Source organism: Spiroplasma endosymbiont of Colias croceus (assembly GCF_964020095.1).
GTDB lineage: Bacteria > Bacillota_I > Bacilli_A > Mycoplasmatales > VBWQ01 > Spiroplasma_E.
Genome location: NZ_OZ026536.1, coordinates 57,672 through 980,417, shown reverse-complemented (window position 1 = coordinate 980,417; position 922,746 = coordinate 57,672). Strand labels below are relative to the sequence as shown.

Here is a 922,746-nt window from a genome sequence, read left to right as displayed (position 1 = left end):
AAAGTATTTTCTATTCACTTGATATTCCTATAGCAACTACTTTCACTAATTCCATAACTTTTAGCAATATGAAAATAAGTTCGATATTCTCTTCAATATTCTAAAGTCATTAATAAACGATTTTCTAATGATAATTTATTAGGTGTACCACCATGGGAGATTGTCAAAAATCCGGAATAAATTAAATCTATATATTTTTATTATAATTTTAGACAAGAAATAATTTGGATTTTTATGAAATTGTACATTCATCTTACTATTTTTTAAAATATATTTCAACTAAAATACTTAATTTTAAAAATTACTAAAATAAATTTAATATTTATACACAATAAAAATTCTTAACTTATTAAGTATATGTAAAGTATTTATTTTTTATTAAAATATTTTTAATTAGAAATTTTTATATAAAATTATGTTTCAAAATTTATCTTATTACATTTAAAAATAACCATTTTAATATAAATTGAAATATTATATGTTCTATTACCAAGCATTTCTTTTAAAACATGCCAAATATTAGTTTCTGTAAAACAACCAATATTTCACTTTGCACCTTGATTTTCAATACCTTCTTTATTATTTTTAAAGTATTGTTTTTTTAATTTTTTATGATTATCTAATTGATTATATAAATAGTTAATTAATTGTTCATATTGACCATTATTAATTAAATATTTACAATGATTATATTCTTCTAAATATTTTTCTTTATTTCCAGCCATTATACCAAGATATAATGTTCTAAAGACATATTCCGTAATTAAATTTTTTAAAAGTCAATTAATAATTTTAAAATTTATTTTATAATTTTGTTATTAACAATAAATTTAGAAAAGTGTTGATAAAAATGATTTTTGAAAATTTAATAAAATTAAAAAAAGAAGAATTTTATAGATATTTTGGTATAAAACGTTTTCATTTTAATGAAATGTTAGAAAAATTAATTGAAATAGAAAAATTAGAAAAAAATAAAGGTCGAAAAAATAAACTTTCAGTAGAAGAAAGATTAATGATGACTTTATTATACTGAAAAGAATATTATACTTTTTTTCAAATGAGTATTAAATCTAAAATGAGCCCATCAAGTTGTTTTCGAAATATTACTTGAGTAGAAAATAAACTTAGTAACCACAAAGATTACCAATTTTTAAAAGAAAGATATAAATTAAAAATTGATAAAAAACAAGAAAATTCAAATGAATTTCAATTTTATTTAATTGATTCAACTGAGATTGAAATTGAAAGACCAACTAAAAAAAACTACAGTTAGAATATTTTTCTGGTAAAAGTTGAATGTATTCTATAAAATTTCAAATTGTATATGATTTTTTTAATAAAAAAATTGTTGATATTTTTGCTGATAATGGTAAAGTGCATGATTTTCAAATATTAAAAAATTCAAATCTTGAATTTTCAGAAAAAACAATAATTATTGGTGATTTAGGATATCAAGGTATACAAAATATTTATAAAAATACAATAATACCAATTAAAAGAACTAAAAATAAAAAATTAACTAAACAAGAAAGAAAATACAATAAGATTGTATCTAAAATTAGAATTAAAGTTGAACATGTCTTTGCTTGATTGAAAAGATTCAAAATTTTAGTAAATAAATGTAGAAAATCTAAATTTAGACTTATGTACTTAAGATTTAACTTACTTTGTGAAATTTTTAATAAAATAAAACCATTAAAATAAAAAAAATATTAAAAATATTTTTTTAAAATTTAAATTTTTATCGAGTTAATATAAAAATATTATTAACAATTTTTTGTTTAAAATGTAAACTCATTTTTTAAACTATTTTTTCAAAAAATATTTATTTCTATATTCAATAACACTAAATAGTTTTAAAACAATTTTATTGACAATTAATTAAATTTAATTACGGAATATGTCCTAACTAAATGAAATTTATCTAAAACAAACTGTGCACCTAAATAATCAGCAACTTCTTTAATTCATCCTGCACTATCACCACAAATAATAATTTTTGCTTGTTCAATATTTTCATAAAATTTTTGACAATGGTCTTTAACAAATTCAGCAGTTTTTTTAACTCCAATTGGAGTTCTTGTTTTTCTTATAATTGCTTTTACTCTTTTATTTTGTACTTTATGATTAATATTATCTGTATATGTTACTATTAATCTCATAGAGTATTTTGTACCTTTACGTTTAAAATCTCAAAATTTTCGATGTCCATCATCAATTGCTACAAAAATAGGTTGATTTTTTTCCAATTTTACTTTTACTGGATTTGCTTCATTTATTTTTAAATTTTTAAAAACTCTATGAACGCTACTAAGACTAATACCTGCCTGTTTACAAATCGCACAAATATCACGATATCTTTTTCCATCAGCAAAATTTTCAATAATAGTATCTTCGATATCTTCACCAATTCTTTTATATTTTGGAAGTTCCATTTTTTCATCAACTAAACAAACACGAACTAATTTTTGTAATTTTTCATCAAAATATTCATAAATTCTTCTTTTATAAGTTACTAATCCATACATTGTTTTTCTTGTTCGATATTGAAAATCAACAATTTTATATTTCTTTTTATCTCTTGTATTTTTTATTCTTCAATCTCACTTTTCTCATTTCTTTGTTATATGTTCTAAAATTAATTTATCAATTTTAGGATATTGTTCTTTATAAGTTCATTTATAATTAAAATTCAATTTTACTTCTCCTAGCTATTTTAAAAAAATCTAAATTTATTGTAAATATATTTAAAAAATTAATTTACTTAATTATTATATAAATATATAAGTGTAATTTTAAATAAAATAAAAATTATTTTAAAAAATGCTTTCATATTTAAAATATAATAAACAATTTCAATATAATTAATAGTATAGGTATCACAAAATAAACGCCTTTAATTTAGGCGTTATTTTACATTTAAAAGCATACTTGTAAAAATAATCAAAAATAGTACAATTTATAAGTAAAATCAAGGAAAAAAGGAGAATTTATGAGTAAAAAAAGGAGTAAAGTTCGAAAAAAGGTAAAAAGTAAACAAAAACAATTTAAAATAATGAATGATAATTTTGATGAAGAAATTGTAATTTGTCAAAGAAAAGGATGTAATAATATTTCAGATAATATTGTTCATGTAGTAATTGATGACGAAGAATTAGCAAATATTTTTGCATGTGAAGAACATGCAGATGAATGTGAAGATAGATTTGTACCTGAATTATTAGAAAATATTAAAAAAATAGAAAATGATGACGAAATTAATAATGCAGAACATTTAATAAATTAAAAAGGAGAAGTTTATTATGAAAACATGAATAAAAATAAATTTAAGTAAAATAACATTAGCATTAGCACTAACTGGTGCTACAACTGGAACAATAGGTTTAATCATGGGGGGATGCTTACCCATAATGTTAGTGGAGTTAAATATTTTTTAACTCCACATAAACAAGTTGAATGAGGTGTTCAAAAAATATGAATGTCTGATATTCATGGTATTTCAGTCGATATAAAAAATGAATTTAAAATTTATTTTTCTGATACTCCTGAAAAAACAGAATTTTATAATAGTGGAAATACTCTTGAAAGAATAGATATATCATGAGATGGTAATTATCCTGATGGATATTTTTGATAATTAAAGTTCAATATTTATATAAGAAATATTTTCGTTATATTTATCAAATAGATTAATATTTTTTAAATTTATTTCTTGCTTATCAGTTATTAAAATTAAATCATAATTACCAGCACCAAATATTCCACTAATTTCAATACGATTTAAATTATTAATTGCTTTTTTAATTTGTAAATCAAATTCATTATTGTTATCAATTTGTAATATTTCTTCATAAAATTCTAATTTAGAAAATAATTGAGATTTATTTGAACCATATAAGTTTAAAGTATTCTCAAGTTTATTTTTATTAATAATTAATCGTGTAAAATATTTACCATATTCTCCATTTGCTAGTGTTCAATCAGCAGGAACTAATGATGGAATATTATTACTTTCTAATTCATTTGTAATAGATAATCAATTAAATTGATTATCATCAAGTTTAAATAATTCATTTTGACTAATATCATTATTTTTTAATTTAATATTATTCTTATCTGAAAAATCAAAATATTCAGATTTTAATATAACTTTTATATCTTTAAATTGTCAAATATCATTTTTACTGGGTTTTATTGGACTTGATTTTAGTTCAAAATAATAAGGTAATAATATTTTATTATCATCATTCAAACCTTTATTTATTGATAAAGTTGAATAAATATATTTTGATAACATAATAAATACTTGTTTAAATATTTTAACTTGTTGCAAATTTATATAATTTGGATAATCTAACTCTCATTGTTTAAATAAATTAGTAATTATTTCGTCAGGTTTTTGCCCCGAAAATGTATCACGTAATTCTGCTATTTTATTTGTTGGTTTACCCGTTTTTTCATCATATGTAGCACCTTCAAAATTTCTATTGTAATTATATGTATAACTTAACATGTTTAATAATAATTGTTGTAAACTATCATTTTTTGGTGCATCTTGTATTTCAATTGCAATATCTTTAAATCTATTATTAGTTGCAAGATAAACATATCATCCTTCATTACTAAAAGATAAAACTTTTTTATCTTCTAAATGTATTTCATGTTTTAATGGTCAATTACCATTTCAAATACCACCCATTTCTCAACCTAATCAAGTATCAGTTACTCTTGCATTATTAATTACTTCTTTTCTTGTTTCTTTAGACATATTCCGTAATTAAATTTTTTAAAAGTCAATTAATAATTTTAAAATTTATTTTATAATTTTGTTATTAACAATAAATTTAGAAAAGTGTTGATAAAAATGATTTTTGAAAATTTAAAAAAATTAAAAAATGAAGAATTTTATAGATATTTTGGTATAAAACGTTTTCATTTTAATGAAATGTTAGAAAAATTAATTGAAATAGAAAAATTAGAAAAAAATAAAGGTCGAAAAAATAAACTTTCAGTAGAAGAAAGATTAATGATGACTTTATTATACTGAAAAGAATATTATACTTTTTTTCAAATGAGTATTAAATCTAAAATGAGCCCATCAAGTTGTTTTCGAAATATTACTTGAGTAGAAAATAAACTTAGTAACCACAAAGATTACCAATTTTTAAAAGAAAGATATAAATTAAAAATTGATAAAAAACAAGAAAATTCAAATGAATTTCAATTTTATTTAATTGATTCAACTGAGATTGAAATTGAAAGACCAACTAAAAAAAACTACAGTTAGAATATTTTTCTGGTAAAAGTTGAATGTATTCTATAAAATTTCAAATTGTATATGATTTTTTTAATAAAAAAATTGTTGATATTTTTGCTGATAATGGTAAAGTGCATGATTTTCAAATATTAAAAAATTCAAATCTTGAATTTTCAGAAAAAACAATAATTATTGGTGATTTAGGATATCAAGGTATACAAAATATTTATAAAAATACAATAATACCAATTAAAAGAACTAAAAATAAAAAATTAACTAAACAAGAAAGAAAATACAATAAGATTGTATCTAAAATTAGAATTAAAGTTGAACATGTCTTTGCTTGATTGAAAAGATTCAAAATTTTAGTAAATAAATGTAGAAAATCTAAATTTAGACTTATGTACTTAAGATTTAACTTACTTTGTGAAATTTTTAATAAAATAAAACCATTAAAATAAAAAAAAGATTAAAAATATTTTTTTAAAATTTAAATTTTTATCGAGTTAATATAAAAATATTATTAACAATTTTTTGTTTAAAATGTAAACTCATTTTTTAAACTATTTTTTCAAAAAATATTTATTTCTATATTCAATAACACTAAATAGTTTTAAAACAATTTTATTGACAATTAATTAAATTTAATTACGGAATATGTCCAAAGTATTAGACCCTATTAAAGCACAATCTTGATATTATGGTGTACCTAGTGTTTTACAAGGTGCTATATTTGCAAGATATTTAGATAAAGTAAATACTGAATTAGATTTTCAAGTTTCTAAAATAACTGGAGGATTAGATATAGGTATGGCAACAAGTAGTAGTGGTCATCCAACTGCTGCTTCATTATGATTTATTGGTGAAAATCATAATGGAAGAAGAGCACATAAAGTAAGTGAATTTTATCATAGTAATGCTAATATTAATGGTCAACCAGCAATGTATTTTAAAAATACTTATGAATTAGCAAATAGTATTATTGATTATTATTTAATTGAAGCACAAAAATATTTTGCTATGTTTAAAGGTTTTACTTGTTATGTTGATTATGGTAATGGTGGTCAAGCATTTATTGATGTTTTAAATGTAGAAAAAAATAAAAGAAATATGAATTGATTAAATTTTGAACCAGTAGATAAATCAGTAATGTATTTAAAAGATAGAATTGATTTTACTACTACTGGATTAATTAAAAATATATTAAGTTATGATTGAAATAATTGTCCAGAAACTAAAAGACAATATAGTTTAATTCAATGATTATCTAAATCTAAAATAGAAAATTCAAATAATGAACCTAAAATGTTAGATTTATATGATGATACTTGAGATAGTGATTGTTATGCATTAATGAATGATATGAAATGATTAATTGAACAAATAAATAATGAATTATTAATTAATAAAACTAAATTTGAATTTGGTAAACAATATAGTTTTATTAATAATAAGGAGTGATAATATGAATTATAGTCCAACAGAATATTTTAGTATACATGAAGATAATTGAGAATTAGATATACCTAGAATTATTGCAAATAAAAGTACAATGTTATGATTAGGTAAAGGTTTATTATTTAAAAGTGAAAATAAAGACTTATTAAATTTTTTAAATAAATTAAAAGATAAAGATAAATGAAATGAAAAATTATATCAATTTGGTATTCAAAATTCATTATTAGGTAAATGTTTTTTAATATGAATGTTAACTAAAAATGGTGAATTAAGTTTAACTTTACCAAGTCCAAGTTTTATGTCACGTGTTGCTAAATTTAATGAACAAGAACAATCAGCAGAATTATTTTTTATGAATGAACAAAGTGATAATGGTAGTTTAACATGAGTAACAATAGAAAATTCAAAAGTAAAAGTTGAAATATTTAATGGTAATAGAGAAATTTTATTAGGTAGTACAAAATCAAAAATTAAACCAGAAAGTCAATTAAAACAACAATATGAATTAAAAAATCCATTTGGTTATTTACCAATTGTTGAAATTACAAATTTACCACAAATTCATTTTTATGGTAATAGTACACAAATGAATGCATATCCAGATTGTGCACCAGTATGAAATTTAATATGAGATTTACAACATATTATTAAACAAAAAAGAAAAGAAAGAATATTAAATTTAACTAGATTTTATGGAATTATTGATAATGAAAAATTTAAAGCTTTAAATTTAAGTGATGATTTTCAATCAATTATTAAAGACGCATTTTTAAATATTACTACTGCAAATTATGTAAAAGGTGGTAATGGTGGAGTTGATATTGTACAAGGTAATCCAAAATTTGGTGAATATTGACTTGATTATAATGGTACAGCAAAACAAATATTTAATGGTGCTGGTTATGATTATGATGAATTTAATGGAATTAATTATGAAAATAAAACTAAAACATTAATGAATAATAAATTTGATATGCAAACAACAGAAGTAAAAATAACACATTATACAACTTATTTATATAGAATGTTTGATATGTTAGTAACTTCTTCTAAAGATGAAAATGGAAAAGTATATTGAAATGGTAAAGGTGAAAGACCTTATAGTTTTGAATTTATACCAATTGCTATGGTTGACCAATTAGTACAAGATGAATTAATTAATAGTAGATTAAATAATGGTACATTATCAGTAATTGAAGCAATTAGTTTATATGAAAATATTGATACATTAATGGCAAAACAAAAATTAGAACATATTATTGAAGAAAGTAAATTTTTAAATAAACATTTAGGAGATAATACAAATGATAATAAGCAACGCAATGAAAATTCAATTAATGAAACAAGCACATCTAGCATTAAAACAAACTCAACAATTAATAAAGAGATGTAGTTATTGAAAAATATTTCCATTTGTTATAAATAATGGAGCAATTCCTTTAACTGAAACTGGTTATAAACCAATTAATAGTAAAATTAGTGATTTTGGACAATATGAATTAATATTAACTGGTACTACTCCAGTTGTATGTATTTGAAAAAATAGTACAAAAATATATCAAAAAAATAAAGGTAAAATTAATGAAAAAACTCATAAAGTGTCTTCACAAGACCAATATTATACAAAACAATATAAAATTGGTGATTATTGAAATGCTTATTTAATTGATGATACAAGTGGTGTTGATTTTAGTAATTTACCAAATAATCAAATATTTAAAACAGTACAAACAAAAAGACAATATACTTTAGTAATGTTTGAAGAACATATTACAATTGATGATTATTTACAATTTTTTGTAGTATTTAATGATGAAAATGAAAATATTGGTGGTAATAGTGGTAAAAATCAAGATAGACAATTATTATATATTTCAAATGTAACAAATTATTATAGTCCTTATAATGGTGCATTTAGTATGCAAGTATTAACTTTTAGTAGTTTAAATGATAGAGTAGTTTCTACTGGTCAAAATACACTTGATTTTGTACAATATGCAAGCCCAGGTAGTGGTTATGCTTTCCCTACTATTCAACAAGGAAAAGTAACTTTAAATCGTACTTTAATGCGTGATATAGGAGTAAGATATAGTCATAGACAAAGTTATGGATTAGAATTATTATCAAGTTGTTATTATTATGGAAGACCTATTATTCAAGGACAAGAACCTATTCAACAAAATAATGAAGAAATATTTGAAAGTAAAGTATTTGCTTCAAGAAGATTATTTATTGCTGGTAATAATGAAAAATCTACAACTGATATTAAAAATAATGGTGGTTTACTTGCTGGTATAAATGATAAAATAACAACAAGTAGTCATCCTGAAACTACATTTTATAATATTATGGACGCTAAACCAACTGGATTTACTAATTTTAAAAATTTTACAGAATGATTAAAAAACTTCATTAAATTTTCAAGAAAATTTATTTGTAACAAAAGATTTTAAAGGTATGTTAGCATTTGATAAAGATAAAGCAAGATTAAGTAATGGTACATCAGTAGGAGAAGCAAAATTCTTTTGAGATAGTGAATGAAATATAAATAATTTAACAGGTAATTATAATGTAGATATGTCAAATAATTTTAAATATAAAGACCCAGATACTCATTTAATTATAGGAAGTCCAACTGTTGATTATTCAAAAATAAGTCAAAAATATATGTCAGCAATATTAAATTTTAATAGTGTTGTATTTTCGCCATTAATACAAATGCCTTATGATAGTACTCAATGATTACCTTTTGCTTTAAGTAATATTCCTTTAATTGGTAAATTATTAAATGCTTTAACATTAGGTATTTGAAGTAGTTGAGTTATTACTCAAAATGTTCAACAATATAAAAAAATGTTATATTTTAATGGTTTTATGAGTGCATTTTTTACAAGTAATTTAGAAAATATTATTGGTAATGGTGGTTTAATTCCTTTAAATGCTTTTACAAATGATAATGATTTTGCTATTGGTAAATTATTAGGAGCAAATGTTTCTACAACTGCTATGACAATGAAATTAAGTGATAGAGTAAGTGTTTATCCATGAAATCCTGAAAATGGACAAAAATTAAAAGAAAAAGAACAAATAAGTACAGTTGATTTATCACAAAAGAAAAATAATAAAGTTTATATTTTAGCTGAAGATAGTGAGTTTTTAGATATAGCAAGTCCTTTTACAAATGAAGATACTAATTGTGAATGAAATCCTACAAGTAATGGAGTTATTGATGGTTCAAAAGACATATTCCGTAATTAAATTTTTTAAAAGTCAATTAATAATTTTAAAATTTATTTTATAATTTTGTTATTAACAATAAATTTAGAAAAGTGTTGATAAAAATGATTTTTGAAAATTTAAAAAAATTAAAAAATGAAGAATTTTATAGATATTTTGGTATAAAACGTTTTCATTTTAATGAAATGTTAGAAAAATTAATTGAAATAGAAAAATTAGAAAAAAATAAAGGTCGAAAAAATAAACTTTCAGTAGAAGAAAGATTAATGATGACTTTATTATACTGAAAAGAATATTATACTTTTTTTCAAATGAGTATTAAATCTAAAATGAGCCCATCAAGTTGTTTTCGAAATATTACTTGAGTAGAAAATAAACTTAGTAACCACAAAGATTACCAATTTTTAAAAGAAAGATATAAATTAAAAATTGATAAAAAACAAGAAAATTCAAATGAATTTCAATTTTATTTAATTGATTCAACTGAGATTGAAATTGAAAGACCAACTAAAAAAAACTACAGTTAGAATATTTTTCTGGTAAAAGTTGAATGTATTCTATAAAATTTCAAATTGTATATGATTTTTTTAATAAAAAAATTGTTGATATTTTTGCTGATAATGGTAAAGTGCATGATTTTCAAATATTAAAAAATTCAAATCTTGAATTTTCAGAAAAAACAATAATTATTGGTGATTTAGGATATCAAGGTATACAAAATATTTATAAAAATACAATAATACCAATTAAAAGAACTAAAAATAAAAAATTAACTAAACAAGAAAGAAAATACAATAAGATTGTATCTAAAATTAGAATTAAAGTTGAACATGTCTTTGCTTGATTGAAAAGATTCAAAATTTTAGTAAATAAATGTAGAAAATCTAAATTTAGACTTATGTACTTAAGATTTAACTTACTTTGTGAAATTTTTAATAAAATAAAACCATTAAAATAAAAAAAAATATTAAAAATATTTTTTTAAAATTTAAATTTTTATCGAGTTAATAGACTTCTTGCAAAACTATGATATTAATCACATTTTTTAAGTTTAAAAATTTATTTTAATAACACTTTTAATATTTTTTAAAAATTATTGTTCAAAATATGTTTTATTTTTTGTCATTAAAATATAACAAAAATTATTATTTCAAATAAAAAAATAAAATATTAAATTATCAAATATATTTAAATTAATAATTGTAAATTATAAATTGAAGCTATTAAATTAAATCTTAATGCAAATTTTTTTCTTCTATTTCGATATTTTTCACTAATAATTTTAAATTTTTTAAGAATCGCAAAAACATGTTCAATAACAACTCTCATTTTTGAAATAGCCTTATTATTTTTCTTTTCTTCTTTAGTTAAAGGGTTTTTCTTTGATTTTCGTTTAGGTAATAAGACATTTTTATGTATGTTTTGTATACCTTGATATCCTAAATCTACTAAAATAGTTGTTTCTGATAAAAATTTCGTTTTTGAATTTTTTAAAATTTTAAAATCATGATTTTTACCATAAGAAAAATAAGAACTTATAATTTTTTTACTATCTTTTTCAATTATGACTTGAGTTTTTATTGTATGTTTTTTCTTTTTTCCTGAATAATATTGTTTTTGACTTTTTTTGGGCGTTGAATAGTACTTTCAGTCACATCAATGATAACTGTTTTATCTTTAAAATTATTATTTAACAGTGATTTTTGCCCATCAAGTTGTTGAAAATCAGGATGTTTTATTAAAGTATTTTCTATTCACTTGATATTCCTATAGCAACTACTTTCACTAATTCCATAACTTTTAGAAATATGAAAATAAGTTCGATACTCTCTTCAATATTCTAAAGTCATTAATAAACGATTTTCTAATGATAATTTATTAGGTGTACCACCATTTTTAAACTTTTTTACTTCTTCTTTCTTTAAAATTTCTAGAATTTTATTAAAAATAATATCATTTATACCAGTTAATCTTAATAATTCTGGATTGTTAATAGTTTTTAATTTATCAAACATCATAGATTACCTATCTTTTTTATTTTTAATTTTATTTTAAAAATTAAATTTTTAATAGATAGGTTTTGCAAGAAGTCTAATATAAAAAATTAAAAGTTGGTTATTTTATTAATGGAAAAGATGGTGTATTAAACCAAGCATTAGTTGAAAATATTGGTTGCTTTACTGAAACTAATATTAAACAAATTTTAAAGCATATGATTGGTGATAGAACATATAACATTGATATGTATACAAAAATGGTTAATTTTAAATGCTATCAAATAAATACTGCCATCCAGTTATTATAAATTAAAATTAAAGATTTTAAAAAACCAAAAATAAAATAAAACTTATTAAAGTTTACTTTAATAAGAATTTTTGAGTTATAAAAATAAGTATTATTGTTGACTAATATTTTTCAAGTGTTAAGATTAACATACAATTGCATATTGAAGTCAAAATTATTCTCGTCTAACTTTATAATTTTAAGACAAATTTGAATATTATTGACAACATCGGTACGCTCACAAAATTTTTAGAATTTTATTAAAAATAATATCATTTATACCAGTTAATCTTAATAATTCTGGATTGTTAATAGTTTTTAATTTATCAAACATCATAAATTACCTATCTTTTTTATTTTTAATTTTATTTTAAAAATTAAATTTTTAATAGATAGGTTTTGCAAGAAGTCTAATATAAAAATATTATTAACAATTTTTTGTTTAAAATGTAAACTCATTTTTTAAACTATTTTTTCAAAAAATATTTATTTCTATATTCAATAACACTAAATAGTTTTAAAACAATTTTATTGACAATTAATTAAATTTAATTACGGAATATGTCCAAATTATGCTTATATTATTGATACAATTGTAACTCAATCATTACATCAAGGTGAAGAAAGACATACATTTTATAGTAATAATCCTTTTACTTATCAAGGTGATTATAATGAAATATCAGTTGCTCAGTTTAGATATAATAATATGGGTGCATTAACTGGAAATGCTTTTAATTGAACTACTTTATATAAATTAAATCATGATGAATATGAAGAAACTGAAGAAACTACATTTAGTTATCCTGCAAAAATATTACCACCAAGTCCACAAAATATAGCAAAATCAATAATTATTATTCCAAATTTAAAAGTAGAAATGACAACAAATGATGTATCATTAATTGATACAAGTTCGGTATCATATAAACCTAATTTTAATGTTTGACTTACTAATAATTCAAATAAATTAGGTAATTATGAAGTTGATTTAAAATCTTTATTAGACCCTACATTATTAATTAAGTCTTTTAATGATTTAAAAAGATATTATAAATCAATAACTATTTATTACGATTATGTTATTGAAACAAAAGAAGAAATAAAAAATTCTCATGATAATAAATTAGTAGTATATTCTACAAACGAAACTTTTAGACCGGCAAAAAGTCAAAATATAAGTAAAACTATTGATTTAAAAGATTTAATATTAAGTAATAATAATCCAACAATTAATGAATATAAACAAGAATTTTTACATCCAAATGATAATAATGATGAAAATGGATTAGCATATATTTATACTTATAGTAATAATAATTCAATGCCATATAATTTAACTGGTTATGAATTTAATCTATCAGTACATTTTGGAAGTTTAGGAAGAACAGTAAATAAAAATTATGAAACAAATTCATGTATTGCGATGAGTATTGTTGATAATAAAAATCTAAAATGAAATTTTTATTTACAAGCAAATTTAGGTAAAATTGAATGTATAAATGATTGAAAAAACAATTTAATATATACACATGGAAAAAGATATATCAGTAATATTAAAACTAATTTTTATAAAATAATTTTAAATTCAAGATAAAAAGAGGCGAGGCTTTTATGTAATCTGTGTATCTTTGTTTTACAAAGTACTAGTTTAGATTAATTCTATCTTCAAATTTTATCATAAAATGAGCAATTGCTGTATTTCAATTTTGAATGGGCATTGTTCATTTTTTTGTTATATTTTCAATTGCTAAATAAAATATTTTAAAAACTGCCATATCATTAGGAAAAACTTTTTTATTTCTGATAACTTTTCGTAATTGACTATTTACAGATTCAATAGCATTTGTTGTATAAATAACTCTTTTGATTTCTGTAGGATAACTAATAAAAACCATTAAATTATCTCAATTTTTATATCAAGATTTAGCAATTTGAGGATATTGTTTATTTCACTTATTTTCAAAGGATTCTAAAGCCTGCATTGCTTGTTCTTCACTACATGCAGTATAAATTGGTTTTAAATCTGCAACTAGAGATTTTCTATGCTTATATGAGACATATTTCAAACTATTTCTAATTTGATGAACTATGCATAATTGATGTTCTGTTTTAAGATAAACTGATTGTATTGCTTCTGACATGCCTGTTAAATTATCACTGCAGGCAATAAGAATATCATTTAAGCCACGATTTTTCATTTCTGTTAAATTTGCTAATCAAAATTTAGCACCTTCATTTTCACTAATTCATAAACCTAAAACATCTTTTTTACCTTCTAAATCAACTCCTAAAGCTATATAAACTGATTTATTAATAATCCTTTTATCTTGTCGTACTTTCACTACTATGCAATCAAAATAAACAATCGGATAGACACTTTCTAATGGTCGATTTTGCCATGCTTTTACATCATCAATAACATCATCAGTAATTTGACTAATAACACTTTCACTAATATCAGCACCATGATATAACTCTTGTAATTGCATTCTAATATCTGATAATGTCATACCTTTTGCATATAAAGAAAGAACTTGTTGATCAAAACCATCAAATCTTCTTTGTCTTTTTGCAACTATTATAGGATTAAAATTACTATTGCGATCTCGTGGTACATCAATCTCAATTTTACCTTGTTGAGTTATTATTTTTTTTGAACTTATACCATTACGAGCATTGTCACTATTACTATGTTGATTCTTTTCATATCCCAAATAATTTTGCATCTCAGAATTCAACATTTTTTCTACTAATCTTTTTGTTAATTCTTTATACAATCCTCCCTCTTTAAAAACTGTTGTTAAATCTTCAGTATTTTCTAATAATAAATCTACTGCTTTTGATATTGGATCATTATTATTAATATTTTGCTTTTTAGCCATCTGTAACTCACTATTTCTAGAAAATTAATTATATTTACTAGAATTAATTAAACATAGTTATTTTTGTAAGTTACACAGATTACTAAACATTACCTAAAAATCTAATAACTTTGTAAACTACATTATATAAATTAATAGAAAAATTTAAAATTTAAAAATTTCATCGATTATAATGTCCTTTACCTTTTATTTTTGCTGCATTTTCTGCTTCTGCACGTTCTCTTTTTTGTCTTTCATCTTCTTCAGCTGCTCTGGCGCGTTCTCTTAATTCTTTAGCTCGATCTTCTTTTAATTTTTCTTGAAAAATTTTTTCTCGTTTTGCTTCTCTTTCTATTCTTTGTTTTTCCATATATTCATTTGCTTCTTTTACACGTGGGCGTATAAAGTTAATGGTTAGATTTAAAAAGAAGTTAAATGAGAGATAATACTCTCATTTTTTAATTGTTAAACAATTATAATTAATTATTTTATTAAACCAGCACTTTATTAAAGTAATTAATTATTACATAACTAAATAAAAAATTATGTAGGCTATTGTGCTGGAATTAACCAATAGTAATTTTTCTGTTGCTCTTTGAAAATTTCAGAAATTTTGGTTCCCTTCCCCTAGAACCCCTACCCTCCAAGGCTTTGCTACCTACAGTAGCATAAGCCTTACGTATAGTAGATAAGTAGTTAGTAGTATATAAGCCTTTTATCACTGTAGGTGATAAGGCTTATACATAGAAAGGATACGTAATGATTAATGTTAATTTAGATATTAAAAATAAAATTAAAGAAACAACTAAAGGTATGTTATTAGAAATTGGTGAATATGAAACATGATTTCCTATTAAAGATACTATTATTGATGAAAAAAATAAAAAAATAGCATTAAAAATAATTGAAGATTTTTATTATAAATTAGGTAAAAAATCAATAACAAAAGATATTGAAAGTGTTAAAGGTAGTGATATTTTAAAATATATTAAAAATATTCCAAATATTAATACAAATGAAAATGAATTAATATCTTGTGAATTTTATGAACAATATAATAGTTATTATATTTTTAAAAATGATAAAAATCAAGAATGTTTTAAATATAACATTACATGAGAACAAGATATGAAAAGTTTTAAAATCAATAATCCATATAAACATAATGATTTAGCAATAAATTATATTGTTACACCAATGAAAGATATATCAACTCATAATAATAAAATATTTTATTTGAAGTATTAAAGGAAATTAAATATGGTATTAAATGTTGAAAAAATAAAATTAATTAAAAATTTATGTAATGAAAAATTACTTAAAAATCAAAAATATATTGAAATACAAGAAATATTAAAAATTATAGAAAGGAATTAATTATGTTGAATTTAAAAGAAGATAAAAGAATATATATAAAATATGAAGAAGAAAAAATATTTGGTTCATGTGATATTTGTCATAAAAATTCATCATTTGCAAATAGAACTTGTAATAAATGTTTTTATAAATTAATAGGTGAAAAAAATGAAATGTAATATTCATAATGAAAAATATATATGATTTTCTGAATTACATGAAATTGAAAATACATATTATTGTAATAAATGTATAGATGAAATGATTGAAGAAGATATGTATTTAACAAGTAATAATTGAGATTACTTATATGAATATTATATTAATGAATTACAATTAGAAAATTTTAAAGGAGTGTAATAAATCATGAAAGATAAAAGTTTTAAAGAAATAAAAAATGATATGCAATTATTTTTTCAAGATATTAAAAATGGTAAATATGGCGAAAGAATTAAACAATTATTTATACAAAAAGAAAGTAGTGAATAAATATGGCAGCAGCCCCAAAAAAGAAAGCAGAAGATTTAATGATTAAACAAATTATTGTTCATTTAAGATTTACTGAAAAAGATTATGAAAAATTAAAAGAAATTTGTGAAGAAAAAAATATGAAAATTAATGGTTTTATAAGAAGTTTAATTAAAAAAGCAATAAATAAATAGAAAGAGTGATTATAATGAATAATTTATATAAAAAAATACTTAAATTACAATTAGAAATTGGTAGTACACCTAAAAATGGTTTTAATAAATTTGGAAATTATAAATATTGATTATTAAGTGATATTTTTAATAAATTTAAATTATTATGTAAAGAATTAAATATTGTTATTACACATGAAGATATATTAACAACTGATAGAAAAATAAATTATTTAGATACTAAAGAAATAGAAATAACTTATTTTAAAAGATATACAATTATAGATTTAGATAATGATAAAGAAATAAAATATTTTGATATACTTGCTTGTGCTAAAAATACAGATATAGCAAAAGCAAAAGGTAGTGCAGAAACTTATGCTTATAGATATTTTTTAATGAATTTATTATTATTAAGTGAAGATGAACTTGACCCAGATAATGATAATGTTAATTTAATACAAAATAATAAGCAACAAAATAATTATATTAATAATAATGTAAAAATACAAAATGAAAAATGAGAACCAAGTGAAAAACAATTAGATTATTTTGAAAAATATATGATTACAAATACAGTTTTATTTGATGAATGTATAAGAGAAGATATGGAAAGATTAAATCCAAGTAATAATAAAGATTTTTTAATATTAATGGGTGAAAATTATTTAAAAACTTTATTTGATAAATTTAAAGAAATTCGTGAAAGATTTAAAAATTTAAAAACTAATAATAAAAATGAGTATAGAAATTATGAATAAATGTAAATATTGTAATAAAAGAATTTGATTTTCTCAATATTGATGTATGAATTGTTTAAAAATATTAGTTATAAATTTAAATAAAAATAAGGAAAAAAAATAATGTATTGTCAAGATTGTGGAAACCTTGATTGTAATTTAATGAATTATGAAACATTAAAACATTTTAAAGGAGAATAAATAATGAATAAAGAAAAATTAGTTAGATACATTAATGATGAAATAATGAAAAACGATATAAATAGTGAAATGTTGCTATCTAATTTAAAATTAACAAAATTAAGTTTCAAAATTATGAATGGTGAATTTGATAATGACTAATTATTTACTTTCAATTGACCCAAGTATTAAAAATACTGGATTTACTTTATGAGAAAAAACAAAAAGAATTAGTGAATGTGAAGTTGATTATAGAGAAATAGAATATATATACAAATGAAAACCAATATGAGTAAAAAGTTTTGATTTTAAAAATATTAAAAAAGATGATGATTTTTATAAACAAATAAAATATTTTATTTCTAAAAAAATTCATTTTGAAGAAAAAATAAATGGTATTTTAGATTTAATTATTGAACGTGGTACTTTTCATTCAAAAAATGGTATTGGTTATGAAACTCAAGAACATTTACGTGGTTTTATTGCAGGACAATTTAATAAATTAATAACAAAAAATATGTTAATTAGTCCAAGTGAATGAAAGAAATGATATTTAAAAGAATTAAGATATGATGAAGATGATTTATTTAAAGATAAAAAATGAAATAAAGAAAAATCATTATATATAGTTAGAGGTTTAATTAGACAACAAAATTGAAATATAACAATATCAAATCATGATGAAGCTGATTCATTATTAATGGGTTGATATTATTTAAATAAGGAGAATAAATAATGCTTGAAATATCTAATGCTTTAAAAAATTATTTATCCAATAAACAACCTTATAAAGGTTCAAAAATGTGAGGTATTTATATTTTATATAATAAAAAAGAAAATAAATTAAGTTGTTATAATATTGAAACAAAAGAAGAATATTGAAATTTAATTTTAAATAAAGAAAATATTGAAAATATATGAGAAAGATATAAATTTTATTCATTTGAAAGAGATAATTGTGTTACTGCATATAAAATAGGAAATTTTAAATCAACACCAACCTTAATTGATTTTCAAATATCAACAGATACATTATATTTACATTATATTTTAGGGTTAATTTTAATGGATTTATTAAAATAGAAAAGGATAATAAAAATGACTAAACAAGATATTTTAGAAATAATAGATAAATTAAAAAAAGTTAAATGAAATATTGAAATATTTGAAGGTATGAAAAAAAATATTATTTTTGAAGTAAATAAATATGAAATTTTTAATAAAATAATTAAAAATAATAAGGAAGTAAAATAATGCAAAAACAAAAAGAAGAAAAAGTATTACTTAAATGTATTGTTAAAGATTGTAATAGTAAAGTATTAGTTACTTTAAAAACTTTAAATGTAGAAGATAGTGTAGTTCAATTTTTTAATATGTGTTATTTTCATAAAAAACAATTTAAAAATAAAGTAAAAGAAATTAAAAATGAATTTAAAAATAAGGAGTAAATAATGGTTTGATGAGAAATATTAACTATAGTATCAGTATCAGTAATATTGTTTTTAATGACAATTTCAGTACTAACAGATGTTATAACTAAAATTATTAATTATTGATAATATAACTAAATTGTCTATATTTAATATAGAAAATATTATATAATTAATAAAGAGAAGTTAACTCGTTTCTAATTATTTATAACTTCTCTTTTTTATATTTTAATTTATAATATTAAATATAAAAAAATTAAAGGCGGTTAAAAATGAAAAGATATTTTATCTTTGGAATAGCTAATAAAACAAAAGATAAAATCATACATGAAATTGCTTTTAATCGTTCAAGAAATTTAATGTCAAAAAAAGGTAAAAATACAGTTATTATTCATACTAATAATTATTCAGATATAAAAGTAAATATTGGCGAAATAAAAATTAATTTTGATAAAGAATTTCATGAAAATTTATTAAAAATAGTAACTGAAGCAATATATTTAGTTAAAGAAACTCATACTTCTTATGGAATGGAAAAATGTGATTACAGAGAAAGAGATAAAGGTGGAATAAGTTCTACATTATATAGTTTAACTACAATATGGTATCATAATAGAAAAAATATTGATATATTAGACTTAGCAATTAATTTATTAATAAGAATATGTACAGGACATTTAATTTTTAATGGAAATAAAAGATTATCTGTAATTACATGTAGTATATTTTTAAATTCAATGGGATTATATTTAAAATGAAGTAATGAAACAAATGCTTATTTAAAATATTGAGAAGATTTAATGACCAATATTGCAGATAATAAATATGGAAAAGATATAAAGGAAATAAAAGAAAATAAAGAACTTAATATTAAAAATTTATTTTTAAATTCTATAATGATAAGTAATAAATGAATTTGACAATAAATTATTTAAAAAATGATATAATATATACACATATAAAAGTAAATAGGTGGTTTTAATGACAAAAAAAAGAAAACAATTTAAATATAATGAAAAAATAATACAAAATGCAGTTAAAAATGCTTATGAAGATGAAAAATTAATTAAAATAGTAAAAAGATTAGAAAAAAAATAAAAGTTACCTAAATGGTAACTTTTTAATTAGGTGCCAACCTAATCATATACCGATATACTTACCTAAATGGTAAGTATTTTCACATTATACATTATTTTAAGATTGTGGGGGAATATTATTTTCAAAAGAAAGCAAAAAATAGAGAAGCAACTATTATCATCAAAATTATTGTTGCTGTCATCATAATAGTTATTAAAAAAAACTTATTATTATAGATTTTATCAACAAATTTTTCCTTTTCTATTTCATGAGTTATAACATTTTTTTTTGTATCCATAATTTACTCCTTGATTATTTAATAATATTATATTATCATAATTATCTTGAATTTAGTATTATTTTATATATATTTGCTTTAATACTATTAATATATATTCTAGAATATGCTTTATCATCTTCGCCAATTTTTCCTGTAATATATCACATATCTTCAATTTTACCTAATGTTGATTGTAAATAAAAATTTCATCTAAAATTTTTATTATCAATTATACAAAAACCTAGAAATTTATTATTTTCATATTTTATATTTCAACCACCAATATTACCATTATCATTTATAGTAAAATTATAACTATTTAACTGATAATCAGTATCAGTTCTTCCATACATATATGCTATTCCACTTTCTTTTTCAAGTTGTATTGTAGTACCTTGTTTATTGTGATTTCAATGATAAATATGATTTCCATTACGTGGTTGTGTATCTCTGAAAATTAAATCTTTAAGCATAATCTCTTGAAATCCATTATGTTTCTTTGGATTTAAAAAATTTTCTTCTATGGAAAAATCAGTATATAAAGTTGATGTTATAGTAGGAATTGAATTATTATGAATTTCTTTTTTTGTTTCAATATCATAACCATAATAAATAGTTATTGATTTATAATATCTTTTTAAATCATTAAAAGTTTTAATTAATAATGTAGGGTCTAATAAAGATTTTAAATCAACTTCATAATTAACTTCTTTACTTTTATTAGCAAGTCATCAATTTTCAGTATTATCTTTTACTGGAATTGAACTTGTATCTGTTAAAGGTAAATTATTTGCTATCATTTCTATTTTTAAATTTGGAATTATTATAATTGATTTTGCTATATTTTGTGGACTTGGTGGCAATATTTTTGCTGGATATGAAAATGTAGTTTCATCACTTTCTTCATATTCATCATGATTTAATTTATACAAAGTAGTTCAATTAAAAGCATTACCAGTTAAATAACCCATATTATTATAACGAAATTGCGCAACTGATATTTCATTATAATCACCTTGATAAGTAAAAGGATTATCACTATAAAATGTATGTCTTTCTTCACCTTGATGTAAACTTTGTGTAACAATTGTATCAATAATATAAGCATAATTTGAACCATCAATAACTCCATTACTTGTAGGATTTCATTGACAATCTTTATCTTCATTTGTAAATGGTGAAGCTATATCTAAAAACTCTGTATCTTCTGCTAAAATATAAACTTTATTATTTTTCTTTTGTGATAAATCAACAGTTGATATTTGTTCTTTAGTTTCTAATTTTTTACCAGTAGTAGGGTCTCATGGATATACACTTACTCTATCACTTAATTTCATTGTCATAGCAGTTGTTGAAACATGTGAACCTAATAATTTACCAATAGTAAAATCATTATCATTTGTAAAAGCATTTAAAGGAATTAAACCACCATTACCAATAATATTTTCTAAATTACTTGTAAAAAATGCACTCATAAAACCATTAAAATATAACATTTTTTTATATTGTTGAACATTTTGAGTAATAACTCAACTACTTCAAATACCTAATGTTAAAGCATTTAATAATTTACCAATTAAAGGTATATCACTTAATGCAAATGGTAACCATTGATTTGAATCATAAGGCATTTGTATTAATGGTGAAAATACAACACTATTAAAATTTAATATTGCTGACATATATTTTTGTGATATTTTACTATAATCAACAGTTGGACTACCAATAATTAAATGAGTATCTGGGTCTTTATATTTAAAATTACTACTCATATCAACATTATAATTTCCAGTTAAATTATTTATATTTCATTCACTATCTCAAAAGAATTTAGCATTACCAATTGCTGTACCATTACTTTTTATTGCTTTATCTTTATCAAAAGAAAGCATACCTTTAAAATCTTTTGTTACAAATAAATTATCTTGAAAATTTAATGAAGTTTTTAATCATTCTGTAAAATTTTTAAAATTAGTAAATCCCGTAGGTTTTGCATCCATAATATTATAAAATGTAGTTTCTGGATGACTACTTGTTGTTATTTTATCATTTATACCAGCAAGTAAACCACCATTATTTTTAATATCAGTTGTAGATTTTTCATTATTACCAGCAATAAATAATCTTCTTGAAGCAAATACTTTACTTTCAAATATTTCTTCATTATTTTGTTGTATTGGTTTTTGTCCTTGAATAATAGGTCTTCCATAATAATAACAACTTGATAATAATTCTAATCCATAACTTTGTCTATGACTATATCTTACTCCTATATCACACATTAAAGTACGATTTAATGTTACTTTTCCTTGTTGAATAGTAGGAAAAGCATAACCACTACCAGGACTTGCATATTGTACAAAATCAAGTGTATTTTGACCACTACTAATTACTCTATCATTTAAACTACTAAAAGTTAATACTTGTATACTAAATGCACCATTATAAGGACTATAATAATTTGTTACATTTGAAATATATAATAATTGTCTATCTTGATTTTTACCAGAATGAGGCTTTTATGTAATCTGTGTATCTTTGTTTTACAAAGTACTAGTTTAGATTAATTCTATCTTCAAATTTTATCATAAAATGAGCAATTGCTGTATTTCAATTTTGAATGGGCATTGTTCATTTTTTTGTTATATTTTCAATTGCTAAATAAAATATTTTAAAAACTGCCATATCATTAGGAAAAACTTTTTTATTTCTGATAACTTTTCGTAATTGACTATTTACAGATTCAATAGCATTTGTTGTATAAATAACTCTTTTGATTTCTGTAGGATAACTAATAAAAACCATTAAATTATCTCAATTTTTATATCAAGATTTAGCAATTTGAGGATATTGTTTATTTCACTTATTTTCAAAGGATTCTAAAGCCTGCATTGCTTGTTCTTCACTACATGCAGTATAAATTGGTTTTAAATCTGCAACTAGAGATTTTCTATGCTTATATGAGACATATTTCAAACTATTTCTAATTTGATGAACTATGCATAATTGATGTTCTGTTTTAAGATAAACTGATTGTATTGCTTCTGACATGCCTGTTAAATTATCACTGCAGGCAATAAGAATATCATTTAAGCCACGATTTTTCATTTCTGTTAAATTTGCTAATCAAAATTTAGCACCTTCATTTTCACTAATTCATAAACCTAAAACATCTTTTTTACCTTCTAAATCAACTCCTAAAGCTATATAAACTGATTTATTAATAATCCTTTTATCTTGTCGTACTTTCACTACTATGCAATCAAAATAAACAATCGGATAGACACTTTCTAATGGTCGATTTTGCCATGCTTTTACATCATCAATAACATCATCAGTAATTTGACTAATAACACTTTCACTAATATCAGCACCATGATATAACTCTTGTAATTGCATTCTAATATCTGATAATGTCATACCTTTTGCATATAAAGAAAGAACTTGTTGATCAAAACCATCAAATCTTCTTTGTCTTTTTGCAACTATTATAGGATTAAAATTACTATTGCGATCTCGTGGTACATCAATCTCAATTTTACCTTGTTGAGTTATTATTTTTTTTGAACTTATACCATTACGAGCATTGTCACTATTACTATGTTGATTCTTTTCATATCCCAAATAATTTTGCATCTCAGAATTCAACATTTTTTCTACTAATCTTTTTGTTAATTCTTTATACAATCCTCCCTCTTTAAAAACTGTTGTTAAATCTTCAGTATTTTCTAATAATAAATCTACTGCTTTTGATATTGGATCATTATTATTAATATTTTGCTTTTTAGCCATCTGTAACTCACTCTTTCTAGTCATTTAATTATATTTACTAGAATTAATTAAACATAGTTATTTTTGTAAGTTACACAGATTACTAAACATTACCACCAGAATTACCACCAATATTTTCATTTTCATCATTAAATACAACAAAAAATTGTAAATAATCATCAATTGTAATATGTTCTTCAAACATTACTAAAGTATACTGTCTTTTAGTTTGTACTGTTTTAAATATTTGATTATTTGGTAAATTACTAAAATCAACACCACTTGTATCATCAATTAAATAAGCATTTCAATAATCACCAATTTTATATTCTTTTGTATAAAATTCATCTTGACCTGTAGTTTTATGAGTATTTGGGTCGGTAATGTTTAGTAATCTGTGTAACTTACAAAAATAACTATGTTTAATTAATTCTAGTAAATATAATTAAATGACTAGAAAGAGTGAGTTACAGATGGCTAAAAAGCAAAATATTAATAATAATGATCCAATATCAAAAGCAGTAGATTTATTATTAGAAAATACTGAAGATTTAACAACAGTTTTTAAAGAGGGAGGATTGTATAAAGAATTAACAAAAAGATTAGTAGAAAAAATGTTGAATTCTGAGATGCAAAATTATTTGGGATATGAAAAGAATCAACATAGTAATAGTGACAATGCTCGTAATGGTATAAGTTCAAAAAAAATAATAACTCAACAAGGTAAAATTGAGATTGATGTACCACGAGATCGCAATAGTAATTTTAATCCTATAATAGTTGCAAAAAGACAAAGAAGATTTGATGGTTTTGATCAACAAGTTCTTTCTTTATATGCAAAAGGTATGACATTATCAGATATTAGAATGCAATTACAAGAGTTATATCATGGTGCTGATATTAGTGAAAGTGTTATTAGTCAAATTACTGATGATGTTATTGATGATGTAAAAGCATGGCAAAATCGACCATTAGAAAGTGTCTATCCGATTGTTTATTTTGATTGCATAGTAGTGAAAGTACGACAAGATAAAAGGATTATTAATAAATCAGTTTATATAGCTTTAGGAGTTGATTTAGAAGGTAAAAAAGATGTTTTAGGTTTATGAATTAGTGAAAATGAAGGTGCTAAATTTTGATTAGCAAATTTAACAGAAATGAAAAATCGTGGCTTAAATGATATTCTTATTGCCTGCAGTGATAATTTAACAGGCATGTCAGAAGCAATACAATCAGTTTATCTTAAAACAGAACATCAATTATGCATAGTTCATCAAATTAGAAATATTTTGGACATATTCCGTAATTAAATTTAATTAATTGTCAATAAAATTGTTTTAAAACTATTTAGTGTTATTGAATATAGAAATAAATATTTTTTGAAAAAATAGTTTAAAAAATGAGTTTACATTTTAAACAAAAAATTGTTAATAATATTTTTATATTAACTCGATAAAAATTTAAATTTTAAAAAAATATTTTTAATATTTTTTTTATTTTAATGGTTTTATTTTATTAAAAATTTCACAAAGTAAGTTAAATCTTAAGTACATAAGTCTAAATTTAGATTTTCTACATTTATTTACTAAAATTTTGAATCTTTTCAATCAAGCAAAGACATGTTCAACTTTAATTCTAATTTTAGATACAATCTTATTGTATTTTCTTTCTTGTTTAGTTAATTTTTTATTTTTAGTTCTTTTAATTGCTATTATTGTATTTTTATAAATATTTTGTATACCTTGATATCCTAAATCACCAATAATTATTGTTTTTTCTGAAAATTCAAGATTTGAATTTTTTAATATTTGAAAATCATGCACTTTACCATTATCAGCAAAAATATCAACAATTTTTTTATTAAAAAAATCATATACAATTTGAAATTTTATAGAATACATTCAACTTTTACCAGAAAAATATTCTAACTGTAGTTTTTTTTAGTTGGTCTTTCAATTTCAATCTCAGTTGAATCAATTAAATAAAATTGAAATTCATTTGAATTTTCTTGTTTTTTATCAATTTTTAATTTATATCTTTCTTTTAAAAATTGGTAATCTTTGTGGTTACTAAGTTTATTTTCTACTCAAGTAATATTTCGAAAACAACTTGATGGGCTCATTTTAGATTTAATACTCATTTGAAAAAAAGTATAATATTCTTTTCAGTATAATAAAGTCATCATTAATCTTTCTTCTACTGAAAGTTTATTTTTTTGACCTTTATTTTTTTCTAATTTTTCTATTTCAATTAATTTTTCTAACATTTCATTAAAATGAAAACGTTTTATACCAAAATATCTATAAAATTCTTCATTTTTTAATTTTTTTAAATTTTCAAAAATCATTTTTATCAACACTTTTCTAAATTTATTGTTAATAACAAAATTATAAAATAAATTTTAAAATTATTAATTGACTTTTAAAAAATTTAATTACGGAATATGTCTTTTGAAATATGTCTCATATAAGCATAGAAAATCTCTAGTTGCAGATTTAAAACCAATTTATACTGCATGTAGTGAAGAACAAGCAATGCAGGCTTTAGAATCCTTTGAAAATAAGTGAAATAAAGAGGCTTTTATGTAATCTGTGTATCTTTGTTTTACAAAGTACTAGTTTAGATTAATTCTATCTTCAAATTTTATCATAAAATGAGCAATTGCTGTATTTCAATTTTGAATGGGCATTGTTCATTTTTTTGTTATATTTTCAATTGCTAAATAAAATATTTTAAAAACTGCCATATCATTAGGAAAAACTTTTTTATTTCTGATAACTTTTCGTAATTGACTATTTACAGATTCAATAGCATTTGTTGTATAAATAACTCTTTTGATTTCTGTAGGATAACTAATAAAAACCATTAAATTATCTCAATTTTTATATCAAGATTTAGCAATTTGAGGATATTGTTTATTTCACTTATTTTCAAAAGACATATTCCGTAATTAAATTTTTTAAAAGTCAATTAATAATTTTAAAATTTATTTTATAATTTTGTTATTAACAATAAATTTAGAAAAGTGTTGATAAAAATGATTTTTGAAAATTTAAAAAAATTAAAAAATGAAGAATTTTATAGATATTTTGGTATAAAACGTTTTCATTTTAATGAAATGTTAGAAAAATTAATTGAAATAGAAAAATTAGAAAAAAATAAAGGTCGAAAAAATAAACTTTCAGTAGAAGAAAGATTAATGATGACTTTATTATACTGAAAAGAATATTATACTTTTTTTCAAATGAGTATTAAATCTAAAATGAGCCCATCAAGTTGTTTTCGAAATATTACTTGAGTAGAAAATAAACTTAGTAACCACAAAGATTACCAATTTTTAAAAGAAAGATATAAATTAAAAATTGATAAAAAACAAGAAAATTCAAATGAATTTCAATTTTATTTAATTGATTCAACTGAGATTGAAATTGAAAGACCAACTAAAAAAAACTACAGTTAGAATATTTTTCTGGTAAAAGTTGAATGTATTCTATAAAATTTCAAATTGTATATGATTTTTTTAATAAAAAAATTGTTGATATTTTTGCTGATAATGGTAAAGTGCATGATTTTCAAATATTAAAAAATTCAAATCTTGAATTTTCAGAAAAAACAATAATTATTGGTGATTTAGGATATCAAGGTATACAAAATATTTATAAAAATACAATAATACCAATTAAAAGAACTAAAAATAAAAAATTAACTAAACAAGAAAGAAAATACAATAAGATTGTATCTAAAATTAGAATTAAAGTTGAACATGTCTTTGCTTGATTGAAAAGATTCAAAATTTTAGTAAATAAATGTAGAAAATCTAAATTTAGACTTATGTACTTAAGATTTAACTTACTTTGTGAAATTTTTAATAAAATAAAACCATTAAAATAAAAAAAATATTAAAAATATTTTTTTAAAATTTAAATTTTTATCGAGTTAATATAAAAATATTATTAACAATTTTTTGTTTAAAATGTAAACTCATTTTTTAAACTATTTTTTCAAAAAATATTTATTTCTATATTCAATAACACTAAATAGTTTTAAAACAATTTTATTGACAATTAATTAAATTTAATTACGGAATATGTCCAAAGGATTCTAAAGCCTGCATTGCTTGTTCTTCACTACATGCAGTATAAATTGGTTTTAAATCTGCAACTAGAGATTTTCTATGCTTATATGAGACATATTTCAAACTATTTCTAATTTGATGAACTATGCATAATTGATGTTCTGTTTTAAGATAAACTGATTGTATTGCTTCTGACATGCCTGTTAAATTATCACTGCAGGCAATAAGAATATCATTTAAGCCACGATTTTTCATTTCTGTTAAATTTGCTAATCAAAATTTAGCACCTTCATTTTCACTAATTCATAAACCTAAAACATCTTTTTTACCTTCTAAATCAACTCCTAAAGCTATATAAACTGATTTATTAATAATCCTTTTATCTTGTCGTACTTTCACTACTATGCAATCAAAATAAACAATCGGATAGACACTTTCTAATGGTCGATTTTGCCATGCTTTTACATCATCAATAACATCATCAGTAATTTGACTAATAACACTTTCACTAATATCAGCACCATGATATAACTCTTGTAATTGCATTCTAATATCTGATAATGTCATACCTTTTGCATATAAAGAAAGAACTTGTTGATCAAAACCATCAAATCTTCTTTGTCTTTTTGCAACTATTATAGGATTAAAATTACTATTGCGATCTCGTGGTACATCAATCTCAATTTTACCTTGTTGAGTTATTATTTTTTTTGAACTTATACCATTACGAGCATTGTCACTATTACTATGTTGATTCTTTTCATATCCCAAATAATTTTGCATCTCAGAATTCAACATTTTTTCTACTAATCTTTTTGTTAATTCTTTATACAATCCTCCCTCTTTAAAAACTGTTGTTAAATCTTCAGTATTTTCTAATAATAAATCTACTGCTTTTGATATTGGATCATTATTATTAATATTTTGCTTTTTAGCCATCTGTAACTCACTCTTTCTAGTCATTTAATTATATTTACTAGAATTAATTAAACATAGTTATTTTTGTAAGTTACACAGATTACTAAACATTACCGATTTGAATTTTTTAATATTTGAAAATCATGCACTTTACCATTATCAGCAAAAATATCAACAATTTTTTTATTAAAAAAATCATATACAATTTGAAATTTTATAGAATACATTCAACTTTTACCAGAAAAATATTCTAACTGTAGTTTTTTTTAGTTGGTCTTTCAATTTCAATCTCAAGACATATTCCGTAATTAAATTTTTTAAAAGTCAATTAATAATTTTAAAATTTATTTTATAATTTTGTTATTAACAATAAATTTAGAAAAGTGTTGATAAAAATGATTTTTGAAAATTTAAAAAAATTAAAAAATGAAGAATTTTATAGATATTTTGGTATAAAACGTTTTCATTTTAATGAAATGTTAGAAAAATTAATTGAAATAGAAAAATTAGAAAAAAATAAAGGTCGAAAAAATAAACTTTCAGTAGAAGAAAGATTAATGATGACTTTATTATACTGAAAAGAATATTATACTTTTTTTCAAATGAGTATTAAATCTAAAATGAGCCCATCAAGTTGTTTTCGAAATATTACTTGAGTAGAAAATAAACTTAAGACATATTCCGTAATTAAATTTTTTAAAAGTCAATTAATAATTTTAAAATTTATTTTATAATTTTGTTATTAACAATAAATTTAGAAAAGTGTTGATAAAAATGATTTTTGAAAATTTAAAAAAATTAAAAAATGAAGAATTTTATAGATATTTTGGTATAAAACGTTTTCATTTTAATGAAATGTTAGAAAAATTAATTGAAATAGAAAAATTAGAAAAAAATAAAGGTCGAAAAAATAAACTTTCAGTAGAAGAAAGATTAATGATGACTTTATTATACTGAAAAGAATATTATACTTTTTTTCAAATGAGTATTAAATCTAAAATGAGCCCATCAAGTTGTTTTCGAAATATTACTTGAGTAGAAAATAAACTTAAGACATATTCCGTAATTAAATTTTTTAAAAGTCAATTAATAATTTTAAAATTTATTTTATAATTTTGTTATTAACAATAAATTTAGAAAAGTGTTGATAAAAATGATTTTTGAAAATTTAAAAAAATTAAAAAATGAAGAATTTTATAGATATTTTGGTATAAAACGTTTTCATTTTAATGAAATGTTAGAAAAATTAATTGAAATAGAAAAATTAGAAAAAAATAAAGGTCGAAAAAATAAACTTTCAGTAGAAGAAAGATTAATGATGACTTTATTATACTGAAAAGAATATTATACTTTTTTTCAAATGAGTATTAAATCTAAAATGAGCCCATCAAGTTGTTTTCGAAATATTACTTGAGTAGAAAATAAACTTAGTAACCACAAAGATTACCAATTTTTAAAAGAAAGATATAAATTAAAAATTGATAAAAAACAAGAAAATTCAAATGAATTTCAATTTTATTTAATTGATTCAACTGAGATTGAAATTGAAAGACCAACTAAAAAAAACTACAGTTAGAATATTTTTCTGGTAAAAGTTGAATGTATTCTATAAAATTTCAAATTGTATATGATTTTTTTAATAAAAAAATTGTTGATATTTTTGCTGATAATGGTAAAGTGCATGATTTTCAAATATTAAAAAATTCAAATCTTGAATTTTCAGAAAAAACAATAATTATTGGTGATTTAGGATATCAAGGTATACAAAATATTTATAAAAATACAATAATAGCAATTAAAAGAACTAAAAATAAAAAATTAACTAAACAAGAAAGAAAATACAATAAGATTGTATCTAAAATTAGAATTAAAGTTGAACATGTCTTTGCTTGATTGAAAAGATTCAAAATTTTAGTAAATAAATGTAGAAAATCTAAATTTAGACTTATGTACTTAAGATTTAACTTACTTTGTGAAATTTTTAATAAAATAAAACCATTAAAATAAAAAAAATATTAAAAATATTTTTTTAAAATTTAAATTTTTATCGAGTTAATATAAAAATATTATTAACAATTTTTTGTTTAAAATGTAAACTCATTTTTTAAACTATTTTTTCAAAAAATATTTATTTCTATATTCAATAACACTAAATAGTTTTAAAACAATTTTATTGACAATTAATTAAATTTAATTACGGAATATGTCCTCAGTTGAATCAATTAAATAAAATTGAAATTCATTTGAATTTTCTTGTTTTTTATCAATTTTTAATTTATATCTTTCTTTTAAAAATTGGTAATCTTTGTGGTTACTAAGTTTATTTTCTACTCAAGTAATATTTCGAAAACAACTTGATGGGCTCATTTTAGATTTAATACTCATTTGAAAAAAAGTATAATATTCTTTTCAGTATAATAAAGTCATCATTAATCTTTCTTCTACTGAAAGTTTATTTTTTCGACCTTTATTTTTTTCTAATTTTTCTATTTCAATTAATTTTTCTAACATTTCATTAAAATGAAAACGTTTTATACCAAAATATCTATAAAATTCTTCATTTTTTAATTTTTTTAAATTTTCAAAAATCATTTTTATCAACACTTTTCTAAATTTATTGTTAATAACAAAATTATAAAATAAATTTTAAAATTATTAATTGACTTTTAAAAAATTTAATTACGGAATATGTCTAAAGTATAAACTTATTAAAGTTTATAAAAAATATTTTTAAAATTTTAAAAAAGAGGTTAATTAATAATGTTAAAAATTTTTATTTCATATCATCATTTAAGAGAACAAAAAGCAAAGGATAAATTATCAGAATTAATTTCGCAATGTTATGGAGAATATTTTGAAGTGAAAGAGGTATCTGTAAAACTAGGTGATATTGATCCGCAATTGCCTCCTAAAAAGATATTTAAAACTATTAGAGAAGAGTATTTAAAAGATTCAGATATTACTGTAGTTATTTTAGGAAAACATACAAAATGTAGAAAACATATTGATTGAGAAATTGCATCTTCATTATCAATAGACTTCTTGCAAAACTATGATATTAATCACATTTTTTAAGTTTAAAAATTTATTTTAATAAGACTTTTAATATTTTTTAAAAATTATTGTTCAAAATATGTTTTATTTTTTGTCATTAAAATACAACAAAAATTATTATTTCAAATAAAAAAATAAAATATTAAATTATCAAATATATTTAAATTAATAATTGTAAATTATAAATTGAAGCTATTAAATTAAATCTTAATGCAAATTTTTTTCTTCTATTTCGATATTTTTCACTAATAATTTTAAATTTTTTAAGAATCGCAAAAACATGTTCAATAACAACTCTCATTTTTGAAATAGCCTTATTATTTTTCTTTTCTTCTTTAGTTAAAGGGTTTTTCTTTGATTTTCGTTTAGGTAATAAGACATTTTTATGTATGTTTTGTATACCTTGATATCCTAAATCTACTAAAATAGTTGTTTCTGATAAAAATTTCGTTTTTGAATTTTTTAAAATTTTAAAATCATGATTTTTACCATAAGAAAAATAAGAACTTATAATTTTTTTACTATCTTTTTCAATTATGACTTGAGTTTTTATTGTATAGACATATTCCGTAATTAAATTTTTTAAAAGTCAATTAATAATTTTAAAATTTATTTTATAATTTTGTTATTAACAATAAATTTAGAAAAGTGTTGATAAAAATGATTTTTGAAAATTTAAAAAAATTAAAAAATGAAGAATTTTATAGATATTTTGGTATAAAACGTTTTCATTTTAATGAAATGTTAGAAAAATTAATTGAAATAGAAAAATTAGAAAAAAATAAAGGTCAAAAAAATAAACTTTCAGTAGAAGAAAGATTAATGATGACTTTATTATACTGAAAAGAATATTATACTTTTTTTCAAATGAGTATTAAATCTAAAATGAGCCCATCAAGTTGTTTTCGAAATATTACTTGAGTAGAAAATAAACTTAGTAACCACAAAGATTACCAATTTTTAAAAGAAAGATATAAATTAAAAATTGATAAAAAACAAGAAAATTCAAATGAATTTCAATTTTATTTAATTGATTCAACTGAGGACATATTCCGTAATTAAATTTAATTAATTGTCAATAAAATTGTTTTAAAACTATTTAGTGTTATTGAATATAGAAATAAATATTTTTTGAAAAAATAGTTTAAAAAATGAGTTTACATTTTAAACAAAAAATTGTTAATAATATTTTTATATTAACTCGATAAAAATTTAAATTTTAAAAAAATATTTTTAATATTTTTTTTATTTTAATGGTTTTATTTTATTAAAAATTTCACAAAGTAAGTTAAATCTTAAGTACATAAGTCTAAATTTAGATTTTCTACATTTATTTACTAAAATTTTGAATCTTTTCAATCAAGCAAAGACATGTTCAACTTTAATTCTAATTTTAGATACAATCTTATTGTATTTTCTTTCTTGTTTAGTTAATTTTTTATTTTTAGTTCTTTTAATTGGTATTATTGTATTTTTATAAATATTTTGTATACCTTGATATCCTAAATCACCAATAATTATTGTTTTTTCTGAAAATTCAAGATTTGAATTTTTTAATATTTGAAAATCATGCACTTTACCATTATCAGCAAAAATATCAACAATTTTTTTATTAAAAAAATCATATACAATTTGAAATTTTATAGAATACATTCAACTTTTACCAGAAAAATATTCTAACTGTAGTTTTTTTTAGTTGGTCTTTCAATTTCAATCTCAGTTGAATCAATTAAATAAAATTGAAATTCATTTGAATTTTCTTGTTTTTTATCAATTTTTAATTTATATCTTTCTTTTAAAAATTGGTAATCTTTGTGGTTACTAAGTTTATTTTCTACTCAAGTAATATTTCGAAAACAACTTGATGGGCTCATTTTAGATTTAATACTCATTTGAAAAAAAGTATAATATTCTTTTCAGTATAATAAAGTCATCATTAATCTTTCTTCTACTGAAAGTTTATTTTTTCGACCTTTATTTTTTTCTAATTTTTCTATTTCAATTAATTTTTCTAACATTTCATTAAAATGAAAACGTTTTATACCAAAATATCTATAAAATTCTTCATTTTTTAATTTTTTTAAATTTTCAAAAATCATTTTTATCAACACTTTTCTAAATTTATTGTTAATAACAAAATTATAAAATAAATTTTAAAATTATTAATTGACTTTTAAAAAATTTAATTACGGAATATGTCTACAGAAGAAATATCAAAATTACAATCAATAATTGAAGAACAATCAAACGAAATTCAAAAACTTAAAAAACAAATTGAAGAATTAAATAGTTCAAAACAAAGCAATGTTAATTTGACAAAATTTTCATATAACGCAATAACAATTTATGATGAAAAAAATATAAAAAAAACAGGAATTGAAAAAATTCACGAAGAAATTTTACCAATCGAAGATAAAATATTTTTTATAACAACTATTCAAAATCTGGATAACTCAATTAATGAAGAAGTAATGCATTTCAAACAATTTCAAAATGGTGATATTGAAATCATGAAGCAGTTGAAAAAATATGAAAATTTAAATCAGTATAAAAAACATATTTTGTTAATTGATAAAATTTCAACCAATGATACTAATAATTATCAATTTGTACCAATTAATAATTTTTTAAAACAACAACAAGATTTTAAACTAAAACCAACTAAAGGTGAAATAAGTATATGAACTATTACTATATTAATACCCATAGTTCTTATTACTATTGGTCTTATTCATCCCCCTCTATTTATAATGAGATTGGGATTTGGTATTGTTAGTCTTGGTCTTAAGGGAATTGCATCAATATTTTCACCTACAACAAAAAAAGTTGAAACTTGAATTAAACAAAAAATAAATAAAAATAAAGAACAAAAAGAGAAAAATAAAAAAGAACGTCAATCAATAATTAAAAATCTTACCAGTAATAAAACAGAAATTAAATTAGAAACTAGATTACAAACACAATATGATATTTTAAAACAAGAACTAGATAACAGAAAAGATAAAAATCATATTGAACTAATAAGTAACAATACAATAAATCATAATCCAAACAATCTTCTAGAAAATTTGACTATTGAATCAGAAAGTAATCAAAATTTTGATTGATTTATACGAAATAGAGTAAATAATCAAGACTCACAACCTTTAACAACTTCAAATCATAACTGAAATAAAGTTAAATGTTTATTTACATAATCAATAAGTAATAAATTTTGGCTTTTCTCCCTTTATGTACTATTTTTTAAAAATAATGATTTTTTATTATTTTTTACACATTTTTCGTTTTAAATATATATACTTTTTTTGTGAGTATTTTAAGGATAGAAAAAAATATTCTAAAAAATAATAAAGGAGAATATAAATATGTGAAGATCATGTAATGAATGAAGTCAAGAAAAAAAAGATGAATATAACAAAGATGCCGAAAGAATAAATAAAGCTTGAGGTGAAAAAAACGAAAGTGAAAGACGAGAAAAAGTTGCTAAGTCTTTTGAATCTGAAAAAGATAAAAAAGCATCAAATTCAAAAGGACCAAAAATGTAAATCTTAAATATTACAAAACTACTCAATGAGTAGTTTTATTGGTAATGTTTAGTAATCTGTGTAACTTACAAAAATAACTATGTTTAATTAATTCTAGTAAATATAATTAAATGACTAGAAAGAGTGAGTTACAGATGGCTAAAAAGCAAAATATTAATAATAATGATCCAATATCAAAAGCAGTAGATTTATTATTAGAAAATACTGAAGATTTAACAACAGTTTTTAAAGAGGGAGGATTGTATAAAGAATTAACAAAAAGATTAGTAGAAAAAATGTTGAATTCTGAGATGCAAAATTATTTGGGATATGAAAAGAATCAACATAGTAATAGTGACAATGCTCGTAATGGTATAAGTTCAAAAAAAATAATAACTCAACAAGGTAAAATTGAGATTGATGTACCACGAGATCGCAATAGTAATTTTAATCCTATAATAGTTGCAAAAAGACAAAGAAGATTTGATGGTTTTGATCAACAAGTTCTTTCTTTATATGCAAAAGGTATGACATTATCAGATATTAGAATGCAATTACAAGAGTTATATCATGGTGCTGATATTAGTGAAAGTGTTATTAGTCAAATTACTGATGATGTTATTGATGATGTAAAAGCATGGCAAAATCGACCATTAGAAAGTGTCTATCCGATTGTTTATTTTGATTGCATAGTAGTGAAAGTACGACAAGATAAAAGGATTATTAATAAATCAGTTTATATAGCTTTAGGAGTTGATTTAGAAGGTAAAAAAGATGTTTTAGGTTTATGAATTAGTGAAAATGAAGGTGCTAAATTTTGATTAGCAAATTTAACAGAAATGAAAAATCGTGGCTTAAATGATATTCTTATTGCCTGCAGTGATAATTTAACAGGCATGTCAGAAGCAATACAATCAGTTTATCTTAAAACAGAACATCAATTATGCATAGTTCATCAAATTAGAAATAGTTTGAAATATGTCTCATATAAGCATAGAAAATCTCTAGTTGCAGATTTAAAACCAATTTATACTGCATGTAGTGAAGAACAAGCAATGCAGGCTTTAGAATCCTTTGAAAATAAGTGAAATAAACAATATCCTCAAATTGCTAAATCTTGATATAAAAATTGAGATAATTTAATGGTTTTTATTAGTTATCCTACAGAAATCAAAAGAGTTATTTATACAACAAATGCTATTGAATCTGTAAATAGTCAATTACGAAAAGTTATCAGAAATAAAAAAGTTTTTCCTAATGATATGGCAGTTTTTAAAATATTTTATTTAGCAATTGAAAATATAACAAAAAAATGAACAATGCCCATTCAAAATTGAAATACAGCAATTGCTCATTTTATGATAAAATTTGAAGATAGAATTAATCTAAACTAGTACTTTGTAAAACAAAGATACACAGATTACATAAAAGCCTCTTTATTTCACTTATTTTCAAAGGATTCTAAAGCCTGCATTGCTTGTTCTTCACTACATGCAGTATAAATTGGTTTTAAATCTGCAACTAGAGATTTTCTATGCTTATATGAGACATATTTCAAAAGACATATTCCGTAATTAAATTTTTTAAAAGTCAATTAATAATTTTAAAATTTATTTTATAATTTTGTTATTAACAATAAATTTAGAAAAGTGTTGATAAAAATGATTTTTGAAAATTTAAAAAAATTAAAAAATGAAGAATTTTATAGATATTTTGGTATAAAACGTTTTCATTTTAATGAAATGTTAGAAAAATTAATTGAAATAGAAAAATTAGAAAAAAATAAAGGTCAAAAAAATAAACTTTCAGTAGAAGAAAGATTAATGATGACTTTATTATACTGAAAAGAATATTATACTTTTTTTCAAATGAGTATTAAATCTAAAATGAGCCCATCAAGTTGTTTTCGAAATATTACTTGAGTAGAAAATAAACTTAGTAACCACAAAGATTACCAATTTTTAAAAGAAAGATATAAATTAAAAATTGATAAAAAACAAGAAAATTCAAATGAATTTCAATTTTATTTAATTGATTCAACTGAGATTGAAATTGAAAGACCAACTAAAAAAAACTACAGTTAGAATATTTTTCTGGTAAAAGTTGAATGTATTCTATAAAATTTCAAATTGTATATGATTTTTTTAATAAAAAAATTGTTGATATTTTTGCTGATAATGGTAAAGTGCATGATTTTCAAATATTAAAAAATTCAAATCTTGAATTTTCAGAAAAAACAATAATTATTGGTGATTTAGGATATCAAGGTATACAAAATATTTATAAAAATACAATAATACCAATTAAAAGAACTAAAAATAAAAAATTAACTAAACAAGAAAGAAAATACAATAAGATTGTATCTAAAATTAGAATTAAAGTTGAACATGTCTTTGCTTGATTGAAAAGATTCAAAATTTTAGTAAATAAATGTAGAAAATCTAAATTTAGACTTATGTACTTAAGATTTAACTTACTTTGTGAAATTTTTAATAAAATAAAACCATTAAAATTAAAAAAATATTAAAAATATTTTTTTAAAATTTAAATTTTTATCGAGTTAATATAAAAATATTATTAACAATTTTTTGTTTAAAATGTAAACTCATTTTTTAAACTATTTTTTCAAAAAATATTTATTTCTATATTCAATAACACTAAATAGTTTTAAAACAATTTTATTGACAATTAATTAAATTTAATTACGGAATATGTCCTATGTTTTTTCTTTTTTCCTGAATAATATTGTTTTTGACTTTTTTTGGGCGTTGAATAGTACTTTCAGTCACATCAATGATAACTGTTTTATCTTTAAAATTATTATTTAACAGTGAATTTTGCCCATCAAGTTGTTGAAAATCAGGATGTTTTATTAAAGTATTTTCTATTCACTTGATATTCCTATAGCAACTACTTTAACTAATTCCATAACTTTTAGCAATATGAAAATAAGTTCGATACTCTCTTCAATATTCTAAAGTCATTAATAAACGATTTTCTAATGATAATTTATTAGGTGTACCACCATTTTTAAACTTTTTTACTTCTTCTGTCTTTAAAATTTTTAGAATTTTATTAAAAATAATATCATTTATACCAGTTAATCTTAATAATTCTGGATTGTTAATAGTTTTTAATTTATCAAACATCATAGGACATATTCCGTAATTAAATTTAATTAATTGTCAATAAAATTGTTTTAAAACTATTTAGTGTTATTGAATATAGAAATAAATATTTTTTGAAAAAATAGTTTAAAAAATGAGTTTACATTTTAAACAAAAAATTGTTAATAATATTTTTATATTAACTCGATAAAAATTTAAATTTTAAAAAAATATTTTTAATATTTTTTTTTATTTTAATGGTTTTATTTTATTAAAAATTTCACAAAGTAAGTTAAATCTTAAGTACATAAGTCTAAATTTAGATTTTCTACATTTATTTACTAAAATTTTGAATCTTTTCAATCAAGCAAAGACATGTTCAACTTTAATTCTAATTTTAGATACAATCTTATTGTATTTTCTTTCTTGTTTAGTTAATTTTTTATTTTTAGTTCTTTTAATTGGTATTATTGTATTTTTATAAATATTTTGTATACCTTGATATCCTAAATCACCAATAATTATTGTTTTTTCTGAAAATTCAAGATTTGAATTTTTTAATATTTGAAAATCATGCACTTTACCATTATCAGCAAAAATATCAACAATTTTTTTATTAAAAAAATCATATACAATTTGAAATTTTATAGAATACATTCAACTTTTACCAGAAAAATATTCTAACTGTAGTTTTTTTTAGTTGGTCTTTCAATTTCAATCTCAGTTGAATCAATTAAATAAAATTGAAATTCATTTGAATTTTCTTGTTTTTTATCAATTTTTAATTTATATCTTTCTTTTAAAAATTGGTAATCTTTGTGGTTACTAAGTTTATTTTCTACTCAAGTAATATTTCGAAAACAACTTGATGGGCTCATTTTAGATTTAATACTCATTTGAAAAAAAGTATAATATTCTTTTCAGTATAATAAAGTCATCATTAATCTTTCTTCTACTGAAAGTTTATTTTTTTGACCTTTATTTTTTTCTAATTTTTCTATTTCAATTAATTTTTCTAACATTTCATTAAAATGAAAACGTTTTATACCAAAATATCTATAAAATTCTTCATTTTTTAATTTTTTTAAATTTTCAAAAATCATTTTTATCAACACTTTTCTAAATTTATTGTTAATAACAAAATTATAAAATAAATTTTAAAATTATTAATTGACTTTTAAAAAATTTAATTACGGAATATGTCTTTTGAAAAATATATGATTACAAATACAGTTTTATTTGATGAATGTATAAGAGAAGATATGGAAAGATTAAATCCAAGTAATAATAAAGATTTTTTAATATTAATGGGTGAAAATTATTTAAAAACTTTATTTGATAAATTTAAAGAAATTCGTGAAAGATTTAAAAATGTAAAAAATAATAATAAAAATGAGTATAGAAATTATGAATAAATGTAAATATTGTAATAAAAGAATTTGATTTTCTCAATATTGATGTATGAATTGTTTAAAAATATTAGTTATAAATTTAAATAAAAATAAGGAAAAAAAATAATGAATAAAAGAAAACAATTTAAATATAATGAAAAATTATTTGAACATGGAATTAAAGTAGCAAAAAAAGATAAACAATTAATGAAAATATTAAAAAAACTAAGTTTAAATTAAGGAGAAATAATTATGAATAATTATTTACTTTCAATTGACCCAAGTATTAAAAATACTGGATTTACTTTATGAGAAAAAACAAAAAGAATTAGTGAATGTGAAGTTAATTATAATGAAATTGAATATGTATACAAATGAAAGCCAATATGAATGGGAAGTTTTAGTTTTAACAATAAAAAATTAGATTTTATTGATTTTCAAGGTGAAATATTTTTTCAGAGAAAAAGAGATGAAGATATAGATTTAATTATTGAACGTGGTACTTTTCATTCAAAAAATGGTATTGGTTATGAAACTCAAGAACATTTAAGAGGTTTTATTGCTGGACAATTTAATAAATTATTAACAAAAAATATGTTAATAAGTCCAAGTGAATGAAAAAAATGATATGTAAAAAATGATAAATATTGTTCTGCTATTACATTTGTAAATGGTATAAATTATAAATGAGATAAAAATGTTTCTTTATTTACGTGTGAAAATTTAATAGAAGAAAATAATTGAAATATAACAATATCAAATCATGATGAAGCAGATAGTTTATTAATTGGTTGATATTATTTAAATAAGGAGAATAAATAATGAGCAAAGAAAAAATAAAAGTTATTGAAGAATTGATTTATTTAGAAAAGAAAAAATTTATTCAAAATCCTACTATTTTAAATTATAAAAAAATGGAAAAAAATGTTGATGAATTAAAAAAAGTTAAATGAAATATTGAAATATTTGAAGGTATGAAAAAAAATATTATTTTTGAAGTAAATAAATATGAAATTTTTAATAAAATAATTAAAAATAATAAGGAAGTTAAATAATGCAAAAACAAAAAGAAGAAAAAGTATTATTAAAATGTATTGTTAAAGATTGTAATAGTAAAGTATTAGTTACTTTAAAAACTTTAAATGTAGAAGATAGTGTAGTTCAATTTTTTAATATGTGTTATTTTCATAAAAAACAATTTAAAAATAAAGTAAAAGAAATAAAAGAATATTATAAAAATAAGGAGTAAATAATGACTAAACGTGAATTTTTAATTAAATGAAAAGTAGATAAAGAAGTAGATATTAAATTACATTATGTTGGTAAAGCTAATTTAGTTTTAAAACATGAATATGAAAATGAATATGATGAAGAAAAATTTGATTTTGTAAAAAATGATATTGATAATTATATTGAATTATTAAATGATTATAAAAATATTGAATGAGATAATAATTAAATTATCTATATTTAATATAGAAAATATGATATAATTAATAAAGAGAAATTACTCATTCCTAAATAATTTCTCTTTTTTTATTTTTTTTAATTTATAATATTATTAACAAATAAAAAAATGGGAATGAGTTTTTATTTATGAGTAATAATATAAAAGAATATTGAATATTTATTGATGATAGTGGTAAATTATATGATAATAAAGAAAAATATTTAAATTTTAAAAAATGTTTTCGCGAATTACTAAAAGAAATTAATGGTGGAAAAGAAATAAAAGGTTCTAAATTTTGAAGTAGAACATCACATAAAAATAAAATCTTAAAATTATTAAGTGAACATAATATTAAAAGTTTTTCACTAATGATTAATATAAATAAACTTAAAAACAAATATAAAAATGATATTCAAACTGAAAGAATACTAAATATTTGTATTGCAATTTTATCTCAATATATTATTAATCAACTTAATTTATTAAATTGTAAAATATCATTATATATTGATGAACAAATTAGAAATCAATTTAATAAATTAAATGGAAAAAGTATTGAAAATTTTTTAAATTATAAATCTAATAATGATAAATATACTATTTTTTCACAATGAATTTTTAGAGAAAAAAATATAATATTTTATGTAAAAGATGATTGTAAATCACATTTATATAGTGGTATTATGGTAGCAGATAAAATAGCAAATGGAATTAATAGAATATATAATGATAAAAACAAAGAAGTTGAAAATTATTTAAAAATTCATAATATTAAAGTAAAAAAGAAATTTTGACCTAAATTTTTTGAAGAAATATTTTAATTTAAATGTGGTATAATTATATTATGTTAGTAGAGGCTTTTATGTAATCTGTGTATCTTTGTTTTACAAAGTACTAGTTTAGATTAATTCTATCTTCAAATTTTATCATAAAATGAGCAATTGCTGTATTTCAATTTTGAATGGGCATTGTTCATTTTTTTGTTATATTGTCAATTGCTAAATAAAATATTTTAAAAACTGACATATCGTTAGGAAAAACTTTTTTATTTCTGATAACTTTTCGTAATTGACTATTTACAGATTCAATAGCATTTGTTGTATAAATCACTCTTTTGATTTCTGTAGGATAACTAATAAAAACCATTAAATTATCTCAATTTTTATATCAAGATTTAGCAATTTGAGGATATTGTTTATTTCACTTATTTTCAAAGGATTCTAAAGCCTGCATTGCTTGTTCTTCACTACATGCAGTATAAATTGGTTTTAAATCTGCAACTAGAGATTTTCTATGCTTATATGAGACATATTTCAAACTATTTCTAATTTGATGAACTATGCATAATTGATGTTCTGTTTTAAGATAAACTGATTGTATTGCTTCTGACATGCCTGTTAAATTATCACTGCAGGCAATAAGAATATCATTTAAGCCACGATTTTTCATTTCTGTTAAATTTGCTAATCAAAATTTAGCACCTTCATTTTCACTAATTCATAAACCTAAAACATCTTTTTTACCTTCTAAATCAACTCCTAAAGCTATATAAACTGATTTATTAATAATCCTTTTATCTTGTCGTACTTTCACTACTATGCAATCAAAATAAACAATCGGATAGACACTTTCTAATGGTCGATTTTGCCATGCTTTTACATCATCAATAACATCATCAGTAATTTGACTAATAACACTTTCACTAATATCAGCACCATGATATAACTCTTGTAATTGCATTCTAATATCTGATAATGTCATACCTTTTGCATATAAAGAAAGAACTTGTTGATCAAAACCATCAAATCTTCTTTGTCTTTTTGCAACTATTATAGGATTAAAATTACTATTGCGATCTCGTGGTACATCAATCTCAATTTTACCTTGTTGAGTTATTATTTTTTTTGAACTTATACCATTACGAGCATTGTCACTATTACTATGTTGATTCTTATCATATCCTAAATAATTTTGCATCTCAGAATTCAACATTTTTTCTACTAATCTTTTTGTTAATTCTTTATACAATCCTCCCTCTTTAAAAACTGTTGTTAAATCTTCAGTATTTTCTAATAATAAATCTACTGCTTTTGATATTGGATCATTATTATTAATATTTTGCTTTTTAGCCATCTGTAACTCACTCTTTCTAGTCATTTAATTATATTTACTAGAATTAATTAAACATAGTTATTTTTGTAAGTTACACAGATTACTAAACATTACCTGTTAGTATGGTATTCATTTGAAATAATAATGAACTAAGTACATTAGTGTTGCCTTACTAATATTTTTTTATATAAAAAAAGTTACCTAAATGGTAACTTTTATATTAGGTGCCAACCTAATAATATAACAGTGAAAATTATATACTTATCTTTCTCTATAACCCTTGATAAGTATTACAATAAATTATACATTAATATTTAAGATTGTGGGGAAATATTATTTTGGTTAGATTTTATCTTATTTTTTGTAACTTTTAAAATTACTCAACCTATAAAAAAACCAATAGAAACCACAAATCATAAAGATAACATTTTAATTAAAAAATTCTTCCACTACTAAAATATTTAGTCATATCATCAGTAATAATACTTACATTATCATAAAATTTATCTCAATAAATTAATGTCCCTAAATAATAAATTGATATAATTAAATAAATAAAACTAATAACTATTAATCATGTTTTTTTTCTTTAAATTTTATTTTTTTTAAAATATTTTTCATATAATAGTACTCCATAAAAACATTTATCATAAACATAAATATTTTAACATATAAAATAATTTTTATCTTGAATTTAAAATTATTTTATAAATATTAGTTTTAATATTACTGATATATCTTTTTCCATGTGTATATATTAAATTGTTTTTTCAATCATTTATACATTCAATTTTACCTAAATTTGCCTGTAAATAAAAATTTCATTTTAGATTTTTATTATCAACAATACTCATCGCAATACATGAATTTGTTTCATAATTTTTATTTACTGTTCTTCCTAAACTTCCAAAATGTACTGATAGATTAAATTCATAACCAGTTAAATTATATGGCATTGAATTATTATTACTATAAGTATAAATATATGCTAATCCATTTTCATCATTATTATCATTTGGATGTAAAAATTCTTGTTTATATTCATTAATTGTTGGATTATTATTACTTAATATTAAATCTTTTAAATCAATAGTTTTACTTATATTTTGACTTTTTGCCGGTCTAAAAGTTTCCTTTGTAGAATATACTACTAATTTATTATCATGAGAATTTTTTATTTCTTCTTTTGTTTCAATAACATAATCGTAATAAATAGTTATTGATTTATAATATCTTTTTAAATCATTAAAAGACTTAATTAATAATGTAGGGTCTAATAAAGATTTTAAATCAACTTCATAATTACCTAATTTATTTGAATTATTAGTAAGTCAAACATTAAAATTAGGTTTATATGATACCGAACTTGTATCAATTAATGATACATCATTTGTTGTCATTTCTACTTTTAAATTTGGAATAATAATTATTGATTTTGCTATATTTTGTGGACTTGGTGGTAATATTTTTGCAGGATAACTAAATGTAGTTTCTTCAGTTTCTTCATATTCATCATGATTTAATTTATATAAAGTAGTTCAATTAAAAGCATTTCCAGTTAATGCACCCATATTATTATATCTAAACTGAGCAACTGATATTTCATTATAATCACCTTGATAAGTAAAAGGATTATCACTATAAAATGTATGTCTTTCTTCACCTTGATGTAATGATTGAGTTACAATTGTATCAATAATATAAGCATAATTTGAACCATCAATAACTCCATTACTTGTAGCATTTCATTCACAATTAGTATCTTCATTTGTAAAAGGACTTGCTATATCTAAAAACTCACTATCTTCAGCTAAAATATAAACTTTATTATTTTTCTTTTGTGATAAATCAACTGTACTTATTTGTTCTTTTTCTTTTAATTTTTGTCCATTTTCAGGATTTCATGGATAAACACTTACTCTATCACTTAATTTCATTGTCATAGCAGTTGTAGAAACATTTGCTCCTAATAATTTACCAATAGCAAAATCATTATCATTTGTAAAAGCATTTAAAGGAATTAAACCACCATTACCAATAATATTTTCTAAATTACTTGTAAAAAATGCACTCATAAAACCATTAAAATATAACATTTTTTTATATTGTTGAACATTTTGAGTAATAACTCAACTACTTCAAATACCTAATGTTAAAGCATTTAATAATTTACCAATTAAAGGAATATCACTTAAAGCAAAAGGTAATCATTGAGTACTATCATAAGGCATTTGTATTAATGGCGAAAATACAACACTATTAAAATTTAATATTCCTGACATATATTTTTGACTTATTTTTGAATAATCAACAGTTGGACTTCCTATAATTAAATGAGTATCTGGGTCTTTATATTTAAAATTATTTGACATATCTACATTATAATTACCTGTTAAATTATTTATATTTCATTCACTATCTCAAAAGAATTTTGCTTCTCCTACTGATGTACCATTACTTAATCTTGCTTTATCTTTATCAAATGCTAACATACCTTTAAAATCTTTTGTTACAAATAAATTTTCTTGAAAATTTAATGAAGTTTTTAATCATTCTGTAAAATTTTTAAAATTAGTAAATCCAGTTGGTTTAGCGTCCATAATATTATAAAATGTAGTTTCAGGATGACTACTTGTTGTTATTTTATCATTTATACCAGCAAGTAAACCACCATTATTTTTAATATCAGTTGTAGATTTTTCATTATTACCAGCAATAAATAATCTTCTTGAAGCAAATACTTTACTTTCAAATATTTCTTCATTATTTTGTTGAATAGGTTCTTGTCCTTGAATAATAGGTCTTCCATAATAATAACAACTTGATAATAATTCTAATCCATAACTTTGTCTATGACTATATCTTACTCCTATATCACGCATTAAAGTACGATTTAAAGTTACTTTTCCTTGTTGAATAGTAGGGAAAGCATAACCACTACCTGGGCTTGCATATTGTACAAAATCAAGTGTATTTTGACCAGTAGAAACTACTCTATCATTTAAACTACTAAAAGTTAATACTTGCATACTAAATGCACCATTATAAGGACTATAATAATTTGTTACATTTGAAATATATAATAATTGTCTATCTTGATTTTTACCACTATTACCACCAATATTTTCATTTTCATCATTAAATACTACAAAAAATTGTAAATAATCATCAATTGTAATATGTTCTTCAAACATTACTAAAGTATATTGTCTTTTTGTTTGTACTGTTTTAAATATTTGATTATTTGGTAAATTACTAAAATCAACACCACTTGTATCATCAATTAAATAAGCATTTCAATAATCACCAATTTTATATTGTTTTGTATAATATTGGTCTTGTGAAGACACTTTATGAGTTTTTTCATTAATTTTACCTTTATTTTTTTGATATATTTTTGTACTATTTTTTCAAATACATACAACTGGAGTAGTACCAGTTAATATTAATTCATATTGTCCAAAATCACTAATTTTACTATTAATTGGTTTATAACCAGTTTCAGTTAAAGGAATTGCTCCATTATTTATAACAAATGGAAATATTTTTCAATAACTACATCTCTTTATTAATTGTTGAGTTTGTTTTAATGCTAGATGTGCTTGTTTCATTAATTGAATTTTCATTGCGTTGCTTATTATCATTTGTATTATCTCCTAAATGTTTATTTAAAAATTTACTTTCTTCAATAATATGTTCTAATTTTTGTTTTACCATTAATGTATCAATATTTTCATATAAACTAATTGCTTCAATTACTGATAATGTACCATTATTTAATCTACTATTAATTAATTCATCTTGTACTAATTGGTCAACCATAGCAATTGGTATAAATTCAAAACTATAAGGTCTTTCACCTTTACCATTTCAATATACTTTTCCATTTTCATCTTTAGAAGAAGTTACTAACATATCAAACATTCTATATAAATAAGTTGTATAATGTGTTATTTTTACTTCTGTTGTTTGCATATCAAATTTATTATTCATTAATGTTTTAGTTTTATTTTCATAATTAATTCCATTAAATTCATCATAATCATAACCAGCACCATTAAATATTTGTTTTGCTGTACCATTATAATCAAGTCAATATTCACCAAATTTTGGATTACCTTGTACAATATCAACTCCACCATTACCACCTTTTACATAATTTGCAGTAGTAATATTTAAAAATGCGTCTTTAATAATTGATTGAAAATCATCACTTAAATTTAAAGCTTTAAATTTTTCATTATCAATAATTCCATAAAATCTAGTTAAATTTAATATTCTTTCTTTTCTTTTTTGTTTAATAATATGTTGTAAATCTCATATTAAATTTCATACTGGTGCACAATCTGGATATGCATTCATTTGTGTACTATTACCATAAAAATGAATTTGTGGTAAATTTGTAATTTCAACAATTGGTAAATAACCAAATGGATTTTTTAATTCATATTGTTGTTTTAATTGACTTTCTGATTTAATTTTTGATTTTGTACTACCTAATAAAATTTCTCTATTACCATTAAATATTTCAACTTTTACTTTTGAATTTTCTATTGTTACTCATGTTAAACTACCATTATCACTTTGTTCATTCATAAAAAATAATTCTGCTGATTGTTCTTGTTCATTAAATTTAGCAACACGTGACATAAAACTTGGACTTGGTAAAGTTAAACTTAATTCACCATTTTTAGTTAACATTCATATTAAAAAACATTTACCTAATAATGAATTTTGAATACCAAATTGATATAATTTTTCATTTCATTTATCTTTATCTTTTAATTTATTTAAAAAATTTAATAAGTCTTTATTTTCACTTTTAAATAATAAACCTTTACCTAATCATAACATTGTACTTTTATTTGCAATAATTCTAGGTATATCTAATTCTCAATTATCTTCATGTATACTAAAATATTCTGTTGGACTATAATTCATATTATCACTCCTTATTATTAATAAAACTATATTGTTTACCAAATTCAAATTTAGTTTTATTAATTAATAATTCATTATTTAATTGTTCAATTAATCATTTCATATCATTCATTAATGCATAACAATCACTATCTCAAGTATCATCATATAAATCTAACATTTTAGGTTCATTATTTGAATTTTCTATTTTAGATTTAGATAATCATTGAATTAAACTATATTGTCTTTTAGTTTCTGGACAATTATTTCAATCATAACTTAATATATTTTTAATTAATCCAGTAGTAGTAAAATCAATTCTATCTTTTAAATACATTACTGATTTATCTACTGGTTCAAAATTTAATCAATTCATATTTCTTTTATTTTTTTCTACATTTAAAACATCAATAAATGCTTGACCACCATTACCATAATCAACATAACAAGTAAAACCTTTAAACATAGCAAAATATTTTTGTGCTTCAATTAAATAATAATCAATAATACTATTTGCTAATTCATAAGTATTTTTAAAATACATTGCTGGTTGACCATTAATATTAGCATTACTATGATAAAATTCACTTACTTTATGTGCTCTTCTTCCATTATGATTTTCACCAATAAATCATAATGAAGCAGCAGTTGGATGACCACTACTACTTGTTGCCATACCTATATCTAATCCTCCAGTTATTTTAGAAACTTGAAAATCTAATTCAGTATTTACTTTATCTAAATATCTTGCAAATATAGCACCTTGTAAAACACTAGGTACACCATAATATCAAGATTGTGCTTTAATAGGGTCTAATACTTTTAATTCTTCTAAGTTATTAATTATATCTTGTGATAAGTTATGTTTATTTAATTTTCAATTTGAATAATGAAATAATTTAAATTTATTATTATCAAATACTGATTTTATTTGTTCATTTTTTACTTTCATTATTTCTAAATTAAAAGGTACACGTTCATTCATATAATTAATATGATATTGATATATATTATCTGGATTACAAGTTGTTATTTTAATTCTTTTTTTAGCATTACCAATAGCAAATGTTATTGCTTGAAATTCTGCTTGACTAAATTCATTTGCTTCTTCTTCTCATTCTATTGCTAAATCAAAACCTTTTATTTCTGCTCTAGAAAGACCTTTTAAAGGTATTCTATCATTACTATTACTATATACACCCATCACTCGTATAAATGATTTATTACCTTTAAATCTAAAATCTGCTTGTTTATTTGGATATTTTAAATTAAAGTCTACATAATCATTAAATCCAGCAGAAATAAATGCTTCATATATTTCTTTAACCATATCATTAATATCTTTATTTAATTTTCTAAATGCATAAATAGCAACTTTTTTATTTAATTTAATTGCTACTGCAAATAATACTGGTAATATCATTGCAACATTAAATGTTTTACTACTATATCGTGATCCACTAAAATTATATTCATCATGTGTAAAATCAGATTCACCTAATAATCAATAAACTATTTCATATATAAATGTAAATTCTTTATTCATAATATTATTCCTGTAATTCTTCTAATTTTAAAAGTTGGCCATATCTTGTAGGGTCACTAACAATAGCGATTGTATCATTTTGCATTTGTAAAGAAATTATTATTCTCTCATTAACTTTATCTCAATATAATGTTTGAACATCAGTATTCAACTCACCATATAAAAATTCTTTACACATAAAAGCAAATTTCTTATTACTTGATTGATTTTCAAAATTATAATAAATTTTATATTTAGTATTTGATTTAAAAGTATATTTAATATGATTTATATTTATTTTTGTTCCTACTTCTTTTCATTGTGGAATACTTGGAGTTGGTGTATTTTTTAATTCAATATCTCAAATATTTTCTTCTATTTCATTTGTAGTTAAACTACCAGACCTTATTTGTAATTTTGATTTAATATCAACTTTAATAGTATCTTGTAATTCTTCTAATGAAAATATATTCCCATATTGTTTATTTCCTCCAATAATAATTAATTGACTTTTTCTATTAACAGTTCCTAATTTAATAATTAATGAAGCATCTTCATTATCAATTTTACCTTTAACAAGCATATAATCTCCACCTATATGAGTAGAACTAGATTTAAATTCTATTTTTAGTTTTACACTTGTTTGATTAAAAGGTGGTTTATCTCATGTTATAAATGCTCTATAATATTTATTAAAACTAAGAGCAAAATCTTCTCATGTACGATTATCAAGACTTTTACCTATTATTTTTCAATTTTCTTTATCTTGTTTTTTATCAATATTAATTTTATTTTCATTAATAGCACCAACAATAGTTTTATTACTAGTTTCTAAAGTAGGAATTTCTTGACCAATAGCATTCATAGAAAAAGCAATTGGAAATTGTGATTTTGTATCTTCTAATTTTTTATCTACTTCTTCTTTTTTATAATAATCTGATAAATCTGCACTTCCACCAGTAGCACTAATAGTATTAGTTTTTTCATCAATCTTAATATTTTCACCAGCAGTTAATTTATTTTGTTTTTTATCTAATAAAGTATCAACATATACTTTATTTGTAGAATCAGTTTCAAAAGTAGGTGTACCAACATCAATAATTCTTTTATCATTAGCAGAAATACCTTTATCATCTTTTGAATTAATAAAATTAGGATTATCTTTATTAACTTCTCATAATGAATTACCACCAATAGCACTAATAACTTTCTTTTCTTGAGTTTCTTTACCATCAACTAATTTCATAGTATCATTACTAAAATATTTAGTAAATAATTCAAGTGTTGTTAAATTATCTATTGATTTAATACCCCTAGTATCAATATAAAGTACTGAACCCATAATATTTTTTGGATGACTAATAGTAATTTCAGTTCTAGGGTCTGATGATTTTAAATTAAGAGTTTGTAAATAAATTTCTCATGGATTTTGTTCACCACCATTACCCATAAATTTTTTAAATCAATTTTGTTTAGGTGAAACATTAAGATTAAAACCTTGCATAGTTGGATATTCATTTATTTCTTTTAAATAATTAAATACTTGTGGAACAATATAATAAGGTTCTTCTGGATTATTTTGTGAATAAGTAATACCACCTTGACCAATACTTGCTTGACCACGTGCATATTCAACACCTTTACCTAATAAAAAATTAACATAATTAGTAGTTGCTGTTTGTATATTATCAGTAAATTTTGTTGGATTTATTTCTGGTCATTTTTTTGAAATAGTAAAACCACTTAAAAAATCAATATTACTACTTGCAATTTCTATTGCATATCTAATTTCACTATCTGGTGTTGTAACTTCATCAAATAATGATTTATTAAATCTTTTTCAATTTTTAAATTCTTCAATTGTAATAAACATTAATGGGTCTTTAATAGCCATAATAATTTACTCCTTAATGTAAAATAAAGGGTATTTAAACCCTTTAAATTTTAAATTTAGTTACTTTTTTCTTATCTTTTTCAGATAATTCTTTCTTTTTAGATTTTTGTGCTATTACAAAATTATCTATTTGTTCTTGTTCTACATTAAAACTATCAAGTAATTTAGCAGTTGATGTAGTTTCTAATTGTAATTGAGAATTTATTTGTTTAATATTTGCTTTAATAAATTCTAATTCTTTATTATTTTTTAATTCTTTTGCTAAATTAGATTGTTTTGATTTTTTAATAAATTTTGATAAAAATAATAAAACAATAGTAACAATTACTCCACTAGCAACTGCTCCACTTAATACTGCTGATATTACTGTTGTAGATAAATTCATTTTTTATTCCTCCAATTGTATTTTATTTGAATGTTGTTTACATAAAAGACATTCTTTTTTATGTTTTTTAATTTCTTTATATTGATATATTAAATAAGGACTTGTAATTATTATTGGAATAGCTATTAATAAATATTTAATTAATTTTCCATAATTACCTAATTTAGTTATAAGATTTAATCCAATATGACCAAACATAGGAAATAAAGTTAATATTAAATGGTCAGGTCAAGTAAAATTATATTGATTAGTTTGATTATCAATAATTAAATTAGTTATTGGATGAGTATAATTACCTATTCCCATTGATATTGGTATTTTAGGTATTAATCAAGGTGTTATTGTAAAAAATAATGTTATAAACATACCAAGACTATGACTAGTTATTTTTAAAATATTTGATATTAAAATTTTAATTTTATCTATATGAGTACTATTTTTATTAAATCAAATCTTATTTAATCTTTTATATTCTTTATTATCTTTACTTAATGGATTAATAGTATTTCATATACCAATTGGTTTAATTGGTTTATCTAATTCAATAATAATTACCACCTACTTTCATGTTTTATAAAAATTAGAATTTTGTTTAATTTTTATATATTTTCTTGTATGTAAAGAATTTTTTAATAATTGTTTTCTTTCATATCTTCATTGTGTACTTCCAATTTCATTTTTAGATAAAGTTTTATATTCTTTTAATTTAAAAAAACCTTTTTCTAATCTATTAATAAAATGCATAGTTTTTTGAACATTAATATTATTTGGATAAATTACACTAGTATCTTGTGAACCATAATATTTACCTTTTTTAGCTAATTCACTTTTAACATATTTTCTTAATTGACTTGGTAATCATTTTCTATTTCAAAATTTTCAAAATATTGTTCCAGCACCAGAACCATTTTTACCTTTTGCTTGTGTCATTAATATTCATATTTCTTGTGGAAATATTGGATAAGTATATGGACCATATCATATTTGTCTTTTATCATTATCACTTTGAAATAATGTTGTTAAAGTTCCAATTTTTAAATTTTTATTATCAACAATAAATCTACCTTTTTTAAATCATGAACTTGATAATACTTCTCATGCATTATTTGGTATTTCTTCTTCATTTTCTTTAAATAAATTATCAAATTTATTTACATAATTTTTAACAGTTCTAATTTCTGTTGGTATAATAGAATTTTTAAAACTATTTATTGGATTTTTAAATTTATTAATTTCATTTTGTAATATAGATAATTCACTTGGTTTTAATATACTTGTTAATTTTTTAAGTATAGACATATTCCGTAATTAAATTTTTTAAAAGTCAATTAATAATTTTAAAATTTATTTTATAATTTTGTTATTAACAATAAATTTAGAAAAGTGTTGATAAAAATGATTTTTGAAAATTTAAAAAAATTAAAAAATGAAGAATTTTATAGATATTTTGGTATAAAACGTTTTCATTTTAATGAAATGTTAGAAAAATTAATTGAAATAGAAAAATTAGAAAAAAATAAAGGTCGAAAAAATAAACTTTCAGTAGAAGAAAGATTAATGATGACTTTATTATACTGAAAAGAATATTATACTTTTTTTCAAATGAGTATTAAATCTAAAATGAGCCCATCAAGTTGTTTTCGAAATATTACTTGAGTAGAAAATAAACTTAGTAACCACAAAGATTACCAATTTTTAAAAGAAAGATATAAATTAAAAATTGATAAAAAACAAGAAAATTCAAATGAATTTCAATTTTATTTAATTGATTCAACTGAGATTGAAATTGAAAGACCAACTAAAAAAAACTACAGTTAGAATATTTTTCTGGTAAAAGTTGAATGTATTCTATAAAATTTCAAATTGTATATGATTTTTTTAATAAAAAAATTGTTGATATTTTTGCTGATAATGGTAAAGTGCATGATTTTCAAATATTAAAAAATTCAAATCTTGAATTTTCAGAAAAAACAATAATTATTGGTGATTTAGGATATCAAGGTATACAAAATATTTATAAAAATACAATAATACCAATTAAAAGAACTAAAAATAAAAAATTAACTAAACAAGAAAGAAAATACAATAAGATTGTATCTAAAATTAGAATTAAAGTTGAACATGTCTTTGCTTGATTGAAAAGATTCAAAATTTTAGTAAATAAATGTAGAAAATCTAAATTTAGACTTATGTACTTAAGATTTAACTTACTTTGGGTAATGTTTAGTAATCTGTGTAACTTACAAAAATAACTATGTTTAATTAATTCTAGTAAATATAATTAATTTTCTAGAAAGAGTGAGTTACAGATGGCTAAAAAGCAAAATATTAATAATAATGATCCAATATCAAAAGCAGTAGATTTATTATTAGAAAATACTGAAGATTTAACAACAGTTTTTAAAGAGGGAGGATTGTATAAAGAATTAACAAAAAGATTAGTAGAAAAAATGTTGAATTCTGAGATGCAAAATTATTTGGGATATGAAAAGAATCAACATAGTAATAGTGACAATGCTCGTAATGGTATAAGTTCAAAAAAAATAATAACTCAACAAGGTAAAATTGAGATTGATGTACCACGAGATCGCAATAGTAATTTTAATCCTATAATAGTTGCAAAAAGACAAAGAAGATTTGATGGTTTTGATCAACAAGTTCTTTCTTTATATGCAAAAGGTATGACATTATCAGATATTAGAATGCAATTACAAGAGTTATATCATGGTGCTGATATTAGTGAAAGTGTTATTAGTCAAATTACTGATGATGTTATTGATGATGTAAAAGCATGGCAAAATCGACCATTAGAAAGTGTCTATCCGATTGTTTATTTTGATTGCATAGTAGTGAAAGTACGACAAGATAAAAGGATTATTAATAAATCAGTTTATATAGCTTTAGGAGTTGATTTAGAAGGTAAAAAAGATGTTTTAGGTTTATGAATTAGTGAAAATGAAGGTGCTAAATTTTGATTAGCAAATTTAACAGAAATGAAAAATCGTGGCTTAAATGATATTCTGATTGCTTGTAGTGATAATTTAACAGGCATGTCAGAAGCAATACAATCAGTTTATCTTAAAACAGAACATCAATTATGCATAGTTCATCAAATTAGAAATAGTTTGAAATATGTCTCATATAAGCATAGAAAATCTCTAGTTGCAGATTTAAAACCAATTTATACTGCATGTAGTGAAGAACAAGCAATGCAGGCTTTAGAATCCTTTGAAAATAAGTGAAATAAACAATATCCTCAAATTGCTAAATCTTGATATAAAAATTGAGATAATTTAATGGTTTTTATTAGTTATCCTACAGAAATCAAAAGAGTTATTTATACAACAAATGCTATTGAATCTGTAAATAGTCAATTACGAAAAGTTATCAGAAATAAAAAAGTTTTTCCTAATGATATGGCAGTTTTTAAAATATTTTATTTAGCAATTGAAAATATAACAAAAAAATGAACAATGCCCATTCAAAATTGAAATACAGCAATTGCTCATTTTATGATAAAATTTGAAGATAGAATTAATCTAAACTAGTACTTTGTAAAACAAAGATACACAGATTACATAAAAGCCTCTTACTTTGTGAAATTTTTAATAAAATAAAACCATTAAAATAAAAAAAATATTAAAAATATTTTTTTAAAATTTAAATTTTTATCGAGTTAATATAAAAATATTATTAACAATTTTTTGTTTAAAATGTAAACTCATTTTTTAAACTATTTTTTCAAAAAATATTTATTTCTATATTCAATAACACTAAATAGTTTTAAAACAATTTTATTGACAATTAATTAAATTTAATTACGGAATATGTCCTATATTTGGATTAAAAACACTATATGGTTGATGTATTTCTTTTTCACTAATATTTTCACTATCAAATACTGCTTTTAATGATTGATTTTTATAATAAGTTTTTAAAGCATTTATTAATGCTAATTTAATATCATTACTTACTAAAGCATTATATATTCATTCAATAATTAAAGGATTCATTATAAACTCATGTGATTATAATCTCAATTTAATGAAGCATTATCCTGATTTAATTGTACTTCGCTCATATTATCACTACCATATTGACTAGTTGTCTCACTATTAATTGAAAATCTATTATCATTAATTAATCTTGCAGTTTCATTATTAAATGGTGTTTCTTGCATTTCTTCAATATGATTTGTAGTTTCCATAGGTAGTAAATTATGAATAATTTCAGAAGCACCAGCAATTATGGTAGGTACTGCATAAGCATTATTAAAATCGTTATTAATACCCATTGCTACACCACTACTAATCAAACATCCACCAGTTGCCATATTACAAATTTTTCTTATTGCTTCAAATCTTATTAGGTATTAACTCAGTTAATCCACTAATAAGATTTGATATACCATAAGCATTTAAACTAATATATGTATCTCAATCCATTAAATGATTATCAGTGCTATTATTACTAAATAATAAATCATCTGGAAAAGGATTAACTGGTGTTGTACTTGGAAATGGATTAGGAGTTGGATTAGGATTAATATTTATATTAGTAAATTTAGCATAATTAACTAAACCAATTGTTCCTAATCCTAATGCTATTTTTTTAGAACTATTAATTAATTTAGTTTTTGTACTTGGCATTTGATTTAAACTTCATATATCTAAACCTAATTTTTTACCAAATAATAAACTATTAATTGAACCTAATACTGGATTTCCTATAAGTTGACCATAATAAGCGCTTGTACCAATCATTGCTGATAATGGACTAATTGAAGAACGAATTATTTTTAATAAAGTATAATTATTTGATTGTACAATGGTGTCATTTGGCATTTTCATTAACTCCTTTTACATTAGTTTGTTTTTCTATTTTAATTATTACTTTACCTTCACAATGTATATTATCTCCTACACATATAGCATAACTATCATGTACATCACTAACAATAAAATAATCATTTCTTAATTTAGGATATTCATCTAATAAAATTGCTCTAATATCATTACTAGTAGTTAAATCTTCTGGTTTTGGTGAATAAATAGTAATATGTGCTTTTTCATTAAAATATTTATAAATATATTCCATAATTATTTTTTAGAAAATTTTAATTCTTTTTCTTCAATATAATCTTTATCATTACCAGTCATAGTAGCACTTATTGATGTAATATTACTAAATGTTGCTTTACCTTTTTCATAACCATTATTACCAGCATTTATTATTGCAGTTTCTAATTCATCATTAGTTGGTGTATCACCAGCCCTTTTAATTTTTCCTAAATTTTTAAAATAAATTAAATCATTTAAACTAATTCTAAAATCATCAAAATCAGCAATTTTAAATGTTACTGGTGCTTTTTCTCTTTCTTCTGGAGTTAATTTAATTCAATTAGTTCAACAACGTTTTTGTGCTTCTTTAATTTCATCAACAGTTGGCATTTTTTCCATAATAATAAATGATAATCAACCACGAATTGCTGTTGTTATACCATAAAGTGCTTTACCTAATGTTTTTTGATTTAATGTATTATTATCAATTAAATTTACTATTTTTTGAAAACTATTAGGTTGTGCAAATGCATTTTTATGTACAAAAACTCCTAATACTTTTTTTAAATCAAATGTTTTTTCTAAATGTAAACCAGTTTTAGTATCTTTAACCATATCTTTATTTAAAAACATATGTTTATATAAATACATACCAAATACTGATTGTTTATATAATTGACCACTTGCTACAGTATCAGCAGCAATTTGACCATAATTTAATCTTAAATATGCTTTTGTTAATTGTAACATTGGAGTAAATCCTAATGCACCAATAAAATCACTTACATTTGTACCAATTTCAGTTTCAGTTATATTTCCTAATAATTCATTCATTTTATCACCAATTTGATAAAATGCTGATTTTGCTGTATCTTCTGTCATTTCTAACATATTAATAGGAATTACTTGTGATTTAGCAATACAATAATCTTTAATACCTTGTAAAAAAATACATTCTTGAATAAATAAATAATTTCTTAATGCACTTTCTGCTCATATTGATAACATATTTGCTTTTAATGGAATTGGACTTGACATAAATCTATTCATATCAAAATCTTCAGTTCTTCAATCAATAACTAATATTTGGTCTAAAATAACACTAGTTGTTCTTAATGTTGTTCATTGTTTATTTGTTCCAACTTCAACATCATATTTTGAACCTCAACGTAAACGTTCAGCAATACGATAATATGCTTCTACTGCTCCAGGTATTTCACTTATTTGTTCTGCAACTGCACTTGCTTTTAAAAACATCATACTTTCATCATTATAAAGTATACCTTTTACTTGTGCTTCCATAGCAGTTAACATTGCTTTATTTCCATTATTAGCACCAGTAATTAAACCAGTTGGAACTTGTGGAATAGCCATAATATCTCTCCTTTTGAGAAATATTTAATTATTTACTAAATAAAAATTCTAAAAATTTAATCATTTCTTGTTTAGTTTTTGCACCAACAACTTCTGTATTTTTTAATAATTCTTCATTTTTAGATGTAATATTATTATCTAATTCAAAAAGTGTTTTTGGATTAAAAAACTCTTGTTTAGATTCTTCATTTTTAATAATTTCTTGTTTTTTAATTTCTTTATTATGTAAATTATTATTAAATATTTCTGCATAATCTTCTTTTATTTTATTTAAAGCAGAATGTTTATCAAGTTCTTTATATTCAGTATTAATTAATGATTTAACTATTTTTAATTGTTTATCATTAAAACCATTAAATAATTCTTTTTCTTGATATTCATTAACTTTATTTTCATATTCTTTTAATTTTGTTTCATATTCATTTATTTTTGGTTCTAATTCAGTTTTAGTATTTTTATAAACAAAATTTCGGTGTTGTTCTAATAAATTTTCTAATTCTTCATTAGTATAATTTTTATTTTTATCTCAGTTAAAGTTTTCCATATTTAACTCCTAAACTCAAAGAATGGCTACTGTTTCCTTAATATTAATTATATCATTTTTATCCTTTAAAATAAAGAAAAAAACCTATATTTATTATAGGTTTCTAATCATTATTTTCTATTTTTCTTGGTTCACAAATATTAATAATTATATTACTTTGTATGTTATTATCTTCTTCATTAATATCAAATTCATTAGGATGAGATTTTAATCAATGAGTATAAATTAACTCTGGTTTTATTAATGCTTTTTCTAACATATGAGTCGAAATAATACTACGTGCTTTATCATAACTTTTTAAAAAATTACGTTGTCATGGATTACTTCTGCGTCGGCAATCAAATATAAATTTTCTATCAATTCCAAGTGCATTATTTAATCCTTGTGGTGTTAATTTTTTATTTTTAGTTCTTAAATAATTACTAATTGTAACATCATAATTTCCTAATTCTTTTCTTTGTTTTGGCATATTATCACCTTTAAATCATTATTATCATTAAATATATTATAACATTTACTACTATTCTTATATATAATCATTTGTAATTAAAAGAAAGGATTAATGCCTATGATTTTACTATCTGAAAAACTTGATAACTATCAACATAAAATAAATCATGAAAAACAAATGTTATTAGATTATGATAATAAAATATTAAAATATGATAATGATTGATTTTTAAATCAATATGATAGAAGTAAATATAAAGTAATAAAACGTAGAAAACATTTAATAAAAAGTGAATTTGGAATATCTTATTTACCATTAAGAACATTTAAAAATAAATTAACAAATGAAATTATAACTCCAACAAGAACATATATTGATATTGATAAATATAAAAATTATACAAATTGAGTTAATAAATTAATAATATTAAATGCAGATTTAAATAATATTACATATCCTATAATTAAACATAATTTAAAAATAGATATATCTTTATCAACTATTTGTAGAAGAGTAAAGAAAACTATTATATTTGTTCAAGAATTACCACAAGAAAAAATAAAAATATTACCAACTGATTATATTTATATTCAATCAGATGAATCTTATAATAATTTAATTGATAATAAGAAAAAAATAAAATTTAGGCATAGAACAGTAAGTATTAGTACTGGTTTTGATTTAAATAAATCTACTGATAATAGACATGTTTTAGAAAATAAATATATTTTTGTTATTTCAACTAGAAAAGGTCAAAGAATTACTAAAAAAGAATTTGCTAAATCTATAATAACTAATTTAGATAATATTTTTATTGGTTATACTAATGAAAATTTAAAATTAACTGGTGATGGTGCAACTTATCTTAAATCTACTGCTAATTATTTAAAAATTGATTATGCTGTAGATAAATGACATCCATTACAAAAATTAAAACAAGTATTTATTGTAGGAAAAGGTAAAAGAACAAAAGAAAATAATAAAAAATTAAATTATGCTTATTATAAATTATTTTTAAATGGTAATTATTATAAATTATTAGATTATTTAAAAGAAAATAATGCTGATGAAAAAATATATGAATATTTTAAAAATAATAAAAAAGGTATTGAAAATCAAAATGCTATTTGAAATATTGGTTGTAGTGCTGAAAGTGATGTTTATCATTTAATAAAATCAATATCTAATAATAATGCAAAAATTTATTCAAAAGAAGCATTTTTTAATTTATTAAAATTAAAACAAGCAAGAATTAATAAATTAAAAGTGTTTGTTTAAATTTATAAAATTTAATAAATCTAAACCTAAATAGTTAGGAATTTTTATTTTATAAAATTTAATAAAATCTATATTAAGACTTGACATTAACCCTATTTAGGGTTATAATTTTTATAAAAATTAATAATTTATTTTATCTTTTATTTAAAGAAAATTAAATTATATCCACATTTGAAATACGTTCATAACAAATTGCTTTACTATTTTTATCTCTTAAAAAATATTTTCTTGTTTTTATATCATCAGTATTAAAGAATAAATAATCAAATTTATGTTGTTTACATGTTCAACAAAAATACTTTTTCATTATGAGTTGAAAGTTCCTTATAAGAAGTAACTATATAATTAATTGGTAAATCATCATGTTTATATGGATTATTTATTTTAAAACCTTTTCTGTTTTCTTCTCACGTAATGTTATATTTAAAACAAGGATTAGTAATTTTAGTTTTGTTATCAGTTATTTCACCCATAAATCAACTATTATGCTGTTCATAAAATGTTAATGGTTCAAGTTTTATATCATTAAGATAATATTCTTTTGGAGTCGTTGGTTTATTAACAGTTATTTTTTGCTCAGAAATATATGGTTCTAATAATTTTACTAATTCATTACCATTTAATTCTCTTTTAACATTAGACATATTCCGTAATTAAATTTTTTAAAAGTCAATTAATAATTTTAAAATTTATTTTATAATTTTGTTATTAACAATAAATTTAGAAAAGTGTTGATAAAAATGATTTTTGAAAATTTAAAAAAATTAAAAAATGAAGAATTTTATAGATATTTTGGTATAAAACGTTTTCATTTTAATGAAATGTTAGAAAAATTAATTGAAATAGAAAAATTAGAAAAAAATAAAGGTCGAAAAAATAAACTTTCAGTAGAAGAAAGATTAATGATGACTTTATTATACTGAAAAGAATATTATACTTTTTTTCAAATGAGTATTAAATCTAAAATGAGCCCATCAAGTTGTTTTCGAAATATTACTTGAGTAGAAAATAAACTTAGTAACCACAAAGATTACCAATTTTTAAAAGAAAGATATAAATTAAAAATTGATAAAAAACAAGAAAATTCAAATGAATTTCAATTTTATTTAATTGATTCAACTGAGATTGAAATTGAAAGACCAACTAAAAAAAACTACAGTTAGAATATTTTTCTGGTAAAAGTTGAATGTATTCTATAAAATTTCAAATTGTATATGATTTTTTTAATAAAAAAATTGTTGATATTTTTGCTGATAATGGTAAAGTGCATGATTTTCAAATATTAAAAAATTCAAATCTTGAATTTTCAGAAAAAACAATAATTATTGGTGATTTAGGATATCAAGGTATAAAAAATATTTATAAAAATACAATAATACCAATTAAAAGAACTAAAAATAAAAAATTAACTAAACAAGAAAGAAAATACAATAAGATTGTATCTAAAATTAGAATTAAAGTTGAACATGTCTTTGCTTGATTGAAAAGATTCAAAATTTTAGTAAATAAATGTAGAAAATCTAAATTTAGACTTATGTACTTAAGATTTAACTTACTTTGTGAAATTTTTAATAAAATAAAACCATTAAAATAAAAAAAATATTAAAAATATTTTTTTAAAATTTAAATTTTTATCGAGTTAATATAAAAATATTATTAACAATTTTTTGTTTAAAATGTAAACTCATTTTTTAAACTATTTTTTCAAAAAATATTTATTTCTATATTCAATAACACTAAATAGTTTTAAAACAATTTTATTGACAATTAATTAAATTTAATTACGGAATATGTCCATTGTCTAAATTAAAAACTCAATATGTGTAACTGTTATCAACAATAAAAGAATTATTTTTAATCATCCATTTTGGAAGTGATAATTTATATTCAACATAATCAATAAGAATAGATTGTGGTTTATCTTTAACAATTTGTTCTTTTTTTAAATTCTATTTGCATATTAATCTGCACATCAATCACAAACATATCCATATGGATTTTTATAATCCAAATGTTCTTCTATATCATAATCATCTTCATATTTTTTAATATCATGTTGTTCTGCTTCTAATTCTGTTTTAAAGCGATAAAGCATATTCATTTTGTCATCTTCATATAATTCATTACATTCAACACATCTTTTTCTTCTTTTTTTAATTTTATTATCAATCTTTCTTAGTGCTTCATAATCAAGAATTTCTATTGCCATAATAATCCTTTCATAATATGTCCTGTTGCTTTCTAGCATAAAGGACATATATTTTAATTTTTATATTATTAATACTATTCGTTTTATTCATTCCAGAAATTCTGGGCTCAAAAATAAATTATGAAATTTTAAAAAACATTGAGGCATTCGATTCAATATTTATTTAATTTGTGTTAAACAAATTAATATTTTAATTGAACCGGCACCGCTCAATTTTTTTTACAAGTTTGAAATTTATTTTCTCGCCCAAAAAATTTTTCAAAAAAAATAAAAAATAAAACCAACACTTGCTCACTGGGGAGTGGCAAGGTTGGTTAAATAAAGAATAGAATTAATACAATAGGTCCCTACAACAGGTCTATATATACTAGTTTCCAATTCGCTCCCACCCCAAGAATTACCATTACTGGTTAGTATAATTTATTAGGTATCACTCCACTTTTTATTTATCCATGCAAGTCCACATGCTCGCTACTATTTTTAACAACTGTGTTGTAGTTCACTGTTTTAGTTCCCTAACACGTGTTGATAATAGCGTTAAAGAGGGTTATTAATTATTAACTTTCTCCTACTTGGTCACTGCGTGTAGTAGATATTTAAAGGATGTTAATAATAAAAATTTTAAAATTTTACAATTACAAAAAAAGACAAGATTTTTATTCTCGTCTTTTGTCATTTATTTTTAATTCAAGGGTAAAAAAAGAAAGGAGCTATTTTTAAAACTTTTTAGTTACCGACATCTTCGACACGCTCCCTATTTTTTATTTAAATTTATACTAAAATAATTACCTTTGCCAATAATAATATGATCAACTAAGGTAATATTAAAAACCTGAAAATTTTTTTTAATTTCTTCGGTGATATATAAATCAGATAGTGAGGGTTCACTATTACCACTAGGATGATTATGAATACAAATTACTTTACTTGATTTATGAATAAGTGCCAGATGCAACATATCTTTAACATCAATTTTCATAGTATCATTAGTACCCTTATATAATAAATTTTGATGAATTAATTTATTTTGATTATTTAATAATAATAAATAAAAATGTTCTTGCGTTAAATTTTGATAATATGCATTAACTAAATTAAAAACATCTTCGGGAATAATAATTTTAAAATATTTTTTTTGACTTTCAATAGTTCTTATTCTTTTTACTATTTCTAAACAACTTAAAATTTCTAAAGCCTTACTAACACCAATACCTTTAATACTCATCAAAGATTTAATAGTTACTTTATTTAAATTTTCAAGACCATTAAAATTAGTAATTATTTCTTGCGCTAAAAATAATACATTTTTTTCTTTAGTTCCTGTTCGCAAAATAATTGCTAATAATTCATTATCACTAAGAGCGTCAAAGCCATATTTAATGGCTTTTTCTCTTGGTTTTTTTGTATTATTAACTTCTTTAAAATTCATAAAAAGGTGGTATTAAATGTGTTAATTTTTCTTGAAATTTATTAAATTCATCTTTAATTTTTGTTAACTCTTTACTATCATCTTTAGAACTATCTCATTTACTTTCAATACCACCTGGTAACTTAATACTTCCTGAAACACTATTTCATAAATTTTTAATAACAGGAATTGCTATCCCTGCTAACATGGCACCCATTAAAAATTGAGCAAAACCACCACTAACTGCCTGACACTCTTGATCAGTCATTGGTTCTAAATCTTCTAAAATCATATTTATCAACCCCCTAAAACTTATTTTTATTTAAAAAATACTTTTTTCCTTTTTAAATTTTATAAGTTTAAAAAAAAGTAATAGGATTTTCTAAATTATATTTAAAAAATATAACTTTTGTTGATAATTTTTCAATAAGTAATTGAAAAAGAAAATCAACAAATTTTTGCTCCATATAATGACCAACCAAAATAACATTAATTTTTCTATCTTTAGCTTCCATAATATAGTTTCATTTCATTTCTCCAGTAATTAATAAATCAATATTGTTAGATAAATTACTAATAATATCACCACCAGCACCAGCAGATAAAGCAACAGTCACTATATTGTTATCACTCAATTTATTATTAACCAATTGTACATTTGCAACATTAAAATATTTTTTTAAGTTATTAATTAATTCTTTTAATGGCATTTGTCTATCAAATTTACCAACTATTGCTAACTTTTCTTCATTAATAAAATGAATATTTTTAATTTTTAATTCTTTAGCCATCAACATATTCATACCTACTAATGATATATCAAAATTAGTATGTAATGAATATACATTAATATCTGCTATTAGTATTTTACTATATAATTCTTTTTTTCAATTTGAAATATTAGATTGATTAATATCTTTGGCAAAAACTAATGGATGATGAGAAATTATTAAATCAATATTATTATTAATGGCCTCAGTTAAAACTTCATTAGTAACATCCAAACAAACTAAAATTTTATTAATATTGGTCTTTGTTTTTGATTTAATTTGTATTCCTGAAAAATCTCATTCACAAACATCTTTTAAAGGAAAATATGTTTCTAAAACATTAATTATATTATTGATAGTTAACATTTTAACTATTATCCTTTATAAAATTCTTTAATATGTTTAGATTTAGACGGATGTTTTAATTTTCTAATTGCCTTTGCTTCTATTTGTCTAATTCTTTCTCTTGTAACAATAAATTCTTTACCAACTTCTTCTAGAGTTTTTGGAGAATCATACTTAGTAATATGACGATGAACAACCTTATCACTTAACAATTCTGTTTTATCTAAACTAGTATCATAGTGTAACTGTAAATTATTAACTACTGTTTTTAATTCAGTAATTTCTTTTTCATCTTCACAAAGTTCTAATAATCTTCTTAATTTTGTTGGTAAAATTCCAAAACGCATTCTAATAACTTTTTCTTCTCGTTTTGTTAATACTTCAGCAAAAACACGATCCAATTGTTCTCTTAATCAATGTCTTTCAGCATATTCATCGGGAGATAGCATATTTTTATCTTTAATAAAATCACCAAAATGTGTATCATCTTCTTCACCAATTGGTTTTTCTAAAGATACTGGTTCAATAGCAAGTTTTTTAATTTCACGAACACGATCGGCTGTCATGTTTTGTCCCATTTTATTGGCAATTTCCTCATGAGTAGGATCACGACCTAATTCTTGTGTTAAGTTTCTTTCAATTCTTGTTAACTTATTAATTCTTTCAACCATATGAACAGGTACACGAACCATTTTACCTTGATCAGCTAAACTTCGTGTAATTGATTGTCTAATTCATCAAGTAGCATAAGTTGAAAATTTAAAACCACGGCGATAATCAAATTTATCAACTGCTTTAATAAGACCAATATTACCTTCTTCAATTAAATCAGCAAAATCTAAACCACGATTTAAATGTTTTCTAGCAACAGAAACTACTAATTTTAAATTTGATTTAATTAATTGCTCACGACCATATGTTCTTTCCTCAACATCTTTTGATTCTAACATTTTAGCATATTTAATTTCCTCACCTTGACTCAATATTTGACTTGTTTCCAAAATATTAAAATAAGACTTAATTCCATCTTTTCTTCTTGTATCATTAGAGATCCCCATTGTATTTTTAAAACTCAAATCACTAACTAAAATATCAATATCTAAATCATCAGGTAATTGTTCATCATCAATATTGGTAAAATTAGCATCATCTTCAACTTCATCCATCAAAATATCAGTAAAGACTACTCCTTCTTTTTCTAACCGATCAAAAATTTCCTCAATCGTATCATCATCTAATTTTAAATGTGCAAACTCTTTAATGACATCTTCTTGTTTTAATTCTTTTGTTTGACTCTTTTCTAATTTTTTAATTAAATTACTTTCTACTTCCTCTAAAGTTAAAAGTTTTTTCAATTTCGTTTTTTGTTGTATAACAGCCATATTTTCACCTTATCCTTAATTTATCATCATACTTATTTTTTCTTTATTTTATTTTTTAATACTGATATTTCTTTTAATAACAATATTTGTTTTTCAATATTTTTTTCAGATTTCAATTTATCATTGATCATTTTTATTTCATAATCAATTAGTTGATTATTAATAATTTTTAAGTAATCATTAATAATTTGAGGTTTTAAATCAAACTTTTTATTTTTATATTTATCAAGAAGTTTTTCTAAAATATTTAAAAGTGAATTACCTTTAAGTTCTTCTAAAATTAAATCAAAATTAATTGCTTCTATTTGATTATTTTGATATTTTTGACTAATTAAAAAGTATAAATTCATAAAATCTTGATTTAGAAAAATAAATTTTTCTTTTTCTAAAATTAAATAAACATTTTTTGATAACATTACTAAAAAAATAAGTTGTTCTTGTGCTTCAAAAAAAATATTTTTTACTTCTATTTTAGATTTATTTTTGATACTAAAAGTTGTAGTTACTAAATTATTATCAATATTTAAAATTTGTATTAAGTCTTCAGTGGATAAATTAGTTATTTTTGCTAACATATTTAAGTAAAACTTTTTAGTAATAACATCATTGATTTTTGTTCAAATTGGAACTAATGATTTTAAAAATTCATTAAGTTCATAACTATCTTTTTTAATGTTATATTTAGTTAATGATAAATTAATTGCAAATTCAAAAGGATGAATGGTTTTTTTTATTATTTCATAAAATTTTTGAGGAAATTTATTTATTAATTCATCAGGATCAAATTTAGTATCATTATTGATAATTTGTACTTTAAAATTATTTGATAATAAAACACTAGCTATTTTTAAACATGCTATTTTTCCTGGTAAATCACCATCTAAAAAAATAATAATATTAATAGTAATTTTTTTTAAAAGTAAAATATGTTCTTTTGTTAAATTTGTTCCCATTAAAGCAACAACATTTTTAATATTTTGATTATTTAGAGCAATAACATCCATAAAACCTTCAGTCAAATAAATAACTTCATTTTTTTTAATATAATTTTTAACATTATTAAAGTTATATAAAATTTTACTTTTCTTAAAAAAATCTGTTTCTGGACTATTAATATATTTATAACTTTTATCTTCTCTATTATAATTTCTTGCAGAAAAACCAACACAATCTCCATCTTCATCTTTAATAGCAAACATAATTCGATTTGAAAAGGTAGGAAGAAGTTGATCCTTATTATTAATTTTCATAAGTCCTAATTTTACAAATTCAATATTATCTTTATAACCTTGTGCATTAAGATAATCTATTAATTCATTATTAATAGGTGCATAACCAATATTAAAATATTTAATATTTTCAGTAGTAATATTACGATTTTGTAAATATTTCATTGCTTCTTGACCAATATCAGTTAGTAACTGATAACTAAAAAAATTCATTGCAATATTATTTAAAATTTTTAGTGGATTTTTTTTAGTTTCAACATTAAATTCAGATAAATTAATATCAAACTCTTTTAAATTTAAATTAACATTATCTGCTGCTTCTTTAAGAGCATTAATAAAATTAATATTTTTATATTTTTGTAAAAAAATAAAAACGTTTCCTTGTTCACCACAAGAAAAACATTTATAAATTTGTTTTTCTTGTGAAATTGATAATGAAGGAGTACAGTCTTCGTGAAAAGGACAGATAGCTCAAAAATTATTGCCTTTACGGATCAAATTTAAATATTTACCCATAACTTCAACAATATTAATTTTTGCTTTAACTTCATTAATTTTTTTATTAAACTCGATATCCATATTTTTTCACACAATTCTAACAAATAATGTCTAATTTGTCATATAAATATTCTTTAAGTTGATCAACTTTAACTATAACTTGATTTGTAGTATCACGATCTCTAATTGTAACAGTACCTTTAGTTTTTGTGTCATAATCAATTGTTACACAATACATAGTACCAATACCATCTTGATAACGATAAGATTTACCAACACTTGATGATGCTTCATAAATTACTCTTAATTGTGTTTTATTTAACATTTCAAAAATTTCATATGCCTCTTTACCCAATTTTGTTTTATTTAAAGACATAACAGCTACTTGATAAGGGCAAATACTCTTATTTAATTTTAACACTAACCGTTCTTTATCGTCTTTTAAAACTTCTTTTGTAAATGCTTCACAAACTAAAGCTAATAAAAGCCTTTCAACACCAATTGAAGGTTCAATAACTGAAGGAATAACCATTCTTTTTACTGTAACATTAGGATCTTGAATTTCAAAATTTACACCAGAATTCTCACTATGTTTTGTTAAATCATAATTCCCGCGATTAGCTATACCACATAATTCACTCATACCAAAAGGAAAATTATATTCAATATCAGTAGTTGCTAATGCATAATGTGCTAGTTGATTTTGTTCATGATTTTTAAATTTTATATTTTTTGAATTCAATAAACCTACTAGAGAGAGAAATTCTTTACATTGATCAACTCAATAATTAAATCAAGTGTTATCATTTTTATCCTTTGGAATAAAGAAAAATTCTAATTCCATTTGTTCAAATTCTCTAGTACGAAAAATAAAATTACCAGGAGTTATCTCATTTCTAAAACTTTTACCAATTTGACCAATACCAAATGGTACTTTTTTATTATAACTATTTCTTACATTATTAAAATTTATAAATATTCCTTGTGCAGTTTCAGGTCTTAAATAAATTTTATTTTTATCTTCTTTTAAAACACCTTGATATGTTTCAAACATTAATTGAAATTGTCTAACTTTAGTTCAATCTTCATTATTGCATTTAATACATTTAATATGATTTTGATTAATATATGTTTCTAATTTTTCATTACTTCAATTATCACAATTAATACTAGGAAAATAATGATTAATTAAATTATCAACTCGAAATCGAGACTTACATTTTTTACAATCAATTAATGGATCACTAAAATTACTCAAATGCCCTGAAGCTTCTCAAACTTTAGATTTCATAATAATTGAACTATCTAACCCAACATTGTATGGATTTTTTTCGACAAAAAAAACTCATCAACTTTTCTTAATATTATTTTTAAGTGCTACACCAAGCGGACCATAATCTCAACTATTAGCAAGACCTGAATAAATTTCTGATCCTTGAAAAATAAAACCATTTTCTTTTAAATGAGTAATTATTTCCTTCATTGACTTATCATTAATAATTTTATTAATCATTGCCCCTCCATTAATCATAAAAATTTTCTTAAATATCTTAAATAATACATAAAATCTCTAAAAAGAATAATCTTGTTAATAATATGTTCATAGATAGGTTTTGTCAACCTATTATAAGTGTTATATATTATTAAAAACAATATAAAAACTAATTATTAAAATATTTATGTAATTATTAATTTATTATTATATTTTTGACAGTGGTTTTCTAAAATATTAAGAATTTTATTAAGTTCTTCTTTTTCAACTTTATTTATTAATATCTTGATAATTTAATAAATAAAGTTGATATATTTTTTTAAACAAAACAATGTCAAAATTAATTATAGCTAATTCTAAAGAACAATTTTTACAAAAAATACTACCCAAATCATAATTAATTAAATGCAAATTAGTTATTTGATTACAATTAATACAATTAGTAAAGTTAAACTGAATTCCTTGAAATATTAAACTATGAAATAAGAAAAAAACATAAACTTTCTTAAAGTTACTATTTATCATTAACTGTTCATATAAATTAAATAAAAAAGAAAAAGGCTTTTATGTAATCTGTGTATCTTTGTTTTACAAAGTACTAGTTTAGATTAATTCTATCTTCAAATTTTATCATAAAATGAGCAATTGCTGTATTTCAATTTTGAATGGGCATTGTTCATTTTTTTGTTATATTTTCAATTGCTAAATAAAATATTTTAAAAACTGCCATATCATTAGGAAAAACTTTTTTATTTCTGATAACTTTTCGTAATTGACTATTTACAGATTCAATAGCATTTGTTGTATAAATAACTCTTTTGATTTCTGTAGGATAACTAATAAAAACCATTAAATTATCTCAATTTTTATATCAAGATTTAGCAATTTGAGGATATTGTTTATTTCACTTATTTTCAAAGGATTCTAAAGCCTGCATTGCTTGTTCTTCACTACATGCAGTATAAATTGGTTTTAAATCTGCAACTAGAGATTTTCTATGCTTATATGAGACATATTTCAAACTATTTCTAATTTGATGAACTATGCATAATTGATGTTCTGTTTTAAGATAAACTGATTGTATTGCTTCTGACATGCCTGTTAAATTATCACTACAAGCAATAAGAATATCATTTAAGCCACGATTTTTCATTTCTGTTAAATTTGCTAATCAAAATTTAGGACCTTCATTTTCACTAATTCATAAACCTAAAACATCTTTTTTACCTTCTAAATCAACTCCTAAAGCTATATAAACTGATTTATTAATAATCCTTTTATCTTGTCGTACTTTCACTACTATGCAATCAAAATAAACAATCGGATAGACACTTTCTAATGGTCGATTTTGCCATGCTTTTACATCATCAATAACATCATCAGTAATTTGACTAATAACACTTTTGGAATGGCAACACTTTTTAGGACTATTTTTTGGTAAACATTTGTTGTTGATATTTAACTGGAGTTAAGTAGTTTAAAGTGTTGTGAATTCTTATATTAGACATATTCCGTAATTAAATTTTTTAAAAGTCAATTAATAATTTTAAAATTTATTTTATAATTTTGTTATTAACAATAAATTTAGAAAAGTGTTGATAAAAATGATTTTTGAAAATTTAAAAAAATTAAAAAATGAAGAATTTTATAGATATTTTGGTATAAAACGTTTTCATTTTAATGAAATGTTAGAAAAATTAATTGAAATAGAAAAATTAGAAAAAAATAAAGGTCGAAAAAATAAACTTTCAGTAGAAGAAAGATTAATGATGACTTTATTATACTGAAAAGAATATTATACTTTTTTTCAAATGAGTATTAAATCTAAAATGAGCCCATCAAGTTGTTTTCGAAATATTACTTGAGTAGAAAATAAACTTAGGACATATTCCGTAATTAAATTTAATTAATTGTCAATAAAATTGTTTTAAAACTATTTAGTGTTATTGAATATAGAAATAAATATTTTTTGAAAAAATAGTTTAAAAAATGAGTTTACATTTTAAACAAAAAATTGTTAATAATATTTTTATATTAACTCGATAAAAATTTAAATTTTAAAAAAATATTTTTAATATTTTTTTTATTTTAATGGTTTTATTTTATTAAAAATTTCACAAAGTAAGTTAAATCTTAAGTACATAAGTCTAAATTTAGATTTTCTACATTTATTTACTAAAATTTTGAATCTTTTCAATCAAGCAAAGACATGTTCAACTTTAATTCTAATTTTAGATACAATCTTATTGTATTTTCTTTCTTGTTTAGTTAATTTTTTATTTTTAGTTCTTTTAATTGGTATTATTGTATTTTTATAAATATTTTGTATACCTTGATATCCTAAATCACCAATAATTATTGTTTTTTCTGAAAATTCAAGATTTGAATTTTTTAATATTTGAAAATCATGCACTTTACCATTATCAGCAAAAATATCAACAATTTTTTTATTAAAAAAATCATATACAATTTGAAATTTTATAGAATACATTCAACTTTTACCAGAAAAATATTCTAACTGTAGTTTTTTTTAGTTGGTCTTTCAATTTCAATCTCAGTTGAATCAATTAAATAAAATTGAAATTCATTTGAATTTTCTTGTTTTTTATCAATTTTTAATTTATATCTTTCTTTTAAAAATTGGTAATCTTTGTGGTTACTAAGTTTATTTTCTACTCAAGTAATATTTCGAAAACAACTTGATGGGCTCATTTTAGATTTAATACTCATTTGAAAAAAAGTATAATATTCTTTTCAGTATAATAAAGTCATCATTAATCTTTCTTCTACTGAAAGTTTATTTTTTCGACCTTTATTTTTTTCTAATTTTTCTATTTCAATTAATTTTTCTAACATTTCATTAAAATGAAAACGTTTTATACCAAAATATCTATAAAATTCTTCATTTTTTAATTTTTTTAAATTTTCAAAAATCATTTTTATCAACACTTTTCTAAATTTATTGTTAATAACAAAATTATAAAATAAATTTTAAAATTATTAATTGACTTTTAAAAAATTTAATTACGGAATATGTCTAGAAGTTACTGTTAAACTTCTGGTTCTCATAACTGGTTCTTTTGATGAATTTGCTAGTTCATTAGATACTTTAATGTAATCAGGAGTAATATTTGCTTTTGATACTCTTTTTGTAGAAACAAAACCACTTAATCTTAAAAATTCGTTAAATCGTGATTCTTTAATGTCATTAGGATTAACATTTTCTTTTGATACTCTTACTGTGGGGATAGTAGGATTTGTTCTTAAAAATTTGTTAATTCTTGATTCTTTTCTTCCAAAATTTGTAGTAGTAGCCATTCCACTAGCTATTAAAGTTGTACCAACAGCAATTCCACCAATAGCAGCTGGTAATAATAAAGCACCACCAGTCATAGGTGCTGCAGCAATACAAGCTGCTGTTATTCCTGCAGTTGTTGTTAATGTTCCTGTAGTTATTGTGACACCAGCAATTACTTTTCTTTTTGTACTTATTTCACTAGACATAATATTTTTTTCCTTTTCTTTTTCAATATTTAATTTAATAAAAATCCTAATATAGAAATAATTTCTATATTAGGAATGAACAATTATTGAACAATTATTAAATTACAAAAATTATTATAATAGACTTCTTGCAAAACCTATCTATTAAAAATTTAATTTTTAAAATAAAATTAAAAATAAAAAAGATAGGTAATCTATGATGTTTGATAAATTAAAAACTATTAACAATCCAGAATTATTAAGATTAACTGGTATAAATGATATTATTTTTAATAAAATTCTAGAAATTTTAAAGACAGAAGAAGTAAAAAAGTTTAAAAATGGTGCTACACCTAATAAATTATCATTAGAAAATCGTTTATTAATGACTTTAGAATATTGAAGAGAGTATCGAACTTATTTTCATATTGCTAAAAGTTATGGAATTAGTGAAAGTAGTTGCTATAGGAATATCAAGTGAATAGAAAATACTTTAATAAAACATCCTGATTTTCAACAACTTGATGGGCAAAAATCACTGTTAAATAATAATTTTAAAGATAAAACAGTTATCATTGATGTGACTGAAAGTACTATTCAACGCCCAAAAAAAGTCAAAAACAATATTATTCAGGAAAAAAGAAAAAACATACAATAAAAACTCAAGTCATAATTGAAAAAGATAGTAAAAAAATTATAAGTTCTTATTTTTCTTATGGTAAAAATCATGATTTTAAAATTTTAAAAAATTCAAAAACGAAATTTTTATCAGAAACAACTATTTTAGTAGATTTAGGATATCAAGGTATACAAAACATACATAAAAATGTCTTATTACCTAAACGAAAATCAAAGAAAAACCCTTTAACTAAAGAAGAAAAGAAAAATAATAAGGCTATTTCAAAAATGAGAGTTGTTATTGAACATGTTTTTGCGATTCTTAAAAAATTTAAAATTATTAGTGAAAAATATCGAAATAGAAGAAAAAAATTTGCATTAAGATTTAATTTAATAGCTTCAATTTATAATTTACAATTATTAATTTAAATATATTTGATAATTTAATATTTTATTTTTTTATTTGAAATAATAATTTTTGTTGTATTTTAATGACAAAAAATAAAACATATTTTGAACAATAATTTTTAAAAAATATTAAAAGTGTTATTAAAATAAATTTTTAAACTTAAAAAATGTGATTAATATCATAGTTTTGCAAGAAGTCTAATATAAAAAAATGAAAATATTTTATTTTTTTAAAAAAAATTATTGCTTAAAAGTACATAATGAAATATCAAAATAATATTAAAGACATATTCCGTAATTAAATTTTTTAAAAGTCAATTAATAATTTTAAAATTTATTTTATAATTTTGTTATTAACAATAAATTTAGAAAAGTGTTGATAAAAATGATTTTTGAAAATTTAAAAAAATTAAAAAAATTAAAAAATGAAGAATTTTATAGATATTTTGGTATAAAACGTTTTCATTTTAATGAAATGTTAGAAAAATTAATTGAAATAGAAAAATTAGAAAAAAATAAAGGTCGAAAAAATAAACTTTCAGTAGAAGAAAGATTAATGATGACTTTATTATACTGAAAAGAATATTATACTTTTTTTCAAATGAGTATTAAATCTAAAATGAGCCCATCAAGTTGTTTTCGAAATATTACTTGAGTAGAAAATAAACTTAGTAACCACAAAGATTACCAATTTTTAAAAGAAAGATATAAATTAAAAATTGATAAAAAACAAGAAAATTCAAATGAATTTCAATTTTATTTAATTGATTCAACTGAGATTGAAATTGAAAGACCAACTAAAAAAACTACAGTTAGAATATTTTTCTGGTAAAAGTTGAATGTATTCTATAAAATTTCAAATTGTATATGATTTTTTTAATAAAAAAATTGTTGATATTTTTGCTGATAATGGTAAAGTGCATGATTTTCAAATATTAAAAAATTCAAATCTTGAATTTTCAGAAAAAACAATAATTATTGGTGATTTAGGATATCAAGGTATACAAAATATTTATAAAAATACAATAATACCAATTAAAAGAACTAAAAATAAAAAATTAACTAAACAAGAAAGAAAATACAATAAGATTGTATCTAAAATTAGAATTAAAGTTGAACATGTCTTTGCTTGATTGAAAAGATTCAAAATTTTAGTAAATAAATGTAGAAAATCTAAATTTAGACTTATGTACTTAAGATTTAACTTACTTTGTGAAATTTTTAATAAAATAAAACCATTAAAATAAAAAAAATATTAAAAATATTTTTTTAAAATTTAAATTTTTATCGAGTTAATATAAAAATATTATTAACAATTTTTTGTTTAAAATGTAAACTCATTTTTTAAACTATTTTTTCAAAAAATATTTATTTCTATATTCAATAAAACTAAATAGTTTTAAAACAATTTTATTGACAATTAATTAAATTTAATTACGGAATATGTCCTAAATATAATAATATTATTTTTTTATTGAAAAGTAACCAATTAATAATTGCATTTTTTAATCAAACAAGTTAAGATTACTTATGGTAAATGTTATGCCCACGTAGCTCAGTGGATAGAGCACCGCCCTTCTAAGGCGGGGGTCAGAAGTTCGAATCTTCTCGTGGGCGCCATTAAATTTTAAAATACTAAGAAGGTTTAACTAAATAATGATAAATCATGACAATTATTATCAAGACATTATTGGTAAAATTAACCACCTCATTAGTGAAAATAAATGAGATCAAGCAATGAAGTTGGTCAAACATGAATTAGAGATGCCTTATATTCCTATTCATCATGAAATTACATTACAAGAGTTACATCATAATATTACTACTCATATTAGATTAAATAGTAAAAATGAAAGTCATGAGTGAAATTTAGAGAGAATAAGTCGTGTATTAATGAATCCATTTGATGAAGATCTTCATCCGGTTGCATTTTATTATTTACAAAGTCATAATGCTAGGTTAATTTTGCCAACAATTAAGATTTATCTTACAAATAAAAATATAAATAATATAAATAAAACACAACTATTATTTATATTAAATAATCAAGGTATTGATGAAGAAATAGAAGTAATAAAAGGTCATGATACATTTAAAATTAATCCAAAAAAAATAACACAATGACAGGAATCACTCGTTTATTTAAAAATTACAAAAATATTTGAAGATAAAGTTCATATTGATAATCCAGGTATTTATGGTATTTGCTTGTTTTTATTGGATAGTTATTTTGAGAATTTGTTTCCAACATTACCTAATAAAAATCAAGCAGCAGCATTAGCAGCTGCTTTGTATATTCGTGCTTGTAGTTTCCAGTTTATTAGTGTAAAATTGGTAGAAAGTGCTAAAAAATTTAAAACTACTACTACTTTAATAAAAAAATACTTAAGTATTATGATTCAACAACAAATTACATAAGGAGAGATTTGAAAAATGACATTAAATATTATAAAAGATGAAAAAAATGGTCTTGGAAAATGACATGTTACCATTGATACTAAAACTTGAAAAGATCAATTGGCAAAAGCTGAAAATAAATTGATTGCACAAGTAGAAATTCCTGGATTTCGTAAAGGAAAAGTTCCTACTAAAATGGCTAAAAAACATGTAACTGAAGAACAAACTTTACAAACAGCAACTAAAGCAGTTATTACTATTGCTTATGATTTTGCCTTAAAACAAAAACCTAACTTAATGCCTACTAATCAACCCGAAGTTAATGTGGAAAAATCTACTATTAAAGAGTGTGAAATAATGTTTGTATTTGATTTACCAGCAGAAATTACTATTGGTAAATATCATGGTATTGATATAGTAAAACCTGTAGCAACTGTTAATCAAGAAGAAATTGATACTCAAATTAAACTATTACAAGATCGTTTTGCTATTTTTAATCCAAAAGAAAAAGGAAAATTAGAAAAAGATGATACTGCAGTTTTTAATTTCACTGGTTTTTTAGACGGTAAAAAATTCCCTGGCGGTGAAGCTAAAAACATGGAATTAGAAATTGGTTCTGGTAAATTTATTCCTGGTTTTGAAGAAGGAATGATCGGTATGGAACCTAAATCTAAAAAAACTATTGAAGTAACTTTCCCAGAAGATTATCATGTTCCAAATTTAAAAGGTCAATTAGTACAATTTGAAATTGAATTAAACGAAATAAAAACAAAAGTTATTAATGAAGATTTAGAAGAATTAGTAAAAGATGTTAACATTCCAGATGTTACTACTACTGAACAATTATTAGAAAATATTAAAAAACAAATTGAAGTACAAAAAACAATGACAATTAAGGAACAATTTATGGAAGAACTTATTGCTAAAATTGTTAAAGATTCAAAAATAATAATTCCAAGTTTTGCTGTTAAAAATGAAACTGAACGTTTAGAAAATGAATTTAAAAAACAATTAGCTAATCAAAACTTTACAATTGAAAACTATATGGCAGCAACTGGTTTATCTCATGAAGAAATTATTAATGAAATAAAAAAGGATGCAATTATGCAACTTCAGAATTTTTTAGTTATTGAAGAAATTATTAAACAAGAAAAAATAGAAATTACCGAAGAAGAAGTTCAAAAACAATTAACAACATTTGCCGACCAATTTAAAATAAGCATTGAAGAAGTTAAAGCAAATATTAAAGATTTAAGTTTAGTTACTACTACCCTAAAACGTAATAAAGCCTTTGATTTATTATGAGAAAGTAACGGTAAAAACCAAAAGCAAACAACAAGTGCTTAATTTAATTTGATAATTATTATATAACCTAATTACCAATTTAATAATTAGGTTATTTTATCGTTTATTTTTTTCAAAAAGTAAAAATTATCAAAAAAAAAATAAATGTAATAAAATACTACTAGTATAAATTAAATATGAATTAATAAGTGCTGCTGTAATAGTATAGTATAAATCAAAAATTAGATATTTTAGCAATTAACTATTGCAAGTGCTAATGTTTTATATTATAATCCAGTTAATACATTATTTGAGGTGAGACAATGAAGATAAAAAATATTACTAATATTCCAGTACTAGTAACAAGAGGAAGTTTTGTTTTCCCAACAGTTGAAATAGAACTAGAAGTTGGCAGACATAAATCAGTAGCGGCAATTAATGAATCGGTAGCTAAGTTTAATTCAGAAATTATTTTAGTTTCGCAAAAGGATCCGAAAGTAGATAATCCGCAATTAAGTGAAGTCTACAATCATGGTACTTTGTGTAAAGTGCAAATTCAAAAAAGTCATAATGATGGTACACTTACCGTATCTTTTTATGGACAACAAAGAGTTAAAGTTTCTAAGTTTTATGATGATAAATTTTATACAGGAGATGCTGAAACTTTAGTTAGTCCTAATGTTTCAAAATCATTAGAAGAAGAGTTGATTCAAAGAATTGTAAATAATTTACAACAGATTTTAGATGTTCATGGTTCAATTCCACAAGGTGTAATTAGTCAAATCACCGATGGAATGAAAGCTAGTGAAATTATTGATAAAATGGCTCAATTTTTACCATTTTTAACTATTAATAAACGCCAAGAAATTTTACAAGAAACTGATATTAATAAACGTTTAGATTTATTATTGAAAGATGTTGGTGGTCAAAAACAAGTTGGTGCCATTGAAAAGGATTTAACAGCTAAAATTAAAGATCGTATTGATGAACAACAACGTGAATATTATTTACGAGAAAGATTGCGTGCTATTAAAGAAGAATTAGGCGAAATTGATGGTAAGTCTAATGAAATGAAACGTTATTTAGAACGCTTAGAAACAGAAGAGTTTCCTGAAGCAATCAAAACGCGTGTTAAAGAAGAAATTAGTCGTTATGAAGATATGCCGCAAGCTTCAAGTGAATCAAATATAATTCGTACATACATTGATTGAATGATGACTTTACCTTGATTTCAAAAAAGTGAAGAAAAATTTGATTTAATTAATGCAAAAAAAATTCTTGATAAATATCACTATGGTTTAGAAAAAGTTAAAGAAAGAATTATTGAATATCTTGCTGTTAAAAAAATGGCTAAGGCAATGCCAGGACAAATTATTTGTTTAGTTGGCCCTCCTGGTGTTGGTAAGACTTCTTTAGCTAAATCAATTGCTGAAGCGATGGGGCGTACTTTCGTTAAAATTTCACTTGGTGGAGTTAAAGATGAATCTGAAATTCGTGGTCATCGTAAAACTTATATTGGTGCGATGCCAGGAAGAATTATCCAAGGTATGAAACGTGCTAAAGTTATTAATCCATTATTTTTATTAGATGAAATTGATAAAATGTCATCTGATTATCGTGGTGATCCAGCTAGTGCTATGTTAGAAGTATTAGATCCTGAACAAAATGCTAATTTTTCAGATCATTATATTGAAGAAAATTATGATTTATCACAAGTTATGTTTCTAGCAACAGCTAATTATATGGAAGGTATTCCTGAACCATTAAAAGATCGAATGGAAATTATTGAACTTTCTTCATATACAGAATTAGAAAAACTTGAAATTGCAAAAAAATATTTAATTCCTCGTGTTATTGAAATTACTGGTTTAAATAATAAAATGTTAAAATTTAAACCAAATTCAATTGAAGAAATAATTAAATATTATACAAGAGAATCAGGTGTTCGACAGTTAGAAAGATTATTAAATAAAATTGCTCGTAAATTTATTGTTAAACTTTTAAATAAAAAAATTAGTACTGAAGAAATTGTTGCTGATAATGTTAAAGATTATTTAGGAAAACAAATTTTCGATTATACTAAAAAAGAAAATGAATCACAAATTGGAGTGGTAACTGGTCTTGCTTATACTCAATATGGTGGTGATATCTTACCAATTGAAGTAAACTACTTTAAAGGAAAAGGTAATTTGGTATTAACTGGTAAATTAGGTGAGGTCATGAAAGAATCTGCTACTATTGCTTTAGATTATATTAAAGCAAATGCTATTACTTTCAATATTCCTGATACTTTCTTTGCAGAACATGATATTCATATCCATGTTCCTGAAGGAGCAGTGCCAAAGGATGGTCCAAGTGCTGGTATTACTTTAACAACTGCAATTATTTCTGCTCTGACAAGTAGACCTGTATCAAAAGATATTGGTATGACAGGTGAAATTACACTTCGTGGTCATGTATTACCAATTGGTGGATTAAAAGAAAAATCAATTTCTGCTCATCGTAGTGGACTAAAAACAATTTTAATTCCAAAAGCTAATATAAAAGACTTAGAAGATATTCCAGAAGAAGTAAAGAAAAAATTAAATATTGTTTCAGTTGAATTTTATTCTGAAGTATATGATTTTATTTTTAATAAACATAAAGCAAAAATTCACTCACCTATTAATAATATTAAACCAACTTCAAGTATTATTGATGAAGGTTAAAATCTAATTAAATTATTAATAACTATAACTTTAAAAAAAGTAAATACTAAAAACAAGTATTTACTTTTTTTATATTTTTATATTTGTGATAAATTTGATTTACTTTTATTTGTTACAGAAAAATTAATGGTAATGTTTAGTAATCTGTGTAACTTACAAAAATAACTATGTTTAATTAGTTCTAGTAAATATAATTAATTTTCTAGAAAGAGTGAGTTACAGATGGCTAAAAAGCAAAATATTAATAATAATGATCGAATATCACAAGCAGTAGATTTATTATTAGAAAATACTGAAGATTTAACAACAGTTTTTAAAAAGGGAGGATTATATAAAGAATTAACAAAAAGATTAGTAGAAAAAATGTTGAATTCTGAGATGCAAAATTATTTAGGATATGATAAGAATCAACATAGTAATAGTGACAATGCTCGTAATGGTATAAGTTCAAAAAAATTAATAACCCAACAAGGTAAAATTCAAATTGATGTACCAAGAGATCGTAATAGTAATTTTAATCCTGTAATAGTTGCAAAAAGACAAAGAAGATTTGATGGTTTTGATCAACAAGTTCTTTCTTTATATGCAAAAGGTATGACATTATCAGATATTAGAATGCAATTACAAGAGTTATATCATGGTGCTGATATTAGTGAAAGTGTTATTAGTCAAATTACTGATGATGTTATTGATGACGTCAAAGCATGGCAAAATCGACCATTAGATAGTGTTTATCCGATTGTTTATTTTGATTGTATAGTAGTTAAAGTACGACAAGATAAACGGATTATTAATAAATCAGTTTATATAGCTTTAGGAGTTGATTTAGAAGGTAAAAAAGATGTTTTAGGTTTATGAATTAGTGAAAATGAAGGTTCTAAATTTTGATTAGCCAATTTCACAGAAATGAAAAATCGTGGCTTAAATGATATTCTGATTGCTTCTAGTGATAATTTAACAGGCATGTCAGAAGCAATACAATCAGTTTATCCTAAAACCGAACATCAATTATGCATCGTTCATCAAATTAGAAATAGTTTGAAATATGTCTCATATAAGCATAGAAAATCTCTAGTTGCAGATTTAAAACCAATTTATACTGCATGTAGTGAAGAACAAGCAATGCAAGCTTTAGAATCATTTGAAAATAAATGAACTAAACAATATCCACAAATTGCTAAATCTTGATATAAAAATTGAGATAATTTAATGGTTTTTATTAGTTATCCTGCAGAAATAATGGATGGGTTACAATTTATTGGACACTAATTACGTAGACAAGTAAACAAATTTGTTAAAAGAAAGGAACTATAATTATGGCCAATATTAACTCATATACCGATGAATTTAAAAAACAAATAGTAGCTTTATATCAAAGTGGCAAATCAGTATCTTGCCTTGCTAAAGAATATAATGTTACAAGAGCAGCTACTTACAATTGAATTAAGCAATTTAGTAATTCAGGAAGTTTTAAAACTAAAGATAATCGTTCTTTTGAAGAAAATGAATTAATTAAATTAAGAAAAGAATTAAAGCAATTACGAATGGAAAATGATATTTTAAAGCAAGCAGCACTAATAATAGGCAGAAAATAGAAATTATTGTCAAAAATAAAGCTAAATATAAAATTCGCACAATGTGTCGTTTTTTAAAAATATCTAAATCAACATATTATTTTAATTTAAAGAAAAAAGAAAATAAAATCAAAAATAATATTTATGATGAAGCTGTTATTAGTGCTTTTAAAGAAAATAAAGAAGTTTATGGTACTAGAAGATTAAAAAAAATTCTAGAAAACCAAGAAATTTATTTATCGCGCAGAAAAATTAAAAAAATTATGAATGAATATAATTTAATATCAAAATATACTAAATTATCATTCAAAAATCATAATAACAAAGTTAACGATAGTCAAATAACTAATCTTGTTAATAGAAAATTTAAGAATAGGATTAAAAATGAAGTTATTGTTAGTGATTTAACTTATGTACAAGTTAATGGTAGGTGAAACTATATTTGCCTATTAATAGACCTATTTAACCGCGAAATTATCAGACATAGTGTTGGAGTTAAAAAAGATGCATCATTAGTACATCAAGCATTTATGCAATCAAATCGCTGTTTAAAAGATATTCAAATATTTTATAGTGATCGCGGTAATGAATTTAACAATAAAATTATTGATAAACTTTTACTAGCATTCAACATTAACCGTTCTTTAAGTAACAAAGGTTGTCCTTATGATAATGCTGTTGCTGAAGCAACTTTTAAAACTTTTAAAACCGAATTTATTAATGATAAAAATTTTACATCATTAATCCAATTAAAATTAGAATTATTTGATTACATCAATTGATATAACAATATAAGAATTCACAGCACTTTAAACTACTTAACTCCAGTTAAATATCAACAACAAATGTTTACCAAAAAATAGTCCTAAAAAGTGTTGCCATTCCATAAAAAGGGTAATTTATACCACAAATGCTATTGAATCTGTTAATAGTCAATTACGAAAAGTCATCAGAAATAAAAAAGTTTTTCCTAACGATATGTCAGTTTTTAAAATATTTTATTTAGCAATTGACAATATAACAAAAAAATGAACAATCCCCATTCAAAATTGAAATACAGCAATTGCTCATTTTATGATAAAATTTGAATATAGAATTAATCTAAACTAGTACTTTGTAAAACAAAGAAACACAGATTATTAAAAAGCCTCAAATTAATTTCTGAATTTACATTATTAATTATATTTTTTTTGTTAATTCGTAATATTAGTTCATTTATTTTTACTAAATTTTGTTGTTTAATTTCTTTGATTTTTGTTAAAATAGTTATTTTTGTTTCTATTTTTTTATTTCAATTAAATAATCCAATAGTAAGTACTTTTATTATTTTATTTATTTTTTTATTATTTAATTTTTTTGATAGGTTATTTATTGAATTTATAAAATTATTTTCTAATTTTTTTAAAGATTCTAAAGTTTTTATTTTTTTATTTAAAAATTGATGATGATTTTGAGTATTTTTTTTATTATTTTGTCAAAAGTCAAAAATATCATTGTAATCTTTACTATAAGTTTCAATTGGAAAATGTAAATAAAGATTAATAATATGATAATTATCTGCTATAAAGTTAACTTCTCTTTCTAAATCATTAATATCCATTTTTTAATGTCTCCTCTTTTAAAAAATAAAAAACCCTTTACTTTTAAAATAAAGTAATGGGTTAAAACTTTGATCAAGTTTGTTTTTATATTAGACTTCTTGCAAAACTATGATATTAATCACATTTTTTAAGTTTAAAAATTTATTTTAATAACACTTTTAATATTTTTTAAAAATTATTGTTCAAAATATGTTTTATTTTTTGTCATTAAAATACAACAAAAATTATTATTTCAAATAAAAAAATAAAATATTAAATTATCAAATATATTTAAATTAATAATTGTAAATTATAAATTGAAGCTATTAAATTAAATCTTAATGCAAATTTTTTTCTTCTATTTCGATATTTTTCACTAATAATTTTAAATTTTTTAAGAATCGCAAAAACATGTTCAATAACAACTCTCATTTTTGAAATAGCCTTATTATTTTTCTTTTCTTCTTTAGTTAAAGGGTTTTTCTTTGATTTTCGTTTAGGTAATAAGACATTTTTATGTATGTTTTGTATACCTTGATATCCTAAATCTACTAAAATAGTTGTTTCTGATAAAAATTTCGTTTTTGAATTTTTTAAAATTTTAAAATCATGATTTTTACCATAAGAAAAATAAGAACTTATAATTTTTTTACTATCTTTTTCAATTATGACTTGAGTTTTTATTGTATGTTTTTTCTTTTTTCCTGAATAATATTGTTTTTGACTTTTTTTGGGCGTTGAATAGTACTTTCAGTCACATCAATGATAACTGTTTTATCTTTAAAATTATTATTTAACAGTGATTTTTGCCCATAAAGTTGTTGAAAATCAGGATGTTTTATTAAAGTATTTTCTATTCACTTGATATTCCTATAGCAACTACTTTCACTAATTCCATAACTTTTAGCAATATGAAAATAAGTTCGATACTCTCTTCAATATTCTAAAGTCATTAATAAACGATTTTCTAATGATAATTTATTAGGTGTACCACCATTTTTAAACTTTTTTACTTCTTCTGTCTTTAAAATTTCTAGAATTTTATTAAAAATAATATCATTTATACCAGTTAATCTTAATAATTCTGGATTATTAATAGTTTTTAATTTATCAAACATCATAGATTACCTATCTTTTTTATTTTTAATTTTATTTTAAAAATTAAATTTTTAATAGATAGGTTTTGCAAGAAGTCTATTATATATTATTTTAATTTTATAATTCAAAAATTAAATTATGAATAATAAAAGTGTTGTTATTAATAATTATTTAAATTTTTATATAAAAATATTTAAAATTAGAAAATTGTGCATGGTGGACAACATTTTTTACCATATTGCATATTAATTAATTCTTCTGAATTTATACTATTTATATCATCATTAGTTATTAGAAAAGTACTATCTTTTAAATATTGATCTTCATTATTTAACTGTTGGATGTTGAAATTAAATTCTAGATTTCCATTTTCAATTTCATCTAAATCTTCTTCATAATCTACTAATAATTTTTGTTTTAAGTTAATAATTTTTTCATTGATTAAAGCAATTTCTTTTAATACCTTTTCTTTATTATTAAGACTAAAATTTTTGTTAAATGGATTCAAACTTTTTTCTAATTCTTTTTTCTCTTTTTTTAATTTTTTTATTTCTTTTTTTTGTGCATTTTTTTTCATAATTTTCTCCTTTTTTAAAAATAAAAACTCATTTACTTTTTATGAAAATAATGAGTAAAAACCTAATGAAGTTTACATTATATTATATAATAGACTTCTTGCAAAACCTATCTATTAAAAATTTAATTTTTAAAATAAAATTAAAAATAAAAAAGATAGATAATCTATGATGTTTGATAAATTAAAAACTATTAATAATCCAGAATTATTAAGATTAACTGGTATAAATGATATTATTTTTAATAAAATTCTAGAAATTTTAAAGACAGAAGAAGTAAAAAAGTTTAAAAATGGTGGTACACCTAATAAATTATCATTAGAAAATCGTTTATTAATGACTTTAGAATATTGAAGAGAGTATCGAACTTATTTTCATATTGCTAAAAGTTATGGAATTAGTGAAAGTAGTTGCTATAGGAATATCAAGTGAATAGAAAATACTTTAATAAAACATCCTGATTTTCAACAACTTGATGGGCAAAAATCAATGTTAAATAATAATTTTAAAGATAAAACAGTTATCATTGATGTGACTGAAAGTACTATTCAACGCCCAAAAAAAGTCAAAAACAATATTATTCAGGAAAAAAGAAAAAACATACAATAAAAACTCAAGTCATAATTGAAAAAGATAGTAAAAAAATTATAAGTTCTTATTTTTCTTATGGTAAAAATCATGATTTTAAAATTTTAAAAAATTCAAAAACGAAATTTTTATCAGAAACAACTATTTTAGTAGATTTAGGATATCAAGGTATACAAAACATACATAAAAATGTCTTATTACCTAAACGAAAATCAAAGAAAAACCCTTTAACTAAAGAAGAAAAGAAAAATAATAAGGCTATTTCAAAAATGAGAGTTGTTATTGAACATGTTTTTGCGATTCTTAAAAAATTTAAAATTATTAGTGAAAAATATCGAAATAGAAGAAAAAAATTTGCATTAAGATTTAATTTAATAGCTTCAATTTATAATTTACAATTATTAATTTAAATATATTTGATAATTTAATATTTTATTTTTTTATTTGAAATAATAATTTTTGTTATATTTTAATGACAAAAAATAAAACATATTTTAACAATAATTTTTAAAAAATATTAAAAGTGTTATTAAAATAAATTTTTAAACTTAAAAAATGTGATTAATATCATAGTTTTGCAAGAAGTCTAATATTTTAATTTTTATATCTTAAAAAACAAGTAATATTTATGTAGTAATTATGATAAAATTATAAAGTTATAGGAAGAAAGTAATTATGATTAAAGATAAAAAAAATAATTTTGAAATCATTAATGTCAGTAAAAACTATGATAGTAATGAAGTCATTAAAAATGTTAGTCTGAATATTGCTATTGGTGCCAAAATTGGTATTGTTGGCCCCAATGGTACTGGAAAAACAACATTATGTGAAATGATTTCCCAACTTCGTAAACCAACAACGGGTACTATTAATATTAAATCTGATTTAAAAATAGGCATGCAATTACAAGAAACTAAATTTCCTCGTGGTTTAACTGGTTGAGATATGGCCCAATATTATATGAGAGCTTATCGTTTAAATAAGTCTGTTGAAGACATTCAAAAGTTATTGTACTATTTGGACGCCGAAGCATTTATTAATAAACCTATTATTACTTTATCGGGTGGTCAACAACAAAAAATAAATATTTTATTAGCATTAATTGTTGAACCGGATTTATTAATTTTAGATGAATTAGCTACGGGATTAGATTTAGAGGTACGTGAGCGAATTTATGAATTACTAGAAAAAGAAGTTTTTATTAAACCTAATCTTTCAGTATTAATTGTTTCACATAATATGCAAGAAATTGAACGTTTTTGTCAACAAATTATCTTCATGTTTGAAGGTTCAATTATTAGTATAAATGATGTTAAAACTGTTGTTAAAGAATATGGAAGTATTGAAGAATATGTTAAAACTAAATTTAAAGAATATAAAATAGGTATGTATGATAGCGAAGCGTTATTAAAAAGATTAGGAGGGGAAAATAATGAAAAATGAGCTAAGTCTGGTAATGTTTAGTAATCTGTGTAACTTACAAAAATAACTATGTTTAATTAATTCTAGTAAATATAATTAAATGACTAGAAAGAGTGAGTTACAGATGGCTAAAAAGCAAAATATTAATAATAATGATCCAATATCAAAAGCAGTAGATTTATTATTAGAAAATACTGAAGATTTAACAACAGTTTTTAAAAAGGGAGGATTATATAAAGAATTAACAAAAAGATTAGTAGAAAAAATGTTGAATTCTGAGATGCAAAATTATTTGGGATATGAAAAGAATCAACATAGTAATAGTGACAATGCTCGTAATGGTATAAGTTCAAAAAAAATAATAACTCAACAAGGTAAAATTGAGATTGATGTACCACGAGATCGCAATAGTAATTTTAATCCTATAATAGTTGCAAAAAGACAAAGAAGATTTGATGGTTTTGATCAACAAGTTCTTTCTTTATATGCAAAAGGTATGACATTATCAGATATTAGAATGCAATTACAAGAGTTATATCATGGTGCTGATATTAGTGAAAGTGTTATTAGTCAAATTACTGATGATGTTATTGATGATGTAAAAGCATGGCAAAATCGACCATTAGAAAGTGTCTATCCGATTGTTTATTTTGATTGCATAGTAGTGAAAGTACGACAAGATAAAAGGATTATTAATAAATCAGTTTATATAGCTTTAGGAGTTGATTTAGAAGGTAAAAAAGATGTTTTAGGTTTATGAATTAGTGAAAATGAAGGTGCTAAATTTTGATTAGCAAATTTAACAGAAATGAAAAATCGTGGCTTAAATGATATTCTTATTGCCTGCAGTGATAATTTAACAGGCATGTCAGAAGCAATACAATCAGTTTATCTTAAAACAGAACATCAATTATGCATAGTTCATCAAATTAGAAATAGTTTGAAATATGTCTCATATAAGCATAGAAAATCTCTAGTTGCAGATTTAAAACCAATTTATACTGCATGTAGTGAAGAACAAGCAATGCAGGCTTTAGAATCCTTTGAAAATAAGTGAAATAAACAATATCCTCAAATTGCTAAATCTTGATATAAAAATTGAGATAATTTAATGGTTTTTATTAGTTATCCTACAGAAATCAAAAGAGTTATTTATACAACAAATGCTATTGAATCTGTAAATAGTCAATTACGAAAAGTTATCAGAAATAAAAAAGTTTTTCCTAATGATATGGCAGTTTTTAAAATATTTTATTTAGCAATTGAAAATATAACAAAAAAAATGAACAATGCCCATTCAAAATTGAAATACAGCAATTGCTCATTTTATGATAAAATTTGAAGATAGAATTAATCTAAACTAGTACTTTGTAAAACAAAGATACACAGATTACATAAAAGTCTCATTTTTTTATTTGAAATAATAATTTTTGTTGTATTTTAATGACAAAAAATAAAACATATTTTGAACAATAATTTTTAAAAAATATTAAAAGTGTTATTAAAATAAATTTTTAAACTTAAAAAATGTGATTAATATCATAGTTTTGCAAGAAGTCTAGTGTTTATCCGATTGTTTATTTTGATTGTATAGTAGTTAAAGTACGACAAGATAAACGGATTATTAATAAATCAGTTTATATAGCTTTAGGAGTTGATTTAGAAGGTAAAAAAGATGTTTTAGGTTTATGAATTAATGAAAATGAAGGTTCTAAATTTTGATTAGCCAATTTCACAGAAATGAAAAATCATGGCTTAAATGATATTCTGATTGCTTGTAGTGATAATTTAACAGGCATGTCAGAAGCAATACAATCAGTTTATCCTAAAACCGAACATCAATTATGCATCGTTCATGAAATTAGAAATAGTTTGAAATATGTCTCATATAAGCATAGAAAATCTCTAGTTGCAGATTTAAAACCAATTTATACTGCATGTAGTGAAGAACAAGCAATGCAAGCTTTAGAATCATTTGAAAATAAATGAACTAAACAATATCCACAAATTGCTAAATCTTGATATAAAAATTGAGATAATTTAATGGTTTTTATTAGTTATCCTGCAGAAATAAAAAGGGTAATTTATACCACAAATGCTATTGAATCTGTTAATAGTCAATTACGAAAAGTTATCAGAAATAAAAAAGTTTTTCCTAACGATATGTCAGTTTTTAAAATATTTTATTTAGCAATTGACAATATAACAAAAAAATGAACAATGCCCATTCAAAATTGAAATACAGCAATTGCTCATTTTATGATAAAATTTGAAGACAGAATTAATCTGAATTAGTAACTTTGTAAAACAAAGAAACACAGATTATTAAAAAGCCTCTCAATTTTATATACTAATATTTTATTTAAAATCTATATTTTCAATTAAATTTCCTTTAATTACTAAATCATCATTTGTCTTATTAACAATTAATGAATATTTTAATAAAATATTTATTTTTATTCTTTTAAGTAACTTTCTTAATTTTAATTAAAATTACTTGTTGGTCTTAAAAATTGTAATGACATTGTTAAATTATTAACTAATGTTTTATTTGTCAATTCTGGTTTTTTTAATTGGATAGTTATTGTTTGATTATTAATATTTCTTTGATTCAAATTTGATTCATTATTTTTTTGTTGTAATTGTTGTATCTTTTCATGTAATTCATTATTTTTTTGTTGTAATGTTTGCATTTGAACATGTAATTCATATTGCTTAATTTCTAAATTAGTAATTTGTTTTTCTAAAGATGCTATTTTAAAATTTGCTTTTTTTGGTATTTCTAAAAGAACTTTAAAATTAGTAAGTTTATTATTTTGATAATCAGCTTTTAATTCTTTTTCTAATTTATCTTTAATATCTTTAATATTTTCTTTTAATTTTGTCTTTTGATTTTCTATCAAGATATTTTTTTGTTTTAACTTCTGCTGTTGTTTTTGTAAAAATTTTATGTCTCTATCAAAAATTTCTTTTCATAAAAGTTTTATTTTACTATTTAAAGTTAGTAAATCGCTTTCTGTTTCTATCAATTTACTATTAAAATAAGATCTAAATCTTAATACTTTCAATAAAATTTTCTTTAAATGTTTTTTTAGAAAAATTATCTTTTTCAATTTGTTTATTAATAAACAAATTTAATACTTTTATTTTTTTTAAAATTAATAAAATCTTCAAGTATTTTTGGTAAAAAAACCTCTTTTAAAGTAGTTAATTGAAAATTATATGAATAATTATTTATTTCATCATTTAATTCTAAGATTAAGGAATTTGTTCAATCTTCAATAATTTTAAGTGAATCAAATTTCTCTTTTAGAATTGGTATTTTTTTATCCAAACATTTTATTTTATATTGTGTTCATTTATTACTAAAAAAATAAATATAATTGTCCATTGTTCTTCATCCTTTGCATAAAATTATTATTTTAAATACTAAATAAATAAATTTTCCTTAATTTAGTAAATTATTAAATATTAATAGAATTTACTTATACTTTTGATATTTTTTCCTTTTAAATACTATTACTAATTACTTTACCATTGACATTAGAAAATATCTTATTTTCTGACATGTCTAAAATGATATCAATAATCTCGGGCGTTTTAGGTACCTCTGGTCTTTCAAAAATATTAGTTTCAATGTTATTAATACCATTAGATAAACCTTTAACGTTAAATATATCTGCCTTGTGTACTATTTCTTGTTCTTCATTACTTTGAGTTACTGGCATTGGTACGATGTTAGAAAGCATTATCTTATCATCAACTTTTTGCTTTACTATTACTGTCGCATATTTTGTTTTAATGTCTTTTGAATTTTTGCAAATTTGAGTATTATCTCACTCTATAGGAATTTGAATATGTTCTCTCATTTTTTCTTTATTTTTTTGACATGATCTGTAATAATATTCTCGTTTTCTTGCTTTCACTTCAGGTTTTTGATTATATTCTCGCTTTCTTGCTTTCACTTCGGGTCTTTGATAATATTTTCGTATTTTTTCTTTATTTTTTTGACATCATCTGTGATTATATTTTTGTATTTTTTCTTTATTTTTTTGAGACCATCTTTGATAAGATTCTCGCTTTCTTGCTTTCACTTCAGGCCTTTGAGCATATTTTAATTTTTTAGTTCCAACCTCAGGTTTTTGGTTATGTTTCCGTATTCTTTCTTTGCTTAAATTTTTTTGATTAATTTGAATTATTTCAAAAATTTGTTCTATTTTTTTAATTAGTACTTTCTTATTTTTTTCCATTGTATACATAATATTTTCCTTCAAAAAATAAAAAACCTATTTACTTTAAAAAATAAAGCAATCGGTTAAAAACTTATATTTAAATTAAAATTTAGAAATTTTATTACAATGATAATACATTAATATTTCTAAAAATAAAAAACAATTTTCTTATAATTAATTTTGTTTTTTTATTAGTGTTTTTTTTCTTTCTTAACTTCCTTTTTCTTTAATTTTTTATGTTTTTTCTTTTTCTTATTTCTTCTGAATCAATTTCAAAATGAACGCTTTTTCTTTACCGTTTTATTAATAGTAGGTTCAAATATTTTATTAGTATCACCAATTGAAAAATCATTACAAACAGAATTAATATTTTCATTAGAACTAATAAATAATAGTTCATCATTTAACATTAATATTTCATTTCTACTAGGAATAATAACTTTACCATGACGTTTAATTGCAACTAAGTTAATTTTATAATTGCTAGGAATTTTTAAAGTTTCTAGTTTTTTATTTGTAAACTTAGTATTTTTAACAATTACATTAGCTATTGAGTACTTTTCATCAACTGTAGTTAAATCTACTCCTAATTTTCAAATAGCACGATATGCAGCTTTCTTACCAGCTTCTGTTTCAGATAAAATAATATTAGTAATACCAATTGCTTCTAAGATTAGTTGGTGAGTACTATCAACAGCTTTAGCAATAAGATTAAGTGATGATAATGTATTGTGTTCACGATGAATTGCTAAAACATGAACAGCAGTAACAATTGAAGCTGCTAAATCAGAACCAATAGCAATAATAATATTTTGCACTTTGTGAATTCCGGCATCATCTAATGCATCACGATTAGTTGAATCTAAAATTAAAGTTTCAGAAGCTATTGATGAAACTAATTGACAACGGTCTTCTCTTTTATCAATAGCTAATGTAACTTTACCTAATTCTTCTAAAGTTTTAACAACTGAAATTCCGAATTTACCTAAACCAATGACACAAAAATCATTTTCTGATGAAGACATCTATATCCTTCTTCCTTAAATAATATTTACTTAAATATGTTATATTATACTAAATTATAAACTAATTCTTAAAATATTGGTATTTTAAATTTAAAACTAATATTTAATAGAAATGACTATAGTATAGTATAATAATAAAAGAAAATGTTATTTTAGGAGTTTTTTGATGCTATCTAAGGTTAATTATCGTAGTGTAAAAAATATTTTTAAAATTATTTTTGTTGGTAAAACTCGTCCCCGACAAATGTTTAATTTATATTTTTTCACTTTATTAGTTGGAACAATAATTTTAATGACACCAATTGCCACAACAAAAGGACAATGAAACTTTTTGCCTGCCCTTTTTACTGCTAGTAGTGCGTTTTCTGATACTGGTTTAACAGTAAAAAGCACTGCTAATGACTTTACTTTCTTTGGGCAATTTATTATTTTAATTTTAATTAAATTTGGTGGTATTGGTTTAATTACAGTTAAACTAGCAATATTATCCTTATTTGTATTTAATCGACATACTAGTTTAAGAGAAAGATTACTAATGCAAGGTGAACGTGGCTCTAATAAATTAGGAACGACTATTGATGTATTAAAAATTGGGATTATTGTTATGACAATTACTGAATTTTTGGGAGCAATTGTTTTATTTTTATATTTTTATTTTGTGCCTATCTCAGGAATAGAATATGGTATAAACAATAATACAGGTTACTATAATCACATACTATTAGCATTATGATCGGGAATTTTCCACTCGATTTCTGCTGTTAATAATGCTGGTTTTGATATAGTTGGTATAACTTCATTAGAACCTTTTCAGAGTGATTATTTTGTGCAGTGAATTTTTATTATTGAATTTGTAATTGGTGGTATTGGTTTTCCTGTTTATTATGATTTATATCATTGAATTAAAAATAAAACTCATGGTAAAAAATTTAGATTTAGTTTATTTACTAAACTAACATTAATAACATATTTTTTAGTTGCGATATTGGGTGTTATTAGTGTTATGTTTATTGAATATTTTTCACGTAATGTCATAACTCCATCAAGGCAAGAGCCCATTTTTAAAAATTTATCGACATCTGATGCAATTATGGCTGTTTTTTTTAATACAATGTCAACAAGAAATGCTGGATACTATACAGTTGACTTAAATAAATTTCACCTTGCCTCACAAATGATCCAATCATTAATGATGTGAATTGGTTCTTCACCAGCAAGTACTGCCGGAGGAATTAGAACGACAACTTTAGCAATCATTCTTTTAACAATTTTTAATATTGCCCGTGGCCGTAATGATGTTTTTGTATTCAAGCGTAAAATTCCTAATCAAACTGTTCGTATGTCATTTATAGTCGGCACACTTGGTTTTATTTTAGTTTTTGTATCAGTAATGATTATCACAATTGAAAATGTTTTTATAACAGATAATTCTGATATGACCTTTGCACAAGTAATTTTTGATGTTTCAAGTGCTTTTGGAACAACAGGACTTTCATTATTTGATAATTCGAAATTAGGTATTTTTAGTCAACTTAGTTTAATTTTTGTCATGTTTGTGGGACAATTAGGAGTATCAACTACTGTTCTTGCTTGAAGTGATCGTAAATCAAAACCAACGATAAGTAGAGTTGAAGAAAACGTATTAATTGGATAAATTAAGAAACGGTGAACACATATGATAAAAATTTTAGATGGTAAAATAATTGCCCAGCAAATTAAAGCAAAAATTAAAGCACAAGTAACAACTATTACTAATCGTAAACCTAAACTAGCAGTAATAATTATTGGTGAAGATTTAGCATCACAAATTTACGTACGAACTAAAATTAAAGCATGTCAAGAATGTGGTATTGATGGACAAGTATTTTCACTAACAACAGTAGTAACACAAAAAGAAATAATTAATAAAATTGAACAATTAAATAGTGATAATAATATTGATGGAATTTTAGTACAATTACCACTACCAAAACATTTAGATACATTAGCAATTATTAATAGCATTACTATTAATAAAGATGTTGATGGTTTAACAAATATTAATGCCGGAAGATTATTACAAGGTGATAAAAAAGCAATGTTGCCTTGTACAGTAAAAGGTATTTTAAAATTACTAAATCACTATCAAATTCCCATTTCTAAACAAAATATTACTATCATTAACGATAGTAATATTGTTGGTAAACCATTGGCTTTATCATTAACTAATATGGGAGCAACTGTTAGCATTGTTCATAAATTAACTAAAGACTTAACTCTTTATACTAAAGAAGCTGATATCATTTGTAGTGCTACTGGTGTCTATAATATTATTAATAGTAGTCAAGTTAAACATGATGTTGTTATTATTGATGTAGCAATTAATTATCAAGGTAAAGAAAAAAAAGTTGTTGGTGATATTAATTTTGAAACAATGAAAAATACCGCTTCAGCAATTACTCCTGTGCCTGGTGGTGTTGGACCAATGACTATTGCCATGTTATTAGAAAATTTAATGATTTGCTATCAATTAAATAATAAATATAATTAAATTGGAGAATCAATTGTTAAAGAAAAATTGGATTAAAAAAAGATTAAATAATATTGAAAAAAATAATTTAGAATTATTAAAATTTAAGTTTTTAAAAGAAACTATTTCAACAAATAGTGTTTATTTTGATAGTCCTTTACATTTTTTAAAACCAGAAAATTATTCAGATTATCAAATACATAATGAAAATAATACTATTATTTTTAAAATAGAAGTTAATACACAAAAATTATATGATGATTGAATAAAAGGAATGAATAATTTTGCTTGAGATTATATTTTAAGTAAAAAATATATAAATATTAACACTGAATATAATTTAAAAACTAATGAGTTTATTAATAAAATTAATCAAAACTTATTTCTTTTAAAAAATAATTTAATATCAAAAAATAATATTTACGTTGTAAAAGTTTGAACCTCAAAAATAGAAAAAAATAATTTCAATATTTCTTCCTTTGAAAAAGATTGAGAAGAATTTAACGATGTTGGATATTGATGAACAGATAAAGATACTTTAAATAAAGAAGTTTCTTTAAATGAAAAATTACGTTTTACTTTTAGAAATTCATCAGATTTTTTAATAAAAGAACTATTATTTAAAAGAAATCATGAAATTACAATAAAATATGTTGAAACTGAAACTGAAATTACTACTAAAGGTTATAAATATAAAAATTCTAATTGATGAAAAAGAAATTGATCATCATTTATTTCAATATTTATTTCAATTTTAGCCTTTTTATTTACAATCATATTTAACTTTTTAAATTTGGATGGGTTACAATTTATTGGACACTAATTACGTAGACAAGTAAACAAATTTGTTAAAAGAAAGAAACTATAATTATGGCCAATATTAACTCATATACCGATGAATTTAAAAAACAAATAGTAGCTTTATATCAAAGTGGCAAATCAGTATCTTGCCTTGCTAAAGAATATAATGTTACAAGAGCAGCTACTTACAATTGAATTAAGCAATTTAGTAATTCAGGAAGTTTTAAAACTAAAGATAATCGTTCTTTTGAAGAAAATGAATTAATTAAATTAAGAAAAGAATTAAAGCAATTACGAATGGAAAATGATATTTTAAAGCAAGCAGCACTAATAATAGGCAGAAAATAGAAATTATTGTCAAAAATAAAGCTAAATATAAAATTCGCACAATGTGTCGTTTTTTAAAAATATCTAAATCAACATATTATTTTAATTTAAAGAAAAAAGAAAATAAAATCAAAAATAATATTTATGATGAAGCTGTTATTAGTGCTTTTAAAGAAAATAAAAAAGTTTATGGTACTAGAAGATTAAAAAAAATTCTAGAAAACCAAGAAATTTATTTATCGCGCAGAAAAATTAAAAAAATTATGAATGAACATAATTTAATATCAAAATATACTAAATTATCATTCAAAAATCATAATAACAAAGTTAACGATAGTCAAATAACTAATCTTGTTAATAGAAAATTTAATAATAGGATTAAAAATGAAGTTATTGTTAGTGATTTAACTTATGTACAAGTTAATGGTAGGTGAAACTATATTTGCCTATTAATAGACCTATTTAACCGCGAAATTATCGGACATAGTGTTGGAGTTAAAAAAGATGCATCATTAGTACATCAAGCATTTATGCAATCAAATCGCTGTTTAAAAGATATTCAAATATTTCATAGTGATCGCGGTAATGAATTTAACAATAAAATTATTGATAAACTTTTACTAGCATTCAACATTAACCGTTCTTTAAGTAAAAAAGGTTGTCCTTATGATAATGCTGTTGCTGAAGCAACTTTTAAAACTTTTAAAACCGAATTTATTAATGATAAAAATTTTACATCATTAATCCAATTAAAATTAGAATTATTTGATTACATCAATTGATATAACAATATAAGAATTCACAGCACTTTAAACTACTTAACTCCAGTTAAATATCAACAACAAATGTTTACCAAAAAATAGTCCTAAAAAGTGTTGCCATTCCAATCTGACATATAACGAATAATAGCCTTTGTCATTCCATCTAACATATCAATATCAATATTATCAGTATTCATTTTTTCTTTTCTTAATTCATTTTTCAAACTAAATGAATTAGGAATTATAGTATAAGTTTCTTTAATACTATTATTTATTTTGCTTAGATTCGTACTTAATACATTTCCAAAAGTTCCTACAGTTGTTCCAAATGTTAAAAAACTTAATGTTGCTAATAATAACTTCATAAATTAAAACCCCTTTATATTAATAATGTAATTCTACATGATTTCTATGTTTACTTCTTTCTAATTACTTTTACGATTAATAGTATTCATTATTACAAATAATACTTAAGTTATTATTATATTTAATTTAAAAAAATGATTAATAAATCATATACATTGCCGTAATCAAGAAAAAAATAAAAAAAACTTTATTAGTTATTGCAAATTATACTTTTCTTCAATATAATAATTAAGGTTTAGTAAATGCCCGGTTAGCTCAGCGGCAGAGCATTCGACTGTTAATCGAAGTGTCATAGGTTCAAATCCTATACTGGGCGCCATTATTCTAAACTCTTGTTTTCTACGGCTCGTTGGTGAATTGGTAAACACATAGGATTTTCATTCCTACATTACGGGTTCGATCCCCGTACGAGTCACCATTAATTAATATTTAGACTGCAAGTATTATAATTACTTGTTTTTTATTCCCCTAGATGTCTCGTTAGCTCAATTGGCAGAGCATCAGACTCTTAATCTGAGGGTTGTAGGTTCGAGGCCTATACGGGACACCAAAAATGCGGAATTGGCGAAACTGGCAGACGCACCAGATTTAGGCTCTGGCGCCGAAAGGCATGAGGGTTCAAGTCCCTTGTTCCGCACCATACATTATTTTATTAACCTTTATGTTTTTCATTAAAGGTTTTTTCTTTTTTGAAATTTTTATTATATAAAAATTAAAATAAAATATTATATTTAAAATATAATATTTTATTTTAATTTAAGAAATTTTATTCTATGGAAATATATAGTATTTTATTATTTTATCTTTATAATATTAATAAAATAATAGAAAAAAGAAAGCAGGAAATGATTGATGGTAAAAATAATTTTTACTGATGTAGATGGTACTTTATTTGATAGTGGCAGTGCGTTAAGTGAAATTAATCTTAATGCTTGTTTAAAAGCTCAAAAAAATAATATTAAAGTTGTAATTAATACAGGTAGATATGGTGAAAATGCTATTCGTGTTGGTAAAATGATTAATGCTGAAAAATATGATGGTTATATTATTGGTAATGATGGCGCTGAAATTTGATCATATACTAAACAAAAATGAATTTATTTACAACAATTAAATTCAGAAACAACAATTAAACTTTATGAATGATTAACCAAATATAATAAACAAATGATTTTACATTTTAATAGTATTGATACTTTGTATGTTAACCATGCGGCTAATAGTTGAAGTACATGAGTTGAAAATCTGCAAATTAAAATTATTAAGTTAACTAATAGTACTGATATTAAAATGCCAATTTCAAAAGTAATGGTTATTTTAGAAAAATATTGAAAGGCTAATGAAATTACAAAATTCATTAATAATTTTGAAACTAACTTTCCGGATTTAACAATTGTTCAATATCATACAAATGTTTTTTCAATTGGTAATAAAAACATTAATAAAGGTTCAGCACTACAATGATTATGTAATCATTTAAATATTGACACTAAAGATGCATTAACGATTGGTGATGGATTTAATGATTTACCAATGTTTGAAGTATCTGGTCATCCAATAGTAATGGAAAATGCTAATATTGCTTTAAAACCATATGGTAAAACTATTGCTCCAAATAATGATGAACATGGAGTTGGATATATTATTAATAATTATGTTTTTAAAAAATAAAAACTTAATATTTTTAAAAATATACTCTTATAGTTTATTAACAAACTAATAATTAAAATATATTATAATAATAATATAAGAAAAGTGAAAGGAGAAGGAAAATATGGCAGCAAAAAAAACCTACTGTTTTTAATATCTTTATGAAAACTACATTGCCAAAAGTTAAAGCAGAACACCCAGAATTAAAACACACTGAGGCTTTTGGAAAAGCAGCAGCATTATGAGCTAATGCTAAAGAAAATCCTAAAAACAAATAGATAGATAGATAATTCCTTAAAAGAGTCAGATTTAAAATCTGACTCTTTTAAATATAAAAAATATTAAAATTTTAAAAAAACACTAAAATTGCTATACAAATCAACAATGATAAAGTATAATCAAAATACTTACCTAGTAGGGTTATAGAGAAAGGTACGTTTTAATTGAGGCTTTTTAATAATCTGTGTTTTTTTGTTTTACAAAGTTACTAATTCAGATTAATTCTGTCTTCAAATTTTATCATAAAATGAGCAATTGCTGTATTTCAATTTTGAATGGGCATTGTTCATTTTTTTGTTATATTGTCAATTGCTAAATAAAATATTTTAAAAACTGACATATCGTTAGGAAAAACTTTTTTATTTCTGATGACTTTTCGTAATTGACTATTAACAGATTCAATAGCATTTGTGGTATAAATTACCCTTTTTATTTCTGCAGGATAACTAATAAAAACCATTAAATTATCTCAATTTTTATATCAAGATTTAGCAATTTGTGGATATTGTTTAGTTCTTTTATTTTCAAATGATTCTAAAGCTTGCATTGCTTGTTCTTCACTACATGCACTATAAATTGGTTTTAAATCTGCAACTAGAGATTTTCTATGCTTATATGAGACATATTTCAAACTATTTCTAATTTGATGAACGATGCATAATTGATGTTCGGTTTTAGGATAAAATGATTGTATTGCTTCTGACATGCCTGTTAAATTATCACTACAAGCAATCAGAATATCATTTAAGCCACGATTTTTCATTTCTGTGAAATTGGCTAATCAAAATTTAGCACCTTCATTTTCACTAATTCATAAACCTAAAACATCTTTTTTACCTTCTAAATCAACTCCTAAAGCTATATAAACTGATTTATTAATAATCCGTTTATCTTGTCGTACTTTAACTACTATACAATCAAAATAAACAATCGGATAAACACTATCTAATGGTTGATTTTGCCATGCTTTGACGTCATCAATAACATCATCAGTAATTTGACTAATAACACTTTCACTAATATCAGCACCATGATATAACTCTTGTAATTGCATTCTAAGAACCTGTTTGGAATCTTTTGAAAAATTATTAATACAGTTTTTGAGTTTTAATTTATGTTAAAAATAACATGATTAAATGTATTTTATTTTTTTTATTTTTATTATTAAAAAAAATATAAGTGCTTTTTAAATAATTTGCCTGTATTTTGTTAAAATTTTTTGAACATGAAAAAAGATCCTAAACAGGTTCTAATATCTGATAATGTCATACCTTTTGCATATAAAGAAAGAACTTGTTGATCAAAACCATCAAATCTTCTTTGTCTTTTTGCAACTATTACAGGATTAAAATTACTATTACGATCTCTTGGTACATCAATTTCAATTTTACCTTGTTGGGTTATTAATTTTTTTGAACTTATACCATTACGAGTATTGTCACTATTACTATGTTGATTCTTATCATATCCTAAATAATTTTGCATCTCAGAATTCAACATTTTTTCTACTAATCTTTTTGTTAATTCTTTATACAATCCTCCCTCTTTAAAAACTGTTGTTAAATCTTCAGTATTTTCTAATAATAAATCTACTGCTTGTGATATTGGATCATTGGACATATTCCGTAATTAAATTTAATTAATTGTCAATAAAATTGTTTTAAAACTATTTAGTGTTATTGAATATAGAAATAAATATTTTTTGAAAAAATAGTTTAAAAAATGAGTTTACATTTTAAACAAAAAATTGTTAATAATATTTTTATATTAACTCGATAAAAATTTCACAAAGTAAGTTAAATCTTAAGTACATAAGTCTAAATTTAGATTTTCTACATTTATTTACTAAAATTTTGAATCTTTTCAATCAAGCAAAGACATGTTCAACTTTAATTCTAATTTTAGATACAATCTTATTGTATTTTCTTTCTTGTTTAGTTAATTTTTTATTTTTAGTTCTTTTAATTGGTATTATTGTATTTTTATAAATATTTTGTATACCTTGATATCCTAAATCACCAATAATTATTGTTTTTTCTGAAAATTCAAGATTTGAATTTTTTAATATTTGAAAATCATGCACTTTACCATTATCAGCAAAAATATGAACAATTTTTTTATTAAAAAAATCATATACAATTTGAAATTTTATAGAATACATTCAACTTTTACCAGAAAAATATTCTAACTGTAGTTTTTTTTAGTTGGTCTTTCAATTTCAATCTCAGTTGAATCAATTAAATAAAATTGAAATTCATTTGAATTTTCTTGTTTTTTATCAATTTTTAATTTATATCTTTCTTTTAAAAATTGGTAATCTTTGTGGTTACTAAGTTTATTTTCTACTCAAGTAATATTTCGAAAACAACTTGATGGGCTCATTTTAGATTTAATACTCATTTGAAAAAAAGTATAATATTCTTTTCAGTATAATAAAGTCATCATTAATCTTTCTTCTACTGAAAGTTTATTTTTTCGACCTTTATTTTTTTCTAATTTTTCTATTTCAATTAATTTTTCTAACATTTCATTAAAATGAAAACGTTTTATACCAAAATATCTATAAAATTCTTCATTTTTTAATTTTTTTAAATTTTCAAAAATCATTTTTATCAACACTTTTCTAAATTTATTGTTAATAACAAAATTATAAAATAAATTTTAAAATTATTAATTGACTTTTAAAAAATTTAATTACGGAATATGTCTATTGTTATTAATATTTTGCTTTTTAGCCATCTGTAACTCACTCTTTCTAGAAAATTAATTATATTTACTAGAACTAATTAAACATAGTTATTTTTGTAAGTTACACAGATTACTAAACATTACCTTTTAATTTTTAAAAATATAAAAAAAGTTACCTTAATTGGTAACTTTTTTTATATTTTTGATAAATTTCATTTATTTTGACTTGTTGAAGGTTTATCAATATCTTCTAAATTAATTGTTTCTCAATCATTATTTTCTCTTTCTTTTACTAATAGAGAAAGTTTGTTCTTATAATCATCAATTATCAGTTGATTAATTCTAATCAACTTTTCATCAGGGTTTGGTTCAACATTATTTTTTTCTTCTATAATACGTATCATTTCCTGTAAAATAGATATCTTTTGATCAAGCTCTGCTCTTTTTTCTTTGTTTTGTCTAGCCATTTAAATTTCCCCTTTCAAAAAAATAAAGTACTTTTTTATTTATTATTAATTTATATATTAGACTTCTTGCAAAACTATGATATTAATCACATTTTTTAAGTTTAAAAATTTATTTTAATAACACTTTTAATATTTTTTAAAAATTATTGTTCAAAATATGTTTTATTTTTTGTCATTAAAATACAACAAAAATTATTATTTCAAATAAAAAAATAAAATATTAAATTATCAAATATATTTAAATTAATAATTGTAAATTATAAATTGAAGCTATTAAATTAAATCTTAATGCAAATTTTTTTCTTCTATTTCGATATTTTTCACTAATAATTTTAAATTTTTTAAGAATCGCAAAAACATGTTCAATAACAACTCTCATTTTTGAAATAGCCTTATTATTTTTCTTTTCTTCTTTAGTTAAAGGGTTTTTCTTTGATTTTCGTTTAGGTAATAAGACATTTTTATGTATGTTTTGTATACCTTGATATCCTAAATCTACTAAAATAGTTGTTTCTGATAAAAATTTCGTTTTTGAATTTTTTAAAATTTTAAAATCATGATTTTTACCATAAGAAAAATAAGAACTTATAATTTTTTACTATCTTTTTCAATTATGACTTGAGTTTTTATTGTATGTTTTTTCTTTTTTCCTGAATAATATTGTTTTTGACTTTTTTTGGGCGTTGAATAGTACTTTCAGTCACATCAATGATAACTGTTTTATCTTTAAAATTATTATTTAACAGTGATTTTTGCCCATCAAGTTGTTGAAAATCAGGATGTTTTATTAAAGTATTTTCTATTCACTTGATATTCCTATAGCAACTACTTTCACTAATTCCATAACTTTTAGCAATATGAAAATAAGTTCGATACTCTCTTCAATATTCTAAAGTCATTAATAAACGATTTTCTAATGATAATTTATTAGGTGTACCACCATTTTTAAACTTTTTTACTTCTTCTGTCTTTAAAATTTCTAGAATTTTATTAAAAATAATATCATTTATACCAGTTAATCTTAATAATTCTGGATTGTTAATAGTTTTTAATTTATCAAAGATCATAGATTACCTATCTTTTTTATTTTTAATTTTATTTTAAAAATTTAATTTTTAATAGATAGGTTTTGCAAGAAGTCTATTATCTAATATTTATATTTTCTTCATTTAAAAATTAATGAATTTCCAACAACAGTTATATCAGAAAGAGCCATCGCAATTGCAGCCAACGGTGGAATAATAAATCCGGCAGCAGCTAATGGAATAATGATAATATTATAACTAAATGCTCAAATAAAATTCATTCAAATATTATTTTTAGTTTTTTTAGTTAAAACAATAGCCTTATAAACAATACTAATATCATTATCAAGAATAGTAATATCACCAATTTTTTTAGCAATATCACTACCAGATCCCATTGCAATTGCTAAATCAGATTGTTCTAAGGCAATAACATCATTAATACCATCACCAACAAACGCTACTTTTTTCCCTTTTGCTTGTAAATCAGCAACAATTTGTGATTTACCTTGTGGTGTAACATTAGCAAAGTATGTTTCTATCCCAATGCGATTAGCAATAGCAAGTGTTTGTGATTCATTATCACCACTAATTAAAATAACCTCAATTCCCTGTTTTTTAACTTTTTCAATTGTTAATAATGCATTTGTTTGTAATTCATCTTCTAAAATAAAAATATTAGTAACAACTTTATTAATTGCCAATGCCAATACTTTCTGGCTAGGAGTAACTGTTTCAAAATCAAATGTTTTTAGAAATGGACTAAATGGCATTTTTGCTTTTTGTAAATTTTCAAGTGATGAAATTTGTAATTCTTCAGTTTGATATTTTGCTTTAATACCAAAACCAATTTGTTCTTTAACTTCGGTAATTGTCAATGATTGTCCAACATTATTAGTATTAGCATATAAAGAAAAAGCTAAAGCCAAAGGATGTGTTGAATGTTTTTCCATAGCAATTGCCTTATTAACATGTTTTTCTTGACCATAAATTTTAGTAATAACCAAATTACCAGTAGTTAATGTTCCTGTTTTATCAAAACAAATGGTATCAATCTTAGTAATTTTTTCAAAAGCACTAGCCTTATTATAAATGATTCCTATTTTTGCTGCTTTATTAATTCCAACAGCAACTGCTAATGGTGTTGCAATCCCTAATGCACAAGGACAAGCAATTATTAAAGTTGCAATTGCAATTTCTAATGATTCTTGCACACCATTACCTACTGCAAAATAACGAATAAGAAAAACTAAAATGGCAATTAAAATAACAGTTGGTGTAAATCACCCAGAAATTTTATCAGCCAATTTTTGTAATTTTGGTTTCTGAGATTGTGCATCTTCAACTGCCTTAATAATACTTGCTAATACTGTGTCTTTACCAATTTTAGTTGCTTTCATCCTAAAAGTATCACCAACATTATTAGTTCCACCAATTAAATTTTGGTTAACTTGTTTCGTAATAACTTGCGATTCACCAGTTAAAATTGATTCATTAATAAATGCTTCTTCACTAATTAATTGACCATCAGTAGGAATATTTTCACCTTTTCGAATAATTAAAATATCATTTAATTGTACATCTTCAATATTAATAAAAGTTTCTGTTTTGGTATTATAATCATATTTTAAGATTGATTTTGGTTTTAATGACATTAAACTTTCTAAGCCACTAGTAGCCCTTTTCTGTGCAACAGCACTAATTAAATCACCAAGTAAAACAATCATAATAATTGAAGCACTAACTTCAAAATATAAGTGTTCGATTTTATTAATTATCATTAAATAAATAGAAAAAATAAATGCCGTTGTTGTTCCTAGTGCTACTAAAGTATGCATACCAGGTCATTTTTGTTTAATTAATTCTCGATAAATACCAATATAAAATTTACGACCAAAATAAAATTGAATTGGAAGTGCTAGTGCAAGTTGGACATAAGGATTACGTAAACTATCAAAAAATGAAGTATTAGGTATCATAATTAATAATAATGGTAGTAACAATATTCAACCAATAAGAAGTTCAATTAAATCACGTAATTTAACATTATGTTGATGATTATGATGTTGTTCTGACATATGAGATTGATGTTGTTCACTACTATGACTATGACTACTATGATGACTATGACTACTATGATCATCTGTAATATCTTTCATATCAACTTGGTGACTCGTTTTTATATCTTTAATCTCAGTTTCAAACTTACAAATTTCATATCCTAAATGATGCATTGCTTTTTTAATTTTTTTTCATTTCAAAACTTAGGATCATAACTAAATTGTGCTTTTTTAGTAGCAAAATTGATACTAACAGTAATACCATCTTCTTTGGTAAAATGTCTTTCGATGACACTAGCACAAGAGGTACATGAAACATCTGACAGTACTGCTCTACTAATAACAAAATTATCATTTATATCACTTGTATTATTCATATTAACTTCATCTCCTCAAATTTTAATATTTTAATCTTTTTTATTATTTTTTAACACACAATATATACAAAAATAAATTATACACATTTTAATGTTAAAAAATATTAAAAAAACTAAATACCCAATAACATGATTGGCGATTTATTACCTTAAAAAGTAATTAAAAAGTAATATATTTATATTATAACATAGACTATCTTAAATCTAAAAATTAATTATAAACTGGCCATTTTCTTTGATTCTATTTTTACTTCAATTTGTGAATCTATATTATTTATAGCAGTTTTTTTATCTGCAAACTTATCATTGTCAACTTCAATTTGTCTTCTTTGTTTTTCATCAAATTTTTTTGCTGCATCTATGCCAAAAGTAATAGCACCACCAACAGCACCAATACCAGCACCAACAGGAATACAAACAGGTAATATTACAGCATTGACAATCCCACCAACAGCACCAGCACTAGCAGCAGTTATCATATCAGTTTCTAATTGTTCTTCAGAACGGTCACTAACAACACTAACACCACCCGCAACAGTAGCATTAACTAAAGCGCTCATTTGAGCAATAGGATTAATATATAAGCCACCACCAGCAGCACCAGTAGCAACACCTTTAGTCACTTTTATAATTTTTGCGGTTGTTCGATGTTTTGTTTTAAACTCTTTTCATTTTGTAGGTTTTTGTTCTACATTTTCTTCTGATTTTGCTTCAAAATTTTGTAAAATTTCATTTTTTATAGGCATTTCTTTTAATCTTCCTTTCAAATAAAAACTCATTTATTTTTATCAAAATAATGAGTTAAAAACTTATATTAAATTTAATTATTATTATATTCTATACTGAATATTGATATTTTTAATAATTACAAACTATCATATACAATTTATAAATATACTGGTTTATAATCAATATAAATAAATAGATAAGAATATATACATATTAAACAACTTTTATCTTTTTTTATAGCAACAAATATTATACTATTAAGTTTCTACTTCAACTTCATCAGTATTAACATCATCTGCTAATTTACTAATTACTAAATCAATTCCTTGTTTACTAATACTAGAAAATAAAATAATAGGAGTATTAGTGCTAAGTTTTAAAGTTGATAATATTAATTTTTTATTTTTTACTAATTGACTATTTTTAACTTTATCAACTTTAGTAGCAATTAAATGAATTTTTAAATGATAATGTTGTAAATATTCCAACATATCAATATCATCTTTACTGGGTGCATGTCTTAAATCTAATAATAAAAAAACTGCTTTTAAATTTTTTCGTGACTGAAAATATTCATCCATCATTGTCGCAAATTGGATTTTTTTTTCATTTGATACTTTAGCAAAACCATAGCCAGGAACATCAACAAAGCGACAAATATTATTATTAATTGTAAAAAAATTTAGCATTTGTGTTTTACCAGGTGTTTGTGAAACTCTAGCTAACTTACCATTATTACAAATTGTATTTAAAAATGTTGATTTACCAACATTACTGCGACCAACAAAACAAAATTCAGGAATTTCATCCTGCGGCCATTGTTCTTCTTTAATAGCACTAGTTAAAAATTGTGCTTGCTTAATTCGTTCCATTTTTTACCTCTTATTCAAAAATATATTATAGTCAATAGTTAAAATTTAAACTAATTATTATTTATTATTTTAATTTTTATTAATATTAATAAAATTAGTAAAATGAATATTATCTAATGGTCATATACCAAAACCAAAAAATAATGCAGCAAAAATGATACCACCAACAATAATACAAATAGCAAGTCATTTTATAATTTTAAATAATAACATAAAACTAATAATAGCAATAGCTATTATAATAATACCAACTATTACAAATGTATTCATGTTTACCTCCTATTATTTTAATTATTAAAGTAACACGTAACATTAATTAATAATAACATAAAATAAATTTGAATATTTTATAGTAATCATCTTTTTTCTAAAATTATATAAATTAAAAAAAGTTATCTTTTTAAAGAGAAACATGTTAAAATGTCAAAGGATAAAGGAGAGTGATATCATGACTGACAGCGATTCCATTTATAATAATAAAAATAATACTAATTTAAAAATTAGTAATTTTAAAAGTGTACTTTTAAATAAAGATTCAGTCAAATATTCTCCTAGTATTTTTACTAAAAAAATATTTTTTTAGCGTGTTAATAAATTTCTAAATCCTTATTTAAAAGTCTTAAAATAAGAAAAATAACGAGGTAAAGAAATTATGAAGATTTTTTTAAACAAAATTTATTTTAAATTACAATTTAGTTTTAAAAAACCATTAGTTTACACAAATGGTGATTATATTAAACAAATTGCACAATTTAACCAAAAACAATTACTAAAAAATTTAGATTTACATAATTTTGGTCTTAAAACAGACCAAATTGAAATAAGAAGAAAAAAATATGGTATTAATACTTTAAAAAATACAAAATTTAATTAAATTTTAGAATTTTTAAAAGCATATTTTGGACCATTCAATATAATTTTAGCAATTATTACTATCTATAATTTATTCTCATATTTTACAACAAATGATACTTCAATTTATTCATTGGTTGCCGCTATTATTGTTGGAACTATGATTTTATTAAGCGGAACCCTAATTTACATTCAATCAATACGAGCTTTTTTTATTACTAAACATTTAACAATTTTGGTCAAAAATACAACTACTGTTATTCGTAATATAAACATTAATCAAATTACTAAAGAAAACTCAATTAAAATAATTAAACAAGCACAAGAAATAAATGTTAATGAATTGTTACCTGGTGATTTAATTTATTTATCAGCAGGTGATTTAATTCCTGCTGATTTAAAAATTTTATTAAGCAACGATTTATTTATTAATCAATCATCATTAACAGGAGAATCACTACCTACTGAAAAACACGCTATTAACGAGCCTGCATATCAAAACTTATTTGATTTACAAAATATTTGTTTTATGGGAACAAGTGTTGTTTCTGGAAGTGCAATTGCTATTGTTATAGCAACAGCTACTAACACTTACTTCGCTACTATTGCTGATACAATAAATAAACAACGTCCATTAAGCAGTTTTTCCAAAGGAATTAAACGCGTTACTTTAATGTTAATTTGCTTTATGCTAGTAATGGTACCCATTGTGTTAATTATCAATGGCCTTTTAAAAAACGATTGACCTGCAGCATTTATTTTTTCAATTTCGGTTGCTGTTGGTTTGACTCCTGAAATGCTACCAATGATTGTTACCTCTAATCTAGCACGAGGTGCTAGTAAAATGAGTAAACAAAAAGTAGTTGTTAAACAACTAGCTGCTATTCAAAATTTAGGTGCAATTGATATTTTATGTACTAGACATATTCCGTAATTAAATTTTTTAAAAGTCAATTAATAATTTTAAAATTTATTTTATAATTTTGTTATTAACAATAAATTTAGAAAAGTGTTGATAAAAATGATTTTTGAAAATTTAAAAAAATTAAAAAATGAAGAATTTTATAGATATTTTGGTATAAAACGTTTTCATTTTAATGAAATGTTAGAAAAATTAATTGAAATAGAAAAATTAGAAAAAAATAAAGGTCGAAAAAATAAACTTTCAGTAGAAGAAAGATTAATGATGACTTTATTATACTGAAAAGAATATTATACTTTTTTTCAAATGAGTATTAAATCTAAAATGAGCCCATCAAGTTGTTTTCGAAATATTACTTGAGTAGAAAATAAACTTAGTAACCACAAAGATTACCAATTTTTAAAAGAAAGATATAAATTAAAAATTGATAAAAAACAAGAAAATTCAAATGAATTTCAATTTTATTTAATTGATTCAACTGAGATTGAAATTGAAAGACCAACTAAAAAAAACTACAGTTAGAATATTTTTCTGGTAAAAGTTGAATGTATTCTATAAAATTTCAAATTGTATATGATTTTTTTAATAAAAAAATTGTTGATATTTTTGCTGATAATGGTAAAGTGCATGATTTTCAAATATTAAAAAATTCAAATCTTGAATTTTCAGAAAAAACAATAATTATTGGTGATTTAGGATATCAAGGTATACAAAATATTTATAAAAATACAATAATACCAATTAAAAGAACTAAAAATAAAAAATTAACTAAACAAGAAAGAAAATACAATAAGATTGTATCTAAAATTAGAATTAAAGTTGAACATGTCTTTGCTTGATTGAAAAGATTCAAAATTTTAGTAAATAAATGTAGAAAATCTAAATTTAGACTTATGTACTTAAGATTTAACTTACTTTGTGAAATTTTTAATAAAATAAAACCATTAAAATAAAAAAAATATTAAAAATATTTTTTTAAAATTTAAATTTTTATCGAGTTAATATAAAAATATTATTAACAATTTTTTGTTTAAAATGTAAACTCATTTTTTAAACTATTTTTTCAAAAAATATTTATTTCTATATTCAATAACACTAAATAGTTTTAAAACAATTTTATTGACAATTAATTAAATTTAATTACGGAATATGTCCACTGATAAAACAGGAACTTTAACTAATGATAATATTGAAGTAGTCAACCATATAACATTGGACAATAAAACAAATAACTATTTAATTAAGTTTATTTATTTAAATAGTTATTTTCAAACAGGAATAAAAAATCCAATGGATAATTCAATACTTGAATTTGGAGAAAAAAATAAATTAAAAAATATAAGTAATTATTATCAAAAAATTGATGAAATTCCTTTTGATTTTAATCGTCGTAAATTAACAGTTGTTTTAGAAGATAAATTAAATAATAAAAAATTAATTTGTAAAGGTGCAATTGAAGAAGTTATTAATACATGTAATCGTATAGTTTATCAAGATAAAGTAATACCATTAAATTCTGATTTAATGAAAATGATTAATAAAAAAATAACAAAATTAAATGAACAAGGATTACGTGTCTTAGGTGTCTCATATGAAGATACAAATCTTACTAATAATAAATATAATGAAACAAACGAAAAAAATTTAATTTTTCTTGGTTTTGTAACTTTTCTTGATACACCAAAACCTACAGCAACAAAAATGATCAAATTGCTAAAAACACATGGTGTTGATCTTAAAATATTAACTGGTGATAATGAATTAGTAACAAGAGCAATTTGTAATCGTGTTAATCTAGAAATTAAAGGATTAATTTCTGGTGAACAATTAACTGGCCTAACTGAATATGAATTAAAAAGAATTGTTGAAAATAATAATATTTTTGTTAAACTAAACCCATTACAAAAGGCAAAGATTATTCAAACTTTAAAAAGTAATGATCACGTCGTTGGTTTCATGGGTGATGGTATTAATGATGCTTTAGTATTAAGAAATGCTGATGTTGGAATTTCTGTTGATAATGCTACTAATATTGCAAAAGAAGCATCAGATATCATTTTATTAGAAAAATCATTATTAGTTTTAGAAAAAGGGATTATTGAAGGTCGTCGCATTTTTGGTAATATTTTAAAATATATTAAAATTACGATTGCTTCTAACTTTGGTAATGTCTTTAGTGTGCTAGTAGCATCAGCATGATTTGCTTTTGCACCAATGTCACCAGTACAATTATTATTTCAAAATTTATTATATGATATTTCACAATTTACTATTGCCTTTGATCGTGTTGATCCATCATTTTTATTAAAACCACAACGCTGAAATCCAAAAGGAATGTTACCATTTGCTTTTATTAATGGACCTATAAGTAGCATTTTTGATATCTCTACTTTTGCAATTTTAGGATTTGGATTTGGTGTCTTTGCTAATACTTCTGCAGAAAATATTAATATGTTCAACTCAGGATGATTTATTGAAGGTTTATTAACGCAAACATTAATAGTACAAATGTTTAGAACTGAAAAAATTCCTTTTATTCAAAGTCGTGGTACTTGACCAGTAAATATAATGGCAATTGTTATTTGTACCATTGGATTAAGTTTACCTTATACTTACATTGGTCATCAAATGAATATGGTAGGACCACCGCCAGTCTATATTCCAATTGTTTTAGGAATAATCATGACTTATTGTGTGCTAAGTCAATTAATAAAAATGGGATATATTAAAGTATTTAAAAAAATATTATAACAGCTAATTAATCTTAAAGTTTGCAATTTTAAATAGCAATTATCTATATTTACTATAGAAATAAATCTTATGCTATAATTTTTTCAAACTTAATATAAGTTTTTACCTATTTATTTTAGTTTTAAAATAAATAGGTTTTTTAATTTGATAGGAGAAAAAAATGTCTAATTTAAAAGAAATATCTAAATTAAATACAACTATAAATATTAATAAAAATGAAAAATTAATTAAAGCCGCTAAACATGATGATTTAGAATTAACCCAAACTTTATTAAAAAATAACGCTGATGTTAATTATGTAGATGAACATCGTAATAGTCCATTAACAATAGCTGCTGAACATGGTAATTTAAAAATTGTTCAAACTTTATTAAAAAATAACGATAATATTAACCATATAAATGATTTTGGTGATGATGCTTTAAGAATGGCTGCTAAAAATGGACACACAGAAGTAGTTAACACTTTATTAGCAACAAATAGTAAGATTATTAATCACAAAAATTGAATTAGTAATACTGCTCTAATATCAGCAGCACAAAATGGGCATGTAAATACAATTAAAACTTTATTAAAAAATGGTGCTTATATTAATGATACAAATATATTTGGTGATACTGCTCTAATATGAGCTACTGAAAACGGACACACAGAAACAGTTAAAGTTTTAATAACAAAAGATAATGACGTTAATAATCATGTAAACAACCTTGGTGACTCTGCTTTAATAATAGCCGCCAGAAAAGGTTATTTGGAAATAGTTAAAATTTTACTAGCATATGGTGCTAACATTAATAATGTAGATAAAAACAAAAATAGTGCTTTAATATGAGCAGCCAAAGAAGTACACCTAGATGTAGTTAACACTTTAATAAAAAATAAAATTGACCTTAATCATACAAATGACTTTAATGATAGTGCTCTAATATGAGCAGCTGAAAATGGTTATACAAAAATTGTTAACACTTTACTAGAACATGGTGCTAATATTAATCATAAAGATACAAATGATGATACTGCTCTAATATGTGCCGCCAGAAACGGACACACAGAAATAGTTAACATACTATTAACTAATAATGCTAATGTTTATGATAAAGATATAAATGGCGATACTGCTCTAATATGTGCCGCCAGAAACGGACACACAAAAATAGTTGATACTTTATTAACAAAAAATAGTGATATTATTAATTATATAAATGACTTTGGTGATACTGCTTTAACAATATCCACCGAAAATCGACACATAGCAATAATTAATAATTTATTAAAAAATAATGTTGATGTTAATTATATAGACAAAAATAAAAACACGTTTTTAATATTATCTATTGAAAACGGACACACAAAAATAGTTATCAATTTCCTAAAAACAAAAAATGTTGATATTAATCACATAGATGGTAATGGTGATAGTGCTTTAATAATAGCAACCAGAAACGGATACACAGAAATAGTTGATACTTAAATTAAAATAAACTCTGATGTAATTCTACATAGAACTAAATTTAATAATACTGCTTTAATAATAGCTGCTAAAAATGGACACTTAGATATAGTTAAAATTTTAATAAAAAATGATATTAACATTAATCATGAAAATAATATTGGTGAAAATGCCTTAATATGAGCTTCCAGAAACGGACACACAAAAATAGTTGATACTTTATTAACAAAAAATAGTGATATTATTAATCATATAACTAAATTTGGTAATAATGCTCTAATATGAGCTGCCAAAGAAGGACACCTAGATGTAGTTAACACTTTAATAAAAAATGGAATTGACCTTAATCATATTAATTACTTTGGTGATAATGCTCTAATATGAGCTGCCAAAGAAGGACACCTAGATGTAGTTAACACTTTAATAAAAAATGGTGTAGATATTAGTCATTTAGATGCTAATGGTGATAGTGCTTTAACATGAGCTACTAGAAATGGACATTTAGAAATACAAAAAATAATTAATGAATCAAATTCTTGAAAAGAACAAATAAATTCTACAGATTTACAAAATCATCTTTTACCAAATAAATGTGATAAATCAAATTCTTTAAAAATATAATTTTTAAAAATAGAAATATAAAAATTAAAAAATAATAATATTTTTTTGTATTTTTTCATGATAAAATTCTAAATAACACAAAAATAAATTTAAAAGAAAAAGGAACAAAACTATGAATAAAAAAGAGGCTTTTATGTAATCTGTCTATCTTTGTTTTACAAAGTACTAGTTTAGATTAATTCTATCTTCAAATTTTATCATAAAATGAGCAATTGCTGTATTTCAATTTTGAATGGGCATTGTTCATTTTTTTGTTATATTTTCAATTGCTAAATAAAATATTTTAAAAACTGCCATATCATTAGGAAAAACTTTTTTATTTCTGATAACTTTTCGTAATTGACTATTTACAGATTCAATAGCATTTGTTGTATAAATCACTCTTTTGATTTCTGTAGGATAACTAATAAAAACCATTAAATTATCTCAATTTTTATATCAAGATTTAGCAATTTGAGGATATTGTTTATTTCACTTATTTTCAAAGGATTCTAAAGCCTGCATTGCTTGTTCTTCACTACATGCAGTATAAATTGGTTTTAAATCTGCAACTAGAAATTTTCTATGCTTATATGAGACATATTTCAAACTATTTCTAATTTGATGAACTATGCATAATTGATGTTCTGTTTTAAGATAAACTGATTGTATTGCTTCTGACATGCCTGTTAAATTATCACTGCAGGCAATAAAGAATGGGCGCATCACATTAACCCTTAGATTCATAATTGGATAACAAAGAACGATATAACTATCGTTCTTTTTTTGTTAAAAGATTAAAACTTAATACCCTGTCGGAAGAAAAATAAATTACTGTTGGTTATAGACCTATTCTTCTATCAGTATAAAAGGATTCTAATGTTAAGCAAATTAGAAAGTAACAGTATATCGCTTAATGTAATTATAGATTAATTTGAATAGCCTTATAATGGCTCAGTAAAGAACCCATTAATCTAATTAATAATTACATTTGTATTATTTAAAAAAATAGGGGGTTTTATATATAAATACATACCTCATTAACAATATCATAACACAATAAATAAAATAAAGGAGAAAAATAAATATGGCATACGTTTATTTAATAAAATATCAAGTTAATTATACAGATGAAACAAAATATAAAGTTTTTTCTACATTTAAAGATGCTAATAATTTTCATAGAAATTATAAACATCATTTATTAGAAAATGCTTTTATTACACATTATGAAATATTAGTAATGGAATTAGATATGGAATATACAAATCAAAAACTTAATTAATGAAAGGAAAAATATTTATGGAATATAGAGAATATAGAATGGTTGGTTCTTGTGATAAATGTAGAAAACAATCTTCTTTTGGTAATAGATTATGTAATAAATGTTTTTGAATATTAATAGGTAGAAAGGAAAGTTATAAATATGAAAATTAATGGTAAAGAATATGATGGTTTTAAATTTGTTAATAGTTTTTATAGAGATAGATAGGACATATTCCGTAATTAAATTTAATTAATTGTCAATAAAATTGTTTTAAAACTATTTAGTGTTATTGAATATAGAAATAAATATTTTTTGAAAAAATAGTTTAAAAAATGAGTTTACATTTTAAACAAAAAATTGTTAATAATATTTTTATATTAACTCGATAAAAATTTAAATTTTAAAAAAATATTTTTAATATTTTTTTTATTTTAATGGTTTTATTTTATTAAAAATTTCACAAAGTAAGTTAAATCTTAAGTACATAAGTCTAAATTTAGATTTTCTACATTTATTTACTAAAATTTTGAATTTTTTCAATCAAGCAAAGACATGTTCAACTTTAATTCTAATTTTAGATACAATCTTATTGTATTTTCTTTCTTGTTTAGTTAATTTTTTATTTTTAGTTCTTTTAATTGGTATTATTGTATTTTTATAAATATTTTGTATACCTTGATATCCTAAATCACCAATAATTATTGTTTTTTCTGAAAATTCAAGATTTGAATTTTTTAATATTTGAAAATCATGCACTTTACCATTATCAGCAAAAATATCAACAATTTTTTTATTAAAAAAATCATATACAATTTGAAATTTTATAGAATACATTCAACTTTTACCAGAAAAATATTCTAACTGTAGTTTTTTTAGTTGGTCTTTCAATTTCAATCTCAGTTGAATCAATTAAATAAAATTGAAATTCATTTGAATTTTCTTGTTTTTTATCAATTTTTAATTTATCTCTTTCTTTTAAAAATTGGTAATCTTTGTGGTTACTAAGTTTATTTTCTACTCAAGTAATATTTCGAAAACAACTTGATGGGCTCATTTTAGATTTAATACTCATTTGAAAAAAAGTATAATATTCTTTTCAGTATAATAAAGTCATCATTAATCTTTCTTCTACTGAAAGTTTATTTTTTCGACCTTTATTTTTTTCTAATTTTTCTATTTCAATTAATTTTTCTAACATTTCATTAAAATGAAAACGTTTTATACCAAAATATCTATAAAATTCTTCATTTTTTAATTTTTTTAAATTTTCAAAAATCATTTTTATCAACACTTTTCTAAATTTATTGTTAATAACAAAATTATAAAATAAATTTTAAAATTATTAATTGACTTTTAAAAAATTTAATTACGGAATATGTCTATATAAAGAATGTAAAGAAAAAAATATCTCAGATGATTTAATAAATTATGGAATGTTAAAATTATTAGAACATATTATTAAAGAAAAAAAAGATATTGATTATGCATTAAAAATTATTGAAGGATGATATGCTTTTTTAGAAGCAAAATGTGATGAATATGCCTAAATTAATATTTAAAAAAGAAACACATCAATATTTTTTAGAAGATAAAGAATTAATTTCAGTTTCTAGAATTATTGATAATTATTTAGGTTTTGGATATAGTCATATCTCAGCAGAAGTATTAAAAAATGCTTCAGTTCGTGGTAAATGAGTTCATAAACTTAATGAATTATATTTACAATGGAATGGCAACACTTTTTAGGACTATTTTTTGGTAAACATTTGTTGTTGATATTTAACTGGAGTTAAGTAGTTTAAAGTCCTGTGAATTCTTATATTGTTATATCAATTGATGTAATCAAATAATTCTAATTTTAATTGGATTAATGATGTAAAATTTTTATCATTAATAAATTCGGTTTTAAAAGTTTTAAAAGTTGCTTCAGCAACAGCATTATCATAAGGACAACCTTTTTTACTTAAAGAACGGTTAATGTTGAATGCTAGTAAAAGTTTATCAATAATTTTATTGTTAAATTCATTACCGCGATCACTATGAAATATTTGAATATCTTTTAAACAGCGATTTGATTGCATAAATGCTTGATGTACTAATGATGCATCTTTTTTAACTCCAACACTATGTCCGATAATTTCGCGGTTAAATAGGTCTATTAATAGGCAAATATAGTTTCACCTACCATTAACTTGTACATAAGTTAAATCACTAACAATAACTTCATTTTTAATCCTATTCTTAAATTTTCTATTAACAAGATTAGTTATTTGACTATCGTTAACTTTGTTATTATGATTTTTGAATGATAATTTAGTATATTTTGATATTAAATTATATTCATTCATAATTTTTTTAATTTTTCTGCGCGATAAATAAATTTCTTGGTTTTCTAGAATTTTTTTTAATCTTCTAGTCCATAAACTTCTTTATTTTCTTTAAAAGCACTAATAACAGCTTCATCATAAATATTATTTTTGATTTTATTTTCTTTTTTCTTTAAATTAAAATAATATGTTGATTTAGATATTTTTAAAAAACGACACATTGTGCGAATTTTATATTTAGCTTTATTTTTGACAATAATTTCTATTTTCTGCCTATTATTAGTGCTGCTTGCTTTAAAATATCATTTTCCATTCGTAATTGCTTTAATTCTTTTCTTAATTTAATTAATTCATTTTCTTCAAAAGAACGATTATCTTTAGTTTTAAAACTTCCTGAATTACTAAATTGCTTAATTCAATTGTAAGTAGCTGCTCTTGTAACATTATATTCTTTAGCAAGGCAAGATACTGATTTGCCACTTTGATATAAAGCTACTATTTGTTTTTTAAATTCATCGGTATATGAGTTAATATTGGCCATAATTATAGTTCCTTTCTTTTAACAAATTTGTTTACTTGTCTACGTAATTAGTGTCCAATAAATTGTAACCCATCCAAAAATTTTAGGAATTATGAATGTTGGTCATAGTATTCCTACTTGCTTAGAAGCAATTATTTTTATTGCTTTAATTCAAGTAGCATGACCAACACTAGTTTCATTAATTTCTGCTGCAACATTAGGTGCCTATTTAGGCGCCATTATCGCAAATAAAATTAAACTTAGTTGATCACAATTATTTATTGGTGTTCTATTATTTATTGTTTCAATTATCATGCTTTTAGGTCAAAAACAAATTGGAATTATGCCAACAGCGGGTAATAATAATAGTCTTGATATTTGATGAAAATATTTGGTTGGTATTAGTATATTCTTTATCCTTGGTGCTTTCATGGCATTAGGCATTGGTATTTATGCTCCAGCAATGGCAACTACTTATTTATTAGGTCTTAACGCTGAATGTGCTTTTCCAATTATGATGGGATCTGCAGCTTTTTTAATGCCAGTTGCTGGTACACGTTTTATTAAAGATAAAAACTATGAAATTAAACCAGCAATTGCTTTCACACTAGGTGGATCAATTGGTGTTATTTGTGCTTACTTAAGTGTATTTTTATTATTACAAAATGGTCTTGGCTTAAATAAAGAACAATTTATTAATATCATACTATGATTAATTATCGTAATAATTTGATATACATCTTCTTCACTAATAATTACATCAGTAAAAAATTTACGTAATTATAAAAAACAAAAATCACATCAGAAATTAATTATTGACTCTTAAACATAATAAAAGGTTGTTAACTAACAACCTTTTATTATTACTACTTAAATTTTATTATTGCTAAAATCATCAATTCCTTTTTTAATAATATTAAATACTTGCTTTGATAATACATCAGTAGATAATTTAATAAATTCACTTGGTTCAATTGCCTTATGAAAAATAAGATGAATATCTTTTTTGCCCTTATATTTTCGATCAAAAATTTGATAAGAATTAATAATAGTAACAGGAATAATTGGTACATAAGATTGATATGCCATATTAAAAGCACCTGCTTTAAATTCTTGCATTTCTTGTTGATGACTTCTTGTTCCTTCTGGAAAAATCATCATTGTACGCGGAATTCTAATTAATTCCTTTGCTTCTTGAAAAGTCGTAATGGCTGTGCGTGGATTATTACGATCAATAAATAAAACATCAATTAAAAAAATAAATCTTCGTGCCAAATGTCTTTTTTTTAATTCTTCTTTTGCAATAAAACCTAAAGGTGCATATAAACTATAATCATTTACCAATAATACTAATAATGGATCAAAATTTGATTGATGATTGGCAACCATTACACAACCTTTTCTTTTTGGTCAATTTTCAATGTTATGAACGGTTAATTTAATATTATATAATCATTTAATATAACGCACACGTTTTTTCAATCAAATATATCGTTTTGCTTCAGAAACTAAACTTGGGTCTTTTAATACCTTTCTTGTCATTGAACCTGATTTACTATAAGTTTGTAATAAATAAGGTCAAGTTAAAATTGCTTTTCAAATGTTCATTATTATTTTTTTTCCTTTCTTTGATACACATTCGCTACAAATTCTGCAAATTCTGTTGTTTTGATTAATTTAAAATCAGAAAAATTACTAACAGGAAATAAAAGATCACCATTATATAAATTTTTAATGACTGAAACATATAAATAATCAGCATAATCTCATGCCTGCTTATAAATTTCAGCACCACCAATAATACAAATATCTCTTTTTTTATTACCTTGATATTGTTTTAAATATGAAATAATATCATTTGTGAAAGTAATATTATTATCATTTAGAAATTGTTGATAACGTTCTTGATGATTAGTAACAACTATATTGTAACGATTTTTTAGTGGTTTGCCAATACTTTCAAAAGTTTTTGAACCCATTAATACATTTTTATTTAAAGTAATGCTCTGAAAATATTGCATTTCTTCTTTAATTTTTCAGGGCAATTTATTATTAAAACCAATTACCTTTTCTTTGGTCATTGCTCAAACTAAAATTACCATTATACTGCAACCTGACCTCTAATCAACGGATATGGATCATATTGTTCTAATTTAAAATCTTCAAATTTAAAATTAAATAAATTAGTAATATTTTTATTAATAACTAAAATTGGCAATGATTTTGGTTTTCTACTTAATTGTTCATTAATTTGTGAAAAATGATTACTATAAATATGAGCATCACCTAAAGTATGAATAAATTCTCCTAGCTGATAGCCACATATTTGTGCTAACATTATTGTTAATAATGCATAAGAAGCAATATTAAAAGGAACTCCTAAAAAAATATCTGCACTACGTTGATATAATTGACAAGATAATTTTTTATCATCAGAAACGTAAAATTGAATTAAAGTATGACATGGTGGTAGTGCCATATTTTTAATTTCTGCAGGATTTCATGCTGATAAAATGTGTCTTCGTGAAAAAGGATTGTTTTTTAAATTTTCTATTAACTCCTGCAATTGATCAACACCATTAAAATTACGTCATTGTCTACCATAAACAGGTCCTAAATCACCAAATTCAAGAGCAAATTGATGATCAGTTTTAATTTTTTCAACAAATTCTTCTAAAGTTTCATTTTGATATTTTTTACTTTCCATAAATTTCTTATAAGGTCACTCATTTCAAATTCTAACATTATTTTTAACTAAATATTCAATATTAGTATCACCAGCAATAAATCATAATAACTCATGAACAATAGAAGCAAAATGAACTTTTTTTGTAGTTAATATGGGAAAACCTTTTTGTAAATCAAAACGCATTTGATAACCAAAAGTAGAAACAGTACCAGTGCCTGTTCTATCAGCTTTTTTATATCCTTTTTCTAAAACATATTGACATAAATCTAAATATTGTTTCATAATCATTACCTCTTTCATAAATCAAATTAAATCAATTATATTTTAACAAAAAATATTTTTTTATCTAAGTTTTAATTTTAGTTCCTTACTATATCTTGTCATAAAAAGAGTCTCCTTACTAAGTTAAAACATTGTTTTTTGCAACTTAGGGGCAACCCTTTCCTATTTAACCGTGAAATTATTGGAGATATAGTGTAGGTACTAAAAAGATGCATCATTGGTACATAAAGCATTTATGCAATCAAATCGCTGTTTAAAAGATATTCAAATATTTCATACTGATCGCGGTAATGAGTTTAATAATAAAACTATTAATAAACTTTTACTAGCATTCAACATTACCCGCTCTTTAAGCAAAAAAGGCTGTCCTTATGACAATGCTGTTGCTAAGGCAAATTTTAAAACTTTCAAAACCGAATTTATTAATAACAAATTTTTACATCATTTATCCAATTAAAACTACAATTATTTGATTGGACGTATGAGATTAACCCTTAGAATTATGATTAACATTAACAATATAACTGCAAATTCTATGATTTGTTAATTTAATTATAACATATATTTTAAAAATATTAAAATATATAATTTCAAAATTACATTTAAATAACACAAAAATTCTAATCTTAAAATTAGAAATAAAAAATATTAAGTTTTAACTTATTAAGTACTATTAAGATAACTTCTACTATTTAAATAATTGGCTTTTGCTATTAACATATTATTTAATGTTTGATAATTATATATTTTTGCTCCATTAGTTAAAGATTTTAAAAAATGATATACATCACTTTCAGCACTACAACCTATATTTCAAGAAGCATTTTGATTTACAATACCATGAGCATTATTTTTAAAATAATTATATACTTTTTCATTAACATTAGGTTTTAAAAAACTAAGTAATTGATTACAATCTCCAGTTGCAAAAGTAGTAGTACCATCAATATATTTAGTTCAATCATGAGATTCTTTTTTCTTACCTTTAACTCCAACAAAAGATTTTCATAAATAACTATAAGCATGATATTTATCTAAAATATAATAACATCCCAATCAAGTAGCCATTGCTTTAATTCATAATGCACCATCACCAGCAAGTACTAAATTATAATTATGATATTCTCATTGAACACCTAATATATTTAATTTAATATCATAATGATTAAGAATAGTTTGTGTTGTAAAATTATATAATTGTTCTTGATTTAACCCATTACCACTTTTAAATAATAAAAATGCAGTTATTTTATTTTGTAATTTATTTCTATATGAATAAATTTCTTTTTTACCTTGATTAAAAGTTAAAATTCTACAACAATATTGCTGTTTTAAACCATTTTCATCTCAACAAGTAATAAAAGCATCATCTGCACATATATTTAATTTTTCATTATCTAATACTTTAAATTTTTGTTCTGGTATAAATTTTTCAATTTTTACATTTTTAAAAATTCTTGAAATAAGATTTTTAGAAAAAGAAGTATATTTAAATTCTGATTGAATATTAAAATAACCTTTTTTACTTATTAGACTTCTTGCAAAACCTATCTATTAAAAATTTAATTTTTAAAATAAAATTAAAAATAAAAAAGATAGGTAATCTATGATGTTTGATAAATTAAAAACTATTAACAATCCAGAATTATTAAGATTAACTGGTATAAATGATATTATTTTTAATAAAATTCTAGAAATTTTAAAGACAGAAGAAGTAAAAAAGTTTAAAAATGGTGGTACACCTAATAAATTATCATTAGAAAATCGTTTATTAATGACTTTAGAATATTGAAGAGAGTATCGAACTTATTTTCATATTGCTAAAAGTTATGGAATTAGTGAAAGTAGTTGCTATAGGAATATCAAGTGAATAGAAAATACTTTAATAAAACATCCTGATTTTCAACAACTTGATGGGCAAAAATCACTGTTAAATAATAATTTTAAAGATAAAACAGTTATCATTGATGTGACTGAAAGTACTATTCAACGCCCAAAAAAAGTCAAAAACAATATTATTCAGGAAAAAAGAAAAAACATACAATAAAAACTCAAGTCATAATTGAAAAAGATAGTAAAAAAATTATAAGTTCTTATTTTTCTTATGGTAAAAATCATGATTTTAAAATTTTAAAAAATTCAAAAACGAAATTTTTATCAGAAACAACTATTTTAGTAGATTTAGGATATCAAGGTATACAAAACATACATAAAAATGTCTTATTACCTAAACGAAAATCAAAGAAAAACCCTTTAACTAAAGAAGAAAAGAAAAATAATAAGGCTATTTCAAAAATGAGAGTTGTTATTGAACATGTTTTTGCGATTCTTAAAAAATTTATAATTATTAGTGAAAAATATCGAAATAAAAGAAAAAAATTTGCATTAAGATTTAATTTAATAGCTTCAATTTATAATTTACAATTATTAATTTAAATATATTTGATAATTTAATATTTTATTTTTTTATTTGAAATAATAATTTTTGTTGTATTTTAATGACAAAAAATAAAACATATTTTGAACAATAATTTTTAAAAAATATTAAAAGTGTTATTAAAATAAATTTTTAAACTTAAAAAATGTGATTAATATCATAGTTTTGCAAGAAGTCTATTATATCATTTGATATAACAACATAAGAATTCATAGCACTCTAAACTACTTAACTCCAATTAATTATCAAAAACAAATGTCTACTAAAAAATAGTCCTAAAAAAGGTTGGCATTCCACCAAGTTATTGGATTTTCGATTATTTTAGAACAAAAATTAGAAGCTTTATTTTTAGATATAAATTATTTAAATCAAAGATTTGGTTCAAAAATATTAAAAAAATTAATTAAAGAATTTAATATAAATCAAGTTGATGTCAATGAACAAAATACTAGAGCTTACAGTTTTTATTTAAAAAATGGATTTATATTTAATGATAGAAAAGAATTGGATAATTTTAATTTACCTTATCCAACAATAAATTTAATTTTCAAAGGTGATTAGTTCCTAATTTACTGGACCACTTTTGATATTTTGAGGGAAAGGATCACCCCTAAGTTGCAATAATTACACTCTAGTGAAAAAGTAATTGAAACACTTTTTCTGGGATATTTTTTATTTTTGTATGGAATCTTGTATTGTTATATTTTCAAATATCATGATTCATATGTAATAAAAATACATTTATATTTTTGAATTTTTATCTTTTAAAATAAACAACTTTTAAAGTTTTAAATACAGTTTCAACAATTGCATTTTGATATGAAGCATAGCCATCTGTCATGCTTAGACATGTTTTTTAAAGATTTTATAAGATGTGATTTTTCTTGATTTTTAGATCAGTGGTGATATACTATTTTTCGTGAATAAAAATCAACAAATGCTCATAAATATAATTTTTGATTATTAATTTTAAATTCACTAATATCTAAAGCAATTTTTTCTAATGGTTTATTAAAAATAAAACTAATGCTATCATCAGATTGTTTTAGTAAATTAGGTTCTATAAATCAAATATAAATTATCTTTCTACTAAATTTATTTTCTTGCCTTAATGTTGTGGCAGATTTACCAGCAAAATATTGTTCTATTATTTTTAATTTTAGTTCCTTACTATATCTTGTCATAAAAAGAGTCTCCTTACTAACTTAAAGCATTGTTTTTTGCAACTTAGGGGTGACCCTTTCACATATTCAAAAATTTGTAAAATACACTTAATAAATATTTATTTTTTATTATGTCTATAGACATATTCCGTAATTAAATTTTTTAAAAGTCAATTAATAATTTTAAAATTTATTTTATAATTTTGTTATTAACAATAAATTTAGAAAAGTGTTGATAAAAATGATTTTTGAAAATTTAAAAAAATTAAAAAATGAAGAATTTTATAGATATTTTGGTATAAAACGTTTTCATTTTAATGAAATGTTAGAAAAATTAATTGAAATAGAAAAATTAGAAAAAAATAAAGGTCGAAAAAATAAACTTTCAGTAGAAGAAAGATTAATGATGACTTTATTATACTGAAAAGAATATTATACTTTTTTTCAAATGAGTATTAAATCTAAAATGAGCCCATCAAGTTGTTTTCGAAATATTACTTGAGTAGAAAATAAACTTAGTAACCACAAAGATTACCAATTTTTAAAAGAAAGATATAAATTAAAAATTGATAAAAAACAAGAAAATTCAAATGAATTTCAATTTTATTTAATTGATTCAACTGAGATTGAAATTGAAAGACCAACTAAAAAAAACTACAGTTAGAATATTTTTCTGGTAAAAGTTGAATGTATTCTATAAAATTTCAAATTGTATATGATTTTTTTAATAAAAAAATTGTTGATATTTTTGCTGATAATGGTAAAGTGCATGATTTTCAAATATTAAAAAATTCAAATCTTGAATTTTCAGAAAAAACAATAATTATTGGTGATTTAGGATATCAAGGTATACAAAATATTTATAAAAATACAATAATACCAATTAAAAGAACTAAAAATAAAAAATTAACTAAACAAGAAAGAAAATACAATAAGATTGTATCTAAAATTAGAATTAAAGTTGAACATGTCTTTGCTTGATTGAAAAGATTCAAAATTTTAGTAAATAAATGTAGAAAATCTAAATTTAGACTTATGTACTTAAGATTTAACTTACTTTGTGAAATTTTTAATAAAATAAAACCATTAAAATAAAAAAAATATTAAAAATATTTTTTTAAAATTTAAATTTTTATCGAGTTAATATAAAAATATTATTAACAATTTTTTGTTTAAAATGTAAACTCATTTTTTAAACTATTTTTTCAAAAAATATTTATTTCTATATTCAATAACACTAAATAGTTTTAAAACAATTTTATTGACAATTAATTAAATTTAATTACGGAATATGTCCTATGTATAATTAAGATTAAATATCAATATCATATTTCATGTTATTTGAAAGGAAAATTAAATTGAGTCAAAATGAAGTATTTAGTTGAATAGGTGTTATTTCTGGTTCTAGCTTACTTATTTCTTTTATATTACTTTTAATGTTTTTATTAAATTATAAACAAAAAAACAAAGTTAAAAGAATACTTTCTTCAAATGATTTTAGTCAAATCATAGGAACGAAAAAAGAATTAAAAATAAAACTAAGAAAATATTTTAAAGAAATATTTATTAGAGATGTTGATATAAATTTATTTAAAAAATTTCTAAAATCAGAAAGTGGAGTTAATAAAAAACCAACAAAAATTGCCTGAAATTTTTTTATAATTTTGACAAGTTCAATATTAGTAAATAAATCCGAAGGAAGAGTTTCTGAAGCAATTAAAAGTATTAAAAATACTTTTGATGAAAGTAAACAAATATTATTAACTTCCGATAACAATAACTTAGTAACAGATGTAATTTTAAAAATTATGAATTTAAAAATCAGACCAATCTTAATTGCTAGTAGATCACTAACAAAAATAGACACTAATGGTAATTTCATCATTAATGATGAAAATTTAAGCAAAAAAGAAATCGAAGATTTTTGAAAACAAATTGATAAAGTTAGAAAAGATTTAATAGAAAACAAATATTTATATTTTATTTCAATACTTTCACTTTCAACTGCAACTAATGAACAACTCAAAAAATTATTAAACTACACAAATTAGTATAAAATACATAAAAAAGAAGCATTATAACAATAATTTTTTTAAAAAATTCTTATATTATGTTGCTTTTTAATAGATTTTTTAAATTATATATGTATATAATTAAAATGGAATATTATTATTATATCATAATAATTTTCAACAAATATTAATAAGAATCTAAAATAAAATTAATAACTAACAGAAAACAAGTAACTATTTAATTAAAAAATTATAATACTAAATCTTTTTATTTTTTTAAACTAATACCCCAAATTATAAATATAAAAGTTATGTATTTTTTATACTATTATGTTTAACATTTTATGGATAAAACTAAGGAAAAGCAAATTGACTACAACTAAAATATTTAATTGAATAGCTTATATTTCAAGTATCGCTTTACTTATTTTTTTCATATTACTTTTAATGTTTTTACTAATAAAATTTTTATTAAATTATAAACAAAAAAACAAAGTTAAAAGAATACTTTCTTCAAATGATTTTAGTCAAATCATAGGAACGAAAAAAGAATTAAAAATAAAACTAAGAAAATATTTTAAAGAAATATTTATTAGAGATGTTGATATAAATTTATTTAAAAAATTTCTAAAATCAGAAAGTGGAGTTAATAAAAAACCAACAAAAATTGCCTGAAATTTTTTTATAATTTTGACAAGTTCAATATTAGTAAATAAATCCGAAGGAAGAGTTTCTGAAGCAATTAAAAGTATTAAAAATACTTTTGATGAAAGTAAACAAATATTATTAACTTCCGATAACAATAACTTAGTAACAGATGTAATTTTTAAAATTATTAATTTAAAAATCAGACCAATCTTAATTGCTAGTAGATCACTAACAAAAATAGACACTAATGGTAATTTCATCATTAATGATGAAAATTTAAGCAAAAAAGAAATCGAAGATTTTTGAAAACAAATTGATAAAGTTAGAAAAGATTTAATAGAAAACAAATACTTATATTTTATTTCAATACTTTCACTTTCAACTGCAACTAATGAACAAATCAAAAAATTATTAAACTACACAGATTAAAATATTAAATGTTTAAATAAAATATAAGTAAAAAACAAATTTAAATTTTTAAAACAATATCTTTAAAATTACCTATTAAGACTTATGTTTTATAATCAAAAAAATTATAAAACATAATTTTTAATAATGTTAAAAAAAAGGAGTTAAACAGTGAGAAAAATTTTTATTTCATATCATCATCTAAGAGAACAAGAAGAAAAAAACCAATTAGCAGAGTTAATTAAAAAGTATGCTAATTATTTAAATATAAAAGACATGTCTGTAGAAATAGGGGATATTGATACCACATGATCAAATAATAAAATCGCTAAAACTATTAGAGAAAATCATTTAAAAGATACAACTATTACTATTCTTATTCTAGGAATACATACAAAATGTAGACAACATATTGACTGAGAAATTGAAGCTTCATTAAATAAATATGGAAGTTTAAATAGAAGAAAGAAGATAAATAGTTTTATAATACTTTTAACTGCTGATTTTATTAAAAAAGCAAAAACAAATTGTAATTTTAATAACACTTGTGATTATTCTTCTTTAATCACCCAAGAAAATGCTGGTCAAAGAATATATGAAACCGTAATAAATAAACATGCAATTATTGCTACTTATGATGAAATCTTTTCAGATATAATAATTCTTAAAAATTTACTTGATAAAGTTCAATCTAATCATAAAAAAGAAGAAATGTTTTATCAAAATGTTATCAGCCCTAGTTTTTTAAAACCAACTGTTTTAAAAGATAATACTAAAGATACTGTTTTTAATGAAAAAAAAGAAATAGATAATGCAATATTATCTTCAAATAAAGATAATGGTTTTAAAGAAGAAGATAGTGATATTGAAATACTTTCTGAATCAGACGAAGAAATAGATAATGCAAAATTAACTTCACTATCTTGATTTGAAGTTAGCAATCAATTACAACAACAAGAAACTACAACGGACTTTACTAAAGATACTGTTTTTAATGAAAAAAAAGAAATAGATAATGCAAAATTAACTTCAAGTCAAGATAGTGGTTTTAACGAAGATGATGATAGTGATAGTGTAGTAGCTTCTAAATCAGAGGAAAAAATAGATAATGCAAAATTAACTTCAAGTCAAGATAGTGGTTTTAACGAAGATGATGATAGTGATAGTGTAGTAGCTTCTAAATCAGAGGAAAAAATAGATAATGCAAAATTAACTTCAAGTCAAGATAGTGGTTTTAACGAAGATGATGATAGTGATAGTGTAGTAGCTTCTAAATCAGAGGAAAAAATAGATAATGCAAAATTAACTTCAAATAAAGATAATGATTTTAACAAAGATGATGATAGTGATAGTGTAGTAGCTTCTAAATCAGAAGAAAAAATAAATAATGTAATATTAACTTCAAGTCAAGATAGTGAAATTAATAATCAATTACTACAAGAAATTACAATGGACTTTACTAAAGATGATAATAAAAGTAATCTTTTAAGAAAATTATCTTTAAAACATAATAGTAAAGATAGTGGAATTGGTAGTGAACGACAAGAAATAAGTATACTGAAAGACGAAAATTTTAAAAGAATACATCTCCATAAAAAAGATAATTCAGAAGAATGTGAAGCAAAAGAAAAATCTGAAAAAACAATGCAAGAGTTTAATAAAAAAACAAAAAAATTTATAAATTCTGGTAAAATTAATTATACACAAGAATGTCCAGAAATATATTTATCGTATCTTTAAAACATACAACTAGTAAAATTAAATTAAATATTTAAAAAGTGAGAATTTTATTCTCACTTTTTAAATATTTAATTTAGTATTCTTCTTCAAGTGAAGAATTACCCATACCTATTAACTTCTCAGTTGGCATTAAACCAGTACCGGCCGGTATCAAGTTTCCTAAAATAACATTTTCCTTTAAACCACGTAAATTATCTTGTTTTGACTTAATAACAGCATTAGTTAATACTCTTGTTGTATCTTGGAAAGAAGCAGCAGCCAAGAATGATTCTGATTCTAATGGTGCTTTTTTAATCCCTAAAATAATTGGATGACCAAAAGCAGGTTTTTTACCAGCAACAATAATTTTGGCATTAACATTCTTAAATTCTTTGATATCAACAATCGCTCCAGGCAATAATGGTGAATCATTACCTTCAACTACAAAAATACGATTCAACATTTGTTTTACAATAATTTCAATATACTTATCAGAAATTTCAATTCCTTGTAAACGATAAACACGTTGTACTTCTTTTAAAATATATTGTTGAACTTCAATGATTCCTGCTACTTCTAGTAATTGTGTAATATTAATTGCACCTTCAGTTAGTTTTTGGCCAATCTTAACATTATCACCAATTTTAATTCTTACCTGCGCATTATATTGAGTTTTGTATTCTTTATAGTCAAGTTTTGACTTTACAGTAATTGTATAAATTCCTTGCTCTTCACGAATATCTGTTACTTTACCATCAAATTCACTAATAATAGCAACAGCACCTTTGGGATTAGTAATATCTAATAATTCTTTAATTCTTGGTAATCCTTGGGTAATATCACTACCACCAGCAACTCCTCCAGTATGGAAAGTTCTCATCGTTAGTTGAGTTCCTGGTTCACCAATTGATTGCGCCGCAATAATTCCAACTGCTTCGCCAATAGCAACAATAGAACCTGTTGTTAAATTAATACCATAACATTTTTGACAAACACCATAACTTGCTTCACAAGTTAAAACTGAACGAATATTTATTTTTGTAATTTTTGCCTCTAATATTGTTTCTACTAATTTTTCAGTAATTAATTCATTATTTGCAACAATTACATTATTTTTACTATCCACAACATCACCTTGAACAAAACGTCCAAATAAACGGTCACGTAACGGCACAATAATATTATTACGTTTTTGGTCAACAACGTCACTAATTATAAAGCCATTACCGGTATTACAATCTTCTTCAGTAACAATAATATCTTGTGAAACGTCAACTAGTCTTCTTGTTAAATAACCTGAGTCAGAAGTTTTAAGCGCCATATCTGCCATTCCTTTACGAGCACCATGGGTAGAAATAAAGAACTCTGAAACATTTAATCCTTCACGGAATGAAGATTTAATTGGTAATTCAATAACTTCTCCTTTTGGATTATTCATTAAACCACGCATCCCTACTAATTGAGTAAAGTTACTAATATTAGTTCTAGCACCTGAATCTCACATCATAAAGATTGGATTTTCAATATCTTTTCTTAAAACTGTTTCTAGTTCAACTTGAATATTGTTTTTAATACCACTTCATTTATTAATAATATGGTAATGACGCTCACGATTAGTTAACATACCTTGTTTATAAAACTTGTTAATTGTTTTAACATATTCATCTGCTTCTTTAAATAATCTTGTTTTACCTGAATAAGATACAACATCGCCTGCAGAAATTGTTGTTCCTGAAATTGTTGAAAATTTAAAACCAAGATTTTTCATTTTATCTAACATTTGTGCAGTTAATTGAGTTCCAAAAGTTTTAAAATATTTATGAATAATATCTGCTAAAGCTTTTTTCTTAAATGGTTCAACAATAACTCTTTTTTTAATAAATTCACGAAAATCAACATCAGTTGCAACTAAATCTTCATTATGAGTTTCAGTTAAATTAATAATATTTGGGCGATTAATAAATGGCATTCTTTCTGAAAACATTTGATTAAAAATAATCTTACCAATAGTAGTAATTAAAAATTTATTTTGATCGGTAGCAGCAAATTTACTTGCACCTAAACTAGCAACACGAATTCCAATAATAGCATGTAATGAAACCTGTTTTGTATCATAAGCTTTAATTGCTTCATTAACATCTTTAAAAATTGAACCTTGACCTAATTCATCTAATTTTTCAATAGTTAAATAATAATTACCAAGAACCATATCTTGAGTTGGCGTAACAATTGGTTTACCATCTTTAGGACTTAAAATATTTTTTGAACCTAACATTAAACTTCTTGCTTCAGCTACTGCTTCTTGAGTAATTGGCACGTGAACAGCCATTTGGTCACCATCAAAGTCAGCATTAAAAGCAGGAGTTACTAGTGGGTGTAAACGAATAGCTTTCCCTTTAACTAGAATTGGTTCAAATGCTTGAATTCCTAAACGGTGTAAAGTTGGAGCACGGTTTAATAAGACAGGACGATCTTTAATTACTTCTTCTAAAACATCTCAAATTCGTTCATCTTGAATTTCAATTAATTTTTCAGCAATTTTAATATTTAAAGCTAATTCTTGATGAACTAATCTTTGCACAACAAAAGGTTTGAACAAAATAATTGCCATATCACGAGGAATACCACATTGATACATTTTTAATTCCGGACCAACAGCAATAACACTTCGACCTGAATAATCAACACGCTTACCTAATAAGTTTTGACGGAAACGTCCTTGTTTTCCTTTTAATGTTGAAGTTAAAGATTTTAATGGACGTTTATCTCTTCCTGTTACTGGACGTGCTTTACGTTCATTATCAAATAAAGCATCAACTGATTCTTGCAACATTCTTTTTTCATTATTAATAATTAAGATTGGTGCTCCCATTTGCTTTACTTTTTTTAAGCGTTCATTACGAATAATAATTCTTCGATATAAATCATTAATTTCTGATGTTGTAAAACGACCACCATCTAACTGAATAATTGGACGAATATCAGGTGGAATCACCGGAATAGCGTGTAATACCATTCATTCTGGTTTATTTCCTGATTTAGCAAATGAATCAATAACATCTAAACGACGTTCTAGTTTTCTACGATCAGTTTGTGATTTCTTGTTTGTCAATTGTTTTTTAATGGCAAGAAATTCTTTTTCTAAATTAATATTTTTTAATAAATACTCAATAGCTGAAGCACCAATTCCAAATTTTGTTCCAGTATGTTTAGTAATAAATTGAGCACATTCATCCATTGAAAATGGACGTGAAGTATCTGCTAAAGTATCAGTTAACATTTGAGCACGAGTATAAGCAAAAGAAGAAGGTTCTAATTGTTCTAAAATTTGTGCAAATACTTTACGTAAACGATTACGAGTATCAGTTGAAGATTTAGCATTACCTAAATCCATAATCATTTTTTGTTTTAAACCTTTAGCAGTCCCTGGATCTAAAACAATATAAGAAACAAAATATGCTACTTCTTCTAAATCTTTAGCTTTCATATCTAATGCTAACGCAATTCTTGAAGGAGAAGCCTTTAACATTCAAATATGAGTTACTGGCTCTTCTAACTCAATGTGTCCTAAACGTTCACGTCGAACAATTGCTTCAGTAATTTCTACTAAACAACGTTCACAAACTTTACCTTTATTTTTTATTTTCTTATATTTACCACAAGTACATTCATAATTTTTAGTTGGTCCAAATATTCGTGCATCAAATAATCCATCTTTTTCAGGTTTTAATGACTTATAATTAATTGTTTCTGGCTTTGTAATTTCTCCATGTGATCATGAGCGAATTTGATCGGGAGAAGCAAGAGAAATTTTAAGGGCAGTATAATGTTTTGAATTTTTTTGCATTTGCATATATTTATTACTCCTTTTCTAATCCTCAAGATAACTTTCGACTTCTTCATCGTAAGTTACAACTTTTTGTTCTTGACCTTTTTCGTCAATTAACACAATATTTATTCCTAAACCTTGTAGTTCTTTTGTTAAAACATTAAATGATTCAGGGATACCTGGCGTTGGAATTTGTTTATTACGTAGAATCGCTTCATAAGTTTTAATTCTACCTTTAATATCATCAGATTTAATAGTTAGGATTTCTTGTAAAGTATGAGCAGCACCATAAGCTTCTAATGCTCAAACTTCCATTTCTCCAAATCTTTGTCCACCATTTTGTGCCTTACCACCTAATGGTTGTTGAGTAATTAATGAATATGGGCCCACATTACGAGCATGTAATTTATCATCTACCATGTGTGATAGTTTTAACATATACATAACACCAACTGAAATTTTCTTGGCAAACTTTTCACCAGTTAAACCATCATATAATGTTAATTTATCAAAGTAATTATATTTTGCTTCTTTCATAATATCTAACAAGTCTTGATTTTTTGCACCATCAAAAACAGGGGTTGCTACTTTAATTCCTAAAGTTTTAGCAGCCATTCCTAAGTGTAATTCAAGAATTTGTCCAATATTCATCCGCGATGGTACTCCTAATGGATTTAACATAATATCAACTGGTGTTCCATCTTCTAGGAAAGGCATATCTTCAATTGGTAAGACTTTAGAAATAACACCTTTATTTCCGTGTCTTCCAGCCATTTTATCTCCTTCTCGGATTTTACGTTTTTGTACAATAAATACTTTAACTACTTCTTCTACTTCTGAAGGTAAGTCAAAACCATCTTCACGTTTATAACGTTTAATACCTTGAACAATTCCAGCACCACCATTAGGTACTCGTAATGAATTATCTTTAACATTACGTGATTTTTCACCAAAAATAGCTGCTAATAATTTTTCTTCAGCAGTTGATTGTGTTTGACCTTTTGGTGTAACTTTACCAACAAGAATATCTCCTTCTTTAACTTCAGTTCCAATTAAAACAATTCCTTCATCATCAAGATAACGTCTTGATTGTTCAGAAGTATTAGGGATTTCACGTGTAATTTCTTCTTTACCTTGTTTTGTTTTTCGACATTCTAAATTATATTCTTCAATATGCATTGAAGTATAAACATCATCTTTTACTAAACGTTCACTAATAATAATAGCATCTTCATAGTTATAACCATGTCAAGTCATGAAAGCAATAATTACATTTTGTCCTAATGCAAGTTCACCATCTTTCATTGAAGGTCCGTCTGCTAAAATTTGATTAACTTCAACTTTATCACCAACTTTTACTAATGGCACATGAGTTACTGCTGTTCCTTGATTACTACGTTCAAAACGACTTAACTCATAAGTTGTTATTTCATCTTCTGATTTAATAATAATTTCATGAGAATCAACATATTGTACAACTCCCGGTAAATTAGCAACAATAGCTAATCCTGAGTCACGAGCAACAGCATACTCAACACCCGTACCAACAATTGGTGTTTGTGGTTTTAATAATGGAATTGCTTGACGTTGCATATTAGCACCCATTAAAGCACGGTTAGCATCATCATTTTCTAAAAAGGGAATACAACTTGTAGCTATTGACACAATTTGTTTTGGTGAAACATCAATATATTCAACTTCGTTTGGTCCAACAATAATATTTTGACCATTACTACGAGCAATAACATTATTATTTTTAATAACATTATTAGTATCTAATTCAATATTAGCTTGTGCAATGATATAATTCTTTTCTTCACCGGCAGTTAAATATTTAATTTCATTAGTAATTTTACCTGCAATTACTTGACGGTAAGGTGTTTCAATAAAACCGTATTCATTAATACGAGCATAAGTGGCTAAATTATTGATTAAACCAATATTAGGTCCTTCAGGAGTTTCAATTGGACAAATTCTTCCATAGTGAGAATAGTGAACATCACGAACTTCTAAACTAGCACGATCACGTGATAATCCACCAGGTCCTAAAGCAGTTAAACGTCTTTTATTAGCCAATTCTGCTAATGGATTAGTTTGATCCATAAATTGTGATAATTGTGATAAGTTAAAAAACTCACCAATAACAGCTGTTAATGGTTTATTATTTATAATATTTGCTGGTTTCATTTTATCACTATCAGTAGTTGACATTTTTTCTTTAACATTTTTTTCAATACGTCCCATCCCAATACGAAATTGGTTTTGTAGTAATTCACCAATTGTACGAATACGACGATTTGCTAAGTGATCAATATCATCAGCATTACCAATACCATGAACAAAATTTAAAATATAAGAAAGAATTGCTAAAATATCAGCAATAGTAATAATTACTTCTTTACATTTAGGATTAATTCCAACAACATTAATAACTTCATTTAATCTTTCTTTATCATTATAAACTTTAATTAACTGCACATAATGTTTTGGTTCACTATCACTAATTGATGTTTTTAAAGGTACTAAACATGCTCCTTCTTCTAATACTGTTTTTAGAATTTCTAATTGTGATTTACCAATTACTGTTTTTTTGGATAAAACAACTTTACCTCTAATATCTTTAATATCTTCAGCTAGAGTGTAATTTAAAACACGATCTGTAATAGCTAATTTTTGAATTAACTTATATCTTCCTGCTTTTGTTAAATCATATTTTTTTGAATCAAATAATAATCCAGTTAAAAATTTTCCAGCACCATCAACACTGGCAGTTTCTCCGGCTTTAATTTTTTTATAAATTTCTTGTACTGCTGCTGGTCAATTTTGATGTTCATCATATTCATAAGTATTTAATAAAACATCATCTTTACCAATTATATTAATAACATCATCTTTAGTTAATCCTAAGGCAGTAAGTAAAGTGGTTACTGCAATTTTACGTGATTTTTCAATTTTAACTTGAATAATATCTTTAATTGCATTTTTATTACGAACTAATTTATTACGTTTAGAATCAGTTTCAAATTCTAGTCAAGTTCCACGTGATGGAATTAAATCACCTAAAAATTTATATAATCCGGTTTTTGGATCAATTTCAATTTTAAAATATGCACCTGGTGAACGAACTAATTGTGAAACAACAACCTTTTCACTTCCATTAATAATAAAGGTTCCTTTTTGTGTCATTAATGGAAAATCACCTAAAAATACATCTCCTTCACGAGTTAATGTATAATCAACAATTAAAACATCTTCTTCTCTACTTTTAATAGTAACTTCAATAGTTGAAAATTCACTATTAGCATGAACATTTTTTTCTTCAAAATAATATATATTATCGCTAACTTTTGGTTCATTAATGTTTTTAATACCAAATTGGTCTTTAATTCAACGCATTAAATAATCTAAAATATTATCTTTAGCAGCAATAGTTAAATGACGATTATTTTCATGAATTGATAAAGATAATTTTGTATAGATTGGTGCTTCATAAGTTTTTGACTCATCTTTTGCTTCTTTTAATGTTCTTCTTGGTTTACGAAATTCTCAATCAATCAATGATAAAATAATACGATTATCATTATCAGTTACCGGAAATATTTCATTAAATACTTCTTGTATTCCTGTATCAATAAATCATTTATAAGTATCACGTTGAATTGAAATTAAATCAGGAAGATCTAAATTTCCTGATACTTTAGTATAGTCACGTCTTTTAGCATAATGACCAAATTGTTTTGTAGTATATGACATTGGTTCATCTCCAATTTTAAAAATTTATTAAAATCAAATAATTTGATTTCAGTTAATTAGTATTAAATTACTAATTAGTTTGATAAAATATTAAGTTTTAAGTTGATAATTTTTAGTTAAATAACAAACAGAAAACCAGTTTTAATTAATACTGGTTTTCATATAAATTTTTAATATTTGAACTACTTAACTTCAACAATAGCACCAACGGCTTTTAACGTTGCTTCGTGTTCTGTTGCTTTTGCTGTATCAATATTTTCTAAAATCTTTTGTGGTCCTGTTGCTACTGCATCAACCATTTTTTTAGCATCCATTAAAGACATTGTACCACCAACAATTGCCTTAACTGCTTTAATAACATCAACTTTTTTGTCTCCTACTTCTTTTAAGATTACAGAAACTGTTGATGGTTTTGTTGCTTCTTCTTTAGCTGCTGCTGGTGCAGAAGCAACTGCTGCAGTTACTCCAAAAGTTGTTTCAATTAATTCAACTAATTCTTTTAATTGAACTGCTGTCATTGTTTTAACATGTTCAATAATTTGTTTATTTGTAATATTTTCCATTATTTTTTCCTCCATATTTTTTTTATTTAATAAGTGTTAATTATGCGTTTTCTTTTTGTTGGGCTACTGCTTTAATTGCTAAAGCCAAATTGCGAACTGGTGCTTGTAAACAAGAAGCTAACATTGAAATTAATTCTAATTTTGATGGTAATGAAGCTATTTTTTGTAACTCACTTTGGTCAATAACTTTCCCTTCAAAAATGCCACCTCTTAATACTAATAATTTATTAATTTTAGCATAATTAGAAACTATTTTAGCTGTTTCTAAGTCGTTTTCAAATCCAAAGATAAAACCATTTGGGCCAACTAAACTACTTTCAAGCGATGAATATTCTTTTTTTAAAGCACGAGCAACTAAATTATTCTTATAAATAGTGAATGTTGCACCTTTAGCTCTTAATTTCTTACGTAAAGAACTAATTTCTTCAACATTCATACCTTGATATTGTACAACAATTGTTGTTTTTGAATCATTAATTTGCTTAGCAATTAAATCAATAGTTTTTTGTTTTTCAACCATTGCTGGGCGCATAAGTACACCTCCTTATTATTCTAAAATAACTAGCAATAAGTAGTAAATAAAACTCGGAGCAAAACCGAGTAAATCACATGCATATATAATGATGGAAATTACCTGAGCAACATAATTAAGACAAAAGTGCGTTGCTGTCTTTGGCTTATTCTAGCTTGTATATTATATGATATATATATATTAAAATCAAGAAAAATTTACAAAAGATTAAATAAATAATTTTTTATTATATATCTTTTAAGTTATAAACACTATTTTTAATAACATAAATGCTAATTTCATCAATATCTTAATTAAGATTAAAAAAATAAATTAAAAAAATTGTTTTTTTTATAACTGGTTACTGTTTTTACTACTAGAGTTTTTACTTTCACTTGAAGAAGATTCACTATTTATTTTTGATTTATCTAACTCAAGATTTTTACAAACTCTTTCTCTTCTTTCAGATTCATTTTTTTCTCCTCAAGCTTTATTTATTTTATCAGCATTTTTAGCATGTGCTTCTTGTTTTAATTTATTATTCTCAATAGATTTTCATGGCATAATTTATTATTCCTTTCACTTTTTGAATATTTTTTCTACCTTTAAATACTCAATAAAATTATATATTTTTTATTAAAAATATATATAAAAATATATAAAAAATTATTCTTACTTAATTAAGTAAGAATAATTAAACTAATTATCGTTATATTTTAAAATGAATAACGTCGTTGTCTTACATTTTTAGGAGGTTGCATATTGTCCATAGAATTATCTTTATCTACATCAAACTGATTTTCAACTGGAATTATATTATTTTCAACATTTATTATTGTTTTATCATTCATTAGTTCATTTATAGTTTTAAGTTTTCTACCATCCAGTTCTTGTTTTAATATATTAAATTGTGTTTCTAACTTAGTTTCTAATTTATCACTTGTTAAATCCTTAGATACTGATTTAACTTCTTTTTTTCTTTTTCTTTTTTATCTTTATTATTTTTAAATATTAGACTTCTTGCAAAACTATGATATTAATCACATTTTTTAAGTTTAAAAATTTATTTTAATAACACTTTTAATATTTTTTAAAAATTATTGTTCAAAATATGTTTTATTTTTTGTCATTAAAATACAACAAAAATTATTATTTCAAATAAAAAAATAAAATATTAAATTATCAAATATATTTAAATTAATAATTGTAAATTATAAATTGAAGCTATTAAATTAAATCTTAATGCAAATTTTTTTCTTCTATTTCGATATTTTTCACTAATAATTTTAAATTTTTTAAGAATCGCAAAAACATGTTCAATAACAACTCTCATTTTTGAAATAGCCTTATTATTTTTCTTTTCTTCTTTAGTTAAAGGGTTTTTCTTTGATTTTCGTTTAGGTAATAAGACATTTTTATGTATGTTTTGTATACCTTGATATCCTAAATCTACTAAAATAGTTGTTTCTGATAAAAATTTCGTTTTTGAATTTTTTAAAATTTTAAAATCATGATTTTTACCATAAGAAAAATAAGAACTTATAATTTTTTTACTATCTTTTTCAATTATGACTTGAGTTTTTATTGTATGTTTTTTCTTTTTTCCTGAATAATATTGTTTTTGACTTTTTTTGGGCGTTGAATAATACTTTCAGTCACATCAATGATAACTGTTTTATCTTTAAAATTATTATTTAACAGTGATTTTTGCCCATCAAGTTGTTGAAAATCAGGATGTTTTATTAAAGTATTTTCTATTCACTTGATATTCCTATAGCAACTACTTTCACTAATTCCATAACTTTTAGCAATATGAAAATAAGTTCGATACTCTCTTCAATATTCTAAAGTCATTAATAAACGATTTTCTAATGATAATTTATTAGGTGTACCACCATTTTTAAACTTTTTTACTTCTTCTGTCTTTAAAATTTCTAGAATTTTATTAAAAATAATATCATTTATACCAGTTAATCTTAATAATTCTGGATTGTTAATAGTTTTTAATTTATCAAACATCATAGATTACCTATCTTTTTTATTTTTAATTTTATTTTAAAAATTTAATTTTTAATAGATAGGTTTTGCAAGAAGTCTATTTTATTATAAATTCATGATTCAACTTTTTTTGATGCAGTTGAAAAAACTGATGTAATTGCTTTAAAACCTCCACTAATAAAAACTGAAGCAATAGCAATATCAATCTTAATTGTTGCCACTACTGCAGCAGCCAAATAAGGAGCTAAAATCACAGAAAGCAAATTTGGAAGAACAGCAATAACAATAGTAATGACTAAAATAATAACCCAAACTTTTCACTCCGTTTTAGATGGCTTTGATTTTAATTCCATTTGTTCTTTTAATAATTCTTTAACTGGCATTGTACTAATATTATTTGCATTTTCTTTATCAATTAAACAAGTGCTTTTTTTATATTCTTCAATACTCTGGTACTTTTTAGTTTGTTTTCAAACTTCAACCTCATTTTTTTCATTATTATCAAAATATATTAGACTTCTTGCAAAACTATGATATTAATCACATTTTTTAAGTTTAAAAATTTATTTTAATAAGACTTTTAATATTTTTTAAAAATTATTGTTCAAAATATGTTTTATTTTTTGTCATTAAAATACAACAAAAATTATTATTTCAAATAAAAAAATAAAATATTAAATTATCAAATATATTTAAATTAATAATTGTAAATTATAAATTGAAGCTATTAAATTAAATCTTAATGCAAATTTTTTTCTTCTATTTCGATATTTTTCACTAATAATTTTAAATTTTTTAAGAATCGCAAAAACATGTTCAATAACAACTCTCATTTTTGAAATAGCCTTATTATTTTTCTTTTCTTCTTTAGTTAAAAGGTTTTTCTTTGATTTTCGTTTAGGTAATAAGACATTTTTATGTATGTTTTGTATACCTTGATATCCTAAATCTACTAAAATAGTTGTTTCTGATAAAAATTTCGTTTTTGAATTTTTTAAAATTTTAAAATCATGATTTTTACCATAAGAAAAATAAGAACTTATAATTTTTTTACTATCTTTTTCAATTATGACTTGAGTTTTTATTGTATGTTTTTTCTTTTTTCCTGAATAATATTGTTTTTGACTTTTTTTGGGCGTTGAATAGTACTTTCAGTCACATCAATGATAACTGTTTTATCTTTAAAATTATTATTTAACAGTGATTTTTGCCCATCAAGTTGTTGAAAATCAGGATGTTTTATTAAAGTATTTTCTATTCACTTGATATTCCTATAGCAACTACTTTCACTAATTCCATAACTTTTAGCAATATGAAAATAAGTTCGATACTCTCTTCAATATTCTAAAGTCATTAATAAACGATTTTCTAATGATAATTTATTAGGTGTACCACCATTTTTAAACTTTTTTACTTCTTCTGTCTTTAAAATTTCTAGAATTTTATTAAAAATAATATCATTTATACCAGTTAATCTTAATAATTCTGGATTGTTAATAGTTTTTAATTTATCAAACATCATAGATTACCTATCTTTTTTATTTTTAATTTTATTTTAAAAATTTAATTTTTAATAGATAGGTTTTGCAAGAAGTCTATTATATAAATAATTTAAATATTATTAAATTTTGAGGTATATAATAATTATTTAAAATAAAAGAGTTACCAATAATGGTAACTCCTATTCACTGTTAGGTGCCAACCGCAATGAATATTTACTTACCCTTAACTAAGTAAGTATTTTTATTATACTACTAAAATAAAGTTTTTTTAGTTTTATTTACTAAAAAAATTAAAACCTTTTTAATTTTATATATTTTTGATATTTATAATTAACTACTAATATACATCTGTATTCTTATTGGTATTCAATTATTTATTTTTTTCTAATTAAAAATATTATTTAAAACAACATTCTGATTACATAAAATTTTCTTAAATAATTGATAAAAAAGTATATTTTTTAATTTTTAACCTTAATAATAATATTGAAAATCTTTTAAAAGATTTTCACAACTAAAAAGTTTTTCAAAATAATGTTCGTTATTATTAACTTCAGTTTTAACTTTTTCAAAAAATAATTTTTTTGATTTATGTTTTTGTGAAAAATAACAATTTAGTTTATTTTTAGATTTTTTTGGACAATCTTCTATATTTTCTTCAAATAAATTTATTTCTTTGAAAAGATCAAAGTTTTCTTTCAATTTTTCAGTTTTAACTTTATCTTGACATTTATCAAGTAATTTTTTTAACTTTAAAGGATTTGAAACTACATTTGAAAAACTTTCAACGATTGCATAGTTATTTATTACATTTTCATAAATTCTTGGAGTAGAATTTTGTTCATTAATTAAAGTTTTGTAATCATTATCATTAAAATCACAATTTTTTTTGCTTTCTTAGGACATATTCCGTAATTAAATTTAATTAATTGTCAATAAAATTGTTTTAAAACTATTTAGTGTTATTGAATATAGAAATAAATATTTTTTGAAAAAATAGTTTAAAAAATGAGTTTACATTTTAAACAAAAAATTGTTAATAATATTTTTATATTAACTCGATAAAAATTTAAATTTTAAAAAAATATTTTTAATATTTTTTTTATTTTAATGGTTTTATTTTATTAAAAATTTCACAAAGTAAGTTAAATCGAGGCTTTTATGTAATCTGTGTATCTTTGTTTTACAAAGTACTAGTTTAGATTAATTCTATCTTCAAATTTTATCATAAAATGAGCAATTGCTGTATTTCAATTTTGAATGGGCATTGTTCATTTTTTTGTTATATTTTCAATTGCTAAATAAAATATTTTAAAAACTGCCATATCATTAGGAAAAACTTTTTTATTTCTGATAACTTTTCGTAATTGACTATTTACAGATTCAATAGCATTTGTTGTATAAATAACTCTTTTGATTTCTGTAGGATAACTAATAAAAACCATTAAATTATCTCAATTTTTATATCAAGATTTAGCAATTTGAGGATATTGTTTATTTCACTTATTTTCAAAGGATTCTAAAGCCTGCATTGCTTGTTCTTCACTACATGCAGTATAAATTGGTTTTAAATCTGCAACTAGAGATTTTCTATGCTTATATGAGACATATTTCAAACTATTTCTAATTTGATGAACTATGCATAATTGATGTTCTGTTTTAAGATAAACTGATTGTATTGCTTCTGACATGCCTGTTAAATTATCACTACAAGCAATCAGAATATCATTTAAGCCACGATTTTTCATTTCTGTTAAATTTGCTAATCAAAATTTAGCACCTTCATTTTCACTAATTCATAAACCTAAAACATCTTTTTTACCTTCTAAATCAACTCCTAAAGCTATATAAACTGATTTATTAATAATCCTTTTATCTTGTCGTACTTTCACTACTATGCAATCAAAATAAACAATCGGATAGACACTTTCTAATGGTCGATTTTGCCATGCTTTTACATCATCAATAACATCATCAGTAATTTGACTAATAACACTTTCACTAATATCAGCACCATGATATAACTCTTGTAATTGCATTCTAATATCTGATAATGTCATACCTTTTGCATATAAAGAAAGAACTTGTTGATCAAAACCATCAAATCTTCTTTGTCTTTTTGCAACTATTATAGGATTAAAATTACTATTGCGATCTCGTGGTACATCAATCTCAATTTTACCTTGTTGAGTTATTATTTTTTTTGAACTTATACCATTACGAGCATTGTCACTATTACTATGTTGATTCTTTTCATATCCCAAATAATTTTGCATCTCAGAATTCAACATTTTTTCTACTAATCTTTTTGTTAATTCTTTATACAATCCTCCCTCTTTAAAAACTGTTGTTAAATCTTCAGTATTTTCTAATAATAAATCTACTGCTTTTGATATTGGATCATTATTATTAATATTTTGCTTTTTAGCCATCTGTAACTCACTCTTTCTAGTCATTTAATTATATTTACTAGAATTAATTAAACATAGTTATTTTTGTAAGTTACACAGATTACTAAACATTACCGTTAAATCTTAAGTACATAAGTCTAAATTTAGATTTTCTACATTTATTTACTAAAATTTTGAATCTTTTCAATCAAGCAAAGACATGTTCAACTTTAATTCTAATTTTAGATACAATCTTATTGTATTTTCTTTCTTGTTTAGTTAATTTTTTATTTTTAGTTCTTTTAATTGGTATTATTGTATTTTTATAAATATTTTGTATACCTTGATATCCTAAATCACCAATAATTATTGTTTTTTCTGAAAATTCAAGATTTGAATTTTTTAATATTTGAAAATCATGCACTTTACCATTATCAGCAAAAATATCAACAATTTTTTTATTAAAAAAATCATATACAATTTGAAATTTTATAGAATACATTCAACTTTTACCAGAAAAATATTCTAACTGTAGTTTTTTTTAGTTGGTCTTTCAATTTCAATCTCAGTTGAATCAATTAAATAAAATTGAAATTCATTTGAATTTTCTTGTTTTTTATCAATTTTTAATTTATATCTTTCTTTTAAAAATTGGTAATCTTTGTGGTTACTAAGTTTATTTTCTACTCAAGTAATATTTCGAAAACAACTTGATGGGCTCATTTTAGATTTAATACTCATTTGAAAAAAAGTATAATATTCTTTTCAGTATAATAAAGTCATCATTAATCTTTCTTCTACTGAAAGTTTATTTTTTCGACCTTTATTTTTTTCTAATTTTTCTATTTCAATTAATTTTTCTAACATTTCATTAAAATGAAAACGTTTTATACCAAAATATCTATAAAATTCTTCATTTTTTAATTTTTTTAAATTTTCAAAAATCATTTTTATCAACACTTTTCTAAATTTATTGTTAATAACAAAATTATAAAATAAATTTTAAAATTATTAATTGACTTTTAAAAAATTTAATTACGGAATATGTCTATACAATAAAAACTCAAGTCATAATTGAAAAAGATAGTAAAAAAATTATAAGTTCTTATTTTTCTTATGGTAAAAATCATGATTTTAAAATTTTAAAAAATTCAAAAACGAAATTTTTATCAGAAACAACTATTTTAGTAGATTTAGGATATCAAGGTATACAAAACATACATAAAAATGTCTTATTACCTAAACGAAAATCAAAGAAAAACCCTTTAACTAAAGAAGAAAAGAAAAATAATAAGGCTATTTCAAAAATGAGAGTTGTTATTGAACATGTTTTTGCGATTCTTAAAAAATTTAAAATTATTAGTGAAAAATATCGAAATAGAAGAAAAAAATTTGCATTAAGATTTAATTTAATAGCTTCAATTTATAATTTACAATTATTAATTTAAATATATTTGATAATTTAATATTTTATTTTTTTATTTGAAATAATAATTTTTGTTGTATTTTAATGACAAAAAATAAAACATATTTTGAACAATAATTTTTAAAAAATATTAAAAGTCTTATTAAAATAAATTTTTAAACTTAAAAAATGTGATTAATATCATAGTTTTGCAAGAAGTCTATTGATAATGAAGATGCAATTTCTCAATCAATATGTTTTCTACATTTTGTATGTTTTCCTAAAATAACTACAGTAATATCTGAATCTTTTAAATACTCTTCTCTAATAGTTTTAAATATCTTTTTAGGAGGCAATTGCGGATCAATATCACCTAGTTTTACAGATACCTCTTTCACTTCAAAATATTCTCCATAACATTGCGAAATTAATTCTGATAATTCATCCTTTGCTTTTTGTTCTCTTAAATGATGATATGAAATAAAAATTTTTAACATTATTAATTAACCTCTTTTTTAAAATTTTAAAAATATTTTTTATAAACTTTAATAAGTTTATACTTTAGACATATTCCGTAATTAAATTTTTTAAAAGTCAATTAATAATTTTAAAATTTATTTTATAATTTTGTTATTAACAATAAATTTAGAAAAGTGTTGATAAAAATGATTTTTGAAAATTTAAAAAAATTAAAAAATGAAGAATTTTATAGATATTTTGGTATAAAACGTTTTCATTTTAATGAAATGTTAGAAAAATTAATTGAAATAGAAAAATTAGAAAAAAATAAAGGTCGAAAAAATAAACTTTCAGTAGAAGAAAGATTAATGATGACTTTATTATACTGAAAAGAATATTATACTTTTTTTCAAATGAGTATTAAATCTAAAATGAGCCCATCAAGTTGTTTTCGAAATATTACTTGAGTAGAAAATAAACTTAGTAACCACAAAGATTACCAATTTTTAAAAGAAAGATATAAATTAAAAATTGATAAAAAACAAGAAAATTCAAATGAATTTCAATTTTATTTAATTGATTCAACTGAGATTGAAATTGAAAGACCAACTAAAAAAAACTACAGTTAGAATATTTTTCTGGTAAAAGTTGAATGTATTCTATAAAATTTCAAATTGTATATGATTTTTTTAATAAAAAAATTGTTGATATTTTTGCTGATAATGGTAAAGTGCATGATTTTCAAATATTAAAAAATTCAAATCTTGAATTTTCAGAAAAAACAATAATTATTGGTGATTTAGGATATCAAGGTATACAAAATATTTATAAAAATACAATAATACCAATTAAAAGAACTAAAAATAAAAAATTAACTAAACAAGAAAGAAAATACAATAAGATTGTATCTAAAATTAGAATTAAAGTTGAACATGTCTTTGCTTGATTGAAAAGATTCAAAATTTTAGTAAATAAATGTAGAAAATCTAAATTTAGACTTATGTACTTAAGATTTAACTTACTTTGTGAAATTTTTAATAAAATAAAACCATTAAAATAAAAAAAATATTAAAAATATTTTTTTAAAATTTAAATTTTTATCGAGTTAATATAAAAATATTATTAACAATTTTTTGTTTAAAATGTAAACTCATTTTTTAAACTATTTTTTCAAAAAATATTTATTTCTATATTCAATAACACTAAATAGTTTTAAAACAATTTTATTGACAATTAATTAAATTTAATTACGGAATATGTCCTTTATTATAAAATAATACTCACTAAAAGTAATATTTTTAACTTTTAAGTTTTATAAAATCTTATTATTAAAATAAAGTAAATATTATACAAATTTCAAGTAATTACTAGTATAATGATTTAAGAATAAAAAAGAATAATTAGTACAAATAAAACTTGTTATTTTAAAGGAGAATAATATACATGAATAAAAACTATAAAGATACATTATTAATGCCTCAAACTAACTTTGAAATGCGTGCTAATTTAACTATAAAAGAACCACAACTACAAAAATATTGACAAGACCAAAAAATATATCAACAACTAATTAACAAAAATAAAAAATCTACGAAAACTTTTATTCTTCATGATGGACCTCCATATGCTAATGGTGATCTACATTTAGGACATGCATTAAATAAAATTTTAAAAGATATTATTGTTCGCTATTATAATAGTAGCAATTATTATGCACCCTATATTGCAGGTTGAGATACGCATGGTTTACCTATTGAAACAGCAGTTACTAACTCGGGAATTAATCATAAAACAATAGCAGTATCAGATTTTAGAAAACAATGTCAAAAATATGCAGAACTGCAAGTTGCTAATCAAATTAATCAATTTAAAACATTAGGATTATTAACAGATTTTGAAGATCATTATGTTACTTATGATAAAAAATATGAATCTGAACAAATTAAAGTTTTTGCTAAAATGGTAGAAAAAAAACTAGTATATCGTAATTTATATCCTGTATATTGATCACCATCAAGCGAAAGTGCCTTAGCTGAAGCTGAAGTTGAATATTTAACAAAAACTAGTGCTGCTATTTATGTTGCCTTTTTACTAAATGATGAAAAAAAAATATTTAACTTACCTACCTCACTAATAATTTGAACAACAACAACATGAACCATTCCTAGCAATCAAATGTTAGCAGTAAATGAAGAATTTACATATAGTATTATTAAAACTAATGAACAACAATATATTATTGCACAACCATTGATTGATTCTTTTACTAAAGCAAACAACATCACCGATTTTATAGTTGTTAAAACAATTTCTGGTAAAGATTTAATTGGATTAACAGCATTACATCCATTATATCAAAGAAAAACTCCAATCGTTCATGGTTCTCATGTTACTATAAATGATGGAACTGGAATTGTTCATACTGCTCCAGCGTTTGGTGAAGAAGATTTTGATTTAGGATTAAAACATAATATCAAAATTCTTTGTCCAATTAATGATCAAGGTCAATTTACAGCAGAAATCAATGATGAACAATTAGTCAATAAATTTTATGATGATACTAATAAAATTATTGTTGAGCGCTTAAAAAATAATGGTACATTAATTGGTATGAAATGATTTAAACATCAATATCCACATGATTGACGAACTAAAAAACCCGTTATTTATCGTGCTACTTTACAATGATTTATCGCTATTGAAAAAATCAAACCATTACTTACTAAAAATATTAATAAAGTAAATTTTGTTCCTGAATGAGCAAAAAAAAGAATGTTATTAATGACAAATAATCGCTATGATTGATGCATTTCTCGTCAACGTGCTTGAGGATTACCAATTCCAATTTTTTACACCGAAAAAAAAGAACCAATCATGGATATAAACCTTATTAATCATGTTGCTGATTTATTTGCTAAACATGGTTCAAATATTTGATTCGAAAAAGAAGCAAAATATTTATTACCACCTAAATATCAACATAAAGATAGTCCAAATGGTATTTTTTATAAAGAACAAGACATCATGGATGTTTGATATGATAGTGGCGTTTCCCACTTGGCAGTTATTAAAAATAATAATTTACCTTGACCAGCAGATTTATATTTGGAGGGTAATGATCAATTTCGTGGTTGATTTAATTCAAGTTTAACAACAGGAACTATTACTAATAATAGTAGTCCCTATAAAAACTTGCTGGCACATGGTTTTGTAACTGACGCTAAAGGCAATAAAATGTCAAAATCAATTGGTAATGTTATTAGTGTTAAATCAATTTGTGATACTAATGGTGCTGATATTTTACGATTATGAGTAGCCAGTGTTGATTTTACTGATGATACAAGAATTGGTACTGAAATTTTAAAACAAGTTAGTGAAAACTATCGTAAAATCAGAAATATTTTTCGTTTCTTACTAGGTAATTTATTTGATTTAGATATCAAAACTATTGAAAATAAAACAGAAGAAGAAATTATTAATAGTTTATCAGAAGTTGATCAATATATTTTAAATAAATTAAACGGATTAGTGACTAAAATTAATGAAAATTATCAAACTTACCAATTTAATACTATCTATCATTTAATTTTAAATTTTGTTACTAATGATTTGTCTGCTTTTTATTGTGATTTTACTAAAGATATTTTATATGTTAATAGCAAAAATGACATTAGAAGAAAACAAGTACAAATGACAATGTTTTTAATAGTAAAAACTTTAATTGGTTTATTAGCCCCTATTTTACCACACACTACTGAAGAAGCATTCCAAAGTTTAACTAAAAAAGATTTAAACACAAGCAGTGATTCTATTCATTTAAAAAAATTTCCACAACCATGAAATTTAAACAAACCAACAAAACTAATGGAAAAATGAGAATATTTTATTAACTTTAAAAATGAAGTTAATAAAGTTATTGAACAAGCTAAAAAAGACAAAATTGTTAAAACAGCCTTAGAAACAATAGTGACTATTATTTTTAAAGATAATCATAATATCTTATCAACAATTGATGAAAAAGAATTAGCACAATTATTAATTGTTAGTGAAGTTAATATTAATTATAATAATAGCAACGTTAATGACTGAACTATTAATGTTAAAACAAAAGAGGGTACTAAATGTCCTCGCTGTTGATTAATTGTTAATGAAACAAAAGAAGATGTTTGTAATCGTTGTTTTGAAGTGTTATCCTTAATAATGTAAATAACTAATATTAGTTTAGAAAGAAGTAATTATGGAATTTTCTTGATTAGCAATTAAAAATCATTTAAAAACACGTGATTGAAAATGATTAACTAAAATAATTTGTTTTTGTGCAATTATTATTCTAATTGTCACTGATCAAATGATAAAATTAGCAGTACAAAATGGAATAAAAGTTGGTGAAGAATATAAATTCATACCCGGATTTATTAATTTAAAATTTATTATTAATTATGGTTCTGCTTTTAGTTTTTTTCAAAATCAAAAAATCTTTCTAATAACTTTTGCTTTTCTAGTAGCAATTGCTAGTAGCACCTGACTATTATTTACTAAATCTATTAACAGAGCACTAGGTCTCAGTTTTGTTATTGCAGGAACAATCGGTAATTTAACCGATAGATTTTTACATAATGGTGGTGTTATTGACTTTTTATTATGACAACTATTCCCACCATATACTATTTTTAATACTGCGGATATATTTATTACCATTGGTATCACAATTATTATTCTACAAATAATTATTGGAACCATAATTAATGCCTATAAAGAAAAGTTTGGAGAACACAATAATGAAGTCAACAACGGAACATTCACAACAATCATCAATGATAGAAAATCAAAAGATGATAAAACTAACATATCATGAAAACAAAAATATCCGCATCGACAAATATTTAGCAATGATATTAACAGAACATCATTATTCACGAAATTTTATCCAAAATTTAATCACTAATGGGCAAGTAATAGTTAATAATAAAACTATTTCATCAGCTAACTTATTATTAAAAAATAATGATGAAATAAATATTATTATTAAAAATGAAAAAGAGAACACTTTAAAAGCAACTGCAATTGATTTTGAAATAATTTATGAGGATAATGAAATTCTTGTTATTAACAAACCTAATAATTTAGTTGTCCACCCAGGAGCAGGTAATTGAGATAATACTTTAGTTAACGGATTATTATTCCAATCTAAAATTGAAAATATTGATGAAAATAATTTACGTCCAGGCATTGTTCATCGTATTGACAAACAAACGACAGGGTTATTATTAGTAGCTAAAAATAAAATTAGTCATCATATTTTAGCAGAACAATTACAAAAACATGAAATTAAACGAATTTATATTGCATTAGTTCATGGTACAATTAAAAGTAGATCAGGAACCATTAAAGCGCCTATTGCTAGAAGCAATAATAATCGTCTAAAAATGATGGTCAATGAACAAAATAGTAAGAAAGCAACTACTCATTTTACAGTTATTGAGCGATTTAAATACTATACTTTAGTTCAATGTCAATTAGAAACTGGTCGAACACACCAAATTCGTGTTCATTTTGAGTGAATTGAACATCCAATTGTAAATGACCCTTTATACAGCAAGTTTAAATTGGAAAATGCTAATATTGGACAATACTTACATGCTAAAGTCATTACTTTTACTCATCCCACAACTAAAAAAGTTATGACTTTTGAATGTAATTTACCTGATTTTTTTGAAAATAAATTACAATTATTACGAAAGGAAAGTGTTAAATAATGGATGATAATATTCTAGATATTTTAGGTTTACAATTAGTTGATTATTTTATTAGTCATCAAGATTATCGACCATTTAATGTTCCTAAAGAATTAAAACTACATGTTAAAGGTGAAGTATATCTAACTAATAAAGATAGTAATACTTATCATATCATTAAAATTATTAAAGAAAATAATTTTAATCCTCACCATTTAAAAAATAAAGATGAAGTTTATGAAATTTTACATAAACAATTAGCAGATGAAGGTGTTAAAGATATTCGTTATTTAATGGTTATTTTAAATGATGATAACCAAAACGAAAATCGAATGTCACCAGCGGTTGATGTTATTATTGCTACTAGTGACAAAATTGTTCAAGAATTATCTAAATTTTATACTAGTATTACTAAATTTATTAAGGTAGACTTACCCCAACTTGAAACTGAAACCGAAAATAATGAAGAGACTAATGAAGATAATGGTACTGGAACTTTAAGTGATAATTGAAAAAAAGTTAATTTTCAAAACCGTCGTTACTTAAGCGAAACATTAAAAAAATGTACTAATGCTAATTTGGCAGTTACCTGATTTCTTTTTATAATTCCTATTATTACACTTGTTGTTTTTCTAGTAATTATAAATCTTAGTCAAGATGATTGATTAGCATTAGATTATAAACAACAACATTTGCTTTTTGGTGCCAATTATCATAACTTAATATTTGGTGCTTATCAATATTGAAGGTGATTAATTTATCCATTTGCTGGTAATGATATAAATCCTTCAGCTCCTATTAATTTAATATTTTCACTTTGAATGTTTTATCGTGTTGGTAGATTTGTTGAAGGATTTTATGGATGATGAAAAGCAATTTTCATTTGAATTGGTGCAATGATTCTAACCGGTATTTTACAAAGTGTTGTTGATAATATTAATATCATGTCAGGATTTTGAGTTTTTCCTGTAATTTCATTAGGAGCAATGTTACCTTTCATTTGAAATTATAAATTATTTAAAACTCCAATTATGAGTCGTTTCTTTACAACTATTTTATTAATGTTAATATTTTGATTTATAACTGATCAACAAGTAGTGACATTATTATATTGAATGATTGCTTTTGTCACAGGATGATTATTTGCTTCTTTAATCGGATATCATAATCGTAAAATAACTGTGTATTATGCTTTTAGTCCAATTGCTATTGGTTCATTAGTATTATTTGCTGGTTTACTTTGGGGTTTAAATAATTATTATCCTGTTGATGATAATAATTATACTTTAGAAGTATTAAAACAATATCAAAAACTTGGTCTAATTAGTCAAAGTACTATTAATAGTATTATGCTTAATTACTTTCACATACAAGTATAAAAAAAAGTAGGAAAAATCCTACTTTTTTTTATAAATAAAATTCTATATTTTTTTTAATGCATCAAATAAATACTTTTCTTCCTCTTTTGTAAGAAGATTAGTATTAATAAATATCTGTCTACTATTAATATCAATAATTTTAAAATCTATAGCAATATATGAATAATTATTAAAATTAATTTTTAATCTTTCTGATCATTCAATTATCATAAAATTATTCATCATTATTTCATAATATTCTTCTAAATGAGGATTAATTAAACGATAAGCATCCATATGAATTAAATTTCATTCATATTTAGTTTGATACTTATTTCAAATAATAAAAGTTGGGGAATTAATAATATTTTTAACTCCAAGTAAATTACCAATTAATTTAGTAATTTGCGTTTTACCACTACCAAGCGGACCATTTAATAATAAAATTAAATTTGGTTTAGCAATTTTAGCAATTATTTTGGCAAGAGTATTAGTGTCATCTAAATTTTTTAATATATATACTTTTTTTTTCATAATAACCTTCTTTGATAATTATTTTATACTTTACAAACTATTATACAAAATAATAACTTATTTTCTAAATTATTATTTTTCTTATTTAAAAGTTATTACTGCTCATATGTTTCTTTTTTAACTACTACTTTTTCTTTACTTCTTACAAAAAATCATTGATAAAAACCAAAACCAGAATTACCAAGAGCAACAATTCACATTAATAAAAGATTTACATCCAAACGATTATGAGCAACTCCCGAATACATAGCTATTTGAAAAATATTAACAATTATTCAAAAAATTCATTGTTCACGAAAACGTAATAACATTAGTATTTGCGCAACAATACTTAAAGAATTAGTTAATGAATCTACAATATGTGGTAAAACTTGTTGAAAAGTATTACCATCAAAATCATATTTCCCTAAAATTACACGTGAAAATTCAGGAATTTCAAAATAAAAAAATACTGATAAAACAATTGCAAAGTAAATAGTAACAATACTTGTTTTTAAATTTAAACGTTTAGAAATTATTTCTTGTTGTGAATCTAAATGAAATTTCCATAAACTATAGCCAATAAATTGAAAAGGCAAAAAGAAAAATAAATTCAACTGCATATCACCAACATAATCTCAAACTAAAGCAATACAACCATAAATACTAACAGCAAAAAAGCCTCAAAAAAAATTAGAAATTTTACCAAATGAAATTAAAATTATACAAATAACATTAGTAAAAGCAGCAATACCATTTAAGAATAATAATACTTGCTGTCAAGGATGATAAGCTTGACGATTTACAATAGTTCAAACCGAAGAATATAAATTAGAATTAATAAAATGATTCAAATCAAAAAATGTATTTCATAACATAAAAATCCCTAAACAAATAATAGCTACTTTAGCAGAAAATGGAATTTTAAGTAATGTTTAGTAATCTGTGTAACTTACAAAAATAACTATGTTTAATTAATTCTAGTAAATATAATTAAATGACTAGAAAGAGTGAGTTACAGATGGCTAAAAAGCAAAATATTAATAATAATGATCCAATATCAAAAGCAGTAGATTTATTATTAGAAAATACTGAAGATTTAACAACAGTTTTTAAAGAGGGAGGATTGTATAAAGAATTAACAAAAAGATTAGTAGAAAAAATGTTGAATTCTGAGATGCAAAATTATTTAGGATATGATAAGAATCAACATAGTAATAGTGACAATGCTCGTAATGGTATAAGTTCAAAAAAAATAATAACTCAACAAGGTAAAATTGAGATTGATGTACCACGAGATCGCAATAGTAATTTTAATCCTATAATAGTTGCAAAAAGACAAAGAAGATTTGATGGTTTTGATCAACAAGTTCTTTCTTTATATGCAAAAGGTATGACATTATCAGATATTAGAATGCAATTACAAGAGTTATATCATGGTGCTGATATTAGTGAAAGTGTTATTAGTCAAATTACTGATGATGTTATTGATGATGTAAAAGCATGGCAAAATCGACCATTAGAAAGTGTCTATCCGATTGTTTATTTTGATTGCATAGTAGTGAAAGTACGACAAGATAAAAGGATTATTAATAAATCAGTTTATATAGCTTTAGGAGTTGATTTAGAAGGTAAAAAAGATGTTTTAGGTTTATGAATTAGTGAAAATGAAGGTGCTAAATTTTGATTAGCAAATTTAACAGAAATGAAAAATCGTGGCTTAAATGATATTCTTATTGCCTGCAGTGATAATTTAACAGGCATGTCAGAAGCAATACAATCAGTTTATCTTAAAACAGAACATCAATTATGCATAGTTCATCAAATTAGAAATAGTTTGAAATATGTCTCATATAAGCATAGAAAATCTCTAGTTGCAGATTTAAAACCAATTTATACTGCATGTAGTGAAGAACAAGCAATGCAGGCTTTAGAATCCTTTGAAAATAAGTGAAATAAACAATATCCTCAAATTGCTAAATCTTGATATAAAAATTGAGATAATTTAATGGTTTTTATTAGTTATCCTACAGAAATCAAAAGAGTAATTTATACAACAAATGCTATTGAATCTGTAAATAGTCAATTACGAAAAGTTATCAGAAATAAAAAAGTTTTTCCTAACGATATGTCAGTTTTTAAAATATTTTATTTAGCAATTGACAATATAACAAAAAAATGAACAATGCCCATTCAAAATTGAAATACAGCAATTGCTCATTTTATGATAAAATTTGAAGATAGAATTAATCTAAACTAGTACTTTGTAAAACAAAGATACACAGATTACATAAAAGCCTCGAATTTTATTAAGATCTTTGGGTATTGATAATAAAAATTCTTTTATATTTTTCTTTCTTTTTATAAATCTAAATTTTATATCTTTAAACATATTTTCTTCCTTTTAAATTTATTTATTTATTTATGTTCACTAATGTATTATTCAATCGTAATTTTCCATAAATTGCCAATGTAAGTGCATCATTAACTTTATCTAGTTCACTCTCATTAATGAAAATACCATTAATACCATTTTCACCAATACTACCATCACCTTTACCAAAATAACTTAACTTTAAATCTAAATTCAAACTAGATAAATCAACAGCATAAAAATCTCATATTTTTATTGAAGTTTTATTAGCATAGTAACTACCAAGTCTATAAATACAATCAAGTTTTAAGCTTCTAATATTAATTCCTGTCTCTTCTAAAATTTCATTCTTAACAGTTTCTAGTGATGATTTACCTAATTTACAACCACCTGTTAGAGTACTAAAAAATGATATCTTTTTATTTTCAAATAAAGGATTCTTTTCTTTCATTAATAAAAATCAATATTGATTGTATTTATATACAAAAGGTAAAACTCCAACTCCTTCATTATTACATCATGGTTCACTAACACCTGTCATAAAGCCATTAGTAATTAACTTTAAAAATTTGCCCATAATAAACCCCCTTTACTATAAGTAATATTATAACATTAACTTAAAATTCAATTTGAAATTTTATACTAACTAAAAATAAAATTTATCCCAAATATTAATGAAAAAAATCATAAATAATTCCCTACTAAGATAATAGTTAATATATAATTTATTTATTATATAAAAATAAATAGGAGGAACAATAATGATTTACACAATTAATAATTTATTTATTAATAGTAACGATAAAACTAAAAAAATACCAACACAAGTAACTGTTAACGGTTGGGTTCGTTCTAATCGAAATAGTAAAAAAGTTGGGTTTTTAGATTTAAACGATGGTTCTTCAATTAATAACTTACAAGTAGTATATGATCCAAATTTAGAAAATACTAACAATTTAACTAATGTTACTACTGGTAGTGCTGTTACTATTACTGGTAATTTAATTTTAACACCAAATGCGAAACAACCATTTGAACTAAAAGTAATTACTGCTACTGTCTACAACATATGCGCTAATGATTATCCAATCCAAAAAAAAGAACATACAAATGAATTTCTTCGTGAACATGCACACTTACGTGTTCGTACTAATACTTTCTTGTCATTATTTAGAATTCGTGATCAAGTATCATGATCTATTCATAATTTTTTTCATAATAATCAATTTATTTACCTACATAGTCCTCTTATTACAGCTAATGATGCTGAAGGTGCTGGTGAAAATTTTATTGTTACTACTATAACTAATGATAAATATGAAAAGGATTTTTTTGGGAAAAAAGCCTCATTAACTGTTAGTGGTCAGTTAAATGCTGAAGCCTACGCTCAATCTTTACAAAAAGTTTATACATTTGGACCAACATTTCGTGCTGAAAAATCTAATACTACACGTCATGCAGCAGAATTTTGAATGGTAGAACCAGAATTTACCTTTAGTAATCTACAAGATAATATTATACTAGCCCAAAAACTAATAAAAACTGTTATTAGAGATGTTCTAAATAATTGTAATTCTGAATTAAAATTTTTAGAACAAAAACAAGAAACTAAAAATAAACAATCACTAATTGAAAAATTAGAAAAAATTGCCGATTTTAAATCTGATTTTAAAGTTATTACTTATACAGAAGTAATTGAATTACTTTTAAATGCACAAAAAAAAGGAAAAAAATTTGAATTTAATGAAATTAAATGAGGAATTGATTTACAATCAGAACATGAAAGATATTTATGTGAAGAAATAACTAAGCAGCCAACTTTTGTTATTAACTATCCACAAACCATCAAAGCTTTTTACATGAAACTTAATCCAATTGATAGTAATTATCCACAACAAAAAACAGTGGCAGCTATGGATTTATTAGTGCCAGGGATTGGTGAATTAATTGGTGGTTCTGTTCGTGAAGATAATTATGAACAATTACTAAAAAATAAAACCCAATTCAAAATTGAGGGTAATGATCTACAATGATATTTTGATTTAAGAAAATATGGATATGCACCAAGTGCTGGTTTTGGTTTAGGTCTAGAAAGATTTTTAATGTTTATTACTGGTATTAATAATATTAGAGATGTTATTCCTTTTCCTCGTACACCAAATAACTTATTATTCTAAAATAATAATATTTTAATAATATCTTTTTAAATTAAACTTATAATGTTATTTAAAACTCCTATTACTACATTAAAATCCAACATAATATATAATTAATTTAGTATTAAATAATTATTAGGGAGCGTACCGATGTTGTCAATAATATTCAAATTTGTCTTAAAATTATAAAGTTAGACGAGAATAATTTTGACTTCAATATGCAATTGTATGTTAATCTTAACACTTGAAAAATATTAGTCAACAATAATACTTATTTTTATAACTCAAAAATTCTTATTAAAGTTTACTTTAATAAGTTTTATTTTATTTTTGGTTTTTTAAAATCTTTAATTTTAATTTATAATAACTGGATGGCAGTATTTATTTAATAGCATTTAAAATTAACCATTTTTGTATACATATCAATGTTATATGTTCTATCACCAATCATATGCTTTAAAATTTGTTTAATATTAGTTTCAGTAAAGCAACCAATATTTTCAACTAATGCTTGGTTTAATACACCATCTTTTGCATTAATAAAATAACCAACTTTTAATTTTTTATATTGTAAAGTTAGTGATTGTAAAAAATCAATTAATTCATAATATTGACCTTTGGCAAATAAATTTATGGCATTTTCATAGTGTAATTTAGCTATTTTATTTTTTCTTCTTCCAGCCATTATTCCAAGAAATAAAACATGAAAAGCATGAAATTTATCTAAAATAAATTTAGCATTTAAAATTGTAGCAGTTTTTCTAATTCATTTTGCACTATCGCCACAAACTATTAAATTTGCTTGATCAAAATTTTCAAAAAATAAATTACCATATGTTTGAATTAATTTTGCTGTTTTTTCTGCACCAATTTCTGTTTTTGATATTCTTATTTTACATACAGCTCTTTTATTAATTAATTTTCCATTTTTCTTTTTACCAGTACAAAATACTAATAATCTCATAGAACATTTTTTACAATTTTTAGTATTGTGTCTTTCATTAAACTTAAATTTTCTATGTCCATCATCAATATTTAAGTATAAATTTTGATTTGGTTGTAATGATATTTTTGGAATATTAGCTTTTGGTAATTCAAATTTTTTATATGTTCTACAAACTGTACTAGTACTTATTAAATCTTCAATAAAAGTATCAACAAACATCACGATACTTTTTACCATCAGCAAAATATTTTAAAATTTGTTTAATAACATTTGGTGCAAGTTTACTATATTTTTTAACACCAAGATAATTATCTAACAATGAAACAAATTCCTTTTTTTGTGTTTTTGGGTTATAATGTGTACAAATACGTCGTTTATAATTTAATAAACCTTTTTTTGCTTTTAATCTTCTTTTTCTAAATCTATATGATTTATATTCAGATTTATCACATATACTTCATAAATAATCATCAATTTTTGCAAATAATTCTTCTGTTTGTTTTAAACTTAATTCATCTTGATTAAAATCGTGTTTGTCTCAATCAAAAAGATTAGGAAATGGTAATATAAACATTTTTAATGTTCCTTTCTAAATTTTGTTTGTTAATAATTTAATTGTATTGTTTATAAAAATTAGGGAGTAAAATATGGCTTTTATTAGTAGTTATGCACAACTGAATAAAAAATATAATCTTAATTTTAGTGATAATAATTATGGTTTTAATTGAGATATTTTTAAAGCATTTGTTGGTGATGAATGAGCAGAATATTTTACTACTAATTGTTTTTATCGTTTTATACCAACAGCACGTGGAACAAGAAAAACTTGAAACTGCTTAGCATTTGATTTATTTATATGTTGTAATTTTAGTGATAGTAGTGTCCAAGAAGTAAGAAGATATGAAAATACTCATAGTGAAACTACAATTGGTGCTTTAATGAATGTTTGTCAAGTTTTATTAGATACATATCATATTAATTTATTACCTAATAATCCACATGGTATTAAATGAAAAATAACTAAGGATGGTGGTTGTATTATTTTTCCTAATAATCAACAAATTGACTTTATTGGTTATGCTAATGGTAATAAGATTTTTGGAAAAGAAGCAGGTGGTTCAAGTTTTTTAGGTTCAAGAACAGATGAAATAATCATGGCAGAAGAAAAAGAAACACTTACTGATAAAGAATTAACATATCGCTATGAGCGATTAGAAATATCTATGTTTAGAAGTAACAGAATTAAAGTGTCAAATGAACCAATTAAAGAATGAAATTGAACTTTTATTGATAAAAATATATATAGCCCTACTTTTGGAAAAAAGATTACTCGTTATTTTTATAAAAACTTTTTTATGACTTTTACATGCAATCCTTATGATAAATATCATCCATTTTATTTAAAATACTGTACGCCATTTTTACCATTAAATAATGAAGTAATGAAAAATCTTAAAAAAATTGGCAAAGTTTATTATGAAAATAAAGACATGTTTAGTGGTTTAGGTTTATTTGTTTTAAGATTTACTATTAAACCATTTTGAGATAAGTTACCGAATATCCAACAAAGAAAATTATTAGAAATGAAAAAAAGTAATGAAGATGAATATAATACTGTTTATTATGGTTTTGAATTTTTAGATAGTGATGCAACAATTTTCCCATTTCAAAAAACAGTAAAATATTGACAATCATATGATTTAAAACAATTTTATAATCAAGAAAAAGATATGTATAAATTTGATTTTTATAGTGTTGGTATTGATTGAGCTACGGGACCAAAAGACCATACTGTATTTATGGTAGTTGGGTTTAAAGAATATAATAATAGTGGATATTATGACCCTTATGTTATTTGTGAATTAATAGTTACTCCAAATGATTTTATTAATGAAAATGAAAAAATTAATGCTTATGTTAATGAAATTTAGGATTAATGGATAATTTTGAAAATTTTGACCAAGCAATTTATTTTTATGATGATAAAGCTAGAACAGCAATTGATTGATTAAATCAAAAATTAATTGATGAACATAATACTATTTTAATAACACAAACTGCTATTAAACATGCTTCAAATTTAAATCAAGAAGCAGGATTAACTAATAGAGTAGTTTGAATGAGAAATATTATGAGTTATGGAAACTTTTATGCAAATAAAGATGATTTACCAAAAACTACTCAATGTTTAGAAGAATTACGTTATGATGAAACAAAACCTAACATTCCTGATAAGAATATGTACCAAGACCCTTATGATGCTCTGTTTTATGCACTGTATCCATATAAAAATGTAATTAGGGGTAAAAATAATGCTAGTGTGAAAAAAAGCATCTTCACATTTGCTATATAATAAACAAGTTGAATATCATTAATATTATTGGTCTCACAAAATAAACGCCTTGCATTTAGGCGTTATTTTTTATTTAAAAGCATACTTGTAAAAATAATCAAAAATAGTACAATTTTAAAGTAAAATAAAGGAAAAAAGGAGTAATTTAATATGAAAACATGAATAAAAACAAATTTAAGTAAAATAACATTAGGATTAGCACTAACTGGTGCTACAACTGGAACAATAGGATTAATCATGGGGGGTGCTTACCCATAATGTTAGTGGAGTTAAATATTAGACTTCTTGCAAAACTATGATATTAATCACATTTTTTAAGTTTAAAAATTTATTTTAATAACACTTTTAATATTTTTTAAAAATTATTGTTCAAAATATGTTTTATTTTTTGTCATTAAAATACAACAAAAATTATTATTTCAAATAAAAAAATAAAATATTAAATTATCAAATATATTTAAATTAATAATTGTAAATTATAAATTGAAGCTATTAAATTAAATCTTAATGCAATTTTTTTTCTTCTATTTCGATATTTTTCACTAATAATTTTAAATTTTTTAAGAATCGCAAAAACATGTTCAATAACAACTCTCATTTTTGAAATAGCCTTATTATTTTTCTTTTCTTCTTTAGTTAAAGAGTTTTTCTTTGATTTTCGTTTAGGTAATAAGACATTTTTATGTATGTTTTGTATACCTTGATATCCTAAATCTACTAAAATAGTTGTTTCTGATAAAAATTTCGTTTTTGAATTTTTTAAAATTTTAAAATCATGATTTTTACCATAAGAAAAATAAGAACTTATAATTTTTTTACTATCTTTTTCAATTATGACTTGAGTTTTTATTGTATGTTTTTTCTTTTTTCCTGAATAATATTGTTTTTGACTTTTTTTGGGCGTTGAATAGTACTTTCAGTCACATCAATGATAACTGTTTTATCTTTAAAATTATTATTTAACAGTGATTTTTGCCCATCAAGTTGTTGAAAATCAGGATGTTTTATTAAAGTATTTTCTATTCACTTGATATTCCTATAGCAACTACTTTCACTCATTCCATAACTTTTAGCAATATGAAAATAAGTTCGATACTCTCTTCAATATTCTAAAGTCATTAATAAACGATTTTCTAATGATAATTTATTAGGTGTACCACCATTTTTAAACTTTTTTACTTCTTCTGTCTTTAAAATTTCTAGAATTTTATTAAAAATAATATCATTTATACCAGTTAATCTTAATAATTCTGGATTGTTAATAGTTTTTACTTTATCAAACATCATAGATTACCTATCTTTTTTATTTTTAATTTTATTTTAAAAATTTAATTTTTAATAGATAGGTTTTGCAAGAAGTCTAATGACTTAAAAAATAAAATTATTAAAGAAGATATAACTATTAAAAATGATGAAACATACTTTGAAACTAAACTTTCTTTAAAAGAAATATGTGAAAACTTTAATATTGAAAATTCTAACATAAAAGAATTACTAAATGATTGTTTAAAAATCCCAGATAATAATTTTGAAAAAATCAAACAACAAAGTAATTTAGATACTAAAGAAAACAAAACTTATAATTATCATTCTGTTCAATTATAAATTAATAAATAATTAAAAATAACCACTATTTATTAGTGGTCATTTTTAATTAAATTATTTATAATTGATTTTTTACTTCTATAATTTTTACCCTATATGTTTCTTTAATACCTTTAATATCAACAATATCACCAACAACACAATTCATAATTGATACTGCTAATGGGCACTCATTAGAAATTAATCCTTCAAATGGATTACTTTCAATACTTCCAACAATTTTAAATTTTTCTTCTGAATCAGAAACAATTTTACCATCTTTAATTTTTACAATTGTTACTCAACTACCAACACGAACTGCTTTGATATTACTATTTTTACGTTGTTTTTGTTCTTCAAGAATAACAGCACTAGTAATAATCGTTTCAAGTTCTTGAATGCGTGCTTCATTTTTACCTTGCTCTTCACGCGCACTAGTATAATCAGCATTTTCTGATAAATCACCATCAGCCCTAGCTGCTTTTAATCGTTCTTTTATCGATTCACGTTCAACATTAATTCGTTTATATAATTCAGTTTTTAACTTTTCTAAACCTTGTTCTGAAATTATTATTTCTTTATTTTTGTTAATTTCGCTCATTAAATGCCTCCATTTATATAATTTAATATTTTAAGAACGTAAATAATTATATCATAAAGTAAATGGTTTTAAAAAAAGTATTCAAAAGAATACTTTTTTTAAAACCATTTACTTTATTAATTTTTCTTCTTTTAATAAAGAAATAATTTCTGTTTTAACTTCTTCAAGTTTTTTATCTTCTTCTTTCTCATCCATTTTTGTAATAATAAAAGCAATTTTACTAAAATTTTTTGCTTGTAAACCTAGAAAATTAAGAACTGACTTAGCTTTAACTTTAGTTTCATTACCAGTAAGTTTTACTGGCTTCGTAATATCTGCATTATCAGGTAATTTAATGACTTCTACCTCAATATTTTTATACTTACTAATAGCAGCAGCAATTTTGGCTATTGGTCGTGCATGTAAACCAATCTTTTTTTCATCATTAATTTGCACAGCATAAATAATACAATTCATTTTTTTCCTCCAAGATTTCTTAAAAATTTGTATAATATAGTTTATTTATAACATATTTTTTATTTTAATAAAAAAAATATATAATTTAAATTTTTCTTATTAAAATAATGTCCTAGTAAATATTCAATTTTTTACAAATAAATTTTAATTTTTTTTAAAATAAATAAATAAATATGGTATTATTTATTAGTTAAAACATTAATAAGGAGAAAATAACTATGGCAAGAAAATGTGCTTTAAGTGGTATTGGTCCACTAGCTGGTAACAACCGTTCGCATGCGATGAACTCTTCTAGAAGAAAATGAAATCCAAACTTACAACCAGTAAAAATTGGTGGAAAAACTTTAATGATTAGTGCTCATACTTTAAAAACTTTAAAGAAAAATAATGCTTTAGATAATAAAAAATAAAGTTATTTTATCTTTTGAATTATATAAATAAAGAATACTAATAAAAGAAAGAAATACTTTTCTTTTATTTTTTTATATTAAATTAAAAATATTAATAATATAGTCTAGAACCTACATTTTTTATAAAAATGAAATAATTTTTCTAGTTTTTATCAATTATATTGTTATAATACGTGTATGATAAAGAAAACTCTCAGTTGGGTGGATTTATATGCTAAAAAAAAGAATTTTGTCATTATTTTGATTAATCACAATGATTACTATTTTTATTGTAACTTTAGTTAGTCATAAACCCTATTTTATTATGGGTGGTTCAACTTCAGTAGCACCTTTAATGCATACATTAATGGAAGACTATCCTGATAATCATAAAGAAGCAGATTTTACTTATAACAGTTTAGGTTCAGATGCAGCAGTAATTCCCGTTAATAAAAATATGTTTGGTATTGGCTGACTTTCAAAGGAATATACAACTCCTAATAATAATTTAATTTCTTTTGTTTTATCAAAAGATGGCATGATTTTAGTTTATAATTTACCAAAAGATTGCTTAGGTAATGATAAACCTCTAAATTTTACACAAGATAAAGTAAAAAAAATGTATTTAAAATCGTCTATTTTCTGAAGAGATTTATTTCCACAAAATACTTCAGAACCAAATCAAGGTTGAATCAAACCAACTTGTGACCTCAAAATTTTACCTTATACTAGAGAAAATGGTTCAGGAACACGAGATGTTTTTAATGAAAAAGTTCTGGGTGATTCAAAAGCATATTATCCACAAGCAATAACCGTTAATTCAAGTACACAAATGTTTAATATGTCTAGTGGTGGTGTTGGTTATAGTTCATATTCAGATAAAAAACAATTAGATTCAAATAAACAATTCACTAATATTCATATTGCTAATTGAGAAAAAATTGCTCCAAGTTTAGATACCATTAAAAATTGTACTTATCAGTTATCACGACCATTTACAGGTTTAATAAATAAAAATTTTAAACAAATTAATACTTTAGTTAAATTTCTAAAATTCTTGTTTATTCCTGGCTATCCAGGTCATAACGAATACGTAGTTCCTGCTTTTTCAGAAGCTCAATACGCACAATCAGCAGTACCATTAACTGACAAATTAAATCATGATTTAAATCAGTGATTAAACAATTTTCCATAAAGGAGTATTAATAAATGAAATCCAAATCTTTTAAAAAGTTTTGACATAAAATAACTTTTAATCATTTTAATAAAAATCATGATCCAAAAAATGTTTTTATTAGTGAACAAAAAAAACATACTTATGATTTGATTGCTAAAATTTGTGTATTGTCTATATCTTCATTAGCACTAATTGCCGCTTCATTATTAATTGGTTTTATTATCGGCCAAACATTTAGTAATATGAGTTTTCTTAATTGATTTAAAATGTTAGGAAATAGTAAATGATTACCTAGTGCTAATAGTTTTGGTATTATTGCCTTTGTTGTTGCCACTTTTTGAGTTGCGCTATTTTCAATGATACTTGCTGTTCCTTTAAGTTTACTAACATCATTATTTATATGTGAATTTTTACCACCAAAATTAAAAAAAACAACATTAACTTTAGTAGAATTATTATCTGGTATTCCTTCAGTTGTTTTTGGTGCTTTTGGTTTAATGACCATTGGTCCTATTTTTGTAAAAATGGGAGCACCAACCAAAGAAAATATGATGACAGCAAGTTTTATTTTATCAATGATGGCATTACCAACAATTATTTCATTATCTGTTAATGCTATTACTAGAGTACCAAAATCTTATCTATATGCATCATTAGCACTAGGTATTAGCAGGACTGACACTAGTTTTAAAGTCATTTTTAAAGCGGCAAAAACCAAAATCATTGGTGCAATAATTTTTGGATTTGGAAGAGTCATTGGTGAAACAATGGCCGTTGTCATGATTGCTGGTAATAGTACTCTAACCCCCAATTTTGCACATGGTCCACTTGCATTTTTATTTAGTTCAATTTCTACTTTAGCGGGAGTAATTGGACTAGAAATTGGAGAAGCAGTTAGTTCTCAACAAATATCAGCATTATATGGAATTGGTTTATTTTTATTTATTATAGTTTCAATCATTAACTTTATTGTTTTAATAATTTATAAACGTAGTGATAAAAAAGCAAAAGGTCATAAAAAACCACGAAATTATAATTTAAAAAAAATAAATCTATCTGATAATCAACTAATGTTAACTATTAGTGAAAAAACTATTAAAAATCAAGGCTGAAAACACTTTAAAGACTATTTTCGATTATTCTTTATGGGGCTAGCTTGTTTTATTACTATGGGATTAATTATTTGAATTATTGGTGATATTATTATTAATGGTATCTTCAACATTAGTGGTAATGCTGGTAGTAGCGTTTTCAATTTTAATTTTGCGGCTTTAATTTGAACAACCAGTGATGAAGGTTACTTATCAATTATCACAATGACATGTTTATTGGTATTAACAACAATTACTATTGCTATGCCATTAGGTATTATTGGCGCAATTTATCTTCAAGAATATGCCAAAAATGGTTGATTTGCTTCAATATTACGTTTTGTGCTAAATACCTTAACTTCTACGCCATCAATTATCTTTGGTATGTTTGGATTTACTTTTTTTATTACTTTCTTACAAATAAGTTTCTCAGCAATTGCTGCTAGTTTAACATTAACAATTGTTATTTTACCACTTATTATTAGAGCAGTAGAAGATACATTAAAATCAGTACCTATTGAATATCGTCAAGCATCATTAGCACTAGGTGCTAGTAAATTTGAAACAATAAGAAAAGTAGTTATTCCAGCTGCCATTGGTGGCATTATTACTAGTATGATTTTATCAATGGGTAGAATTATTGGTGAATCAGCACCAGTTTATCTAACATTAGGAAGCACTGTTGCTTTTCCCAATAAAGGTTTCTTAAGTTCAGGACAAACTTTAACAACCCATATTTTATTAGTTAATAAAGAATCAAATGACCCTAATAAATTAGGAATGATGTACCAAACAGCACTAATAACAGTTATACTAATATTTATTTTAAATTTTATAGCAAAACATTTTGAAAAAAGTTTAACAACAGGAATCGGGGTGAAAACAAAATGCTCAATTGAATTATTAAAAGAAAAAATGAAAGCAAGAAAGAATCAGCGAATAGCAATAAAAAAAGAAAAGTAAATGTGATTAAACCTTACTTTTTAAAAGTGAAAGATAAATTTAAGAAAAAACCAAATAACAAATCAAATAATTTATCAAATATAGAAAATATTCCAAAAAGTAATTATGTTTTTACTATTAAAAATTTAAATTTCTTCTATAATCATGGTAAAAAACAAGCTTTATTTAATATAAATTTAGAAATAAGTCGTAATCAAGTAACCGCTTTTATTGGACCAAGTGGTTGTGGCAAATCAACATTACTACGAACTTTAAATAGAATGAATGATTTAATTGATGGTGTTAAAATTAATGGACAAATATTATTCAATAATGAAGATATTTATGAAAATAAAAAAAATATTATTTCATTACGAACTAAAGTTGGAATGGTATTTCAAAAACCTAATCCCTTTCCAATGTCAATTTATGATAATGTTGCATATGGTCCAAAAAATCAAGGCATTAAAAACAAAAACATTCTAAATCAAATTGTCGAAGATGCTTTAAAAAAAGCGGCTTTATGAGATGAAGTTGCTCAACACTTATTTGATTCAGCATTATCATTATCAGGTGGCCAACAACAACGTTTATGTATTGCTCGTGCTATTGCCCTAAAACCAGAAGTACTATTAATGGATGAACCAACTTCAGCTCTAGATCCGATTGCCGCATCTAAAATTGAAGACTTAATGAATGATTTAAAATCAGACTTTACAATTATTGTTGTTACTCATTCAATGCAACAAGCAGCACGAATTTCTGATAAAACTGCTTTTTTCTTAAATGGAGAAGTCATTGAATATAATAATACTAAAAAAATATTTTCACGACCAAAAGATAAAAGAACAGAAGATTATATTACCGGCAGATTTGGTTAAAAATATATATAATTAATTATAGAGAAAGGAGGAAAAAATGAAAATAATTAACCGTAGATTTGATTTAGATATCATAAATTTAAAACAAAACTTATTAACTTTATTAAAAGAAGTAAAAAAAGAACATAAAGACGCTTTAATAGCAATGGAAACACAAGATTTTGATATGTCAAAAAGAATTGTTGAAACCGATAAAGAAATTAGAACAGTCGCTGAAAGTTTAACAATTACTGCAATTTGAAGTATTGCTCAACAAAATCCTTTTGCTACTGACTTACGTACTATTATTGGCTATATGAATATTATTCGTGATTTAGAACGTATTTCAAATTATGCTAAAAATTTATCCAAATTTAATGTCAAATATAAACCAGAAATTAAATTAACATCTCAATTATCAGGATTAATGAAAAAAGTATTTAAAATGATGGATTTAATTGGTGAATCTATAAATGAAAATGATATTAACAAAGCTTATCAAGCAGCAGAATATGATATCGATATTGATAATCGTTTTCGTGAATCAATGAAAAACATTGTCAATATGTTAAAAGTAAACAAAAATAATGATCAACTCTCTCAATATACATCAACAATGCAACAGTTGAAATATATTGAAAGACTAGGTGATCACTTAGTTAACATTTGTGAAACAATAGTATATATTATTAAAGGTAAATTTTATGATTTATCTTCAACAAAAATATCTGAATAATTTATCAATCATTGTTAAAATAATTACTTTTTTTGCAAGTTTCATTTAAATATTTGGGAGCGTACCGATGTTGTCAATAATATTCAAATTTGTCTTAAAATTATAAAGTTAGACGAGAATAATTTTGACTTCAATATGCAATTGTGAGTTAATCTTAACACTTGTAAAATATTAGTCAACAATAATACTTACTTTTATAATTCAAAAATTCTTATTAAAGTTTGCTTTAATAGGTAATGTTTAGTAATCTGTGTAACTTACAAAAATAACTATGTTTAATTAATTCTAGTAAATATAATTAAATGACTAGAAAGAGTGAGTTACAGATGGCTAAAAAGCAAAATATTAATAATAATGATCCAATATCACAAGCAGTAGATTTATTATTAGAAAATACTGAAGATTTAACAATAGTTTTTAAAGAGGGAGGATTATATAAAGAATTAACAAAAAGATTAGTAGAAAAAATGTTGAATTCTGAGATGCAAAATTATTTAGGATATGATAAGAATCAACATAGTAATAGTGACAATGCTCGTAATGGTATAAGTTCAAAAAAATTAATAACCCAACAAGGTAAAATTGAAATTGATGTACCAAGAGATCGTAATAGTAATTTTATTCCTGTAATAGTTGCAAAAAGACAAAGAAGATTTGATGGTTTTGATCAACAAGTTCTTTCTTTATATGCAAAAGGTATGACATTATCAGATATTAGAATGCAATTACAAGAGTTATATCATGGTGCTGATATTAGTGAAAGTGTTATTAGTCAAATTACTGATGATGTTATTGATGACGTCAAAGCATGGCAAAATCGACCATTAGATAGTGTTTATCCGATTGTTTATTTTGATTGTATAGTAGTTAAAGTACGACAAGATAAACGGATTATTAATAAATCAGTTTATATAGCTTTAGGAGTTGATTTAGAAGGTAAAAAAGATGTTTTAGGTTTATGAATTAGTGAAAATGAAGGTTCTAAATTTTGATTAGCCAATTTCACAGAAATGAAAAATCGTGGCTTAAATGATATTCTGATTGCTTGTAGTGATAATTTAACAGGCATGTCAGAAGCAATACAATCAGTTTATCCTAAAACCGAACATCAATTATGCATCGTTCATCAAATTAGAAATAGTTTGAAATATGTCTCATATAAGCATAGAAAATCTCTAGTTGCAGATTTAAAACCAATTTATACTGCATGTAGTGAAGAACAAGCAATGCAAGCTTTAGAATCATTTGAAAATAAATGAACTAAACAATATCCACAAATTGCTAAATCTTGATATAAAAATTGAGATAATTTAATGGTTTTTATTAGTTATCCTGCAGAAATAAAAAGGGTAATTTATACCACAAATGCTATTGAATCTGTTAATAGTCAATTACGAAAAGTTATCAGAAATAAAAAAAGTTTTTCCTAATGATATGGCAGTTTTTAAAATATTTTATTTAGCAATTGAAAATATAACAAAAAAATGAACAATGCCCATTCAAAATTGAAATACAGCAATTGCTCATTTTATGATAAAATTTGAAGATAGAATTAATCTAAACTAGTACTTTGTAAAACAAAGATACACAGATTACATAAAAGCCTCAATAAAAAACCTATTTGTTCAAGATTAACTTAATTCATTTTTAAATTCATAAATATGAATATCAGTTTTATCAACAACAAAACCAATAACATACGAAATACCACAAAGAAAATCAATAATTCTTCTTCGATCATTTTCAACAGTTGTTGTTAAATTAACTTTAATTGGTTTTTGTAAAATCATAGCATTAGCAACTGATTCAATTTCTTGATAATTTTTAGGAGCAAATTCTTGTATTTGTTCTTGAAAACTGGTTTTATAATTACTATTTTCATCATTGTCTTTATATTTTTTACTTCTTCATCCCATAATTAATTAAACTCCCTTTCGTCTTCGTAAAAATGATGGTAAATCATCATCTGCTTCCATTGCTGCTTCTTGGACTAAATTTTGTTGTTCTTCTTCTTTTTTCTTTGTTTGTTCTTTAATTTCTTCACTTAAATATTGAGTCTTATTGGTAATAAATTCATGATTATCAACTTTTGAACTATAAACAAAATTATTAGCATTAGCACCTTCTTCATCAAAACCAGTGGCAATAACTGTTACAATCATTTCATCATTTAAATTTTCATTAACAGCAACACCAAAAATGATATTAACATCATTACCCGCAGCATCACGAACTAAATCAACAGCAATATTAGCATCAGTTAATGTCATTGTTGTTCCACCAGTAACATTAACAATAGCATTTTTAGCACCCTTAATTGTCACATCATCAAGTAAAGGAGAAGAAATAGCTTTTGTTGCGGCTTGTTTAGCTTTATGTTCACCCTTTGACATTCCAATACCAAATAAAGCATTACCTTTATTTTCAATAATAGTACGAACATCAGCAAAATCTAAATTTATTAAAGCAGGAACAGCAATTAAGTCAGTAATAGTCTGTACACCTTGACGTAAAATATTATCTGCTTCTTTAAACGAATCTTTAAGAGGGATATTACCAATTACTTGTAATAATTTATCATTAGAAATAATAATAATTGCATCAACTTGTTTCTTTAAATTTTCAATTCCAACTATAGCATGAGCATTACGATTACGTCCTTCAAATTTAAATGGTTTAGTAACAATAGCAATTGTTAAAGCACCACATTCTTTAGCAATTCTTGCAACAATTGATGCAGCACCAGTACCAGTACCACCACCCATACCAGAAGCAATAAAAACCATATCTGCACCATCTAAAGCACGTTTAATTTCTGCTTCACTTTCAATTGCGGCTTGTTTACCAATTTCGGGATTAGCTCCTGCTCCAAGTCCCTTTGATAATTCTTTGCCCAAAATAATTTTATTTTCAGCTGGTGATGCATTAACTACTTGTGCATCAGTATTAGCAACATAAAAATCAACACCTTGTACCTCTGCTTCAATCATTCTATTAACAGCATTATTACCAGCACCACCAATACCAATTACCCGAATTGATGCTATTGGTTTAAATTGTGAATTATTATGTTCCATTTTATTTTCCTCCTGAGTAATCAAATTGTCTTCTTCTATTTACTACCATCATTATACTGATAATTTGGTTGAAAGGGGGAATTATAATGCTTATTATCATGATTATTAGAATGCGTATAATGATTTAATTTTGATACAATTTCTGGTTTATGTATTGATGAAATATAATTATTACTAAAAACATTTACTAAATGTTGGTAGTGAGTATTACCGATTAAAGTAGTTCACTGATAACTATATGCACCAGGAGTTTGACTAAGCATATATTTTACTTCTTTTAGTTTACTATTATTTTTAAAATAGTTGGCAAAACCACATAAACCAATAGTAATTCCCGTAAAAATAATTTCCATATCTGAACTATTATTATCACTAACTTCATCAAGAAAATATTCAATACAAGAAATAATTTCATTAATTTGTCTTTTAACTGTTGCTTGTAAATCAGTTTTTGTTAAACGAACAATAGATTTTGTTTGATCATCAACATACTTATCAACAACAACATCGCATAAATAATTACTACTTATATTAATAATTTTTTGTAAATATCTTTCAGCTTTATCATAACCACAATGCATTTGCTTCATTAATGATTGAATTATTTGATTTCAACCAATTTTAATATTAGTTGTTGCAAATAATACTGAATTACTAAAAACACTAATCTTAGTACTATTAATATTTCAATCAACTAAAACTGTATTACGATTAAAATCAATATTTTTAATATTACATACTAATGCAAATTGATCTAAAGTAACAGTTAACAATTCTGTTTCGGCATTAGTTAATACTTCGAGGTGAGAATTATATAAACTTTTAGGTAATGAATAAACTAAAGCATCAACATGCATAACTTGTCCTTTTTTTGCAATTGGTAATGAACAATTACCAATTGCATGATCAACTTTAAAATTGTATGGTTTAGTTAAACAAATAATTTCACTATTATCAATAGTAATGTTTTTAGCCATTTCAATCACTTTACTACAATCTTCATCAGTGATAATGTGATTAGCATCTTTAAAATCAAGTGATGCTTGTGATTGATAAATTTTTAAATTATTTGAAGGTAAAGTTAAGGCAATACGTTGTACTTTTATATTTAAAGTATTATTAATTTTATTAATAATTTGCCTTAATAACTTACCTGTAGCAATTGAATTAATAATTACACCATTTTCAGAAAACTGTTCAGTATCAACAGTTTCTTTATATAAAACCTGAATTTGATTATTAACATAATTATTAACCATAACTTTTAAACTAAAATCTTCAATTTGACATACAACATATAGTTCTTGAAAATTCATATTGCTCACCTCCAAACATTTTTATGAATCAATATAAGTAATAACTCTTAGTTTTGCACTTCGTGCTCTTGGATTTTTATTTATTTCATCAGGCTTTGGTGTAATTGGTTTTTTAATTATTAACTGATATTTTGTTTTTCAATTATTGTGAACTGGTAATTTAGCATATAATTGTGCTTGTGGATCAATTAAAACTTCATTAAAAGTTTGTTTAACAATACGATCTTCTAAAGAATGAAAACTAATAACAACAATTCTACCATTAGATTTTAATAATTTCAAAGATTGTTTTAAAGAAGATTTTAATGTTTCTAACTCATTGTTAACAGCAATTCTTAATGCTTGAAAAGTCTTTTTGGCAGGATGATGATGCTTATTTAATACTCTTACTGGTAATGATTTTTTAATAATCGTAACCAATTGTAAAGTGGTATCAATTGGTTGAAAAGTTCTTGTTTTAATAATATTTTTAGCAATACTACTAGCAAATACTTCTTCACCATAATTTTTAATAATTGTTTTTAATTGCTCATAATTATAATTATTAACAATATCTCACGCATTTAATTTTTGACTTTGATCCATACGCATATCTAACTTAGCATCTTTCATATAACTAAATCCTCTAATATCTTCATCAACTTGTGGTGATGATATACCTAAATCATATAATATACCATCAACTTTAGTAATATTTCTTTTTAAAAGCTCAGATTGAATATTTGCAAAATTACTTTTAATTATTTCATATTTATCTTTAAAATCTTTTAAAATAATTTTACTATTATCAATGGCCATTTGATCTTGATCAAAAGCATATAGTTTGCCAGAGGTAAGTTTTGATAGTATAACTTTACTATGACCTGCTCGTCCTAATGTACAATCGACATAAATACCATCAGGTTTAATATTTAAGAAATCAATTACTTCTGTTAACATTACAGAAATGTGTCTTGCATTGATATTATTCATAATTTTTATATCTCATCTAGAGCTGCTGCCGCCGACTCAATTTTATCCTTGGTATCTTGATTAAAACTATTTCAATTAGTTTCTGATCAAATCTCAATTTTATTCGATAGTCCAATCATAATTACTTTTTGTTTAATATCAGCTAGTGTCAATAATGAATGTGGAATATTAATGCGACCTTTACTATCAATAGTTAATTCTTCTGAATTAGCAAATACTTGTCTTGCTAAAATTCTGGCTTCTTTCTGACCTTCGGATTGTGATAAGATTTTATCTTGTCATTTAATAAATTCAATTTCGTTACGAATAACTAAACAGCCTTCAAAACCTTTAGAAACAATAACAATCTCATTGTTATGAAAATAATTTCTAAACTTAGAAGGAATTATCATTCGTTTCTTTTCATCTAATGTTGACAATGATTGTCCTATTAGCATAATATCACCCACACTTTCCCACTATTACCCATATTATATAACCTTTGGCATATAATTGCAATTGATTACTTTAAATGTATGACTAGTCAGTAAAATAAAAGAACATATAATAATAAAAATAAAAACTCATTTACTTTAAAAAAATAAAGAAATGAGTTAAAACTTTTTAAATTTACCGTTTGTCAATATTATATGCTTTTATAAAAAAACAAATATAATATTTTATTATATTATTCTAAGTTTTATTATAATTACTTACTTAGAAATTAAATACTTTTGATCAAATTAAATAGTGTTATTAATAAAAAAGTTTTTAAATTTAGGTAATTTATTAGAATTAGAAATTGCTGAACCAACAGCAAAATGAGTGTGATTTAGTACATTGGATACATCTCAATTTGAAAGATCTTGATCAAATAATACTGCGCCAGCAAACATACCAGTCATAATTCTTACATTGGATACATTTCATTTTGATAAATCTTTATTAAATGCTAAAGTATTGGCAAATGTACCAACCATATCTTCTACACTAGATACATTTCAAGTTGATAAATCTTGATTAAATAAAAAACAACCAGTAAACATAGCGCTCATACTTCTTACTGGAATGGCAACACTTTTTAGGACTATTTTTTGGTAAACATTTGTTGTTGATATTTAACTGGAGTTAAGTAGTTTAAAGTGCTGTGAATTCTTATATTGTTATATCAATTGATGTAATCAAATAATTCTAATTTTAATTGGATTAATGATGTAAAATTTTTATCATTAATAAATTCGGTTTTAAAAGTTTTAAAAGTTGCTTCAGCAACAGCATTATCATAAGGACAACCTTTTTTACTTAAAGAACGGTTAATGTTGAATGCTAGTAAAAGTTTATCAATAATTTTATTGTTAAATTCATTACCGCGATCACTATGAAATATTTGAATATCTTTTAAACAGCGATTTGATTGCATAAATGCTTGATGTACTAATGATGCATCTTTTTTAACTCCAACACTATGTCCGATAATTTCGCTGTTAAATAGGTCTATTAATAGGCAAATATAGTTTCACCTACCATTAACTTGTACATAAGTTAAATCACTAACAATAACTTCATTTTTAATCCTATTCTTAAATTTTCTATTAACAAGATTAGTTATTTGACTATCGTTAACTTTGTTATTATGATTTTTGAATGATAATTTAGTATATTTTGATATTAAATTATGTTCATTCATAATTTTTTTAATTTTTCTGCGCGATAAATAAATTTCTTGGTTTTCTAGAATTTTTTTTTAATCTTCTAGTACCATAAACTTCTTTATTTTCTTTAAAAGCACTAATAACAGCTTCATCATAAATATTATTTTTGATTTTATTTTCTTTTTTCTTTAAATTAAAATAATATGTTGATTTAGATATTTTTAAAAAACGACACATTGTGCGAATTTTATATTTAGCTTTATTTTTGACAATAATTTCTATTTTCTGCCTATTATTAGTGCTGCTTGCTTTAAAATATCATTTTCCATTCGTAATTGCTTTAATTCTTTTCTTAATTTAATTAATTCATTTTCTTCAAAAGAACGATTATCTTTAGTTTTAAAACTTCCTGAATTACTAAATTGCTTAATTCAATTGTAAGTAGCTGCTCTTGTAACATTATATTCTTTAGCAAGGCAAGATACTGATTTGCCACTTTGATATAAAGCTACTATTTGTTTTTTAAATTCATCGGTATATGAGTTAATATTGGCCATAATTATAGTTCCTTTCTTTTAACAAATTTGTTTACTTGTCTACGTAATTAGTGTCCAATAAATTGTAACCCATCCATACATTAGATACATCTCAAGTTGAAATATTATCATTAAATGATAAAGCACCAGCAAACATACCACCCATACTTCTTACATTAGATACATTTCACTTTGAAAGATCTTGATCAAATTTTAAACTACCATTAAACATAACAAGCATATCTGTTACATTAGATACATCTCAATTTGAAATATCACCATTAAATGAAGTAGCACCAGCAAATACACTCAACATACTTGTTACTCTAGATACATCTCAAGTTGATAAATCTTGATTAAATTGTGAAGCACCCAAAAACATAACATTTAAAGAAGTTATTTCTGGTGGTAATTTGTCAGGTACTTCTTTAATTGTTTCTGGCATTCTAACAACTTGAATTTCACCTTGTTTGTTTTTATAAAAACCAATTTGAATAATTTTGGTAGTTTTTATATTTGATAAATCTCTTTTATTAGTTGTTTGTTCTTTTCCATCTTTATCAATGTAAATTGTATCTTGTTGTGTTTTATTATCTAAAAGTTCAATTTTTTGTGGAGTTTTATTTAAAACAGTATTTAAAGTTCCAATAGATGTCCCAAATGTTAAAACACTTAGTGCAGTAATCAATGTTTTCATATTGAAAACCTCCCTTTTTATTTTATTCAATAACTTTTTATTAAATCTATAAGTTATTTATATCTTAGAATGCTTTTTAAGATAATGCAATAACAAATATTTATACTCCCACAAAACACTACTTTTAGCACAACATTAACAAATCAAACAATAAAAAACCACTAGCAACAACAAAGATGCTAGTAGTTTTTTATTATTAAATTTTAAAAATCTATTTAAATAAATTTAACAAAAAACTATTACTAATTAGCAACAAAAACTGAATTAACAGAGTTTAATGAAGATGAATCATTATCAATATTTGTTTCATTACATCTTGTCTTAAATTCTTCATCATTAATTAATAAAGTACCATTTTCTTCATTATCCAATATGCTCTGATTTTCATTATTAGTCTCAAAATCAATACGATTTCAAAATTTATTTATTAATCAATTAGTAGTTCCAGAAACTCCATCAAGTGTAGCAAAAATTGGAGCAATAATTTTTGAATCAAGACCAGGTGTTCAAAATAATGATCCTCCTCCAATAATTGCAGCAAAAGGACATAATAAATTAAAACCATCTTTAATTGACTTTAATATTTTATTAGTTGCTAAATCTTTATTAGTAAAATAAATACGTGTAAGTGTTGTTGTTCCAGCCAAAACACCAGAAATAGCAGATATTTCAAAAATAATAAATCGTAGTAAATTAGGAATTGTTAAATCTCAATTACTTGCTTTAGTAAATATTGTTTTAATAAAATTAACATCTAATGTTGTAACTATATATGAGGTATTTGTTAATATTTTTCAAACTTCTATTAATGTTGCTACTTTTTTACTATCTGGTAAAAATGTAAATGCTGTCCCAAAAACACCCCTATTTAAAGCATTTGCTAAATTTAATCATTGTGAAACTTGACGAGCATTATGTAATAATTTAGTAGTTGCACCAGCACTACCAGCACCAATAGCATTTAAAGCAATAGTAATAATTTTTTTATACTTTTCTTGATTATTTATCATTTAATTACTCTTCTTTCTAAGTTAAAATTTCTCTAATTAAACAGCAAAAAAACCTGTTTAGGTAATAATACTAAACAGGCTTAATGATTTAAGCATATATTTCTTGGCTGTTCATATACATTATAAAATCAAAACATTTAAAAAACAATATTCAAAATAAAGAAAATAAAAATTATCTTAAGTAATGTAAATAATAATCTTTACTTAGATTATCAATAAAAAATTAAAAAAATGATTTTAAATAATATTTGTTTAAAATCATTTTTTATATTATTTTTTATTGTTTCTTCTTGAAACATTTATTTTATTTATTAAATTTTGGTCATTTACTAAGATCTGATGCAATTCCTGACTCAATAGCAAAATTATCATGGTTTTTTACTTTTTCAACTTTTCATTTTGAAATATTTTGATTGAAGGAAGTTGCATATGCAAACATATCACTCATATTTGTAACATTAGATACATCTCAAGTTGAAATATTACCATTAAATTTTCAAGTTCTACTAAACATACCACTCATATCTGTGACATTAGATACATTTCATTCTGACAAATCCTGATTAAATGATGATGAACCTTCAAATGATCCAGAAGCACTAAACATATTATTCATAGTTGTCAGCTTCGACACATTTCAATTAGTAATATTACCATTAAATTCTCAAGTTTTACTAAACATAGCAGACATATCTGTTACATTAGATACATCTCATTTTGACAAATCCTGATTAAATGTGGCTGCATAATAAAACATTTGTTTCATAGTTGTCACCTTCGACACATTTCAATTAGCAATATTACCATTAAATACTAATGTGTCACTAAACAGACTGCTCATATTTGTTACATTAAGCTGACAAATCCTGATTAAATGATTTCGCACGAGTAAACATATAACTCAAAGATGTTATTTCTGATGGTAACTGATCTGGTACTTTTTGAATTGTTTTTGGCACTCTAGCAACTTGAATTTCACCTTGTCGATTCTTATAAAAACCAATTTGAACAACCTCTTTACTTTCTATCTCTGACAAATCTTCTATATTAGTTTTTATTTTTTCTCCATTTTTATTTTTGTAAATTGTATCTTGTTGTGTTTTACTTTGAATGTAATTAGTTGTAATATTAGTTTTTTCTTCAATTGTATTTAAAATATTGATTAAATTTCCTGTAGTTGTTGCAAGTGTTAAAACACTTAATATTGTTAATAATGATTTCATAATTAGTCCCCTTTATTTTCCCCAATAACTTTTTCTTAAATCTATAAGTTATCTATATTTTAAATTGTTTAAAGAGAAATGCAATAACTGACTTGTATATTAATATACTTTTTAAATTAAAATATCTAATTATTGAAGGAAATTATTAAAAATTATTGACTAATATGAAATAATTTTATTTTAAAGATTTTACTTGTAAGAAAATTAGCATTTTTAAATGTAATATCATAACTTTTATTATCTAAATTATTTTTAATTTTATAACTTAAAACTGCACTAACACTACCATCATCATGTTTAAATGTATTCATTGCAATATCACTTAAAGTAAAATAACTATTATTGTTAATATCAAAATATTTACTATACATATCTTTATATAAATTTTCTTGGTCCTTTAACATATTATCAAGAATACCATTATGATGTGTTTTATCAACTATTATATTTAGTAAGGAATTTAAACTGATAGTAGGAGTATTTAATCAATTAGAAAAGTTTGCAAGAACACTATCTTGTTTAAAATTAGTTTCATCAGCAAATTGAACACCTAATAATTGTAATATTTCTTTAGTTTTACTAATATTATCTGTTGTTGGGTGATTAATAATATATTTAAGATTATTTAAAGCATTAATAAAATCTTTACTACCGAAAGTTAAATCTAAATATTTTACTAAATCTTTTAAATCAATTAATGGATTTGTTGTTAAATATTTGTTAGTAAACTCAAATATTTTATTAATTGTGTCATTAATTGGAACATTTTTAATTGCTGATTCTAAACTATTAACAACTTGTTGAGGAATATCACTAATAGCTGAAATAAAAGAAAATTTCTTTTGAATCTCAGGTAATGTTCAATATGAATCAGTTCATGCAAAGGTAGCTTTCGCAATAATATCTTCACCAAAAGGTCCGGTCATTAAATTGGTAACTAATTTAAGCATATTATCTTTTGAAGATATTAATTCTTGAAAAATAGTTAATACTTTTTTTAGTTGAACTGTATTATTTTTAAGTGGTGTTTTATCATCTCAAGTAATACTATCAATACCAAGAGTTGGATTAGTTAATTTTAATACTTCACTTTTAACCATTGGTATTATTGTTTTTATTAAATAAGGTCATGCCACTGGATTTGTTAAAATCTTATTAAGAGTTTCACTAAATGTAGCATTAAAATTATCAGAATTAAAACCGATAGGTCCAGCACCTCATAAAGCATATTTAATATTATCGCTAATCATTTCCCCAATATATTTTCCTGATATTGACTTAAACATATAATTAAAATTAACACCAGCTATATATTCATAAAATTGATTTCAATTTCAATTTTTTGCTTCATCTTTAACATAGTATCACTTTTCATGACTTGGAATATTTCAAGCTTGAGCAAATGTCGCTTTCTTTGACATATAATCTTGCATTTTTTCAAAAGTAGTATTACCACTAAAATTATCTTCTTGATCTCAATCTGCTAATAATTCATCAATAGTATTAGTTATAATTGGAATATAATTAGTATAAGATAAGTAATCATTAATATTTGGTATTAAATTTTTAATATTTTTTAACATTCCATCAATCATATTAACAGTATCATCATTAGATAAAATAGAATTATTTAAATAATTTTTAAGCATTGGCAATATGTCATGATAACTACTATAGTTATTAATATTATTAGTGATAGCATCAACTTTAGATTGATTAATACCATTACGTTGAAATAAAAACTGAATAGTATTAATACTATTACCATCTAAGTTACTAGTTCAATCATTAATAAAATCATTTCCAGTATTCTTACCTGTAAGATTATCAATTTGAATAGAAGGGGTTTGATTATACATATCATTTAATAAATTATTAGTATTAAAACCTTTATTTTTAGCAATTAATAACGATTTACCAACAATAGAGGTTTCATTAGCATACTTAGTTGCTGTTTTAGTATCAACATTGTTGTTGGCAAAATTATTAATACTAATATTGCTTGTATCAATTGTGAATGCTAAAAGCGACATGCTAGAACTTAATAAAAGGCTGGTAGTAAAAAATAAATTTAATTTTTGTCTCATATTTTACACTCCATTTATAATGATTTTCTTATTATTATAAACTATTACAAAATAATGTACAGTAAATTTTATTTTTAAAAAAAATATCTACTAATAAGTTAAATTAGTAGATATTTAATACATTTTAATTATGAATTTAATTAGATATTCCGTTTTTGTTAAGTTAGGACTAATAACTAGTAAAGGAATATTTATAAATTTATGAGAAAGTATGTTTATTATATTTTTTTGTTGTAGAAACATTAGTTTTTGGTGTATAAGCATTAGTTTGTGTTTTATTAAAAACATGTGTTGGTTTAACTGAATGATTATTCTCTTGAGTAAAATGAAATTTTTTTTGTGTTGATGTAATTTATTATTACATTTATTAAACAAATGTTTAATCAAATGTAAGGGATTTACCATAGAGTGATGATGGTGACATAAAATATCAACAATATTAGTTAATAAATAATTAACATTTTTATTAGCTTCCAAATTATGTTGGATAGGTTTTTCCAAAATGCTATAAAAAGTAGGAATAATATTATTATAATTAGCGATATCTCTTTCCTGTAAATATGTTAACATTTCCAATACTTTTTTATTATTTACTAAATCATTATTACTTTTAAATTTAAACTTTCTATTCTTGATAATGCTACTATGATAAGAATTTGGATCACATAAACGATATTTTATTTTCCTTGATGATGTTATTTTTTTTTCTTAATTTCAGAAAAAATATTATTATAAAACCAATTAAAAAAATAATACTCATGATAATAATTAAAATAACTATTAACTTCATATGTTACTCCCACATTTTATTTTTAATTAATAACTATTAATTTAACATTTTATTTTATAAAATAAAATACTTTTTATTAAAAATAATAACGTTTAGCAGAACCTATCTTTCTTTCAACTAAGCTAAATAAGATAAAGATAAAAATAAATCTTAAAATTTCAATACCAAGTAAAATAAATAATATAATTACTGAATGATTATTAAAATTAAGAATATTATTATCATATTCATCAGGTCTTGGTAGGTTAGGACTAAAATAAAGTACTACTAAAGTTAAAGCAAAAGATAAAGTAGCAATAATCGCATTTAAGGGTACTATTACTAGACCAGCACTTACTTTTTTGATAGTATCTACTTTCAAATTTTTACTTTTATTACACAATTTAAAAAGATAGTAGTAAATAAAATAAAAAGAAACAATAAATAAAATATTAGCAATATTATCAAAGAAAATTTGAATTGGCGGATGATCACTATCTGCTAATAAATGTAATCAAGGTTCAATAATACCAATTGCTAATGTATAATATAAACCAATAATTGGTAAAGCAAAAGCAATAATTAATGAATCAAAAATTCTTAATGGTAAAATTACTCCCATAAACTGAATAGGTATTTCAATTAATGAAGAAGCAACAGCTAATCCCAATAAAATTCCTGTCAAAGTAATATTAAAAATTTGTTGTTTTGAATTAATCTTTATTTTTTTCTTTGTTTTTATATCTACTTTTTCTTTTTCTTGGTCAACACTTTTAACTATCATTATAACTTCTCCTTTTTAAAATAGGTATTTAATTAATTAAATACTTATTTATAAAAATTATAAATTAATTTTAATCAAAAAACAAGACATTTATTAAATTTTTATAAAAACTATTAATACTACTCTAATTTAGAAAATTAATTAACAATAAAAATAACAAAAACTAAAAAAATAAATTATAATATTAATCATTAATTTAAATAATGTTAAATCCTTATATAGATATTTTTCTGTATTAGGATTTTTATTAAATAAAATTGCTAAAAGAAAAGGAAGATTAAAAGATGGCAAAAAAATATACACCGGAAATAAAAGAAAAAGTATTACAATATTTACAAGATGGTAAAAGTTATGGTGAAATCAAAAAAGAAACTGGCATTTCAAAAACAACAATTTGAATTTGAAAGCAAAAAGCAAGAAAGAATGAACTTAAAGCAAAACATTCAGTCAACTCAGCTCCAAGAGATATATTAGAAGCAACCATCAATATTGCAGAAATAAATTGTGATAATAATGAAAATCAAAATTATAAAGAAGAATTTTTAAATCAACAGCAAGCAATAAATTTATTATCACTAAATATTAACAAACAAATAGAAAACAACTATTTTGATAATTCAGAAGAAGATAGTGATTCAGAACGATTAGTAATTGATGAAGATTATAAAGAAGAAGTAAATATTTGAAGACCTTGAGAAGAGTCAGAAATAAAACAAAATAGTGAAGAATCTTTAGTAATAGAATTAAAAAAAGATCAATTAAAATATATTAGACTTCTTGCAAAACTATGATATTAATCACATTTTTTGAGGCTTTTATGTAATCTGTGTATCTTTGTTTTACAAAGTACTAGTTTAGATTAATTCTATCTTCAAATTTTATCATAAAATGAGCAATTGCTGTATTTCAATTTTGAATGGGCATTGTTCATTTTTTTGTTATATTTTCAATTGCTAAATAAAATATTTTAAAAACTGCCATATCATTAGGAAAAACTTTTTTATTTCTGATAACTTTTCGTAATTGACTATTTACAGATTCAATAGCATTTGTTGTATAAATAACTCTTTTGATTTCTGTAGGATAACTAATAAAAACCATTAAATTATCTCAATTTTTATATCAAGATTTAGCAATTTGAGGATATTGTTTATTTCACTTATTTTCAAAGGATTCTAAAGCCTGCATTGCTTGTTCTTCACTACATGCAGTATAAATTGGTTTTAAATCTGCAACTAGAGATTTTCTATGCTTATATGAGACATATTTCAAACTATTTCTAATTTGATGAACTATGCATAATTGATGTTCTGTTTTAAGATAAACTGATTGTATTGCTTCTGACATGCCTGTTAAATTATAACTGCAGGCAATAAGAATATCATTTAAGCCACGATTTTTCATTTCTGTTAAATTTGCTAATCAAAATTTAGCACCTTCATTTTCACTAATTCATAAACCTAAAACATCTTTTTTACCTTCTAAATCAACTCCTAAAGCTATATAAACTGATTTATTAATAATCCTTTTATCTTGTCGTACTTTCACTACTATGCAATCAAAATAAACAATCGGATAGACACTTTCTAATGGTCGATTTTGCCATGCTTTTACATCATCAATAACATCATCAGTAATTTGACTAATAACACTTTCACTAATATCAGCACCATGATATAACTCTTGTAATTGCATTCTAATATCTGATAATGTCATACCTTTTGCATATAAAGGACATATTCCGTAATTAAATTTAATTAATTGTCAATAAAATTGTTTTAAAACTATTTAGTTTTATTGAATATAGAAATAAATATTTTTTGAAAAAATAGTTTAAAAAATGAGTTTACATTTTAAACAAAAAATTGTTAATAATATTTTTATATTAACTCGATAAAAATTTAAATTTTAAAAAAATATTTTTAATATTTTTTTTATTTTAATGGTTTTATTTTATTAAAAATTTCACAAAGTAAGTTAAATCTTAAGTACATAAGTCTAAATTTAGATTTTCTACATTTATTTACTAAAATTTTGAATCTTTTCAATCAAGCAAAGACATGTTCAACTTTAATTCTAATTTTAGATACAATCTTATTGTATTTTCTTTCTTGTTTAGTTAATTTTTTATTTTTAGTTCTTTTAATTGGTATTATTGTATTTTTATAAATATTTTGTATACCTTGATATCCTAAATCACCAATAATTATTGTTTTTTCTGAAAATTCAAGATTTGAATTTTTTAATATTTGAAAATCATGCACTTTACCATTATCAGCAAAAATATCAACAATTTTTTTATTAAAAAAATCATATACAATTTGAAATTTTATAGAATACATTCAACTTTTACCAGAAAAATATTCTAACTGTAGTTTTTTTTAGTTGGTCTTTCAATTTCAATCTCAGTTGAATCAATTAAATAAAATTGAAATTCATTTGAATTTTCTTGTTTTTTATCAATTTTTAATTTATATCTTTCTTTTAAAAATTGGTAATCTTTGTGGTTACTAAGTTTATTTTCTACTCAAGTAATATTTCGAAAACAACTTGATGGGCTCATTTTAGATTTAATACTCATTTGAAAAAAAGTATAATATTCTTTTCAGTATAATAAAGTCATCATTAATCTTTCTTCTACTGAAAGTTTATTTTTTCGACCTTTATTTTTTTCTAATTTTTCTATTTCAATTAATTTTTCTAACATTTCATTAAAATGAAAACGTTTTATACCAAAATATCTATAAAATTCTTCATTTTTTAATTTTTTTAAATTTTCAAAAATCATTTTTATCAACACTTTTCTAAATTTATTGTTAATAACAAAATTATAAAATAAATTTTAAAATTATTAATTGACTTTTAAAAAATTTAATTACGGAATATGTCTAAAGAAAGAACTTGTTGATCAAAACCATCAAATCTTCTTTGTCTTTTTGCAACTATTATAGGATTAAAATTACTATTGCGATCTCGTGGTACATCAATCTCAATTTTACCTTGTTGAGTTATTATTTTTTTTGAACTTATACCATTACGAGCATTGTCACTATTACTATGTTGATTCTTTTCATATACCAAATAATTTTGCATCTCAGAATTCAACATTTTTTCTACTAATCTTCTTGTTAATTCTTTATACAATCCTCCCTCTTTAAAAACTGTTGTTAAATCTTCAGTATTTTCTAATAATAAATCTACTGCTTTTGATATTGGATCATTATTATTAATATTTTGCTTTTTAGCCATCTGTAACTCACTCTTTCTAGAAAATTAATTATATTTACTAGAATTAATTAAACATAGTTATTTTTGTAAGTTACACAGATTACTAAACATTACTCATTTTTTAAGTTTAAAAATTTATTTTAATAACACTTTTAATATTTTTTAAAAATTATTGTTCAAAATATGTTTTATTTTTTGTCATTAAAATACAACAAAAATTATTATTTCAAATAAAAAAATAAAATATTAAATTATCAAATATATTTAAATTAATAATTGTAAATTATAAATTGAAGCTATTAAATTAAATCTTAATGCAAATTTTTTTCTTCTATTTCGATATTTTTCACTAATAATTTTAAATTTTTTAAGAATCGCAAAAACATGTTCAATAACAACTCTCATTTTTGAAATAGCCTTATTATTTTTCTTTTCTTCTTTAGTTAAAGGGTTTTTCTTTGATTTTCGTTTAGGTAATAAGACATTTTTATGTATGTTTTGTATACCTTGATATCCTAAATCTACTAAAATAGTTGTTTCTGATAAAAATTTCGTTTTTGAATTTTTTAAAATTTTAAAATCATGATTTTTACCATAAGAAAAATAAGAACTTATAATTTTTTTACTATCTTTTTCAATTATGACTTGAGTTTTTATTGTATGTTTTTTCTTTTTTCCTGAATAATATTGTTTTTGACTTTTTTTGGGCGTTGAATAGTACTTTCAGTCACATCAATGATAACTGTTTTATCTTTAAAATTATTATTTAACAGTGATTTTTGCCCATCAAGTTGTTGAAAATCAGGATGTTTTATTAAAGTATTTTCTATTCACTTGATATTCCTATAGCAACTACTTTCACTAATTCCATAACTTTTAGCAATATGAAAATAAGTTCGATACTCTCTTCAATATTCTAAAGTCATTAATAAACGATTTTCTAATGATAATTTATTAGGTGTACCACCATTTTTAAACTTTTTTACTTCTTCTGTCTTTAAAATTTTTAGAATTTTATTAAAAATAATATCATTTATACCAGTTAATCTTAATAATTCTGGATTGTTAATAGTTTTTAATTTATCAAACATCATATATTACCTATCTTTTTTATTTTTAATTTTATTTTAAAAATTAAATTTTTAATAGATAGGTTTTGCAAGAAGTCTATTATTTAAATATTAAAATGTTGTACTAAAATTTGTACTGGCCTAACTAATAATAAATATAAAAGCAAAACTGAAGTAAATTTAATTAAATTAAATGGTACAAATACAATTCAAATCTTATCTTTAAGACCACCAGCACCATACATGTCTAAAATAAAAGCTCAATTATAAAAAGCACTAATTAATGATACTAAAATACAAGTAATAACAACTGTTGGTATTTCAATAATCATTAATCGTTTTCAAGAATTATTAGATTGCGTTTTTCAAAATGGTAATTGCTTAAATAATAATTTAAAACTACTATATAATAACAATAAAGTAATGGTACTTAACATATAAGCAAATTCACCAATTGGTTCAGCATTACCAGAAGGAAAATGAGGTAAGATTAAACTTAGTCAAGGAACAATAATGGCATTTAACAAACTATAAGGAAGTTTAATAATTAACAATGCAATTAAATTAATAGTATTACCAAAATCAATTTTTAAAAAAGGTAAAAAAATAGGTGGTGTTTCTAATAAGGTCATTAATGTCGTAACTGCCAATAAACTACTAATTAATGCTATCCTATGAGTAGTTAATTTTAAAGAATTGTTAATATTACTTTTAAATTGTTGTCACTTTTTCTCATATTTTAAACTCATCTTTTACTCCTTAAAATACATTTATTATTTTAATTATATATAAAAAAACGTTTATTTATTATATAATAAAATTAATTTTTAAAAGGAGATGAAGTATTAATGAATAAAAGTGAAAATAACATTGTGCAAATGGTAGTTGAAATTCCCAAAGGATCAAGTAATAAATATGAATATGATTGAAAATCTAAAACTATGATATTAGATCGTGTTCTTTATGGTGCTAATTTTTATCCCGGTGAATATGGATATATTCCTGAAACTTTAGATTATGATGGTGATCCTTTAGATATTATTAGTTTAATTACTTATCCAACTTTCCCTGGTTGCTTAGTAGAAGTTAGAGTTTTAGGAATGATTAAAATGATTGACGGTGGTGAAGTTGATACTAAATTATTTGGTGTTGTTAATTCTGATCCACGCTTTAATGAGTATCAAGATCTAAAAGATGTACCACAACATTTACGTAATGAAATTGTTAATTTCTTTTTACAATATAAAGAATTACAAAAAAAGAAAGTCATAATTGAAGGTTGAGGTAACTTAAAAGAAGCATTAACTGAACTTACAACATGTAAAAATATGTTTAAAGAATATCAAAATGAAATGAATAATTTACCAAAAGCACAATTAGTGTCATTATTAAACAAAAAATAAACAAAAAGTGTAATATATTTTTAATATATTAAATCATTTATCCTTAAATACAACTGAATAAAATTAAATAGATGAACAACTGTTCATAAAAGGGAATTAAGTAATCTTAAGCTGCCCCAGCAACTGTGATACTGATAAAAGTTACATAATCCATTGAAATCAAAGATTTTGAGAAGGGTAACAAGTAAAATGAAGTTAAGCCAGTAGGGTAATGTTTAGTAATCTGTGTAACTTACAAAAATAACTATGTTTAATTAATTCTAGTAAATATAATTAATTTTCTAGAAAGAGTGAGTTACAGATGGCTAAAAAGCAAAATATTAATAATAATGATCCAATATCAAAAGCAGTAGATTTATTATTAGAAAATACTGAAGATTTAACAACAGTTTTTAAAGAGGGAGGATTGTATAAAGAATTAACAAAAAGATTAGTAAAAAAATGTTGAATTCTGAGATGCAAAATTATTTGGGATATGAAAAGAATCAACATAGTAATAGTGACAATGCTCGTAATGGTATAAGTTCAAAAAAAATAATAACTCAACAAGGTAAAATTGAGATTGATGTACCACGAGATCGCAATAGTAATTTTAATCCTATAATAGTTGCAAAAAGACAAAGAAGATTTGATGGTTTTGATCAACAAGTTCTTTCTTTATATGCAAAAGGTATGACATTATCAGATATTAGAATGCAATTACAAGAGTTATATCATGGTGCTGATATTAGTGAAAGTGTTATTAGTCAAATTACTGATGATGTTATTGATGATGTAAAAGCATGGCAAAATCGACCATTAGAAAGTGTCTATCCGATTGTTTATTTTGATTGCATAGTAGTGAAAGTACGACAAGATAAAAGGATTATTAATAAATCAGTTTATATAGCTTTAGGAGTTGATTTAGAAGGTAAAAAAGATGTTTTAGGTTTATGAATTAGTGAAAATGAAGGTGCTAAATTTTGATTAGCAAATTTAACAGAAATGAAAAATCGTGGCTTAAATGATATTCTTATTGCCTGCAGTGATAATTTAACAGGCATGTCAGAAGCAATACAATCAGTTTATCTTAAAAAAGAACATCAATTATGCATAGTTCATCAAATTAGAAATAGTTTGAAATATGTCTCATATAAGCATAGAAAATCTCTAGTTGCAGATTTAAAACCAATTTATACTGCATGTAGTGAAGAACAAGCAATGCAGGCTTTAGAATCCTTTGAAAATAAGTGAAATAAACAATAGACTTCTTGCAAAACCTATCTATTAAAAATTTAATTTTTAAAATAAAATTAAAAATAAAAAAGATAGGTAATCTATGATGTTTGATAAATTAAAAACTATTAACAATCCAGAATTATTAAGATTAACTGGTATAAATGATATTATTTTTAATAAAATTCTAGAAATTTTAAAGACAGAAGAAGTAAAAAAGTTTAAAAATGGTGCTACACCTAATAAATTATCATTAGAAAATCGTTTATTAATGACTTTAGAATATTGAAAAGAGTATCGAACTTATTTTCATATTGCTAAAAGTTATGGAATTAGTGAAAGTAGTTGCTATAGGAATATCAAGTGAATAGAAAATACTTTAATAAAACATCCTGATTTTCAAGAACTTGATGGGCAAAAATCACTGTTAAATAATAATTTTAAAGATAAAACAGTTATCATTGATGTGACTGAAAGTACTATTCAACGCCCAAAAAAAGTCAAAAACAATATTATTCAGGAAAAAAGAAAAAACATACAATAAAAACTCAAGTCATAATTGAAAAAGATAGTAAAAAAATTATAAGTTCTTATTTTTCTTATGGTAAAAATCATGATTTTAAAATTTTAAAAAATTCAAAAACGAAATTTTTATCAGAAACAACTATTTTAGTAGATTTAGGATATCAAGGTATACAAAACATACATAAAAATGTCTTATTACCTAAACAAAAATCAAAGAAAAACCCTTTAACTAAAGAAGAAAAGAAAAATAATAAGGCTATTTCAAAAATGAGAGTTGTTATTGAACATGTTTTTGCGATTCTTAAAAAATTTAAAATTATTAGTGAAAAATATCGAAATAGAAGAAAAAAATTTGCATTAAGATTTAATTTAATAGCTTCAATTTATAATTTACAATTATTAATTTAAATATATTTGATAATTTAATATTTTATTTTTTTATTTGAAATAATAATTTTTGTTGTATTTTAATGACAAAAAATAAAACATATTTTGAACAATAATTTTTAAAAAATATTAAAAGTGTTATTAAAATAAATTTTTAAACTTAAAAAATGTGATTAATATCATAGTTTTGCAAGAAGTCTAATATATTAATTTGTTATTAATAACAGTAGTTATATATTTTAAAAAGGATCATATTACAAGATCCTCAAAAGCAGTAGTATTAATTTTTTTGAATTAGTTTTACTATAACAATTTATAAGTATTTTAAAATCATATCCAAAAAATTACTGTTTATAAGTAAAGTTTTTAGTTGTGTTATTAATTTTTTCCCAATACCTTCTTAGATATATAATAAGAAGTAACTAAATTCTAAAGTTTTTAAAATAAAATACAATAAAAATTATTTTTAATTAACTTTATTTTTATTTTTATGAATAATAATCAATTTAATAGTGTTTAATTTATAAATAAAAATAAACACTATTAAATGTTTTAATATTTTTTTAATTCTTTGATTATTTTTGATTTTAGTAAAATTATGATAAGATATTTTTATATTTATATTAGTTTTTTGCTTTTAAAGTTTTTTTATTAATAAAATAAATAAAAGGGTTTTGGTCTTTAAAAAAAACTGGTGTAAATAAAAACAATTATTTAGAAAACCAATATCAAAATAATTAGAGATAAATTGTTTTTTAACTTTTTACTAGCAAATAATGAAATATTCATATTTAAAAATAAATAAATAAATGCAGTATTAGTTGGATTGTTAATCTTAAGGAATTAAAAAAATTAACGTATAATTAAACTATCAATAATTATAATATAATATTATTTAAGGTTTCTTAAATTATTTTTTGTTTTTAGGAGGAACTATGAAAATTGCTTTTGATGTAATGGGTTCAGACCATGGTAGTTTGCCCGCTATTGCTGCAGCGTTAGAAGTTATTAAAGAATTCAAAAACGTTGAAATTTGTTTAGTTGGTGATGAAAAACAAATTAATGGAAACTTGCAGATTTTATTAAAAAATAAGCCATTATCATCAAGAATAACAATACTAGCAACAACCCAAGTAATAACTATGAATGATGGTCCACTCGCTGGTATTAGAATGACTGATTCTTCTATGAATCAAGCCATTCAGTTAGTTAAAAATAAAAAAGCAGATGGGATTCTAACTTCTGGTTCAACTGCTGCCTATCTTGGTGCTTGTCATTTTTTATTAGGCGAAATCAAAGGCATTAAACGTCCGGCATTCATGCCAATTATGCCTACTTTAATAAAAGATCGACAAGTAGTATTATTGGATGTTGGAGCAAATATTGAAAACACTGTTGATGAATTAATTAATTTTGCATTAATGGGTCATATTTATTGTCAAACTATTCAAAATATTTCACGTCCTAAAATTGGTTTACTAAATATTGGTATTGAAGAAAGCAAAGGTCCAGAAGTAACTAAAGCAACATATGCTAAACTAAAACAATTAACACAAAAAAGTGAAAAGTTAAGTTTTTTAAATTTTCACGGTAATATTGAAGCAGGAAATGTTTTAAGTGGTGATGTTGATATTATTATTTGTGATGGTTATTCAGGTAATATTGTTTTAAAATCAGTTGAAGGCATGGCATCATTATTATTTACATTAATTAAAAATGGTTATAAAAAAAATTTATGAACTAAATTTTTAGGTTTAATGTCAATTGGTATTTTTAAAAATATTAAAAAGACTTTTGATTATAAGAATACAGGTGGTGCTCAATTAATAGGTATTAATGGCATTGCTTTTAAAGCACATGGATCTAGTGATAAAAAATCTTATTATAGTACTTTAAAACTTTTAATTCGTGCTATTGAGCAAGATGTTACTAATAAAATAGCTAAACAAATTCAAGAATTATAATTTATAAATAAGTATTAAGGAGAAAAATATGATTAATATTGAACATATTTTAAAATCGAGTATTTTAGAAAAAATTAAATCTAATCGTAATTATCGTGAAGCATTTACTCATCGTTCTTTTTCAAATGAACATAATTTAGATTATTCATATGAGCGATTAGAATTTTTGGGTGATTCGATTTTAGGGGAAAATATTTCAACTTACATTTGACACTTATTTCCAAATAAAGATGAGGGACAATTAACAAGTTTACGTAGTAAAGCAGTTAGACAAGAAACATTGGCAGCAGTGGCAATTGCTCTAGGATTACAAGATTATTTATTTTTGGGAAATGGTGAAAAAAATACAGGTGGACAACAACGCGAAAGCATTTTATCAGATGTTTTTGAATCATTTCTTGCTGCAGTATATCTTGATTTAGGAAATAGTGCAGTGAAAAAAATCTTAGACTTAACCTTATTTGAATTAATTAAAACTAATCAGTTAGAAACAATTATTGATTATAAAACTAAATTACAAGAATTAGTACAGGCAGAAAAAAGAGATCCTATTAATTATAAAACTATGGAACAAATTAAAAAAGATAATATTACTTATTTTATTGTTCATGTGTATTTAGATAATAAAATACTAATGGGGAAAGGAGTAGGAACAAATAAAAAGAAAGCTGAGCAAGAAGCAGCAAAGTCAGCTTTAGCAAAACTGTCAAAATCTAATTTATTAATAAGTGATCATAAGAAGGGATAAACATGTTTAAATTATTACGTAATTATATTCGTGAACAAAAAAACAATTTATTACAAATGTTTGGTTTAGGTTTTTTAGTAATGATTATGATTATTGCCTTTTTATCATTAAATTTTTCTAATAATTATTTATTTGAACAATATGTTAACGATATTGCTCATAATGAATTTAATCAATATACATTTTTTTCACCAATCGAATATGTTAATTTTGATGGAAAATATAATGAAAAAGATAAAGCTGGTTCTTATTTAAATAATATTAATTATTATCAAAAAGATAATACTATTGATAAAGAAAAGATGGCAAAAGCTACTTTTCAGTTAACAATACCAGATGCTACTAGACCTGATATATATCGTTTTACTTTTTATGGTGGGGACGCTAATAGTAAAGAATATTTTGCTATTGGTGATAGTCTTTTTAATGATACTAGCCATAATTATATTGATTTTAAAATTAATATTCCTATTAATTATCCATCTTATGATACTGATAAAGCAACGATAGAACAATATGCTAATATTCTAAATCAATATCTATATGATCCATTACATCCAGAAAATGCAACAAATTTTATGATTACTAGTGAAGCTGCTTTACAGTTTTATAACGATAATTTTAAGGGACAATTGTCATATGCTAATCGAAACTATAGTGAAATAGATATTAAAAATGAAGCTAAGTTATATGAAATAATGTCAATGGGAATGTTATATAAAGATATTGAATGACAACATGCTGTTATGGTCCGTGATTTATTAATTACTAGTAAAAATTTTGCTTTTATTGAAACAGGACCCGAATATATTGTTAATAAAGCAATTATTGTCAAAGATGGTGGCCCAAGTTTAACAGAAAAACCATTACAAGATAATGAAATTTTAATTTACAAACATTTTGCTGAACTAAATAATTTACATATTGGTCAAAATTATGTAATTGCTGGACAAACGTTTATTATTCGTGGTTATGCTACAAGCTCATTAGCAGCATTTGTTGGTCGTTATTTTGGTAATTCACTTGATTTAAAAAATAATACTGTCGCTTTTACTAATGGTAATACGATGTGCAAAGTTGAATCTGATTTAAAGGCATTTAGCAGTAATATTGATGATTTTTTTTTAGGTATTAATCCTGATTTGTCTAAAAATATTGATTCACAAATAAACAATGAATGAATTTATAATTATCTTCATGCAACTTATAAAACACCTACTGATATAGCAAGTACAAAATATTATAATAATGGTATTGATTATAATAAAATAGTTTCTCCTTTAAGTATCAATAATCTTAGATTTTATACTAGTATGCAAGAATGATCTTTTAGTTCCATTAATAATAGAATTAATGTTATTGAAGAGATTTCTAGTTTATTTTTAATTTTGATTTTTATTGTGACTACTATTATTATTTTTATTATTACTTTTAAAATGATTGATCGTAATAAAAAATTAATTGGAATTTTAAAAGCAACAGGATATAAAAGTTGACAGTTAAGTATATCATTAGTAATTTCAATTATTGCTCCTTTAATTATTTTTTCTATTATTGGTGTTTTAATTTCTATTCCAGTTGCGCATTATTTAATTTATATTACTAATATTAGTACTCTTGCCTTAATTAGTTATGGTTGGTACTTTAATATTGTTACCGCTATTTTATTACTTGTTATTCCAATCATTAGTTTAACTTTCATTAGTTTTTTAATGGTATTATTCTTATTAAGAAGTAAACCCTTAGATTTAATTACTAATAATATTTCAAAAAAAAAATATAAAATAAATATTAGTTCAACTTTTACTTTTATTGCAAGATATGTGATTGGTAGATTTAGTTATCGTAATAAGTTGGCCGTTACTACTTCACTACGTAGTTTTGGTAAAACATTAATTATGTGTTTTACTAGTATTTTTGCTGCAACATTAGTATTCTTTGCGCTTGCTGCTAGTGGTTTAGTTAATAATATGTTAGGTTCACAATTTGCGGGAACTAATTTTAATTATCAAAATGGTTATCAATTTGATGATAATATTAAAACTAATTTTATTAATAACGAAAATAAATTAATGTATCAATTTAATAGTGTTGATAATATTAAAAGCAAAATTTCATTATATCCAGAATTATTAGCTACAATTAAACGATTTGATCCTCTTAATCCTAATAAATCAATTATGATTAATGTTCAAAATCGTTATATTATGGGTAGTGAATTATTAAAAATAAAACAGTGAATTGCTGCTAATCCATCAAAGATTTCACCCATAGTTAAGGATTTCTTAGAAAAAAATAAAATATTATTTAATTATTTAACCAATAATAATGGTAAAAGCAATACTGATTTATTGATAAGTTTTGGTTTAATTCCTTATGATGAACAGTATGAAGTACCATACACACAATTAGAACTTGATAAGGCTAGTTTGTTACTTCCTAATCAGCGTGGTGCTGTTTTTGATAATGATACACAAACCTTATCAAAAGAATCTTTTAAAAATTGAAGTGCACCAAGAACTGCTTATGGTATTGATGATAGTTTAAGTGATTTTTTATCTCTAAATTTTAGTATAAGTGATTTCTCTACTTTTAGTAAATTAAATTTAGCTGATATGGAAGTTTCTAATAATTGGCAAGATAAACAATTTATTAATATTCGTAATCATTTAATTCAAAAATTAGGAATTAAAAATCCAGATAGTAGTGCTGTTCAATTTATTCCAATGGCTACTTCTGTTTTACCTTCGGTTTTCAATGTTTATAATGGTGGAGAACAACTTAATAATAGTGTTATTTATAGGTATAAAGGATTAGATAATCAAATAAAATATATAATTGGTATTGCTTATGATTATATTAATAAATTAGATCCAAAAATAATAGTAATGCCTAAACTTTGGCTTAATGATATTTTGTTTGGTAGTAAAAGTGATTTATTAGAAAATAATTTTGCTAATAGTAAATTAAGCAAATTTACTGATAATGAGTTTAAACATTACTTACCAATTATTAGTAATAAAAATTATTATAATATTGATTTAGCACAAATTTCACACTCAGGATATTTGGAAAGTAAAGGTATTAGTACTTCATTATCATCAGTGTATGATATTAGTAATTTACGTAGTATTATGAAGAATAATCAATATAGTTTACAAATAATCATTTCATTTTTTGGTATTTTTAGTGTTATATTATCATTAATGATTATTGTTATTGTTACTAATATTAGTGTTCGTGATAATTTAATATTAATTAATATTTTATGAAGTTTAGGTTATACTGCATTAGAAGTTTCTTATAATTTCTTTCTGGTAATAATACCGGCATTGGTAATGAGTAGTTTGGTTGCTGTTTTTATTGTTCCTTCTTTAGTAATGGTACTTTCTAATTTATTAGCAACTTTTGCAAAAATCGCATTTCCTATTGTTTTTCGTTGATGATATTTTGCATTGATGATTAGTATAAATATTTTAATTTATTTAGTCTCATACATTATTACTTGAAAGTTACACGTTAATAATAAACAATTAATGACATTAACTAAATAATATATAATCTGGTTTGCTGCTATTAAATAAAAAATTACACATTAAAATGTTTTAATTTTAAAAAATATTTTTAAATTGATAAAATTAATTTGAAGTATCAACTGAGGTTAGTGAAATATGGTAAAAATATTTTTTAATTATTTGCGTGAACAAAGAAAAAATATTATTCAAGTTTTAGGGTTAGGCTTTTTAGTTATGATTATGATTCTAACTTTTTTAAGCATTCAATTTTCTGATCAATATGTAGAAAATCAATATTTAAATGATATTAGTCAAAATACTAATTTTCAAGAATTAAATGAATTACCAATTGAAAAAAATAGTTTTGAAAAAGAATATAATTATTATAAAACACATTTAGGATTATGATTGGAAAATATGTCATATTATAAACAAGATGATAGTATTGATACTTTTAAATTAAATCATGCAACTTTTCAAATTGCTTTAGTTAATGCTAATACCGATACTTATCGTTTTATTTTTAATGGTAGTAGTGATTTAAGTGATTCTCATGCTAATAATTATTTACAAATTGGAAATAATATATCTACTAAATATCATCATGATTATGTTGATTTTAAACTATTAGTTCCTAATGATTATCATCAAGGTTATAACTCTTCTGAACAATATAAAAATGCAATGCGTAATTTAATTAATAGTTATGTTTATGATGGAAAGACAAATATTAATCAAGTAAACTATTTTATTTTAAATGATAAAGCATTAAAAATTTATCAAGATGAAATTTATCATAAAATATCATACGCTAATCATGAATATAATACAATTGATATTTCTTTGCAATCACAACTATATTTTTTAATTATTAATGGCATGTTATTTCAAAATATTAGACTTCTTGCAAAACCTATCTATTAAAAATTTAATTTTTAAAATAAAATTAAAAATAAAAAAGATAGGTAATCTATGATGTTTGATAAATTAAAAACTATTAACAATCCAGAATTATTAAGATTAACTGGTATAAATGATATTATTTTTAATAAAATTCTAAAAATTTTAAAGACAGAAGAAGTAAAAAAGTTTAAAAATGGTGGTACACCTAATAAATTATCATTAGAAAATCGTTTATTAATGACTTTAGAATATTGAAGAGAGTATCGAACTTATTTTCATATTGCTAAAAGTTATGGAATTAGTGAAAGTAGTTGCTATAGGAATATCAAGTGAATAGAAAATACTTTAATAAAACATCCTGATTTTCAACAACTTGATGGGCAAAAATCACTGTTAAATAATAATTTTAAAGATAAAACAGTTATCATTGATGTGACTGAAAGTACTATTCAACGCCCAAAAAAAGTCAAAAACAATATTATTCAGGAAAAAAGAAAAAACATACAATAAAAACTCAAGTCATAATTGAAAAAGATAGTAAAAAAATTATAAGTTCTTATTTTTCTTATGGTAAAAATCATGATTTTAAAATTTTAAAAAATTCAAAAACGAAATTTTTATCAGAAACAACTATTTTAGTAGATTTAGGATATCAAGGTATACAAAACATACATAAAAATGTCTTATTACCTAAACGAAAATCAAAGAAAAACCCTTTAACTAAAGAAGAAAAGAAAAATAATAAGGCTATTTCAAAAATGAGAGTTGTTATTGAACATGTTTTTGCGATTCTTAAAAAATTTAAAATTATTAGTGAAAAATATCGAAATAGAAGAAAAAAATTTGCATTAAGATTTAATTTAATAGCTTCAATTTATAATTTACAATTATTAATTTAAATATATTTGATAATTTAATATTTTATTTTTTTATTTGAAATAATAATTTTTGTTGTATTTTAATGACAAAAAATAAAACATATTTTGAACAATAATTTTTAAAAAATATTAAAAGTGTTATTAAAATAAATTTTTAAACTTAAAAAATGTGATTAATATCATAGTTTTGCAAGAAGTCTAATATTTTTATTGGTTATACTAATGAAAATTTAAAATTAACTGGTGATGGTGCAACTTATCTTAAATCTACTGCTAATTATTTAAAAATTGATTATGCTGTAGATAAATGACATCCATTAAAAAAATTAAAACAAGTATTTATTGTAGGAAAAGGTAAAAGAACAAAAGAAAATAATAAAAAATTAAGTTATGCATATTATGAATTATTTTTAAATGGTTGTTATTATAAATTATTAGATTATTTAAAAGAAAATAATGCTGATGAAAAAATATATGAATATTTTAAAAATAATAAAGAAGGTATTAGAAATCAAAATGCTATTTGAAATATAGGTTGTAGTGCTGAAAGTGATGTTTATCATTTAACAAAATCTATATCTAATAATAATGCAAAAATTTATTCAAAAGAAGCATTTTTTAATTTATTAAAATTAAAACAAGCAAGGATTAATAAATTAAAAGTGTTTGTTTAAATTTATAAAATTTAATAAATCTAAACCTAAATAGTTAGGAATTTTTAAATTATATTAATAAAAATAAAATACTAAAATACTTGAATAAATCTATAAAAAGGTATATAAATATACCAACAATTAATAATTTATTTTATCTTTTATTTAAAGAAAATTAAATTATATCCACATTTGAAATACGTCCGTTCATATTTTGTAGAGTTTTGTTTTTGAATTAAAAATAAGTTTAAAAATAAAAGTAAGGTGGTTAAATAATGCCTTGATATGGTTATTTACTTTTAGGAGTTTTATTATTAATAATACTTTATCCGTTTTTAATAACTAGAAAAAACATAAAAATATTACAACGTGTAGGTAGTTATATTATTTCAGCACCACCACGTACCGGTAAATCTGCTCTTGCATGTTGTTTAGCACAAAAACATAAAGGTAGGGTAGTTAGTCCTATTCCTATTAAAGTTCGTAATGAATTTAGTTATCGTTGTTCTTATGACGATGTTTTTAAATTTAATCAATTAAATAGTAATTATGCTTTTAAAGAGAATGATATGCTTGTTTTTGATGAATTAGGATTAAAGATTAATAGTAATGACTTATCACCTGAATTTAAAGAAACACAAGAAAGTTTAGGAATGTTTTGTAAGTTAATAGGTCATAATTTTAATGGAATTATGTATATGATTGAACAACACCCCGATAGAATACCAAAACAAGCACGTGAAAAAGTTGAATATATTGTTCAAGTTAAAAGAATGCGTATTTTGTTATTTTTAGTTAAGTTTAAACTAAATATTTATACTAATGTTGATGATGATTATAATAAAGTTGTATTATCTAAAAGACAAAGAAAGCGAATAATTAAACGTGGTGGATTACCACCTAGTTATAGTGGTGAAACTATGACTTTTAGTTTATGATTTCCTAGGTCTTATTTACGAAGATATAATAGTCGTGCTTTAAATTATATTCATTCGTTAAAGAGTGAATTAAGTAGTGTTAAAGATTATGAACAATCACAAGCATTAGATTTTACTGTTGATGATATTAGAGCAGTAGGATTAGATAAATTAGATAATATTTTACAAGATAACAAAAAGGATGTTGTTAAGGTTCGTGGTAAACGTAGTTATGATAAGAATAAAAAGTTTGTTAAGAAGTAAAATGTATATGTATTACCGGAACCAACCAAGAACCTTTGGTTTGGTTGGTTGGGGCGTTTACGCCCTTTGTCTCACTTTTTTAAAGTGAGTGGGGTGTGGGTGCGTAGCACCCAAGGGGCAACGCCCCTATATACTTGATGATTATGACTTTGGTTACTAATATTTTAGTTCGTGATAATTGAATATTGATTAATATTTTAAAAGTATTGGGATATAATACTATGGAAGTATCGTACAAGTTTATTATAATTATTGTCTCTTTAATTTTAATTTTTTCAGTTTTTAGTGTTTTTATTAGTCCAATATTAATTAATATATTATCACAACAGTTAATTACTTTTAGTCATGTTATTTATCCAATTATTTTTCGTTGATGATATTTTTTATTAGCTTTTGCTATTAATATTATTGTTTATATTAGTGCTTATATTATTACTTGATTATTAAATTTTAGAAAATATAAGTTATGAGCATTTATGGAGTAAAGATATTAGTTGATAACAATTTTATTCCAGTAAAAATTTAAAAAAGGAAGTTTATTATGTTTTTAATTGATTTTCACTTAGAAAGGCATATAATGAATTTATAATGTTTTTAAACCCATTGTTTTAATTTTAAAGCAAATGGGTTTTTTATGTTAAAAAGGAGATGAACTTATGGAACAGCAAGAAAGTAAAACACAAACATCTAGCAATGAGTTAAAATCAAAAATAGAAATTGGACAAGAAAAATTACAAAAAGAAAAAGATAAATTAATAAAATTACAAAGTGAATCAGAAACAGTTTCTGTTTCTAAGGAAACTAAAAAAGGAATTGCAGAACAAATAGAAGCAATTAATCAATTAGAAAAAATGATTAATGAAGTTAAAAAACAACTTAACAAAAATGCTTATTAAATAAGGAGTAAAATATGCCATTAGATAAGGATAAGGATAAACAAGATTTACAAATTAAAATATTTACAGATGAGCAAATTCAATTACTTACCGAAGATGATATTAAATCATTATCAATTGAACAAATTCAAGTATTTAATGAAAAAATTGAAGTATTAGATAAAGAAGTTGAAAAAAGAACCATAATATTATCAGATTATATTGATGTAATTACTGATGCTACTTCTAAAATAACTAGTTTATTAGAAGAAAATGTTTTTTTGGAAAAACAAAAAATCGGCAATTTTAAAAATTTTATTATTACAATGTTTAGTTTTGGTTGTATTAATAAAAATAAAAGAATAGAAAAAAAACTAAATAAAAATAAAAAGGAAATACAAGAAAAAACTAATGAACGAACAGATTTAAAAATAATATTTGAAAATATTAGTTTAGAAAGAAAAAAAATTAATGATGAGTTAAATAATTTAATTAAATTAACTGAATTATGAAAAAATATTAATGATAAAAAAAATAGTATAAAAAATACTTCACCAGCTAAAGAATTTTCTTGTTCTAAATTTGTTGAAGAAATTAATGATTTAGAATTAACTAGTCAAACACCAGTAAATGATCGTGTACAAAACTTACCATAAATATAACCATTATTTATGAATATAGTAGTGCTTATTAAAAAGGAAAAAAAACTAAAAATGGAACAATATTATGAATTATTAGGTTTATCTATTGGTGCAACAATTCCTGAAATTAATGCATCTTTTAGACGTTTATCTTTAAAATTACATCCAGATAAAAATACTAATAATCCAGAAGCAACTATTAATTTTCAAAAATTAAGTGAAGCGCGTAATGTTTTAGTTAAACAAAAAGAATATGAAGAAAAAACTAATAAAATATGGAAAGAAAACTTAAAAAAACAACAAGCAGAACAAGAAACATTTCAAAATAAACAAAAAGAAGAAATTTTAGCTAAGCAAAAATTTAAGATATTTAAAAAAGAAATTGATCAAAAAATGAAAAAAAATTATATTGAGTTATTACCTAAAATACTTGATTTTAAAATAGAATTAAAGAAATTAGAAAAAGAACTTTTTAACTTTACAGTCAAAAAGTTCTAAATTAAGAAAATCTATTATTAATTTAAATACAAAAAAAATAAATCCAAGAATTAATTTTTATATTAAATGTATTACTTTAGGTTTTTATGATTGAAATAAAAGAACAGAAAAAGAACTATGTGAAAATAAAAATGAATTTATAAAAACTAATAGGGAAAAAGAAAATTTAAAAGAAAAATATGATATAGTAAAAACTAATATGCAAATATTAATTAATGAGCAAAACTTATTACAAGAAGATCTTAAAGAATTATTTGCAAAAGAAAATGATTTGAAAAAATATATAAATTCATTTAATTTAGAAGAAAAAGATTCAATAAGAGATTGAAATAAATACTTTTCATCATCAGTTTAATGATATAAATAATATTATATGAATAGTTAATTATTTAAATATAAATTTATATTTATGGTTCAACTAATAATTCATTATTTGATGTTTGTTCATCATTGCTTTCTTCAATAATATTATTATCAAAAATAATATAATATTGTAAATATTTATTTCAAATACTGATAATTGGTTTATACAGAAAACTACTAAACATGAAGTTACCAATGCCATGAATAGCATCAAAACTTAATCCAGATAATCAGTAAAGATAAAAACTGGATTTACCGAATAATATTAAATGAATTAGAGCATCAAATGTACCAAAAGTAAAACCTCATAAACTTGTAATTATTACAAAAATTCATCAATGCTTTTTAATTAAATGACGAAATATTCAAATTATTATGACCAATATTGGTCATATACTAAAATACAAAAATATTCAACTATTACCACCGTAAAGTACAATTTCTAATGAAGCAAAAATTAAAGGAATAGTAATTGACATATATAGTGGAAAAACTAATGCTGAAAATGCTAATAGAAAAGTTACAACTTCAATATTTGGTAATATTGCTAGTACTTCTTTTAAAGCAAAAACTAGTGCTGCATATGAAGGAATAATCAAGATACGAATTAATTTTTGGACATGGTTACTCATATTTGTTCTCGGCTTTCTTTATTTTTTAAATTTAAAACCACCTCATAAAGGTGGTTTAGTTATACTAATCGGAGATAAAACATCAATTAAAATTATATAACTGTTATCTGCACCCAGAGATTAGTTTAATAGTGTTAAATAGATAGGTCTACTGGCGAGGCTTTTATGTAATCTGTGTATCTTTGTTTTACAAAGTACTAGTTTAGATTAATTCTATCTTCAAATTTTATCATAAAATGAGCAATTGCTGTATTTCAATTTTGAATGGGCATTGTTCATTTTTTTGTTATATTTTCAATTGCTAAATAAAATATTTTAAAAACTGCCATATCATTAGGAAAAACTTTTTTATTTCTGATAACTTTTCGTAATTGACTATTTACAGATTCAATAGCATTTGTTGTATAAATAACTCTTTTGATTTCTGCAGGATAACTAATAAAAACCATTAAATTATCTCAATTTTTATATCAAGATTTAGCAATTTGAGGATATTGTTTATTTCACTTATTTTCAAAGGATTCTAAAGCCTGCATTGCTTGTTCTTCACTACATGCAGTATAAATTGGTTTTAAATCTGCAACTAGAGATTTTCTATGCTTATATGAGACATATTTCAAACTATTTCTAATTTGATGAACTATGCATAATTGATGTTCTGTTTTAAGATAAACTGATTGTATTGCTTCTGACATGCCTGTTAAATTATCACTGCAGGCAATAAGAATATCATTTAAGCCACGATTTTTCATTTCTGTTAAATTTGCTAATCAAAATTTAGCACCTTCATTTTCACTAATTCATAAACCTAAAACATCTTTTTTACCTTCTAAATCAACTCCTAAAGCTATATAAACTGATTTATTAATAATCCTTTTATCTTGTCGTACTTTCACTACTATGCAATCAAAATAAACAATCGGATAGACACTTTCTAATGATCGATTTTGCCATGCTTTTACATCATCAATAACATCATCAGTAATTTGACTAATAACACTTTCACTAATATCAGCACCATGATATAACTCTTGTAATTGCATTCTAATATCTGATAATGTCATACCTTTTGCATATAAAGAAAGAACTTGTTGATCAAAACCATCAAATCTTCTTTGTCTTTTTGCAACTATTATAGGATTAAAATTACTATTGCGATCTCGTGGTACATCAATCTCAATTTTACCTTGTTGAGTTATTATTTTTTTTGAACTTATACCATTACGAGCATTGTCACTATTACTATGTTGATTCTTTTCATATCCCAAATAATTTTGCATCTCAGAATTCAACATTTTTTCTACTAATCTTTTTGTTAATTCTTTATACAATCCTCCCTCTTTAAAAACTGTTGTTAAATCTTCAGTATTTTCTAATAATAAATCTACTGCTTTTGATATTGGATCATTATTATTAATATTTTGCTTTTTAGCCATCTGTAACTCACTCTTTCTAGTCATTTAATTATATTTACTAGAATTAATTAAACATAGTTATTTTTGTAAGTTACACAGATTACTAAACATTACCAAAATTTAGGTCAAAATTTCTTTTTTACTTTAATATTATGAATTTTTAAATAATTTTCAACTTCTTTGTTTTTATCATTATATATTCTATTAATTCCATTTGCTATTTTATCTGCTACCATAATACCACTATATAAATGTGATTTACAATCATCTTTTACATAAAATATTATATTTTTTTCTCTAAAAATTCATTGTGAAAAAATAGTATATTTATCATTATTAGATTTATAATTTAAAAAATTTTCAATACTTTTTCCATTTAATTTATTAAATTGATTTCTAATTTGTTCATCAATATATAATGATATTTTACAATTTAATAAATTAAGTTGATTAATAATATATTGAGATAAAATTGCAATACAAATATTTAGTATTCTTTCAGTTTGAATATCATTTTTATATTTGTTTTTAAGTTTATTTATATTAATCATTAGTGAAAAACTTTTAATATTATGTTCACTTAATAATTTTAAGATTTTATTTTTATGTGATGTTCTACTTCAAAATTTAGAACCTTTTATTTCTTTTCCACCATTAATTTCTTTTAGTAATTCGCGAAAACATTTTTTAAAATTTAAATATTTTTCTTTATTATCAAATACTACTGCAGTATAGTTTGCAAATTTTTTATTATCATATAATTTACCACTATCATCAATAAATATTCAATATTCTTTTATATTATTACTCATAAATAAAAACTCATTCCCATTTTTTTATTTGTTAATAATATTATAAATTAAAAAAAATAAAAAAAGAGAAATTATTTAGGAATGAGTAATTTCTCTTTATTAATTATATCATATTTTCTATATTAAATATAGATAATTTAATTATTATCTCATTCAATATTTTTATAATCATTTAATAATTCAATATAATTATCAATATCATTTTTTACAAAATCAAATTTTTCTTCATCATATTCATTTTCATATTCATGTTTTAAAACTAAATTAGCTTTACCAACATAATGTAATTTAATATCTACTTCTTTATCTACTTTTCATTTAATTAAAAATTCACGTTTAGTCATTATTTACTCCTTATTTTTATAATATTCTTTTATTTCTTTTACTTTATTTTTAAATTGTTTTTTATGAAAATAACACATATTAAAAAATTGAACTACACTATCTTCTACATTTAAAGTTTTTAAAGTAACTAATACTTTACTATTACAATCTTTAACAATACATTTTAATAATACTTTTTCTTCTTTTTGTTTTTGCATTATTTAACTTCCTTATTATTTTTAATTATTTTATTAAAAATTTCATATTTATTTACTTCAAAAATAATATTTTTTTTCATACCTTCAAATATTTCAATATTTCATTTAACTTTTTTTAATTCATCAACATTTTTTTCCATTTTTTTATAATTTAAAATAGTAGGATTTTGAATAAATTTTTTCTTTTCTAAATAAATCAATTCTTCAATAACTTTTATTTTTTCTTTGCTCATTATTTATTCTCCTTATTTAAATAATATCAACCAATTAATAAACTATCTGCTTCATCATGATTTGATATTGTTATATTTCAATTATTTTCTTCTATTAAATTTTCACACGTAAATAAAGAAACATTTTTATCTCATTTATAATTTATACCATTTACAAATGTAATAGCAGAACAATATTTATCATTTTTTACATATCATTTTTTTCATTCACTTGGACTTATTAACATATTTTTTGTTAATAATTTATTAAATTGTCCAGCAATAAAACCTCTTAAATGTTCTTGAGTTTCATAACCAATACCATTTTTTGAATGAAAAGTACCAGGTTCAATAATTAAATCTATATCTTCATCTCTTTTTTTCTGAAAAAATATTTCACCTTGAAAATCAATAAAATCTAATTTTTTATTGTTAAAACTAAAACTTCCCATTCATATTGGCTTTCATTTGTATACATATTCAATTTCATTATAATTAACTTCACATTCACTAATTCTTTTTGTTTTTTCTCATAAAGTAAATCCAGTATTTTTAATACTTGGGTCAATTGAAAGTAAATAATTATTCATAATTATTTCTCCTTAATTTAAACTTAGTTTTTTTAATATTTTCATTAATTGTTTATCTTTTTTTGCTACTTTAATTCCATGTTCAACTAATTTTTCATTATATTTAAATTGTTTTCTTTTATTCATTATTTTTTTTCCTTATTTTTATTTAAATTTATAACTAATATTTTTAAACAATTCATACATCAATATTGAGAAAATCAAATTCTTTTATTACAATATTTACATTTATTCATAATTTCTATACTCATTTTTATTATTATTTTTTACATTTTTAAATCTTTCACGAATTTCTTTAAATTTATCAAATAAAGTTTTTAAATAATTTTCACCCATTAATATTAAAAAATCTTTATTATTACTTGGATTTAATCTTTCCATATCTTCTCTTATACATTCATCAAATAAAACTGTATTTGTAATCATATATTTTTCAAAATAATCTAATTGTTTTTCACTTGGTTCTCATTTTTCATTTTGTATTTTTACATTATTATTAATATAATTATTTTGTTGCTTATTATTTTGAATTACATTAACATTATCATTATCTGGGTCAAGTTCATCTTCACTTAATAATAATAAATTCATTAAAAATATCTATAAGCATAAGTTTCTGCACTACCTTTTGCTTTTGCTATATCTGTATTTTTAGCACAAGCAAGTATATCAAAATATTTTATTTCTTTATCATTATCTAAATCAATAATTGTATATCTTTTAAAATAAGTTATTTCTACTTCTTTAGTATCTAAATAATTTATTTTTCTATCAGTTGTTAATATATCTTCATGTGTAATAACAATATTTAATTCTTTACATAATAATTTAAATTTATTAAAAATATCACTTAATAATCAATATTTATAATTTCCAAATTTATTAAAACCATTTTTAGGTGTACTACCAATTTCTAATTGTAATTTAAGTATTTTTTTATATAAATTATTCATTATAATCACTCTTTCTATTTTTTTTAATTGCATTTTTAATTAAATCCCTTACAAAATCATTCATAGTTATATTTCTTTCATAACAATATGTTTTTAATTCATAATGGTCATTTTTAGTAAGACGAATTTTTAAATTTTTAATTAATAATTTATCTTCATGTTTTTTAAGTGCTGCTGCTACCATTTATATTCATCTCCTTTAACCTTTAATAATTCTTTTATAATCAATAATTACTTGTTCTAATTTATTTACATCTTCATATATAAAATAATCATTACTAATTTTTAAATCCCCATCATTATCAATTTCAACTTCAAAATCTTCATATTTACTATTAAATTCTTCTTGTAATTCTTCAAATTTTTCTATTAATTTCATTGCATTTTGTAATTCTAATCTATTCATATTTACACTCCTTTAAAATTTTCTAATTGTAATTCATTAATATAATATTCATATAAGTAATCTCAATTATTTGATGTTAAATACATATCGTTTTCAATCATTTCATCAATACATTTATTACAATAATATGTATTTTCTAATTCAGAAAATCAAATATATTTTTCATTATGGATATTACATTTCATTTTTTTCACCTATTAATTTATAAAAAAATTTATTACAAGTTCTATTTGCAAATGATGAATTTTTATGACATATATCACATGAGCCTTTAATTCTATATTCTCTACATTCCATAATTATTCATTCCTTTCATTAATGTTTAGAAGCAATAATTATTAATGTTAAAATCATAATAATTATTCAAATTGTTAAAAATATAATTCTACTTTTTCATGATTTTTTATAAAATTCTTTTTGTTCTTCAATTAATTCAATTTGTTCTTTTAATAACTTATTTTGTAATTCTTTATTATCTTCTTGTATTTCTAAATTATCTTTTTCTTCCATTTTTAATCCCTTTCTATAATTTTTAATATTTCTTCAATTTCTATATATTTTTTATTTTTAAGTAATTTTTCATTACATAAATTTTTAATTAATTCTATTTTTTCAACATTTAATAACATATTAATTTCCTTTAATACTTTAAATAAAATATTTTTTCATTATGAGTATTTATATCTTTCATTGGTGTAACAATATAATTTATTGCTAAATCATTATCATTATATGGATTATTTATTTTAAAACTTTTCATATCTTGTTCTCATGTAATGTTATATTTAAAACATTCTTGATTTTTATCATTTGTAAAAATATAATAACCATTATATTGTTCATAAAATGTACAAGATATTAATTCATTTTCATTAGTAGTAATATCTGGAATATTTTTTATATATTTTAAAATATCACTACCTTTAATACTTTCAATATTTCTTTCAATATTTTCTTGTACTCATTTTTCACCTAATTTATAATCAAAATTTTCAAATATTTTTAATGCTATTTTTTTATTTTTTTCATCAATAGTAGTATATTGTTTAAGAAATCATGTTTCATATTCACTAATTTCTAATAATATACCACCTTTATTTTTTTCATTTTTATATGATTCTCCAACTTTACTTTTAATGTCAAAATTAACAGTTGTCATATAAATTCCTTTCTACGTATAAGCCTTATCACCTACAGTGATAAAAGGCTTATATACTACTAACTAAATACTTCTATCTACTATACGTAAGGCTTATGCTACTGTAAGTAGCATAAGCCTTGGAGGGTAGGGGTTCTAGGGGAAGGGAACCAAAATTTCTGAAATTTTCAAAGAGCAACACAAAAATTACTATTGGTTAATTCCAGCACAATAGCCTACATAATTTTTTATTTAGTTATGTAATAATTAATTACTTTAATAAAGTGCTGGTTTAATAAAATAATTAATTATAATTGTTCAACAATTATAAATGAGAGTTTTATCTCTCATTTATATTTTTATTAAATCATATCCAAGTTTGCAATGCGCCCGTTTTTATTGTATGTTTTTTCTTTTTTCCTGAATAATATTGTTTTTGACTTTTTTTGGGCGTTGAATAGTACTTTCAGTCACATCAATGATAACTGTTTTATCTTTAAAATTATTATTTAACAGTGATTTTTGCCCATCAAGTTGTTGAAAATCAGGATGTTTTATTAAAGTATTTTCTATTCACTTGATATTCCTATAGCAACTACTTTCACTAATTCCATAACTTTTAGCAATATGAAAATAAGTTCGATACTCTCTTCAATATTCTAAAGTCATTAATAAACGATTTTCTAATGATAATTTATTAGGTGTACCACCATTTTTAAACTTTTTTACTTCTTCTGTCTTTAAAATTTCTAGAATTTTATTAAAAATAATATCATTTATACCAGTTAATCTTAATAATTCTGGATTGTTAATAGTTTTTAATTTATCAAACATCATAGATTACCTATCTTTTTTATTTTTAATTTTATTTTAAAAATTAAATTTTTAATAGATAGGTTTTGCAAGAAGTCTATTCTTTATTCATAAAAAATATCTTCCTTTCAAATAAAATTTTCAAAAATAAGTAAGTTGTAACCAGCATAGGTTACAACTTACTTATTTGCAAAATTCCTTATAAAAAGAAAGAAAAATGTAAATAAAAAATTAGATAGGCTTAATAATTTCGTAGGTGTACTTAATGCTAAATATTCAATTTTTATATTTTAACTTTATCACATTTAATTAAAAATTCAACTGCAATCTTTAATTTATCATTATTTAGTGATAATTTCATATTAGTTATCGAGTAAAAATTTCCCAAAAGTGAAGTTAAATATACTTGGTGATAAATATGGAAAGAAGCATGACTATGAAAGAAAAATATAAATATAAAATTATAAACGACATTACTATTAAAAAATTATCTAAGCATCAAGCTAAAAGTAAACTTAACTTAACTATTAGAAGAATTAATCAATTAATTCAAATTTTTAATAGAGAAGGTAAAATTGGTTTTATTCATAAATCACGTAATAAAATTTCTAATAAAGCAACAATATTAAGATTAAAAATGAAATTATAAACTTGTATAAAACCAAATATTATAATTTTAATTTTCAACATTTCCATGAAAAATTAATTAATGAAGAAAAAATTAAAATTTCATATAGCACACTTTATACTATATTAATTAAAGAAAAAATCACTTCACCAAAAAAACATAAAAATAAGAAAAATAACTTACATCCAACAAGAAATCGTAGAACAAATTTTGGTGAATTAATTCAAATGGATGCCAGTAATCATCATTGATTTGGTAACGATAAACCAAAAGCATTTTTACATGCTGCAATTGATGATGCTACAGGCAATATTGTCGGGCTATGATTTGACCATCAAGAAACATTAGATGGTTATTATAATAGACTTCTTGCAAAACTATGATATTAATCACATTTTTTAAGTTTAAAAATTTATTTTAATAACACTTTTAATATTTTTTAAAAATTATTGTTCAAAATATGTTTTATTTTTTGTCATTAAAATACAACAAAAATTATTATTTCAAATAAAAAAATAAAATATTAAATTATCAAATATATTTAAATTAATAATTGTAAATTATAAATTGAAGCTATTAAATTAAATCTTAATGCAAATTTTTTTCTTCTATTTCGATATTTTTCACTAATAATTTTAAATTTTTTAAGAATCGCAAAAACATGTTCAATAACAACTCTCATTTTTGAAATAGCCTTATTATTTTTCTTTTCTTCTTTAGTTAAAGGGTTTTTCTTTGATTTTCGTTTAGGTAATAAGACATTTTTATGTATGTTTTGTATACCTTGATATCCTAAATCTACTAAAATAGTTGTTTCTGATAAAAATTTCGTTTTTGAATTTTTTAAAATTTTAAAATCATGATTTTTACCATAAGAAAAATAAGAACTTATAATTTTTTTACTATCTTTTTCAATTATGACTTGAGTTTTTATTGTATGTTTTTTCTTTTTTCCTGAATAATATTGTTTTTGACTTTTTTTGGGCGTTGAATAGTACTTTCAGTCACATCAATGATAACTGTTTTATCTTTAAAATTATTATTTAACAGTGATTTTTGCCCATCAAGTTGTTGAAAATCAGGATGTTTTATTAAAGTATTTTCTATTCACTTGATATTCCTATAGCAACTACTTTCACTAATTCCATAACTTTTAGCAATATGAAAATAAGTTCGATACTCTCTTCAATATTCTAAAGTCATTAATAAACGATTTTCTAATGATAATTTATTAGGTGTACCACCATTTTTAAACTTTTTTACTTCTTCTGTCTTTAAAATTTCTAGAATTTTATTAAAAATAATATCATTTATACCAGTTAATCTTAATAATTCTGGATTGTTAATAGTTTTTAATTTATCAAACATCATAGATTACCTATCTTTTTTATTTTTAATTTTATTTTAAAAATTAAATTTTTAATAGATAGGTTTTGCAAGAAGTCTATTTTATAAAGTTAAAAAGAGAACCTAAGGGTTCTCTAAAAATTAATTAATTAATTAATTCTGTTGCTCTTACTTCACGAATAACAGTAATATGAATATCGCCTGGTATTGTAATCATTTGTTCTAATTTTTGTTTTAAGTTTCTTGCTAATATATGAGCATCAAAATCATTAATAACTTTAGGATCAACAATAACTCTAATTTGTCTTCCTGCCTGAACAGCATATGCTTTTTCTACGCCTTTAACAGATTTACACAAATCTTCAATTTCTTTAATTCTAGTTATAAATTCTTCTAATGAATTATTTCTTGAACCAGGTCTAGCTGCTGATAATGTATCAGCAGCTGAAACTAAAGAAGAATAAACATTATCTTTTGCAACATCACCATGATGAGAATGAATAGCATTAATAATAATATCACTTTCACCATATTTTTTTGCTAAAATCACACCATTATAAACATGTGAACCTTCTAATTCATAATCAGCAGCTTTACCAATATCATGTAATAAACCAGCACGTTTTGCAATATTAACATCTAAACCTAATTCAGCTGCAATTGCTCCTGCAAGTTTGGCAACTTCAAAGGAATGCAATAAAACATTTTGCCCATAACTTGTACGATATTTTAATCTTCCAATATAAGATACTAACTCTGGTTCAAAACCAGTTAATTTTAACTCATCAATAATTTTTTTACCATCAACTTTAAAACCTTCATTTAATTCCTGCTCATGAAATCTCAAGATTTCTTCAATTCTAATTGGATGAATTCTTCCATCTTTAACTAATTCTTCTAAAGCTCTAGTTGCAATTTCTCTTCTGATCGGATTAAATGAAGAAATTTGAATTGTTTCTGGCGTATCATCAATGATAATATCTACACCCGCTGTTAACTCAAAAGATTTAATATTTCTACCCTCTTTACCAATAATTCTGCCTTTCATTTCTTCATTAGGTAACTTAACATATGATACTGACTTATCAACAATAAAATTACTTGCATAACGTTCTATTGCTTCACTAACAATATTATTGGCTAACTCTTTAGATTGAAGTTTAATATTATATTCATGATTTTTAATAATTTTATTAAATTCTAATGATAATTTTTCTTTTAATTTACTAAACAATTCATCTTTTGCTTCATTTCGAGTCATACCAGAAATTTTTTCTAATTCCATAATAATTTGATCAATTTTTTGATGATATTCTAATTTAACATTTTTTACAATTTCACGTTGATGATAAAGATTTTGTGTTTGTGTTTCAATTATTTCTTCACGTTCACTTAATTTGCGTTCTCTTTTATTTAAAAGTTTCTCATATTCTAAATTTTGTTCTTTACGATATTCAATCTCTAAATACAAATCTTTTTTCATTTTACTTATTTCAATTTTTGCATCGGCTCTTGAGGATTGAATTAATTTTTGAGATTCTTTTTCTCTCTTTAAAATATTAGTAAAACTTTGTTGTTCTTTAATTTTTAAATACATTTTTCTAATTAGAAATCCAGCAATTATCCCTACTATCATTGCTAGAAAAATTGATATACCTACTCACATTCCAAACTGTTGACTACTTATATTTGATAATATAGCTAACATATTTTTTTCCATTTATATTTCTCTCCTTGCTGTAAAACACCTACAAGAAAAAGAATCCTTACACTCAAAAACTTAAATAAAATTAAAATTTTATATTTTTCTTCTTTAATATCTACACAGAAATAAGTAGGATAATAATCCTACATTAATTTTAGCATGTTTTAAATATTAATTTTTAAAACTTGATTGGTTCCTTAATTTGTTCTAAAAGAAAAGTATTTGCTTCTAAACTTTCTTTTGCTTTTATTTTTCCTTGTCCTAATTTTACATCTTCATAAGTGTATCAACCACCAGATTTATTAATAACTTCTTTCTCAACAGCAATTGTAATGATTTCACTAATTTTTGAAAATCCTTCTTCAAAACAAAAATCAAGACTTGCTGTTTTAAATGGTGGTGCTACTTTATTTTTTACAACTTTTATTTTTATTTTATGACCAATTATTTGATTACTTTTGATTAATTGTTCACCTTTACGTACTTCTAGTCTAATTGTACTATAAAAACGTAATGCTTTTCCTCCGGGTGTTATTTCAGGATTACCATATATAATACCAACTTTTTCTCGAATTTGATTAATAAATAAAACAATACAATTAGTTTTTGAGATACTTCCACTAATTTTTCGTAATGCTTTAGACATTAATCGCGCTTGAGCACCAATTGTTTGATCATTCATATCACCATCAAGTTCAATTTGTGGAACTAATGCTGCTACTGAATGAACAACAATCATATCTAAAGCTTCTGATTTAACAAGAATATCTAGTATTTCTAATGCTTGTTCTCCTGAATCTGGTTGTGTAATTAATAAACGACTAATATCAACACCTAATTTTTGACTATATTGACGATCTAATGCATGTTCAGCATCTATAAATGCTATTCTACCATTTTGTTTTTGAACTTCTGCTAAAGCCATTAATGCTAATGTAGTTTTACCTGCCGATTCTGGTCCATAAACTTCAATAATACGACCTTTTGGAAAACCTTTAACACCTAAAATATCATCTAATAATATACTTCCTGAACTAATAACTTCAATATCGCCAATACTACTATCACTTAATAACATAATAGCACCTTTGCCAAATTCTTTTTCAATTTGCTTAATGGCTTTTTCTAATAATTGCTCTTTTTCTTTAATATTTATTTCCATAAAATCACCCTACAAAATATTAATAACTCTGTAAGATAATTCCTTTTTAAAATTTAAAAACTTAATAAAATTTTTTTTAAAATAACTACTGCTTTTGCTACTATAGTTGATCTAATTTCGTTTCTATTACCTGAAATATTTAACACTTCACATCAAACATTATCATTGATAACAATACCTACATATACTAAACCAACCGGTTTATTTTCTAGAGCATTAGGTCCTGCATTTCCAGTAAAACTAATAGCAATATTTGTTTTTAAAATTTTTTGTGTATTTAAAGCCATTTCTATAGCACATTGTTTACTTATTACACCATATTTTTCAATGGTTGTTTTTTTAATTTTAACAATATTGATTTTTGATTCATTAGTATACGTTATAAAACCACCACTAAAATATTTAGAAGCACCAGCAATACTAGTAATCTCTTGAGCAAAAAGTCCACCAGTAATACTTTCACAACAACTAATTCTAAAATTAAATTTATCTAATAAAACTAAAAGTTCATTCATTTTTAAACCTTCAATCAAATAATTTACAATACAAAAAAAGAATAAAAAAATCATAAGCCACGTTCTGTTCTTGCTTCTTGCAAGTGCTAACCATTTATCTACTATTGTAAACAATAGTTCCGTTTATTATTCATTTCTAATAAACCAATGCCCCTACCTAAATTTGGGTTTCTCGCTTGTGGGGTTTATCTCGTTCCAGCTTTTAAGTTTCCTTAAAACTCGTCTCTATGACACTTTTATAGACTAGAACCTTATTTAATAAAAAACTTAGGTTTTTGTCAGCCGTCAGAATTACTGCTTAGAGTTATTGTTTTCTCTAACACAAACATTACTTTCATCGCAGAAAGTGCGAGCGTGGACTTTCCTCTACATACTAATGCAGCGATTAGCTCATTTTTTATTCTTTTAGAAAAAAATTATAACATATTTATTCTTCATGTACAATACTTTCTAATTTGCTTAACCTCGTAATAATATCAACATTTTCTACACCTTTTTCTTCTAATTTTTGTTTTTCTTGTTTTAAAACTAAAATTTGTGTTTTTAAAACATCAATTTCTTTAAGTAACTTGTAATTATTATTTTCTAAAATTGCATTTTGCTTTTTTAGTTTATTTACAAATTCTTCTAGTATTTCATAATTAGTAGCTACTAAATCAAGAAATAAATCTACTTCTTTAGAATCATAGCCTTTATAATCAACAGTAAATTCTTTATCTATAATATCCTTTTTACAAATATTCATACTTATACCTCCTTTAATTAAAAGGAAAACTATTCCAAAGTTAGTAATATTCTATATGTAAGGGGGAATTAAAATAATGTTTTATGCTAACCGTGGAATGTTTCTTGAAACTATAATTAATTATACTATTGAAATTATAAATAATGAAAAACAAGCACTAATTTTTAAACAAAATCCATCAATTTTATATCAAAACAATAAAATTTTTAAAGAAAAAAGTAATGTTGATTATCATGGAGTTTATCATGGTAAATATTTTTGTTTTGAAGCAAAAAGTACTAAGTCTTTAACATTACCATGAAATAATTTTAAAAAACATCAACTTGAATACTTAGAAAATGCTTTTTATCTTAATGCTATTAGTTTTGTTATTATTTATTTTTCAGAACATAATGCCTTTTTTTTAGTTTTTTGAGAAAAATTAAAATTTTTAAAAGTTCAAAAAAAAGCACTGACATATAAAAAAGTAGAACAAAATGGATATAAATTAGAAATTATATATCCATTTTATCTTGATTTTTTAAAATTTTTAATTTAAGAAGCTAAAGTTTCTGTTTGTTGATTAGTATGTTTTTTAAATTCAGAACTCGCTTTAAATTTAGGTGCTTTAGAAGCACTAATTACAATAGATTCACCAGTTTGGGGATTACGACCTGTTCTTGCTTCACGAATAATAGTTTCAAATATTCCAAATTTTGGTATATTAATTTTACCACCATTTGCAACTTCAACTTTTATCTCTTCAAAAAATAAATCAATAATATTAGTCGCTAAGGCAATTGTGACGTCAGACTTTTGCGCCACTATCTTAATAATTTCTGTCTTTGTTTTAGAATTACTTTTTGCCATAAAAATTTCCTCCTAATGTTTTAAGAATTATAATTATAATGTCTATTATAGATATTATTATAACTACGTTATCTTCAAACCAATTTAAAAATGTTACTGGTCTGTAATCAAATTATATAGTAACATTTTATAAAGTGAACCATAAAATGTATTTTTTTTCTAAAAAAATGATAAAATTATTTGAATAATATTTTTTTTACACTTATAAAGATTAAAAAATAAAAATAAAATTTAATTTTCAATACTGATAATAAAATATTAAATAAATATTTAATTAAAATTAAAATGAAAAAATATTAAAATGAAAAATAATTATTAAAAAAACGAAAAGAAAAACATGTAAAATATATTTATAGTTGTTCAAGTTTTAATAATTAATGATGCTAATTTTATATTACTAATTAATTATTTAATACCACGTAAATAACTTAAAAATAACGCTACATTTTACTAATATATTCAATGATGCAAAAACATAATAATTTTAGAAAGAGTGATAACCTATGAAAAATATTATCCATACGCCTAATGCTCCTGCTGCTATTGGGTCATATAGTCAAGCAATAATTGCAGGTGACTTTTTATATATTTCTGGACAATTACCAATTAATAGTAAAACAGGTGAATTTATTGGCACTGACATTTCTTCACAAACTAAGCAAAGTTTATTAAATATTAAAGCAATTTGTGAAGCTGCTAATATTACTTTAAATAATATTGTAAAAGTTAATATTTTCTTAAAAGACTTAAATCACTTTGTTGAAATGAATAAAGTTTATGAAGAAATATTTGGTACACACGCTCCAGCAAGAGCAGCAGTTCAAGTTGCTAGAATTCCCAAAGATGCATTAATTGAAATTGAAGCAATTGCTTATTTAAAATAATTTTTCTAATTTTATTTTTTTATTAGACTTCTTGCAAAACTATGATATTAATCACATTTTTTAAGTTTAAAAATTTATTTTAATAACACTTTTAATATTTTTTAAAAATTATTGTTCAAAATATGTTTTATTTTTTGTCATTAAAATACAACAAAAATTATTATTTCAAATAAAAAAATAAAATATTAAATTATCAAATATATTTAAATTAATAATTGTAAATTATAAATTGAAGCTATTAAATTAAATCTTAATGCAAATTTTTTTCTTCTATTTCGATATTTTTCACTAATAATTTTAAATTTTTTAAGAATCGCAAAAACATGTTCAATAACAACTCTCATTTTTGAAATAGCCTTATTATTTTTCTTTTCTTCTTTAGTTAAAGGGTTTTTCTTTGATTTTCGTTTAGGTAATAAGACATTTTTATGTATGTTTTGTATACCTTGATATCCTAAATCTACTAAAATAGTTGTTTCTGATAAAAATTTCGTTTTTGAATTTTTTAAAATTTTAAAATCATGATTTTTACCATAAGAAAAATAAGAACTTATAATTTTTTTACTATCTTTTTCAATTATGACTTGAGTTTTTATTGTATGTTTTTTCTTTTTTCCTGAATAATATTGTTTTTGACTTTTTTTGGGCGTTGAATAGTACTTTCAGTCACATCAATGATAACTGTTTTATCTTTAAAATTATTATTTAACAGTGATTTTTGCCCATCAAGTTGTTGAAAATCAGGATGTTTTATTAAAGTATTTTCTATTCACTTGATATTCCTATAGCAACTACTTTCACTAATTCCATAACTTTTAGCAATATGAAAATAAGTTCGATACTCTCTTCAATATTCTAAAGTCATTAATAAACGATTTTCTAATGATAATTTATTAGGTGTACCACCATTTTTAAACTTTTTTACTTCTTCTGTCTTTAAAATTTCTAGAATTTTATTAAAAATAATATCATTTATACCAGTTAATCTTAATAATTCTGGATTGTTAATAATTTTTAATTTATCAAACATCATAGATTACCTATCTTTTTTATTTTTAATTTTATTTTAAAAATTTAATTTTTAATAGATAGGTTTTGCAAGAAGTCTATTTCTTTTCAATGAAATAGTGAACAATCTATACCAGTTTATGGATTACAAGCAATATCAAAAATTAATGATAAAATATTTGGTGTTATTATTAAAGACAATAATATTGATTTTTATACAATTGATAAAGAGAATAATCTAATTTTATTAGCAGACTATGAACAAGACAGAGCATATCCAATTGAAAATGGTTCAGGAATTGCTTTTACTAATGAAGAAGATAATAAAAAATGGGACAAAAAAATTTTGGAATGGCAACACTTTTTAGGACTATTTTTTGGTAAACATTTGTTGTTGATATTTAACTGGAGTTAAGTAGTTTAAAGTGCTGTGAATTCTTATATTGTTATATCAATTGATGTAATCAAATAATTCTAATTTTAATTGGATTAATGATGTAAAATTTTTATCATTAATAAATTCGGTTTTAAAAGTTTTAAAAGTTGCTTCAGCAACAGCATTATCATAAGGACAACCTTTTTTACTTAAAGAACGGTTAATGTTGAATGCTAATAAAAGTTTATCAATAATTTTATTGTTAAATTCATTACCGCGATCACTATGAAATATTTGAATATCTTTTAAACAGCGATTTGATTGCATAAATGCTTGATGTACTAATGATGCATCTTTTTTAACTCCAACACTATGTCCGATAATTTCGCGGTTAAATAGGTCTATTAATAGGCAAATATACTTTCACCTACCATTAACTTGTACATAAGTTAAATCACTAACAATAACTTCATTTTTAATCCTATTCTTAAATTTTCTATTAACAAGATTAGTTATTTGACTATCGTTAACTTTGTTATTATGATTTTTGAATGATAATTTAGTATATTTTGATATTAAATTATATTCATTCATAATTTTTTTAATTTTTCTGCGCGATAAATAAATTTCTTGGTTTTCTAGAATTTTTTTTAATCTTCTAGTACCATAAACTTCTTTATTTTCTTTAAAAGCACTAATAACAGCTTCATCATAAATATTATTTTTGATTTTATTTTCTTTTTTCTTTAAATTAAAATAATATGTTGATTTAGATATTTTTAAAAAACGACACATTGTGCGAATTTTATATTTAGCTTTATTTTTGACAATAATTTCTATTTTCTGCCTATTATTAGTGCTGCTTGCTTTAAAATATCATTTTCCATTCGTAATTGCTTTAATTCTTTTCTTAATTTAATTAATTCATTTTCTTCAAAAGAACGATTATCTTTAGTTTTAAAACTTCCTGAATTACTAAATTGCTTAATTCAATTGTAAGTAGCTGCTCTTGTAACATTATATTCTTTAGCAAGGCAAGATACTGATTTGCCACTTTGATATAAAGCTACTATTTGTTTTTTAAATTCATCGGTATATGAGTTAATATTGGCCATAATTATAGTTCCTTTCTTTTAACAAATTTGTTTACTTGTCTACGTAATTAGTGTCCAATAAATTGTAACCCATCCACTAAAATTATGTTAATTAATAAAAACTATAATAAGTATTGAATTTAAAATATGAATTTAAAGATTACTAGTAAAAAGATAACCTTTTTTATTAAAAAAAATTTACTATAAAATAACAAAAAGATATTGTAGTATTTTCATATAAAAATTGAATATTAGATTATAACTACTTTTTTAAAACAGGATTGTTAACATTAATCTAAGATATTTATATACTTTAATATAAACTTGCTACCTTTATTTATATAAAAGGTAGTTTTAAAATACAAATTAAATGGAAATAACATAAAAATAAAATAAATTTATATCTATAAGGAGATAATTATGACAAAAATTAAAAAAAATAAAAATAATTACCACATTGCAACTAAATTAGTTCATTGTGGTAATTATAATGATAAATTTGGAGCCGCTCTACCCCTATTTATCTATCAACAACTTTTGCTTTTGATAGTGCCGAACAAGGTGGTAGGATATTTAATTTACAAGAAGAAGGATATGTTTATACAAAAATTGGTAATCCAACAACAACTGTTTTAGAAAAACGAATGGCACATTTAGAAGGATCAGAAAAAGCAATTGCTTTCTCATCAGGTATGGGGGCCATTGCATCTACTTTTTGAACATTATTGAATGCTATTGACCATTTATTATCATCAAAAACAATTTATGCTGGTACTCATTCACTTATTGAAAAAGGAATATCACGCTTTCAAATTGAAGTTGATTTTGCTGATTTTACTAAACTTGATGAAATTAAAAAAAATTTAAAACCAAATACTAAAGTTGTTTTTTTCGAAACACCAGCTAATCCTACTTTAGAAATTTTAGATATTAAAGCAATTAGTGATATTGTCCAGCAATATAATCCACAAATTCAAGTAATTGTTGATAATACTTTTTCTACACCAATCATTACTAAACCTTTAATTTTTGGTGCTGATATTGTTATCCATTCAGCAACAAAATATATTAACAGTCATTCTGATGTTATGGCCGGAATTGTTTGTGGTAAAAGTACTTTAATAAATAAAATTCGTTTTGAAGGATTAAAAGATTTAACAGGAGCTGTATTATCACCTCATGATGCCTTTCTTGTTTTAAGAGGACTATCAACTTTAGAATTACGATTATGAAGAGCTTGCAAAAATGCAAGAATAATTGCAGCAAGATTAAAAAAACATCCTAAGATTAAAAAAGTATTTTATCCTGGACTAACTAATTCAGCAACAGAACAAGTACTTTATGAACAACAAATGAAATTACCAGGAGCAATGATTAGTTTCGAATTAAAATGTGGATATGATGGAGGAATCAAACTATTAAATAATTTAAAATTAATAATTTTGGCAGTTTCTTTAGGTGGAGTTGAGTCATTGATTGAACATCCTGCTTCAATGACACATTCTACTTATAATGCACAAGAATTAGCAGATGCAAATATTTCAGAAGGTCTTGTTCGTCTTTCAATTGGTATTGAATATGTTGAAGATTTGTGAAATGATTTGGAACAAGCATTAAAAAAACTATAATAATTATTTATAAATGAAACAATTTATTAGCAATATGCAACCATCAACAACATATTACCACTTAAACAAAAATCAGTATAACCATTTGGTAAAATAAATGAGTCACCTTTTTTAATACTAGTATCATCAATTATACCATTACCATCCAATACTGAGATTTGCAATCATCTAGTATTAGGATAACTATAATGCTTAATTCCCTCATTAATTAATTTAATTAACTTAAAAAACTTGTTATCAACTAAATAATTATCATGACCATTAGCTTCACTACTATTTAAATCAGGAGCTAAAACAATAGTTGATGCTTCTTTCAAATGCAAATTTCGTAAATTACCAAGTTCATCTTTACGATCATAATCATATAAACGATATGTAATATCTGATGATTGTTGTAATTCAAAAACCATAGTATGTGCCAATAAACCATGAATTTTTAGAGAAGGAACATAAATAAATTGATCTTTTTTAATTGGTATATATTTTAATAGTTTATGTCATTGTTCTTTTGCCAATCATTGATTAAACTGATCTTTGGTTTTAGCATTATGACCCAAAATAACTCTACCTTTGGGTAAACATTCTAATATATACCAACATTCAGTTTTTCCTAAACATTGATGATTTTTTTCTGCGAATTTATCATCGGGGTGAATTTGAACGCTTAAACTATCATTTGCGTCTAAAATTTTTGTTAACAACGGATATTCTTTATTAATCACACTACCTGAACTATCAAGATTAGCAAATAAACTAGGTTGCTGTTTAAACAATTCTGCTAAACTTAATCCTTTATACTCGCCATTTAAAACATAACTCATTCCATTGGGATGAGCACTAACTAATCATGCTTCACCAATTGGTGTATTTTTAGGTAAATCAAAATTAAATTTGTGTGCTAATTTTTGACTACCTCATAATTTGCGAATAAAAGCAGGTTTTAAAAAAATTATTTGTGATGTGCTATTATTCATATTCACTCTCCTAAACTTTGATTATTTCTTCAATTAAACTTTATTTTTACTATTTTTAGATTTAGTTTTTTTACTATTAAATATTTTCATGATTCTTTCATTCATTAATTTAAAAACCTTAATATTACGTGATTGAATAATTAATAATCCACCATATACTAAACAAGTAACAATACTTCCAACAATAATGGCTAAAAAGAATAAAAGAATACTTACCCAAAGCACATAATTAACTGAACTAACTGCACCTAAGATAGCAACAATAGGACCACCATGACCAGCAGCATCAGTTAATAAGAAAGCACCAGCAATACTACCAGCAACAGCACTACCAATAATATTACTAATAATAGCACGTTTTGGATCTCTTACTGCAAAAAGAATCGCACCTTCAGAAATACCAATACACCCCATTAACATTGCTGTTAAACCTAATGTACGTTCACTTTCATTAAAGAATTTACGAAAAATCAAAGTTGTTAAACCCATTCCAAGTGGTGCAACAGGAATAGCTGCAGCTACTGCTCCCATAAATAATTGTGAGCTAGGATCAGCAGTTATCGTTGTTGAAGCTGCTAAAAAAGCAACTTTGTTAATTGGACCACCCATATCAAATCCAACCATGGCTCCTAGCAACATTCCAATTGCTGCCATTGCTTCACGTGGCATGTGGGTTAACCCATTTTGAAATTGTTCCATTATTCAACCAATTGGAGCTCCAATTGCATAAATAAAAGTGAAACTAATTAAAAATGTTACTACAATAGGAATAAAGAAAATTGGCATAATTGGAGCAATAGTCTTTGGTACTTTTCAAGTAATAATTCATCTTACTAAATATCCAACACTTGGACCAATTAATAATGCTCCTAAAAATCCAGCAGAAACCTTTGGCTCTAAACCAGCAATTGGATAAACTAATCCTGCTGTATTAGCAACATATGCACTTACCATTGCCGGAACCAAGGCAGCACGTCCTGCAATTGAATTAGCGATAAAACCAGCTAAAATTGGAATCATTAATGTAAAAGCAATACTTCCAGCTTGATTCATAAAATAAAGAAAATGATTATGTGGTAACTTGGAAATATCAAAGTCAGCACCATAAACTGCTTTAGCAATACCAATTGATAATGCTAACATAATTCCACCAAAAACAACAAATGGCACCATATAGCCAACACCAGCCATAATATGTTTCATAATTCCCTGTTTATCAGTAGTAAATAAATCATTTGATTTATTTACTTTTTCCGCTTTTTGTCCCGATTCTGACTTGTTTATTTCATAAGGTTTTGCGTTAGCAAAAGCATCATTAACAATACTTTCAGGATTTTTAATAACTTTGCTAATTTCTACTTTATATAATGGTTTATTATTAAAACGTTCTAATTTTAAATCTGCAACACCGGCCGATACTGCAATAATAACTAAATCAGCATTGGCAATATCAGTTGCTGTAAAAGCACCTTTAATACCAATACTACCATGAGTTTCAACTTTAATATTATAGCCTAAATTTTTTGCAGCAATTTCTAATTTATCTTGTGCAATATAAGTATGTGCTACCCCAACTGGACAAGCAGTAATTGCTATAATATTTTTAGTTTTTTTTGAAGAACCTTTCATATCTTCACTAATAGTTTTACTACTAGTTTCAACATTAGATTTATTATTAATATTTAGTGATTGAATAATTACTTTTTTATCTTTTGAATTAAATAATATTGATTGAAATTCCGGTTTTGTTAATCTTTGTGCCACTTTTGATAAAATTTCCAAGTGCTCATTACCAGCACTTTTTAGTGGCACAATTAAAGCAATAATTGCTTTAACGGGTTGTTCATCTAGTGCTTTCCAAGGAATTGGCTGTTTAAAACGCATAATAAAAATTCCTGATTTAACAATATCTTCATTACGAGCATGTGGCACAGCAACACCACCACCAAAACCAGTAGTTCCTTCTCCTTCTCTTTGTAGAAAACTATTAACTAGTGATTTTTCACTAATATTTTTTTTCAAAAAACCTAATTTTTTAGCAGAAGTTGCTATTTCTTGAAAAGCTTCTGCTTGTGTTTTACAATCAGATTCAAGAAAAACGTGTTCTACTGTCAAAATATCATCTTGTTTAGACAACATACTTCATCTCCTTACTTAATAAATATTCATGACATAATATTAAATTATTATTTTAAAAAAAACAGTTTTTTTATTTAAAAAATTAATTAAATTTTTTAATTACTTTATTAGTTTTAATTCTATTTTCTAAATATCAATCTTTATGCTTTGATTTTAATAAATATGTTGTTACTAAATCATTAAAATAAGTAATAGCAAATAATGGAGAAATAAATATTTCTTGTGCTTCATAAAGTCCTGAAGAAACAATATTAAATGTTCAATCAGCATAAGTCACTAATTCAGTTTTATCTTGTGATGTAACAACTGCAATTTTAGCATTATTCTTTTTAGCAAGTTTAGCTGCTTCAACAATAGTAGCGGTTTTACCTGATAATGAAAAAAGAATTATTACATCTTCTGGAATAATTAAAGAAGCATGCATTAAAATACTATCATCATCTTTATTTAAACAGATTGATCGTAAACCAAACCGATATAATTTATTTGATAAATCCTCCGCACCTAAACCAGAATGACCAATACCTGCTAAATAAATACAAGCTTTACGATTAGCATCTATTCAATTAATAAATCTTTGTAATTCCTCATAATTAATCGTTGAATCATTTAAATCCATTAGTTTTTTATAATGTTCTTTTAAAACACTACGATCACCAAAAAACTCACGATTTAAAGCTTTGAAAGTAGTTTCTTGCGCAGCTAAACTAATGATAAATTCACGATAACCTTTAAATCCCAATTTCTTAATTAAATTATAAACAACACTATAACCAACAGTATTTTCTTTAGCCAAAGAACTAATAGTAACTTGATCCATTTTTTGACTATTCTTATTAATATAGTTAATAAGAACTTTTTCTTTTTTTGTGAAATTATTTTCTTCCTTTGATACTCTAGATCAAAAATTATCATTGATAAGCATGTAAAAACTCCTTTTTAAACTAATGTAAAATATTTAAATATTATTATTTTTTAATTATGTGATGAAAATGGATCATTAATATAATATGGTTGCAAATCTTCCATGTTTTTTACTTCGATAAAATATGGTGACAACTTTTGAAAATTTTCCACAATATTACACTTTTCTAAATTTTCAATTATTTTATAATCTAGTAAATCACTAATAATACCAATTTTAGCATTTTCATCTACTAATTGCGGCTGAATAATTATTTTTCCATTATCACATACTGCCAAATAACTTTTATTATTGTATGCTGACAAAACACTTATTGATTTTATTAATCCTGCCTGTAATAATAAACTATTAATAGTAAAAACCGTTAAAAAACTATTCAAAACTTTAAGTGTTTTGACAAAAGTAATTGCTACTCTAATTCCAGTATAACTGCCAGGACCATTTGCAATAACTACTTTTGAAATATCTTTTAATTTTATTTTACATTTTACAAGTAAATTAGTAATAGTTGGAATTGCCAATTCTGTTTGTTTTTGTCAAGCAATAAATGATGAACTTGCTAAAATTTTATTAGCTTGCAAAATCACCACTGTTAATTTGTTATTTGTTGTATCTAAATATAATTGATACATAACATCACCTTATTATTTCATTTAGTTGCTATTAATAATTTTCTAATATCTTACATACTTATTATAATATCATGTATAATGTAATTAAAATAGAAAAAATATAGAATTGTGAGTTGATCCATATGGGAATAGGAAAAAATATAGGATTTAAAAGTAAATTTTCTGATTTTTTACTTTGATCTGGACTAATTATTGCTGTTATAGGTCTAATAATGCAATTTGCAATAGTTTTAATTGAGTATAAACCAATAACAGTTGGAACACCTAATCCTCATAATTTATGAACTCCAGATGGCCCATGAGTTGGTATTTGAACAATGATTTCTACCTTTACTATTCAGTCAAATTTTTTAGTTTTTCTTTTCTTTTCTTTTGTATTAACAAATCGTTTTCATGACAATCGCGCACAATTTGTTTTTGGGCGCTTTTCATTAGCAATTACTGTTTATATTACCGTAACTCTTATCGTATTTTTTGCTGTATTATTTAAACCAATGATAAATAATTTAGATAGTAGTAATAGTATTAGCATATTAAATTTTATAAATACATTTTTATTACATTTAATAGTACCAGTGATAGTGATTTTATATTTTATGTTTTCTGCTGGTAAATACTACTGAAAACTTGGAAAACAAACATATCTTTGAATACCAATTATTTCTATTTACATGTTTGTATATTTAGGTTATGCACTTGCTAAAGGAAATTTTGTTGGTTTTTTAAGAAAAGGAACAACAGAAATTGATTATTCATTTCCATATCCATTTTTAGATTTTCATAAAAGTTTAACTACTTTCTTTATTTATATCTTTGCAATTTTAATGCTATACTTAATTTTGATGTTACTTTTTACTCTTTATAATAATATCCTTTATAAAAAAAATAATAAACCAATAGCGGCTTTAAGAGATACAAATTTTTAATGTAAAATAATTTATAAATAAAGTGTACTAGTTTATAAACTAGTACACTTTATTACTATTATTTATTATTTAAAAAATATTGAAAAATAATTGTAGGGAGGAATATATATTTGTGAAAAGTAAAAATTTGAAATTGTATTATTTTTTTTAAATATTATTTTGTTATTTTTTGCCTCTTTTTTCTTAATATATTTTATTTTAAAATTATATAAAAATTCCTTGTATCGCATATATAGTATACAAGGACTTAAAGTCAAATATAAAAATAAAACCGGCATTACATAAATATTTTCTAAACATTTATAACTGCCATTTTTATTGTAACTCACTAAAAAGAAAAAACAAGTAATAACATTTTTTACACTTATCATTTTATATTTTTATATAAAATATTGTTTTTTAACAAGTACTACTTAAAAATAACAAACTTTATTTTAAATATTTCTTTTTACGAATAATAACAACAACTATTGGAATTATAGTTAAAAAACTAATAATGAATCCACAAATGATAATAATATTTCAATTATTAACTAACATTTTAGTTGTTAATGATATATTAACATCTCAGGGACGATCTGAATTATTACTTTGTAAATAATTAACATAATTTTGTTTAGTAATATCACCTTGATATTGAATAAATCATGATAAAAACTCACCAGCAGCATTATTTTTTAAATCTTCAATTTTAATACTATTGTTAGTAGCACTAGTTAAATATTGTTGAAAACCCGCTAATAAATTATTAGTTTTTTCAAAAAAATCAGTACAATTTGGAAAATTAGGTATTTTTGTATTGCTTCTATAAACAGTAATATATTGTTCAGAAGCAGCTTGACGTTGTAAGTCAGATGTATCTAAACCTATACAATAAACTTGAAAATTACTTCCTTGATTAAGAGTTAAATTATCACCATCTTTAATAGGTGTTCCCAAATCATTTTTTGCTTTTTGTAAAGTTTGTGAATCAACTTTTCATTTTAGTCAATGTTGTTGTGAATCACTAATATTTACTTTAGCTTTCTCAATAGCTTTATTCATAACTATTAATGTATTTTTATTATCTTGTGAATTATTTTGAACTAAATATTGAGGTACAATTACAGGATTTTCTTTAACTTTTTCATCACTAATAGTACTAAATTGAATATTTGAACTATTATTTGTTAACTTAATAGTTTTACTATAACCACTATCTTTAACACTAACATTAAAAATAGTTGATTTTAAATGATCATCTGGTTTATGATTTAATATTGCATAACTAATTGAACCATTATCAAAAACTTCATCATTTTTATCATTTATTAATAATTGTTCATTCTTATCATTTTTATTTTTTGCTAAAATAGCTAACATTGGTTGATTAGTATCATTGGGATTACCATTATTAAGTGGTAAAATTGCTAACCGATCTTGAACACTTTTATGAGTATTTAAAAAATCATCGCTTGGTTTAATCATATAAGGAATACTAAAATAATTATTAAAATCTGCCCTAGGATTTACCGTTGCAAAAATACCATTGTTAATCTGCGCTGGTAAACTATTATCATGGTAACCAACATAAACATAGCCAAAACTAGCAATATCATTAAAACTTTGTTTAGCAACACTACGACCAATAACTTTATCAGTAAAATATTTAATACCATTATCTGGCAAGATATTATTAGCTTTGTTTTTAATTTGTTTCTTAAATTTCTCATTAACATCTTTACTAAGATTATCATTTGGATTATTATTAACCTTATTAATATCATTAAATTGTTCTGTTATTACTTCTTTATGCAATCTAATAAAATCTTCATAATTATTATTAATTGAATTTCAAGTATTAGCTTCACTAATTAAATTTTTATTATTTTCCTTAACAGTAATATGAAACCCAGAAAGTTTGTTACTCTCATTAACAGTACTAATATTAGATTGATGATTAGTAACTATCATTAAACTACTAGTAAGAGATAATGCCAAAGCCAAACTTATTGTTTTAAAACTTTTAGTTTTAAAACAACTAAAAGATAAGAAATTTGTCATTATGATTACTCCTTTTTTACCTATTATTTGTGTTTATAATTATAATATTAAATTAAGCATATTTAATTAAATACTTAAAATCTTAGTTTTAATAAAATAAAACTAAGGATATATAATCAATTATTAAACTTTTTGTTAAATCAACATATATAATTTTAATACTTATATAATTACTTATATATTCATTAAAATTATAAGGATAAAAATTATATCCTTAACATTAATAATAAACTTTATTAGCAAAAAATCAAGATTAAATAATTAATAAGTTAATTTTTTTTAACTTATTAAGTGTTTTAAATAATCAGTTAGTAAATATTAATAGTGATAAGGAAAAACTTGATATACTAAATAAGTAGCATATTCAATCATAATAAAAAATTAAATTTCCTATCAAAAATTTAATTAAATTTAATTCTAATATAAATAGGAGAAAAAATATGAATTGAAAAAATAGTAGTGAATACCTATTAAAAAAAAGAAATCTTATTAAATTTATTTGACGTTTATTTGGCCTACTTATTATTTCTTTATTTTTAATTTTTGATTTAATAATTACTATTAATTATCCCAATGCTTTCATTGTTCCTAATGTTGATAAACCAACTGAAAGATTAGCAATTTATTATTTTTATTTTACAACTCAAACTAATTATTTAGTACTCATTTATTTATTTGCTTTTTTATTTGAAAGTAAATTTAAAGAAAACTCAAAACCAAGTTTTTATATTTTATTAAGCATTACTATTTATATTACAATTACAATGTTAGTATTTTGAATAGGTATCATTAGTAATAGCCAAGAAAGAAGTAAATATGGAACTGATATTTATTTATGATTTAAAACAATAATTCTAAATCTAATTATGCCAATTGTTATGATTTTAAATTTTGCTTTATCATGTGGACGTGATTTTTATTCACTAAAAAATCATCATAAATTTTATATGTGATTTATTTTATTTTATCCTTGTTTTTATGTAGTAATGGTAATGGTTCGTGGTGTATTACGTGTTAAACAAGGAGAAAATATTAATACTTGTTATCCTTACTTTTTTTTCAACTACCAAAAATATGGTGTAGGAGTATTAATTACTGCTATTATTTTTCTGTTAATTATTAGTATTAGTTTACAATACCTTTATTTATGAATTAATAATATACAATATAAAAAAAAGCATGATGATGATAAACCAAATTTTCCAATCATTACTTATCCTTATGGTTTTAAATTATAAAAAAATAAAATAAGGCTTTAGAAATTAAAAGCCTTATTTATATAATTTATTAAATATTTTTAATTATTCATTTACCATAGAAACTACTTCTTCTGGTTTATTAGTAACTGGAAGATATTTACCAATAATTAATAATACACCTGAAGCAATATTAAGTCCTAAAAAAATAATATTAATACCACTAATAAAATTAAAATGTGATGAAAACATAGCTATTAAAGAAAAACCTGCTAAAACTAAAGTTACAATTCCAACAGCTAAACCACTATTAGCATTTCCTTTTAAAACGTTATTGCACATGATAATTATTGCAATTGAAAATCCAATTGCAATTAAAAGTCCAAAAATCAATCCAACAACAAATATTGTACTAACTCCTGATGTTAATGAAGTGTGATCATATTTTGTAAAACTGTTAAAAATAACACTAATTGCTGTCTAAAATAATTGTAATAATTACACTTCAAATAATACTTATAATATTTGTTATGAATCCAATTTTAGCTCCAATGTATAATTTTTTATCTAATTTCTTTTCACCCTTATCCATTTTTTCTCCTTTTTTCTTAAAATCTTTTTTACATTTTAATATTCTCAATCTTAACATAAAAAAAATTTAAATTTTAAATTAAATATTAACACAATAAAAAAAATTTGGCATCGTGCTATTTTCCCATTGCTGGTATTTTCGCCGCTGGAGTGCTTAACTGCTGTGTTCGAGATGGGAACAGGTGTGACCACTCCGCCATGGACACCAAATAGTTTAGCAATTGCTCCCTAAAAACTAGAAACAGACATCTTTAAATTTGATTACTTTTCATTTGCAATAGAGAATATATTCTTCAATAAATCCTCGATCTATTAGTATCAGTAAGCTGAACATATCACTATGCTTACACACCTGACCTATCAACCTTGTAGTATTCAAGGGATCTTACTTCTTTCGAATGAGAAATCTCATCTTGGAACTGACTTCGCGCTTAGATGCTTTCAGCGCTTATTCATTCCCTACATAGCTACCCAGCTGTGCCACTGGCGTGACAACTGGTGCACCAGAGGTAGGTCCATTCCGGTCCTCTCGTACTAGGAACAGCTTTCCTCAAATTTCTTGCGCCCACGACAGATAGGGACCAAACTGTCTCACGACGTTCTGAACCCAGCTCGCGTACCGCTTTAATGGGCGAACAGCCCAACCCTTGGAAGCGACTACACCTCCAGGATGCGATGAGCCGACATCGAGGTGCCAAACCTCCCCGTCTATATGAACTATTGGGAGAGATTAGCCTGTTATCCCCGGGGTAACTTTTATCCGTTGAGCGACGGCCTTTCCACACAGCACCGCCGGATCACTAAGCCCAACTTTCGTTCCTGCTCGACTTGTATGTCTCGCAGTCAAGCACCCTTTTACCTTTGCGCTCTACATATGATTTCCATTCATATTGAGGGTACCTTTGGGCGCCTCCGTTACTTTTTAGGAGGCGACCGCCCCAGTCAAACTACCCACCAGACACTGTCCTTAGACCAGATTATGGTCTCAAGTTAGAATTTCAATATAGCAAGGGTGGTATCCCAATGGTGACTCCATGCCTACTAGCGTCTGCATATCAACGTCTCCCACCTATGATGTACAAACTACACCAAAATTCAATATCAAGTTGTAGTAAAGCTCCACGGGGTCTTTCCGTCTAATCGCGGGTAACCTGCATCTTCACAGGTACTAAGATTTCACCGAGTCTATAGCCGAGACAGCGTCCGGATCGTTACGCCTTTCGTGCGGGTCAGAACTTACCTGACAAGGAATTTCGCTACCTTAGGACCGTTATAGTTACGGCCGCCGTTCACTGGGGCTTCAGTTCAAAGCTTCGCTTACGCTAACAAATCTCTTTAACCTTCCAGCACTGGGCAGGCGTCACCCCCTATACATCGTCTTACGACTTAGCAGAGAGCTGTGTTTTTGCTAAACAGTCGCCCGGACCTCTTCACTGCGACTCATATTGCTATGAGCTCCCCTTCTCGCTAACTTACGGGGTTATTTTGCAGAGTTCCTTAGCTATAGTTATCTCGCTTGCCTTAGGATATTCTCCTTGACCACGTGTGTCCGTTCTCGGTACAGGCACCATGGTGATGTCTTTAGAAACTTTTCTTGGAAGTATGGCATCAAATGCTTCGTTACTAAGCGAACCGTTCACTCCCCATCGTACTTCAAGGTTAACGCTGTGCGGATTTGCCTACACAACCCTCTTTGTACTTAGCCCAGCACTACCAATCACTGGGACATTTTAGCCTTCTCCGTCATTCCATCAGTCACCATGGTGGTACAGGAATATCAACCTGTTATCCATCGACTACGCCTTTCGGCCTCGCCTTAGGTCCTGACTAACCCTGGGTGGACGAACCTAGCCCAGGAAACCTTGGTCAATCGGCATGAAGGATTCTCACCTTCAATCATTACTCACGCCGGCATTCTCACTTCTAAACGCTCCACTAGTCCTTCCGGTCTAACTTCGTCGCAGATTAGAACGCTCCCCTACCGCCCACAATATATCTAAACATATATATATAGACCCATAGCTTCGGTACAATGCTTAGCCCCGGTACATTTTCCGCGCAGAATCATTCGACTAGTGAGCTGTTACGCACTCTTTAAAGGATGGCTGCTTCTAAGCCAACCTCCTAGCTGTCTGAACAATTCCACATCGTTTTCCACTTAGCATTGATTTGGGGACCTTAGCTGATGATCTGGGATGTTTCCCTCACGTCCATGGACCTTATCACCCATAGACTGACTGCCAGATATGTAACAATGGCATTCGCAGTTTAATTGCATTCAGTACCCCGAGGTGGGGCCATCATACATTCAGAGCTTTACCTCCATTGCACTAATTCTGACGCTAGTCCTAAAACTATATCGGGGAGAACCAGCTATCTCCAGGTTCGATTGGAATTTCACCGCTAGCCACAAGTCATCCACGGTCTTTTCAACGAACGTTGGTTCGGTCCTCCATTAACTGTTACATTAACTTCAACCTGCTCATGGCTAGATCACCTGGTTTCGGGTCTACGACTACATACTAAACGCCCTATTCAGGCTCGCTTTCACTTCGGCTCCGTCTTTTCAACTTAACCTTGCATGTAATCGTAACTCGCCGGCTCATTCTACAAAAGGCACGCCGTCACCCATTAACGGGCTCCGACTTGTTGTAAGCATATGGTTTCAGAAACTATTTCACTCCCCTCTCGGGGTACTTTTCACCTTTCCCTCACGGTACTGGTTCACTATCGGTAATTGGTTAGTATTTAGCCTTACGCAGTGGTCTGCGCAAATTCCGACAAGGTTCCACGTGCCTCGCCGTACTCAGGATACTGTCAAGAAATTTATACATTTCGCATACTGGGCTTTCACCATCTATGGCGTTGCTTCCCAACAACTTCTGCTATATATAAATTTTGTAACTCTTCATAGGTCGAACCTAATAGACAGTCCTATAACCCCAGTCTGACGACTGGTTTAGGCTGCTCCCTTTTCGCTCGCCGCTACTAAGGGAATCGCATTCGCTTTCTTTTCCTCTAGGTACTAAGATGTTTCAATTCTCTAGGTATCACTCTGCACAACTATGAATTCATTGTACAGTACTATCTGATTAAAGATAGTGGGTTTCCCCATTCGGACATCTCCGGATCAAAGCTTATTTCCAGCTCCCCGAAGCTTATCGCAGGTAATCGCGTCCTTCATCGTCTTCCAATTCCAAGGCATCCACCATACGCTCTTAATAATTTATTTTTAGAATATCCTATTGCAAGATAAAAATTATCTTATTTTTTTTAAAAGATGTCTATTATCCAGTTTTTAAAGAACAATTGCTCAGAGAAAACAATCCCTGAAAACTAAACAGAACAAAAGAAGTAATCCAATAAATCATCCATCTATTTTTTCTTGTTGTCTTGGTTTCTTATTAGAAACTAAACTCCATAGAAAGGAGGTGATCCATCCCCACCTTCCGGTAGGGATACCTTGTTACGACTTAACCCCAATCATCAACCCTGCCTTTGGCAGCTCCCTCCTTACGGTTAGGACACCGACTTCTGGCATTGCCAACTCTCGTGGTTTGACGGGCGGTGTGTACAAGACCCGAGAACGTATTCACCGCGACATTGCTGATTCGCGATTACTAGCGATTCCGACTTCATGAAGTCGAGTTGCAGACTTCAATCCGGACTGAGACTGACTTTTTGAGATTTGCTTGACCTCGCGGTTTAGCGACTCTTTGTATCAGCCATTGTAGCACGTGTGTAGCCCAGGTCATAAGGGGCATGATGATTTGACGTCGTCCCCACCTTCCTCTAGCTTACACTAGCAGTCTCCTTAGAGTCCCCAACTTAATGCTGGCAACTAAGGACAAGGGTTGCGTTCGTTGCTGAACTTAACCAAACATCTCACGACACGAACTGACGACAACCATGCACCACCTGTATCCTTGTTAACCTCTACTATATCTCTATAGCTTCGCAAGGTATGTCAAGACCTGGTAAGGTTCTTCGCGTTGCTTCGAATTAAACCACATGCTCCACCGCTTGTGCGGGTCCCCGTCAATTCCTTTGAGTTTCACTCTTGCAAGCATACTACTCAGGCGGAGTACTTAATGCGTTAGCTACAGCACTGCCTCATGGCAACACTTAGTACTCATCGTTTACGGCGTGGACTACTAGGGTATCTAATCCTATTTGCTCCCCACGCTTTCGTGCCACAACGTCAGTAATAGGCCAGTTAGCCGCCTTCGCCACTGGTGTTCCTTCATATATCTACGCATTCCACCGCTACACATGAAATTCCACTAACCTCTCCTATACTCTAGTAATGTAGTTTCCAAGGCGGTTAGGGGTTGAGCCCCTAAATTTAACCTCAGACTTGCAAAACCGTCTACGCACGCTTTACGCCCAATAAATCCGGATAACGCTTGCCACCTATGTATTACCGCGGCTGCTGGCACATAGTTAGCCGTGGCTTTCTGGTAAGGTATGGTCGATACTAAAATCATTTCCTATTCTAGCACTTCTTCCCTTACAACAGACCTTTACAATCCGAAGACCTTCATCAGTCACGCGGCATTGCTTCATCAGGCTTTCGCCCATTGTGAAAAATTCCCTACTGCTGCCTTCCGTAGAAGTTTGGGCCGTGTCTCAGTCCCAATGTGGCCGTTCATCCTCTCAGATCGGCTACGCATCGTTACCTTGGTAAGCCATTACCTTACCAACTAGTTAATGCGCCGCATCCCCATCAATTAGCGAAGCAAATGCTCCTTTCATTATTTATCATTGCAAATAAATAACATATGCGGTATTAGCTGTCGTTTCCAACAGTTATTCCCCACTAAATGGTAGGTTAGATACGTGTTACTCACCCGTTCGCCACTAAAGTATTGCTACTTTCGTTCGACTTGCATGTATTAGGCATGCCTCCAGCGTTAATCCTGAGCCAGGATCAAACTCTCAATAAAATTGTTTTTGTTAAAAGATGATGTCTGACTTATTTAATTTTTAATAAAAAATTGACGGATTAATTCTTGTTCTATTTAGTTTTCAAAGATCGTTTTTTCTAGTTTGTAACCCATTTATTTTTGGGACAATAACAATAGTACAACATGCCATAATTATTGTCAACCTAATTATCATAAAAAAGCATTATTTTTTTAAAATTAAAATTTTTAAAATTTTTTATAAAATTAAAAAAATAAAATATTATTTATTCTATTAAAAATTTAATAGTAATATAATCACTTTTAATTGTTAATTGATATTGACCAATACCAATAAAGTCATACAACTTTAAAGCAAGATTTTTAAATTTTTTATTACAATCATTATTTAAAAATAATATTTTTTCAATATTATTATTTTGTAAATCTTTCACTAATTTTGAATTAATCGTTTTATTTTCTGGTATTGATCAGTAATATTCTTTTGTTAATTTATTATAACTAGTTAATTTACCATAATTTGTTCCATCAATATCTGCAAAAATTACTGATTTATTTTCATTAAATGTCAAATGACCTGCTTGAAAGGCAATAATTTTTAAAGCTCCAAGTTTTTTATTAAAATTAACACGATTAATTGCACATAGTGCCTGATGCACAGTAAATGTTGATTGATAAGATAATAAAGGGTAATCTTGATTAAAATGTTCATTGAGTAATAATGTTTCATAATCTAGTTTATATTTAAGAATAATTTTTAGTTCATTAACAACTAATTTGTTATTTTCAATGAAATTTGTAACTAAACATGGTATTTCATTAAAATTTGGAAAAATACGATTAAATACTTTATTACTTGTAACCTCATATAATAATGATGCTATTAATAAATTGTCATAATGATAATTAATTAATTTAGTATCTAATTCTTGACTTAATCTTAAATAAAAATAATTAACTATTTGATAATCATTTAAAAATAAGAATTGTTTTAAGATATTTTGATTACGATTAGTATCATTATCATGGGTTTGATAATTTTTTATTTTTTTTGCTATTCGTAAATAAAAATCATTTAAAAAATTATAAAATTCTTGAATTGTCAAATCATAATCAATTAATATTTTAAAAATAGCATTATCATTATAAAGTTGATAGTATGATTGAATTACCAAATAAATTTTTTTTCGCGATTGATATCATTGCTTTAAATTAGTTAAAATGACGTTTTGACTTCTTGGTTCTAAAGTAATAGTACATCCATAAGGTAAATTAAAACTATTAGGTAATTGTTTATTAACATTGATAATATGTGAATTTGAAAGATTTTTAATACCAATCGTTATGTCATATTTTTTATCAATATTAGCAATTAAATCATAAACCTCTAAACAATGTTTAGTTTCTGTTTTTCTCAATCCTCTTCCTAACTGTTGCAAATATACTGTTTTTGAATTAGTTGGTCGTAATAAAATAATAGTATCAATTTCAGGAATATCAATTCCTTCATTAAAAATATTTACTACACATAAATAATTAATAATTCTATTTTTAAAATCATTAATTATTTTACTACGATTAGTTTTATTTTTACTTGTTAAAAAGTCTGCTTTTAAGCCCTGATTTTGCAAAAATCTAGCAACAATTTGTGCATGAGTAATATTAATACAAAAAATTAAACAAATCCGATTACTATAAAATCCAATATAGTCATTAATTACATCTAATAATAACTTATTTCTTGCTTCAGTATTTAATTTTTTAAATAATTGTTGATCATTATTTAAATCAATACCAGTTAAATCAGCAGTAATGTCATCAATACAATAATAATCAAATGGTGATAAAAGTTTTTCATTAATTGCATCTCACAATCGTAATTCATGTGCAAACTCATTATCAAAATAATTAATAATGTTTTTATTATCTTCTCGTTCTGGTGTTGCTGTTAAACCAATAATTTGTTTAGGATGAAAATAATTTAACATTGTCTGAAAAGTTTTGGCAGCCAAATGATGAGCTTCATCAAAAATAATAATATCAAATTGTTGACGTTTAAACTTATTTAGATGTCTATGTACAGTTTGTACTGTTGCAAATAAATATTGTTCTTGAAAATTATTTTGTTTACTATTTAAAATAGTTGCAAATTTTTTATCATTTATTACTTTTCGAAAAGTAATAAATGCTTGTTCAATAATTTCTCTTTGATGTGCTAAAAATAAAATTGAAGGTTTTTGATTATTATTTTCTTTGATTTGATTTAAATAGTCAAAAGCAGATACTACTGTTTTACCAACACCTGTTGCCATGACAATTAAATGTTTTGTTTTTTTAAGTTTTCTTCTTAACTTTAATTTATTAATTAAGGCAATTTGAAAATCATAAAGAAAATAATTAGTTGCTAATCATTGTTCATCTTTTTTATTTACAAGCAATCGATTATATTCAATTCGCGATAGTAATTGTAATCGTTGTTGTTCATTATTTAAATCAACTAAATTATCATTTCATAATTTATAATACTGATTTAAAATATTTTGATATAGTTGCTTATTATCAAATTCATTAATTTTAATATTTCATTCACGACCACTAGCTAAACCTTTTTGCGTTAAATTTGATGAACCAATTATTGCTGAAGAAAAACCTGAATTTCGTTTAAAGATGGCAGCTTTAATATGAATTCTTTCACTACGTTTTTCTAAATTATTTTCAACTTTAACTTTAATATTAGGATACTTTTTTATTATTTTAACTAATGCATATAAATTAACAAATAAAGCCATATCATCAAAAGTAGTAGTAATAAAATTAATAGTAATATTATGATTTAAAGCATAAGTAAATGATGAACGTAACTTATTTATAATTGAATTTGATATAAAAGGATAAATAAAGTATACTTCATCACAAGTTCTGATTTCCTGATTTAAATGATTAATTAATACTTGTTGGTTTTCATTAGTAAATAGAAAATTGTCACTTAATCTAATATTAGAATTTAAAGGATTATCAATTATACTATCATTTACTTGTAATAAAATGTTATTACTAAATTTATTAGTAGTAAAATTACTTATGATTTGATTTAAAAAATCAATTTTTGCTTCTGGTGATTTAATCCTTTTTAATTGTTCAATTAAAGTATTATTTAATTGTTTAACTAAATAATGATCAATGTCTTTAATTAATTCTTTTTCATCATTAATATGTGATGTTTGGAAATTATTGGTAATATCATCACTAATCTTTAATAATAAATCATAATAGCCCTTATTTTTCATACTCTACACTTCCTAATAATAAATAGTGTCTATTTTAATAAATTATAATCTATATTTTAATAAATTATTAACTATTATAAAATAATTTTGTAAAGTAAAAAACCTCTAATATTTAAAATATTATTTTAAATAAATAAGAGGAAGGTAATCTAAGATAAGATATATTCATATTTTATTTTTTTTCTGTTGATGATGTTTTTTCTGCTTGTAATGGATTAGTAATACTTACACCTTTGTATGTCTTGCATTTCATACAGGCATGATGTGGTTTAGTAATTGCTCCACAATTTAAACAGTTAGTTGTAGTTGTTGCAGATAAACTATCATGGGCACGACGTGTATTTTTACGCATTTTTGACGTTCTTCTTGCTGGTACTGCCATAGTCTGTTGCCTCCTTACTTTCGTATCTCATAAATTATATATTGATTTATCAGAAAAATCTATTTTTTTTGATAAGTTTTTCAAATTTTTGGAAATAAAATACTAATAAATCAAATATTTTATTTATTGTTATAAAATAAAAAATATTTTATTTATTTTATAATCCTAAAATAAGTTATTTATAATCGTGTTACATATTTATATTGAAAAGAATTATCTATATTTCAGTCTTTTATATCAATTTCTTTTTGAACTTCAGTTAGTTCATTATGTAAGTAATTAATTTCAGCTTTTACTTGTTCAAACATTCTTTCATAAATTTCCAAAATAACATCTTTATTTATATTTTCTATTTTTAATATTTTATTTTCATATTTGGCTAATTCTCTTTTTCTTTTTTAACATTTTTTAATTTGACTAACAGTTGTATTATCAACTTTGATAATTTTTCCTTTAACATAAAATGGAGAAATAAAATCATTCTTATTTATATTTTAAATATTATCACCTTTAATTATACTATTTTCGATTAAAAAAATTTTAATACTATATTTATTAATGTTACTTAAATAAATTTAGATAAAAAAATTGTAACTTTCATTAGTAACTTTTATTGTATATGATTTTTTTAAATTATAAAATTAACAAGGAGTAAAAACAATTATGTCACAACAAAATAAAAACGAACAAACTACTTTCAATCAAAATGAAAAGCAATATTCATCAAAATGAAAAGATGAGATTCCCAATTGTTTAGCATTTGAATTAGAGTATAGGATGACGAAAGCAAATTATATAAAAATTTGAATTGATTATTTTACATTTAAAAATTTGATAGATATTTATGTTTCAAATGTTTCTACAGAAGCTCGTCTTTTTGAAGAACTAAGAAGGTTTCCACGAATTGATAATACTAAATCAAATATTTGACTTACAGATATAGAAACAGGTTTTAACATTCTTTATAAAAACTTTCCAGAAATAAGAAATTTTTGAACAAAATTACCAACAGATGGATCACAAGGTTTAGTAGTCAAAACAAATAGAGATGGCGATTGAAATAAATGAGATTTTACAGTACACTATCAAAGCAAAGATCTCTAAATAAAAGAATGAAAGAGGTTTTTTAGAAACCTGTACATATTTGTTTTGCAAAGTACTAGTTCAGATTAATTCTATCTTTAAATCTATTATAAATTGAACAATTCCTATTCAAAATTGAAATGAATTGTTCAATTTTTGTTATATTTTAATTACTAAGTAAAATATTTTGAAAAACTGCCATATCATTAAGAAAGACTTTTTTATTTCTGATGACTTTTTGTAATTGATGATTAATTATCTTTGCTTAGTAAATTCAATGTTAAATATTTTTAAACAGTATTATTTTCAATAATTTTCCTATCAAAATCAATCTTTTTTAAAAAATAATATAAGCATTTTTCAAAAATAATTTTGTCTATTAAAGAAAAAACTTCTTTAAAAACAATCCTTAAATATCAATTTTTATCAAAATTATTAGTTTTCATAAATTGATTTTAATTATTTAAAGATAATAAATAAATGAAGTTAATGATTATTGTTTTCTCATTTTCTGTTTTAGATATTTTGTTCTTTCTTTTATATTTAGTATATAATTGTTGATTTACATTAATTAATAACCACCCTTAGTTTCTTGTCCTGAAATAATAGCAACACCATTACTAGTACCAATTCTAGTAGCACCAGCATTAATCATCGCCATTGCATCATCTTGATTTTTAATACCACCAGAAGCTTTAATTGCAACATGAGGACCAATATTTGCTTTCATTAATTTAATATCAGCAACCGTGGCACCACCATTAGCAAAACCAGTTGAAGTTTTAATAAAATCTGCTTTTACTTTAGTTACTAACTGACAAGCAATAATTTTTTGTTCTGTTGTTAATAAACTACACTCAATTATTACTTTTAAAATAATATTTTGTGGACATGCATTACCAACTGCTTGTAGATCTTGCAATACAAGTTTTTGATCATTATCCTTTAATGCACCAATATTAATAACAACATCAATTTCTTGAGCACCATCTTTAATCGCATTAATTGTTTCTGCTACTTTAGTTTGTGTAGTATTGGCACCCAATGGAAAACCAACCACTGTACATACTTTAACATTACTATTTTTTAATAAAGTAACAGCACGATTAACATAAAATGGATTAATACAAACTGCTTTAAAATAATAAGTTTTAGCTTCTTTACATAATGTATCAATCATTGATAATGTTGCTTCTGGTTTTAATAATGTATGATCAATATATTCATTTAAATTAATATTACTTTTCATAAACTTCAACTCCTAATTCATTTTCACTTTTAATAATTGCTTCAATAACTTCAAGATTCATTAAACTATGATTTAATCAATAATCTCGACTTAAATAATCTTTATTTTTAATCATTTTTACAAAATCATTTAATTCATATGTCATTAAACTTTCTTCATTAGTATTATCTGCGATTTCTTTTATTCCGTTTTTAGTATAAACCTTAATTCCACTTAATGGATGAACTTGTGATAAAACAAGACTACTATTATGACCTATAAATTCACTTTGTGCATAAGAGGTTACTCCTTTACTACAAGTAATAGTAGTAATAGTTCCATTTTCATGCTTCAAAATAACATGATTACTTAAATTAACACCATTAGGTAATTTAATTGCCATCGCTTTAACTGTTTTTACTTTACCTAATAAATACAATACTAATTGTAATGGATATACTAAACTATCATAAGTTGCACCTTTACCAAAATCTTTATCAAAAACAGAATCATATATTCCTTTTTCAACTGATGGCATTCTTGAAGAAATACGATTAAAATTAAGGTTAACTACTTCTGGATTTATTTCATGAACTAATTTTTTTAATTTAGAAAAAATAGGTAAATGAACAGTAACATAAGCTTCTAATAAAATTAATTTTTTACTTCTTGCTAAAGAAATTAGGTCTTTAACTTCTTCAACTGTAAAAGTAATAGTTTTTTCTACTAAAACATGAATATTATTATTTAAAAATAATTTACTTTGTTTGTAATGCAAACGATTTGGTGAAGCAATATAAATAGCATCAATATGTTCTATCATTTTATTTAAATCATCAGTACTATGGGCAATATTATATTTTTTTGCTCATGTTTCTGCTTTATCTAAACTTCTTGAATATATACAAGTTATTTTAACTTTTTTATTAGTTAACGATTGCTTTATAAATCTTTGAACAATTTTTCCAGTTCCAATAATACCAATTCTAATCATCTTGTACTCCTTTAACTTTTTAAACTTGTTTCATAATTAATGATTGACATTAAAAATAAAGGTGCAGTTTCGGCACGTAAAATTAATTTTCCTAAACTAATATTACTAAAATTAAGTTGTGTTAAAGTTGCAATTTCTTCTTTAGTGATTCCTCCTTCGGGTCCAACTATAATTGTTATTGATGATAATTTATTATTTATTTGACTAATCCAACTAGTTTCTGATGAATTTTCATATGCAACCAAATTAAGATGAGACCGATATCGTTCTAATTGTTTTAAATCAAAAACAACGGGTGTAACAATCGGAATTAAATTGCGATTTGATTGTTTGGCAGCAGCTTTTGCAATATTTTGTCAACGTAAAACTTTCTGTTCTGCTTTTGTTCTTGTTAAAATACTAACACATCGTTTTAACTGCAATGGCACAATTTGATAAACTCCCAATTCTACTGCTTTTTGAATGACTAAATCAAATTTTTGTTCTTTTAATAACGATATTACTAATGTGATTTTACATCTTAATTCTGAATTACTATTTGGCACTGTTTTTATAATTTGGCATTTAATAACTGATGTAATTTCAATAATTTTTGTTAAATATTTTTGTTCTTGATGAATAATAACTATTTCATCATTAATTTTATGACGTAATACTTTAATTAGATGTTTACTATCTTCTTCATCTAATATTAAAATATTATTAGTTTTATGGTTAGTAAAGTAGCATTCCATAGTCCACCTCTAATTTGATTATAACATAAGGTAAAACTCAAATTAACAAGTTTTAACTATCATCTTTAATTTATAAAATATAAAATTTCTTTTTTCTTTTATCATGAAACTAAAGACATATTCCGTAATTAAATTTTTTAAAAGTCAATTAATAATTTTAAAATTTATTTTATAATTTTGTTATTAACAATAAATTTAGAAAAGTGTTGATAAAAATGATTTTTGAAAATTTAAAAAAATTAAAAAATGAAGAATTTTATAGATATTTTGGTATAAAACGTTTTCATTTTAATGAAATGTTAGAAAAATTAATTGAAATAGAAAAATTAGAAAAAAATAAAGGTCGAAAAAATAAACTTTCAGTAGAAGAAAGATTAATGATGACTTTATTATACTGAAAAGAATATTATACTTTTTTTCAAATGAGTATTAAATCTAAAATGAGCCCATCAAGTTGTTTTCGAAATATTACTTGAGTAGAAAATAAACTTAGTAACCACAAAGATTACCAATTTTTAAAAGAAAGATATAAATTAAAAATTGATAAAAAACAAGAAAATTCAAATGAATTTCAATTTTATTTAATTGATTCAACTGAGATTGAAATTGAAAGACCAACTAAAAAAAACTACAGTTAGAATATTTTTCTGGTAAAAGTTGAATGTATTCTATAAAATTTCAAATTGTATATGATTTTTTTAATAAAAAAATTGTTGATATTTTTGCTGATAATGGTAAAGTGCATGATTTTCAAATATTAAAAAATTCAAATCTTGAATTTTCAGAAAAAACAATAATTATTGGTGATTTAGGATATCAAGGTATACAAAATATTTATAAAAATACAATAATACCAATTAAAAGAACTAAAAATAAAAAATTAACTAAACAAGAAAGAAAATACAATAAGATTGTATCTAAAATTAGAATTAAAGTTGAACATGTCTTTGCTTGATTGAAAAGATTCAAAATTTTAGTAAATAAATGTAGAAAATCTAAATTTAGACTTATGTACTTAAGATTTAACTTACTTTGTGAAATTTTTAATAAAATAAAACCATTAAAATAAAAAAAATATTAAAAATATTTTTTTAAAATTTAAATTTTTATCGAGTTAATATAAAAATATTATTAACAATTTTTTGTTTAAAATGTAAACTCATTTTTTAAACTATTTTTTCAAAAAATATTTATTTCTATATTCAATAACACTAAATAGTTTTAAAACAATTTTATTGACAATTAATTAAATTTAATTACGGAATATGTCCTAAATTAAAAACTACTTAATTAATTAAGTAGTTTTTAATTATTTATAAAATAATACATTTTGCAACTTTAGTAGTAGCATTATTATCTATGTTTACTAAAGGTTTATCATTTATTATGTTCTTATTTTTATTACTTTCTTCGAATGTAGCAGCAACTTTTCCTCGTCTTTCTCTTTCTTTTTCTTTTCCAAAACTATTATTTACTTCATCTAATTTTTTTGCAAGTGAATCTTTATCTTTTGTACTTCATTTTTCATATGGTTCTCATGGCATATTTTTTACTTCCTTTATTATTTTTTGAATATTTTTTCTACCCTTTAAATACTCAGTAAAATTATTTTTAAAACAATATTTTATATTAGACTTCTTGCAAAACCTATCTATTAAAAATTTAATTTTTAAAATAAAATTAAAAATAAAAAAGATAGGTAATCTATGATGTTTGATAAATTAAAAACTATTAACAATCCAGAATTATTAAGATTAACTGGTATAAATGATATTATTTTTAATAAAATTCTAGAAATTTTAAAGACAGAAGAAGTAAAAAAGTTTAAAAATGGTGGTACACCTAATAAATTATCATTAGAAAATCGTTTATTAATGACTTTAGAATATTGAAGAGAGTATCGAACTTATTTTCATATTGCTAAAAGTTATGGAATTAGTGAAAGTAGTTGCTATAGGAATATCAAGTGAATAGAAAATACTTTAATAAAACATCCTGATTTTCAACAACTTGATGGGCAAAAATCACTGTTAAATAATAATTTTAAAGATAAAACAGTTATCATTGATGTGACTGAAAGTACTATTCAACGCCCAAAAAAAGTCAAAAACAATATTATTGAGGAAAAAAGAAAAAACATACAATAAAAACTCAAGTCATAATTGAAAAAGATAGTAAAAAAATTATAAGTTCTTATTTTTCTTATGGTAAAAATCATGATTTTAAAATTTTAAAAAATTCAAAAACGAAATTTTTATCAGAAACAACTATTTTAGTAGATTTAGGATATCAAGGTATACAAAACATACATAAAAATGTCTTATTACCTAAACGAAAATCAAAGAAAAACCCTTTAACTAAAGAAGAAAAGAAAAATAATAAGGCTATTTCAAAAATGAGAGTTGTTATTGAACATGTTTTTGCGATTCTTAAAAAATTTAAAATTATTAGTGAAAAATATCGAAATAGAAGAAAAAAATTTGCATTAAGATTTAATTTAATAGCTTCAATTTATAATTTACAATTATTAATTTAAATATATTTGATAATTTAATATTTTATTTTTTTATTTGAAATAATAATTTTTGTTGTATTTTAATGACAAAAAATAAAACATATTTTGAACAATAATTTTTAAAAAATATTAAAAGTGTTATTAAAATAAATTTTTAAACTTAAAAAATGTGATTAATATCATAGTTTTGCAAGAAGTCTATTGAATAACTGGTAATGTTTAGTAATCTGTGTAACTTACAAAAATAACTATGTTTAATTAATTCTAGTAAATATAATTAAATGACTAGAAAGAGTGAGTTACAGATGGCTAAAAAGCAAAATATTAATAATAATGATCCAATATCAAAAGCAGTAGATTTATTATTAGAAAATACTGAAGATTTAACAACAGTTTTTAAAGAGGGAGGATTGTATAAAGAATTAACAAAAAGATTAGTAGAAAAAATGTTGAATTCTGAGATGCAAAATTATTTGGGATATGAAAAGAATCAACATAGTAATAGTGACAATGCTCGTAATGGTATAAGTTCAAAAAAAATAATAACTCAACAAGGTAAAATTGAGATTGATGTACCACGAGATCGCAATAGTAATTTTAATCCTATAATAGTTGCAAAAAGACAAAGAAGATTTGATGGTTTTGATCAACAAGTTCTTTCTTTATATGCAAAAGGTATGACATTATCAGATATTAGAATGCAATTACAAGAGTTATATCATGGTGCTGATATTAGTGAAAGTGTTATTAGTCAAATTACTGATGATGTTATTGATGATGTAAAAGCATGGCAAAATCGACCATTAGAAAGTGTCTATCCGATTGTTTATTTTGATTGCATAGTAGTGAAAGTACGACAAGATAAAAGGATTATTAATAAATCAGTTTATATAGCTTTAGGAGTTGATTTAGAAGGTAAAAAAGATGTTTTAGGTTTATGAATTAGTGAAAATGAAGGTGCTAAATTTTGATTAGCAAATTTAACAGAAATGAAAAATCGTGGCTTAAATGATATTCTTATTGCCTGCAGTGATAATTTAACAGGCATGTCAGAAGCAATACAATCAGTTTATCTTAAAACAGAACATCAATTATGCATAGTTCATCAAATTAGAAATAGTTTGAAATATGTCTCATATAAGCATAGAAAATCTCTAGTTGCAGATTTAAAACCAATTTATACTGCATGTAGTGAAGAACAAGCAATGCAGGCTTTAGAATCCTTTGAAAATAAGTGAAATAAACAATATCCTCAAATTGCTAAATCTTGATATAAAAATTGAGATAATTTAATGGTTTTTATTAGTTATCCTACAGAAATCAAAAGAGTTATTTATACAACAAATGCTATTGAATCTGTAAATAGTCAATTACGAAAAGTTATCAGAAATAAAAAAGTTTTTCCTAATGATATGGCAGTTTTTAAAATATTTTATTTAGCAATTGAAAATATAACAAAAAAATGAACAATGCCCATTCAAAATTGAAATACAGCAATTGCTCATTTTATGATAAAATTTGAAGATAGAATTAATCTAAACTAGTACTTTGTAAAACAAAGATACACAGATTACATAAAAGCCTCGAATAACTTCGTTGTTTTGTTACTGGACTAATTGGGGGTTGTATATCAGAAGAATTAACTATAACACTTAAATCAAAATTTTTAGCAACAGGATTAGTAACTGTTGGTTTTGCTTTATCTGGGTTTTCTCACGTTGTTTTATTACTTAATAGTTTATTTATTTTTTGCTTTTTCCTATTATCTAATTCTTGTTTTAAAATATTAAATTGTCTTTCTAATTGAGTTTCTACTTTATCACTTGTCAAGTCTCTAATTATTGTTTTAAATTCTTTTTTATCTTTTTCAATTTTTTCTTGATTTTTAAACATTTTATTATAAATTCATGAATCAACTTTTTTTATTGCAGTTGAAACTGTTGTTCCAGCAGTTTTAATAAATAAGCCAAGCGTAATTGAAATTAAACCAACTATAAGTTTGTCTTTTAATTCTGTTGCAATTTCCCTCCTTACAAAGGGTAAACAAGAAATCAATATTGGAACACCAACAAAAAGTACTGAAATAACACCCCACATTGTGAATTCCGCTATAGATGGTTTTTCTTTACATTCTGTTTGTTCTTTTATAAACTCTTTGATTGGTATTCTATCAAAATTATTATTATTATTTATTAATAAAAGATCATTTTTGTATTGACTTAAATTTTTATATTAGATTTCTTGCAAAACCTATCTATTAAAAATTTAATTTTTAAAATAAAATTAAAAATAAAAAAGATAGGTAATCTATGATGTTTGATAAATTAAAAACTATTAACAATCCAGAATTATTAAGATTAACTGGTATAAATGATATTATTTTTAATAAAATTCTAAAAATTTTAAAGACAGAAGAAGTAAAAAAGTTTAAAAATGGTGGTACACCTAATAAATTATCATTAGAAAATCGTTTATTAATGACTTTAGAATATTGAAGAGAGTATCGAACTTATTTTCATATTGCTAAAAGTTATGGAATTAGTGAAAGTAGTTGCTATAGGAATATCAAGTGAATAGAAAATACTTTAATAAAACATCCTGATTTTCAACAACTTGATGGGCAAAAATCACTGTTAAATAATAATTTTAAAGATAAAACAGTTATCATTGATGTGACTGAAAGTACTATTCAACGCCCAAAAAAAGTCAAAAACAATATTATTCAGGAAAAAAGAAAAAACATACAATAAAAACTCAAGTCATAATTGAAAAAGATAGTAAAAAAATTATAAGTTCTTATTTTTCTTATGGTAAAAATCATGATTTTAAAATTTTAAAAAATTCAAAAACGAAATTTTTATCAGAAACAACTATTTTAGTAGATTTAGGATATCAAGGTATACAAAACATACATAAAAATGTCTTATTACCTAAACGAAAATCAAAGAAAAACCCTTTAACTAAAGAAGAAAAGAAAAATAATAAGGCTATTTCAAAAATGAGAGTTGTTATTGAACATGTTTTTGCGATTCTTAAAAAATTTAAAATTATTAGTGAAAAATATCGAAATAGAAGAAAAAAATTTGCATTAAGATTTAATTTAATAGCTTCAATTTATAATTTACAATTATTAATTTAAATATATTTGATAATTTAATATTTTATTTTTTTATTTGAAATAATAATTTTTGTTGTATTTTAATGACAAAAAATAAAACATATTTTGAACAATAATTTTTAAAAAATATTAAAAGTGTTATTAAAATAAATTTTTAAACTTAAAAAATGTGATTAATATCATAGTTTTGCAAGAAGTCTATTGTAAAAAAGAAGATGGACAACCTTATTGAGATGGAAAAGGAGAAAGACCTTATTCATTTAAATTTATACCAATTGCTATGACTGACCAAATAGTACAAGACCAAATTATTAATTCAAGATTAAATAATGGCACAATGTCAGTAAGTGAAGCAATTGGAGAATATGATAATATTGACCAACTTATGGCAGAAGCAAAATTAAATAATATTATTAAAGAAACACAAATATTAAATGAAAAGTTAGGAGATAATGAAAATGGCAATAATGAACAACAATATTCGAATAAAATTAATGCAAATGAGTCACAAAACAATAAAATTGAATCAACAAATAATTAAAAGTTATAGTCATTGAAAAATATTTCCTTTTGTACTTAATAATGGAGCAATTCCTTTAACTGAAACGAGTTATAAACATATTAATAGTAAAATAACTGATTTTGGACAAATGGAATTAGTACTTAGTGGTAATACGCCAATTGTTGCTCTTTGAAAAAATAGTACAAAAATATCTCAAAAAAATAAAGGTAAAATTGATAAAGAAACACATAAAGTTACTGGTCAAGATGAATTTTATACTAAAAAATATAAAATAGGTGATTATTGAAATGCTTATTTAGTAGAAGATATTAGTGGTGTAGATTTTGGTAGTTTAAGTAGTAATACTATTTTTAAAACTATATCAACTACAAGACAATATACTTTAATTGTATTTGAAGAAAAAATAACTGTTGATGATTATTTACAATATTTTTGTGTTTTTAATGATGAAAATGAAAATATTGGTGGTAATACTGGTAAAAATCAAGATAGACAATTATTATATTTAAGTAATGCAACTAATTATTATAGTCCTTTTGATGGTTTATTTGCTCATCAGGTATTAACTTTTAGTTCAGTTAATGATAGAGCAGTTGCTAGTGGTCAAACTACATTAAATTATGTTCAATATGCTAGTGCTGGTAGTGGTTATGCTTTTCCAACAATTAAAAATGGTATAGTAACACTTAATAGAACTTTAATGAAAGATATAGGTGTAAGATATGCTCATAGACAATCATATGGATTAGAATTATTATCAAGTTGTTATTATTATGGAAGACCTATTTTTCAAGGACAAGAACCTATTCAACAAGGTAATGAAGAAATATTTGAAAGTAAAGTATTTGCTTCACGAAGATTATTTATTGCTGGTAATAATGATTATAGTACTACTGAAGTTAAAAATAATGGTGGTTTATTAGCAGGAATTAATGACCAAATAACTACAAGTAGTCACCCAGAAACTACATTTTATAATATAATGGATGCAAGACCAACTGGATATACTAATTATGATAATTGACAAAAATTTTTAGAAGCAAAAAGATTTGATATGTTAGCAGAAAAAGATTTTAAAGGTTTATTAGCATGTAATAAAGAATTAGCAATTAAAAGTAATGGAACAGCAATTGGAGAAGCAAAAATGTTTTGAGATAGTGAATGAAATATTAATAATTTAACTGGCAATTATAATGTTGATATGTCAAGTAATTTTAAATATAAAGACCCAGATACTAATTTAATTATAGGAAGTCCAACTGTTGATTATAGTAAAATATCACAAAAATATATGTCAGCAATATTAAATTTTAATAGTGTAGTATTTTCTTCATTAGTTCAAATGCCTTATGATTCAAATCAATGATTACCAGTAGCATATAGTTCTTATCTTTTAATTGGTAAAATGTTAAATGCTTTAACTTTAGGTATTCCAATTGGTTGAATTAAAACTCAAAATTATCAGCAATATAAAAAAATGGCATTTTTTAACGGATTTATGTCTGCTTTTTTTGCAAGTAATTTAAGTTCCATTATTGGAGAAAATGATGATAATTGATTTATTTCTTTAAATGTTTTTTCAAATACAAGTGATTTTGAATTAGGTAAAATGTTAGGTGCTAATGTTAGTACAACTGCTATGACTATGAAATTAAGTGATAGAATAAGTGTTTATCCATGAGATGCTAAAACTGGACAAAAATTAACAGTAAAAGAACAAATATCAACTGTTGATTTATCACAAAAGAAAAATAATAAAGTTTATATTTTAGCAGAAGATACAGAATTTTTAGATATAGCAAGTCCTTTTACAAGTGAAGATACTGAATGTCAATGAAATCCTACAAGTAATGGTATTGCTGATGGTTCTAATTATGCTTATATTATTACTGATATAATAAGTCAAAGTTTACATCAAGGTGAAGAAAGACATACATTTTATAGTGATAATCCTTATACTTATCAAGGTGATTATAATGAAATATCAGTTGCACAATATAGATATAATAATAATGGTGCTTTAACTGGAAATACTTTTAATTGAACAACACAATATAAATTAAATCATGATGAATATGAAGAAAGTGAAGAAACAACATTCAGTTATCGAGCAAATATATTACCACCCGACCCACTAAATATTGCTAAAACAATAATTATTAATACTAAAAATTTATCTATTAATTATAATAGTAATAATACTACTTTAGTTAATACTAATGATATGTCTGATAATACTAATTCATGAATTGTAGATAATAATATTCCAATATTGAATGAAACATTTGATATAAAGTCTTTAGTAGATCCAACTTTATTAATTAAAACATTTAATGATTTAAAAAGATTTTATAAAAGTGTAGATATTTATTATAAATATAATTTTGATACTATAGAAGAAATTAATAATATAGGTAATTTATTAGGGTTAAAATATTCAACTACTGAAAGTTTTAGTAATAAAAATATAGATACATTTTTATCTATTAAGGTAATGTTTAGTAATCTGTGTAACTTACAAAAATAACTATGTTTAATTAATTCTAGTAAATATAATTAAATCACTAGAAAGAGTGAGTTACAGATGGCTAAAAAGCAAAATATTAATAATAATGTTCCAATATCAAAAGCAGTAGATTTATTATTAGAAAATACTGAAGATTTAACAACAGTTTTTAAAGAGGGAGGATTGTATAAAGAATTAACAAAAAGATTAGTAGAAAAAATGTTGAATTCTGAGATGCAAAATTATTTGGGATATGAAAAGAATCAACATAGTAATAGTGACAATGCTCGTAAATGGTATAAGTTCAAAAAAAATAATAACTCAACAAGGTAAAATTGAGATTGATGTACCACGAGATCGCAATAGTAATTTTAATCCTATAATATTTGCAAAAAGACAAAGAAGATTTGATGGTTTTGATCAACAAGTTCTTTCTTTATATGCAAAAGGTATGACATTATCAGATATTAGAATGCAATTACAAGAGTTATATCATGGTGCTGATATTAGTGAAAGTGTTATTAGTCAAATTACTGATGATGTTATTGATGATGTAAAAGCATGACAAAATCGACCATTAGAAAGTGTCTATCCGATTGTTTATTTTGATTGCATAGTAGTGAAAGTACGACAAGATAAAAGGATTATTAATAAATCAGTTTATATAGCTTTAGGAGTTGATTTAAAAGGTAAAAAAGATGTTTTAGGTTTATGAATTAATGAAAATGAAGGTGCTAAATTTTGATTAGCAAATTTTGGAATGGCAACACTTTTTAGGACTATTTTTTGGTAAACATTTGTTGTTGATATTTAACTGGAGTTAAGTAGTTTAAAGTGCTGTGAATTCTTATATTGTTATATCAATTGATGTAATCAAATAATTCTAATTTTAATTGGATTAATGATGTAAAATTTTTATCATTAATAAATTCGGTTTTAAAAGTTTTAAAAGTTGCTTCAGCAACAGCATTATCATAAGGACAACCTTTTTTACTTAAAGAACGGTTAATATTGAATGCTAGTAAAAGTTTATCAATAATTTTATTGTTAAATTCATTACCGCGATCACTATGAAATATTTGAATATCTTTTAAACAGCGATTTGATTGCATAAATGCTTGATGTACTAATGATGCATCTTTTTTAACTCCAACACTATGTCCGATAATTTCGCGGTTAAATAGGTCTATTAATAGGCAAATATAGTTTCACCTACCATTAACTTGTACATAAGTTAAATCACTAACAATAACTTCATTTTTAATCCTATTCTTAAATTTTCTATTAACAAGATTAGTTATTTGACTATCGGGTAATGTTTAGTAATCTGTGTAACTTACAAAAATAACTATGTTTAATTAATTCTAGTAAATATAATTAAATGACTAGAAAGAGTGAGTTACAGATGGCTAAAAAGCAAAATATTAATAATAATGATCCAATATCAAAAGCAGTAGATTTATTATTAGAAAATACTGAAGATTTAACAACAGTTTTTAAAGAGGGAGGATTGTATAAAGAATTAACAAAAAGATTAGTAGAAAAAATGTTGAATTCTGAGATGCAAAATTATTTGGGATATGAAAAGAATCAACATAGTAATAGTGACAATGCTCGTAATGGTATAAGTTCAAAAAAAATAATAACTCAACAAGGTAAAATTGAGATTGATGTACCACGAGATCGCAATAGTAATTTTAATCCTATAATAGTTGCAAAAAGACAAAGAAGATTTGATGGTTTTGATCAACAAGTTCTTTCTTTATATGCAAAAGGTATGACATTATCAGATATTAGAATGCAATTACAAGAGTTATATCATGGTGCTGATATTAGTGAAAGTGTTATTAGTCAAATTACTGATGATGTTATTGATGATGTAAAAGCATGGCAAAATCGACCATTAGAAAGTGTCTATCCGATTGTTTATTTTGATTGCATAGTAGTGAAAGTACGACAAGATAAAAGGATTATTAATAAATCAGTTTATATAGCTTTAGGAGTTGATTTAGAAGGTAAAAAAGATGTTTTAGGTTTATGAATTAGTGAAAATGAAGGTGCTAAATTTTGATTAGCAAATTTAACAGAAATGAAAAATCGTGGCTTAAATGATATTCTGATTGCTTGTAGTGATAATTTAACAGGCATGTCAGAAGCAATACAATCAGTTTATCTTAAAACAGAACATCAATTATGCATAGTTCATCAAATTAGAAATAGTTTGAAATATGTCTCATATAAGCATAGAAAATCTCTAGTTGCAGATTTAAAACCAATTTATACTGCATGTAGTGAAGAACAAGCAATGCAGGCTTTAGAATCCTTTGAAAATAAGTGAAATAAACAATATCCTCAAATTGCTAAATCTTGATATAAAAATTGAGATAATTTAATGGTTTTTATTAATTATCCTACAGAAATCAAAAGAGTTATTTATACAACAAATGCTATTGAATCTGTAAATAGTCAATTACGAAAAGTTATCAGAAATAAAAAAGTTTTTCCTAATGATATGGCAGTTTTTAAAATATTTTATTTAGCAATTGAAAATATAACAAAAAAATGAACAATGCCCATTCAAAATTGAAATACAGCAATTGCTCATTTTATGATAAAATTTGAAGATAGAATTAATCTAAACTAGTACTTTGTAAAACAAAGATACACAGATTACATAAAAGCCTCGACTATCGTTAACTTTGTTATTATGATTTTTGAATGATAATTTAGTATATTTTGATATTAAATTATTTTCATTCATAATTTTTTTAATTTTTCTGCGCGATAAATAAATTTCTTGGTTTTCTAGAATTTTTTTTAATCTTCTAGTACCATAAACTTCTTTATTTTCTTTAAAACCACTAATAACAGCTTCATCATAAATATTATTTTTGATTTTATTTTCTTTTTTCTTTAAATTAAAATAATATGTTGATTTAGATATTTTTAAAAAACGACACATTGTGCGAATTTTATATTTAGCTTTATTTTTGACAATAATTTCTATTTTCTGCCTATTATTAGTGCTGCTTGCTTTAAAATATCATTTTCCATTCGTAATTGCTTTAATTCTTTTCTTAATTTAATTAATTCAATTTCTTCAAAAGAACGATTATCTTTAGTTTTAAAACTTCCTGAATTACTAAATTGCTTAATTCAATTGTAAGTAGCTGCTCTTGTAACATTATATTCTTTAGCAAGGCAAGATACTGATTTGCCACTTTGATATAAAGCTACTATTTGTTTTTTAAATTCATCGGTATATGAGTTAATATTGGCCATAATTATAGTTCCTTTCTTTTAACAAATTTGTTTACTTGTCTACGTAATTAGTGTCCAATAAATTGTAACCCATCCATTTGACTTTTTTATTGGTTTAGATTTAGGAATTAATATTTTACTTTTTGTTTTAGTAATTGTTTATGAATTATTTAGTTTAATTGATTTTTTTAAAAAAAAAGAAAAAAAGGAAGTGTTAAATAATGGATTTTAAAGAAATTATAAAATATGCGTTATATATTGGTGGTTTTTGTTTAATTCTTTGGTTTTGTAGAAATTGAATACGTGAGGGTATAGAAAAATATAAACATAGAAAACATATAAAGGAGAATGATAGTGAACCGGATTGTACTTTTTGTCGTAAAGATTTTGAAAAGAAGAAACGTAAATTAGAAATGGAAAAACAACAAAGAGAATTAGAAAAAGGGGGTGATTAATATGCCCGCTGGACTATCAGCATTATTAACCATGATAGGTGGTGTTGGACAACAATTATTAAGGTAATGTTTAGTAATCTGTGTAACTTACAAAAATAACTATAGACATATTCCGTAATTAAATTTTTTAAAAGTCAATTAATAATTTTAAAATTTATTTTATAATTTTGTTATTAACAATAAATTTAGAAAAGTGTTGATAAAAATGATTTTTGAAAATTTAAAAAAATTAAAAAATGAAGAATTTTATAGATATTTTGGTATAAAACGTTTTCATTTTAATGAAATGTTAGAAAAATTAATTGAAATAGAAAAATTAGAAAAAAATAAAGGTCGAAAAAATAAACTTTCAGTAGAAGAAAGATTAATGATGACTTTATTATACTGAAAAGAATATTATACTTTTTTTCAAATGAGTATTAAATCTAAAATGAGCCCATCAAGTTGTTTTCGAAATATTACTTGAGTAGAAAATAAACTTAGTAACCACAAAGATTACCAATTTTTAAAAGAAAGATATAAATTAAAAATTGATAAAAAACAAGAAAATTCAAATGAATTTCAATTTTATTTAATTGATTCAACTGAGATTGAAATTGAAAGACCAACTAAAAAAAACTACAGTTAGAATATTTTTCTGGTAAAAGTTGAATGTATTCTATAAAATTTCAAATTGTATATGATTTTTTTAATAAAAAAATTGTTGATATTTTTGCTGATAATGGTAAAGTGCATGATTTTCAAATATTAAAAAATTCAAATCTTGAATTTTCAGAAAAAACAATAATTATTGGTGATTTAGGATATCAAGGTATACAAAATATTTATAAAAATACAATAATACCAATTAAAAGAACTAAAAATAAAAAATTAACTAAACAAGAAAGAAAATACAATAAGATTGTATCTAAAATTAGAATTAAAGTTGAACATGTCTTTGCTTGATTGAAAAGATTCAAAATTTTAGTAAATAAATGTAGAAAATCTAAATTTAGACTTATGTACTTAAGATTTAACTTACTTTGTGAAATTTTTAATAAAATAAAACCATTAAAATAAAAAAAATATTAAAAATATTTTTTTAAAATTTAAATTTTTATCGAGTTAATATAAAAATATTATTAACAATTTTTTGTTTAAAATGTAAACTCATTTTTTAAACTATTTTTTCAAAAAATATTTATTTCTATATTCAATAACACTAAATAGTTTTAAAACAATTTTATTGACAATTAATTAAATTTAATTACGGAATATGTCCTATGTTTAATTAATTCTAGTAAATATAATTAAATGACTAGAAAGAGTGAGTTACAGATGGCTAAAAAGCAAAATATTAATAATAATGATCCAATATCAAAAGCAGTAGATTTATTATTAGAAAATACTGAAGATTTAACAACAGTTTTTAAAGAGGGAGGATTGTATAAAGAATTAACAAAAAGATTAGTAGAAAAAATGTTGAATTCTGAGATGCAAAATTATTTAGGATATGATAAGAATCAACATAAGACTTATTCCATAATTGAAATTTTAAAAAGTCAAGTAGAAAATAAATGTGTGTAATGTTTTATATTATCAATATTTTAAGTAAATAGGTTTTTATTTTCTTATTTTGTAATATTAAGATATAATTAAAAAAGTAATATAAAAAAATAAAATTATTTTATAATTTAAAAAATAATTTTAACTATAATAATATAACATAATTATGAAATTATTAATTTACATTTCTAAATGGTTTTATTTTTTATAAATAAAATTTATATTTTAGATGTCTTTGTCATTCTTAATTGCTTTAATATCTTTTTTTAACTGTTCTTTTAAAAATTTAATATCATTCTCACTATTTTTTACTTTTTTTAATGCTTCAATTTTAACTTTAGTATCTTTTTTTAATGCTTGAATCTTATCATTTTTTTCAGATCTAATTAACAATTTGGCTCCAACTTTCTTTGTTAAAATGTGTAAACCCCTAAAAGGGTATTTTTTTAATAAAAGTTTTTCATCTTCAATTAATTCTTGATTGCGAGAAACAATAACAGTAGCTTGTAAACCACCAGAAATATTAACTGCAGTTCTGCCCATATCAAATAAACCATCTAAGGCACCAATAATACCATAAACAGCAGCATAATAGCTACCAAAAAAGACCACCTAAAACACCAGCTGTTACAACAGCAGCAGTTCCTGGTACTCCCGCAATTCCTAATGAAGCAACTAGTGTTACAATTAAGCCATTAATAAATAAAATAGCGATTGTTCAGTTGGGAAAATTACCAGGAAGGATAACAGTAAATCATAAGAAAGATAAAATAATTCCAGCTTGCACTCCAGCACAGCCACTTAAACCTATTGTTGTTGAAAGCGGCATTACTGTATCACTACCTTCTTCTTTCACTTTTAAATCTTCTTTTAAAGTATTCATAGCGATTGCTAAAGCGGCATTAGAAGACTGCGTTGTAAAACCAGCAATAATTGGTTTCTGTGCTTTTACTAATCAACGATAAGGATTAATACCAAATAAATATAATGATAATAAATGTCATAAGAAAATAATAAGTAGTGCTAAATAAGCAACTCCAATAATAATGCCAATATTAGCAAGTGCACCAATTGGTTGATTAATAATTGCTGTTGCTAGCATACTCATAACAGCAAATGGCATAATTTTAATAAACATCATTAATATTGAAATAATAATTTTTCACATTGTTTCTAAAGTGTTTCTTGCTTTGTCCATTCGTTCTTCATTATGCTTAGTTAGTTTTTTAATTGCAAATCCAATTAAAGCACCAAGGACAATAATTGGAATAATTAATGTTTGAGTAAAAACACCAATTAAGCTGCTAGGAACGTAACTAATGATAATTTCGGGAATTGTTTTGGCAGTAGTTTTATCGTAACTACCACCATCAGTTAAATTAAAACCTTGGCCAATTTTAAAAGCAATTCCTAGGCCAAAGGCAATAGTAAAAGCAATAGCCACATTTATTAATAAAATAGTAATACCAACTCCTGAAACTTTAGTTATTGTTTTTGAGTTACTATTTTTTTTACTAGTAATTCTAGCGATAGCTAAAAATACTAATGGAATAGTTAACATAGTAATACCAATAATAAAAATAGTTTTTAATAATTCAATTCAGTGTACAATTTCTGCAACTCAGGGTATATAGTCAGGATTAGGTTTTATTGGTGTTCCAGGTAAGTTAGGATAAGTAATGTTATGACTATTAAAACCAGTAATAGCTTGGATAGTAATACCAAAAATTAGTCCTAATCCCATTCCAGTAAAAATACGAATTGGAAATTTAGGTTTAGTTTTTTTAATAAAAATAGAAAGTGCTAGGATAATACTAAAAAAGACAATTATCCCGAGGCTTTTATGTAATCTGTGTATCTTTGTTTTACAAAGTACTAGTTTAGATTAATTCTATCTTCAAATTTTATCATAAAATGAGCAATTGCTGTATTTCAATTTTGAATGGGCATTGTTCATTTTTTTGTTATATTTTCAATTGCTAAATAAAATATTTTAAAAACTGCCATATCATTAGGAAAAACTTTTTTATTTCTGATAACTTTTCGTAATTGACTATTTACAGATTCAATAGCATTTGTTGTATAAATAACTCTTTTGATTTCTGTAGGATAACTAATAAAAACCATTAAATTATCTCAATTTTTATATCAAGATTTAGCAATTTGAGGATATTGTTTATTTCACTTATTTTCAAAGGATTCTAAAGCCTGCATTGCTTGTTCTTCACTACATGCAGTATAAATTGGTTTTAAATCTGCAACTAGAGATTTTCTATGCTTATATGAGACATATTTCAAACTATTTCTAATTTGATGAACTATGCATAATTGATGTTCTGTTTTAAGATAAACTGATTGTATTGCTTCTGACATGCCTGTTAAATTATCACTGCAGGCAATAAGAATATCATTTAAGCCACGATTTTTCATTTCTGTTAAATTTGCTAATCAAAATTTAGCACCTTCATTTTCACTAATTCATAAACCTAAAACATCTTTTTTACCTTCTAAATCAACTCCTAAAGCTATATAAACTGATTTATTAATAATCCTTTTATCTTGTCGTACTTTCACTACTATGCAATCAAAATAAACAATCGGATAGACACTTTCTAATGGTCGATTTTGCCATGCTTTTACATCATCAATAACATCATCAGTAATTTGACTAATAACACTTTCACTAATATCAGCACCATGATATAACTCTTGTAATTGCATTCTAATATCTGATAATGTCATACCTTTTGCATATAAAGAAAGAACTTGTTGATCAAAACCATCAAATCTTCTTTGTCTTTTTGCAACTATTATAGGATTAAAATTACTATTGCGATCTCGTGGTACATCAATCTCAATTTTACCTTGTTGAGTTATTATTTTTTTTGAACTTATACCATTACGAGCATTGTCACTATTACTATGTTGATTCTTTTCATATCCCAAATAATTTTGCATCTCAGAATTCAACATTTTTTCTACTAATCTTTTTGTTAATTCTTTATACAATCCTCCCTCTTTAAAAACTGTTGTTAAATCTTCAGTATTTTCTAATAATAAATCTACTGCTTTTGATATTGGATCATTATTATTAATATTTTGCTTTTTAGCCATCTGTAACTCACTCTTTCTAGTCATTTAATTATATTTACTAGAATTAATTAAACATAGTTATTTTTGTAAGTTACACAGATTACTAAACATTACCATTATCCCGATTAGACTTTGTCAGTGTGAAATACCAACAAAGTCTCTTAATAAGTTAATATTGTCACTACTAAGAGTTGTCATAGTTGCTACCTCATTCTTTTTATTTTTTATAGGTTATGACGATGTTACTTTTCTGCTTGCTATATGAATAATATCACTAGTACGAGCAAAAGAAGGTGAATAAACTAAATCTAAATTTTGTAAATCACGGATGTCCATTTTATTTCAAATGGCAGTAGCAAGAGCATTAATTCTTAATGTGGCATGATTATAACCTGCCATTTGTGCTGCCAGTAATTGGAAATTTGTTTTATCATAAAATAGTTTTAAGTATAAAGGACGAGATTGTTTTAAGTATCTTGGTAGATCATAATCTTTAATATAAACACTACCAATTTTATTTTTATCAATCGTATCAAAACTACCAGTTTTTGTTATTTCTAAATTACCAACACGTAAAATACTTGACCCTAAAGTTCCTGGATATTTATGTTCTGGGTTTTTAATATTATCAGCAATAATACGTGCCATTTTATTAGCATTAGTTGCCAAGGGAACATATATTGATGATTTATCAAATTGACTATATATTTGTGCACAATCACCACCACTATACATATTTGAAAACTTTTTTGTAACATTTTCTTTAGAAGGAATTTGACAGAATTCGTTAATAATAATTGCTTTATTTTTGTTTAATTCAATATTGCTATTTTGTAAAAATTCGTATTTGGTTCAAAACCAACTGCTAGTATTACTAAATCACAAGGTATTGTTTTTCCATTTTTTTTATCATTTACACTTCTTAAACGCAAATCATTAACATTATTATGAGTCATCATTAGTTCTTCAACTTGATAGTTTAGTAAAATAGTGACATTGTTTTTTGATTTAGTTTTATGATTAATATTTTTTTTGGTTAGTTCATCATAAATTAATTGACTAAATTCTTTATCAACAACGTCTGCCATTAATCGATCTTTCATTTCAACGATTGTGACATCTTTTTTTTGTTTTAAGCACGCTTCTGCCATTTCCATGCCAATAAATCCACCACCAATAATAACTATTTTTTTAGCATTTTTCATTGCTTTTTTTAGATTTATGGCATCTTCTTTAGTAAAAACATTATAAACATTATGTGGTAAAATACCATGACTAAAAGGTGGCGGAATTTTTGGTTTGGCTCCTGTTGCAATAACTAAGGCATGATAAGATACAACTTTTGCTTTAGTTTTATCGTCTATTGTTTTTTTGACATGAATTTCTTGTTTTGCTGTATCGACTTTAATAACATTTTGATTTAAATGAATTTTAATTTTATTTTTATTATTAGTTTTTTCTGAAAAATCTTTTTTTGTACGGTCATTTAAAAGTTTTTTATCTTTAAATTCATTAGCAATATAATAAGGAATACCACAAGCACCAAGTGAAATATAGTTTTTTTCTTGATAAACATGGATATCAAAGTTTTTATCACTATTTTTTTCACTACGTAATAATTTACTCGCAACTCCCATCCCAGTCGCACCAGCACCAATAATAATAACTTTAATTTTCATTTTTATCATCGCTCCACTCTCATTAATTATAATAGACTTCTTGCAAAACTATGATATTAATCACATTTTTTAAGTTTAAAAATTTATTTTAATAACACTTTTAATATTTTTTAAAAATTATTGTTCAAAATATGTTTTATTTTTTGTCATTAAAATACAACAAAAATTATTATTTCAAATAAAAAAATAAAATATTAAATTATCAAATATATTTAAATTAATAATTGTAAATTATAAATTGAAGCTATTAAATTAAATCTTAATGCAAATTTTTTTCTTCTATTTCGATATTTTTCACTAATAATTTTAAATTTTTTAAGAATCGCAAAAACATGTTCAATAACAACTCTCATTTTTGAAATAGCCTTATTATTTTTCTTTTCTTCTTTAGTTAAAGGGTTTTTCTTTGATTTTCGTTTAGGTAATAAGACATTTTTATGTATGTTTTGTATACCTTGATATCCTAAATCTACTAAAATAGTTGTTTCTGATAAAAATTTCGTTTTTGAATTTTTTAAAATTTTAAAATCATGATTTTTACCATAAGAAAAATAAGAACTTATAATTTTTTTACTATCTTTTTCAATTATGACTTGAGTTTTTATTGTATGTTTTTTCTTTTTTCCTGAATAATATTGTTTTTGACTTTTTTTGGGCGTTGAATAGTACTTTCAGTCACATCAATGATAACTGTTTTATCTTTAAAATTATTATTTAACAGTAATTTTTGCCCATCAAGTTGTTGAAAATCAGGATGTTTTATTAAAGTATTTTCTATTCACTTGATATTCCTATAGCAACTACTTTCACTAATTCCATAACTTTTAGCAATATGAAAATAAGTTCGATACTCTCTTCAATATTCTAAAGTCATTAATAAACGATTTTCTAATGATAATTTATTAGGTGTACCACCATTTTTAAACTTTTTTACTTCTTCTGTCTTTAAAATTTCTAGAATTTTATTAAAAATAATATCATTTATACCAGTTAATCTTAAGACATATTGCGTAATTAAATTTTTTAAAAGTCAATTAATAATTTTAAAATTTATTTTATAATTTTGTTATTAACAATAAATTTAGAAAAGTGTTGATAAAAATGATTTTTGAAAATTTAAAAAAATTAAAAAATGAAGAATTTTATAGATATTTTGGTATAAAACGTTTTCATTTTAATGAAATGTTAGAAAAATTAATTGAAATAGAAAAATTAGAAAAAAATAAAGGTCGAAAAAATAAACTTTCAGTAGAAGAAAGATTAATGATGACTTTATTATACTGAAAAGAATATTATACTTTTTTTCAAATGAGTATTAAATCTAAAATGAGCCCATCAAGTTGTTTTCGAAATATTACTTGAGTAGAAAATAAACTTAGTAACCACAAAGATTACCAATTTTTAAAAGAAAGATATAAATTAAAAATTGATAAAAAACAAGAAAATTCAAATGAATTTCAATTTTATTTAATTGATTCAACTGAGATTGAAATTGAAAGACCAACTAAAAAAACTACAGTTAGAATATTTTTCTGGTAAAAGTTGAATGTATTCTATAAAATTTCAAATTGTATATGATTTTTTTAATAAAAAAATTGTTGATATTTTTGCTGATAATGGTAAAGTGCATGATTTTCAAATATTAAAAAATTCAAATCTTGAATTTTCAGAAAAAACAATAATTATTGGTGATTTAGGATATCAAGGTATACAAAATATTTATAAAAATACAATAATACCAATTAAAAGAACTAAAAATAAAAAATTAACTAAACAAGAAAGAAAATACAATAAGATTGTATCTAAAATTAGAATTAAAGTTGAACATGTCTTTGCTTGATTGAAAAGATTCAAAATTTTAGTAAATAAATGTAGAAAATCTAAATTTAGACTTATGTACTTAAGATTTAACTTACTTTGTGAAATTTTTAATAAAATAAAACCATTAAAATAAAAAAAATATTAAAAATATTTTTTTAAAATTTAAATTTTTATCGAGTTAATATAAAAATATTATTAACAATTTTTTGTTTAAAATGTAAACTCATTTTTTAAACTATTTTTTCAAAAAATATTTATTTCTATATTCAATAACACTAAATAGTTTTAAAACAATTTTATTGACAATTAATTAAATTTAATTACGGAATATGTCCTATATTCAATAACACTAAATAGTTTTAAAACAATTTTATTGACAATTAATTAAATTTAATTACGGAATATGTCCATAGTAATAGTGACAATGCTCGTAATGGTATAAGTTCAAAAAAAATAATAACTCAACAAGGTAAAATTGAGATTGATGTACCACGATCGCAATAGTAATTTTAATCCTATAATAGTTGCAAAAAGACAAAGAAGATTTGATGGTTTTGATCAACAAGTTCTTTCTTTATATGCAAAAGGTATGACATTATCAGATATTAGAATGCAATTACAAGAGTTATATCATGGTGCTGATATTAGTGAAAGTGTTATTAGTCAAATTACTGATGATGTTATTGATGATGTAAAAGCATGGCAAAATCGACCATTAGAAAGTGTCTATCCGATTGTTTATTTTGATTGCATAGTAGTGAAAGTACGACAAGATAAAAGGATTATTAATAAATCAGTTTATATAGCTTTAGGAGTTGATTTAGAAGGTAAAAAAGATGTTTTAGGTTTATGAATTAGTGAAAATGAAGGTGCTAAATTTTGATTAGCAAATTTAACAGAAATGAAAAATCGTGGCTTAAATGATATTCTTATTGCCTGCAGTGATAATTTAACAGGCATGTCAGAAGCAATACAATCAGTTTATCTTAAAACAGAACATCAATTATGCATAGTTCATCAAATTAGAAATAGTTTGAAATATGTCTCATATAAGCATAGAAAATCTCTAGTTGCAGATTTAAAACCAATTTATACTGCATGTAGTGAAGAACAAGCAATGCAGGCTTTAGAATCCTTTGAAAATAAGTGAAATAAACAATATCCTCAAATTGCTAAATCTTGATATAAAAATTGAGATAATTTAATGGTTTTTATTAGTTATCCTACAGAAATCAAAAGAGTGATTTATACAACAAATGCTATTGAATCTGTAAATAGTCAATTACAAAAAGTTATCAGAAATAAAAAAGTTTTTCCTAATGATATGGCAGTTTTTAAAATATTTTATTTAGCAATTGAAAATATAACAAAAAAATGAACAATGCCCATTCAAAATTGAAATACAGCAATTGCTCATTTTATGATAAAATTTGAAGATAGAATTAATCTAAACTAGTACTTTGGACATATTCCGTAATTAAATTTAATTAATTGTCAATAAAATTGTTTTAAAACTATTTAGTGTTATTGAATATAGAAATAAATATTTTTTGAAAAAATAGTTTAAAAAATGAGTTTACATTTTAAACAAAAAATTGTTAATAATATTTTTATATTAACTCGATAAAAATTTAAATTTTAAAAAAATATTTTTAATATTTTTTTTATTTTAATGGTTTTATTTTATTAAAAATTTCACAAAGTAAGTTAAATCTTAAGTACATAAGTCTAAATTTAGATTTTCTACATTTATTTACTAAAATTTTGAATCTTTTCAATCAAGCAAAGACATGTTCAACTTTAATTCTAATTTTAGATACAATCTTATTGTATTTTCTTTCTTGTTTAGTTAATTTTTTATTTTTAGTTCTTTTAATTGGTATTATTGTATTTTTATAAATATTTTGTATACCTTGATATCCTAAATCACCAATAATTATTGTTTTTTCTGAAAATTCAAGATTTGAATTTTTTAATATTTGAAAATCATGCACTTTACCATTATCAGCAAAAATATCAACAATTTTTTTATTAAAAAAATCATATACAATTTGAAATTTTATAGAATACATTCAACTTTTACCAGAAAAATATTCTAACTGTAGTTTTTTTTAGTTGGTCTTTCAATTTCAATCTCAGTTGAATCAATTAAATAAAATTGAAATTCATTTGAATTTTCTTGTTTTTTATCAATTTTTAATTTATATCTTTCTTTTAAAAATTGGTAATCTTTGTGGTTACTAAGTTTATTTTCTACTCAAGTAATATTTCGAAAACAACTTGATGGGCTCATTTTAGATTTAATACTCATTTGAAAAAAAAGTATAATATTCTTTTCAGTATAATAAAGTCATCATTAATCTTTCTTCTACTGAAAGTTTATTTTTTCGACCTTTATTTTTTTCTAATTTTTCTATTTCAATTAATTTTTCTAACATTTCATTAAAATGAAAACGTTTTATACCAAAATATCTATAAAATTCTTCATTTTTTAATTTTTTTAAATTTTCAAAAATCATTTTTATCAACACTTTTCTAAATTTATTGTTAATAACAAAATTATAAAATAAATTTTAAAATTATTAATTGACTTTTAAAAAATTTAATTACGGAATATGTCTTTTGTAAAACAAAGATACACAGATTACATAAAAGCCTCATTATTAAATGCTTTTACTTATATTTTTGGTTGAGTATTTACAACTGGCGATGGTGGAACACTTACACATTGACCGGTGTTAATTTCAATTGTATTTATGGTTCTTGTATTTATTAAGCAGTTTGTTGGTCATATTATCCATGGAACTCATTAGTAATTAGAAAGGAGTAAGCAAATGGTAAAGTTATTTTTTAGTTTGGTTTTTGTTTTACCTTTATTAGGTAGACTTTTGCCGGTTGTTAATACTTTGGTACAAACTATTTATATGCAGTATTTAAGTTCTTTTGCTGGATTACATACTGTGACACTTTTTATTAAGTCGTTTTTTTATGATAGTTTATACACTTTACCTTTGCCTATTCTTGCTTTAATAAATGTTAGTTTTGTATTTTATTTAATTTTAGGATTATTTAGATTTACAAGACATTAGGATGTGAAATTATGTTTATACCTTTTATTACAACTGTTATGCAATTATTTGCTTCAATTGTTATGAAGTTTTTTAGTTTTCCACTTGGTGATTTAGGTTTTAATTTAGGTACTTTAATCATATTTTTGATTTTGCTTAGATTTGCATTTAGGGTTATTTTACCCGAATTAATGTTACCAACATTAGGTTTAGGTTATGGTGTTAAAAAAATTGCTAAGTCTTCTGTTTTAGTTGGTAAAACAATTGCCAAGGGTCATAAACAAACACAAGATGTTAGTGGAATAAATGTAGGTAAATAATTATGTCTGATTTTGTTTTTAGTATATTGCATTTTATTTTTATATTTTCTAGTAAAGATATTCAAATATTTTTAAATCAACCAAATATTACTGATGAAGTTTATATTTTGTTTAATTTGACTTTTTGGTTGGTATTAGGTGTATTTTTTAATTTTATTTATCGTAGTATTAAATTTGTTTTTAGGTCATTGTTTGGGTAGGTGTTAATTATGAGTGTTTTAGAAATTTACAATAAAATACATCAATGTATAGTTGATTATTGAACTATGTTTATAGGTAATCCAGTTGATGATTTTACTACTATTTTATGAAATTTAGTAGTTTATGGTACACAGTTTTTTATTGGATTTGTTTTGTTTTATGGTTCATGGTGAATTTTAAAATGTTTATTTGGTAAATAATTATGTGATTTAAATTTGCTAAATTATTTTTTGTTGTAAATAGTTCTGTTCAAGCACCAACTAGTTTAATTGCTTCAAATGACCCTAATGTTGTTAATTATGATATTACAAAAGAAATGGTTAAACATGTTAAATATCATGATTTTGATGATTGAGCAACAATACCATGAAATTCTGCTTATTTTGATGTTGACCAACCGGATTTAAAATTAGTGAGTGGTGAATTTATAGGTAATAATGAAGGTTTATATACGTGTTATTATTATAGTGATACAGTTGGTGTTCCATCACAAATGATAGATATGGGAACTGGTGTTTATACTTTTAATAGAAAACAATTAGATGAATTTTCACGTATTATGTTTAATCATAATTATGTTGCAAAGAATAATACTAATAATTTAAATTTTGTTAATACTGGTAAAAAAATTATAAATTTTCAAACACAGTTAAATTTTGAAATTGATAAACCTTTAAGTTTTTATATTCAAGGTTTTATGTTTTATTTTGAATATGAATATTTTAAAACTTTTACTGCTAATTTTGTTTTTAGTTTTTTAGATAATGTTGGTGATACAAAATATGTTTTTAAAGGTAAAGTTGATAATGATATTTATCAAGAAGATTTATATAATTTTGTTACTATGCCTATTCGTGTTCCAAATTTAAGACATTTAACAGTATTTTTTGATGTTCATGGTGAATCAACTAGACCAACTTTTTCACCACAGTTAAATTTTGGTCAAATTAATATTTTTTCAAGTGAGAAAGTAACACCAGTTCCACCAAATAGTCCTTTTAACCGTGAGTATGAGCGTGTTAGTTGATATGATGTTTTTGGACATTTACGTAATGCTTTTAGATGAGTACTTTATGGTGTTGTTGGTAAAGTTTTACCAGTTGAACCTTTAAGAGAATTTTTTACTAAACTTGACGGATTATTAAGACGTATTTTTGATGATACTATTAGTTCTGTTTTAAATGTTGATTTTACTAGTGATTTAGAGCAAGTTTTAACTTTATGAGTGTTTTTAAAAGCAGTAGGATTTTTAGTTGGTTAGGAGTTGAAATAATGCCTTGATATGGTTATTTACTTTTAGGAGTTATATTATTAATAATACTTTATCCATTTTTAATAACTAGAAAAAATATAAAGATATTACAACGTGTAGGTAGTTATATTATTTCAGCACCACCACGTACTGGTAAATCCGCTCTTGCTTGTTGTTTAGCACAAAAACATAAAGGTAGAGTAGTAAGTCCTATTCCTATTAAAGTTCGTAATGAATATAGTTATCGTTGTTCTTATGATGATGTTTTTAAATTTAATCAATTAAATAGTAATTATGCTTTTAAAGAGTGTGATATGGTTGTTTTAGATGAGTTAGGTTTGAAAATTAATAGTAATGATTTATCACCCGAATTTAAAGAAACACAAGAAAGTTTAGGAATGTTTTGTAAGTTAATAGGTCATAATTTTAATGGAATTATGTATATGATTGAGCAACACCCCGATAGAATACCAAAGCAAGGACGTGAAAAAGTGGAATATATTGTTCAAGTTAAAAGAATGCGTATTTTGTTATTTTTAGTTAAATTTAAACTTAATATTTATACTAATGTTGATGATTATAATAAAATTGTTTTATCTAAAAGACAAACTAAGAAAATTATTAAAAGAGGTGGTTTTCTACCGAGTTATAGTGGTGAAACTATGACTTTTAGTTTATGATTTCCTAGGTCTTATTTACAAAGATATAATAGTCGTGCTTTAAATTATATTCATTCGTTAAAGAATGAATTAAGTAGTGTTAAAGACTATAAACAGTCACAAGCATTAGATTTTACTGTTAATGATATTAAAGCAGTAGGATTAGATAAGTTGGATAATATATTACAGACTGAAAAGAAAGAAACTGAAAATACTGTATGTCGTGCTTGTTATTATAGAAATAAATATTCTAAGAAAAATAAGAAAGATGTTAAAATAGAGTAAATCTATATTATTGGTCGGTGCCAACCAGAACCTTGGTTGGTTGGCCGTGGCGTTTACGCCACTGGGGTGAGTTGCGAAGCAACGAGGGGCAAAGCCCCTATAACTTGATAAATGTATATACCTAATATAGCTATTTTTCTATATTAGGATTTTTATTAAATTAAATATCCAAATAAAAAAGGAAAAATAAAATGTTAAAAAAAATATATAAAGAAATATTTTCAACTATGTTAGTAATTGATAATAAAGATAATAAATTTTGTTTTAAAATAAATATAATTAAAACTTCTAATAAAATTAGACAAAAATACAATATTAAAAAAGAAATAATCAATGACTTATTATTACCATATAAAAATGTTACTAGTTATTCTACTGAATTATTTCCACTACACTATTTATTAGAAAATATTAGCAAAGGCATTATTGTTCAAAATATGTTTTATTTTTTGTCATTAAAATACAACAAAAATTATTATTTCAAATAAAAAAATAAAATATTAAATTATCAAATATATTTAAATTAATAATTGTAAATTATAAATTGAAGCTATTAAATTAAATCTTAATGCAAATTTTTTTCTTCTATTTCGATATTTTTCACTAATAATTTTAAATTTTTTAAGAATCGCAAAAACATGTTCAATAACAACTCTCATTTTTGAAATAGCCTTATTATTTTTCTTTTCTTCTTTAGTTAAAGGGTTTTTCTTTGATTTTCCTTTAGGTAATAAGACATTTTTATGTATGTTTTGTATACCTTGATATCCTAAATCTACTAAAATAGTTGTTTCTGATAAAAATTTCGTTTTTGAATTTTTTAAAATTTTAAAATCATGATTTTTACCATAAGAAAAATAAGAACTTATAATTTTTTTACTATCTTTTTCAATTATGACTTGAGTTTTTATTGTATGTTTTTTCTTTTTTCCTGAATAATATTGTTTTTGACTTTTTTTGGGCGTTGAATAGTACTTTCAGTCACATCAATGATAACTGTTTTATCTTTAAAATTATTATTTAACAGTGATTTTTGCCCATCAAGTTGTTGAAAATCAGGATGTTTTATTAAAGTATTTTCTATTCACTTGATATTCCTATAGCAACTACTTTCACTAATTCCATAACTTTTAGCAATATGAAAATAAGTTCGATACTCTCTTCAATATTTTAAAGTCATTAATAAACGATTTTCTAATGATAATTTATTAGGTGTACCACCATTTTTAAACTTTTTTACTTCTTCTGTCTTTAAAATTTCTAGAATTTTATTAAAAATAATATCATTTATACCAGTTAATCTTAATAATTCTGGATTGTTAATAGTTTTTAATTTATCAAACATCATAGATTACCTATCTTTTTTATTTTTAATTTTTATTTTAAAAATTAAATTTTTAATAGATAGGTTTTGCAAGAAGTCTAAGAACCTGTTTAAAATCTTTTAGAAAATAAAGTAAAATCATTATATACTTTAAAAGTAAGAGGTGTATATGATTAAAAATTATCCAAGTAATGTTAGTAAAGAGCAATTTGAAAACATAAGATTAATTTTAGAAAATAGCAAAAAGAAAACAAAACCAAGAAGTTTAGATTTATATGAAGTGTTTTGTGCGGTTTTATATGTATTAAAAAGTGGTTGTCAATGAAGAATGTTACCAAAAGATTTTCCAAAATGACAAATTGTATATTATTATTTTCAAGTTTGAAGTAAAAATAATGGCAAAGAACCTAGTGTATTGCAACTAATTTTAAAAAAAATCAGTTATAAAAATTCGAGTCAATAATGGTAGAAAAGAACAAACTAGTTTTTGCATAATTGATTCACAAAGTGTTAAAAATACAGATACTACTAAAAATAAAGGTTATGATGCTGGTAAAAAAATTTCAGGAATAAAACGTCATATTGCTGTTGATTCTCAAGGTTTACCACATGCAATTTACATAACTACAGCTGAAAAAACAGATCGTAATAGCGCTATAATAATGATTCAAAATGAAAAAGAAAATCTTTCTGCAGTTCAAAAAATAATAGTAGATGCTGGTTATAGTGGTGAAAAATTTGCTTCTAAAATAAAAGAAATTATAAACGCAAATGTTGAATTTGTAAAACGTAATGAACTACATACTTTTGTAGTATTACCAAAAAGATGAGTTGTAGAACGAAGTTTTGCATGATTAGAAAAATGTAGAAGATTATGAAAAAATTGTGAAAGAAAATTAAATACTAGTTTACAAATGGTTATTCTTTCATTTATTTCAATTTTATTAAAAAGATTTTAAACAGGTTCTAATAAATAAAATAGAAAAAATCTATAAAAAATATCAAGATTTTGACCATGATTTTCAAAAAAGATTCTTTTATTTAGAAGTTGCCTATAATATTACAACACCTACAAGCCAATTAGAAAAGAATTTACAAAAACATGGACTTCAATCATTTAAAAATATTTTGATAAATCAAGGAACTAAACCAATTAAAGAAATTTTTAATATTCAAAATAATAAAATATTAACAACAGATATAAATAAATTAGATAATAGCTTATTACCAGTAAATAATTGTAATAATAAAAGTTTCTCTATTATATAATTCCGCTATATTTTTTAACGGGCGCACAACTAATATGATGAATATCACAAATACCATAATTTTGTAATGCTATCTGATGATTTTTTGTATAATACCCTTTATGATTTTTAAACCCATAATTAGGATATTGAGTATCATAATCAATCATAATTTTATCTCTTACTACTTTAGCAATAATCGAAGCGCTAGCAATATTAAGTGATTTTTGATCACCTTTAACTATTGCTTCAACTTTTCCTAGAAAATTAGGAAATTGCGGTTTTTCAAAATCAACTAAACACACATCAGGTACTATTTTTAATTTATTAAATGCTTCTATCATTGCTAAAATACTAGTCTGCTTAGGATTATGAATATTAACAAATTGATGACTTTTAATACTAACAGCAACTGTTAGTGTATTATCAATTATAATTTGATACATTGCTATTCGTTGTTTTGCTGATAATTGTTTTGAATCTTTAATTAAAGGATGATTAAAGTTTGGTTTAAGAATAACGCTTGCAACAACAATTGGTCCTGCAATAGCTCCCCTTCCCACTTCATCAAAACCAGCAATTAATGTTCCTGATGAATAATTATCAATTTCGTATCGTAAACTACTTTTCATGTTTTAAAATCTTAGGTGGTATTTCAAATGAAATTAATCCTAGTTTCCCTACTTGTAAATGATTAATAAATAAATTCATGGCACGATGAGTATTATCTTCATCATTAGCCAATTTTAAATGATATTTTTGTGCTAATTTCTTAAAATAAAGAAATAATGTTTCATCATTAATATTTTTAATTTCAAAATTAATATTATAATATTTTACTAATCTTTCATAATAATTTTCAAGTAAAAATGTTAAAGCAAAATTAGCCATTTCTTCTAAAAATAAATGTTTAACAGGAATTGCTTTAATTAAAGCTAAAATCATTACTACTTTTTGATCATTCATTTTTGGTGGTAAAATACCAGGACTATCTAACAAATCAATCGTTGGATTTAATTTAATTCATTGTTGACCTCTAGTAACACCAGGTATATTAGCAGTTTGTGTTACTTTACGTTGTAATAAATTATTGATAAATGTTGATTTACCCGTATTTGGTAATCCCATAATTAATACCTTAATTTTTGGATTAACAATACCTTTTGGCAATTCTTTTTCCATTTGTGGTTCCATTAATTTAGTAATTAAATTTAACAACTGCGGTTTCATTTTTGTAGTTAATGATTTTGCCAATAAAACAGAAAAACCTTGACTTTCAAAAAAAGTAACTCATTCTTTAGTAAAATTATCATCTGCTAAATCAACTTTGTTAAGAACAATAATTCTTATTTTTTTCTCTAATAAACGATCTAATAAAGTACTTTTTGTTGCTAATGGTGCTCGTGCATCTAAAACTTCAATTGCAACATCAATAATTGGTAACTTAGTTTCAATTGCTTTAATGGCTTTCATCATATGACCAGGGAATCAATGAATTTGATTATGGGTACTTTCATTAGGCATTTTTTTAACTCCTTTAATACATTTTATTATTATTTTATATCAATTTAGAAAACCACCATTGATTTTAATAACGGTGGTTTAATTATTATTTAACGGGTTTTACTGTTTTAATTTCTTTAATTCTAGCAGCTTTACCGCTTAATTTACGTAAGTAGAAAATACGTGCTCTTCTTACTTTACCCTTACGAATAACGTTAATTTTATCAATTAATGGTGAATGTAAAGCAAATGTTTTTTCGACACCTTTACCACCAAAAGTTTTACGAACAATAACATTTTGCGTAATTCCTGAACCTTTGCGAGCAATAACTACTCCTTCAAACATTTGAATACGTTCTTTTTTATCTTCTTTAATTTTAGAAAAAACTTGGATTGTATCTCCAGATTTAAAATTAGGAAGATTATGATTTAGTTGACTTTCGCTAACTAATTTAATAATTGCATTTTGCATGTTTTATTTCTCCTTTCGTTTATTTTTTTTAACTGAAGATTTATATTCTTTAATTATTATTTTATCTTTTGCAGATAATTGATATTTTTTAAATAAATCAATTCTTTTTTTATAAGTATTAATTAATGCTTGTTGATGACGATATTCTGCTATCTTTTCATGGTGACCACCAATTAAAACTTCTGGAACTTTCATACCTAGTACTTCTTCTGGTCTTGTATATGTTGGATAATCCAATAATGAGTTATTAAAAGAATCATTAAGATAAGATTGATGTTGAATAACATTAGGAATTAACCTAGTAATACAATCAATAATAACCATTGCTGGTAATTCACCACCAGTTAATACATAATCACCAATTGAAATCTCTTCATCAATATAAGACATAATGCGTTCATCAATACCTTCGTAATGACCACAAACTAAAATATAATTAATATTTTTTTGACTATATTTATAAGCTAATTGTTGATTTCATTGTTGACCTTGTGGACTAAGTAAAATTGTTTTAGCCTCAGGATATTTAATTTTTACGCTATTAATAGCATTAATTACTGGCATTGCTTGTAAAACCATACCATTGCCACCACCATAAGGAGCATCATCAACTTGTTGGTGTTTATTATTAGCAAAACTTCTAATATCAATAATATCAATGCTAATTTGTTTTTTAGTAATAGCTCGTTTGATGATTGATGTTTGCATAAAATCATTAAAAGCATTGGGAAATAAAGTTATAATTGTGAATTGGTTTTTAGTCATTATTAATTAATCCTTCAATAATATTAAAATAAACTTTTTGTTCTTCTTTATTAATTTTATTAATAAATACTTTATTATTAGGAATAAAAAAGGTTTTTTTATTAGTCATTTTTATTTCTCATAAACCTTGATGATTATTATCTAAGAAAGCAATAACTTTTCCTAAAAAAGCATTATTATTAGCATCAAATGCTTCATAATTTAGAATATCTTCATAAAATCAAGGTAAGTTGTCATTAATTATTTCTTCAGTATTAATAACTAAATTTTTATTTTTCATACCTTCTACTAACTCAATAGTATTATAATTTTCAAATGTTAATAATAAAAACTGCTTATGATTTCTTACTCTTGAAATAATTAAAGGTGTTAGTTGTTTAGTTTCTTCTAAATAAACTGTTGTTTTTTCTTTTCATGAAAATTTATTACCATAATAATTACATAAAACCTTAACTTCACCAATAAGACCATGAGTATTAACAATAGTACCTAACTCTAAATATTTCATCTTAAAACTCATTAATTACTAATTTAATAGTATTGTTTTCTAAATATGCTTTGCTTTCAATAATTGTTGATAATGCACGAATAGTATTTCCTTTTTTACCAATCAATACTGATATTAATGATTTTGGTACCATTAATATTAAATCATAGTGATTTTTTTCTACTAATTCGCGAATCTCAACTTCACAAATTTTATCAAGTAAAATTGGTTCAATTAAACGTTCTAACAATGTTACATACATATTAATTAATCACTTGTAGCATATTTTAATATTAAGTAGCGGGTGCTTCTTCTTTTTTAATAGAATCAGTAGTAGCAGTTTTTTTATTTTTTACAGTAACTTTTTTTGTTATTTTTTTAGGTTTGCTACTTTTTCTCTCTTGTCTTAAATTATGAAATTTAGTCATAATTCCTTCTGCTGATAATAAACTACGAACAGTTTCTGTTGGTTGAGCACCATTTGATAAAAATTTTAATGCTTTTACTTCATCAATAGTTACTTGTTTTTCTTTGCTTGTTGGATTATAAGTACCTAATTTATCAATATATCTACCATTAAGTTTTGTTCTTGCATCAATCGCAACAATTCTGTAACTAGGTTGCACTGATTTACTTTTTCCTGTTGGTATTAAGCGTAATTTAACCATAAATTACCTCCTTCTATTAATTTGTGGCAAATAAACCTTTTTAATAATATCTTATTCACATAATGATGTCAAGTTAAAATACTTAACAGATAAAAAGATTTTAAAATAATAATTTCTTTATTTTTACTAAGTTACATATTTTTTCTAAATAAATAAGTTTTTCTATTAAAAACACTTACTGATGTAAGTATTTAAATAATTTATTTATTAATATTTAATTATTAAAATTAACAATTATTTTAATAACTATATTTATCTATTTACATTTTTGGCAAAATTGGTTTACTAAAAATACTGGTTGATTGAGAACTTACATCATCATCATTAATAAATGGATTTAATTTTTCTGGATAAGAAGATTCTTCACTATCGCTACTTGCATTTGAATCAAAACCACTATCTTGTGAACAAAATGAACTTCTTTTTTTACTTAGTACTTCAATTGCTTCCTCTGCAATTTCACATTCAGGTTCATTATTAGCTTTTTCACTGAGCATTTTTTTAAATTCTTCTTCTAAAATGTCAACTTCTGCAAGAACACTAGTTATTTCAAACATATTTTTCTTTAGTTTTTCAATCAAAATAGTAGTTTTTTCTTGTTTTAGTTTTTCATTTTCTAATTCTTTCCCTTTTATCAATTCTTCATTATTAATTTTATAATTTTCTAATTCTTCTTGTTGAACTGTTATTTTTTTATTTCAATCTCAAAAACCAAAAGTAATAATTTTTAAAAAATTATTTTTTCATTTAGTAATTTTTTTATTAGACTTCTTGCAAAACCTATCTATTAAAAATTTAATTTTTAAAATAAAATTAAAAATAAAAAAGATAGGTAATCTATGATGTTTGATAAATTAAAAACTATTAACAATCCAGAATTATTAAGATTAACTGGTATAAATGATATTATTTTTAATAAAATTCTAAAAATTTTAAAGACAGAAGAAGTAAAAAAGTTTAAAAATGGTGGTACACCTAATAAATTATCATTAGAAAATCGTTTATTAATGACTTTAGAATATTGAAGAGAGTATCGAACTTATTTTCATATTGCTAAAAGTTATGGAATTAGTGAAAGTAGTTGCTATAGGAATATCAAGTGAATAGAAAATACTTTAATAAAACATCCTGATTTTCAACAACTTGATGGGCAAAAATCACTGTTAAATAATAATTTTAAAGATAAAACAGTTATCATTGATGTGACTGAAAGTACTATTCAACGCCCAAAAAAAGTCAAAAACAATATTATTCAGGAAAAAAGAAAAAACATACAATAAAAACTCAAGTCATAATTGAAAAAGATAGTAAAAAAATTATAAGTTCTTATTTTTCTTATGGTAAAAATCATGATTTTAAAATTTTAAAAAATTCAAAAACGAAATTTTTATCAGAAACAACTATTTTAGTAGATTTAGGATATCAAGGTATACAAAACATACATAAAAATGTCTTATTACCTAAACGAAAATCAAAGAAAAACCCTTTAACTAAAGAAGAAAAGAAAAATAATAAGGCTATTTCAAAAATGAGAGTTGTTATTGAACATGTTTTTGCGATTCTTAAAAAATTTAAAATTATTAGTGAAAAATATCGAAATAGAAGAAAAAAATTTGCATTAAGATTTAATTTAATAGCTTCAATTTATAATTTACAATTATTAATTTAAATATATTTGATAATTTAATATTTTATTTTTTTATTTGAAATAATAATTTTTGTTGTATTTTAATGACAAAAAATAAAACATATTTTGAACAATAATTTTTAAAAAATATTAAAAGTGTTATTAAAATAAATTTTTAAACTTAAAAAATGTGATTAATATCATAGTTTTGCAAGAAGTCTATTGGATCATTATTATTAATATTTTGCTTTTTAGCCATCTGTAACTCACTCTTTCTAGTCATTTAATTATATTTACTAGAATTAATTAAACATAGTTATTTTTGTAAGTTACACAGATTACTAAACATTACCTTGGACTCATTCCTTTTAATTTTGTTTGAGGTCTATCGTTATTATAAAAGTAAATATATTTGGGTAAATTTTCTTTTATTCATTCAATAGTTCTGTTTTTTCTTAGAATTTGATATAGAAATTCTGTTTTCATTGTTCCAAATCAAGATTCAGTAGCACCATTATCACAAGAATTACCTCTTCTAGACATCAAAATTTTTATTTTTAATTCGTCACATAAGGTTTTATAAGAAGGATTTGTATAATGAAATCCTTGGTCTGATTGTAAAATTCATGAAGTAGGTTTTTGAGCATTAACTCAAGCTTGAATAATGTTTTGGACAACAAATGTCATATCTAAACTTGCGCTTATTTTATAATCTAATATTTCATTATTATGAAAATCTTTAACAATTGATAAATAATATGTTTTACCATTAGTCAATAAATAAGTTCTATCAGTACCTAATTTTTGATTTAAATCAGTAGTTGAAAAATCACGATTTAATAAATTATCATATCTTAAACTTCCTGATTTAGTTTTATAATCAAATTTCTTTATGCGAACCTTAGCTTTTAAACCCATATTTCTCATATATCTATATACAACATGAAATTTTAATTTTAAATTATAAATTTTGTTAATTAATAAAGTTATCATTTTATAACCATAAATTTCTTTAAATTCATAAAAAATATTTTTAATTATATTAGCTAAAAATTTATCTCATTTATTAAATTCATTCATTCCGTTTTTAATTCATTTGTAATATCCTGATTTTGAAACCTTTAAAAATCAACATAAATAACTAATCTGATATTTTTTCTTCAAGGAGAAAATCAGAAAATATGTCTTCTTTTTTGTCGATTTTTCTAAATACTTTTTTATATCGTTCATTACCTCAATATATTGAATTAATTCTTGTTTTGTCATTTCATTAAAATTTAAAGATTTGGTTCGACCTGTTCTTTTGGTTTTTTTAGCACGAATTCCATTGCCATATTCTAAACCTTCTTCACCTAATAATTTGTATGCTTTAATTCATTCTTTTATTGATGATCGGCCAATACCATATTCTAATGCAGTTTTATCAATCGTTTTAATTTTACTTATTTTTATTATTTTTAACTTTTCTTCTTTTGATAGTCATTTAGCCATAAAAAAAATTAACACCTTCCTTAAAGTATTTTTAACACAAAGGTTACAATTCTGTGTCTACTTTATTCTAGATGTTCAATTTAAAAAATTATTAAAATTGGTAATTTTTACTAAAATTTAAAAAAGTCATTTATAATGATAGGAGATTAAAAGAGATCACTGACTTTTAAAATATATTTTAATTAAAAGTTATCAAATTATAAAAGAAAGTTAGGTGCCAAATAATGTTAATTAATATAACAACTAATAATTGCATCATTAAAATAGAGGTTTTTTATTTCAATGTTTCATTGATGCAAACTTAACTATTGAACAAAAAAATACATCTGATTATCTAATGATTTAAAAAATTTTTAAATATTTTTTCAAGTGATTTAAAAATCTAAAGTTAATAGTCATTTTTTAACTTGTTTAAAAAAAATTATTAAAATTGGTAATTTTTACTAAAATTTAAAAAAGTCATTTATAATGATAGAATATTAAAGAAGATAGTTGACCTTAAAACACTTTTTAATTAAATTATTAAAACTACAAAAAAGAAAGTTAGGTGCCAAATAATGTTAATTAACAAAACAGCTGATGAGTGTATAATTGAAACTGGTGGTGCTTTATTCCAATGTTTCGTTGATACAAATTTAACTGTTGATCAAAAAAAAATGTGTATAAATTGAATTGTTTTATTTTTAAACTATCAAGATGCAGTTATTCTTTGTGATGAAGAAAAAATTAATAGTTTACAAAAAGAACTTTCAGAAACATTCACAACAGATTATTATAAAAATGCTTTAAAAGAATTTAATAATGCAAATCTTATATATAAAAAAACTATACTTACCAATTTTAAAAACATATGTTTGGAAAATACTTCACAAGATATTATTAATATTATCACTCAATTCCATCAGTCATTTATTAAAACAATAGATGAACATAAAAAATCACTTACCTTTTTGAATTTAAATAAAATATATGAAAATCTTTTATTATTATTTTTTATAATTCACTACCATTTAGGCTATCAATTTAAACAAGAATTAATTCCAATCATTAGAAGTTTCACTAATATGATTAAAATTCCTATTTATATTGAACAAAATGATAGTCATGTTAAAATGTTATTAATGAAAAAAATTTTGCAAGATAATGAACAATTATTTGAAGATCTCGAATTAATTCAATTGAGAAATTTTATTCATAGTTTAGATGATATATTTGCTAATGGTCTTAATATTAGTAGTGCTATTGAAAAATTAATATTAACTAGACCACATAAAATAAAACATTCAATGAATATGTTATTTAAAAAACACGGTATTAAACTACAAGAAATACTTTGAAAAAATAATAAAGAAAGTAATCCTACCATTGGTAATATGATTATGCACTTATTTGCTTATGAAACATATTATGTGCAAAGAAATCACAACTATGAAACATATGAACAACTAGTATTAAATAATGTTTTAACAGATCCTCTTTTTCAAAAAATATTTATTGAATATAAAACAAAAAATCAAATTAATAAGGTTATTTAAAAATAATGATTACTTTAATTTTTTACTTAGAAAATTAAAGTAATTTTTTTACACTTTTTTTATTTATAGATCATATATAAATATTTTTAAATATCATTATAAAATTAACTTGTCACTACTATTGGTTTTTGGACGGTTGTCAAAGGACGTATGAGATTAACCCTTAGAATTATGAGTAACATTAACAATATAACTGCAAATTCTATGATTTTTTAATTTAATTATAACATATATTTTAAAAATATTAAAATATATAATTTCAAAATTACATTTAAATAACACAAAAATTCTAATCTTAAAATTAGAAATAAAAAATATTAAGTTTTAACTTATTAAGTACTATTAAGATAACTTCTACTATTTAAATAATTGGCTTTTGCTATTAACATATTATTTAATGTTTGATAATTATATATTTTTGCTCCATTAGTTAAAGATTTTAAAAAATGATATACATCACTTTCTGCACTACAACCAATATTTCAATCAGAATTTTGATTAATAATTCCTTGTTCATTATTTTTAAAATAATTATAAGTTTTTTTAGTAACTTTATTATGATTATTTTCTAAAATAGTAATTAATTGATTATAACTACCATTTGAAAAAGTAGTTGTTACATCTAAATATTTTGTTCAATCAAGTGCTTTCTTTTGATGTTTACCACGAACATTAACAAAAGATTTTCATAAATAACTATAAGCATGATATTTATCTAAAATATAATAACAACCCAATCAACTAGCCATTGCTCTAATTCATAATGCACCATCACCAGCAACTACTAAATTATGATTATTATATTCTCAATTAATAGCAAATATATTTAATTTAATATCATAATGAGTATTAATAGTTTGCATTGTAAAATTATGTAATTCTTCTTGTTTTGGAGCATTATTAGTTTTAAATAACATAAATGAAGTTATTTTCTTTTGTAATTGATTTCTATATGAATAAATTTCTTTTCTTCCTAAATTATAAGTTAAAAGTCTACAACAATATTGTTGTTTTAAACCATTTTCATCTCAACAAGTTATATAAGCATCATCTGCACATATATTTAATTTTTCATTAGACTTCTTGCAAAACTATGATATTAATCACATTTTTTAAGTTTAAAAATTTATTTTAATAACACTTTTAATATTTTTTAAAAATTATTGTTCAAAATATGTTTTATTTTTTGTCATTAAAATACAACAAAAATTATTATTTCAAATAAAAAAATAAAATATTAAATTATCAAATATATTTAAATTAATAATTGTAAATTATAAATTGAAGCTATTAAATTAAATCTTAATGCAAATTTTTTTCTTCTATTTCGATATTTTTCACTAATAATTTTAAATTTTTTAAGAATCGCAAAAACATGTTCAATAACAACTCTCATTTTTGAAATAGCCTTATTATTTTTCTTTTCTTCTTTAGTTAAAGGGTTTTTCTTTGATTTTCGTTTAGGTAATAAGACATTTTTATGTATGTTTTGTATACCTTGATATCCTAAATCTACTAAAATAGTTGTTTCTGATAAAAATTTCGTTTTTGAATTTTTTAAAATTTTAAAATCATGATTTTTACCATAAGAAAAATAAGAACTTATAATTTTTTTACTATCTTTTTCAATTATGACTTGAGTTTTTATTGTATGTTTTTTTCTTTTTTCCTGAATAATATTGTTTTTGACTTTTTTTGGGCGTTGAATAGTACTTTCAGTCACATCAATGATAATTGATTGATAATTAACAAAATATTTAAAATATAATTTAATCAATAAGTAAACATTGCAACTTGTTAAATGATTATGATATTATGGTTTTATGATTACTTTACCTGAACATATTAAAGGAGAAAAACATGAGTTATAATCACCAACAAATAGAAAAAAAATGACAGCAGTATTGATTAAAAAATGAAACTTTTAAAACAAATATTGATGATAATAAAAAACCAAAATCATATATTCTTGATATGTTCCCTTATCCTTCAGGATCAGGTTTACATGTTGGCCATCCTAAAGGTTATTGTGCTACTGATGTTATTTCACGAGTTAAAATAATGAATGGTTTTAATGTTTTGCATCCAATTGGTTGAGATGCTTTTGGTTTACCAGCTGAACAATATGCCTTAAATACAGGTAATAATCCAGAGACATTTACTAAACAAAACATTAATAATTTTCGTAAACAATTACAAAGTATTGGTCTAAGTTTTGATTATAATAAAGAAGTTAATACTACAGATCCTCAATATTATAAGTGAACACAATGAATTTTCATTAAACTTTATGAACAAGGGTTAGCTGAAATTAAAGATGTTGAAGTTAATTTTTGTGAACAGTTAGGAACTGTTTTAGCTAATGAAGAAATAATTAACATTAATGGTCATATGGTTTCTGAACGTAGTAATTTCCCAGTTATTAAAAAACCAATGCGTCAGTGGGTTTTAAAAATTACTAAGTATGCTGAAAAATTATTAAAAGGATTAGATGATTTAGACTGACCAAATAGTGTTAAGGAATTACAACGTAATTGAATTGGTAAAAGTCTTGGAACACTAGTTGATTTTATAGTTGAAAATAATAAATGTAAGGTTTCTATTTTTACTTCAAGGGTTGATACTATTTTTGGTGTTTCATTTTTAGTACTTGCCCCTGAAAATCCATTAATTCATGATTTAACAACTAGTGAATATTCGCAAGCAGTTACTCAATACTGTTTAGCTGCTAAAACTAAAACAGATTTAATGCGTCAAGAAGATGATACTTTAAAATCTGGTGTTTTTACTGGAAGTTATGCTATTCATCCTTTTAATAAAAGTAAATTACCAATTTGAGTTGGTGATTATGTTTTAAATTATTATGGGACAGGAGCAATTATGGGTGTTCCTGCACATGATAGTCGTGATTTTATTTTTGCTAAAAATAAAAAGTTACCAATCAATTTTATTATGAAAACTAATAATAAAAATGAACCATTTTTGGGTACTAGTGAATATATTAACTCTGATTTTATTAATGGTAAGGATTTAGAAACAGCTACTAATTTAATTGTTAAAAAATTACTAACTTTAAAACAAGGAAAAGTACATACTGCATATAAGTTACGAGATTGACTTTTTTCTCGTCAACGTTATTGAGGTGAACCTTTTCCGATAATTTATTGAGAAGATGGTACAATATCAACAGTAGATGAACAACAATTACCAGTATTATTACCAAAAATGACTAATATTAAGCCATCTAATTCGGGGAATGCACCTTTAACTAATGCACCAAATTCCTGATTACATGTAACTAGAAAAGATGGTGTAAAAGGAAAAAGAGAAATTAATACAATGCCACAATGAGCAGGTAGTTGTTGATATTATTTAGCATATATTTTAAAAAATGATGATGGTACTTATTGTGATTTTAATAGTGCTATTGCGCAAAAACGTTTTAACTATTGATTACCGGTTGATTTATATATTGGTGGTCAAGAACATGCTGTTTTACATTTATTGTATGCTCGTTTCTGACATTTAGTGCTATATGATTTAAAGTTAGTTAATGTTAAAGAGCCATTTTTAAAATTGGTAAATCAGGGTATGATTCTTGGTGAAAATAATGAAAAAATGTCTAAATCACGCGGTAATGTTGTTAATCCAGATTATATTATTAATGAATATGGTGCTGATACTTTGCGAATATATGAAATGTTTATGGGGCCATTAACAGCATCTTTACCGTGATTAAATAGTGGTTTGGTTGGTTGTTATAAGTTTTTAATGCGTATTTATCGTCTTGTTAATAAAGATGAGTATAAAATAAAAATTACTACTAAGAATGATAAATCATTAGATACAATTTATCATCAAACTGTAAAAAAAGTAACTAATGATATTAATGATTTAAATTTTAATACTGCTATTGCACAACTTATGATTTTTATCAATGCTTGTTATAAAGCACCAACTATTTATCAACAATATTTAGTTAATTTTTTAAAATTATTAAATCCATTTGCTCCACATATTGCTGAAGAATTATGATTTCAATTTGGTAATAAAGAAAGTATTAATAAAAGTCAGTTTCCAAGTTATGATGAAAAATTTTTGATTACTAGTGAAGTTACTATTGCTATCCAGATTAATGGTAAAACGAAAATAACTTTAGTAGTAAAAGAAAATTTAAATAATCAAGAACTTTTAAAAGTAGTTAATAATGAAGAAAAAGTAAAACATTGATTGCAAGATAAAACAATTATTAAGACAATTTGTATACCAAATAAGATTGTTAATTTTGTTGTTAAGTAAAGGAAGAATAATGAAAGTTGCTATTATTTTTGCAGCAGGAATTGGCAGTAGATTACAACCTATCTCAAATAATGTTCATAAATCGTTAATTAAATTTAAAGGTTTAACTTTAATTGAAAATATAATTAATCATTTAATTGAAATACATGATTTAAAAAAAATTATTGTCATTACTGGTCATTTAAAAGATGAATTTAATTTTCTTACTCATAAATATTCAAAATTAATCTTAATAAATAATCAACATTTCCTTGATTATAATAGTGGTTATGCTTTGACATTAGTATCATCATATTTTAATGGTCAAGATGATATTTTTATTATTTCTGGTGATATGATTAGTACAAAAAATATTTTTTTAAATAATTTTTCAACTAATATGATGGCCGCTATTAAGCGTGATCATGATAATATCAAAGAAGATTGAAGTTATAAATTAAACAAGAATGGTAATATTATTGATATTATTAAAAGTAAAAAAAAGGATAGTTTCTTGGCGGGAGAATGAAGTTATATTACTAAAAAATGAGCAAAAGTTCTTGGTGAAGATTTAATAAATCAACAACAAGAACTTGTATTGCAAACAACAATGGTTGGTAAATATTTAATTAGTAATAGTATTAAACATAATTTTGAATTAAAACCTTATGTTTTATCATTTGATTGTCATTGGGATGTTGATAATATTATTGATTTAGAACGAACTAATAAATATTTTAAATAATTTAAGTAGTTAATTTTTTTCCAGAAGTTGTTGTTGAAACTACTGGAATTTCTTCACGATTACAACTATGTGCAACATTTTGGAATGGATTAGTAGTATTACCATTTAATTTTAGTGCTTCTGCTGTTGTTTCTGCTACTGATTCATTTTCTGGATCTAGTGCATCTACTTCTTTAAAACTAACTTGTCCATTACTATTTGTAGAAACATTATTTTTTTGATTAACATTATCTTTATTTTTAATAATATTAACTGATTGATTTAGTTTAGGCTTTTTAGTTCGATTATTAAATAGTGAAACTAAAAGTTTTTTTAATCATATGTATGGAAAAAAAGAAATATAAGCGACATCTTTTGCAAATTTTACAATTCAATTTCTACTACCACCACCAGAAGAAGTTGCTTTTTCTTTTTTATTTTTTTCACCTTGTAATTTATCAAAAATTTCTTTACTTGGTTGTTGCTGTTGTTGCGCTGACATAATTTTCACATCCTTTTTTATTTAAAAATAATTAGGTTTCACTTATCTAATAAAAAAGAATAAGTCGAACCTAATGGTCTTTAATAATTTAGTTTATTATGATGTTAGTATAACATATTTTCAATTTTTAAGCACAATAATTAAAAAAATAACATCCTTACTTTTGAGTTAATAAATCATAATTTTATTTAAAAATATTTATTTTATCTTTTAATTTTTATGAAAAATTTTATACTGTATTTTGGATATTTATTAAGTAACACAATTCACCGCAAGATAATTTATTAATTATTTTGTTTTTTGTGTTATGATTATTTTGTTATTAAAATATATAAAATTATAATTAATTCCTAGGATTTTTATATATGCAAGAAAATTTTTATATTAAAAAAGTTTATTATGGTGCTTATGTTAAAAATATAATTTTACCTATGAGTGCTATATTAAATAATAAGCGTAATGAAGTCGGTATTAAAAATTTAGGTATTAATGATAAAAAGTTGCGTAATAGTAGTATTCGTACTAAAACAAAATTAATACATAAAGCGTATCATAATTTTTATAATTCAAAAGTTTTAAGTTTTGTTACTTTAACTTATGCTGAAAATATGCAAGATATTAATAAAGCAAAACATGATATTGCTATATTCTTTAAACGTTTAAAGCGTTGATGAAATGACCCTAAACGTGTTAAATATTTAGGTGAGTTAAAATATATGTATGTTTATGAATATCAAAAGCGTGGTGCTATTCATTTTCATATATTATTTAATAGAAAAATACATAAAAGTATGTTGCCACAATGATGACCATTTGGTTTTAATGATGTAAGAGTTGTTCAAAAAGGTACTAATGAAAATATAGTTAAGTATTTAAGTAAATATGTTGTAAAAGTACAAAATGATATTAAATCACAAAATCAGTATGATTTAGGAATTCGTGCTTATGCTTTTTCTCGTAATTGTTCTAATCCAAAAGTAGTTAAAGGTCAAAAGATAATGTTATATCAACGTTTAATTGACGCTTCTGTTAATGCTTTACATACACAATTTTTTAAAAAGAAAATTGATAATTTGGGTCGTACTATACTTTTTGATGGTAGTTTTGATACTACTGTTTTTGGTGATAATTTTAAAGATTATGATGAATTTATTTCAATTCATAGTATTAGGTTTAGGAATGCAATTAAGCGTGTACCTAGAATTTTACATTAAATTATATTTTAATTGTTTTTTAAAACTTTATTTTTGGTATATTTATTTAAGAAAGGAGTTGAACTTAAATGAATATTTTAAAAAGAGTTATTATGTGTATTTCAATATTTTTATGTTTGACTATTATTTGAATTCCATTTCATTTTATGCTTAAAACTTTAATTTACGGTGATAAACGTGAAAAAAAAGTTCAAACTGTTAAATCTTAATATGATTTTTAAAGAAAATACTTGTATATATATATATATATATATATAATGGTTAATAGCAAAAATGTAAGGTTTTACCTAGGAATTTAACTTTATGTTTTTGCGTTTTTTTGTTGTAAATTTTAATTTTTATGTTATATTATAATTAATAATGTTAATTACCCACATTATTAATCTGGTTATTAATATAACCTAATTCCTAGGAGGTTAATAAAATGTATTTTCTTTGTCAATTGACAAAAATTAGAAGTAATGAAGTAATTAAAGATGAGAAAAGTGGTAAGTCCAAAAATTATGATGTACTTACTTTTTCGCCGTTTTATGTTACTGATAAAGGTATTAAAATATCAACTGGTGAAAAGTCTAAAGATAAATGAGTTTTACATGATAGTGAATTATTTACTAAACTTTCTAAAATGAATTTAAGTCTTGGTTCTTATTATGATGTTGAAATAACATGAGAAGCAAAAATTATTGACATACATAATTTAAAAACTAAATAGTTATTTATTATAGGGTAATTGTTAAATAATTATTTAAAGGATTTAAGTTATGTCAAAAATTAATAATTGTGCTTGTGAACAACATTTTCATTTAGCAATGTATGTATGTAAACTTTGTGACCAAGTTATTTGTCCTAAAAGAGTTTTACAAAATTTATATACTGGGAAATATTACTGTCCAAATTGTATATTAAATATTGCTTTGGTTAAACAAAAAGAACAATTACAACAAAAAGAAAATTAAAAATTAAATAAGGGGCATATATATACTTTTTAGTGTATTTTTGCCCCTTACTCTAATTAGTATAAATATGCTCCTTATTAATAAAGCAAGGAGTTTTATTTATGCCTAATGAGTTAGAACAAACTAGTAATTATACTTTAACTAAAATATTAAGAACTGGATTAAGTCCTTTAAGTGCTATGGTAGGAGTTAGTGCTTATTATGGTCAATATTTAAAAGACCCAGTATTATGTTCTATTAATTCTTTGTTATTTAGTAAAGAGTTAGGAATTGATATATGGAATATTAATCAAAGACCAACTACTAAAAATAAAGTGATTAATAGTTATAAAAAAATATTATTAGGATTAGGAACAATTGGTTTAGTTAATTATGCTAAGTTTGTTCAGTATGTAGATAAGTCAGTTTCTTTATTAAGAGATGAACCTTGTTTTTGACCACCATGTCCTACTGAACCACCAATTCCTACACCAATACCAACTCCTAACCCAGTAATTAATAAGCATTTTGTAGATTGAGATACTTATATATCTTTAAATAGTTTTGGTATAGCGAATGTTATTAGTGGCTTAACTGAGTTAATACCTAATAAATTTCAAAATATAAGAAAGATAGCAAATATGGGTACTGGTGGATGTTTAATTTCAACTGGTGTTGCTATGGATATAAATAATGATTTTAATAATGCTTATGCAATTCCAACAATAATTGCTGGTGCAAGTGAGATTATAAATACTTTATTGTTACCATTTGGAAATACACATAATAATACAGAGTTACAAGAAGTATTTACTGATGAAAGAGCAAGATTAATTAATGCTAGTGTTAGTGATTATCAAAGTACAAATGACAGTACGGTTGATGTTGATTTAAATGATGATAGTATGTCTGAGATTAATTTAGATAGAGCAAGTTTAAATTGGGATTATTCTTATGCTTATACATTAGGTGGTGTTTAAAATGAGAATGGCCGAATAAAAAATGCGTATAAAGTATATTTTTTTGAGAGAAAAATATCTTTAATTCTTGATATAATTATATCATATAATTATTAATAAATAAAGTATTTTAGTGTTTTATTTTACTATTACAAAATAAAAATTCCTAACTATTTAGGTTTAGATTTATTTAATTTTATAACATTAACAAATAATAATATTTTGATTATTCATATAAGCAACTCTTGTATTTAACATATTTACAAATGTTTTATAATTATATGATTTTGCACCATAACCTTTTAAAGATTTAACTAAATGTGAAACAGTACTTTCAGCAGAAACACCAATATTTCAATCTTTACCTTGATTAATAATTCCTTGTTCATTATTTTTAAAATAATTATAAGTTTTTTCATTAACATTAGGTTTTAAAATATTAATTAATTCATTAGACTTCTTGCAAAACCTATCTATTAAAAATTTAATTTTTAAAATAAAATTAAAAATAAAAAAGATAGGTAATCTATGATGTTTGATAAATTAAAAACTATTAACAATCCAGAATTATTAAGATTAACTGGTATAAATGATATTATTTTTAATAAAATTCTAGAAATTTTAAAGACAGAAGAAGTAAAAAAGTTTAAAAATGGTGGTACACCTAATAAATTATCATTAGAAAATCGTTTATTAATGACTTTAGAATATTGAAGAGAGTATCGAACTTATTTTCATATTGCTAAAAGTTATGGAATTAGTGAAAGTAGTTGCTATAGGAATATCAATTGAATAGAAAATACTTTAATAAAACATCCTGATTTTCAACAACTTGATGGGCAAAAATCACTGTTAAATAATAATTTTAAAGATAAAACAGTTATCATTGATGTGACTGAAAGTACTATTCAACGCCCAAAAAAAGTCAAAAACAATATTATTCAGGAAAAAAGAAAAAACATACAATAAAAACTCAAGTCATAATTGAAAAAGATAGTAAAAAAATTATAAGTTCTTATTTTTCTTATGGTAAAAATCATGATTTTAAAATTTTAAAAAATTCAAAAACGAAATTTTTATCAGAAACAACTATTTTAGTAGATTTAGGATATCAAGGTATACAAAACATACATAAAAATGTCTTATTACCTAAACGAAAATCAAAGAAAAACCCTTTAACTAAAGAAGAAAAGAAAAATAATAAGGCTATTTCAAAAATGAGAGTTGTTATTGAACATGTTTTTGCGATTCTTAAAAAATTTAAAATTATTAGTGAAAAATATCGAAATAGAAGAAAAAAATTTGCATTAAGATTTAATTTAATAGCTTCAATTTATAATTTACAATTATTAATTTAAATATATTTGATAATTTAATATTTTATTTTTTTATTTGAAATAATAATTTTTGTTGTATTTTAATGACAAAAAATAAAACATATTTTGAACAATAATTTTTAAAAAATATTAAAAGTGTTATTAAAATAAATTTTTAAACTTAAAAAATGTGATTAATATCATAGTTTTGCAAGAAGTCTATTATAATTACCATTTTTAAAATTAAATGATGTATCAAAATAATTAGGTCAATTTGTATCTGCTTTTTTCTTACCTTTTACATTAATAAATGCTTTTCATAAATAACTAATACCATGAAAACAATCTAATACATATTTTCCGCCAAATCATTTAGCCATTGCTCTAATTCATAATGCACCATCTCCACCAATAATTAAATTATTATTTTGTCAAAATATATCAGTAAAATGATTAATTTTAATAAATTAATAAAATTTTTAATGCTAGATTTAATTGTAAAATTTCAATTAATTATCATTTTTATTTTTTATATTCAAGATTTACTTAAAATATTTTTTTGTTCAAAATTATAGATTTAAAAATATAAAAAATGCATTAATATATTAAATTAGTTACTATATTAAATAGTAAATAATATTGAATTAAATGAATTAATTTTATATAATTTAATAATAAATTTTATTTTTTAAAAATTACTCTAAGCAAATCTTAACTAAAGTTTATATCTGAAAAAATGAATATACAATAAAAAAAATACCAGTTAAATTATATTTTTGATTAAATAGAAAAAATCTTTCTTGTAATTTTTATTCTATAAAGTTAATAATTAATATTTTTTTCTTTTTAATTTATAAAAATATTTCATAATTTTATCTTTTTGCTTGTAATAACTAATATTTATGGTTAATATTAAAATTGAAATTAATATTTATATTAATCTAAATTAGATAAGTATAATTAATAATAATTAGTTTTCAGCGAGAGTGAATAGTGTAAGCACTTAACCATTATTAATTAGAAGCTCCTAATTTAACAATTTTAATCATTAATTAAGTGCATTTACTTTGTAAGTGAATTAGGATGGTACCGCGTTAAAAAACGTTCCTATTTTCATAGGAATTTTTATTATTTTGAGGAGAAATTATTATGTCAATAAAATGAACAACAGATAAAGTTAGAACAACTTGATTAAATTTTTTTAAAAGTTATGATCATCACATTTTAGAAAGTGCATCACTTGTTCCAAATGATGATCCTTCACTATTGTGGATTAATTCTGGAGTTGCTACATTAAAACCATATTTTGATGGACGACAAACCCCAATTGCTAAAAGATTAGCAAATTCACAAAAAGCAATTAGAACTAATGATATTGAAAATATTGGTATTACAGCAAGACATCAAACTTTTTTTGAAATGTTAGGTAATTTTTCAATTGGTGATTATTTTAAAAAAGAAGCTATTGTTTGAGGATGAGAATTTTTAACTAGTAAAAAGTGATTAAATTTAGATGCTAATTTATTATATGTAACAGTTTTTAATGAAGATGAAGAAACATATAATTTATGATTAAATATTATTAAATTACCAAAAGAACGTATTATTAAAGGTACAAGATCTACTAACTTTTGAGATATGGGTCAAGGTCCTTGTGGTCCTAATACTGAAATTTATTATGATCGTGGTATTAAATATGATCCTAAAAATATTGGTATTAAATTATTAAAAGATGATATTGAAAATGATCGTTATATTGAAATTTGAAATATTGTTTTTTCACAATTTAATAATGATGGCAAAAATAATTATACTGATTTACCAAGAAAAAATATTGATACTGGTGCAGGATTAGAAAGACTAGTAGCAATTTTACAAGATGTGCCAACTAACTTTGATACTGATTTATTTCAAAATATTATTCATGAATGTGAAAAATTGACAAATTTTCGTTATGATATTAATAATTATTTTACACAAGAGATTAAGCAAAAAACTATTAATACTGCATTTAAAATTATTGCTGATCATATTCGTTGCTTAGTTTTTGCAATTAGTAATGGTGTTTTTCCTAGTAATAAAGATCGTGGTTATGTATTACGAAGATTGATTAGAAGAGCTGTTGTATATGGACAAAAACTTAATATTAATGAACCATTTTTGTTTAAGTTAGTTTCAATTATTATCAAAGTTATGGGTCAACATTATCAAGAATTACATAAAAAAGTCGATTTAGTAACTAATATTATTAAAAGCGAAGAATTAAAATTTTGAACAACATTGATAACAGGAAAACAATTATTATTACAAGTTATTAAAGATAATAAAAAAGTAGATGCAACTGCGGCTTTTAAATTATTTGATACCTATGGTTATCCTATTGAATTAACATTAGAGATTGCAAATGAAGAAAATGCGACTGTTGATTTAAAAGGTTTTCAAAAGTTATTGGATAACAGTAAAGATAATACAAGAAAAGTAAGAATTAATCATCAAGCATTAACAATTCAATCTTCATTACTAACTAATTTAAAAGTTCCTTCAACCTTTGTTGGTTATGATAAAGAACAAATAAATACAAATATTGTTTTTATGTTTAAATCAGAGCATGAGGTAAAATTTTTAAAAAATGAAAAAGGTTATTTAATTTTAAATGAAACACCTTTTTATGCAGAAAAGGGGGGGCAAGCATCTGATGATGGTATTATCAAAGGAGAAAATGGAACGGCCTCTGTTATTGATGTACAACAAGGACCACAAAAACAGCATATTCATCAAGTGGAAGTAAAAGGTGAATTAACACAAACAGAAATTGTTGAAGCACAAATTAATAGTTCACATCGTTTTTATACAAGAAAAAATCATTCAGGAACTCATTTATTACATGCTGCTTTAAGAAAATTATTAGGTTTACATGTTATGCAATCTGGAAGTTTTAATAATTATCAATATTTACGATTAGATTTTAGTCATTATGAAATGTTAACTTTAGAACAAATTATAAGTATAGAACAACAAGTAAGTAAATGAATTAAAGGTAAATATCCTTGTGAAATTATTTATTGTACATATGAAGAAGCAATCAAAATTGGAGCTTTAGCTTTTTTTGGTGAAAAATATGAAGAAAAAGTTCGAGTAATTAAGTTTGGTGATTTTTCAATTGAACTTTGTGGGGGTACTCATTGTTATAATTCACAAGAAGTAGAACAGTTATTAATAACTAATGTTGAATCAAAAGGATCTGGTTCTTATCGAATTCATGCTTTAACATCATTAAAAACTATTAATGAATACTTAACACAACAAATAATGATGATTAAAGAACAAAGCAATAGTTTATTTATTCAATATCAAAAAAATAAAGATAACCGTATGCAAGAAGAAATTGAAAAAATATATGATGCTATTAATAATTTAAAAGTGGTAGCTGCTGATTGAAGAAAAGGAAAAATGTTATTACTAGAATTACATAGTTTATTTAAAAAATGACAAATTAATTTTGAAGAATTAAATCGTCAGAAGATAGTGAAAAAATATTTAACTTTAGTTCCAAAAAATGAAAATAATTATAAACTATTAATTGCAAATTTTGAAAATTTAGATATTAAAACATTAAGAGAAATAATTGAACATTATCGTAATCAATATCAAAATATTATTATTATTTTTATTAATAAAAATAATAATCAAGAATATTTAGTATTAGTTGCTTCAAGTAAAGAATTCCATAATAATAAACAGTATCAAAGTAATAATATTTTACAAAAAATATTAAAAACATATAATGGTAAGGGTGGCGGTAGCCCAATCTTAGCGCAAGGGAAGATTGATAAGTTTATTACAGAAAAAGAAATTAATAAAATTATATATTAAACTTAATGCTTATATGTATTAATTTATATAAATATTATATGATATACAATAATATATGTTCAACATCAATAATGTTTTACAATCATATATAACATTATTACAGTAATTGCATAATCTTTTATAATTTCTTATTGATGAAATATAGAAAAATAGTAGTGATAATAATTTTAGAAAAAATACATTTTTTTAATTAATAACTTGTATTTTTTCTAAAATTTAATAAAATAACTAAGTGTAAACTAAATATTGGTTTTTTAACTCATTATTTTAATTTAAAAATAAATGAGTTTTTATTGTATTTAATAAATAAAAAACATAAAAAATACAATAGGTGTATTAGAAATACTATATTGCTTAAACCAATAAAATAGATTTCAAATGTCCATCTTAAGTATAGAGGAGATAAATATTATGGCATATAACAAACAATCTGATTTATCACATATTAATGGTGGTTTGCCTTCAACTTCATCAAATAATTCAAAAGATGAAGAAAGATTAAAAAAAGAGATTTATGGTCAATTGTTTAGAAGTAAAATTTTACATCAAATTTATGAACTATGCAAATCCTCTCAACAAGAAGATTATGAATCTGCTTTAAAAATATTATCTAAAAAATGCAAGATGAGTCAAGAAAATGCAAAAGATTTATTAGAAAAGATTACTAAAATATTACAATCATCAAGGTTAACAATTAATTTTGATTTTTCAAAAATATACGATATTAATAATAAATGACCAGAGGTTTTAAACTGTTTTGCTTATAAGGAAAAACCAAATGAAATTTCTAACTATAATGTAGGTCGAGCAAGTATAGAGGAAGTTGCATTTTATCTAAATCAATTATTTGATAATAGTAAGTATGAAAAATTTGGACGTTTTTCAACCCCTACTGGCGATCAAACAAAAAGAAGTGCTAATTTTCAGTGAACAAGTAGACCTTGCTATGCAGCATTAGATTTTTTGGAAAATCCTATGGGTGGAGCTCCTATGTATGGAAAATCTTTTATTATACTAAAAGATTATGTAAAACATAATTGTACATATAGTCCTTATGATACGTATTCACCACCTACGTTCAGTGGTAGGAAATTAAAAGATAAAATATCTACTTTTTTACACTTCCCAAGATTGATAAGATATTGTCAAAATGATTTATTTGGATATAATTGTTTAGAAAGTTTAATTAATAAAGCTAATGGAAAAAATTTTGTTCCTCATCGTAATTTTGGTAAAAGTCAAGGAAATTATATAGAGGCTCATGTTTATTCTAGAATCTTATTTGCACGTGATATAAAACAAATTTGCTTATCAAAAGCGGAATTTGATAGTCATCCACCTAATAAACAAAAACAAATATTAGAAAAAATAAATGAAATAAACTCATGTTTAGGAACTTCATTTATTATATTCATAACTGAAGAAGAATACAAAATAAAACAAGAAGAAAGACATTTAGAAGATAAATTATTATTAAAACAAGAAAAAATAACAAAATTAAAAAGTGATATTGTCAAGTTAGAGAAAAAAAAGATAAATCCAATTTTAAATTTTGTTATTAAAGTTTTTAGTTTTGGATGTATTAATAAAAATAAAGAAATAAAAGAAATAATAAATGCTAAAAATATTGAAATTAAAAATTTGTTGTTAGAGATAAAAAATAATGAAACACCACATTCATCATTAATTTCAACGGAAACTATGCCATTATTACAAGATCAAAAAGTAACTGATGAAAAAAATTTGATAAACAATCAGCAAATGGTGAAGAATTAAATAATCCCTTTTTAAACAGTTGTTCAAATTCACAACAAAATCTTCTTTAATAAAATATATATTGAACCATTTTAATAACTATACTGATATTATTATTTTTCTATTTTTTTTAATTAAATATGGTAAAGTTAAATCATAAAAATTATATATCATAGTTAGTATTAGTTACTATTAAAATTTTTTAAAATTTCTAATTTTTATTTAGACTCTTTTATTGTAAAAAAATAAAAATAATTTAGTAACAATCTAGTTTATTAATTATAATTTTTATTTATAAGTATTAAAAGAGAATGTCATTCAATTGAAATGTATGTTTAAGTAGTCCTATTTTACTTATTAAAAGTAAAGCAGGACTTTTATAATTAAAAGGGGGAAAAATGAAAACAAAAAAGAATTCAGAACAAACACCTTTATTAAATAAAAATAACAATAATTACAATGCAATCAAAAATCAAGATCAACCTTCAACAAGTCAAGAACATGTTAATGGATATCATCAAGAAAATTTAGAAGTTATAAATAAAGCCAATATTAATTACACAAGAACAGAAAGTCAAGATCAATTTTCAACAAGCGATGAAGAAGAGTGAATAGATGATACTAATAGTCGTTATGGTGGAATAACACAAAAAAGATTGGATATTAATGAACGTTGAAAATATCGTACGAGATTTGAACCTGGTGTAGTATACATTATCAGATATTAGAATGGAGGCTTTTATGTAATCTGTGTATCTTTGTTTTACAAAGTACTAGTTTAGATTAATTCTATCTTCAAATTTTATCATAAAATGAGCAATTGCTGTATTTCAATTTTGAATGGGCATTGTTCATTTTTTTGTTATATTTTCAATTGCTAAATAAAATATTTTAAAAACTGCCATATCATTAGGAAAAACTTTTTTATTTCTGATAACTTTTCGTAATTGACTATTTACAGATTCAATAGCATTTGTTGTATAAATCACTCTTTTGATTTCTGTAGGATAACTAATAAAAACCATTAAATTATCTCAATTTTTATATCAAGATTTAGCAATTTGAGGATATTGTTTATTTCACTTATTTTCAAAGGATTCTAAAGCCTGCATTGCTTGTTCTTCACTACATGCAGTATAAATTGGTTTTAAATCTGCAACTAGAGATTTTCTATGCTTATATGAGACATATTTCAAACTATTTCTAATTTGATGAACTATGCATAATTGATGTTCTGTTTTAAGATAAACTGATTGTATTGCTTCTGACATGCCTGTTAAATTATCACTACAGGCAATAAGAATATCATTTAAGCCACGATTTTTCATTTCTGTTAAATTTGCTAATCAAAATTTAGCACCTTCATTTTCACTAATTCATAAACCTAAAACATCTTTTTTACCTTCTAAATCAACTCCTAAAGCTATATAAACTGATTTATTAATAATCCTTTTATCTTATCGTACTTTCACTACTATGCAATCAAAATAAACAATCGGATAGACACTTTCTAATGGTCGATTTTGCCATGCTTTTACATCATCAATAACATCATCAGTAATTTGACTAATAACACTTTCACTAATATCAGCACCATGATATAACTCTTGTAATTGCATTCTAATATCTGATAATGTCATACCTTTTGCATATAAAGAAAGAACTTGTTGATCAAAACCATCAAATCTTCTTTGTCTTTTTGCAACTATTATAGGATTAAAATTACTATTGCGATCTCGTGGTACATCAATCTCAATTTTACCTTGTTGAGTTATTATTTTTTTTGAACTTATACCATTACGAGCATTGTCACTATTACTATTTTGATTCTTTTCATATCGCAAATAATTTTGCATCTCAGAATTCAACATTTTTTCTACTAATCTTTTTGTTAATTCTTTATACAATCCTCCCTCTTTAAAAACTGTTGTTAAATCTTCAGTATTTTCTAATAATAAATCTACTGCTTTTGATATTGGAACATTATTATTAATATTTTGCTTTTTAGCCATCTGTAACTCACTCTTTCTAGAAATTTAATTATATTTACTAGAATTAATTAAACATAGTTATTTTTGTAAGTTACACAGATTACTAAACATTACCCTTCTTAAAACTTATAACATTAAATTTTGCTTTTCAACCAACTAATTGTTCAAAGTTATTAAATTTAATAGCTTTTTCAGTTCTGCTTTTGCTTATTAATGGTACTTCTGTTTTATCTTTTAATCATTTATTAACAGTTTCTTCTAATTTATAACCCGCTTGGAAATACTCAATAGAACTTCCTTCATAAACAAATTCATTATAACTTAACTTAGCAGCACTATAACTTGCAAAAATATTAAATAAAGCATCAGTTCCAGTCATTACTTTTACTGTATATTTATCCCCTAAATTTGTTTTACCATCTTCTTTAAAGAATTGTAAATTATATGTCCCATCACCAACTACAAGTTTTTCATCATCATTTGGTTCTACAAATTTACTAGTAGAAACTTTTATATTAGATATTTTATTTTTAATTTTAGCAACTTCCGCTGCATCAAAAGTACCATCTTCAGGTGTTGTTCCTGATGTTAATTTCTGTTGTAAAACAGATTTTAAAAAATAGAAACTGTCTTTATCTTTAGCTTTGGGTTGACCAGTAGTTGCCTCTTTTTCTAATAATTTAGTAACCAAAATATCGGAATTATCAATTAAGAAAAAGGATGTATCTTTTTCTCAATCAAGTCTAATAGTTTTTAAACTGTTTCCTTCATCATTTGTTAAACCTAAATTTATTGATACTTGATCTAGTAATATTTTTACCTGATCTTCTTTGTTGTTACCACAAGCTATAACAGTAGTTACTGGTACTGTTGTTATGACACTAGCACCTAATAACTTTAATAATGTTCTCATATTCCTCATTTTTCTCTTAACCTCCTCAGTTAAATCTAGAATAGATGTGAGAAATTATCTTCAATAATCTTATGTAAAACATATTATTTTAAATAACTCACTAACACTATTATAATACATAAAAAAAATTTTATGGTTTTTTTACATCTTTAAGAGTGTATTTATAAATTATTAATAGTAAAATTAAATAAAAAACACTTATAATTTTAATTTTTAATATAATCAAAATATATTAAAAATATTTAAGATTTTAATTAAAAATTAAAATTATATTAGTATTTATTGTTATAAAGTAATATCTGAAAAAAATAAAAATAATAAAGTATAATATTTCTATAAATAAAAAAATATAAGTTTTTGACCTATTGTTTAAGTTTTAAGCAAGTAGGTTTTTTATTTTGAAAGGGGAAAAATATGAATTTAAAATTTTTACTATCTGAAATAAAACTTGATTATAAAGAAATTATAGAAATTTTTAGAAAAATAGAAGCAAAAAAGGAAAATATTAAATCATTATGAGATGAATTAAGTAAGTATAAACAGCAATTACAGAAAGAAAAAAGTGATGATAATATTAACGAAAAATTATTAATTATTTATAAAGTTTCTGCTTTTGTTGAAGAAATGTTGTTAAATTCTTATCAATCAACAGAATATGATCCTGCTACTAGAAAAATAATTAGAGACAGTAAAATGGGTGAAAATTTTGTAAATGATTGAAATAATATTAATAAAATATTAGAACAAATTTTTTTACCAGAAGATGAAGTTGTAGAAATTTCAGAATTAGCAGATGATCAATTAAGTCTACTAAATAATGAACAAACGCAAACAAATCGTGAAAGTGAATGTTTTCCCAAACGATGTTTAATTTTATAAAAATGAAATAAAAATTAAAAAACTTTTTTCTAATTAGAGAAAAGTTTTAATTAACATAGTGCTTTAAATTTTACTAAAATATTGATTGAGGTAATAAAGTTCCAATACTTAACATTATTAAGGCAAAGACAGTAATACCAATAGTATATGGTCAGATTGCTCGATAAAAACTTGTTAGGGGAACTTTAGCAATGGCAAGTCCTGCCATCATTACACCTGCACTTGGTGCAAATAAATTAATTCAACCACTAGCCATAACAAAAGTAGTAATCATTCCTGAACCTAATCCTAAAGGAATTACTATTTTTGAAACAATAGGGAAAACAGCTTTTGCAAATCCTGATGTTGAAGGAATAACAAAGGCAATCAAAAGAAAAGCAAAAAAACCAATAATAACAATAGCAAATCTTGGCAATTTATCAATACTTTGCAATTGACCAACAACAACATGTTGCATTCCTGAATGTTGTAATGATCAGCTAATTCCACCAGCAACAGCAATTATTAAAGCAACACCTAATAATTCTGAAGAACCACTAATAAAATTACGAACATATTGTTCTTCGCCTTTTCAATCAATTGCTGCAATGATAATTGAAACAAAGAAAAATAAGAAAGCTAACATTTCAATATTTCAGTCACCAAATGCATTAATTTGACTTGTGAAATATGGAAAATATTTAATTAATGTATTGTGAAAATCATCAAAAATAGTTATTCCTGTAATTTTACCTCATGGAATAATACAAAGCACCATAATTAAAAATGTTAATCCAAATAGTGCTAAAATAATTTTACGACGTTTAGTAAATTCAGGGATTTCTTCTTTATTAATAAATTCTTCATGATGCTCACTATGTAAGTGAAAAACAACTGATTTTTCAGGATTACGTTTAACACGGATTGCATATCACATAACAAAAGCAATAGTACCGATAGTTGCTAAAAATCAACAAATTAAACGTCAGCTGATTCCATCACCCGGATTTAAACCACTAGCTTGTGAAGCTGTGGCAATAGCAAAGGGATTAAGTGTTGAAAACATAACACCAACACCAGCACCCAATAAAATCATTAATACAGCTGTAACAACATCAAAACCAGCAGCTAACATTGCTGGAATAATAATTAAATAGTAAGGAATAGTTTCTTCACACATTCCTTCAACTGTTCCACCAATCGATAGGATAGTCATAATTGAAGGAATAATTCAAATTTCTTTTCCGTTTAGACGTTTAACTAAACGACCAATTCCTGCATCTAGTGCACCTGATTTCATGACTATGCCAATATATCCACCAATTACTAAAACAAAAACAATAATATCACTGCTACCAATGAAACCTTTAATTGGAGCCAAAAATAAGTCCATGATACCTAATGGCGCACCGTCTTGTCAGGGGTTATCAGTGCTTACAGTCTTTGATTCATCTTCTAATCATTTACCTGTTGTTCCTGGAATCCAAGAAATAATAATAATTAGAGCAATAATAAAGAATAAGACTGTAATTGCTGTTGGCATTTTAAATGGAAATAAACGAAATTTTTTCTTTTTGGTAATTCCCATATATGATTAATACCTCCTTCTTTATTTTTTTAAAAGTATTATTAATTATATAATACACTATTTATCATGTAGAATAAAAGATGTTTAAGCTTATTTTTTAAAATAACTTATTAAAAAAGTAGTATTTTTATTTAAGTAACATTATTATAATAATAGTTTTTAAAAAAATGTTATTTTTTTATTAGTATTATTTGAAAATTTAATTAAATATTAGTAGTATTTTAAAATAAAATTAGTTATTATCAATTACATATATTTTTTTTTTGATTTTATTGACTATTTCATTAATTAATGAAATCACTTTAAAGGTATATAATTATTATAATTGAAAGGAGAATATTATGTTAAAACTTTTTAAGAAAAAAGAAAGGACAAATCATAAATTAACTTTATCAGAATTAATCTGGTTTGGTTTTAATTATACTGTTGGAATTACTTTTACTGCTAACTTTGCAATTTTAATTAATAAAGATAGTTTAAATTTAGGTTCTCATATGATTTGAATTTTTTTAGTAGAAGGATTAATTGCAGGAACTTGTGCTTGAGCTTTCTCAAGACTTTCAAGAGTACATCCGGGTAATAATGGTGCTGCTTATATTTATGTTAGAAGTACTTATGGTCGCTTCTGAGGTTGATTAATTTCTTTTTTACAGTATGCTACTTTACCTGTTATAGTTAGTTCACAAATTGTATCAATGATTAGAATTAACTTTACTGATCCATCTTCTTTTTTGGGAGCGTGTCGAAGATGTCGATAACTAATAATTTTTAAAAATAGCTCCTTTCTTTTTTAAACCCTTAAATTAAAAATAAATGACAAAAGACGAGAATAAAATTCTCGTCTTTTTTTGTAATTGTAAAATTTTAAAATTTTTAATAACCGTCTTTAACGCTATTATCAACACGTGTTAGGGAATTAAAAAAGTGAACTACAACACAGTTGTTAAAAATAGTAGCTAGCATGTGGACTTGCATGGATAAATAAAAAGTGGAGTGATACCTAATAAAATATACTAACCATTAATGGTAATTCTTGGGGTGGGAGCGAATTGGAAACTAGTATATATAGACCTGTTGTAGGGACCTATTATATTAATTCTATTCTTTATTTAACCAACCTTGCCACCCCCCAGTGAGCAAGTGTTGGTTTTATTTTTTATTTTTTTTGAAAATTTTTTTGGGCGAGAAAATAAATTTCAAACTTGTAAAAAAAATTGAGCGGTGCCGGTTCAATTAAAGTATTAATTTGTTTAACACAAATTAAATAAATATTGAATCGAATGCCTCAATGTTTTTTAAAATTTCACAATTTATTTTTGAGCCCAGAATTGCTGGAATGAATAAAACTAATAGTATTAATAATATAAAAATAAAAATATATATTCTTTATGCTACAAGCAACAGAATATATTAGAAAGAACTATTATGAAAAAGTATTTTTGTTGAACATGTAAACAACATAAATTAGATTATTTATTCTTTAATACTAATGATATAAAAACAAGACAAAACTTTTTAAGAGACAAAAATAATAAAGCAATTTGTTATGACTGTATTTTAAATGTTAGATTAAGTAGGAGATATAAATATGAATAAACAAAAACCATTTTCTTATAAAGACCAAGAAATTATTAATGAATATAATAAAAAACGTAATCAAGAAATAATAAAAGAACATTTAAATAATAGACATATTCCGTAATTAAATTTTTTAAAAGTCAATTAATAATTTTAAAATTTATTTTATAATTTTGTTATTAACAATAAATTTAGAAAAGTGTTGATAAAAATGATTTTTGAAAATTTAAAAAAATTAAAAAATGAAGAATTTTATAGATATTTTGGTATAAAACGTTTTCATTTTAATGAAATGTTAGAAAAATTAATTGAAATAGAAAAATTAGAAAAAAATAAAGGTCAAAAAAATAAACTTTCAGTAGAAGAAAGATTAATGATGACTTTATTATACTGAAAAGAATATTATACTTTTTTTCAAATGAGTATTAAATCTAAAATGAGCCCATCAAGTTGTTTTCGAAATATTACTTGAGTAGAAAATAAACTTAGTAACCACAAAGATTACCAATTTTTAAAAGAAAGATATAAATTAAAAATTGATAAAAAACAAGAAAATTCAAATGAATTTCAATTTTATTTAATTGATTCAACTGAGATTGAAATTGAAAGACCAACTAAAAAAAACTACAGTTAGAATATTTTTCTGGTAAAAGTTGAATGTATTCTATAAAATTTCAAATTGTATATGATTTTTTTAATAAAAAAATTGTTGATATTTTTGCTGATAATGGTAAAGTGCATGATTTTCAAATATTAAAAAATTCAAATCTTGAATTTTCAGAAAAAACAATAATTATTGGTGATTTAGGATATCAAGGTATACAAAATATTTATAAAAATACAATAATACCAATTAAAAGAACTAAAAATAAAAAATTAACTAAACAAGAAAGAAAATACAATAAGATTGTATCTAAAATTAGAATTAAAGTTGAACATGTCTTTGCTTGATTGAAAAGATTCAAAATTTTAGTAAATAAATGTAGAAAATCTAAATTTAGACTTATGTACTTAAGATTTAACTTACTTTGTGAAATTTTTAATAAAATAAAACCATTAAAATAAAAAAAATATTAAAAATATTTTTTTAAAATTTAAATTTTTATCGAGTTAATATAAAAATATTATTAACAATTTTTTGTTTAAAATGTAAACTCATTTTTTAAACTATTTTTTCAAAAAATATTTATTTCTATATTCAATAACACTAAATAGTTTTAAAACAATTTTATTGACAATTAATTAAATTTAATTACGGAATATGTCCAATATAGAAAAATTAAGAGCAGATTTTAAAAAAGAAGTAATTAATGAATATAAAGAAAAATTAATTAAATATTTAATTAATAATAGAGCAAATGCTTATAATGGAAAACAATTTTTATTATCTTCAAATAGAGATCCAAATATAAAAGGTATTGATGAATTAATTAAAATAATTAAAAATGGAGACTTTGATTAATAATGCAATATGACTTAATTATTGGCATTGACCCCGCTGGAATTGGTAATAATAGAATGGTTATATATTCAAATGAAGCTAATAATATTGTTTTTAATGAAACATTCAATACATTAACTGTTTTATGAACTAAAAATATTTATAAAGAAAAATTTCAATTAATTAAAGAAAAATTTATTGATAAAAAAATATTAGTTATTGTAGAAAATTTCTTTTTAAGTTCAAAACAATTATTAACTAATCCATTAGCAACTCCTAAAATTATTGGTGCTTTAATGATATTAGTACAAGATGTTTTTAACTGAGATTATCTAGAAAACCACCCAAAAAATAAAAATAAAATAACAAATTATAAAGGAAATATAAAATTAACAAAACATGAACAAGATGCTTATAAGCATATTCAATATTATTTAAAAAATCATAAGAAAATATTGATTTTTGATAATTATTTAAGGAAATTATAAAAATGAAAGATAAAGAAAATTATGTCAAATTAACAGTAAAACTAAGTAACACTATTGAAGCAAAATATTACGAAAAAGATAATAAGGAATTATATTATAGTGTTCGTGGACAATGAAATGGTTTAAACTATGTTACTTTAATTTTTAATAAACCAAAACTTTATAGACGCTGTATTTTATTAAACAAAAACGATGAAATTATAGTAACTGGTCAAATCTTTAACACTTTAAATATTCCTAAAAATCGTGCATTTTGTTCAATTAATGTTAAATGATTTAAAAAATGAAAAGAGTAAAAAATGATATTATGAAAAATTTTATTAATAGTACCAATATTAATAACATCTATAACACTAATAATATTTTTAATATTTATTATTAAAGAATTAAAAAATGAATATAAAGTATTAAAAATATTAAATGAAATTGCTAATCAAATTGAAAATAAGGAAATAAAATAATGAAATGTTTTCTTTGTATGGATGGAGAAATATATTCTCCAAAAACCTTATATAAAATAAAAAAAACTGAAAAATATAATTTATAAAGATAGAGATATTGATAGTGAAGATTTTAAAAAAAGATATGAATATCTTTTAAAAAAATTAGGTGACATTGATAAACAAATAATTTTAATAAATTTATTAATACATCAAGAAAAAAATATAGAAAGGAAAATAAATAATGACTAAGGAAGAATTAGCACAATGAAGGCATAATGAATTAGGTAAAATTGAAAGTATTATAACAGATAAAAAAACACATAAAAATTGTATTAATAAAGAAAAATTAAAATCTTTTTTACTTGAATTTTATAATAGTTTTAATCAAGTTCAAGACAAATGATTTCAATCAAAAACAGATACTTATGCAAATATATTAGAAAAAATAGAAAATTGAGAATTTGACTAATGATTATATTACCTACTTTGTTTGAAAATAAAGATGAAATTGAAATATTATCACCATTTCCAAAAGCAATTCATACAAGTAATGATATTAGAGCAATTATTTTAAGACAATACCCAAATGTTAAATCAAAACGTATAATTGTTTCTGACCCAGAAAGTAATGTTGCATTAATAGTTGGTGATAATGATGTTTATCAAGGTTGAATTAAAGTAACAATTAAAAAATTAGAAATAGAAAGAGAATAACCATTACTAAACGCGAATTTTTAATTAAATGAAATGTAGATGAAAAATTATTTTTTATTGATAATATTGAATTTTGTACAAGTGACACATGTGTAATGTTTAATTGAAATGATAATTATTTAATGATTGATTATTATTCAGAATACATGAATAAATTTATAGAACTATTAAATGATTTAAAACAAATTAAAGGAGAAAAAAATGGAAACAAATAATTATACATTAATAAAATTAATAAGAATTGGAGTAAGTCCAATTTGTGCAATGATTGGTACAAGTGCTTATTATGGTCAAGTAATTGCAAATCCAATATTAGGTTCAATTAATAGTTTATTATTTGGTAAAAAATTAGGTTTAGATATATGAAATTTAAATCAAAGATCAAATACTAAAACTAAATTAATTAATAGTTCTAAAAAAATATTACTAGGATTAGGGACTATTGGTTTAACAAATTATAGTAAATGAACAGAAAATAATATTACTCCAATTATTCCAACAACACCAACTCCAATTACTACTACAACTACAACAGAAGGTCCACCATGATTACTATTAAATAAACAAGAACATCAGTCATTAATGGATTGAGATACATATATTAGTTTAAATGCTTATGGTATTTCAAATTTATTAGTGGATTAACTGAGTTAATACCTAATAAATTTGAAGCAATAAGAAAGATTTGTAATATGGCTACTGGTGGATGTTTAATATCAAGTGGTGTAGCAATGGGTATTAATAATGATTTTATGAATGCTTATGCAGTACCTACCATAATTGCTGGTGCAAGTGAAATAATCCATAATTTACTACCTATGGAAACTACACATCATAATGAAGAAATGCAAGAAACATCATTTAATGATGAAACTGCAAGATTAGTAAATGATAATAGATTCACAATTAATAGTGAAACAACCAGTCAATATGGTAGTGATAATATGAGCGAAGTACCATTAAATCATGATAATGCTTCATTAAATTGAGATTATAATCACATGAGTTTATAAAGGAGGTGAATAATTTATGAATAAAGAAAAAATACTTGAATATTATAATAATGAAATAAAAACATATAAAGAACAAATAGAAGAATTAGAAAAAAAACTATCTGTATTAGTAGAAGTTATAAGTAATTCACAATCAATGATTGAAAGAATTAATAAAGGTGAATTTGATGAATAATCAAAAATAAACAATAAATAGTTGAAAGGAAAATATTGAAATGAAAGAATTTTTACATGAATTAATAATTATTGGAACAAGTGTTGGAACATTGATTTGCAGAGAAATTATTGTTTTATTAAAAAGATTTATCACAACTCCAAAACATGTTAGAGCAAATAACAAAATTATAAAACATCAAAAAAAATTAGCAAAATTAAATGAAAAGATTAATAAAGGAGAAAAATAATATGACAAAAATTGAATTTAATGAAAAATATAGAAAACAAGATATCAGTATTGAGAGAGATTTTGATTTACATATTGATAATTGTTTTAAATTTTCTGATATTGATACATTAGAAAATGCAGTTAATGATTATAAAAAATTAATAAGTGAAATGCCACAATTAGTTAAAGATTGATTATTGGGATAAGATTAGGAGAATGTTAAATGTTAGAAAATGAAAATAATGTTCAACAAACAACTGAACCTTTAACTGAAAATAATGTTCAACAAGAAATAGAAAATAAAGTTAATGAAGCAGAAAATAAGTTAAATAAACTTAATCAAGAAATTAAAGAAAAAGAAATGATTAATATAATTAAAAAATATCAAGTTAAAACTGAATTTTATGATTATTTAAAATTTAAAACAAGTAATCTAGAAAATTCAAAAATTGAAGAAACTATTAAAAAAATGATTAAAGAACAACCAGTATTTAAACAAACAATTAATACAGGTGGTAATAAACAAATAATTATTAATAATAAAACAAATGATAAAGAAAATTTTTTAATTAATTATAAAAAGAAAAATTATTTATAAACGAAAGGAAGAAATAAAATGTCAGTACCATTTAATCAAAATTTAGACAATACAGAGAGATTAGTAGAAGCACCAGAATTTATAGAATTTTTTAAAATTTCAAATAGTCCATGGGCAAACTTTTTTCCTACTGAAATTGTTGACTCAGTAAATATTGAATTTATTGTTAAAAAACCAAAAAAACCAGAAGTTAAAATTATTGCTTGAGATGATAAAAGCAAAAGATATGAATTACCATATGTTGATACAGATAAAATTAGTAAAAAAATAACTAAAAAATATCTTGCAGGAGAAATTATTACAGATGTAGATTTAAAAGCAAATAATGGACAAAATTTATTAGATAGTATGCAATATGAAGTTGCAAATGATTTAGCAGATAAATTGGCAATTGATGATACACAAGCAATTGCAAAATTTGCTACTAAAATCGATATTGAAGATACAACACCAGTAGGCTATTTAAAATCAATGTTATCTGCTTGAAATACTTTGTTTCAATTTAGAAACATTGCAAATAGTAAATTTTTTATTACTAATGGTCTTTATGATAGTTTAGTTTATTTAGCAGATAATAAAGGTTTAATTACTGATAATCAGTTGGCACAACAATTACGTTTAAATGGAAATAATTTATATGTAAAAGGTGTATTATGTGAAATCGTTCTTGATGATTATATGATTTTTACTAATGATAAAAATGAACAACAATTAATGACCTTTATTTTAGCAACACCAAGAGCGATGAAAAGATATATGATAGAAAATACAGTTATTTATGTAGATTTTATTAAAGATGCTAAAGCAGGAAGAGCATATAAAGTTGCTGGTGAAGTTGTTGGAGAAGCAATCCCATATATTTCTAATAATGAAACAACATCACGTTGAATGTTATGTGGAGTTATTAAAACAGAAAAAACTGATTTAAAAACTAAAATTACAAGTTTAACAACAAATATTACTGCAAATGTTAATAACAATAATAGTGAATTAAATACACAAATAAAAAGTACTAATGAACTTAAATCATTAAATCCAAATTTAACAAATCCAACTATTAAATATTTTAGTGATGCACAAGGAAAAACTAATGTAAGTAATCAAAAACAAAAAGCAGGTGACTTATATATAACTATTACTGCTAATGTTAATGATTTAAATTATAAAGGAACAACAAATCCAATTAAAATAACTCTTAAATAAAGGAAATTAATATCATGCCAATCGGTACAACTAGTACAGCAATACTTTTAAACATAAATAAACCAAAACATACTAGAACAAGTAACCAACAAGAAAATAAAAGTTTTTGATGAGAAATTTTAGAAATGATTGGTGTACAAGTTATAGCAGTAGCACTTGCTCCTTTTACTGGTGGATTAAGTGAAAGTGTAGCCCTTGGATTAGGTGCAAGTGATTTAGTTGCTAGTATTAGTGCTGTTGGTGTAGAGTTTTTAACTGATTTTACTATTAATCAAGTTTATGATTATTTAAAAGGAAATGTAACAAAATTAAATACTTTCTTTAATATACTTCCTGCATTTGCTGGACTTAATAAAATTAGTCGTGGTTATCGTACAACTAAATTTATTAAATTAGCACAAAAAACTAAAACATTAGAACAAGTTGGAATTAAAGAAGTAAAAAACTTACAAGAAATTATTAGTCAAGTAAGTGGAAAAGAAATTTTAACAGATAAAATTATTGGTAATAAACGTTATTTAATGAATTATAGTTTTACTCCTAATCGTGAAACAGTATTACGAGATTTAGGTTATGTTGCTGAAAGAGAATATAAAAATAATTTTCAAAAATTAGAAACACAAAAGTTAAAAGAACACTTATTATTACAAAATACATTAATAAAATTAAGTCCCCAATTAACTCCTAAATTTAAAATTAAAGATATTGAAAAAGCAAATAACTTTTTAAAAAAATTTAATACTGATTTAAAAAAAGTACTATCTATGAATCAACATGATTGATTAAATTTAGTTCATACAATACATTCAGAAAATAGATATGGAAAAACTTTAATTTTAGATTTACAAAAAATTCGTGCCAATGCTATTAAATTTAATTTTAAAAATAATGTTATTCATCAACTTGTTTTAAAAGCAAATCAAACTTTTAAATATTTTGATATTAGATTTTATTTAAAAAAAGGTTTAAATAAAATTTGAAAAGATACATCATATTTTGAAAAAATACGAGAAAGTATAGACATATTCCGTAATTAAATTTTTTAAAAGTCAATTAATAATTTTAAAATTTATTTTATAATTTTGTTATTAACAATAAATTTAGAAAAGTGTTGATAAAAATGATTTTTGAAAATTTAAAAAAATTAAAAAATGAAGAATTTTATAGATATTTTGGTATAAAACGTTTTCATTTTAATGAAATGTTAGAAAAATTAATTGAAATAGAAAAATTAGAAAAAAATAAAGGTCGAAAAAATAAACTTTCAGTAGAAGAAAGATTAATGATGACTTTATTATACTGAAAAGAATATTATACTTTTTTTCAAATGAGTATTAAATCTAAAATGAGCCCATCAAGTTGTTTTCGAAATATTACTTGAGTAGAAAATAAACTTAGTAACCACAAAGATTACCAATTTTTAAAAGAAAGATATAAATTAAAAATTGATAAAAAACAAGAAAATTCAAATGAATTTCAATTTTATTTAATTGATTCAACTGAGATTGAAATTGAAAGACCAACTAAAAAAAACTACAGTTAGAATATTTTTCTGGTAAAAGTTGAATGTATTCTATAAAATTTCAAATTGTATATGATTTTTTTAATAAAAAAATTGTTGATATTTTTGCTGATAATGGTAAAGTGCATGATTTTCAAATATTAAAAAATTCAAATCTTCAATTTTCAGAAAAAACAATAATTATTGGTGATTTAGGATATCAAGGTATACAAAATATTTATAAAAATACAATAATACCAATTAAAAGAACTAAAAATAAAAAATTAACTAAACAAGAAAGAAAATACAATAAGATTGTATCTAAAATTAGAATTAAAGTTGAACATGTCTTTGCTTGATTGAAAAGATTCAAAATTTTAGTAAATAAATGTAGAAAATCTAAATTTAGACTTATGTACTTAAGATTTAACTTACTTTGTGAAATTTTTAATAAAATAAAACCATTAAAATAGAGGCTTTTATGTAATCTGTGTATCTTTGTTTTACAAAGTACTAGTTTAGATTAATTCTATCTTCAAATTTTATCATAAAATGAGCAATTGCTGTATTTCAATTTTGAATGGGCATTGTTCATTTTTTTGTTATATTTTCAATTGCTAAATAAAATATTTTAAAAACTGCCATATCATTAGGAAAAACTTTTTTATTTCTGATAACTTTTCGTAATTGACTATTTACAGATTCAATAGCATTTGTTGTATAAATAACTCTTTTGATTTCTGTAGGATAACTAATAAAAACCATTAAATTATCTCAATTTTTATATCAAGATTTAGCAATTTGAGGATATTGTTTATTTCACTTATTTTCAAAGGATTCTAAAGCCTGCATTGCTTGTTCTTCACTACATGCAGTATAAATTGGTTTTAAATCTGCAACTAGAGATTTTCTATGCTTATATGAGACATATTTCAAACTATTTCTAATTTGATGAACTATGCATAATTGATGTTCTGTTTTAAGATAAACTGATTGTATTGCTTCTGACATGCCTGTTAAATTATCACTGCAGGCAATAAGAATATCATTTAAGCCACGATTTTTCATTTCTGTTAAATTTGCTAATCAAAATTTAGCACCTTCATTTTCACTAATTCATAAACCTAAAACATCTTTTTTACCTTCTAAATCAACTCCTAAAGCTATATAAACTGATTTATTAATAATCCTTTTATCTTGTCGTACTTTCACTACTATGCAATCAAAATAAACAATCGGATAGACACTTTCTAATGGTCGATTTTGCCATGCTTTTACATCATCAATAACATCATCAGTAATTTGACTAATAACACTTTCACTAATATCAGCACCATGATATAACTCTTGTAATTGCATTCTAATATCTGATAATGTCATACCTTTTGCATATAAAGAAAGAACTTGTTGATCAAAACCATCAAATCTTCTTTGTCTTTTTGCAACTATTATAGGATTAAAATTACTATTGCGATCTCGTGGTACATCAATCTCAATTTTACCTTGTTGAGTTATTATTTTTTTTGAACTTATACCATTACGAGCATTGTCACTATTACTATGTTGATTCTTTTCATATCCCAAATAATTTTGCATCTCAGAATTCAACATTTTTTCTACTAATCTTTTTGTTAATTCTTTATACAATCCTCCCTCTTTAAAAACTGTTGTTAAATCTTCAGTATTTTCTAATAATAAATCTACTGCTTTTGATATTGGATCATTATTATTAATATTTTGCTTTTTAGCCATCTGTAACTCACTCTTTCTAGTCATTTAATTATATTTACTAGAATTAATTAAACATAGTTATTTTTGTAAGTTACACAGATTACTAAACATTACCTTAAAATAAAAAAAATATTAAAAATATTTTTTTAAAATTTAAATTTTTATCGAGTTAATATAAAAATATTATTAACAATTTTTTGTTTAAAATGTAAACTCATTTTTTAAACTATTTTTTCAAAAAATATTTATTTCTATATTCAATAACACTAAATAGTTTTAAAACAATTTTATTGACAATTAATTAAATTTAATTACGGAATATGTCCTATATATAAATTACAAGAAAAATTTGAAAAGTTAGAAAAACAAGCATTTGAAAAAATTCAGAAATTAAAAGAAAAAGCAACTGATTTATTTACTAGTGCAGAAAAAAGAGCAATTAAACACGCACAATTAATTCCATTAAATTCACCAGTATTTATGGGTTGTAAAATTCAACCTTTGTCATTAGATAAATGTGCAATTACTATTTATCATCGTAATCCTAAGTATAAACCAATTACAGTTGTTGATAGTATTCTTAAAGCAAAAACTTTTGTTACTAAAATACATCCATTTCATTGATATCGTTGATATAGTGGTTGATACATTGGTTATGGTGTTAATCGTAATAAATGATTAAAAGCAATAGCATTTGCTCCGCCAGTTATTCAACAAATAATTAGAGATAGTTTTAAAGTATATAGAGAAATATTTAGAATAGTAAGGACTTATCATAAAGTAGTTAATGTTATTAATAATCCTATTGAAAATATTAATAAATCATTTAAAAATGTTGGTTTGAAGTTTTCAGTTAATACTTTATTTGGTACAGGATTATTACATCATTTAGAAAAGTTTGCATATAGTCAAGTTATAGCAAAAAGTAAGAAAAAATTAAAAAAAGGCAAAAATAAACTACAAAAAGAAATTGAACATATAACACATAGAAAAACAAAAAAACATACTCATCATTATAAACAATCATTTTTTAAGGAATGATAAATTATGATTAATAAACTTTGAACTGATGTCAGTCTTGAAAATTATAATAACTGATATCCATTAACTGGAAAAATTACAGAAACCCCACAGCAATACATACAAACATGACCTAATGTTAATGATTGATTTAAAACTTTTGCTATTCGCGCTCAAAATGATATTAACGCTTATCTTGATTTTATTTTATCTAAATTTCCTTTTGATAGTTTTAAAGATGAATTAATTAAAAAATTCATCTAATAAAAATAATGTCGGTCTTTTTAGTGTTTTAATCTCTGAATTATCAGCTTTGCCAACTAAAAACTTATATAATTGTGCAATGGACATATTCCGTAATTAAATTTAATTAATTGTCAATAAAATTGTTTTAAAACTATTTAGTGTTATTGAATATAGAAATAAATATTTTTTGAAAAAATAGTTTAAAAAATGAGTTTACATTTTAAACAAAAAATTGTTAATAATATTTTTATATTAACTCGATAAAAATTTAAATTTTAAAAAAATATTTTTAATATTTTTTTTATTTTAATGGTTTTATTTTATTAAAAATTTCACAAAGTAAGTTAAATCTTAAGTACATAAGTCTAAATTTAGATTTTCTACATTTATTTACTAAAATTTTGAATCTTTTCAATCAAGCAAAGACATGTTCAACTTTAATTCTAATTTTAGATACAATCTTATTGTATTTTCTTTCTTGTTTAGTTAATTTTTTATTTTTAGTTCTTTTAATTGGTATTATTGTATTTTTATAAATATTTTGTATACCTTGATATCCTAAATCACCAATAATTATTGTTTTTTCTGAAAATTCAAGATTTGAATTTTTTAATATTTGAAAATCATGCACTTTACCATTATCAGCAAAAATATCAACAATTTTTTTATTAAAAAAATCATATACAATTTGAAATTTTATAGAATACATTCAACTTTTACCAGAAAAATATTCTAACTGTAGTTTTTTTTTAGTTGGTCTTTCAATTTCAATCTCAGTTGAATCAATTAAATAAAATTGAAATTCATTTGAATTTTCTTGTTTTTTTATCAATTTTTAATTTATATCTTTCTTTTAAAAATTGGTAATCTTTGTGGTTACTAAGTTTATTTTCTACTCAAGTAATATTTCGAAAACAACTTGATGGGCTCATTTTAGATTTAATACTCATTTGAAAAAAAGTATAATATTCTTTTCAGTATAATAAAGTCATCATTAATCTTTCTTCTACTGAAAGTTTATTTTTTCGACCTTTATTTTTTTCTAATTTTTCTATTTCAATTAATTTTTCTAACATTTCATTAAAATGAAAACGTTTTATACCAAAATATCTATAAAATTCTTCATTTTTTAATTTTTTTAAATTTTCAAAAATCATTTTTATCAACACTTTTCTAAATTTATTGTTAATAACAAAATTATAAAATAAATTTTAAAATTATTAATTGACTTTTAAAAAATTTAATTACGGAATATGTCTTTAGTATTTTGTACTGGTAAAAAGAAAAATGGAAAATTAATTAATAAAAGAGCTGTATGTAAAATAAGAGTTTCCAAGACAGAAATTGGTGCAGAAAAAACAGCTAAATTAATTCAAAAACATGGCAATTTATTTTTTGAAAATTTTGACCAAGCAAATTTAATAGTTTGTGGTGATAGTGCAAAATGAATTAGAAAAACTGCTACAATTTTAAATGCTAAATTTATTTTAGATAAATTCCATGCTTTTCATGTTTTATTTCTTGGTATAATGGCTGGAAGAAGAAAAAATAAAATTGCTAAATTACACTATCAAAATGCAATAACTTTATTTGAAAAAGGTCAATATTATGAATTAATTGATTTTTTACAATCATTAACTTTGCAATATAAAAAATTAAAAGTTGGTTATTTTATTAATGCAAAAGATGGTGTATTAAACCAAGCACTAGTTGAAAATATTGGTTGCTTTACTGAAACTAATATTAAACAAATTTTAAAGCATATGATTGGTGATAGAACCTATAACATTGATATGTATACAAAAATGGTTAATTTTAAATGCTATCAAATAAATACTGCCATCCAATTATTATAAATTAAAATTAAAGATTTAAAAAAAACCAAAAATAAAATAAAACTTATTAAAGTAAACTTTAATAAGAATTTTTGAATTATAAAAGTAAGTATTATTGTTGACTAATATTTTTCAAGTGTTAAGATTAACATACAATTGCATATTGAAGTCAAAATTATTCTCGTCTAACTTTATAATTTTAAGACAAATTTGAATATTATTGACAACATCGGTACGCTCCCTCTTTTTTATATGCTAATTGAGGAGTATGACAACATTTAGGATTAGATTTGATTGGAATTCTAATTTATGGTTTAGCTTCTTGTGTATTATTTTTAGGAATGGCTGCATTTAAAAAATTTGTGAATATTTCTAGTTATTTAAAATGAGGAACAACTTTTTTATTAATCATAGCAACTATTATATTATTTGTGATGGCAGGAACTTCAAATTGAGATATGACTACTTCTCATCAACAATTAACTGCTAATAACTTTTCACAAGCTTTTGCCATGTGTTTCTTTTTCTTTTTAGGATTTGAAACCTATTCAGCAATTGGTAAAAATGTTAGAAATCCTGAAAAAAATATTAGTCGTTCATTAGTTATTGTTATGATTTTATCTACTATTTTTTATATGGCAGTAACAATCCTTATGATTGGTGCTGTTGCTGGTAATTTTTCAGATAATCCCAACTTAAGTATTTTTAAAATTTTAGGTGATAAAGCTCATACACAATGATTAGGAATAATTGGTATCCTTGTAATGTTAATTTGTACTATTTCATTAAAGTCTAATGCTGGAATGCAAAATGCTTTATATAGTGGTGCTATTTTAGAACCATTATCTGTTGAGGGGTATATTTCACCTAAATATAAAGAATTATCAAAAGATAACATTCCATTTAAAGCTTCTAGATTAAATTTAGTTATTACTTTTTCTTCAGCTTTTGTATGATTAATTTTACCTGATATTATTGGAGTAATAGTTGATACGTTGCATCCTGTTTATAAGGATGGACAATTAGTTTTAAGTTCGATTGTTAATTATGGAACATTAACCGCTGAAGCCGGTATTATTATGGTTATTATTTATGTTTTTGTACTTTCCATTGCAATTAAACTGTCTATAAAAAAGAAATTGAAAAAAAATATTTTTGAAATTATTATTTGACTTGCAGCAACACTTTTCTTAGTTTGACAATTTGAAGAATGATTAAGATCTTTAATCAATGGTTTAATTTCGGGTGCAAGTCTTATTGGTAAAGGTGGAACTGATACTACAAAAGGAATATCTGATATAACTTCTAATGTTTTACAATTAATTTATTTAATTGCTAGCATTGCGTTTGCTCTAATTTGATACTTTGCTTATTATAAGCCAATGCAAAGAAAAAGAATGCTTACAAATCCTAAATTACAAGAAGAATTGGATAGCGAATTTAGAGTGAAAGATGATTGACCTTTTGTTGCAAAAAATCTACAAAATGAAATTGAAAATTATTTAGTACGTAATGTTTTAATTAATGGTGATGATAAAAACCCTAATTATACAATTGCTAAAAATGTACGTAAAGAATTATTGATGTCAGAAGGCGAATGGCGTGAAGACGAAGAATAAAAAAAGTTTAAAAATGTATTGGTTATAATAACCAATACATTTTTAGTATTTATTATTTTTGATAAATTTTTATACTAATATTAAAGGTGTTAATAATGAATATTTTTTTATATTATTATAAAGTATATTGATGGTAGAAAGTAAAATATGATGTATAATGTTAATTGGATTCATTTCAATATTATGTTTAGAATTAATTCTAAATTGTGGTTATTGTATTTGTAGTTCAAAAGTCATATTATTGGAGGTACTATATATGAATATGAAAAATATATTAAGATTAATGGGTACATTAACATTAACAACAGCAGCTACTACTTCAATTGTTGCTTGTGGTGATAAAGCTGGTGTAGCCATGAACGTAGAAGTATCAAAACAATTAGGGTTAACAGATGAAAAAGGAGAAGGTGTACAAACAGCTTCACTTGATACAACTGTCAAGGATAATGTTAGTTGAGCTGTTGCTGAAGCATCAGCAATTAAAGCTAGTAAATTATTAGGAGAGGGAGATAAAGCGGCAAATCAATCATGTTTTGATTTTATTACTAATGTATTAAAAGTTAAACCAAAAGAGGGAACTAGTTTTGCTGATGGAGTTTTTGATAAAGCTGTATTAGACGCAATAACTGCTGAAGTTACTAATATTAAACCAGAATTAGCTAAAATGGATGATAGTAAAGATTATGCTATTACTGGTGGTACTTTTAACTTCCAATTTAAAAAAGGTGAAGAGGCACTTGGTGATGTTTATGGCATTAAGTTAAAAGCTGATAAAACAAAAGGTGTTATTGCTGCTGGTCTTGCTGCAATAGCTGGTAAAATTGAAATAGTAGATACTGATGTTGTTACAAATTCAAATATTTTATTTGTAAAAGATGGAAATATTCCACCAGGTGCTAAACAAGGAGCAGCAATAAGTATTGTTGATAAAACAGATAATGGAAAACAATTTATGGCTTTAAATACGTTAACTGGCTTAAAAATTTCTGCGCAAATGGAATCGACTGATGCTGAAGGAACATGAGCAGAAGGTAAAAAATTAGAAATAAGTTATAAAACAGGTGATGTTAATTTTGATCCTACTACTGTAAAAACTACATTAACAGTTGCATAATTTTATAAAATAAAAATAAATTACTCCTTTTAATTTAAAAGAAGTAATTTATTTTTAAAAAATGTTTATTTTTCATATTTTTAAAAATTATAAACATATAGTATATAATAAATATTGGAGAACTTATTATACGATGTTATATTAAAAAAAGTAACTAAGTTATTGATTTATAGTTATTATAATAAGTTTAAAGAATATTATTGGAGGTATATGTGAATATGAAAAATATATTAAGATTAATAGGTGCCCTTGCATTAACAGTAGGAGCAACTCCTTCAGTTGTTGCGTGCGGTAATAATGGTTCAAATATTCCTAATAATCCGCAATTAAATGGGAAATATGCAGAATTATTAGGATGATATAGTGATGAAAATACAAGTATAATTGATGAAGTAATAAATTTTGATAATCTTGGAACTTGTATTATCACTACTGACTCTACTAATCTTATTAAAGATAATTTGTTTAAAGAAAAGTTATTAGTTGAAGGTTCTACTGATGGTAAATGGAAAGCAAAAGATGCTGATGCTGCAACCTTTTTAAGGGAATTAGGATTTACATCTGGTAATCAAGATAATGATTATTCAGAATCCGATGTTGATGCTATTACCAATTTAATTGTAACAATTAAAACTGCTGCTCCAGGTGAAATATCAGTTGCTGACACAACTGACTTTAAAGTAGCGGATGGTATTTGTCAAATTGATATTATGAGTAGCAAAACTGCTGCTAAGCTTGTTAAATCTTATAATATTAATATAAAGGCAGCAAATTTAAATGTTTCAAAGGTAATAACAAGTAATATTATAAAAGAACCTTTAACTGATTTAAAACTAACTGCTGATCAAGGATTCAAGGCCGATCAGCCAACTTCTGGTTTTAAATTAGAGTTTACTGATGAATTAAACAAAACAAAGTTTGAGTCTTTACTTAAAGTATTAAATACATCTTTTACAACTCATTTTTTTAGTTCACCTACCGGCACAGAAGAAATAAAAACTTTTAATGATGGTGAACCCGCATTTTTACAGTTACATTTTGATAGTGTTATTCTTGAAAAAAAATGGCTGTTGGAACTCCAGGCAAATAATAAATTTTCTAATTAATATAAATTAAATTTAAATCTATAATAAAATAATATATTTTATTATAGATTTACTTTATTTCTAAATAATTTAGTTGTAAAATTAAATAAGAACTAATACTTGATTTTTTAAATCTCTTTTCATTTATTTAAATTGAAAAAGGATTTATTTTATTTAAAGGTGGTAATCAAATGGCAAACAAATCATATTATGTTAATGATAACAATCAATTAAAAAATTATAAATTAGAAAAATATAAAATTGATAATGATTTAAAAATTTTATATAAAGTAACAACAACTTATAATGATACTGAACCTAAAATTTTAAAAGCATTACCAATTGAAGAGTTGGATAATAATACTATTGATTCTTTTTTTATGTTGATCAAACAAAATCAATGTGATAATTTTGCTGTATATTATGAAAATAATTATGATATTAAAAAAATTAATGATTTGATTACTAATCAAGAACTAAATTTTACATTTGAACAATTAGATTTTTTAAAGCAATTTTTTATTAGTATTAAAAATGTTGCTATTACTATATTTGATATGCGTATTAAGCCAATTATAAATAATACTGTTGATAGTAATAGTAGTAATAATGGTATTAGTAATACTTTTCAATCTAAACCACGAATTTTAAATTAATATTTTTTTCAAAATAATTTTAAAAAAAAATATCAAAATAAAAACTAAATATTACTTAATTATAATTAGGTTTTACTGATTAAATATTCCCATATTATCATTTTTATCTCATGATCCAATTCTATTTGTAATAATTTTTATACCTTGGCCTTGTGATAAAGTTTTAAAAAATTGATTAATTTCTTCAAAATGTTCAATTATTATTGAAATTGCTGTAGTATAATCTGATTCTAAAATACCACCAGCAAACCCAGTCTCATCTTTTTTAGTAAAATCGATAATAATGTTATAAAATAATTTTTGAAAATTACTTTGATTTTCATCATTATATATTTGTTCCATATTCAAAAAAATATCATAACTAATTTGGGAGCGTACCGATGTTGTCAATAATATTCAAATTTGTCTTAAAATTATAAAGTTAGACGAGAATAATTTTGGGTAATGTTTAGTAATCTGTGTAACTTACAAAAATAACTATAGACATATTCCGTAATTAAATTTTTTAAAAGTCAATTAATAATTTTAAAATTTATTTTATAATTTTGTTATTAACAATAAATTTAGAAAAGTGTTGATAAAAATGATTTTTGAAAATTTAAAAAAATTAAAAAATGAAGAATTTTATAGATATTTTGGTATAAAACGTTTTCATTTTAATGAAATGTTAGAAAAATTAATTGAAATAGAAAAATTAGAAAAAAATAAAGGTCGAAAAAATAAACTTTCAGTAGAAGAAAGATTAATGATGACTTTATTATACTGAAAAGAATATTATACTTTTTTTCAAATGAGTATTAAATCTAAAATGAGCCCATCAAGTTGTTTTCGAAATATTACTTGAGTAGAAAATAAACTTAGTAACCACAAAGATTACCAATTTTTAAAAGAAAGATATAAATTAAAAATTGATAAAAAACAAGAAAATTCAAATGAATTTCAATTTTATTTAATTGATTCAACTGAGATTGAAATTGAAAGACCAACTAAAAAAAACTACAGTTAGAATATTTTTCTGGTAAAAGTTGAATGTATTCTATAAAATTTCAAATTGTATATGATTTTTTTAATAAAAAAATTGTTGATATTTTTGCTGATAATGGTAAAGTGCATGATTTTCAAATATTAAAAAATTCAAATCTTGAATTTTCAGAAAAAACAATAATTATTGGTGATTTAGGATATCAAGGTATACAAAATATTTATAAAAATACAATAATACCAATTAAAAGAACTAAAAATAAAAAATTAACTAAACAAGAAAGAAAATACAATAAGATTGTATCTAAAATTAGAATTAAAGTTGAACATGTCTTTGCTTGATTGAAAAGATTCAAAATTTTAGTAAATAAATGTAGAAAATCTAAATTTAGACTTATGTACTTAAGATTTAACTTACTTTGTGAAATTTTTAATAAAATAAAACCATTAAAATAAAAAAAATATTAAAAATATTTTTTTAAAATTTAAATTTTTATCGAGTTAATATAAAAATATTATTAACAATTTTTTGTTTAAAATGTAAACTCATTTTTTAAACTATTTTTTCAAAAAATATTTATTTCTATATTCAATAACACTAAATAGTTTTAAAACAATTTTATTGACAATTAATTAAATTTAATTACGGAATATGTCCTATGTTTAATTAATTCTAGTAAATATAATTAAATGACTAGAAAGAGTGAGTTACAGATGGCTAAAAAGCAAAATATTAATAATAATGATCCAATATCAAAAGCAGTAGATTTATTATTAGAAAATACTGAAGATTTAACAACAGTTTTTAAAGAGGGAGGATTGTATAAAGAATTAACAAAAAGATTAGTAGAAAAAATGTTGAATTCTGAGATGCAAAATTATTTGGGATATGAAAAGAATCAACATAGTAATAGTGACAATGCTCGTAATGGTATAAGTTCAAAAAAAATAATAACTCAACAAGGTAAAATTGAGATTGATGTACCACGAGATCGCAATAGTAATTTTAATCCTATAATAGTTGCAAAAAGACAAAGAAGATTTGATGGTTTTGATCAACAAGTTCTTTCTTTATATGCAAAAGGTATGACATTATCAGATATTAGAATGCAATTACAAGAGTTATATCATGGTGCTGATATTAGTGAAAGTGTTATTAGTCAAATTACTGATGATGTTATTGATGATGTAAAAGCATGGCAAAATCGACCATTAGAAAGTGTCTATCCGATTGTTTATTTTGATTGCATAGTAGTGAAAGTACGACAAGATAAAAGGATTATTAATAAATCAATTTATATAGCTTTAGGAGTTGATTTAGAAGGTAAAAAAGATGTTTTAGGTTTATGAATTAGTGAAAATGAAGGTGCTAAATTTTGATTAGCAAATTTAACAGAAATGAAAAATCGTGGCTTAAATGATATTCTTATTGCCTGCAGTGATAATTTAACAGGCATGTCAGAAGCAATACAATCAGTTTATCTTAAAACAGAACATCAATTATGCATAGTTCATCAAATTAGAAATAGTTTGAAATATGTCTCATATAAGCATAGAAAATCTCTAGTTGCAGATTTAAAACCAATTTATACTGCATGTAGTGAAGAACAAGCAATGCAGGCTTTAGAATCCTTTGAAAATAAGTGAAATAAACAATATCCTCAAATTGCTAAATCTTGATATAAAAATTGAGATAATTTAATGGTTTTTATTAGTTATCCTACAGAAATCAAAAGAGTTATTTATACAACAAATGCTATTGAATCTGTAAATAGTCAATTACGAAAAGTTATCAGAAATAAAAAAGTTTTTCCTAATGATATAGCAGTTTTTAAAATATTTTATTTAGCAATTGAAAATATAACAAAAAAATGAACAATGCCCATTCAAAATTGAAATACAGCAATTGCTCATTTTATGATAAAATTTGAAGATAGAATTAATCTAAACTAGTACTTTGTAAAACAAAGATACACAGATTACATAAAAGCCTCAATTTTCAAGATTGGAATGGCAACACTTTTTAGGACTATTTTTTGGTAAACATTTGCTTTTGATAATTAACTGGAGTTAAGTAGTTTAAAGTGCTGTGAATTCTTATGTTGTTGTATCAGTTGATGTAATCGAATAACTCTAATTTTAATTGGATTAATGATGTAAAATTTTTATCATTAATAAATTCAGTCTTAAAAGTTTTAAAAGTTGCTTCAGCAACAGCATTATCATAAGGACAGCCTTTTTTGCTTAAAGAGCGGTTAATGTTGAATGCTAGTAAAAGTTTATCAATAATTTTATTATTAAATTCATTACCGCGATCGCTATGAAATATTTGCATATTTTTTAAACAGCGATTTGATTGCATAAATGCTTGATATACTAATGATGCATCTTTTTTAGTACCTACACTATGTCCGATAATTTCGCGGTTAAATAGGTCGATTAATAAGCAAATATAGTTTCATTTGCCATTAACTTGCACATAAGTTAAATCACTAACAATAGCTTCATTTTTAGCTTTATTATTAAAGTTTCTATTAACAAGATTAGTTATTTGACTATCATTGACTTTATTATGATGATTTTTGTATCTTAATTTAGTGTATTTTGATATTAAATTATGTTTATTCATAATTTCTTTAATTTTTCTGCGTGATAAATAAATTTCTTGGTTTGATATTATAACTTTTAATCTTCTAGTACCATAAACTTCTTTATTTTCTTTAAAAGCACTAATAACAGCTTTATCATAAATATTATTTTTGATTTTATTTTCTTTTTTCTTTAAATTAAAATAATATGTTGATTTAGAAAGTTTTAAAAAACGACACATTGTACTAATTTTATATTTAGATTTATTATTTACAATAATCTCTACTTTCTGCGTATTATTAGTGCTGCTTGCTTTAAAATATCATTTTCCATTCGTAACTCTTTTAATTCTTTTCTTAATTTAATTAATTCATTTTCTTCAAAAGAACGGTTATCTTTAGTTTTAAAACTACCTGAATTAGTAAATTGCTTAATTCATTTATAAGTAGCTGCTCTTGTAACATTATATTCTTTAGCAAGGCAAGATACTGATTTACCACTTTGATATAAAGCTACTATTTGTTTTTTAAATTCATCGGTATATGAGTTAATATTTGTCATAATTATAGTTCCTTTCTTTTAACAAATTTGTTTATTTGTCTACGTAATTAACGTCCAATAAAGTGTAACCCATCCACCCCACATGTACTTGTGGAGGAAACAATGAAATTGAATGAGTTTAATAATACTTTTCAAACTGAAAAACAATGTCTTGCATATATAGCAAGTTTGAAACAAAGCAAATGTATTAGGTGTTCTAGTTTTAATTTGAATACTTCAAATTTAAGAAAAATGAGATGTTTGAAATGTCATCAAACATTCAGTATTCTCACGGGCACTATATTTTCAAAGTCACAAACACCTTTAATATCTTGGTTTTATCTCATCTTTAGATGAATAAACACCAAACATGGAATTCCATCAACTGATGTTGCAAAAGAATTGGTAGTGACCTTGAAAACAGCTTGAAGAATGGGTCATAAAATCCGAAGTGCCATTGCTAAACAAGAACCTCAATTCATTGTTGAGGGCATAGTGCAAATGGATGAAATGTATCTTTCACATATGGGTTTTAAAAAACAAGGAAGATCCCTGTTGAACAAAACCTTGATTGTTGGTATCTATGAAAAAACAACCAACAATCTGATTGTGAAAGTATTGAAAAACGCAAACAGTAAAAATCTTTTGCAGTTTGCAATAAACCACATTTCTTCAAAGTGTGATGTACATACTGATTCTTGAAAAGGATATCGCGATTTGAAATTGGTTTTCACTAAGCATGAAACAGTTAACCATCAAGATGGCTATGTTTCAAAAACTGGTGTAAATACCAACCAAATTGAGTCAGTATGAAAACATATACGAAGAACATTTAAAACACATATCAAAGTTGCAAAACATCATATTCATTTATATTCAAAAGAAGCTGCATATAAATTCAATAACATACCTAGTTTTGAAACTGTAATGCTATGTTTGATTTAAAAATGTGGGGAGAAGTCCGTAGATAGGCTTTTCTCAGCATTTATGTGATAAAATTTAAAATAGTACATAAAGGGAGAAAAGCCTTAATTAATATACGTCAATGACTTGTTGATGGTGGTAAAATTCACTGAATTACAAATTCACAAACAATTGCCAATTGAATTGAAAATAAAATCAACTCCATTGAAGCATATCCTAAACAACACAGTTATGAAATTTTAAAATAAAACAAAAGAGGTAATTTATAAATAAAGAAATAATCGGTTGATTAGCAGTTGCTGTAAATAGTTTTATATTTTTACCCCAAATTATCAAAATAATTAAAACAAAAAGAGTACGCGATTTATCATTTTTCATGTTATTAATTCAACTATTATATTGTTTTTTATGAATAACTTATGGAATATTTATAAAAAATTGAGAAGTTGTAAGTTTAGATTTAATAATTTTGATTTCAACAATTATTATTTTGGGTTTTAAATTAAATATTCATTATAAAGAACCATAAAAATAGACCACCATAATTATGGTGGTCTATTTACATTAAAAACTTTTCTTTTTAACAAACCGTTCTTTTTTAAATAATTTCCAAAATAAACTTCATCTAGAACTTAAATTTTTTACAAATGTTTTAATAAAAAATCAACTCCTTGAAATAAATTTAAATTTAAAATTCCTCAAATAGGAATATTTATATTTTAATAAATTCAAATATTTTTTCAACTTATTTAAATGGTAGAAAATATTAAAAGTTATCACTTCACATAAATGCTGAGAAAAGCCTATTTTAATTCATTTAAATACTAATTTATTATACAATTATCTAGTTACTGGTGTGGTCTGGCGATGGCACTTGTAACGATTATATTTAATTAAAGTTTAAGATTCTATTGTCAATATCGAGTGAAAATTCCCCAAAAATATTTATTAAAAAATTAAATTATTTTGGAAAATTACAGTTTTAAATAAATACAAATTTCAAATAACGCTTAAAAATTTTAGTTCCTTGTTTTCATATAGGAACTTTTTTTGTATAATTTAATTAAACTTAATATAAGTTTTTAACTGATTATTTTATTTTAAAATAAATGAGTTTTTTATTTGAGAGAAAGATTTTATGAATAAAATTATATTTTGACAAATGTATAAAAATACTTATAAAGTAATATTTAAAGAACTAATAGAAACTAAAAAAATGATTGATTTTATAGAAAAGTCTAAATTTAAGTGTAACGATAAGGGAGAACCAGAATTTGATGGTCTTGATAAAGAAGCTCTTAAAGAGTTATTTGGGCTTATGTGAAAAGATAGATTAAGTGATGAAAAACAAAAATTTGTTAATTTAGGTGCAAATTATATTAATCAATCACCTATTTTTCAAAATAAAAAACAAGAAATAAAATTTTTAATTAATAAAAGTGAAATACTAAAACAGATGAATTTATTTTCAAATAAACCTTGTTTAATAACAGGAAACATTTTTAATCCTAAATTTTTAAAATCAAACAAAACTTTTTCATTGAATTGTAAAAATGAAATAAATTCTATAGATTTGCAAAATCAACTTTCAACAATTAGTACTAAATTAAACTCAGTAAAAATTTAAATTATTAAGGACTGAAGTTATTATGAAAAAGAAAATGAATCCAGAATGAGAAATAATGTTTTTAGAAAATAAAGAACAAAAACAAGATAGTATTGAATTAAAAAGAATAAATACTAATAAAAATGAAATTGGTATTGAAGCCTTTGATTATTTTAAAGATGAAATTAATAAATCGAAAAAAAGAAATGACAATTTATTTATAGAAAATATAAATCAAAAAGTAAATTATTTAAATAAAAAAAATAACAATCTTATACTTGAAAATAAGCAAATTAATTAAAGATTAAAACATTTAGACAAAAAACTTTTAAATCTTTAAAAAATGGCGTTGGAAATTAACCAAATAGAAAATAAAATATCAAAAAATATTAAATATTTAACAAGTAGCACTAAACCAAGCTCACCAAAAATGTAAAAAATAAGATATTGGACATATTCCGTAATTAAATTTAATTAATTGTCAATAAAATTGTTTTAAAACTATTTAGTGTTATTGAATATAGAAATAAATATTTTTTGAAAAAATAGTTTAAAAAATGAGTTTACATTTTAAACAAAAAATTGTTAATAATATTTTTATATTAACTCGATAAAAATTTAAATTTTAAAAAAATATTTTTAATATTTTTTTTATTTTAATGGTTTTATTTTATTAAAAATTTCACAAAGTAAGTTAAATCTTAAGTACATAAGTCTAAATTTAGATTTTCTACATTTATTTACTAAAATTTTGAATCTTTTCAATCAAGCAAAGACATGTTCAACTTTAATTCTAATTTTAGATACAATCTTATTGTATTTTCTTTCTTGTTTAGTTAATTTTTTATTTTTAGTTCTTTTAATTGGTATTATTGTATTTTTATAAATATTTTGTATACCTTGATATCCTAAATCACCAATAATTATTGTTTTTTCTGAAAATTCAAGATTTGAATTTTTTAATATTTGAAAATCATGCACTTTACCATTATCAGCAAAAATATCAACAATTTTTTTATTAAAAAAATCATATACAATTTGAAATTTTATAGAATACATTCAACTTTTACCAGAAAAATATTCTAACTGTAGTTTTTTTTAGTTGGTCTTTCAATTTCAATCTCAGTTGAATCAATTAAATAAAATTGAAATTCATTTGAATTTTCTTGTTTTTTATCAATTTTTAATTTATATCTTTCTTTTAAAAATTGGTAATCTTTGTGGTTACTAAGTTTATTTTCTACTCAAGTAATATTTCGAAAACAACTTGATGGGCTCATTTTAGATTTAATACTCATTTGAAAAAAAGTATAATATTCTTTTCAGTATAATAAAGTCATCATTAATCTTTCTTCTACTGAAAGTTTATTTTTTCGACCTTTATTTTTTTCTAATTTTTCTATTTCAATTAATTTTTCTAACATTTCATTAAAATGAAAACGTTTTATACCAAAATATCTATAAAATTCTTCATTTTTTAATTTTTTTAAATTTTCAAAAATCATTTTTATCAACACTTTTCTAAATTTATTGTTAATAACAAAATTATAAAATAAATTTTAAAATTATTAATTGACTTTTAAAAAATTTAATTACGGAATATGTCTATTGAAATTACAATATCTTTATATATTTAAAATTAATTTTAAATCATTAAATTTGCTTATATACAAACGATTTAAAAATTTATATGGTTTAATATTCAAAAAATAAAAATCTCTAATTAGAGATTTTTTAAATTAAATATTTGGTAGTATAAAATAACTTTATTTTTAGGAAATTATTATTCGATAATCAATGGGAAATTTTTACTAAATAATGACAAGTTTAAGATTCTATTTGCAATTTTAATTAAATGTGATAAATTAAAGGTATAAAAATTAAATACTAAGTATTAGGTACATCGCCAAAATTAAGACCTATCTAGTTTTTTTTATTTACATCTTTCTTTTATTTAGTAAATTTGAAAAATAAACGTGTTGCTACCTATTACTGAATTTGTCAAGAAAAGTGGACAATTAAAGTAACCTTTTATTAAATTTTATAAAATAGTGTTTGTAAGTGTTAAATTTATAGATATGAAGTAATTATTTGTTGATTTGGAATGAGCTAATTGATATTCGATTGGACTCATTCCTTTTAATTTTGTTTGAGGTCTATAGTTATTATAAAAGTAAATATATTTGGGTAAATTTTCTTTTATTCATTCAATAGTTCTGTTTTTTCTTAGAATTTGATATAGAAATTCTGTTTTCATTGTTCCAAATCAAGATTCAGTAGCACCATTATCACAAGAATTACCTCTTTTAGACATCGAAATTTTTATTTTTAATTCGTCACATAAGGTTTTATAAGAAGGATTTGTATAATGAAATCCTTGGTCTGATTGTAAAATTCATGAAGTAGGTTTTTGAGCATTAACTCAAGCTTGAATAATGTTTTGGACAACAAATGTCATATCTAAACTTGCGCTTATTTTATAATCTAATATTTCATTATTATGAAAATCTTTAACAATTGATAAATAATATGTTTTACCATTAGTCAATAAATAATTTATATCAGTACCTAATTTTTGATTTAAATCAGTAGTTGAAAAATCACGATTTAATAAATTATCATATCTTAAACTTCCTGATTTAGTTTTATAATCAAATTTCTTTATGCGAACCTTAGCTTTTAAACCCATATTTCTCATATATCTATATACAACATGAAATTTTAATTTTAAATTATAAATTTTGTTAATTCATAAAGTTATCATTTTATAACCATAAATTTCTTTAAATTCATAAAAAATATTTTTAATTATATTAGCTAAAAATTTATCTCATTTATTAAATTCATTCATTCCGTTTTTAATTCATTTGTAATATCCTGATTTTGAAACCTTTAAAATCAACATAAATAACTAATCTGATATTTTTTCTTCAAGGAGAAAATCAGAAAATATTTCTTCTTTTTTGTCGATTTTTCTAAATACTTTTTTATATCGTTCATTACCTCAATATATTGAATTAATTCTTGTTTTGTCATTTCATTAAAATTTAAAGATTTGGGTCGACCTGTTCTTTTGGTTTTTTTAGCACGAATTCCATTGCCATATTCTAAACCTTCTTCACCTAATAATTTGTATGCTTTAATTCATTCTTTTATTGATGATCGGCCAATACCATATTCTAATGCAGTTTTATCAATCGTTTTAATTTTACTTATTTTTATTATTTTTAACTTTTCTTCTTTTGATAGTCATTTAGCCATAAAAAAATGAACACCCTCCTTAAAGTATTTTTAACACAAAGGTTACAATTCTGTGTCTACTTTATTCTAGATGTTCAGTACATACTGATTCTTGAAAAAGATATCCGATTTGAAATCGGTTTTCACTAAGCATGAAACAGTTAATCATCAAGATGGCTATTTTTCAAAAACTGGTGTAAATACCAACCAAATTGAGTCAGTATGAAAACATATACGAAGAACATTTAAAACACATATCAAAGTTGCAAAACATCATATTCATTTATATTCAAAAGAAGCTGCATATAAATTCAATAACATACCTAGTTTTGAAACTGTAATGTTATGTTTGATTTAAAAATGTGGGGAGAAGTCCGTTAATTATTTATTCAAACTCTGATTTAGGAAATACATATTTATCAATAGCTTTTGCAACACCACCACAAGTATTTTTACTAGTAACGTCATATGCTATTTCTTTTAAGTTAGAGTGAGAATTTTGCATTGCAATACCATATTTAGCTCATTTTATTAATTTATAATCATTCATACCATCACCACAAGCTAATACTTGGTCAGCAGTAATATTTCATTTTTTACATAAAAATTGAACAGCAGCCGCCTTATTAACACCGATTGGATTAATTTCAATAACACTATGTGAAGAAGTAGCAAGTTCTAAGTCTTTAATAGTATTTAATTGTTCTAAAATTGGATTAACTTGTTTTTTCTTTTTACAAAATAATAAGATTTTATACATACCTTCATTAGTATTTTCGTCAATTTGTTTAGTTGGTAAGTTATTAAAATTCTCCATAATTTTAACTTTTAGTGATCTGCGATTAATTAAGCCTGTTTTATTATCAGTACTATATCCTCATATTGCTAAATTATTTTTATTAGCAAATTTAATTATTGTTTGTATTTGTTCTTTAGTTAATGATTTTTCATATAATATATCTAGTCTATTATCATTAGTAATATCAATAATATTACCACCATTATAGCAAATAATATGACCTGTTTTCTCATGCATTAAACATGCTTTGGCAATATCAATTGTTGAACTTGGTGCTCTTCCTGTTGCAATAATAACTTTAATATTTTTTTGATATGCTTTTTGGATTGCAATTAGGTTTTTAGGGTGGATTTTTCATCTACTTTTTAATAAAGTTCCATCTAGATCAAGAACAATTAATTTAATAGCCATTATAAATACCTTATTTTTCTTTTTCTATTTCTTCAATAATATTATTGATGTCTTTTTCGGCAACTAAACCAAAAGTTTTTTTAACTTCTTTTCCTTTTTTATTAAAATAAATTAATGTTGGGATTGATTGAATTTCATACTTATTTGCTAATTCTTTAGCACTGTCAACATCGATTTTAATAAAATTAATATTATTGTGTTTTGTGTCATTAGCAACTTTTTCAAATCTTGGACCTAACATTTTACAAGGACCACATCATTCTGCTGAAAAATCAATTACTGTGATTTTTCCTGAGTTTAAAAGTTGATCAACTTCTGTTATAGAATTAATATGTTTTATTTTGCTTTCATTATGCATATGTTTACTACCTTTTCTTTTAATTTGTTTTATGGTTTAATTCTATCATTAGTTTTAATTTTTAAAACATTAAACGATAAAATAATTTTTGGACTTCTCCCCACATGTACTTTTGTAGGAAACAATGAAATTGCATGAGTTTAATAATACTTTTCAAACTGAAAAACAATGTCTTGCATATATAGCAAGTTTGAAACAAAGCAAATGTATTAGGTGTTCTAGTTTTAATTTGAATACTTCAAATTTAAGAAAAATGAGATGTTTGAAATGTCATCAAACATTCAGTATTCTCACGGGCACTATATTTTCAAAGTGACAAACACCTTTAATATCTTGGTTTTATCTCATCTTTAGATGAATAAACACCAAACATGGAATTCAATCAACTGATGTTACAAAAGAATTGGGAGTGACCTTGAAAACAGCTTGAAGAATGGGTCATAAAATCCGAAGTGCCATTGCTAAACAAGAACCTCAATTCATTGTTGAGGGCATAGTGCAAATGGATGAAATGTATCTTTCACATATGGGTTTTAAAAAACAAGGAAGATCCTTGTTGAACAAAACCTTGATTGTTGGTATCTATGAAAAAACAACCAACAATCTGATTGTGAAAGTATTGAAAAACGCAAACAGTAAAAATCTTTTGCAGTTTGCAATAAAGCACATTTCTTCAAAGTGTGATGTACATACTGATTCTTGAAAAGGATATCGCGATTTGAAATTGGTTTTCACTAAGCATGAAACAGTTAACCATCAAGATGGCTATGTTTCAAAAACTGGTGTAAATACCAACCAAATTGAGTCAGTATGAAAACATATACGAAGAACATTTAAAACACATATCAAAGTTGCAAAACATCATATTCATTTATATTCAAAAGAAGCTGCATATAAATTCAATAACATACCTAGTTTTGAAACTGTAATGCTATGTTTGATTTAAAAATGTGGGGAAAAGCCAAATTAATTTTAATTTTTTAGAGATAAATTCAACAGATTTACATAATCAACCTTCAACAAGCGGATATAAACCAAGCTCACCACAAATGTAAAATAAGATATTGCAATTGCAATATCTTTATATCTTTAAAATCAATTTTAATCGATCTAATTTACTCATAGACAAACGATTTAAAAATTTATATAGTTTAGTATTCAAAAAATAAACAAGCCTAATTAGGCTTGTTTTAAATGAATTAAAAATACTTATTTTAGTTATTTAATCGTAATTTTTTTAGTTTTTGTTTGCTCTTTTTTAGGTATCTTAACAATTAATATACCATTTTTAAAATTAGCATCTATAGACTCTTCGCTTATATTAGATGGTAAATTAATAGATCGAGAGAATGAGCCATAATATCTTTCTTTAATATGATAATTTTTATTTTTATTTTCATTAACATCTTCTTTTTTAGCTTCTATTGTAAGAACGTTATTATTTATTTTTAAATCAATGTTTTCTTGTAAAACACCAGGTAATTCAATTTCTAAACAGTATTCAGAATCATTTTCAAAAACATCTGTTTTTGGTAAAAATGTTCTTTCTCCGTCGTTTTTGGAAGTTAAAGGATAAGAAAAATCTATAACATCATTAAAAAAATTATCAAATATATCAGTTAAAAAATTACGTCTAGAAAAATTGTTTTGTACATCTAATTTCTTTTTTGTTTGTGAAATTTCATTTTTCATAATTAACACCTCCGTTTTTATTAAATTAGCAATTAAGGTATTGGATTGCTAATTACAAATTTATTTTAAACCAAATTAATATTAAAAATCAAGTAATTTTTATGTTTAATTTGACTTTTAAGTAAAAAAATTGAAAAAAATATTTGAATTTATTAAAATATAAGTATTCCTAATTAATGAATTTTAAATTTAAAAGAGGTGTTAATATGAAAAACATTTATGAATATGATATTCATAAAAATGAAATAATAAATGATAGTAAATTATTACCAACTGATAAAGAAAGTCAAAATTATGATTGATTATGAGCAAATAATAATAAATATGAAAATATAGAAATAAATTCAAAAAAAGTTGGAAAATGAATGTTGTTTCCTAATGACAAAGAAGTAAATAATATTTGAAATAAGATTAAAAAAAATATTCAAAATGGTAAACTTTGACATTCAAAAGTTTCTACAAATAACGGTAATAAGTCAAATAGTTATGCCATTATGGTTTATACAAAAGATTATACAGATATTAATGATGTAGTTAATGTATTAAAAATTTTAAAAGATGAAGAAATTATAAAACAAAGTCAAATTATTCGTTATAAAACAGATGAACAAACAAGAATGGGAATTTATTCTGGTGGAAGACAAAAACCTTGAATTTATTCTTCTGATACAATCAAAAACATGCTTTTAGAAAAAAATTGAAGAGTTGATAAACAAAAAATAAATTCAACAGATTTACATAATCAACCTTCAACAAGCGGATATAAACCAAGCTCACCACAAATGTAAAATAAGATATTGCAATTGCAATATCTTTATATCTTTAAAATCAATTTTAATCGATCTAATTTGCTCATAGACAAACGAAATAAATATTTATATGTTTAGTATTAAAAAAATAAACAACCCTAATTTAGGGCTGTTTTGAATGAATTTAAGATAATTATTTTTTAATCTTTTAAAATTTTAAAATCATGATTTTACCAAATGAAAATGCATTGTTAAAATTTGTTTACTATTTCAAATAATAATTTCTTAAATTAGATATTTGAAATTGCAGCCATTCGTTTTTGTGCTACAGTATTATGTCTATATTCTTTAATTACTACAACTCCATCGTTTGCTCATAATCCTAACATTGTTCGCTTTGTCACATAGACAACCATCATGACATATGAGAAAGTAATCATTAAATTAAATAAACCAATAACAAACATAAATATTCCACTGTTGCGTTCTAAACTTTTGAATAGTTCCAAAAAAGCACCCATTAAACGAATTATAGCCATTAAAATGACAACTAATAATTCAATTGTTAAAATTACCATTCAAATTGTTGAAATTACTTTCAATGATGGGGAAATATTATGATTTTCAAATTCATTAAGAGTTTCCTTTTTATGAAATAAACTGGTAGTTACTAATCCAAATAGGAAAAATAAAACGGAAGCAACTAAGACGACTACTGAAATAAAGCCAGAAGTTTGACTTATATCAAATAACATACTAATTCTATTAATACTAAAAAGGTTAGATAACAAGTAAGTAATTGCAAAAATTGGAGATCCAATTAAAATGCAAGTTCCCATTATTTTTGACAAAAAATAACGTGGTTTCATTGTTGATGTGGTTGTCATATTTGGAAATTGTGTCATTAAGAATGGTGTAAATAAACCACCAACGCCTAAGCTAAGAGCAGAAATAATATAACGATTAGCACACAATTCTTCATCAGTTGAATTTTTAGCAAAGCGAACAATAACTCAAGATGTATAAATACTTCTTCAAACAAAGTAAACTAAAATAGATAATATTAAAGCAAATAAAGATTTACCAGTAGTATCATTACTTGATAAACTGTTTGATATATTTTTCATATAATAAATAAATGTCATTAAACCAATAACTGATAAAATTGTTCCAGTAAATTGTGCAAAGATTAATCATCCTCTTAAGGAAGGATTAACAGTATTATTAACATATCTATTATTAAAATTATTAGTTGTCATTAATTCCAACTCCTTTAATTTGTCTTTAAATTGTAATGATTTTTAATAAAAAAATCAAATAAGTAGTGAAATTGGATAGAATTTCAAAGTATTTTCATAAAATTATTTATTTTTAAAAACGGACTTCTCCCCACATGTACTTGTGGAGGAAACAATGAAATTGCATGAGTTTAATAATACTTTTCAAACTGAAAAACAATTTCTTGCATATATAGCAAGTTTGAAACAAAGCAAATGTATTAGGTGTTCTAGTTTTAATTTGAATACTTCAAATTTAAGAAAAATGAGATGTTTGAAATGTCATCAAACATTCAGTATTCTCACGGGCACTATATTTTCAAAGTCACAAACACCTTTAATATCTTGGTTTTATCTCATCTTTAGATGAATAAACACCAAACATGGAATTCCATCAACCGATGTTGCAAAAGAATTGGGAGTGACCTTGAAAACAGCTTGAAGAATGGGTCATAAAATCCGAAGTGCCATTGCTAAACAAGAACCTCAATTCATTGTTGAGGGCATAGTGCAAATGGATGAAATGTATCTTTCACATATGGGTTTTAAAAAACAAGGAAGATCCTTGTTGAACAAAACCTTGATTGTTGGTATCTATAGACATATTCCGTAATTAAATTTTTTAAAAGTCAATTAATAATTTTAAAATTTATTTTATAATTTTGTTATTAACAATAAATTTAGAAAAGTGTTGATAAAAATGATTTTTGAAAATTTAAAAAAATTAAAAAATGAAGAATTTTATAGATATTTTGGTATAAAACGTTTTCATTTTAATGAAATGTTAGAAAAATTAATTGAAATAGAAAAATTAGAAAAAAATAAAGGTCGAAAAAATAAACTTTCAGTAGAAGAAAGATTAATGATGACTTTATTATACTGAAAAGAATATTATACTTTTTTTCAAATGAGTATTAAATCTAAAATGAGCCCATCAAGTTGTTTTCGAAATATTACTTGAGTAGAAAATAAACTTAGTAACCACAAAGATTACCAATTTTTAAAAGAAAGATATAAATTAAAAATTGATAAAAAACAAGAAAATTCAAATGAATTTCAATTTTATTTAATTGATTCAACTGAGATTGAAATTGAAAGACCAACTAAAAAAAACTACAGTTAGAATATTTTTCTGGTAAAAGTTGAATGTATTCTATAAAATTTCAAATTGTATATGATTTTTTTAATAAAAAAATTGTTGATATTTTTGCTGATAATGGTAAAGTGCATGATTTTCAAATATTAAAAAATTCAAATCTTGAATTTTCAGAAAAAACAATAATTATTGGTGATTTAGGATATCAAGGTATACAAAATATTTATAAAAATACAATAATACCAATTAAAAGAACTAAAAATAAAAAATTAACTAAACAAGAAAGAAAATACAATAAGATTGTATCTAAAATTAGAATTAAAGTTGAACATGTCTTTGCTTGATTGAAAAGATTCAAAATTTTAGTAAATAAATGTAGAAAATCTAAATTTAGACTTATGTACTTAAGATTTAACTTACTTTGTGAAATTTTTAATAAAATAAAACCATTAAAATAAAAAAAATATTAAAAATATTTTTTTAAAATTTAAATTTTTATCGAGTTAATATAAAAATATTATTAACAATTTTTTGTTTAAAATGTAAACTCATTTTTTAAACTATTTTTTCAAAAAATATTTATTTCTATATTCAATAACACTAAATAGTTTTAAAACAATTTTATTGACAATTAATTAAATTTAATTACGGAATATGTCCAATGAACGATATAAAAAAGTATTTAGAAAAATCGACAAAAAAGAAGAAATATTTTCTGATTTTCTCCTTGAAGAAAAAATATCAGATTAGTTATTTATTTTGATTTTTAAAGGTTTCAAAATCAGGATATTACAAATGAATTAAAAACGGAATCAATGAATTTAATAAATGAGATAAATTTTTAGCTAATATAATTAAAAATATTTTTTATGAATTTAAAGAAATTTATGGTTATAAAATGATAACTTTATGAATTAACAAAATTTATAATTTAAAATTAAAATTTCATTTTGTATATAGATATATGAGAAATATGGGTTTAAAAGCTAAGGTTCGCATAAAGAAATTTGATTATAAAACTAAATCAGGAAGTTTAAGATATGATAATTTATTAAATTGTGATTTTTCAACTACTGATTTAAATCAAAAATTAGGTACTGATATAACTTATTTATTGACTAATGGTAAAACATATTATTTATTAATTGTTAAAGATTTTCATAATAATGAAATATTAGATTATAAAATAAGCGCAAGTTTAGATATGACATTTGTTGTCCAAAACATTATTCAAGCTTGATTTAATGCTCAAAAACCTACTTCATGAATTTTACAATCAGACCAAGGATTTCATTATACAAATCCTTCTTATAAAACCTTATGTGACGAATTAAAAATAAAAATTTCGATGTCTAGAAGAGGTAATTCTTGTGATAATAGTGCTACTGAATCTTGATTTGGAACAATGAAAACAGAATTTCTATATCAAATTCTAAGAAAAAACAGAACTATTGAATGAATAAAGGAAAATTTACCCAAATATATTTACTTTTATAATAACGATAGACCTCAAACAAAATTAAAAGGAATGAGTCCAATCGAATATCGATTAGCTCATTCCAAATCAACAAATAATTACTTCATATCTACAAATTTAACACTTACAAACACTATTTTATAAAATTTAATAAAAGGTCACTTTAATTGTCCACTTTTCTTGACAAATTCAAAGGTTTACATTTTTTAACTGTTGAAAACCAAAGATTTAAAAACATGCAACAATCAAATCCATTTTTAATGCAATTTAAAAATGCACAAGAAAGCATGGAATGACATAGAAAACAAATTGCAAAAGAAAAACAACGATTCAAAGACTATTTATTATCTTTACAAAAAAATAAAGATACCAAAGTATCTGAAAACAATTTAACAAATATTAATAACAACATATCAAATTCATATCAATCTACTAATTATCAACAACGACAGCTCGACATAAAAAAAACTGAAGAATTGGATTAACCAATCTTCAGTCAAAAATACTAACTACAACTTTAAAGACACAAAGCATAGGAAAGCAAAAGTGTCTCCAATAAAATAATAACACAGTTTTAAATAAAAACATTTTTCATGATGTTTTTATTTTTATTTTTGCTTTTCTCCCTTTATGTACTATTTTAAATTTTATCACATAAATGCTGAGAAAAGCCTATCTACGGACTTCTCCCCACATTTTTAATTCAAACATAGCATTACAGTTTCAAAACTAGGTATGTTATTGAATTTATATGCAGCTTCTTTTGAATATAAATGAATATGATGTTTTGCAACTTTTATATGTGTTTTAAATGTTCTTCGTATATGTTCTCATACTGACTCAATTTGGTTGGTATTTACACCAGTTTTTGAAACATAGCCATCTTGATGGTTAACTGTTTCATGCTTAGTGAAAACCAATTTCAAATCGCGATATCCTTTTCAAGAATCAGTATGTACATCACACTTTGAAGAAATGTGGTTTATTGCAAACTGCAAAAGATTTTTAATGTTTGCGTTTTTCAATACTTTCACAATCAGATTGTTGGTTGTTTTTTCATAGATACCAACAATCAAGGTTTTGTTCAACAAGGATCTTCCTTGTTTTTTAAAACCCATATGTGAAAGATACATTTCATCCATTTGCACTATGCCCTCAACAATGAATTGAGGTTCTTGTTTAGCAATGGCACTTCGGATTTTATGACCCATTCTTCAAGCTGTTTTCAAGGTCACTGCCAATTCTTTTGCAACATCAGTTGATGGAATTCCATGTTTGGTGTTTATTCATCTAAAGATGAGATAAAACCAAGATATTAAAGGTGTTTGTCACTTTGAAAATATAGTGCCCGTGAGAATACTGAATGTTTGATGACATTTCAAACATCTCATTTTTCTTAAATTTGAAGTATTAAAATTAAAACTAGAACACCTAATACATTTGCTTTGTTTCAAAGTTGCTATATATGCAAGACATTGTTTTTCAGTTTGAAAAGTATTATTAAAATCATGCAATTTCATTGTTTCCTCCAAAAGTACATGTGGGGAGAAGTCCGTAAATTTTTTAATAAAGAAGGTAAAAAAGAAATTAAGGAAGAAAATCAAATAAAAATAATTTTAGAAAAAATGAGAAAAAATGGTACTTGAGGCGGATCAATTGAAATCGAAGCAATGACCAATCTTTTAAATTGTAAAATTAATAGAAATGGTGAAATCTTTGAACCAGATAATAAAATATCAAATCTGATTGAAATAAAATTAAATTTTGAAAATCAACATTATCAATATATTTCGAATTTATCTTCATTTGAAAAAAATAAAAATTTAATAGATAATCAAACATCTTTAAATATAATTAATAATTTACCAAGTTATCAAAATGAATTTAATTATCAGAATTTTTCGTATTTACCAAATTATAAAAATTACGATGACCAAAAGAAAAAAATCAATGAATTAAAAAGAAAAATCAATCAATTAAAAAAAGAAAATGCAAATTCTGAAAAAGAAATAACTCGTATAAGAAAAATTTGTGATGATTTAGAACTTGAAAATCATGATCTTTGGCATGAAAATAAAAAACTTAAAAAAAATGATAATAAAAAATATTTTTTAGAAGACAATTTAATAAAAATTAAAGTTAATAATATTTTGTCTACACTAGATTCAAATTCTGAAAAAGAAATAACTCAATATAACAAAATTTGTGATGATTTAGAACTTGAAAATGATGATCTTTGACATGAAAATAAAAAACTTAAAAAAATGATAATAACACTAATTCATTTTTTTCCTTTTCAATAGAAAAAATATTACAAAAAGAACCTAATAACAAGGAAAATAGATTATCTGAACAAAGTACTAGTCCAATATCAAATTTTAGTTAGAACCTGTTTAAAATCTTTTTGAAAATAAGTTAAAATGATTATATATTTTAAAAATAATAGGTATATATGATTAAAAATTATTGGATGGGTTACACTTTATTGGACACTATTTAACGAAAATTGAAATATTTAATGACATAAATAAGTTTTAAAATATGAAATAAAATGTTATAATTAAATTGTTCTTATTTTGTATAGAACAAATAATTTTAAAAAATGAATATAATTTAAACATAAACACAAATTACAAATAACGCCTAAAAACTTTAGTTCCTTAATTTTATATAGGAACTTTTTTTATTTTTTTAAAAAAAGAGTAATATTTAAACAGATTAAAGAATTTAATAAAAAATTAATAGCAAGTGTAATTAGAAGTAATGTAGTTGATGAATTCGACGATATTAAAAATCGAACTTCTCCCCACATGTACTTGTGGAGGAAACAATGAAATTGAATGATTTTAATAATACTTTTCAAAGTGAAAAACAATGTCTTGCATATATAGCAAGTTTGAAACAAAGCAAATGTATTAGGTGTTCTAGTTTTAATTTTAATACTTCAAATTTAAGAAAAATGAGATGTTTGAAATGTCATCAAACATTCAGTATTCTCACGGGCACTATATTTTCAAAGTGACAAACACCTTTAATATCTTGGTTTTATCTCATCTTTAGATGAATAAACACCAAACATGGAATTCCATCAACTGATGTTGCAAAAGAATTGGCAGTGACCTTGAAAACAGCTTGAAGAATGGGTCATAAAATCCGAAGTGCCATTGCTAAACAAGAACCTCAATTCATTGTTGAGGGCATAGTGCAAATGGATGAAATGTATCTTTCACATATGGGTTTTAAAAAACAAGGAAGATCCTTGTTGATCAAAACCTTGATTGTTGGTATCTATGAAAAAACAACCAACAATCTGATTGTGAAAGTATTGAAAAACGCAAACATTAAAAATCTTTTGCAGTTTGCAATAAACCACATTTCTTCAAAGTGTGATGTACATACTGATTCTTGAAAAGGATATCACGATTTGAAATTGGTTTTCACTAAGCATGAAACAGTTAACCATCAAGATGTCTATGTTTCAAAAACTGGTGTAAATACCAACCAAATTGAGTCAGTATGAAAACATATACGAAGAACATTTAAAACACATATCAAAGTTGCAAAACATCATATTCATTTATATGCAAAAGAAGCTGCATATAAATTCAATAACATACCTAGTTTTGAAACTTGTAATGCTATGTTTGAATTAAAAATGTGGGGAGAAGTCCGTAGATAGGCTTTTCTCAGCATTTATGTGATAAAATTTAAAATACTACATAAAGGGAGAAAAGCCATAATTTTTTTTAAATTATTAGTATCTAAATTCTTATAATTTTTTAGGATAAATTTATAAAAAAAAATTACATTTTTTTATAAATTAAAGAAATATTTTTTCATTTTTAGAATATATCTGTTATAATCTGAAATATATAGGTTAGGACTAAACAATTTGAGAAGGGGATAAATAGATTATTACTACATTTTGTAAAACTATTTAATAAGTAAATGTAAATGAATTTTAAAAGGTGTAGAGTTAATATTTTTTTATAGTATTTCAAAAATAGTTTAGTAAAGAGTTATTTTTAATTTTAATATTATTTATTTTTCCGCAAAAACAAAAATTGTAAAAACCTATGTGTTAAAAAGTATGTTTATATTAAGTTTTTAAGAGCAGGTTATTTGGGTTACTATAATTTATTCATCCTTTTAGAAGGAGATTAAAAAAATGTCTGTTTTTAAACCACCTGCAAAAAAAGAAGTTTTTAGTGAAGATTTAAAACAAATTAATAAAAAATTTATTATTTTACGTAATCAAGTTTTTGGTTTTAGTATTTTATCATATATCCTTTATTATTTTACTCGTCAAGCATTTACAATAGCAGCTACTAAATTAGAACAACAACATGTCATAACCACATTAGAAATGGGCTTAATGGGTACAGTTTTTGCTGTTGTTTATGGTAGTGCTAAATTTATTGTTGGAAATGTTGCTGACCGTAGTTCAGGACGAATAATTATGATTGTTGGATTACTTGTTTCTGCTATTTTAAATATTATTATGGGTGGTATTGTTACCTTGGCTGGTACTACAATTAGTATTGGTCCCTTTGTAATGTTATTAGCTATCATTTCAATGTTAGCTGTTTTCCAAGGTATGGGTTGACCAGCTACTGCTAGATTATTTTCTAATTGATTTACTGATAAAGAACGTTCAGGACGTATTGGTATTTGAAACTCAGGACAAAATATTGGTGCTGCTTTATTACCAATTATTGTTATTTCTTTAATAAGTGCCCTTGATCCAGATGGAAGAATATATGGGTTGTATTTTTGAATTCCTAGTATTTTTGCTTTAGTTATGATTCCGTTATGTTTTTGAGGATTACGTGATCGTCCTGAAGCAGAAGGATTACCTACTGTTGAAAAATGAAAGGGAATTCCAGAACATAAAGAAGAAAAGACAGAACTTAATTGAAAGGAAATTTTTGTAAAATATATTTTAAAAAATAAATTTTTATGAATTTTAGCATTTGCTAATATTTGAGTATATTTTGTACGACAAGGCGTAGGATATTGAATGTTTAAATTAGCAAACAATGTTCACGGTTTAGATTTAAAAAATAGTAAATGATTTAGTTCTTGTTTTGAATTATCTGGTTTAATTGGTGGTATTTCTGCTGCATATTTTGCTAAGTGATTTTTTAATAATCGTAAAGCCCCTTTAATGATATTTGGATTGTTAATTTCTCTTGGTGGATTAGTTTTATTGCAATTTGCTCCTCATGGCAACATGGCTATAATTATTACTGCTTTAATACTTGCTGGTTTTGGTATTTATATGCCACAAGCGATGATTGGTGCTACTGCTATTGAACTAACGAATAAAAAAGCAGCTGCTACTGCTTCAGGATTTACAGGATTAACTGGTTATTTCCTTGGTGATGCTCTTTTTTCAAAAGTAGTAGTTGCTACTATTGTTGGTGATAATAATAAAAATTGAGATTATGTATTTTATTTCTTTTATAGTTCTATTGTTGTTGCTATTATTTCATTAGCATTATTATGAACAAAAAATCAAGATAATAAAGTACTTTAAAATAAAATATTATTAAATTAGTACCATTATATGTGGTACTAATTTTTTATTTAAAATAATATTTTGATAATAAAATTAAGAAAATTTTATTGATTTTCAAATTCACAGTGTTATAATAAATTTAAGACACACAAAATTATTGCTTATTAGCCTACTAGTATTATTTTTAGACTTTTCTCCCTTTATGTACTATTTTAAATTTTATCACATAAATGCTGAGAAAAGCCTTTGAAAATATAGTGCCCGTGAGAATACTGAATGTTTGATGACATTTCAAACATCTCATTTTTCTTAAATTTGAATTATTCAAATTAAAACTAGAACACCTAATAAATTTGCTTTGTTTCAAACTTGCTATATATGCAAGACATTGTTTTTCAGTTTGAAAAGTATTATTGAACTCATTCAAGTTTATTGTTTCCTCCACAAGTACATGTGGGGAGAAGTCCGTAAAAAAATTTTAAAGAAGAAATAAAAAAATGAGATTTTAAAAATTTATATGTTGATTCTCCATATTATGTTTCACAAGTTCCACATAGCGAAATGCCAATATTTGATTCACCAGTTAATATTTTAGAAAGGGTAGTATATAAAGCAAAACATAATAATAAAATAATATCAGATATGATGATTAATAATGGAGCTGATGAAAATTTAATTGGTAATTTTGCACAAGAACCTGTAACTATTACAACTCAAAAAAATACATGATATAAAAAGAGTGTATTAGAAGCAGCAATTTTAAAAAAGAACCAAATTTGGTTAAAGTTTTATTAGAATATGGCGCTAATTTAAACTACAAAAATCCCAGAAATAAAGATAAAACACCAATAACACTTGCATTTTCTAAAAAGAAAAATAATACCAATTTAAATATTAAAGATAATGATGGTGAAACTCCTTTATTTAACGCTCAGTATGTTAATAATGCTGAAATTTTTAATTTATTAGTTGAAAATGGTGCAAAGTTAAATATTCGAAATAAATAAGGACAAACAATTAAACAATTATTAGAGAATGAAATGTATCGTTTAAAACTAGAATGTAAATTTTTTGTTTCCTCTAAAGGTATTGTAGAATTAACTATAAAATTTTTAAAATTTCAATTAGAAAAAACATTTAATGAAGAAAAGAAAGAAAAAATAGAACAAATGATAGAGAAAAGAAAAATGCTTAATATAATTAAAGATTACAAAAATGATTTTGATTCAGATGAAATAAATTCAATAGATTATCGAAATCAAACCTCAATAAGTGGATATACAACAGCAAGAATATAAAAAATAAAAGATTCTAATTGCAATCTTTTCATATATTTAAGATTAATTTTAAGATACCAAATTTGCTCATATACAAACGATTTAAAATTTTATATGGTCTAGTATTTACAAAATGTAAATCTTATATAAGTTTAATTAGGAATTATTAATATCCATATCTTCAAGGATGATTTTTATTTGGTATATAAACTTTTTTAGTTTTTATCAAATTGTCTTTAATAATTGGTTTTAGGGCTATTTCTTTTAGTTCATATATTTGAAGATTGTAACTAAGATATAGCACATTAATAAAGGATTTAAGTACAATTACATCAATTCTAGGTTGTATGTATTGAACTTTGTTATTTTTATAAGGAAAATATTTTTTACCATAATATGTTATAGTTGAGCCACTATCTGTTTTTCTTTTAGAAAATCTTGAAAGATAAATATTTATTTCTTCTTGGTTTGGAGCTTTAATCATAGCAGATTTATTATCATCAATAGGAAAAGCAAACTGATTATTAAAAGTGTCTATGTATGCTTTAAGAAATTGATTAACTTCTTCTAGAGTTTTAATTTTATTAAGTCTTAGTTCGCTAATTAATCGACTTTGAAGTGTTCCAAATAAGCGTTCAATTCGACCTTTAGCTTGTGGAATCGAAGTTCTAATTATTTCAACACCCAAATCATTACAGCACTTTTGGAATTGAGTATAAGTGTCATTTTCTGTGTTTATTTTACCAGCATCGATTTTTTTCTTATATCCAAAAACTGTTCTATTATCAGTATAAAATGTTTTTGGTATCCCATATTTAGTTAAAATTTGATAAAAGACATTATAATAAGCATCTAATGTTTCTTGATGATCAAATCATAAGCCTACAATATTTCCTGTAGCATCGTCAATTGCAGCATGTAAAAATGCTTTTGGTTTATCACTACCAAGTCAATGATGATTACTGGCATCCATTTGAATTAATTCACCAAAATTTGTTCTACGATTTCTTATAGGATGTAAGTTATTTTTCTTATTCTTATGTCTTTTTGGTGAAGTGATTTTTCTTGGATCAGTATATTATAAAGTGTACTATATGAAATTTTAATTTTTTCTTCATTAATTAATTTCTCATGAAAATGTTGAAAATTAAAATTATAATATTTGGTTTTATATAAATTTATAATCTTAATTTTGATTTCAAAATTTGTTCCGTTATTAGAAATTTTATTGCGAGATTTATGAATAAAACCAGCTTTACCTTCTCTATTAAAAATTTGAATTAATTGATTAATTTTTGTAATAGTTAGGTTAAGTTTATTTTTGGCTTGATATTTAGATAATTTGTTAATAACAATGTCATTTATAATTTTGTATTTATATTTTTATTTCATAGTCATGCTTCTTTCCATATTTATCACCAAGTATATTTAACTTCACTTTTGGGAAATTTTTACTCGATAACTAATAGGAAATTATCACTAAATAATGACAGTTTAAGCAAAAAAGTTGAAAAAATATATTAATTTATTAAAATATAAATATTCCTATTTAAAAAATTTTATTAAGGAATTTTAAATTTAAATTTATTTCAAGGAGTTGATTTTTTATGAAAACATTTGTAAAGAATTTAAGTTCTAGATGAAGTTTATTTTGGAAATTATTTAAAAAATAACGGTTTGTTAAAAAGAAAAGTTTTTAATGTAAATAGACCACCATAATTATGGTGGTCTATTTTTATGGTTCTTTATGATGAATATTTAATTTAAAACCTAAAATAATAATTGTAGATATTAAAATTATTGAATCTAAACTTACAACTTCTCAATTTTTTATGAATATTCCATAAGTTATTCATAAAAAACCAGATAAAAATTGAATTAATAACATGAAAAACGATAAATCACGTACTCTTTTTGTTTTTATAATTTTTATAATTTGAGGTAAAAAAATAAAACTATTTACAACAACTGCTAATCAACCGATTATTTCTTTATTCATAAATTGCATCCTTTCTTTTTATTTTTTTTAAAATAAAACAACGATATATGAATTCTCTCATATACCATTGTGTTTAAAATAAATTTCTAAATCAATTAAATATTTATTTTTGAACTTCACTTTCATATATTTTTTTGTTTTCTTCTGCCATTTTTACATATTTAGATTTTTCTTCATTTGTCATTTCTTTTCAATGATTACCAACCAATTTTGCAATTTCTGCAACTTTTGATTTAAGTTCTGGTTTTTGTTGAATAATCTCTACTCTTTTTTCTTTACTAAAAAGCATGTAAGCATTCATTGGTCTTTTCACTTTATTTGACATTTTTTCACCTCCCAAATTTTATTTTTGTGTAAATTTTGTTACTGTATTATCAAATGATTTTTGATAGCATTTACCACTACAATAAATAAATTTATCTCTATATAAAAAATCAAATTTATACTCTTTTTCACATGATGCTAAATAACATTTCGTTGTAATGTACATTTAATTTTACCCCCCTTAAATTTAAATGTACATTACAATTTTACAATATTTCCGCAATGAGTTCTTTTGTATACTTTAAAAAGTATACAAAAGACAATAAAAAAAATAATTTAAGGCTTTTCTCCCTTTATGTACTATTTTAAATTTTATCACATAAATGCTGAGAAAAGCCTATCTACGGACTTCTCCCCACATTTTTAAATCAAACATAGCATTACAGTTTCAAAACTAGGTATGTTATTGAATTTATATGCAGCTTCTTTTGAATATAAATGAATATGATGTTTTGCAACTTTGATATGTGTTTTAAATGTTCTTCGTATATGTTTTCATACTGACTCAATTTGGTTGGTATTTACACCAGTTTTTGAAACATAGCCATCTTGATGATTAACTGTTTCATGCTTAGTGAAAACCGATTTCAAATAGCGATATCCTTTTCAAGAATCAGTATGTACATCACACTTTGAAGAAATGTGGTTTATTGCAAACTGCAAAAGATTTTTACTGTTTGCGTTTTTCAATACTTTCACAATCAGATTGTTGGTTGTTTTTTCATAGATACCAACAATCAAGGTTTTGCTCAACAAGGATCTTCCTTGTTTTTTAAAACCCATATGTGAAAGATACATTTCATCCATTTGCACTATGCCCTTAACAATGAATTGAGGTTCTTGTTTAGCAATGTACTTCGGATTTTATGACCCATTCTTCAAGCTGTTTTCAAGGTCACTCCCAATTCTTTTGCAACATCAGTTGATGGAATTCCATGTTTGGTGTTTATTCATCTAAAGATGAGATAAAACCAAGATATTAAAGGTGTTTGTGACTTTGAAAATATAGTGCCCGTGAGAATACTGAATGTTTGATGACATTTCAAACATATCATTTTTCTTAAATTTGAAGTATTCAAATTAAAACTAGAACACCTAATACATTTGCTTTGTTTCAAACTTGCTATATATGCAAGACATTGTTTTTCATTTTGAAAAGTATTATTGAACTCATTCAATTTCATTGTTTCCTCCAGAAGTACATGTGGGGAGAAGTCCGATAATAATTTTAATTAGATTTTTTTCAATTTTCTTTTTCTTAATAAAATAAAAATTAAAAATAATAAAATAGTAATAACTGAAAGAAAAACAATCAAACAAATCTTATTAGTTTTTTTCTTTAAATTTTCAATTTCTTCACTTGAAATTACTTCATATCCAAAATTTTTAATAATATCATTTTTGTTTTTCTTGGTAATAATTAAAGAAAAAATATTTATTGCATATACAATAATTAAAATAATTAATGTAATATTAATTTCACTATCTAAATTTTTAAGTGAAAATAATTTTCAAAAACCAATATAAAAGTCTTTATTTCCATTATCATATTGATTATTTAAGAAAAACAAAATACCCAAAGAGAGTAAACCAAATAAAAAAACAAATGCTGTAATTCAATTAAGAATTATTTTTCTAACTATCATTTTTCTATAAAAAATAATAATAAAACTGGGTTGGATGGGTTCCAATTTATTGGACACTAATTACGTAGACAAGTAAACAAATTTGTTAAAAGAAAGGAACTATAATTATGGCCAATATTAACTCATATACCGATGAATTTAAAAAACAAATAGTAGCTTTATATCAAAGTGGCAAATCAGTATCTTGCCTTGCTAAAGAATATAATGTTACAAGAGCAGCTACTTACAATTGAATTAAGCAATTTAGTAATTCAGGAAGTTTTAAAACTAAAGATAATCGTTCTTTTGAAGAAAATGAATTAATTAAATTAAGAAAAGAATTAAAGCAATTACGAATGGAAAATGATATTTTAAAGCAAGCAGCACTAATAATAGGCAGAAAATAGAAATTATTGTCAAAAATAAAGCTAAATATAAAATTCGCACAATGTGTCGTTTTTTAAAAATATCTAAATCAACATATTATTTTAATTTAAAGAAAAAAGAAAATAAAATCAAAAATAATATTTATGATGAAGCTGTTATTAGTGCTTTTAAAGAAAATAAAGAAGTTTATGGTACTAGAAGATTAAAAAAAATTCTAGAAAACCAAGAAATTTATTTATCGCGCAGAAAAATTAAAAAAATTATGAATGAACATAATTTAATATCAAAATATACTAAATTATCATTCAAAAATCATAATAACAAAGTTAACGATAGTCAAATAACTAATCTTGTTAATAGAAAATTTAAGAATAGGATTAAAAATGAAGTTATTGTTAGTCATTTAACTTATGTACAAGTTAATGGTAGGTGAAACTATATTTGCCTATTAATAGACCTATTTAACCGCGAAATTATCGGACATAGTGTTGGAGTTAAAAAAGATGCATCATTAGTACATCAAGCATTTATGCAATCAAATCGCTGTTTAAAAGATATTCAAATATTTCATAGTGATCGCGGTAATGAATTTAACAATAAAATTATTGATAAACTTTTACTAGCATTCAACATTAACCGTTCTTTAAGTAAAAAAGGTTGTCCTTATGATAATGCTGTTGCTGAAGCAACTTTTAAAACTTTTAAAACCGAATTTATTAATGATAAAAATTTTACATCATTAATCCAATTAAAATTAGAATTATTTGATTACATCAATTGATATAACAATATAAGAATTCACAGCACTTTAAACTACTTAACTCCAGTTAAATATCAACAACAAATGTTTACCAAAAAATAGTCCTAAAAAGTGTTGCCATTCCAGTAACCTTTTATTAAATTTTATAAAATAGTGTTTGTAAGTGTTAAATTTGTAGATATGAAGTAATTATTTGTTGATTTGGAATGAGCTAATTGATATTCGATTGAACTCATTCCTTTTAATTTTGTTTGAGGTCTATCGTTATTATAAAAGTAAATATATTTGGGTAAATTTTCTTTTATTCATTCAATAGTTCTGTTTTTTTCTTATAATTTGATATAGAAATTCTGTTTTCATTGTTCCAAATCAAGATTCAGTAGCACCATTATCACAAGAATTACCTCTTCTAGACATAGAAATTTTTATTTTTAATTCGTCACATAAGGTTTTATAAGAAGGATTTGTATAATGAAATCCTTGGTCTGATTGTAAAATTCATGAAGTAGGTTTTTGAGCATTAACTCAAGCTTGAATAATGTTTTGGACAACAAATGTCATATCTAAACTTGCCCTTATTTTATAATCTAATATTTCATTATTATGAAAATCTTTAACAATTGATAAATAATATGTTTTACCATTAGTCAATAAATAAGTTATATCAGTACCTAATTTTTGATTTAAATCAGTAGTTGAAAAATCACGATTTAATAAATTATCATATCTTAAACTTCCTGATTTAGTTTTATAATCAAATTTCTTTATGCGAACCTTAGCTTTTAAACCCATATTTCTCATATATCTATATACAACATGAAATTTTAATTTTAAATTATAAATTTTGTTAATTCATAAAGTTATCATTTTATAACCATAAATTTCTTTAAATTAATAAAAAATATTTTTAATTATATTAGCTAAAAATTTATCTCATTTATTAAATTCATTCATTCCGTTTTTAATTCATTTGTAATATCCTGATTTTGAAACCTTTAAAAATCAACATAAATAACTAATCTGATATTTTTTGTTCAAGGAAAAAATCAGAAAATATTTCTTCTTTTTTGTCGATTTTTCTAAATACTTTTTTATATCGTTCATTACCTTAATATATTGAATTAATTCTTGTTTTGTCATTTCATTAAAATTTAAAGATTTGGGTCGACCTGTTCTTTTGGTTTTTTTAGCACGAATTGCATTGCCATATTCTAAACCTTCTTCACCTAATAATTTGTATGCTTTAATTCATTCTTTTATTGATGATCGGCCAATACCATATTCTAATGCAGTTTTATCAATCGTTTTAATTTTACTTATTTTTATTATTTTTAACTTTTCTTCTTTTGATAGTCATTTAGCAATAAAAAAAATGAACACCTTCCTTAAAGTATTTTTAACACAAAGGTTACAATTCTGTGTCTACTTTATTCTAGATGTTCAGATTTTAAACAGGTTCTAACTAAAATTTGATATTGGACTAGTACTTTGTTCAGATAATCTATTTTCCTTGTTATTATTTCAACAACTAATAGTACCTATAGAAGAAACATTTGTATTTTTAGTAGTTTTACTAAAACTACTAAAATTTGATATTGGACTAGTACTTTGTTCAGATAATCTATTTTCCTTGTTATTATTTCAACAACTAATAGTACCTATAGAAGAAACATTTGTATTTATAGTAGTTTTACTAAAACTACTAAAATTTGATATTGGACTAGTACTTTGTTCAGATAATCTATTTTCCTTGTTATTAGGTTCTTTTTGTAATATTTTTTCTATTGAAAAGGAAAAAAATGAATTAGTGTTATTATCATTTTTTTTAATTTTTTTATTTTCATGTCAAAGATCATGATTTTCAAGTTCTAAATCATCACAAATTTTGTTATATTGAGTTATTTCTTTTTCAGAATTTGAATCTAGTGTAGACAAAATATTATTAACTTTAATTTTTATCAAATTGTCTTCTAAAAAATATTTTTTATTATCATTTTTTTTAAGTTTTTTATTTTCATGTCAAAGATCATCATTTTCAAGTTCTAAATCATCACAAATTTTTCTTATACGAGTTATTTCTTTTTCAGAATTTGAATTTTCTTTTTTTAATTGATTGATTTTTCTTTTTAATTCATTGATTTTTTTCTTTTGGTCATCGTAATTTTTATAATTTGGTAAATACGAAAAATTCTGATAATTAAATTCATTTTGATAACTTGGTAAATACGAAAAATTCTGATAATTAAATTCATTTTGATAACTTGGTAAATACGAAAAATTCTGATAATTAAATTCATTTTGATAACTTGGTAAATTATTAATTATATTTAAAGATGTTTGATTATTTATTAAATTTTTATTTTTTTCAAATGAAGATAAATTCGAAATATATTGATAATGTTGATTTTCAAAATTTAATTTTATTTCAATCAGATTTGATATTTTATTATCTGGTTCAAAGATTTCACCATTTCTATTAATTTTACAATTTAAAAGATTGGTCATTGCTTCGATTTCAATTGATCCGCCTCAAGTACCATTTTTTCTCATTTTTTCTAAAATTATTTTTATTTGATTTTCTTCCTTAATTTCTTTTTTACCTTCTTTATTAAAAAATTTATTAGCAATTTCACTATCTAACAAAGCGGATCTAAAATTAGCTTTATTATTCGGACGTTTTGTATTTAAATTTGTTTCAATATAATCACAAATACGATCACGAAAAATTTTAACTAATTTTTCATTTTCTTTATCAGAAAAATTAAAATCATCAAAATTAAAAATTCGTTCTCAACCTATTTCACTACCAAAAAGTGATGTATATCTATTTTTAAATTCTTCTTGATTAATTTTAACTTGTTCTAAATATGAAACCATTACTGCTCAAAATAAACAGTTTCCATCTTTTGGTACATTTATTAAAATATTAATATTTGCCATTTTAGTTAACAACTCTTTCTTTTTTAAATTAATTAATATTATTTTTAAGTTTACATTAAACTGAATGGTTTTACTTTTGATTTTACTTTTTCTTTAAATTCTTTATTAATTTCAGTTAGATTTAAAAGTGAATCAGTTGCTGATAAACAATTAGTAGTGCTTTTTATACCTGCTGTTATTTGTCCTATAATTGGAATACAAGAAGTTGTTGTTGCAATTACAGTAGTAATGTCAGAAATAATTTTTTTCTTTTTGGGTTTTTCTTGGATTTTTTTAACTTGATTTTTCAAATTTTCTAGATTGATTTCAATCATTAATTTTTCTAAAAATTCCTCTTGGATTTTTTTATGAGTTTCAGATTTTTCAGATTTTTTTATAATAGACTTCTCTTTTTCTATAAAAAAATCTAATTTATTTAATTTATTATTGAGATAATTTACATTTTTTATTGATAAAAAATTAAATTCATTTTTTAAATTAAAACTGAATTTAATAAATTGGGCATATTTTTTTTAGTACTTTTTGATTTTGTTTTTTTATATGTTTTTTTTGATATTCATTTAGTAAAATACTATATGAACTATCATTCAATTTTAATAACTTATCAAATCTTTTTGAAAAGACGATGATTTCTTCTTTTGATAATTTAAATAAATTAAAATTTTCTTTAATTTTTATTTTTTTCATATTTTATTCTCCTTAAATTGAAATGTATATTATTATTTAAAGTTAATTTTACATGTTTTTTTTATGATTTCATCACATTCTTGTTTTTTGATATCATGATTATTTAATTTTATATGATTTCTGCAATAAGTTCTTCATATGCTTGTTTTTTACGTCAATAATAAGGATTTTCTCAAATTGAACATAATTTATTTTCAACCGCTTTGAATATTTCTGATTCTTTAAGTTTTGTATTTAGCATTTTTGTTTCTAATTTAAAATCAAAAATAAGTTTTTTAATTTCTTCTAAATAAAAATAGGCGTTTCTCCCTTTATGTACTATTTTAAATGTTATCACATAAATGCTGAGAAAAGCCTATCTACGGACTTCTCCCCACATTTTTAATTCAAACATAGCATTACAGTTTCAAAACTAGGTATGTTATTGAATTTATATGCAGCTTCTTTTGAATATAAATGAATATGATGTTTTACAACTTTGATATGTGTTTTAAATGTTCTTCGTATATGTTTTCATACTGACTCAATTTGGTTGGTATTTACACCAGTTTTTGAAACATAGCCATCTTGATGATTAACTGTTTCATGCTTAGTGAAAACCAATTTCAAATCGCGATATCCTTTTCAAGAATCAGTATGTACATCACACTTTGAAGAAATGTGGTTTATTGCAAACTGCAAAAGATTTTTAATGTTTGCGTTTTTCAATACTTTCACAATCAGATTGTTGGTTGTTTTTTCATAGATACCAACAATCAAGGTTTTGTTCAACAAGGATCTTCCTTGTTTTTTAAAACCCATATGTGAAAGATACATTTCATCCATTTGCACTATGCCCTCAAAAATAAATTGAGGTTCTTGTTTAGCAATGGCACTTCGGATTTTATGACCCATTCTTCAAGCTGTTTTCAAGGTCACTGCCAATTCTTTTGCAACATCAGTTGATGGAATTCCATGTTTGGTGTTTATTCATCTAAAGATGAGATAAAACCAATATATTAAAGGTGTTTGTGACTTTGAAAATATAGTGCCCGTGAGAATACTGAATGTTTGATGACATTTCAAACATCTCATTTTTCTTAAATTTGAAGTATTCAAATTAAAACTAGAACACCTAATACATTTGCTTTGTTTCAAACTTGCTATATATGCAAGACATTGTTTTTCAGTTTGAAAAGTATTATTAAACTCATTCAATTTCATTGTTTCCTCCACAAGTACATGTGGGGAGAAGTCCGATTTTGATTTAAATCAGTAGTTGAAAAATCACGATTTAATAAATTATCATATCTTAAACTTCCTGATTTAGTTTTATAATCAAATTTCTTTATGCGAACCTTAGCTTTTAAACCCATATTTCTCATATATCTATATACAACATGAAATTTTAATTTTAAATTATAAATTTTGTTAATTCATAAAGTTATCATTTTATAACCATAAATTTCTTTAAATTCATAAAAAATATTTTTAATTATATTAGCTAAAAATTTATCTCATTTATTAAATTCATTCATTCCGTTTTTAATTCATTTGTAATATCCTGATTTTGAAACCTTTAAAAATCAACATAAATAACTAATCTGATATTTTTTCTTCAAGGAGAAAATCAGAAAATATTTCTTCTTTTTTGTCGATTTTTCTAAATACTTTTTTATATCGTTCATTACCTCAATATATTGAATTAATTCTTGTTTTGTCATTTCATTAAAATTTAAAGATTTGGGTCGACCTGTTCTTTTGGTTTTTTTAGCACGAATTCCATTGGCATATTCTAAACCTTCTTCACCTAATAATTTGTATGCTTTAATTCATTCTTTTATTGATGATCGGCCAATACCATATTCTAATGCAGTTTTATCAATCGTTTTAATTTTACTTATTTTTATTATTTTTAACTTTTCTTCTTTTGATAGTCATTTAGCCATAAAAAAAATTAACACCTTCCTTAAAGTATTTTTAACACAAAGGTTACAATTCTGTGTCTACTTTATTCTAGATGTTCAATTTCAATTTTCGTTAAATAGTGTCCAATAAAGTGGAACCCATCCAATAATTTTTAATCATATATACCTATTATTTTTAAAATATATAATCATTTTAACTTATTTTCAAAAAGATTTTAAACAGGTTCTAACTAAAATTTGATATTGGACTAGTACTTTGTTCAGATAATCTATTTTCCTTGTTATTATTTCAACAACTAATAGTACCTATAGAAGAAACATTTGTATTTATAGTAGTTTTACTAAAACTACTAAAATTTGATATTGGACTAGTACTTTGTTCAGATAATCTATTTTCCTTGTTATTAGGTTCTTTTTGTAATATTTTTTCTATTGAAAAGGAAAAAAATGAATTAGTGTTATTATCATTTTTTTTAATTTTTTTATTTTCATGTCAAAGATCATGATTTTCAAGTTCTAAATCATCACAAATTTTGTTATATTGAGTTATTTCTTTTTCAGAATTTGAATCTAGTGTAGAAAAAATATTATTAACTTTAATTTTTATCAAATTGTCTTCTAAAAAATATTTTTTATTATCATTTTTTTTAAGTTTTTTATTTTCATGTCAAAGATCATGATTTTCAAGTTCTAAATCATCACAAATTTTTCTTATACGAGTTATTTCTTTTTCAGAATTTGAATTTTCTTTTTTTAATTGATTGATTTTTCTTTTTAATTCATTGATTTTTTTCTTTTGGTCATCGTAATTTTTATAATTTGGTAAATACGAAAAATTCTGATAATTAAATTCATTTTGATAACTTGGTAAATACGAAAAATTCTGATAATTAAATTCATTTTGATAACTTGGTAAATACGAAAAATTATGATAATTAAATTCATTTTGATAACTTGCTAAATTATTAATTATATTTAAAGATGTTTGATTATCTATTAAATTTTTATTTTTTTCAAATGAAGATAAATTCGAAATATATTGATAATGTTGATTTTCAAAATTTAATTTTATTTCAATCAGATTTGATATTTTATTATCTGGTTCAAAGATTTCACCATTTCTATTAATTTTACAATTTAAAAGATTGGTCATTGCTTCGATTTCAATTGATCCGCCTCAAGTACCATTTTTTCTCATTTTTTCTAAAATTATTTTTATTTGATTTTCTTCCTTAATTTCTTTTTTACCTTCTTTATTAAAAAATTTATTAGCAATTTCACTATCTAACAAAGCGGATCTAAAATTAGCTTTATTATTCGGACGTTTTGTATTTAAATTTGTTTCAATATAATCACAAATACGATCACGAAAAATTTTAACTAATTTTTCATTTTCTTTATCAGAAAAATTAAAATCATCAAAATTAAAAATTCGTTCTCAACCTATTTCACTACCAAAAAGTGATGTATATCTATTTTTAAATTCTTCTTGATTAATTTTAACTTGTTCTAAATATGAAACCATTACTGCTCAAAATAAACAGTTTCCATCTTTTGGTACATTTATTAAAATATTAATATTTGCCATTTTAGTTAACAACTCTTTCTTTTTTAAATTAATTAATATTATTTTTAAGTTTACATTAAACTGAATGATTTTAATTTTGATTTTACTTTTTCTTTAAATTCTTTATTAATTTCAGTTAGATTTAAAAGTGAATCGGTTGCTGATAAACAATTAGTAGTGCTTTTTATACCTGCTGTTATTTGTCCTATAATTGGAATACAAGAAGTTGTTGTTGCAATTACAGTAGTAATGTCAGAAATAATTTTTTTCTTTTTGGGTTTTTCTTGGATTTTTTTAACTTGATTTTTCAAATTTTCTACATTGATTTCAATCATTAATTTTTCTAAAAATTCCTCTTGGATTTTTTTATGAGTTTCAGATTTTTCAGATTTTTTTATAATAGACTTCTCTTTTTCTATAAAAAAATCTAATTTATTTAATTTATTATTGAGATAATTTACATTTTTTATTGATAAAAAATTAAATTCATTTTTTAAATTAAAACTGAATTTAATAAATTGGGCATATTTTTTTTAGTACTTTTTGATTTTGTTTTTTTATATGTTTTTTTTGATATTCATTTAGTAAAATACTATATGAACTATCATTCAATTTTAATAACTTATCAAATCTTTTTGAAAAGACGATGATTTCTTCTTTTGATAATTTAAATAAATTAAAATTTTCTTTAATTTTTATTTTTTTCATATTTTATTCTCCTTAAATTGAAATGTATATTATTATTTAAAGTTAATTTTACATGTTTTTTTTATGATTTCATCACATTCTTGTTTTTTGATATCATGATTATTTAATTTTATATGATTTCTGCAATAAGTTCTTCATATGCTTGTTTTTGACGTCAATAATAAGGATTTTCTCAAATTGAACATAATTTATTTTCAACCGCTTTGAATATTTCTGATTCTTTAAGTTTTGTATTTAGCATTTTTGTTTCTAATTTAAAATCAAAAATAAGTTTTTTAATTTCTTCTAAATAAAAATAGGCTTTTCTCTTTTTATGTACTATTTTAAATTTTATCACATAAATGCTGAGAAAAGCCTATCTACGGACTTCTCCCCACATTTTTAAATCAAACATAGCATTACAGTTTCAAAACTAGTTATGTTATTGAATTTATATGCAGCTTCTTTTGAATATAAATGAATATGATGTTTTGCAACTTTGATATGTGTTTTAAATGTTCTTCCTATATGTTTTCATACTGACTCAATTTGGTTGGTATTTACACCAGTTTTTGAAACATAGACATCTTGATGGTTAACTGTTTCATGCTTAGTGAAAACCAATTTCAAATCGCGATATCCTTTTCAAGAATCAGTATGTACATCACACTTTGAAGAAATGTGGTTTATTGCAAACTGCAAAAGATTTTTAATGTTTGCGTTTTTCAATACTTTCACAATCAGATTGTTGGTTGTTTTTTCATAGATACCAACAATCAAGGTTTTGTTCAACAAGGATCTTCCTTGTTTTTTAAAACCCATATGTGAAAGATACATTTCATCCATTTGCACTATGCCCTCAACAATGAATTGAGGTTCTTGTTTAACAATGACACTTCGGATTTTATGACCCATTCTTCAAGCTGTTTTCAAGGTCACTCCCAATTCTTTTGCAACATCAGTTGATGGAATTCCATGTTTGGTGTTTATTCATCTAAAGATGAGATAAAACCAAGATATTAAAGGTGTTTGTCACTTTGAAAATATAGTGCCCGTGAGAATACTGAATGTTTGATGACATTTCAAACATCTCATTTTTCTTAAATTTGAAATATTCAAATTAAAACTAGAACACCTAATACATTTGCTTTGTTTCAAACTTGCTATATATGCAAGACATTGTTTTTCAGTTTGAAAAGTATTATTAAACTCATTCAATTTCATTGTTTCCTCCACAAGTACATGTGGGGAGAAGTCCGTTAATTAAATTAAGAAAAGAATTAAAACAGTTACTAATGGAAAATGATATTTTAAAGCAAGCAGCACTAATAATAGGCAGAAAGTAGAGATTATTGTAAATAATAAATCTAAATATAAAATTAGTACAATGTGTCGTTTTTTAAAACTTTCTAAATCAACATATTATTTTAATTTAAAGAAAAAAGAAAATAAAATTCAAAATAATATTTATGATAAAGCTGTTATTAGTGCTTTTAAAGAAAATAAAGAAGTTTATGGTACTAGAAGATTAAAAGTTATAATATCAAACCAAGAAATTTATTTATCACGCAGAAAAATTAAAGAAATTATGAATAAACATAATTTAATATCAAAATACACTAAATTAAGATACAAAAATCATCATAATAAAGTCAATGATAGTCAAATAACTAATCTTGTTAATAGAAACTTTAGTAATAAAGCTAAAAATGAAGCTATTGTTAGTGATTTAACTTATGTGCAAGTTAATGGCAAATGAAACTATATTTGCTTATTAATCGACCTATTTAACCGCGAAATTATCGGACATAGTGTAGGTACTAAAAAGATGCATCATTAGTATATTAAGCATTTATGCAATCAAATCGCTGTTTAAAAAATATGCAAATATTTCATAGCGATCGCGGTAATGAATTTAATAATAAAATTATTGATAAACTTTTACTAGCATTCAACATTAACCGCTCTTTAATCAAAAAAGCCTGTCGTTATGATAAAGCTGTTGATGAAGCAACTTTTAAAACTTTTAAGACTGAATTTATTAATGATAAAAATTTTACATCATTAATCCAATTAAAATTAGAGTTATTCGATTACATCAACTGATACAACAACATAAGAATTCACAGCACTTTAAACTACTTAACTCCAGTTAATTATCAAAAGCAAATGTCTACCAAAAAATATTCCTAAAAAGTGTTGCCATTCCACACGCTATATCTTTACCATCAACTTTTTGCATAAAACCACCATCCAAATTAAGATGCCTTTATTTGCTTATATTTGTTGTTTTTAGTGAGGTTTAAGAATATGAATACAAAACCATTCATATTCTTAAATTCAACGCTTTTTAATTATTCAAACACTATATTATTATACATTGTTACATGTTGTTTACAAATTCTGTTTTTCTTTAAAAATTTTTACTACAAAATCTTTTTCAATTTCTATAATTTCACTTAATGAAAAAGATTTATTAAATTTTTCACCTAAATTTTTAATATAAAATTTTCATTCTTTATTGTCAATTTTTAATCAAATTGTTTCACTAATCATTTCTTTTCATTTTCAAGTTTGAAAGACTAGCGTAGAATTTTGTTCAAGAAAATAAACATTACATTTATCACTTAAATTATTCTTCTTTAATCAATTTTGATACTTTGATAGAAGTTCTTGTTCTTTATTTGTTAATTGCATAATTTTATTCTCCTAATCTTTTCATGAACTTTGATTAGAATTATTATTACTATTTTTTTGTTCATTTAAAATTTGTAAAATCATATCTAATTTTTGATTTATGTTATTATCAAAGCTAATCAATTTTTTTAAAGGGCTTTTCTCCCTTTATGTACTATTTTAAATTTTATCACATAAATGCTGAGAAAAGCCATAATTAAACCATTATTATTAAATGATGAACAGGTAAAAAAGATTTTAAATAATATTGATAGTGATTAATGAATGTAGTAATTATTAATTATTTCACAATTTTGAATGGCATCTCAAAAATTATTATTTTTATTTTTTATTTTAAAAATAAAAATAATAATTATGAATAAAATTGTCATATATAGTAACATTGGGCTTATTATTAAACATAAAATAACTCCAGTTTGTAATTGTACTCAAGCTTGATAATTTTCTGCGTGATGTGTTGCATTGCAAATGTAAGTTGTAGAATGAAATAATATAAAACTTAAACCAAAGTGTTTTAATACAGAAAATCCACTAGAGTACTTTGAGTGTTTATGATGTTTATAATAAATAAAATGATGAAAATCACTAAATCAAATTAAATATAAACCTATAATTGCAATTAAAATTATAAATGCAAACAATATTGCAGTTATCAATTTTAATATTTTAATTTTTTTCATTTTTTGTTACCTCGTAAGTTTAAAAAATTTTACTTATTTTTTAACAAATTTTGTATATTTTACAATATTTTTATTAAAAAAATCAAAAATTTTTAGTATTTATGTATAATGAAAATACTTACCTATAGAGGGGTTATGGAGAAAAAATAAGTTGTATACACTTCTTAAAAAAAGTTATCTAAGTGAGTTTTAACAAATTTTCTTAGATAACTTTTTTATTTTTTAATTTCATTTTCATATCTTTTTTTTATCTTCTAAAGTTAAATTTTGATATTTAACTTTTCTTTTTACTTCTAATAAATAATCACAGTTTTTAGTAATAATTATCATATTTTTTATTATTTATGTAAAATTCAACAGAAATATATTTTAGACATATTCCGTAATTAAATTTTTTAAAAGTCAATTAATAATTTTAAAAAATTTAATTACGGAATATGTCTTTTAACTAATTCAAAAGGTGGAGTTGGAAAAACTACATTAACTTTAAATTTAATTAATGTTTTATCTCAATTAGATAAAAAAATTATTGTTTTTGATATTGATCCGCAAGCCAATTTAAGTAGAGCATTATTATCAAATTATACTAGTAAAAAAAATATAGAATTATGATTTAAAAACTCTGATGAAAAAGAATTATTAAATTCAATTGAAAAAACAAATTTGACAAATGTTTATATAATTCCAGCATATAGTAATATTGTTTTAGAAACTAATAATAGTGTAACTGCAAAAAGTATGAGCGAGTTAATTTTAAAAAACAATTTAATAAAAATGAAAAAACAATGAAAAGATAAAATAGATTACATTTTTTTTGATTCATTTCCATCAATGAATAAAATTTTATTAAGCGTTTTACTTGCTAGTGATGAAATAATAATTCCGATTGAACCACACAAATTTAGTTACGAAGGTTTTAAAACTATTTCTGAACCATATGAAAGTGCTATTAAAACGTTAAATGAAGTTGGATTAAATATAAAAAATAATATGAATTATTTTTTAATTAATAAAGTTCAAAGGAATAAAACTCATGAAGCTGTAATTGATATTTTAAGAGATACGGATATCGGAAATAAAATGCTTAATACAATGATACCTTTATCAAAGGTAAAACAAAGAGAAACTATGTTAATGAAATTTTCATCAATTACCCAAAAAAATCCTATTGGAATTTTAATTAAAAGACATATTCCGTAATTAAATTTTTTAAAAGTCAATTAATAATTTTAAAATTTATTTTATAATTTTGTTATTAACAATAAATTTAGAAAAGTGTTGATAAAAATGATTTTTGAAAATTTAAAAAAATTAAAAAATGAAGAATTTTATAGATATTTTGGTATAAAACGTTTTCATTTTAATGAAATGTTAGAAAAATTAATTGAAATAGAAAAATTAGAAAAAAATAAAGGTCGAAAAAATAAACTTTCAGTAGAAGAAAGATTAATGATGACTTTATTATACTGAAAAGAATATTATACTTTTTTTCAAATGAGTATTAAATCTAAAATGAGCCCATCAAGTTGTTTTCGAAATATTACTTGAGTAGAAAATAAACTTAGTAACCACAAAGATTACCAATTTTTAAAAGAAAGATATAAATTAAAAATTGATAAAAAACAAGAAAATTCAAATGAATTTCAATTTTATTTAATTGATTCAACTGAGATTGAAATTGAAAGACCAACTAAAAAAAACTACAGTTAGAATATTTTTCTGGTAAAAGTTGAATGTATTCTATAAAATTTCAAATTGTATATGATTTTTTTAATAAAAAAATTGTTGATATTTTTGCTGATAATGGTAAAGTGCATGATTTTCAAATATTAAAAAATTCAAATCTTGAATTTTCAGAAAAAACAATAATTATTGGTGATTTAGGATATCAAGGTATACAAAATATTTATAAAAATACAATAATACCAATTAAAAGAACTAAAAATAAAAAATTAACTAAACAAGAAAGAAAATACAATAAGATTGTATCTAAAATTAGAATTAAAGTTGAACATGTCTTTGCTTGATTGAAAAGATTCAAAATTTTAGTAAATAAATGTAGAAAATCTAAATTTAGACTTATGTACTTAAGATTTAACTTACTTTGTGAAATTTTTAATAAAATAAAACCATTAAAATAAAAAAAATATTAAAAATATTTTTTTAAAATTTAAATTTTTATCGAGTTAATATAAAAATATTATTAACAATTTTTTGTTTAAAATGTAAACTCATTTTTTAAACTATTTTTTCAAAAAATATTTATTTCTATATTCAATAACACTAAATAGTTTTAAAACAATTTTATTGACAATTAATTAAATTTAATTACGGAATATGTCCAAAGAATTAATAGAAAAAGAAGTTTTATAATTATGAAAAAAAGTAGTAGTAACGATTTTAAAAATATGTTAAAGCAATCAATTATTAGTATTGATCAAAAAGATAAAAATAATGAAGATAATTATTATCAACTTAATGAAATGATATTAAATGAAGATATGTTTCCACTCAAAGAAAAAATACCAAAAAAAACTGAATTATCTAAATCATTAACTTCTATCAAACAATTTAATATAAATAATAATGAAAATATTAAATCTTTAAAAGCAAAAATTGCTAAACCTAAAAAAGAAAGAAAAGTTTATACAACCATTTATATTAAATCTTCAATAAATGATAAGATGCAAGCTTTAGCGGAACAATTTAATATTTCTAAAGGAGAATTATTGGAAAATATTTTTATTGAATTTACAAAATAGTATTTCTTTTCGTTATAGAAGTTTTTATAACGATTTCTTAACTATTGACGTTAAAAAACAAGTATATGAAGAACTTATTGCAGAAATTATATAACAAAATTAGTTAATAAAAAAGAACCTAATGGTTCTAAATTTGCACTAGGTTTGGTTACCCAGCAGGATATTTCTACCCCTCAAGTATATAGGGGCTTTGCCCCTAGTTGCTTCGCAACTCACCCCAGTGGCGTAAACGCCACGGCCAACCAACCAAGGTTCTGGTTGGCTTCGACCAATAATATAGGTTTACTCTATTTTAACATCTTTCTTATTTTTCTTAGAATATTTATTTCTATAATAACAAGTACGGCATACAGTATTTTCAGTTTCTTTCTTTTCAGTCTGTAATATATTATCCAACTTATCTAATCCTACTGCTCTAATATCATCAACAGTAAAATCTAATGCTTGTGATTGTTCATAGTCTTTAACAGTACTTAATTCACTCTTTAAAGAATGAATATAATTTAAAGCACGACTATTATATCTTTGTAAATAAGACCTAGGAAATCATAAACTAAAAGTCATAGTTTCACCACTATAACTAAGTGGTAATCCACCACGTTTAATTATTCGCTTTGTTTGTCTTTTAGACAATACAACTTTATTATAATCATCAACATTAGTATAAATATTTAGGACATATTCCGTAATTAAATTTAATTAATTGTCAATAAAATTGTTTTAAAACTATTTAGTGTTATTGAATATAGAAATAAATATTTTTTGAAAAAATAGTTTAAAAAATGAGTTTACATTTTAAACAAAAAATTGTTAATAATATTTTTATATTAACTCGATAAAAATTTAAATTTTAAAAAAATATTTTTAATATTTTTTTTATTTTAATGGTTTTATTTTATTAAAAATTTCACAAAGTAAGTTAAATCTTAAGTACATAAGTCTAAATTTAGATTTTCTACATTTATTTACTAAAATTTTGAATCTTTTCAATCAAGCAAAGACATGTTCAACTTTAATTCTAATTTTAGATACAATCTTATTGTATTTTCTTTCTTGTTTAGTTAATTTTTTATTTTTAGTTCTTTTAATTGGTATTATTGTATTTTTATAAATATTTTGTATACCTTGATATCCTAAATCACCAATAATTATTGTTTTTTCTGAAAATTCAAGATTTGAATTTTTTAATATTTGAAAATCATGCACTTTACCATTATCAGCAAAAATATCAACAATTTTTTTATTAAAAAAATCATATACAATTTGAAATTTTATAGAATACATTCAACTTTTACCAGAAAAATATTCTAACTGTAGTTTTTTTTAGTTGGTCTTTCAATTTCAATCTCAGTTGAATCAATTAAATAAAATTGAAATTCATTTGAATTTTCTTGTTTTTTATCAATTTTTAATTTATATCTTTCTTTTAAAAATTGGTAATCTTTGTGGTTACTAAGTTTATTTTCTACTCAAGTAATATTTCGAAAACAACTTGATGGGCTCATTTTAGATTTAATACTCATTTGAAAAAAAGTATAATATTCTTTTCAGTATAATAAAGTCATCATTAATCTTTCTTCTACTGAAAGTTTATTTTTTCGACCTTTATTTTTTTCTAATTTTTCTATTTCAATTAATTTTTCTAACATTTCATTAAAATGAAAACGTTTTATACCAAAATATCTATAAAATTCTTCATTTTTTAATTTTTTTAAATTTTAAAAAATCATTTTTATCAACACTTTTCTAAATTTATTGTTAATAACAAAATTATAAAATAAATTTTAAAATTATTAATTGACTTTTAAAAAATTTAATTACGGAATATGTCTTTAGTTTAAACTTAACTAAAAATAACAAAATACGCATTCTTTTAACTTGCACAATATATTCCACTTTTTCACGTGCTTGTTTTGGTATTCTATCGGGGTGTTGTTCAATCATATACATAATTCCATTAAAATTATGACCTATTAATTTACAAAACATTCCTAAACTTTCTTGTGTTTCTTTAAATTCGGACGACAAATCATTACTATTAATTTTCAAACCTAACTCATCTAAAATAACCATATCACACTCTTTAAAAGCATAATTACTATTTAATTGATTAAATTTAAAAACATCATCATAAGAACAACGATAACTATAATCATTACGAACTTTAATAGGAATAGGACTTACTACCCTACCCTTATGTTTTTGTGCTAAACAACAAGCAAGAGCAGATTTACCAGTACGTGGTGGTGCTGAAATAATATAACTACCTACACGTTGTAATATCTTTATATTTTTTCTAGTTATTAAAAATGGATAAAATATTATTAATAATATAACTCCTAAAAGTAAATAACCATATCAAGGCATTATTTCAACTCCTAACCAACTAAAAATCCTACTGCTTTTAAAAATACTCATAAAGTTAAAACTTGTTCTAAACCACTAGTAAAATCAACATTTAAAACAGAACTAATAGTATCATCAAAAATACGTCTCAATAATCCATCAAGTTTAGTAAAAAATTCTCTTAATGGTTCCACCGGTAAAACTTTACCAACAACTCCATAAAGTACTCATCTAAAAGCATTACGTAAATGACCAAAAACATCATATCAACTAACTCGCTCATACTCAGGGTTAAAAGGACTATTTGGTGGTACTGGCGTAACTTTCTCGCTTGAAAAAATATTAATTTGACCAAAATTTAATTGTGGTGAAAAAGTTGGTCTAGTTGATTCACCATGAACATCAAAAAATACTGTTAAATGTCTTAAATTTGGAACACGAATAGGCATAGTAACAAAATTATATAAATCTTGCTGATAAATATCATTATCAACTTTACCTTTAAAAAACATATTTTGTATCACCAACATTATCTAAAAAACTAAAAACAAAATTAGCAGTAAAAGTTTTAAAATATTCATATTCAAAATAAAACATAAAACCTTGAATATAAAAACTTAAAGGTTTATCAATTTCAAAATTTAACTGTGTTTGAAAATTTATAATTCTTTTACCAGTATTAACAAAATTTAAATTATTAGTATTATTCTTTGCAACATAATTATGATTAAACATAATACGTGAAAATTCATCTAATTGTTTTCTATTAAAAGTATAAACACCAGTTCCCATATCTATCATTTGTGATGGAACACCAACTGTATCACTATAATAATAACATGTATATAAACCTTCATTATTTCCTATAAATTCACCACTTACTAATTTTAAATCCGGTTGGTCAACATCAAAATAAGCAGAATTTCATGGAATTGTTGCTCAATCATCAAAATCATGATATTTAACATGTTTAACCATTTCTTTTGTAATATCATAATTAACAACATTAGGGTCATTTGAAGCAATTAAACTAGTCGGTGCTTGAACAGAAGTATTTACAACAAAAAATAATTTAGCAAACTTAAATCACATAATTATTTACCAAATAAACATTTTAAAATTCACCATGAACCATAAAACAAAACAAATCCAATAAAAAACTGAGTTCCATAAACTACTAAATTTCATAAAATAGTAGTAAAATCATCAACTGGATTACCTATAAACATAGTTCAATAATCAACGATACATTGATGTATTTTATTGTAAATTTCTAAAACACTCATACTTAACACCTACCCAAACAATGACCTAAAAACAAATTTAATACTACGATAAATAAAATTAAAAAATACACCTAATACCAATCAAAAAGTCAAATTAAACAAAATATAAACTTCATCAGTAATATTAGTTTGATTTAAAAATATACCAATATCATTACTAGAAAATATAAAAATAAAATGCAATATACTAACAACAAAACTAGACATAACTATTCACCATATTTAAGTCTTACGTAATTAGCACGTCGTTCCATTCTTTCTTTAACTTCTTTTTGTTCCAATTTTCTTAAATGATGTTTGGCAATACTTGTACCAACAACATTATTTACATTACTAGCAAAACGACCAATAGTTTTAACATTACGTCCTAATGCTAATGTTGGTAACATCAACTCAGGTAAAATAACCCTAAATGCAAATCTAAGCAAAATCAAAAATATCATCAACGTACCCAAATTAAAACCTAAATCACCAAGTGGAAAACTAAAAAACTTCATAAAAATTGAAGCAAATAATTGCATAACAGTTGTAATAAAAGGTATAAACATAATTTCACATCCTAATGTCTTGTAAATCTAAATAATCCTAAAATTAAATAAAATACAAAACTAACATTTATTAAAGCAAGAATAGGCAAAGGTAAAGTGTATAAACTATCATAAAAGAACGACTTAATAAAAAGTGTCACAGTATGTAACCCAGCAAAAGAACTTAAATACTGCATATAAATAGTTTGTACCAAAGTATTAACAACTGGTAAAAGTCTACCCAATAAAGGTAAAACAAAAACCAAACTAAAAAATAACTTTACCATTTGCTTACTCCTTTCTAATTACTAATGAGTTCCATGGATAATATGACCAACAAACTGCTTAATAAATACAAGAACCATAAATACAATTGAAATTAACACCGGTCAATTTGTAAGTGTTCCACCGTCGCCAGTTGTAAATACTCAACCAAAAATATAAGTAAAAGCATTTAATAATTGTTGTCCTACACCACCAATCATATTTAATAATGCTGATAATCCAGCGGGCATATTAATCACCCCCTTTCTCTAATTCTTTTTGTTGTTTTTCCATTTCTAATTTACGTTTCTTCTTTTCAAAATCTTTACGACAAAAAGTACAATCAGGGTCATTTTCTGGATGGGTTACAATTTATTGGACACTAATTACGTAGACAAGTAAACAAATTTGTTAAAAGAAAGGAACTATAATTATGGCCAATATTAACTCATATACCGATGAATTTAAAAAACAAATAGTAGCTTTATATCAAAGTGGCAAATCAGTATCTTGCCTTGCTAAAGAATATAATGTTACAAGAGCAGCTACTTACAATTGAATTAAGCAATTTAGTAATTCAGGAAGTTTTAAAACTAAAGATAATCGTTCTTTTGAAGAAAATGAATTAATTAAATTAAGAAAAGAATTAAAGCAATTACGAATGGAAAATGATATTTTAAAGCAAGCAGCACTAATAATAGGCAGAAAATAGAAATTATTGTCAAAAATAAAGCTAAATATAAAATTCGCACAATGTGTCGTTTTTTAAAAATATCTAAATCAACATATTATTTTAATTTAAAGAAAAAAGAAAATAAAATCAAAAATAATATTTATGATGAAGCTGTTATTAGTGCTTTTAAAGAAAATAAAGAAGTTTATGGTACTAGAAGATTAAAAAAAATTCTAGAAAACCAAGAAATTTATTTATCGCGCAGAAAAATTAAAAAAATTATGAATGAACATAATTTAATATCAAAATATACTAAATTATCATTCAAAAATCATAATAACAAAGTTAACGATAGTCAAATAACTAATCTTGTTAATAGAAAATTTAAGAATAGGATTAAAAATGAAGTTATTGTTAGTGATTTAACTTATGTACAAGTTAATGGTAGGTGAAACTATATTTGCCTATTAATAGACCTATTTAACCGCGAAATTATCGGACATAGTGTTGGAGTTAAAAAAGATGCATCATTAGTACATCAAGCATTTATGCAATCAAATCGCTGTTTAAAAGATATTCAAATATTTCATAGTGATCGCGGTAATGAATTTAACAATAAAATTATTGATAAACTTTTACTAGCATTCAACATTAACCGTTCTTTAAGTAAAAAAGGTTGTCCTTATGATAATGCTGTTGCTGAAGCAACTTTTAAAACTTTTAAAACCGAATTTATTAATGATAAAAATTTTACATCATTAATCCAATTAAAATTAGAATTATTTGATTACATCAATTGATATAACAATATAAGAATTCACAGCACTTTAAACTACTTAACTCCAGTTAAATATTAACAACAAATGTTTACCAAAAAATAGTCCTAAAAAGTGTTGCCATTCCAATTATGAGGCTTTTATGTAATCTGTGTATCTTTGTTTTACAAAGTACTAGTTTAGATTAATTCTATCTTCAAATTTTATCATAAAATGAGCAATTGCTGTATTTCAATTTTGAATGGGCATTGTTCATTTTTTTGTTATATTTTCAATTGCTAAATAAAATATTTTAAAAACTGCCATATCATTAGGAAAAACTTTTTTATTTCTGATAACTTTTCGTAATTGACTATTTACAGATTCAATAGCATTTGTTGTATAAATAACTCTTTTGATTTCTGTAGGATAACTAATAAAAACCATTAAATTATCTCAATTTTTATATCAAGATTTAGCAATTTGAGGATATTGTTTATTTCACTTATTTTCAAAGGATTCTAAAGCCTGCATTGCTTGTTCTTCACTACATGCAGTATAAATTGGTTTTAAATCTGCAACTAGAGATTTTCTATGCTTATATGAGACATATTTCAAACTATTTCTAATTTGATGAACTATGCATAATTGATGTTCTGTTTTAAGATAAACTGATTGTATTGCTTCTGACATGCCTGTTAAATTATCACTGCAGGCAATAAGAATATCATTTAAGCCACGATTTTTCATTTCTGTGAAATTTGCTAATCAAAATTTAGCACCTTCATTTTCACTAATTCATAAACCTAAAACATCTTTTTTACCTTCTAAATCAACTCCTAAAGCTATATAAACTGATTTATTAATAATCCTTTTATCTTGTCGTACTTTCACTACTATGCAATCAAAATAAACAATCGGATAGACACTTTCTAATGGTCGATTTTGCCATGCTTTTACATCATCAATAACATCATCAGTAATTTGACTAATAACACTTTCACTAATATCAGCACCATGATATAACTCTTGTAATTGCATTCTAATATCTGATAATGTCATACCTTTTGCATATAAAGAAAGAACTTGTTGATCAAAACCATCAAATCTTCTTTGTCTTTTTGCAACTATTATAGGATTAAAATTACTATTGCGATCTCGTGGTACATCAATCTCAATTTTACCTTGTTGAGTTATTATTTTTTTTGAACTTATACCATTACGAGCATTGTCACTATTACTATGTTGATTCTTTTCATATCCCAAATAATTTTGCATCTCAGAATTCAACATTTTTTCTACTAATCTTTTTGTTAATTCTTTATACAATCCTCCCTCTTTAAAAACTGTTGTTAAATCTTCAGTATTTTCTAATAATAAATCTACTGCTTTTGATATTGGATCATTATTATTAATATTTTGCTTTTTAGCCATCTGTAACTCACTCTTTCTAGTCATTTAATTATATTTACTAGAATTAATTAAACATAGTTATTTTTGTAAGTTACACAGATTACTAAACATTACTCCAATTATTAGTATTAGTTGTTACTTTCATTTTTTTAAATTCATTTTTATTGACTAGACATTTATAAATGCCATTAGTTTTTAAAGCATAAATATTATCTTTTGCGTCAAATTTTAAACTTATTATTAATCCATTTATGCCTTTCATTTTTATGAATGTATTTTTATCATTACTATATTTATAAATACCATCATTAGTTATTGAATATATTTCACCTTTATTATTTTTATATAAATCAGAAAAAATAAAATCATTATTGCTTTGATGAACATTATTTTTTTTAAAACAATCATTTTGTAATGTGATTGTGCTTAAGTTAAAATTATTAATACAATTTTCAATAGTTATTGTAAATGCTAAGATAGTTAATATTGTTAATATTTTTTTCATTAAAAATCTCCTTTTTGTTTTTTTCTATAACTTTTATAATAATATGTTATTTTATATTTTAAAAACGTAAAAAAGAAAATGCAATAAAAGTATCTAAAAACTAAAAAAAATAGTTTAATAGTAATTTTTGAATCTTGAAAATTATAAAAAAATATGTAATTAAAAATTTTATTATTTATATTAGTTTTTTAATAATTGATTAGCGAAATATTTGGTCAATAACTCCACCACCAAGACAAATATCACCATCATAAAAAACAGCGGTTTGACCGGGCGTAATAGCGCGTATCTTTTCTGAAAATTCAACCTTAATTTCATCATTATTAATAAAATTAATAATAACAGCAATATCAGATTGACGATAGCGAAATTTTGCATTACATTTTAAAGAGTTTTTTAATGTACTATTATTAATTCAATTCAATGATTTAACAGTACAACTGCTATTCATTAGTCATTTATTTTCATTATCATTAGCAACATAAAGGATATTATTAGTAACATCTTTTTCAACAACAAAATATGGAACTTTCATTCCTGAAAGATTAATACCTTTTCTTTGACCAAGTGTATAGTAGTAAACACCATTGTGATTACCAATAGTAGTTTTGGTATTAATATCAACAATTTTGCCAGGATTAGCTGGTAAATAATTTGTTAAAAATGTTTGAAAATTACGATTACCAATAAAACATATGCCAGTAGAATCTTTTTTTGTTGCTGTTGGTAAATTATATTTTTTTGCTAATTCCCTAACTTCAGTTTTAGTTTTATTACCTAAAGGAAATAAACTATATTTTAATTGTTTTTGTGTTAATTGACATAAAAAATAACTTTGATCTTTATTATCATCAATTCCTTTTAATAACTGATATTGTTTAGTAATTGGATTGTAGTTAATTCGTGCATAGTGCCCCATTGCAATATAATCTGCTTTTAAATTTTTTTGTGCATATTTTAAAAAAGCATCGAATTTAATATATTTGTTACATAGAATATCGGGATTAGGAGTACGACTTTTTTTAAATTCTTCAAGAAAATAAGTAAAAACATTATCTCAATATTCCTTAACAAAATCAATTCTTTCTAATTTAATATTTAATTTTTGGCAAACAGCTAAAGCATCAAGATAATCTTGTTCTTGTGGACAAATATCTTGATTATTGTTACCTTGTAAATCATTATTTAAAAGTGAATCTCAATTACGCATAAAAAGACCAATAACTTCATGGCCTTCTGCTTGTAAAAGTGCTGCTGTTACTGATGAATCAACACCACCACTCATACCAACAACAATGCGTTTTTTTTCTGTCATTTTTTACTCCTTAATACTTTTCATAAATGCTTAATAATTGTAACAAATATATAATAAATACCCAAATAAATATTTTTAAATTATTGAATTTATATATTAGACTTCTTGCAAAACCTATCTATTAAAAATTTAATTTTTAAAATAAAATTAAAAATAAAAAAGATAGGTAATCTATGATGTTTGATAAATTAAAAACTATTAAGGACATATTCCGTAATTAAATTTAATTAATTGTCAATAAAATTGTTTTAAAACTATTTAGTGTTATTGAATATAGAAATAAATATTTTTTGAAAAAATAGTTTAAAAAATGAGTTTACATTTTAAACAAAAAATTGTTAATAATATTTTTATATTAACTCGATAAAAATTTAAATTTTAAAAAAATATTTTTAATATTTTTTTTATTTTAATGGTTTTATTTTATTAAAAATTTCACAAAGTAAGTTAAATCTTAAGTACATAAGTCTAAATTTAGATTTTCTACATTTATTTACTAAAATTTTGAATCTTTTCAATCAAGCAAAGACATGTTCAACTTTAATTCTAATTTTAGATACAATCTTATTGTATTTTCTTTCTTGTTTAGTTAATTTTTTATTTTTAGTTCTTTTAATTGGTATTATTGTATTTTTATAAATATTTTGTATACCTTGATATCCTAAATCACCAATAATTATTGTTTTTTCTGAAAATTCAAGATTTGAATTTTTTAATATTTGAAAATCATGCACTTTACCATTATCAGCAAAAATATCAACAATTTTTTTATTAAAAAAATCATATACAATTTGAAATTTTATAGAATACATTCAACTTTTACCAGAAAAATATTCTAACTGTAGTTTTTTTTAGTTGGTCTTTCAATTTCAATCTCAGTTGAATCAATTAAATAAAATTGAAATTCATTTGAATTTTCTTGTTTTTTATCAATTTTTAATTTATATCTTTCTTTTAAAAATTGGTAATCTTTGTGGTTACTAAGTTTATTTTCTACTCAAGTAATATTTCGAAAACAACTTGATGGGCTCATTTTAGATTTAATACTCATTTGAAAAAAAGTATAATATTCTTTTCAGTATAATAAAGTCATCATTAATCTTTCTTCTACTGAAAGTTTATTTTTTCGACCTTTATTTTTTTCTAATTTTTCTATTTCAATTAATTTTTCTAACATTTCATTAAAATGAAAACGTTTTATACCAAAATATCTATAAAATTCTTCATTTTTTAATTTTTTTAAATTTTCAAAAATCATTTTTATCAACACTTTTCTAAATTTATTGTTAATAACAAAATTATAAAATAAATTTTAAAATTATTAATTGACTTTTAAAAAATTTAATTAATTGTCAATAAAATTGTTTTAAAACTATTTAGTGTTATTGAATATAGAAATAAATATTTTTTGAAAAAATAGTTTAAAAAATGAGTTTACATTTTAAACAAAAAATTGTTAATAATATTTTTATATTAACTCGATAAAAATTTAAATTTTAAAAAAATATTTTTAATATTTTTTTTATTTTAATGGTTTTATTTTATTAAAAATTTCACAAAGTAAGTTAAATCTTAAGTACATAAGTCTAAATTTAGATTTTCTACATTTATTTACTAAAATTTTGAATCTTTTCAATCAAGCAAAGACATGTTCAACTTTAATTCTAATTTTAGATACAATCTTATTGTATTTTCTTTCTTGTTTAGTTAATTTTTTATTTTTAGTTCTTTTAATTGGTATTATTGTATTTTTATAAATATTTTGTATACCTTGATATCCTAAATCACCAATAATTATTGTTTTTTCTGAAAATTCAAGATTTGAATTTTTTAATATTTGAAAATCATGCACTTTACCATTATCAGCAAAAATATCAACAATTTTTTTATTAAAAAAATCATATACAATTTGAAATTTTATAGAATACATTCAACTTTTACCAGAAAAATATTCTAACTGTAGTTTTTTTTAGTTGGTCTTTCAATTTCAATCTCAGTTGAATCAATTAAATAAAATTGAAATTCATTTGAATTTTCTTGTTTTTTATCAATTTTTAATTTATATCTTTCTTTTAAAAATTGGTAATCTTTGTGGTTACTAAGTTTATTTTCTACTCAAGTAATATTTCGAAAACAACTTGATGGGCTCATTTTAGATTTAATAATCATTTGAAAAAAAGTATAATATTCTTTTCAGTATAATAAAGTCATCATTAATCTTTCTTCTACTGAAAGTTTATTTTTTCGACCTTTATTTTTTTCTAATTTTTCTATTTCAATTAATTTTTCTAACATTTCATTAAAATGAAAACGTTTTATACCAAAATATCTATAAAATTCTTCATTTTTTAATTTTTTTAAATTTTCAAAAATCATTTTTATCAACACTTTTCTAAATTTATTGTTAATAACAAAATTATAAAATAAATTTTAAAATTATTAATTGACTTTTAAAAAATTTAATTACGGAATATGTCTATTATTTTCTTTTAAAAAATCTAATAATTTATAATATTCACCATTAACAAATAATTCATATGCATTAGTTAATTTTTTATTATCTACTTTTCTATTAATAATAAATCCTTTTTTAAGTGCTTTAAATGCATGATGTCTATCAATTACATAAGGAATATTTTCTTTTTTAGCAGTAGTTTTAATTCAAGGTGCACCATCACCAATAAATATTAAACTACTTTTACTATAAATATATTGTAAATCAAGAAATTCATAAATTTTATCAATTAATTCTTGTCTTTTAATTCTTTGACCATTTTTAGTTTTCATATAAGTAATTTTTTTATCTTTTAAAACATTTCTACTTTTAGTTGATTTATCTAAATCTTTACCTTTATTTGCACTAATAGTACGAATACCATTTTTTTGTTTTTTGTTATTAAATAATGAAGAAATAAAACAATCATCCATATTTATAAATAATTTTTCATTTGGTAATACTACTTTTTTCTCTTTTATTTTTTCAACTTCAATTATTGCATTTTTCATTACATTAGTCATATATGTTTTAGAAAAATTACTATTTTTTAGGCCTAATAAAAAATTGGTATATTTTATAAAAATGACATGAGAGATAAAACTCTCATTTAATTTCTTATTAAATCTAACTATTAATGAAATACGCCCCTAACAATGTTATTAATCGTGCAAAAGTACCAATTTTTTTACAACTAGACCACTGTCTTGATCCACACTTTATTAAAACTAAAATTACATCTGATTTTAGTTCAGTTATGTTAAATTACAGCAACTATCCAATTAAAGAAAATATTGAAAAAACTAAAGATATTGTTCATTTTGCTGCTCCTTTGGGTATTGTTGTTGAATCAGAGATTTTTTACAATAATACAAAAGGAGATATTACTAATGATATTAATTTAATTGAACAAGCAATATTATTTAGAAATAAAACTAATATTAATGGTCTTGTATTTACTGCTATCAATAGTCATCATCAAGATAATAGACAAGATTTAAAAATTTCTCTAATTAAAGAAATTGCTATTAAAATGCCTGAAATTTTTTTAGTATTACATGATAATGTTACTATTAATAATGAACAATTAGCTCTAGTAATTAAAGCTGGTATTACTAAAGTTAATATTAGCAGTGATTTAAGAAAGATTTATGTTGAAAGTCTAAAAAAAAGTTTGCAAACTAATTCTAATTTATCTAATATTAATACCTTAATAGAAAATGCAATGATAGCTATTCAGAAATTTGTTGAAGAAAAAATAATTCTCTTAGGAGCAAATAATCGATATAAATTTTAGTTTTTATACTTATAGATTTTATTTCAAAATAAAAAGTGAACAATATTGTTCACTTAAAATAGTTACTATTTTATTTTTTTAAAATATAAATAATTAAGAAAATTGGTCAAAACTTTTTCATTCAAATTTATTATCCTATTTATAATAGGAGTTTATTATAAAGTAAAGATTAAAAAAATATATCTTTAATAGTAATAGCAATAAAGATAACTAAAAATAATATAGCTCCAGCAATACTGACAATAATTTTATATTTTTCATTTAATTTTTTTCTTGTTACGGCTTCAACTGCATTTTCAACAAATTTATAACCATCCAATGGCGGAATTGATAACATATTTAATAAAAATAAATTAGATGATAATAATGCTGCTCAACGAAAATATGTACTTGCTGCTTGTGTTGATGATAAATCAGGATTTAAAAAACTATTAGTTGATTTAACAATACCAACAGGTCCTGATAAATTTTGTCAATGAAAAGTAACTAATTGTCCTAATGCTTGTAAAAGACTGTAACTATCTTTAAAAGTATCAATGATACCATTACTAATAACTTGCCCTGCATTTAAATAATAACTACCTTGACTAACACCAATGAATAGCACCCCTTTTTGTTCTACAGGTTTAAAAGTAACAGTTTTATCGTCTTTATTATCAAAAGTAATTTTGTAATCAGCAATAACTGTACCATTAGTAGTCTTTTTATTATATTTACTTAATCATGTTTGTAAATCATAATATGATTTAATTGATTGTTTAGATTCAATATCACCAGTATTATAAATACTAGTAATAGCATCAGTATCTAAAATTGGTAAACTTGGATTATCTTTATTATATTTTTGAACAGCTTCATATAATGGTCCTGTTGTTGCATAGGTTGGTGGCAAGTTAGGATCATATTTATGTGGATAAATTCCATATCCAATCATTAATAAAATAAAAGCTAATAATAAATTCATTAGTGCACCTGCACTAATGAAAGCTGCTTTTTTACCACGTTGCAAGTTTTCCATCATTCGTTTACTATCAATTACTTCATCTTCTCGTCCTTTAGGAGCATCAGCAATTTCTGAAGCAATAGAAACATAACCACCCAATGGTAATAGTCTTAAAGTATAACGTGTTTCTTTTTTACCTCACTGCAAAAGTTTTGGTCCCATACCAATAGCAAATTCATATACATATGCTCCTGATAATTTAGCAATTACAAAATGAGCAAATTCATGCAAGGTAATTAAAAATAATATTGTAAATAAACCAATTAAAATGGCTAAAAATATATACATAACTTCATCCTTAAATTTTATATATTAAGCAATAGCTGCTAGAGTAATTAGAAAACCAAAAATAACTACTGTTGAAAATGAATCTAAACGATCTAATAATCCTCCATGTCCAGGTAGAATATTTGAAAAATCCTTAACATGATAATTACGTTTCAAATAAGAAAATAATAAATCACCCATTTGACTAGCAATTGAAAGAATAAAACTAGTAGCAAAATAAGCAATATAGATTGGTGCTTTACTATTAACTTCTAAAAAAGGTAAGGGATTATAATTACTTGTTTCTAAAAAAACAGTTACTGTTATCATACTTAAAATAATTGCTGTTATTAAACCAGTAATAGCACCTTCTCAAGTTTTATTTGGTGATACACTTGCTGCCATTTTTGTTTTACCATAAATTATACCACCAATAAAAGCACCAACATCATTAGACATAACAATAATGAATAAAAACAATAATGTTGGTCATCCTAGTTTTGAAAGTTTAATTTCTGATAACATTAAAAAATTAACAGCTTTAACAACAAACACTAAATAAATAATTCAAGTAAAATTAAAAATAACATCACTTAATTGAAAATTTTTACTTCGTCAAGCAATTAAAATAAAAATACAAATGAAAAATAATAAAATTAATAAAGTCATTCAAGTTTCAAATCAATAATGATTATAAATATATGGACCAAAAGTTTCTTTACCAAGCGGAACTCATAAAAGTATGACTCCTGTTAAAATTATAGAAATTTTAAGTACAATTGATCAATTTGATTCTTTTTTTAAATTAATAATTTCTCATAAACAACCAATAAAAATTAAAGTATTAATTATCATAAATGTATAGGCTGATCACTGTGGTTTATTACCAAAAATTGGTTCTAAATAAACTGCCCCAATAAACATTCATAATACACCACAAGCAATTAACATAAAGCTTGTAAGAATACGATTTCGATAGGTTCTAAAAAAATTACTAAGTTTTGCAAAAAAAGAAACTTTAGATTTTATATTTTCTTTATTTATTATCTTTTTTTTCACAATATTTAACCCCTAACTATTTATTGCTTTATTGCTAAATTTTCATTAAATCGGCTTTTTTATTGTTTTCTATTAATACAAGTTCTTTAATTTTACTATCAGTTAAATCTTGAATTGTAGTTTCTGCATGCTTTTCTTGATCTTCTGGTAATTTTATTTTTTTCAGATTTTGAACAGCATCACGTCGACAATTACGGATTTTAACTTTATATTCTTCAGTTTTTTTACTCAAATCTTTAACTAAAGTTTTACGAACGTCTTCTGTTAATTGTGGGAAAATTAAACGTATATTCTCTGCTTCGCTTTTAATTTGTAATTTCAAATCAGCTTTTGTAACAGCTTCTGTAATGTCTTTAATTAAACTACGATCATATGGTTTAATTAATAATTGATGTGCTTCTGCTACTTTAACTTGGGCAATATTACTTAAACTATCAACACCACCATAACATCTAACATTAATTCCTTCTAAGATATTAGGATTAGCTCTTCCGGTGCGAATTTTGTTAATTTCATTTTTATAACGTAAAATTATTTCATTCATCAGATTTGTGGCTTCTAAAATAATAACTTCCATATTTGTTTTCCTCCTAGTTAATAATTTTAAGTTGTTTTTAAATCAAACTATAAAAATTATATAATAATTTTTATTAAAACCAATGGAAAACTATTTAAAAAAATAAAAAACATCATTAATTAATGATGTTTTTTATTAATATCTTTGGATTTTATTTTCATCATTGTTTAAATCAACTAATATAAAAATACCACCAATAATACCTAATGCAGCACCAAAGATAATTCCTAATATTGCTAAAGCAATTTTTTGATCAGTAGTCGCTTCACCTTTACTTACTTTTTTGTATAAAATAAAACCGGGTATTGTTCATAATAAAGGAATTATAAATATTGATTCTAAAATAAAAACAATAAATATTAATATACTTCCTGCTTTTAACATTTTTTTCTCCTTCTTTAATTTTTATAATTAATAATATCACTTAATAAAATTGAAATATACAATTGTGTCCTCACTTAAAGTTTAGTTTTTTAACTTATAAATGTTATCACTTTAATTACTATTAATTTCAAATGTCTAATTATTAATAATTTTGATTTATATTAATAGTAACAAAAAAATATGATAATTAACAACAACTGTCATTATATTTTTTAAAATATTTAATGATTTAAACAGTTGATGGTATACCACAGTCTATTCTAGGTAAAAGATGAACATCACCAAAATATATTGCTAAATAAACTTTTAAATTTCTAAAATTTCCTGTTACTAATGGACCATCAGCAACGCTAGCATGAAACTGGGTACTAACATTTGTATTTAATAGTTGAACTAGAGAATCAAATTGTTTTTGTTTACTTTCTGATTTTATTACTAATTTAAAATCATCAACAGACTCACCTTGTTTAAATCCTTGAGCAGCAGTTAATTTTAAACCATTTTTATCACTAATAAGTTCAGTAATAACTATATTTGAAATGTTTAATCCATCATTTTTAGCAGTATTAATAGTATAAGATTTTACTACACTATCATCATCTTTGCTTATAATATCAATTTGACAAGTACCAGCAAGAACTTTAAAATCAGTTCCTGTATTATTTTCTTCAGTTTTACCTGCTTCAGTACTTGTAACTTTTGCAGATAAGGTAGTAATTTTTAAATTTGTCAAGAAAAGTGGACAATTAAAGTAACCTTTTATTAAATTTTATAAAATAGTGTTTGTAAGTGTTAAATTTGTAGATATGAAGTAATTATTTGTTGATTTGGAATGAGCTAATCGATATTCGATTGGACTCATTCCTTTTAATTTTGTTTGAGGTCTATCGTTATTATAAAAGTAAATATATTTGGGTAAATTTTCTTTTATTCATTCAATAGTTCTGTTTTTTCTTAGAATTTGATATAGAAATTCTGTTTTCATTGTTCCAAATCAAGATTCAGTAGCACCATTATCACAAGAATTACCTCTTCTAGACATCGAAATTTTTATTTTTAATTCGTCACATAAGGTTTTATAAGAAGGATTTGTATAATGAAATCCTTGGTCTGATTGTAAAATTCATGAAGTAGGTTTTTGAGCATTAACTCAAGCTTGAATAATGTTTTGGACAACAAATGTCATATCTAAACTTGCGCTTATTTTATAATCTAATATTTCATTATTATGAAAATCTTTAACAATTGATAAATAATATGTTTTACCATTAGTCAATAAATAAGTTATATCAGTACCTAATTTTTGATTTAAATCAGTAGTTGAAAAATCACGATTTAATAAATTATCATATCTTAAACTTCCTGATTTAGTTTTATAATCAAATGTCTTTATGCGAACCTTAGCTTTTAAACCCATATTTCTCATATATCTATATACAACATGAAATTTTAATTTTAAATTATAAATTTTGTTAATTAATAAAGTTATCATTTTATAACCATAAATTTCTTTAAATTTATAAAAAATATTTTTAATTATATTAGCTAAAAATTTATCTCATTTATTAAATTCATTCATTCCGTTTTTAATTCATTTGTAATATCCTGATTTTGAAACCTTTAAAAATCAACATAAATAACTAATCTGATATTTTTTCTTCAAGGAGAAAATCAGAAAATATTTCTTCTTTTTTGTCGATTTTTCTAAATACTTTTTTATATCGTTCATTACCTCAATATATTAGACTTCTTGCAAAACTATGATATTAATCACATTTTTTAAGTTTAAAAATTTATTTTAATAACACTTTTAATATTTTTTAAAAATTATTGTTCAAAATATGTTTTATTTTTTGTCATTAAAATACAACAAAAATTATTATTTCAAATAAAAAAATAAAATATTAAATTATCAAATATATTTAAATTAATAATTGTAAATTATAAATTGAAGCTATTAAATTAAATCTTAATGCAAATTTTTTGCTTCTATTTCGATATTTTTCACTAATAATTTTAAATTTTTTAAGAATCGCAAAAACATGTTCAATAACAACTCTCATTTTTGAAATAGCCTTATTATTTTTCTTTTCTTCTTTAGTTAAAGGGTTTTTCTTTGATTTTCGTTTAGGTAATAAGACATTTTTATGTATGTTTTGTATACCTTGATATCCTAAATCTACTAAAATAGTTGTTTCTGATAAAAATTTCGTTTTTGAATTTTTTAAAATTTTAAAATCATGATTTTTACCATAAGAAAAATAAGAACTTATAATTTTTTTACTATCTTTTTCAATTATGACTTGAGTTTTTATTGTATGTTTTTTCTTTTTTCCTGAATAATATTGTTTTTGACTTTTTTTGGGCGTTGAATAGTACTTTCAGTCACATCAATGATAACTGTTTTATCTTTAAAATTATTATTTAACAGTGATTTTTGCCCATCAAGTTGTTGAAAATCAGGATGTTTTATTAAAGTATTTTCTATTCACTTGATATTCCTATAGCAACTACTTTCACTAATTCCATAACTTTTAGCAATATGAAAATAAGTTCGATACTCTCTTCAATATTCTAAAGTCATTAATAAACGATTTTCTAATGATAATTTATTAGGTGTACCACCATTTTTAAACTTTTTTACTTCTTCTGTCTTTAAAATTTCTAGAATTTTATTAAAAATAATATCATTTATACCAGTTAATCTTAATAATTCTGGATTGTTAATAGTTTTTAATTTATCAAACATCATAGATTACCTATCTTTTTTATTTTTAATTTTATTTTAAAAATTAAATTTTTAATAGATAGGTTTTGCAAGAAGTCTATTGAATTAATTCTTGTTTTGTCATTTCATTAAAATTTAAAGATTTGGTTCGACCTGTTCTTTTGGTTTTTTTAGCACGAATTCCATTGCCATATTCTAAACCTTCTTCACCTAATAATTTGTATGCTTTAATTCATTCTTTTATTGATGATCGGCCAATACCATATTCTAATGCAGTTTTATCAATCGTTTTAATTTTACTTATTTTTATTATTTTTAACTTTTCTTCTTTTGATAGTCATTTAGCCATAAAAAAAATTAACACCTTCCTTAAAGTATTTTTAACACAAAGGTTACAATTCTGTGTCTACTTTATTCTAGATGTTCAAAAAAAGAATATAAATTAAAAAAGATTGCAATTGCAATCTTTTAAAATATATTTAAGCTTGTGGAGTTCCAAAATCTAGAGTATTTGTAACTTTTACTTCTCCAAATTTTACGGTTAAGTATACTTTTTGATCTGTATACTTAGGTACCACTGTTTGACCTTGATCATCAGAAGTTCAAACTAATGATACTTTATCTTTGCTAAATAAATTAACTAAAGAATTATATAGATTTTTTTCTTTAGAATTAGCAGCTTTTCAAGGTAAAGACTTAAGTACATCTTTGCCTTGTTCAAATCCGTTAGCTTTAGTTAAATCCAATTTTGCTAATTCTACAAGCGTATATACTGCAGCAGGAACACCTAATGCATCTTTCTTAAGACTATTAATAGTATATTTTTTTATAGATTTGGCATCATCTCCAGTTGCCTTATCCATAATATTAATTTGATAAGTACCAGCTTCAACTTTAAAATCAGTTGTACCAGCAGCTTCAATTTTACCTGCTTCAGTACTTTCAACTTTTGCAGATAAAGCAGTAATCTTTTTAACATCATCAGCTGAATAAAACTTCTTGCTATCAGGTGTAAATCCTAAATCCTTTAAAAAGGCTGCAGCATCATCACTTACTGCTTGAAATTTATCAGAATCAGCACCAGTACCTGCTTTTAATAATTTTTCGTTAAATTTAGTTGCTGTAATTTTTGTATTATCAGCAGCAGGAACAGAAATTGAATAACTTTCTTTACCAGCAGTATCATCCTTTTTTAATTCTTGATTAATTAAGCTTGTATTTTCATTACTATATCATCCTAGTAATGTTGCATATTTGCCATTCAATGCTGGCGCTTTTGTTTGAGTTCCACATGCAACAACCGAACTTGCTGCAACTGTTGTTAAAGCAGCAGCACCCATTAGTCGTAGTAATGTTTTCATGTTTCTCATATTGTTTTTCCCCCTTAGATAATTTTTCTGAAAAATATAAACTATTTTCTGCTGTTAATTATACATTCTTTTTTATTTGGTGCTCTTTTTATAATATTTTTCATTATTAAGTGTTATTTTGCTTTTTTTAAGAAAATAATTTCAAAAATGTTATGATTAAATTGTTCATTAACTGAACATTCTTATTATTTTTTATATATACTCTACAGTACTTCCAAGATTATTGAGTAATATAATGTAAAAAGACCTGAAAAATTTTCAGGTCTTTTTACATTACACTTCTTGCAAAACCTATCTATTAAAAATTAAATTTTTAATAGATAGGTTTTGCAAGAAGTGTAATCTACGATAATAAAACTCTATCATTTAATAAATTTCTATTGTTTTCAAATTAATAATATTGTATAATAAACAATGAATTAGAATTATAGCAAGACAGCTACCAGCTGTCTTTATTATTTCTAGTGTAATATATTTTATTTTTTTATTTAAGTATATTTTCATTTTGAAATAAATCTATTTCAAATACTATTAAATAATAAACAACAATGTTTATAAAAAACAAGGAGGAGAAAAAGTGGACAAAGAAATTAGTCAAATCATTTTAAATGCCATAAATGAAATTGCTGAAGAAAAACAAATAGCAAAAGAAGATATCATTGAAGCTTTAAAAGAAGGACTAAAAAAAGCATATGAATATCAAAGTCATCGTGATGATAGTACAAATATCAGAATTGAAATTGATCAAAATAAAGGTACTATTAAAATTTTAAAGGATTTAATTGTTGTTCCAAAAGTTGAAGATCCTGAATTAGAAATTGCACTTTCAACTATTAAAACAAAGAATCCCGGCTTAACAATTGGTTATACATATACGCAAATAATTCCTAGTGATCAATTCTCTCGTTTATCAATTTTTAAAGCTATTCAAGTAGTGAAACAATCAATTCGTGAAGCAGAAAAAACATCAATTTATGATGAATTTATTGATAAAAAAGATCACATATTAATTGGTACTATTGAAAGCGTTGAAGAAACTTATATGTTAATTAAAATTGGTAGAGCCTATGCTTTCTTACCAAAACAAAATCAAATCCCTAGTGAGATCTTACCAAAAAATAAACCAATCGCTAATAATACTTACATCAAATTTTATGTTGAAGATATTATTAAAAATAAAAACTATGGTCAAATTTTAGCATCAAGAACTCACGTTAATTTTTTACGTTGTTTACTAGAATTAGAAGTTCCTGAAATAGCACAAGGTGTAATCGAAGTTAAAGATATTGCTCGTATTCCTGGAATTAGAGCTAAGGTTGCAATTGTTAGTCATGATCCAAGCATTGATGGTATTGGTGCATGTATTGGTCCAAAAGGCGAAAGAACAAAATTAATTACGCAAGAATTAAGTGGCGAAAAAATTGACATTATTGCCTGAAATCCTAATATAAAAGAATATATAATTAACGCTTTAACACCAGCTAAAGTTATTTCAATTGATATTAATGAAGAAGAAAAACAAGCAAATATTATTGTTCCTACTGAACAATTATCATTAGCTATTGGTAAAAATGGTATGGCTGCTAAATTAGTTGCCGGTGTAACTCACTGAAATATTAATATTACTTCATTAGAACAAGCAAATGAAAATAATATTAAATTTACTTGAAATGGTAATATTAAAGAAAGTGAATATGAAAAGTTTATATCTGAATTATTAAAAAAAACACAATGAAAAAATAAAAATCAATAAACAATAAAGTAGGTCGTTATGAATAAAATACCTTTAATTCAACGTAAAAAAATACCAATGCGTAAATGTATAGTTACAAATACTATTTTACCTAAACGTGAATTAATTAGAATTGTTATTAATAAACAAGGACAATTATTCATTGATAAAACTGGCAAACAAAATGGTCGAGGTGCCTACATCCAACCTAAACTTGAATTAATACCTTTGCTTATTAAAAATAAGGCATTAGAAAGAGCATTAAAAACAAAAATTCCAAATGAATTTTATGAACAACTAATTAATGAAATTAAAAAAAATTGAGATTAATTTTCCCAAGCGAAAGGCGGGATGCAAATGGCAAAAAAACGAATATCTCAACAAACACAAAATATTAATCAACAACTAAAACAAAAAACATCTCAAATTAATGAAAAAGGAGTATTTTTATATAACGAACCTTTAACTATTTCAGAATTTGCTAAAGCATTGCATCATCCAGTAACTGACATTATTAAATACTTCATGAAACAAGGCAAACTATTTAATCAAAATCAAATATTAACTCAAGAATTAATGCTTGAACTTTGTTTGGAATGAAATATTGATTTTGAAAAAGCTAAAGTGGTAACATATGAAAACTTATTAGAAAATATTAATCTCGAAGATGATAAAAAAAATTTAGTAACTCGACCACCTGTTGTTACAATTATGGGTCATGTTGATCATGGAAAAACAACACTATTAGATACTATCCGTAATTCTAAAGTTACTAATCAAGAACACGGTGGTATTACTCAACATATTGGTGCTTATCAAATTAAAACTAATAATAAATTAATTACTTTTATTGATACCCCAGGTCATGAAGCATTTACTGAAATGCGTTCACGTGGTTCTAAAATTACTGATATTGTTGTTCTAGTAGTTGCTGGTGATGATGGTGTGATGCCACAAACTCGTGAAGCAATTGACCATGCAAAAGTAGCTGGTGTTTCAATTATTGTTTTTGTTAATAAAATGGATAAACCAAATGTTAATACTGATCGCATTATGAATGAACTAGCTAATTGTGATTTAACTAGTGAAGAATGAGGTGGCGATACTATTTTTGTTTATGGTAGTGCTTTAAAAAATCAAGGAATTGATGAATTATTAGAAGCCATATTAGTAATTGCTGAATTAAAAGAACTAAATGCTAATCCAAATCGTTTTGCTAATGGAACTGTTATCGAATCTCATCATGATAAAAATGTTGGTTCAATTTGTACTTTATTAATACAAGGTGGAACACTAAAAGTTACTGATATTGTAGTTGCGGGTAGAGTTAAAGGAAAAATTAAACGCCTTATTAATGATACTGGTAAAATAATTACTAAAGCTGGACCTTCAATGCCTGTTCAAGTTTTAGGATTTGAAACAGCCCCTACTCCTGGTGAATCTTTTATTGTTTTTAATGATGATAAATTAGCAAGAAAAGTAGCACTAGTACGACAAACAGAAGAAACAAATAAAATTAGAAATAATCGACAAATTAGTTTAGGTAATTTAATACAAGATGTTGCTACAGGTGAATTAAAACAAATTAATGTTATTTTACGAGCAGATACTCAAGGTTCAGTGCAAGCAATCGTTCAAGCAGTAAATAAAATTAATGTTAATGATATTACTGTTAAGTTTATTAGAGCAACTCTTGGTGGTATTAGTGAATCAGATATTAAACTTGCTCAAACTTCAGGAAGTATTATTTATGGTTTCAATGTTCGTCCCAATCATGTTATTCGTGAAGCTGCTAACAATGCCGGTGTTGAAATTAGATTACATAATATCATTTATAAAATAACTGAAGAATTAGAATTGGCTGCTAAAGGTTTATTAGAACCAACTTATGAAGATAAAATTCTTGGTCAAGCACGAGTTATTAAAACTTTTCATTTTTCAAAAGTAGGAAGAATTGCTGGTTGTGTTGTCATTAATGGTTTCATTCAACGTAATAGCAAAGTTCATATCATTCGTGATGATGTTGTTATTTATAACGGTGAAATCAGTGGTTTAAAACATGAAAAAAATGATTTAAAAATTGCTAAAAAAGAAACTCAATGCGGTATTACTATTAAAAATTTTAATGACTTAAAAGAAAATGATATTATTGAATCATATTTAGTAGAAGAAGTGGAGACAAAATAGGATGTCTATCATTAAATTTGAACAACAAGAAAGTTTCTTAAAAAAAGAAATTACTAATATATTAAAAAAAGAATCAAAAAATATTCTTTTCAAAGATATCACTATTACTAATGTAAAAATAACAAAAGATAACAGTTATGCTACCATTTATTGAACAGTTTACTTAGATAATTTAGATATTAAAACCATTAGTAATGCTTTAGAAAAAGCGAAAGGTTTTTGTCGAAGCGCACTTGCCAAAACAAGTAATAAATATAAAGTTCCAGAATTAAGCTTTAAATATGATAATACCAACACTAGAGTTAAAAACATTCAAGAAATATTAAAAAATATCAAAAATAATAATTCTTCAAATGAATAAAAAGAATTAAAATGAGATTTATAATCTCATTTTAATTTTTTAAATTTAAAATTTTTTTATAGTAATTATTTAATAATTACTATAAAACACTATTTAAAAAAATAAAATTATTAGTATAATAAAAAAGGAATCATCAATAAAATAAGGGAATTATTCAGTAGCTACTAAGTAAGAAAGGAAAGCTACTATTAATGGCACAAAAAATTTATTCAACACCAAATAGTGATGATTTTTATGTTATTCCTGAATTTTTAGAACATCAACAATGTTGAATGGTATGAGCAGAAAGAACTGATAATTGAAGATTAGGCGCTAAACCAGCACAAGAAAAAATAAGTAAGAGGCTTTTTAATAATCTGTGTTTCTTTGTTTTACAAAGTTACTAATTCAGATTAATTCTGTCTTTAAATTTTATCATAAAATGAGCAATTGCTGTATTTTAATTTTGAATGGGCATTGTTCATTTTTTTGTTATATTGTCAATTGCTAAATAAAATATTTTAAAAACTGACATATCGTTAGGAAAAAAATTTTTATTTCTGATGACTTTTCGTAATTGACTATTAACAGATTCAATAGCATTTGTGGTATAAATTACCTTTTTTATTTCTGCAGGATAACTAATAAAAACCATTAAATTATCTCAATTTTTATATCAAGATTTAGCAATTTGTGGATATTGTTTAGTTCATTTATTTTCAAATGATTCTAAAGCTTGCATTGCTTGTTCTTCACTACATGCAGTATAAATTGGTTTTAAATCTGCAACTAGAGATTTTCTATGCTTATATGAGACATATTTCAAACTATTTCTAATTTGATGAACGATGCATAATTGATGTTCTGTTTTAAGATAAACTGATTGTATTGCTTCTGACATGCCTGTTAAATTATCACTACAGGCAATAAGAATATCATTTAAGCCACGATTTTTCATTTCTGTGAAATTGGCTAATCAAAATTTAGCACCTTCATTTTCACTAATTCATAAACCTAAAACATCTTTTTTACCTTCTAAATCAACTCCTAAAGCTATATAAACTGATTTATTAATAATCCGTTTATCTTGTCGTACTTTAACTACTATACAATCAAAATAAACAATCGGATAGACACTTTCTAATGGTCGATTTTGCCATGCTTTGACGTCATCAATAACATCATCAGTAATTTGGACATATTCCGTAATTAAATTTAATTAATTGTCAATAAAATTGTTTTAAAACTATTTAGTGTTATTGAATATAGAAATAAATATTTTTTGAAAAAATAGTTTAAAAAATGAGTTTACATTTTAAACAAAAAATTGTTAATAATATTTTTATATTAACTCGATAAAAATTTAAATTTTAAAAAAATATTTTTAATATTTTTTTTATTTTAATGGTTTTATTTTATTAAAAATTTCACAAAGTAAGTTAAATCTTAAGTACATAAGTCTAAATTTAGATTTTCTACATTTATTTACTAAAATTTTGAATCTTTTCAATCAAGCAAAGACATGTTCAACTTTAATTCTAATTTTAGATACAATCTTATTGTATTTTCTTTCTTGTTTAGTTAATTTTTTATTTTTAGTTCTTTTAATTGGTATTATTGTATTTTTATAAATATTTTGTATACCTTGATATCCTAAATCACCAATAATTATTGTTTTTTCTGAAAATTCAAGATTTGAATTTTTTAATATTTGAAAATCATGCACTTTACCATTATCAGCAAAAATATCAACAATTTTTTTATTAAAAAAATCATATACAATTTGAAATTTTATAGAATACATTCAACTTTTACCAGAAAAATATTCTAACTGTAGTTTTTTTTAGTTGGTCTTTCAATTTCAATCTCAGTTGAATCAATTAAATAAAATTGAAATTCATTTGAATTTTCTTGTTTTTTATCAATTTTTAATTTATATCTTTCTTTTAAAAATTGGTAATCTTTGTGGTTACTAAGTTTATTTTCTACTCAAGTAATATTTCGAAAACAACTTGATGGGCTCATTTTAGATTTAATACTCATTTGAAAAAAAGTATAATATTCTTTTCAGTATAATAAAGTCATCATTAATCTTTCTTCTACTGAAAGTTTATTTTTTCGACCTTTATTTTTTTCTAATTTTTCTATTTCAATTAATTTTTCTAACATTTCATTAAAATGAAAACGTTTTATACCAAAATATCTATAAAATTCTTCATTTTTTAATTTTTTTAAATTTTCAAAAATCATTTTTATCAACACTTTTCTAAATTTATTGTTAATAACAAAATTATAAAATAAATTTTAAAATTATTAATTGACTTTTAAAAAATTTAATTACGGAATATGTCTTTTGACTAATAACACTTTCACTAATATCAGCACCATGATATAACTCTTGTAATTGCATTCTAATATCTGATAATGTCATACCTTTTGCATATAAAGAAAGAACTTGTTGATCAAAACCATCAAATCTTCTTTGTCTTTTTGCAACTATTATAGGATTAAAATTACTATTGCGATCTCGTGGTACATCAATCTCAATTTTACCTTGTTGAGTTATTATTTTTTTTGAACTTATACCATTACGAGCATTGTCACTATTACTATGTTGATTCTTTTCATATCCTAAATAATTTTGCATCTCAGAATTCAACATTTTTTCTACTAATCTTTTTGTTAATTCTTTATACAATCCTCCCTCTTTAAAAACTGTTGTTAAATCTTCAGTATTTTCTAATAATAAATCTACTGCTTTTGATATTGGATCATTATTATTAATATTTTGCTTTTTAGCCATCTGTAACTCACTCTTTCTAGTCATTTAATTATATTTACTAGAATTAATTAAACATAGTTATTTTTGTAAGTTACACAGATTACTAAACATTACCGTTGGAGTTTTGATTTTGCTTGTGGTTTTTTCAATTTTGACTGCGGTAGAGATAAGACTTTTCCAAGATTTCAATTTTAGTCTGTAACAATAATAATTCTCTTTCAACGCGTTTTTCATAATTTTTTAATGATTCCTTTGGTTTTTTCTTAAAATCTCTACTCACAGCATTTACCTCTTGTTTTTTAATTTTAATTCTTATTGAAACTAAACTTTTTTCACCTTGCAAGTATCATTTTTGGATTCAAATATAAATTATCTTTCTACTAATTTTATTTTTTTTGCTTAATGTTGTAGCAGATTTACCAGCAAAATATTGTTCTATTATTTTTAATTTTAGTTCCTTATTATATCTGGTCATAAAAAGGGTCTCCTTAATAAGTTAAAACATTGTTTTTTGCAACTTAGAAGTGACCCTTTCCCAAAAGCAAAGATATTCGACAAATATATTACTTTTTGGTGCAAATTATGGCAGTGGTAAAACTTTTGTTATTTGCAAGATTGTAAAGGTAAGTGCAACTAAATTATTTTTCTATCCAAATATTCGATTGGTGAAATATAGTTTAGTATTTTTCTTCGTTTTTGATTTCAAGACAATATAAAATTATGAACTTCATTTTTACAATTCAGGCATCAAAAAATTGCAGAACAAAAATAAACATTACCAATTTTTATTCCTTATTTAATAATGATAATAAAATTTGTTCTGCCTCGCTACTACATAAAGTATCTTCACTAGATAATAAAGTTTCTAAATCTTCATCAGTAAATTGATTTAAGTTTTTTAGTAAATCTTGAATGTTAATAGAACCAACTTTTAAATGTTCAATTATTATATAAGGAATAAAGAATTTTGATACAACAGTAGTATTTATTAATATTTCTCCAAAACATAAAAATGGGTTAAACAAAAGAGAAAAAAGATCAATTGCACTAATTTTTTCTTCTATTAATTGATTTTCATCAGGGTTAGGGTTTCTTATTATATAATTAGTTTCTAATGGTTTTTCTTCCAACGTTTTGAATTCTTGAGATTGTTGAGGATTTTCCTCGTTAACTTTTGTATCATTATCTAAGATTATAGTTTCAAATATTTTTAATAAATATTCATCTGGTATTTTTTTGTTAATATTTTTTAATGCTTCTTTTTTTCTTTTTTCTCATTCCTTTTGAAATAGTTTTTCTTTTTCTATATAATTTAAAGGCATATCTTTTAATCTTTTTCCTTTCTTTAATTTTAATTTAATAAAAAACCTAATATAGATAAATTTCTATATTAGGAATCAACTTTTATTAAATTATAAATAAATATTAGCATAAAAAATAATTATATTTATAAAGTTAATATTTAACACGAATAAATATAAGTAGTAGATTTATTAATGTATAAGTTGTATTAAAATTAAGATTAGCGTAGTCAATTTTCTTATTTTATGTAGAAGTAGTTATTTTATCAAACTAAGAATCCTTTACATTATTTATTAGACTTCTTGCAAAACCTATCTATTAAAAATTTAATTTTTAAAATAAAATTAAAAATAAAAAAGATAGGTAATCTATGATGTTTGATAAATTAAAAACTATTAACAATCCAGAATTATTAAGATTAACTGGTATAAATGATATTATTTTTAATAAAATTCTAGAAATTTTAAAGACAGAAGAAGTAAAAAAGTTTAAAAATGGTGGTACACCTAATAAATTATCATTAGAAAATCGTTTATTAATGACTTTAGAATATTGAAGAGAGTATCGAACTTATTTTCATATTGCTAAAAGTTATGGAATTAGTGAAAGTAGTTGCTATAGGAATATCAAGTGAATAGAAAATACTTTAATAAAACATCCTGATTTTCAACAACTTGATGGGCAAAAATCACTGTTAAATAATAATTTTAAAGATAAAACAGTTATCATTGATGTGACTGAAAGTACTATTCAACGCCCAAAAAAAGTCAAAAACAATATTATTCAGGAAAAAAGAAAAAACATACAATAAAAACTCAAGTCATAATTGAAAAAGATAGTAAAAAAATTATAAGTTCTTATTTTTCTTATGGTAAAAATCATGATTTTAAAATTTTAAAAAATTCAAAAACGAAATTTTTATCAGAAACAACTATTTTAGTAGATTTAGGATATCAAGGTATACAAAACATACATAAAAATGTCTTATTACCTAAACGAAAATCAAAGAAAAACCCTTTAACTAAAGAAGAAAAGAAAAATAATAAGGCTATTTCAAAAATGAGAGTTGTTATTGAACATGTTTTTGCGATTCTTAAAAAATTTAAAATTATTAGTGAAAAATATCGAAATAGAAGAAAAAAATTTGCATTAAGATTTAATTTAATAGCTTCAATTTATAATTTACAATTATTAATTTAAATATATTTGATAATTTAATATTTTATTTTTTTATTTGAAATAATAATTTTTGTTGTATTTTAATGACAAAAAATAAAACATATTTTGAACAATAATTTTTAAAAAATATTAAAAGTGTTATTAAAATAAATTTTTAAACTTAAAAAATGTGATTAATATCATAGTTTTGCAAGAAGTCTATTGTAAAAATTAAAAATTATTAAGTTACAAAATGATAAAATTAATATATAAAAAGTAAAGGAGGAAGTAAATGGAAAAAATTGGTGCTGCAGTTTATTTACATTTAGCAAATTTAGAAGAAATTAAAAATTATACCGAATTATTAGCCAAGAATAATATTAAAACTATTTTTACAACTTTAATTAGTTTTAAAAAAACAGATTATGAAAATTTAAAAAAATTAGTAGTATTAACACAAATTGCTAAAAAGTATAATATGCATGTTTTTGCAGATATTAATATTGAATTTATTAATGAATTTAATCTGAATCTTAATAAACGACTTGATTTCATAAAGTTTTTTAAAATGTATGGTTTATCGGGTATTCGTTGCAACGAAGGAATTGATATTAAGCATCAAGCAAAATTAAGTCAAAATCGTTTAAATTTTAAAATATTTATTAATGATTCATATGTTGTTAATGATATCAACTACTTAATATTATTTTATAAAGCTAATGTTAATAACCTTATTAGTTGTTATAATTTTTATCCACAAAGATATACCGCTGCTGATATTGACTTTTTTTGTTTAAATCAATCTGAAAGCGTTGTTAATAAAATTCCATTTGCCAGCTTTGTTACATTATTAGGAAAAGATAAAATTGGACCTTGAAAATATAATGATAATTTACCAACATTAGAACTGCATCGTGATTGACCATTGGTAACACAAATTCGTCATTATATTGCTTTATGCATTGATATGATAATTATTGCTAACCAGTTTTAACAGAATATGATTTGAAAATGATAAATGAAATTGATTATAAAAATTTATCGTTAAAAATTGAGTTAAATTCTAATATTACTGATAGTGAACAACAGATTCTTTTTGACAAAAATATTCATAAAGTTAGATCTGATTTAGCACGTGATATAATTCGTAGTGTTATTTCTCGAGTTATATATCAAGAATTAGATATCCCTGCTAACAATACTAATCAATGATTAGAAAAAGGTGATGTTGTTATTCTTAATAATAAAGCACAAAATTATCGTGGTGAATTACATATTATTACAAATAAAATTAAAAATGATGGTATTCGTAACGTTGTTGGCAAACTTTCTAAAGAAGATTTAAATTTTATTCCATTTTTAGTATCAAATCGTTCATTTAGATTTATTTTATAAATAATTTTTTTGTTTTATTTATTAAAAAAATAAACATTTAAAATATGATAAAATCATTAAGTATTATTAAATAATAGTTAGTAAGTGTGAAATTTTAAAAGATAATCTTACTTTTAATTTTTTTTTAAAATAAAAAGTTTAATATTGTATAAAAATATTGATAATTTTTTAATTTACTAATATAATTGTTAAAGTAAAATAAAAAATAGGAGCTGACATGAATGCATTCAGTGAAAAAATCACCATCATCAGACAACAAAGAAAACGAAGAACGAACAAGTAGTGAACAAGAGTTTCAACGTCTTTTAAAAGGATTTAGTAAAAAGGCCCAAGAAACTAAAAGAGCAGAAAAAAGACATAAACATTTTCTTTCTGCGCGTGATGAAAAACGCGAAAAACAAAGCGCTGCTGCTAAAAAGAAAAAACATCGTAAGTAATAAAAAGGAAAAAATGGTAATCACTGTTAATTATTATTGGCGGTGATTTTTTATATGAAATATCCTTTTGTTCAACAAAAAACAGAAAATGATTGTGGTTTGGCATGTCTTGCTATGATATATAGGTTTTATTTTAAGGACATATTCCGTAATTAAATTTAATTAATTGTCAATAAAATTGTTTTAAAACTATTTAGTGTTATTGAATATAGAAATAAATATTTTTTGAAAAAATAGTTTAAAAAATGAGTTTACATTTTAAACAAAAAATTGTTAATAATATTTTTATATTAACTCGATAAAAATTTAAATTTTAAAAAAATATTTTTAATATTTTTTTTATTTTAATGGTTTTATTTTATTAAAAATTTCACAAAGTAAGTTAAATCTTAAGTACATAAGTCTAAATTTAGATTTTCTACATTTATTTACTAAAATTTTGAATCTTTTCAATCAAGCAAAGACATGTTCAACTTTAATTCTAATTTTAGATACAATCTTATTGTATTTTCTTTCTTGTTTAGTTAATTTTTTATTTTTAGTTCTTTTAATTGGTATTATTGTATTTTTATAAATATTTTGTATACCTTGATATCCTAAATCACCAATAATTATTGTTTTTTCTGAAAATTCAAGATTTGAATTTTTTAATATTTGAAAATCATGCACTTTACTATTATCAGCAAAAATATCAACAATTTTTTTATTAAAAAAATCATATACAATTTGAAATTTTATAGAATACATTCAACTTTTACCAGAAAAATATTCTAACTGTAGTTTTTTTTAGTTGGTCTTTCAATTTCAATCTCAGTTGAATCAATTAAATAAAATTGAAATTCATTTGAATTTTCTTGTTTTTTATCAATTTTTAATTTATATCTTTCTTTTAAAAATTGGTAATCTTTGTGGTTACTAAGTTTATTTTCTACTCAAGTAATATTTCGAAAACAACTTGATGGGCTCATTTTAGATTTAATACTCATTTGAAAAAAAGTATAATATTCTTTTCAGTATAATAAAGTCATCATTAATCTTTCTTCTACTGAAAGTTTATTTTTTCGACCTTTATTTTTTTCTAATTTTTCTATTTCAATTAATTTTTCTAACATTTCATTAAAATGAAAACGTTTTATACCAAAATATCTATAAAATTCTTCATTTTTTAATTTTTTTAAATTTTCAAAAATCATTTTTATCAACACTTTTCTAAATTTATTGTTAATAACAAAATTATAAAATAAATTTTAAAATTATTAATTGACTTTTAAAAAATTTAATTACGGAATATGTCTTAAGAAGAAGTTATTAATTAATGACATAAAAAAAGATATATTTTTAACAAAATTGGGAATTAATCTTTTATAATTAAAACAATTGGCTAGTAATTATAATTTATTATTAAAAGCTTATAATATTAATTTTGATAAATTAAAATCACTAATAATTGTTAAACCATTAATTATTCAAATATATAATGCTAATGTCGGATTTCATTTTATAGTTATTTACAAAAAGAAAAAAAATAAATGACTGGTGGCAAATCCAGAAGATATTGAACTTAGTTGAAAAAATATTGAAGATTTTACAAAAATTTTTACGAATGTTGTTATTTCAACTAATATAATAGACTTCTTGCAAAACTATGATATTAATCACATTTTTTAAGTTTAAAAATTTATTTTAATAACACTTTTAATATTTTTTAAAAATTATTGTTCAAAATATGTTTTATTTTTTGTCATTAAAATACAACAAAAATTATTATTTCAAATAAAAAAATAAAATATTAAATTATCAAATATATTTAAATTAATAATTGTAAATTATAAATTGAAGCTATTAAATTAAATCTTAATGCAAATTTTTTTCTTCTATTTCGATATTTTTCACTAATAATTTTAAATTTTTTAAGAATCGCAAAAACATGTTCAATAACAACTCTCATTTTTGAAATAGCCTTATTATTTTTCTTTTCTTCTTTAGTTAAAGGGTTTTTCTTTGATTTTCGTTTAGGTAATAAGACATTTTTATGTATGTTTTGTATACCTTGATATCCTAAATCTACTAAAATAGTTGTTTCTGATAAAAATTTCGTTTTTGAATTTTTTAAAATTTTAAAATCATGATTTTTACCATAAGAAAAATAAGAACTTATAATTTTTTTACTATCTTTTTCAATTATGACTTGAGTTTTTATTGTATGTTTTTTCTTTTTTCCTGAATAATATTGTTTTTGACTTTTTTTCGGCGTTGAATAGTACTTTCAGTCACATCAATGATAACTGTTTTATCTTTAAAATTATTATTTAACAGTGATTTTTGCCCATCAAGTTGTTGAAAATCAGGATGTTTTATTAAAATATTTTCTATTCACTTGATATTCCTATAGCAACTACTTTCACTAATTCCATAACTTTTAGCAATATGAAAATAAGTTCGATACTCTCTTCAATATTCTAAAGTCATTAATAAACGATTTTCTAATGATAATTTATTAGGTGTACCACCATTTTTAAACTTTTTTACTTCTTCTGTCTTTAAAATTTTTAGAATTTTATTAAAAATAATATCATTTATACCAGTTAATCTTAATAATTCTGGATTGTTAATAGTTTTTAATTTATCAAACATCATAGATTACCTATCTTTTTTATTTTTAATTTTATTTTAAAAATTAAATTTTTAATAGATAGGTTTTGCAAGAAGTCTAATAAATAAATTTTTTATTAGTAATAAAAAAAGATGAATAAAATTAAAAATTTTTCACCATTTTTGATTCCAAATTATTTATATTATTCATTAATTATTATAATTAATAATTTATTTTTAGTTACTACCTTTTTTATAGCACAAGTATTTTATAAGCATTTTATTAATCAAATTATTTTAAATAATAGTTTACAGTTAGCAATGATTTTATTATTAAGTTTCTTTTTTATTAATTTAATGAAAATTTTAATTGAATATATTTTAAATAAAATATGTCAAAAATTTTATTTTTATTTCAATAACTTTTTAGGACATATTCCGTAATTAAATTTAATTAATTGTCAATAAAATTGTTTTAAAACTATTTAGTGTTATTGAATATAGAAATAAATATTTTTTGAAAAAATAGTTTAAAAAATGAGTTTACATTTTAAACAAAAAATTGTTAATAATATTTTTATATTAACTCGATAAAAATTTAAATTTTAAAAAAATATTTTTAATATTTTTTTTATTTTAATGGTTTTATTTTATTAAAAATTTCACAAAGTAAGTTAAATCTTAAGTACATAAGTCTAAATTTAGATTTTCTACATTTATTTACTAAAATTTTGAATCTTTTCAATCAAGCAAAGACATGTTCAACTTTAATTCTAATTTTAGATACAATCTTATTGTATTTTCTTTCTTGTTTAGTTAATTTTTTATTTTTAGTTCTTTTAATTGGTATTATTGTATTTTTATAAATATTTTGTATACCTTGATATCCTAAATCACCAATAATTATTGTTTTTTCTGAAAATTCAAGATTTGAATTTTTTAATATTTGAAAATCATGCACTTTACCATTATCAGCAAAAATATCAACAATTTTTTTATTAAAAAAATCATATACAATTTGAAATTTTATAGAATACATTCAACTTTTACCAGAAAAATATTCTAACTGTAGTTTTTTTTAGTTGGTCTTTCAATTTCAATCTCAGTTGAATCAATTAAATAAAATTGAAATTCATTTGAATTTTCTTGTTTTTTATCAATTTTTAATTTATATCTTTCTTTTAAAAATTGGTAATCTTTGTGGTTACTAAGTTTATTTTCTACTCAAGTAATATTTCGAAAACAACTTGATGGGCTCATTTTAGATTTAATACTCATTTGAAAAAAAGTATAATATTCTTTTCAGTATAATAAAGTCATCATTAATCTTTCTTCTACTGAAAGTTTATTTTTTCGACCTTTATTTTTTTCTAATTTTTCTATTTCAATTAATTTTTCTAACATTTCATTAAAATGAAAACGTTTTATACCAAAATATCTATAAAATTCTTCATTTTTTAATTTTTTTAAATTTTCAAAAATCATTTTTATCAACACTTTTCTAAATTTATTGTTAATAACAAAATTTTAAAATAAATTTTAAAATTATTAATTGACTTTTAAAAAATTTAATTACGGAATATATCTTTAGTAGATTTATTTCATAATAAATGATTTAAAAGTAAACCAATAGAAATACAAAAATATAATGGTAGTGATTTTTTACAAATATATCAAGATATTAATAACATATCAACTATGTTTTGTCATAATAGTTTAGAGATAATTATTAATTTTATTACTAGTGTTATTGTTAGCATAGTTTTGATTAAGATTCATTTTATGATTTGATTAGTAAATTTATTAAATGGTTTTATAACAGTATTAATTAATTTTATAATAATGTTATGAAAAAAACCATTAGTAAAAAAAGAACTAGTTACCAAATTAGATTTGCAGCAACAAATAATTTTAACTCAAAAAAGTTTTGAAGATGCCTATTTTCGTAATTTGCAACTGCATATTAAAAGTATATTAGTTAAAAAGTATAATACACATATTAATAATTATTGACAATTAAATAATTTAGTTATTAATAATAGTTCGTTAACAAGTTTTATTAAAAATATTATTAGTTTTATTACTATATATTTATCATTAATATTAATTTTTGATGGTAAAATTAATCTATCTCAATTAATATTTATTACTAGTATTAGTATTTATATTAATTCTTTTTTTCAAAATATTGGTAATAGTCTTATTTTCTTTCCGGTTTTTATTAAATCATTTCAAAGATTTAATAATTTTATTAATTAGACATATTCCGTAATTAAATTTTTTAAAAGTCAATTAATAATTTTAAAATTTATTTTATAATTTTGTTATTAACAATAAATTTAGAAAAGTGTTGATAAAAATGATTTTTGAAAATTTAAAAAAATTAAAAAATGAAGAATTTTATAGATATTTTGGTATAAAACGTTTTCATTTTAATGAAATGTTAGAAAAATTAATTGAAATAGAAAAATTAGAAAAAAATAAAGGTCGAAAAAATAAACTTTCAGTAGAAGAAAGATTAATGATGACTTTATTATACTGAAAAGAATATTATACTTTTTTTCAAATGAGTATTAAATCTAAAATGAGCCCATCAAGTTGTTTTCGAAATATTACTTGAGTAGAAAATAAACTTAGTAACCACAAAGATTACCAATTTTTAAAAGAAAGATATAAATTAAAAATTGATAAAAAACAAGAAAATTCAAATGAATTTCAATTTTATTTAATTGATTCAACTGAGATTGAAATTGAAAGACCAACTAAAAAAAACTACAGTTAGAATATTTTTCTGGTAAAAGTTGAATGTATTCTATAAAATTTCAAATTGTATATGATTTTTTTAATAAAAAAATTGTTGATATTTTTGCTGATAATGGTAAAGTGCATGATTTTCAAATATTAAAAAATTCAAATCTTGAATTTTCAGAAAAAACAATAATTATTGGTGATTTAGGATATCAAGGTATACAAAATATTTATAAAAATACAATAATACCAATTAAAAGAACTAAAAATAAAAAATTAACTAAACAAGAAAGAAAATACAATAAGATTGTATCTAAAATTAGAATTAAAGTTGAACATGTCTTTGCTTGATTGAAAAGATTCAAAATTTTAGTAAATAAATGTAGAAAATCTAAATTTAGACTTATGTACTTAAGATTTAACTTACTTTGTGAAATTTTTAATAAAATAAAACCATTAAAATAAAAAAAATATTAAAAATATTTTTTTAAAATTTAAATTTTTATCGAGTTAATATAAAAATATTATTAACAATTTTTTGTTTAAAATGTAAACTCATTTTTTAAACTATTTTTTCAAAAAATATTTATTTCTATATTCAATAACACTAAATAGTTTTAAAACAATTTTATTGACAATTAATTAAATTTAATTACGGAATATGTCCATTGTAGATTACAATATAAGAATAACAAAAAATTTTTTTCAATATCAATTAATAAAATAGTATTAAAAGATTGCTATTTTAATCTAAAAATAAAGGTCGAAAAAATAAACTTTCAGTAGAAGAAAGATTAATGATGACTTTATTATACTGAAAAGAATATTATACTTTTTTTCAAATGAGTATTAAATCTAAAATGAGCCCATCAAGTTGTTTTCGAAATATTACTTGAGTAGAAAATAAACTTAGTAACCACAAAGATTACCAATTTTTAAAAGAAAGATATAAATTAAAAATTGATAAAAAACAAGAAAATTCAAATGAATTTCAATTTTATTTAATTGATTCAACTGAGATTGAAATTGAAAGACCAACTAAAAAAAACTACAGTTAGAATATTTTTCTGGTAAAAGTTGAATGTATTCTATAAAATTTCAAATTGTATATGATTTTTTTAATAAAAAAATTGTTGATATTTTTGCTGATAATGGTAAAGTGCATGATTTTCAAATATTAAAAAATTCAAATCTTGAATTTTCAGAAAAAACAATAATTATTGGTGATTTAGGATATCAAGGTATACAAAATATTTATAAAAATACAATAATACCAATTAAAAGAACTAAAAATAAAAAATTAACTAAACAAGAAAGAAAATACAATAAGATTGTATCTAAAATTAGAATTAAAGTTGAACATGTCTTTGCTTGATTGAAAAGATTCAAAATTTTAGTAAATAAATGTAGAAAATCTAAATTTAGACTTATGTACTTAAGATTTAACTTACTTTGTGAAATTTTTAATAAAATAAAACCATTAAAATAAAAAAAATATTAAAAATATTTTTTTAAAATTTAAATTTTTATCGAGTTAATATAAAAATATTATTAACAATTTTTTGTTTAAAATGTAAACTCATTTTTTAAACTATTTTTTCAAAAAATATTTATTTCTATATTCAATAACACTAAATAGTTTTAAAACAATTTTATTGACAATTAATTAAATTTAATTACGGAATATGTCCTAAGAAATAAAGTAGTTTTTAGCAATTTAAATTTAATATTAAAACAAAGTAATATTATTATTGGTCCTTCTGGCATTAGTAAAACAACCTTATTATCATTATTAATTCAGAAATATGTGCCTTTTAAAGGTAAGATTTTAATTAATAATGAAATTGGATTAGATAATATTTCATATGAATTTTGACAAAAAAATGTATTTATTTGCATTCAAATTCTATTATTCATAACGGTACAGTTTTAGAAAATATTTTATCATTTAATATTACAAAAGAAAAATTAATAAATTTTCAAAAATTAGGATTTAATGATCTCTTGGGCAGTTTAGGTTTAACAACATTTTATTATTGTCAAGAATATGGGGCTAATCTTAGTCAAGGTCAAAAACAAATAATTATTTTCTTAAGTTTATTTTTTTATGATTGAAAAGTAATTTTATTAGATGAAATTTTGAGTAACATCAATAATGATTTAAAAATAAAGTTAATAACTTTATTATTGAATCATTATAAAAAAATAATTATTATTTATGCAGGTCATGATTTAACACTAGTAAAATTATTTAAAAATGTAATTGATTTAAATAATTATAAAAGTATAGATGGTAATGAGTAATGATTTTTTTTAGAAAAAGTACTTATTTATTAGGAAGTAGTTCAATTTTTCTTTTTTTAGGACTCTTATTAGGTTTAAAAATTATTAATATTCCTCATGTTTATGCTGTTAATGGTCAAACTATTTTTATAAGTGAGACAAGATATGAAAATAAGGGACACTTTGCTTATTTATTAGATTTTAAAAGAGAAGAATGTTTAAAGTTTAATAGTTTTAATCAAATTACTATTTTTTTCTCTATTAATAAATGTTACTTAACAATTTTTTTTCCAAAATGAAATGATAATAATCAACTTTTAATTGAAGAAAACATTAATTCTAATACATATTTAAATCAAATGGTATTAATAATTATTGGTAAAGAAAGTTTGTTAACATTTATTTGAAATAATATTACAACATAAATGTAAAAATTGATATAATTTAATCAAAAAGAAGTTAGGTAGATAAATGCCAGCAAAAATTAATATTGTAAATATTTACAATGATCATAACTATGACATTAAAAATTTTAATATTTTATCAGAAAATATTTTAAATGCAGTAGCTATTAAGTTAAAACAGAAAATTACATGGTGTATTGCTGTTATTTTTAATGACGAACAGACTAGTATTGAATTAAATAAAATGTATCGTCATAAAGATTATGTTCCTGATGTTTTATCATTTGGAAATAATGATGATGATTTTCCAAATATTAATATTGATATTAGAGATTTAGGCGATGTTTATATTTGTTATTCAAAGGCAGTAGCGCAAGCACAAGAATATGGTCATAGTTTAATTAGAGAATTATCATTTCTTTTTATTCATGGATTACTTCATACATTAGGATATGATCATCAAAATAGTGTAGAAGAAAAGGTTATGTTTGATTTACAAGATGAAATTTTAAATATTCTTGGTATTACTAGAAAATAAGGAGTGGTATAATGGAACAAGATATAGATTTATTAGTATTATTGAAAAAAGCAAAAGTAATACAAAAAAATGCTTATGCGCCTTATTCTTTATTTAGAGTTGCTGCAATAGTAATTTTGAAAAATAGTAAAGAAGTGTTAGGAGTAAATGTTGAAAATGCTGCATACTCAGTAGGTATTTGTGCTGAAAGAGCAGCTTTGTCACAAGTTATTGCTCAAGGTTATAAAAAAGAAGATATTATTAGTCTATTTTTAATTACTGATAGTGAAACGGTTGGTTCTCCTTGTGGTATGTGTCGTCAATTTATGATTGAAATTATGCCAGAAACATGCCCTGTTTATATTAGTAATAAAAATGAAAATAATGATACTAAAATAATTTGTAAAATATTAGTAAAAGACTTATTACCTTTAGCGTTTAAACCAAGTTCATTGAAAGGGAATTAATTTATGACTAATAATTTTAAATCAGGTTTTGTTAGTTTTATTGGTAGAAGTAATGTTGGAAAATCAACTTTATTAAATACCATTCTTCAAGAAAAAAAGGCAATTGTATCTAATAAACCACAAACAACTAGAAATCAAATTCAAGGTATTTATAATAGTGATGATATGCAAATCATATTTTTTGATACTCCCGGCATTCATAAACATAATAACCAACTTGGACGAATGATGAATCGCGATGCTAACCGTGCCACTAAAGAAACTAACATTATTTGTTTATTAGCGCCATGTAATGAATACATTGGAAATAGCGATAAACATATTATTAAATTATTATCAGAAAGGGTAAATACAACTATTCTACTTTTATTAACTAAGGTTGATTTAGTAACAAAAGAAAAATTAATGGATAAAATTAATGAGTGAAAAGATTTATTACCATTTAAAGAAATAATTCCAATTTCTGCTATAAAAGAAATGAACTTAGATATATTAGTGAAAAAACTATATGAGTATTTACCAATTGGTGAAAAGAATTATTTAATTGAAAATAACGATGATGTTTCAGATAATACTTTAATTAAGGAAATTATTCGTGAAAAAATTTTAAATTTAACAGAAGAAGAAATTCCTTATAGTGTAGCAGTATTAATTGAAAGTATTAATTATAATCCAAATACTAATATTACTGATATTAATGCTGTTATTGTTGTTGAACGCGACTCACAAAAAGGAATTATTATTGGTAAAGGAGGTAGTATGATTAAAGAAATTGGAATAAGAGCTAGAACAGATTTAGAAAGTATTTTTGATTCTCATATTATATTAAAAACTTTTGTAAAAGTAATACCTGATTGAAGAAATAATCCTAGAAAATTAAAAGAGTTAGGTTATAGTTAAAATATGTTTAATATTGATACTGGTTTGATTTTAAACATTAACTACATTAAATCAATAGACTTCTTGCAAAACTATGATATTAATCACATTTTTTAACTTTAAAAATTTATTTTAATAACACTTTTAATATTTTTTAAAAATTATTGTTCAAAATATGTTTTATTTTTTGTCATTAAAATACAACAAAAATTATTATTTCAAATAAAAAAATAAAATATTAAATTATCAAATATATTTAAATTAATAATTGTAAATTATAAATTGAAGCTATTAAATTAAATCTTAATGCAAATTTTTTTCTTCTATTTCGATATTTTTCACTAATAATTTTAAATTTTTTAAGAATCGCAAAAACATGTTCAATAACAACTCTCATTTTTGAAATAGCCTTATTATTTTTCTTTTCTTCTTTAGTTAAAGGGTTTTTCTTTGATTTTCGTTTAGGTAATAAGACATTTTTATGTATGTTTTGTATACCTTGATATCCTAAATCTACTAAAATAGTTGTTTCTGATAAAAATTTCGTTTTTGAATTTTTTAAAATTTTAAAATCATGATTTTTACCATAAGAAAAATAAGAACTTATAATTTTTTTACTATCTTTTTCAATTATGACTTGAGTTTTTATTGTATGTTTTTTCTTTTTTCCTGAATAATATTGTTTTTGACTTTTTTTGGGCGTTGAATAGTACTTTCAGTCATATCAATGATAACTGTTTTATCTTTAAAATTATTATTTAACAGTGATTTTTGCCCATCAAGTTGTTGAAAATCAGGATGTTTTATTAAAGTATTTTCTATTCACTTGATATTCCTATAGCAACTACTTTCACTAATTCCATAACTTTTAGCAATATGAAAATAAGTTCGATACTCTCTTCAATATTCTAAAGTCATTAATAAACGATTTTCTAATCATAATTTATTAGGTGTACCACCATTTTTAAACTTTTTTACTTCTTCTGTCTTTAAAATTTCTAGAATTTTATTAAAAATAATATCATTTATACCAGTTAATCTTAATAATTCTGGATTGTTAATAGTTTTTAATTTATCAAACATCATAGATTACCTATCTTTTTTATTTTTAATTTTATTTTAAAAATTAAATTTTTAATAGATAGGTTTTGCAAGAAGTCTAATAAATAATGTTACCATTTTAACATCAAATTATGGTGTTAAAATAGTTTCTTTACCAGAAATAAAAATCAATTTAAATAAATATAGTCTTTTAGATTGTTGAATTTTTATCTTTAATCAAAATTATGATTGTTCAAACTTATGTATAACATATAAAAAAATAAAAAGTTTTAATAGTTTTATAAATGAAAAAAGTTATCAATTGATTAAAAGTTTTAACAAGATAATTATTAATTATTTAGGACATATTCCGTAATTAAATTTAATTAATTGTCAATAAAATTGTTTTAAAACTATTTAGTGTTATTGAATATAGAAATAAATATTTTTTGAAAAAATAGTTTAAAAAATGAGTTTACATTTTAAACAACAAATTGTTAATAATATTTTTATATTAACTCGATAAAAATTTAAATTTTAAAAAAATATTTTTAATATTTTTTTTATTTTAATGGTTTTATTTTATTAAAAATTTCACAAAGTAAGTTAAATCTTAAGTACATAAGTCTAAATTTAGATTTTCTACATTTATTTACTAAAATTTTGAATCTTTTCAATCAAGCAAAGACATGTTCAACTTTAATTCTAATTTTAGATACAATCTTATTGTATTTTCTTTCTTGTTTAGTTAATTTTTTATTTTTAGTTCTTTTAATTGGTATTATTGTATTTTTATAAATATTTTGTATACCTTGATATCCTAAATCACCAATAATTATTGTTTTTTCTGAAAATTCAAGATTTGAATTTTTTAATATTTGAAAATCATGCACTTTACCATTATCAGCAAAAATATCAACAATTTTTTTATTAAAAAAATCATATACAATTTGAAATTTTATAGAATACATTCAACTTTTACCAGAAAAATATTCTAACTGTAGTTTTTTTTAGTTGGTCTTTCAATTTCAATCTCAGTTGAATCAATTAAATAAAATTGAAATTCATTTGAATTTTCTTGTTTTTTATCAATTTTTAATTTATATCTTTCTTTTAAAAATTGGTAATCTTTGTGGTTACTAAGTTTATTTTCTACTCAAGTAATATTTCGAAAACAACTTGATGGGCTCATTTTAGATTTAATACTCATTTGAAAAAAAGTATAATATTCTTTTCAGTATAATAAAGTCATCATTAATCTTTCTTCTACTGAAAGTTTATTTTTTCGACCTTTATTTTTTTCTAATTTTTCTATTTCAATTAATTTTTCTAACATTTCATTAAAATGAAAACGTTTTATACCAAAATATCTATAAAATTCTTCATTTTTTAATTTTTTTAAATTTTCAAAAATCATTTTTATCAACACTTTTCTAAATTTATTGTTAATAACAAAATTATAAAATAAATTTTAAAATTATTAATTGACTTTTAAAAAATTTAATTACGGAATATGTCTTTTGATTCTTTTCATATCCCAAATAATTTTGCATCTCAGAATTCAACATTTTTTCTACTAATCTTTTTGTTAATTCTTTATACAATCCTCCCTCTTTAAAAACTGTTGTTAAATCTTCAGTATTTTCTAATAATAAATCTACTGCTTGTGATATTGGATCATTGTTATTAATATTTTGCTTTTTAGCCATCTGTAACTCACTCTTTCTAGTCATTTAATTATATTTACTAGAATTAATTAAACATAGTTATTTTTGTAAGTTACACAGATTACTAAACATTACGAAAAGAAAAGATATTTTTATTATTAATACTAATTTTTTCTAAAGACATATTCCGTAATTAAATTTTTTAAAAGTCAATTAATAATTTTAAAATTTATTTTATAATTTTGTTATTAACAATAAATTTAGAAAAGTGTTGATAAAAATGATTTTTGAAAATTTAAAAAAATTAAAAAATGAAGAATTTTATAGATATTTTGGTATAAAACGTTTTCATTTTAATGAAATGTTAGAAAAATTAATTGAAATAGAAAAATTAGAAAAAAATAAAGGTCGAAAAAATAAACTTTCAGTAGAAGAAAGATTAATGATGACTTTATTATACTGAAAAGAATATTATACTTTTTTTCAAATGAGTATTAAATCTAAAATGAGCCCATCAAGTTGTTTTCGAAATATTACTTGAGTAGAAAATAAACTTAGTAACCACAAAGATTACCAATTTTTAAAAGAAAGATATAAATTAAAAATTGATAAAAAACAAGAAAATTCAAATGAATTTCAATTTTATTTAATTGATTCAACTGAGATTGAAATTGAAAGACCAACTAAAAAAAACTACAGTTAGAATATTTTTCTGGTAAAAGTTGAATGTATTCTATAAAATTTCAAATTGTATATGATTTTTTTAATAAAAAAATTGTTGATATTTTTGCTGATAATGGTAAAGTGCATGATTTTCAAATATTAAAAAATTCAAATCTTGAATTTTCAGAAAAAACAATAATTATTGGTGATTTAGGATATCAAGGTATACAAAATATTTATAAAAATACAATAATACCAATTAAAAGAACTAAAAATAAAAAATTAACTAAACAAGAAAGAAAATACAATAAGATTGTATCTAAAATTAGAATTAAAGTTGAACATGTCTTTGCTTGATTGAAAAGATTCAAAATTTTAGTAAATAAATGTAGAAAATCTAAATTTAGACTTATGTACTTAAGATTTAACTTACTTTGTGAAATTTTTAATAAAATAAAACCATTAAAATAAAAAAAATTTAAAAATATTTTTTTAAAATTTAAATTTTTATCGAGTTAATATAAAAATATTATTAACAATTTTTTGTTTAAAATGTAAACTCATTTTTTAAACTATTTTTTCAAAAAATATTTATTTCTATATTCAATAACACTAAATAGTTTTAAAACAATTTTATTGACAATTAATTAAATTTAATTACGGAATATGTCCAAAATAGTAATAGTGACAATGCTCGTAATGGTATAAGTTGAAAAAAATTAATAACCCAACAAGGTAAAATTGAAATTGATGTACCAAGAGATCGTAATAGTAATTTTAATCCTGTAATAGTTGCAAAAAGACAAAGAAGATTTGATGGTTTTGATGAACAAGTTCTTTCTTTATATGCAAAAGGTATGACATTATCAGATATTAGAATGCAATTACAAGAGTTATATCATGGTACTGATATTAGTGAAAGTGTTATTAGTCAAATTACTGATGATGTTATTGATGACGTCAAAGCATGGCAAAATCGACCATTAGAAAGTGTTTATCCGATTGTTTATTTTGATTGTATAGTAGTTAAAGTACGACAAGATAAACGGATTATTAATAAATCAGTTTATATAGCTTTAGGAGTTGATTTAGAAGGTAAAAAAGATGTTTTAGGTTTATGAATTAGTGAAAATGAAGGTTCTAAATTTTGATTAGCCAATTTCACAGAAATGAAAAATCGTGGCTTAAATGATATTCTGATTGCTTGTAGTGATAATTTAACAGGCATGTCAGAAGCAATACAATCAGTTTATCCTAAAACCGAACATCAATTATGCATCGTTCATCAAATTAGAAATAGTTTGAAATATGTCTCATATAAGCATAGAAAATCTCTAATTGCAGATTTAAAACCAATTTATACTGCATGTAGTGAAGAACAAGCAATGCAAGCTTTAGAATCATTTGAAAATAAATGAACTAAACAATATCCACAAATTGCTAAATCTTGATATAAAAATTAAGATAATTTAATGGTTTTTATTAGTTATCCTGCAGAAATAAAAAGGGTAATTTATACCACAAATGCTATTGAATCTGTTAATAGTCAATTACGAAAAGTCATCAGAAATAAAAAAGTTTTTCCTAACGATATGTCAGTTTTTAAAATATTTTATTTAGCAATTGACAATATAACAAAAAAATGAACAATGCCCATTCAAAATTGAAATACAGCAATTGCTCATTTTATGATAAAATTTGAAGACAGAATTAATCTGAATTAGTAACTTTGTAAAACAAAGAAACACAGATTATTAAAAAGCCTCAAAAAAAATGAAAGAAGAACATTTAAAAGAGATAAATGAAAAAATATTAAATATAAAAAAATTATATAAACGTAATAATGAAATTTTAAATGAAATCATATTTAATAGAAATAACTATTGTGACGAAGATATAGATATGATAAAAGATTGAATTTTAGAACAAAATTATAATTTTCAAGAAATAAAAATTCAACTTTTAGAACATCAAAATTTTTTATTAAGTAAAAATATAAATAATGAATTCTTAGTTAATAATCTTGAGTTAGAATTATCAATCAATAAATTCTGATATAAATTTTCTATTAAACTTTATAAAAAAGAAAAAGAAATAGTTAAATATTGAAAAGAACAGTATTTTGAATGTTATAAAAAACAATTTTTTGTAAAGAAAAAATTAGAAAATGATAATAAAATATCAAATTTTGTTATTAAAAAAATTAATAAAGATGTACAAAATATTTCGGTTTCAACTCCTTCATTAAAAGTACATACATTAAAAATGTAAAATATATAACACGTTATTTTTTAATAGGACATATTCCGTAATTAAATTTAATTAATTGTCAATAAAATTGTTTTAAAACTATTTAGTGTTATTGAATATAGAAATAAATATTTTTTGAAAAAATAGTTTAAAAAATGAGTTTACATTTTAAACAAAAAATTGTTAATAATATTTTTATATTAACTCGATAAAAATTTAAATTTTAAAAAAATATTTTTAATATTTTTTTTATTTTAATGGTTTTATTTTATTAAAAATTTCACAAAGTAAGTTAAATCTTAAGTACATAAGTATAAATTTAGATTTTCTACATTTATTTACTAAAATTTTGAATCTTTTCAATCAAGCAAAGACATGTTCAACTTTAATTCTAATTTTAGATACAATCTTATTGTATTTTCTTTCTTGTTTAGTTAATTTTTTATTTTTAGTTCTTTTAATTGGTATTATTGTATTTTTATAAATATTTTGTATACCTTGATATCCTAAATCACCAATAATTATTGTTTTTTCTGAAAATTCAAGATTTGAATTTTTTAATATTTGAAAATCATGCACTTTACCATTATCAGCAAAAATATCAACAATTTTTTTATTAAAAAAATCATATACAATTTGAAATTTTATAGAATACATTCAACTTTTACCAGAAAAATATTCTAACTGTAGTTTTTTTTAGTTGGTCTTTCAATTTCAATCTCAGTTGAATCAATTAAATAAAATTAAAATTCATTTGAATTTTCTTGTTTTTTATCAATTTTTAATTTATATCTTTCTTTTAAAAATTGGTAATCTTTGTGGTTACTAAGTTTATTTTCTACTCAAGTAATATTTCGAAAACAACTTGATGGGCTCATTTTAGATTTAATACTCATTTGAAAAAAAGTATAATATTCTTTTCAGTATAATAAAGTCATCATTAATCTTTCTTCTACTGAAAGTTTATTTTTTCGACCTTTATTTTTTTCTAATTTTTCTATTTCAATTAATTTTTCTAACATTTCATTAAAATGAAAACGTTTTATACCAAAATATCTATAAAATTCTTCATTTTTTAATTTTTTTAAATTTTCAAAAATCATTTTTATCAACACTTTTCTAAATTTATTGTTAATAACAAAATTATAAAATAAATTTTAAAATTATTAATTGACTTTTAAAAAATTTAATTACGGAATATGTCTATAAAATCATTTAAAATTCTAGAATTTAATTTTTTTTAAATTATGATATAATTACTTTAAATTAAGTATCATTTTTGTTTTGTGTTTGCTTTTATAATTTTTTATGTTAAGATTTGTTTGTTATTAAATATATAAAATAAATGAACGGCTAGATTTTTTATATATGGATATTCAGCAAGATTTTTATATTAAAAAAGTTTTTTATGCTTCTTATGTTAAAAATGTAATTTTACCTGTTTCTTTTTTAAGTAATGTTGGAAATATTAGGGGTAAATCTTATGTTGGTAATAAACAAAAGTTAAGAAATAATACTTCTCGTACTAAAACTAATTTGATACAAAAAGCATTACATAATTTTTGTGATAGTCAAATGTTAAGTTTTCTTACTTTAACTTATAAAGATAATATGCAAGATATTAGAAAAGCAAAAAAAGATATTCGTTTATTTTTTCTTAAATTAAAGAAATGATGAAATGACCCTAAACGTTCTAAATATCTAGGTGAATTAAAACATTTTTATGTTTATGAATATCAAACTCATGAAGCAGTACATTTTCATATATTGTTTAATCGTAAAATACCTTACAGTATGATAATTGATTGATGACCACATGCTGAAAAACAAGGAATTAAGTTAATTGTTGTTAAAAAAGGTACAAATGAGTTTGTTATTAAATATTTAGGTAAATATGTTACAAAAGCATTAGATGATGTTAAATCTTTAAATCAAGCAGATATAGGTATAAAGGCTTATGCTTTTAGTCGTAATTGTAAAAATCCGATTGTAGTTCGTGGAATTAAAAAAATGAAAATTCAAGATATAATTAAAGCAAGTTTTAATGCAACAAATGTATTTTATTTTAAATCTCAAAAAGATGGTAATGGTGATACTGTTATGATTGGTGGTATTATTGAAAGTACTGTTGTAAATGATTATTTTAAAGATTATGATGATTATGAAAAATATGTATATTTAAGTGCTTTGTCGCATAATTATTATTTACGGACTAGTGAAATTGGTTATTTAATTCAAAGAGATAAAGATGTTTTGAATTGGGCGGAAAAAGTTTTTGGTAATAAAGTTGAAAAAATAGATTTTAAGAAAAGAGTTTTACATTAGGAAAAAAAATATTTTTTTTCTATAATTTTACTTGTATATATATAATGCTTAATAGGTTAATGTATTACCTAGCCGTGTACATTAGCCAATTTTTTTATTTTTATTGTATTTTTATAATTTTGTGTTATATTATTAATGGATGGGTTACAATTTATTGGACACTAATTACGTAGACAAGTAAACAAATTTGTTAAAAGAAAGGAACTATAATTATGGCCAATATTAACTCATATAGCGATGAATTTAAAAAACAAATAGTAGCTTTATATCAAAGTGGCAAATCAGTATCTTGCCTTGCTAAAGAATATAATGTTACAAGAGCAGCTACTTACAATTGAATTAAGCAATTTAGTAATTCAGGAAGTTTTAAAACTAAAGATAATCGTTCTTTTGAAGAAAATGAATTAATTAAATTAAGAAAAGAATTAAAGCAATTACGAATGGAAAATGATATTTTAAAGCAAGCAGCACTAATAATAGGCAGAAAATAGAAATTATTGTCAAAAATAAAGCTAAATATAAAATTCGCACAATGTGTCGTTTTTTAAAAATATCTAAATCAACATATTATTTTAATTTAAACAAAAAAGAAAATAAAATCAAAAATAATATTTATGATGAAGCTGTTATTAGTGCTTTTAAAGAAAATAAAAAAGTTTATGGTACTAGAAGATTAAAAAAAATTCTAGAAAACCAAGAAATTTATTTATCGCGCAGAAAAATTAAAAAAATTATGAATGAACATAATTTAATATCAAAATATACTAAATTATCATTCAAAAATCATAATAACAAAGTTAACGATAGTCAAATAACTAATCTTGTTAATAGAAAATTTAAGAATAGGATTAAAAATGAAGTTATTGTTAGTGATTTAACTTATGTACAAGTTAATGGTAGGTGAAACTATATTTGCCTATTAATAGACCTATTTAACCGCGAAATTATCGGACATAGTGTTAAGATGCATCATTAGTACATCAAGCATTTATGCAATCAAATCGCTGTTTAAAAGATATTCAAATATTTCATAGTGATCGCGGTAATGAATTTAACAATAAAATTATTGATAAACTTTTACTAGCATTCAACATTAACCGTTCTTTAAGTAAAAAAGATTGTCCTTATGATAATGCTGTTGCTGAAGCAACTTTTAAAACTTTTAAAACCGAATTTATTAATGATAAAAATTTTACATCATTAATCCAATTAAAATTAGAATTATTTGATTACATCAATTGATATAACAATATAAGAATTCACAGCACTTTAAACTACTTAACTCCAGTTAAATATCAACAACAAATGTTTACCAAAAAATAGTCCTAAAAAGTGTTGCCATTCCAGTATTTGATAATTTAATATTTTATTTTTTTATTTGAAATAATAATTTTTGTTGTATTTTAATGACAAAAAATAAAACATATTTTGAACAATAATTTTTAAAAAATATTAAAAGTGTTATTAAAATAAATTTTTAAGCTTAAAAAATGTGATTAATATCATAGTTTTGCAAGAAGTCTAATATTTAAATGAGGTATATATATGAAAAAACCATTATCATTTATGGGTGCATTATTATTATCAAGTGCAGTCACTGCTACTACAACGGCATGTAATAATCTAACTATATTCAAAAAAGATTTAAAAAAAGATTTAACACAAACAGATTTAAAAATTGTACCAGAGGAACATCGAGGAACAATACCTACAGATTATGAATTAAAATCACAACTATTTATTTTAAATCATGAACTTCATACTGATAATATTAAAATTATTAATAAAACCACTAATTATGCTTTTGTTATTGGTGATGGTATTTTTTATAATCAAGATAAAATTAAAATTACTTATCAAATCCAAACTATTGATATTAGAACAATAATTGTTGATGGAGCATCCATTGGTAATTTTAGTACTAGTGGTCAAAAACCTACTGTGGAAGCTGTTTACAGTCGTATTCAAGAAAAATATTCTAATTTACAAATGGATCGTCTTAAAATTGACGTTATTTCTAATAAAGAAGCAACTATTACAGGTATTACGGGTGATGATGTTATTCCTCTTTATACTGGTAAGGTAACAGTTACATTTAGTACTAATGATAGTGTTGATTTAAGCACTATTATTAATAAAAAAGATTTAACGGTTAAGACCAACGGTCATGATATACCATCAAATAATGATGTAATGAGAGCATTACGTGATACTTACCAAGAAAAGTTAGATACTTCTTTTATTGCAATAGAAATTACTGCTACTAATAGTGCCACTATTACTAGTACAAATCAAAAAAAATATACTGGTAAAGTAATACTAAATTTAAATCTTGATATTAGAATTGCTCTTAAAGACGTTATTAATAAGGGATTAGGTAAAATTGCTATTATAGGAAAAGTAATAACTTTAGAAGATGTTAATAGTGCATTGAAAAAACAATATTCAAACTTAAATATGAATGCTATTCAAGTAACGTTGCAAAATAATAGTGTTACTATTAAATCTATTAATCAATATGTATACACTGGTCCTAATGTAGTAATTGATAATTTACTTATTGATTTCAATAGTGTTTTAAATAATAAATTACCAACTTTTAATATTCCTGGACAAAACAAACCAAGTAAAGGACAATTAATTTCAGCACTTAAAACCGCTAACTATAATCTTGATGTAAGCAAAATTATAGTTGATAAAATTACTGATAATAGTGCAGTTATTAATGGTGATGGTAAATTTTATAGCAATGATAGTATTGTTGTTACTTATGATTGTGATAAAACAGAACTTTTAAGTGATGTTTTTAAAAATTTAAATTTAGGAACAATCAAAACTAATGGATTATCAAAACCAAATATTGAAGAAATTAAAACTGCGATTAGTAAAAGTAATCCAAATGTAAAGTTAGATGCAATTAAATTTAGTGAAGATGATATTACTAATCAACAAATAACTATTAGTGGTGATGAAACTATTTATAAAGGGAAAATAGTTGCTGATTTTACTATTGATAGTAGTATTATTAATAATGATCAACTAAATTATAATTATAGTGAAACTAATAGTGTTGGTTCATTAAAAAGTACTTGAACCAGCCCCGATATTACTCTATTATCTAATTGAAAAAATTATGCACCAGATTGAGATAGTTTTTCTAATAAGTTTAGTAAATTAAGTTTTGGTGATAATTCGTATTTTAGTCTTTATTGTAATACTTATACTGATCAAAAATTAAAAGGTTCACAATTAAGTATTAGTACTAATGATATTAATAATGATAGAAACAAAAATATATTTGAACTTAGTTATTATTATGATGGTGGATTTTGAGGAGCCTTTCTTGAATTACATGGTTATATTCATATTTGACATGATGAAGAAAATATTTATGTAAGCATTAATTGAAGCATTGATACAGTTAAATGTTTCCGTGATCGAGTATGGAATATTAACTTGCAAGGTGTAATTTTTAGTTAGAATTTAACAGATTATATTTATTTAGTTTTACTGTTAATCATATAATTTTGAAATATTAATTTTTATTAAAAAGATAAATGAGAGATAATAATCTCATTTTTAATATCTTTTTATATAAATTAAGTAAATAACTAAAAAAGGATATACAAAGTAAGTTTAAAAATTAAAATTAAAAATTATTAATTTATAATTATTATAAACTTAATATAGTTTTTATTTTAAAATAAATGAGTTTAGATTGAAAAGAAAAAAATGATGAATAGAGAGCAAGAAATAAATATATTAAATGTAGAAATAAGTTTAATTGAACAAAAAATGGCTATTATTAAAAGTAATTTAGCAACTTTTATCAAAATATAAGTGATAATCAAAGACAAGTATCTAATTATTTAGAAGAACTTAAAAGAAAAGATTCAGAACATAAAAAATTATTATCTTCACCATGTTTAGAAAAAAGTGGAAATTGTCAAGAAAATAGAGCAATGAGAGAAAGAATTACATTTCATTGAAGACATATTAAATATATTGAAGGAAAAATTATTAACTTAGAATTTTTAATTAAAAATCAAGAACAAGAAAAAAACAATTTAAAATCTGAAATGAATTTATTAAGGATAGAAAAAGATAAAAAAAATAGAATTTTAGAACAACAAAAAAATAATTTCAATAACATTAAGAGTATTGTTAATCATGAAAAAAAGTATAATGATAGTAATAAACCCAATACAAGTTATAGTAAATTAATATAATTGAAGTAATTATATAAATTTTGGTAATGTTTAGTAATCTGTGTAACTTACAAAAATAACTATGTTTAATTAATTCTAGTAAATATAATTAAATGACTAGAAAGAGTGAGTTACAGATGGCTAAAAAGCAAAATATTAATAATAATGATCCAATATCAAAAGCAGTAGATTTATTATTAGAAAATACTGAAGATTTAACAACAGTTTTTAAAGAGGGAGGATTGTATAAAGAATTAACAAAAAGATTAGTAGAAAAAATGTTGAATTCTGAGATGCAAAATTATTTGGGATATGAAAAGAATCAACATAAGACATATTCCGTAATTAAATTTTTTAAAAGTCAATTAATAATTTTAAAATTTATTTTATAATTTTGTTATTAACAATAAATTTAGAAAAGTGTTGATAAAAATGATTTTTGAAAATTTAAAAAAATTAAAAAATGAAGAATTTTATAGATATTTTGGTATAAAACGTTTTCATTTTAATGAAATGTTAGAAAAATTAATTGAAATAGAAAAATTAGAAAAAAATAAAGGTCGAAAAAATAAACTTTCAGTAGAAGAAAGATTAATGATGACTTTATTATACTGAAAAGAATATTATACTTTTTTTCAAATGAGTATTAAATCTAAAATGAGCCCATCAAGTTGTTTTCGAAATATTACTTGAGTAGAAAATAAACTTAGGACATATTCCGTAATTAAATTTAATTAATTGTCAATAAAATTGTTTTAAAACTATTTAGTGTTATTGAATATAGAAATAAATATTTTTTGAAAAAATAGTTTAAAAAATGAGTTTACATTTTAAACAAAAAATTGTTAATAATATTTTTATATTAACTCGATAAAAATTTAAATTTTAAAAAAATATTTTTAATATTTTTTTTATTTTAATGGTTTTATTTTATTAAAAATTTCACAAAGTAAGTTAAATCTTAAGTACATAAGTCTAAATTTAGATTTTCTACATTTATTTACTAAAATTTTGAATCTTTTCAATCAAGCAAAGACATGTTCAACTTTAATTCTAATTTTAGATACAATCTTATTGTATTTTCTTTCTTGTTTAGTTAATTTTTTATTTTTAGTTCTTTTAATTGGTATTATTGTATTTTTATAAATATTTTGTATACCTTGATATCCTAAATCACCAATAATTATTGTTTTTTCTGAAAATTCAAGATTTGAATTTTTTAATATTTGAAAATCATGCACTTTACCATTATCAGCAAAAATATCAACAATTTTTTTATTAAAAAAATCATATACAATTTGAAATTTTATAGAATACATTCAACTTTTACCAGAAAAATATTCTAACTGTAGTTTTTTTTAGTTGGTCTTTCAATTTCAATCTCAGTTGAATCAATTAAATAAAATTGAAATTCATTTGAATTTTCTTGTTTTTTATCAATTTTTAATTTATATCTTTCTTTTAAAAATTGGTAATCTTTGTGGTTACTAAGTTTATTTTTTACTCAAGTAATATTTCGAAAACAACTTGATGGGCTCATTTTAGATTTAATACTCATTTGAAAAAAAGTATAATATTCTTTTCAGTATAATAAAGTCATCATTAATCTTTCTTCTACTGAAAGTTTATTTTTTCGACCTTTATTTTTTTCTAATTTTTCTATTTCAATTAATTTTTCTAACATTTCATTAAAATGAAAACGTTTTATACCAAAATATCTATAAAATTCTTCATTTTTTAATTTTTTTAAATTTTCAAAAATCATTTTTATCAACACTTTTCTAAATTTATTGTTAATAACAAAATTATAAAATAAATTTTAAAATTATTAATTGACTTTTAAAAAATTTAATTACGGAATATGTCTTTAGTAACCACAAAGATTACCAATTTTTAAAAGAAAGATATAAATTAAAAATTGATAAAAAACAAGAAAATTCAAATGAATTTCAATTTTATTTAATTGATTCAACTGAGATTGAAATTGAAAGACCAACTAAAAAAAACTACAGTTAGAATATTTTTCTGGTAAAAGTTGAATGTATTCTATAAAATTTCAAATTGTATATGATTTTTTTAATAAAAAAATTGTTGATATTTTTGCTGATAATGGTAAAGTGCATGATTTTCAAATATTAAAAAATTCAAATCTTGAATTTTCAGAAAAAACAATAATTATTGGTGATTTAGGATATCAAGGTATACAAAATATTTATAAAAATACAATAATACCAATTAAAAGAACTAAAAATAAAAAATTAACTAAACAAGAAAGAAAATACAATAAGATTGTATCTAAAATTAGAATTAAAGTTGAACATGTCTTTGCTTGATTGAAAAGATTCAAAATTTTAGTAAATAAATGTAGAAAATCTAAATTTAGACTTATGTACTTAAGATTTAACTTACTTTGTGAAATTTTTAATAAAATAAAACCATTAAAATAAAAAAAATATTAAAAATATTTTTTTAAAATTTAAATTTTTATCGAGTTAATATAAAAATATTATTAACAATTTTTTGTTTAAAATGTAAACTCATTTTTTAAACTATTTTTTCAAAAAATATTTATTTCTATATTCAATAACACTAAATAGTTTTAAAACAATTTTATTGACAATTAATTAAATTTAATTACGGAATATGTCCATAGTAATAGTGACAATGCTCGTAATGGTATAAGTTCAAAAAAAATAATAACTCAACAAGGTAAAATTGAGATTGATGTACCACGAGATCGCAATAGTAATTTTAATCCTATAATAATTGCAAAAAGACAAAGAAGATTTGATGGTTTTGATCAACAAGTTCTTTCTTTATATGCAAAAGGTATGACATTATCAGATATTAGAATGCAATTACAAGAGTTATATCATGGTGCTGATATTAGTGAAAGTGTTATTAGTCAAATTACTGATGATGTTATTGATGATGTAAAAGCATGGCAAAATCGAGCATTAGAAAGTGTCTATCCGATTGTTTATTTTGATTGCATAGTAGTGAAAGTACGACAAGATAAAAGGATTATTAATAAATCAGTTTATATAGCTTTAGGAGTTGATTTAGAAGGTAAAAAAGATGTTTTAGGTTTATGAATTAGTGAAAATGAAGGTGCTAAATTTTGATTAGCAAATTTAACAGAAATGAAAAATCGTGGCTTAAATGATATTCTTATTGCCTGCAGTGATAATTTAACAGGCATGTCAGAAGCAATACAATCAGTTTATCTTAAAACAGAACATCAATTATGCATAGTTCATCAAATTAGAAATAGTTTGAAATATGTCTCATATAAGCATAGAAAATCTCTAGTTGCAGATTTAAAACCAATTTATACTGCATGTAGTGAAGAACAAGCAATGCAAGCTTTAGAATCATTTGAAAATAAATGAAATAAACAATATCCTCAAATTGCTAAATCTTGATATAAAAATTGAGATAATTTAATGGTTTTTATTAGTTATCCTGCAGAAATAAAAAGGGTAATTTATACCACAAATGCTATTGAATCTGTTAATAGTCAATTACGAAAAGTCATCAGAAATAAAAAAGTTTTTCCTAACGATATGTCAGTTTTTAAAATATTTTATTTAGCAATTGACAATATAACAAAAAAATGAACAATGCCCATTCAAAATTGAAATACAGCAATTGCTCATTTTATGATAAAATTTGAAGACAGAATTAATCTGAATTAGTAACTTTGTAAAACAAAGAAACACAGATTATTAAAAAGCCTCTTCAAATTATTTCTTGTCTAAGTATAATAAGACTATATAGATTTAATTTATTCCGGATTTTTGACAATCTCCCTTTTTATTATTACTTCTAATTGCTCTATGTAATATAGTGTTATTAAACTTATCAATAGGTGTATTAATATCAAAATATTTGCAATTTTCTATTATTTCTAACATATCAAAATTGTTGTTTAGGATTGCTATTTCATAAGGTATATTACCATTATCATCTATTTGATAAAAATTAGTTTTTTTAGTGATAGCAAAATTAATTCTAAAATCAGTTTTATTACCTTCTTTAGCAATAATATGTAAAAGATTTTGTTTTTTATTATTAACACTATTAATATTAAAATGATAATTATTTTGAAAATCATTAACTAATTCACGAATTTCTTCATTTGTCGGGTATGTATCAGCTTTATTAATTTCTTGTATTAATAATTTGCAAAATGGAGTTTCATTTTGCAAATTTACTAAATTGGGATTAACTTGTGAATTATTAATTAGTTGCTTTCCTATATTTTTAAACTCTCCTCCAAGTTTTCAGTCTACAATATATTGTTTCATAATTGCTAAATGTAAGGGTGAATTTCCTTCAATATCTTGTTAATTTAAAAAATTTTTATCATTTTTTTAAAATTTATTAATCAATTAATAAGTTTTATTTTATTAGTTATAAATTCTATTAATTCACTTGAAGTTTCTCAACCTTCCTCATGTGGATCATAGTTATATTCATCTTCTATTTCTGCTCCTTCATCTAAATCTAATAAAAAACTATTATGAAGGGCATTTCTATTGTTATTATCTAAACTAATAACTTCCTCATCACTAATGTTTGGATTATTCATAAAATCTTCAATAATAGAAAATTGAATTCTTTTCTTTTGAAATTGATCAATAAGGTAATTTAATGTTAGCATACTTTTATTTGTTCCTATCTATAATATAAAATTCCTGTTACTTTATTAAAAGTAACAGGAATACAAAAACTTTCTTTAGTTTTACATTTATTTGTATCATAACTTTAAAAAAACCAATACATTTTTCTTAAAATTAAAATTTAGTTTACAATCAGCGTTTATTAACCTTTATATATATCATTTTTAATAATTGACTAGCAATGAAATAAACAATAACAACACCCGCTAAATAAGCATAAAAAATTAAAGGAATTGGTGTTAAACCAATAGTAGCTCCTAATTGTGTATATGGAATACTAATGCCAATAATAGTAATTATAATTGTTGTTAAAAATAGCTGATGAGATGGCATACTTTGAATAAAAGGTACCTTAGAAGTTCGTAATAATTGTACAATTAATGTTTGTGAAGTAACTCCTAAAATAAATCATCCAGTATGAAATAATGATTGTTGATATATGCCAGCAGCACTATTAGGATCTACATTAGCAAAATTGGCAAAGATATGTAAACCATATCCTAAAAATAAAAAGGTGGTTATATCAAATATTGAACTTAGCGGTCCATTCCAGAATGCAAAAGGTAAAATGCTTTTTGCATTTCATTTTTGTGGTTTTTTAATAAAGTCTTCATCAACCCTATCTCAAGGAATTGCTAATTGAGAAATATCATATAATAAATTTTGTAGTAAAATTTGAATTGCCATCATTGGTAAAAAAGGTAACCAAATTGAAGCAATTAAAATACTTAATGAATTACCAAAATTAGAAGAAATAGTAATTTTAATATATTTTAAAATATTACCAAAAGTATTTCTACCGCTGATCACTCCTTGCTCTAAAACATCTAAATCTTTTTCTAATAAAATAATATCAGATGCTTCTTTGGCAATATCAGTAGCACTATTAACAGATATTCCAACATCAGCGTGATGCAAAGCAACAGCATCATTAATACCATCACCTAAAAAGCCAACAGTGTGACCATTTAACTTTAAAATGTCAATAATTCTTGATTTTTGTAATGGATCCATTTTCGCAAAAATAGTAGTTTTATTTACTAATGCTTGTAAATGTTGATCATCCATATCTTCAATGTCACTACCTAATAAAGGAATTCCTGGCTCTAATCCCACCTTTTTACAAATTGCTTTAGTAACAATTTCATTATCACCAGTCAAAATTTTAACATCAATTCCGTGTTGATTAAGAGTTGTTATTGCTTTAATAGCACTAGGTTTAGGTACATCTAAAAAACCTATATATCCTAATAAAACTAAATTAGATTCATCTTCTATTTTAAAAACTGTTTTGTCACTAGCAAAATCTTGATAGCCAATTGCAATTACTCGTAAACCATCATTATTTAATTCCGTACTTAATTTTAAAACATTTTCTTTAATTTTATGAGTTAAGGTAATTACTTTCCCCCCAATTTCAACTTTAGTACAAATTTTTAATATTTCTTCTACTGCTCCTTTGCAAATTAAAGTATTATTAATTTTATCTTTTGAAACTACTATTGACATTCGTCTTCTTATAAAATCAAAAGGTATTTCATCAATTTTACGATAGGGCATTTCAACTATTTTATTATGATGAGCTTTAATGTGTTGGACAATTGTTTTATCAATATTATTTTTTAATCCAGTTTGTAAAGAACTATTTAAATATGCCATTTCTAAAACTTTGTTTGATTCAACACCTTCTGGATCTAAGTGTTTAACTAACTCAATTCTATCCTCAGTTAAAGTACCGGTTTTATCAGTGCATAAAACATCCATTGCACCAAAACTTTGAATACTAGTTAAATTTTTAACAATTACTTTTTTATGTGATAATCTAATTGCACCTTTTGCTAAGTTAGCGCTAACAATCATTGGCAGCATTTCGGGCGTAATACCAACAGCAACTGATATTGAAAATATTAACGCTGTTAAAATATTATTTTTAGTAATTACATTAACAATAAATATTAATGGTACCATTACACACATAAAACCAATAAGAATGTAGGTAACTTTTTTAATACCTTTACTAAAACTAGTAACAGGACGTTTACTAGTTACTGCACTAGCAATTGATCCAAAATAAGTATTAACACCTGATGCAATAACAATAGCAATAGCACCGCCCGAAACAATACTAGTACCCATAAAACATATGTTTTCTAATTCTAGGATACTACTTTTTTTATTATCATCTTTAGTATTAATAGTATGTTTTTCAACAGGAAATGTTTCACCAGTTAGTGCTGATTGATTAATAAATAGATCGGTTGAAACTAAAATTCGAACATCAGCAGGAATCATATCACCAGAAGATAAGAAAATAATATCACCTGGTACTAAATTTTCAATTAATACTTCTTTTGTAAAATTGGCAACACTATTTAAAGCATTAAAATCAATTTTTTTATTTTTATTACTAAATCGAAAAACACTGGCTGTTGTTTCAATTAATTGTCGTAATTTTTCTGAAAATTTATAGGAACGATAATCTTGAAAGTAAGATATAAAAACACTCAAAATAATCATTACTAAAACAATAATAGCACTGTACAAATCAACATTTTTATCAGTATTAGTATCAATAATACTGTAACTAATAAAATTATAGATAACTATTATCATTAAAACAATAATAAAAGGATTAAAAATATTGTGCATTAATTTTTTGTATCAAACAAATCGTTTATGAGAAAAAACATTTTTACCATATTTTTTAAGTCTGTCTTCTACTTCTTCCTTTTTTAATCCGTACATACTACCATCTAATTGTTGGATAACTTCTTCTTTCGATAGTTGCGAAAATTGTTTAAACATGGTTGTTGTTTTTTGTTCTATATGCTTCTTTTTAAAAAATTGCATTATCAACCAACCTTTCTTCAAACGTATAATTTAATTGTATAGTAAAATCAAAAGAACTTTATTTTAGTGAATAAAGTTCTTAAAACTACCAAATATTTAAGAATAATATTCTTCTATTTTCAATAAATAATTTGTATTATTTTTAAATACAAATTATTTATATCAAAAATAAGAGTAAACATCAATGATTTAAAAGGAGTTGAAATATAATTATAAATCTTCTAATCAATTTTCTATATTTATTAATCAAATATGATAGTATTTAGTTAAACTTGATATGAGTTTTTAACCTATTATTTTTAAATAAAAATAATAGGTTTTTATTTAGAAAAATGAAAGGAAATATAAATTAATTATTTTTTAAATAATTAATTTATAAAAGGTAGTTAAAATGACTGAAAAACAGAAAATAGAAATTAATCAACTAAATTTAGAAATTAAAAAATATCATGAATCAATATGAATTCTTATCGACAAATTTAATGAATTAAATAATCTTTATAAACAGCAAAAAATAAAAATATCAAATACTAAAAAAGAACAAGAAAAATTATATTCTAAGGACATATTCCGTAATTAAATTTAATTAATTGTCAATAAAATTGTTTTAAAACTATTTAGTGTTATTGAATATAGAAATAAATATTTTTTGAAAAAATAGTTTAAAAAATGAGTTTACATTTTAAACAAAAAATTGTTAATAATATTTTTATATTAACTCGATAAAAATTTAAATTTTAAAAAAATATTTTTAATATTTTTTTTATTTTAATGGTTTTATTTTATTAAAAATTTCACAAAGTAAGTTAAATCTTAAGTACATAAGTCTAAATTTAGATTTTCTACATTTATTTACTAAAATTTTGAATCTTTTCAATCAAGCAAAGACATGTTCAACTTTAATTCTAATTTTAGATACAATCTTATTGTATTTTCTTTCTTGTTTAGTTAATTTTTTATTTTTAGTTCTTTTAATTGGTATTATTGTATTTTTATAAATATTTTGTATACCTTGATATCCTAAATCACCAATAATTATTGTTTTTTCTGAAAATTCAAGATTTGAATTTTTTAATATTTGAAAATCATGCACTTTACCATTATCAGCAAAAATATCAACAATTTTTTTATTAAAAAAATCATATACAATTTGAAATTTTATAGAATACATTCAACTTTTACCAGAAAAATATTCTAACTGTAGTTTTTTTTAGTTGGTCTTTCAATTTCAATCTCAGTTGAATCAATTAAATAAAATTGAAATTCATTTGAATTTTCTTGTTTTTTATCAATTTTTAATTTATATCTTTCTTTTAAAAATTGGTAATCTTTGTGGTTACTAAGTTTATTTTCTACTCAAGTAATATTTCGAAAACAACTTGATGGGCTCATTTTAGATTTAATACTCATTTGAAAAAAAGTATAATATTCTTTTCAGTATAATAAAGTCATCATTAATCTTTCTTCTACTGAAAGTTTATTTTTTCGACCTTTATTTTTTTCTAATTTTTCTATTTCAATTAATTTTTCTAACATTTCATTAAAATGAAAACGTTTTATACCAAAATATCTATAAAATTCTTCATTTTTTAATTTTTTTAAATTTTCAAAAATCATTTTTATCAACACTTTTCTAAATTTATTGTTAATAACAAAATTATAAAATAAATTTTAAAATTATTAATTGACTTTTAAAAAATTTAATTACGGAATATGTCTTAAATATAAAATAATACGTAATAAATATTTAATTGAAGATAATCCAGAATTAAATAAAAAATGAGGACAAGAAATGAAAATTAGTGGACAAAGACATACAATGAAATAGACTTCTTGCAAAACCTATCTATTAAAAATTAAATTTTTAAAATAAAATTAAAAATAAAAAAGATAGGTAATCTATGATGTTTGATAAATTAAAAACTATTAACAATCCAGAATTATTAAGATTAACTGGTATAAATGATATTATTTTTAATAAAATTCTAGAAATTTTAAAGACAGAAGAAGTAAAAAAGTTTAAAAATGGTGGTACACCTAATAAATTATCATTAGAAAATCGTTTATTAATGACTTTAGAATATTGAAGAGAGTATCGAACTTATTTTCATATTGCTAAAAGTTATGGAATTAGTGAAAGTAGTTGCTATAGGAATATCAAGTGAATAGAAAATACTTTAATAAAACATCCTGATTTTCAACAACTTGATGGGCAAAAATCACTGTTAAATAATAATTTTAAAGATAAAACAGTTATCATTGATGTGACTGAAAGTACTATTCAACGCCCAAAAAAAGTCAAAAACAATATTATTGAGGAAAAAAGAAAAAACATACAATAAAAACTCAAGTCATAATTGAAAAAGATAGTAAAAAAATTATAAGTTCTTATTTTTCTTATGGTAAAAATCATGATTTTAAAATTTTAAAAAATTCAAAAACGAAATTTTTATCAGAAACAACTATTTTAGTAGATTTAGGATATCAAGGTATACAAAACATACATAAAAATGTCTTATTACCTAAACGAAAATCAAAGAAAAACCCTTTAACTAAAGAAGAAAAGAAAAATAATAAGGCTATTTCAAAAATGAGAGTTGTTATTGAACATGTTTTTGCAATTCTTAAAAAATTTAAAATTATTAGTGAAAAATATCGAAATAGAAGAAAAAAATTTGCATTAAGATTTAATTTAATAGCTTCAATAGACATATTCCGTAATTAAATTTTTTAAAAGTCAATTAATAATTTTAAAATTTATTTTATAATTTTGTTATTAACAATAAATTTAGAAAAGTGTTGATAAAAATGATTTTTGAAAATTTAAAAAAATTAAAAAATGAAGAATTTTATAGATATTTTGGTATAAAACGTTTTCATTTTAATGAAATGTTAGAAAAATTAATTGAAATAGAAAAATTAGAAAAAAATAAAGGTCGAAAAAATAAACTTTCAGTAGAAGAAAGATTAATGATGACTTTATTATACTGAAAAGAATATTATACTTTTTTTCAAATGAGTATTAAATCTAAAATGAGCCCATCAAGTTGTTTTCGAAATATTACTTGAGTAGAAAATAAACTTAGTAACCACAAAGATTACCAATTTTTAAAAGAAAGATATAAATTAAAAATTGATAAAAAACAAGAAAATTCAAATGAATTTCAATTTTATTTAATTGATTCAACTGAGATTGAAATTGAAAGACCAACTAAAAAAAACTACAGTTAGAATATTTTTCTGGTAAAAGTTGAATGTATTCTATAAAATTTCAAATTGTATATGATTTTTTTAATAAAAAAATTGTTGATATTTTTGCTGATAATGGTAAAGTGCATGATTTTCAAATATTAAAAAATTCAAATCTTGAATTTTCAGAAAAAACAATAATTATTGGTGATTTAGGATATCAAGGTATACAAAATATTTATAAAAATACAATAATACCAATTAAAAGAACTAAAAATAAAAAATTAACTAAACAAGAAAGAAAATACAATAAGATTGTATCTAAAATTAGAATTAAAGTTGAACATGTCTTTGCTTGATTGAAAAGATTCAAAATTTTAGTAAATAAATGTAGAAAATCTAAATTTAGACTTATGTACTTAAGATTTAACTTACTTTGTGAAATTTTTAATAAAATAAAACCATTAAAATAAAAAAAATATTAAAAATATTTTTTTAAAATTTAAATTTTTATCGAGTTAATATAAAAATATTATTAACAATTTTTTGTTTAAAATGTAAACTCATTTTTTAAACTATTTTTTCAAAAAATATTTATTTCTATATTCAATAACACTAAATAGTTTTAAAACAATTTTATTGACAATTAATTAAATTTAATTACGGAATATGTCCAATTTATAATTTACAATTATTAATTTAAATATATTTGATAATTTAATATTTTATTTTTTTATTTGAAATAATAATTTTTGTTGTATTTTAATGACAAAAAATAAAACATATTTTGAACAATAATTTTTAAAAAATATTAAAAGTGTTATTAAAATAAATTTTTAAACTTAAAAAATGTGATTAATATCATAGTTTTGCAAGAAGTCTAATGAAAAAAAGTAATGGATCAAGAAAAAAGAGCACTAAAATTAAAAGAAGAATGCCAAATTTTGGAAAAAGAAATTAATGAATTAGAAATAATACTTAACCAAAAATTAGATAAAATACCTACCATTCTTAATAATAATTTTAATCATATAAAAAATAAGGCAAATGATGAAAAAATAGATAATTTACAAAATATACAACATACAGTAAAAGAATATAAACCAAATTTACCAATTTTATTAATTTATTACACATATATCTAATTTCTTATATCTTTTATTTTTTCTGATATAGTACTTAATTGTAAACTTAATATAAGTTTTAAATTTTAACCATTTACTTTAGTTTAAAAGTAAATAGTTTTTTATATTTTAAAAAGGACATAAAAAGAAAAATGAAAATACAAAATAAAATTATACTAAGTTCAACCATTTTCGTTGAAGTTATAGGAAATATTGCTGGATGATATTCAATCCCAACAATGATTGCTGAATGATTAGATATTATGGAATATGATTTTATTCATAATTATATAAACAATGATTTTAATCGATATCGTTGTACAGTTAAAGGTGTTTTAATATGAGGTTTAATTTCAGCAGTAACAATGGCAATAACTTCAACTGTTAGTGTAAAAACTGTTGAATATGTAAAAACACTTTATGAAAATAGAAGACAAACAAATACTAGAGAAATTGATGAAACAACACCTTTACTATCACAAACACAAATAAATTCAATAAATAATAATGAAGTAGAACCACCATTAGTATTAAATCCAGCAATAAGTGCAAGTTTATAATTAATATGGAGCGGAAAAGATATGAAAAAAATATTAGTACTACTTGCAATAAGTAATACTTTATCAATGACCAATAGTAATTTTTCTTATAATATTAATTCAAATTTAACAAGTACACTAAAAAGTAGTGATGAAATTAATTTTTTAGCTACAGCAGATATTCATGCTGGATATCCTCAATCAGTTAGTGACAAAACAATTAGTGCCCTTGCTAAACATTTACCAGAAATAATAATAGAGGTATTATTATTTCTGGTGATTTAACAGGTTATGTTAAATATACAGGAAATTTATTTTCTTATAAATTAATGTTAGCATCAATCTCTAATCATCTTTTAGCAGGTTTTGGTAACCATGATTCTGATACTACTTGTAAAGTTAACCAAACTTGACTTAACCAAAATATTGTTAAACAAAATGCTATGACAGCAGCTCACTTACTCTATTATACTTCAAAAAATGAAGTTCCTGTATATTCTTGAAATTGATTAGGTATACATTTTGTTCAATGCAGTTTAGCGCCAATTAATAAAGATACTTCAGCTTGAAATTTTGGAAGAAGTGATCCTGGGCCAGCATTAACTGAATTACAAAAAGATTAGTAGAAAAAATGTTGGTTTGAGTAATATGCCAATTGTTTTAACTTTTCATTATGGATATGATGATTTTTCAATTGATCAAGAATGATGAAGTAAAGAACAAAGAACTGAATTTGAAAATGAAATTTTAGCAAAATATAATGTTATTTTAATGTTAACTGGACATCAACACTTTGTACCAACCAAATATGATGAAAAAATAATTGCAGTTAATGTTGGTAAAAAAACAATTTATGATGTTTTAAGTGGTACTGCACTTTTTGGTGGTTATTCTGAAATTTCTATAAATAAAACTAACAAAGAAATTACAATTAAACGTCATAACGTACAACAAAATGATGAAATTGTTATTAATAAAAAAATTAAATATTAATTAAAATTAAAAACTAAGTTTTAATAAAACTTAGTTTTTTTAAATATACAATTTTTTTATTTATTATAATTTGGTGCTTCTTTTGTTAGTTCAACATCATGAGGATGTGATTCTCTTAAACCAGCACTTGAAATTTTTACAAATTTAGAATCTTGGATTAAAGATAAAATATTTTTAGCACCAACATAACCCATACCACTTCTAATACCACCAACTAATTGAAAAACAACATCTTGTACTTTCCCTTTAAAAGGAACACGTGCTTCAATTCCTTCTGGCACTAATTTTTTAATTCCTTTTTGAAAATAACGATCACTACTACCACGTTTCATGGCAACTAATGAACCCATACAAACATAATTTTTATATTTTTTACCATTGACAATAATTTCCTCACCTGGTGATTCTTCTGTTCCAGCTAAAATGCTACCTAACATTACACAATTGCTACCAGCAGCAATTGCTTTTACAATATCACCAGAATATTTAATACCACCATCAGCAATGACAGTTACGTTTTTATTTTTTGCTCAATTATAAACATCATTAATAGCAGTAATTTGTGGCACACCAACTCCTGCTATTATTCTAGTAGTACAAATGCTACCAGGACCAACACCAACTTTAATACAATTTGCGCCAGCTTCATAAAGTGCTTGTGCTCCAGCTGCAGTACAAATATTTCCAGCAATAATATCTAATTTTGGATAAGTTTTACGAATTACTTTAACTGTTTTTAAAATCCCTAAACTATGACCATGTGCTGAATCAACAACTAATACATCAACTTTTGCTTTAACTAATGCCTCAACTCTTGCTAAAGTGTCTTCACCAACACCAACAGCAGCACCAACTCTTAATTGTCCTTGATCATCTTTACAAGCATTTGGATAATCAATAGCTTTATCAATATCTTTTGTTGTAATTAAACCAATCAATTTATTATTTGAACCAACAATTGGTAGTTTTTCAATTTTATTTTTTAACATAACTTGTTTTGCTTGTTCGATTGTTGTTGTTTTATCACCAACAATTAAATTTTTGGTAGTCATAATATTTTTAACTAATGCATTATCATTATCAAGATATTTTAAATCACGATTAGTAACAATTCCAATTAGTTGATTTTCTTCATTTACAACAGGCAATCCAGAAATTCGATAAGTACTCACAATTGATTTTGCTTCACTAATTAAAGTTTGAACACCAATAGTAATTGGATCAGTAATAAAACCTGACTCATTTCTTTTCACTTTTTGTACTTCTAAAGCTTGTTCAGCAATTGATAAATTTTTATGAATAATGCCAATACCACCAACTCTTGCCATGGCAATTGCTAGATCAGATTCAGTAACTGTATCCATAGCAGCAGATAAAATTGGAATATTTAATTCAATTTTATTTGTTAATTTAGTTTTTAAAGAAACTTGATTTGGTAAAACTTCTGAATATCCTGGAACTAATAATACATCATCAAAAGTAATTCCTTCACATATTATTTTTTGATTTAAATCTTTATTCATAGTTTACTCCCATTCTATAATACCTGGTGGCTTTGATGTAATATCATAAACTACTCTATTAACACCATCTACTTTATTAATAATCTCATTTGCAACTTCATCTAGAAATTCTCATGGTAAATGTGAACTTGTTGCTGTCATAAAGTCAATTGTATTAACACTTCTTAAACTAACAACATAATCATAAGTGCGATTATCACCCATTACGCCCACAGTTTTAACTGGTAGCAAAGTGGCAAATGCTTGTGATACTTGAGGGCGTATAAAGTTAATGGTTAGATTTAAAAAGAAGTTAAATGAGAGATAATACTCTCATTTTTTAATTGTTAAACAATTATAATTAATTATTTTATTAAACCAGCACTTTATTAAAGTAATTAATTATTACATAACTAAATAAAAAATTATGTAGGCTATTGTGCTGGAATTAACCAATAGTAATTTTTCTGTTGCTCTTTGAAAATTTCAGAAATTTTGGTTCCCTTCCCCTAGAACCCCTACCCTCCAAGGCTTTGCTACCTACAGTAGCATAAGCCTTACGTATAGTAGATAAGTAGTTAGTAGTATATAAGCCTTTTATCACTGTAGGTGATAAGGCTTATACATAGAAAGGATACGTAATGATTAATGTTAATTTAGATATTAAAAATAAAATTAAAGAAACAACTAAAGGTATGTTATTAGAAATTGGTGAATATGAAACATGATTTCCTATTAAAGATACTATTATTGATGAAAAAAATAAAAAAATAGCATTAAAAATAATTGAAGATTTTTATTATAAATTAGGTAAAAAATCAATAACAAAAGATATTGAAAGTGTTAAAGGTAGTGATATTTTAAAATATATTAAAAATATTCCAAATATTAATACAAATGAAAATGAATTAATATCTTGTGAATTTTATGAACAATATAATAGTTATTATATTTTTAAAAATGATAAAAATCAAGAATGTTTTAAATATAACATTACATGAGAACAAGATATGAAAAGTTTTAAAATCAATAATCCATATAAACATAATGATTTAGCAATAAATTATATTGTTACACCAATGAAAGATATATCAACTCATAATAATAAAATATTTTATTTGAAGTATTAAAGGAAATTAAATATGTTATTAAATGTTGAAAAAATAAAATTAATTAAAAATTTATGTAATGAAAAATTACTTAAAAATCAAAAATATATTGAAATACAAGAAATATTAAAAATTATAGAAAGGAATTAATTATGTTGAATTTAAAAGAAGATAAAAGAATATATATAAAATATGAAGAAGAAAAAATATTTGGTTCATGTGATATTTGTCATAAAAATTCATCATTTGCAAATAGAACTTGTAATAAATGTTTTTATAAATTAATAGGTGAAAAAAATGAAATGTAATATTCATAATGAAAAATATATATGATTTTCTGAATTACATGAAATTGAAAATACATATTATTGTAATAAATGTATAGATGAAATGATTGAAGAAGATATGTATTTAACAAGTAATAATTGAGATTACTTATATGAATATTATATTAATGAATTACAATTAGAAAATTTTAAAGGAGTGTAATAAATCATGAAAGATAAAAGTTTTAAAGAAATAAAAAATGATATGCAATTATTTTTTCAAGATATTGAAAATGGTAAATATGGCGAAAGAATTAAACAATTATTTATACAAAAAGAAAGTAGTGAATAAATATGGCAGCAGCCCCAAAAAAGAAAGCAGAAGATTTAATGATTAAACAAATTATTGTTCATTTAAGATTTACTGAAAAAGATTATGAAAAATTAAAAGAAATTTGTGAAGAAAAAAATATGAAAATTAATGGTTTTATAAGAAGTTTAATTAAAAAAGCAATAAATAAATAGAAAGAGTGATTATAATGAATAATTTATATAAAAAAATACTTAAATTACAATTAGAAATTGGTAGTACACCTAAAAATGGTTTTAATAAATTTGGAAATTATAAATATTGATTATTAAGTGATATTTTTAATAAATTTAAATTATTATGTAAAGAATTAAATATTGTTATTACACATGAAGATATATTAACAACTGATAGAAAAATAAATTATTTAGATACTAAAGAAATAGAAATAACTTATTTTAAAAGATATACAATTATAGATTTAGATAATGATAAAGAAATTAAATATTTTGATATATTAGCTTGTGCTAAAAATACAGATATAGCAAAAGCAAAAGGTAGTGCAGAAACTTATGCTTATAGATATTTTTTAATGAATTTATTATTATTAAGTGAAGATGAACTTGACCCAGATAATGATAATGTTAATTTAATACAAAATAATAAGCAACAAAATAATTATATTAATAATAATGTAAAAATACAAAATGAAAAATGAGAACCAAGTGAAAAACAATTAGATTATTTTGAAAAATATATGATTACAAATACAGTTTTATTTGATGAATGTATAAGAGAAGATATGGAAAGATTAAATCCAAGTAATAATAAAGATTTTTTAATATTAATGGGTGAAAATTATTTAAAAACTTTATTTGATAAATTTAAAGAAATTCGTGAAAGATTTAAAAATGTAAAAAATAATAATAAAAATGAGTATAGAAATTATGAATAAATGTAAATATTGTAATAAAAGAATTTGATTTTCTCAATATTGATGTATGAATTGTTTAAAAATATTAGTTATAAATTTAAATAAAAATAAGGAAAAAAAATAATGAATAAAAGAAAACAATTTAAATATAATGAAAAATTAATTGAACATGGAATTAAAGTAGCAAAAAAAGATAAACAATTAATGAAAATATTAAAAAAACTAAGTTTAAATTAAGGAGAAATAATTATGAATAATTATTTACTTTCAATTGACCCAAGTATTAAAAATACTGGATTTACTTTATGAGAAAAAACAAAAAGAATTAGTGAATGTGAAGTTAATTATAATGAAATTGAATATGTATACAAATGAAAGCCAATATGAATGGGAAGTTTTAGTTTTAACAATAAAAAATTAGATTTTATTGATTTTCAAGGTGAAATATTTTTTCAGAGAAAAAGAGATGAAGATATAGATTTAATTATTGAACGTGGTACTTTTCATTCAAAAAATGGTATTGGTTATGAAACTCAAGAACATTTAAGAGGTTTTATTGCTGGACAATTTAATAAATTATTAACAAAAAATATGTTAATAAGTCCAAGTGAATGAAAAAAATGATATGTAAAAAATGATAAATATTTTTCTGCTATTACATTTGTAAATGGTATAAATTATAAATGAGATAAAAATGTTTCTTTATTTACGTGTGAAAATTTAATAGAAGAAAATAATTGAAATATAACAATATCAAATCATGATGAAGCAGATAGTTTATTAATTGGTTGATATTATTTAAATAAGGAGAATAAATAATGAGCAAAGAAAAAATAAAAGTTATTGAAGAATTGATTTATTTAGAAAAGAAAAAATTTATTCAAAATCCTACTATTTTAAATTATAAAAAAATGGAAAAAAATGTTGATGAATTAAAAAAAGTTAAATGAAATATTGAAATATTTGAAGGTATGAAAAAAAATATTATTTTTGAAGTAAATAAATATGAAATTTTTAATAAAATAATTAAAAATAATAAGGAAGTTAAATAATGCAAAAACAAAAAGAAGAAAAAGTATTATTAAAATGTATTGTTAAAGATTGTAATAGTAAAGTATTAGTTACTTTAAAAACTTTAAATGTAGAAGATAGTGTAGTTCAATTTTTTAATATGTGTTATTTTCATAAAAAACAATTTAAAAATAAAGTAAAAGAAATAAAAGAATATTATAAAAATAATTAAATTAAATTTTAAAAAATTATATTTTCACACTTTAAAATTTTTATATGTATAATTTAATTGTTAAAAACTTAATGAAAATATTTTTATTTAAATAAATAAAATAAAAAGAAGAGCCTTTCTAATTCGTTGAAGTTAGAGTAGTTTTTTCTTTTTTTGTTTTTAACACATATTTATTAATGAAAGGAAATATTTATAATGAAATATTTTAATCCAACTTATTGATTTAAATTATGACTATTATCTGGACCATTATTTAATTCTGAAAATCAAGGTATATATGCTAAGTCAATTGATAATCAAAATATTAAAGATTGAGCTAGCAAAAATACTAGTAGTTTAGAATCAATAAATCAAGAATTAACTTTATCAAATAATCAAACATCTTTATTAAATTTACCATTATGAAATAGCAATTTAACTATACATAATCAACATCATAAACACCGTCATCAAAAAAGTAGAAACAGAATTAAAAAACAAGTGACACCAAATCCAAGACCATCTAAAGAAATTTTGAAATTAAATGAAAAAATAATTATTAATCAAAATAATCGAAGAGAATATCAAATTAGTTTTCAAACTATTATTAATGAATTAGTTGATAGAGGAGTATTAAGAAGAATTAGAGATCTAAATGTATTAGTTAATGCTGATTTTATTTGTGAAGATAATACTATTTTGGCTTTAAATCCTGAATCAAATTATGGTTATTTTAGATTACCAGTTGCAATTCGATGAGAACAAGATACACAAAGTATTGAAAATAATTTAGAATTAGTTTTAAGAACAGATAATTTATATCTTCAAGGATTTATAGTTAATAATTATTATTATCATTTTGATTTTACAAATATCAATATGAATATGCAACCACAAGCTGTTAGAGATGGTTCGGTTCCTCTTTTAGAACGAATTGAAGGAATACAAAATAATATAGTGTTAAATGGAATTAGTCCAGATTACAGGGATATGATACGTGAAAACGATGAAAATATTTACTGAAGTAATATTTGAGGTTCTTTTTTTCAATTGATAAATCGTATGGATGATAATTTTAATGAGCAAGGAATTTTAATAGAAGGTGCTTTAGGAAATTTAGCTAGATCTTTGGGTGATGTAATTTTAGTTACTGCAGAATCATTAAGATTTTGATCACTTCATACTCATATTATTCAACAATTAGTTAATAATAATGAATATATTACTTTAGGACGTAATAATCGCAATCCTATTTACAATACATTAGTTAATTGAAGTGAAGAATCTCGTACTCAATCTCTTATAATAGATTTACTTTCAACTCCAAATGATAGAAGACATAATCCAAATTCAAATCAAGAAGCAAGAAACATATTGACTGAATTTGGCTATTTAAGAAGAAGAGACGATGAACATTTTGTAAATTTCTTATCAAGAATATTAATTTTGCCAATAAATCAACTTACAAATATTCTGGGACATAGCAATATTAGAATTATATTATCTTTTTTTATTAAACGAAATTTAGATAATTGTAATAGAAGACAAGCAAGACAAATAATAAATAATAATTATTGACATGAAAAATTTTGTGATTTAAAACCACAAATTGATAAAATTCAAGGAAAAATAACTGCTATAAAAGTTTTAGATGAAAAGACACAAGGTGGTAATTTAAAAGAAGGGACTATATATGTAGGAACAGATAATGGTGTTTATTTAATTTATCCTGAAGGACATGTAAGTAGATTTGATAATTTAAATTTTCCAATAAAAGATATTATTTTAGATGGAAATGGTAGTGCTTATATAATTAATGACAAATGTGAAATTTATCATTTAAATTTAATTGGATGAGGTTCTGAAAAATTATCAAATATGGAAAGTTGTGATTTAAATAAAGAATTAAAATTATATTATAATAATGATAAATCAGCAAGAATCTATGATCAATCTTGAGGTGATAATAAATATTATAACAAATTAATTCAAGATTTTAATTTATTAAAAATTAATCCTTTAAATTATAAAAAAATACAATTTTTAGGAAAAAAAGAAGATTTTAGTGAAACAAGAATTAGTTGAGGAAATGTACCTTATGAACCTAATAACATACTTACCGATTTTAATGGTAGAAATTTAGATAGTTCTATAATCAGTAATGAACACTTTTCTGATTCCACTTCATCACATCCAATTAGTTACAATAAAATACCAATACAAAACTATGCTACAAGACGATGAGGTGCTGGTTGAGTTGATATATATCAGAGTGTTGGTTTAACCTGATATTGACAAAATGATAATTATCATTTTCAAATAATTGATTCTTGTTATGGTCATACAAGTGGATCTATAGGTGGTTCTTGTTTTTTAGGATTAGGAAATGGCATTAGATTATATAATGATGATGAATTTATAAGAACAAAAAGAGAAATATTTGATATAAATAATTTAGAAGAAAAAAATGTAACTAAATGAACTGATGATTTTACAAAAACTATTAATCATGAACAACATTTACCAATAACTAATAAAACAAATTTTGCTACAAATAATATAACAAGTTTATAAAAATATAAACAAAAAAGTTACCAGAGGCTTTTATGTAATCTGTGTATCTTTGTTTTACAAAGTACTAGTTTAGATTAATTCTATCTTCAAATTTTATCATAAAATGAGCAATTGCTGTATTTCAATTTTGAATGGGCATTGTTCATTTTTTTGTTATATTTTCAATTGCTAAATAAAATATTTTAAAAACTGCCATATCATTAGGAAAAACTTTTTTATTTCTGATAACTTTTCGTAATTGACTATTTACAGATTCAATAGCATTTGTTGTATAAATAACTCTTTTGATTTCTGTAGGATAATTAATAAAAACCATTAAATTATCTCAATTTTTATATCAAGATTTAGCAATTTGAGGATATTGTTTATTTCACTTATTTTCAAAGGATTCTAAAGCCTGCATTGCTTGTTCTTCACTACATGCAGTATAAATTGGTTTTAAATCTGCAACTAGAGATTTTCTATGCTTATATGAGACATATTTCAAACTATTTCTAATTTGATGAACTATGCATAATTGATGTTCTGTTTTAAGATAAACTGATTGTATTGCTTCTGACATGCCTGTTAAATTATCACTACAAGCAATCAGAATATCATTTAAGCCACGATTTTTCATTTCTGTTAAATTTGCTAATCAAAATTTAGCACCTTCATTTTCACTAATTCATAAACCTAAAACATCTTTTTTACCTTCTAAATCAACTCCTAAAGCTATATAAACTGATTTATTAATAATCCTTTTATCTTGTCGTACTTTCACTACTATGCAATCAAAATAAACAATCGGATAGACACTTTCTAATGGTCGATTTTGCCATGCTTTTACATCATCAATAACATCATCAGTAATTTGACTAATAACACTTTCACTAATATCAGCACCATGATATAACTCTTGTAATTGCATTCTAATATCTGATAATGTCATACCTTTTGCATATAAAGAAAGAACTTGTTGATCAAAACCATCAAATCTTCTTTGTCTTTTTGCAACTATTATAGGATTAAAATTACTATTGCGATCTCGTGGTACATCAATCTCAATTTTACCTTGTTGAGTTATTATTTTTTTTGAACTTATACCATTACGAGCATTGTCACTATTACTATGTTGATTCTTTTCATATCCCAAATAATTTTGCATCTCAGAATTCAACATTTTTTCTACTAATCTTTTTGTTAATTCTTTATACAATCCTCCCTCTTTAAAAACTGTTGTTAAATCTTCAGTATTTTCTAATAATAAATCTACTGCTTTTGATATTGGATCATTATTATTAATATTTTGCTTTTTAGCCATCTGTAACTCACTCTTTCTAGTCATTTAATTATATTTACTAGAATTAATTAAACATAGTTATTTTTGTAAGTTACACAGATTACTAAACATTACCAGTTACCAGTTAAGGTAACTTTTTAATTAGGTGCCAACCTAACTTATATAAGAATGAAAATGTAATACTTATATTTCTCTATAACACTTAATAAGTATTTAGATAAATTATACATTAATATTTAAGATTGTGGAAAAATATTATTTTGTTTAGGTTTTCTTTTGAAAATATCTAAAAATTTAAAATTTGGATTTTCTTTTTTAAATATTTTATTTGCTCAAAATAAACCAAAAAAGTTTAAAGATATGAACATAAGAAATATACCCATTTTTTTTTGTCTATGACATAAATCATGACCTTTACATGTAATTAATAATAAAAATACTAATCCAAACATTACTAAAAGTATTATTAAATCTGCTAATCATAGTTCAATCATATTTAAACTTCTCCATATCATAATATTTAAAATTATTATAATTATATACTATTTTTATCTTGCATTTAAAATTATTTTATAAATAGTTGCTACTTCTTGATTTGTATATATTTTAGCATAAGAATTTTCACCAAAATCTATAATAGTTTCTACATGACCTTTACAAGGTGTAACAAAAATATTAATTTTTCAATTTAAATTATCGTTTGAATTACTTAATATATCAAATCCAATCGGATTATTATTACTAAATTTTGATTCAATACCGGCAATTACTGTGAATTGATAAGTTACTAAATTATATTGTGATTTATTACCTTCATAATAAGCATAAGCATATCCAGAAGAATGGTTACCAATTTTACCTTTTTCAAAATGCTTTTTTTTATCAATATTAGGCATTGACTTTGAAAATATTAAATCATTTAAATTAATTTCAATTGAACTATTTAATTCTTTTGCTGGATTAAAACTTTCTTTAGTATCATAACCACCACCATGTTTATTACTTATAGAGTTTATATTATAATTATAATAAATAGTTACTGATTTATAAAATCTTTTTAAATCATTAAAAGTGTTAATTAATAATGTTTGGTCTAATTTTGATTTAATATCAATATCTATGTTTTTAGAAATTGGATTATTCGTATTAAATCATTCATCACTATTATCAGTAATAGAATTGTTAGGAGTGGTTACTAATGGTATATCTTTATAATTTAATTCTACTTTTAAATCTGGAATAATAATAATTGATTTTGCTATATTTTGTGGACTTGGTGGTAATATTTTTGCTGGATATGAAAATGTAGTTTCTTCAGTTTCTTCATATTCATCATGATTTAATTTATATAAAGTTGTTCAATTAAAAGCATTACCAGTTAAAGCACCCATATTATTATAACGAAACTGAGCAACTGATATTTCATTATAATCACCTTGATAAGTAAAAGGATTATCACTATAAAATGTATGTCTTTCTTCACCTTGATGTAATGATTGAGTTACAATTGTATCAACAATATAAGCATAATTTAAACCATCAATAACACCATTACTTGTAGGATTTCATTGACATTCAGTATCTTCATTTGTAAATGGACTTGCTATATCTAAAAATTCAGTATCTTCTCCTAAAATATAAACTTTATTATTTTTCTTTTGTGATAAATCAACAGTTGATATTTGTTCTTTAGTTTCTAATTTATGACCAGTAGTAGGGTCTCATGGATATACTGATACTCTATCACTTAATTTCATAGTCATAGCAGTGGTTGAAACATTAGCACCTAATAATTTACCAATAGTAAAATCATTATCATTTGTAAATGCATTTAAAGGAATTAAACCACCATTACCAATAATACTTTCTAAATTACTTGTAAAAAATGCACTCATAAAACCATTAAAATATAACATTTTTTTATATTGTTGAACATTTTGAGTAATAACTCAACTACTTCATATACCTAATGTTAAAGCATTTAATAATTTACCAATTAAAGGAATATCACTTAAAGCAAAAGGTAATCATTGATTTGAATCATAAGGCATTTGTATTAATGGACTAAATACAACTGAATTAAAATTTAATATTGCAGACATATATTTTTGTGATATTTTACTATAATCAACAGTTGGACTTCCTATAATTAAATGAGTATCTGGGTCTTTATATTTAAAATTACTACTCATATCTACATTATAATTACCCGTTAAATTATTAATATTTCATTCACTATCTCAAAAGAATTTAGCATTACCAATTGCTGTACCATTACTTTTTATTGCTTTATCTTTATCAAAAGAAAGCATACCTTTAAAATCTTTTGTTACAAATAAATTATCTTGAAAATTTAATGAAGTTTTTAATCATTCTGTAAAATTTTTAAAATTAGTAAATCCCGTAGGTTTTGCATCCATAATATTATAAAATGTAGTTTCTGGATGACTACTTGTTGTTATTTTATCATTTATACCAGCAAGTAAACCACCATTATTTTTAATATCAGTTGTAGATTTTTCATTATTACCAGCAATAAATAATCTTCTTGAAGCAAATACTTTACTTTCAAATATTTCTTCATTATTTTGTTGTATTGGTTTTTGTCCTTGAATAATAGGTCTTCCATAATAATAACAACTTGATAATAATTCTAATCCATAACTTTGTCTATGACTATATCTTACTCCTATATCACACATTAAAGTACGATTTAATGTTACTTTTCCTTGTTGAATAGTAGGAAAAGCATAACCACTACCAGGACTTGCATATTGTACAAAATCAAGTGTATTTTGACCACTACTAATTACTCTATCATTTAAACTACTAAAAGTTAATACTTGTATACTAAATGCACCATTATAAGGACTATAATAATTTGTTACATTTGAAATATATAATAATTGTCTATCTTGATTTTTACCAGAATTACCACCAATATTTTCATTTTCATCATTAAATACAACAAAAAATTGTAAATAATCATCAATTGTAATATGTTCTTCAAACATTACTAAAGTATACTGTCTTTTAGTTTGTACTGTTTTAAATATTTGATTATTTGGTAAATTACTAAAATCAACACCACTTGTATCATCAATTAAATAAGCATTTCAATAATCACCAATTTTATATTCTTTTGTATAAAATTCATCTTGACCTGTAGTTTTATGAGTATTTGGGTCTGTTATACCTTTATTTTTTTGATATATTTTTGTACTATTTTTTCAAATACATACAACTGGAGTATTACCAGTTAATATTAATTCATATTGTCCAAAATCACTTATTTTACTATTAATTGGTTTATAACCAGTTTCAGTTAAAGGTATAGCACCATTATTTATAACAAATGGAAATATTTTTCAATGACTTTGTCTTTTAATCAATATTTGTTGCATCTTTAATCTCATGTGAGCGTGTTTCATTAATTGTATTTGTTGATGTCTGCTCATTATTATTACCTCCTAAATCTTTATTTAATTTTTGATTTTCATTAATAATATTTTCTAATTTATTTTCAGCCATAAGTTGGTCAATATTATCATATTCACCAATTGCTTCAATGACTGTCATTGTGCCATTATTTAATCTTGAATTAATAATTTGGTCTTGTATTATTTGGTCAGTCATAGCAATTGGAATAAATTTAAAACTATAAGGTCTTTCTCCAATACCATTTCATAAATTTTCACTAATAAGTAATAAATCAAATATACGATAAAAATAAGCACTATAAAATGCTATTTTTATTTCTGTTGTCTCCATATCATATTTATTATTAAACATACTTTCTGTTTTATTAGTATAAACATCATTACCATGTTCATCATAATCATATCCAGCACCATTAAATATTACTTTAGCAGTACCATTATAATCTAATCAATATTCATTAAATTTAGGGTCACCTTGAATAATTTGCATACCACCATTACCATTTTTATCATAACCAGCACTACCAACATTAACAAACATATCTTTTTTAGGATTTTCTACAATATTGCCATTTTCTTGCATTTCTTTAACTGTTTCATTATCTAATGATGCAAATAAAGTAGTAACATTTAATTCTCTTTCTAATCTTTTTTGTCTAATTACACGATTTAAATCTCAAATTAAATCTCATACTGGTGTACAATCTGGATATGCATTTAAAGTTGTAGCATTACCATATAAATTTATAATTGGTAAATTAGTAATTTCAAAAATAGGTATATAATTAAATGGATTTTTAATTTCATAAGTTTTTAATGGAGTAATATTTGGTTTTAATTTAGTTCTTGTAGAACCTAAAATAATATCTTTATTATTATCTTTATATGTTTCATATTTAACTTTTCCATTTTGAATTGTTACTCAAGTTAAAGTTGCACTATCTGCTTGTTCATTAATAAAATAAAATTCAGCTGCTTGTTCTTGTTCATTATATTTAGCAACTCTACCACAAAAACTATTAGGTAATATTTTAAGTGATTTACTATTATCTTCATTTACTATAATCATTATAAATACTTTTCCCATTAAACTATTTTGTAAACCAAATTTATAAAATTTTTCTAATCATTTATCTTTTAAATTCATTTCATTTAAATAATCTAATATTTCTTTTTTACTTGAATTAAATAAAAAACCTTTACCTAATCATAATTTAGTTGATTTTTGAGCAATAATCATAGGTATATCAATATATCAATTTGATTTATCACAACTTAAATATTCCATTGTATTTATCATAATTCATCACCATTAAATTTATTTTTATTAATTAATAATTTATTATTAATACCATTAATTAATCATTTCATTTCATGCATTAAAGCATACATATCACTATCTCAAGTATCATCATGTAAATCTAACATTTTGGGAGTATTATTATTAGTATCTAATTTCTTTTTATCTAATCATTGCATTAAACTATATTGTCTTTTAGTTTCTAGACATTTTTCTCAATTAAAACTAATAATATTTTTAAGCATACAAATTGTTGTAAAATCAATTCTATCATTTAAATATAAAGTTAATTTATCTACTGCTATAAATTTTAATCATGTTATATTACGTTTTTTAACTCAACTTTTTAAAACATCAATAAATACTAATCCACCATTACCATAATCAACATAACAAGTAAAACCAAATATCATTGCTATATAACGTTTACTTTCATTTAAATAATAATTAATAATATCATTTGCTAAAGTATCAGTATCTTTATATTGCATAGTAACATTACTATGATAAAATTCACTTTCTTTATGCGCTCTTCTTCCATTTTCATTTTCACCAATAAATCATAATGAAGCAGCAGTTGGATGACCACTACTACTTGTTGCCATACCAATATCTAATCCACCAGTTAATCTTTGTACTTGAAAATCTAATTTAGTTCCTACTTTATCTAAATATCTTGCAAATATAGCACCACTTAAAATACTAGGTACACCATAATATCAACTTTGTGCTTTAATAGGGTCTAATACTTTTAATTCTTCTAAATCATTAATCATATCTAATGTCAAATTATGATTATTTACTTTTCAATTTGAATAATGAAATAATTTAAATATATTATTATCAAATACTGATTTAATTTGTTCATTATTAGATTTCATAATTTCTAAGAACCTGTTTAAAATCTTTTTTGATTAATTTTTAATAAGAAGAACATTATGATAGTTATTTTATAATAAAAAATAGATTTTTAGTCGATAAGTCATAAAATGATAAAATCTTTTTAACGAAAAAATGAAAAAGAAAATAAAATGTTAATTAAATACCTACTTATAAATTATTATTCCTTGTTTTAGTTAAATTTTATTAAAAAGATTTTAAACAGGTTCTAAGTTAAAAGGTACAATATTATTCATATATTCAATAAAATATTGATAAATATTATCTGGATTACAACTTTTAATTTTTATTCTTTTTTTAGCATTACCTAATGCAAATGTAATTGCTTGAAATTCTTGTTGACTAAATTCATTTGCTTCTTCACATCATTCAATTGCTAAATCAAATCCTTTTATTTCACTACGAGAAAGACCTTTTAAAGGTATTCTATCATTTGAATTACTATATACACCCATAACTCTAATAAATGATTTACTACCTTTAAATCTAAAATCTGCTTGTTTATTTGGATATTTTAAAGTAAAATCTTTATAATCATTAAAACTAATTATTATTAAAGCATTATATATTTCTTTAACTAAATCATTAATATCTTTATTAAGTTTTCTAAAACAATATATAGCAATTGATTTATTAACTTTAATTGAAATTGCTATTAATATTGCTAATTCTTCAGCAATACTATATGTTTTACTTGAATATCTACTTCCACTAAAATTATATTCACTATGAGTAAAATCACTTTTATTTAATAATCAATAACTAATTTCATGTAAATAAGTAAATTCTTTATTCATAATATTATTCCTGTAATTCTTCTAATTTTAAAAGTTGACCATATCTTACAGGGTCACTAACAATAGCAATTGTATCATTTTGCATTTGTAAAGAAACCATTATTCTATCATTAACTTTATCTCAATCCAAAGTTTGAACATCAGTATTTAACTCACCGTATAAAAATTCTTTACAAATAAAAGCAAATTTTTTAATGCTTGATTGACTTTCAAAATTATAATAAATTTTATACTTTTTATTAGTTATAAAATTATATCTAATATGATTTATATTAACTTTTGTTCCTACTTCTTTTCATTGTGGAATACTTGGACTTGGTTGTATTTTATTATCAACATATCTTTTGTTTACAGCATCTTGTGGTTGTTCAGGGTCTGCTATATAAATAATTCTTTTATTATTAGAAGTAATTAATCTTTTTTCTTTAGGTTGAATAATATTAGGCGAATTAGGGTCTATTTCTCATAATGATTCAACACTACTACCCTTAGCACTAATAACATTATTTTCAATTTTAATATTATCACCAGCAATTAATTTATCTTGTTTTAATAACAATTTATTATCAGTTTCTTCTTTTTTATAATAATCAGTTAAATTAGGTATTTTATTATCAACATATTCTTTAGTTGTAGCATCTGTTAAAAATGTAGGTGTACCAACATCAATTATTCTTTTACTATTAGCATCAATACCTTTATCATCTTTTGGTTTAATAAAATTAGAATTATCTTCAATAACTTCTCATAATGAATTATCAATATCTGTTTTAATTCCACTAGTATCAATATTAACTATTGGTCTTAACATATTTTGTGGATGAGTAATAGTAATTTTAGTTCTAGAATCTAATGATTTTATATTATTATAAGGTATATATGCATTTAATGGACTATCTTCACCACAATTTGAAATAAATTTATTAAATCAATTATTTTTTTGTGATTCTATACCTTTTAAATTAAAACCTTTAATATTTGGATATTCTTTAATTTTTCTTAAACAATTAAATACTTCGGGTGGTATAAAATAAGGGTCATCTGGATTAGTTTCACTATAAGTTAATCCACCTTGACTAATTGAACCTTGACCACGTAAATAATCTACATCTTTAGTTAATAAAAATCTAACATAATGAGTAGTTGCTGTTTGAATATTATCTGTAAAATCAGTTGGTGTTATTTCTGGTCATTTTTTTGAAATAGTAAAACCACTTAAATAATTAATATTACTACTTGCTACAGATATTGCAAATCAAATTTCATTATCTGGAGTAGTAACTTTATCAAATAATAAATCATTAAAATATTTAGAATTTTTAAATTCTTCAACTGTTATAAATAAAATTGGGTCTTTAATAGCCATAATAATTTACTCCTTAATGTAAAATAAAGGGTATTTAAACCCTTTAAATTCCAACTTTAGTTGCTTTTTTCTTATCTTTTTCTGATAATTCTTTTTTAGAAGCTCTTTGACTAATAATAGTATTTTTAAATACTTCATCTTTTTCATTATCATTATTAAAACTATCTAAAGATTTAGCAATTGATGTAGTTTCTAATTGTAATTGAGAATTTATTTGTTTAATATTTGATTTAATAAATTCAATTTCTTTATCTCTTTTTAATTCTTTTGCTAATTTATTTTTCTTTGATTTTTTAATTGATTTTCCAAATAATAGAAATGCTAAAGTAATACATATTCCACTAGCAACTGCTCCTCCTATTACTGCTGATATTAATTCTATTGAAAAATTCATTTTTTATTCCTCCAATTGTATTTTATTTGAATGTTGTTTACATAAATGACATTCTTTTTTATGTTTTTTAATTTCTTTATATTGATATATTAAATAAGGACTTGTAATAATAATTGGTATAGTTATTAATATATATTTAATTAATTTTCCATAATTACCTAATTTACTAATAAGATTTAATCCAATATGACCAAACATAGGAAATAAAGTTAATATTAAATGGTCAGGTCAAGTAAAATTATATTGATTAGTATAATTTCCTATTCCCATTTCTATTGGTATTTTAGGTATTAATCAAGGTGTACTAGTAAAAAATAATGTTATTAATATACCAATAATATGACTAGTTATTTTTAAAATATTTGATATTAAAATTTTAATTTTATCAATATGAGTACTATTTTTATTAAATCAAATCTTATTTAATCTTTTATATTCTTTATTATCTTTACTTATAGGATTAATAGTATTTCATATACCAATTGGTTTAATTGGTTTATCTAATTCAATAATAATTACCACCTACTTTCATGTTTTATATTTACTTTTATTTTTATAAATTGAAATACCAATATTTTTATTTAAATTATTAGTTTTATGAAAAGTTAAATATTCTTTTCTTTCTACTCTTCATGCTCTACTACCTAATTCAGTTTTTGGTAAAGTTTTAAAATCTTTAAGTTTAAAAAATCCACGTTCTAATCTATTAATAAATGCAGTTGTTTTTAAAACATTAATATTAGTTGATTTAATAATGTTATAACGTTGTTTACCTTTACTAATACCTTTCTGTTCTTTAAGTTGTTTCTTTACATATAAACGTATTTGACTTGGTAAAAACCCTCTTAAAAAATATCTTCAAAATATTGTTCCAGCACCAGAACCATTTTTACCTTTTTGAACTTTCATTAAATTTCAAGTTTCTTCTGGTACATTTGGATAAGTATAAGGACCATATCAACGTTTATTTTTACTTGTATCACTTTGAAATAAACCCTGTAATATTCCTACTTTTAATGATTTATTTGATTTATAAAATAAACCTTTTTTAAATCAAGAACTTGATAATATTACTCATCCTTTATAATCTTTATTATTGTGTTGTTTAATATCTTTATCATTAATATCTTTTTTATCTTCTTTAAACAAATTATTAACTTTTTTTATAGGTTTAAATATTAATTTATCTAATTGAGTTTTTAATTCAGTTAATTGACTAGGTTTTAAAATTGAAATAAGTTTTTTAATAATATTTGGATTAAAAGTTGAATATGGTTGGTCAAGTTCTTCATTACTAACATTTTCACTATCTAAAATTGATTTTAAACTTTGATTTTTACTATATAATTTTAATAAACTAATAATTGCAGTTCTTATATCATTAGTTTCTAATGCAGAATAAATAATTCTAATAATTAAAGGTAACATTATAAGCTCATATGGTTATAATCTCAATTTAATGAAGCATTATCTAATATTACTTCACTCATATTATCACTACCATATTGACTAGTTGTTTCACTATTAATAGTGAAACTATTATCATTAATTAATCTTGCAGTTTCGTTATTAAATGGTGTTTCTTGCATTTCTTCAACATGATTAGTAGTTTCCATAGGTAATAAATTATGAATTATTTCAGATGCACCAGCAACTATTGTTGGAATTGCATAAGCATTATTAAAATCATTATTAATACCCATAGCAACACCACTTGATATTAAACAACCACCAGTACCCATATTTGCTATTTTACGTATAGTTTCAAATCTATTTGGGATTAATTCAGTTAATCCACTAATAAGATTTGAAATACCATAAGCATTTAAACTAATATATGTATCTCAATCCATTAATTTATTATTTTTTAATAATAAATCTGGAAATGGATTTGGATTAATTGAAGAATTAGTAAATTTGCTATAATTTGATAATCCAATTGTTCCTAAACCTAATAATATTTTTTTAGAACTATTAATTAATTTAGTTTTAGTATTTGGTCTTTGATTTAAATTTCAAATATCTAAACCTAATTTTTTACCAAATAATAAACTATTGATTGAACCTAATACTGGATTTGCAATTACTTGACCATAATAAGCACTTGTACCAATCATTGCTGATAATGGACTAATTGAAGAACGAATTATCTTTAATAAAGTATAATTATTTGATTGTATAGTAATGTCATTTGGCATTTTCATTTACTCCTTTTAATAAATTAGTTTGTTTTTCTATTTTAATAATTACTTTACCTTCACAATGAATATTATCTCCAACACATATAGCATAATTATCATGTACATCACTTACTATAAAATAATCATTTCTTAATTTAGGATATTCATCTAATAAAATTGCTCTTATATCATTACTACTAGTTAAATCTTCTGGTTTAGGTGAATAAATAGTAATATGTGCTTTTTCATCAAAATATTTATATATAAATTCCATAATTATTTTTTAGTAAATTCTAATTTTACTGTTCCATAATAATCTTTATTATTGCCAGAAATAGTAGCACTTGTTGATGTAATATTACTAAATGTTACTTTACCTTTTTCATAACCATTATTACCAATATTTAATATTACAGTTTCTAATTCATCATTAGTAGGAGTAGTTCCTGCCATAGTAATTTTTCCTAAATTTTTATAATAAATTACATCTTGTAAATCTAAAATATTCATATTATCATAATCAGTTGATTGATAACTTGCATTAATATTAGTTGCATCAACTTTATAATTTTTTGCTCTTGCTTCTTTAATTTCATCTATTGTAGGCATTTTTTCTTGAATTATATACATTAAATTAGGTCTTATTGCTGCTGGTAATGAATATAATGCTTTACCAATAATACGAATATTATCAGTAGCATTATCTAATTTATTTCTTACTTTAGTAAATGAAATAGGCATACCTCACATATATCTGTTATAAACTACTCCAAATAAATCTAATAATTTATAATCTTTTTCTAAATGCATACCAGAAACAGTATCATGAATAAAATCTTGTTCTAAATAAAAACTTTCATAAAATTCCATTCCCATAATTTGATTTGTATATCTTTTACCAGTTGCTAAAGTATTTGCAGCAATTTGTCCATAATTTAATAATGTAAATGCTTTTGCTAAATTAAAACTACTATCAATACCACAAGCACCAGTTAAATCTGCTTTATTAATACCAACTGTAATATCATCTACTTTTTTAATTAATTTATTATTTCTTTCTCCGATTATATAATAAGCATTTAATGCTTGTTCTTTAGTCATATTATTTAAATTTAAAGGTAATACTAATGATTTAGCAATTGCATAATCTTTTGTACCTTGTAAAAATATTAATTCAAAGTTTTCTCTTAAATTTCTCATAAATGAACTTGTTCAATTTGAAACAATTTGTGTTGCTACATTTGCTGGTGAAGTCATAAATCTTTCAATATCAAATTCTGGAATATTAAAATCAATTGTTAATTCTTTATCAATAATTAATGTTGTTGTTTTAACTGTTCCTTTTTGTCTTTTAGTACCAGTAAATTCATCTCATGTTGAACCTCATAATACACGAACAGTTGCTCTATATATTGCCATTGCTACACCACTAATATTTGCTATTTGGTCAGCAGTAACAGTATTTCTCATAAATAAAGTACTTAATTCAGCAGTTAATTCACCACGAACTTGTGCTTCAAGTACACTTAAAACAGCATTTTCAGTAGGAGAATTACCACCAATAATAAATGCTTTAGGTATTTGTGGAATTGCCATATTATCCTCTTTCTATTTAATAGATTGAAGTGCATTTCCTCTTGCTAAATTTACAAGTTTTTCTAATTCTTTAGGGTCAGTAATACCTGTAGTTTTTGCTTTTTCATTTAATTTTCTTTCTAATTCTTCTGGATTAATACTATTTGTATGTAAATCTAAAAGAGTTTTAGGATTAAAATCATTTGAATTAAGTTTATTTTCTGATTTAATAGGTTCTGTTTTATCAATAAGAAATTCTTTATAATCTTCATTTATTTTATTAAATGCTTCTTGTTTAGATAAAGATTTATAATTATCAGTACTCATTAAATTTTTAATTAAATTTACTTTTTTTGTATCTTTAATATTAGAAAATAATTGTTGCTCTTCAAAACTATTAATTTTATTTTCATATTCTTTTATTTTTATTTCATATTCACTTAATTTAGTTAATTTAGGTTCAATATCTTTTTTACTTTCAGCATATACTACATTTCTATGTTGTTTTAGTAAATTTTTAACATCATCTAAACTATAATTCTCTTTTTCATCAAAAGTAAAATCACTCATACTTTTAATCTCCCTTGTTAATAAAATTTTAATAATTCACTTGGTTAATAGGTCACTTTTATATATGTTAATTTAACATATTCACTTTAATATATTGTATCATTTTTTCCGAGGCTTTTATGTAATCTGTGTATCTTTGTTTTACAAAGTACTAGTTTAGATTAATTCTATCTTCAAATTTTATCATAAAATGAGCAATTGCTGTATTTCAATTTTGAATGGGCATTGTTCATTTTTTTGTTATATTTTCAATTGCTAAATAAAATATTTTAAAAACTGCCATATCATTAGGAAAAACTTTTTTATTTCTGATAACTTTTCGTAATTGACTATTTACAGATTCAATAGCATTTGTTGTATAAATAACTCTTTTGATTTCTGTAGGATAACTAATAAAAACCATTAAATTATCTCAATTTTTATATCAAGATTTAGCAATTTGAGGATATTGTTTATTTCACTTATTTTCAAAGGATTCTAAAGCCTGCATTGCTTGTTCTTCACTACATGCAGTATAAATTGGTTTTAAATCTGCAACTAGAGATTTTCTATGCTTATATGAGACATATTTCAAACTATTTCTAATTTGATGAACTATGCATAATTGATGTTCTGTTTTAAGATAAACTGATTGTATTGCTTCTGACATGCCTGTTAAATTATCACTACAAGCAATCAGAATATCATTTAAGCCACGATTTTTCATTTCTGTTAAATTTGCTAATCAAAATTTAGCACCTTCATTTTCACTAATTCATAAACCTAAAACATCTTTTTTACCTTCTAAATCAACTCCTAAAGCTATATAAACTGATTTATTAATAATCCTTTTATCTTGTCGTACTTTCACTACTATGCAATCAAAATAAACAATCGGATAGACACTTTCTAATGGTCGATTTTGCCATGCTTTTACATCATCAATAACATCATCAGTAATTTGACTAATAACACTTTCACTAATATCAGCACCATGATATAACTCTTGTAATTGCATTCTAATATCTGATAATGTCATACCTTTTGCATATAAAGAAAGAACTTGTTGATCAAAACCATCAAATCTTCTTTGTCTTTTTGCAACTATTATAGGATTAAAATTACTATTGCGATCTCGTGGTACATCAATCTCAATTTTACCTTGTTGAGTTATTATTTTTTTTGAACTTATACCATTACGAGCATTGTCACTATTACTATGTTGATTCTTTTCATATCCCAAATAATTTTGCATCTCAGAATTCAACATTTTTTCTACTAATCTTTTTGTTAATTCTTTATACAATCCTCCCTCTTTAAAAACTGTTGTTAAATCTTCAGTATTTTCTAATAATAAATCTACTGCTTTTGATATTGGATCATTATTATTAATATTTTGCTTTTTAGCCATCTGTAACTCACTCTTTCTAGTCATTTAATTATATTTACTAGAATTAATTAAACATAGTTATTTTTGTAAGTTACACAGATTACTAAACATTACCTTTTTTCCCTTTAAAATAAAGAAAAAATCTATATATAATATAGACCTTTAATCATCATTTTCAATTTTTCTTGGTTCACAAATATTAATAATTATATTATTTTTAGTGGTATTATCTTGATAATTTTCTTGTAAATCATCAAATTCTTCTGGATGACATTTTCTTAAATATTCTCATTGATACTTTGGGTCTTGCATAGTACTTCTTAATAAATAATTAGCAATTTTTTGACATGCTTTATCATAATCTTTTAAAAATTTTTGTTGTCATTTTGTCTGGTAGCGTCGGCAATCAAATATATATTTTCTATCAATTCCTAATGCTAAATTTAAACCAGTTTTTGTCATTCTAGTTGGAACATTTTTATTATCTCTAAAATATTCATTTATTTTTTCTTTATAATTTCCTAATTCTTTTCTTTTTGCTGGCATATTAATCACCTTATTTTAAAACATATATATTTAATTATATCATTTTACAATTATCATATTTCCAAACTTTTTTTCTAAAATTACTATAATGAAAATCATAAATTAAGAAAGGAAATAATATTATGAATTTTCTTAATAATGAACTTAATTATGATGAACTTGATAATCAAATTAAAAATAATGGTTTAAATTATTTTACAAATCTATTAAAAGCATATGATGATTTTTGATATCAAAATATATATGATAAAACTAAATATAAATATGTTAAAACTGCAAAAAGAAATCCAAATACTCAATATGGTAAAATAAATAATTTTTATCGTAGAGGTTATTTAATATTAGAAACTAATAAATATTATTATCCTTTAGATAATTATATAAAAATTAAAAAAAGAAAAAGAACACTTACAAGTTTAGAACATACAATAATAAAAAATTCAGGTAATGGTAAAAGACAATCTGATGTACAAGATATAATAAAAAATACTAATTTTTCTAAAACATATATGACTAATGTAATGAAAAATGCAATAATTGAAGTTGAAAAAATAAAAGAGAAAAAAGTAGTATTACCAAATGAAAAATTATTTATAAATATGGATGATTGTTTTATTTCTTCATTATTTAATAACAAAAAACAAAAAAATCGTATTCGTACTATTAGTGCAAATAAGGGTAAAGATTTAGATAAATCAACTAAAAGTAGAAATGTTTTAAAAGATAAAAAAATTACTTATATGAAAACTAAAAATGGTCAAAGAATTAAAAGACAAGAATTAATTGATAAAATTTATGAATTTCTTGATTTACAATATATTTATAGTAAAAGTAGTTTAATATTTATTGGTGATGGTGCACCTTGAATTAAAACTACTGCTAAAAAAGAAAATATTCCTTATGTAATTGATAGACATCATGCATTTAAAGCACTTAAAAAAGGATTTATTATTAATAGAAAAGTAGATAATAAAAAATTAACTAATGCATATGAATTATTTGTTAATGGTGAATATTATAAATTATTAGATTTTTTAAAAGAAAATAATGTAAATGAAGAAGTATATAAATATTTTAAAAATAATAAAGATGGTGTTATAAATCAAAAAGAAAATTGAAATCAAGGAGTTTGTGCTGAAAGTGATGTATCACATTTAGTTAAATCTTTAAAAGGATATGGTGCTAAAATTTTTAATGATAAAGTTCTTGATAATATGCTTATTATTAATTCAGCAAGAATTAATAAATTAAATCTTTTACTTTAATATTTTAAAAAATTAATAAATCTAAACCTAAATAGTTAGGAATTTTTAGTTTAGATAATTGTAAAATAATAACTTAAAACACTTGATTATAAATATAAAAAGGTATATAATGTAACCAAAAATTAATAATTTAAAGTTGTCTTTTATTTAAAGAAAATTAAATTATAACTATTAACTTTACTCACCCGATACTTGATTATATATATTTTTTTCTTTCAATTTGGTAATAAAAATATGATCAACTTCTTGTAAAATTAAACATTTTTCTTTTGTTACTTCTTCTATAACTCTAACTCCTAATCCAGGACCAGGGAAAGGATGACGATTAATTAATGTTTCAGGTAATCCAAGTTTTAAACCAATTTCTCTTACTTCATCTTTAAATAAGGTTTTTAATGGTTCTAACAATTTAAATTGTAAATCATCAGGTAAACCACCAACATTATGATGAGTTTTAATTGTTTTTGAACTTGCATGTTTACTTGAAGATTCAATAATATCCGGATAAATTGTTCCTTGTGCTAAAAAATCAGCCGTTTTAAATTTTCTTGCTGCTGTTGTAAATACATCAATAAATTGTTTACCAATAATTTTTCTTTTTTCTTCAGCATTTTTAACACCTTTTAAAGCAGTAAAAAAATGTTTACTTGCATCAATCATTTCAAGATTAAGTTTAAAATTTTGTTTATAAATTTCCATGACATCAATTGCTTCATTTTTTCTCAATAAACCTGTATCAACAAAAATGCAAGTCAACTGTTTACCAATTGCCTTAGAAATAATGGCAGCGGCAACTGAAGAATCAACTCCACCACTTAAACCTAAAATAACTTGTTTATCTTCGACTTTATTTTTAATTTCTGAAATTTGATTACTAATAAAATCATCTAAACTTCAATCTTTTGTACAATTTGCTATTGTAAATAAAAAATTTTCGATTATTTGCTTACCAAATTCTGAATGGGTAACTTCAGCATGAAATTGGATACCATAAATTGGTTTAGTCAAATGTGCAATTGCTGAAATTGAAGAATCAGAATGAGCTATTTGTATAAAATCTTTTGGAATTTTTGTTACATGATCAGCATGACTCATTCATACTTTTGATTGATTAGCAACTTTTTTAAATAATTTATTATTTGGTTGATCAAGATATAAAATTGATTTTCCAAATTCTTGTTCATCTGCCAATTCTACTTTTCCTTTAAAATGATTTGTTAATAATTGCATGCCATAACAAACTCCTAAAATGGCAACTGGTAAATTAAAAATCGCTTGATCAATTTTATAAGCATTTTGTAAATAAACACTTGATGGTCCACCAGATAAAATAATTGCTTTTAAGTTGGGATATGTTTTTATTTTTTGATAACTAATATTAAAAGATAAAACTTCAGTATAAACATTTGCTTCTCTTACTCTTCTTGCTAATAATTGTGTATATTGACTTCCAAAATCTAAAATCAATACTTGTGTATTTATCATTTTTTTTCCTCCAAATATAATAGTAATTAAATCATTTTTTAACAAAAAATAAAATAGATTACAGTAATAATTATTTTATGATAGATTTTAATTTCTTTAAAATATAATTAAAAATATTGATATTAATGATAAGAGCATATGAAAAAGAGTAATCATTTATTAATGATTACTCTTAAAAGTTAAAATATAATTTAAAGAAATTAAGTTGTAACTGATCTGGCTTCATTTTCATCAATTTTAATTCGTTCTAATTCTGTTTCGGGTTCATTAAGTAAATATTTTATTGCTTCTTCTTCAGTCATTGGTATGAATTCTTGATCTAATTGATTTTGATAATCTAAATTTGATGCTAAACGCATTTTTAATTTTGGTTGATAATAAATAAAATATCAAATAACAGCAATTACAATAAACATTCAAAACATTAAGAATTCAATAATAACAGCTATTAATACTTCCCCTCTTTTATTAATCATGTCATTAATCATACCATAGTTAAAAACAACAAACTGACTAAGTAAAAATAAACCACAAGCAACAAAAACAATTCATTCTCAAATTTTAATTTTAATTTGTTTACGATAACCCATAACACACGTGGCAGCTAACACAAAAATATATACAGCAATAGTAATGTTAGTAGAAAATCCTAGTACTGTATTAAAATCAAAAGGTGCACCAATTAAATCTGGGATTATTAACATAATAATACAAGCAATAATAGTAATAATTAAATTAGCTGTACTAGCACGCATTGCAATATTTTCTTTATTTAATTTGGCTAATTTTTCGGTAATATATCCTTCTTTGGCTAATGGTTGAATCATACCACCAGAATATAAAGAATTTTGCATAGCACCATTTAATTTCAATGATAAAGTAGAAATAACTAGTACAATCATACCAGTAATACCAGCAATTCCTGATATAACATTATTTGGATTATATTCATTAGTAGCTCCAGATCAACCATTTTGGCCATTTGTACCGTCAATAGTAATGGCACCAAATACTAATACTGATACAGCTAAATAAAAAATAGTTGATAATAATAAAACTATTAAAATACCTTTACCAAAGTTTTTAGTTGGATTTTTAACATTTTTTCCAACAACAATAAAAGTTTCAAAACCAATAAAGAAATAGAAGAAACCACTAAATGCATTATTAATTTTTGGTAAAGTTAAATTAATGTTTTTTGTTCCTTCAGCCGCTTGTGAAAATGCTAAACCTTTATTAGTTACTACCAAAATAATAGCACAAACAATTAAAAACAAAGCAGAACCTCATTTAATAATACCAGAAATATTAACAAATCAACGAAATCCCTTCATTCCAAAATACATGCAACTAGCAACAGCAGCATAAATAAAAATACCAATACTATCAATCATTAAACTCGATCATCGTTCAGAAACTCAATTAAAAATTGATAATTGATCTAAATTCACTCGAAACATAGAAATAATAGTTACAATAATTGTTGAAGGTAAAGTAATATATTGAATAAAACCAATTATTCATCCTCAAAAACGACCAAAAACTCCACGAACATAAACATAAGCACCACCATTAGTGTCATGATAAACACGACTACATTTAGTAAAAGCAAGTGCAGTTCCCGCAGCAATTAAAGCACATAATAAAATAAGTCATAGCATATGTAAACCAACGCCACCATTATTTCAATAATAAATGCCAATTAATGCCATTGGAAATGCAATACCACAAGTATAGTTAAAACCAATTCATATTAATTCATTAAGACTAATTTTTTCATTATTAGTACGAGATGATTTTGCTCAAAATTTTAATTTTTTTAAATTAAACATTCAATTAGTAATTCCTTTCAAAAAATAAATTATTTTTAATTATAACTTAAATAAAAATATTTTTATTTTTTAATTATCAAATTTTATGATATTAGAACAAAAGTAGTTTTAAAGTGATTAGCAAATTAAACAATAAAATATAACAAATTATATTATTATAATTTGTTATATAAATAGTTACTAATTATTTTACTTTTAATTTTCCCTAAATAATGAGTAAAAAAACTTAATTTCTTCTTATTTAAATTTTGATATTTTTTATAATAATTATCAAAAAAACATTAAACTTTACGAACTGGACTTTTTACTCAATAAGTTCAATTACCAGTAAAAACATTTCAAAAATCACCTTCATTTAAATATTTTAATCCGTGATTATTTGTTCCTCAAACTTCATATATCTTACCATTACTATCACGATTTAGTGATCATATTCTAATGTTTGCTAATTTATTTGTTTGTGCTCAATTATATAAATCTTTAGCATCTTCTAAAGTAAAATAGTTATTATTTACATCATTAATACCAATCATTGGTGTAATACCTAGTTTTTGATAAACATCAGTAAGTAATAAATTAGACTTTGGAAAATATTGTTTTATTAATTCAAAATATTGGTTAGCAGTACTTTTAATTGCTTGTTTAGCAATATCAAAAAAAGTTAAACCTTTATCAATTACTTCTTGTCCAACAATTTCACCATAATCCATAGCCATAATGTTAATTGTAAATAAATCTTCAACTTTTAAATCTGCTTTTTGATATATTTCTAAAGCTATTTTAATAACATTCTCAATATCTCTACCAACTAGCCCCGTTGGCATTACTGGTAATGTAACACTAAAGTTTCAATTTTGATTATTTCTTTTCATTTTTGTTAATGTAGTAAATAAAACCTTCATTCTATTAATATGATCATTATCAAAGTTTATACCTTCAATATCTAAGTCTAAATTTAACGGCATATCTTTAGTTTCAAAACCTGCAAATTTAGTAATTCGTTCTTGATACTCAATAAAAGCTGGTTGTAACATTGCTACTGCTTTATTAATATCTTTATTAGATAGCCCATATGCAACATCTCATGGATTATATCCAACCGCTGAAGCAGCTCCATCATATGCAACAACAATATTATTAAAGCCATCATTCTTTACTAAAGATTTAAGCACTTCTGGTTTTAATTTATTTTCTACTCAATAATCATATCCAGCGCCCAAAGACTGTCCAGCAATAGTTAATTCTAACTTATCTTTAATTGCAATTGCTTGCTGAACAAAAGACAAAGTAATAGATTTTAAATCTTTTATTTTATTAAAAACTTTTTTACCATCATGTAATATAATTTCTTTACCATTAATTAAGTCTCTAGGAGTTGTTCCTATTCATAATCCTCCATCATAATAAGGTTGCAATAAATAGTTAGCATGTTGTTTAACTTTATTAGTAACTGATTGACCATCACGATTGGGGTTAACTTCAATTCAATTACGAATTAAACCTTTTCACGCTTCTAAATTTATTTTTATCATAATTACTTTTTTCCTTTCATTAAAATAATAAGATTTATTAAAATATTAATTTTTCTAAAGTTATTTCAAAATAAAAAATAATTGGCAATTTAGCACCAATTTTAAAATGTTATTAGGAAAATTAAATTAAAATAAATCTTAATTCTAATTTTATACTTGAAAAAATTAATATGTAATAAAAAATTTCTTATAAAAAAATATTTTTTTATAAGAAATTTTTTAAAAATACTTAAAAATATCCAAAAAATAGACATTTTTAATAAAAATAAATTTATACAAATTTTTTAATAGCAATATGATTAGAACTAATAATTCTAATACCACCATGATTTTTATGAAAAGCAACTTGAATTTTATCACCAATTAATTTAGTAATAATACCTTTTCCAAAAATTTCATGAATAATTATATCTCCAACATTTCAATTATTAGTTATTTCAACCTTATCTTTATTATCAGCTTTATAGTAATTAAATTTAGAATGATTACGATTTTGATAAGTTGCTGCCATTTCTTGGTGTTCGTTATTAATGATTTTTAAATATTTAAGATCTAAATCTTTTAAGAAACGAGATGGTTGTTTCATACGATCCAAGATATATGAATATCCACTGGCACTAGATAAAAATAATCATTTTTTTGCCCTAGTAATTGAAACATAAAAAAGTCGTCGTTCTTCTTCAATTTTATCTAAGTTTTCTATACTAAATTTACCTATTCCAGGTAAAATACCTTCATTAATGCCAACTATAAAAACAACATCAAATTCTAGACCTTTAGCACTGTGAATTGTCATTAAATTAACGGCTTTATTAGTACTATTTTCATCTAAATCAGTATATAAACTTACTTCTTGTAAAAATGACGTTAATAATTCTTCGCCTTGTAATTCATTATTACTACTATCATATTCAAGCAATTGTTCTAATAATTGTTGAACATTTTCAATTCTTTCTTTTTCAAGATTATCTTCTAGTTTTTTTAAATAATTAGTTTTATTTAATAAATTTTCAACCATGTTATGTAAAGAAGTAACATCTTTGATATTAGTTTGCATCTCATTAATTAAATTAATTAAAGGTTGTAAATGTTGACGATAATTTTTTGGTAATCCATACTGAAATTTAAATAAGTATTCATTTAAAGTTAGTGATTGTTCATTAGCAAGTAATAATAAGTTATCAATAGCTTTTGGTCCAATTTTAGGTGTTGCATTTAAAATTCTAATCATTGATATATTATCATTTCAAACAATAATTTTTAAATACGCCAAAATGTCTTTAATCTCTTTACGTTCAAAAAATTTATAACCACCAAAAATTTTATAATTTATATTATTATTAATCAAAGCTTGTTCTAAATCTTTTGATAAATAATTATTACGATAAAGAATAGCAATTTTATTCAAATCTAAATGATATTTTAAATGAATTTTTTTAACAGTTGTTGCAACTCAATGTGCTTCTTGATCACTACTACTAGCATGATACATAACAATATCATTACCAAGATCATTTTTAGTAAACAGTTCTTTTTCAATACGTTGAACATTATTTTTAATTAAACTATTAGCTGTATTTAAAATGTTAGTTGTTGAACGATAATTTTGATTTAAAATAAATGTTTGTGTATTAGGAAATTGTTTAGTAAAATTCAATATTAAATTAATATTTGCTCCTCTTCAACTATAAATAGTTTGATCAGGATCACCAACTACAGTAATATTTTTATGATTTTTAGCAAGTGATAATAAAATATTATATTGAATATCATTAGTGTCTTGAAATTCATCAACTAAAATAAAATCAAATTTCTTTTCTCATTTTGTTAAAATATGTGGAAATTCTTTAAATAGACGTTCAACTAATAATAATAAATCATCAAAATCTAAACATGAATTAATAAATTGATATTTTTTATACGATTCAAAAACTTTGATACGTAAAATTCACTCATCTTGATTTTGATAATCAGCTAATAATTGATCTTGAGAAAGATAATTATTTTTTCAGTTAGAAATATTAGAACTTAATAATCTTAACTCCTGCAATTCAGCTTTATGTGAAAATTCTTTTTGAAAAATATCTTTTAATATTTTTCCTTGATCTTCTTGATCAATAATATTAAAATTATTATTAATATTTAAATGATGAATATCTCTTCTTAATATTTTGGCACATAATGCATGATAAGTAACAATATTAACATTAATGTTAGTATCATTTAAAAGTTGCATTATTCGTTCTTTCATTTCACGTGCTGCTTTATTAGTAAAAGTTAATGCCAATATTTTTTCACTAGCAATTTTAATTACATTAATTAAGTAAGCAATCTTATATGTTATAACCCGCGTCTTTCCAACTCCAGCCCCCGCAATAATACGACATGGGCCATCAACATTAATAATTGCTTGTAGTTGTTGTTCATTTAGATTTTCTAAAAGTTTTGTTTTATCCATGTTATTTATCCTTAAGTTAGTAAGAGTATATACTATTAAAGACTATTTATATTTTCTAATTCGTCATCATTAATATTTCCTGGTTGAGAATAAACTAAATGAATATGTGGATTATTAACGTTAGTTGATATCTTCCTTTTATTAGTTGCAAGTGGTTTCTTGTTAATGACAAAAGTTTTATGATAACGATCAAAGAATAGCTGATGATATTTATCAATTTTAGTGACCATCATAATCCCACAATACCAAGCAAAATCAAAACTAACTACAGAACGAATAAGAATATTTAATCAAGAATTTAAAGTACTATTACTATTAATAGTAGCAATGTTTTCATTAAAAGTCAATTTCATAAAAAGAATTATTGAAGTGGTTAATAATAGAGGAATAAAAACTAAAAATAGTTCACGATAAAAAAAATGTTTTAACTTTAAATCTTGATTTTTTTCATTTACTAATCTTATTTGAAAAATTAATTTTCCCAAAGTTTGACCCTTACATTTTCATGGGATAATAACAAAATATATAATGACAACAATTATATTAATAATAAAAATAATTATTAATTGTCATGATTCTTGATTACCTTTATTATCTAAATAATGAATTGCTAATCCAATTATTAATGGGATTAAACTAACAAAAATCACGTCAAAAATACGTGCAATAATACGTTTTCATGTTTTAGCTATTATATATGTTTCTGTTGTATCTAATTTTTTAATATTCATTTTTTTACTCTCAATATTTTGAATCATCTCTAATATTATTATCTTTAAAATATTTCTTAAAATAAGTACTTAGATCAGGAGCATAAGTGGTAAATTTATCATTTGGATTAATAGTATTAAAATAAGAATTTTTTTTAAAATTTTTAAATTTAAATTCAATAATTTCTTTGACACGATTATATGTTTTTTCAATTAATGCAGGTTTTTTAGAAATACTAATAAATCTTAAAAGAGTATATAGATAGTATCTAACAAAAGCATATTCCAACTCTTCATATAAAACTTTTTTAATTTTATAATTATTATAATAGTTTAAAATATGTATTCATTGGTGCATTAGTTCAAAAATATTATCATTTTCCAATGTGTTATTTTTAGACGTTAATAATGTTTCATTAATTGCATAATATGTTTTACAATGTGCTAAAAATGAGTATAAAAATAAACTATCAAATTGGATTTCTTTACGAAATTGTAAATTATATTCATTAATAATACTAACTTTCATGATTTTTGTTGTTAAAACTGGTGTTGTTAAAGAAAAGACTATTTTTCCTTGTGTTGTATTTAAATTATATATTTTATTAACTTCAGTTCTAATTGTTGAATGAAAAACATTATTTATATCAAATTCATAACGAACACAATATTCAATACAATCTAAATCCTTATTATTATCTAAAATTTTATTAACTGTTTCAACAAAATTAACGCTAAGAATTTCAGTTGGATTTAAAATAACTACATATTGTCCGGAAATATATTTAAGGCCAAGATTACGACTAATGGCAATACCTGATACTTGATATTTAGTAATCATTTTTAAATTTTGTGGATATAATTTAAAATATTTACTAAATATCTCCAAATTTTCATTGTTAATGCCATCATCATCATCAACAACTTCAAAATTAGTTTTTTTATTTACAAAAATCTTTGATAAAAAAGAATCTAAGTGCTCGGATTCAAATGAAGTTGTATATAAAATAAAACTTAGTAGCATAATAAATATTTCCTCTCTTTTATAAATAATTATAACACTTCTTTAACAATTTTAAGTGAAGGTTTATCAACATTTATTTTTTATTTTTTTGATTACTATTTTTAAGTTTATTTTTAGATACTAAAGTAGATTTTTCTATATTATCTGTTTCTTTAATAACTTTAACAGTCATATTTTTATGATCAAAAATAGTTTTTAAATTACCTTCAATAATAACAGTTTCAGTATTATTAGGTTTAATAACGTTTCGTTTTGCGGGCTTGCTAACTTTTTTCTTTTTTTGTCCTTTTAATATTTCTGCTCTTAATAAAGCACGTGTTTTTCTAATTTCAAATTTTTCAAATTTAAAAAGAAATGATTTAATAAACTTTTTATACGAATTAACAAAATATCGAAGTCTTTTCTTGCTTCGAGCATGATTATCATATTTTAATAAAATACAAACATAGTTTAATTCATTTCTTGCTTCTGATTCAATTAATGAATTAAAAAAACTGTGATAATTATGACTTAAGTTATATGGTTGACCAGATATTGGGCTTTTATAAGGAGTAAAACCTAGATTACCAGTAGTTTTATAATACTTAAAATCAGCAACTCGTGTTGTCATTTGTCCCTTAGGATGCTCTGGTGATTTAATTTCTGATATTTTAAAAATATTATTTGTATCAAATTCTAAAAAATAGCAATATACCTTATGAACAAAGTTACCTGCAGTTTTAAAAGCAATATATAAATCTACTTTTGCTTCATAATTTAAATTATCAAAAATACTAACGTATGGTTGATAAAAATCATATTTTTTATCAATAATTTCTCAACCTTGTTTTTTAATAGTAAGTTCAATCTCATCAGCACAAATATTTGGATTTAAAATAATTTTCTTCATTTTCTACTCCTAACTGTAATATTTTCTAAGTCTATTTTATCAAATTATATATAAAGTGTGGTCTAAGAAAATTTTTCACTTTGATTAATAATTAAAGTACTTTTATTTTTACTATTAAACAACTAACAATCATCATAAAATTATCTTTAAACTATATGAATATATCATATATTTCTACACATATTAAAGTTATTCTTTTTTAAAAACTTTTAGCAAAAATTATATTAAACTTTATTTATTACTTTTTCTAAAATAATATAGAAATGATGAATATATTATTAATAAATAAAATACTAGAAAACTATATATTAATTAAAAAAGAATACTAATATTAATGTTAGTATTCTTTTTTAATTAATAATTTTTCTTCATCTATAACTTATTTCTTTTATTTTTTTGCAAAAATAATAGTAATAATAAAAATATCTAATTTACTTAATCTGAATAATAAACACCATTACTACTTCCAATATACATTTTTTTAGTTGCACCATTGAATATTAATTTTTTAATACTAATATTAACTTTAAATTGAAGTTTATCAAAGGTTGATGATCCATAACTTTTTCAAAGATTACCAGTATTATCACCAACATATATACAGTTATCATTATTAATGACAATAGATGTTAAACAATTTGATAATGGATGTAATTGAAATCTAAAAAAAGAATTCTTATTATTATCTTTTTTTCAAACTTGCCCTGACATCTCAGTAGCATAAACATTACCTAAATTATCAAATGTTAAATCAGTAATTTTACTACCAGTAGTAAGAAGTTCCTTAAATTTTTGATCATCACCAATAGTTTTATAAATTTGACCATCAGTAGTAGCAGCGTAAATACATTTATCATTATTATTATTATCTTTAATTATTGCAGAAATTTTTCCTTTAGTTCCAGGAATAGTTTGCAATCATTCTTGTCCAAATGATTGATAATATGCTTTAACATCATTATCTGTACCCATATAAAGATATTCTTCACCATCATTAGAAGTATAGACTATCATTGATAATAAGTTAAAATCAAATTTTTCAAGTAGTTTAAAATTATTACTATCATTATTTTTTATATAAATTTTTGTTTCATTTTTTGGACATATTCCGTAATTAAATTTAATTAATTGTCAATAAAATTGTTTTAAAACTATTTAGTGTTATTGAATATAGAAATAAATATTTTTTGAAAAAATAGTTTAAAAAATGAGTTTACATTTTAAACAAAAAATTGTTAATAATATTTTTATATTAACTCGATAAAAATTTAAATTTTAAAAAAATATTTTTAATATTTTTTTTATTTTAATGGTTTTATTTTATTAAAAATTTCACAAAGTAAGTTAAATCTTAAGTACATAAGTCTAAATTTAGATTTTCTACATTTATTTACTAAAATTTTGAATCTTTTCAATCAAGCAAAGACATGTTCAACTTTAATTCTAATTTTAGATACAATCTTATTGTATTTTCTTTCTTGTTTAGTTAATTTTTTATTTTTAGTTCTTTTAATTGGTATTATTGTATTTTTATAAATATTTTGTATACCTTGATATCCTAAATCACCAATAATTATTGTTTTTTCTGAAAATTCAAGATTTGAATTTTTTAATATTTGAAAATCATGCACTTTACCATTATCAGCAAAAATATCAACAATTTTTTTATTAAAAAAATCATATACAATTTGAAATTTTATAGAATACATTCAACTTTTACCAGAAAAATATTCTAACTGTAGTTTTTTTTAGTTGGTCTTTCAATTTCAATCTCAGTTGAATCAATTAAATAAAATTGAAATTCATTTGAATTTTCTTGTTTTTTATCAATTTTTAATTTATATCTTTCTTTTAAAAATTGGTAATCTTTGTGGTTACTAAGTTTATTTTCTACTCAAGTAATATTTCGAAAACAACTTGATGGGCTCATTTTAGATTTAATACTCATTTGAAAAAAAGTATAATATTCTTTTCAGTATAATAAAGTCATCATTAATCTTTCTTCTACTGAAAGTTTATTTTTTCGACCTTTATTTTTTTCTAATTTTTCTATTTCAATTAATTTTTCTAACATTTCATTAAAATGAAAACGTTTTATACCAAAATATCTATAAAATTCTTCATTTTTTAATTTTTTTAAATTTTCAAAAATCATTTTTATCAACACTTTTCTAAATTTATTGTTAATAACAAAATTATAAAATAAATTTTAAAATTATTAATTGACTTTTAAAAAATTTAATTACGGAATATGTCTTTTGTTTCTTTTATAACTACATAAACATTACCATTATTAGAAGTTGCTATTGCTTGAATAATACCTTCACTTTTAAATATTGGTTTAATATCTTTATTATTTTCACTAATATAATAAATAATACCTTCATCATTAGCAGCATAAACATTGCCTTTTTGATCACTAGTTATTGATTAGACTTCTTGCAAAACTATGATATTAATCACATTTTTTAAGTTTAAAAATTTATTTTAATAACACTTTTAATATTTTTTAAAAATTATTGTTCAAAATATGTTTTATTTTTTGTCATTAAAATACAACAAAAATTATTATTTCAAATAAAAAAATAAAATATTAAATTATCAAATATATTTAAATTAATAATTGTAAATTATAAATTGAAGCTATTAAATTAAATCTTAATGCAAATTTTTTTCTTCTATTTCGATATTTTTCACTAATAATTTTAAATTTTTTAAGAATCGCAAAAACATGTTCAATAACAACTCTCATTTTTGAAATAGCCTTATTATTTTTCTTTTCTTCTTTAGTTAAAGGGTTTTTCTTTGATTTTCGTTTAGGTAATAAGACATTTTTATGTATGTTTTGTATACCTTGATATCCTAAATCTACTAAAATAGTTGTTTCTGATAAAAATTTCGTTTTTGAATTTTTTAAAATTTTAAAATCATGATTTTTACCATAAGAAAAATAAGAACTTATAATTTTTTTACTATCTTTTTCAATTATGACTTGAGTTTTTATTGTATGTTTTTTCTTTTTTCCTGAATAATATTGTTTTTGACTTTTTTTGGGCGTTGAATAGTACTTTCAGTCACATCAATGATAACTGTTTTATCTTTAAAATTATTATTTAACAGTGATTTTTGCCCATCAAGTTGTTGAAAATCAGGATGTTTTATTAAAGTATTTTCTATTCAATTGATATTCCTATAGCAACTACTTTCACTAATTCCATAACTTTTAGCAATATGAAAATAAGTTCGATACTCTCTTCAATATTCTAAAGTCATTAATAAACGATTTTCTAATGATAATTTATTAGGTGTACCACCATTTTTAAACTTTTTTACTTCTTCTGTCTTTAAAATTTCTAGAATTTTATTAAAAATAATATCATTTATACCAGTTAATCTTAATAATTCTGGATTGTTAATAGTTTTTAATTTATCAAACATCATAGATTACCTATCTTTTTTATTTTTAATTTTATTTTAAAAATTAAATTTTTAATAGATAGGTTTTGCAAGAAGTCTATTGAATTGGACGTATGAGATTAATCGATAGAAAGAGACAACAAGAACAATAAACTGATGTATTTCTATTTTTTGTTACTTTTATTATATCATAAAATACATGAATATTTAAAAATATAATTTTAAAATTACATTTAAATAACACAAAAATTCTAATTTTAAAATTAGTTTTTAAAAATATTAAGTTTTAATTTATTAACTACTATTCATGTAACTTCTAGAATTTAAATAATTTGCTTTTGCTATTAACATATTATTTAATGTTTGATAATTATATATTTTTGCTCCATTAGTTAAAGATTTTAAAAAATGATATACATAACTTTCTGCAGAACATCCAATATTTCATGAAGCATTTTGATTGACAATACCATGAGCATTATTTTTAAAATAATTATAAGTTTTTTCATTAACATTAGGTTTTAAAAAAGAAAGTAATTGATTACAATCACCACTTGCAAAAGTAGTTGTTCCATCAATATATTTAGTTCAATCATGAGATTTTTTTTCTTACCACGAACTCCAACAAAAGATTTTCATAAATAACTATAAGCATGATATTTATCTAAAATATAATAACATCCCAATCAAGTAGCCATTGCTTTAATTCATAATGCACCATCACCAGCAACTACTAAATTATAATTATGATATTCTCATTGAACACCTAATATATTTAAATTAATATCATAATGATTAAGAATAGTTTGTGTTGTAAATTGATATAATTCATGTTGATTTAAACCATTACCAGTTTTAAATAACATAAATGAAGTTATTTTTTTATCTAATTTATTTCTATATGAATAAATTTCTTTTCTTCCTAAATTATAAGTTAAAAGTCTACAACAATATTGTTGTTTTAAACCATTTTCATCTCAACAAGTAACAAAGGAATCATCTGCACATATATTTAATTTTTGATTATCTAATACTTTAAATTTTTGTTCTGGTATTAATTTTTCAATTTTTGCATTTTTAAAAATTCTTGAAATAAAATTTTTAGAAAAATAAGTATATTCATATTCTGCTTGAATATGTGTATAAGTTTTTTTAGTTATTAAGTTTTTTATTAAATTACTAAGTATTTTTAATTTTAAATCTTTCATAACTCTTGCACGTTTTTCAATATTAAATTCTTCATCAGTAAAATAACGAGTTCTTTTTTCTATAATATCTTAATATATTCTTCTATTAAAAGTTACAAATCCAATTTCAGTATTTACTGTTCTATTACGTTTTTTTGAAACTTTATATCTTTCTTTTTCTTCTTTAGTTCTATTTTGAAAAAAATTTTCATCTCAATCCTCGACTTCTTTGACAAAATATGATTTAATATCATTGATTTTATTGTTCAAATAATTTTGAAAATTAAACATCTTTCAACACCTTTCTATTGATTTTTTAACTCCAAGCATTGTATCAAATTTATTAATTTAATGTTGAAAAATGTTTAGTTTTATAGTATAATATTTAGGAACGATAAAATTGATGATAATGATGTATTTCTAGTTTAGCGTTTAAAGATAACTTTTATTAGTTATCTTTTCTTTTTTAATAAAATAATGTACAATAAAGAAAAATGTAAATAGAAAAGGAAAATAAAAATGTTAAAATTGGGTGAATGACCACTATTAGCGATAGCACTTTCAATATACTTAATAATATTTGCACTAGTATTACTCGGTGTAAAAGGTACTGAATTATGTCATAGACAAAAAAAATGGGTATATTTTTTATGTTTATTTCATTAAATATTATTGGTTTATTTTGAGCAAATAAAATATTTAAAAAAGAAAATCCAGATTTTAAATTTTGAAAAACTATAAAAAATATTTTTAAAATTAAGAGAAAAAATAAAAAAATAGCAGTATAATGCTATTTTTTGTTATAATTATATTATAAAAATTAAATAAAAAAATATATGAAGTAATTAATAAAGTTAATAAGTTATTTTTTCAGCAATTCTAACTTAAAGATTATATTAATTATATCATAAATTTTTGTTTTTTTAAAGCATATGAAAGGAGATTTTTATGTGCAAGAAGAAAAAATAAAAATAAGAACAATTTTTAATGATGCAAAAGTCTTAAAACAAGAATTAGTAAATTATTTTACTCATTGTAGTGATAATAAAGAAGTTCCTACAAAATTAGGTATGTTAATTTATTTAGATATAACAGAAAGTACTATTAGGACTTGAAAACAAAAAAAGAGAAATACTTTTTTACAACAAATTAATTGAGCGCATTCTCAAATTGAACACTTAAATTTACAAAGATATTTAACTTCTAATGCTAATACTTCATCATGATATTTAGAAAGAGCATATGTTAATAAATATCATTTATCAACTAAAATTGATATAAAGAATAGTGATAACGTCGCCCCTATAGCAATTAGTTTAGAAAATAAAGGTAAGAATAAATGTTAAGTAATTTTGGTTATTTATTAGATATTGCTAAAAAAATGTATTTAAAACAACCTTTAAATATTACTAAAATTAAACAATTAGGTAGTCGTAAATCTGGTAAAACATTTAGTGATATTGAATTTTTTGGTATTTTATTAATGTTAGATAATATTAATATTCATGCTTATTTAATTCGTAATATGTCAAAACAATTAAATGATAGTTGACAAGAATTAAAACAAATTATTAGAGCAACTTATCCTTCAATTAACTTTATTATTAGTGAAACTAAAAAAACTATTGAATTTAATGGTAGTAAAATAACTTGTAAATATTTACATTCACAAGATAATAGTAATGTTAAATTAACTGGATTAGCAAGTAATTATTTATATGATTATGTAATTATATGAAGTGATGAAAGATATGAAATTACTGAAAATGATTATCAAGATTTAAAAGATGCTATTCGTGGAGCAAAACAATTATTAGAAATTGAAAGTTGTAATCCTTGGTCAATTCTTAATGAATTTATTAAAAAGACAGTAACAGCTTGTCCTCAAAATGAAAAGCAAATTATTAATGAATATGAACAATTTACTATTATTAATAATACTATTTATCATTATCAAAATTGAAAATTAAATACTCATTTAGAAGATAGTGATAAACAGCAATTATTAGAAATAGAAGTTCTAGACCCAATATCTGCAAGAGTAAGAAGTCATGGTTTAGTTGGTTATGAATCTGGTGGAATATATTCACATTTACTTCCTAAAATTAGTAGAGTAATACAACCAAGTTATAGATTTAGTGCTGGATTAGATTATGGATTTAAAGATGATGCTTTAGCATGTGTATTAATAGGTTTTGATTATAATTTTAAATTTGTTAATGTTATTGATTGTTTAAAAATAGAAAATAAATTAATTCGTTATGATAATAAACAATTAGCAAGATTAGTAGTTGAATTTTATATTAAATTAGCAAAAGAAAATAATTTGTTATATGAATATGGTTTAACTGTATATTGTGATTTTAGTAATTATACATTTATTGAAATGTTAAATGATACAGCAATTAAATATCAAGTTAATTCATGGCTATATTTTAAAGATTGTGTGAAATTAAGACTTGAGTTTAGAATAGGTAAAAATGTGGCTTTAATGGCATCAGAACGATTAAATATAAACATAAAGAATAATGCTCAATTATTATTAGATGAATTTAGATTAGCTGTATGAGACCCTAAGAGTATTAAACAAATACCATTAGCAGGTAATGACCATTTACGTGATGCATTTGATTATGCAATTGAGCCATACATTAGAAATTTAAGTGCAAATATAAATCCTTATTTTGAAAGGAAGTAACATATGAATAATCATAATACTGAAATATTAACTCCTAAGTGATGTATGATAAATCTTCAAGAAATTATAGCAAATCATGCAAGTAAATTATTATGGGGTAATGGTTATACTTTAACAAGTGAAGATGATAATTATAAAAGAGCAATTGAAAAATTAAAAGAATGAAATAATTTTGATAGTTTATTTTATCAAGATTGTCATATTAAATCTGGTTATGGTTATAGTATTGTTCAAATTGATAAAAGTAAAACTGGTAGAATATCATTAAATTTTGCTCAACCATATGCTCAATCAAGAGTTGCAAGAGTATTAGAAACTGAATATAGTGCATCAACATGGTCAAGAGTACAATATGATGACCAAAGTATTTATGTTAAAACAACATATACTCCAAATCAAATAATTAGATATTTTACTAGTGATTTTATTACATTAGATGGATTACAAAAAAAAATAAGTAAAGATTTACAATTACCATTAATAGAAAATCATAATTTAGGTATTATTCCAGTTAAATTTATGCAAAATTTACCTAAAAAGAATTTCTTTGGTGGAGTTATTGGTGATTATTATCCAGATATGACTCCAATTAAAAAATTACAAAAATTATTAAATAAAACATTTGAATCAATTGAACATGAACTTGAATATAATGTTACTCGTGTATTTTTAGATATTACTGAACAAGAGATAAATCAATCTAAAACTGCTTTTGATTTAAAAAAATTAATAGGTAAATTTATTTTACAAGCAAATTTGAGAAGTTTAGGAAGTACTAGTGGAACACCACCAATTGCTATTTTACAAGGTAATCCAATATTAGATAAATATGCAGAATTTATTCAATTTATTATTGATAAAGCATTTGAAGGTAGTGGATATAGTCCAGTAAATGATACTACAAGTCAAAAAACAGAAGCAGAAGTATTAATTACTAATTCAAGAGATATGGAAACTACAAGAATTAAAAGAACTTTAAATCAAAGTGATTGAAATGAAATATTTCAAAGATGTTTTATATTAATGGGATTAGATGGTGATAAATCAAAATGAACATTTGAAATTAAAGAAAATACTATTATAGATAGATTAAAATCATTAGAAATTAATGAGAGAAAATTAGCATTAGATTTAACTAATAGAAAACGTATTCTTGTGCAAGAAGAAGGTGTTAGTGAAGAAGAAGCAATGAACATTCTTGAAGAAAATAGAAGAATGAGAAAAGAAGAAATTGATTTTGATAATGGATTAATAAAAGATGTTGATGGAGAAACTAAAAATGATACCGAAAATAAATCATCAATTAATTAAAACAGTTTGAAAATCAACTGGTGAAATTGAAAAAGATTTTACACAAAATAAAGATTTACAATTTCGTGTATGTCCTTTTACCGTTATTTTAGGTACTATAAATTCAACAGAAACGGGTTATAAACCACCAACTTCAATTCCTAATGATTATACTTCATTTAGTAAAATCTTTACTGGTAGAGAAGCAATATTATCTGTATGAGATAATAGTTTTGATTTAATAGAACCAGATTTAAAAACAATATATTCTACTGGTAAAAAGGTTTTAAAAGTTGGTGATGTATTTTATGGAAATATTTTAAGTGACCAATTAGGTATTACTTATTCAGCAACTCCAGCAAATAATGCTTTTATTCAAGAACAAGCAATTAAAAATGTAGTTATTAATATTCCAAATGAAAAAAAGAATTTTGATTTTATTAATAATATTGTTTCAAATTTATATAAGTTATATATGATTCCAGAAATTAATAAAGTTATAAATACTGATAAATCAATTAAAGTTGATAGACAATGATATATTCTTGAAGTTGCAAGTAAAACTTATAATAATGAAAATAAAGAACTTGCTTATATTCAATGTACTTTTAGTTCATTAAATGATAAATTAGCAACTAGCGGATTAGCAATTAATCAATATGTACAATTAGGTGCTGTTGGTGAACCAGTTGCAATACCTGCACTTGATTTAAATAAAAACATTATTTTAGATAATAATTATTTATCACCTAGACCAGTTACACATGCACAAATAACTTTTTATGGAACAGTTGGCACTATTGCTATCGGATTATGAGGAAGAAATATTAATAAAACTGATAATAAAGAAATCACTATGAATCCCACACATTTAATTTTCCCTTTAAATTATCAGGCATCTACATATGACCCACTTAGTTTTAGTGCTTTACCAGAAACAAATTATGTTTTAACCGTAGGAGCAAAATCAACAGTTGATACTTATCAACAATGACAAGAAGTAATAGCACCAATGTATGATGATGGTGCAAAAAAGACTTTTGAAGATCATATATTAACTGATGTTGAAAAAAAACAGCAACTAACAAAATTGATACTGAAACTGGTAAATATATTCCTTATTGAGATAGTAATTTTTTAAATGGAGCAAATTTAGAAACTGATAAATTTTATACTATTGGTAATCCTTATTTTGTATATTTTAATAAAAATAATAAAAAATTAAGAGGTCAAGTTAATGGTTATATTATCAATAATTTAAAATTTAAAAATTTAAGAAATTTAAACGCTTTAATGTATTTTATTTATAATTCTATGAATGAAATACCCTTATCAATAAGGGAAACAATTAAAATTCAATTAAATACTATACCAGTATTTGGTAGTTTCTTTAATGGATTTACCGGCGGAATGAATATAGGTTTTAAAAAAGTTTCAAATTTATTAATACCAAGGTTTGATATTGTTAATTTTTTTATAAGTGCTGAATTATATAAATTTTATACTAACGTTATTTATTCAAGTGCAAAAGAAAAAAATATTATGCCTTATGATGTTTTTAGAAATGGTACACCCGATGAATTACCAGCAATTTTAGGAACATCTAGTCATATGACAAGTTTTACATTTAATTTGACTGATAACATTAAACTTTCAACTTATGATATTGATAATAATAATATTGTTGATACTAAATATATGAACCTAGTTAATATATCGCAAAATAACCCAAATAATAGTCAACAAATATATTTATTACCACCAGTAGAAGATTTTGACTTACAATCACCAATTTTTGGTAATGATAATTATAGTGGTTTTTATATAGATATGATTGATATTTTAGTTCAAGGAAAATGTAATTTTAAATTAACATTTTATAGCATGCCAAATGATTATGAAGGTGCTGTAAGTGATGATTTTAGTATTTGAGCAGGGACGTATCAAACAGTTGGTAAAGCAAGTGGTAATATAAGATTAATTAAGAATAATTTTTTACTAGCAAATAATACTTATAGTTTTAAAAATAAATATAATTATCCAAAAGCAGTTAATCCACCACCGCCAACAGAAATACCACACTCAATATTCATAGATTTATCTGGTCAAAAATTAAACAATAATTTTACTTCTCCATTTGTATCAGATATTTCTAAACGCTATCAATATTTTATTTATCCAAATAATACTAACTATCAGTCATGAATAAAAAATATTTCAATTGATTTAACTGATTATGATTATCAAAACGTAAAAGATTTTCTAAAAGATTATAAAAATTTTGAATTAAATTGAAATATTAGTATATCGGCAACTGAAGGAAATAAAAACAATACCTTTAATAGTAGTAATTCATTTATTATTCCTGATTTAAAAGATATACCTCAATTCATAGGAAAATATATACCTTATTTTCATGAAAATAATCCAGAAACTTATTATCACTATAATGATAATCAAGAACATGAAGGTAATAATTGTAAATTTAAAGTAGAAATTCTTTTATCTCCTAGTTTGAAAGAATATTATATAAAAAATGAACTTGATAGTAATAAATATTATTCAGTATTAATTGGAGATACAAATAATGTTAGTTCAGATGATACAAGAGTAACTTTTATACAAACTTGATTAGTTATGAGTTTTGTAGGTACTAAATTAAATATAACTATAAATTTAATTGGTAGTTTACATATTAATACGGATTATTTAACTAGTGAAATAATTAGTAATATTAACTTTAATAATATACAAATTTCACCAAGATTAACTTAACAATTAGAAAGGTGGTGATAATTATGTTAAATGAAAATGAAATGAAAGAAGGTAATAGTATGGAAGAAAAAGAAAAAAATGAAAAACAAGAAAATGAATTAAATCCAACAGAAAATGAATCAAAAGAGCCAAAAAGTGAATCAAAAACCGAAGAAAATGAATTAAAACCAGTAGAAAGTGAATCAAAAGACAAAGAAACTGAAGAAGTTAAAGAACCAACTTTAGAAGAAAAATATAAAGAATGAGAAGAAAAATATAATACTTTATATAAAGAAAAAACTGATAAAGATAGAGAAATTAGACATTCAGAAAGTTATAAAAAATATGATTTATCAGAAGAAAATATTAATTTATTAAAAAGATATCTTGGAGATAAAGAAGATATTGAAGAAGAATTATCATTATTAAATAAAGATTTTCCACATTTATTTAATAAAAATAAAGATACAAATATTAGTTCTTCTTTAGATGTAAAAGATAAATTTAAAGAAGAAAAAGAAGATGAAGTAGATACTAGAAAAATAGGAATGGTAGGTTAAAAATATGACAAAAATTGAATTTAATAATAAATATCATGATTTAGAACTTACCATTGATGCTGATTATGAATTACGCATTAGTAATGACTATTTTACATATGAAGATGTAGAAAAATTAGAACAAGCAATTATTGATTATAAAAAACTAATAAGTGAAATGCCACAATTAGTTAAAAATTGACTATTAGGCTAATATAGAAGGAGATAAATAAAATGGCAATTATTACAACACAATCAACAACAATTAATGACCCAAGTAATCCAACGGGTAAATTAGATTTATCAGTTAAATATATTAAAAATTTAAAAGTTTTATTATCAAAAAGAGTAGCGTTAATTAATGCAACAGTAGAAAATAGAGAGCAATTAGATGCTGGTACTGCTATTTATAATATTACTAAAAGAAATCCTACTGAAGATTATACTGCTGGTGCTGGTGCAAATAATTTAACAACAGCAGATACAATACAAATTCTTTTAAATAAAAAGAAAGAAATTAATTTTGAAGAAGAAACACTTGATTTAAAAAGATTAGGTGCAAGATATGAAGATGGTAATGTTCTTGTATCAGATAGTTTAGCATCAAGTTGAATTGATGCAAAAGCAAAATCAGTAGAAATATATTTAGTTGCAAAATTATTATCATTAGCAGTTAAAACAGCAAAAAATAATGGAATTATTAATATTGCATTACCAACTAATCCTAAAACAGAAGATTATAGAGCGTTATTATGATTAAAAATTTCAACTACATTAGCAACATTAAAAGCAAGAATTAATGATGAATATATTGGTACAGATGAAGAAGATTATACATTATGAGTATCTAGTTTTTTTAAACCGTTAGTTTTATTAGCAAATGCTAATTTAGGTAGTGAAAGTTCTAGTCAAGCATTAGCTAGTGGTAAAGTATTAGAAATTGGTGGTATTAAAATTATGGAATGTCCATGATTAGGTAGAAATTATCCGGCTGGAGTTATTGATAAACAAGAATCATTTAATTTTTTAGGATGTGATGCAGTTCTTGTACATAAAGAAGCATTAGCATTTCCATTTAATAGAGGACAAGATAATACTTTTGTTTTACAAAGTAATGGTAATGTTAAGAATTTTCATAAGTTTTTAGTTTCAGAAGGTAAAGCATTAAGACCAGATTTAGTTAAAGGATTTACAGTTACTTCAAGTATTGATATTGCTACAGCAATTGAATTTACTAATTTAGGAAAAATAACTATGGCTGGTGATGCTCCAACTGCAGATGAAGTAGAAAAAGCAGTTATTGCTAAAAATCCTAATTATCGAAAAGGTAATGCTAATTTTTCAGATTTAACAGCAACAAGTGCTAATGTTGAAGGTAAAACTTTATATGATGGTTCTTTACAAGTAACTTTTACAAAGAAGTAATTTAAATGCCTATTATATTACTTTTAAGAATGATATTAGAAACTGCTGTTAGTGATATACAAACTGCTGAATTAATAGAAAAATTTAAAAAAAATAATTCATTATTTAATAGTTTTTTAAAAAATCCAGCAGGAATATTAAAAAATCAATTAATGTCAAAAGTTTTAGGACAAGGTAAATCACAAAAAGAATTAGCTGAATTTCAACAAGTTTTACAAAAATTAACAAATTTACCAGTAATTCATAAAAAAATAATGACACATATTACTAATAATAATATTGCTAAATTACAACATATTCAAAAACAATATTTAAATGGTAAATCATTAATGGATAAAGGTAAAGAAATTATTATGAATTCTTTAACACAAGAAGATTATGATTCTATGATTGGAGTTTATGTAAATCTTTCTAGTAGTGCATTAGCGGGTGGTATATGAACTCCAGTAATACAACAACAGTCGGGTACTTATGGTATTGCTACATTAACTTATAGAACTAATTTATCTAAAAGTTATGATTATTTTATGGTTTCTAGAGAAACTTGAATTGATATGTGTAAAGCAACAGGTGCTTATGGTACTGGTGCTAATAAGATATTTCAAAATCAATATTATCACGGTGGTTTATCAAAATCTGATAGAGAACAAAGAGCCAGAACTAATGTTAAAAATATGAATAAAAAAGTTACTCAACAATCTAAATATAAATCAGTTATTGGTGTAGTTAATAAATCACAAGCAGTACAAGGATATGGAAGGTATAAAGATTATGGAAAACAAAAATAATATTGATTGAAATGTAAATTTAAATTATATTACAAAAGATGATTTAAAAACTATATATGGTTTTATACCAGATGCTGACCAAACTACTACTGATAATACTAAAACTGATTTTACTATTATGGCAATTGCTATTTCAAGTGAGCGTACAAATACTATTACTGGTAATCAAATTGAAGTAATAGGATTTAAAAATCTTAATGAAACTCAACAAACTTTAGTTAAAAGAGCAACAGCAAGAATGACTATATATTATTTAACTGATGGAATGGCATTTATTAGAAGTTCAGTATCTATTAGTGGTAATGGTTTATCAAGTAGTATTAGTCCACCAAGTGAACCAGATTATGTATTAATGGAAGTATATAATTTATTACAACAAGCAAATTTACATACTCCAAGAAAAGCAATTAATAATCCTATTTCATGTAATACAGATAATTTTAATACACCTAGTATTTTTGATGAAAGCGATAGAAGAGTTATTACTTGAGATTCTGGTAATAAAACATTTTTACGAAAAGAAGGAATAATTGCTGGTACTGGTATAAAAATAGATGATATTACTGATACTATACCTAAATTAAAAATTCATGTTGATAGTAATATTGATTCATTATGAGAAATTAATATAGATAATCCTAATTTTATAAAGCCAAAAGATGATAAAGGTATTGATGTTAATGGTAAAAGAATTATTGATGTTGGTACTCCTACATTTTTAAGTGATGCTACAACTAAAAAATATGTTGATAATAAAATACCAGATTTAACTAATTATTATAAAAAATCTGTTTTTATGAAAGGATATTTTACATATAAAGATGATAGAGACCAATTATGAATAAATGATAGTTCAAATAGTTCTCTTGCTATATCATTATTACATAATAATACTTATGGAAGATTAGAAACTAATAATAAAAATATTGTTGATGCTATTAATGAAAATAAAACTAATATTGGACATATTCCGTAATTAAATTTAATTAATTGTCAATAAAATTGTTTTAAAACTATTTAGTGTTATTGAATATAGAAATAAATATTTTTTGAAAAAATAGTTTAAAAAATGAGTTTACATTTTAAACAAAAAATTGTTAATAATATTTTTATATTAACTCGATAAAAATTTAAATTTTAGGTAATGTTTAGTAATCTGTGTAACTTACAAAAATAACTATGTTTAATTAATTCTAGTAAATATAATTAAATGACTAGAAAGAGTGAGTTACAGATGGCTAAAAAGCAAAATATTAATAATAATGATCCAATATCAAAAGCAGTAGATTTATTATTAGAAAATACTGAAGATTTAACAACAGTTTTTAAAGAGGGAGGATTGTATAAAGAATTAACAAAAAGATTAGTAGAAAAAATGTTGAATTCTGAGATGCAAAATTATTTGGGATATGAAAAGAATCAACATAGTAATAGTGACAATGCTCGTAATGGTATAAGTTCAAAAAAAATAATAACTCAACAAGGTAAAATTGAGATTGATGTACCACGAGATCGCAATAGTAATTTTAATCCTATAATAGTTGCAAAAAGACAAAGAAGATTTGATGGTTTTGATCAACAAGTTCTTTCTTTATATGCAAAAGGTATGACATTATCAGATATTAGAATGCAATTACAAGAGTTATATCATGGTGCTGATATTAGTGAAAGTGTTATTAGTCAAATTACTGATGATGTTATTGATGATGTAAAAGCATGGCAAAATCGACCATTAGAAAGTGTCTATCCGATTGTTTATTTTGATTGCATAGTAGTGAAAGTACGACAAGATAAAAGGATTATTAATAAATCAGTTTATATAGCTTTAGGAGTTGATTTAGAAGGTAAAAAAGATGTTTTAGGTTTATGAATTAGTGAAAATGAAGGTGCTAAATTTTGATTAGCAAATTTAACAGAAATGAAAAATCGTGGCTTAAATGATATTCTGATTGCTTGTAGTGATAATTTAACAGGCATGTCAGAAGCAATACAATCAGTTTATCTTAAAACAGAACATCAATTATGCATAGTTCATCAAATTAGAAATAGTTTGAAATATGTCTCATATAAGCATAGAAAATCTCTAGTTGCAGATTTAAAACCAATTTATACTGCATGTAGTGAAGAACAAGCAATGCAGGCTTTAGAATCCTTTGAAAATAAGTGAAATAAACAATATCCTCAAATTGCTAAATCTTGATATAAAAATTGAGATAATTTAATGGTTTTTATTAGTTATCCTACAGAAATCAAAAGAGTTATTTATACAACAAATGCTATTGAATCTGTAAATAGTCAATTACGAAAAGTTATCAGAAATAAAAAAGTTTTTCCTAATGATATGGCAGTTTTTAAAATATTTTATTTAGCAATTGAAAATATAACAAAAAAATGAACAATGCCCATTCAAAATTGAAATACAGCAATTGCTCATTTTATGATAAAATTTGAAGATAGAATTAATCTAAACTAGTACTTTGTAAAACAAAGATACACAGATTACATAAAAGCCTCAAATTTTAAAAAAATATTTTTAATATTTTTTTTATTTTAATGGTTTTATTTTATTAAAAATTTCACAAAGTAAGTTAAATCTTAAGTACATAAGTCTAAATTTAGATTTTCTACATTTATTTACTAAAATTTTGAATCTTTTCAATCAAGCAAAGACATGTTCAACTTTAATTCTAATTTTAGATACAATCTTATTGTATTTTCTTTCTTGTTTAGTTAATTTTTTATTTTTAGTTCTTTTAATTGGTATTATTGTATTTTTATAAATATTTTGTATACCTTGATATCCTAAATCACCAATAATTATTGTTTTTTCTGAAAATTCAAGATTTGAATTTTTTAATATTTGAAAATCATGCACTTTACCATTATCAGCAAAAATATCAACAATTTTTTTATTAAAAAAATCATATACAATTTGAAATTTTATAGAATACATTCAACTTTTACCAGAAAAATATTCTAACTGTAGTTTTTTTTAGTTGGTCTTTCAATTTCAATCTCAGTTGAATCAATTAAATAAAATTGAAATTCATTTGAATTTTCTTGTTTTTTATCAATTTTTAATTTATATCTTTCTTTTAAAAATTGGTAATCTTTGTGGTTACTAAGTTTATTTTCTACTCAAGTAATATTTCGAAAACAACTTGATGGGCTCATTTTAGATTTAATACTCATTTGAAAAAAAGTATAATATTCTTTTCAGTATAATAAAGTCATCATTAATCTTTCTTCTACTGAAAGTTTATTTTTTCGACCTTTATTTTTTTCTAATTTTTCTATTTCAATTAATTTTTCTAACATTTCATTAAAATGAAAACGTTTTATACCAAAATATCTATAAAATTCTTCATTTTTTAATTTTTTTAAATTTTCAAAAATCATTTTTATCAACACTTTTCTAAATTTATTGTTAATAACAAAATTATAAAATAAATTTTAAAATTATTAATTGACTTTTAAAAAATTTAATTACGGAATATGTCTATTGATAAAAAACAAGATAAAGAAAATTGAAAAATAATAGGTAAAAGTTTAGATAATCGTACATGAGAAGATTTTGCTCTTAGTTTTAATAAATATTATAGAGTATTTATAACATGAGATAAACCACCTTTTAATCAAACAAGTGTAAAACTAAAAATAGAGTTTAAAAGTTCTGCATATATAGGTGGAGATTATATGCTTGTTAAAGGTAAAATTGATAATGAAGATTCTTCATTAATTATTAAATTAGGAACTGTTGATGATAATAAAAGTCAATTAATTATTATTGGTGGAAATAAACAATATGGGAATATATTTTCATTAGAAGAATTACAAGATACTCTTAAAGTTGATATTCAATCAAAATTACAAATAAGGTCTGGTAGTTTAACTACAAATGAAGTAGAAGAAAATATTTGAGATATTGAATTAAAAGATATTCCTCCAACACCAAGTCCAAGTATTCCACAATGAAAAGAAGTAGGGACAAAAGTTAATATAAATCATATTAAATATGATTTTAAAGTAAATACTAAATATAAAATTTATTATAATTTTGAAAGCCAAACAAGTATTAAAAAATTTGCTTTTATTTGTAAAGAATTTTTATATGGTGAGTTAAATACTGATGTTCAAACTTTAGATTGAGATAATATTAATGGTAGAATAATGCTTTCTTTACAAATGCAGAATGATACAATTGCTATTGTTAGTGACCCTACAAGATATGGTCAACTTTTAAAATTAGAAGAATTACAGGAATAATATTATGTTTTTTAAAATTATAAAAATTATTTTAGGTTTAATCGGAGTATTATTATCTTCTGCAGTTCCTGGCTTAATTATATTTATTATTGTAAAAATTGTATTAAAAATTAATCAAATATTTTAGAAAGGTGGTGATTAATATGGATACTACAACAATTATTATAGTTGCTAATTTATGTATTAATGGAGGTTATGTATTAGTTAAATTAGGAAAAGCATTTATTGCTTTTGGTAAATCTTTAACAGACCCTAATAAAAAAGCACTTAAAAAACAAAATAAAATTAATAAATTACAAAGTAAATTAAATTCTATTAATAAACAACCAGAAATAAAAAGTATTTATTAATAATAAAAAATGCCTTTAATAGGCATTTTTACTTATTTATAAACTCATGTGATTATAATCTCAATTTAATGAATGATTATCATCATTATTTAAAATAACTTCACTCATACTAGAATTTAAACTTACATGATCATAATAAAATCTATCTCCATGCTCGTTAATTAATCTTGCAGTTTCATCATTAAATGATGTTTCTTGCATTTCTTCATTATGATGTGTAGTTTCCATTGGTAATAAATTATGAATAATTTCACTTGCACCAGCAATTATAGTAGGTACTGCATAAGCATTCATAAAATCATTATTAATACCCATAGCAACACCACTACTAATCAAACATCCACCAGTACCCATATTACAAATCTTTCTTATTGTTTCAAATTTATTAGGTATTAATTCAGTAATACCAGCAACTAAATTAGCAATACCATATGAATTTAAACTAATAAAAGTATCTCAATCCATTAAATGATTAGCATCAGTATTAGTAGTGCTTAATAATAAATCTGGCGGAAATGGATTTACTGTTGTAGTTGTGGTCGGACTTTCAGTTGGATTAGGATTAATATCTGCATTAGTAAATTTACTATAATTAACTAATCCAATTGTTCCTAATCCTAGTAATATTTTTTTACTACTATTAATTAATTTAGTTTTAGTATTTGGTCTTTGATTTAAATTTCATATATCAATTCCTAATTTTTTACTAAATAATAAAGCATTAATACTTCCTAAAATAGGATTTCCTATTAATTGACCATAATAAGCACTGGTACCAATCATTGCTGATAATGGCGATATTCCAGTTCTTAGGTAATGTTTAGTAATCTGTGTAACTTACAAAAATAACTATGTTTAATTAATTCTAGTAAATATAATTAAATCACTAGAAAGAGTGAGTTACAGATGGCTAAAAAGCAAAATATTAATAATAATGATCCAATATCAAAAGCAGTAGATTTATTATTAGAAAATACTGAAGATTTAACAACAGTTTTTAAAGAGGGAGGATTGTATAAAGAATTAACAAAAAGATTAGTAGAAAAAATGTTGAATTCTGAGATGCAAAATTATTTAGGATATGATAAGAATCAACATAGTAATAGTGACAATGCTCGTAATGGTATAAGTTCAAAAAAAATAATAACTCAACAAGGTAAAATTGAGATTGATGTACCACGAGATCGCAATAGTAATTTTAATCCTATAATAGTTGCAAAAAGACAAAGAAGATTTGATGGTTTTGATCAACAAGTTCTTTCTTTATATGCAAAAGGTATGACATTATCAGATATTAGAATGCAATTACAAGAGTTATATCATGGTGCTGATATTAGTGAAAGTGTTATTAGTCAAATTACTGATGATGTTATTGATGATGTAAAAGCATGGCAAAATCGACCATTAGAAAGTGTCTATCCGATTGTTTATTTTGATTGCATAGTAGTGAAAGTACGACAAGATAAAAGGATTATTAATAAATCAGTTTATATAGCTTTAGGAGTTGATTTAGAAGGTAAAAAAGATGTTTTAGGTTTATGAATTAGTGAAAATGAAGGTGCTAAATTTTGATTAGCAAATTTAACAGAAATGAAAAATCGTGGCTTAAATGATATTCTTATTGCCTGCAGTGATAATTTAACAGGCATGTCAGAAGCAATACAATCAGTTTATCTTAAAACAGAACATCAATTATGCATAGTTCATCAAATTAGAAATAGTTTGAAATATGTCTCATATAAGCATAGAAAATCTCTAGTTGCAGATTTAAAACCAATTTATACTGCATGTAGTGAAGAACAAGCAATGCAGGCTTTAGAATCCTTTGAAAATAAGTGAAATAAACAATATCCTCAAATTGCTAAATCTTGATATAAAAATTGAGATAATTTAATGGTTTTTATTAGTTATCCTACAGAAATCAAAAGAGTGATTTATACAACAAATGCTATTGAATCTGTAAATAGTGGTAATGTTTAGTAATCTGTGTAACTTACAAAAATAACTATGTTTAATTAATTCTAGTAAATATAATTAAATGACTAGAAAGAGTGAGTTACAGATGGCTAAAAAGCAAAATATTAATAATAATGATCCAATATCAAAAGCAGTAGATTTATTATTAGAAAATACTGAAGATTTAACAACAGTTTTTAAAGAGGGAGGATTGTATAAAGAATTAACAAAAAGATTAGTAGAAAAAATGTTGAATTCTGAGATGCAAAATTATTTAGGATATGATAAGAATCAACATAGTAATAGTGACAATGCTCGTAATGGTATAAGTTCAAAAAAAATAATAACTCAACAAGGTAAAATTGAGATTGATGTACCACGAGATCGCAATAGTAATTTTAATCCTATAATAGTTGCAAAAAGACAAAGAAGATTTGATGGTTTTGATCGGTAATGTTTAGTAATCTGTGTAACTTACAAAAATAACTATGTTTAATTAATTGTAGTAAATATAATTAAATCACTAGAAAGAGTGAGTTACAGATGGCTAAAAAGCAAAATATTAATAATAATGATCCAATATCAAAAGCAGTAGATTTATTATTAGAAAATACTGAAGATTTAACAACAGTTTTTAAAGAGGGAGGATTGTATAAAGAATTAACAAAAAGATTAGTAGAAAAAATGTTGAATTCTGAGATGCAAAATTATTTAGGATATGATAAGAATCAACATAGTAATAGTGACAATGCTCGTAATGGTATAAGTTCAAAAAAAATAATAACTCAACAAGGTAAAATTGAGATTGATGTACCACGAGATCGCAATAGTAATTTTAATCCTATAATAGTTGCAAAAAGACAAAGAAGATTTGATGGTTTTGATCAACAAGTTCTTTCTTTATATGCAAAAGGTATGACATTATCAGATATTAGAATGCAATTACAAGAGTTATATCATGGTGCTGATATTAGTGAAAGTGTTATTAGTCAAATTACTGATGATGTTATTGATGATGTAAAAGCATGGCAAAATCGACCATTAGAAAGTGTCTATCCGATTGTTTATTTTGATTGCATAGTAGTGAAAGTACGACAAGATAAAAGGATTATTAATAAATCAGTTTATATAGCTTTAGGAGTTGATTTAGAAGGTAAAAAAGATGTTTTAGGTTTATGAATTAGTGAAAATGAAGGTGCTAAATTTTGATTAGCAAATTTAACAGAAATGAAAAATCGTGGCTTAAATGATATTCTTATTGCCTGCAGTGATAATTTAACAGGCATGTCAGAAGCAATACAATCAGTTTATCTTAAAACAGAACATCAATTATGCATAGTTCATCAAATTAGAAATAGTTTGAAATATGTCTCATATAAGCATAGAAAATCTCTAGTTGCAGATTTAAAACCAATTTATACTGCATGTAGTGAAGAACAAGCAATGCAGGCTTTAGAATCCTTTGAAAATAAGTGAAATAAACAATATCCTCAAATTGCTAAATCTTGATATAAAAATTGAGATAATTTAATGGTTTTTATTAGTTATCCTACAGAAATCAAAAGAGTGATTTATACAACAAATGCTATTGAATCTGTAAATAGTCAATTACGAAAAGTTATCAGAAATAAAAAAGTTTTTCCTAACGATATGTCAGTTTTTAAAATATTTTATTTAGCAATTGACAATATAACAAAAAAATGAACAATGCCCATTCAAAATTGAAATACAGCAATTGCTCATTTTATGATAAAATTTGAAGATAGAATTAATCTAAACTAGTACTTTGTAAAACAAAGATACACAGATTACATAAAAGCCTCTTTTGATCAACAAGTTCTTTCTTTATATGCAAAAGGTATGACATTATCAGATATTAGAATGCAATTACAAGAGTTATATCATGGTGCTGATATTAGTGAAAGTGTTATTAGTCAAATTACTGATGATGTTATTGATGATGTAAAAGCATGGCAAAATCGACCATTAGAAAGTGTCTATCCGATTGTTTATTTTGATTGCATAGTAGTGAAAGTACGACAAGATAAAAGGATTATTAATAAATCAGTTTATATAGCTTTAGGAGTTGATTTAGAAGGTAAAAAAGATGTTTTAGGTTTATGAATTAGTGAAAATGAAGGTGCTAAATTTTGATTAGCAAATTTAACAGAAATGAAAAATCGTGGCTTAAATGATATTCTTATTGCCTGCAGTGATAATTTAACAGGCATGTCAGAAGCAATACAATCAGTTTATCTTAAAACAGAACATCAATTATGCATAGTTCATCAAATTAGAAATAGTTTGAAATATGTCTCATATAAGCATAGAAAATCTCTAGTTGCAGATTTAAAACCAATTTATACTGCATGTAGTGAAGAACAAGCAATGCAGGCTTTAGAATCCTTTGAAAATAAGTGAAATAAACAATATCCTCAAATTGCTAAATCTTGATATAAAAATTGAGATAATTTAATGGTTTTTATTAGTTATCCTACAGAAATCAAAAGAGTGATTTATACAACAAATGCTATTGAATCTGTAAATAGTCAATTACGAAAAGTTATCAGAAATAAAAAAGTTTTTCCTAACGATATGTCAGTTTTTAAAATATTTTATTTAGCAATTGAAAATATAACAAAAAAATGAACAATGCCCATTCAAAATTGAAATACAGCAATTGCTCATTTTATGATAAAATTTGAAGATAGAATTAATCTAAACTAGTACTTTGTAAAACAAAGATACACAGATTACATAAAAGCCTCAGTTCTTATTAATTTTAATAAAGTATAATTTGAGTTTGTATTTTCTGTATTTGGCATTTTTTATTCTCCTTTTATAATAATGTTCATAATTTTATAAATTAAATAATTGTTATAAAAATTACATTCTTTGTAATCTTCTATTAAAGATATTAATAATTCCATGTTATTCATTATTAACCTTCTTTTATAAATTTAAATTGCATATGTCGAATAGTATCTCTATTATTACCAACTATAATTAAATATCCAGTTTGTCCGTTTTCTAATATTCATGAATAAAAAATATCTTGTGGATATAATTTTGGATATAAATTTAATGCTAATAAATAACATAAAGCATCTTCTTTATTTTTTAATAATCCTACTGTGGTACATTTTATTTCTTTTGGACTTTTTTCATTATAAAATCATTCAGTTCTAATATTTCTCATTATTTCACTTCCTTTTCTTCATCACACATATCACATTCTCCAAAATAATAATTTTGGACTTTATAATATATATAATGTTTACATGGTTTTAAATTATCTTTATTCATTATCAAATTCACCTCTTTCAAGTCTTATAATTCAGTCTTCTAACTCATAAAGTTTGGATGAATCTTGTCTTAATACATTTTTTAAAAAATCTATTCTTTCTTTTATACAAGCAATTAATTTTTCTTTATTCATAATCAAAGTCTCCATTTTTTATACATTTTATTAATGATTTTATATATAAAAACTGTGCATTACTTACTTGATATAAATCATTATTTAAATAATTAATTAATTTTTCTTTATTAATACAATTTTTATGTCTTGATTTATTAATTTCATCAACTTTAATTCTATGTTCTTGACAATATGCTCTACCATATTCATCAAATTGCTCTTCTGTCATATTTTCACATTGTATTTGTTCAAAGTGTTTATCATCTGATAGTATTAAACTAGTAAATTTAGTAGTTTGAGTAAATGTACATCTATTCATATTTACTTTCCTTTCATTAAACTTCAAAATTTTCTATAATTTCTTCTTCTTTTTCTAATTCTTTTAATTTAGATAAAGTAGAATTTATATCAGTATTATCAGTTGAATTAGTAATAGTATCAATAGTATCTTGATATTCTTTAAACTTAGGATTTGAATCAATAATATGATTATTTGGATTATCAATATATATTTTTTCATTTTCAGTAATGATTGCTTGGTCATTTTCATAAGCAGTTTGCATATCAACTGACATAATTCCCCATTTTCTTAATAATTGAGTTAATACAGTTTTTTTAGCCATACTATCAAAATCACTAACAATAAATTTTTGATTCTTTTTATATGTTTCACTATATTTATTAAAATGTTCTATTATTTGTTCAGTTGTTCAATATAAATTTTTTTCAAAACCATTTTTTAATTTAAAATAAGCACAATAACCTACTATTTTTGATTTTAATCTTTCAATAGGATTTTCAATAAATTTAAATTTTATTTCATCTTTTAAATAATCAATCTTTTTTAATTCTCCTTCTCTAACTTCAATAACATTAATTTTTTTATATTGTTGACTTCTTTGTGCTAATTGAATATAACCTTTATATCCCATTTGAAACTGTGCTTCTTTAACAGTTACTCAATTACCTTTTTCATCTTTATATTTACGATTAAAAGGTACAACTCAACAATAACCAAAATTCTTTTCTAATGGTAATTGTAATAATGTTGCTTGATAACATGCTTCTAATATTGTAGTTAAACTAGTTTTTGCTAAACCTAATTGATTTTTAATTGCTAAAGCATTACTTTTAAATCTTTGTACTTCTTTTTCACTCATATTATTACCTTGATTTTTATTAGTAAATCATTGTTCAATAGTTAATGAATTTTTATTATTAGTTAAATCATTACTCATTATTTTCTTCTCCTTTTTTATTTAATAATTCTAAAATTTCATCTAATTTTTTATTAATTTTGCCTATATGTTTTAATAAAATTAAAATTGATTTATCCATAAATTTCTTCCTTTGTAATTGTAATTTTTCCGAATATTGAACATGTTATCATCATTCCTATTGTTGTTATAATTCCACCAATATAAGTTAATATAAAACCTATTATGCAAACCGGAATAAACAATATTGCTATTGGTGAAAATAATATCTTTGCTCATATTGGTAATTTTTTAGTATTAACTACTTTCATTTTTTAACTCCTTTAAATCTATTATCTAAATGTACTTCAATATTTTTACTAGGATTAACTATTAAATGACTATTAATAACAATTCAATTTTTCTCATTACTATCTAATTTTTTAGGTAATTTATCAAATTCAATTGAATTACAAGAATAAATAGTTTTTTCTTTAATTGATTTTTCATTAATCATTTTTATTTCTTCTTAATCATTCTTTAATATTATTTTTTAAAATATTTAATTCTTTAATTTGACCTCTTAACACATCTAATTCTCATAAATTTAATTGATTTAAATTAATTTCTTCAATCTGATATTCTAAAAATTCAATTCTAGAATTAAGATTTTTAACTAATAATTCATTAAAATTACATTTTTTATTTTTACAATATTCCAATTTATATTCCATTTTTATTTTCTCCTTTAAAATATTTTGTTTTTGCATTCATTCATTCAATGATTAATTCTTTTGTTATTTCAATTTCAATTGCTTCTTGATTATTTTTATTTGTTAAATAAAAATAAGTTTTATTAGACGGTCATATACCATTAGCAAGTAACATACAATAATAAGCCGTTAATTGTAATTTAATTCTTTTTAATTTTTCTTCATCAATACAAGCATAAGTTTTATAATCTACTAAATAATATTTATTTTCTTTTTTATCTAAATAAACTAAATCTGGTGTTCCAGCAATTAAACTATCATTAATAGGTTTTTCAATAATAAATTCATAATTATTTTTATCTTTAAATTTTTCTTTTAAAAACATAAGTGATTTTTTACAATAAGAATAATTTATATTATTAGTTACTGGTTTTAATTTCTTTAATAAATTATTAATAATATTTTCTTCATTAATATTTTGTAAATATAATTCATTAAGTTTATGAACTCATTTACCACGAACTGATGCATTTTTTAATACTTCTAGTGCTATATGACTATATCCAAAACCTAAATAATTATCAATAATTCTAGAAACTGATATTAATTCTTTATCTTCTAAAAAATATTGATGAGTTTCTTTTTTAAAAATTAATTTACTCATATTTATTTCTACCTATTAATATTCAAAAACATTTATTACATAATCTATTACCAAAAGAAGATTGTTTTCTACAATTATCACAAGAACCAACCATTCTATATTCTCTATATTCCATAAATATTTTTCCTTTCATTAATTAAGTTTTTCTTTAAGTTTTTCATTTATATTGTGCATATCTAATTCAAATGCTAATATTTCATAATGGATAATATATGCATCTTCTAATAAATGATGTTTATAATTTTTATGAAAATTATTTGCTTCCTTAAATGTATAAAAAACTTTATATTTTGTTTCAAATGTATAATTAACTTTATATTTTATTAAATAAACGTATGTCATATTTATTTTTCTCCTTTTAAATTTTTATTGTGTTATGATATTGTTAATGAGGTATGTATTTATATATAAACCCCCTATTTTTTTAAATAATACAAATGTAATTATTAATTAGATTAATGGGTTCTTTACTGAGCCATAATAAGGCTATTCAAATTAATCTATAATTACATTAAGCGATACAGTGTAACATTTTAACTTGCTTAACATTAAATGCTCTTTTATCCTGATATAGAAGTATTTACATAAAGTACTCACTATTAGACTTCTATGACAGTTTTATGAAGTTTTAATCTTTTAACAAAAAAAGAACGATAGTTATATCGTTCTTTGTTATGCATTATTTTATTAATCTATCCATTAAAGTTATGCGCCCATTGAATTACACCACTAGTTCCTTCCAATTTTGAAAATGTTTCATGGTTATTAACCAAACAATTTTTAATTAATTTGTTATTAGAAACATGAGTATTAATTGAAAGCATAATCCCTGAACTAGCAAAAAATGTTATAGTAAACATTGTTAATAATTTTTTAAAATGCATAAGTTTTTTTCCTCTTTTACTTTTTTATTATTTTTTAAAATGCATAAGTTTTTTTCCTTTTTTACTTTTTTATTATTTTTTTTAAATATTTATGTTTTTTATTTTATAAATTAATATCTACAAAAGATATATCTTTTGTAGATATTAATTTAAGTTTATAATTGAAAAAAATAATATACAACATTCTTTTAATTACTCTATTTTTATTAGAAAGTATTAATAAAAAGGACACCTAAAAATATAATGTTTAGTTCTCATCAGTAGTAGTTTTATTTTTTAATGATGAAGAATTATTAACAACTAATTTATTTTTTTTATTTCCAACTTCATTTTTTGCATCTTTATGATCATGTCATCAATTAAGTAACAACGATAATGGTACTAAAATAATAATAAATATTAATAAACAACCAATACTTCATAAAATAGTCATTGGATTAGGATTAATAAGAATTTCTCTTAATCCTTTTATTGCATAACTAAATGGTAAAAAATTATACATTACTTGAAAAAACTTGGGTTCTAATTCAACAGGAAAAGTACCACTTGATGAAGAAAGTTGTAGTATTAAAAGAATAACAATTAAAAATCTACCCAAATCATGATTACGAAACATGTGAGCAATTGATTGAACAACCAAATCAAAAATAATTGCTATTAATCACATGTATAAAAACATTTGTCAAAATCGTTGTCATAAATCAATATTATTAAATAATAGTAATAATGAAGTTACTAAAATTGTTGACTGAATTAAACCAAAAATAATCATTCATGCTGATTTAGCTAAATAGTTTGATCAAAATTTAGTTTTTGGAATATCTTTATTTCTAATAAAAGTAAAAGTTAATAATAAAGTACCTACTCACATTCCAATACACATGAAATATGGACCCAAACCAAATCCATAAGGAGATTTATCTTGACCTTCAATATTAATATTAAAATTAATAAAGTTAATAGGTGCCAATAAAGTATGATTCATTCAATAATCATGTTCTAAAACTTTAATATGTTTAATCTCTTCGTTTCTTGTTACACTATCAATATTATCATTAAATTGTTCGGCATGAGGACCTAAACCAGGAACAACAATTGAAAGAATACCATAAATTTCTTTTAAAATTGGTTGTAAATGGTGATAACCTGAATCAGAAGCATCTTTATCTCAATAATCAAATACTTGATCACTAATAACAACAGGTAAAAACTTACTAAAAATATTATCTTTTAATGCATTTAAAGCAAAATCATTAATTTCACCTAAAATCGGACTAACTTTATATGAAGCTTGTAAACTAATTTTTGGTCTAATAGTAATTTGATTAATAAGATTCCAAATTCTTTCTGGAGTTTTAATATTATCATTAACTACTTTAAAAGCTTGTTTAAAAAAATCATTAAAATCCTTAGTAAAACAACTATCAATAATAATTTCAGTTAAAAAAGTTTTGTCATTTTGATGTTGATAATAACTTTTTCAATCATCATAATAATAAACAGTAAATGTTTTTTTCTCATTGTTAATTTGTAAATCATTAATTTTAAATTCATAAGCACCACTACTATTAGGATTTTCATTATCCAAATTTAAATTATGTCGATTAATAACACGATTAATTCCTACTGCAGAACTATCGTTATTAACTAAAGCAATTGGTAAACGATTAATATTTCCCAATGGATTAAAAAAAGCTCATAAAGCAATAAAAGCATATAAAAATGGAATAAAACATAGTGCAATACTTTTAATAATTGTTCTTTTATTTTTATAAATGTGTTTAGTCCCCACTGCTTTAAAAACCATTTTAAATTCTTGAATAGCAATTTTAAATTTATTTAAAATTTTTAACACTTTGTTACTCCTTAATAGATTATCTTTAATAAATTTAGTTATAATAATATTATAAATACATTTGATAAAAAGGGAGAAAAAAATATTATGTTGCAATTAACAATTAAAGGTAAACCCGTTCATATTAAAAATGAAATAATCAAAGTTGGAGATACTTTATCATTTTCTGCAGTTAATAAAACAATGGATAATATGAATTTAGAACAATTCACTAATAAATTTAAGATTATTTCTAGTGTACCAAGCATTGATACTAAAACTTGTGCTTTACAAACTATACACTTTAATAAAGAGGCTACTAAATTAAAAGATTTAGTTATCATTACTATTTCCAAAGATTTACCATTTGCTCAAAGTCGCTTTTGTGAAAAACTAAAAATGAATAATAATTTTCATATTTTAAGTGATTATCGTAATAATGAAAATAATTTTAGTAATACTACTAATTTATTAATTGATGAAATCCAATTATTAGCACGTACTATTATCATTGTTGATAAAAATAATAAAGTTATATATTTACAAATTGTTAAAGAAGTAACATTAGAACCAAACTATGATGAAGTTCTAAAATTTATTAAAACTTTAACATAAAAAAAGTTAGGTAATATTTTTAAAATAAGTATTACCTAACTTTTTTGTATTTATCAGTAGACTGAATTTGTCAAGAAAAGTGGACAATTAAAGTAACCTTTTATTAAATTTTATAAAATAGTGTTTGTAAGTGTTAAATTTGTAGATATGAAGTAATTATTTGTTGATTTGGAATGAGCTAATCGATATTCGATTGGACTCATTCCTTTTAATTTTGTTTGAGGTCTATCGTTATTATAAAAGTAAATATATTTGGGTAAATTTTCTTTTATTCATTCAATAGTTCTGTTTTTTCTTAGAATTTGATATAGAAATTCTGTTTTCATTGTTCCAAATCAAGATTCAGTAGCACCATTATCACAAGAATTACCTCTTCTAGACATCGAAATTTTTATTTTTAATTCGTCACATAAGGTTTTATAAGAAGGATTTGTATAATGAAATCCTTGGTCTGATTGTAAAATTCATGAAGTAGGTTTTTGAGCATTAACTCAAGCTTGAATAATGTTTTGGACAACAAATGTCATATCTAAACTTGCGCTTATTTTATAATCTAATATTTCATTATTATGAAAATCTTTAACAATTGATAAATAATATGTTTTACCATTAGTCAATAAATAAGTTATATCAGTACCTAATTTTTGATTTAAATCAGTAGTTGAAAAATCACGATTTAATAAATTATCATATCTTAAACTTCCTGATTTAGTTTTATAATCAAATTTCTTTATGCGAACCTTAGCTTTTAAACCCATATTTCTCATATATCTATATACAACATGAAATTTTAATTTTAAATTATAAATTTTGTTAATTAATAAAGTTATCATTTTATAACCATAAATTTCTTTAAATTCATAAAAAATATTTTTAATTATATTAGACTTCTTGCAAAACTATGATATTAATCACATTTTTTAAGTTTAAAAATTTATTTTAATAACACTTTTAATATTTTTTAAAAATTATTGTTCAAAATATGTTTTATTTTTTGTCATTAAAATACAACAAAAATTATTATTTCAAATAAAAAAATAAAATATTAAATTATCAAATATATTTAAATTAATAATTGTAAATTATAAATTGAAGCTATTAAATTAAATCTTAATGCAAATTTTTTTCTTCTATTTCGATATTTTTCACTAATAATTTTAAATTTTTTAAGAATCGCAAAAACATGTTCAATAACAACTCTCATTTTTGAAATAGCCTTATTATTTTTCTTTTCTTCTTTAGTTAAAGGGTTTTTCTTTGATTTTCGTTTAGGTAATAAGACATTTTTATGTATGTTTTGTATACCTTGATATCCTAAATCTACTAAAATAGTTGTTTCTGATAAAAATTTCGTTTTTGAATTTTTTAAAATTTTAAAATCATGATTTTTACCATAAGAAAAATAAGAACTTATAATTTTTTTACTATCTTTTTCAATTATGACTTGAGTTTTTATTGTATGTTTTTTCTTTTTTCCTGAATAATATTGTTTTTGACTTTTTTTGGGCGTTGAATAGTACTTTGGACATATTCCGTAATTAAATTTAATTAATTGTCAATAAAATTGTTTTAAAACTATTTAGTGTTATTGAATATAGAAATAAATATTTTTTGAAAAAATAGTTTAAAAAATGAGTTTACATTTTAAACAAAAAATTGTTAATAATATTTTTATATTAACTCGATAAAAATTTAAATTTTAAAAAAATATTTTTAATATTTTTTTTATTTTAATGGTTTTATTTTATTAAAAATTTCACAAAGTAAGTTAAATCTTAAATACATAAGTCTAAATTTAGATTTTCTACATTTATTTACTAAAATTTTGAATCTTTTCAATCAAGCAAAGACATGTTCAACTTTAATTCTAATTTTAGATACAATCTTATTGTATTTTCTTTCTTGTTTAGTTAATTTTTTATTTTTAGTTCTTTTAATTGGTATTATTGTATTTTTATAAATATTTTGTATACCTTGATATCCTAAATCACCAATAATTATTGTTTTTTCTGAAAATTCAAGATTTGAATTTTTTAATATTTGAAAATCATGCACTTTACCATTATCAGCAAAAATATCAACAATTTTTTTATTAAAAAAATCATATACAATTTGAAATTTTATAGAATACATTCAACTTTTACCAGAAAAATATTCTAACTGTAGTTTTTTTTAGTTGGTCTTTCAATTTCAATCTCAGTTGAATCAATTAAATAAAATTGAAATTCATTTGAATTTTCTTGTTTTTTATCAATTTTTAATTTATATCTTTCTTTTAAAAATTGGTAATCTTTGTGGTTACTAAGTTTATTTTCTACTCAAGTAATATTTCGAAAACAACTTGATGGGCTCATTTTAGATTTAATACTCATTTGAAAAAAAGTATAATATTCTTTTCAGTATAATAAAGTCATCATTAATCTTTCTTCTACTGAAAGTTTATTTTTTCGACCTTTATTTTTTTCTAATTTTTCTATTTCAATTAATTTTTCTAACATTTCATTAAAATGAAAACGTTTTATACCAAAATATCTATAAAATTCTTCATTTTTTAATTTTTTTAAATTTTCAAAAATCATTTTTATCAACACTTTTCTAAATTTATTGTTAATAACAAAATTATAAAATAAATTTTAAAATTATTAATTGACTTTTAAAAAATTTAATTACGGAATATGTCTTTTCACTCACATCAATGATAACTGTTTTATCTTTAAAATTATTATTTAACAGTGATTTTTGCCCATCAAGGTGTTGAAAATCAGGATGTTTTATTAAAGTATTTTCTATTCACTTGATATTCCTATAGCAACTACTTTCACTAATTCCATAACTTTTAGCAATATGAAAATAAGTTCGATACTCTCTTCAATATTCTAAAGTCATTAATAAACGATTTTCTAATGATAATTTATTAGGTGTACCACCATTTTTAAACTTTTTTACTTCTTCTGTCTTTAAAATTTCTAGAATTTTATTAAAAATAATATCATTTATACCAGTTAATCTTAATAATTCTGGATTGTTAATAGTTTTTAATTTATCAAACATCATAGATTATCTATCTTTTTTATTTTTAATTTTATTTTAAAAATTAAATTTTTAATAGATAGGTTTTGCAAGAAGTCTAATATATTTCTTTTTAAAATAAAAAAATAATAAATTTAGAAATATATTAAAACTATATAAAATTACAATTTTATTACATGAGTTTTTATCTAAAATTAAATAATGTACATTTAAATTTTCGGATTTCTTGATTTATGTTTGTTTATTTGTTTTTCTTCTTCAATTTTTTTTAATGTCTCTTCTTGTTTCTTAGCTTTTGCAAGTAATAAATCAAGTTTTCTACTTTCTTGTTCTGCATCATGTAATAATTTTGCTGCTTTTTCTTTTTCATTCATAATATTTTTTCTCCCTTTCTTTTAAATATTTATTTTTAACAAGTATATAGGGACTACGTCCCTCGCCACTACGTGGCTCACACAAATTATAGTCGCAGTAGGTTCACTGCGACTATAACTATTTTTATTTATCTTTATTTTTAGGTTTATCTTTTTTCTTTAAAATATTATCTAATTTATCCAAACCAGCAGATTTAATATCACTATAAGTCATATCAATGCTATTTGCTTCTTTAAGGTATTTTTTAGGTGACAATTCACTTTTAAGTTCATGCACATAATGTAAAGCACGTAAATTATACCTTTTTAACCAATGTCTAGGAAAAAATAAAGTCATAGCCATTGCTTCACCACTATAACTTGGAGGCATTATACCTCTTTTAATCATTTTTTTAGTTTTTCTACGACTAAAAACAACTTTATTATAATCATCAATATTAGTATATAAATTAAGATTAAATATAACAACAAAGCACAAAAAATGCATGCGTTTAACTTGCACAACATACTCTACTTTTTCTCTTGCTTGTACTGGTATTCTATTAGGGTGTTGTTCAATCAAATACATAGTACCATTAAACATATGACCTATTAACTTACAAAATTGTCCTAAACTTTCTTGTTGATTTTTAAACTGCATTCCTAAATCATTAGAATTTATCTTTAATGCTAATTCATCTAAAATTATTAAATTGGATGGGTTACAATTTATTGGACACTAATTACGTAGACAAGTAAACAAATTTGTTAAAAGAAAGGAACTATAATTATGGCCAATATTAACTCATATACCGATGAATTTAAAAAACAAATAGTAGCTTTATATCAAAGTGGCAAATCAGTATCTTGCCTTGCTAAAGAATATAATGTTACAAGAGCAGCTACTTACAATTGAATTAAGCAATTTAGTAATTCAGGAAGTTTTAAAACTAAAGATAATCGTTCTTTTGAAGAAAATGAATTAATTAAATTAAGAAAAGAATTAAAGCAATTACGAATGGAAAATGATATTTTAAAGCAAGCAGCACTAATAATAGGCAGAAAATAGAAATTATTGTCAAAAATAAAGCTAAATATAAAATTCGCACAATGTGTCGTTTTTTAAAAATATCTAAATCAACATATTATTTTAATTTAAAGAAAAAAGAAAATAAAATCAAAAATAATATTTATGATGAAGCTGTTATTAGTGCTTTTAAAGAAAATAAAGAAGTTTATGGTACTAGAAGATTAAAAAAAATTCTAGAAAACCAAGAAATTTATTTATCGCGCAGAAAAATTAAAAAAATTATGAATGAACATAATTTAATATCAAAATATACTAGACTTCTTGCAAAACCTATCTATTAAAAATTTAATTTTTAAAATAAAATTAAAAATAAAAAAGATAGGTAATCTATGATGTTTGATAAATTAAAAACTATTAACAATCCAGAATTATTAAGATTAACTGGTATAAATGATATTATTTTTAATAAAATTCTAGAAATTTTAAAGACAGAAGAAGTAAAAAAGTTTAAAAATGGTGGTACACCTAATAAATTATCATTAGAAAATCGTTTATTAATGACTTTAGAATATTGAAGAGAGTATCGAACTTATTTTCATATTGCTAAAAGTTATGGAATTAGTGAAAGTAGTTGCTATAGGAATATCAAGTGAATAGAAAATACTTTAATAAAACATCCTGATTTTCAACAACTTGATGGGCAAAAATCACTGTTAAATAATAATTTTAAAGATAAAACAGTTATCATTGATGTGACTGAAAGTACTATTCAACGCCCAAAAAAAGTCAAAAACAATATTATTCAGGAAAAAAGAAAAAACATACAATAAAAACTCAAGTCATAATTGAAAAAGATAGTAAAAAAATTATAAGTTCTTATTTTTCTTATGGTAAAAATCATGATTTTAAAATTTTAAAAAATTCAAAAACGAAATTTTTATCAGAAACAACTATTTTAGTAGATTTAGGATATCAAGGTATACAAAACATACATAAAAATGTCTTATTACCTAAACGAAAATCAAAGAAAAACCCTTTAACTAAAGAAGAAAAGAAAAATAATAAGGCTATTTCAAAAATGAGAGTTGTTATTGAACATGTTTTTGCGATTCTTAAAAAATTTAAAATTATTAGTGAAAAATATCGAAATAGAAGAAAAAAATTTGCATTAAGATTTAATTTAATAGCTTCAATTTATAATTTACAATTATTAATTTAAATATATTTGATAATTTAATATTTTATTTTTTTATTTGAAATAATAATTTTTGTTGTATTTTAATGACAAAAAATAAAACATATTTTGAACAATAATTTTTAAAAAATATTAAAAGTGTTATTAAAATAAATTTTTAAACTTAAAAAATGTGATTAATATCATAGTTTTGCAAGAAGTCTACTAAATTATCATTCAAAAATCATAATAACAAAGTTAACGATAGTCAAATAACTAATCTTGTTAATAGAAAATTTAAGAATAGGATTAAAAATGAAGTTATTGTTAGTGATTTAACTTATGTACAAGTTAATGGTAGGTGAAACTATATTTGCCTATTAATAGACCTATTTAACCGCGAAATTATCGGACATAGTGTTGGAGTTAAAAAAGATGCATCATTAGTACATCAAGCATTTATGCAATCAAATCGCTGTTTAAAAGATATTCAAATATTTCATAGTGATCGCGGTAATGAATTTAACAATAAAATTATTGATAAACTTTTACTAGCATTCAACATTAACCGTTCTTTAAGTAAAAAAGGTTGTCCTTATGATAATGCTGTTGCTGAAGCAACTTTTAAAACTTTTAAAACCGAATTTATTAATGATAAAAATTTTACATCATTAATCCAATTAAAATTAGAATTATTTGATTACATCAATTGATATAACAATATAAGAATTCACAGCACTTTAAACTACTTAACTCCAGTTAAATATCAACAACAAATGTTTACCAAAAAATAGTCCTAAAAAGTGTTGCCATTCCAAATCTTGTTCTTCAAAAGCATAATTACTTGCTAACTGATTAAAAGTAAAAACATCATTATAATTAACCAAATAAGAATAACCATTTTTTAATTTAATAGGAAAGGGACTAACTACTCGTTTCTTATGAGTTTGTGCTAAACAACAAGCAAGAGCAGATTTACCCGTTCTTGGAGGTGCTGAAATAATATAACTACCTACACGTTTTAAAATTTTAACATTACGAATAGTTATACAAATTGGATAAATAATTATAATTAAACCTATAACTAATAACACATAACCATATCAAGGCATTATTTAACCACCTTATTTTTGTTTTTAAATTTATTTTTAATTCAAAAACAAAATTTTATAAAATATGAACTTAAAATAAAAGGAAAAATAAAATCAAAAAAGAAAATTAAAAATTTTGAACCAAAACTAGCATTTTCAAAAAATAACTTTAATTTATCTACATCAAAATCAAAAAATAAAGCAGTAAACAATGATATTAAAAAACAAAAAACAACTCCACTACAAATTTCAAATAAATCTTTCTTTTTCATAATAAACTCCTAACCTATAATTAAACTAATTGCTCTAACAAATAATCACAAAGGTATAATATTTTCTATTCCACTAACAATGTCAACATTTAAAGCAGTACTAATAGTATCTGAAAAAATATGTCTTAATAAACTATCTGTTGTAAAAAGAAACTGTCTTAATGGCTCAACTCGTAAAACCTTACCAACAACACCATAAAGCACTCATCTAAAAGCATTACGTAAATGTCCAAAAACATCATATCAACTTGGTCTTTCATATTCAGGATTAAAAGGACTATTTGGTGGCACTGGAGTTATATTTTCACTTGAAAAAATATTAATTTGACCAAAATTGAACTGTGGTGAAAAAGTTGGCCTAGTTAATTCACCATGAACATCAAAAAATACTGTTAAATGTCTTAAATTTGGAACACGAATAGGCATAGTAACAAAATTATATAAATCTTGTTGATAAATATCATTATCAACTTTACCTTTAAAAACATATTTTGTATCACCAACATAATCTAAAAAACTAAAAGTAAAATCAGCAGTAAAAGTTTTAAAATATTCATATTCAAAATAAAACATAAAACCTTGAATATAAAAACTTAAAGGTTTATCAATTTCAAAATTTAACTGTGTTTGAAAATTTATAATACTTTTACCAGTATTAACAAAATTTAAATTATTAGTATTATTCTTTGCAACATAATTATGATTAAACATAATACGTGAAAATTCATCTAATTGTTTTCTATTAAAAGTATAAACACCAGTTCCCATATCTATCATTTGTGAAGGAACACCAACTGTATCACTATAATAATAACATGTATATAAACCTTCATTATTAGCTATAAATTCACCACTTACTAATTTTAAATCCGGCTGGTCAACATCAAAATAAGCAGAATTTCATGGAATTGTTGCTCAATCATCAAAACTATGGTATTTAACATGTTTAACCATATCTTTTGTAATATCATAATTAACAACATTAGGGTCATTTAAAGCAATCAAACTAGTAGGTGCTTGAACAGAAGTATTTACAACAAAAAATAATTTTGCAAACTTAAATCACATAATTATTTACCAAATAAACATTTTAAAATTCACCATGAACCATAAAATATAATAAATCCAATAAAAAACTGAGTTCCATAAACTACTAAATTTCATAAAATAGTAGTAAAATCATCAACTGGACTACCTATAAACATAGTTCAATAATCAACTATACATTGATTTATTTTATTGTAAATATCTCAAATATTCATATTAACACCTACCCAAACAATGACCTAAAAATAAATTTAATACTACGATAAATAAAATTAAAAAATACACCCAATACCAACCAAAAAGTCAAATTAAACAAAATATAAACTTCATCAGTAATATTAGTTTGATTTAAAAATATACCAATATCATTACTAGAAAATATAAAAATTAAATGCAATATACTATTCACAAAGTCACTCATAATTAATTACCTACAAACTTCCCTTTTTTATTTTCAATACCTTTTGCCTTATTTCTTAAACGCTTTCTTTCATGTTGTTTAGCAATTTTCTTTCCAACAAATTTTGAACTACCTTTAATATTTCTATAACTTTGCTTTACTGTCCCCGATGTAGAAACTGGCTGAATATCAATATTTAAAAAAACCGACATAGCAAACTTTATTAAAAGAATAAAAACAACAAAAGTTCCCAAATTAAAACCTAAATCTGCCATTGGCAAATTTCAAAATTTCATAAAAATTTGTGCAAATAATTCTAAAATTTTTGAAATAAAGGCGACCCCCATAATAAACTACTCCTATATAATTTTTAATAATTTTAAAATTAATGAAAAAGTAAAAAGTACTAAAATAATTGCTAACAACGGTGCTGGCATTGAAACTATATGTTGTAAACTATCACCAAAAATAAAACTTTTAATAACCAAAGATAAATTAGACTTCTTGCAAAACTATGATATTAATCACATTTTTTAAGTTTAAAAATTTATTTTAATAACACTTTTAATATTTTTTAAAAATTATTGTTCAAAATATGTTTTATTTTTTGTCATTAAAATACAACAAAAATTATTATTTCAAATAAAAAAATAAAATATTAAATTATCAAATATATTTAAATTAATAATTGTAAATTATAAATTGAAGCTATTAAATTAAATCTTAATGCAAATTTTTTTCTTCTATTTCGATATTTTTCACTAATAATTTTAAATTTTTTAAGAATCGCAAAAACATGTTCAATAACAACTCTCATTTTTGAAATAGCCTTATTATTTTTCTTTTCTTCTTTAGTTAAAGGGTTTTTCTTTGATTTTCGTTTAGGTAATAAGACATTTTTATGTATGTTTTGTATACCTTGATATCCTAAATCTACTAAAATAGTTGTTTCTGATAAAAATTTCGTTTTTGAATTTTTTAAAATTTTAAAATCATGATTTTTACCATAAGAAAAATAAGAACTTATAATTTTTTTACTATGGACATATTCCGTAATTAAATTTAATTAATTGTCAATAAAATTGTTTTAAAACTATTTAGTGTTATTGAATATAGAAATAAATATTTTTTGAAAAAATAGTTTAAAAAATGAGTTTACATTTTAAACAAAAAATTGTTAATAATATTTTTATATTAACTCGATAAAAATTTAAATTTTAAAAAAATATTTTTAATATTTTTTTTATTTTAATGGTTTTATTTTATTAAAAATTTCACAAAGTAAGTTAAATCTTAAGTACATAAGTCTAAATTTAGATTTTCTACATTTATTTACTAAAATTTTGAATCTTTTCAATCAAGCAAAGACATGTTCAACTTTAATTCTAATTTTAGATACAATCTTATTGTATTTTCTTTCTTGTTTAGTTAATTTTTTATTTTTAGTTCTTTTAATTGGTATTATTGTATTTTTATAAATATTTTGTATACCTTGATATCCTAAATCACCAATAATTATTTTTTTTTCTGAAAATTCAAGATTTGAATTTTTTAATATTTGAAAATCATGCACTTTACCATTATCAGCAAAAATATCAACAATTTTTTTATTAAAAAAATCATATACAATTTGAAATTTTATAGAATACATTCAACTTTTACCAGAAAAATATTCTAACTGTAGTTTTTTTTAGTTGGTCTTTCAATTTCAATCTCAGTTGAATCAATTAAATAAAATTGAAATTCATTTGAATTTTCTTGTTTTTTATCAATTTTTAATTTATATCTTTCTTTTAAAAATTGGTAATCTTTGTGGTTACTAAGTTTATTTTCTACTCAAGTAATATTTCGAAAACAACTTGATGGGCTCATTTTAGATTTAATACTCATTTGAAAAAAAGTATAATATTCTTTTCAGTATAATAAAGTCATCATTAATCTTTCTTCTACTGAAAGTTTATTTTTTCGACCTTTATTTTTTTCTAATTTTTCTATTTCAATTAATTTTTCTAACATTTCATTAAAATGAAAACGTTTTATACCAAAATATCTATAAAATTCTTCATTTTTTAATTTTTTTAAATTTTCAAAAATCATTTTTATCAACACTTTTCTAAATTTATTGTTAATAACAAAATTATAAAATAAATTTTAAAATTATTAATTGACTTTTAAAAAATTTAATTACGGAATATGTCTTATCTTTTTCAATTATGACTTGAGTTTTTATTGTATGTTTTTTCTTTTTTCCTGAATAATATTGTTTTTGACTTTTTTTGGGCGTTGAATAGTACTTTCAGTCACATCAATGATAACTGTTTTATCTTTAAAATTATTATTTAACAGTGATTTTTGCCCATCAAGTTGTTGAAAATCAGGATGTTTTATTAAAGTATTTTCTATTCACTTGATATTCCTATAGCAACTACTTTCACTAATTCCATAACTTTTAGCAATATGAAAATAAGTTCGATACTCTCTTCAATATTCTAAAGTCATTAATAAACGATTTTCTAATGATAATTTATTAGGTGTACCACCATTTTTAAACTTTTTTTACTTCTTCTGTCTTTAAAATTTTTAGAATTTTATTAAAAATAATATCATTTATACCAGTTAATCTTAATAATTCTGGATTGTTAATAGTTTTTAATTTATCAAACATCATAGATTACCTATCTTTTTTATTTTTAATTTTATTTTAAAAATTAAATTTTTAATAGATAGGTTTTGCAAGAAGTCTAATATATTGAGGTAATGAACGATATAAAAAAGTATTTAGAAAAATCGACAAAAAAGAAGAAATATTTTCTGATTTTCTCCTTGAAGAAAAAATATCAGATTAGTTATTTATGTTGATTTTTAAAGGTTTCAAAATCAGGATATTACAAATGAATTAAAAACGGAATGAATGAATTTAATAAATGAGATAAATTTTTAGCTAATATAATTAAAAATATTTTTTATGAATTTAACGAAATTTATGGTTATAAAATGATAACTTTATTAATTAACAAAATTTATAATTTAAAATTAAAATTTCATGTTGTATATAGATATATGAGAAATATGGGTTTAAAAGCTAAGGTTCGCATAAAGAAATTTGATTATAAAACTAAATCAGGAAGTTTAAGATATGATAATTTATTAAATCGTGATTTTTCAACTACTGATTTAAATCAAAAATTAGGTACTGATATAACTTATTTATTGACTAATGGTAAAACATATTATTTATCAATTGTTAAAGATTTTCATAATAATGAAATATTAGATTATAAAATAAGCGCAAGTTTAGATATGACATTTGTTGTCCAAAACATTATTCAAGCTTGAGTTAATGCTCAAAAACCTACTTCATGAATTTTACAATCAGACCAAGGATTTCATTATACAAATCCTTCTTATAAAACCTTATGTGACGAATTAAAAATAAAAATTTCGATGTCTAGAAGAGGTAATTCTTGTGATAATGGTGCTACTGAATCTTGATTTGGAACAATGAAAACAGAATTTCTATATCAAATTCTAAGAAAAAACAGAACTATTGAATGAATAAAAGAAAATTTACCCAAATATATTTACTTTTATAATAACGATAGACCTCAAACAAAATTAAAAGGAATGAGTCCAATCGAATATCGATTAGCTCATTCTAAATCAACAAATAATTACTTCATATCTACAAATTTAACACTTACAAACACTATTTTATAAAATTTAATAAAAGGTTACTTTAATTGTCCACTTTTCTTGACAAATTCACAATTATACGAGCAGAAGTTTTATGTTATACTTCTATCTTAATAGATAAGGGTATAGAATATTTAACAAAAACACATATGTGGTTTGCTTTCAAAAGATATTTTAACTGTTTAAATAATAATAATGAAAATGATGAGTTAGAATCATTACTTTTTCAACAATCAAAATGTATGAGTCTTTTAAAAAGTGGTGGTTATTTAACAGCAATGGTAATAGCAACTATAATAGATAATGCAATTAAAACTGCAGCTGTTATGTATACTGCTGATAGATTACCAGAATTTGAATCTACATTTTTTCAAGTTCCAATGTTTGCTATTATGTTTGGTTTAATTATCAATGATACTATTGGTAATAAAGTATTAAATAAATATGCTAAAAAACAATGACAGAAATTTTTTACGTCTACTCCAAATAATGAATTAGAGGAAATAGTAACTAATAGTAATTATATGAGTATTAATAGTAGTGATGAACGACAATTAAGTAATAACTTTAATGATGAATTGGTAAGTGTTATTAATAGTATTAATGGTCCTGCTTTTGTTGGTTGTCCTAGAACTCCTTCAATTGCATAAAATTTATTTGAATGAAAATATAAAAAGTTAGAATAAACTATTCTAACTTTTTTTATAATTTATCAATTTCTAAACTTCCCAGTGTACTAATAGCACGTACATAAATTAACATTGATTTTCATAATTCGTCAACTTTAATACATTCATTATATTGATGTTCAGTTGAGTTAGTATGATCAAATATCGCACCAAATGCTACACAATTTGGCATTGCTCTAGCATAAGTTCCACCACCAATTGCAATTGGTTTTGCTTTTTTATCACCAGTAACTTCTTGATAAATTTCCATTAATTTAATAACAATTGTTGATTCTTGTGGCATATATAATGGTTTATCATAATGTTGTTGTTTTATTGTTAAATTATAAGGTTTTAATATTTTTATTAATCTATTTAAAATTTCTTGTAAATCAGTTTTAACTGGAATACGGATATTACATCCTAATTTTGAACTTTTGCTATTAATTTCAACAATGCCAACATTAATAGTAAAACTTCCAGATTCATCATCTAAATCACCAAAATATTTTGTTAAAGCAGTATCTTCTTGTAAAATATCACCAACAAATTTAATTAGATTATGTTCAACTTTAAGTTCATTTAAAATTAATAAACTTCTTAATCCTGCATTAATTCCTTCATCTGGTCGTGACCCATGTGCTGGTTTACCATGAATGGTAATTTGTTGATTATTATTTTCAATTCGATATTTCTTATTTTTCCCAATTTTAACAAATGATTCAATATCAACACCATTAATATTACTAGTAGAACAAGTGACATTGTAAGCATCACCTGCATTAATAACAATGGATTTATGACCTGTACCAATAATATCTAAGTTAATAATTCCTTTTTCAGCATATACTAGCGGAAACATACCATCAGGAGTAAAACCAAAAGTTGGAGTACCTTCTTGCTTCATATATGTGTTAATTGAATCTCATGTTGTTTCTTCAGTTAAACCAAAGATAACTCTAATTCGACGATTTGGTTGATAGCCATGATCTTTTAAATATTTTAAACAGTATAGAATAATAATTGTTGGACCTTTATCATCTAATACACCTCGTCCATATAAAATATCATTAATAATTTCTGGCGAAAAAGGTGGAATTTTTCATTCTTCTAAATTACCTGGTGGTACAACATCAAGATGACCTAACATGGCAAATATTTCTTTACCATCACCATATTCTAAATATCCATACTTATTTTTTTTATCACGATAAGTTTTAAAACCTAATTCTTGTCCTAAATTAATAGCATAATCTAATACTTCCTTAACACCAGGCCCATAAGGTGCTGCTGTTGTGGGTGGTTGAGCATATGATTGAATTTTAACAATTTCTTTTATTTTTGTTAATGCTTGCGGAAAATATTTTTCTTTTAGCAATTTTTCATTGAATTCCATATTTATTCACTCCTTGATATATAAATTTAAATAGTAGTATTAGTTATAATATCAACTATTAAATCATTTAACAATAATCAGGAACTATTTGTGCAAGATAAATGATTATTTTTTATTTTTATTTGTTTATTTTTGATTAATTTACTAATCAGTGGCTGCTCTAGAATATTATCATTTTTGTTAAATTTTATTCCCTTTTTTAGTAATAAACCTTGTATTAATTTTTGGATTAAAATTTCATTTGTTGATAAAATACTATTTTTTTGATTGTTATTATTAATGTTATTGCTATTAGTAATTATTATTGCTTTATCTTCTGTTTTAATATATGAAACAGCATTTGGACCAATTCCATAATAGTTTTCTAATAAACAATATGCAATAATATATTTTGATTGATTATTAGTATTTTTACTATAACTATAGTATTCATAGTTATCATATTTGTGCTTTTTTAAGAAATTATTAATGTATCTTTTAATAGTAAGATTTTGTTTGTGATTATAACTATCATAGCTAATATGAGGTGTTTTTAATTGCATACATATTTGTAAATCATTATTAACATCAATTACTGTTTGATGAGGAAGATTATATTTTAAATCAATTGAGAAATTATTAATTTTTAAGTTAATAGCATCATTAATAATTTTTATACTTTGTTGACAATTAAATTTGTTATTTAATTGATTTTGAAAACTAATTATTTTTCAAATTAAACGATTAATTTGAAATTTGGAAAATAATTGTAGAGTTGTGAAATTGGTATTATTAATAGTACATTCAAAGTTGTATTCTTTGATAGTGGTTGTTAATGGTTTAAGTATTATTAATAGTTGTTCTAAAAAATTAATTGGTAAAACTGACTTATTTTTGTTAGCAAGATAAATTGTTTTTAACTTTAATTGGTATTTATTTATTATTTTTGTTAATTCTTTTTTAATGCTTTCTATAAAATAAGAATAGTTAGTATTTACTTCATGTTTAAAATTAGGTATTTCTATATATAAATGTTCAATGGTAGTTTGTGTATTCATAAATAAATGATACTATATTTATTTTAAAATAAATCTTTTTTATTATATTTATGTTCGTGCTTTTCAATGTTGTTCTTTTGCAATATTTTTATTTCCTTTTGAAGAAATTTTAGTTTTTCAAGAAGGGTAATTTTCACCTTTACTTTTTGCATTAACAATATTCATTGGATCTAGATTATATAATTCAGTTGTTCCTTGTTGACTAGTAGGACGATGTAGAACAATAGTTCAAGAGTAAGTTTCTAAGTTATCTGCTGCGCTATAATCAGTGGTAAATGAATCACGAAACATTCAAGCACCACCATAATCTTTACGATATAATTTATCACTAACACCATCAATTATTTCCGCTTTTTCTCAAACAGCTTCAATTTGTTCTAATGTTCAATGGTGAGTAGTAACTTTTTGCACTTCAATTGTTTCTTTTTTTGTGTTTGTGTTTGTTTTATCTATTATTGGTTGTGTTTCTTCAACAGTTATTGTTGTTGCTTGTTCATTAAAATTAGATATTTCAGATTCAGAATAACTACTGTCTTTAACATCAAAACCACCTTGATTTTTTGGTTGGTAATTAGTTTCGCTATTAATATTACTTTCTGTTGTTGGTGATTTTGAATATATTGTTGTATCTTCTACACTTGTTTTTTCAACTGTTGGTTCTGAATATATTGTTGCATTTTCGATATTATCATTTATTTCTTCTTCATTTGTAATAGATTCGGATTTAAGATTAGTAAGAATACCTGGTGTTGGTGAAACAGTTTCGGCATGATAAGCACCTTGCGTTGGTGTTTGTGATAGTTCATGATTAGTATAATGGACAGTTGCTGTTGAAGGGTTAGTGATTATTTTTTCTTGTGTTAGATCTTGCTTAAGAACAGTATTGTTAGTTTCTTGGTTTGCTACTTGTTGTTCTTCATTATTTTGAGGTACTGGTATTGGTACGACGTTAGGAAGCGTTATCGTATCATCAACTTCTTGTTTTGCTATTACTGTTTCTTGTTTTGCTTTTGGTTTAGCAATAGGCATTAATAGTGTATTTGATTTGTATTTAGAGGTAATATTAATAATTAATCAGAGACTGTGGATTAATAAAAGTATTGCAAATAGTTCAGCCAACATTCATGGTAAAAAAGCTATTAGAAAGTTACCAGTTGTATTTATTATTTCGCCGTCTTTTTTATTAGCTAAGAAAGTAAAAGTTTTAAATCTAAAAATAAAAAATACAATAAGAAAGATAACAAATATTGCTGAAAAAATAAAACTTATTAAACAAAAAAGTGCTGATACACTATTTTTAGTTTTTAAAAAAATAAAAGGTACGACTACTAATGCTAAAGATAAACCAGAGACTATGAAAACAATAATACTTATTATATTGAAACTAATTTGTAAATTAGAATTAGGTTGTTGTCGATTATTGAATCATTTAATATAGTTATCAATTGCATCTCGACCAATAGTTGCTCATAAAGCCCAACCTATCATTAAACTCGTAGTAATTAGAAGGCCATTAATAAGAATTGTTAATTTGCTATATAGACCAATACGATAAATTTTTGGTTCTTTCACTGAACTAGAATTTATTTCCTCTATCATAAAAATACCCCAATCTATTTTTAATATACTTACTCTTTTTATAATTATATCAAATTAAAAATTAAGATAGTGTCGTGTAATTAATTGGACTGGAAAAATGAATAATATTAATATATTATTCTATTAATATTGGTTTTTTAAATAAAATGAAAGTCTTTTTATTAAGATGATAATATTTAATTAAATTTTATAGTGTTAATAAAATTAGTAATAAGCATATTTATTGATAGACTAAAAAAATAAACTATAATTTTTATTAAATTAAAGTTTTAGAGAAAAAAAAGATAAAAAGATATGTTAAATAAAACAGTAAAATAAATAAAAATAATAATTTTCGAATAACTATGTTATTTAAATAATGAATTTATTAATAGTTAAAATATTAGGTATTAATGGAGAACTTGGTCATATAATAAAATTAAATAAGATTATTAATTTGAATGGAGAAAATTTATGAATAAAGAAAAAAGTCAAACAAAGATTAGTCATTTAGATAGATTAAAGTTAAAAACATCACCTAATAAAAAAGCGGCTGCGTTAAAAATGAACATCTAGAATAAAGTAGACACAGAATTGTAACCTTTGTGTTAAAAATACTTTAAGGAAGGTGTTAATTTTTTTTATGGCTAAATGACTATCAAAATAAGAAAAGTTAAAAATAATAAAAATAAGTAAAATTAAAACGATTGATAAAACTGCATTAGAATATGGTATTGGCCGATCATCAATAAAAGAATGAATTAAAGCATACAAATTATTAGGTGAAGAAGGTTTAGAATATGGCAATGGAATTCGTGCTAAAAAAACCAAAAGAACAGGTCGAACCAAATCTTTAAATTTTAATGAAATGACAAAACAAGAATTAATTCAATATATTGAGGTAATGAACGATATAAAAAAGTATTTAGGACATATTCCGTAATTAAATTTAATTAATTGTCAATAAAATTGTTTTAAAACTATTTAGTGTTATTGAATATAGAAATAAATATTTTTTGAAAAAATAGTTTAAAAAATGAGTTTACATTTTAAACAAAAAATTGTTAATAATATTTTTATATTAACTCGATAAAAATTTAAATTTTAAAAAAATATTTTTAATATTTTTTTTATTTTAATGGTTTTATTTTATTAAAAATTTCACAAAGTAAGTTAAATCTTAAGTACATAAGTCTAAATTTAGATTTTCTACATTTATTTACTAAAATTTTGAATCTTTTCAATCAAGCAAAGACATGTTCAACTTTAATTCTAATTTTAGATACAATCTTATTGTATTTTCTTTCTTGTTTAGTTAATTTTTTATTTTTAGTTCTTTTAATTGGTATTATTGTATTTTTATAAATATTTTGTATACCTTGATATCCTAAATCACCAATAATTATTGTTTTTTCTGAAAATTCAAGATTTGAATTTTTTAATATTTGAAAATCATGCACTTTACCATTATCAGCAAAAATATCAACAATTTTTTTATTAAAAAAATCATATACAATTTGAAATTTTATAGAATACATTCAACTTTTACCAGAAAAATATTCTAACTGTAGTTTTTTTTAGTTGGTCTTTCAATTTCAATCTCAGTTGAATCAATTAAATAAAATTGAAATTCATTTGAATTTTCTTGTTTTTTATCAATTTTTAATTTATATCTTTCTTTTAAAAATTGGTAATCTTTGTGGTTACTAAGTTTATTTTCTACTCAAGTAATATTTCGAAAACAACTTGATGGGCTCATTTTAGATTTAATACTCATTTGAAAAAAAGTATAATATTCTTTTCAGTATAATAAAGTCATCATTAATCTTTCTTCTACTGAAAGTTTATTTTTTCGACCTTTATTTTTTTCTAATTTTTCTATTTCAATTAATTTTTCTAACATTTCATTAAAATGAAAACGTTTTATACCAAAATATCTATAAAATTCTTCATTTTTTAATTTTTTTAAATTTTCAAAAATCATTTTTATCAACACTTTTCTAAATTTATTGTTAATAACAAAATTATAAAATAAATTTTAAAATTATTAATTGACTTTTAAAAAATTTAATTACGGAATATGTCTTTAGAAAAATCGACAAAAAAGAAGAAATATTTTCTGATTTTCTCCTTGAAGAAAAAATATCAGATTAGTTATTTATGTTGATTTTTAAAGGTTTCAAAATCAGGATATTACAAATGAATTAAAAACGGAATGAATGAATTTAATAAATGAGATAAATTTTTAGCTAATATAATTAAAAATATTTTTTATGAATTTAAAGAAATTTATGGTTATAAAATGATAACTTTATTAATTAACAAAATTTATAATTTAAAATTAAAATTTCATGTTGTATATAGATATATGAGAAATATGGGTTTAAAAGCTAAGGTTCGCATAAAGAAATTTGATTATAAAACTAAATCAGGAAGTTTAAGATATGATAATTTATTAGACTTCTTGCAAAACTATGATATTAATCACATTTTTTAAGTTTAAAAATTTATTTTAATAACACTTTTAATATTTTTTAAAAATTATTGTTCAAAAGACATATTCCGTAATTAAATTTTTTAAAAGTCAATTAATAATTTTAAAATTTATTTTATAATTTTGTTATTAACAATAAATTTAGAAAAGTGTTGATAAAAATGATTTTTGAAAATTTAAAAAAATTAAAAAATGAAGAATTTTATAGATATTTTGGTATAAAACGTTTTCATTTTAATGAAATGTTAGAAAAATTAATTGAAATAGAAAAATTAGAAAAAAATAAAGGTCGAAAAAATAAACTTTCAGTAGAAGAAAGATTAATGATGACTTTATTATACTGAAAAGAATATTATACTTTTTTTCAAATGAGTATTAAATCTAAAATGAGCCCATCAAGTTGTTTTCGAAATATTACTTGAGTAGAAAATAAACTTAGTAACCACAAAGATTACCAATTTTTAAAAGAAAGATATAAATTAAAAATTGATAAAAAACAAGAAAATTCAAATGAATTTCAATTTTATTTAATTGATTCAACTGAGATTGAAATTGAAAGACCAACTAAAAAAAACTACAGTTAGAATATTTTTCTGGTAAAAGTTGAATGTATTCTATAAAATTTCAAATTGTATATGATTTTTTTAATAAAAAAATTGTTGATATTTTTGCTGATAATGGTAAAGTGCATGATTTTCAAATATTAAAAAATTCAAATCTTGAATTTTCAGAAAAAACAATAATTATTGGTGATTTAGGATATCAAGGTATACAAAATATTTATAAAAATACAATAATACCAATTAAAAGAACTAAAAATAAAAAATTAACTAAACAAGAAAGAAAATACAATAAGATTGTATCTAAAATTAGAATTAAAGTTGAACATGTCTTTGCTTGATTGAAAAGATTCAAAATTTTAGTAAATAAATGTAGAAAATCTAAATTTAGACTTATGTACTTAAGATTTAACTTACTTTGTGAAATTTTTAATAAAATAAAACCATTAAAATAAAAAAAATATTAAAAATATTTTTTTAAAATTTAAATTTTTATCAAGTTAATATAAAAATATTATTAACAATTTTTTGTTTAAAATGTAAACTCATTTTTTAAACTATTTTTTCAAAAAATATTTATTTCTATATTCAATAACACTAAATAGTTTTAACACAATTTTATTGACAATTAATTAAATTTAATTACGGAATATGTCCAAAATATGTTTTATTTTTTGTCATTAAAATACAACAAAAATTATTATTTCAAATAAAAAAAATAAAATATTAAATTATCAAATATATTTAAATTAATAATTGTAAATTATAAATTGAAGCTATTAAATTAAATCTTAATGCAAATTTTTTTCTTCTATTTCGATATTTTTCACTAATAATTTTAAATTTTTTAAGAATCGCAAAAACATGTTCAATAACAACTCTCATTTTTGAAATAGCCTTATTATTTTTCTTTTCTTCTTTAGTTAAAGGGTTTTTCTTTGATTTTCGTTTAGGTAATAAGACATTTTTATGTATGTTTTGTATACCTTGATATCCTAAATCTACTAAAATAGTTGTTTCTGATAAAAATTTCGTTTTTGAATTTTTTAAAATTTTAAAATCATGATTTTTACCATAAGAAAAATAAGAACTTATAATTTTTTTACTATCTTTTTCAATTATGACTTGAGTTTTTATTGTATGTTTTTTCTTTTTTCCTGAATAATATTGTTTTTGACTTTTTTTGGGCGTTGAATAGTACTTTCAGTCACATCAATGATAACTGTTTTATCTTTAAAATTATTATTTAACAGTGATTTTTGCCCATCAAGTTGTTGAAAATCAGGATGTTTTATTAAAGTATTTTCTATTCACTTGATATTCCTATAGCAACTACTTTCACTAATTCCATAACTTTTAGCAATATGAAAATAAGTTCGATACTCTCTTCAATATTCTAAAGTCATTAATAAACGATTTTCTAATGATAATTTATTAGGTGTACCACCATTTTTAAACTTTTTTACTTCTTCTGTCTTTAAAATTTCTAGAATTTTATTAAAAATAATATCATTTATACCAGTTAATCTTAATAATTCTGGATTGTTAATAGTTTTTAATTTATCAAACATCATAGATTACCTATCTTTTTTATTTTTAATTTTATTTTAAAAATTAAATTTTTAATAGATAGGTTTTGCAAGAAGTCTATTAAATCGTGATTTTTCAACTACTGATTTAAATCAAAAATTAGGTACTGATATAACTTATTTATTGACTAATGGTAAAACATATTATTTATCAATTGTTAAAGATTTTCATAATAATGAAATATTAGATTATAAAATAAGCGCAAGTTTAGATATGACATTTGTTGTCCAAAACATTATTCAAGCTTGAGTTAATGCTCAAAAACCTACTTCATGAATTTTACAATCAGACCAAGGATTTCATTATACAAATCCTTCTTATAAAACCTTATGTGACGAATTAAAAATAAAAATTTCGATGTCTAGAAGAGGTAATTCTTGTGATAATGGTGCTACTGAATCTTGATTTGGAACAATGAAAACAGAATTTCTATATCAAATTCTAAGAAAAAACAGAACTATTGAATGAATAAAAGAAAATTTACCCAAATATATTTACTTTTATAATAACGATAGACCTCAAACAAAATTAAAAGGAATGAGTCCAATCGAATATCGATTAGCTCATTCCAAATCAACAAATAATTACTTCATATCTACAAATTTAACACTTACAAACACTATTTTATAAAATTTAATAAAACGTTACTTTAATTGTCCACTTTTCTTGACAAATTCATAAAATAAATAATTGTTTTTTTAAAAAAATATTATATAATTTTATTTGTATTATTTAACTTAAAGTTTAGTATAAATAAACAAAAGGAGAAAATAATCAATATGAAAATTGGAAGAAAGTTAAAAACTTTAAGATTGAAACACAATTTAACTATGGAAGAGTTAGGGAAACGTTGTGATTTATCAAAGGGATTTATTAGTCAGTTAGAGCATGATGTTTCTTCACCTAGTATTGAAACACTAAAAAGTATTTTAGATATTTTTGATTGTCCATTATCAACCTTTTTTGCTGGTGAAGTTAAAGAAAAAATAGTTTTTAAATCACAAGATGTTACTGTTAGTGACGAAGAAGATTATCAAATAAAATGAATTATTCCTAATGCTCAAAAATTAACATTAGAACCAGTAATTTTAACTTTAAAACCATTTGGTAATTCAAATAAAATTCCGCCATTTCAAGGTCAGATCTTTGGATATGTATTAAGTGGCACAGTATTTGTTCATTATGGTGCAACTAGAGTAAAAGCAGTAGCTAATGAAGCATTTTATATTAAAGGTAATGAAAAACATTATTTAGAAAATCCCAATAATTCAATTGCAACTATTTTATGAGTTTCAAATCCACCAATTTTTTAAACCATTTAAAGGAGGAAATTATGAGTTTAAATATTTTAGAATTACGTAATATTACCAAAGAATATGATGGTAAAGTTGTTTTAAAAGGAATTAGTTTAAATATTCATGAAGGTGAATTTCTTACCATTCTTGGTCCTAGTGGTTGTGGTAAAACAACATTATTAAGGATTATTGCTGGTTTTGAACAACCAAACAATGGTCAATTATTGTTTAAAGGTAAGGATTTAACTAAAATTCCAATTCATAAAAGAGAAATAAATACTATTTTTCAAAATTATGCTTTATTTCCACATTTAAATGTTTTTGATAATATTGCTTATGGTTTAAAGTTAAGAAAAATTGATCGTGAAAAAATCAAAAAAGAAGTTAAAAAAGCTTTAGATTTGGTTAAATTAAATGGTATGGAAGATAAAGATGTTAATGATTTATCTGGTGGTCAAAAACAAAGAGTAGCAGTAGCTAGAGCATTAGTTCTTAATCCTAAAATTTTATTATTAGATGAACCTTTTGCTGCTTTGGATTTGAAATTACGTCAACAAATGCAAGTAGAATTAAAAAAAATTCAAGAAGAAATTAATATTACTTTTATCTTTATTACTCATGATCAAGAAGAAGCATTTATTATGTCAGATCGGGTAGTTGTTTTAAATCAAGGTCAAATTCAACAAATTGGGACACCACAAGATATTTACAATGAGCCTGAAAATAAATGAACATCACAGTTTGTTGGTAGCTCGAATGTTATTGAAAATGGTGTATTTGTTAATGATTATTGTGTTCGTTTTGACGGTAAAAAATTTGCATGCTCTGATACTGGTTTTGGTGAACAAGAACGTAATATTGATATTGTTATTCGACCAGAAGATATTGATTTAGTTAATGCAGGTAGTGGTTTTTTTGATGGAACTATTAAAACTATTGCTTTTAAAGGATTATTATGAGAAATTGAAATTATTACTAATAAACGCAAATGGATAGTTCATACTACTGATAATTTTGAAGTAGGTAACCGTGTTGGTTTAAAATGAAATGTTGAAGATATTCATGTTATGTGAAAGGAAATTGAAGAGTAAAATGAAAAATTTGTTTAAACGTAATATTAAAACACAAATTTTAAAATCACAAGATATGTTAGTTAATAATTCAAATCCAGAAAAAAGCATTGATAATCAAAATAAAAAAAAGTATAGATTTAAAAAATGGTTTAAACTTAAAAAAAATAATTTTTTTTTACAAGAAGTAGCAAAAAATAAATCGAAAATGAAACGAGTAAAAAAGAAAAAAGCATTGTTATGTTGAAAAAAAACAAATCAAAAAATAAGTTTTATTAAAAATAAAATCAAAGATAAATCAGTAAATTTTGGTTTTAAATCATGAGTTACGCTTGCTTATCCATATTTATTGGTGATGGTAATTTTAATTGTATTGCCATTATTAATTGTAATTTTATATTCAATTATTAAAGCAACTAATAATGCTTGAATATTTCGTTTTACATTTAGTAATTTTAATGATTTTTTTAAAGAAAATAGTTATGTTATGGTTTTATTACGTTCAATTGGTTATTCATTTGTTGCCACTTTAATTGCTGTTATTTTTGGTTATCCCATTGCTTATATTATGGCTTTTATGTCAACAAAAATTGCTTCAAAAAATATTTGAGTTTTAGTTACTTTACCAATTTGAATTAACATTTTATTACGTACAATTGGATTACAAATTATTTTTAGTATTTTAGGTCCTAATGTTTTATTAGGAACTCCAATTGGTATTATTTTAGCAATGGTTTATATGTTTATGCCTTTCGTTATTTTACCAATTTATAATTCTTTAGAAAAAACAGATCGCAATTTATTAGAAGCAAGTCAAGATTTAGGAGCTTCTAAGATGAAAACATTTTGAAAAGTTACCTTTCGTTTTTCAGTGCCTGGTATTGTTTCTGGTTTTACTTTAATGATGTTAAGTGCTATGACTTCACTAGTAGTAGTTAAATATATTTGTGAAGGAAAAACTATTTTAATTGCAAATATTATTGAATCATATTTTTATCGTGGTGCTAATTTTGCTTATGGTGCTGCTATTTCTGTTATTTTAGGTATTATTGTTTTAATTATTATTTTTACTTTAAAAGCGATTGGTAGTTGAGCTACTGGTAAAAAAATAGGAGGTATTAATTAATTAGATCTTTTTTTAAAAATAGTTATTTAGCTATTATCTTTTTATTATTTTATACTCCAATTTTAGTTTTAATGATATTCTCTTTTAATAGTGGCGATTCAGTTCGTAGTTGAAATTCTTGATCATTGCAACCTTATTACGATTTATTTCAACAAAGTGAACTTTGAGAATCGGTTAGTGTAACATTAATTGTTGCTTTTATTTCTACTTTTGTTGCTGTTATTATTGGTACGTTTGCTGCTTTGGGTTTAAGTAAAACAAAAAAAATAACACGTAATATTACTTTAGGGATTACTAATATTCCTTTAGTTAATGCTGATATTGTTACTGCTGTTTCTTTAATGTTATTATTTATGGCATTTGGTTTTAGTTTTGGTCTTGGAACATTAATTTTCGCTCATATTTCTTTTAATATTTCTTATGTTATTATTACTGTTTTACCAAAAATTAGATCAATAAATATGTCACAATTAGAAGCAAGTCAAGATTTAGGTGCGACCCCTTGATATACGTTACGCAAAATTGTATTACCAACAATTAAACCAGCAATTATTGCTGGAGCAGCTATTGCGTTTGCTATGAGTTTTGATGATTTTTTAATTTCTTATTTTACTGGCGGTAATACTTCTAACGTTTCAACTTTTATTTATTCTTTAAAACGAATTAAGCCTTATATTAATGCTTTTTCAACAATAATTATTTTATTAATTGCAGTACTTATTATTTCTTGAAATACTTATGTTCTTTGCAAAAAACAAATTAAACAACGTAATGAAAAAATTGATAAAGGTATTTATCATGATAAAAAAATTATTAAAACTGAGAAGTTGTTAACTAAATATTATTTACAATTAAATGGTTTTAACTATAAAAAGGTTAAGAGTAAAGGTAGAAAACGTAAATCATTATATAGTGATGGTAATTTTGAAATTGTAACTGAGCAAGATATTATTAAAATTCAGGATTATATTAAAAATCACCCGAAACTTATTAATCAAATTTCTAAACTTGAAGCAAAACTTGAGATGGAATCAATTTGAATTGAACATATAAAGAATAAGATTAAAAAAAAGAAAGAGTTAAAAGAAGAACGCTCAAAATCAAGAAGAGAGAAATATCGTTTTTTACTATGACCGTGAAAATTAATTATGATTAGTATCATCTTATTATCAAGTTTTATTAGTTTGGGTGCTTTCTACATTTATACTAATGTTTATGATTTATCAATTGCTAATTGAGGCGAGTATATGAATCCCAATATTTTAAAAGAATTTGAAAATAAATATCAAGTTAAAATAAAATATTCAACTTTTGATGATAATGAATCATTGTATTCTAAATTGTATACTACTAGTTATGATGTAATGGTTCCTAGTGATTATATGGTGGCTAAATTAGCAAGTGAAGATAGACTTTTTCCAATTGCATCAAAAAATTCTGCAGGTGATATTGAGTATGATAGTAGAATTGATTTTAATCCCAAAGAAGATATTAATCATGATTTATATGAATTAATGAATAATTATCGAGTTGAAAATAGTGATGGAATTTTAAATGAATTTGGTTTAAATAGTTATAGTATTCCTTATTTTTGAGGTGATGTTGTATTAGTAATTAATACTACTAATACAAATAATCTTAGTGATCTTGGTATTAAAGCTGATGGTTCAAATGTTCAATGAAGTGTTTTAACAGATGCTGCAAAATTAGGTAAACGTATCGTTTTAAATGATGATATGCATAACTTATTTATGACTGCGCTTACTGATTTACACTATAAAAATAAATGAGGAGAAAATAACGGTTCAGGTCAATATAATCAAGTAGGAAATGAATTTAGTGATAATATTAATGCTCATAGTCCAATTGAAATTAAAGATGCAAGCGACTGGTTAGAACCAGTTATCAAAAATACAAAATTATTAAATGATGATATTGTTGATGAAATTAGTAATGAAAATAAGTGGGATGTAGCAATGATGTATAATGGTGATTTATTATCTGGAATTGCTGATGATCCTGATTCTTATAATGGTAAGTACCTTATTGTTAGACCATATATGGGGACTAATGTTTGAAATGATGATATGGTAATTAGTAAAGATTCTCCTCATAAAGATTTAGCTTTTAAATTTATTAATTATATAATGCAAAAACAAACACAAGTTGATTTAAGTAGTGAATTTGGTTATACCTCACCTTTACAAGCAGCCATGGATGAAGTTAGTACTAATTTTTCAGCAGAAATTTGAAAGCATGTGTATATTCCAAAAAATGGCCAATTACCTGATCCATTAGATCCAAGTAAGCATCATGAAGGATATTTTAACGGTTTATATACTCGTAGTTTTGACCCACAAATGCAAACCGCTTATAATAGATTATTAGCACGTTAATAAAATAAATTGTAATATTAAGTTTAAAAAAATATAAAAAAATATTGTAACTTATAGTATAATTTAATACGAAAGGGGTTAATTCATTGTGGCACGTCGTAAAAAGTGAGAAAAAGAAGACAAAGAAAAAATATGAAACTATTCTATTCAAAAAATGGAGAAATATTTTAAAGGATTATCTGAATTTTGAACATTGAATGTGCAAGCTCCTTGTCCGTGGTGTTGTTTGCCAATGATAAAAGGTGCTTATCAAGGTGAACAACCAACTTCAGCATTTGCTTGAAATATTGATCACATTGATGGTGATCCAAATAATAATAGTTTAGAAAATTTACAACCAATGCATGTTGAATGTAATATTAAAAAAAATTAATCATAATTTAAAAATTCAATGAATATTTAATTTAATCATTGAATTTTTAATTTAATTTTTATCTTAATTAAGAAAAATTATTTTGAAAATTATTTTACTATTAGTGTTCTTTTTAATTAAAAATATTCAATCTTTTTTTAAAAAGAATATTGTCTTTTTTTATAATAAGTGTAATATTATTTTTAAGGACAGAGTATTTCTTTCCTTATAATTTTAATAGGTGTATAGCAAAGTTTATATAATTATTAAAATTATTAATATTAAAATATAAAAACTAAATTTAATTGGTTTACTTTAAACCTTAGTTTTATTTTATTAAAACTAAGGTTTAAACTATTTTAATATTTTTTCCTATTTTAATATTTTAGTTAAAAATAGCAAGTTAAAGCGTTAAGCTATATTTTTCACTTTAGATTATTTTAAAAATAATGCTAGGAAAGGATTGTTAAAATGAAATATAAAATAAATAGTAATAGCCCGAGTAAAGATATGGTTAATCAGGATAAACATAAAAAGATAAAAACAGGATCTAATTCAATATATACAATTAATGTTAAAAAAAATAAGAAGAAAAGAATCTTATTATTTTCGTTGTATTTATTAGCATTTGGTTCTACAACAGTTACTACGATATTACTCTTACATACTACTGCTGCTTTCAATAATTCTGAATTTAATCCGAATTCTAATAATAAATTATGAGATGAATATTATCAAAAACATCATCGTAACTCTGGACCTATTAGTTTAGATTCTACTATTGCTTATTTTCGTAAATCAACAAATATTGTTAATTTTAATGTTATTGAAAATGCTGCTGATAATGGTAATATTGATTTTACAAATGTTTTAAGTAGTATTGATAATAATTTACAAAAAACTGATCCTAAAATTGAAAGTGATGTTGATAATGATAATTCAACTTTATTACCAATTAATTTTTTCTTAAATGCTAATTATAATCCAGCAGTTAACTTTACTGTTGGTAAGGATAAAAAGCCGATAACTAATACTTCTTTTACTTTGCCAAAGAATTTTAATGAGTCTAAAAGTTATGTTTTAAATTTAACAACTAATGATCAAGCATCAATTTTTGGTATTAAAAATACTAACGTTAATATCGAAATTAATATTAATATTATAAATCAAGTTGCAATTAATATTGCTAGTTTACCAGTTAACTTTCTTAATAAAATTATTAATATTACTAATCCTGAAAATGCTACTATTGATTCAATAAAAGATAAATGATTAATTCCAACAATTCAAGAACAATTTGAAACAATTTTAAGTAAAGCATTAAATGTACCCAAAAAAGAAATTAAACCTAGTTATTACAAAATTGAATTTCAAAATGGTTCAGAACCACAAAACTTTACTAAAAGTGTTCCTGTTCAATTTTCAATTACATCTTTAGATAATAATTCTTGAAACTTTACAGGAAAAAAAGATAATTGCACTATAAATGTTAAAAATGATATTGCTGATTTAAGTACTATGAAAGAATTAACTAATGAAATTGAAACACAATATAATAATGATAAAGATAATAAAAACTTTCAAATTACTTTAGATAATCAAAAAGATAAAAATGGTAATTTTATTAATGCCGATAGTAAATTATCAGAAGAAGATGTTAAATTTGTTAATAGTCAAATTATTGAGAGTGTAAAGAAGATTTGTCAATCTTATTTCCAAAAAAATTATTCAGATCTTAATATTAAAGATAGTGATTATACAATATCAACAAATTTAAAAGTTGGTTATAATATTTTTAATAATAAATTAGGTAAAAATATTGAAATAACAATAAAAGCTACTGATAATAGTTATAAATTAGATGGTTCTTTAAATGCTAAAGCTATTGTTCATGGTCATAATAAAAATAATATTACTGGTAATTATCCTTCGCCAAAAGATTTTGCATTAAAAGGTATTTGATTAAAAGATGGTCAAGATGCAAATATTTTACAAGAAGGTCAACATTTTTATGAACAAGATAATTTATTAGGTAATTGAATTACTAATAAAGATAGTTTATTAAATACAATTAATAACAATTCTTATCATCCAGTTGAGAATGCATTTACTGGAGAGTTCACTATGAATTATTTATTAGATGGTGACACAAAACCAAATGGTATGTCAGTTGATATTAGTAAAGAAATTAAAGGTGGTAAGGCAAATAATTTTTGAGATTTAATTACTAAAACAAAAAGTATTTTTTTAGAAACCGATGTTGCAGTAACAACAAAATCGGGTTGAGAGTTAAATAATGTAAAACTAGTATTTACTGACAGCGAAACACAACCAACTAAAGATAATACACTTTATACTCTTGATTTATCAGAAAGGTTTGCTGGCAAAACTATTAGTGATCGTGCTACTTTAACATTCCCTGATTTTAATTTTAATTTTAATTACCAGTTAGTAAGTTAAAAAAAGGAAAAAGTAATATGAAACAATTATTAATCATTTTAAGTACATTAACAACATTAACTTTGGCAAGTAATAGTATTATTAATACTATTGATGATACTAATACTACCATTAATAAATTATTAGCAAATAAATCATCAATAAGTGATTCTGTAACTTCATTATTTAATAATCAATATGGCTATTTAAATGATAGTGATATAATAGACTTCTTGCAAAACCTATCTATTAAAAATTTAATTTTTAAAATAAAATTAAAAATAAAAAAGATAGGTAATCTATGATGTTTGATAAATTAAAAACTATTAACAATCCAGAATTATTAAGATTAACTGGTATAAATGATATTATTTTTAATAAAATTCTAGAAATTTTAAAGACAGAAGAAGTAAAAAAGTTTAAAAATGGTGGTACACCTAATAAATTATCATTAGAAAATCGTTTATTAATGACTTTAGAATATTGAAGAGAGTATCGAACTTATTTTCATATTGCTAAAAGTTATGGAATTAGTGAAAGTAGTTGCTATAGGAATATCAAGTGAATAGAAAATACTTTAATAAAACATCCTGATTTTCAACAACTTGATGGGCAAAAATCACTGTTAAATAATAATTTTAAAGATAAAACATTTATTATTGATGTGACTGAAAGTACTATTCAACGCCCAAAAAAAGTCAAAAACAATATTATTCAGGAAAAAAGAAAAAACATACAATAAAAACTCAAGTCATAATTGAAAAAGATAGTAAAAAAATTATAAGTTCTTATTTTTCTTATGGTAAAAATCATGATTTTAAAATTTTAAAAAATTCAAAAACGAAATTTTTATCAGAAACAACTATTTTAGTAGATTTAGGATATCAAGGTATACAAAACATACATAAAAATGTCTTATTACCTAAACGAAAATCAAAGAAAAACCCTTTAACTAAAGAAGAAAAGAAAAATAATAAGGCTATTTCAAAAATGAGAGTTGTTATTGAACATGTTTTTGCGATTCTTAAAAAATTTAAAATTATTAGTGAAAAATATCGAAATAGAAGAAAAAAATTTGCATTAAGATTTAATTTAATAGCTTCAATTTATAATTTCCAATTATTAATTTAAATATATTTGATAATTTAATATTTTATTTTTTTATTTGAAATAATAATTTTTGTTGTATTTTAATGACAAAAAATAAAACATATTTTGAACAATAATTTTTAAAAAATATTAAAAGTGTTATTAAAATAAATTTTTAAACTTAAAAAATGTGATTAATATCATAGTTTTGCAAGAAGTCTAATAACTAATCAATCAATAATAGATCATAAATATTATAGTTATGATACTAGTCATGCCAATTATTTATTAAGTGATGGTAAGACATCAGCACGAACATTATTTATTGTTAATGATAAAGGTGAATTAGTTTATAAAAAAGATGCTATAATACCAGCAAAAGATAAAGTTGATGTTAATAATACTAAACAAGAAATGATTAGTCATAAAAAAATTGATAGTATTAATAATATTTATAATCCATATAGTAAAAGTGAATATTCTAACAAATATTTTAGTGGTGATAATACTGATTGACAATATATTCAATTTGGTGGAGTTGAAAAACATATTGATATTTCCCAACAACTAGCTGCTGATAAAGTTGAACATAGTAGTAGTTTAAGTGAAACATTAGGTTTATATTATATTGCAAAAGCAGCATATCAAAATAAAATTACTAAAGCAGTGGCTGTTAATTTAGGAACATATTTTATGAGTCAAACAATTATTAAAGATAATTTTAATAAAGATTTAACTAGTAAAATTATTAATTTAATTAGTAGTAATAATAATATTTTTAATTTTATATATAGTTCACCAATGAACATAAATGATAAAAAATATTCAATCAATTATATTTTTGATAGTAATAATAATATAATTTCTATTTATTATACAAAATGAAATAATGATAATCTTGTTTCAAATATCAATGTTAAAACTTATGAAAGTTATAGTGGAAATAATGATTATGGTATGTGATATTATGGACCTACAACTGTTATTAGTAATTTTACGCAAGATGGTAAGATTGCTAGCTGAAAAGATTTTATTACTATATATCCAACATTAACTTTTAATGATAATTCATTTTTTTCTGTTTATTGTCAATATGGTAAGGAGCAATATAGTGGTTCAAAATTAAGCATTGATACTTCTAAAATTGATACTAGTTACAATTTTAATCATAACTTTTGATCAGTAAGTGTTAATCATGATGGAGGAATATTTGGGGCTCATGTTGAAATAAAAGCTGATGCACAAATTTGACATGATGATCATAATATTTATATTAGTTATAGATGATATGAATATTCTAAATTTGCAACGGAAGGTGCTTTTTTCTCAACTACACTAAATCAATCATCTTTTATTAACATTATGAAATAAAATTTATAAAATGTTATATCTATTATTATAGATTAATAAGATATTTTAATTTATAAAAAATATTATTTTAGGATACTAAAAATAGAAAGGAAAAATACAATGAAACAATTATTAATTACTTTAAGTACATTAACAACATTAACTTTAACAAGTAGTATTATTAATACTATTGATGTTACTAACACTACCGTTAATAAACTATTAACAAATAAATCATCAATAAATGATACTTTATCTTCAGTGTTCAATAATCAATATGGTTATTTAAGTAGTAGTGATTGAATTACTAATCAAATAGATAATAACTATTATAGTTATGATACTAGTCATGCTGATTATTTATTAAGTGATGGTAAGACATCAGCACGAACATTATTTACTGTTGATAATAAAGGTGAATTAGTTTATAAAAAGGATGCTGTAATACCACCAAAAGATAAAGTCGAAATTGATGCTACTAAACAAGAAATGATTACTCATAAAAAAAATACCACAGTTAAAGATAAATATAATCCATATAGTAAAAGTGAATATTCTCACACATATTTTAGTGGTGATAATACTGATTGACAATATATTCAATTTGGTGGCGTTGAAAAACATATTGATATTTCCCAACAAGCAGGTGCTGATAAAGTTGAACATAGCAATAGTTTAAGTGAAACATTAGGTTTATATTATATTGCAAAAGCAGCAAAAAATAATTTAATTGATAATAGTATTGCTAATAAAATAGGTCAATATTTTATGACACAAAGTAGTTTAAAAGGGCAAATTAATGATAATTTAATTAATATTATTATTAATTTAATTAGTAGCAATAATAATATTTTTAATTTTATATATAGTGCACCAATGAACGTAAATGATAAAAATTATTCAATTAATTATATTTTTGATAAAGATAATAATTTAATTGAAGTTTATTATACTGAGTTTGATAAATCAAATATAGAAAATAACTTAAATTATAAATGAAATGACTCATATAATTGATTTAGTTCAAATTATAGTGATTATTCTAATACATATACAATAGTAAAATGAACTGACTATGCAAGCGATTGAAATACTTTTACTAATAAATATCCAACTTTTAATTTTGATGCTAATTCATATTTAAAAGTTTCAACGGGAAGTGGTAAAGAAGACTATAAATCTCTAAATTCTCAAGTCACAACAACAAATATAAAAACTAATCAACAAAAAGATATTGATAATTCAATTTTTCAAGTTAATATTAGTACGTGACCACCATATGATCCAAATTACCCAGGAGGTGTAGGAACTGCCATTGATATTTATTTAGAACTTTGACATGATGATAATAATATTTATTGAAAATGACATATAATGACAGCTACTTTTTTAGGATCAACTTCATATTCTGATATTAAATTAAATAATATAACATTTAATAATATTATGAATTAAATAAATATGTTTTTTTCAAATTAATTATTTATTATTAAATTTAATTATGATTTTAAAAATGGTAAAAAGTAAAAGAAGGTATTGTAAATGAAACAGTTTTTATTAACTCTAAGTACAGTAACAACATTAACAATAGCAAGTAATACAATGTTTAATAGTATGATGATAGTAGTTCAAAAAAATAATATTGCTAGTAAAAAGAAAATACTACCTGTCATTCCAATAGATCAAAATAAATCATTATTTAATAATCAATATGGTTATTTAAATAATAATGATTGAATTACTAATCAATCAATAATAGACAATAAATATTATAGTTATGATACTAATCATGCTGATTATTTATTAAGTGATGGTAAGACATTAGCACGAACATTATTTACGGACGGTTGTCAAAGGGCGCATCACTTTAACCCTTAGATTCATAATTGGATAACAAAGAACGATATAACTATCGTTCTTTTTTTGTTAAAAGATTAAAACTTAATACCCTGTCGGAAGAAAAATAAATTACTGTTGGTTATAGACCTATTCTTCTATCAGTATAAAAGGATTCTAATGTTAAGCAAATTAGAAAGTAACAGTATATCGCTTAATGTAATTATAGATTAATTTGAATAGCCTTATGATGGCTCAGTAAATACCCCATTAATCTAATTAATAATTACATTTGTATTATTTAAAAAAATAGGGGGTTTATATATAAATACATACCTCATTAACAATATCATAACACAATAAAAAAAATAAAGGAGAAAAATAAATATGTCATACGTTTATTTAATAAAATATAAAGTTAATTATACATTTGAAACAAAATATAAAGTTTTTTGTACTTTTATAGATGCTAATAATTTTCATAAAAATTATAAACATCATTTATTAGAAGATGCATATATTACACATTATGAAATATTAGTATTGGAAGTTTATATTTCAAAAGAAGAATCAGACATGATAAATCAAAAACTTAATTAATGAAAGGAAAAATATTTATGGAATATAGAGAATATAGAATGGTTGGTTCTTGTGATAAATGTAGAAAACAATCTTCTTTTGGTAATAGATTATGTAATAAATGTTTTTGAATATTAATAGGTAGAAATAAATATGCCTAAATTAATTTTTAAAAAAGAAACACATCAATATTTTTTAGAAGATAAAGAATTAATATCAGTTTCTAGAATTATTGATAATTATTTAGGTTTTGGATATAGTCATATCTCAGCAGAAGTATTAAAAAATGCTTCAGTTCGTGGTAAATGAGTTCATAAACTTAATGAATTATATTTACAAAATATTAATCAAGAAAATATTATTAATAATTTATTAAAAAAATTAAAACCAATAACAAATTCAATAAATTATTCTTATTGTAAAAAATCACTTATGTTTTTAAAAGAAAAATTTAAAGATAAAAATAATTATGAATTTATTATAGAAAAACCTATTGCTGATACCTTAGTTGCTGGAACACCAGATTTAGTTTATTTAGATAAAAAAGAAAATAAATATTATTTAGTTGATTATAAAACATATGCTTGTATTGATGAAGATAAATTAAAAAGATTTAAATTACAATTAACTGCTTATTATTGTTTACTGCTTGCTAATGGTATGACCCCATTTTCATTACCTAATAGAGGTTATGTATATTTAACGAATAAAAATAATCAAGAAGAAATAGAAATAACAAAAGAATTAAAAGAAGAATGATTTAATGCAAAAACAAAATATTTTAAAGGAGAAAATCAAAATGGAATATAAACTAGAATATTGTAAAAATAAAAAATGTAATTTTAATGAATTATTAACGAAAAGTATTAATGCTAGAATTGAATTTTTAGAATATAAAATTGAAGAAATTAATTTAAGTCAAATAAATGTATGAGAATTAGATGTTTTAAGAGGTCAAATTAAAGAATTAAATATTTTAAAAAATAATATTAAAGAATGATTAAGAAGAAATAAAAATGATTAATGAGAAATCAATTAAAGAAATAAACATTTATTCTTGTAATTCAATTGAATTTGATAAATTACCTAAAAAATTAGATAGTAATCTAAATAATTGAATTGAGATTAATAGTCATTTAATAGTTAATCCTAGTAAAAATATTGAAGTACATTTAGATAATAGATTTAAAAAAGTTAAAAAATGATAGGAGATAACTTATGGATAAATCAATTTTAATTTTATTAAAACATATAGGCAAAATTAATAAAAAATTAGATGAAATTTTAGAATTATTAAATAAAAAAGGAGAAGAAAATAATGAGTAATGATTTAACTAATAATAAAAATTCATTAACTATTGAACAATGATTTACTAATAAAAATCAAGGTAATAATATGAGTGAAAAAGAAGTGCAAAGATTTAAAAGCAATGCTTTAGCAATTAAAAATCAATTAGGTTTAGCAAAAACTAGTTTAACTACAATATTAGAAGCATGTTATCAAGCAACATTATTACAATTACCATTAGAAAAGAATTTTGGTTATTGTTGAGTTGTACCTTTTAATCGTAAATATAAAGATGAAAAAGGTAATTGATTAACTGTTAAAGAAGCACAGTTTCAAATGGGATATAAAGGTTATATTCAATTAGCACAAAGAAGTCAACAATATAAAAAAATTAATGTTATTGAAGTTAGAGAAGGAGAATTAAAAAAAATTGATTATTTAAAAGATGAAATAAAATTTAAATTTATTGAAAATCCTATTGAAAGATTAAAATCAAAAATAGTAGGTTATTGTGCTTATTTTAAATTAAAAAATGGTTTTGAAAAAAATTTATATTGAACAACTGAACAAATAATAGAACATTTTAATAAATATAGTGAAACATATAAAAAGAATCAAAAATTTATTGTTAGTGATTTTGATAGTATAGCTAAAAAAACTGTATTAACTCAATTATTAAGAAAATGAGGAATTATGTCAGTTGATATGCAAACTGCTTATGAAAATGACCAAGCAATTATTACTGAAAATGAAAAAATATATATTGATAATCCAAATAATCATATTATTGATATTATTGATTCAAATCCTAAGTTTAAAGAATATCAAGATACTATTGATGCTATTACTAATTCAACTGATAATACTGATTTAAATTCTACTTTATCTAAATTAAAAGAATTAGAAAAAGAAGAAGAAATAATAGAAAATTTTGAAGTTTAATAAGGAGAAAAAATAATGAAAAAAGAAAATAGAGTTAATAAAGGTGTATTACGTAAATATATAACAGATTTAATGTTTAAGTATAAAGATAAAGCAGATTCAATATTAGTTTTACATGAAATATTTTTATGATTAAATGAAAGTTGAGTTGATAATAATGAATAAATTAAAATTAAATTCTTTTGAGAAGTGAATAGAAACAAATACCAAATTATATTGAGATGAAAAAGAAGAAACATTTAAAACTAATGATAATAAAAATTAAAAAGAATAATAAATGTGGTTATGGTAGAGTTTTTGCTCATAAATGTAATAACTTATGTAAACAAAAACAAAATAAAAGATTAAAGGAGAATTTGATAATGAAGAAAAGAGATAATGAAATTTGAGAAGCAATCTGTAATAAACAAGAACTAATAAATTGTATATTTAAAGAAATTTTATCAATTAATAGACTTCTTGCAAAACCTATCTATTAAAAATTAAATTTTTAATAGATAGGTTTTGCAAGAAGTCTAATATAAAAAAATAAAAGTTGGTTATTTTATTAATGCAAAAGATGGCGTATTAAACCAAGCATTAGTTGAAAATATTGGTTGCTTTACTGAAACTAATATTAAACAAATTTTAAAGCATATAATTGGTGATAGAACCTATAATATTGATATGTATACAAAAATGGTTAATTTTAAATGCTATCAAATAAATACCGCCATCCAGTTATTATAAAATAAAAACTTAAATTTAAAAATAACTAAAAATAAAATAAAACTTATTAAAGTAAACGCTAATAAGAATTTTTGAGTTATAAAAGTAAGTATTATTGTTGACTAATATTTTACAAGTGTTAAGATTAACATACAATTGCATATTGAAGTCAAAATTATTCTCGTCTAACTTTATAATTTTAAGACAAATTTGAATATTATTGACAACATCGGTATGCTCCCAAATTTATCTTTACATTTAATTAAAAATAGTGTATTATATTTAAGTTGTTGATTAATTCGCAATTTTCTTTTAAGATATGATTGATAAAAAAATATCAAAAAGTTGTTAATGATGTCAAAGAAATAAATAATATAATGAAATTATTTGACAACTTTTAATTTTAGAAAAATTAGATGAATTAATACTTTAAAATGTAAGTAAGTATATTATATATAAATAATAAATAAAACTAATCCTTTTTTAAAATAATCCTCTTTTAGAGGTTATTTTTCAGGTTATAATTATCATTTTTTCTAAATTTATTCAAAATTTATTTTTAAGGAGAAATATATGAGTTTTACAGAACTAAATTTAAAACAAGAATTAACTGCTGCTATTGCTAAATGAGGTTATACTACCCCAACACCAATTCAAAAGAAGACAATTCCAGTTTCTTTACAAAAAAAAGATATTATTGGAAAAAGTCATACCGGAACCGGAAAAACTGCTGCTTTTGTCTTACCTATATTACATAATTTAGATATAAAATTATATCGTAATCAAGCCATTATTGTTTGTCCAACTAGAGAATTGGCAATCCAAGTTGCTAAACAAGTAAAAAAATATGCTTATTTTTTAAATGGTGTTAATGTTGCTTTATTATGTGGTGGTGTTAATATTAGAAATCAATTATATGATTTAAGAACTAGTAATATAGTTGTTGGAACACCAGGAAGAATTACTGATCATATTAATCGTGGTAGTTTAAGATTAAATTCAATTAAAACATTAGTTTTAGATGAAGCAGATGAAATGTTAAAAATGGGATTTAAAAAAGATATTGATTTCTTATTTGAGAATTCACCACAAAATATTCAAACTGTCCTTTTTTCAGCAACAATGTCAAAACCAGTTTTAAAAATTGCTGATGATTATCAAAATAATCCAGTTAGTATTACTGTTGAAGATGAAAGTCAAAAATTACAACAAGCAAATATTAAACAATATTATTTTGATTGTCGTAATATAACAAAAGAAACTGCATTAGTTACTTTATATCAAAAATTACAACCACAATTAAGTATTGTTTTTTCAAATACAAAAGCTTTTACTAACAAAATTGCACAATTATTAGAACAAAATAATATTAAATGTGCTGTTATTAACGGCGATAAAAGTCAAAGAGAACGTATGGAAGCAATGAGACAATTTAAAAATGGTAAGGTTAGAGTATTAATTGCTACTGATGTTGTTGCTAGAGGAATTGACATTAATGGCATTGATTATGTTTTTAATTATGATATTCCACGTGAATATGAATACTATACTCATCGTATTGGTAGAACAGCTCGTGCTGGAGCACAAGGAACTGCTATTACTTTAGTAAGTAATAGAGTTCAATATAATGAAATTCAAGAAATTCAATATTATCAAAATCATGAAATTACTTTACTAGATACTACAGGTTGAGATTTACCTAAAAATGTTGTTAAAGTACCAACTAAATTAAATTTTTCATCTCATAATAATAGAAATGATTTTAAACGTAATGTTGATAATAATTCAAAATGAAAAAGAAAACCAAAATATTAAAATTATTCATTTTTATAAAAAAATCACTTAATTATTAAGTGATTTTTTCTTTAAATATTAATTTTATAAAGTTTTTTTATTTTCATTTTTTTTCTTATTTTCGATTTCTTGTTGTTGTCTTTCTTTTTCAGCTTTTTCGGATTCTTTTTTTAATTTATTAGCTGCAATTTTTTCTTTTATTCTTGCTATTTCTTTTTCTCTTTTATTTTTTTCATCCATAAAAATCCCTTTCTCACTACTTTTTTGGTATATTTATTCTTATACATCTAAAATAACCAAAATCAGTGTACATTTTTTAGAAAAAAAATAAATATAAAATATTAAAAAAGTCACTCTTTTTAAAAGAGTGACTAAAAATTAAATTTAAATAGTGCTTTTAATTGAATGGCATTGGATGGTATATTCCTGTACTTGTTGATGGTTGGTTATTTATATCATTTGCAAATTCATATGGATTGTCAATAGGAAATTCTTCTATTGATGTTTCGTCATCAGTTTCTTTTTCATTTGATGATTTTTCTGATTCTATTTGTTGTGATAAAACTTCTTCAATACCAGAATCTTCAAATTCTTCTTCCTGATATTTTTTAAACAATTCATCAAAAGTTGTGAATTTCCCATTGTTTTCTAATTTTTCTAAATGTTTTTCAAGAAAAACTGCTTCTTTTTTAGTAAATCCACAACAACTAGTTAATATTTCTGTTATTTTTTTTATAGTTATTGGTTGATTAAATACATCTTTATAAAAATCAGAAATAGCAAAAGCAATCATATCAATTGCTGTTACACCAATTGAAAATCCTAATGTTGTTCATCTAACAAATTTTTCATAAAATAATTTTGTGGCTTTTTGAAATCCATATTCAGTAACTAATGCAGCTTCTGTTTTAACAGCATTAACAGTACAAGTGACTGATAAAAATAAAGGGATTGCCATTAATATTTTTTTATATCGAGTTTGTTTTTCAACTCATTTTGAAAGTTTTTCAGGACAAAGATTAGTTGGAATTCCTAAGTTTGTTAAACCCGATTTAAAAATATTATTAATTGGTCTCATAACAAAATAACGACTTATATTTGCTGCTAAAGCACCTGTAGTAAAAATGTCTTTCGTGATTCAATCATGTAAATTAAAATCTTCTTTAGAAGTATTTTCTGATGAACCAGTTAGAATAATATGACTACCTGCCCATGTTAGTGTTTCTAAAGTTAAATTAACTAAAAGATTACGTCCTCAATTAGTTACTAATGCTATTGGTTTATTATTTTGTTGTTCCATAGTTTTAATTGTTTTATTTGCTAAAGATATTACTTGTTTAATTTCACTATCATTATTAGCATTATTATTTTCATTTTGTGAATTAATAATTAGTTTTTTAATTCGTTCAATTTCTTTTTTAAAATTTGGATGATATTCAAATTCTGTTTCTACACAATTTTCAATTTGATTAAATTTCTGTATTAAATCATTAAGTATGGAAATATTTGAAAAATATTTCATTAATTTTTGATGGTCTTCTTCAAATAAAAGTGTTTCAAATATTTCTTTATATTTTTCAAAATCACTGGTATTAAATTGATTGATTTCAATGGGATTTGTTTTGTTTTTTTTATTAAAAAAAACATCTCGTGATCAACTTGAAGCTGCTGAAGTGAAAAATGTGCCAAGTGCAGTATCAAGTAATACCATAACATAATTTTGTCAATTTCAAAATATAGCATCAATATAATCTTGGGATGTATGTTCTTTACCATCAATGGGAAAATTAGAAACTACTCTTTGTAAATTTTTACCAGTAAGTCCAATATAAATTTCTAATAATCCTAAAAATTTATATGCAATATTTCTTATTATTCCTGATTTTGTTTGATCAATAAAATTTTGTATTATTGTTAAATATTTATATAGTTTTAATAAAACATTTAAATCTCTATTATTAGAATTTTCTTTAAATAATTTTAATTGTTCATTAAGTGAGTTGGTATTTGTTATAAATTTATTAAGATTATTAATAGTTTTTATAGTAATACCTTCTAAGAATTGATCTTCAAGTGATAATTTTCTTTCTTTTTTTTGAAAAGTTTTTAAATCTAAATTATCATCAATATATTCATCAACATCATTGTATTCTTTTTTATATATTTCTATTGTATTTCTATTAAAGTTTATTTTTAATAATTCTAAAATCACTATAATTACTGTTCCATTTTTTTCAACAAATGTTAGTTTTTGTCAGTATTGATTGTTATTAATGGTAATAGTGCTTTCATTAAAAAAAGTTAAACTATCAAAGTTATTTCTAATTTGGGTTTCATATTTTCAATTTCCATTATCATCGAGTTTTTTTTGTGTTGTTCCTCCATAACGACTATTACAAGTTATTCAATTATTTTCTTCACTATCTTCTATTTCGATGATTGTACTTGAACTATTAAGACTTTCAGTACTACTTGAATTACTATTATTTATAGAAGATTGTTGCTGGGTAATTCCATAATTAGTATGTTTATTTTTTTCTAATAAAGGTTTTTTTTCTTCTTTTGGCATTTTATTTTCTCCTTTAAGTATAAAAGTCCTATTTTGTTTTTATAAACAAAATAGGACTTAAAAATATATTTAAACATATATCTGATTTGGATTATATCATTTATTTGATAGTTTTTAAATAAAAAATATTTTTTATATATAGTTAATAAAAATTAAGTTTTAATTATTTATTTAAAAAATTCAGTAAATGATTTTTTGCTATGACGTTCAAGAAATTTATTAAATTCAATTGTTTTTTCATTTTTAATTTTTTCTAAAAATATATTAACTTCTTTTCCAGTACCTAATGGAATTGTATTAGTGTCAATACCTTTTATTTTTTTAATTTCTTCTAAAAATAAATAACGACTAATAATAGTACTACAAGCGATAGCTAAATACTTACTTTCTGCATTAGTAACAAATTGAACTTTATCTTTAATAATTTTATTACGATTATCTTTCATATTTTCAATGTATTTGTAATATGTATCTTCATTAATATATTGATCAATAACTATAGTATCATATTGAATTCTATGTTGTAACATACGAACTAATGCTTGATTTTCTCCTCAGGTTTTAATAATATTGGGGCTATAACCCGCATCAATTCATTGATTATATTTACGATTGTTAATGATTACTGACTCAAAAATAATTGTTTTCATAATATCTTGTGCTAATTCAATAAATTTACTTTGTGATAAGTCTTTATAATCGCGAATGTTAAGTAAACGTAATTTTTCTAAATTACCCGAACCAATATAAGAACTAATAATAACAAGTGGACCAAAAAAATTATTAATACCAAATTCAGCATTGCCAATGACTAGTGATTGATTTTCATCAAGTTGATTTCAAATTCTACGATATTCTGCAATAATATCCTCTTTAGTACCTTTAAAAATAACTTTTTCTTGATAAATTTCAATTGTTATATTATGATATTGAAATAATTCATAACTACTATTTTTATTATCAACTTTATAGTTTTGGTAGTGTTCTTTAATTAATGATTTTTGTTTTTGATTTAAGTAAAATGTCATTAATATACCACCATCTTTTCAAAATTTATTTGATTTATTGAAATTAATATCACACTTTCTTTAATATTAATTATATAATAAAAACAAGGATTTTAGGGTTTTAACCTTTTATTTTATATAAGGAGTTAACAATGCGTAGTGTAGGTATAGATATTATTGAAGTAAATCGAATAGAAAATATTGAAGAATTTGCTAAAAGAATTTTAAGTAAGAAAGAAATTATACTTTTTAATCAATATTCTTTACAACGTCAACAGGAATTTTTGGCAGGAAGATGAGCATTAAAAGAAGCAATTTTTAAGGCATTACCACAAGAAAAGTTAACATTTAAAAATATTGATATTAATTATAATCAATATAATCAACCAATAACTATCATTAAGAATTATCAATTACTTTTATCTTTATCACATAATGAAACTAATGCAATTGCAATTGCAATTGTTATTTAATAAAAAGAAAGTAAGGTGTTTTATTAAAATGTATATGATTGATTTAATCTCTAAAAAGAAATTAGGACAAAGTTTAAATAAAGAAGAACTAAAATTTTTAACAGAAGGTATTGTTAATGAAACAATACCAGACTATCAAATTAGTGCTTGAGCAATGGCTGTTTATTTTCAGGGAATGACTAATGATGAATTAGTAGAATATACAAAAGCCGTTATTAATAGTGGTGAAACCATGGATTTATCACAAATTACTGGCTTTAGTATTGATAAACATTCAACTGGTGGTGTTGGTGATAAAACTAGTTTAGTATTTGGTCCATTAGCTGCTGCTTGTGGATTAAAGGTTGCAAAAATTTCTGGAAGAGGATTGGGTATTACTGGTGGTACTATTGATAAATTGGAAATAATTCCAAATTTTAAATGTTATTTGGCAATATCAGATTTTATTAAAGTTGTTAATAAAGTTGGTATGAGTATTATTAGTCAAACTAGTAATTTAGTGCCTGCTGATAAAAAATTATATGCATTACGTGATGTTTCAGGAACAGTTGATTCATTACCATTAATTGCTGCTAGTGTTATGTCTAAAAAAATAGCGATGGGTGCTGATTTAATTTTACTAGACATTAAATGTGGAAAAGGTGCCTTTGTTCAGGATATAGTAACTGCAAGAAAGTTAGCAAAATTAATGGTACATATTGGTAAAGCTTTTAATAAAAAAATTTATGCTATTATTAGTGATATGAATAAGCCTTTAGGACAAACAATTGGTAATGCACTAGAATTACAAGAAGTTATTTTAAGCTTAAAAAATAAAGGACCAGAAGATTTGAAAATTCTTGTTAGTAATTTAGTAGCTTTAGCCTTATTGGGAGCTAAAAACGTAAAAACCTTAAAAGAGGGTATTGATAAAGCTAATGCTATGTTTACTAGTGAAAAACCACTACAAATTTTTTATGATTTTGTTAAAAGTCAAGGTGGAGATACTAAATATCTTGATAATATTGATAAATTACCACCAGCTAAATATATTATTAAAGTTAAGGCACAATTATCGGGCTATTTAGATGTTACTAATAATTATGCTTTAGGTGAATTATCAGTAATATTAGGAGCAGGAAGAACTACTAAAACTGATATCATTGATCCAGTGGCAGGAATTTATTTAAAACAAATTCATGGTCAAAAAGTTGAAAAAAATAGTGTAATTATGGAACTCCATACTAATAAAGATCAACATTTTCATCAACAATTTTTAGATTTGGCAATTTCTACATTTCAGATTACTAATAAAAAATACGATATTAAACCAATAATTTTAGAAATAATAATGTAATTTAGTTTAAAATTGTTTATAATGTTACAGTATTTTAAAAATATTAATTAAATGAAATGATAAGGAGCGTTTTTGTGAAATCTTTATTAAAATTACTGGGCACACTTGCTTTAGCAACAACACCAGTTGTAACAGTTGTTGCTTGTGGTAGTGAAAATAATCAAATGACTCCAAGGGATATTCTTAATTTTGCTGCCTCTTTTGTTACTGATAGTAGTGTGCAAATTAAGGCTGATCTTAATTTATCAGATGATACCAATATAGGAGAAATGAAAGGTAAAATTTTTAGCGAATTAGATACTTCTGTGCAAACAGCTATTGGTAACTTTTTCTCTAGTAAACTTAAAGAAAGTACCAATGAACATCCAACAAATTGATATCACCCTGATGCACATGTCAAAATTATGGACTATGTTCCAAAAAAAGATAATGATAATGATGAAAAAGACAAACCTAAGTTTGTTTTACCAACTGGTAGTGAATTAGTCAATGGTCATTTATGAGTAAAAGCAGAAATCTCTTATTTAAATTTACGATCAGTTACTAAAAATATTAAAATTACAATTAATAATGATACAAGTCATACTAGTGATCAAAAAAAAGCTGATGCAATTAGATACTTTATTAAAGAAGAAATTACTAAAGATAATTTAAATATTAATGTTGAAAATTTACCAATAACCGGAGAAATTAAAGGAGCAGAAAAAAAAGATAAAGAAGAAATTGCTAGAACTCAGTTATCATATATTAAACAAAATTTAAATGTTGCCATTAAAGATAAAGTTCAATATTCTAGTTTAAGTTTAAGTTTTGAATTTTCAGGTGATTTTTCAAATGTTCCTAAATCAACTTTATTTAAAATGACAGATCCAACGGTGACCAATAATGATGATAAATCAATTGTATTTAATGGTAATGTTAGTAATATTACTATTGATTTCTTAGTTGGTAATGATGGTAAATCTACTTTTAATACTGGTGATATTGAAAGTACTACTGCTATTAAGATTAACCAAACTTTTGTTGATGCAACAACACAAATTTCAAAAATATTTTCTGACTGAACAGTTGATACAGTAAAGGAATTACCAAAAGCTTCAGATAAGTATTCAGATTATGACAAAGATGGAAAAATAAAAGAACAAGTTATAACAAATGGTTATTTTGCTAAAATTAATAAAATTTATAGTATTCTTGCTTCTAAATCAAATGATAGTGTAATAACTATTACTAACCCTGAAAGTGGATTTAATCTTAATCCTAATGAAAAAAATGGTTATTTTAATTTAAACTTTAAATTAGAATATGATCTAAGTAAAGGCTTTCCAGATATAAAGACAGCTTCAGAATTTGAAATATCTGCCGAAAATATTCATATTACGTTACGTGAAGTTAAATAATAATATTTAAATATATAATAACTTTTAAAACTTATTTTAATCATTAAAAAATTAAAAATAAGTTTTTTTATTTATTAAAGATTAATCAAGTACTATTAAATTAAGTTATAATTAATATTAATAAGTATAAAATGATATTGAGGGAACGAGAATAATGTTACAACCAGTAATTACAATTGAATCTTTTCAAGGACCAATGGATTTGCTTTTGCATTTAATTAAAGAAAAAAATATTGATATTTTAGATTTAAATCTAAATGATGTTACTAACCAATATGTTCATTTTATTAATGAAGAATTAATTAAAAACATTGATTTAGTAAGTGAATATTTACCGATTGCTGCTTATTTATTAGAATTGCAATCAAAACAATTATTACCAAAACAAGAACTAGTAGTAGATAGTGCTTATGAAAATGAAGTTAATCGTCAAAAATTAATTGCTCGTTTATTAGAATATAAAAAATTTAAAGAAATAAGTAATTATTTTAAAGAACAGGCTGTATATAGAACCCAATTATTAACAAAAGCACCTAGTGATTTAAAAACATATTTAGTTGATGAAATTACACCAATTTTGGTAAAAAATAATGTTAATAAACTAACACAAGCAATGTTAAATTTATTTAATAGATTACAAAATGAAAATAAATTACCAGTTAATTTAGCATTAAACTTAATTTCAGCTGAAGATCGAGCTAAAGAAATTAAACAGTTACTGAAAAAAAATCCCAAGCAACACTTTACTTTAGAACAATTATTTTTTACTAAAACATTAACTTTACATTATTTTATTATTACTTTTATTGCAATTTTAGATCTTGCAAATCATCAAATGTTACATATTATACAAACTAATACTTTTACTGAAATTACAGTAATTTATCGAGGTGAGAAAAATGAATAATAGCAATTGAAAAACAAACGAAAGATTAGCAGTTTTACAAGGTTTATTATTTATTGTTGGGAATGAAGGCCTTGATTTATTAACACTTGCTGAATATTTAGAATTAACAAAAAAACCAAAAACTGTTGAAAATTTAATTGTATCTTTACAAATGAAATTAAATGATGATGATACCAGTGGTTTAAGTTTAATTAAAGTTGGTAATATTTATAAATTAACAACAAAACCTATTCATTATAATCGTTATCAAGTATTAAAACAACAACCTTTAATACGTTTATCACAAGCAGCTTTAGAAACACTTGCTATTATTGCTTATAATCATCCAGTTACTAAACCACAAATTGAAGATATTCGTGGTGTAAATTGTGATTCTATTATTTTTAAACTAAAAAGTTTAAATTTAATTACCGAGATTGGTCGTAGTGAATTACCAGGAAAACCAATTTTATATGATTTAACTGATGAATTTATGGATCATTTTAATATCGAATCTTTAACTCAATTACCAACTTTGCCCCAATTTAATAACCAAAATGATGAACAAGAAATTTACAACTTTACTAATGAATAATGATTTAGAACGCTTGCAAAAAGTTATTGCTAATTCTGGAGTATGTTCACGACGAAAAGCAGAATTACTAATTATTAATGGGCAAGTAACAGTTAATGGGCAAATTATTACAACGTTAGGTTTTAAAGTTACAAGTAGTGATATTATTAAGGTTAATAATCAAATTATTCAACAATCCAATCATATTTATTTAGTATTTTATAAACCACCCAATTGTTTAACAACAGTAAGTGATCCTAAAAATCGACCAACGGTAATGAATTATTTTACTAATATTAATAGTAGAATTTACCCAGTCGGTCGTTTAGATTTTGATACTTCAGGTTTGTTGTTAATGACTAATGATGGTGAATTTACTAATGCTATTATTCATCCTCGTTATAAAATAGATAAGGTATATGAAGTATTGGCAAGTGGTATTTTGTCATCAAATGCTATTAAAAAACTACAAGACGGTATTATTTTATCAACTTCATTTACAACTTCTCCTGCTATTGTTAAAATAATTTATAAAAATATAAAAAAAGAAAATACTTTACTACATCTCACTATTCATGAAGGACAAAATCAACAAGTTAAACGTATGATTAAAGCAGTAGGAAGTAGAGTAATTAATTTAAAGCGTTTACAAGTTGCTAATATTACTTTAAAAGGTTTAGCAATGGGTGAATATCGTTATTTGACAGAAGAAGAAGTAACAACATTGATGAAATTGAGTCAAAAGAGTTAAAATAAAAGAATAATTTATTTTTTAAATATAACAACTTTTTATATTTTCTGGGTTTGTCTTTATATCAAAAACCTTATTTATTTCAATAATATTATCAGCAAAATCTTTTGCTGTTTTTATTTCGTCTTGTAATTTTTTATTTGTAATAATATCATTTTTAAAATTTTTCAGTATTTCAATAAGATTATTTAAGTTTTGAAATTTATTTATTTCTTTAGCAATAGCGTATTTTTGTTTTTCACAGATTTTAATACCAATATCTATTCAATCTTGTAATTTTTTTATTTTTCATTTTTGATTTGGAGTTATTAATGGTGGATTTTGATAATTGTTAATTGCATGATACATGCTTGTGTTAAAAACCATTATTCTTAATCCATTATTACTTAATTCTTGGTGAAAATATTTATTTAAGTTACCTTTATTATTTAAAAGATAATTAATAGCATTATGTGTTCCGCGATCTCAATTTCTTATAATTTTTTGAAAAAAAACTCAACTTTGTATTATTGGATTTATAGGTCTTTGACTTTGAAGAATAAAATATTTAACACTTCTGAAACGAATACTTTCTGATGTAGCTAGAATTACTCCTATTAATGAGCATTTAATTTGATTTTCATTTAAGTTAGAATTTGTTAACAATAAAAAATCATTATGTATTGTTTGTCAAGAATAATTATTATGTGCCTGGAGTCCATTACTTGCTACATAACTTCCTACAAAAGGTAAAGATTGACAAAAAATATTTTTTATATTAGGATTTATTAATGTGCTATCTTCAAAATAATAATAAGTTGTTTCAAAAGTAAATCCTTGTAGGTATAAACTTTTTGAACAAAAAAATAATTTTAACGCTTTTTGTTCAATATTTACAGTAATTGAAAAGTAATCATATTGTGCTTTTTGATTTATATAATAAAACTCTGAGTTAGCATTTGAACCATATGTATTTGGCATTTTTAATAAAATAGTTTCTATAGACATATTCCGTAATTAAATTTTTTAAAAGTCAATTAATAATTTTAAAATTTATTTTATAATTTTGTTATTAACAATAAATTTAGAAAAGTGTTGATAAAAATGATTTTTGAAAATTTAAAAAAATTAAAAAATGAAGAATTTTATAGATATTTTGGTATAAAACGTTTTCATTTTAATGAAATGTTAGAAAAATTAATTGAAATAGAAAAATTAGAAAAAATAAAGGTCGAAAAAATAAACTTTCAGTAGAAGAAAGATTAATGATGACTTTATTATACTGAAAAGAATATTATACTTTTTTTCAAATGAGTATTAAATCTAAAATGAGCCCATCAAGTTGTTTTCGAAATATTACTTGAGTAGAAAATAAACTTAGTAACCACAAAGATTACCAATTTTTAAAAGAAAGATATAAATTAAAAATTGATAAAAAACAAGAAAATTCAAATGAATTTCAATTTTATTTAATTGATTCAACTGAGATTGAAATTGAAAGACCAACTAAAAAAAACTACAGTTAGAATATTTTTCTGGTAAAAGTTGAATGTATTCTATAAAATTTCAAATTGTATATGATTTTTTTAATAAAAAAATTGTTGATATTTTTGCTGATAATGGTAAAGTGCATGATTTTCAAATATTAAAAAATTCAAATCTTGAATTTTCAGAAAAAACAATAATTATTGGTGATTTAGGATATCAAGGTATACAAAATATTTATAAAAATACAATAATACCAATTAAAAGAACTAAAAATAAAAAATTAACTAAACAAGAAAGAAAATACAATAAGATTGTATCTAAAATTAGAATTAAAGTTGAACATGTCTTTGCTTGATTGAAAAGATTCAAAATTTTAGTAAATAAATGTAGAAAATCTAAATTTAGACTTATGTACTTAAGATTTAACTTACTTTGTGAAATTTTTAATAAAATAAAACCATTAAAATAAAAAAAATATTAAAAATATTTTTTTAAAATTTAAATTTTTATCGAGTTAATATAAAAATATTATTAACAATTTTTTGTTTAAAATGTAAACTCATTTTTTAAACTATTTTTTCAAAAAATATTTATTTCTATATTCAATAACACTAAATAGTTTTAAAACAATTTTATTGACAATTAATTAAATTTAATTACGGAATATGTCCTATATATAGTTCTTTAATAATATGATTTAATTTTTTAAAAAATATTATACTATTATCATTTAAAACTTCTAAAATTGTTATTGTATGAAAAATACTTGAGTGGATTATTTGTTCTTCATCAAATTTTTCTTTTTCTTTTCAATCTTTTTTTCAAAATTTGATTTTTTTGGCATATTTAATTTTCCTTTCAAAATAAAAAACCCATTTACTTTTTATGAAAGTAAATAGATTAAAAACTAATATTTAGTTATATACAGTATAGAAAATAAAAAAAATTTGTCAACTTTAGAATCTTTTATATTATTTCAAAATAAGTCAAATTTCAAAAAAAAGTAATAATAAAAACTTTAATAGTGTTAAAAGCATTTTTTATGTTTTTTAGATAATCATTTATTATTATTATTTATAGTTTATTTTAAAAATTAAAATAAATTAATTTTTTTGAAAGGAAAAAAAAGGTAATAGACTTCTTGCAAAACCTATCTATTAAAAATTTAATTTTTAAAATAAAATTAAAAATAAAAAAGATAGGTAATCTATGATGTTTGATAAATTAAAAACTATTAACAATCCAGAATTATTAAGATTAACTGGTATAAATGATATTATTTTTAATAAAATTCTAAAAATTTTAAAGACAGAAGAAGTAAAAAAGTTTAAAAATGGTGGTACACCTAATAAATTATCATTAGAAAATCGTTTATTAATGACTTTAGAATATTGAAGAGAGTATCGAACTTATTTTCATATTGCTAAAAGTTATGGAATTAGTGAAAGTAGTTGCTATAGGAATATCAAGTGAATAGAAAATACTTTAATAAAACATCCTGATTTTCAACAACTTGATGGGCAAAAATCACTGTTAAATAATAATTTTAAAGATAAAACAGTTATCATTGATGTGACTGAAAGTACTATTCAACGCCCAAAAAAAGTCAAAAACAATATTATTCAGGAAAAAAGAAAAAACATACAATAAAAACTCAAGTCATAATTGAAAAAGATAGTAAAAAAATTATAAGTTCTTATTTTTCTTATGGTAAAAATCATCATTTTAAAATTTTAAAAAATTCAAAAACGAAATTTTTATCAGAAACAACTATTTTAGTAGATTTAGGATATCAAGGTATACAAAACATACATAAAAATGTCTTATTACCTAAACGAAAATCAAAGAAAAACCCTTTAACTAAAGAAGAAAAGAAAAATAATAAGGCTATTTCAAAAATGAGAGTTGTTATTGAACATGTTTTTGCGATTCTTAAAAAATTTAAAATTATTAGTGAAAAATATCGAAATAGAAGAAAAAAATTTGCATTAAGATTTAATTTAATAGCTTCAATTTATAATTTACAATTATTAATTTAAATATATTTGATAATTTAATATTTTATTTTTTTATTTGAAATAATAATTTTTGTTGTATTTTAATGACAAAAAATAAAACATATTTTGAACAATAATTTTTAAAAAATATTAAAAGTGTTATTAAAATAAATTTTTAAACTTAAAAAATGTGATTAATATCATAGTTTTGCAAGAAGTCTAATGTTTAGTAATCTGTGTAACTTACAAAAATAACTATGTTTAATTAATTCTAGTAAATATAATTAAATTTCTAGAAAGAGTGAGTTACAGATGGCTAAAAATCAAAATATTAATAATAATGATCCAATATCAAAAGCAGTAGATTTATTATTAGAAAATACTGAAGATTTAACAACAGTTTTTAAAGAGGGAGGATTGTATAAAGAATTAACAAAAAGATTAGTAGAAAAAATGTTGAATTCTGAGATGCAAAATTATTTGGGATATGAAAAGAATCAACATAGTAATAGTGACAATGCTCGTAATGGTATAAGTTCAAAAAAAATAATAACTCAACAAGGTAAAATTGAGATTGATGTACCACGAGATCGCAATAGTAATTTTAATCCTATAATAGTTGCAAAAAGACAAAGAAGATTTGATGGTTTTGATCAACAAGTTCTTTCTTTATATGCAAAAGGTATGACATTATCAGATATTAGAATGCAATTACAAGAGTTATATCAGAGGCTTTTATGTAATCTGTGTATCTTTGTTTTACAAAAGACATATTCCGTAATTAAATTTTTTAAAAGTCAATTAATAATTTTAAAATTTATTTTATAATTTTGTTATTAACAATAAATTTAGAAAAGTGTTGATAAAAATGATTTTTGAAAATTTAAAAAAATTAAAAAATGAAGAATTTTATAGATATTTTGGTATAAAACGTTTTCATTTTAATGAAATGTTAGAAAAATTAATTGAAATAGAAAAATTAGAAAAAAATAAAGGTCGAAAAAATAAACTTTCAGTAGAAGAAAGATTAATGATGACTTTATTATACTGAAAAGAATATTATACTTTTTTTCAAATGAGTATTAAATCTAAAATGAGCCCATCAAGTTGTTTTCGAAATATTACTTGAGTAGAAAATAAACTTAGTAACCACAAAGATTACCAATTTTTAAAAGAAAGATATAAATTAAAAATTGATAAAAAACAAGAAAATTCAAATGAATTTCAATTTTATTTAATTGATTCAACTGAGATTGAAATTGAAAGACCAACTAAAAAAACTACAGTTAGAATATTTTTCTGGTAAAAGTTGAATGTATTCTATAAAATTTCAAATTGTATATGATTTTTTTAATAAAAAAATTGTTGATATTTTTGCTGATAATGGTAAAGTGCATGATTTTCAAATATTAAAAAATTCAAATCTTGAATTTTCAGAAAAAACAATAATTATTGGTGATTTAGGATATCAAGGTATACAAAATATTTATAAAAATACAATAATACCAATTAAAAGAACTAAAAATAAAAAATTAACTAAACAAGAAAGAAAATACAATAAGATTGTATCTAAAATTAGAATTAAAGTTGAACATGTCTTTGCTTGATTGAAAAGATTCAAAATTTTAGTAAATAAATGTAGAAAATCTAAATTTAGACTTATGTACTTAAGATTTAACTTACTTTGTGAAATTTTTAATAAAATAAAACCATTAAAATAAAAAAAATATTAAAAATATTTTTTTAAAATTTAAATTTTTATCAAGTTAATATAAAAATATTATTAACAATTTTTTGTTTAAAATGTAAACTCATTTTTTAAACTATTTTTTCAAAAAATATTTATTTCTATATTCAATAACACTAAATAGTTTTAACACAATTTTATTGACAATTAATTAAATTTAATTACGGAATATGTCCAAAGTACTAGTTTAGATTAATTCTATCTTCAAATTTTATCATAAAATGAGCAATTGCTGTATTTCAATTTTGAATGGGCATTGCTCATTTTTTTTGTTATATTTTCAATTGCTAAATAAAATATTTTAAAAACTGCCATATCATTAGGAAAAACTTTTTTATTTCTGATAACTTTTCGTAATTGACTATTTACAGATTCAATAGCATTTGTTGTATAAATCACTCTTTTGATTTCTGTAGGATAACTAATAAAAACCATTAAATTTGAATTTGTCAAGAAAAGTGGACAATTAAAGTAACCTTTTATTAAATTTTATAAAATAGTGTTTGTAAGTGTTAAATTTGTAGATATGAAGTAATTATTTGTTGATTTGGAATTAGCTAATCGATATTCGATTGGACTCATTCCTTTTAATTTTGTTTGAGATCTATCGTTATTATAAAAGTAAATATATTTGGGTAAATTTTCTTTTATTCATTCAATAGTTCTGTTTTTTCTTAGAATTTGATATAGAAATTCTGTTTTCATTGTTCCAAATCAAGATTCAGTAGCACCATTATCACAAGAATTATCTCTTCTAGACATCGAAATTTTTATTTTTAATTCGTCACATAAGGTTTTATAAGAAGGATTTGTATAATGAAATCCTTGGTCTGATTGTAAAATTCATGAAGTAGGTTTTTGAGCATTAACTCAAGCTTGAATAATGTTTTGGACAACAAATGTCATATCTAAACTTGCGCTTATTTTATAATCTAATATTTCATTATTATGAAAATCTTTAACAATTGATAAATAATATGTTTTACCATTAGTCAATAAATAAGTTATATCAGTACCTAATTTTTGATTTAAATCAGTAGTTGAAAAATCACGATTTAATAAATTATCATATCTTAAACTTCCTGATTTAGTTTTATAATCAAATTTCTTTATGCGAACCTTAGCTTTTAAACCCATATTTTTCATATATCTATATACAACATGAAATTTTAATTTTAAATTATAAATTTTGTTAATTAATAAAGTTATCATTTTATAACCATAAATTTCTTTAAATTCATAAAAAATATTTTTAATTATATTAGCTAAAAATTTATCTCATTTATTAAATTCATTCATTCCGTTTTTAATTCATTTGTAATATCCTGATTTTGAAACCTTTAAAAATCAACATAAATAACTAATCTGATATTTTTTCTTCAAGGAGAAAATCAGAAAATATTTCTTCTTTTTTGTCGATTTTTCTAAATACTTTTTTATATCGTTCATTACCTCAATATATTGAATTAATTCTTGTTTTGTCATTTCATTAAAATTTAAAGATTTGGTTTGACCTGTTCTTTTGGTTTTTTTAGCACGAATTCCATTGCCATATTCTAAACCTTCTTCACCTAATAATTTGTATGCTTTAATTCATTCTTTTATTGATGATCGGCCAATACCATATTCTAATGCAGTTTTATCAATCGTTTTAATTTTACTTATTTTTATTATTTTTAACTTTTCTTCTTTTGATAGTCATTTAGCCATAAAAAAAATTAACACCTTCCTTAAAGTATTTTTAACACAAAGGTTACAATTCTGTGTCTACTTTATTCTAGATGTTCAGTTACTTCTTATAAGGAAATTTCAACTCATAATGAAAAAGTATTTTTGTTGAACATGTAAACAAAATAAATTAGATTATTTATTCTTTAATACTAATGATATAAAAACAAGAAAATATTTTTTAAGAGACAAAAACGGTAAAGCAATTTGTTATGACTGTATTTTAAATGTTAGGTTAAGTAGGAGGTATAAGTATGGATAAAGAATATTTAACTAAAAGAGGAACGATTTGCATAACGGATAGTGATGATATTGAATATAGAGTAGGATTAATTAAACTTATTGATAGTTTACAAAAAGATAATTTAGTTTGTGGTCATAAAGAATTTATTGAAGAATGTAAATATTGTTGATGTAATTGTGATTTATAAATTATTAAAACAGTTATTAGAGGTTAACTTAATTAATGCAATATGACTTAATTATTGGTATTGACCCCGCTGGTATTGGTAATAACGGAATTGTTATATATTCAAATGAAACTAATAATATTGTTTTTAATGAAACATTCAATACATTAACTGTTTTATGAACTAAAAATATTTATAAAGAAAAATTTCAATTAATTAAAGAAAAATTTATTGATAAAAAAATATTAGTTATTGTAGAAAATTTCTTTTTAAGTTCAAAACAATTATTAACTAATCCATTAGCAACACCTAAAATTATTGGTGCATTAATGGTATTAGTACAAGATGTTTTCAACTGAGATTATTTCGAAAATCACCCAAAAAATAAAAATAAAATAACAGAATATAAAGGAAATATAAAATTAACAAAACATGAACAAGATGCTTATAAGCATATTCAATATTATTTAAAAAATCATAAAAAAATATTAATTTTTGATAATTATTTAAGGAAATTATAAACATGAAAGATAAAGCAAATTATGTCAAATTAACAGTAAAACTAAGTAACACTATTGAAGCAAAATATTACGAAAAAGGTAATAAAGAATTATATTATAGTGTTCGAGGTCAATGAAATGGTTTAAACTATGTTACTTTAATTTTTAACAACCCAAAATTTTATAGACGATGTATTTTATTAAACAAAAATGATGAAATTTTAGTAAGTGGTGAAATCTTTAATAATTGAAATATGAATATAAATCGTGCATTTTGTTCAATCAATGTTAAATGATTTAAAAAATGAAAAGAGTAAAAGAATGATTAAAAATACATCATTAGAATATATTAATGACAGAATTAATCAACATAAAGAAAATATTAATAAATATACAAAAGAAATTGAAAGATTGCAAAACTTTATTAAAGCAAATGAAATTAGAATAACTGAATTAGAAATAATAAAAGATATTTTACAAAAAGGAGAAAAAATATAATGAATTTTAATCAAAATCTAAAACAAATGACTGATTTAGTAATGAAAAAAGATATGGAAAAAGTATTAGAAAATTTAAAAATTAAAATAGGAACTATTGCATTTAATAATATTGAAGAAGAATTACACATTATAAATTTAATAATAAATAAAATGTCAGAACATATTTGTTCATTAGAACAAGAAATAATTAGAAAAAATCAAATAATAAAAGATAAATTGGAATAAAAAATGATATTATGAAAAATTTTATTAATAGTACCGATATTAATAACAAGTATAACATTAATAATATTTTTAATTTATATAATTAAAGATTTAAAAAATGAATATAAAGTTTTAAAAACATTAAATGAAATTGCTAATCAAATTAAAAATAAGGAGAAATAATTAATGATAATATTACCTACTTTGTTTGAAAATAAAGATGAAATTGAAATATTATCACCATTTCCAAAAGCAATTCATACAAGTAATGATATTAGAGCAATTATTTTAAGACAATACCCAAATGTTAAATCAAAACACATAATTGTTTCTGACCCTGAAAGTAATGTTGCATTAATAGTTGGTGATAATGATGTTTATCAAGGTTGAATTAAAGTAACAATTAAAAAATTAGAAAATTAAAGGAGAATAAAATGCCAAGTATAGAAAATCAATCAAATTATACTTTAACTAAATTAATTAGAACTGGTATAAGTCCTATTTGTGCAATGATTGGTACAAGTGCTTATTATGGTCAATATTTAAAAGACCCAATTTTAGGTTCAATTAATAGTTTATTATTTGGTAAAAAATTAGGTTTAGATATATGAAATTTAAATCAAAGACCAAATACAAAAACTAAATTAATTAATAGTTCTAAAAAAATATTATTAGGTTTAGGAACAATCGGTTTAGCAAATTATAGTAAATGAACAGAAAATACTATTAATCCTATTACTCCAACAACACCAAATCCAATAACTACTACAACTACAACAGAAGGTCCACCATGATTACTATTAAATAAACAAGATAATCAGTCATTAATGGATTGAGATACATATATTAGTTTAAATGCTTATGGTATATCAAATCTTATTAGTGGATTAACTGAGTTAATACCTAATAAATTTGAAACAATAAGAAAGATTTGTAATATGGCAACTGGTGGATGTTTAATATCAAGTGGTGTAGCAATGGGTATTAATAATGATTTTAATAATGCTTATGCAGTACCTACAATTATTGCTGGTGCAAGTGAAATTATAAATCAGTTGTTGTTACCATTTGGAAATACAAATAATGTTGTTCAATTACAAGAAGTGTTTTCAGATGAAAGAGCAAGATTAATTAATGATAATAGATTTACTATTAATAGTGAAACTGCAAGTCAATATTATGGTAGTGATAATATGAGCGAAGTACCATTAAATCATGATAATGCTTCATTAAATTGAGATTATAATCACATGAGTTTATAAAGGAGGTGAATAATTTATGAATAAAGAAAAATTACTTGAATATTATAATAATGAAATTCATAGATATAAAGAGAGAATGGAACAATTAAATAAAGAAATTGCCTTATTAGTAAGCATTATAAGTAATTCACAATCAATGATTGAAAGAATTAATGGTGGTCAATTTGACGAATAATTAAAAAATACATAATTGAAAGGTAGATATTAAAATGAAAGAATTTTTAAAAGCACTTGAAACAATTGGAATAAGCACTGGTATATTAATTTGTAGAGAAATTATTGTTTTATTAAAACGATTTATTACAACTCCAAAACATGTTAGGGCAAATAATAAAATTATCAAACATCAAAAAAAATTAGCAAAACTTAACGAAAAAATTAATAAAGGAGAAAAATAACATGACAAAAATTGAATTTAATGAAAAATATAATTTTAAACATGATATCTATATTGATAGAGATTTTGATTTACATATTGATAATTGTTTTAAATTTTCTGATATTGATACATTACAAAACGCAGTTAATGATTATAAAAAATTAATAAGTGAAATGCCACAATTAGTTAAAGATTGATTATTGGGATAAGATTAGGAGAATGTTAAATGTTAGAAAATGAAAATAATGTTCAACAAACAACTGAAACTTTAACTGAAAACAATGCTTCTTCACAAGAAATAGAAAATAAAGTTAATGAAGCAGAAAATAAGTTAAATAAACTTAATCAAGAAATTAAAGAAAAAGAAATGATTAATATATTTAAAAAATATCAAGTTAAAACTGAATTTTATGATTTTTTAAAATTTAAAACTAATAATTTAGAAAATTCAAAAATTGAAGAAACTATTAAAAAATGATTAAAGAACAACCAATATTTAAAGAAACAATTAATACAGGTGGCAATAAACAAATAATTATTAATAATAAAACAAATGATAAAGAAAATTTTTTAATTAATTATAAAAAGAAAAATTATTTATAAACGAAAGGAAGAAATAAAATGTCAGTACCATTTAATCAAAATTTAGACAATACAGAGAGATTAGTAGAAGCACCAGAATTTATAGAGTTTTTTAAAATTTCAAATAGTCCATGGGCAAACTTTTTCCCTACTGAAATTGTTGACTCAGTAGACATATTCCGTAATTAAATTTTTTAAAAGTCAATTAATAATTTTAAAATTTATTTTAAAATTTTGTTATTAACAATAAATTTAGAAAAGTGTTGATAAAAATGATTTTTGAAAATTTAAAAAAATTAAAAAATGAAGAATTTTATAGATATTTTGGTATAAAACGTTTTCATTTTAATGAAATGTTAGAAAAATTAATTGAAATAGAAAAATTAGAAAAAAATAAAGGTCGAAAAAATAAACTTTCAGTAGAAGAAAGATTAATGATGACTTTATTATACTGAAAAGAATATTATACTTTTTTTCAAATGAGTATTAAATCTAAAATGAGCCCATCAAGTTGTTTTCGAAATATTACTTGAGTAGAAAATAAACTTAGTAACCACAAAGATTACCAATTTTTAAAAGAAAGATATAAATTAAAAATTGATAAAAAACAAGAAAATTCAAATGAATTTCAATTTTATTTAATTGATTCAACTGAGATTGAAATTGAAAGACCAATTAAAAAAAACTACAGTTAGAATATTTTTCTGGTAAAAGTTGAATGTATTCTATAAAATTTCAAATTGTATATGATTTTTTTAATAAAAAAATTGTTGATATTTTTGCTGATAATGGTAAAGTGCATGATTTTCAAATATTAAAAAATTCAAATCTTGAATTTTCAGAAAAAACAATAATTATTGGTGATTTAGGATATCAAGGTATACAAAATATTTATAAAAATACAATAATACCAATTAAAAGAACTAAAAATAAAAAATTAACTAAACAAGAAAGAAAATACAATAAGATTGTATCTAAAATTAGAATTAAAGTTGAACATGTCTTTGCTTGATTGAAAAGATTCAAAATTTTAGTAAATAAATGTAAAAAATCTAAATTTAGACTTATGTACTTAAGATTTAACTTACTTTGTGAAATTTTTAATAAAATAAAACCATTAAAATAAAAAAATATTAAAAATATTTTTGAGGCTTTTATGTAATCTGTGTATCTTTGTTTTACAAAGTACTAGTTTAGATTAATTCTATCTTCAAATTTTATCATAAAATGAGCAATTGCTGTATTTCAATTTTGAATGGGCATTGTTCATTTTTTTGTTATATTTTCAATTGCTAAATAAAATATTTTAAAAACTGCCATATCATTAGGAAAAACTTTTTTATTTCTGATAACTTTTCGTAATTGACTATTTACAGATTCAATAGCATTTGTTGTATAAATAACTCTTTTGATTTCTGTAGGATAACTAATAAAAACCATTAAATTATCTCAATTTTTATATCAAGATTTAGCAATTTGAGGATATTGTTTATTTCACTTATTTTCAAAGGATTCTAAAGCCTGCATTGCTTGTTCTTCACTACATGCAGTATAAATTGGTTTTAAATCTGCAACTAGAGATTTTCTATGCTTATATGAGACATATTTCAAACTATTTCTAATTTGATGAACTATGCATAATTGATGTTCTGTTTTAAGATAAACTGATTGTATTGCTTCTGACATGCCTGTTAAATTATCACTGCAGGCAATAAGAATATCATTTAAGCCACGATTTTTCATTTCTGTTAAATTTGCTAATCAAAATTTAGAACCTTCATTTTCACTAATTCATAAACCTAAAACATCTTTTTTACCTTCTAAATCAACTCCTAAAGCTATATAAACTGATTTATTAATAATCCTTTTATCTTGTCGTACTTTCACTACTATGCAATCAAAATAAACAATCGGATAGACACTTTCTAATGGTCGATTTTGCCATGCTTTTACATCATCAATAACATCATCAGTAATTTGACTAATAACACTTTCACTAATATCAGCACCATGATATAACTCTTGTAATTGCATTCTAATATCTGATAATGTCATACCTTTTGCATATAAAGAAAGAACTTGTTGATCAAAACCATCAAATCTTCTTTGTCTTTTTGCAACTATTATAGGATTAAAATTACTATTGCGATCTCGTGGTACATCAATCTCAATTTTACCTTGTTGAGTTATTATTTTTTTTGAACTTATACCATTACGAGCATTGTCATTATTACTATGTTGATTCTTTTCATATCCCAAATAATTTTGCATCTCAGAATTCAACATTTTTTCTACTAATCTTTTTGTTAATTCTTTATACAATCCTCCCTCTTTAAAAACTGTTGTTAAATCTTCAGTATTTTCTAATAATAAATCTACTGCTTTTGATATTGGATCATTATTATTAATATTTTGCTTTTTAGCCATCTGTAACTCACTCTTTCTAGTCATTTAATTATATTTACTAGAATTAATTAAACATAAGACATATTCCGTAATTAAATTTTTTAAAAGTCAATTAATAATTTTAAAATTTATTTTATAATTTTGTTATTAACAATAAATTTAGAAAAGTGTTGATAAAAATGATTTTTGAAAATTTAAAAAAATTAAAAAATGAAGAATTTTATAGATATTTTGGTATAAAACGTTTTCATTTTAATGAAATGTTAGAAAAATTAATTGAAATAGAAAAATTAGAAAAAAATAAAGGTCGAAAAAATAAACTTTCAGTAGAAGAAAGATTAATGATGACTTTATTATACTGAAAAGAATATTATACTTTTTTTCAAATGAGTATTAAATCTAAAATGAGCCCATCAAGTTGTTTTCGAAATATTACTTGAGTAGAAAATAAACTTAGTAACCACAAAGATTACCAATTTTTAAAAGAAAGATATAAATTAAAAATTGATAAAAAACAAGAAAATTCAAATGAATTTCAATTTTATTTAATTGATTCAACTGAGATTGAAATTGAAAGACCAACTAAAAAAACTACAGTTAGAATATTTTTCTGGTAAAAGTTGAATGTATTCTATAAAATTTCAAATTGTATATGATTTTTTTAATAAAAAAATTGTTGATATTTTTGCTGATAATGGTAAAGTGCATGATTTTCAAATATTAAAAAATTCAAATCTTGAATTTTCAGAAAAAACAATAATTATTGGTGATTTAGGATATCAAGGTATACAAAATATTTATAAAAATACAATAATACCAATTAAAAGAACTAAAAATAAAAAATTAACTAAACAAGAAAGAAAATACAATAAGATTGTATCTAAAATTAGAATTAAAGTTGAACATGTCTTTGCATGATTGAAAAGATTCAAAATTTTAGTAAATAAATGTAGAAAATCTAAATTTAGACTTATGTACTTAAGATTTAACTTACTTTGTGAAATTTTTAATAAAATAAAACCATTAAAATAAAAAAAATATTAAAAATATTTTTTTAAAATTTAAATTTTTATCGAGTTAATATAAAAATATTATTAACAATTTTTTGTTTAAAATGTAAACTCATTTTTTAAACTATTTTTTCAAAAAATATTTATTTCTATATTCAATAACACTAAATAGTTTTAAAACAATTTTATTGACAATTAATTAAATTTAATTACGGAATATGTCCATAGTTATTTTTGTAAGTTACACAGATTACTAAACATTACCATATTTTTTTAAAATTTAAATTTTTATCGAGTTAATATAAAAATATTATTAACAATTTTTTGTTTAAAATGTAAACTCATTTTTTAAACTATTTTTTCAAAAAATATTTATTTCTATATTCAATAACACTAAATAGTTTTAAAACAATTTTATTGACAATTAATTAAATTTAATTACGGAATATGTCCTCCTAATCTTATCCCAATAATCAATCTTTAACTAATTGTGGCATTTCACTTATTAATTTTTTATAATCATTAACTGCGTTTTGTAATGTATCAATATCAGAAAATTTAAAACAATTATCAATATGTAAATCAAAATCTCTATCAATATAGATATCATGTTTAAAATTATATTTTTCATTAAATTCAATTTTTGTCATGTTATTTTTCTCCTTTATTAATTTTTTCGTTAAGTTTTGCTAATTTTTTTTGATGTTTGATAATTTTATTATTTGCCCTAATATGTTTTGGAGTTGTAATAAATCGTTTTAATAAAACAATAATTTCTCTACAAATTAATATACCAGTGCTTATTCCAATTGTTTCAAGTGCTTTTAAAAATTCTTTCATTTTAATATCTACCTTTCAATTATGTATTTTTTAATTATTCGTCAAATTGACCACCATTAATTCTTTCAATCATTGATTGTGCATTACTTATAATGCTTACTAATAAGGCAATTTCTTTATTTAATTGTTCCATTCTCTCTTTATATCTATGAATTTCATTATTATAATATTCAAGTAATTTTTCTTTATTCATAAATTATTCACCTCCTTTATAAACTCATGTGATTATAATCTCAATTTAATGAAGCATTATCATGATTTAATGGTACTTCGCTCATATTATCACTACCATAATATTGACTTGCAGTTTCACTATTAATAGTAAATCTATTGTCATTAATTAATCTTGCTCTTTCATCTGAAAACACTTCTTGTAATTGAACAACATTATTTGTATTTCCAAATGGTAACAACAACTGATTTATAATTTCACTTGCACCAGCAACAATTGTAGGTACTGCATAAGCATTATTAAAATCATTATTAATACCCATTGCTACACCACTTGATATTAAACATCCACCAGTTGCCATATTACAAATCTTTCTTATTGTTTCAAATTTATTAGGTATTAACTCAGTTAATCCACTAATAAGATTTGATATACCATAAGCATTTAAACTAATATATGTATCTCAATCCATTAATGACTGATTATCTTGTTTATTTAATAGTAATCATGGTGGACCTTCTGTTGTAGTTGTAGTAGTTATTGGATTTGGTGTTGTTGGAATAATAGGATTAATAGTATTTTCTGTTCATTTACTATAATTTGCTAAACCGATTGTTCCTAAACCTAATAATATTTTTTTAGAACTATTAATTAATTTAGTTTTTGTATTTGGTCTTTGATTTAAATTTCATATATCTAAACCTAATTTTTTACCAAATAATAAACTATTAATTGAACCTAAAATTGGGTCTTTTAAATATTGACCATAATAAGCACTTGTACCAATCATTGCATAAATAGGACTTATACCCGTTCTAATTAATTTAGTTAAAGTATAATTTGATTGATTTTCTATACTTGGCATTTTATTCTCCTTTAATTTTCTAATTTTTTAATTGTTACTTTAATTCAACCTTGATAAACATCATTATCACCAACTATTAATGCAACATTACTTTCAGGGTCAGAAACAATTATGTGTTTTGATTTAACATTTGGGTATTGTCTTAAAATAATTGCTCTAATATCATTACTTGTATGAATTGCTTTTGGAAATGGTGATAATATTTCAATTTCATCTTTATTTTCAAACAAAGTAGGTAATATTATCATTAATTATTTCTCCTTATTTTTAATTTGATTAGCAATTTCATTTAATGTTTTTAAAACTTTATATTCATTTTTTAAATCTTTAATTATATAAATTAAAAATATTATTAATGTTATACTTGTTATTAATATCGGTACTATTAATAAAATTTTTCATAATATCATTTTTTATTCCAATTTATCTTTTATTATTTGATTTTTTCTAATTATTTCTTGTTCTAATGAACAAATATGTTCTGACATTTTATTTATTATTAAATTTATAATGTGTAATTCTTCTTCAATATTATTAAATGCAATAGTTCCTATTTTAATTTTTAAATTTTCTAATACTTTTTCCATATCTTTTTTCATTACTAAATCAGTCATTTGTTTTAGATTTTGATTAAAATTCATTATATTTTTTCTCCTTTTTGTAAAATATCTTTTATTATTTCTAATTCAGTTATTCTAATTTCATTTGCTTTAATAAAGTTTTGCAATCTTTCAATTTCTTTTGTATATTTATTAATATTTTCTTTATGTTGATTAATTCTGTCATTAATATATTCTAATGGTGTATTTTTAATCATTCTTTTACTCTTTTCATTTTTTAAATCATTTAACATTGATTGAACAAAATGCACGATTTATATTCATATTTCAATTATTAAAGATTTCACCACTTACTAAAATTTCATCATTTTTGTTTAATAAAATACATCGTCTATAAAATTTTGGGTTGTTAAAAATTAAAGTAACATAGTTTAAAACATTTCATTGACCTCGAACACTATAATATAATTCTTTATTACCTTTTTCGTAATATTTTGCTTCAATAGTGTTACTTAGTTTTACTTTTAATTTGACATAATTTGCTTTATCTTTCATGTTTATAATTTCCTTAAATAATTATCAAAAATTAATATTTTTTTATGATTTTTTAAATAATATTGAATATGCTTATAAGCATCTTGTTCATGTTTTGTTAATTTTATATTTCCTTTATATTCTGTTATTTTATTTTTATTTTTTGGGTGATTTTCGAAATAATCTCAGTTGAAAACATTTTGTACTAATACCATTAATGCACCAATAATTTTAGGTGTTGCTAATGGATTAGTTAATAATTGTTTTGAACTTAAAAAGAAATTTTCTACAATAACTAATATTTTTTTATCAATAAATTTTTCTTTAATTAATTGAAATTTTTCTTTATAAATATTTTTAGTTCATAAAACAGTTAATGTATTGAATGTTTCATTAAAAACAATATTATTAGTTTCATTTGAAATATAGGACGGTTGTCAAATTTACGAAATAATTAATTATCATATTAGTAACTTATTTCCAAAATTACCATTTAAAAATGATGATAGACAAATTAAATTCTCTTTTACCCTTAAATTTAATATTCGACGTATTTTAAAAAATATACATTTAAAAGATAAAATAAAAATTATTAACAAGGAAAAAGACAAGAAATAATCTTGTCTTTTTTTGTAATTGTAAAATTTTAAAATTTTTAAGAACCCTCTTTAACGCTATTATCAACACGTGTTAGGGAACTAAAAAAGTGAACTACAACACAGTTGTTAAAAATAGTAGCTAGAGCATGTGGACTTGCATGGATAAATAAAAAGTGGAGTGATACCTAATAAAATATACTAACCAGTAATGGTAATTCTTGGGGTGGGAGCGAATTGGAAACTAGTATATATAGACCTGTTGTAGGGACCTATTGTATTAATTCTATTTTTTATTTAATCAACCTTGCCACTCCCCAGTGAGCAAGTGTTGATTTTATTTTTTATTTTTTTTTGAAAATTTTTTTGGGCGAGAAAATAAATTTCAAACTTGTAAAAAAATTGAGCGAGGCCGGTTCAATTAAAATATTAATTTGTTTAACACAAATTAAATAAATATTGAATCGAATGCCTCAATGTTTTTTAAAATTTCACAATTTATTTTTGAGCCCAGTTTTCATGGAATGAATAAAACGAATAGTAGTAGTATTAATAATCTAAAAATCAAAATATATGTTCTGTTGCTTCTAGCATAAAGAACATATTAGGAAAGGATTATTATGAAAATAGAATTTAAAAAAGAACAAATTATTAAAGATAAACCACAATCTATTCTTATTGATTATGTTGAATATAAATTATCGCTTCCAAAATGAATGATTAAAAATAATTCTTTTATTGTTGATAACAGTTACACATATTGAGTTTTTAATTTAGACAATATTAAAAGAGAATTAAGTGGTAATGAATTAATAAAATTATTAGAACCATATATTAAAGACCAAAAAATAACTGTTAATAAACCAACTGCTCCAAAAGAATATTATCTTAATGATATAAAACTTGAACCATTAACATTTTATGAACAGCATAATAGTTGATTTATGGGTGAAATAACAGATAACAAAACTAAAATTACTAATCCTTGTTTTAAATATAACATTACGTGAGAAGAAAACAGAAAAGGTTTTAAAATAAATAATCAATATAAACATGATGATTTACCAATTAATTATATAGTTACTTTGTATAAGGAAATTTCAACTCATAATGAAAAAGTATTTTTGTTGAACATGTAAACAAAATAAATTAGATTATTTATTCTTTAATACTAATGATATTAAAACAAGAAAATATTTTTTAAGAGATAAAAATAGTAAAGCAATTTGTTATGACTGTATTTTAAATGTTAGGTTAAGTAGGAGGTATAAATATGAATAAACAAAAACCATTTTCTTATAAAGACCAAGAAATTATTAATGAATATAATAAAAAACGTAATCAAGAAATAACAAAAGAACATTTAAATAATATAGAAAAATTAAGAAAAGATTTTAAAAAAGAAGTTATTAATGAATATAAGAAAAATTTAATTTGTTCATTAAATATATTTTTAGGTCATTATATAGAACAATACAAAAAAGAAAAAGAAAGATTTTATCGAAATCAATTAAAAGGTTCAATTGATACTATTCAATTCTTAATTAATAAAATACAATCCAAAGAATTTGATTAATAATGCAATATGACTTAATTATTGGTATTGACCCAGCAGGAATAGGTAGTAATGGAATTGTTATATATTCAAATGAAACTAATAATATTATTTTTAATGAAAAATTCAATACATTAACTGTTTTATGGACTAAAAATATGTATAAAGAAAAATTTCAATTAATTAAAGAAAAATTTATTGATAAAAAAATATTAGTTATTGTAGAAAATTTCTTTTTAAGTTCAAAACAATTATTAACTAATCCATTAGCAACTCCTAAAATTATTGGTTCATTAATGGTATTAGTACAAGATGTTTTCAACTGAGATTATCTAGAAAACCACCCAAAAAATAAAAATAAAATAACAAATTATAAAGGAAATATAAAATTAACAAAACATGAACAAGATGCTTATAAGCATATTCAATATTATTTAAAAAATCATAAGAAAATATTGATTTTTGATAATTATTTAAGGAAATTATAAAAATGAAAGATAAAGCAAATTATGTGAAATTAACAGTAAAACTTAGTAACACTATTGAAGCAAAATATTACGAAAAAGGTAATAAGGAATTATATTATAGTGTTCGTGGTCAATGAAATGGATTAAATTATGTTACTTTAATTTTTAATAACCCAAAACTTTATAGACGCTGTATTTTATTAAACAAAAACGATGAAATTATTGTAACTGGTCAAATCTTTAACACTTTAAACATTCCTAAAAATCGTGCATTTTGTTCAATCAATGTTAAATGATTTAAAAAATGAAAAGAGTAAAAAATGATATTATGAAAAATTTTATTAATAGCACCAATATTAATAACCAGTATAACACTAATAATAATTTTAATATTTATTATTAAAGAATTAAAAAATGAATATAAAGTATTGAAAATATTAAGTGAAATTGCTAATCAAATTAAAAATAAGGAGAATAATTAATGATAATATTACCTACTTTGTTTGAAAATAAAGATGAAATTGAAGTATTATCACCATTTCCAAAAGCAATTCATACAAGTAATGATATTAGAGCAATTATTTTAAGACAATACCCAAATGTTAAATCAAAACACATAATTGTTTCTGACCCCGAAAGTAATGTTGCATTAATAGTTGGTGATAATGATGTTTATCAAGGTTGAATTAAAGTAACAGTTAAAAAATTAGAAATTAAAGGAGATTAAACAAATGCAAAAGGAAAAAATTAAAATTAGAAATTATGAATTTGAATTAAATTCTTATGTAGTAGATTCCTTATTAGATGTTATAAGAGAACTGATAAAAACAAATAAAGGAGAATAAAATGCCAAACGAAAATACACAATCAAAATATACTTTAACCAAATTAATTAGAACTGGTATAAGTCCTATTTGTGCAATGATTGGTACAAGTGCTTATTATCGTCAAGTAATAGATAATTCAATATTGGGTTCAATTAATAGTTTATTATTTGGTAAAAAATTAGGTTTAGATATATGAAATTTAAATCAAAGACCAAATACTAAAACTAAATTAATTAATAGTAGTAAAAAAATATTATTAGGTTTAGGAACAATTGGTTTAGCAAATTATAGTAAATGAAGTGAAAATAATATTACTCCAATTATTCCAACACCACCAACTCCAATAACAACTACAACTACAACTGAGGGTCCTCCGTGATTACTATTAGATAAACAAGAACATCAGTCATTAATGGATTGAGATACATATATTAGTTTAAATGCTTATGGTATTTCAAATCTTATTAGTGGATTAACTGAGTTAATACCTAATAGATTTGAAAATATAAAAAAGATTTGTAATATGGCAACTGGTGGATGTTTGATTAGTAGTGGTGTTGCTATGGGTATTAATAATGATTTTAATAATGCTTATGCAATACCTACCATAGTTGCTGGTGCAAGTGAAATTATTCATAATTTACTTCCAATAGAAACAAATCATAGTAGAGAAATGCAAGAAACAGCATTTAATAATGAAACTTCAAGATTAATTAATGATAATAGATTCACAATTAATAGTGAAACAACTAGTCAATATGGTAGTGATAATATGAGTGAAGTACCATTAAATCACGATAATGCTTCATTAAATTGAGATTATAATCACATGAGTTTATAAAGGAGGTGAATAATTTATGAATAAAGAAAAAATACTTGAATATTATAATAATGAAATTCAGACATATAAAGAAAGATTGGAACAATTAAATAAAGAAATATCTGTATTAGTAGAAATTATAAGTAATTCACAATCAATGATTGAAAGAATTAATGGTGGTCAATTTGATGAATAATTAAAAATTAAAAATAAATAATTGAAAGGAAAATATTCAAATGAAAGAATTTTTACATGAATTAATAATTATTGGAACAAGTGTTGGAACATTAATTTGCAGAGAAATTATTGTTTTATTAAAAAGATTTATCACAACTCCAAAACATGTTAGAGCAAATAACAAAATTATCAAACATCAAAAAAAATTAGCAAAGTTAAATGAAAAGATTAATAAAGAAAATAAATAATAAAGTGGTGATGTAAATGTTAGAAAATGAAAATAATGTTCAACAAACAACTGAACCTTTAACTGAAAACAATGCTTCTTCACAAGAAATAGAAAATAAAGTTAATGAAGCAGAAAATAAGTTAAATAAACTTAATTTAGAAATTAAAGAAAAAGAAATTATTAATATATTTAAAAAATATCAAGTTAAAACTGAATTTTATGATTATTTAAAATTTAAAACTAATAATTTAGAAAATTCAAAAATTGAAGAAACTATTAAAAAAATGATTAAAGAACAACCAGTATTTAAAGAAATAATTAATACAGGTGGCAAACCACAAACAATAATAACAAATCAACCAAATTCAATAAAAAGTACATTATTGGATTATAAAAAGAAAAATAATTTATAACAGAAAGGAAATAAAAAAAATGTCAGTACCATTCAATCAAAATTTAGATAATACCGAAAAATTAGTAGAGGCACCTGAGTTTATAGAATTTTATAAACAATCAAATTCACCATGAGCAAGTTTTTTTCCTATTGAAATGGTTAATTCTACAAAAATTGAATTTATAGTTAAAAAACCAAAAAATTCAGAAATTAAAGTACTAAAATGAAATGATAAAAGCAAAGGATTAGATGTTAGTTACGCTGAAACTATTAAAATTTTAAAAGAAATTAAACAAGAAGCAGTTGCAGGTGAAATAATTGCTAATGTTGATTTAAATGCAGAAAATGGACAAAATTTGTTAAACACAATGCAATATGAAGTTGCTAATGATTTAGCAGATTATTTAGCAAATAATGATACAAATGTAATTACAAAATATGCAACTAAATTAGATATTACTGATAAAACACCAGTAGGATATTTAAAATCAATGCTATCTGCTTGAAATACTTTATTTCAATTAAGAAATAGTAATAATTGTCAATTTTTTATTACTAATAATTTATATGATAGTTTAGTTTATTTAGCAGATAATAAAGGTTTAATTACTGATAACCAAATAGCACAACAATTAAGATTAAATGGAACAAATTTATATATCAAAGGTGTACTATGTCAAATTGTAATGGATGATTATATGACTTTTACTGATAATAATGAAACTAAAATTATGTCTTTTGTTTTAGCAACACCAAGAGCAATGAAAAGATATATGTTACAAAATACAGTTGTATATGTTCAAGATATTAATGATGGTAAAGTTGGAAGAAGATATTTAGTTGGGGGAGAAGTAACTGGTGAAGCAATACCCTATATAACAGATGAAGAAACAACTTCACGCTGAATGTTATGTGGAATTATTAATAGTGATAAAACTGATTTAAAAACTAAAATTACAATTTTAACAACTGATATTACTGCAAATGTTAATAACAATAATAGTGAATTAAATACACAAATAAAAAGTACTAATGAACTTAAATCATTAAATCCTAATTTAACAAATCCAACTATTAAATATTTTAGTGATGCACAAGGCAAAACTAATGTAAGTAATCAAAAACAAAAAGCAGGTGATTTATATATAACTATTATTGCAAATGTTAATGACTTAAATTATAAAGGAACAACAAATCCAATTAAAATAACTCTTAAATAAAGGACATTAATATCATGCCAATCGGTACAACTAATACAGCAATACTTTTAAACATAAATAAACCAAAACATACTAGAATAAGTAAACAACAAGAAAATAAAAGTTTTTGATGAGAAATTTTAGAAATGATTGGTGTACAAGTAATAGCAGTAGCACTTGCTCCTTTTACTGGTGGATTAAGTGAAAGTTTTGCACTTGGATTAGGTGCAAGTGATTTAGTTGCTAGTATTAGTGCTGTTGGTGTAGAATTTTTAACTGATTTTACTATTAATCAAGTTTATGATTATTTAAAAGGAAATGTAACACCATTAAATACTTTTTTTAATATATTACCAGCATTTGCTGGAATTAATAAAATTAGTCGTGGTTATCGTACTACTAAATTTATTAATTTAGCACAAAAAACTAAAACATTAGAACAAATAGGTGTTAAAGAAGCAAAAAATTTACAAGAAATTATTAGTCAAGTAAGTGGAAAAGAAATTTTAACAGATAAAATTGTTGGTAAAAATCGTTATTTATTTAATTACAGTTTTGCTCCAAATCGTGAAACAATAATCCAAAATTTAGGTTATGTTGCTGAAAGACAATATAAAAATAATTTTCAAAAATTAGAAGCACAAGAATTAAAAGATTATTTATTATTACAAAATACATTAATAAAATTAAGTCCACAATTAACTCCTAAATTTAAAATCAAAGATATTGAAAAAGCAAATAACTTTTTAAAAAAATATAATACTGATTTAAAAAAAGTATTATTTATGAACCAACATGATTGATTAAATTTAGTTCATACAATACACACAGAAAATAGATATGGAAAAACTTTAATTTTGGATTTACAAAAAATTCGTGCTAATGCTATTAAATTTAATTTTAAAAATAGTATTATTCATCAACTTGTTTTAAAAGCAAATCAAATTTTTAAATATTTTGATATTAGATTTTATTTAAAAAAAGGTTTAAATAAATTTTGAAAAGATACTTCATATTTTGAAAAAATACGAGAAAGTATATATAAATTACAAGAAAAATTTGAAAAACTAGAAAAACAAGCATTTGAAAAAATTAATAAATTAAAAGAAAAAGCGGTAATGTTTAGTAATCTGTGTAACTTACAAAAATAACTATGTTTAATTAATTCTAGTAAATATAATTAAATGACTAGAAAGAGTGAGTTACAGATGGCTAAAAAGCAAAATATTAATAATAATGATCCAATATCAAAAGCAGTAGATTTATTATTAGAAAATACTGAAGATTTAACAACAGTTTTTAAAGAGGGAGGATTGTATAAAGAATTAACAAAAAGATTAGTAGAAAAAATGTTGAATTCTGAGATGCAAAATTATTTGGGATATGAAAAGAATCAACATAGTAATAGTGACAATGCTCGTAATGGTATAAGTTCAAAAAAAATAATAACTCAACAAGGTAAAATTGAGATTGATGTACCACGAGATCGCAATAGTAATTTTAATCCTATAATAGTTGCAAAAAGACAAAGAAGATTTGATGGTTTTGATCAACAAGTTCTTTCTTTATATGCAAAAGGTATGACATTATCAGATATTAGAATGCAATTACAAGAGTTATATCATGGTGCTGATATTAGTGAAAGTGTTATTAGTCAAATTACTGATGATGTTATTGATGATGTAAAAGCATGGCAAAATCGACCATTAGAAAGTGTCTATCCGATTGTTTATTTTGATTGCATAGTAGTGAAAGTACGACAAGATAAAAGGATTATTAATAAATCAGTTTATATAGCTTTAGGAGTTGATTTAGAAGGTAAAAAAGATGTTTTAGGTTTATGAATTAGTGAAAATGAAGGTGCTAAATTTTGATTAGCAAATTTAACAGAAATGAAAAATCGTGGCTTAAATGATATTCTGATTGCTTGTAGTGATAATTTAACAGGCATGTCAGAAGCAATACAATCAGTTTATCTTAAAACAGAACATCAATTATGCATAGTTCATCAAATTAGAAATAGTTTGAAATATGTCTCATATAAGCATAGAAAATCTCTAGTTGCAGATTTAAAACCAATTTATACTGCATGTAGTGAAGAACAAGCAATGCAGGCTTTAGAATCCTTTGAAAATAAGTGAAATAAACAATATCCTCAAATTGCTAAATCTTGATATAAAAATTGAGATAATTTAATGGTTTTTATTAATTATCCTACAGAAATCAAAAGAGTTATTTATACAACAAATGCTATTGAATCTGTAAATAGTCAATTACGAAAAGTTATCAGAAATAAAAAAGTTTTTCCTAATGATATGGCAGTTTTTAAAATATTTTATTTAGCAATTGAAAATATAACAAAAAAATGAACAATGCCCATTCAAAATTGAAATACAGCAATTGCTCATTTTATGATAAAATTTGAAGATAGAATTAATCTAAACTAGTACTTTGTAAAACAAAGATACACAGATTACATAAAAGCCTCGAAAAAGCAACTGATTTATTTACTAGTGCAGAAAAAAGAGCAATTAAACACGCACAATTAATTCCATTAAATTCACCAGTATTTATGGGTTGTAAAATTCAACCTTTGTCATTAGATAAATGTGCAATTACTATTTATCATCGTAATCCTAAATATAAACCAATTACAGTTGTTGATAGTATTCTTAAAGCAAAAACTTTTGTTACTCAAATACATCCATTTCATTGATATCGTTGATATAGTGGTTGATACATTGGTTATGGTGTTAATCGTAATAAATGATTAAAAGCAATAGCATTTGCTCCACCAGTTGTACAACAAGTAATTAGAGATAGTTTTAAAGTATATAGAGAAATATTTAGAATAATAAGAACTTATCATAAAGTAGTAAATGTTATTAATAATCCTATTGAAAATATTAATAAATCATTTAAAAATGTTGGTTTAAAGTTTTCAGTAAATACTTTATTTGGTACTTGATTATTACATCATTTAGAAAAATTTGCATATAGTCAAGTTGTAACAAAAAGTAAAAACTTAAAAAAAGGAAAAAATAAAATACAAAAAGAAATTGAACATATCACACATAGAAAAACTAAAACAAAAACTAAACATTATAAAAAAGCATTTTTTAAGGAATGATAAAATATGATTAATAAACTTTGAACTGGTGTCAGTCTTGAAAATTATAATAACTGATATCCATTAACTGGAAAAATTACAGAAACACCACAGCAATATATAAAAACATGACCAAATGTTAATGATTGATTTAAAACATTTGGAATACGTGCGCAAAATGATATTAATGCCTATCTTGATTTTATTTTATCTAAATTTCCTTTTGATAGTTTTAAAGATGAATTAATTAAAGAAACATTAAGAGATATGGTTTATGTAATGGTTGAACATTGAGTATTTAATCGTACACCAATTGAATTTAATGTTGATGCAACTATTCAATTTAATAATGGTAATCAATTTAGTGCAAGTAGTATTCCAACAATTAATGTTTGAGATTTAGCACCTACTAGAATGAAAATATGAGCAAGATTAACAGAATTAAAACAAATATTTTCAAGTTATAATGATGATGAAATAGATGTTGAAAAAATTGACTTAAAAGCATTTTATACTAGAAATCAAGTTGATGAATTAATTAAAGAACAAAAAGAATTTACATTATCAAAACAAATGAAATTATATGATGATTTAGTTGATGATAATGAAAATGAAATATATAGGGGTCCTGTTACAAATTTTATTAATAAGGGTTATGTAGCAACAGATTATGATAAAGAAACTGAAACTATGATTTTAGATTGACCTGATGAAATTGGTACATTACCACCTGACGCATTACAAAATAATCCACAAATTGGGGATTATACACATGCACCAACTTGTGATTTTTCTGCTAAACAACAAAAAAGAATTACTACAAATGAAAATAGTATTAAATTATTAGAAACTAAAGTTGATAATAATATCAAATTATTAGAAAATAAAATTGAGATTAATAAACAAAATATTGATGATATTAAAAATAACTGATTTAATATTGAAACTAGTCCATTATGAAAAGAGATATCTAATGAACTTTCAACTGATAATTTAAATAAAGAAATATTAGTAATATGAGGTTATATTTATGAGAGTAATATTTATAAATATAAATATACTAGAAAATCTATATTTAAATTAGATGAAGAATCTGCAATAAAATCATATACTCTATTAGATACTTTTTATTCAGATGAAACTAATAATATTAGATTATATTTAACTTGCGTTAATTATAAAATTCGCGCTAGTGCTACACCCGGAACATATTATTCAGGATTTATTTCTAAAATATATCAATATCAAGGAATAGATACACCAACTGAATTTATAGCAGAAGAAAATACTGAACGTGATTATTATACAAAACTAGAAACTAATAATTTATTAGATAAAAAACAAAATAAATTAATTGCTGGTGAAAATATTAAGATTGATGAAAATAATAAAATTAGTGCTATTGGTGGTTCTACTGATTTAACTGATTATTATAAAAAAAAAGAAATAGATAAAAAATTAGAAGATACAAAAGCATTATTTCCAATTGCTTTTTCTATGAATGCTATTGGTCAAGAAATTCCTAATTTAGAAACTACTAATAAAACTATTGCTGGGGCTGTTAATGAATTAAAAGAAAAAATAAAAGACAAAAAATTTTCAAATGATTATTTTAAATATAATACTGAAACAAATGAAATTTTATTAAATGATGAAGAAAATTCATTACTTTGTAGGGATTTATTAGAAAATAATGAATATAAAATATTAAAAACTCAAAATAAAAAAATATTACAAGCAATTAATGAAATATTAGAAAAACAACCACAACCAACTCCAACTATAAATAATTGAAAAGAAGTAGGAACAAGAGAAAAAAATAAATGAGATTATTGACAAATTACTTATGATTTTGAAGAGAATAAACATTATAGAGTTTATTATTCTTGAAGTATATATAATCCAGTTTATACTATTCAAGAATTTATTATAACTAATAAAAAAATTGCTGGTGTACAAATACAAACCTTTAATGATAGTGCTAATATAGTAATTTTATCAGTTCAACATGCAAAATTGATTACTATTTATACTGTAAAAGGTAATTTAAAAGGTAATGTATGAAAATTAGAAGAATTACAGGAATAAGATTATGTTTTTTAAAATTATAAAAATTATTTTAGCTTTAATTGGAGTAATTCTATCATCTGCAACTGTTGGTTTAATTATATTTATTATTGTAAAAATTATATTAAAAATTAATCAAATATTTTAAAGAAAGGTGGTGAATATTATGTTAAGTTTATTTAAAAGAAAAGATAAAACAAATATTAGTGATAATCAAAATGAAAAAGTAAAATTTTTAACCAATAAAAATAAAAGTACTCATGCTTCTATTTTAAATTATTTTGGTTTTAATGATTTTAATCATGAAACTTATTTCACTGATTTTGTAGCAGAAAATAATGCTAATTTATATAATGCTCCATTAGATATTAATAATGAAACTATTAAACAATACTTAATTCAACAAGAATTTTATAGAAAAAATTGAAATTCTATTTTTAAATTAAGTAAATTAGGAATTAGTGGTTATTTAATTTATATTGCTAATGATGACTTATATTTTCAAGTAGTAGATATTCAACAAAGAGTTTATGATATTACTGGTAAATTAATTCAATGTACTATTTTTTATGATAACTATGAACAAAATGCACAAACAGTAAGACTATTTGAAGTTTATACATTAAACAATGAAGAAGTAACAATTAATCGTGCAATTTATAGTATTAGTGATAATAAAAAACAATTTCCATTAGATTTTAAATCATTTATTAATAATCCTAATCTATTACAAGAACAAACACTAAATATTAATTATATACCAATAGCAATTATGCGAAATAAAGCAAATGAGTTAGCAGATTGTGATAAAGTAATGGATAAAATTAAAGCATTAGATGTTATTTATGAGCAAATTGTTTTAGATAGCATTTTAAATTCACCTAAATTTATATTTAGTCAAACTTATGGTAATGTTCAATCAACATTAGAAGAAGCAGTAAGAACATTAGTTACTAAAAATTACATATTTAAAAGTGGTGGAGATAATAATGAACAAAACGAAAATATCAATATGACAAATAGTAATTTTAAAGGTAAAAATTTAACTGATATATATGATTGAAATGTTAATGAAATATTTAAACGTTGTGGTATTCATATACCAAGTCAAAAGAAATCTGCACAACAATCAGTTCTAGAAAGTACAGCTGTAAATATTTCAACCATTAATTATATTGAACAAAAATTATGGCAATTTAATATTGATATTCTTAAATTTATTCAAATATTAGTACGTTTAGATAAAGATTTATTAAATAGTAAAACATTTAATATTAATGATGAACAAGAAATTAATAATTTAACAGTTAAATTAAAATTATTTAATCCCGAAAATAACCAATTAATAGGAGAAAACAATGGAAAACAACAACAAACCACAAACGAAGTTTCCACAGAAACAAACTAAACTTAATCAAGCAGAAGTAGAAAATGATTATTTAATTGATAATATTCCTTATGATTTTACTAATATGATGAGTGCTACTAGTGACCCAGATATTAATAGAGCATACGATGAATTTAAAAAAAGAACAATATATATTTATGAAATTGAACGTTTATTTAAAAATAATGAAAATAATAGTTTAAAATTTTCAGCAAATACTATTAAAATTGGATTTATTGATATTGATAAAGTGTTAAAAACTACTGCTGTTGAAACATCTGATTTTACTATGCAATTAAATCAAAGAGCAAGTACTAATATTAATGACAATACAATTGAATATAGTATGACTGATATTAAAAATTTAATATTTCAAGAAATAAATTTATTAAATCAATTTAAGTTATATGCTGTATCTATCAATGAACCATTAACTGAAAATAATATTGATAATTTATATATCATTAATAATTATTCACAACCTTATCAAAATCCAAAAACAAGAAGTACTAAAAGTATAACTATTATAAAAATTAAAGACTTTAAAACAAGAGATGGTTATCCAATCATTATTAAATTACAAAAACCATTAGAAAAAGATACCAAGGTTAAAAGTATAACTTTAAAATTTCCTAAAACAATGTTATTTGGCAATATAAAAGTAAATGGTGAAATTGATGGATTAAAAGTATCACCAAATTTATTAATTGCTGATGATAACCAATTATTTCCATTATATGCTTTACCAATTCAAACTCAACCAAAAGTTAATATTTTACAACAATGATTTAGTGACCAAATTTTAGAGTGAAATATTGCTAAAAATTTCATTAATCAAAATTCTATTTTAGAATATTTAGATATTGGTGAAATTATACCTAATCCACCAGCACAAGAATTTAAACATGTTAAAAAAATTGAGTTTAAAAATGTTGAAACTATAACTACTAATGAAGACAAACAAATAGATAATATTCAAAAAGAACAATATTTTATGTTTTCTAAAGAAAATGAAAGTGATTACATATTAGCATATAATGATTGACAAAGTGGAGTTAATAAAGTTGGAGTTGGAGGAAGTAAAAACCAAAAAGTAAAAATGTCACAAGGTAAAACGGTACAAACTCATTGAAAAATTAATAATATTGATAGTGTATTATTAACTTATGATAAAGTTAAACCACTTACAACATTAGGAAAATTATTAATGGACATGTTAAGTTATACTTATAATTATCAAGCGAATTTTAAAGGTTATGACCCTAAATATGACGAAAAACATGATGATTTACCAGATATTACAAAATTAAGAAATGAATTTGAAAACCAAAAACCACATGATGTTATTACTAATTTATTTGAACAATGAAAATTAGATAATCCAGATTTTATTAATAATCCAAAAATAAAAAAATTTAAGCAAGTAGTTATGATGTTATCAAATTATATACTTTCTTACTTATCAATAAATAAAGGTTTAGATGATGATTATAAATTATTGTTACCCTATTATTTTGAAATAAAATCAAAACCAACAAGAAAATCAACTCATGATAGATGAAATTTTGAAAATGTTTATGTTGTTTTAAAATCTGAGTATTTTGATTTTACTGACCTTAATAATATTAAAATAAAAAACAAAAATATTAATCAAAATGAATGATTTAAACTAAGTAATAATCAATTTAATTGATTATCATTAACTAATGAACTAGAAAATAATAATATACCTTCATTATTACCACAAGATATGAGTTTAAGTAATGGTGAATATGGAAAGTATATGGTTAAAAGTATAATTAATAATGTTTTAGAATTATTAAAATTATTTAATAGTCAAAAACAATATTTTTCAAGTTGAGATTGATTTAATTTTGTTCAAAAAAATTATTTTAATGATACAGTTAAATTCAATATAGAAAAAGAAATTTCTAATTTACATAAAATAGAAATCTCAGGTATTTTTGGTGCTGGAAATTATGATATTTTATTAGAAATAGAAAATAAAATTATAAACATTAATAATATTTCATTATTTAATAATAATGATGAAACAATATCATATATTAATGTTGAATTTTAATCTCATCAAAAATATCCAGTAGGATACTTACCATCTCATTTTATATCTGTTTTATCTTTTTTATTATTTGCAAAATAAAATGAAACTGTACTTTTATCATAACGATGTTCTCATATAGTCCCCCCAAATACTGCAGTATGGTCTGGTTTTAAATAAAAACTTAATTTTTGTCTTCCGTCTTTACATGCAAAACCTAAGGCAATACATGCAAAAATTAATGCTATAATAGTTGTTATTTTATAGAAATTTCTTTTTATTCATTTTTTTATTTTAGAGTTTATTTTTTCTTGTTGTTGTTCAACTTCATTTTGAATATTTTTTAATATCTCTTTACTATCTTGCATTTTAATCTCCTTTTTTAACTTTTTATTTTTTCCCAATTTTTCAGAAGTTTTTAATCATTTTGGTAATAATTCATGTTCTAAATTAATTGCATGATTTTCACAAAGAAAAAGACTAAATGTTTTTGATTTTAAATCTAATAATACAATATTACTTCATTTGTTATTACAATTTTTACTTTGAGAAATAACATTCATTTTGTAAAATCTTTTTTAAAGATTTCAGTTTATTTATACTTTTTAACTCTTTTTCTCTATTTATCATATCTTATTCCCTTTTTCATAACATTTTATTATTTAATTGTACTTATTTTTGATTATTTTTACAAGTATGCTTTTAAATGCAAAATAACGCCTAAATTAAAGGCGTTATTTTGTGAGACCTATACTATTAATTATATTGAAATTGTTTATTATATTTTAAATATGAAAGCATTTTTTAAAATATTTTTTATTTTATTTAAAATAACACTTATATATTTATATAATAATTAAGTAAATTAATTTTTTAAATATATTTACAATAAATTTAGATTTTTTTAAAATAGTTAGGAGAAGTAAATGTGAATTTTAATTATAAATGAAATTTTAGAGAAGAAAGTGCAAAAATTGATAAATTAGTTTTAGAACATATAACAAATAAATGAGAAAAACGAGATTGAAGAATATTTAAAACAAGAGATAAAAAGAAATATAAAATTGTTGATTATCAATATCGAACTAGAAAAACATTATATGGAATGGTAACTTATAAAAGAAGAATTTATGAATATTTTGATGAAAAATTACAAAAATTAGTTCGTATTTGTTTAGTTGATGAATGACTAGAATTACCTAAATATAAAAGAATTGGTGAAGATGTTGAACAAACTATTATTCAATATTTTGCTGATGGAAAAAGATATCATGATATTTGTGCTATTTGTAAAAAAGCAGGTATTAGTGTTAGTACTATTCATAGAGTTTTTAAAAATTTAGAAGTAATTGAAGCAAATCCAGTAAAAGTAAAACTAGAAAAAAATCAACCTATTTTTGTAGCAATTGATGACGGTCATCGAAAATTTTGAAATTTTAAACGTAAAGGTATAAAACATTCTATGCGATTAATAGTAACATATACAGATAATATTAATCACAAAGTACAAAATAAAAGAGTAAAAGCAATTATAAGACCAACAAGAACAGCAATTGGAGTTAAAAAAACTGCTGAATTTGTTAAAGAACATTGTCAAAAATTTTATGAAAATGTTGAACAAGCAAAAATAATTATTTGTGGTGATAGTGCAGGATGAATTAAAGATGTAGCAGATTATTTAGGTGCACAGTTTGTTTTAGATAAATTCCATTTAATTAGAACATTATATCTTGGAATAATGGCGGGAAATAAAGGAAAATATTTAAAAGAATATAATTACTGTAAAAATTTAATTAATAATGGTCAATATGAACAATTAATTGATTATTTATATAAAGAATTAGATAATCATAAAAAATTAAAGAAAAAATATTTTAAAAATAATAAACAAGGTATTGAAAATCAAGGTGCAAAATGAAATATTGGTTGCTTTACTGAAACTAATATTTGACATGTTTTAAAAGAAATGCTTGGTAATAGAACTTATAATATTTCAATTTATATTAAAATGGTTATTTTTAAATGTAATAAAATAAATACAGAGATGCAATTATTATAAATTAAAATTTAACTTTTTTTTAAAAATCAAAATAGAATAAAACTTATTAAATGTGTTTTAATAAGAATTTTTTTTGTGTATAAATATTAAATTTATTTTTTAATGGTAATGTTTAGTAATCTGTGTAACTTACAAAAATAACTATGTTTAATTAATTCTAGTAAATATAATTAAATGACTAGAAAGAGTGAGTTACAGATGGCTAAAAAGCAAAATATTAATAATAATGATCCAATATCAAAAGCAGTAGATTTATTATTAGAAAATACTGAAGATTTAACAACAGTTTTTAAAGAGGGAGGATTGTATAAAGAATTAACAAAAAGATTAGTAGAAAAAATGTTGAATTCTGAGATGCAAAATTATTTGGGATATGAAAAGAATCAACATAGTAATAGTGACAATGCTCGTAATGGTATAAGTTCAAAAAAAATAATAACTCAACAAGGTAAAATTGAGATTGATGTACCACGAGATCGCAATAGTAATTTTAATCCTATAATAGTTGCAAAAAGACAAAGAAGATTTGATGGTTTTGATCAACAAGTTCTTTCTTTATATGCAAAAGGTATGACATTATCAGATATTAGAATGCAATTACAAGAGTTATATCATGGTGCTGATATTAGTGAAAGTGTTATTAGTCAAATTACTGATGATGTTATTGATGATGTAAAAGCATGGCAAAATCGACCATTAGAAAGTGTCTATCCGATTGTTTATTTTGATTGCATAGTAGTGAAAGTACGACAAGATAAAAGGATTATTAATAAATCAGTTTATATAGCTTTAGGAGTTGATTTAGAAGGTAAAAAAGATGTTTTAGGTTTATGAATTAGTGAAAATGAAGGTGCTAAATTTTGATTAGCAAATTTAACAGAAATGAAAAATCGTGGCTTAAATGATATTCTTATTGCCTGCAGTGATAATTTAACAGGCATGTCAGAAGCAATACAATCAGTTTATCTTAAAACAGAACATCAATTATGCATAGTTCATCAAATTAGAAATAGTTTGAAATATGTCTCATATAAGCATAGAAAATCTCTAGTTGCAGATTTAAAACCAATTTATACTGCATGTAGTGAAGAACAAGCAATGCAGGCTTTAGAATCCTTTGAAAATAAGTGAAATAAACAATATCCTCAAATTGCTAAATCTTGATATAAAAATTGAGATAATTTAATGGTTTTTATTAGTTATCCTACAGAAATCAAAAGAGTTATTTATACAACAAATGCTATTGAATCTGTAAATAGTCAATTACGAAAAGTTATCAGAAATAAAAAAGTTTTTCCTAATGATATGGCAGTTTTTAAAATATTTTATTTAGCAATTGAAAATATAACAAAAAAATGAACAATGCCCATTCAAAATTGAAATACAGCAATTGCTCATTTTATGATAAAATTTGAAGATAGAATTAATCTAAACTAGTACTTTGTAAAACAAAGATACACAGATTACATAAAAGCCTCTTTTTAATTTTTTAGTAATTTTTAAAAATAATCATTTTAGTTGCATTTAAGTTAAAAAAATTATATTATTTAAATACAATTTCATAAAATTCCAAATTATTTCTTGTCTAACATAATAATAAGACTATATGAATTAATTTATTCCGGATTTTTGACAATCTCCCTTGAATATATAACAATTCCGTTATTACCAATACCAGCGGGGTCAATACCAATAATTAAGTCATATTGCATTAATTAAGTTAACCTCTAATAACTGTTTTAATAATTTCTAAATCACAATTACATCAACAATATTTACATTCTTCAATAAATTCTTTATGACCACAAACTAAATTATCTTTTTGTAAACTATCAATAAGTTTAATTAATCCTACTCTATATTCAATATCATCACTATCCGTTATGCAAATCGTTCCTCTTTTAGTTAAATATTCTTTATCCATACTTATACCTCCTACTTAACCTAACATTTAAAATACAGTCATAACAAATTGCTTTACCGTTTTTGTCTCTTAAAAAATATTTTCTTGTTTTTATATCATTAGTATTAAAGAATAAATAATCTAATTTATTTTGTTTACATGTTCAACAAAAATACTTTTTCATTATGAGTTGAAATTTCCTTATAAGAAGTAACTATATAATTAATTGGTAAATCATCATGTTTATATGGATTATTTATTTTAAAACCTTTTCTGTTTTCTTCTCACGTAATGTTATATTTAAAACAAGGATTAGTAATTTTAGTTTTGTTATCTGTTATTTCACCCATAAATCAACTATTATGCTGTTCATAAAATGTTAATGGTTCAAGTTTTATATCATTAAGATAATATTCTTTTGGAGCAATTGGTTTATTAACAATTATTTTTTGGTCTTTAATATATGGTTCTAATAATTTTATGAATTCATTACCACTTAATTCTCTTTTAATATTTTCTAAATTAAAAACTCAATATGTGTAATTGTTATCAACAATAAAAGAATTATTTTTAATCATTCATTTTGGAAGTGATAATTTATATTCAACATAATCAATAAGAATAGATTGTGGTTTATCTTTTATAATTTGTTCTTTTTTAAATTCTATTTGCATAATAATTCTTTCCTAATATGTCCTGTTGCTTCTAGCATAAAGGACATATATTTTAATTTTTAGATTATTAATAATACTACTATTCGTTTTATTCATTCCAGTAATTCTGGGCTCAAAAATAAATTGTGAAATTTTAAAAAACATTGAGGCATTCGATTCAATATTTATTTAATTTGTGTTTAACAAATTAATACTTTAATTGAACCGGCACCGCTCAATTTTTTTTTACAAGTTTGAAATTTATTTTCTCGCCCAAAAAATTTTTAAAAAAAAATAAAAAATAAAACCAACACTTGCTCACTGGGGAGTGGCAAGGTTGGTTAAATAAAGAATAGAAATAATACAATAGGTCCCTACAACAGGTCTATATATACTAGTTTCCAATTCGCTCCCACCCCAAGAATTACCATTACTGGTTAGTATAATTTATTAGGTATCACTCCACTTTTTATTTATCCATGCAAGTCCACATGCTAGCTACTATTTTTAACAACTGTGTTGTAGTTCACTTTTTTAGTTCCCTAACACGTTTTGATAATAGCGTTAAAGACGGTTATTAATTATTAACTTTCTCCTACTTGGTCACTGCGTGTAGTAGATATTTAAAGGATGTTAATAATAAAAAATTTTAAAATTTTACAATTACAAAAAAAGACAAGATTTTTATTTTCGTCTTTTGTCATTTATTTTTAATTTAAGGGTTTAAAAAAGAAAGGAGCTATTTTTAAAACTTTTTAGTTATCGACATCTTCGCCACGCTCCCTAAAAATTTCTAAATTTTCTTTAAATTTTCTAATCTTATTTTCAATATCACTTATTGAAACATTTGTTGTCTCTATCTCTAGAATAATTTTAAACCTCTCTTTCTTTTCTTTCAAAAATAAAAAACCACTTGCTTTAAAACTAAAGCAATGGCCAAACACTTTTATTTTTGTAATTACATTTTATAGAAATTATAATTATAGTTAAGGAATATACTTACTTATACTATTGAATATAATAAAGAAATTTTTATCTTTGATTCTTATTATTTTTAATGTTAAAATTATTCAAATTAAATATGTAAAATGCCTTTTATATATAAAATTATTAACAAGCAAAGTACGAAAAATTTAAAGATTACATTTTATAAATAAAATAATATAAAATAATATTAGAAGGATATGGGCAAACAGATAGGCTTGATTTTTATGAACGCAAAAGAATTAATTGCAAGAGTATCAGATAAAACTAAATTTAACATTCAAGATATTGAAATAGTTTTTAATTGTGTAATTGAAGAAATTAAAAATATTAACCAACTAGGTAAAGTAATTACTATTCCTAATTTTGGTACTTTTAAAATCAAAAAAGTAAAACCCTGTTTACGACGAAATAGTAAAAATAATGGACAACACGTAGTTAGCAAATACAAATATATTAAATTTATACCTTATAAAAAATATAAAAAATATATTCGTTGTAAACCAAAACCAACAATACTAAATAATGTCGACTATTAAAATGTATGACCTAAAATGTGAGGAAAACAAATGAAACAAAGTAGTATTAATAGAATAAAATTAAGACAAAAAGTTAATATAAATTCAATTGAAATGTTTAAAGCATGCTTGCAATATAATTCACAATTTCAACCGAAAGTTAAAATTGAATTAGCAAAATGGCCAATGTATTTTGAATATTGAGAATACCTAGAAAAACATGAAAATATAATTCCTTTTTCAATTAAAACATCAATTGATAATTTAACATTATACGGTAATTTTTTAAAAAGTCCCCTTAAAAATGAAAATAATAATAAAACAATAATTCTATTACACGGAATAACTAATACAAGATTTTGAATATTTAAACAAGCTTTCATTTTTTTACGTGCTGGCTACAATGTTATTTGATATGATGCTCGTAACCATGGTGAAAGTGATGCATCACCAACAACTTTTGGTTTAAAAGAATCACAAGATTTACAAGACATTATTGAATACTGTTGTAAAACATATAAACAAGAAACTACTGCTTTAGGATTATATGGTTTTTCATTAGGTGGCGCAACAGTAGTAATGTGAAGCAATTTATATGCAAAACATAAAATTAATCAAAAAGTAAAATTCATTATTTCTGATTGTACATTTAGTCGCTTAGATCGTACCTATAGTGAAAAACTATACAACTATGCTTTCTTACCTACTAATTTAATGCTGAAATTAAGTCGTAAAAAAGCACAAAAAACATTTGGTGTTGATGGTTTACAAGAAATACAACCAATTAAATATTTAAAATTAATACCTGATATGCCAATGTTATTTCTTCACGGTCAAAATGATCACTTTATTAACTACACTAATGCTAACGAATTATTTCAAGAAAAAATTCGCTATGAAATACCAAAAAAAAGTTCATTATACACTATCCTTGATGCTAACCACGGTCAAAGTTTTTTAATTGGTGATTTAGACCACACAGTTGTTAATGAATATAATTTAGTAACTGATAAGGGTATTAGTGACACTACTTTAGAATTTGTTCAAAAATGAATCAATACTTAAGATAAACACTATTAATTGATTTTTTTATTAAATATATATTAGACTTCTTGCAAAACCTATCTATTAAAAATTTAATTTTTAAAATAAAATTAAAAATAAAAAAGATAGGTAATCTATGATGTTTGATAAATTAAAAACTATTAACAATCCAGAATTATTAAGGACATATTCCGTAATTAAATTTAATTAATTGTCAATAAAATTGTTTTAAAAGTATTTAGTGTTATTGAATATAGAAATAAATATTTTTTGAAAAAATAGTTTAAAAAATGAGTTTACATTTTAAACAAAAAATTGTTAATAATATTTTTATATTAACTCGATAAAAATTTAAATTTTAAAAAAATATTTTTAATATTTTTTTATTTTAATGGTTTTATTTTATTAAAAATTTCACAAAGTAAGTTAAATCTTAAGTACATAAGTCTAAATTTAGATTTTCTAGATTTATTTACTAAAATTTTGAATCTTTTCAATCAAGCAAAGACATGTTCAACTTTAATTCTAATTTTAGATACAATCTTATTGTATTTTCTTTCTTGTTTAGTTAATTTTTTATTTTTAGTTCTTTTAATTGGTATTATTGTATTTTTATAAATATTTTGTATACCTTGATATCCTAAATCACCAATAATTATTGTTTTTTCTGAAAATTCAAGATTTGAATTTTTTAATATTTGAAAATCATGCACTTTACCATTATCAGCAAAAATATCAACAATTTTTTTATTAAAAAAATCATATACAATTTGAAATTTTATAGAATACATTCAACTTTTACCAGAAAAATATTCTAACTGTAGTTTTTTTTAGTTGGTCTTTCAATTTCAATCTCAGTTGAATCAATTAAATAAAATTGAAATTCATTTGAATTTTCTTGTTTTTTATCAATTTTTAATTTATATCTTTCTTTTAAAAATTGGTAATCTTTGTGGTTACTAAGTTTATTTTCTACTCAAGTAATATTTCGAAAACAACTTGATGGGCTCATTTTAGATTTAATACTCATTTGAAAAAAAGTATAATATTCTTTTCAGTATAATAAAGTCATCATTAATCTTTCTTCTACTGAAAGTTTATTTTTTCGACCTTTATTTTTTTCTAATTTTTCTATTTCAATTAATTTTTCTAACATTTCATTAAAATGAAAACGTTTTATACCAAAATATCTATAAAATTCTTCATTTTTTAATTTTTTTAAATTTTCAAAAATCATTTTTATCAACACTTTTCTAAATTTATTGTTAATAACAAAATTATAAAATAAATTTTAAAATTATTAATTGACTTTTAAAAAATTTAATTACGGAATATGTCTTAAGATTAACTGGTATAAATGATATTATTTTTAATAAAATTCTAGAAATTTTAAAGACAGAAGAAGTAAAAAAGTTTAAAAATGGTGGTACACCTAATAAATTATCATTAGAAAATCGTTTATTAATGACTTTAGAATATTGAAGAGAGTATAGAACTTATTTTCATATTGCTAAAAGTTATGGAATTAGTGAAAGTAGTTGCTATAGGAATATCAAGTGAATAGAAAATACTTTAATAAAACATCCTGATTTTCAACAACTTGATGGGCAAAAATCACTGTTAAATAATAATTTTAAAGATAAAACAGTTATCATTGATGTGACTGAAAGTACTATTCAACGCCCAAAAAAAGTCAAAAACAATATTATTCAGGAAAAAAGAAAAAACATACAATAAAAACTCAGGTCATAATTGAAAAAGATAGTAAAAAAATTATAAGTTCTTATTTTTCTTATGGTAAAAATCATGATTTTAAAATTTTAAAAAATTCAAAAACGAAATTTTTATCAGAAACAACTATTTTAGTAGATTTAGGATATCAAGGTATACAAAACATATATAAAAATGTCTTATTACCTAAACGAAAATCAAAGAAAAACCCTTTAACTAAAGAAGAAAAGAAAAATAATAAGGCTATTTCAAAAATGAGAGTTGTTATTGAACATGTTTTTGCGATTCTTAAAAAATTTAAAATTATTAGTGAAAAATATCGAAATAGAAGAAAAAAATTTGCATTAAGATTTAATTTAATAGCTTCAATTTATAATTTACAATTATTAATTTAAATATATTTGATAATTTAATATTTTATTTTTTTATTTGAAATAATAATTTTTGTTGTATTTTAATGACAAAAAATAAAACATATTTTGAACAATAATTTTTAAAAAATATTAAAAGTGTTATTAAAATAAATTTTTAAACTTAAAAAATGTGATTAATATCATAGTTTTGCAAGAAGTCTATTATAATTAATGAGAGTGGAGCGATGATAAAAATGAAAATTAAAGTTATTATTATTGGTGCTGGTGCGACTGGGATGGGAGTTGCGAGTAAATTATTACGTAGTGAAAAAAATAGTGATAAAAACTTTGATATCCATGTTTATCAAGAAAAAAACTATATTTCACTTGGTGCTTGTGGTATTCCTTATTATATTGCTAATGAATTTAATGATAAAAAACTTTTAAATGACCGTACAAAAAAAGATTTTTCAGAAAAAACTAATAATAAAAATAAAATTAAAATTCATTTAAATCAAAATGTTATTAAAGTCGATACAGTAAAACAAGAAATTCATGTCAAAAAAACAATAGACGATAAAACTAAAGCAAAAGTTGTATCTTATCATGCCTTAGTTATTGCAACAGGAGCCAAACCAAAAATTCCGCCACCTTTTAGTCATGGTATTTTACCACATAATGTTTATAATGTTTTTACTAAAGAAGATGCCATAAATCTAAAAAAAGCAATGAAAAATGCTAAAAAAATAGTTATTATTGGTGGTGGATTTATTGGCATGGAAATGGCAGAAGCGTGCTTAAAACAAAAAAAAGATGTCACAATCGTTGAAATGAAAGATCGATTAATGGCAGACGTTGTTGATAAAGAATTTAGTCAATTAATTTATGATGAACTAACCAAAAAAAATATTAATCATAAAACTAAATCAAAAAACAATGTCACTATTTTACTAAACTATCAAGTTGAAGAACTAATGATGACTCATAATAATGTTAATGATTTGCGTTTAAGAAGTGTAAATGATAAAAAAAATGGAAAAACAATACCTTGTGATTTAGTAATACTAGCAGTTGGTTTTGAACCAAATACGAATTTTTACAAAATAGCAATATTGAATTAAACAAAAATAAAGCAATTATTATTAACGAATTCTGTCAAATTCCTTCTAAAGAAAATGTTACAAAAAAGTTTTCAAATATGTATAGTGGTGGTGATTGTGCACAAATATATAGTCAATTTGATAAATCATCAATATATGTTCCCTTGGCAACTAATGCTAATAAAATGGCACGTATTATTGCTGATAATATTAAAAACCCAGAACATAAATATCCAGGAACTTTAGGGTCAAGTATTTTACGTGTTGGTAATTTAGAAATAACAAAAACTGGTAGTTTTGATACGATTGATAAAAATAAAATTGGTAGTGTTTATATTAAAGATTATGATCTACCAAGATACTTAAAACAATCTCGTCCTTTATACTTAAAACTATTTTATGATAAAACAAATTTCCAATTACTGGCAGCACAAATGGCAGGTTATAATCATGCCACATTAAGAATTAATGCTCTTGCTACTGCCATTTGAAATAAAATGGACATCCGTGATTTACAAAATTTAGATTTAGTTTATTCACCTTCTTTTGCTCGTACTAGTGATATTATTCATATAGCAAGCAGAAAAGTAACATCGTCATAACCTATAAAAAAATAAAAAGAATGAGGTAGCAACTATGACAACTCTTAGTAGTGACAATATTAACTTATTAAGAGACTTTGTTGGTATTTCACACTGACAAAGTCTAATCGGGATAATTGTCTTTTTTAGTATTATCCTAGCACTTTCTATTTTTATTAAAAAAACTAAACCTAAATTTCCAATTCGTATTTTTACTGGAATGGGATTAGGACTAATTTTTGGTATTACTATCCAAGCTATTACTGGTTTTAATAGTCATAACATTACTTATCCTAACTTACCTGGAACACCAATAAAACCTAATCCTGACTATATACCCTGAGTTGCAGAAATTGTACACTGAATTGAATTATTAAAAACTATTTTTATTATTGGTATTACTATGTTAACTATTCCATTAGTATTTTTAGCTATCGCTAGAATTACTAGTAAAAAAAATAGTAACTCAAAAACAATAACTAAAGTTTCAGGAGTTGGTATTACTATTTTATTAATAAATGTGGCTATTGCTTTTACTATTGCCTTTGGCCTAGGAATTGCTTTTAAAATTGGCCAAGGTTTTAATTTAACTGATGGTGGTAGTTACGATAAAACTACTGCCAAAACAATTCCCGAAATTATCATTAGTTACGTTCCTAGCAGCTTAATTGGTGTTTTTACTCAAACATTAATTATTCCAATCATTGTCCTTGGTGCTTTAATTGGATTTGCAATTAAAAAACTAACTAAGCATAATGAAGAACGAATGGACAAAGCAAGAAACACTTTAGAAACAATGTGAAAAATTATTATTTCAATATTAATGATGTTTATTAAAATTATGCCATTTGCTGTTATGAGTATGCTAGCAACAGCAATTATTAATCAACCAATTGGTGCACTTGCTAATATTGGCATTATTATTGGAGTTGCTTATTTAGCACTACTTATTATTTTCTTATGACATTTATTATCATTATATTTATTTGGTATTAATCCTTATCGTTGATTAGTAAAAGCACAGAAACCAATTATTGCTGGTTTTACAACGCAGTCTTCTAATGCCGCTTTACCAATCGCTATGAATACTTTAAAAGAAGATTTAAAAGTGAAAGAAGAAGGTAGTGATACAGTAATGCCGGTTTCAACAACAATAGGTTTAAGTGGCTGTGCTGGAGTGCAAGCTGGAATTATTTTATCTTTCTTATGATTTACTGTTATCCTTCCTGGTAATTTTCCCAACTGAACAATCGCTATTTTATTTATTAATGGCTTAATTGTAACACTAGTTGCTTCATTAGGAATTGCGGGAGTACCAGGAACTGCTGCTGTTGTAACAGCTGGTGTTTTAGGTGGTCTTGGTTTTGGTAGCTATTATGCTGCTGTTTATGGTATTATTGGTGCCTTAGATGGTTTATTTGATATGGGCAGAACTGCAGTTAATATTTCTGGTGGTTTACAAGCTACTGTTATTGTTTCTCGCAATCAAGAATTAATTGAAGATGAAAAACTTTTATTAAAAAAATACCCTTTTAGGGGTTTACACATTTTAACAAAGAAAGTTGGAGCCAAATTGTTAATTAGATCTGAAAAAAATGATAAGATTCAAGCATTAAAAAAAGATACTAAAGTTAAAATTGAAGCATTAAAAAAAGTAAAAAATAGTGAGAATGATATTAAATTTTTAAAAGAACAGTTAAAAAAAGATATTAAAGCAATTAAGAATGACAAAGACATCTAAAATATAAATTTTATTTATAAAAAATAAAACCATTTAGAAATGTAAATTAATAATTTCATAATTATGTTATATTATTATAGTTAAAATTATTTTTTAAATTATAAAATAATTTTATTTTTTTATATTACTTTTTTAATTATATCTTAATATTACAAAATAAGAAAATAAAAACCTATTTACTTAAAATATTGATAATATAAAACATTACACACATTTATTTTCTACTTGACTTTTTAAAATTTCAATTATGGAATAAGTCTAGTTCTTTATTGCTTTATTTTTATAAAATTTTATTAATCTCAATAGATATTTAGATTAATAAAAATGTAAAAACTTAAAAAAGGTTTTTTAACTCATTGCTTTATTTTAAAAATAAATGAGTTTTTATGTTTAAACAAGAGGTATTTAAAATGAAGTATTTTAGTCCAACTTATTGATTTAAGTTACTAATATTAAGTGCACCATTTTTTAATGAAGAAACTACCAAATCAATTGATAATAAAGATATTAAAGATTGAACAAATACTAGTTTAGATTCAATAAGTGATCAATTAAATTTTTATAATTAATAATCAAACAAATTTCATGAATTATCAACAATCTTTAAAAACACAAACATTAGATAATAATTTAAATTCAGAAAATTCAATAAATAAATATAAAGCACATTATACATCTACGATGAAAAGAGATAATTATAATTTAAATCTAGAAGATATAATTCCACAAATACAAACATTTACTACAAAACAAGGACAAGAGTTTACTGAAGAACAAATGATAGTATTTGATGAAAAAAGACAATTAAATAATAATACTATAAAATTAATCAATAAAGAACAAGATTTACCAACAATTGCTAATCATACAGATGAAATTTCAAAAAATATTAAAATATATTTATAACATATTAGACTTCTTGCAAACCCTATCTATTAAAAATTTAATTTTTAAAATAAAATTAAAAATAAAAAAGATAGGTAATCTATGATGTTTGATAAATTAAAAACTATTAACAATCCAGAATTATTAAGATTAACTGGTATAAATGATATTATTTTTAATAAAATTCTAGAAATTTTAAAGACAGAAGAAGTAAAAAAGTTTAAAAATGGTGGTACACCTAATAAATTATCATTAGAAAATCGTTTATTAATGACTTTAGAATATTGAAGAGAGTATCGAACTTATTTTCATATTGCTAAAAGTTATGGAATTAGTGAAAGTAGTTGCTATAGGAATATCAAGTGAATAGAAAATACTTTAATAAAACATCCTGATTTTCAACAACTTGATGGGCAAAAATCACTGTTAAATAATAATTTTAAAGATAAAACAGTTATCATTGATGTGACTGAAAGTACTATTCAACGCCCAAAAAAAGTCAAAAACAATATTATTCAGGAAAAAAGAAAAAACATACAATAAAAACTCAAGTCATAATTGAAAAAGATAGTAAAAAAATTATAAGTTCTTATTTTTCTTATGGTAAAAATCATGATTTTAAAATTTTAAAAAATTCAAAAACGAAATTTTTATCAGAAACAACTATTTTAGTAGATTTAGGATATCAAGGTATACAAAACATACATAAAAATGTTGGAATGGCAACACTTTTTAGGACTATTTTTTGGTAAACATTTGTTGTTGATATTTAACTGGAGTTAAGTAGTTTAAAGTGCTGTGAATTCTTATATTGTTATATCAATTGATGTAATCAAATAATTCTAATTTTAATTGGATTAATGATGTAAAATTTTTATCATTAATAAATTCGGTTTTAAAAGTTTTAAAAGTTGCTTCAGCAACAGCATTATCATAAGGACAACCTTTTTTACTTAAAAGACATATTCCGTAATTAAATTTTTTAAAAGTCAATTAATAATTTTAAAATTTATTTTATAATTTTGTTATTAACAATAAATTTAGAAAAGTGTTGATAAAAATGATTTTTGAAAATTTAAAAAAATTAAAAAATGAAGAATTTTATAGATATTTTGGTATAAAACGTTTTCATTTTAATGAAATGTTAGAAAAATTAATTGAAATAGAAAAATTAGAAAAAAATAAAGGTCGAAAAAATAAACTTTCAGTAGAAGAAAGATTAATGATGACTTTATTATACTGAAAAGAATATTATACTTTTTTTCAAATGAGTATTAAATCTAAAATGAGCCCATCAAGTTGTTTTCGAAATATTACTTGAGTAGAAAATAAACTTAGTAACCACAAAGATTACCAATTTTTAAAAGAAAGATATAAATTAAAAATTGATAAAAAACAAGAAAATTCAAATGAATTTCAATTTTATTTAATTGATTCAACTGAGATTGAAATTGAAAGACCAACTAAAAAAAACTACAGTTAGAATATTTTTCTGGTAAAAGTTGAATGTATTCTATAAAATTTCAAATTGTATATGATTTTTTTAATAAAAAAATTGTTGATATTTTTGCTGATAATGGTAAAGTGCATGATTTTCAAATATTAAAAAATTCAAATCTTGAATTTTCAGAAAAAACAATAATTATTGGTGATTTAGGATATCAAGGTATACAAAATATTTATAAAAATACAATAATACCAATTAAAAGAACTAAAAATAAAAAATTAACTAAACAAGAAAGAAAATACAATAAGATTGTATCTAAAATTAGAATTAAAGTTGAACATGTCTTTGCTTGATTGAAAAGATTCAAAATTTTAGTAAATAAATGTAGAAAATCTAAATTTAGACTTATGTACTTAAGATTTAACTTACTTTGTGAAATTTTTAATAAAATAAAACCATTAAAATAAAAAAAATATTAAAAATATTTTTTTAAAATTTAAATTTTTATCGAGTTAATATAAAAATATTATTAACAATTTTTTGTTTAAAATGTAAACTCATTTTTTAAACTATTTTTTCAAAAAATATTTATTTCTATATTCAATAACACTAAATAGTTTTAAAACAATTTTATTGACAATTAATTAAATTTAATTACGGAATATGTCCAAAGAACGGTTAATGTTGAATGCTAGTAAAAGTTTATCAATAATTTTATTGTTAAATTCATTACCGCGATCACTATGAAATATTTGAATATCTTTTAAACAGCGATTTGATTGCATAAATGCTTGATGTACTAATGATGCATCTTTTTTAACTCCAACACTATGTCCGATAATTTCGCGGTTAAATAGGTCTATTAATAGGCAAATATAGTTTCACCTACCATTAACTTGTACATAAGTTAAATCACTAACAATAACTTCATTTTTAATCCTATTCTTAAATTTTCTATTAACAAGATTAGTTATTTGACTATCGTTAACTTTGTTATTATGATTTTTGAATGATAATTTAGTATATTTTGATATTAAATTATGTTCATTCATAATTTTTTTAATTTTTCTGCGCGATAAATAAATTTCTTGGTTTTCTAGAATTTTTTTTAATCTTCTAGTACCATAAACTTCTTTATTTTCTTTAAAAGCACTAATAACAGCTTCATCATAAATATTATTTTTGATTTTATTTTCTTTTTTCTTTAAATTAAAATAATATGTTGATTTAGATATTTTTAAAAAACGACACATTGTGCGAATTTTATATTTAGCTTTATTTTTGACAATAATTTCTATTTTCTGCCTATTATTAGTGCTGCTTGCTTTAAAATATCATTTTCCATTCGTAATTGCTTTAATTCTTTTCTTAATTTAATTAATTCATTTTCTTCAAAAGAACGATTATCTTTAGTTTTAAAACTTCCTGAATTACTAAATTGCTTAATTCAATTGTAAGTAGCTGCTCTTGTAACATTATATTTTTTAGCAAGGCAAGATACTGATTTGCCACTTTGATATAAAGCTACTATTTGTTTTTTAAATTCATCGGTATATGAGTTAATATTGGCCATAATTATAGTTCCTTTCTTTTAACAAATTTGTTTACTTGTCTACGTAATTAGTGTCCAATAAATTGTAACCCATCCAATGTCTTATTACCTAAACGAAAATCAAAGAAAAACCCTTTAACTAAAGAAGAAAAGAAAAATAATAAGGCTATTTCAAAAATGAGAGTTGTTATTGAACATGTTTTTGCGATTCTTAAAAAATTTAAAATTATTAGTGAAAAATATCGAAATAGAAGAAAAAAATTTGCATTAAGATTTAATTTAATAGCTTCAATTTATAATTTACAATTATTAATTTAAATATATTTGATAATTTAATATTTTATTTTTTTATTTGAAATAATAATTTTTGTTGTATTTTAATGACAAAAAATAAAACATATTTTGAACAATAATTTTTAAAAAATATTAAAAGTGTTATTAAAATAAATTTTTAAACTTAAAAAATGTGATTAATATCATAGTTTTGCAAGAAGTCTATTATAAATTTTAATTAAATCTATAAATATTTATTTAAATGTTTTGAATAGTGTTGTTACTACTTCTATCGGTTCTTCCATTTTTAATAACACTAATGTTTTTGAAACTTCTACCACTTTTATACAAACTTCTGCTTTGGTTCTAGCTACAGTAACTTTATTTCATAATAACACTGTTTCTTTTGAAATATCAAATACTGTAGCTATCTTTATTTCATTTTCTAAATGCTTTTAACATATCTTTTGCTTCTTTTGTTCCTAATTTTAATGATTTAAATTTTTGTTTTCATAACTCTAATTCTTATCACTCTTCTTCTCTAACTTATGTTCATGATTTCAGTATTGCTGTTAATTCATCAAATATTTTCTTTGTTCCCACACATAAACCATATATTAACCTTGCAATATTAATTCAAATAGTTCCATAATGAATAAATTTTCCTTCTTAATTAAAATAAAAAAATATAAATCTTTTAAAAATAAAATAATAAGGTTTTAAAAACTATATTAAAATTTAATATTTAATTCTAAACAAAAAATGATAAAATTTATTTATTATTATAAATATAAAAAGAGGTATTATGAAAGTTTTTAAACGTATCATTACTGCTATTTCTGTACTTTTATGTATTACAATTATTTGAATTCCTATTCATTTTTTCTTAAAAACTTTAATATATGGAGATAAACGAGAAAATCAAAGAAATTAAAAAAAACATCAATTATGATGTTTTTTTTAATTTTAAATTAATAGAAAAATATAACTTAAATTACACTTCCAATAAAAAATTATTTATTTTTTCAAAAACAATATTCATATTTAATTTCTTAGGTTTAAAAGAACCATTGTTATTAATTTTCATAAACATTTCTTTAAAATTGTTTTAAAACTATTTAGTGTTATTGAATATAGAAATAAATATTTTTTGAAAAAATAGTTTAAAAAATGAGTTTACATTTTAAACAAAAAATTGTTAATAATATTTTTATATTAACTCGATAAAAATTTAAATTTTAAAAAAATATTTTTAATATTTTTTTTATTTTAATGGTTTTATTTTATTAAAAATTTCACAAAGTAAGTTAAATCTTAAGTACATAAGTCTAAATTTAGATTTTCTACATTTATTTACTAAAATTTTGAATCTTTTCAATCAAGCAAAGACATGTTCAACTTTAATTCTAATTTTAGATACAATCTTATTGTATTTTCTTTCTTGTTTAGTTAATTTTTTATTTTTAGTTCTTTTAATTGGTATTATTGTATTTTTATAAATATTTTGTATACCTTGATATCCTAAATCACCAATAATTATTGTTTTTTCTGAAAATTCAAGATTTGAATTTTTTAATATTTGAAAATCATGCACTTTACCATTATCAGCAAAAATATCAACAATTTTTTTATTAAAAAAATCATATACAATTTGAAATTTTATAGAATACATTCAACTTTTACCAGAAAAATATTCTAACTGTAGTTTTTTTTAGTTGGTCTTTCAATTTCAATCTCAGTTGAATCAATTAAATAAAATTGAAATTCATTTGAATTTTCTTGTTTTTTATCAATTTTTAATTTATATCTTTCTTTTAAAAATTGGTAATCTTTGTGGTTACTAAGTTTATTTTCTACTCAAGTAATATTTCGAAAACAACTTGATGGGCTCATTTTAGATTTAATACTCATTTGAAAAAAAGTATAATATTCTTTTCAGTATAATAAAGTCATCATTAATCTTTCTTCTACTGAAAGTTTATTTTTTCGACCTTTATTTTTTTCTAATTTTTCTATTTCAATTAATTTTTCTAACATTTCATTAAAATGAAAACGTTTTATACCAAAATATCTATAAAATTCTTCATTTTTTAATTTTTTTAAATTTTCAAAAATCATTTTTATCAACACTTTTCTAAATTTATTGTTAATAACAAAATTATAAAATAAATTTTAAAATTATTAATTGACTTTTAAAAAATTTAATTACGGAATATGTCTTTTATACCACAAAGAAAGTTGTTCATAAAAATCTTTATTTATTTTATCCTTATTTTTAATTGTCATCATCATAATTTCATATCAATTTAAATTACATTTATATGGCTGAAAACCTTTTAAATCTCATTGTATGCAACATTCAATAATTAAAAAATCAGGAGTTGCAACAAATTCAAAATCATTGTATTTAGTATAACATTTAAATAATGAATTAACATAATGATTTCGTTTTTGCATTTCTAATTCTCATTTACATAAAAGTAAATTAAAGTAGTTGCGTTCCAAATCTAAAAATGGTTGCATTGCCATATTTGTAATTTTTTTATTTAAACAATGATCATACATTAGTAATTTCTTACGTAATGCAGTTAAACTCATATCTGGTGTATAACTAAATAATTCATACGGAATAATTCTCATTATTAATTTTCCATTCTATATTATTTAACTTTTACTTTATTTTGTTCTTTTTTAATTAATTTAATAGACTTCTTGCAAAACTATGATATTAATCACATTTTTTAAGTTTAAAAATTTATTTTAATAACACTTTTAATATTTTTTAAAAATTATTGTTCAAAATATGTTTTATTTTTTGTCATTAAAATACAACAAAAATTATTATTTCAAATAAAAAAATAAAATATTAAATTATCAAATATATTTAAATTAATAATTGTAAATTATAAATTAAAGCTATTAAATTAAATCTTAATGCAAATTTTTTTCTTCTATTTCGATATTTTTCACTAATAATTTTAAATTTTTTAAGAATCGCAAAAACATGTTCAATAACAACTCTCATTTTTGAAATAGCCTTATTATTTTTCTTTTCTTCTTTAGTTAAAGGGTTTTTCTTTGATTTTCGTTTAGGTAATAAGACATTTTTATGTATGTTTTGTATACCTTGATATCCTAAATCTACTAAAATAGTTGTTTCTGATAAAAATTTCGTTTTTGAATTTTTTAAAATTTTAAAATCATGATTTTTACCATAAGAAAAATAAGAACTTATAATTTTTTTACTATCTTTTTCAATTATGACTTGAGTTTTTATTGTATGTTTTTTCTTTTTTCCTGAATAATATTGTTTTTGACTTTTTTTGGGCGTTGAATAGTACTTTCAGTCACATCAATGATAACTGTTTTATCTTTAAAATTATTATTTAACAGTGATTTTTGCCCATCAAGTTGTTGAAAATCAGGATGTTTTATTAAAGTATTTTCTATTCAATTGATATTCCTATAGCAACTACTTTCACTAATTCCATAACTTTTAGCAATATGAAAATAAGTTCGATACTCTCTTCAATATTCTAAAGTCATTAATAAACGATTTTCTAATGATAATTTATTAGGTGTACCACCATTTTTAAACTTTTTTACTTCTTCTGTCTTTAAAATTTCTAGAATTTTATTAAAAATAATATCATTTATACCAGTTAATCTTAATAATTCTGGATTGTTAATAGTTTTTAATTTATCAAACATCATAGATTACCTATCTTTTTTATTTTTAATTTTATTTTAAAAATTAAATTTTTAATAGATAGGTTTTGCAAGAAGTCTATTAACTAAAAGTCTAATTCCTTTATACACTTCTAATAATCACATTGGTATTGTTGATAAAGCAATACAAAGTAATCAATCAACTGCACGAAAACCAGCACCAATACCAAAAGCATTGCTAACAACAGGTGTAAAAATAATAAAAGTATTAATAGCAAAAGCACTAATCGCCGCAACTCAAATATATTTATTTTTTCAAGTAATCTTATTAAAAATACTTGTATTAGCACCTGAAACAAAAGAAAATGCATAAAAAACAGGAGCATTAGTCATTATAACAAAAACAAAACCTTCACTATTATTTTCATGTAAAATTTGAGGTAAAAAATGAAAAGCTAATAGTAACAAGGTACTTAATATTATACTAACAATACCAATAAATCCTCAACTACCAGTAAGAATTCTATCATTCCGTTTCGTTGGTTTTCTAAGCATTAAATCAGGGTTATTAGGTCCCATTGACATTGGAATTGCAATAACAGATTCAACAATTAAATTAATTCATAAAATTTGAATTGGTTGCAATAATTCATTTCATCCAAAAATAGCACCAATAACAATTGAAAATACTTGGGCCATATTAGTAATTAAAATAAAAATAAGAATTCTTTTAATTTTACTGTAAATATTACGCCCTTCTTCAATAGCATCAACAATAGTAGCAAAATTATCATCAGTTAATACTATTTGTGAAGATTCTTTAGCAACATCGGTTCCCGTAATACCCATCGCTACTCCAATATCTGCCGCTTTTAAACTAGGAGCATCATTAACACCATCACCAGTCATCGAAACAACCTTATTATGACTCTGTAATGCTTTAACAATCTTAACTTTATGTTCAGGAGAAACACGAGCAAAAACTCGATATTGATTAATATTAGCATTAAATGATTCTTCTGGAATATCATCAATTGTATTACCACTAAGTGCTTGTGTTTTATTTTCAATCAAACCTAATTCTTGACCAATAGCAACAGCAGTATTTAAATGATCACCAGTAATCATAATTGTATCAATACCTGCTTTTTTAGTTTTAACTAAAGAATCTTTAACTTCGTTTCTTGGCGGATCAATCATTCCAACTAATCCTAAAAAAGTTAAATTACTTTCAATTTCACTAATATTACTATAATCTTTCGTATTATTAACAGTTTTATAACTTGCTCCTAAAACACGTAATGCTGAATTTGACATTTCTTCCATACTTGCAATTATTTCTTTTTTAATTTGTGCAGTTAATACTACCCTTTCGTTATTAATAAGCGTATGAGTACAAATATTAATCATATTATCAACCGCGCCTTTAACAAAAACATAAGTTTCTTTATCGTATTCATTAATTGTTGACATTAATTTACGATTGGAATCAAAAGGTATTTCATGAACTCGAGTATGTTTATCACTAAGTGCCTTTGTTGGAAACTTTAATGTTTCTGATCAATTAATAAGTGCTGCTTCTGTTGGATCACCAATAGTTTTATTTTTACTAACTTCACTATTATTACATAATACTAAACAATCTAAAAATAATTGTTCTTGTTTAGTTTTCTTTTTAAAGTCATTACTATCATTAACTGATTTTGTTAAATAATATTTTTTAACAGTCATTTTATTTTGTGTTAAAGTTCCGGTTTTATCAGAACAAATAATATCAACTTGACCTAATGTTTCAACAGCAGGTAAATGTTTAACAATAGCATGTTTTTTTGCCATTCTTGAACTTCCCAGTGATAATGAAACGGTGACAATAACTTGCAAATTTTCAGGTATTACTGCTATTGTTAAAGCAATTCCAAAAATTAAAGCATTAATAGCAGGTACTTTAATTAAGAAAAATTGTAGTAAAAACATAGCTAAACCTAATAATAAAGCAAAAACTGAAATTATTCTAATTAAAAAAGACATTTGTCGCGTTAATGGTGATTTAGGTTCTTTTTCTTCTTGTAATAACTTAGTTATTTTTCCAATTTCAGAAGTTTTTGCTGTTGCATAAACTAAACCAAGACCACTACCTGTCGCAATAGAAGTAGACATAAAAGCAAGATTAGTTCTTTCACCAATTGATAATTTTTCTTCAGTTAATGCTTCAGTAGTTTTACTAATTAAGGTTGATTCACCAGTTAAAAGTGATTCATTAGTACGTAAATTATAAGACTGAATAATACGCAGATCAGCAGGTACAAACATTCCAGCATCTAAATAAACCAAATCACCTACCACTAAATCTTTAGCATCAATATCGTATTTATTACCATTACGAATTACTACTGCTTGTGAAGAAACTAATTTCTTTAAAGAGTCGAAAGAAGCTGCAGCTTTTACTTCTTGATAAGTAGCCAAAGTAGCATCAACAATTACAATTAAAAAAACAACTAATGCTTCTTGTCATTGACCAATAACAGTAGCAATAATTGCTAATGCAATTAATACTAAAACAAATGGTTCAATAAAATGTGCTAAAACTATTTTTCAAATTGGCTTTTTTTTCGTAACTGGTAATTGATTAGGTCCTGTTTCTATTAGCAATTGAGCTGCAGCTTCTTCAGTTAAACCTGTAACAAAATTAGTATTTAATTTTTTTGCTAATTCCTTAGTTGTATCATTTCAAATCACAATTATTTAACCCCCTTTTTAAATTTAATCCATCATAATTCCTTTTCAAAATTTTTTATCATTAGATTGTGGGCCTAAAGCAGTTTGTGGTAATTTTTGAATTTTTAACATTTCTTCTTCTGTTAGTTCAAAACCCCCAATATCGTGATTACTAATAATTCGCTCTGGATTAGTTGATTTAGGAATAACTAATTGACCCAATTGTCAAGCTCATCTTAAAGCAATGTGACTAGTAGTAACCTTGTATTTATTTGCTAATTCTTGTAATAATGGTATTTCATCTGCTCTACCACCTAGCATTGTTCTTCATGAAGTAACAGCAATATTATTCTCGTAACAAAAATCTATTGTGTTTTTTTGATTAAAACCAGGATGTGTTTCAATTTGATTAATTGCTGGTTTTATTTTTATTTTTTTTAAAAAATCTTTTAATTGTGAACTATTAAAATTTGAAACACCAATTGCCCTAACTTTACCATATTCATAAAATTCTTCTAAGGCTCTTCAACATTCAAAACTTTGTTTAGTTGGTCAATGAATTAAACATAAATCTAAATAATCTAGTTTTAAACGAGTCAGGATACCACGCAAAGCATCTTTAGTAAGTTCATATTCATGATTGTCATTTCAAATTTTAGAAGTAATAAATAAATCTTCCCTTTTAACTTCTGGATTTTCTGCTAAAAAATCTTTAATTGCATTACCAATTATCTCCTCGTTTTTATAATATTCTGCAGTATCAATATGACGATAACCATTTTGCAAAGCACAAATTACTGAATTATAAATAGATTTACTATCAACCATTAAATATGTACCTAATCCAAATTGAGGAATTTTGACACCATTATTTAGAGTTATCGTTTTTTGTAAAATTTGTTCTTTTGTAAGTTTTACCATTTGTCTAATATTCTTTCAAACAAAATATTAATTATAACCCGCTGTAAAACGTTTTTTAATAAATTTTTGTTCTTTAATCTCATTAATAATAGCAATTGCAGCATCACCATAACTAATCTCGCTTTTTCCTTCTTTATTAACAATTAAATGATTGTTACCAATTTTAAATTTACCTAAAGTTGGTAATTCTGGGTCATAGTATAAAGAAGGACTAAAATATGTTCAATTAATGTCACTGCTACGATAAGTAGCTAATGCTTGAACTTGTTGTTGTGCATGTTCTTTTCATGCTTCAGGAAATGCACTTGTTTCTACTAATATTTCATTCTTATCATCTAACAAACTACCAGCACCACCAACAATTAATAACCTTTTAATATTTTGACATTCATGCATGATAGTAATTAAGTTTTTAGCAACTTGCTGATGAATATTTTGGGGATTATCAATAGTAGGGCCGTAAGCACTAATTAAAATATCAACATCATTAACAACCGCTTTAATAGTACTTTTATTAGTAAGATCAGCTTTTTTAATGGTCAATCGATTATCATTATTAAGAATTGGCATTTTAATAGGATTTCTAGTAATGGCAACAACTTGATATCCCTGTTTTAAAGCTTCTTTAGTTAAAGCAAGTCCCGATTTTCTTGATGCTCCAATAATTCCAATTTTCATAGTTAATACTCCTTTTCAAACTTAATTTTAACGAAGAGTCAACAATATACTATAGTAATTATAGCATAAGTACACCTTATATTAGGTATTAGTTTGGGCGTTAGTAAATCATAAAATTATGATTTTAATTTATAATATTGCTACTTTTACTCATAAATTTACAATTATATATAATAATTTAATTACAAAAATATTTTTAAAAAAGATAAAAAAAATGATATTATTAATAATAATTTATTAAATGTTTATTAATAATATAGATATTTTTATCTATATTAGTTTTTTTAATTTTATTAAATTATTTTAAAAAAATAAAGATAAATATTGAAATTTAAAATTTACTATATGTTTATTTTTAAAATAAAGTCTTTATTCAAAAAAACAAAAAGATGAAGGAGAAAATATGTTATTTAAAGAAAATACAGAAAATTCAAATGTTACATTTTGTATTAAAAACCCTACTGTAAAATATGAATTTCAATTACATCAAGATAATAATCCATTAAAAATTGAAACACTAGAAAAAGTAACAGTAACTTGTCATCGCGGTGATTATATTATTACAGGAGTTATTGGTGAACATTGAGTTGTTAACCAAAAAAAATTTAAAACTACTTATATTCCAGTTATTAATAATATAAGTAAGGGGGAAGCTTGAGCAAATCCCGATTCTAAAATAAAAATAGTTAATCTTAATAAAGATAATAAAAGTGGAGAATTATCACTACCTTGGGGTCCAAATGGTACTAAAAAAGAAGTACAATATACTAAAGAAGATGTTTTAATTTGAGATGAAGATCGATATTGATATCCTTGCAAAAAATCAGTGTTTGAAAATACTTATTTAATTAGTCAATCTAAAACAGAACTTGAAGAACAATTTCAAAATTTACTTAAATTAACAAATAATGATGATAATTTATAAACTCAAGATGTAAGTTCAAATAGTGAAACAAGATTGAATGTTAATGAAATTAATAATTTAATGCCTTTATCAACAAATACAACAATATATAATTCACAAACACCAAAAAATTTGAACTAAAAAAATAAAATGTAATAAAAAATATTAATTTAAATAATTAATATTTTTTATTTTCTTAATATTTATCACAAAAAGTATAAAGTAATGATAAGATTGCAGCACCAATTAGAACATCATTTTGATTATGATTTGCTACTTGCGTAGTAAAACTAGGTAATAAACAAATATTATTAAAAAAATATTGATCAATAATTCTTCCAATATTATTATTTGTTAATGAAAATTGTTCTTTTAATATTTTACAATAATCATTATTATTTTTAATTAGTATTGACGTTTTTTTAGTAGCACCAACATCAAGATGTAAACCTTTTTTATATAAAGGTAAATTTAAAACTTGATCATTATTTCAAATGTCATATAAATCAAAAATTTTATGTTTTTGAAAAAAATAACTAACTTTATTTTTGAATTTACTTTCATCATTATGATAACTCAAATAGTTTTTTAGCATTAATATCTCAGTTCTAGCACCAAGTAAAATCAAAGATTTAATGTTATGTTTTAATAACTTATTAGTTAAAAATTTAAAAAACTGTTGCTGATGTTTAACAAGCTTTAAATCTTCATTTAAAATATTTGGTTGTGGAATAACAGTTTTAACGAACAAATGTAACTTTTTATTTTGTAAATTACTAACGCTTAAATCTTCTTTTTTATTAATAATTAATAATGCAATTGAAAAAATTTTTTCAAAATCATGAGCATACGAATTGTTCTTTTTTTTATGTAATAAATTACGAAAAGTCTCAAAATCAAAAATAAGAATTGGATATTCAATCTTATCTAAAAATTTACCAATAACATTAATATTTAATTCAATATCTAAGTTATTTATTTTTAATTTTTCCATTGTAATACCTTTTCTAATACATTTATTTGATAAGCGTACTGATTTCACTAACTTCGTTTTTAATAATTTTAGTTTTTGATGGATAACCATAACCAGCAGACACTAAAATTGTAACATGATACTTATTAGGTTCAATAATCTTATTTGATTCTAAGTAAGTTAATAATTGTTGTTCATTAAAACCACCTAATACAACATTATCAATTTCATGAGCAGTTAATAATAATAAAAGATTTTGTAATAAAATAAAAGTTTGACATTGTGCCCAATGATTTATTTGTGTTTTTTTGTCATGATCAAAGAAATTATTAAATGTTGATTTATAAATTTCGTATTGTGGTTTTGTTAAATTACGTCTTTTCATAACAGTATCAACAAATCATTGATTACTAGTATTGAAATTTTCACCACTATAACTTAATAAAATAAATAAATGTGAACAAGTACTAACTTGTTGTTGATTATTTATGATTAGTTGCAATTGTGCTTTAATTTTAGAATTACTAATAACTAAAATTTTTCATGGTTCTAAACCATATGAAGATGGGGTATGACGCACATAGTTAAGAATATCGTTAATTTTACTATCACTAATAATTTTACTAGGATCATAATTACGAATTGATTTACGATTTAAAATTAGACTTTCCAGCTCTTTAACATAAGGCATTGATTTGTCATCTCTTTTCTATAAATTAATTTTACTACTAAAATATTTTTAATTAAAAATCTTTATTCTCTTTTGAGAATAAAGATTTTTAATTTAATGTGATTATTTAATAACTTCAGTAACTTGTCCAGCACCAACAGTTCTTCCACCTTCACGGATTGAGAATTGAGTACCTTTCTCAAGGGCAACTGGGTGAATTAATTCAACAGTAATAGTAACGTTATCACCTGGCATAATTAATTCCGATTTTTCACCTTTATTAATAAAGTCTCCCATACTTCCTGTAACATCAGTTGTACGGAAATAAAATTGTGGTCGATATCCTGGATTAAATGAAGTATGACGTCCACCTTCTTCTTTAGTTAGAATATAAACTTCACCTTTAAATTTAGTATGTGGAGTAACTGATCCTGGTTTAGCAATAACTTGTCCACGTTGAATATCTTCACGTTTAACTCCACGTAATAATACTCCAACGTTATCACCAGCTTGTGCTTCATCTAATAATTTTCTGAACATTTCAATACCAGTAACAACAACTTTTTTAAGACCTTTGTTAATACCAATAATATCAATTTCATCATTAACTTTTAAAGTTCCACGTTCAATTCTTCCAGTAGCTACTGTTCCACGTCCAGTAATAGTGAAAACATCTTCAACAGCTAATAATACTGGTTTATCAACTTCTCTTTTTGGTGTTGGAATTCATTCATCCATTGCTGTTAATAATTCTTTAATTTTTTCTTCTCATTCTTTTTTACCATCTAATGCTCCTCTTGCAGAACCACGAATAATTGGTGTATCATCACCTTCAAATTCATACTTAGTTAGTAATTCACGAATTTCCATTTCAACAAGTTCTAATACGTCATCGTCTACACTTTCCATATCACACTTATTTAAGAATACAACAATTTTTTTAACTCCAACTTGACGTGCCAATAGAATGTGTTCACGTGTTTGTGGCATTGGACCATCAGTTGCAGAAACAACTAACACTGAACCATCCATTTGAGCTGCACCTGTAATCATATTTTTAATGTAGTCAGCGTGACCTGGACAGTCAACGTGTGCATAGTGACGAGTTGGTGTTTCATATTCAACGTGAGCTGTATTAATAGTAATACCACGTGCTTTTTCTTCTGGAGCAGCATCGATAGAGGCATAGTCCTTAAACATACCTTTATATCCATCTGCTTCATGTTTTGAACAATAACTAGTAATTGCAGCAGTTAATGTTGTTTTTCCATGGTCAACGTGACCAATTGTTCCAACATTAACGTGCGGTTTTGTACGTTCAAATTTTTGTTTTGGGCCTGTTGATACAGGCTTTGATTTTTTTACTTCTTTTTCTGCCATTTTTGTTTCCTCCTTGGAAATAATTAATACTTATTTTTATTTAATTAAATTAAACACTAAGATAATTTTAAAGTAAAGTTATTATACTTTCAATTAAATTATTTTATTTTTTAGTAACTCTTCCTTTTTGATATTTACCAGCAACTGCTTCAGCAACTGATTTTGGTGCTTCTTCATAGTGTGAAAAAGACATTGTATATGTTCCACGTCCTTGGGTCATTGAACGTAATTCAGTAGCATAACCAAACATTTCAGATAAAGGCACTTTAGCTTTAACAACTTTACTGTTACCACGCATTTCATCTGTTTCAATAGTACCTCTTTTACCAGAAATTTTACCAACAATAGAACCATAATATTCATCTGGAATAATAACTTCAACATTCATAATTGGTTCTAATAATACTGGTTTTAATAAATCTTTATTATCTTGTAAAGACTTAGAAGCTGCAATATTAAAGGCACGTTCTGAAGAGTCAACAGGGTGGAATGAACCATCATATAATGTTGCTTTAACGTCAATAACTGGATATCCAGCAATTAAACCATTAGCTAATGATTCAATTAATCCTTCTTGTACTGGTTTAATGTATTCACGTGGCACTTTACCACCAACAATTTTATCAACAAACTCAAATCCTTTATCTGGATTTGGTTCAAATTTAATAATAACATGTCCATATTGGCCGCGACCACCTGATTGATGAATATATTTACCCTCAGCGCGCTCACAAACTGCTTTAATTGTTTCACGATAAGCAACTTGTGGATTTCCAATGTTAGTTGCTACTTTAAATTCACGTTTTAAACGATCAGTTAAGATGTCTAAATGCAGTTCTCCCATTCCTGAAATAATTGTCTGTCCTGTTTCTTTGTCTGATGAAACACGGAATGTTGGATCTTCTTCTGCAAGTTTTTGTAAACCTAAACTCATTTTTTCTTGATCAGCTTTTGTTTTAGGTTCAAGCGCTAATGAAATAACTGGTTCTGGAAACACCATTTTTTCTAAAATAACTTCATGTTTTTCATCACATAATGTATCACCAGTAGTTGTATCTTTTAAGCCAACAATAGCAGCAATGTCACCAGCATAAACCTTTTTAATTTCGGCACGAGTATTGGCATGCATTTGTAAAATTCGACCAACACGCTCTTTTTTTTCTTTAGTTGAGTTTAATACATAACTACCAGATTCTAATGTTCCCGAATATACTCTAAAAAAAGTTAATCTTCCAACAAAAGGGTCAGTCATGATTTTAAATGCCAACGCTGAGAAAGGTTCTTCATCACTAGAATGACGTTCTACTTCTTTTGATGAAACAGGTAATATTCCTTTAATTGCAGGTACATCTAATGGTGAAGGCAAGTAATCAATAACTGCATCTAACATTAATTTAACACCTTTATTTTTAAAGGCACTACCACATAATACTGGGAAAAACTCAGCAGCAATTGTTGCTTTACGAATTACTGTCTTAATTTCAGCAACCGTTACTTCTCCTTCAGCATATTTCATAAAGAAATCATCATCAAAGTGAGAAAGTGCTTCTAATAATTCCTCACGTCTACTTGCAATAACATCTTTAAGTTCTTCAGGAATTGCAATTTCTTTATAATCCTCATTTGGTTTACCATCAAAATGGTATGCTTTCATCTCAATTATATCAATAATTCCATCAAAAGCATCTTCTGCACCAATTGGTCATTGAATTGCATGAGCATTAGCACCAAGACGATCTTTTAATGTTTGAATTGAATGAGCAAAGTCAGCCCCAATTTTATCCATTTTATTTGCAAAAACAATTCTTGGTACATTATACCTAGTTGCTTGATTTCAAACAGTTTCAGTTTGTGGTTCAACTCCAGTTTGCGCGTCTAATACAGCAACTGCTCCGTCTAAAACTCTTAATGAGCGTTCAACTTCAACAGTAAAATCAACGTGACCCGGAGTATCAATAATATTTATTCGATTATTTCTTCAAACAGCAGTTGTTGCAGCTGAAGTAATAGTAATACCACGTTCTTGTTCTTGTTCCATTCAGTCCATAGTTGCGGCACCTTCATGTACCTCACCAATTTTATGAATTTTACCAGTATGGTATAAAACTCTTTCTGTTGTTGTAGTTTTACCAGCATCAATATGAGCCATAATTCCAATATTTCTAGTATTTGCTAGTGAATATTCTCGACCTGATTTTTCTGCCATTTTCTCTCTCCTTTATTATCATTTATAGTGAGCAAAGGCTTTATTAGCTTCAGCCATACGATGAATTTCATCACGTTTTTTAATTGATGAACCATTACCAGTAGCAGCATCCATAATCTCAGCTGCAAGTTTATCTTGCATACTATTACCATATCTTGCTTGTGAATAAGAAACTAATCAACGAATTGCTAAAGTTATCTTACGAGTAGCACTAACTTCAATAGGAACTTGATAGTTTGCGCCACCAATTCTTCGAGTTTTAATTTCTAATTGTGGTGTAATATTAGCAATTGCCTTTTCAAATACTTCTAATGGTACTTGTTGGGTTTTTTCTCCAACAATTTTAAAAGAATTATAAACAATTTTTTGAGCTACACTTTTTTTACCATCAATCATAATGGCGTTAATTAATTGAGTAACAATTTTTGAATCATAAATTGGATCAGCAACTAATTCTCTTTTAATAGCTTGATTTTTACGCATTTAGTTTTACCTCCTTATTTCTTATCTTTTGGTTTTTTAGTTCCGTATTTAGAACGACCTTGATTACGATTTACTACTCCGGCAGTATCAGAATACCCACGAATAACATGGTATCTAACTCCAGGTAAGTCTTTAACTCTCCCACCACGGATTCCAACAATAGCATGTTCTTGCAAATTATGACCTTCTCCAGAAATATAAGCAGTAACTTCCATACCGTTAGTTAAACGAGCACGAACAATTTTTCTTAAAGCTGAGTTAGGTTTTTTTGGTGTTCTTGTAGTAACTACAAGCGCTACACCTTTTTTTTGCGGACTGCTAATTGAAGAAGTTGTTTTTGTTAATGAATTATATGAAACATTTAACGCTGGTGATTTAGATTTGTATTTTTTATCTGTACGTCCTTTACGTAATAGTTGGTTCATTGTTGGCATTAATCGTTAGCCTCCTTTATGATTTTAAAGAATTAATTATATACACAATTCCTAGTGTATCAAAATTTAGTCCAATAAGTATAATACCAGTTTTTAATAGTAATAGTCAAATAAATTTTGAAAAATAATTAGAAAAAAATGACACAATTTAAATTATGTCATTTTAATTATAATAAAATATTATATTTCTTATTCGTGTACTGTTACACCAGTTAATTTAACAGCAACTGCAACATCTTTTGATTGCCCAAGCGTAACTTTAATATTAATTGTATTATCTCCTACAGTTAAATCTGTATCTCCTTTATCAAAAGTAAATGTTGCTTCACCAGCTTTATCTTCATCAGTAACTTTTTTAATTGCTGCTGTAATAATATCTTTAGCATCATTTTGTTTTTGTGAATCATTTAATGATTTACCATCAACACTTTTTTCTAAAGCTGCTTTAATATCATTTGTAACTTCAACATCTGTCTTTTTATGTGCTAATGTAAATGTAATAGTTATTGAATCACCATTATAAATTTTACCATCAGGACTAACTACTGCACTAGTAATTGGATTTCCATCTTTTTCAGGAGTATTAACTTTAACTGTAATACCATTTAAATCAATATTTTTATTTTCTGGAACTGCTTTAATAGCTTCTTTAAGTTCTTTCTCAGTTGGTTTAGTAATATCAGCAACTGGAATTGGACCTAATTCTTTCTTTTTTAATACTGTATCTAAATTAACTGCAGTTTGATCACCACAAGCTACAACTGAAGTAGTAGCTACTGTTGTTAGGGTTAATGCACCCATAAGTCTTAATAGATTTTTCATTTGCATATCTTAGTACCTCCGAAATAGTTATTTACTTATTTTTTAAATTTTAACATAGGACATATTCCGTAATTAAATTTAATTAATTGTCAATAAAATTGTTTTAAAACTATTTAGTGTTATTGAATATAGAAATAAATATTTTTTGAAAAAATAGTTTAAAAAATGAGTTTACATTTTAAACAAAAAATTGTTAATAATATTTTTATATTAACTCGATAAAAATTTAAATTTTAAAAAAATATTTTTAATATTTTTTTTATTTTAATGGTTTTATTTTATTAAAAATTTCACAAAGTAAGTTAAATCTTAAGTACATAAGTCTAAATTTAGATTTTCTACATTTATTTACTAAAATTTTGAATCTTTTCAATCAAGCAAAGACATGTTCAACTTTAATTCTAATTTTAGATACAATCTTATTGTATTTTCTTTCTTGTTTAGTTAATTTTTTATTTTTAGTTCTTTTAATTGGTATTATTGTATTTTTATAAATATTTTGTATACCTTGATATCCTAAATCACCAATAATTATTGTTTTTTCTGAAAATTCAAGATTTGAATTTTTTAATATTTGAAAATCATGCACTTTACCATTATCAGCAAAAATATCAACAATTTTTTTATTAAAAAAATCATATACAATTTGAAATTTTATAGAATACATTCAACTTTTACCAGAAAAATATTCTAACTGTAGTTTTTTTTAGTTGGTCTTTCAATTTCAATCTCAGTTGAATCAATTAAATAAAATTGAAATTCATTTGAATTTTCTTGTTTTTTATCAATTTTTAATTTATATCTTTCTTTTAAAAATTGGTAATCTTTGTGGTTACTAACTTTATTTTCTACTCAAGTAATATTTCGAAAACAACTTGATGGGCTCATTTTAGATTTAATACTCATTTGAAAAAAAGTATAATATTCTTTTCAGTATAATAAAGTCATCATTAATCTTTCTTCTACTGAAAGTTTATTTTTTCGACCTTTATTTTTTTCTAATTTTTCTATTTCAATTAATTTTTCTAACATTTCATTAAAATGAAAACGTTTTATACCAAAATATCTATAAAATTCTTCATTTTTTAATTTTTTTAAATTTTCAAAAATCATTTTTATCAACACTTTTCTAAATTTATTGTTAATAACAAAATTATAAAATAAATTTTAAAATTATTAATTGACTTTTAAAAAATTTAATTACGGAATATGTCTATACAAGAAAATTAATGTAAAGATTTTTTGCTTTGCACATGTTAATTAACATATAAATTTATATATTCAAATCTTATTTTTTTACTAGTCTTTGATTTTCATTAAATAAGGTTTTTTTAAAAAATGTTATATAATAATAAGTATCATTTAAGGTATGTTTTTATAGCATACTTATGGTAATTGGTGAAGAAAGGGTTGAAAATTTTATGCAAAAAAGTCAGATAGCACGAGCTGTACAAAAAAAATTAGAATTATCAGAAAAAGAATACAAAGAAGTGTTAGAATTTATCTTAGATAAAATTGCTACTGCTTTAATTAAAGGAGAAAAAGTAACACTACGTAACTTTGGAACTTTTACTATTAAATACCGCAAAGCTCGACCGGGAGTAAATCCACAAAATTCAGAACCGATGGCTATTCCTAGAAAGCGAGTAGTTAAATTTAATTCTTGTAAAGCATTAAAAAAGAGAGTTAATGAAGGTAAATAAATATTTTATTTTAGGAATGACTTCAATCAAATATAGATTGTATATTCATTCCTTTTAATTTGTAAAATTAGCAACCTTTTTTAATCTTAAATAATTAAAAAAATACTCTGTTTTAAATGAGTATTTTTTATTTTCTTCATATATTAATATTAAGATATATTTTTATAAATTACTTAATCTATTATATTTTTATTAAGTACTTTTTTTTCTGATAAATTAGATATTTGCATTTTTTTATCTTTAGTTGTATGAATAAATGGTTTAGATTTTAAAAATGTATAAATTAATAATGGTAATAATATAAAAGCAGCAAATAAATCAATAAAGCCAAGAAATAAATAAAAATAAAAAGCATTATGAGAAACATGTGCAACATAATATCCTAAACTTAAACAAACAATTGGCATTATAATTGTTCGTTGTAAACTAGCAAATAATGACAATTTACCACGATTAATTGATTGATAGAAAATAACAGCAACATAATGTAGTGTAGCTAATGGATAAAAAGCAAACTGCATAATAATATAAACTTTAAAGAATCTTGCCATTTCTAAATCTACGCCAAAGAATTGCATCATATATTGTCCTGCTATTACTACTAATAATACTGAACCAATTAGCAACAATAAAAGTAATAAAGTTAAACGTCACATCAATTGTCAAACACGACTAAAGTCCTTTGAACCATAAACATAACCAATTAATGCTCTTGCTCCCTGCGTAATTCCAATAATAGGTGCATTAATTAAAATTAACCAAGGCATAATACCGCCATATAATTGAACAAAAACCGGAATACCAGTACTTCCTCCACCATGATAGTCTGGAGGTGGCAATGTATTTAAAATTTTAGTAGTAACCATTGCCAAAATACTTTGGGCAATATTTTGTAATAAAGAAGTTGCACCAATTAATAAAATGCCCGTTACTATTACTCATTTAAGTTTTAAGTGTGCTACTTTAAATCTTAAATTATCGGCACTATATCAAATAATACCTATTGAAAATAAATTAATGCTTGCTCAAGCAATAATAGTTGCATATGCAGTGCCTTCCATTCCTAATTTAGCAGGAATAACAAAAATAAAATCTAAAGATATATTTACTAAACAAGCTGCAACATTAATTAAAATTGTTCATAACATCATTCCTTCACTACGTAACAATGAAACTAAAAAATAAGCAAAAAAAAGTAATGGGGTAGCAAGAATTAAAATTTGTGAAAATCTAACTGCTTCTTTAATTATTATTTCCCTAATTACTCGATTACTTCCAGCATCACTTCCAGCTTGAAATTCAATAATACTCTGACAACTAAAATACATAATGATCATAAGAACAATAGAAACTAAAAAAGATAATAGAAACCCATTTCCTAAATATTCTGACATTTGTTCTCGTTTATTTTGACCATATGCAATTGAAAACTTAATACCTGTTCCAGTTGCAACCATTAAAGCAAAGGAAACCATCATTGAAGAAGGAACAGCAGCATAAGTAGTAGCAATATTAATAATTTTTAATGCTTGTTCAGCAGTTATCATTATTCCTGAATTTTGATAATTATTATAACGATCAATAATACTTTGTCCACCTCATTGTGTAGCAATTCATTTATCAAAAATTTGATAAGTAGAAAAAATAATTACAGCAATTAAAGGTGGTGTGACCATAATAAAGATTGCTTTTCATGGATTTGCCGTGCTAAAAATAGCTTGTCTTTTCAACTTGTTTATTGAATTTCTTTCTGTTCTTTTATTGAAAGTAACTTTAGCAAGATTTTCTTTTTCCATAATATTATCCTTTCTAACAAAATTAATCTAATTAATATTATATTTTATAAAAGCTCATAACTAAAATATCTATTGCTGTCACAAATAAAAAACATGTTTAGTATTTTAAAAAATGTTAGAAGAAAAAAATTAAAATATAAATTTTTATAAAAAATATAATTACATTATAACCTAATAATAAATAAATATTTAAAAATAATCTCTTTAATTTATTTGTATTTAAAAACTATCATTACTTCCAATTGAAAAAACAATTGGTATTTTATTAGTTTTTCACTTAGTTCCTGTATGAAAATCAGGAGTAATAATAACATAAACCATACCAACTTGTTGATAATAGTTATTAATTACATGTTTAGCAAATTTATCACTAAAATATTGAATTGTGAAATTACCAGTTAAAGGATCACTCTTTAATTGATTAGAAGTATTAATAACATTCTTATTAATTTGTTGATATGTTAAATTAGGATTAACAATAATTGGATCCATTCCTGATAAATCCTTAATTGTATTTAAATCAGAACGCTTATCTGTTAAAGTTACTTTTAAAATGGCTGTTGTTCCTGTTCAATAAGGATCATTAACATCTGCTGTAATTTTAACTCAAATATCACCAGCAACCTGTTCTTCATTATCTGCTGCCACTTTTCCTTCTTCATCACTAAAATAATTAACAGTAAAACCAGCCGCTAACTTATTATTCGCAAATTGCTTAGCACTATTAAAAACAGTTGAATCAATTTCTTTATTTGGTTTTTTAAAATCAATATCGATTTCTGGCATTTCTTCTAAATGAGTAATTGTATCTAAACTAGTCTTATTACTGATTAATGTTATTTTAATAATGGCTGTTGTTCCTGTTCAATAAGGATCATTAACATCTGCTGTAATTTTAACTCAAATATCACCAGCAACCTGTTCTTCATTATCTGCTGCCACTTTTCCTTCTTCATCACTAAAATAATTAACAGTAAAACCAGCCGCTAACTTATTATTCGCAAATTGCTTAGCACTATTAAAAACAGTTGAATCAATTTCTTGATATTTTTTAGTAGTATCAACTTTAATATTAGATAAATCAGTAAGATTAGTAATCTTATCTAAATTGGCCTTTTGAATTGTTATTCTCAAATATTTAGTTTGACCTTTTCAATAAGGATCATGATGATCGGCAGTAATTATAACATAAACATCCCCTGGTTCTTGTCCATCGTTATTAATAGTATCTTTATCACCATCATTTTTATAATAATTAACTTGATAACCAGCAGCTAGTTGATGTTGTTTAAATACATCTGCTGTATTATAAATATCTTTATTAATTTCACCATAAGTTGCTCCTAGTGTAAGCGTAAGTTTGATATTGCTTTCTTTAGTTGTTCTGAATAATGATTTTGATATTATTTGTAAATTTTTATGATGATAATTAATATTATTATCTAATTCACTAGTAACTGATAAATTAGTTGTTGTGATAATTGGTGTAATAACAGTTGTTAAACTTACTAATGTTGTTAATAATGCTTTCATAAATTAATCCTCCCTCTTTTTAACACTAATTTTAGTAAAATTTTATCATTTTTCAAATAAAGATGGTTGATTATAAAATGAGGGAAATGGTTAATAATTAAAAGATAATAATTATTTTTATTATAAGAGCAAAAGATTAATTATAATAATTTAATAGACTTCTTGCAAAACCTATCTATTAAAAATTTAATTTTTAAAATAAAATTAAAAATAAAAAAGATAGGTAATCTATGATGTTTGATAAATTAAAAACTATTAACAATCCAGAATTATTAAGATTAACTGGTATAAATGATATTATTTTTAATAAAATTCTAGAAATTTTAAAGACAGAAGAAGTAAAAAAAGTTTAAAAATGGTGGTACACCTAATAAATTATCATTAGAAAATCGTTTATTAATGACTTTAGAATATTGAAGAGAGTATCGAACTTATTTTCATATTGCTAAAAGTTATGGAATTAGTGAAAGTAGTTGCTATAGGAATATCAAGTGAATAGAAAATACTTTAATAAAACATCCTGATTTTCAACAACTTGATGGGCAAAAATCACTGTTAAATAATAATTTTAAAGATAAAACAGTTATCATTGATGTGACTGAAAGTACTATTCAACGCCCAAAAAAAGTCAAAAACAATATTATTCAGGAAAAAAGAAAAAACATACAATAAAAACTCAAGTCATAATTGAAAAAGATAGTAAAAAAATTATAAGTTCTTATTTTTCTTATGGTAAAAATCATGATTTTAAAATTTTAAAAAATTCAAAAACGAAATTTTTATCAGAAACAACTATTTTAGTAGATTTAGGATATCAAGGTATACAAAACATACATAAAAATGTCTTATTACCTAAACGAAAATCAAAGAAAAACCCTTTAACTAAAGAAGAAAAGAAAAATAATAAGGCTATTTCAAAAATGAGAGTTGTTATTGAACATGTTTTTGCGATTCTTAAAAAATTTAAAATTATTAGTGAAAAATATCGAAATAGAAGAAAAAAATTTGCATTAAGATTTAATTTAATAGCTTCAATTTATAATTTACAATTATTAATTTAAATATATTTGATAATTTAATATTTTATTTTTTTATTTGAAATAATAATTTTTGTTGTATTTTAATGACAAAAAATAAAACATATTTTGAACAATAATTTTTAAAAAATATTAAAAGTGTTATTAAAATAAATTTTTAAACTTAAAAAATGTGATTAATATCATAGTTTTGCAAGAAGTCTAATAGACATATTCCGTAATTAAATTTTTTAAAAGTCAATTAATAATTTTAAAATTTATTTTATAATTTTGTTATTAACAATAAATTTAGAAAAGTGTTGATAAAAATGATTTTTGAAAATTTAAAAAAATTAAAAAATGAAGAATTTTATAGATATTTTGGTATAAAACGTTTTCATTTTAATGAAATGTTAGAAAAATTAATTGAAATAGAAAAATTAGAAAAAAATAAAGGTCGAAAAAATAAACTTTCAGTAGAAGAAAGATTAATGATGACTTTATTATACTGAAAAGAATATTATACTTTTTTTCAAATGAGTATTAAATCTAAAATGAGCCCATCAAGTTGTTTTCGAAATATTACTTGAGTAGAAAATAAACTTAGTAACCACAAAGATTACCAATTTTTAAAAGAAAGATATAAATTAAAAATTGATAAAAAACAAGAAAATTCAAATGAATTTCAATTTTATTTAATTGATTCAACTGAGATTGAAATTGAAAGACCAACTAAAAAAAACTACAGTTAGAATATTTTTCTGGTAAAAGTTGAATGTATTCTATAAAATTTCAAATTGTATATGATTTTTTTAATAAAAAAATTGTTGATATTTTTGCTGATAATGGTAAAGTGCATGATTTTCAAATATTAAAAAATTCAAATCTTGAATTTTCAGAAAAAACAATAATTATTGGTGATTTAGGATATCAAGGTATACAAAATATTTATAAAAATACAATAATACCAATTAAAAGAACTAAAAATAAAAAATTAACTAAACAAGAAAGAAAATACAATAAGATTGTATCTAAAATTAGAATTAAAGTTGAACATGTCTTTGCTTGATTGAAAAGATTCAAAATTTTAGTAAATAAATGTAGAAAATCTAAATTTAGACTTATGTACTTAAGATTTAACTTACTTTGTGAAATTTTTAATAAAATAAAACCATTAAAATAAAAAAAATATTTTTAATATTTTTTTAAAATTTAAATTTTTATCGAGTTAATATAAAAATATTATTAACAATTTTTTGTTTAAAATGTAAACTCATTTTTTAAACTATTTTTTCAAAAAATATTTATTTCTATATTCAATAACACTAAATAGTTTTAAAACAATTTTATTGACAATTAATTAAATTTAATTACGGAATATGTCCAATGAATAATTGCTTTCTTTTTTTCTATAGCAAATACTTCAAATTTAAATAGTTTTACATATTGTCTTGATAAAAAAGCACAAAAGAAAATTAAAATTGACATCTTAACAAATGAGTAAATTATAGTAACAAAAAAATTATTATTTACAAATTCTACTGCTCTTCTGGCAACATTTAATCCAAATATTAAGCGCAATAATAAACCTGTCATAAATTCAACACTAATTATTTTATTAAAAGCAATATGGAAAAATAAAATAAAAGTAGTACCATGAAATAAAAAGGCTAAAGTTTTATTATAATTAATATTTAACATAATAAAAGGAATAAATAAAAATAAAGCTTGCAAAATTTCCATAATATCTCAATAAATTAAAGGAAAATAAAATATCATTCGACAACTAATAATAACAATAAATAAAGAAAAACTAAGTAATGAATAAACCACATTATCTTTTATCTTTTCTCAATTTACTCATCACTGAAAATTAAGACCAACTAAAAAAGCTAATAACCCAGGTATCAGTTGTAAAAATCCACCCTCACGAAATGATACATAAAATAAATCTCAATTAAAGTTATCATATCAATATAACTTACTAGTAAGTTGCAAGTTAATACTAAATATTAAAACTATTATTAATAAAATACTAGTAATAACTAAAGTTATTATTTTAACAATATTTCAACTTTTATTACTTAAGGAAAAATGGTTAGTAACAACTTTTACTAATGCGCTACCACCAATAATAATTCATATCATTCATTTACCATAATCAAAAAATAATAATTTAAATCATAATCCTATCATATAACCTGTTGTTACATATCCTTTTTTAAAAGCAAAAAAATCTAAATACATAAAACTTGTAACTAAAGATAAAATCATAATAGCTAGTATTAATTTACTATACTCTTTTCAACTAAAATTATTATTGGCACTTAAAAAACCAAATGATATCAATATAACAAATAACATTGGTGAACAAAAATAAGCATTAAAAGCATGTAAACTACCACCAATATTTAAAGTAACATTTTGTACATTATTTCAAACAATAAAAATAGTAGCAAGCACAATAAGTAATCTAATGCCATTATTTCCAAAATTAATTTGTTTAAAATTGATAATATCCATTACTTAAACTCCTCACTATGATCATACATATTTGTCATATCAAAAAAAGGTGTTAAAATTGGCTGACCATCTCAAATTATTGGTGGTGAATTAATATCTAATAATCAAGCAATAGTAGCTGGAATATCATAAATTTTAATTTTATCTGGAATAATTCCCTGTTTTGGAATACAATTTCCTGCAAAAAGCAAAGGAATTTTTTGTTCAGCATTAGAAGAATGACCATGATATTGTGAAACACCTCCATGATCAGAACTAATAATTAATAAGGTATCTTCTCACATTTCTAAATCTTTTAAATTTTCAATAATACCTCCAATATATTTATCAGTCTGACTAATTGCTTGATAATATTCTTCACTATTTCATTCACGTGAATGACCTGCTAAATCAGGATTAACATAATAAAAAAACGAAAATAAAGGTTTATTACTTAGGACATATTCCGTAATTAAATTTAATTAATTGTCAATAAAATTGTTTTAAAACTATTTAGTGTTATTGAATATAGAAATAAATATTTTTTGAAAAAATAGTTTAAAAAATGAGTTTACATTTTAAACAAAAAATTGTTAATAATATTTTTATATTAACTCGATAAAAATTTAAATTTTAAAAAAATATTTTTAATATTTTTTTTTATTTTAATGGTTTTATTTTATTAAAAATTTCACAAAGTAAGTTAAATCTTAAGTACATAAGTCTAAATTTAGATTTTCTACATTTATTTACTAAAATTTTGAATCTTTTCAATCAAGCAAAGACATGTTCAACTTTAATTCTAATTTTAGATACAATCTTATTGTATTTTCTTTCTTGTTTAGTTAATTTTTTATTTTTAGTTCTTTTAATTGGTATTATTGTATTTTTATAAATATTTTGTATACCTTGATATCCTAAATCACCAATAATTATTGTTTTTTCTGAAAATTCAAGATTTGAATTTTTTAATATTTGAAAATCATGCACTTTACCATTATCAGCAAAAATATCAACAATTTTTTTATTAAAAAAATCATATACAATTTGAAATTTTATAGAATACATTCAACTTTTACCAGAAAAATATTCTAACTGTAGTTTTTTTTAGTTGGTCTTTCAATTTCAATCTCAGTTGAATCAATTAAATAAAATTGAAATTCATTTGAATTTTCTTGTTTTTTATCAATTTTTAATTTATATCTTTCTTTTAAAAATTGGTAATCTTTGTGGTTACTAAGTTTATTTTCTACTCAAGTAATATTTCGAAAACAACTTGATGGGCTCATTTTAGATTTAATACTCATTTGAAAAAAAGTATAATATTCTTTTCAGTATAATAAAGTCATCATTAATCTTTCTTCTACTGAAAGTTTATTTTTTCGACCTTTATTTTTTTCTAATTTTTCTATTTCAATTAATTTTTCTAACATTTCATTAAAATGAAAACGTTTTATACCAAAATATCTATAAAATTCTTCATTTTTTAATTTTTTTAAATTTTCAAAAATCATTTTTATCAACACTTTTCTAAATTTATTGTTAATAACAAAATTATAAAATAAATTTTAAAATTATTAATTGACTTTTAAAAAATTTAATTACGGAATATGTCTTTAATACGTTTTTGGTATTTTCAAAAGTTTGTTTATCATTTTCTGTTGCACAATAATTACCATTACTACTAATTAAAGTTTTTATATTTTCTTGGCCTTTGGGTTGAAAATTAGCAATCATTTCACCTTCGCTAGCATAACCAAATAATTTTTTTGAAGGACCATACTTATCAATAATAGAACTAAAAATACTTACTTGATCAGCTTTTACTTCAGCATGAACAGTATGATGAACATTCCACAAATCTTGATCAACAACACCATGCTTAATAGGATCTGTAGCAAACATAACACTTGCTCAATTTGCAGCAGAAGAAGTTGGTAAAACATCACGTGCTTCCAGTGTATACGCACCATGATGCATTAAATAATTCATATTTGGACTATAACCACTTTTTAATGCATAACTCGCCATACCATCAACACCCACCATAACTACATGTTTAGGTTTTTTTGCTTTAGGAACCAATTGATTAGTTGGTTCATTTGTTAAATAATCGTTACTATGTGGTACATAATTTAAAATTGGATCACGATAACTATCGTAACTAATAGTTATCATAATCCAAACTACTACTCACACAATATTTATTAGTAAAAAAACAATTATTTTTTTAGAATTAAACATCATAATACACCCTTTTTAATGAAATAATGATTATTAAATTTTACTATAAATAAATTTATGAAGTAACTATATATTAAATTCTTGACTTTCATCATCCTCTAACTAATAAACTAACTCCAAGAACAAAACATATTGGTACAATAATAATTAAAAAAATAATTGCAAAATAAACTTGTTCAAAAGGATGAGAAACATAAGTATTTTTAGCCGCTTCTATATCTAGTTGATCTCAATTATAAAACAAATTAATAATACCATAGTGTTTTAAACTTCAAAAACCGTTACCAAGAAAATTATTAAAATTATCATTAAAAATAGCTGTTCCAAATAATATTAAAATAATTATTAGAAAAAACAAAGTTAAAATGCATAAGAATAATCCTAGTTTTTGCTTTCAATCCCAAGATGTAACTTTTTTATATTCTACATTTTTATCCATATTTAACACTTACTAAACACTAAGAATATAATCAACGTTTAAAATAACCAAATATTAAAGATAAAACACTAACACCAAGAAAGATAGCAGTTAAAATTACTGTAAATACAATTCCGACAACTACTTGCGCAAGAGGATAAGTTAAAAGTTTATCACTAGTAGCATCTGTTCACATTTGATCATAGCCAGCTTTGCTTAAAAAACTATCAAGTCCTCATATAGAAATAGCATGAAAGCCATTTCCAGCATATTGTGAACTTCCTCCACTTGGGACTTTAAAATTGGCTGTTGCAATTAAAATTAGTCCTAATGCTAAACAAAGCAAACTAATTACCAGTGAGGCAAAGCCAATTTTTATTCCTCAATTTTGTTTCTTAAAAAGATTTATAAGATTTTTCATTAAGGTTTCTCCTTTACTACCTAATTATTTTATTGTTTTACCAAAATAACGTATTAATTGGTATTATCACAATAAATAAATTATAGCGTAAAATTTTTTTAAATAATAAAAAAATGATGAATAATAATATAGAAAAAATCATTAGTAAAAGTACTAATGATTTTTTCTATATTATTATATTATTCTTCAATTAATACTTTAATACCAGGGCCCATTGCTGTAGTAATACTTATATTTTTAATATAAGCGCCCTTAACTGCTGCAGGCTTAACTTTTCTTAAAGTGTTAAGAATTGCTAAATAATTATCTTTTAACCCTTCTTGTGCAAATGATACTTTACCAAGAATAACATGAATATTACCTTGTTTATCAACACGATATTCAACTTTACCTTTACGAATATCAGCTATTGCTTTTTGAACATCCATTGTTACTGTTCCTAGTTTTGCTGTAGGCATTAATCCTTTTGGTCCTAATACTCTACCAATTTTTCCTAATTCACCCATCATTTCGGGTGTTGCAATAATAACATCAAAATCAAATCAACCTTTTTGAATTTTTTCAATCATTTCCTTACCACCAACAAAATCAGCTTGACTTTCCATTGCCTCTTTTTGTTTAGTAGTAGTTATTACTAAAACACGTTGTGTTTTTCCAGTTCCTGCTGGTAAAACAATAGAACCACGTAACATTTGATCAGCATGTCTTGGATCAACATTTAAACGAAATGCTGCTTCAACTGTTGCATCAAATTTTAATGATGAAGTTTGTTTAGATAATTCTAAAGCACGATCAATTGGATAAACTTTAGTGTTATCAACTAATTTTGCAACTGCAAGATATCTTTTACTTCTATTCATATTAAACACCTTGCTTTCCATCTTCAACAGTAATGCCCATATTCTTGGCTGTTCCTGCAACAATTTTAATTGCATCTTCTAAAGAATAAGCATTTAAATCAGGTAATTTAATTTGAGCAATTTCTGTAATTTGAGCAATAGTAAGTGTTCCTACTTTTGTTAATTTAGCATTTGATGAACCTTTTGCAAGTTTCAATGCTCTTTTTAAAAGAAATGTTGTTGGTGCAGTTTTTATTTTAAAGTCGAAAGTTTTATCTTTATATGCTGTAATAAAAACTGGAATTGGAACCGGATTAACATCATCTTTTTGATCTTTGGTTTTATCGTTAAATTCTCTACAAAAACGTGGCATATCAATACCGAATGATGCTAAACTAGCACCTGGTTTGGCACTACCAGCTGGTAATTGAATAATACCTTCACGATTAATATTTTTTTTATCTGCCATGAGCAAATCCTCCTAAATGGATTGTCACTGTGGTCCAAACGAATAAATCTTCCACAAGTTTAAACATAATTAAAGTCTATTTATATATATAAATAGTACTTTACAAATAATAACATCATTATAATTAGTAGTCAAATATATTTTAATTTTATTTTACATAAAAATTAAATAGTTTAAACTAAACTTTAATTTTTTTACAACTATCATATTCTACTTTAATTTCAGTTTGACGACCAAACATATCAACAGAAACTGTTGCAACACCCTTATCTTCATCTAATTTAATAACTTGTCCTTCTCGACCTTGTAAAGCACCAGAAGTAATATGAACAAAATCATTCAACTCAAAATCACGAATAATTTTTTTTATCTCTTTAACTTTAGGTTGTGATGAATTTTTAGAATTACGATATAACATTTCATTAACTTCTTTGGTAGAAAGTGGAGTTGGTGGTACACCCTTACCACTAGAACCAATAAATCCATTAATACCTGTTGTATTACGAATATCATATCAAGTATCTTCGGTTAAAATCATATGAACAAAAATATAACCCGGAAAAATATTTTTTTCAGTTATTTTTTTATCTTTATCTGGTATTGCTTCTTTAACAACCCTAACTTGAAAAATATTATCTTTTAAATTTAATTTTTTTTCAATTTTATTTTTCAAATCAGCAGCAACTTTATCTTCATGACCTTTGTTACAATTAACAATATATCATTGTGCTTGCTCAATTCGATGTTTATGTGTTTCTTCTAATGATGTAGTTTTCACTAAAGGGGTTTCTTTTTTTATTCTTTCGCTCATTTTTTGGCATCTCCATTTTTTACATTATTTTTAATAAAGGTAATACAAATAGTAATAACTGCTCAATTCCATAAAAGAATAGTGCTAAGACAGCAATAAATAATACTGTTGTAATAAATTTATTATTTAATTGTTTTCTTGGTGTTCAACGAGTTCTTCTAATTTCTCTTGATAAGTATAAGAAAAAATATTTATGATAAGTTCTCGCTTCTTTTTTATAATAAAAACGTTCTTCAGGCGTACGATTTTTACGTTCTTTTTCTCAAATTTCGCTAATATTAACCTTTTTATTTTTATCGGCTGTTCGTGAATCAAAACTTGGTTTTCCTTCAGAAGTTCTTTTTGTTCTTAAAGGTTTAATTTTACGTAAAATATTAAATTTACTTTTTAAAAGAGCCAATTTTTCAGGATTAATTTTTGGTTTTTCTTTTGATTTGTCTTCTGCACTCATGAAAATTTCTCCTAACGTGATTCCTTATGTAAAGTATGTTTTTGACAATGTTCACAATATTTTTTTAGTTCCATACGCTCTTTATATTTAATCTTATTTTTGTATGTATGATAATTACGATTTAAACATACAGTACAAATTAAAATTATTTTTTCGTTCATTAAATTCACCTAGAAAATTTAACCATTTTTAATTATATTATTATTTAGAATAAGTGTCAATTTTAAAATATTTTTATTTTAAAAACAAAGTTAAATTTTTAATCTTTCTTTAAAATTCATCATTTCTAAAATAATTGTACAAGAAAAAATAAAATAATAAATAAAAAATAATGTTTTTTTAAAAAAAACATTATAATATAAAAAATAATTTTTATTAACTTATTAACTATTAATACTTCCTAAAAGTGGTTGTCTTTCATTGGGTTCTATGATAACTTCTGGCATATCATTATTTGCATTTGTAACAAATTCCGGTTCAAACTCATAATCAGGAATTTTTAACTTTATTCTTTCTCGTTGACTACTATCTTCAATCTCCGTTACTAATTCCATCTTTTTATTTTCGGGAGTATAATTATTTATTCATTCTTTAAACTTTGTCAATGTTGGTCTTCAATCTTTTATTTTTCCGGGTTTAACAAAACTAGGAATTGTTTTATCTGAATGTCTCATTTCAAACTTATCTCAATTATTTTTTTCTAAATACTCATATATTTCCTTTAAATCTTTATTACTTAAAATACCTTTATATAAAGAAAAACTTTTCGTAATGTGTTCTTTTCTTTCATTAATAATTTTAATAATAATTTCCTCTTTACTATTTGAAGTATTAGATTTACTCATTGTAGAAAAATATGTGTGACTAACATCCATCATTGCTGAAATTGACATTAAATTTCCTCCCACAATATTACCATTTGTAAAGTTAATGCCTGCAGTTGCAAAAGTAGTAAGTGATTTTAAGTATTCAATAGTTTTTGTTACTTTTTGAATTTTATATAAATCAAAACCTGATATTCCACTAAGCACTTTAACTAATCCATTTGTACCAGTAAATAATTTATTTAATGCAATAGAAATCATTTCTGGAGTTAATTCATTACTTACAGCATCTTCTGTTAATTGTTCAGCAATTTCAGAATAAAGTCTTTCATCATTTGGTGGTAAAGTAGGAAAAGTAGGTAAATTTGGTTCGGTAGTTGTACTACCCCCAGTTTCATTTAAATTATATGCTTGTCAAATGACTCAACCACCAAATGCAGCATATAACATATCAGCTACTCCACTTTTAATTAATTGGTAACGTTTTTCAATATTACTATCCCTAGTAACAGACTTAAGTCCTGCTATTGTTAGTAGAACTCCTGTTGTCGTATTACTTCAATTTTGTGCACTTAATGCTCCTGCTCTAATTGGACCATGAAGATTATTCAACGCTCATTGTACTTCTGTTCATGTTTCTTCTTTATTTATTTTCATTTTATTTATTCCTTTCATAGTTAAAGTAGTTTTAAATTAAATTTTTAATTTTATTGATAAAATGATACATAATTATTCATTAATAATGTTACTAATTGTTCATCTACTAATATTTATTGAGAAAGATGGCCCAATATCAAAAGCACGAGATATAGAACTACTTCTAAGTTGTTGATATATAGTGTTTTCATCATGTCACATAAATATATAAATAACTAATCCTTGTGATTTATGACCTGCAGGTGGCTGATTTACTACTCGTCAAACTGGTAATTGATTATCTTTGTCTTGAATTTTTTTTGTATTAAAGTTTAGTTCATTACTTTTAATTGTTGTTGTATTATTCATAACACTATAAGTTATGCTGTCTGTCGAATTAGCAAAAATTGTTGGATATAAAAATATAAAATTATTTCATGAATCAGCATAATCACTTCATTTTAAAAGCGTAGTTATTTCTGAATTATAATCTATTAGTTTTCCTCCATCTTTTGGAAAACTATGACTTAATGTTAAATTATTATTAGTATCCAAATTTTTGCTATCATATTGTAAATATCCAACGCTAATAATGTTACCAGTACTGTCAACTAAATATCTAATACTTATTTTTTTACTATTATTTTCAATTGAAAAATTATTAATAACAGATTCTAAATTTGGACTATCAATCATATTATTGAAAATATTTTCAGAAATTTTTTCTGCAATGCTTTCATTATTTTTTAAACTACTTTTAGTAATAAATTGTTTAACAAAGTCAAGACAAATTCCCCTACTATTTTTTGAATGAGACTGAGCAATATAATATAATCCCAATGTTTCACTTAAATTATCATAGTTCTTAATTACATCAACAATACCTTTTGTTCCGGTTAATGATATATGAGTATTAGCACCACCAAATTGAATAAAAGTAAAATTACTTTTAGACTTTTTATTTGAAATATAAGCTGTTGTTGATATTTTGCTCAAGTTTTGTTTTTGAAAAATTTGCAAATCATTAGTACTTGTTAATTGTTCTTCTTTATAATTAATAGCAGCAATTTCTTTATCAAACTCATTAATAACATCTTTATTTATCTTTTCAGGGTTATAAGTTAATTTAAAATTATCAATATAAATTTCTTTTACATAAGGTTCTAAATTTGGATTATCAATAATACTTTTAATATCAAAAAGATGATATATTCCATCTTTATTTTGACTATTTAAAATAGTACTATTACTTAAATTACCATACGTAGTATTAGTAACGACTTCATTAATTTCAGTTTTATTTTTATTTTCTTGTTTTAATTTATTAATACTTGTTAAATTATTAGTAATACTAGTGTTAGCAACAATATTAGTGGTTGCTAATGTTAAACTAAGTCCCAACCATAAATGTTTATTTTTTAACATTCTATTTTGCACCTCAGAATTTTATTTTTTAGTAAATCTATTATAAATTTCATTTAATTTTTTTTCATAAATATTATGGAGTTTTGGTTGATAATATTTCGTATCTTTTAACTTTGTTGGTAAATACTGTTGTTGTACATAATCATTAGCATAATCATGTGGAAATTTATATAATTTACCTTTACCTACTGATTTTTTTAATGTTTTAGATCAATTATGCTTCAAATAATCAGGAATTGGATATATTTTTCCTTGTAAAACATCACTATATGCTTTTTGTACTGCCAAATTAGCACTATTTGATTTCTCACTAAGTGCCATTTCAATAACTACTAAACCAAGTGGAATTATACCTTCGGGCATACCAATTTGACGAAAAGTATCAATAGCAGTTTTTACCCTAATTGATAAAGCAGGATTAGCAAGTCCAATATCTTCGTAAACAATAATCAACATTCTTCTTAATAAAGCTTCATAATCACCAGTTGCTAATAACCTTGCTAAATAATGCAAAGCAGCATTAACATTACTGCCTCTAATTGATTTTTGTAATGCTGACTTTAAATCATGATGTTCATTTCCCTCTTTAGCATTTCAATTACTTGCTTTAGGAATAATAGCATTAATAATATCAATAGTTATGATTTCATTAGGATATAATTTTATTAATATTTTAGAAATATTAATTGCTATTCGTAAATCACCAGTTGCTAAATTACAGATTTTTTCTAAAATTTCATCACTAATATTAAAATTAAAAAATGAATTATTAGTAATTATTTTTTTTAAGCCTAATAACATTTCTTCATTACTAATTGGCTTTAATTCTAATAATAGACATCTACTTCGTAAAGCTGGATTAATTACAAAATAAGGATTTTCAGTAGTACAAGCCATTAAAATAAAATTGCCATGTTCTAAATATTGTAATAATAAATCTTGACGATCACGATTCATGCGTTGTATTTCTTCAATTATAATTATATAAGGTTTAGTATTTTGTGCTATTTTAATTAATTTTTCTAAATTTTCTTTTTTATCAATGGCAGCATTAAATACTCCAAATTCACATTTTAAATCATTAGCTAGTGCTTGAGCAATAGTGGTTTTGCCTGTTCCTGGATTACCATAAAATATTAATGATGTTAAAAACTTCTGATTTAATATTCGATTAATAATTCCATTTTTATCATTTATCAAATGACTTTGACCAATTATATCATTAACAGTAGTTGGTCTTAATATTGTTGCTAGTGGCTTATCCATACTCATCACCTTTGTTTTTAATTTAACGTCGTGAAGTTATTTTAACAATAGAACTAAAATTAATAAAGGTTAAATTATTATTTTTAATATTAACATCCAAGGATTGAAGCATTTTATATTCTTTATCATCATCATATTTAATAATGATACCAATGTTTTTTAAGTGCTGATATTTATCATTTTGTTCAGAAACACTAACAAGTTCAATATTATTTATCTTTTTTATGATATCAAAATTAATTGTCTTTTGAAAATGAATTTGATAGTTATCGCCATCAATATTAATTCCTATATTCATTTCTAAATTAATGTCATTAGTAGGAGAAAAATTATTCATATCATTAATAGCTTCTTGAAATAATAGTGAAATAAGTGAAATAGAATTATCTTTAAAAGTAATTGGATATATTACACCACTAAGAAGAACATTCGGATATAAATCAATAGAATTTAAATCTTTAACATTAAAATTGTTATTTTTAAAGGTTTTTTCATTTGGTTCTTTATTTTGACATTGAATATTTATTGAAAACTCGATAGTATCTTGCAATTGATTTTTACCAACAATTGTTACTATTATAGATTTTGGTTTTTGATAATTTCCAGTAATCGCATTACTAGTAATAATATAATCTTGATCATTAAAATCTTGATGTCATTTTTGCTTACCAAACTCATTTATTTTTTTACTAACAAGGAAAGCAATATGATTATCAATATCCACTTTGCTAACATTAGTATTATCTTCAGTAGTTATTAATTGATTAATTACACTTTCATCATTTTCCAATACTGTTTTAATAACAGATAATGATTTTTTTGTTCAACTACCTTGAACATTAAAATTAATATTTAATTGACCTTTAATAATTTCACTACTATTTTTAGCACAAATAACAACTGTTATTTTCTTTTTTATCATATAATTATCAAAATTTTTTATTGAATCATAATTAATAACAAAATCACTTTTTGTTACTTTATCTGATAATGATTTTTCTTTATTAATTTCTTCTAAAAATTTCTCTTCAATAATTTTATTGACTTGAGATTCTATTTCATTTTTAGTTCCTTTTGTAGCATCTGACATTACTATTGTTTGTGATGGAATTGTAATTCTATTGTCTAAATCAAAAATATTAAATTTTTCTGGAATAACATCATTTTCAACACTAAAATTGAAATTTAAGTCACAAGGAAGCAAAGCATAATTACTACCAAATTGATTAACACTCATTTCAATTTTAAATTGTTTTATTTTTTCTTTATAAGATGGTATTTTTATTGAAAAATTATTTTTAAGTGCATTTTCATCATTAATTTTAATATTAATAGCTGGATTTACTGGTAAATGTACAAAAAAATTATTAGGAATATCTATTTTATTTGTTTGTAACACATTATCAATCTTTTTTAATAAATCACTAAGATAAAAAAATTTTAGTTTTTTATCAGTAGATATTAAACTAATATTATTTAATTTATCCTTGTAATCTATCAAATTATATTTTTTATTTCTTGGACAATTATTCTTATAATAATCTTCTCAATTTTTATCTTGATTAGGATTTCAGTTGTTGGAATTATTAGTATTTATGGCACTATTTCATTGATTATTTGCAATTATTAAAATCATAGTAGTAATAATTAAAACAACAACAAATAACAAAGAAAAAATTTTAAACCAATGTTTTTTTTCTTGCTTAACATTAGGTTTTTGCTTATAATTTGATTTTTCATTTTGATTAATACCAATTTTATACATTATTTCCTCCACCAAAAATCGATAATAAAACATAAAAAAACTTTATAATGATTAAAAAATCACTACAAAGCAACAGCTAAATTATATAAATAGTAATATAACAATAAAACTTATAAATTAATTTTTAAAATTAAAAAAATAAAATTAAAATATAAATTTTATTGTTATCTTAATTCTATCATAGTAATTTTTTATTAAATATATTTTTTGTAACTATTTTTTAATTTTAACTTTACTCGTGTTCAAGCATTATCAACTTGCTTATAACTTAAATTTAATTTTTTCATAATTTGATGAACATTATATCCTCTTCGCTTTAATCTTAAAACTTCATTTTCATTAGTAGTAAAATTTGTAATACTAATAACTTCTTCCAAAAATGAAGTATATTCACAATCATTTTTTTGATATAAATAATCATTAGACTTCTTGCAAAACCTATCTATTAAAAATTTAATTTTTAAAATAAAATTAAAAATAAAAAAGATAGGTAATCTATGATGTTTGATAAATTAAAAACTATTAACAATCCAGAATTATTAAGATTAACTGGTATAAATGATATTATTTTTAATAAAATTCTAGAAATTTTAAAGACAGAAGAAGTAAAAAAGTTTAAAAATGGTGGTACACCTAATAAATTATCATTAGAAAATCGTTTATTAATGACTTTAGAATATTGAAGAGAGTATCGAACTTATTTTCATATTGCTAAAAGTTATGGAATTAGTGAAAGTAGTTGCTATAGGAATATCAAGTGAATAGAAAATACTTTAATAAAACATCCTGATTTTCAACAACTTGATGGGCAAAAATCACTGTTAAATAATAATTTTAAAGATAAAACAGTTATCATTGATGTGACTGAAAGTACTATTCAACGCCCAAAAAAAGTCAAAAACAATATTATTCAGGAAAAAAGAAAAAACATACAATAAAAACTCAAGTCATAATTGAAAAAGATAGTAAAAAAATTATAAGTTCTTATTTTTCTTATGGTAAAAATCATGATTTTAAAATTTTAAAAAATTCAAAAACGAAATTTTTATCAGAAACAACTATTTTAGTAGATTTAGGATATCAAGGTATACAAAACATACATAAAAATGTCTTATTACCTAAACGAAAATCAAAGAAAAACCCTTTAACTAAAGAAGAAAAGAAAAATAATAAGGCTATTTCAAAAATGAGAGTTGTTATTGAACATGTTTTTGCGATTCTTAAAAAATTTAAAATTATTAGTGAAAAATATCGAAATAGAAGAAAAAAATTTGCATTAAGATTTAATTTAATAGCTTCAATTTATAATTTACAATTATTAATTTAAATATATTTGATAATTTAATATTTTATTTTTTTATTTGAAATAATAATTTTTGTTGTATTTTAATGACAAAAAATAAAACATATTTTGAACAATAATTTTTAAAAAATATTAAAAGTGTTATTAAAATAAATTTTTAAACTTAAAAAATGTGATTAATATCATAGTTTTGCAAGAAGTCTATTATATTTTAAGGCACAATTAATAATTTTATGATTATTATTTAAAAAACTTTTAACATAAGTAAATACTCCTCATTTTACTTCATAATATAAAAAATTTTGAAATGACTTGTTTTTTCTTTCTTGAAATTTAAAAATTGCCTTTAAAAAAATAAAATAAAAAGTTGATTTTAAATCATTTGTTTCCAAAGAAATAGCAAAAAACTTTTTAATAATATTTCGTAAAAAAAATCATTTTTTAATTCATATTTTTTATATAAAAAATTAAAAGCAAATTCATTGTTTTCAATACAATACAAATAAATTAATTCATTATCATTCATAAGACATATTCCGTAATTAAATTTTTTAAAAGTCAATTAATAATTTTAAAATTTATTTTATAATTTTGTTATTAACAATAAATTTAGAAAAGTGTTGATAAAAATGATTTTTGAAAATTTAAAAAAATTAAAAAATGAAGAATTTTATAGATATTTTGGTATAAAACGTTTTCATTTTAATGAAATGTTAGAAAAATTAATTGAAATAGAAAAATTAGAAAAAAATAAAGGTCGAAAAAATAAACTTTCAGTAGAAGAAAGATTAATGATGACTTTATTATACTGAAAAGAATATTATACTTTTTTTCAAATGAGTATTAAATCTAAAATGAGCCCATCAAGTTGTTTTCGAAATATTACTTGAGTAGAAAATAAACTTAGTAACCACAAAGATTACCAATTTTTAAAAGAAAGATATAAATTAAAAATTGATAAAAAACAAGAAAATTCAAATGAATTTCAATTTTATTTAATTGATTCAACTGAGATTGAAATTGAAAGACCAACTAAAAAAAACTACAGTTAGAATATTTTTCTGGTAAAAGTTGAATGTATTCTATGAAATTTCAAATTGTATATGATTTTTTTAATAAAAAAATTGTTGATATTTTTGCTGATAATGGTAAAGTGCATGATTTTCAAATATTAAAAAATTCAAATCTTGAATTTTCAGAAAAAACAATAATTATTGGTGATTTAGGATATCAAGGTATACAAAATATTTATAAAAATACAATAATACCAATTAAAAGAACTAAAAATAAAAAATTAACTAAACAAGAAAGAAAATACAATAAGATTGTATCTAAAATTAGAATTAAAGTTGAACATGTCTTTGCTTGATTGAAAAGATTCAAAATTTTAGTAAATAAATGTAGAAAATCTAAATTTAGACTTATGTACTTAAGATTTAACTTACTTTGTGAAATTTTTAATAAAATAAAACCATTAAAATAAAAAAAATATTAAAAATATTTTTTTAAAATTTAAATTTTTATCGAGTTAATATAAAAATATTATTAACAATTTTTTGTTTAAAATGTAAACTCATTTTTTAAACTATTTTTTCAAAAAATATTTATTTCTATATTCAATAACACTAAATAGTTTTAAAACAATTTTATTGACAATTAATTAAATTTAATTACGGAATATGTCCATAATTAAGTCCTCCTAAATATTTCAAATAACAAACTAATTATGAATTACTAATCAACTAATTATTTAAAGCTATGATATATTAGTATTTAATTTTGAAATTCTTAATATTACATATTTAATCCATAATCACGTTTAATAGTTGTTTTAGTCACTATTGATGATGAATCTAACAAATTTATCTTACTTTAACGATTTCTACTTCTGTTTGTGGTATGTAATACTTAAATATTTCTCTTCTAGTTTCATTAGCCACTTTGTCAATTTCCTGTTCTTGATTTCGATTTCAATTTGATGATAAACTAAAAAAATCTTTTAAAAACATTTTATTTTCAATAGTTAACTGATCATAATTTTTAATTGTCAAAGCAATTTTTTTTGTAATAGTAAACAAGCGTGATTTCATGCTGAATTTCCTGAGTTATCTTTATAATCAATATCAATTGGTCATTTGTTAATTAAATAAGTTACTAATTTTTGTCAATCATTTATTACCGCTATATGTAGTAATGAATAATTCAGTTCATCAAATACTAAACTATTAATAACTTCTTTTTGTCAAAAATTTTCAATATTTGAATTATTTTTTTCATTTAATTTTTTAATTTCATTTTGCAAATATTCTAATGAATCTATTACTGCTTCTTCTTTTTCTAATCAATTATCATCATCTCCCTTTATAATATAGATTATTTTTTCATAACAATTTCCTTTAGAAATCATTATTTCATTTTTAAATTTTAGAAATTCTTTAAATGTTTTTATTATTAAATCTTTATTTTTAATAGAACAAGTTGGAATGGCAACACTTTTTAGGACTATTTTTTGGTAAACATTTGTTGTTGATATTTAACTGGAGTTAAGTAGTTTAAAGTGCTGTGAATTCTTATATTGTTATATCAATTGATGTAATCAAATAATTCTAATTTTAATTGGATTAATGATGTAAAATTTTTATCATTAATAAATTCGGTTTTAAAAGTTTTAAAAGTTGCTTCAGCAACAGCATTATCATAAGGACAACCTTTTTTACTTAAAGAACGGTTAATGTTGAATGCTAGTAAAAGTTTATCAATAATTTTATTGTTAAATTCATTACCGCGATCACTATGAAATATTTGAATATCTTTTAAACAGCGATTTGATTGCATAAATGCTTGATGTACTAATGATGCATCTTAACACTATGTCCGATAATTTCGCGGTTAAATAGGTCTATTAATAGGCAAATATAGTTTCACCTACCATTAACTTGTACATAAGTTAAATCACTAACAATAACTTCATTTTTAATCCTATTCTTAAATTTTCTATTAACAAGATTAGTTATTTGACTATCGTTAACTTTGTTATTATGATTTTTGAATGATAATTTAGTATATTTTGATATTAAATTATGTTCATTCATAATTTTTTTAATTTTTCTGCCCGATAAATAAATTTCTTGGTTTTCTAGAATTTTTTTTAATCTTCTAGTACCATAAACTTCTTTATTTTCTTTAAAAGCACTAATAACAGCTTCATCATAAATATTATTTTTGATTTTATTTTCTTTTTTCTTTAAATTAAAATAATATGTTGATTTAGATATTTTTAAAAAACGACACATTGTGCGAATTTTATATTTAGTTTTATTTTTGACAATAATTTCTATTTTCTGCCTATTATTAGTGCTGCTTGCTTTAAAATATCATTTTCCATTCGTAATTGCTTTAATTCTTTTCTTAATTTAATTAATTCATTTTCTTCAAAAGAACGATTATCTTTAGTTTTAAAACTTCCTGAATTACTAAATTGCTTAATTCAATTGTAAGTAGCTGCTCTTGTAACATTATATTCTTTAGCAAGGCAAGATACTGATTTGCCACTTTGATATAAAGCTACTATTTGTTTTTTAAATTCATCGGTATATGAGTTAATATTGGCCATAATTATAGTTCCTTTCTTTTAACAAATTTGTTTACTTGTCTACGTAATTAGTGTCCAATAAATTGTAACCCATCCACTTTAACTATTTCCAAAAAACCACTTTCAGCAGCCAACATTAAGGAGGTATTACCATATTGATCTTCATAATTAATAGCAGCACCACTTGCCAATAAATTAACTACCTCCAAAAAACCATATTCAACAGCTTGCATTAAAGGCGTATTACCATATCTATTTTCATAATTAACATCAGCACCATTTTCCAATAAAACTTTAAGTGCTTCCAAATCACCAACTTCAACTGTTTCAATTAACAGTTCATTTACTAGTTGCATACTATTCACATTTTCCTTTCAAAAATAAAAATCACTTATTTTTAAAAAAACTATCATAAAAATAATTATTTTTGTAATTTTTTGACATTACATATTTGATTAATTTAAAGAACAATAAACTACTTATGTTATTTTCAACTTTATGTTAATAGTTACTTTAACAAATAAATTTTATAATATTAGACTTCTTGCAAAACCTATCTATTAAAAATTTAATTTTTAAAATAAAATTAAAAATAAAAAAGATAGGTAATCTATGATGTTTGATAAATTAAAAACTATTAACAATCCAGAATTATTAAGATTAACTGGTATAAATGATATTATTTTTAATAAAATTCTAGAAATTTTAAAGACAGAAGAAGTAAAAAAGTTTAAAAATGGTGGTACACCTAATAAATTATCATTAGAAAATCGTTTATTAATGACTTTAGAATATTGAAGAGAGTATCGAACTTATTTTCATATTGCTAAAAGTTATGGAATTAGTGAAAGTAGTTGCTATAGGAATATCAAGTGAATAGAAAATATTTTAATAAAACATCCTGATTTTCAACAACTTGATGGGCAAAAATCACTGTTAAATAATAATTTTAAAGATAAAACAGTTATCATTGATGTGACTGAAAGTACTATTCAACGCCGAAAAAAAGTCAAAAACAATATTATTCAGGAAAAAAGAAAAAACATACAATAAAAACTCAAGTCATAATTGAAAAAGATAGTAAAAAAATTATAAGTTCTTATTTTTCTTATGGTAAAAATCATGATTTTAAAATTTTAAAAAATTCAAAAACGAAATTTTTATCAGAAACAACTATTTTAGTAGATTTAGGATATCAAGGTATACAAAACATACATAAAAATGTCTTATTACCTAAACGAAAATCAAAGAAAAACCCTTTAACTAAAGAAGAAAAGAAAAATAATAAGGCTATTTCAAAAATGAGAGTTGTTATTGAACATGTTTTTGCGATTCTTAAAAAATTTAAAATTATTAGTGAAAAATATCGAAATAGAAGAAAAAAATTTGCATTAAGATTTAATTTAATAGCTTCAATTTATAATTTACAATTATTAATTTAAATATATTTGATAATTTAATATTTTATTTTTTTATTTGAAATAATAATTTTTGTTGTATTTTAATGACAAAAAATAAAACATATTTTGAACAATAATTTTTAAAAAATATTAAAAGTGTTATTAAAATAAATTTTTAAACTTAAAAAATGTGATTAATATCATAGTTTTGCAAGAAGTCTAATATATAATATTTATAAAACTTAATAATAGGTTTTTAACTCATTACTTTCATAAAAAGTAAATGAGTTTTTTTATTTTGAAAGGAAAATGTGAAACAGATGTATTTAAATATTTTAAAAAACTTATTTAAACGTAGAAAAAATCATTATCCAAGTAATAACAGTACAGATATTGAAAATAGCGTTTTTTTTCTTCTATAATGAACAAAAAATGTTATCAAAATTAAAAAAAATAAGTGAAGAAAAAGATAAAGAATTAGAGAAATTAACTAATGAAAATAATAACACTCCTAAAATAATATTACTTTCTTCAAATATTTTAGAACTAAGATCAAAAATTTGAACTTTGGAAGAAATGTTAGAAAAGAAAATAACAATAAAAATAGAACAATTAGAAAAAAGTAAAATAAATAAATATAAAAATTTTTTTATTAAATTTTTTACTTTTTGAATTAAAGATAAAAACAAATGTATTAATAATAAAATAAATAAGATAAATTCTGACTATACAAATATTAAAAACAATTGTAAAGAAATTAGAAAACCATTTAATTGATCAAATAAATATATGCAAAAATTTAAAAGAAAAAAAATGAAAATTTTCAGAACCAAATCCAATAAATAAAGAAAAAACATTTACACCTAAAATATAAAAGTATCTTTTTAAAAAAATATTTTATTTTTTCATAAATTTAAATATTATCAAAAAATATAGGTTCTTAAAATTTACGATAATTTTAACGTTTCAACGTAAATATAGTTTGCAATAATACCACAAGCAACGCTAGCATTAAATGATTCTATTTTTGGACTTATTGGTATTTGAACAATATAATCGGTATGTTTTAATAACTTTGGACTTATCCCTTCACCTTCATTACCAATAATTAATGCTAAGTTGCTACTACAATCAATAGTAAAATAATCAATTGCTTTTGCTGTTTTAGCAGCAGCCAAAATTCAAAATTTATATTTTTCTTGTAAATTATTAATTGCGGAAGTTAAATTATTAACTTGACAAATTGCAATAATACTTAGAGCACCGGCTGCAGCCTTTGCAACTGCACCGTTTATTTCAGATTGATTACGATTTAAAACAATTACACCATCAAAGTCATTACCCGCTGCAATTCTTAACATTGAACCAAAATTATGTGGATCAGAAATACGATCTAAAATTAAAATTCTTAAAAATTTAGATGTTGAACCAATATTAATTAATTCATCAAAAGAAAAATATTGATAGTCTTTAACATTAGCCGCAATATTTTGATGTTTAGTAGTACCTAATAGATTATTCATTGCTTGTAAACTAATAATTTCATAAGGAATATTTACACTTTTTAAATCTTTTTTTAATTCTTGGTACTTATCTTGAACTAAAAAAACTTTTTTAATTTTTATTAATGATGATGTTGATAATGCAGCAATAATAGGGTGATAACCATAAATATATTGTAATGCCATAATTTTGCTCCTTTAAATAATATTCAAATCTTTTAATTCTTGACGAATTTTATCAGCTTCTTGGTATTGTTTTTCCTTTTTTAGTTGTTCTCATATTTTAATTTTATTTTTAATCTTTTCAGAATAATTACCAACTTTAAAATCAAATCCTAATATTTTTAAAGCAAAGGTAAAAGTATAAAAAATTTCTTGAAATTCTTCATTAAAATTTTTTTTAATAAGTGCTTCATTTAATTTTTTAATCATATTTTCAATTAAAGTAATAGTATTAGTTGTATCAATATTATTTGATAAATTTTTAATAATTTGTTGATAATAAATTGAATGATGATTATTATTACATATTATATTGTTAATAAATATTTGATATGTTCATTGTTTTAAAACATTTTCATATTTTTTTGTTGACACTAATCCATTTTCAATTGTTTCCTTATTGAAATCAATTGGTTGTTGATGATCACGATTTAATATTAAATATCGCAATACATTCGGATGATGTTGCTGACAAAATTCTTTAACCAAAATAAAATTATTTAAAGATTTTGACATTTTTTCATTAGCAATATTAACATGACCATTATGTCATCAAATATTTGACATTTTTTTATTATTAGCTGCAACAAATTGAGCTCGTTCATTTTCATGATGAGGAAATTTTAAATCAACACCACCACCATGTAAATCAATAGTTTGACCATTAAATAAATCCTCAACAAAACAAGCACACTCAGTATGTCAACCAGGTCTTCCTTTTCCTCACGGACTATTTCAACTAATACCTATTGTTGTTGATTTTCACAAAGCAAAATCTAGATTATTTTCTTTAGTAACTAAATTTTTAATTCTAAAATTTGGAATTAAATCTTCAATATTTTTATGTGCCAAACTTCCATAATCTTTTAACTTATTAACTTTAAAATAAACATCACCAGCCGTAACATATGCATAATCTTTAATAATTAATTTATTAATAAATTCAATAATCTTTGAAATATATTCACTTACTTTTGGTAATTTTGTAGGAAAAATAATATTTAATTTTTCTAAGTCTTCATAATATGCTAACGTATATTTTTCAGTAACTTGTTGTTCTGTTATTTTTAAATCCGCAGCTTTCTTAATAATTTTATCATCAATATCAGTAATATTATGAACATAATTTATTTTATAATTTTGATGAATTAACAAACGATGTAAAACATCAAAAACAAGCACACCACGAATATTGCCAACATGAATATAGTTATAAACAGTAGGACCACATAAATAGATATTAACTTGCTTTTTATTAGTGGCAAGCAGTTGCAATCTTTGTGAAAAACTATCATAAATTTTAATCATTTAATTAACCCTTCTTAATAAAGTTTAGTTTTCATATACTCTATTATACTGTAAAGAATATCAATCTGTAACAAAATAATTTTTTAAATTTAAAACTCTCTTTAACAAAGAGAATCATTAATAATTAAAAAAGTATTAATTATTTGAAATTTCATAATTTTTGATAGATATCGTTTTTATGTTTTTATTTTTTTTCAGTTATATATAAATTTCCTTTATTAGCAGAAGTTATTGTTCCTATATAAATAGTATCATTAATATTTGTTAAACTTCAAACTGCACCATTAGTACTCTCTCAACCAAGCATCAATCCAAAACTTTTATCAGTTTTACTTTTATATATTTTTCCTTCACCATTATTATTTGTTATTCCTACATAAAGTGTACTATAAACATTTGTTAAACTTGAAACTTCACCATTAGTATTATTTCAAGTAGAAACTGGCTCAATCTTAGCATTAATATCATTAGTATTTATTTTTTTATATAAATTTCCCTTTTTATTAGCAGTTGATGTTCCTACATAAAGTACACCATTAATATTTGTTAAAGCCCAAACTGCACCATTGTCTTGTTTTCAATTATTCATTAATTCAAATTTGCCATCACTATTACTTTTATATAAATTTCCTTTACCAAAAATTGATGTTCCCACATAAAGCACACCATTAATATTTACTAGAGCATGAACTGCACCATTTGGAATGGCAACACTTTTTAGGACTATTTTTTGGTAAACATTTGTTGTTGATATTTAACTGGAGTTAAGTAGTTTAAAGTGCTGTGAATTCTTATATTGTTATATCAATTGATGTAATCAAATAATTCTAATTTTAATTGGATTAATGATGTAAAATTTTTATCATTAATAAATTCGGTTTTAAAAGTTTTAAAAGTTGCTTCAGCAACAGCATTATCATAAGGACAACCTTTTTTACTTAAAGAACGGTTAATGTTGAATGCTAGTAAAAGTTTATCAATAATTTTATTGTTAAATTCATTACCGCGATCACTATGAAATATTTGAATATCTTTTAAACAGCGATTTGATTGCATAAATGCTTGATGTACTAATGATGCATCTTTTTTAACTCCAACACTATGTCCGATAATTTCGCTGTTAAATAGGTCTATTAATAGGCAAATATAGTTTCACCTACCATTAACTTGTACATAAGTTAAATCACTAACAATAACTTCATTTTTAATCCTATTCTTAAATTTTCTATTAACAAGATTAGTTATTTGACTATAGTTAACTTTGTTATTATGATTTTTGAATGATAATTTAGTATATTTTGATATTAAATTATGTTCATTCATAATTTTTTTAATTTTTCTGCGCGATAAATAAATTTCTTGGTTTTCTAGAATTTTTTTTAATCTTCTAGTACCATAAACTTCTTTATTTTCTTTAAAAGCACTAATAACAGCTTCATCATAAATATTATTTTTGATTTTATTTTCTTTTTTCTTTAAATTAAAATAATATGTTGATTTAGATATTTTTAAAAAACGACACATTGTGCGAATTTTATATTTAGCTTTATTTTTGACAATAATTTCTATTTTCTGCCTATTATTAGTGCTGCTTGCTTTAAAATATCATTTTCCATTCGTAATTGCTTTAATTCTTTTCTTAATTTAATTAATTCATTTTCTTCAAAAGAACGATTATCTTTAGTTTTAAAACTTCCTGAATTACTAAATTGCTTAATTCAATTGTAAGTAGCTGCTCTTGTAACATTATATTCTTTAGCAAGGCAAGATACTGATTTGCCACTTTGATATAAAGCTACTATTTGTTTTTTAAATTCATCGGTATATGAGTTAATATTGGGCATAATTATAGTTCCTTTCTTTTAACAAATTTGTTTACTTGTCTACGTAATTAGTGTCCAATAAATTGTAACCCATCCATAGATTGATTTTACTACTACTGGATTAATTAAAAATATATTAAGTTATGATTGAAATAATTGTCCAGAAACTAAAAGACAATATAGTTTAATTCAATGATTATCTAAATCTAAAATAGAAAATTCAAATAATGAACCTAAAATGTTAGATTTATATGATGATACTTGAGATAGTGATTGTTATGCATTAATGAATGATATGAAATGATTAATTAGACTTCTTGCAAAACTATGATATTAATCACATTTTTTAAGTTTAAAAATTTATTTTAATAACACTTTTAATATTTTTTAAAAATTATTGTTCAAAATATGTTTTATTTTTTGTCATTAAAATACAACAAAAATTATTATTTCAAATAAAAAAATAAAATATTAAATTATCAAATATATTTAAATTAATAATTGTAAATTATAAATTGAAGCTATTAAATTAAATCTTAATGCAAATTTTTTTCTTCTATTTCGATATTTTTCACTAATAATTTTAAATTTTTTAAGAATCGCAAAAACATGTTCAATAACAACTCTCATTTTTGAAATAGCCTTATTATTTTTCTTTTCTTCTTTAGTTAAAGGGTTTTTCTTTGATTTTCGTTTAGGTAATAAGACATTTTTATGTATGTTTTGTATACCTTGATATCCTAAATCTATTAAAATAGTTGTTTCTGATAAAAATTTCGTTTTTGAATTTTTTAAAATTTTAAAATCATGATTTTTACCATAAGAAAAATAAGAACTTATAATTTTTTTACTATCTTTTTCAATTATGACTTGAGTTTTTATTGTATGTTTTTTCTTTTTTCCTGAATAATATTGTTTTTGACTTTTTTTGGGCGTTGAATAGTACTTTCAGTCACATCAATGATAACTGTTTTATCTTTAAAATTATTATTTAACAGTAATTTTTGCCCATCAAGTTGTTGAAAATCAGGATGTTTTATTAAAGTATTTTCTATTCACTTGATATTCCTATAGCAACTACTTTCACTAATTCCATAACTTTTAGCAATATGAAAATAAGTTCGATACTCTCTTCAATATTCTAAAGTCATTAATAAACGATTTTCTAATGATAATTTATTAGGTGTACCACCATTTTTAAACTTTTTTACTTCTTCTGTCTTTAAAATTTCTAGAATTTTATTAAAAATAATATCATTTATACCAGTTAATCTTAATAATTCTGGATTGTTAATAGTTTTTAATTTATCAAACATCATAGATTACCTATCTTTTTTATTTTTAATTTTATTTTAAAAATTAAATTTTTAATAGATAGGTTTTGCAAGAAGTCTATTATGTAGTTATGCATTTGATTTAAAAATTAAGAAGTCTTATGATTCTTATGAACAAAAAATAAGTAATGATTACCCTATAGCATTTAGTATAATTAATAACTCTGAAAAATTAAATTGAATTATTTATTTACAAGGTAATTTAGGTAAAATAGAATATACCAATTCTGCGCAAAGAGAACCTGATAAAAGTTGAGCATATAGATATATATCAAATATTAAATCTAATATTAATAAAATAGTTTTAAATGCAAGATAATTTGATAAAATTAAAATAGACTTCTTGCAAAACCTATCTATTAAAAATTTAATTTTTAAAATAAAATTAAAAATAAAAAAGATAGGTAATCTATGATGTTTGATAAATTAAAAACTATTAACAATCCAGAATTATTAAGATTAACTGGTATAAATGATATTATTTTTAATAAAATTCTAGAAATTTTAAAGACAGAAGAAGTAAAAAAGTTTAAAAATGGTGGTACACCTAATAAATTATCATTAGAAAATCGTTTATTAATGACTTTAGAATATTGAAGAGAGTATCGAACTTATTTTCATATTGCTAAAAGTTATGGAATTAGTGAAAGTAGTTGCTATAGGAATATCAAGTGAATAGAAAATACTTTAATAAAACATCCTGATTTTCAACAACTTGATGGGCAAAAATCACTGTTAAATAATAATTTTAAAGATAAAACAGTTATCATTGATGTGACTGAAAGTACTATTCAACGCCCAAAAAAAGTCAAAAACAATATTATTCAGGAAAAAAGAAAAAACATACAATAAAAACTCAAGTCATAATTGAAAAAGATAGTAAAAAAATTATAAGTTCTTATTTTTCTTATGGTAAAAATCATGATTTTAAAATTTTAAAAAATTCAAAAACGAAATTTTTATCAGAAACAACTATTTTAATAGATTTAGGATATCAAGGTATACAAAACATACATAAAAATGTCTTATTACCTAAACGAAAATCAAAGAAAAACCCTTTAACTAAAGAAGAAAAGAAAAATAATAAGGCTATTTCAAAAATGAGAGTTGTTATTGAACATGTTTTTGCGATTCTTAAAAAATTTAAAATTATTAGTGAAAAATATCGAAATAGAAGAAAAAAATTTGCATTAAGATTTAATTTAATAGCTTCAATTTATAATTTACAATTATTAATTTAAATATATTTGATAATTTAATATTTTATTTTTTTATTTGAAATAATAATTTTTGTTGTATTTTAATGACAAAAAATAAAACATATTTTGAACAATAATTTTTAAAAAATATTAAAAGTGTTATTAAAATAAATTTTTAAACTTAAAAAATGTGATTAATATCATAGTTTTGCAAGAAGTCTAATATTTCACTTGCAGAATTTGCTAAATATTATGAAATTCCATTAAATCACTTATACAGAAATGTTGAAGTAGAATATAAAATTAAAGGAGGAACTTTAATTGAAAAAGAAATGGATATTCTTATATCTTATAAGGTAAAAACTTTATATATTGATGAACCACTTGATTTTGATTTTACAAATTTATTTTTAAAATGTGGTCATCGTAAAAATACTGGGAAATTATATTTTAAAATTTATAAAGAAATTTTTGAAAAACATTTTGTAAATCAAATTAAAAATTTTACAAAATTTTATTTACCATATACAAAATTTTTAACAACAAAATATATCTGACCATTATATGAATATTTACGAAGTTATTTATATGTAAATTCAAAAAACTCAAAACCTGTTGTGTTTGAACATCAACCAATGAATTTTGAAACTATTTTTCAAATTTTTAATATAAGTATTAAGAGTAGTTATTTGAAGAATATATTTGATTTAAAAAAGTATGTTTTAGAACCAGTTAAAAAAGATTTATTAAATACTGATGTTATTATGAATTATGAAATTATTAAAACTGGTAGAAAAAATACTCATATTAAACTTTATACAAAACTTAATATGGAAAAATTTGCTCAACAGCAAAAAGAAGTATATGGGGAAACTTCAAATAATTATATTGATTTTCAAAATAATCAAAGAAAACAAATTTTAAATGATATTGATAAAGATAGTAAGATTATTTGAGATAAACACTAAAAATTTTGATATCAAAAAATAGGGGTAACATTATGAAAAAAATCTTAAATTTAATAACAATTTCAACGTTAACTACAGTTATTCCAACTCAAAACAAGATGTTGGAATAACTAATTCAAATAATGAATATGTACCATTAAGAGAAATTAGCGGGTTTGGAAAAAGTGTACAAAAAGTTATTGTTGATAGTAAAGATAACATTTATTTCTGTATAGAAGGAATTACAGATTTAAATAATGGGTTATATAAGCTATCAGTTGGTTCAAATACTCCAATGAAAATAAATAATAGTTCTTCTGTAATATCAATTGCAATTGATAGTAAAGATGATATTTATTTTGGCAAAAGTGATTTTCTATTTTCATCTAATAATGGCTTATATAAGCTTTTTGCTGGTTCAGATACTCCAACCAAAATAAATGGTATAAATGAATCTGTTTCTTAAATTGCAATTGATAAATTGGACAATGTTTATACCGGACCTAATAAAGGTGCTTATAAGTTATCAGTCGATTCAGATACTCCAACCAAAATAAATGGAGTGAGTGATCGTATTTTCTCAACTGTTATTGATAACTCAAATAACTTATATTTTGCAAAAATAAATGGCCTTTATATTTTACAAATTTCTTTGTCATGAACAAAAGAACAAAGTCAGTTTAATTTAATTGATAGCACTAAAAAGAAAACTTGAACACGAAATGACTGACTTACTGTTGATGGTGAGTTAAATATTGAAATTCAAAACAACAACATTGATAAGGTCTTATTTGATAATTTCTTGCAACCACAAACAGCTAAACAATGAAACATCAATGTCAAACCCGAAACTAGCGAAAAAGACCATATTTTACAAGTGATTTTTACTTTGGATGGAAAACAATACACTAGTAAAATTATTGTTTCAATGCAGACAAAAATAGACCCACCAATTCCTCCAAAACCAGAAAATTTAAGCGATGTAATTAAATTTGGTAGTGATAATAACTTAGGAAATATTTTAGATAACAATGATGGTACTATTGAAACAAAGATTCAGCAAATTAATTCTCGCATTATTGATTTTTCACAAATTAAAATCGAGAAAAAAGATATGCATTCTGCAACATTAACTGCTAAAAAAGATAGTAAAAGTTATCAAGGTTCAGTTGTGGTTAAATATAATGTTGTGCCAACAACAGTTGTTGATTTAATGATTGATTTAAAACCAAAATCACCATCAACACAAACTGATATTGACTATGCTGGACAAATTGATAAAACTATTATCACAAATCCAGTTAATTCATTCTATTATGCAAATAGTGAGAGTAAAATCACAATGATTAAACCAACTGAAAGTAGTGTCATAACTGGATTTGTATATGGTGCTGATAATCAATGAAATTAAAACATTACAAAAGACATATTCCGTAATTAAATTTTTTAAAAGTCAATTAATAATTTTAAAATTTATTTTATAATTTTGTTATTAACAATAAATTTAGAAAAGTGTTGATAAAAATGATTTTTGAAAATTTAAAAAAATTAAAAAATGAAGAATTTTATAGATATTTTGCTATAAAACGTTTTCATTTTAATGAAATGTTAGAAAAATTAATTGAAATAGAAAAATTAGAAAAAAATAAAGGTCGAAAAAATAAACTTTCAGTAGAAGAAAGATTAATGATGACTTTATTATACTGAAAAGAATATTATACTTTTTTTCAAATGAGTATTAAATCTAAAATGAGCCCATCAAGTTGTTTTCGAAATATTACTTGAGTAGAAAATAAACTTAGTAACCACAAAGATTACCAATTTTTAAAAGAAAGATATAAATTAAAAATTGATAAAAAACAAGAAAATTCAAATGAATTTCAATTTTATTTAATTGATTCAACTGAGATTGAAATTGAAAGACCAACTAAAAAAAACTACAGTTAGAATATTTTTCTGGTAAAAGTTGAATGTATTCTATAAAATTTCAAATTGTATATGATTTTTTTAATAAAAAAATTGTTGATATTTTTGCTGATAATGGTAAAGTGCATGATTTTCAAATATTAAAAAATTCAAATCTTGAATTTTCAGAAAAAACAATAATTATTGGTGATTTAGGATATCAAGGTATACAAAATATTTATAAAAATACAATAATACCAATTAAAAGAACTAAAAATAAAAAATTAACTAAACAAGAAAGAAAATACAATAAGATTGTATCTAAAATTAGAATTAAAGTTGAACATGTCTTTGCTTGATTGAAAAGATTCAAAATTTTAGTAAATAAATGTAGAAAATCTAAATTTAGACTTATGTACTTAAGATTTAACTTACTTTGTGAAATTTTTAATAAAATAAAACCATTAAAATAAAAAAAATATTAAAAATATTTTTTTAAAATTTAAATTTTTATCGAGTTAATATAAAAATATTATTAACAATTTTTTGTTTAAAATGTAAACTCATTTTTTAAACTATTTTTTCAAAAAATATTTATTTCTATATTCAATAACACTAAATAGTTTTAAAACAATTTTATTGACAATTAATTAAATTTAATTACGGAATATGTCCAAAATATAACAATTGACCCAACCAATGGTATTGTTTTAGATGGTTCACAATTATTAACAAACAAAGGAAAATATGTTATTGAATTGCAAGATAATTTAGGAAATCATAACAATATTTATTTACAAATTGCTCCAAAACAAGAAATTGCACATTATTTTGATACAGATAATGGCAAACAATTTGAAAAGTGAGCAAAAGCAAATGGACACGATAACATTCATGGATATTCTGTTCACCAACTAAATAAATTGTTTAAAGAAAGCAAATCATGAATTAAACAAGCAAATGATAATCAACTAGCCAATGCTGTTGCTGATTGATTTAAAACCAAAGGTAATGTTTCTTCAAAACAAATAATTTCAAAAGAACAAATTGTTGAACAATTAAAACAACAAAGACCAAAGACTATCACAATTGATAAATTTGATACAAGTAATTATGATTTAAAAAAAGTTTCATTTGAAATTAAAGGCATGCAATTTCAACCAAATGAGAAAGTTGAAATTGTTATTAAATATGGTTCAGAAAAATCAAATAGTTTCATATTACAAATTCAAAATAATAACCCACCAAACAATAACAGAAAAGGATTAACTGTATTAGCTATTATTACTATTGTTATTGGTAATTAGTCAAATTACTGATGATGTTATTGATGATGTAAAAGCATGGCAAAATCGACCATTAGAAAGTGTCTATCCGATTGTTTATTTTGATTGCATAGTAGTGAAAGTACGACAAGATAAAAGGATTATTAATAAATCAGTTTATATAGCTTTAGGAGTTGATTTAGAAGGTAAAAAAGATGTTTTAGGTTTATGAATTAGTGAAAATGAAGGTGCTAAATTTTGATTAGCAAATTTAACAGAAATGAAAAATCGTGGCTTAAATGATATTCTTATTGCCTGCAGTGATAATTTAACAGGCATGTCAGAAGCAATACAATCAGTTTATCTTAAAACAGAACATCAATTATGCATAGTTCATCAAATTAAAAATAGTTTGAAATATGTCTCATATAAGCATAGAAAATCTCTAGTTGCAGATTTAAAACCAATTTATACTGCATGTAGTGAAGAACAAGCAATGCAGGCTTTAGAATCCTTTGAAAATAAGTGAAATAAACAATATCCTCAAATTGCTAAATCTTGATATAAAAATTGAGATAATTTAATGGTTTTTATTAGTTATCCTGCAGAAATTAAAAGAGTGATTTATAGGACATATTCCGTAATTAAATTTAATTAATTGTCAATAAAATTGTTTTAAAACTATTTAGTGTTATTGAATATAGAAATAAATATTTTTTGAAAAAATAGTTTAAAAAATGAGTTTACATTTTAAACAAAAAATTGTTAATAATATTTTTATATTAACTCGATAAAAATTTAAATTTTAAAAAAATATTTTTAATATTTTTTTTATTTTAATGGTTTTATTTTATTAAAAATTTCACAAAGTAAGTTAAATCTTAAGTACATAAGTCTAAATTTAGATTTTCTACATTTATTTACTAAAATTTTGAATCTTTTCAATCAAGCAAAGACATGTTCAACTTTAATTCTAATTTTAGATACAATCTTATTGTATTTTCTTTCTTGTTTAGTTAATTTTTTATTTTTAGTTCTTTTAATTGGTATTATTGTATTTTTATAAATATTTTGTATACCTTGATATCCTAAATCACCAATAATTATTGTTTTTTCTGAAAATTCAAGATTTGAATTTTTTAATATTTGAAAATCATGCACTTTACCATTATCAGCAAAAATATCAACAATTTTTTTATTAAAAAAATCATATACAATTTGAAATTTTATAGAATACATTCAACTTTTACCAGAAAAATATTCTAACTGTAGTTTTTTTTAGTTGGTCTTTCAATTTCAATCTCAGTTGAATCAATTAAATAAAATTGAAATTCATTTGAATTTTCTTGTTTTTTATCAATTTTTAATTTATATCTTTCTTTTAAAAATTGGTAATCTTTGTGGTTACTAAGTTTATTTTCTACTCAAGTAATATTTCGAAAACAACTTGATGGGCTCATTTTAGATTTAATACTCATTTGAAAAAAAGTATAATATTCTTTTCAGTATAATAAAGTCATCATTAATCTTTCTTCTACTGAAAGTTTATTTTTTCGACCTTTATTTTTTTCTAATTTTTCTATTTCAATTAATTTTTCTAACATTTCATTAAAATGAAAACGTTTTATACCAAAATATCTATAAAATTCTTCATTTTTTAATTTTTTTAAATTTTCAAAAATCATTTTTATCAACACTTTTCTAAATTTATTGTTAATAACAAAATTATAAAATAAATTTTAAAATTATTAATTGACTTTTAAAAAATTTAATTACGGAATATGTCCTATAAATCACTCTTTTAATTTCTGCAGGATAACTAATAAAAACCATTAAATTATCTTAATTTTTATATCAAGATTTAGCAATTTGAGGATATTGTTTATTTCACTTATTTTCAAAGGATTCTAAAGCCTGCATTGCTTGTTCTTCACTACATGCAGTATAAATTGGTTTTAAATCTGCAACTAGAGATTTTCTATGCTTATATGAGACATATTTCAAACTATTTTTAATTTGATGAACTATGCATAATTGATGTTCTGTTTTAAGATAAACTGATTGTATTGCTTCTGACATTCCTGTTAAATTATCACTGCAGGCAATAAGAATATCATTTAAGCCACGATTTTTCATTTCTGTTAAATTTGCTAATCAAAATTTAGCACCTTCATTTTCACTAATTCATAAACCTAAAACATCTTTTTTACCTTCTAAATCAACTCCTAAAGCTATATAAACTGATTTATTAATAATCCTTTTATCTTGTCGTACTTTCACTACTATGCAATCAAAATAAACAATCGGATAGACACTTTCTAATGGTCGATTTTGCCATGCTTTTACATCATCAATAACATCATCAGTAATTTGACTAATAACACTTTCACTAATATCAGCACCATGATATAACTCTTGTAATTGCATTCTAATATCTGATAATGTCATACCTTTTGCATATAAAGAAAGAACTTGTTGATCAAAACCATCAAATCTTCTTTGTCTTTTTGCAACTATTATAGGATTAAAATTACTATTGCGATCTCGTGGTACATCAATCTCAATTTTACCTTGTTGAGTTATTATTTTTTTTGAACTTATACCATTACGAGCATTGTCACTATTACTATGTTGATTCTTTTCATATCCCAAATAATTTTGCATCTCAGAATTCAACATTTTTTCTACTAATCTTTTTGTTAATTCTTTATACAATCCTCCCTCTTTAAAAACTGTTGTTAAATCTTCAGTATTTTCTAATAATAAATCTACTGCTTTTGATATTGGATCATTATTATTAATATTTTGCTTTTTAGCCATCTGTAACTCACTCTTTCTAGTCATTTAATTATATTTACTAGAATTAATTAAACATAGTTATTTTTGTAAGTTACATAGATTACTAAACATTACCGTGGGAGTTTTGATTTTGCTTGTGGTTTTTTCAATTTTGACTGCGGTAGAGATAAGACTTTTCCAAGATTTCAATTTTAGTCTGTAACAATAATAATTCTCTTTCAACGCGTTTTTCATAATTTTTTAATGATTCCTTTGGTTTTTTCTTAAAATCTCTACTCACAGCATTTACCTCTTGTTTTTTAATTTTAATTCTTATTGAAACTAAACTTTTTTCACCTTGCAAGTATCATTTTTGGATTCAAATATAAATTATCTTTCTACTAATTTTATTTTTTTTGCTTAATGTTGTAGCAGATTTACCAGCAAAATATTGTTCTATTATTTTTAATTTTAGTTCCTTATTATATCTGGTCATAAAAAGGGTCTCCTTAATAAGTTAAAACATTGTTTTTTGCAACTTAGAAGTGACCCTTTCCCAAAAGCAAAGATATTCGACAAATATATTACTTTTTGGTGCAAATTATGGCAGTGGTAAAACTTTTGTTATTTGCAAGATTGTAAAGGTAAGTGCAACTAAATTATTTTTCTATCCAAATATTCGATTGGTGAAATATAGTTTAGTATTTTTCTTCGTTTTTGATTTCAAGACAATATAAAATTATGAACTTCATTTTTACAATTCAGGCATCAAAAAATTGCAGAACAAAAATAAACATTACCAATTTTTATTCCTTATTTAATAATGATAATAAAATTTGTTCTGCCTCGCTACTACATAAAGTATCTTCACTAGATAATAAAGTTTCTAAATCTTCATCAGTAAATTGATTTAAGTTTTTTAGTAAATCTTGAATGTTAATAGAACCAACTTTTAAATGTTCAATTATTATATAAGGAATAAAGAATTTTGATACAACAGTAGTATTTATTAATATTTCTCCAAAACATAAAAATGGGTTAAACAAAAGAGAAAAAAGATCAATTGCACTAATTTTTTCTTCTATTAATTGATTTTCATCAGGGTTAGGGTTTCTTATTATATAATTAGTTTCTAATGGTTTTTCTATATTTGGCTCTATACCAATTATTAAAATAGAATGTCCTGAATTTTTTTCTGATATTGTATTAGCTATAATAGGATTATTCATTTTTAAAGAATTTCATATTAAATATTGTAATCATAAAAGCTTTAATTCATTATCAGTTAATAAATTTCAAAATTTATTTTCAAAACTTATATGACTATAATTAAATTTTATGCTATCTTTTATATCTTGATATTTATAAAAAAATCTATAAAGATTAAATAAAAGTAATCCAGAATTTACATCTAAACCAAAATTAACAAAACGATTATACAACTCATCTTGAGATAATATAGTATTATGATTATTTGAAAAATTAACTAAAATATTTTCAAGAACTGCAAGAGAACATCATCATTCTTTTTTTGTCTTTGCATTGGTATTTTCATTATTTTATTTAAATTAATTTTTTTATTTTTTCATTCACCATCTGGTGGTTTTAAAGAAGAAATAAATGTAACTACTATTGTATCTGAATAATATTCAGATTTAATTTCTACATTATTTTGATAAATTTTACTTATATAAATATCTTTAATATCAAGTTCAGGATTTATTTCTTTTAAACGATTTTTAATTATTGATGGAAAAGTATTTGGTATTAAACCCAAATCAGTATTTTTGATAATATCTTTTAAATTTTTAAATTCAGCCGATTCTTTTGAAAGATTAGTTTCAAATTTAATTAATTTTTTACCAATATAATTTGAATTTTCTTTGGAATAAACTTCAGCACTACCATTAGTATCATCAATTTTTTTTATATAAATTTGATTAATATCAAGTTCAGGATTTATTTCTTTTAAACTTTGCAAAATTGTATTTTCACTATTGTCTGATATAAATCCTAAATTAGTATTAACTATAACTTTGGACATATGATTAATATTATTACACTTTCTTTTTTTGTTTTTTTGATATGAATTTAAATGAAATTTTATATATTTTTTACCAATATAATTTGAATTTTTTTTCCATAAACTTCTGTAAGACCTAAATCAGATTTTTCAATGTTAATTATATAAATCTGATTAATATCAAGTTCAGGATTTATTTCTTTTAAACTTTGCAAAATTGTATTTTCACTATTGTCTGATATAAATCCTAAATTAGTATTAACTATAACTTTTTCTAGATTTTCAATTTTATTTGATAAACCAAAATTATAATGATTTCTATTAACATGAAATAATTGTATACTAGTATTTTCATAGTCAATATCTGATTCAATTCTTGCATTATCAACAATAATATTAGTATTTAAAAGATCAGACATTGCTTCAATCTCAATTGTTCCACCTCATTGTCCTGATTCTAACATTCTTGTTAAATAAGATGCAGTCAAATTTTCTTCTGTTGTTGTGGATGGTATTTGAGATGATGATGTTTCATGTTGGAAGATTCTCTCTTCTGCAACAATGGCTTCTCTAAAGCGAGCTCTACTAGGCTGACGATGATTATCATCTAAATGAAGACTTATATATTCAATCACTCTACGACGAAATTGTGTAATTAACATTTGAATATTTGAATTTCTGTATCATTCTTGATTGTTATCAAGATTACTTAAATTAAATTTTTGTAACAATTCTTTAAATTTTTTGAAAAATTTAATTTTTTCTGGACCAAATAACTTAATAAATCTTTTTTTTAAGTTATGATAATCATTTACTACTGGCAATAAATAAGCTGTTGCTACAGACCAAAATAAACAATTTCCATCAGGAATAACATCGTATTGATTATTTTGAAATTTTAATTCTTGAGAATCAAGAATTGTTTCTTCTGATGATTCAATTTTTTTATTTTTATTAGATAAATTAATTAAAATACTGCCTTTATATTTTGAATTTTGTATTGAATTAATTTTAATAGTAGCTTTTTTTTATCAATATCAATAGAAATTTGGTTTTTATCTAATAAAAGATTATTATGATATAAAATGTCTTTAATATTTTTTTCAGTAAGATTAGGTAAATCTTCTAAATTAAAACCAAATGTATTAGTTATAATATCTTTTAAATTAATATGAAGTAAATTTTTTCAACTTGGTCCTGGTTGTGGATCACTACCATCTATCTTTTTTTTACGATTAAATATATCAAAGTCTTGATCATGTTTGAAAAGTTTTGTTTCTTTTTTATCTTTAGTTCTATTATTAAATGTTGTTCAATCAATAACATCATTATTTTTATTAGTAATTTCATTATATTCATTAAAATTTTCTGCTGATCAATATCCTTCTGGATAACCAGTATATGAAGTTATTCGAATGGATTCATTATTTTCTAATTTTTTAGAAATATCATAATAATTACTAAAATTATTTCAAATTAAATAAACAAATGATTTAATTTCTTCTTCATTAAGTTTATAGGTAATATTATATGCTGATGGAAATGTTTCAAATAAATTTGTTAATTTTTCAAGAAAAATATCTTTATCTTCTATCAAAAAAAATAATATATAAATTCTAATTCAAATTAGTTTATTAATTTTAATTTTAATTTTCGATGTTGTTGAATGTTCAACAACATTATATTCATTTATAATAGAATTTTCATTTTTACATTTAAAAAAATTAAATAATTTTATTTTTTCTTTTTTTTCTTTTTCAGTTATTTTTTCTAAATTATTTTTTTCGCCAAAAATTTTTAAAAAATTTTCATTTTTAATATAATTATTTTTATTATCAATATACAATTCAATAATTGTCAATTGTTTATTGCCTATTTTTGATATTAAATTATAATAATGATTAAAATTATTTCAAATATTATGAGCAAAAGCATCAATGTTTCCATCATCAAAGTCTTTAGAAGATAATTTTATACTATTATTCTTTATTTCTGTTATTATTTTTTTAGTTTCTAATATAGACATATTCCGTAATTAAATTTTTTAAAAGTCAATTAATAATTTTAAAATTTATTTTATAATTTTGTTATTAACAATAAATTTAGAAAAGTGTTGATAAAAATGATTTTTGAAAATTTAAAAAAATTAAAAAATGAAGAATTTTATAGATATTTTGGTATAAAACGTTTTCATTTTAATGAAATGTTAGAAAAATTAATTGAAATAGAAAAATTAGAAAAAAATAAAGGTCGAAAAAATAAACTTTCAGTAGAAGAAAGATTAATGATGACTTTATTATACTGAAAAGAATATTATACTTTTTTTCAAATGAGTATTAAATCTAAAATGAGCCCATCAAGTTGTTTTCGAAATATTACTTGAGTAGAAAATAAACTTAGTAACCACAAAGATTACCAATTTTTAAAAGAAAGATATAAATTAAAAATTGATAAAAAACAAGAAAATTCAAATGAATTTCAATTTTATTTAATTGATTCAACTGAGATTGAAATTGAAAGACCAACTAAAAAAAACTACAGTTAGAATATTTTTCTGGTAAAAGTTGAATGTATTCTATAAAATTTCAAATTGTATATGATTTTTTTAATAAAAAAATTGTTGATATTTTTGCTGATAATGGTAAAGTGCATGATTTTCAAATATTAAAAAATTCAAATCTTGAATTTTCAGAAAAAACAATAATTATTGGTGATTTAGGATATCAAGGTATACAAAATATTTATAAAAATACAATAATACCAATTAAAAGAACTAAAAATAAAAAATTAACTAAACAAGAAAGAAAATACAATAAGATTGTATCTAAAATTAGAATTAAAGTTGAACATGTCTTTGCTTGATTGAAAAGATTCAAAATTTTAGTAAATAAATGTAGAAAATCTAAATTTAGACTTATGTACTTAAGATTTAACTTACTTTGTGAAATTTTTAATAAAATAAAACCATTAAAATAAAAAAAATATTAAAAATATTTTTTTAAAATTTAAATTTTTATCGAGTTAATATAAAAATATTATTAACAATTTTTTGTTTAAAATGTAAACTCATTTTTTAAACTATTTTTTCAAAAAATATTTATTTCTATATTCAATAACACTAAATAGTTTTAAAACAATTTTATTGACAATTAATTAAATTTAATTACGGAATATGTCCTATGAAATTATTTTTTCCATTATTTATAAATATTCTAACAATTTGTTCTCAAATTTTTTTTGCTAAAATCAGTGATAATGTTCAAAAATCATTATCTTTATTATATATTTTTTCAACAAAAATATTTTCAATATCATTATCAATGATACTATTATAATTTTGAAATTCTAAAATTTTATTATCATTACTTTTTAAATTTATTTTAAATATTATTTTTTCTCAGTTTTTGTTTGCCAAAATATTATAATAATCTTTTTCTTCAAATAAAACGTTTGCAATTTTTTCAAATTCTGGTATTTTAGGAATAATAGAATTTGAAAAAATAATTAGTTTCAGTAATATAAAATTTTATTTCTCTTATAAATCAATCTTTAAAATCTTCATATTTTTTGTACAAAATATTTTCTAATAATAGTTTTGCGAAATGATTTTCTAAAATGATAATAATATGATCATCTTTTTGATATTTAAATATTATTTTTTTATTTTCATTTAAAACTATTTTTTCTGCATAATCTTTTAATCCTTTTATATCATATTTATCAGAAGAATATGGCTCTATTTTTATTTCTTCTTCTGTTTTTTCACCAATAACTTGAAATAATTTTTTATCATCTTTGATAAACATATTATTTTCAATATATAAATTAATCATAATTTTTTGATTTATTCCTAAATTTAAAAATAAATCACAATATTTAGAAATATTTTTTAAAATTGTGTAAGCAAAAGCATCAATTGCATTATCATCAAAGTATTTTGCAGATAAATTTATATTATTATTTTTGATTTCTGTTATTATTTTTTTAGTTTCTAATATGAAATTATTTTCATTGTTTTGAGAAAATAATTTAATTATGTTTAATAACTTTTCTTTTGATAAAATCAGTGATAATTCTCAAAAATCATTATCTTTATTATATATTTTTTCAACAAAATTCTTTTGATTAAAATTATAATTTTTTAAATTTAAATTATTTCTTTTATTTCTCCTTTTTTTTGTTTTCAATATTCAGATTTAATTTTTCTATTTTCTTCTTCTGTTTCACTAATAGAAGCCAAAGTGGTAACTGAACCATCACCAGTTATTAAAGTTAGACTTCCCATAATTCCAGCAATAATTTTTTTCTTAGACAAAATCACAACCCCCTAAATTTTCTTAATATAATTTTACATTATTCATAAAAATATGTAATAAAGACATATTATAGAACTATTATATTATGATTTTTTTCTGCTGTGGTTATGTAAATTCTATGTCGTATAACTTGAGAATCAACAACAATATGACGTTTTATTCCTGAAATCTTTTTACCAGCATCATAACCTTTATTATTTTCAAAAACTAAAACCAAATATATCATCATTTTTGGATGGGTGACCCTTTCCCTCTTTAAATTTATTTTTTTATTTAATTTTAAATTATCAAAAAAAATTAATTCTTTTATTAATTAATTTTATAATTGGTATCATATTAATTTTGTCATTACCTGCTTTTAAATCATTTATCATATTTGTTTTTATCCTCTAATTTTAAGTTATTTTTTATTTTATTATACTGAATATTTTAATTAATGACTATTTTTTAAAAACATAGTTATATAAAGATTTACATTTTTTTACTATTAAAATTGCTAGTAATTTTAATATTTTTAATAATAATTATACTAAAGACATATTCCGTAATTAAATTTTTTAAAAGTCAATTAATAATTTTAAAATTTATTTTATAATTTTGTTATTAACAATAAATTTAGAAAAGTGTTGATAAAAATGATTTTTGAAAATTTAAAAAAATTAAAAAATGAAGAATTTTATAGATATTTTGGTATAAAACGTTTTCATTTTAATGAAATGTTAGAAAAATTAATTGAAATAGAAAAATTAGAAAAAAATAAAGGTCGAAAAAATAAACTTTCAGTAGAAGAAAGTTTAATGATGACTTTATTATACTGAAAAGAATATTATACTTTTTTTCAAATGAGTATTAAATCTAAAATGAGCCCATCAAGTTGTTTTCGAAATATTACTTGAGTAGAAAATAAACTTAGTAACCACAAAGATTACCAATTTTTAAAAGAAAGATATAAATTAAAAATTGATAAAAAACAAGAAAATTCAAATGAATTTCAATTTTATTTAATTGATTCAACTGAGATTGAAATTGAAAGACCAACTAAAAAAAACTACAGTTAGAATATTTTTCTGGTAAAAGTTGAATGTATTCTATAAAATTTCAAATTGTATATGATTTTTTTAATAAAAAAATTGTTGATATTTTTGCTGATAATGGTAAAGTGCATGATTTTCAAATATTAAAAAATTCAAATCTTGAATTTTCAGAAAAAACAATAATTATTGGTGATTTAGGATATCAAGGTATACAAAATATTTATAAAAATACAATAATACCAATTAAAAGAACTAAAAATAAAAAATTAACTAAACAAGAAAGAAAATACAATAAGATTGTATCTAAAATTAGAATTAAAGTTGAACATGTCTTTGCTTGATTGAAAAGATTCAAAATTTTAGTAAATAAATGTAGAAAATCTAAATTTAGACTTATGTACTTAAGATTTAACTTACTTTGTGAAATTTTTAATAAAATAAAACCATTAAAATAAAAAAAATATTAAAAATATTTTTTTAAAATTTAAATTTTTATCGAGTTAATATAAAAATATTATTAACAATTTTTTGTTTAAAATGTAAACTCATTTTTTAAACTATTTTTTCAAAAAATATTTATTTCTATATTCAATAACACTAAATAGTTTTAAAACAATTTTATTGACAATTAATTAAATTTAATTACGGAATATGTCCAAAGAAAAAGCCTTTAACTAAAGAAGAAAAGAAAAATAATAAGGCTATTTCAAAAATGAGAGTTGTTATTGAACATGTTTTTGCGATTCTTAAAAAATTTAAAATTATTAGTGAAAAATATCGAAATAGAAGAAAAAAATTTGCATTAAGATTTAATTTAATAGCTTCAATTTATAATTTACAATTATTAATTTAAATATATTTGATAATTTAATATTTTATTTTTTTATTTGAAATAATAATTTTTGTTGTATTTTAATGACAAAAAATAAAACATATTTTGAACAATAATTTTTAAAAAATATTAAAAGTGTTATTAAAATAAATTTTTAAACTTAAAAAATGTGATTAATATCATAGTTTTGCAAGAAGTCTAATATATTGAGGTAATGAACGATATAAAAAAGTATTTAAGACATATTCCGTAATTAAATTTTTTAAAAGTCAATTAATAATTTTAAAATTTATTTTATAATTTTGTTATTAACAATAAATTTAGAAAAGTGTTGATAAAAATGATTTTTGAAAATTTAAAAAAATTAAAAAATGAAGAATTTTATAGATATTTTGGTATAAAACGTTTTCATTTTAATGAAATGTTAGAAAAATTAATTGAAATAGAAAAATTAGAAAAAAATAAAGGTCAAAAAAATAAACTTTCAGTAGAAGAAAGATTAATGATGACTTTATTATACTGAAAAGAATATTATACTTTTTTTCAAATGAGTATTAAATCTAAAATGAGCCCATCAAGTTGTTTTCGAAATATTACTTGAGTAGAAAATAAACTTAGTAACCACAAAGATTACCAATTTTTAAAAGAAAGATATAAATTAAAAATTGATAAAAAACAAGAAAATTCAAATGAATTTCAATTTTATTTAATTGATTCAACTGAGATTGAAATTGAAAGACCAACTAAAAAAAACTACAGTTAGAATATTTTTCTGGTAAAAGTTGAATGTATTCTATAAAATTTCAAATTGTATATGATTTTTTTAATAAAAAAATTGTTGATATTTTTGCTGATAATGGTAAAGTGCATGATTTTCAAATATTAAAAAATTCAAATCTTGAATTTTCAGAAAAAACAATAATTATTGGTGATTTAGGATATCAAGGTATACAAAATATTTATAAAAATACAATAATACCAATTAAAAGAACTAAAAATAAAAAATTAACTAAACAAGAAAGAAAATACAATAAGATTGTATCTAAAATTAGAATTAAAGTTGAACATGTCTTTGCTTGATTGAAAAGATTCAAAATTTTAGTAAATAAATGTAGAAAATCTAAATTTAGACTTATGTACTTAAGATTTAACTTACTTTGTGAAATTTTTAATAAAATAAAACCATTAAAATAAAAAAAATATTAAAAATATTTTTTTAAAATTTAAATTTTTATCGAGTTAATATAAAAATATTATTAACAATTTTTTGTTTAAAATGTAAACTCATTTTTTAAACTATTTTTTCAAAAAATATTTATTTCTATATTCAATAACACTAAATAGTTTTAAAACAATTTTATTGACAATTAATTAAATTTAATTACGGAATATGTCCAAAGAAAAATCCTTTAACTAAAGAAGAAAAGAAAAATAATAAGGCTATTTCAAAAATGAGAGTTGTTATTGAACATGTTTTTGCGATTCTTAAAAAATTTAAAATTATTAGTGAAAAATATCGAAATAGAAGAAAAAAATTTGCATTAAGATTTAATTTAATAGCTTCAATTTATAATTTACAATTATTAATTTAAATATATTTGATAATTTAATATTTTATTTTTTTATTTGAAATAATAATTTTTGTTGTATTTTAATGACAAAAAATAAAACATATTTTGAACAATAATTTTTAAAAAATATTAAAAGTGTTATTAAAATAAATTTTTAAACTTAAAAAATGTGATTAATATCATAGTTTTGCAAGAAGTCTAATATATTGAGGTAATGAACGATATAAAAAAGTATTTAAGACATATTCCGTAATTAAATTTTTTAAAAGTCAATTAATAATTTTAAAATTTATTTTATAATTTTGTTATTAACAATAAATTTAGAAAAGTGTTGATAAAAATGATTTTTGAAAATTTAAAAAAATTAAAAAATGAAGAATTTTATAGATATTTTGGTATAAAACGTTTTCATTTTAATGAAATGTTAGAAAAATTAATTGAAATAGAAAAATTAGAAAAAAATAAAGGTCGAAAAAATAAACTTTCAGTAGAAGAAAGATTAATGATGACTTTATTATACTGAAAAGAATATTATACTTTTTTTCAAATGAGTATTAAATCTAAAATGAGCCCATCAAGTTGTTTTCGAAATATTACTTGAGTAGAAAATAAACTTAGTAACCACAAAGATTACCAATTTTTAAAAGAAAGATATAAATTAAAAATTGATAAAAAACAAGAAAATTCAAATGAATTTCAATTTTATTTAATTGATTCAACTGAGATTGAAATTGAAAGACCAACTAAAAAAACTACAGTTAGAATATTTTTCTGGTAAAAGTTGAATGTATTCTATAAAATTTCAAATTGTATATGATTTTTTTAATAAAAAAATTGTTGATATTTTTGCTGATAATGGTAAAGTGCATGATTTTCAAATATTAAAAAATTCAAATCTTGAATTTTCAGAAAAAACAATAATTATTGGTGATTTAGGATATCAAGGTATACAAAATATTTATAAAAATACAATAATACCAATTAAAAGAACTAAAAATAAAAAATTAACTAAACAAGAAAGAAAATACAATAAGATTGTATCTAAAATTAGAATTAAAGTTGAACATGTCTTTGCTTGATTGAAAAGATTCAAAATTTTAGTAAATAAATGTAGAAAATCTAAATTTAGACTTATGTACTTAAGATTTAACTTACTTTGTGAAATTTTTAATAAAATAAAACCATTAAAATAAAAAAAATATTTTTAATATTTTTTTAAAATTTAAATTTTTATCGAGTTAATATAAAAATATTATTAACAATTTTTTGTTTAAAATGTAAACTCATTTTTTAAACTATTTTTTCAAAAAATATTTATTTCTATATTCAATAACACTAAATAGTTTTAAAACAATTTTATTGACAATTAATTAAATTTAATTACGGAATATGTCCTTAGAAAAATCGACAAAAAAGAAGAAATATTTTCTGATTTTCTCCTTGAAGAAAAAATATCAGATTAGTTATTTATGTTGATTTTTAAAGGTTTCAAAATCAGGATATTACAAATGAATTAAAAACGGAATGAATGAATTTAATAAATGAGATAAATTTTTAGCTAATATAATTAAAAATATTTTTTATGAATTTAAAGAAATTTATGGTTATAAAATGATAACTTTATTAATTAACAAAATTTATAATTTAAAATTAAAATTTCATGTTGTATTTGACTATTTACAGATTCAATAGCATTTGTTGTATAAATCACTCTTTTAATTTCTGCAGGATAACTAATAAAAACCATTAAATTATCTCAATTTTTATATCAAGATTTAGCAATTTGAGGATATTGTTTATTTCACTTATTTTCAAAGGATTCTAAAGCCTGCATTGCTTGTTCTTCACTACATGCAGTATAAATTGGTTTTAAATCTGCAACTAGAGATTTTCTATGCTTATATGAGACATATTTCAAACTATTTCTAATTTGATGAACTATGCATAATTGATGTTCGGTTTTAGGATAAACTGATTGTATTGCTTCTGACATGCCTGTTAAATTATCACTGCAGGCAATAAGAATATCATTTAAGCCACGATTTTTCATTTCTGTTAAATTTGCTAATCAAAATTTAGCACCTTCATTTTCACTAATTCATAAACCTAAAACATCTTTTTTACCTTCTGAATCAACTCTAAAGCTATATAAACTGATTTATTAATAATCCTTTTATCTTGTCGTACTTTCACTACTATGCAATCAAAATAAACAATCGGATAGACACTTTCTAATGGTCGATTTTGCCATGCTTTTACATCATCAATAACATCATCAGTAATTTGACTAATAACACTTTCACTAATATCAGCACCATGATATAACTCTTGTAATTGCATTCTAATATCTGATAATGTCATACCTTTTGCATATAAAGAAAGAACTTGTTGATCAAAACCATCAAATCTTCTTTGTCTTTTTGCAACTATTATAGGATTAAAATTACTATTGCGATCTCGTGGTACATCAATCTCAATTTTACCTTGTTGAGTTATTATTTTTTTTGAACTTATACCATTACGAGCATTGTCACTATTACTATGTTGATTCTTTTCATATCCCAAATAATTTTGCATCTCAGAATTCAACATTTTTTCTACTAATCTTTTTGTTAATTCTTTATACAATCCTCCCTCTTTAAAAACTGTTGTTAAATCTTCAGTATTTTCTAATAATAAATCTACTGCTTTTGATATTGGATCATTATTATTAATATTTTGCTTTTTAGTCATCTGTAACTCACTCTTTCTAAGTTTATTATAGAACTAATTAAACATAGTTATTTTTGTAAGTTACACAGATTACTAAACATTACCATGAATTCTAACCTTTTAATATATGAATTCTAACCTTTTAATATATAAATATGTTATAATAATTTTGAATTATAATAAATAGTTGGGAGCATACCGATGTTGTCAATAATATTCAAATTTGTCTTAAAATTATAAAGTTAGACGAGAATAATTTTGACTTCAATATGCAATTGTATGTTAATCTTAACACTTGTAAAATATTAGTCAACAATAATACTTACTTTTATAACTCAAAAATTCTTATTAGCGTTTACTTTAATAAGTTTTATTTTATTTTTAGTTATTTTTAAATTTAAGTTTTTATTTTATAATAACTGGATGGCGGTATTTATTTGATAGCATTTAAAATTAACCATTTTTGTATACATATCAATATTATAGGTTCTATCACCAATCATATGCTTTAAAATTTGTTTAATATTAGTTTCAGTAAAGCAACCAATATTTTCAACTAATGCTTGGTTTAATACGCCATTTTTTGCATTAATAAAATAACCAACTTTTATTTTTTTATATTGTAAAGTTAGTGATTGTAAAAAATCAATTAATTCATAATATTGACCTTTGGAAAATAAATTTATTGCATTTTCATAATGTAATTTAGCAATTTTATTTTTTCTTCTTCCGGCCATTATACCAAGAAATAAAACATGAAAAGCATGGAATTTATCTAAAATAAATTTAGCATTTAAAATTGTAGCAGTTTTTCTAATTCATTTTGCACTATCTCCACAAACTATTAAATTTGCTTGGTCAAAGTTTTCAAAATATAAATTACCATATTTTTCAATTAATTTAACTGTTTTTTCTGCACCAATTTCTGTTTTTGATACTCTTATTTTACATACAGCTCTTTTATTAATTAATTTTCCATTTTTCTTTTTACCAGTACAAAATACTAATAATCTCATAGAACATTTTTTACAATTTTTAGTATTATGCTTTTCATTAAACTTAAATTTTCTATGACCATCATCAATATTTATATATAAAGTTTGATTTGGTTGCAATACTATTTTAGGGATATTAATTTTTGGTAATTGAAATTTTTGATATGTTCTACAAACTGTACTATTACTTATTAAACCTTCAATAAAAGTATCACAAACATCACGATATTTTTTACCATCAGCAAAATATTTTAAAATTTGTTTAATAACATTTGGTGCAAGTTTGCTATATTTTTTAACACCAAGATAGTTATCTAATAAAGATACGTATTCAGTTTTTTGTTTTTCTATGTTATAATATGTACAAATACGTCGTTTATAATTTAATAAGCCTTTTTTTGCTTTTAATTAAGTATCATTTTTGTTTTGTGTTTGCTTTTATAATTTTTTATGTTAAGATTTGTTTGTTATTAAATATATAAAATAAATGAACGGCTAGATTTTTTATATATGGATATTCAGCAAAATTTTTATATTAAAAAAGTTTTTTATGCTTCTTATGTTAAAAATGTAATTTTACCTGTTTCTTTTTTAAGTAATGTTGGAAATATTAGGGGTAAATCTTATGTTGGTAATAAACAAAAGTTAAGAAATAATACTTCTCGTACTAAAACTAATTTGATACAAAAAGCATTACATAATTTTTGTGATAGTCAAATGTTAAGTTTTCTTACTTTAACTTATAAAGATAATATGCAAGATATTAGAAAAGCAAAAAAAGATATTCGTTTATTTTTTATTAAATTAAAGAAATGATGAAATGACCCTAAACGTTCTAAATATCTAGGTGAATTAAAACATTTTTATGTTTATGAATATCAAACTCGTGGAGCAGTACATTTTCATATATTGTTTAATCGTAAAATACCTTACAGTATGATAATTGATTGATGACCACATGCTGAAAAACAAGGAATTAAGTTAATTGTTGTTAAAAAAGGTACAAATGAGTTTGTTATTAAATATTTAGGTAAATATGTTACAAAAGCATTAGATGATGTTAAATCTTTAAATCAAGCAGATATAGGTATAAAGGCTTATGCTTTTAGTCGTAATTGTAAAAATCCGATTGTAGTTCGTGGAATTAAAAAAATGAAAATTCAAGATATAATTAAAGCAAGTTTTAATGCAACAAATGTATTTTATTTTAAATCTCAAAAAGATGGTAATGGTGATACTGTTATGATTGGTGGTATTATTGAAAGTACTATTGTAAATGATTATTTTAAAGATTATGATGATTATGAAAAATATGTATATTTAAGTGCTTTGTCGCATAATTATTATTTACGGACTAGTGAAATTGGTTATTTAATTCAAAGAGATAAAGATGTTTTGAATTGGGCGGAAAAAGTTTTTGGTAATAAAGTTGAAAAAATAGATTTTAAGAAAAGAGTTTTACATTAGGAAAAAAAATATTTTTTTTCTATAATTTTACTTGTATATATATATATATATATATATAATGCTTAATAGGTTAATGTATTACCTAGCCGTGTACATTAGCCAATTTTTTTATTTTTATTGTATTTTTATAATTTTGTGTTATATTATTAATAAGTATAGGTTTACCCTACTATACTCAATATATGTATTTTTAGATACATTACGGCTAGGAGTTGATTTTTTTTTATGTTTAAAGTTCAATTAGTTAATATTGAAAAAGGGCGTATTATTCCCGATAAAAATAATAAAGGTCAAACATTAAAGTTTGATGTTTTGAAATTTGTAGAAATAAACAAACAAACAAGCGTGCCAACTGGCCAAACACGTGATAAATGATATAATCCGGAATTTGCAAGTGATTTTAATAATTGTTTATCTACTGTTGATTTAAAAGTTGGTAATTTTTATTCACTTGAACTTGATTTAAGCGGTAATATTAAAAAACTTTCTAATTGAAAATAGTTATTTATTAAAAGGGTAATTTTAAATAATTATTTATGTTAGGAGTTAATTTTAAATTATGGCTAAAAATAATAATTGTTCATGTGAACAATCATTTCATTTAGCAATTTATATGTGTAAACTTTGTGACCAAGTTATTTGTCCTAAAAGAGTTTTACAAAACTTATATACTAAAAATTATTATTGTCCAAATTGTATATTAGATATTGCTTTAAATAAATCAATGAGACAGCAAGAGAGTAAGTTAAATTATGAGACATAAGTGTAGTGATTGAACTTATGAAAGAGTATATGGTTGTGAAATATGTTTTGGTGTAGCGAATGAAATGGAACGAATAAGAAAAGAAAATAAAAGAAAAAAGTAAAAATTAAATAAGGGGCTTATATATGGATTATATATATTTCATTAAGCCCCAATGGATTAGATTATAATTCATAAATAAGCTCCTTATTAGTATATAAAGTAAGGAGTTTTATTTATGCCTAATGAGTTGGAACAAACAAGTAATTATACTTTAACTAAATTAGTTAGAACTGGGTTAAGTCTATTGACTGCTATGGTAGGAGTTAGTGCTTATTATGGTCAATATTTAAGAGACCCAATTTTAGGTTCTATTAATTCTTTGTTATTTAGTAAAAAGTTAGGATTTGATATATGGAATATTAATCAAAGACCTACTACTAGAAATAAAGTGATTAATAGTTATAAAAAAATATTTTTAGGACTAGGAACAATTGGTTTAATAAATTATGCTAAGTTTGTTCAGTATATAGATAAGTCAGTTTTTTTATTAAGAGATGAACCTTGTTTTTGACCACCATGCCCTACTGAACCACCAAGACCAACATATCCACCATTTACAACTTTTAAACCAATAATTGATGTTCCTTTTGTAGATTGAGATACTTATATATCTTTAAATAGTTTTGGTATAGCGAATGTTATTAGTGGTTTAACTGAGTTAATACCTAATAGGTTTCAAAGGACATATTCCGTAATTAAATTTAATTAATTGTCAATAAAATTGTTTTAAAACTATTTAGTGTTATTGAATATAGAAATAAATATTTTTTGAAAAAATAGTTTAAAAAATGAGTTTACATTTTAAACAAAAAATTGTTAATAATATTTTTATATTAACTCGATAAAAATTTAAATTTTAAAAAAATATTTTTAATATTTTTTTTATTTTAATGGTTTTATTTTATTAAAAATTTCACAAAGTAAGTTAAATCTTAAGTACATAAGTCTAAATTTAGATTTTCTACATTTATTTACTAAAATTTTGAATCTTTTCAATCAAGCAAAGACATGTTCAACTTTAATTCTAATTTTAGATACAATCTTATTGTATTTTCTTTCTTGTTTAGTTAATTTTTTATTTTTAGTTCTTTTAATTGGTATTATTGTATTTTTATAAATATTTTGTATACCTTGATATCCTAAATCACCAATAATTATTGTTTTTTCTGAAAATTCAAGATTTGAATTTTTTAATATTTGAAAATCATGCACTTTACCATTATCAGCAAAAATATCAACAATTTTTTTATTAAAAAAATCATATACAATTTGAAATTTTATAGAATACATTCAACTTTTACCAGAAAAATATTCTAACTGTAGTTTTTTTTAGTTGGTCTTTCAATTTCAATCTCAGTTGAATCAATTAAATAAAATTGAAATTCATTTGAATTTTCTTGTTTTTTATCAATTTTTAATTTATATCTTTCTTTTAAAAATTGGTAATCTTTGTGGTTACTAAGTTTATTTTCTACTCAAGTAATATTTCGAAAACAACTTGATGGGCTCATTTTAGATTTAATACTCATTTGAAAAAAAGTATAATATTCTTTTCAGTATAATAAAGTCATCATTAATCTTTCTTCTACTGAAAGTTTATTTTTTCGACCTTTATTTTTTTCTAATTTTTCTATTTCAATTAATTTTTCTAACATTTCATTAAAATGAAAACGTTTTATACCAAAATATCTATAAAATTCTTCATTTTTTAATTTTTTTAAATTTTCAAAAATCATTTTTATCAACACTTTTCTAAATTTATTGTTAATAACAAAATTATAAAATAAATTTTAAAATTATTAATTGACTTTTAAAAAATTTAATTACGGAATATGTCTAAAATATAAGAAAAATAGCAAATATGGGAACTGGTGGTTGTTTGATTAGTAGTGGTGTTGCTATGGGTATAAACAATAATTTTAATAGACTTCTTGCAAAACCTATCTATTAAAAATTTAATTTTTAAAATAAAATTAAAAATAAAAAAGATAGGTAATCTATGATGTTTGATAAATTAAAAACTATTAACAATCCAGAATTATTAAGATTAACTGGTATAAATGATATTATTTTTAATAAAATTCTAGAAATTTTAAAGACAGAAGAAGTAAAAAAGTTTAAAAATGGTGGTACACCTAATAAATTATCATTAGAAAATCGTTTATTAATGACTTTAGAATATTGAAGAGAGTATCGAACTTATTTTCATATTGCTAAAAGTTATGGAATTAGTGAAAGTAGTTGCTATAGGAATATCAAGTGAATAGAAAATACTTTAATAAAACATCCTGATTTTCAACAACTTGATGGGCAAAAATCACTGTTAAATAATAATTTTAAAGATAAAACAGTTATCATTGATGTGACTGAAAGTACTATTCAACGCCCAAAAAAAGTCAAAAACAATATTATTCAGGAAAAAAGAAAAAACATACAATAAAAACTCAAGTCATAATTGAAAAAGATAGTAAAAAAATTATAAGTTCTTATTTTTCTTATGGTAAAAATCATGATTTTAAAATTTTAAAAAATTCAAAAACGAAATTTTTATCAGAAACAACTATTTTAGTAGATTTAGGATATTAAGGTATACAAAACATACATAAAAATGTCTTATTACCTAAACGAAAATCAAAGAAAAACCCTTTAACTAAAGAAGAAAAGAAAAATAATAAGGCTATTTCAAAAATGAGAGTTGTTATTGAACATGTTTTTGCGATTCTTAAAAAATTTAAAATTATTAGTGAAAAATATCGAAATAGAAGAAAAAAATTTGCATTAAGATTTAATTTAATAGCTTCAATTTATAATTTACAATTATTAATTTAAATATATTTGATAATTTAATATTTTATTTTTTTATTTGAAATAATAATTTTTGTTGTATTTTAATGACAAAAAATAAAACATATTTTGAACAATAATTTTTAAAAAATATTAAAAGTGTTATTAAAATAAATTTTTAAACTTAAAAAATGTGATTAATATCATAGTTTTGCAAGAAGTCTAATAATTATTTTGCTATTCCTACAATTATTGCCGGAGCAAGTGAGATTATTAATACTTTATTATTACCGTTAGGAAATACACATAATAATACAGAGTTACAAGAAGTATTTACTGATGAAAGAGCAAGATTAATTAATGGCAGTATTAATGATTATCAAAGTACAGATGACGGTATGGTTGATATTGATTTAAACGATGATAGTATGTCGGAGATTAATTTAGATAGAGCAAGTTTAAACTAGGATTATTCTTATGCTTATACAGCAAACTTGCACCAAATGTTATTAAACAAATTTTAAAATATTTTGCTGATGGTAAAAAATATCGTGATGTTTGTGATACTTTTATTGAAGGTTTAATAAGTAATAGTACAGTTTGTAGAACATATCAAAAATTTCAATTACCAAAAATTAATATCCCTAAAATAGTATTGCAACCAAATCAAACTTTATATATAAATATTGATGATGGTCATAGAAAATTTAAGTTTAATGAAAAGTATAATACTAAAAATTGTAAAAAATGTTCTATAGACATATTCCGTAATTAAATTTTTTAAAAGTCAATTAATAATTTTAAAATTTATTTTATAATTTTGTTATTAACAATAAATTTAGAAAAGTGTTGATAAAAATGATTTTTGAAAATTTAAAAAAATTAAAAAATGAAGAATTTTATAGATATTTTGGTATAAAACGTTTTCATTTTAATGAAATGTTAGAAAAATTAATTGAAATAGAAAAATTAGAAAAAATAAAGGTCGAAAAAATAAACTTTCAGTAGAAGAAAGATTAATGATGACTTTATTATACTGAAAAGAATATTATACTTTTTTTCAAATGAGTATTAAATCTAAAATGAGCCCATCAAGTTGTTTTCGAAATATTACTTGAGTAGAAAATAAACTTAGTAACCACAAAGATTACCAATTTTTAAAAGAAAGATATAAATTAAAAATTGATAAAAAACAAGAAAATTCAAATGAATTTCAATTTTATTTAATTGATTCAACTGAGATTGAAATTGAAAGACCAACTAAAAAAAACTACAGTTAGAATATTTTTCTGGTAAAAGTTGAATGTATTCTATAAAATTTCAAATTGTATATGATTTTTTTAATAAAAAAATTGTTGATATTTTTGCTGATAATGGTAAAGTGCATGATTTTCAAATATTAAAAAATTCAAATCTTGAATTTTCAGAAAAAACAATAATTATTGGTGATTTAGGATATCAAGGTATACAAAATATTTATAAAAATACAATAATACCAATTAAAAGAACTAAAAATAAAAAATTAACTAAACAAGAAAGAAAATACAATAAGATTGTATCTAAAATTAGAATTAAAGTTGAACATGTCTTTGCTTGATTGAAAAGATTCAAAATTTTAGTAAATAAATGTAGAAAATCTAAATTTAGACTTATGTACTTAAGATTTAACTTACTTTGTGAAATTTTTAATAAAATAAAACCATTAAAATAAAAAAAATATTAAAAATATTTTTTTAAAATTTAAATTTTTATCGAGTTAATATAAAAATATTATTAACAATTTTTTGTTTAAAATGTAAACTCATTTTTTAAACTATTTTTTCAAAAAATATTTATTTCTATATTCAATAACACTAAATAGTTTTAAAACAATTTTATTGACAATTAATTAAATTTAATTACGGAATATGTCCTATGAGATTATTAGTATTTTGTACTGGTAAAAAGAAAAATGGAAAATTAATTAATAAAAGAGCTGTATGTAAAATAAGAGTATCAAAAACAGAAATTGGTGCAGAAAAAACAGTTAAATTAATTGAAAAATATGGTAATTTATATTTTGAAAACTTTGACCAAGCAAATTTAATAGTTTGTGGAGATAGTGCAAAATGAATTAGAAAAACTGCTACAATTTTAAATGCTAAATTTATTTTAGATAAATTCCATGCTTTTCATGTTTTATTTCTTGGTATAATGGACGGAAGAAGAAAAAATAAAGTTGCTAAATTACATTATGAAAATGCAATAAATTTATTTTCCAAAGGTCAATATTATGAATTAATTGATTTTTTACAATCACTAACTTTACAATATAAAAAAATAAAAGTTGGTTATTTTATTAATGCAAAAGATGGCGTATTAAACCAAGCATTAGTTGAAAATATTGGTTGCTTTACTGAAACTAATATTAAACAAATTTTAAAGCATATGATTGGTGATAGAACCTATAATATTGATATGTATACAAAAATGGTTAATTTTAAATGCTATCAAATAAATACCGCCATCCAGTTATTATAAAATAAAAACTTAAATTTAAAAATAACTAAAAATAAAATAAAACTTATTAAAGTAAACGCTAATAAGAATTTTTGAGTTATAAAAGTAAGTATTATTGTTGACTAATATTTTACAAGTGTTAAGATTAACATACAATTGCATATTGAAGTCAAAATTATTCTCGTCTAACTTTATAATTTTAAGACAAATTTGAATATTATTGACAACATCGGTATGCTCCCTTTTAAAAATTATTATACAAATTATAAAAAATATTTTCTTAAAAAATAAATGCTTTAATCTAATTTACATTACTATACATTTATTTTTTTTAGATTTAAAAATTATTAGACTTCTTGCAAAACCTATCTATTAAAAATTTTAAAGACAGAAGAAGTAAAAAAGTTTAAAAATGGTGGTACACCTAATAAATTATCATTAGAAAATCGTTTATTAATGACTTTAGAATATTGAAGAGAGTATCGAACTTATTTTCATATTGCTAAAAGTTATGGAATTAGTGAAAGTAGTTGCTATAGGAATATCAAGTGAATAGAAAATACTTTAATAAAACATCCTGATTTTCAACAACTTGATGGGCAAAAATCACTGTTAAATAATAATTTTAAAGATAAAACAGTTATCATTGATGTGACTGAAAGTACTATTCAACGCCCAAAAAAAGTCAAAAACAATATTATTCAGGAAAAAAGAAAAAACATACAATAAAAACTCAAGTCATAATTGAAAAAGATAGTAAAAAAATTATAAGTTCTTATTTTTCTTATGGTAAAAATCATGATTTTAAAATTTTAAAAAATTCAAAAACGAAATTTTTATCAGAAACAACTATTTTAGTAGATTTAGGATATCAAGGTATAAAAAACATACATAAAAATGTCTTATTACCTAAACGAAAATCAAAGAAAAACCCTTTAACTAAAGAAGAAAAGAAAAATAATAAGGCTATTTCAAAAATGAGAGTTGTTATTGAACATGTTTTTGCGATTCTTAAAAAATTTAAAATTATTAGTGAAAAATATCGAAATAGAAGAAAAAAATTTGCATTAAGATTTAATTTAATAGCTTCAATTTATAATTTACAATTATTAATTTAAATATATTTGATAATTTAATATTTTATTTTTTTATTTGAAATAATAATTTTTGTTGTATTTTAATGACAAAAAATAAAACATATTTTGAACAATAATTTTTAAAAAATATTAAAAGTGTTATTAAAATAAATTTTTAAACTTAAAAAATGTGATTAATATCATAGTTTTGCAAGAAGTCTATTACTTCATCATCATTAATTTTTTGATAGTTAATATTAGAAATTTTATTAATTATTTTTTTCTCATTATTTTTAAATGTTTTTCTTTTTTTTAATATTTTTTCTAAACTTTCATTGTTCTCTTCAATCAATTTCTCAAAACTGTCATTTAAGTTTTTTACCATAATTTAAAATTCCCCTTTTTCATTGCTTAATAAATTTATTATACAGAATAAAAATAAAAACTGAATTTATTAAAAAACATTTAAAACATTATATTTATTAAACTTGATAAAGGTTTTAAAATATTGCTAGCATATAATTTTATTTTCATTTTCTACCTGCTTTAACATAAGGTTGCGCTCAACTTTTTACTAATTCTGTATTAGGACGAAAAATCATTAATGATACTAATGCTATTAAATATGGAAACATTCCTCATAATCAACTTGGAATATTATTACTAATAACTATAAATGTTTGTGAAGCATTAATATACTGATATAAAAAAGAAAAAATAAAACAAATAATAGAAGTTAAAAAAAATCTACTATGTGCCATCATTCATAAAGCAATTGCTAAAAATCCAATACCAGCAAAATTATTACTATAAATAAAAGTACTTGGAAGTACATAAACAAATAAAGCACCTGAAAAACAAGCTAAAGAACTAGAAAATAGCGAAATATAAAATCGAGAACGACGAACATGAATATAATTTAAAGCCACTGCAGTTGGATTCTCACCAATTCCTCTAATGTATAATCCAAGCTTAGTTAAAAACAAAATAGCTGCAAAAATATAAATTGCTAAAAAGGTTACCAAAATTGCAATTCAAGAAAACTGATAAATATAAATACTTGCTAATGAATAATTTATTTCTCCAGTAAATGTTAATGGTAAAATTACTGCTAATCCATAACCAAAATAATTAATAACCATTGATACTAAAAATTGATTTGTTCTAAACAATAAGGTTGCTAAACTATGAATTAAACCAAATACAATTCCGATGATAATAGTGATAAAAAATGCCAAAATTGCAACTCCACCACCAAAATTATTTTTTAATTGTGAAACAATTATACAATATGTAGCAGCACCAGTACACATAATACCATCAAAACCAAAATTAACAATCCCTGCTCTAGTATTTAAAATTCCACCTGTACATAACAATAATAATGGACAAGCAAATAATAATGTATTAACTAAAATTGTTGAAAATGAGAGTAACATAATTATTTTTTTCTCCTTTTCCTTTTAAATATTTTATTTTTTTTAAAAATTTTTGAAGATTTTGATTCAACATTAACAATTTTAACATTTTGTTGTTCATCCTTAATTAATTCTTTTTTTCATATTAGCTTCTTTTTTAGTCTTATTAAATATTCTTTAATAGCAATAGAATGAGTTAAGTAATGCCAAATAAAAGGATAAATACCAATAATGTAAATGGTTATTGATAATACTATTATTGCAATTTCTGGATTTTTCAAATACATAAAAGCATTATTTTCAATAGGACTAATAAATAAACTCATAAAAAATGATGAAAATAAAATAACTCCTGGTGTATATCCCGCTAAAGCAGCTACTACTATCCCATAAAATCCTTCTTGAATTGGAGCAGAAAGCGAAGGTAAATTATTATTAACTCCTAAAAAATAAAGATAACCAGCAATTCCTGCTATCGCTCCTGAAATTGGTAAAATTATTAAACCCTGATATTGAGGATTTAATCTGGCATATTTTGCAGCAACGGGGTTTTTAGCAATTGCGTTTAATTTAAAACCAAGAGTGCGATTATTAAAAATAATAATTGCGATTAATAAGACAATAATAGCAATAATAATACCAGCAGAAAATAAATTACTAATGCTAAAAGGTCCACTAATTAATGAAAATCTAATATTAGTAATTTGTGTTGGAATGTTTAAGTTATGATAAACATTACTGGCTATTAAACCTTTATATCCTTCTCAAGCAATAAAATTAAATAAAATAGTGCTAATAATTTCATGAATTTTAAAATAAGTTTTTAAAATTGCAATAATTAAACCGGCTAAACCACCAATTAAAACTGCAATTAATAAAAGAAAAGGAGTAATTCATTGACTATGACCACCACTCTTATAAATAGCTACTGCCAATACATATGTTACCATAGCACTAAATAACATTTGACCACTAACTCCAAAGTTATAAATACGATACTTAAAAGTAATAGCTACTGCTAATCCTGTTAATATTAATATACTATATGTTTCAATTAAATTACTAAAACTTACTAAATTAGTTAAAGGATTAATAAAAATAGTTTTCCAAAATAATAATGGATTAACTTGTAAACATAGCATTAATAAACTAACAAAAAATAGAGTTATTAGTAATAATAATGCACCCACTAATCAAAAATTTCATTTTTTAATATTTTCCAACATATTTTAACCCAACCTTGACCTAATATTTTCCATTTTTTTATTAATTCAACTAGTAATTTTGACAAATGCTCTTTTCAAATAATTAATTGTTCTAATTATTTTTTTCTTTTTCAAACTTCACTTTGTTTGTGGTAATTGATACATTTTATCAGTTTTAACAATTATTTCATTTGTAATAGGATAATCATGTCATAGTGCTGGATTGTTCATTATTTCAACTTTAACATCTTTATTTTCCAATTTACAAATAAATTGTTTGTGATAAATAACTGCTACTCGTTGACACAATAATTGTAATAAGTACGGATCAGTATCAATAATTAAAATGCTTGAGCCACTTTCGCGTAACTCTATTATCTTTTTAATAATTAATAATGAAGAATTTTCATCTAAATCAGAAAATGGATTAGATAAAATTAATAATTGTGGTTGCTCTTCAATACTTCTTGCTAATACAAATTTCTGCATTTCTCCTTTTGATAATTTATTAATTTTAATAAAAATATTATTATCGTTAAATATTTGATATTTTTTAATAATTTCTCGTACCTTTTTATTAACAACGGCTGTTTTGACAACTCCGGATTTAGTTACATATTTTTCTTTATTATAATTTCAAAAGGTAAAATTTTCAAATAAAGTGGCGTCAGGAATTATAGCAGTATTACTATAATGTCCAGATATTCAATGAATTCCTAAATTACTAATTTCTTGCGGTTTAAAATACGTTACTTCTTGTTCTTGAAAAAAAATGCGTCCTGTTTGCGTTTTAATCATACGTACTATACTTTCAAGTAAAACCTCGCTATAAAGGTTTTCATAATCATAAATACCATATATTTCACCAGGGCGAATTGCAAATTCAATTTTATGAAAATTTGAAATATTAGGTTTATTCAAAGAAAGATTATCAATATAAAGCATTGGTAATGAATTTATCGATTTTGGCTTTTTATAATTAAAAATCTTACCTCAATAATTAGTTGTAAATAATTTAGTATTTTCTTCTAATTTCATTACTTTTGTTTTACCAATATTTAAGTTTTCAATTCAAGATACTCGATTAGCAACCATTTTAGCAAATTCTTCATCTCTAGTTGTGAAAAGGACCGTTATTTCTTCATTACGAAATGTTTTAAAAATCATTCAAAACTCTACTTTTTGACTATCAGATAAACCAACAGTTGGTTCATCTAACAATAATATTTTAGGTTCTTTGAATAAAGCACGAAGCAAAGATAATTTTTTTAATTCTTCAATCGCAAGTGTTGATACTCTCTTATTTAAATTAAGTTTAATTTTATATTTTTCCATTAAATTATTAATTTTAAATTCAGCTTCTTTTCAATTAGGAAAAATTTTGGCAATAGTTGGTTCATTACCCAGTATAATATTTTGTTTAACAGTAAGATTGTCTAAGAAAAAATCATCTTGACCAGTATAAGCCATTCTAAAATAAAGCATTTCACTAGGATCACGAGGAAAATAACATCGTTTTCTTAAACTATTAATAACAATTTTTCCTTTAGAAGGTTGTTCAAAACCAGCAAGCATTCTAATTAACGTTGATTTACCAACGCTATTATTACCAATAATGGCATGAATTTCTTGTGTTATTTCTAAATTAACATTTTCAAATATAACACGAGTATCATAATATTTACTAATTTTTTGTAACTTCAATATTGTTTTTTCCATAATTATATATCTCCATACTGATTAGTAAAATCAATGTTATTAACACCATAAGTTTGTATTTTACTTTCTGAAGCACTAGGTATAATTTTAAAATTAGGATTAATTTCTTCGTTAAATGTCTCATCAAAAATTTCCAAACCAGGCATAAAACCAAAAGCTAAATAATTAATATCATCATAAACATAATCATTATTATTAATGACATTAGATCCAATAAAACTAATAGTTTTACTATAAGTTGGACGTGAAGATATTAACCTAGCAGTATAAGCAATAATACTGTTATATCAATAATTAGTATTAATAATAAAATTAACACCATGTGTTTCATATAATGATTGGGCAATCTGACCAACACCGGCAACACTATCAGCACTATAAATATTACTTGTTACAAAACTATCATGAGGATTAGCATAAATAATTTTATATGTAATTTTTGGATTATCAATACCATTAATTATCTCAGCAAATTGATTCAAAATAGTTTGATCATAATCAATACCAATATTATTAATAATACCAATTCTAACTATCAATTTACCGTTGTCATCAACATCAAAGTTATATTTTTTATTTATTATTCCATCCTGAACATTTTGTTGAAAATGTTCAGCAATTTTACTGCCATAATTTAAATGGCTACTAGTTACGTTATCAGTATTATATCTAATATCATAAATATTATTAGTGACTTTAACCGTATCAGCAATAATATTATTAAAAAAATAAAATTTAACATTCTGAAATTGTTGTAATACTCTAATTAAGTTTTTAGTAGAATAACTACTAGTTTCACTATGATGTGGAATATACTTTTGAAAACTAGGATTTAAAATATAAACTTTTTTGATATTATATGTAGATAAAAAGTTTCTCAATATTAATGCATAATAATTATCATCTTGAGAACTAAACAATGTTACTACATGATCTTTACCATAAAAAGTTTGTAACTTTTGATAAACAAGTCGGTCATAAATGTTTGGATTTTGTGCTTGTTGATAACTTGTTATTAATAAAACTGTTGGCTGTAAATTCCAAGTACAAGCATAAATACTACTACTAATAGTAGTTATTGTTGGCAAAATTATAGTGAATAATAGAAAACGTCGAAACATAAAAACCACCTACCAATAATACTTATTTATAATTATACAAGAAATCTTAGTTTAATATCGAACAATCAATTTATTGCAAATTAATTAAACAGTGGATGGGTTACAATTTATTGGACACTAATTACGTAGACAAGTAAACAAATTTGTTAAAAGAAAGGAACTATAATTATGGCCAATATTAACTCATATACCGATGAATTTAAAAAACAAATAGTAGCTTTATATCAAAGTGGCAAATCAGTATCTTGCCTTGCTAAAGAATATAATGTTACAAGAGCAGCTACTTACAATTGAATTAAGCAATTTAGTAATTCAGGAAGTTTTAAAACTAAAGATAATCGTTCTTTTGAAGAAAATGAATTAATTAAATTAAGAAAAGAATTAAAGCAATTACGAATGAAAAATGATATTTTAAAGCAAGCAGCACTAATAATAGGCAGAAAATAGAAATTATTGTCAAAAATAAAGCTAAATATAAAATTCGCACAATGTGTCGTTTTTTAAAAATATCTAAATCAACATATTATTTTAATTTAAAGAAAAAAGAAAATAAAATCAAAAATAATATTTATGATGAAGCTGTTATTAGTGCTTTTAAAGAAAATAAAGAAGTTTATGGTACTAGAAGATTAAAAAAAATTCTAGAAAACCAAGAAATTTATTTATCGCGCAGAAAAATTAAAAAAATTATGAATGAAAATAATTTAATATCAAAATATACTAAATTATCATTCAAAAATCATAATAACAAAGTTAACGATAGTCAAATAACTAATCTTGTTAATAGAAAATTTAAGAATAGGATTAAAAATGAAGTTATTGTTAGTGATTTAACTTATGTACAAGTTAATGGTAGGTGAAACTATATTTGCCTATTAATAGACCTATTTAACCGCGAAATTATCGGACATAGTGTTGGAGTTAAAAAAGATGCATCATTAGTACATCAAGCATTTATGCAATCAAATCGCTGTTTAAAAGATATTCAAATATTTCATAGTGATCGCGGTAATGAATTTAACAATAAAATTATTGATAAACTTTTACTAGCATTCAACATTAACCGTTCTTTAAGTAAAAAAAGTTGTCCTTATGATAATGCTGTTGCTGAAGCAACTTTTAAAACTTTTAAAACCGAATTTATTAATGATAAAAATTTTACATCATTAATCCAATTAAAATTAGAATTATTTGATTACATCAATTGATATAACAATAGACATATTCCGTAATTAAATTTTTTAAAAGTCAATTAATAATTTTAAAATTTATTTTATAATTTTGTTATTAACAATAAATTTAGAAAAGTGTTGATAAAAATGATTTTTGAAAATTTAAAAAAATTAAAAAATGAAGAATTTTATAGATATTTTGGTATAAAACGTTTTCATTTTAATGAAATGTTAGAAAAATTAATTGAAATAGAAAAATTAGAATAAAATAAAGGTCGAAAAAATAAACTTTCAGTAGAAGAAAGATTAATGATGACTTTATTATACTGAAAAGAATATTATACTTTTTTTCAAATGAGTATTAAATCTAAAATGAGTCCATCAAGTTGTTTTCGAAATATTACTTGAGTAGAAAATAAACTTAGTAACCACAAAGATTACCAATTTTTAAAAGAAAGATATAAATTAAAAATTGATAAAAAACAAGAAAATTCAAATGAATTTCAATTTTATTTAATTGATTCAACTGAGATTGAAATTGAAAGACCAACTAAAAAAAACTACAGTTAGAATATTTTTCTGGTAAAAGTTGAATGTATTCTATAAAATTTCAAATTGTATATGATTTTTTTAATAAAAAAATTGTTGATATTTTTGCTGATAATGGTAAAGTGCATGATTTTCAAATATTAAAAAATTCAAATCTTGAATTTTCAGAAAAAACAATAATTATTGGTGATTTAGGATATCAAGGTATACAAAATATTTATAAAAATACAATAATACCAATTAAAAGAACTAAAAATAAAAAATTAACTAAACAAGAAAGAAAATACAATAAGATTGTATCTAAAATTAGAATTAAAGTTGAACATGTCTTTGCTTGATTGAAAAGATTCAAAATTTTAGTAAATAAATGTAGAAAATCTAAATTTAGACTTATGTACTTAAGATTTAACTTACTTTGTGAAATTTTTAATAAAATAAAACCATTAAAATAAAAAAAATATTAAAAATATTTTTTTAAAATTTAAATTTTTATCGAGTTAATATAAAAATATTATTAACAATTTTTTGTTTAAAATGTAAACTCATTTTTTAAACTATTTTTTCAAAAAATATTTATTTCTATATTCAATAACACTAAATAGTTTTAAAACAATTTTATTGACAATTAATTAAATTTAATTACGGAATATGTCCAATGAATTATTATTAATAGATTTTGTTAGTTCGTTTGAAAATTAAGTAAAATTTTCATTTTTTTTATTTTTCCTTTCAATGATATAAATTAAAACATAAAAACTCATTTACTTTAAATTAAGCAATGAGTTAAAAAACTTTTATAATTTTTTAATAATTATTATTATATGTGTTAATTATATTTGAGTTTAAAGAAAATACAACGAAAATGATATTTTAAAGGTTTTAAATTATTTTTAGTAATATTTAATTTTGAAGGATAGTAGTTATGTGATAAAATTTCAAACATATACTAAAAAAACATTATAATTAAATATAATTTAATTATTTAAAACATTATATTTATAGTCTACTTTAAATAAAGTATTTTATTAAATGATTGATTTAGGAGTAAGCAATGAATAAAAATTGAGCTATAGGTTTAACTAATTTAACTTTAACCCCAATAATGGAACAACAATTAAGTCAGTATTATAAAATTTTAATTGCTGAAAATAAAAAATATAACTTAACAACGATCATTGAAGAAATGGAAGTTTATTATAAACATTTCTATGATTCTCTTTTAATTAGTAATAATATCATTTTGGAGGATCAAAATATTTGTGATGTTGGTAGTGGTGCTGGTATACCAGGAATAATTTTAAAAATTTGTTTTCCCAAATTACAATTAACTATTATTGAATCGAATACAAAGAAATGTCAATTTCTAAAAACAGTAATTACTGAACTAAACTTAGAAAACGTTTATATAATTAATCAAAGAGTAGAAACATTTGCTCATCAATATCGTGAAACATTTGATATTGTAACAGCAAGAGCATTAGCACCGTTAAATATTTTAAGTGAATTATGTTTAGGATTAGTTAAAGTTGAAGGATTATTTATTGCTTATAAGGGTCTTAAAGTTGAAGAAGAACTTGCGTTGGCACAAAATAGTATTAACACAATGGGTGCAAAGTTAATTAATCAATTTACTGTTCAATTACCAAACAACTATGGTCAAAGAACAATCCTTCATTTTCAAAAATATAAATTATGTGCTTTAAAATATCCAAGACCTTATCAACAAATTAAAAGTAAACCTTTGTAAATAATATTAATTAAAATTAGTGTTAAACTTAATTAGTAGGATAAAATATTAGTCTATTAATTTAGAAAGGTAATTATTATGGGCAAAATTATTGCAATTGCTAATCAAAAAGGTGGAGTTGGAAAAACAACTACTGCTACTAATCTTGCTGCAGGTTTAGGTATAAAAAATAAAAAAGTGTTACTTATTGATTTGGATCCACAAGGTAGTGCTACTATTTCAATGGGTTTTGCTGCTGATAAAGTTGAACAAGATATATATGATGTTTTAGTACATGATGTTCCATTGGAAAAAGTACTTAAAACTGAAGTTTGTCAAGGAGTAGATTTATTACCATCAACCATTTCTTTGGCGGGAGCCGAAATATTTTTATTAGAGCAATCTCGTAATAAAAGAAATATTTTATTAGAAAAATTAGAACCCGTAAAGGAAGTATATGATTTTATTATTATTGACTGTCCACCTAGTTTAGGATTAGTTAATCGTAATGCTTTAGCTTCAGCTAATTCAGTTATTATTCCATTGCAAGCTGAGTTTTATGCATTAGGTGGTTTGGTACAATTATTATCTACTATTCGTTTAGTACAACAATTATTTAATCCCAATTTAGAAATTGAAGGGATTTTATTAACTATGGTTAATATTAGAACAACTTCTTCTGTTGAAGTTATCAAAGAAATTCAAAAAAATTTTAGAGAAAAAGTTTATAAAAATTATATTCCAAGAAATGTAACTCTAAGTGAAGCACCAAGTCATGGTAAAAATATTTTTAGTTATCGGCCACGTTGCAGTGGTGCTATTGCTTATCAAAGTTTAGTGAATGAGGTGTTAAATAATGTCTAATGATAAAAAAAATCGTATTTCTGCTAAAGGCTTAGCATCAATTTTTGGTGAAGGTTTAAATGATTTGATAACTAACATTGAAAGTTCACCAGAAATTGCTAAAACTTTTTCACAAACTATTTCTCTTGCTAAAATTATTCCTAATCCATATCAACCGCGTGTAGTATTTAATGAACAAGAAATTAAAGAACTAAGTGATTCAATTAAAATTCATGGTTTAATTCAACCAATTATTGTTAAAAAAACGATAACAGATGGTGTTTTTCAATTAGTTGCTGGTGAACGTAGAACTAAAGCTGCAAAATTAGCAGGTCTAACAGAGATCTCTGCAGTAACTATTGAAGTAACAGATCAACAATTAATGGAATTTGCTTTGATTGAAAATATTCAACGTGTTGATTTGAATGCTTTTGAAGAAGCACAAGCATATCAAACTTTAATTAGTAAAATGAAATGAACTCAAGAACAACTCTCACAAAAAGTTAATAAATCACGTAGTCACATTGCTAATACTTTACGAATTTTACAATTGCCAGTAGAGATTTTACAAATGCTTCAACGCAATGAATTAACAATGGGTCATGTTAAACCGTTATTAAGTTTAGGCACTAATCTTAATTTAATGGTAACTATTGCTAAAAGGGCATATAGTGAACAATGGAGTGTTCGTAAGGTTGAAGATGTTATTAAGATGCAACAATTAAGTTTAAATCAAAAACAAAATGTTAATAAAAAGTCAGATCTTCATTTAGTAGCATTAGAAAATACTTTATCAAGAACTTTAGATACTAAAGTAAAAATCAATAAAAAACAACTAATCATCAATTATAGTAATCACAAAGAATTAAATCGAATTTTAGAATTTTTAAAATTAATATAAATTTAAAATGAGTATAAATGTTTTAAAACATTTATACTCATTTTTTATCTTGTAAATTTATTTTATGATATTTCTCTAAAAGGAAATATTAATCCTGAATTAGTATAGATAATTAAGTTTGTAATAAAAACAAATAAGATAGATAAACCAATTGCAATTTTACTTATACCTAGTATGATTAATAACTTTTTTGATATATCATGAGGATAAGTTAAAAGTTTCTTTTCCATATTTTCCTCCTAAAAGTTATATTTATTTTTAAGCCTTACTTATTTATAATTATATACTATTGTAAAAGTTTTTATCATTATATTTGATGTTATAATGTTATTTAAAATAATTTATTTTAACATTGAAAGGAAAATTAAATATGCCAGAAAAAGATAAGAATACGTTATTTAAACGTATTATTTTTAGAAAATATAAAGATGAAATTGATTAGACTTCTTGCAAAACTATGATATTAATCACATTTTTTAAGTTTAAAAATTTATTTTAATAACACTTTTAATATTTTTTAAAAATTATTGTTCAAAATATGTTTTATTTTTTGTCATTAAAATACAACAAAAATTATTATTTCAAATAAAAAAATAAAATATTAAATTATCAAATATATTTAAATTAATAATTGTAAATTATAAATTGAAGCTATTAAATTAAATCTTAATGCAAATTTTTTTCTTCTATTTCGATATTTTTCACTAATAATTATAAATTTTTTAAGAATCGCAAAAACATGTTCAATAACAACTCTCATTTTTGAAATAGCCTTATTATTTTTCTTTTCTTCTTTAGTTAAAGGGTTTTTCTTTGATTTTCGTTTAGGTAATAAGACATTTTTATGTATGTTTTGTATACCTTGATATCCTAAATCTACTAAAATAGTTGTTTCTGATAAAAATTTCGTTTTTGAATTTTTTAAAATTTTAAAATCATGATTTTTACCATAAGAAAAATAAGAACTTATAATTTTTTTACTATCTTTTTCAATTATGACTTGAGTTTTTATTGTATGTTTTTTCTTTTTTCCTGAATAATATTGTTTTTGACTTTTTTTGGGCGTTGAATAGTACTTTCAGTCACATCAATGATAACTGTTTTATCTTTAAAATTATTATTTAACAGTGATTTTTGCCCATCAAGTTGTTGAAAATCAGGATGTTTTATTAAAGTATTTTCTATTCACTTGATATTCCTATAGCAACTACTTTCACTAATTCCATAACTTTTAGCAATATGAAAATAAGTTCGATACTCTCTTCAATATTCTAAAGTCATTAATAAACGATTTTCTAATGATAATTTATTAGGTGTACCACCATTTTTAAACTTTTTTACTTCTTCTGTCTTTAAAATTTTGGGAGCGTGTCGAAGATGTCGGTAACTAAAAAGTTTTAAAAATAGCTCCTTTCTTTTTTTACCCTTGAATTAAAAATAAATGACAAAAGACGAGAATAAAAATCTTGTCTTTTTTTGTAATTGTAAAATTTTAAAATTTTTAATAAACCTCTTTAACGCTATTATCAACACGTGTTAGGGAACTAAAAAAGTGAACTACAACACAGTTGTTAAAAATAGTAGCTAGCATGTGGACTTGCATGGATAAATAAAAAGTGGAGTGATACCTAATAAATTATACTAACCAGTAATGGTAATTCTTGGGGTGGGAGCGAATTGGAAACTAGTATATATAGACCTGTTGTAGGGACCTATTGTATTATTTCTATTCTTTATTTAACCAACCTTGCCACTCCCCAGTGAGCAAGTGTTGGTTTTATTTTTTATTTTTTTTTAAAAATTTTTTGGGCGAGAAAATAAATTTCAAACTTGTAAAAAAAATTGAGCGGTGCCGGTTCAATTAAAGTATTAATTTGTTAAACACAAATTAAATAAATATTGAATCGAATGCCTCAATGTTTTTTAAAATTTCACAATTTATTTTTGAGCCCAGAATTACTGGAATGAATAAAACGAATAGTAGTATTATTAATAATCTAAAAATTAAAATATATGTCCTTTATGCTAGAAGCAACAGGACATATTAGGAAAGAATTATTATGCAAATAGAATTTAAAAAAGAACAAATTATAAAAGATAAACCACAATCTATTCTTATTGATTATGTTGAATATAAATTATCACTTCCAAAATGAATGATTAAAAATAATTCTTTTATTGTTGATAACAATTACACATATTGAGTTTTTAATTTAGAAAATATTAAAAGAGAATTAAGTGGTAATGAATTAATAAAATTATTAGAACCATATATTAAAGACCAAAAAATAATTGTTAATAAACCAATTGCTCCAAAAGAATATTATCTTAATGATATAAAACTTGAACCATTAACATTTTATGAACAGCATAATAGTTGATTTATGGGTGAAATAACAGATAACAAAACTAAAATTACTAATCCTTGTTTTAAATATAACATTACGTGAGAAGAAAACAGAAAAGGTTTTAAAATAAATAATCAATATAAACATGATGATTTACCAATTAATTATATAGTTACTTCTTATAAGGAAATTTCAACTCATAATGAAAAAGTATTTTTGTTGAACATGTAAACAAAATAAATTAGATTATTTATTCTTTAATACTAATGATATAAAAACAAGAAAATATTTTTTAAGAGACAAAAACGGTAAAGCAATTTGTTATGACTGTATTTTAAATGTTAGGTTAAGTAGGAGGTATAAGTATGGATAAAGAATATTTAACTAAAAGAGGAACGATTTGCATAACGGATAGTGATGATATTGAATATAGAGTAGGATTAATTAAACTTATTGATAGTTTACAAAAAGATAATTTAGTTTGTGGTCATAAAGAATTTATTGAAGAATGTAAATATTGTTGATGTAATTGTGATTTAGAAATTATTAAAACAGTTATTAGAGGTTAACTTAATTAATGCAATATGACTTAATTATTGGTATTGACCCCGCTGGTATTGGTAATAACGGAATTGTTATATATTCAAATGAAACTAATAATATTGTTTTTAATGAAACATTCAATACATTAACTGTTTTATGAACTAAAAATATTTATAAAGAAAAATTTCAATTAATTAAAGAAAAATTTATTGATAAAAAAATATTAGTTATTGTAGAAAATTTCTTTTTAAGTTCAAAACAATTATTAACTAATCCATTAGCAACTCCTAAAATTATTGGTGCATTAATGGTATTAGTACAAGATGTTTTCAACTGAGATTATTTCGAAAATCACCCAAAAAATAAAAATAAAATAACAGAATATAAAGGAAATATAAAATTAACAAAACATGAACAAGATGCTTATAAGCATATTCAATATTATTTAAAAAATCATAAAAAAATATTAATTTTTGATAATTATTTAAGGAAATTATAAACATGAAAGATAAAGCAAATTATGTCAAATTAACAGTAAAACTGAGTAACAGTATTGAAGCAAAATATTACGAAAAAGGTAATAAAGAATTATATTATAGTGTTCGAGGTCAATGAAATGGTTTAAACTATGTTACTTTAATTTTTAACAACCCAAAATTTTATAGACGATGTATTTTATTAAACAAAAATGATGAAATTTTAGTAAGTGGTGAAATCTTTAATAATTGAAATATGAATATAAATCGTGCATTTTGTTCAATCAATGTTAAATGATTTAAAAAATGAAAAGAGTAAAAGAATGATTAAAAATACACCATTAGAATATATTAATGACAGAATTAATCAACATAAAAAAAATATTAATAAATATACAAAAGAAATTGAAAGATTGCAAAACTTTATTAAAGCAAATGAAATTAGAATAACTGAATTAGAAATAATAAAAGATATTTTACAAAAAGGAGAAAAAATATAATGAATTTTAATCAAAATCTAAAACAAATGACTGATTTAGTAATGAAAAAAGATATGGAAAAAGTATTAGAAAATTTAAAAATTAAAATAGGAACTATTGCATTTAATAATATTGAAGAAGAATTACACATTATAAATTTAATAATAAATAAAATGTCAGAACATATTTGTTCATTAGAACAAGAAATAATTAGAAAAAATCAAATAATAAAAGATAAATTGGAATAAAAAATGATATTATGAAAAATTTTATTAATAGTACCGATATTAATAACAAGTATAACATTAATAATATTTTTAATTTATATAATTAAAGATTTAAAAAATGAATATAAAGTTTTAAAAACATTAAATGAAATGGCTAATCAAATTAAAAATAAGGAGAAATAATTAATGATAATATTACCTACTTTGTTTGAAAATAAAGATGAAATTGAAATATTATCACCATTTCCAAAAGCAATTCATACAAGTAATGATATTAGAGCAATTATTTTAAGACAATACCCAAATGTTAAATCAAAACACATAATTGTTTCTGACCCTGAAAGTAATGTTGCATTAATAGTTGGTGATAATGATGTTTATCAAGGTTGAATTAAAGTAACAATTAAAAAATTAGAAAATTAAAGGAGAATAAAATGCCAAGTATAGAAAATCAATCAAATTATACTTTAACTAAATTAATTAGAACTGGTATAAGTCCTATTTGTGCAATGATTGGTACAAGTGCTTATTATGGTCAATATTTAAAAGACCCAATTTTAGGTTCAATTAATAGTTTATTATTTGGTAAAAAATTAGGTTTAGATATATGAAATTTAAATCAAAGACCAAATACAAAAACTAAATTAATTAATAGTTCTAAAAAAATATTATTAGGTTTAGGAACAATCGGTTTAGCAAATTATAGTAAATGAACAGAAAATACTATTAATCCTATTATTCCAACAACACCAAATCCAATAACTACTACAACTACAACAGAAGGTCCACCATGATTACTATTAAATAAACAAGATAATCAGTCATTAATGGATTGAGATACATATATTAGTTTAAATGCTTATGGTATATCAAATCTTATTAGTGGATTAACTGAGTTAATATCTAATAAGATTTGAAACAATAAGAAAGATTTGTAATATGGCAACTGGTGGATGTTTAATATCAAGTGGTGTAGCAATGGGTATTAATAATGATTTTAATAATGCTTATGCAGTACCTACAATTGTTGCTGGTGCAAGTGAAATTATAAATCAGTTGTTGTTACCATTTGGAAATACAAATAATGTTGTTCAATTACAAGAAGTGTTTTCAGATGAAAGAGCAAGATTAATTAATGACAATAGATTTACTATTAATAGTGAAACTGCAAGTCAATATTATGGTAGTGATAATATGAGCGAAGTACCATTAAATCATGATAATGCTTCATTAAATTGAGATTATAATCACATGAGTTTATAAAGGAGGTGAATAATTTATGAATAAAGAAAAATTACTTGAATATTATAATAATGAAATTCATAGATATAAAGAGAGAATGGAACAATTAAATAAAGAAATTGCCTTATTAGTAAGCATTATAAGTAATTCACAATCAATGATTGAAAGAATTAATGGTGGTCAATTTGACGAATAATTAAAAAATACATAATTGAAAGGTAGATATTAAAATGAAAGAATTTTTAAAAGCACTTGAAACAATTGGAATAAGCACTGGTATATTAATTTGTAGAGAAATTATTGTTTTATTAAAACGATTTATTACAACTCCAAAACATGTTAGGGCAAATAATAAAATTATCAAACATCAAAAAAAATTAGCAAAACTTAACGAAAAAATTAATAAAGGAGAAAAATAACATGACAAAAATTGAATTTAATGAAAAATATAATTTTAAACATGATATCTATATTGATAGAGATTTTGATTTACATATTGATAATTGTTTTAAATTTTCTGATATTGATATACATTAGACTTCTTGCAAAACCTATCTATTAAAAATTTAATTTTTAAAATAAAATTAAAAATAAAAAAGATAGGTAATCTATGATGTTTGATAAATTAAAAACTATTAACAATCCAGAATTATTAAGGACATATTCCGTAATTAAATTTAATTAATTGTCAATAAAATTGTTTTAAAACTATTTAGTGTTATTGAATATAGAAATAAATATTTTTTGAAAAAATAGTTTAAAAAATGAGTTTACATTTTAAACAAAAAATTGTTAATAATATTTTTATATTAACTCGATAAAAATTTAAATTTTAAAAAAATATTTTTAATATTTTGGTAATGTTTAGTAATCTGTGTAACTTACAAAAATAACTATGTTTAATTAATTCTAGTAAATATAATTAAATGACTAGAAAGAGTGAGTTACAGATGGCTAAAAAGCAAAATATTAATAATAATGATCAAATATCAAAAGCAGTAGATTTATTATTAGAAAATACTGAAGATTTAACAACAGTTTTTAAAGAGGGAGGATTGTATAAAGAATTAACAAAAAGATTAGTAGAAAAAATGTTGAATTCTGAGATGCAAAATTATTTGGGATATGAAAAGAATCAACATAGTAATAGTGACAATGCTCGTAATGGTATAAGTTCAAAAAAAATAATAACTCAACAAGGTAAAATTGAGATTGATGTACCACGAGATCGCAATAGTAATTTTAATCCTATAATAGTTGCAAAAAGACAAAGAAGATTTGATGGTTTTGATCAACAAGTTCTTTCTTTATATGCAAAAGGTATGACATTATCAGATATTAGAATGCAATTACAAGAGTTATATCATGGTGCTGATATTAGTGAAAGTGTTATTAGTCAAATTACTGATGATGTTATTGATGATGTAAAAGCATGGCAAAATCGACCATTAGAAAGTGTCTATCCGATTGTTTATTTTGATTGCATAGTAGTGAAAGTACGACAAGATAAAAGGATTATTAATAAATCAGTTTATATAGCTTTAGGAGTTGATTTAGAAGGTAAAAAAGATGTTTTAGGTTTATGAATTAGTGAAAATGAAGGTGCTAAATTTTGATTAGCAAATTTAACAGAAATGAAAAATCGTGGCTTAAATGATATTCTTATTGCCTGCAGTGATAATTTAACAGGCATGTCAGAAGCAATACAATCAGTTTATCTTAAAACAGAACATCAATTATGCATAGTTCATCAAATTAGAAATAGTTTGAAATATGTCTCATATAAGCATAGAAAATCTCTAGTTGCAGATTTAAAACCAATTTATACTGCATGTAGTGAAGAACAAGCAATGCAGGCTTTAGAATCCTTTGAAAATAAGTGAAATAAACAATATCCTCAAATTGCTAAATCTTGATATAAAAATTGAGATAATTTAATGGTTTTTATTAGTTATCCTACAGAAATCAAAAGAGTTATTTATACAACAAATGCTATTGAATCTGTAAATAGTCAATTACGAAAAGTTATCAGAAATAAAAAAGTTTTTCCTAATGATATGGCAGTTTTTAAAATATTTTATTTAGCAATTGAAAATATAACAAAAAAATGAACAATGCCCATTCAAAATTGAAATACAGCAATTGCTCATTTTATGATAAAATTTGAAGATAGAATTAATCTAAACTAGTACTTTGTAAAACAAAGATACACAGATTACATAAAAGCCTCAATATTTTTTTTATTTTAATGGTTTTATTTTATTAAAAATTTCACAAAGTAAGTTAAATCTTAAGTACATAAGTCTAAATTTAGATTTTCTACATTTATTTACTAAAATTTTGAATCTTTTCAATCAAGCAAAGACATGTTCAACTTTAATTCTAATTTTAGATACAATCTTATTGTATTTTCTTTCTTGTTTAGTTAATTTTTTATTTTTAGTTCTTTTAATTGGTATTATTGTATTTTTATAAATATTTTGTATACCTTGATATCCTAAATCACCAATAATTATTGTTTTTTCTGAAAATTCAAGATTTGAATTTTTTAATATTTGAAAATCATGCACTTTACCATTATCAGCAAAAATATCAACAATTTTTTTATTAAAAAAATCATATACAATTTGAAATTTTATAGAATACATTCAACTTTTACCAGAAAAATATTCTAACTGTAGTTTTTTTTAGTTGGTCTTTCAATTTCAATCTCAGTTGAATCAATTAAATAAAATTGAAATTCATTTGAATTTTCTTGTTTTTTATCAATTTTTAATTTATATCTTTCTTTTAAAAATTGGTAATCTTTGTGGTTACTAAGTTTATTTTCTACTCAAGTAATATTTCGAAAACAACTTGATGGGCTCATTTTAGATTTAATACTCATTTGAAAAAAAGTATAATATTCTTTTCAGTATAATAAAGTCATCATTAATCTTTCTTCTACTGAAAGTTTATTTTTTCGACCTTTATTTTTTTCTAATTTTTCTATTTCAATTAATTTTTCTAACATTTCATTAAAATGAAAACGTTTTATACCAAAATATCTATAAAATTCTTCATTTTTTAATTTTTTTAAATTTTCAAAAATCATTTTTATCAACACTTTTCTAAATTTATTGTTAATAACAAAATTATAAAATAAATTTTAAAATTATTAATTGACTTTTAAAAAATTTAATTACGGAATATGTCTACTATCTAAAAATTCAAAACCATAATAAACAGTATTATATTCATCTTCATTACTTTTTTTCATTTCTAATAATTTTCTTTGTTGGATATCCGGTAACTTATCTCAAAATGGTTTAATAGTAAATCTTAAAACAAATAAACCTAAACCACTAAACATGTCTTTATTTTCATAATAAACTTTGCCAATTTTTTTAAGATTTTTCATTACTTCATTATTTAATGGTAAAAATGGCGTACAGTATTTTAAATAAAATGGATGATATTTATCATAAGGATTGCATGTAAAAGTCATAAAAAAGTTTTTATAAAAATAACGAGTAATCTTTTTTCCAAAAGTAGGGCTATATATATTTTTATCAATAAAAGTTCAATTTCATTCTTTAATTGGTTCATTTGACACTTTAATTCTGTTACTTCTAAACATAGATATTTCTAATCGCTCATAGCGATATGTTAATTCTTTATCAGTAAGTGTTTCTTTTTCTTCTGCCATGATTATTTCATCTGTTCTTGAACCTAAAAAACTTGAACCACCTGCTTCTTTTCCAAAAATCTTATTACCATTAGCATAACCAATAAAGTCAATTTGTTGATTATTAGGAAAAATAATACAACCACCATCCTTAGTTATTTTTCATTTAATACCATGTGGATTATTAGGTAATAAATTAATATGATATGTATCTAATAAAACTTGACAAACATTCATTAAAGCACCAATTGTAGTTTCACTATGAGTATTTTCATATCTTCTTACTTCTTGGACACTACTATCACTAAAATTACAACATATAAATAAATCAAATGCTAAGCAGTTTCAAGTTTTTCTTGTTCCACGTGCTGTTGGTATAAAACGATAAAAACAATTAGTAGTAAAATATTCTGCTCATTCATCACCAACAAATGCTTTAAAAATATCTCAATTAAAACCATAATTATTATCACTAAAATTAAGATTATATTTTTTATTCAGTTGTGCATAACTACTAATAAAAGCCATATTTTACTCCCTAATTTTTATAAACAATACAATTAAATTATTAACAAACAAAATTTAGAAAGGAACATTAAAAATGTTTATATTACCATTTCCTAATCTTTTTGATTGAGACAAACATGATTTTAATCAAGATGAATTAAGTTTAAAACAAACAGAAGAATTATTTGCAAAAATAGATGATTATTTATGAAGTATATGTGATAAATCTGAATATAAATCATATAGATTTAGAAAAAGAAGATTAAAAGCAAAAAAAGGTTTATTAAATTATAAACGACGTATTTGTACACATTATAACCCAAAAACACAAAAAAAGGAATTTGTTTCATTGTTAGATAATTATCTTGGTGTTAAAAAATATAGTAAACTTGCACCAAATGTTATTAAACAAATTTTAAAATATTTTGCTGATGGTAAAAAGTATCGTGATGTTTGTGATACTTTTATTGAAGATTTAATAAGTACTAGTACAGTTTGTAGAACATATAAAAAATTTGAATTACCAAAAGCTAATATTCCAAAAATACCATTACAACCAAATCAAAATTTATACTTAAATATTGATGATGGACATAGAAAATTTAAGTTTAATGAAAGACACAATACTAAAAATTGTAAAAAATGTTCTATGAGATTATTAGTATTTTGTACTGGTAAAAAGAAAAATGGAAAATTAATTAATAAAAGAGCTCTATGTAAAATAAGAATATCAAAAACAGAAATTGGTGCAGAAAAAACAGCAAAATTAATTCAAACATATGGTAATTTATTTTTTGAAAATTTTGACCAAGCAAATTTAATAGTTTGTGGCGATAGTGCAAAATGAATTAGAAAAACTGCTACAATTTTAAATGCTAAATTTATTTTAGATAAATTTCATGCTTTTCATGTTTTATTTCTTGGAATAATGGCTGGAAGAAGAAAAAATAAACTTTCAGTAGAAGAAAGATTAATGATGACTTTATTATACTGAAAAGAATATTATACTTTTTTTCAAATGAGTATTAAATCTAAAATGAGCCCATCAAGTTGTTTTCGAAATATTACTTGAGTAGAAAATAAACTTAGTAACCACAAAGATTACCAATTTTTAAAAGAAAGATATAAATTAAAAATTGATAAAAAACAAGAAAATTCAAATGAATTTCAATTTTATTTAATTGATTCAACTGAGATTGAAATTGAAAGACCAACTAAAAAAAACTACAGTTAGAATATTTTTCTGGTAAAAGTTGAATGTATTCTATAAAATTTCAAATTGTATATGATTTTTTTAATAAAAAAATTGTTGATATTTTTGCTGATAATGGTAAAGTGCATGATTTTCAAATATTAAAAAATTCAAATCTTGAATTTTCAGAAAAAACAATAATTATTGGTGATTTAGGATATCAAGGTATACAAAATATTTATAAAAATACAATAATACCAATTAAAAGAACTAAAAATAAAAAATTAACTAAACAAGAAAGAAAATACAATAAGATTGTATCTAAAATTAGAATTAAAGTTGAACATGTCTTTGCTTGATTGAAAAGATTCAAAATTTTAGTAAATAAATGTAGAAAATCTAAATTTAGACTTATGTACTTAAGATTTAACTTACTTTGTGAAATTTTTAATAAAATAAAACCATTAAAATAAAAAAAATATTAAAAATATTTTTTTAAAATTTAAATTTTTATCGAGTTAATATAAAAATATTATTAACAATTTTTTGTTTAAAATGTAAACTCATTTTTTAAACTATTTTTTCAAAAAATATTTATTTCTATATTCAATAACACTAAATAGTTTTAAAACAATTTTATTGACAATTAATTAAATTTAATTACGGAATATGTCCTTTGATATAGAAACCAATAAGGAATTATTACAAGAAAATAACAATATTAACAAAATTAATAATCAAAAATTAGAAAATAATGAAACAAAAGTTAAAGAACAAAACAAAATTATTAATCAAATTGAAAAACAAAATAACAATTAAGAAAAAACAAAAGCTTTTCTTCCTGAACAAACTATAATTAATCAAAAATATATTTTACCAACATTAAAATTAACTAAAAAATCAGATAATCTAATAAAAAAGCAAGAAGAAAATGAAAAATATGCTTTAGAAAATAAAGAAAAAATTAATCAGTTATTTAAAGAATTTTCTGTTCAAGGAAAAGTAAATGATTTTACTATTGGTACAACAGTAACAAAATACGAGGTTTCAATCACTTCAGGAATGAAAATTAACAAAATTACTAAGTTAGAAGAAGAACTAAAACTAGTTTTAGCAAATAATAATATTAGAATCGAAGCACCAATAGCTGGTAAATCAATGATTGGAATTGAAGTTAGTAATAAAAATATTGTTCCAACTAATATGCAAGAACAATTTGAAAATATAAGCGAAAAATATAAAAATAAAAAATTATTAATTAGTATTGGTAGAAATACTACTGGTGATTACATCTTTCATTCATTAAAAGAAATGCCGCACTTATTAATTGCTGGTAGTACTGGTTCAGGAAAATCAGTTTTTATTAATGATTTACTAATTTCTTTGCTCTTACAATACAAACCTCATGAAATAAAACTAATATTAATCGATCCTAAATGAGTAGAATTAGCAATTTATAATGATATCCCACATTTAATTATTCCAGTAATTAATGAAGCAAACAAAACACCAGCAGCATTACAAGTAGTAATTTTAGAAATGATGCGTCGATACCAACTATTTGCAAAAAATGGAAATCGTGATATTGAAAGTTATAATAAAAAAATAAGTCAAGAAATTGATAAATTACCTTATTATATTATTGTTATTGATGAATTAGCAGATTTAATGGTACAAGCAAGCAAACAAATTGAAGAAGGGATCATGCGAATTACACAAATGGGTCGAGCAGCAGGAATTCATTTAGTAATAGCAACACAAAGACCATCAGTAGATGTAATTACTGGCGTAATTAAAAATAATATTCCAGCAAGAATTGCTTTTAAAGTTGCATCTTGAATTGATTCAAAAACAATCCTTGATACTGCTGGAGCAGAAAAATTATTAGGTAAAGGCGATATGTTATTTTTAGCTCCAGGACAAAATAATATCAATCGTTTACAAGCACCATGAATTAGTGATGAAGATGTTTCAGAATTAATAAAGTTTATTAAAGAACAATCTTCGGTTAAATATGATAATAATTTTATTGAAAAAATGAAAGAAATTAAAGATTCAAAAAAATAAAATAATTATTTTATTATTGAGGTAATTTTATATCTTCATAAATGGGAAATTTATTTAAAAGCATATCAACTTTTTTTCTTAATTCATTTAAACCATCATCATTAATACCCTTAGGTAATTTTCAAGCACTAATAATAATCTTTCCTAATTCAATAAACTGCTCTTCTTTAAAACCTCTCGTTGTCATTGCTGGACTACCAAAACGAACACCACTAGTAATAACAGCTGGTAAAGGATCAAAGGGAACACCATTCTTATTAGCAACAATATTAATCTTTTCTAAAATATCAACAGCTTCTTTACCATTTAAACCGTTAATATTAGTAACATTAACAGTTAATAAATGATTATCAGTGCCACCCGCCACTACATGAAATTTTGCATCAAGAAAAGTTTTCGCTAATGCTTGAGCATTTTTAATTACTTGCATTTGATAAGTTTTAAATTCTGGCGTTAATGCTTCATAAAAAGCTTGTGCTTTTGCTGCAATAATATGTTCCAATGGCCCACCTTGATTACCGGGAAATACCGCACTATCAATTTTCTTTTTTAATTCTTCGGTGCAAAGAATAGCACCACCGCGTGGTCCTCTTAATGTTTTATGAGTTGTTGTTGTTGTAATATCAGCATAACAAATAGGATTTTGATGTAATCCAGCAGCAATTAATCCAGCAATATGCGCCATATCAACCATTAAATATGCTCCAACAGTATCGGCAATTTTACGAAACTTTGATCAATCAATAAGTCTTGAATAAGCACTAGCTCCTGCTACAATAATTTTTGGTTTACATTCTTTAGCAATTTTTAAAATTTCATCATAATCTAAATATTCATCCTTTTTACTTACACCATAATTAACACCGTGATAAATTTTACCAGAAAAATTAATTTTATAACCATGAGTTAAATGACCACCGGCATCAAGTTCCATACCAAGAATAGTATCACCTGGACGTAATATAGCAGCATATGCTTCAGCATTAGCTTGACTACCAGAATGAGGTTGTACATTAGCATGAAAATTACCTTTTTTACATTGACCTGGTTTATGATTACAATTAAATAATTGTTTAAAACGCTCTATTGCCAAATTTTCAATTTTATCAACATTTTCGCAACCATTATAATATCTTCTGCCAGGATAACCTTCTGCATACTTATTAGTTAATATTGTTCCAGCAAGTGTAAGTACAGCTGGTGATACATAGTTTTCTGAAGCTATTAATTCAATATGATTTTGTTGACGTTGTCATTCATCTTTCACAATTTTTTTTAATTCTGGGTCAAGACCCTTATTAAAAGATTTATCCATTTTTAAACATCCTCTCTTTAATAATTTAATAGTAAAATTATTTTAGTTTTGCAACTCTTAATTGATGTCTTTTTTCATCACTTGTTTTAGTATTTAAAAATAATTTCACAAGTTCTACTGCTTTATAATCAGAAATAATTCTAGCACCTAGTGCTAAAACATTAGCTTCATTATGAAGCCTTGCCAATCTTACTGTTTCTTCTTCATAGCAAAGGGCACAACGAACACCATTAATACGATTGGTAGCAATGCTAATACCAATACCAGTACCACAAATTACAATACCAAAATCTGCTTTTTTACTAACAATAGCATTAGCAACATTAAAACCAAAATTAGGATAATCAACAGGCTCACTGCTATTTGTTCCTAAATCTAAAATTTGATAGCCTTCTGTATGTAAAAATTTAATAATTGGTTGTTTAAATTCATAAGCGGTATGATCATTACCAATAGCAATTACTAAACCATTAGTTTTCAACTTTATCACTTCCTTAGTTTAAATATTAGTTTTATTATACCTATTAATTTTAAAATTAATATATTTTCTTTTTAAAATAATTTTTATTACAAAAACAAAAATATTTTTTCCTATAATAATCAAATTTAATCATTATTGCTATTAATAAATATGTTAAAATACTGCTAAAAGAAAGGTGAGATTCTTATTATGAAAATTAAAAAAATGATCGGAAATAAGTATGCATTAATTATTGAAAAAGATGAAATGATTATTAAAACTTTAGAGCAATTTGCTATTAAAGAAAACATAGGAATGGCACAATTCCAAATGATTGGTGCTATTACTAATGTCACTTTAGGCTATATTCCTAAAAAAAGTACTGATTATGTAAAAAAAATTTTTCTTGAACAATATGAATTGTTATCAACAATTGGAACAATCATTTGAGATGAAAAAGATAGAAATAAACCAATTATTCATTGCCATACTACTTTTGGTAATGATAATTTTAACGTAATTGGTGGGGTCATATGTTAGACGCGAAAGTTTCTATTAAGGCTGAAGTAATAATTGATATTTTAAGTAATGAAAAAATATCACAAGTTATTGATAATAAAAGTAATTTTCATATTTGAAATTTATCTTAATTTAAGATTTTCCTAATGAACCAAATTCTGTTAATAATTCTTTAGCTTTAAGTTTAATTGCTTCCATTCCTGGCTTAAAAATTTTTCTAGGATCAAACCCTTTATCTTCATTAAGTTTTCCTTCCGTAACATATTTTTCAATAGCTGCGGCGAACACTTCTTGTAATTCAGTATTAACATTAATTTTACTAATTCCTAAATTAATAGCTTTTTTAACCTGATCTTTTGGAATTCCAGAACCACCATGTAATACCATTGGCTTATTTGAAGCTACTGATAAATTTTTTAACACATCAAAATTTAAAACATCTCAATTTTTAGGATACTTTCCATGAATATTATTTATTCCGGCTGCTAAAAAGTCAATTCCTAAAGCTGCTAATGATTTACAATCTTCCTCACTAGCAATCTCACCACTACCAATAACTCCATCTTCTTCACCACCAATAGTCCCTGCTTCTGCTTCAACAGATGCATTTCTTTTCTTAGCATAAGCAACTACTTCTTTGGTACCTTTTATATTTTCATTAAAATCTAAATGAGAACCATCAAACATAACAGAACTAAAACCAGCATCTATTGCTTTCTTACAAGAATCTACTGATTGACCATGATCTAAATGTAATGCCACTGGAATAGTAATATTTAAATCATTCAATAACGCTAAAGTCATACTAGCAACTGTGTTAAATCCACCCATGTATTTAATAGCACCTTCTGAAACACCTAAAATAACAGATGATTTAGTTTCTTGTGCAACTTCAAGAATAGATCTTGTTCATTCTAAATTATTAATATTAAAGTGAGCAACGGCATATTTACCTGCTTTTGCTTTATCAATCATATTTTTTGCACTAACAAATTTATTCATTTCTTTTCCTTCTTTCTTAAAATATTATAACCTTATATTATATATTTTCATAAAAAATCTAGTTGCATATATATTTTGAGAATATACAATTCATAAAAATTATAACAATTTTAAAATTAAATTTTCTTACTTTATCATTATTTTTTAATAATACTTTTAATTAATCCTAAAAATAAAGGATTTGGTTTATTAATTCTTGATGTGAACTCAGGATGAAACTGACTTGCAATAAAGAATGGATGTACTTCTTTTGGCAACTCAATCATTTCTACCAAATCTTCTTTATTATATATACCACTAAAAATTAATCCATTTTTTGCAAGTAATGTTTTATAACTATTATTAAATTCATAACGATGACGATGACGTTCAATAATAATCGTTTGTTTATAAAGAGATTTTGCTAATGAATCATTAATTAAAGTGGTTGAATAATTACCCAATCTTAAAGTTCCCCCGATTTGATCATTTTTATTTTTACCACGTAATAAATCAAAAATAGGATTTTTAGTTTTTTCATTAAATTCAGTAGAATTAGCATCTTGTAAATTACATACATTACGAGCATATTCAATACAAGCTAACTGCATACCTAAACATAATCCTAAGAAAGGAACTTTATTAACTCGAGTATAATTAATTGCATTGATTTTACCTTCAACACCACGATTACCAAAGCCACCAGGAACAATTATTGCTTGGAAAGGAGAAAGCATAGAATTAATGTTTTTACTATCTAAACTTTCAGCGTTAATAATTTTATAATTAACTTTAGTATTAAGACTATAACCTGCAATTTTCAATGATTCAATTACTGATAAGTAAGCATCACTTAAATTCGAATATTTTGCCACAATACCAACAGTAACTTCTTGATTAATATTATCTAACTTTTTAACAATTGTATGTCATTCTGACATATCTGGTTTAGTTTTATTTAATTTTAATAATTCTGAAACTACTTCATCAATTTTTTGTTGTTCTAAAGATAATGGCACTTTATAAATATTATCACAATCAGGAATTGCTAAAACATGCCTGCGTTTAATATTACAAAATAAAGATAATTTATCAAAAATATGATCAGGTGGCATAGTTTCACTACGACAAACCAAAATATCAGGTTGAATACCTAATGATAATATTTCTTTTACTGAATGTTGACTGGGTTTCGTTTTAAATTCACCAACCGAATGTAAATAAGGAATTAATGTAGTATGAATAACAATAACATTTTCATGACCTTTTTCGTTTTTAACTTGTCTAATGGCTTCAATAAAAGCTAATGATTCAATATCACCAACTGTTCCACCAATTTCGGTAATAATAACATCAGCCTTACTATTAATTGCGGAATTAAAAATATGTTTTTTAATTTCATCAGTAACATGTGGTACAACTTGTACAGTTTTCCCTTCATAAAAACCATCGCGTTCCTTTTTTAAAACAGTTTGGTATACTTTTCCGGCAGTAATATTGGAGTCTCTAGTCAGATTTTCATCAATAAAACGTTCATAATGACCTAAATCTAAATCAGTTTCAGCACCATCACTAGTTACATATACTTCACCATGTTGATAAGGACTCATAGTACCTGGATCAACATTAATATAAGGGTCAAATTTTTGCATAACAATCTTAATATTTTTTTGCTTTAATATACGCCCAAGCGATGCTGCTGTAATTCCTTTACCTAAAGATGATACAACACCACCAGTAATAAATATATACTTTGAATTCATTAGTTTTCTCCTAAATATTAATTAATAATATCATTATTATTCATCATCATAACTATCTTCTAATGGTTGAATACTAATGGTATTTAAATCATCATCTTCATCTTCTACGTCTTCACTTAAATCTATAGTTTCATCATTATCTGTAACTGTTTGAGTACTATCAATTTCTTCTTTTGTATTACTTGGAATTTCTACTCTTGTCATATGTTCTTTAATTTCCTCTAATGAGACTTCATTACGTGGATATCAAAGTTTATCATTTTTTAAGAAAAAATTGGTATTTAAAATAATTCCAGTATAAAGTTCACCAGCAATTTTTTCTTCATCTTCTTTAGAAATATTACATTGTTTTTTAACATGTGTTCAAATTTCATTAAAACTGCTTTTTTTCTTTTTGCATAAAAAACTATATGCTACTTCTACTAATGTTTGTTTGTTTTGCATTTCTTAATCACCTTCTAAATTGTATATTATAAATAATAAAAAATATATTTTTTACATCTTTTTAGGCGCATCCACACCAATTAAATTTAAAGCATTTGCCATTATTTGTTTTATTGCTAAAACTAATGTTAATCGTTGAATTGTTAATTGTTGATCTTCACTAATAACTTTATGTTTATTATAATAAGAATGAAATAACTTAGCTAATTTTTGAATATAATTTGTAAGCAAATGTGGTTGATGCTGTTTTTCAATTTTTTGCAAAATAATTATATATTCATCTAATGTAATCAATAATTCTTTTTCCTTTTGTTCTGTTAATAAATTAATACTATTTGCAATTTCAAATTTTGGATAATTCTCTATAATTTGATTTATACGCGCATGAACATATTGAGCATAATAAACAGGATTTTCGTTAGATTGTTGTTTAGCAAGTGCTAAATCAATATCAAGATGTGATTCAACTGATCTTGATACTAAAAAATAACGTAAAGCATCCTTTCCAATTAAATCTATCATATGTCTTAAAGTTATTGATGTTCCTGCTCTTTTTGACATTTTTTGTTCTTTACCATTATCAATAACTTTTACCATTTGCATACATAAAATATCAAGTTTAGTGGCATCATTATTAAGCATATATAATCCCGCTTTAATTCTTGGAATATAGCCATAATGATCTGCTCCTCAAATATTAATTAACACATCACTACGTTGAAATTTAATATGATGATAAGCTAAGTCAGGAAGCATATATGTATAAGTTTTGTCTTTCTTAACAATTACACGATCTTTATCATCTTCAAATAAAGTAGTTTTTAAAAAAATAGCACCATCAAGTTGATAAGTATTGCCTTGCATTTCAAATTGTTTGATTAAATTAGAAATAATATTTTCTTTATATAAAAATGATTCAGAAAATCAAATATTAATTTTAACTTTAAATTTTTTTAAATCTTTTTTAATTTCTGAAAGCATATAATTAATACCAAATTCTTTAAAAATTAAAGAAGAAGTTTCATCAAAAGGTTTATTTGCAAATTTATTACCATTTAATTTCAAAAATGATTGTGCAGCAGCTAAAATTTCAGAACCACGATAACTTTCTTTTGGTAATTCAACAGCATTGCCACAAAGATTTTGATAATTTATGAAAATTGAATTGGCCAAAACATTAATTTGATTACCAGCATCATTAATATAGTATTCTCTAACTATATTATATCCTCTATGTTCTAATATATTAGCTAAACTATCACCAATAGCCGCATTTCGTGCATGTCCTAAATGTAAAAGTCCGGTTGGATTAGCACTAATAAATTCAATATTATAAGTAATATTTTTTTTATTAGATTGACCATATAATGATTTCTCATTAATAATTTTGATTAATAACAAACTAAATACTTCAACATTAATATTAATATTAATAAAACCAGGAGTAATATAATCAATTTTTTTAATTAATGGGTGTTTCTGATGAATATTTTTAACTATAATTTCAGCAATGTCTAATGGTTTTTGTTTATATTTTTTTGCTAATATCATTGCTATTGATGTAAAATAATCACCTAAGTCATTATTTTTATTAATTTCAATAACAACCTGATTCAATTCTATTTCATAATTTGCAAATGCTACTGCATCAAGAATAATAGTAGTGAGTTCATTAATAAGATAACTGTCCACAGTTCAGACCCCTTTCAATATCTAAAATATTATACTCATAAATTTAATTTATATCATATAAAAAAGTAAAAATAAATACTTTTTTATAAAAGTTGTTCAATTGTATCATTAACATACTGTATAAATCCAATTCTGATTAAAAATTCCAAAATAGCAACATCATTGTAATTTAAATCAATTAATTCTTGATAGTTACCAAAAATTTGATTATCAAGCACATTTCTTAATTTATCATTAATTTTTTTTGGATCATCTTCGATTTTAATTCCTGAAACTTTAACTAATTCTAAATCAATTTTTTTTTGCATTTTAACTTTAGTATTATCATCTTTATATAATTCTATTAATTTTAAATATAATTCTTGTAATAAACTTAAAGCCTTGACAAAATTACTTAGTAATTCTTGTTCATTAATTATATACGAATTTAAATTATGAAAATAATTATGATTTATCTCAGCTTCATATCTTGCTGCTTGACCGCCAGGATTAATTTGTTCAAAATAACGCAAACGTTCTCTTAAGTTTAATAATATTTTACTCATTTCCTCACTTTCAACTCTTGTAGTACTAATTAATTTAATCAATCGTATTAAATTATGAAAATTAAATTTTTTCTTACTAGCTGAAGGTTCAACTTGAATATATTTTCTTAAACAATGCTTTAATTTTAATTCTAACGATTGATATACTGAAAAAAAAGTAATATGAAAATTATCATATCCAATCCCTTTTTTAATATTTAAAATAGCGTTAACTGCATACATATTAGCGCGATCATTATCATTACCCAAAACATTAGTTAAATGCAAAGTTCTTGGAAATTTATTAATCATTGTAAGTAATGTTTCTTTAAATTTAATTTTTAACGTATTATCTTTAAATTTAATTTGATTTATTTTAACTGATTTTAAATCATTATATTCATTACCTATTATAAGGTAGGCAAAAATAGAAAAATAAACAATTACTTTTTCTTTAAAATTTATTCAAGTAAAATTTAAAGTTTTAATAGCATTTTCAATTTTTTCTTTATTAATTAATACACCCAATATCACTATTACTTCTTGCGTTGCTAAATGATACTCATGTGAATTTAAGTAAAAATCTCCTGGCGTTAAATCTAAAATATTTGGATACTCAAAAACTTTATTAATTGATTTTAAAATTTTCATAATTACCTCATTTTATAATACTTTTAAATTTCTATTTCTTTTTTAAAAAATAAATTGTATTTGGTGCTTTAATTGGATCTTGCAAAATTTGTGAGATTTTTTCTAAAGTAATATATTCTTCGTTTTTTGTTTTAATAATAATTGGATCTTTTTTAAAATAATAAAGTACATTTTTTAAATCTTGTTTAACGCCAATAACATTAGTGTTATTTTGACTTGTTAATAACAACAATTCATTTTCTCAGTTAAAACAAAATAAAATTACTTTTGATATTTTTACTAACTCATTATCTTTTTCAAAATTAATAATATCTTGCATTAACTTAATTAAAGTACCATCTGTTCAATTTAAATATGTTTGTATTTCAACGCTTTTTCCCTCAAAAATAGCAATAAAATCATGAATATTGACTTTAAATGAATAAGTTTTATCAAAATATAATTCAGTTATTCTTGAAAATAATTTTTGTAAATTAAGATCAAAAAGAATTCCACTTTTATGATAATAAACTTGAGAATACATATGGAACCTTGTGATTAAATAATTTTCAATAGCAGAAATTGCCTTGTATGAAAAAACTAAACCCTCTTTAATATCAATTATCATATTCGTAATAATTCAATCAATATCAATACTTCCATAACCAACTCCTGTAAAATATCCATCACGCATTAAATAATCAATACGATCACAATCTAATTGCGATGATACCAATTGAATTTGATATTTAGGATAATTTTTATAATCCTTCTTAAGTATACCAATAATAGCATTAATATTAATATTAAATTGTTTTAAAATCATGTTAATTTCAGTACTATTATCAATAATAATAGCACAAGTATAATCTTCATGAGTAAAATTTTCTTTTTTATTAACATTAAGGTTTATGATTTTTTCAAAAGTGTGTGAAAAAGGACCGTGTCCTAAATCATGTAATAAACCAGCAATTTTAATGTTTGTTTTTTCCTCTTTAGTTAATAAAGAAGAGCCTTCAACTTCACTAAGAACACGATTTAATATATGGTAAACACCTATACTATGAACATATCTAGTATGAGTTGCATTAGGAAAAGCAATTTGCACACCACCAAGTTGATTAATTCATCTTAATCTTTGAAATTCTTTACAAGATATTAATGCCTGAATAACGGGTTCGCTGATATTAATATTTTTGTGTATACCGTCACGAATAAAAGTTACTTTATAATTATTGCTTGACATAAATTTTAACCTCTCATTAATATCTTATAAATTTTAGGTATTATTAATTTTTTATTTTAATAGTAACATAATATAAAATTTTTCTTCTATTTTAGTAATTATTTTGAGTAAAAAGAACAATTTTATAATTTTTATTTATAACAAAAGCAAATATTATATTTTCTAGTATAAGTAATAATATTTATTTTTCTTTAATATTTAAAATTTAATTTCACATTATTAATAATGGTATCATAACCTAATAGTTTAATGGTGCTAACTAAATCAGGTCCATGCATTTGTCCTGTTGTAATAATTCTAATTGGCATAAATAATAATTTACCGTTAACATTAGTTTCTTTTTTAACTTCATTAATAATGTTTTTAATATTATCACTAGTTCAATTTTTACAATCAATAATCTTTTTAATAAATGCTGTACAAACTAAGTTACATTCATTATCATTCAAAAAAGTCTTTGCTTCTATATCTACCTTAAAATTATTTTTAAAAAATAAACTTACCAATTCATTAATTTGACTACCATATTCTAACTGTGATTGATAAATTAATAATACTTCTTTTCATCATTCAATAGTTTTGCTATTTCAATTATATTTTTCTTTAATAAAAGGTGTAACTAAATCTAAGTATTGTTCAACATTTAATCTTTTAATATAATAATTATTCATTCACACTAATTTTTCTGGATCAAACATACTTGGTGCTTTACTTAAATATTTTGGGGTAAATAATTTAATTAATTGTTTTTTAGTGTAAATTTCTTTTTCTTCATGAGAACTTCATCCTAATAAAGCAATAAAATTAAAAATTGCTTCTGGCAAATATCCTTCTTTACGATATTGATGAATAAATTGGATAATGCTACCATCACGTTTTGATAATTTTTTACGTTTATTATTAACAATTAATGTTAAGTGGGCAAAAATTGGAATTTTCCAATTAAAATATTCATAAATAACTAATTGTTTTGGTGTATTTGACAAATGTTCTTCACCACGAAAAACATGACTTATTTCCATTAAATGATCATCAATAACAACAGCAAAATTATAAGTAGCCACTCCATTTGATTTAATAATAATATAATCTCCTAAGTCTACTGAATTAATTTCAACATTACCACGAACTAAATCTTTAATTTTATAACTTTTATTAGTGGGTATTTTAACTCTAATAGCATATGAAATTTTATTTTGTAAATTTTCTTCAATTACAGACTGTTCTAATTTTGAACATGTTCCATCATACTGGAAAGCTAAAATATTTTTATCTGCTTGTTTCTTACGCATTTCTTCTAGATATTGAGGTGTACAAAAACAATAATATGCTTTTTTTTCTTTTATTAGTATTAATGCATGTTGAATATATATATTTAAACGTTCAGTTTGTTTATAAGGACCATATTTACCTGGTAAATCAATAGTTTCATCAGGAATTATTCCCATTCAACGTAAATTATCTAATTGTGAACTAATTCCATCTTCAATATTACGTTCTAAATCAGTATCTTCAATTCTAACTATAAAATCTCCTTTGTTATTTTTTGCAAATAAATAATTAAATAATGCTGTTCTAGCACCACCAATATGTAAATACCCAGTAGGACTAGGTGCATATCGTACACGAATTTTCATATTTTCACCATCTTTATTTAATTTAAGATTTTTTAATCTTATTAACTTTTTTTTCTACTTTATTAGTCTTATTTTTAGAATTTAATTTTTTTTTATTATTTTTAGAGGATTTCAATGCTTTTTTACGATTAGTTTTTGATTGTAATTTTTCATTTACTTCTTCATCAAGAAAAATTGTAATAGTCTGTGTATCATTTGGATCAAATTCATTAGAACTTGGTAATGGTTGTTTTAATTCTGGTTCAAAATCAATTGCTGCTTCAATACGTTGACGATAAAAGTGATATGTTTGAACATTAATTAAATTTAATTTAAGTAATAAAATAACTGCTGCAACAAGTAATGCAAAATAAAAACCAAAAATTGATCAAACAATAGTTGAAGAAACTCAATTTCTATAATAAAAGCTTGGTACTTCAATCGTTCCTCCTCTATTAAGTATTATTTGTGCACTATCATTACTTCATTCACAATAAAGCAATTGACCAGAAAAACTTATCAAAAATCCAACAACAAAAATTATAAAGTTTACAACTAAAAATACAAATTTAAAACGAGGAGATTTTTCAAGAAAAACTCTTGCCGTAAAAATACAACTAATCAAACCGAAACTGCTTACAACTAAACCTATTACTGGTAAATAATAAATTGCAGTATAACTTGAAGGATTAAAACTTGGTGAAGGTTCTGCAATTTGAAAACCATAATAATATAAATCTTTTAAAGCTGTATTTTTTGACAAAGCAATTAAAAAAAATAATTCATAAATAATAAATGTGCTTAATAATAAATAAAAACTAATAAACCACCAATTACGAATTCTCATAAATCTGCCCCCCTTTATTTAATATTCAAAGTTTTTTTACTAAATTCCTTTTCTTGTTTTTTAATTTTTTTTAATTCTTGTTTTCTAATTCGTCTTTGTTTTTTTTCCATACTTCTAGTAGTATAAATTTCATAATCTGAGTTCATAAATGTAAACTTTCTACGCATAATTCAAAAAAATAGTTGTGTAATCAAAATTAAAAAAAGACTAAAAATAATAAATATTCTTGCAATAATTGGATTAATTCAATGATAATTTTCATTATACAATATTCCAGATTGTGAAATATAAGTTAATTGTACTTCTGAACTTAACATTACACTAAGAATTAATAATCAAAAAGCAGTATAAAACATTCTACTGCTATACTTTGAAGAGACAATAATACTTACTCTAGGAGCAAATATTAATAAAATCATACTTACAGTAATTGCAATTAAACAAACAATTGGAGCATAAAATAAATTCAAAATAGGATAATTAAAATCAGTAAGTTTTACATTATATAATTTATATTTTGATACATTAATAGTAGCAAATAAAGAAAAAATAAAAACTGATAAAAAAAGAACTATTGATATTGCCAAATAAACAAAATATGCATTTTTAGTCTTTTGTTCATATGGAATAAAATATGTTTCTTTGTTTTTAATATTATCTAAATCTTTAATTTTCATTATTTTCACCTACTTTATTTTTCATTAGGCAATTCTTCAACTACTAAAATTAAAATAATCGCTGCTATTACTTCACATATTCATACAATTAATGATATTAATGAAAAAAATAGTAATACTGGTATTGATCAAAAAACTAGACTACCACTTAACATTAATGTTGATAATATTAATGTTGAAATAGCAGTAATTCTAAATGAAGATTTCTTTTTAAGTTTCTTTGCTGGTATCATAAAACAAATAATACTGACTAAAATTGCAATTCCAACATATGATAATGATAAAGCTAATTGCAGTTTACTAAATTCAAACCCCATTTTTTGCCCAACAAATGCATTAACTATTAATAGTATTAAAAAAGCAATACTACCAATAATTTGCACAATTGGTGATCAAAAAAGTAAAGCCCTTGAAACTTTTATTTTATTAAGAACATCAAACTTTTTAGTTTTTTTATTTGGAACATAATTGTTTTCTTGAATGTCAGAATCAGGATTTTGTAAATTACTTTTTAACATAATAATTTTTTCCTTTCTTGCTAGTATATTTTCAAATTAATTATAACAAAACTATAACCTTTTTATAATTAATATTATCTTAAAACTAAACATTAAAAAGGAAATGACAAATATCACCATCTTCAACTATATAATTTTTACCTTCAACTCTCATTTTTCCCTTTTCCTGAACATTTTTTTCACTACCCAATAATTCTATATCTTGATAATTATAAACTTTAAGTCTAATAAAACCTTTCATGAAATCTGTATGAATGATACCAGCACACTCTGGTGCTTTCATTCCTTTAATAAAAGTTCAAGCATGAACTTCTTTGGGTCCAACAGTAAAATAAGTACCTAAATTTAATAGTTTATAAGTTGCTAATACAATTTGATCAATTCCTGATTCAAAAATATTTAACTCTTTAAACATTTCTTTTTTTTCTTCTGCTTCTAATTCAGAAAGTTCACATTCTGTCTTAGCACAAACAACAATTACAGTAATATTTTTTTTGCTCATATATTGTTGTAATTGTTCAACATATTTATTGGTTTTAGTTATTAAATCTTTTTCATTAATATTAGCAATAACAATTATTGGTTTAGCAGTTAAAAAATTATAAGGTTTAATCATTAGTAATTCTTCTGAACTTAACTTTTGATTACGAATAGCAATACCATTGTTTAATTCATTATTAATTTTTTCTAATAAAGCTACCTCAGCAATACCTTGTTTATCTCTAGTTATTTCCGATTTTTTACGAACTTTTTCTTTTCGTTTACTTATTACTTCTTGATCAGCTAACATTAATTCCAATTCAATAATTTCAAAATCATTAATTGGATCAATTTTATTTTCAACATGACTAACATTAATATCATCAAAACAACGAATAACTTCGCATATTGCATCAACTGTTCTAATATTAGCAAGAAATTGATTACCTAATCCTTGACCTTTACTAGCACCTTTGACAAGTCCGGCAATATCATGTAATTCTAAAATTGTTGGTACAATTTTTTGTGGATTAAAGATTTTTATTAAATTTAAAATTCTTGAATCATTGACTGGAACGCTACCAATATTTGGTTTTATAGTAGCGAAAGGATAATTTTCAATTAATACTTGTGAATTGGTAATGGCTTTAAATAATGTTGATTTACCTACATTAGGTAAACCAACGATACCAGCAGTTAACATATAATATACACCTGTTTCTTTTACTTATATGATTACATCGTATCATATAAATTATAAAGAAAAATATAAAATTAATTATCAATTAAGAAAAATTTAATTTTGAAGTTGATTTGGATGGTAATGGTACAGTATTTACTAAATTATTAGATTCATTAATAGTATTACCAGCAAGTTCTTCATCATCGCTTTCATCATCAAAAGGATTTGTACTAATTGCTTTAGGAGTAATCTGACCAGAACAAATGCCACTATCACTAGATGCTGTTCTAGTAAGACAATGATTAAATTCTTGACGAGATGATTCAGTACTGCTTTCTAAATCACTATACTCTGGAAAACTATAACTATTAAGTTCTCTTAATATTTTATCGTTATCAATAATAGAATAATCATTTTCTTCAAATTCAGAAGAAAGTGAACTTATCGCACTATTAGTACTATTTGAACGTGATAATTTAGGTTTTTTTTCAATTATTCATTCATCTCAAGGCTCAGATGTTGGTAATAGTTCTGGTATACTTTGTCTTTGATAAGGTACGCTTATTTCATCTATTGATGTTTTATTATCATTTAAATTTGCAATTAAAGTTCCAAAATTTTTTGTATTATTTTCTTTAACTGTCTTAATAGCTATTTTTGTTTTTTTTCATGTTCAAGATATTTTATTTATTATTTTCTGTCATCAACTAAGTTTTTTAAATTTTGTTTTTGATAATTCTACTAAAGATTTTTTACAATTTTCAATGTCAATATCTTTAATATTATTAATTTTATTTAAAGATACTGTTTCATAATGATCAAAATTATTATAACCACTATATATTTTTAACTTATTTTTAATAATTTGATAGTTTTTATCTCAATACAAATATTTTTTCATATCTGAAGGTGTATCTTTGGTAACTCGATCATAATATCTAATAAAAGTTATATAATCATTATAAAACAATGAATTTTCTACTTTTTGGGCACTTAATTTAAAAATTTTATATTTAATATTAACTAATTGTTCATTAAGTTGTTCAATATCTAATTTTAATTTTGCTATTACTCGTTGATTTTGAAATTGAACATTTAAATTTGTATGATTACTTAATGTTTCCCATTCTTGTTTTTTAGTTTGTAAAAGATTAAGAATACTATTGTGTAAGTAATGTAAATCATTAGTTACGGTTCTGATCTTACTATTAACTACTACTACTAAATTTCTTATCTTGCTAACCTCTTCTTTTATGGCTGCTAATCTTTTTTTTGCAATTGAACTATCTCTATTAATTTTAAAATTAATTGCAGATGTTTGTTTCTTATAATTACCTAAAAAATTTGAATGATAACTAATATCAAATATAACACTTTTTTTATTTACATTTTCTTTTAAACTTTTAATTTTTTCTTTACTATTTTCAGTAAAATCAAACGTTAAAATATTATTACTAATAACATATCTTAAATCTGCATTATTTCTTAAACGTTCTAAATGTGTCAATTGACCTTCTTCTATTAACTGCTTATCATTCATTATTTCTTTATCAATAATCTCTAATAATTTTTCTTTAATTTTTTGCAAATTAATTTCTCATTCTCAATCATTAAAAGAATTTTGGTTATTAACTTTTACAAAACCTAAAATTGGATCATTAATTTTTTTAAGTTTTTCCAGTAATAATAATACATATTCTGGTATTGTTTTATCTTTTCAAGTTATATAATCATTTATTAATGTTTGTGAATCAATGATTTCTTCTTGACTTGGGAAGTTTAGATTTTCTTTAGAAAAAGTAAAATTAAATGATTTACAATTATTAATTGTAATATCTCTTATTTTATAGTCTCATGTTTTTTTTGAGTTTAAATATTGAATAATAACAGTAAAATTATCTCTATTTTTTTGTAAAACCTTAAAATAGACTAATTCATTTTCTTTAATACCATCAATATTAACCAAACTATTAACTGCAATAATATCATTAACTTCTCATTTACCTAAATTTATTTTTGCTCTTTCTTCTGAAATTTGAAATGCATCAGATAATTCTTTTTGAAAACCTTCTGATAGTTTCTGATTTGTTTTTAATATATTATTAGCTTTCATAAGTTTTAATTTTGCTATATTATGACTATCATTGTCTTTAAGAATATTAGTTTGTAATATTTGTTCTTCTAATAAAAAGTGTTCTTCTAAACTAAATTTAGGTAAAATTTCTTGTTTTTCACTAGGAAAATAAACATTTACTAATTCATTAATTAATGTAGTAAAATCATACGATTTTCAAAATTTAACCCTTAAGTCTTCTAATTCTTGTTTATATACTTTAAATTCTTTACTATTTTTTACAGACTTTGATAATTTTATTTCTAAATCATTGGTTAATCATACAAATTGTGAAAAAGATCCTTCATAATCTGAAAAGTTTAATAGAGAAAGATAAACTTTTGCCATATGTTCTTAATCAATAATAATTTCTTGTCCTAAAAGTTTACTCATTTCTATTTTTTTAAAGTTATCTAAAAGATTTAATAATTTAGAAACAATATAGACTGGTCTACTCTGAAATTCAATTGGTAATAACTTATATATTTCAACAAATTCAGAAAAATTATCATTTAATAAATTATCAATTTCAGCAATTGAACCAATAGGAGGAGAAATGTTATCTGGATTTTTACTTTTTACATATCTCTCAATATTTTGCATTGAAAGAAGTGAAAATGAATTATGTACCTGATAAAAAACATCACTTGCTATTAAATATTCTTTACTTTTTAAAAATAAACTCTTTTGTAAATAACTTAACATTTGTAAATTATTAACTAATTTCATATCTATAAGTAAACTATTAAGTATTTTTTGTTTATGTTCTTCATTTTTAACTAAAATTTCTTCGATTTTTTTAGTTACATTTTCTAATTCTTTTTTATCTTTATTAATACCTGCTAAACGTTCTGTATCAGATAATTCTTTTTCATTTTTTCAATCAGCAATATTTTTTTCTCATTGTTGCTGTGTTTGTAATAAAGCATTAACTGTTCTTTTATCTTCATTACTTAATTTAATAAATTCTTCTATTACATTATCTATTTTTTTAATTTCAAAATCTAATTTAGAAAAAAAAGATGCTTCCTTTTCTTGTATAGACATTGATTTAAGCGAAATCATTGAAAGTTTACCACAATGTAAATTAAATAATAAACTTACTTTATTTTTTCTTTTAGCTTTAATTTGGAATTCAGAAGAAGAAAAGTTTGCGCTTCAGGTATTATTATCAACTTTATATGCAAGATTTAATTGTACTTTCAAAATATTATCATCTTCATCTTCATTATTTTCAATAACTTCTAACTTAATTTTAAATTTTGTTAACTCTTCTTTAGTAAAATTTAACCCAGTTTTAATATTTAACTTATGTAATAATTCACTTTGTAAAATTACATCATTAATGTCTAAAATTTTCTTATCTTCTGATTCTTGATAATAAACAAAAAGATCTATAGCCTCAGCTATTTGATTGATTGCTTCAATAAATAAAGTTACTCTTTCTTTCATTGTTAATAATCTAGCGGTGTCTAATTGTGAATCTTCTCCAATTTTTGCTAATGCTTGTTGAATAAGTGAAACATTTTCATCTATTGGTAATTTTCCTCTATTATTTTTTAATAAAATATTTCTAACTCTTGCTTTTAAGAAAAATAATTTTATATCATTAAAGTTATAAGTGGCTTCTTCAGAAACATAAAATTGACTTTTTTCAAAACAAACTTTACCATCAAAAGCACCATCATATTTTCTTAAATTACCTTCTGAATTTAATAGACTTCTTGCAAAACTATGATATTAATCACATTTTTTAAGTTTAAAAATTTATTTTAATAACACTTTTAATATTTTTTAAAAATTATTGTTCAAAATATGTTTTATTTTTTGTCATTAAAATACAACAAAAATTATTATTTCAAATAAAAAAATAAAATATTAAATTATCAAATATATTTAAATTAATAATTGTAAATTATAAATTGAAGCTATTAAATTAAATCTTAATGCAAATTTTTTTCTTCTATTTCGATATTTTTCACTAATAATTTTAAATTTTTTAAGAATCGCAAAAACATGTTCAATAACAACTCTCATTTTTGAAATAGCCTTATTATTTTTCTTTTCTTCTTTAGTTAAAGGGTTTTTCTTTGATTTTCGTTTAGGTAATAAGACATTTTTATGTATGTTTTGTATACCTTGATATCCTAAATCTACTAAAATAGTTGTTTCTGATAAAAATTTCGTTTTTGAATTTTTTAAAATTTTAAAATCATGATTTTTACCATAAGAAAAATAAGAACTTATAATTTTTTTACTATCTTTTTCAATTATGACTTAAGTTTTTATTGTATGTTTTTTCTTTTTTCCTGAATAATATTGTTTTTGACTTTTTTTGGGCGTTGAATAGTACTTTCAGTCACATCAATGATAACTGTTTTATCTTTAAAATTATTATTTAACAGTGATTTTTGCCCATCAAGTTGTTGAAAATCAGGATGTTTTATTAAAGTATTTTCTATTCACTTGATATTCCTATAGCAACTACTTTCACTAATTCCATAACTTTTAGCAATATGAAAATAAGTTCGATACTCTCTTCAATATTCTAAAGTCATTAATAAACGATTTTCTAATGATAATTTATTAGGTGTACCACCATTTTTAAACTTTTTTACTTCTTCTGTCTTTAAAATTTCTAGAATTTTATTAAAAATAATATCATTTATACCAGTTAATCTTAATAATTCTGGATTGTTAATAGTTTTTAATTTATCAAACATCATAGATTACCTATCTTTTTTATTTTTAATTTTATTTTAAAAATTTAATTTTTAATAGATAGGTTTTGCAAGAAGTCTAATATCAATGTATAATATTCTTAGTTATGTATATTTGATTTTTGTTTATTAGGAGGAAAATAGATGATAAAGATATTACTTACGTGTTCAGCTGGTATGAGCACTTTAAGACTAAAAGCAAATATGAAAGAATATATTAAAGAGTTAAATTTAGATTATGAAGTGAAAGCATTAGGTGCTATTGAAGCGAAAGCATCTTTTGCTAAAGGTGAAAAATGGGATGTTGTTTTATTAGGACCACAAGTAAGTTATATGAAAAATGATTTTACTAATATTATTGGAAATGCTGCTCTTAATGTTATTCCAGCAGCAGTTTATGCGATGGTTCAAGGTAAAGAAACGTTAGAATTAGCAATGAGTTTGTTAGAAATTAAAAAGGGAGATTGTCAAAAATCCGGAATAAATTAATTCATATAGTCTTATTATTATGTTAGACAAGAAATAATTTGGAATTTTATGAAATTGTATTTAAATAATATAATTTTTTTAACTTAAATGCAACTAAAATGATTATTTTTAAAAATTACTAAAAAATTAAAAAATAAATTTAATATTTATACACAACAAAAATTCTTATTAAAACACATTTAATAAGTTTTATTCTATTTTGATTTTTAAAAAAAAGTTAAATTTTAATTTATAATAATTGCATCTCTGTATTTATTTTATTACATTTAAAAATAACCATTTTAATATAAATTGAAATATTATAAGTTCTATTACCAAGCATTTCTTTTAAAACATGTCAAATATTAGTTTCAGTAAAGCAACCAATATTTCATTTTGCACCTTGATTTTCAATACCTTGTTTATTATTTTTAAAATATTTTTTCTTTAATTTTTTATGATTATCTAATTCTTTATATAAATAATCAATTAATTGTTCATATTGACCATTATTAATTAAATTTTTACAGTAATTATATTCTTTTAAATATTTTCCTTTATTTCCCGCCATTATTCCAAGATATAATGTTGTAATTAAATGGAATTTATCTAAAACAAACTGTGCACCTAAATAATCTGCTACATCTTTAATTCATCCTGCACTATCACCACAAATAATTATTTTTGCTTGGTCAATATTTTCATAAAATTTTTGACAATGTTCTTTAACAAATTCAGCAGTTTTTTTAACTCCAATTGCTGTTTTTGTTGGTCTTATAATTGCTTTTACTCTTTTATTTTGTACTTTGTGATTAATATTATCTGTATATGTTACTATTAATCGCATAGAATGTTTTATACCTTTACGTTTAAAATTTCAAAATTTTCGATGACCGTCATCAATTGCTACAAAAATAGGTTGATTTTTTTCTAGTTTTACTTTTACTGGATTTGCTTCAATTACTTCTAAATTTTTAAAAACTCTATGAATAGTACTAACACTAATACCTGCTTTTTTACAAATAGCACAAATATCATGATATCTTTTTCCATCAGCAAAATATTGAATAATAGTTTGTTCAACATCTTCACCAATTCTTTTATATTTAGGTAATTCTAGTCATTCATCAACTAAACAAATACGAACTCATTTTTTTAATTCTTCATCAAAATATTCATAAATTCTTCTTTTATAAGTTACCATTCCATATAATGTTTTTCTAGTTCGATATTGATAATCAACAATTTTATATTTCTTTTTATCTCTTGTTTTAAATATTCTTCAATCTCGTTTTTCTCATTTATTTGTTATATGTTCTAAAACTAATTTATCAATTTTTGCACTTTCTTCTCTAAAATTTCATTTATAATTAAAATTCACATTTACTTCTCCTAACTATTTTAAAAAAATCTAAATTTATTGTAAATATATTTAAAAAATTAATTTACTTAATTATTATATAAATATATAAGTGTTATTTTAAATAAAATAAAAAATATTTTAAAAAATGCTTTCATATTTAAAATATAATAAACAATTTCAATATAATTAATAGTATAGGTCTCACAAAATAACGCCTTTAATTTAGGCGTTATTTTGCATTTAAAAGCATACTTGTAAAAATAATCAAAAATAAGTACAATTAAATAATAAAATGTTATGAAAAAGGGAATAAGATATGATAAATAGAGAAAAAGAGTTAAAAAGTATAAATAAACTGAAATCTTTAAAAAAGATTTTACAAAATGAATGTTATTTGTCAAAGTAAAAATTGTAATAACAAATGAAGTAATATTGTATTATTAGATTTAAAATCAAAAACATTTAGTCTTTTTCTTTGTGAAAATCATGGAATTAATTTAGAACATGAATTATTACCAAAATGATTAAAAACTTCTGAAAAATTGGGAAAAAATAAAAAGTTAAAAAAGGAGATTAAAATGCAAGATAGTAAAGAGATATTAAAAAATATTCAAAATGAAGTTGAACAACAACAAGAAAAAATAAACTCTAAAATAAAAAAATGAATAAAAAGAAATTTCTATAAAATAACAACTATTATAGCATTAATTTTTGCATGTATTGCCTTAGGTTTTGCATGTAAAGACGGAAGACAAAAATTAAGTTTTTATTTAAAACCAGACCATACTGCAGTATTTGGGGGGGACTATATGAGAACATCGTTATGATAAAAGTACAGTTTCATTTTATTTTGCAAATAATAAAAAAGATAAAACAGATATAAAATGAGATGGTAAGTATCCTACTGGATATTTTTGATGAGATTAAAATTCAACATTAATATATGATATTGTTTCATCATTATTATTAAATAATGAAATATTATTAATGTTTATAATTTTATTTTCTATTTCTAATAAAATATCATAATTTCCAGCACCAAAAATACCTGAGATTTCTATTTTATGTAAATTAGAAATTTCTTTTTCTATATTGAATTTAACTGTATCATTAAAATAATTTTTTTGAACAAAATTAAATCAATCTCAACTTGAAAAATATTGTTTTTGACTATTAAATAATTTTAATAATTCTAAAACATTATTAATTATACTTTTAACCATATACTTTCCATATTCACCATTACTTAAACTCATATCTTGTGGTAATAATGAAGGTATATTATTATTTTCTAGTTCATTAGTTAATGATAATCAATTAAATTGATTATTACTTAGTTTAAATCATTCATTTTGATTAATATTTTTGTTTTTTATTTTAATATTATTAAGGTCAGTAAAATCAAAATACTCAGATTTTAAAACAACATAAACATTTTCAAAATTTCATCTATCATGAGTTGATTTTCTTGTTGGTTTTGATTTTATTTCAAAATAATAGGGTAACAATAATTTATAATCATCATCTAAACCTTTATTTATTGATAAGTAAGAAAGTATATAATTTGATAACATCATAACTACTTGCTTAAATTTTTTTATTTTTGGATTATTAATAAAATCTGGATTATCTAATTTTCATTGTTCAAATAAATTAGTAATAACATCATGTGGTTTTTGGTTTTCAAATTCATTTCTTAATTTTGTAATATCTGGTAAATCATCATGTTTTTCGTCATATTTAGGGTCATAACCTTTAAAATTCGCTTGATAATTATAAGTATAACTTAACATGTCCATTAATAATTTTCCTAATGTTGTAAGTGGTTTAACTTTATCATAAGTTAATAATACACTATCAATATTATTAATTTTTCAATGAGTTTGTACCGTTTTACCTTGTGACATTTTTACTTTTTGGTTTTTACTTCCTCCAACTCCAACTTTATTAACTCCACTTTGTCAATCATTATATGCTAATATGTAATCACTTTCATTTTCTTTAGAAAACATAAAATATTGTTCTTTTTGAATATTATCTATTTGTTTGTCTTCATTAGTAGTTATAGTTTCAACATTTTTAAACTCAATTTTTTTAACATGTTTAAATTCTTGTGCTGGTGGATTAGGTATAATTTCACCAATATCTAAATATTCTAAAATAGAATTTTGATTAATGAAATTTTTAGCAATATTTCACTCTAAAATTTGGTCACTAAATCATTGTTGTAAAATATTAACTTTTGGTTGAGTTTGAATTGGTAAAGCATATAATGGAAATAATTGGTTATCATCAGCAATTAATAAATTTGGCGATACTTTTAATCCATCAATTTCACCATTTACTTTTATATTGCCAAATAACATTGTTTTAGGAAATTTTAAAGTTATACTTTTAACCTTGGTATCTTTTTCTAATGGTTTTTGTAATTTAATAATGATTGGATAACCATCTCTTGTTTTAAAGTCTTTAATTTTTATAATAGTTATACTTTTAGTACTTCTTGTTTTTGGATTTTGATAAGGTTGTGAATAATTATTAATGATATATAAATTATCAATATTATTTTCAGTTAATGGTTCATTGATAGATACAGCATATAACTTAAATTGATTTAATAAATTTATTTCTTGAAATATTAAATTTTTAATATCAGTCATACTATATTCAATTGTATTGTCATTAATATTAGTACTTGCTCTTTGATTTAATTGCATAGTAAAATCAGATGTTTCAACAGCAGTAGTTTTTAACACTTTATCAATATCAATAAATCCAATTTTAATAGTATTTGCTGAAAATTTTAAACTATTATTTTCATTATTTTTAAATAAACGTTCAATTTCATAAATATATATTGTTCTTTTTTTAAATTCATCGTATGCTCTATTAATATCTGGGTCACTAGTAGCACTCATCATATTAGTAAAATCATAAGGAATATTATCAATTAAATAATCATTTTCTACTTCTGCTTGATTAAGTTTAGTTTGTTTCTGTGGAAACTTCGTTTGTGGTTTGTTGTTGTTTTCCATTGTTTTCTCCTATTAATTGGTTATTTTCGGGATTAAATAATTTTAATTTAACTGTTAAATTATTAATTTCTTGTTCATCATTAATATTAAATGTTTTACTATTTAATAAATCTTTATCTAAACGTACTAATATTTGAATAAATTTAAGAATATCAATATTAAATTGCCATAATTTTTGTTCAATATAATTAATGGTTGAAATATTTACAGCTGTACTTTCTAGAACTGATTGTTGTGCAGATTTCTTTTGACTTGGTATATGAATACCACAACGTTTAAATATTTCATTAACATTTCAATCATATATATCAGTTAAATTTTTACCTTTAAAATTACTATTTGTCATATTGATATTTTCGTTTTGTTCATTATTATCTCCACCACTTTTAAATATGTAATTTTTAGTAACTAATGTTCTTACTGCTTCTTCTAATGTTGATTGAACATTACCATAAGTTTGACTAAATATAAATTTAGGTGAATTTAAAATGCTATCTAAAACAATTTGCTCATAAATAACATCTAATGCTTTAATTTTATCCATTACTTTATCACAATCTGCTAACTCATTTGCTTTATTTCGCATAATTGCTATTGGTATATAATTAATATTTAGTGTTTGTTCTTGTAATAGATTAGGATTATTAATAAATGATTTAAAATCTAATGGAAATTGTTTTTTATTATCACTAATACTATAAATTGCACGATTAATTGTTACTTCTTCATTGTTTAATGTATAAACTTCAAATAGTCTTACTGTTTGTACATTTTGTTCATAGTTATCATAAAAAATAGTACATTGAATTAATTTACCAGTAATATCATAAACTCTTTGTTGAATATCTACTACTTGAAAATATAAGTCATCATTAGCAATATAAATTAAATAACCACTAATTCCTAATTTACTTAATTTAAAAATAGAATTTCAATTTTTTCTATAAAATTCTTGTTGAATTAAGTATTGTTTAATAGTTTCATTATTAATATCTAATGGAGCATTATATAAATTAGCATTATTTTCTGCTACAAAATCAGTGAAATAAGTTTCATGATTAAAATCATTAAAACCAAAATAATTTAAAATAGAAGCATGAGTACTTTTATTTTTATTGGTTAAAAATTTTACTTTTTCATTTTGATTATCACTAATATTTGTTTTATCTTTTCTTTTAAATAAACTTAACATAATATTCACCACCTTTCTTTAAAATATTTGATTAATTTTTAATATAATTTTTACAATAATAAATATAATTAAACCAACAGTTGCAGATGATAGAATTACACCAATTAAAGCTAAAATAATTTTTATAATTTTAAAAAACATAATCTTATTCCTGTAATTCTTCTAATTTTCATACATTACCTTTTAAATTACCTTTTACAGTATAAATAGTAATCAATTTTGCATGTTGAACTGATAAAATTACTATATTAGCACTATCATTAAAGGTTTGTATTTGTACACCAGCAATTTTTTATTAGTTATAATAAATTCTTGAATAGTATAAACTGGATTATATATACTTCAAGAATAATAAACTCTATAATGTTTATTCTCTTCAAAATCATAAGTAATTTGTCAATAATCTCATTTATTTTTTTCTCTTGTTCCTACTTCTTTTCAATTATTTATAGTTGGAGTTGGTTGTGGTTGTTTTTCTAATATTTCATTAATTGCTTGTAATATTTTTTTATTTTGAGTTTTTAATATTTTATATTCATTATTTTCTAATAAATCCCTACAAAGTAATGAATTTTCTTCATCATTTAATAAAATTTCATTTGTTTCAGTATTATATTTAAAATAATCATTTGAAAATTTTTTGTCTTTTATTTTTTCTTTTAATTCATTAACAGCCCCAGCAATAGTTTTATTAGTAGTTTCTAAATTAGGAATTTCTTGACCAATAGCATTCATAGAAAAAGCAATTGGAAATAATGCTTTTGTATCTTCTAATTTTTTATCTATTTCTTCTTTTTTATAATAATCAGTTAAATCAGTAGAACCACCAATAGCACTAATTTTATTATTTTCATCAATCTTAATATTTTCACCAGCAATTAATTTATTTTGTTTTTTATCTAATAAATTATTAGTTTCTAGTTTTGTATAATAATCACGTTCAGTATTTTCTTCTGCTATAAATTCAGTTGGTGTATCTATTCCTTGATATTGATATATTTTAGAAATAAATCCTGAATAATATGTTCCGGGTGTAGCACTAGCGCGAATTTTATAATTAACGCAAGTTAAATATAATCTAATATTATTAGTTTCATCTGAATAAAAAGTATCTAATAGAGTATATGATTTTATTGCAGATTCTTCATCTAATTTAAATATAGATTTTCTAGTATATTTATATTTATAAATATTACTCTCATAAATATAACCTCATATTACTAATATTTCTTTATTTAAATTATCAGTTGAAAGTTCATTAGATATCTCTTTTCATAATGGACTAGTTTCAATATTAAATCAGTTATTTTTAATATCATCAATATTTTGTTTATTAATCTCAATTTTATTTTCTAATAATTTGATATTATTATCAACTTTAGTTTCTAATAATTTAATACTATTTTCATTTGTAGTAATTCTTTTTTGTTGTTTAGCAGAAAAATCACAAGTTGGTGCATGTCTATAATCCCCAATTTGTGGATTATTTTGTAATGCGTCAGGTGGTAATGTACCAATTTCATCAGGTCAATCTAAAATCATAGTTTCAGTTTCTTTATCATAATCTGTTGCTACATAACCCTTATTAATAAAATTTGTAACAGGACCCCTATATATTTCATTTTCATTATCATCAACTAAATCATCATATAATTTCATTTGTTTTGATAATGTAAATTCTTTTTGTTCTTTAATTAATTCATCAACTTGATTTCTAGTATAAGGTGCTAAATCTCAAACATTAATTGTTGGAATACTACTTGCACTAAATTGATTACCATTATTAAATTGAATAGTTGCATCAACATTAAATTCAATTGGTGTACGATTAAATACTCAATGTTCAACCATTACATAAACCATATCTCTTAATGTTTCTTTAATTAATTCATCTTTAAAACTATCAAAAGGAAATTTAGATAAAATAAAATCAAGATAGGCATTAATATCATTTTGCGCACGTATTCCAAATGTTTTAAATCAATCATTAACATTTGGTCATGTTTTTATATATTGCTGTGGTGTTTCTGTAATTTTTCCAGTTAATGGATATCAGTTATTATAATTTTCAAGACTGACACCAGTTCAAAGTTTATTAATCATATTTTATCATTCCTTAAAAAATGCTTTTTTATAATGTTTAGTTTTTGTTTTAGTTTTTCTATGTGTGATATGTTCAATTTCTTTTTGTATTTTATTTTTTCCTTTTTTTAAGTTTTTACTTTTTGTTACAACTTGACTATATGCAAATTTTTCTAAATGATGTAATAATCAAGTACCAAATAAAGTATTTACTGAAAACTTTAAACCAACATTTTTAAATGATTTATTAATATTTTCAATAGGATTATTAATAACATTTACTACTTTATGATAAGTTCTTATTATTCTAAATATTTCTCTATATACTTTAAAACTATCTCTAATTACTTGTTGTACAACTGGTGGAGCAAATGCTATTGCTTTTAATCATTTATTACGATTAACACCATAACCAATGTATCAACCACTATATCAACGATATCAATGAAATGGATGTATTTGAGTAACAAAAGTTTTTGCTTTAAGAATACTATCAACAACTGTAATTGGTTTATATTTAGGATTACGATGATAAATAGTAATTGCACATTTATCTAATGACAAAGGTTGAATTTTACAACCCATAAATACTGGTGAATTTAATGGAATTAATTGTGCGTGTTTAATTGCTCTTTTTTCTGCACTAGTAAATAAATCAGTTGCTTTTTCTTTTAATTTATTAATTTTTTCAAATGCTTGTTTTTCTAGTTTTTCAAATTTTTCTTGTAATTTATATATACTTTCTCGTATTTTTTCAAAATATGAAGTATCTTTTCAAAATTTATTTAAACCTTTTTTTAAATAAAATCTAATATCAAAATATTTAAAAATTTGATTTGCTTTTAAAACAAGTTGATGAATAATACTATTTTTAAAATTAAATTTAATAGCATTAGCACGAATTTTTTGTAAATCCAAAATTAAAGTTTTTCCATATCTATTTTCTGTGTGTATTGTATGAACTAAATTTAATCAATCATGTTGGTTCATAGATAATACTTTTTTTAAATCAGTATTATATTTTTTTAAAAAGTTATTTGCTTTTTCAATATCTTTGATTTTAAATTTAGGAGTTAATTGTGGACTTAATTTTATTAATGTATTTTGTAATAATAAATAATCTTTTAATTCTTGTGCTTCTAATTTTTGAAAATTATTTTTATATTGTCTTTCAGCAACATAATCTAAATTTTGGATTATTGTTTCACGATTTGGAGCAAAACTGTAATTAAATAAATAACGATTTTTACCAACAATTTTATCTGTTAAAATTTCTTTTCCACTTACTTGACTAATAATTTCTTGTAAATTTTTTGCTTCTTTAACACCTATTTGTTCTAATGTTTTAGTTTTTTGTGCTAAATTAATAAATTTAGTAGTACGATAACCACGACTAATTTTATTAATTCCAGCAAATGCTGGTAATATATTAAAAAAAGTATTTAATGGTGTTACATTTCCTTTTAAATAATCATAAACTTGATTAATAGTAAAATCAGTTAAAAATTCTACACCAACAGCACTAATACTAGCAACTAAATCACTTGCACCTAATCCAAGTGCAAAACTTTCACTTAATCCACCAGTAAAAGGAGCAAGTGCTACTGCTATTACTTGTACACCAATCATTTCTAAATTTCTCATCAAAAACTTTTATTTTCTTGTTGTTTACTTATTCTAGTATGTTTTGGTTTATTTATGTTTAAAAGTATTGCTGTATTAGTTGTACCGATTGGCATGATATTAATGTCCTTTATTTAAGAGTTATTTTAATTGGATTTGTTGTTCCTTTATAATTTAAGTCATTAACATTTGCAATAATAGTTATATATAAATCACCTGCTTTTTGTTTTTGATTACTTACATTAGTTTTGCCTTGTGCATCACTAAAATATTTAATAGTTGGATTTGTTAAATTAGGATTTAATGATTTAAGTTCATTAGTACTTTTTATTTGTGTATTTAATTCACTATTATTGTTATTAACATTTGCAGTAATATCAGTTGTTAAAATTGTAATTTTAGTTTTTAAATCAGTTTTATCACTATTAATAATTCCACATAACATTCAGCGTGAAGTTGTTTCTTCATCTGTTATATAGGGTATTGCTTCACCAGTTACTTCTCCCCCAACTAAATATTTTCTTCCAACTTTACCATCATTAATATCTTGAACATATACAACTGTATTTTGTAACATATATCTTTTCATTGCTCTTGGTGTTGCTAAAACAAAAGACATAATTTTAGTTTCATTATTATCAGTAAAAGTCATATAATCATCCATTACAATTTGACATAGTACACCTTTGATATATAAATTTGTTCCATTTAATCTTAATTGTTGTGCTATTTGGTTATCAGTAATTAAACCTTTATTATCTGCTAAATAAACTAAACTATCATATAAATTATTAGTAATAAAAAATTGACAATTATTACTATTTCTTAATTGGACATATTCCGTAATTAAATTTAATTAATTGTCAATAAAATTGTTTTAAAACTATTTAGTGTTATTGAATATAGAAATAAATATTTTTTGAAAAAATAGTTTAAAAAATGAGTTTACATTTTAAACAAAAAATTGTTAATAATATTTTTATATTAACTCGATAAAAATTTAAATTTTAAAAAAATATTTTTAATATTTTTTTTATTTTAATGGTTTTATTTTATTAAAAATTTCACAAAGTAAGTTAAATCTTAAGTACATAAGTCTAAATTTAGATTTTCTACATTTATTTACTAAAATTTTGAATCTTTTCAATCAAGCAAAGACATGTTCAACTTTAATTCTAATTTTAGATACAATCTTATTGTATTTTCTTTCTTGTTTAGTTAATTTTTTATTTTTAGTTCTTTTAATTGGTATTATTGTATTTTTATAAATATTTTGTATACCTTGATATCCTAAATCACCAATAATTATTGTTTTTTCTGAAAATTCAAGATTTGAATTTTTTAATATTTGAAAATCATGCACTTTACCATTATCAGCAAAAATATCAACAATTTTTTTATTAAAAAAATCATATACAATTTGAAATTTTATAGAATACATTCAACTTTTACCAGAAAAATATTCTAACTGTGGACATATTCCGTAATTAAATTTAATTAATTGTCAATAAAATTGTTTTAAAACTATTTAGTGTTATTGAATATAGAAATAAATATTTTTTGAAAAAATAGTTTAAAAAATGAGTTTACATTTTAAACAAAAAATTGTTAATAATATTTTTATATTAACTCGATAAAAATTTAAATTTTAAAAAAATATTTTTAATATTTTTTTTATTTTAATGGTTTTATTTTATTAAAAATTTCACAAAGTAAGTTAAATCTTAAGTACATAAGTCTAAATTTAGATTTTCTACATTTATTTACTAAAATTTTGAATCTTTTCAATCAAGCAAAGACATGTTCAACTTTAATTCTAATTTTAGATACAATCTTATTGTATTTTCTTTCTTGTTTAGTTAATTTTTTATTTTTAGTTCTTTTAATTGGTATTATTGTATTTTTATAAATATTTTGTATACCTTGATATCCTAAATCACCAATAATTATTGTTTTTTCTGAAAATTCAAGATTTGAATTTTTTAATATTTGAAAATCATGCACTTTACCATTATCAGCAAAAATATCAACAATTTTTTTATTAAAAAATCATATACAATTTGAAATTTTATAGAATACATTCAACTTTTACCAGAAAAATATTCTAACTGTAGTTTTTTTTAGTTGGTCTTTCAATTTCAATCTCAGTTGAATCAATTAAATAAAATTGAAATTCATTTGAATTTTCTTGTTTTTTATCAATTTTTAATTTATATCTTTCTTTTAAAAATTGGTAATCTTTGTGGTTACTAAGTTTATTTTCTACTCAAGTAATATTTCGAAAACAACTTGATGGGCTCATTTTAGATTTAATACTCATTTGAAAAAAAGTATAATATTCTTTTCAGTATAATAAAGTCATCATTAATCTTTCTTCTACTGAAAGTTTATTTTTTCGACCTTTATTTTTTTCTAATTTTTCTATTTCAATTAATTTTTCTAACATTTCATTAAAATGAAAACGTTTTATACCAAAATATCTATAAAATTCTTCATTTTTTAATTTTTTTAAATTTTCAAAAATCATTTTTATCAACACTTTTCTAAATTTATTGTTAATAACAAAATTATAAAATAAATTTTAAAATTATTAATTGACTTTTAAAAAATTTAATTACGGAATATGTCTTGTAGTTTTTTTTAGTTGGTCTTTCAATTTCAATCTCAGTTGAATCAATTAAATAAAATTGAAATTCATTTGAATTTTCTTGTTTTTTATCAATTTTTAATTTATATCTTTCTTTTAAAAATTGGTAATCTTTGTGGTTACTAAGTTTATTTTCTACTCAAGTAATATTTCGAAAACAACTTGATGGGCTCATTTTAGATTTAATACTCATTTGAAAAAAAGTATAATATTCTTTTCAGTATAATAAAGTCATCATTAATCTTTCTTCTACTGAAAGTTTATTTTTTCGACCTTTATTTTTTTCTAATTTTTCTATTTCAATTAATTTTTCTAACATTTCATTAAAATGAAAACGTTTTATACCAAAATATCTATAAAATTCTTCATTTTTTAATTTTTTTAAATTTTCAAAAATCATTTTTATCAACACTTTTCTAAATTTATTGTTAATAACAAAATTATAAAATAAATTTTAAAATTATTAATTGACTTTTAAAAAATTTAATTACGGAATATGTCTATTGAAATAAAGTATTTCAAGCAGATAGCATTGATTTTAAATATCCTACTGGTGTTTTATCAGTAATATCTAATTTAGTTGCATATTTTGCAATTACATTTGTATCATTATTTGCTAAATAATCTGCTAAATCATTAGCAACTTCATATTGCATTGTGTTTAACAAATTTTGTCCATTTTCTGCATTTAAATCAACATTAGCAATTATTTCACCTGCAACTGCTTCTTGTTTAATTTCTTTTAAAATTTTAATAGTTTCAGCGTAACTAACATCTAATCCTTTGCTTTTATCATTTCATTTTAGTACTTTAATTTCTGAATTTTTTGGTTTTTTAACTATAAATTCAATTTTTGTAGAATTAACCATTTCAATAGGAAAAAAACTTGCTCATGGTGAATTTGATTGTTTATAAAATTCTATAAACTCAGGTGCCTCTACTAATTTTTCGGTATTATCTAAATTTTGATTGAATGGTACTGACATTTTTTTTATTTCCTTTCTGTTATAAATTATTTTTCTTTTTATAATCCAATAATGTACTTTTTATTGAATTTGGTTGATTTGTTATTATTGTTTGTGGTTTGCCACCTGTATTAATTATTTCTTTAAATACTGGTTGTTCTTTAATCATTTTTTTAATAGTTTCTTCAATTTTTGAATTTTCTAAATTATTAGTTTTAAATTTTAAATAATCATAAAATTCAGTTTTAACTTGATATTTTTTAAATATATTAATAATTTCTTTTTCTTTAATTTCTAAATTAAGTTTATTTAACTTATTTTCTGCTTCATTAACTTTATTTTCTATTTCTTGTGAAGAAGCATTGTTTTCAGTTAAAGGTTCAGTTGTTTGTTGAACATTATTTTCATTTTCTAACATTTACATCACCACTTTATTATTTATTTTCTTTATTAATCTTTTCATTTAACTTTGCTAATTTTTTTTGATGTTTGATAATTTTGTTATTTGCTCTAACATGTTTTGGAGTTGTGATAAATCTTTTTAATAAAACAATAATTTCTCTGCAAATTAATGTTCCAACACTTGTTCCAATAATTATTAATTCATGTAAAAATTCTTTCATTTGAATATTTTCCTTTCAATTATTTATTTTTAATTTTTAATTATTCATCAAATTGACCACCATTAATTCTTTCAATCATTGATTGTGAATTACTTATAATTTCTACTAATACAGATATTTCTTTATTTAATTGTTCCAATCTTTCTTTATATGTCTGAATTTCATTATTATAATATTCAAGTATTTTTTCTTTATTCATAAATTATTCACCTCCTTTATAAACTCATGTGATTATAATCTCAATTTAATGAAGCATTATCGTGATTTAATGGTACTTCACTCATATTATCACTACCATATTGACTAGTTGTTTCACTATTAATTGTGAATCTATTATCATTAATTAATCTTGAAGTTTCATTATTAAATGCTGTTTCTTGCATTTCTCTACTATGATTTGTTTCTATTGGAAGTAAATTATGAATAATTTCACTTGCACCAGCAACTATGGTAGGTATTGCATAAGCATTATTAAAATCATTATTAATACCCATAGCAACACCACTACTAATCAAACATCCACCAGTTGCCATATTACAAATCTTTCTTATATTTTCAAATCTATTAGGTATTAACTCAGTTAATCCACTAATAAGATTTGAAATACCATAAGCATTTAAACTAATATATGTATCTCAATCCATTAATGACTGATGTTCTTGTTTATCTAATAGTAATCACGGAGGACCCTCAGTTGTAGTTGTAGTTGTTATTGGAGTTGGTGGTGTTGGAATAATTGGAGTAATATTATTTTCACTTCATTTACTATAATTTGCTAAACCAATTGTTCCTAAACCTAATAATATTTTTTTACTACTATTAATTAATTTAGTTTTAGTATTTGGTCTTTGATTTAAATTTCATATATCTAAACCTAATTTTTTACCAAATAATAAACTATTAATTGAACCCAATATTGAATTATCTATTACTTGACCATAATAAGCACTTGTACCAATCATTGCACAAATAGGACTTATACCAGTTCTAATTAATTTGGTTAAAGTATATTTTGATTGTGTATTTTCGTTTGGCATTTTATTCTCCTTTATTTGTTTTTATCAGTTCTCTTATAACATCTAATAAGGAATCTACTACATAAGAATTTAATTCAAATTCATAATTTTTAATTTTAATTTTTTCCTTTTGCATTTGTTTAATCTCCTTTAATTTCTAATTTTTTAACTGTTACTTTAATTCAACCTTGATAAACATCATTATCACCAACTATTAATGCAACATTACTTTCGGGGTCAGAAACAATTATGTGTTTTGATTTAACATTTGGGTATTGTCTTAAAATAATTGCTCTAATATCATTACTTGTATGAATTGCTTTTGGAAATGGTGATAATACTTCAATTTCATCTTTATTTTCAAACAAAGTAGGTAATATTATCATTAATTATTCTCCTTATTTTTAATTTGATTAGCAATTTCACTTAATATTTTCAATACTTTATATTCATTTTTTAATTCTTTAATAATAAATATTAAAATTATTATTAGTGTTATACTGGTTATTAATATTGGTGCTATTAATAAAATTTTTCATAATATCATTTTTTACTCTTTTCATTTTTTAAATCATTTAACATTGATTGAACAAAATGCACGATTTTTAGGAATGTTTAAAGTGTTAAAGATTTGACCAGTTACAATAATTTCATCGTTTTTGTTTAATAAAATACAGCGTCTATAAAGTTTTGGGTTATTAAAAATTAAAGTAACATAATTTAATCCATTTCATTGACCACGAACACTATAATATAATTCCTTATTACCTTTTTCGTAATATTTTGCTTCAATAGTGTTACTAAGTTTTACTGTTAATTTCACATAATTTGCTTTATCTTTCATTTTTATAATTTCCTTAAATAATTATCAAAAATCAATATTTTCTTATGATTTTTTAAATAATATTGAATATGCTTATAAGCATCTTGTTCATGTTTTGTTAATTTTATATTTCCTTTATAATTTGTTATTTTATTTTTATTTTTTGGGTGGTTTTCTAGATAATCTCAGTTGAAAACATCTTGTACTAATACCATTAATGAACCAATAATTTTAGGAGTTGCTAATGGATTAGTTAATAATTGTTTTGAACTTAAAAAGAAATTTTCTACAATAACTAATATTTTTTTATCAATAAATTTTTCTTTAATTAATTGAAATTTTTCTTTATACATATTTTTAGTCCATAAAACAGTTAATGTATTGAATGTTTCATTAAAAACAATATTATTAGTTTCATTTGAATATATAACAATTCCATTACTACCTATTCCTGCTGGGTCAATACCAATAATTAAGTCATATTGCATTATTAATCAAATTCTTTGGATTGTATTTTATTAATTAAGAATTGAATAGTATCAATTGAACCTTTTAATTGATTTCGATAAAATGTTTCTTTTTCTTTTTTGTATTGTTCTATATAATGACCTAAAAATATATTTAATGAACAAATTAAATTTTTCTTATATTCATTAATAACTTCTTTTTTAAAATCTTTTCTTAATTTTTCTATATTATTTAAATGTTCTTTTGTTATTTCTTGATTACGTTTTTTATTATATTCATTAATAATTTCTTGGTCTTTATAAGAAAATGGTTTTTGTTTATTCATATTTATACCTCCTACTTAACCTAACATTTAAAATACAGTCATAACAAATTGCTTTACTATTTTTATCTCTTAAAAAATATTTTCTTGTTTTAATATCATTAGTATTAAAGAATAAATAATCTAATTTATTTTGTTTACATGTTCAACAAAAATACTTTTTCATTATGAGTTGAAATTTCCTTATACAAAGTAACTATATAATTAATTGGTAAATCATCATGTTTATATTGATTATTTATTTTAAAACCTTTTCTGTTTTCTTCTCACGTAATGTTATATTTAAAACAAGGATTAGTAATTTTAGTTTTGTTATCTGTTATTTCACCCATAAATCAACTATTATGCTGTTCATAAAATGTTAATGGTTCAAGTTTTATATCATTAAGATAATATTCTTTTGGAGCAGTTGGTTTATTAACAGTTATTTTTTGGTCTTTAATATATGGTTCTAATAATTTTATTAATTCATTACCACTTAATTCTCTTTTAATATTGTCTAAATTAAAAACTCAATATGTGTAACTGTTATCAACAATAAAAGAATTATTTTTAATCATTCATTTTGGAAGCGATAATTTATATTCAACATAATCAATAAGAATAGATTGTGGTTTATCTTTAATAATTTGTTCTTTTTTAAATTCTATTTTCATAATAATCCTTTCCTAATATGTTCTGTTGCTTCTAGCATAAAGAACATATATTTTGATTTTTAGATTATTAATACTACTACTATTCGTTTTATTCATTCCATGAAAACTGGGCTCAAAAATAAATTGTGAAATTTTAAAAAACATTGAGGCATTCGATTCAATATTTATTTAATTTGTGTTTAGCAAATTAATATTTTAATTGAACCGGCCTTGCTCAATTTTTTTACAAGTTTGAAATTTATTTTCTCGCCCAAAAAAATTTTCAAAAAAAAATAAAAAATAAAATCAACACTTGCTCACTGGGGAGTGGCAAGGTTGATTAAATAAAAAATAGAATTAATACAATAGGTCCCTACAACAGGTCTATATATACTAGTTTCCAATTCGCTCCCACCCCAAGAATTACCATTACTGGTTAGTATATTTTATTAGGTATCACTCCACTTTTTATTTATCCATGCAAGTCCACATGCTCTAGCTACTATTTTTAACAACTGTGTTGTAGTTCACTTTTTTAGTTCCCTAACACGTGTTGATAATAGCGTTAAAGAGGGTTCTTAAAAATTTTAAAATTTTACAATTACAAAAAAAGACAAGATTATTTCTTGTCTTTTTCCTTGTTAATAATTTTTATTTTATCTTTTAAATGTATATTTTTTAAAATACGTCGAATATTAAATTTAAGGGTAAAAGAGAATTTAATTTGTCTATCATCATTTTTAAATGGTAATTTTGGAAATAAGTTACTAATATGATAATTAATTATTTCGTAAATTTGACAACCGTCCTTAAAAAATAATACTATGAGCATTAAAGAAAAAGAGAAAAGTAATAATATTGATTTTGAAAAAATTTCACTTGAAATAATTTCTTCTGCCGGAAAAGCAAAATCTTTAGCAATAGAAGCAATTACTCTCGCTAAGGAAGGACAATTTGAAACAGCATTAAAAATGATTGATGAAGCAAATGATAATATTACTAAAGCTTTGCAATCACATATGAGCGTCATTGTTGAAGAAGGTAAAGGTTATCAATTATCTTTTTCAGTGTTGTTTATGCATTCTGAAGATCATTTGTTAACAACACAAATGATGATTGAAATTAGTAAAGAATTTATTAATTTATATTAATTTATAAACAGAAAAAAATAAAAATAGGCAAATGCCTATTTTTATTTAAAGTATAAAATTAATCTTTTGGTTTTTTTTCAAAATCTTCTCCATCTTTTTCTAATCCTTTAATTGGACAAAGTAGAGGATAATTTTCTTTACAATAATCACAATGTCATTTTTTCTTTTTGAAAATTTCTTTAAATTTTTTAAACATTATATTTTTTCTCTCTTTCTTATTATTTTTTTTGTAAGTATATTTTATTCTTGTTCAAGTTCTGTTCATGAGCCAGTAGTGTTAGTTACTACTTTTCATCCTGTATTACTATTTTCGAATTTAGTTTTTAATTGATTAAAATTCTCAATAATTTTTTCAGATAAAGTATATAAATCTTCGTTTGAAATATAACCTTTTCAAGCACTTGCATCTCATTCGGGAAATCTAGAAATAATATTAAAAATTTCAGTTATATTTTTATTAGTATTTAAAATTTTTTGTCATTCATATCGACTTAATGCAATTTTTAAAGTATCATGTCATAAAAATTTATAATATTTTTCTATTATATTTTTATCGTGAGTATTTGGTGAAAATTGTGGTGCTAGAAAAAATAATTCCTTAGGTGCTTCATGATAAGTTACTATAATTCCATAGGTATTATATCCACGTACATTAATTAAAGATGAAAAATTATTTATTAATTTTTCAGTTAATTCATATATGCTAATCTTTTCTCATCCATTACCTTGATAAGGAAAAGATGAAGTATCATAGTATATTTTTTCTCTTAATTTTTCAAGGTCATTTAAAGAAAAAAGCTTAAATCAAGTATCTAAAGTACTGTTATTAATGTATATATACGATATAGCAAGTTCATATTGATTTTCATAGTTAGTAATAATTTTATTTTAACCATCATATTTTATTGGTTCATTTTTTGAAATATTTGTAGTTTTAATTTCGGTGTTTAAAATAGAATTTAAGTTTCCAATTGATGATGAAACTGTTAAAAGACTTACTGCTGTTAATAGTGTTTTCATAATCATTCCTCCTTTTTAGTTTTTTTTACTTTATATAAAAATTATTTTAATTATCTGTTTAAAATTTTACTATATTCTAAGTAAAATAAAATATAAACGATAATAAGTCAATTTTAAACATTGGATTTATTTGATAACTAAACTTTAAATTTTTTAAGAAATTTATTATAATTTTTTATACTTATAAAAATCAAAAAATAAGTATAGTATTTATATTGTTTTATAATAATTTTAATTATATAAAAGTTTTATTATTATTTTATTTAAAATAATATGGTATTGTATATAGAATGTTTTAAAGGAATATAAAGTTATGTTTAAATTAAAAGCGCCTTATAAACCAACAGGTGATCAACCTGAAGCAATTAGAAAATTAGTAGTAGCTATTAAAAATAATATTAAATACCAAGTATTATTAGGAGCCACTGGTACGGGTAAAACTTTTACAATGGCCAATGTTATTGTGCAAGTGCAAAAACCAACTTTAATTTTAGTACATAATAAAACATTAGCTATGCAATTATATGGAGAATTGAAAACTTTTTTTCCTGAAAATCGCGTTGAATATTTTGTCTCATATTTTGATTTTTATCAACCCGAGGCATATTTACCAAAAACCGATACTTATATTGATAAAAATTCTAAACAAAATCAAGAAATTGAAATGTTAAGATTAAGTGCTTTAAATGGTTTATCTATTAGTAAAGATGTTATTGTTGTAGCATCAGTAGCAGCAATTTATGGTGAACAAGAACCAACAGCATATAAAGATAACTTTTTTGAATTGAGAAAAGGACAAAAAATTAATAGAAAAGATTTATTATTAAGACTAATTAAAAATGGATATGTACGTAATGATATTACATTAGAACCGGGTAGTTTTAGTGCAAAAGGTGATTTAATAAAGTTAGCTCCATCTTGAAATGATCAATTTTATTTAAGAATTAGTTTATTTGGTGATGAAATTGAAGAAATAGCACGTATTGATACATTAGGCGCTAATGTTTTAGAACGTTTTCCCTTTATTACAATTTTTCCTGCGCAAAATTATATTACTAGCAAAAGTCGTGTTGATCAGGCAGTTATTAAAATTACTGAAGAGTTAAAAATAACATTAGCACAACTAAGAAAAAATAATATGTTAGTAGAAGCGCAAAGATTAGAACAAAGAACAGAACACGATCTAGAGTCCTTAAAAGAATTTGGTATTTGTAGTGGTATTGAAAACTATTCTCGTCATTTAGAAAATAGAGAAGTGGGTTCAGCACCATATACTTTAATTGATTTTTTTCCAGATGATTTTTTAACAATTATTGATGAATCTCATATGACATTACCGCAAATTAGAGGAATGTATAATACTGATCGTAGCAGAAAAGAAACATTAGTAAAATATGGCTTTCGTTTACCTAGTGCTTTGGATAATCGTCCTTTAAATTTTAATGAATTTTCTAATAAGTTAAAGCAAGTTATTTATACTTCAGCAACTCCTGCTGATTATGAATTATCTTTAATTAAAAATGAAGTTGAACCCTTTAATGTACCAGTTCAACAAATTATTCGTCCCACGGGTTTATTAGATCCAACAATTGAAATTAAACCAACTAAAAATCAAATGGAAGATATTATTAATCAAATAAAATTACGAACAAAAAATAATGAAAGAGTATTTATTACTACTTTAACAATTAGAATGGCAGAAGAATTATCAAATTTTTTACAAGAACAAAAAATTAAAGTTGCTTATATTCATAATGAATTAAAAACATTAGAACGTACTAAAGTTTTGTTAGATTTAAGAAAAGGTGTTTTTGATGTTATTGTTGGTATTAATTTATTACGCGAAGGATTAGACGTACCAGAAGTGTCATTAATCTGTATTTTGGATGCTGATAAATCTGGTTTTTTACGTAATACTAAATCATTAATCCAAACTATTGGTCGTGCAGCACGAAATGTTAATGCTCATGTTATACTATATGGAGATATTAAGACAGAGGCAATGACACAAGCAATTGAAGAAACGCAAAGAAGAAGAGAAATTCAACTTGCTTATAATAAAAAACATAATATAGTACCAGTTACTGTTAAAAAACCGTTGAGTGAAATCGTAAGTACTAGAGAATTAGATGTTGATTTAAAAATTTTAAATTCAAGTAAAGGTAAAACAAAAATAGCTGCTAAAACAAAGATAATTGCTGATTTAAGAGTTGAAATGTTACAAGCAGCTAAAGATTTAAATTTTGAAAAGGCAGCTTCACTTCGTGATTTAATTTTGAATATTGAAAGTGAAAAATAAAGGAGTAAAATAAGTTGATCGATAAAATACAAAAAGGTATTTTGATAAGTCCAAATACTAAAATTAATCCTCATATACCAACAATATTTTTAATAAAAAATTATATTACTAAACCTAAAATTTTTATTGGTGATTATACTTATTATCATGATTTTAATGGTGAGCAAGCAGCTATTGATTTTGAAAATAAAAATATAATTTATCATTTTCCAAATATGATAGATGATGAATTAATTATTGGTAAATTTTGTTCAATTGCACAAGGTGTTTTATTTATAATGAATGGTGGCAATCATAATTATTATGCAGTTTCAACATTTCCTTTATCATTATTTTATAAATCATTAAATTTATCAGAAGTTACAGAAAAAGATAAATTAGATAAATTTCCGATTAAATCACCAACAGTGATAGAAAATGATGTTTGAATTGGTCATGATGTGACAATCTTAAGAGGGGTAACTATTGGTAATGGGGCAGTAATTGCAGCTAAAAGTGTAGTTACAAAAAATGTGCCTCCTTATGCTATTGTTGGTGGTAATCCCGCTAAAATTATAAAATATCGTTTTTCTAAAAAAATAGTTCAAAAATTACAAAATATAAAATGGTGAGATTGATCTATTGAAAAGATTGTTGAAAATTCAGATTTGTTAAAACAAAATTTTGATAATAAAATATTACAAGAACTTGTAAAAGAAAGTAATAGTTTAAATAAAATAAAGGGGTAATAAAAAATATGAAAAAATATGGTTATTTAACTACTAAAATAGGTTTAATTGAAATCATAGTAGTTGCAGAACAAGTAGTAAAAGTTAGTTTTGTTAATACTCGTCAAGTTGCTAAGGATAGTAGTAATATAGTGGTAGTTAATTGCTTAAAACAACTAGCAATGTATTTTGATAAAAAATTAAGTGATTTTAACTTACCAATAGCTTTAAAAGGAACTCCTTTTCAAGAATTAGTATGGAGTAAAACTTGTACTATTCAATTTGGGACAACTTTAACTTATCAAGAATTAGCACAAAAGATAGGTTATCCAAAAGCAAGTAGGGCAGTGGGTTCAGCTTTAAGTAAAAATCCATTAGCAATTATTGTTCCTTGTCATCGTGTTGTTAATCAAAATAAGAATATTGTTAATTATCTTTATGGTGCTCATATTAAAAATTTTTTATTAGCACAAGAAAGTAAATAAGGTATAAGATTATTTTTTTATGATTGATTATCTTTTTTTTGATTTTTAAAATTGTTAACAATTTTAACTACATAATTTTTAATATAATAAACGGGATATCCTGCTAACATAACAGCAATTAAAATTAGTGAATTTCATAATGCTCACATATTATTATTTTGTGTACCATAATAATACATTGCTAAAAATGATCCAACAATAGCAATTATTGCTCCTAAATAACCAATAATAATGAAAAAGTAAAATGAAAAATTATTAAAAATCTTTTGGTAGTCTGGATGTTTGCGCCTTAAAAAGATAATAGACTTCTTGCAAAACCTATCTATTAAAAATTTAATTTTTAAAATAAAATTAAAAATAAAAAATATAGGTAATCTATGATGTTTGATAAATTAAAAACTATTAACAATCCAGAATTATTAAGATTAACTGGTATAAATGATATTATTTTTAATAAAATTCTAGAAATTTTAAAGAAAGAAGAAGTAAAAAAGTTTAAAAATGGTGGTACACCTAATAAATTATCATTAGAAAATCGTTTATTAATGACTTTAGAATATTGAAGAGAGTATCGAACTTATTTTCATATTGCTAAAAGTTATGGAATTAGTGAAAGTAGTTGCTATAGGAATATCAAGTGAATAGAAAATACTTTAATAAAACATCCTGATTTTCAACAACTTGATGGACAAAAATCACTGTTAAATAATAATTTTAAAGATAAAACAGTTATCATTGATGTGACTGAAAGTACTATTCAACGCCCAAAAAAAGTCAAAAACAATATTATTCAGGAAAAAAGAAAAAACATACAATAAAAACTCAAGTCATAATTGAAAAAGATAGTAAAAAAATTATAAGTTCTTATTTTTCTTATGGTAAAAATCATGATTTTAAAATTTTAAAAAATTCAAAAACGAAATTTTTATCAGAAACAACTATTTTAGTAGATTTAGGATATCAAGGTATACAAAACATACATAAAAATGTCTTATTACCTAAACGAAAATCAAAGAAAAACCCTTTAACTAAAGAAGAAAAGAAAAATAATAAGGCTATTTCAAAAATGAGAGTTGTTATTGAACATGTTTTTGCGATTCTTAAAAAATTTAAAATTATTAGTGAAAAATATCGAAATAGAAGAAAAAAATTTGCATTAAGATTTAATTTAATAGCTTCAATTTATAATTTACAATTATTAATTTAAATATATTTGATAATTTAATATTTTATTTTTTTATTTGAAATAATAATTTTTGTTGTATTTTAATGACAAAAAATAAAACATATTTTGAACAATAATTTTTAAAAAATATTAAAAGTGTTATTAAAATAAATTTTTAAACTTAAAAAATGTGATTAATATCATAGTTTTGCAAGAAGTCTATTCTCCTTAAAAGTTTTTTTAAAATTAATTATCAGACTTTTACCAACATGTACTTTTGTATCAATGTTACAAAACATCATGTTCATTTATATGGAAAAGAAAATCATATAAATTAAACAACATATCTAGTTTTAAAACTGTAATGTTATGTTTAATTTAAAAATTGAGAAAAAATCGATAAATAGATAGATTTTTTTCAGAATTTATATAATAGACTTCTTGCAAAACCTATCTATTAAAAATTTAATTTTTAAAATAAAATTAAAAATAAAAAAGATAGGTAATCTATGATGTTTGATAAATTAAAAACTGGATGGTGGAATGGCAACACTTTTTAGGACTATTTTTTGGTAAACATTTGTTGTTGATATTTAACTGGAGTTAAGTAGTTTAAAGTGCTGTGAATTCTTATATTGTTATATCAATTGATGTAATCAAATAATTCTAATTTTAATTGGATTAATGATGTAAAATTTTTATCATTAATAAATTCGGTTTTAAAAGTTTTAAAAGTTGCTTCAGCAACAGCATTATCATAAGGACAACCTTTTTTACTTAAAGAACGGTTAATGTTGAATGCTAGTAAAAGTTTATCAATAATTTTATTGTTAAATTCATTACCGCGATCACTATGAAATATTTGAATATCTTTTAAACAGCGATTTGATTGCATAAATGCTTGATGTACTAATGATGCATCTTTTTTAACTCCAACACTATGTCCGATAATTTCGCGGTTAAATAGGTCTATTAATAGGCAAATATAGTTTCACCTACCATTAACTTGTACATAAGTTAAATCACTAACAATAACTTCATTTTTAATCCTATTCTTAAATTTTCTATTAACAAGATTAGTTATTTGACTATCGTTAACTTTGTTATTATGATTTTTGAATGATAATTTAGTATATTTTGATATTAAATTATCATTCATTCATAATTTTTTTAATTTTTCTGCGCGATAAATAAATTTCTTGGTTTTCTAGAATTTTTTTTAATCTTCTAGTACCATAAACTTCTTTATTTTCTTTAAAAGCACTAATAACAGCTTCATCATAAATATTATTTTTGATTTTATTTTCTTTTTTCTTTAAATTAAAATAATAGACTTCTTGCAAAACTATGATATTAATCACATTTTTTAAGTTTAAAAATTTATTTTAATAACACTTTTAATATTTTTTAAAAATTATTGTTCAAAATATGTTTTATTTTTTGTCATTAAAATACAACAAAAATTATTATTTCAAATAAAAAAATAAAATATTAAATTATCAAATATATTTAAATTAATAATTGTAAATTATAAATTGAAGCTATTAAATTAAATCTTAATGCAAATTTTTTTCTTCTATTTCGGACATATTCCGTAATTAAATTTAATTAATTGTCAATAAAATTGTTTTAAAACTATTTAGTGTTATTGAATATAGAAATAAATATTTTTTGAAAAAATAGTTTAAAAAATGAGTTTACATTTTAAACAAAAAATTGTTAATAATATTTTTATATTAACTCGATAAAAATTTAAATTTTAAAAAAATATTTTTAATATTTTTTTTATTTTAATGGTTTTATTTTATTAAAAATTTCACAAAGTAAGTTAAATCTTAAGTACATAAGTCTAAATTTAGATTTTCTACATTTATTTACTAAAATTTTGAATCTTTTCAATCAAGCAAAGACATGTTCAACTTTAATTCTAATTTTAGATACAATCTTATTGTATTTTCTTTCTTGTTTAGTTAATTTTTTATTTTTAGTTCTTTTAATTGGTATTATTGTATTTTTATAAATATTTTGTATACCTTGATATCCTAAATCACCAATAATTATTGTTTTTTCTGAAAATTCAAATCTTGAATTTTTTAATATTTGAAAATCATGCACTTTACCATTATCAGCAAAAATATCAACAATTTTTTTATTAAAAAAATCATATACAATTTGAAATTTTATAGAATACATTCAACTTTTACCAGAAAAATATTCTAACTGTAGTTTTTTTTAGTTGGTCTTTCAATTTCAATCTCAGTTGAATCAATTAAATAAAATTGAAATTCATTTGAATTTTCTTGTTTTTTATCAATTTTTAATTTATATCTTTCTTTTAAAAATTGGTAATCTTTGTGGTTACTAAGTTTATTTTCTACTCAAGTAATATTTCGAAAACAACTTGATGGGCTCATTTTAGATTTAATACTCATTTGAAAAAAAGTATAATATTCTTTTCAGTATAATAAAGTCATCATTAATCTTTCTTCTACTGAAAGTTTATTTTTTCGACCTTTATTTTTTTCTAATTTTTCTATTTCAATTAATTTTTCTAACATTTCATTAAAATGAAAACGTTTTATACCAAAATATCTATAAAATTCTTCATTTTTTAATTTTTTTAAATTTTCAAAAATCATTTTTATCAACACTTTTCTAAATTTATTGTTAATAACAAAATTATAAAATAAATTTTAAAATTATTAATTGACTTTTAAAAAATTTAATTACGGAATATGTCTTTCGATATTTTTCACTAATAATTTTAAATTTTTTAAGAATCGCAAAAACATGTTCAATAACAACTCTCATTTTTGAAATAGCCTTATTATTTTTCTTTTCTTCTTTAGTTAAAGGGTTTTTCTTTGATTTTCGTTTAGGTAATAAGACATTTTTATGTATGTTTTGTATACCTTGATATCCTAAATCTACTAAAATAGTTGTTTCTGATAAAAATTTCGTTTTTGAATTTTTTAAAATTTTAAAATCATGATTTTTACCATAAGAAAAATAAGAACTTATAATTTTTTTACTATCTTTTTCAATTATGACTTGAGTTTTTATTGTATGTTTTTTCTTTTTTCCTGAATAATATTGTTTTTGACTTTTTTTGGGCGTTGAATAGTACTTTCAGTCACATCAATGATAACTGTTTTATCTTTAAAATTATTATTTAACAGTGATTTTTGCCCATCAAGTTGTTGAAAATCAGGATGTTTTATTAAAGTATTTTCTATTCACTTGATATTCCTATAGCAACTACTTTCACTAATTCCATAACTTTTAGCAATATGAAAATAAGTTCGATACTCTCTTCAATATTTTAAAGTCATTAATAAACGATTTTCTAATGATAATTTATTAGGTGTACCACCATTTTTAAACTTTTTTACTTCTTCTGTCTTTAAAATTTCTAGAATTTTATTAAAAATAATATCATTTATACCAGTTAATCTTAATAATTCTGGATTGTTAATAGTTTTTAATTTATCAAACATCATAGATTACCTATCTTTTTTATTTTTAATTTTATTTTAAAAATTAAATTTTTAATAGATAGGTTTTGCAAGAAGTCTAATGACTGAATTAGCAATTAATTTTAAAAAACTAATAGCAATAATAAAGTAATTAGTTACTTCATACAATTGATTTCATAAAATATAAATTAAAGCAGCAAATATTAATAGTAACATAGCAGCTCATGGCATATTAGTTCTTTTAGTTGTTTTTTGAAAAAGTTTAAACAAATCTTTTTCTTCACTCATTTTAAAAATTAAACGTGATTGATAAAGTAGAAATGCATTTAGTGAACCAACAAATAATAAAATTGCTAGTCCTGAAAAAATATAAGCTAAAACACGAGGAATATTAGGATTATTGATAATAGCATAATATCAAACGTTACTAAATTCTTTATTTTTATCTAATCATGAAAGTGGTTCATTAATAGTTAACAAAGCAATTAATAGTATTAAATATAAAAAGATAATTAGTCCTGTTGCAACAATTAAAGCTCAAAGTACATTTTTTCTTGGATTTTCTACTTCTTCAGTAACATAAGTTATTGCTTCAATTCCTGAATAGGCAAATAGTGTCATTGTTGTTGCTGGTAATAAAACATAAGTTGCAAGAAAAATTTTTGATAAATCTTTTTGAACTATTTCACTATTAAAGCTATCTGTATTGCCATAAATCATAGCAATAAATAAAACAAAAGTAATTGGTAATCCTTTTAAAATTGTAAAAATAATTTGTGTTTTTCCAGAACTATTTTTAATAAATATTTGGACTATAGCTAATGCAAATAAAATTAAAATTCCAAATAATTTTATCAACCATTGGTTAGTAATATGAGCTAAAGTACCAATAATATTACCTAATGCTAAAGTAGCAGAAGCAACGGCAGTAGCACTAACCATTAAAACTAAAATCCATCCCAATCAAAACGAACAAGCCATTCAATTTGCTTTTTTTAATCAATAATAAGCACTTCCATTTCCTGGAAAAGAAATAGCAGTTTCTGCTAGTAATAACATTTCTGGCAAAATTAAAATACCGCCTAAAATTCAGGCACATATCATTAAAATCGGATTAAATCCACTTTGAAACGCTACTTGTCCAAATGAAATTAGTACTGATGATCCAACTGTGGCAGAAATTGCCATCATTAATATTACTCAAAACGAATACTTCTTTTTTAATTTCATGTCTTTTTCCTATCTCTATTTTTTTATTTCGTATGTATTGAAAAAATTTTTTATTTTATTAATGTAAGTTTGATAAGCATTTGGTAAGGTTTCAATATGACCAATATTTTCCAAAAATAAATAATCATAATTTTTATAATGGAGTTTAACTTGATAATTATGAATGACATTAGCCATGAAAAATGGGAAAAAATTATCTTTTTTACCGTGAATTAATAAAGTAGGAACTTGAAAACCTGTTTTGCTTTTTTTTAATAAATCATATTCTAAAATATTTGTATTTGTAAATTTTTGATATCTTTTGGCTAAACCATTACTAATTAATCATCAAGGTTTTTTATAACGGTATTGCATGACGTAACGAAATTGAACAAGTAGATTAGAGAATCCACAATCAGTAATTGCCCAGTTAATTAAATTGGTTACTTTATATTTAAATAAGTAATAATTAATTGTTGATGCACCCATACTATTACCAATTAAACCAATACTGCTAACTTGATAATTATCTTTTATTCAATTAATTAAACAATTAATATTTTCAGCACAAGTAAGACCAATGTCACTATATTGGCCATAAGTTTTACCGTGAGCAACACTATCAAAAGTTAAAATATTGTATCCTTCTTCATAAAATCATGACACTAATCTTAATGCTAAATATTTATTTTCTGTTCAACCATGAAAGCCAATAATTCATTTATCACTTTTCTTTTTTTGAATGACAGTTAGACAACTAATGTTTTGATTATTATCATTTTTAATGGTAAATTCTTGATAATTTTCTTTTTTTCAATCAATTGGATAGCCATATTTATTAAGATCTTTAATTTGACAATCATATTGATGATAATTAAAACTATTAATATCAACTGTTTGTTCGTTATTTATTTTAAATTTACCTTCTTTTTGATAAGAAAAGCAAAATTCTAAAAAGTGTTTTTGATATTTTTTTGAATAAAAATAAACAAAAAGAAATAATAGAATAACTAATAAAATTTTTCTAAAAGAATAACAAAATTTTTTATAACCAGTTAATAAAATTTTTTGATTCACAGACGTGTTGATTACTGTCATTTTTTAAGTTTTTTCTAAACTACTAAAGACATATTCCGTAATTAAATTTTTTAAAAGTCAATTAATAATTTTAAAATTTATTTTATAATTTTGTTATTAACAATAAATTTAGAAAAGTGTTGATAAAAATGATTTTTGAAAATTTAAAAAAATTAAAAAATGAAGAATTTTATAGATATTTTGGTATAAAACGTTTTCATTTTAATGAAATGTTAGAAAAATTAATTGAAATAGAAAAATTAGAAAAAAATAAAGGTCGAAAAAATAAACTTTCAGTAGAAGAAAGATTAATGATGACTTTATTATACTGAAAAGAATATTATACTTTTTTTCAAATGAGTATTAAATCTAAAATGAGCCCATCAAGTTGTTTTCGAAATATTACTTGAGTAGAAAATAAACTTAGTAACCACAAAGATTACCAATTTTTAAAAGAAAGATATAAATTAAAAATTGATAAAAAACAAGAAAATTCAAATGAATTTCAATTTTATTTAATTGATTCAACTGAGATTGAAATTGAAAGACCAACTAAAAAAAACTACAGTTAGAATATTTTTCTGGTAAAAGTTGAATGTATTCTATAAAATTTCAAATTGTATATGATTTTTTTAATAAAAAAATTGTTGATATTTTTGCTGATAATGGTAAAGTGCATGATTTTCAAATATTAAAAAATTCAAATCTTGAATTTTCAGAAAAAACAATAATTATTGGTGATTTAGGATATCAAGGTATACAAAATATTTATAAAAATACAATAATACCAATTAAAAGAACTAAAAATAAAAAATTAACTAAACAAGAAAGAAAATACAATAAGATTGTATCTAAAATTAGAATTAAAGTTGAACATGTCTTTGCTTGATTGAAAAGATTCAAAATTTTAGTAAATAAATGTAGAAAATCTAAATTTAGACTTATGTACTTAAGATTTAACTTACTTTGTGAAATTTTTAATAAAATAAAACCATTAAAATAAAAAAAATATTAAAAATATTTTTTTAAAATTTAAATTTTTATCGAGTTAATATAAAAATATTATTAACAATTTTTTGTTTAAAATGTAAACTCATTTTTTAAACTATTTTTTCAAAAAATATTTATTTCTATATTCAATAACACTAAATAGTTTTAAAACAATTTTATTGACAATTAATTAAATTTAATTACGGAATATGTCCTAATTATTTTACACTATCTTATCAAATGTTTAAAATATTAATGTATGTTAATTTAATTATTTTTCAATTTTCATATACATAAAAATCAAGTTTCTATAGTTAGTTGGAGATAAAAATTTTTTATTTAATTAGACTTCTTGCAAAACTATGATATTAATCACATTTTTTAAGTTTAAAAATTTATTTTAATAACACTTTTAATATTTTTTAAAAATTATTGTTCAAAATATGTTTTATTTTTTGTCATTAAAATACAACAAAAATTATTATTTCAAATAAAAAAATAAAATATTAAATTATCAAATATATTTAAATTAATAATTGTAAATTATAAATTGAAGCTATTAAATTAAATCTTAATGCAAATTTTTTTCTTCTATTTCGATATTTTTCACTAATAATTTTAAATTTTTTAAGAATCGCAAAAACATGTTCAATAACAACTCTCATTTTTGAAATAGCCTTATTATTTTTCTTTTCTTCTTTAGTTAAAGGGTTTTTCTTTGATTTTCGTTTAGGTAATAAGACATTTTTATGTATGTTTTGTATACCTTGATATCCTAAATCTACTAAAATAGTTGTTTCTGATAAAAATTTCGTTTTTGAATTTTTTAAAATTTTAAAATCATGATTTTTACCATAAGAAAAATAAGAACTTATAATTTTTTTTACTATCTTTTTCAATTATGACTTGAGTTTTTATTGTATGTTTTTTCTTTTTTCCTGAATAATATTGTTTTTGACTTTTTTTGGGCGTTGAATAGTACTTTCAGTCACATCAATGATAACTGTTTTATCTTTAAAATTATTATTTAACAGTGATTTTTGCCCATCAAGTTGTTGAAAATCAGGATGTTTTATTAAAGTATTTTCTATTCACTTGATATTCCTATAGCAACTACTTTCACTAATTCCATAACTTTTAGCAATATGAAAATAAGTTCGATACTCTCTTCAATATTTTAAAGTCATTAATAAACGATTTTCTAATGATAATTTATTACGTGTACCACCATTTTTAAACTTTTTTACTTCTTTTGTCTTTAAAATTTCTAGAATTTTATTAAAAATAATATCATTTATACCAGTTAATCTTAATAATTCTGGATTGTTAATAGTTTTTAATTTATCAAACATCATAGATTACCTATCTTTTTTATTTTTAATTTTATTTTAAAAATTAAATTTTTAATAGATAGGTTTTGCAAGAAGTCTATTTTATCAATAATTGCTTTGTAGGAAAGTTTATTGTATAGTAATTTTTTCATTTGTAAACTTTAAGTGAGATTTATTTAAAATTGAAACAAAATAATATTTTCAATAATTTTCATTATTAATAAAAATAGTATACGAGAATTTTAATAAAAAGGAGGATACTTAAAAATGATAAATGAAAAAAATAAGACAGTAGAAGAAGATAGTATTACTACTGTTAATGTTGATGATAGCGATTGTCAAGCAAAAATGGAAAAATTAAATAAAAAATTGCAAGAAACAGCTAATGAATTAGAAGAAATAAGTAGTCTTTATGCAAAATCAGTAAAAGAATCATTAGATAAATCAAAAAAAATTAAAGAACTAGAAGATAAAATTGATGAATTGGAAGAACAATTAAAAGCATGTAGAGAAAAAAATAAAAAATTAGAAGGTCTTGAAGATAAAGTTAAAAAATTAGAAGAAGATTTAAAAGAATGTAAAGCAAAAAGAGAAGAACTAGAAGCACAGTTAAAAGATTGCCAAGAAAAAAATAAAAAATCAGATGAAAGTAAAGGACAATGAATTCCTGGTGAATATAAATCAATGCCTGTTGGATCAAAAATGCCAGAAGGTTGAGTAAAAGTAGATCTTGCTAAAGGTTTAACAATAGTTCAGAGTGATAAAGAAGGAAAAACATCAGGAAGTGTTGGAAAACACAATCATACATTTTTAAATAATGGTCAGGTATGAACCACTCCTGCTTCAGCAAAAATAGTTTTTATTAATGAAAGAACTTCAGGATCATTAGGTTCTAAATATGTACCATTCTTAGAACCTGTTTGGAATCTTTTGAAAAATTATTAATACAGTTTTTGAGTTTTAATTTATGTTAAAAATAACATGATTAAATGTATTTTATTTTTTTTTATTTTTATTATTAAAAAAAAGACATATTCCGTAATTAAATTTTTTAAAAGTCAATTACGGAATATGTCTCGAGAATAATTTAGCTGCTGGAATATTTGCTGAACTTTGACAATATCAAGGAGAAAATAGTAGTAGTTAAAGTTAATAAAAAAGAAAGAAAAAAATAAGATAAATAAAGTTAATGGATAAATTTATATAATTTAAGTAAATAAAATTATTCCAATTATTTTTTATTAGAAAAAAAATATGGTAATGTTTAGTAATCTGTGTAACTTACAAAAATAACTATGTTTAATTAATTCTAGTAAATATAATTAATTTTCTAGAAAGAGTGAGTTACAGATGGCTAAAAAGCAAAATATTAATAATAATGATCCAATATCAAAAGCAGTAGATTTATTATTAGAAAATACTGAAGATTTAACAACAGTTTTTAAAGAGGGAGGATTGTATAAAGAATTAACAAAAAGATTAGTAGAAAAAATGTTGAATTCTGAGATGCAAAATTATTTGGGATATGAAAAGAATCAAGATAGTAATAGTGACAATGCTCGTAATGGTATAAGTTCAAAAAAAATAATAACTCAACAAGGTAAAATTGAGATTGATGTACCACGAGATCGCAATAGTAATTTTAATCCTATAATAGTTGCAAAAAGACAAAGAAGATTTGATGGTTTTGATCAACAAGTTCTTTCTTTATATGCAAAAGGTATGACATTATCAGATATTAGAATGCAATTACAAGAGTTATATCATGGTGCTGATATTAGTGAAAGTGTTATTAGTCAAATTACTGATGATGTTATTGATGATGTAAAAGCATGGCAAAATCGACCATTAGAAAGTGTCTATCCGATTGTTTATTTTGATTGCATAGTAGTTAAAGTACGACAAGATAAAAGGATTATTAATAAATCAGTTTATATAGCTTTAGGAGTTGATTTAGAAGGTAAAAAAGATGTTTTAGGTTTATGAATTAGTGAAAATGAAGGTGCTAAATTTTGATTAGCAAATTTAACAGAAATGAAAAATCGTGGCTTAAATGATATTCTTATTGCCTGCAGTGATAATTTAACAGGCATGTCAGAAGCAATACAATCAGTTTATCTTAAAACAGAACATCAATTATGCATAGTTCATCAAATTAGAAATAGTTTGAAATATGTCTCATATAAGCATAGAAAATCTCTAGTTGCAGATTTAAAACCAATTTATACTGCATGTAGTGAAGAACAAGCAATGCAGGCTTTAGAATCCTTTGAAAATAAGTGAAATAAACAATATCCTCAAATTGCTAAATCTTGATATAAAAATTGAGATAATTTAATGGTTTTTATTAGTTATCTTACAGAAATCAAAAGAGTTATTTATACAACAAATGCTATTGAATCTGTAAATAGTCAATTACGAAAAGTTATCAGAAATAAAAAAGTTTTTCCTAATGATATGGCAGTTTTTAAAATATTTTATTTAGCAATTGAAAATATAACAAAAAAATGAACAATGCCCATTCAAAATTGAAATACAGCAATTGCTCATTTTTTTGTAATTTAAGTTTTTATATACTTTTTTTGCACTAAATAATTTTAAAATTTTAAATATTGATTTAGATAATAGACTTCTTGCAAAACTATGATATTAATCACATTTTTTAAGTTTAAAAATTTATTTTAATAACACTTTTAATATTTTTTAAAAATTATTGTTCAAAATATGTTTTATTTTTTGTCATTAAAATACAACAAAAATTATTATTTCAAATAAAAAAATAAAATATTAAATTATCAAATATATTTAAATTAATAATTGTAAATTATAAATTGAAGCTATTAAATTAAATATTAATGCAAATTTTTTTCTTCTATTTCGATATTTTTCACTAATAATTTTAAATTTTTTAAGAATCGCAAAAACATGTTCAATAACAACTCTCATTTTTGAAATAGCCTTATTATTTTTCTTTTCTTCTTTAGTTAAAGGGTTTTTCTTTGATTTTCGTTTAGGTAATAAGACATTTTTATGTATGTTTTGTATACCTTGATATCCTAAATCTACTAAAATAGTTGTTTCTGATAAAAATTTCGTTTTTGAATTTTTTAAAATTTTAAAATCATGATTTTTACCATAAGAAAAATAAGAACTTATAATTTTTTACTATCTTTTTCAATTATGAGTTGAGTTTTTATTGTATGTTTTTTCTTTTTTCCTGAATAATATTGTTTTTGACTTTTTTTGGGCGTTGAATAGTACTTTCAGTCACATCAATGATAACTGTTTTATCTTTAAAATTATTATTTAACAGTGATTTTTGCCCATCAAGTTGTTGAAAATCAGGATGTTTTATTAAAGTATTTTCTATTCACTTGATATTCCTATAGCAACTACTTTCACTAATTCCATAACTTTTAGCAATATGAAAATAAGTTCGATACTCTCTTCAATATTCTAAAGTTATTAATAAACGATTTTCTAATGATAATTTATTAGGTGTACCACCATTTTTAAACTTTTTTACTTCTTCTGTCTTTAAAATTTCTAGAATTTTATTAAAAATAATATCATTTATACCAGTTAATCTTAATAATTCTGGATTGTTAATAGTTTTTAATTTATCAAACATCATAGATTACCTATCTTTTTTATTTTTAATTTTATTTTAAAAATTAAATTTTTAATAGATAGGTTTTGCAAGAAGTCTAATATTTTAAAATAATTATAATTGATATTCTTTAGTATTAATTAGCAATAATGCTATTAAAGTTAACTATATATAGTATATAATTAATTAGAAAGAGCATATAAGTGGAGGAATAAATGACAGATAATCAAAAATATATTACTGTTAAAGGTGCACGTGAACATAATTTAAAAAATGTTAATATTAAAATTCCAAAGTATAAGTTAGTAGTTATTACTGGTGTCTCAGGAAGTGGTAAATCATCATTAGCTTTTAATACAATTTATGCAGAAGGAAGGCGAAGATATGTTGAATCACTTTCAGCCTATGCTCGTCAATTTTTAGGAAACAGTGAAAAACCTGATGTTGATGCTATTGATGGTTTAGCACCAGCAATTTCTATTGATCAAAAAACTACAAGTAATAATCCTCGCAGTACTGTTGGTACTGTTACTGAAATTTATGATTATTTGCGTTTACTTTATGCACGGATTGGAACTCCTTATTGTAATAAGGGTCATGGTCCAATTAGCACGCAAACTTTAAAAGAAATGGTTAATAAAATTAAAACGTTAGAAGATAATACTAATATTGAAATTTTAGCACCAGTTATTAATGCTAAAAAAGGTAGTCATCAAGATTTATTAGCAAAATTAAAACAAGAAAATTTTTTGCGAGTTAAAATTAATAATAAAATATATAGTTTAGATGAACCAATTGAATTGAATAAATCATTACGTCATGATATTGATATTGTTATTGATCGTATTAAATTTACCAATGATGATAATACTATTTCACGAATTCATGATGCTTTAGAAGTTGCTTTAAATCATAGTAATGGTTTAGCAAAGGTTATTTTATCGCAAACAAATGAAACGTGATTATTTTCTCAAAAGTATGCTTGTAAAATTTGTGGATTTTCAATTCCCAGTTTAGAACCGCGTTTATTTTCTTTTAATGCACCCAGTGGAGCGTGTTTTGATTGTAAAGGTTTGGGAGTAAAATTAGAAGTTGACGAAGAATTATTAATGCCAGATTTAAAATTATCAATTAATGATGGTGGCATTGAGTATTATAAAAACTTAGTTGGTACTAGTAATTTAGAATGACAAAAATTAAAAGTTCTTTGTTATCATTATTTAATTGATTTGAATCAGCCATTAAAAAATTTAACAAAAGCACAACTTAATTATATTATGCGTGGTAGTGATGAAGCCATTACTTTCAGTATTACTTCGGCAAATGGTCGTAAATATCCTAATCATGATTATATTGAAGGTATTGCCACTTTAATTGAAAGACGTTTTTTAGAAACAACTAGTGATTTTGCCCGTGATTATTATCGTAAATTTATGAGTGAACGTACTTGTTTAACTTGTCAAGGAACAAGATTAAATGAATTTGCACTAGCAGTTAAAATTAAAGATGAAAATAATAAAGAAATGAATATTAGTCAATATACTAATTTAGACATCGAAGAAAGTTTAACATTTATGTTAAATATTAAATTATTACCTTATCAACAAGAAATTGCTAAATTAATATTAGTAGAAATCATTAATCGTTTAAGTTTTTTAACTAATGTTGGTTTAGGATATTTAAACTTATCACGAATGGCACAAACTTTATCTGGTGGTGAATCACAACGAATTCGATTAGCAACTCAAATTGGTTCACAATTAACGGGAGTATTGTATGTTCTTGATGAACCTTCAATTGGTTTACATCAACGTGATAATGTTAAGTTAATTGAAACTTTAAAACAAATGCGAGATCTTGATAATACATTATTAGTAGTAGAACACGATGAAGATACAATGTGAGCAGCAGATTGATTAATTGATATTGGTCCAAAAGCTGGAATTTATGGTGGTGAAGTAATTGCTGAAGGTACACCACAGCAAGTTGCTAATAATCCTAATTCAATTACTGGACAATATTTAAATGGTGAAAAATTTATTGCATTACCTAAATCAAGAAGAAGTGGTAATGGCAAAGTTATTGAAATTCAAGAAGCACAAGCTAATAATTTACGTAAAATAAATGTTAAATTACCTTTAGGTAAATTTATTTGTGTTACTGGTGTTTCAGGAAGTGGTAAATCAACGCTTGTTAATGATATTTTATATACTAGTATTCAAAAGTATTTAGGTTTAAAGGGACAACGACCAGGAAAACATAAAGAAATAAAAGGGATTGAATTTATTGATAAAATTGTTGCTATTTCGCAAGAACCGATTGGCAGAACACCAAGGAGTAATCCTGCTACTTATACTTCAGTTTTTGATGATATTCGTGATTTATTTACACAAACACCAGAAGCAAAAATTAGAGGATATTCTAAAGGTAGATTTTCATTTAATGTACCAGGAGGAAGATGTGAACGTTGTTCTGGTGATGCTGTTATTAAAATTGCGATGTATTTTTTACCTGATGTTTATGTAACTTGCGAAATTTGTGAAGGAAAACGTTATAATAGTGAAACATTACAAGTTAAATATAAAGGTAAAAATATTTATGATGTACTAGAACTGCCTGTTGATTTAGCATTAACTTTTTTTGCTAATCATCCAAAAATCCATAAAAAGTTAGCAATGATACAAGAAGTGGGATTAGGATATGTAAAATTAGGACAACCCGCTACTGAATTATCTGGTGGTGAAGCACAAAGAGTGAAACTAGCTAAAGAATTACAAAAACGTGCTACTGGCAAAACTATGTATATTTTAGATGAACCAACTACTGGTTTACACGTTGATGATATTAAAAGGTTAATTGAAGTTTTAAATAAAATTGTTAATCATGGTGATACTGTTGTTGTAATTGAACATAACTTAGAAGTTATTAAAGTTGCTGATTACATTATTGATCTAGGACCTGAGGGTGGTAAATTTGGTGGTGAAATCATTGCTACAGGAACACCAGAACAAGTAATAACAAATCCTAAGTCTTATACTGGACAATATTTAAAAGCAGTTATTAATCGCGATTTGAGTAGAAAATAATTAAAATATTTTCTGTAGTATTCTTGAATTTTAACAAAAGAAGTGGAGAAATAAAATGTCTTTAGAAGTAGTACCAAATTTAAAAGAAATACTTATAAATTCAACTATACAAAATGTTAAAAGTAATATAATAAAGTTAAAAGAAGTTTTTAGCACTTCTTCTAATATACAATACTTAGAATATTGATTTATTTTTTTTGAAAAAGATTTTTTTTAAAAAATTTAAAAATAATGGAAAAACAGTATCAATGAATGCAAAAATTTTTAGTGAAAGTAAAAGATGAAGTATTTAATGATGAAAGAAAAGAACTTGAATTTCTTTCTTTTAAGTTTGAAAAAGAAAATTTTTTTCCATGAGATAAAGAATTAGAGTTTGAATTACTTGAATTTACTTTAATGTGAGAGGAACAAAAACAGAAGGAAAAGGGTAAACTTATTGATAAAATTACAGCATTAAAAATAGAATTAAATTGTAAATTAAGTAGTAAAAAATGAGAATTAAAAGAAAAATTATATAAAATTAATAATCAACAAGAAATTATTTTAAATTTTCATAATAATAGTCTTAAAAAAATAGAAGTTTTTCAAAAACAGAAAACAAGTAAGATTTTTAAATTTAAAAGTAAATTAGTTAGGTTTTTCACTTTTGGTTATTATAATTTTGAAATAAGATTAGTTAATAGAATAGAATAGACTTCTTGCAAAACCTATCTATTAAAAATTTAATTTTTAAAATAAAATTAAAAATAAAAAAGATAGGTAATCTATGATGTTTGATAAATTAAAAACTATTAACAATCCAGAATTATTAAGATTAACTGGTATAAATGATATTATTTTTAATAAAATTCTAGAAATTTTAAAGACAGAAGAAGTAAAAAAGTTTAAAAATGGTGGTACACCTAATAAATTATCATTAGAAAATCGTTTATTAATGACTTTAGAACATTGAAGAGAGTATCGAACTTATTTTCATATTGCTAAAAGTTATGGAATTAGTGAAAGTAGTTGCTATAGGAATATCAAGTGAATAGAAAATACTTTAATAAAACATCCTGATTTTCAACAACTTGATGGGCAAAAATCACTGTTAAATAATAATTTTAAAGATAAAACAGTTATCATTGATGTGACTGAAAGTACTATTCAACGCCCAAAAAAAGTCAAAAACAATATTATTCAGGAAAAAAGAAAAAACATACAATAAAAACTCAAGTCATAATTGAAAAAGATAGTAAAAAAATTATAAGTTCTTATTTTTCTTATGGTAAAAATCATGATTTTAAAATTTTAAAAAATTCAAAAACGAAATTTTTATCAGAAACAACTATTTTAGTAGATTTAGGATATCAAGGTATACAAAACATACATAAAAATGTCTTATTACCTAAACGAAAATCAAAGAAAAACCCTTTAACTAAAGAAGAAAAGAAAAATAATAAGGCTATTTCAAAAATGAGAGTTGTTATTGAACATGTTTTTGCGATTCTTAAAAAATTTAAAATTATTAGTGAAAAATATCGAAATAGAAGAAAAAAATTTGCATTAAGATTTAATTTAATAGCTTCAATTTATAATTTACAATTATTAATTTAAATATATTTGATAATTTAATATTTTATTTTTTTATTTGAAATAATAATTTTTGTTGTATTTTAATGACAAAAAATAAAACATATTTTGAACAATAATTTTTAAAAAATATTAAAAGTGTTATTAAAATAAATTTTTAAACTTAAAAAATGTGATTAATATCATAGTTTTGCAAGAAGTCTAATGTGAAAAAGTTGTTTTAAATAATCAAAAAGAGCAACTTTATAAAATTGGATTAAAAATTTGTAATATCAAAAAAAGTTTGAATAAAGTTGAAATAAAAATTAGAAAAAAAAGACAAAGACTTAATTTATTTAAAGAAAATATTGTCTCTCTTGTTAAGGAAATAAATTCAATTAATGTACAAAATACTGAAATTTCAACAAACAATAGATTAATAACACAACTATAGTTATTATTTTTATTTGTAATCTAAAATTGGAGAAAATTATTTCCATTTATATGATAAAATTTTACTTATATATAGACATGAAAGGATTTGTCACTTTGGAAAAAAGAGTATATTTTTTAAAGTTTAATAAAAAAATTCTTAAAATGGATTTAATAAGTTTTGGAACTGGTTTAATAGGTATTTTTTTGGGAATTCTAAGTATTTTAGCATTACAACCTTTTTGAGATAATGATAAAGTATCACTTTGAATAACTGTTGTTGCAATTTTTTTTGATATTACTAGTTTTACTTTAGCTTTTCTACCTTTTTTCTTAATGTTCCGTTTAATTAGATTAAAGAAAACTTTGATAAAACAAAATATGAAATTATATCGAAAAGATCAATTTAGTATTTCGCTTGATTTTCTTAGTTTTTGTTTAGGTATTATTGGAACAAGTTGCGAAATTATTAGTCTTATTGTGCTTTTACCTCAATTTAATGATAATAAAGTTTTTTCATATCAAATTACTATTGTTGCTGTTGTTTTAAATATTATTAGTTGTATTACTTGTTTAATGGCAACATTAATTAGTATTAATATTATTAAAAATTATAAACAAAGAGGAAATTCTATTATTTAAATATGATAATGTCCACTTTTAGCATAATTATTTTTTGTACTATGACAAGCTAAATCAATTATGTTAAGATATTTTCAGTTTAAGTTTATTGTTAGAAGGAGAAGTCATGAATGATAATCAAAAAATAAAAGGTAATTTTTATGTTCTAGGAGATAGTTTATCAGACACAGGAGCATTAGTAAGTGGTTTTACAGCTCTTTTTAAGCATTTAAAAATACCTAAAATAGTTAAAATGTTACCACCATTTTATAAAAATTCTTTTTCTAATGGTCCTGTGGCAGCACAAATTATTGCCGATTATTTGCATATAAATTTAACTTCTGCTTGAAGATTTGATCTTTTTTTATTTGCTGATGAGCAAATTGGTAATAATTATGCAGTTAGTGGAGCTTTAGCTAGTAGAAAAAAAGAATTAACAGTAGAAAGTTTTGTTATTAATCATTTTGATATTACTCATCAAGTAGATGCTTTAATTAGTCAGCATCATATTAATAGTAATGATATAATTTTAGTAGAGTTTGGTGGTAATGATATTTTATATGCTTTTAAACAATCATTATTAAACGACCAAGAAGAAATTATTAATAAAGCAGTTGAGTTAATAAAAAATGCTTTAACTAAATTGATAAATAAGGGTGCTCAACGTATTTTATTATGTAATGTTCCTAATATGAGTATTATCCCTTTATTTAAAAATAAAGAAAAAGATAAGGAACGTATTTTAAATTTAACTACTAATTTTAATAAAATGTTAGATAGTGTTATTGAAGAATTAAATAAAAATAAAAAAAATATTATTAAATATGATATGTTTGCAGCGATAACAAATGCTATTAATAAGTTTAAAAGCTTGAATATTAATAACAATATTATTGATGCAGCAGTTACTACTGATTTTAGTGAAATAATTAATAATGGTATTATTGTTCCTCATTTCAATGAAGGTGTTAATGAAGAAAATATTAATAATTATTTCTTTTTTGATAGCATTCACCCTAATAAATGAGCACATAATATTATGGCTCAAGAATTAATTAAATTAATAAATGATAATAAGAATTAATTAGAAATATTTATTTATAAGAGTTATAATTTTGTTATAAAGGAAAAAAATAAATATGAAAAAAGAATGAGTTAAATTAATTAAAGTAGACTTTATGCATGGTGTTGAAGAACCTTGATGTAATAACAAAAGTGTTGCAATATTACCATTTATAATTAAAGATGATGGTAGTCGTTATTTTATGCAAACATGTGAGAGTAATCCTTTATTTAATAAAAATAAGTTGGGTAAATATAGTTCAATTACTGGTGGAGTGGAAAATAATAATTCTTTGGAAACAGTTTATAATGAAATGAGAGAAGAAACTGGTATTTTTTTAACAAAAGATACACCTATTTACTTTTTGGGTACTCATTATGCTTCAAAAATAAGCACTAAAGTATGATATTATTATGCAATTGATTTAACTGCACTTAATTTGGATATTAATGATAAATATTATGGTGTTGGTGATGGAACAATAGGAGAAAATAGTTTATATAGTAAATTTATTCCTGAAACAGAATTACGGTTTTCAAACGATTCTTTTTCTCTGACAATTTATGGTAAGTTATTCAATTCTATAAGTCACAATTGTTTTAAAAACATTAATTTTAAAACATTATTATTAAACAATTATTGCGATTCAAAAGCAGAAATATTTAATTCTGCAACTAATAATAATTTGAAGATAAATATTTTTATTTCTGGTATAGCTAATAATTATAGACATATTCCGTAATTAAATTTTTTAAAAGTCAATTAATAATTTTAAAATTTATTTTATAATTTTGTTATTAACAATAAATTTAGAAAAGTGTTGATAAAAATGATTTTTGAAAATTTAAAAAAATTAAAAAATGAAGAATTTTATAGATATTTTGGTATAAAACGTTTTCATTTTAATGAAATGTTAGAAAAATTAATTGAAATAGAAAAATTAGAAAAAAATAAAGGTCGAAAAAATAAACTTTCAGTAGAAGAAAGATTAATGATGACTTTATTATACTGAAAAGAATATTATACTTTTTTTCAAATGAGTATTAAATCTAAAATGAGCCCATCAAGTTGTTTTCGAAATATTACTTGAGTAGAAAATAAACTTAGTAACCACAAAGATTACCAATTTTTAAAAGAAAGATATAAATTAAAAATTGATAAAAAACAAGAAAATTCAAATGAATTTCAATTTTATTTAATTGATTCAACTGAGATTGAAATTGAAAGACCAACTAAAAAAAACTACAGTTAGAATATTTTTCTGGTAAAAGTTGAATGTATTCTATAAAATTTCAAATTGTATATGATTTTTTTAATAAAAAAATTGTTGATATTTTTGCTGATAATGGTAAAGTGCATGATTTTCAAATATTAAAAAATTCAAATCTTGAATTTTCAGAAAAAACAATAATTATTGGTGATTTAGGATATCAAGGTATACAAAATATTTATAAAAATACAATAATACCAATTAAAAGAACTAAAAATAAAAAATTAACTAAACAAGAAAGAAAATACAATAAGATTGTATCTAAAATTAGAATTAAAGTTGAACATGTCTTTGCTTGATTGAAAAGATTCAAAATTTTAGTAAATAAATGTAGAAAATCTAAATTTAGACTTATGTACTTAAGATTTAACTTACTTTGTGAAATTTTTAATAAAATAAAACCATTAAAATAAAAAAAATATTAAAAATATTTTTTTAAAATTTAAATTTTTATCGAGTTAATATAAAAATATTATTAACAATTTTTTGTTTAAAATGTAAACTCATTTTTTAAACTATTTTTTCAAAAAATATTTATTTCTATATTCAATAACACTAAATAGTTTTAAAACAATTTTATTGACAATTAATTAAATTTAATTACGGAATATGTCCTATGAAGAATTTGGTACTATAAAGAAAAGTAAAAAATTTGTATTTGATTTATCAAATTTCTTATGTAAAGAAAATAAGAAAATAATAAATGCATTTGGAATCGGCGTTGGTGATGAAATAGTAAGTGGTGCTGTTAAGTATGCCAAAGAAAATAGTATTGTTTTGGATAAAATTCTTGATGTATGACCATTTCCTCAACAATTTAAAAAAAGTTGACCAAATATCGTAATCAGTTAATAGATAAAGCAGACATTGTACTATTTATTTTTGGTAATAAAATGGATGAAAATAATAATATTGTTTTATCAAAAGGTGTATTAAATGAATTTGAAATTGCTAGAAATAAAAATAAAATAATAATTCCTATAGCTTCAACTGGTTATGCTGCTAAAGAAATATTTATAAAAATAGAAAATGATATAGAAAATTTTAAATATTTAAAAGATTATTTACATGTTCTTAAGAATGAAAAAAATGCCGCAAAGATAGTTAAAACTATTATTCAAATTTTAGATAATATTAACTAGTAATATTTATTTATATTTTATTTCTTGGTGGTAATTGTGGAGGCGTACCACTTCCAATTGAACTTAGTTGTCTTAAATAATTAATAAAATGATAATCTCATTTTTCAGAAACTAAATCACCAGTATTTTTTTCATTTTTATTTTTATCAATAGTTTCATAAATATGATTTAAATTTTGATTGATAGATGATGAGATAATAGACTTCTTGCAAAACTATGATATTAATCACATTTTTTAAGTTTAAAAATTTATTTTAATAACACTTTTAATATTTTTTAAAAATTATTGTTCAAAATATGTTTTATTTTTTGTCATTAAAATACAACAAAAATTATTATTTCAAATAAAAAAATAAAATATTAAATTATCAAATATATTTAAATTAATAATTGTAAATTATAAATTGAAGCTATTAAATTAAATCTTAATGCAAATTTTTTTCTTCTATTTCGATATTTTTCACTAATAATTTTAAATTTTTTAAGAATCGCAAAAACATGTTCAATAACAACTCTCATTTTTGAAATAGCCTTATTATTTTTCTTTTCTTCTTTAGTTAAAGGGTTTTTCTTTGATTTTCGTTTAGGTAATAAGACATTTTTATGTATGTTTTGTATACCTTGATATCCTAAATCTACTAAAATAGTTGTTTCTGATAAAAATTTCGTTTTTGAATTTTTTAAAATTTTAAAATCATGATTTTTACCATAAGAAAAATAAGAACTTATAATTTTTTTACTATCTTTTTCAATTATGACTTGAGTTTTTATTGTATGTTTTTTCTTTTTTCCTGAATAATATTGTTTTTGACTTTTTTTGGGCGTTGAATAGTACTTTCAGTCACATCAATGATAACTGTTTTATCTTTAAAATTATTATTTAACAGTGATTTTTGCCCATCAAGTTGTTGAAAATCAGGATGTTTTATTAAAGTATTTTCTATTCACTTGATATTCCTATAGCAACTACTTTCACTAATTCCATAACTTTTAGCAATATGAAAATAAGTTCGATACTCTCTTCAATATTCTAAAGTCATTAATAAACGATTTTCTAATGATAATTTATTAGGTGTAGCACCATTTTTAAACTTTTTTACTTCTTCTGTCTTTAAAATTTCTAGAATTTTATTAAAAATAATATCATTTATACCAGTTAATCTTAATAATTCTGGATTGTTAATAGTTTTTAATTTATCAAACATCATAGATTACCTATCTTTTTTATTTTTAATTTTATTTTAAAAATTAAATTTTTAATAGATAGGTTTTGCAAGAAGTCTAATATTTTTTAATACTAATTCAAAAGGAATATAGTTGCTATTCATAAAAAGTTAACACCAATTTCTAATATTTTAATTTTTAACAATTTTTAAAAAATTATATCATAATAATTTTATTTGATAATGAAATGTTTAATAATTTTTTATTATATTATTCAATAGTTTTTTTAATGTTTTTAGAAACTTATGTATATTTTTTGTTAATAATAAACTTTCTGTTGATATATTATATATAATTATATTATGTTTAAAATTAATCAAAAATTTTAATTATAAAAGGCAGGAAATTAAGTATGGAAAACCTTAGTGTTGGCGAAATAATAACAAAATTTAATTTAACAATTTTATATATTAATCCCAAAATTCCAATTGAAAAAAGAATTATTACTAATATTGGTACTAATCGTGGTGGTTTAGAGTTAACAGGATTTAAAACTAAACAAATCTCACGTAGTCGTCGTATAATTTTATTAAGCAGTAAAGAAAGCGAATATATTTCCTCTTTACCAAAAACAGAATTTAAGAACCATTTTAGTAATATTTTAGAAGATCATATTCCTGCTATTTTTGTAACACCTAATTTTAAATTTAAAAAAGAATTATGTGACTGTGCTAAAGCGATTAATTCAACAGTTCCAATTATTGAAGTATTATTTTTTACTTCTGAATTTGCAGCAACAGTTTCTACGTATATTGTTGAACGTTTATCTGAATCTAAACGTTTACATGGTACTCTAGTAAATATTTTTGGTTATGGTGTCCTAATTACAGGTGAAAGTGGTATTGGTAAATCAGAAACAACATTAGATTTATTACGTAATGGGCACTTATTTGTTGGTGATGATAGTATTGATATTTTAAAAGTCAATAATAAAATTGTAGGAAAAGTTAATCCGATTATTAAAAATTTAATTGAAATTAGAGGAATAGGTATCCTAGATATTACCAAAATGTATGGATATCATGTTATAATGCATGAGAGTCAAGTAAATTTAATTATTAATTTAATTAGAATTGAAAATGATGGTTTAACTAAAGTTGATCGACTTGGTGATCATAATAACTTTGATGTTTTTTTTGAAATTAAAGTGCCTAAAATAATTATTCCTGTTAGTCCAGGAAGAAATTTAGCTGATTTAATTGAAGCAGCAGTTATTAGTTTAAAGTTAAAAGATGAAGGTCAAGACGCTATTGCTAGTTTTCAAAAACAAATAATTAGAAATTTAACAAAAAAGAAATAATTTAATTATTAAATTATCAAAAAGGAAAAAATATGATTAATGATGATGGATACAATAGTTTAATTACCGATATTCCGGGAACGGGAATTCATATTTATTCAGTATTAATGGCAATAGGTTTTTTAACTGCTGTCATTGCTTCATGAATAAAATTATATCGTCGTAATATTCCAACTAAAACTTTAGAATGAGGAACATTAGTTATTGCATTAGCAGGATTAATAGGAGCAAGAGCATGATATGTTCTTAATAATACTAGCACAATTGAAAATGCACTTGATGTAGTTGCCGTTTGAAGAGGCGGTATGGCAATTGAAGGAGGTGTTACAGTTGGAATGATAGTGGGGTTCTTTATTTTTTATCGTACTTCAAAACAGTTACAAATTTCAATGTGAGTTTTTATTGATTGTATTGTTCCAAATATTTTATTAGGTCAAGCAATTGGTAGATGAGGTAATTTTTTTAATCAAGAATTACTAGGAACTGATGTTGGTCATCCTTTCAGTTGATTACCAACATGAATAAATAATCATTTACATTATGGTTTTAATAGCGATAAACCAGATCCTGTTGCTGTTTATCGTCAACCTTTATTTTTATATGAGTCATTATCTTCATTATTTGGTTGATTCTTTTTAACGTTTTTTGTACCAAAAACAGGACAAATATTTAGTAAAAAACCATGAAAATTAGATTCTTCGCAATTTATTTCGCCTTTAAAGACTAATCCAATTGTTGGAAAAGATTTTTTAAAAGCTTGAACGGTTATTAAAAAAATTCATGGATATCGTAAATTTAAATATGAAAGTTGAAAACAAGCATATTTTGATTTTACACCCAATAAGAATAGTGTTAAAATTTTTGAAAAAATACCTTGAAAAGATGTTAAAAAACATTCAAAAGTTAAATCAAAGATAAAAAAATGATATTTAAAGATTAAATATAATATGCAACCACATTCTAAATCTTTAAATACTATGTGTAATCCTAATAATTATCGAGTAACGTATGCAGGAGTATCAGGTAGTTTATACTTTGTCTTTTATGGTATTATTAGAATGATTTTAGAACCACTTCGTGATAATAGAGACATTATGAAAATAGCCAATGTTTCAACTTCAATGATAGTTTCTGGAATGTGAATTATTTTAGGCGTTATTTTAGTAATATTTGCACAAATTATTGCACCATCAAGATTTCGTAAAGGAGAATGATTATATGAAAAATCATACTAATAAAGAAAATAAATATGATTATGATTTAGTAGTTATTGGTGGTGGTCCAGCAGGAATGACAGCTGCTATTTATGCACAAAGAGCAAATCTTAAAACTGTGATTATTGAAAAATATATTGTTGGTGGAAAAATGATTAAAACTTCTGAAATTGAAAATTATCCAGGTTATGATTATATTTTAGGGCCTGAATTATCAGAAAAAATGCAAAAGCAAGTTGAGAAACTACAAGTTGAATTTGTTACTGATGAGGTTATTAAAATTACAGATAGTGAAAATCATAAAATTAAAACAGTCCTTTTAAGTAGTGGTGATGTTCTTATTGCTAAAGGAGTAATTATAGCTACTGGTTCATTAGAACGTAAAATTGGTGTTCCTGGTGAAGAAGAATATGCTAATCGTGGTGTTTCTTATTGTGCTGTTTGTGATGGTGCTTTATTTAAGAATAAAATTATTAGTGTAGTTGGCGGTGGTTATGCTGCTTGTGAAGAATCTTTATATTTAACAAGATTTACTAATAAAGTTAATCTTATTCATCGTCGTGATCAATTTCGTGCTGATGATAAAACTGTTAATAAAGTTAAAAATAATGAAAATATTAATTTAATAACTGATCATGTTGTATTAAAAGTATTAGGTACTGAGGATAAGAAAAAAGTAGGTAAATTAGAAATTCAAAATATTAAAACTAAGGAAATTAGTGAAATTACTACTGATGCCTTATTTCCTTATATTGGTTCTGATCCTGTTACAAAATTTGTTAAAGATTTAGATATTTGTGATAGCAATGGTTATATTATAGTTAATGATAAGTGTCAAACTAAAATCCCAGGATTATATGCAGCTGGTGATGTAATTGCTAAAAATTTAAGACAAATAGTAACTGCTGTTAACGATGGAGCGATTGCAGCACAATATTTAATAAATTTTATTGATAATTTTAATGAATAAAGTGTACAATTGAGGTGATAGTAATGATATCATTTACAACAAGTGTAAAAGATGAAATCTGTCAAAAAAGTTTTAAAAATTGTTGTCAGAAATCTTTGCTATCAGCATATTCGCTTATTAATGGTAAGATTACAAATTCAGATAAAATAAATAATGAGATTATTATTCATAGTTTTCATAACAAAACCATTAGGTTAATATATAAATTTTTAAAAAATCAATATAAAGACGTAAAATTTATAGTTATGGTGGATGTTTTAAATAAATTTGAGCGTCCAAAGGTGTATAATATTCGTATTAATAATAAAATTGATTTTATTATTAATGATTTAATGCTTCAAGATAAATATCTTTTTATTGAGAAAGAAGCTATGCACCAGCATATAATAAAAGAGCATTGTATAAGAGCGTATATCGCAGGAATCTTCCTTGTAGTTGGCAGTATCAATTCTCCTTCAACACCTAACTACCATTTGGAATTACAATTTCATAATGATATGTTGGCTAAAAAAATTAAAAATATTTTATTACAAATTTTTAAATTAAACTTTAAAACAATAAAACGTCGTAATAAAACGGTGCTTTATCTAAAAAAATCTAATGTAATTTCTGACTTTTTAAAAATAATTGATTGTCCACAAGCAGTTTTCGCTTTTGAAGATAAACGCATTTCACGAGAATTATTTAATAATATTAATCGTTTTAATAATATTGATATTTCTAATCAACAAAAAATTTTAAATGCTGGAGACCAGCAAGTTATAATGATTTCTGTTTTAAAGGATAAAAAACTTTTCAAAGCGTTGTCATTAAAAGCTCAAATTATTTCAAATTTAAGATTAAAAAATCCTGAAGCATCACTTTCAGAATTGGGTGAGCTTTACTATCAAGAAACTGGTTTTGTCATTACTAAGTCTGGGGTTAATCATTTAATTCGCGAAATTAAGAAAAAGTATCAAGAAACATTGTAAGTTAATAATAAAAAGTATAAGAGGAGGCCATACAATGAAAAAGAAAGAAATTTTAAGCAAAGGTCGTCAAGATTTATTGAATGCTTTTGGAAAACGAATGAAAACTTTACGTAATCAAAAAGGTAGAAAATTTTCACAAGAGAAACTTGGAGAAGCAAGCGGCCTACATCGTAATTATATTTCTGATGCTGAAAGAGGAACAAGAAACGTATCTTTAGTTGCAATCTTAAAAATAATTAATGGGTTGGATTCATCTATTAGTGAGTTTTTTGCTGTAGGGTTTGATAATATTGATACTTCAAATTTATATGACACATTTAGTGTTGAATAAAATCAATTTAATACACTTTTAGTAGTACTTTATAAATAAGTACTACTTTTTTATTATTTTATTTTTTATTAAAAATAAATTTGAGAAAAGTATTAGTACTTTTTATAAAATTAATTGATATTCACTAGTAATTTTTTATCTTAATGAAGATTATGAAAATTATTCACCTTATATTAGGAATAATTAATCATTAAAATGTTATAATTTAATTATTGATTATCATTAAGGAGTTATTATGACAATAGAAAATACAGAAGTTGAAATTGAAAATGTTACTACTAATGTTGATAATGCTAAAAAAGAGCCTTATCAATTAAGTAGTATTATTTCACCTATATTTGGTCTTAATCATCAAAAAATAACTACGATTCCAATTAATATTAAAAAAGCCGATAGTAGTTCTAGCGCTATTGAGCAATATGTTGATAAAAAAACTAAAGAAAATATTTTTCGTGAAAAAGAAGTAGCGTATAATAATTCTAGTAATCTTGATAATACTAGAATTGCACAAATTAAAAAAAATAGAGAACAACAACAAATATATGATAGTTTACCATCGCGCTATCTAGAATTTCGCGATAAAATATTTAAAGAAACTACATCTATTAATTACAATAATGCAAGTAATAATAACGATACAGTTATTACAACTATTGATTTGTTAGTTGATGATATTTTAGATGAAAATAAATAGGAGATGCTATGAATAATATAATAAAATCCAATATTATTGACGAATTAAAATGACGTAATATCTTAAAAGATATTAGTAGCATAGATAAAGTAATAAATGCAGGAAAATTAGGAAAAGGAATATATTGTGGTTTTGATCCAAGTAATGATTCATTACATTTAGGTAATTTACTACAAATTATTTTATTGCATCGTTTTGCTATATTTGGTTTTCAACCAATTGCTGTTATTGGTGCTACAACAGCAATGATTGGTGATCCAAGTGGTAAAAATAAAGAACGTAATTTATTAGATGAAAATGTGTTACAAACTAATGTTAGAAAAATAAAAGAGCAGTTAGTGACATTATTAAGTTATGAAAATAATGATAATTTAACATCATTAGAATTAATTAAAACATGTAATTTATTAAATGATAAAGAATATGAAACATTAGAGATGATTATTAAAAGTATTAATCCAAATAATCAATATCAACAAACTTTAAGTAGTATTTTAAAAACATTGCCCTTACCTTGAGAAGAATTAGGATTATCAGCATCATTACTAAAAAATTTATATGAAATTTGTAATTTTGATCAAAAGTGAATTACTATGAAAAGTGATTTAAATAATCTTTCCTTTAAACAATTGTTAAATTATTGTGATAGTTATGTAGAAACTTGAATTACATTTTTAAAATTACCATTGGGAACATTAAACAATAAAATTAAGCCAATTAAAATTATTAATAATCAAACATGATTAGGTCCACTAACAATTACAACTTTTTTGCGTGATATTGGTAAGCATTTTAATGTTAATCAAATGTTAGGCAAAGAAATGATTGCTAATCGTTTAAATTCTGGAATTTCTTATACTGAATTTTCTTATATGGTATTACAAGCGTATGATTTTTATCATTTATATGAAAAAGAGCAATGTTATATTCAATCTGGTGGTAGTGATCAATGAGGAAATATTACTTCCGGTTTAGATTTAATTAAAAAACAAAAAGGTGATGAACATTATGCTGCTGGTATTACTATTAATTTATTAACTAAATCTAATGGTGAAAAATTTGGTAAAAGCGAAAAAGGTGCTATATTTTTAAATAGTGAAAAAACTTCACCTTATGAGTTATATCAATTTTTATTTAATCAAGAAGATAAAGATTTGCCTACTTTTTTTAATTCTTTAACTTTATTTAGTGAAGAACAAATAGCAAAAATTTTAGTAATTCATAACAGTGATGTTAAGCAACATTATGGACAAAAGATTTTAGCAGCTTTATTAACAGTATTTATTCATAAATTAAATGGATATTTTAGTGCTATTAATATTACTAATGCTTTTTTCCACGACCGGATTCATCAAATGAAATCATCTGAGATTTTACAGGTTTTAAAAGATGTACCACATTTTAATCTTAATCATAATGAACAAATAATTGATTTTTTAGTTAATAATCAAATTTGTAATTCAAAAAGAATAGCAAGAGAACTAATTATGCAAGGTTCAATTGTTGTTAATGGTGAAAAAATTACCAATATAAATTTTCTTATTAGTAAAAAAAATGCAATTAATAATCAAGTAACAGTTATTAAAAAAGGTAAGCGTCATTATTTTATAGTTGTTCATAAATAAGGAAGGGTATTTAAATATGATATTTATTAATGTTTCTCCATTATTATGGGATATTATTATTTTTGCTATTATTATTTTTGGTATTGTTACTGGTTTTTTTATTGGGGGAAGAGCATTAACATTTATTAGCGCTGGTAATTTACTTAGTATTGGTTTAAATGCCAACATTAAACCAATGTTAATAAATTCTTTTAAAAATATGGTATCACCATGGTTTAGTGACTTTAGCGGTAGTTTTGCTTCATTTAAGAATTTATTAACTGATAATATTGGATTTTTGATATATGCTATTGTTTGAATTATTGGTATTAATATTTTATTTTGAATAATCTATATTATTTTATATTTTGTACTTTTTAATAAAAATAAAATTGAACACAAAGCAATAAATGCTACAGCGGGAATTTTAATTAATTTTATTAGAATGAGTATTTTAGGTAGTATCATAATAATTATGATGGGTACTAGTGTTTTCGGTAATAAAATATTAAGTTATGGTGTTATTAAAAATGAAATACCAACAACTTCTGTTACTCATAAAATATTTAGCAGTATTGATAATAATCTTCCTTTTTTAAATGTTAATGTAACAGACATTAACACCGTTATTGATTTATATCAAAATAGTGAAACATTAAAACAGAGTATAAATGAATTAAAAAATAATACAACTTATGAGGAATGTTACAGTACTGTTGAAAAGTTAAAAATGATAGGTATATTAAGAGTAGATGAAACTGATAAAATTGCTAATGCTCTAAAAGAAATGGAATCAACAGGTGATATCAATGCTAATAAAAAAATAATTATAGAACTCTTGCAACAACACGGAGTTGATAATTTTTTAGATGTTAATTATATGGTATTAGTTTTTAATGCTTATGCTAATATACTTAATTTATATTCGGAAGTAGTACAAGTATTTGATAATAATTTAAAAGATATGCCAAGAATAGATACTACACTTCCAAAAAATATGGGTCGTTATAATCTTTTAAAGCCTAAAATTTCTGCTTTTACTAATTCAATTAAAGATGTAATAGTAAGAGAACATATTATTCAAAATTTAAAAAATATTTATAATCCGTTTTAATAAAAATAAAAAAATAGTTGAGGCATTTAATTTTTACTTATAAATGGAGTAGTAATTTTTCTTTGTGTTTTAAAAAAAATATGATATTATTACCTAGTAATTTAATAAATGTTCTTTCCTAGTATAGATATTTTCTATATTAGGATTTTTATTAAGTTAATTTTAATAAGCAAAGGAAGATAAAGAATATGTTAGATGATTTATTAAGAAAAACATTAGAAAACACACCTAAAGAATATAAGAAAAATATGATTGACAGTTTCAGAATAAATATAGGTAAATTAATTAATAATATTAATGACTATATAGACGTTGAAGAGAAAATTTATAATGCAGAAAGTAAAGCAGGATATTCTGTTTCTTATAATCCTTTTTATATGTTACTTCAACATCGAATTAATATCCAACTATTAAAAGAAATAGTAAATGCTCTTAATAATGTTGATGAATTAGAAAAGTTTAAAAAATTAGAAGAAATATATAAAAGACATATTCCGTAATTAAATTTTTTAAAAGTCAATTAATAATTTTAAAATTTATTTTATAATTTTGTTATTAACAATAAATTTAGAAAAGTGTTGATAAAAATGATTTTTGAAAATTTAAAAAAATTAAAAAATGAAGAATTTTATAGATATTTTGGTATAAAACGTTTTCATTTTAATGAAATGTTAGAAAAATTAATTGAAATAGAAAAATTAGAAAAAAATAAAGGTCGAAAAAATAAACTTTCAGTAGAAGAAAGATTAATGATGACTTTATTATACTGAAAAGAATATTATACTTTTTTTCAAATGAGTATTAAATCTAAAATGAGCCCATCAAGTTGTTTTCGAAATATTACTTGAGTAGAAAATAAACTTAGTAACCACAAAGATTACCAATTTTTAAAAGAAAGATATAAATTAAAAATTGATAAAAAACAAGAAAATTCAAATGAATTTCAATTTTATTTAATTGATTCAACTGAGATTGAAATTGAAAGACCAACTAAAAAAAACTACAGTTAGAATATTTTTCTGGTAAAAGTTGAATGTATTCTATAAAATTTCAAATTGTATATGATTTTTTTAATAAAAAAATTGTTGATATTTTTGCTGATAATGGTAAAGTGCATGATTTTCAAATATTAAAAAATTCAAGATTTGAATTTTCAGAAAAAACAATAATTATTGGTGATTTAGGATATCAAGGTATACAAAATATTTATAAAAATACAATAATACCAATTAAAAGAACTAAAAATAAAAAATTAACTAAACAAGAAAGAAAATACAATAAGATTGTATCTAAAATTAGAATTAAAGTTGAACATGTCTTTGCTTGATTGAAAAGATTCAAAATTTTAGTAAATAAATGTAGAAAATCTAAATTTAGACTTATGTACTTAAGATTTAACTTACTTTGTGAAATTTTTAATAAAATAAAACCATTAAAATAAAAAAAATATTAAAAATATTTTTTTAAAATTTAAATTTTTATCGAGTTAATATAAAAATATTATTAACAATTTTTTGTTTAAAATGTAAACTCATTTTTTAAACTATTTTTTCAAAAAATATTTATTTCTATATTCAATAACACTAAATAGTTTTAAAACAATTTTATTGACAATTAATTAAATTTAATTACGGAATATGTCCAAAGAATTAGTTACTAGAAAAGAAGAAATTGAAGCACCAAATTCAAGATGAAAGAATGCTAATAAATATAAAGAACCTAATAATCCTGACTTACAAACAAGAATTAATCAAATTTTAGAAAATGGTCCAAATGCAAAAGAAGAAAGTATCAACGAAAATATTAATACTATCATTAATTATTTAAAAGTTGAAGAGAAAATTTATAATGCAGAAAAAAATGGAGGTTATATTATTGCTGGTACTCCTTTTTATATGTCAACTTACAGTGATATTACTAAGTTAATTTCTGCAGCATCAACGGCTATTAAAGATGAAGATGAAAGTAGAAAAATTAAGAAATATTGAAAAAAATATATTAGAAATAAGAAATAGAATTGAAGAAAATAATTCTGGCATTTGAAAAAACGCTAATAAATATAAAGAACCTAATAATCCTGACTTACAAACAAGAATTAATCAAATTTTAGAAAATGGTCCATTAACAAGACAACAAAATTTTATTGATGCAGCAAATCAAGAACATATTCTTAATAATAGTAATGCTTCAAATAGTTTTCATAATGTTATATAGTATGAACTTATATTAAGATCATTATTTATAGAGAACATGTAAAAGTTACCCCAAAGGGTAACTTTTACAATATTTTATTTTTTATTAAATCAATAGTATTTTCTACTTGTTTATTATTACTTTCTTTTTTGTCTTTTGTCTTAATAAATCGATAAGTACTAATGATTAAAAAACCTATATAAATTAAATAAGATATCGTTAATACTGATATTAGTAAAATATTGTCATAATAATTTTTAGTAAAAAATGAAAATATGTTACTAAAAATTAAAGGAATTATAGCTATTCATAAAATTAAATATTTCTTTTTGTTTTTACTAATTCCTAATCAGCCAATAGCTGTTATCATAACAGCTATCACAAAAGTAATACTAACTATTTTTTCAGAAATTTCATTTTTAATCATTTTTATTCTTCCTTTACTCATCTATAATTAACATTATATCATTTAATTTAATTAACATAGTGGTTGTAGAAAATTAATTGTTACTTTTGTTTTAAGAAAATTAATTAATAGATAATTAATTTATATTTTATTTTTTCAAAAATAAAAAAAATGATAAATGATTTTATTGATATTTACCATCTAAAAAAATAAATCTGTTATCAATTGATAACAGATTTTAAATTAATTATTAATTTTAAGCACGTCCATATGATTCAACAACTAATGCTTCATTAATATCAGTATTTAGTTCGTCACGTAGTGGATGACGTACATATGTACCAATAAATGTTTTTTTATTGAATTCAATAAATGGTAATGTTGAAGCATTAAGCGCTAATGCTTCAATAATTTTTGCATTTTTTTGTGCTTTTTCAGTAATAGTAATTTTATCTCCTATTTTAACACGATATGAAGGAATATTAACTTTTTTATCATTAACTAAAACATGACCATGATTTACTAATTGACGAGCACCTTTTCTTGTTAAAGATAAACCTAAACGAAAAACAATATTATCTAATCTTGATTCTAAGAATACCAACAAGTTAGTACCAGTAACACCATGAGTTTTTTTTGATTCATCAAATAAATTTTTCATTTGACGAGCATTTAAACCATAAGTGAAACGAATTTTTTGTTTTTCTTGTAATTGTAATCCATAGTTAGAAAGTTTAATTCTTTTTTGACCGTGTTGTCCAGGAGCGAATGTTCGCTTTTTTCCTTTTGCAAATTCTTTACCAGATTCAAGAATTGAGAAGTTTAATCTTCTTGATTTTCTAAAAACCGGACCAGTATATCTTGACATAATAAAAACCTCCTTGGAATTTATACAAACACAAAGAGACTTTAATAAGTTCTCATTAAGATAGTTTACAATTCGCCAGAACAGCACTGGTTACTATTAAGATTAATAGAAAATTCTACTAATAAAAAGAATAATCTTTGAGGGTAAACTATTTGCAACTTAATAATACTTATTTGCTGCTTTCGTGAATGCTTGTTAATTATAGGATAAGTAATGTTATTTGTCAAATATTATTTTTCATTTTTGCAATTAAATATCATTAAATTTTAGTTATTATTATTTTTAAAAAATAATTTAAATTTATATAATAGACTTCTTGCAAAACTATGATATTAATCACATTTTTTAAGTTTAAAAATTTATTTTAATAACACTTTTAATATTTTTTAAAAATTATTGTTCAAAATATGTTTTATTTTTTGTCATTAAAATACAACAAAAATTATTATTTCAAATAAAAAAATAAAATATTAAATTATCAAATATATTTAAATTAATAATTGTAAATTATAAATTGAAGCTATTAGACTTCTTGCAAAACTATGATATTAATCACATTTTTTAAGTTTAAAAATTTATTTTAATAACACTTTTAATATTTTTTAAAAATTATTGTTCAAAATATGTTTTATTTTTTGTCATTAAAATACAACAAAAATTATTATTTCAAATAAAAAAATAAAATATTAAATTATCAAATATATTTAAATTAATAATTGTAAATTATAAATTGAAGCTATTAAATTAAATCTTAATGCAAATTTTTTTCTTCTATTTCGATATTTTTCACTAATAATTTTAAATTTTTTAAGAATCGCAAAAACATGTTCAATAACAACTCTCATTTTTGAAATAGCCTTATTATTTTTCTTTTCTTCTTTAGTTAAAGGGTTTTTCTTTGATTTTCGTTTAGGTAATAAGACATTTTTATGTATGTTTTGTATACCTTGATATCCTAAATCTACTAAAATAGTTGTTTCTGATAAAAATTTCGTTTTTGAATTTTTTAAAATTTTAAAATCATGATTTTTACCATAAGAAAAATAAGAACTTATAATTTTTTTACTATCTTTTTCAATTATGACTTGAGTTTTTATTGTATGTTTTTTCTTTTTTCCTGAATAATATTGTTTTTGACTTTTTTTGGGCGTTGAATAGTACTTTCAGTCACATCAATGATAACTGTTTTATCTTTAAAATTATTATTTAACAGTGATTTTTGCCCATCAAGTTGTTGAAAATCAGGATGTTTTATTAAAGTATTTTCTATTCACTTGATATTCCTATAGCAACTACTTTCACTAATTCCATAACTTTTAGCAATATGAAAATAAGTTCGATACTCTCTTCAATATTCTAAAGTCATTAATAAACGATTTTCTAATGATAATTTATTAGGTGTACCACCATTTTTAAACTTTTTTACTTCTTCTGTCTTTAAAATTTCTAGAATTTTATTAAAAATAATATCATTTATACCAGTTAATCTTAATAATTCTGGATTGTTAATAGTTTTTAATTTATCAAACATCATAGATTACCTATCTTTTTTATTTTTAATTTTATTTTAAAAATTAAATTTTTAATAGATAGGTTTTGCAAGAAGTCTAATATATTATTAAAATTAAAAAAAATATTAAGTATAATAAATTTATGAAATATTTAGGCATTGATTTAGGTAGTAAAACATTAGGGCTTGCTCGTGGTGAAGGAAAAATTGCTTTTTCTTGAAAAACTATTCGTTTCCCAGAGCATGATTTTAATAATGCTATTATCCAACTCCAAAATGCTATTAAAGAATATGATGCTGATATTCTTGTTTTTGGTTACCCTTTAAACATGGATAGCACAGTCGGCCCCAGCGCAAAAATTGTTTTAAATTTTATTGATAAATTTAAATTAACACAAAATAATGATAAACTAAATATTGTTTTACAAGATGAAAGAAGAACTACCTATTCTTCACAGCAAATATTAATTAAATCTAATGTTTTTTCAAATAAAAGAAAACAAGTTAAAGATCAATTGGCTGCTGCTATTATTTTACAATCATACTTTGATAAAATAACTCAATCTTAAATTTTAGGAGATAAATGTGAAATATAAAAAAATTAATTTAATCGCTATCGCTGGCGGCAGTGCTTCAGGAAAAACAACAGTAGCAGAAAAAATTGCTGAAGCTTGTAATAAAAAAAATGTCATTTTTGTACAAATGGATAATTATTATCATGACCTTAGTAACTTAAAAGTTGAAGAAAGAAAAAAAACTAATTTTGATCATCCTAATGCTATTGATATGAATTTATTAATTCATGATTTAGAACAATTATTACTTGGCAATGCTATTGAAGAGCCTATTTATGATTTTAAAATCAATAGTCGCAGTAAAAACACTGAGATTATTGGTCCGGGTGATGTTATCATTCTGGATGGTATTTTGCTTTAGAAAATCCTATTATTCGTGAATTATCTACTATCAAAATTTTTGTTGATACTGATAGTGATACTAGACTACTAAGAAGAATTAAACGAGATGTTAGTTTTAGAAATCGTACTCTTGACAGTGTTTTACAACAATATGCATTAACTATTAAACCTATGCATGATGCTTTTGTTGAGCCAACTAAACGTTATGCTGATATTATTATTCCTTTTGATTTTCATAATACTGTAGCTATTGATATTATTGCTACTAAAATTAAAGCAATTATTAAATAATTGCTTTAAGCTTTAATTTTTAAAATAACAATAAAATGCATCTTAAAGATGGATTTTTAAATTGTTTTTTATTATTTTTTTAAGTTAACAAGAAGATTATCAACTTAAATAATCAATTTTATTGAGGCTTTTATGTAATCTGTGTATCTTTGTTTTACAAAAGACATATTCCGTAATTAAATTTTTTAAAAGTCAATTAATAATTTTAAAATTTATTTTATAATTTTGTTATTAACAATAAATTTAGAAAAGTGTTGATAAAAATGATTTTTGAAAATTTAAAAAAATTAAAAAATGAAGAATTTTATAGATATTTTGGTATAAAACGTTTTCATTTTAATGAAATGTTAGAAAAATTAATTGAAATAGAAAAATTAGAAAAAAATAAAGGTCGAAAAAATAAACTTTCAGTAGAAGAAAGATTAATGATGACTTTATTATACTGAAAAGAATATTATACTTTTTTTCAAATGAGTATTAAATCTAAAATGAGCCCATCAAGTTGTTTTCGAAATATTACTTGAGTAGAAAATAAACTTAGTAACCACAAAGATTACCAATTTTTAAAAGAAAGATATAAATTAAAAATTGATAAAAAACAAGAAAATTCAAATGAATTTCAATTTTATTTAATTGATTCAACTGAGATTGAAATTGAAAGACCAACTAAAAAAAACTACAGTTAGAATATTTTTCTGGTAAAAGTTGAATGTATTCTATAAAATTTCAAATTGTATATGATTTTTTTAATAAAAAAATTGTTGATATTTTTGCTGATAATGGTAAAGTGCATGATTTTCAAATATTAAAAAATTCAAATCTTGAATTTTCAGAAAAAACAATAATTATTGGTGATTTAGGATATCAAGGTATACAAAATATTTATAAAAATACAATAATACCAATTAAAAGAACTAAAAATAAAAAATTAACTAAACAAGAAAGAAAATACAATAAGATTGTATCTAAAATTAGAATTAAAGTTGAACATGTCTTTGCTTGATTGAAAAGATTCAAAATTTTAGTAAATAAATGTAGAAAATCTAAATTTAGACTTATGTACTTAAGATTTAACTTACTTTGTGAAATTTTTAATAAAATAAAACCATTAAAATAAAAAAAATATTAAAAATATTTTTTTAAAATTTAAATTTTTATCGAGTTAATATAAAAATATTATTAACAATTTTTTGTTTAAAATGTAAACTCATTTTTTAAACTATTTTTTCAAAAAATATTTATTTCTATATTCAATAACACTAAATAGTTTTAAAACAATTTTATTGACAATTAATTAAATTTAATTACGGAATATGTCCAAAGTACTAGTTTAGATTAATTCTATTTTCAAATTTTATCATAAAATGAGCAATTGCTGTATTTCAATTTTGAATGGGCATTGTTCATTTTTTTGTTATATTTTCAATTGCTAAATAAAATATTTTAAAAACTGCCATATCATTAGGAAAAACTTTTTTATTTCTGATAACTTTTCGTAATTGACTATTTACAGATTCAATAGCATTTGTTGTATAAATAACTCTTTTGATTTCTGTAGGATAACTAATAAAAACCATTAAATTATCTCAATTTTTATATCAAGATTTAGCAATTTGAGGATATTGTTTATTTCACTTATTTTCAAAGGATTCTAAAGCCTGCATTGCTTGTTCTTCACTACATGCAGTATAAATTGGTTTTAAATCTGCAACTAGAGATTTTCTATGCTTATATGAGACATATTTCAAACTATTTCTAATTTGATGAACTATGCATAATTGATGTTCTGTTTTAAGATAAACTGATTGTATTGCTTCTGACATGCCTGTTAAATTATCACTGCAGGCAATAAGAATATCATTTAAGCCACGATTTTTCATTTCTGTTAAATTTGCTAATCAAAATTTAGCACCTTCATTTTCACTAATTCATAAACCTAAAAGATCTTTTTTACCTTCTAAATCAACTCCTAAAGCTATATAAACTGATTTATTAATAATCCTTTTATCTTGTCGTACTTTCACTACTATGCAATCAAAATAAACAATCGGATAGACACTTTCTAATGGTCGATTTTGCCATGCTTTTACATCATCAATAACATCATCAGTAATTTGACTAATAACACTTTCACTAATATCAGCACCATGATATAACTCTTGTAATTGCATTCTAATATCTGATAATGTCATACCTTTTGCATATAAAGAAAGAACTTGTTGATCAAAACCATCAAATCTTCTTTGTCTTTTTGCAACTATTATAGGATTAAAATTACTATTGCGATCTCGTGGTACATCAATCTCAATTTTACCTTGTTGAGTTATTATTTTTTTTGAACTTATACCATTACGAGCATTGTCACTATTACTATGTTGATTCTTTTCATATCCCAAATAATTTTGCATCTCAGAATTCAACATTTTTTCTACTAATCTTTTTGTTAATTCTTTATACAATCCTCCCTCTTTAAAAACTGTTGTTAAATCTTCAGTATTTTCTAATAATAAATCTACTGCTTTTGATATTGGATCATTATTATTAATATTTTGCTTTTTAGCCATCTGTAACTCACTCTTTCTAGTCATTTAATTATATTTACTAGAATTAATTAAACATAGTTATTTTTGTAAGTTACACAGATTACTAAACATTACCGCAAATTTTTTTCTTCTATTTCGATATTTTTCACTAATAATTTTAAATTTTTTAAGAATCGCAAAAACATGTTCAATAACAACTCTCATTTTTGAAATAGCCTTATTATTTTTCTTTTCTTCTTTAGTTAAAGGGTTTTTCTTTGATTTTCGTTTAGCTAATAAGACATTTTTATGTATGTTTTGTATACCTTGATATCCTAAATCTACTAAAATAGTTGTTTCTGATAAAAATTTCGTTTTTGAATTTTTTAAAATTTTAAAATCATGATTTTTACCATAAGAAAAATAAGAACTTATAATTTTTTTACTATCTTTTTCAATTATGACTTGAGTTTTTATTGTATGTTTTTTCTTTTTTCCTGAATAATATTCTTTTTGACTTTTTTTGGGCGTTGAATAGTACTTTCAGTCACATCAATGATAACTGTTTTATCTTTAAAATTATTATTTAACAGTGATTTTTGCCCATCAAGTTGTTGAAAATCAGGATGTTTTATTAAAGTATTTTCTATTCACTTGCTATTCCTATAGCAACTACTTTCACTAATTCCATAACTTTTAGCAATATGAAAATAAGTTCGATACTCTCTTCAATATTTTAAAGTCATTAATAAACGATTTTCTAATGATAATTTATTAGGTGTACCACCATTTTTAAACTTTTTTACTTCTTCTGTCTTTAAAATTTCTAGAATTTTATTAAAAATAATATCATTTATACCAGTTAATCTTAATAATTCTGGATTGTTAATAGTTTTTAATTTATCAAACATCATAGATTACCTATCTTTTTTATTTTTAATTTTATTTTAAAAATTAAATTTTTAATAGATAGGTTTTGCAAGAAGTCTAATAAAATTTAGTATTTAATTTAAAAAAGTTAGTTATTGAATTTTGGTATTTTTTTGTCATCAGTTATTCCTGAATTCCAGAAAAAGTCAATAAACACTCCATTAATGCACTAATATTTTTTATAAAACTAAGATAAGTAGGGTAAAATTATTGCAATTTTTCCAAAAATATTTATCAAAAAAATAAAAAACTTATATAGAGTATGAATATATTTTTCAAAAAAAACTGAAAATATAAATTATTTCTAAAAATAATAACAAATTTCCTTGCAATTTAAATATTATTTGTTATTATTCTTATAAGGATTTAGATAGCCTAGGTCCTTTAAAATTAAGGTAATATATCAAAACATTATTCAATTATAATATTTTTAAATATAAAAAATTTAAAATTAATCTAAAACCCCTAATTTAAACTCTATAACCCCAATAACCTTAAGTTTTATTTATAAATAACCCCCCCTTTTTTTTTATAAATGACATATTACCTTAGCAATAATTCTTGTGTAGACAAGAGCTGAAAAGCTCTTGTTTTTTATATATAAAAAAAATGAATTTAAAAATTAAAAATTGAATGTTATAATAAATATTAAGGATATTTATAAATATCCTTAATATTTAAATAATTAAGTTACAGAACTCTAATCACTATAAATATAATAATTCTCTTAAAATTAACCCTAAAACCTTATATTTATAATGTTTTCTACACAATTAAATCTGTAACTTAATTATTGTTCGATAGCAAGAAAAAAATCTTGTTTTTTTTATATGCTAATTTTTTAATTTTATATGAAGTTATACTTACTTATTGTTATAATAATTTTATGAAATTAGGTGAATAAATGAAAAAAGCATTAATTATTGATGGTAACAATTTATTATTTAAAGCATATTATGCTACTGCATACCAAGGAGTTAATCTACATTCGTTACAGGGTATTCCAACTAATGCCGTCTATGCTTTTATTAGAATGTTGACTAAGTACTTAAAATCTAACAACTATGCTAGTGTTTTTGTTGCATTTGATGCTGGTCGTAAAACATTTCGTCATGAAACTTTAGTAACATATAAAGGAAAAAGAAGTGAAACTCCGGTTGAGTTAATTGAACAATTTAATTTAGTTAAAATTTTTTTAGACTTAGCACAAATTCCTTGGGGACAAATAAATAATTATGAAGCTGATGATATTATTGGCAGCATTGTTAAAAATAAAATTGCTAGTAATTATCAAATTGATATTATGAGTAGTGATAAAGATTTATTACAACTATTAGATAACAATATTAAAATTCTTAATCCACAAAAAGGGATGAGTGATTTAAAGGTTATTACTATTTCTACATTTCAATCAGAATATGAATTATTACCTTATCAAGTTACCGATTTAAAGGGATTAATGGGTGATAGTTCTGATAATTTACCTGGCATTAAAGGAATTGGTCAAAAAACTGCTATTAGTTTATTAAAAGAATATGACACATTAGAAAACATTATTGAAAATGTAGAACAATTAAAACCAAATGTTAGTAAACTAATTAAACTTAACTTTAATAATGGTATTATTTGTAAACAACTAGCACAACTTAATTTAAATACACCAATTACTGGTAATTTAGAAACGTTTAATTATAATGTTGAAAATTTAAATAATGAAAAGTTACAAGACTTTTACAAACAATATAATATGAACTCTTTATTAACACAAGACACTAATCCTAAAACTAATAAAAATAGTACATCTCACGTTCAAATTATAAATAAGTGAAGTCAAGAATGAAATTGTGATTCAAATTACTTATGATTAGAAATTTTTGGTGATAATTATAATCGCGATAATATTATTGCTTTTGGTATTAAAAATGAAAAAGGAACATTTTATATTAATAAAATTAATGCAATTAATTGTTCTAATTTTCAACATTTCTTACAAAATAAAAAACTACAAAAAATAACTTGAGATTTAAAAAAGGTTATTATCGCAGGACTACGTTTAAAATTAATAATAAATAATATTATTTTTGACCATATGTTAGCTGCTTACCTTCTTTATGCTAATGAAAAAATATTACCAGAAAACATTGCTGTTATGCTCAATGTCAATGTTAAAGATAATTTAAGCGCTGATGATTTCTATGGCAAAGGTATTAAAAAAAATATTCCCAATGATGAAAAAGAAATAGCTATTTTTTTAGAAAAAAAATTAAATTTTTTAACAGATTCTCATCTCATTCTTATAAAAAAATTAAAAGATACTAATAACTGAAATTTATATCAAGAGATTGAACTACCTGCTGCTTTTGTATTAGTAAATATGGAGTGTAATGGTGTTAACATTGATCAAAAAAAATTAAAACTACTAACTAATAAAACTTTACTAAAAATCCAAGATTTAGAATTACAAATTAAAAAAGAAAGTAATAGTAATTTAAATCCAAATTCACCAAAACAAATTAGTGAATACTTATTTAAAGAATTAAAATTACCTAATTATAAAAAAGGTAGTACTGCTTTTGAAGTTTTAATTAGTTTAAAAAATCAACATCCAATCATCGATATTCTTTTAGAATATCGTAAATTACAAAAATTATATTCCACTTACTTACTTGGTTTACAAAAATATATTTTTGATGATGGTAAAATTCATAGCATTTATAATCAAGTACAAACCAGTACTGGCAGGTTATCTTCATTAGATCCTAATATGCAAAATATTAGTATTCGCGATAAAGAACAAAGAGAAGTTCGCAAAATTTTTATTCCAAGCAAACCACATACTAAAATACTATCCTGTGATTATTCGCAAATTGAATTAAGAATATTAGCTCATATTAGTGAAGATGAAAATTTAATTAAAGCTTTTCAACAAAAGTATGATATTCATCGCGAAACTGCAAGTAAAATATTAAATATACCTTTAGCAGAAGTTACTAACGAACAAAGACAAAATGCAAAAGCTATTAATTTTGGCATTGTTTATGGCATTTCTAGTTTTGGTTTATCACAACAAATAGGAATTAAAGTTGAAGATGCTAAAATATTTATTAATAAATATTTTTCGGTTTTTCCAAAAATTAAAAGTTATATTAATAATATAATTGATTTTTGTGAAAAAAATGGATACGTTCAAACAATTTTTAATCGTAGAAGAGAAGTAATGGAAATTACAAATAAAAATAAGGTGATTCAAAATTTTGGTAAACGAATAGCAATGAACATGCCAATTCAAGGTAGTGCTGCTGATATTTTAAAATTAGCAATGAATAAAATTTATGAAGAAATAAAAAAACAAAATATTGATGCAATATTAATTGCACAAATTCATGATGAATTAATTTTTGAAGTTGAAGATAATAAAGTTAATGATGTTATTACTAAAATTACTAAAATTATGTCTAATGTTACTAAATTAAAAGTTCCCTTATTAATTAATACTAGTATTGGTGATAACTGATTTGAATTAAAATAAATTTTTAAAAATTTATTAATATTTAAAATAAATTAGTTTATTATATTTTATTGGAAGGAAAATAAAAATGCCAGAATTACCCGAAGTTGAAACTGTTCGCAAAACTTTACAACCACTTTTAACTAATCATAAAATTATTGGTGTTAGAATTCTTTTAAATAAAATTATCAAAACACCAAGTATTGAACAATTCACAAAACAAATTATTGGACAAACAATAAATGATGTTCAAAGAGTTGGTAAATTATTAATATTTATATTAGATGATTATGTATTATTAAGTCATTTACGAATGGAAGGAAAATATTATTTTCAACAAAATAATCAATCAATAAATTGAAAAAATGTCTTATTAATATTAGAATTAGACAATAAATACGAATTAAGATATCATGACACAAGACAGTTTGGAACCTTTCATTTGCAAACTAAAAATGAATATCAAAACATAAAACCTTATATTAATATTGGTCCAGAACCTTTTAATAAAAATGTTACTGCTGAATATTTAAAAAATAAATGAAAAAATAAAAGTCAAAGTATTAAAGCAACATTATTAGAACAAAATGTTATGAGTGGTTTAGGAAATATTTATGCAGATGAAGTATTATTTTATGCTAGTATTCATCCACAAAGTATTACTAAAAATTTAACACTTAAACAATTACAAGAAATCATTAATAAAGCAAGATTTGTGCTTGATAAATCAATAAAACTTGGTGGATCAACAATTAGTAGTTATACTTCAAGCCTTGGTGTAACAGGTTACTATCAACAAGAATTACAAGTTCATACTAGAGCAAAAATGCCTTGTTTTAAATGCCATACTATTATCAAAAAAATAAAAATAAACCTTCGCGGAACTTACTTTTGTAATCACTGTCAAATTAAATATTAACTGTGGAAAACTCAAAAGTATATATTAATAAAGAATATTTTTAATAAAAAAAAGTGGAATAAATGTGGATAAGTATGTGTTTTAATCATTTCACTTTATTTATATTCTTTATGTGCATATAATTATCATACCATGAAAGAAATGGATAGTAAAAAGAAAGTTAGGGAATGAATATGAACAAAACAATAAATGATATTGATATTTTTAAGTTGAACCAATCAGAATATATTAGTAACGAAGATTACCAAATTTTATTTATGTTATATCAACCAATAATTGGTATTGAAGCAATAAATTTATATTTAACTTTAGTTCAAGAAAAGTTATTAACAAAACGTATTAATCTTGATTTCAATCATGGACGAATTAAATCTTTATTAAAAATAACTTCCACTCAATTACTTGTTGCTTTCCAACAACTTGAATCTGTTAACCTTATTAATACTTACTACTATTCTTTAAAATCTACTTACATTTATCAATTGTGTTCTCCCTTATCTGCTGATGATTTTTTTGCTAATACCCATTTAAACTCAGAACTACTTAAACAATTAGGAACTTTAAATTACGAAAGACAAAAATTTTATTTTTTGAAAAATGATATTGAAATTACAGAAAATTATGTTAATATTACTCAACAGGAAAATACTATCCCTCAATCTTTAAAATTAAAAACAGCACTTAATAATATTTATGCTAAACAAGAACAAACATCAATTTCTAGACCAATTTATTCATTTCAAAATAAAAACCAAATTAACACTATGAAAGTTAATTTAAATTCTAATGGTAATACAATTATATCTAAAGATAATTCTGATGTTATTAATACCACATTAAATTTAATGCAACAAAAATTACCTGAAGAATATTTAAAAAATTTAACTGGTAAAATACCAACTGATAAATTAAAAACAACACTAGAAATATTAACTAATAACTTTCAATTAAATAATGCTGTAATTAACTGCTTAATTGAATACGTTTGATTTAAAAATAATAAACGTTTAGAACCAAACTATATTATTAAAATTGCTGAAACATTTCAAGAAAATCAAATTAATAGTATTGATGACGCTTTATCTCATTTAAAACTTGCTTATGCTCGTAGCAAAAAAAATCCACAGCAACAATTTCAACAAGAATCATTATGATCTACTACAGAACAATCAACAACAAATAATTTCAATAAAAAATTAATTAAAAAATATAAGGTTGATAATATTAATAAAAAAGATATAACATTAACTCAAGAAGAAATAAATAATATTTTAAAGGAATTTGATGCTCATTAATTTAATTATTAAAAAACAATATTATTAAGTAAGGAAATGATTATCATGAAACTTAAAGCGACAACTATCTTAAAAGAAAACATTAACAATGCTGAACTTCATGACTTTATTAAAAAAAGCAACTTAACTAACAGCAAACTAGAATCATATGTTGATTTATTAAAAACTTATATTGATAGCTACAATTTATGTAAAAAACGAGAGAATCTTAGCAAATGTCTACAAAATGTTAAAGGATATCGTTATAAACTAGTAATGTTACCTAATCAAAAAATAAGTTTAGTACTAACGGATTGTCTTCATTCTATTAATAGATCTGTCCAACAACAAGTACATAATAATTTTTTAATTAAATACTATGATGATAAACTTTTATCACTTTCATGAAGTAAAAATTTTAATGCCTCAACTAATGCAAGAAAAGAAATCATCCAGTATTTACATCAATCTTTAAAACACAAAAGTTATCAAGGTTTATACTTATATGGTGACACAGGTAGTGGCAAAACTTTTATTTTTATCTTATTTGCAAATAAATTAATTCAAAAAAATCAAACTGTTTGTTTTATTGTATGACCTGAATTTGTTATGGACATTAAAAAAAGTTTTAAAAATGATACTGATACTAATCAGCAAATTGAACAATTAAAATCATGTGACTTATTATTTATTGATGATTTAGGCGGTGAAACTGTTAGCGCTTGAGAGCGTGATGAATTATTATTTAGTATTCTTAATGCACGAATTTTACCATTAAAAACTACATTTATTAATTCTAACTATAGTATTAGTGAACTATATCAACATTATTATTTAAAAAATAGTAAATCAGAAGAAATTAAAGTTAAACGTTTATTAGAACGTATTCAAACTTTAACTATACCAATTGAATTAACTATTGAAGAATCACAAACTACCATTGAAAATAATAATAATATTGACAATATTAATAATGAAATAGAATATATACCAATATAAATTTCATAAAAAAATAAAATAATGAAAACTATAATTAAAATAAAGGAAATAATTTACTAATAAAATAAATGTTTTATAAATAAATCCATATTTTATGACAAATATTAACAATATTTGTTTATAATATACCTAGTCATTAATCAATATAAAAAACAAACACATAAAAGGAGTGACTTAATAATGGCAATTAAAATTGCAATTAATGGATTTGGGCGCATTGGCCGCCTTGCCTTTCGTCAATTATTTGACAAAAAAGAAATTGATATTGTTGCTATCAATGATTTAGGAAATGTAGAAGCTCTAGCATATCTATTACAATATGATTCAGCACATAGAACTTGAAAACATGCAAAAATCAAAGCAGACAAATCAAAAAATACTATTAATGTTGATGGTAAAATAATTAAAGTTTGTCAAGAAAAAGACCCAAAAGCATTACCATGAAAAGCCAATGATGTTGATATCGTAATTGAAGCAACTGGACGTTTTACAACAAAAGAATTAGCACAAGCACATATTGATGCTGGAGCTAAAAAAGTTGTGATTTCAGCACCCGCTAAAGGAGACTTAAAAACTATTGTTTATAATGTTAACCATGATATTCTAAAAAATACTGATAATATTATTTCTGGTGCTTCATGTACTACTAATTGTCTTGCTCCTGTTGTTCATGCTCTAGAATCAGAATTTGGAATTATTAAGGGATGAATGACAACAGTTCATGCTGCAACTAATGACCAACGTTTACTAGACTTAGAACATTCAGATTTTAGAAGAGGACGTAGTGCTATGTCTAATATTGTTCCTGCAGCTACAGGTGCTGCTGCAGCTATTGGTTTAGTTATCCCTTCTGTTAAAGGAAAACTAGATGGTTCAGCAATGCGTGTTCCAATTATTACTGGTTCAATTGTTGATTTAACAATTGAATTAAAGAAAAATGTTACTGTTGAACAAGTTAATGCAGCAATGAAAAAACATAGTAGCGAATCATTTGCTTATAATGAAGATCCAATTGTTTCAACTGATATTATTGGTTCAAGTTTTGGTTCAATTTTTGATGCAACATTAACAAAAGTTATTGAAGTTGAAGGCAAACAAATTGTTAAAGTTTTTGCTTGATATGATAATGAAATGTCATATGTATCGCAATTAGTAAGAACAGTAATACACTTAGCAAAGCTAAAATAATTTTTAAATAGTTTAATTAAAATATTAAACTACAAAAATGCATCTTACCAATTACAAGATGCATTTTTATTAATAGCTTTAAAAATATATTAAAATTATAATATGAAAAAAGGAGATGAAAATTATATGAATAAAAAAACATTAAAGGATCTTGATTTTAAAAATAAAAAAGTTATTGTTCGTTTTGACTTCAATGTACCATTAGAAAATGGTAAAATTACCGATGATACAAGAATAAAAGCAAGCATCGAAACTATTAAGTATTTACAAAATCAAGATGCAAAAATAATCATGTTATCACATCTTGGAAGAATTAAATCTGAGGCTGATAAAGCGAAGAATACTTTAGCACCTGTTGCAAAAAGACTAACTGAAATCTTAAAAGAAAATGTAATATTCATTAATGAAACTCGTGGTACAAATCTTGAAACAGCTATTAATAATCGTAAAAACAAAGAATTACTTTTAATAGAAAATACTCGTTTTGAAGATTTAAATGGTAATAAAGAATCTACTAATAATCCCGAATTAGGTAAATATTGAGCACATTTAGGTGATGTATTTGTTAATGATGCTTTTGGTACTGCACACCGTGCTCATGCATCTAACGTTGGTATTGCTACTAATATCAAAAATAGTTGTGTTGGTTTATTAATCGAAAAAGAATTAACAATGCTTAATAAAATCACTGTTAATCCAGAACATCCTTTCATAGCAGTACTTGGTGGTGCTAAAGTATCAGATAAAATTGATGTTATCAAACAATTATTAACAAAAGCTGATAAAGTTCTTGTTGGTGGTGGTATGGCTTATACTTTTATGAAAGCATTGAATTATAAAATTGGTGATTCATTATTAGAAAAAGATAAAATTGATATTGCTAAAGAAATTATTGAATTAGGAAAAGAAAAATTAATACTACCTATTGACTTTGTAATTGCTCCGGAATTTAAGGATATCAAAGGTAAAATTACTAATAATGAAAACATTGATGATGGATATGAAGGAATGGATATTGGTCCAAAAACAATTAAATTATTTGAAAATAGTTTAATTAATGCTAAAACTGTTTTTTGAAATGGACCATTAGGAGTTTTTGAAATGAGTAACTTTGTTAATGGAACAAAAAATATTTGTAAAACTATTTCACAATTAAAAGGTGCATTTACACTAATTGGTGGTGGTGATAGTGCAGCAGCAGCAGTTAAATTTGGATATGAAAATAAATTTAGCCATATTTCAACTGGTGGAGGTGCTTCATTAGAATATCTAGAAGGTAAGGATTTACCTGGTATTAATGCTATAGAAAATAAATAGTGAAAATATATGATTACTCAAGATCAAACAACAAGTGTTTTTATTCTTATTAGTTTATTTTTAATTACGATGGTTTTAATATTTCAATTATTCCAATTTATTTTTTGATTAATTATTATTTTAAAAACTAAAAAAAATGATACTAAATTAAAACCTAGCTATCAACAAGCATTATCCAATGAAAATATTAATTGTCAAATAGTTAAAAGTAAATTTACTTTTAAATATCTTAACTATAATTTTAAAAAAAATATTTTAAAATTAAAAAGTCGTGATTTTAATGAAACTACTACTTGAAATAAATATCAAACTTTAAGTAGTGTACTTGTTATTAAGTGAAAAAATAATTCTCAAAAATGAAGTAATTTAGCTCTACCAATTATTAATTTATTTTTTATAAATAGTGTTATTATTACTATTATTTGTGCTTTATTATATTACATTCCAGTTCAAAATAATAATATTAACAAGGAAATCTTAGCAATTTTTAGTTTCCTTAGCTTACTTATTATTACTATGAGTTGATTATTTTGAACAATGTTTTATGAAAAATTTCGTAAACAATTAATGACATTAAATACAGAATTAAATTATAGTGAACAAAAAACTATTAAATATATTACCCTATTTAAATCTTGTTTTCCATTTTCTGATTTAATGTTTTAATTAAAATAATTTTATTTTAATTAAGTATCAAATTTACACTTGTGGTAAAAATTGATACTTTTTTTATTATTTTTAATTAAATTTAAACTTAATATTTATTAATAAATGATTATTAAATAAATTTCTATTATCTAAAATACAAACCAAAAATAAACCTAGTAATTATAGCGATAAAACTATAATATACATTTAAATTTCATTTACAAAAGTATAGTAATCTTGCTTTAAATTATATACCATGTTTATTATTATAAAAGCATTATAAAAGCAAATATCCTAAGAAAAATAAAAAAATGTTAAAATAAATACATAATTTTAGATATATTTTTATTAATTATTATTTTGAAAGGGGTGTTAAAATGAAATATTTTAATCCAAGTTTTTTATTTAAATTATGAATATTAATTATTCCATTATTTCATAATGAAAAACAAAAAGTACAATCTATGCCAATAAAATCATTAACTAACCCAACAACCTTACAAGAATCATTAACCAATTTACAAGAACTACCAATTAATTTAAAACAAGCCGAAATTTTTAATCATAAACATCGTCATAAAAAACATAAAAAAAGAAATATTAATAGTAACTTAAAAAATTCAACATTTTTTAATGGTACATGTACAAATGAAGAAACTACTTTCGTAAAATTAATTAGGGAGATTGTCAAAAATCCGGAATAAATTAATTCATATAGTCTTATTATTATGTTAGACAAGAAATAATTTGGATTTTTATGAAATTGTATTTAAATAATATAATTTTTTTAAATTAAATGCAACTAAAATACTTATAATTAAGTTTATTAAGTGTTAAACTTATGAAATAATGTTAAGGAGAATTTAAAAATGAAAATTAAAACACTGAAAAAATTACAGTTAATAACTGTATTACTATTTATTTTAAGCATTTTAACTTTAATTATAGGATTAATATTAATAGATTTTAGTCACTTTAATCTTTTTTATTTTGATAAAAATTTAAATTGTATTAATGGATTTAAAATGTTAAAACATTTTCAATTAAGTGTTATCATAGAGCATTCTGCAAAATATTTTTATAATCTTGGAACTCATCATATTAAAGAAAATTATTATGAATGAACTGAATTACGAAGTGGAATTTTTTTGGTTTTAATTTTAGTTCCAATTTTATTTTTTATAACTATGTTATTTACTTTTTTCATTATTGGTTTAAAAATAAAAATAAAAAATAATAATTTTTGAGATGCTATTCAAAATTGCGAAATAATCAATAATTACTATATTCATTAAATTATGTTTCTAAATTTATTTTGTTACATTTAAAAATAACCATTTTAATGTAAATACTAATATTATATGTTCTATTACCAAGCATTTCTTTTAAAACATGTCAAATATTAGTTTCAGTAAAGCAACCTATATTTCACTTTGCACCTTGATTTTCAATACCTTGTTTATTATTTTTAAAATACTGTTTTTTTAATTTTTTATGATTATCTAATTCTTTATATAAATAGTTAATTAATTCATCATATTGACCATTATTAATTAAATTTTTATAATGATTATATTCTTCTAAATATTTTTCTTTATTTCCAGCCATTATTCCAAGATATAATGTTCTAATTAAATGGCATTTATCTAAAACAAACTGTGCACCTAAATAATCAGCAACTTCTTTAATTCATCCTGCACTATCACCGCAAATAATAATTTTTGCTTGTTCAATATTTTCATAAAATTTTTGACAATGTTCTTTAACAAATTCAGCAGTTTTTTTAACTCCAATTTTTGTTTTTGTTGCTCTAATAATCGCTTTTACTCTTTTATTTTGTACTTTGTGATTAATATTATCTGTATATGTTACTATTAATCGCATAGAGTGTTTTATACCTTTACGTTTAAAATTTCAAAATTTTCGATGTCCATCATCAATTGCTACAAAAATAGGTTGATTTTTTTCTAATTTTACTTTTTCTGGATTTGCTTCAATTACTTCTAAATTTTTAAAAATTCTATGAACAGTACTAACACTAATACCTGCTTTTTTACAAATAGCACAAATATCATGATATCTTTTTCCATCAGCAAAATATTCAATAATAGTTTGTTCAACATCTTCACCAATTCTTTTATATTTATGTAATTTTAGTCATTCATCAACTAAACAAACACGAACTCATTTTTGTAATTCTTCATTAAAATATTCATAAATTCTTCTTTTATAAGTTACCATTCCATATAATGTTTTTCTTGTTCGATATTGATAATCAACAATTTTATATTTCTTTTTATCTCTTGTTTTAAATATTCTTCAATCTCATTTTTCTAATTTATTTGTTATATGTTCTAAAACTAGTTTATCAATTTTGGCATATTGTTCTCTAAAATTTCATTTATAATTAAAATCCATATTATTCTCCTAACTATTTTTTAAAAATCTAAATTTATTGTAAATATTTTTAAAATATTAATTTACTTGTTTATTATATAAATATATAAGTGTAATTTAAAATTAAATAAAAATTATTTAAAAAACAACTTTCATATTTAACATATAATAAACAATTTCAATATAATTAATAGTATAGGTCTCATAAAATAAACGCCTTGTATTTAGCCATTATTTTGAATTTAAAAGCATACTTGTAAAAATTATCAAAAATAGTACAATTTAGAAGTAAAATTAAGGAAAAAAGAAGAATTTAAATGAGTACAAGGTGTAAAACAAGAAAAAAAGTAAAAAAAATAAAAAAACAAAATAAATTTAAAAATCAAAATTGTGATTTGTTAATAAATAAAGTAAATAAATATAAAGAAGAAAATACTAATCTTATTTTTTTGTCAAAAAATGTTGTGTCCACAAGAATGAAGTAATGTTATAGAAATTAAAGAACTTGGAAAATTTTTTTCTGCTTTGAGCATGCAGATGATTTTGAAGAAAAAGAATTACCAAAAATTTTAGATAATTTACCTGATGAAAAACTTGAAAAAATTATTAAAGCAAATCAAGAATAATTTTTAAATCCATATAAAAATGTAATTAGAGGTAAAAATAATGCTAGTGTAAAAAAAAGCATCTTCACATTTGCTATATAATAAACAAGTTGAATATCATTAATAGTATAGGTATCACAAAATAAACGCCTTGTATTTAGCCGTTATTTTTCATTTAAAAGCATACTTGTAAAAATAATCAAAAATAGTACAATTTATAAGTAAAATCAAGGAAAAAAGGAGTAATTTAAGATGAAAACATGAATAAAAACAAATTTTCAAAAAATAGCATTATCATTTGCTGTAATAACTGGTGTTACCGGTTTAATCTTAGGAATAGTTTCGTATAATAAAACTAATCAATTAACATATTTTTTTGATTACGACCATGAAGCGCACTGGGGGGGCAATAATTTGAGCAAGACCAGTAAGTAATAAACATAAAATTACTCTTTACTGAGCATCAAATAAATTAACTGATGACGCAGTAAAATGAGATGGTATTTATCCAGATGGATATGTTGATAATTAAATCTCTAGATTTATATAAGAAATATTTTCATTATATTTATCAAATAAATTAATATTTTTTAAATTTATTTCTTGTTTATCTGTTACTAAAATTAAATCATAATTACCAGCACCAAATACTCCGCTAACTTCAATCCGATTTAAATTGTTAATCGGATTTTCAATTTGTAATTCAAAATAATTATTATTATCAATTTGTGAAATTTCTTTATAAAATTCTAATTTAGAAAATAATTGATATTTATTTGAACCATATAAATTTAAAAAACTTTCTAATTTATTTTTATCAATTACTAATCGTGTAAAATATTTACCATATTCACCATTACCTAGTGTTCAATCTGCCGGAATTAATGATGGTATATTATTGCTTTCTAATTCATTACTTATGGATAGTCAGTTAAATTGATTATCATCTAATTTCAATAACTCATTTTGACTAATGTCATTGTTTTTTATTTTAATATTATTGATATCTGTAAAATCAAAATATGCAGATTTTAATACTACTTTTATATCTTTAAATTCTCAGACCTTATCGGGTGTAGAATGTATAGGATTTGATTTTAATTCAAAATAATAAGGTAATAATAATTTATAGTCATCGTTTAAACCATTATTAATAGACATAGTTGAATAAATATTTTTGATAGCATTATAACTACTTGTTTTAATATTTTAACTTGTGGTAAATTTGTATATTTAGGATAATCTAATTCTCATTGTTTAAATAAATTAGTAATAACTTCATTTGGTTTTTGTCTCTCAAACTTAGCACGCATTTTATCTAAATCATTCATTTCTTTTAAAACATTACTTAATGATGCACCATCAAAGTTTCGATTATAAGTATATGTATAAGTTAGCATATCTAATAATACTTTTTGTAAACTATCAATTGGTGGTTTATCATTTATTTCAATTTCAATATCATTAAAGTTCTGTGATAATTCAATAGCAATATATTTACTAGGATATGGTGGGGTTGGTTCTCTATGACTATATAATAGACTTCTTGCAAAACTATGATATTAATCACATTTTTTAAGTTTAAAAATTTATTTTAATAACACTTTTAATATTTTTTAAAAATTATTGTTCAAAATATGTTTTATTTTTTGTCATTAAAATACAACAAAAATTATTATTTCAAATAAAAAAATAAAATATTAAATTATCAAATATATTTAAATTAATAATTGTAAATTATAAATTGAAGCTATTAAATTAAATCTTAATGCAAATTTTTTTCTTCTATTTCGATATTTTTCACTAATAATTTTAAATTTTTTAAGAATCGCAAAAACATGTTCAATAACAACTCTCATTTTTGAAATAGCCTTATTATTTTTCTTTTCTTCTTTAGTTAAAGGGTTTTTCTTTGATTTTCGTTTAGGTAATAAGACATTTTTATGTATGTTTTGTATACCTTGATATCCTAAATCTACTAAAATAGTTGTTTCTGATAAAAATTTCGTTTTTGAATTTTTTAAAATTTTAAAATCATGATTTTTACCATAAGAAAAATAAGAACTTATAATTTTTTTACTATCTTTTTCAATTATGACTTGAGTTTTTATTGTATGTTTTTTCTTTTTTCCTGAATAATATTGTTTTTGACTTTTTTTGGGCGTTGAATAGGACATATTCCGTAATTAAATTTAATTAATTGTCAATAAAATTGTTTTAAAACTATTTAGTGTTATTGAATATAGAAATAAATATTTTTTGAAAAAATAGTTTAAAAAATGAGTTTACATTTTAAACAAAAAATTGTTAATAATATTTTTATATTAACTCGATAAAAATTTAAATTTTAAAAAAATATTAAAAATATTTTTTTATTTTAATGGTTTTATTTTATTAAAAATTTCACAAAGTAAGTTAAATCTTAAGTACATAAGTCTAAATTTAGATTTTCTACATTTATTTACTAAAATTTTGAATCTTTTCAATCAAGCAAAGACATGTTCAACTTTAATTCTAATTTTAGATACAATCTTATTGTATTTTCTTTCTTGTTTAGTTAATTTTTTATTTTTAGTTCTTTTAATTGGTATTATTGTATTTTTATAAATATTTTGTATACCTTGATATCCTAAATCACCAATAATTATTGTTTTTTCTGAAAATTCAAGATTTGAATTTTTTAATATTTGAAAATCATGCACTTTACCATTATCAGCAAAAATATCAACAATTTTTTTATTAAAAAAATCATATACAATTTGAAATTTTATAGAATACATTCAACTTTTACCAGAAAAATATTCTAACTGTAGTTTTTTTTAGTTGGTCTTTCAATTTCAATCTCAGTTGAATCAATTAAATAAAATTGAAATTCATTTGAATTTTCTTGTTTTTTATCAATTTTTAATTTATATCTTTCTTTTAAAAATTGGTAATCTTTGTGGTTACTAAGTTTATTTTCTACTCAAGTAATATTTCGAAAACAACTTGATGGGCTCATTTTAGATTTAATACTCATTTGAAAAAAAGTATAATATTCTTTTCAGTATAATAAAGTCATCATTAATCTTTCTTCTACTGAAAGTTTATTTTTTCGACCTTTATTTTTTTCTAATTTTTCTATTTCAATTAATTTTTCTAACATTTCATTAAAATGAAAACGTTTTATACCAAAATATCTATAAAATTCTTCATTTTTTTAATTTTTTTAAATTTTCAAAAATCATTTTTATCAACACTTTTCTAAATTTATTGTTAATAACAAAATTATAAAATAAATTTTAAAATTATTAATTGACTTTTAAAAAATTTAATTACGGAATATGTCTATAAAATACAGCGTCTATAAAGTTTTGGTTTATTAAAAATTAAAGTAACATAGTTTAATCCATTTCATTGACCACGAACACTATAATATAATTCTTTATTACCTTTTTCGTAATATTTTGCTTCAATAGTGTTACTAAGTTTTAGTGTTAATTTGACATAATTTGTTTTATCTTTCATTTTTATAATTTCCTTAAATAATTATCAAAAATTAATATTTTTTTATGATTTTTTAAATAATATTGAATATGTTTATAAGCATCTTGTTCATGTTTTGTTAATTTTATATTTCCTTTATAATTTTCTATTTTAGTTTTATTTTTTGGTTCACTTTCTAGATAATCTCAATTTATAACATCTTGTACTAATACCATTAATGCACCAATAATTTTAGGGGTTGCTAATGGATTAGTTAATAATTGTTTTGAACTTAAAAAGAAATTTTCTACAATAACTAATATTTTTTTATCAATAAATTTTTCTTTAATTAATTGAAATTTTTCTTTATAAATATTTTTAGTTCATAAAACAGTTAATGTATTGAATGTTTCATTAAAAACAATATTATTAGTTTCATTTGAATATATAACAATTCCGTTATTACCAATACCAGCAGGGTCAATTCCAATAATTAAGTCATATTGCATTATTAATCAAATTCTTTGGATTTTATTTTATTAATTAATAATTCAATAATATCAACTGAACTTTTTAATTGATTTTGATAAAATGTTTCTTTTTCTTTTTTGTATTGTTCTATATAATGACCTAAAAATATATTTAATGAACAAATTAAATTTTTCTTATATTCATTAATAACTTCTTTTTTAAAATCTTTTTTTAATTTTTCTTTATATTTATTAATAATTTCTTTTTTAAAATCTTCTCTTAATTTTTCTATATTATTTAAATGTTCTTCTGTTATTTCTTTACTACGTTTTTTATTATATTCATTAATAATTTCTTGGTCTTTAACAGCAAATGGTTTTTCTTTATCCATATTTATACCTCCTACTTAACCTAATATTTAAAATACAGTCATAACAAATTGCTTTACTATTTTTATCTCTTAAAAAATATTTTCTTGTTTTTATATCATCAGTATTAAAGAATAAATAATCTAATTTATTTTGTTTACATGTTCAACAAAAATACTTTTTCATTATGAGTTGAAATTTCATTATAAGAAGTAACTATATAATTAATTGGTAAATCATCTTTATTATATGGATTATTTATTTTAAAACCTTTTCTGTTTTCTTCTCACGTAATGTTATATTTAAAACAAGGATTAGTAATTTTAGTTTTGTTATCTGTTATTTCACCCATAAATCAACTATTATGCTGTTCATAAAATGTTAATGGTTCAAGTTTTATATCATTAAGATAATATTCTTTTGGAGCAATTGGTTTATTAACAGTTATTTTTTGGTCTTTAATATATGGTTCTAATAATTTTATTAATTCATTACCACTTAATTCTCTTTTAATATTTTCTAAATTAAAAACTCAATACGTGTAACTGTTGTCAACAATAAAAGAATTATTTTTAATCATTCATTTTGGAAGTGATAATTTATATTCAACATAATCAATAAGAATAGATTGTGGTTTATCTTTAATAATTTGTTCTTTTTTAAATTCTATTTGCATAATAATCCTTTCCTAATATGTTCTGTTGCTTCTAGCATAAAGAACATATAATTTGATTTTTAGATTATTAATAATACTACTATTCGTTTTATTCATTCCATGAAAACTGGGCTCAAAAATAAATTTCAAAAAAAATAAAAAATAAAACCAACACTTGCTCACTTGTCAGTGGCAAGGTTGGTTAAATAAAGAATAGAATTAATATAATAGGTCCCTAACAACAGGTCTATATATACTAGTTTCCAATTCGCTCCCACCCCAAGAATTACCATTACTGGTTAGTATATTTTATTAGGTATCACTCCACTTTTTATTTATCCATGCAAGTCCACATGCTAGCTACTATTTTTAACAACTGTGTTGTAGTTCACTTTTTTAGTTCCCTAACACGTGTTGATAATAGTGCTAAAGACGGTTATTAAAAAATTTTAAAATTTTACAATTACACAAAAAAAGACAAGATTATTTCTTGTCTTTTTCCTTTGAGAATAATTTTTATTTTATCTTATAAAATCTATATTTTTTAAAATACGTCGAATATAAATTTAAATTTAAGGGTAAAAGAGAATTTAATTTGTCTATCATCATTTTTAAATGGTAATTTTGGAAATAAGTTACTAATGTAATAATTAATTATTTCGTAAATTTGACAACCGTCCATTAATTAAAGAAGACTTTTACTGTGGTGTTGAAGAGCCTTGAACTAATAATAAAGGTGTTGCAATATTACCTTATGTTTTAAAAGATAATGAATATTATTATTTACTAGTTAAAGAAAATAATCCGTTATTTAAAAATAAACAAATTAGTGAATATAGCACTATTACTGGGGGAGTAGAAAAAAAAGATCTTAACACCACAGTAATAAATGAAATGAAAGAAGAAGCTAATATTGATGTTAATAATACAAAAGCAAAAATTTATTATTTGGGTAAACATTATTCAAACAAAATAAGTACCAAAGAATGACATTTGTATGGAATTGATTTAACAAATATGAATTTAGATTTAAATAAGCCCTACAAAGGTGGTGGAGATGGTTCTATTGCTGAAAAAACAATTACTGCCAAATTTGTAAATAAAACTATTTTAGGCATGTGCAATGATGTTTTAAGTTTAGCTATTTATGGAAAATTAAATTTAGATAAAAAAATCGAATCAAATTTAAATATTGATAAAATTAATTCAATGGAATTAGGAGATTTTTCAAATCAATCTTTAACAAGTATAAATAACAACTCTTCATTATAAAAATAAGTTATTTATATTATTGATAGATATCAACTAAAAACTCATTTGTTGACTATGAACCAAAACTTAACTGCAATAAGAAACAAAGTTTCTATTATCTATTAGTAGTTATGATACGAAGCATATTTTTAATAAAATAAATTGAAAGGGAAAAAAAGATAATGTTAAAAAAATTATTTATGGAAATTAAACAAAGAAAAACTAAGAAAAAAATAAATAAAATAAAAGAAAATTTAGTTTTTATTGAAAGAATAAATTTACTTATAGAAAAAATTGAAAATTTTAAAATTAAGTTTATTGAAATTACAATATATGCACAAGATATAGACTTAACTTCTTACTATCTCTCACAACATAATCTTGAAAATAACTCTAATAAATATTATTTTAAAACAAAAAATGAAGCAATAATATTTTTGAAAAAATACAAGAAAATCTATGAGCAACGAATAACAAAAACTAAAGAAAAATATGGAAAATCAATACCATTATTAAATGGTTTGCAACTTAATCAAGAACAAGCACTATTAAAAGAAACAAACTTAATAAGCACAATATCATTAAAAAATAACAATAATGTTTTAATAAAAATTAAATTAACTGAACAAATTGAAAATATATATACAAGTCTTTTCATAACAAATAATCAAAAAAGTGATACTACAAGTCTTTTAGAATTTGAAGATCAACAAGCAGACACGTTAACGCTACTTTCTGATATTTACTATGATAGGATACCAACCCAATCACAACAAAATTTAAGTTCTTTTATTATTGATACTAGTACAAACATTAAAGAACAAAGTCCTGAAGAAATAGAAGAAATAAAAGTTGAAAAAAAATATGAGTTTCTTAATTCTGAAAACTCACAAATAGTAAAAAATAAACTAGCACAAAAAGTAGTATATAACATATAAAAACTTTTAAATAAATTAACTAATGTTATTCTTTTTTTAATTTAAAAGAATAACATTTTTAATAACAAATTAAAGATTGACTACTATCATTTAATTCTGAATTATTATCTCAATTATCCAACATATCATTAATTGCTCTAATTGAAATAGGATCAAATCTAATTAATTGATTATTAAAATCAATAATTAAATTATCTACCATTCTTTCCAATTCTCAATGAAACATTAATGGTTTTTCTTTATTTTGTAATTCTTCTTTTTTATTGTTCAATTTTGTTAATATTTCCATTAAGCTAACTGTACTATTTTCATTTCAGTTATTATTTATATTTATAAAATCATTTCTTAAATTTTCAATTTCACTAATAGTTTTATTTATATACCTTGCTTCTGCTCTCTTTTCATATCATTCAGGAAATAATTTTTTGTGTACAAATCGGCCCATAATAAATAATACTAATAATGAACTAGTAGCAGCACCAATTAGCATTCGAATTGGTAATGAAAATTTATTTTCATTACTACCAAGTGCTTTAACAATTTTTTCATTACATAAATATGTTATACCAATTCCTGGTATTGTACTAAGCAAAAACCCACTACCAATAATACCCACTTTTTCTCATATATTTAATCCTTGATAATTATATATTAATTGTTGTCTACTATCTTCTGATATTCTTTCTTGTCTTATCATAATTTACTCCTATTTTTCTAATTTGACTTAATAAAATTAATTATTAATATCTTAACATAAAAACTAACATTAATATTTTATTAAACAATTAATTAATATATTTAATATTCTAAAATAAGAATAATAAAAACTAATTAATGGAAATAAGTTTATTAAATAATAAAATAATTAAAACTTCTTTTCATTATTAATATACTCTCATATATTATCCTTTCAAAGTTGCTAACATTACAGCTTTAATAGTATGTAAACAATTTTCTGATTGTTGAAATACCTTTGATGCAGAAGATCGAAATACTTCATCAGTAACTTCTAATTCACCTGTTCCACCATATTGTTTAACAATATCTTGAGTAATTTGTGTATTACCATCATGAAAACTTGGTAAAGAATGTAAAAATATAACATCTGATTTTGCAATTTTCATTTTTTCATCATTAACTTGATATGGCATTAATTCTTTAATTCGTTGTTTTAATAAAATTTTATCTTCACATACAGATGTTCAAACATCAGTAGCAACTACATCAGCATCTTTACTTGCTGTTTTATAATCTTCTGTTAAAATAATAGAACCACCCGTTTCTTGAGCAATTTCTTGACATTGTTTTAATAGTTGAGGATATGGTCATAAATTTTTATTAGTACAGATTACTAAATTCATTCCTAATTTTGCACTAATAATCACATAACTATTAGCCATATTAAAACGAGCATCTCCAAAATAAACAAATTTAATACCTTTAACATCTTTATTTTTTTTACACTCTTGAATTGTCATAATATCAGCTAGTATTTGTGTTGGATGATATAAGTCAGTTAAGCCATTTCATATCGGAACACCGGCATTTTCAGCTAATTCTTCAACATCAGTTTGTTTATATCCACGAAATTGAATACCATTATAAATTCTACCAAGAAATTTAGCGGTATCAATAATTGATTCTTTAACTCCTAATTTACTACTAGTTGGATCAAAATATGTTGAATGCATTCCTAAATCACAAGCAGCAACTTCAAACGCGCTTCTTGTTCTTAATGAATCTTTTCGATATAATAAAGCAACACTATAGCCTTTTAATGGCTGTTTTTCTATTCCTTTTTGTTTTGCAATTTTTAAATTAGCAGCTAATTCTAATAAGTAATAGATTTCTTCTGAAGTAAAATCTAATAAACAAATAAAATTTCTGCCTTTTAAATTAATAGTCATGATATGTTGTCTTCCTTTCAGTTCCTAATATCTTTATTTAATTTAACATTAATATACAATATGGGCAACACTCTGGCCACATGACAATTCAGAATTAGTAATTTCATAAACATGGATATTTATTATTATATTTAATTTTTAACTCAAATTTATTAACAGCAAGTAATTATTTTGTTAATAAATTATTGAACTGAAAGTTGTTTTAAATATTTTTCTAGTGAAATAATATATTCTTTTTTAGAATTCCATTCTTTCAAAATTTGATTGATTAAGTAAGAACATATTTTTTTATCTTGGATAATACTCATTACAAGAAACTTTTTAATATAAAATACTCCAATACCATTTCTGATAAAAATTTTAGCAAGTAATAAAACTATTTTTAATTTATTAATTCTGAATATATATTAATAGCAGACTTACTTTGCATTCAGTATTCTCCTTAACTTAAAATATTCTTTTTTTTCTCTCATAGTTAACATTTAAAACCTTTTTTTATATTTTTGCAATAAATATAAAAAAAATTACTAATGAATATGTATATATTAAATTAATAAGTGTATTTTATTATATATTTAAAATTTAAAACTATCAAAATAAAATTTTAAATATACAATAATAAATGAAAATGAAAAATATTAGTTTAGTAATTAAATGTAAAATTAAAAAAACAAAACTTTAAAACTTACTAAAATAGAATATTTTATAAAAGTTTTGAAAATAATGTTTTATCAATAAAACTTAATATAATTTTAAATTTAAAATTTGTACCTAAATTATAGGTACAAATTTTTATTATTTCTCATTTTGCTGTGTGTACATCACAATACGTAAAATAAGTTGTAATATTTCATAAATCATACGAATCAAGTAATAAATAAACTTAATTTGGAAAATTCAACTAATAGCACGTATTTCTTTTTCATTTAAAATACCAACAAGATTTTGACAAATTTCTTTTCTTGATTTAGCATAAAAAATCATTTGCATTGAAGAAAAAAGAATTAATAAAATACTACCTAAAATTGATAAAACAATTGAAAGTATATTGGCGCTCGCTGCTGATAAAGTAATTCAAGAATTAGCAGGTGAAAGAGCAAATAGAATAGCAAGTGCAAAAGGAATTAAAACAAAAAATAATTTTATTTTACGAGAAAAATCTCATCAAAAAGTATTAAAACGACTACTATTTGAACTACTTACTGCCCAAGTACTTTCCATTGCCATTGCTAAAGTATAAATAGAACGACGGTGATAAGTTCATGGTAATAGTCTTAAAGTAAAATTACCATTATTAAATAAATATGGCCTTAAATAAAAAAACCTAGGTTCAACAGTAATACTATTAATATTACCAAATCCCTTAAATTTTATTCTTTTTGCATTAATACCGTATGTTTTTAAATATTTTTGAGATAACTCGCCACCAGTTAAATTAGCACTATTTTCACGATGGAATCAAGAATACTTAATTCAAGTGAAAAATCAAATCATAGTAACAACAAACAAAATTACACCAACAATAGCTACTAAGCTTGCTAAAACAATTAAACTAGTTGATCAAGTCTTTGGATCATTTGGATTAACTGAGGATAATAATAAATTAGTCATAATCTTCTCCTTTCTAACTATTTGAATAGAGTCTACAATATTATAACATAGTATTATTCCACTACGAAAAGAAAGTTATAAACTTCTTGATCACCATCAACAATTTCATATTCAATATCATAATCTTCATCTAAAATTTTTTTCATAAAATTAATTTGATCTTTTGAATAACCTTTACCTTTAAAAATAGTAATTATTTCTGCACCATCTCAAATTAATTTAGTAAACAATACTTTAATTACATTAAATAAATTTTCGTTTGAAGCAATAATTTTTTCTTTACCATCTTTATTACGAAAACTAACAGCAGAAAAAAAGTGTTTTTTTCCAATTTTAATACCATCTATTTGAACATCACGATCAGCAACTGTTACATAACCAAAAGCAGCATATTTAATTTCACTTCACATATTTTTATTATTTTCTTTTGCACTTAATTCAGGATTGAAATTTAAAGCGGCACGCATACCTTGAGCAATATTTTTAGCAGGTAATACAAAAACTTTTGATTTTTTTTCTAATTTTCTTGCTTGTTCTGCTGCTAAAAATAAATTACTATCATTTGGCAAAATAAAGACATTTTTTGCATCGACAATTTCAATTGCCTTTAAAAAGTCATCTGTTGATGGATTAATTCTTTTTGAATACATAATAATATTGTTAACCTTTAATTCATCTCTAAAAAAGGTTTCAATTCCTCTACCAGGAACAGCAGCAATTAAAGCAAATTTATTATTTAATTTACGAATTGGTTTAATAGTTTGTGTATGTGCTTTTGCCTGTTCGGTCATATTTTCAATTTTTACTTTTAAAATTTCACCAAATTTCTGAAAATAATTTAAAATTTGACCTGGTTTTAAAGTATGAACATGAACTTTGATTAAATCTTCATCATCTACTAAAACTATTGATTGACCATCTATTGTTTCTAAATCAGTTCGTGTTTTGCTTAAATTAAAATCTAACTTACTAACTTTATTTAGTTTTACAATAACTTCTGAACAATAACCAAAGTTTTCTTGATTTAAAACCATTTCTAATTTTGCTGTATCTTGTTGTTCTAATTTTTTCTTTGGTGAAATAGCTTTACCGTGCTTTAAACCATACACCATACCTTCAACAATATAAACTAAACCAGCACCACCCGAATCAACAACTCCTACTTTTTTTAAAATTGGCAATAAATCAGGTGTTCTTTTTAATGATTCATTCATTCCTTCTAGTAATTTTTCAAAAATATAAAGCGAATCTTTGCCTGTTATTTCTAATTCATTAATATAATTAGCACCATCTTTAATAATAGTAAGAATAGTACCTTCTACTGGTTTCATAACTGCACGATATGCATAATCTTGCGCACTTTTTCAAGATTTTAATAAATCCTCATTACTAATGAAATCATTTTTTAAATCTTTTGTTTTTATAGTTTGAAAAAAACCACGAAAAATTTGAGATAAAATAACTCCAGAATTACCACGCGCACCCATCATTAAACCACGAGAAAAAGTAGTAGCAAATGTTTTTAAACTATCATATTCTTTGCCATTTAATTCTTTTATACCATTCATCATTGTTAAATTCATATTTGTTCCAGTATCACCATCAGGTACTGGGAAAACATTTAATTTATCAACTTCAAAATGATGATTATAAAGATTATTAGCACCGCTAATAAGCATAACTTTTAAGGTTTTAATATCAATTTTTTTCATTTAATTTCACCTTATATTTTCTTTTATTCTTCAATTAAATCATGAACAAAAATGTTAAGTACTATATAGTCTTGATGTTTAATAATCTTTTCAACAATATATTTTAAATTTTTCTGAGTTTGATTCATAATATTTCAAATATTATTATTAAAAAAACAAACTATATTAATATCAATAATTCAACCTAAATCAGACTTGTTAACTTTAATTCCATAATTATTATCTTTTTCATAAATATTGGCAACACCTGGTACAGATAAAATACTTTCTGATAATGCTTTTTTAATAATGTTCATAATATCTTTATCTTTCTCCACATAATCACCCCTATTATATTAATAATAAATTAAATTTATATAAAATAAAATCTCTTATAATTTTTATAGTCTTTTACATTATACCTAATATAATATATCAAGACAATAATAATCTTAAAGATAAAGATATTATATATTGATAATGGTTTTTTTATATAAAAACATAATTAAGAAAAACTAAACTACCTAATTATTAAATATAAAATACTATGGACATATTCCGTAATTAAATTTAATTAATTGTCAATAAAATTGTTTTAAAACTATTTAGTGTTATTGAATATAGAAATAAATATTTTTTGAAAAAATAGTTTAAAAAATGAGTTTACATTTTAAACAAAAAATTGTTAATAATATTTTTATATTAACTCGATAAAAATTTAAATTTTAAAAAAATATTTTTAATATTTTTTTTATTTTAATGGTTTTATTTTATTAAAAATTTCACAAAGTAAGTTAAATCTTAAGTACATAAGTCTAAATTTAGATTTTCTACATTTATTTACTAAAATTTTGAATCTTTTCAATCAAGCAAAGACATGTTCAACTTTAATTCTAATTTTAGATACAATCTTATTGTATTTTCTTTCTTGTTTAGTTAATTTTTTATTTTTAGTTCTTTTAATTGGTATTATTGTATTTTTATAAATATTTTGTATACCTTGATATCCTAAATCACCAATAATTATTGTTTTTTCTGAAAATTCAAGATTTGAATTTTTTAATATTTGAAAATCATGCACTTTACCATTATCAGCAAAAATATCAACAATTTTTTTATTAAAAAAATCATATACAATTTGAAATTTTATAGAATACATTCAACTTTTACCAGAAAAATATTCTAACTGTAGTTTTTTTTAGTTGGTCTTTCAATTTCAATCTCAGTTGAATCAATTAAATAAAATTGAAATTCATTTGAATTTTCTTGTTTTTTATCAATTTTTAATTTATATCTTTCTTTTAAAAATTGGTAATCTTTGTGGTTACTAAGTTTATTTTCTACTCAAGTAATATTTCGAAAACAACTTGATGGGCTCATTTTAGATTTAATACTCATTTGAAAAAAAGTATAATATTCTTTTCAGTATAATAAAGTCATCATTAATCTTTCTTCTACTGAAAGTTTATTTTTTCGACCTTTATTTTTTTCTAATTTTTCTATTTCAATTAATTTTTCTAACATTTCATTAAAATGAAAACGTTTTATACCAAAATATCTATAAAATTCTTCATTTTTTAATTTTTTTAAATTTTCAAAAATCATTTTTATCAACACTTTTCTAAATTTATTGTTAATAACAAAATTATAAAATAAATTTTAAAATTATTAATTGACTTTTAAAAAATTTAATTACGGAATATGTCTTATCTATAATTTTAAAAATTAATATTAATATTACTTTTAGTAAAGTAATACAATAATAATTAAATAATTACTTATTCTTAACTGTCTTATTTTTATACTTAAACATTAGACTTCTTGCAAAACCTATCTATTAAAAATTTAATTTTTAAAATAAAATTAAAAATAAAAAAGATAGGTAATCTATGATGTTTGATAAATTAAAAACTATTAATAATCCAGAATTATTAAGATTAACTGGTATAAATGATATTATTTTTAATAAAATTCTAGAAATTTTAAAGACAGAAGAAGTAAAAAAGTTTAAAAATGGTGGTACACCTAATAAATTATCATTAGAAAATCGTTTATTAATGACTTTAGAATATTGAAGAGAGTATCGAACTTATTTTCATATTGCTAAAAGTTATGGAATTAGTGAAAGTAGTTGCTATAGGAATATCAAGTGAATAGAAAATACTTTAATAAAACATCCTGATTTTCAACAACTTGATGGGCAAAAATCACTGTTAAATAATAATTTTAAAGATAAAACAGTTATCATTGATGTGACTGAAAGTACTATTCAACGCCCAAAAAAAGTCAAAAACAATATTATTCAGGAAAAAAGAAAAAACATACAATAAAAACTCAAGTCATAATTGAAAAAGATAGTAAAAAAATTATAAGTTCTTATTTTTCTTATGGTAAAAATCATGATTTTAAAATTTAGACATATTCCGTAATTAAATTTTTTAAAAGTCAATTAATAATTTTAAAATTTATTTTATAATTTTGTTATTAACAATAAATTTAGAAAAGTGTTGATAAAAATGATTTTTGAAAATTTAAAAAAATTAAAAAATGAAGAATTTTATAGATATTTTGGTATAAAACGTTTTCATTTTAATGAAATGTTAGAAAAATTAATTGAAATAGAAAAATTAGAAAAAAATAAAGGTCGAAAAAATAAACTTTCAGTAGAAGAAAGATTAATGATGACTTTATTATACTGAAAAGAATATTATACTTTTTTTCAAATGAGTATTAAATCTAAAATGAGCCCATCAAGTTGTTTTCGAAATATTACTTGAGTAGAAAATAAACTTAGTAACCACAAAGATTACCAATTTTTAAAAGAAAGATATAAATTAAAAATTGATAAAAAACAAGAAAATTCAAATGAATTTCAATTTTATTTAATTGATTCAACTGAGATTGAAATTGAAAGACCAACTAAAAAAAACTACAGTTAGAATATTTTTCTGGTAAAAGTTGAATGTATTCTATAAAATTTCAAATTGTATATGATTTTTTTAATAAAAAAATTGTTGATATTTTTGCTGATAATGGTAAAGTGCATGATTTTCAAATATTAAAAAATTCAAATCTTGAATTTTCAGAAAAAACAATAATTATTGGTGATTTAGGATATCAAGGTATACAAAATATTTATAAAAATACAATAATACCAATTAAAAGAACTAAAAATAAAAAATTAACTAAACAAGAAAGAAAATACAATAAGATTGTATCTAAAATTAGAATTAAAGTTGAACATGTCTTTGCTTGATTGAAAAGATTCAAAATTTTAGTAAATAAATGTAGAAAATCTAAATTTAGACTTATGTACTTAAGATTTAACTTACTTTGTGAAATTTTTAATAAAATAAAACCATTAAAATAAAAAAAATATTAAAAATATTTTTTTAAAATTTAAATTTTTATCGAGTTAATATAAAAATATTATTAACAATTTTTTGTTTAAAATGTAAACTCATTTTTTAAACTATTTTTTCAAAAAATATTTATTTCTATATTCAATAACACTAAATAGTTTTAAAACAATTTTATTGACAATTAATTAAATTTAATTACGGAATATGTCCAATTAATTAAAGAAATAAAAAAAAGTCTTGAATATGCCATTTTAATAATAAACAAAATGGATACAAATATTTATAAACGAAATTTAAAAATAACACCACAAGAAAATTTACAAAAAAATGAACAATATATATTCAAAAATGAAATACAGCAATTGCTCATTTTATAATAAAAGGTAATGTTTAGTAATCTGTGTAACTTACAAAAATAACTATGTTTAATTAATTCTAGTAAATATAATTAAATGACTAGAAAGAGTGAGTTACAGATGGCTAAAAAGCAAAATATTAATAACAATGATCCAATATCACAAGCAGTAGATTTATTATTAGAAAATACTGAAGATTTAACAACAGTTTTTAAAGAGGGAGGATTATATAAAGAATTAACAAAAAGATTAGTAGAAAAAATGTTGAATTCTGAGATGCAAAATTATTTAGGATATGATAAGAATCAACATAGTAATAGTGACAATGCTCGTAATGGTATAAGTTCAAAAAAATTAATAACCCAACAAGGTAAAATTGAAATTGATGTACCAAGAGATCGTAATAGTAATTTTAATCCTGTAATAGTTGCAAAAAGACAAAGAGAGGCTTTTATGTAATCTGTGTATCTTTGTTTTACAAAGTACTAGTTTAGATTAATTCTATCTTCAAATTTTATCATAAAATGAGCAATTGCTGTATTTCAATTTTGAATGGGCATTGTTCATTTTTTTCTTATATTTTCAATTGCTAAATAAAATATTTTAAAAACTGCCATATCATTAGGAAAAACTTTTTTATTTCTGATAACTTTTCGTAATTGACTATTTACAGATTCAATAGCATTTGTTGTATAAATAACTCTTTTGATTTCTGTAGGATAACTAATAAAAACCATTAAATTATCTCAATTTTTATATCAAGATTTAGCAATTTGAGGATATTGTTTAGTTCATTTATTTTCAAAGGATTCTAAAGCCTGCATTGCTTGTTCTTCACTACATGCAGTATAAATTGGTTTTAAATCTGCAACTAGAGATTTTCTATGCTTATATGAGACATATTTCAAACTATTTCTAATTTGATGAACTATGCATAATTGATGTTCTGTTTTAAGATAAACTGATTGTATTGCTTCTGACATGCCTGTTAAATTATCACTACAAGCAATCAGAATATCATTTAAGCCACGATTTTTCATTTCTGTGAAATTGGCTAATCAAAATTTAGAACCTTCATTTTCACTAATTCATAAACCTAAAACATCTTTTTTACCTTCTAAATCAACTCCTAAAGCTATATAAACTGATTTATTAATAATCCGTTTATCTTGTCGTACTTTCACTACTATGCAATCAAAATAAACAATCGGATAAACACTATCTAATGGTCGATTTTGCCATGCTTTTACATCATCAATAACATCATCAGTAATTTGACTAATAACACTTTCACTAATATCAGCACCATGATATAACTCTTGTAATTGCATTCTAATATCTGATAATGTCATACCTTTTGCATATAAAGAAAGAACTTGTTGATCAAAACCATCAAATCTTCTTTGTCTTTTTGCAACTATTATAGGATTAAAATTACTATTGCGATCTCGTGGTACATCAATCTCAATTTTACCTTGTTGAGTTATTATTTTTTTTGAACTTATACCATTACGAGCATTGTCACTATTACTATGTTGATTCTTTTCATATCCCAAATAATTTTGCATCTCAGAATTCAACATTTTTTCTACTAATCTTTTTGTTAATTCTTTATACAATCCTCCCTCTTTAAAAACTGTTGTTAAATCTTCAGTATTTTCTAATAATAAATCTACTGCTTTTGATATTTGATCATTATTATTAATATTTTGCTTTTTAGCCATCTGTAACTCACTCTTTCTAGTCATTTAATTATATTTACTAGAATTAATTAAACATAGTTATTTTTCTAAGTTACACAGATTACTAAACATTACCGACAAAGAAGATTTGATGGTTTTGATCAACAAGTTCTTTCTTTATATGCAAAAGGTATGACATTATCAGATATTAGAATGCAATTACAAGAGTTATATCATGGTGCTGATATTAGTGAAAGTGTTATTAGTCAAATTACTGATGATGTTATTGATGATGTAAAAGCATGGCAAAATCGACCATTAGATAGTGTTTATCCGATTGTTTATTTTGATTGTATAGTAGTTAAAGTACGACAAGATAAACGGATTATTAATAAATCAGTTTATATAGCTTTAGGAGTTGATTTAGAAGGTAAAAAAGATGTTTTAGGTTTATGAATTAGTGAAAATGAAGGTTCTAAATTTTGATTAGCCAATTTCACAGAAATGAAAAATCGTGGCTTAAATGATATTCTGATTGCTTGTAGTGATAATTTAACAGGCATGTCAGAAGCAATACAATCAGTTTATCTTAAAACAGAACATCAATTATGCATCGTTCATCAAATTAGAAATAGTTTGAAATATGTCTCATATAAGCATAGAAAATCTCTAGTTGCAGATTTAAAACCAATTTATACTGCATGTAGTCAAGAACAAGCAATGCAAGCTTTAGAATCATTTGAAAATAAATGAACTAAACAATATCCACAAATTGCTAAATCTTGATATAAAAATTGAGATAATTTAATGGTTTTTATTAGTTATCCTGCAGAAATCAAAAGGGTAATTTATACCACAAATGCTATTGAATCTGTTAATAGTCAATTACGAAAAGTTATCAGAAATAAAAAAGTTTTTCCTAACGATATGTCAGTTTTTAAAATATTTTATTTAGCAATTGACAATATAAGAAAAAAATGAACAATGCCCATTCAAAATTGAAATACAGCAATTGCTCATTTTATGATAAAATTTGAAGATAGAATTAATCTGAATTAGTAACTTTGTAAAACAAAGAAACACAGATTATTAAAAAGCCTCAAAAAAGTTTTTCCTAACGATATGTCAGTTTTTAAAATATTTTATTTAGCAATTGACAATATAACAAAAAAATGAACAATGCCCATTCAAAATTGAAATACAGCAATTGCTCATTTTATGATAAAATTTGAAGACAGAATTAATCTAAACTAGTACTTTGTAAAACAAAGATACACAGATTACATAAAAGCCTCAAAAAAACTAATGCTAATAATTGTATACTTTCATAAACGTTTTCTTTAATCTTTATTTTCTGTTACGTCAATAATAACTTCACTATTATCATCAAGAATTTCTTTAGTTATAAATTGACCAACGCTTTCAGCACCAGTTTTATCAGCAACCGTTTTTAAACGACTTAATTGTTTTTCCAACGGAACTAATGTTTTATTAATGCCAACATAAAGATCGTGATTTTCTAGTAAACACTGTAAAAAATTATTATTTAATAACTGAATATGAACGGAAATATTATATGTATGATTACTATTTCTTTCAATACCAACTTTAGCAATCATATCTTTTTTAATATATTTAGAATACTTTTCTTGTAAATAATTAAAATTTTTATCAATAGCATTTTTAATTTCATAAGTAATATTAATATTTTTTCCATGGACAATAACTTGCATGATTAATTGCTCCTATCTTTTAATTATTAAATACATTTTCCCATAAACAAATAAATTTTAAAAGATAATAGTGTAATTAAATTTAAATTATTAACAACTAAGCAAAATACCAATTATATTTATAATATGCTTAATATCATCTTCAGTTAAATTAATGATTAATACTCTATTTTTTATCTTTTCATGATTTTTGTTTTAAAAAATTTTGTTTTCCATTAAAAGTAATAGCTGTTTTTCAACGTGGATAATTATTACCTTTAGTAATAGCATTAGTATTATTCATTGGTTGTAAATTACTAATATCAGAAGTACCTCCATGAAATAAAGGTCGTTGATGTATAATAGTTCAATTATAACTTTTAGGATCATCATTAAGTTTAACATTACTAATAAAGTTATTTTTAAACATTAGCGCACCCGCATAGTCTTTTCGATATAACTGTGGATTATAATCATCAATAATTTCTCCTTTATTTCATACTTCTTCAATTTGTTGTGGTGTTCAAGTTACTTCACTATTAACAACATTACTACTGTTATTAGTACTGTTATTACTACTGTTATTAGTTTGAACAGGATTTGGATTACTAGTTACTTGATTATCAAGTAATTTTGATTGTGGAAGTGCACCTCCACCAGTATTATTAATAACTATATTTATACCTTGTGTTGATTTATCATGTTCATTAAAAAATCGATCTGTAAATGATGGTCCAATAGTTTGTTCACCAAAAAGAGAATTTTGTTCAACACTTGCGGGTATTTCTGTTGCTGATAAAGCATTATTATTTGTCAATGATAATGCTTTTTTTGATTTATTTCTTAAATTAGCCATTATTAATCATAAAGAAAAAAGTACTAAAAAGAAACTACTAATTAATGCAAAGCCTCAAGGTAAAATAAAAAATAAAACATTAATAATTTTTTTGTCCATAACATAACTATAAATTTTTTTATAACCATAACTTATTAATAATCCCGAACTAATAAGTAAGACAAGCGAAATTACTACTACTATTAATGCTCATACTAAAGTTATTACTCCATATTTATTTAAAAAAATAAATGGAATTGTAATAAACACTAGAGTAATAACCGAAAAAATTAAAGTAAAAATTGTTAAAATCTGAAAAGTAAGAGTAAATGTAATGCCTTTACTATTAATTACTTCAGTTAAAATTACTAAAATCTCATTAACATTAGTACGATAAAGTATAAGTCATAATACTCAACTTATAATCAAAGTTATTGCCATTAATCCCGAACTAACAATAATTCCTCAACGATTATGAGAATTAATGTTTCTATAATTCTCTGCTGACACTTCCATACTAAAACCTCACAACTCTAAAATCTCATATATTAAATTCTATCATAAATGATGATTAACATGTTTAACGACAATTATGAAATATAAATGAAAATATAACCTTTATAAAAATATTTCTTGAAAATTAAAATTTAGATTTAACTTAATAGACTTCTTGCAAAACTATGATATTAATCACATTTTTTAAGTTTAAAAATTTATTTTAATAACACTTTTAATATTTTTTAAAAATTATTGTTCAAAATATGTTTTATTTTTTGTCATTAAAATACAACAAAAATTATTATTTCAAATAAAAAAATAAAATATTAAATTATCAAATATATTTAAATTAATAATTGTAAATTATAAATTGAAGCTATTAAATTAAATCTTAATGCAAATTTTTTTCTTCTATTTCGATATTTTTCACTAATAATTTTAAATTTTTTAAGAATCACAAAAACATGTTCAATAACAACTCTCATTTTTGAAATAGCCTTATTATTTTTCTTTTCTTCTTTAGTTAAAGGGTTTTTCTTTGATTTTCGTTTAGGTAATAAGACATTTTTATGTATGTTTTGTATACCTTGATATCCTAAATCTACTAAAATAGTTGTTTCTGATAAAAATTTCGTTTTTGAATTTTTTAAAATTTTAAAATCATGATTTTTACCATAAGAAAAATAAGAACTTATAATTTTTTTACTATCTTTTTCAATTATGACTTGAGTTTTTATTGTATGTTTTTTCTTTTTTCCTGAATAATATTGTTTTTGACTTTTTTTGGGCGTTGAATAGTACTTTCAGTCACATCAATGATAACTGTTTTATCTTTAAAATTATTATTTAACAGTGATTTTTGCCCATCAAGTTGTTGAAAATCAGGATGTTTTATTAAAGTATTTTCTATTCACTTGATATTCCTATAGCAACTACTTTCACTAATTCCATAACTTTTAGCAATATGAAAATAAGTTCGATACTCTCTTCAATATTCTAAAGTCATTAATAAACGATTTTCTAATGATAATTTATTAGGTGTACCACCATTTTTAAACTTTTTTACTTCTTCTGTCTTTAAAATTTTTAGAATTTTATTAAAAATAATATCATTTATACCAGTTAATCTTAATAATTCTGGATTGTTAATAGTTTTTAATTTATCAAACATCATAGATTACCTATCTTTTTTATTTTTAATTTTATTTTAAAAATTAAATTTTTAATAGATAGGTTTTGCAAGAAGTCTATTATTTATTCTCCTTATTTAAATAATATCAACCAATTAATAAACTATCTGCTTCATCATGATTTGATATTGTTATATTTCATTTTTGTTGTCTAATTAAACCACCAACTATATATAATGATTTTTCTTTATTTCACTTTTTATCTTTAAATAAATCATCTTCTTCATATCTTAATTCTTTTAAATATCAATTTTGTCATTCTTTAGGACTTATTAACATATCTTTTTTTAATAATTTATTAAATTGTCCAGCAATAAAACCACGAAGATGGTCTTGTGTTTCAGAACCTTTCATATTAGGAAAACCACGTTCTATAATTAAATTAAAGTTGGATTTTGAATTTTTACTTCCTAATTGAAAATCTAATTCTTTTTCTATTTGATTAAGTATTAAATAATTAAAGTTATTATTATAAATATAATCTGATTTACTAATTTCAACTCCAGTACTATATTCTTTAAAATCATAACTATTTATTCAAATTGGTTTTCAATATTCTTCATATATATTATTTTTATAATCTCTATAATCTTTTACTTTTTCTCATAAAGTAAATCCAGTATTTTTTATACTTGGGTCAATTGAAAGTAAATAATTATTCATTATCAAATTCTCCATTTTTAATTCTTTCGACATATTCCGTAATTAAATTTAATTAATTGTCAATAAAATTGTTTTAAAACTATTTAGTGTTATTGAATATAGAAATAAATATTTTTTGAAAAAATAGTTTAAAAAATGAGTTTACATTTTAAACAAAAAATTGTTAATAATATTTTTATATTAACTCGATAAAAATTTAAATTTTAAAAAAATATTTTTAATATTTTTTTTATTTTAATGGTTTTATTTTATTAAAAATTTCACAAAGTAAGTTAAATCTTAAGTACATAAGTCTAAATTTAGATTTTCTACATTTATTTACTAAAATTTTGAATCTTTTCAATCAAGCAAAGACATGTTCAACTTTAATTCTAATTTTAGATACAATCTTATTGTATTTTCTTTCTTGTTTAGTTAATTTTTTATTTTTAGTTCTTTTAATTGGTATTATTGTATTTTTATAAATATTTTGTATACCTTGATATCCTAAATCACCAATAATTATTGTTTTTTCTGAAAATTCAAGATTTGAATTTTTTAATATTTGAAAATCATGCACTTTACCATTATCAGCAAAAATATCAACAATTTTTTTATTAAAAAAATCATATACAATTTGAAATTTTATAGAATACATTCAACTTTTACCAGAAAAATATTCTAACTGTAGTTTTTTTTAGTTGGTCTTTCAATTTCAATCTCAGTTGAATCAATTAAATAAAATTGAAATTCATTTGAATTTTCTTGTTTTTTATCAATTTTTAATTTATATCTTTCTTTTAAAAATTGGTAATCTTTGTGGTTACTAAGTTTATTTTCTACTCAAGTAATATTTCGAAAACAACTTGATGGGCTCATTTTAGATTTAATACTCATTTGAAAAAAAGTATAATATTCTTTTCAGTATAATAAAGTCATCATTAATCTTTCTTCTACTGAAAGTTTATTTTTTCGACCTTTATTTTTTTCTAATTTTTCTATTTCAATTAATTTTTCTAACATTTCATTAAAATGAAAACGTTTTATACCAAAATATCTATAAAATTCTTCATTTTTTAATTTTTTTAAATTTTCAAAAATCATTTTTATCAACACTTTTCTAAATTTATTGTTAATAACAAAATTATAAAATAAATTTTAAAATTATTAATTGACTTTTAAAAAATTTAATTACGGAATATGTCTTTTTAATTAATTCATCAATACCTTTTATATTTGGGTCTCTATTTGAAGATAATAAAAATTGTTTTCCATTATAAGCATTTGCTCTATTATTAATTAAATATTTAATTAATTTTTCTTTATTCATTATCAAATAAACCTTTTTCTAAATATTCAATTATTAATTCCATATCTAATGTGTCATGTTCAATTAAATATTCAATTATTTTTTCTTTATTAATACAATTTTTATGCGTTAATTTATCTTCTTTAATACTTTCAATTTTTCCTATTTCATTATTCTCTCATTGTAATAATTCTTCCTTAGTCATTATTTATTCTCCCTATTTTTAATTATTTCAATAAAAGTTTTTTCGAAATTTTCTTTTATTATTTCATCAACTATTTTTTCTAAACATTTCATACATCAATAATTAGTTAATCAAATTCTTTTATTACAATATTTACATTTATTCATAATTTCTATACTCATTTTTATTATTATTTTTTAAATTTTTAAATCTTTCACGAATTTCTTTAAATTTATCAAATAATACTTTTAAATAATTTTCACCCATTAATATTAAAAAATCTTTATTATTATTTGGATTTAATCTTTCCATATCTTCTCTTATACATTCATCAAATAAAACTGTATTTGTAATCATATATTTTTCAAAATAATCTAATTGTTTTTCACTTGGTTCTCATTTTTCATTTTGTATTTTTAGATTATTATTAATATAATTATTTTGTGATTTATTATTATTTTGTATTAAATTAACATTATCATTATCTGGGTCAAGTTCATCTTCACTTAATAATAATAAATTCATTAAAAAATATCTATAAGCATAAGTTTCTGCACTACCTTTTGCTTTTGCTATATCTGTATTTTTAGCACAAGCAAGTATATCAAAATATTTTATTTCTTTTTCATTATCTAAATCAATAATTGTATATCTTTTAAAATAAGTTATTTCTACTTCATTTTTATCTAAATAACTAATTTTTCTATCAGTTGTTAATATATCTTCATGTGTAATAAAAATATTTAATTCTTTACATAATAATTTAAATTTATTAAAAATATCACTTAATAATCAATATTTATAATTACCAAATTTATTAAAACCATTTTTAGGTGTACTACCAATTTCTAATTGTAATTTAAGTATTTTTTTATATAAATTATTCATTATTTATCACTCTTTCTATTTATTGCATTTTTAATTAAATCCCTTACAAAATTATTAATAGTAATTTCTTTTTTTACACAAAGTTTTTTTAATTCATAATGGTCACTTTTAGTAAGTCTAATAATAATTTGTTTAGTTATTAAATCTTCTGGTTTCTTTTTAGGAGCTGCTACCATATTTATTCATCTCCTTTAACCTTTAATAATTCTTTTATAATCAATAATTGCTTGTTCTAATTTATTTACATCTTCATATGTAAAATAATCATTCCTAATGTTTAATTCACAATCAGCATCAATGTTAAGTTCTAAATCTTCATATTTGTCATTAAATTCTTCTTGTAATTCTTCAAATTTTTCTATTAATTTTCTTGCATTTTCTAATTCTAATCTATTCATATTTACACTCCTTTAAAATTTTCTAATTGTAATTCATTAATATAATATTCATATAAAAGACATATTCCGTAATTAAATTTTTTAAAAGTCAATTAATAATTTTAAAATTTATTTTATAATTTTGTTATTAACAATAAATTTAGAAAAGTGTTGATAAAAATGATTTTTGAAAATTTAAAAAAATTAAAAAATGAAGAATTTTATAGATATTTTGGTATAAAACGTTTTCATTTTAATGAAATGTTAGAAAAATTAATTGAAATAGAAAAATTAGAAAAAAATAAAGGTCGAAAAAATAAACTTTCAGTAGAAGAAAGATTAATGATGACTTTATTATACTGAAAAGAATATTATACTTTTTTTCAAATGAGTATTAAATCTAAAATGAGCCCATCAAGTTGTTTTCGAAATATTACTTGAGTAGAAAATAAACTTAGTAACCACAAAGATTACCAATTTTTAAAAGAAAGATATAAATTAAAAATTGATAAAAAACAAGAAAATTCAAATGAATTTCAATTTTATTTAATTGATTCAACTGAGATTGAAATTGAAAGACCAACTAAAAAAAACTACAGTTAGAATATTTTTCTGGTAAAAGTTGAATGTATTCTATAAAATTTCAAATTGTATATGATTTTTTTAATAAAAAAATTGTTGATATTTTTGCTGATAATGGTAAAGTGCATGATTTTCAAATATTAAAAAATTCAAATCTTGAATTTTCAGAAAAAACAATAATTATTGGTGATTTAGGATATCAAGGTATACAAAATATTTATAAAAATACAATAATACCAATTAAAAGAACTAAAAATAAAAAATTAACTAAACAAGAAAGAAAATACAATAAGATTGTATCTAAAATTAGAATTAAAGTTGAACATGTCTTTGCTTGATTGAAAAGATTCAAAATTTTAGTAAATAAATGTAGAAAATCTAAATTTAGACTTATGTACTTAAGATTTAACTTACTTTGTGAAATTTTTAATAAAATAAAACCATTAAAATAAAAAAAATATTAAAAATATTTTTTTAAAATTTAAATTTTTATCAAGTTAATATAAAAATATTATTAACAATTTTTTGTTTAAAATGTAAACTCATTTTTTAAACTATTTTTTCAAAAAATATTTATTTCTATATTCAATAACACTAAATAGTTTTAAAACAATTTTATTGACAATTAATTAAATTTAATTACGGAATATGTCCAAAGAATCTCAATTATTTGATATTAAAAACATATCGTTTTCAATCATGTCATTAATACATTTATTACAATAATATGTATTTTCTAATTCACTAAATCATATATATTTTTCATTATGTATATTACATTTCATTTTTTTCACCAATTAATTTATAAAAACATTTATTACAAGTTCTATTTGCAAATGATGAATTTTTATGACAAATATCACATGAACCAAATATTTTTTCAATTTCTTCATATTTTAAATATATTCTTTTATCTTCTTTTAAATTCAACATAAATTAATTCTCTCTTTCTATAATTTTTAATATTTCTTGTATTTCAATATATTTTTGATTTTTTAGTAATTTTTCATTAAATAAATTTTTAATTAATTCTATTTTTTCAACATTTAATAACATATTAATTTCCTTTTAAATAAAAGATTTTTTCATTATGAGTTGATATATCTTTCATTGGTGTAACAATATAATTTTTAACTTTATCATTATATTTATATGGATTATTTATTTTAAAACCATTATTATCTTGTTCTCATGTAACGTTATATTCAAAACATTTTTGATTTTTCTTATCTGTAAAAATATAATAACCATTATGTGGTATTGAAAATTCACAAGGTTTTAACTCATCTTTATTTTCATTTGTAGTAATATCTGAAATATTTTTTATATATTTTAAAATTTCACTACCTTTAATACTTTCAATATCTTTTGTAATTGATTTTTTACCTAATTTATAATTAAAATCTTCAATTATTTTTAATGCTATTTTTTTATTTTTTTCATCAATAGTAGTATATTGTTTAGGAAATCATGTTTCATATTCACCAATTTCTAATAATATGCCACCTTTATTTTTTTCATCTTTATATGTTTCTCTAATTTTAGTTTTCAAATCTAAATTAACATTAATCATTACGAATCCTTTCTACGTATAAGCCTTATCACCTACAGTGATAAAAGGCTTATATACTAATAACTAAATACTTCTACTACTACGTAAGGCTTATGCTACTGTAAGTAGCATAAGCCTTGGAGGGTAGGGGTTCTAGGGGAAGGGAACCAAAAAATATCAAGTTTTAAAAGAGCAACACAAAAATTACTATTAGTTATATCTGCACTATAGCCTTTAATAATTTTTATTTAGTTATGTAATAATTAATTACTTTAATAAAGTACAGATTTATCAAAATAATTAATTATAATTGTTCAACAATTAAAAATGAGAGTTTTATCTCTCATGTCATTTTTATAAAATATACCAATTTTTTATTCGGCCAATGATTTATAATGATTTATAATTTCTTATTTATTTAAAAAATATTTTTAATAATTATTTAATTTTGGATGGTCAAAGTTAAATAATTATTTTTTTGTTTTTAATTTTGCCATATTATATTTTAAAAAAATAAATTTAAATTTGATAATTTTGTAAAATTAAACACTTATAATTTTAATTTATATCAGATACTATTATTAAGTTTTAATACCTAAAATAAGTTATAATATAAATAAAAAATAAGGAGTGTTAGATATATGGAAGAAAAAAAAGATGACTTAAAAAATACTCCATTGTCAAATGTTGATAATAGTATTATCAAACCAAATAATGATAATCCATCATTTAAAGATATTGAAGAACAACGTTTTACTACTTATAATCCGTTATTAAGTGATAGTATTAAATTTAAAAGAATGTATTGAAGTTCAAAAATGGAAAATATTGCTCGTATTTTGTTACTTACAGTTTCTTGTTTTCATTTAATTTTTTCTTATTTTTTAGCTAACAATTTGCTTAATCAAATTTTGAGTAATAAAGGTAGTAACATGAACCCAACTTATATAATTTATATATTTTTAATTATAACTCTGGGATTTAATTTTATATTTTATTTACCAGTAGCGATTGGTCGCACTGCTAGTGCTATGTTTGGATGATCAATTGTTTATATTATTTTAGCAATTGCTTATTTTATAGTTTTAGAAGTATTTTGTACAATTTTGTTAGTGGTTAATGGATTAGTAAATGAAACTGTTTCTGCAGAAGTTCCAATATTTATGATTATTGTTTTACTAATAACTGTTTTATGATTAATTGCTGCTTGTTTATTAATTGTTAAAAGTGATGATGTAAGAAGAGAATTAAGTGTCGAATAAATAATAAGTAAAGGAGAATATAAATGAGTACAGATAGTTTACTTTCTAAGCGAATTGAACAATTAATTAAAGTAATTAGCGCTGATGTTTATGAAAAAGAAACTGTTTTTAAACTTGCTATTTTGTCGTTATTATCAGGAGAATCAATATTTTTATTAGGATTACCAGGAATTGCTAAATCATTAATTTCACGACGAATTAAATATGCGCTCCATGATGGGCGAAATTTTGAATATTTAATGAATCGTTTTTCTACTCCAGAAGAAATTTTTGGACCAATCTCAATCAAAGATTTATTAAAAGGTAACTATGTAAGAATTATTGATCAATATTTGCCTGCTGTTGATATTGCTTTTTTGGATGAAATTTGAAAAGCAGGCCCTTCAATTCAAAATACATTACTAACTATTATTAATGAAAAAATCTTTCGTAATGGTGGTGTTGATATCAAAGTACCATTAAAACTATTAATTTCAGCTTCTAATGAGTTACCAGAAAGTGGTAAAGGTTTAGAAGCTTTATTTGATCGTTTTATTATTAGAATGATAGTTTATGGTTTAACTAATGAAGAAAATTTTAATGATATGTTAGAAAGTATTACTAGTTTAGAAGTAAAAGTTCCACTTGAATTACAAATTAAAACTTCTGAATATGAAAAGTGATTAAAAGAATTGGAAACTACTGTTACTTTAAGCAAAGAAACATTAAATTTTATTTCTCGTTTTCGTAAAATTTTAACAGAAGCAACTAATGGTAAAGCTTACATTTCCGATCGAAGATGAAAAAAAATTGCTAAATTAATAAAAGCTTCAGCTTATTATAATGGTAGAACAACTACTGATAAGCCTGATTTATTGATTATTCCTTACTGTATTTGAGATAATGAAGATCAAGAAAAAGAGTATACAAAACTTTTCAATGAAGCATATTGTGAAGATTTAACTTACACATTGAAACAAAATCAGATTGAACTGGAAAGTGAGTTGGAAACATTAAGTAATAATGCCGAAAACATTAAAGATAGTCAAAATCAACCATCTATTTACTCCAATCCATTTTCTGAACAAATTAAAGGCATATATTATCGTTTATTATGACATAGTGATGAGTTTCCAATTTGTTTTATTAGTAGAAAGGATTTTCAGTTATTATTACGACGTAATAAAAAGAGTCATAATATTCAATTATTTTATGGTAAAAGTTTAAGTAAAATGGAAGGTAATCAGAAGTTTGAGTTACAATTAAACAATTCTAGTGAATTAATAAATATTACAAATAATTCTATAATTCAAGTTGAATTAACTAATACTGATAGTAAATCACAATTTGGAAATATTAATAGTCAAATTAAAGATTTAAAGCAACAAATTAATGAATTAAAAGTACATTTTGAACAAGAATATCATCGTTTAAGTAAAACCAATTCTATATTTTTTGATGAACAATTTAAATCACTATTAGAAATGGCATTTTTTGATAAAATTTCGCAAATACCAAAAGCAGAAACTGAAACGACTCTTTCATCAGAATCACTAACTGAAGATTCACCAATAACTATTCCAAATGTTAATGATACTAATAATAATTCTGATATTAATTAAGATAGGTGATTATTATGGAACAATTAATTGAATCCCATGTTTCACAAATTTTAGAAACTAAATTGAAAAAAATGTCTTTATCAGAAACAAATTTAAGTAGTTTTACTTGATTTAAAAAAAATTTTGCTTGATTAGCTCCAGAATTTAATCAACAAATTAGTCATTTTTATTTAAATGAAGTTTTAGAAAAAAGTAAAAATATTGTTATTAGTCCCATCATTAAAAGAGAATTACGATTATATTTCTGAGTTATGATTAATGGTATTGATAGATTAAAAAATAATTGACAAGAAATTTACACTAGGGCAAAAATTCTTCATTCACCAATGATTAATTATTTTTATTATTTTCAAGAAAAATTTAAGGATCGTAAACTTAATAGTAAATTAACTTTTGATAATTTTATAAGACATTGAGAAAGTTTAATTGTTCAAAGAATTGTAAATTATAAATTATTTGAAACTATGCAAATGCGTCAAAAATATTTAACAATGTGAAGTAATAATATTAAAATTATTAATGAAGTAAGACATATTGTTGGTTTTGCTTGAAATTTTTTTGGACGATTTTGAGAAGGAGATTTAAATGATTTTAAAAAAATTAATTTAAATACTATTATACAATATGGTGAAATTTTAAATAAGAATCCAGCTATTATTGAAATTGCTAGACTACTTGGTCGTTGAAAAGGAATTTCGGGTTTAACAGAAAAGCAGGTTCATCAAAAAGTACAAATTGAATATCAATTAAAGCCATTAGGAAAATGGCCTGAAGAAATAGTAGGAATTACCGAGGGTAAAGATTTAGAACATTTATTACCATTAGAATTAGTTAATCTTGCTATTCCAGAGTTAAATGCTATTTTTTATAAAAAATTTGTTGAAGAAAAGTTAGCAATTACAGAGTTTGAATCAATGGATTTAGTTGCCACTGAACATCTTGTTGAAGAAGTTGTAGAAGTACCAATTCCCGAAAGTGAAGGCCCTTTTATCTTATGCATTGATACATCTAAATCGATGAGTCATAGTCCAGAAATTATTGCAAAATCAATTGCGCTTGCTATTAGTAAAATTGCTTTACAAGAAAAAAGACCATGCTATATGATCAATTTTTCTGGTAAATTTGAAACTTATGATTTATCTAATTTAGTTTCATCAATTCCCAATCTAATTCATTTTTTAGGTCATAGTTTTAAAGGACATACTAATATTAATCCAGCTATTAGTCATGCTTTAACAATTATGCAATCTAAAACATATCATAATGCAGACTTATTGGTAGTTTCTGATTTTTTATCTGCTAATATTACTAAAAATAATATTAATTTAATGTTGCAACTAAAAGCAAAAGCTAATCGCTTTCATGCTATTAATATTGCTTCTTCAACATTGTCTAATAATTTTAAAAAATATTTTACTAATTATTGACATTATGATCCTCGCGATCCATTTGCTGGGCGAAAAATTGCGTTAAATTTAGCTAAAACTAAAAATAAATCTTAATCTTAATTTTGATAGTTATTTTTTTGCTTTAATAATGATAAAATATTATTAGAGTGAAAAAGTAAACTGATAATGAGAGATGGATAATATGAAAAAAAATAATTTAATTTTAAGCAAAATATTAGTTATTATTAGTGTTTTAACAGTAACAATTAGTTTATCAATTTTTCCATTATTTAATTGAGGTGTTCCATTAAAAAACAATATTGCTATTATTATTACTTTAATCGTTAATAAAGAACCAATTACTAGTAGTTTTTATAAACAATTAATGACTAGTGATAGTATAGTTTCTTTATATACTTTTGGAACATTATTGATTTTTAATTTAACTTATTTAATACCATTAATTTTTATTAAAAAACCTTTTTCAAGATCAGTTTTTGCTATACACATGTTATTAATAACCTTAGTATTGATACTTTTTGTATTAGTACTTTTTAATTACTTTAATATTAGAAATTTTCAAACTATTCCTTTTAAAGATTTATGAACAATTCCTTGAGCAGGTATTGGTTTAAGTTTACTTACTATTTTTTGATATGGCTTAAAAAATTTATGAGTTAATCCTCAACAGTTATCAAAAAAAAGTAATGATTATAGTAAAAACAAACAAGAAGAAATTAAAAGTGATGATTTACCATCATATGAAGATTTACAATTACAATTAAAAATGTTAAAAAAACAATTAGAAGAAGTTAGAAATATTAAAGGTAAGAAATAATAAAAGTTATTTTAGATTTTTAATTAGATCATTAGCAAACTTTGTTTTTTGATATTTGTTGTTGGTTGATTACTATAGTTAGGTGAATAGACTTCTTGCAAAACTATGATATTAATCACATTTTTTAAGTTTAAAAATTTATTTTAATAACACTTTTAATATTTTTTAAAAATTATTGTTCAAAATATGTTTTATTTTTTGTCATTAAAATACAACAAAAATTATTATTTCAAATAAAATATTAAATTATCAAATATATTTAAATTAATAATTGTAAATTATAAATTGAAGCTATTAAATTAAATCTTAATGCAAATTTTTTTCTTCTATTTCGATATTTTTCACTAATAATTTTAAATTTTTTAAGAATCGCAAAAACATGTTCAATAACAACTCTCATTTTTGAAATAGCCTTATTATTTTTCTTTTCTTCTTTAGTTAAAGGGTTTTTCTTAGGACATATTCCGTAATTAAATTTAATTAATTGTCAATAAAATTGTTTTAAAACTATTTAGTGTTATTGAATATAGAAATAAATATTTTTTGAAAAAATAGTTTAAAAAATGAGTTTACATTTTAAACAAAAAATTGTTAATAATATTTTTATATTAACTCGATAAAAATTTAAATTTTAAAAAAATATTTTTAATATTTTTTTTATTTTAATGGTTTTATTTTATTAAAAATTTCACAAAGTAAGTTAAATCTTAAGTACATAAGTCTAAATTTAGATTTTCTACATTTATTTATTAAAATTTTGAATCTTTTCAATCAAGCAAAGACATGTTCAACTTTAATTCTAATTTTAGATACAATCTTATTGTATTTTCTTTCTTGTTTAGTTAATTTTTTATTTTTAGTTCTTTTAATTGGTATTATTGTATTTTTATAAATATTTTGTATACCTTGATATCCTAAATCACCAATAATTATTGTTTTTTCTGAAAATTCAAGATTTGAATTTTTTAATATTTGAAAATCATGCACTTTACCATTATCAGCAAAAATATCAACAATTTTTTTATTAAAAAAATCATATACAATTTGAAATTTTATAGAATACATTCAACTTTTACCAGAAAAATATTCTAACTGTAGTTTTTTTTAGTTGGTCTTTCAATTTCAATCTCAGTTGAATCAATTAAATAAAATTGAAATTCATTTGAATTTTCTTGTTTTTTATCAATTTTTAATTTATATCTTTCTTTTAAAAATTGGTAATCTTTGTGGTTACTAAGTTTATTTTCTACTCAAGTAATATTTCGAAAACAACTTGATGGGCTCATTTTAGATTTAATACTCATTTGAAAAAAAGTATAATATTCTTTTCAGTATAATAAAGTCATCATTAATCTTTCTTCTACTGAAAGTTTATTTTTTCGACCTTTATTTTTTTCTAATTTTTCTATTTCAATTAATTTTTCTAACATTTCATTAAAATGAAAACGTTTTATACCAAAATATCTATAAAATTCTTCATTTTTTAATTTTTTTAAATTTTCAAAAATCATTTTTATCAACACTTTTCTAAATTTATTGTTAATAACAAAATTATAAAATAAATTTTAAAATTATTAATTGACTTTTAAAAAATTTAATTACGGAATATGTCTTTTGATTTTCGTTTAGGTAATAAGACATTTTTATGTATGTTTTGTATACCTTGATATCCTAAATCTACTAAAATAGTTGTTTCTGATAAAAATTTCGTTTTTGAATTTTTTAAAATTTTAAAATCATGATTTTTACCATAAGAAAAATAAGAACTTATAATTTTTTTACTATCTTTTTCAATTATGACTTGAGTTTTTATTGTATGTTTTTTCTTTTTTCCTGAATAATATTGTTTTTGACTTTTTTTGGGCGTTGAATAGTACTTTCAGTCACATCAATGATAACTGTTTTATCTTTAAAATTATTATTTAACAGTGATTTTTGCCCATCAAGTTGTTGAAAATCAGGATGTTTTATTAAAGTATTTTCTATTCACTTGATATTCCTATAGCAACTACTTTCACTAATTCCATAACTTTTAGCAATATGAAAATAAGTTCGATACTCTCTTCAATATTCTAAAGTCATTAATAAACGATTTTCTAATGATAATTTATTAGGTGTACCACCATTTTTAAACTTTTTTACTTCTTCTGTCTTTAAAATTTCTAGAATTTTATTAAAAATAATATCATTTATACCAGTTAATCTTAATAATTCTGGATTGTTAATAGTTTTTAATTTATCAAACATCATAGATTACCTATCTTTTTTGTTCGTAATTTTATTTTAAAAATTAAATTTTTAATAGATAGGTTTTGCAAGAAGTCTATTATCAAAATTGAAAACTTAATTATTTATTACCAGAACATGAAGGTCAACGATTATTAGAATTAGAAAAACTTGACCCAATATCTGCAAGAGTAAGAAGTCATGGTTTAGTAGGTTATGAATCTGGTGGAATATATACTCATTTAATTCATAAAATATCACGTTTATTACAACCAAGTTATAGATTTAGTGCTGGATTAGATTATGGGTTTAAAGATGATGCTATGGCATGTTTATTAATAGGTTTTGATTATGATTTTAAATTTGTTAATGTTATTGATTGTTTAAAAATAGAAAATAAATTAATACGTTATGATAATAAACAATTAGCAAGATTAGTAGTAGAGTTTTATATTAAATTAGCAAAAGAAAATAATTTGTTATATGAATATGGTTTAACAGTATATTGTGATTTTAGTAATTATACATTTATTGAAATGTTAAATGATACAGCAATTAAATATAACGTTAATTCATGGCTTTATTTTAAAGATTGTGTGAAATTAAGGTTAGAGTTTAGAATAGGTAAGAATGTGGCTTTAATGGCTTCAGAACGCTTAAATATTAGTATGAATGCACAAGAATTATTAGATGAATTTAGATTAGCAATATGAGATGAAAAAAGTATTAAACAAATACCTTTGCCGGGCAATGACCACCTCAGAGATGCTTTTGATTATGCTATAGAACCATATATTAGAAATTTAAGTGCAAATATAAATCCTTATTTTGAAAGGAAGTAACATATGAATAATCATAATACTGAAATATTAACTCCTAAGTGATGTATGATAAATCTTCAAGAAATAATAGCAAATCATGCAAGTAAATTATTATGAGGTAATGGTTATACTTTAACAAGTGAACATCCAGAATATAAAAATGCTATTGAAAAATTAAAAGAATGAAATAATTTGGATAGTTTATTTTATCAAGATTGTCATATTAAATCTGGTTATGGTTATAGTATTGTTCAAATTGATAGAAGTAAAACTGGAAGAATAGCATTAAATTTTGCTCAACCATATGCTCAATCAAGAGTAGCTAGAGTATTAGAAACTGAATATAGTGCATCAACATGGTCAAGAGTACAATATGATGACCAAAGTATTTATGTTAAAACAACATATACTCCAAATCAAATTATTAGATATTTTACTAGTAATACAGTTACTTTAGATGGAATACAAAAAGAAATAAGCGAAGATTTAAAATTACCTTTAATAGAAAATCATAATTTAGGTATTATTCCAGTTAAATTTATGCAAAATTTACCTAAAAAGAATTTCTTTGGTGGAGTTATTGGTGATTATTATCCAGATATGACTCCAATTAAAAATTTACAAAAATTATTAAATAAAACATTTGAATCAATTGAACATGAACTTGAATGTAATATAACTCGTGTATTTTTAGATATTACTGAACAAGAAATAAATCAATCTAAAACTGCTTTTGATTTAAAAAAATTAATAGGTAAATTTATTTTACAAGCAAATTTAAGAAGTATGGGAAGTACTAGTGGAACACCACCAATTGCAATATTACAAGGTAATCCCATTTTAGATAAATATGCTGAATTTATACAATTTATTATTGATAAAGCATTTGAAGGTAGTGGCTATATTCCAGTAAATGATACTACAAGTCAAAAAACAGAAGCAGAAGTATTAATTACAAATAGTAGAGATATGGAAACTACAAGAATTAAAAGAACACTTAATCAAAGTGATTGAAATGAAATATTTCAAAGATGTTTTATATTAATGGGATTAGATGGTGATAAATCTAAATGAACATTTGAAATTAAAGAAAATACTATTATAGATAGATTAAAATCATTAGAAATTAATGAGAAAAAATTAGCATTAGATTTAACTAACAGAAAACGTATTCTTGTGCAAGAAGAAGGTGTTAGTGAAGAAGAAGCAATGAACATTCTTAAAGAAAATAGAAGAATGAGAAAAGAAGAAATTGATTTTGATAATGGATTAGTAAAAGATATTGATGGAGAAACTAAAAATGATACCGAAAATAAATCATCAATTAATTAAAACTGTATGAAAAAGTACAGGTGAAATTGAAAAAGATTTTACACAAAATAAAGATTTACAATTTCGTGTATGTCCTTTTACTATTATTTTAGGTGCTATAAATTCAACAAATGGTGGTTTATAACCACCAACTAGTATTCCTAATGATTATACTAGTTTTAGTAAGATATTCACTGGTAGAGAAGCAATATTATCTGTATGAGATAATAGTTTTGATTTAATAGAACCAGACTTAAAAACCATAAATTCTACTGGTAAAAAGGTTTTAAAAGTTGGCGATGTATTTTATGGGAATATATTATCAGACCAATTAGGTATTACTTATAGTGCAACCCCAGCAAATAATGCTTTTATTCAAGAACAAGCAATTAAAAATGTAGTTATTAATATTCCAAATGAAAAAAAGAATTTTAATTTTATTAATAATATTGTTGCAAATTTATATAAGTTATATATGATTCCAGAAATTAATAAAGTTATAAATACTGATAAAAGTATTAAAGTTGATAGACAATGATATATTCTTGAAGTTGCTAGTAAAACTTATAATAATGAAAATAAAGAATTAGCATATATTCAATGTACTTTTAGTAGTTTAAATGATAAATTAGCAACAAGTGGATTAGCAATTAATCAATATGTACAATTAGGTGCTGTTGGTGAACCAGTTGCAATACCTGCACTTGATTTAAATAACAATATTATATTAGACCAAGACTATTTATCACCTAGACCAGTTACACATGCACAAATAACTTTTTATGGAACGGTAGGTACTATTGCTATTGGATTATGGGGTAGAAATATTAATAAAAATGATAATAAGGAAATTATTATGAATCCAACACATTTAATTTTTCCTTTAAATTATCAGGCATCTACATATGACCCAGTTAGTTTTAGTGCTTTACCAGAAACTAATTATGTTTTAACAGTTGGTGCAAAATCAACAGTTGATACTTATCAACAATGACAAGAAGTAATAGCACCAATGTATGATGATGGTGCAAAAAAGACTTTTGAAGGTCATATATTAACTGATGTTGAAAAAACAACAGCAACTAACAAGATTGATACTGAAACTGGTAAATATATTCCTTATTGAGATAGTAATTTTTTAAATGGAATAAATTTAGACAGTGATAAATTTTATACTATTGGTAATCCTTATTTTGTATATTTTAATAAAAATAATAAAAAATCAAGAGGTCAAGTTAATGGTTATATTATTAATAATTTAAAATTTAAAAATTTAAGAAATTTAAATGCTTTGATGTATTTTATTTATAATTCTTTAAATGAAATATCTTTATCAGACAGAGAAACTACAAAAATACAATTAAATACAATACCAGCATTTGGTAGTTTCTTTAATGTTTTTACTGGTGGAATGAATATAGGATTTAAAAAAGTTTCAAATTTATTAATACCGAGATTTAATATTGTTAATTTTTTTATGAGTGCAGAATTATATAAATTTTATACAAATGTTATTTACTCAAGTGCAAAAGAAAAAAATATTATGCCTTATGATGTTTTTAGAAATGGTACACCTGATGAATTACCAGCAATTTTAGGAACATCAAGTCATATGACAAGTTTTACATTTAATTTGACTAATAACATTAAACTTTCAACTTATGATATTGATAGGACATATTCCGTAATTAAATTTAATTAATTGTCAATAAAATTGTTTTAAAACTATTTAGTGTTATTGAATATAGAAATAAATATTTTTTGAAAAAATAGTTTAAAAAATGAGTTTACATTTTAAACAAAAAATTGTTAATAATATTTTTATATTAACTCGATAAAAATTTAAATTTTAAAAAAATATTTTTAATATTTTTTTTATTTTAATGGTTTTATTTTATTAAAAATTTCACAAAGTAAGTTAAATCTTAAGTACATAAGTCTAAATTTAGATTTTCTACATTTATTTACTAAAATTTTGAATCTTTTCAATCAAGCAAAGACATGTTCAACTTTAATTCTAATTTTAGATACAATCTTATTGTATTTTCTTTCTTGTTTAGTTAATTTTTTATTTTTAGTTCTTTTAATTGGTATTATTGTATTTTTATAAATATTTTGTATACCTTGATATCCTAAATCACCAATAATTATTGTTTTTTCTGAAAATTCAAGATTTGAATTTTTTAATATTTGAAAATCATGCACTTTACCATTATCAGCAAAAATATCAACAATTTTTTTATTAAAAAAATCATATACAATTTGAAATTTTATAGAATACATTCAACTTTTACCAGAAAAATATTCTAACTGTAGTTTTTTTTAGTTGGTCTTTCAATTTCAATCTCAGTTGAATCAATTAAATAAAATTGAAATTCATTTGAATTTTCTTGTTTTTTATCAATTTTTAATTTATATCTTTCTTTTAAAAATTGGTAATCTTTGTGGTTACTAAGTTTATTTTCTACTCAAGTAATATTTCGAAAACAACTTGATGGGCTCATTTTAGATTTAATACTCATTTGAAAAAAAGTATAATATTCTTTTCAGTATAATAAAGTCATCATTAATCTTTCTTCTACTGAAAGTTTATTTTTTCGACCTTTATTTTTTTCTAATTTTTCTATTTCAATTAATTTTTCTAACATTTCATTAAAATGAAAACGTTTTATACCAAAATATCTATAAAATTCTTCATTTTTTAATTTTTTTAAATTTTCAAAAATCATTTTTATCAACACTTTTCTAAATTTATTGTTAATAACAAAATTATAAAATAAATTTTAAAATTATTAATTGACTTTTAAAAAATTTAATTACGGAATATGTCTATAATAATAATATTATTGATACTAAATATATGAATCTAGTTAATATATCACAAAATAATCCGAATAATAATCAACAAATATATTTATTGCCACCAGTAGAAGATTTTGATTTACAATCACCCATTTTTAGTAATGATAATTATAATGGTTTTTATATAGATATGATTGATATTTTAGTTCAAGGAAAATGTAATTTCAAATTAACATTTTATAGCATGCCAAATGATTATGAAGGTGCTGTAAGTGATGATTTTAGTATTTGAGCAGGAACATATCAAACAGTTGGTAAAGCAAGCGGTAATATAAGATTAATTAAAAATAATTTTTTATTAGCAAATAATACTTATAGTTTTAAAAATAAATATAATTATCCAAAAGCAGTTAATCCACCACCACCAACGGAAATACCACATTCAATATTCATAGATTTATCTGGTCAAAAATTAAACAATAATTTTATTTCTCCATTTGTATCAGACATTTCTAAACGTTATCAATACTTTATTTATCCAAATAATATTAATTATCAATCATGAACAAAAGATATTTCCATTGATTTAACTGATTATGATTATCAAAACGTAAAAGATTTTCTGAATGATTATAAAAACTTTGAATTAAATTGAAATATTAGTATATCTGCAATTGAAGGAAATAAAAACAATACATTTAATAGTAGCAATTCATTTATTATTCTTGATTTAAAGGATATACCACAATTTATAGGAGAATATACCCCTTATTTTCATGAAAATAATCCAGAAACTTATTACCACTATAATGATAATCAAGAACACGAAGGAAACAATTGTAAATTTAAAGTAGAAATTCTTTTATCTCCTAGTTTGAAAGAATATTACATAAAAAATGAACTTGATAGTAATAAATATTATTCAGTATTAATTGGAGATACAAATAATGTTAGTTCAGATGACACCAGAGTAACTTTTCTACAAACTTGATTAGTTATGAGTTTTGTAGGTACTAAACTCAACATTACTATAAATTTAATTGGTAGTTTACATATTAATACAGATTATTTAACCAGTGAAATAATTAGTAATATTAACTTTAATAATATACAAATTTCACCTAGAGTGACATAACCATTAGAAAGATGGTGGTAATTATGTTAAATGAAAATGAAATGAAAGAAGGTAATACTATGGAAGAAAAAGAAAAAAATGAAGAACAAGAAGAAACTAAGGAAGAAGAAGTAAAATCAGAAGAAAATACTGAAAAAGAATCTGAATCTGAAGACAAAAAAGAACCAGAAACAGAAGAATCTAAAGAACCAACTTTAGAAGATAAATATAAAGAATTAGAAGAAAAATATAATACTTTATATAAAGAAAAAACTGATAAAGATAGAGAAATTAGACATTCAGAAAGTTATAAAAAATATGATTTATCAGAAGAAAATATTAATTTATTAAAAAGATATCTTGGAGATAAAGAAGATATTGATGAAGAATTATCAAATTTAAATAAAGATTTTCCACATTTATTTGAGGCTTTTAGAGGCTTTTATGTAATCTGTGTATCTTTGTTTTACAAAGTACTAGTTTAGATTAATTCTATCTTTAAATTTTATCATAAAATGAGCAATTGCTGTATTTCAATTTTGAATGGGCATTGTTCATTTTTTTGTTATATTTTCAATTGCTAAATAAAATATTTTAAAAACTGCCATATCATTAGGAAAAACTTTTTTATTTCTGATAACTTTTCGTAATTGACTATTTACAGATTCAATAGCATTTGTTGTATAAATCACTCTTTTGATTTCTGTAGGATAACTAATAAAAACCATTAAATTATCTCAATTTTTATATCAAGATTTAGCAATTTGAGGATATTGTTTATTTCACTTATTTTCAAAGGATTTTAAAGCCTGCATTGCTTGTTCTTCACTACATGCAGTATAAATTGGTTTTAAATCTGTAACTAGAGATTTTCTATGCTTATATGAGACATATTTCAAACTATTTCTAATTTGATGAACTATGCATAATTGATGTTCTGTTTTAAGATAAACTGATTGTATTGCTTCTGACATGCCTGTTAAATTATCACTGCAGGCAATAAGAATATCATTTAAGCCACGATTTTTCATTTCTGTTAAATTTGCTAATCAAAATTTAGCACCTTCATTTTCACTAATTCATAAACCTAAAACATCTTTTTTACCTTCTAAATCAACTCCTAAAGCTATATAAACTGATTTATTAATAATCCTTTTATCTTGTCGTACTTTCACTACTATGCAATCAAAATAAACAATCGGATAGACACTTTCTAATGGTCGATTTTGCCATGCTTTTACATCATCAATAACATCATCAGTAATTTGACTAATAACACTTTCACTAATATCAGCACCATGATATAACTCTTGTAATTGCATTCTAATATCTGATAATGTCATACCTTTTGCATATAAAGAAAGAACTTGTTGATCAAAACCATCAAATCTTCTTTGTCTTTTTGCAACTATTATAGGATTAAAATTACTATTGCGATCTCGTGGTACATCAATCTCAATTTTACCTTGTTGAGTTATTATTTTTTTTGAACTTATACCATTACGAGCATTGTCACTATTACTATGTTGATTCTTTTCATATCCCAAATAATTTTGCATCTCAGAATTCAACATTTTTTCTACTAATCTTTTTGTTAATTCTTTATACAATCCTCCCTCTTTAAAAACTGTTGTTAAATCTTCAGTATTTTCTAATAATAAATCTACTGCTTTTGATATTGGATCATTATTATTAATATTTTGCTTTTTAGCCATCTGTAACTCACTCTTTCTAGTCATTTAATTATATTTACTAGAATTAATTAAACATAGTTTTTTTGTAAGTTACACAGATTACTAAACATTACCATTTTCTATGCTTATATGAGACATATTTCAAACTATTTCTAATTTGATGAACTATGCATAATTGATGTTCTGTTTTAAGATAAACTGATTGTATTGCTTCTGACATGCCTGTTAAATTATCACTGCAGGCAATAAGAATATCATTTAAGCCACGATTTTTCATTTCTGTTAAATTTGCTAATCAAAATTTAGCACCTTCATTTTCACTAATTCATAAACCTAAAACATCTTTTTTACCTTCTAAATCAACTCCTAAAGCTATATAAACTGATTTATTAATAATCCTTTTATCTTGTCGTACTTTCACTACTATGCAATCAAAATAAACAATCGGATAGACACTTTCTAATGGTCGATTTTGCCATGCTTTTACATCATCAATAACATCATCAGTAATTTGACTAATAACACTTTCACTAATATCAGCACCATGATATAACTCTTGTAATTGCATTCTAATATCTGATAATGTCATACCTTTTGCATATAAAGAAAGAACTTGTTGATCAAAACCATCAAATCTTCTTTGTCTTTTTGCAACTATTATAGGATTAAAATTACTATTGCGATCTCGTGGTACATCAATCTCAATTTTACCTTGTTGAGTTATTATTTTTTTTGAACTTATACCATTACGAGCATTGTCACTATTACTATGTTGATTCTTTTCATATCCTAAATAATTTTGCATCTCAGAATTCAACATTTTTTCTACTAATCTTTTTGTTAATTCTTTATACAATCCTCCCTCTTTAAAAACTGTTGTTAAATCTTCAGTATTTTCTAATAATAAATCTACTGCTTTTGATATTGGATCATTATTATTAATATTTTGCTTTTTAGCCATCTGTAACTCACTCTTTCTAGTCATTTAATTATATTTACTAGAATTAATTAAACATAGTTATTTTTGTAAGTTACACAGATTACTAAACATTACCTGTTTTTTTAAAATTATAAAAATTATTTTAGGTTTAATAGGAGTTTTATTATCTTCTGCGGTTGCTGGTTTAATTATATTTATTATAGTAAAAATTGTATTAAAAATAAATCAAATATTTTAGAAAGGTGGTGATTAATATGGATACTACAACAATAATTATAGTTGCTAATTTATGTATTAATGGGGGTTATATATTAGTTAAATTAGGAAAAGCATTTATTGCTTTTGGTCAATCATTAACAGACCCTAATAAAAAAGCACTTAAAAAACAAAATAAAATTAATAAATTACAAACTAAACTAAATTCTATTAATAAACAACAAGAAGTAAAAAGTATTTATTAATATTAAAAAAGAGACTTTTATGTAATCTGTGTATCTTTGTTTTACAAAGTACTAGTTTAGATTAATTCTATCTTCAAATTTTATCATAAAATGAGCAATTGCTGTATTTCAATTTTGAATGGGCATTGTTCATTTTTTTGTTATATTTTCAATTGCTAAATAAAATATTTTAAAAACTGCCATATCATTAGGAAAAACTTTTTTATTTCTGATAACTTTTCGTAATTGACTATTTACAGATTCAATAGCATTTGTTGTATAAATAACTCTTTTGATTTCTGTAGGATAACTAATAAAAACCATTAAATTATCTCAATTTTTATATCAAGATTTAGCAATTTGAGGATATTGTTTATTTCACTTATTTTCAAAGGATTCTAAAGCCTGCATTGCTTGTTCTTCACTACATGCAGTATAAATTGGTTTTAAATCTGCAACTAGAGATTTTCTATGCTTATATGAGACATATTTCAAACTATTTCTAATTTGATGAACTATGCATAATTGATGTTCTGTTTTAAGATAAACTGATTGTATTGCTTCTGACATGCCTGTTAAATTATCACTGCAGGCAATAAGAATATCATTTAAGCCACGATTTTTCATTTCTGTTAAATTTGCTAATCAAAATTTAGCACCTTCATTTTCACTAATTCATAAACCTAAAACATCTTTTTTACCTTCTAAATCAACTCCTAAAGCTATATAAACTGATTTATTAATAATCCTTTTATCTTGTCGTACTTTCACTACTATGCAATCAAAATAAACAATCGGATAGACACTTTCTAATGGTCGATTTTGCCATGCTTTTACATCATCAATAACATCATCAGTAATTTGACTAATAACACTTTCACTAATATCAGCACCATGATATAACTCTTGTAATTGCATTCTAATATCTGATAATGTCATACCTTTTGCATATAAAGAAAGAACTTGTTGATCAAAACCATCAAATCTTCTTTGTCTTTTTGCAACTATTATAGGATTAAAATTACTATTGCGATCTCGTGGTACATCAATCTCAATTTTACCTTGTTGAGTTATTATTTTTTTTGAACTTATACCATTACGAGCATTGTCACTATTACTATGTTGATTCTTTTCATATCCCAAATAATTTTGCATCTCAGAATTCAACATTTTTTCTACTAATCTTTTTGTTAATTCTTTATACAATCCTCCCTCTTTAAAAACTGTTGTTAAATCTTCAGTATTTTCTAATAATAAATCTACTGTTTTTGATATTGGATCATTATTATTAATATTTTGCTTTTTAGCCATCTGTAACTCACTCTTTCTAGAAATTTAATTATATTTATTAGAATTAATTAAACATAGTTATTTTTGTAAGTTACACAGATTACTAAACATTACCTTAAAAAATGCCTATTAAAGGCATTTTTATTTATTTATAAACTCATGTGATTATAATCTCAATTTAATGAAACATTATCGTTATTTAGTGGTACTTCGCTCATATTATCACTACCATATTGACTACTTGTTTCACTATTAATTGTGAATCTATTATCATTAATTAATCTTGTAGTTTCATCAGTAAATACTTCTTGTAATTCTTGATTATGATTATTAGTTTCCATAGGTAATAAATTATGAATAATTTCACTTGCACCAGCAATTATGGTTGGAATAGCACTTGCATTATCAAAACCATTATTAATCCCAATAGCAACACCACTTGAAATTAAACAACCACCAGTTGCCATATTAGCAATTCTTCTTATATTTTCAAATTTATTAGGTATTAATTCAGTAATACCAGCAACCAAACTAGCAATACCATAACTATTTAAACTAATAAATGTATCTCAATCCATTTGTCCCATAAATTCATTATTTTGTCCCATAAAAACTATGTTTTGTCCCAAATCTGGTGGAAATGGGTCAATAGTAGTTGTAGTTATTGGACTTTCAGTTGGGCTTGGATTAATTGAAGAATTAGTAAATTTTGCATAATTAACTAAACCAATTGTTCCTAAACCTAATAATATTTTTTTACTACTATTAATTAATTTAGTTTTAGTATTTGGTTTTTGATTTAAATTTCAAATATCTAAACCTAATTTTTTACCAAATAATAAACTATTAATTGAACCTAATAATGGATTACCTATTACTTGACCATAATACGCACTTGTACCAATCATTGCTGATAATGGACTAATTGAAGAACGTATTAATTTAGTTAAAGTATAATTTGATTGCGTATTTTCGTTTGGCATTATTTATATATCTCCTCATCTAAATTTCTTATCAATTCATCAATCATATTTCCTGATTTTTCATAATTTCCATGATAATTTAATTCATTTCAAATATCTTTTAATTTAGATGATGTTTTTACTAATAATTTATAATAATTTAATTCTAATTTTTCTATGCTTGGCATTTTTTATTCTCCTTTTATAAATTTAAATTGCATATTTCCAATAGTATCTCTATTATTACCACAAATAATTAAATAACCAGTTTGATTATTTTCTAATATTCATGAATAATAAATATATTGTGGATATAATTTTGGATATAAATTTAATGCTAATAAATAACATAAAGCATCTTCTTTATTTTTTAATAGTCCAACTGTTGGACATTTTATTTCTTTTGGGCTTTTTTCATTGGACATATTCCGTAATTAAATTTAATTAATTGTCAATAAAATTGTTTTAAAACTATTTAGTGTTATTGAATATAGAAATAAATATTTTTTGAAAAAATAGTTTAAAAAATGAGTTTACATTTTAAACAAAAAATTGTTAATAATATTTTTATATTAACTCGATAAAAATTTAAATTTTAAAAAAATATTTTTAATATTTTTTTTATTTTAATGGTTTTATTTTATTAAAAATTTCACAAAGTAAGTTAAATCTTAAGTACATAAGTCTAAATTTAGATTTTCTACATTTATTTACTAAAATTTTGAATCTTTTCAATCAAGCAAAGACATGTTCAACTTTAATTCTAATTTTAGATACAATCTTATTGTATTTTCTTTTTTGTTTAGTTAATTTTTTATTTTTAGTTCTTTTAATTGGTATTATTGTATTTTTATAAATATTTTGTATACCTTGATATCCTAAATCACCAATAATTATTGTTTTTTCTGAAAATTCAAGATTTGAATTTTTTAATATTTGAAAATCATGCACTTTACCATTATCAGCAAAAATATCAACAATTTTTTTATTAAAAAAATCATATACAATTTGAAATTTTATAGAATACATTCAACTTTTACCAGAAAAATATTCTAACTGTAGTTTTTTTAGTTGGTCTTTCAATTTCAATCTCAGTTGAATCAATTAAATAAAATTGAAATTCATTTGAATTTTCTTGTTTTTTATCAATTTTTAATTTATATCTTTCTTTTAAAAATTGGTAATCTTTGTGGTTACTAAGTTTATTTTCTACTCAAGTAATATTTCGAAAACAACTTGATGGGCTCATTTTAGATTTAATACTCATTTGAAAAAAAGTATAATATTCTTTTCAGTATAATAAAGTCATCATTAATCTTTCTTCTACTGAAAGTTTATTTTTTCGACCTTTATTTTTTTCTAATTTTTCTATTTCAATTAATTTTTCTAACATTTCATTAAAATGAAAACGTTTTATACCAAAATATCTATAAAATTCTTCATTTTTTAATTTTTTTAAATTTTCAAAAATCATTTTTATCAACACTTTTCTAAATTTATTGTTAATAACAAAATTATAAAATAAATTTTAAAATTATTAATTGACTTTTAAAAAATTTAATTACGGAATATGTCTATTATAAAATCATTCAGTTCTAATATTTCTCATTATTTCACTTCCTTTTATGAACTCATCAGCACCGTAGTAAACGGTGGACTAGGTAGACCTGTTTCTTTATAAGTGTCCAACGGTACGTATATATTAAATATATAACTTATTATTCTAGAATTCCGTTCTCGCGACATAATTTCACACTTACCTAGTTTCGTTCTGTATAGATATAAAATTGTAATTAGGACTTACATTGACATATTAAATAAAATAAAAAAAGGAACGGGTAAAGAGTATATGGGTATATGTCAAATGCCTAAATATTAATTATTTTCTTTAATTTCAATTATTTCTTTTTGATTTTTATTATCATTATTTTTAAATGTTTCTTCTTTTTCATCAAAATACAATTTAGTGTTTGCTTCTATTCACTTCTCAAAAGAATTTAATTTTAATTTATTCATTATTATCAACTCAACTTTCATTTAATCATAAAAATATTTCATGTAAAACTAATATTGAATCTGCTTTATCTTTATACTTAAACATTAAATCTGTTATATATTTACGTAATACACTTTTATTAACTCTATTTTCTTTTTTCATTATCTAATACCCTTTCTATGTTCTCTTACATGTTCAATATTTTCTTCATCACCAATCATTATTTCTCCACAAAAAACACATTTATACTTTGTTCAATATCCCATTATTTACTTTCCTCTTTTCATTTCATTTCAAATTCAATTTTAAATTTACCAAATAAAATAAATGTTAATAAATTATAAGGAATAGAGATTAAAGATAATAATAAAAATAATGGTAAAATTAATATTCTTAATAAGATATAAAATAATTTCATTATTTATTCTTCCTTTTCTATAAATTCAAGTACTTTATAATAAGCAGTAAGTTTGCCGGCTTCTTTTAAAGAATCACATAAGCAAATACTAATTTGTTTATTTAATCAATTAATTAATTTTTCTTTATTCATTGGACATATTCCGTAATTAAATTTAATTAATTGTCAATAAAATTGTTTTAAAACTATTTAGTGTTATTGAATATAGAAATAAATATTTTTTGAAAAAATAGTTTAAAAAATGAGTTTACATTTTAAACAAAAAATTGTTAATAATATTTTTATATTAATTCGATAAAAATTTAATGGTTTTATTTTATTAAAAATTTCACAAAGTAAGTTAAATCTTAAGTACATAAGTCTAAATTTAGATTTTCTACATTTATTTACTAAAATTTTGAATCTTTTCAATCAAGCAAAGACATGTTCAACTTTAATTCTAATTTTAGATACAATCTTATTGTATTTTCTTTCTTGTTTAGTTAATTTTTTATTTTTAGTTCTTTTAATTGGTATTATTGTATTTTTATAAATATTTTGTATACCTTGATATCCTAAATCACCAATAATTATTGTTTTTTCTGAAAATTCAAGATTTGAATTTTTTAATATTTGAAAATCATGCACTTTACCATTATCAGCAAAAATATCAACAATTTTTTTATTAAAAAAATCATATACAATTTGAAATTTTATAGAATACATTCAACTTTTACCAGAAAAATATTCTAACTGTAGTTTTTTTTAGTTGGTCTTTCAATTTCAATCTCAGTTGAATCAATTAAATAAAATTGAAATTCATTTGAATTTTCTTGTTTTTTATCAATTTTTAATTTATATCTTTCTTTTAAAAATTGGTAATCTTTGTGGTTACTAAGTTTATTTTCTACTCAAGTAATATTTCGAAAACAACTTGATGGGCTCATTTTAGATTTAATACTCATTTGAAAAAAAGTATAATATTCTTTTCAGTATAATAAAGTCATCATTAATCTTTCTTCTACTGAAAGTTTATTTTTTCGACCTTTATTTTTTTCTAATTTTTCTATTTCAATTAATTTTTCTAACATTTCATTAAAATGAAAACGTTTTATACCAAAATATCTATAAAATTCTTCATTTTTTAATTTTTTTAAATTTTCAAAAATCATTTTTATCAACACTTTTCTAAATTTATTGTTAATAACAAAATTATAAAATAAATTTTAAAATTATTAATTGACTTTTAAAAAATTTAATTACGGAATATGTCTATTATTTTAACTCCTTATTAAACTTCAAAATTTTCTATAATTTCTTCTTCTTTTTCTAATTCTTTTAATTTAGATAAAGTAGAATTTAAATCAGTATTATCAGTTGAATTAGTAATAGTATCAATAGTATCTTGATATTCTTTCATTTTAGGATTTGAATCAATAATTTTAACTTCATCACCATTATTATCTTTATATGCAATAGTTTGTTCATCAATTACTACACCTTGGTCTAATTGAAGTGCTAAATTAATATCATCTTGATTATTTAATACAATAATTGGTGTTTTATTAATTTCACGAATAAGTGCTTTTACAACAGTTTTTAAAGCCATTTGGTCAAAAGCAGAAGTTCATATAGGATTTAATTTTCATTCTTGATTTTTTTTATTATAAGTTTTTCCATATTTATCTCTATGTTGATTTATTTCTTCAACTGTCATTCCTTTATAAAAATTATTAATTTTACCATTTTTATCTAAAAGTGAAATATAACAATAATAACCAATTGTATTAATAGTTTTTCTTTCAAAAATTAATGCTGGATTAATTTCTCATTTATTATTTTCTTGATTAAATTTATGTGCTGTTGTTATTTTTTCTCTTTGAAAATCAATTACTAATCCAGTTCTTTGTAATAATGTTAATCAACCATCTTCTTGAATTTGAACTTGTAATTCATCACCATAAGGTATTAATGCTAATTCTTTTTTAATAGGATTAATTGAAAGATTTAATTTATATAAATTAATTAAGGCATTAATTAAACTTTGTGTATTCATATTTTTTAAATCTTTACTAGAATTTATAATCATTTCATAATAATTTCTAAATTTTACATATTCTTCTTTATTACTTTTAATAAAATTAGGAATTTTTAATTCATTTTTATTATTACTCATTATTTTCTTCTCCTTTTTTATTTAATAATTCTAAAATTTCATCTAATTTTTTATTAATTTTGCCTATATGTTTTAATAAAATTAAAATTGATTTATCCATAAGTTATCTCCTATCATTTTTTAACTTTTTTAAATCTATTATCTAAATGTACTTCAATATTTTTACTAGGATTAACTATTAAATGACTATTAATCTCAATTCAATTATTTAGATTACTATCTAATTTTTTAGGTAATTTATCAAATTCAATTGAATTACAAGAATAAATGTTTATTTCTTTAATTGATTTCTCATTAATCATTTTTATTTCTTCTTAATCATTCTTTAATATTATTTTTTAAAATATTTAATTCTTTAATTTGACCTCTTAAAACATCTAATTCTCATACATTTATTTGACTTAAATTAATTTCTTCAATTTTATATTCTAAAAATTCAATTCTAGCATTAATACTTTTCGTTAATAATTCATTAAAATTACATTTTTTATTTTTACAATATTCTAGTTTATATTCCATTTTGATTTTCTCCTTTAAAATATTTTGTTTTTGCATTAAATCATTCTTCTTTTAATTCTTTTGTTATTTTTATTTCTATTTCTTCTTGATTATTTTTATTCGTTAAATATACATAACCTCTATTAGGTAATGAAAATGGGGTCATACCATTAGCAAGCAGTAAACAATAATAAGCAGTTAATTGTAATTTAATTCTTTTTAATTTATCTTCATCAATACAAGCATATGTTTTATAATCAACTAAATAATATTTATTTTCTTTTTTATCTACATAAACTAAATCTGGTGTTCCAGCAACTAAGGTATCAGCAATAGGTTTTTCTATAATAAATTCATAATTATTTTTATCTTTAAATTTTTCTTTTAAAAACATAAGTGATTTTTTACAATAAGAATAATTTATTGAATTAGTTACTGGTTTTAATTTTTTTAATAAATTATTAATAATATTTTCTTTATTAATATTTTGTAAATATAATTCATTAATTTTATGAACTCATTTACCACGAACTGAAGCATTTTAATATTTCTGGTGATATATGACTATAACCAAAACCTAAATAATTATCAATAATTCTAGAAACTGAAATTAATTCTTTATCTTCTAAAAAATATTGATGTGTTTCTTTTTTAAATATTAATTTAGGCATATTCATCACATTTTGCTTCTAAAAAAGCATATCATCCTTCAATAATTTTTAATGCATAATCAATATCTTTTTTTTCTTTAATAATATGTTCTAATAATTTTAACATTCCATAATTTATTAAATCATCTGAGATATTTTTTTCTTTACATTCTTTATATCTATCTCTATAAAAACTATTAACAAATTTAAAACCATCATATTCTTTACCATTAATTTTCATATTTATAACTTTCCTTTCTACCTATTAATATTCAAAAACATTTATTACATAATCTATTACCAAAAGAAGATTGTTTTCTACATTTATCACAAGAACCAACCATTCTATATTCTCTATATTCCATAAATATTTTTCCTTTCATTAATTAAGTTTTTTATTTAATTCCTTATTATTTAAATTTATGTCTAATTCCATTACTAATATTTCATATTTTTCAATATAAGCCTCTTTGATTAAATGATGTTTATAATTTCTATGAAAGTTATTAGCATTTTCAATTGTAGAAAATAATTTATATTTTATTTGACCAGTATAATTAACTTCATATTTTAATAAGTAAGCATATTTCATTTTTATTTTTCTCCTTTATTTTTTTTATTGTGTTATGATATTGTTAATGAGGTATGTATTTATATATAAACCCCCTATTTTTTTAAATAATACAAATGTAATTATTAATTAGATTAATGGGGTATTTACTGAGCCATCATAAGGCTATTCAAATTAATCTATAATTACATTAAGCGATATACTGTTACTTTCTAATTTGCTTAACATTAGAATCCTTTTATACTGATAGAAGAATAGGTCTATAACCAACAGTAATTTATTTTTCTTCCGACAGGGTATTAAGTTTTAATCTTTTAACAAAAAAAGAACGATAGTTATATCGTTCTTTGTTATTTTATGAAACTAGGAGTTAAAGTGATGCGCCCAATATTTCTTATATTAACTTAGAAATATAAATTATTTATTAAAATATCCATTAGGATATTTACCGTTTCATACTATATCTGTACTGTAATATCAATTTTGAAAAGATATATCAAATTTTCTTCTTAATGGTTCATCTGCAAAATATAACTCAAATTTATAATCTTTTTTAAGGTATTATTTGGATTAGTTGTTCAAATAGTTTGAACACCTCATTCAACTTGTTTATGTGGAGTTAAATATTATTTAACTCCACTAACATTATGGGTAAGCACCCCCCATGATTAATCCTATTGTTCCAGTTGTAGCACCAGTTAGTGCTAATCCTAATGTTATTTTACTTAAATTTGTTTTTATTCATGTTTTCATATTAAATTACTCCTTTTTTCTTTTATTTTACTTTAAAATTGTACTATTTTTGATTATTTTTACAAGTATGCTTTTAAATGAAAAATAACGCCTAAATGCAAGGCGTTTATTTTGTGAGACCAATAATATTAATGATATTCAACTTGTTTATTATATAGCAAATGTGAAGATGCTTTTTTTTCACACTAGCATTATTTTTACCCCTAATTACATTTTTATATGGATACAGTGCATAAAACAGAGCATCATAAGGGTCTTGGTACATATTCTTATCAGGAATGTTAGTTTTTGTTTCATCATAACGTAATTCTTCTAAACATTGAGTAGTTTTTGGTAAATCATCTTTATTTGCATAAAAGTTTCCATAACTCATAATATTTCTCATTCAAACTACTCTATTAGTTAATCCTGCTTCTTGATTTAAATTTGAAGCATGTTTAATAGCAGTTTGTGTTATTAAAATAGTATTATGTTCATCAATTAATTTTTGATTTAATCAATCAATTGCTGTTCTAGCTTTATCATCATAAAAATAAATTGCTTGGTCAAAATTTTCAAAATTATCCATTAATCCTAAAATTTCATTAACATAAGCATTAATTTTTTCATTTTCATTAATAAAATCATTTGGAGTAACTATTAATTCACAAATAACATAAGGGTCATAATATCCACTATTATTATATTCTTTAAACCCAACTACCATAAATACAGTATGGTCTTTTGGTCCCGTAGCTCAATCAATACCAACACTATAAAAATCAAATTTATACATATCTTTTTCTTGATTATAAAATTGTTTTAAATCATATGATTGTCAATATTTTACTGTTTTTTGAAATGGGAAAATTGTTGCATCACTATCTAAAAATTCAAAACCATAATAAATAGTATTATATTCATCTTCATTACTTTTTTTCATTTCTAATAATTTTCTTTGTTGGATATCCGGTAACTTATCTCAAAATGGTTTAATAGTAAATCTTAAAACAAATAAACCTAAACCACTAAACATGTCTTTATTTTCATAATAAACTTTGCCAATTTTTTTAAGATTTTTCATTACTTCATTATTTAATGGTAAAAATGGCGTACAGTATTTTAAATAAAATGGATGATATTTATCATAAGGATTGCATGTAAAAGTCATAAAAAAGTTTTTATAAAAATAACGAGTAATCTTTTTTCCAAAAGTAGGGCTATATATATTTTTATCAATAAAAGTTCAATTTCATTCTTTAATTGGTTCATTTGACACTTTAATTCTGTTACTTCTAAACATAGATATTTCTAATCGCTCATAGCGATATGTTAATTCTTTATCAGTAAGTGTTTCTTTTTCTTCTGCCATGATTATTTCATCTGTTCTTGAACCTAAAAAATTTGAACCACCTGCTTCTTTTCCAAAAATCTTATTACCATTAGCATAACCAATAAAGTCAATTTGTTGATTATTAGGAAAAATAATACAACCACCATCCTTAGTTATTTTTCATTTAATACCATGTGGATTATTAGGTAATAAATTAATATGATATGTATCTAATAAAACTTGACAAACATTCATTAAAGCACCAATTGTAGTTTCACTATGAGTATTTTCATATCTTCTTACTTCTTGGACACTACTATCACTAAAATTACAACATATAAATAAATCAAATGCTAAGCAGTTTCAAGTTTTTCTTGTTCCACGTGCTGTTGGTATAAAACGATAAAAACAATTAGTAGTAAAATATTCTGCTCATTCATCACCAACAAATGCTTTAAAAATATCTCAATTAAAACCATAATTATTATCACTAAAATTAAGATTATATTTTTTATTCAGTTGTGCATAACTACTAATAAAAGCCATATTTTACTCCCTAATTTTTATAAACAATACAATTAAATTATTAACAAACAAAATTTAGAAAGGAACATTAAAAATGTTTATATTACCATTTCCTAATCTTTTTGATTGAGACAAACATGATTTTAATCAAGATGAATTAAGTTTAAAACAAACAGAAGAATTATTTGCAAAAATAGATGATTATTTATGAAGTATATGTGATAAATCTGAATATAAATCATATAGATTTAGAAAAAGAAGATTAAAAGCAAAAAAAGGTTTATTAAATTATAAACGACGTATTTGTACACATTATAACCCAAAAACACAAAAAAAGGAATTTGTTTCATTGTTAGATAATTATCTTGGTGTTAAAAAATATAGTAAACTTGCACCAAATGTTATTAAACAAATTTTAAAATATTTTGCTGATGGTAAAAAGTATCGTGATGTTTGTGATACTTTTATTGAAGATTTAATAAGTACTAGTACAGTTTGTAGAACATATAAAAAATTTGAATTACCAAAATCTAATATTCCAAAAATACCATTACAACCAAATCAAAATTTATACTTAAATATTGATGATGGACATAGAAAATTTAAGTTTAATGAAAGACACAATACTAAAAATTGTAAAAAATGTTCTATGAGATTATTAGTATTTTGTACTGGTAAAAAGAAAAATGGAAAATTAATTAATAAAAGAGCTGTATGTAAAATAAGAATATCAAAAACAGAAATTGGTGCAGAAAAAACAGCAAAATTAATTCAAACATATGGTAATTTATTTTTTGAAAATTTTGACCAAGCAAATTTAATAGTTTGTGGCGATAGTGCAAAATGAATTAGAAAAACTGCTACAATTTTAAATGCTAAATTTATTTTAGATAAATTTCATGCTTTTCATGTTTTATTTCTTGGAATAATGGCTGGAAGAAGAAAAAATAAAATAGCTAAATTACACTATGAAAATGCCATAAATTTATTTGCCAAAGGTCAATATTATGAATTAATTGATTTTTTACAATCACTAACTTTACAATATAAAAAATTAAAAGTTGGTTATTTTATTAATGCAAAAGATGGTGTATTAAACCAAGCATTAGTTGAAAATATTGGTTGCTTTACTGAAACTAATATTAAACAAATTTTAAAGCATATGATTGGTGATAAAACATATAACATTGATATGTATACAAAAATGGTTAATTTTAAATGCTATCAAATAAATACTGCCATCCAGTTATTATAAATTAAAATTAAAGATTTTAAAAAACCAAAAATAAAATAAAACTTATTAAAGTTTACTTTAATAAGAATTTTTGAGTTATAAAAATAAGTATTATTGTTGACTAATATTTTTCAAGTGTTAAGATTAACATACAATTGCATATTGAAGTCAAAATTATTCTCGTCTAACTTTATAATTTTAAGACAAATTTAAATATTATTGACAACATCGGTACGCTCACTAAATTATTAGCATCTATAAAAATACAAAAAACTTTATATTTTGTTTCATCTGTATAATTAACTTGATATTTTACTAAATAAATGTATGACATATTTATTTTTCTCCTTTTAATTTTTTATTGTGTTATGATATTGTTAATGAGGTATGTATTTATATATAAAACCCCCTATTTTTTAAATAATACAAATGTAATTATTAATATAGATTAATGGGTTCTTTACTGAGCCATAATAAGGCTATTCAAATTAATCTATAATTACATTAAGCGATACAGTTTAACATTTTAACTTGCTTAACATTAAATGCTCTTTTATTCTGATATAGAAGTATTTACATAAAGTACTCACTATTAGACTTCTACGACAGTTTTATGAAGTTTTAATCTTTTAACAAAAAAAGAACGATAGTTATATCGTTCTTTGTTATTCATTTATGAATCCAAGGGTTAAAGTGATGCGCCCTTTGACAACCGCCCAACAAATAATCCAATAATACCTTCATGATAAAAAGTAATGCCTAAATATTAGGCATTACTTTTTATTGCAATTAAATTATTTTGTTTTTATTTTTTATAACTAAAATTTCATACTTTTTTTATATAAGAATAAGAATAAGAATTTTAATTAAGTTATAATTAAAATATGAAATTTGATTAAACATTAGAATAATGATTTAATATATTTTAATTAAAATATAGTTATTATTGTCAATTATTTAGTATTAAGAGAGGGAAACATATATGAATCAAGATTTGCAAAAACTTTTCCATGAAATGGATTTTAATGATGTTAATAATGAATTTAATCATGCTACTATTAAAAAAGTACAATATTTTCATCATAATCAACAAGTAATAATTACCATCAACTTACCTAATTTTCTAACAACTACTACTTTAAAAAGTTTTGAACAACATTTTGAAAAATTACCTGTTTCGAATATTAGTGTCGATTTTAATGTTTCCCTTACTGCTGATGAATCAACTGTATTAACATATTTTCATTATATTAAAACTCATAAGTTGCAACTATTAGCTGGCATTTATTATTCTTTACCCGACTCAGCAATTAATTATAAAAATAATATTATTACCATTACTATTCATAATAGTATTGAAGAAAAATTAATAACTAATGAATTTTTACAATTTATTAACTACTTTCAACAATATGGTTTTAAAAAAATTCAATTAAAAACTAAAATAAATAAAGCAGAGCAATCATTTATTAGTTATGAAAATGAATCTAAAGCAGAAATTAGCAAAATTACTAACAATTTAAAAACTAAAATTCCTAACAACAATATAAGTAAAAATTTTAATACAACTACTTATCGCAAAAAAGCAAAAGTTAATTTAGAAATAACAGACCCAACTCATAGCATTAAAGATATCATTGGCGATGAACCCAATATTATTATTAGTGGTAAAGTTTTTAAAATTAATAAATTTTTAACTAAAACTCAAAAATGATTTTATTCATTTTGAATTACTGATTATAGTGATGCAATTACTTGCAAAGCATTTATTAATAGCGATCAACCAGATGAGAAATTTGATAATATTAAAGTTGATGATTGAATAAAAATTAATGCTAATAGTCGTTATGATAATTATAGTAAAGAACAAGTACTATGAATTGATGATTTAATTATTGATTTAAATAATAAAAATACTAACAATAATGATGATGCTAAAACTAAAAGAATTGAATTTCATACTCATACTAAAATGAGTGCTATGGATGGTATTACTTCAGCAAGTGATTATATTAATCAAGTAGCTAAATGAGGACACCAAGCAATTGGTTTTACTGATCACTTAAATGTACAAGCATACCCAGATATTGCTAATGCCGCTAAAAAACATCCAAACTTAAAAGTAATGTATGGTGTTGAAATGGATTTAATCCCCAATAATATTAGTATTACTAAAAATAATATTAATACACCATTATTAGATTTAGAATACATTGTTCTTGACTTAGAAACAACTGGTTTATCAACCAATTACCACGAAATTATTGAATTTGGTTATACAATTGTTAAAGACAATATGATTTTAAAACAAGATACAATTTTAATTAAACCGAATAATCCCGTACCTGAACATATTACTGAACTTACTAGTATTACCAATGTTATGTTAAAAGATAAACAAACATTACAACAAATATTGCCAACAATTATTGAAATAATTGGCAATAAAACAATAGTTGCTCATAATGCTAACTTTGACTTTGGTTTTTTACAAGCAGCAATGAAACAATTGGGTTTTATGCCTTTAAATAATCCTGTCATTGATACTTTGCAATTATCTAGAGCAATTCTACCACAACTAAAATATTATCGATTAGGTACTATTTGTCGTACTTATGGCATTAAATATGATGATGAAATTGCCCACCGTGCTGATTATGATGCTAATGTATTAGCACAAGTATTTTTAAAAATGTTACAACAATTAAAAATAGAATTTAATTGTATTAATTTACAAGAAATTAATAACTTAATTAATGAACAAATTAATTTTAAACTTCGTGGTGAACATATTACTATTTTTGCAAAAAATCAATTAGGATTAAAAGATTTATATCAATTAGTTTCACTATCTCATACAAAGTATTTTTATAAAACACCAAAAATCATATCAGAAGCAATTAATGAAAATAGAAAAGAATTATTAATTGGTAGTAGTTGTATAAATGGTGCTGTTTTTGAAACAGCATTAAATAAAAGTGAAGAAGAACTAATTAAAATAATGAAATGATTTGATTTTATTGAAATCCAACCACCTGCTGTTTATAAACACTTAATACAGTTAGGAAATATTACTAAAGAACAATTACATGATACTATTAAAAAAATTATTAATAATGCTCTTAAATTAAATAAATTAGTAATTGCTAGTAGCGATGCCCACTATTTACATCCCCATGAAAAAATGTATCGTGATGTTATTATTAATAGTAAAGCAATTGGTGGTTTGTTACACCCATTATTTGATCGTAAAGGTAAAGTTACATCATATCCCGATCAACATTTAAGAACTACTAATCAAATGTTAACAGAATTTAACTTTTTAGATGACCCTAATTTAATTAATGATATTGTTATTAATAATCCTTTGCACTTAGCAAAACAATTTGAAATGGTTAAACCAATTAAAGATGGCTTATTTACACCAAGTATTGTTAATGTTGATACTAAATTACGTAATCTTTGTTATGAACAAGCATGAAATCGTTACGGTAATCCATTACCAACATATGTAGAAAAACGTTTAACTCGCGAATTAGATGCAATTATTACTCATGGTTTTGCTGTTGTTTATTGAATTGCACACAAATTAGTAGAAAAATCTTTACAAGATGGTTATCTTGTTGGTAGTCGTGGCTCAGTTGGTTCATCTTTAGTAGCTACTTTTGCTAATATTACTGAGGTTAACCCACTACAACCACACTATTTATGCCCACAATGTAAAACTAGTGAATTTATTAGTAATGGTTCTTATAAGTGTGGTTATGATTTACCAAAAAAAATATGTTCACAATGCAATATTGATTTAATTACTGATGGTCATGATATTCCTTTTGAAACATTCTTAGGATTTGATGGTGATAAAACACCTGATATTGATTTAAACTTTTCTGGTGAATATCAAAATAAAGCTCATGATTTTACTAAAGAAATGTTTGGTGAAGAAAATGTTTTTCGTGCTGGAACAATTTCAACAATTGCCAATAAAACAGCTTATGGTTATGTTAAAGCTTATGCAGAAAAAATTGGTCAATCAGATATGCGTGCAGCAAAACTAGAGTTACTAAGTCAAGGATGTGTTGGTATTAAAAGAACAACTGGTCAACATCCTGGTGGTATTATTGTTGTACCAAAAGAATATAATATTAACGATTTTACACCAATTAATTTTCCAGCTGATGATACTAGTTCTACATGAAAAACTACCCACTTTGATTTTAATGCTATTCATGATAATTTATTAAAATTAGATATTCTAGGTCACGTTGATCCAACAGCATTAAAAATGTTAGAAAATTTAACTGGTATTGATCCAAAAACTATTCCTAATCAAGATGAAAAAGTTTTATCATTATTTTCTAATTTAAGTGCCTTAAATATTACTAGTGATGATTTACTTGGCGAAAAAACAGGAGCAATTGGTATCCCTGAATTTGGTACTGGTTTTGTTCGTAAAATGTTAAGTGATACATTACCTACTTCATTTTCTGAATTAGTACAAATATCTGGTTTATCACATGGTACTGATGTTTGATTAAATAATGCTGATGAATTAATTTCACAACAAGGTTTAAAACTAAAAGATGTAATTGGTTGTCGTGATGATATTATGACTTATTTAGTATATCAAGGATTACCAGCAAAAATTGCCTTTAACATTATGGAAGATGTCCGTAAAGGAAAAGGCATTAAACAAGAATATGAAAAGTTAATGCAAGAAAAGAAAGTTCCTAATTGATACATTCAATCTTGCAAAAAAATTAAATATATGTTTCCTAAAGCACACGCTACTGCTTATGTATTAATGGCATGAAGAGTAGCTTGATTTAAAGTTTATTATCCCCATGAATATTATGCTACTTATTTTACAACAAGATGTGAAATTTTTGATATTAAAACTATGTTACAAGGCATTGGTGCTATTACTAATAAATTAAAAGATATTAATAACAGATTAAGAAAAAATGATGGTCAAAAAAATACAGTTACTACTAAAGAAAAAGATTTAATCCCATTATTAGAAGTAGCATTAGAAATGAATGCTAGAAATATTAAATTTAGCAATATTAGTTTAGAACATTCTGATGCTAAATTTTTTCAAGTTAAAATAATAAATGGTGAAAAACAAATTCTACCACCTTTTATTACTTTAGATGGATTGGGTGAAATTGTGGCTAATTCAATTGTTAAAGCAAGGAGTGAACAAGCAATTACTTCAAAAAATGATTTACAACTACGAACTAATATTACTAAAACTAATTATCAACTATTAAATGAGTTAGGAGTATTAGAACATTTAGAAGAAAATACACAATTAATGTTAGAATTATAATACAAAGAAAAAAGAAAAGATGTGGGATTATTATGTATAAATTAAGTAACAAAGCCAACTTTTATATACGTTTATCTGCATTAATAATGATAATTTTATTTTTAATTATTGATTTAATTAGTGCAATATATTATCCAATGGAAAAATTTGAAGATTTAGGATATGGTGAACGAGTAAGTAACTACTATGCTTTTTTTACTACTGAGAGTAATTATATGGTTGTTATTTATTTTTGTGTTTATTTATTTGATTCTTATTTTCGTGGTACTAAACCAAGTTTTCAAACTCGATTAGCAGTAACTGTTTATATTACTATTACGATGTTAGTATTTTGAATAGGTATTTTTACTGCTGAGCAAGATCCAAAACAATACAGTGCTTATAATTGAATTGCAACATTAATTTTACACTTATTAATGCCAATAATTATGATTACTAGCTTTATTGTTACATCAGGTCATCAATATATTAATATGAAACAACAACATAAAATATATTTATGATTAATTGTTATTTATCCAGCAATTTATTGTATTGTTATTCTAATTAGAGGTCATTTACGTTATTTAGATTTTATAGAAACTGGTCATCCACCAAGAGATACATGATATTCATATTTTTTCTTTGATTATTCAAATGGTGAATATGGATGATTAATCGCTGCTAGTGCCGTTGTTTTTGTTTTTGGTTTAGTTTTCAGTTTACAATATTTTTATATTTGAATTAATAACTTAATGTTCAAACGTTATCAAACTTCTGAACATCGTTTATATGATTTTTATCAAAAAATATTACGTCAACTTAATAAAAAAAAGAAAAGCAAAATTAAAAAGAAAAGAAAAAAGTAAAAATTTAAAACATATCTTATATTCCTTACATGATAAATATTATTGATATAATTAAATAAAAAAGAAAAGTTAGGTGATTGTAATTGAAAATTAACTTGAAAACAATGTTAAAATATGGACAAATTAACAAATACGCAATCCCAAGTTTTAACTTTGATAATTTAGAAATGTTAATTGCAATTAATAATGCAGCCGAAAAACAAAAAGCACCAATATGTTTAATGATAACACCTAACACTATTAATTGTATTGATTTAAAATATGTACTTGCTATTACTAACAATGGGGTGAGTAAAGTTAATAGTTATAATTTAATTTTCTTTAAATAAAAGACAACTTTAAATTATTAATTGTTGGTTTAATTATATACCTTTTTATAAATTTATTCAAGTATTTTAGTGTTTTATTTTTATTAATATAATTTAAAAATTCCTAACTATTTAGGTTTAGATTTATTAAGTTTTAAAATATTAAAAGACATATTCCGTAATTAAATTTTTTAAAAGTCAATTAATAATTTTAAAATTTATTTTATAATTTTGTTATTAACAATAAATTTAGAAAAGTGTTGATAAAAATGATTTTTGAAAATTTAAAAAAATTAAAAAATGAAGAATTTTATAGATATTTTGGTATAAAACGTTTTCATTTTAATGAAATGTTAGAAAAATTAATTGAAATAGAAAAATTAGAAAAAAATAAAGGTCGAAAAAATAAACTTTCAGTAGAAGAAAGATTAATGATGACTTTATTATACTGAAAAGAATATTATACTTTTTTTCAAATGAGTATTAAATCTAAAATGAGCCCATCAAGTTGTTTTCGAAATATTACTTGAGTAGAAAATAAACTTAGTAACCACAAAGATTACCAATTTTTAAAAGAAAGATATAAATTAAAAATTGATAAAAAACAAGAAAATTCAAATGAATTTCAATTTTATTTAATTGATTCAACTGAGATTGAAATTGAAAGACCAACTAAAAAAAACTACAGTTAGAATATTTTTCTGGTAAAAGTTGAATGTATTCTATAAAATTTCAAATTGTATATGATTTTTTTAATAAAAAAATTGTTGATATTTTTGCTGATAATGGTAAAGTGCATGATTTTCAAATATTAAAAAATTCAAATCTTGAATTTTCAGAAAAAACAATAATTATTGGTGATTTAGGATATCAAGGTATACAAAATATTTATAAAAATACAATAATACCAATTAAAAGAACTAAAAATAAAAAATTAACTAAACAAGAAAGAAAATACAATAAGATTGTATCTAAAATTAGAATTAAAGTTGAACATGTCTTTGCTTGATTGAAAAGATTCAAAATTTTAGTAAATAAATGTAGAAAATCTAAATTTAGACTTATGTACTTAAGATTTAACTTACTTTGTGAAATTTTTAATAAAATAAAACCATTAAAATAAAAAAAATATTAAAAATATTTTTTTAAAATTTAAATTTTTATCGAGTTAATATAAAAATATTATTAACAATTTTTTGTTTAAAATGTAAACTCATTTTTTAAACTATTTTTTCAAAAAATATTTATTTCTATATTCAATAACACTAAATAGTTTTAAAACAATTTTATTGACAATTAATTAAATTTAATTACGGAATATGTCCATTGTATCTAAAATTAGAATTAAAGTTGAACATGTCTTTGCTTGATTGAAAAGATTCAAAATTTTAGTAAATAAATGTAGAAAATCTAAATTTAGACTTATGTACTTAAGATTTAACTTACTTTGTGAAATTTTTAATAAAATAAAACCATTAAAATAAAAAAAATATTAAAAATATTGAGGCTTTTATGTAATCTGTGTATCTTTGTTTTACAAAGTACTAGTTTAGATTAATTCTATCTTCAAATTTTATCATAAAATGAGCAATTGCTGTATTTCAATTTTGAATGGGCATTGTTCATTTTTTTGTTATATTTTCAATTGCTAAATAAAATATTTTAAAAACTGCCATATCATTAGGAAAAACTTTTTTATTTCTGATAACTTTTCGTAATTGACTATTTACAGATTCAATAGCATTTGTTGTATAAATAACTCTTTTGATTTCTGTAGGATAACTAATAAAAACCATTAAATTATCTCAATTTTTATATCAAGATTTAGCAATTTGAGGATATTGTTTATTTCACTTATTTTCAAAGGATTCTAAAGCCTGCATTGCTTGTTCTTCACTACATGCAGTATAAATTGGTTTTAAATCTGCAACTAGAGATTTTCTATGCTTATATGAGACATATTTCAAACTATTTCTAATTTGATGAACTATGCATAATTGATGTTCTGTTTTAAGATAAACTGATTGTATTGCTTCTGACATGCCTGTTAAATTATCACTGCAGGCAATAAGAATATCATTTAAGCCACGATTTTTCATTTCTGTTAAATTTGCTAATCAAAATTTAGCACCTTCATTTTCACTAATTCATAAACCTAAAACATCTTTTTTACCTTCTAAATCAACTCCTAAAGCTATATAAACTGATTTATTAATAATCCTTTTATCTTGTCGTACTTTCACTACTATGCAATCAAAATAAACAATCGGATAGACACTTTCTAATGGTCGATTTTGCCATGCTTTTACATCATCAATAACATCATCAGTAATTTGACTAATAACACTTTCACTAATATCAGCACCATGATATAACTCTTGTAATTGCATTCTAATATCTGATAATGTCATACCTTTTGCATATAAAGAAAGAACTTGTTGATCAAAACCATCAAATCTTCTTTGTCTTTTTGCAACTATTATAGGATTAAAATTACTATTGCGATCTCGTGGTACATCAATCTCAATTTTACCTTGTTGAGTTATTATTTTTTTTGAACTTATACCATTACGAGCATTGTCACTATTACTATGTTGATTCTTTTCATATCCCAAATAATTTTGCATCTCAGAATTCAACATTTTTTCTACTAATCTTTTTGTTAATTCTTTATACAATCCTCCCTCTTTAAAAACTGTTGTTAAATCTTCAGTATTTTCTAATAATAAATCTACTGCTTTTGATATTGGATCATTATTATTAATATTTTGCTTTTTAGCCATCTGTAACTCACTCTTTCTAGTCATTTAATTATATTTACTAGAATTAATTAAACATAGTTATTTTTGTAAGTTACACAGATTACTAAACATTACCAAAATATTTTTTTAAAATTTAAATTTTTATCGAGTTAATATAAAAATATTATTAACAATTTTTTGTTTAAAATGTAAACTCATTTTTTAAACTATTTTTTCAAAAAATATTTATTTCTATATTCAATAACACTAAATAGTTTTAAAACAATTTTATTGACAATTAATTAAATTTAATTACGGAATATGTCCTATGTATAAGTCACCCGCTTTTTGTTTTTGATTACTTACATTAATTTTTCCTTGTGCATCACTAAAATATTTAATAGTTGGATTTGTTAAATTTGGATTTAATGATTTAAGTTCATTAGTACTTTTTATTTCTGTATTTAATTCATTGTTATTGTTATTAACATTTGCAGTAATATTTGTTGTTAAAACTGTAATTTTAGTTTTTAAATCAGTTTTTTCTGTTTTAATAATTCCACATAACATTCAACGTGATGTTGTTTCATTATTAGAAATATATGGTATTGCTTCTCCAACAACTTCACCAGCAACTTTATATGCTCTTCCTGCTTTATCATCTTTAATAAAATCTACATAAATAACTGTATTTTCTATCATATATCTTTTCATCGCTCTTGGTGTTGCTAAAATAAAGGTCATTAATTGTTGTTCATTTTTATCATTAGTAAAAATCATATAATCATCAAGAACGATTTCACATAATACACCTTTTACATATAAATTATTTCCATTTAATCTTAATTGTTGTGCTATTTGGTTATCAGTAATTAAACCTTTATTATCTGCTAAATAAACTAAACTATCATAAAGACCATTAGTAATAAAAAATTTACTATTTGCAATGTTTCTAAATTGAAACAAAGTATTTCAAGCAGATAACATTGATTTTAAATATCCTACTGGTGTTGTATCTTCAATATCGATTTTAGTAGCAAATTTTGCAATTGCTTGTGTATCATCAATTGCCAATTTATCTGCTAAATCATTTGCAACTTCATATTGCATACTATCTAATAAATTTTGTCCATTATTTGCTTTTAAATCTACATCTGCAATAATTTCTCCTGCAAGATATTTTTTAGTTATTTTTTTACTAATTTTATCTGTATCAACATATGGTAATTGATATCTTTTACTTTTATCATCTCAAGCAATAATTTTTACTTCTGGTTTTTTTGGTTTTTTAACAATAAACTCAATATTTACTAGACATATTCCGTAATTAAATTTTTTAAAAGTCAATTAATAATTTTAAAATTTATTTTATAATTTTGTTATTAACAATAAATTTAGAAAAGTGTTGATAAAAATGATTTTTGAAAATTTAAAAAAATTAAAAAATGAAGAATTTTATAGATATTTTGGTATAAAACGTTTTCATTTTAATGAAATGTTAGAAAAATTAATTGAAATAGAAAAATTAGAAAAAAATAAAGGTCGAAAAAATAAACTTTCAGTAGAAGAAAGATTAATGATGACTTTATTATACTGAAAAGAATATTATACTTTTTTTCAAATGAGTATTAAATCTAAAATGAGCCCATCAAGTTGTTTTCGAAATATTACTTGAGTAGAAAATAAACTTAGTAACCACAAAGATTACCAATTTTTAAAAGAAAGATATAAATTAAAAATTGATAAAAAACAAGAAAATTCAAATGAATTTCAATTTTATTTAATTGATTCAACTGAGATTGAAATTGAAAGACCAACTAAAAAAAACTACAGTTAGAATATTTTTCTGGTAAAAGTTGAATGTATTCTATAAAATTTCAAATTGTATATGATTTTTTTAATAAAAAAATTGTTGATATTTTTGCTGATAATGGTAAAGTGCATGATTTTCAAATATTAAAAAATTCAAATCTTGAATTTTCAGAAAAAACAATAATTATTGGTGATTTAGGATATCAAGGTATACAAAATATTTATAAAAATACAATAATACCAATTAAAAGAACTAAAAATAAAAAATTAACTAAACAAGAAAGAAAATACAATAAGATTGTATCTAAAATTAGAATTAAAGTTGAACATGTCTTTGCTTGATTGAAAAGATTCAAAATTTTAGTAAATAAATGTAGAAAATCTAAATTTAGACTTATGTACTTAAGATTTAACTTACTTTGTGAAATTTTTAATAAAATAAAACCATTAAAATAAAAAAAATATTAAAAATATTTTTTTAAAATTTAAATTTTTATCGAGTTAATATAAAAATATTATTAACAATTTTTTGTTTAAAATGTAAACTCATTTTTTAAACTATTTTTTCAAAAAATATTTATTTCTATATTCAATAACACTAAATAGTTTTAAAACAATTTTATTGACAATTAATTAAATTTAATTACGGAATATGTCCTATATATAAATTACAAGAAAAATTTGAAAAATTAGAAAAACAAGCATTTGAAAAAATTAATAAATTAAAAGAAAAAGCAACTGACTTATTTACTAGTGCAGAAAAACGAGCAATTAAACACGCACAATTAATTCTATTAAATTCACCAGTATTTATAGGTTGTAAAGTTCAACCTTTGTCATTAGATAAATGTGCAATTACTATTTATCATCGCAATCCTAAATATAAACCAATTACAGTTGTTGATAGTATTCTTAAAGCAAAAACTTTTGTTACTCAAATACATCCATTTCATTGATATCGTTGATATAGTGGTTGATACATTGGTTATGGTGTTAATCGTAATAAATGATTAAAAGCAATAGCATTTGCTCCACCAGTTGTTCAACAAATAATTAAAGATAGTTTTAAAGTATATAGAGAAATATTTAGAACTATTAGAACTTATCATAAAGTAGTAAATGTTATTAATAATCCTATTGAAAATATTAACAAATCATTTAAAAATGTTGGTTTGAAGTTTTCAGTAAATACTTTATTTGGTACAGGATTATTACATCATTTAGAAAAGTTTGCATATAGTCAAGTTATAGCAAAAGGTAAGAAAAAATTAAAAAAAGGTAAAAATAAAATACAAAAAGAAATTGAACATATAACACATAAAAAAACAAAAAAACATACTCATCATTATAAACAAGCATTTTTTAAGGAATGATAAATTATGATTAATAAACTTTGAACTGGTGTCAATCTAGAAAATTATAATAACTGATATCCATTAACTGGAAAAATTACAGAAACCCCACCACAATATATCAATACATGACCAAATGTTAATGATTGATTTAAAACTTTTGCTATTCGCGCGCAAAATGATATTAATGCTTATCTTGATTTTATTTTATCTAAATTTCCTTTTGATAGTTTTAAAGATGAATTAATTAAAGAAACATTAAGGGATATGGTTTATGTAATGGTTGAACATTGAGTATTTAATCGTACACCAATTGAATTTAATGTTGATGCTACTATTCAGTTTAATAATGGTAGTCAATTTAGTGCAAATAGTACTCCTACAATTAATGTTTGAGATTTAGCACCAAGTAGAATGAAAATATGAGCAAGATTAACAGAATTAAAACAAATATTTTCAAGTTATAATAATGATGAAATAGATGTTGAAAAAATTGATTTAAAAGCATTTTATACTAGAAATCAAGTTGATGAATTAATTGAACAACAAAAAGAATTTACATTATCAAAACAAATTAAATTATATGATGATTTAGTTGATGATAATGAAAATGGAATATATAGAGGTCCTGTTAGTAAATTTGTTAATAAAGGTTATGTTGCAACTGATTATGATAAAGAAACTGAAACAATGATTTTAGATTGACCTGATGAAATTGGTACATTACCACCCGAAGCATTACAAAATAATCCACAAATTGGTGATTATACACATGCACCAACTTGTGATTTTTCTGCTAAACAACAAAAACGAATTACTACAAATGAAAATACTATTAAATTATTAGAAACTAAAGTTGATAATAATATCAAATTATTAGAAAATAAAATTGAAATTAATAAACAAAATATTGATGATATTAAAAATAATTGATTTAATATTGAAACTAGTCCATTATGAAAAGAAATATCAAATGAACTTTCAACTGATAATTTAAATAAAGAAATATTAGTAATATGAGGTTATATTTATGAAAGTGATATTTATAAATATAAATATACTAGAAAATCTATATTTAAATTAGATGAAGAATCTGCAATAAAATCATATACTCTATTAGATACTTTTTATTCAGATGAAATTAATAATATTAGATTATATTTAACTTGCAGTAATTATAAAATTCGTGCAAGTGTTACACCTGGAACATATTACTCAGGTTTTATTTCTAATATATATCAATATATAAGTACTGGAACACCAACTGAATTTATAGCAGAAGAAAAAGCTGAACGTGAATACTATACAAAACAAGAAACTAATAATTTATTAGATAAAAAACAAGATAAATTAACTGCTGGTGAAAATATTAAGATTGAAAATAATGTTATTAGTGCTACAGCTGGTAAAGCTGATTTATCTGATTATTATAAAAAAGAAGAAGTAGATAAAAAAATAAAAGATGTAAAGTCACAATTTCCTATTGCATTTCAAATAAATGCTGTAAGTCAAGAAATTCCTAATTTAGAAACTACTGATAAAACTATTGCCGGTGCTATTAATGAATTAAAAGAAAAAATAAAAGATAAAAAATTTTCAAATGATTATTTTAAATATAATACTGAAACAAATGAAATTGCATTACATGATGATGAAAACTCATTACTTTGTAGAGATTTATTAGAAAATAATGAATATAAATTATTAAAAACTCAAAATAAAAAATTATTACAAGCAATTAATGAAATATTAGAAAAACAACCACAACCAAGTCCAAGTGGTTCAAATTGAAAAGAAGTAGGAGAAGTTATAACAGATAAAAATAATAATAATCAAAATTTTATAAAATATATATTTAAAGATAAAAAACATTATAGAATATATTATAGTTTTGGTGATTATACTAGTAAAGAAAATAATAAAAATTATAGTTGACAAATAATTAATTTTTATTATCAATTAGATACAAGCGTTGTAAAAAGTAGTTTATGAATAGCAAATAATAACAATAACCAACAAACTGAAATTAATATTTATAACAATAGAATAATGTGGGGTATGGGTAGAGACTATATTTTTAAAAAATTAGAAGAATTACAGGAATAATATTATGTTTTTTAAAATTATAAAAATTATTTTAGGTTTAATAGGAGTTTTATTATCTTCTGCGGTTGCTGGTTTAATTATATTTATTATTGTAAAAATTGTATTAAAAATTAATCAAATATTTTAGAAAGGTGGTGAATATTATGTTAAATCCATTTAAGAGAAAAGAAAAAAGTAATATTAGTGATAATCAAAATGAAAAAGTAAAATTTTTAACTAATAAAAATAAAAGTACTCATGCTTCTATTTTAAATTATTTTGGTTTTAATGATTTTAATCATGAAACTTATTTTACTGATTTTGTAGCAGAAAATAATGCTAATTTATATAATGCTCCATTAGATATTAATAATGAAACTATTAAACAATATTTAATTCAACAAGAATTTTATAGAAAAAATTGAAATTCTATTTTTAAGTTAAGTAAATTAGGGATTAGTGGTTATTTAATTTTTATTGCTAATGATGATTTATATTTTCAAGTAGTTGATATACAACAAAGAGTTTATGATATTACCGGTAAATTAATTCAATGTACTATTTTTTATGATAGTTATGAACAAAATGCACAAATGGTAAGATTATTTGAAATTTATACATTAAATAATGAACAAATAACAATTAATCGTGCAATTTATAGTATTAGTGATAATAAAAAACAATTTCCATTAGATTTTAAATCATACATTAATAATCCTAATTTAGCACAAGAACAAATACTAAATATTAACTATATACCAATACCAATTATGCGAAATAAAGCAAATGAATTAGCAGATTGTGATAAAGTAATGAATAAAATTAAAGCATTAGATGTTATTTATGAACAAATTGTTTTAGATACTATTTTAAACTCACCTAAATTTATTTTTAATCAAACTTATGGGAACGTTCAATCAGCATTAGAAGAAGCAGTAAGAACTTTGGTTACTAAAAACTACATATTTAAAAGTGGTGGAGATAATAACGAACAAAACGAAAATATCAATATGACAAGTAGCAACTTTAAAGGTAAGAATTTAACTGATATATATGATTGAAATGTTAATGAAATATTTAAACGTTGTGGTATTCATATACCAAGTCAAAAAAAATCTGCACAACAATCAGTTCCCGAAAGTACAGCAGTAAATATTTCAACTATTAATTATATTGAACAAAAGTTATGACAATTTAATATTGATATTCTTAAATTTATTCAAATATTAGTTAGAATTGATAAAGATTTATTAAATAGTAAAACATTTAATATTAATGATGAACAAGAAATTAATAACTTAACAGTTAAGTTAAAATTATTTAATCCCGAAAATAACCAATTAATAGGAGAAAACAATGGAAAACAACAACAAACCACAAACGAAGTTTCCACAGAAACAAACTAAACTTAATCAAGCAGAAGTAGAAAATGATTATTTAATTGATAATATTCCTTATGATTTTACAAATATGATGGGTGCTACTAGTGACCCTGATATTAATAGAGCATATGATGAATTTAAAAAAAGAACAATTTATATTTATGAAATTGAACGTTTATTTAAAAATAATGAAAATAATAGTTTAAAATTTTCAGCAAACACTATTAAAATAGGTTTTATTGATATTGAAAAAGTATTAAAAACTACTGCTGTTGAAACATCTGATTTTACTATGCAATTAAATCAAAGAGCAAGTACAAATATTAATGATAATACTATTGAATATAGTATGACTGATATTAAAAATTTAATATTTCAAGAAATAAATTTATTAAATCAATTTAAATTATATGCAGTATCTATTAATGAACCTTTAACTGAAAATAATATTGATAATTTATATATAATTAATAATTATTCTCAACCTTATCAAAATCCAAAAACAAGAAGTACTAAAAGTATTACTATTATTAAAATTAAAGATTTTAAAACAAGAGATGGTTATCCAATCATTATTAAATTACAAAAACCATTAGACAAAGATACCAAAGTTATTGGTTTAAAAATTAAAGCGCCTAGAAGCCTGATTTTTGGCAATATAAAGGTACTTGGTGAAGTTGACAATATGGAAGTATACCCAAAGTTATTTGTTAAAGATAAGATAGCATTTCCACTATTATCAATGCCTATTGAAACTCAACCAAAAGTTAGAATATTACAACAATGATTTAGTGAACAAATATTACCTTGAAATTTAGCAAAACAATTTATAGGACAAGAAAAATCAGTTTTAGACTTAATTAAAATTAGTACTGGTACTGTCACAAGAAAAGAAGTTATTAATAATGCAAGAGTAACTGATACTTGACTAGGTTGAGAAATGGGTGCTGTTTGAGATGGTAATTGACCATTAAAACACGAAATACATTTAGAAGATAAAAAAGTTTTATCTTATAGTAATGAGGGATGATATGTTTATCTTGCAACCAATAATAGATTTAAAAGTATAGCAATTGAAATACAAGATGCAGCAACAATCGATAGTTTACAACAATTATTATTAGATATGCTAAGTTATACATATAATTATAATAGGAATTTTAATGGTGCAGAGATGATAAAGGTAAAGCAAAAAATAAAATGGCAGAATTACGTGATACATTTTCTGGACAAAAACCGGATGAAATAATTACTAACTTATTTAAACAATGAGAGTTTGAATATCCAAATTATATAACTTTACCACAAATACAAATATTTAAACAAGTATTTATTATGTTATCAAAATATATTTATTCATCATTATCAATTAATAAAGGATTAAACGATGATAATAAAATATTATTACCTTATTATTTCGAATTAAAATCAAGTCCTATAAAACCAAGTGATAAAGAAATTTGAAAATTCAAAGATGTAAAAGTAGTGTTAAAATCTGAGTATTTTGACTTTACAGATATTAATAATATTAAATTAAAAAATAATGATATTAGCCAAAATGAATTATTTAAATTAGATGATAATCAATTTAACTGATTATCTATAACTAATGAACTTGAAAGCAATAATATTCCGTCATTAATTCCTGCTGATTGAACATTAAGTAATGGTGAATATGGTAAATATTTTACAAAAACAATTATTAATAAAGATAAAATTAAAGATATATTAAATTTATATGGTTCAAATAAATCTCAATTATTTTCAAAACTAGAATTTTATAAAGAAATTTCACAAATTGATAATATTAATGAATTTGAATTACAAATTGAAAATCCGATTAATAATTTAAATCGGATTGAAATTAGTGGTATATTTGGTGCTGGTAATTATGATTTAATTTTAAAAACTGATAAACAAGAAATAAACTTAAATAATATTAATTTATTTGATAAATATAATGAAAATATTTCATATATAAATATTGAAATTTAATTATCAAAATATCCATCAGGATATTGACCATTTCATTTTATATCATCTTTAAATGTTGGCTTAATACCAAAATATAAATCTATTTTATTTTCATCATATAAATTTTTAGTTTCTCATATTGTTGTTCCAACCCCCCCAGTAGACTGTATAGTCATGTCCTAAATATGACTTATAATTATAAGTTTTATAATATGACATTATACTTAATAATAATGCGGTTATAACAGCACTTCATAATATTATTTTTTTATAATTTGTTTTAATTCATTTTTTAAAATTTTTTATTTCTTTTCTTTTTTCTTCTTTTTTATTTTCTACATTTTTTATTATTTCTTTGCTATCTTGCATTTTAATTACTCCTTTTTTTCCTTGATTTTACTTATAAATTGTACTATTTTTCATTATTTTTACAAGTATGCTTTTAAATGAAAAATAAACGCCTAAATGCAAGGCGTTTATTTTGTGAGACCAATAATATTAATGATATTCAACTTGTTTATTATATAGCAAATGTGAAGATGCTTTTTTTCACACTAGCATTATTTTTACCCCTAATTACATTTTTATATGGATACAGTGCATAAAACAGAGCATCATAAGGGTCTTGGTACATATTCTTATCAGGAATGTTAGTTTTTGTTTCATCATAACGTAATTCTTCTAAACATTGAGTAGTTTTTGGTAAATCATCTTTATTTGCATAAAAGTTTCCATAACTCATAATATTTCTCATTCAAACTACTCTATTAGTTAATCCTGCTTCTTGATTTAAATTTGAAGCATGTTTAATAGCAGTTTGTGTTATTAAAATAGTATTATGTTCATCAATTAATTTTTGATTTAATCAATCAATTGCTGTTCTAGCTTTATCATCATAAAAATAAATTGCTTGGTCAAAATTTTCAAAATTATCCATTAATCCTAAAATTTCATTAACATAAGCATTAATTTTTTCATTTTCATTAATAAAATCATTTGGAGTAACTATTAATTCACAAATAACATAAGGGTCATAATATCCACTATTATTATATTCTTTAAACCCAACTACCATAAATACAGTATGGTCTTTTGGTCCCGTAGCTCAATCAATACCAACACTATAAAAATCAAATTTATACATATCTTTTTCTTGATTATAAAATTGTTTTAAATCATATGATTGTCAATATTTTACTGTTTTTTGAAATGGGAAAATTGTTGCATCACTATCTAAAAATTCAAAACCATAATAAACAGTATTATATTCATCTTCATTACTTTTTTTCATTTCTAATAATTTTCTTTGTTGGATATCCGGTAACTTATCTCAAAATGGTTTAATAGTAAATCTTAAAACAAATAAACCTAAACTACTAAACATGTCTTTATTTTCATAATAAACTTTGCCAATTTTTTTAAGATTTTTCATTACTTCATTATTTAATGGTAAAAATGGCGTACAGTATTTTAAATAAAATGGATGATATTTATCATAAGGATTGCATGTAAAAGTCATAAAAAAGTTTTTATAAAAATAACGAGTAATCTTTTTTCCAAAAGTAGGGCTATATATATTTTTATCAATAAAAGTTCAATTTCATTCTTTAATTGGTTCATTTGACACTTTAATTCTGTTACTTCTAAACATAGATATTTCTAATCGCTCATAGCGATATGTTAATTCTTTATCAGTAAGTGTTTCTTTTTCTTCTGCCATGATTATTTCATCTGTTCTTGAACCTAAAAAACTTGAACCACCTGCTTCTTTTCCAAAAATCTTATTACCATTAGCATAACCAATAAAGTCAATTTGTTGATTATTAGGAAAAATAATACAACCACCATCCTTAGTTATTTTTCATTTAATACCATGTGGATTATTAGGTAATAAATTAATATGATATGTATCTAATAAAACTTGACAAACATTCATTAAAGCACCAATTGTAGTTTCACTATGAGTATTTTCATATCTTCTTACTTCTTGGACACTACTATCACTAAAATTACAACATATAAATAAATCAAATGCTAAGCAGTTTCAAGTTTTTCTTGTTCCACGTGCTGTTGGTATAAAACGATAAAAACAATTAGTAGTAAAATATTCTGCTCATTCATCACCAACAAATGCTTTAAAAATATCTCAATTAAAACCATAATTATTATCACTAAAATTAAGATTATATTTTTTATTCAGTTGTGCATAACTACTAATAAAAGCCATATTTTACTCCCTAATTTTTATAAACAATACAATTAAATTATTAACAAACAAAATTTAGAAAGGAACATTAAAAATGTTTATATTACCATTTCCTAATCTTTTTGATTGAGACAAACACGATTTTAATCAAGATGAATTAAGTTTAAAACAAACAGAAGAATTATTTGCAAAAAATGATGATTATTTATGAAGTATATGTGATAAATCTGAATATAAATCATATAGATTTAGAAAAAGAAGATTAAAAGCAAAAAAAAGGTTTATTAAATTATAAACGACGTATTTGTACACATTATAACCCAAAAACACAAAAAAAGGAATTTGTTTCATTGTTAGATAATTATCTTGGTGTTAAAAAATATAGTAAACTTGCACCAAATGTTATTAAACAAATTTTAAAATATTTTGCTGATGGTAAAAAGTATCGTGATGTTTGTGATACTTTTATTGAAGATTTAATAAGTACTAGTACAGTTTGTAGAACATATAAAAAATTTGAATTACCAAAAGCTAATATTCCAAAAATACCATTACAACCAAATCAAAATTTATACTTAAATATTGATGATGGACATAGAAAATTTAAGTTTAATGAAAGACACAATACTAAAAATTGTAAAAAATGTTCTATGAGATTATTAGTATTTGGGACGGTAACAAAAACGGAGGATATATTTACTTTTTAAATATTTCTTTAAAATTATAGACAAGAAATAATTGTAATTATATGCAATTGTAAATACATCTTACTACTAAATTAAATTAATTTCAATTAAAATACAAATATTAAAAAATTACTAATAAAATTTAATATTTATACACAACAAAAATTCTTATTAACTTTTAATTTAATAAGTTTTTAAAATTTTAATAAAAAAAATTAATTAAGTTATGTTTTTAAATTTATTTGATTACATTTAAAAATAACCATTTTAATATAAATATTTATGTTATAAGTTCTATTACCAAGCATTTCTTTTAAAATATGTCAAATATTACCTTCTGTAAAACAACCTATATTTCACTTTGCACCTTGATTTTCAATACCTTGTTTATTATTTTTAAAATATTGTTTTTTTAATTTTTTATGGTTTTTTAATATTTCATTCATATATTTTATTAATTCATCATATTGACCATTTTCAATAAAATTTCTACAAATCTTATATTCATCTCAATATTTTCCTTTATTTCCAGCGATTATTCCAACATATAATTTTTTAACTAAATGGAATTTATCTAAAACAAAACTTGCACCTAAATAATCAGCAACTTCTTTAATTCATCCTGCACTATCTCCACAAATAATAATTTTTGCTTGGTCAAAATTTTCAAAAAATCTATTTCCTTGTTCTTTGATAAATTCAGCAGTTTTTTTAACACCAATTGCTGTTTTTGTTGGTCTTATTATTACATCTGCTCTTTTATTAACTAATTTATGATTAACATTATCTGTACAAAATAATACTAAACGCATTGAATATTTAGCAGAATTGCGTTTAAATTTTCAAAATTTTCGATGTCCATCATCAATACTAATATAAATAAATTGATTTGGTTCTAATTTTATTTTAGGAACATCTAATTTATTAACTTGATATTCTTGAAATAATCTACTAATACTTCTTGTACTAAATTTTGTTTGCTTCATAGTATGTAAAATATCAACATATCTTTTTCCATCAGCAAAATGTTCAATAACATTATTTTTGATATCCTGACAAGTTCTTTTATATTTAGGTAATTCTAATTCTTCATCTAATAAACAAACTCTTACTCATTTTTTTAATTGTTCATCATAATATTTATAATCACGACATTTATAAGTAACAAGACCATTGATAGTATTTCTAGTTCTTTCTTTAATTTTAACTGGAATATATTTTCTATCTCTTTCTTTTAATATTCTTCAATCTGTTTTTTCTCATTGATTTTTTATATCGTCTCTAAATGATTGATACATTTTTTTTGTTGCTTCTTTTAAAGTTCATAAATAATTAAAACTCATATTTTTTCTCCTAACTTTTTTTAAATTTTAAATTTATTGTAAATATATTTAAAAAATTAATTTACTTAATTATTATATAAATATATAAGTGTTATTTTAAATAAAATAAAAAATATTTTAAAAAATGCTTTCATATTTAAAATATAATAAACAACTGACACATAATTAATAGTATAAGTCTCATAAAAAAAACGCCTTTAATTTAGGCGTTATTTTGCATTTAAAAGCATACTTGTAAAAATAATCAAAAATAGTACAATTTAAAAGTAAAATCAAGGAAAAAAGGAGTAATTAAAATAATGAATATTATTGAAGAAGAATATAATTGAATTTTTAATTTTTTAGAAAAGACAAATTCAAGAGAAACAACTGAACAAATAGTTAAAGAAAAAATTGAACTTGCAAAAAGTACAATTACTGATATAAATAATGAAATAATAAAAATTAAAAAAGAACCAAAAATAAAAAATTTTTTTATTACAATTTTTACTTTTGGAAAAATTAATAAAAACAAAGAAAATAGAATCAAAATTATGCAAATAAATGAAAAAATAAATAAACTTAAAAAAGTGATTATAAAATGAGATTTATTTTTTGAAAAAAAATGAAAAAATGAAAATTGTCAAAAATGAGTAAATAGTATAAATAATAATCAAATTCAAACTAATGAAAAAAGTAATTATTGCTCAAATAGTCGTACAGTTTTATAAAATTTAAAAAAGGAGTAATTTAATATGGAAACATGAAAAGAAACGATTAATGTTTTATTAGAAAATCAAACAGAACTTGAATTAAAAATTAAAAATGCTGATGATAATTTGCAAACAAAAGAAAATAAAATAGAAATTAAAAAAAGAAAATTTTTTAGTAAAATAATAGATAATTTTAAAAATAAAAAAGTAGAAAATGGAATTGATGTTTTACAATATAATTTTGATGAAGAAAAAATAAATTTAATGGAATTACAAAATCAAATTTCAAAAAATCAATCTAAACCATATTCACCAAAAATATAATAAAAATAAAGGAGAAATAATTTATTATGAAACCATGAATAAAAACAAATTTAAGTAAAATAACATTAGCATTAGCACTAACTGGTGCTATCAGTGGAGTAAATGGTTTAATAATTGGTTCAATAGCACATCATAAAACAAATGATTTAACTTATTTTTTAGACCATGATTATAATGCTCACTGGGGGGGCTTCTATTTGAGAAAGTCAAAGAAGCGACCATTATAAAATAGATTTATATTTTGCAATTAAACCAGCTAATAATAATGATAAAAAATGAGATGGCAATTATCCTAATGGATATTTTGATAATTAAATTTCTAAATTAATGTATGAAATATTTTCGTTATATTTATCAAATAAATTAATACTATTTAAATTTATTTCTTGTTTATTAGTTATTAAAACTAAATCATAATTTCCAGCACCAAATATACCACTAATTTCAATTCGATTTAAGTTATTAATCGGATTTTCTATTTGTAAATCAAATTCACTAATATTATCAATTTGTGAAATTTCTTTATAAAATTGTAATTTAGAAAATAATTGTGATTTATTTGAACCATATAAATTTAAAGCGTTTTCAATTTTATTATTATTAATAATTATTTTTGTAAAGTATTTGCCATATTCACCATTACCTAATGTTCAGTCAGCAGGAATTAATGACGGTATATTATTACTTTCTAATTCATTTGTAATAGATAATCAGTTAAATTGATTATCATCAAGTTTAAATAATTCATTTTGACTAATGTCGTTATTTTTTAGTTTAATGTTATTCATGTCTGTAAAGTCAAAATATTCTGATTTTAAAATTACTTTTGCATCTTTAAACTCTCAAACTTCATCAGAATTTCTATGAATTGGATTAGATTTTAATTCAAAATAATATGGTAATAAAATTTTATCATCATCATTTAAACCTTTGTTTATTGACATATTAGAATAAATATTGTTTGATAACATAATAATTATTTTTTTAAGTATTTGTACTTGTGGTAAATTTATATAATTTGGATAATCTAATTTTCATTGTTTAAACAAATTGCTAATTACTTCTTCAGGTTTTTGACTCTCAAATTTTGCTCTCAATTTATCTAATTCATTTGGTTTTTTTGTTGGGTCTAAACTTGCACCATCAAAATTTCTATTATATGTATAAGTGTAAGTTAACATATCTAATAATACTTTTTGTAAACTATCAATTGGTGGTCTATATTTTATTTCTAATTCAACATCATGAAATTTATTTGTTGTAGAAATAAATAAATTATAGTTACCTGCTAAAAATCATGACTCTAATTTTGTATCTTTTAATTCTAGTTCATCAGATAAGGGTCATACTTTTGAATTTTTAGTAACATCATAACCAATTTTAGCATTAGTTACTCTTGAATTATTAATAATTTCTTTTCTTGTTTCACTTCCACCACCAATAGCAATTAAATCTAAAACTGATTTTTCTTTTCCTATAAATTGTTTTGCTAAATTTCAAGGTAAGATTTGTTCACTAAATCATTGTTGTAATATTCTAACTTTTGGTTGAGTTTCAATAGGCATTGATAACAGTGGAAATGCTATCTTATCTTTAACAAATAACTTTGGGTATACTTCCATATTGTCAACTTCACCAAGTACCTTTATATTGCCAAAAATCATGCTTCTAGGGGCTTTAATTTTTAAACCAATTACTTTGGTATCTTTATCTAATGGTTTTTGTAATTTAATAATGATTGGATAACCATCTCTTGTTTTAAAATCTTTAATTTTAATAATAGTAATACTTTTAGTACTTCTTGTTTTTGGATTTTGATAAGGTTGGGAATAATTATTAATGATATATAAATTATCAATATTATTTTCAGTTAAAGGTTCATTAATAGAAACTGCATATAATTTAAATTGATTTAATAAATTTATTTCTTGAAATATTAAATTTTTAATATCAGTCATACTATATTCAATTGTATTATCATTAATATTAGTACTTGCTCTTTGATTTAATTGCATAGTAAAATCAGATGTTTCAACTGCAATAGTTTTTAATACTTTATCAATATCAATAAAACCTATTTTAATAGTATTTGCTGAAAATCTTAAACTATTATTTTCATTATTTTTAAATAAACGTTCAATTTCATAAATATATATAGTTCTTTTTTTAAATTCATCGTATGCTCTATTAATATCTGGGTCACTAGTAGCACTCATCATATTAGTAAAATCATAAGGAATATTATCAATTAAATAATCATTTTCTACTTCTGCTTGATTAAGTTTAGTTTGTTTCTGTGGAAACTTCGTTTGTGGTTTGTTGTTGTTTTCCATTGTTCTCTCCTATTAATTGGTTATTTTCGGGATTAAATAATTTTAATTTAACAGTTAAATTATTAATTTCTTGTTCATCATTAATATTAAATGTTTTACTATTTAATAAATCTTTATCTATGCTTACTAAGATTTGAATAAATTTAAGAATATCAATATTAAATTGTCATAATTTTTGTTCAATATAATTAATAGTTGAAATATTTACTGCTGTACTTTCGGGAACTGATTGTTGTGCAGATTTCTTTTGAGTTGGTATATGAATACCACAACGTTTAAATATTTCATTAACATTTCAATCATATATATCAGTTAAATTTTTACCTTTGAAATTACTACTTGTCATATTAATATTTTCATTTTGTTCATTATTATCTCCACCACTTTTAAATATGTAGTTTTTAGTAACCAAAGTTCTTACTGCATCTTCTAATGCTGATTGAACATTACCATAAGTTTGACTAAATATAAATTTGGGTGAATTTAAAATTGTATCTAAAACAATTTGTTCATAAATAACATCTAACGCTTTAATTTTATCCATTACTTTATTGCAATCTGCTAGCTCATTTGCTTTATTTCGCATAATTGCTATTGGTATATAGTTAATATTTAGTGTTTGTTCTTGTTCTAAATTTGAATTATTAATGAATGATTTAAAATCTAATGGAAATTGTTTTTTATTATCACTAATACTATAAATTGCACGATTAATAGTTACTTGTTCATTATTTAATGTATAAATTTCAAATAATCTTACAGTTTGTGCATTTTGTTGATAACTATCATAAAAAATAGTACATTGAATTAATTTACCAGTAATATCATAAACTCTTTGTTGTATATCAACTACTTGAAAATATAAATCATCATTAGCAATATAAATTAAATAACCACTAATTCCTAATTTGCTTAACTTAAAAATAGAATTTCAATTTTTTCTATAAAATTCTTCTTGAATTAAATATTGTTTAATAGTTTCATTATTAATGTCTAATGGAGCATTATATAAATTAGCATTATTTTCTGCTACAAAATCAGTGAAATAAGTTTCATGATTAAAATCATTAAAACCAAAATAATTTAAAATTGAAGCATGAGTACTTTTATTTTTATTAGTTAAAAATTTTACTTTTTCATTTTGATTATCACTAATATTACTTTTATCTTTTCTAAAAAATCTACCTAACATAATATTCACAACCTTTTTAAAAAATTTGATTAATTTTTAATACAATTTTTACAATAATAAATATAATTAAACCAGCAACAGCAGAAGATAATAAAACTCCAATTAAACCTAAAATAATTTTTATAATTTTAAAAAACATAATCTTATTCCTGTAATTCTTCTAATTTATATAAAGCAGATGTGTTATATATATCACTTGTAGTAATACCAACAATTTTTCTTGATTTGGTATTATTAGGAACGTGTTGATAAGTAATTGCCCCAGTTATACCATAATTAAATTTAATAGTTCCAAAAAGATAACATATTATTGGTGAAAAAGATAATTGATAAGGTAATGGTTGCGGTCTAAATAAAATTTCTAACTTTGGTGCATAACTATAATAAGGTTCTTTATTGCCGGTGTTATTATAAGTCAACTTATATAATTTATTAGGAATTAGTTCATAACCAATTTGTTTTTTATCACTTGTTAATGTCCCTACTTCTTTTCATTTTGAACATGGACAAGGACTTGGTGTTGGATTATTTTTTAATTCAATATCTCAATTATTTTCTTCTATTTCATTTGTTTCTAAACTTTTTGAATTAATTTTTATAGGTTTATCTATATTAATTACACTTGGTGAAGTAATATCTAATGTATTACTTTTAATTCTATAAATTTTATTATTTGTCTTAGGCTTATATATTTTAGTTCCTAGTTTATTTTCATCTAGATTAGTTACTATTCAAGAATTACCATCAAAATATGATAGTATTAATTCATCATTTTCGGGTTGGACACTTAAATGAGCTTTAATTTCATTAGTAGAATTTGAATAATAACCTGCTGAATCAATAGCTACATTATGAGCTGTTGGTACTGCACCATAAAAGAAAAATACTCCTTTAAGTCCCTGACCGTTTGACATATTAGGTGACCAAAAAATTTGATAATATGTATTTCTTGTTAAAATCATTGATTTTTGCTCTTCTCATTGTGGATTATTTAAAAAATCTTGTGGTGTTACTAAATAAGAACTTACAGATATTACATTATCTTCTGTAATATTAATGCCATGACCAGTACTTAATTTATTTTGTTTAGTATTAGTTAAAGTTGTAATATTTTTTTGTTGTTTAGCAGAAAAATCACATGTTGGTGCATGTGTATAATCACCAATTTGTGGATTATTTTGTAATGCTTCGGGTGGTAATGTACCAATTTCATCAGGTCAATCTAAAATCATTGTTTCAGTTTCTTTATCATAATCTGTTGCAACATAACCTTTATTAATAAATTTACTAACAGGACCTCTATATATTTCATTTTCATTATCATCAACTAAATAATCATATAATTTCATTTGTTTTAATAATGTAAATTCTTTTTGTTCTTTTATTAATTCATCAACTTGATTTCTAGTATAAAATGCTTTTAAGTCAATTTTTTCAACATCTATTTCATCATCATTATAACTTGAAAATACTTGTTTTAATTCTGTTAATCTTGCTCATATTTTCATTCTACTAGGTGCTAAATCTCAAACATTAATTGTAGGAGTACTATTTGCACTAAATTGAATACCATTATTAAATTGAATAGTAGCATCAACATTAAATTCAATTGGTGTACGATTAAATACTCAATGTTCAACCATAACATAAACCATATCTCTTAATGTTTCTTTAATTAATTCATCTTTAAAACTATCAAAAGGAAATTTAGATAAAATAAAATCAAGATAAGCATTAATATCATTTTGCGCGCGAATAGCAAAAGTTTTAAATCAATCATTAACATTAGGTCATGTTTGTATATACTGCTGTGGTGTTTCTGTAATTTTTCCAGTTAATGGATATCAGTTATTATAATTTTCAAGACTGACATCAGTTCAAAGTTTATTAATCATAATTTATCATTCCTTAAAAAATGCTTGTTTATAATGATGAGTATGTTTTTTTGTTTTTTTATGTGTTATATGCTCAATTTCTTTTTGTATTTTATTTTTACCTTTTTTTAATTTTTTCTTACTTTTTGCTATAACTTGACTATATGCAAATTTTTCTAAATGATGTAATAATCCTGTACCAAATAAAGTATTTACTGAAAATTTTAAACTAACATTTTTAAATGATTTGTTAATATTTTCAATAGGATTATTAATAACATTTACTACTTTATGATAAGTTCTAATAGTTCTAAATATTTCTCTATATACTTTAAAACTATCTCTAATTACTTGTTGCACGACTGGTGGAGCAAATGCTATTGCTTTTAATCATTTATTACGATTAACACCATAACCAATGTATCAACCACTATATCAACGATATCAATGAAATGGATGTATTTGTGTAACAAAAGTTTTTGCTTTAAGAATACTATCAACAACTGTAATTGGTTTATATTTAGGATTACGATGATAAATAGTAATTGCACATTTATCTAATGACAAAGGTTGAATTTTACAACCCATAAATACTGGTGAATTTAATGGAATTAATTGTGCATGTTTAATTGCTCTTTTTTCTGCACTAGTAAATAAATCAGTTGCTTTTTCTTTTAATTTATTAATTTTTTCAAATGCTTGTTTTTCTAACTTTTCAAATTTTTCTTGTAATTTATATATACTTTCTCTTATTTTTTCAAAATATGGTGTATCTTTTCAAAATTTATTTAAACCTTTTTTTAAATAAAATCTAATATCAAAATATTTAAAAGTTTGATTTGCTTTTAAAACAAGTTGATGAATAATATTATTTTTAAAATTAAATTTAATAGAATTAGCACGAATTTTTTGTAAATCTAAAATTAAAGTTTTTCCATATCTATTTTCTGTATGTATTGTATGAACTAAATTTAATCAATCATGCTGATTCATAGATAATACTTTTTTTAAATCAGTATTAAATTTTTTTAAAAAGTTATTTGCTTTTTCAATATCTTTAATTTTAAATTTAGGAGTTAATTGTGGACTTAGTTTTATTAATGTATTTTGTAATAATAAGTGTTCCATTAATTTTTCTGTTTCTAGTTTTTGAAAATTATTTTTATATTGTCTTTCAGCAACATAACCTAAATCTCGTAATACTGTTTCACTATTAGGAGTAAAACTATAATTCATTAAATAACGTTTATTACCAATAATTTTATCTGTTAAAATTTCTTTTCTACTTACTTGACTAATAACTTCTTGTAAGTTTTTTGCTTCCTTAATTCCAACTTGTTCTAATGTTTTAGTTTTTTGTGCTAATTTAATGAATTTAGTTGTACGATAACCACGACTAATTTTATTAAGTCCAGCAAATGCAGGTAATAAATTTAAGAAAGTATTTAATTTTGTTACATTTCCTTTTAAATAATCATAAACTTGATTAATAGTAAAATCAGTTGTTGCATAAATACCAAAATTAATAGTACTTGCAATAAAATCACTTGCACCTAATCCAAGGGCTACACTTGCACCTAATCCGCCAGTAAAAGGAGCAAGTGCTACTGCTATAACTTGTACACCAATCATTTCTAAAATTTCTCATCAAAAACTTTTATTTTCTTGTTGTTTACTTATTCTAGTATGTTTTGGTTTATTTATGTTTAAAAGTATTGCTGTACTAGTTGTACCAATTGGCATGATATTAATTTCCTTTATTTAAGAGTTATTTTAATTGGATTTGTTGAACCTTTATAATTTAAGTCATTAACATTTGCACTAATAGTTATATATAAGTCACCTGCTTTTTGTTTTTGATTACTTACATTAGTTTTTCCTTGTGCATCACTAAAATATTTAATAGTTGGATTTGTTAAATTTGGATTTAATGATTTAAGTTCATTAGTACTTTTTATTTGTGTATTTAATTCACTATTATTGTTATTAATATTTGCAGTAATATCAGTTGTTAAACTTGTAATTTTAGTTTTTAAATCAGTTTTTTCTGTTTTAATAACTCCACATAACATTCAACGTGATGTTGTTTCATTATTAGAAATATATGGTATTGCTTCTCCAACAACTTCACCAGCAACTTTATATGCTCTTCCTGCTTTATCATCTTTAATAAAATCTACATAAATAACTGTATTTTCTATCATGTATCTTTTCATCGCTCTTGGTGTTGCTAAAATAAAGGTCATTAATTGTTGTTCATTTTTATCATTAGTAAAAATCATATAGTCATCAAGAACGATTTCACATAATACACCTTTTACATATAAATTATTTCCATTTAAACGTAATTGTTGTGCCAACTGATTATCGGTAATTAAACCTTTATTATCTGCTAAATAAACTAAACTATCATAAAGACCATTAGTAATAAAAAATTTACTATTTACAATGTTTCTAAATTGAAACAAAGTATTTCAAGCAGATAACATTGATTTTAAATAGCCTACTGGTGTTGTATCTTCAATATCGATTTTAGTAGCAAATTTTGCAATTGCTTGTGTATCATCAATTGCCAATTTATCTGCTAAATCATTTGCAACTTCATATTGCATACTATCTAATAAATTTTGTGCATTATTTGCTTTTAAATCTACATCTGCAATAATTTCTCCTGCAAGATATTTTTTAGTTATTTTTTTACTAATTTTATCTGTATCAACATATGGTAATTCATATCTTTTACTTTTATCATCCCAAGCAATAATTTTTACTTCCGGTTTTTTTGGTTTTTTAACAATAAACTCAATATTTACTGAGTCAACAATTTCAGTAGGGAAAAAGTTTGCCCATGGACTATTTGAAATTTTAAAAAATTCTATAAATTCTGGCGCTTCTACTAATCTCTCTGTATTGTCTAAATTTTGATTAAATGGTACTGACATTTTATTTCTTCCTTTCGTTTATAAATAATTTTTCTTTTTATAATTAATTAAAAAATTTTCTTTATCATTTGGTTTATTATTAATAATTATTTGTTTATTGCCACCTGTATTAATTGTTTGTTTAAATATTGGTTGCTCTTTAATCATTTTTTTAATAGTTTCTTCAATATTTGAATTTTCTAAATTATTAGTTTTAAATTTTAAATAATCATAAAATTCAGTTTTAACTTGATATTTTTTAAATATATTAATCATTTCTTTTTCTTTAATTTCTTGATTAAGTTTATTTAACTTATTTTCTGCTTCATTAACTTTATTTTCTATTTCTTGTGAAGAAGCATTATTTTCAGTTAAAGGTTCAGTTGTTTGTTGAACATTATCTTCATTTTCTAACATTTAACATTCTCCTAATCTTATCCCAATAATCAATCTTTAACTAATTGTGGCATTTCACTTATTAGTTTTTTATAATCATTAACTGCATTTTCTAATGTATCAATATCAGAAAATTTAAAACAATTATCAATATGTAAATCAAAATCTCTATCAATACTAATATCTTGTTTTCTATATTTTTCATTAAATTCAATTTTTGTCATATTATTTTTCTCCTTTATTAATCTTTTCATTTAATTTTGCTAATTTTTTTTGATGTTTTATAATTTTGTTATTTGCTCTAACATGTTTTGGAGTTGTGATAAATCTTTTTAATAAAACAATAATTTCTCTGCAAATTAATGTTCCAACACTTGTTCCAATAATTATTAATTCATGTAAAAATTCTTTCATTTCAAATTTTCCTTTCAACTATTTATTGTTTATTTTTGATTATTCATCAAATTCACCTTTATTAATTCTTTCAATTATTGATTGTGAATTACTTATAACTTCTACTAATACAGATAATTTTTTTTCTAATTCTTCTATTTGTTCGTTATATGTTTTTATTTCATTATTATAATATTCAAGTAATTTTTCTTTATTCATTATTTTTCACCTCCTTTATAAACTCATGTGATTATAATCTCATCTTAAATTTGATTCACTAGTAGTACCATATTCACTTACACTATCATTAATAAGATTTGCAGTTTCATTATTAAATGGTGTTTCTTGCATTTCTTCAATATGATTAGTTGTTTCCAATGGTAATAAATTATGGATTATTTCACTTGCACCAGCAATTATGGTAGGTACTGCATAAGCATTATTAAAATCATTATTTATACCCATTGCTACACCACTTGATATTAAACAACCACCAGTTGCCATATTTGCTATCTTTCTTATATTTTGAAATCTATTAGGTATTAATTCAGTTAAACCACTAATAAGATTTGAAATACCATAAGCATTTAATGAAATATAAGTATCTCAATCCATTAATGACTGATGTTCTTGTTTATTTAATAATAATCATGGAGGACCTTCTGTTGTAGTTGTAGTAGTTATTGGAATTGGTGTTGTTGGAATAATTGGAGTAATATTATTCTCTGTTCATTTACTATAATTTGCTAAACCAATTGTTCCTAACCCTAATAATATTTTTTTACTACTATTAACTAATTTATTTTTAGTATTTGGTCTTTGATTTAAATTTCAAATATCTAAACCTAATTTTTTACCAAATAATAAACTATTAATTGAACCTAATACTGGATTTGCAATCACTTGACCATAATAAGCACTTGTACCAATCATTGCACAAATTGGACTTATACCAGTTCTAATTAATTTAGTTAAAGTATAATTTGATTGATTTTCTATATTTGGCATTTTAATCTCCTTTAATTTTCTAATTTTTTAATTGTGACTTTAATTCAACCTTGATAAACATCATTATCACCAACTATTAATGCAACATTACTTTCTGGCTCAGAAACAATTATGTGTTTTGATTTAACATTTGGGTATTGTCTTAAAATAATTGCTCTAATATCATTACTTGTATGAATTGCTTTTGGAAATGGTGATAATATTTCAATTTCATCTTTATTTTCAAACAAAGTAGGTAATATTATCATTAATTATTCTCCTTATTTTTAATTTGATTAGCAATTTCACTTAATATTTTCAATACTTTATATTCATTTTTTAATTCTTTAATAATAAATATTAAAATTATTATTAGTGTTATACTTGTTATTAATATTGGTGCTATTAATAAAATTTTTCATAATATCATTTTTTACTCTTTTCATTTTTTAAATCATTTAACATTGATTGAACAAAATGCACGATTTTTAGGAATATTTAAAGTATTAAAAATTTGACCAGTTACTAAAATTTCATCATTTTTGTTTAATAAAATACATCGTCTATAAAATTTTGGGTTATTAAAAATTAAAGTAACATAATTTAATCCATTTCATTGACCACGAACACTATAATATAATTCCTTATTACCTTTTTCGTAATATTTTGCTTCAATAGTATTACTCAGTTTTACTTTTAATTTGACATAATTTTCTTTATCTTTCATTTTTATAATTTCCTTAAATAATTATCAAAAATCAATATTTTCTTATGATTTTTTAAATAATATTGAATATGCTTATAAGCATCTTGTTCATGTTTTGTTAATTTTATATTTCCTTTATAATCTGTTATTTTATTTTTATTTTTTGGGTGGTTTTCGAAATAATCTCAATTCATAACATCTTGTACTAATACCATTAATGCACCAATGATTTTAGGCGTTGATAATGGATTAGTTAGTAATTGTTTTGAATTTAAAAAGAAATTTTCTACAATAACTAATATTTTTTTATCAATAAATTTTTCTTTAATTAATTGCAATTTTTCTTTATACATATTTTTAGTTCATAAAACAGTTAATGTATTAAATGTTTCATTAAAAACAATATTATTAGTTTCATTTGAATATATAACTATTCCATTATTACCAATTCCTGCTGGGTCAATTCCAATAATTAAGTCATATTCCATTATTAATCAAATTCTCCATTTTTAATTCTTTTAATTAATTCATCAATACCTTTTATATTTGGGTCTCTATTTGAAGATAATAAAAATTGTTTTCCATTATAAGCATTTGCTCTATTATTAATTAAATATTTAATTAATTTTTCTTTATATTCATTAATTATTTCTTTTTTAAAATCTTCTCTTAATTTTTCTATATTATTTAAATGTTCTTTTGTTATTTCTTGATTACGTTTTTTATTATATTCATTAATAATTTCTTGGTCTTTATAAGAAAATGGTTTTTGTTTATTCATATTTATACCTCCCACTTAACCTCTAATAACCGTTTTAATAATTTCTAAATCACAATTACATCAACAATATTTACATTCTTCAATAAATTCTTTATGACCACAAACTAAATTATATTTTTTTAAATGATCAATCAGTTTAATTAGCCCTATTTTAAATTCAATATCATCACTGTCTGGTATGCAAATCATTCCTCTTTTAGTTAAATATTCTTTATCCATATTTATACCTCCTACTTAACTTAATATTTAAAATACAGTCATAACAAATTGCTTTACTATTTTTATCTCTTAAAAAATATTTTCTTGTTTTTATATCATTAGTATTAAAGAATAAATAATCTAATTTATTTTGTTTACATGTTCAACAAAAATACTTTTTCATTATGATTTGAAATTTCCTTATAAGAAGTAACTATATAATTAATTGCTAAATCATTATGCTTATATGGATTATTTATTTTAAAACCTTTTCTGTTTTCTTCTCACGTAATGTTATATTTAAAACAAGGATTAGTAATTTTAGTTTTGTTATCAGTTATTTCACCCATAAATCAACTATTATGCTGTTCATAAAATGTTAATGGTTCAAGTTTTATATCATTAAGATAATATTCTTTTGGAGTAATTGGTTTATTAACAGTTATTTTTTGGTCTTTAATATATGGTTCTAATAATTTTGTTAATTCATCACCATTTAATTCTCTTTTAATATTTTCAGAATTAAAAACTCAATATGTGTAATTATTATCAACAATAAAAGAATTATTTTTAATCATTCATTTTGGAAGTGATAATTTATATTCAACATAATCAATAAGAATAGATTGTGGTTTATCTTTAACAATTTGTTCTTTTTTAAATTCTATTTGCATAATAATCCTTTCCTAATATGTTCTGTTGCTTCTAGCATAAAGAACATATATTTTGATTTTTAGATTATTAATAATACTACTATTCGTTTTATTAATTCCAGCAATTCTGGGCTCAAAAATAAATTATGAAATTTTAAAAAACATTAAGGCATTCGATTCAATATTTATTTAATTTATGTTTAATAAATTAATATTTTAATTGAACCGGCACCGCTTAATTTTTTTTACAAGTTTGAAATTTATTTTCTCGCCCAAAAAATTTTTCAAAAAAATAAAAAATAAAACCAACACTTGCTCACTGGGGAGTGGCAAGGTTGGTTAAATAAAGAATAGAATTAATACAATAGGTCCCTACAACAGGTCTATATATACTAGTTTCCAATTCGCTCCCACCCCAAGAATTACCATTTCTGGTTAGTATATTTTATTAGGTATCACTCCACTTATTATTTATCCATGCAAGTCCACATGCTCTAGCTACTATTTTTAACAACTGTGTTGTAGTTCACTTTTTTAGTTCCCTAACACGTGTTGATAATAGCGTTAAAGAGGTTTATTAAAAATTTTAAAATTTTACAATTACAAAAAAAAGACAAGATTATTTCTTGTCTTTTTCCTTTGATAATAATTTTTTAAATGTATATTTTTTAAAATACGTCGAATATAAATTTAAGGGTAAAAGAGAATTTAATTTGTCTATCATCATTTTGAAATGGTAATGTTGGAAAGAATTTATTTATCTAGTAATTCATCTTCCTACTTTTTTGGGAACCTCCCTAGTATTTTGTACTGGTAAAAAGAAAAATGGAAAATTAATTAATAAAAGAGCTGTATGTAAAATAAGAATATCAAAAACAGAAATTGGTGCAGAAAAAACAGCAAAATTAATTCAAACATATGGTAATTTATTTTTTGAAAATTTTGACCAAGCAAATTTAATAGTTTGTGGAGATAGTGCAAAATGAATTAGAAAAACTGCTACAATTTTAAATGCTAAATTTATTTTAGATAAATTTCATGCTTTTCATGTTTTATTTCTTGGAATAATGGCTGGAAGAAGAAAAAATAAAATAGCTAAATTACACTATGAAAATGCCATAAATTTATTTGCCAAAGGTCAATATTATGAATTAATTGATTTTTTACAATCACTAACTTTACAATATAAAAAATTAAAAGTTGGTTATTTTATTAATGCAAAAGATGGTGTATTAAACCAAGCATTAGTTGAAAATATTGGTTGCTTTACTGAAACTAATATTAAACAAATTTTAAAGCATATGATTGGTGATAGAACATATAACATTGATATGTATACAAAAATGGTTAATTTTAAATGCTATCAAATAAATACTGCCATCCAGTTATTATAAATTAAAATTAAAGATTTTAAAAAACCAAAAATAAAATAAAACTTATTAAAGTAAACTTTAATAAGAATTTTTGAGTTATAAAAATAAGTATTATTGTTGACTAATATTTTTCAAGTGTTAAGATTAACATACAATTGCATATTAAAGTCAAAATTATTCTCGTCTAACTTTATAATTTTAAGACAAATTTGAATATTATTGACAACATCGGTACGCTCCCTTTTATTTTTTTATTTGAAATAATAATTTTTGTTGTATTTTAATGAAAAAAAATAAAACATATTTTGAACAATAATTTTTAAAAAATATTAAAAGTGTTATTAAAATAAATTTTTAAACTTAAAAAATGTGATTAATATCATAGTTTTGCAAGAAGTCTAATATATAATCAAAAGTTTTAAGCTTATAAATAATGCATATTTTCCAGATAATTAAATTATCTGGAATTTAAAATATTATTTACTTATTTTGTAATTTTTTATTTTATGATTTGAATTTATAATTTACAAATTTTGTAAAATGAACGAAGAAAGAGATTTAATAATTAAGTTTTTTGTTAAAAATTATCATATAATTAACAATGAACATCTTAATTATGGAGAAAAATATGAATAAGGATATGTATTTAATTAGAGCAGTAGAAATGGCAACAATTGCTGCTTATAAATTTATTGGTCGTAAAAATAAGAATGCTATTGACTTTGCTGCTGTTGAAGCAATGACAATTATGTTAGATAATGCCCCTATTAAATGTCGTATTATCGTTGGTGAAGGTGAGTTAGATCAAGCACCAATGTTATTTGTTAATCAAGAGTTAGGAAAAGGAAAAACTTTAACTTATGATTTAGCAGTTGATCCAGTAGAAGGTACTTATCCTGCTGCTTATAATATTGCTGGTAGTATTGCTTGTTTAGCAGCAGCACCTAATACTATTTTAAAGTTACCAGAAATGTATATGGAAAAATTATTTGTTGGACCCGATTTACAAGATGCTATTAACAATGAAGATGATTTTATTACTAATATTAAAACTATGCAAAAAATGAAAAAACATAATGATTTAATTGGTATTATTTTAGATAAACCAAGACATCAAAAAATAATTGAAAAGTTGCATGATTTAGGTATTATTGTTCGTTTAATTGGTGATGGTGATGTGCTTGCTGCTATTGATGTTATTAATAAGGAAGCAGATTTTGTTTATGGTATTGGTGGTGCTCCTGAAGGGGCATTAATGGCAGCATTAGCATTAAGTGCTGGCGGCAATATTAAAACTAAGTTAATTTCCTATCAAACAATATGACCCACTGATGAAGATACTAAAATTCGTATTAATATTGAAGATATTGCTATTAAAAAATATAAATTATCATATAATAAATATTATTTTGCTAAAGATTTAGTAAAAGATGAAAATGTCCGTTTTGTTGCAACAGGTTTAACAGCTGGCGGCAGTTTAAAAGTATTTAAATATTATTATGGTACATATTATTTAAATACTTCTTTTGTTTCACATGGTGTTGTTAGAAATATGGAAGTTACTTATAGTGTTAGTCAGGTTAATAAACTATTGCCAAGTGTTAAAAAAATTATGAAAATATATAATAGACTTCTTGCAAAACTATGATATTAATCACATTTTTTAAGTTTAAAAATTTATTTTAATAACACTTTTAATATTTTTTAAAAATTATTGTTCAAAATATGTTTTATTTTTTGTCATTAAAATACAACAAAAATTATTATTTCAAATAAAAAAATAAAATATTAAATTATCAAATATATTTAAATTAATAATTGTAAATTATAAATTGAAGCTATTAAATTAAATCTTAATGCAAATTTTTTTCTTCTATTTCGATATTTTTCACTAATAATTTTAAATTTTTTAAGAATCGCAAAAACATGTTCAATAACAACTCTCATTTTTGAAATAGCCTTATTATTTTTCTTTTCTTCTTTAGTTAAAGGGTTTTTCTTTGATTTTCGTTTAGGTAATAAGACATTTTTATGTATGTTTTGTATACCTTGATATCCTAAATCTACTAAAATAGTTGTTTCTGATAAAAATTTCGTTTTTGAATTTTTTAAAATTTTAAAATCATGATTTTTACCATAAGAAAAATAAGAACTTATAATTTTTTTACTATCTTTTTCAATTATGACTTGAGTTTTTATTGTATGTTTTTTCTTTTTTCCTGAATAATATTGTTTTTGACTTTTTTTGGGCGTTGAATAGTACTTTCAGTCACATCAATGATAACTGTTTTATCTTTAAAATTATTATTTAACAGTGATTTTTGCCCATCAAGTTGTTGAAAATCAGGATGTTTTATTAAAGTATTTTCTATTCACTTGATATTCCTATAGCAACTACTTTCACTAATTCCATAACTTTTAGCAATATGAAAATAAGTTCGATACTCTCTTCAATATTCTAAAGTCATTAATAAACGATTTTCTAATGATAATTTATTAGGTGTACCACCATTTTTAAACTTTTTTACTTCTTCTGTCTTTAAAATTTCTAGAATTTTATTAAAAATAATATCATTTATACCAGTTAATCTTAATAATTCTGGATTGTTAATAGTTTTTAATTTATCAAATATCATAGGACATATTCCGTAATTAAATTTAATTAATTGTCAATAAAATTGTTTTAAAACTATTTAGTGTTATTGAATATAGAAATAAATATTTTTTGAAAAAATAGTTTAAAAAATGAGTTTACATTTTAAACAAAAAATTGTTAATAATATTTTTATATTAACTCGATAAAAATTTAAATTTTAAAAAAATATTTTTAATATTTTTTTTATTTTAATGGTTTTATTTTATTAAAAATTTCACAAAGTAAGTTAAATCTTAAGTACATAAGTCTAAATTTAGATTTTCTACATTTATTTACTAAAATTTTGAATCTTTTCAATCAAGCAAAGACATGTTCAACTTTAATTCTAATTTTAGATACAATCTTATTGTATTTTTATAAATATTTTGTATACCTTGATATCCTAAATCACCAATAATTATTGTTTTTTCTGAAAATTCAAGATTTGAATTTTTTAATATTTGAAAATCATGCACTTTACCATTATCAGCAAAAATATCAACAATTTTTTTATTAAAAAAATCATATACAATTTGAAATTTTATAGAATACATTCAACTTTTACCAGAAAAATATTCTAACTGTAGTTTTTTTTAGTTGGTCTTTCAATTTCAATCTCAGTTGAATCAATTAAATAAAATTGAAATTCATTTGAATTTTCTTGTTTTTTATCAATTTTTAATTTATATCTTTCTTTTAAAAATTGGTAATCTTTGTGGTTACTAAGTTTATTTTCTACTCAAGTAATATTTCGAAAACAACTTGATGGGCTCATTTTAGATTTAATACTCATTTGAAAAAAAGTATAATATTCTTTTCAGTATAATAAAGTCATCATTAATCTTTCTTCTACTGAAAGTTTATTTTTTCGACCTTTATTTTTTTCTAATTTTTCTATTTCAATTAATTTTTCTAACATTTCATTAAAATGAAAACGTTTTATACCAAAATATCTATAAAATTCTTCATTTTTTAATTTTTTTAAATTTTCAAAAATCATTTTTATCAACACTTTTCTAAATTTATTGTTAATAACAAAATTATAAAATAAATTTTAAAATTATTAATTGACTTTTAAAAAATTTAATTACGGAATATGTTTATAGATTACCTATCTTTTTTATTTTTAATTTTATTTTAAAAATTAAATTTTTAATAGATAGGTTTTGCAAGAAGTGTATTATATCAGACATTGGTTCAGGTGGAATGGCAACACTTTTTAGGACTATTTTTTGGTAAACATTTGTTGTTGATATTTAACTGGAGTTAAGTAGTTTAAAGTGCTGTGAATTCTTATATTGTTATATCAATTGATGTAATCAAATAATTCTAATTTTAATTGGATTAATGATGTAAAATTTTTATCATTAATAAATTCGGTTTTAAAAGTTTTAAAAGTTGCGTCAGCAACAGCATTAGCATAAGGACAACCTTTTTTACTTAAAGAACGGTTAATGTTGAATGCTAGTAAAAGTTTATCAATAATTTTATTGTTAAATTCATTACCGCGATCACTATGAAATATTTGAATATCTTTTAAACAGCGATTTGATTGCATAAATGCTTGATGTACTAATGATGCATCTTTTTTAACTCCAACACTATGTCCGATAATTTCGCGGTTAAATAAGTCTATTAATAGGCAAATATAGTTTCACCTACCATTAACTTGTACATAAGTTAAATCACTAACAATAACTTCATTTTTAATCCTATTCTTAAATTTTCTATTAACAAGATTAATTATTTGACTATCGTTAACTTTGTTATTATGATTTTTGAATGATAATTTAGTATATTTTGATATTAAATTATATTCATTCATAATTTTTTTAATTTTTCTGCGCGATAAATAAATTTCTTGGTTTTCTAGAATTTTTTTTAATCTTCTAGTACCATAAACTTCTTTATTTTCTTTAAAAGCACTAATAACAGCTTCATCATAAATATTATTTTTGATTTTATTTTCTTTTTTCTTTAAATTAAAATAATATGTTGATTTAGATATTTTTAAAAAACGACACATTGTGCGAATTTTATATTTAACTTTATTTTTGACAATAATTTCTATTTTCTGCCTATTATTAGTGCTGCTTGCTTTAAAATATCATTTTCCATTCGTAATTGCTTTAATTCTTTTCTTAATTTAATTAATTCATTTTCTTCAAAAGAACGATTATCTTTAGTTTTAAAACTTCCTGAATTACTAAATTGCTTAATTCAATTGTAAGTAGCTGCTCTTGTAACATTATATTCTTTAGCAAGGCAAGATACTGATTTGCCACTTTGATATAAAGCTACTATTTGTTTTTTAAATTCATCGGTATATGAGTTAATATTGGCCATAATTATAGTTCCTTTCTTTTAACAAATTTGTTTACTTGTCTACGTAATTAGTGTCCAATAAATTGTAACCCATCCAAAATTAATAATTTTCAAAATGAAGTAAATGATAGTGAACCGTTAATTACTAGAAATAATTCTTCAACTTCATTTTCATTATAATATTTTTCTTATTTAAAAAAAGATTGCAATTGCAATCTTTTTTATTGTCAATAATATAATATTTTATTCATAATATTATTTTTATAAATTATATTAAGTTAGTTGTTAAAGAATGATAATTAATGACTGAATTTTGTAAAAAATGAAGTTTTATAAGTAAAAATATAGTTACTCTAACTTATCAATGTTATAATTTATCAATGGAATAACTAATATTAATTTATGAAAATTTAGATAGAAAGGTGCTATTGCCATTAATATGTTTTTTAAAAGTGTAAAATTCAAGAAGACAAATGATGATTTTGAAACAGATGATAACTCTGAATCAGAAGTTAATATAGAAGGAAAACAAGAAATAATTACACCTTTTAAACAGTATAAAAGTAAAGATAGTAAAAATCTTTTTGCTAAAAAAATGTTATTAAAAAGAAAGCAATCAAAATTAAATAGTAAGAAAAAATTTAGTGTTCATGATTGAGGCATTGATAATACTAATTATGTTTTTATTGATTTTGAAATTGCAAATTCGAATAAAACAAGTGCTTGTCAATTAATTATGATAAAAGTAACACAGGGTAAAATTGTCAAAACTTATAGTTCGTTAATTAAACCACATCCCGAAGAATTTACTTTTTCTCATGTTCATGGAATTACAAGTGAAAGCGTATCTTTAATGTCAAATTTTAAAGAATTATGAGTAGACATTGTTACTTTTTTTACTGAAAATACTGTTGTTATTGCTCATCACGCTAACTTTAACATTAATATCTTAAGATCATTAATTAATCATTATGATTTAGAGTGCCCTAATTTTTTTTACATTTGTTCAGTTAAGTTATTTAGAAGAACATATGATTATCCTAATAACCGTTTAAGTGCTCTTGCTCATAGTAATCAAATTAAATTTGATCATCATGATCCATTGGCAGATGTTACCACTTTACATAAATTAATTAATATACATTTCAGTGAACATTACCATTTAAAAACTTTATGTAATAATCTTAATATTAAAATGGGGAGATTATTTGGTGATTCTTTATCTTAATTAATATAAGATGTATTTTTATATATAAAAATACTTTTTAAGTTTAAAGGTATAGTAAATAAAAATTTGCAAATTTAAAAATTAACATTATAATTATACTTATGTAGGGATATTAAGATAAATTATTTAAGTCAAATTGTATACAAAAGAGGTTACAGTTATGGAAAAAGAAATAGATGTTGCATATGTTTTATCACCATTGGATACAGTTACTAATGTTAATGACAAAAGTGTCTTTTCAATAAAAACACATCTTGTGCTAATAAATAAAATACTTAAAAGTAAGTAAGTACTGGCTTTAAATTAGTATTAATGATTACTAGTTAAAACAGTTGCTATTTTTAAGTGCAGCACTAATTCTTTAAATAATATTTATATCTTGTATAAAATATAATCAATTATAATCAAGAAGATTATTAACTAAAATTCAATTTTTATTTAATAAAAGTCTAAAAAGTACATGAATATTTTGCTTGTTTATGATAACATTACTAAAGAAATTAAAAATAAAATTTCTTATTTTTGATGTTATTAATTTTGATATGTAATATTTTATGAAATGGAGGTGAAATCAATGAAATATGACTATGAAATTATTGTAATTGGTGCGGGTCATGCTGGTGTTGAAGCGGCATTATCTTCTGCACGAGCAGGTCATAAAACTGCTATTATTACTCTTGATAAAACTAAAATTGCATTAATGCCATGTAATCCTTCTATTGGTGGACCAGCCAAAGGAGTTGTGGTTCGTGAAATTGATGCACTTGGTGGCGAAATGGCTAAAGCAGCAGATGCTACTGCTTTGCAAATGAAACTATTAAATCATTCACGTGGTCCAGCAGTTTGAGCTATTCGTGCTCAATCTGATAAAATTGCTTATTCACAATATATGCAAAATGCAATAAATAAACAAGAAAATTTAACAATTTTAGAAGTTATGGTACAATGATTAATAATTGAAGAAAACACTGCTAAGGGTGTTATTTTAGAGAATGGTGAAAAAATTACAAGTGAAATTGTGATTTTAACTACTGGTACTTATATGACAGCTTTAACTTTACAAGGTCATAATAAGAAATCAGAAGGACCAGATGGTCAAAGAACAAGTAATGGTATTTCTGAGCAATTAAAAATTGTAGGCTTTAATATGATACGTTTAAAAACAGGAACACCACCTCGTATTAAAAAAAATAGTATTGATTTTGACAAAACTAATATTGAACTAGGTAGTGATTTGCCTTTAGCATTTTCACATGAAACTAAAAATTTTTTACCATTAGCAAAACAGTTACCTTGTTATTTACTTTATACAAATGATAAAACTCATACCATTATTAATAATAATTTAGATAAATCACCAATGTATAATGGTGAAGCACAAGGTACTGGACCACGTTATTGTCCAAGTATTGAGGATAAAGTAGTACGTTTTGCTGATAAGCCTCGTCATCAAATTTTCTTAGAGCCAGAATCACTTGCTTTGGATTCAATTTATGTCCAAGGTTTTTCAACATCATTGCCAATTGATGTGCAAGATAAAATGTTGAGAACGTTACCTGGCTTAGAAAATTGTGAAGTATTAAAATGAGCATATGCTATTGAATATGATGCTTTTCAACCAACACAATTATGACCAACATTGGAAACTAAATTAATTAAAAACTTATTTAGTGCTGGTCAAATTAATGGTACTAGTGGTTATGAAGAAGCAGCGTGTCAAGGTTTAATAGCTGGAATTAATGCCCATTTAAAAATAAAAAAAGAAAAACCATTAATTTTAAAGCGTGATGAAGCATATATCGGAGTTTTAATTGATGATTTAGTAACAAAAGGAACAGTTGAACCTTATCGTTTATTAACTTCTTTAGCTGAACATCGTTTATTATTACGAAATGATAATGCTCAAACAAGATTAATTAAGTATGGTTATCAAGTTGGCTTAGTTAGTGAACAACGTTGATCGCAATTTAATATTCAACAAACATTAATGTCCAATATTGTTGAAAAATTAAAAACTATTAAAGTTAGTCCCAATTCAGAAGTTACTAAGTATATTATTAATAATAATTTAGGTCCAATTCCCGATAATCATATTATTGCTTATGAATTATTAAAACGCCCAGGTGTCAAATTATCAATGTTTACTTCACAGTTACCTTTAATAAATGATTTACAATATCATGAATTAATGGAATTAGAAATTACAATTAAATATTCAGGGTATATTAATCAGCAACTAAAAATGGCGCAACAAACTAATAGTTTAGAAAAAAAACAAATTCCTAGTGATATTGATTATGATTTAGTAGAAAGTATTACTGGTGAAGCTAGAGAAAAATTAAAGCGCGTTAGACCATTAACAATTGGTCATGCTACAAGAATTTCTGGTGTTAGTCCTGCTGATATTCAAGTTTTATTATTTTTTTTAAAACGCAAATATCCAAATTTAAATATTTAATAAATTAGCGATCTTAATTAAAAGATCGCTAATTTTATATATTAGACTTCTTGCAAAACTATGATATTAATCACATTTTTTAAGTTTAAAAATTTATTTTAATAACACTTTTAATATTTTTTAAAAATTATTGTTCAAAATATGTTTTATTTTTTGTCATTAAAATACAACAAAAATTATTATTTCAAATAAAAAAATAAAATATTAAATTATCAAATATATTTAAATTAATAATTGTAAATTATAAATTGAAGCTATTAAATTAAATCTTAATGCAAATTTTTTTCTTCTATTTCGATATTTTTCACTAATAATTATAAATTTTTTAAGAATCGCAAAAACATGTTCAATAACAACTCTCATTTTTGAAATAGCCTTATTATTTTTCTTTTCTTCTTTAGTTAAAGGGTTTTTCTTTGATTTTCGTTTAGGTAATAAGACATTTTTATGTATGTTTTGTATACCTTGATATCCTAAATCTACTAAAATAGTTGTTTCTGATAAAAATTTCGTTTTTGAATTTTTTAAAATTTTAAAATCATGATTTTTACCATAAGAAAAATAAGAACTTATAATTTTTTTACTATCTTTTTCAATTATGACTTGAGTTTTTATTGTATGTTTTTTCTTTTTTCCTGAATAATATTGTTTTTGACTTTTTTTGGGCGTTGAATAGTACTTTCAGTCACATCAATGATAACTGTTTTATCTTTAAAATTATTATTTAACAGTGATTTTTGCCCATCAAGTTGTTGAAAATCAGGATGTTTTATTAAAGTATTTTCTATTCACTTGATATTCCTATAGCAACTACTTTCACTAATTCCATAACTTTTAGCAATATGAAAATAAGTTCGATACTCTCTTCAATATTCTAAAGTCATTAATAAACGATTTTCTAATGATAATTTATTAGGTGTACCACCATTTTTAAACTTTTTTACTTCTTCTGTCTTTAAAATTTTTAGAATTTTATTAAAAATAATATCATTTATACCAGTTAATCTTAATAATTCTGGATTGTTAATAGTTTTTAATTTATCAAACATCATAGATTACCTATCTTTTTTATTTTTAATTTTATTTTAAAAATTAAATTTTTAATAGATAGGTTTTGCAAGAAGTCTATTAAATATTTTACTTGTATTTTAAAGTTCAAAGAAGATTTTGATTTATGATGATCAAAAGAAATTAAACAGTAATAAAAATTGTAAATATGACACAAATTTAAGAGGTGATAAATTTATGAATAACGAAAAACAAAAAGAGTATAAGAAAAAATGATATCAACGCAATAAAGAAAAAATAAAAGAATATCAACAAAGACCTGAAGTGAAAGCAAAAAAGAAAGAATATGCTCAAAGACCTGAAGTGAAGGCAAGAAGGAGAAAATATGATCAAGAGTGATATCAAAAAAATAAAGAAAAAATGAAAGAATATGCTCAAAGGCCAGAAGTGAAGGCAAGAAAGCAAAAATATGAGCAAAAATCCTAGGTAAAAGCAAAAAGGAAAATATATAATCAAAAATGATATCAAAAAACTAAAAAAACAAAACAAGAATTACAATTTAATAATAATTATCAAAAAGAAGTAATGGTAAATGCAATCAACAAATTAGCTGATCAATATCCTCCTGCTGCACATGATTTAAGTGAAAATCAAAAAATTTGAAAATCTTATTTATAAAATAAAAATAAATTAAAAAAATGAATTGATAAAAAATAAATCTAATTCTTTTTCATGTAAATCATATATAACAATTTTCTTTTCACTTAAAATAAAATTAAGTTGTGATATATAATTTTGGGAGATTGTCAAAAATCCGGAATAAATTAATTCATATAGTCTTATTATTATGTTAGACAAGAAATAATTTGGAATTTTATGAAATTGTATTTAAATAATATAATTTTTTTAACTTAAATGCAACTAAAATGATTATTTTTAAAAATTACTAAAAAATTAAAAAATAAATTTAATATTTATACACAAAAAAAATTCTTATTAAAACACATTTAATAAGTTTTATTCTATTTTGATTTTTAAAAAAAAGTTAAATTTTAATTTATAATAATTGCATCTCTGTATTTATTTTATTACATTTAAAAATAACCATTTTAATATAAATTGAAATATTATAAGTTCTATTACCAAGCATTTCTTTTAAAACATGTCAAATATTAGTTTCAGTAAAGCAACCAATATTTCATTTTGCACCTTGATTTTCAATACCTTGTTTATTATTTTTAAAATATTTTTTCTTTAATTTTTTATGATTATCTAATTCTTTATATAAATAATCAATTAATTGTTCATATTGACCATTATTAATTAAATTTTTACAGTAATTATATTCTTTTAAATATTTTCCTTTATTTCCCGCCATTATTCCAAGATATAATGTTCTAATTAAATGGAATTTATCTAAAACAAACTGTGCACCTAAATAATCTGCTACATCTTTAATTCATCCTGCACTATCACCACAAATAATTATTTTTGCTTGTTCAACATTTTCATAAAATTTTTGACAATGTTCTTTAACAAATTCAGCAGTTTTTTTAACTCCAATTGCTGTTCTTGTTGGTCTTATAATTGCTTTTACTCTTTTATTTTGTACTTTGTGATTAATATTATCTGTATATGTTACTATTAATCGCATAGAATGTTTTATACCTTTACGTTTAAAATTTCAAAATTTTCGATGACCGTCATCAATTGCTACAAAAATAGGTTGATTTTTTTCTAGTTTTACTTTTACTGGATTTGCTTCAATTACTTCTAAATTTTTAAAAACTCTATGAATAGTACTAACACTAATACCTGCTTTTTTACAAATAGCACAAATATCATGATATCTTTTTCCATCAGCAAAATATTGAATAATAGTTTGTTCAACATCTTCACCAATTCTTTTATATTTAGGTAATTCTAGTCATTCATCAACTAAACAAATACGAACTAATTTTTGTAATTTTTCATCAAAATATTCATAAATTCTTCTTTTATAAGTTACCATTCCATATAATGTTTTTCTAGTTCGATATTGATAATCAACAATTTTATATTTCTTTTTATCTCTTGTTTTAAATATTCTTCAATCTCGTTTTTCTCATTTATTTGTTATATGTTCTAAAACTAATTTATCAATTTTTGCACTTTCTTCTCTAAAATTTCATTTATAATTAAAATTCACATTTACTTCTCCTAACTATTTTAAAAAAATCTAAATTTATTGTAAATATATTTAAAAAATTAATTTACTTAATTATTATATAAATATATAAGTGTTATTTTAAATAAAATAAAAAATATTTTAAAAAATGCTTTCATATTTAAAATATAATAAACAATTTCAATATAATTAATAGTATAGGTCTCACAAAATAACGCCTTTAATTTAGGCGTTATTTTGCATTTAAAAGCATACTTGTAAAAATAATCAAAAATAAGTACAATTAAATAATAAAATGTTATGAAAAAGGGAATAAGATATGATAAATAGAGAAAAAGAGTTAAAAAGTATAAATAAACTGAAATCTTTAAAAAAGATTTTACAAAATGAATGTTATTTCTCAAAGTAAAAATTGTAATAACAAATGAAGTAATATTGTATTATTAGATTTAAAATCAAAAACATTTAGTCTTTTTCTTTGTGAAAATCATGCAATTAATTTAGAACATGAATTATTACCAAAATGATTAAAAACTTCTGAAAAATTGGGAAAAAATAAAAAGTTAAAAAAGGAGATTAAAATGCAAGATAGTAAAGAGATATTAAAAAATATTCAAAATGAAGTTGAACAACAACAAGAAAAAATAAACTCTAAAATAAAAAAATGAATAAAAAGAAATTTCTATAAAATAACAACTATTATAGCATTAATTTTTGCATGTATTGCCTTAGGTTTTGCATGTAAAGACGGAAGACAAAAATTAAGTTTTTATTTAAAACCAGACCATACTGCAGTATTTGGGGGGACTATATGAGAACATCGTTATGATAAAAGTACAGTTTCATTTTATTTTGCAAATAATAAAAAAGATAAAACAGATATAAAATGAGATGGTAAGTATCCTACTGGATATTTTTGATGAGATTAAAATTCAACATTAATATATGATATTGTTTCATCATTATTATTAAATAATGAAATATTATTAATGTTTATAATTTTATTTTCTATTTCTAATAAAATATCATAATTTCCAGCACCAAAAATACCTGAGATTTCTATTTTATGTAAATTAGAAATTTCTTTTTCTATATTGAATTTAACTGTATCATTAAAATAATTTTTTTGAACAAAATTAAATCAATCTCAACTTGAAAAATATTGTTTTTGACTATTAAATAATTTTAATAATTCTAAAACATTATTAATTATACTTTTAACCATATACTTTCCATATTCACCATTACTTAAACTCATATCTTGTGCTAATAATGAAGGTATATTATTATTTTCTAGTTCATTAGTTAATGATAATCAATTAAATTGATTATTACTTAGTTTAAATCATTCATTTTGATTAATATTTTTGTTTTTTATTTTAATATTATTAAGGTCAGTAAAATCAAAATACTCAGATTTTAAAACAACATAAACATTTTCAAAATTTCATCTATCATGAGTTGATTTTCTTGTTGGTTTTGATTTTATTTCAAAATAATAGGGTAACAATAATTTATAATCATCATCTAAACCTTTATTTATTGATAAGTAAGAAAGTATATAATTTGATAACATCATAACTACTTGCTTAAATTTTTTTATTTTTGGATTATTAATAAAATCTGGATTATCTAATTTTCATTGTTCAAATAAATTAGTAATAACATCATGTGGTTTTTGGTTTTCAAATTCATTTCTTAATTTTGTAATATCTGGTAAATCATCATGTTTTTCGTCATATTTAGGGTCATAACCTTTAAAATTCGCTTGATAATTATAAGTATAACTTAACATGTCCATTAATAATTTTCCTAATGTTGTAAGTGGTTTAACTTTATCATAAGTTAATAATACACTATCAATATTATTAATTTTTCAATGAGTTTGTACCGTTTTACCTTGTGACATTTTTACTTTTTGGTTTTTACTTCCTCCAACTCCAACTTTATTAACTCCACTTTGTCAATCATTATATGCTAATATGTAATCACTTTCATTTTCTTTAGAAAACATAAAATATTGTTCTTTTTGAATATTATCTATTTGTTTGTCTTCATTAGTAGTTATAGTTTCAACATTTTTAAACTCAATTTTTTTAACATGTTTAAATTCTTGTGCTGGTGGATTAGGTATAATTTCACCAATATCTAAATATTCTAAAATAGAATTTTGATTAATGAAATTTTTAGCAATATTTCACTCTAAAATTTGGTCACTAAATCATTGTTGTAAAATATTAACTTTTGGTTGAGTTTGAATTGGTAAAGCATATAATGGAAATAATTGGTTATCATCAGCAATTAATAAATTTGGTGATACTTTTAATCCATCAATTTCACCATTTACTTTTATATTGCCAAATAACATTGTTTTAGGAAATTTTAAAGTTATACTTTTAACCTTGGTATCTTTTTCTAATGGTTTTTGTAATTTAATAATGATTGGATAACCATCTCTTGTTTTAAAGTCTTTAATTTTTATAATAGTTATACTTTTAGTACTTCTTGTTTTTGGATTTTGATAAGGTTGTGAATAATTATTAATGATATATAAATTATCAATATTATTTTCAGTTAATGGTTCATTGATAGATACAGCATATAACTTAAATTGATTTAATAAATTTATTTCTTGAAATATTAAATTTTTAATATCAGTCATACTATATTCAATTGTATTGTCATTAATATTAGTACTTGCTCTTTGATTTAATTGCATAGTAAAATCAGATGTTTCAACAGCAGTAGTTTTTAACACTTTATCAATATCAATAAATCCAATTTTAATAGTATTTGCTGAAAATTTTAAACTATTATTTTCATTATTTTTAAATAAACGTTCAATTTCATAAATATATATTGTTCTTTTTTTAAATTCATCGTATGCTCTATTAATATCTGGGTCACTAGTAGCACTCATCATATTAGTAAAATCATAAGGAATATTATCAATTAAATAATCATTTTCTACTTCTGCTTGATTAAGTTTAGTTTGTTTCTGTGGAAACTTCGTTTGTGGTTTGTTGTTGTTTTCCATTGTTTTCTCCTATTAATTGGTTATTTTCGGGATTAAATAATTTTAATTTAACTGTTAAATTATTAATTTCTTGTTCATCATTAATATTAAATGTTTTACTATTTAATAAATCTTTATCTAAACGTACTAATATTTGAATAAATTTAAGAATATCAATATTAAATTGCCATAATTTTTGTTCAATATAATTAATGGTTGAAATATTTACAGCTGTACTTTCTAGAACTGATTGTTGTGCAGATTTCTTTTGACTTGGTATATGAATACCACAACGTTTAAATATTTCATTAACATTTCAATCATATATATCAGTTAAATTTTTACCTTTAAAATTACTATTTGTCATATTGATATTTTCGTTTTGTTCATTATTATCTCCACCACTTTTAAATATGTAATTTTTAGTAACTAATGTTCTTACTGCTTCTTCTAATGTTGATTGAACATTACCATAAGTTTGACTAAATATAAATTTAGGTGAATTTAAAATGCTATCTAAAACAATTTGCTCATAAATAACATCTAATGCTTTAATTTTATCCATTACTTTATCACAATCTGCTAACTCATTTGCTTTATTTCGCATAATTGCTATTGGTATATAATTAATATTTAGTGTTTGTTCTTGTAATAGATTAGGATTATTAATAAATGATTTAAAATCTAATGGAAATTGTTTTTTATTATCACTAATACTATAAATTGCACGATTAATTGTTACTTCTTCATTGTTTAATGTATAAACTTCAAATAGTCTTACTGTTTGTGCATTTTGTTCATAGTTATCATAAAAAATAGTACATTGAATTAATTTACCAGTAATATCATAAACTCTTTGTTGAATATCTACTACTTGAAAATATAAGTCATCATTAGCAATATAAATTAAATAACCACTAATTCCTAATTTACTTAATTTAAAAATAGAATTTCAATTTTTTCTATAAAATTCTTGTTGAATTAAGTATTGTTTAATAGTTTCATTATTAATATCTAATGGAGCATTATATAAATTAGCATTATTTTCTGCTACAAAATCAGTGAAATAAGTTTCATGATTAAAATCATTAAAACCAAAATAATTTAAAATAGAAGCATGAGTACTTTTATTTTTATTGGTTAAAAATTTTACTTTTTCATTTTGATTATCACTAATATTTGTTTTATCTTTTCTTTTAAATAAACTTAACATAATATTCACCACCTTTCTTTAAAATATTTGATTAATTTTTAATATAATTTTTACAATAATAAATATAATTAAACCAACAGTTGCAGATGATAGAATTACTCCAATTAAAGCTAAAATAATTTTTATAATTTTAAAAAACATAATCTTATTCCTGTAATTCTTCTAATTTTCATACATTACCTTTTAAATTACCTTTTACAGTATAAATAGTAATCAATTTTGCATGTTGAACTGATAAAATTACTATATTAGCACTATCATTAAAGGTTTGTATTTGTACACCAGCAATTTTTTTATTAGTTATAATAAATTCTTGAATAGTATAAACTGGATTATATATACTTCAAGAATAATAAACTCTATAATGTTTATTCTCTTCAAAATCATAAGTAATTTGTCAATAATCTCATTTATTTTTTTCTCTTGTTCCTACTTCTTTTCAATTATTTATAGTTGGAGTTGGTTGTGGTTGTTTTTCTAATATTTCATTAATTGCTTGTAATATTTTTTTATTTTGAGTTTTTAATATTTTATATTCATTATTTTCTAATAAATCCCTACAAAGTAATGAATTTTCTTCATCATTTAATAAAATTTCATTTGTTTCAGTATTATATTTAAAATAATCATTTGAAAATTTTTTGTCTTTTATTTTTTCTTTTAATTCATTAACAGCCCCAGCAATAGTTTTATTAGTAGTTTCTAAATTAGGAATTTCTTGACCAATAGCATTCATAGAAAAAGCAATTGGAAATAATGCTTTTGTATCTTCTAATTTTTTATCTATTTCTTTTTTTTTATAATAATCAGTTAAATCAGTAGAACCACCAATAGCACTAATTTTATTATTTTCATCAATCTTAATATTTTCACCAGCAATTAATTTATTTTGTTTTTTATCTAATAAATTATTAGTTTCTAGTTTTGTATAATAATCACGTTCAGTATTTTCTTCTGCTATAAATTCAGTTGGTGTATCTATTCCTTGATATTGATATATTTTAGAAATAAATCCTGAATAATATGTTCCGGGTGTAGCACTAGCGCGAATTTTATAATTAACGCAAGTTAAATATAATCTAATATTATTAGTTTCATCTGAATAAAAAGTATCTAATAGAGTATATGATTTTATTGCAGATTCTTCATCTAATTTAAATATAGATTTTCTAGTATATTTATATTTATAAATATTACTCTCATAAATATAACCTCATATTACTAATATTTCTTTATTTAAATTATCAGTTGAAAGTTCATTAGATATCTCTTTTCATAATGGACTAGTTTCAATATTAAATCAGTTATTTTTAATATCATCAATATTTTGTTTATTAATCTCAATTTTATTTTCTAATAATTTGATATTATTATCAACTTTAGTTTCTAATAATTTAATACTATTTTCATTTGTAGTAATTCTTTTTTGTTGTTTAGCAGAAAAATCACAAGTTGGTGCATGTGTATAATCCCCAATTTGTGGATTATTTTGTAATGCGTCAGGTGGTAATGTACCAATTTCATCAGGTCAATCTAAAATCATAGTTTCAGTTTCTTTATCATAATCTGTTGCTACATAACCCTTATTAATAAAATTTGTAACAGGACCCCTATATATTTCATTTTCATTATCATCAACTAAATCATCATATAATTTCATTTGTTTTGATAATGTAAATTCTTTTTGTTCTTTAATTAATTCATCAACTTGATTTCTAGTATAAAATGCTTTTAAGTCAATTTTTTCAACATCTATTTCATCATCATTATAACTTGAAAATATTTGTTTTAATTCTGTTAATCTTGCTCATATTTTCATTCTAGTAGGTGCTAAATCTCAAACATTAATTGTTGGAATACTACTTGCACTAAATTGATTACCATTATTAAATTGAATAGTTGCATCAACATTAAATTCAATTGGTGTACGATTAAATACTCAATGTTCAACCATTACATAAACCATATCTCTTAATGTTTCTTTAATTAATTCATCTTTAAAACTATCAAAAGGAAATTTAGATAAAATAAAATCAAGATAGGCATTAATATCATTTTGCGCACGTATTCCAAATGTTTTAAATCAATCATTAACATTTGGTCATGTTTTTATATATTGCTGTGGTGTTTCTGTAATTTTTCCAGTTAATGGATATCAGTTATTATAATTTTCAAGACTGACACCAGTTCAAAGTTTATTAATCATATTTTATCATTCCTTAAAAAATGCTTTTTTATAATGTTTAGTTTTTGTTTTAGTTTTTCTATGTGTGATATGTTCAATTTCTTTTTGTATTTTATTTTTTCCTTTTTTTAAGTTTTTACTTTTTGTTACAACTTGACTATATGCAAATTTTTCTAAATGATGTAATAATCAAGTACCAAATAAAGTATTTACTGAAAACTTTAAACCAACATTTTTAAATGATTTATTAATATTTTCAATAGGATTATTAATAACATTTACTACTTTATGATAAGTTCTTATTATTCTAAATATTTCTCTATATACTTTAAAACTATCTCTAATTACTTGTTGTACAACTGGTGGAGCAAATGCTATTGCTTTTAATCATTTATTACGATTAACACCATAACCAATGTATCAACCACTATATCAACGATATCAATGAAATGGATGTATTTGAGTAACAAAAGTTTTTGCTTTAAGAATACTATCAACAACTGTAATTGGTTTATATTTAGGATTACGATGATAAATAGTAATTGCACATTTATCTAATGACAAAGGTTGAATTTTACAACCCATAAATACTGGTGAATTTAATGGAATTAATTGTGCGTGTTTAATTGCTCTTTTTTCTGCACTAGTAAATAAATCAGTTGCTTTTTCTTTTAATTTATTAATTTTTTCAAATGCTTGTTTTTCTAGTTTTTCAAATTTTTCTTGTAATTTATATATACTTTCTCGTATTTTTTCAAAATATGAAGTATCTTTTCAAAATTTATTTAAACCTTTTTTTAAATAAAATCTAATATCAAAATATTTAAAAATTTGATTTGCTTTTAAAACAAGTTGATGAATAATACTATTTTTAAAATTAAATTTAATAGCATTAGCACGAATTTTTTGTAAATCCAAAATTAAAGTTTTTCCATATCTATTTTCTGTGTGTATTGTATGAACTAAATTTAATCAATCATGTTGGTTCATAAATAATACTTTTTTTAAATCAGTATTATATTTTTTTAAAAAGTTATTTGCTTTTTCAATATCTTTGATTTTAAATTTAGGAGTTAATTGTGGACTTAATTTTATTAATGTATTTTGTAATAATAAATAATCTTTTAATTCTTGTGCTTCTAATTTTTGAAAATTATTTTTATATTGTCTTTCAGCAACATAACCTAAATTTTGGATTATTGTTTCACGATTTGGAGCAAAACTGTAATTAAATAAATAACGATTTTTACCAACAATTTTATCTGTTAAAATTTCTTTTCCACTTACTTGACTAATAATTTCTTGTAAATTTTTTGCTTCTTTAACACCTATTTGTTCTAATGTTTTAGTTTTTTGTGCTAAATTAATAAATTTAGTAGTACGATAACCACGACTAATTTTATTAATTCCAGCAAATGCTGGTAATATATTAAAAAAAGTATTTAATGGTGTTACATTTCCTTTTAAATAATCATAAACTTGATTAATAGTAAAATCAGTTAAAAATTCTACACCAACAGCACTAATACTAGCAACTAAATCACTTGCACCTAATCCAAGTGCAAAACTTTCACTTAATCCACCAGTAAAAGGAGCAAGTGCTACTGCTATTACTTGTACACCAATCATTTCTAAAATTTCTCATCAAAAACTTTTATTTTCTTGTTGTTTACTTATTCTAGTATGTTTTGGTTTATTTATGTTTAAAAGTATTGCTGTATTAGTTGTACCGATTGGCATGATATTAATGTCCTTTATTTAAGAGTTATTTTAATTGGATTTGTTGTTCCTTTATAATTTAAGTCATTAACATTTGCAATAATAGTTATATATAAATCACCTGCTTTTTGTTTTTGATTACTTACATTAGTTTTGCCTTGTGCATCACTAAAATATTTAATAGTTGGATTTGTTAAATTAGGATTTAATGATTTAAGTTCATTAGTACTTTTTATTTGTGTATTTAATTCACTATTATTGTTATTAACATTTGCAGTAATATCAGTTGTTAAAATTGTAATTTTAGTTTTTAAATCAGTTTTATCACTATTAATAATTCCACATAACATTCAGCGTGAAGTTGTTTCTTCATCTGTTATATAGGGTATTGCTTCACCAGTTACTTCTCCCCCAACTAAATATCTTCTTCCAACTTTACCATCATTAATATCTTGAACATATACAACTGTATTTTGTAACATATATCTTTTCATTGCTCTTGGTGTTGCTAAAACAAAAGACATAATTTTAGTTTCATTATTATCAGTAAAAGTCATATAATCATCCATTACAATTTGACATAGTACACCTTTGATATATAAATTTGTTCCATTTAATCTTAATTGTTGTGCTATTTGGTTATCAGTAATTAAACCTTTATTATCTGCTAAATAAACTAAACTATCATATAAATTATTAGTAATAAAAAATTGACAATTATTACTATTTCTTAATTGAAATAAAGTATTTCAAGCAGATAGCATTGATTTTAAATATCCTACTGGTGTTTTATCAGTAATATCTAATTTAGTTGCATATTTTGTAATTACATTTGTATCATTATTTGCTAAATAATCTGCTAAATCATTAGCAACTTCATATTGCATTGTGTTTAACAAATTTTGTCCATTTTCTGCATTTAAATCAACATTAGCAATTATTTCACCTGCAACTGCTTCTTGTTTAATTTCTTTTAAAATTTTAATAGTTTCAGCGTAACTAACATCTAATCCTTTGCTTTTATCATTTCATTTTAGTACTTTAATTTCTGAATTTTTTGGTTTTTTAACTATAAATTCAATTTTTGTAGAATTAACCATTTCAATAGGAAAAAAACTTGCTCATGGTGAATTTGATTGTTTATAAAATTCTATAAACTCAGGTGCCTCTACTAATTTTTCGGTATTATCTAAATTTTGATTGAATGGTACTGACATTTTTTTTATTTCCTTTCTGTTATAAATTATTTTTCTTTTTATAATCCAATAATGTACTTTTTATTGAATTTGGTTGATTTGTTATTATTGTTTGTGGTTTGCCACCTGTATTAATTATTTCTTTAAATACTGGTTGTTCTTTAATCATTTTTTTAATAGTTTCTTCAATTTTTGAATTTTCTAAATTATTAGTTTTAAATTTTAAATAATCATAAAATTCAGTTTTAACTTGATATTTTTTAAATATATTAATAATTTCTTTTTCTTTAATTTCTAAATTAAGTTTATTTAACTTATTTTCTGCTTCATTAACTTTATTTTCTATTTCTTGTGAAGAAGCATTGTTTTCAGTTAAAGGTTCAGTTGTTTGTTGAACATTATTTTCATTTTCTAACATTTACATCACCACTTTATTATTTATTTTCTTTATTAATCTTTTCATTTAACTTTGCTAATTTTTTTTGATGTTTGATAATTTTGTTATTTGCTCTAACATGTTTTGGAGTTGTGATAAATCTTTTTAATAAAACAATAATTTCTCTGCAAATTAATGTTCCAACACTTGTTCCAATAATTATTAATTCATGTAAAAATTCTTTCATTTGAATATTTTCCTTTCAATTATTTATTTTTAATTTTTAATTATTCATCAAATTGACCACCATTAATTCTTTCAATCATTGATTGTGAATTACTTATAATTTCTACTAATACAGATATTTCTTTATTTAATTGTTCCAATCTTTCTTTATATGTCTGAATTTCATTATTATAATATTCAAGTATTTTTTCTTTATTCATAAATTATTCACCTCCTTTATAAACTCATGTGATTATAATCTCAATTTAATGAAGCATTATCGTGATTTAATGGTACTTCACTCATATTATCACTACCATATTGACTAGTTGTTTCACTATTAATTGTGAATCTATTATCATTAATTAATCTTGAAGTTTCATTATTAAATGCTGTTTCTTGCATTTCTCTACTATGATTTGTTTCTATTGGAAGTAAATTATGAATAATTTCACTTGCACCAGCAACTATGGTAGGTATTGCATAAGCATTATTAAAATCATTATTAATACCCATAGCAACACCACTACTAATCAAACATCCACCAGTTGCCATATTACAAATCTTTTTTATATTTTCAAATCTATTAGGTATTAACTCAGTTAATCCACTAATAAGATTTGAAATACCATAAGCATTTAAACTAATATATGTATCTCAATCCATTAATGACTGATGTTCTTGTTTATCTAATAGTAATCACGGAGGACCCTCAGTTGTAGTTGTAGTTGTTATTGGAGTTGGTGGTGTTGGAATAATTGGAGTAATATTATTTTCACTTCATTTACTATAATTTGCTAAACCAATTGTTCCTAAACCTAATAATATTTTTTTACTACTATTAATTAATTTAGTTTTAGTATTTGGTCTTTGATTTAAATTTCATATATCTAAACCTAATTTTTTACCAAATAATAAACTATTAATTGAACCCAATATTGAATTATCTATTACTTGACGATAATAAGCACTTGTACCAATCATTGCACAAATAGGACTTATACCAGTTCTAATTAATTTGGTTAAAGTATATTTTGATTGTGTATTTTCGTTTGGCATTTTATTCTCCTTTATTTGTTTTTATCAGTTCTCTTATAACATCTAATAAGGAATCTACTACATAAGAATTTAATTCAAATTCATAATTTCTAATTTTAATTTTTTCCTTTTGCATTTGTTTAATCTCCTTTAATTTCTAATTTTTTAACTGTTACTTTAATTCAACCTTGATAAACATCATTATCACCAACTATTAATGCAAGATTACTTTCGGGGTCAGAAACAATTATGTGTTTTGATTTAACATTTGGGTATTGTCTTAAAATAATTGCTCTAATATCATTACTTGTATGAATTGCTTTTGGAAATGGTGATAATACTTCAATTTCATCTTTATTTTCAAACAAAGTAGGTAATATTATCATTAATTATTCTCCTTATTTTTAATTTGATTAGCAATTTCACTTAATATTTTCAATACTTTATATTCATTTTTTAATTCTTTAATAATAAATATTAAAATTATTATTAGTGTTATACTGGTTATTAATATTGGTGCTATTAATAAAATTTTTCATAATATCATTTTTTACTCTTTTCATTTTTTAAATCATTTAACATTGATTGAACAAAATGCACGATTTTTAGGAATGTTTAAAGTGTTAAAGATTTGACCAGTTACAATAATTTCATCGTTTTTGTTTAATAAAATACAGCGTCTATAAAGTTTTGGGTTATTAAAAATTAAAGTAACATAATTTAATCCATTTCATTGACCACGAACACTATAATATAATTCCTTATTACCTTTTTCGTAATATTTTGCTTCAATAGTGTTACTAAGTTTTACTGTTAATTTCACATAATTTGCTTTATCTTTCATTTTTATAATTTCCTTAAATAATTATCAAAAATCAATATTTTCTTATGATTTTTTAAATAATATTGAATATGCTTATAAGCATCTTGTTCATGTTTTGTTAATTTTATATTTCCTTTATAATTTGTTATTTTATTTTTATTTTTTGGGTGGTTTTCTAGATAATCTCAGTTGAAAACATCTTGTACTAATACCATTAATGAACCAATAATTTTAGGAGTTGCTAATGGATTAGTTAATAATTGTTTTGAACTTAAAAAGAAATTTTCTACAATAACTAATATTTTTTTATCAATAAATTTTTCTTTAATTAATTGAAATTTTTCTTTATACATATTTTTAGTCCATAAAACAGTTAATGTATTGAATTTTTCATTAAAAATAATATTATTAGTTTCATTTGAATATATAACAATTCCATTACTACCTATTCCTGCTGGGTCAATACCAATAATTAAGTCATATTGCATTATTAATCAAATTCTTTGGATTGTATTTTATTAATTAAGAATTGAATAGTATCAATTGAACCTTTTAATTGATTTCGATAAAATCTTTCTTTTTCTTTTTTGTATTGTTCTATATAATGACCTAAAAATATATTTAATGAACAAATTAAATTTTTCTTATATTCATTAATAACTTCTTTTTTAAAATCTTTTCTTAATTTTTCTATATTATTTAAATGTTCTTTTGTTATTTCTTGATTACGTTTTTTATTATATTCATTAATAATTTCTTGGTCTTTATAAGAAAATGGTTTTTGTTTATTCATATTTATACCTCCTACTTAACCTAACATTTAAAATACAGTCATAACAAATTGCTTTACTATTTTTATCTCTTAAAAAATATTTTCTTGTTTTAATATCATTAGTATTAAAGAATAAATAATCTAATTTATTTTGTTTACATGTTCAACAAAAATACTTTTTCATTATGAGTTGAAATTTCCTTATACAAAGTAACTATATAATTAATTGGTAAATCATCATGTTTATATTGATTATTTATTTTAAAACCTTTTCTGTTTTCTTCTCACGTAATGTTATATTTAAAACAAGGATTAGTAATTTTAGTTTTGTTATCTGTTATTTCACCCATAAATCAACTATTATGCTGTTCATAAAATGTTAATGGTTCAAGTTTTATATCATTAAGATAATATTCTTTTGGAGCAGTTGGTTTATTAACAGTTATTTTTTGGTCTTTAATATATGGTTCTAATAATTTTATTAATTCATTACCACTTAATTCTCTTTTAATATTGTCTAAATTAAAAACTCAATATGTGTAACTGTTATCAACAATAAAAGAATTATTTTTAATCATTCATTTTGGAAGCGATAATTTATATTCAACATAATCAATAAGAATAGATTGTGGTTTATCTTTAATAATTTGTTCTTTTTTAAATTCTATTTTCATAATAATCCTTTCCTAATATGTTCTTTATGCTAGAAGCAACAGAACATATATTTTGATTTTTAGATTATTAATACTACTACTATTCGTTTTATTCATTCCATGAAAACTGGGCTCAAAAATAAATTGTGAAATTTTAAAAAACATTGAGGCATTCGATTCAATATTTATTTAATTTGTGTTAAACAAATTAATATTTTAATTGAACCGGCCTCGCTCAATTTTTTTACAAGTTTGAAATTTATTTTCTCGCCCAAAAAAATTTTCAAAAAAAAATAAAAAATAAAATCAACACTTGCTCACTGGGGAGTGGCAAGGTTGATTAAATAAAAAATAGAATTAATACAATAGGTCCCTACAACAGGTCTATATATACTAGTTTCCAATTCGCTCCCACCCCAAGAATTACCATTACTGGTTAGTATATTTTATTAGGTATCACTCCACTTTTTATTTATCCATGCAAGTCCACATGCTCTAGCTACTATTTTTAACAACTGTGTTGTAGTTCACTTTTTTAGTTCCCTAACACGTGTTGATAATAGCGTTAAAGAGGGTTCTTAAAAATTTTAAAATTTTACAATTACAAAAAAAGACAAGATTATTTCTTGTCTTTTTCCTTGTTAATAATTTTTATTTTATCTTTTAAATGTATATTTTTTAAAATACGTCGAATATTAAATTTAAGGGTAAAAGAGAATTTAATTTGTCTATCATCATTTTTAAATGGTAATTTTGGAAATAAGTTACTAATATGATAATTAATTATTTCGTAAATTTGACAACCGTCCTATAATTTTTATCAATTAATTTAATTAAAATACTATCAGTATCTTTATTATATTTAAATTGAAAATTATATAAACTTAAAAGTGATGATGCTACAAGATTATTGCTTGTTTTTAAAACAAAAATTTTACCAACCCCAAATTTATCAATTGGTCCAGTATAAATTAATTTACCATATTCAATAATAGTACAATTATCAATAATATCTTTTGTTTCATCAATCATATGAGTTGTTAATAAAATAGTTTTTCCTTCTTTTTTTAAATCTTGTAAAACAGAAGTAAAAAATTTTCTTGATTCTGAATCTAAATTAGCTCCTGGTTCATCTAAAATAACTAGGTTTGGATCATGTGCTAGGGCAACAATTAACATAATTCTATTTTTCATTCCTGAAGAAAATGAATTTAAAGATTTATTACGTGATTCTCATAAACCAAAATTTTTTAATAATCTTTCTAAATTTATTAGTAATTTACTTTCTGAAATTATTGTTGTTTTACCTAAAAATTTCAAAAAATTATAAGCACTTAATCCTTGAGGAAAATTTTCTATATTCAAAGAATAACCTAAACTATTTTTTGAAAAAGTTGTTCCCGCTTTATAGCCATTAATGGTAATTAATCCTTCGTAATTACTTTTTGGAATAGCACCAATAATTGATTTCAACAGTACTGATTTACCACTTCCTGAACGGCCAACTAAAGCATGAATAGTTCCTTCAAATACAGTAAAGCTAATATTATTCATGTGAAATTTCTTAAATTTTTTACTATAGTTTTGAACATTAATTAAAATTTTATTTTTATCATTTGTTGACATAAATAGTCTCCTAACTAACTTATCCAATATTCTTTTTTAAGAAAAAACAAAATGATAAGAAAAATAAAACAATACACAACACACCGTAAAATAAACTAACAATCAAATTATTTTGTATGCTTGTAGTATTATTAACATCAATTTTATATTCGCTATTTAAATGAAAAGTAAAAACAGGATAACTAAATAAAGTATTTTTTTGAACATTAAAATCAATACTTGATAAAGCTAATGGTTTAAATCAAAAATTACCATAATATCCCATATAATTTGTTCACATTTGGTTTCAGTGCTCAATAAAATTAAAATAGTTAATCAAAGTATATAAATTCATATTATTTTTAAATGCAATAAAATTTTCATCATTTAAAACTTTTTCTGATTTAACTTGATAATAAATTCATATTTGATTATAAATGTAATCTTCCACAGTTCTTAATAAAATATAAATTGGATTAAAAAAAAGATTATCATATTTGTTACGTAATGGACTGCTAAATTTAACATAATATCCACCATCTTTAAAAGCTCTTGTTCAATCATCACTAGTTAATGTTTTTTTATTACTACCTTCCTCAACATAAGATTTAGCAAGATCATATTCTAACAAATCGGGTATTTTTGATTTTTGTAAATAACAAAAATTATTAATTTCAAATTTATTATTATAATCTTCATATAATTGAAATAAATCTTTTTGAGTATCTTTATTAGATTCTTGAATCTTTTGTTTTAATTCTTTTAAATTAATAAAGTATTTATTAAAAACTAAAACTATTTTAACTGTTTTGCCATTAAAATCATTATGTCCATTTCAAACATCAATTTTACCTTCCATTTCACCACTATTAAATGAACTATTTAAAAGAAATCCTTCTTTTTTATAAAAATCTTGTCTTTTACTAATAACTTCTTTTTTATTAATATCTTGTAATTCATCAATTGTTAAACTATTATAAAAATCAGCAATATCTTTAGTTAAATTAGGATAACGAATTAATCCCATTTTATAATATTTATTAAATAACATTGCTTTTTTAATTTGTTTAACCAAATAAGGTCCAACACCTTCTTTAAAAGAAATTGGTAAATTTTCTGTTTTATTTAATGGCCGTTTAAAAAATGCGTATAAAGTATATTTTTTTGAGAGAAAAATATCTTTAATTGTTGGTATTATTATACCATACTATTTTTAAAAAATAAAGTATTTTAGTGTTTTATTTTATTAATAAAAACTAAAAATTCCTAACTATTTAGGTTTAGAATTATTTAATTTTATAACATTAACAAATAACTATATTTTGATTATTTATATGAGCAATTCTTGTATTTAACATATTTACAAATGTTTTATAATTATATGATTTTGCACCATAACCTTTTAAAGATTTAACTAAATGTGAAACAGTACTTTCAGCATGACAACCAATATTTCAATCTTTACCTTGATTAATAATTCCTTGTTCATTATTAGCAAAGTAATTAAATGTTTGTTTATCAACATTAGGTTTTAAAATATTAATTAATTCATTATAATTACCATTTTTAAAATTAAATGATGTATCAAAATAATTAGGTCAATTTGTATCAGATTTTTTCTTACCTTTTACATTAATAAATGCTTTTCATAAATATCTAATACCATGAAAACAATCTAATATATATTTTCCACCAAATCATTTTGCCATTGCTCTAATTCATAATGCACCATCTCCACCAATAATTAAATTATTATTTTGTCAAAATACATTAGTTAAATAATTAAGTTTAATATCATAATTATTAATAATAGTTTCATATACAAATTCATATACTTTATCTTGAGTTATATTATCACTTGGTTTAAAAATCATATATGCTCATATTTTATTTTGTAATTGATTCCTATTTTTATAAATATTAATTTTATGAGTATAAAGACTGAAAATTCTAATACAATATTTTTCTATTATTCCTTGTTCATTTGCTAAATATTCAAAACAATCATCCATATCAATATGCAAATAATCTTTAACTTCATATTTTTTTATTGGTAATTGTATTTCAATTTTTGTATTTTTTATTATATTACTATAAGTTTGTTTTGAAATTCCACAATATGGTAACATATCTTTAATATCAGATTGTCTTTTACCTTTATGTATTTGTTTAATTATAAATAATGTTAAATTATTAGTACAATTTTTATATTTAGGAATTCCTATTGCTTGTTTAACTGGAATTATATTTTCATTAGTTTCTAAATTTTTATATATTCTTAATGGAAGATAAGATTTTCCAAAAGGATTAATTAATAATTTCATTCTTCTTTGTATTAATTTAAATTTAGTTTTATCATATTTATTTTTATATCAATAATAATCATAATCTAATAAATCTTTATTATAATCTTCTAATTTTTGATTTGCATGTTGAATATCAAAAGTATCATAATCATATTTATCATTAATTCAAGGCATGATATAAATCCTTTCTTAAATTTATGAATTGATTATATGACTATTAAAATTAAATTGTTGTAATTTAATAATTTTAGAAATGATATAATTAATATATAAGTTTTAAATAAGGTGATTAATATGCCAGCAAAAAGAAAAGAATTAGGAAATTATGATGTTACGATTAGTAATTATTTAAGAACTAAAAATAAAACATTAACACCACAAGGATTAAATAATGCACTTGGAATTGATAGAAAATTTATATTTGATTGCCGACGCAGAAGTAATCCATGACAACGTAATTTTTTAAAAAGTTATGATAAAGCACGTAGTATTATTTCAACTCATATGTTAGAAAAAGCATTAGTAAAACCAGAGTTAATTTATACACATTGATTAAAATCTCATCCAAATGAATTTGATATTAATGAAGAAGATAATAACTCAAAAAGTAATATAATTATTAATATTTGTGAACCTAGAAAAATAGAAAATAATGATTAGAAACCTATAATAAATATAGGTTTTTTTCTTTATTTTAAAGGGAAAAAATGATATAATATATTAAAGTGAATATGTTAAATTAACATATATAAAAGTGACCTATTAACCAAGTGAATTATTAAAATTTAATAAAAGGGAGATTAAAAGTATGAGTGATTTTACTTTTGATGAAAAAGAGAATTATAGTTTAGATGATGTTAAAAATTTACTAAAACAACATAGAAATGTAGTATATGCTGAAAGTAAAAAAAATATTGAACCTAAATTAAGTGAATATGAAACAAAATTAAAAGAATATGAAAATAAAGTTAATGAATATCAAGAAAAAGAATTATTTAATGGTTTTAATGATAAACAATTAAAAATAGTTAAATCATTAATTAATACTGAATATAAAGAACTTGATAAACATTCTGCTTTAAATAAAATAAAAGAAGATTATGCAGAAATATTTAATAATAATTTACATAATAAAGAAATTAAAAAACAAGAAATTATTAAAAATGAAGAATCTAAACAAGAGTTTTTTAATCCAAAAACACTTTTTGAATTAGATAATAATATTACATCTAAAAATGAAGAATTATTAAAAAATACAGAAGTTGTTGGTGCAAAAACTAAACAAGAAATGATTAAATTTTTAGAATTTTTATTTAGTAAATAATTAAATATTTCTCAAAAGGAGAGATATTATGGCTATTCCACAAGTTCCAACTGGTTTAATTACTGGTGGTAATAATGGAAATAAAGCAATGTTAACTGCTATGGAAGCACAAGTAAAAGGTATACTTTATAATGATGAAAGTATGATGTTTTTAAAAGCAAGTGCAGTTGCAGAACAAATAAGTGAAATACCTGGAGCAGTAGAAGCATATTATCGTATTGCTGAACGTTTACGTTGAGGTTCAAAATATGATGTTGAAGTTGGAACAAATAAACAATGAACAACATTAAGAACAACTAGTGTTATTTTAGACCAAATATTAGTTATTGATTGAAGAACTGAAGATTTTGATATGAATAGATTTATGTCAAGTCCAATTGCATTAAAAGCAAATATGTTATCAATATGAGCAGAAAGTGCATTAAGAAATTATTTATTTATACAAGAATGTATTTTTTTACAAGGTATTAAAGATTATTGTATTGCTAAATCACAAGTAATTCCTATTAATATGTTAGAAATGACAGAAGATACAGCAAAATCAGCATTTTATCAAATTGGTGATAAAATGAATGAATTATTAGGAAATATAACTGAAACTGAAATTGGTACAAATGTAAGTGATTTTATTGGTGCATTAGGATTTACTCCAATGTTACAATTAACAAAAGCATATTTAAGATTAAATTATGGTCAAATTGCAGCAGATACTGTAGCAAGTGGTCAATTATATAAACAATCAGTATTTGGTATGTTTTTATATAAACATATGTTTTTAAATAAAGATATGGTTAAAGATACTAAAACTGGTTTACATTTAGAAAAAACATTTGATTTAAAAAAAGTATTAGGAGTTTTTGTACATAGAAATGCATTTGCACAACCTAATAGTTTTCAAAAAATTGTTAATTTAATTGATAATAATACATTAAATCAAAAAACATTAGGTAAAGCACTTTATGGTATAACAACAGCAATTCGTGGTTGATTATCATTTATTATTATGGAAAAAATGCCAACAGCTGATGAAATTAAAGAAGCTCAAAAACGTTGTTGAACTAATTGAATTAAATTAACTCCAGCAGAAAGAGAAAAATCACCAGTAACATTTAAAATTGCTGATTTTGATGATTTTAGAATTAGTTTAAATGATTTAATTTATTTTAAAAATTTAGGAAAAATAACTATGGCTGGTGATACACCAACTAATGATGAATTAGAAAATGCAATCATAAATGCTGGTAATGTTGGTTATGAAAAAAGTAAAGCAACATTTAGTAATATTACATCAACAAGTGCTACTATGACTGGTAATGATAAAGATTATATTGAAGAAATTGAATTAAAATTCTCTAAAAAATAATTATGGAATATATTTATAAATATTTTAATGAAAAAGCACATATTACTATTTATTCACCAAAGCCAGCAGATTTAACTACAAGTAATGATATTAGAGCAATTTTATTAGATGAATATCCTAAATTAAGAAATGATTATTTTATAGTAAGTGATGTACATGATAGTTATGCAATATGTGTTGGAGATAATATACATTGTGAAGGTAAAGTAATAATTAAAATAGAAAAACAAACTAATGTAGAAGGAGTTAATGAAAATGCCAATTTCTGACAATATACAATCAAATAATTATACTTTATTAAAGATAATTCGTTCTTCAATTAGTCCATTATTAGCAATGATTGGTACAAGTGCTTATTATGGTCAAGTAATTGCAAATCCAGTATTAGGTTCAATTAATAGTTTATTATTTGGTAAAAAATTAGGTTTAGATATTTGAAATTTAAATCAAAGACCAAACACTAAAACTAAATTAATTAATAGTTCTAAAAAAATATTATTAGGTTTAGGAACAATTGGTTTATCAAATTATGCTAAATTTACTACTAATTCAATTAATCCAAATCCTAATCCATTTCCAGATGATTTATTGTTTAGTAATTCTACTACTGATAATCATTTAATGGATTGAGATACGTATATTAGTTTAAATGCTTATGGTATTTCAAATCTTATTAATGGAATTACAGAATTAATTCCTAATAGATTTGAAACTATACGTAAAATAGCGAATATGGGTACTGGTGGATGTTTGATTAGTAGTGGTGTAGCTATGGGTATTAATAATGATTTTAATAATGCTTATGCAATACCTACCATAATTGCTGGTGCAAGTGAAATAATTCATAATTTATTACCTATGGAAACTATAAATCATATTGAAGAAATGCAAGAAACACCATTTAATAATGAAACTGCAAATCTTATTAATGATAGTATAAGTCAATATGGTGCTATTAGTGAAATTAGTGAATCAAATTTAAGATGAGATTATAGTCATATGAGTTTATAATGTTACCTTTAATTATTGAATGAATATATTATGCATTAGCAAGTAATGATATTAAATTAGCATTAATAAATGCTTTAAAAACTTATTATAAAAATCAATCATTAAAAGCAGTATTTGATAGTGAAAATATTAGTGAAAAAGAAATACATCAACCATATAGTGTTTTTAATCCAAATATACTTAAAAAATTAACAAGTATATTAAAACCAAGTGAATTATCTATATTAAAAAATGAAATTAATAAATTTAAAAATCCAATAAATAGTTTTAAAAATTCTATTATACCAACAGAAATTAGAACTGTTAAAAATTATGTAAATAAATTTAATAATTTATTTAAAGAAAATGAAGAAGAAATACCAGAAAATGCATGAGAAGTATTATCAAGTTCATGATTTAAAAAAGGAAGATTTATTGTTGATAATAAAAATTTAAAAATTGGAACTTTAACAACATTATTTCAAAGTGATAATGATAAAAGACAAATATGATATGGTCCATATACTTATCCAACATTTCCACAAGAAATATGAATATTAATGACACAAGCTAAAGGTAAAAATGGTTCTGGTGCTGGAACAATATTTTGAAAATTTTGAAATAGAAAATGATTACCAAGTCAATTAAGAAAATATGTTAAAAGTGAATTAGCTAAAAAAGGTAAGTATTACGGGTCTCAAGATACAAATGTAATTTATCCTAATAATATTAATGTACAAAAAACTATGCATTTTATTAATAGATTAGAAAAAGGTTTTTTTAAATTAAAAGAATATAAAACTTTATCTAAAAATGAAATTGGAAGTACACAATGAAGATATGAAAGAAAACAATTATTAAAAAATTCTTTACATACAAGAAAATATATAAAAATTAAACAAAATTCTAATTTTTATAAAACATGAAAGTAGGTGATAATTATTATTGAATTAGATAAACCAATTAAACCAATTGGTATATGAAATACTATTAATCCATTAAGTAAAGATAATAAAGAATATAAAAGATTAAATAAGATTTGATTTAATAAAAATAGTACTCATATTGATAAAATTAAAATTTTAATATCAAATATTTTAAAAATAACTAGTCATAGTCTTGGTATGTTTATAACATTATTTTTTACAATAACACCTTGATTAATACCTAAAATACCAATATCAATGGGAATAGGTAATTATACTAATCAATATAATTTTACTTGACCTGACCATTTAATATTAACGTTATTTCCTATGTTTGGTCATATTGGATTAAATTTAGTAACTAAATTAGGTAATTATGGAAAATTAATTAAATATGCATTGATAACAATACCAATTATTATTACAAGTCCTTATTTAATATATCAATATAAAAATATTAGAAAACATAAAAAAGAATAGACATATTCCGTAATTAAATTTTTTAAAAGTCAATTAATAATTTTAAAATTTATTTTATAATTTTGTTATTAACAATAAATTTAGAAAAGTGTTGATAAAAATGATTTTTGAAAATTTAAAAAAATTAAAAAATGAAGAATTTTATAGATATTTTGGTATAAAACGTTTTCATTTTAATGAAATGTTAGAAAAATTAATTGAAATAGAAAAATTAGAAAAAAATAAAGGTCGAAAAAATAAACTTTCAGTAGAAGAAAGATTAATGATGACTTTATTATACTGAAAAGAATATTATACTTTTTTTCAAATGAGTATTAAATCTAAAATGAGCCCATCAAGTTGTTTTCGAAATATTACTTGAGTAGAAAATAAACTTAGTAACCACAAAGATTACCAATTTTTAAAAGAAAGATATAAATTAAAAATTGATAAAAAACAAGAAAATTCAAATGAATTTCAATTTTATTTAATTGATTCAACTGAGATTGAAATTGAAAGACCAACTAAAAAAAACTACAGTTAGAATATTTTTCTGGTAAAAGTTGAATGTATTCTATAAAATTTCAAATTGTATATGATTTTTTTAATAAAAAAATTGTTGATATTTTTGCTGATAATGGTAAAGTGCATGATTTTCAAATATTAAAAAATTCAAATCTTGAATTTTCAGAAAAAACAATAATTATTGGTGATTTAGGATATCAAGGTATACAAAATATTTATAAAAATACAATAATACCAATTAAAAGAACTAAAAATAAAAAATTAACTAAACAAGAAAGAAAATACAATAAGATTGTATCTAAAATTAGAATTAAAGTTGAACATGTCTTTGCTTGATTGAAAAGATTCAAAATTTTAGTAAATAAATGTAGAAAATCTAAATTTAGACTTATGTACTTAAGATTTAACTTACTTTGTGAAATTTTTAATAAAATAAAACCATTAAAATAAAAAAAATATTAAAAATATTTTTTTAAAATTTAAATTTTTATCGAGTTAATATAAAAATATTATTAACAATTTTTTGTTTAAAATGTAAACTCATTTTTTAAACTATTTTTTCAAAAAATATTTATTTCTATATTCAATAACACTAAATAGTTTTAAAACAATTTTATTGACAATT

General features: G+C 22.5%; 1090 protein-coding genes, 5 tRNA genes, 3 rRNA genes, 1 other RNA gene, 61 pseudogenes and 1 riboswitch (1 of these 1161 cut by a window edge). Of the genes and pseudogenes, 561 read left to right on the top strand and 599 right to left on the bottom strand.

Features of this window, described 5'->3' with window-relative positions; genetic code table 4:
• Together AACL24_RS06100 and AACL24_RS06095 are read right to left on the bottom strand one after the other, a co-directional pair.
• Window positions 1-167, bottom strand: partial view of a transposase family protein gene (locus AACL24_RS06100; RefSeq protein WP_339046414.1) — the 5' portion only. The gene continues 163 nt to the left of window position 1, outside the view; the window shows 167 of its 330 coding nt (coding positions 1-167); it begins with the start codon at window positions 165-167; the stop codon falls past the left edge of the window.
• Between the two features lie 246 nt (window positions 168-413).
• Window positions 414-725 (bottom strand): hypothetical protein, encoded by a 312-nt coding sequence (locus AACL24_RS06095; RefSeq protein ID WP_339049192.1) that lies wholly within the window; start codon window positions 723-725, stop codon window positions 414-416.
• Window positions 726-850: 125 nt separating this feature from the next.
• Between AACL24_RS06095 and AACL24_RS06090 the strand changes: the two genes are divergently transcribed.
• A complete protein-coding gene (locus AACL24_RS06090) occupies window positions 851-1,273 on the top strand; it encodes a transposase family protein (RefSeq protein ID WP_339046410.1) in 423 nt (140 codons plus the stop codon).
• A 23-nt stretch (window positions 1,274-1,296) separates the two neighbouring features.
• Window positions 1,297-1,704, top strand: coding sequence for a transposase family protein (locus tag AACL24_RS06085; RefSeq protein ID WP_339045908.1), 408 nt, complete (start codon window positions 1,297-1,299; stop codon window positions 1,702-1,704).
• A gap of 173 nt (window positions 1,705-1,877) precedes the next feature.
• On the opposite strand, the gene AACL24_RS06080 is transcribed toward AACL24_RS06085, so the two are convergent.
• On the bottom strand, window positions 1,878-2,696 hold the full coding sequence (locus tag AACL24_RS06080; RefSeq protein ID WP_339046408.1) for an Mbov_0401 family ICE element transposase-like protein: 819 nt from the start codon (window positions 2,694-2,696) through the stop codon (window positions 1,878-1,880).
• A 296-nt stretch (window positions 2,697-2,992) separates the two neighbouring features.
• On the opposite strand from AACL24_RS06080, the gene AACL24_RS06075 reads away from it, so the two are divergent.
• On the top strand, window positions 2,993-3,286 hold the full coding sequence (locus AACL24_RS06075) for a hypothetical protein (RefSeq protein WP_339040929.1): 294 nt from the start codon (window positions 2,993-2,995) through the stop codon (window positions 3,284-3,286).
• Between the two features lie 111 nt (window positions 3,287-3,397).
• Window positions 3,398-3,637, top strand: a complete 240-nt coding sequence (locus AACL24_RS06070) for a hypothetical protein (protein ID WP_339046328.1) — start codon at window positions 3,398-3,400, stop codon at window positions 3,635-3,637.
• Here AACL24_RS06070 and AACL24_RS06065 read toward each other — a convergent pair whose 3' ends face one another.
• Entirely contained in the window at window positions 3,638-4,768 is a 1,131-nt protein-coding gene (locus AACL24_RS06065) for a hypothetical protein (protein WP_339046406.1), read from the bottom strand.
• 96 nt (window positions 4,769-4,864) lie between these two features.
• Between AACL24_RS06065 and AACL24_RS06060 the strand changes: the two genes are divergently transcribed.
• The 8 genes from AACL24_RS06060 to AACL24_RS06025 all read left to right on the top strand — a co-directional run bounded on the left by AACL24_RS06060 (window position 4,865) and on the right by AACL24_RS06025 (window position 10,910).
• Window positions 4,865-5,287, top strand: a complete 423-nt coding sequence (locus AACL24_RS06060) for a transposase family protein (protein WP_339045912.1) — start codon at window positions 4,865-4,867, stop codon at window positions 5,285-5,287.
• A gap of 23 nt (window positions 5,288-5,310) precedes the next feature.
• Window positions 5,311-5,718, top strand: a complete 408-nt coding sequence (locus AACL24_RS06055) for a transposase family protein (RefSeq protein ID WP_339045908.1) — start codon at window positions 5,311-5,313, stop codon at window positions 5,716-5,718.
• Window positions 5,719-5,914: 196 nt separating this feature from the next.
• Entirely contained in the window at window positions 5,915-6,721 is an 807-nt protein-coding gene (locus AACL24_RS06050) for a hypothetical protein (RefSeq protein ID WP_339049191.1), read from the top strand.
• Between the two features lies 1 nt (window position 6,722).
• Window positions 6,723-8,108, top strand: a complete 1,386-nt coding sequence (locus AACL24_RS06045; protein ID WP_339049190.1) for a hypothetical protein — start codon at window positions 6,723-6,725, stop codon at window positions 8,106-8,108.
• The gene (locus tag AACL24_RS06040) at window positions 8,020-9,168 is read left to right on the top strand and encodes a hypothetical protein (RefSeq protein WP_339049189.1); all 1,149 of its coding nucleotides are present in this window, start codon (window positions 8,020-8,022) and stop codon (window positions 9,166-9,168) included. Before AACL24_RS06045 ends, AACL24_RS06040 begins: the two co-directional genes overlap by 89 nt.
• A gap of 4 nt (window positions 9,169-9,172) precedes the next feature.
• Entirely contained in the window at window positions 9,173-9,973 is an 801-nt protein-coding gene (locus AACL24_RS06035; RefSeq protein WP_339049188.1) for a hypothetical protein, read from the top strand.
• Between the two features lie 83 nt (window positions 9,974-10,056).
• Entirely contained in the window at window positions 10,057-10,479 is a 423-nt protein-coding gene (locus AACL24_RS06030; RefSeq protein ID WP_339045912.1) for a transposase family protein, read from the top strand.
• Window positions 10,480-10,502: 23 nt separating this feature from the next.
• Window positions 10,503-10,910, top strand: coding sequence for a transposase family protein (locus AACL24_RS06025; protein ID WP_339045908.1), 408 nt, complete (start codon window positions 10,503-10,505; stop codon window positions 10,908-10,910).
• Between the two features lie 230 nt (window positions 10,911-11,140).
• Here AACL24_RS06025 and AACL24_RS06020 read toward each other — a convergent pair.
• Window positions 11,141-11,970 (bottom strand): IS5 family transposase gene (locus AACL24_RS06020; RefSeq protein ID WP_339049187.1). Its coding sequence is split into 2 segments (ribosomal slippage): window positions 11,141-11,574 and window positions 11,574-11,970, totalling 831 coding nucleotides; the frame shifts between segments, so codons are not numbered across the junction.
• 974 nt (window positions 11,971-12,944) lie between these two features.
• On the opposite strand from AACL24_RS06020, the gene AACL24_RS06015 reads away from it, so the two are divergent.
• Window positions 12,945-13,832: a hypothetical protein gene (locus AACL24_RS06015; protein WP_339049186.1), complete on the top strand. Its 888-nt coding sequence runs from the start codon at window positions 12,945-12,947 to the stop codon at window positions 13,830-13,832.
• A 49-nt stretch (window positions 13,833-13,881) separates the two neighbouring features.
• Here AACL24_RS06015 and AACL24_RS06010 read toward each other — a convergent pair whose 3' ends face one another.
• Window positions 13,882-15,120, bottom strand: a complete 1,239-nt coding sequence (locus AACL24_RS06010) for an IS256 family transposase (RefSeq protein WP_339046650.1) — start codon at window positions 15,118-15,120, stop codon at window positions 13,882-13,884.
• 151 nt (window positions 15,121-15,271) lie between these two features.
• Window positions 15,272-15,469 carry a hypothetical protein gene (locus AACL24_RS06005; RefSeq protein WP_339049185.1) on the bottom strand — a complete coding sequence of 66 codons (198 nt, stop codon included), beginning with the start codon at window positions 15,467-15,469 and terminating at the stop codon, window positions 15,272-15,274.
• A gap of 389 nt (window positions 15,470-15,858) precedes the next feature.
• Between AACL24_RS06005 and AACL24_RS06000 the strand changes: the two genes are divergently transcribed.
• The 12 genes from AACL24_RS06000 to AACL24_RS05945 all read left to right on the top strand — a co-directional run bounded on the left by AACL24_RS06000 (window position 15,859) and on the right by AACL24_RS05945 (window position 20,372).
• Window positions 15,859-16,347 carry a hypothetical protein gene (locus AACL24_RS06000; RefSeq protein WP_339048665.1) on the top strand — a complete coding sequence of 163 codons (489 nt, stop codon included), beginning with the start codon at window positions 15,859-15,861 and terminating at the stop codon, window positions 16,345-16,347.
• A 131-nt stretch (window positions 16,348-16,478) separates the two neighbouring features.
• Window positions 16,479-16,634 (top strand): hypothetical protein, encoded by a 156-nt coding sequence (locus AACL24_RS05995; RefSeq protein WP_339046449.1) that lies wholly within the window; start codon window positions 16,479-16,481, stop codon window positions 16,632-16,634.
• Entirely contained in the window at window positions 16,624-16,815 is a 192-nt protein-coding gene (locus AACL24_RS05990) for a hypothetical protein (protein ID WP_339046451.1), read from the top strand. Before AACL24_RS05995 ends, AACL24_RS05990 begins: the two co-directional genes overlap by 11 nt.
• A 6-nt stretch (window positions 16,816-16,821) precedes the next feature.
• Complete coding sequence (locus AACL24_RS05985; RefSeq protein ID WP_339049184.1) at window positions 16,822-16,944, top strand: hypothetical protein; 123 nt, start codon at window positions 16,822-16,824, stop codon at window positions 16,942-16,944.
• A gap of 2 nt (window positions 16,945-16,946) precedes the next feature.
• Window positions 16,947-17,117: a hypothetical protein gene (locus AACL24_RS05980; protein WP_339046455.1), complete on the top strand. Its 171-nt coding sequence runs from the start codon at window positions 16,947-16,949 to the stop codon at window positions 17,115-17,117.
• 14 nt (window positions 17,118-17,131) lie between these two features.
• The gene (locus AACL24_RS05975) at window positions 17,132-17,857 is read left to right on the top strand and encodes an ERF family protein (protein WP_339049183.1); all 726 of its coding nucleotides are present in this window, start codon (window positions 17,132-17,134) and stop codon (window positions 17,855-17,857) included.
• Between the two features lie 183 nt (window positions 17,858-18,040).
• On the top strand, window positions 18,041-18,178 hold the full coding sequence (locus AACL24_RS05970; RefSeq protein ID WP_339046981.1) for a hypothetical protein: 138 nt from the start codon (window positions 18,041-18,043) through the stop codon (window positions 18,176-18,178).
• Window positions 18,171-18,752, top strand: coding sequence for a hypothetical protein (locus AACL24_RS05965; RefSeq protein ID WP_339046980.1), 582 nt, complete (start codon window positions 18,171-18,173; stop codon window positions 18,750-18,752). Before AACL24_RS05970 ends, AACL24_RS05965 begins: the two co-directional genes overlap by 8 nt.
• On the top strand, window positions 18,752-19,099 hold the full coding sequence (locus tag AACL24_RS05960) for a hypothetical protein (RefSeq protein ID WP_339046978.1): 348 nt from the start codon (window positions 18,752-18,754) through the stop codon (window positions 19,097-19,099). Before AACL24_RS05965 ends, AACL24_RS05960 begins: the two co-directional genes overlap by 1 nt.
• A gap of 15 nt (window positions 19,100-19,114) precedes the next feature.
• On the top strand, window positions 19,115-19,270 hold the full coding sequence (locus AACL24_RS05955; RefSeq protein ID WP_339046976.1) for a hypothetical protein: 156 nt from the start codon (window positions 19,115-19,117) through the stop codon (window positions 19,268-19,270).
• Window positions 19,270-19,464, top strand: a complete 195-nt coding sequence (locus tag AACL24_RS05950) for a hypothetical protein (protein ID WP_339046974.1) — start codon at window positions 19,270-19,272, stop codon at window positions 19,462-19,464. The genes AACL24_RS05955 and AACL24_RS05950 overlap by 1 nt, the downstream gene beginning before the upstream one ends.
• Window positions 19,465-19,718: 254 nt before the next feature.
• The gene (locus tag AACL24_RS05945) at window positions 19,719-20,372 is read left to right on the top strand and encodes a type II toxin-antitoxin system death-on-curing family toxin (protein ID WP_339049182.1); all 654 of its coding nucleotides are present in this window, start codon (window positions 19,719-19,721) and stop codon (window positions 20,370-20,372) included.
• 287 nt (window positions 20,373-20,659) lie between these two features.
• On the opposite strand, the gene AACL24_RS05940 is transcribed toward AACL24_RS05945, so the two are convergent.
• The 3 genes from AACL24_RS05940 to AACL24_RS05930 all read right to left on the bottom strand — a co-directional run bounded on the left by AACL24_RS05940 (window position 20,660) and on the right by AACL24_RS05930 (window position 24,595).
• Window positions 20,660-20,821: a hypothetical protein gene (locus tag AACL24_RS05940; RefSeq protein WP_339049181.1), complete on the bottom strand. Its 162-nt coding sequence runs from the start codon at window positions 20,819-20,821 to the stop codon at window positions 20,660-20,662.
• Between the two features lie 41 nt (window positions 20,822-20,862).
• On the bottom strand, window positions 20,863-23,085 hold the full coding sequence (locus AACL24_RS05935) for a hypothetical protein (protein ID WP_339049180.1): 2,223 nt from the start codon (window positions 23,083-23,085) through the stop codon (window positions 20,863-20,865).
• A gap of 271 nt (window positions 23,086-23,356) precedes the next feature.
• Window positions 23,357-24,595, bottom strand: a complete 1,239-nt coding sequence (locus tag AACL24_RS05930) for an IS256 family transposase (protein ID WP_339046650.1) — start codon at window positions 24,593-24,595, stop codon at window positions 23,357-23,359.
• A gap of 452 nt (window positions 24,596-25,047) precedes the next feature.
• On the opposite strand from AACL24_RS05930, the pseudogene AACL24_RS05925 reads away from it, so the two are divergent.
• Window positions 25,048-25,866 (top strand): annotated as a pseudogene (locus tag AACL24_RS05925) (IS256 family transposase); the annotation flags it as partial.
• A gap of 201 nt (window positions 25,867-26,067) precedes the next feature.
• On the opposite strand, the gene AACL24_RS05920 reads toward AACL24_RS05925, so the two are convergent.
• Window positions 26,068-26,475 (bottom strand): transposase family protein, encoded by a 408-nt coding sequence (locus AACL24_RS05920; RefSeq protein WP_339046797.1) that lies wholly within the window; start codon window positions 26,473-26,475, stop codon window positions 26,068-26,070.
• Between the two features lie 23 nt (window positions 26,476-26,498).
• Complete coding sequence (locus tag AACL24_RS05915; protein WP_339046226.1) at window positions 26,499-26,921, bottom strand: transposase family protein; 423 nt, start codon at window positions 26,919-26,921, stop codon at window positions 26,499-26,501.
• A gap of 103 nt (window positions 26,922-27,024) precedes the next feature.
• On the opposite strand from AACL24_RS05915, the pseudogene AACL24_RS05910 reads away from it, so the two are divergent.
• Window positions 27,025-27,150, top strand: a pseudogene (locus AACL24_RS05910) (transposase); the annotation flags it as partial.
• Window positions 27,151-27,188: 38 nt separating this feature from the next.
• Here the strand turns inward: AACL24_RS05910 and AACL24_RS05905 are convergent.
• Window positions 27,189-27,512 (bottom strand): annotated as a pseudogene (locus tag AACL24_RS05905) (transposase); the annotation flags it as partial.
• 99 nt (window positions 27,513-27,611) lie between these two features.
• Here AACL24_RS05905 and AACL24_RS05900 point away from each other — a divergent pair.
• The gene (locus AACL24_RS05900) at window positions 27,612-28,034 is read left to right on the top strand and encodes a transposase family protein (RefSeq protein ID WP_339045912.1); all 423 of its coding nucleotides are present in this window, start codon (window positions 27,612-27,614) and stop codon (window positions 28,032-28,034) included.
• A gap of 23 nt (window positions 28,035-28,057) precedes the next feature.
• Window positions 28,058-28,465 (top strand): transposase family protein, encoded by a 408-nt coding sequence (locus tag AACL24_RS05895; protein ID WP_339045908.1) that lies wholly within the window; start codon window positions 28,058-28,060, stop codon window positions 28,463-28,465.
• Between the two features lie 202 nt (window positions 28,466-28,667).
• On the opposite strand, the pseudogene AACL24_RS05890 reads toward AACL24_RS05895, so the two are convergent.
• Window positions 28,668-29,588: pseudogene (locus AACL24_RS05890) on the bottom strand (IS256 family transposase); the annotation flags it as partial.
• A 374-nt stretch (window positions 29,589-29,962) separates the two neighbouring features.
• Between AACL24_RS05890 and AACL24_RS05885 the strand changes: the two are divergent.
• Genes AACL24_RS05885 through AACL24_RS05870 form a run of 4 tightly spaced genes read left to right on the top strand, consistent with a single transcriptional unit; the run spans window position 29,963 to window position 31,574 of the window.
• Window positions 29,963-30,301 (top strand): transposase family protein, encoded by a 339-nt coding sequence (locus AACL24_RS05885; protein WP_339046799.1) that lies wholly within the window; start codon window positions 29,963-29,965, stop codon window positions 30,299-30,301.
• Between the two features lie 40 nt (window positions 30,302-30,341).
• Window positions 30,342-30,680: a transposase family protein gene (locus AACL24_RS05880; protein ID WP_339046799.1), complete on the top strand. Its 339-nt coding sequence runs from the start codon at window positions 30,342-30,344 to the stop codon at window positions 30,678-30,680.
• A gap of 40 nt (window positions 30,681-30,720) precedes the next feature.
• A complete protein-coding gene (locus AACL24_RS05875; protein ID WP_339045912.1) occupies window positions 30,721-31,143 on the top strand; it encodes a transposase family protein in 423 nt (140 codons plus the stop codon).
• A 23-nt stretch (window positions 31,144-31,166) separates the two neighbouring features.
• On the top strand, window positions 31,167-31,574 hold the full coding sequence (locus tag AACL24_RS05870; RefSeq protein WP_339046797.1) for a transposase family protein: 408 nt from the start codon (window positions 31,167-31,169) through the stop codon (window positions 31,572-31,574).
• 183 nt (window positions 31,575-31,757) lie between these two features.
• On the opposite strand, the gene AACL24_RS05865 is transcribed toward AACL24_RS05870, so the two are convergent.
• Window positions 31,758-32,159 (bottom strand): transposase family protein, encoded by a 402-nt coding sequence (locus AACL24_RS05865; RefSeq protein ID WP_339046796.1) that lies wholly within the window; start codon window positions 32,157-32,159, stop codon window positions 31,758-31,760.
• Between the two features lie 168 nt (window positions 32,160-32,327).
• Here AACL24_RS05865 and AACL24_RS05860 point away from each other — a divergent pair, with 168 nt between their 5' ends.
• Window positions 32,328-32,642 carry a TIR domain-containing protein gene (locus AACL24_RS05860; protein WP_339049176.1) on the top strand — a complete coding sequence of 105 codons (315 nt, stop codon included), beginning with the start codon at window positions 32,328-32,330 and terminating at the stop codon, window positions 32,640-32,642.
• 139 nt (window positions 32,643-32,781) lie between these two features.
• Here the strand turns inward: AACL24_RS05860 and AACL24_RS05855 are convergent, their stop codons facing one another.
• Window positions 32,782-33,195 carry a transposase family protein gene (locus tag AACL24_RS05855; protein ID WP_339049398.1) on the bottom strand — a complete coding sequence of 138 codons (414 nt, stop codon included), beginning with the start codon at window positions 33,193-33,195 and terminating at the stop codon, window positions 32,782-32,784.
• 86 nt (window positions 33,196-33,281) lie between these two features.
• Between AACL24_RS05855 and AACL24_RS05850 the strand changes: the two genes are divergently transcribed.
• Window positions 33,282-33,683: a transposase family protein gene (locus AACL24_RS05850; protein WP_339046224.1), complete on the top strand. Its 402-nt coding sequence runs from the start codon at window positions 33,282-33,284 to the stop codon at window positions 33,681-33,683.
• 183 nt (window positions 33,684-33,866) lie between these two features.
• Here the strand turns inward: AACL24_RS05850 and AACL24_RS05845 are convergent, their stop codons facing one another.
• Both AACL24_RS05845 and AACL24_RS05840 read right to left on the bottom strand, forming a co-directional pair.
• Window positions 33,867-34,274 carry a transposase family protein gene (locus AACL24_RS05845; RefSeq protein WP_339045908.1) on the bottom strand — a complete coding sequence of 136 codons (408 nt, stop codon included), beginning with the start codon at window positions 34,272-34,274 and terminating at the stop codon, window positions 33,867-33,869.
• 23 nt (window positions 34,275-34,297) lie between these two features.
• Window positions 34,298-34,720 (bottom strand): transposase family protein, encoded by a 423-nt coding sequence (locus AACL24_RS05840; RefSeq protein WP_339045912.1) that lies wholly within the window; start codon window positions 34,718-34,720, stop codon window positions 34,298-34,300.
• A gap of 96 nt (window positions 34,721-34,816) precedes the next feature.
• Here AACL24_RS05840 and AACL24_RS05835 point away from each other — a divergent pair, with 96 nt between their 5' ends.
• From AACL24_RS05835 to AACL24_RS05825, 3 genes are all read left to right on the top strand, one after another.
• A complete protein-coding gene (locus AACL24_RS05835) occupies window positions 34,817-35,818 on the top strand; it encodes a hypothetical protein (RefSeq protein ID WP_339046228.1) in 1,002 nt (333 codons plus the stop codon).
• Window positions 35,819-35,986: 168 nt separating this feature from the next.
• Complete coding sequence (locus AACL24_RS05830) at window positions 35,987-36,166, top strand: hypothetical protein (protein WP_339046218.1); 180 nt, start codon at window positions 35,987-35,989, stop codon at window positions 36,164-36,166.
• Window positions 36,167-36,300: 134 nt separating this feature from the next.
• Window positions 36,301-37,539, top strand: coding sequence for an IS256 family transposase (locus AACL24_RS05825; RefSeq protein ID WP_339046650.1), 1,239 nt, complete (start codon window positions 36,301-36,303; stop codon window positions 37,537-37,539).
• Between the two features lie 38 nt (window positions 37,540-37,577).
• Here AACL24_RS05825 and AACL24_RS05820 read toward each other — a convergent pair.
• A pseudogene (locus tag AACL24_RS05820) lies at window positions 37,578-37,703 on the bottom strand (transposase); the annotation flags it as partial.
• A 103-nt stretch (window positions 37,704-37,806) separates the two neighbouring features.
• On the opposite strand from AACL24_RS05820, the gene AACL24_RS05815 reads away from it, so the two are divergent.
• Entirely contained in the window at window positions 37,807-38,229 is a 423-nt protein-coding gene (locus AACL24_RS05815) for a transposase family protein (protein ID WP_339046226.1), read from the top strand.
• A gap of 23 nt (window positions 38,230-38,252) precedes the next feature.
• On the top strand, window positions 38,253-38,672 hold the full coding sequence (locus tag AACL24_RS05810; RefSeq protein WP_339049175.1) for a transposase family protein: 420 nt from the start codon (window positions 38,253-38,255) through the stop codon (window positions 38,670-38,672).
• 388 nt (window positions 38,673-39,060) lie between these two features.
• Here AACL24_RS05810 and AACL24_RS05805 read toward each other — a convergent pair whose 3' ends face one another.
• The 3 genes from AACL24_RS05805 to AACL24_RS05795 form a co-directional block, all read right to left on the bottom strand.
• Entirely contained in the window at window positions 39,061-39,297 is a 237-nt protein-coding gene (locus tag AACL24_RS05805; protein WP_339049174.1) for a transposase family protein, read from the bottom strand.
• Between the two features lie 204 nt (window positions 39,298-39,501).
• Window positions 39,502-39,909, bottom strand: a complete 408-nt coding sequence (locus AACL24_RS05800; RefSeq protein ID WP_339045908.1) for a transposase family protein — start codon at window positions 39,907-39,909, stop codon at window positions 39,502-39,504.
• 23 nt (window positions 39,910-39,932) lie between these two features.
• Window positions 39,933-40,355 carry a transposase family protein gene (locus AACL24_RS05795; RefSeq protein WP_339046226.1) on the bottom strand — a complete coding sequence of 141 codons (423 nt, stop codon included), beginning with the start codon at window positions 40,353-40,355 and terminating at the stop codon, window positions 39,933-39,935.
• A 96-nt stretch (window positions 40,356-40,451) separates the two neighbouring features.
• Between AACL24_RS05795 and AACL24_RS05790 the strand changes: the two genes are divergently transcribed.
• The 6 genes from AACL24_RS05790 (at window position 40,452) to AACL24_RS05765 (ending at window position 42,914) form a co-directional block, all read left to right on the top strand.
• The gene (locus tag AACL24_RS05790; RefSeq protein WP_339049173.1) at window positions 40,452-40,667 is read left to right on the top strand and encodes a hypothetical protein; all 216 of its coding nucleotides are present in this window, start codon (window positions 40,452-40,454) and stop codon (window positions 40,665-40,667) included.
• A 228-nt stretch (window positions 40,668-40,895) separates the two neighbouring features.
• Window positions 40,896-41,465: a hypothetical protein gene (locus tag AACL24_RS05785; protein WP_339046459.1), complete on the top strand. Its 570-nt coding sequence runs from the start codon at window positions 40,896-40,898 to the stop codon at window positions 41,463-41,465.
• Window positions 41,465-41,698 carry a hypothetical protein gene (locus tag AACL24_RS05780; RefSeq protein ID WP_339046461.1) on the top strand — a complete coding sequence of 78 codons (234 nt, stop codon included), beginning with the start codon at window positions 41,465-41,467 and terminating at the stop codon, window positions 41,696-41,698. The genes AACL24_RS05785 and AACL24_RS05780 overlap by 1 nt, the downstream gene beginning before the upstream one ends.
• Entirely contained in the window at window positions 41,698-41,892 is a 195-nt protein-coding gene (locus tag AACL24_RS05775) for a hypothetical protein (RefSeq protein WP_339046856.1), read from the top strand. The genes AACL24_RS05780 and AACL24_RS05775 overlap by 1 nt, the downstream gene beginning before the upstream one ends.
• Before the next feature lie 3 nt (window positions 41,893-41,895).
• Entirely contained in the window at window positions 41,896-42,102 is a 207-nt protein-coding gene (locus tag AACL24_RS05770) for a hypothetical protein (protein WP_339046855.1), read from the top strand.
• 137 nt (window positions 42,103-42,239) lie between these two features.
• A complete protein-coding gene (locus tag AACL24_RS05765; protein WP_339049172.1) occupies window positions 42,240-42,914 on the top strand; it encodes a hypothetical protein in 675 nt (224 codons plus the stop codon).
• Window positions 42,915-42,987: 73 nt separating this feature from the next.
• Here AACL24_RS05765 and AACL24_RS05760 read toward each other — a convergent pair whose 3' ends face one another.
• The 8 genes from AACL24_RS05760 to AACL24_RS05725 all read right to left on the bottom strand — a co-directional run bounded on the left by AACL24_RS05760 (window position 42,988) and on the right by AACL24_RS05725 (window position 54,228).
• Window positions 42,988-44,226, bottom strand: a complete 1,239-nt coding sequence (locus AACL24_RS05760; RefSeq protein ID WP_339048583.1) for an IS256 family transposase — start codon at window positions 44,224-44,226, stop codon at window positions 42,988-42,990.
• 662 nt (window positions 44,227-44,888) lie between these two features.
• Entirely contained in the window at window positions 44,889-47,849 is a 2,961-nt protein-coding gene (locus AACL24_RS05755; RefSeq protein ID WP_339049171.1) for a hypothetical protein, read from the bottom strand.
• On the bottom strand, window positions 47,761-49,146 hold the full coding sequence (locus AACL24_RS05750) for a hypothetical protein (RefSeq protein WP_339049170.1): 1,386 nt from the start codon (window positions 49,144-49,146) through the stop codon (window positions 47,761-47,763). The genes AACL24_RS05755 and AACL24_RS05750 overlap by 89 nt, the downstream gene beginning before the upstream one ends.
• A 1-nt stretch (window position 49,147) precedes the next feature.
• The gene (locus tag AACL24_RS05745) at window positions 49,148-50,671 is read right to left on the bottom strand and encodes a hypothetical protein (protein WP_339049169.1); all 1,524 of its coding nucleotides are present in this window, start codon (window positions 50,669-50,671) and stop codon (window positions 49,148-49,150) included.
• Between the two features lie 4 nt (window positions 50,672-50,675).
• The gene (locus tag AACL24_RS05740) at window positions 50,676-52,544 is read right to left on the bottom strand and encodes a hypothetical protein (RefSeq protein WP_339049168.1); all 1,869 of its coding nucleotides are present in this window, start codon (window positions 52,542-52,544) and stop codon (window positions 50,676-50,678) included.
• Window positions 52,545-52,587: 43 nt separating this feature from the next.
• On the bottom strand, window positions 52,588-52,929 hold the full coding sequence (locus AACL24_RS05735; RefSeq protein WP_174480417.1) for a hypothetical protein: 342 nt from the start codon (window positions 52,927-52,929) through the stop codon (window positions 52,588-52,590).
• A gap of 3 nt (window positions 52,930-52,932) precedes the next feature.
• The gene (locus AACL24_RS05730; RefSeq protein ID WP_339049167.1) at window positions 52,933-53,487 is read right to left on the bottom strand and encodes a hypothetical protein; all 555 of its coding nucleotides are present in this window, start codon (window positions 53,485-53,487) and stop codon (window positions 52,933-52,935) included.
• On the bottom strand, window positions 53,488-54,228 hold the full coding sequence (locus AACL24_RS05725; protein WP_339049166.1) for a hypothetical protein: 741 nt from the start codon (window positions 54,226-54,228) through the stop codon (window positions 53,488-53,490).
• A 96-nt stretch (window positions 54,229-54,324) separates the two neighbouring features.
• Between AACL24_RS05725 and AACL24_RS05720 the strand changes: the two genes are divergently transcribed.
• The 3 genes from AACL24_RS05720 to AACL24_RS05710 are packed head-to-tail and all read left to right on the top strand — an operon-like array spanning window position 54,325 to window position 56,477.
• Entirely contained in the window at window positions 54,325-54,747 is a 423-nt protein-coding gene (locus AACL24_RS05720) for a transposase family protein (protein ID WP_339045912.1), read from the top strand.
• A 23-nt stretch (window positions 54,748-54,770) separates the two neighbouring features.
• Window positions 54,771-55,181 (top strand): transposase family protein, encoded by a 411-nt coding sequence (locus tag AACL24_RS05715; RefSeq protein WP_339049165.1) that lies wholly within the window; start codon window positions 54,771-54,773, stop codon window positions 55,179-55,181.
• A 57-nt stretch (window positions 55,182-55,238) separates the two neighbouring features.
• Window positions 55,239-56,477: an IS256 family transposase gene (locus AACL24_RS05710; protein WP_339046650.1), complete on the top strand. Its 1,239-nt coding sequence runs from the start codon at window positions 55,239-55,241 to the stop codon at window positions 56,475-56,477.
• A 270-nt stretch (window positions 56,478-56,747) separates the two neighbouring features.
• On the opposite strand, the gene AACL24_RS05705 is transcribed toward AACL24_RS05710, so the two are convergent.
• The 7 genes from AACL24_RS05705 to AACL24_RS05675 form a co-directional block, all read right to left on the bottom strand.
• Window positions 56,748-56,942 carry a hypothetical protein gene (locus tag AACL24_RS05705; protein ID WP_339049164.1) on the bottom strand — a complete coding sequence of 65 codons (195 nt, stop codon included), beginning with the start codon at window positions 56,940-56,942 and terminating at the stop codon, window positions 56,748-56,750.
• On the bottom strand, window positions 56,942-57,262 hold the full coding sequence (locus AACL24_RS05700; RefSeq protein WP_339049163.1) for a hypothetical protein: 321 nt from the start codon (window positions 57,260-57,262) through the stop codon (window positions 56,942-56,944). Before AACL24_RS05700 ends, AACL24_RS05705 begins: the two co-directional genes overlap by 1 nt.
• A 1-nt stretch (window position 57,263) precedes the next feature.
• On the bottom strand, window positions 57,264-57,773 hold the full coding sequence (locus AACL24_RS05695; protein ID WP_339049162.1) for a hypothetical protein: 510 nt from the start codon (window positions 57,771-57,773) through the stop codon (window positions 57,264-57,266).
• A complete protein-coding gene (locus AACL24_RS05690; protein WP_339046845.1) occupies window positions 57,742-58,026 on the bottom strand; it encodes a hypothetical protein in 285 nt (94 codons plus the stop codon). Before AACL24_RS05690 ends, AACL24_RS05695 begins: the two co-directional genes overlap by 32 nt.
• A gap of 2 nt (window positions 58,027-58,028) precedes the next feature.
• Window positions 58,029-59,363 carry a hypothetical protein gene (locus AACL24_RS05685; RefSeq protein ID WP_339049161.1) on the bottom strand — a complete coding sequence of 445 codons (1,335 nt, stop codon included), beginning with the start codon at window positions 59,361-59,363 and terminating at the stop codon, window positions 58,029-58,031.
• 28 nt (window positions 59,364-59,391) lie between these two features.
• Entirely contained in the window at window positions 59,392-59,907 is a 516-nt protein-coding gene (locus tag AACL24_RS05680) for a hypothetical protein (protein WP_339046843.1), read from the bottom strand.
• Window positions 59,908-60,010: 103 nt separating this feature from the next.
• The gene (locus tag AACL24_RS05675) at window positions 60,011-60,376 is read right to left on the bottom strand and encodes a hypothetical protein (RefSeq protein WP_339049160.1); all 366 of its coding nucleotides are present in this window, start codon (window positions 60,374-60,376) and stop codon (window positions 60,011-60,013) included.
• 99 nt (window positions 60,377-60,475) lie between these two features.
• Between AACL24_RS05675 and AACL24_RS05670 the strand changes: the two genes are divergently transcribed.
• On the top strand, window positions 60,476-61,636 hold the full coding sequence (locus AACL24_RS05670) for an Mbov_0401 family ICE element transposase-like protein (protein WP_339049159.1): 1,161 nt from the start codon (window positions 60,476-60,478) through the stop codon (window positions 61,634-61,636).
• Window positions 61,637-61,914: 278 nt separating this feature from the next.
• Here AACL24_RS05670 and AACL24_RS05665 read toward each other — a convergent pair whose 3' ends face one another.
• A complete protein-coding gene (locus AACL24_RS05665) occupies window positions 61,915-62,280 on the bottom strand; it encodes a hypothetical protein (protein WP_339049158.1) in 366 nt (121 codons plus the stop codon).
• Window positions 62,281-62,376: 96 nt separating this feature from the next.
• On the opposite strand from AACL24_RS05665, the gene AACL24_RS05660 reads away from it, so the two are divergent.
• Together AACL24_RS05660 and AACL24_RS05655 are read left to right on the top strand one after the other, a co-directional pair.
• A complete protein-coding gene (locus AACL24_RS05660) occupies window positions 62,377-62,799 on the top strand; it encodes a transposase family protein (protein WP_339045912.1) in 423 nt (140 codons plus the stop codon).
• 23 nt (window positions 62,800-62,822) lie between these two features.
• The gene (locus tag AACL24_RS05655) at window positions 62,823-63,230 is read left to right on the top strand and encodes a transposase family protein (protein WP_339046616.1); all 408 of its coding nucleotides are present in this window, start codon (window positions 62,823-62,825) and stop codon (window positions 63,228-63,230) included.
• A gap of 366 nt (window positions 63,231-63,596) precedes the next feature.
• Here AACL24_RS05655 and AACL24_RS05650 read toward each other — a convergent pair whose 3' ends face one another.
• The 8 genes and pseudogenes from AACL24_RS05650 to AACL24_RS05615 form a co-directional block, all read right to left on the bottom strand.
• Window positions 63,597-63,845 (bottom strand): hypothetical protein, encoded by a 249-nt coding sequence (locus AACL24_RS05650; protein ID WP_339046891.1) that lies wholly within the window; start codon window positions 63,843-63,845, stop codon window positions 63,597-63,599.
• Window positions 63,846-64,599: 754 nt separating this feature from the next.
• The gene (radC, locus tag AACL24_RS05645) at window positions 64,600-65,274 is read right to left on the bottom strand and encodes a RadC family protein (RefSeq protein ID WP_339049157.1); all 675 of its coding nucleotides are present in this window, start codon (window positions 65,272-65,274) and stop codon (window positions 64,600-64,602) included.
• Window positions 65,264-65,545 carry a hypothetical protein gene (locus AACL24_RS05640; protein WP_339049156.1) on the bottom strand — a complete coding sequence of 94 codons (282 nt, stop codon included), beginning with the start codon at window positions 65,543-65,545 and terminating at the stop codon, window positions 65,264-65,266. Before AACL24_RS05640 ends, radC begins: the two co-directional genes overlap by 11 nt.
• A 67-nt stretch (window positions 65,546-65,612) precedes the next feature.
• A complete protein-coding gene (locus AACL24_RS05635; protein ID WP_339049155.1) occupies window positions 65,613-66,389 on the bottom strand; it encodes a Nif3-like dinuclear metal center hexameric protein in 777 nt (258 codons plus the stop codon).
• 8 nt (window positions 66,390-66,397) lie between these two features.
• Window positions 66,398-67,750: a sigma-70 family RNA polymerase sigma factor gene (locus AACL24_RS05630; RefSeq protein WP_339049154.1), complete on the bottom strand. Its 1,353-nt coding sequence runs from the start codon at window positions 67,748-67,750 to the stop codon at window positions 66,398-66,400.
• 32 nt (window positions 67,751-67,782) lie between these two features.
• The gene (dnaG, locus tag AACL24_RS05625; protein ID WP_339049153.1) at window positions 67,783-69,558 is read right to left on the bottom strand and encodes a DNA primase; all 1,776 of its coding nucleotides are present in this window, start codon (window positions 69,556-69,558) and stop codon (window positions 67,783-67,785) included.
• A 16-nt stretch (window positions 69,559-69,574) separates the two neighbouring features.
• A complete protein-coding gene (locus AACL24_RS05620; RefSeq protein WP_339049152.1) occupies window positions 69,575-70,990 on the bottom strand; it encodes a glycine--tRNA ligase in 1,416 nt (471 codons plus the stop codon).
• A gap of 577 nt (window positions 70,991-71,567) precedes the next feature.
• Window positions 71,568-72,377, bottom strand: a pseudogene (locus tag AACL24_RS05615) (IS256 family transposase); the annotation flags it as partial.
• 196 nt (window positions 72,378-72,573) lie between these two features.
• Here AACL24_RS05615 and AACL24_RS05610 point away from each other — a divergent pair.
• A complete protein-coding gene (locus tag AACL24_RS05610) occupies window positions 72,574-72,879 on the top strand; it encodes a transposase family protein (RefSeq protein WP_339048689.1) in 306 nt (101 codons plus the stop codon).
• Window positions 72,880-73,052: 173 nt separating this feature from the next.
• Here the strand turns inward: AACL24_RS05610 and AACL24_RS05605 are convergent, their stop codons facing one another.
• From AACL24_RS05605 to AACL24_RS05595, 3 genes are all read right to left on the bottom strand, one after another.
• Window positions 73,053-73,460: a transposase family protein gene (locus tag AACL24_RS05605; RefSeq protein WP_339045908.1), complete on the bottom strand. Its 408-nt coding sequence runs from the start codon at window positions 73,458-73,460 to the stop codon at window positions 73,053-73,055.
• Between the two features lie 23 nt (window positions 73,461-73,483).
• Window positions 73,484-73,906 (bottom strand): transposase family protein, encoded by a 423-nt coding sequence (locus AACL24_RS05600; protein WP_339045912.1) that lies wholly within the window; start codon window positions 73,904-73,906, stop codon window positions 73,484-73,486.
• Window positions 73,907-73,993: 87 nt separating this feature from the next.
• Window positions 73,994-74,473 (bottom strand): hypothetical protein, encoded by a 480-nt coding sequence (locus AACL24_RS05595; RefSeq protein ID WP_339049151.1) that lies wholly within the window; start codon window positions 74,471-74,473, stop codon window positions 73,994-73,996.
• A 196-nt stretch (window positions 74,474-74,669) separates the two neighbouring features.
• Here AACL24_RS05595 and AACL24_RS05590 point away from each other — a divergent pair.
• From AACL24_RS05590 to AACL24_RS05545, 10 genes and pseudogenes are all read left to right on the top strand, one after another.
• A protein-coding gene (locus AACL24_RS05590; RefSeq protein ID WP_339048175.1) for an IS5 family transposase occupies window positions 74,670-75,499 on the top strand; the annotation gives its coding sequence in 2 pieces (ribosomal slippage) (window positions 74,670-75,066 and window positions 75,066-75,499; 831 coding nt in all).
• 364 nt (window positions 75,500-75,863) lie between these two features.
• Complete coding sequence (locus tag AACL24_RS05585; RefSeq protein WP_339049150.1) at window positions 75,864-76,310, top strand: transposase family protein; 447 nt, start codon at window positions 75,864-75,866, stop codon at window positions 76,308-76,310.
• 7 nt (window positions 76,311-76,317) lie between these two features.
• Window positions 76,318-76,725, top strand: a complete 408-nt coding sequence (locus AACL24_RS05580) for a transposase family protein (RefSeq protein WP_339045908.1) — start codon at window positions 76,318-76,320, stop codon at window positions 76,723-76,725.
• Window positions 76,726-77,022: 297 nt separating this feature from the next.
• Window positions 77,023-77,098: transfer RNA gene (locus tag AACL24_RS05575), tRNA-Arg, on the top strand.
• Between the two features lie 36 nt (window positions 77,099-77,134).
• Entirely contained in the window at window positions 77,135-77,896 is a 762-nt protein-coding gene (locus AACL24_RS05570; protein ID WP_339049149.1) for a DUF3196 family protein, read from the top strand.
• Between the two features lie 15 nt (window positions 77,897-77,911).
• The gene (tig, locus tag AACL24_RS05565; protein WP_339049148.1) at window positions 77,912-79,222 is read left to right on the top strand and encodes a trigger factor; all 1,311 of its coding nucleotides are present in this window, start codon (window positions 77,912-77,914) and stop codon (window positions 79,220-79,222) included.
• 260 nt (window positions 79,223-79,482) lie between these two features.
• Entirely contained in the window at window positions 79,483-81,867 is a 2,385-nt protein-coding gene (gene lon / locus AACL24_RS05560) for an endopeptidase La (protein WP_339049147.1), read from the top strand.
• A 222-nt stretch (window positions 81,868-82,089) separates the two neighbouring features.
• Window positions 82,090-83,106: pseudogene (locus AACL24_RS05555) on the top strand (IS256 family transposase); the annotation flags it as partial.
• Between the two features lie 77 nt (window positions 83,107-83,183).
• Window positions 83,184-84,304, top strand: a protein-coding gene (locus AACL24_RS05550) for an IS3 family transposase (RefSeq protein WP_339049145.1) whose coding sequence is annotated in 2 segments (ribosomal slippage) — window positions 83,184-83,427 and window positions 83,427-84,304 — 1,122 coding nt in all. Because the reading frame shifts where the segments join, the coding sequence is not laid out codon by codon here.
• 22 nt (window positions 84,305-84,326) lie between these two features.
• Window positions 84,327-84,551, top strand: a pseudogene (locus tag AACL24_RS05545) (transposase); the annotation flags it as partial.
• Here the strand turns inward: AACL24_RS05545 and AACL24_RS05540 are convergent.
• The 3 genes from AACL24_RS05540 to AACL24_RS05530 all read right to left on the bottom strand — a co-directional run bounded on the left by AACL24_RS05540 (window position 84,538) and on the right by AACL24_RS05530 (window position 86,696).
• Window positions 84,538-85,041, bottom strand: coding sequence for a hypothetical protein (locus AACL24_RS05540; protein ID WP_339049144.1), 504 nt, complete (start codon window positions 85,039-85,041; stop codon window positions 84,538-84,540). The pseudogene AACL24_RS05545 and the gene AACL24_RS05540 sit on opposite strands and share 14 nt — an antisense overlap.
• 271 nt (window positions 85,042-85,312) lie before the next feature.
• Window positions 85,313-86,142, bottom strand: a protein-coding gene (locus AACL24_RS05535) for an IS5 family transposase (protein WP_339049143.1) whose coding sequence is annotated in 2 segments (ribosomal slippage) — window positions 85,313-85,746 and window positions 85,746-86,142 — 831 coding nt in all. Because the reading frame shifts where the segments join, the coding sequence is not laid out codon by codon here.
• A 176-nt stretch (window positions 86,143-86,318) separates the two neighbouring features.
• Window positions 86,319-86,696, bottom strand: a complete 378-nt coding sequence (locus AACL24_RS05530; protein WP_252319699.1) for a hypothetical protein — start codon at window positions 86,694-86,696, stop codon at window positions 86,319-86,321.
• 166 nt (window positions 86,697-86,862) lie between these two features.
• Between AACL24_RS05530 and AACL24_RS05525 the strand changes: the two genes are divergently transcribed.
• From AACL24_RS05525 to AACL24_RS05510, 4 genes and pseudogenes are all read left to right on the top strand, one after another.
• Window positions 86,863-87,692 (top strand): IS5 family transposase gene (locus AACL24_RS05525; RefSeq protein ID WP_339049142.1). Its coding sequence is split into 2 segments (ribosomal slippage): window positions 86,863-87,259 and window positions 87,259-87,692, totalling 831 coding nucleotides; the frame shifts between segments, so codons are not numbered across the junction.
• Between the two features lie 265 nt (window positions 87,693-87,957).
• A complete protein-coding gene (locus tag AACL24_RS05520; protein WP_339049141.1) occupies window positions 87,958-88,746 on the top strand; it encodes an ABC transporter ATP-binding protein in 789 nt (262 codons plus the stop codon).
• A gap of 82 nt (window positions 88,747-88,828) precedes the next feature.
• Window positions 88,829-90,068, top strand: a pseudogene (locus AACL24_RS05515) (IS256 family transposase).
• A gap of 196 nt (window positions 90,069-90,264) precedes the next feature.
• Window positions 90,265-90,999: pseudogene (locus AACL24_RS05510) on the top strand (IS256 family transposase); the annotation flags it as partial.
• Window positions 91,000-91,187: 188 nt separating this feature from the next.
• Here the strand turns inward: AACL24_RS05510 and AACL24_RS05505 are convergent.
• From AACL24_RS05505 to AACL24_RS05490, 4 genes are all read right to left on the bottom strand, one after another.
• Window positions 91,188-91,607, bottom strand: a complete 420-nt coding sequence (locus tag AACL24_RS05505; RefSeq protein ID WP_339049140.1) for a hypothetical protein — start codon at window positions 91,605-91,607, stop codon at window positions 91,188-91,190.
• A 218-nt stretch (window positions 91,608-91,825) separates the two neighbouring features.
• Window positions 91,826-92,095: a hypothetical protein gene (locus AACL24_RS05500; RefSeq protein WP_339049139.1), complete on the bottom strand. Its 270-nt coding sequence runs from the start codon at window positions 92,093-92,095 to the stop codon at window positions 91,826-91,828.
• 118 nt (window positions 92,096-92,213) lie between these two features.
• Window positions 92,214-92,963: a hypothetical protein gene (locus tag AACL24_RS05495; RefSeq protein WP_339049138.1), complete on the bottom strand. Its 750-nt coding sequence runs from the start codon at window positions 92,961-92,963 to the stop codon at window positions 92,214-92,216.
• 164 nt (window positions 92,964-93,127) lie between these two features.
• A complete protein-coding gene (locus AACL24_RS05490; RefSeq protein WP_339049137.1) occupies window positions 93,128-93,961 on the bottom strand; it encodes a TrkA family potassium uptake protein in 834 nt (277 codons plus the stop codon).
• 166 nt (window positions 93,962-94,127) lie between these two features.
• Here AACL24_RS05490 and AACL24_RS05485 point away from each other — a divergent pair, with 166 nt between their 5' ends.
• From AACL24_RS05485 to AACL24_RS05470, 4 genes are all read left to right on the top strand, one after another.
• Window positions 94,128-95,615: a TrkH family potassium uptake protein gene (locus tag AACL24_RS05485; RefSeq protein ID WP_339049136.1), complete on the top strand. Its 1,488-nt coding sequence runs from the start codon at window positions 94,128-94,130 to the stop codon at window positions 95,613-95,615.
• A 21-nt stretch (window positions 95,616-95,636) separates the two neighbouring features.
• Window positions 95,637-96,491, top strand: a complete 855-nt coding sequence (locus AACL24_RS05480; RefSeq protein WP_339049135.1) for a bifunctional 5,10-methylenetetrahydrofolate dehydrogenase/5,10-methenyltetrahydrofolate cyclohydrolase — start codon at window positions 95,637-95,639, stop codon at window positions 96,489-96,491.
• A gap of 13 nt (window positions 96,492-96,504) precedes the next feature.
• Window positions 96,505-97,293 (top strand): hypothetical protein, encoded by a 789-nt coding sequence (locus tag AACL24_RS05475; protein WP_339049134.1) that lies wholly within the window; start codon window positions 96,505-96,507, stop codon window positions 97,291-97,293.
• 47 nt (window positions 97,294-97,340) lie between these two features.
• Window positions 97,341-98,461, top strand: a protein-coding gene (locus AACL24_RS05470) for an IS3 family transposase (protein WP_339049133.1) whose coding sequence is annotated in 2 segments (ribosomal slippage) — window positions 97,341-97,584 and window positions 97,584-98,461 — 1,122 coding nt in all. Because the reading frame shifts where the segments join, the coding sequence is not laid out codon by codon here.
• 2 nt (window positions 98,462-98,463) lie between these two features.
• On the opposite strand, the gene AACL24_RS05465 is transcribed toward AACL24_RS05470, so the two are convergent.
• Window positions 98,464-98,724 (bottom strand): hypothetical protein, encoded by a 261-nt coding sequence (locus AACL24_RS05465; protein WP_339049132.1) that lies wholly within the window; start codon window positions 98,722-98,724, stop codon window positions 98,464-98,466.
• Between the two features lie 245 nt (window positions 98,725-98,969).
• Between AACL24_RS05465 and AACL24_RS05460 the strand changes: the two genes are divergently transcribed.
• The 5 genes from AACL24_RS05460 to AACL24_RS05440 all read left to right on the top strand — a co-directional run bounded on the left by AACL24_RS05460 (window position 98,970) and on the right by AACL24_RS05440 (window position 100,396).
• Window positions 98,970-99,044 (top strand) — tRNA-Asn (locus AACL24_RS05460).
• 24 nt (window positions 99,045-99,068) lie between these two features.
• Window positions 99,069-99,143, top strand: a tRNA-Glu gene (locus AACL24_RS05455).
• A gap of 56 nt (window positions 99,144-99,199) precedes the next feature.
• Window positions 99,200-99,275, top strand: a tRNA-Lys gene (locus AACL24_RS05450).
• Window positions 99,276-99,280: 5 nt separating this feature from the next.
• Window positions 99,281-99,365 (top strand) — tRNA-Leu (locus AACL24_RS05445).
• A 212-nt stretch (window positions 99,366-99,577) separates the two neighbouring features.
• Window positions 99,578-100,396, top strand: a complete 819-nt coding sequence (locus AACL24_RS05440; protein WP_252320908.1) for a Cof-type HAD-IIB family hydrolase — start codon at window positions 99,578-99,580, stop codon at window positions 100,394-100,396.
• Between the two features lie 466 nt (window positions 100,397-100,862).
• On the opposite strand, the pseudogene AACL24_RS15520 reads toward AACL24_RS05440, so the two are convergent.
• The 10 genes and pseudogenes from AACL24_RS15520 to AACL24_RS05385 all read right to left on the bottom strand — a co-directional run bounded on the left by AACL24_RS15520 (window position 100,863) and on the right by AACL24_RS05385 (window position 109,142).
• Window positions 100,863-102,274 (bottom strand): annotated as a pseudogene (locus tag AACL24_RS15520) (IS256 family transposase).
• A gap of 142 nt (window positions 102,275-102,416) precedes the next feature.
• The gene (locus AACL24_RS05425) at window positions 102,417-102,815 is read right to left on the bottom strand and encodes a transposase family protein (RefSeq protein ID WP_339049129.1); all 399 of its coding nucleotides are present in this window, start codon (window positions 102,813-102,815) and stop codon (window positions 102,417-102,419) included.
• Between the two features lie 23 nt (window positions 102,816-102,838).
• Window positions 102,839-103,261 (bottom strand): transposase family protein, encoded by a 423-nt coding sequence (locus tag AACL24_RS05420; RefSeq protein ID WP_339045912.1) that lies wholly within the window; start codon window positions 103,259-103,261, stop codon window positions 102,839-102,841.
• A gap of 275 nt (window positions 103,262-103,536) precedes the next feature.
• The gene (locus tag AACL24_RS05415) at window positions 103,537-103,809 is read right to left on the bottom strand and encodes a hypothetical protein (RefSeq protein ID WP_339049128.1); all 273 of its coding nucleotides are present in this window, start codon (window positions 103,807-103,809) and stop codon (window positions 103,537-103,539) included.
• 238 nt (window positions 103,810-104,047) lie between these two features.
• Window positions 104,048-104,876: pseudogene (locus tag AACL24_RS05410) on the bottom strand (IS5 family transposase).
• An 80-nt stretch (window positions 104,877-104,956) separates the two neighbouring features.
• The gene (locus tag AACL24_RS05405; protein WP_339049127.1) at window positions 104,957-107,095 is read right to left on the bottom strand and encodes a cation-translocating P-type ATPase; all 2,139 of its coding nucleotides are present in this window, start codon (window positions 107,093-107,095) and stop codon (window positions 104,957-104,959) included.
• Window positions 107,056-107,271, bottom strand: a complete 216-nt coding sequence (locus AACL24_RS05400) for a cation transporter (RefSeq protein WP_252320823.1) — start codon at window positions 107,269-107,271, stop codon at window positions 107,056-107,058. The genes AACL24_RS05405 and AACL24_RS05400 overlap by 40 nt, the downstream gene beginning before the upstream one ends.
• A 215-nt stretch (window positions 107,272-107,486) precedes the next feature.
• A complete protein-coding gene (locus AACL24_RS05395; RefSeq protein ID WP_339049126.1) occupies window positions 107,487-108,017 on the bottom strand; it encodes a hypothetical protein in 531 nt (176 codons plus the stop codon).
• A 240-nt stretch (window positions 108,018-108,257) separates the two neighbouring features.
• Window positions 108,258-108,872, bottom strand: a complete 615-nt coding sequence (gene yihA, locus AACL24_RS05390; protein WP_338986744.1) for a ribosome biogenesis GTP-binding protein YihA/YsxC — start codon at window positions 108,870-108,872, stop codon at window positions 108,258-108,260.
• A gap of 69 nt (window positions 108,873-108,941) precedes the next feature.
• Window positions 108,942-109,142, bottom strand: a complete 201-nt coding sequence (locus tag AACL24_RS05385; RefSeq protein WP_339049125.1) for a hypothetical protein — start codon at window positions 109,140-109,142, stop codon at window positions 108,942-108,944.
• A gap of 382 nt (window positions 109,143-109,524) precedes the next feature.
• Here AACL24_RS05385 and AACL24_RS05380 point away from each other — a divergent pair, with 382 nt between their 5' ends.
• From AACL24_RS05380 to AACL24_RS15515, 7 genes are all read left to right on the top strand, one after another.
• Complete coding sequence (locus tag AACL24_RS05380) at window positions 109,525-109,746, top strand: cation-transporting P-type ATPase (RefSeq protein ID WP_339049124.1); 222 nt, start codon at window positions 109,525-109,527, stop codon at window positions 109,744-109,746.
• A 213-nt stretch (window positions 109,747-109,959) separates the two neighbouring features.
• Window positions 109,960-110,658 (top strand): HAD-IC family P-type ATPase, encoded by a 699-nt coding sequence (locus AACL24_RS05375; RefSeq protein WP_339049123.1) that lies wholly within the window; start codon window positions 109,960-109,962, stop codon window positions 110,656-110,658.
• A gap of 87 nt (window positions 110,659-110,745) precedes the next feature.
• Window positions 110,746-111,168 carry a transposase family protein gene (locus tag AACL24_RS05370; protein WP_339045912.1) on the top strand — a complete coding sequence of 141 codons (423 nt, stop codon included), beginning with the start codon at window positions 110,746-110,748 and terminating at the stop codon, window positions 111,166-111,168.
• 23 nt (window positions 111,169-111,191) lie between these two features.
• Window positions 111,192-111,599: a transposase family protein gene (locus AACL24_RS05365; protein ID WP_339045908.1), complete on the top strand. Its 408-nt coding sequence runs from the start codon at window positions 111,192-111,194 to the stop codon at window positions 111,597-111,599.
• Window positions 111,600-111,795: 196 nt separating this feature from the next.
• Window positions 111,796-113,397, top strand: a complete 1,602-nt coding sequence (mgtA, locus tag AACL24_RS05360) for a magnesium-translocating P-type ATPase (RefSeq protein WP_339049122.1) — start codon at window positions 111,796-111,798, stop codon at window positions 113,395-113,397.
• 160 nt (window positions 113,398-113,557) lie between these two features.
• Window positions 113,558-114,868 carry an ankyrin repeat domain-containing protein gene (locus AACL24_RS05355; RefSeq protein WP_339049121.1) on the top strand — a complete coding sequence of 437 codons (1,311 nt, stop codon included), beginning with the start codon at window positions 113,558-113,560 and terminating at the stop codon, window positions 114,866-114,868.
• Window positions 114,869-115,468, top strand: a complete 600-nt coding sequence (locus AACL24_RS15515; protein WP_422398083.1) for an ankyrin repeat domain-containing protein — start codon at window positions 114,869-114,871, stop codon at window positions 115,466-115,468.
• Between the two features lie 165 nt (window positions 115,469-115,633).
• Here the strand turns inward: AACL24_RS15515 and AACL24_RS05345 are convergent.
• Window positions 115,634-116,161 (bottom strand): annotated as a pseudogene (locus AACL24_RS05345) (IS256 family transposase); the annotation flags it as partial.
• A gap of 373 nt (window positions 116,162-116,534) precedes the next feature.
• On the opposite strand from AACL24_RS05345, the gene AACL24_RS05340 reads away from it, so the two are divergent.
• Window positions 116,535-116,732, top strand: a complete 198-nt coding sequence (locus AACL24_RS05340; protein ID WP_252320513.1) for a hypothetical protein — start codon at window positions 116,535-116,537, stop codon at window positions 116,730-116,732.
• A 17-nt stretch (window positions 116,733-116,749) separates the two neighbouring features.
• Window positions 116,750-116,884 carry a hypothetical protein gene (locus tag AACL24_RS05335; protein ID WP_339048030.1) on the top strand — a complete coding sequence of 45 codons (135 nt, stop codon included), beginning with the start codon at window positions 116,750-116,752 and terminating at the stop codon, window positions 116,882-116,884.
• Between the two features lie 256 nt (window positions 116,885-117,140).
• On the opposite strand, the gene AACL24_RS05330 is transcribed toward AACL24_RS05335, so the two are convergent.
• Entirely contained in the window at window positions 117,141-117,548 is a 408-nt protein-coding gene (locus AACL24_RS05330) for a transposase family protein (protein WP_339049118.1), read from the bottom strand.
• A 7-nt stretch (window positions 117,549-117,555) separates the two neighbouring features.
• Window positions 117,556-117,993 carry a transposase family protein gene (locus AACL24_RS05325; protein ID WP_339049117.1) on the bottom strand — a complete coding sequence of 146 codons (438 nt, stop codon included), beginning with the start codon at window positions 117,991-117,993 and terminating at the stop codon, window positions 117,556-117,558.
• Window positions 117,994-118,060: 67 nt separating this feature from the next.
• Between AACL24_RS05325 and AACL24_RS05320 the strand changes: the two genes are divergently transcribed.
• Window positions 118,061-118,261 carry a hypothetical protein gene (locus AACL24_RS05320; protein ID WP_339049116.1) on the top strand — a complete coding sequence of 67 codons (201 nt, stop codon included), beginning with the start codon at window positions 118,061-118,063 and terminating at the stop codon, window positions 118,259-118,261.
• On the top strand, window positions 118,254-118,460 hold the full coding sequence (locus AACL24_RS05315) for a hypothetical protein (RefSeq protein WP_339049115.1): 207 nt from the start codon (window positions 118,254-118,256) through the stop codon (window positions 118,458-118,460). The genes AACL24_RS05320 and AACL24_RS05315 overlap by 8 nt, the downstream gene beginning before the upstream one ends.
• Window positions 118,461-118,462: 2 nt before the next feature.
• Here the strand turns inward: AACL24_RS05315 and AACL24_RS05310 are convergent.
• Window positions 118,463-119,582 (bottom strand): annotated as a pseudogene (locus AACL24_RS05310) (IS3 family transposase).
• Window positions 119,583-119,673: 91 nt separating this feature from the next.
• On the opposite strand from AACL24_RS05310, the gene AACL24_RS05305 reads away from it, so the two are divergent.
• Window positions 119,674-120,387: a sulfite exporter TauE/SafE family protein gene (locus AACL24_RS05305; RefSeq protein ID WP_339049114.1), complete on the top strand. Its 714-nt coding sequence runs from the start codon at window positions 119,674-119,676 to the stop codon at window positions 120,385-120,387.
• 44 nt (window positions 120,388-120,431) lie between these two features.
• Here AACL24_RS05305 and AACL24_RS05300 read toward each other — a convergent pair whose 3' ends face one another.
• Genes AACL24_RS05300 through thyA form a run of 3 tightly spaced genes read right to left on the bottom strand, consistent with a single transcriptional unit; the run spans window position 120,432 to window position 122,532 of the window.
• A complete protein-coding gene (locus tag AACL24_RS05300) occupies window positions 120,432-121,169 on the bottom strand; it encodes a lysophospholipid acyltransferase family protein (protein ID WP_339049113.1) in 738 nt (245 codons plus the stop codon).
• A 2-nt stretch (window positions 121,170-121,171) separates the two neighbouring features.
• Complete coding sequence (locus AACL24_RS05295; protein WP_252320865.1) at window positions 121,172-121,663, bottom strand: dihydrofolate reductase; 492 nt, start codon at window positions 121,661-121,663, stop codon at window positions 121,172-121,174.
• Window positions 121,663-122,532, bottom strand: a complete 870-nt coding sequence (thyA, locus tag AACL24_RS05290) for a thymidylate synthase (RefSeq protein WP_252320867.1) — start codon at window positions 122,530-122,532, stop codon at window positions 121,663-121,665. The genes AACL24_RS05295 and thyA overlap by 1 nt, the downstream gene beginning before the upstream one ends.
• A 162-nt stretch (window positions 122,533-122,694) precedes the next feature.
• Here thyA and AACL24_RS05285 point away from each other — a divergent pair.
• Window positions 122,695-122,980 (top strand): annotated as a pseudogene (locus AACL24_RS05285) (DDE-type integrase/transposase/recombinase); the annotation flags it as partial.
• A 215-nt stretch (window positions 122,981-123,195) separates the two neighbouring features.
• On the opposite strand, the gene AACL24_RS05280 reads toward AACL24_RS05285, so the two are convergent.
• Window positions 123,196-123,600, bottom strand: coding sequence for a hypothetical protein (locus tag AACL24_RS05280; RefSeq protein WP_339049112.1), 405 nt, complete (start codon window positions 123,598-123,600; stop codon window positions 123,196-123,198).
• Window positions 123,601-124,138: 538 nt separating this feature from the next.
• On the opposite strand from AACL24_RS05280, the gene AACL24_RS05275 reads away from it, so the two are divergent.
• The 3 genes from AACL24_RS05275 (at window position 124,139) to AACL24_RS05270 (ending at window position 125,530) form a co-directional block, all read left to right on the top strand.
• Window positions 124,139-124,968, top strand: a protein-coding gene (locus tag AACL24_RS05275; RefSeq protein ID WP_339049111.1) for an IS5 family transposase whose coding sequence is annotated in 2 segments (ribosomal slippage) — window positions 124,139-124,535 and window positions 124,535-124,968 — 831 coding nt in all. Because the reading frame shifts where the segments join, the coding sequence is not laid out codon by codon here.
• A 148-nt stretch (window positions 124,969-125,116) separates the two neighbouring features.
• Complete coding sequence (locus tag AACL24_RS15510; protein WP_422398066.1) at window positions 125,117-125,242, top strand: IS3 family transposase; 126 nt, start codon at window positions 125,117-125,119, stop codon at window positions 125,240-125,242.
• 12 nt (window positions 125,243-125,254) lie between these two features.
• The gene (locus tag AACL24_RS05270; protein ID WP_339049110.1) at window positions 125,255-125,530 is read left to right on the top strand and encodes a hypothetical protein; all 276 of its coding nucleotides are present in this window, start codon (window positions 125,255-125,257) and stop codon (window positions 125,528-125,530) included.
• A gap of 227 nt (window positions 125,531-125,757) precedes the next feature.
• Here the strand turns inward: AACL24_RS05270 and AACL24_RS05265 are convergent, their stop codons facing one another.
• Entirely contained in the window at window positions 125,758-126,153 is a 396-nt protein-coding gene (locus AACL24_RS05265; protein ID WP_339049109.1) for a hypothetical protein, read from the bottom strand.
• A gap of 220 nt (window positions 126,154-126,373) precedes the next feature.
• Between AACL24_RS05265 and AACL24_RS05260 the strand changes: the two genes are divergently transcribed.
• The 5 genes from AACL24_RS05260 to AACL24_RS05240 all read left to right on the top strand — a co-directional run bounded on the left by AACL24_RS05260 (window position 126,374) and on the right by AACL24_RS05240 (window position 130,940).
• On the top strand, window positions 126,374-126,796 hold the full coding sequence (locus AACL24_RS05260; protein ID WP_339045912.1) for a transposase family protein: 423 nt from the start codon (window positions 126,374-126,376) through the stop codon (window positions 126,794-126,796).
• 23 nt (window positions 126,797-126,819) lie between these two features.
• Window positions 126,820-127,227 (top strand): transposase family protein, encoded by a 408-nt coding sequence (locus AACL24_RS05255; RefSeq protein ID WP_339045908.1) that lies wholly within the window; start codon window positions 126,820-126,822, stop codon window positions 127,225-127,227.
• A 263-nt stretch (window positions 127,228-127,490) separates the two neighbouring features.
• Window positions 127,491-128,183, top strand: a complete 693-nt coding sequence (locus tag AACL24_RS05250) for a hypothetical protein (protein WP_339049108.1) — start codon at window positions 127,491-127,493, stop codon at window positions 128,181-128,183.
• 408 nt (window positions 128,184-128,591) lie between these two features.
• Window positions 128,592-129,221, top strand: coding sequence for a hypothetical protein (locus AACL24_RS05245; RefSeq protein ID WP_338986693.1), 630 nt, complete (start codon window positions 128,592-128,594; stop codon window positions 129,219-129,221).
• A 150-nt stretch (window positions 129,222-129,371) separates the two neighbouring features.
• Window positions 129,372-130,940, top strand: coding sequence for a TIR domain-containing protein (locus tag AACL24_RS05240; RefSeq protein ID WP_339049107.1), 1,569 nt, complete (start codon window positions 129,372-129,374; stop codon window positions 130,938-130,940).
• A gap of 73 nt (window positions 130,941-131,013) precedes the next feature.
• On the opposite strand, the gene rpoC is transcribed toward AACL24_RS05240, so the two are convergent.
• From rpoC to AACL24_RS05185, 11 genes are all read right to left on the bottom strand, one after another.
• Window positions 131,014-134,766 carry a DNA-directed RNA polymerase subunit beta' gene (gene rpoC, locus AACL24_RS05235; protein ID WP_339049394.1) on the bottom strand — a complete coding sequence of 1,251 codons (3,753 nt, stop codon included), beginning with the start codon at window positions 134,764-134,766 and terminating at the stop codon, window positions 131,014-131,016.
• A 24-nt stretch (window positions 134,767-134,790) separates the two neighbouring features.
• Window positions 134,791-138,501, bottom strand: a complete 3,711-nt coding sequence (locus AACL24_RS05230; RefSeq protein ID WP_339049106.1) for a DNA-directed RNA polymerase subunit beta — start codon at window positions 138,499-138,501, stop codon at window positions 134,791-134,793.
• A gap of 182 nt (window positions 138,502-138,683) precedes the next feature.
• A complete protein-coding gene (gene rplL, locus AACL24_RS05225) occupies window positions 138,684-139,064 on the bottom strand; it encodes a 50S ribosomal protein L7/L12 (protein WP_252320298.1) in 381 nt (126 codons plus the stop codon).
• A gap of 40 nt (window positions 139,065-139,104) precedes the next feature.
• Window positions 139,105-139,596 (bottom strand): 50S ribosomal protein L10, encoded by a 492-nt coding sequence (gene rplJ, locus AACL24_RS05220; RefSeq protein WP_339049105.1) that lies wholly within the window; start codon window positions 139,594-139,596, stop codon window positions 139,105-139,107.
• Between the two features lie 330 nt (window positions 139,597-139,926).
• Complete coding sequence (locus tag AACL24_RS05215; RefSeq protein WP_252320294.1) at window positions 139,927-140,139, bottom strand: hypothetical protein; 213 nt, start codon at window positions 140,137-140,139, stop codon at window positions 139,927-139,929.
• Window positions 140,140-140,767: 628 nt separating this feature from the next.
• Window positions 140,768-141,597, bottom strand: a protein-coding gene (locus AACL24_RS05210) for an IS5 family transposase (protein ID WP_339049104.1) whose coding sequence is annotated in 2 segments (ribosomal slippage) — window positions 140,768-141,201 and window positions 141,201-141,597 — 831 coding nt in all. Because the reading frame shifts where the segments join, the coding sequence is not laid out codon by codon here.
• A 41-nt stretch (window positions 141,598-141,638) separates the two neighbouring features.
• Window positions 141,639-141,956, bottom strand: a complete 318-nt coding sequence (locus AACL24_RS05205; RefSeq protein WP_339049103.1) for a hypothetical protein — start codon at window positions 141,954-141,956, stop codon at window positions 141,639-141,641.
• A 309-nt stretch (window positions 141,957-142,265) separates the two neighbouring features.
• Window positions 142,266-143,095 (bottom strand): IS5 family transposase gene (locus AACL24_RS05200; RefSeq protein ID WP_339046242.1). Its coding sequence is split into 2 segments (ribosomal slippage): window positions 142,266-142,699 and window positions 142,699-143,095, totalling 831 coding nucleotides; the frame shifts between segments, so codons are not numbered across the junction.
• 1,173 nt (window positions 143,096-144,268) lie between these two features.
• Entirely contained in the window at window positions 144,269-145,507 is a 1,239-nt protein-coding gene (locus tag AACL24_RS05195; protein WP_339046650.1) for an IS256 family transposase, read from the bottom strand.
• Window positions 145,508-145,589: 82 nt separating this feature from the next.
• Window positions 145,590-145,967, bottom strand: coding sequence for a transposase family protein (locus tag AACL24_RS05190; RefSeq protein ID WP_339049102.1), 378 nt, complete (start codon window positions 145,965-145,967; stop codon window positions 145,590-145,592).
• Window positions 145,968-145,990: 23 nt separating this feature from the next.
• Complete coding sequence (locus tag AACL24_RS05185; protein ID WP_339045912.1) at window positions 145,991-146,413, bottom strand: transposase family protein; 423 nt, start codon at window positions 146,411-146,413, stop codon at window positions 145,991-145,993.
• A gap of 47 nt (window positions 146,414-146,460) precedes the next feature.
• Here AACL24_RS05185 and AACL24_RS05180 point away from each other — a divergent pair, with 47 nt between their 5' ends.
• Window positions 146,461-146,913, top strand: coding sequence for a transposase family protein (locus AACL24_RS05180; RefSeq protein ID WP_339049393.1), 453 nt, complete (start codon window positions 146,461-146,463; stop codon window positions 146,911-146,913).
• Between the two features lie 139 nt (window positions 146,914-147,052).
• Here AACL24_RS05180 and AACL24_RS05175 read toward each other — a convergent pair whose 3' ends face one another.
• Window positions 147,053-147,367: a TIR domain-containing protein gene (locus AACL24_RS05175; RefSeq protein ID WP_339049101.1), complete on the bottom strand. Its 315-nt coding sequence runs from the start codon at window positions 147,365-147,367 to the stop codon at window positions 147,053-147,055.
• Between the two features lie 168 nt (window positions 147,368-147,535).
• Between AACL24_RS05175 and AACL24_RS05170 the strand changes: the two genes are divergently transcribed.
• The 6 genes from AACL24_RS05170 (at window position 147,536) to AACL24_RS05145 (ending at window position 154,443) form a co-directional block, all read left to right on the top strand.
• The gene (locus AACL24_RS05170) at window positions 147,536-147,958 is read left to right on the top strand and encodes a transposase family protein (RefSeq protein ID WP_339045912.1); all 423 of its coding nucleotides are present in this window, start codon (window positions 147,536-147,538) and stop codon (window positions 147,956-147,958) included.
• Between the two features lie 23 nt (window positions 147,959-147,981).
• Window positions 147,982-148,389 (top strand): transposase family protein, encoded by a 408-nt coding sequence (locus AACL24_RS05165; protein WP_339045908.1) that lies wholly within the window; start codon window positions 147,982-147,984, stop codon window positions 148,387-148,389.
• Window positions 148,390-148,772: 383 nt separating this feature from the next.
• Window positions 148,773-151,535, top strand: coding sequence for an isoleucine--tRNA ligase (gene ileS, locus AACL24_RS05160; RefSeq protein WP_339049100.1), 2,763 nt, complete (start codon window positions 148,773-148,775; stop codon window positions 151,533-151,535).
• Window positions 151,536-151,566: 31 nt separating this feature from the next.
• Window positions 151,567-152,274: a signal peptidase II gene (lspA, locus tag AACL24_RS05155; protein ID WP_339049099.1), complete on the top strand. Its 708-nt coding sequence runs from the start codon at window positions 151,567-151,569 to the stop codon at window positions 152,272-152,274.
• Window positions 152,219-153,085 (top strand): RluA family pseudouridine synthase, encoded by an 867-nt coding sequence (locus AACL24_RS05150; RefSeq protein ID WP_339049098.1) that lies wholly within the window; start codon window positions 152,219-152,221, stop codon window positions 153,083-153,085. Before lspA ends, AACL24_RS05150 begins: the two co-directional genes overlap by 56 nt.
• The gene (locus tag AACL24_RS05145) at window positions 153,085-154,443 is read left to right on the top strand and encodes a hypothetical protein (protein ID WP_339049097.1); all 1,359 of its coding nucleotides are present in this window, start codon (window positions 153,085-153,087) and stop codon (window positions 154,441-154,443) included. The genes AACL24_RS05150 and AACL24_RS05145 overlap by 1 nt, the downstream gene beginning before the upstream one ends.
• A gap of 42 nt (window positions 154,444-154,485) precedes the next feature.
• Here the strand turns inward: AACL24_RS05145 and tsaE are convergent, their stop codons facing one another.
• Both tsaE and pnuC read right to left on the bottom strand, forming a co-directional pair.
• Window positions 154,486-154,956, bottom strand: coding sequence for a tRNA (adenosine(37)-N6)-threonylcarbamoyltransferase complex ATPase subunit type 1 TsaE (tsaE, locus tag AACL24_RS05140; protein WP_339049096.1), 471 nt, complete (start codon window positions 154,954-154,956; stop codon window positions 154,486-154,488).
• 95 nt (window positions 154,957-155,051) lie between these two features.
• Entirely contained in the window at window positions 155,052-155,813 is a 762-nt protein-coding gene (gene pnuC / locus AACL24_RS05135; RefSeq protein ID WP_339049095.1) for a nicotinamide riboside transporter PnuC, read from the bottom strand.
• A 143-nt stretch (window positions 155,814-155,956) separates the two neighbouring features.
• Between pnuC and AACL24_RS05130 the strand changes: the two genes are divergently transcribed.
• Window positions 155,957-157,195, top strand: a complete 1,239-nt coding sequence (locus AACL24_RS05130) for an IS256 family transposase (RefSeq protein ID WP_339048583.1) — start codon at window positions 155,957-155,959, stop codon at window positions 157,193-157,195.
• Between the two features lie 154 nt (window positions 157,196-157,349).
• On the opposite strand, the gene AACL24_RS05125 is transcribed toward AACL24_RS05130, so the two are convergent.
• Window positions 157,350-157,886, bottom strand: a complete 537-nt coding sequence (locus AACL24_RS05125) for a hypothetical protein (protein WP_339049094.1) — start codon at window positions 157,884-157,886, stop codon at window positions 157,350-157,352.
• Window positions 157,887-158,067: 181 nt separating this feature from the next.
• On the opposite strand from AACL24_RS05125, the gene asnS reads away from it, so the two are divergent.
• Window positions 158,068-159,486 (top strand): asparagine--tRNA ligase, encoded by a 1,419-nt coding sequence (gene asnS / locus AACL24_RS05120; RefSeq protein ID WP_422398082.1) that lies wholly within the window; start codon window positions 158,068-158,070, stop codon window positions 159,484-159,486.
• A 364-nt stretch (window positions 159,487-159,850) separates the two neighbouring features.
• Here asnS and AACL24_RS05115 read toward each other — a convergent pair whose 3' ends face one another.
• Together AACL24_RS05115 and AACL24_RS05110 are read right to left on the bottom strand one after the other, a co-directional pair.
• Window positions 159,851-160,630 (bottom strand): Mbov_0401 family ICE element transposase-like protein, encoded by a 780-nt coding sequence (locus AACL24_RS05115; RefSeq protein ID WP_422398081.1) that lies wholly within the window; start codon window positions 160,628-160,630, stop codon window positions 159,851-159,853.
• Window positions 160,590-160,985, bottom strand: coding sequence for a hypothetical protein (locus AACL24_RS05110; RefSeq protein WP_339049091.1), 396 nt, complete (start codon window positions 160,983-160,985; stop codon window positions 160,590-160,592). The genes AACL24_RS05115 and AACL24_RS05110 overlap by 41 nt, the downstream gene beginning before the upstream one ends.
• A gap of 73 nt (window positions 160,986-161,058) precedes the next feature.
• Here AACL24_RS05110 and AACL24_RS05105 point away from each other — a divergent pair, with 73 nt between their 5' ends.
• Together AACL24_RS05105 and AACL24_RS05100 are read left to right on the top strand one after the other, a co-directional pair.
• Complete coding sequence (locus AACL24_RS05105; RefSeq protein WP_339049090.1) at window positions 161,059-162,342, top strand: hypothetical protein; 1,284 nt, start codon at window positions 161,059-161,061, stop codon at window positions 162,340-162,342.
• Between the two features lie 5 nt (window positions 162,343-162,347).
• The gene (locus AACL24_RS05100; RefSeq protein WP_339049089.1) at window positions 162,348-162,764 is read left to right on the top strand and encodes a hypothetical protein; all 417 of its coding nucleotides are present in this window, start codon (window positions 162,348-162,350) and stop codon (window positions 162,762-162,764) included.
• 457 nt (window positions 162,765-163,221) lie between these two features.
• Here the strand turns inward: AACL24_RS05100 and AACL24_RS05095 are convergent.
• From AACL24_RS05095 to AACL24_RS05085, 3 genes are all read right to left on the bottom strand, one after another.
• Window positions 163,222-164,051 (bottom strand): IS5 family transposase gene (locus AACL24_RS05095; RefSeq protein WP_339049088.1). Its coding sequence is split into 2 segments (ribosomal slippage): window positions 163,222-163,655 and window positions 163,655-164,051, totalling 831 coding nucleotides; the frame shifts between segments, so codons are not numbered across the junction.
• A gap of 376 nt (window positions 164,052-164,427) precedes the next feature.
• Window positions 164,428-164,949, bottom strand: coding sequence for a transcription elongation factor GreA (gene greA, locus AACL24_RS05090; RefSeq protein ID WP_252320669.1), 522 nt, complete (start codon window positions 164,947-164,949; stop codon window positions 164,428-164,430).
• A gap of 108 nt (window positions 164,950-165,057) precedes the next feature.
• The gene (locus tag AACL24_RS05085; RefSeq protein ID WP_339049087.1) at window positions 165,058-165,405 is read right to left on the bottom strand and encodes an HPr family phosphocarrier protein; all 348 of its coding nucleotides are present in this window, start codon (window positions 165,403-165,405) and stop codon (window positions 165,058-165,060) included.
• Between the two features lie 218 nt (window positions 165,406-165,623).
• On the opposite strand from AACL24_RS05085, the gene rpmB reads away from it, so the two are divergent.
• The 6 genes and pseudogenes from rpmB to AACL24_RS05055 all read left to right on the top strand — a co-directional run bounded on the left by rpmB (window position 165,624) and on the right by AACL24_RS05055 (window position 172,166).
• Window positions 165,624-165,815, top strand: coding sequence for a 50S ribosomal protein L28 (gene rpmB / locus AACL24_RS05080; protein ID WP_339049086.1), 192 nt, complete (start codon window positions 165,624-165,626; stop codon window positions 165,813-165,815).
• 211 nt (window positions 165,816-166,026) lie between these two features.
• Window positions 166,027-166,989 carry a PstS family phosphate ABC transporter substrate-binding protein gene (locus tag AACL24_RS05075; protein ID WP_339049085.1) on the top strand — a complete coding sequence of 321 codons (963 nt, stop codon included), beginning with the start codon at window positions 166,027-166,029 and terminating at the stop codon, window positions 166,987-166,989.
• 14 nt (window positions 166,990-167,003) lie between these two features.
• On the top strand, window positions 167,004-169,025 hold the full coding sequence (gene pstA / locus AACL24_RS05070; RefSeq protein ID WP_339049083.1) for a phosphate ABC transporter permease PstA: 2,022 nt from the start codon (window positions 167,004-167,006) through the stop codon (window positions 169,023-169,025).
• Window positions 168,950-169,885, top strand: coding sequence for a phosphate ABC transporter ATP-binding protein PstB (gene pstB, locus AACL24_RS05065; protein ID WP_339049082.1), 936 nt, complete (start codon window positions 168,950-168,952; stop codon window positions 169,883-169,885). The genes pstA and pstB overlap by 76 nt, the downstream gene beginning before the upstream one ends.
• A 37-nt stretch (window positions 169,886-169,922) precedes the next feature.
• Entirely contained in the window at window positions 169,923-170,600 is a 678-nt protein-coding gene (gene phoU, locus AACL24_RS05060; RefSeq protein ID WP_174480791.1) for a phosphate signaling complex protein PhoU, read from the top strand.
• Window positions 170,601-170,926: 326 nt separating this feature from the next.
• A pseudogene (locus tag AACL24_RS05055) lies at window positions 170,927-172,166 on the top strand (IS256 family transposase).
• A gap of 65 nt (window positions 172,167-172,231) precedes the next feature.
• Here AACL24_RS05055 and sepF read toward each other — a convergent pair.
• The 13 genes and pseudogenes from sepF to AACL24_RS04990 form a co-directional block, all read right to left on the bottom strand.
• On the bottom strand, window positions 172,232-172,516 hold the full coding sequence (gene sepF / locus AACL24_RS05050; protein WP_174480582.1) for a cell division protein SepF: 285 nt from the start codon (window positions 172,514-172,516) through the stop codon (window positions 172,232-172,234).
• Window positions 172,517-172,522: 6 nt separating this feature from the next.
• A complete protein-coding gene (ftsZ, locus tag AACL24_RS05045) occupies window positions 172,523-173,677 on the bottom strand; it encodes a cell division protein FtsZ (RefSeq protein WP_339049081.1) in 1,155 nt (384 codons plus the stop codon).
• Between the two features lie 35 nt (window positions 173,678-173,712).
• A complete protein-coding gene (locus tag AACL24_RS05040; RefSeq protein WP_339049080.1) occupies window positions 173,713-174,993 on the bottom strand; it encodes a hypothetical protein in 1,281 nt (426 codons plus the stop codon).
• 21 nt (window positions 174,994-175,014) lie between these two features.
• Window positions 175,015-175,965: a 16S rRNA (cytosine(1402)-N(4))-methyltransferase RsmH gene (rsmH, locus tag AACL24_RS05035; protein WP_339049079.1), complete on the bottom strand. Its 951-nt coding sequence runs from the start codon at window positions 175,963-175,965 to the stop codon at window positions 175,015-175,017.
• A gap of 5 nt (window positions 175,966-175,970) precedes the next feature.
• Window positions 175,971-176,414, bottom strand: coding sequence for a division/cell wall cluster transcriptional repressor MraZ (gene mraZ, locus AACL24_RS05030; RefSeq protein ID WP_339049078.1), 444 nt, complete (start codon window positions 176,412-176,414; stop codon window positions 175,971-175,973).
• 273 nt (window positions 176,415-176,687) lie between these two features.
• A complete protein-coding gene (locus AACL24_RS05025; RefSeq protein WP_339049077.1) occupies window positions 176,688-176,999 on the bottom strand; it encodes a BspA family leucine-rich repeat surface protein in 312 nt (103 codons plus the stop codon).
• 32 nt (window positions 177,000-177,031) lie between these two features.
• Window positions 177,032-178,153 (bottom strand): annotated as a pseudogene (locus AACL24_RS05020) (IS3 family transposase).
• A gap of 31 nt (window positions 178,154-178,184) precedes the next feature.
• On the bottom strand, window positions 178,185-178,829 hold the full coding sequence (locus AACL24_RS05015; protein ID WP_339049076.1) for a BspA family leucine-rich repeat surface protein: 645 nt from the start codon (window positions 178,827-178,829) through the stop codon (window positions 178,185-178,187).
• Window positions 178,830-179,071: 242 nt separating this feature from the next.
• A complete protein-coding gene (locus AACL24_RS05010; protein ID WP_339049075.1) occupies window positions 179,072-179,839 on the bottom strand; it encodes a hypothetical protein in 768 nt (255 codons plus the stop codon).
• A gap of 304 nt (window positions 179,840-180,143) precedes the next feature.
• Window positions 180,144-180,680, bottom strand: coding sequence for a BspA family leucine-rich repeat surface protein (locus AACL24_RS05005; RefSeq protein ID WP_339049074.1), 537 nt, complete (start codon window positions 180,678-180,680; stop codon window positions 180,144-180,146).
• Between the two features lie 10 nt (window positions 180,681-180,690).
• Window positions 180,691-181,062 carry a hypothetical protein gene (locus AACL24_RS05000; RefSeq protein WP_339049073.1) on the bottom strand — a complete coding sequence of 124 codons (372 nt, stop codon included), beginning with the start codon at window positions 181,060-181,062 and terminating at the stop codon, window positions 180,691-180,693.
• A gap of 152 nt (window positions 181,063-181,214) precedes the next feature.
• Window positions 181,215-183,149, bottom strand: a complete 1,935-nt coding sequence (locus AACL24_RS04995; protein ID WP_339049072.1) for a hypothetical protein — start codon at window positions 183,147-183,149, stop codon at window positions 181,215-181,217.
• Between the two features lie 866 nt (window positions 183,150-184,015).
• Window positions 184,016-184,702, bottom strand: a complete 687-nt coding sequence (locus tag AACL24_RS04990; RefSeq protein ID WP_338987585.1) for a hypothetical protein — start codon at window positions 184,700-184,702, stop codon at window positions 184,016-184,018.
• 284 nt (window positions 184,703-184,986) lie between these two features.
• Here AACL24_RS04990 and AACL24_RS04985 point away from each other — a divergent pair, with 284 nt between their 5' ends.
• Complete coding sequence (locus tag AACL24_RS04985) at window positions 184,987-185,499, top strand: hypothetical protein (RefSeq protein WP_339049071.1); 513 nt, start codon at window positions 184,987-184,989, stop codon at window positions 185,497-185,499.
• A gap of 52 nt (window positions 185,500-185,551) precedes the next feature.
• Here the strand turns inward: AACL24_RS04985 and AACL24_RS04980 are convergent.
• The 6 genes and pseudogenes from AACL24_RS04980 to AACL24_RS04955 all read right to left on the bottom strand — a co-directional run.
• A pseudogene (locus AACL24_RS04980) lies at window positions 185,552-186,442 on the bottom strand (IS256 family transposase); the annotation flags it as partial.
• 194 nt (window positions 186,443-186,636) lie between these two features.
• Window positions 186,637-187,044 carry a transposase family protein gene (locus tag AACL24_RS04975; RefSeq protein WP_339045908.1) on the bottom strand — a complete coding sequence of 136 codons (408 nt, stop codon included), beginning with the start codon at window positions 187,042-187,044 and terminating at the stop codon, window positions 186,637-186,639.
• A gap of 23 nt (window positions 187,045-187,067) precedes the next feature.
• The gene (locus tag AACL24_RS04970) at window positions 187,068-187,490 is read right to left on the bottom strand and encodes a transposase family protein (RefSeq protein ID WP_339045912.1); all 423 of its coding nucleotides are present in this window, start codon (window positions 187,488-187,490) and stop codon (window positions 187,068-187,070) included.
• Between the two features lie 101 nt (window positions 187,491-187,591).
• Window positions 187,592-187,951, bottom strand: a pseudogene (locus tag AACL24_RS04965) (transposase); the annotation flags it as partial.
• A gap of 243 nt (window positions 187,952-188,194) precedes the next feature.
• Window positions 188,195-189,024 (bottom strand): IS5 family transposase gene (locus tag AACL24_RS04960; protein WP_339046819.1). Its coding sequence is split into 2 segments (ribosomal slippage): window positions 188,195-188,628 and window positions 188,628-189,024, totalling 831 coding nucleotides; the frame shifts between segments, so codons are not numbered across the junction.
• 80 nt (window positions 189,025-189,104) lie between these two features.
• Window positions 189,105-189,749, bottom strand: a complete 645-nt coding sequence (locus tag AACL24_RS04955; RefSeq protein WP_339049069.1) for a hypothetical protein — start codon at window positions 189,747-189,749, stop codon at window positions 189,105-189,107.
• A gap of 99 nt (window positions 189,750-189,848) precedes the next feature.
• On the opposite strand from AACL24_RS04955, the gene AACL24_RS04950 reads away from it, so the two are divergent.
• The 14 genes and pseudogenes from AACL24_RS04950 to AACL24_RS04880 all read left to right on the top strand — a co-directional run bounded on the left by AACL24_RS04950 (window position 189,849) and on the right by AACL24_RS04880 (window position 204,741).
• Window positions 189,849-190,403: an inorganic diphosphatase gene (locus AACL24_RS04950; RefSeq protein WP_339049068.1), complete on the top strand. Its 555-nt coding sequence runs from the start codon at window positions 189,849-189,851 to the stop codon at window positions 190,401-190,403.
• Window positions 190,404-190,496: 93 nt separating this feature from the next.
• A riboswitch (cobalamin riboswitch) is annotated at window positions 190,497-190,611 on the top strand.
• Between the two features lie 93 nt (window positions 190,612-190,704).
• A pseudogene (locus AACL24_RS04940) lies at window positions 190,705-191,645 on the top strand (IS256 family transposase); the annotation flags it as partial.
• A 76-nt stretch (window positions 191,646-191,721) separates the two neighbouring features.
• A protein-coding gene (locus tag AACL24_RS04935; RefSeq protein WP_339049065.1) for an IS5 family transposase occupies window positions 191,722-192,551 on the top strand; the annotation gives its coding sequence in 2 pieces (ribosomal slippage) (window positions 191,722-192,118 and window positions 192,118-192,551; 831 coding nt in all).
• A 914-nt stretch (window positions 192,552-193,465) separates the two neighbouring features.
• Complete coding sequence (gene plsX, locus AACL24_RS04930) at window positions 193,466-194,494, top strand: phosphate acyltransferase PlsX (RefSeq protein ID WP_339049064.1); 1,029 nt, start codon at window positions 193,466-193,468, stop codon at window positions 194,492-194,494.
• Between the two features lie 28 nt (window positions 194,495-194,522).
• Window positions 194,523-195,242: a ribonuclease III gene (gene rnc, locus AACL24_RS04925; protein ID WP_174481262.1), complete on the top strand. Its 720-nt coding sequence runs from the start codon at window positions 194,523-194,525 to the stop codon at window positions 195,240-195,242.
• A gap of 2 nt (window positions 195,243-195,244) precedes the next feature.
• Window positions 195,245-198,796 (top strand): ABC transporter permease, encoded by a 3,552-nt coding sequence (locus tag AACL24_RS04920; RefSeq protein WP_339049063.1) that lies wholly within the window; start codon window positions 195,245-195,247, stop codon window positions 198,794-198,796.
• Between the two features lie 117 nt (window positions 198,797-198,913).
• The gene (locus AACL24_RS04915) at window positions 198,914-199,681 is read left to right on the top strand and encodes a hypothetical protein (protein WP_339049062.1); all 768 of its coding nucleotides are present in this window, start codon (window positions 198,914-198,916) and stop codon (window positions 199,679-199,681) included.
• A 48-nt stretch (window positions 199,682-199,729) separates the two neighbouring features.
• A protein-coding gene (locus AACL24_RS04910; RefSeq protein ID WP_339046819.1) for an IS5 family transposase occupies window positions 199,730-200,559 on the top strand; the annotation gives its coding sequence in 2 pieces (ribosomal slippage) (window positions 199,730-200,126 and window positions 200,126-200,559; 831 coding nt in all).
• A 907-nt stretch (window positions 200,560-201,466) separates the two neighbouring features.
• The gene (locus AACL24_RS04905; RefSeq protein ID WP_339049061.1) at window positions 201,467-202,372 is read left to right on the top strand and encodes a hypothetical protein; all 906 of its coding nucleotides are present in this window, start codon (window positions 201,467-201,469) and stop codon (window positions 202,370-202,372) included.
• A gap of 143 nt (window positions 202,373-202,515) precedes the next feature.
• On the top strand, window positions 202,516-202,857 hold the full coding sequence (locus AACL24_RS04900) for an FtsX-like permease family protein (RefSeq protein WP_339049059.1): 342 nt from the start codon (window positions 202,516-202,518) through the stop codon (window positions 202,855-202,857).
• Between the two features lie 171 nt (window positions 202,858-203,028).
• The gene (locus tag AACL24_RS04895) at window positions 203,029-203,268 is read left to right on the top strand and encodes a hypothetical protein (protein ID WP_338987578.1); all 240 of its coding nucleotides are present in this window, start codon (window positions 203,029-203,031) and stop codon (window positions 203,266-203,268) included.
• Window positions 203,269-203,282: 14 nt separating this feature from the next.
• Complete coding sequence (locus tag AACL24_RS04890; protein WP_339049058.1) at window positions 203,283-203,903, top strand: hypothetical protein; 621 nt, start codon at window positions 203,283-203,285, stop codon at window positions 203,901-203,903.
• Window positions 203,904-203,960: 57 nt separating this feature from the next.
• The gene (locus AACL24_RS04885; protein WP_339049057.1) at window positions 203,961-204,386 is read left to right on the top strand and encodes a J domain-containing protein; all 426 of its coding nucleotides are present in this window, start codon (window positions 203,961-203,963) and stop codon (window positions 204,384-204,386) included.
• 199 nt (window positions 204,387-204,585) lie between these two features.
• On the top strand, window positions 204,586-204,741 hold the full coding sequence (locus tag AACL24_RS04880; protein ID WP_339049056.1) for a hypothetical protein: 156 nt from the start codon (window positions 204,586-204,588) through the stop codon (window positions 204,739-204,741).
• A gap of 52 nt (window positions 204,742-204,793) precedes the next feature.
• Here AACL24_RS04880 and AACL24_RS04875 read toward each other — a convergent pair whose 3' ends face one another.
• The 16 genes from AACL24_RS04875 to AACL24_RS04800 form a co-directional block, all read right to left on the bottom strand.
• Window positions 204,794-205,381 (bottom strand): hypothetical protein, encoded by a 588-nt coding sequence (locus AACL24_RS04875; protein WP_339049055.1) that lies wholly within the window; start codon window positions 205,379-205,381, stop codon window positions 204,794-204,796.
• Between the two features lie 197 nt (window positions 205,382-205,578).
• On the bottom strand, window positions 205,579-206,817 hold the full coding sequence (locus AACL24_RS04870) for an IS256 family transposase (RefSeq protein WP_339049390.1): 1,239 nt from the start codon (window positions 206,815-206,817) through the stop codon (window positions 205,579-205,581).
• Window positions 206,818-206,906: 89 nt separating this feature from the next.
• Window positions 206,907-207,608, bottom strand: coding sequence for a hypothetical protein (locus tag AACL24_RS04865; RefSeq protein WP_339049054.1), 702 nt, complete (start codon window positions 207,606-207,608; stop codon window positions 206,907-206,909).
• A 137-nt stretch (window positions 207,609-207,745) separates the two neighbouring features.
• A complete protein-coding gene (locus AACL24_RS04860; RefSeq protein WP_339046855.1) occupies window positions 207,746-207,952 on the bottom strand; it encodes a hypothetical protein in 207 nt (68 codons plus the stop codon).
• A 3-nt stretch (window positions 207,953-207,955) separates the two neighbouring features.
• Window positions 207,956-208,150, bottom strand: a complete 195-nt coding sequence (locus AACL24_RS04855) for a hypothetical protein (RefSeq protein WP_339046856.1) — start codon at window positions 208,148-208,150, stop codon at window positions 207,956-207,958.
• Window positions 208,150-208,383 carry a hypothetical protein gene (locus AACL24_RS04850; protein WP_339046461.1) on the bottom strand — a complete coding sequence of 78 codons (234 nt, stop codon included), beginning with the start codon at window positions 208,381-208,383 and terminating at the stop codon, window positions 208,150-208,152. The genes AACL24_RS04855 and AACL24_RS04850 overlap by 1 nt, the downstream gene beginning before the upstream one ends.
• A complete protein-coding gene (locus AACL24_RS04845) occupies window positions 208,383-208,952 on the bottom strand; it encodes a hypothetical protein (protein ID WP_339049052.1) in 570 nt (189 codons plus the stop codon). The genes AACL24_RS04850 and AACL24_RS04845 overlap by 1 nt, the downstream gene beginning before the upstream one ends.
• A gap of 228 nt (window positions 208,953-209,180) precedes the next feature.
• Window positions 209,181-209,543 carry a hypothetical protein gene (locus AACL24_RS04840; protein ID WP_339046857.1) on the bottom strand — a complete coding sequence of 121 codons (363 nt, stop codon included), beginning with the start codon at window positions 209,541-209,543 and terminating at the stop codon, window positions 209,181-209,183.
• Window positions 209,543-209,905, bottom strand: coding sequence for an ERF family protein (locus AACL24_RS04835; RefSeq protein WP_339049050.1), 363 nt, complete (start codon window positions 209,903-209,905; stop codon window positions 209,543-209,545). The genes AACL24_RS04840 and AACL24_RS04835 overlap by 1 nt, the downstream gene beginning before the upstream one ends.
• Window positions 209,898-210,089 (bottom strand): hypothetical protein, encoded by a 192-nt coding sequence (locus tag AACL24_RS04830; protein ID WP_339046859.1) that lies wholly within the window; start codon window positions 210,087-210,089, stop codon window positions 209,898-209,900. Before AACL24_RS04830 ends, AACL24_RS04835 begins: the two co-directional genes overlap by 8 nt.
• 15 nt (window positions 210,090-210,104) lie before the next feature.
• Window positions 210,105-210,311 (bottom strand): hypothetical protein, encoded by a 207-nt coding sequence (locus AACL24_RS04825; protein ID WP_339046860.1) that lies wholly within the window; start codon window positions 210,309-210,311, stop codon window positions 210,105-210,107.
• A 2-nt stretch (window positions 210,312-210,313) separates the two neighbouring features.
• Window positions 210,314-210,496: a hypothetical protein gene (locus AACL24_RS04820; RefSeq protein WP_339046861.1), complete on the bottom strand. Its 183-nt coding sequence runs from the start codon at window positions 210,494-210,496 to the stop codon at window positions 210,314-210,316.
• Entirely contained in the window at window positions 210,486-210,608 is a 123-nt protein-coding gene (locus AACL24_RS04815) for a hypothetical protein (RefSeq protein ID WP_339049048.1), read from the bottom strand. Before AACL24_RS04815 ends, AACL24_RS04820 begins: the two co-directional genes overlap by 11 nt.
• Window positions 210,609-210,626: 18 nt before the next feature.
• The gene (locus AACL24_RS04810) at window positions 210,627-210,821 is read right to left on the bottom strand and encodes a hypothetical protein (RefSeq protein WP_338978252.1); all 195 of its coding nucleotides are present in this window, start codon (window positions 210,819-210,821) and stop codon (window positions 210,627-210,629) included.
• Between the two features lie 130 nt (window positions 210,822-210,951).
• Window positions 210,952-211,470 carry a hypothetical protein gene (locus AACL24_RS04805; RefSeq protein WP_339049046.1) on the bottom strand — a complete coding sequence of 173 codons (519 nt, stop codon included), beginning with the start codon at window positions 211,468-211,470 and terminating at the stop codon, window positions 210,952-210,954.
• Between the two features lie 375 nt (window positions 211,471-211,845).
• The gene (locus AACL24_RS04800; protein ID WP_339047357.1) at window positions 211,846-212,286 is read right to left on the bottom strand and encodes a transposase family protein; all 441 of its coding nucleotides are present in this window, start codon (window positions 212,284-212,286) and stop codon (window positions 211,846-211,848) included.
• A gap of 394 nt (window positions 212,287-212,680) precedes the next feature.
• Between AACL24_RS04800 and AACL24_RS15505 the strand changes: the two are divergent.
• Window positions 212,681-213,252: pseudogene (locus tag AACL24_RS15505) on the top strand (ISNCY family transposase); the annotation flags it as partial.
• Between the two features lie 179 nt (window positions 213,253-213,431).
• Here the strand turns inward: AACL24_RS15505 and AACL24_RS04785 are convergent.
• The 6 genes from AACL24_RS04785 to AACL24_RS04760 form a co-directional block, all read right to left on the bottom strand.
• Window positions 213,432-214,261, bottom strand: a protein-coding gene (locus AACL24_RS04785; protein WP_339045885.1) for an IS5 family transposase whose coding sequence is annotated in 2 segments (ribosomal slippage) — window positions 213,432-213,865 and window positions 213,865-214,261 — 831 coding nt in all. Because the reading frame shifts where the segments join, the coding sequence is not laid out codon by codon here.
• A 121-nt stretch (window positions 214,262-214,382) separates the two neighbouring features.
• Entirely contained in the window at window positions 214,383-215,957 is a 1,575-nt protein-coding gene (rny, locus tag AACL24_RS04780) for a ribonuclease Y (protein ID WP_339049040.1), read from the bottom strand.
• A gap of 163 nt (window positions 215,958-216,120) precedes the next feature.
• Entirely contained in the window at window positions 216,121-217,104 is a 984-nt protein-coding gene (recA, locus tag AACL24_RS04775) for a recombinase RecA (protein ID WP_339049038.1), read from the bottom strand.
• Window positions 217,105-217,157: 53 nt separating this feature from the next.
• Window positions 217,158-217,619 carry a CinA family protein gene (locus AACL24_RS04770; protein WP_339049036.1) on the bottom strand — a complete coding sequence of 154 codons (462 nt, stop codon included), beginning with the start codon at window positions 217,617-217,619 and terminating at the stop codon, window positions 217,158-217,160.
• 48 nt (window positions 217,620-217,667) lie between these two features.
• Window positions 217,668-218,017, bottom strand: an RNA gene (gene rnpB / locus AACL24_RS04765) — RNase P RNA component class B.
• Window positions 218,018-218,046: 29 nt separating this feature from the next.
• Window positions 218,047-218,364 carry a DivIVA domain-containing protein gene (locus AACL24_RS04760; protein WP_338959370.1) on the bottom strand — a complete coding sequence of 106 codons (318 nt, stop codon included), beginning with the start codon at window positions 218,362-218,364 and terminating at the stop codon, window positions 218,047-218,049.
• A gap of 76 nt (window positions 218,365-218,440) precedes the next feature.
• On the opposite strand from AACL24_RS04760, the gene AACL24_RS04755 reads away from it, so the two are divergent.
• Complete coding sequence (locus AACL24_RS04755) at window positions 218,441-218,902, top strand: Holliday junction resolvase RecU (protein WP_252320857.1); 462 nt, start codon at window positions 218,441-218,443, stop codon at window positions 218,900-218,902.
• Here the strand turns inward: AACL24_RS04755 and AACL24_RS04750 are convergent.
• The gene (locus AACL24_RS04750) at window positions 218,899-219,213 is read right to left on the bottom strand and encodes an HU family DNA-binding protein (RefSeq protein WP_252320859.1); all 315 of its coding nucleotides are present in this window, start codon (window positions 219,211-219,213) and stop codon (window positions 218,899-218,901) included. The genes AACL24_RS04755 and AACL24_RS04750 overlap by 4 nt on opposite strands.
• Before the next feature lie 503 nt (window positions 219,214-219,716).
• Between AACL24_RS04750 and AACL24_RS04745 the strand changes: the two genes are divergently transcribed.
• The gene (locus AACL24_RS04745; protein ID WP_339049034.1) at window positions 219,717-220,097 is read left to right on the top strand and encodes a RidA family protein; all 381 of its coding nucleotides are present in this window, start codon (window positions 219,717-219,719) and stop codon (window positions 220,095-220,097) included.
• 203 nt (window positions 220,098-220,300) lie between these two features.
• On the opposite strand, the gene AACL24_RS04740 is transcribed toward AACL24_RS04745, so the two are convergent.
• Both AACL24_RS04740 and AACL24_RS04735 read right to left on the bottom strand, forming a co-directional pair.
• Window positions 220,301-221,130, bottom strand: a protein-coding gene (locus tag AACL24_RS04740) for an IS5 family transposase (RefSeq protein WP_339049032.1) whose coding sequence is annotated in 2 segments (ribosomal slippage) — window positions 220,301-220,734 and window positions 220,734-221,130 — 831 coding nt in all. Because the reading frame shifts where the segments join, the coding sequence is not laid out codon by codon here.
• Window positions 221,131-221,475: 345 nt separating this feature from the next.
• Window positions 221,476-222,596 (bottom strand): IS3 family transposase gene (locus tag AACL24_RS04735; RefSeq protein WP_339049030.1). Its coding sequence is split into 2 segments (ribosomal slippage): window positions 221,476-222,353 and window positions 222,353-222,596, totalling 1,122 coding nucleotides; the frame shifts between segments, so codons are not numbered across the junction.
• A 399-nt stretch (window positions 222,597-222,995) separates the two neighbouring features.
• Between AACL24_RS04735 and AACL24_RS04730 the strand changes: the two are divergent.
• Window positions 222,996-224,203 (top strand): annotated as a pseudogene (locus tag AACL24_RS04730) (trans-sulfuration enzyme family protein).
• A 26-nt stretch (window positions 224,204-224,229) separates the two neighbouring features.
• Here AACL24_RS04730 and AACL24_RS04725 read toward each other — a convergent pair.
• The 4 genes from AACL24_RS04725 to tsaB all read right to left on the bottom strand — a co-directional run bounded on the left by AACL24_RS04725 (window position 224,230) and on the right by tsaB (window position 228,873).
• On the bottom strand, window positions 224,230-225,177 hold the full coding sequence (locus AACL24_RS04725; protein WP_339049028.1) for a type I phosphomannose isomerase catalytic subunit: 948 nt from the start codon (window positions 225,175-225,177) through the stop codon (window positions 224,230-224,232).
• 33 nt (window positions 225,178-225,210) lie between these two features.
• Window positions 225,211-227,316 (bottom strand): fructose-specific PTS transporter subunit EIIC, encoded by a 2,106-nt coding sequence (locus AACL24_RS04720; RefSeq protein ID WP_339049026.1) that lies wholly within the window; start codon window positions 227,314-227,316, stop codon window positions 225,211-225,213.
• 82 nt (window positions 227,317-227,398) lie between these two features.
• Complete coding sequence (locus AACL24_RS04715) at window positions 227,399-228,241, bottom strand: MurR/RpiR family transcriptional regulator (protein ID WP_339049024.1); 843 nt, start codon at window positions 228,239-228,241, stop codon at window positions 227,399-227,401.
• A 50-nt stretch (window positions 228,242-228,291) separates the two neighbouring features.
• Window positions 228,292-228,873 (bottom strand): tRNA (adenosine(37)-N6)-threonylcarbamoyltransferase complex dimerization subunit type 1 TsaB, encoded by a 582-nt coding sequence (gene tsaB, locus AACL24_RS04710; RefSeq protein ID WP_252320355.1) that lies wholly within the window; start codon window positions 228,871-228,873, stop codon window positions 228,292-228,294.
• 122 nt (window positions 228,874-228,995) lie between these two features.
• Between tsaB and AACL24_RS04705 the strand changes: the two genes are divergently transcribed.
• Entirely contained in the window at window positions 228,996-229,799 is an 804-nt protein-coding gene (locus tag AACL24_RS04705; protein WP_339049022.1) for a hypothetical protein, read from the top strand.
• Between the two features lie 429 nt (window positions 229,800-230,228).
• On the opposite strand, the gene AACL24_RS04700 is transcribed toward AACL24_RS04705, so the two are convergent.
• A complete protein-coding gene (locus AACL24_RS04700; RefSeq protein WP_339049020.1) occupies window positions 230,229-231,842 on the bottom strand; it encodes a hypothetical protein in 1,614 nt (537 codons plus the stop codon).
• A 440-nt stretch (window positions 231,843-232,282) separates the two neighbouring features.
• Between AACL24_RS04700 and AACL24_RS04695 the strand changes: the two genes are divergently transcribed.
• Window positions 232,283-233,080, top strand: a complete 798-nt coding sequence (locus tag AACL24_RS04695) for a Pr6Pr family membrane protein (RefSeq protein WP_339049018.1) — start codon at window positions 232,283-232,285, stop codon at window positions 233,078-233,080.
• Window positions 233,081-233,143: 63 nt separating this feature from the next.
• Here AACL24_RS04695 and AACL24_RS04690 read toward each other — a convergent pair whose 3' ends face one another.
• From AACL24_RS04690 to AACL24_RS04660, 7 genes are all read right to left on the bottom strand, one after another.
• Window positions 233,144-233,431: a hypothetical protein gene (locus AACL24_RS04690; protein ID WP_339049016.1), complete on the bottom strand. Its 288-nt coding sequence runs from the start codon at window positions 233,429-233,431 to the stop codon at window positions 233,144-233,146.
• Window positions 233,432-233,732: 301 nt separating this feature from the next.
• Window positions 233,733-233,839 (bottom strand): 5S ribosomal RNA (rrf, locus tag AACL24_RS04685).
• A gap of 82 nt (window positions 233,840-233,921) precedes the next feature.
• Window positions 233,922-236,861, bottom strand: a 23S ribosomal RNA gene (locus AACL24_RS04680).
• 192 nt (window positions 236,862-237,053) lie between these two features.
• Window positions 237,054-238,575 (bottom strand): 16S ribosomal RNA (locus AACL24_RS04675).
• The 16S, 23S and 5S rRNA genes sit together here, the layout of an rRNA operon.
• A gap of 245 nt (window positions 238,576-238,820) precedes the next feature.
• Complete coding sequence (locus AACL24_RS04670) at window positions 238,821-241,841, bottom strand: DEAD/DEAH box helicase family protein (protein WP_339049014.1); 3,021 nt, start codon at window positions 241,839-241,841, stop codon at window positions 238,821-238,823.
• Between the two features lie 172 nt (window positions 241,842-242,013).
• Window positions 242,014-242,223: a 50S ribosomal protein L32 gene (rpmF, locus tag AACL24_RS04665; protein ID WP_281747878.1), complete on the bottom strand. Its 210-nt coding sequence runs from the start codon at window positions 242,221-242,223 to the stop codon at window positions 242,014-242,016.
• 179 nt (window positions 242,224-242,402) lie between these two features.
• Complete coding sequence (locus AACL24_RS04660) at window positions 242,403-242,549, bottom strand: hypothetical protein (RefSeq protein ID WP_338959612.1); 147 nt, start codon at window positions 242,547-242,549, stop codon at window positions 242,403-242,405.
• A gap of 337 nt (window positions 242,550-242,886) precedes the next feature.
• Between AACL24_RS04660 and AACL24_RS04655 the strand changes: the two genes are divergently transcribed.
• Window positions 242,887-243,327, top strand: coding sequence for a hypothetical protein (locus tag AACL24_RS04655; RefSeq protein WP_339049012.1), 441 nt, complete (start codon window positions 242,887-242,889; stop codon window positions 243,325-243,327).
• A 550-nt stretch (window positions 243,328-243,877) separates the two neighbouring features.
• On the opposite strand, the gene deoC is transcribed toward AACL24_RS04655, so the two are convergent.
• Genes deoC through AACL24_RS04640 form a run of 3 tightly spaced genes read right to left on the bottom strand, consistent with a single transcriptional unit; the run spans window position 243,878 to window position 246,262 of the window.
• Complete coding sequence (gene deoC, locus AACL24_RS04650) at window positions 243,878-244,555, bottom strand: deoxyribose-phosphate aldolase (protein ID WP_339049010.1); 678 nt, start codon at window positions 244,553-244,555, stop codon at window positions 243,878-243,880.
• A complete protein-coding gene (locus AACL24_RS04645; protein ID WP_339049008.1) occupies window positions 244,545-245,528 on the bottom strand; it encodes a Gfo/Idh/MocA family oxidoreductase in 984 nt (327 codons plus the stop codon). The genes deoC and AACL24_RS04645 overlap by 11 nt, the downstream gene beginning before the upstream one ends.
• Window positions 245,529-245,539: 11 nt before the next feature.
• Window positions 245,540-246,262, bottom strand: coding sequence for an RsmE family RNA methyltransferase (locus AACL24_RS04640; RefSeq protein WP_339049006.1), 723 nt, complete (start codon window positions 246,260-246,262; stop codon window positions 245,540-245,542).
• 215 nt (window positions 246,263-246,477) lie between these two features.
• Between AACL24_RS04640 and AACL24_RS04635 the strand changes: the two genes are divergently transcribed.
• Window positions 246,478-246,900, top strand: coding sequence for a transposase family protein (locus tag AACL24_RS04635; protein WP_339045912.1), 423 nt, complete (start codon window positions 246,478-246,480; stop codon window positions 246,898-246,900).
• Window positions 246,901-246,923: 23 nt separating this feature from the next.
• Window positions 246,924-247,331 carry a transposase family protein gene (locus tag AACL24_RS04630; RefSeq protein WP_339045908.1) on the top strand — a complete coding sequence of 136 codons (408 nt, stop codon included), beginning with the start codon at window positions 246,924-246,926 and terminating at the stop codon, window positions 247,329-247,331.
• A gap of 244 nt (window positions 247,332-247,575) precedes the next feature.
• On the opposite strand, the gene AACL24_RS04625 is transcribed toward AACL24_RS04630, so the two are convergent.
• Window positions 247,576-247,806: a hypothetical protein gene (locus tag AACL24_RS04625; protein WP_338959629.1), complete on the bottom strand. Its 231-nt coding sequence runs from the start codon at window positions 247,804-247,806 to the stop codon at window positions 247,576-247,578.
• A 162-nt stretch (window positions 247,807-247,968) separates the two neighbouring features.
• Here AACL24_RS04625 and AACL24_RS04620 point away from each other — a divergent pair.
• Window positions 247,969-248,798 (top strand): IS5 family transposase gene (locus AACL24_RS04620; protein WP_339049004.1). Its coding sequence is split into 2 segments (ribosomal slippage): window positions 247,969-248,365 and window positions 248,365-248,798, totalling 831 coding nucleotides; the frame shifts between segments, so codons are not numbered across the junction.
• Window positions 248,799-249,082: 284 nt separating this feature from the next.
• The gene (locus tag AACL24_RS04615; RefSeq protein ID WP_339046650.1) at window positions 249,083-250,321 is read left to right on the top strand and encodes an IS256 family transposase; all 1,239 of its coding nucleotides are present in this window, start codon (window positions 249,083-249,085) and stop codon (window positions 250,319-250,321) included.
• Here the strand turns inward: AACL24_RS04615 and AACL24_RS04610 are convergent.
• Window positions 250,308-250,874, bottom strand: a complete 567-nt coding sequence (locus tag AACL24_RS04610) for a hypothetical protein (protein WP_339049002.1) — start codon at window positions 250,872-250,874, stop codon at window positions 250,308-250,310. The genes AACL24_RS04615 and AACL24_RS04610 overlap by 14 nt on opposite strands.
• Before the next feature lie 212 nt (window positions 250,875-251,086).
• Here AACL24_RS04610 and AACL24_RS04605 point away from each other — a divergent pair.
• The 4 genes and pseudogenes from AACL24_RS04605 to AACL24_RS04585 all read left to right on the top strand — a co-directional run.
• A protein-coding gene (locus tag AACL24_RS04605; RefSeq protein WP_339046819.1) for an IS5 family transposase occupies window positions 251,087-251,916 on the top strand; the annotation gives its coding sequence in 2 pieces (ribosomal slippage) (window positions 251,087-251,483 and window positions 251,483-251,916; 831 coding nt in all).
• 166 nt (window positions 251,917-252,082) lie between these two features.
• Entirely contained in the window at window positions 252,083-252,436 is a 354-nt protein-coding gene (locus AACL24_RS04600) for a hypothetical protein (RefSeq protein WP_339049000.1), read from the top strand.
• Window positions 252,396-254,945 carry a hypothetical protein gene (locus tag AACL24_RS04595; RefSeq protein WP_339048998.1) on the top strand — a complete coding sequence of 850 codons (2,550 nt, stop codon included), beginning with the start codon at window positions 252,396-252,398 and terminating at the stop codon, window positions 254,943-254,945. The genes AACL24_RS04600 and AACL24_RS04595 overlap by 41 nt, the downstream gene beginning before the upstream one ends.
• 57 nt (window positions 254,946-255,002) lie before the next feature.
• A pseudogene (locus AACL24_RS04585) lies at window positions 255,003-255,681 on the top strand (IS256 family transposase); the annotation flags it as partial.
• 22 nt (window positions 255,682-255,703) lie between these two features.
• Here the strand turns inward: AACL24_RS04585 and AACL24_RS04580 are convergent.
• A pseudogene (locus AACL24_RS04580) lies at window positions 255,704-256,243 on the bottom strand (IS3 family transposase); the annotation flags it as partial.
• 86 nt (window positions 256,244-256,329) lie between these two features.
• Between AACL24_RS04580 and AACL24_RS04575 the strand changes: the two are divergent.
• The gene (locus AACL24_RS04575; RefSeq protein ID WP_339049369.1) at window positions 256,330-257,568 is read left to right on the top strand and encodes an IS256 family transposase; all 1,239 of its coding nucleotides are present in this window, start codon (window positions 256,330-256,332) and stop codon (window positions 257,566-257,568) included.
• On the opposite strand, the gene AACL24_RS04570 is transcribed toward AACL24_RS04575, so the two are convergent.
• Together AACL24_RS04570 and AACL24_RS04565 are read right to left on the bottom strand one after the other, a co-directional pair.
• Window positions 257,560-257,886, bottom strand: coding sequence for an IS3 family transposase (locus AACL24_RS04570; RefSeq protein WP_339048992.1), 327 nt, complete (start codon window positions 257,884-257,886; stop codon window positions 257,560-257,562). The genes AACL24_RS04575 and AACL24_RS04570 overlap by 9 nt on opposite strands.
• A gap of 41 nt (window positions 257,887-257,927) precedes the next feature.
• Complete coding sequence (locus AACL24_RS04565; RefSeq protein ID WP_339048990.1) at window positions 257,928-258,206, bottom strand: transposase; 279 nt, start codon at window positions 258,204-258,206, stop codon at window positions 257,928-257,930.
• A gap of 200 nt (window positions 258,207-258,406) precedes the next feature.
• Here AACL24_RS04565 and AACL24_RS04560 point away from each other — a divergent pair, with 200 nt between their 5' ends.
• The 4 genes and pseudogenes from AACL24_RS04560 to AACL24_RS04545 all read left to right on the top strand — a co-directional run.
• Window positions 258,407-258,640 carry a hypothetical protein gene (locus tag AACL24_RS04560; RefSeq protein WP_339048988.1) on the top strand — a complete coding sequence of 78 codons (234 nt, stop codon included), beginning with the start codon at window positions 258,407-258,409 and terminating at the stop codon, window positions 258,638-258,640.
• A 205-nt stretch (window positions 258,641-258,845) separates the two neighbouring features.
• Entirely contained in the window at window positions 258,846-259,268 is a 423-nt protein-coding gene (locus tag AACL24_RS04555) for a transposase family protein (RefSeq protein ID WP_339045912.1), read from the top strand.
• A gap of 23 nt (window positions 259,269-259,291) precedes the next feature.
• The gene (locus AACL24_RS04550; protein ID WP_339045908.1) at window positions 259,292-259,699 is read left to right on the top strand and encodes a transposase family protein; all 408 of its coding nucleotides are present in this window, start codon (window positions 259,292-259,294) and stop codon (window positions 259,697-259,699) included.
• A gap of 258 nt (window positions 259,700-259,957) precedes the next feature.
• A pseudogene (locus AACL24_RS04545) lies at window positions 259,958-260,146 on the top strand (IS256 family transposase); the annotation flags it as partial.
• A gap of 264 nt (window positions 260,147-260,410) precedes the next feature.
• On the opposite strand, the gene AACL24_RS04540 reads toward AACL24_RS04545, so the two are convergent.
• The 6 genes from AACL24_RS04540 to AACL24_RS04515 all read right to left on the bottom strand — a co-directional run bounded on the left by AACL24_RS04540 (window position 260,411) and on the right by AACL24_RS04515 (window position 265,999).
• A complete protein-coding gene (locus tag AACL24_RS04540) occupies window positions 260,411-260,797 on the bottom strand; it encodes a hypothetical protein (RefSeq protein WP_339048984.1) in 387 nt (128 codons plus the stop codon).
• Window positions 260,781-261,929: a cation:dicarboxylate symporter family transporter gene (locus tag AACL24_RS04535; RefSeq protein ID WP_339048982.1), complete on the bottom strand. Its 1,149-nt coding sequence runs from the start codon at window positions 261,927-261,929 to the stop codon at window positions 260,781-260,783. The genes AACL24_RS04540 and AACL24_RS04535 overlap by 17 nt, the downstream gene beginning before the upstream one ends.
• A 131-nt stretch (window positions 261,930-262,060) precedes the next feature.
• On the bottom strand, window positions 262,061-263,299 hold the full coding sequence (locus AACL24_RS04530; protein ID WP_339046650.1) for an IS256 family transposase: 1,239 nt from the start codon (window positions 263,297-263,299) through the stop codon (window positions 262,061-262,063).
• 210 nt (window positions 263,300-263,509) lie between these two features.
• Window positions 263,510-264,013, bottom strand: coding sequence for a hypothetical protein (locus AACL24_RS04525; protein ID WP_339048422.1), 504 nt, complete (start codon window positions 264,011-264,013; stop codon window positions 263,510-263,512).
• 77 nt (window positions 264,014-264,090) lie between these two features.
• Window positions 264,091-264,966, bottom strand: a complete 876-nt coding sequence (locus tag AACL24_RS04520) for an NAD(P)/FAD-dependent oxidoreductase (RefSeq protein ID WP_339048980.1) — start codon at window positions 264,964-264,966, stop codon at window positions 264,091-264,093.
• Window positions 264,967-265,169: 203 nt separating this feature from the next.
• A protein-coding gene (locus AACL24_RS04515) for an IS5 family transposase (protein WP_339049386.1) occupies window positions 265,170-265,999 on the bottom strand; the annotation gives its coding sequence in 2 pieces (ribosomal slippage) (window positions 265,170-265,603 and window positions 265,603-265,999; 831 coding nt in all).
• 59 nt (window positions 266,000-266,058) lie between these two features.
• Here AACL24_RS04515 and AACL24_RS04510 point away from each other — a divergent pair.
• The 3 genes and pseudogenes from AACL24_RS04510 to AACL24_RS04500 form a co-directional block, all read left to right on the top strand.
• Window positions 266,059-266,496 (top strand): transposase family protein, encoded by a 438-nt coding sequence (locus AACL24_RS04510; protein ID WP_339046404.1) that lies wholly within the window; start codon window positions 266,059-266,061, stop codon window positions 266,494-266,496.
• Window positions 266,497-266,503: 7 nt separating this feature from the next.
• On the top strand, window positions 266,504-266,911 hold the full coding sequence (locus AACL24_RS04505) for a transposase family protein (protein WP_339045908.1): 408 nt from the start codon (window positions 266,504-266,506) through the stop codon (window positions 266,909-266,911).
• A 278-nt stretch (window positions 266,912-267,189) separates the two neighbouring features.
• Window positions 267,190-268,234, top strand: a pseudogene (locus AACL24_RS04500) (IS256 family transposase); the annotation flags it as partial.
• Window positions 268,235-268,442: 208 nt separating this feature from the next.
• Here the strand turns inward: AACL24_RS04500 and AACL24_RS04495 are convergent.
• From AACL24_RS04495 to AACL24_RS04485, 3 genes are read right to left on the bottom strand one after another with little or no spacing between them, the layout of a single operon-like run.
• Complete coding sequence (locus tag AACL24_RS04495) at window positions 268,443-268,850, bottom strand: transposase family protein (protein ID WP_339045908.1); 408 nt, start codon at window positions 268,848-268,850, stop codon at window positions 268,443-268,445.
• A gap of 23 nt (window positions 268,851-268,873) precedes the next feature.
• A complete protein-coding gene (locus AACL24_RS04490; protein WP_339047170.1) occupies window positions 268,874-269,089 on the bottom strand; it encodes a hypothetical protein in 216 nt (71 codons plus the stop codon).
• On the bottom strand, window positions 269,079-269,297 hold the full coding sequence (locus tag AACL24_RS04485) for a hypothetical protein (RefSeq protein ID WP_339046964.1): 219 nt from the start codon (window positions 269,295-269,297) through the stop codon (window positions 269,079-269,081). Before AACL24_RS04485 ends, AACL24_RS04490 begins: the two co-directional genes overlap by 11 nt.
• Window positions 269,298-269,878: 581 nt before the next feature.
• On the opposite strand from AACL24_RS04485, the gene AACL24_RS04480 reads away from it, so the two are divergent.
• The 5 genes from AACL24_RS04480 to AACL24_RS04460 all read left to right on the top strand — a co-directional run bounded on the left by AACL24_RS04480 (window position 269,879) and on the right by AACL24_RS04460 (window position 273,051).
• Window positions 269,879-270,166, top strand: a complete 288-nt coding sequence (locus AACL24_RS04480) for a hypothetical protein (protein ID WP_339048976.1) — start codon at window positions 269,879-269,881, stop codon at window positions 270,164-270,166.
• 209 nt (window positions 270,167-270,375) lie between these two features.
• Window positions 270,376-270,567: a hypothetical protein gene (locus tag AACL24_RS04475; RefSeq protein ID WP_174479934.1), complete on the top strand. Its 192-nt coding sequence runs from the start codon at window positions 270,376-270,378 to the stop codon at window positions 270,565-270,567.
• 2 nt (window positions 270,568-270,569) lie between these two features.
• Entirely contained in the window at window positions 270,570-271,628 is a 1,059-nt protein-coding gene (locus tag AACL24_RS04470) for a hypothetical protein (protein ID WP_339048974.1), read from the top strand.
• A gap of 11 nt (window positions 271,629-271,639) precedes the next feature.
• Complete coding sequence (locus AACL24_RS04465; RefSeq protein ID WP_339048972.1) at window positions 271,640-272,563, top strand: hypothetical protein; 924 nt, start codon at window positions 271,640-271,642, stop codon at window positions 272,561-272,563.
• A 191-nt stretch (window positions 272,564-272,754) separates the two neighbouring features.
• On the top strand, window positions 272,755-273,051 hold the full coding sequence (locus tag AACL24_RS04460; RefSeq protein WP_339048970.1) for a hypothetical protein: 297 nt from the start codon (window positions 272,755-272,757) through the stop codon (window positions 273,049-273,051).
• A gap of 30 nt (window positions 273,052-273,081) precedes the next feature.
• Here the strand turns inward: AACL24_RS04460 and AACL24_RS04455 are convergent.
• Window positions 273,082-273,911 (bottom strand): IS5 family transposase gene (locus AACL24_RS04455; protein ID WP_339048968.1). Its coding sequence is split into 2 segments (ribosomal slippage): window positions 273,082-273,515 and window positions 273,515-273,911, totalling 831 coding nucleotides; the frame shifts between segments, so codons are not numbered across the junction.
• A 145-nt stretch (window positions 273,912-274,056) separates the two neighbouring features.
• Here AACL24_RS04455 and AACL24_RS04450 point away from each other — a divergent pair.
• A protein-coding gene (locus AACL24_RS04450; protein WP_339048966.1) for an IS5 family transposase occupies window positions 274,057-274,846 on the top strand; the annotation gives its coding sequence in 2 pieces (ribosomal slippage) (window positions 274,057-274,326 and window positions 274,328-274,846; 789 coding nt in all).
• A gap of 302 nt (window positions 274,847-275,148) precedes the next feature.
• Here the strand turns inward: AACL24_RS04450 and AACL24_RS04445 are convergent.
• The 8 genes from AACL24_RS04445 to AACL24_RS04410 form a co-directional block, all read right to left on the bottom strand.
• Entirely contained in the window at window positions 275,149-275,766 is a 618-nt protein-coding gene (locus tag AACL24_RS04445) for a ribonuclease HII (RefSeq protein ID WP_339048964.1), read from the bottom strand.
• Entirely contained in the window at window positions 275,756-276,658 is a 903-nt protein-coding gene (gene ylqF, locus AACL24_RS04440; protein ID WP_339048962.1) for a ribosome biogenesis GTPase YlqF, read from the bottom strand. Before ylqF ends, AACL24_RS04445 begins: the two co-directional genes overlap by 11 nt.
• Before the next feature lie 85 nt (window positions 276,659-276,743).
• A complete protein-coding gene (gene rplS, locus AACL24_RS04435; protein ID WP_339048959.1) occupies window positions 276,744-277,109 on the bottom strand; it encodes a 50S ribosomal protein L19 in 366 nt (121 codons plus the stop codon).
• A 3-nt stretch (window positions 277,110-277,112) separates the two neighbouring features.
• Entirely contained in the window at window positions 277,113-277,874 is a 762-nt protein-coding gene (gene trmD / locus AACL24_RS04430) for a tRNA (guanosine(37)-N1)-methyltransferase TrmD (RefSeq protein WP_339048957.1), read from the bottom strand.
• Window positions 277,867-278,382, bottom strand: coding sequence for a ribosome maturation factor RimM (rimM, locus tag AACL24_RS04425; protein ID WP_252319423.1), 516 nt, complete (start codon window positions 278,380-278,382; stop codon window positions 277,867-277,869). The genes trmD and rimM overlap by 8 nt, the downstream gene beginning before the upstream one ends.
• A gap of 1 nt (window position 278,383) precedes the next feature.
• Window positions 278,384-278,623, bottom strand: a complete 240-nt coding sequence (locus tag AACL24_RS04420) for a KH domain-containing protein (RefSeq protein WP_174481612.1) — start codon at window positions 278,621-278,623, stop codon at window positions 278,384-278,386.
• A 31-nt stretch (window positions 278,624-278,654) separates the two neighbouring features.
• On the bottom strand, window positions 278,655-279,029 hold the full coding sequence (gene rpsP / locus AACL24_RS04415; protein WP_308699597.1) for a 30S ribosomal protein S16: 375 nt from the start codon (window positions 279,027-279,029) through the stop codon (window positions 278,655-278,657).
• A 260-nt stretch (window positions 279,030-279,289) separates the two neighbouring features.
• The gene (locus AACL24_RS04410; protein ID WP_339048955.1) at window positions 279,290-279,667 is read right to left on the bottom strand and encodes a hypothetical protein; all 378 of its coding nucleotides are present in this window, start codon (window positions 279,665-279,667) and stop codon (window positions 279,290-279,292) included.
• A 201-nt stretch (window positions 279,668-279,868) separates the two neighbouring features.
• Here AACL24_RS04410 and AACL24_RS04405 point away from each other — a divergent pair.
• Window positions 279,869-280,698 (top strand): IS5 family transposase gene (locus AACL24_RS04405; protein WP_339046819.1). Its coding sequence is split into 2 segments (ribosomal slippage): window positions 279,869-280,265 and window positions 280,265-280,698, totalling 831 coding nucleotides; the frame shifts between segments, so codons are not numbered across the junction.
• A 306-nt stretch (window positions 280,699-281,004) separates the two neighbouring features.
• Here AACL24_RS04405 and AACL24_RS04400 read toward each other — a convergent pair.
• Window positions 281,005-282,147, bottom strand: coding sequence for an IS3 family transposase (locus AACL24_RS04400; RefSeq protein ID WP_339048953.1), 1,143 nt, complete (start codon window positions 282,145-282,147; stop codon window positions 281,005-281,007).
• Between the two features lie 557 nt (window positions 282,148-282,704).
• Between AACL24_RS04400 and AACL24_RS04395 the strand changes: the two genes are divergently transcribed.
• Window positions 282,705-283,682: a hypothetical protein gene (locus AACL24_RS04395; protein WP_339048951.1), complete on the top strand. Its 978-nt coding sequence runs from the start codon at window positions 282,705-282,707 to the stop codon at window positions 283,680-283,682.
• 332 nt (window positions 283,683-284,014) lie between these two features.
• Here the strand turns inward: AACL24_RS04395 and AACL24_RS04390 are convergent, their stop codons facing one another.
• Together AACL24_RS04390 and AACL24_RS04385 are read right to left on the bottom strand one after the other, a co-directional pair.
• On the bottom strand, window positions 284,015-284,599 hold the full coding sequence (locus AACL24_RS04390) for a hypothetical protein (protein WP_339048949.1): 585 nt from the start codon (window positions 284,597-284,599) through the stop codon (window positions 284,015-284,017).
• Window positions 284,600-284,937: 338 nt separating this feature from the next.
• Window positions 284,938-285,459 (bottom strand): transposase family protein, encoded by a 522-nt coding sequence (locus tag AACL24_RS04385; protein WP_339048947.1) that lies wholly within the window; start codon window positions 285,457-285,459, stop codon window positions 284,938-284,940.
• An 83-nt stretch (window positions 285,460-285,542) separates the two neighbouring features.
• On the opposite strand from AACL24_RS04385, the gene leuS reads away from it, so the two are divergent.
• Window positions 285,543-287,981 (top strand): leucine--tRNA ligase, encoded by a 2,439-nt coding sequence (gene leuS / locus AACL24_RS04380; protein ID WP_339048945.1) that lies wholly within the window; start codon window positions 285,543-285,545, stop codon window positions 287,979-287,981.
• A gap of 10 nt (window positions 287,982-287,991) precedes the next feature.
• The gene (locus AACL24_RS04375; protein ID WP_339048943.1) at window positions 287,992-288,705 is read left to right on the top strand and encodes a sugar phosphate nucleotidyltransferase; all 714 of its coding nucleotides are present in this window, start codon (window positions 287,992-287,994) and stop codon (window positions 288,703-288,705) included.
• 1 nt (window position 288,706) lies between these two features.
• On the opposite strand, the gene AACL24_RS04370 is transcribed toward AACL24_RS04375, so the two are convergent.
• Window positions 288,707-289,186, bottom strand: coding sequence for a hypothetical protein (locus AACL24_RS04370; protein WP_339048941.1), 480 nt, complete (start codon window positions 289,184-289,186; stop codon window positions 288,707-288,709).
• A 365-nt stretch (window positions 289,187-289,551) separates the two neighbouring features.
• Here AACL24_RS04370 and AACL24_RS04365 point away from each other — a divergent pair, with 365 nt between their 5' ends.
• The 5 genes from AACL24_RS04365 (at window position 289,552) to AACL24_RS04345 (ending at window position 293,652) form a co-directional block, all read left to right on the top strand.
• A complete protein-coding gene (locus AACL24_RS04365; protein WP_339048939.1) occupies window positions 289,552-290,400 on the top strand; it encodes a rolling circle replication-associated protein in 849 nt (282 codons plus the stop codon).
• A gap of 424 nt (window positions 290,401-290,824) precedes the next feature.
• Window positions 290,825-291,112 carry a hypothetical protein gene (locus AACL24_RS04360; RefSeq protein ID WP_339048937.1) on the top strand — a complete coding sequence of 96 codons (288 nt, stop codon included), beginning with the start codon at window positions 290,825-290,827 and terminating at the stop codon, window positions 291,110-291,112.
• A gap of 49 nt (window positions 291,113-291,161) precedes the next feature.
• Complete coding sequence (locus tag AACL24_RS04355; protein ID WP_339048935.1) at window positions 291,162-291,356, top strand: hypothetical protein; 195 nt, start codon at window positions 291,162-291,164, stop codon at window positions 291,354-291,356.
• Between the two features lie 101 nt (window positions 291,357-291,457).
• Entirely contained in the window at window positions 291,458-292,315 is an 858-nt protein-coding gene (locus AACL24_RS04350; protein WP_339048933.1) for a hypothetical protein, read from the top strand.
• A gap of 507 nt (window positions 292,316-292,822) precedes the next feature.
• Window positions 292,823-293,652 (top strand): IS5 family transposase gene (locus tag AACL24_RS04345; RefSeq protein ID WP_339048622.1). Its coding sequence is split into 2 segments (ribosomal slippage): window positions 292,823-293,219 and window positions 293,219-293,652, totalling 831 coding nucleotides; the frame shifts between segments, so codons are not numbered across the junction.
• A 152-nt stretch (window positions 293,653-293,804) separates the two neighbouring features.
• On the opposite strand, the gene AACL24_RS04340 is transcribed toward AACL24_RS04345, so the two are convergent.
• A complete protein-coding gene (locus tag AACL24_RS04340; protein ID WP_339048931.1) occupies window positions 293,805-293,990 on the bottom strand; it encodes a hypothetical protein in 186 nt (61 codons plus the stop codon).
• Window positions 293,991-294,759: 769 nt separating this feature from the next.
• On the opposite strand from AACL24_RS04340, the gene alaS reads away from it, so the two are divergent.
• The 3 genes from alaS to AACL24_RS04325 all read left to right on the top strand — a co-directional run bounded on the left by alaS (window position 294,760) and on the right by AACL24_RS04325 (window position 299,966).
• On the top strand, window positions 294,760-297,483 hold the full coding sequence (alaS, locus tag AACL24_RS04335) for an alanine--tRNA ligase (RefSeq protein ID WP_339048929.1): 2,724 nt from the start codon (window positions 294,760-294,762) through the stop codon (window positions 297,481-297,483).
• Window positions 297,484-297,894: 411 nt separating this feature from the next.
• On the top strand, window positions 297,895-299,259 hold the full coding sequence (locus AACL24_RS04330; protein ID WP_339048927.1) for a DUF3626 domain-containing protein: 1,365 nt from the start codon (window positions 297,895-297,897) through the stop codon (window positions 299,257-299,259).
• A 377-nt stretch (window positions 299,260-299,636) separates the two neighbouring features.
• On the top strand, window positions 299,637-299,966 hold the full coding sequence (locus AACL24_RS04325; protein WP_339048925.1) for a hypothetical protein: 330 nt from the start codon (window positions 299,637-299,639) through the stop codon (window positions 299,964-299,966).
• 45 nt (window positions 299,967-300,011) lie between these two features.
• On the opposite strand, the pseudogene AACL24_RS04320 reads toward AACL24_RS04325, so the two are convergent.
• Both AACL24_RS04320 and AACL24_RS04315 read right to left on the bottom strand, forming a co-directional pair.
• Window positions 300,012-301,250: pseudogene (locus AACL24_RS04320) on the bottom strand (IS256 family transposase).
• 82 nt (window positions 301,251-301,332) lie between these two features.
• Window positions 301,333-302,142 carry a hypothetical protein gene (locus AACL24_RS04315; protein ID WP_339048923.1) on the bottom strand — a complete coding sequence of 270 codons (810 nt, stop codon included), beginning with the start codon at window positions 302,140-302,142 and terminating at the stop codon, window positions 301,333-301,335.
• A 414-nt stretch (window positions 302,143-302,556) separates the two neighbouring features.
• Here AACL24_RS04315 and AACL24_RS04310 point away from each other — a divergent pair, with 414 nt between their 5' ends.
• Complete coding sequence (locus tag AACL24_RS04310; RefSeq protein WP_339048921.1) at window positions 302,557-303,021, top strand: hypothetical protein; 465 nt, start codon at window positions 302,557-302,559, stop codon at window positions 303,019-303,021.
• 73 nt (window positions 303,022-303,094) lie between these two features.
• On the opposite strand, the gene AACL24_RS04305 is transcribed toward AACL24_RS04310, so the two are convergent.
• Complete coding sequence (locus tag AACL24_RS04305; RefSeq protein ID WP_339048919.1) at window positions 303,095-304,588, bottom strand: YfcC family protein; 1,494 nt, start codon at window positions 304,586-304,588, stop codon at window positions 303,095-303,097.
• Between the two features lie 263 nt (window positions 304,589-304,851).
• On the opposite strand from AACL24_RS04305, the gene AACL24_RS04300 reads away from it, so the two are divergent.
• The 19 genes from AACL24_RS04300 to AACL24_RS04210 all read left to right on the top strand — a co-directional run bounded on the left by AACL24_RS04300 (window position 304,852) and on the right by AACL24_RS04210 (window position 314,425).
• Window positions 304,852-305,346 (top strand): hypothetical protein, encoded by a 495-nt coding sequence (locus tag AACL24_RS04300; protein ID WP_339048917.1) that lies wholly within the window; start codon window positions 304,852-304,854, stop codon window positions 305,344-305,346.
• 1,031 nt (window positions 305,347-306,377) lie between these two features.
• Complete coding sequence (locus tag AACL24_RS04295) at window positions 306,378-306,800, top strand: transposase family protein (RefSeq protein WP_339046226.1); 423 nt, start codon at window positions 306,378-306,380, stop codon at window positions 306,798-306,800.
• 23 nt (window positions 306,801-306,823) lie between these two features.
• Window positions 306,824-307,231 carry a transposase family protein gene (locus AACL24_RS04290; protein WP_339045908.1) on the top strand — a complete coding sequence of 136 codons (408 nt, stop codon included), beginning with the start codon at window positions 306,824-306,826 and terminating at the stop codon, window positions 307,229-307,231.
• A gap of 196 nt (window positions 307,232-307,427) precedes the next feature.
• On the top strand, window positions 307,428-307,628 hold the full coding sequence (locus AACL24_RS04285; RefSeq protein WP_339048915.1) for a hypothetical protein: 201 nt from the start codon (window positions 307,428-307,430) through the stop codon (window positions 307,626-307,628).
• A 2-nt stretch (window positions 307,629-307,630) separates the two neighbouring features.
• Window positions 307,631-308,095 (top strand): hypothetical protein, encoded by a 465-nt coding sequence (locus tag AACL24_RS04280; protein ID WP_339048913.1) that lies wholly within the window; start codon window positions 307,631-307,633, stop codon window positions 308,093-308,095.
• A gap of 2 nt (window positions 308,096-308,097) precedes the next feature.
• Window positions 308,098-308,391 (top strand): hypothetical protein, encoded by a 294-nt coding sequence (locus AACL24_RS04275; RefSeq protein ID WP_339048911.1) that lies wholly within the window; start codon window positions 308,098-308,100, stop codon window positions 308,389-308,391.
• Between the two features lie 3 nt (window positions 308,392-308,394).
• Complete coding sequence (locus AACL24_RS04270) at window positions 308,395-308,556, top strand: hypothetical protein (protein WP_339048909.1); 162 nt, start codon at window positions 308,395-308,397, stop codon at window positions 308,554-308,556.
• Window positions 308,557-308,779: 223 nt separating this feature from the next.
• Window positions 308,780-309,007 (top strand): hypothetical protein, encoded by a 228-nt coding sequence (locus AACL24_RS04265; protein ID WP_339048906.1) that lies wholly within the window; start codon window positions 308,780-308,782, stop codon window positions 309,005-309,007.
• Window positions 309,007-309,252: a hypothetical protein gene (locus tag AACL24_RS04260; protein WP_339048904.1), complete on the top strand. Its 246-nt coding sequence runs from the start codon at window positions 309,007-309,009 to the stop codon at window positions 309,250-309,252. Before AACL24_RS04265 ends, AACL24_RS04260 begins: the two co-directional genes overlap by 1 nt.
• 201 nt (window positions 309,253-309,453) lie before the next feature.
• Complete coding sequence (locus tag AACL24_RS04255) at window positions 309,454-309,897, top strand: hypothetical protein (RefSeq protein WP_339048902.1); 444 nt, start codon at window positions 309,454-309,456, stop codon at window positions 309,895-309,897.
• Window positions 309,898-309,944: 47 nt separating this feature from the next.
• The gene (locus tag AACL24_RS04250; protein ID WP_339048900.1) at window positions 309,945-310,265 is read left to right on the top strand and encodes a hypothetical protein; all 321 of its coding nucleotides are present in this window, start codon (window positions 309,945-309,947) and stop codon (window positions 310,263-310,265) included.
• Between the two features lie 16 nt (window positions 310,266-310,281).
• The gene (locus tag AACL24_RS04245) at window positions 310,282-310,440 is read left to right on the top strand and encodes a hypothetical protein (RefSeq protein ID WP_338978115.1); all 159 of its coding nucleotides are present in this window, start codon (window positions 310,282-310,284) and stop codon (window positions 310,438-310,440) included.
• A gap of 40 nt (window positions 310,441-310,480) precedes the next feature.
• Window positions 310,481-310,669, top strand: coding sequence for a hypothetical protein (locus AACL24_RS04240; protein WP_174481134.1), 189 nt, complete (start codon window positions 310,481-310,483; stop codon window positions 310,667-310,669).
• On the top strand, window positions 310,641-310,856 hold the full coding sequence (locus AACL24_RS04235) for a hypothetical protein (RefSeq protein WP_339048898.1): 216 nt from the start codon (window positions 310,641-310,643) through the stop codon (window positions 310,854-310,856). Before AACL24_RS04240 ends, AACL24_RS04235 begins: the two co-directional genes overlap by 29 nt.
• Before the next feature lie 17 nt (window positions 310,857-310,873).
• Window positions 310,874-311,248, top strand: a complete 375-nt coding sequence (locus AACL24_RS04230; RefSeq protein ID WP_339048896.1) for a hypothetical protein — start codon at window positions 310,874-310,876, stop codon at window positions 311,246-311,248.
• Between the two features lie 18 nt (window positions 311,249-311,266).
• A complete protein-coding gene (locus AACL24_RS04225; RefSeq protein ID WP_339048894.1) occupies window positions 311,267-312,451 on the top strand; it encodes a hypothetical protein in 1,185 nt (394 codons plus the stop codon).
• 14 nt (window positions 312,452-312,465) lie between these two features.
• Window positions 312,466-313,488, top strand: a complete 1,023-nt coding sequence (locus AACL24_RS04220) for a hypothetical protein (protein WP_339048892.1) — start codon at window positions 312,466-312,468, stop codon at window positions 313,486-313,488.
• A gap of 83 nt (window positions 313,489-313,571) precedes the next feature.
• Window positions 313,572-313,994: a transposase family protein gene (locus AACL24_RS04215; RefSeq protein ID WP_339045912.1), complete on the top strand. Its 423-nt coding sequence runs from the start codon at window positions 313,572-313,574 to the stop codon at window positions 313,992-313,994.
• A gap of 23 nt (window positions 313,995-314,017) precedes the next feature.
• Window positions 314,018-314,425, top strand: coding sequence for a transposase family protein (locus tag AACL24_RS04210; RefSeq protein WP_339048890.1), 408 nt, complete (start codon window positions 314,018-314,020; stop codon window positions 314,423-314,425).
• Between the two features lie 40 nt (window positions 314,426-314,465).
• Here AACL24_RS04210 and AACL24_RS04205 read toward each other — a convergent pair whose 3' ends face one another.
• Window positions 314,466-315,704, bottom strand: coding sequence for an IS256 family transposase (locus AACL24_RS04205; protein WP_339046650.1), 1,239 nt, complete (start codon window positions 315,702-315,704; stop codon window positions 314,466-314,468).
• 480 nt (window positions 315,705-316,184) lie between these two features.
• Between AACL24_RS04205 and AACL24_RS04200 the strand changes: the two genes are divergently transcribed.
• Together AACL24_RS04200 and AACL24_RS04195 are read left to right on the top strand one after the other, a co-directional pair.
• Window positions 316,185-316,727: a hypothetical protein gene (locus AACL24_RS04200; protein WP_339048888.1), complete on the top strand. Its 543-nt coding sequence runs from the start codon at window positions 316,185-316,187 to the stop codon at window positions 316,725-316,727.
• Window positions 316,728-316,730: 3 nt separating this feature from the next.
• Window positions 316,731-316,967, top strand: a complete 237-nt coding sequence (locus tag AACL24_RS04195) for a hypothetical protein (protein ID WP_339048886.1) — start codon at window positions 316,731-316,733, stop codon at window positions 316,965-316,967.
• 283 nt (window positions 316,968-317,250) lie between these two features.
• Here the strand turns inward: AACL24_RS04195 and AACL24_RS04190 are convergent, their stop codons facing one another.
• Complete coding sequence (locus AACL24_RS04190) at window positions 317,251-317,781, bottom strand: transposase family protein (protein ID WP_339048884.1); 531 nt, start codon at window positions 317,779-317,781, stop codon at window positions 317,251-317,253.
• Complete coding sequence (locus AACL24_RS04185) at window positions 317,699-318,106, bottom strand: transposase family protein (RefSeq protein ID WP_339048882.1); 408 nt, start codon at window positions 318,104-318,106, stop codon at window positions 317,699-317,701. Before AACL24_RS04185 ends, AACL24_RS04190 begins: the two co-directional genes overlap by 83 nt.
• 96 nt (window positions 318,107-318,202) lie before the next feature.
• Between AACL24_RS04185 and AACL24_RS04180 the strand changes: the two genes are divergently transcribed.
• The 5 genes from AACL24_RS04180 (at window position 318,203) to AACL24_RS04160 (ending at window position 323,258) form a co-directional block, all read left to right on the top strand.
• Complete coding sequence (locus tag AACL24_RS04180; RefSeq protein ID WP_339048879.1) at window positions 318,203-318,805, top strand: hypothetical protein; 603 nt, start codon at window positions 318,203-318,205, stop codon at window positions 318,803-318,805.
• A gap of 320 nt (window positions 318,806-319,125) precedes the next feature.
• Complete coding sequence (locus AACL24_RS04175) at window positions 319,126-320,403, top strand: APC family permease (protein WP_339048877.1); 1,278 nt, start codon at window positions 319,126-319,128, stop codon at window positions 320,401-320,403.
• Between the two features lie 256 nt (window positions 320,404-320,659).
• The gene (locus AACL24_RS04170; RefSeq protein ID WP_339048875.1) at window positions 320,660-321,517 is read left to right on the top strand and encodes a hypothetical protein; all 858 of its coding nucleotides are present in this window, start codon (window positions 320,660-320,662) and stop codon (window positions 321,515-321,517) included.
• A gap of 218 nt (window positions 321,518-321,735) precedes the next feature.
• Window positions 321,736-322,623 carry a hypothetical protein gene (locus AACL24_RS04165; protein ID WP_339048873.1) on the top strand — a complete coding sequence of 296 codons (888 nt, stop codon included), beginning with the start codon at window positions 321,736-321,738 and terminating at the stop codon, window positions 322,621-322,623.
• 170 nt (window positions 322,624-322,793) lie between these two features.
• Window positions 322,794-323,258: a hypothetical protein gene (locus AACL24_RS04160; protein WP_252319384.1), complete on the top strand. Its 465-nt coding sequence runs from the start codon at window positions 322,794-322,796 to the stop codon at window positions 323,256-323,258.
• A 72-nt stretch (window positions 323,259-323,330) separates the two neighbouring features.
• Here the strand turns inward: AACL24_RS04160 and AACL24_RS04155 are convergent, their stop codons facing one another.
• Window positions 323,331-323,648, bottom strand: coding sequence for a hypothetical protein (locus tag AACL24_RS04155; protein ID WP_339048871.1), 318 nt, complete (start codon window positions 323,646-323,648; stop codon window positions 323,331-323,333).
• Window positions 323,649-323,841: 193 nt separating this feature from the next.
• Between AACL24_RS04155 and AACL24_RS04150 the strand changes: the two genes are divergently transcribed.
• The 3 genes from AACL24_RS04150 (at window position 323,842) to AACL24_RS04140 (ending at window position 326,192) form a co-directional block, all read left to right on the top strand.
• Window positions 323,842-324,264, top strand: a complete 423-nt coding sequence (locus tag AACL24_RS04150) for a transposase family protein (RefSeq protein WP_339045912.1) — start codon at window positions 323,842-323,844, stop codon at window positions 324,262-324,264.
• A 23-nt stretch (window positions 324,265-324,287) separates the two neighbouring features.
• Window positions 324,288-324,695, top strand: coding sequence for a transposase family protein (locus AACL24_RS04145; protein ID WP_339045908.1), 408 nt, complete (start codon window positions 324,288-324,290; stop codon window positions 324,693-324,695).
• Window positions 324,696-324,953: 258 nt separating this feature from the next.
• Window positions 324,954-326,192 (top strand): IS256 family transposase, encoded by a 1,239-nt coding sequence (locus AACL24_RS04140; RefSeq protein WP_339049385.1) that lies wholly within the window; start codon window positions 324,954-324,956, stop codon window positions 326,190-326,192.
• 76 nt (window positions 326,193-326,268) lie between these two features.
• Here AACL24_RS04140 and AACL24_RS04135 read toward each other — a convergent pair.
• Window positions 326,269-327,389 (bottom strand): IS3 family transposase gene (locus AACL24_RS04135; RefSeq protein ID WP_339048869.1). Its coding sequence is split into 2 segments (ribosomal slippage): window positions 326,269-327,146 and window positions 327,146-327,389, totalling 1,122 coding nucleotides; the frame shifts between segments, so codons are not numbered across the junction.
• Window positions 327,390-327,491: 102 nt separating this feature from the next.
• Between AACL24_RS04135 and AACL24_RS04130 the strand changes: the two genes are divergently transcribed.
• The 4 genes from AACL24_RS04130 (at window position 327,492) to AACL24_RS04120 (ending at window position 330,199) form a co-directional block, all read left to right on the top strand.
• A complete protein-coding gene (locus AACL24_RS04130; protein WP_339048867.1) occupies window positions 327,492-328,313 on the top strand; it encodes an IS1595 family transposase in 822 nt (273 codons plus the stop codon).
• Window positions 328,314-328,557: 244 nt separating this feature from the next.
• A complete protein-coding gene (locus tag AACL24_RS15500) occupies window positions 328,558-328,821 on the top strand; it encodes a SemiSWEET family sugar transporter (RefSeq protein WP_422398080.1) in 264 nt (87 codons plus the stop codon).
• A gap of 687 nt (window positions 328,822-329,508) precedes the next feature.
• Window positions 329,509-329,919 carry a hypothetical protein gene (locus tag AACL24_RS04125; protein WP_339048865.1) on the top strand — a complete coding sequence of 137 codons (411 nt, stop codon included), beginning with the start codon at window positions 329,509-329,511 and terminating at the stop codon, window positions 329,917-329,919.
• Between the two features lie 22 nt (window positions 329,920-329,941).
• Complete coding sequence (locus AACL24_RS04120) at window positions 329,942-330,199, top strand: hypothetical protein (RefSeq protein WP_339048863.1); 258 nt, start codon at window positions 329,942-329,944, stop codon at window positions 330,197-330,199.
• 350 nt (window positions 330,200-330,549) lie between these two features.
• Here AACL24_RS04120 and AACL24_RS04115 read toward each other — a convergent pair whose 3' ends face one another.
• From AACL24_RS04115 to AACL24_RS04100, 4 genes are all read right to left on the bottom strand, one after another.
• Window positions 330,550-330,957, bottom strand: a complete 408-nt coding sequence (locus tag AACL24_RS04115) for a transposase family protein (protein ID WP_339045908.1) — start codon at window positions 330,955-330,957, stop codon at window positions 330,550-330,552.
• Between the two features lie 23 nt (window positions 330,958-330,980).
• The gene (locus AACL24_RS04110) at window positions 330,981-331,403 is read right to left on the bottom strand and encodes a transposase family protein (RefSeq protein WP_339045912.1); all 423 of its coding nucleotides are present in this window, start codon (window positions 331,401-331,403) and stop codon (window positions 330,981-330,983) included.
• A 536-nt stretch (window positions 331,404-331,939) separates the two neighbouring features.
• Window positions 331,940-332,749, bottom strand: coding sequence for an IS3 family transposase (locus AACL24_RS04105; protein WP_339048861.1), 810 nt, complete (start codon window positions 332,747-332,749; stop codon window positions 331,940-331,942).
• A 41-nt stretch (window positions 332,750-332,790) separates the two neighbouring features.
• Window positions 332,791-333,159, bottom strand: coding sequence for a hypothetical protein (locus AACL24_RS04100; RefSeq protein ID WP_339048859.1), 369 nt, complete (start codon window positions 333,157-333,159; stop codon window positions 332,791-332,793).
• Window positions 333,160-333,268: 109 nt separating this feature from the next.
• On the opposite strand from AACL24_RS04100, the gene AACL24_RS04095 reads away from it, so the two are divergent.
• A complete protein-coding gene (locus AACL24_RS04095; RefSeq protein ID WP_339048857.1) occupies window positions 333,269-333,496 on the top strand; it encodes a transposase in 228 nt (75 codons plus the stop codon).
• 27 nt (window positions 333,497-333,523) lie between these two features.
• Here AACL24_RS04095 and AACL24_RS04090 read toward each other — a convergent pair whose 3' ends face one another.
• Complete coding sequence (locus AACL24_RS04090) at window positions 333,524-334,348, bottom strand: HAD family hydrolase (protein ID WP_339048855.1); 825 nt, start codon at window positions 334,346-334,348, stop codon at window positions 333,524-333,526.
• A 10-nt stretch (window positions 334,349-334,358) separates the two neighbouring features.
• Window positions 334,359-334,706 carry a thioredoxin gene (gene trxA, locus AACL24_RS04085; protein ID WP_339048853.1) on the bottom strand — a complete coding sequence of 116 codons (348 nt, stop codon included), beginning with the start codon at window positions 334,704-334,706 and terminating at the stop codon, window positions 334,359-334,361.
• A 124-nt stretch (window positions 334,707-334,830) separates the two neighbouring features.
• Here trxA and AACL24_RS04080 point away from each other — a divergent pair, with 124 nt between their 5' ends.
• Window positions 334,831-335,652 (top strand): IS1595 family transposase, encoded by an 822-nt coding sequence (locus tag AACL24_RS04080; RefSeq protein WP_339048851.1) that lies wholly within the window; start codon window positions 334,831-334,833, stop codon window positions 335,650-335,652.
• Window positions 335,653-335,924: 272 nt separating this feature from the next.
• Here AACL24_RS04080 and AACL24_RS04075 read toward each other — a convergent pair whose 3' ends face one another.
• The gene (locus AACL24_RS04075) at window positions 335,925-336,398 is read right to left on the bottom strand and encodes an Hsp20/alpha crystallin family protein (protein WP_339048849.1); all 474 of its coding nucleotides are present in this window, start codon (window positions 336,396-336,398) and stop codon (window positions 335,925-335,927) included.
• Window positions 336,399-336,604: 206 nt separating this feature from the next.
• Here AACL24_RS04075 and AACL24_RS04070 point away from each other — a divergent pair, with 206 nt between their 5' ends.
• Complete coding sequence (locus tag AACL24_RS04070) at window positions 336,605-337,186, top strand: putative phosphothreonine lyase domain-containg protein (RefSeq protein WP_339048847.1); 582 nt, start codon at window positions 336,605-336,607, stop codon at window positions 337,184-337,186.
• A 251-nt stretch (window positions 337,187-337,437) separates the two neighbouring features.
• Here AACL24_RS04070 and AACL24_RS04065 read toward each other — a convergent pair whose 3' ends face one another.
• Entirely contained in the window at window positions 337,438-338,406 is a 969-nt protein-coding gene (locus AACL24_RS04065) for a hypothetical protein (protein WP_339048845.1), read from the bottom strand.
• A 154-nt stretch (window positions 338,407-338,560) separates the two neighbouring features.
• Between AACL24_RS04065 and AACL24_RS04060 the strand changes: the two genes are divergently transcribed.
• The 5 genes from AACL24_RS04060 to AACL24_RS04040 all read left to right on the top strand — a co-directional run bounded on the left by AACL24_RS04060 (window position 338,561) and on the right by AACL24_RS04040 (window position 341,482).
• Window positions 338,561-339,037, top strand: coding sequence for a hypothetical protein (locus AACL24_RS04060; protein WP_339048843.1), 477 nt, complete (start codon window positions 338,561-338,563; stop codon window positions 339,035-339,037).
• Window positions 339,038-339,124: 87 nt separating this feature from the next.
• Window positions 339,125-339,547 carry a transposase family protein gene (locus AACL24_RS04055; protein WP_339045912.1) on the top strand — a complete coding sequence of 141 codons (423 nt, stop codon included), beginning with the start codon at window positions 339,125-339,127 and terminating at the stop codon, window positions 339,545-339,547.
• Between the two features lie 23 nt (window positions 339,548-339,570).
• Complete coding sequence (locus AACL24_RS04050; RefSeq protein ID WP_339045908.1) at window positions 339,571-339,978, top strand: transposase family protein; 408 nt, start codon at window positions 339,571-339,573, stop codon at window positions 339,976-339,978.
• Window positions 339,979-340,181: 203 nt separating this feature from the next.
• Window positions 340,182-341,141: an IS3 family transposase gene (locus tag AACL24_RS04045; protein WP_339048841.1), complete on the top strand. Its 960-nt coding sequence runs from the start codon at window positions 340,182-340,184 to the stop codon at window positions 341,139-341,141.
• Between the two features lie 92 nt (window positions 341,142-341,233).
• Window positions 341,234-341,482: a hypothetical protein gene (locus AACL24_RS04040; protein WP_339048839.1), complete on the top strand. Its 249-nt coding sequence runs from the start codon at window positions 341,234-341,236 to the stop codon at window positions 341,480-341,482.
• 213 nt (window positions 341,483-341,695) lie between these two features.
• Here the strand turns inward: AACL24_RS04040 and AACL24_RS04035 are convergent, their stop codons facing one another.
• Window positions 341,696-342,517: an IS1595 family transposase gene (locus tag AACL24_RS04035; protein WP_339048837.1), complete on the bottom strand. Its 822-nt coding sequence runs from the start codon at window positions 342,515-342,517 to the stop codon at window positions 341,696-341,698.
• An 18-nt stretch (window positions 342,518-342,535) separates the two neighbouring features.
• Between AACL24_RS04035 and AACL24_RS04030 the strand changes: the two genes are divergently transcribed.
• The 6 genes from AACL24_RS04030 (at window position 342,536) to AACL24_RS04005 (ending at window position 347,816) form a co-directional block, all read left to right on the top strand.
• Window positions 342,536-343,300, top strand: a complete 765-nt coding sequence (locus AACL24_RS04030) for an OTU domain-containing protein (RefSeq protein WP_339048835.1) — start codon at window positions 342,536-342,538, stop codon at window positions 343,298-343,300.
• A 527-nt stretch (window positions 343,301-343,827) separates the two neighbouring features.
• On the top strand, window positions 343,828-344,676 hold the full coding sequence (locus AACL24_RS04025) for an IS1595 family transposase (RefSeq protein WP_339048833.1): 849 nt from the start codon (window positions 343,828-343,830) through the stop codon (window positions 344,674-344,676).
• Window positions 344,677-345,165: 489 nt separating this feature from the next.
• The gene (locus AACL24_RS04020) at window positions 345,166-346,536 is read left to right on the top strand and encodes an MFS transporter (RefSeq protein WP_339048831.1); all 1,371 of its coding nucleotides are present in this window, start codon (window positions 345,166-345,168) and stop codon (window positions 346,534-346,536) included.
• 543 nt (window positions 346,537-347,079) lie between these two features.
• Window positions 347,080-347,313, top strand: coding sequence for a hypothetical protein (locus AACL24_RS04015; RefSeq protein ID WP_339048829.1), 234 nt, complete (start codon window positions 347,080-347,082; stop codon window positions 347,311-347,313).
• Complete coding sequence (locus AACL24_RS04010; protein WP_339048827.1) at window positions 347,295-347,525, top strand: ankyrin repeat domain-containing protein; 231 nt, start codon at window positions 347,295-347,297, stop codon at window positions 347,523-347,525. The genes AACL24_RS04015 and AACL24_RS04010 overlap by 19 nt, the downstream gene beginning before the upstream one ends.
• A 33-nt stretch (window positions 347,526-347,558) precedes the next feature.
• The gene (locus AACL24_RS04005; protein WP_339048825.1) at window positions 347,559-347,816 is read left to right on the top strand and encodes a hypothetical protein; all 258 of its coding nucleotides are present in this window, start codon (window positions 347,559-347,561) and stop codon (window positions 347,814-347,816) included.
• Between the two features lie 145 nt (window positions 347,817-347,961).
• Here the strand turns inward: AACL24_RS04005 and AACL24_RS04000 are convergent.
• From AACL24_RS04000 to AACL24_RS03975, 6 genes and pseudogenes are all read right to left on the bottom strand, one after another.
• Window positions 347,962-349,163 (bottom strand): annotated as a pseudogene (locus AACL24_RS04000) (ISNCY family transposase).
• A 367-nt stretch (window positions 349,164-349,530) separates the two neighbouring features.
• Complete coding sequence (locus tag AACL24_RS03995; protein WP_339048823.1) at window positions 349,531-349,794, bottom strand: SemiSWEET family sugar transporter; 264 nt, start codon at window positions 349,792-349,794, stop codon at window positions 349,531-349,533.
• A 103-nt stretch (window positions 349,795-349,897) separates the two neighbouring features.
• Window positions 349,898-350,119, bottom strand: coding sequence for a hypothetical protein (locus AACL24_RS03990; protein ID WP_339048821.1), 222 nt, complete (start codon window positions 350,117-350,119; stop codon window positions 349,898-349,900).
• A gap of 362 nt (window positions 350,120-350,481) precedes the next feature.
• Window positions 350,482-350,925, bottom strand: coding sequence for an IS1595 family transposase (locus AACL24_RS03985; protein ID WP_339048819.1), 444 nt, complete (start codon window positions 350,923-350,925; stop codon window positions 350,482-350,484).
• 5 nt (window positions 350,926-350,930) lie between these two features.
• Complete coding sequence (locus tag AACL24_RS03980) at window positions 350,931-351,302, bottom strand: hypothetical protein (RefSeq protein ID WP_339048817.1); 372 nt, start codon at window positions 351,300-351,302, stop codon at window positions 350,931-350,933.
• A gap of 48 nt (window positions 351,303-351,350) precedes the next feature.
• Window positions 351,351-351,821, bottom strand: coding sequence for an MSC_0882 family membrane protein (locus AACL24_RS03975; RefSeq protein ID WP_422398064.1), 471 nt, complete (start codon window positions 351,819-351,821; stop codon window positions 351,351-351,353).
• 50 nt (window positions 351,822-351,871) lie between these two features.
• On the opposite strand from AACL24_RS03975, the gene AACL24_RS03970 reads away from it, so the two are divergent.
• A protein-coding gene (locus AACL24_RS03970; protein ID WP_339048813.1) for an IS3 family transposase occupies window positions 351,872-352,992 on the top strand; the annotation gives its coding sequence in 2 pieces (ribosomal slippage) (window positions 351,872-352,115 and window positions 352,115-352,992; 1,122 coding nt in all).
• Window positions 352,993-353,033: 41 nt separating this feature from the next.
• Here AACL24_RS03970 and AACL24_RS03965 read toward each other — a convergent pair.
• From AACL24_RS03965 to AACL24_RS03900, 14 genes are all read right to left on the bottom strand, one after another.
• Window positions 353,034-353,171, bottom strand: coding sequence for an IS3 family transposase (locus AACL24_RS03965; RefSeq protein WP_339049383.1), 138 nt, complete (start codon window positions 353,169-353,171; stop codon window positions 353,034-353,036).
• A complete protein-coding gene (locus tag AACL24_RS03960) occupies window positions 353,158-353,757 on the bottom strand; it encodes a DDE-type integrase/transposase/recombinase (protein WP_339048811.1) in 600 nt (199 codons plus the stop codon). Before AACL24_RS03960 ends, AACL24_RS03965 begins: the two co-directional genes overlap by 14 nt.
• Window positions 353,758-353,781: 24 nt before the next feature.
• On the bottom strand, window positions 353,782-354,270 hold the full coding sequence (locus AACL24_RS03955; protein WP_339048809.1) for a hypothetical protein: 489 nt from the start codon (window positions 354,268-354,270) through the stop codon (window positions 353,782-353,784).
• Window positions 354,271-354,348: 78 nt separating this feature from the next.
• Complete coding sequence (locus AACL24_RS03950) at window positions 354,349-355,830, bottom strand: OTU domain-containing protein (protein ID WP_339048807.1); 1,482 nt, start codon at window positions 355,828-355,830, stop codon at window positions 354,349-354,351.
• A 50-nt stretch (window positions 355,831-355,880) separates the two neighbouring features.
• Window positions 355,881-356,144: a hypothetical protein gene (locus tag AACL24_RS03945; protein WP_339048805.1), complete on the bottom strand. Its 264-nt coding sequence runs from the start codon at window positions 356,142-356,144 to the stop codon at window positions 355,881-355,883.
• 175 nt (window positions 356,145-356,319) lie between these two features.
• Window positions 356,320-356,517, bottom strand: coding sequence for a hypothetical protein (locus tag AACL24_RS03940; RefSeq protein ID WP_339048793.1), 198 nt, complete (start codon window positions 356,515-356,517; stop codon window positions 356,320-356,322).
• Window positions 356,518-356,626: 109 nt separating this feature from the next.
• Window positions 356,627-356,854 (bottom strand): hypothetical protein, encoded by a 228-nt coding sequence (locus AACL24_RS03935; RefSeq protein ID WP_339048803.1) that lies wholly within the window; start codon window positions 356,852-356,854, stop codon window positions 356,627-356,629.
• Between the two features lie 44 nt (window positions 356,855-356,898).
• Window positions 356,899-357,720, bottom strand: a complete 822-nt coding sequence (locus AACL24_RS03930) for an IS1595 family transposase (RefSeq protein ID WP_339048801.1) — start codon at window positions 357,718-357,720, stop codon at window positions 356,899-356,901.
• On the bottom strand, window positions 357,660-358,445 hold the full coding sequence (locus tag AACL24_RS03925; protein WP_339048799.1) for an IS3 family transposase: 786 nt from the start codon (window positions 358,443-358,445) through the stop codon (window positions 357,660-357,662). The genes AACL24_RS03930 and AACL24_RS03925 overlap by 61 nt, the downstream gene beginning before the upstream one ends.
• Window positions 358,446-358,650: 205 nt before the next feature.
• Window positions 358,651-360,012 carry an OTU domain-containing protein gene (locus tag AACL24_RS03920; protein WP_339048797.1) on the bottom strand — a complete coding sequence of 454 codons (1,362 nt, stop codon included), beginning with the start codon at window positions 360,010-360,012 and terminating at the stop codon, window positions 358,651-358,653.
• A gap of 50 nt (window positions 360,013-360,062) precedes the next feature.
• Window positions 360,063-360,326, bottom strand: a complete 264-nt coding sequence (locus AACL24_RS03915) for a hypothetical protein (protein ID WP_339048795.1) — start codon at window positions 360,324-360,326, stop codon at window positions 360,063-360,065.
• 175 nt (window positions 360,327-360,501) lie between these two features.
• Window positions 360,502-360,699: a hypothetical protein gene (locus AACL24_RS03910; RefSeq protein WP_339048793.1), complete on the bottom strand. Its 198-nt coding sequence runs from the start codon at window positions 360,697-360,699 to the stop codon at window positions 360,502-360,504.
• Window positions 360,700-360,808: 109 nt separating this feature from the next.
• Window positions 360,809-361,036 carry a hypothetical protein gene (locus AACL24_RS03905; RefSeq protein WP_339048788.1) on the bottom strand — a complete coding sequence of 76 codons (228 nt, stop codon included), beginning with the start codon at window positions 361,034-361,036 and terminating at the stop codon, window positions 360,809-360,811.
• A gap of 44 nt (window positions 361,037-361,080) precedes the next feature.
• Window positions 361,081-361,902, bottom strand: coding sequence for an IS1595 family transposase (locus AACL24_RS03900; RefSeq protein ID WP_339048786.1), 822 nt, complete (start codon window positions 361,900-361,902; stop codon window positions 361,081-361,083).
• Between the two features lie 163 nt (window positions 361,903-362,065).
• On the opposite strand from AACL24_RS03900, the gene AACL24_RS03895 reads away from it, so the two are divergent.
• Together AACL24_RS03895 and AACL24_RS03890 are read left to right on the top strand one after the other, a co-directional pair.
• A complete protein-coding gene (locus AACL24_RS03895; protein ID WP_339048784.1) occupies window positions 362,066-362,518 on the top strand; it encodes an IS3 family transposase in 453 nt (150 codons plus the stop codon).
• Between the two features lie 14 nt (window positions 362,519-362,532).
• Window positions 362,533-362,871 carry an IS3 family transposase gene (locus AACL24_RS03890; RefSeq protein ID WP_339048782.1) on the top strand — a complete coding sequence of 113 codons (339 nt, stop codon included), beginning with the start codon at window positions 362,533-362,535 and terminating at the stop codon, window positions 362,869-362,871.
• A gap of 201 nt (window positions 362,872-363,072) precedes the next feature.
• On the opposite strand, the gene AACL24_RS03885 is transcribed toward AACL24_RS03890, so the two are convergent.
• The gene (locus tag AACL24_RS03885) at window positions 363,073-363,375 is read right to left on the bottom strand and encodes a hypothetical protein (RefSeq protein ID WP_339048780.1); all 303 of its coding nucleotides are present in this window, start codon (window positions 363,373-363,375) and stop codon (window positions 363,073-363,075) included.
• Window positions 363,376-364,460: 1,085 nt separating this feature from the next.
• On the opposite strand from AACL24_RS03885, the gene AACL24_RS03880 reads away from it, so the two are divergent.
• From AACL24_RS03880 to AACL24_RS03865, 4 genes are all read left to right on the top strand, one after another.
• Window positions 364,461-365,255, top strand: coding sequence for a ParA family protein (locus tag AACL24_RS03880; protein WP_339049382.1), 795 nt, complete (start codon window positions 364,461-364,463; stop codon window positions 365,253-365,255).
• 87 nt (window positions 365,256-365,342) lie between these two features.
• On the top strand, window positions 365,343-365,765 hold the full coding sequence (locus tag AACL24_RS03875) for a transposase family protein (RefSeq protein ID WP_339045912.1): 423 nt from the start codon (window positions 365,343-365,345) through the stop codon (window positions 365,763-365,765).
• Window positions 365,766-365,788: 23 nt separating this feature from the next.
• Window positions 365,789-366,196, top strand: a complete 408-nt coding sequence (locus AACL24_RS03870) for a transposase family protein (RefSeq protein ID WP_339045908.1) — start codon at window positions 365,789-365,791, stop codon at window positions 366,194-366,196.
• 234 nt (window positions 366,197-366,430) lie between these two features.
• A complete protein-coding gene (locus AACL24_RS03865; protein WP_339048778.1) occupies window positions 366,431-366,817 on the top strand; it encodes a hypothetical protein in 387 nt (128 codons plus the stop codon).
• 282 nt (window positions 366,818-367,099) lie between these two features.
• Here AACL24_RS03865 and AACL24_RS03860 read toward each other — a convergent pair whose 3' ends face one another.
• The 9 genes from AACL24_RS03860 to AACL24_RS03820 form a co-directional block, all read right to left on the bottom strand.
• Window positions 367,100-367,450 (bottom strand): hypothetical protein, encoded by a 351-nt coding sequence (locus AACL24_RS03860; RefSeq protein ID WP_339048776.1) that lies wholly within the window; start codon window positions 367,448-367,450, stop codon window positions 367,100-367,102.
• 243 nt (window positions 367,451-367,693) lie between these two features.
• The gene (locus AACL24_RS03855) at window positions 367,694-368,101 is read right to left on the bottom strand and encodes a transposase family protein (RefSeq protein WP_339045908.1); all 408 of its coding nucleotides are present in this window, start codon (window positions 368,099-368,101) and stop codon (window positions 367,694-367,696) included.
• Between the two features lie 23 nt (window positions 368,102-368,124).
• Window positions 368,125-368,466, bottom strand: coding sequence for a transposase family protein (locus tag AACL24_RS03850; protein WP_339046214.1), 342 nt, complete (start codon window positions 368,464-368,466; stop codon window positions 368,125-368,127).
• Window positions 368,467-368,587: 121 nt separating this feature from the next.
• Window positions 368,588-369,184, bottom strand: a complete 597-nt coding sequence (locus AACL24_RS03845; RefSeq protein ID WP_339048774.1) for a hypothetical protein — start codon at window positions 369,182-369,184, stop codon at window positions 368,588-368,590.
• A gap of 11 nt (window positions 369,185-369,195) precedes the next feature.
• On the bottom strand, window positions 369,196-369,675 hold the full coding sequence (locus AACL24_RS03840) for a hypothetical protein (RefSeq protein WP_339048772.1): 480 nt from the start codon (window positions 369,673-369,675) through the stop codon (window positions 369,196-369,198).
• Window positions 369,665-370,255: a hypothetical protein gene (locus AACL24_RS03835; protein WP_339048770.1), complete on the bottom strand. Its 591-nt coding sequence runs from the start codon at window positions 370,253-370,255 to the stop codon at window positions 369,665-369,667. The genes AACL24_RS03840 and AACL24_RS03835 overlap by 11 nt, the downstream gene beginning before the upstream one ends.
• A 2-nt stretch (window positions 370,256-370,257) precedes the next feature.
• Window positions 370,258-370,449 (bottom strand): hypothetical protein, encoded by a 192-nt coding sequence (locus tag AACL24_RS03830; RefSeq protein WP_174479934.1) that lies wholly within the window; start codon window positions 370,447-370,449, stop codon window positions 370,258-370,260.
• Window positions 370,450-370,658: 209 nt separating this feature from the next.
• A complete protein-coding gene (locus tag AACL24_RS03825) occupies window positions 370,659-370,841 on the bottom strand; it encodes a hypothetical protein (protein WP_339048767.1) in 183 nt (60 codons plus the stop codon).
• A gap of 443 nt (window positions 370,842-371,284) precedes the next feature.
• A complete protein-coding gene (locus AACL24_RS03820; protein WP_339048765.1) occupies window positions 371,285-371,500 on the bottom strand; it encodes a hypothetical protein in 216 nt (71 codons plus the stop codon).
• A 173-nt stretch (window positions 371,501-371,673) separates the two neighbouring features.
• Here AACL24_RS03820 and AACL24_RS03815 point away from each other — a divergent pair.
• Window positions 371,674-372,770, top strand: a protein-coding gene (locus AACL24_RS03815; RefSeq protein ID WP_422398063.1) for an IS3 family transposase whose coding sequence is annotated in 2 segments (ribosomal slippage) — window positions 371,674-371,917 and window positions 371,917-372,770 — 1,098 coding nt in all. Because the reading frame shifts where the segments join, the coding sequence is not laid out codon by codon here.
• Between the two features lie 93 nt (window positions 372,771-372,863).
• Here the strand turns inward: AACL24_RS03815 and AACL24_RS03810 are convergent.
• The 8 genes from AACL24_RS03810 to AACL24_RS03775 form a co-directional block, all read right to left on the bottom strand.
• On the bottom strand, window positions 372,864-374,102 hold the full coding sequence (locus AACL24_RS03810) for an IS256 family transposase (protein ID WP_339045948.1): 1,239 nt from the start codon (window positions 374,100-374,102) through the stop codon (window positions 372,864-372,866).
• An 82-nt stretch (window positions 374,103-374,184) separates the two neighbouring features.
• Complete coding sequence (locus AACL24_RS03805) at window positions 374,185-374,586, bottom strand: hypothetical protein (protein WP_339048761.1); 402 nt, start codon at window positions 374,584-374,586, stop codon at window positions 374,185-374,187.
• Window positions 374,587-374,785: 199 nt separating this feature from the next.
• Window positions 374,786-375,901, bottom strand: coding sequence for a tRNA 2-thiouridine(34) synthase MnmA (mnmA, locus tag AACL24_RS03800; RefSeq protein WP_338987243.1), 1,116 nt, complete (start codon window positions 375,899-375,901; stop codon window positions 374,786-374,788).
• Between the two features lie 404 nt (window positions 375,902-376,305).
• Window positions 376,306-376,713: a transposase family protein gene (locus tag AACL24_RS03795; protein WP_339045908.1), complete on the bottom strand. Its 408-nt coding sequence runs from the start codon at window positions 376,711-376,713 to the stop codon at window positions 376,306-376,308.
• A gap of 23 nt (window positions 376,714-376,736) precedes the next feature.
• On the bottom strand, window positions 376,737-377,159 hold the full coding sequence (locus AACL24_RS03790) for a transposase family protein (protein ID WP_339045912.1): 423 nt from the start codon (window positions 377,157-377,159) through the stop codon (window positions 376,737-376,739).
• Between the two features lie 264 nt (window positions 377,160-377,423).
• Window positions 377,424-377,831 (bottom strand): transposase family protein, encoded by a 408-nt coding sequence (locus tag AACL24_RS03785; RefSeq protein ID WP_339045908.1) that lies wholly within the window; start codon window positions 377,829-377,831, stop codon window positions 377,424-377,426.
• 23 nt (window positions 377,832-377,854) lie between these two features.
• On the bottom strand, window positions 377,855-378,277 hold the full coding sequence (locus AACL24_RS03780) for a transposase family protein (protein ID WP_339048759.1): 423 nt from the start codon (window positions 378,275-378,277) through the stop codon (window positions 377,855-377,857).
• 87 nt (window positions 378,278-378,364) lie between these two features.
• Complete coding sequence (locus AACL24_RS03775) at window positions 378,365-378,919, bottom strand: UPF0236 family transposase-like protein (protein WP_339048757.1); 555 nt, start codon at window positions 378,917-378,919, stop codon at window positions 378,365-378,367.
• A gap of 113 nt (window positions 378,920-379,032) precedes the next feature.
• Here AACL24_RS03775 and AACL24_RS03770 point away from each other — a divergent pair, with 113 nt between their 5' ends.
• Window positions 379,033-379,692 carry a class II fructose-bisphosphate aldolase gene (locus tag AACL24_RS03770; protein WP_339048755.1) on the top strand — a complete coding sequence of 220 codons (660 nt, stop codon included), beginning with the start codon at window positions 379,033-379,035 and terminating at the stop codon, window positions 379,690-379,692.
• 169 nt (window positions 379,693-379,861) lie between these two features.
• On the opposite strand, the gene AACL24_RS03765 is transcribed toward AACL24_RS03770, so the two are convergent.
• The 9 genes from AACL24_RS03765 to AACL24_RS03725 form a co-directional block, all read right to left on the bottom strand.
• Entirely contained in the window at window positions 379,862-380,983 is a 1,122-nt protein-coding gene (locus AACL24_RS03765) for a site-2 protease family protein (RefSeq protein WP_339048753.1), read from the bottom strand.
• 24 nt (window positions 380,984-381,007) lie between these two features.
• The gene (locus tag AACL24_RS03760; protein WP_339048751.1) at window positions 381,008-382,021 is read right to left on the bottom strand and encodes a phosphatidate cytidylyltransferase; all 1,014 of its coding nucleotides are present in this window, start codon (window positions 382,019-382,021) and stop codon (window positions 381,008-381,010) included.
• 34 nt (window positions 382,022-382,055) lie between these two features.
• Window positions 382,056-382,598, bottom strand: coding sequence for a ribosome-recycling factor (locus AACL24_RS03755; protein WP_252319733.1), 543 nt, complete (start codon window positions 382,596-382,598; stop codon window positions 382,056-382,058).
• A 135-nt stretch (window positions 382,599-382,733) separates the two neighbouring features.
• Complete coding sequence (locus tag AACL24_RS03750; protein WP_252319735.1) at window positions 382,734-382,982, bottom strand: hypothetical protein; 249 nt, start codon at window positions 382,980-382,982, stop codon at window positions 382,734-382,736.
• Between the two features lie 229 nt (window positions 382,983-383,211).
• Window positions 383,212-383,715, bottom strand: a complete 504-nt coding sequence (locus AACL24_RS03745; protein WP_339048748.1) for a hypothetical protein — start codon at window positions 383,713-383,715, stop codon at window positions 383,212-383,214.
• A 36-nt stretch (window positions 383,716-383,751) separates the two neighbouring features.
• Complete coding sequence (locus tag AACL24_RS03740) at window positions 383,752-384,711, bottom strand: IS3 family transposase (RefSeq protein ID WP_339048746.1); 960 nt, start codon at window positions 384,709-384,711, stop codon at window positions 383,752-383,754.
• 193 nt (window positions 384,712-384,904) lie between these two features.
• Window positions 384,905-385,734 (bottom strand): IS5 family transposase gene (locus tag AACL24_RS03735; RefSeq protein WP_339048744.1). Its coding sequence is split into 2 segments (ribosomal slippage): window positions 384,905-385,338 and window positions 385,338-385,734, totalling 831 coding nucleotides; the frame shifts between segments, so codons are not numbered across the junction.
• Between the two features lie 73 nt (window positions 385,735-385,807).
• Window positions 385,808-386,059 carry a helix-turn-helix domain-containing protein gene (locus AACL24_RS03730; protein ID WP_339046729.1) on the bottom strand — a complete coding sequence of 84 codons (252 nt, stop codon included), beginning with the start codon at window positions 386,057-386,059 and terminating at the stop codon, window positions 385,808-385,810.
• Window positions 386,060-386,189: 130 nt separating this feature from the next.
• Window positions 386,190-387,080, bottom strand: coding sequence for a hypothetical protein (locus AACL24_RS03725; protein ID WP_339048742.1), 891 nt, complete (start codon window positions 387,078-387,080; stop codon window positions 386,190-386,192).
• A gap of 577 nt (window positions 387,081-387,657) precedes the next feature.
• On the opposite strand from AACL24_RS03725, the gene nusA reads away from it, so the two are divergent.
• The 5 genes from nusA to AACL24_RS03700 all read left to right on the top strand — a co-directional run bounded on the left by nusA (window position 387,658) and on the right by AACL24_RS03700 (window position 391,746).
• Window positions 387,658-388,833, top strand: coding sequence for a transcription termination factor NusA (gene nusA, locus AACL24_RS03720; RefSeq protein WP_339048740.1), 1,176 nt, complete (start codon window positions 387,658-387,660; stop codon window positions 388,831-388,833).
• An 18-nt stretch (window positions 388,834-388,851) separates the two neighbouring features.
• The gene (rnpM, locus tag AACL24_RS03715; RefSeq protein ID WP_339048738.1) at window positions 388,852-389,142 is read left to right on the top strand and encodes an RNase P modulator RnpM; all 291 of its coding nucleotides are present in this window, start codon (window positions 388,852-388,854) and stop codon (window positions 389,140-389,142) included.
• A gap of 27 nt (window positions 389,143-389,169) precedes the next feature.
• Window positions 389,170-390,999, top strand: coding sequence for a translation initiation factor IF-2 (infB, locus tag AACL24_RS03710; protein ID WP_339048736.1), 1,830 nt, complete (start codon window positions 389,170-389,172; stop codon window positions 390,997-390,999).
• A gap of 1 nt (window position 391,000) precedes the next feature.
• Window positions 391,001-391,360 carry a 30S ribosome-binding factor RbfA gene (gene rbfA, locus AACL24_RS03705; RefSeq protein WP_339048734.1) on the top strand — a complete coding sequence of 120 codons (360 nt, stop codon included), beginning with the start codon at window positions 391,001-391,003 and terminating at the stop codon, window positions 391,358-391,360.
• 191 nt (window positions 391,361-391,551) lie between these two features.
• Window positions 391,552-391,746 carry a hypothetical protein gene (locus AACL24_RS03700; RefSeq protein ID WP_339048732.1) on the top strand — a complete coding sequence of 65 codons (195 nt, stop codon included), beginning with the start codon at window positions 391,552-391,554 and terminating at the stop codon, window positions 391,744-391,746.
• Window positions 391,747-391,799: 53 nt separating this feature from the next.
• On the opposite strand, the pseudogene AACL24_RS03695 reads toward AACL24_RS03700, so the two are convergent.
• From AACL24_RS03695 to AACL24_RS03670, 6 genes and pseudogenes are all read right to left on the bottom strand, one after another.
• A pseudogene (locus AACL24_RS03695) lies at window positions 391,800-392,534 on the bottom strand (IS256 family transposase); the annotation flags it as partial.
• A gap of 201 nt (window positions 392,535-392,735) precedes the next feature.
• Window positions 392,736-393,143 carry a transposase family protein gene (locus tag AACL24_RS03690; protein ID WP_339045908.1) on the bottom strand — a complete coding sequence of 136 codons (408 nt, stop codon included), beginning with the start codon at window positions 393,141-393,143 and terminating at the stop codon, window positions 392,736-392,738.
• 23 nt (window positions 393,144-393,166) lie between these two features.
• Window positions 393,167-393,589 carry a transposase family protein gene (locus tag AACL24_RS03685; protein WP_339045912.1) on the bottom strand — a complete coding sequence of 141 codons (423 nt, stop codon included), beginning with the start codon at window positions 393,587-393,589 and terminating at the stop codon, window positions 393,167-393,169.
• 70 nt (window positions 393,590-393,659) lie between these two features.
• A pseudogene (locus AACL24_RS03680) lies at window positions 393,660-394,142 on the bottom strand (transposase); the annotation flags it as partial.
• A gap of 82 nt (window positions 394,143-394,224) precedes the next feature.
• Window positions 394,225-394,596: a helix-turn-helix domain-containing protein gene (locus AACL24_RS03675; protein ID WP_339048728.1), complete on the bottom strand. Its 372-nt coding sequence runs from the start codon at window positions 394,594-394,596 to the stop codon at window positions 394,225-394,227.
• 310 nt (window positions 394,597-394,906) lie between these two features.
• Window positions 394,907-395,443, bottom strand: a complete 537-nt coding sequence (locus AACL24_RS03670; protein ID WP_339048726.1) for a hypothetical protein — start codon at window positions 395,441-395,443, stop codon at window positions 394,907-394,909.
• Window positions 395,444-395,793: 350 nt separating this feature from the next.
• Here AACL24_RS03670 and AACL24_RS03665 point away from each other — a divergent pair.
• The 5 genes from AACL24_RS03665 to AACL24_RS15495 all read left to right on the top strand — a co-directional run bounded on the left by AACL24_RS03665 (window position 395,794) and on the right by AACL24_RS15495 (window position 398,569).
• A protein-coding gene (locus tag AACL24_RS03665) for an IS5 family transposase (protein WP_339045885.1) occupies window positions 395,794-396,623 on the top strand; the annotation gives its coding sequence in 2 pieces (ribosomal slippage) (window positions 395,794-396,190 and window positions 396,190-396,623; 831 coding nt in all).
• A 250-nt stretch (window positions 396,624-396,873) separates the two neighbouring features.
• Window positions 396,874-397,575: a MupG family TIM beta-alpha barrel fold protein gene (locus AACL24_RS03660; protein WP_339048724.1), complete on the top strand. Its 702-nt coding sequence runs from the start codon at window positions 396,874-396,876 to the stop codon at window positions 397,573-397,575.
• Window positions 397,576-397,592: 17 nt separating this feature from the next.
• A complete protein-coding gene (locus AACL24_RS03655) occupies window positions 397,593-397,976 on the top strand; it encodes a DUF871 domain-containing protein (protein ID WP_339048722.1) in 384 nt (127 codons plus the stop codon).
• A gap of 221 nt (window positions 397,977-398,197) precedes the next feature.
• On the top strand, window positions 398,198-398,413 hold the full coding sequence (locus AACL24_RS03650; protein ID WP_174480618.1) for a hypothetical protein: 216 nt from the start codon (window positions 398,198-398,200) through the stop codon (window positions 398,411-398,413).
• Between the two features lie 54 nt (window positions 398,414-398,467).
• The gene (locus AACL24_RS15495; RefSeq protein ID WP_422398062.1) at window positions 398,468-398,569 is read left to right on the top strand and encodes a cysteine peptidase family C39 domain-containing protein; all 102 of its coding nucleotides are present in this window, start codon (window positions 398,468-398,470) and stop codon (window positions 398,567-398,569) included.
• Between the two features lie 183 nt (window positions 398,570-398,752).
• Here the strand turns inward: AACL24_RS15495 and AACL24_RS03645 are convergent, their stop codons facing one another.
• Window positions 398,753-399,160 (bottom strand): transposase family protein, encoded by a 408-nt coding sequence (locus AACL24_RS03645; RefSeq protein WP_339048720.1) that lies wholly within the window; start codon window positions 399,158-399,160, stop codon window positions 398,753-398,755.
• Window positions 399,161-399,183: 23 nt separating this feature from the next.
• Complete coding sequence (locus AACL24_RS03640; protein WP_339045912.1) at window positions 399,184-399,606, bottom strand: transposase family protein; 423 nt, start codon at window positions 399,604-399,606, stop codon at window positions 399,184-399,186.
• A gap of 343 nt (window positions 399,607-399,949) precedes the next feature.
• Here AACL24_RS03640 and AACL24_RS03635 point away from each other — a divergent pair, with 343 nt between their 5' ends.
• Window positions 399,950-400,081: a hypothetical protein gene (locus tag AACL24_RS03635; protein WP_339048718.1), complete on the top strand. Its 132-nt coding sequence runs from the start codon at window positions 399,950-399,952 to the stop codon at window positions 400,079-400,081.
• Window positions 400,082-400,220: 139 nt separating this feature from the next.
• Here AACL24_RS03635 and AACL24_RS03630 read toward each other — a convergent pair.
• The 3 genes from AACL24_RS03630 to AACL24_RS03620 all read right to left on the bottom strand — a co-directional run bounded on the left by AACL24_RS03630 (window position 400,221) and on the right by AACL24_RS03620 (window position 402,490).
• Window positions 400,221-401,050 (bottom strand): IS5 family transposase gene (locus AACL24_RS03630; RefSeq protein ID WP_339048716.1). Its coding sequence is split into 2 segments (ribosomal slippage): window positions 400,221-400,666 and window positions 400,666-401,050, totalling 831 coding nucleotides; the frame shifts between segments, so codons are not numbered across the junction.
• Between the two features lie 586 nt (window positions 401,051-401,636).
• Window positions 401,637-402,044 (bottom strand): transposase family protein, encoded by a 408-nt coding sequence (locus AACL24_RS03625; RefSeq protein WP_339045908.1) that lies wholly within the window; start codon window positions 402,042-402,044, stop codon window positions 401,637-401,639.
• A gap of 23 nt (window positions 402,045-402,067) precedes the next feature.
• Complete coding sequence (locus tag AACL24_RS03620; protein ID WP_339045912.1) at window positions 402,068-402,490, bottom strand: transposase family protein; 423 nt, start codon at window positions 402,488-402,490, stop codon at window positions 402,068-402,070.
• A 357-nt stretch (window positions 402,491-402,847) separates the two neighbouring features.
• Between AACL24_RS03620 and AACL24_RS03615 the strand changes: the two genes are divergently transcribed.
• From AACL24_RS03615 to era, 11 genes are all read left to right on the top strand, one after another.
• A complete protein-coding gene (locus tag AACL24_RS03615; protein WP_339048714.1) occupies window positions 402,848-403,264 on the top strand; it encodes a hypothetical protein in 417 nt (138 codons plus the stop codon).
• Between the two features lie 100 nt (window positions 403,265-403,364).
• Entirely contained in the window at window positions 403,365-403,787 is a 423-nt protein-coding gene (locus tag AACL24_RS03610) for a transposase family protein (RefSeq protein WP_339045912.1), read from the top strand.
• Window positions 403,788-403,810: 23 nt separating this feature from the next.
• Complete coding sequence (locus tag AACL24_RS03605; RefSeq protein ID WP_339045908.1) at window positions 403,811-404,218, top strand: transposase family protein; 408 nt, start codon at window positions 403,811-403,813, stop codon at window positions 404,216-404,218.
• 332 nt (window positions 404,219-404,550) lie between these two features.
• On the top strand, window positions 404,551-404,811 hold the full coding sequence (locus AACL24_RS03600; RefSeq protein ID WP_339047158.1) for a hypothetical protein: 261 nt from the start codon (window positions 404,551-404,553) through the stop codon (window positions 404,809-404,811).
• A 23-nt stretch (window positions 404,812-404,834) separates the two neighbouring features.
• On the top strand, window positions 404,835-405,242 hold the full coding sequence (locus AACL24_RS03595) for a transposase family protein (protein WP_339045908.1): 408 nt from the start codon (window positions 404,835-404,837) through the stop codon (window positions 405,240-405,242).
• Between the two features lie 177 nt (window positions 405,243-405,419).
• Window positions 405,420-405,686, top strand: coding sequence for an ATP-binding cassette domain-containing protein (locus AACL24_RS15490; RefSeq protein ID WP_422398079.1), 267 nt, complete (start codon window positions 405,420-405,422; stop codon window positions 405,684-405,686).
• Window positions 405,647-406,057: a hypothetical protein gene (locus AACL24_RS03590; RefSeq protein ID WP_339048712.1), complete on the top strand. Its 411-nt coding sequence runs from the start codon at window positions 405,647-405,649 to the stop codon at window positions 406,055-406,057. The genes AACL24_RS15490 and AACL24_RS03590 overlap by 40 nt, the downstream gene beginning before the upstream one ends.
• The gene (locus AACL24_RS03585; RefSeq protein WP_338957396.1) at window positions 406,057-406,461 is read left to right on the top strand and encodes a hypothetical protein; all 405 of its coding nucleotides are present in this window, start codon (window positions 406,057-406,059) and stop codon (window positions 406,459-406,461) included. The genes AACL24_RS03590 and AACL24_RS03585 overlap by 1 nt, the downstream gene beginning before the upstream one ends.
• Window positions 406,462-406,507: 46 nt before the next feature.
• Complete coding sequence (ybeY, locus tag AACL24_RS03580) at window positions 406,508-406,978, top strand: rRNA maturation RNase YbeY (RefSeq protein ID WP_174480613.1); 471 nt, start codon at window positions 406,508-406,510, stop codon at window positions 406,976-406,978.
• A gap of 11 nt (window positions 406,979-406,989) precedes the next feature.
• Complete coding sequence (gene cdd, locus AACL24_RS03575; RefSeq protein WP_339048710.1) at window positions 406,990-407,424, top strand: cytidine deaminase; 435 nt, start codon at window positions 406,990-406,992, stop codon at window positions 407,422-407,424.
• Between the two features lie 3 nt (window positions 407,425-407,427).
• Window positions 407,428-408,324, top strand: a complete 897-nt coding sequence (gene era, locus AACL24_RS03570; protein WP_339048708.1) for a GTPase Era — start codon at window positions 407,428-407,430, stop codon at window positions 408,322-408,324.
• 235 nt (window positions 408,325-408,559) lie between these two features.
• Here the strand turns inward: era and AACL24_RS03565 are convergent.
• The 4 genes and pseudogenes from AACL24_RS03565 to AACL24_RS03550 form a co-directional block, all read right to left on the bottom strand.
• A protein-coding gene (locus AACL24_RS03565) for an IS5 family transposase (protein WP_339048706.1) occupies window positions 408,560-409,389 on the bottom strand; the annotation gives its coding sequence in 2 pieces (ribosomal slippage) (window positions 408,560-408,993 and window positions 408,993-409,389; 831 coding nt in all).
• 518 nt (window positions 409,390-409,907) lie between these two features.
• Window positions 409,908-410,315, bottom strand: coding sequence for a transposase family protein (locus tag AACL24_RS03560; protein WP_339045908.1), 408 nt, complete (start codon window positions 410,313-410,315; stop codon window positions 409,908-409,910).
• Between the two features lie 23 nt (window positions 410,316-410,338).
• Window positions 410,339-410,761, bottom strand: a complete 423-nt coding sequence (locus tag AACL24_RS03555; RefSeq protein ID WP_339045912.1) for a transposase family protein — start codon at window positions 410,759-410,761, stop codon at window positions 410,339-410,341.
• A gap of 97 nt (window positions 410,762-410,858) precedes the next feature.
• Window positions 410,859-411,053 (bottom strand): annotated as a pseudogene (locus AACL24_RS03550) (IS256 family transposase); the annotation flags it as partial.
• 238 nt (window positions 411,054-411,291) lie between these two features.
• Between AACL24_RS03550 and AACL24_RS03545 the strand changes: the two are divergent.
• The 4 genes and pseudogenes from AACL24_RS03545 (at window position 411,292) to AACL24_RS03530 (ending at window position 413,945) form a co-directional block, all read left to right on the top strand.
• Window positions 411,292-411,714: a transposase family protein gene (locus AACL24_RS03545; RefSeq protein ID WP_339045912.1), complete on the top strand. Its 423-nt coding sequence runs from the start codon at window positions 411,292-411,294 to the stop codon at window positions 411,712-411,714.
• A 23-nt stretch (window positions 411,715-411,737) separates the two neighbouring features.
• Window positions 411,738-412,145, top strand: coding sequence for a transposase family protein (locus AACL24_RS03540; protein WP_339045908.1), 408 nt, complete (start codon window positions 411,738-411,740; stop codon window positions 412,143-412,145).
• A 200-nt stretch (window positions 412,146-412,345) separates the two neighbouring features.
• A pseudogene (locus AACL24_RS03535) lies at window positions 412,346-413,398 on the top strand (IS256 family transposase); the annotation flags it as partial.
• A 49-nt stretch (window positions 413,399-413,447) separates the two neighbouring features.
• Window positions 413,448-413,945: a hypothetical protein gene (locus AACL24_RS03530; protein WP_339048702.1), complete on the top strand. Its 498-nt coding sequence runs from the start codon at window positions 413,448-413,450 to the stop codon at window positions 413,943-413,945.
• A gap of 228 nt (window positions 413,946-414,173) precedes the next feature.
• On the opposite strand, the gene AACL24_RS03525 is transcribed toward AACL24_RS03530, so the two are convergent.
• Both AACL24_RS03525 and AACL24_RS03520 read right to left on the bottom strand, forming a co-directional pair.
• On the bottom strand, window positions 414,174-414,581 hold the full coding sequence (locus tag AACL24_RS03525) for a transposase family protein (protein WP_339048700.1): 408 nt from the start codon (window positions 414,579-414,581) through the stop codon (window positions 414,174-414,176).
• A gap of 86 nt (window positions 414,582-414,667) precedes the next feature.
• Window positions 414,668-415,027, bottom strand: a complete 360-nt coding sequence (locus AACL24_RS03520) for a transposase family protein (protein WP_339048698.1) — start codon at window positions 415,025-415,027, stop codon at window positions 414,668-414,670.
• A gap of 265 nt (window positions 415,028-415,292) precedes the next feature.
• On the opposite strand from AACL24_RS03520, the gene AACL24_RS03515 reads away from it, so the two are divergent.
• From AACL24_RS03515 to AACL24_RS03490, 6 genes and pseudogenes are all read left to right on the top strand, one after another.
• Window positions 415,293-416,249: a rolling circle replication-associated protein gene (locus tag AACL24_RS03515; RefSeq protein WP_339048696.1), complete on the top strand. Its 957-nt coding sequence runs from the start codon at window positions 415,293-415,295 to the stop codon at window positions 416,247-416,249.
• A 212-nt stretch (window positions 416,250-416,461) separates the two neighbouring features.
• Window positions 416,462-417,572, top strand: a pseudogene (locus tag AACL24_RS03510) (IS3 family transposase).
• A 222-nt stretch (window positions 417,573-417,794) separates the two neighbouring features.
• Window positions 417,795-419,729, top strand: a complete 1,935-nt coding sequence (locus AACL24_RS03505) for a hypothetical protein (protein ID WP_339048694.1) — start codon at window positions 417,795-417,797, stop codon at window positions 419,727-419,729.
• Window positions 419,730-420,211: 482 nt separating this feature from the next.
• Window positions 420,212-420,478: a hypothetical protein gene (locus AACL24_RS03500; RefSeq protein ID WP_339048692.1), complete on the top strand. Its 267-nt coding sequence runs from the start codon at window positions 420,212-420,214 to the stop codon at window positions 420,476-420,478.
• Window positions 420,479-420,594: 116 nt separating this feature from the next.
• A pseudogene (locus tag AACL24_RS03495) lies at window positions 420,595-420,783 on the top strand (IS256 family transposase); the annotation flags it as partial.
• A gap of 106 nt (window positions 420,784-420,889) precedes the next feature.
• A complete protein-coding gene (locus tag AACL24_RS03490) occupies window positions 420,890-421,195 on the top strand; it encodes a transposase family protein (protein WP_339048689.1) in 306 nt (101 codons plus the stop codon).
• A gap of 173 nt (window positions 421,196-421,368) precedes the next feature.
• Here AACL24_RS03490 and AACL24_RS03485 read toward each other — a convergent pair whose 3' ends face one another.
• A complete protein-coding gene (locus AACL24_RS03485) occupies window positions 421,369-421,776 on the bottom strand; it encodes a transposase family protein (RefSeq protein ID WP_339045908.1) in 408 nt (135 codons plus the stop codon).
• A 23-nt stretch (window positions 421,777-421,799) separates the two neighbouring features.
• Window positions 421,800-422,222, bottom strand: a complete 423-nt coding sequence (locus tag AACL24_RS03480) for a transposase family protein (RefSeq protein ID WP_339046952.1) — start codon at window positions 422,220-422,222, stop codon at window positions 421,800-421,802.
• A 274-nt stretch (window positions 422,223-422,496) separates the two neighbouring features.
• On the opposite strand from AACL24_RS03480, the gene AACL24_RS03475 reads away from it, so the two are divergent.
• Both AACL24_RS03475 and AACL24_RS03470 read left to right on the top strand, forming a co-directional pair.
• A complete protein-coding gene (locus tag AACL24_RS03475; RefSeq protein WP_339045908.1) occupies window positions 422,497-422,904 on the top strand; it encodes a transposase family protein in 408 nt (135 codons plus the stop codon).
• Between the two features lie 204 nt (window positions 422,905-423,108).
• Window positions 423,109-424,155 (top strand): annotated as a pseudogene (locus tag AACL24_RS03470) (IS256 family transposase); the annotation flags it as partial.
• 84 nt (window positions 424,156-424,239) lie between these two features.
• Here the strand turns inward: AACL24_RS03470 and AACL24_RS03465 are convergent.
• The 3 genes from AACL24_RS03465 to mgtA (AACL24_RS03455) form a co-directional block, all read right to left on the bottom strand.
• The gene (locus tag AACL24_RS03465) at window positions 424,240-424,767 is read right to left on the bottom strand and encodes a hypothetical protein (protein ID WP_339048687.1); all 528 of its coding nucleotides are present in this window, start codon (window positions 424,765-424,767) and stop codon (window positions 424,240-424,242) included.
• 44 nt (window positions 424,768-424,811) lie between these two features.
• Window positions 424,812-425,123, bottom strand: a complete 312-nt coding sequence (locus AACL24_RS03460) for a hypothetical protein (RefSeq protein WP_339048685.1) — start codon at window positions 425,121-425,123, stop codon at window positions 424,812-424,814.
• Window positions 425,124-425,268: 145 nt separating this feature from the next.
• Window positions 425,269-427,992, bottom strand: a complete 2,724-nt coding sequence (gene mgtA, locus AACL24_RS03455; protein ID WP_339048683.1) for a magnesium-translocating P-type ATPase — start codon at window positions 427,990-427,992, stop codon at window positions 425,269-425,271.
• Between the two features lie 391 nt (window positions 427,993-428,383).
• On the opposite strand from mgtA (AACL24_RS03455), the gene AACL24_RS03450 reads away from it, so the two are divergent.
• Window positions 428,384-428,572 carry a hypothetical protein gene (locus AACL24_RS03450; RefSeq protein ID WP_339048681.1) on the top strand — a complete coding sequence of 63 codons (189 nt, stop codon included), beginning with the start codon at window positions 428,384-428,386 and terminating at the stop codon, window positions 428,570-428,572.
• Window positions 428,573-428,755: 183 nt separating this feature from the next.
• Here AACL24_RS03450 and AACL24_RS03445 read toward each other — a convergent pair whose 3' ends face one another.
• Both AACL24_RS03445 and AACL24_RS03440 read right to left on the bottom strand, forming a co-directional pair.
• A complete protein-coding gene (locus AACL24_RS03445; protein ID WP_339045908.1) occupies window positions 428,756-429,163 on the bottom strand; it encodes a transposase family protein in 408 nt (135 codons plus the stop codon).
• Between the two features lie 23 nt (window positions 429,164-429,186).
• A complete protein-coding gene (locus AACL24_RS03440) occupies window positions 429,187-429,609 on the bottom strand; it encodes a transposase family protein (protein WP_339045912.1) in 423 nt (140 codons plus the stop codon).
• 67 nt (window positions 429,610-429,676) lie between these two features.
• Between AACL24_RS03440 and AACL24_RS03435 the strand changes: the two genes are divergently transcribed.
• From AACL24_RS03435 to AACL24_RS03395, 9 genes are all read left to right on the top strand, one after another.
• Window positions 429,677-429,820, top strand: a complete 144-nt coding sequence (locus AACL24_RS03435; protein WP_339048679.1) for a hypothetical protein — start codon at window positions 429,677-429,679, stop codon at window positions 429,818-429,820.
• Between the two features lie 73 nt (window positions 429,821-429,893).
• Window positions 429,894-430,717 (top strand): IS5 family transposase gene (locus AACL24_RS03430; protein WP_339048678.1). Its coding sequence is split into 2 segments (ribosomal slippage): window positions 429,894-430,290 and window positions 430,290-430,717, totalling 825 coding nucleotides; the frame shifts between segments, so codons are not numbered across the junction.
• Window positions 430,718-430,800: 83 nt separating this feature from the next.
• Window positions 430,801-431,223, top strand: a complete 423-nt coding sequence (locus AACL24_RS03425; RefSeq protein WP_339045912.1) for a transposase family protein — start codon at window positions 430,801-430,803, stop codon at window positions 431,221-431,223.
• Window positions 431,224-431,246: 23 nt separating this feature from the next.
• On the top strand, window positions 431,247-431,654 hold the full coding sequence (locus tag AACL24_RS03420; RefSeq protein WP_339045908.1) for a transposase family protein: 408 nt from the start codon (window positions 431,247-431,249) through the stop codon (window positions 431,652-431,654).
• 423 nt (window positions 431,655-432,077) lie between these two features.
• On the top strand, window positions 432,078-432,326 hold the full coding sequence (locus AACL24_RS03415; protein WP_339048677.1) for a hypothetical protein: 249 nt from the start codon (window positions 432,078-432,080) through the stop codon (window positions 432,324-432,326).
• Window positions 432,327-432,457: 131 nt separating this feature from the next.
• Entirely contained in the window at window positions 432,458-432,865 is a 408-nt protein-coding gene (locus AACL24_RS03410; protein WP_339048675.1) for a hypothetical protein, read from the top strand.
• A 21-nt stretch (window positions 432,866-432,886) separates the two neighbouring features.
• Window positions 432,887-433,129: a hypothetical protein gene (locus AACL24_RS03405; protein WP_339048673.1), complete on the top strand. Its 243-nt coding sequence runs from the start codon at window positions 432,887-432,889 to the stop codon at window positions 433,127-433,129.
• Window positions 433,130-433,173: 44 nt separating this feature from the next.
• Window positions 433,174-433,467, top strand: coding sequence for a hypothetical protein (locus AACL24_RS03400; protein WP_339048671.1), 294 nt, complete (start codon window positions 433,174-433,176; stop codon window positions 433,465-433,467).
• A 25-nt stretch (window positions 433,468-433,492) separates the two neighbouring features.
• Window positions 433,493-433,837 carry a hypothetical protein gene (locus AACL24_RS03395; RefSeq protein ID WP_339048669.1) on the top strand — a complete coding sequence of 115 codons (345 nt, stop codon included), beginning with the start codon at window positions 433,493-433,495 and terminating at the stop codon, window positions 433,835-433,837.
• A gap of 56 nt (window positions 433,838-433,893) precedes the next feature.
• Here the strand turns inward: AACL24_RS03395 and guaB are convergent, their stop codons facing one another.
• Window positions 433,894-435,360, bottom strand: coding sequence for an IMP dehydrogenase (gene guaB / locus AACL24_RS03390; protein WP_339048667.1), 1,467 nt, complete (start codon window positions 435,358-435,360; stop codon window positions 433,894-433,896).
• Window positions 435,361-435,363: 3 nt separating this feature from the next.
• Window positions 435,364-435,615: pseudogene (locus AACL24_RS03385) on the bottom strand (GMP synthase (glutamine-hydrolyzing)); the annotation flags it as partial.
• 365 nt (window positions 435,616-435,980) lie between these two features.
• Here AACL24_RS03385 and AACL24_RS03380 point away from each other — a divergent pair.
• The 10 genes from AACL24_RS03380 (at window position 435,981) to AACL24_RS03335 (ending at window position 441,754) form a co-directional block, all read left to right on the top strand.
• Entirely contained in the window at window positions 435,981-436,469 is a 489-nt protein-coding gene (locus tag AACL24_RS03380) for a hypothetical protein (protein ID WP_339048665.1), read from the top strand.
• Window positions 436,470-436,600: 131 nt separating this feature from the next.
• The gene (locus AACL24_RS03375) at window positions 436,601-436,756 is read left to right on the top strand and encodes a hypothetical protein (protein ID WP_339046449.1); all 156 of its coding nucleotides are present in this window, start codon (window positions 436,601-436,603) and stop codon (window positions 436,754-436,756) included.
• The gene (locus AACL24_RS03370; protein WP_339046451.1) at window positions 436,746-436,937 is read left to right on the top strand and encodes a hypothetical protein; all 192 of its coding nucleotides are present in this window, start codon (window positions 436,746-436,748) and stop codon (window positions 436,935-436,937) included. Before AACL24_RS03375 ends, AACL24_RS03370 begins: the two co-directional genes overlap by 11 nt.
• Window positions 436,938-436,943: 6 nt before the next feature.
• Window positions 436,944-437,066 (top strand): hypothetical protein, encoded by a 123-nt coding sequence (locus AACL24_RS03365; RefSeq protein ID WP_339046453.1) that lies wholly within the window; start codon window positions 436,944-436,946, stop codon window positions 437,064-437,066.
• Window positions 437,067-437,068: 2 nt separating this feature from the next.
• A complete protein-coding gene (locus tag AACL24_RS03360) occupies window positions 437,069-437,239 on the top strand; it encodes a hypothetical protein (RefSeq protein ID WP_339046455.1) in 171 nt (56 codons plus the stop codon).
• 14 nt (window positions 437,240-437,253) lie between these two features.
• Window positions 437,254-437,979, top strand: a complete 726-nt coding sequence (locus AACL24_RS03355) for an ERF family protein (RefSeq protein ID WP_339048663.1) — start codon at window positions 437,254-437,256, stop codon at window positions 437,977-437,979.
• A 228-nt stretch (window positions 437,980-438,207) separates the two neighbouring features.
• A complete protein-coding gene (locus AACL24_RS03350) occupies window positions 438,208-438,777 on the top strand; it encodes a hypothetical protein (RefSeq protein WP_339048661.1) in 570 nt (189 codons plus the stop codon).
• Window positions 438,777-439,010 (top strand): hypothetical protein, encoded by a 234-nt coding sequence (locus AACL24_RS03345; protein WP_339046461.1) that lies wholly within the window; start codon window positions 438,777-438,779, stop codon window positions 439,008-439,010. Before AACL24_RS03350 ends, AACL24_RS03345 begins: the two co-directional genes overlap by 1 nt.
• Window positions 439,010-439,201, top strand: a complete 192-nt coding sequence (locus tag AACL24_RS03340) for a hypothetical protein (protein ID WP_339046463.1) — start codon at window positions 439,010-439,012, stop codon at window positions 439,199-439,201. Before AACL24_RS03345 ends, AACL24_RS03340 begins: the two co-directional genes overlap by 1 nt.
• Window positions 439,202-439,396: 195 nt before the next feature.
• A complete protein-coding gene (locus tag AACL24_RS03335; RefSeq protein WP_339048659.1) occupies window positions 439,397-441,754 on the top strand; it encodes a hypothetical protein in 2,358 nt (785 codons plus the stop codon).
• Window positions 441,755-441,818: 64 nt separating this feature from the next.
• On the opposite strand, the gene AACL24_RS03330 is transcribed toward AACL24_RS03335, so the two are convergent.
• The 16 genes from AACL24_RS03330 to AACL24_RS03255 all read right to left on the bottom strand — a co-directional run bounded on the left by AACL24_RS03330 (window position 441,819) and on the right by AACL24_RS03255 (window position 457,473).
• Window positions 441,819-443,057, bottom strand: coding sequence for an IS256 family transposase (locus AACL24_RS03330; RefSeq protein ID WP_339049369.1), 1,239 nt, complete (start codon window positions 443,055-443,057; stop codon window positions 441,819-441,821).
• Between the two features lie 215 nt (window positions 443,058-443,272).
• Window positions 443,273-443,530, bottom strand: coding sequence for a hypothetical protein (locus AACL24_RS03325; protein ID WP_339048657.1), 258 nt, complete (start codon window positions 443,528-443,530; stop codon window positions 443,273-443,275).
• 54 nt (window positions 443,531-443,584) lie between these two features.
• Window positions 443,585-446,494: a hypothetical protein gene (locus AACL24_RS03320; protein ID WP_339048655.1), complete on the bottom strand. Its 2,910-nt coding sequence runs from the start codon at window positions 446,492-446,494 to the stop codon at window positions 443,585-443,587.
• Window positions 446,421-447,776 carry a hypothetical protein gene (locus AACL24_RS03315; RefSeq protein WP_339048653.1) on the bottom strand — a complete coding sequence of 452 codons (1,356 nt, stop codon included), beginning with the start codon at window positions 447,774-447,776 and terminating at the stop codon, window positions 446,421-446,423. The genes AACL24_RS03320 and AACL24_RS03315 overlap by 74 nt, the downstream gene beginning before the upstream one ends.
• Window positions 447,770-448,657 carry a hypothetical protein gene (locus AACL24_RS03310; RefSeq protein WP_339048651.1) on the bottom strand — a complete coding sequence of 296 codons (888 nt, stop codon included), beginning with the start codon at window positions 448,655-448,657 and terminating at the stop codon, window positions 447,770-447,772. The genes AACL24_RS03315 and AACL24_RS03310 overlap by 7 nt, the downstream gene beginning before the upstream one ends.
• Window positions 448,658-448,873: 216 nt before the next feature.
• The gene (locus AACL24_RS03305; protein WP_339048649.1) at window positions 448,874-449,473 is read right to left on the bottom strand and encodes a hypothetical protein; all 600 of its coding nucleotides are present in this window, start codon (window positions 449,471-449,473) and stop codon (window positions 448,874-448,876) included.
• A 4-nt stretch (window positions 449,474-449,477) separates the two neighbouring features.
• Window positions 449,478-450,839: a hypothetical protein gene (locus AACL24_RS03300; RefSeq protein ID WP_339046122.1), complete on the bottom strand. Its 1,362-nt coding sequence runs from the start codon at window positions 450,837-450,839 to the stop codon at window positions 449,478-449,480.
• 43 nt (window positions 450,840-450,882) lie between these two features.
• Window positions 450,883-451,233 (bottom strand): hypothetical protein, encoded by a 351-nt coding sequence (locus AACL24_RS03295; protein WP_339046124.1) that lies wholly within the window; start codon window positions 451,231-451,233, stop codon window positions 450,883-450,885.
• Window positions 451,234-451,236: 3 nt separating this feature from the next.
• Window positions 451,237-451,755 (bottom strand): hypothetical protein, encoded by a 519-nt coding sequence (locus AACL24_RS03290; RefSeq protein WP_339048647.1) that lies wholly within the window; start codon window positions 451,753-451,755, stop codon window positions 451,237-451,239.
• On the bottom strand, window positions 451,756-452,661 hold the full coding sequence (locus AACL24_RS03285; RefSeq protein WP_339048645.1) for a hypothetical protein: 906 nt from the start codon (window positions 452,659-452,661) through the stop codon (window positions 451,756-451,758). It abuts the gene before it with no gap.
• Entirely contained in the window at window positions 452,661-453,431 is a 771-nt protein-coding gene (locus tag AACL24_RS03280; RefSeq protein ID WP_339048643.1) for a hypothetical protein, read from the bottom strand. The genes AACL24_RS03285 and AACL24_RS03280 overlap by 1 nt, the downstream gene beginning before the upstream one ends.
• The gene (locus tag AACL24_RS03275; RefSeq protein ID WP_339046485.1) at window positions 453,400-453,687 is read right to left on the bottom strand and encodes a hypothetical protein; all 288 of its coding nucleotides are present in this window, start codon (window positions 453,685-453,687) and stop codon (window positions 453,400-453,402) included. The genes AACL24_RS03280 and AACL24_RS03275 overlap by 32 nt, the downstream gene beginning before the upstream one ends.
• 2 nt (window positions 453,688-453,689) lie before the next feature.
• Entirely contained in the window at window positions 453,690-455,009 is a 1,320-nt protein-coding gene (locus AACL24_RS03270; protein WP_339048641.1) for a hypothetical protein, read from the bottom strand.
• A 12-nt stretch (window positions 455,010-455,021) separates the two neighbouring features.
• Entirely contained in the window at window positions 455,022-455,558 is a 537-nt protein-coding gene (locus AACL24_RS03265; RefSeq protein ID WP_339046491.1) for a hypothetical protein, read from the bottom strand.
• A 151-nt stretch (window positions 455,559-455,709) separates the two neighbouring features.
• A complete protein-coding gene (locus tag AACL24_RS03260; RefSeq protein WP_339046650.1) occupies window positions 455,710-456,948 on the bottom strand; it encodes an IS256 family transposase in 1,239 nt (412 codons plus the stop codon).
• A gap of 141 nt (window positions 456,949-457,089) precedes the next feature.
• Window positions 457,090-457,473, bottom strand: a complete 384-nt coding sequence (locus AACL24_RS03255) for a hypothetical protein (RefSeq protein ID WP_339046493.1) — start codon at window positions 457,471-457,473, stop codon at window positions 457,090-457,092.
• 122 nt (window positions 457,474-457,595) lie between these two features.
• On the opposite strand from AACL24_RS03255, the gene AACL24_RS03250 reads away from it, so the two are divergent.
• Entirely contained in the window at window positions 457,596-458,738 is a 1,143-nt protein-coding gene (locus AACL24_RS03250; protein ID WP_339046495.1) for an Mbov_0401 family ICE element transposase-like protein, read from the top strand.
• Between the two features lie 177 nt (window positions 458,739-458,915).
• Here AACL24_RS03250 and guaA read toward each other — a convergent pair whose 3' ends face one another.
• The 13 genes from guaA to AACL24_RS03185 all read right to left on the bottom strand — a co-directional run bounded on the left by guaA (window position 458,916) and on the right by AACL24_RS03185 (window position 473,563).
• Window positions 458,916-460,223, bottom strand: a complete 1,308-nt coding sequence (gene guaA, locus AACL24_RS03245; RefSeq protein WP_339048638.1) for a glutamine-hydrolyzing GMP synthase — start codon at window positions 460,221-460,223, stop codon at window positions 458,916-458,918.
• A 200-nt stretch (window positions 460,224-460,423) separates the two neighbouring features.
• On the bottom strand, window positions 460,424-462,055 hold the full coding sequence (locus AACL24_RS03240; protein ID WP_339048636.1) for an APC family permease: 1,632 nt from the start codon (window positions 462,053-462,055) through the stop codon (window positions 460,424-460,426).
• A 281-nt stretch (window positions 462,056-462,336) separates the two neighbouring features.
• The gene (locus AACL24_RS03235) at window positions 462,337-463,587 is read right to left on the bottom strand and encodes a hypothetical protein (protein ID WP_339048633.1); all 1,251 of its coding nucleotides are present in this window, start codon (window positions 463,585-463,587) and stop codon (window positions 462,337-462,339) included.
• A 271-nt stretch (window positions 463,588-463,858) separates the two neighbouring features.
• Window positions 463,859-466,045, bottom strand: coding sequence for an ATP-dependent helicase (locus AACL24_RS03230; protein WP_339048631.1), 2,187 nt, complete (start codon window positions 466,043-466,045; stop codon window positions 463,859-463,861).
• A 35-nt stretch (window positions 466,046-466,080) separates the two neighbouring features.
• Window positions 466,081-466,776 (bottom strand): RDD family protein, encoded by a 696-nt coding sequence (locus tag AACL24_RS03225; protein WP_339048628.1) that lies wholly within the window; start codon window positions 466,774-466,776, stop codon window positions 466,081-466,083.
• A gap of 4 nt (window positions 466,777-466,780) precedes the next feature.
• On the bottom strand, window positions 466,781-467,779 hold the full coding sequence (locus AACL24_RS03220) for a glycosyltransferase family 2 protein (RefSeq protein ID WP_339048626.1): 999 nt from the start codon (window positions 467,777-467,779) through the stop codon (window positions 466,781-466,783).
• A 73-nt stretch (window positions 467,780-467,852) separates the two neighbouring features.
• Window positions 467,853-468,668, bottom strand: coding sequence for a hypothetical protein (locus tag AACL24_RS03215; protein WP_252320214.1), 816 nt, complete (start codon window positions 468,666-468,668; stop codon window positions 467,853-467,855).
• Window positions 468,669-469,103: 435 nt separating this feature from the next.
• A complete protein-coding gene (locus AACL24_RS03210; RefSeq protein WP_339048624.1) occupies window positions 469,104-469,640 on the bottom strand; it encodes a hypothetical protein in 537 nt (178 codons plus the stop codon).
• A 329-nt stretch (window positions 469,641-469,969) separates the two neighbouring features.
• A complete protein-coding gene (locus AACL24_RS03205) occupies window positions 469,970-470,377 on the bottom strand; it encodes a transposase family protein (protein WP_339045908.1) in 408 nt (135 codons plus the stop codon).
• Window positions 470,378-470,400: 23 nt separating this feature from the next.
• Window positions 470,401-470,823 (bottom strand): transposase family protein, encoded by a 423-nt coding sequence (locus AACL24_RS03200; protein ID WP_339045912.1) that lies wholly within the window; start codon window positions 470,821-470,823, stop codon window positions 470,401-470,403.
• A 456-nt stretch (window positions 470,824-471,279) separates the two neighbouring features.
• Window positions 471,280-472,109, bottom strand: a protein-coding gene (locus AACL24_RS03195; protein ID WP_339048622.1) for an IS5 family transposase whose coding sequence is annotated in 2 segments (ribosomal slippage) — window positions 471,280-471,713 and window positions 471,713-472,109 — 831 coding nt in all. Because the reading frame shifts where the segments join, the coding sequence is not laid out codon by codon here.
• 497 nt (window positions 472,110-472,606) lie between these two features.
• The gene (locus AACL24_RS03190; protein WP_339048620.1) at window positions 472,607-473,293 is read right to left on the bottom strand and encodes a hypothetical protein; all 687 of its coding nucleotides are present in this window, start codon (window positions 473,291-473,293) and stop codon (window positions 472,607-472,609) included.
• Window positions 473,294-473,362: 69 nt separating this feature from the next.
• Entirely contained in the window at window positions 473,363-473,563 is a 201-nt protein-coding gene (locus AACL24_RS03185; protein ID WP_339048618.1) for a hypothetical protein, read from the bottom strand.
• A gap of 359 nt (window positions 473,564-473,922) precedes the next feature.
• Between AACL24_RS03185 and AACL24_RS03180 the strand changes: the two genes are divergently transcribed.
• The 11 genes from AACL24_RS03180 (at window position 473,923) to AACL24_RS03130 (ending at window position 485,239) form a co-directional block, all read left to right on the top strand.
• Window positions 473,923-474,060: a hypothetical protein gene (locus AACL24_RS03180; RefSeq protein ID WP_339048616.1), complete on the top strand. Its 138-nt coding sequence runs from the start codon at window positions 473,923-473,925 to the stop codon at window positions 474,058-474,060.
• A 162-nt stretch (window positions 474,061-474,222) separates the two neighbouring features.
• Complete coding sequence (locus tag AACL24_RS03175) at window positions 474,223-474,618, top strand: terminase small subunit (RefSeq protein WP_339048614.1); 396 nt, start codon at window positions 474,223-474,225, stop codon at window positions 474,616-474,618.
• Window positions 474,612-475,970: a phage terminase large subunit gene (locus AACL24_RS03170; protein WP_339048611.1), complete on the top strand. Its 1,359-nt coding sequence runs from the start codon at window positions 474,612-474,614 to the stop codon at window positions 475,968-475,970. The genes AACL24_RS03175 and AACL24_RS03170 overlap by 7 nt, the downstream gene beginning before the upstream one ends.
• A 3-nt stretch (window positions 475,971-475,973) precedes the next feature.
• A complete protein-coding gene (locus tag AACL24_RS03165; protein ID WP_339048609.1) occupies window positions 475,974-477,281 on the top strand; it encodes a phage portal protein in 1,308 nt (435 codons plus the stop codon).
• 969 nt (window positions 477,282-478,250) lie between these two features.
• On the top strand, window positions 478,251-480,035 hold the full coding sequence (locus AACL24_RS03160; RefSeq protein WP_339048607.1) for a hypothetical protein: 1,785 nt from the start codon (window positions 478,251-478,253) through the stop codon (window positions 480,033-480,035).
• A 23-nt stretch (window positions 480,036-480,058) separates the two neighbouring features.
• The gene (locus tag AACL24_RS03155; RefSeq protein ID WP_339048605.1) at window positions 480,059-480,574 is read left to right on the top strand and encodes a hypothetical protein; all 516 of its coding nucleotides are present in this window, start codon (window positions 480,059-480,061) and stop codon (window positions 480,572-480,574) included.
• Between the two features lie 4 nt (window positions 480,575-480,578).
• Window positions 480,579-480,767, top strand: a complete 189-nt coding sequence (locus AACL24_RS03150; RefSeq protein WP_339048602.1) for a hypothetical protein — start codon at window positions 480,579-480,581, stop codon at window positions 480,765-480,767.
• 20 nt (window positions 480,768-480,787) lie between these two features.
• Window positions 480,788-481,978, top strand: coding sequence for a hypothetical protein (locus AACL24_RS03145; protein ID WP_339048600.1), 1,191 nt, complete (start codon window positions 480,788-480,790; stop codon window positions 481,976-481,978).
• A gap of 5 nt (window positions 481,979-481,983) precedes the next feature.
• Entirely contained in the window at window positions 481,984-482,766 is a 783-nt protein-coding gene (locus tag AACL24_RS03140) for a hypothetical protein (protein WP_339048598.1), read from the top strand.
• Window positions 482,750-483,742: a hypothetical protein gene (locus AACL24_RS03135; RefSeq protein ID WP_339048596.1), complete on the top strand. Its 993-nt coding sequence runs from the start codon at window positions 482,750-482,752 to the stop codon at window positions 483,740-483,742. Before AACL24_RS03140 ends, AACL24_RS03135 begins: the two co-directional genes overlap by 17 nt.
• Window positions 483,743-484,000: 258 nt before the next feature.
• Entirely contained in the window at window positions 484,001-485,239 is a 1,239-nt protein-coding gene (locus AACL24_RS03130; protein ID WP_339046650.1) for an IS256 family transposase, read from the top strand.
• 72 nt (window positions 485,240-485,311) lie between these two features.
• Here the strand turns inward: AACL24_RS03130 and AACL24_RS03125 are convergent, their stop codons facing one another.
• Complete coding sequence (locus AACL24_RS03125; RefSeq protein ID WP_339045908.1) at window positions 485,312-485,719, bottom strand: transposase family protein; 408 nt, start codon at window positions 485,717-485,719, stop codon at window positions 485,312-485,314.
• Window positions 485,720-485,742: 23 nt separating this feature from the next.
• A complete protein-coding gene (locus tag AACL24_RS03120; RefSeq protein ID WP_339045912.1) occupies window positions 485,743-486,165 on the bottom strand; it encodes a transposase family protein in 423 nt (140 codons plus the stop codon).
• A gap of 96 nt (window positions 486,166-486,261) precedes the next feature.
• Here AACL24_RS03120 and AACL24_RS03115 point away from each other — a divergent pair, with 96 nt between their 5' ends.
• The gene (locus AACL24_RS03115; protein WP_339048594.1) at window positions 486,262-487,032 is read left to right on the top strand and encodes a hypothetical protein; all 771 of its coding nucleotides are present in this window, start codon (window positions 486,262-486,264) and stop codon (window positions 487,030-487,032) included.
• Between the two features lie 143 nt (window positions 487,033-487,175).
• Entirely contained in the window at window positions 487,176-487,382 is a 207-nt protein-coding gene (locus AACL24_RS03110; RefSeq protein WP_339048592.1) for a hypothetical protein, read from the top strand.
• A 36-nt stretch (window positions 487,383-487,418) separates the two neighbouring features.
• Here AACL24_RS03110 and AACL24_RS03105 read toward each other — a convergent pair whose 3' ends face one another.
• On the bottom strand, window positions 487,419-488,165 hold the full coding sequence (locus tag AACL24_RS03105) for a hypothetical protein (RefSeq protein ID WP_339048590.1): 747 nt from the start codon (window positions 488,163-488,165) through the stop codon (window positions 487,419-487,421).
• A gap of 123 nt (window positions 488,166-488,288) precedes the next feature.
• On the opposite strand from AACL24_RS03105, the pseudogene AACL24_RS03100 reads away from it, so the two are divergent.
• The 4 genes and pseudogenes from AACL24_RS03100 to AACL24_RS03085 form a co-directional block, all read left to right on the top strand.
• Window positions 488,289-489,350: pseudogene (locus AACL24_RS03100) on the top strand (IS256 family transposase); the annotation flags it as partial.
• 94 nt (window positions 489,351-489,444) lie between these two features.
• Window positions 489,445-489,789: pseudogene (locus AACL24_RS03095) on the top strand (transposase); the annotation flags it as partial.
• 92 nt (window positions 489,790-489,881) lie between these two features.
• A complete protein-coding gene (locus AACL24_RS03090; protein ID WP_339048583.1) occupies window positions 489,882-491,120 on the top strand; it encodes an IS256 family transposase in 1,239 nt (412 codons plus the stop codon).
• 27 nt (window positions 491,121-491,147) lie between these two features.
• Window positions 491,148-492,065, top strand: a pseudogene (locus AACL24_RS03085) (IS256 family transposase); the annotation flags it as partial.
• A 214-nt stretch (window positions 492,066-492,279) separates the two neighbouring features.
• Here the strand turns inward: AACL24_RS03085 and AACL24_RS03080 are convergent.
• The 11 genes from AACL24_RS03080 to AACL24_RS03030 all read right to left on the bottom strand — a co-directional run bounded on the left by AACL24_RS03080 (window position 492,280) and on the right by AACL24_RS03030 (window position 498,071).
• Window positions 492,280-492,537: a hypothetical protein gene (locus tag AACL24_RS03080; RefSeq protein WP_339048581.1), complete on the bottom strand. Its 258-nt coding sequence runs from the start codon at window positions 492,535-492,537 to the stop codon at window positions 492,280-492,282.
• A gap of 99 nt (window positions 492,538-492,636) precedes the next feature.
• Window positions 492,637-492,777, bottom strand: coding sequence for a hypothetical protein (locus tag AACL24_RS03075; RefSeq protein ID WP_339048579.1), 141 nt, complete (start codon window positions 492,775-492,777; stop codon window positions 492,637-492,639).
• Window positions 492,770-493,078 (bottom strand): hypothetical protein, encoded by a 309-nt coding sequence (locus AACL24_RS03070; protein ID WP_339048577.1) that lies wholly within the window; start codon window positions 493,076-493,078, stop codon window positions 492,770-492,772. The genes AACL24_RS03075 and AACL24_RS03070 overlap by 8 nt, the downstream gene beginning before the upstream one ends.
• Window positions 493,079-493,094: 16 nt before the next feature.
• A complete protein-coding gene (locus AACL24_RS03065; RefSeq protein WP_339048575.1) occupies window positions 493,095-493,997 on the bottom strand; it encodes a recombinase RecT in 903 nt (300 codons plus the stop codon).
• Between the two features lie 92 nt (window positions 493,998-494,089).
• The gene (locus AACL24_RS03060; protein WP_339048574.1) at window positions 494,090-494,287 is read right to left on the bottom strand and encodes a hypothetical protein; all 198 of its coding nucleotides are present in this window, start codon (window positions 494,285-494,287) and stop codon (window positions 494,090-494,092) included.
• On the bottom strand, window positions 494,278-494,472 hold the full coding sequence (locus AACL24_RS03055; protein ID WP_339048572.1) for a hypothetical protein: 195 nt from the start codon (window positions 494,470-494,472) through the stop codon (window positions 494,278-494,280). The genes AACL24_RS03060 and AACL24_RS03055 overlap by 10 nt, the downstream gene beginning before the upstream one ends.
• Complete coding sequence (locus AACL24_RS03050; RefSeq protein WP_174480455.1) at window positions 494,465-494,689, bottom strand: hypothetical protein; 225 nt, start codon at window positions 494,687-494,689, stop codon at window positions 494,465-494,467. The genes AACL24_RS03055 and AACL24_RS03050 overlap by 8 nt, the downstream gene beginning before the upstream one ends.
• Window positions 494,679-495,332: a PD-(D/E)XK nuclease family protein gene (locus AACL24_RS03045; RefSeq protein ID WP_339048569.1), complete on the bottom strand. Its 654-nt coding sequence runs from the start codon at window positions 495,330-495,332 to the stop codon at window positions 494,679-494,681. The genes AACL24_RS03050 and AACL24_RS03045 overlap by 11 nt, the downstream gene beginning before the upstream one ends.
• Window positions 495,325-495,447 (bottom strand): hypothetical protein, encoded by a 123-nt coding sequence (locus tag AACL24_RS03040; RefSeq protein WP_339048566.1) that lies wholly within the window; start codon window positions 495,445-495,447, stop codon window positions 495,325-495,327. Before AACL24_RS03040 ends, AACL24_RS03045 begins: the two co-directional genes overlap by 8 nt.
• Window positions 495,448-495,464: 17 nt before the next feature.
• Window positions 495,465-495,674, bottom strand: coding sequence for a hypothetical protein (locus tag AACL24_RS03035; RefSeq protein WP_339048564.1), 210 nt, complete (start codon window positions 495,672-495,674; stop codon window positions 495,465-495,467).
• A 789-nt stretch (window positions 495,675-496,463) separates the two neighbouring features.
• Window positions 496,464-498,071, bottom strand: coding sequence for a YhgE/Pip family protein (locus AACL24_RS03030; protein WP_339048562.1), 1,608 nt, complete (start codon window positions 498,069-498,071; stop codon window positions 496,464-496,466).
• 87 nt (window positions 498,072-498,158) lie between these two features.
• Here AACL24_RS03030 and tpx point away from each other — a divergent pair, with 87 nt between their 5' ends.
• Complete coding sequence (tpx, locus tag AACL24_RS03025; RefSeq protein ID WP_338987351.1) at window positions 498,159-498,665, top strand: thiol peroxidase; 507 nt, start codon at window positions 498,159-498,161, stop codon at window positions 498,663-498,665.
• A 110-nt stretch (window positions 498,666-498,775) separates the two neighbouring features.
• Here the strand turns inward: tpx and AACL24_RS03020 are convergent, their stop codons facing one another.
• From AACL24_RS03020 to AACL24_RS02990, 7 genes are all read right to left on the bottom strand, one after another.
• A complete protein-coding gene (locus AACL24_RS03020; RefSeq protein WP_339049376.1) occupies window positions 498,776-499,543 on the bottom strand; it encodes an IS3 family transposase in 768 nt (255 codons plus the stop codon).
• Window positions 499,544-499,728: 185 nt separating this feature from the next.
• The gene (locus AACL24_RS03015; protein ID WP_339049373.1) at window positions 499,729-500,196 is read right to left on the bottom strand and encodes a transposase family protein; all 468 of its coding nucleotides are present in this window, start codon (window positions 500,194-500,196) and stop codon (window positions 499,729-499,731) included.
• Window positions 500,197-500,390: 194 nt separating this feature from the next.
• Window positions 500,391-500,798, bottom strand: a complete 408-nt coding sequence (locus AACL24_RS03010) for a transposase family protein (RefSeq protein WP_339045908.1) — start codon at window positions 500,796-500,798, stop codon at window positions 500,391-500,393.
• Between the two features lie 23 nt (window positions 500,799-500,821).
• Complete coding sequence (locus AACL24_RS03005; RefSeq protein WP_339045912.1) at window positions 500,822-501,244, bottom strand: transposase family protein; 423 nt, start codon at window positions 501,242-501,244, stop codon at window positions 500,822-500,824.
• Window positions 501,245-501,284: 40 nt separating this feature from the next.
• A complete protein-coding gene (locus AACL24_RS03000; RefSeq protein WP_339048559.1) occupies window positions 501,285-501,719 on the bottom strand; it encodes a transposase family protein in 435 nt (144 codons plus the stop codon).
• A 185-nt stretch (window positions 501,720-501,904) separates the two neighbouring features.
• Window positions 501,905-502,069 carry a hypothetical protein gene (locus AACL24_RS02995; RefSeq protein WP_339048557.1) on the bottom strand — a complete coding sequence of 55 codons (165 nt, stop codon included), beginning with the start codon at window positions 502,067-502,069 and terminating at the stop codon, window positions 501,905-501,907.
• A gap of 124 nt (window positions 502,070-502,193) precedes the next feature.
• Window positions 502,194-502,709, bottom strand: coding sequence for a hypothetical protein (locus AACL24_RS02990; RefSeq protein ID WP_339048555.1), 516 nt, complete (start codon window positions 502,707-502,709; stop codon window positions 502,194-502,196).
• 129 nt (window positions 502,710-502,838) lie between these two features.
• On the opposite strand from AACL24_RS02990, the gene AACL24_RS02985 reads away from it, so the two are divergent.
• The 4 genes from AACL24_RS02985 to AACL24_RS02970 all read left to right on the top strand — a co-directional run bounded on the left by AACL24_RS02985 (window position 502,839) and on the right by AACL24_RS02970 (window position 505,046).
• Window positions 502,839-503,117 carry a transposase gene (locus AACL24_RS02985; RefSeq protein WP_338987908.1) on the top strand — a complete coding sequence of 93 codons (279 nt, stop codon included), beginning with the start codon at window positions 502,839-502,841 and terminating at the stop codon, window positions 503,115-503,117.
• Window positions 503,118-503,158: 41 nt separating this feature from the next.
• Entirely contained in the window at window positions 503,159-503,419 is a 261-nt protein-coding gene (locus AACL24_RS02980; protein ID WP_339048553.1) for an IS3 family transposase, read from the top strand.
• Between the two features lie 48 nt (window positions 503,420-503,467).
• A protein-coding gene (locus AACL24_RS02975) for an IS5 family transposase (protein WP_339045885.1) occupies window positions 503,468-504,297 on the top strand; the annotation gives its coding sequence in 2 pieces (ribosomal slippage) (window positions 503,468-503,864 and window positions 503,864-504,297; 831 coding nt in all).
• A gap of 185 nt (window positions 504,298-504,482) precedes the next feature.
• Entirely contained in the window at window positions 504,483-505,046 is a 564-nt protein-coding gene (locus AACL24_RS02970; RefSeq protein ID WP_422398078.1) for an IS3 family transposase, read from the top strand.
• On the opposite strand, the gene AACL24_RS02965 is transcribed toward AACL24_RS02970, so the two are convergent.
• The 9 genes from AACL24_RS02965 to AACL24_RS15480 all read right to left on the bottom strand — a co-directional run bounded on the left by AACL24_RS02965 (window position 505,002) and on the right by AACL24_RS15480 (window position 509,730).
• Window positions 505,002-505,364 carry a hypothetical protein gene (locus AACL24_RS02965; RefSeq protein WP_339048551.1) on the bottom strand — a complete coding sequence of 121 codons (363 nt, stop codon included), beginning with the start codon at window positions 505,362-505,364 and terminating at the stop codon, window positions 505,002-505,004. The two genes, AACL24_RS02970 and AACL24_RS02965, sit on opposite strands and share 45 nt — an antisense overlap.
• 260 nt (window positions 505,365-505,624) lie before the next feature.
• Window positions 505,625-506,683, bottom strand: coding sequence for a hypothetical protein (locus tag AACL24_RS02960; protein WP_339048549.1), 1,059 nt, complete (start codon window positions 506,681-506,683; stop codon window positions 505,625-505,627).
• Between the two features lie 2 nt (window positions 506,684-506,685).
• Complete coding sequence (locus AACL24_RS02955) at window positions 506,686-506,877, bottom strand: hypothetical protein (protein WP_339048547.1); 192 nt, start codon at window positions 506,875-506,877, stop codon at window positions 506,686-506,688.
• A 208-nt stretch (window positions 506,878-507,085) separates the two neighbouring features.
• Window positions 507,086-507,337 carry a hypothetical protein gene (locus AACL24_RS02950; RefSeq protein WP_339048545.1) on the bottom strand — a complete coding sequence of 84 codons (252 nt, stop codon included), beginning with the start codon at window positions 507,335-507,337 and terminating at the stop codon, window positions 507,086-507,088.
• A 401-nt stretch (window positions 507,338-507,738) separates the two neighbouring features.
• Window positions 507,739-508,089 carry a transposase family protein gene (locus tag AACL24_RS02945; RefSeq protein WP_339049372.1) on the bottom strand — a complete coding sequence of 117 codons (351 nt, stop codon included), beginning with the start codon at window positions 508,087-508,089 and terminating at the stop codon, window positions 507,739-507,741.
• 216 nt (window positions 508,090-508,305) lie between these two features.
• The gene (locus AACL24_RS02940; RefSeq protein ID WP_339048543.1) at window positions 508,306-508,713 is read right to left on the bottom strand and encodes a transposase family protein; all 408 of its coding nucleotides are present in this window, start codon (window positions 508,711-508,713) and stop codon (window positions 508,306-508,308) included.
• 23 nt (window positions 508,714-508,736) lie between these two features.
• A complete protein-coding gene (locus AACL24_RS02935) occupies window positions 508,737-509,159 on the bottom strand; it encodes a transposase family protein (RefSeq protein ID WP_339045912.1) in 423 nt (140 codons plus the stop codon).
• A gap of 129 nt (window positions 509,160-509,288) precedes the next feature.
• A complete protein-coding gene (locus AACL24_RS15485; protein ID WP_339048287.1) occupies window positions 509,289-509,561 on the bottom strand; it encodes a transposase family protein in 273 nt (90 codons plus the stop codon).
• A 46-nt stretch (window positions 509,562-509,607) separates the two neighbouring features.
• A complete protein-coding gene (locus tag AACL24_RS15480) occupies window positions 509,608-509,730 on the bottom strand; it encodes a hypothetical protein (RefSeq protein ID WP_422398061.1) in 123 nt (40 codons plus the stop codon).
• Window positions 509,731-509,819: 89 nt separating this feature from the next.
• Between AACL24_RS15480 and AACL24_RS02925 the strand changes: the two genes are divergently transcribed.
• Window positions 509,820-510,779 carry an IS3 family transposase gene (locus tag AACL24_RS02925; RefSeq protein ID WP_339048540.1) on the top strand — a complete coding sequence of 320 codons (960 nt, stop codon included), beginning with the start codon at window positions 509,820-509,822 and terminating at the stop codon, window positions 510,777-510,779.
• A 125-nt stretch (window positions 510,780-510,904) separates the two neighbouring features.
• On the top strand, window positions 510,905-511,405 hold the full coding sequence (locus tag AACL24_RS02920; RefSeq protein WP_339048538.1) for a hypothetical protein: 501 nt from the start codon (window positions 510,905-510,907) through the stop codon (window positions 511,403-511,405).
• Window positions 511,406-511,457: 52 nt separating this feature from the next.
• Here AACL24_RS02920 and AACL24_RS02915 read toward each other — a convergent pair whose 3' ends face one another.
• The 3 genes from AACL24_RS02915 to AACL24_RS02905 are packed head-to-tail and all read right to left on the bottom strand — an operon-like array spanning window position 511,458 to window position 514,885.
• The gene (locus AACL24_RS02915) at window positions 511,458-512,819 is read right to left on the bottom strand and encodes a Sapep family Mn(2+)-dependent dipeptidase (protein ID WP_339048536.1); all 1,362 of its coding nucleotides are present in this window, start codon (window positions 512,817-512,819) and stop codon (window positions 511,458-511,460) included.
• Between the two features lie 26 nt (window positions 512,820-512,845).
• Window positions 512,846-513,856: a hypothetical protein gene (locus tag AACL24_RS02910; protein ID WP_252319271.1), complete on the bottom strand. Its 1,011-nt coding sequence runs from the start codon at window positions 513,854-513,856 to the stop codon at window positions 512,846-512,848.
• Window positions 513,857-513,904: 48 nt separating this feature from the next.
• The gene (locus AACL24_RS02905) at window positions 513,905-514,885 is read right to left on the bottom strand and encodes a hypothetical protein (protein WP_339048533.1); all 981 of its coding nucleotides are present in this window, start codon (window positions 514,883-514,885) and stop codon (window positions 513,905-513,907) included.
• Window positions 514,886-514,901: 16 nt separating this feature from the next.
• Between AACL24_RS02905 and AACL24_RS02900 the strand changes: the two genes are divergently transcribed.
• Window positions 514,902-515,294, top strand: a complete 393-nt coding sequence (locus AACL24_RS02900; protein ID WP_339048531.1) for a hypothetical protein — start codon at window positions 514,902-514,904, stop codon at window positions 515,292-515,294.
• A 1,270-nt stretch (window positions 515,295-516,564) separates the two neighbouring features.
• On the opposite strand, the gene AACL24_RS02895 is transcribed toward AACL24_RS02900, so the two are convergent.
• Both AACL24_RS02895 and AACL24_RS02890 read right to left on the bottom strand, forming a co-directional pair.
• Window positions 516,565-516,972 (bottom strand): transposase family protein, encoded by a 408-nt coding sequence (locus AACL24_RS02895; protein ID WP_339045908.1) that lies wholly within the window; start codon window positions 516,970-516,972, stop codon window positions 516,565-516,567.
• A 23-nt stretch (window positions 516,973-516,995) separates the two neighbouring features.
• Window positions 516,996-517,418 (bottom strand): transposase family protein, encoded by a 423-nt coding sequence (locus AACL24_RS02890; RefSeq protein ID WP_339045912.1) that lies wholly within the window; start codon window positions 517,416-517,418, stop codon window positions 516,996-516,998.
• 96 nt (window positions 517,419-517,514) lie between these two features.
• Between AACL24_RS02890 and AACL24_RS02885 the strand changes: the two genes are divergently transcribed.
• The 3 genes from AACL24_RS02885 (at window position 517,515) to AACL24_RS02875 (ending at window position 518,943) form a co-directional block, all read left to right on the top strand.
• Window positions 517,515-517,931: an IS3 family transposase gene (locus tag AACL24_RS02885; RefSeq protein ID WP_339048529.1), complete on the top strand. Its 417-nt coding sequence runs from the start codon at window positions 517,515-517,517 to the stop codon at window positions 517,929-517,931.
• 158 nt (window positions 517,932-518,089) lie between these two features.
• The gene (locus AACL24_RS02880; RefSeq protein WP_339045912.1) at window positions 518,090-518,512 is read left to right on the top strand and encodes a transposase family protein; all 423 of its coding nucleotides are present in this window, start codon (window positions 518,090-518,092) and stop codon (window positions 518,510-518,512) included.
• A gap of 23 nt (window positions 518,513-518,535) precedes the next feature.
• Window positions 518,536-518,943, top strand: coding sequence for a transposase family protein (locus AACL24_RS02875; RefSeq protein ID WP_339045908.1), 408 nt, complete (start codon window positions 518,536-518,538; stop codon window positions 518,941-518,943).
• Window positions 518,944-519,232: 289 nt separating this feature from the next.
• On the opposite strand, the gene AACL24_RS02870 is transcribed toward AACL24_RS02875, so the two are convergent.
• Window positions 519,233-520,062, bottom strand: a protein-coding gene (locus tag AACL24_RS02870) for an IS5 family transposase (protein ID WP_339045885.1) whose coding sequence is annotated in 2 segments (ribosomal slippage) — window positions 519,233-519,666 and window positions 519,666-520,062 — 831 coding nt in all. Because the reading frame shifts where the segments join, the coding sequence is not laid out codon by codon here.
• A 55-nt stretch (window positions 520,063-520,117) separates the two neighbouring features.
• Between AACL24_RS02870 and AACL24_RS02865 the strand changes: the two genes are divergently transcribed.
• The 21 genes from AACL24_RS02865 (at window position 520,118) to AACL24_RS02765 (ending at window position 538,363) form a co-directional block, all read left to right on the top strand.
• The gene (locus AACL24_RS02865; protein WP_339049371.1) at window positions 520,118-520,708 is read left to right on the top strand and encodes an IS3 family transposase; all 591 of its coding nucleotides are present in this window, start codon (window positions 520,118-520,120) and stop codon (window positions 520,706-520,708) included.
• A gap of 149 nt (window positions 520,709-520,857) precedes the next feature.
• Window positions 520,858-521,391: a helix-turn-helix domain-containing protein gene (locus tag AACL24_RS02860; protein WP_174481534.1), complete on the top strand. Its 534-nt coding sequence runs from the start codon at window positions 520,858-520,860 to the stop codon at window positions 521,389-521,391.
• Window positions 521,392-521,411: 20 nt separating this feature from the next.
• On the top strand, window positions 521,412-522,464 hold the full coding sequence (potA, locus tag AACL24_RS02855) for a spermidine/putrescine ABC transporter ATP-binding protein (protein WP_339048526.1): 1,053 nt from the start codon (window positions 521,412-521,414) through the stop codon (window positions 522,462-522,464).
• A 10-nt stretch (window positions 522,465-522,474) separates the two neighbouring features.
• Window positions 522,475-523,569 (top strand): spermidine/putrescine ABC transporter permease, encoded by a 1,095-nt coding sequence (gene potB, locus AACL24_RS02850; RefSeq protein WP_339048524.1) that lies wholly within the window; start codon window positions 522,475-522,477, stop codon window positions 523,567-523,569.
• 71 nt (window positions 523,570-523,640) lie between these two features.
• The gene (locus AACL24_RS02845) at window positions 523,641-525,965 is read left to right on the top strand and encodes an extracellular solute-binding protein (protein WP_339048522.1); all 2,325 of its coding nucleotides are present in this window, start codon (window positions 523,641-523,643) and stop codon (window positions 525,963-525,965) included.
• Between the two features lie 88 nt (window positions 525,966-526,053).
• Window positions 526,054-526,338, top strand: coding sequence for an HNH endonuclease signature motif containing protein (locus AACL24_RS02840; RefSeq protein ID WP_252319983.1), 285 nt, complete (start codon window positions 526,054-526,056; stop codon window positions 526,336-526,338).
• Window positions 526,339-526,788: 450 nt separating this feature from the next.
• Entirely contained in the window at window positions 526,789-528,777 is a 1,989-nt protein-coding gene (locus tag AACL24_RS02835; RefSeq protein WP_339048520.1) for a hypothetical protein, read from the top strand.
• Window positions 528,778-528,794: 17 nt separating this feature from the next.
• The gene (locus tag AACL24_RS02830; protein WP_339048518.1) at window positions 528,795-529,076 is read left to right on the top strand and encodes a hypothetical protein; all 282 of its coding nucleotides are present in this window, start codon (window positions 528,795-528,797) and stop codon (window positions 529,074-529,076) included.
• Window positions 529,058-529,887, top strand: a protein-coding gene (locus AACL24_RS02825; RefSeq protein ID WP_339048516.1) for an IS5 family transposase whose coding sequence is annotated in 2 segments (ribosomal slippage) — window positions 529,058-529,454 and window positions 529,454-529,887 — 831 coding nt in all. Because the reading frame shifts where the segments join, the coding sequence is not laid out codon by codon here. The genes AACL24_RS02830 and AACL24_RS02825 overlap by 19 nt, the downstream gene beginning before the upstream one ends.
• 372 nt (window positions 529,888-530,259) lie before the next feature.
• Window positions 530,260-531,216: a hypothetical protein gene (locus AACL24_RS02820; RefSeq protein WP_339048514.1), complete on the top strand. Its 957-nt coding sequence runs from the start codon at window positions 530,260-530,262 to the stop codon at window positions 531,214-531,216.
• Between the two features lie 99 nt (window positions 531,217-531,315).
• Window positions 531,316-532,650 (top strand): hypothetical protein, encoded by a 1,335-nt coding sequence (locus AACL24_RS02815; protein WP_339048512.1) that lies wholly within the window; start codon window positions 531,316-531,318, stop codon window positions 532,648-532,650.
• 87 nt (window positions 532,651-532,737) lie between these two features.
• Window positions 532,738-533,073, top strand: coding sequence for a hypothetical protein (locus AACL24_RS02810; RefSeq protein ID WP_339048510.1), 336 nt, complete (start codon window positions 532,738-532,740; stop codon window positions 533,071-533,073).
• A 345-nt stretch (window positions 533,074-533,418) separates the two neighbouring features.
• Window positions 533,419-533,631 carry a hypothetical protein gene (locus tag AACL24_RS02805; protein ID WP_339048507.1) on the top strand — a complete coding sequence of 71 codons (213 nt, stop codon included), beginning with the start codon at window positions 533,419-533,421 and terminating at the stop codon, window positions 533,629-533,631.
• Window positions 533,632-533,648: 17 nt separating this feature from the next.
• Window positions 533,649-533,771: a hypothetical protein gene (locus AACL24_RS02800; protein ID WP_339048505.1), complete on the top strand. Its 123-nt coding sequence runs from the start codon at window positions 533,649-533,651 to the stop codon at window positions 533,769-533,771.
• Entirely contained in the window at window positions 533,764-534,420 is a 657-nt protein-coding gene (locus AACL24_RS02795; protein WP_339048503.1) for a PD-(D/E)XK nuclease family protein, read from the top strand. The genes AACL24_RS02800 and AACL24_RS02795 overlap by 8 nt, the downstream gene beginning before the upstream one ends.
• Window positions 534,410-534,634 carry a hypothetical protein gene (locus tag AACL24_RS02790; protein WP_339048038.1) on the top strand — a complete coding sequence of 75 codons (225 nt, stop codon included), beginning with the start codon at window positions 534,410-534,412 and terminating at the stop codon, window positions 534,632-534,634. Before AACL24_RS02795 ends, AACL24_RS02790 begins: the two co-directional genes overlap by 11 nt.
• A complete protein-coding gene (locus AACL24_RS02785; RefSeq protein ID WP_339048040.1) occupies window positions 534,627-534,818 on the top strand; it encodes a hypothetical protein in 192 nt (63 codons plus the stop codon). Before AACL24_RS02790 ends, AACL24_RS02785 begins: the two co-directional genes overlap by 8 nt.
• Window positions 534,819-534,928: 110 nt before the next feature.
• Complete coding sequence (locus AACL24_RS02780; protein WP_339048501.1) at window positions 534,929-535,840, top strand: recombinase RecT; 912 nt, start codon at window positions 534,929-534,931, stop codon at window positions 535,838-535,840.
• Between the two features lie 15 nt (window positions 535,841-535,855).
• The gene (locus AACL24_RS02775) at window positions 535,856-536,005 is read left to right on the top strand and encodes a hypothetical protein (RefSeq protein WP_339048499.1); all 150 of its coding nucleotides are present in this window, start codon (window positions 535,856-535,858) and stop codon (window positions 536,003-536,005) included.
• Between the two features lie 83 nt (window positions 536,006-536,088).
• Entirely contained in the window at window positions 536,089-536,319 is a 231-nt protein-coding gene (locus AACL24_RS02770) for a hypothetical protein (RefSeq protein WP_339048497.1), read from the top strand.
• Between the two features lie 802 nt (window positions 536,320-537,121).
• Window positions 537,122-538,363: a DEAD/DEAH box helicase gene (locus tag AACL24_RS02765; protein WP_339048495.1), complete on the top strand. Its 1,242-nt coding sequence runs from the start codon at window positions 537,122-537,124 to the stop codon at window positions 538,361-538,363.
• A gap of 63 nt (window positions 538,364-538,426) precedes the next feature.
• On the opposite strand, the gene AACL24_RS02760 is transcribed toward AACL24_RS02765, so the two are convergent.
• The 3 genes from AACL24_RS02760 to AACL24_RS02750 all read right to left on the bottom strand — a co-directional run bounded on the left by AACL24_RS02760 (window position 538,427) and on the right by AACL24_RS02750 (window position 541,939).
• Window positions 538,427-538,582 carry a hypothetical protein gene (locus AACL24_RS02760; RefSeq protein ID WP_174479916.1) on the bottom strand — a complete coding sequence of 52 codons (156 nt, stop codon included), beginning with the start codon at window positions 538,580-538,582 and terminating at the stop codon, window positions 538,427-538,429.
• Between the two features lie 157 nt (window positions 538,583-538,739).
• Entirely contained in the window at window positions 538,740-540,911 is a 2,172-nt protein-coding gene (locus AACL24_RS02755) for a hypothetical protein (protein WP_339048493.1), read from the bottom strand.
• A 167-nt stretch (window positions 540,912-541,078) separates the two neighbouring features.
• The gene (locus AACL24_RS02750; protein ID WP_338959317.1) at window positions 541,079-541,939 is read right to left on the bottom strand and encodes a ribonuclease HIII; all 861 of its coding nucleotides are present in this window, start codon (window positions 541,937-541,939) and stop codon (window positions 541,079-541,081) included.
• A gap of 131 nt (window positions 541,940-542,070) precedes the next feature.
• On the opposite strand from AACL24_RS02750, the gene acpS reads away from it, so the two are divergent.
• The 6 genes from acpS to AACL24_RS02720 all read left to right on the top strand — a co-directional run bounded on the left by acpS (window position 542,071) and on the right by AACL24_RS02720 (window position 547,338).
• Entirely contained in the window at window positions 542,071-542,391 is a 321-nt protein-coding gene (gene acpS / locus AACL24_RS02745) for a holo-ACP synthase (RefSeq protein ID WP_339048490.1), read from the top strand.
• A 28-nt stretch (window positions 542,392-542,419) separates the two neighbouring features.
• Window positions 542,420-543,727, top strand: coding sequence for a thymidine phosphorylase (locus AACL24_RS02740; protein ID WP_339048487.1), 1,308 nt, complete (start codon window positions 542,420-542,422; stop codon window positions 543,725-543,727).
• 74 nt (window positions 543,728-543,801) lie between these two features.
• On the top strand, window positions 543,802-545,127 hold the full coding sequence (locus tag AACL24_RS02735) for a hypothetical protein (protein WP_339048485.1): 1,326 nt from the start codon (window positions 543,802-543,804) through the stop codon (window positions 545,125-545,127).
• A gap of 154 nt (window positions 545,128-545,281) precedes the next feature.
• Window positions 545,282-546,034, top strand: coding sequence for a segregation/condensation protein A (locus tag AACL24_RS02730; RefSeq protein WP_252319677.1), 753 nt, complete (start codon window positions 545,282-545,284; stop codon window positions 546,032-546,034).
• Window positions 546,027-546,608: an SMC-Scp complex subunit ScpB gene (gene scpB, locus AACL24_RS02725; RefSeq protein WP_339048483.1), complete on the top strand. Its 582-nt coding sequence runs from the start codon at window positions 546,027-546,029 to the stop codon at window positions 546,606-546,608. The genes AACL24_RS02730 and scpB overlap by 8 nt, the downstream gene beginning before the upstream one ends.
• Complete coding sequence (locus tag AACL24_RS02720; protein WP_339048481.1) at window positions 546,601-547,338, top strand: pseudouridine synthase; 738 nt, start codon at window positions 546,601-546,603, stop codon at window positions 547,336-547,338. Before scpB ends, AACL24_RS02720 begins: the two co-directional genes overlap by 8 nt.
• 21 nt (window positions 547,339-547,359) lie before the next feature.
• On the opposite strand, the gene AACL24_RS02715 is transcribed toward AACL24_RS02720, so the two are convergent.
• On the bottom strand, window positions 547,360-548,325 hold the full coding sequence (locus tag AACL24_RS02715) for a ribosome-inactivating family protein (protein ID WP_339048479.1): 966 nt from the start codon (window positions 548,323-548,325) through the stop codon (window positions 547,360-547,362).
• A 96-nt stretch (window positions 548,326-548,421) separates the two neighbouring features.
• Here AACL24_RS02715 and AACL24_RS02710 point away from each other — a divergent pair, with 96 nt between their 5' ends.
• The 7 genes and pseudogenes from AACL24_RS02710 (at window position 548,422) to AACL24_RS02680 (ending at window position 552,523) form a co-directional block, all read left to right on the top strand.
• The gene (locus tag AACL24_RS02710; RefSeq protein ID WP_339047194.1) at window positions 548,422-548,571 is read left to right on the top strand and encodes a hypothetical protein; all 150 of its coding nucleotides are present in this window, start codon (window positions 548,422-548,424) and stop codon (window positions 548,569-548,571) included.
• An 11-nt stretch (window positions 548,572-548,582) separates the two neighbouring features.
• Window positions 548,583-548,843, top strand: a complete 261-nt coding sequence (locus AACL24_RS02705) for a hypothetical protein (RefSeq protein WP_339047158.1) — start codon at window positions 548,583-548,585, stop codon at window positions 548,841-548,843.
• 23 nt (window positions 548,844-548,866) lie between these two features.
• Window positions 548,867-549,274 carry a transposase family protein gene (locus AACL24_RS02700; protein WP_339045908.1) on the top strand — a complete coding sequence of 136 codons (408 nt, stop codon included), beginning with the start codon at window positions 548,867-548,869 and terminating at the stop codon, window positions 549,272-549,274.
• Between the two features lie 740 nt (window positions 549,275-550,014).
• A protein-coding gene (locus AACL24_RS02695) for an IS5 family transposase (protein WP_339048477.1) occupies window positions 550,015-550,844 on the top strand; the annotation gives its coding sequence in 2 pieces (ribosomal slippage) (window positions 550,015-550,411 and window positions 550,411-550,844; 831 coding nt in all).
• 270 nt (window positions 550,845-551,114) lie between these two features.
• Window positions 551,115-551,528, top strand: a pseudogene (locus tag AACL24_RS02690) (transposase); the annotation flags it as partial.
• Between the two features lie 142 nt (window positions 551,529-551,670).
• Window positions 551,671-552,108, top strand: a complete 438-nt coding sequence (locus AACL24_RS02685) for a transposase family protein (RefSeq protein WP_339046404.1) — start codon at window positions 551,671-551,673, stop codon at window positions 552,106-552,108.
• A 7-nt stretch (window positions 552,109-552,115) separates the two neighbouring features.
• Entirely contained in the window at window positions 552,116-552,523 is a 408-nt protein-coding gene (locus AACL24_RS02680) for a transposase family protein (protein WP_339045908.1), read from the top strand.
• A 208-nt stretch (window positions 552,524-552,731) separates the two neighbouring features.
• Here AACL24_RS02680 and AACL24_RS02675 read toward each other — a convergent pair.
• Window positions 552,732-552,990: pseudogene (locus tag AACL24_RS02675) on the bottom strand (transposase); the annotation flags it as partial.
• Window positions 552,991-553,038: 48 nt separating this feature from the next.
• Window positions 553,039-554,259: an IS3 family transposase gene (locus AACL24_RS02670; RefSeq protein WP_339048471.1), complete on the bottom strand. Its 1,221-nt coding sequence runs from the start codon at window positions 554,257-554,259 to the stop codon at window positions 553,039-553,041.
• Between the two features lie 272 nt (window positions 554,260-554,531).
• On the opposite strand from AACL24_RS02670, the gene AACL24_RS02665 reads away from it, so the two are divergent.
• The 15 genes from AACL24_RS02665 (at window position 554,532) to AACL24_RS02595 (ending at window position 559,240) form a co-directional block, all read left to right on the top strand.
• A complete protein-coding gene (locus AACL24_RS02665) occupies window positions 554,532-554,708 on the top strand; it encodes a hypothetical protein (protein ID WP_339048469.1) in 177 nt (58 codons plus the stop codon).
• Between the two features lie 35 nt (window positions 554,709-554,743).
• Window positions 554,744-555,208 carry a hypothetical protein gene (locus AACL24_RS02660; RefSeq protein WP_339048283.1) on the top strand — a complete coding sequence of 155 codons (465 nt, stop codon included), beginning with the start codon at window positions 554,744-554,746 and terminating at the stop codon, window positions 555,206-555,208.
• Between the two features lie 2 nt (window positions 555,209-555,210).
• Window positions 555,211-555,504, top strand: coding sequence for a hypothetical protein (locus AACL24_RS02655; protein WP_339048467.1), 294 nt, complete (start codon window positions 555,211-555,213; stop codon window positions 555,502-555,504).
• A gap of 4 nt (window positions 555,505-555,508) precedes the next feature.
• The gene (locus AACL24_RS02650) at window positions 555,509-555,685 is read left to right on the top strand and encodes a hypothetical protein (RefSeq protein WP_339048465.1); all 177 of its coding nucleotides are present in this window, start codon (window positions 555,509-555,511) and stop codon (window positions 555,683-555,685) included.
• Window positions 555,685-555,912 carry a hypothetical protein gene (locus AACL24_RS02645; protein ID WP_339048277.1) on the top strand — a complete coding sequence of 76 codons (228 nt, stop codon included), beginning with the start codon at window positions 555,685-555,687 and terminating at the stop codon, window positions 555,910-555,912. Before AACL24_RS02650 ends, AACL24_RS02645 begins: the two co-directional genes overlap by 1 nt.
• 3 nt (window positions 555,913-555,915) lie before the next feature.
• On the top strand, window positions 555,916-556,074 hold the full coding sequence (locus AACL24_RS02640; protein WP_339048445.1) for a hypothetical protein: 159 nt from the start codon (window positions 555,916-555,918) through the stop codon (window positions 556,072-556,074).
• Window positions 556,075-556,077: 3 nt separating this feature from the next.
• Complete coding sequence (locus AACL24_RS02635) at window positions 556,078-556,314, top strand: hypothetical protein (protein WP_174480108.1); 237 nt, start codon at window positions 556,078-556,080, stop codon at window positions 556,312-556,314.
• A gap of 11 nt (window positions 556,315-556,325) precedes the next feature.
• Window positions 556,326-557,153 carry a hypothetical protein gene (locus AACL24_RS02630; protein ID WP_339048463.1) on the top strand — a complete coding sequence of 276 codons (828 nt, stop codon included), beginning with the start codon at window positions 556,326-556,328 and terminating at the stop codon, window positions 557,151-557,153.
• A gap of 16 nt (window positions 557,154-557,169) precedes the next feature.
• Window positions 557,170-557,328: a hypothetical protein gene (locus tag AACL24_RS02625; RefSeq protein WP_339048267.1), complete on the top strand. Its 159-nt coding sequence runs from the start codon at window positions 557,170-557,172 to the stop codon at window positions 557,326-557,328.
• 34 nt (window positions 557,329-557,362) lie between these two features.
• Window positions 557,363-557,551, top strand: a complete 189-nt coding sequence (locus tag AACL24_RS02620) for a hypothetical protein (protein WP_281748557.1) — start codon at window positions 557,363-557,365, stop codon at window positions 557,549-557,551.
• A 1-nt stretch (window position 557,552) separates the two neighbouring features.
• Window positions 557,553-557,741, top strand: coding sequence for a hypothetical protein (locus AACL24_RS02615; RefSeq protein ID WP_339048453.1), 189 nt, complete (start codon window positions 557,553-557,555; stop codon window positions 557,739-557,741).
• A gap of 17 nt (window positions 557,742-557,758) precedes the next feature.
• Complete coding sequence (locus AACL24_RS02610) at window positions 557,759-558,067, top strand: hypothetical protein (RefSeq protein ID WP_339048461.1); 309 nt, start codon at window positions 557,759-557,761, stop codon at window positions 558,065-558,067.
• Between the two features lie 86 nt (window positions 558,068-558,153).
• Window positions 558,154-558,303 carry a hypothetical protein gene (locus AACL24_RS02605; RefSeq protein ID WP_339048459.1) on the top strand — a complete coding sequence of 50 codons (150 nt, stop codon included), beginning with the start codon at window positions 558,154-558,156 and terminating at the stop codon, window positions 558,301-558,303.
• Window positions 558,304-558,386: 83 nt separating this feature from the next.
• Complete coding sequence (locus tag AACL24_RS02600) at window positions 558,387-558,809, top strand: transposase family protein (RefSeq protein ID WP_339048457.1); 423 nt, start codon at window positions 558,387-558,389, stop codon at window positions 558,807-558,809.
• A gap of 23 nt (window positions 558,810-558,832) precedes the next feature.
• Window positions 558,833-559,240, top strand: coding sequence for a transposase family protein (locus AACL24_RS02595; RefSeq protein WP_339048455.1), 408 nt, complete (start codon window positions 558,833-558,835; stop codon window positions 559,238-559,240).
• A 62-nt stretch (window positions 559,241-559,302) separates the two neighbouring features.
• Here AACL24_RS02595 and AACL24_RS02590 read toward each other — a convergent pair whose 3' ends face one another.
• On the bottom strand, window positions 559,303-560,541 hold the full coding sequence (locus AACL24_RS02590) for an IS256 family transposase (protein ID WP_339049370.1): 1,239 nt from the start codon (window positions 560,539-560,541) through the stop codon (window positions 559,303-559,305).
• Window positions 560,542-560,699: 158 nt separating this feature from the next.
• Between AACL24_RS02590 and AACL24_RS02585 the strand changes: the two genes are divergently transcribed.
• The gene (locus tag AACL24_RS02585; RefSeq protein ID WP_339046404.1) at window positions 560,700-561,137 is read left to right on the top strand and encodes a transposase family protein; all 438 of its coding nucleotides are present in this window, start codon (window positions 560,700-560,702) and stop codon (window positions 561,135-561,137) included.
• 7 nt (window positions 561,138-561,144) lie between these two features.
• The gene (locus AACL24_RS02580; protein ID WP_339045908.1) at window positions 561,145-561,552 is read left to right on the top strand and encodes a transposase family protein; all 408 of its coding nucleotides are present in this window, start codon (window positions 561,145-561,147) and stop codon (window positions 561,550-561,552) included.
• 439 nt (window positions 561,553-561,991) lie between these two features.
• Here the strand turns inward: AACL24_RS02580 and AACL24_RS02575 are convergent, their stop codons facing one another.
• Genes AACL24_RS02575 through AACL24_RS02530 form a run of 10 tightly spaced genes read right to left on the bottom strand, consistent with a single transcriptional unit; the run spans window position 561,992 to window position 564,716 of the window.
• A complete protein-coding gene (locus tag AACL24_RS02575; protein ID WP_339048453.1) occupies window positions 561,992-562,180 on the bottom strand; it encodes a hypothetical protein in 189 nt (62 codons plus the stop codon).
• 1 nt (window position 562,181) lies between these two features.
• Window positions 562,182-562,370: a hypothetical protein gene (locus AACL24_RS02570; protein ID WP_339048451.1), complete on the bottom strand. Its 189-nt coding sequence runs from the start codon at window positions 562,368-562,370 to the stop codon at window positions 562,182-562,184.
• 34 nt (window positions 562,371-562,404) lie between these two features.
• Window positions 562,405-562,563, bottom strand: a complete 159-nt coding sequence (locus tag AACL24_RS02565) for a hypothetical protein (RefSeq protein ID WP_339048449.1) — start codon at window positions 562,561-562,563, stop codon at window positions 562,405-562,407.
• Between the two features lie 16 nt (window positions 562,564-562,579).
• Window positions 562,580-563,407 (bottom strand): hypothetical protein, encoded by an 828-nt coding sequence (locus AACL24_RS02560; RefSeq protein WP_339048447.1) that lies wholly within the window; start codon window positions 563,405-563,407, stop codon window positions 562,580-562,582.
• An 11-nt stretch (window positions 563,408-563,418) separates the two neighbouring features.
• The gene (locus AACL24_RS02555) at window positions 563,419-563,655 is read right to left on the bottom strand and encodes a hypothetical protein (RefSeq protein WP_174480108.1); all 237 of its coding nucleotides are present in this window, start codon (window positions 563,653-563,655) and stop codon (window positions 563,419-563,421) included.
• Window positions 563,656-563,658: 3 nt separating this feature from the next.
• Window positions 563,659-563,817: a hypothetical protein gene (locus AACL24_RS02550; RefSeq protein WP_339048445.1), complete on the bottom strand. Its 159-nt coding sequence runs from the start codon at window positions 563,815-563,817 to the stop codon at window positions 563,659-563,661.
• Between the two features lie 3 nt (window positions 563,818-563,820).
• Window positions 563,821-564,048, bottom strand: coding sequence for a hypothetical protein (locus AACL24_RS02545; protein ID WP_339048277.1), 228 nt, complete (start codon window positions 564,046-564,048; stop codon window positions 563,821-563,823).
• The gene (locus tag AACL24_RS02540) at window positions 564,048-564,224 is read right to left on the bottom strand and encodes a hypothetical protein (RefSeq protein ID WP_339048443.1); all 177 of its coding nucleotides are present in this window, start codon (window positions 564,222-564,224) and stop codon (window positions 564,048-564,050) included. Before AACL24_RS02540 ends, AACL24_RS02545 begins: the two co-directional genes overlap by 1 nt.
• A gap of 4 nt (window positions 564,225-564,228) precedes the next feature.
• On the bottom strand, window positions 564,229-564,522 hold the full coding sequence (locus tag AACL24_RS02535) for a hypothetical protein (RefSeq protein ID WP_339048441.1): 294 nt from the start codon (window positions 564,520-564,522) through the stop codon (window positions 564,229-564,231).
• Window positions 564,523-564,524: 2 nt separating this feature from the next.
• The gene (locus AACL24_RS02530) at window positions 564,525-564,716 is read right to left on the bottom strand and encodes a hypothetical protein (protein WP_339048439.1); all 192 of its coding nucleotides are present in this window, start codon (window positions 564,714-564,716) and stop codon (window positions 564,525-564,527) included.
• A 1,001-nt stretch (window positions 564,717-565,717) separates the two neighbouring features.
• On the opposite strand from AACL24_RS02530, the gene AACL24_RS02525 reads away from it, so the two are divergent.
• The 17 genes from AACL24_RS02525 (at window position 565,718) to AACL24_RS02445 (ending at window position 579,411) form a co-directional block, all read left to right on the top strand.
• On the top strand, window positions 565,718-566,236 hold the full coding sequence (locus AACL24_RS02525) for a hypothetical protein (protein WP_339047123.1): 519 nt from the start codon (window positions 565,718-565,720) through the stop codon (window positions 566,234-566,236).
• Between the two features lie 134 nt (window positions 566,237-566,370).
• Complete coding sequence (locus AACL24_RS02520) at window positions 566,371-566,673, top strand: hypothetical protein (protein ID WP_339047924.1); 303 nt, start codon at window positions 566,371-566,373, stop codon at window positions 566,671-566,673.
• A 2-nt stretch (window positions 566,674-566,675) separates the two neighbouring features.
• On the top strand, window positions 566,676-567,140 hold the full coding sequence (locus tag AACL24_RS02515) for a hypothetical protein (protein WP_339047926.1): 465 nt from the start codon (window positions 566,676-566,678) through the stop codon (window positions 567,138-567,140).
• 2 nt (window positions 567,141-567,142) lie between these two features.
• Entirely contained in the window at window positions 567,143-567,436 is a 294-nt protein-coding gene (locus AACL24_RS02510; protein WP_338961240.1) for a hypothetical protein, read from the top strand.
• 3 nt (window positions 567,437-567,439) lie between these two features.
• Window positions 567,440-567,601 carry a hypothetical protein gene (locus tag AACL24_RS02505; protein WP_174480256.1) on the top strand — a complete coding sequence of 54 codons (162 nt, stop codon included), beginning with the start codon at window positions 567,440-567,442 and terminating at the stop codon, window positions 567,599-567,601.
• Complete coding sequence (locus AACL24_RS02500) at window positions 567,601-567,846, top strand: hypothetical protein (RefSeq protein WP_339047117.1); 246 nt, start codon at window positions 567,601-567,603, stop codon at window positions 567,844-567,846. The genes AACL24_RS02505 and AACL24_RS02500 overlap by 1 nt, the downstream gene beginning before the upstream one ends.
• Before the next feature lie 119 nt (window positions 567,847-567,965).
• The gene (locus tag AACL24_RS02495; RefSeq protein WP_339047930.1) at window positions 567,966-568,787 is read left to right on the top strand and encodes a hypothetical protein; all 822 of its coding nucleotides are present in this window, start codon (window positions 567,966-567,968) and stop codon (window positions 568,785-568,787) included.
• Window positions 568,788-568,803: 16 nt separating this feature from the next.
• Window positions 568,804-568,962, top strand: coding sequence for a hypothetical protein (locus AACL24_RS02490; RefSeq protein ID WP_339047113.1), 159 nt, complete (start codon window positions 568,804-568,806; stop codon window positions 568,960-568,962).
• 40 nt (window positions 568,963-569,002) lie between these two features.
• Window positions 569,003-569,191, top strand: coding sequence for a hypothetical protein (locus tag AACL24_RS02485; RefSeq protein ID WP_174480113.1), 189 nt, complete (start codon window positions 569,003-569,005; stop codon window positions 569,189-569,191).
• Between the two features lie 16 nt (window positions 569,192-569,207).
• Entirely contained in the window at window positions 569,208-569,585 is a 378-nt protein-coding gene (locus AACL24_RS02480) for a hypothetical protein (RefSeq protein ID WP_339047109.1), read from the top strand.
• Between the two features lie 19 nt (window positions 569,586-569,604).
• Window positions 569,605-570,786: a hypothetical protein gene (locus AACL24_RS02475; protein WP_339047107.1), complete on the top strand. Its 1,182-nt coding sequence runs from the start codon at window positions 569,605-569,607 to the stop codon at window positions 570,784-570,786.
• Window positions 570,787-570,800: 14 nt separating this feature from the next.
• Window positions 570,801-571,916 carry a hypothetical protein gene (locus AACL24_RS02470; protein WP_339048437.1) on the top strand — a complete coding sequence of 372 codons (1,116 nt, stop codon included), beginning with the start codon at window positions 570,801-570,803 and terminating at the stop codon, window positions 571,914-571,916.
• Window positions 571,917-571,973: 57 nt separating this feature from the next.
• On the top strand, window positions 571,974-573,212 hold the full coding sequence (locus AACL24_RS02465) for an IS256 family transposase (RefSeq protein WP_339049369.1): 1,239 nt from the start codon (window positions 571,974-571,976) through the stop codon (window positions 573,210-573,212).
• 146 nt (window positions 573,213-573,358) lie between these two features.
• The gene (locus AACL24_RS02460; protein WP_339048435.1) at window positions 573,359-573,898 is read left to right on the top strand and encodes a hypothetical protein; all 540 of its coding nucleotides are present in this window, start codon (window positions 573,359-573,361) and stop codon (window positions 573,896-573,898) included.
• Between the two features lie 3 nt (window positions 573,899-573,901).
• The gene (locus AACL24_RS02455; protein WP_339047932.1) at window positions 573,902-575,962 is read left to right on the top strand and encodes a hypothetical protein; all 2,061 of its coding nucleotides are present in this window, start codon (window positions 573,902-573,904) and stop codon (window positions 575,960-575,962) included.
• A gap of 145 nt (window positions 575,963-576,107) precedes the next feature.
• Window positions 576,108-577,349 (top strand): hypothetical protein, encoded by a 1,242-nt coding sequence (locus tag AACL24_RS02450; RefSeq protein WP_339047482.1) that lies wholly within the window; start codon window positions 576,108-576,110, stop codon window positions 577,347-577,349.
• On the top strand, window positions 577,300-579,411 hold the full coding sequence (locus AACL24_RS02445; protein WP_339048226.1) for a hypothetical protein: 2,112 nt from the start codon (window positions 577,300-577,302) through the stop codon (window positions 579,409-579,411). Before AACL24_RS02450 ends, AACL24_RS02445 begins: the two co-directional genes overlap by 50 nt.
• Here AACL24_RS02445 and AACL24_RS02440 read toward each other — a convergent pair.
• Window positions 579,408-579,950: a hypothetical protein gene (locus tag AACL24_RS02440; protein ID WP_339047936.1), complete on the bottom strand. Its 543-nt coding sequence runs from the start codon at window positions 579,948-579,950 to the stop codon at window positions 579,408-579,410. The genes AACL24_RS02445 and AACL24_RS02440 overlap by 4 nt on opposite strands.
• A gap of 365 nt (window positions 579,951-580,315) precedes the next feature.
• On the opposite strand from AACL24_RS02440, the gene AACL24_RS02435 reads away from it, so the two are divergent.
• Together AACL24_RS02435 and AACL24_RS02430 are read left to right on the top strand one after the other, a co-directional pair.
• On the top strand, window positions 580,316-581,446 hold the full coding sequence (locus tag AACL24_RS02435; RefSeq protein ID WP_339047938.1) for an Mbov_0401 family ICE element transposase-like protein: 1,131 nt from the start codon (window positions 580,316-580,318) through the stop codon (window positions 581,444-581,446).
• 198 nt (window positions 581,447-581,644) lie between these two features.
• Window positions 581,645-582,883, top strand: a complete 1,239-nt coding sequence (locus AACL24_RS02430; RefSeq protein ID WP_339046650.1) for an IS256 family transposase — start codon at window positions 581,645-581,647, stop codon at window positions 582,881-582,883.
• A gap of 283 nt (window positions 582,884-583,166) precedes the next feature.
• Here the strand turns inward: AACL24_RS02430 and AACL24_RS02425 are convergent, their stop codons facing one another.
• The 3 genes from AACL24_RS02425 to AACL24_RS02415 form a co-directional block, all read right to left on the bottom strand.
• A complete protein-coding gene (locus tag AACL24_RS02425) occupies window positions 583,167-583,370 on the bottom strand; it encodes a hypothetical protein (RefSeq protein ID WP_286641513.1) in 204 nt (67 codons plus the stop codon).
• A 134-nt stretch (window positions 583,371-583,504) separates the two neighbouring features.
• Window positions 583,505-584,023, bottom strand: coding sequence for a hypothetical protein (locus tag AACL24_RS02420; protein WP_339048432.1), 519 nt, complete (start codon window positions 584,021-584,023; stop codon window positions 583,505-583,507).
• A 734-nt stretch (window positions 584,024-584,757) separates the two neighbouring features.
• The gene (locus AACL24_RS02415; RefSeq protein ID WP_339048430.1) at window positions 584,758-584,901 is read right to left on the bottom strand and encodes a hypothetical protein; all 144 of its coding nucleotides are present in this window, start codon (window positions 584,899-584,901) and stop codon (window positions 584,758-584,760) included.
• A 312-nt stretch (window positions 584,902-585,213) separates the two neighbouring features.
• On the opposite strand from AACL24_RS02415, the gene AACL24_RS02410 reads away from it, so the two are divergent.
• Together AACL24_RS02410 and AACL24_RS02405 are read left to right on the top strand one after the other, a co-directional pair.
• Window positions 585,214-585,525 carry an HU family DNA-binding protein gene (locus AACL24_RS02410; RefSeq protein ID WP_174480240.1) on the top strand — a complete coding sequence of 104 codons (312 nt, stop codon included), beginning with the start codon at window positions 585,214-585,216 and terminating at the stop codon, window positions 585,523-585,525.
• Between the two features lie 30 nt (window positions 585,526-585,555).
• Window positions 585,556-586,569, top strand: coding sequence for an alpha/beta hydrolase (locus AACL24_RS02405; RefSeq protein ID WP_339048428.1), 1,014 nt, complete (start codon window positions 585,556-585,558; stop codon window positions 586,567-586,569).
• A 362-nt stretch (window positions 586,570-586,931) separates the two neighbouring features.
• Here AACL24_RS02405 and AACL24_RS02400 read toward each other — a convergent pair whose 3' ends face one another.
• Both AACL24_RS02400 and AACL24_RS02395 read right to left on the bottom strand, forming a co-directional pair.
• Window positions 586,932-587,339, bottom strand: a complete 408-nt coding sequence (locus AACL24_RS02400) for a transposase family protein (protein WP_339048426.1) — start codon at window positions 587,337-587,339, stop codon at window positions 586,932-586,934.
• A gap of 23 nt (window positions 587,340-587,362) precedes the next feature.
• A complete protein-coding gene (locus tag AACL24_RS02395) occupies window positions 587,363-587,785 on the bottom strand; it encodes a transposase family protein (RefSeq protein ID WP_339045912.1) in 423 nt (140 codons plus the stop codon).
• A gap of 59 nt (window positions 587,786-587,844) precedes the next feature.
• Between AACL24_RS02395 and AACL24_RS02390 the strand changes: the two genes are divergently transcribed.
• The 8 genes from AACL24_RS02390 (at window position 587,845) to AACL24_RS15475 (ending at window position 593,691) form a co-directional block, all read left to right on the top strand.
• Window positions 587,845-588,674, top strand: a protein-coding gene (locus AACL24_RS02390; protein WP_339049368.1) for an IS5 family transposase whose coding sequence is annotated in 2 segments (ribosomal slippage) — window positions 587,845-588,241 and window positions 588,241-588,674 — 831 coding nt in all. Because the reading frame shifts where the segments join, the coding sequence is not laid out codon by codon here.
• 203 nt (window positions 588,675-588,877) lie between these two features.
• A complete protein-coding gene (locus tag AACL24_RS02385) occupies window positions 588,878-589,753 on the top strand; it encodes an NAD(P)/FAD-dependent oxidoreductase (RefSeq protein ID WP_339048424.1) in 876 nt (291 codons plus the stop codon).
• Window positions 589,754-589,830: 77 nt separating this feature from the next.
• Entirely contained in the window at window positions 589,831-590,334 is a 504-nt protein-coding gene (locus AACL24_RS02380; RefSeq protein WP_339048422.1) for a hypothetical protein, read from the top strand.
• Between the two features lie 34 nt (window positions 590,335-590,368).
• Window positions 590,369-592,054 (top strand): dicarboxylate/amino acid:cation symporter, encoded by a 1,686-nt coding sequence (locus AACL24_RS02375; protein ID WP_339048420.1) that lies wholly within the window; start codon window positions 590,369-590,371, stop codon window positions 592,052-592,054.
• A 410-nt stretch (window positions 592,055-592,464) separates the two neighbouring features.
• The gene (locus AACL24_RS02370) at window positions 592,465-592,623 is read left to right on the top strand and encodes a hypothetical protein (RefSeq protein WP_339048418.1); all 159 of its coding nucleotides are present in this window, start codon (window positions 592,465-592,467) and stop codon (window positions 592,621-592,623) included.
• 16 nt (window positions 592,624-592,639) lie between these two features.
• Window positions 592,640-592,960, top strand: coding sequence for a hypothetical protein (locus tag AACL24_RS02365; RefSeq protein ID WP_339048416.1), 321 nt, complete (start codon window positions 592,640-592,642; stop codon window positions 592,958-592,960).
• A gap of 81 nt (window positions 592,961-593,041) precedes the next feature.
• Window positions 593,042-593,482, top strand: a complete 441-nt coding sequence (locus tag AACL24_RS02360) for a transposase family protein (RefSeq protein WP_339047357.1) — start codon at window positions 593,042-593,044, stop codon at window positions 593,480-593,482.
• Window positions 593,479-593,691, top strand: a complete 213-nt coding sequence (locus AACL24_RS15475; RefSeq protein ID WP_422398077.1) for a hypothetical protein — start codon at window positions 593,479-593,481, stop codon at window positions 593,689-593,691. Before AACL24_RS02360 ends, AACL24_RS15475 begins: the two co-directional genes overlap by 4 nt.
• Here the strand turns inward: AACL24_RS15475 and AACL24_RS02355 are convergent.
• Window positions 593,678-593,896 (bottom strand): annotated as a pseudogene (locus AACL24_RS02355) (transposase); the annotation flags it as partial. The gene AACL24_RS15475 and the pseudogene AACL24_RS02355 sit on opposite strands and share 14 nt — an antisense overlap.
• A 103-nt stretch (window positions 593,897-593,999) precedes the next feature.
• Here AACL24_RS02355 and AACL24_RS02350 point away from each other — a divergent pair.
• Together AACL24_RS02350 and AACL24_RS02345 are read left to right on the top strand one after the other, a co-directional pair.
• Window positions 594,000-594,422 carry a transposase family protein gene (locus AACL24_RS02350; RefSeq protein WP_339045912.1) on the top strand — a complete coding sequence of 141 codons (423 nt, stop codon included), beginning with the start codon at window positions 594,000-594,002 and terminating at the stop codon, window positions 594,420-594,422.
• A gap of 23 nt (window positions 594,423-594,445) precedes the next feature.
• Window positions 594,446-594,853 carry a transposase family protein gene (locus AACL24_RS02345; protein ID WP_339045908.1) on the top strand — a complete coding sequence of 136 codons (408 nt, stop codon included), beginning with the start codon at window positions 594,446-594,448 and terminating at the stop codon, window positions 594,851-594,853.
• 183 nt (window positions 594,854-595,036) lie between these two features.
• Here the strand turns inward: AACL24_RS02345 and AACL24_RS02340 are convergent, their stop codons facing one another.
• Together AACL24_RS02340 and AACL24_RS02335 are read right to left on the bottom strand one after the other, a co-directional pair.
• Window positions 595,037-595,639: a DDE-type integrase/transposase/recombinase gene (locus AACL24_RS02340; RefSeq protein WP_339048414.1), complete on the bottom strand. Its 603-nt coding sequence runs from the start codon at window positions 595,637-595,639 to the stop codon at window positions 595,037-595,039.
• Between the two features lie 41 nt (window positions 595,640-595,680).
• Entirely contained in the window at window positions 595,681-595,959 is a 279-nt protein-coding gene (locus AACL24_RS02335) for a transposase (RefSeq protein ID WP_339048412.1), read from the bottom strand.
• A gap of 72 nt (window positions 595,960-596,031) precedes the next feature.
• Here AACL24_RS02335 and AACL24_RS02330 point away from each other — a divergent pair.
• Window positions 596,032-596,256, top strand: a pseudogene (locus AACL24_RS02330) (transposase family protein); the annotation flags it as partial.
• 1,219 nt (window positions 596,257-597,475) lie between these two features.
• Here the strand turns inward: AACL24_RS02330 and AACL24_RS02325 are convergent.
• The 7 genes from AACL24_RS02325 to AACL24_RS02295 form a co-directional block, all read right to left on the bottom strand.
• Window positions 597,476-597,883, bottom strand: coding sequence for a transposase family protein (locus tag AACL24_RS02325; protein ID WP_339045908.1), 408 nt, complete (start codon window positions 597,881-597,883; stop codon window positions 597,476-597,478).
• A 23-nt stretch (window positions 597,884-597,906) separates the two neighbouring features.
• Window positions 597,907-598,329 (bottom strand): transposase family protein, encoded by a 423-nt coding sequence (locus AACL24_RS02320; RefSeq protein WP_339045912.1) that lies wholly within the window; start codon window positions 598,327-598,329, stop codon window positions 597,907-597,909.
• Between the two features lie 87 nt (window positions 598,330-598,416).
• Window positions 598,417-598,851, bottom strand: a complete 435-nt coding sequence (locus AACL24_RS02315) for a hypothetical protein (protein WP_339048410.1) — start codon at window positions 598,849-598,851, stop codon at window positions 598,417-598,419.
• A 244-nt stretch (window positions 598,852-599,095) separates the two neighbouring features.
• Window positions 599,096-599,925, bottom strand: a protein-coding gene (locus AACL24_RS02310) for an IS5 family transposase (protein WP_339048408.1) whose coding sequence is annotated in 2 segments (ribosomal slippage) — window positions 599,096-599,529 and window positions 599,529-599,925 — 831 coding nt in all. Because the reading frame shifts where the segments join, the coding sequence is not laid out codon by codon here.
• A gap of 48 nt (window positions 599,926-599,973) precedes the next feature.
• The gene (locus AACL24_RS02305; RefSeq protein ID WP_339048406.1) at window positions 599,974-602,616 is read right to left on the bottom strand and encodes a cation-translocating P-type ATPase; all 2,643 of its coding nucleotides are present in this window, start codon (window positions 602,614-602,616) and stop codon (window positions 599,974-599,976) included.
• Between the two features lie 24 nt (window positions 602,617-602,640).
• Entirely contained in the window at window positions 602,641-603,516 is an 876-nt protein-coding gene (locus AACL24_RS02300; protein ID WP_339048404.1) for an aldo/keto reductase, read from the bottom strand.
• A gap of 27 nt (window positions 603,517-603,543) precedes the next feature.
• The gene (locus tag AACL24_RS02295; RefSeq protein WP_339048402.1) at window positions 603,544-604,194 is read right to left on the bottom strand and encodes an NAD(P)-dependent oxidoreductase; all 651 of its coding nucleotides are present in this window, start codon (window positions 604,192-604,194) and stop codon (window positions 603,544-603,546) included.
• A gap of 403 nt (window positions 604,195-604,597) precedes the next feature.
• On the opposite strand from AACL24_RS02295, the gene AACL24_RS02290 reads away from it, so the two are divergent.
• Window positions 604,598-605,119, top strand: coding sequence for a PGDYG domain-containing protein (locus AACL24_RS02290; RefSeq protein ID WP_339048400.1), 522 nt, complete (start codon window positions 604,598-604,600; stop codon window positions 605,117-605,119).
• A gap of 175 nt (window positions 605,120-605,294) precedes the next feature.
• Here AACL24_RS02290 and AACL24_RS02285 read toward each other — a convergent pair whose 3' ends face one another.
• The 9 genes from AACL24_RS02285 to AACL24_RS02245 all read right to left on the bottom strand — a co-directional run bounded on the left by AACL24_RS02285 (window position 605,295) and on the right by AACL24_RS02245 (window position 613,179).
• Window positions 605,295-606,092, bottom strand: a complete 798-nt coding sequence (locus AACL24_RS02285; protein ID WP_252320128.1) for a hypothetical protein — start codon at window positions 606,090-606,092, stop codon at window positions 605,295-605,297.
• A 22-nt stretch (window positions 606,093-606,114) separates the two neighbouring features.
• A complete protein-coding gene (locus AACL24_RS02280) occupies window positions 606,115-606,762 on the bottom strand; it encodes a nitroreductase family protein (protein WP_339048397.1) in 648 nt (215 codons plus the stop codon).
• Between the two features lie 102 nt (window positions 606,763-606,864).
• Complete coding sequence (gene tuf, locus AACL24_RS02275) at window positions 606,865-608,121, bottom strand: elongation factor Tu (protein WP_286641788.1); 1,257 nt, start codon at window positions 608,119-608,121, stop codon at window positions 606,865-606,867.
• Window positions 608,122-608,224: 103 nt separating this feature from the next.
• The gene (gene fusA / locus AACL24_RS02270) at window positions 608,225-610,327 is read right to left on the bottom strand and encodes an elongation factor G (protein ID WP_339048395.1); all 2,103 of its coding nucleotides are present in this window, start codon (window positions 610,325-610,327) and stop codon (window positions 608,225-608,227) included.
• 15 nt (window positions 610,328-610,342) lie between these two features.
• Window positions 610,343-610,810, bottom strand: a complete 468-nt coding sequence (gene rpsG / locus AACL24_RS02265; protein ID WP_174481359.1) for a 30S ribosomal protein S7 — start codon at window positions 610,808-610,810, stop codon at window positions 610,343-610,345.
• Between the two features lie 14 nt (window positions 610,811-610,824).
• Window positions 610,825-611,244, bottom strand: coding sequence for a 30S ribosomal protein S12 (gene rpsL / locus AACL24_RS02260; protein WP_252320120.1), 420 nt, complete (start codon window positions 611,242-611,244; stop codon window positions 610,825-610,827).
• Between the two features lie 189 nt (window positions 611,245-611,433).
• The gene (locus AACL24_RS02255; RefSeq protein WP_339048393.1) at window positions 611,434-612,072 is read right to left on the bottom strand and encodes a hypothetical protein; all 639 of its coding nucleotides are present in this window, start codon (window positions 612,070-612,072) and stop codon (window positions 611,434-611,436) included.
• Window positions 612,073-612,325: 253 nt separating this feature from the next.
• Window positions 612,326-612,733 (bottom strand): transposase family protein, encoded by a 408-nt coding sequence (locus AACL24_RS02250; RefSeq protein ID WP_339045908.1) that lies wholly within the window; start codon window positions 612,731-612,733, stop codon window positions 612,326-612,328.
• A gap of 23 nt (window positions 612,734-612,756) precedes the next feature.
• Complete coding sequence (locus tag AACL24_RS02245; protein WP_339048391.1) at window positions 612,757-613,179, bottom strand: transposase family protein; 423 nt, start codon at window positions 613,177-613,179, stop codon at window positions 612,757-612,759.
• Between the two features lie 275 nt (window positions 613,180-613,454).
• Here AACL24_RS02245 and AACL24_RS02240 point away from each other — a divergent pair, with 275 nt between their 5' ends.
• Entirely contained in the window at window positions 613,455-613,769 is a 315-nt protein-coding gene (locus tag AACL24_RS02240) for an HU family DNA-binding protein (protein WP_286641782.1), read from the top strand.
• Window positions 613,770-613,942: 173 nt separating this feature from the next.
• Here the strand turns inward: AACL24_RS02240 and AACL24_RS02235 are convergent, their stop codons facing one another.
• Together AACL24_RS02235 and AACL24_RS02230 are read right to left on the bottom strand one after the other, a co-directional pair.
• Window positions 613,943-615,565, bottom strand: a complete 1,623-nt coding sequence (locus AACL24_RS02235) for an MATE family efflux transporter (RefSeq protein WP_339048389.1) — start codon at window positions 615,563-615,565, stop codon at window positions 613,943-613,945.
• Window positions 615,566-615,784: 219 nt separating this feature from the next.
• On the bottom strand, window positions 615,785-617,098 hold the full coding sequence (locus AACL24_RS02230; protein WP_339048387.1) for a hypothetical protein: 1,314 nt from the start codon (window positions 617,096-617,098) through the stop codon (window positions 615,785-615,787).
• 230 nt (window positions 617,099-617,328) lie between these two features.
• Between AACL24_RS02230 and AACL24_RS02225 the strand changes: the two are divergent.
• The 3 genes and pseudogenes from AACL24_RS02225 (at window position 617,329) to AACL24_RS02215 (ending at window position 619,297) form a co-directional block, all read left to right on the top strand.
• Window positions 617,329-618,159: pseudogene (locus AACL24_RS02225) on the top strand (IS5 family transposase).
• 284 nt (window positions 618,160-618,443) lie between these two features.
• Entirely contained in the window at window positions 618,444-618,866 is a 423-nt protein-coding gene (locus AACL24_RS02220; RefSeq protein WP_339045912.1) for a transposase family protein, read from the top strand.
• Between the two features lie 23 nt (window positions 618,867-618,889).
• The gene (locus AACL24_RS02215) at window positions 618,890-619,297 is read left to right on the top strand and encodes a transposase family protein (RefSeq protein WP_339045908.1); all 408 of its coding nucleotides are present in this window, start codon (window positions 618,890-618,892) and stop codon (window positions 619,295-619,297) included.
• Between the two features lie 173 nt (window positions 619,298-619,470).
• Here the strand turns inward: AACL24_RS02215 and AACL24_RS02210 are convergent, their stop codons facing one another.
• The 17 genes from AACL24_RS02210 to AACL24_RS02130 all read right to left on the bottom strand — a co-directional run bounded on the left by AACL24_RS02210 (window position 619,471) and on the right by AACL24_RS02130 (window position 632,562).
• On the bottom strand, window positions 619,471-620,637 hold the full coding sequence (locus AACL24_RS02210) for a hypothetical protein (protein WP_339048385.1): 1,167 nt from the start codon (window positions 620,635-620,637) through the stop codon (window positions 619,471-619,473).
• A complete protein-coding gene (locus AACL24_RS02205) occupies window positions 620,637-621,059 on the bottom strand; it encodes an alkaline phosphatase (RefSeq protein WP_339049367.1) in 423 nt (140 codons plus the stop codon). Before AACL24_RS02205 ends, AACL24_RS02210 begins: the two co-directional genes overlap by 1 nt.
• Window positions 621,060-621,276: 217 nt before the next feature.
• A complete protein-coding gene (locus AACL24_RS02200) occupies window positions 621,277-621,684 on the bottom strand; it encodes a transposase family protein (protein WP_339045908.1) in 408 nt (135 codons plus the stop codon).
• A gap of 23 nt (window positions 621,685-621,707) precedes the next feature.
• Window positions 621,708-622,130 carry a transposase family protein gene (locus AACL24_RS02195; protein WP_339045912.1) on the bottom strand — a complete coding sequence of 141 codons (423 nt, stop codon included), beginning with the start codon at window positions 622,128-622,130 and terminating at the stop codon, window positions 621,708-621,710.
• Window positions 622,131-622,170: 40 nt separating this feature from the next.
• Window positions 622,171-622,863 carry an alkaline phosphatase family protein gene (locus tag AACL24_RS02190; protein ID WP_339048383.1) on the bottom strand — a complete coding sequence of 231 codons (693 nt, stop codon included), beginning with the start codon at window positions 622,861-622,863 and terminating at the stop codon, window positions 622,171-622,173.
• A gap of 70 nt (window positions 622,864-622,933) precedes the next feature.
• Window positions 622,934-623,299: a hypothetical protein gene (locus AACL24_RS02185; protein WP_339048381.1), complete on the bottom strand. Its 366-nt coding sequence runs from the start codon at window positions 623,297-623,299 to the stop codon at window positions 622,934-622,936.
• 19 nt (window positions 623,300-623,318) lie between these two features.
• The gene (locus AACL24_RS02180) at window positions 623,319-623,699 is read right to left on the bottom strand and encodes a hypothetical protein (RefSeq protein WP_339048378.1); all 381 of its coding nucleotides are present in this window, start codon (window positions 623,697-623,699) and stop codon (window positions 623,319-623,321) included.
• A 179-nt stretch (window positions 623,700-623,878) separates the two neighbouring features.
• The gene (gene rplA / locus AACL24_RS02175) at window positions 623,879-624,559 is read right to left on the bottom strand and encodes a 50S ribosomal protein L1 (RefSeq protein WP_339048376.1); all 681 of its coding nucleotides are present in this window, start codon (window positions 624,557-624,559) and stop codon (window positions 623,879-623,881) included.
• 1 nt (window position 624,560) lies between these two features.
• Entirely contained in the window at window positions 624,561-625,007 is a 447-nt protein-coding gene (gene rplK / locus AACL24_RS02170) for a 50S ribosomal protein L11 (protein WP_174481438.1), read from the bottom strand.
• A gap of 178 nt (window positions 625,008-625,185) precedes the next feature.
• Window positions 625,186-625,818 (bottom strand): transcription termination/antitermination protein NusG, encoded by a 633-nt coding sequence (nusG, locus tag AACL24_RS02165; protein WP_252320182.1) that lies wholly within the window; start codon window positions 625,816-625,818, stop codon window positions 625,186-625,188.
• 19 nt (window positions 625,819-625,837) lie between these two features.
• Window positions 625,838-626,269: a preprotein translocase subunit SecE gene (gene secE, locus AACL24_RS02160; protein WP_339048374.1), complete on the bottom strand. Its 432-nt coding sequence runs from the start codon at window positions 626,267-626,269 to the stop codon at window positions 625,838-625,840.
• 11 nt (window positions 626,270-626,280) lie between these two features.
• The gene (rpmG, locus tag AACL24_RS02155) at window positions 626,281-626,430 is read right to left on the bottom strand and encodes a 50S ribosomal protein L33 (protein WP_174481441.1); all 150 of its coding nucleotides are present in this window, start codon (window positions 626,428-626,430) and stop codon (window positions 626,281-626,283) included.
• A 222-nt stretch (window positions 626,431-626,652) separates the two neighbouring features.
• The gene (locus AACL24_RS02150; protein ID WP_339048372.1) at window positions 626,653-627,750 is read right to left on the bottom strand and encodes a hypothetical protein; all 1,098 of its coding nucleotides are present in this window, start codon (window positions 627,748-627,750) and stop codon (window positions 626,653-626,655) included.
• A gap of 72 nt (window positions 627,751-627,822) precedes the next feature.
• Window positions 627,823-629,154 (bottom strand): hypothetical protein, encoded by a 1,332-nt coding sequence (locus AACL24_RS02145; RefSeq protein ID WP_339048370.1) that lies wholly within the window; start codon window positions 629,152-629,154, stop codon window positions 627,823-627,825.
• 21 nt (window positions 629,155-629,175) lie between these two features.
• Complete coding sequence (locus tag AACL24_RS02140; RefSeq protein ID WP_339048368.1) at window positions 629,176-630,420, bottom strand: replication-associated recombination protein A; 1,245 nt, start codon at window positions 630,418-630,420, stop codon at window positions 629,176-629,178.
• A 22-nt stretch (window positions 630,421-630,442) separates the two neighbouring features.
• On the bottom strand, window positions 630,443-632,185 hold the full coding sequence (locus AACL24_RS02135) for a hypothetical protein (RefSeq protein ID WP_339048366.1): 1,743 nt from the start codon (window positions 632,183-632,185) through the stop codon (window positions 630,443-630,445).
• Between the two features lie 194 nt (window positions 632,186-632,379).
• Window positions 632,380-632,562 carry a hypothetical protein gene (locus tag AACL24_RS02130; protein WP_339039328.1) on the bottom strand — a complete coding sequence of 61 codons (183 nt, stop codon included), beginning with the start codon at window positions 632,560-632,562 and terminating at the stop codon, window positions 632,380-632,382.
• 120 nt (window positions 632,563-632,682) lie between these two features.
• Between AACL24_RS02130 and AACL24_RS02125 the strand changes: the two genes are divergently transcribed.
• The 3 genes from AACL24_RS02125 (at window position 632,683) to AACL24_RS02115 (ending at window position 634,971) form a co-directional block, all read left to right on the top strand.
• A protein-coding gene (locus AACL24_RS02125) for an IS5 family transposase (RefSeq protein WP_339045885.1) occupies window positions 632,683-633,512 on the top strand; the annotation gives its coding sequence in 2 pieces (ribosomal slippage) (window positions 632,683-633,079 and window positions 633,079-633,512; 831 coding nt in all).
• Between the two features lie 605 nt (window positions 633,513-634,117).
• Entirely contained in the window at window positions 634,118-634,540 is a 423-nt protein-coding gene (locus tag AACL24_RS02120; protein WP_339045912.1) for a transposase family protein, read from the top strand.
• Window positions 634,541-634,563: 23 nt separating this feature from the next.
• A complete protein-coding gene (locus AACL24_RS02115; protein WP_339048364.1) occupies window positions 634,564-634,971 on the top strand; it encodes a transposase family protein in 408 nt (135 codons plus the stop codon).
• Window positions 634,972-635,350: 379 nt separating this feature from the next.
• Here AACL24_RS02115 and AACL24_RS02110 read toward each other — a convergent pair whose 3' ends face one another.
• From AACL24_RS02110 to AACL24_RS02095, 4 genes and pseudogenes are all read right to left on the bottom strand, one after another.
• On the bottom strand, window positions 635,351-635,539 hold the full coding sequence (locus AACL24_RS02110) for a hypothetical protein (RefSeq protein WP_339048362.1): 189 nt from the start codon (window positions 635,537-635,539) through the stop codon (window positions 635,351-635,353).
• Complete coding sequence (locus AACL24_RS02105; RefSeq protein WP_339048360.1) at window positions 635,512-635,895, bottom strand: hypothetical protein; 384 nt, start codon at window positions 635,893-635,895, stop codon at window positions 635,512-635,514. The genes AACL24_RS02110 and AACL24_RS02105 overlap by 28 nt, the downstream gene beginning before the upstream one ends.
• Before the next feature lie 95 nt (window positions 635,896-635,990).
• Window positions 635,991-637,101 (bottom strand): annotated as a pseudogene (locus AACL24_RS02100) (IS3 family transposase).
• A gap of 47 nt (window positions 637,102-637,148) precedes the next feature.
• Window positions 637,149-637,493: an ankyrin repeat domain-containing protein gene (locus AACL24_RS02095; RefSeq protein WP_339048358.1), complete on the bottom strand. Its 345-nt coding sequence runs from the start codon at window positions 637,491-637,493 to the stop codon at window positions 637,149-637,151.
• A gap of 199 nt (window positions 637,494-637,692) precedes the next feature.
• Here AACL24_RS02095 and AACL24_RS02090 point away from each other — a divergent pair.
• Window positions 637,693-638,522, top strand: a protein-coding gene (locus AACL24_RS02090) for an IS5 family transposase (RefSeq protein WP_339048356.1) whose coding sequence is annotated in 2 segments (ribosomal slippage) — window positions 637,693-638,077 and window positions 638,077-638,522 — 831 coding nt in all. Because the reading frame shifts where the segments join, the coding sequence is not laid out codon by codon here.
• Between the two features lie 390 nt (window positions 638,523-638,912).
• Complete coding sequence (locus tag AACL24_RS02085; protein WP_339048354.1) at window positions 638,913-639,326, top strand: hypothetical protein; 414 nt, start codon at window positions 638,913-638,915, stop codon at window positions 639,324-639,326.
• 101 nt (window positions 639,327-639,427) lie between these two features.
• Here the strand turns inward: AACL24_RS02085 and rlmB are convergent, their stop codons facing one another.
• From rlmB to AACL24_RS02060, 5 genes are all read right to left on the bottom strand, one after another.
• Entirely contained in the window at window positions 639,428-640,168 is a 741-nt protein-coding gene (gene rlmB, locus AACL24_RS02080) for a 23S rRNA (guanosine(2251)-2'-O)-methyltransferase RlmB (RefSeq protein WP_339048352.1), read from the bottom strand.
• A 12-nt stretch (window positions 640,169-640,180) separates the two neighbouring features.
• Window positions 640,181-641,512, bottom strand: a complete 1,332-nt coding sequence (gene cysS / locus AACL24_RS02075) for a cysteine--tRNA ligase (protein ID WP_339048350.1) — start codon at window positions 641,510-641,512, stop codon at window positions 640,181-640,183.
• Between the two features lie 184 nt (window positions 641,513-641,696).
• Window positions 641,697-642,167 (bottom strand): hypothetical protein, encoded by a 471-nt coding sequence (locus AACL24_RS02070; RefSeq protein WP_339048348.1) that lies wholly within the window; start codon window positions 642,165-642,167, stop codon window positions 641,697-641,699.
• A 68-nt stretch (window positions 642,168-642,235) separates the two neighbouring features.
• Window positions 642,236-643,356, bottom strand: a protein-coding gene (locus tag AACL24_RS02065; protein WP_339048346.1) for an IS3 family transposase whose coding sequence is annotated in 2 segments (ribosomal slippage) — window positions 642,236-643,113 and window positions 643,113-643,356 — 1,122 coding nt in all. Because the reading frame shifts where the segments join, the coding sequence is not laid out codon by codon here.
• Between the two features lie 468 nt (window positions 643,357-643,824).
• A protein-coding gene (locus AACL24_RS02060; RefSeq protein ID WP_339048345.1) for an IS5 family transposase occupies window positions 643,825-644,654 on the bottom strand; the annotation gives its coding sequence in 2 pieces (ribosomal slippage) (window positions 643,825-644,258 and window positions 644,258-644,654; 831 coding nt in all).
• 426 nt (window positions 644,655-645,080) lie between these two features.
• On the opposite strand from AACL24_RS02060, the gene AACL24_RS02055 reads away from it, so the two are divergent.
• The 8 genes and pseudogenes from AACL24_RS02055 to AACL24_RS02020 form a co-directional block, all read left to right on the top strand.
• Window positions 645,081-645,910 (top strand): IS5 family transposase gene (locus AACL24_RS02055; protein ID WP_339048343.1). Its coding sequence is split into 2 segments (ribosomal slippage): window positions 645,081-645,477 and window positions 645,477-645,910, totalling 831 coding nucleotides; the frame shifts between segments, so codons are not numbered across the junction.
• Window positions 645,911-646,200: 290 nt separating this feature from the next.
• Window positions 646,201-646,836, top strand: coding sequence for a replication initiation protein (locus AACL24_RS02050; protein ID WP_339048341.1), 636 nt, complete (start codon window positions 646,201-646,203; stop codon window positions 646,834-646,836).
• Window positions 646,837-647,110: 274 nt separating this feature from the next.
• Complete coding sequence (locus AACL24_RS02045) at window positions 647,111-647,281, top strand: hypothetical protein (protein WP_339048339.1); 171 nt, start codon at window positions 647,111-647,113, stop codon at window positions 647,279-647,281.
• A gap of 15 nt (window positions 647,282-647,296) precedes the next feature.
• Window positions 647,297-648,226, top strand: a complete 930-nt coding sequence (locus tag AACL24_RS02040) for a hypothetical protein (protein ID WP_339048337.1) — start codon at window positions 647,297-647,299, stop codon at window positions 648,224-648,226.
• Window positions 648,227-648,339: 113 nt separating this feature from the next.
• Entirely contained in the window at window positions 648,340-648,762 is a 423-nt protein-coding gene (locus tag AACL24_RS02035; RefSeq protein ID WP_339046130.1) for a transposase family protein, read from the top strand.
• Window positions 648,763-648,785: 23 nt separating this feature from the next.
• The gene (locus AACL24_RS02030; protein ID WP_339045908.1) at window positions 648,786-649,193 is read left to right on the top strand and encodes a transposase family protein; all 408 of its coding nucleotides are present in this window, start codon (window positions 648,786-648,788) and stop codon (window positions 649,191-649,193) included.
• A gap of 285 nt (window positions 649,194-649,478) precedes the next feature.
• A complete protein-coding gene (locus AACL24_RS02025) occupies window positions 649,479-650,027 on the top strand; it encodes a hypothetical protein (RefSeq protein ID WP_339048335.1) in 549 nt (182 codons plus the stop codon).
• Window positions 650,020-650,640 (top strand): annotated as a pseudogene (locus AACL24_RS02020) (IS256 family transposase); the annotation flags it as partial. The gene AACL24_RS02025 and the pseudogene AACL24_RS02020, both read left to right, overlap by 8 nt.
• Before the next feature lie 176 nt (window positions 650,641-650,816).
• On the opposite strand, the gene AACL24_RS02015 reads toward AACL24_RS02020, so the two are convergent.
• From AACL24_RS02015 to AACL24_RS01980, 8 genes and pseudogenes are all read right to left on the bottom strand, one after another.
• A complete protein-coding gene (locus AACL24_RS02015) occupies window positions 650,817-651,224 on the bottom strand; it encodes a transposase family protein (protein ID WP_339045908.1) in 408 nt (135 codons plus the stop codon).
• A 23-nt stretch (window positions 651,225-651,247) separates the two neighbouring features.
• Window positions 651,248-651,670, bottom strand: coding sequence for a transposase family protein (locus AACL24_RS02010; RefSeq protein ID WP_339045912.1), 423 nt, complete (start codon window positions 651,668-651,670; stop codon window positions 651,248-651,250).
• A 64-nt stretch (window positions 651,671-651,734) separates the two neighbouring features.
• Window positions 651,735-652,805: pseudogene (locus AACL24_RS02005) on the bottom strand (IS256 family transposase); the annotation flags it as partial.
• Window positions 652,806-652,887: 82 nt separating this feature from the next.
• Entirely contained in the window at window positions 652,888-653,259 is a 372-nt protein-coding gene (locus AACL24_RS02000) for a helix-turn-helix domain-containing protein (RefSeq protein WP_339048329.1), read from the bottom strand.
• Between the two features lie 310 nt (window positions 653,260-653,569).
• Window positions 653,570-654,205 (bottom strand): hypothetical protein, encoded by a 636-nt coding sequence (locus AACL24_RS01995; protein ID WP_339048327.1) that lies wholly within the window; start codon window positions 654,203-654,205, stop codon window positions 653,570-653,572.
• A 44-nt stretch (window positions 654,206-654,249) separates the two neighbouring features.
• Complete coding sequence (locus AACL24_RS01990; protein ID WP_339048325.1) at window positions 654,250-654,807, bottom strand: hypothetical protein; 558 nt, start codon at window positions 654,805-654,807, stop codon at window positions 654,250-654,252.
• Window positions 654,808-654,866: 59 nt separating this feature from the next.
• Window positions 654,867-655,610, bottom strand: coding sequence for an OTU domain-containing protein (locus AACL24_RS01985; protein WP_339048323.1), 744 nt, complete (start codon window positions 655,608-655,610; stop codon window positions 654,867-654,869).
• 143 nt (window positions 655,611-655,753) lie between these two features.
• Window positions 655,754-656,812, bottom strand: a complete 1,059-nt coding sequence (locus AACL24_RS01980; protein WP_339048321.1) for a hypothetical protein — start codon at window positions 656,810-656,812, stop codon at window positions 655,754-655,756.
• Window positions 656,813-656,908: 96 nt separating this feature from the next.
• On the opposite strand from AACL24_RS01980, the gene AACL24_RS01975 reads away from it, so the two are divergent.
• Window positions 656,909-657,331 carry a transposase family protein gene (locus tag AACL24_RS01975; protein WP_339045912.1) on the top strand — a complete coding sequence of 141 codons (423 nt, stop codon included), beginning with the start codon at window positions 656,909-656,911 and terminating at the stop codon, window positions 657,329-657,331.
• Between the two features lie 23 nt (window positions 657,332-657,354).
• Window positions 657,355-657,762, top strand: coding sequence for a transposase family protein (locus tag AACL24_RS01970; RefSeq protein WP_339045908.1), 408 nt, complete (start codon window positions 657,355-657,357; stop codon window positions 657,760-657,762).
• A gap of 187 nt (window positions 657,763-657,949) precedes the next feature.
• On the opposite strand, the gene AACL24_RS01965 is transcribed toward AACL24_RS01970, so the two are convergent.
• The 4 genes and pseudogenes from AACL24_RS01965 to AACL24_RS01950 form a co-directional block, all read right to left on the bottom strand.
• Entirely contained in the window at window positions 657,950-658,201 is a 252-nt protein-coding gene (locus AACL24_RS01965; RefSeq protein ID WP_339048319.1) for a hypothetical protein, read from the bottom strand.
• Window positions 658,202-658,262: 61 nt separating this feature from the next.
• A complete protein-coding gene (locus AACL24_RS01960) occupies window positions 658,263-658,973 on the bottom strand; it encodes a hypothetical protein (protein ID WP_339048317.1) in 711 nt (236 codons plus the stop codon).
• Window positions 658,934-659,101, bottom strand: coding sequence for a hypothetical protein (locus AACL24_RS01955; protein ID WP_339048315.1), 168 nt, complete (start codon window positions 659,099-659,101; stop codon window positions 658,934-658,936). The genes AACL24_RS01960 and AACL24_RS01955 overlap by 40 nt, the downstream gene beginning before the upstream one ends.
• A gap of 95 nt (window positions 659,102-659,196) precedes the next feature.
• Window positions 659,197-659,295 (bottom strand): annotated as a pseudogene (locus AACL24_RS01950) (IS5/IS1182 family transposase); the annotation flags it as partial.
• A 442-nt stretch (window positions 659,296-659,737) separates the two neighbouring features.
• Here AACL24_RS01950 and AACL24_RS01945 point away from each other — a divergent pair.
• The 8 genes and pseudogenes from AACL24_RS01945 to AACL24_RS01910 all read left to right on the top strand — a co-directional run bounded on the left by AACL24_RS01945 (window position 659,738) and on the right by AACL24_RS01910 (window position 663,732).
• Window positions 659,738-660,160 (top strand): transposase family protein, encoded by a 423-nt coding sequence (locus AACL24_RS01945; RefSeq protein ID WP_339048313.1) that lies wholly within the window; start codon window positions 659,738-659,740, stop codon window positions 660,158-660,160.
• 23 nt (window positions 660,161-660,183) lie between these two features.
• Window positions 660,184-660,591, top strand: a complete 408-nt coding sequence (locus AACL24_RS01940; protein ID WP_339045908.1) for a transposase family protein — start codon at window positions 660,184-660,186, stop codon at window positions 660,589-660,591.
• Window positions 660,592-660,794: 203 nt separating this feature from the next.
• A pseudogene (locus AACL24_RS01935) lies at window positions 660,795-660,989 on the top strand (transposase family protein); the annotation flags it as partial.
• A 319-nt stretch (window positions 660,990-661,308) separates the two neighbouring features.
• The gene (locus AACL24_RS01930; protein WP_339046226.1) at window positions 661,309-661,731 is read left to right on the top strand and encodes a transposase family protein; all 423 of its coding nucleotides are present in this window, start codon (window positions 661,309-661,311) and stop codon (window positions 661,729-661,731) included.
• A 23-nt stretch (window positions 661,732-661,754) separates the two neighbouring features.
• Window positions 661,755-662,162 (top strand): transposase family protein, encoded by a 408-nt coding sequence (locus tag AACL24_RS01925; RefSeq protein ID WP_339045908.1) that lies wholly within the window; start codon window positions 661,755-661,757, stop codon window positions 662,160-662,162.
• A gap of 203 nt (window positions 662,163-662,365) precedes the next feature.
• Window positions 662,366-662,560: pseudogene (locus AACL24_RS01920) on the top strand (transposase family protein); the annotation flags it as partial.
• Between the two features lie 319 nt (window positions 662,561-662,879).
• The gene (locus tag AACL24_RS01915) at window positions 662,880-663,317 is read left to right on the top strand and encodes a transposase family protein (protein ID WP_339046404.1); all 438 of its coding nucleotides are present in this window, start codon (window positions 662,880-662,882) and stop codon (window positions 663,315-663,317) included.
• A gap of 7 nt (window positions 663,318-663,324) precedes the next feature.
• The gene (locus tag AACL24_RS01910; protein WP_339045908.1) at window positions 663,325-663,732 is read left to right on the top strand and encodes a transposase family protein; all 408 of its coding nucleotides are present in this window, start codon (window positions 663,325-663,327) and stop codon (window positions 663,730-663,732) included.
• Between the two features lie 461 nt (window positions 663,733-664,193).
• Here the strand turns inward: AACL24_RS01910 and AACL24_RS15470 are convergent.
• Both AACL24_RS15470 and AACL24_RS01895 read right to left on the bottom strand, forming a co-directional pair.
• Window positions 664,194-665,272 (bottom strand): annotated as a pseudogene (locus tag AACL24_RS15470) (IS256 family transposase); the annotation flags it as partial.
• A gap of 389 nt (window positions 665,273-665,661) precedes the next feature.
• A complete protein-coding gene (locus AACL24_RS01895) occupies window positions 665,662-666,654 on the bottom strand; it encodes an Mbov_0401 family ICE element transposase-like protein (RefSeq protein WP_422398076.1) in 993 nt (330 codons plus the stop codon).
• Between the two features lie 102 nt (window positions 666,655-666,756).
• Between AACL24_RS01895 and AACL24_RS01890 the strand changes: the two genes are divergently transcribed.
• From AACL24_RS01890 to AACL24_RS01875, 4 genes are all read left to right on the top strand, one after another.
• The gene (locus AACL24_RS01890; protein ID WP_339048307.1) at window positions 666,757-667,713 is read left to right on the top strand and encodes a rolling circle replication-associated protein; all 957 of its coding nucleotides are present in this window, start codon (window positions 666,757-666,759) and stop codon (window positions 667,711-667,713) included.
• A gap of 225 nt (window positions 667,714-667,938) precedes the next feature.
• Entirely contained in the window at window positions 667,939-668,214 is a 276-nt protein-coding gene (locus AACL24_RS01885; RefSeq protein WP_281748222.1) for a hypothetical protein, read from the top strand.
• A 58-nt stretch (window positions 668,215-668,272) separates the two neighbouring features.
• Window positions 668,273-668,476: a hypothetical protein gene (locus AACL24_RS01880; RefSeq protein ID WP_339048305.1), complete on the top strand. Its 204-nt coding sequence runs from the start codon at window positions 668,273-668,275 to the stop codon at window positions 668,474-668,476.
• A gap of 217 nt (window positions 668,477-668,693) precedes the next feature.
• Complete coding sequence (locus tag AACL24_RS01875; protein ID WP_339048303.1) at window positions 668,694-669,227, top strand: hypothetical protein; 534 nt, start codon at window positions 668,694-668,696, stop codon at window positions 669,225-669,227.
• A 173-nt stretch (window positions 669,228-669,400) separates the two neighbouring features.
• Here the strand turns inward: AACL24_RS01875 and AACL24_RS01870 are convergent, their stop codons facing one another.
• Both AACL24_RS01870 and AACL24_RS01865 read right to left on the bottom strand, forming a co-directional pair.
• A complete protein-coding gene (locus AACL24_RS01870) occupies window positions 669,401-669,808 on the bottom strand; it encodes a transposase family protein (RefSeq protein ID WP_339045908.1) in 408 nt (135 codons plus the stop codon).
• Between the two features lie 23 nt (window positions 669,809-669,831).
• Window positions 669,832-670,254: a transposase family protein gene (locus AACL24_RS01865; RefSeq protein WP_339045912.1), complete on the bottom strand. Its 423-nt coding sequence runs from the start codon at window positions 670,252-670,254 to the stop codon at window positions 669,832-669,834.
• A 263-nt stretch (window positions 670,255-670,517) separates the two neighbouring features.
• Between AACL24_RS01865 and AACL24_RS01860 the strand changes: the two are divergent.
• The 7 genes and pseudogenes from AACL24_RS01860 (at window position 670,518) to AACL24_RS01830 (ending at window position 674,919) form a co-directional block, all read left to right on the top strand.
• A pseudogene (locus AACL24_RS01860) lies at window positions 670,518-671,347 on the top strand (IS5 family transposase).
• Between the two features lie 813 nt (window positions 671,348-672,160).
• Entirely contained in the window at window positions 672,161-672,310 is a 150-nt protein-coding gene (locus AACL24_RS01855) for a hypothetical protein (protein ID WP_339047194.1), read from the top strand.
• A gap of 11 nt (window positions 672,311-672,321) precedes the next feature.
• The gene (locus AACL24_RS01850; RefSeq protein WP_339047158.1) at window positions 672,322-672,582 is read left to right on the top strand and encodes a hypothetical protein; all 261 of its coding nucleotides are present in this window, start codon (window positions 672,322-672,324) and stop codon (window positions 672,580-672,582) included.
• A 23-nt stretch (window positions 672,583-672,605) separates the two neighbouring features.
• Window positions 672,606-673,013 carry a transposase family protein gene (locus AACL24_RS01845; protein WP_339045908.1) on the top strand — a complete coding sequence of 136 codons (408 nt, stop codon included), beginning with the start codon at window positions 672,606-672,608 and terminating at the stop codon, window positions 673,011-673,013.
• 203 nt (window positions 673,014-673,216) lie between these two features.
• Window positions 673,217-673,822, top strand: coding sequence for a hypothetical protein (locus tag AACL24_RS01840; RefSeq protein ID WP_339048301.1), 606 nt, complete (start codon window positions 673,217-673,219; stop codon window positions 673,820-673,822).
• 435 nt (window positions 673,823-674,257) lie between these two features.
• Entirely contained in the window at window positions 674,258-674,530 is a 273-nt protein-coding gene (locus AACL24_RS01835) for a transposase family protein (protein WP_339048287.1), read from the top strand.
• Window positions 674,527-674,919 (top strand): transposase family protein, encoded by a 393-nt coding sequence (locus tag AACL24_RS01830; protein WP_339049364.1) that lies wholly within the window; start codon window positions 674,527-674,529, stop codon window positions 674,917-674,919. Before AACL24_RS01835 ends, AACL24_RS01830 begins: the two co-directional genes overlap by 4 nt.
• 139 nt (window positions 674,920-675,058) lie before the next feature.
• Here AACL24_RS01830 and AACL24_RS01825 read toward each other — a convergent pair whose 3' ends face one another.
• From AACL24_RS01825 to AACL24_RS01805, 5 genes are all read right to left on the bottom strand, one after another.
• On the bottom strand, window positions 675,059-675,262 hold the full coding sequence (locus AACL24_RS01825) for a hypothetical protein (RefSeq protein ID WP_339048299.1): 204 nt from the start codon (window positions 675,260-675,262) through the stop codon (window positions 675,059-675,061).
• Window positions 675,263-675,401: 139 nt separating this feature from the next.
• Window positions 675,402-676,316 carry an ABC transporter permease subunit gene (locus AACL24_RS01820; RefSeq protein ID WP_339048297.1) on the bottom strand — a complete coding sequence of 305 codons (915 nt, stop codon included), beginning with the start codon at window positions 676,314-676,316 and terminating at the stop codon, window positions 675,402-675,404.
• 2 nt (window positions 676,317-676,318) lie between these two features.
• Window positions 676,319-677,521, bottom strand: coding sequence for an ABC transporter permease (locus tag AACL24_RS01815; RefSeq protein ID WP_339048295.1), 1,203 nt, complete (start codon window positions 677,519-677,521; stop codon window positions 676,319-676,321).
• A 3-nt stretch (window positions 677,522-677,524) separates the two neighbouring features.
• Window positions 677,525-679,219: an ATP-binding cassette domain-containing protein gene (locus AACL24_RS01810; RefSeq protein WP_339048293.1), complete on the bottom strand. Its 1,695-nt coding sequence runs from the start codon at window positions 679,217-679,219 to the stop codon at window positions 677,525-677,527.
• 2 nt (window positions 679,220-679,221) lie between these two features.
• Entirely contained in the window at window positions 679,222-680,340 is a 1,119-nt protein-coding gene (locus AACL24_RS01805) for a hypothetical protein (RefSeq protein WP_339048291.1), read from the bottom strand.
• A gap of 168 nt (window positions 680,341-680,508) precedes the next feature.
• Between AACL24_RS01805 and AACL24_RS15465 the strand changes: the two genes are divergently transcribed.
• The 7 genes from AACL24_RS15465 to AACL24_RS01775 all read left to right on the top strand — a co-directional run bounded on the left by AACL24_RS15465 (window position 680,509) and on the right by AACL24_RS01775 (window position 685,531).
• Window positions 680,509-680,787, top strand: coding sequence for a transposase (locus AACL24_RS15465; protein WP_422398059.1), 279 nt, complete (start codon window positions 680,509-680,511; stop codon window positions 680,785-680,787).
• Window positions 680,709-681,572, top strand: a complete 864-nt coding sequence (locus AACL24_RS01800) for an IS3 family transposase (RefSeq protein ID WP_422398075.1) — start codon at window positions 680,709-680,711, stop codon at window positions 681,570-681,572. Before AACL24_RS15465 ends, AACL24_RS01800 begins: the two co-directional genes overlap by 79 nt.
• 249 nt (window positions 681,573-681,821) lie before the next feature.
• Complete coding sequence (locus AACL24_RS01795) at window positions 681,822-682,082, top strand: hypothetical protein (protein WP_339047158.1); 261 nt, start codon at window positions 681,822-681,824, stop codon at window positions 682,080-682,082.
• Between the two features lie 23 nt (window positions 682,083-682,105).
• On the top strand, window positions 682,106-682,513 hold the full coding sequence (locus AACL24_RS01790) for a transposase family protein (RefSeq protein WP_339045908.1): 408 nt from the start codon (window positions 682,106-682,108) through the stop codon (window positions 682,511-682,513).
• 599 nt (window positions 682,514-683,112) lie between these two features.
• A complete protein-coding gene (gene rsmG, locus AACL24_RS01785; RefSeq protein ID WP_338988073.1) occupies window positions 683,113-683,808 on the top strand; it encodes a 16S rRNA (guanine(527)-N(7))-methyltransferase RsmG in 696 nt (231 codons plus the stop codon).
• A 78-nt stretch (window positions 683,809-683,886) separates the two neighbouring features.
• Window positions 683,887-684,651 (top strand): AAA family ATPase, encoded by a 765-nt coding sequence (locus AACL24_RS01780; RefSeq protein WP_339048289.1) that lies wholly within the window; start codon window positions 683,887-683,889, stop codon window positions 684,649-684,651.
• The gene (locus AACL24_RS01775; RefSeq protein WP_174480208.1) at window positions 684,644-685,531 is read left to right on the top strand and encodes a ParB/RepB/Spo0J family partition protein; all 888 of its coding nucleotides are present in this window, start codon (window positions 684,644-684,646) and stop codon (window positions 685,529-685,531) included. The genes AACL24_RS01780 and AACL24_RS01775 overlap by 8 nt, the downstream gene beginning before the upstream one ends.
• A 619-nt stretch (window positions 685,532-686,150) precedes the next feature.
• Here the strand turns inward: AACL24_RS01775 and AACL24_RS01770 are convergent.
• Together AACL24_RS01770 and AACL24_RS01765 are read right to left on the bottom strand one after the other, a co-directional pair.
• Window positions 686,151-686,543, bottom strand: a complete 393-nt coding sequence (locus tag AACL24_RS01770) for a transposase family protein (protein ID WP_339049363.1) — start codon at window positions 686,541-686,543, stop codon at window positions 686,151-686,153.
• Window positions 686,540-686,812 (bottom strand): transposase family protein, encoded by a 273-nt coding sequence (locus tag AACL24_RS01765; RefSeq protein ID WP_339048287.1) that lies wholly within the window; start codon window positions 686,810-686,812, stop codon window positions 686,540-686,542. Before AACL24_RS01765 ends, AACL24_RS01770 begins: the two co-directional genes overlap by 4 nt.
• Before the next feature lie 779 nt (window positions 686,813-687,591).
• Here AACL24_RS01765 and AACL24_RS01760 point away from each other — a divergent pair.
• From AACL24_RS01760 to AACL24_RS01700, 13 genes are all read left to right on the top strand, one after another.
• On the top strand, window positions 687,592-688,110 hold the full coding sequence (locus tag AACL24_RS01760; RefSeq protein ID WP_339048285.1) for a hypothetical protein: 519 nt from the start codon (window positions 687,592-687,594) through the stop codon (window positions 688,108-688,110).
• A gap of 134 nt (window positions 688,111-688,244) precedes the next feature.
• Window positions 688,245-688,448, top strand: coding sequence for a hypothetical protein (locus AACL24_RS01755; RefSeq protein WP_286641513.1), 204 nt, complete (start codon window positions 688,245-688,247; stop codon window positions 688,446-688,448).
• An 8-nt stretch (window positions 688,449-688,456) separates the two neighbouring features.
• On the top strand, window positions 688,457-688,921 hold the full coding sequence (locus AACL24_RS01750; protein WP_339048283.1) for a hypothetical protein: 465 nt from the start codon (window positions 688,457-688,459) through the stop codon (window positions 688,919-688,921).
• Window positions 688,922-688,923: 2 nt separating this feature from the next.
• A complete protein-coding gene (locus AACL24_RS01745; RefSeq protein WP_339048281.1) occupies window positions 688,924-689,217 on the top strand; it encodes a hypothetical protein in 294 nt (97 codons plus the stop codon).
• A gap of 4 nt (window positions 689,218-689,221) precedes the next feature.
• Entirely contained in the window at window positions 689,222-689,398 is a 177-nt protein-coding gene (locus AACL24_RS01740; RefSeq protein WP_339048279.1) for a hypothetical protein, read from the top strand.
• Complete coding sequence (locus tag AACL24_RS01735; RefSeq protein WP_339048277.1) at window positions 689,398-689,625, top strand: hypothetical protein; 228 nt, start codon at window positions 689,398-689,400, stop codon at window positions 689,623-689,625. The genes AACL24_RS01740 and AACL24_RS01735 overlap by 1 nt, the downstream gene beginning before the upstream one ends.
• A 3-nt stretch (window positions 689,626-689,628) precedes the next feature.
• Window positions 689,629-689,787, top strand: a complete 159-nt coding sequence (locus AACL24_RS01730) for a hypothetical protein (protein WP_339048275.1) — start codon at window positions 689,629-689,631, stop codon at window positions 689,785-689,787.
• A gap of 3 nt (window positions 689,788-689,790) precedes the next feature.
• Window positions 689,791-690,027, top strand: a complete 237-nt coding sequence (locus AACL24_RS01725) for a hypothetical protein (RefSeq protein ID WP_174480108.1) — start codon at window positions 689,791-689,793, stop codon at window positions 690,025-690,027.
• 11 nt (window positions 690,028-690,038) lie between these two features.
• Complete coding sequence (locus AACL24_RS01720; protein WP_339048273.1) at window positions 690,039-690,542, top strand: hypothetical protein; 504 nt, start codon at window positions 690,039-690,041, stop codon at window positions 690,540-690,542.
• Between the two features lies 1 nt (window position 690,543).
• The gene (locus tag AACL24_RS01715) at window positions 690,544-690,867 is read left to right on the top strand and encodes a hypothetical protein (RefSeq protein WP_339048269.1); all 324 of its coding nucleotides are present in this window, start codon (window positions 690,544-690,546) and stop codon (window positions 690,865-690,867) included.
• Between the two features lie 16 nt (window positions 690,868-690,883).
• The gene (locus tag AACL24_RS01710; protein ID WP_339048267.1) at window positions 690,884-691,042 is read left to right on the top strand and encodes a hypothetical protein; all 159 of its coding nucleotides are present in this window, start codon (window positions 690,884-690,886) and stop codon (window positions 691,040-691,042) included.
• A 34-nt stretch (window positions 691,043-691,076) separates the two neighbouring features.
• Window positions 691,077-691,265 carry a hypothetical protein gene (locus AACL24_RS01705; RefSeq protein WP_281748557.1) on the top strand — a complete coding sequence of 63 codons (189 nt, stop codon included), beginning with the start codon at window positions 691,077-691,079 and terminating at the stop codon, window positions 691,263-691,265.
• A 531-nt stretch (window positions 691,266-691,796) separates the two neighbouring features.
• The gene (locus tag AACL24_RS01700; RefSeq protein WP_339049362.1) at window positions 691,797-693,035 is read left to right on the top strand and encodes an IS256 family transposase; all 1,239 of its coding nucleotides are present in this window, start codon (window positions 691,797-691,799) and stop codon (window positions 693,033-693,035) included.
• Between the two features lie 51 nt (window positions 693,036-693,086).
• Here AACL24_RS01700 and AACL24_RS01695 read toward each other — a convergent pair whose 3' ends face one another.
• The 3 genes from AACL24_RS01695 to AACL24_RS01685 form a co-directional block, all read right to left on the bottom strand.
• A complete protein-coding gene (locus tag AACL24_RS01695; RefSeq protein ID WP_339045908.1) occupies window positions 693,087-693,494 on the bottom strand; it encodes a transposase family protein in 408 nt (135 codons plus the stop codon).
• A 23-nt stretch (window positions 693,495-693,517) separates the two neighbouring features.
• Entirely contained in the window at window positions 693,518-693,940 is a 423-nt protein-coding gene (locus AACL24_RS01690) for a transposase family protein (RefSeq protein WP_339045912.1), read from the bottom strand.
• Window positions 693,941-694,027: 87 nt separating this feature from the next.
• On the bottom strand, window positions 694,028-695,041 hold the full coding sequence (locus AACL24_RS01685) for a hypothetical protein (protein ID WP_339048264.1): 1,014 nt from the start codon (window positions 695,039-695,041) through the stop codon (window positions 694,028-694,030).
• A 73-nt stretch (window positions 695,042-695,114) separates the two neighbouring features.
• On the opposite strand from AACL24_RS01685, the gene AACL24_RS01680 reads away from it, so the two are divergent.
• The 4 genes from AACL24_RS01680 (at window position 695,115) to AACL24_RS01665 (ending at window position 698,279) form a co-directional block, all read left to right on the top strand.
• Entirely contained in the window at window positions 695,115-696,254 is a 1,140-nt protein-coding gene (locus tag AACL24_RS01680; protein WP_339048262.1) for an Mbov_0401 family ICE element transposase-like protein, read from the top strand.
• Between the two features lie 23 nt (window positions 696,255-696,277).
• A complete protein-coding gene (locus AACL24_RS01675) occupies window positions 696,278-696,685 on the top strand; it encodes a transposase family protein (RefSeq protein ID WP_339045908.1) in 408 nt (135 codons plus the stop codon).
• A 196-nt stretch (window positions 696,686-696,881) separates the two neighbouring features.
• A complete protein-coding gene (locus AACL24_RS01670; RefSeq protein WP_339048261.1) occupies window positions 696,882-697,031 on the top strand; it encodes a hypothetical protein in 150 nt (49 codons plus the stop codon).
• Window positions 697,032-697,064: 33 nt separating this feature from the next.
• Complete coding sequence (locus AACL24_RS01665; RefSeq protein WP_339049361.1) at window positions 697,065-698,279, top strand: DNA translocase FtsK; 1,215 nt, start codon at window positions 697,065-697,067, stop codon at window positions 698,277-698,279.
• A gap of 13 nt (window positions 698,280-698,292) precedes the next feature.
• Here the strand turns inward: AACL24_RS01665 and glyA are convergent, their stop codons facing one another.
• Window positions 698,293-699,594 carry a serine hydroxymethyltransferase gene (gene glyA, locus AACL24_RS01660; RefSeq protein WP_252319797.1) on the bottom strand — a complete coding sequence of 434 codons (1,302 nt, stop codon included), beginning with the start codon at window positions 699,592-699,594 and terminating at the stop codon, window positions 698,293-698,295.
• A gap of 37 nt (window positions 699,595-699,631) precedes the next feature.
• Complete coding sequence (gene rpiB, locus AACL24_RS01655; protein ID WP_422397329.1) at window positions 699,632-700,060, bottom strand: ribose 5-phosphate isomerase B; 429 nt, start codon at window positions 700,058-700,060, stop codon at window positions 699,632-699,634.
• Window positions 700,061-700,264: 204 nt separating this feature from the next.
• Here rpiB and AACL24_RS01650 point away from each other — a divergent pair, with 204 nt between their 5' ends.
• Entirely contained in the window at window positions 700,265-700,594 is a 330-nt protein-coding gene (locus AACL24_RS01650) for a PPC domain-containing DNA-binding protein (protein ID WP_339048258.1), read from the top strand.
• 111 nt (window positions 700,595-700,705) lie between these two features.
• Here AACL24_RS01650 and fba read toward each other — a convergent pair whose 3' ends face one another.
• From fba to AACL24_RS01580, 14 genes and pseudogenes are all read right to left on the bottom strand, one after another.
• The gene (gene fba, locus AACL24_RS01645) at window positions 700,706-701,575 is read right to left on the bottom strand and encodes a class II fructose-1,6-bisphosphate aldolase (protein WP_339048256.1); all 870 of its coding nucleotides are present in this window, start codon (window positions 701,573-701,575) and stop codon (window positions 700,706-700,708) included.
• 137 nt (window positions 701,576-701,712) lie between these two features.
• A complete protein-coding gene (locus AACL24_RS01640) occupies window positions 701,713-703,317 on the bottom strand; it encodes a CTP synthase (protein WP_339048254.1) in 1,605 nt (534 codons plus the stop codon).
• Window positions 703,318-703,353: 36 nt separating this feature from the next.
• On the bottom strand, window positions 703,354-703,761 hold the full coding sequence (rpoE, locus tag AACL24_RS01635; protein WP_339048252.1) for a DNA-directed RNA polymerase subunit delta: 408 nt from the start codon (window positions 703,759-703,761) through the stop codon (window positions 703,354-703,356).
• A gap of 51 nt (window positions 703,762-703,812) precedes the next feature.
• Entirely contained in the window at window positions 703,813-705,453 is a 1,641-nt protein-coding gene (gene argS, locus AACL24_RS01630) for an arginine--tRNA ligase (RefSeq protein WP_339048250.1), read from the bottom strand.
• An 83-nt stretch (window positions 705,454-705,536) separates the two neighbouring features.
• Window positions 705,537-706,628, bottom strand: a complete 1,092-nt coding sequence (locus AACL24_RS01625; protein WP_339048248.1) for a hypothetical protein — start codon at window positions 706,626-706,628, stop codon at window positions 705,537-705,539.
• A gap of 31 nt (window positions 706,629-706,659) precedes the next feature.
• The gene (locus tag AACL24_RS01620; RefSeq protein ID WP_339048246.1) at window positions 706,660-707,853 is read right to left on the bottom strand and encodes an HD domain-containing protein; all 1,194 of its coding nucleotides are present in this window, start codon (window positions 707,851-707,853) and stop codon (window positions 706,660-706,662) included.
• A 191-nt stretch (window positions 707,854-708,044) separates the two neighbouring features.
• Entirely contained in the window at window positions 708,045-709,490 is a 1,446-nt protein-coding gene (gene gltX, locus AACL24_RS01615) for a glutamate--tRNA ligase (RefSeq protein ID WP_339048244.1), read from the bottom strand.
• A 22-nt stretch (window positions 709,491-709,512) separates the two neighbouring features.
• Window positions 709,513-710,316: a hypothetical protein gene (locus AACL24_RS01610; RefSeq protein WP_339048242.1), complete on the bottom strand. Its 804-nt coding sequence runs from the start codon at window positions 710,314-710,316 to the stop codon at window positions 709,513-709,515.
• A 14-nt stretch (window positions 710,317-710,330) separates the two neighbouring features.
• Window positions 710,331-710,993 (bottom strand): hypothetical protein, encoded by a 663-nt coding sequence (locus AACL24_RS01605; protein ID WP_339048240.1) that lies wholly within the window; start codon window positions 710,991-710,993, stop codon window positions 710,331-710,333.
• Between the two features lie 14 nt (window positions 710,994-711,007).
• On the bottom strand, window positions 711,008-711,511 hold the full coding sequence (locus AACL24_RS01600) for a hypothetical protein (protein WP_252319777.1): 504 nt from the start codon (window positions 711,509-711,511) through the stop codon (window positions 711,008-711,010).
• 85 nt (window positions 711,512-711,596) lie between these two features.
• On the bottom strand, window positions 711,597-712,694 hold the full coding sequence (ychF, locus tag AACL24_RS01595; protein ID WP_339048238.1) for a redox-regulated ATPase YchF: 1,098 nt from the start codon (window positions 712,692-712,694) through the stop codon (window positions 711,597-711,599).
• Between the two features lie 82 nt (window positions 712,695-712,776).
• Window positions 712,777-715,134 carry a hypothetical protein gene (locus AACL24_RS01590; RefSeq protein ID WP_339048236.1) on the bottom strand — a complete coding sequence of 786 codons (2,358 nt, stop codon included), beginning with the start codon at window positions 715,132-715,134 and terminating at the stop codon, window positions 712,777-712,779.
• 6 nt (window positions 715,135-715,140) lie between these two features.
• On the bottom strand, window positions 715,141-716,238 hold the full coding sequence (locus tag AACL24_RS01585) for a hypothetical protein (RefSeq protein ID WP_339048234.1): 1,098 nt from the start codon (window positions 716,236-716,238) through the stop codon (window positions 715,141-715,143).
• 444 nt (window positions 716,239-716,682) lie between these two features.
• Window positions 716,683-717,512: pseudogene (locus tag AACL24_RS01580) on the bottom strand (IS5 family transposase).
• A 138-nt stretch (window positions 717,513-717,650) separates the two neighbouring features.
• On the opposite strand from AACL24_RS01580, the gene AACL24_RS01575 reads away from it, so the two are divergent.
• On the top strand, window positions 717,651-717,995 hold the full coding sequence (locus AACL24_RS01575; protein WP_339048232.1) for a PTS sugar transporter subunit IIB: 345 nt from the start codon (window positions 717,651-717,653) through the stop codon (window positions 717,993-717,995).
• 229 nt (window positions 717,996-718,224) lie between these two features.
• On the opposite strand, the gene AACL24_RS01570 is transcribed toward AACL24_RS01575, so the two are convergent.
• Window positions 718,225-719,355: an Mbov_0401 family ICE element transposase-like protein gene (locus AACL24_RS01570; RefSeq protein WP_339048230.1), complete on the bottom strand. Its 1,131-nt coding sequence runs from the start codon at window positions 719,353-719,355 to the stop codon at window positions 718,225-718,227.
• 365 nt (window positions 719,356-719,720) lie between these two features.
• Here AACL24_RS01570 and AACL24_RS01565 point away from each other — a divergent pair, with 365 nt between their 5' ends.
• The gene (locus AACL24_RS01565; RefSeq protein WP_339048228.1) at window positions 719,721-720,167 is read left to right on the top strand and encodes a hypothetical protein; all 447 of its coding nucleotides are present in this window, start codon (window positions 719,721-719,723) and stop codon (window positions 720,165-720,167) included.
• Between the two features lie 93 nt (window positions 720,168-720,260).
• Here AACL24_RS01565 and AACL24_RS01560 read toward each other — a convergent pair whose 3' ends face one another.
• The 20 genes from AACL24_RS01560 to AACL24_RS01465 all read right to left on the bottom strand — a co-directional run bounded on the left by AACL24_RS01560 (window position 720,261) and on the right by AACL24_RS01465 (window position 734,789).
• Window positions 720,261-722,372: a hypothetical protein gene (locus AACL24_RS01560; protein ID WP_339048226.1), complete on the bottom strand. Its 2,112-nt coding sequence runs from the start codon at window positions 722,370-722,372 to the stop codon at window positions 720,261-720,263.
• Entirely contained in the window at window positions 722,323-723,564 is a 1,242-nt protein-coding gene (locus tag AACL24_RS01555; RefSeq protein ID WP_339048224.1) for a hypothetical protein, read from the bottom strand. Before AACL24_RS01555 ends, AACL24_RS01560 begins: the two co-directional genes overlap by 50 nt.
• A 243-nt stretch (window positions 723,565-723,807) precedes the next feature.
• Window positions 723,808-725,667: a hypothetical protein gene (locus AACL24_RS01550; protein WP_339048222.1), complete on the bottom strand. Its 1,860-nt coding sequence runs from the start codon at window positions 725,665-725,667 to the stop codon at window positions 723,808-723,810.
• Between the two features lie 3 nt (window positions 725,668-725,670).
• Window positions 725,671-727,290, bottom strand: coding sequence for a hypothetical protein (locus AACL24_RS01545; protein ID WP_339048220.1), 1,620 nt, complete (start codon window positions 727,288-727,290; stop codon window positions 725,671-725,673).
• A gap of 109 nt (window positions 727,291-727,399) precedes the next feature.
• On the bottom strand, window positions 727,400-727,933 hold the full coding sequence (locus AACL24_RS01540) for a hypothetical protein (RefSeq protein WP_339048218.1): 534 nt from the start codon (window positions 727,931-727,933) through the stop codon (window positions 727,400-727,402).
• A gap of 369 nt (window positions 727,934-728,302) precedes the next feature.
• Window positions 728,303-728,710, bottom strand: a complete 408-nt coding sequence (locus AACL24_RS01535; protein ID WP_339045908.1) for a transposase family protein — start codon at window positions 728,708-728,710, stop codon at window positions 728,303-728,305.
• Window positions 728,711-728,943: 233 nt separating this feature from the next.
• Window positions 728,944-729,354, bottom strand: coding sequence for a transposase family protein (locus AACL24_RS01530; protein WP_339046744.1), 411 nt, complete (start codon window positions 729,352-729,354; stop codon window positions 728,944-728,946).
• 19 nt (window positions 729,355-729,373) lie between these two features.
• Window positions 729,374-729,796, bottom strand: coding sequence for a transposase family protein (locus tag AACL24_RS01525; protein WP_339045912.1), 423 nt, complete (start codon window positions 729,794-729,796; stop codon window positions 729,374-729,376).
• 40 nt (window positions 729,797-729,836) lie between these two features.
• Window positions 729,837-730,316 carry a transposase family protein gene (locus tag AACL24_RS01520; protein WP_339046152.1) on the bottom strand — a complete coding sequence of 160 codons (480 nt, stop codon included), beginning with the start codon at window positions 730,314-730,316 and terminating at the stop codon, window positions 729,837-729,839.
• Between the two features lie 100 nt (window positions 730,317-730,416).
• On the bottom strand, window positions 730,417-730,902 hold the full coding sequence (locus AACL24_RS01515; RefSeq protein ID WP_339048216.1) for a hypothetical protein: 486 nt from the start codon (window positions 730,900-730,902) through the stop codon (window positions 730,417-730,419).
• A 19-nt stretch (window positions 730,903-730,921) separates the two neighbouring features.
• Entirely contained in the window at window positions 730,922-731,299 is a 378-nt protein-coding gene (locus AACL24_RS01510) for a hypothetical protein (RefSeq protein WP_339047109.1), read from the bottom strand.
• A 16-nt stretch (window positions 731,300-731,315) separates the two neighbouring features.
• Window positions 731,316-731,504 carry a hypothetical protein gene (locus tag AACL24_RS01505; protein ID WP_174480113.1) on the bottom strand — a complete coding sequence of 63 codons (189 nt, stop codon included), beginning with the start codon at window positions 731,502-731,504 and terminating at the stop codon, window positions 731,316-731,318.
• Window positions 731,505-731,544: 40 nt separating this feature from the next.
• Window positions 731,545-731,703, bottom strand: coding sequence for a hypothetical protein (locus tag AACL24_RS01500; RefSeq protein ID WP_339047113.1), 159 nt, complete (start codon window positions 731,701-731,703; stop codon window positions 731,545-731,547).
• Window positions 731,704-731,719: 16 nt separating this feature from the next.
• Window positions 731,720-732,541 carry a hypothetical protein gene (locus tag AACL24_RS01495; RefSeq protein WP_339048214.1) on the bottom strand — a complete coding sequence of 274 codons (822 nt, stop codon included), beginning with the start codon at window positions 732,539-732,541 and terminating at the stop codon, window positions 731,720-731,722.
• 119 nt (window positions 732,542-732,660) lie between these two features.
• A complete protein-coding gene (locus AACL24_RS01490; protein WP_339047117.1) occupies window positions 732,661-732,906 on the bottom strand; it encodes a hypothetical protein in 246 nt (81 codons plus the stop codon).
• A complete protein-coding gene (locus AACL24_RS01485; RefSeq protein WP_174480256.1) occupies window positions 732,906-733,067 on the bottom strand; it encodes a hypothetical protein in 162 nt (53 codons plus the stop codon). Before AACL24_RS01485 ends, AACL24_RS01490 begins: the two co-directional genes overlap by 1 nt.
• 3 nt (window positions 733,068-733,070) lie before the next feature.
• Complete coding sequence (locus tag AACL24_RS01480; RefSeq protein WP_338961240.1) at window positions 733,071-733,364, bottom strand: hypothetical protein; 294 nt, start codon at window positions 733,362-733,364, stop codon at window positions 733,071-733,073.
• Between the two features lie 2 nt (window positions 733,365-733,366).
• The gene (locus AACL24_RS01475; RefSeq protein WP_339047119.1) at window positions 733,367-733,831 is read right to left on the bottom strand and encodes a hypothetical protein; all 465 of its coding nucleotides are present in this window, start codon (window positions 733,829-733,831) and stop codon (window positions 733,367-733,369) included.
• Between the two features lie 2 nt (window positions 733,832-733,833).
• Window positions 733,834-734,136 carry a hypothetical protein gene (locus tag AACL24_RS01470; protein ID WP_339047121.1) on the bottom strand — a complete coding sequence of 101 codons (303 nt, stop codon included), beginning with the start codon at window positions 734,134-734,136 and terminating at the stop codon, window positions 733,834-733,836.
• Between the two features lie 134 nt (window positions 734,137-734,270).
• Entirely contained in the window at window positions 734,271-734,789 is a 519-nt protein-coding gene (locus AACL24_RS01465) for a hypothetical protein (RefSeq protein ID WP_339047123.1), read from the bottom strand.
• Window positions 734,790-735,592: 803 nt separating this feature from the next.
• On the opposite strand from AACL24_RS01465, the gene AACL24_RS01460 reads away from it, so the two are divergent.
• Complete coding sequence (locus tag AACL24_RS01460) at window positions 735,593-735,919, top strand: PTS lactose/cellobiose transporter subunit IIA (RefSeq protein ID WP_339048212.1); 327 nt, start codon at window positions 735,593-735,595, stop codon at window positions 735,917-735,919.
• Window positions 735,920-735,977: 58 nt separating this feature from the next.
• Here the strand turns inward: AACL24_RS01460 and AACL24_RS01455 are convergent, their stop codons facing one another.
• Window positions 735,978-736,115: a hypothetical protein gene (locus tag AACL24_RS01455; RefSeq protein WP_252320481.1), complete on the bottom strand. Its 138-nt coding sequence runs from the start codon at window positions 736,113-736,115 to the stop codon at window positions 735,978-735,980.
• A 692-nt stretch (window positions 736,116-736,807) separates the two neighbouring features.
• Window positions 736,808-736,939 (bottom strand): hypothetical protein, encoded by a 132-nt coding sequence (locus tag AACL24_RS01450; protein ID WP_339048210.1) that lies wholly within the window; start codon window positions 736,937-736,939, stop codon window positions 736,808-736,810.
• Window positions 736,940-737,252: 313 nt separating this feature from the next.
• Between AACL24_RS01450 and uvrB the strand changes: the two genes are divergently transcribed.
• The 3 genes from uvrB to AACL24_RS01435 are packed head-to-tail and all read left to right on the top strand — an operon-like array spanning window position 737,253 to window position 740,430.
• Window positions 737,253-739,238, top strand: coding sequence for an excinuclease ABC subunit UvrB (uvrB, locus tag AACL24_RS01445; RefSeq protein WP_339048208.1), 1,986 nt, complete (start codon window positions 737,253-737,255; stop codon window positions 739,236-739,238).
• Between the two features lie 17 nt (window positions 739,239-739,255).
• Window positions 739,256-739,966 carry a CatB-related O-acetyltransferase gene (locus AACL24_RS01440; protein WP_422398074.1) on the top strand — a complete coding sequence of 237 codons (711 nt, stop codon included), beginning with the start codon at window positions 739,256-739,258 and terminating at the stop codon, window positions 739,964-739,966.
• 8 nt (window positions 739,967-739,974) lie between these two features.
• Complete coding sequence (locus AACL24_RS01435) at window positions 739,975-740,430, top strand: methylated-DNA--[protein]-cysteine S-methyltransferase (protein ID WP_339048204.1); 456 nt, start codon at window positions 739,975-739,977, stop codon at window positions 740,428-740,430.
• A 17-nt stretch (window positions 740,431-740,447) separates the two neighbouring features.
• On the opposite strand, the gene AACL24_RS01430 is transcribed toward AACL24_RS01435, so the two are convergent.
• A complete protein-coding gene (locus AACL24_RS01430; protein ID WP_338987842.1) occupies window positions 740,448-740,609 on the bottom strand; it encodes a hypothetical protein in 162 nt (53 codons plus the stop codon).
• A 198-nt stretch (window positions 740,610-740,807) separates the two neighbouring features.
• Between AACL24_RS01430 and AACL24_RS01425 the strand changes: the two genes are divergently transcribed.
• A protein-coding gene (locus AACL24_RS01425; RefSeq protein ID WP_339048201.1) for an IS5 family transposase occupies window positions 740,808-741,637 on the top strand; the annotation gives its coding sequence in 2 pieces (ribosomal slippage) (window positions 740,808-741,204 and window positions 741,204-741,637; 831 coding nt in all).
• Between the two features lie 520 nt (window positions 741,638-742,157).
• Here the strand turns inward: AACL24_RS01425 and AACL24_RS01420 are convergent.
• The 8 genes from AACL24_RS01420 to AACL24_RS01385 form a co-directional block, all read right to left on the bottom strand.
• A complete protein-coding gene (locus AACL24_RS01420) occupies window positions 742,158-742,754 on the bottom strand; it encodes an IS3 family transposase (protein ID WP_339048199.1) in 597 nt (198 codons plus the stop codon).
• On the bottom strand, window positions 742,744-742,938 hold the full coding sequence (locus AACL24_RS01415; protein ID WP_339047168.1) for an IS3 family transposase: 195 nt from the start codon (window positions 742,936-742,938) through the stop codon (window positions 742,744-742,746). The genes AACL24_RS01420 and AACL24_RS01415 overlap by 11 nt, the downstream gene beginning before the upstream one ends.
• Before the next feature lie 442 nt (window positions 742,939-743,380).
• Window positions 743,381-743,788, bottom strand: coding sequence for a transposase family protein (locus AACL24_RS01410; RefSeq protein WP_339048161.1), 408 nt, complete (start codon window positions 743,786-743,788; stop codon window positions 743,381-743,383).
• A 23-nt stretch (window positions 743,789-743,811) separates the two neighbouring features.
• A complete protein-coding gene (locus tag AACL24_RS01405; protein ID WP_339045912.1) occupies window positions 743,812-744,234 on the bottom strand; it encodes a transposase family protein in 423 nt (140 codons plus the stop codon).
• Window positions 744,235-744,274: 40 nt separating this feature from the next.
• Window positions 744,275-744,658 carry a transposase family protein gene (locus tag AACL24_RS01400; RefSeq protein ID WP_339049359.1) on the bottom strand — a complete coding sequence of 128 codons (384 nt, stop codon included), beginning with the start codon at window positions 744,656-744,658 and terminating at the stop codon, window positions 744,275-744,277.
• A complete protein-coding gene (locus tag AACL24_RS01395; RefSeq protein WP_339048197.1) occupies window positions 744,655-745,095 on the bottom strand; it encodes a transposase family protein in 441 nt (146 codons plus the stop codon). Before AACL24_RS01395 ends, AACL24_RS01400 begins: the two co-directional genes overlap by 4 nt.
• A gap of 48 nt (window positions 745,096-745,143) precedes the next feature.
• The gene (locus AACL24_RS01390) at window positions 745,144-746,130 is read right to left on the bottom strand and encodes an APC family permease (RefSeq protein ID WP_339049357.1); all 987 of its coding nucleotides are present in this window, start codon (window positions 746,128-746,130) and stop codon (window positions 745,144-745,146) included.
• A 186-nt stretch (window positions 746,131-746,316) separates the two neighbouring features.
• Window positions 746,317-747,357 carry an alpha/beta hydrolase gene (locus AACL24_RS01385; protein ID WP_339048195.1) on the bottom strand — a complete coding sequence of 347 codons (1,041 nt, stop codon included), beginning with the start codon at window positions 747,355-747,357 and terminating at the stop codon, window positions 746,317-746,319.
• 149 nt (window positions 747,358-747,506) lie between these two features.
• Between AACL24_RS01385 and AACL24_RS01380 the strand changes: the two genes are divergently transcribed.
• Complete coding sequence (locus AACL24_RS01380; protein ID WP_339045912.1) at window positions 747,507-747,929, top strand: transposase family protein; 423 nt, start codon at window positions 747,507-747,509, stop codon at window positions 747,927-747,929.
• Window positions 747,930-747,952: 23 nt separating this feature from the next.
• Complete coding sequence (locus tag AACL24_RS01375; protein ID WP_339045908.1) at window positions 747,953-748,360, top strand: transposase family protein; 408 nt, start codon at window positions 747,953-747,955, stop codon at window positions 748,358-748,360.
• A 511-nt stretch (window positions 748,361-748,871) separates the two neighbouring features.
• On the opposite strand, the pseudogene AACL24_RS01370 reads toward AACL24_RS01375, so the two are convergent.
• Window positions 748,872-749,702: pseudogene (locus AACL24_RS01370) on the bottom strand (IS5 family transposase).
• Between the two features lie 243 nt (window positions 749,703-749,945).
• Here AACL24_RS01370 and AACL24_RS01365 point away from each other — a divergent pair.
• Both AACL24_RS01365 and AACL24_RS01360 read left to right on the top strand, forming a co-directional pair.
• Complete coding sequence (locus AACL24_RS01365; RefSeq protein WP_339048193.1) at window positions 749,946-750,623, top strand: hypothetical protein; 678 nt, start codon at window positions 749,946-749,948, stop codon at window positions 750,621-750,623.
• A 405-nt stretch (window positions 750,624-751,028) separates the two neighbouring features.
• Window positions 751,029-752,243 carry an IS256 family transposase gene (locus AACL24_RS01360; RefSeq protein ID WP_339048191.1) on the top strand — a complete coding sequence of 405 codons (1,215 nt, stop codon included), beginning with the start codon at window positions 751,029-751,031 and terminating at the stop codon, window positions 752,241-752,243.
• Between the two features lie 240 nt (window positions 752,244-752,483).
• Here AACL24_RS01360 and AACL24_RS01355 read toward each other — a convergent pair.
• Window positions 752,484-753,312 (bottom strand): annotated as a pseudogene (locus AACL24_RS01355) (IS5 family transposase).
• Between the two features lie 191 nt (window positions 753,313-753,503).
• On the opposite strand from AACL24_RS01355, the gene uvrA reads away from it, so the two are divergent.
• From uvrA to AACL24_RS01305, 10 genes are all read left to right on the top strand, one after another.
• On the top strand, window positions 753,504-756,374 hold the full coding sequence (uvrA, locus tag AACL24_RS01350; protein ID WP_339048189.1) for an excinuclease ABC subunit UvrA: 2,871 nt from the start codon (window positions 753,504-753,506) through the stop codon (window positions 756,372-756,374).
• Window positions 756,375-756,605: 231 nt separating this feature from the next.
• Window positions 756,606-757,067 carry a hypothetical protein gene (locus AACL24_RS01345; protein ID WP_339048187.1) on the top strand — a complete coding sequence of 154 codons (462 nt, stop codon included), beginning with the start codon at window positions 756,606-756,608 and terminating at the stop codon, window positions 757,065-757,067.
• 73 nt (window positions 757,068-757,140) lie between these two features.
• Window positions 757,141-757,970, top strand: a protein-coding gene (locus tag AACL24_RS01340; protein ID WP_339048186.1) for an IS5 family transposase whose coding sequence is annotated in 2 segments (ribosomal slippage) — window positions 757,141-757,537 and window positions 757,537-757,970 — 831 coding nt in all. Because the reading frame shifts where the segments join, the coding sequence is not laid out codon by codon here.
• A gap of 504 nt (window positions 757,971-758,474) precedes the next feature.
• The gene (locus AACL24_RS01335) at window positions 758,475-758,999 is read left to right on the top strand and encodes a hypothetical protein (RefSeq protein ID WP_339048184.1); all 525 of its coding nucleotides are present in this window, start codon (window positions 758,475-758,477) and stop codon (window positions 758,997-758,999) included.
• A 106-nt stretch (window positions 759,000-759,105) separates the two neighbouring features.
• Window positions 759,106-760,062: an SGNH/GDSL hydrolase family protein gene (locus AACL24_RS01330; RefSeq protein WP_252320986.1), complete on the top strand. Its 957-nt coding sequence runs from the start codon at window positions 759,106-759,108 to the stop codon at window positions 760,060-760,062.
• Window positions 760,063-760,117: 55 nt separating this feature from the next.
• The gene (locus AACL24_RS01325) at window positions 760,118-760,783 is read left to right on the top strand and encodes a hypothetical protein (RefSeq protein WP_339048181.1); all 666 of its coding nucleotides are present in this window, start codon (window positions 760,118-760,120) and stop codon (window positions 760,781-760,783) included.
• An 87-nt stretch (window positions 760,784-760,870) separates the two neighbouring features.
• The gene (locus AACL24_RS01320) at window positions 760,871-761,293 is read left to right on the top strand and encodes a transposase family protein (RefSeq protein ID WP_339045912.1); all 423 of its coding nucleotides are present in this window, start codon (window positions 760,871-760,873) and stop codon (window positions 761,291-761,293) included.
• A gap of 23 nt (window positions 761,294-761,316) precedes the next feature.
• On the top strand, window positions 761,317-761,724 hold the full coding sequence (locus AACL24_RS01315; protein WP_339045908.1) for a transposase family protein: 408 nt from the start codon (window positions 761,317-761,319) through the stop codon (window positions 761,722-761,724).
• A gap of 196 nt (window positions 761,725-761,920) precedes the next feature.
• Window positions 761,921-762,163 carry a hypothetical protein gene (locus AACL24_RS01310; protein WP_339048179.1) on the top strand — a complete coding sequence of 81 codons (243 nt, stop codon included), beginning with the start codon at window positions 761,921-761,923 and terminating at the stop codon, window positions 762,161-762,163.
• The gene (locus tag AACL24_RS01305; RefSeq protein WP_339048177.1) at window positions 762,139-762,453 is read left to right on the top strand and encodes a hypothetical protein; all 315 of its coding nucleotides are present in this window, start codon (window positions 762,139-762,141) and stop codon (window positions 762,451-762,453) included. The genes AACL24_RS01310 and AACL24_RS01305 overlap by 25 nt, the downstream gene beginning before the upstream one ends.
• A 378-nt stretch (window positions 762,454-762,831) precedes the next feature.
• Here AACL24_RS01305 and AACL24_RS01300 read toward each other — a convergent pair.
• Window positions 762,832-763,661 (bottom strand): IS5 family transposase gene (locus AACL24_RS01300; RefSeq protein ID WP_339048175.1). Its coding sequence is split into 2 segments (ribosomal slippage): window positions 762,832-763,265 and window positions 763,265-763,661, totalling 831 coding nucleotides; the frame shifts between segments, so codons are not numbered across the junction.
• Window positions 763,662-764,029: 368 nt separating this feature from the next.
• Between AACL24_RS01300 and hprK the strand changes: the two genes are divergently transcribed.
• The 13 genes from hprK to AACL24_RS01235 all read left to right on the top strand — a co-directional run bounded on the left by hprK (window position 764,030) and on the right by AACL24_RS01235 (window position 774,089).
• The gene (hprK, locus tag AACL24_RS01295) at window positions 764,030-764,977 is read left to right on the top strand and encodes an HPr(Ser) kinase/phosphatase (protein ID WP_339048173.1); all 948 of its coding nucleotides are present in this window, start codon (window positions 764,030-764,032) and stop codon (window positions 764,975-764,977) included.
• Window positions 764,978-765,009: 32 nt separating this feature from the next.
• Window positions 765,010-766,212, top strand: a complete 1,203-nt coding sequence (locus AACL24_RS01290; RefSeq protein WP_339048171.1) for a prolipoprotein diacylglyceryl transferase — start codon at window positions 765,010-765,012, stop codon at window positions 766,210-766,212.
• On the top strand, window positions 766,196-767,161 hold the full coding sequence (gene trxB / locus AACL24_RS01285) for a thioredoxin-disulfide reductase (protein ID WP_252319900.1): 966 nt from the start codon (window positions 766,196-766,198) through the stop codon (window positions 767,159-767,161). The genes AACL24_RS01290 and trxB overlap by 17 nt, the downstream gene beginning before the upstream one ends.
• Window positions 767,162-767,184: 23 nt before the next feature.
• Window positions 767,185-768,132 (top strand): DNA-binding protein WhiA, encoded by a 948-nt coding sequence (gene whiA, locus AACL24_RS01280; RefSeq protein WP_339048169.1) that lies wholly within the window; start codon window positions 767,185-767,187, stop codon window positions 768,130-768,132.
• Window positions 768,133-768,166: 34 nt separating this feature from the next.
• Window positions 768,167-768,463: a helix-turn-helix domain-containing protein gene (locus tag AACL24_RS01275; protein ID WP_252319896.1), complete on the top strand. Its 297-nt coding sequence runs from the start codon at window positions 768,167-768,169 to the stop codon at window positions 768,461-768,463.
• A 235-nt stretch (window positions 768,464-768,698) separates the two neighbouring features.
• Entirely contained in the window at window positions 768,699-769,157 is a 459-nt protein-coding gene (locus AACL24_RS01270; RefSeq protein WP_252319894.1) for a hypothetical protein, read from the top strand.
• Between the two features lie 8 nt (window positions 769,158-769,165).
• Window positions 769,166-770,782 carry a tyrosine--tRNA ligase gene (gene tyrS / locus AACL24_RS01265; RefSeq protein ID WP_339048167.1) on the top strand — a complete coding sequence of 539 codons (1,617 nt, stop codon included), beginning with the start codon at window positions 769,166-769,168 and terminating at the stop codon, window positions 770,780-770,782.
• Between the two features lie 16 nt (window positions 770,783-770,798).
• A complete protein-coding gene (locus AACL24_RS01260; RefSeq protein ID WP_339048165.1) occupies window positions 770,799-771,875 on the top strand; it encodes a hypothetical protein in 1,077 nt (358 codons plus the stop codon).
• A 188-nt stretch (window positions 771,876-772,063) separates the two neighbouring features.
• Window positions 772,064-772,375 carry a hypothetical protein gene (locus AACL24_RS01255; protein WP_339048163.1) on the top strand — a complete coding sequence of 104 codons (312 nt, stop codon included), beginning with the start codon at window positions 772,064-772,066 and terminating at the stop codon, window positions 772,373-772,375.
• An 87-nt stretch (window positions 772,376-772,462) separates the two neighbouring features.
• Complete coding sequence (locus AACL24_RS01250; protein ID WP_339045912.1) at window positions 772,463-772,885, top strand: transposase family protein; 423 nt, start codon at window positions 772,463-772,465, stop codon at window positions 772,883-772,885.
• A 23-nt stretch (window positions 772,886-772,908) separates the two neighbouring features.
• Window positions 772,909-773,316 carry a transposase family protein gene (locus tag AACL24_RS01245; protein ID WP_339048161.1) on the top strand — a complete coding sequence of 136 codons (408 nt, stop codon included), beginning with the start codon at window positions 772,909-772,911 and terminating at the stop codon, window positions 773,314-773,316.
• A 196-nt stretch (window positions 773,317-773,512) separates the two neighbouring features.
• Complete coding sequence (locus AACL24_RS01240) at window positions 773,513-773,890, top strand: hypothetical protein (protein ID WP_339048159.1); 378 nt, start codon at window positions 773,513-773,515, stop codon at window positions 773,888-773,890.
• Entirely contained in the window at window positions 773,835-774,089 is a 255-nt protein-coding gene (locus AACL24_RS01235) for a hypothetical protein (protein ID WP_339048157.1), read from the top strand. Before AACL24_RS01240 ends, AACL24_RS01235 begins: the two co-directional genes overlap by 56 nt.
• A 64-nt stretch (window positions 774,090-774,153) precedes the next feature.
• Here the strand turns inward: AACL24_RS01235 and AACL24_RS01230 are convergent, their stop codons facing one another.
• From AACL24_RS01230 to AACL24_RS01220, 3 genes are all read right to left on the bottom strand, one after another.
• Window positions 774,154-774,495, bottom strand: a complete 342-nt coding sequence (locus AACL24_RS01230) for a hypothetical protein (protein WP_338958972.1) — start codon at window positions 774,493-774,495, stop codon at window positions 774,154-774,156.
• Window positions 774,496-774,730: 235 nt separating this feature from the next.
• Window positions 774,731-775,342 carry a 30S ribosomal protein S4 gene (gene rpsD, locus AACL24_RS01225; protein WP_339048155.1) on the bottom strand — a complete coding sequence of 204 codons (612 nt, stop codon included), beginning with the start codon at window positions 775,340-775,342 and terminating at the stop codon, window positions 774,731-774,733.
• A gap of 704 nt (window positions 775,343-776,046) precedes the next feature.
• A protein-coding gene (locus tag AACL24_RS01220; RefSeq protein ID WP_339045885.1) for an IS5 family transposase occupies window positions 776,047-776,876 on the bottom strand; the annotation gives its coding sequence in 2 pieces (ribosomal slippage) (window positions 776,047-776,480 and window positions 776,480-776,876; 831 coding nt in all).
• A 119-nt stretch (window positions 776,877-776,995) separates the two neighbouring features.
• On the opposite strand from AACL24_RS01220, the gene ruvX reads away from it, so the two are divergent.
• The 4 genes and pseudogenes from ruvX (at window position 776,996) to AACL24_RS01195 (ending at window position 779,177) form a co-directional block, all read left to right on the top strand.
• Window positions 776,996-777,421, top strand: a complete 426-nt coding sequence (ruvX, locus tag AACL24_RS01215) for a Holliday junction resolvase RuvX (RefSeq protein WP_339048153.1) — start codon at window positions 776,996-776,998, stop codon at window positions 777,419-777,421.
• Between the two features lie 16 nt (window positions 777,422-777,437).
• Window positions 777,438-778,060: pseudogene (udk, locus tag AACL24_RS15460) on the top strand (uridine kinase).
• Window positions 778,061-778,323: 263 nt separating this feature from the next.
• Complete coding sequence (locus AACL24_RS01200) at window positions 778,324-778,746, top strand: transposase family protein (protein WP_339045912.1); 423 nt, start codon at window positions 778,324-778,326, stop codon at window positions 778,744-778,746.
• Window positions 778,747-778,769: 23 nt separating this feature from the next.
• Window positions 778,770-779,177, top strand: coding sequence for a transposase family protein (locus AACL24_RS01195; protein WP_339045908.1), 408 nt, complete (start codon window positions 778,770-778,772; stop codon window positions 779,175-779,177).
• Window positions 779,178-779,385: 208 nt separating this feature from the next.
• On the opposite strand, the gene AACL24_RS01190 is transcribed toward AACL24_RS01195, so the two are convergent.
• Window positions 779,386-780,624: an IS256 family transposase gene (locus AACL24_RS01190; protein ID WP_339049356.1), complete on the bottom strand. Its 1,239-nt coding sequence runs from the start codon at window positions 780,622-780,624 to the stop codon at window positions 779,386-779,388.
• A 57-nt stretch (window positions 780,625-780,681) separates the two neighbouring features.
• Window positions 780,682-781,496, bottom strand: a protein-coding gene (locus AACL24_RS01185) for an IS5 family transposase (protein WP_339048149.1) whose coding sequence is annotated in 2 segments (ribosomal slippage) — window positions 780,682-781,100 and window positions 781,100-781,496 — 816 coding nt in all. Because the reading frame shifts where the segments join, the coding sequence is not laid out codon by codon here.
• Window positions 781,497-782,416: 920 nt separating this feature from the next.
• Here AACL24_RS01185 and polA point away from each other — a divergent pair.
• The 8 genes from polA to AACL24_RS01145 all read left to right on the top strand — a co-directional run bounded on the left by polA (window position 782,417) and on the right by AACL24_RS01145 (window position 792,069).
• Window positions 782,417-785,041, top strand: a complete 2,625-nt coding sequence (gene polA / locus AACL24_RS01180; protein WP_339048147.1) for a DNA polymerase I — start codon at window positions 782,417-782,419, stop codon at window positions 785,039-785,041.
• A gap of 67 nt (window positions 785,042-785,108) precedes the next feature.
• Window positions 785,109-785,939 (top strand): DNA-formamidopyrimidine glycosylase, encoded by an 831-nt coding sequence (gene mutM / locus AACL24_RS01175; RefSeq protein WP_339048145.1) that lies wholly within the window; start codon window positions 785,109-785,111, stop codon window positions 785,937-785,939.
• 167 nt (window positions 785,940-786,106) lie between these two features.
• Entirely contained in the window at window positions 786,107-787,234 is a 1,128-nt protein-coding gene (locus AACL24_RS01170; RefSeq protein ID WP_339048143.1) for a DnaD domain protein, read from the top strand.
• Between the two features lie 255 nt (window positions 787,235-787,489).
• The gene (locus AACL24_RS01165; protein WP_339048141.1) at window positions 787,490-788,212 is read left to right on the top strand and encodes an ATP-binding protein; all 723 of its coding nucleotides are present in this window, start codon (window positions 787,490-787,492) and stop codon (window positions 788,210-788,212) included.
• A 180-nt stretch (window positions 788,213-788,392) separates the two neighbouring features.
• On the top strand, window positions 788,393-789,400 hold the full coding sequence (gene gap / locus AACL24_RS01160) for a type I glyceraldehyde-3-phosphate dehydrogenase (protein ID WP_339048139.1): 1,008 nt from the start codon (window positions 788,393-788,395) through the stop codon (window positions 789,398-789,400).
• A gap of 126 nt (window positions 789,401-789,526) precedes the next feature.
• Window positions 789,527-790,717, top strand: coding sequence for a phosphoglycerate kinase (locus AACL24_RS01155; protein ID WP_339048137.1), 1,191 nt, complete (start codon window positions 789,527-789,529; stop codon window positions 790,715-790,717).
• Between the two features lie 9 nt (window positions 790,718-790,726).
• Window positions 790,727-791,383, top strand: a complete 657-nt coding sequence (locus tag AACL24_RS01150; RefSeq protein WP_339048135.1) for a hypothetical protein — start codon at window positions 790,727-790,729, stop codon at window positions 791,381-791,383.
• Between the two features lie 359 nt (window positions 791,384-791,742).
• A complete protein-coding gene (locus tag AACL24_RS01145) occupies window positions 791,743-792,069 on the top strand; it encodes a hypothetical protein (protein WP_339048133.1) in 327 nt (108 codons plus the stop codon).
• Window positions 792,070-792,661: 592 nt separating this feature from the next.
• Here the strand turns inward: AACL24_RS01145 and AACL24_RS01140 are convergent.
• Window positions 792,662-793,783: an Mbov_0401 family ICE element transposase-like protein gene (locus AACL24_RS01140; protein WP_339048131.1), complete on the bottom strand. Its 1,122-nt coding sequence runs from the start codon at window positions 793,781-793,783 to the stop codon at window positions 792,662-792,664.
• Between the two features lie 836 nt (window positions 793,784-794,619).
• On the opposite strand from AACL24_RS01140, the gene AACL24_RS01135 reads away from it, so the two are divergent.
• Window positions 794,620-794,802, top strand: coding sequence for a hypothetical protein (locus AACL24_RS01135; RefSeq protein WP_338987598.1), 183 nt, complete (start codon window positions 794,620-794,622; stop codon window positions 794,800-794,802).
• A 93-nt stretch (window positions 794,803-794,895) separates the two neighbouring features.
• Here the strand turns inward: AACL24_RS01135 and AACL24_RS01130 are convergent, their stop codons facing one another.
• From AACL24_RS01130 to AACL24_RS01090, 9 genes are all read right to left on the bottom strand, one after another.
• Window positions 794,896-795,528: a hypothetical protein gene (locus tag AACL24_RS01130; RefSeq protein WP_339048129.1), complete on the bottom strand. Its 633-nt coding sequence runs from the start codon at window positions 795,526-795,528 to the stop codon at window positions 794,896-794,898.
• Entirely contained in the window at window positions 795,507-795,767 is a 261-nt protein-coding gene (locus AACL24_RS01125) for a hypothetical protein (protein WP_339048127.1), read from the bottom strand. The genes AACL24_RS01130 and AACL24_RS01125 overlap by 22 nt, the downstream gene beginning before the upstream one ends.
• Before the next feature lie 318 nt (window positions 795,768-796,085).
• Window positions 796,086-796,544 carry a transposase family protein gene (locus AACL24_RS01120; protein ID WP_339048125.1) on the bottom strand — a complete coding sequence of 153 codons (459 nt, stop codon included), beginning with the start codon at window positions 796,542-796,544 and terminating at the stop codon, window positions 796,086-796,088.
• A gap of 195 nt (window positions 796,545-796,739) precedes the next feature.
• The gene (locus AACL24_RS01115) at window positions 796,740-797,147 is read right to left on the bottom strand and encodes a transposase family protein (protein ID WP_339045908.1); all 408 of its coding nucleotides are present in this window, start codon (window positions 797,145-797,147) and stop codon (window positions 796,740-796,742) included.
• Window positions 797,148-797,170: 23 nt separating this feature from the next.
• Window positions 797,171-797,512 carry a transposase family protein gene (locus AACL24_RS01110; protein ID WP_339046214.1) on the bottom strand — a complete coding sequence of 114 codons (342 nt, stop codon included), beginning with the start codon at window positions 797,510-797,512 and terminating at the stop codon, window positions 797,171-797,173.
• A 182-nt stretch (window positions 797,513-797,694) separates the two neighbouring features.
• Window positions 797,695-797,874 carry a hypothetical protein gene (locus AACL24_RS01105; RefSeq protein ID WP_339048123.1) on the bottom strand — a complete coding sequence of 60 codons (180 nt, stop codon included), beginning with the start codon at window positions 797,872-797,874 and terminating at the stop codon, window positions 797,695-797,697.
• A 2-nt stretch (window positions 797,875-797,876) separates the two neighbouring features.
• Window positions 797,877-798,341 (bottom strand): hypothetical protein, encoded by a 465-nt coding sequence (locus AACL24_RS01100; RefSeq protein WP_338987873.1) that lies wholly within the window; start codon window positions 798,339-798,341, stop codon window positions 797,877-797,879.
• A 2-nt stretch (window positions 798,342-798,343) separates the two neighbouring features.
• Complete coding sequence (locus tag AACL24_RS01095) at window positions 798,344-798,694, bottom strand: hypothetical protein (protein ID WP_339048120.1); 351 nt, start codon at window positions 798,692-798,694, stop codon at window positions 798,344-798,346.
• A 134-nt stretch (window positions 798,695-798,828) separates the two neighbouring features.
• Window positions 798,829-799,347 carry a hypothetical protein gene (locus AACL24_RS01090; protein WP_339048118.1) on the bottom strand — a complete coding sequence of 173 codons (519 nt, stop codon included), beginning with the start codon at window positions 799,345-799,347 and terminating at the stop codon, window positions 798,829-798,831.
• Window positions 799,348-800,220: 873 nt separating this feature from the next.
• On the opposite strand from AACL24_RS01090, the gene AACL24_RS01085 reads away from it, so the two are divergent.
• Together AACL24_RS01085 and AACL24_RS01080 are read left to right on the top strand one after the other, a co-directional pair.
• Window positions 800,221-800,598, top strand: a complete 378-nt coding sequence (locus AACL24_RS01085; protein WP_338957798.1) for a hypothetical protein — start codon at window positions 800,221-800,223, stop codon at window positions 800,596-800,598.
• Between the two features lie 161 nt (window positions 800,599-800,759).
• A complete protein-coding gene (locus tag AACL24_RS01080) occupies window positions 800,760-801,515 on the top strand; it encodes a hypothetical protein (RefSeq protein WP_339048116.1) in 756 nt (251 codons plus the stop codon).
• A 58-nt stretch (window positions 801,516-801,573) separates the two neighbouring features.
• On the opposite strand, the gene AACL24_RS01075 is transcribed toward AACL24_RS01080, so the two are convergent.
• The 7 genes from AACL24_RS01075 to AACL24_RS01045 form a co-directional block, all read right to left on the bottom strand.
• Entirely contained in the window at window positions 801,574-802,212 is a 639-nt protein-coding gene (locus tag AACL24_RS01075; RefSeq protein WP_339048114.1) for a hypothetical protein, read from the bottom strand.
• A 205-nt stretch (window positions 802,213-802,417) separates the two neighbouring features.
• Window positions 802,418-803,422, bottom strand: a complete 1,005-nt coding sequence (argF, locus tag AACL24_RS01070; RefSeq protein ID WP_339048112.1) for an ornithine carbamoyltransferase — start codon at window positions 803,420-803,422, stop codon at window positions 802,418-802,420.
• Between the two features lie 795 nt (window positions 803,423-804,217).
• Window positions 804,218-805,033: a hypothetical protein gene (locus tag AACL24_RS01065; protein WP_339048110.1), complete on the bottom strand. Its 816-nt coding sequence runs from the start codon at window positions 805,031-805,033 to the stop codon at window positions 804,218-804,220.
• Window positions 805,034-805,086: 53 nt separating this feature from the next.
• The gene (locus tag AACL24_RS01060) at window positions 805,087-806,745 is read right to left on the bottom strand and encodes a DAK2 domain-containing protein (protein WP_339048108.1); all 1,659 of its coding nucleotides are present in this window, start codon (window positions 806,743-806,745) and stop codon (window positions 805,087-805,089) included.
• Window positions 806,746-806,768: 23 nt separating this feature from the next.
• Window positions 806,769-807,062: a hypothetical protein gene (locus AACL24_RS01055; RefSeq protein WP_174481144.1), complete on the bottom strand. Its 294-nt coding sequence runs from the start codon at window positions 807,060-807,062 to the stop codon at window positions 806,769-806,771.
• Window positions 807,063-807,475: 413 nt separating this feature from the next.
• The gene (locus tag AACL24_RS01050) at window positions 807,476-807,883 is read right to left on the bottom strand and encodes a transposase family protein (RefSeq protein WP_339045908.1); all 408 of its coding nucleotides are present in this window, start codon (window positions 807,881-807,883) and stop codon (window positions 807,476-807,478) included.
• A 23-nt stretch (window positions 807,884-807,906) separates the two neighbouring features.
• Complete coding sequence (locus tag AACL24_RS01045; protein ID WP_339045912.1) at window positions 807,907-808,329, bottom strand: transposase family protein; 423 nt, start codon at window positions 808,327-808,329, stop codon at window positions 807,907-807,909.
• A 284-nt stretch (window positions 808,330-808,613) separates the two neighbouring features.
• On the opposite strand from AACL24_RS01045, the gene AACL24_RS01040 reads away from it, so the two are divergent.
• The 5 genes and pseudogenes from AACL24_RS01040 to AACL24_RS01025 all read left to right on the top strand — a co-directional run.
• Window positions 808,614-809,054 carry a transposase family protein gene (locus AACL24_RS01040; RefSeq protein ID WP_339047357.1) on the top strand — a complete coding sequence of 147 codons (441 nt, stop codon included), beginning with the start codon at window positions 808,614-808,616 and terminating at the stop codon, window positions 809,052-809,054.
• Window positions 809,051-809,140, top strand: a complete 90-nt coding sequence (locus AACL24_RS15455) for a hypothetical protein (protein ID WP_422398073.1) — start codon at window positions 809,051-809,053, stop codon at window positions 809,138-809,140. The genes AACL24_RS01040 and AACL24_RS15455 overlap by 4 nt, the downstream gene beginning before the upstream one ends.
• 100 nt (window positions 809,141-809,240) lie before the next feature.
• Complete coding sequence (locus AACL24_RS01035; RefSeq protein WP_339045912.1) at window positions 809,241-809,663, top strand: transposase family protein; 423 nt, start codon at window positions 809,241-809,243, stop codon at window positions 809,661-809,663.
• A 23-nt stretch (window positions 809,664-809,686) separates the two neighbouring features.
• Window positions 809,687-810,094, top strand: coding sequence for a transposase family protein (locus tag AACL24_RS01030; protein WP_339045908.1), 408 nt, complete (start codon window positions 809,687-809,689; stop codon window positions 810,092-810,094).
• Window positions 810,095-810,562: 468 nt separating this feature from the next.
• A pseudogene (locus tag AACL24_RS01025) lies at window positions 810,563-810,886 on the top strand (transposase); the annotation flags it as partial.
• Between the two features lie 41 nt (window positions 810,887-810,927).
• Here the strand turns inward: AACL24_RS01025 and AACL24_RS01020 are convergent.
• A complete protein-coding gene (locus AACL24_RS01020; protein ID WP_339049355.1) occupies window positions 810,928-812,166 on the bottom strand; it encodes an IS256 family transposase in 1,239 nt (412 codons plus the stop codon).
• 78 nt (window positions 812,167-812,244) lie between these two features.
• Here AACL24_RS01020 and AACL24_RS01015 point away from each other — a divergent pair.
• Together AACL24_RS01015 and AACL24_RS01010 are read left to right on the top strand one after the other, a co-directional pair.
• Window positions 812,245-813,183 (top strand): annotated as a pseudogene (locus tag AACL24_RS01015) (IS256 family transposase); the annotation flags it as partial.
• Window positions 813,184-813,225: 42 nt separating this feature from the next.
• Window positions 813,226-813,378, top strand: a pseudogene (locus AACL24_RS01010) (IS256 family transposase); the annotation flags it as partial.
• An 86-nt stretch (window positions 813,379-813,464) separates the two neighbouring features.
• On the opposite strand, the gene hpf reads toward AACL24_RS01010, so the two are convergent.
• The 11 genes from hpf to AACL24_RS00955 all read right to left on the bottom strand — a co-directional run bounded on the left by hpf (window position 813,465) and on the right by AACL24_RS00955 (window position 819,780).
• The gene (gene hpf / locus AACL24_RS01005) at window positions 813,465-813,857 is read right to left on the bottom strand and encodes a ribosome hibernation-promoting factor, HPF/YfiA family (protein ID WP_339048103.1); all 393 of its coding nucleotides are present in this window, start codon (window positions 813,855-813,857) and stop codon (window positions 813,465-813,467) included.
• 166 nt (window positions 813,858-814,023) lie between these two features.
• On the bottom strand, window positions 814,024-815,187 hold the full coding sequence (locus AACL24_RS01000; protein ID WP_339048101.1) for a hypothetical protein: 1,164 nt from the start codon (window positions 815,185-815,187) through the stop codon (window positions 814,024-814,026).
• 326 nt (window positions 815,188-815,513) lie between these two features.
• A protein-coding gene (locus AACL24_RS00995; protein ID WP_339048099.1) for an IS5 family transposase occupies window positions 815,514-816,343 on the bottom strand; the annotation gives its coding sequence in 2 pieces (ribosomal slippage) (window positions 815,514-815,947 and window positions 815,947-816,343; 831 coding nt in all).
• 76 nt (window positions 816,344-816,419) lie between these two features.
• Window positions 816,420-817,022 carry a hypothetical protein gene (locus tag AACL24_RS00990; protein ID WP_339048097.1) on the bottom strand — a complete coding sequence of 201 codons (603 nt, stop codon included), beginning with the start codon at window positions 817,020-817,022 and terminating at the stop codon, window positions 816,420-816,422.
• Between the two features lie 229 nt (window positions 817,023-817,251).
• Window positions 817,252-817,659 (bottom strand): transposase family protein, encoded by a 408-nt coding sequence (locus AACL24_RS00985; protein WP_339045908.1) that lies wholly within the window; start codon window positions 817,657-817,659, stop codon window positions 817,252-817,254.
• 23 nt (window positions 817,660-817,682) lie between these two features.
• Window positions 817,683-818,105, bottom strand: a complete 423-nt coding sequence (locus AACL24_RS00980) for a transposase family protein (RefSeq protein WP_339045912.1) — start codon at window positions 818,103-818,105, stop codon at window positions 817,683-817,685.
• Between the two features lie 40 nt (window positions 818,106-818,145).
• Window positions 818,146-818,331, bottom strand: a complete 186-nt coding sequence (locus tag AACL24_RS00975; protein ID WP_339048095.1) for a hypothetical protein — start codon at window positions 818,329-818,331, stop codon at window positions 818,146-818,148.
• Window positions 818,324-818,515, bottom strand: a complete 192-nt coding sequence (locus AACL24_RS00970; protein ID WP_339048093.1) for a hypothetical protein — start codon at window positions 818,513-818,515, stop codon at window positions 818,324-818,326. The genes AACL24_RS00975 and AACL24_RS00970 overlap by 8 nt, the downstream gene beginning before the upstream one ends.
• Before the next feature lie 138 nt (window positions 818,516-818,653).
• The gene (locus AACL24_RS00965; RefSeq protein WP_339048091.1) at window positions 818,654-819,382 is read right to left on the bottom strand and encodes an ERF family protein; all 729 of its coding nucleotides are present in this window, start codon (window positions 819,380-819,382) and stop codon (window positions 818,654-818,656) included.
• Window positions 819,382-819,558: a hypothetical protein gene (locus AACL24_RS00960; protein WP_252321018.1), complete on the bottom strand. Its 177-nt coding sequence runs from the start codon at window positions 819,556-819,558 to the stop codon at window positions 819,382-819,384. The genes AACL24_RS00965 and AACL24_RS00960 overlap by 1 nt, the downstream gene beginning before the upstream one ends.
• A 15-nt stretch (window positions 819,559-819,573) precedes the next feature.
• Window positions 819,574-819,780 carry a hypothetical protein gene (locus AACL24_RS00955; RefSeq protein ID WP_339048089.1) on the bottom strand — a complete coding sequence of 69 codons (207 nt, stop codon included), beginning with the start codon at window positions 819,778-819,780 and terminating at the stop codon, window positions 819,574-819,576.
• A gap of 159 nt (window positions 819,781-819,939) precedes the next feature.
• Between AACL24_RS00955 and AACL24_RS00950 the strand changes: the two genes are divergently transcribed.
• Both AACL24_RS00950 and AACL24_RS00945 read left to right on the top strand, forming a co-directional pair.
• Window positions 819,940-820,362: a transposase family protein gene (locus tag AACL24_RS00950; RefSeq protein ID WP_339045912.1), complete on the top strand. Its 423-nt coding sequence runs from the start codon at window positions 819,940-819,942 to the stop codon at window positions 820,360-820,362.
• 23 nt (window positions 820,363-820,385) lie between these two features.
• Window positions 820,386-820,793 (top strand): transposase family protein, encoded by a 408-nt coding sequence (locus AACL24_RS00945; RefSeq protein WP_339045908.1) that lies wholly within the window; start codon window positions 820,386-820,388, stop codon window positions 820,791-820,793.
• Window positions 820,794-820,976: 183 nt separating this feature from the next.
• Here the strand turns inward: AACL24_RS00945 and AACL24_RS00940 are convergent, their stop codons facing one another.
• The 3 genes from AACL24_RS00940 to AACL24_RS00930 all read right to left on the bottom strand — a co-directional run bounded on the left by AACL24_RS00940 (window position 820,977) and on the right by AACL24_RS00930 (window position 821,914).
• Window positions 820,977-821,126 carry a hypothetical protein gene (locus AACL24_RS00940; RefSeq protein WP_339048086.1) on the bottom strand — a complete coding sequence of 50 codons (150 nt, stop codon included), beginning with the start codon at window positions 821,124-821,126 and terminating at the stop codon, window positions 820,977-820,979.
• Complete coding sequence (locus tag AACL24_RS00935; protein ID WP_252318925.1) at window positions 821,116-821,274, bottom strand: hypothetical protein; 159 nt, start codon at window positions 821,272-821,274, stop codon at window positions 821,116-821,118. The genes AACL24_RS00940 and AACL24_RS00935 overlap by 11 nt, the downstream gene beginning before the upstream one ends.
• A 124-nt stretch (window positions 821,275-821,398) precedes the next feature.
• Window positions 821,399-821,914: a hypothetical protein gene (locus AACL24_RS00930; RefSeq protein WP_339048084.1), complete on the bottom strand. Its 516-nt coding sequence runs from the start codon at window positions 821,912-821,914 to the stop codon at window positions 821,399-821,401.
• A gap of 620 nt (window positions 821,915-822,534) precedes the next feature.
• On the opposite strand from AACL24_RS00930, the gene AACL24_RS00925 reads away from it, so the two are divergent.
• The 4 genes from AACL24_RS00925 to AACL24_RS00910 all read left to right on the top strand — a co-directional run bounded on the left by AACL24_RS00925 (window position 822,535) and on the right by AACL24_RS00910 (window position 826,982).
• Window positions 822,535-823,155 carry a hypothetical protein gene (locus tag AACL24_RS00925; protein WP_339048082.1) on the top strand — a complete coding sequence of 207 codons (621 nt, stop codon included), beginning with the start codon at window positions 822,535-822,537 and terminating at the stop codon, window positions 823,153-823,155.
• Window positions 823,156-823,178: 23 nt separating this feature from the next.
• Complete coding sequence (locus tag AACL24_RS00920) at window positions 823,179-824,756, top strand: AAA family ATPase (protein ID WP_339048080.1); 1,578 nt, start codon at window positions 823,179-823,181, stop codon at window positions 824,754-824,756.
• A gap of 14 nt (window positions 824,757-824,770) precedes the next feature.
• Window positions 824,771-826,258, top strand: a complete 1,488-nt coding sequence (locus AACL24_RS00915; protein ID WP_339048078.1) for a VWA domain-containing protein — start codon at window positions 824,771-824,773, stop codon at window positions 826,256-826,258.
• 88 nt (window positions 826,259-826,346) lie between these two features.
• Window positions 826,347-826,982, top strand: a complete 636-nt coding sequence (locus AACL24_RS00910; protein WP_339048076.1) for a hypothetical protein — start codon at window positions 826,347-826,349, stop codon at window positions 826,980-826,982.
• A gap of 259 nt (window positions 826,983-827,241) precedes the next feature.
• Here AACL24_RS00910 and AACL24_RS00905 read toward each other — a convergent pair.
• From AACL24_RS00905 to AACL24_RS00890, 5 genes and pseudogenes are all read right to left on the bottom strand, one after another.
• Window positions 827,242-827,436, bottom strand: a pseudogene (locus AACL24_RS00905) (transposase family protein); the annotation flags it as partial.
• Between the two features lie 203 nt (window positions 827,437-827,639).
• Window positions 827,640-828,047 carry a transposase family protein gene (locus AACL24_RS00900; protein ID WP_339048074.1) on the bottom strand — a complete coding sequence of 136 codons (408 nt, stop codon included), beginning with the start codon at window positions 828,045-828,047 and terminating at the stop codon, window positions 827,640-827,642.
• A 23-nt stretch (window positions 828,048-828,070) separates the two neighbouring features.
• A complete protein-coding gene (locus AACL24_RS00895; RefSeq protein ID WP_339045912.1) occupies window positions 828,071-828,493 on the bottom strand; it encodes a transposase family protein in 423 nt (140 codons plus the stop codon).
• 83 nt (window positions 828,494-828,576) lie between these two features.
• Window positions 828,577-828,795, bottom strand: a complete 219-nt coding sequence (locus AACL24_RS15450) for a hypothetical protein (protein ID WP_422398072.1) — start codon at window positions 828,793-828,795, stop codon at window positions 828,577-828,579.
• Window positions 828,792-829,232: a transposase family protein gene (locus AACL24_RS00890; RefSeq protein ID WP_339047357.1), complete on the bottom strand. Its 441-nt coding sequence runs from the start codon at window positions 829,230-829,232 to the stop codon at window positions 828,792-828,794. Before AACL24_RS00890 ends, AACL24_RS15450 begins: the two co-directional genes overlap by 4 nt.
• Window positions 829,233-829,294: 62 nt before the next feature.
• On the opposite strand from AACL24_RS00890, the gene AACL24_RS00885 reads away from it, so the two are divergent.
• The 4 genes from AACL24_RS00885 (at window position 829,295) to AACL24_RS00870 (ending at window position 833,042) form a co-directional block, all read left to right on the top strand.
• Window positions 829,295-830,050: a hypothetical protein gene (locus tag AACL24_RS00885; protein ID WP_339048072.1), complete on the top strand. Its 756-nt coding sequence runs from the start codon at window positions 829,295-829,297 to the stop codon at window positions 830,048-830,050.
• A 3-nt stretch (window positions 830,051-830,053) separates the two neighbouring features.
• Window positions 830,054-831,361 (top strand): hypothetical protein, encoded by a 1,308-nt coding sequence (locus AACL24_RS00880; RefSeq protein WP_339048070.1) that lies wholly within the window; start codon window positions 830,054-830,056, stop codon window positions 831,359-831,361.
• Entirely contained in the window at window positions 831,330-831,485 is a 156-nt protein-coding gene (locus tag AACL24_RS00875) for a hypothetical protein (protein ID WP_339048068.1), read from the top strand. The genes AACL24_RS00880 and AACL24_RS00875 overlap by 32 nt, the downstream gene beginning before the upstream one ends.
• Window positions 831,486-831,815: 330 nt before the next feature.
• Window positions 831,816-833,042 carry a hypothetical protein gene (locus tag AACL24_RS00870; protein WP_339048066.1) on the top strand — a complete coding sequence of 409 codons (1,227 nt, stop codon included), beginning with the start codon at window positions 831,816-831,818 and terminating at the stop codon, window positions 833,040-833,042.
• A 173-nt stretch (window positions 833,043-833,215) separates the two neighbouring features.
• On the opposite strand, the gene AACL24_RS00865 is transcribed toward AACL24_RS00870, so the two are convergent.
• Together AACL24_RS00865 and AACL24_RS00860 are read right to left on the bottom strand one after the other, a co-directional pair.
• Window positions 833,216-833,623, bottom strand: a complete 408-nt coding sequence (locus AACL24_RS00865; RefSeq protein WP_339045908.1) for a transposase family protein — start codon at window positions 833,621-833,623, stop codon at window positions 833,216-833,218.
• Between the two features lie 23 nt (window positions 833,624-833,646).
• A complete protein-coding gene (locus tag AACL24_RS00860; protein WP_339045912.1) occupies window positions 833,647-834,069 on the bottom strand; it encodes a transposase family protein in 423 nt (140 codons plus the stop codon).
• Window positions 834,070-834,200: 131 nt separating this feature from the next.
• On the opposite strand from AACL24_RS00860, the gene AACL24_RS00855 reads away from it, so the two are divergent.
• Both AACL24_RS00855 and AACL24_RS00850 read left to right on the top strand, forming a co-directional pair.
• Window positions 834,201-835,277, top strand: coding sequence for a hypothetical protein (locus AACL24_RS00855; protein WP_339048064.1), 1,077 nt, complete (start codon window positions 834,201-834,203; stop codon window positions 835,275-835,277).
• A 23-nt stretch (window positions 835,278-835,300) separates the two neighbouring features.
• Window positions 835,301-835,741 (top strand): hypothetical protein, encoded by a 441-nt coding sequence (locus AACL24_RS00850; RefSeq protein ID WP_339048062.1) that lies wholly within the window; start codon window positions 835,301-835,303, stop codon window positions 835,739-835,741.
• On the opposite strand, the gene AACL24_RS00845 is transcribed toward AACL24_RS00850, so the two are convergent.
• Window positions 835,733-836,971 carry an IS256 family transposase gene (locus AACL24_RS00845; protein ID WP_339049353.1) on the bottom strand — a complete coding sequence of 413 codons (1,239 nt, stop codon included), beginning with the start codon at window positions 836,969-836,971 and terminating at the stop codon, window positions 835,733-835,735. The genes AACL24_RS00850 and AACL24_RS00845 overlap by 9 nt on opposite strands.
• 94 nt (window positions 836,972-837,065) lie before the next feature.
• Window positions 837,066-837,911, bottom strand: a pseudogene (locus AACL24_RS00840) (IS256 family transposase); the annotation flags it as partial.
• 233 nt (window positions 837,912-838,144) lie between these two features.
• On the opposite strand from AACL24_RS00840, the gene AACL24_RS00835 reads away from it, so the two are divergent.
• Window positions 838,145-838,351, top strand: a complete 207-nt coding sequence (locus AACL24_RS00835) for a hypothetical protein (RefSeq protein ID WP_339048058.1) — start codon at window positions 838,145-838,147, stop codon at window positions 838,349-838,351.
• Window positions 838,352-838,402: 51 nt separating this feature from the next.
• Here the strand turns inward: AACL24_RS00835 and AACL24_RS00830 are convergent, their stop codons facing one another.
• The 20 genes from AACL24_RS00830 to AACL24_RS00735 form a co-directional block, all read right to left on the bottom strand.
• A complete protein-coding gene (locus tag AACL24_RS00830) occupies window positions 838,403-839,641 on the bottom strand; it encodes an IS256 family transposase (protein WP_339048057.1) in 1,239 nt (412 codons plus the stop codon).
• A 128-nt stretch (window positions 839,642-839,769) separates the two neighbouring features.
• Window positions 839,770-840,603 carry a hypothetical protein gene (locus AACL24_RS00825; protein WP_339048055.1) on the bottom strand — a complete coding sequence of 278 codons (834 nt, stop codon included), beginning with the start codon at window positions 840,601-840,603 and terminating at the stop codon, window positions 839,770-839,772.
• A complete protein-coding gene (locus AACL24_RS00820) occupies window positions 840,603-840,770 on the bottom strand; it encodes a hypothetical protein (RefSeq protein WP_339048053.1) in 168 nt (55 codons plus the stop codon). Before AACL24_RS00820 ends, AACL24_RS00825 begins: the two co-directional genes overlap by 1 nt.
• A gap of 3 nt (window positions 840,771-840,773) precedes the next feature.
• Entirely contained in the window at window positions 840,774-841,007 is a 234-nt protein-coding gene (locus AACL24_RS00815) for a hypothetical protein (RefSeq protein ID WP_339048051.1), read from the bottom strand.
• A gap of 196 nt (window positions 841,008-841,203) precedes the next feature.
• Window positions 841,204-841,611: a transposase family protein gene (locus AACL24_RS00810; RefSeq protein WP_339048049.1), complete on the bottom strand. Its 408-nt coding sequence runs from the start codon at window positions 841,609-841,611 to the stop codon at window positions 841,204-841,206.
• A gap of 7 nt (window positions 841,612-841,618) precedes the next feature.
• Complete coding sequence (locus AACL24_RS00805; protein WP_339046404.1) at window positions 841,619-842,056, bottom strand: transposase family protein; 438 nt, start codon at window positions 842,054-842,056, stop codon at window positions 841,619-841,621.
• A gap of 401 nt (window positions 842,057-842,457) precedes the next feature.
• Window positions 842,458-842,598 carry a hypothetical protein gene (locus tag AACL24_RS00800; protein WP_339048047.1) on the bottom strand — a complete coding sequence of 47 codons (141 nt, stop codon included), beginning with the start codon at window positions 842,596-842,598 and terminating at the stop codon, window positions 842,458-842,460.
• Window positions 842,591-842,740 carry a hypothetical protein gene (locus AACL24_RS00795; protein WP_338987125.1) on the bottom strand — a complete coding sequence of 50 codons (150 nt, stop codon included), beginning with the start codon at window positions 842,738-842,740 and terminating at the stop codon, window positions 842,591-842,593. Before AACL24_RS00795 ends, AACL24_RS00800 begins: the two co-directional genes overlap by 8 nt.
• A gap of 259 nt (window positions 842,741-842,999) precedes the next feature.
• Window positions 843,000-843,128, bottom strand: coding sequence for a hypothetical protein (locus AACL24_RS00790; protein ID WP_339048045.1), 129 nt, complete (start codon window positions 843,126-843,128; stop codon window positions 843,000-843,002).
• Between the two features lie 102 nt (window positions 843,129-843,230).
• Window positions 843,231-843,701: a transposase family protein gene (locus tag AACL24_RS00785; RefSeq protein ID WP_339048043.1), complete on the bottom strand. Its 471-nt coding sequence runs from the start codon at window positions 843,699-843,701 to the stop codon at window positions 843,231-843,233.
• Between the two features lie 23 nt (window positions 843,702-843,724).
• Entirely contained in the window at window positions 843,725-844,147 is a 423-nt protein-coding gene (locus AACL24_RS00780; RefSeq protein ID WP_339045912.1) for a transposase family protein, read from the bottom strand.
• Between the two features lie 119 nt (window positions 844,148-844,266).
• A complete protein-coding gene (locus AACL24_RS00775) occupies window positions 844,267-845,151 on the bottom strand; it encodes a RecT family recombinase (RefSeq protein ID WP_339048042.1) in 885 nt (294 codons plus the stop codon).
• Between the two features lie 110 nt (window positions 845,152-845,261).
• A complete protein-coding gene (locus AACL24_RS00770) occupies window positions 845,262-845,453 on the bottom strand; it encodes a hypothetical protein (protein WP_339048040.1) in 192 nt (63 codons plus the stop codon).
• Window positions 845,446-845,670 carry a hypothetical protein gene (locus AACL24_RS00765; protein ID WP_339048038.1) on the bottom strand — a complete coding sequence of 75 codons (225 nt, stop codon included), beginning with the start codon at window positions 845,668-845,670 and terminating at the stop codon, window positions 845,446-845,448. The genes AACL24_RS00770 and AACL24_RS00765 overlap by 8 nt, the downstream gene beginning before the upstream one ends.
• Entirely contained in the window at window positions 845,660-846,043 is a 384-nt protein-coding gene (locus AACL24_RS00760; RefSeq protein WP_339048036.1) for a PD-(D/E)XK nuclease family protein, read from the bottom strand. The genes AACL24_RS00765 and AACL24_RS00760 overlap by 11 nt, the downstream gene beginning before the upstream one ends.
• Window positions 846,044-846,170: 127 nt before the next feature.
• Window positions 846,171-846,320 (bottom strand): hypothetical protein, encoded by a 150-nt coding sequence (locus AACL24_RS00755; RefSeq protein ID WP_339048034.1) that lies wholly within the window; start codon window positions 846,318-846,320, stop codon window positions 846,171-846,173.
• Window positions 846,313-846,540, bottom strand: a complete 228-nt coding sequence (locus tag AACL24_RS00750; RefSeq protein ID WP_339048032.1) for a hypothetical protein — start codon at window positions 846,538-846,540, stop codon at window positions 846,313-846,315. Before AACL24_RS00750 ends, AACL24_RS00755 begins: the two co-directional genes overlap by 8 nt.
• Window positions 846,530-846,664, bottom strand: coding sequence for a hypothetical protein (locus AACL24_RS00745; protein ID WP_339048030.1), 135 nt, complete (start codon window positions 846,662-846,664; stop codon window positions 846,530-846,532). Before AACL24_RS00745 ends, AACL24_RS00750 begins: the two co-directional genes overlap by 11 nt.
• Before the next feature lie 17 nt (window positions 846,665-846,681).
• Window positions 846,682-846,891 (bottom strand): hypothetical protein, encoded by a 210-nt coding sequence (locus tag AACL24_RS00740; protein WP_339048028.1) that lies wholly within the window; start codon window positions 846,889-846,891, stop codon window positions 846,682-846,684.
• An 838-nt stretch (window positions 846,892-847,729) separates the two neighbouring features.
• Window positions 847,730-849,481, bottom strand: coding sequence for a hypothetical protein (locus AACL24_RS00735; RefSeq protein ID WP_339048026.1), 1,752 nt, complete (start codon window positions 849,479-849,481; stop codon window positions 847,730-847,732).
• A 73-nt stretch (window positions 849,482-849,554) separates the two neighbouring features.
• Between AACL24_RS00735 and AACL24_RS00730 the strand changes: the two genes are divergently transcribed.
• The 7 genes from AACL24_RS00730 (at window position 849,555) to AACL24_RS00700 (ending at window position 858,666) form a co-directional block, all read left to right on the top strand.
• Entirely contained in the window at window positions 849,555-850,715 is a 1,161-nt protein-coding gene (locus AACL24_RS00730; protein ID WP_339048024.1) for an Mbov_0401 family ICE element transposase-like protein, read from the top strand.
• Between the two features lie 961 nt (window positions 850,716-851,676).
• Window positions 851,677-856,026 (top strand): PolC-type DNA polymerase III, encoded by a 4,350-nt coding sequence (locus AACL24_RS00725; protein ID WP_339048022.1) that lies wholly within the window; start codon window positions 851,677-851,679, stop codon window positions 856,024-856,026.
• 32 nt (window positions 856,027-856,058) lie between these two features.
• Entirely contained in the window at window positions 856,059-856,874 is an 816-nt protein-coding gene (locus tag AACL24_RS00720) for a Pr6Pr family membrane protein (RefSeq protein ID WP_339048020.1), read from the top strand.
• Window positions 856,875-856,978: 104 nt separating this feature from the next.
• On the top strand, window positions 856,979-857,203 hold the full coding sequence (locus AACL24_RS00715) for a class II fructose-bisphosphate aldolase (protein WP_339048018.1): 225 nt from the start codon (window positions 856,979-856,981) through the stop codon (window positions 857,201-857,203).
• Window positions 857,204-857,451: 248 nt separating this feature from the next.
• Window positions 857,452-857,874, top strand: coding sequence for a transposase family protein (locus AACL24_RS00710; RefSeq protein ID WP_339045912.1), 423 nt, complete (start codon window positions 857,452-857,454; stop codon window positions 857,872-857,874).
• A gap of 23 nt (window positions 857,875-857,897) precedes the next feature.
• The gene (locus AACL24_RS00705) at window positions 857,898-858,305 is read left to right on the top strand and encodes a transposase family protein (protein ID WP_339045908.1); all 408 of its coding nucleotides are present in this window, start codon (window positions 857,898-857,900) and stop codon (window positions 858,303-858,305) included.
• Between the two features lie 196 nt (window positions 858,306-858,501).
• Window positions 858,502-858,666 carry a transposase gene (locus AACL24_RS00700; protein ID WP_339048015.1) on the top strand — a complete coding sequence of 55 codons (165 nt, stop codon included), beginning with the start codon at window positions 858,502-858,504 and terminating at the stop codon, window positions 858,664-858,666.
• Between the two features lie 60 nt (window positions 858,667-858,726).
• On the opposite strand, the gene AACL24_RS00695 is transcribed toward AACL24_RS00700, so the two are convergent.
• Together AACL24_RS00695 and AACL24_RS00690 are read right to left on the bottom strand one after the other, a co-directional pair.
• Window positions 858,727-859,965 (bottom strand): IS256 family transposase, encoded by a 1,239-nt coding sequence (locus tag AACL24_RS00695; RefSeq protein WP_339046650.1) that lies wholly within the window; start codon window positions 859,963-859,965, stop codon window positions 858,727-858,729.
• 270 nt (window positions 859,966-860,235) lie between these two features.
• Window positions 860,236-861,270: a hypothetical protein gene (locus AACL24_RS00690; RefSeq protein WP_339048013.1), complete on the bottom strand. Its 1,035-nt coding sequence runs from the start codon at window positions 861,268-861,270 to the stop codon at window positions 860,236-860,238.
• 67 nt (window positions 861,271-861,337) lie between these two features.
• Here AACL24_RS00690 and AACL24_RS00685 point away from each other — a divergent pair, with 67 nt between their 5' ends.
• The 7 genes from AACL24_RS00685 to AACL24_RS00655 all read left to right on the top strand — a co-directional run bounded on the left by AACL24_RS00685 (window position 861,338) and on the right by AACL24_RS00655 (window position 868,549).
• Window positions 861,338-861,760, top strand: coding sequence for a transposase family protein (locus tag AACL24_RS00685; RefSeq protein WP_339045912.1), 423 nt, complete (start codon window positions 861,338-861,340; stop codon window positions 861,758-861,760).
• 23 nt (window positions 861,761-861,783) lie between these two features.
• Entirely contained in the window at window positions 861,784-862,191 is a 408-nt protein-coding gene (locus AACL24_RS00680; RefSeq protein ID WP_339045908.1) for a transposase family protein, read from the top strand.
• Between the two features lie 377 nt (window positions 862,192-862,568).
• Window positions 862,569-863,111: a hypothetical protein gene (locus tag AACL24_RS00675; RefSeq protein ID WP_339048011.1), complete on the top strand. Its 543-nt coding sequence runs from the start codon at window positions 862,569-862,571 to the stop codon at window positions 863,109-863,111.
• A 3-nt stretch (window positions 863,112-863,114) separates the two neighbouring features.
• On the top strand, window positions 863,115-865,193 hold the full coding sequence (locus tag AACL24_RS00670) for a hypothetical protein (protein ID WP_339048009.1): 2,079 nt from the start codon (window positions 863,115-863,117) through the stop codon (window positions 865,191-865,193).
• A 143-nt stretch (window positions 865,194-865,336) separates the two neighbouring features.
• On the top strand, window positions 865,337-866,578 hold the full coding sequence (locus AACL24_RS00665) for a hypothetical protein (protein ID WP_339048007.1): 1,242 nt from the start codon (window positions 865,337-865,339) through the stop codon (window positions 866,576-866,578).
• Entirely contained in the window at window positions 866,529-867,803 is a 1,275-nt protein-coding gene (locus tag AACL24_RS00660; RefSeq protein WP_339048005.1) for a hypothetical protein, read from the top strand. The genes AACL24_RS00665 and AACL24_RS00660 overlap by 50 nt, the downstream gene beginning before the upstream one ends.
• Window positions 867,755-868,549, top strand: coding sequence for a hypothetical protein (locus AACL24_RS00655; RefSeq protein WP_339048003.1), 795 nt, complete (start codon window positions 867,755-867,757; stop codon window positions 868,547-868,549). Before AACL24_RS00660 ends, AACL24_RS00655 begins: the two co-directional genes overlap by 49 nt.
• Here AACL24_RS00655 and AACL24_RS00650 read toward each other — a convergent pair.
• Both AACL24_RS00650 and AACL24_RS00645 read right to left on the bottom strand, forming a co-directional pair.
• Window positions 868,546-868,704: a hypothetical protein gene (locus AACL24_RS00650; protein WP_339048001.1), complete on the bottom strand. Its 159-nt coding sequence runs from the start codon at window positions 868,702-868,704 to the stop codon at window positions 868,546-868,548. The two genes, AACL24_RS00655 and AACL24_RS00650, sit on opposite strands and share 4 nt — an antisense overlap.
• Window positions 868,705-869,048: 344 nt before the next feature.
• Window positions 869,049-870,755 (bottom strand): hypothetical protein, encoded by a 1,707-nt coding sequence (locus AACL24_RS00645; protein WP_339047999.1) that lies wholly within the window; start codon window positions 870,753-870,755, stop codon window positions 869,049-869,051.
• A gap of 73 nt (window positions 870,756-870,828) precedes the next feature.
• On the opposite strand from AACL24_RS00645, the gene AACL24_RS00640 reads away from it, so the two are divergent.
• Both AACL24_RS00640 and AACL24_RS00635 read left to right on the top strand, forming a co-directional pair.
• A complete protein-coding gene (locus AACL24_RS00640; RefSeq protein ID WP_339047997.1) occupies window positions 870,829-871,029 on the top strand; it encodes a hypothetical protein in 201 nt (66 codons plus the stop codon).
• Window positions 871,030-871,084: 55 nt separating this feature from the next.
• Window positions 871,085-871,441, top strand: a complete 357-nt coding sequence (locus tag AACL24_RS00635) for a hypothetical protein (protein ID WP_339047994.1) — start codon at window positions 871,085-871,087, stop codon at window positions 871,439-871,441.
• A 203-nt stretch (window positions 871,442-871,644) separates the two neighbouring features.
• On the opposite strand, the gene AACL24_RS00630 is transcribed toward AACL24_RS00635, so the two are convergent.
• A complete protein-coding gene (locus tag AACL24_RS00630; RefSeq protein ID WP_339047992.1) occupies window positions 871,645-872,763 on the bottom strand; it encodes an Mbov_0401 family ICE element transposase-like protein in 1,119 nt (372 codons plus the stop codon).
• Window positions 872,764-873,062: 299 nt separating this feature from the next.
• Here AACL24_RS00630 and AACL24_RS00625 point away from each other — a divergent pair, with 299 nt between their 5' ends.
• The 3 genes from AACL24_RS00625 to AACL24_RS00615 are packed head-to-tail and all read left to right on the top strand — an operon-like array spanning window position 873,063 to window position 874,006.
• On the top strand, window positions 873,063-873,473 hold the full coding sequence (locus AACL24_RS00625; RefSeq protein ID WP_339047990.1) for a hypothetical protein: 411 nt from the start codon (window positions 873,063-873,065) through the stop codon (window positions 873,471-873,473).
• A 24-nt stretch (window positions 873,474-873,497) separates the two neighbouring features.
• Entirely contained in the window at window positions 873,498-873,779 is a 282-nt protein-coding gene (locus tag AACL24_RS00620) for a hypothetical protein (RefSeq protein ID WP_339047988.1), read from the top strand.
• A 26-nt stretch (window positions 873,780-873,805) separates the two neighbouring features.
• A complete protein-coding gene (locus tag AACL24_RS00615; RefSeq protein ID WP_339047986.1) occupies window positions 873,806-874,006 on the top strand; it encodes a hypothetical protein in 201 nt (66 codons plus the stop codon).
• An 84-nt stretch (window positions 874,007-874,090) separates the two neighbouring features.
• On the opposite strand, the gene AACL24_RS00610 is transcribed toward AACL24_RS00615, so the two are convergent.
• From AACL24_RS00610 to AACL24_RS00520, 19 genes are all read right to left on the bottom strand, one after another.
• Window positions 874,091-876,112, bottom strand: coding sequence for a hypothetical protein (locus AACL24_RS00610; RefSeq protein WP_339047984.1), 2,022 nt, complete (start codon window positions 876,110-876,112; stop codon window positions 874,091-874,093).
• Entirely contained in the window at window positions 876,063-877,304 is a 1,242-nt protein-coding gene (locus AACL24_RS00605; RefSeq protein WP_339047982.1) for a hypothetical protein, read from the bottom strand. Before AACL24_RS00605 ends, AACL24_RS00610 begins: the two co-directional genes overlap by 50 nt.
• Before the next feature lie 16 nt (window positions 877,305-877,320).
• The gene (locus AACL24_RS00600) at window positions 877,321-877,443 is read right to left on the bottom strand and encodes a hypothetical protein (RefSeq protein ID WP_255495889.1); all 123 of its coding nucleotides are present in this window, start codon (window positions 877,441-877,443) and stop codon (window positions 877,321-877,323) included.
• A 4-nt stretch (window positions 877,444-877,447) separates the two neighbouring features.
• Window positions 877,448-879,199 carry a hypothetical protein gene (locus tag AACL24_RS00595; protein ID WP_339047980.1) on the bottom strand — a complete coding sequence of 584 codons (1,752 nt, stop codon included), beginning with the start codon at window positions 879,197-879,199 and terminating at the stop codon, window positions 877,448-877,450.
• 3 nt (window positions 879,200-879,202) lie between these two features.
• Complete coding sequence (locus AACL24_RS00590; RefSeq protein WP_339047978.1) at window positions 879,203-880,921, bottom strand: hypothetical protein; 1,719 nt, start codon at window positions 880,919-880,921, stop codon at window positions 879,203-879,205.
• Between the two features lie 14 nt (window positions 880,922-880,935).
• On the bottom strand, window positions 880,936-882,120 hold the full coding sequence (locus AACL24_RS00585; protein WP_339047976.1) for a hypothetical protein: 1,185 nt from the start codon (window positions 882,118-882,120) through the stop codon (window positions 880,936-880,938).
• 18 nt (window positions 882,121-882,138) lie between these two features.
• Entirely contained in the window at window positions 882,139-882,516 is a 378-nt protein-coding gene (locus AACL24_RS00580) for a hypothetical protein (RefSeq protein WP_339047974.1), read from the bottom strand.
• Between the two features lie 17 nt (window positions 882,517-882,533).
• Window positions 882,534-882,749: a hypothetical protein gene (locus AACL24_RS00575; RefSeq protein ID WP_339047972.1), complete on the bottom strand. Its 216-nt coding sequence runs from the start codon at window positions 882,747-882,749 to the stop codon at window positions 882,534-882,536.
• Window positions 882,721-882,909, bottom strand: coding sequence for a hypothetical protein (locus AACL24_RS00570; RefSeq protein WP_174481134.1), 189 nt, complete (start codon window positions 882,907-882,909; stop codon window positions 882,721-882,723). Before AACL24_RS00570 ends, AACL24_RS00575 begins: the two co-directional genes overlap by 29 nt.
• 39 nt (window positions 882,910-882,948) lie before the next feature.
• Window positions 882,949-883,107, bottom strand: a complete 159-nt coding sequence (locus AACL24_RS00565; protein WP_339047970.1) for a hypothetical protein — start codon at window positions 883,105-883,107, stop codon at window positions 882,949-882,951.
• A gap of 15 nt (window positions 883,108-883,122) precedes the next feature.
• Window positions 883,123-883,896, bottom strand: coding sequence for a hypothetical protein (locus tag AACL24_RS00560; protein ID WP_339047968.1), 774 nt, complete (start codon window positions 883,894-883,896; stop codon window positions 883,123-883,125).
• An 11-nt stretch (window positions 883,897-883,907) separates the two neighbouring features.
• Entirely contained in the window at window positions 883,908-884,144 is a 237-nt protein-coding gene (locus tag AACL24_RS00555; RefSeq protein WP_339041654.1) for a hypothetical protein, read from the bottom strand.
• The gene (locus tag AACL24_RS00550) at window positions 884,144-884,305 is read right to left on the bottom strand and encodes a hypothetical protein (protein ID WP_174480256.1); all 162 of its coding nucleotides are present in this window, start codon (window positions 884,303-884,305) and stop codon (window positions 884,144-884,146) included. The genes AACL24_RS00555 and AACL24_RS00550 overlap by 1 nt, the downstream gene beginning before the upstream one ends.
• A 3-nt stretch (window positions 884,306-884,308) precedes the next feature.
• Entirely contained in the window at window positions 884,309-884,602 is a 294-nt protein-coding gene (locus AACL24_RS00545) for a hypothetical protein (RefSeq protein ID WP_338961988.1), read from the bottom strand.
• 2 nt (window positions 884,603-884,604) lie between these two features.
• Window positions 884,605-885,069, bottom strand: a complete 465-nt coding sequence (locus AACL24_RS00540) for a hypothetical protein (protein ID WP_339047966.1) — start codon at window positions 885,067-885,069, stop codon at window positions 884,605-884,607.
• Between the two features lie 2 nt (window positions 885,070-885,071).
• A complete protein-coding gene (locus AACL24_RS00535) occupies window positions 885,072-885,362 on the bottom strand; it encodes a hypothetical protein (RefSeq protein WP_339047964.1) in 291 nt (96 codons plus the stop codon).
• Window positions 885,363-885,377: 15 nt separating this feature from the next.
• The gene (locus tag AACL24_RS00530; RefSeq protein ID WP_339047962.1) at window positions 885,378-885,581 is read right to left on the bottom strand and encodes a hypothetical protein; all 204 of its coding nucleotides are present in this window, start codon (window positions 885,579-885,581) and stop codon (window positions 885,378-885,380) included.
• A 134-nt stretch (window positions 885,582-885,715) separates the two neighbouring features.
• Complete coding sequence (locus AACL24_RS00525) at window positions 885,716-886,234, bottom strand: hypothetical protein (RefSeq protein WP_339047960.1); 519 nt, start codon at window positions 886,232-886,234, stop codon at window positions 885,716-885,718.
• 214 nt (window positions 886,235-886,448) lie between these two features.
• Window positions 886,449-886,616: a hypothetical protein gene (locus tag AACL24_RS00520; RefSeq protein ID WP_339047958.1), complete on the bottom strand. Its 168-nt coding sequence runs from the start codon at window positions 886,614-886,616 to the stop codon at window positions 886,449-886,451.
• 382 nt (window positions 886,617-886,998) lie between these two features.
• On the opposite strand from AACL24_RS00520, the gene AACL24_RS00515 reads away from it, so the two are divergent.
• The gene (locus AACL24_RS00515; RefSeq protein ID WP_339047956.1) at window positions 886,999-887,607 is read left to right on the top strand and encodes a hypothetical protein; all 609 of its coding nucleotides are present in this window, start codon (window positions 886,999-887,001) and stop codon (window positions 887,605-887,607) included.
• A gap of 607 nt (window positions 887,608-888,214) precedes the next feature.
• Window positions 888,215-889,240 carry a fructose-bisphosphatase class II gene (locus tag AACL24_RS00510; protein WP_339047954.1) on the top strand — a complete coding sequence of 342 codons (1,026 nt, stop codon included), beginning with the start codon at window positions 888,215-888,217 and terminating at the stop codon, window positions 889,238-889,240.
• A gap of 152 nt (window positions 889,241-889,392) precedes the next feature.
• Here the strand turns inward: AACL24_RS00510 and AACL24_RS00505 are convergent.
• The 4 genes from AACL24_RS00505 to AACL24_RS00490 all read right to left on the bottom strand — a co-directional run bounded on the left by AACL24_RS00505 (window position 889,393) and on the right by AACL24_RS00490 (window position 892,567).
• Window positions 889,393-890,222 (bottom strand): IS5 family transposase gene (locus tag AACL24_RS00505; protein WP_339047952.1). Its coding sequence is split into 2 segments (ribosomal slippage): window positions 889,393-889,826 and window positions 889,826-890,222, totalling 831 coding nucleotides; the frame shifts between segments, so codons are not numbered across the junction.
• A gap of 295 nt (window positions 890,223-890,517) precedes the next feature.
• Window positions 890,518-890,775 carry a transposase gene (locus AACL24_RS00500; protein WP_339047950.1) on the bottom strand — a complete coding sequence of 86 codons (258 nt, stop codon included), beginning with the start codon at window positions 890,773-890,775 and terminating at the stop codon, window positions 890,518-890,520.
• A 23-nt stretch (window positions 890,776-890,798) separates the two neighbouring features.
• Window positions 890,799-891,221, bottom strand: a complete 423-nt coding sequence (locus AACL24_RS00495) for a transposase family protein (RefSeq protein WP_339045912.1) — start codon at window positions 891,219-891,221, stop codon at window positions 890,799-890,801.
• Between the two features lie 225 nt (window positions 891,222-891,446).
• Window positions 891,447-892,567, bottom strand: a protein-coding gene (locus tag AACL24_RS00490) for an IS3 family transposase (RefSeq protein ID WP_339047948.1) whose coding sequence is annotated in 2 segments (ribosomal slippage) — window positions 891,447-892,324 and window positions 892,324-892,567 — 1,122 coding nt in all. Because the reading frame shifts where the segments join, the coding sequence is not laid out codon by codon here.
• A gap of 418 nt (window positions 892,568-892,985) precedes the next feature.
• On the opposite strand from AACL24_RS00490, the gene AACL24_RS00485 reads away from it, so the two are divergent.
• The 3 genes from AACL24_RS00485 (at window position 892,986) to mnmG (ending at window position 896,232) form a co-directional block, all read left to right on the top strand.
• A complete protein-coding gene (locus tag AACL24_RS00485) occupies window positions 892,986-893,774 on the top strand; it encodes an exonuclease domain-containing protein (protein ID WP_339047946.1) in 789 nt (262 codons plus the stop codon).
• Window positions 893,775-893,934: 160 nt separating this feature from the next.
• Window positions 893,935-894,063 (top strand): hypothetical protein, encoded by a 129-nt coding sequence (locus AACL24_RS00480; protein WP_255495891.1) that lies wholly within the window; start codon window positions 893,935-893,937, stop codon window positions 894,061-894,063.
• A gap of 285 nt (window positions 894,064-894,348) precedes the next feature.
• Window positions 894,349-896,232, top strand: coding sequence for a tRNA uridine-5-carboxymethylaminomethyl(34) synthesis enzyme MnmG (gene mnmG / locus AACL24_RS00475; protein ID WP_339047944.1), 1,884 nt, complete (start codon window positions 894,349-894,351; stop codon window positions 896,230-896,232).
• A 222-nt stretch (window positions 896,233-896,454) separates the two neighbouring features.
• Here the strand turns inward: mnmG and AACL24_RS00470 are convergent.
• Window positions 896,455-897,284 (bottom strand): IS5 family transposase gene (locus AACL24_RS00470; protein WP_339047942.1). Its coding sequence is split into 2 segments (ribosomal slippage): window positions 896,455-896,888 and window positions 896,888-897,284, totalling 831 coding nucleotides; the frame shifts between segments, so codons are not numbered across the junction.
• Between the two features lie 193 nt (window positions 897,285-897,477).
• On the opposite strand from AACL24_RS00470, the gene AACL24_RS00465 reads away from it, so the two are divergent.
• The gene (locus tag AACL24_RS00465) at window positions 897,478-897,726 is read left to right on the top strand and encodes a hypothetical protein (RefSeq protein ID WP_339047940.1); all 249 of its coding nucleotides are present in this window, start codon (window positions 897,478-897,480) and stop codon (window positions 897,724-897,726) included.
• A gap of 571 nt (window positions 897,727-898,297) precedes the next feature.
• On the opposite strand, the gene AACL24_RS00460 is transcribed toward AACL24_RS00465, so the two are convergent.
• On the bottom strand, window positions 898,298-899,428 hold the full coding sequence (locus AACL24_RS00460; protein ID WP_339047938.1) for an Mbov_0401 family ICE element transposase-like protein: 1,131 nt from the start codon (window positions 899,426-899,428) through the stop codon (window positions 898,298-898,300).
• A 365-nt stretch (window positions 899,429-899,793) separates the two neighbouring features.
• Between AACL24_RS00460 and AACL24_RS00455 the strand changes: the two genes are divergently transcribed.
• Entirely contained in the window at window positions 899,794-900,336 is a 543-nt protein-coding gene (locus tag AACL24_RS00455; protein WP_339047936.1) for a hypothetical protein, read from the top strand.
• On the opposite strand, the gene AACL24_RS00450 is transcribed toward AACL24_RS00455, so the two are convergent.
• From AACL24_RS00450 to AACL24_RS00365, 18 genes are all read right to left on the bottom strand, one after another.
• Window positions 900,333-902,444 carry a hypothetical protein gene (locus AACL24_RS00450; RefSeq protein WP_339047934.1) on the bottom strand — a complete coding sequence of 704 codons (2,112 nt, stop codon included), beginning with the start codon at window positions 902,442-902,444 and terminating at the stop codon, window positions 900,333-900,335. The genes AACL24_RS00455 and AACL24_RS00450 overlap by 4 nt on opposite strands.
• Window positions 902,395-903,636, bottom strand: a complete 1,242-nt coding sequence (locus tag AACL24_RS00445) for a hypothetical protein (protein WP_339047482.1) — start codon at window positions 903,634-903,636, stop codon at window positions 902,395-902,397. Before AACL24_RS00445 ends, AACL24_RS00450 begins: the two co-directional genes overlap by 50 nt.
• A gap of 145 nt (window positions 903,637-903,781) precedes the next feature.
• Window positions 903,782-905,842: a hypothetical protein gene (locus AACL24_RS00440; RefSeq protein WP_339047932.1), complete on the bottom strand. Its 2,061-nt coding sequence runs from the start codon at window positions 905,840-905,842 to the stop codon at window positions 903,782-903,784.
• 3 nt (window positions 905,843-905,845) lie between these two features.
• Window positions 905,846-907,561, bottom strand: a complete 1,716-nt coding sequence (locus AACL24_RS00435) for a hypothetical protein (RefSeq protein WP_339047485.1) — start codon at window positions 907,559-907,561, stop codon at window positions 905,846-905,848.
• Window positions 907,562-907,575: 14 nt separating this feature from the next.
• Entirely contained in the window at window positions 907,576-908,757 is a 1,182-nt protein-coding gene (locus tag AACL24_RS00430) for a hypothetical protein (RefSeq protein WP_339047107.1), read from the bottom strand.
• A 19-nt stretch (window positions 908,758-908,776) separates the two neighbouring features.
• The gene (locus AACL24_RS00425) at window positions 908,777-909,154 is read right to left on the bottom strand and encodes a hypothetical protein (RefSeq protein WP_339047109.1); all 378 of its coding nucleotides are present in this window, start codon (window positions 909,152-909,154) and stop codon (window positions 908,777-908,779) included.
• Window positions 909,155-909,170: 16 nt separating this feature from the next.
• The gene (locus AACL24_RS00420) at window positions 909,171-909,359 is read right to left on the bottom strand and encodes a hypothetical protein (protein WP_174480113.1); all 189 of its coding nucleotides are present in this window, start codon (window positions 909,357-909,359) and stop codon (window positions 909,171-909,173) included.
• A 40-nt stretch (window positions 909,360-909,399) separates the two neighbouring features.
• Window positions 909,400-909,558, bottom strand: coding sequence for a hypothetical protein (locus tag AACL24_RS00415; protein ID WP_339047113.1), 159 nt, complete (start codon window positions 909,556-909,558; stop codon window positions 909,400-909,402).
• Window positions 909,559-909,574: 16 nt separating this feature from the next.
• Window positions 909,575-910,396 (bottom strand): hypothetical protein, encoded by an 822-nt coding sequence (locus AACL24_RS00410; RefSeq protein WP_339047930.1) that lies wholly within the window; start codon window positions 910,394-910,396, stop codon window positions 909,575-909,577.
• Window positions 910,397-910,515: 119 nt separating this feature from the next.
• The gene (locus tag AACL24_RS00405) at window positions 910,516-910,761 is read right to left on the bottom strand and encodes a hypothetical protein (protein WP_339047928.1); all 246 of its coding nucleotides are present in this window, start codon (window positions 910,759-910,761) and stop codon (window positions 910,516-910,518) included.
• Window positions 910,761-910,922, bottom strand: a complete 162-nt coding sequence (locus AACL24_RS00400; protein WP_174480256.1) for a hypothetical protein — start codon at window positions 910,920-910,922, stop codon at window positions 910,761-910,763. Before AACL24_RS00400 ends, AACL24_RS00405 begins: the two co-directional genes overlap by 1 nt.
• 3 nt (window positions 910,923-910,925) lie before the next feature.
• Window positions 910,926-911,219 (bottom strand): hypothetical protein, encoded by a 294-nt coding sequence (locus tag AACL24_RS00395; RefSeq protein ID WP_338961240.1) that lies wholly within the window; start codon window positions 911,217-911,219, stop codon window positions 910,926-910,928.
• A 2-nt stretch (window positions 911,220-911,221) separates the two neighbouring features.
• Window positions 911,222-911,686: a hypothetical protein gene (locus AACL24_RS00390; protein WP_339047926.1), complete on the bottom strand. Its 465-nt coding sequence runs from the start codon at window positions 911,684-911,686 to the stop codon at window positions 911,222-911,224.
• A gap of 2 nt (window positions 911,687-911,688) precedes the next feature.
• The gene (locus AACL24_RS00385; RefSeq protein WP_339047924.1) at window positions 911,689-911,991 is read right to left on the bottom strand and encodes a hypothetical protein; all 303 of its coding nucleotides are present in this window, start codon (window positions 911,989-911,991) and stop codon (window positions 911,689-911,691) included.
• A 134-nt stretch (window positions 911,992-912,125) separates the two neighbouring features.
• Entirely contained in the window at window positions 912,126-912,644 is a 519-nt protein-coding gene (locus AACL24_RS00380) for a hypothetical protein (RefSeq protein ID WP_339047123.1), read from the bottom strand.
• Between the two features lie 762 nt (window positions 912,645-913,406).
• Window positions 913,407-914,249, bottom strand: coding sequence for an ABC transporter ATP-binding protein (locus tag AACL24_RS00375; RefSeq protein ID WP_339047922.1), 843 nt, complete (start codon window positions 914,247-914,249; stop codon window positions 913,407-913,409).
• A 19-nt stretch (window positions 914,250-914,268) separates the two neighbouring features.
• Window positions 914,269-915,303, bottom strand: coding sequence for a hypothetical protein (locus tag AACL24_RS00370; protein WP_339047920.1), 1,035 nt, complete (start codon window positions 915,301-915,303; stop codon window positions 914,269-914,271).
• A 229-nt stretch (window positions 915,304-915,532) separates the two neighbouring features.
• Complete coding sequence (locus AACL24_RS00365; RefSeq protein WP_339047076.1) at window positions 915,533-916,708, bottom strand: Mbov_0401 family ICE element transposase-like protein; 1,176 nt, start codon at window positions 916,706-916,708, stop codon at window positions 915,533-915,535.
• A gap of 120 nt (window positions 916,709-916,828) precedes the next feature.
• On the opposite strand from AACL24_RS00365, the gene AACL24_RS00360 reads away from it, so the two are divergent.
• The 9 genes from AACL24_RS00360 (at window position 916,829) to AACL24_RS00320 (ending at window position 922,571) form a co-directional block, all read left to right on the top strand.
• The gene (locus tag AACL24_RS00360) at window positions 916,829-917,194 is read left to right on the top strand and encodes a hypothetical protein (RefSeq protein WP_339047074.1); all 366 of its coding nucleotides are present in this window, start codon (window positions 916,829-916,831) and stop codon (window positions 917,192-917,194) included.
• Window positions 917,195-917,342: 148 nt separating this feature from the next.
• Window positions 917,343-917,858 (top strand): hypothetical protein, encoded by a 516-nt coding sequence (locus AACL24_RS00355; protein WP_339047918.1) that lies wholly within the window; start codon window positions 917,343-917,345, stop codon window positions 917,856-917,858.
• A 28-nt stretch (window positions 917,859-917,886) separates the two neighbouring features.
• The gene (locus AACL24_RS00350) at window positions 917,887-919,221 is read left to right on the top strand and encodes a hypothetical protein (protein WP_339047916.1); all 1,335 of its coding nucleotides are present in this window, start codon (window positions 917,887-917,889) and stop codon (window positions 919,219-919,221) included.
• Window positions 919,222-919,223: 2 nt separating this feature from the next.
• Window positions 919,224-919,508, top strand: a complete 285-nt coding sequence (locus AACL24_RS00345) for a hypothetical protein (RefSeq protein WP_339047066.1) — start codon at window positions 919,224-919,226, stop codon at window positions 919,506-919,508.
• On the top strand, window positions 919,477-920,232 hold the full coding sequence (locus AACL24_RS00340; protein ID WP_339047063.1) for a hypothetical protein: 756 nt from the start codon (window positions 919,477-919,479) through the stop codon (window positions 920,230-920,232). Before AACL24_RS00345 ends, AACL24_RS00340 begins: the two co-directional genes overlap by 32 nt.
• Window positions 920,232-921,143, top strand: a complete 912-nt coding sequence (locus tag AACL24_RS00335) for a hypothetical protein (RefSeq protein ID WP_339047061.1) — start codon at window positions 920,232-920,234, stop codon at window positions 921,141-921,143. The genes AACL24_RS00340 and AACL24_RS00335 overlap by 1 nt, the downstream gene beginning before the upstream one ends.
• A complete protein-coding gene (locus tag AACL24_RS00330; RefSeq protein ID WP_339047914.1) occupies window positions 921,144-921,617 on the top strand; it encodes a hypothetical protein in 474 nt (157 codons plus the stop codon).
• A 100-nt stretch (window positions 921,618-921,717) separates the two neighbouring features.
• Entirely contained in the window at window positions 921,718-922,140 is a 423-nt protein-coding gene (locus AACL24_RS00325) for a transposase family protein (protein ID WP_339045912.1), read from the top strand.
• A gap of 23 nt (window positions 922,141-922,163) precedes the next feature.
• Complete coding sequence (locus AACL24_RS00320) at window positions 922,164-922,571, top strand: transposase family protein (RefSeq protein ID WP_339045908.1); 408 nt, start codon at window positions 922,164-922,166, stop codon at window positions 922,569-922,571.
• The last annotated feature ends 175 nt before the right edge of the window (window positions 922,572-922,746 follow it).